This is a genomic window from Streptomyces sp. SYP-A7185 (assembly GCF_046103685.1).
Classification (GTDB): domain Bacteria; phylum Actinomycetota; class Actinomycetes; order Streptomycetales; family Streptomycetaceae; genus Streptomyces.
This window is the reverse complement of the sequence record NZ_CP122310.1, coordinates 7,407,476-8,330,221: the sequence shown is the minus strand read 5'-3', so window position 1 is coordinate 8,330,221 and position 922,746 is coordinate 7,407,476. Positions and strand designations below refer to the sequence as shown.

The 922,746-nt window shown below is 72.0% G+C and carries 756 protein-coding genes, 6 tRNA genes and 10 pseudogenes (1 of these 772 running past the window's edge); 311 read left to right on the top strand and 461 right to left on the bottom strand.

Translation table 11 applies throughout. The annotated features are described in order from the left end of the window. The first annotated feature begins 1,020 nt into the window (after window positions 1-1,020). Window positions 1,021-1,413 carry an ATP-binding protein gene (locus tag QBL25_RS36350; RefSeq protein ID WP_409061206.1) on the top strand — a complete coding sequence of 131 codons (393 nt, stop codon included), beginning with the start codon at window positions 1,021-1,023 and terminating at the stop codon, window positions 1,411-1,413. Window positions 1,414-1,467: 54 nt separating this feature from the next. Then, window positions 1,468-1,827, top strand: coding sequence for a hypothetical protein (locus tag QBL25_RS36345; protein WP_409061205.1), 360 nt, complete (start codon window positions 1,468-1,470; stop codon window positions 1,825-1,827). A 105-nt stretch (window positions 1,828-1,932) separates the two neighbouring features. Here the strand turns inward: QBL25_RS36345 and QBL25_RS36340 are convergent, their stop codons facing one another. From QBL25_RS36340 to QBL25_RS36320, 5 genes are all read right to left on the bottom strand, one after another. Further along, window positions 1,933-2,241, bottom strand: a complete 309-nt coding sequence (locus tag QBL25_RS36340; RefSeq protein WP_409061204.1) for an SCO5918 family protein — start codon at window positions 2,239-2,241, stop codon at window positions 1,933-1,935. Between the two features lie 49 nt (window positions 2,242-2,290). Then, on the bottom strand, window positions 2,291-2,695 hold the full coding sequence (locus QBL25_RS36335) for a CBS domain-containing protein (RefSeq protein ID WP_409061203.1): 405 nt from the start codon (window positions 2,693-2,695) through the stop codon (window positions 2,291-2,293). A gap of 46 nt (window positions 2,696-2,741) precedes the next feature. Continuing rightward, window positions 2,742-4,259 carry a DEAD/DEAH box helicase gene (locus tag QBL25_RS36330; protein ID WP_409061202.1) on the bottom strand — a complete coding sequence of 506 codons (1,518 nt, stop codon included), beginning with the start codon at window positions 4,257-4,259 and terminating at the stop codon, window positions 2,742-2,744. Window positions 4,260-4,581: 322 nt separating this feature from the next. Then, complete coding sequence (locus QBL25_RS36325) at window positions 4,582-4,785, bottom strand: cold-shock protein (RefSeq protein ID WP_409061201.1); 204 nt, start codon at window positions 4,783-4,785, stop codon at window positions 4,582-4,584. A 486-nt stretch (window positions 4,786-5,271) separates the two neighbouring features. Continuing rightward, window positions 5,272-5,610 (bottom strand): MerR family transcriptional regulator, encoded by a 339-nt coding sequence (locus QBL25_RS36320; protein WP_409061200.1) that lies wholly within the window; start codon window positions 5,608-5,610, stop codon window positions 5,272-5,274. 822 nt (window positions 5,611-6,432) lie between these two features. On the opposite strand from QBL25_RS36320, the gene QBL25_RS36315 reads away from it, so the two are divergent. After that, the gene (locus tag QBL25_RS36315) at window positions 6,433-6,825 is read left to right on the top strand and encodes an ATP-binding protein (protein ID WP_409061199.1); all 393 of its coding nucleotides are present in this window, start codon (window positions 6,433-6,435) and stop codon (window positions 6,823-6,825) included. A 148-nt stretch (window positions 6,826-6,973) separates the two neighbouring features. Here the strand turns inward: QBL25_RS36315 and QBL25_RS36310 are convergent, their stop codons facing one another. From QBL25_RS36310 to QBL25_RS36300, 3 genes and pseudogenes are all read right to left on the bottom strand, one after another. Then, entirely contained in the window at window positions 6,974-8,236 is a 1,263-nt protein-coding gene (locus QBL25_RS36310) for an IS110 family transposase (protein WP_409061198.1), read from the bottom strand. Window positions 8,237-8,683: 447 nt separating this feature from the next. Beyond that, window positions 8,684-9,745: pseudogene (locus QBL25_RS36305) on the bottom strand (IS110 family transposase); the annotation flags it as partial. A gap of 1,246 nt (window positions 9,746-10,991) precedes the next feature. Continuing rightward, window positions 10,992-11,957, bottom strand: coding sequence for a pirin family protein (locus QBL25_RS36300; protein ID WP_409061197.1), 966 nt, complete (start codon window positions 11,955-11,957; stop codon window positions 10,992-10,994). A gap of 159 nt (window positions 11,958-12,116) precedes the next feature. On the opposite strand from QBL25_RS36300, the gene QBL25_RS36295 reads away from it, so the two are divergent. Next, complete coding sequence (locus tag QBL25_RS36295) at window positions 12,117-12,464, top strand: tetratricopeptide repeat protein (RefSeq protein WP_409061196.1); 348 nt, start codon at window positions 12,117-12,119, stop codon at window positions 12,462-12,464. Window positions 12,465-12,501: 37 nt separating this feature from the next. Here the strand turns inward: QBL25_RS36295 and QBL25_RS36290 are convergent, their stop codons facing one another. The 3 genes from QBL25_RS36290 to QBL25_RS36280 form a co-directional block, all read right to left on the bottom strand. Further along, window positions 12,502-12,888 (bottom strand): fluoride efflux transporter FluC, encoded by a 387-nt coding sequence (locus QBL25_RS36290; RefSeq protein WP_409061195.1) that lies wholly within the window; start codon window positions 12,886-12,888, stop codon window positions 12,502-12,504. Between the two features lie 70 nt (window positions 12,889-12,958). After that, on the bottom strand, window positions 12,959-13,372 hold the full coding sequence (gene crcB, locus QBL25_RS36285; protein ID WP_409061194.1) for a fluoride efflux transporter CrcB: 414 nt from the start codon (window positions 13,370-13,372) through the stop codon (window positions 12,959-12,961). 81 nt (window positions 13,373-13,453) lie between these two features. Next, window positions 13,454-13,819: an ArsR/SmtB family transcription factor gene (locus QBL25_RS36280; RefSeq protein WP_409061193.1), complete on the bottom strand. Its 366-nt coding sequence runs from the start codon at window positions 13,817-13,819 to the stop codon at window positions 13,454-13,456. A 95-nt stretch (window positions 13,820-13,914) separates the two neighbouring features. Between QBL25_RS36280 and QBL25_RS36275 the strand changes: the two genes are divergently transcribed. Further along, entirely contained in the window at window positions 13,915-16,341 is a 2,427-nt protein-coding gene (locus QBL25_RS36275; protein ID WP_409061192.1) for a heavy metal translocating P-type ATPase, read from the top strand. Between the two features lie 163 nt (window positions 16,342-16,504). Then, on the top strand, window positions 16,505-17,113 hold the full coding sequence (locus tag QBL25_RS36270; protein WP_409061191.1) for a chemotaxis protein CheB: 609 nt from the start codon (window positions 16,505-16,507) through the stop codon (window positions 17,111-17,113). A gap of 38 nt (window positions 17,114-17,151) precedes the next feature. Here the strand turns inward: QBL25_RS36270 and QBL25_RS36265 are convergent, their stop codons facing one another. The 3 genes from QBL25_RS36265 to QBL25_RS36255 form a co-directional block, all read right to left on the bottom strand. Continuing rightward, a complete protein-coding gene (locus QBL25_RS36265) occupies window positions 17,152-17,877 on the bottom strand; it encodes a TetR/AcrR family transcriptional regulator (protein WP_409061190.1) in 726 nt (241 codons plus the stop codon). 187 nt (window positions 17,878-18,064) lie between these two features. Further along, entirely contained in the window at window positions 18,065-18,817 is a 753-nt protein-coding gene (locus QBL25_RS36260; protein ID WP_409061189.1) for an SDR family oxidoreductase, read from the bottom strand. Window positions 18,818-19,053: 236 nt separating this feature from the next. Continuing rightward, on the bottom strand, window positions 19,054-20,484 hold the full coding sequence (locus QBL25_RS36255) for a dihydrolipoyl dehydrogenase family protein (protein ID WP_409061188.1): 1,431 nt from the start codon (window positions 20,482-20,484) through the stop codon (window positions 19,054-19,056). A 142-nt stretch (window positions 20,485-20,626) separates the two neighbouring features. On the opposite strand from QBL25_RS36255, the gene trxA reads away from it, so the two are divergent. Then, the gene (gene trxA / locus QBL25_RS36250) at window positions 20,627-21,022 is read left to right on the top strand and encodes a thioredoxin (protein ID WP_409061187.1); all 396 of its coding nucleotides are present in this window, start codon (window positions 20,627-20,629) and stop codon (window positions 21,020-21,022) included. A 22-nt stretch (window positions 21,023-21,044) separates the two neighbouring features. On the opposite strand, the gene QBL25_RS36245 is transcribed toward trxA, so the two are convergent. Beyond that, the gene (locus QBL25_RS36245; protein ID WP_409061186.1) at window positions 21,045-22,088 is read right to left on the bottom strand and encodes a LacI family DNA-binding transcriptional regulator; all 1,044 of its coding nucleotides are present in this window, start codon (window positions 22,086-22,088) and stop codon (window positions 21,045-21,047) included. 181 nt (window positions 22,089-22,269) lie between these two features. On the opposite strand from QBL25_RS36245, the gene QBL25_RS36240 reads away from it, so the two are divergent. Then, window positions 22,270-23,673: an amidase gene (locus tag QBL25_RS36240; protein ID WP_409061185.1), complete on the top strand. Its 1,404-nt coding sequence runs from the start codon at window positions 22,270-22,272 to the stop codon at window positions 23,671-23,673. Here QBL25_RS36240 and QBL25_RS36235 read toward each other — a convergent pair. Further along, window positions 23,670-24,737 (bottom strand): glycosyl hydrolase family 18 protein, encoded by a 1,068-nt coding sequence (locus QBL25_RS36235; RefSeq protein WP_409061184.1) that lies wholly within the window; start codon window positions 24,735-24,737, stop codon window positions 23,670-23,672. The two genes, QBL25_RS36240 and QBL25_RS36235, sit on opposite strands and share 4 nt — an antisense overlap. 71 nt (window positions 24,738-24,808) lie before the next feature. On the opposite strand from QBL25_RS36235, the gene QBL25_RS36230 reads away from it, so the two are divergent. Beyond that, on the top strand, window positions 24,809-25,267 hold the full coding sequence (locus tag QBL25_RS36230) for a type II toxin-antitoxin system PemK/MazF family toxin (protein WP_409061183.1): 459 nt from the start codon (window positions 24,809-24,811) through the stop codon (window positions 25,265-25,267). Here the strand turns inward: QBL25_RS36230 and QBL25_RS36225 are convergent. Beyond that, window positions 25,264-26,154, bottom strand: a complete 891-nt coding sequence (locus QBL25_RS36225) for a TIGR02452 family protein (protein WP_409061182.1) — start codon at window positions 26,152-26,154, stop codon at window positions 25,264-25,266. The genes QBL25_RS36230 and QBL25_RS36225 overlap by 4 nt on opposite strands. 200 nt (window positions 26,155-26,354) lie before the next feature. Between QBL25_RS36225 and egtA the strand changes: the two genes are divergently transcribed. Genes egtA through egtD form a run of 4 tightly spaced genes read left to right on the top strand, consistent with a single transcriptional unit; the run spans window position 26,355 to window position 30,746 of the window. Further along, window positions 26,355-27,707 (top strand): ergothioneine biosynthesis glutamate--cysteine ligase EgtA, encoded by a 1,353-nt coding sequence (egtA, locus tag QBL25_RS36220; RefSeq protein WP_409061181.1) that lies wholly within the window; start codon window positions 26,355-26,357, stop codon window positions 27,705-27,707. After that, window positions 27,704-29,032 (top strand): ergothioneine biosynthesis protein EgtB, encoded by a 1,329-nt coding sequence (gene egtB, locus QBL25_RS36215; RefSeq protein ID WP_409061180.1) that lies wholly within the window; start codon window positions 27,704-27,706, stop codon window positions 29,030-29,032. Before egtA ends, egtB begins: the two co-directional genes overlap by 4 nt. Beyond that, complete coding sequence (gene egtC, locus QBL25_RS36210) at window positions 29,032-29,787, top strand: ergothioneine biosynthesis protein EgtC (protein WP_409061179.1); 756 nt, start codon at window positions 29,032-29,034, stop codon at window positions 29,785-29,787. The genes egtB and egtC overlap by 1 nt, the downstream gene beginning before the upstream one ends. Then, the gene (egtD, locus tag QBL25_RS36205; protein WP_409061178.1) at window positions 29,784-30,746 is read left to right on the top strand and encodes an L-histidine N(alpha)-methyltransferase; all 963 of its coding nucleotides are present in this window, start codon (window positions 29,784-29,786) and stop codon (window positions 30,744-30,746) included. The genes egtC and egtD overlap by 4 nt, the downstream gene beginning before the upstream one ends. 25 nt (window positions 30,747-30,771) lie before the next feature. Here the strand turns inward: egtD and QBL25_RS36200 are convergent, their stop codons facing one another. Beyond that, window positions 30,772-32,025 (bottom strand): extracellular solute-binding protein, encoded by a 1,254-nt coding sequence (locus tag QBL25_RS36200; RefSeq protein ID WP_409062905.1) that lies wholly within the window; start codon window positions 32,023-32,025, stop codon window positions 30,772-30,774. Between the two features lie 411 nt (window positions 32,026-32,436). On the opposite strand from QBL25_RS36200, the gene QBL25_RS36195 reads away from it, so the two are divergent. Further along, window positions 32,437-32,658 carry a dodecin gene (locus QBL25_RS36195; protein ID WP_409061177.1) on the top strand — a complete coding sequence of 74 codons (222 nt, stop codon included), beginning with the start codon at window positions 32,437-32,439 and terminating at the stop codon, window positions 32,656-32,658. Between the two features lie 16 nt (window positions 32,659-32,674). Here the strand turns inward: QBL25_RS36195 and QBL25_RS36190 are convergent, their stop codons facing one another. The 4 genes from QBL25_RS36190 to QBL25_RS36175 are packed head-to-tail and all read right to left on the bottom strand — an operon-like array spanning window position 32,675 to window position 36,440. Further along, on the bottom strand, window positions 32,675-33,163 hold the full coding sequence (locus QBL25_RS36190; RefSeq protein WP_409061176.1) for a hypothetical protein: 489 nt from the start codon (window positions 33,161-33,163) through the stop codon (window positions 32,675-32,677). 36 nt (window positions 33,164-33,199) lie between these two features. Further along, complete coding sequence (locus QBL25_RS36185; RefSeq protein ID WP_409061175.1) at window positions 33,200-34,804, bottom strand: helix-turn-helix domain-containing protein; 1,605 nt, start codon at window positions 34,802-34,804, stop codon at window positions 33,200-33,202. After that, on the bottom strand, window positions 34,801-35,598 hold the full coding sequence (locus tag QBL25_RS36180) for an SAM-dependent methyltransferase (protein ID WP_409061174.1): 798 nt from the start codon (window positions 35,596-35,598) through the stop codon (window positions 34,801-34,803). The genes QBL25_RS36185 and QBL25_RS36180 overlap by 4 nt, the downstream gene beginning before the upstream one ends. Next, window positions 35,595-36,440: a helix-turn-helix domain-containing protein gene (locus QBL25_RS36175; protein WP_409061173.1), complete on the bottom strand. Its 846-nt coding sequence runs from the start codon at window positions 36,438-36,440 to the stop codon at window positions 35,595-35,597. Before QBL25_RS36175 ends, QBL25_RS36180 begins: the two co-directional genes overlap by 4 nt. A gap of 283 nt (window positions 36,441-36,723) precedes the next feature. On the opposite strand from QBL25_RS36175, the gene QBL25_RS36170 reads away from it, so the two are divergent. From QBL25_RS36170 to QBL25_RS36150, 5 genes are all read left to right on the top strand, one after another. Further along, on the top strand, window positions 36,724-37,047 hold the full coding sequence (locus QBL25_RS36170; protein ID WP_409061172.1) for a winged helix-turn-helix transcriptional regulator: 324 nt from the start codon (window positions 36,724-36,726) through the stop codon (window positions 37,045-37,047). Between the two features lie 123 nt (window positions 37,048-37,170). Further along, window positions 37,171-38,172, top strand: a complete 1,002-nt coding sequence (locus QBL25_RS36165; protein ID WP_409061171.1) for an LLM class flavin-dependent oxidoreductase — start codon at window positions 37,171-37,173, stop codon at window positions 38,170-38,172. Between the two features lie 39 nt (window positions 38,173-38,211). After that, the gene (locus QBL25_RS36160; protein ID WP_409061170.1) at window positions 38,212-40,566 is read left to right on the top strand and encodes an ATP-binding cassette domain-containing protein; all 2,355 of its coding nucleotides are present in this window, start codon (window positions 38,212-38,214) and stop codon (window positions 40,564-40,566) included. A 186-nt stretch (window positions 40,567-40,752) separates the two neighbouring features. Next, the gene (locus tag QBL25_RS36155; RefSeq protein WP_409061169.1) at window positions 40,753-41,631 is read left to right on the top strand and encodes a family 16 glycosylhydrolase; all 879 of its coding nucleotides are present in this window, start codon (window positions 40,753-40,755) and stop codon (window positions 41,629-41,631) included. Between the two features lie 112 nt (window positions 41,632-41,743). Beyond that, complete coding sequence (locus tag QBL25_RS36150; RefSeq protein WP_409061168.1) at window positions 41,744-44,683, top strand: hypothetical protein; 2,940 nt, start codon at window positions 41,744-41,746, stop codon at window positions 44,681-44,683. Here the strand turns inward: QBL25_RS36150 and QBL25_RS36145 are convergent. The 5 genes from QBL25_RS36145 to QBL25_RS36125 form a co-directional block, all read right to left on the bottom strand. Continuing rightward, entirely contained in the window at window positions 44,606-45,148 is a 543-nt protein-coding gene (locus tag QBL25_RS36145; RefSeq protein ID WP_409061167.1) for an HIT family protein, read from the bottom strand. The genes QBL25_RS36150 and QBL25_RS36145 overlap by 78 nt on opposite strands. 18 nt (window positions 45,149-45,166) lie before the next feature. Next, window positions 45,167-45,361: a hypothetical protein gene (locus QBL25_RS36140; protein WP_409061166.1), complete on the bottom strand. Its 195-nt coding sequence runs from the start codon at window positions 45,359-45,361 to the stop codon at window positions 45,167-45,169. Between the two features lie 114 nt (window positions 45,362-45,475). Then, entirely contained in the window at window positions 45,476-45,667 is a 192-nt protein-coding gene (locus QBL25_RS36135; RefSeq protein ID WP_409061165.1) for a hypothetical protein, read from the bottom strand. A 25-nt stretch (window positions 45,668-45,692) separates the two neighbouring features. Continuing rightward, window positions 45,693-46,541 (bottom strand): GTPase, encoded by an 849-nt coding sequence (locus QBL25_RS36130; protein ID WP_409061164.1) that lies wholly within the window; start codon window positions 46,539-46,541, stop codon window positions 45,693-45,695. Beyond that, window positions 46,538-47,290, bottom strand: coding sequence for a GTPase (locus tag QBL25_RS36125; protein ID WP_409062904.1), 753 nt, complete (start codon window positions 47,288-47,290; stop codon window positions 46,538-46,540). The genes QBL25_RS36130 and QBL25_RS36125 overlap by 4 nt, the downstream gene beginning before the upstream one ends. 202 nt (window positions 47,291-47,492) lie before the next feature. Between QBL25_RS36125 and QBL25_RS36120 the strand changes: the two genes are divergently transcribed. Beyond that, entirely contained in the window at window positions 47,493-48,815 is a 1,323-nt protein-coding gene (locus QBL25_RS36120; RefSeq protein WP_409061163.1) for a helix-turn-helix domain-containing protein, read from the top strand. A 54-nt stretch (window positions 48,816-48,869) separates the two neighbouring features. On the opposite strand, the gene QBL25_RS36115 is transcribed toward QBL25_RS36120, so the two are convergent. The 3 genes from QBL25_RS36115 to QBL25_RS36105 form a co-directional block, all read right to left on the bottom strand. Next, entirely contained in the window at window positions 48,870-49,664 is a 795-nt protein-coding gene (locus QBL25_RS36115; RefSeq protein ID WP_409061162.1) for an SDR family NAD(P)-dependent oxidoreductase, read from the bottom strand. 114 nt (window positions 49,665-49,778) lie between these two features. Then, on the bottom strand, window positions 49,779-50,195 hold the full coding sequence (locus QBL25_RS36110) for an SRPBCC family protein (protein WP_409061161.1): 417 nt from the start codon (window positions 50,193-50,195) through the stop codon (window positions 49,779-49,781). 46 nt (window positions 50,196-50,241) lie between these two features. Beyond that, a complete protein-coding gene (locus QBL25_RS36105) occupies window positions 50,242-51,252 on the bottom strand; it encodes an aldo/keto reductase (RefSeq protein WP_409061160.1) in 1,011 nt (336 codons plus the stop codon). Window positions 51,253-51,392: 140 nt separating this feature from the next. Between QBL25_RS36105 and QBL25_RS36100 the strand changes: the two genes are divergently transcribed. Continuing rightward, on the top strand, window positions 51,393-52,292 hold the full coding sequence (locus tag QBL25_RS36100; RefSeq protein ID WP_409061159.1) for a LysR substrate-binding domain-containing protein: 900 nt from the start codon (window positions 51,393-51,395) through the stop codon (window positions 52,290-52,292). A 33-nt stretch (window positions 52,293-52,325) separates the two neighbouring features. On the opposite strand, the gene QBL25_RS36095 is transcribed toward QBL25_RS36100, so the two are convergent. The 4 genes from QBL25_RS36095 to QBL25_RS36080 form a co-directional block, all read right to left on the bottom strand. Beyond that, window positions 52,326-53,837 carry an acyl-CoA synthetase gene (locus QBL25_RS36095; RefSeq protein ID WP_409061158.1) on the bottom strand — a complete coding sequence of 504 codons (1,512 nt, stop codon included), beginning with the start codon at window positions 53,835-53,837 and terminating at the stop codon, window positions 52,326-52,328. A gap of 64 nt (window positions 53,838-53,901) precedes the next feature. Next, window positions 53,902-54,648, bottom strand: coding sequence for a succinate dehydrogenase/fumarate reductase iron-sulfur subunit (locus QBL25_RS36090; RefSeq protein WP_409061157.1), 747 nt, complete (start codon window positions 54,646-54,648; stop codon window positions 53,902-53,904). Next, the gene (locus tag QBL25_RS36085; RefSeq protein WP_409061156.1) at window positions 54,645-56,630 is read right to left on the bottom strand and encodes a fumarate reductase/succinate dehydrogenase flavoprotein subunit; all 1,986 of its coding nucleotides are present in this window, start codon (window positions 56,628-56,630) and stop codon (window positions 54,645-54,647) included. Before QBL25_RS36085 ends, QBL25_RS36090 begins: the two co-directional genes overlap by 4 nt. Before the next feature lie 3 nt (window positions 56,631-56,633). Continuing rightward, a complete protein-coding gene (locus tag QBL25_RS36080; protein ID WP_409062903.1) occupies window positions 56,634-57,305 on the bottom strand; it encodes a succinate dehydrogenase in 672 nt (223 codons plus the stop codon). Window positions 57,306-57,440: 135 nt separating this feature from the next. On the opposite strand from QBL25_RS36080, the gene QBL25_RS36075 reads away from it, so the two are divergent. Then, window positions 57,441-58,319 (top strand): LysR family transcriptional regulator, encoded by an 879-nt coding sequence (locus QBL25_RS36075; protein ID WP_409061155.1) that lies wholly within the window; start codon window positions 57,441-57,443, stop codon window positions 58,317-58,319. A 53-nt stretch (window positions 58,320-58,372) separates the two neighbouring features. On the opposite strand, the gene QBL25_RS36070 is transcribed toward QBL25_RS36075, so the two are convergent. From QBL25_RS36070 to QBL25_RS36055, 4 genes are all read right to left on the bottom strand, one after another. After that, entirely contained in the window at window positions 58,373-59,146 is a 774-nt protein-coding gene (locus QBL25_RS36070; RefSeq protein ID WP_409061154.1) for a VOC family protein, read from the bottom strand. An 11-nt stretch (window positions 59,147-59,157) separates the two neighbouring features. After that, a complete protein-coding gene (locus tag QBL25_RS36065) occupies window positions 59,158-61,293 on the bottom strand; it encodes a putative bifunctional diguanylate cyclase/phosphodiesterase (protein WP_409061153.1) in 2,136 nt (711 codons plus the stop codon). Continuing rightward, a complete protein-coding gene (locus QBL25_RS36060) occupies window positions 61,290-62,102 on the bottom strand; it encodes an SAM-dependent methyltransferase (protein WP_409061152.1) in 813 nt (270 codons plus the stop codon). The genes QBL25_RS36065 and QBL25_RS36060 overlap by 4 nt, the downstream gene beginning before the upstream one ends. A 312-nt stretch (window positions 62,103-62,414) precedes the next feature. Next, window positions 62,415-63,386: an SCO0930 family lipoprotein gene (locus QBL25_RS36055; protein ID WP_409061151.1), complete on the bottom strand. Its 972-nt coding sequence runs from the start codon at window positions 63,384-63,386 to the stop codon at window positions 62,415-62,417. Window positions 63,387-63,667: 281 nt separating this feature from the next. Here QBL25_RS36055 and QBL25_RS36050 point away from each other — a divergent pair, with 281 nt between their 5' ends. Continuing rightward, entirely contained in the window at window positions 63,668-64,249 is a 582-nt protein-coding gene (locus QBL25_RS36050) for a hypothetical protein (RefSeq protein WP_409061150.1), read from the top strand. 15 nt (window positions 64,250-64,264) lie between these two features. Then, window positions 64,265-65,029, top strand: coding sequence for a hypothetical protein (locus QBL25_RS36045; RefSeq protein ID WP_409061149.1), 765 nt, complete (start codon window positions 64,265-64,267; stop codon window positions 65,027-65,029). Window positions 65,030-65,108: 79 nt separating this feature from the next. On the opposite strand, the gene QBL25_RS36040 is transcribed toward QBL25_RS36045, so the two are convergent. Then, window positions 65,109-65,750, bottom strand: a complete 642-nt coding sequence (locus QBL25_RS36040; RefSeq protein WP_409061148.1) for an HAD family hydrolase — start codon at window positions 65,748-65,750, stop codon at window positions 65,109-65,111. Between the two features lie 239 nt (window positions 65,751-65,989). On the opposite strand from QBL25_RS36040, the gene QBL25_RS36035 reads away from it, so the two are divergent. Together QBL25_RS36035 and QBL25_RS36030 are read left to right on the top strand one after the other, a co-directional pair. Next, window positions 65,990-66,208: a hypothetical protein gene (locus QBL25_RS36035; protein ID WP_409061147.1), complete on the top strand. Its 219-nt coding sequence runs from the start codon at window positions 65,990-65,992 to the stop codon at window positions 66,206-66,208. A gap of 327 nt (window positions 66,209-66,535) precedes the next feature. Next, on the top strand, window positions 66,536-67,072 hold the full coding sequence (locus tag QBL25_RS36030; RefSeq protein WP_409061146.1) for a hypothetical protein: 537 nt from the start codon (window positions 66,536-66,538) through the stop codon (window positions 67,070-67,072). A gap of 259 nt (window positions 67,073-67,331) precedes the next feature. On the opposite strand, the gene QBL25_RS36025 is transcribed toward QBL25_RS36030, so the two are convergent. After that, the gene (locus QBL25_RS36025; RefSeq protein ID WP_409062902.1) at window positions 67,332-67,832 is read right to left on the bottom strand and encodes a hypothetical protein; all 501 of its coding nucleotides are present in this window, start codon (window positions 67,830-67,832) and stop codon (window positions 67,332-67,334) included. 350 nt (window positions 67,833-68,182) lie between these two features. Between QBL25_RS36025 and QBL25_RS36020 the strand changes: the two genes are divergently transcribed. After that, window positions 68,183-68,839, top strand: a complete 657-nt coding sequence (locus QBL25_RS36020) for a class F sortase (protein WP_409061145.1) — start codon at window positions 68,183-68,185, stop codon at window positions 68,837-68,839. A 48-nt stretch (window positions 68,840-68,887) separates the two neighbouring features. On the opposite strand, the gene QBL25_RS36015 is transcribed toward QBL25_RS36020, so the two are convergent. Both QBL25_RS36015 and lysX read right to left on the bottom strand, forming a co-directional pair. After that, complete coding sequence (locus tag QBL25_RS36015) at window positions 68,888-69,736, bottom strand: polysaccharide deacetylase family protein (protein WP_409061144.1); 849 nt, start codon at window positions 69,734-69,736, stop codon at window positions 68,888-68,890. 118 nt (window positions 69,737-69,854) lie between these two features. After that, window positions 69,855-73,157, bottom strand: a complete 3,303-nt coding sequence (lysX, locus tag QBL25_RS36010; protein ID WP_409061143.1) for a bifunctional lysylphosphatidylglycerol synthetase/lysine--tRNA ligase LysX — start codon at window positions 73,155-73,157, stop codon at window positions 69,855-69,857. Between the two features lie 120 nt (window positions 73,158-73,277). Here lysX and QBL25_RS36005 point away from each other — a divergent pair, with 120 nt between their 5' ends. The 3 genes from QBL25_RS36005 (at window position 73,278) to QBL25_RS35995 (ending at window position 76,009) form a co-directional block, all read left to right on the top strand. Continuing rightward, the gene (locus QBL25_RS36005) at window positions 73,278-73,739 is read left to right on the top strand and encodes a universal stress protein (RefSeq protein WP_409061142.1); all 462 of its coding nucleotides are present in this window, start codon (window positions 73,278-73,280) and stop codon (window positions 73,737-73,739) included. A gap of 123 nt (window positions 73,740-73,862) precedes the next feature. Further along, on the top strand, window positions 73,863-75,287 hold the full coding sequence (locus QBL25_RS36000; RefSeq protein ID WP_409061141.1) for an amino acid permease: 1,425 nt from the start codon (window positions 73,863-73,865) through the stop codon (window positions 75,285-75,287). A gap of 152 nt (window positions 75,288-75,439) precedes the next feature. Continuing rightward, window positions 75,440-76,009: a GNAT family N-acetyltransferase gene (locus QBL25_RS35995; protein ID WP_409061140.1), complete on the top strand. Its 570-nt coding sequence runs from the start codon at window positions 75,440-75,442 to the stop codon at window positions 76,007-76,009. Window positions 76,010-76,115: 106 nt separating this feature from the next. Here QBL25_RS35995 and QBL25_RS35990 read toward each other — a convergent pair whose 3' ends face one another. The 4 genes from QBL25_RS35990 to QBL25_RS35975 all read right to left on the bottom strand — a co-directional run bounded on the left by QBL25_RS35990 (window position 76,116) and on the right by QBL25_RS35975 (window position 80,994). Next, window positions 76,116-77,744 (bottom strand): extracellular solute-binding protein, encoded by a 1,629-nt coding sequence (locus QBL25_RS35990; protein ID WP_409061139.1) that lies wholly within the window; start codon window positions 77,742-77,744, stop codon window positions 76,116-76,118. A gap of 45 nt (window positions 77,745-77,789) precedes the next feature. Beyond that, window positions 77,790-78,713, bottom strand: a complete 924-nt coding sequence (locus tag QBL25_RS35985; RefSeq protein WP_409061138.1) for a carbohydrate ABC transporter permease — start codon at window positions 78,711-78,713, stop codon at window positions 77,790-77,792. After that, window positions 78,710-79,711 carry an ABC transporter permease gene (locus QBL25_RS35980; protein WP_409061137.1) on the bottom strand — a complete coding sequence of 334 codons (1,002 nt, stop codon included), beginning with the start codon at window positions 79,709-79,711 and terminating at the stop codon, window positions 78,710-78,712. The genes QBL25_RS35985 and QBL25_RS35980 overlap by 4 nt, the downstream gene beginning before the upstream one ends. A 152-nt stretch (window positions 79,712-79,863) precedes the next feature. Continuing rightward, a complete protein-coding gene (locus QBL25_RS35975) occupies window positions 79,864-80,994 on the bottom strand; it encodes an ROK family protein (RefSeq protein ID WP_409061136.1) in 1,131 nt (376 codons plus the stop codon). 95 nt (window positions 80,995-81,089) lie between these two features. On the opposite strand from QBL25_RS35975, the gene QBL25_RS35970 reads away from it, so the two are divergent. After that, window positions 81,090-84,053, top strand: coding sequence for a glycoside hydrolase domain-containing protein (locus tag QBL25_RS35970; RefSeq protein WP_409061135.1), 2,964 nt, complete (start codon window positions 81,090-81,092; stop codon window positions 84,051-84,053). A gap of 60 nt (window positions 84,054-84,113) precedes the next feature. Here QBL25_RS35970 and QBL25_RS35965 read toward each other — a convergent pair whose 3' ends face one another. From QBL25_RS35965 to QBL25_RS35955, 3 genes are all read right to left on the bottom strand, one after another. Further along, window positions 84,114-85,049: an RNA polymerase sigma-70 factor gene (locus tag QBL25_RS35965; RefSeq protein ID WP_409061134.1), complete on the bottom strand. Its 936-nt coding sequence runs from the start codon at window positions 85,047-85,049 to the stop codon at window positions 84,114-84,116. Further along, window positions 85,046-85,978, bottom strand: a complete 933-nt coding sequence (locus tag QBL25_RS35960; RefSeq protein WP_409061133.1) for an NAD-dependent epimerase/dehydratase family protein — start codon at window positions 85,976-85,978, stop codon at window positions 85,046-85,048. Before QBL25_RS35960 ends, QBL25_RS35965 begins: the two co-directional genes overlap by 4 nt. A 128-nt stretch (window positions 85,979-86,106) precedes the next feature. After that, on the bottom strand, window positions 86,107-87,351 hold the full coding sequence (locus QBL25_RS35955) for a CapA family protein (RefSeq protein WP_409061132.1): 1,245 nt from the start codon (window positions 87,349-87,351) through the stop codon (window positions 86,107-86,109). Between the two features lie 289 nt (window positions 87,352-87,640). On the opposite strand from QBL25_RS35955, the gene QBL25_RS35950 reads away from it, so the two are divergent. Next, complete coding sequence (locus QBL25_RS35950) at window positions 87,641-88,156, top strand: hypothetical protein (RefSeq protein ID WP_409061131.1); 516 nt, start codon at window positions 87,641-87,643, stop codon at window positions 88,154-88,156. Between the two features lie 150 nt (window positions 88,157-88,306). After that, window positions 88,307-88,960, top strand: a complete 654-nt coding sequence (locus tag QBL25_RS35945; protein ID WP_409061130.1) for a zf-HC2 domain-containing protein — start codon at window positions 88,307-88,309, stop codon at window positions 88,958-88,960. An 18-nt stretch (window positions 88,961-88,978) separates the two neighbouring features. Here the strand turns inward: QBL25_RS35945 and QBL25_RS35940 are convergent, their stop codons facing one another. The 3 genes from QBL25_RS35940 to QBL25_RS35930 all read right to left on the bottom strand — a co-directional run bounded on the left by QBL25_RS35940 (window position 88,979) and on the right by QBL25_RS35930 (window position 93,293). After that, complete coding sequence (locus QBL25_RS35940) at window positions 88,979-89,839, bottom strand: Fpg/Nei family DNA glycosylase (RefSeq protein ID WP_409061129.1); 861 nt, start codon at window positions 89,837-89,839, stop codon at window positions 88,979-88,981. A gap of 44 nt (window positions 89,840-89,883) precedes the next feature. Then, window positions 89,884-91,953: a SpoIIE family protein phosphatase gene (locus tag QBL25_RS35935; protein WP_409061128.1), complete on the bottom strand. Its 2,070-nt coding sequence runs from the start codon at window positions 91,951-91,953 to the stop codon at window positions 89,884-89,886. Window positions 91,954-92,027: 74 nt separating this feature from the next. Then, window positions 92,028-93,293 (bottom strand): DUF6777 domain-containing protein, encoded by a 1,266-nt coding sequence (locus tag QBL25_RS35930; protein WP_409061127.1) that lies wholly within the window; start codon window positions 93,291-93,293, stop codon window positions 92,028-92,030. Between the two features lie 97 nt (window positions 93,294-93,390). Between QBL25_RS35930 and QBL25_RS35925 the strand changes: the two are divergent. Continuing rightward, window positions 93,391-94,833, top strand: a pseudogene (locus tag QBL25_RS35925) (lipase maturation factor family protein). Here QBL25_RS35925 and QBL25_RS35920 read toward each other — a convergent pair. Genes QBL25_RS35920 through QBL25_RS35885 form a run of 8 tightly spaced genes read right to left on the bottom strand, consistent with a single transcriptional unit; the run spans window position 94,821 to window position 102,866 of the window. Further along, window positions 94,821-95,681: an amidohydrolase family protein gene (locus QBL25_RS35920; protein WP_409061126.1), complete on the bottom strand. Its 861-nt coding sequence runs from the start codon at window positions 95,679-95,681 to the stop codon at window positions 94,821-94,823. The pseudogene QBL25_RS35925 and the gene QBL25_RS35920 overlap by 13 nt on opposite strands. Further along, complete coding sequence (locus tag QBL25_RS35915; RefSeq protein WP_409061125.1) at window positions 95,666-95,980, bottom strand: L-rhamnose mutarotase; 315 nt, start codon at window positions 95,978-95,980, stop codon at window positions 95,666-95,668. The genes QBL25_RS35920 and QBL25_RS35915 overlap by 16 nt, the downstream gene beginning before the upstream one ends. Continuing rightward, the gene (locus QBL25_RS35910; RefSeq protein WP_409061124.1) at window positions 95,977-96,981 is read right to left on the bottom strand and encodes an aldo/keto reductase; all 1,005 of its coding nucleotides are present in this window, start codon (window positions 96,979-96,981) and stop codon (window positions 95,977-95,979) included. Before QBL25_RS35910 ends, QBL25_RS35915 begins: the two co-directional genes overlap by 4 nt. Next, the gene (locus QBL25_RS35905) at window positions 96,978-97,733 is read right to left on the bottom strand and encodes an SDR family NAD(P)-dependent oxidoreductase (protein ID WP_409061123.1); all 756 of its coding nucleotides are present in this window, start codon (window positions 97,731-97,733) and stop codon (window positions 96,978-96,980) included. The genes QBL25_RS35910 and QBL25_RS35905 overlap by 4 nt, the downstream gene beginning before the upstream one ends. Continuing rightward, window positions 97,730-99,070 carry an L-fuconate dehydratase gene (locus QBL25_RS35900; RefSeq protein ID WP_409061122.1) on the bottom strand — a complete coding sequence of 447 codons (1,341 nt, stop codon included), beginning with the start codon at window positions 99,068-99,070 and terminating at the stop codon, window positions 97,730-97,732. Before QBL25_RS35900 ends, QBL25_RS35905 begins: the two co-directional genes overlap by 4 nt. A gap of 49 nt (window positions 99,071-99,119) precedes the next feature. Further along, complete coding sequence (locus QBL25_RS35895; RefSeq protein WP_409061121.1) at window positions 99,120-100,160, bottom strand: ABC transporter permease; 1,041 nt, start codon at window positions 100,158-100,160, stop codon at window positions 99,120-99,122. Beyond that, window positions 100,153-101,760, bottom strand: coding sequence for a sugar ABC transporter ATP-binding protein (locus QBL25_RS35890; protein WP_409061120.1), 1,608 nt, complete (start codon window positions 101,758-101,760; stop codon window positions 100,153-100,155). The genes QBL25_RS35895 and QBL25_RS35890 overlap by 8 nt, the downstream gene beginning before the upstream one ends. Window positions 101,761-101,768: 8 nt before the next feature. Next, a complete protein-coding gene (locus QBL25_RS35885; RefSeq protein WP_409061119.1) occupies window positions 101,769-102,866 on the bottom strand; it encodes a sugar ABC transporter substrate-binding protein in 1,098 nt (365 codons plus the stop codon). Window positions 102,867-103,135: 269 nt separating this feature from the next. Between QBL25_RS35885 and QBL25_RS35880 the strand changes: the two genes are divergently transcribed. Then, window positions 103,136-103,837, top strand: coding sequence for a FadR/GntR family transcriptional regulator (locus QBL25_RS35880; protein WP_409061118.1), 702 nt, complete (start codon window positions 103,136-103,138; stop codon window positions 103,835-103,837). Here the strand turns inward: QBL25_RS35880 and QBL25_RS35875 are convergent. From QBL25_RS35875 to QBL25_RS35850, 6 genes are all read right to left on the bottom strand, one after another. Next, window positions 103,834-104,205: a VOC family protein gene (locus QBL25_RS35875; protein WP_409061117.1), complete on the bottom strand. Its 372-nt coding sequence runs from the start codon at window positions 104,203-104,205 to the stop codon at window positions 103,834-103,836. The two genes, QBL25_RS35880 and QBL25_RS35875, sit on opposite strands and share 4 nt — an antisense overlap. 133 nt (window positions 104,206-104,338) lie before the next feature. Then, complete coding sequence (locus QBL25_RS35870) at window positions 104,339-107,362, bottom strand: alpha-mannosidase (protein ID WP_409061116.1); 3,024 nt, start codon at window positions 107,360-107,362, stop codon at window positions 104,339-104,341. 224 nt (window positions 107,363-107,586) lie between these two features. Beyond that, the gene (locus QBL25_RS35865; RefSeq protein ID WP_409061115.1) at window positions 107,587-108,846 is read right to left on the bottom strand and encodes a glycosyl hydrolase; all 1,260 of its coding nucleotides are present in this window, start codon (window positions 108,844-108,846) and stop codon (window positions 107,587-107,589) included. Window positions 108,847-108,986: 140 nt separating this feature from the next. Further along, the gene (locus QBL25_RS35860) at window positions 108,987-109,886 is read right to left on the bottom strand and encodes a carbohydrate ABC transporter permease (protein WP_409062901.1); all 900 of its coding nucleotides are present in this window, start codon (window positions 109,884-109,886) and stop codon (window positions 108,987-108,989) included. A gap of 35 nt (window positions 109,887-109,921) precedes the next feature. Then, entirely contained in the window at window positions 109,922-110,857 is a 936-nt protein-coding gene (locus QBL25_RS35855) for a carbohydrate ABC transporter permease (RefSeq protein ID WP_409061114.1), read from the bottom strand. A 23-nt stretch (window positions 110,858-110,880) separates the two neighbouring features. Then, window positions 110,881-112,182 carry an extracellular solute-binding protein gene (locus tag QBL25_RS35850; protein WP_409062900.1) on the bottom strand — a complete coding sequence of 434 codons (1,302 nt, stop codon included), beginning with the start codon at window positions 112,180-112,182 and terminating at the stop codon, window positions 110,881-110,883. Window positions 112,183-112,438: 256 nt separating this feature from the next. On the opposite strand from QBL25_RS35850, the gene QBL25_RS35845 reads away from it, so the two are divergent. Next, window positions 112,439-113,455 carry a LacI family DNA-binding transcriptional regulator gene (locus QBL25_RS35845; RefSeq protein ID WP_409061113.1) on the top strand — a complete coding sequence of 339 codons (1,017 nt, stop codon included), beginning with the start codon at window positions 112,439-112,441 and terminating at the stop codon, window positions 113,453-113,455. Between the two features lie 59 nt (window positions 113,456-113,514). Continuing rightward, entirely contained in the window at window positions 113,515-113,979 is a 465-nt protein-coding gene (locus QBL25_RS35840; protein ID WP_409061112.1) for a hypothetical protein, read from the top strand. Window positions 113,980-113,987: 8 nt separating this feature from the next. Here the strand turns inward: QBL25_RS35840 and QBL25_RS35835 are convergent, their stop codons facing one another. The 9 genes from QBL25_RS35835 to QBL25_RS35795 form a co-directional block, all read right to left on the bottom strand. Further along, entirely contained in the window at window positions 113,988-114,386 is a 399-nt protein-coding gene (locus tag QBL25_RS35835; RefSeq protein WP_409061111.1) for a DUF4440 domain-containing protein, read from the bottom strand. Between the two features lie 72 nt (window positions 114,387-114,458). Further along, window positions 114,459-116,105 (bottom strand): alpha-L-fucosidase, encoded by a 1,647-nt coding sequence (locus tag QBL25_RS35830; RefSeq protein ID WP_409061110.1) that lies wholly within the window; start codon window positions 116,103-116,105, stop codon window positions 114,459-114,461. 96 nt (window positions 116,106-116,201) lie between these two features. Beyond that, window positions 116,202-118,088, bottom strand: coding sequence for a family 20 glycosylhydrolase (locus tag QBL25_RS35825; RefSeq protein ID WP_409062899.1), 1,887 nt, complete (start codon window positions 118,086-118,088; stop codon window positions 116,202-116,204). A gap of 153 nt (window positions 118,089-118,241) precedes the next feature. Beyond that, window positions 118,242-118,508, bottom strand: a complete 267-nt coding sequence (locus QBL25_RS35820) for a DUF4235 domain-containing protein (protein WP_409061109.1) — start codon at window positions 118,506-118,508, stop codon at window positions 118,242-118,244. Beyond that, window positions 118,505-118,942 carry a DUF3618 domain-containing protein gene (locus QBL25_RS35815; protein WP_409061108.1) on the bottom strand — a complete coding sequence of 146 codons (438 nt, stop codon included), beginning with the start codon at window positions 118,940-118,942 and terminating at the stop codon, window positions 118,505-118,507. The genes QBL25_RS35820 and QBL25_RS35815 overlap by 4 nt, the downstream gene beginning before the upstream one ends. After that, window positions 118,939-119,379 (bottom strand): phage holin family protein, encoded by a 441-nt coding sequence (locus QBL25_RS35810; protein WP_409061107.1) that lies wholly within the window; start codon window positions 119,377-119,379, stop codon window positions 118,939-118,941. The genes QBL25_RS35815 and QBL25_RS35810 overlap by 4 nt, the downstream gene beginning before the upstream one ends. 100 nt (window positions 119,380-119,479) lie before the next feature. Beyond that, window positions 119,480-120,469 (bottom strand): YihY/virulence factor BrkB family protein, encoded by a 990-nt coding sequence (locus QBL25_RS35805; protein ID WP_409061106.1) that lies wholly within the window; start codon window positions 120,467-120,469, stop codon window positions 119,480-119,482. Window positions 120,470-120,533: 64 nt separating this feature from the next. Beyond that, window positions 120,534-120,734: a hypothetical protein gene (locus QBL25_RS35800; RefSeq protein ID WP_409061105.1), complete on the bottom strand. Its 201-nt coding sequence runs from the start codon at window positions 120,732-120,734 to the stop codon at window positions 120,534-120,536. A 111-nt stretch (window positions 120,735-120,845) separates the two neighbouring features. Next, complete coding sequence (locus QBL25_RS35795) at window positions 120,846-121,019, bottom strand: hypothetical protein (protein WP_409061104.1); 174 nt, start codon at window positions 121,017-121,019, stop codon at window positions 120,846-120,848. Window positions 121,020-121,327: 308 nt separating this feature from the next. On the opposite strand from QBL25_RS35795, the gene QBL25_RS35790 reads away from it, so the two are divergent. After that, window positions 121,328-122,152: an SDR family oxidoreductase gene (locus QBL25_RS35790; protein ID WP_409061103.1), complete on the top strand. Its 825-nt coding sequence runs from the start codon at window positions 121,328-121,330 to the stop codon at window positions 122,150-122,152. A gap of 45 nt (window positions 122,153-122,197) precedes the next feature. Here QBL25_RS35790 and QBL25_RS35785 read toward each other — a convergent pair whose 3' ends face one another. The 4 genes from QBL25_RS35785 to QBL25_RS35770 all read right to left on the bottom strand — a co-directional run bounded on the left by QBL25_RS35785 (window position 122,198) and on the right by QBL25_RS35770 (window position 130,491). Beyond that, window positions 122,198-123,715 carry an SDR family NAD(P)-dependent oxidoreductase gene (locus QBL25_RS35785; RefSeq protein ID WP_409061102.1) on the bottom strand — a complete coding sequence of 506 codons (1,518 nt, stop codon included), beginning with the start codon at window positions 123,713-123,715 and terminating at the stop codon, window positions 122,198-122,200. A 70-nt stretch (window positions 123,716-123,785) separates the two neighbouring features. Beyond that, window positions 123,786-125,150 (bottom strand): wax ester/triacylglycerol synthase family O-acyltransferase, encoded by a 1,365-nt coding sequence (locus QBL25_RS35780; protein ID WP_409061101.1) that lies wholly within the window; start codon window positions 125,148-125,150, stop codon window positions 123,786-123,788. 204 nt (window positions 125,151-125,354) lie between these two features. Next, window positions 125,355-127,697: a GH92 family glycosyl hydrolase gene (locus QBL25_RS35775; protein WP_409061100.1), complete on the bottom strand. Its 2,343-nt coding sequence runs from the start codon at window positions 127,695-127,697 to the stop codon at window positions 125,355-125,357. Between the two features lie 184 nt (window positions 127,698-127,881). After that, window positions 127,882-130,491: a PA14 domain-containing protein gene (locus QBL25_RS35770; RefSeq protein WP_409061099.1), complete on the bottom strand. Its 2,610-nt coding sequence runs from the start codon at window positions 130,489-130,491 to the stop codon at window positions 127,882-127,884. Window positions 130,492-130,693: 202 nt separating this feature from the next. On the opposite strand from QBL25_RS35770, the gene QBL25_RS35765 reads away from it, so the two are divergent. From QBL25_RS35765 to QBL25_RS35745, 5 genes are all read left to right on the top strand, one after another. Next, entirely contained in the window at window positions 130,694-131,707 is a 1,014-nt protein-coding gene (locus QBL25_RS35765) for a LacI family DNA-binding transcriptional regulator (protein WP_409061098.1), read from the top strand. Between the two features lie 155 nt (window positions 131,708-131,862). Further along, on the top strand, window positions 131,863-132,960 hold the full coding sequence (locus QBL25_RS35760; RefSeq protein ID WP_409061097.1) for an ABC transporter substrate-binding protein: 1,098 nt from the start codon (window positions 131,863-131,865) through the stop codon (window positions 132,958-132,960). A gap of 1 nt (window position 132,961) precedes the next feature. After that, complete coding sequence (locus tag QBL25_RS35755; protein WP_409061096.1) at window positions 132,962-134,482, top strand: sugar ABC transporter ATP-binding protein; 1,521 nt, start codon at window positions 132,962-132,964, stop codon at window positions 134,480-134,482. Beyond that, window positions 134,475-135,440, top strand: a complete 966-nt coding sequence (locus tag QBL25_RS35750; RefSeq protein WP_409061095.1) for an ABC transporter permease — start codon at window positions 134,475-134,477, stop codon at window positions 135,438-135,440. Before QBL25_RS35755 ends, QBL25_RS35750 begins: the two co-directional genes overlap by 8 nt. Window positions 135,441-135,469: 29 nt before the next feature. Then, window positions 135,470-136,459, top strand: a complete 990-nt coding sequence (locus tag QBL25_RS35745) for an ABC transporter permease (protein ID WP_409062898.1) — start codon at window positions 135,470-135,472, stop codon at window positions 136,457-136,459. Window positions 136,460-136,487: 28 nt separating this feature from the next. On the opposite strand, the gene glgC is transcribed toward QBL25_RS35745, so the two are convergent. The 4 genes from glgC to QBL25_RS35725 are packed head-to-tail and all read right to left on the bottom strand — an operon-like array spanning window position 136,488 to window position 140,439. After that, window positions 136,488-137,708: a glucose-1-phosphate adenylyltransferase gene (gene glgC / locus QBL25_RS35740; protein WP_409061094.1), complete on the bottom strand. Its 1,221-nt coding sequence runs from the start codon at window positions 137,706-137,708 to the stop codon at window positions 136,488-136,490. 22 nt (window positions 137,709-137,730) lie between these two features. Further along, on the bottom strand, window positions 137,731-138,897 hold the full coding sequence (gene glgA / locus QBL25_RS35735; RefSeq protein ID WP_409061093.1) for a glycogen synthase: 1,167 nt from the start codon (window positions 138,895-138,897) through the stop codon (window positions 137,731-137,733). A gap of 52 nt (window positions 138,898-138,949) precedes the next feature. Continuing rightward, window positions 138,950-139,690 (bottom strand): (2Fe-2S)-binding protein, encoded by a 741-nt coding sequence (locus tag QBL25_RS35730; protein ID WP_409061092.1) that lies wholly within the window; start codon window positions 139,688-139,690, stop codon window positions 138,950-138,952. Window positions 139,691-139,701: 11 nt separating this feature from the next. Further along, window positions 139,702-140,439, bottom strand: a complete 738-nt coding sequence (locus QBL25_RS35725; protein ID WP_409061091.1) for a class I SAM-dependent methyltransferase — start codon at window positions 140,437-140,439, stop codon at window positions 139,702-139,704. A gap of 434 nt (window positions 140,440-140,873) precedes the next feature. On the opposite strand from QBL25_RS35725, the gene QBL25_RS35720 reads away from it, so the two are divergent. Continuing rightward, window positions 140,874-142,019 carry a DMT family transporter gene (locus QBL25_RS35720; RefSeq protein ID WP_409061090.1) on the top strand — a complete coding sequence of 382 codons (1,146 nt, stop codon included), beginning with the start codon at window positions 140,874-140,876 and terminating at the stop codon, window positions 142,017-142,019. Window positions 142,020-142,127: 108 nt separating this feature from the next. On the opposite strand, the gene QBL25_RS35715 is transcribed toward QBL25_RS35720, so the two are convergent. Together QBL25_RS35715 and QBL25_RS35710 are read right to left on the bottom strand one after the other, a co-directional pair. Beyond that, window positions 142,128-143,318, bottom strand: a complete 1,191-nt coding sequence (locus QBL25_RS35715; RefSeq protein WP_409061089.1) for a transglycosylase family protein — start codon at window positions 143,316-143,318, stop codon at window positions 142,128-142,130. Window positions 143,319-143,432: 114 nt separating this feature from the next. Further along, window positions 143,433-144,404 carry an acetylxylan esterase gene (locus QBL25_RS35710; RefSeq protein WP_409061088.1) on the bottom strand — a complete coding sequence of 324 codons (972 nt, stop codon included), beginning with the start codon at window positions 144,402-144,404 and terminating at the stop codon, window positions 143,433-143,435. Between the two features lie 99 nt (window positions 144,405-144,503). Here QBL25_RS35710 and gndA point away from each other — a divergent pair, with 99 nt between their 5' ends. After that, window positions 144,504-145,946, top strand: a complete 1,443-nt coding sequence (gene gndA / locus QBL25_RS35705) for an NADP-dependent phosphogluconate dehydrogenase (RefSeq protein WP_409061087.1) — start codon at window positions 144,504-144,506, stop codon at window positions 145,944-145,946. A gap of 127 nt (window positions 145,947-146,073) precedes the next feature. Here the strand turns inward: gndA and QBL25_RS35700 are convergent, their stop codons facing one another. From QBL25_RS35700 to QBL25_RS35675, 6 genes are all read right to left on the bottom strand, one after another. Continuing rightward, window positions 146,074-146,280 carry a hypothetical protein gene (locus QBL25_RS35700; RefSeq protein WP_409061086.1) on the bottom strand — a complete coding sequence of 69 codons (207 nt, stop codon included), beginning with the start codon at window positions 146,278-146,280 and terminating at the stop codon, window positions 146,074-146,076. Between the two features lie 96 nt (window positions 146,281-146,376). After that, entirely contained in the window at window positions 146,377-146,850 is a 474-nt protein-coding gene (locus QBL25_RS35695; RefSeq protein ID WP_409061085.1) for a nitroreductase family deazaflavin-dependent oxidoreductase, read from the bottom strand. An 88-nt stretch (window positions 146,851-146,938) separates the two neighbouring features. Beyond that, window positions 146,939-147,598 carry an aspartate/glutamate racemase family protein gene (locus tag QBL25_RS35690; RefSeq protein WP_409061084.1) on the bottom strand — a complete coding sequence of 220 codons (660 nt, stop codon included), beginning with the start codon at window positions 147,596-147,598 and terminating at the stop codon, window positions 146,939-146,941. Beyond that, the gene (locus QBL25_RS35685) at window positions 147,592-147,939 is read right to left on the bottom strand and encodes a GNAT family N-acetyltransferase (protein WP_409061083.1); all 348 of its coding nucleotides are present in this window, start codon (window positions 147,937-147,939) and stop codon (window positions 147,592-147,594) included. Before QBL25_RS35685 ends, QBL25_RS35690 begins: the two co-directional genes overlap by 7 nt. Continuing rightward, window positions 147,936-148,376: an aspartate 1-decarboxylase gene (gene panD, locus QBL25_RS35680; protein ID WP_409061082.1), complete on the bottom strand. Its 441-nt coding sequence runs from the start codon at window positions 148,374-148,376 to the stop codon at window positions 147,936-147,938. The genes QBL25_RS35685 and panD overlap by 4 nt, the downstream gene beginning before the upstream one ends. Before the next feature lie 177 nt (window positions 148,377-148,553). Next, window positions 148,554-149,201, bottom strand: coding sequence for a hydrolase (locus QBL25_RS35675; RefSeq protein ID WP_409061081.1), 648 nt, complete (start codon window positions 149,199-149,201; stop codon window positions 148,554-148,556). Between the two features lie 295 nt (window positions 149,202-149,496). Between QBL25_RS35675 and QBL25_RS35670 the strand changes: the two genes are divergently transcribed. Beyond that, on the top strand, window positions 149,497-149,985 hold the full coding sequence (locus QBL25_RS35670; RefSeq protein ID WP_409061080.1) for a carboxymuconolactone decarboxylase family protein: 489 nt from the start codon (window positions 149,497-149,499) through the stop codon (window positions 149,983-149,985). A gap of 39 nt (window positions 149,986-150,024) precedes the next feature. Here the strand turns inward: QBL25_RS35670 and QBL25_RS35665 are convergent, their stop codons facing one another. Beyond that, a complete protein-coding gene (locus QBL25_RS35665) occupies window positions 150,025-150,333 on the bottom strand; it encodes a GNAT family N-acetyltransferase (RefSeq protein ID WP_409061079.1) in 309 nt (102 codons plus the stop codon). A 230-nt stretch (window positions 150,334-150,563) separates the two neighbouring features. On the opposite strand from QBL25_RS35665, the gene QBL25_RS35660 reads away from it, so the two are divergent. Next, on the top strand, window positions 150,564-151,034 hold the full coding sequence (locus QBL25_RS35660; RefSeq protein WP_409061078.1) for a MarR family winged helix-turn-helix transcriptional regulator: 471 nt from the start codon (window positions 150,564-150,566) through the stop codon (window positions 151,032-151,034). Between the two features lie 127 nt (window positions 151,035-151,161). Next, window positions 151,162-152,460 carry a glutaminase gene (locus QBL25_RS35655; protein ID WP_409061077.1) on the top strand — a complete coding sequence of 433 codons (1,299 nt, stop codon included), beginning with the start codon at window positions 151,162-151,164 and terminating at the stop codon, window positions 152,458-152,460. Between the two features lie 205 nt (window positions 152,461-152,665). On the opposite strand, the gene QBL25_RS35650 is transcribed toward QBL25_RS35655, so the two are convergent. Next, on the bottom strand, window positions 152,666-154,546 hold the full coding sequence (locus tag QBL25_RS35650) for an ABC transporter ATP-binding protein (RefSeq protein WP_409061076.1): 1,881 nt from the start codon (window positions 154,544-154,546) through the stop codon (window positions 152,666-152,668). 180 nt (window positions 154,547-154,726) lie between these two features. Between QBL25_RS35650 and QBL25_RS35645 the strand changes: the two genes are divergently transcribed. After that, window positions 154,727-157,030, top strand: a complete 2,304-nt coding sequence (locus tag QBL25_RS35645; protein WP_409061075.1) for a glycoside hydrolase family 3 N-terminal domain-containing protein — start codon at window positions 154,727-154,729, stop codon at window positions 157,028-157,030. A gap of 122 nt (window positions 157,031-157,152) precedes the next feature. On the opposite strand, the gene QBL25_RS35640 is transcribed toward QBL25_RS35645, so the two are convergent. Beyond that, window positions 157,153-158,010: a GNAT family N-acetyltransferase gene (locus tag QBL25_RS35640; protein WP_409061074.1), complete on the bottom strand. Its 858-nt coding sequence runs from the start codon at window positions 158,008-158,010 to the stop codon at window positions 157,153-157,155. A 283-nt stretch (window positions 158,011-158,293) separates the two neighbouring features. On the opposite strand from QBL25_RS35640, the gene QBL25_RS35635 reads away from it, so the two are divergent. Then, window positions 158,294-159,829: an AMP-binding protein gene (locus QBL25_RS35635; RefSeq protein WP_409061073.1), complete on the top strand. Its 1,536-nt coding sequence runs from the start codon at window positions 158,294-158,296 to the stop codon at window positions 159,827-159,829. A gap of 72 nt (window positions 159,830-159,901) precedes the next feature. Here the strand turns inward: QBL25_RS35635 and QBL25_RS35630 are convergent, their stop codons facing one another. Next, window positions 159,902-160,231, bottom strand: a complete 330-nt coding sequence (locus QBL25_RS35630) for a Zn-ribbon domain-containing OB-fold protein (RefSeq protein ID WP_409062897.1) — start codon at window positions 160,229-160,231, stop codon at window positions 159,902-159,904. 167 nt (window positions 160,232-160,398) lie between these two features. Beyond that, window positions 160,399-161,106 (bottom strand): TetR family transcriptional regulator, encoded by a 708-nt coding sequence (locus QBL25_RS35625; RefSeq protein ID WP_409061072.1) that lies wholly within the window; start codon window positions 161,104-161,106, stop codon window positions 160,399-160,401. A gap of 108 nt (window positions 161,107-161,214) precedes the next feature. Here QBL25_RS35625 and QBL25_RS35620 point away from each other — a divergent pair, with 108 nt between their 5' ends. Both QBL25_RS35620 and QBL25_RS35615 read left to right on the top strand, forming a co-directional pair. Then, on the top strand, window positions 161,215-162,000 hold the full coding sequence (locus QBL25_RS35620; RefSeq protein WP_409061071.1) for an electron transfer flavoprotein subunit beta/FixA family protein: 786 nt from the start codon (window positions 161,215-161,217) through the stop codon (window positions 161,998-162,000). Window positions 162,001-162,041: 41 nt separating this feature from the next. Further along, complete coding sequence (locus tag QBL25_RS35615) at window positions 162,042-163,004, top strand: electron transfer flavoprotein subunit alpha/FixB family protein (protein WP_409061070.1); 963 nt, start codon at window positions 162,042-162,044, stop codon at window positions 163,002-163,004. Between the two features lie 124 nt (window positions 163,005-163,128). Here the strand turns inward: QBL25_RS35615 and QBL25_RS35610 are convergent, their stop codons facing one another. Continuing rightward, window positions 163,129-165,210: a BTAD domain-containing putative transcriptional regulator gene (locus QBL25_RS35610; RefSeq protein WP_409061069.1), complete on the bottom strand. Its 2,082-nt coding sequence runs from the start codon at window positions 165,208-165,210 to the stop codon at window positions 163,129-163,131. 230 nt (window positions 165,211-165,440) lie between these two features. Between QBL25_RS35610 and QBL25_RS35605 the strand changes: the two genes are divergently transcribed. The 3 genes from QBL25_RS35605 (at window position 165,441) to QBL25_RS35595 (ending at window position 169,166) form a co-directional block, all read left to right on the top strand. Then, a complete protein-coding gene (locus QBL25_RS35605) occupies window positions 165,441-166,343 on the top strand; it encodes an alpha/beta fold hydrolase (RefSeq protein WP_409061068.1) in 903 nt (300 codons plus the stop codon). Between the two features lie 282 nt (window positions 166,344-166,625). After that, window positions 166,626-168,305 (top strand): sigma-70 family RNA polymerase sigma factor, encoded by a 1,680-nt coding sequence (locus QBL25_RS35600; RefSeq protein WP_409061067.1) that lies wholly within the window; start codon window positions 166,626-166,628, stop codon window positions 168,303-168,305. A 72-nt stretch (window positions 168,306-168,377) separates the two neighbouring features. Further along, window positions 168,378-169,166 carry a VOC family protein gene (locus QBL25_RS35595; protein ID WP_409061066.1) on the top strand — a complete coding sequence of 263 codons (789 nt, stop codon included), beginning with the start codon at window positions 168,378-168,380 and terminating at the stop codon, window positions 169,164-169,166. 33 nt (window positions 169,167-169,199) lie between these two features. Here the strand turns inward: QBL25_RS35595 and QBL25_RS35590 are convergent, their stop codons facing one another. Further along, the gene (locus QBL25_RS35590; protein ID WP_409061065.1) at window positions 169,200-170,156 is read right to left on the bottom strand and encodes a GlxA family transcriptional regulator; all 957 of its coding nucleotides are present in this window, start codon (window positions 170,154-170,156) and stop codon (window positions 169,200-169,202) included. A 92-nt stretch (window positions 170,157-170,248) separates the two neighbouring features. Between QBL25_RS35590 and QBL25_RS35585 the strand changes: the two genes are divergently transcribed. Beyond that, window positions 170,249-170,866: an MBL fold metallo-hydrolase gene (locus QBL25_RS35585; RefSeq protein WP_409061064.1), complete on the top strand. Its 618-nt coding sequence runs from the start codon at window positions 170,249-170,251 to the stop codon at window positions 170,864-170,866. A gap of 142 nt (window positions 170,867-171,008) precedes the next feature. Here QBL25_RS35585 and QBL25_RS35580 read toward each other — a convergent pair whose 3' ends face one another. The 8 genes from QBL25_RS35580 to QBL25_RS35545 all read right to left on the bottom strand — a co-directional run bounded on the left by QBL25_RS35580 (window position 171,009) and on the right by QBL25_RS35545 (window position 178,898). Then, window positions 171,009-171,689, bottom strand: a complete 681-nt coding sequence (locus QBL25_RS35580) for a hypothetical protein (RefSeq protein ID WP_409061063.1) — start codon at window positions 171,687-171,689, stop codon at window positions 171,009-171,011. Window positions 171,690-171,828: 139 nt separating this feature from the next. Continuing rightward, window positions 171,829-172,230 carry a hypothetical protein gene (locus QBL25_RS35575; RefSeq protein ID WP_409061062.1) on the bottom strand — a complete coding sequence of 134 codons (402 nt, stop codon included), beginning with the start codon at window positions 172,228-172,230 and terminating at the stop codon, window positions 171,829-171,831. A gap of 172 nt (window positions 172,231-172,402) precedes the next feature. Continuing rightward, a complete protein-coding gene (locus QBL25_RS35570; protein ID WP_409061061.1) occupies window positions 172,403-173,425 on the bottom strand; it encodes a hemolysin family protein in 1,023 nt (340 codons plus the stop codon). Then, a complete protein-coding gene (locus tag QBL25_RS35565) occupies window positions 173,422-174,765 on the bottom strand; it encodes a hemolysin family protein (RefSeq protein WP_409062896.1) in 1,344 nt (447 codons plus the stop codon). The genes QBL25_RS35570 and QBL25_RS35565 overlap by 4 nt, the downstream gene beginning before the upstream one ends. A 236-nt stretch (window positions 174,766-175,001) precedes the next feature. Next, window positions 175,002-175,763, bottom strand: a complete 762-nt coding sequence (locus QBL25_RS35560) for an ABC transporter permease subunit (RefSeq protein ID WP_409061060.1) — start codon at window positions 175,761-175,763, stop codon at window positions 175,002-175,004. Between the two features lie 20 nt (window positions 175,764-175,783). After that, window positions 175,784-176,779: an ATP-binding cassette domain-containing protein gene (locus tag QBL25_RS35555; RefSeq protein WP_409061059.1), complete on the bottom strand. Its 996-nt coding sequence runs from the start codon at window positions 176,777-176,779 to the stop codon at window positions 175,784-175,786. 114 nt (window positions 176,780-176,893) lie between these two features. Beyond that, window positions 176,894-177,556, bottom strand: a complete 663-nt coding sequence (locus tag QBL25_RS35550; protein ID WP_409062895.1) for a response regulator — start codon at window positions 177,554-177,556, stop codon at window positions 176,894-176,896. A gap of 97 nt (window positions 177,557-177,653) precedes the next feature. Then, window positions 177,654-178,898 carry a sensor histidine kinase gene (locus tag QBL25_RS35545; protein ID WP_409061058.1) on the bottom strand — a complete coding sequence of 415 codons (1,245 nt, stop codon included), beginning with the start codon at window positions 178,896-178,898 and terminating at the stop codon, window positions 177,654-177,656. 173 nt (window positions 178,899-179,071) lie between these two features. Between QBL25_RS35545 and QBL25_RS35540 the strand changes: the two genes are divergently transcribed. After that, window positions 179,072-179,437, top strand: a complete 366-nt coding sequence (locus tag QBL25_RS35540) for an ArsR/SmtB family transcription factor (protein WP_409061057.1) — start codon at window positions 179,072-179,074, stop codon at window positions 179,435-179,437. Further along, window positions 179,434-179,748, top strand: coding sequence for a hypothetical protein (locus QBL25_RS35535; RefSeq protein WP_409061056.1), 315 nt, complete (start codon window positions 179,434-179,436; stop codon window positions 179,746-179,748). The genes QBL25_RS35540 and QBL25_RS35535 overlap by 4 nt, the downstream gene beginning before the upstream one ends. Before the next feature lie 99 nt (window positions 179,749-179,847). Here QBL25_RS35535 and QBL25_RS35530 read toward each other — a convergent pair whose 3' ends face one another. The 9 genes from QBL25_RS35530 to QBL25_RS35490 all read right to left on the bottom strand — a co-directional run bounded on the left by QBL25_RS35530 (window position 179,848) and on the right by QBL25_RS35490 (window position 190,153). Next, window positions 179,848-180,234, bottom strand: coding sequence for a hypothetical protein (locus tag QBL25_RS35530; RefSeq protein ID WP_409061055.1), 387 nt, complete (start codon window positions 180,232-180,234; stop codon window positions 179,848-179,850). Window positions 180,235-180,339: 105 nt separating this feature from the next. After that, window positions 180,340-181,128 carry an endo alpha-1,4 polygalactosaminidase gene (locus QBL25_RS35525; protein ID WP_409061054.1) on the bottom strand — a complete coding sequence of 263 codons (789 nt, stop codon included), beginning with the start codon at window positions 181,126-181,128 and terminating at the stop codon, window positions 180,340-180,342. Then, window positions 181,125-181,790, bottom strand: coding sequence for a spherulation-specific family 4 protein (locus QBL25_RS35520; RefSeq protein WP_409061053.1), 666 nt, complete (start codon window positions 181,788-181,790; stop codon window positions 181,125-181,127). Before QBL25_RS35520 ends, QBL25_RS35525 begins: the two co-directional genes overlap by 4 nt. Further along, the gene (locus QBL25_RS35515; RefSeq protein WP_409061052.1) at window positions 181,787-182,758 is read right to left on the bottom strand and encodes an NAD-dependent epimerase/dehydratase family protein; all 972 of its coding nucleotides are present in this window, start codon (window positions 182,756-182,758) and stop codon (window positions 181,787-181,789) included. The genes QBL25_RS35520 and QBL25_RS35515 overlap by 4 nt, the downstream gene beginning before the upstream one ends. Window positions 182,759-182,765: 7 nt before the next feature. Continuing rightward, window positions 182,766-183,479: an NDP-sugar synthase gene (locus QBL25_RS35510; RefSeq protein ID WP_409061051.1), complete on the bottom strand. Its 714-nt coding sequence runs from the start codon at window positions 183,477-183,479 to the stop codon at window positions 182,766-182,768. 78 nt (window positions 183,480-183,557) lie between these two features. Beyond that, entirely contained in the window at window positions 183,558-184,559 is a 1,002-nt protein-coding gene (locus QBL25_RS35505) for a GDP-mannose 4,6-dehydratase (RefSeq protein ID WP_409061050.1), read from the bottom strand. A 92-nt stretch (window positions 184,560-184,651) separates the two neighbouring features. Further along, window positions 184,652-186,106: a hypothetical protein gene (locus tag QBL25_RS35500; RefSeq protein ID WP_409061049.1), complete on the bottom strand. Its 1,455-nt coding sequence runs from the start codon at window positions 186,104-186,106 to the stop codon at window positions 184,652-184,654. Next, window positions 186,103-187,656 (bottom strand): GT4 family glycosyltransferase PelF, encoded by a 1,554-nt coding sequence (gene pelF / locus QBL25_RS35495; protein WP_409061048.1) that lies wholly within the window; start codon window positions 187,654-187,656, stop codon window positions 186,103-186,105. The genes QBL25_RS35500 and pelF overlap by 4 nt, the downstream gene beginning before the upstream one ends. Before the next feature lie 337 nt (window positions 187,657-187,993). Next, complete coding sequence (locus QBL25_RS35490; RefSeq protein WP_409061047.1) at window positions 187,994-190,153, bottom strand: hypothetical protein; 2,160 nt, start codon at window positions 190,151-190,153, stop codon at window positions 187,994-187,996. A 908-nt stretch (window positions 190,154-191,061) separates the two neighbouring features. On the opposite strand from QBL25_RS35490, the gene QBL25_RS35485 reads away from it, so the two are divergent. The 8 genes from QBL25_RS35485 (at window position 191,062) to QBL25_RS35450 (ending at window position 200,570) form a co-directional block, all read left to right on the top strand. Further along, window positions 191,062-193,044 carry a hypothetical protein gene (locus QBL25_RS35485; RefSeq protein ID WP_409061046.1) on the top strand — a complete coding sequence of 661 codons (1,983 nt, stop codon included), beginning with the start codon at window positions 191,062-191,064 and terminating at the stop codon, window positions 193,042-193,044. Window positions 193,045-193,227: 183 nt separating this feature from the next. Continuing rightward, complete coding sequence (locus tag QBL25_RS35480) at window positions 193,228-193,917, top strand: alpha/beta fold hydrolase (RefSeq protein WP_409061045.1); 690 nt, start codon at window positions 193,228-193,230, stop codon at window positions 193,915-193,917. A 150-nt stretch (window positions 193,918-194,067) separates the two neighbouring features. Further along, window positions 194,068-195,354: an NAD(P)/FAD-dependent oxidoreductase gene (locus tag QBL25_RS35475; RefSeq protein ID WP_409061044.1), complete on the top strand. Its 1,287-nt coding sequence runs from the start codon at window positions 194,068-194,070 to the stop codon at window positions 195,352-195,354. Next, complete coding sequence (locus QBL25_RS35470; protein WP_409061043.1) at window positions 195,351-196,094, top strand: DUF1365 domain-containing protein; 744 nt, start codon at window positions 195,351-195,353, stop codon at window positions 196,092-196,094. Before QBL25_RS35475 ends, QBL25_RS35470 begins: the two co-directional genes overlap by 4 nt. After that, window positions 196,091-197,395 (top strand): class I SAM-dependent methyltransferase, encoded by a 1,305-nt coding sequence (locus QBL25_RS35465; RefSeq protein ID WP_409061042.1) that lies wholly within the window; start codon window positions 196,091-196,093, stop codon window positions 197,393-197,395. Before QBL25_RS35470 ends, QBL25_RS35465 begins: the two co-directional genes overlap by 4 nt. Next, window positions 197,392-198,681 carry a class I SAM-dependent methyltransferase gene (locus tag QBL25_RS35460; protein ID WP_409061041.1) on the top strand — a complete coding sequence of 430 codons (1,290 nt, stop codon included), beginning with the start codon at window positions 197,392-197,394 and terminating at the stop codon, window positions 198,679-198,681. Before QBL25_RS35465 ends, QBL25_RS35460 begins: the two co-directional genes overlap by 4 nt. Continuing rightward, window positions 198,678-199,481: a DUF1295 domain-containing protein gene (locus QBL25_RS35455; protein ID WP_409061040.1), complete on the top strand. Its 804-nt coding sequence runs from the start codon at window positions 198,678-198,680 to the stop codon at window positions 199,479-199,481. Before QBL25_RS35460 ends, QBL25_RS35455 begins: the two co-directional genes overlap by 4 nt. A 339-nt stretch (window positions 199,482-199,820) precedes the next feature. After that, window positions 199,821-200,570, top strand: coding sequence for an ANTAR domain-containing protein (locus QBL25_RS35450; protein WP_409061039.1), 750 nt, complete (start codon window positions 199,821-199,823; stop codon window positions 200,568-200,570). A gap of 54 nt (window positions 200,571-200,624) precedes the next feature. On the opposite strand, the gene QBL25_RS35445 is transcribed toward QBL25_RS35450, so the two are convergent. Then, the gene (locus QBL25_RS35445; protein WP_409061038.1) at window positions 200,625-201,857 is read right to left on the bottom strand and encodes a hypothetical protein; all 1,233 of its coding nucleotides are present in this window, start codon (window positions 201,855-201,857) and stop codon (window positions 200,625-200,627) included. A 315-nt stretch (window positions 201,858-202,172) separates the two neighbouring features. Here QBL25_RS35445 and QBL25_RS35440 point away from each other — a divergent pair, with 315 nt between their 5' ends. The 6 genes from QBL25_RS35440 to QBL25_RS35415 all read left to right on the top strand — a co-directional run bounded on the left by QBL25_RS35440 (window position 202,173) and on the right by QBL25_RS35415 (window position 209,144). Continuing rightward, window positions 202,173-202,943 (top strand): GntR family transcriptional regulator, encoded by a 771-nt coding sequence (locus QBL25_RS35440; RefSeq protein WP_409061037.1) that lies wholly within the window; start codon window positions 202,173-202,175, stop codon window positions 202,941-202,943. A 57-nt stretch (window positions 202,944-203,000) separates the two neighbouring features. Further along, on the top strand, window positions 203,001-203,228 hold the full coding sequence (locus tag QBL25_RS35435) for a ferredoxin family protein (protein ID WP_365373906.1): 228 nt from the start codon (window positions 203,001-203,003) through the stop codon (window positions 203,226-203,228). Between the two features lie 104 nt (window positions 203,229-203,332). Further along, on the top strand, window positions 203,333-204,643 hold the full coding sequence (locus tag QBL25_RS35430) for an ABC transporter substrate-binding protein (RefSeq protein WP_409062894.1): 1,311 nt from the start codon (window positions 203,333-203,335) through the stop codon (window positions 204,641-204,643). Further along, the gene (locus tag QBL25_RS35425; protein WP_409061036.1) at window positions 204,640-205,557 is read left to right on the top strand and encodes an ABC transporter permease; all 918 of its coding nucleotides are present in this window, start codon (window positions 204,640-204,642) and stop codon (window positions 205,555-205,557) included. Before QBL25_RS35430 ends, QBL25_RS35425 begins: the two co-directional genes overlap by 4 nt. A gap of 3 nt (window positions 205,558-205,560) precedes the next feature. Then, window positions 205,561-206,373, top strand: coding sequence for an ABC transporter ATP-binding protein (locus tag QBL25_RS35420; protein WP_409061035.1), 813 nt, complete (start codon window positions 205,561-205,563; stop codon window positions 206,371-206,373). 71 nt (window positions 206,374-206,444) lie between these two features. After that, window positions 206,445-209,144, top strand: coding sequence for a fumarate reductase/succinate dehydrogenase flavoprotein subunit (locus tag QBL25_RS35415; RefSeq protein WP_409061034.1), 2,700 nt, complete (start codon window positions 206,445-206,447; stop codon window positions 209,142-209,144). Between the two features lie 61 nt (window positions 209,145-209,205). Here the strand turns inward: QBL25_RS35415 and sbnB are convergent, their stop codons facing one another. The 3 genes from sbnB to QBL25_RS35400 all read right to left on the bottom strand — a co-directional run bounded on the left by sbnB (window position 209,206) and on the right by QBL25_RS35400 (window position 213,400). Then, entirely contained in the window at window positions 209,206-210,273 is a 1,068-nt protein-coding gene (sbnB, locus tag QBL25_RS35410) for a 2,3-diaminopropionate biosynthesis protein SbnB (protein WP_409061033.1), read from the bottom strand. 78 nt (window positions 210,274-210,351) lie between these two features. Continuing rightward, window positions 210,352-211,758, bottom strand: coding sequence for a class II 3-deoxy-7-phosphoheptulonate synthase (locus QBL25_RS35405; protein WP_409061032.1), 1,407 nt, complete (start codon window positions 211,756-211,758; stop codon window positions 210,352-210,354). A gap of 253 nt (window positions 211,759-212,011) precedes the next feature. Further along, the gene (locus tag QBL25_RS35400; protein WP_409061031.1) at window positions 212,012-213,400 is read right to left on the bottom strand and encodes a PLP-dependent aminotransferase family protein; all 1,389 of its coding nucleotides are present in this window, start codon (window positions 213,398-213,400) and stop codon (window positions 212,012-212,014) included. A 120-nt stretch (window positions 213,401-213,520) separates the two neighbouring features. Here QBL25_RS35400 and trpD point away from each other — a divergent pair, with 120 nt between their 5' ends. The 3 genes from trpD (at window position 213,521) to QBL25_RS35385 (ending at window position 216,717) form a co-directional block, all read left to right on the top strand. Next, the gene (gene trpD, locus QBL25_RS35395; RefSeq protein WP_409061030.1) at window positions 213,521-214,579 is read left to right on the top strand and encodes an anthranilate phosphoribosyltransferase; all 1,059 of its coding nucleotides are present in this window, start codon (window positions 213,521-213,523) and stop codon (window positions 214,577-214,579) included. A gap of 393 nt (window positions 214,580-214,972) precedes the next feature. Next, window positions 214,973-215,578, top strand: a complete 606-nt coding sequence (locus tag QBL25_RS35390) for a TetR family transcriptional regulator (protein WP_409061029.1) — start codon at window positions 214,973-214,975, stop codon at window positions 215,576-215,578. Window positions 215,579-215,769: 191 nt separating this feature from the next. Next, window positions 215,770-216,717: a ScbA/BarX family gamma-butyrolactone biosynthesis protein gene (locus tag QBL25_RS35385; RefSeq protein WP_409061028.1), complete on the top strand. Its 948-nt coding sequence runs from the start codon at window positions 215,770-215,772 to the stop codon at window positions 216,715-216,717. Between the two features lie 29 nt (window positions 216,718-216,746). Here QBL25_RS35385 and QBL25_RS35380 read toward each other — a convergent pair whose 3' ends face one another. Then, window positions 216,747-217,487, bottom strand: coding sequence for a BTAD domain-containing putative transcriptional regulator (locus QBL25_RS35380; protein ID WP_409062893.1), 741 nt, complete (start codon window positions 217,485-217,487; stop codon window positions 216,747-216,749). Between the two features lie 676 nt (window positions 217,488-218,163). Here QBL25_RS35380 and QBL25_RS35375 point away from each other — a divergent pair. The 3 genes from QBL25_RS35375 to QBL25_RS35365 all read left to right on the top strand — a co-directional run bounded on the left by QBL25_RS35375 (window position 218,164) and on the right by QBL25_RS35365 (window position 221,265). Beyond that, entirely contained in the window at window positions 218,164-218,679 is a 516-nt protein-coding gene (locus tag QBL25_RS35375) for a flavin reductase family protein (RefSeq protein ID WP_409061027.1), read from the top strand. A 111-nt stretch (window positions 218,680-218,790) separates the two neighbouring features. Beyond that, window positions 218,791-220,023, top strand: a complete 1,233-nt coding sequence (locus QBL25_RS35370) for a cation:proton antiporter (RefSeq protein ID WP_409061026.1) — start codon at window positions 218,791-218,793, stop codon at window positions 220,021-220,023. Window positions 220,024-220,344: 321 nt separating this feature from the next. After that, a complete protein-coding gene (locus QBL25_RS35365) occupies window positions 220,345-221,265 on the top strand; it encodes an ArsR/SmtB family transcription factor (RefSeq protein ID WP_409061025.1) in 921 nt (306 codons plus the stop codon). A gap of 138 nt (window positions 221,266-221,403) precedes the next feature. Here QBL25_RS35365 and QBL25_RS35360 read toward each other — a convergent pair whose 3' ends face one another. Next, on the bottom strand, window positions 221,404-222,915 hold the full coding sequence (locus QBL25_RS35360; RefSeq protein WP_409061024.1) for an amino acid adenylation domain-containing protein: 1,512 nt from the start codon (window positions 222,913-222,915) through the stop codon (window positions 221,404-221,406). Between the two features lie 174 nt (window positions 222,916-223,089). Here QBL25_RS35360 and QBL25_RS35355 point away from each other — a divergent pair, with 174 nt between their 5' ends. Both QBL25_RS35355 and QBL25_RS35350 read left to right on the top strand, forming a co-directional pair. After that, window positions 223,090-223,722: a ScbR family autoregulator-binding transcription factor gene (locus tag QBL25_RS35355; protein WP_409061023.1), complete on the top strand. Its 633-nt coding sequence runs from the start codon at window positions 223,090-223,092 to the stop codon at window positions 223,720-223,722. A gap of 106 nt (window positions 223,723-223,828) precedes the next feature. Continuing rightward, entirely contained in the window at window positions 223,829-224,602 is a 774-nt protein-coding gene (locus tag QBL25_RS35350) for an SDR family NAD(P)-dependent oxidoreductase (protein ID WP_409061022.1), read from the top strand. Between the two features lie 20 nt (window positions 224,603-224,622). Here QBL25_RS35350 and QBL25_RS35345 read toward each other — a convergent pair whose 3' ends face one another. Beyond that, window positions 224,623-225,249 carry a TetR family transcriptional regulator gene (locus QBL25_RS35345; protein ID WP_409061021.1) on the bottom strand — a complete coding sequence of 209 codons (627 nt, stop codon included), beginning with the start codon at window positions 225,247-225,249 and terminating at the stop codon, window positions 224,623-224,625. A 284-nt stretch (window positions 225,250-225,533) separates the two neighbouring features. Between QBL25_RS35345 and QBL25_RS35340 the strand changes: the two genes are divergently transcribed. Beyond that, window positions 225,534-226,520, top strand: a complete 987-nt coding sequence (locus tag QBL25_RS35340) for a LysR family transcriptional regulator (protein WP_409061020.1) — start codon at window positions 225,534-225,536, stop codon at window positions 226,518-226,520. Window positions 226,521-226,647: 127 nt separating this feature from the next. Here the strand turns inward: QBL25_RS35340 and QBL25_RS35335 are convergent, their stop codons facing one another. The 10 genes from QBL25_RS35335 to sbnA all read right to left on the bottom strand — a co-directional run bounded on the left by QBL25_RS35335 (window position 226,648) and on the right by sbnA (window position 252,248). Then, the gene (locus QBL25_RS35335; protein WP_409061019.1) at window positions 226,648-229,197 is read right to left on the bottom strand and encodes an FtsX-like permease family protein; all 2,550 of its coding nucleotides are present in this window, start codon (window positions 229,195-229,197) and stop codon (window positions 226,648-226,650) included. Continuing rightward, a complete protein-coding gene (locus tag QBL25_RS35330; protein WP_409061018.1) occupies window positions 229,197-229,991 on the bottom strand; it encodes an ABC transporter ATP-binding protein in 795 nt (264 codons plus the stop codon). Before QBL25_RS35330 ends, QBL25_RS35335 begins: the two co-directional genes overlap by 1 nt. 420 nt (window positions 229,992-230,411) lie before the next feature. Beyond that, window positions 230,412-231,434, bottom strand: coding sequence for a methyltransferase (locus tag QBL25_RS35325; RefSeq protein ID WP_409061017.1), 1,023 nt, complete (start codon window positions 231,432-231,434; stop codon window positions 230,412-230,414). Window positions 231,435-231,535: 101 nt separating this feature from the next. Then, the gene (locus tag QBL25_RS35320; RefSeq protein ID WP_409061016.1) at window positions 231,536-232,504 is read right to left on the bottom strand and encodes an ATP-binding cassette domain-containing protein; all 969 of its coding nucleotides are present in this window, start codon (window positions 232,502-232,504) and stop codon (window positions 231,536-231,538) included. Then, window positions 232,501-232,719: an MbtH family protein gene (locus tag QBL25_RS35315; protein WP_409061015.1), complete on the bottom strand. Its 219-nt coding sequence runs from the start codon at window positions 232,717-232,719 to the stop codon at window positions 232,501-232,503. Before QBL25_RS35315 ends, QBL25_RS35320 begins: the two co-directional genes overlap by 4 nt. 45 nt (window positions 232,720-232,764) lie before the next feature. Beyond that, window positions 232,765-233,997, bottom strand: a complete 1,233-nt coding sequence (locus QBL25_RS35310) for a cytochrome P450 (RefSeq protein WP_409061014.1) — start codon at window positions 233,995-233,997, stop codon at window positions 232,765-232,767. Between the two features lie 40 nt (window positions 233,998-234,037). Further along, a complete protein-coding gene (locus QBL25_RS35305; protein ID WP_409061013.1) occupies window positions 234,038-234,856 on the bottom strand; it encodes an ABC transporter permease in 819 nt (272 codons plus the stop codon). Window positions 234,857-234,919: 63 nt separating this feature from the next. Next, window positions 234,920-246,667 (bottom strand): amino acid adenylation domain-containing protein, encoded by an 11,748-nt coding sequence (locus QBL25_RS35300; protein ID WP_409061012.1) that lies wholly within the window; start codon window positions 246,665-246,667, stop codon window positions 234,920-234,922. After that, window positions 246,664-251,256 (bottom strand): amino acid adenylation domain-containing protein, encoded by a 4,593-nt coding sequence (locus QBL25_RS35295; protein ID WP_409061011.1) that lies wholly within the window; start codon window positions 251,254-251,256, stop codon window positions 246,664-246,666. Before QBL25_RS35295 ends, QBL25_RS35300 begins: the two co-directional genes overlap by 4 nt. After that, the gene (gene sbnA / locus QBL25_RS35290; protein WP_409061010.1) at window positions 251,253-252,248 is read right to left on the bottom strand and encodes a 2,3-diaminopropionate biosynthesis protein SbnA; all 996 of its coding nucleotides are present in this window, start codon (window positions 252,246-252,248) and stop codon (window positions 251,253-251,255) included. The genes QBL25_RS35295 and sbnA overlap by 4 nt, the downstream gene beginning before the upstream one ends. Window positions 252,249-252,830: 582 nt before the next feature. Between sbnA and QBL25_RS35285 the strand changes: the two genes are divergently transcribed. Further along, on the top strand, window positions 252,831-254,372 hold the full coding sequence (locus QBL25_RS35285; RefSeq protein ID WP_409062892.1) for a tryptophan halogenase family protein: 1,542 nt from the start codon (window positions 252,831-252,833) through the stop codon (window positions 254,370-254,372). A 101-nt stretch (window positions 254,373-254,473) separates the two neighbouring features. Here QBL25_RS35285 and QBL25_RS35280 read toward each other — a convergent pair whose 3' ends face one another. From QBL25_RS35280 to QBL25_RS35225, 12 genes are all read right to left on the bottom strand, one after another. Then, complete coding sequence (locus QBL25_RS35280) at window positions 254,474-255,334, bottom strand: 3-hydroxyacyl-CoA dehydrogenase family protein (RefSeq protein WP_409061009.1); 861 nt, start codon at window positions 255,332-255,334, stop codon at window positions 254,474-254,476. Between the two features lie 39 nt (window positions 255,335-255,373). Then, window positions 255,374-256,429: an HAD-IIIC family phosphatase gene (locus QBL25_RS35275; protein ID WP_409061008.1), complete on the bottom strand. Its 1,056-nt coding sequence runs from the start codon at window positions 256,427-256,429 to the stop codon at window positions 255,374-255,376. Next, the gene (locus QBL25_RS35270) at window positions 256,426-257,583 is read right to left on the bottom strand and encodes an acyl-CoA dehydrogenase family protein (RefSeq protein ID WP_409061007.1); all 1,158 of its coding nucleotides are present in this window, start codon (window positions 257,581-257,583) and stop codon (window positions 256,426-256,428) included. Before QBL25_RS35270 ends, QBL25_RS35275 begins: the two co-directional genes overlap by 4 nt. Next, window positions 257,583-257,849, bottom strand: a complete 267-nt coding sequence (locus QBL25_RS35265) for an acyl carrier protein (protein ID WP_409061006.1) — start codon at window positions 257,847-257,849, stop codon at window positions 257,583-257,585. The genes QBL25_RS35270 and QBL25_RS35265 overlap by 1 nt, the downstream gene beginning before the upstream one ends. Before the next feature lie 68 nt (window positions 257,850-257,917). Then, the gene (locus QBL25_RS35260) at window positions 257,918-258,922 is read right to left on the bottom strand and encodes a 3-oxoacyl-[acyl-carrier-protein] synthase III C-terminal domain-containing protein (RefSeq protein ID WP_409061005.1); all 1,005 of its coding nucleotides are present in this window, start codon (window positions 258,920-258,922) and stop codon (window positions 257,918-257,920) included. A 1-nt stretch (window position 258,923) separates the two neighbouring features. Continuing rightward, entirely contained in the window at window positions 258,924-266,048 is a 7,125-nt protein-coding gene (locus QBL25_RS35255) for an amino acid adenylation domain-containing protein (RefSeq protein WP_409061004.1), read from the bottom strand. Window positions 266,049-266,074: 26 nt separating this feature from the next. Next, on the bottom strand, window positions 266,075-276,202 hold the full coding sequence (locus QBL25_RS35250; RefSeq protein WP_409061003.1) for an amino acid adenylation domain-containing protein: 10,128 nt from the start codon (window positions 276,200-276,202) through the stop codon (window positions 266,075-266,077). A gap of 134 nt (window positions 276,203-276,336) precedes the next feature. Then, window positions 276,337-277,362: a guanitoxin biosynthesis L-enduracididine beta-hydroxylase GntD gene (gene gntD / locus QBL25_RS35245; RefSeq protein ID WP_409061002.1), complete on the bottom strand. Its 1,026-nt coding sequence runs from the start codon at window positions 277,360-277,362 to the stop codon at window positions 276,337-276,339. A 162-nt stretch (window positions 277,363-277,524) separates the two neighbouring features. Beyond that, window positions 277,525-278,766, bottom strand: coding sequence for a beta-ketoacyl synthase N-terminal-like domain-containing protein (locus QBL25_RS35240; protein ID WP_409061001.1), 1,242 nt, complete (start codon window positions 278,764-278,766; stop codon window positions 277,525-277,527). Next, complete coding sequence (locus QBL25_RS35235) at window positions 278,763-279,998, bottom strand: beta-ketoacyl-[acyl-carrier-protein] synthase family protein (RefSeq protein WP_409062891.1); 1,236 nt, start codon at window positions 279,996-279,998, stop codon at window positions 278,763-278,765. Before QBL25_RS35235 ends, QBL25_RS35240 begins: the two co-directional genes overlap by 4 nt. A 202-nt stretch (window positions 279,999-280,200) precedes the next feature. Next, window positions 280,201-280,476 (bottom strand): acyl carrier protein, encoded by a 276-nt coding sequence (locus QBL25_RS35230; protein WP_409061000.1) that lies wholly within the window; start codon window positions 280,474-280,476, stop codon window positions 280,201-280,203. A gap of 122 nt (window positions 280,477-280,598) precedes the next feature. After that, window positions 280,599-281,408: a BTAD domain-containing putative transcriptional regulator gene (locus tag QBL25_RS35225; RefSeq protein WP_409060999.1), complete on the bottom strand. Its 810-nt coding sequence runs from the start codon at window positions 281,406-281,408 to the stop codon at window positions 280,599-280,601. A gap of 386 nt (window positions 281,409-281,794) precedes the next feature. On the opposite strand from QBL25_RS35225, the gene QBL25_RS35220 reads away from it, so the two are divergent. After that, a complete protein-coding gene (locus tag QBL25_RS35220; protein WP_409060998.1) occupies window positions 281,795-282,184 on the top strand; it encodes an effector-associated constant component EACC1 in 390 nt (129 codons plus the stop codon). Further along, window positions 282,181-283,149 (top strand): caspase, EACC1-associated type, encoded by a 969-nt coding sequence (locus tag QBL25_RS35215; protein ID WP_409060997.1) that lies wholly within the window; start codon window positions 282,181-282,183, stop codon window positions 283,147-283,149. The genes QBL25_RS35220 and QBL25_RS35215 overlap by 4 nt, the downstream gene beginning before the upstream one ends. A 1,046-nt stretch (window positions 283,150-284,195) precedes the next feature. On the opposite strand, the gene QBL25_RS35210 is transcribed toward QBL25_RS35215, so the two are convergent. The 4 genes from QBL25_RS35210 to QBL25_RS35195 all read right to left on the bottom strand — a co-directional run bounded on the left by QBL25_RS35210 (window position 284,196) and on the right by QBL25_RS35195 (window position 286,811). Further along, window positions 284,196-285,284, bottom strand: a complete 1,089-nt coding sequence (locus QBL25_RS35210) for an asparagine synthase-related protein (RefSeq protein ID WP_409060996.1) — start codon at window positions 285,282-285,284, stop codon at window positions 284,196-284,198. 14 nt (window positions 285,285-285,298) lie between these two features. Then, a complete protein-coding gene (locus tag QBL25_RS35205; protein WP_409060995.1) occupies window positions 285,299-285,922 on the bottom strand; it encodes a hypothetical protein in 624 nt (207 codons plus the stop codon). A gap of 85 nt (window positions 285,923-286,007) precedes the next feature. Further along, the gene (locus QBL25_RS35200) at window positions 286,008-286,190 is read right to left on the bottom strand and encodes a hypothetical protein (RefSeq protein ID WP_409060994.1); all 183 of its coding nucleotides are present in this window, start codon (window positions 286,188-286,190) and stop codon (window positions 286,008-286,010) included. A 258-nt stretch (window positions 286,191-286,448) separates the two neighbouring features. Next, window positions 286,449-286,811 (bottom strand): hypothetical protein, encoded by a 363-nt coding sequence (locus QBL25_RS35195; RefSeq protein WP_409060993.1) that lies wholly within the window; start codon window positions 286,809-286,811, stop codon window positions 286,449-286,451. A 152-nt stretch (window positions 286,812-286,963) separates the two neighbouring features. Between QBL25_RS35195 and QBL25_RS35190 the strand changes: the two genes are divergently transcribed. Continuing rightward, a complete protein-coding gene (locus QBL25_RS35190; protein ID WP_409060992.1) occupies window positions 286,964-288,313 on the top strand; it encodes a hypothetical protein in 1,350 nt (449 codons plus the stop codon). Window positions 288,314-288,465: 152 nt separating this feature from the next. On the opposite strand, the gene QBL25_RS35185 is transcribed toward QBL25_RS35190, so the two are convergent. Further along, on the bottom strand, window positions 288,466-289,197 hold the full coding sequence (locus QBL25_RS35185; protein ID WP_409060991.1) for a hypothetical protein: 732 nt from the start codon (window positions 289,195-289,197) through the stop codon (window positions 288,466-288,468). A gap of 329 nt (window positions 289,198-289,526) precedes the next feature. On the opposite strand from QBL25_RS35185, the gene QBL25_RS35180 reads away from it, so the two are divergent. The 5 genes from QBL25_RS35180 (at window position 289,527) to QBL25_RS35160 (ending at window position 294,797) form a co-directional block, all read left to right on the top strand. Next, the gene (locus tag QBL25_RS35180) at window positions 289,527-289,862 is read left to right on the top strand and encodes a CU044_2847 family protein (RefSeq protein ID WP_409060990.1); all 336 of its coding nucleotides are present in this window, start codon (window positions 289,527-289,529) and stop codon (window positions 289,860-289,862) included. Beyond that, a complete protein-coding gene (locus QBL25_RS35175; protein ID WP_409060989.1) occupies window positions 289,859-293,548 on the top strand; it encodes an N-6 DNA methylase in 3,690 nt (1,229 codons plus the stop codon). Before QBL25_RS35180 ends, QBL25_RS35175 begins: the two co-directional genes overlap by 4 nt. Window positions 293,549-293,703: 155 nt before the next feature. Next, entirely contained in the window at window positions 293,704-293,997 is a 294-nt protein-coding gene (locus QBL25_RS35170) for a helix-turn-helix domain-containing protein (protein WP_409060988.1), read from the top strand. A gap of 24 nt (window positions 293,998-294,021) precedes the next feature. Further along, window positions 294,022-294,186: a winged helix-turn-helix domain-containing protein gene (locus QBL25_RS35165; RefSeq protein ID WP_409060987.1), complete on the top strand. Its 165-nt coding sequence runs from the start codon at window positions 294,022-294,024 to the stop codon at window positions 294,184-294,186. 53 nt (window positions 294,187-294,239) lie between these two features. After that, on the top strand, window positions 294,240-294,797 hold the full coding sequence (locus QBL25_RS35160; protein ID WP_409062890.1) for a transposase: 558 nt from the start codon (window positions 294,240-294,242) through the stop codon (window positions 294,795-294,797). A 788-nt stretch (window positions 294,798-295,585) separates the two neighbouring features. Here QBL25_RS35160 and QBL25_RS35155 read toward each other — a convergent pair. Then, window positions 295,586-295,659, bottom strand: a tRNA-Pro gene (locus QBL25_RS35155). A 205-nt stretch (window positions 295,660-295,864) separates the two neighbouring features. On the opposite strand from QBL25_RS35155, the gene QBL25_RS35150 reads away from it, so the two are divergent. The 3 genes from QBL25_RS35150 to QBL25_RS35140 all read left to right on the top strand — a co-directional run bounded on the left by QBL25_RS35150 (window position 295,865) and on the right by QBL25_RS35140 (window position 299,414). Further along, a complete protein-coding gene (locus QBL25_RS35150; RefSeq protein ID WP_409060986.1) occupies window positions 295,865-296,287 on the top strand; it encodes a DUF309 domain-containing protein in 423 nt (140 codons plus the stop codon). A gap of 158 nt (window positions 296,288-296,445) precedes the next feature. Beyond that, a complete protein-coding gene (cobF, locus tag QBL25_RS35145; protein WP_409060985.1) occupies window positions 296,446-297,228 on the top strand; it encodes a precorrin-6A synthase (deacetylating) in 783 nt (260 codons plus the stop codon). 101 nt (window positions 297,229-297,329) lie between these two features. After that, window positions 297,330-299,414, top strand: coding sequence for an MDR family MFS transporter (locus QBL25_RS35140; RefSeq protein WP_409060984.1), 2,085 nt, complete (start codon window positions 297,330-297,332; stop codon window positions 299,412-299,414). A gap of 99 nt (window positions 299,415-299,513) precedes the next feature. Here the strand turns inward: QBL25_RS35140 and QBL25_RS35135 are convergent, their stop codons facing one another. From QBL25_RS35135 to QBL25_RS35105, 7 genes are all read right to left on the bottom strand, one after another. Further along, a complete protein-coding gene (locus tag QBL25_RS35135) occupies window positions 299,514-300,287 on the bottom strand; it encodes a cobalt-precorrin-6A reductase (RefSeq protein ID WP_409060983.1) in 774 nt (257 codons plus the stop codon). Window positions 300,288-300,522: 235 nt separating this feature from the next. Then, window positions 300,523-301,320, bottom strand: a complete 798-nt coding sequence (locus tag QBL25_RS35130) for a sulfite exporter TauE/SafE family protein (protein ID WP_409060982.1) — start codon at window positions 301,318-301,320, stop codon at window positions 300,523-300,525. Between the two features lie 114 nt (window positions 301,321-301,434). Further along, window positions 301,435-302,952: a long-chain-fatty-acid--CoA ligase gene (locus QBL25_RS35125; protein WP_409060981.1), complete on the bottom strand. Its 1,518-nt coding sequence runs from the start codon at window positions 302,950-302,952 to the stop codon at window positions 301,435-301,437. A gap of 161 nt (window positions 302,953-303,113) precedes the next feature. Continuing rightward, window positions 303,114-304,301, bottom strand: a complete 1,188-nt coding sequence (locus QBL25_RS35120) for a thiolase family protein (protein WP_409060980.1) — start codon at window positions 304,299-304,301, stop codon at window positions 303,114-303,116. Between the two features lie 451 nt (window positions 304,302-304,752). Further along, window positions 304,753-305,976 carry an NAD(P)/FAD-dependent oxidoreductase gene (locus tag QBL25_RS35115; RefSeq protein ID WP_409060979.1) on the bottom strand — a complete coding sequence of 408 codons (1,224 nt, stop codon included), beginning with the start codon at window positions 305,974-305,976 and terminating at the stop codon, window positions 304,753-304,755. Then, window positions 305,973-307,415: an FAD-dependent oxidoreductase gene (locus QBL25_RS35110; protein WP_409060978.1), complete on the bottom strand. Its 1,443-nt coding sequence runs from the start codon at window positions 307,413-307,415 to the stop codon at window positions 305,973-305,975. The genes QBL25_RS35115 and QBL25_RS35110 overlap by 4 nt, the downstream gene beginning before the upstream one ends. After that, a complete protein-coding gene (locus tag QBL25_RS35105; RefSeq protein ID WP_409060977.1) occupies window positions 307,412-308,884 on the bottom strand; it encodes an FGGY family carbohydrate kinase in 1,473 nt (490 codons plus the stop codon). The genes QBL25_RS35110 and QBL25_RS35105 overlap by 4 nt, the downstream gene beginning before the upstream one ends. A gap of 241 nt (window positions 308,885-309,125) precedes the next feature. On the opposite strand from QBL25_RS35105, the gene QBL25_RS35100 reads away from it, so the two are divergent. Together QBL25_RS35100 and QBL25_RS35095 are read left to right on the top strand one after the other, a co-directional pair. Next, window positions 309,126-310,118: a hypothetical protein gene (locus tag QBL25_RS35100; protein ID WP_409060976.1), complete on the top strand. Its 993-nt coding sequence runs from the start codon at window positions 309,126-309,128 to the stop codon at window positions 310,116-310,118. Window positions 310,119-310,211: 93 nt separating this feature from the next. Further along, entirely contained in the window at window positions 310,212-311,696 is a 1,485-nt protein-coding gene (locus tag QBL25_RS35095; RefSeq protein ID WP_409060975.1) for an amino acid permease, read from the top strand. A 126-nt stretch (window positions 311,697-311,822) separates the two neighbouring features. Here the strand turns inward: QBL25_RS35095 and QBL25_RS35090 are convergent, their stop codons facing one another. The 4 genes from QBL25_RS35090 to QBL25_RS35075 all read right to left on the bottom strand — a co-directional run bounded on the left by QBL25_RS35090 (window position 311,823) and on the right by QBL25_RS35075 (window position 315,294). Then, window positions 311,823-312,377: a GNAT family N-acetyltransferase gene (locus QBL25_RS35090; RefSeq protein ID WP_409060974.1), complete on the bottom strand. Its 555-nt coding sequence runs from the start codon at window positions 312,375-312,377 to the stop codon at window positions 311,823-311,825. Between the two features lie 90 nt (window positions 312,378-312,467). After that, window positions 312,468-313,214, bottom strand: coding sequence for an SDR family oxidoreductase (locus tag QBL25_RS35085; RefSeq protein ID WP_409060973.1), 747 nt, complete (start codon window positions 313,212-313,214; stop codon window positions 312,468-312,470). Window positions 313,215-313,342: 128 nt separating this feature from the next. Then, window positions 313,343-314,239 (bottom strand): NAD(P)H-binding protein, encoded by an 897-nt coding sequence (locus QBL25_RS35080; protein ID WP_409060972.1) that lies wholly within the window; start codon window positions 314,237-314,239, stop codon window positions 313,343-313,345. A 5-nt stretch (window positions 314,240-314,244) separates the two neighbouring features. Next, the gene (locus tag QBL25_RS35075) at window positions 314,245-315,294 is read right to left on the bottom strand and encodes a saccharopine dehydrogenase NADP-binding domain-containing protein (RefSeq protein ID WP_409060971.1); all 1,050 of its coding nucleotides are present in this window, start codon (window positions 315,292-315,294) and stop codon (window positions 314,245-314,247) included. Between the two features lie 86 nt (window positions 315,295-315,380). On the opposite strand from QBL25_RS35075, the gene QBL25_RS35070 reads away from it, so the two are divergent. Further along, window positions 315,381-316,013 carry a TetR/AcrR family transcriptional regulator gene (locus QBL25_RS35070; RefSeq protein ID WP_409060970.1) on the top strand — a complete coding sequence of 211 codons (633 nt, stop codon included), beginning with the start codon at window positions 315,381-315,383 and terminating at the stop codon, window positions 316,011-316,013. A gap of 163 nt (window positions 316,014-316,176) precedes the next feature. On the opposite strand, the gene QBL25_RS35065 is transcribed toward QBL25_RS35070, so the two are convergent. Next, entirely contained in the window at window positions 316,177-317,616 is a 1,440-nt protein-coding gene (locus QBL25_RS35065; RefSeq protein WP_409060969.1) for a purine-cytosine permease family protein, read from the bottom strand. 69 nt (window positions 317,617-317,685) lie between these two features. Between QBL25_RS35065 and QBL25_RS35060 the strand changes: the two genes are divergently transcribed. Next, the gene (locus QBL25_RS35060; RefSeq protein ID WP_409062889.1) at window positions 317,686-318,378 is read left to right on the top strand and encodes a TetR/AcrR family transcriptional regulator; all 693 of its coding nucleotides are present in this window, start codon (window positions 317,686-317,688) and stop codon (window positions 318,376-318,378) included. Between the two features lie 245 nt (window positions 318,379-318,623). Next, window positions 318,624-320,255 carry an amidohydrolase gene (locus tag QBL25_RS35055; RefSeq protein ID WP_409060968.1) on the top strand — a complete coding sequence of 544 codons (1,632 nt, stop codon included), beginning with the start codon at window positions 318,624-318,626 and terminating at the stop codon, window positions 320,253-320,255. Between the two features lie 128 nt (window positions 320,256-320,383). Here QBL25_RS35055 and QBL25_RS35050 read toward each other — a convergent pair whose 3' ends face one another. Next, window positions 320,384-321,751, bottom strand: a complete 1,368-nt coding sequence (locus QBL25_RS35050) for a radical SAM protein (protein ID WP_409060967.1) — start codon at window positions 321,749-321,751, stop codon at window positions 320,384-320,386. A gap of 181 nt (window positions 321,752-321,932) precedes the next feature. On the opposite strand from QBL25_RS35050, the gene QBL25_RS35045 reads away from it, so the two are divergent. After that, entirely contained in the window at window positions 321,933-323,537 is a 1,605-nt protein-coding gene (locus tag QBL25_RS35045; RefSeq protein WP_409060966.1) for a CAP domain-containing protein, read from the top strand. A 91-nt stretch (window positions 323,538-323,628) separates the two neighbouring features. Here the strand turns inward: QBL25_RS35045 and QBL25_RS35040 are convergent, their stop codons facing one another. The 6 genes from QBL25_RS35040 to QBL25_RS35015 form a co-directional block, all read right to left on the bottom strand. Further along, entirely contained in the window at window positions 323,629-324,639 is a 1,011-nt protein-coding gene (locus QBL25_RS35040) for a Gfo/Idh/MocA family protein (protein ID WP_409060965.1), read from the bottom strand. Then, window positions 324,636-325,679 (bottom strand): Gfo/Idh/MocA family protein, encoded by a 1,044-nt coding sequence (locus QBL25_RS35035; RefSeq protein ID WP_409060964.1) that lies wholly within the window; start codon window positions 325,677-325,679, stop codon window positions 324,636-324,638. Before QBL25_RS35035 ends, QBL25_RS35040 begins: the two co-directional genes overlap by 4 nt. Before the next feature lie 66 nt (window positions 325,680-325,745). Then, a complete protein-coding gene (locus QBL25_RS35030) occupies window positions 325,746-326,576 on the bottom strand; it encodes a carbohydrate ABC transporter permease (RefSeq protein WP_409060963.1) in 831 nt (276 codons plus the stop codon). 124 nt (window positions 326,577-326,700) lie between these two features. After that, window positions 326,701-327,660: a carbohydrate ABC transporter permease gene (locus QBL25_RS35025; RefSeq protein ID WP_409060962.1), complete on the bottom strand. Its 960-nt coding sequence runs from the start codon at window positions 327,658-327,660 to the stop codon at window positions 326,701-326,703. Continuing rightward, a complete protein-coding gene (locus QBL25_RS35020) occupies window positions 327,657-328,913 on the bottom strand; it encodes an ABC transporter substrate-binding protein (protein ID WP_409060961.1) in 1,257 nt (418 codons plus the stop codon). Before QBL25_RS35020 ends, QBL25_RS35025 begins: the two co-directional genes overlap by 4 nt. Before the next feature lie 115 nt (window positions 328,914-329,028). Next, entirely contained in the window at window positions 329,029-330,165 is a 1,137-nt protein-coding gene (locus QBL25_RS35015) for an ROK family protein (RefSeq protein WP_409060960.1), read from the bottom strand. A 321-nt stretch (window positions 330,166-330,486) separates the two neighbouring features. On the opposite strand from QBL25_RS35015, the gene QBL25_RS35010 reads away from it, so the two are divergent. The 7 genes from QBL25_RS35010 to QBL25_RS34980 all read left to right on the top strand — a co-directional run bounded on the left by QBL25_RS35010 (window position 330,487) and on the right by QBL25_RS34980 (window position 337,388). Beyond that, window positions 330,487-331,506 (top strand): SPFH domain-containing protein, encoded by a 1,020-nt coding sequence (locus tag QBL25_RS35010; protein WP_409060959.1) that lies wholly within the window; start codon window positions 330,487-330,489, stop codon window positions 331,504-331,506. Continuing rightward, window positions 331,503-332,402 carry a hypothetical protein gene (locus QBL25_RS35005; protein WP_409060958.1) on the top strand — a complete coding sequence of 300 codons (900 nt, stop codon included), beginning with the start codon at window positions 331,503-331,505 and terminating at the stop codon, window positions 332,400-332,402. Before QBL25_RS35010 ends, QBL25_RS35005 begins: the two co-directional genes overlap by 4 nt. Before the next feature lie 115 nt (window positions 332,403-332,517). Further along, entirely contained in the window at window positions 332,518-333,612 is a 1,095-nt protein-coding gene (locus tag QBL25_RS35000) for a mechanosensitive ion channel family protein (RefSeq protein ID WP_409060957.1), read from the top strand. Between the two features lie 150 nt (window positions 333,613-333,762). Beyond that, window positions 333,763-334,719 carry an ABC transporter ATP-binding protein gene (locus QBL25_RS34995; protein WP_409060956.1) on the top strand — a complete coding sequence of 319 codons (957 nt, stop codon included), beginning with the start codon at window positions 333,763-333,765 and terminating at the stop codon, window positions 334,717-334,719. Beyond that, window positions 334,716-335,696, top strand: coding sequence for an ABC transporter permease (locus QBL25_RS34990; RefSeq protein ID WP_409060955.1), 981 nt, complete (start codon window positions 334,716-334,718; stop codon window positions 335,694-335,696). Before QBL25_RS34995 ends, QBL25_RS34990 begins: the two co-directional genes overlap by 4 nt. Before the next feature lie 48 nt (window positions 335,697-335,744). Then, entirely contained in the window at window positions 335,745-336,149 is a 405-nt protein-coding gene (locus QBL25_RS34985; RefSeq protein ID WP_409060954.1) for a GntR family transcriptional regulator, read from the top strand. Between the two features lie 108 nt (window positions 336,150-336,257). After that, window positions 336,258-337,388: a hypothetical protein gene (locus tag QBL25_RS34980; RefSeq protein ID WP_409060953.1), complete on the top strand. Its 1,131-nt coding sequence runs from the start codon at window positions 336,258-336,260 to the stop codon at window positions 337,386-337,388. A 50-nt stretch (window positions 337,389-337,438) separates the two neighbouring features. On the opposite strand, the gene QBL25_RS34975 is transcribed toward QBL25_RS34980, so the two are convergent. Then, window positions 337,439-337,897: a carboxymuconolactone decarboxylase family protein gene (locus tag QBL25_RS34975; RefSeq protein ID WP_409060952.1), complete on the bottom strand. Its 459-nt coding sequence runs from the start codon at window positions 337,895-337,897 to the stop codon at window positions 337,439-337,441. Between the two features lie 89 nt (window positions 337,898-337,986). Here QBL25_RS34975 and QBL25_RS34970 point away from each other — a divergent pair, with 89 nt between their 5' ends. Both QBL25_RS34970 and QBL25_RS34965 read left to right on the top strand, forming a co-directional pair. Then, window positions 337,987-338,862 carry a sigma-70 family RNA polymerase sigma factor gene (locus tag QBL25_RS34970; protein ID WP_409060951.1) on the top strand — a complete coding sequence of 292 codons (876 nt, stop codon included), beginning with the start codon at window positions 337,987-337,989 and terminating at the stop codon, window positions 338,860-338,862. A 113-nt stretch (window positions 338,863-338,975) separates the two neighbouring features. After that, window positions 338,976-340,772 (top strand): acyl-CoA dehydrogenase, encoded by a 1,797-nt coding sequence (locus tag QBL25_RS34965; protein WP_409060950.1) that lies wholly within the window; start codon window positions 338,976-338,978, stop codon window positions 340,770-340,772. On the opposite strand, the gene QBL25_RS34960 is transcribed toward QBL25_RS34965, so the two are convergent. From QBL25_RS34960 to QBL25_RS34945, 4 genes are all read right to left on the bottom strand, one after another. Beyond that, window positions 340,714-341,373 (bottom strand): DUF6629 family protein, encoded by a 660-nt coding sequence (locus tag QBL25_RS34960; protein WP_409060949.1) that lies wholly within the window; start codon window positions 341,371-341,373, stop codon window positions 340,714-340,716. The genes QBL25_RS34965 and QBL25_RS34960 overlap by 59 nt on opposite strands. A gap of 55 nt (window positions 341,374-341,428) precedes the next feature. Beyond that, window positions 341,429-342,832 carry an FAD-binding oxidoreductase gene (locus QBL25_RS34955; RefSeq protein WP_409060948.1) on the bottom strand — a complete coding sequence of 468 codons (1,404 nt, stop codon included), beginning with the start codon at window positions 342,830-342,832 and terminating at the stop codon, window positions 341,429-341,431. Window positions 342,833-342,934: 102 nt separating this feature from the next. Continuing rightward, on the bottom strand, window positions 342,935-345,538 hold the full coding sequence (locus tag QBL25_RS34950) for an AAA family ATPase (protein WP_409060947.1): 2,604 nt from the start codon (window positions 345,536-345,538) through the stop codon (window positions 342,935-342,937). A gap of 104 nt (window positions 345,539-345,642) precedes the next feature. Continuing rightward, window positions 345,643-346,755: a diaminopropionate ammonia-lyase gene (locus tag QBL25_RS34945; RefSeq protein WP_409060946.1), complete on the bottom strand. Its 1,113-nt coding sequence runs from the start codon at window positions 346,753-346,755 to the stop codon at window positions 345,643-345,645. 152 nt (window positions 346,756-346,907) lie between these two features. Between QBL25_RS34945 and QBL25_RS34940 the strand changes: the two genes are divergently transcribed. Together QBL25_RS34940 and QBL25_RS34935 are read left to right on the top strand one after the other, a co-directional pair. After that, window positions 346,908-348,032, top strand: coding sequence for an NADH:flavin oxidoreductase (locus QBL25_RS34940; RefSeq protein ID WP_409060945.1), 1,125 nt, complete (start codon window positions 346,908-346,910; stop codon window positions 348,030-348,032). A gap of 128 nt (window positions 348,033-348,160) precedes the next feature. After that, window positions 348,161-348,784: a CGNR zinc finger domain-containing protein gene (locus tag QBL25_RS34935; protein WP_409060944.1), complete on the top strand. Its 624-nt coding sequence runs from the start codon at window positions 348,161-348,163 to the stop codon at window positions 348,782-348,784. A gap of 51 nt (window positions 348,785-348,835) precedes the next feature. Here QBL25_RS34935 and QBL25_RS34930 read toward each other — a convergent pair whose 3' ends face one another. From QBL25_RS34930 to QBL25_RS34875, 12 genes and pseudogenes are all read right to left on the bottom strand, one after another. Continuing rightward, complete coding sequence (locus QBL25_RS34930) at window positions 348,836-349,870, bottom strand: LacI family DNA-binding transcriptional regulator (RefSeq protein ID WP_409062888.1); 1,035 nt, start codon at window positions 349,868-349,870, stop codon at window positions 348,836-348,838. Between the two features lie 40 nt (window positions 349,871-349,910). Beyond that, window positions 349,911-350,768, bottom strand: coding sequence for an ROK family protein (locus tag QBL25_RS34925; RefSeq protein ID WP_409060943.1), 858 nt, complete (start codon window positions 350,766-350,768; stop codon window positions 349,911-349,913). After that, window positions 350,765-352,474 (bottom strand): class I mannose-6-phosphate isomerase, encoded by a 1,710-nt coding sequence (locus tag QBL25_RS34920; RefSeq protein ID WP_409060942.1) that lies wholly within the window; start codon window positions 352,472-352,474, stop codon window positions 350,765-350,767. The genes QBL25_RS34925 and QBL25_RS34920 overlap by 4 nt, the downstream gene beginning before the upstream one ends. Before the next feature lie 78 nt (window positions 352,475-352,552). After that, window positions 352,553-355,807 (bottom strand): glycoside hydrolase family 38 C-terminal domain-containing protein, encoded by a 3,255-nt coding sequence (locus QBL25_RS34915; protein ID WP_409060941.1) that lies wholly within the window; start codon window positions 355,805-355,807, stop codon window positions 352,553-352,555. A gap of 38 nt (window positions 355,808-355,845) precedes the next feature. Further along, complete coding sequence (locus QBL25_RS34910) at window positions 355,846-356,658, bottom strand: carbohydrate ABC transporter permease (RefSeq protein ID WP_409060940.1); 813 nt, start codon at window positions 356,656-356,658, stop codon at window positions 355,846-355,848. An 11-nt stretch (window positions 356,659-356,669) separates the two neighbouring features. After that, window positions 356,670-357,653, bottom strand: a complete 984-nt coding sequence (locus QBL25_RS34905) for a carbohydrate ABC transporter permease (protein WP_409060939.1) — start codon at window positions 357,651-357,653, stop codon at window positions 356,670-356,672. Further along, window positions 357,650-358,957, bottom strand: a complete 1,308-nt coding sequence (locus QBL25_RS34900; RefSeq protein WP_409060938.1) for an ABC transporter substrate-binding protein — start codon at window positions 358,955-358,957, stop codon at window positions 357,650-357,652. The genes QBL25_RS34905 and QBL25_RS34900 overlap by 4 nt, the downstream gene beginning before the upstream one ends. Before the next feature lie 159 nt (window positions 358,958-359,116). Further along, window positions 359,117-359,317: pseudogene (locus tag QBL25_RS34895) on the bottom strand (hypothetical protein); the annotation flags it as partial. A 600-nt stretch (window positions 359,318-359,917) separates the two neighbouring features. Continuing rightward, window positions 359,918-360,589: pseudogene (locus QBL25_RS34890) on the bottom strand (caspase domain-containing protein); the annotation flags it as partial. A 2-nt stretch (window positions 360,590-360,591) separates the two neighbouring features. After that, a complete protein-coding gene (locus QBL25_RS34885) occupies window positions 360,592-361,023 on the bottom strand; it encodes an effector-associated constant component EACC1 (protein ID WP_409060937.1) in 432 nt (143 codons plus the stop codon). Between the two features lie 111 nt (window positions 361,024-361,134). Next, window positions 361,135-362,472, bottom strand: coding sequence for an MFS transporter (locus QBL25_RS34880; protein WP_409060936.1), 1,338 nt, complete (start codon window positions 362,470-362,472; stop codon window positions 361,135-361,137). Next, a complete protein-coding gene (locus QBL25_RS34875; RefSeq protein WP_409060935.1) occupies window positions 362,469-363,143 on the bottom strand; it encodes a helix-turn-helix domain-containing protein in 675 nt (224 codons plus the stop codon). The genes QBL25_RS34880 and QBL25_RS34875 overlap by 4 nt, the downstream gene beginning before the upstream one ends. 175 nt (window positions 363,144-363,318) lie before the next feature. Between QBL25_RS34875 and QBL25_RS34870 the strand changes: the two genes are divergently transcribed. Together QBL25_RS34870 and QBL25_RS34865 are read left to right on the top strand one after the other, a co-directional pair. Continuing rightward, the gene (locus tag QBL25_RS34870) at window positions 363,319-364,218 is read left to right on the top strand and encodes a polyphosphate kinase 2 family protein (protein WP_409060934.1); all 900 of its coding nucleotides are present in this window, start codon (window positions 363,319-363,321) and stop codon (window positions 364,216-364,218) included. Window positions 364,219-364,397: 179 nt separating this feature from the next. Then, window positions 364,398-366,053, top strand: coding sequence for a GMC oxidoreductase (locus QBL25_RS34865; protein WP_409060933.1), 1,656 nt, complete (start codon window positions 364,398-364,400; stop codon window positions 366,051-366,053). A gap of 27 nt (window positions 366,054-366,080) precedes the next feature. Here QBL25_RS34865 and QBL25_RS34860 read toward each other — a convergent pair whose 3' ends face one another. The 4 genes from QBL25_RS34860 to QBL25_RS34845 form a co-directional block, all read right to left on the bottom strand. Continuing rightward, the gene (locus QBL25_RS34860) at window positions 366,081-366,560 is read right to left on the bottom strand and encodes a carboxymuconolactone decarboxylase family protein (RefSeq protein WP_409062887.1); all 480 of its coding nucleotides are present in this window, start codon (window positions 366,558-366,560) and stop codon (window positions 366,081-366,083) included. A 5-nt stretch (window positions 366,561-366,565) separates the two neighbouring features. Beyond that, window positions 366,566-367,645, bottom strand: coding sequence for a dihydrodipicolinate reductase (locus QBL25_RS34855; RefSeq protein ID WP_409060932.1), 1,080 nt, complete (start codon window positions 367,643-367,645; stop codon window positions 366,566-366,568). A 102-nt stretch (window positions 367,646-367,747) separates the two neighbouring features. Next, window positions 367,748-368,263 (bottom strand): lytic polysaccharide monooxygenase auxiliary activity family 9 protein, encoded by a 516-nt coding sequence (locus QBL25_RS34850; protein WP_409060931.1) that lies wholly within the window; start codon window positions 368,261-368,263, stop codon window positions 367,748-367,750. Between the two features lie 197 nt (window positions 368,264-368,460). Continuing rightward, a complete protein-coding gene (locus QBL25_RS34845; RefSeq protein WP_409060930.1) occupies window positions 368,461-369,003 on the bottom strand; it encodes an FABP family protein in 543 nt (180 codons plus the stop codon). A 194-nt stretch (window positions 369,004-369,197) separates the two neighbouring features. Here QBL25_RS34845 and QBL25_RS34840 point away from each other — a divergent pair, with 194 nt between their 5' ends. The 4 genes from QBL25_RS34840 to QBL25_RS34825 all read left to right on the top strand — a co-directional run bounded on the left by QBL25_RS34840 (window position 369,198) and on the right by QBL25_RS34825 (window position 374,786). After that, window positions 369,198-370,892 carry an ABC transporter ATP-binding protein gene (locus QBL25_RS34840; protein WP_409060929.1) on the top strand — a complete coding sequence of 565 codons (1,695 nt, stop codon included), beginning with the start codon at window positions 369,198-369,200 and terminating at the stop codon, window positions 370,890-370,892. After that, window positions 370,889-372,811, top strand: coding sequence for an ABC transporter ATP-binding protein (locus QBL25_RS34835; protein WP_409060928.1), 1,923 nt, complete (start codon window positions 370,889-370,891; stop codon window positions 372,809-372,811). Before QBL25_RS34840 ends, QBL25_RS34835 begins: the two co-directional genes overlap by 4 nt. Before the next feature lie 229 nt (window positions 372,812-373,040). Then, window positions 373,041-373,577, top strand: coding sequence for an NUDIX hydrolase family protein (locus QBL25_RS34830; protein ID WP_409060927.1), 537 nt, complete (start codon window positions 373,041-373,043; stop codon window positions 373,575-373,577). A gap of 162 nt (window positions 373,578-373,739) precedes the next feature. Further along, window positions 373,740-374,786 carry a YncE family protein gene (locus QBL25_RS34825; RefSeq protein WP_409060926.1) on the top strand — a complete coding sequence of 349 codons (1,047 nt, stop codon included), beginning with the start codon at window positions 373,740-373,742 and terminating at the stop codon, window positions 374,784-374,786. Between the two features lie 51 nt (window positions 374,787-374,837). Here QBL25_RS34825 and QBL25_RS34820 read toward each other — a convergent pair whose 3' ends face one another. From QBL25_RS34820 to QBL25_RS34810, 3 genes are all read right to left on the bottom strand, one after another. Then, a complete protein-coding gene (locus QBL25_RS34820; RefSeq protein WP_409060925.1) occupies window positions 374,838-376,133 on the bottom strand; it encodes a YhgE/Pip domain-containing protein in 1,296 nt (431 codons plus the stop codon). 90 nt (window positions 376,134-376,223) lie between these two features. Then, window positions 376,224-376,910, bottom strand: coding sequence for an esterase/lipase family protein (locus QBL25_RS34815; protein WP_409062886.1), 687 nt, complete (start codon window positions 376,908-376,910; stop codon window positions 376,224-376,226). Between the two features lie 95 nt (window positions 376,911-377,005). Continuing rightward, window positions 377,006-377,740, bottom strand: a complete 735-nt coding sequence (locus QBL25_RS34810) for a FadR/GntR family transcriptional regulator (RefSeq protein ID WP_409060924.1) — start codon at window positions 377,738-377,740, stop codon at window positions 377,006-377,008. A 277-nt stretch (window positions 377,741-378,017) separates the two neighbouring features. Between QBL25_RS34810 and QBL25_RS34805 the strand changes: the two genes are divergently transcribed. The 3 genes from QBL25_RS34805 to QBL25_RS34795 all read left to right on the top strand — a co-directional run bounded on the left by QBL25_RS34805 (window position 378,018) and on the right by QBL25_RS34795 (window position 382,278). Next, window positions 378,018-379,316: an SLC13 family permease gene (locus QBL25_RS34805; protein WP_409060923.1), complete on the top strand. Its 1,299-nt coding sequence runs from the start codon at window positions 378,018-378,020 to the stop codon at window positions 379,314-379,316. Between the two features lie 66 nt (window positions 379,317-379,382). After that, window positions 379,383-380,837 carry an acyl-CoA synthetase gene (locus QBL25_RS34800; protein WP_409060922.1) on the top strand — a complete coding sequence of 485 codons (1,455 nt, stop codon included), beginning with the start codon at window positions 379,383-379,385 and terminating at the stop codon, window positions 380,835-380,837. After that, window positions 380,830-382,278: a carboxyl transferase domain-containing protein gene (locus tag QBL25_RS34795; RefSeq protein ID WP_409060921.1), complete on the top strand. Its 1,449-nt coding sequence runs from the start codon at window positions 380,830-380,832 to the stop codon at window positions 382,276-382,278. The genes QBL25_RS34800 and QBL25_RS34795 overlap by 8 nt, the downstream gene beginning before the upstream one ends. 36 nt (window positions 382,279-382,314) lie before the next feature. Here QBL25_RS34795 and QBL25_RS34790 read toward each other — a convergent pair whose 3' ends face one another. Both QBL25_RS34790 and QBL25_RS34785 read right to left on the bottom strand, forming a co-directional pair. Next, window positions 382,315-382,737, bottom strand: coding sequence for a hypothetical protein (locus tag QBL25_RS34790; RefSeq protein ID WP_409060920.1), 423 nt, complete (start codon window positions 382,735-382,737; stop codon window positions 382,315-382,317). 27 nt (window positions 382,738-382,764) lie between these two features. Next, the gene (locus QBL25_RS34785) at window positions 382,765-383,169 is read right to left on the bottom strand and encodes an STAS domain-containing protein (protein ID WP_409060919.1); all 405 of its coding nucleotides are present in this window, start codon (window positions 383,167-383,169) and stop codon (window positions 382,765-382,767) included. 187 nt (window positions 383,170-383,356) lie between these two features. Here QBL25_RS34785 and QBL25_RS34780 point away from each other — a divergent pair, with 187 nt between their 5' ends. Continuing rightward, window positions 383,357-384,406: an NAD-dependent epimerase/dehydratase family protein gene (locus tag QBL25_RS34780; protein WP_409060918.1), complete on the top strand. Its 1,050-nt coding sequence runs from the start codon at window positions 383,357-383,359 to the stop codon at window positions 384,404-384,406. Between the two features lie 448 nt (window positions 384,407-384,854). On the opposite strand, the gene QBL25_RS34775 is transcribed toward QBL25_RS34780, so the two are convergent. Both QBL25_RS34775 and QBL25_RS34770 read right to left on the bottom strand, forming a co-directional pair. Next, complete coding sequence (locus QBL25_RS34775; RefSeq protein ID WP_409062885.1) at window positions 384,855-385,967, bottom strand: sensor histidine kinase; 1,113 nt, start codon at window positions 385,965-385,967, stop codon at window positions 384,855-384,857. Between the two features lie 9 nt (window positions 385,968-385,976). Then, complete coding sequence (locus QBL25_RS34770) at window positions 385,977-386,774, bottom strand: response regulator (protein WP_409062884.1); 798 nt, start codon at window positions 386,772-386,774, stop codon at window positions 385,977-385,979. 241 nt (window positions 386,775-387,015) lie between these two features. Here QBL25_RS34770 and QBL25_RS34765 point away from each other — a divergent pair, with 241 nt between their 5' ends. The 3 genes from QBL25_RS34765 to QBL25_RS34755 are packed head-to-tail and all read left to right on the top strand — an operon-like array spanning window position 387,016 to window position 389,140. Continuing rightward, window positions 387,016-387,777, top strand: a complete 762-nt coding sequence (locus QBL25_RS34765) for a glycosyltransferase family 2 protein (RefSeq protein WP_409060917.1) — start codon at window positions 387,016-387,018, stop codon at window positions 387,775-387,777. Next, complete coding sequence (locus QBL25_RS34760; RefSeq protein ID WP_409060916.1) at window positions 387,774-388,439, top strand: DUF2064 domain-containing protein; 666 nt, start codon at window positions 387,774-387,776, stop codon at window positions 388,437-388,439. Before QBL25_RS34765 ends, QBL25_RS34760 begins: the two co-directional genes overlap by 4 nt. Continuing rightward, window positions 388,436-389,140 (top strand): class I SAM-dependent methyltransferase, encoded by a 705-nt coding sequence (locus tag QBL25_RS34755; protein WP_409060915.1) that lies wholly within the window; start codon window positions 388,436-388,438, stop codon window positions 389,138-389,140. Before QBL25_RS34760 ends, QBL25_RS34755 begins: the two co-directional genes overlap by 4 nt. Here QBL25_RS34755 and QBL25_RS34750 read toward each other — a convergent pair. After that, entirely contained in the window at window positions 389,083-389,640 is a 558-nt protein-coding gene (locus tag QBL25_RS34750) for a hypothetical protein (RefSeq protein ID WP_409060914.1), read from the bottom strand. The genes QBL25_RS34755 and QBL25_RS34750 overlap by 58 nt on opposite strands. Next, entirely contained in the window at window positions 389,640-390,911 is a 1,272-nt protein-coding gene (locus QBL25_RS34745; RefSeq protein ID WP_409060913.1) for a molybdopterin-dependent oxidoreductase, read from the bottom strand. The genes QBL25_RS34750 and QBL25_RS34745 overlap by 1 nt, the downstream gene beginning before the upstream one ends. A gap of 113 nt (window positions 390,912-391,024) precedes the next feature. On the opposite strand from QBL25_RS34745, the gene QBL25_RS34740 reads away from it, so the two are divergent. The 4 genes from QBL25_RS34740 (at window position 391,025) to QBL25_RS34725 (ending at window position 396,535) form a co-directional block, all read left to right on the top strand. Continuing rightward, entirely contained in the window at window positions 391,025-392,383 is a 1,359-nt protein-coding gene (locus QBL25_RS34740; protein ID WP_409060912.1) for a hypothetical protein, read from the top strand. Window positions 392,384-392,492: 109 nt separating this feature from the next. Then, window positions 392,493-393,404: a LysR family transcriptional regulator gene (locus QBL25_RS34735; protein ID WP_409060911.1), complete on the top strand. Its 912-nt coding sequence runs from the start codon at window positions 392,493-392,495 to the stop codon at window positions 393,402-393,404. A gap of 108 nt (window positions 393,405-393,512) precedes the next feature. Further along, window positions 393,513-394,874: a histidinol dehydrogenase gene (gene hisD, locus QBL25_RS34730; RefSeq protein ID WP_409060910.1), complete on the top strand. Its 1,362-nt coding sequence runs from the start codon at window positions 393,513-393,515 to the stop codon at window positions 394,872-394,874. Between the two features lie 179 nt (window positions 394,875-395,053). Next, window positions 395,054-396,535, top strand: a complete 1,482-nt coding sequence (locus QBL25_RS34725; protein ID WP_409060909.1) for an amino acid permease — start codon at window positions 395,054-395,056, stop codon at window positions 396,533-396,535. 28 nt (window positions 396,536-396,563) lie between these two features. Here the strand turns inward: QBL25_RS34725 and QBL25_RS34720 are convergent, their stop codons facing one another. After that, window positions 396,564-397,562 carry a LacI family DNA-binding transcriptional regulator gene (locus tag QBL25_RS34720; RefSeq protein WP_409060908.1) on the bottom strand — a complete coding sequence of 333 codons (999 nt, stop codon included), beginning with the start codon at window positions 397,560-397,562 and terminating at the stop codon, window positions 396,564-396,566. Between the two features lie 132 nt (window positions 397,563-397,694). Here QBL25_RS34720 and QBL25_RS34715 point away from each other — a divergent pair, with 132 nt between their 5' ends. From QBL25_RS34715 to QBL25_RS34685, 7 genes are all read left to right on the top strand, one after another. Next, window positions 397,695-398,834 (top strand): hypothetical protein, encoded by a 1,140-nt coding sequence (locus QBL25_RS34715; RefSeq protein ID WP_409060907.1) that lies wholly within the window; start codon window positions 397,695-397,697, stop codon window positions 398,832-398,834. 5 nt (window positions 398,835-398,839) lie between these two features. Continuing rightward, window positions 398,840-399,733: an alpha/beta fold hydrolase gene (locus QBL25_RS34710; RefSeq protein ID WP_409060906.1), complete on the top strand. Its 894-nt coding sequence runs from the start codon at window positions 398,840-398,842 to the stop codon at window positions 399,731-399,733. A 160-nt stretch (window positions 399,734-399,893) separates the two neighbouring features. Beyond that, window positions 399,894-401,216 carry a histidinol dehydrogenase gene (gene hisD, locus QBL25_RS34705; RefSeq protein ID WP_409060905.1) on the top strand — a complete coding sequence of 441 codons (1,323 nt, stop codon included), beginning with the start codon at window positions 399,894-399,896 and terminating at the stop codon, window positions 401,214-401,216. Beyond that, window positions 401,213-402,043, top strand: a complete 831-nt coding sequence (locus tag QBL25_RS34700) for an SDR family NAD(P)-dependent oxidoreductase (RefSeq protein WP_409060904.1) — start codon at window positions 401,213-401,215, stop codon at window positions 402,041-402,043. Before hisD (QBL25_RS34705) ends, QBL25_RS34700 begins: the two co-directional genes overlap by 4 nt. Window positions 402,044-402,083: 40 nt before the next feature. After that, the gene (locus QBL25_RS34695; RefSeq protein WP_409060903.1) at window positions 402,084-402,905 is read left to right on the top strand and encodes an HpcH/HpaI aldolase family protein; all 822 of its coding nucleotides are present in this window, start codon (window positions 402,084-402,086) and stop codon (window positions 402,903-402,905) included. 120 nt (window positions 402,906-403,025) lie between these two features. Continuing rightward, entirely contained in the window at window positions 403,026-404,375 is a 1,350-nt protein-coding gene (locus QBL25_RS34690; RefSeq protein WP_409060902.1) for an MFS transporter, read from the top strand. 127 nt (window positions 404,376-404,502) lie between these two features. Next, complete coding sequence (locus QBL25_RS34685) at window positions 404,503-405,501, top strand: ester cyclase (RefSeq protein ID WP_409060901.1); 999 nt, start codon at window positions 404,503-404,505, stop codon at window positions 405,499-405,501. A 45-nt stretch (window positions 405,502-405,546) separates the two neighbouring features. Here QBL25_RS34685 and QBL25_RS34680 read toward each other — a convergent pair whose 3' ends face one another. After that, window positions 405,547-406,743: an MFS transporter gene (locus tag QBL25_RS34680; protein WP_409060900.1), complete on the bottom strand. Its 1,197-nt coding sequence runs from the start codon at window positions 406,741-406,743 to the stop codon at window positions 405,547-405,549. A 208-nt stretch (window positions 406,744-406,951) separates the two neighbouring features. Between QBL25_RS34680 and QBL25_RS34675 the strand changes: the two genes are divergently transcribed. Then, the gene (locus QBL25_RS34675; RefSeq protein WP_409060899.1) at window positions 406,952-409,033 is read left to right on the top strand and encodes a glycoside hydrolase; all 2,082 of its coding nucleotides are present in this window, start codon (window positions 406,952-406,954) and stop codon (window positions 409,031-409,033) included. A gap of 242 nt (window positions 409,034-409,275) precedes the next feature. Continuing rightward, window positions 409,276-410,400: pseudogene (locus tag QBL25_RS34670) on the top strand (polysaccharide lyase family 1 protein); the annotation flags it as partial. A 113-nt stretch (window positions 410,401-410,513) separates the two neighbouring features. On the opposite strand, the gene QBL25_RS34665 reads toward QBL25_RS34670, so the two are convergent. Next, window positions 410,514-411,422 carry an XRE family transcriptional regulator gene (locus tag QBL25_RS34665; protein ID WP_409060898.1) on the bottom strand — a complete coding sequence of 303 codons (909 nt, stop codon included), beginning with the start codon at window positions 411,420-411,422 and terminating at the stop codon, window positions 410,514-410,516. 263 nt (window positions 411,423-411,685) lie between these two features. On the opposite strand from QBL25_RS34665, the gene QBL25_RS34660 reads away from it, so the two are divergent. The 3 genes from QBL25_RS34660 (at window position 411,686) to QBL25_RS34650 (ending at window position 416,464) form a co-directional block, all read left to right on the top strand. Then, on the top strand, window positions 411,686-412,114 hold the full coding sequence (locus QBL25_RS34660) for a hypothetical protein (protein WP_409060897.1): 429 nt from the start codon (window positions 411,686-411,688) through the stop codon (window positions 412,112-412,114). 381 nt (window positions 412,115-412,495) lie between these two features. After that, window positions 412,496-412,798: a trypco2 family protein gene (locus tag QBL25_RS34655; protein ID WP_409060896.1), complete on the top strand. Its 303-nt coding sequence runs from the start codon at window positions 412,496-412,498 to the stop codon at window positions 412,796-412,798. A gap of 546 nt (window positions 412,799-413,344) precedes the next feature. Then, a complete protein-coding gene (locus QBL25_RS34650; RefSeq protein WP_409060895.1) occupies window positions 413,345-416,464 on the top strand; it encodes a hypothetical protein in 3,120 nt (1,039 codons plus the stop codon). A 262-nt stretch (window positions 416,465-416,726) separates the two neighbouring features. Here the strand turns inward: QBL25_RS34650 and QBL25_RS34645 are convergent. After that, a tRNA-Pro gene (locus QBL25_RS34645) sits at window positions 416,727-416,800 on the bottom strand. 130 nt (window positions 416,801-416,930) lie between these two features. Here QBL25_RS34645 and QBL25_RS34640 point away from each other — a divergent pair. Beyond that, window positions 416,931-417,650, top strand: coding sequence for a transketolase (locus tag QBL25_RS34640; protein WP_409060894.1), 720 nt, complete (start codon window positions 416,931-416,933; stop codon window positions 417,648-417,650). Between the two features lie 88 nt (window positions 417,651-417,738). Next, entirely contained in the window at window positions 417,739-418,665 is a 927-nt protein-coding gene (locus QBL25_RS34635; RefSeq protein WP_409060893.1) for a transketolase family protein, read from the top strand. Between the two features lie 386 nt (window positions 418,666-419,051). Here the strand turns inward: QBL25_RS34635 and QBL25_RS34630 are convergent, their stop codons facing one another. From QBL25_RS34630 to QBL25_RS34620, 3 genes are all read right to left on the bottom strand, one after another. Beyond that, window positions 419,052-420,380: an MFS transporter gene (locus QBL25_RS34630; RefSeq protein WP_409060892.1), complete on the bottom strand. Its 1,329-nt coding sequence runs from the start codon at window positions 420,378-420,380 to the stop codon at window positions 419,052-419,054. Between the two features lie 192 nt (window positions 420,381-420,572). Continuing rightward, window positions 420,573-420,953: an MmcQ/YjbR family DNA-binding protein gene (locus QBL25_RS34625; protein WP_409060891.1), complete on the bottom strand. Its 381-nt coding sequence runs from the start codon at window positions 420,951-420,953 to the stop codon at window positions 420,573-420,575. Between the two features lie 89 nt (window positions 420,954-421,042). Next, window positions 421,043-422,086 (bottom strand): alpha/beta fold hydrolase, encoded by a 1,044-nt coding sequence (locus QBL25_RS34620; RefSeq protein ID WP_409060890.1) that lies wholly within the window; start codon window positions 422,084-422,086, stop codon window positions 421,043-421,045. Between the two features lie 289 nt (window positions 422,087-422,375). Here QBL25_RS34620 and QBL25_RS34615 point away from each other — a divergent pair, with 289 nt between their 5' ends. Beyond that, the gene (locus QBL25_RS34615) at window positions 422,376-425,894 is read left to right on the top strand and encodes a ThuA domain-containing protein (RefSeq protein ID WP_409060889.1); all 3,519 of its coding nucleotides are present in this window, start codon (window positions 422,376-422,378) and stop codon (window positions 425,892-425,894) included. A gap of 67 nt (window positions 425,895-425,961) precedes the next feature. Next, on the top strand, window positions 425,962-426,831 hold the full coding sequence (locus tag QBL25_RS34610) for a sugar phosphate isomerase/epimerase family protein (RefSeq protein ID WP_409060888.1): 870 nt from the start codon (window positions 425,962-425,964) through the stop codon (window positions 426,829-426,831). Here QBL25_RS34610 and QBL25_RS34605 read toward each other — a convergent pair. The 5 genes from QBL25_RS34605 to QBL25_RS34585 form a co-directional block, all read right to left on the bottom strand. Further along, window positions 426,807-427,346, bottom strand: coding sequence for a GNAT family N-acetyltransferase (locus tag QBL25_RS34605; RefSeq protein ID WP_409062883.1), 540 nt, complete (start codon window positions 427,344-427,346; stop codon window positions 426,807-426,809). The genes QBL25_RS34610 and QBL25_RS34605 overlap by 25 nt on opposite strands. A gap of 188 nt (window positions 427,347-427,534) precedes the next feature. Beyond that, the gene (locus QBL25_RS34600) at window positions 427,535-428,098 is read right to left on the bottom strand and encodes a helix-turn-helix domain-containing protein (protein WP_409060887.1); all 564 of its coding nucleotides are present in this window, start codon (window positions 428,096-428,098) and stop codon (window positions 427,535-427,537) included. Between the two features lie 130 nt (window positions 428,099-428,228). After that, window positions 428,229-429,119 (bottom strand): ABC transporter ATP-binding protein, encoded by an 891-nt coding sequence (locus QBL25_RS34595; protein WP_409060886.1) that lies wholly within the window; start codon window positions 429,117-429,119, stop codon window positions 428,229-428,231. A gap of 56 nt (window positions 429,120-429,175) precedes the next feature. Continuing rightward, a complete protein-coding gene (locus QBL25_RS34590; protein ID WP_409060885.1) occupies window positions 429,176-430,204 on the bottom strand; it encodes an ABC transporter substrate-binding protein in 1,029 nt (342 codons plus the stop codon). Between the two features lie 109 nt (window positions 430,205-430,313). Further along, window positions 430,314-431,183: an ABC transporter permease gene (locus tag QBL25_RS34585; RefSeq protein WP_409060884.1), complete on the bottom strand. Its 870-nt coding sequence runs from the start codon at window positions 431,181-431,183 to the stop codon at window positions 430,314-430,316. Window positions 431,184-431,680: 497 nt separating this feature from the next. Between QBL25_RS34585 and QBL25_RS34580 the strand changes: the two genes are divergently transcribed. Then, the gene (locus QBL25_RS34580) at window positions 431,681-432,721 is read left to right on the top strand and encodes a LacI family DNA-binding transcriptional regulator (protein WP_409060883.1); all 1,041 of its coding nucleotides are present in this window, start codon (window positions 431,681-431,683) and stop codon (window positions 432,719-432,721) included. Window positions 432,722-432,896: 175 nt separating this feature from the next. Here the strand turns inward: QBL25_RS34580 and QBL25_RS34575 are convergent, their stop codons facing one another. Beyond that, complete coding sequence (locus QBL25_RS34575) at window positions 432,897-433,823, bottom strand: LysR substrate-binding domain-containing protein (protein WP_409060882.1); 927 nt, start codon at window positions 433,821-433,823, stop codon at window positions 432,897-432,899. A gap of 83 nt (window positions 433,824-433,906) precedes the next feature. On the opposite strand from QBL25_RS34575, the gene QBL25_RS34570 reads away from it, so the two are divergent. From QBL25_RS34570 to QBL25_RS34560, 3 genes are all read left to right on the top strand, one after another. Continuing rightward, window positions 433,907-434,668, top strand: a complete 762-nt coding sequence (locus QBL25_RS34570) for a sulfite exporter TauE/SafE family protein (protein WP_409060881.1) — start codon at window positions 433,907-433,909, stop codon at window positions 434,666-434,668. Between the two features lie 23 nt (window positions 434,669-434,691). Further along, on the top strand, window positions 434,692-435,315 hold the full coding sequence (locus tag QBL25_RS34565) for a hypothetical protein (RefSeq protein ID WP_409060880.1): 624 nt from the start codon (window positions 434,692-434,694) through the stop codon (window positions 435,313-435,315). A gap of 334 nt (window positions 435,316-435,649) precedes the next feature. Beyond that, the gene (locus QBL25_RS34560) at window positions 435,650-436,891 is read left to right on the top strand and encodes an RICIN domain-containing protein (RefSeq protein ID WP_409060879.1); all 1,242 of its coding nucleotides are present in this window, start codon (window positions 435,650-435,652) and stop codon (window positions 436,889-436,891) included. A 42-nt stretch (window positions 436,892-436,933) separates the two neighbouring features. Here the strand turns inward: QBL25_RS34560 and QBL25_RS34555 are convergent, their stop codons facing one another. The 7 genes from QBL25_RS34555 to QBL25_RS34525 form a co-directional block, all read right to left on the bottom strand. Further along, window positions 436,934-437,833 carry a LysR family transcriptional regulator gene (locus QBL25_RS34555; protein ID WP_409060878.1) on the bottom strand — a complete coding sequence of 300 codons (900 nt, stop codon included), beginning with the start codon at window positions 437,831-437,833 and terminating at the stop codon, window positions 436,934-436,936. Window positions 437,834-438,018: 185 nt separating this feature from the next. Beyond that, window positions 438,019-439,227, bottom strand: a complete 1,209-nt coding sequence (locus QBL25_RS34550; RefSeq protein ID WP_409060877.1) for a glycine C-acetyltransferase — start codon at window positions 439,225-439,227, stop codon at window positions 438,019-438,021. Window positions 439,228-439,354: 127 nt separating this feature from the next. Then, window positions 439,355-440,383, bottom strand: a complete 1,029-nt coding sequence (gene tdh / locus QBL25_RS34545) for an L-threonine 3-dehydrogenase (RefSeq protein ID WP_409060876.1) — start codon at window positions 440,381-440,383, stop codon at window positions 439,355-439,357. Window positions 440,384-440,507: 124 nt separating this feature from the next. Next, window positions 440,508-441,692, bottom strand: a complete 1,185-nt coding sequence (locus QBL25_RS34540; RefSeq protein ID WP_409060875.1) for a Gfo/Idh/MocA family protein — start codon at window positions 441,690-441,692, stop codon at window positions 440,508-440,510. Between the two features lie 44 nt (window positions 441,693-441,736). Further along, entirely contained in the window at window positions 441,737-441,934 is a 198-nt protein-coding gene (locus QBL25_RS34535; protein WP_409060874.1) for a hypothetical protein, read from the bottom strand. Further along, window positions 441,931-443,994: a right-handed parallel beta-helix repeat-containing protein gene (locus QBL25_RS34530; protein WP_409060873.1), complete on the bottom strand. Its 2,064-nt coding sequence runs from the start codon at window positions 443,992-443,994 to the stop codon at window positions 441,931-441,933. Before QBL25_RS34530 ends, QBL25_RS34535 begins: the two co-directional genes overlap by 4 nt. Continuing rightward, entirely contained in the window at window positions 443,991-445,577 is a 1,587-nt protein-coding gene (locus QBL25_RS34525; RefSeq protein ID WP_409060872.1) for a M1 family metallopeptidase, read from the bottom strand. Before QBL25_RS34525 ends, QBL25_RS34530 begins: the two co-directional genes overlap by 4 nt. A gap of 203 nt (window positions 445,578-445,780) precedes the next feature. Here QBL25_RS34525 and QBL25_RS34520 point away from each other — a divergent pair, with 203 nt between their 5' ends. The 3 genes from QBL25_RS34520 to QBL25_RS34510 all read left to right on the top strand — a co-directional run bounded on the left by QBL25_RS34520 (window position 445,781) and on the right by QBL25_RS34510 (window position 451,517). Then, complete coding sequence (locus QBL25_RS34520; protein WP_409060871.1) at window positions 445,781-446,848, top strand: LacI family DNA-binding transcriptional regulator; 1,068 nt, start codon at window positions 445,781-445,783, stop codon at window positions 446,846-446,848. Window positions 446,849-447,105: 257 nt separating this feature from the next. Next, window positions 447,106-449,571 carry a polysaccharide lyase 8 family protein gene (locus tag QBL25_RS34515; protein ID WP_409060870.1) on the top strand — a complete coding sequence of 822 codons (2,466 nt, stop codon included), beginning with the start codon at window positions 447,106-447,108 and terminating at the stop codon, window positions 449,569-449,571. A gap of 59 nt (window positions 449,572-449,630) precedes the next feature. Then, a complete protein-coding gene (locus tag QBL25_RS34510) occupies window positions 449,631-451,517 on the top strand; it encodes a DUF2264 domain-containing protein (protein WP_409060869.1) in 1,887 nt (628 codons plus the stop codon). Between the two features lie 3 nt (window positions 451,518-451,520). Here QBL25_RS34510 and QBL25_RS34505 read toward each other — a convergent pair whose 3' ends face one another. The 5 genes from QBL25_RS34505 to QBL25_RS34485 all read right to left on the bottom strand — a co-directional run bounded on the left by QBL25_RS34505 (window position 451,521) and on the right by QBL25_RS34485 (window position 455,336). Next, window positions 451,521-452,093: a GAF domain-containing protein gene (locus QBL25_RS34505; protein ID WP_409062882.1), complete on the bottom strand. Its 573-nt coding sequence runs from the start codon at window positions 452,091-452,093 to the stop codon at window positions 451,521-451,523. Continuing rightward, entirely contained in the window at window positions 452,090-452,686 is a 597-nt protein-coding gene (locus tag QBL25_RS34500) for a GTP-binding protein (protein WP_409060868.1), read from the bottom strand. The genes QBL25_RS34505 and QBL25_RS34500 overlap by 4 nt, the downstream gene beginning before the upstream one ends. Beyond that, complete coding sequence (locus tag QBL25_RS34495; protein ID WP_409060867.1) at window positions 452,664-453,035, bottom strand: DUF742 domain-containing protein; 372 nt, start codon at window positions 453,033-453,035, stop codon at window positions 452,664-452,666. Before QBL25_RS34495 ends, QBL25_RS34500 begins: the two co-directional genes overlap by 23 nt. 2 nt (window positions 453,036-453,037) lie before the next feature. After that, on the bottom strand, window positions 453,038-453,472 hold the full coding sequence (locus tag QBL25_RS34490) for a roadblock/LC7 domain-containing protein (RefSeq protein WP_409060866.1): 435 nt from the start codon (window positions 453,470-453,472) through the stop codon (window positions 453,038-453,040). A gap of 67 nt (window positions 453,473-453,539) precedes the next feature. Then, window positions 453,540-455,336: an ATP-binding protein gene (locus QBL25_RS34485; RefSeq protein ID WP_409060865.1), complete on the bottom strand. Its 1,797-nt coding sequence runs from the start codon at window positions 455,334-455,336 to the stop codon at window positions 453,540-453,542. A gap of 354 nt (window positions 455,337-455,690) precedes the next feature. Here QBL25_RS34485 and QBL25_RS34480 point away from each other — a divergent pair, with 354 nt between their 5' ends. Beyond that, complete coding sequence (locus QBL25_RS34480) at window positions 455,691-456,239, top strand: YciI family protein (RefSeq protein WP_409060864.1); 549 nt, start codon at window positions 455,691-455,693, stop codon at window positions 456,237-456,239. A gap of 105 nt (window positions 456,240-456,344) precedes the next feature. Here QBL25_RS34480 and QBL25_RS34475 read toward each other — a convergent pair whose 3' ends face one another. Next, window positions 456,345-457,592: an MBL fold metallo-hydrolase gene (locus QBL25_RS34475; protein WP_409060863.1), complete on the bottom strand. Its 1,248-nt coding sequence runs from the start codon at window positions 457,590-457,592 to the stop codon at window positions 456,345-456,347. Between the two features lie 180 nt (window positions 457,593-457,772). Here QBL25_RS34475 and QBL25_RS34470 point away from each other — a divergent pair, with 180 nt between their 5' ends. Together QBL25_RS34470 and QBL25_RS34465 are read left to right on the top strand one after the other, a co-directional pair. Continuing rightward, window positions 457,773-458,984 (top strand): Glu/Leu/Phe/Val dehydrogenase dimerization domain-containing protein, encoded by a 1,212-nt coding sequence (locus QBL25_RS34470; RefSeq protein ID WP_409060862.1) that lies wholly within the window; start codon window positions 457,773-457,775, stop codon window positions 458,982-458,984. Between the two features lie 10 nt (window positions 458,985-458,994). Next, window positions 458,995-459,612, top strand: a complete 618-nt coding sequence (locus tag QBL25_RS34465; protein WP_409060861.1) for a TetR/AcrR family transcriptional regulator — start codon at window positions 458,995-458,997, stop codon at window positions 459,610-459,612. A gap of 299 nt (window positions 459,613-459,911) precedes the next feature. Here QBL25_RS34465 and QBL25_RS34460 read toward each other — a convergent pair whose 3' ends face one another. Continuing rightward, complete coding sequence (locus tag QBL25_RS34460) at window positions 459,912-460,730, bottom strand: SGNH/GDSL hydrolase family protein (protein ID WP_409060860.1); 819 nt, start codon at window positions 460,728-460,730, stop codon at window positions 459,912-459,914. A gap of 123 nt (window positions 460,731-460,853) precedes the next feature. Continuing rightward, window positions 460,854-462,944 (bottom strand): alpha-galactosidase, encoded by a 2,091-nt coding sequence (locus tag QBL25_RS34455; protein WP_409060859.1) that lies wholly within the window; start codon window positions 462,942-462,944, stop codon window positions 460,854-460,856. A gap of 171 nt (window positions 462,945-463,115) precedes the next feature. Between QBL25_RS34455 and QBL25_RS34450 the strand changes: the two genes are divergently transcribed. Further along, the gene (locus tag QBL25_RS34450; protein WP_409060858.1) at window positions 463,116-463,937 is read left to right on the top strand and encodes a tyrosine-protein phosphatase; all 822 of its coding nucleotides are present in this window, start codon (window positions 463,116-463,118) and stop codon (window positions 463,935-463,937) included. Between the two features lie 13 nt (window positions 463,938-463,950). Here QBL25_RS34450 and QBL25_RS34445 read toward each other — a convergent pair whose 3' ends face one another. From QBL25_RS34445 to QBL25_RS34355, 19 genes are all read right to left on the bottom strand, one after another. Further along, window positions 463,951-464,193 (bottom strand): DUF6126 family protein, encoded by a 243-nt coding sequence (locus tag QBL25_RS34445; protein WP_409060857.1) that lies wholly within the window; start codon window positions 464,191-464,193, stop codon window positions 463,951-463,953. Then, window positions 464,190-464,831, bottom strand: coding sequence for a helix-turn-helix domain-containing protein (locus QBL25_RS34440; protein ID WP_409060856.1), 642 nt, complete (start codon window positions 464,829-464,831; stop codon window positions 464,190-464,192). Before QBL25_RS34440 ends, QBL25_RS34445 begins: the two co-directional genes overlap by 4 nt. Window positions 464,832-464,968: 137 nt before the next feature. Next, complete coding sequence (locus tag QBL25_RS34435) at window positions 464,969-466,354, bottom strand: aspartate aminotransferase family protein (RefSeq protein WP_409060855.1); 1,386 nt, start codon at window positions 466,352-466,354, stop codon at window positions 464,969-464,971. Further along, window positions 466,351-468,240, bottom strand: a complete 1,890-nt coding sequence (gene dxs, locus QBL25_RS34430; RefSeq protein WP_409060854.1) for a 1-deoxy-D-xylulose-5-phosphate synthase — start codon at window positions 468,238-468,240, stop codon at window positions 466,351-466,353. The genes QBL25_RS34435 and dxs overlap by 4 nt, the downstream gene beginning before the upstream one ends. A 25-nt stretch (window positions 468,241-468,265) precedes the next feature. After that, window positions 468,266-469,432, bottom strand: coding sequence for a flavodoxin-dependent (E)-4-hydroxy-3-methylbut-2-enyl-diphosphate synthase (gene ispG / locus QBL25_RS34425; protein ID WP_409060853.1), 1,167 nt, complete (start codon window positions 469,430-469,432; stop codon window positions 468,266-468,268). A gap of 4 nt (window positions 469,433-469,436) precedes the next feature. After that, window positions 469,437-470,459, bottom strand: coding sequence for an adenosyl-hopene transferase HpnH (gene hpnH / locus QBL25_RS34420; protein ID WP_409060852.1), 1,023 nt, complete (start codon window positions 470,457-470,459; stop codon window positions 469,437-469,439). A gap of 5 nt (window positions 470,460-470,464) precedes the next feature. Further along, window positions 470,465-471,115, bottom strand: coding sequence for a 1-hydroxy-2-methyl-2-butenyl 4-diphosphate reductase (locus QBL25_RS34415; protein WP_409060851.1), 651 nt, complete (start codon window positions 471,113-471,115; stop codon window positions 470,465-470,467). Then, window positions 471,115-473,109 (bottom strand): squalene--hopene cyclase, encoded by a 1,995-nt coding sequence (shc, locus tag QBL25_RS34410; protein ID WP_409060850.1) that lies wholly within the window; start codon window positions 473,107-473,109, stop codon window positions 471,115-471,117. Before shc ends, QBL25_RS34415 begins: the two co-directional genes overlap by 1 nt. Before the next feature lie 131 nt (window positions 473,110-473,240). Then, a complete protein-coding gene (locus QBL25_RS34405) occupies window positions 473,241-474,371 on the bottom strand; it encodes a polyprenyl synthetase family protein (protein WP_409060849.1) in 1,131 nt (376 codons plus the stop codon). Beyond that, the gene (gene hpnE / locus QBL25_RS34400; protein WP_409060848.1) at window positions 474,368-475,780 is read right to left on the bottom strand and encodes a hydroxysqualene dehydroxylase HpnE; all 1,413 of its coding nucleotides are present in this window, start codon (window positions 475,778-475,780) and stop codon (window positions 474,368-474,370) included. The genes QBL25_RS34405 and hpnE overlap by 4 nt, the downstream gene beginning before the upstream one ends. A gap of 109 nt (window positions 475,781-475,889) precedes the next feature. Continuing rightward, on the bottom strand, window positions 475,890-476,840 hold the full coding sequence (gene hpnD, locus QBL25_RS34395) for a presqualene diphosphate synthase HpnD (RefSeq protein ID WP_409060847.1): 951 nt from the start codon (window positions 476,838-476,840) through the stop codon (window positions 475,890-475,892). Beyond that, window positions 476,837-477,733: a squalene synthase HpnC gene (gene hpnC, locus QBL25_RS34390; protein WP_409060846.1), complete on the bottom strand. Its 897-nt coding sequence runs from the start codon at window positions 477,731-477,733 to the stop codon at window positions 476,837-476,839. The genes hpnD and hpnC overlap by 4 nt, the downstream gene beginning before the upstream one ends. 334 nt (window positions 477,734-478,067) lie before the next feature. Continuing rightward, window positions 478,068-478,856, bottom strand: a complete 789-nt coding sequence (locus QBL25_RS34385) for an ABC transporter ATP-binding protein (RefSeq protein WP_409060845.1) — start codon at window positions 478,854-478,856, stop codon at window positions 478,068-478,070. Then, the gene (locus QBL25_RS34380; RefSeq protein ID WP_409060844.1) at window positions 478,849-479,793 is read right to left on the bottom strand and encodes an ABC transporter permease; all 945 of its coding nucleotides are present in this window, start codon (window positions 479,791-479,793) and stop codon (window positions 478,849-478,851) included. Before QBL25_RS34380 ends, QBL25_RS34385 begins: the two co-directional genes overlap by 8 nt. Window positions 479,794-479,888: 95 nt before the next feature. Then, window positions 479,889-480,734: a glycosyltransferase family 2 protein gene (locus QBL25_RS34375; protein WP_409062881.1), complete on the bottom strand. Its 846-nt coding sequence runs from the start codon at window positions 480,732-480,734 to the stop codon at window positions 479,889-479,891. A 47-nt stretch (window positions 480,735-480,781) separates the two neighbouring features. Beyond that, window positions 480,782-481,561 (bottom strand): CDP-alcohol phosphatidyltransferase family protein, encoded by a 780-nt coding sequence (locus QBL25_RS34370; RefSeq protein ID WP_190080613.1) that lies wholly within the window; start codon window positions 481,559-481,561, stop codon window positions 480,782-480,784. After that, complete coding sequence (locus tag QBL25_RS34365) at window positions 481,539-482,603, bottom strand: iron-containing alcohol dehydrogenase family protein (RefSeq protein WP_409060843.1); 1,065 nt, start codon at window positions 482,601-482,603, stop codon at window positions 481,539-481,541. Before QBL25_RS34365 ends, QBL25_RS34370 begins: the two co-directional genes overlap by 23 nt. After that, entirely contained in the window at window positions 482,591-483,328 is a 738-nt protein-coding gene (locus QBL25_RS34360) for a sugar phosphate nucleotidyltransferase (protein ID WP_409060842.1), read from the bottom strand. The genes QBL25_RS34365 and QBL25_RS34360 overlap by 13 nt, the downstream gene beginning before the upstream one ends. Beyond that, window positions 483,325-485,136 carry a DUF5941 domain-containing protein gene (locus tag QBL25_RS34355; protein WP_409062880.1) on the bottom strand — a complete coding sequence of 604 codons (1,812 nt, stop codon included), beginning with the start codon at window positions 485,134-485,136 and terminating at the stop codon, window positions 483,325-483,327. Before QBL25_RS34355 ends, QBL25_RS34360 begins: the two co-directional genes overlap by 4 nt. Window positions 485,137-485,393: 257 nt before the next feature. Here QBL25_RS34355 and galE point away from each other — a divergent pair, with 257 nt between their 5' ends. The 3 genes from galE to idi all read left to right on the top strand — a co-directional run bounded on the left by galE (window position 485,394) and on the right by idi (window position 488,155). Further along, on the top strand, window positions 485,394-486,377 hold the full coding sequence (gene galE / locus QBL25_RS34350; protein WP_409060841.1) for a UDP-glucose 4-epimerase GalE: 984 nt from the start codon (window positions 485,394-485,396) through the stop codon (window positions 486,375-486,377). A 165-nt stretch (window positions 486,378-486,542) separates the two neighbouring features. Beyond that, window positions 486,543-487,469 carry a cation diffusion facilitator family transporter gene (locus tag QBL25_RS34345; protein ID WP_409060840.1) on the top strand — a complete coding sequence of 309 codons (927 nt, stop codon included), beginning with the start codon at window positions 486,543-486,545 and terminating at the stop codon, window positions 487,467-487,469. A gap of 92 nt (window positions 487,470-487,561) precedes the next feature. Beyond that, window positions 487,562-488,155 (top strand): isopentenyl-diphosphate Delta-isomerase, encoded by a 594-nt coding sequence (gene idi, locus QBL25_RS34340; RefSeq protein ID WP_409060839.1) that lies wholly within the window; start codon window positions 487,562-487,564, stop codon window positions 488,153-488,155. A gap of 31 nt (window positions 488,156-488,186) precedes the next feature. On the opposite strand, the gene QBL25_RS34335 is transcribed toward idi, so the two are convergent. Next, window positions 488,187-488,678, bottom strand: a complete 492-nt coding sequence (locus tag QBL25_RS34335) for an ATP-binding protein (protein WP_409062879.1) — start codon at window positions 488,676-488,678, stop codon at window positions 488,187-488,189. Between the two features lie 167 nt (window positions 488,679-488,845). Continuing rightward, a complete protein-coding gene (locus tag QBL25_RS34330) occupies window positions 488,846-489,556 on the bottom strand; it encodes an HdeD family acid-resistance protein (protein ID WP_409060838.1) in 711 nt (236 codons plus the stop codon). 93 nt (window positions 489,557-489,649) lie between these two features. Here QBL25_RS34330 and QBL25_RS34325 point away from each other — a divergent pair, with 93 nt between their 5' ends. Beyond that, entirely contained in the window at window positions 489,650-490,426 is a 777-nt protein-coding gene (locus QBL25_RS34325; protein ID WP_409060837.1) for an enoyl-CoA hydratase/isomerase family protein, read from the top strand. Here the strand turns inward: QBL25_RS34325 and QBL25_RS34320 are convergent. Together QBL25_RS34320 and QBL25_RS34315 are read right to left on the bottom strand one after the other, a co-directional pair. Continuing rightward, window positions 490,416-491,048 carry a DJ-1/PfpI family protein gene (locus QBL25_RS34320; RefSeq protein ID WP_409060836.1) on the bottom strand — a complete coding sequence of 211 codons (633 nt, stop codon included), beginning with the start codon at window positions 491,046-491,048 and terminating at the stop codon, window positions 490,416-490,418. The two genes, QBL25_RS34325 and QBL25_RS34320, sit on opposite strands and share 11 nt — an antisense overlap. A gap of 7 nt (window positions 491,049-491,055) precedes the next feature. After that, on the bottom strand, window positions 491,056-492,048 hold the full coding sequence (locus QBL25_RS34315) for a GlxA family transcriptional regulator (RefSeq protein WP_409060835.1): 993 nt from the start codon (window positions 492,046-492,048) through the stop codon (window positions 491,056-491,058). 145 nt (window positions 492,049-492,193) lie between these two features. On the opposite strand from QBL25_RS34315, the gene QBL25_RS34310 reads away from it, so the two are divergent. The 3 genes from QBL25_RS34310 to QBL25_RS34300 all read left to right on the top strand — a co-directional run bounded on the left by QBL25_RS34310 (window position 492,194) and on the right by QBL25_RS34300 (window position 495,808). Beyond that, window positions 492,194-493,084 carry an SCO6745 family protein gene (locus QBL25_RS34310; RefSeq protein WP_409060834.1) on the top strand — a complete coding sequence of 297 codons (891 nt, stop codon included), beginning with the start codon at window positions 492,194-492,196 and terminating at the stop codon, window positions 493,082-493,084. Window positions 493,085-493,201: 117 nt separating this feature from the next. Beyond that, window positions 493,202-493,369, top strand: a complete 168-nt coding sequence (locus QBL25_RS34305; RefSeq protein WP_409060833.1) for an LPFR motif small protein — start codon at window positions 493,202-493,204, stop codon at window positions 493,367-493,369. A gap of 63 nt (window positions 493,370-493,432) precedes the next feature. Then, window positions 493,433-495,808 carry a Tex family protein gene (locus tag QBL25_RS34300; RefSeq protein ID WP_409060832.1) on the top strand — a complete coding sequence of 792 codons (2,376 nt, stop codon included), beginning with the start codon at window positions 493,433-493,435 and terminating at the stop codon, window positions 495,806-495,808. A gap of 28 nt (window positions 495,809-495,836) precedes the next feature. Here QBL25_RS34300 and QBL25_RS34295 read toward each other — a convergent pair whose 3' ends face one another. The 5 genes from QBL25_RS34295 to QBL25_RS34275 form a co-directional block, all read right to left on the bottom strand. Then, complete coding sequence (locus tag QBL25_RS34295) at window positions 495,837-497,480, bottom strand: ABC-F family ATP-binding cassette domain-containing protein (protein ID WP_409060831.1); 1,644 nt, start codon at window positions 497,478-497,480, stop codon at window positions 495,837-495,839. A gap of 227 nt (window positions 497,481-497,707) precedes the next feature. Beyond that, a complete protein-coding gene (locus tag QBL25_RS34290; RefSeq protein ID WP_409060830.1) occupies window positions 497,708-498,739 on the bottom strand; it encodes an oxidoreductase in 1,032 nt (343 codons plus the stop codon). A gap of 283 nt (window positions 498,740-499,022) precedes the next feature. Further along, window positions 499,023-500,753 carry a BCCT family transporter gene (locus QBL25_RS34285; protein WP_409060829.1) on the bottom strand — a complete coding sequence of 577 codons (1,731 nt, stop codon included), beginning with the start codon at window positions 500,751-500,753 and terminating at the stop codon, window positions 499,023-499,025. A gap of 73 nt (window positions 500,754-500,826) precedes the next feature. Continuing rightward, entirely contained in the window at window positions 500,827-502,125 is a 1,299-nt protein-coding gene (locus QBL25_RS34280; RefSeq protein WP_409060828.1) for a M14 family metallocarboxypeptidase, read from the bottom strand. After that, entirely contained in the window at window positions 502,122-504,083 is a 1,962-nt protein-coding gene (locus QBL25_RS34275) for a Xaa-Pro dipeptidyl-peptidase (protein ID WP_409060827.1), read from the bottom strand. Before QBL25_RS34275 ends, QBL25_RS34280 begins: the two co-directional genes overlap by 4 nt. 194 nt (window positions 504,084-504,277) lie before the next feature. On the opposite strand from QBL25_RS34275, the gene QBL25_RS34270 reads away from it, so the two are divergent. Then, window positions 504,278-505,783, top strand: a complete 1,506-nt coding sequence (locus QBL25_RS34270; RefSeq protein WP_409060826.1) for a M1 family metallopeptidase — start codon at window positions 504,278-504,280, stop codon at window positions 505,781-505,783. A gap of 15 nt (window positions 505,784-505,798) precedes the next feature. Here QBL25_RS34270 and QBL25_RS34265 read toward each other — a convergent pair whose 3' ends face one another. The 5 genes from QBL25_RS34265 to QBL25_RS34245 all read right to left on the bottom strand — a co-directional run bounded on the left by QBL25_RS34265 (window position 505,799) and on the right by QBL25_RS34245 (window position 511,743). Beyond that, the gene (locus tag QBL25_RS34265; protein ID WP_409060825.1) at window positions 505,799-506,644 is read right to left on the bottom strand and encodes an oxygenase MpaB family protein; all 846 of its coding nucleotides are present in this window, start codon (window positions 506,642-506,644) and stop codon (window positions 505,799-505,801) included. Window positions 506,645-506,730: 86 nt separating this feature from the next. Further along, on the bottom strand, window positions 506,731-507,552 hold the full coding sequence (locus QBL25_RS34260; protein WP_409060824.1) for an alpha/beta fold hydrolase: 822 nt from the start codon (window positions 507,550-507,552) through the stop codon (window positions 506,731-506,733). 47 nt (window positions 507,553-507,599) lie between these two features. After that, a complete protein-coding gene (locus QBL25_RS34255; RefSeq protein WP_409060823.1) occupies window positions 507,600-508,079 on the bottom strand; it encodes a hypothetical protein in 480 nt (159 codons plus the stop codon). Between the two features lie 166 nt (window positions 508,080-508,245). Further along, the gene (locus tag QBL25_RS34250) at window positions 508,246-509,703 is read right to left on the bottom strand and encodes an amino acid permease (RefSeq protein WP_409060822.1); all 1,458 of its coding nucleotides are present in this window, start codon (window positions 509,701-509,703) and stop codon (window positions 508,246-508,248) included. 228 nt (window positions 509,704-509,931) lie between these two features. After that, window positions 509,932-511,743 (bottom strand): AMP-dependent synthetase/ligase, encoded by a 1,812-nt coding sequence (locus QBL25_RS34245; protein WP_409060821.1) that lies wholly within the window; start codon window positions 511,741-511,743, stop codon window positions 509,932-509,934. Window positions 511,744-511,868: 125 nt separating this feature from the next. Here QBL25_RS34245 and QBL25_RS34240 point away from each other — a divergent pair, with 125 nt between their 5' ends. Continuing rightward, window positions 511,869-512,603 (top strand): MerR family transcriptional regulator, encoded by a 735-nt coding sequence (locus QBL25_RS34240; protein ID WP_409062878.1) that lies wholly within the window; start codon window positions 511,869-511,871, stop codon window positions 512,601-512,603. A gap of 19 nt (window positions 512,604-512,622) precedes the next feature. Here QBL25_RS34240 and QBL25_RS34235 read toward each other — a convergent pair whose 3' ends face one another. The 6 genes from QBL25_RS34235 to QBL25_RS34210 form a co-directional block, all read right to left on the bottom strand. Beyond that, complete coding sequence (locus QBL25_RS34235; protein ID WP_409060820.1) at window positions 512,623-513,345, bottom strand: hypothetical protein; 723 nt, start codon at window positions 513,343-513,345, stop codon at window positions 512,623-512,625. A gap of 108 nt (window positions 513,346-513,453) precedes the next feature. Then, on the bottom strand, window positions 513,454-515,625 hold the full coding sequence (locus tag QBL25_RS34230) for a 3-hydroxyacyl-CoA dehydrogenase NAD-binding domain-containing protein (protein WP_409060819.1): 2,172 nt from the start codon (window positions 515,623-515,625) through the stop codon (window positions 513,454-513,456). A 249-nt stretch (window positions 515,626-515,874) separates the two neighbouring features. Then, entirely contained in the window at window positions 515,875-517,095 is a 1,221-nt protein-coding gene (locus QBL25_RS34225) for an acetyl-CoA C-acetyltransferase (RefSeq protein WP_409060818.1), read from the bottom strand. 48 nt (window positions 517,096-517,143) lie between these two features. Further along, window positions 517,144-518,286 carry an acyl-CoA dehydrogenase family protein gene (locus QBL25_RS34220; protein WP_409060817.1) on the bottom strand — a complete coding sequence of 381 codons (1,143 nt, stop codon included), beginning with the start codon at window positions 518,284-518,286 and terminating at the stop codon, window positions 517,144-517,146. A gap of 10 nt (window positions 518,287-518,296) precedes the next feature. Next, window positions 518,297-519,322 (bottom strand): LLM class F420-dependent oxidoreductase, encoded by a 1,026-nt coding sequence (locus QBL25_RS34215; protein ID WP_409060816.1) that lies wholly within the window; start codon window positions 519,320-519,322, stop codon window positions 518,297-518,299. Then, a complete protein-coding gene (locus QBL25_RS34210; RefSeq protein WP_409060815.1) occupies window positions 519,322-520,470 on the bottom strand; it encodes a CaiB/BaiF CoA transferase family protein in 1,149 nt (382 codons plus the stop codon). Before QBL25_RS34210 ends, QBL25_RS34215 begins: the two co-directional genes overlap by 1 nt. Window positions 520,471-520,655: 185 nt before the next feature. Here QBL25_RS34210 and QBL25_RS34205 point away from each other — a divergent pair, with 185 nt between their 5' ends. After that, window positions 520,656-521,867, top strand: coding sequence for a saccharopine dehydrogenase family protein (locus QBL25_RS34205; RefSeq protein ID WP_409060814.1), 1,212 nt, complete (start codon window positions 520,656-520,658; stop codon window positions 521,865-521,867). Here QBL25_RS34205 and QBL25_RS34200 read toward each other — a convergent pair. Both QBL25_RS34200 and QBL25_RS34195 read right to left on the bottom strand, forming a co-directional pair. Further along, entirely contained in the window at window positions 521,839-522,564 is a 726-nt protein-coding gene (locus QBL25_RS34200) for an endonuclease V (RefSeq protein ID WP_409060813.1), read from the bottom strand. The genes QBL25_RS34205 and QBL25_RS34200 overlap by 29 nt on opposite strands. 31 nt (window positions 522,565-522,595) lie before the next feature. Further along, entirely contained in the window at window positions 522,596-523,153 is a 558-nt protein-coding gene (locus QBL25_RS34195) for a hypothetical protein (RefSeq protein ID WP_409060812.1), read from the bottom strand. A 156-nt stretch (window positions 523,154-523,309) separates the two neighbouring features. Between QBL25_RS34195 and QBL25_RS34190 the strand changes: the two genes are divergently transcribed. Next, entirely contained in the window at window positions 523,310-523,606 is a 297-nt protein-coding gene (locus tag QBL25_RS34190) for a YciI family protein (protein ID WP_409060811.1), read from the top strand. Here the strand turns inward: QBL25_RS34190 and QBL25_RS34185 are convergent. Further along, entirely contained in the window at window positions 523,603-524,733 is a 1,131-nt protein-coding gene (locus QBL25_RS34185; RefSeq protein WP_409060810.1) for a WD40/YVTN/BNR-like repeat-containing protein, read from the bottom strand. The genes QBL25_RS34190 and QBL25_RS34185 overlap by 4 nt on opposite strands. A gap of 171 nt (window positions 524,734-524,904) precedes the next feature. On the opposite strand from QBL25_RS34185, the gene QBL25_RS34180 reads away from it, so the two are divergent. After that, a complete protein-coding gene (locus tag QBL25_RS34180) occupies window positions 524,905-525,321 on the top strand; it encodes an SsgA family sporulation/cell division regulator (protein WP_409060809.1) in 417 nt (138 codons plus the stop codon). A 34-nt stretch (window positions 525,322-525,355) separates the two neighbouring features. Here the strand turns inward: QBL25_RS34180 and QBL25_RS34175 are convergent, their stop codons facing one another. Beyond that, the gene (locus QBL25_RS34175) at window positions 525,356-526,189 is read right to left on the bottom strand and encodes an isocitrate lyase/phosphoenolpyruvate mutase family protein (RefSeq protein WP_409060808.1); all 834 of its coding nucleotides are present in this window, start codon (window positions 526,187-526,189) and stop codon (window positions 525,356-525,358) included. Window positions 526,190-526,262: 73 nt separating this feature from the next. Beyond that, window positions 526,263-526,943 carry a GOLPH3/VPS74 family protein gene (locus QBL25_RS34170; protein WP_409060807.1) on the bottom strand — a complete coding sequence of 227 codons (681 nt, stop codon included), beginning with the start codon at window positions 526,941-526,943 and terminating at the stop codon, window positions 526,263-526,265. 316 nt (window positions 526,944-527,259) lie between these two features. Here QBL25_RS34170 and QBL25_RS34165 point away from each other — a divergent pair, with 316 nt between their 5' ends. The 4 genes from QBL25_RS34165 to QBL25_RS34150 all read left to right on the top strand — a co-directional run bounded on the left by QBL25_RS34165 (window position 527,260) and on the right by QBL25_RS34150 (window position 533,206). After that, entirely contained in the window at window positions 527,260-528,891 is a 1,632-nt protein-coding gene (locus QBL25_RS34165) for an ABC-F family ATP-binding cassette domain-containing protein (RefSeq protein ID WP_409060806.1), read from the top strand. A gap of 10 nt (window positions 528,892-528,901) precedes the next feature. Continuing rightward, window positions 528,902-531,193 (top strand): ATP-binding cassette domain-containing protein, encoded by a 2,292-nt coding sequence (locus QBL25_RS34160; RefSeq protein ID WP_409060805.1) that lies wholly within the window; start codon window positions 528,902-528,904, stop codon window positions 531,191-531,193. A gap of 82 nt (window positions 531,194-531,275) precedes the next feature. Continuing rightward, window positions 531,276-532,052 (top strand): dimethylargininase, encoded by a 777-nt coding sequence (gene ddaH, locus QBL25_RS34155; protein WP_409060804.1) that lies wholly within the window; start codon window positions 531,276-531,278, stop codon window positions 532,050-532,052. 182 nt (window positions 532,053-532,234) lie between these two features. Continuing rightward, on the top strand, window positions 532,235-533,206 hold the full coding sequence (locus tag QBL25_RS34150; protein ID WP_409060803.1) for an acyl-ACP desaturase: 972 nt from the start codon (window positions 532,235-532,237) through the stop codon (window positions 533,204-533,206). 150 nt (window positions 533,207-533,356) lie between these two features. Here QBL25_RS34150 and QBL25_RS34145 read toward each other — a convergent pair whose 3' ends face one another. From QBL25_RS34145 to QBL25_RS34130, 4 genes are all read right to left on the bottom strand, one after another. Then, window positions 533,357-536,716: a hypothetical protein gene (locus QBL25_RS34145; RefSeq protein ID WP_409060802.1), complete on the bottom strand. Its 3,360-nt coding sequence runs from the start codon at window positions 536,714-536,716 to the stop codon at window positions 533,357-533,359. A gap of 52 nt (window positions 536,717-536,768) precedes the next feature. After that, window positions 536,769-536,841: transfer RNA gene (locus tag QBL25_RS34140), tRNA-Trp, on the bottom strand. A 71-nt stretch (window positions 536,842-536,912) separates the two neighbouring features. Then, complete coding sequence (locus QBL25_RS34135) at window positions 536,913-538,334, bottom strand: SDR family NAD(P)-dependent oxidoreductase (RefSeq protein WP_409060801.1); 1,422 nt, start codon at window positions 538,332-538,334, stop codon at window positions 536,913-536,915. 30 nt (window positions 538,335-538,364) lie between these two features. Beyond that, window positions 538,365-538,436 (bottom strand) — tRNA-Glu (locus QBL25_RS34130). Between the two features lie 130 nt (window positions 538,437-538,566). Here QBL25_RS34130 and QBL25_RS34125 point away from each other — a divergent pair. Next, window positions 538,567-541,038 (top strand): hypothetical protein, encoded by a 2,472-nt coding sequence (locus QBL25_RS34125; RefSeq protein ID WP_409060800.1) that lies wholly within the window; start codon window positions 538,567-538,569, stop codon window positions 541,036-541,038. A gap of 84 nt (window positions 541,039-541,122) precedes the next feature. Here the strand turns inward: QBL25_RS34125 and QBL25_RS34120 are convergent, their stop codons facing one another. Both QBL25_RS34120 and QBL25_RS34115 read right to left on the bottom strand, forming a co-directional pair. Beyond that, window positions 541,123-541,362, bottom strand: a complete 240-nt coding sequence (locus QBL25_RS34120; RefSeq protein ID WP_409060799.1) for a WhiB family transcriptional regulator — start codon at window positions 541,360-541,362, stop codon at window positions 541,123-541,125. A 103-nt stretch (window positions 541,363-541,465) separates the two neighbouring features. Further along, window positions 541,466-542,260, bottom strand: coding sequence for a VOC family protein (locus QBL25_RS34115; RefSeq protein WP_409060798.1), 795 nt, complete (start codon window positions 542,258-542,260; stop codon window positions 541,466-541,468). Window positions 542,261-542,481: 221 nt separating this feature from the next. On the opposite strand from QBL25_RS34115, the gene QBL25_RS34110 reads away from it, so the two are divergent. Then, a complete protein-coding gene (locus QBL25_RS34110; protein ID WP_409060797.1) occupies window positions 542,482-543,708 on the top strand; it encodes a glycoside hydrolase family 64 protein in 1,227 nt (408 codons plus the stop codon). Window positions 543,709-543,812: 104 nt separating this feature from the next. Here QBL25_RS34110 and QBL25_RS34105 read toward each other — a convergent pair whose 3' ends face one another. The 4 genes from QBL25_RS34105 to QBL25_RS34090 form a co-directional block, all read right to left on the bottom strand. Next, the gene (locus QBL25_RS34105) at window positions 543,813-544,055 is read right to left on the bottom strand and encodes a chaplin (protein WP_409060796.1); all 243 of its coding nucleotides are present in this window, start codon (window positions 544,053-544,055) and stop codon (window positions 543,813-543,815) included. A 212-nt stretch (window positions 544,056-544,267) separates the two neighbouring features. Then, complete coding sequence (locus QBL25_RS34100) at window positions 544,268-545,287, bottom strand: LacI family DNA-binding transcriptional regulator (protein ID WP_409060795.1); 1,020 nt, start codon at window positions 545,285-545,287, stop codon at window positions 544,268-544,270. Between the two features lie 81 nt (window positions 545,288-545,368). After that, a complete protein-coding gene (locus tag QBL25_RS34095) occupies window positions 545,369-546,976 on the bottom strand; it encodes a GMC family oxidoreductase (protein WP_409060794.1) in 1,608 nt (535 codons plus the stop codon). 1,060 nt (window positions 546,977-548,036) lie between these two features. Beyond that, window positions 548,037-549,134 (bottom strand): multicopper oxidase domain-containing protein, encoded by a 1,098-nt coding sequence (locus QBL25_RS34090; RefSeq protein WP_409060793.1) that lies wholly within the window; start codon window positions 549,132-549,134, stop codon window positions 548,037-548,039. A 200-nt stretch (window positions 549,135-549,334) separates the two neighbouring features. On the opposite strand from QBL25_RS34090, the gene QBL25_RS34085 reads away from it, so the two are divergent. Then, entirely contained in the window at window positions 549,335-551,887 is a 2,553-nt protein-coding gene (locus QBL25_RS34085; RefSeq protein WP_409060792.1) for a ThuA domain-containing protein, read from the top strand. After that, window positions 551,884-554,091, top strand: coding sequence for an OmpL47-type beta-barrel domain-containing protein (locus QBL25_RS34080; RefSeq protein ID WP_409060791.1), 2,208 nt, complete (start codon window positions 551,884-551,886; stop codon window positions 554,089-554,091). Before QBL25_RS34085 ends, QBL25_RS34080 begins: the two co-directional genes overlap by 4 nt. Before the next feature lie 61 nt (window positions 554,092-554,152). Here the strand turns inward: QBL25_RS34080 and ligD are convergent, their stop codons facing one another. Beyond that, entirely contained in the window at window positions 554,153-555,166 is a 1,014-nt protein-coding gene (gene ligD, locus QBL25_RS34075) for a non-homologous end-joining DNA ligase (protein WP_409060790.1), read from the bottom strand. Between the two features lie 73 nt (window positions 555,167-555,239). Between ligD and QBL25_RS34070 the strand changes: the two genes are divergently transcribed. Then, a complete protein-coding gene (locus tag QBL25_RS34070; RefSeq protein ID WP_409060789.1) occupies window positions 555,240-556,301 on the top strand; it encodes an ATP-dependent DNA ligase in 1,062 nt (353 codons plus the stop codon). Window positions 556,302-556,338: 37 nt separating this feature from the next. Here the strand turns inward: QBL25_RS34070 and QBL25_RS34065 are convergent, their stop codons facing one another. From QBL25_RS34065 to QBL25_RS34050, 4 genes are read right to left on the bottom strand one after another with little or no spacing between them, the layout of a single operon-like run. Beyond that, window positions 556,339-557,670, bottom strand: coding sequence for an LLM class flavin-dependent oxidoreductase (locus QBL25_RS34065; protein ID WP_409060788.1), 1,332 nt, complete (start codon window positions 557,668-557,670; stop codon window positions 556,339-556,341). Continuing rightward, window positions 557,667-558,473: an ABC transporter ATP-binding protein gene (locus QBL25_RS34060; protein ID WP_409060787.1), complete on the bottom strand. Its 807-nt coding sequence runs from the start codon at window positions 558,471-558,473 to the stop codon at window positions 557,667-557,669. Before QBL25_RS34060 ends, QBL25_RS34065 begins: the two co-directional genes overlap by 4 nt. Further along, window positions 558,449-559,306: an ABC transporter permease gene (locus tag QBL25_RS34055; protein ID WP_409060786.1), complete on the bottom strand. Its 858-nt coding sequence runs from the start codon at window positions 559,304-559,306 to the stop codon at window positions 558,449-558,451. The genes QBL25_RS34060 and QBL25_RS34055 overlap by 25 nt, the downstream gene beginning before the upstream one ends. After that, window positions 559,303-560,367, bottom strand: coding sequence for an ABC transporter substrate-binding protein (locus QBL25_RS34050; protein ID WP_409060785.1), 1,065 nt, complete (start codon window positions 560,365-560,367; stop codon window positions 559,303-559,305). The genes QBL25_RS34055 and QBL25_RS34050 overlap by 4 nt, the downstream gene beginning before the upstream one ends. A gap of 473 nt (window positions 560,368-560,840) precedes the next feature. On the opposite strand from QBL25_RS34050, the gene QBL25_RS34045 reads away from it, so the two are divergent. Then, a complete protein-coding gene (locus QBL25_RS34045) occupies window positions 560,841-561,785 on the top strand; it encodes a DUF3048 domain-containing protein (RefSeq protein ID WP_409060784.1) in 945 nt (314 codons plus the stop codon). A 1-nt stretch (window position 561,786) separates the two neighbouring features. On the opposite strand, the gene QBL25_RS34040 is transcribed toward QBL25_RS34045, so the two are convergent. Further along, window positions 561,787-562,254, bottom strand: coding sequence for a MarR family winged helix-turn-helix transcriptional regulator (locus QBL25_RS34040; protein ID WP_409060783.1), 468 nt, complete (start codon window positions 562,252-562,254; stop codon window positions 561,787-561,789). 167 nt (window positions 562,255-562,421) lie between these two features. Between QBL25_RS34040 and QBL25_RS34035 the strand changes: the two genes are divergently transcribed. The 8 genes from QBL25_RS34035 to QBL25_RS34000 all read left to right on the top strand — a co-directional run bounded on the left by QBL25_RS34035 (window position 562,422) and on the right by QBL25_RS34000 (window position 570,884). After that, on the top strand, window positions 562,422-563,204 hold the full coding sequence (locus QBL25_RS34035) for a CoA transferase subunit A (protein WP_409060782.1): 783 nt from the start codon (window positions 562,422-562,424) through the stop codon (window positions 563,202-563,204). After that, a complete protein-coding gene (locus tag QBL25_RS34030; protein ID WP_409060781.1) occupies window positions 563,204-563,911 on the top strand; it encodes a CoA transferase subunit B in 708 nt (235 codons plus the stop codon). Before QBL25_RS34035 ends, QBL25_RS34030 begins: the two co-directional genes overlap by 1 nt. A gap of 2 nt (window positions 563,912-563,913) precedes the next feature. Beyond that, window positions 563,914-565,116: a thiolase family protein gene (locus QBL25_RS34025; RefSeq protein WP_409062877.1), complete on the top strand. Its 1,203-nt coding sequence runs from the start codon at window positions 563,914-563,916 to the stop codon at window positions 565,114-565,116. A gap of 100 nt (window positions 565,117-565,216) precedes the next feature. Next, the gene (gene pcaH / locus QBL25_RS34020) at window positions 565,217-565,942 is read left to right on the top strand and encodes a protocatechuate 3,4-dioxygenase subunit beta (protein ID WP_409062876.1); all 726 of its coding nucleotides are present in this window, start codon (window positions 565,217-565,219) and stop codon (window positions 565,940-565,942) included. Beyond that, window positions 565,942-566,496 carry a protocatechuate 3,4-dioxygenase subunit alpha gene (gene pcaG / locus QBL25_RS34015; protein ID WP_409060780.1) on the top strand — a complete coding sequence of 185 codons (555 nt, stop codon included), beginning with the start codon at window positions 565,942-565,944 and terminating at the stop codon, window positions 566,494-566,496. The genes pcaH and pcaG overlap by 1 nt, the downstream gene beginning before the upstream one ends. A 71-nt stretch (window positions 566,497-566,567) precedes the next feature. Beyond that, on the top strand, window positions 566,568-567,947 hold the full coding sequence (gene pcaB / locus QBL25_RS34010; RefSeq protein WP_409062875.1) for a 3-carboxy-cis,cis-muconate cycloisomerase: 1,380 nt from the start codon (window positions 566,568-566,570) through the stop codon (window positions 567,945-567,947). Beyond that, window positions 567,944-569,095: a 3-oxoadipate enol-lactonase gene (gene pcaD / locus QBL25_RS34005; RefSeq protein WP_409060779.1), complete on the top strand. Its 1,152-nt coding sequence runs from the start codon at window positions 567,944-567,946 to the stop codon at window positions 569,093-569,095. The genes pcaB and pcaD overlap by 4 nt, the downstream gene beginning before the upstream one ends. A 55-nt stretch (window positions 569,096-569,150) precedes the next feature. Beyond that, a complete protein-coding gene (locus QBL25_RS34000) occupies window positions 569,151-570,884 on the top strand; it encodes a serine/threonine-protein kinase (protein WP_409060778.1) in 1,734 nt (577 codons plus the stop codon). Between the two features lie 48 nt (window positions 570,885-570,932). On the opposite strand, the gene QBL25_RS33995 is transcribed toward QBL25_RS34000, so the two are convergent. Continuing rightward, complete coding sequence (locus QBL25_RS33995) at window positions 570,933-571,949, bottom strand: alpha/beta fold hydrolase (RefSeq protein ID WP_409060777.1); 1,017 nt, start codon at window positions 571,947-571,949, stop codon at window positions 570,933-570,935. 311 nt (window positions 571,950-572,260) lie between these two features. On the opposite strand from QBL25_RS33995, the gene QBL25_RS33990 reads away from it, so the two are divergent. Together QBL25_RS33990 and QBL25_RS33985 are read left to right on the top strand one after the other, a co-directional pair. Next, window positions 572,261-572,632, top strand: coding sequence for a hypothetical protein (locus QBL25_RS33990; RefSeq protein ID WP_409060776.1), 372 nt, complete (start codon window positions 572,261-572,263; stop codon window positions 572,630-572,632). 117 nt (window positions 572,633-572,749) lie between these two features. Further along, entirely contained in the window at window positions 572,750-574,255 is a 1,506-nt protein-coding gene (locus tag QBL25_RS33985) for a SulP family inorganic anion transporter (protein ID WP_409060775.1), read from the top strand. A 7-nt stretch (window positions 574,256-574,262) separates the two neighbouring features. Here QBL25_RS33985 and QBL25_RS33980 read toward each other — a convergent pair whose 3' ends face one another. Both QBL25_RS33980 and QBL25_RS33975 read right to left on the bottom strand, forming a co-directional pair. Next, the gene (locus tag QBL25_RS33980) at window positions 574,263-575,207 is read right to left on the bottom strand and encodes an SDR family oxidoreductase (RefSeq protein ID WP_409060774.1); all 945 of its coding nucleotides are present in this window, start codon (window positions 575,205-575,207) and stop codon (window positions 574,263-574,265) included. Window positions 575,208-575,227: 20 nt separating this feature from the next. After that, the gene (locus QBL25_RS33975) at window positions 575,228-576,004 is read right to left on the bottom strand and encodes an SDR family oxidoreductase (RefSeq protein ID WP_409060773.1); all 777 of its coding nucleotides are present in this window, start codon (window positions 576,002-576,004) and stop codon (window positions 575,228-575,230) included. 67 nt (window positions 576,005-576,071) lie between these two features. On the opposite strand from QBL25_RS33975, the gene QBL25_RS33970 reads away from it, so the two are divergent. Genes QBL25_RS33970 through QBL25_RS33955 form a run of 4 tightly spaced genes read left to right on the top strand, consistent with a single transcriptional unit; the run spans window position 576,072 to window position 579,551 of the window. Then, entirely contained in the window at window positions 576,072-576,842 is a 771-nt protein-coding gene (locus QBL25_RS33970; RefSeq protein ID WP_409060772.1) for an enoyl-CoA hydratase family protein, read from the top strand. Further along, window positions 576,839-577,702 carry a CoA transferase subunit A gene (locus QBL25_RS33965; RefSeq protein WP_409060771.1) on the top strand — a complete coding sequence of 288 codons (864 nt, stop codon included), beginning with the start codon at window positions 576,839-576,841 and terminating at the stop codon, window positions 577,700-577,702. The genes QBL25_RS33970 and QBL25_RS33965 overlap by 4 nt, the downstream gene beginning before the upstream one ends. Further along, a complete protein-coding gene (locus QBL25_RS33960) occupies window positions 577,699-578,493 on the top strand; it encodes a CoA-transferase subunit beta (protein ID WP_409060770.1) in 795 nt (264 codons plus the stop codon). The genes QBL25_RS33965 and QBL25_RS33960 overlap by 4 nt, the downstream gene beginning before the upstream one ends. A 17-nt stretch (window positions 578,494-578,510) precedes the next feature. Next, window positions 578,511-579,551: an NAD(P)H-dependent flavin oxidoreductase gene (locus QBL25_RS33955; RefSeq protein ID WP_409062874.1), complete on the top strand. Its 1,041-nt coding sequence runs from the start codon at window positions 578,511-578,513 to the stop codon at window positions 579,549-579,551. A gap of 84 nt (window positions 579,552-579,635) precedes the next feature. Here the strand turns inward: QBL25_RS33955 and QBL25_RS33950 are convergent, their stop codons facing one another. The 4 genes from QBL25_RS33950 to QBL25_RS33935 all read right to left on the bottom strand — a co-directional run bounded on the left by QBL25_RS33950 (window position 579,636) and on the right by QBL25_RS33935 (window position 585,126). Further along, window positions 579,636-582,287 carry an ATP-binding protein gene (locus tag QBL25_RS33950; RefSeq protein ID WP_409060769.1) on the bottom strand — a complete coding sequence of 884 codons (2,652 nt, stop codon included), beginning with the start codon at window positions 582,285-582,287 and terminating at the stop codon, window positions 579,636-579,638. 129 nt (window positions 582,288-582,416) lie between these two features. Then, complete coding sequence (locus tag QBL25_RS33945; protein WP_409060768.1) at window positions 582,417-583,574, bottom strand: acetyl-CoA C-acetyltransferase; 1,158 nt, start codon at window positions 583,572-583,574, stop codon at window positions 582,417-582,419. A 58-nt stretch (window positions 583,575-583,632) separates the two neighbouring features. After that, window positions 583,633-584,220 carry a TetR/AcrR family transcriptional regulator gene (locus QBL25_RS33940; protein ID WP_409062873.1) on the bottom strand — a complete coding sequence of 196 codons (588 nt, stop codon included), beginning with the start codon at window positions 584,218-584,220 and terminating at the stop codon, window positions 583,633-583,635. A 123-nt stretch (window positions 584,221-584,343) separates the two neighbouring features. Next, entirely contained in the window at window positions 584,344-585,126 is a 783-nt protein-coding gene (locus QBL25_RS33935) for an SDR family oxidoreductase (protein ID WP_409060767.1), read from the bottom strand. 119 nt (window positions 585,127-585,245) lie between these two features. On the opposite strand from QBL25_RS33935, the gene QBL25_RS33930 reads away from it, so the two are divergent. The 3 genes from QBL25_RS33930 to QBL25_RS33920 are packed head-to-tail and all read left to right on the top strand — an operon-like array spanning window position 585,246 to window position 588,199. Further along, window positions 585,246-586,400: an acyl-CoA dehydrogenase family protein gene (locus QBL25_RS33930; protein ID WP_409060766.1), complete on the top strand. Its 1,155-nt coding sequence runs from the start codon at window positions 585,246-585,248 to the stop codon at window positions 586,398-586,400. After that, the gene (locus QBL25_RS33925; RefSeq protein WP_409060765.1) at window positions 586,400-587,404 is read left to right on the top strand and encodes an acyl-CoA dehydrogenase family protein; all 1,005 of its coding nucleotides are present in this window, start codon (window positions 586,400-586,402) and stop codon (window positions 587,402-587,404) included. Before QBL25_RS33930 ends, QBL25_RS33925 begins: the two co-directional genes overlap by 1 nt. Window positions 587,405-587,458: 54 nt before the next feature. Beyond that, a complete protein-coding gene (locus QBL25_RS33920; RefSeq protein WP_409060764.1) occupies window positions 587,459-588,199 on the top strand; it encodes a VOC family protein in 741 nt (246 codons plus the stop codon). Window positions 588,200-588,304: 105 nt separating this feature from the next. Here the strand turns inward: QBL25_RS33920 and QBL25_RS33915 are convergent, their stop codons facing one another. Continuing rightward, on the bottom strand, window positions 588,305-589,285 hold the full coding sequence (locus tag QBL25_RS33915) for a hypothetical protein (RefSeq protein ID WP_409060763.1): 981 nt from the start codon (window positions 589,283-589,285) through the stop codon (window positions 588,305-588,307). Between the two features lie 113 nt (window positions 589,286-589,398). On the opposite strand from QBL25_RS33915, the gene QBL25_RS33910 reads away from it, so the two are divergent. Both QBL25_RS33910 and QBL25_RS33905 read left to right on the top strand, forming a co-directional pair. Then, the gene (locus QBL25_RS33910) at window positions 589,399-590,568 is read left to right on the top strand and encodes an anhydro-N-acetylmuramic acid kinase (RefSeq protein ID WP_409060762.1); all 1,170 of its coding nucleotides are present in this window, start codon (window positions 589,399-589,401) and stop codon (window positions 590,566-590,568) included. A gap of 79 nt (window positions 590,569-590,647) precedes the next feature. Further along, entirely contained in the window at window positions 590,648-591,661 is a 1,014-nt protein-coding gene (locus QBL25_RS33905) for a DUF2510 domain-containing protein (RefSeq protein WP_409060761.1), read from the top strand. Between the two features lie 146 nt (window positions 591,662-591,807). Here the strand turns inward: QBL25_RS33905 and QBL25_RS33900 are convergent, their stop codons facing one another. Beyond that, window positions 591,808-592,443 carry a TetR/AcrR family transcriptional regulator C-terminal ligand-binding domain-containing protein gene (locus QBL25_RS33900; protein WP_409060760.1) on the bottom strand — a complete coding sequence of 212 codons (636 nt, stop codon included), beginning with the start codon at window positions 592,441-592,443 and terminating at the stop codon, window positions 591,808-591,810. A gap of 168 nt (window positions 592,444-592,611) precedes the next feature. Between QBL25_RS33900 and QBL25_RS33895 the strand changes: the two genes are divergently transcribed. Beyond that, window positions 592,612-593,424 (top strand): phosphatase PAP2 family protein, encoded by an 813-nt coding sequence (locus QBL25_RS33895; RefSeq protein WP_409060759.1) that lies wholly within the window; start codon window positions 592,612-592,614, stop codon window positions 593,422-593,424. Continuing rightward, entirely contained in the window at window positions 593,421-594,374 is a 954-nt protein-coding gene (locus QBL25_RS33890; RefSeq protein ID WP_409060758.1) for a DMT family transporter, read from the top strand. The genes QBL25_RS33895 and QBL25_RS33890 overlap by 4 nt, the downstream gene beginning before the upstream one ends. Before the next feature lie 94 nt (window positions 594,375-594,468). Here the strand turns inward: QBL25_RS33890 and QBL25_RS33885 are convergent, their stop codons facing one another. Continuing rightward, a complete protein-coding gene (locus QBL25_RS33885; RefSeq protein WP_409060757.1) occupies window positions 594,469-595,467 on the bottom strand; it encodes a phospholipid scramblase-related protein in 999 nt (332 codons plus the stop codon). A 244-nt stretch (window positions 595,468-595,711) separates the two neighbouring features. On the opposite strand from QBL25_RS33885, the gene QBL25_RS33880 reads away from it, so the two are divergent. Continuing rightward, window positions 595,712-597,703, top strand: coding sequence for a hypothetical protein (locus tag QBL25_RS33880; RefSeq protein WP_409060756.1), 1,992 nt, complete (start codon window positions 595,712-595,714; stop codon window positions 597,701-597,703). Between the two features lie 30 nt (window positions 597,704-597,733). Here QBL25_RS33880 and QBL25_RS33875 read toward each other — a convergent pair whose 3' ends face one another. After that, window positions 597,734-599,791 (bottom strand): phosphocholine-specific phospholipase C, encoded by a 2,058-nt coding sequence (locus tag QBL25_RS33875; protein ID WP_409060755.1) that lies wholly within the window; start codon window positions 599,789-599,791, stop codon window positions 597,734-597,736. A 527-nt stretch (window positions 599,792-600,318) separates the two neighbouring features. On the opposite strand from QBL25_RS33875, the gene mgtA (QBL25_RS33870) reads away from it, so the two are divergent. Beyond that, on the top strand, window positions 600,319-603,030 hold the full coding sequence (gene mgtA, locus QBL25_RS33870) for a magnesium-translocating P-type ATPase (RefSeq protein WP_409060754.1): 2,712 nt from the start codon (window positions 600,319-600,321) through the stop codon (window positions 603,028-603,030). Here the strand turns inward: mgtA (QBL25_RS33870) and helR are convergent. Then, window positions 603,012-605,216, bottom strand: coding sequence for an RNA polymerase recycling motor ATPase HelR (gene helR, locus QBL25_RS33865; protein ID WP_409060753.1), 2,205 nt, complete (start codon window positions 605,214-605,216; stop codon window positions 603,012-603,014). The genes mgtA (QBL25_RS33870) and helR overlap by 19 nt on opposite strands. Window positions 605,217-605,499: 283 nt before the next feature. Here helR and QBL25_RS33860 point away from each other — a divergent pair, with 283 nt between their 5' ends. After that, the gene (locus tag QBL25_RS33860) at window positions 605,500-606,690 is read left to right on the top strand and encodes a serine hydrolase domain-containing protein (RefSeq protein ID WP_409060752.1); all 1,191 of its coding nucleotides are present in this window, start codon (window positions 605,500-605,502) and stop codon (window positions 606,688-606,690) included. Between the two features lie 58 nt (window positions 606,691-606,748). Beyond that, window positions 606,749-607,447: a TetR/AcrR family transcriptional regulator gene (locus QBL25_RS33855; RefSeq protein ID WP_409060751.1), complete on the top strand. Its 699-nt coding sequence runs from the start codon at window positions 606,749-606,751 to the stop codon at window positions 607,445-607,447. On the opposite strand, the gene QBL25_RS33850 is transcribed toward QBL25_RS33855, so the two are convergent. Both QBL25_RS33850 and QBL25_RS33845 read right to left on the bottom strand, forming a co-directional pair. Continuing rightward, window positions 607,423-607,896 carry a carboxymuconolactone decarboxylase family protein gene (locus QBL25_RS33850; protein ID WP_409062872.1) on the bottom strand — a complete coding sequence of 158 codons (474 nt, stop codon included), beginning with the start codon at window positions 607,894-607,896 and terminating at the stop codon, window positions 607,423-607,425. The two genes, QBL25_RS33855 and QBL25_RS33850, sit on opposite strands and share 25 nt — an antisense overlap. 98 nt (window positions 607,897-607,994) lie before the next feature. Continuing rightward, on the bottom strand, window positions 607,995-610,592 hold the full coding sequence (locus tag QBL25_RS33845; RefSeq protein ID WP_409060750.1) for a glycoside hydrolase family 3 protein: 2,598 nt from the start codon (window positions 610,590-610,592) through the stop codon (window positions 607,995-607,997). Between the two features lie 350 nt (window positions 610,593-610,942). Here QBL25_RS33845 and QBL25_RS33840 point away from each other — a divergent pair, with 350 nt between their 5' ends. From QBL25_RS33840 to QBL25_RS33830, 3 genes are all read left to right on the top strand, one after another. Continuing rightward, window positions 610,943-611,875, top strand: a complete 933-nt coding sequence (locus QBL25_RS33840) for an NADP-dependent oxidoreductase (protein ID WP_409060749.1) — start codon at window positions 610,943-610,945, stop codon at window positions 611,873-611,875. 125 nt (window positions 611,876-612,000) lie between these two features. Then, window positions 612,001-612,681: a GNAT family N-acetyltransferase gene (locus tag QBL25_RS33835; RefSeq protein WP_409062871.1), complete on the top strand. Its 681-nt coding sequence runs from the start codon at window positions 612,001-612,003 to the stop codon at window positions 612,679-612,681. Between the two features lie 56 nt (window positions 612,682-612,737). After that, window positions 612,738-613,253 carry an FBP domain-containing protein gene (locus QBL25_RS33830; RefSeq protein WP_409060748.1) on the top strand — a complete coding sequence of 172 codons (516 nt, stop codon included), beginning with the start codon at window positions 612,738-612,740 and terminating at the stop codon, window positions 613,251-613,253. Between the two features lie 6 nt (window positions 613,254-613,259). On the opposite strand, the gene QBL25_RS33825 is transcribed toward QBL25_RS33830, so the two are convergent. Beyond that, complete coding sequence (locus tag QBL25_RS33825) at window positions 613,260-613,649, bottom strand: (2Fe-2S) ferredoxin domain-containing protein (RefSeq protein WP_409060747.1); 390 nt, start codon at window positions 613,647-613,649, stop codon at window positions 613,260-613,262. 127 nt (window positions 613,650-613,776) lie between these two features. On the opposite strand from QBL25_RS33825, the gene QBL25_RS33820 reads away from it, so the two are divergent. Beyond that, complete coding sequence (locus QBL25_RS33820) at window positions 613,777-614,214, top strand: VOC family protein (protein WP_409060746.1); 438 nt, start codon at window positions 613,777-613,779, stop codon at window positions 614,212-614,214. Window positions 614,215-614,321: 107 nt separating this feature from the next. On the opposite strand, the gene QBL25_RS33815 is transcribed toward QBL25_RS33820, so the two are convergent. After that, entirely contained in the window at window positions 614,322-615,668 is a 1,347-nt protein-coding gene (locus QBL25_RS33815) for a 6-phospho-beta-glucosidase (RefSeq protein ID WP_409060745.1), read from the bottom strand. 162 nt (window positions 615,669-615,830) lie between these two features. Here QBL25_RS33815 and QBL25_RS33810 point away from each other — a divergent pair, with 162 nt between their 5' ends. Then, complete coding sequence (locus QBL25_RS33810; RefSeq protein ID WP_409060744.1) at window positions 615,831-616,709, top strand: hypothetical protein; 879 nt, start codon at window positions 615,831-615,833, stop codon at window positions 616,707-616,709. 64 nt (window positions 616,710-616,773) lie between these two features. Further along, window positions 616,774-618,091: pseudogene (locus QBL25_RS33805) on the top strand (MFS transporter). Window positions 618,092-618,139: 48 nt separating this feature from the next. Here the strand turns inward: QBL25_RS33805 and QBL25_RS33800 are convergent. The 5 genes from QBL25_RS33800 to QBL25_RS33780 all read right to left on the bottom strand — a co-directional run bounded on the left by QBL25_RS33800 (window position 618,140) and on the right by QBL25_RS33780 (window position 623,833). Beyond that, window positions 618,140-618,646: a thioesterase family protein gene (locus tag QBL25_RS33800; protein WP_409060743.1), complete on the bottom strand. Its 507-nt coding sequence runs from the start codon at window positions 618,644-618,646 to the stop codon at window positions 618,140-618,142. Next, complete coding sequence (locus QBL25_RS33795) at window positions 618,643-619,635, bottom strand: 3-hydroxyacyl-CoA dehydrogenase NAD-binding domain-containing protein (protein WP_409060742.1); 993 nt, start codon at window positions 619,633-619,635, stop codon at window positions 618,643-618,645. Before QBL25_RS33795 ends, QBL25_RS33800 begins: the two co-directional genes overlap by 4 nt. Before the next feature lie 108 nt (window positions 619,636-619,743). Continuing rightward, window positions 619,744-620,640: a 3-keto-5-aminohexanoate cleavage protein gene (locus QBL25_RS33790; protein ID WP_409060741.1), complete on the bottom strand. Its 897-nt coding sequence runs from the start codon at window positions 620,638-620,640 to the stop codon at window positions 619,744-619,746. A gap of 62 nt (window positions 620,641-620,702) precedes the next feature. Then, window positions 620,703-621,569 carry a TetR family transcriptional regulator C-terminal domain-containing protein gene (locus QBL25_RS33785; protein ID WP_409060740.1) on the bottom strand — a complete coding sequence of 289 codons (867 nt, stop codon included), beginning with the start codon at window positions 621,567-621,569 and terminating at the stop codon, window positions 620,703-620,705. A gap of 311 nt (window positions 621,570-621,880) precedes the next feature. Beyond that, window positions 621,881-623,833, bottom strand: a complete 1,953-nt coding sequence (locus QBL25_RS33780) for a beta-N-acetylhexosaminidase family protein (RefSeq protein WP_409060739.1) — start codon at window positions 623,831-623,833, stop codon at window positions 621,881-621,883. Between the two features lie 286 nt (window positions 623,834-624,119). On the opposite strand from QBL25_RS33780, the gene QBL25_RS33775 reads away from it, so the two are divergent. The 5 genes from QBL25_RS33775 to QBL25_RS33755 all read left to right on the top strand — a co-directional run bounded on the left by QBL25_RS33775 (window position 624,120) and on the right by QBL25_RS33755 (window position 630,721). Beyond that, window positions 624,120-624,818, top strand: a complete 699-nt coding sequence (locus QBL25_RS33775; RefSeq protein ID WP_409060738.1) for a FadR/GntR family transcriptional regulator — start codon at window positions 624,120-624,122, stop codon at window positions 624,816-624,818. Next, complete coding sequence (locus QBL25_RS33770) at window positions 624,815-625,699, top strand: creatininase family protein (protein WP_409060737.1); 885 nt, start codon at window positions 624,815-624,817, stop codon at window positions 625,697-625,699. The genes QBL25_RS33775 and QBL25_RS33770 overlap by 4 nt, the downstream gene beginning before the upstream one ends. Window positions 625,700-625,801: 102 nt before the next feature. Further along, complete coding sequence (locus QBL25_RS33765; protein ID WP_409060736.1) at window positions 625,802-626,743, top strand: alpha/beta hydrolase family esterase; 942 nt, start codon at window positions 625,802-625,804, stop codon at window positions 626,741-626,743. Between the two features lie 46 nt (window positions 626,744-626,789). Next, window positions 626,790-628,358: an AbgT family transporter gene (locus tag QBL25_RS33760; protein WP_409060735.1), complete on the top strand. Its 1,569-nt coding sequence runs from the start codon at window positions 626,790-626,792 to the stop codon at window positions 628,356-628,358. Window positions 628,359-628,474: 116 nt separating this feature from the next. Continuing rightward, entirely contained in the window at window positions 628,475-630,721 is a 2,247-nt protein-coding gene (locus tag QBL25_RS33755; protein ID WP_409060734.1) for a terpene synthase family protein, read from the top strand. 98 nt (window positions 630,722-630,819) lie between these two features. Here the strand turns inward: QBL25_RS33755 and QBL25_RS33750 are convergent, their stop codons facing one another. The 5 genes from QBL25_RS33750 to QBL25_RS33730 all read right to left on the bottom strand — a co-directional run bounded on the left by QBL25_RS33750 (window position 630,820) and on the right by QBL25_RS33730 (window position 635,755). Further along, window positions 630,820-631,677, bottom strand: coding sequence for a metallophosphoesterase family protein (locus QBL25_RS33750; protein ID WP_409060733.1), 858 nt, complete (start codon window positions 631,675-631,677; stop codon window positions 630,820-630,822). A gap of 82 nt (window positions 631,678-631,759) precedes the next feature. Further along, window positions 631,760-633,409, bottom strand: coding sequence for a cytochrome b (locus QBL25_RS33745; RefSeq protein ID WP_409060732.1), 1,650 nt, complete (start codon window positions 633,407-633,409; stop codon window positions 631,760-631,762). 111 nt (window positions 633,410-633,520) lie between these two features. Beyond that, entirely contained in the window at window positions 633,521-634,591 is a 1,071-nt protein-coding gene (locus tag QBL25_RS33740) for an LLM class flavin-dependent oxidoreductase (protein WP_409060731.1), read from the bottom strand. Continuing rightward, on the bottom strand, window positions 634,591-635,166 hold the full coding sequence (locus QBL25_RS33735) for an SRPBCC family protein (protein WP_409060730.1): 576 nt from the start codon (window positions 635,164-635,166) through the stop codon (window positions 634,591-634,593). Before QBL25_RS33735 ends, QBL25_RS33740 begins: the two co-directional genes overlap by 1 nt. Before the next feature lie 91 nt (window positions 635,167-635,257). Further along, window positions 635,258-635,755, bottom strand: a complete 498-nt coding sequence (locus QBL25_RS33730; RefSeq protein ID WP_409060729.1) for a winged helix-turn-helix transcriptional regulator — start codon at window positions 635,753-635,755, stop codon at window positions 635,258-635,260. A gap of 183 nt (window positions 635,756-635,938) precedes the next feature. Here QBL25_RS33730 and QBL25_RS33725 point away from each other — a divergent pair, with 183 nt between their 5' ends. Both QBL25_RS33725 and QBL25_RS33720 read left to right on the top strand, forming a co-directional pair. Continuing rightward, window positions 635,939-636,799 (top strand): AAA family ATPase, encoded by an 861-nt coding sequence (locus tag QBL25_RS33725; protein WP_409060728.1) that lies wholly within the window; start codon window positions 635,939-635,941, stop codon window positions 636,797-636,799. Beyond that, window positions 636,796-638,244: a vWA domain-containing protein gene (locus QBL25_RS33720; RefSeq protein WP_409060727.1), complete on the top strand. Its 1,449-nt coding sequence runs from the start codon at window positions 636,796-636,798 to the stop codon at window positions 638,242-638,244. Before QBL25_RS33725 ends, QBL25_RS33720 begins: the two co-directional genes overlap by 4 nt. A 99-nt stretch (window positions 638,245-638,343) precedes the next feature. Here QBL25_RS33720 and QBL25_RS33715 read toward each other — a convergent pair whose 3' ends face one another. Together QBL25_RS33715 and QBL25_RS33710 are read right to left on the bottom strand one after the other, a co-directional pair. Continuing rightward, window positions 638,344-638,499, bottom strand: coding sequence for a hypothetical protein (locus QBL25_RS33715; RefSeq protein WP_409060726.1), 156 nt, complete (start codon window positions 638,497-638,499; stop codon window positions 638,344-638,346). A 271-nt stretch (window positions 638,500-638,770) separates the two neighbouring features. Beyond that, a complete protein-coding gene (locus QBL25_RS33710; RefSeq protein ID WP_409060725.1) occupies window positions 638,771-639,382 on the bottom strand; it encodes an RNA polymerase sigma factor in 612 nt (203 codons plus the stop codon). Window positions 639,383-639,615: 233 nt separating this feature from the next. On the opposite strand from QBL25_RS33710, the gene QBL25_RS33705 reads away from it, so the two are divergent. Beyond that, entirely contained in the window at window positions 639,616-640,761 is a 1,146-nt protein-coding gene (locus QBL25_RS33705) for a M20 family metallopeptidase (RefSeq protein ID WP_409062870.1), read from the top strand. Here QBL25_RS33705 and QBL25_RS33700 read toward each other — a convergent pair. The 3 genes from QBL25_RS33700 to QBL25_RS33690 are packed head-to-tail and all read right to left on the bottom strand — an operon-like array spanning window position 640,724 to window position 643,684. Then, window positions 640,724-641,551, bottom strand: a complete 828-nt coding sequence (locus tag QBL25_RS33700) for an ABC transporter ATP-binding protein (protein ID WP_409060724.1) — start codon at window positions 641,549-641,551, stop codon at window positions 640,724-640,726. The genes QBL25_RS33705 and QBL25_RS33700 overlap by 38 nt on opposite strands. A gap of 4 nt (window positions 641,552-641,555) precedes the next feature. Continuing rightward, window positions 641,556-642,668: a FecCD family ABC transporter permease gene (locus QBL25_RS33695; RefSeq protein WP_409060723.1), complete on the bottom strand. Its 1,113-nt coding sequence runs from the start codon at window positions 642,666-642,668 to the stop codon at window positions 641,556-641,558. Then, complete coding sequence (locus tag QBL25_RS33690; RefSeq protein ID WP_409062869.1) at window positions 642,665-643,684, bottom strand: FecCD family ABC transporter permease; 1,020 nt, start codon at window positions 643,682-643,684, stop codon at window positions 642,665-642,667. Before QBL25_RS33690 ends, QBL25_RS33695 begins: the two co-directional genes overlap by 4 nt. 225 nt (window positions 643,685-643,909) lie before the next feature. Here QBL25_RS33690 and QBL25_RS33685 point away from each other — a divergent pair, with 225 nt between their 5' ends. The 9 genes from QBL25_RS33685 (at window position 643,910) to QBL25_RS33645 (ending at window position 654,261) form a co-directional block, all read left to right on the top strand. Beyond that, on the top strand, window positions 643,910-644,893 hold the full coding sequence (locus QBL25_RS33685; RefSeq protein ID WP_409060722.1) for an ABC transporter substrate-binding protein: 984 nt from the start codon (window positions 643,910-643,912) through the stop codon (window positions 644,891-644,893). Next, window positions 644,890-645,675, top strand: coding sequence for a 2,3-dihydro-2,3-dihydroxybenzoate dehydrogenase (locus tag QBL25_RS33680; RefSeq protein ID WP_409060721.1), 786 nt, complete (start codon window positions 644,890-644,892; stop codon window positions 645,673-645,675). The genes QBL25_RS33685 and QBL25_RS33680 overlap by 4 nt, the downstream gene beginning before the upstream one ends. A 39-nt stretch (window positions 645,676-645,714) precedes the next feature. Next, window positions 645,715-646,941: an isochorismate synthase DhbC gene (dhbC, locus tag QBL25_RS33675; protein ID WP_409060720.1), complete on the top strand. Its 1,227-nt coding sequence runs from the start codon at window positions 645,715-645,717 to the stop codon at window positions 646,939-646,941. After that, window positions 646,938-648,563 carry a (2,3-dihydroxybenzoyl)adenylate synthase gene (locus QBL25_RS33670; protein WP_409060719.1) on the top strand — a complete coding sequence of 542 codons (1,626 nt, stop codon included), beginning with the start codon at window positions 646,938-646,940 and terminating at the stop codon, window positions 648,561-648,563. Before dhbC ends, QBL25_RS33670 begins: the two co-directional genes overlap by 4 nt. A gap of 90 nt (window positions 648,564-648,653) precedes the next feature. Next, a complete protein-coding gene (locus tag QBL25_RS33665; protein WP_409060718.1) occupies window positions 648,654-649,286 on the top strand; it encodes an isochorismatase family protein in 633 nt (210 codons plus the stop codon). A 1-nt stretch (window position 649,287) separates the two neighbouring features. Further along, on the top strand, window positions 649,288-649,518 hold the full coding sequence (locus QBL25_RS33660; RefSeq protein WP_409060717.1) for a phosphopantetheine-binding protein: 231 nt from the start codon (window positions 649,288-649,290) through the stop codon (window positions 649,516-649,518). After that, window positions 649,515-653,402, top strand: coding sequence for an amino acid adenylation domain-containing protein (locus QBL25_RS33655; protein ID WP_409060716.1), 3,888 nt, complete (start codon window positions 649,515-649,517; stop codon window positions 653,400-653,402). Before QBL25_RS33660 ends, QBL25_RS33655 begins: the two co-directional genes overlap by 4 nt. Further along, window positions 653,399-653,605 carry an MbtH family NRPS accessory protein gene (locus QBL25_RS33650; RefSeq protein WP_409060715.1) on the top strand — a complete coding sequence of 69 codons (207 nt, stop codon included), beginning with the start codon at window positions 653,399-653,401 and terminating at the stop codon, window positions 653,603-653,605. The genes QBL25_RS33655 and QBL25_RS33650 overlap by 4 nt, the downstream gene beginning before the upstream one ends. Continuing rightward, window positions 653,602-654,261, top strand: a complete 660-nt coding sequence (locus QBL25_RS33645; protein ID WP_409060714.1) for a 4'-phosphopantetheinyl transferase family protein — start codon at window positions 653,602-653,604, stop codon at window positions 654,259-654,261. Before QBL25_RS33650 ends, QBL25_RS33645 begins: the two co-directional genes overlap by 4 nt. On the opposite strand, the gene fes is transcribed toward QBL25_RS33645, so the two are convergent. Next, window positions 654,183-655,511, bottom strand: coding sequence for an enterochelin esterase (fes, locus tag QBL25_RS33640; RefSeq protein ID WP_409060713.1), 1,329 nt, complete (start codon window positions 655,509-655,511; stop codon window positions 654,183-654,185). The genes QBL25_RS33645 and fes overlap by 79 nt on opposite strands. Before the next feature lie 127 nt (window positions 655,512-655,638). Here fes and QBL25_RS33635 point away from each other — a divergent pair, with 127 nt between their 5' ends. Then, the gene (locus QBL25_RS33635) at window positions 655,639-656,502 is read left to right on the top strand and encodes a hypothetical protein (RefSeq protein WP_409060712.1); all 864 of its coding nucleotides are present in this window, start codon (window positions 655,639-655,641) and stop codon (window positions 656,500-656,502) included. Window positions 656,503-656,541: 39 nt separating this feature from the next. Here the strand turns inward: QBL25_RS33635 and QBL25_RS33630 are convergent, their stop codons facing one another. The 8 genes from QBL25_RS33630 to QBL25_RS33595 form a co-directional block, all read right to left on the bottom strand. Beyond that, window positions 656,542-657,222 carry a response regulator gene (locus tag QBL25_RS33630; RefSeq protein ID WP_409060711.1) on the bottom strand — a complete coding sequence of 227 codons (681 nt, stop codon included), beginning with the start codon at window positions 657,220-657,222 and terminating at the stop codon, window positions 656,542-656,544. A 104-nt stretch (window positions 657,223-657,326) separates the two neighbouring features. Then, window positions 657,327-657,803 carry a MarR family winged helix-turn-helix transcriptional regulator gene (locus QBL25_RS33625; protein WP_409062868.1) on the bottom strand — a complete coding sequence of 159 codons (477 nt, stop codon included), beginning with the start codon at window positions 657,801-657,803 and terminating at the stop codon, window positions 657,327-657,329. 127 nt (window positions 657,804-657,930) lie between these two features. Beyond that, window positions 657,931-658,019, bottom strand: a tRNA-Gly gene (locus QBL25_RS33620). A 114-nt stretch (window positions 658,020-658,133) separates the two neighbouring features. Beyond that, window positions 658,134-658,748, bottom strand: coding sequence for a class I SAM-dependent methyltransferase (locus QBL25_RS33615; RefSeq protein WP_409062867.1), 615 nt, complete (start codon window positions 658,746-658,748; stop codon window positions 658,134-658,136). Window positions 658,749-658,797: 49 nt separating this feature from the next. After that, on the bottom strand, window positions 658,798-660,510 hold the full coding sequence (locus QBL25_RS33610) for an AMP-binding protein (protein WP_409060710.1): 1,713 nt from the start codon (window positions 660,508-660,510) through the stop codon (window positions 658,798-658,800). Then, entirely contained in the window at window positions 660,507-661,649 is a 1,143-nt protein-coding gene (locus QBL25_RS33605) for a ferritin-like domain-containing protein (protein ID WP_409060709.1), read from the bottom strand. Before QBL25_RS33605 ends, QBL25_RS33610 begins: the two co-directional genes overlap by 4 nt. Before the next feature lie 38 nt (window positions 661,650-661,687). After that, a complete protein-coding gene (locus QBL25_RS33600; RefSeq protein WP_409060708.1) occupies window positions 661,688-662,635 on the bottom strand; it encodes a diacylglycerol/lipid kinase family protein in 948 nt (315 codons plus the stop codon). A gap of 99 nt (window positions 662,636-662,734) precedes the next feature. After that, window positions 662,735-663,838 carry an acetyl-CoA C-acyltransferase gene (locus QBL25_RS33595; RefSeq protein ID WP_409060707.1) on the bottom strand — a complete coding sequence of 368 codons (1,104 nt, stop codon included), beginning with the start codon at window positions 663,836-663,838 and terminating at the stop codon, window positions 662,735-662,737. Window positions 663,839-664,081: 243 nt separating this feature from the next. On the opposite strand from QBL25_RS33595, the gene QBL25_RS33590 reads away from it, so the two are divergent. The 11 genes from QBL25_RS33590 (at window position 664,082) to QBL25_RS33540 (ending at window position 675,467) form a co-directional block, all read left to right on the top strand. Beyond that, window positions 664,082-664,267, top strand: coding sequence for a DUF1272 domain-containing protein (locus QBL25_RS33590; protein WP_409060706.1), 186 nt, complete (start codon window positions 664,082-664,084; stop codon window positions 664,265-664,267). Continuing rightward, the gene (locus tag QBL25_RS33585; protein ID WP_409060705.1) at window positions 664,264-665,709 is read left to right on the top strand and encodes a DHA2 family efflux MFS transporter permease subunit; all 1,446 of its coding nucleotides are present in this window, start codon (window positions 664,264-664,266) and stop codon (window positions 665,707-665,709) included. The genes QBL25_RS33590 and QBL25_RS33585 overlap by 4 nt, the downstream gene beginning before the upstream one ends. Before the next feature lie 66 nt (window positions 665,710-665,775). Then, entirely contained in the window at window positions 665,776-666,999 is a 1,224-nt protein-coding gene (locus QBL25_RS33580) for a cytochrome P450 (RefSeq protein WP_409060704.1), read from the top strand. Window positions 667,000-667,062: 63 nt separating this feature from the next. Next, window positions 667,063-668,577, top strand: a complete 1,515-nt coding sequence (locus QBL25_RS33575) for an AlkA N-terminal domain-containing protein (RefSeq protein WP_409060703.1) — start codon at window positions 667,063-667,065, stop codon at window positions 668,575-668,577. Continuing rightward, window positions 668,577-669,281, top strand: coding sequence for an alpha-ketoglutarate-dependent dioxygenase AlkB (locus tag QBL25_RS33570; protein ID WP_409062866.1), 705 nt, complete (start codon window positions 668,577-668,579; stop codon window positions 669,279-669,281). Before QBL25_RS33575 ends, QBL25_RS33570 begins: the two co-directional genes overlap by 1 nt. 176 nt (window positions 669,282-669,457) lie before the next feature. Next, window positions 669,458-670,654: a cytochrome P450 gene (locus QBL25_RS33565; RefSeq protein ID WP_409060702.1), complete on the top strand. Its 1,197-nt coding sequence runs from the start codon at window positions 669,458-669,460 to the stop codon at window positions 670,652-670,654. 70 nt (window positions 670,655-670,724) lie between these two features. Then, the gene (locus QBL25_RS33560; protein ID WP_409060701.1) at window positions 670,725-671,858 is read left to right on the top strand and encodes an acyl-CoA dehydrogenase family protein; all 1,134 of its coding nucleotides are present in this window, start codon (window positions 670,725-670,727) and stop codon (window positions 671,856-671,858) included. Continuing rightward, window positions 671,855-673,342 carry an amino acid adenylation domain-containing protein gene (locus QBL25_RS33555; RefSeq protein WP_409060700.1) on the top strand — a complete coding sequence of 496 codons (1,488 nt, stop codon included), beginning with the start codon at window positions 671,855-671,857 and terminating at the stop codon, window positions 673,340-673,342. Before QBL25_RS33560 ends, QBL25_RS33555 begins: the two co-directional genes overlap by 4 nt. A 41-nt stretch (window positions 673,343-673,383) precedes the next feature. Next, window positions 673,384-673,653, top strand: coding sequence for a phosphopantetheine-binding protein (locus QBL25_RS33550; protein WP_409060699.1), 270 nt, complete (start codon window positions 673,384-673,386; stop codon window positions 673,651-673,653). Between the two features lie 42 nt (window positions 673,654-673,695). Beyond that, window positions 673,696-674,760: a ketoacyl-ACP synthase III family protein gene (locus QBL25_RS33545; RefSeq protein WP_409060698.1), complete on the top strand. Its 1,065-nt coding sequence runs from the start codon at window positions 673,696-673,698 to the stop codon at window positions 674,758-674,760. After that, on the top strand, window positions 674,757-675,467 hold the full coding sequence (locus QBL25_RS33540) for an SGNH/GDSL hydrolase family protein (RefSeq protein WP_409060697.1): 711 nt from the start codon (window positions 674,757-674,759) through the stop codon (window positions 675,465-675,467). The genes QBL25_RS33545 and QBL25_RS33540 overlap by 4 nt, the downstream gene beginning before the upstream one ends. 79 nt (window positions 675,468-675,546) lie before the next feature. On the opposite strand, the gene QBL25_RS33535 is transcribed toward QBL25_RS33540, so the two are convergent. The 15 genes from QBL25_RS33535 to QBL25_RS33465 form a co-directional block, all read right to left on the bottom strand. After that, on the bottom strand, window positions 675,547-676,329 hold the full coding sequence (locus tag QBL25_RS33535) for an SCO6745 family protein (RefSeq protein ID WP_409060696.1): 783 nt from the start codon (window positions 676,327-676,329) through the stop codon (window positions 675,547-675,549). 55 nt (window positions 676,330-676,384) lie between these two features. Next, window positions 676,385-677,071, bottom strand: coding sequence for an SGNH/GDSL hydrolase family protein (locus QBL25_RS33530; RefSeq protein WP_409060695.1), 687 nt, complete (start codon window positions 677,069-677,071; stop codon window positions 676,385-676,387). Window positions 677,072-677,107: 36 nt separating this feature from the next. Next, the gene (locus QBL25_RS33525; RefSeq protein ID WP_409060694.1) at window positions 677,108-677,872 is read right to left on the bottom strand and encodes an HAD family hydrolase; all 765 of its coding nucleotides are present in this window, start codon (window positions 677,870-677,872) and stop codon (window positions 677,108-677,110) included. Next, window positions 677,869-679,359, bottom strand: coding sequence for an MmgE/PrpD family protein (locus tag QBL25_RS33520; protein ID WP_409060693.1), 1,491 nt, complete (start codon window positions 679,357-679,359; stop codon window positions 677,869-677,871). The genes QBL25_RS33525 and QBL25_RS33520 overlap by 4 nt, the downstream gene beginning before the upstream one ends. A gap of 36 nt (window positions 679,360-679,395) precedes the next feature. Then, on the bottom strand, window positions 679,396-680,628 hold the full coding sequence (locus tag QBL25_RS33515) for a beta-ketoacyl-[acyl-carrier-protein] synthase family protein (RefSeq protein ID WP_409060692.1): 1,233 nt from the start codon (window positions 680,626-680,628) through the stop codon (window positions 679,396-679,398). Beyond that, window positions 680,625-680,876: an acyl carrier protein gene (locus tag QBL25_RS33510; protein WP_409060691.1), complete on the bottom strand. Its 252-nt coding sequence runs from the start codon at window positions 680,874-680,876 to the stop codon at window positions 680,625-680,627. The genes QBL25_RS33515 and QBL25_RS33510 overlap by 4 nt, the downstream gene beginning before the upstream one ends. Before the next feature lie 114 nt (window positions 680,877-680,990). Next, window positions 680,991-681,992, bottom strand: coding sequence for a beta-ketoacyl-ACP synthase III (locus QBL25_RS33505; protein WP_409060690.1), 1,002 nt, complete (start codon window positions 681,990-681,992; stop codon window positions 680,991-680,993). Continuing rightward, on the bottom strand, window positions 681,989-683,080 hold the full coding sequence (locus tag QBL25_RS33500; protein ID WP_409060689.1) for a fatty acid desaturase family protein: 1,092 nt from the start codon (window positions 683,078-683,080) through the stop codon (window positions 681,989-681,991). Before QBL25_RS33500 ends, QBL25_RS33505 begins: the two co-directional genes overlap by 4 nt. Next, complete coding sequence (locus tag QBL25_RS33495) at window positions 683,077-684,036, bottom strand: VlmB-like protein (protein WP_409060688.1); 960 nt, start codon at window positions 684,034-684,036, stop codon at window positions 683,077-683,079. Before QBL25_RS33495 ends, QBL25_RS33500 begins: the two co-directional genes overlap by 4 nt. 2 nt (window positions 684,037-684,038) lie before the next feature. Then, complete coding sequence (locus QBL25_RS33490) at window positions 684,039-684,602, bottom strand: flavin reductase family protein (RefSeq protein WP_409060687.1); 564 nt, start codon at window positions 684,600-684,602, stop codon at window positions 684,039-684,041. Then, window positions 684,599-685,132, bottom strand: a complete 534-nt coding sequence (locus QBL25_RS33485; RefSeq protein ID WP_409060686.1) for a hypothetical protein — start codon at window positions 685,130-685,132, stop codon at window positions 684,599-684,601. Before QBL25_RS33485 ends, QBL25_RS33490 begins: the two co-directional genes overlap by 4 nt. Next, complete coding sequence (locus QBL25_RS33480; protein ID WP_409060685.1) at window positions 685,132-685,611, bottom strand: type II toxin-antitoxin system RatA family toxin; 480 nt, start codon at window positions 685,609-685,611, stop codon at window positions 685,132-685,134. Before QBL25_RS33480 ends, QBL25_RS33485 begins: the two co-directional genes overlap by 1 nt. Beyond that, window positions 685,604-686,923: an aspartate aminotransferase family protein gene (locus tag QBL25_RS33475; protein WP_409060684.1), complete on the bottom strand. Its 1,320-nt coding sequence runs from the start codon at window positions 686,921-686,923 to the stop codon at window positions 685,604-685,606. Before QBL25_RS33475 ends, QBL25_RS33480 begins: the two co-directional genes overlap by 8 nt. An 8-nt stretch (window positions 686,924-686,931) precedes the next feature. After that, window positions 686,932-688,068 carry an acyl-CoA dehydrogenase family protein gene (locus QBL25_RS33470; protein ID WP_409060683.1) on the bottom strand — a complete coding sequence of 379 codons (1,137 nt, stop codon included), beginning with the start codon at window positions 688,066-688,068 and terminating at the stop codon, window positions 686,932-686,934. After that, complete coding sequence (locus QBL25_RS33465; protein ID WP_409060682.1) at window positions 688,068-689,672, bottom strand: aldehyde dehydrogenase family protein; 1,605 nt, start codon at window positions 689,670-689,672, stop codon at window positions 688,068-688,070. The genes QBL25_RS33470 and QBL25_RS33465 overlap by 1 nt, the downstream gene beginning before the upstream one ends. 270 nt (window positions 689,673-689,942) lie before the next feature. Between QBL25_RS33465 and QBL25_RS33460 the strand changes: the two genes are divergently transcribed. After that, window positions 689,943-690,968 (top strand): bifunctional lysylphosphatidylglycerol flippase/synthetase MprF, encoded by a 1,026-nt coding sequence (locus tag QBL25_RS33460; protein ID WP_409060681.1) that lies wholly within the window; start codon window positions 689,943-689,945, stop codon window positions 690,966-690,968. Window positions 690,969-690,981: 13 nt separating this feature from the next. On the opposite strand, the gene QBL25_RS33455 is transcribed toward QBL25_RS33460, so the two are convergent. Next, complete coding sequence (locus tag QBL25_RS33455) at window positions 690,982-691,743, bottom strand: BTAD domain-containing putative transcriptional regulator (protein ID WP_409060680.1); 762 nt, start codon at window positions 691,741-691,743, stop codon at window positions 690,982-690,984. Between the two features lie 214 nt (window positions 691,744-691,957). Here QBL25_RS33455 and QBL25_RS33450 point away from each other — a divergent pair, with 214 nt between their 5' ends. Then, the gene (locus QBL25_RS33450; RefSeq protein WP_409060679.1) at window positions 691,958-692,386 is read left to right on the top strand and encodes a helix-turn-helix domain-containing protein; all 429 of its coding nucleotides are present in this window, start codon (window positions 691,958-691,960) and stop codon (window positions 692,384-692,386) included. Between the two features lie 116 nt (window positions 692,387-692,502). Here the strand turns inward: QBL25_RS33450 and QBL25_RS33445 are convergent. From QBL25_RS33445 to sucC, 4 genes and pseudogenes are all read right to left on the bottom strand, one after another. Further along, window positions 692,503-692,590, bottom strand: a tRNA-Leu gene (locus QBL25_RS33445). Window positions 692,591-692,770: 180 nt separating this feature from the next. Beyond that, window positions 692,771-694,324: an aldehyde dehydrogenase family protein gene (locus QBL25_RS33440; RefSeq protein WP_409060678.1), complete on the bottom strand. Its 1,554-nt coding sequence runs from the start codon at window positions 694,322-694,324 to the stop codon at window positions 692,771-692,773. Window positions 694,325-694,441: 117 nt separating this feature from the next. Continuing rightward, the gene (gene sucD / locus QBL25_RS33435) at window positions 694,442-695,353 is read right to left on the bottom strand and encodes a succinate--CoA ligase subunit alpha (RefSeq protein WP_409060677.1); all 912 of its coding nucleotides are present in this window, start codon (window positions 695,351-695,353) and stop codon (window positions 694,442-694,444) included. A gap of 11 nt (window positions 695,354-695,364) precedes the next feature. Continuing rightward, window positions 695,365-696,503, bottom strand: a pseudogene (gene sucC, locus QBL25_RS33430) (ADP-forming succinate--CoA ligase subunit beta). 200 nt (window positions 696,504-696,703) lie between these two features. Between sucC and QBL25_RS33425 the strand changes: the two are divergent. From QBL25_RS33425 to QBL25_RS33410, 4 genes and pseudogenes are all read left to right on the top strand, one after another. Beyond that, window positions 696,704-698,398: a thiamine pyrophosphate-binding protein gene (locus tag QBL25_RS33425; protein WP_409060676.1), complete on the top strand. Its 1,695-nt coding sequence runs from the start codon at window positions 696,704-696,706 to the stop codon at window positions 698,396-698,398. Window positions 698,399-698,410: 12 nt separating this feature from the next. Next, the gene (frc, locus tag QBL25_RS33420; protein WP_409060675.1) at window positions 698,411-699,643 is read left to right on the top strand and encodes a formyl-CoA transferase; all 1,233 of its coding nucleotides are present in this window, start codon (window positions 698,411-698,413) and stop codon (window positions 699,641-699,643) included. A gap of 3 nt (window positions 699,644-699,646) precedes the next feature. Further along, window positions 699,647-701,792: pseudogene (locus tag QBL25_RS33415) on the top strand (acetate--CoA ligase family protein). A gap of 125 nt (window positions 701,793-701,917) precedes the next feature. Beyond that, window positions 701,918-703,306 (top strand): OFA family MFS transporter, encoded by a 1,389-nt coding sequence (locus QBL25_RS33410; protein ID WP_409060674.1) that lies wholly within the window; start codon window positions 701,918-701,920, stop codon window positions 703,304-703,306. A gap of 124 nt (window positions 703,307-703,430) precedes the next feature. Here QBL25_RS33410 and QBL25_RS33405 read toward each other — a convergent pair whose 3' ends face one another. The 16 genes from QBL25_RS33405 to QBL25_RS33330 all read right to left on the bottom strand — a co-directional run bounded on the left by QBL25_RS33405 (window position 703,431) and on the right by QBL25_RS33330 (window position 723,826). Then, entirely contained in the window at window positions 703,431-704,591 is a 1,161-nt protein-coding gene (locus tag QBL25_RS33405) for a sugar phosphate isomerase/epimerase family protein (RefSeq protein WP_409060673.1), read from the bottom strand. Window positions 704,592-704,708: 117 nt separating this feature from the next. Next, complete coding sequence (locus QBL25_RS33400; protein WP_409060672.1) at window positions 704,709-706,085, bottom strand: alkaline phosphatase family protein; 1,377 nt, start codon at window positions 706,083-706,085, stop codon at window positions 704,709-704,711. Continuing rightward, window positions 706,082-707,251, bottom strand: a complete 1,170-nt coding sequence (eboE, locus tag QBL25_RS33395) for a metabolite traffic protein EboE (protein WP_409060671.1) — start codon at window positions 707,249-707,251, stop codon at window positions 706,082-706,084. The genes QBL25_RS33400 and eboE overlap by 4 nt, the downstream gene beginning before the upstream one ends. Window positions 707,252-707,254: 3 nt before the next feature. Continuing rightward, entirely contained in the window at window positions 707,255-708,103 is an 849-nt protein-coding gene (locus QBL25_RS33390) for a TatD family hydrolase (protein WP_409060670.1), read from the bottom strand. Further along, window positions 708,103-708,786: an EboA domain-containing protein gene (locus QBL25_RS33385; RefSeq protein WP_409060669.1), complete on the bottom strand. Its 684-nt coding sequence runs from the start codon at window positions 708,784-708,786 to the stop codon at window positions 708,103-708,105. The genes QBL25_RS33390 and QBL25_RS33385 overlap by 1 nt, the downstream gene beginning before the upstream one ends. After that, entirely contained in the window at window positions 708,783-709,628 is an 846-nt protein-coding gene (locus QBL25_RS33380; protein ID WP_409062865.1) for a sugar phosphate isomerase/epimerase family protein, read from the bottom strand. Before QBL25_RS33380 ends, QBL25_RS33385 begins: the two co-directional genes overlap by 4 nt. 122 nt (window positions 709,629-709,750) lie before the next feature. After that, a complete protein-coding gene (locus tag QBL25_RS33375; RefSeq protein ID WP_409062864.1) occupies window positions 709,751-711,043 on the bottom strand; it encodes an SCO3242 family prenyltransferase in 1,293 nt (430 codons plus the stop codon). Between the two features lie 95 nt (window positions 711,044-711,138). Further along, window positions 711,139-712,308, bottom strand: coding sequence for an inositol-3-phosphate synthase (locus QBL25_RS33370; RefSeq protein WP_409060668.1), 1,170 nt, complete (start codon window positions 712,306-712,308; stop codon window positions 711,139-711,141). A gap of 108 nt (window positions 712,309-712,416) precedes the next feature. After that, window positions 712,417-713,793: a ThuA domain-containing protein gene (locus tag QBL25_RS33365; protein WP_409060667.1), complete on the bottom strand. Its 1,377-nt coding sequence runs from the start codon at window positions 713,791-713,793 to the stop codon at window positions 712,417-712,419. A 13-nt stretch (window positions 713,794-713,806) separates the two neighbouring features. Continuing rightward, window positions 713,807-716,320, bottom strand: coding sequence for a PQQ-dependent sugar dehydrogenase (locus tag QBL25_RS33360; RefSeq protein WP_409060666.1), 2,514 nt, complete (start codon window positions 716,318-716,320; stop codon window positions 713,807-713,809). 216 nt (window positions 716,321-716,536) lie between these two features. Beyond that, window positions 716,537-717,538, bottom strand: coding sequence for a sugar phosphate isomerase/epimerase family protein (locus QBL25_RS33355; protein ID WP_409060665.1), 1,002 nt, complete (start codon window positions 717,536-717,538; stop codon window positions 716,537-716,539). A gap of 12 nt (window positions 717,539-717,550) precedes the next feature. Next, entirely contained in the window at window positions 717,551-718,768 is a 1,218-nt protein-coding gene (locus QBL25_RS33350) for a Gfo/Idh/MocA family protein (RefSeq protein ID WP_409060664.1), read from the bottom strand. Between the two features lie 48 nt (window positions 718,769-718,816). Next, window positions 718,817-719,866 carry a substrate-binding domain-containing protein gene (locus tag QBL25_RS33345; RefSeq protein ID WP_409060663.1) on the bottom strand — a complete coding sequence of 350 codons (1,050 nt, stop codon included), beginning with the start codon at window positions 719,864-719,866 and terminating at the stop codon, window positions 718,817-718,819. Between the two features lie 26 nt (window positions 719,867-719,892). Continuing rightward, complete coding sequence (locus QBL25_RS33340) at window positions 719,893-720,912, bottom strand: ABC transporter permease (RefSeq protein WP_409060662.1); 1,020 nt, start codon at window positions 720,910-720,912, stop codon at window positions 719,893-719,895. Then, on the bottom strand, window positions 720,909-722,426 hold the full coding sequence (locus QBL25_RS33335; RefSeq protein ID WP_409060661.1) for a sugar ABC transporter ATP-binding protein: 1,518 nt from the start codon (window positions 722,424-722,426) through the stop codon (window positions 720,909-720,911). The genes QBL25_RS33340 and QBL25_RS33335 overlap by 4 nt, the downstream gene beginning before the upstream one ends. 218 nt (window positions 722,427-722,644) lie before the next feature. Continuing rightward, entirely contained in the window at window positions 722,645-723,826 is a 1,182-nt protein-coding gene (locus QBL25_RS33330; protein WP_409060660.1) for an ROK family protein, read from the bottom strand. 248 nt (window positions 723,827-724,074) lie between these two features. On the opposite strand from QBL25_RS33330, the gene QBL25_RS33325 reads away from it, so the two are divergent. After that, window positions 724,075-724,491 (top strand): PaaI family thioesterase, encoded by a 417-nt coding sequence (locus QBL25_RS33325; protein ID WP_409060659.1) that lies wholly within the window; start codon window positions 724,075-724,077, stop codon window positions 724,489-724,491. Between the two features lie 4 nt (window positions 724,492-724,495). On the opposite strand, the gene QBL25_RS33320 is transcribed toward QBL25_RS33325, so the two are convergent. From QBL25_RS33320 to QBL25_RS33310, 3 genes are all read right to left on the bottom strand, one after another. Further along, window positions 724,496-725,176, bottom strand: coding sequence for a GntR family transcriptional regulator (locus tag QBL25_RS33320; protein ID WP_409060658.1), 681 nt, complete (start codon window positions 725,174-725,176; stop codon window positions 724,496-724,498). Between the two features lie 126 nt (window positions 725,177-725,302). Beyond that, window positions 725,303-726,250, bottom strand: a complete 948-nt coding sequence (locus QBL25_RS33315; RefSeq protein WP_409060657.1) for a beta-ketoacyl-ACP synthase III — start codon at window positions 726,248-726,250, stop codon at window positions 725,303-725,305. A gap of 234 nt (window positions 726,251-726,484) precedes the next feature. Next, complete coding sequence (locus QBL25_RS33310) at window positions 726,485-727,822, bottom strand: OFA family MFS transporter (protein ID WP_409060656.1); 1,338 nt, start codon at window positions 727,820-727,822, stop codon at window positions 726,485-726,487. A gap of 217 nt (window positions 727,823-728,039) precedes the next feature. On the opposite strand from QBL25_RS33310, the gene QBL25_RS33305 reads away from it, so the two are divergent. The 7 genes from QBL25_RS33305 to QBL25_RS33275 all read left to right on the top strand — a co-directional run bounded on the left by QBL25_RS33305 (window position 728,040) and on the right by QBL25_RS33275 (window position 738,151). Beyond that, window positions 728,040-729,017, top strand: a complete 978-nt coding sequence (locus tag QBL25_RS33305; protein WP_409060655.1) for a 2-dehydropantoate 2-reductase — start codon at window positions 728,040-728,042, stop codon at window positions 729,015-729,017. Between the two features lie 22 nt (window positions 729,018-729,039). Then, entirely contained in the window at window positions 729,040-730,974 is a 1,935-nt protein-coding gene (locus tag QBL25_RS33300; protein WP_409060654.1) for a molybdopterin oxidoreductase family protein, read from the top strand. 14 nt (window positions 730,975-730,988) lie between these two features. Then, the gene (locus tag QBL25_RS33295; RefSeq protein WP_409060653.1) at window positions 730,989-733,004 is read left to right on the top strand and encodes an NADH-ubiquinone oxidoreductase-F iron-sulfur binding region domain-containing protein; all 2,016 of its coding nucleotides are present in this window, start codon (window positions 730,989-730,991) and stop codon (window positions 733,002-733,004) included. Beyond that, window positions 733,001-733,861 (top strand): 2Fe-2S iron-sulfur cluster-binding protein, encoded by an 861-nt coding sequence (locus QBL25_RS33290; RefSeq protein WP_409060652.1) that lies wholly within the window; start codon window positions 733,001-733,003, stop codon window positions 733,859-733,861. The genes QBL25_RS33295 and QBL25_RS33290 overlap by 4 nt, the downstream gene beginning before the upstream one ends. A gap of 5 nt (window positions 733,862-733,866) precedes the next feature. After that, complete coding sequence (fdhD, locus tag QBL25_RS33285; RefSeq protein ID WP_409060651.1) at window positions 733,867-734,730, top strand: formate dehydrogenase accessory sulfurtransferase FdhD; 864 nt, start codon at window positions 733,867-733,869, stop codon at window positions 734,728-734,730. Window positions 734,731-734,985: 255 nt separating this feature from the next. Continuing rightward, window positions 734,986-736,884, top strand: coding sequence for an exo-alpha-sialidase (locus tag QBL25_RS33280; protein WP_409060650.1), 1,899 nt, complete (start codon window positions 734,986-734,988; stop codon window positions 736,882-736,884). A 10-nt stretch (window positions 736,885-736,894) separates the two neighbouring features. Then, entirely contained in the window at window positions 736,895-738,151 is a 1,257-nt protein-coding gene (locus QBL25_RS33275) for a DUF4185 domain-containing protein (RefSeq protein ID WP_409060649.1), read from the top strand. Here the strand turns inward: QBL25_RS33275 and QBL25_RS33270 are convergent. Beyond that, on the bottom strand, window positions 738,087-739,127 hold the full coding sequence (locus QBL25_RS33270; protein WP_409062863.1) for a bile acid:sodium symporter family protein: 1,041 nt from the start codon (window positions 739,125-739,127) through the stop codon (window positions 738,087-738,089). The two genes, QBL25_RS33275 and QBL25_RS33270, sit on opposite strands and share 65 nt — an antisense overlap. Window positions 739,128-739,270: 143 nt before the next feature. Here QBL25_RS33270 and QBL25_RS33265 point away from each other — a divergent pair, with 143 nt between their 5' ends. After that, on the top strand, window positions 739,271-740,146 hold the full coding sequence (locus QBL25_RS33265; protein WP_409060648.1) for a LysR substrate-binding domain-containing protein: 876 nt from the start codon (window positions 739,271-739,273) through the stop codon (window positions 740,144-740,146). A 9-nt stretch (window positions 740,147-740,155) separates the two neighbouring features. On the opposite strand, the gene QBL25_RS33260 is transcribed toward QBL25_RS33265, so the two are convergent. Beyond that, complete coding sequence (locus QBL25_RS33260) at window positions 740,156-741,157, bottom strand: Lrp/AsnC family transcriptional regulator (protein ID WP_409062862.1); 1,002 nt, start codon at window positions 741,155-741,157, stop codon at window positions 740,156-740,158. 148 nt (window positions 741,158-741,305) lie between these two features. On the opposite strand from QBL25_RS33260, the gene QBL25_RS33255 reads away from it, so the two are divergent. The 5 genes from QBL25_RS33255 (at window position 741,306) to QBL25_RS33235 (ending at window position 749,789) form a co-directional block, all read left to right on the top strand. Next, the gene (locus tag QBL25_RS33255) at window positions 741,306-742,808 is read left to right on the top strand and encodes an MFS transporter (RefSeq protein WP_409060647.1); all 1,503 of its coding nucleotides are present in this window, start codon (window positions 741,306-741,308) and stop codon (window positions 742,806-742,808) included. 204 nt (window positions 742,809-743,012) lie between these two features. Continuing rightward, window positions 743,013-744,836, top strand: coding sequence for an AMP-dependent synthetase/ligase (locus tag QBL25_RS33250; protein WP_409060646.1), 1,824 nt, complete (start codon window positions 743,013-743,015; stop codon window positions 744,834-744,836). Between the two features lie 112 nt (window positions 744,837-744,948). Beyond that, the gene (locus tag QBL25_RS33245) at window positions 744,949-746,211 is read left to right on the top strand and encodes an ABC transporter substrate-binding protein (protein WP_409060645.1); all 1,263 of its coding nucleotides are present in this window, start codon (window positions 744,949-744,951) and stop codon (window positions 746,209-746,211) included. Window positions 746,212-746,226: 15 nt separating this feature from the next. Beyond that, window positions 746,227-749,016 carry an ABC transporter permease subunit gene (locus QBL25_RS33240; RefSeq protein ID WP_409060644.1) on the top strand — a complete coding sequence of 930 codons (2,790 nt, stop codon included), beginning with the start codon at window positions 746,227-746,229 and terminating at the stop codon, window positions 749,014-749,016. Then, window positions 749,013-749,789, top strand: a complete 777-nt coding sequence (locus QBL25_RS33235; RefSeq protein ID WP_409060643.1) for an ABC transporter ATP-binding protein — start codon at window positions 749,013-749,015, stop codon at window positions 749,787-749,789. The genes QBL25_RS33240 and QBL25_RS33235 overlap by 4 nt, the downstream gene beginning before the upstream one ends. 10 nt (window positions 749,790-749,799) lie before the next feature. On the opposite strand, the gene QBL25_RS33230 is transcribed toward QBL25_RS33235, so the two are convergent. The 7 genes from QBL25_RS33230 to pqqA all read right to left on the bottom strand — a co-directional run bounded on the left by QBL25_RS33230 (window position 749,800) and on the right by pqqA (window position 755,289). Next, window positions 749,800-750,900, bottom strand: coding sequence for a PQQ-dependent sugar dehydrogenase (locus QBL25_RS33230; RefSeq protein ID WP_409060642.1), 1,101 nt, complete (start codon window positions 750,898-750,900; stop codon window positions 749,800-749,802). Between the two features lie 3 nt (window positions 750,901-750,903). Beyond that, complete coding sequence (locus tag QBL25_RS33225; protein ID WP_409060641.1) at window positions 750,904-751,932, bottom strand: chitinase; 1,029 nt, start codon at window positions 751,930-751,932, stop codon at window positions 750,904-750,906. 131 nt (window positions 751,933-752,063) lie between these two features. Beyond that, the gene (pqqE, locus tag QBL25_RS33220) at window positions 752,064-753,266 is read right to left on the bottom strand and encodes a pyrroloquinoline quinone biosynthesis protein PqqE (RefSeq protein WP_409060640.1); all 1,203 of its coding nucleotides are present in this window, start codon (window positions 753,264-753,266) and stop codon (window positions 752,064-752,066) included. Beyond that, window positions 753,263-753,544, bottom strand: a complete 282-nt coding sequence (pqqD, locus tag QBL25_RS33215; RefSeq protein WP_409060639.1) for a pyrroloquinoline quinone biosynthesis peptide chaperone PqqD — start codon at window positions 753,542-753,544, stop codon at window positions 753,263-753,265. The genes pqqE and pqqD overlap by 4 nt, the downstream gene beginning before the upstream one ends. After that, the gene (gene pqqC / locus QBL25_RS33210) at window positions 753,535-754,254 is read right to left on the bottom strand and encodes a pyrroloquinoline-quinone synthase PqqC (protein WP_409060638.1); all 720 of its coding nucleotides are present in this window, start codon (window positions 754,252-754,254) and stop codon (window positions 753,535-753,537) included. Before pqqC ends, pqqD begins: the two co-directional genes overlap by 10 nt. Beyond that, window positions 754,251-755,153: a pyrroloquinoline quinone biosynthesis protein PqqB gene (gene pqqB, locus QBL25_RS33205; RefSeq protein WP_409060637.1), complete on the bottom strand. Its 903-nt coding sequence runs from the start codon at window positions 755,151-755,153 to the stop codon at window positions 754,251-754,253. The genes pqqC and pqqB overlap by 4 nt, the downstream gene beginning before the upstream one ends. A 10-nt stretch (window positions 755,154-755,163) precedes the next feature. Continuing rightward, window positions 755,164-755,289, bottom strand: a complete 126-nt coding sequence (pqqA, locus tag QBL25_RS33200; protein ID WP_409060636.1) for a pyrroloquinoline quinone precursor peptide PqqA — start codon at window positions 755,287-755,289, stop codon at window positions 755,164-755,166. Between the two features lie 406 nt (window positions 755,290-755,695). Between pqqA and QBL25_RS33195 the strand changes: the two genes are divergently transcribed. After that, on the top strand, window positions 755,696-756,487 hold the full coding sequence (locus QBL25_RS33195) for an aldo/keto reductase (RefSeq protein ID WP_409062861.1): 792 nt from the start codon (window positions 755,696-755,698) through the stop codon (window positions 756,485-756,487). A gap of 35 nt (window positions 756,488-756,522) precedes the next feature. Here the strand turns inward: QBL25_RS33195 and QBL25_RS33190 are convergent, their stop codons facing one another. From QBL25_RS33190 to QBL25_RS33160, 7 genes are all read right to left on the bottom strand, one after another. After that, a complete protein-coding gene (locus QBL25_RS33190; protein WP_409060635.1) occupies window positions 756,523-760,905 on the bottom strand; it encodes an SAV_2336 N-terminal domain-related protein in 4,383 nt (1,460 codons plus the stop codon). Beyond that, entirely contained in the window at window positions 760,895-761,947 is a 1,053-nt protein-coding gene (locus QBL25_RS33185) for an AAA family ATPase (protein ID WP_409060634.1), read from the bottom strand. Before QBL25_RS33185 ends, QBL25_RS33190 begins: the two co-directional genes overlap by 11 nt. 108 nt (window positions 761,948-762,055) lie before the next feature. After that, window positions 762,056-763,777, bottom strand: coding sequence for a trypsin-like peptidase domain-containing protein (locus QBL25_RS33180; protein ID WP_409060633.1), 1,722 nt, complete (start codon window positions 763,775-763,777; stop codon window positions 762,056-762,058). 25 nt (window positions 763,778-763,802) lie between these two features. Beyond that, on the bottom strand, window positions 763,803-764,141 hold the full coding sequence (locus QBL25_RS33175) for a CU044_2847 family protein (protein WP_409060632.1): 339 nt from the start codon (window positions 764,139-764,141) through the stop codon (window positions 763,803-763,805). A 102-nt stretch (window positions 764,142-764,243) separates the two neighbouring features. After that, window positions 764,244-765,161 (bottom strand): class I SAM-dependent methyltransferase, encoded by a 918-nt coding sequence (locus tag QBL25_RS33170; protein WP_409060631.1) that lies wholly within the window; start codon window positions 765,159-765,161, stop codon window positions 764,244-764,246. A gap of 167 nt (window positions 765,162-765,328) precedes the next feature. Continuing rightward, entirely contained in the window at window positions 765,329-766,069 is a 741-nt protein-coding gene (locus tag QBL25_RS33165) for a class I SAM-dependent methyltransferase (RefSeq protein WP_409060630.1), read from the bottom strand. Window positions 766,070-766,075: 6 nt separating this feature from the next. Beyond that, entirely contained in the window at window positions 766,076-766,381 is a 306-nt protein-coding gene (locus QBL25_RS33160) for a 4a-hydroxytetrahydrobiopterin dehydratase (RefSeq protein ID WP_409060629.1), read from the bottom strand. Between the two features lie 172 nt (window positions 766,382-766,553). Here QBL25_RS33160 and QBL25_RS33155 point away from each other — a divergent pair, with 172 nt between their 5' ends. Together QBL25_RS33155 and QBL25_RS33150 are read left to right on the top strand one after the other, a co-directional pair. Next, entirely contained in the window at window positions 766,554-767,372 is an 819-nt protein-coding gene (locus QBL25_RS33155; RefSeq protein WP_409060628.1) for a helix-turn-helix domain-containing protein, read from the top strand. Window positions 767,373-767,388: 16 nt separating this feature from the next. After that, on the top strand, window positions 767,389-767,826 hold the full coding sequence (locus QBL25_RS33150) for a winged helix-turn-helix transcriptional regulator (RefSeq protein WP_409060627.1): 438 nt from the start codon (window positions 767,389-767,391) through the stop codon (window positions 767,824-767,826). Window positions 767,827-767,900: 74 nt separating this feature from the next. Here QBL25_RS33150 and QBL25_RS33145 read toward each other — a convergent pair whose 3' ends face one another. Continuing rightward, the gene (locus QBL25_RS33145) at window positions 767,901-768,326 is read right to left on the bottom strand and encodes a hypothetical protein (RefSeq protein ID WP_409060626.1); all 426 of its coding nucleotides are present in this window, start codon (window positions 768,324-768,326) and stop codon (window positions 767,901-767,903) included. Window positions 768,327-768,562: 236 nt separating this feature from the next. Between QBL25_RS33145 and QBL25_RS33140 the strand changes: the two genes are divergently transcribed. Genes QBL25_RS33140 through narI form a run of 4 tightly spaced genes read left to right on the top strand, consistent with a single transcriptional unit; the run spans window position 768,563 to window position 775,172 of the window. Further along, entirely contained in the window at window positions 768,563-772,246 is a 3,684-nt protein-coding gene (locus QBL25_RS33140; RefSeq protein WP_409060625.1) for a nitrate reductase subunit alpha, read from the top strand. 33 nt (window positions 772,247-772,279) lie between these two features. Continuing rightward, window positions 772,280-773,884: a nitrate reductase subunit beta gene (gene narH, locus QBL25_RS33135; protein WP_409060624.1), complete on the top strand. Its 1,605-nt coding sequence runs from the start codon at window positions 772,280-772,282 to the stop codon at window positions 773,882-773,884. Next, window positions 773,881-774,450 (top strand): nitrate reductase molybdenum cofactor assembly chaperone, encoded by a 570-nt coding sequence (gene narJ, locus QBL25_RS33130; RefSeq protein WP_409060623.1) that lies wholly within the window; start codon window positions 773,881-773,883, stop codon window positions 774,448-774,450. The genes narH and narJ overlap by 4 nt, the downstream gene beginning before the upstream one ends. Continuing rightward, window positions 774,450-775,172, top strand: a complete 723-nt coding sequence (gene narI / locus QBL25_RS33125) for a respiratory nitrate reductase subunit gamma (RefSeq protein WP_409060622.1) — start codon at window positions 774,450-774,452, stop codon at window positions 775,170-775,172. Before narJ ends, narI begins: the two co-directional genes overlap by 1 nt. Before the next feature lie 43 nt (window positions 775,173-775,215). On the opposite strand, the gene dnaK is transcribed toward narI, so the two are convergent. Both dnaK and QBL25_RS33115 read right to left on the bottom strand, forming a co-directional pair. Further along, window positions 775,216-777,123: a molecular chaperone DnaK gene (dnaK, locus tag QBL25_RS33120; protein ID WP_409060621.1), complete on the bottom strand. Its 1,908-nt coding sequence runs from the start codon at window positions 777,121-777,123 to the stop codon at window positions 775,216-775,218. Window positions 777,124-777,271: 148 nt separating this feature from the next. Then, window positions 777,272-777,697, bottom strand: coding sequence for an OsmC family protein (locus QBL25_RS33115; RefSeq protein WP_409060620.1), 426 nt, complete (start codon window positions 777,695-777,697; stop codon window positions 777,272-777,274). A gap of 225 nt (window positions 777,698-777,922) precedes the next feature. On the opposite strand from QBL25_RS33115, the gene QBL25_RS33110 reads away from it, so the two are divergent. After that, window positions 777,923-779,557: a DUF6345 domain-containing protein gene (locus QBL25_RS33110; protein WP_409060619.1), complete on the top strand. Its 1,635-nt coding sequence runs from the start codon at window positions 777,923-777,925 to the stop codon at window positions 779,555-779,557. Between the two features lie 15 nt (window positions 779,558-779,572). On the opposite strand, the gene QBL25_RS33105 is transcribed toward QBL25_RS33110, so the two are convergent. The 3 genes from QBL25_RS33105 to QBL25_RS33095 form a co-directional block, all read right to left on the bottom strand. Further along, window positions 779,573-780,973: an amino acid permease gene (locus QBL25_RS33105; protein ID WP_409060618.1), complete on the bottom strand. Its 1,401-nt coding sequence runs from the start codon at window positions 780,971-780,973 to the stop codon at window positions 779,573-779,575. Window positions 780,974-781,055: 82 nt separating this feature from the next. Then, window positions 781,056-783,203, bottom strand: a complete 2,148-nt coding sequence (locus tag QBL25_RS33100) for a phage holin family protein (protein WP_409060617.1) — start codon at window positions 783,201-783,203, stop codon at window positions 781,056-781,058. 76 nt (window positions 783,204-783,279) lie between these two features. Continuing rightward, window positions 783,280-783,684 (bottom strand): hypothetical protein, encoded by a 405-nt coding sequence (locus tag QBL25_RS33095; protein WP_409062860.1) that lies wholly within the window; start codon window positions 783,682-783,684, stop codon window positions 783,280-783,282. A gap of 117 nt (window positions 783,685-783,801) precedes the next feature. On the opposite strand from QBL25_RS33095, the gene QBL25_RS33090 reads away from it, so the two are divergent. Together QBL25_RS33090 and QBL25_RS33085 are read left to right on the top strand one after the other, a co-directional pair. Next, complete coding sequence (locus tag QBL25_RS33090; RefSeq protein ID WP_409060616.1) at window positions 783,802-784,590, top strand: MBL fold metallo-hydrolase; 789 nt, start codon at window positions 783,802-783,804, stop codon at window positions 784,588-784,590. Then, window positions 784,587-785,204, top strand: a complete 618-nt coding sequence (locus QBL25_RS33085) for a DedA family protein (RefSeq protein ID WP_409060615.1) — start codon at window positions 784,587-784,589, stop codon at window positions 785,202-785,204. Before QBL25_RS33090 ends, QBL25_RS33085 begins: the two co-directional genes overlap by 4 nt. On the opposite strand, the gene QBL25_RS33080 is transcribed toward QBL25_RS33085, so the two are convergent. The 3 genes from QBL25_RS33080 to QBL25_RS33070 all read right to left on the bottom strand — a co-directional run bounded on the left by QBL25_RS33080 (window position 785,155) and on the right by QBL25_RS33070 (window position 788,652). Continuing rightward, window positions 785,155-786,342: an MBL fold metallo-hydrolase gene (locus tag QBL25_RS33080; RefSeq protein ID WP_409060614.1), complete on the bottom strand. Its 1,188-nt coding sequence runs from the start codon at window positions 786,340-786,342 to the stop codon at window positions 785,155-785,157. The genes QBL25_RS33085 and QBL25_RS33080 overlap by 50 nt on opposite strands. Next, on the bottom strand, window positions 786,339-787,586 hold the full coding sequence (locus QBL25_RS33075) for an aminotransferase class I/II-fold pyridoxal phosphate-dependent enzyme (protein WP_409060613.1): 1,248 nt from the start codon (window positions 787,584-787,586) through the stop codon (window positions 786,339-786,341). The genes QBL25_RS33080 and QBL25_RS33075 overlap by 4 nt, the downstream gene beginning before the upstream one ends. A 268-nt stretch (window positions 787,587-787,854) precedes the next feature. Further along, complete coding sequence (locus QBL25_RS33070; RefSeq protein ID WP_409060612.1) at window positions 787,855-788,652, bottom strand: RNA polymerase sigma factor SigF; 798 nt, start codon at window positions 788,650-788,652, stop codon at window positions 787,855-787,857. A gap of 259 nt (window positions 788,653-788,911) precedes the next feature. Between QBL25_RS33070 and QBL25_RS33065 the strand changes: the two genes are divergently transcribed. After that, window positions 788,912-789,283, top strand: coding sequence for a CBS domain-containing protein (locus QBL25_RS33065; protein WP_409060611.1), 372 nt, complete (start codon window positions 788,912-788,914; stop codon window positions 789,281-789,283). Window positions 789,284-789,719: 436 nt separating this feature from the next. On the opposite strand, the gene QBL25_RS33060 is transcribed toward QBL25_RS33065, so the two are convergent. The 3 genes from QBL25_RS33060 to QBL25_RS33050 form a co-directional block, all read right to left on the bottom strand. Next, on the bottom strand, window positions 789,720-790,715 hold the full coding sequence (locus tag QBL25_RS33060; RefSeq protein ID WP_409060610.1) for an AraC family transcriptional regulator: 996 nt from the start codon (window positions 790,713-790,715) through the stop codon (window positions 789,720-789,722). A gap of 46 nt (window positions 790,716-790,761) precedes the next feature. After that, the gene (locus tag QBL25_RS33055; RefSeq protein ID WP_409060609.1) at window positions 790,762-791,373 is read right to left on the bottom strand and encodes a TIGR03086 family metal-binding protein; all 612 of its coding nucleotides are present in this window, start codon (window positions 791,371-791,373) and stop codon (window positions 790,762-790,764) included. A 121-nt stretch (window positions 791,374-791,494) separates the two neighbouring features. Then, entirely contained in the window at window positions 791,495-793,114 is a 1,620-nt protein-coding gene (locus tag QBL25_RS33050; protein WP_409060608.1) for an ABC-F family ATP-binding cassette domain-containing protein, read from the bottom strand. 209 nt (window positions 793,115-793,323) lie between these two features. On the opposite strand from QBL25_RS33050, the gene QBL25_RS33045 reads away from it, so the two are divergent. From QBL25_RS33045 to QBL25_RS33035, 3 genes are all read left to right on the top strand, one after another. After that, entirely contained in the window at window positions 793,324-794,784 is a 1,461-nt protein-coding gene (locus tag QBL25_RS33045; protein ID WP_409060607.1) for a bifunctional phosphatase PAP2/diacylglycerol kinase family protein, read from the top strand. A 92-nt stretch (window positions 794,785-794,876) separates the two neighbouring features. Continuing rightward, window positions 794,877-795,686: a class I SAM-dependent methyltransferase gene (locus QBL25_RS33040; protein WP_409060606.1), complete on the top strand. Its 810-nt coding sequence runs from the start codon at window positions 794,877-794,879 to the stop codon at window positions 795,684-795,686. A 229-nt stretch (window positions 795,687-795,915) separates the two neighbouring features. After that, a complete protein-coding gene (locus QBL25_RS33035) occupies window positions 795,916-796,503 on the top strand; it encodes a hypothetical protein (RefSeq protein WP_409060605.1) in 588 nt (195 codons plus the stop codon). A gap of 6 nt (window positions 796,504-796,509) precedes the next feature. Here QBL25_RS33035 and QBL25_RS33030 read toward each other — a convergent pair whose 3' ends face one another. Beyond that, on the bottom strand, window positions 796,510-798,357 hold the full coding sequence (locus QBL25_RS33030; protein ID WP_409060604.1) for a transketolase: 1,848 nt from the start codon (window positions 798,355-798,357) through the stop codon (window positions 796,510-796,512). 326 nt (window positions 798,358-798,683) lie between these two features. On the opposite strand from QBL25_RS33030, the gene QBL25_RS33025 reads away from it, so the two are divergent. The 6 genes from QBL25_RS33025 to QBL25_RS33000 all read left to right on the top strand — a co-directional run bounded on the left by QBL25_RS33025 (window position 798,684) and on the right by QBL25_RS33000 (window position 804,294). After that, entirely contained in the window at window positions 798,684-799,784 is a 1,101-nt protein-coding gene (locus QBL25_RS33025; protein WP_409060603.1) for an enolase C-terminal domain-like protein, read from the top strand. 28 nt (window positions 799,785-799,812) lie between these two features. Then, a complete protein-coding gene (locus QBL25_RS33020; protein ID WP_409060602.1) occupies window positions 799,813-800,385 on the top strand; it encodes a hypothetical protein in 573 nt (190 codons plus the stop codon). A gap of 10 nt (window positions 800,386-800,395) precedes the next feature. Then, window positions 800,396-800,749, top strand: coding sequence for a VOC family protein (locus tag QBL25_RS33015; protein ID WP_409060601.1), 354 nt, complete (start codon window positions 800,396-800,398; stop codon window positions 800,747-800,749). Window positions 800,750-800,840: 91 nt separating this feature from the next. Then, a complete protein-coding gene (locus QBL25_RS33010) occupies window positions 800,841-801,500 on the top strand; it encodes a GntR family transcriptional regulator (RefSeq protein WP_409062859.1) in 660 nt (219 codons plus the stop codon). 162 nt (window positions 801,501-801,662) lie between these two features. Then, window positions 801,663-802,940, top strand: a complete 1,278-nt coding sequence (locus QBL25_RS33005; protein WP_409060600.1) for an amidohydrolase family protein — start codon at window positions 801,663-801,665, stop codon at window positions 802,938-802,940. Window positions 802,941-803,001: 61 nt separating this feature from the next. Beyond that, a complete protein-coding gene (locus tag QBL25_RS33000; RefSeq protein ID WP_409060599.1) occupies window positions 803,002-804,294 on the top strand; it encodes an amidohydrolase family protein in 1,293 nt (430 codons plus the stop codon). Window positions 804,295-804,361: 67 nt separating this feature from the next. Here the strand turns inward: QBL25_RS33000 and QBL25_RS32995 are convergent, their stop codons facing one another. From QBL25_RS32995 to QBL25_RS32955, 9 genes are all read right to left on the bottom strand, one after another. Further along, the gene (locus QBL25_RS32995) at window positions 804,362-806,341 is read right to left on the bottom strand and encodes a DUF5107 domain-containing protein (RefSeq protein ID WP_409060598.1); all 1,980 of its coding nucleotides are present in this window, start codon (window positions 806,339-806,341) and stop codon (window positions 804,362-804,364) included. Window positions 806,342-806,381: 40 nt separating this feature from the next. Then, window positions 806,382-806,990, bottom strand: coding sequence for a GNAT family N-acetyltransferase (locus tag QBL25_RS32990; RefSeq protein WP_409060597.1), 609 nt, complete (start codon window positions 806,988-806,990; stop codon window positions 806,382-806,384). 35 nt (window positions 806,991-807,025) lie between these two features. Continuing rightward, window positions 807,026-807,271, bottom strand: coding sequence for a hypothetical protein (locus tag QBL25_RS32985; protein WP_409060596.1), 246 nt, complete (start codon window positions 807,269-807,271; stop codon window positions 807,026-807,028). A gap of 129 nt (window positions 807,272-807,400) precedes the next feature. Then, window positions 807,401-809,134 carry a CocE/NonD family hydrolase gene (locus QBL25_RS32980; protein ID WP_409062858.1) on the bottom strand — a complete coding sequence of 578 codons (1,734 nt, stop codon included), beginning with the start codon at window positions 809,132-809,134 and terminating at the stop codon, window positions 807,401-807,403. A gap of 280 nt (window positions 809,135-809,414) precedes the next feature. Beyond that, on the bottom strand, window positions 809,415-810,338 hold the full coding sequence (locus tag QBL25_RS32975) for an LD-carboxypeptidase (RefSeq protein ID WP_409060595.1): 924 nt from the start codon (window positions 810,336-810,338) through the stop codon (window positions 809,415-809,417). Continuing rightward, window positions 810,335-812,329, bottom strand: a complete 1,995-nt coding sequence (locus QBL25_RS32970; protein ID WP_409062857.1) for a prolyl oligopeptidase family serine peptidase — start codon at window positions 812,327-812,329, stop codon at window positions 810,335-810,337. Before QBL25_RS32970 ends, QBL25_RS32975 begins: the two co-directional genes overlap by 4 nt. A 36-nt stretch (window positions 812,330-812,365) precedes the next feature. After that, a complete protein-coding gene (locus QBL25_RS32965) occupies window positions 812,366-813,718 on the bottom strand; it encodes a M20/M25/M40 family metallo-hydrolase (protein ID WP_409060594.1) in 1,353 nt (450 codons plus the stop codon). Next, on the bottom strand, window positions 813,711-814,544 hold the full coding sequence (locus tag QBL25_RS32960) for a M55 family metallopeptidase (RefSeq protein WP_409060593.1): 834 nt from the start codon (window positions 814,542-814,544) through the stop codon (window positions 813,711-813,713). The genes QBL25_RS32965 and QBL25_RS32960 overlap by 8 nt, the downstream gene beginning before the upstream one ends. A gap of 123 nt (window positions 814,545-814,667) precedes the next feature. Continuing rightward, entirely contained in the window at window positions 814,668-816,065 is a 1,398-nt protein-coding gene (locus tag QBL25_RS32955; protein WP_409062856.1) for an MFS transporter, read from the bottom strand. Between the two features lie 221 nt (window positions 816,066-816,286). Here QBL25_RS32955 and QBL25_RS32950 point away from each other — a divergent pair, with 221 nt between their 5' ends. After that, window positions 816,287-817,228, top strand: a complete 942-nt coding sequence (locus tag QBL25_RS32950; protein ID WP_409060592.1) for a LysR family transcriptional regulator — start codon at window positions 816,287-816,289, stop codon at window positions 817,226-817,228. Window positions 817,229-817,588: 360 nt separating this feature from the next. Here the strand turns inward: QBL25_RS32950 and QBL25_RS32945 are convergent, their stop codons facing one another. From QBL25_RS32945 to QBL25_RS32930, 4 genes are all read right to left on the bottom strand, one after another. Further along, on the bottom strand, window positions 817,589-818,314 hold the full coding sequence (locus QBL25_RS32945) for a class I SAM-dependent methyltransferase (protein ID WP_409060591.1): 726 nt from the start codon (window positions 818,312-818,314) through the stop codon (window positions 817,589-817,591). A gap of 143 nt (window positions 818,315-818,457) precedes the next feature. Beyond that, window positions 818,458-820,896: a SpoIIE family protein phosphatase gene (locus QBL25_RS32940; protein ID WP_409060590.1), complete on the bottom strand. Its 2,439-nt coding sequence runs from the start codon at window positions 820,894-820,896 to the stop codon at window positions 818,458-818,460. Window positions 820,897-821,034: 138 nt separating this feature from the next. After that, on the bottom strand, window positions 821,035-823,452 hold the full coding sequence (locus QBL25_RS32935) for an MFS transporter (RefSeq protein WP_409060589.1): 2,418 nt from the start codon (window positions 823,450-823,452) through the stop codon (window positions 821,035-821,037). A gap of 221 nt (window positions 823,453-823,673) precedes the next feature. After that, complete coding sequence (locus QBL25_RS32930; protein ID WP_409060588.1) at window positions 823,674-824,117, bottom strand: SRPBCC family protein; 444 nt, start codon at window positions 824,115-824,117, stop codon at window positions 823,674-823,676. A gap of 154 nt (window positions 824,118-824,271) precedes the next feature. On the opposite strand from QBL25_RS32930, the gene QBL25_RS32925 reads away from it, so the two are divergent. Both QBL25_RS32925 and QBL25_RS32920 read left to right on the top strand, forming a co-directional pair. Continuing rightward, the gene (locus QBL25_RS32925) at window positions 824,272-825,321 is read left to right on the top strand and encodes an Rv2578c family radical SAM protein (protein WP_409060587.1); all 1,050 of its coding nucleotides are present in this window, start codon (window positions 824,272-824,274) and stop codon (window positions 825,319-825,321) included. Window positions 825,322-825,393: 72 nt separating this feature from the next. Further along, a complete protein-coding gene (locus tag QBL25_RS32920; protein ID WP_409060586.1) occupies window positions 825,394-825,786 on the top strand; it encodes a RidA family protein in 393 nt (130 codons plus the stop codon). Between the two features lie 49 nt (window positions 825,787-825,835). Here QBL25_RS32920 and QBL25_RS32915 read toward each other — a convergent pair whose 3' ends face one another. Then, window positions 825,836-826,405: an adenylosuccinate lyase gene (locus tag QBL25_RS32915; protein ID WP_409060585.1), complete on the bottom strand. Its 570-nt coding sequence runs from the start codon at window positions 826,403-826,405 to the stop codon at window positions 825,836-825,838. A 345-nt stretch (window positions 826,406-826,750) separates the two neighbouring features. Between QBL25_RS32915 and QBL25_RS32910 the strand changes: the two genes are divergently transcribed. From QBL25_RS32910 to pssA, 9 genes are all read left to right on the top strand, one after another. Continuing rightward, the gene (locus QBL25_RS32910) at window positions 826,751-828,532 is read left to right on the top strand and encodes a 3-hydroxyacyl-CoA dehydrogenase family protein (RefSeq protein WP_409060584.1); all 1,782 of its coding nucleotides are present in this window, start codon (window positions 826,751-826,753) and stop codon (window positions 828,530-828,532) included. A 124-nt stretch (window positions 828,533-828,656) separates the two neighbouring features. Beyond that, entirely contained in the window at window positions 828,657-829,466 is an 810-nt protein-coding gene (locus QBL25_RS32905; RefSeq protein ID WP_409060583.1) for a TetR family transcriptional regulator, read from the top strand. Window positions 829,467-829,888: 422 nt separating this feature from the next. Next, window positions 829,889-831,226 carry a crotonyl-CoA carboxylase/reductase gene (gene ccrA / locus QBL25_RS32900; RefSeq protein WP_409060582.1) on the top strand — a complete coding sequence of 446 codons (1,338 nt, stop codon included), beginning with the start codon at window positions 829,889-829,891 and terminating at the stop codon, window positions 831,224-831,226. A gap of 17 nt (window positions 831,227-831,243) precedes the next feature. After that, the gene (locus QBL25_RS32895; protein WP_409060581.1) at window positions 831,244-833,271 is read left to right on the top strand and encodes a protein meaA; all 2,028 of its coding nucleotides are present in this window, start codon (window positions 831,244-831,246) and stop codon (window positions 833,269-833,271) included. After that, window positions 833,268-834,233, top strand: coding sequence for an HpcH/HpaI aldolase/citrate lyase family protein (locus QBL25_RS32890; protein WP_397715336.1), 966 nt, complete (start codon window positions 833,268-833,270; stop codon window positions 834,231-834,233). Before QBL25_RS32895 ends, QBL25_RS32890 begins: the two co-directional genes overlap by 4 nt. A gap of 1 nt (window position 834,234) precedes the next feature. Continuing rightward, window positions 834,235-834,762 carry a MaoC family dehydratase gene (locus tag QBL25_RS32885; RefSeq protein ID WP_409060580.1) on the top strand — a complete coding sequence of 176 codons (528 nt, stop codon included), beginning with the start codon at window positions 834,235-834,237 and terminating at the stop codon, window positions 834,760-834,762. 2 nt (window positions 834,763-834,764) lie between these two features. Then, window positions 834,765-835,970, top strand: coding sequence for an acyl-CoA dehydrogenase family protein (locus tag QBL25_RS32880; RefSeq protein WP_160508249.1), 1,206 nt, complete (start codon window positions 834,765-834,767; stop codon window positions 835,968-835,970). Window positions 835,971-836,139: 169 nt separating this feature from the next. After that, window positions 836,140-836,796, top strand: coding sequence for a phosphatidylserine decarboxylase (locus QBL25_RS32875; RefSeq protein WP_409060579.1), 657 nt, complete (start codon window positions 836,140-836,142; stop codon window positions 836,794-836,796). Beyond that, complete coding sequence (pssA, locus tag QBL25_RS32870; RefSeq protein ID WP_249586749.1) at window positions 836,783-837,637, top strand: CDP-diacylglycerol--serine O-phosphatidyltransferase; 855 nt, start codon at window positions 836,783-836,785, stop codon at window positions 837,635-837,637. The genes QBL25_RS32875 and pssA overlap by 14 nt, the downstream gene beginning before the upstream one ends. A 94-nt stretch (window positions 837,638-837,731) precedes the next feature. Here the strand turns inward: pssA and QBL25_RS32865 are convergent, their stop codons facing one another. The 5 genes from QBL25_RS32865 to QBL25_RS32845 are packed head-to-tail and all read right to left on the bottom strand — an operon-like array spanning window position 837,732 to window position 842,619. Beyond that, window positions 837,732-838,997 (bottom strand): ABC transporter substrate-binding protein, encoded by a 1,266-nt coding sequence (locus QBL25_RS32865; RefSeq protein WP_409060578.1) that lies wholly within the window; start codon window positions 838,995-838,997, stop codon window positions 837,732-837,734. Further along, entirely contained in the window at window positions 838,994-840,109 is a 1,116-nt protein-coding gene (locus tag QBL25_RS32860) for a branched-chain amino acid ABC transporter permease (protein WP_409060577.1), read from the bottom strand. The genes QBL25_RS32865 and QBL25_RS32860 overlap by 4 nt, the downstream gene beginning before the upstream one ends. After that, complete coding sequence (locus QBL25_RS32855) at window positions 840,102-840,992, bottom strand: branched-chain amino acid ABC transporter permease (RefSeq protein ID WP_409060576.1); 891 nt, start codon at window positions 840,990-840,992, stop codon at window positions 840,102-840,104. Before QBL25_RS32855 ends, QBL25_RS32860 begins: the two co-directional genes overlap by 8 nt. Further along, window positions 840,989-841,810, bottom strand: coding sequence for an ABC transporter ATP-binding protein (locus QBL25_RS32850; RefSeq protein ID WP_409060575.1), 822 nt, complete (start codon window positions 841,808-841,810; stop codon window positions 840,989-840,991). Before QBL25_RS32850 ends, QBL25_RS32855 begins: the two co-directional genes overlap by 4 nt. Continuing rightward, window positions 841,807-842,619, bottom strand: a complete 813-nt coding sequence (locus QBL25_RS32845; protein WP_409060574.1) for an ABC transporter ATP-binding protein — start codon at window positions 842,617-842,619, stop codon at window positions 841,807-841,809. Before QBL25_RS32845 ends, QBL25_RS32850 begins: the two co-directional genes overlap by 4 nt. Window positions 842,620-842,883: 264 nt before the next feature. Between QBL25_RS32845 and QBL25_RS32840 the strand changes: the two genes are divergently transcribed. Then, complete coding sequence (locus QBL25_RS32840) at window positions 842,884-844,083, top strand: PucR family transcriptional regulator (RefSeq protein WP_409060573.1); 1,200 nt, start codon at window positions 842,884-842,886, stop codon at window positions 844,081-844,083. 123 nt (window positions 844,084-844,206) lie between these two features. On the opposite strand, the gene QBL25_RS32835 is transcribed toward QBL25_RS32840, so the two are convergent. After that, complete coding sequence (locus QBL25_RS32835) at window positions 844,207-845,358, bottom strand: glycerate kinase (RefSeq protein ID WP_409060572.1); 1,152 nt, start codon at window positions 845,356-845,358, stop codon at window positions 844,207-844,209. A 310-nt stretch (window positions 845,359-845,668) separates the two neighbouring features. On the opposite strand from QBL25_RS32835, the gene QBL25_RS32830 reads away from it, so the two are divergent. After that, on the top strand, window positions 845,669-846,730 hold the full coding sequence (locus tag QBL25_RS32830) for an ADP-ribosylglycohydrolase family protein (RefSeq protein WP_409060571.1): 1,062 nt from the start codon (window positions 845,669-845,671) through the stop codon (window positions 846,728-846,730). Window positions 846,731-846,811: 81 nt separating this feature from the next. Beyond that, window positions 846,812-847,303 (top strand): NUDIX domain-containing protein, encoded by a 492-nt coding sequence (locus QBL25_RS32825; protein WP_409060570.1) that lies wholly within the window; start codon window positions 846,812-846,814, stop codon window positions 847,301-847,303. 22 nt (window positions 847,304-847,325) lie between these two features. Here the strand turns inward: QBL25_RS32825 and QBL25_RS32820 are convergent, their stop codons facing one another. From QBL25_RS32820 to QBL25_RS32795, 6 genes are all read right to left on the bottom strand, one after another. Continuing rightward, a complete protein-coding gene (locus tag QBL25_RS32820) occupies window positions 847,326-847,850 on the bottom strand; it encodes a methylated-DNA--[protein]-cysteine S-methyltransferase (RefSeq protein ID WP_409060569.1) in 525 nt (174 codons plus the stop codon). Between the two features lie 54 nt (window positions 847,851-847,904). After that, window positions 847,905-849,404, bottom strand: a complete 1,500-nt coding sequence (locus QBL25_RS32815) for an AlkA N-terminal domain-containing protein (protein WP_409062855.1) — start codon at window positions 849,402-849,404, stop codon at window positions 847,905-847,907. A gap of 149 nt (window positions 849,405-849,553) precedes the next feature. Continuing rightward, window positions 849,554-850,963: a phytoene desaturase family protein gene (locus QBL25_RS32810; RefSeq protein WP_409060568.1), complete on the bottom strand. Its 1,410-nt coding sequence runs from the start codon at window positions 850,961-850,963 to the stop codon at window positions 849,554-849,556. Window positions 850,964-851,112: 149 nt separating this feature from the next. After that, window positions 851,113-851,943, bottom strand: a complete 831-nt coding sequence (locus tag QBL25_RS32805; protein WP_409060567.1) for an inositol monophosphatase family protein — start codon at window positions 851,941-851,943, stop codon at window positions 851,113-851,115. A gap of 166 nt (window positions 851,944-852,109) precedes the next feature. After that, on the bottom strand, window positions 852,110-853,912 hold the full coding sequence (locus QBL25_RS32800) for an alpha/beta hydrolase (RefSeq protein WP_409062854.1): 1,803 nt from the start codon (window positions 853,910-853,912) through the stop codon (window positions 852,110-852,112). Between the two features lie 137 nt (window positions 853,913-854,049). Beyond that, complete coding sequence (locus QBL25_RS32795) at window positions 854,050-856,218, bottom strand: hypothetical protein (protein WP_409060566.1); 2,169 nt, start codon at window positions 856,216-856,218, stop codon at window positions 854,050-854,052. A 344-nt stretch (window positions 856,219-856,562) separates the two neighbouring features. On the opposite strand from QBL25_RS32795, the gene QBL25_RS32790 reads away from it, so the two are divergent. From QBL25_RS32790 to QBL25_RS32780, 3 genes are all read left to right on the top strand, one after another. Next, on the top strand, window positions 856,563-857,330 hold the full coding sequence (locus QBL25_RS32790) for a lysostaphin resistance A-like protein (protein WP_409060565.1): 768 nt from the start codon (window positions 856,563-856,565) through the stop codon (window positions 857,328-857,330). Between the two features lie 121 nt (window positions 857,331-857,451). Next, window positions 857,452-858,546: a chemotaxis protein gene (locus QBL25_RS32785; RefSeq protein ID WP_409060564.1), complete on the top strand. Its 1,095-nt coding sequence runs from the start codon at window positions 857,452-857,454 to the stop codon at window positions 858,544-858,546. A gap of 41 nt (window positions 858,547-858,587) precedes the next feature. Then, a complete protein-coding gene (locus QBL25_RS32780) occupies window positions 858,588-859,241 on the top strand; it encodes a hypothetical protein (protein ID WP_409060563.1) in 654 nt (217 codons plus the stop codon). A 1-nt stretch (window position 859,242) separates the two neighbouring features. Here QBL25_RS32780 and arcA read toward each other — a convergent pair whose 3' ends face one another. Continuing rightward, window positions 859,243-860,505 (bottom strand): arginine deiminase, encoded by a 1,263-nt coding sequence (gene arcA / locus QBL25_RS32775; protein ID WP_409060562.1) that lies wholly within the window; start codon window positions 860,503-860,505, stop codon window positions 859,243-859,245. 64 nt (window positions 860,506-860,569) lie between these two features. Further along, complete coding sequence (locus tag QBL25_RS32770; RefSeq protein WP_409060561.1) at window positions 860,570-862,024, bottom strand: basic amino acid/polyamine antiporter; 1,455 nt, start codon at window positions 862,022-862,024, stop codon at window positions 860,570-860,572. Window positions 862,025-862,171: 147 nt separating this feature from the next. Between QBL25_RS32770 and QBL25_RS32765 the strand changes: the two genes are divergently transcribed. After that, a complete protein-coding gene (locus QBL25_RS32765; protein ID WP_409060560.1) occupies window positions 862,172-863,227 on the top strand; it encodes a biotin/lipoate A/B protein ligase family protein in 1,056 nt (351 codons plus the stop codon). On the opposite strand, the gene QBL25_RS32760 is transcribed toward QBL25_RS32765, so the two are convergent. The 3 genes from QBL25_RS32760 to QBL25_RS32750 all read right to left on the bottom strand — a co-directional run bounded on the left by QBL25_RS32760 (window position 863,193) and on the right by QBL25_RS32750 (window position 865,974). Further along, entirely contained in the window at window positions 863,193-864,002 is an 810-nt protein-coding gene (locus QBL25_RS32760; RefSeq protein ID WP_409060559.1) for a DUF4232 domain-containing protein, read from the bottom strand. The genes QBL25_RS32765 and QBL25_RS32760 overlap by 35 nt on opposite strands. A gap of 77 nt (window positions 864,003-864,079) precedes the next feature. Next, window positions 864,080-864,748 (bottom strand): response regulator, encoded by a 669-nt coding sequence (locus tag QBL25_RS32755; protein WP_409060558.1) that lies wholly within the window; start codon window positions 864,746-864,748, stop codon window positions 864,080-864,082. Beyond that, entirely contained in the window at window positions 864,745-865,974 is a 1,230-nt protein-coding gene (locus QBL25_RS32750) for a sensor histidine kinase (RefSeq protein WP_409062853.1), read from the bottom strand. The genes QBL25_RS32755 and QBL25_RS32750 overlap by 4 nt, the downstream gene beginning before the upstream one ends. A 250-nt stretch (window positions 865,975-866,224) precedes the next feature. Here QBL25_RS32750 and QBL25_RS32745 point away from each other — a divergent pair, with 250 nt between their 5' ends. Further along, window positions 866,225-867,250: a carboxymuconolactone decarboxylase family protein gene (locus QBL25_RS32745; RefSeq protein WP_409060557.1), complete on the top strand. Its 1,026-nt coding sequence runs from the start codon at window positions 866,225-866,227 to the stop codon at window positions 867,248-867,250. Here the strand turns inward: QBL25_RS32745 and tatA are convergent. Then, the gene (gene tatA / locus QBL25_RS32740) at window positions 867,247-867,420 is read right to left on the bottom strand and encodes a Sec-independent protein translocase subunit TatA (RefSeq protein ID WP_409060556.1); all 174 of its coding nucleotides are present in this window, start codon (window positions 867,418-867,420) and stop codon (window positions 867,247-867,249) included. The genes QBL25_RS32745 and tatA overlap by 4 nt on opposite strands. 142 nt (window positions 867,421-867,562) lie before the next feature. Here tatA and QBL25_RS32735 point away from each other — a divergent pair, with 142 nt between their 5' ends. Beyond that, the gene (locus tag QBL25_RS32735; RefSeq protein ID WP_409060555.1) at window positions 867,563-869,065 is read left to right on the top strand and encodes an LCP family protein; all 1,503 of its coding nucleotides are present in this window, start codon (window positions 867,563-867,565) and stop codon (window positions 869,063-869,065) included. A gap of 21 nt (window positions 869,066-869,086) precedes the next feature. Here the strand turns inward: QBL25_RS32735 and mgtA (QBL25_RS32730) are convergent, their stop codons facing one another. Next, the gene (gene mgtA, locus QBL25_RS32730; protein WP_409060554.1) at window positions 869,087-871,651 is read right to left on the bottom strand and encodes a magnesium-translocating P-type ATPase; all 2,565 of its coding nucleotides are present in this window, start codon (window positions 871,649-871,651) and stop codon (window positions 869,087-869,089) included. After that, complete coding sequence (locus QBL25_RS32725) at window positions 871,641-872,015, bottom strand: ArsR/SmtB family transcription factor (RefSeq protein ID WP_409060553.1); 375 nt, start codon at window positions 872,013-872,015, stop codon at window positions 871,641-871,643. The genes mgtA (QBL25_RS32730) and QBL25_RS32725 overlap by 11 nt, the downstream gene beginning before the upstream one ends. A gap of 207 nt (window positions 872,016-872,222) precedes the next feature. Here QBL25_RS32725 and QBL25_RS32720 point away from each other — a divergent pair. Together QBL25_RS32720 and QBL25_RS32715 are read left to right on the top strand one after the other, a co-directional pair. Further along, window positions 872,223-872,737: pseudogene (locus tag QBL25_RS32720) on the top strand (hypothetical protein). A gap of 74 nt (window positions 872,738-872,811) precedes the next feature. After that, window positions 872,812-874,248, top strand: coding sequence for a flotillin family protein (locus QBL25_RS32715; RefSeq protein ID WP_409060552.1), 1,437 nt, complete (start codon window positions 872,812-872,814; stop codon window positions 874,246-874,248). Between the two features lie 34 nt (window positions 874,249-874,282). Here QBL25_RS32715 and QBL25_RS32710 read toward each other — a convergent pair whose 3' ends face one another. The 7 genes from QBL25_RS32710 to QBL25_RS32680 form a co-directional block, all read right to left on the bottom strand. Next, on the bottom strand, window positions 874,283-875,338 hold the full coding sequence (locus QBL25_RS32710) for a PucR family transcriptional regulator (protein WP_409060551.1): 1,056 nt from the start codon (window positions 875,336-875,338) through the stop codon (window positions 874,283-874,285). A gap of 364 nt (window positions 875,339-875,702) precedes the next feature. Next, window positions 875,703-876,722 carry a TIGR03842 family LLM class F420-dependent oxidoreductase gene (locus QBL25_RS32705; RefSeq protein ID WP_409060550.1) on the bottom strand — a complete coding sequence of 340 codons (1,020 nt, stop codon included), beginning with the start codon at window positions 876,720-876,722 and terminating at the stop codon, window positions 875,703-875,705. 11 nt (window positions 876,723-876,733) lie between these two features. Further along, window positions 876,734-878,137 (bottom strand): dihydropyrimidinase, encoded by a 1,404-nt coding sequence (gene hydA, locus QBL25_RS32700; protein WP_409060549.1) that lies wholly within the window; start codon window positions 878,135-878,137, stop codon window positions 876,734-876,736. Between the two features lie 69 nt (window positions 878,138-878,206). After that, complete coding sequence (locus QBL25_RS32695) at window positions 878,207-879,490, bottom strand: aspartate aminotransferase family protein (RefSeq protein WP_409060548.1); 1,284 nt, start codon at window positions 879,488-879,490, stop codon at window positions 878,207-878,209. Beyond that, window positions 879,487-880,329, bottom strand: a complete 843-nt coding sequence (locus QBL25_RS32690; protein ID WP_409060547.1) for a nitrilase-related carbon-nitrogen hydrolase — start codon at window positions 880,327-880,329, stop codon at window positions 879,487-879,489. Before QBL25_RS32690 ends, QBL25_RS32695 begins: the two co-directional genes overlap by 4 nt. A gap of 182 nt (window positions 880,330-880,511) precedes the next feature. Next, window positions 880,512-882,209, bottom strand: coding sequence for a hypothetical protein (locus QBL25_RS32685; protein WP_409060546.1), 1,698 nt, complete (start codon window positions 882,207-882,209; stop codon window positions 880,512-880,514). 106 nt (window positions 882,210-882,315) lie between these two features. Beyond that, window positions 882,316-882,858 carry a TetR/AcrR family transcriptional regulator gene (locus QBL25_RS32680; protein WP_409062852.1) on the bottom strand — a complete coding sequence of 181 codons (543 nt, stop codon included), beginning with the start codon at window positions 882,856-882,858 and terminating at the stop codon, window positions 882,316-882,318. 184 nt (window positions 882,859-883,042) lie between these two features. On the opposite strand from QBL25_RS32680, the gene QBL25_RS32675 reads away from it, so the two are divergent. Both QBL25_RS32675 and QBL25_RS32670 read left to right on the top strand, forming a co-directional pair. Next, window positions 883,043-883,498, top strand: coding sequence for a nuclear transport factor 2 family protein (locus QBL25_RS32675; RefSeq protein WP_409060545.1), 456 nt, complete (start codon window positions 883,043-883,045; stop codon window positions 883,496-883,498). Next, a complete protein-coding gene (locus QBL25_RS32670) occupies window positions 883,495-884,352 on the top strand; it encodes an NmrA family NAD(P)-binding protein (protein WP_409060544.1) in 858 nt (285 codons plus the stop codon). Before QBL25_RS32675 ends, QBL25_RS32670 begins: the two co-directional genes overlap by 4 nt. A gap of 15 nt (window positions 884,353-884,367) precedes the next feature. Here the strand turns inward: QBL25_RS32670 and QBL25_RS32665 are convergent, their stop codons facing one another. Both QBL25_RS32665 and ggt read right to left on the bottom strand, forming a co-directional pair. After that, window positions 884,368-884,628, bottom strand: a complete 261-nt coding sequence (locus QBL25_RS32665) for a helix-turn-helix domain-containing protein (RefSeq protein ID WP_409060543.1) — start codon at window positions 884,626-884,628, stop codon at window positions 884,368-884,370. Window positions 884,629-884,830: 202 nt separating this feature from the next. Next, window positions 884,831-886,645 carry a gamma-glutamyltransferase gene (gene ggt / locus QBL25_RS32660; protein WP_409060542.1) on the bottom strand — a complete coding sequence of 605 codons (1,815 nt, stop codon included), beginning with the start codon at window positions 886,643-886,645 and terminating at the stop codon, window positions 884,831-884,833. A gap of 104 nt (window positions 886,646-886,749) precedes the next feature. Here ggt and QBL25_RS32655 point away from each other — a divergent pair, with 104 nt between their 5' ends. The 3 genes and pseudogenes from QBL25_RS32655 to QBL25_RS32645 all read left to right on the top strand — a co-directional run bounded on the left by QBL25_RS32655 (window position 886,750) and on the right by QBL25_RS32645 (window position 890,581). Beyond that, window positions 886,750-887,508: a hypothetical protein gene (locus tag QBL25_RS32655; RefSeq protein WP_409060541.1), complete on the top strand. Its 759-nt coding sequence runs from the start codon at window positions 886,750-886,752 to the stop codon at window positions 887,506-887,508. A 154-nt stretch (window positions 887,509-887,662) separates the two neighbouring features. After that, window positions 887,663-888,853 (top strand): Ig-like domain-containing protein, encoded by a 1,191-nt coding sequence (locus tag QBL25_RS32650; protein ID WP_409062851.1) that lies wholly within the window; start codon window positions 887,663-887,665, stop codon window positions 888,851-888,853. A gap of 124 nt (window positions 888,854-888,977) precedes the next feature. Next, a pseudogene (locus tag QBL25_RS32645) lies at window positions 888,978-890,581 on the top strand (CocE/NonD family hydrolase). Between the two features lie 36 nt (window positions 890,582-890,617). Here QBL25_RS32645 and QBL25_RS32640 read toward each other — a convergent pair. The 5 genes from QBL25_RS32640 to QBL25_RS32620 form a co-directional block, all read right to left on the bottom strand. After that, window positions 890,618-891,487, bottom strand: coding sequence for an amino acid ABC transporter permease (locus QBL25_RS32640; protein ID WP_409060540.1), 870 nt, complete (start codon window positions 891,485-891,487; stop codon window positions 890,618-890,620). After that, on the bottom strand, window positions 891,484-892,128 hold the full coding sequence (locus QBL25_RS32635; protein ID WP_351158961.1) for an amino acid ABC transporter permease: 645 nt from the start codon (window positions 892,126-892,128) through the stop codon (window positions 891,484-891,486). The genes QBL25_RS32640 and QBL25_RS32635 overlap by 4 nt, the downstream gene beginning before the upstream one ends. Before the next feature lie 9 nt (window positions 892,129-892,137). After that, window positions 892,138-893,043, bottom strand: a complete 906-nt coding sequence (locus QBL25_RS32630; protein ID WP_409062850.1) for a glutamate ABC transporter substrate-binding protein — start codon at window positions 893,041-893,043, stop codon at window positions 892,138-892,140. 16 nt (window positions 893,044-893,059) lie between these two features. Then, window positions 893,060-893,803, bottom strand: a complete 744-nt coding sequence (locus QBL25_RS32625; RefSeq protein WP_409060539.1) for an amino acid ABC transporter ATP-binding protein — start codon at window positions 893,801-893,803, stop codon at window positions 893,060-893,062. Between the two features lie 122 nt (window positions 893,804-893,925). Then, entirely contained in the window at window positions 893,926-894,366 is a 441-nt protein-coding gene (locus QBL25_RS32620; protein ID WP_409060538.1) for a DUF6278 family protein, read from the bottom strand. Window positions 894,367-894,632: 266 nt separating this feature from the next. On the opposite strand from QBL25_RS32620, the gene QBL25_RS32615 reads away from it, so the two are divergent. The 6 genes from QBL25_RS32615 (at window position 894,633) to QBL25_RS32590 (ending at window position 902,755) form a co-directional block, all read left to right on the top strand. Then, window positions 894,633-895,226 carry an NADPH-dependent FMN reductase gene (locus QBL25_RS32615; RefSeq protein ID WP_409060537.1) on the top strand — a complete coding sequence of 198 codons (594 nt, stop codon included), beginning with the start codon at window positions 894,633-894,635 and terminating at the stop codon, window positions 895,224-895,226. A 105-nt stretch (window positions 895,227-895,331) separates the two neighbouring features. After that, entirely contained in the window at window positions 895,332-897,566 is a 2,235-nt protein-coding gene (locus QBL25_RS32610; protein ID WP_409060536.1) for an activator-dependent family glycosyltransferase, read from the top strand. A 25-nt stretch (window positions 897,567-897,591) separates the two neighbouring features. Then, window positions 897,592-899,046, top strand: coding sequence for a class I SAM-dependent methyltransferase (locus tag QBL25_RS32605; protein WP_409060535.1), 1,455 nt, complete (start codon window positions 897,592-897,594; stop codon window positions 899,044-899,046). Window positions 899,047-899,073: 27 nt separating this feature from the next. Then, entirely contained in the window at window positions 899,074-900,261 is a 1,188-nt protein-coding gene (locus QBL25_RS32600) for a nucleotide disphospho-sugar-binding domain-containing protein (protein ID WP_409060534.1), read from the top strand. Window positions 900,262-900,307: 46 nt separating this feature from the next. Next, window positions 900,308-901,441: a glycosyltransferase gene (locus tag QBL25_RS32595; protein ID WP_409060533.1), complete on the top strand. Its 1,134-nt coding sequence runs from the start codon at window positions 900,308-900,310 to the stop codon at window positions 901,439-901,441. 36 nt (window positions 901,442-901,477) lie between these two features. Further along, on the top strand, window positions 901,478-902,755 hold the full coding sequence (locus QBL25_RS32590) for an activator-dependent family glycosyltransferase (RefSeq protein ID WP_409060532.1): 1,278 nt from the start codon (window positions 901,478-901,480) through the stop codon (window positions 902,753-902,755). Window positions 902,756-902,872: 117 nt separating this feature from the next. Here QBL25_RS32590 and QBL25_RS32585 read toward each other — a convergent pair whose 3' ends face one another. Both QBL25_RS32585 and QBL25_RS32580 read right to left on the bottom strand, forming a co-directional pair. Continuing rightward, a complete protein-coding gene (locus QBL25_RS32585; RefSeq protein ID WP_409060531.1) occupies window positions 902,873-904,594 on the bottom strand; it encodes an MDR family MFS transporter in 1,722 nt (573 codons plus the stop codon). 29 nt (window positions 904,595-904,623) lie between these two features. Further along, the gene (locus QBL25_RS32580; protein WP_409060530.1) at window positions 904,624-905,223 is read right to left on the bottom strand and encodes an NADPH-dependent FMN reductase; all 600 of its coding nucleotides are present in this window, start codon (window positions 905,221-905,223) and stop codon (window positions 904,624-904,626) included. Between the two features lie 123 nt (window positions 905,224-905,346). On the opposite strand from QBL25_RS32580, the gene QBL25_RS32575 reads away from it, so the two are divergent. Beyond that, window positions 905,347-906,126 (top strand): TetR/AcrR family transcriptional regulator, encoded by a 780-nt coding sequence (locus QBL25_RS32575; protein WP_409060529.1) that lies wholly within the window; start codon window positions 905,347-905,349, stop codon window positions 906,124-906,126. Here the strand turns inward: QBL25_RS32575 and QBL25_RS32570 are convergent. The 16 genes from QBL25_RS32570 to QBL25_RS32495 all read right to left on the bottom strand — a co-directional run. After that, window positions 906,032-907,324: an MFS transporter gene (locus tag QBL25_RS32570; protein WP_409060528.1), complete on the bottom strand. Its 1,293-nt coding sequence runs from the start codon at window positions 907,322-907,324 to the stop codon at window positions 906,032-906,034. The genes QBL25_RS32575 and QBL25_RS32570 overlap by 95 nt on opposite strands. A gap of 9 nt (window positions 907,325-907,333) precedes the next feature. Next, complete coding sequence (locus QBL25_RS32565) at window positions 907,334-908,203, bottom strand: alpha/beta hydrolase (RefSeq protein ID WP_409060527.1); 870 nt, start codon at window positions 908,201-908,203, stop codon at window positions 907,334-907,336. A gap of 103 nt (window positions 908,204-908,306) precedes the next feature. Continuing rightward, a complete protein-coding gene (locus QBL25_RS32560) occupies window positions 908,307-908,450 on the bottom strand; it encodes a hypothetical protein (protein ID WP_409060526.1) in 144 nt (47 codons plus the stop codon). A gap of 59 nt (window positions 908,451-908,509) precedes the next feature. Continuing rightward, window positions 908,510-908,710: an acyl-CoA carboxylase subunit epsilon gene (locus QBL25_RS32555; RefSeq protein ID WP_409060525.1), complete on the bottom strand. Its 201-nt coding sequence runs from the start codon at window positions 908,708-908,710 to the stop codon at window positions 908,510-908,512. Window positions 908,711-908,816: 106 nt separating this feature from the next. Continuing rightward, window positions 908,817-909,998: a nucleotide disphospho-sugar-binding domain-containing protein gene (locus QBL25_RS32550; protein WP_409060524.1), complete on the bottom strand. Its 1,182-nt coding sequence runs from the start codon at window positions 909,996-909,998 to the stop codon at window positions 908,817-908,819. Beyond that, window positions 909,995-911,194: a hypothetical protein gene (locus tag QBL25_RS32545; RefSeq protein WP_409060523.1), complete on the bottom strand. Its 1,200-nt coding sequence runs from the start codon at window positions 911,192-911,194 to the stop codon at window positions 909,995-909,997. Before QBL25_RS32545 ends, QBL25_RS32550 begins: the two co-directional genes overlap by 4 nt. After that, window positions 911,191-912,384: an acyltransferase family protein gene (locus QBL25_RS32540; protein ID WP_409060522.1), complete on the bottom strand. Its 1,194-nt coding sequence runs from the start codon at window positions 912,382-912,384 to the stop codon at window positions 911,191-911,193. Before QBL25_RS32540 ends, QBL25_RS32545 begins: the two co-directional genes overlap by 4 nt. A 165-nt stretch (window positions 912,385-912,549) precedes the next feature. Continuing rightward, window positions 912,550-913,176 (bottom strand): DsbA family protein, encoded by a 627-nt coding sequence (locus QBL25_RS32535; protein WP_409060521.1) that lies wholly within the window; start codon window positions 913,174-913,176, stop codon window positions 912,550-912,552. Between the two features lie 98 nt (window positions 913,177-913,274). Then, the gene (locus tag QBL25_RS32530) at window positions 913,275-914,342 is read right to left on the bottom strand and encodes a 2-oxoacid:ferredoxin oxidoreductase subunit beta (RefSeq protein WP_409060520.1); all 1,068 of its coding nucleotides are present in this window, start codon (window positions 914,340-914,342) and stop codon (window positions 913,275-913,277) included. Beyond that, window positions 914,332-916,239 (bottom strand): 2-oxoacid:acceptor oxidoreductase subunit alpha, encoded by a 1,908-nt coding sequence (locus QBL25_RS32525; RefSeq protein ID WP_409060519.1) that lies wholly within the window; start codon window positions 916,237-916,239, stop codon window positions 914,332-914,334. The genes QBL25_RS32530 and QBL25_RS32525 overlap by 11 nt, the downstream gene beginning before the upstream one ends. Before the next feature lie 11 nt (window positions 916,240-916,250). Then, complete coding sequence (locus QBL25_RS32520) at window positions 916,251-917,240, bottom strand: Gfo/Idh/MocA family protein (protein WP_409062849.1); 990 nt, start codon at window positions 917,238-917,240, stop codon at window positions 916,251-916,253. Beyond that, window positions 917,240-918,646 carry an NDP-hexose 2,3-dehydratase family protein gene (locus tag QBL25_RS32515; RefSeq protein WP_409060518.1) on the bottom strand — a complete coding sequence of 469 codons (1,407 nt, stop codon included), beginning with the start codon at window positions 918,644-918,646 and terminating at the stop codon, window positions 917,240-917,242. Before QBL25_RS32515 ends, QBL25_RS32520 begins: the two co-directional genes overlap by 1 nt. Before the next feature lie 95 nt (window positions 918,647-918,741). After that, the gene (locus tag QBL25_RS32510) at window positions 918,742-919,548 is read right to left on the bottom strand and encodes an NAD-dependent epimerase/dehydratase family protein (RefSeq protein ID WP_409060517.1); all 807 of its coding nucleotides are present in this window, start codon (window positions 919,546-919,548) and stop codon (window positions 918,742-918,744) included. Then, a complete protein-coding gene (gene rfbH, locus QBL25_RS32505; protein ID WP_409060516.1) occupies window positions 919,545-920,849 on the bottom strand; it encodes a lipopolysaccharide biosynthesis protein RfbH in 1,305 nt (434 codons plus the stop codon). Before rfbH ends, QBL25_RS32510 begins: the two co-directional genes overlap by 4 nt. A 28-nt stretch (window positions 920,850-920,877) precedes the next feature. After that, on the bottom strand, window positions 920,878-921,861 hold the full coding sequence (rfbB, locus tag QBL25_RS32500) for a dTDP-glucose 4,6-dehydratase (protein WP_409060515.1): 984 nt from the start codon (window positions 921,859-921,861) through the stop codon (window positions 920,878-920,880). Further along, window positions 921,858-922,746, bottom strand: the 3' portion of a protein-coding gene (locus QBL25_RS32495; RefSeq protein ID WP_409060514.1) for a glucose-1-phosphate thymidylyltransferase. It continues 170 nt past the right edge of the window; only the last 889 of its 1,059 coding nucleotides appear in the window; the start codon falls outside the window, past its right edge; it ends in the stop codon at window positions 921,858-921,860. Before QBL25_RS32495 ends, rfbB begins: the two co-directional genes overlap by 4 nt.

Below are 922,746 nucleotides of genomic sequence, written 5' to 3'. Positions count from 1 at the left end.
CCCGGGCTCATCACTTCCGCCCAGGCGATCCTGATGGCGCTCGGCCCCTCCGTTCCCCTCTGGGATCACTTCACTTGCCTACTGCTGATACTGCTCTCCTACGTACTGCTGGTGATGCGAACCACTGGTGGCCTTTTATAGCGCCACGCTTCGGCAGCCAGCCCCGTCGCCTCTCCTGCATCCGCTCTGGCTTAGAACCCCACTGCCGAACCTCCCGGTGCGCGCGTCCGCAGCCGACGCCTTCACCAAGGTGCTGCTCATTTGACTTCACTGCTGGGTACCGCGAACTGCACTTGCTCACCCTGCGGTACTGCTCACGCGGCGGCCCCTGATCACTGCGGGCCACCCGGTCCGGTCGTCAGCCCCGTCGCCGTCCTGCAACAACCCTGGCTTCGGAACTCCACGACCGCACCGTCCTGCGTACTCCACTTACGGGTACTGCTGCCCGGCAGTTCATCTCTGCCAGGCTCTGCTCGATCTCGGCTACGAGAGAAACCATAGCCACACCAACACCCAATGTCTACTCCAGCGGGCATAGATTTCTGTGCGCTCGAATAAGAGGTAACCCACCCTGACTGGTCCATGGATGGTCGACGCAGCGCCGGCGCTCAGGTCCGGCCCGCGAGTGGCCCACGGGCCGCGCAGCCGTCCAGCTTCCTGTGAGGCCGGGACGGTGCCGCAATGCGCAGACTGGAGCTCTGGCAGCTGCCTCAGTACCTCGACGAGGTTCTGCTTCACCGGGCCCGCGGTGACTCTCGAGCCCTCGCCCGCCTGCCTGTTCCCACCCGACCGGTAGCGTCTCCGCGGGTTCGGCCCCACTCGAGCAGGCCGTGGGCCAGCACCGTGACGCGGGCCTGGCACGGGCGCACGGCAGCGTGCCGCCAGCCGCCATGCGTCGGTTGTGGCCGCCTTTTCTCCGGCAAGCACTGTGGCTCGGCGTGCTTGCGGGTGGAGGGGCAGGGCACAGGGATCGGATCGGCAGAGGCCGGGCACGGACGATCAGAGACCGGGGTGACCCTGATGAACATGATGGCCGTCAATGCCACAACCGACCGTTCTGCGACGGCGGTTGCCGACGCACGCGATACGACGCGGGTCTTCCTCGAATGCCTGCGCCAGCCGACTCTGGCCCCTGACGCGGCGGACACCGTGGTCTTGGTCGTGTCTGAACTAGTCACCAACGCCCTGCGTCACGGCGGAGGGCGCTGCACGTGGGACCTGGCAGCGCACCCTGACACCATCGCGGTGGCCGTCCACGACCCCAGTCGGCATGCGCCGCGCATGCGCGCCCCTGACCTGAACGGCGACACCGGGGGCTTCGGCTGGCCCATGGTCAACCGCCTCGCCCGCTCCACCGCGATTACCCGCCTGGCCTCCGGCGGCAAGACTGTGGGCGCCTGTCTTCCCCGGTAGCTCCCCAGCACCGCCGCTCAAGCAGCCGGTCAGCCGACACATACAATCTTGCGCATGTCGAAGCCTGACGAGTTGCTCGTTGACGTCGCAGCCCTGGTGGAATCCGGGCAGAGTAACCAGATGTCCCTGACGGTGGTCACCGGTGGTGCTGTCATCACCGGCCGTCTTGCTCCCGAAGCAGTGTGGAGGCAGAGAGTGTCGGAGGTGCTGACGGATTCGGAGCGCTTGGCAGAGTTCTCCACCGTCTTCAATGTCCCCGCGAAGAACGACGGGCCGCCTACGTATCTGCACTTCCATGTCGCCCGGATCCTGCAGGGCACCGTGGGGATCCCCGAGACGGGCGGGATGTACCGCGTGGCGATCGAAGACATCAGCACCTGGACCGTGGGCGACTTCAGCTACTCCGACCACTGAGCAGCCACTCAGCAAGAACCCGCCGCATGCAGTGTGGGCCCGACCGGCTCGCGCCGGTCGGGCCCACACTGCCGTCCAGGTACAGGCTCGTACCTGTTTCCTCCGTCAGACGGAAACGGGGGTGCCGAGCATCGCGGAAGCCTGCTGGACCGAGCTGAGGATGCGTACAGGTGCGGCCGTGGGGAGGGTGCGACAGGTGAAGCCGAGCTGAGCCATGGCCCGAAGGACTTCGGCGGCGCTGAAGTCACGCCGGTCCTGGCGTGTGATGACCTGGCCGACTTGCTTGACGGGGTAGTGGCGGCGACCGATGATCACCGATTCGCCGCTGCCTCGTTCAGGCTTGATGCCCTTCATCGATTCCAGCACGCCACTCTTGGTGAGGTCGAAGGGGAAGCGGGCGATGACACAACGCATGTGGCCTCACAGAGAGAAGGAGCGAACGGTCCGACCTGGATGAGGCGGCTCAGTGCGAGAGGGCAAGAACGCGCAGGGCGCCCTCTTGCCCGTCGACCACCGGCAGGGCCCCGACCCGGCGGGAGCGCATCGCGTGCTCGGCGTCGGAGGCAGCGATCACGGGTGAGATGGACGTCCCGTGATCGCCGATGATGTCCCGGAGACGGACGCGGTCCGTGTAGGCGGAGCCGTCGCGGACGGCGGTGAGTTCGCTCCGGGTGACCAGGCCGGTGCGCTGGCCGTCCTGGTCGCAGACGACCAGCCGGCCCGTGCGGGCGGCAGTCATGACGGAGAGCGCCACCTCGACACTCATGTCGTCACAGACCTGCGGTCCAGCCGCGTCCCTGGCCTCAACCACCGCGTCGTGCACGGGGTTGGCACTCGCCGGGCGGGGCTGCATCTGAACCAGCGTCAAAAGGTGCCTCCTGCAGAGATGGGTCAGCTTCCTGATCACGAAAGTTCTAGGCCGCCACATCGATGACGGGCCGGCGTACGGGTGCGCGCCGGGCTGCCGAAGCAGGGCGGCGTCGGCCTCGGGACGAGGAGGCGCTGCGCTTGGGGCGTTCGGCCACCGGTGCGGTGATGACGACCGGGATTCCCGACGGGGTCTGGGCGCCGGTGATCCGGTTCAAAGCCTCCTCGCCCGAGCGGACTTGCGTGGTCTGCGGCCGGATTCCGGCATCCGTCATCAGGCGGACCATGCCGCGGCGCTGGTTCGGTGTGACGAGGGTGACGACACTGCCGGACTCGCCGGCGCGGGCCGTGCGGCCGCCGCGGTGGAGGTAGTCCTTGTGGTCGGTGGGCGGGTCGACGTTCACAACCAGGTCGAGATCGTCGACGTGGATGCCGCGCGCCGCGACGTTGGTCGCCACCAGCACGCTGACGTGCCCCGTCTTGAACTGCGCCAGCGTGCGGGTGCGCTGGGGCTGCGACTTGCCGCCGTGCAGCGCGGCGGCCCGTACTCCGCTGTTGAGCAGGTCCTGGGTCAGCCGGTCGACGGCGTGCTTGGTGTCCAGGAACATGATCACGCGGCCGTCGCGGGCGGCGATCTCGGTCGTGGCTGCGTGCTTGTCGGCGCCATGGACGTGCAGGACGTGGTGCTCCATCGTGGTGACCGCACCGGCCGACGGGTCGACCGAATGCACCACGGGGTCGGTCAGGTAGCGGCGCACCAGCAGGTCGACGTTACGGTCCAAGGTGGCGGAGAACAGCATCCGCTGCCCCTCCGGACGCACCTGGTCGAGCAGCGCGGTGACCTGCGGCATGAAGCCCATGTCGGCCATCTGGTCGGCCTCGTCCAGGACGGTGATGCCGACCTGGTTCAGCCGGCAGTCGCCACGGTCAATGAGGTCCTTGAGCCGGCCGGGCGTCGCGACGACGACCTCGGCTCCACCGCGCAGGGCACTGACCTGCCGGCCGATCGACATGCCGCCGACAACGGTGGCCAGGCGCAGCTTCACCGAGCGGGCGTAGGGCGTCAGTGCGTCGGTCACCTGCTGCGCCAGCTCACGCGTCGGCACAAGGATCAGAGCCAGCGGCTGGCCGGGTTCGGCGCGCTGTCCGGCGGTGCGGGCCAGCAGAGCCAGGCCGAAAGCGAGGGTCTTGCCCGAGCCGGTGCGGCCACGGCCGAGTACGTCGCGGCCCGCGAGGGTGTTGGGCAGCGTCGCCCCCTGGATCGGGAACGGAACGCGCATGCCGTGCGCAGTGAGCGAGGCCAGCAGCCGCTCGGGCATGTCGAGATCGGCGAACGCCTCGACAGCGGGCAGCGCGGGAGTGATCGTGTTCGGCAGGGCGAACTCGCCCTGGGCTACTGCGTGCCGGCGACCGTGGCCTCCCGGGCGGCTCGGGCCTCCGGAACGGCGCGGGGCGGGGGCGCCGAAGCGGCTGCCCCGGTGCGAACCGGCGTCGGAGCCAGAAACAGGCGCGCCAATACGGCTGCGTGCGCGGGAAGAACGGTCGTTCGTACGTGAGGGGTTCATTCAGAACCTTCCTTGACACGGCACGCATCAAGGAATTCTCGCAGCACGAAAAACAGCGCAGGGAATCACAAGAACGGGCCGAACGAAATGCGAAAGCAGATCCAGCCTGCAATGGATGCGGTGCATGCAAGTGCAGGCGACGAAATGTGACGTCATACGGACGTGAAATACCGGACGTCTACGGGTGCAGCTTCAAAGAGGCCAGCATCCCCGGAGGGACCTGCGGGCGCCAGTGTCCCACGAGGTAAGCCCCGGGGAATGTCCGTAGCTGGGGCCCGCACCCCGAGGGATGCGGGCCCCAGCTACAAAGTGCGCGTCAGCGTCAGGCGGGAACGATGTTCTCGGCCGTCGGGCCCTTCTGGCCCTGGGCGATGTCGAAGTTCACCTTCTGGCCTTCCTCGAGCTCACGGAAGCCCTGGGCGGCGATGTTCGAGAAGTGGGCGAACACGTCAGCGCCGCCACCGTCCTGCTCGATGAAGCCGAAGCCCTTGGCCGCGTTGAACCACTTCACAGTGCCAGACGCCATGTCATATCTCCTTGTGGGGCAGTACGCCGGGACCCGCAATCTACGGATACCGGGTCGCCGAGATGATGCCCCACCCGGAAAATTACCGGAAATACAAAACACTTCCTGCGGCTAAAAACAGCGACAAAAGCGTTGAAGTTTTTGGGAACCACTACTGCAACTAAGAGCGACAGTAGCATGCGGTAGCGGCCCACGTACGGTCGGCAATTGCACTCTCTTCATCGCGGCAAACACACTGCCAGCGCGGCGCATTGAACTCTCATCCCGCGGTCACAGATATTGGGACACCCAGAATGCAACGTAGCGTGTGACGCGGCCACTATCGCCGACCATGGCCTTCACGATCAGTACGGCCACAGGGGATCGCGGCGTTGTTCATCTACCCCGTGCGCATCGGCGCCATGCAGGCATCTGCGATGACCGGCCACCGGCGCACGGCGTGACGACTCAGGCGGGCCCGACCCTACGCCTCCGGTCTCAGCCGTATTAGCCCGCTGCCGTCGGGTTCGCTGATCCAGCGGTGCGACGGTATTCGGCGTTGATGCGCTGGGCTTCTTCGAGTTGGTCTTCGAGGATGACGATGCGGCAGGCGGCTTCGATGGGGGTGCCCTGGTCGACGAGTTCGCGGGCGCGGGCGGCGATGCGCAGTTGGTAGCGGGAGTAGCGGCGGTGGCCGCCCTCGGAGCGCAGCGGGGTGATCAGGCGGGCTTCGCCGATGGCGCGCAGGAAGCCCTGGGTGGTGCCGAGTATCTCGGCGGCCCGGCCCATCGTGTAGGCGGGGTAGTCGTCGTCATCGAGACGGCCGAACGAAGCGTCTGCTGTCATTGCACCTCTCTATGGAACGCGTGGAGGGGCCCGGGTGCTGTGTGGCACCCGGGCCCCGAAGGAACTGCTACACCATCTGCCGACCCTGTTACCGCGTCGGCCTTCTGTTTCCGCTGACCCGACCGAGATGAAGTCGGGACTGCTGGGATCGCGATTGCTTGACCGGAGACCACCTCACTATCGATGTCCTGCGGTACCCGGACTCAACATTCCGTCCGGGCGATCCTGATGGCGCTCGGCTCCTCCGTTCTTTCCCTCTTGAACAACTACTTGCCGACCTGCTGGTGACCTGAGTAAGCGTCACTCTCCGGCAGCCAGCCCCGTCGCCACTCCTGCATCCGCTCTGGCTTAGAACCCCACTGCCGAACCTCCCGGTGCGCGCGCCCGCAGCCGACGCCTTCACCAAGGTGCTGCTCACTATCACTGCTGGGTACCGCGAACTGCACTTACCGAACTGCGGTCCTGATCACGGCGGCCCCTGATCACTGCGAGCCACCCGGTCCGGTCGTCAGCCCCGTCGCCGTCCTGCAACAACCCTGGCTTCGGAACTCCACCACCGCACCGTCCTGCGAACTGCACCTACGTGTACTACTGCCCGGCAGTTCATCTCTGCCAGGCCCTGCTGTCTCTCTGGGCTACGAGAGAAACCATAGCCACACCACCACCCGATGTCTACTCCAGCCAACATAGATTTCCGCGTGTTCGACAGTGAGGTAATCGACCTCGAACAGCGATGGGAGGCGGCGCGGGATCGTCATAGCTGGATTAGGGGCCGCGGGCCCGGGCAAGCGCACCGGACAGGCAGAGACGAAGGTGACCCTCATGGGCACGATGAGCATCGACGTCGCAGGCATCCGCTCCGCGACATCCGTCGCCGGCGCACGCGGCAGCACCCGGGAATTCCTCGACAGGCTGCAACGACCGGCGGTCGTGGCCGATGCTGCCGACACAGTGATCCTGGCGGTCTCAGAACTCGTCACCAACGCCCTGCGCCATGGCGGCGGCACCTGCACCCTGGAGCTGACCGCACACCCGGAGAGCATCGAGGTGTCCGTGCACGACCGCAGCCCGAAGGCCCCGCGCATGCGAACCCCGGACCTGAACGACGGCACCGGAGGATTCGGCTGGTCCATGGTCAACCGCCTCGCCCGCGCCACCGCCGTGACCCGCGGGACATCCGGCGGCAAGACCGTGAGCGCCCTCTTCGCCCGGTAGTGCCAGACCGCCGACGCCGATCAGTGTGCTGGGCGGCCTCCCTAAGAGGACGTCGGCTCTGCGTCGGGCGAGGCAGAGGAGGGCCTGGGTGTGGTGCTTTCCCTGGGTGATCTTCTTGTCGTAGTAGACACCTCACGGTGTCAAGTCATCACGCTGCAACGGCGGGGTGGTCGTGGAAGGCGGTTTGCTCGTCGAACAGCGCACGGTGCTGAAGGCAGTGGTAGAGCTGGCCGATCATGCGGTTGAAGAGATTCCTCTGAGCGGCTGCATGCCAATCTCCGTGCTCGCGTCGTCGCCGGTAGTGTCCGTTGGCACCGGCGGAGGCGCGGAGTGCGGAGAAGGCCCACAAGTAGCCTGCGTGGTTGAGGCGGTCGTTCTTCACCCACCGCCGGGTGATGCTCGACTTCTTGCCGGAAGCCCTGGTGACAGGCGAGGAACCCGCGTAAGCCTTCAGGCCGCGGGCGTCTGCGAAACGGGTGCGGTCGTCCCCGATCTCAGCGAGGATCCGGGCTCCGAGCTGGGTGCCAAGCCCGGGGAAGCTCAGCAGTATCTCGGCGTCCGGATGCTGAGGGAATGCGTCTTCCACCGCTTCGGCGAGCTGGTCGGCGGCGGTGCAGGCGGCTTCCAACTGGAGGAGGAGAGCGAGCATCTGCTTGCCCAGGGCTTCCTCGACGAGCGGCGGTTGGTGGGCCCAGTCGCCGCGGAGGATGTCGCGGAGACGGTCGGCTTCCGCCTCGACGCCCCGCTTACGGCCGGCTCGCTTGAGGGCGGCCTGGAGCTGAGAGCGGGTAAGCCGTGCAGCCCGGGTGGGGGTGGGTGCGGTCTTCAGGACTTCGCGAGTCTCGGGGCGACACAGGCCGTTGCTCCAGGTTGCGACGGCCTCCAAGAGGCCTGGGTAGTACTCGCGCAGGAGGGAACGGAGCTGGTTGGCGAGCTGCTGGCGGTTCCAGAGCGAGTCCTGCTGAGCGCGGGCCAGGACGGCGATGGCCCGGCCGAGTTCGGAATCGTCGGGCAGCGGGCGGTGGGCGTGCATGTCAGTGCGCAGGATGTTCGCCAGGACCAGGGCATCGCCGGGGTCGGATTTCTTGCGCGAGACGGAGTGCCGGTCGCGGTAGCGAGCCGCGGCCATCGGGTTGATCGCGTACAGCTTGCGCTTGCCGGTGCGCAGGGTAGCAACCAGCAGGCCACGGGACGTCTCGATCGCGACTGGGATCGGGTCTTCCTCGGTGTCGCCGTGCTCGGCGAGTAACTCAAGGAGCAGCTTGTAGCCGGTCGCGTCGTCGGTGATGTGCCGTTTGGCCACCACTGCGCCGGTGTCGTCGACCAGGGCGACATCGTGCGTCTTCTCAGCCCAGTCAATGCCGCAGTAGATCAAGGTTCTCTCCCATGTGCTGGTGTTTGCGCTGGTCACGAGCGCATGCGGGCCACGCGAGCGACCTAATCCCAGGCATCAACCGCCTCGCGGATGTGCCTCCACCTCACTAGTCGTTCGTGGCACCAGCGCACCGCACGGGCCCCGGTCTATGCAGGAGCTCAGACAGCTCGGGCCTGTCAAGAGGTCACCATGCGACGGGCTCGCACCACCAACACCAACGAGTGATCAAGCCGGTAGTTGTTGACGGTGGGGGCTGCCGTGAAGCTGCCGAGTACTGCGCGATCTACTACGAGGCATCCAAGCCCAGTGCGGGACAGGCATCTATCCGGCACTGCACGACCGCCACCACCGTGAGTACCAAGACCGCGCACCTGTCTAAAGCGAGGCGTTGCCCGCCCGGCAGCCACTAGATGTCACGATCCGGCACTCGAACGTCCTTGGGGACAACGGCCCCAGCTGGACGCTCTTAACAATGGATTAGGTGCGGGAGGCCGGGTCGGCCAGGGCGGCGAAGGCGGAGAGGAAGAAGGCCCGTTTGAGCTGCTTGTTTCCTCTGCGTGAGGGTTGTTCGCCGCGGATCGAGGAGCCCGAGCTTCTGGTGGCTGGGGCGAGGCCGGCGTAGGCGGCGAGGTGGGCGGCGCTGGGGAAACGGGTGCCGTCTCCGACGTCGATGAGGATGCGGGCGCCGGTCCTGATGCCGATGCCGGGCATGGACATCAGGACCTTGGAAAGAGGGTGGGTCTCCAGTAGTTCCTCGATCCGGTGGGCCAACAGTTTGCGCTGGTCGAGCACTGCCTGGAGTGAGTTGGCGAGGCTGGGGACGATGAGGCTGGCGGCGTCGGTGCCCGGGACGACGACGGTCTGTTCGTCCAGCGCGGTGAAGATGTCGTTGATCAGCCGTTCGGCCATCCGCGGTGCTTTTGGGCGGATCAGACTGACCAGCCGGCGGCGTCCGGCCTTGCGGATCTGGGCCGGGGAGCCGAACTGGTCGAGGAGTCTGAGCACGGCCGGGTGCTGCATGCGCGGGCCAAGGACCCGTTCCAGGTGCGGGTGGATCTGGGTGAAGAGCCCGCGCAGCCGGTTGGCCAGGCGGGTTGCTTCGGTGGCGAGGTCGTCGTCGAACCCGACGATCATCTGCAGTTCGGCGATGGTGTCGTCGTCGAGGTCGACCGAGCGCAGGGTGTGGGGCATCGCGCGGGCCGCGTCGGCGATGATGAACGCGTCTTTCGCATCGGTTTTGGCCTCGCCGGGATAAAGGTCGGCGATCCGCCGCATCGTCAGACCGGGCAGGTAGGCGACGTGGCAGCCCAGGTCGCGGGCGACGGTCAGCGGCAGGGCTCCGATGGAGGCGACCTGGTCGACGATGACCAGGACGGTTCCATGCTTGGCCTGCAGTTTGGCGAAGACTTCGCGGAGTTTGGGCTCGCTGTTGGGAAGGCGCTTGTCGAAGGTCTTCTTCCCGGCCGGGGTGAGTGCGGTGGCGTGGTGTTCGCCCTTGCCGACGTCCAGGCCGAGGTAGACGTCGATGTCGCTGATATCGATCACGTCGTGCATCCTTCGGTGCTGTTCACCGGCCCTGCCACGGCACTGATCGCCACATCCACATTACGAAGAGCCTCCCGACCTGCGAAAAGGCCGGTGGTCATGCCCCTAATCAGTGGTCTGTCAGTGCCTCCGGAGCTGGTGACACCACCCCCCGGGCCATGCACTCGACAAGGGGAGGTAGTCATGCCAAGAAGGCCGGTCGCCCCGTTGCGGGGCTACGAAAACGGTAATTGTGATAGTTCAACTGCGGCCCGGGTTGGGCTGCTGCCAGGCTCGGCGTTGACGTTCCGGCATGACCCGAAACGGTAATTGGCGGCTCGTCAGAGCCTGCCGTGCCCCCGAGATGTCTGCCGGACGTCGGCGTCGGCCTGGCCCACCCCGTTGGCTTGATCAGCAGCTTGTCCGCCATTGCGACGTGACTCATCACAGTTATGCCACGCGGTGACTCCACCCAGGCCGGCGCCGACCACGGCCGTCCAGCCGCAAGGAGAACAACCGTATGACCATGCTTGCAGAACAAGTCGACGGCGTCATCGGCGTCGACACCCATCGCGACACCCTCGCCGCCGCGGCCATCAGCCCCATCGGCGCTGTCCTGGCCACCACTTAAGGCCCTGGAGGCCCAGGCCGACCGACTTCGAGAGTCCTCCCCACCAGCGTGGGGGTGTTCCCGATCCCAGAGCGATACCGGTGGGGTCCAGCTCATCTTCCTCACCGGCGTGGGGGTGTTTCGACACCAACCGGGACGAGCTACCGGGAGTCGTCGCCCGCTCCACCGATGGAGGGGGTCCACCGATCGCCTCGTTCAGCGTGCAGCCAGGGAAGCCTTCCCAATTCCAAAGGGCTGACGGACTCGCCGACGCTCGGCGTCATCCTCGTCACGGTTATCGGCTCCCGACAAACGGCCGCGATACCCGCGCGCAACGGAATGTCATGCCGCGCGTCCGTGCTTCTCTTCCGCCGCCGCACCCAGTTCAACATGATCAACGCCTACCAGAGGGGGTCGAGGTGGTCCTGAGCATGTCCGAGGTAATCAGCTCGAAGCCCATCTGATTACACGTCAGTAGAGTCAGCATTGGGTCAGCATTAGGTTTGCCAGACCTGGACACAGAGGGTCAAACCTTCGACTCGGATGCGCGACCCCGAATCTCCTTCGGCGAACATGATCACTCACCCGGAGCTACCCGCCTTCGCCGCACCCAGGATCGCCCCGAGGGCCATATCCTGACGACAGCAACCGCGCTGGTCAGCGCACTCGCCCCCGCGGTTTCAGCGGTACAGGCGGCAAGTCCGGCGCGGGGATCCGGGCACCGTCGTAACCCTTCACCTCCCCGAAGCGTGAGCTATCCATCCAGTCCGAACGGGCCTGTGCGATATCCTCGTTGGACCGCCCGATGAAGTTCCACCACATGATCAGTTCCTCGTCGAACGGTTCGCCGCCGAGCAGCATCAGGCCCGCGTCCGACTGTGCGTGCAGCGGGAGTTCGGTACGGCCGCAGCCGAGGTAGAGCATCGAGCCGGGCAGCACCGGGACGCCGTCCACCCGGGTCTCGCCGGACATGCACAGGACCGCGTACTCGAAGTCGGGGTTCAGCGGCAGGCGTACGTCCGCGTCGCGGGCCAGGGTCAGGTCCGCGCCGACGATCGGGGTGTAGGTCGTGCCGGGGGACGTGGTGCCGTCGACCGTGCCCAGGATGAGGGTCGCCGTCAGGCCGGGGGCCGTGACCTGGGGCAGCTCCGCGTGGTGCTCGAAGCGCGGGTCGGTGTTGCGGTGGACGTCGGGCAGGGCCACCCACAGCTGGGCGCCGTGCAGAAGGCGGGCGTGCGCCCGCGGGCTCTCCTCGGAGTGCGAGATGGCCCGGCCCGAGGTCATCAGGCCCAGCTCACGGGGGCGGATCGTCTGGAGGCTGCCCGTGGAGTCGCGGTGCAGGACCTCGCCCTCGTGCAGCCAGCTCACCGTCTGAAGGCCCATGTGCGGGTGGGGGCCCACCTGCATGCCCGGCTCGTCCGCGATGTCGTCGGGGCCGTAGTGGTCCACGAAGCACCAGGCGCCGACCATCCGGCGTCCCAGGTTGGGCAGCAGGCGGCGGACCTCGGTGGACTCGCCGAGCTTGACCTTCCGGGGGCTGAGGAGTTCCCGGACCGGTTCGGCGACGACGAACCCGCGACCGCCGCACAGGGACGGGACCGCCTCACGATCAAGATTGCTCATGCCGCACAACCTAGACCCGTGGAGCACCGCCCGTCAGGCACCCGCCCGGTCATTCCGGCGGAACCGGCGTACGCGTGTTGACCCGGTGCCGTCCCCACCGAACTACTTAGTGGAATATTCAATTACCCGTGGCGGTTGGACGGCTCGAAGGAGGCAACAGTGGACGCGACGTACTACGACCACGGAACCGCGGCGGAGCGCTGGGAGCGCGCGCGGCAGTTCTTCGACGCCAAGGAGTACGCCACGGCGGCGCGCATCCTGGACACCCTGACCGACGACATGCCGGAGCTGGTCGCCCCGCGGCTGCTGCTCGCCCGTGCCTACTACCACTCGGCGCAACTGCGCCGCGCGGAGGCCCAGTTGCGTACGGTGATCGAGCTCGACCCCGTCGAGCAGTACGCCCGGCTGCTCCTCGGCCGCACGCTGGAGCGGCAGGGACGGGACGCCGACGCGGCCCCGCACCTGCGGATGGCGGCGGCCCTCTCGGGGGACTTCACCGAGGTCTGATCCCGGGTCACGCGCGATCCCCCCTGGCGAAGGCGGCTCAGCCCCACACCGCCTTCGCCAGGGCGATGCCCGCGTAGACCGCGCCGAGCGCCGCCACCACACTGGCCACGACGTTGACCGCCGCGTAGAAGCGGCTTCCGCCCCCCGGGACACCCCCGGAGAGCCGCAGCGTCTCGTACGAGAAGGTCGAGTACGTCGTCAGGGCGCCGCACAGGCCCGTACCGAGGAACAGCTGGACGTGGGAGGAGGCGGCGCCCGCGAGGGTCGCGCCGGTGAGCACGCCGAGGATCAGGCTGCCCGCCACATTGACGACGAACGTCCCCCACGGGAAGACCGTGTCGTGCCGGGCCTGCACGGCGCGATCGGTGAGGAACCGCAGCGGGGCGCCGATCATCGCTCCCGCCACCACGCAGAGCCAGTTCACCGGCACACCCCACTTTGGCGCGCGTACCGCCGCCCGCCCCGCACGTACCGGCGCGCGGGCCGGAGCCCGCTCATGAGCGGCGCTCCACGATGACGCGGCGCGTCACCCAGGCCGCACTCCCCACCGCCGCGAGGGCCGCGAGCAGCGTCAGCGCGAGATACGCCAGGCCCGTGCGGGCATGGCCCCCTTCGACCAGGCGCTCGATGTCCAGCGCGTAGGTGGAAAAGGTGGTGAAGCCGCCGAGCACGCCGGTGCCGAAGAAGGGCCGCAGGAGGCGGTGCGGTGTCCGCGCTTCGGTGAGGAGCACCATGAAGGCACCCATGACCGCGCATCCGACGACGTTCACCAGGAGTGTCGTCGTGGGGAAGGCGCCTGGGGCGGTGGGCCAGATCAGGGACGCCCCGTAGCGGGCCGACGCGCCGATCGCGCCGCCGACGGCCACGGCCGCCACCACGGACCACACGCCGTCGCCGGGCTTCCTCATCTGTGCCACCTGTGCGGAATCAAGGGTGAATCAAGGGCCTGCGCGGGATCGGGAGATCACCCGCTGAAGATCGTCTTCAGGCTAGCCGCCGTGCGGGGTGTCGCGCAGGCCGAGGCGCAGGTGTTCGACGTGGAAGAGCGCCTGGTCGAGGAGTTCGGCCACGTGGTGGTCGTAGAGGGCGTAGATGACCGAGCGGCCGCGCCGTTCGCCGGTGATGAGGCCGAGGTTGCGCAGCAGGCGCAACTGGTGCGAGCAGGCCGACTGCTCCATGCCGACCGCTTCGGCCAGGTCACCGGCCGCGCAGGGGCCCTCCTGAAGGCGGGCGAGGATCAGCAGCCGAGACGGGGTCGCCAGGGCCTGGAGCGTGGCGGCGACGTCGGCGGCGCCCACGGCGTCCAGGCGTTCGCGCGTGGTGGCGGTGCTCTTGTCGTCGACTCCGTGACCCATGGAGCCATCCTATCGGCGACACATGAAAAGCTGTTCATTTGTTCCTGTACGGTGTGGGCGTCGCCGTTCCCCAGCCCGTGAAGGGTTCCTTCGCCATGCCCACTGCCCTGATCCCCCGCCCCGACCAGGGAACTCCCACCCGCCCCGCGGCGACCGCGCGCCGCCGCACCCGCGTCTTCGCGCTCGCCGAGGCCCGCTGGGCGGCGGCGGCAACGGCCGCGTTCCTCCTCGCGCTGCCGCTCCAACTGGCCGGGACCGCCGCGTGGCTGTGGGGTGCGCTGTACGCCGTCGCGTACGTCGCCGGGGGCTGGGAGCCCGCGCTCGCCGGCCTGCGGGCGCTGCGCGAGAAGACCCTGGACGTGGACCTGCTGATGATCGTGGCCGCCCTCGGCGCCGCCTCGATCGGCCAGGTGATGGACGGGGCGCTGCTCGTCGTCATCTTCGCCACGTCCGGCGCCCTCGAGGCCCTGGCCACCGCCCGTACGGCCGACTCGGTGCGCGGCCTGCTCGACCTCGCGCCCGCCACGGCCACGCGGCTGGCCGAGGGAGGCGGTGAAGAGACCGTCGGCACGGCCGGGTTGACCGTCGGCGACGTCATCCTCGTACGGCCCGGTGAGCGGGTCGGCGCGGACGGCGAGGTACTGGACGGGGCCAGTGACGTCGATCAGGCCACGATCACCGGGGAGCCACTGCCGGTCGCCAAGGCGGCCGGGGACGAGGTGTTCGCGGGCACTTTGAACGGGACGGGGGCGCTGCGGGTGCGGGTGGGGCGCGACGCGTCGGACTCGGTGATCGCGCGGATCGTGGCGATGGTCGAGGAGGCGTCGGAGACCAAGGCGCCGACCCAGCTGTTCATCGAGAAGGTCGAGCAGCGGTACTCGCTGGGCATGGTCGTCGCCACGCTCGCCGTGTTCGGCGTACCGCTGGCGTTCGGCGACGACCTGACCGGGGCGCTGCTGCGGGCGATGACGTTCATGATCGTGGCCTCGCCGTGCGCGGTGGTCCTCGCCACCATGCCGCCGCTGCTCTCGGCGATCGCCAACGCGGGGCGGCACGGGGTGCTGGTCAAGTCGGCCGTCGTGATGGAGCGTCTGGGACAGGTCGACGCGGTGGCCCTCGACAAGACGGGCACCCTGACCGAGGGAACGCCTCGGGTGACTGCCCTCCACGCGCTCCCCGGCAGCGGGCTGACCGACGACGCCCTGCTGGCCCTCGCGGCGGCGGCCGAGCACCGCAGCGAACATCCGCTGGCCCGCGCCGTGATGGGCGCGGCACGCGGCCGCGGCCTGGACATCCCGCCGGTGGCGGACTTCGCCTCCACCCCGGGGGTCGGGGTGCGTGCCACGGTCGGTGACGCGGTGGTGGAGGTGGGCGCGCCGACACGACTGCTGGATGCCCTGCCGGGCGACGACGGTGGGGACCGGCCGAGCAGCGGCGTCGCGAGAGACCGGGCGAGTACCCGTATGGGGAAGGACCGCACGCACACCGACGCCGCGTGGGGCCCGGCGGGCGGCTGCGCCGCCAAGGACCGGGCGAACACCGTTGCCGCGAAGGACCACGCAAGCATCGGCGCCGCCAAGGACCACACGAACGCCGTTGCCGCGAGGGGCCCGGCGGGCAGCTGCGCCGCCAAGGACCGGGCGGAAACCGTCACCGCGAACGACCGTACGAACACCGACATCGCGAAGGACCGCACAAGCAGCGGCGAGACGACGGACCAGGCGAGCACCGGCGATCCGATGGACCAAGCAGGCACCGGCGATCCGACGGACCAAGCAGGCACCGACGCTCTGGCTCTCGCCCGGCAGTGGGGCGAGGACGGTCAGACCGCCGTGCTCGTACGGCGCGACGGCGTGCCCGTGGGCGTCATCGGCGTCGCCGACCGCCTGCGCCCGGACGCCGCGAGGACCGTCACCGCCCTGGAATCCCTCACGGGCACGGCTCCCCTGCTGCTCACCGGCGACAACGCGCAGGCCGCGGCCCGTATCGCCGCGGAAGTCGGCATCAAGGACGTACGAGCCGGGCTGCTCCCGCAGGACAAGGTCACGGCGGTGCGTGCGGCGGAGGCCGCCGGGCGCAAGGTCCTGGTCGTCGGGGACGGGGTCAACGACGCGCCCGCCCTCGCCGCGGCGCACACCGGCATCGCGATGGGCCGGGCCGGTTCCGACCTCGCCCTGGAGACCGCCGACGCCGTCGTCGTACGGGACGAACTCGCCACCGTGCCCAGGGTGATCGCCCTGTCCCGCCGTGCCCGGGGGCTCGTGGTGCAGAACCTGGTGATCGCCGGGACGTTCATCGCCGTCTTGGTGGTCTGGGACCTGGCCGGCACCCTGCCCCTCCCCCTCGGGGTCCTGGGCCACGAGGGCTCGACCGTGCTGGTGGGGCTCAACGGGCTGCGGCTGCTGCGGGAGGCGGCGTGGCGGGACGCGGGGCGGGACGCTGGACAGGGGCAGGACCCGGGGCATGGGCAGGACCCAGGGCGGAGGCAGGACTCGGGACGGAGGCAGGACTCGGGGCAGTAAGCCCCGGTCGAGTGAACGGAGGGGCCCCCTCCCGCCGAGACGAGGGCGCCCTTCCCCCGCCCTCTCCGCGGCTCAGCCGGGCGGCCCGCCTTCCTCAACGACACCCACGCCTGCCCCACCCCCCTGCCTGACCCGAAGCCCCCGGTCGGGCTAGGGTCCAGGCGTGGACACCAGCAAGCTCCATCGCACCGCCGACAGCCCCGCGATCGTGATCGTCGCCTCGTCCGCCGGGGGCGTCCAGGGCCTGCGCACCCTGCTGGGCGGGCTGGACGCCGATCTTCCCGCGGCCGTGCTCGTGGCGCAGCACCTGCGCCGGTCCCGGCCCACGCACATCGCCACCATCCTGTCCCGCGCCACCGGCCTGCGCGTCAAGCTGGCCGAGGACGGCGAACACCCGCAGGCCGGCTGCGTCCACATCGCACCGCCCGACCACCACCTGTGCGTGGTGGAGGGCGGCGCGCTGGCCCTGACCCAGCAGGACCGGGTCAACCACGCCCGCCCGGCCGCCGACCCCCTCTTCGAATCCGCCTCGCAGATCTTCGGGGAGCGGATCATCGCCTGCGTGCTGACCGGAGCCGACGGCGACGGGGCGAAGGGCGTCGAGGCGGTCAAGTCGCGCGGCGGCACCGTCATCGTCCAGGACCCGGACACCGCCCAGTTCCACGGCATGCCGAAGTCGGCGATCCAGACCGGCAAGGTCGACTACGTGCGCCCCGCGGACGGCATCGCGCCCCTCATCAACCGGCTCCTCCAGCCGGCCCGCAGCGCCTGAGCGGACCGGGCGTCCGGTCAGCGCGCGAGGCGGTCGAGTCAGCGCGCGAGGCGGTCGAGCCACTCGGCCATGAGGGCGCTCTCGGCACCGGTGAGCGCCGACCGCGGCGCCTTCGCCAGGGTCGCGCCCAACCGCGCGGCGGCGGAGGACAGTTGCACCTCGTCACGCCCACCCCCTGTGCCGTCTTCGCCCGGAGAAGCGTCGGCACGGCCCGCGACGACCTCCGGAGTGAAGATCGCGGCGTGCACCGCGTCCCGCACGCGGCATGAGACGCCGTGGTCGGTGAAGGTCCCCGGGCGGGCGACGAGCATGAGGGCCACGCCCACGTTGGCCGACATCACCATCTGGGCGGCCAGTTCGGGCGCCAGGCGCAACTTGCCCTGCGCGGCGGCCCGTTCCAGATCCCGCGTGAGGATCTGGTGGGACTCAAGGGCCGCGGCGGGCGGCGTCCGCATGGCGGGGGAATGCATGAGCCGGAAGAGGTTGGGGTTGCGCAGCGCGAACTCCACGTGGCCGTCCCACCCGTCGCGCAGGTCCTCGACCGGGTCCGCGGTGGTCTCGCGCTGCCGCTTCGTCGCCAGATACGTGTCGAAGCCGTGGTCGACGACGGCCGCGAGCAGCCCCTGCTTGTCCCCGAAGTGCCGGTACAGCGCCGGGGCGCCCACCTGCGCGGCCTCGCAGACGGCACGCGTGGAGACGTCGCCGTCCGCCGACTCGGCGACCAGGTTCGCCGCCACTTCCAGGATGCGTTCGCGCGTGCTCATCCGAGGGACGCTAGCAGGGCGGCCGTAGCGCTGCTACGCGATGGTGCCGCGGCCGCGGCCGGCGCCCCGCATCCGGGGGCCACAGCGGTGGTGACGGGGGTCGTGACCATGTGGAGCTCCAGATCTCAGCGCGACAGGCAGCAGCAGGCTTCCCAGCGCGACAGGCGGCGGCAGACTCCCCGGCGGGTCAGACGATGCCGCCGTTGGCGCGCAGGACCTGGCCGTTGACCCAGCGGGCGGGTCCGGCCAGGAAGGAGACGACCTCGCCGATGTCCTGCGGGGTGCCGAGCCGCTCCAGCGGCGGCTGGGCGGCCATCTTGGCGATGGTCTCCTCGTCCTTGCCGTCCAGGAACAGGGCGGTGGCGGTCGGCCCGGGGGCGACGGCGTTCACGGTGATGTCGCGGCCGCGCAGCTCCCTGGCCAGGACCAGCGTCATGGCCTCCACGGCACCCTTGGTGGCCGCGTAGGCGCTGTAGCCGGGGAGGGCGAGCCCCACGACGGAGCTGGAGAAGTTGATGATCGCACCGCCGGGGCGCAGCCGGCGAGCGGCCTGCTGGTCGACGACGAACGTGCCCCGGATGTTGGTGCGGTGCATGCGGTCGAGGGCGTCCAGGTCGGTCTCGGCCAGCGGGGCGAGGGTCATGACGCCCGCGGCGTGGACGACCACGTCGATACCGCCGAAGGTCTCCTCGGCGGCGTCGAAGAGGGCGGCCACCGCGTGTTCGTCGGCCACGTCGGCGCGGTGCGCGATGGCCGCTCCCCCGGCGTCGGTGATCGCGGCGACCGCCGCCTCGGCCTCGGTCGTGTTGCCCGCGTAGTTGACGACGACGGCGAGCCCGTCCGCGGCCAGGCGCTCGGCGCTCGCCCGGCCGATGCCGCGCGATCCTCCGGTCACCAGGGCCACCCTGCGGGACGCGGTCGGCTGCTGCTGCTCGGTCATCGGCTTGCTCCCTGTTCTCCGACGGCGGGGTGGCGGCTTCCACCACCCGATAGAAGCAACGCTAACACCCTTTCGTTAGCAGTGCTATCGCCGAGCGTAACGCCGCTACGCCGACGCACCGCACCCCGGACACTGCGCACCCCGGGGTCTCACCAGACAAAGGCACCGGGGCCCGCCACCACAGCGGTGACGGGCCCCGGACGGTCGCGGCGGTGCGGGCCCGCGCCCGCGTCGGGCTACGCCCCGCGGTAGGTCTCCAGGAGCCGCAGCCACACCTCGCTGACCGTGGGATAGGCCGGGACGGCGTGCCACAGGCGGTCGATCGGCACCTCGCCCGCGATCGCCACCGTCGCCGAGTGGATGAGTTCGCCGACGCCGGGACCCACGAAGGTCACGCCGAGCAGCACCTCGCGGTCGAGGTCGACGATCATGCGGGCCCGGCCCTCGTACCCGTCCGCGTAGAGACCGGCGCCCGCCACGCCCGCCATGTCGTAGTCCACGGCCCGCACGCGGCGCCCCGCGGCTTCCGCCTCCGCGAGGGTGAGGCCCGCCGACGCCGCCTCGGGATCGGTGAAGACCACCTGGGGTACGGCGTCATGGTCGGCGGTGGCGGAGTGGGCGCCCCAGCGGTCGGTCTCCAGGAGCGGCACGCCCTGCGCGCGGGCGGTGATCGCGGCGCCGGCGACACGGGCCTGGTACTTGCCCTGGTGGGTCAGGAGCGCACGGTGGTTGGCGTCGCCCACCGCGTAGAGCCAGTCGCTGCCCTGCACCCGCAGGCTCTCGTCGACCGGCAGCCAGGACCCGGGGTCCATGCCGATCGTCTCCAGGCCCAGGTCGTCGGTGCGCGGGGCGCGGCCCGTGGCGAACAGGATCTCGTCGGCCTCCAGGGTGTCGCCGCTGCTCAGCGTCGCCGTGACCGTGCCGTTCTCCCGGCGTACGGCCGTGACCGAGACGCCGGTGCGGACCTCCGCGCCCGCCTCGGTCAGCGCCTTGGTGACCAGCTCACCGGCGAACGGCTCCATGCGCGGGAGCAGGCCGTCCTCTCCGCGGACCAGCAGCGTGACCTGCGAGCCGAGCGCCTGCCAGGCGGTGGCCATCTCCACGGCGACCACGCCGCCGCCGACCACCGCGAGGCGGCCGGGCACGTGGTCCGCGCTGGTGGCCTCGCGGCTGGTCCAGGGCTTGACCTCGGCCAGGCCCGGCAGGTCGGGCAGGGCCGCCCGGGTGCCGGTGCACACGGCCACCGCGTGGCGCGCCGTCAGGGTCTGCTCGGTGCCGTCGGAGCCCGACACGGTCACCTGGCGCGTTCCGGCGATGCGGCCGTGGCCGCGGTAGAGTTCCACGCCGATCGACTCCAGCCAGCCGACCTGGCCGTCGTCCTTCCAGTGGGAGGTGTAGTAGTCCCGGTGGGCGAGCACCGCCGCCGCGTCGAGGGGCCCCTGCACCGACTGGCGCAGTCCGGGCACCTTGCGGGCGTCCGCCCGCGCGATGACCGGCCGCAGCAGCGCCTTGCTGGGCATGCACGCCCAGTACGAACATTCGCCCCCGACGAGTTCGCTCTCCACGATCGCCACGCTCAGGCCGCCCGCACGGGCGCGGTCCGCGACGTTCTCCCCCACGGGACCAGCACCGAGTACCACTACGTCGTATGTTTTCGAATCCGTCATGGAAGCCAGTGTGGTCGCAGGTGTGCGCCGTGGCCACATGGGTACGCGCGCGGAACGAGCACGGGTGAGCGCGTGGAATACGTCTGCCGCCCGGGCCGTTGTGCACAGCGGCTTCGACCGACAGCAGGAAGAGGGAAACACCATGAGCAGCACGACTGTGGAGCTCACCAAGGAGAACTTCGACCAGACGGTCACGGACAACGAATTCGTCCTGATCGACTTCTGGGCGGAGTGGTGCGGTCCGTGCAAGTCGTTCGCGCCCGTCTACGACAAGGTCGCCGAGGCCAATCCCGACATGGTCTTCGGCAAGGTGGACACGGAGGCGCAGCCTGAGCTGGCTCAGGCCTTCGGCATCCAGTCGATCCCCACGCTGATGATCGTCCGCGATCAGGTGGCCGTGTTCGCGCAGCCCGGCGCCCTGCCGGAGGCGGCCCTCGAGGACGTCATCGGGCAGGCCAGGAAGCTGGACATGGACGAGGTCCGCAGGTCCGTGGCCGAGGAGCAGGCGAAGGCGGAGGCTCAGGGGCAGGAGCAGTAGGCAAGACCCACATACAGCGGGGTCAGCTGGACTCGCGGCGCACCGCCGTCGCGCCGAGCACGTCGTGCACCTCGGGCTCCATGCCCGGGTCACGCACGACCCGGTCGACGAGTTCCGCGAGCTTCTGACCCGACGGCAGCTCGATGCGGACCGTGCTGAGGCGCGGCCGCAGGAGCCTGCCGAGCATCAAGTCGTCGGCGCCGATCATCGCCGTCTCCTCGGGGACGGCGATGCCTTCGTCCTGCAAGGCCCGCATCAGCAGCATCGCGAATTCGTCGTTGTACGTGAACACTCCGTCGACGCCCAGCGTGCGCCAGCGGGCCGCGAGCCGGGCCGCCGACTCCTCGTCGTAGGCGAGGGGCAGCTCGGTCATGGCGGACTCCGTGCCGTGCTGCGCCAGAGCGGCGCGGACGCCTTCGGCGCGTGGCCGCGCGAAGGGCTCCAGACCCGGCTCCTCGGGGACGACGACGCCGATGTGCCGGCTGCCGCGCTCCAGGAGATGGGCGGCGGCGCACCGGCCCACCAGACTCTGGTCCATGAGCAGGGCGTGCGCGCCCTCGGCCCGCTGCGGTCCGATCGTGAAGACGGCCTTGGCGCCCGAGCGCTTCAGGACGCTCACCCCGCGGGCCCCGAGCCCCGACGCGGCGGGGGCGAGGACCGCCACCGGGCGCAGCTCGGCCCAGGCGCGGGCGGCCTCGTCGCCGGTCAGGCCGAGGCTGCCGTACTGCACGACGGTGTAGTCGAACCTGCTGAGCGCCCATTGCAGCTCGTTGAAGAACTCGCTGAAGAGCGGTCCCGCCGGGATCTGCGGGGTGGGCATCAGCACCACCCGGGTGTGTCCGGCGCGCAGGCTGCGGGCTGCGGCGTGCGGCACGTACCCCAGTTCCTTGGCGGCCTCGTGGACGCGTCGGCGGGTGGGCTCGCTGATGCGGACGGCGCTCGTGTTGTTCAGCACGTACGAGACGGTCGCGCGGGAGACTCCCGCGAGGCGCGCCACGTCGGCGCTCGTCGGCACCGAGTACTGGGCGGGCTGCTGCTGTCCGGTCTTGTTCGGTATCTGCACCATGGCGGGGCTCATCCTTCCAGACGGCGTGGGCGCGCTCCCAGGCGGGCGGCGAGGCGCTCCCGGCCTGCGCCGGGCGGCTTCCGGCCGCCCCGCGCGGCGCGAACTGCCGTGCCCGCGTTCCGCGTTCCGCGCGCGCCGGTTAGCGTGCGTGCACCTGCCCGTCGATCAAAGGTGCCCCCACATGACCGCCGACCGCGCCGATGGCCTCGCGCGCACCGCTCGCGCGCTGGCCGACGGAGAAGTGTCCGCACGCACGCTGACGGAGCGCACCCTGGCGCGGATCGAGGCGTCGCAGCCCGTCCTGAACGCCTTCAAGCTCATACGGGCCGAGGCCGCGCTCGCCGAAGCGGACGCCGCCGACCGGGAGTTGGCCGCCGGCGGGTCCGGGCGGCCGCTGCTCGGCGTGCCGCTCGCCGTGAAGGACGACACCGACGTCGCGGGCGAACCGACCGCGTTCGGCTGCCGGGGCGACTTCCCGCCGAAGTCGCAGGACGCCGAGTCGGTGCGCCGCCTTCGGGCGGCCGGCGCCGTGATCGTGGGCAAGACCAACACGTGCGAGCTGGGCCAGTGGCCCTTCACGGAGGGGCCCGGCTTCGGGGACACCCGCAATCCGTGGCACACCGGACACACGCCCGGTGGTTCGTCGGGCGGCTCGGCCGCCGCGGTCGCCGCGGGTCTGGTGCCCGCCGCGCTCGGCTCGGACGGCGCGGGCTCGGTGCGCATCCCCGCCGCCTGGACCCATCTCGTGGGGATCAAGCCGCAGCGCGGCCGCATCTCGACCTGGCCCTGGCCCGAGTCCTTCAACGGCATCACCGTCAACGGCCCGCTGGCCAGGAGTGTGGCCGACGCGGCCCTGCTGCTTGACGCGGCGAGCGGCAACCACGGCGGTGACCTGCACCGGCCGCCGGCCATCAGCGCGTCGGACGCGGCGACGCGCGACCCGGGGCGGCTGCGGATCGCCCTCTCGCTGCGCATGCCGTTCACCGCGACGCCCAAGCGCCTGCATCCCGTGGTGCGCCGCAAGGTCGTCGTCCTGGCCGACCGGCTGGCGGCGCTGGGCCACGACGTGGAGGAGGCCGACCCGCGCTACGGCCAGATCGGCCTGGACTTCGTGCCGCGCGCCACGGCGGGGATCACGGAGTGGGTCCGCGAGATCCCCGAGCCGCACCTCCTCGACCCGCGCACCAAGGAGGCGGCCCGCCTGGGGCGCCTGCTCGGCGGCGCCCCGCTGCGCCTGGCCCGGCGTGCCGAGGCCGCCCTGCACCGCCGGGTCGGCGCGATCTTCTCGACCTACGACGTGGTCCTCACGCCCACCACCGCCACGCCCCCGCCGCCGGTCGGCACCCTGGCCGCCCTCAGCGGCTGGCGCACCGACCAGGCGATGATCGCCGCCTGCCCCTACGCGTGGACGTGGAACGTGCTGGGCTGGCCCGGCGTCAACGTGCCCGCGGGCCAGGCGGACGGCGGCCTCCCGGTCGGTGCGCAGCTCCTGGGCCCCGAGGGCAGCGAGCCGCTCCTGGTGTCGCTCGCCGCCCAGCTGGAGGCCGACCAGCGGTGGTACGAGCGGTGGCCCGAGGCCGCCTAGCCGGTGGCCAGGGCCCGCCACACCGCCGGGTCCTCGAAGCCCAGGGCCCACAGGACGGAGTGGCGCACGCCGTACTTGCGCAGGACCGGCAGGTGCGCGGCCGTCCCGCGCGCGTCCTGGTACCAGACCGTGCGGCTCTTGCCGCCTTCCTCGTACGTGAAGTGGGGCGTCTTGGACACCGGGTCGATGCGGTAGGGCGCGCCGACCCGGCGGCGCAGGGCCTCCGCCTCCTTCCAGGTCACGTGCCGGGCGCGGTCACGGCTGCCGACCTGCCAGTCCCAGCCGTAGCCGGGCAGGCCCATCTCCAGCTTGGCGGCCGGCACTTCGGCGGTGGCGCGGCGCAGGATCTCCTCGTACCAGGCGGGTGAGGCGAGGGGTCCCGGCGAGCCCGACGCCCAGTGCTGGTCGTAGGCCATGATGCGCAACCGGTCGGCGGCGGCGCCCAGGCGGCGGTAGTCCCAGACGCGTCCGCTGATCCGGGTCTTCGGCGACACGGTGATCACGCACTGCTTGCGCAGCGCGTGCAGCCGCGCGCACAGATCGGTGACCAGCGTCGCGTACCCCGCCCCCACCTTCTTGTAGGCGGCGTCGCCGGTGGGCGCGATGGACTCGTAGTCCAGGTCGATGCCGTCGTACGAGCGGCTGCGCACGATCCGCAGGAGCGCGTCGACGTGTTGGGCGCGGCGGGCCTTGTCGGTGACGACGGCGGCGAGCGCTCCGGGCCGCATCCGCTCCATGACCGTGGGCACGACCTTGATGCCCGCCTTGTGGAGCCCGTCGATGACGCGGCGCGAGCCGGCGCCGGTGTGGCCGGCCACCCGTCCGGCCGATTTCGCCTCGTACCAGAAGGGACTGACGGTGTGCAGCTGGTCGGCGTGGCGCAGGGCGTTCTGGTACGCGGCTTCCTGGTCCCAGTAAGGAAGCCAGCCCGAGACGGTGCGCGGCGGCGGTGCGCCATGGCCGGCGGAGGACGGGAGGGTGGGGGCAAGTGCCGTGCCGCAGAGGGCGAGCACGGCGATGACCCGGGCCCGGCGGAGGTGTCGTCGGTGTTGTCGGTGCGCCATGGACCGAGCCTGCGGCTCAGCAGGCGCACCCGCCCCGCGGGTTGGGCCAGACAGGTTCTACGGTGGCCCGCGTGACAGCCAACACCGATGACCCGCAGATGTCCGCGCACCCGGGCCGCACGGGCCGCACCGCGACCACCGAGGCCGAGCCCCGCGAGGTGGGCCGGGTGCGGACGACGTACTCCCCCGCCCATGACGGCGACCCCGACCCGGGCGAGATCGTCTGGACGTGGGTGCCCTACGAGGAGAACGACGGGCGTGGCAAGGACCGTCCCGTCCTGGTCGTCGCCCGCGAGGCGCGCGGCACGCTGCTCGCGGTGCAGCTCTCCAGCAAGCGGCACGCCAACGACCGGGAGTGGGTGCCGATCGGCAGCGGCCCGTGGGACCGCGAGGGCCGTGAGTCCTGGGTCGACATCGACCGGGTGCTGCGGGTGCACGACGCGGGCATGCGCCGCGAGGCGTGCGCCCTGGACCGGATGCGGTTCAACCTGGTCGTACGGCGGCTCCAGGAGCGCTACGGCTGGCGTTAGCGCGGGGCGGGCCGTGCCGCGCCCGTGAACCCCGCACCGAACGCCTCGTCGAAGGCGGCCCGCGTCAGCGCGCCGCGCGTCCGGTCGAGCACCCCGAACACGACGTGCTCGAAGGCCCCGTGGAACCGGCCGCCTTCGTCGAGCGGCACCCGGAACGCCTCCGCCACCTGCGCGGGGTCGTTCTGGAAGACCCCGCAGCCCCACGCGCCGAGCACGAGCCGCCGGTAGCCGTGGGCGACGGCGGTCTCCAGGACCCGCTCGGCGCGCCGGGCGAGGGCGGACGGCAGGTCCGCGGCGCGCTCGGGGGTCTGGCGCAGCACGACGCCCGCGTTCGGCGCCGCCGAGGTCAGGAAGCCGACCCGGTAGGCCTGGTCCAGGAGACGCCCCCGGTCGTCGCGGAAGACCGGCACGGCCGGGGAGTGGATCACGCGGTCGGTGTAGAAGGGATCGCGGTGGGCGCGGTGGTGGTCGTAGAACTCCCGGGCCGACCGCACGCACGTGTACAGCGCGGAGGCCCGGCACAGCGCCTCCTCCTGCGCCTGGGCGCCGTTCAGATAGCCGCCGCCGGGATTGCGCGCGGAGGAGAAGTTCAGGACCGCCACCGGGTCCTCCCGCGCGCCCGTCAGGCGGCGCGCGGCCTCCAAGCTGCTCTCCCCGGTGACCTCGACTACCGTGGAGACCGGCTCGGGCGGCGTCACGGACGTCACGGGAGTAACGGCGGTCATGGCGGTCGTCTCCAGGGCCGCGGGACCGAACATCCGCGTGCCGGAGCGCGCGGCGTCCACCGCATCCGCGATCACCACCTCGCGGCCCCCCGGAGCGACGTACCGCCCTGCCGCCACGATGTCCTCGGTCTGCTGCGCGATGCCGCGCAGTCGTGCACTCATGAACGCATGGTGAGCTCCGGACGTCCGGCACCGCAACACCATTCGACGGCACCGACATGGCCGCAAGGGCACTCTTGTGCGATCGGCCGACAGGGTCTTGGGTGGGACGAGCGCTGTGCCGACCCGGATCAGGCTCGCGGAGCCGGCCGGGTGGTCCACGGCGGCTGGACCAGGCAGCACCTGAACAGGAGGACCCCTGCATGCCCGAGGGCGACTGTACGACCTACCGCGCGAAGTACGGCACCGCGGTGTCCGAGTCCGAAGCGGAGGCGCTGGTCACCGGCATCTGCTTCAAGACCGGCCCACCCCGTGTGACCGGCGTCGAACTGGAATGGCTGATCCACGAGCCGGACCGGCTCCATCTCCCCGTATCTCCCGCCCGCCTCGAAGCGGCCTACGCCGCACTACGGGCCCTGCCCCTGCATTCCCTGATCACCGTCGAACCAGGCGGCCAGCTGGAGCTCAGCTCGCTCCCCGCCGCCTCGCTGATGGAGTGCATATCGGCCGCTTCGGCCGACCTCTCCCTCGTACGCGACCGACTCGCCACCCTGGATCTGACGCTCACCGGCCTCGGTGCCGATCCCTGGCGCCCGCCCTCGCGCATCCTGCACCGGCCGCGCTATGACGCGATGGAGCGTTATCTCGACCGCACGGGCCCCGCGGGGCGCCGCATGATGTGCTCCACGGCGTCCGTGCAGATCTGCCTGGACGCCGGGCACGAGGAGCCGGGCCCGCTCGGCTACGGACGGCGTTGGCGGCTCGCTCATCTGCTGGGTCCCGTACTGGTCGCCGCGTTCGCGAACTCGCCGGTCCAGGCGGGGCGCTCCACCGGCTGGCGCTCCACGCGGCAGGCCGTGTGGGCCTCGATCGCCCCGGAGACCTCCGCCGCGCCGTCGCTGGACGCGGAGCCGCGCAAGGCCTGGGCCCGGCACGTCCTCGACGCGCCGGTGATGTTCATCAGGGACAGCGGTGCGCTCCGGGGCGACGACGACGCGGACCAGGCCCCCTGGACCGTTCCGGACGGCCTGACGTTCCGCACCTGGGCCCGCTCGGGCGGCCCGCGCCCGCCCACGCGCGACGACCTCGACTACCACCTGACCACGCTCTTCCCGCCCGTACGGCCGCGTGGCCACCTGGAGCTGCGGATGGTCGACGCCCAGCCGGGCCCGGACGGCTGGATCGTGCCGCTCGCGGTGACCAGCGCCCTGTTCGACGATCCGCAGGCAGCCGAGACCGCCTACCGCACCGTCAAGCCGCTGGCCGAGCGCGCGTGCCCGCCCGGCGCGCCCGCGGCACCGCGCAGCCCGCTGTGGCTGGACGCGGCACGGCACGGGCTCGCCGACCCGGAGCTGCGCGAGGCCGCGGTCGCGTGCTTCGCGGCGGCCGGCGACGCGCTGCCCCGGATGGGCGCGAGCGCCGAGGTGCAGGCAGCCGTCGCCGCGTACGCCGAGCGGTATGTCGCGCGGGGCCGCTGCCCCGCGGACGACGTGCTGGACGGACACCTGGCGGGCCACACCGACGACCACGAGCACGAGAAGGGCATCCTCCGATGACCGGACACGTCAGCGACCCCGACGCCCTTCGGCAGCGCGCCCTGACGGCGCTCCTCGCCGCCAGGGACCGCACCTCGCTCCTCACCACGTGCGTCGAGGAACCCGAACTGACCGCACAGCACTCACCCTTGATGTCGCCCCTGGTCTGGGACCTGGCGCACATCGGCAACCAGGAAGAGATGTGGCTGCTGCGGGCGGTGGCGGGCCGTGACGCCCTGCGGCCCGAGATCGACGGCCTGTACGACGCCTTCGAGCACCCCCGCTCCGAGCGGCCCAGCCTGCCGCTGCTCGCGCCCGCCGAGGCCCGCCGTTACGCGGCCGAGGTGCGCGGTCGCGCGCTCGACGTGCTGGAGAGCACGCCGTTTCGCGGTTCGCCGCTGACCGACGCGGGCTTCGCGTTCGGGATGATCGCCCAGCACGAACAGCAGCACGACGAGACCATGCTGATCACCCATCAGCTGCGCTCGGGCCCCACGGCCCTCACGGCGCCGGATCCCGCGCCCGCCCCGGCCTTCGACGGCCCGGCCGAAGTCCTGGTGCCGGGCGGCCCGTTCACCATGGGCACCTCCACCGAGCCGTGGGCCCTGGACAACGAACGCCCCGCGCACCACCGGCTCGTCCCGCCCTTCTACCTCGACACCACTCCGGTGACCAACGCCGCCTACCAGCGCTTCATCGCCGACGGCGGCTATGAGGAGCAGCGGTGGTGGGCCCCGGCCGGCTGGGACATGGTCCGCGGCAACGGACTCGCGGCGCCGCTGTTCTGGCGCCGCGAGGGCGGCCGGTGGCTGCGCCGCCACTTCGGGACGGTCGAGGCGGTGCCGCCGGACGAGCCGGTGCTGCACGTCAGCTGGTACGAGGCGGACGCCTACGCCCGATGGGCGGGCCGGCGGCTGCCCACCGAGGAGGAGTGGGAGAAGGCCGCCCGGCACGACCCGGCCACCGACCGCTCCACGCGCTACCCGTGGGGCGACGCAGACCTCACCGCCGAGCACGCCAACCTGGGCCAGCGCCATCTGCGCCCGGCCCCCGCGGGCAGCTACCCGGCCGGTGCGTCCCCGCTCGGCGTACGCCAGCTGATCGGCGACGTGTGGGAGTGGACCTCCAGCGACTTCCTGCCGTACCCCGGGTTCGCCGCCTTCCCCTACCGCGAGTACTCGGACGTCTTCTTCGGCGGCGACTACAAGGTGCTGCGCGGCGGGGCGTTCTCCGTGGACGAGGTGGCGTGCCGGGGCACCTTCCGCAACTGGGACCACCCCGTCCGGCGGCAGATCTTCTCCGGCTTCCGCACCGCGCGCGACGCGGATCCGACGGAGGCCCCCTGATGTGCCGTCACCTGGCGTTCCTGGGGCCCCAAGAGCAGCTGGGCAAGCTCCTCGTGGACCCCTCGCACAGCCTCTTGCGCCAGTCGTGGGCGCCGCGCCACCAGCGCTACGGCACGGTCAACGCCGACGGGTTCGGGGTGGGCTGGTACGCCGAGGGCGATCCGGTGCCCGCGCGCTACCGCCGCTCCGGGCCGATCTGGGGCGACCGGTCCTTCGCCGACCTGGCCCGGGTGGTCCGCTCCGGGGCGCTGCTCGCCGCGGTGCGCGACGCGACCGAGGCGGGCGCGGACGGCGAGGCGGCGGCTGCGCCGTTCGCCGCCGGGACCTGGCTGTTCAGCCACAACGGCGCGGTCACGGGCTGGCCCCACTCGCTGGCACCGGTCTCCCGGCTGCTGCCGCCCGCGGAGCTGCTGTCCATGGAGGCGCGCTGCGACTCCGCGCTGGTGTGGGCGCTCGTCCTGAACCGGCTGCGCGGCGGCGACGACGAGGGCCAGGCCCTGGCGGACACCGTGACCGAGGTCGCGGAGGCCGCCCCCGGCTCCCGCCTCAACCTGCTGCTCACCAACGGCGAGACCATCGCCGCGACCGCCTGGGGCGACACCCTCTGGTACCTGTCCGAACCGGGCCGCCGCACCGTCGTGGCCTCCGAACCCTACGACGACGATCCGCACTGGCGGCAGGTGCCCGACCGCACGCTGCTCGCCGCAAGCCGCACCGATGTCCTGCTGACCCCGCTCAAGGAGCCGTCCGCGTGAGCCCGTTCCAGCTGACCCGTACCCTGCCCGAGGACGCCACCGGCGCCGCTCTGCGCGCCGACGTCCTGCACGGCCTCACCCGCACGCCCAAGACGCTGCCGCCCAAGTGGTTCTACGACGCGCGGGGCAGCGCGCTCTTCGACGAGATCACCACGCTGCCGGAGTACTACCCGACGCGCGCCGAGCGCGAGATCCTCCAGACCCGCGCCGCGGAGATCGCCGGGGTGACGGGCGCGCGCACCCTGATCGAGCTGGGTTCGGGCTCCTCGGAGAAGACCCGCCATCTGATCGACGCGCTGGCCGACCTGCACACGTACGTGCCCGTGGACGTCAGCGAGAGCGCGCTCGTCGGCGCCGCGAACACCCTGATCGCCTCGCGTCCCTCGCTCGACGTGCACGCCCTGATCGCCGACTTCACCCGGGGACTCGCCCTGCCGGGCACCCCGGGGCCGCGGCTCGTCGCCTTCCTCGGCGGCACGATCGGCAACCTGCTGCCCGCGGAGCGCTCGGCGTTCCTCGCCTCGGTGCGCACCCTGCTCTCGCCCGGTGACGCGCTGCTGCTCGGCACCGACCTGGTGAAGGAGGAGTCGGTCCTCGTCTCGGCGTACGACGACGGGTCGGGCGTCACGGCCTCCTTCAACAAGAACGTCCTCGCCGTGATCAACCGTGAACTGGGCGCGGACTTCGACCCCGACGCGTTCTCGCACGTGGCCGTCTGGGACCGCGAGCACGAGTGGATCGAGATGCGCCTGCGGTCCCTGGCCGCCCAGACGGTGAAGATCCCGGCACTCGACCTGGCGGTCGACTTCGAGCGCCACGAGGAGATGCGCACGGAGATCTCGGCCAAGTTCCGCGAGGAGACGGTACGGGCCGAGCTGTCCGCGGCGGACCTGAAGCTCACCCACTGGTGGACGGACGAGAGGAACCGCTTCGCCCTGTCGCTGAGCGAGGCGCGCTGAGGGCCGCGCCACCGGCCCGCGCCCCTCAGGGGGTGCTGACGTCCAGCTCCTTGGTGATCCGGCGCGAGGCGGCCTTCGCCTCCGTCGCCGGGTCGCCGCCGGCCAGCACCTTGGACATGTAGGCCTTGATGGGGTTGTCGGCCTCCACCGCCGCCCACTTGGGCGAGGCGGGCGTCGCCCGGCCGCGTGCGGCGCCCGCGGCCATCGCGGCGACCCCGTCCTCGTCCGAGACGGCCGAGGCGAGGGTCGTCTTGTTCGGCACGTAGTTCATGGTCCGCGCCAGGTCCTTCTGCCACTTCTTGCCGGCCAGGGCCTCGATGACGGCGACCGCGCCCGCGCGGTCGTCGGTCTTCCCGCGCACCACCAGGTCGGAGCCGCCGGTGAAGACGGCGCCGGGCTTCGCCGCCGTCTTGCCGGGGATCGGGAAGTAGCCGAGCTTCCCCTTCATCTTCGGGTTGGCCTCCTCGATGGCCCGCGCGGTGCCGGGGACGGCGACGATCTGCGCCACGTCTCCCTCGGCGAACACCCCGGCCTGCGGCGGATGCTCCTCGTCCGCGTCCCTGGGGCCCTCGCCGAGCGCCTGGAGCTGCCGGTAGAACTCCATGCCCCGCAGCGCCGCGGGCTGGTGCAGGCTGCCCGTCCAGACACCGCGCGAGCCCTTGGCCTCGGTGGCCAGTTCGCCGCCCTCGTCCCAGATGAACCCGGCCAGCGTGTACCAGTCCTGGCCCGCCAGGTAGATGCCCTGGCCGCCGCCGGAGTTGAGGCGCTCGGTCAGGTCGAGCCACTGGGCGCGCGTCTTGGGCGGTTCCTCGATCCCGGCCCGGGCGAAGAGGTCCTTGTTGTAGATGACCACGCGGTTGGCGGCGTACCACGGGATGCCGTACTGGCTGCCGTTGTAGCGTCCCGGCTCGGCCAGGCCCGGCAGCCAGTCCTTCATGCCGAGGTCGCGCGCGGACTCCAGGGTCAGGTCGTAGAGCCCGCCCTCGTCGACGTACTGGGCGACCTGGGTGTTGCCGACCTCGATGACGTCGGGCCCGTCATCGGACTTGAGCGCGGCTTTGACCTTGTCGCCGATGCCGGTCCACTCCTGGAGGCGTATCTCCAGGTCGAGGTCGCCGTTCTGCTTCTCGAAGTCCGTGGTGAACCGCTTGAGGAACTCCGGCGACGCACTGCCCCGCATGAGCCACACGGTGACGGTCCGCCGGTCGTCTCCCCCGCCCGGCAGGGCGCCGCAGCCCGGGAGCAGCGCGCTGGCGGCGAGGACGAGGGTCAGGGACATGGCGACGCGGCGGTGCGGTTTCACGTGGGTCACTTTCTGCCTGCGGACAGGGAGGGTCGGCCCGACGCGGGGGGTGAGCTGATGGCTCGAACGGGTACGGCTGGATTTTGGTCTGTACCAATGGGTCGGTCAAGAGGGAAGGGCACCGGGATCGCATTTCCCGGTGCCGTTCACGGGCGGGGATCAGCCGGCACGGCCGCGGCGACCGCCACCGCGTCGTCTCGCGGCTGGAACTGGAGGGTGCCCCCGGGCCCCCGGCGCCCACCGCCTCGCGCACGGCCGCGCGGTGGGGCACGGTGGAGTGATGTCACCTCACAGCTGTGCGGTGACCCCACGGCTGCGAGGTCATCCCACGGCCGTGCGGTCGCCCCACAGCCGTGCTGTCACCCCACGCCGGAGAGGACCATCCTCATGTCCGACCACACCTACCGGGTCACCGAGATCGTCGGCACCTCGCACGAGGGCGTCGACCAGGCCATCCGCAACGGCATCTCGCGCGCCTCGCAGACGCTGCGCTCACTGGACTGGTTCGAGGTCACCCAAGTGCGCGGCCACATCGAGAACGGCGAGATCGAGCACTACCAGGTGGGCCTGAAGGTCGGGTTCCGCCTTGAGGACGGCGACAGCGCCTGACCCCTCCGCCGGACGGTCACGTCCGCCCCTCGCGCTCCTGGGCGTCCTTCAGCGCGGCGGACGTGCTCGCCCAGCGTGCCCGCACGACCCTGAAGCCCGCCCGTTCCGCCTCGTCGCAGACCAGCTCGTCGTCGTCCACCAGCATCCGGACCGCGCGGGATCCGGCGATCTTCCGCAGGATCTCCAGCTTGGTGCGGCGGGCGGGCCGCCGGTCGTCGTTGCGGCGCATCCACAGGCGCCCCTCCGGAAGCCCCTGGGCCGCCAGCCACGCCACGGTGTCCTTGCGGCACCGCTCGGGCCTGCCGGTGAGGTAGACGACCTCGCACTCCCGCGCGCTCTCCAGGGCCAGCGCCACGCCTTCGTCCAGCGGCGGGTCGTCCGGCGCCGCGGCGAAGAACGCCGCCCAGTCCCGTGGCGTGCGCTCCAGGAAGCGCTGGCGGTGCGCGGTGTCCGCGAGGGTGCCGTCCAGGTCGAATACGGCCAGGGGCCTGCTGTCGTCCGTCACACGTCCAGCCTAGGCAATGCCCGGGGCCGGTCCGCTCTACGGGAGCCGGGGCCGCGGCTCGCGGTAGGTCCTGCCGCCGCGGCGCGGCAACGCGGCGGCCGCTTCCTCCGGCGTCGCGACCGTCTCGGCGGCCAGATGCAGCTCCGCCCTGACGGTCACCGACGCCAGGTCGACGCCCAAGAGCCGGCCGCACTTGTGCAGCCAGGCGGTGAGCGTCGTCCGGTGCAGCCCCAGCTCGGCGGCTGCGGGAGCCGTCCGGCCGCGCTGCGCCAGCCAGCACCGGAGCGCGGTGCGCAGGCGGATGTCCAGCGGCGCGAACAGGTCGGCCGCCCAGCGCTCGGCCTCGGCGGGCCCGAGCAGGCCGGAGGGCAGCGGCGAGGCGGCAAGGCGTGCGGACGCGGCGGACTCGGCCGACACCGCGGACTCGGCGGTCTCGGCGGACACGGCCGGGCCGGGGGGCGCCGGGGCGCGCAGGGCCAGCAGGAGCTGGGCCTGGACGGTGGGGTGGTCGAGGTCGGCGGCGAGCAGGGCGGCGATGGCGCGCAGGCGGGAGCGGACCGTGCCCTCGGACACGCCGAGGGCCGGGGCGGCGGCCTGGGCCGAGCCCGACCGCAGCCAGACCTCCAGCGTCCGGCGCCGCTGGTGGTCCAACGGCCGCAGGACGGCCGCCGACCATGCGGTGAGCCGTGCGGCGGGGACGACGCGGAGCAGCCCGTGGGCCCCGAGGCCGGCCGTGGGGGCGAGGCGTCCGACGGCGGCGCCGCCGCGTACGGTCCCCGCCTCGGCCCACGCCGTGGGGAACATGTCCAGGGGCGCGGCGTCCGCGGCGCCCGCGGCCAGGTGGTACCGCTCGGCGATCCGGGCCAGGAGCGAGGGCGTCGCGCTCTGGTCGCCCCGGTCGCCGTGCAGGGCCACGAACGCCAGTTCCTCCCCGTCGCGGCCGATCAGCGTGCGGGTGCCATCGACGGACACGCCGGGGTACGCCGCCCGCCACAGGGCCTGGTGGGCGGCGGGCGCGTTGCTCCCGGCGAGGCGGTAGACGGTGGCATGTGTGGCGTGCGTGGCGTACGGGGCCGTGTCGCCGCCGAGCACGTCGAGGGCCAGGCGGTACCGGCCGCTCAGGAGCAGGCGCAACGCGGCGCCGTGCACCCGCTGTTCGGCGCCCCGCGTCGCGTCGGCCTGCCGGGCCCGCATCAGCAGCAGATCGGCGGTGAGCCGCGCGATCAAGGCGACGCGCTCGGCGGGCGTGGCCTCACCGGGCCCGAGGACCAAGGCCGCGTCGGCCACCTGCTGGACGGTCAGCTGCGGATGGGCCCGCGGGTGCGCGGCGGCACGCACGGCCAGGGGCGCGGCGGCCGGAGGGTGGCTGTGGACGGCGCCCGCCAGGGGGCCGACCAGGGCGGCCCAGCCGTCCGTCAGGGCCGCCGCCTCGGCGATCAGCTCGGCGCCGGAGCGGCCCGCGGCGTGCGTGAGCCGCCGCGCGGCCCCGAACGTCGCGTCCTCGCCGGGCGACACGGCAGAGACGTGCGGTACGGAAGCGTCGGGCGGTGCGGGGGCGGCGGGCGGTACAGGAGCGGTGGACGGCGGAGCGGGAGCGGGCCGCGCGCCGTCCCGCGCGCGGCCCGCCCTGCTCGGCGTCACGGAATACGTGCGACGGCGCCCCATCCCGCCCGCTCGGTGGTGCGGTCCGTGGTCGAGTCGGGCCGCCAGTTGGGCCAGGAGACGAAGCCCGGTTCGACGAGTTCGAGTCCCTCGAAGAAGGCGACCGTCACCTCCGGTTCGCGGAAGATGTAGGGGATCGCACCGGAGTTGTTGTACTCCTCCTGGACCTTCCGGTGCTCCTCGTCCGACGCGGTGGAGTGGCTCAGGGCGAGATAGCTGCCCGACGGAAGTCGGTCCACCAGGCGCCGTACGAGCGACAGGGCGTCGTCCCAGTCGACGATGTGCCCCAGGACGTCGTTGATCACCAGGGCGACGGGCCGGGTCAGGTCGAGGGTCTCGGCCGCGCCCCGCAGGACCGCCTCCGTGTCGCGCATGTCCGCGAGCACATAGGCGGTGGCGCCCTCGGGGGTGCTCGTGCGCATCGCGTGCACGTGCAGCAGGACGAGCGGATCGTGGTCCACGTAGACCACCCGGGACTCGGGGGCGATGCGCTGGGCGACCTCGTGGGTGTTGTTGGCGGTGGGTAATCCGGCGCCCAGGTCGAGGAACTGCCGGATCTTCGCTTCCCGCGCGAGGTGGCTGACGGTACGCCGCAGGAAGTCGCGCGACTCCCGGGCGAATTGCTCGATCAGCGGATACTTGTCGCGATAGGCGTCACCGGCCTGCTGGTCGGCGGGGAAATTGTCCTTGCCGCCGAGCCAGTAGTTCCAGACACGCGCGCTGTGCGCGACGGACGTGTCTATCTCCGGGGGCAGTTTCGTCGGTTCACTCACGCCAGTTCCTCTTTCGACTCGTGGGGGTGGGGCGCGGCGGTGCAGGAATAGTCGAGGAGCATGAGATAAGCCGCCACGGTCTCGTGTGCGTCGCAGACGTCGGCCGTGCCGGGCAAGCCTCCCTCCCGGACCACGTGGTCGGAAATCTCCGGCACCTCGACCCGGTACACGGTCAGCGGCGGTCTGCCGGTCAGCGCGTGCACGGGCCCGTCAAGGGGGTGGATCTGCAGGGTCACGTCCGGCCGGGCCGCGGCGGATCTGAGCGACCGGGCCTGCCCGGCCATGACCTCCGCGTCCCCCACCCGGGTGCGCAGGGCGGTCGCCGTCGTCAGCGCCCAGACGCGCGTCTGCTGCTCGCGCAGCCGCTTCTGCCGCTCCATGAGGAACTCCGTCCTGCGGTCCTTGTCCGCGGGGGACAGGTCCGGCCGCAGGACGTCGTCGACGGCCCGTGAGTAGGCGGGGGTGCGCAGCAGGGCGGGCACGAGCGCGGGATGCCAGACGCGGATGATGCTGGCGGCGGACTCCACGCTCATCAGGTCCAGTTGCCAGGCGTCCATGACGGCACGCCACGGATGCCACCAGCCGGGGCGGTTGGCGGCGGCCAGTTTGCCGAGGAACTCCCCGGTCTCCCCGGCGCTCGCCCCGTACAGCGAGAGGAGTGTGGCGACCTGGCCCGCGTCCAGCGACGTCTGGGCCTGTTCGATGCGGCGGACGGTCGCCGGGTGGGCGCCGAGAGCCTCGGCGGCCTGTCCGAAACTCAGCCCCGCCGACTGCCGCAGGGTCTTCAGGCGGGTGGCCAGAACGAGGTGCGCGACGGTGCGGCCGGAGCGTTCGCGCGCCACAAACACCTCCCCCTTTCCGGCAGTTGCCGCAACTTGCGGGCGGTGCACACTCTGTACCTTGCAATCGCTGCGCACAACCCTTTGTATGTTCCCATTCCCCATGGCGAAAGCCCGGGACCGGGCCGAGAGAAGGAATGATCAACTTTCCGTGAGAGCACGTAAGTTGAAATCAAAAACAAGGCATCCGGTCCACGCGGGACTGCCACCGCGCGGCGAGCGATACCTCCAGCGCATCCATGACTTTTTCCACTTATTGAATGGTGAATGGCATTGGGACGTCCTGGTGGCCCTGAATGACGGTCCGCTGCGGTACTCCGAACTCCTGAACACGGTCCGCGCGCAGACTCCCGTCAGCAACTGGCCCGGAGACGCCCACCGATACCTCCAGGAGGGCATCCTCAGCCGGACCCTGCAGAGCCTCACCCAGGGGGAACTCATCGAACGCGACCGGGCGGTGGACCACCCGTACGCGACCACGTACCACCTCGCCCCGCCGGCCCGCGAGCTGCTGACGGCCATGGTGCCCGCCGCCGAGTGGACCGAGGCGCACGCCGCCCTCGTGACCCGCGTCCAGGGGCTGCGGCAGCGGATGCCCGCCGACGAATAGCCGGCCACGGCACGCGACCCCGATGACCGTGGCGACCGCGACGACGGCGGCGACCAAAATCACTTTGCCCGCTTCCCGAACCTCACGGATCATGGAGAGCACAGGCAGGCGAAGGGATCCCGTGTGGAAGCGACCCGGTTCTCGGTGCTCGACCGTTCGCGCACCCGCGAGGGGCACGACGGCCCCGAGGCCCTGCGCGACACCGTGCGCCTGGCCCAGGAACTCGAAGGGCTCGGCTACCACCGCCTGTGGGTGTCCGAACACCACGCGGTGCCGGGCGTCGCCGGCTCCGCTCCCACCGTCCTCGCCGCCGCCGTGGCCGCCGCGACCCGCACCATCCGGGTCGGCACCGGCGGCGTGATGCTGCCCAACCACCAACCCCTCGTCGTGGCCGAGCAGTTCGGCGTCCTGGAGGCCCTCTTCCCTGGCCGCATCGACATGGGCCTCGGCCGCTCGGTGGGCTTCACCGACGGGGTCCGCAAGGCGCTGGGCCGCGACAAGCACGACGCCGAGGACTTCGCGGCGCAGCTGACCGAGCTCCTGGGCTGGTTCCGCGGCACCTCGGCCACCGGGGCGCACGCCCGCCCCAGCGAGGGCATGAGCGTCCCGCCGTTCGTCCTGGCCATCGGCGAGGGCGCCACCATCGCGGCCCGGGCCGGGCTTCCGATGGTCATCGGGGACATCAAGAGCCGCGAGAAGCTGCTCCGCGGCATCGACCGGTACCGCGCCGCCTTCCGCCCCTCGGAATGGTCGAGCGAGCCGTACGTGATCGTCTCGGGCAGCATCGCCGTCGCCGCGACCCCCGAAGAGGCCCGCCGCCTGCTGATCCCCGAGGCCTGGTCCATGGCGTACTCACGCACCCACGGCACTTTCCCGCCCCTGCCGCCGGCCGAGCGGATCGAGTCCCCCGCGACGACGATGACCGAGAAGGAGCGCGGCTTCTACGAGTCCGGGCTCACCGGCCACATCCACGGCACGGAGGAGCAGGTGGCCGATGCGCTCCAGACGCTGATCAAGGAGAGCGGGGCGCAAGAAGTGCTGGTCACGACCAGTACGTACGACCGCGAGGGCCTACTCGACTCCTTCCGGCGCCTGGCCCGGGTCGCGGGTCTGGCCGGGACCTAGAATCGTGGGGTTTGCCCCCGAGCCGCGTACGGAGTCCCCATGCACAGCCCCCACGATCCGTTCGTACGCGTCCGGGGTGCCCGCGAGCACAATCTGCGGGACGTCGACGTGGACGTCCCGCGGGACGTCCTGGCGGTCTTCACCGGGGTGTCCGGCTCGGGGAAGTCGTCGCTCGCCTTCGGGACGATCTACGCGGAGGCCCAGCGCCGCTACTTCGAGTCCGTCGCCCCGTACGCCAGGCGGCTGATCCACCAGGTGGGGGCGCCGAAGGTCGGGGAGATCACCGGGCTGCCCCCGGCGGTCTCGCTCCAGCAGCGCCGCTCGGCGCCCACCTCGCGCTCCTCCGTGGGCACGGTCACCACCCTCTCGAACTCGCTGCGGATGCTCTTCTCGCGGGCCGGCACCTATCCCGAGGGCGCCGAGCGGCTCGACTCGGACGCCTTCTCGCCGAACACGGCCGCCGGGGCCTGCCCGCAGTGCCACGGCCTGGGCCGCGTGCACCGCACGACCGAGGAACTCCTGGTCCCCGATCCGTCCCTCTCCATCCGCGAAGGCGCGATCGCGGCCTGGCCGGGCGCCTGGCAGGGCAAGAACCTCCGGGACGTGCTCGACGCGCTCGGCCACGACGTGGACCGGCCCTGGCGCGAGCTGCCGCAAGCCGACCGGGACTGGATCCTGTTCACGGACGAGCAGCCGGTGGTGACCGTGCACCCGGTGCGGGACGCGGACCGCATCCAACGCCCCTACCAGGGCACGTACATGAGCGCCCGGCGCCATGTGATGAAGACGTTCTCGGACTCCAAGAGCCAGACCCTGCGCGCCAAGGCCGAGCGGTTCCTGGCGAGCACCGACTGCCCGGCGTGCGGCGGCAGCAGGCTGCGCCCGGAGGCGATGGCGGTCACCTTCGCGGGCCGTACGATCGCCGACCTCGCCGCGCTGCCCCTCTCCGAGCTGGCCACGTCCCTGCAGGACGCCGCGGATGGCGCGGACTCGGAGGCCGCCCGGGTGCTCGCGGCCGACCTGCTGGCCCGCATCGCCACCATCACCGAGCTGGGCCTCGGCTATCTGAGCCCGGACCGCGCCACGCCCACCCTCTCCGCGGGCGAGCTCCAGCGGCTGCGCCTCGCGACGCAGCTGCGCTCGGGCCTCTTCGGCGTGGTGTACGTCCTGGACGAGCCGTCGGCCGGTCTGCACCCGGCGGACACCGAGTCGCTGCTCACCGTGCTCGACCGGCTCAAGGCCGCGGGCAACTCGGTCTTCGTCGTGGAGCACCACCTCGATGTCATGCGCCACGCGGACTGGCTGGTGGACGTGGGCCCGGACGCGGGTGAGCACGGCGGGCAGGTGCTGCACAGCGGACCGGTGGCGGAGCTGGAGGGCGTCACCGGGTCCGCGACGGCCCGTTTCCTCTTCGCCCGCGAGCGCCCCGCGGCGCGCGAGGTGCGCCGGCCGCGCGGCTGGCTGAAAGTCGGCCCCGTCACCCGGCACAATCTGGCCGGCGTGACGGCCGAGTTCCCCCTCGGCGCGTTCACCGCGGTCACCGGCGTCTCCGGTTCGGGCAAGTCCACGCTGATCGGCGAGGTTACCGACGACCTGGACGGCGTGGGGCGCCTGGTGTGCGTCGACCAGAAGCCGATCGGCCGCACGCCCCGCTCGAACCTGGCCACCTACACCGGTCTCTTCGACGTCGTGCGCAAGGTCTTCGCGGCCACGGACGCGGCACGGACGCGGGGTTACGGCGTGGGGCGCTTCTCGTTCAACGTCGCGGGCGGGCGGTGCGAGACCTGCCAGGGCGAGGGCTTCGTGAGCGTGGAACTGCTCTTCCTGCCCAGTACGTACGCGCCGTGCCCGGACTGCGGGGGTGCGCGCTACAACCCCGACACCCTTGAAGTGACCTACCGGGAACGGAACATCGCGGAGGTGCTCGACCTGACGGTGGAGGCGGCCGCGGAGTTCTTCGCGGACACCCCGGCCGTGGCGCGCAGCCTGCGCACCCTCCTCGACGTGGGTCTGGGCTATCTGCGCCTCGGGCAGCCCGCGACGGAGCTGTCGGGCGGCGAGGCCCAGCGCATCAAGCTGGCCGGCGAGTTGCAGCGCATCCGGCGCGGCCACACGCTCTACCTCCTGGACGAGCCGACGACCGGGCTGCACCCCGCCGACGTCGAGGTCCTGATGCGCCAGCTGCACGGCCTGGTCGACGCGGGGCACTCGGTGGTGGTCGTCGAGCACGACATGGCGGTGGTGGCGGGCGCGGACTGGGTGATCGACCTGGGGCCGGGCGGCGGCGACGAGGGCGGACACGTGGTCGCCGCGGGGCCGCCGGCGGCGGTGGCGGAGACCAAAGGCAGCAGGACGGCGCCGTATCTGGCGCGGGCCCTGGCCGGGGGTCGGTGAGGTTGGTCCGCACCAACTCCTTGACGGCGCCGCTGGGGCTGCCTTAAATCAAGTACTGAACAAAGCGTCGAGGTTGATCGCTCGCCGCGTTCAGTTCTCGATGCCGGATTGTCATGCGCATGTCCCAGCACGTCACCCCCACCGGAGCGCCCCCACGCTCTCGCCACCCCCACGTGAAGCGATGTGATGACAGTGCACACCTCTTGGCGCCGCCGTGCGGCACTCTCCACGGCCGCCCTGGCCTGCTGTGCCACGGCCCTGACCGGACTGCCCGCCGGAGCCTCGGCGGCCCCCGCGTCCTCCTCCCCCACCGGCGCCGCCGCGGCCGCCACGTTCACCGACGACTTCGACGGGCCCGCGGGCTCGGCGGTCGACGGCTCCAAGTGGCAGGTCGAGACCGGCGACAACGTCAACAACCACGAGCGGCAGTACTACACCTCGGGCAACAAGAACGCGGCCCTCGACGGCCAGGGCAATCTGGTCATCACCGCCCGCAAGGAGAACCCCGAGAACTACCAGTGCTGGTACGGGCGTTGCGAGTACACCTCGGCGCGCCTGAACACCTCGGGCAAGTTCACCCAGACCTACGGCCACGTCGAGGCCCGGATGAAGGTGCCGCGCGGCCAGGGCATGTGGCCCGCGTTCTGGATGCTCGGCGCCGACATCGGCAGCGTGGGCTGGCCCCAGAGCGGCGAGATCGACGTCATGGAGAACGTCGGCTTCGAACCGGGCACCGTCCACGGCACCCTGCACGGCCCCGGCTACTCGGGCTCCGGCGGCGTCGGCGCGGGCTACACCCTGCCCGGCGGCGAGGCGTTCGCGGACAAGTTCCATACCTTCGCGGTGGACTGGTCGCCGAACAAGGTCACGTGGTCCGTGGACGGCAACGTCTACCAGACCCGCACGCCCGCCGACATCAGCGGCAAGCAGTGGGTCTTCGACAAGCCCTTCTTCCTGATCCTCAACCTGGCGGTCGGCGGCTACTGGCCCGGCGACCCGGACGGCAACACCGCCTTCCCCCAGCAACTGGTCGTCGACTACGTCCACGTGACCACCAACAACTAGCCGAACAGCGGTAGTTGAAACGGTCCGGAGATCCGGGCCGCAGCGGTTCGGTGGAGCGCCCGCGGGGCAGGACGTCTGTCTCGGAGGCCTCCACCGCACCCTGGGGGAAGCGATGCCCGTCCGTCGCAGGATCTTCCTCAACTACCGGCAGGACGACACGGGAGACGCGGCGTCCTTCCTCGACCACGTCCTGTCGTTCGTGTTCGGCGGGGAGACCGTCTTCAAGGCGAGCCGGTCGATCGGCGCGGGAGCGGTCTTTCCGCCCGCCATCGAGAGGGCCATGGCCGAGACCTGCGTCGCTCTCGTCCTCGTCGGGCCGCGCTGGCTCGACGGGCGGCGGCTGTTCCGGCCGGACGACTGGGTGCGCCGGGAGGCCGCCTATTTCCTGCGCGACGACGTGGGCATCCCGGTCATCCCGGTGCTGCTGGGAGGGGTGCGCGGCGTCCCGCCCCGCGAGGAGCTCCCGCCCGAGCTGGCCGCGCTGACCGAACGGCAGACGGTCCACTTCCGGGCCCGGCACACGGCACACGACATCCCCGGCCTGGTCCGTGTCCTGCACGAGGTGGCCCCGGGCCTCGCCGCCCGGCACTTCCTGCGACCCGCCCAGGACCCTCCTGCGGGCCACCTGTCCAGCTCCCTGCTGCGCCCCGAGTACGAGGTCGTCCCCTTCCGCCGCCGGGAGGACGAGCTGGGACGGCTCGCCGCATGGCGGGACGCGGCGGAGCCGCTCGACGCGGAGGTTCTCGTCGGGCCTGCCGGGCAGGGCAAGTCACGGCTGACCGTGGAGTTCTGCCGGCGCTCGCGTGAGGCGGGGTGGATCGCCGGGGAGCCGGCCGAGGGGACCCGGGCACAGGACCTGGTACGGCTGAGCGAGTCCGGTGTACCGACCCTCGTCGTGCTGGACCGGGCCGAATCGGCCGCCAAGGAGGCCGCGGGCACACTGAGCGCCTTGGCAGGGCGGGCGGCGGATGCGGCACCGGTCCGAGTGATCCTTGTCGCGCGGTCCATGGGGGCGTGGTTCAGCGAACTCCTGGAGCGGTCCGGTGACGCCGCCGCCCCGGTTCTGCTGTCCGCGCGGACACGCCCCCTCGAGCTGGGCGGCATGCTGCGCGACGCGACGGAACAGGCCGAGGAGTTCCGGCGGGCCGCCGAGCTGTTCGCCGGCCGGCTGGGGCTGCCCGTGCCGCCCGGACGCTCCCAGCGTACGGACGCCCCGTCCGCGCCGGACGGTCACGTCGGCAGCGACCGCATTCTCGACCTCCACGCCGCGGCCCTGGACGCCGTGCTCGCCTCGGCCGGTGGGGCGGCGGACGCGTCCGCCGATCCCGTCGTGCGACTGCTGCATCACGAATGGCGGGACTGGAAACGCAGTTCCGTGGCCGCCGAGCTGCCCGACCCGCACCGGGAGCGGCTGGCGGTGGTGGTCGCCGTGGCGACGCTCTACGGCGGACGGTCGGAACGGGAGGCGTACAAGGCCCTGGCCGTGCAACTCACCTTCCGGCAGGAGCAGATGCACGTCGTGCGGCGATATCTGCGGTGGGTCTCGCGGCTGTATCCGTCGGGCGGTCAGGCACAGGGCGCGGCCGCGCCCCACGCCCTGCGTCCCGACCGGCTCGGGGAAGAACACGTGGCCCTGACGGTCCTCGAACAGCCCGAGCTGATCAGGGGAGTCGCCGGCGAGCTGGACGAGGCTCACCGGGAGCGGGCACTGCTCGTGCTCGGGCGGGCGGCACCCCGGCATCCGGCCCTGGTGTCCCACCTCGCCGAGCTGATCGAGAGCGACCCGGCCGGCATGGTGGCACCCGCGCTGCGGGCCGCGATGCGCCTGGAGCAACCGGAGCCGGTCGTGGAGGCGTTGACGCGCAGTGCCCGGCTGCACCGCGACCTGTCCGTCGCTCGACTCGTCCTGAAGATCACCCCGCACACCGAGGTCTACGCGACGTTGCGTGCCGTCGCCGCGCGCACCGTCCTGTCCGCGGAACGCGTCCGGAGCCGCCCCGACGGCAAGACGCTGGCCACCACCTCGTACCAGCTCGGTCTGGCGTCAGCACTCGCCGGGGACCACGCGGAGGCGCTCCGGGCGGCGCGGGCGGCGGTCGAGGCGTATGAGCAGGTGCCCCCGCCTCCCGCGACCACGGCGCCGCCGATGTGGGCCTTCAGGGCGGCCAGGGCCGACGACCGGGCGCGGGTTCGCGCACTGATGCTGCTCGCGTACTGTCTCACCGTGGCCGGTGACGTCACGGAGGCACGGCACGCGGCACGGCAGGGCATGGAGCGCATCTGGTCGCCGTTGCGGACCTGGCCCCTGGGGGCGACCCCGTCCGACATCGAGGCCGACCCGTTGCGGTACGCGCTGTCGCCGGACGAGGCCAAGACCGTACGGGCCCTGGATCTGTTCCTGGAGAAATCCGACGTGCCCACGGCCGCGGCGCTTCTCCCCCAGTTGCAGCAGCTGCTCGCCCTGAAGCAGGCCGACGCGATGCTCGGCTGGGTGCTCGACGGGTCGCAGGGCTCCGGCGCCTCCGGGAACGTCACCTTTCCCCCGGACCTCTCCCTGGAGGGCCCGGGGTCCACCTCCGTCGTCCGCGAGGAGGCCGAGAAGTCCATGCGGGCGGTTCGCCGGCAGATCTCCGCGACGATCAGGGACTCCTTCAGCCACTTCACCGACGCCCCCGTGGAGCCCGTGCCGTTCTCGGAGGTGGTCGCGGCCACACGGGCAGCGGGGATACACCGCTGGGACATCGCCGACGCCGTGGTACCGACCAAGGACGAGAACGATGACGATGACGATGACGATGACGAGGCAGCGGACGGAGCGGGGAACGGGCGGGGCGTCCTGGTCGGTGTCGTCGCCGTGGCCGTCGGGGACGGTGATCTACGGGCGCTGTACTGGGATCCGGCGACCACGTACTGGGTGCTGGACAGCCTGGAGGTCGACGCCTACGGGGAGTTCGCCGGCGTCGGCGGTACCGGTTCACCCGTCGCCGGAGTCGGCGCCGGGGCCCAGGAGGTGGTGGAGCGGCTGCTCGACGAGCGGCCCGCGGCCGGGTAGCCGCAGGCGGCAGGCCCGGCGCCGGGCAGCGGGGTGGCCCGCGGCCACCGCCGTGCGGATGTCCTCCGCTGCCCGGCGATGGCGCTCGTCCTGCGTCGGCGGGCGGTGCGCCGCGTCGGGCCAGAGCGGCCCGAAGGTGTCCCCTCGCCAGCGCGGCACCAGATGCACGTGGAGGTGGAACACGCTCTGCGAGGCGGCGGCACCTGCCGAGTTGACGATGTTCAGTCCGTCCGGCGCCAGAGCGCGGCGCAGCATGGGCGCCAGCGCCAGCAGGGCGTCCGTCAGAGCGTGCGCGGTGTCCGCCGGCAACTCCCACAGGTCACGGACGTGCTCTCTGGGGACCAGCAGGGTGTGGCCGACGGCGGCCGGACGGTGGGGCATGAACGCGACGGTCCGCCCGTCCTCGTAGAGGATCCGGGCCGGTCCGGTTCCGGCGACGATGTCGCAGAATACGCACGTCGTCACGGGCGGACGTCCTCACGTTCACCAGAAGATGTTGCGGATGATTTTCCAGATCTTCGCTATGTCGTCCCGGATGCGCTTGTACACGCCGTAGAGGACATCGCTCAGCCAGTTTCGGAATGCGGTGAGGGTGGCCAGGATCGCTTCCTGTGCCGCGTCGTCGATCTTGTCGAGGGCCTTGATGATTTTGGCCCGGTCCGCATCGGAGAATGCCATTTATCGGTCCCTTTCTGTCCGACTTTCTGTACGGCTACGTGTCCGGCTCTCTATGTCCGGCTTCGTGTCCACCTTTGTGTCCGGATTTCTTTCGCTTCTCGGTGAGCGCGGTTCTCAGTAGAAGATCGAGTACAGCCAGTTCCACACCTTCCGCATCTGGTGCTGGATCTTCCGGTAGAGGAAGTACAGGCTGAGCCTCACCCAATTGACGAACGAGTTCAGCGACGCCAGGACCCGGTCGAGATTCCCGGCGCGGTATTCGCGGTCGACGGCGTCGGTGAGCAACTGCCGTTCCTGGTTGTTCATGACCGGACCTCTCCTCGCCCGCCGGTCACCGGACCGGCGCTCCCTTGAGCCACGACATGATCCGCACGACCATCTCCTGGTCGTCGGCGAGGTCGCCGCGGTCGGCCTGGATCACCAGCAGGACCAGGTCGCACCCCGGCAGCACCTTCCGGTAGATCGCGTCGTACCGCTCGTCCTCGGAGATGGACCGCCCGTATCCCGGCAGGTCCACGACGTCGACCACTCCGCCGGAGGGCAGCGCGACCCGCTTCCCCTGAGCCTCGTGCGTTCCGACGCCGACGGCGCTGGTGCGCCAGCTGGTGGCGAACAGCGCATTGACGGTCGTCGTCTTGCCGACCCCGGACTGCCCCAGGACCGCGATCTTCGGCGGTTTGCGCATCTCCGTGGAGAACTTGTCCTCCAGCAGCCGCATCTCGGCGGCGCTGAGGAACTTCGACAGCTCGGCGAACAGCTTGTCCCGGGTCGGCGCCCGCTCCTCGGGCCGCCCGAGCCGGCGCTCCCTCTCCTGTCGCACGAACTCCCTGGCCTCGTCGCTGACCCCCTCGACGGCCTCGAAGGGCAGCGGCTCGACATCGGTGAACTTGAAGCCCGCGTAGCAGTGCCGGATGACGCGGTTGAGCAGTTCGTGCAGGCGGTATCGCTTCAGGGCCGAGTAGTACTCGATGTGATCGGGTTCCAGGCGCGTCACCTTGGACAGCAGCCGGACGACGTCCGCGCACTTGCGGTCGATCTGCCGGGCGGCCTCGTCGGTGGGCAGGTTGAGGCTCTCGTTCCACCCTCCGTGGACGATCTCGTCGACGCGGTTCAGACCCACGACCAGCCGCACCGGATCGCGTTCGGCGGGCCTCACGGCGTTCTTCAACTGCTCGATCATCGTGGCGTGACCTCTGTTCCCGGGGTGTGCGGCGTCTTCGGCGCCGGAGACGACGTGGGCTTGTCGGGGGCTGGATCCGGAGTGCTCCGAGCCGGCGCGCCGGGCGTCTCGCCGGAATCCGCCTCGGTCAGAGCGGCCGCGAGCCGGTCCAGGTTCCAGCGCCGCACGGCCGAGTACGGAACGAGCCGTACGGTCCGGCCGGGCGGCACGTACGGGGTGAGCTGGTCGCGTACGTCGCGCAGTTTCTCTGCGTGCAGCGCCTCGTCGAGCCCCCCACCCGCCACACCGACGGCCGGGTCCTGGGTGTCGAACTTGCTGACGGCGACGACCACCTGCGCGTCCCGCGCGAGCAAGGGACCGAAGGAGCGGAAGAACTTCTGGTCCTGGGTGTAGGAGCGGACGTCGGCCTGGGTGAGCCACACGACGACGTCCGCGCGGGCCATCCAGTACTCGTAGGGGCGGCGATAGCGCTCGGCCGTCTCCAGGTTGGCGGCGATGCCCGGCATGTCGACGGCTCGCAGCCGGCGCCCGTGCGCGGCCTTGACCCCCACGGCCTTCGGCGTCGTGGTGCACTCCTTGGCGGCATCCGAGTCCAGCGTCAGCCCGAAAAGCGCGTTCAGGGTGCTGCTCTTTCCCACACCCCTTTTCCCGAGGAAGACGACGGTGGGGGACGATCCGAGGAGACGCGCCGACTTCCGCGCGATACGGGCACGCCCCTTCCGTAAGATCGTCCCGGATTTGACGCACATGACGCCCGCATTCCATTTCACGACGGCGACCTCCGTGGTCCGAAACCTCCTTGTACACTCGCCAGTGTGGGGATCCGGTGGGGAGCCGGAAAGCGTTTCTCTGTGTCCTGTCCGAGGAAACAGGGAAACACGATCTTCGCGGGAAAACGGACGCGATGCCGCCTCCGGGCCCGCCACACGGAAACGGCATTCTGGGGGGTTCATGGGCGCGTCGAAATTCGCCGGGCGGCTGCGGAGGGCCCGGCTCGAACGGAAGATGACCGTCCGGGAGCTCGCCCGCAGAACCGGCTACAGCTTCGGCCAGCTCAGCAAAGTGGAGAACGGACACGCGCGGGCGAGCGAGATGCTCGCGCGCCAGTGCGACGCGGCGCTGGGCCTCGACGGAAAACTGATTGCCTCACTGACGGAGCAGGCCGACGGCGAAGACCCTCCCGGGGAGGGGGCGGTGGCCCGGTCGGGCGACCGGTATCGAAACTGGTGCCTGTCCCTCAAGGTCGACGGGGCGAGCGAGTTGTTCCGGCTCTCCGACCACCCCGGCCGCCCCCTGCACGCACCAGGCCCGCCCCTCATGCGCTACCCCGCCGCCAGGATCTCCGCGCCCCCCGAGGCTCGCTTCGGGAGCCACGCATTCGACGCCATGACCGCGCTGCACGAGAGCACCCGCATCCTGGGCCGTACCGCGAGCCCCGGAGTGGTGCTCCCGCTGGCCATCTCCCAGGCGCACATGCTCCGTTCGCTCGCCCGAGACGTCCGCGGGCAGGACCGCAGGAGGCTGCTGGCCCTCGGGGCCCGCGTCTTCGAGCACACCGGCTGGATGGCCCAGGAGGCCGGGGACGACTCGGCGGCCTTGTGGTGGACCGACGACGCCGTACAGGTCGCGGCCGAACTGGGCGACCTGGACATGCCGCGCTACGCCCTCATACGCCGCGCCCTCGTCATGTACTACCAGCGCCGGCCGGCCCGCACGATCGACCTCGCGGGCCGGGTGCTCGACGACTCCGCCGCCGCACCCGCCCTGCGCTGGATGGCCGCCCAGCGCGTCGCCCAGGGACACGCGCTGCGGGGCGACCACGCCGCCAGCATGCGGGCCCTCGAACAGGCCGAGCGGCTGCGGGAGTCGGCCGGCGCCGAGGCCCCGGGCCACCCCTCCCTCGGACCCGCCTTCGCGCCGGGCACGACCACGCTCATCACGGGCTGGTGCCTCTACGACGCCGGTCGCCCCGCCCGGGCGGCGGAGGCCCTGCGCCAGGGGCTGGCGGCCATTCCCGCCGACGCCCACCGCGCCCGTGCCCGCTTCACCGCACGCCTGGCGCTCGCCCTGGCCGCGCACCACGAACTCGAAGAGGCCGCCGCCTGCCTGGACGAGGCGCTCGGGCACGTCCGCCGCGTCGAATCGGCCACCGTACAGGCGGACTTGGTGGAACTGGGCCGGGTCCTGAGCCGCTGGCCCGGAGCACCGGTCGCCCGGGCCGTCCGGCTCCGCCTCGACGAGGCGATCCATGGCTGGAGCGCGGAGGAGGACTGACGCGGGGCCAGAGAACTCTGGCCCCGCGGGCGAAACCGGCTACGGAACGGTCGGCTACGGGACGATCGCGTCCACGTAGCCGCCGTCGACCCTGATCGCGCCGCCCGTCGTGGCGGAGGCGAGCGGGGAGCTGAGGTAGACCACCATGTTGGCGATCTCCTCCGGCTCGATGAGCCGCTGGATCAGGGACTGCGGACGGTGCTTGACCATGAACTCGCGCTGCGCCTCGTCCCAGGGCAGCGCGGAGTCGACCAGCTCGTACACGAAGTCCTCCACGCCGCCGGTGTGCGTGGGGCCCGCGATCACCGAGTTCACGGTCACGCCCGTCCCGGCGGCCTCCTTGGCGAAGCCGCGGGAGACCGCGAGGAGCGCGGTCTTCGACATGCCGTAATGGATCATCTCGGCGGGGATGACGAGCGCCGAGTCGCTGGCGATGTTCTGGATCCGGCCCCAGGAGCGGTCCTTCATCCCGGGCAGGTAGTGCCGGATCATGCGGACGGCGGTCAGGACGTTGACCTCGAAGTAGCGGCGCCATTCGTCGTCGCTGATGTCGAGGGCCTGCTCCGCGCCGAAGACGCCGAGGTTGTTGACGAGGATGTCCGCCCGGGGGACGGCGGCGAAGACCTGCGCCGCGCCGTCGTCGGTGGAGATGTCGCCGGGGGCCGGGAGGAACTCGGCGCCGCCGTGCTCCTCCTTCAGCCGCTCGACCGCCTTGTCGACGGACGCGGCGGACCGTCCGTTGACGGCCACCCGGGCGCCCGCCTTGGCCAGGCCGGCCGCGATGGCCGCCCCGATCCCCTGGGTGGACCCGGTGACGAGGGCGGTCTTGCCGGAGAGATCGACGAGCATGCTGCGTACCTCCTGCTGTGGTTCGACGGGGCGGGGCCTCGTACGCGGCCCCGCCTTGCCCCCGGGCCCAGTAGATCATTCCGGGGGCCCGGGCGACTGCGGGATCGGCTGCGGTCAGGCGGCGAGGGTCTGCTTCAGGGCGGCGAGGCCGTCGCTGAAGATGCCGTGGAAGAGGGCGACGACCTCGTCGTCCCCGACGCCCACCGGCGTGAAGACGCCGGACCACTCCACCCGGGAGGCGTCCTGGCCCGGCACCTCGTGCACCGCGAGGGTGGCCACGTAGTCGGTGGCGGGGAAGGGGGCCTTCAGGATGGAGTAGCTGTAGGTGCGCGCCTGCTCGTCGAAGCGCAGGAGGCGTTCGACGATGAGGCCGCCGTCCTCGCTCGTGAGGCTGCGGACGCGGCCGCCCTCGCTGGATTCGCTGGAAGGGATGAACGGCAGCCAGTCGGGCAGCGAGTCGAAGCCGCCGATGAGCTGCCAGACCCGGTCGGCCGGCACGGGGATCTCGACGGACGCGGAGGTGGAAGCCACGGTTTCTCCTTGAGAGGGGTGCGGATGTACGTGTAGGGGTGGAGCGTCAGGCGGTCGGGACCGGCGCGTCGGGGGCGATCAGCCGCTCCGCGCGCAGGTCCGCCCAGAACGCGGCCGGGACGCTCGCGCCGAGCGCGGCGACGTCCTCGGCGATGCGGCTGGGCTTGGTGGCCCCGGGGATGGCGGCCACGGTCGCCGGGTGGGCGAGGGAGAACTGGAGAGCGGCGGACTTGATGCCGACGCCGTGCCGCTCGGCGAGCGCCTTGATGCGCTCGACCTTGGCGATGATGTCCGCGGGCGCCTTCTGGTATTCGAAGTGCTGTCCGCCCGCGAGGATGCCCGAGCTGTAGGGGCCGCCCACGACGACGTCGACGTCCTGCGAGGCGGCGGCCGGCAGCAGGCGCTGGAGGGCGCGGTCGTGGTCGAGGAGGGTGTAGCGGCCCGCGAGGAGGAAGGCGTCGGGCTTCGGCTCGTCCAGGTCGAGGGTGAGTTCGAGCGGCTCCACGCGGTTGACGCCCAGGCCCCAGGCCTTGATGACACCCTCGTCACGCAGCCGGTCCAGGGTGCGGAAAGCGCCCGTACGGGCCTGCTCATAGGCGGCCAGCCATTCGTCGCCGTAGAAGTCCTGCGCGACATCATGCACCCACACGACGTCGAGCCGGTCCGTCCTGAGCCGCTTCAGGCTGTCCTCGATGGACCGCAGGGTGGCGTCGGCCGTGTAGTCGTTGACCATCTTGTTCGGGCGGCCGTGCTCGAAGAGGCCGCCCTTCTCGCCGAGGTCGCGCGCGGCGGGGTCCTCGACCTCGTCCAGGATGACGCGGCCGACCTTCGTGCTCAGGACGTAGTCGTCGCGGGGGTGGGCCGCCAGGACGTCGCCGAGGCGGATCTCCGAGAGGCCGGCGCCGTAGAAGGGGGCGGTGTCGAAGTAGCGGATGCCCTGGTCCCAGGCGGCCTCGACGGTGGCGGCGGCCTCCTCGTCGGGGATGGCGCGGAACATGTTGCCGAGGGGGGCGGTGCCGAAGCCGAGTGCTCCGGGGAGGAGGTGCTTGATGCTCATGGGGGGTCCTCGCGATGGTGGATTTACGACGGTTCCTTATGGTTCGGGTGATCCGTCGGCCTTGCGAGTTCGAGGTTAGGATCGATGCTTGAGACTGTCCAAGACTCGCTTGGACACACTTGAGTCCCCCGAGGTCTTACATGCTTGACCTGCGACAACTCCGCTACTTCGTGGCCGTCGCCGAGACGGAACACGTCGGCCGGGCCGCGGAGGCGCTGCACATCTCCCAGTCGCCGCTCAGTCGCCAGATCGCCCAGCTGGAGAAGCAGCTCGGCCTGACGCTGTTCGAGCGCAGCCAGCAGCGCATCCGCCTCACGGCCGACGGCCGGGTCTTCCTCGGCGAGACCCGCGCCCTGCTGCGGCACGCCGACCGCCTGGAGAACCTCGGCCGCAGGCTCGGGCGCGGCGAGGAGGGCGGCCTGTGCATCGGGTACGTGGGCGACGCCATGCACACCGGCGTCCTGCCGGGCGCGCTGCGCACCCTCCAGGAGGAGCGGCCCGGCATCCATGTCGCCCTCTACAGCCTCTCCACGGCGGAGCAGTTCGAGGGCCTGCGCCAGCGCAGCCTGGACATCGCCCTGGTCCAGGAACCGCCGGGACCGGACGATCCGGACCTCCTGGCGGCGCCGCTCCTGGAGGACCCGCTGCTGCTCGCGCTGCCCGCCGGCCATCCGCTCGCCGCGCAGGCGGAGTTGGCGCCGGACGACCTGGACGGGCAGGCCTGGATCGCGGTGGAGAACTCCCAGGACCCGGCCTGGCGCGACACGTTCCTCGCCTCGTGCGTGGCCTCCGGCTTCACTCCGGACATCCGCCTGGACGCCGCCGAGCCGCTCACCGCGCTCGGTCTCGTCGCCTCCGGTCTTGGCCTCGCGCTCATCCAGAAGAGCATGGTGCGCGGCACGACGGACGGGGTCGCCGTGCGCGAACTGCCCTGGCACAAGGCGTCCGTCCATCTGTGGGCGGCCTGGCACCACGTCGATCTGCGGCCGGTGGTCGCCTCCTTCCGCGAGACGGTCCTGGCGAGCGGCGACACCGACTGACGGCCGCCGTCAGCGGGACGACACCAGGGCCGCTCACTCCCAGTACGACCTGCGCAGCGAGGACTTGGCCAGCTTGCCGGTGGGGGTGCGGGGCAGCGTGTCCGTGAAGTCCACCGAACGCGGCGCCTTGTAGTGGGCGAGGCGCTCCCGCACGAAGGCGATCAGCTCCCGCTCCAGCTCGGGACCGGCGTCGACTCCCTCGGCCGGGCACACCACCGCCTTGACGGCCTCCCCCATCTCCGGGTCGGGCACGCCGATCACGGCGACGTCCGCGACCGCGGGATGCAGCACGAGACAGTCCTCGGCCTCCTGCGGATAGACGTTCACGCCACCAGAGATGATCATGAATGCCTTGCGGTCGGTGAGGAAGAGATAGCCGTCCTCGTCGACGTGCCCGATGTCCCCCGTGGTGGTCCAGTGGGGATGCGCGGGATGCTGGGCCTCACGGGTGCGGCCCTCGTCCCCGTGGTAGCGGAAGGGCAGTTCCTCGCGCTCGAAGTAGACGATGCCGGTCTCGCCGGGCGGCAGCGGCTCGCCCGCATCGTCGCAGATCCGCAGCGCGCCGAGGAAGCCGTCCTTGCCCACGGACCCGGGCTTGCGCAGCCACTCCTCGGGCGAGATGAAGGTGATGCCGTTGCCCTCCGTCGACGAGTAGTACTCGTACAGGATCGGCCCCCACCACTCCAGCATCCGCCGCTTCACCTCGACGGCGCAGGGCGCGGCGGCGTGGATGGCGACCTTCATCGAGGACAGGTCGTGGCGCTCGCGCACCTCGGCCGGCAGCTTCAGCATCCGTACGAACATGGTCGGCACCCACTGGCTGTGCGTGACCCGGTGCCGTTCGACGGCCGCCAGGGCGCCCTCCGCGTCGAAGGCGTCCATGAGGACGACCGTGCCGCCGAGCGAGGTGACGACTCCGCAGAAGCGCAGCGGCGCCGCGTGGTAGATCGGGGCGGGCGAGAGGTAGACGGTGTCCTCGCCGAAGCCGTACATGGCCTGGAAGATCAGCACGTAGGTGCTCGGCTCCTCGCGCACGTCACCTTCGGGCAGCGCGGGCTTGATCCCCTTGGGGCGGCCCGTGGTGCCCGAGGAGTAGAGCATGTCGGCGCCGCGCGGCTGGTGGGCGGGCGGCCGGGCGGACGCGGCCTCCAGGGCCTTCTCGTACGTCCCGTCGTCGAGGCCGAGCAGGAGCGGCGGCCCTCCGGCCGACTCCACGACGGCCGCGCCGAGTTCGGCGAGGGAGCCGGAGATGATCAGCGCCTTGGCGCCGCAGTCGCGGACGATGTAGGCGGCTTCGTCCGTCGAGAGGTGGTGGTTGACGGCGGTGAGGTAGAGGCCCGAGCGCAGCGCCGCCCAGTAGACCTCCAGGGCGCGCGGGTCGTTGTCGCACAGGAGGGCGAAGTGGTCGCCCGTGCGCAGACCTGCGGCCCGCAGATGATCCGCGAGCCGCAGGGAGCGTTCTTCGAGCTGTCCGTAGGTGAGGGTTCGTGTGCCGTCAGCGGTGACGACGGCCGTCCTGGCGGGGTCGTACGCTCCCGGATGCATGCGGGCGACGGTACAACAGCGCCTTGACGGAGCGTCAGACCTCGTGAGCGACCCGGTGGTTCGGCTAGCGACTCACCTTCCGGGTGGCCCTCAACCACTCCTTGTTCATGGCGGAGATGGACGGCAGCGGAATGCCCTTGGGGCAGGCGGTCGCGCACTCTCCCGTGAGCGTGCAGCCACCGAAGCCTTCCTCGTCCATCTGCGCCACCATGTCCAGCACCCGCGTCTCCCGCTCGGGCGCGCCCTGCGGCAGGACGTTCAGGTGGTTGACCTTGGCCGAAGTGAACAGCATCGCCGAGCCGTTGGGGCAGGCCGCCACGCACGCCCCGCAGCCGATGCACTCCGCGTGCTCGAACGCGAAGTCCGCGTCCGGCTTCGGCACGGGCGCCGCGTGGGCCTCGGGCGCGGCGCCGGTGGGGGCGCTGATGTAACCGCCGGACTGGATGATCCGGTCGAAGGCCGAGCGGTCCACGACCAGGTCCTTGACGACCGGGAAGGCCGAGGCGCGCCACGGCTCGACGTCGATCGTGTCGCCGTCCTTGAAGGAGCGCATGTGCAGCTGGCAGGTGGTGGTGCGCTCGGGTCCGTGCGCGTCGCCGTTGATGACGAGCGAGCACGCGCCGCAGATGCCCTCGCGGCAGTCGTGGTCGAAGGCGACCGGGTCGTCGCCCTTGACGATGAGCTCTTCGTTGAGGGTGTCCAGCATCTCCAGGAAGGACATGTCGGAGGAGATGCCGTCCACCTCGTAGGTGGACATGGCGCCGTCGGCGTCGGCGTTCTGCTGGCGCCAGACGCGCAGGGTGAGCTTCATGCGTAGCTCCGCTGAGTGGGGTGGACGTACTCGAAGACGAGGTCTTCCTTGTGGAGGACGGGGGCGTCACCGGTGGCGGTGAACTCCCAGGCGGCGGCGTACGAGAACTCCTCGTCCACGCGTGCCGCCTCGCCGTCCGGGGTCTGCGACTCCTCACGGAAGTGGCCGCCGCAGGATTCGGCGCGGTGCAGGGCGTCGAGGCACATCAGCTCGGCGAGCTCCAGATAGTCGACGATGCGGTTGGCCTTCTCCAGGGACTGGTTGAACTCCTCGCCGGTGCCGGGGACCTTGAGCCTGCGCCAGAACTCCTCGCGGATCTGCGGGATGCGCTCCAGGGCCTTGCGAAGACCCGTCTCCGTACGGGCCATGCCGCAGAACTCCCACATCAGTTCGCCGAGTTCGCGGTGGAAGGAGTCGGGGGTGCGGTCGCCGTCGACGGCCAGGAGCCGGCTGAGGCGGTCGGCGGTCTCGTCCAGCACCTCGCGGACGACGGGGTGTTCGTCGGAGATCTCGTCGTGGTGGGGGTGGCGCGCGAGGTAGTCGTTGATCGTGGACGGCAGCACGAAGTAGCCGTCGGCCAGGCCCTGCATCAGGGCGGACGCGCCGAGCCGGTTGGCGCCGTGGTCGGAGAAGTTGGCCTCGCCGATCGCGAAGAGGCCCGGCACGGTGGTCTGCAGGTCGTAGTCGACCCAGAGCCCGCCCATCGTGTAGTGCACGGCGGGGTAGATGCGCATCGGCGTCTCGTACGGGTTCTCCGCGGTGATGCGCGCGTACATGTCGAAGAGGTTGCCGTACTTCTCCTCGACCTTCTTCTTGCCCATGCGCGCGATGGCGTCGGCGAAGTCGAGGTAGACGCCCTGTCCGCCGGGGCCCACTCCCCTGCCCTCGTCGCACACGTTCTTCGCGGCGCGTGAGGCGATGTCGCGGGGCACGAGGTTGCCGAAGGAGGGGTAGATGCGCTCCAGGTAGTAGTCGCGCTCGTCCTCGGGGATCTGGCCGGCCGGGCGGTCGTCGCCCTTGGCCTTGGGGACCCAGATGCGGCCGTCGTTGCGCAGCGACTCGCTCATCAGCGTCAGCTTCGACTGGTGGTCGCCGGTGCGCGGGATGCACGTGGGGTGGATCTGCGTGAAGCAGGGGTTGGCGAAGTAGGCGCCGCGCCGGTGGGCCCGCCAGACCGCGGTGGCGTTGGAGTTCATGGCGTTCGTCGACAGGTAGAAGACGTTGCCGTAGCCACCGGAGGCCAGGACCACCGCGTCGGCGAAGTACGTCTCGATCTTGCCGGTGATCAGGTCGCGGGCGACGATGCCGCGGGCACGGCCGTCCACCACGATGACGTCGAGCATCTCCGTGCGCGGGTGCATCTCGACGTTCCCGGCCGCGATCTGCCGCGAGAGCGCCTGATAGGCGCCGAGCAGGAGCTGCTGGCCCGTCTGGCCGCGGGCGTAGAAGGTCCGGGAGACCTGTACGCCGCCGAAGGAGCGGGTGTCGAGCAGGCCGCCGTACTCGCGCGCGAACGGGACGCCCTGCGCGACGCACTGGTCGATGATCTCCACCGAGATCTGCGCGAGGCGGTGGACGTTGGACTCGCGGGCGCGGAAGTCGCCGCCCTTGACGGTGTCGTAGAAGAGCCGGTGGACGGAGTCGCCGTCGTTGCGGTAGTTCTTCGCGGCGTTGATGCCGCCCTGCGCGGCGATGGAGTGGGCGCGGCGCGGCGAGTCCTGGTAGCAGAACTGCACGACGTGGTAGCCCTGTTCGGCGAGCGTGGCGCCCGCGGAGCCGCCCGCGAGGCCGGTGCCGACGACGATCACGGTGTGCTTGCGGCGGTTGGCGGGGTTGACCAGCTTGGCCTCGAAGCGGCGGGTGTCCCAGCGTTCGGCGACGGGGCCTGCCGGGGCCTTGGTGTCGACGACCGGCTCCCCGGTCGCGTACTCGGCGTACTCACGCGAGGAGTGGACAGAGGCGTGTGCGGGGGAGGAATTCATCTGCTAGCTCACCACTCCGGTCATGACGGCCACGGGGACGACGACGAAGCCCGCCGTCAGGACCAGCGCGAGGCCATTGGCGATGATCTTGAGGGCGCGGTCGCGGCTCGCCTTGCCCGCGCCCAGGGTCTGCGCGGCGCTCCAGAGCCCGTGCCGGACGTGGAAGCCGAGGGCGACGACGGCGACGATGTAGATGACGTTGCCGTACCACGTGGAGAACGTGTCGATGATGTTCTGGTACGGGTGCAGGTGCTCGTAGCCGCCCGGGTGCACGGTGCCGGTCGTCAGGTCCAGGATGTGCCAGACGATGAACAGGGCCAGGATGATCCCGCCCCAGCGCATCGTGCGGGTGGCGAAGCTGGTGCCCGCCTTCTTGTGCACGTACTTGGTGGGGCGCGCCTTGATGTCGCGGCGGCTGAGCTGGTACGCGGAGGTGGCGTGCGCGACCACGGCCGCGACGAGGACGACGCGGATGAGCCAGAGCGTCCACTCGTAGTGCATGAAGGGCTCGCCGACCGTGCGCAGCCAGTGCGCGTAGTGGTTGATCTCCTCGGGCCCGAAGAAGATCTTCAGGTTCCCGATCATGTGGGCGATCAGGTAGAGCAGCATGATCAGGCCGCTCACGGCCATCACTGTCTTCTTGCCGACGGACGAGTCCCAGATCGTGCGCGTCATCGACGACCGTTTTCGGTCCGTCCGCGTTGCCAGAGCCATGGGACCGACGCTAAGGCCGAAGGTCCCGATCGGTCCAAGAGATGGATCAGCTCATCTCGATAGCGAATGGCTATCATCGGCCGTACCCTGCCGTATATGCAGTTCCAACAGCTCCTCTACTTCGTCGCGGTGGCCGAGACCAGGCACTTCACCCGGGCCGCCGAACAGGTGCACGTCTCGCAGCCCTCGCTGTCCCAGCAGGTCCGCGCCCTGGAGAAGGAGCTGGGCGCCGAGCTGTTCAGCCGGGCCCGGGGCAACATCGCGCTGACCGACGCGGGCGAGGCCCTGCTGCCGCTGGCCCGCCGGATCCTGGCGGACGCCGACACCGCGCGGATCGAGGTCCAGGAGCTGGCCCAGCTGCGGCGCGGCCGGATCCGCCTGGGGGCCACGCCCAGCGTCTGCACCGGTCTGCTGCCGGAGGTCCTGCGCGCCTTCCACGACCGGCACCCCGGCATCCAGCTCCTCCTGGAGGAGGGGGGCTCCCACGACCTCGTACGGGAACTGGCGCGCGGCGCCCTGGACCTGGCCGTCGTCGTGCTCCCGCTGCCCAGCCCGTCACCCGCTCTGACCACCGTGGAGCTGCTGCGCGAGGACCTGGTCGTGGTGTCGTCGCCGGACGCGCGCCCGTTCGGCGGCAAGGCGGTGCGGGTGGCGGATCTGCAGCGCGAGCGCCTGGTGATGTTCCGGCACGGCTACGACCTGCGGGAGCTGACGGTGGCCGCCTGCCGGGCCGAGGGGTTCGAGCCGGAGTTCGCGGTCGAGGGCGGCGAGATGGACGCGGTCCTCGGCTTCGTGCGGGCCGGGCTCGGGGTCGCGGTCGTGCCCCGCATGGTGGCCGAGCGGGCCGGCCCCGGGCTGCGGATGGCACCGCTGGCCCGGCCGACCCTGCACCGCACGATCGCCCTGGCCCACCGCAGCGACGTGGCGCCGCCACGGGCCGCACGGGAGCTCCAGAGGATGCTGCTGGAGCGGTGAGGGGGCGATGCCCGCGGCCCCGGTGAGGGCCGGCCGCGCAGGTCCCCGCGCTCCTACGGGCCCGCGGGCGCCTGACGGGCGGAGGGCAGGCCGCCGGTCTCGGGGTTCCTGATCGTCAGGCAGTACGTGCCGCCCGCCGGGTCCCGCATCACGATCCAGTGCGGGCCGCGCCACACGGTCTCGGCGCCGAACCCCTCGTGCCGGACGCGATCCGCCTCGGGGTCCGAGCAGGAGAAGTCCGGATGCGCCCCGACCGGCCCCGCGTCCAGGCGCTGGAGCAGGATCCGGACCGGCAGCCGGTCGGACGGCTCGACGAGGTGGAACTCGGGGCGCGAACCGGGGCGGTCGGACCATCCCGTGAAGGCGGGCCAGAACCTCTTCTCCGCCTCCCACACCTCCGGCGGCACATCGAGGCACACCTGGTCCAGGCGGCTGGTGGTCCCGTCGGGCGCCACCAGCGGCGCGGGACGCGTCCGCTCGCCCTGCCACCGCACCACGCAGAACAGCTGACCGCCCGGAGAACGCAGGACCTCAAGGCCCTCCTCCGCGAAGACCGGCGTGGCCCCCAGCGCGCGGGCCTCGCGCGCCGCGGCCGGCACGTCCGCCACGGAGAAGTCCAGGTGCGCGCCGCCGGGTCCGCCGACCGCCTGCGCCTTCAGGAAGGCATCGGCCTTCTCCGGCAGCAGCGTCACGAACTGCCCGTCCTCGCCCCGGAACGCGGACAGCCGCGTCCCGGTGACCGCCGTCCAGAAGGCATGGGCCTTGGCGAACCGGTCCGCGGGCCGGTCCACGAAGGCGTACACCCACTGGATCTCTCCGGAGGCCATGGCCGTACTCCTCAGGTCGTCGCGTCGGCGAGCGCGAGCTCGTGCAGCTGGTCCGGCGGGCCGGGGCGTGCGTAGTACCAGCCCTGCGCCGTGTCACAGCCCAACTGTCGCAGCTGCTCGGCCTGGGCGCCGGTCTCCACGCCCTCCACCGTGACCGCGAGGTCCAGGCTGTGGGCGAGCGAGACGATCCCCTCGACGAGCTTCAGGTCGCCGGGGTCGGCGGGGAAGTGCTGCATGCCCTGGGTGAAGGAGCGGTCGAGCTTGAGGATGCTCACCGGAAGCCGGCGCAGGTTGGCGAGGTTCGAGTAGCCCGTGCCGAAGTCGTCGAGCGCGATGTCCACGCCCATCTCGGCGAGCCGCCGCAGCGGCTTGAGCAGGTCGTCGTCGGCGCCGATCAGCGCGGACTCGGTGACCTCCAGGCACAGGGCGCCCGGTTCGAGCCCCACGCGCTCCAGGATCTCCACCGTGTCCGAGACCAGGTTGGGGTGGTTCAGCTGCATGGGCGAGAGGTTCACGTTCACGCGCAGCGGCCCGGCGTCCTTGTGCCGCGCCGTCCACGTACGGGCCTGGCGGACCGACTCCTCGAGGACCCAGCGGCCGAGCGGCACGATCAGACCGGTGTGCTCGGCGAGCGGGATGAACCGGTCCGGGCCGATGATGCCGTGCTGCGGGTGCAGCCACCGCACCAGGGCCTCCGCCCCGCGCACGCTGCCGTCGCCGAGGTGCACCAGGGGCTGGTACTCGATGAAGAACTCGCCCCGCTCCAGGGCGGCGGGCAGCGCGGTGGTCAGACCGTGCCGGGTGATGGCGCGGGCGTCGGCCTCGGGGTCGGCCAGCTCGAAGCGGTTGCCGCCCGCGGACTTCGCGCGGTACATCGTGATGTCCGCGCTGCGCAGCACCTCGGCGGCGCCGCGCTCCCCGGCCGGGCCCTCGACGATGCCGATGCTGCCGCGCACGGTCAGCTCGCGGCCCTCGACGCGGATGGGCGTGGACAGCGCGTGCATGATGCGCCCGGCGAGGTCGTCCACCTCGGTCTCGGTGTCGTGGCCGGTGGTCAGCGCGACGAACTCGTCGCCGCCGAGCCGCGCGACCATCTCGCCGGGCGCGGTGGCGCACGACTGGAGCCGGTCGGCGACCTCCACGAGGAGCCGGTCGCCCGCCGCGTGCCCCAGGCTGTCGTTGACGGTCTTGAAACCGTCGAGGTCGAGGTAGCAGAGCCCGAACCGGGCGCCGTCGCCCGCCGCGAGGGCCTTCTCCAGGCGCTCGAAGAACAGGGTGCGGTTGGGCAGACCGGTGAGGGCGTCGTGCGTGGCCTCGTAGCGAAGGCGCAGATTGAGCAGCCGCCGCTCGGTGGTGTCCTCCATCAGCGCCAGCTGGTACTGCGGCACCCCGTCCGCGTCCCGCAGCAGCGAGACGGTCAGGTTGGTCCACAGGACGGTGCCGTCGGGCCGGTAGAAGGCCTTCTCCACGCGGTAGTGCTCGCGCTCCCCGCGCACCAGCTCGTCGTAGAGCTTCCACACGTGCGGGGAGTCGTCCGGGTGGGTCCACTCCCCGACGTTGCGGCCGCGCAGCTGGCTCTCCAGGCCGCCGAACATGCGGATCAGCGCGTCGTTCACCTCAAGGACCGTGCCCGTGAGGTCGGCTATGCCGATGCCGATCGCCGCGCCGTGGAAGACCGCGCGGAAGCGGGCCTCGCTCGCGTGCAGGGCCTCGGCGACGGCGCTGCGGGCGTCCAGGGCGGCCCGGGAGATCGCCTCCTGCTCGGCGAGGGTCCGCTCGCGCAGGGCGGCCGCGAAGCCCGCGGCCACGGCGTGCTGAAGGCGCGCGCTGCGGGCCCGCAGCTCCTCCTGGGGTCCGTCGTCGCCGCAGTACAGGACGAGGTAGGCGTCCACGCAGTCGAGCGTGCGGCTCAGCGCCTCGGGGTCGGTGCAGTGCGTGCCGACGAGTGCGGCGCCGATCGCCTGGCCCTCGGCCGCGTCGAAGATCCGCTCGTGCAGCGCGGCACGCAACCGCCGCGCCAGCGGCACCAGTTGCTGTTCGAACTCGGGACGGGTCAGCGACGTCGCCGTCACCGGGAAGATGGCACGGCTCCATATGGTGGCGAACCTGCGCACTCTGTCCTCGGGGCCGTCCGGTTCCCCGCTCATGCCCTGCGCCCTACGCCGCCGAGCCCGGAGAAGGCGTACGGATCCTCCTCCTCGGGCGCGGTGTCGGGCCGCCAGCGCGGCATCGGCACGAGGCCGGGTTCCACCATGTCGTATCCCTCGAAGAACCGCGCGATCTCTTCGCGCGAGCGCATGATCAGTGGATTGCGGATGTCCTTGTAGACGCCGACCGTCTGGCCGGCCTGCTCGGCGGGGATCGGCATCCCTTCGTACGCGGCGTGCGTGAGGACGATCATGCTGCCGGGCGCGAGTGCGTCCCGCAGCTCGGCGACCGCCGTGTAGGGATCGTACGCGTCCTCCACGAAGTGCAGGACGGCGACGAGGAGAAGGGCGACCGGCCGGTCGAGGTCGAGGAGTCCGTTGACCTCCGAACTGCCCAGAATGTCCTGCGGTTTACGCAGATCCGCGGAGAGGACCGTCGCTTTCTCGTCACCGTCGAGCACGGCCCGGCTGTGCGCCACGGCCACCGCGTCGTGGTCGACGTACACCACGCGGGACCCGGGGTCCGCCTGCCGCGCCACCTCGTGCACGTTGCCGAACGTGGGAATGCCCGAACCGATGTCGAGGAACTGGGTGATGCCTTCGGCCACCGCGAAACGTACGGCCCGGCGCATGAAGGCACGATTCGCCTGCATCACCTTGGGCAGCCCCGGCATGAACTCCATGGCCCGGCGGGCTGCGTCCCGGTCGACCTCGAAGTTGTGCGAACCGCCCAGGTAGTAGTCATAGATGCGGGACACGCTGGGCATCGTGATGTCGATGCCCTGCGGGGCCCAGGCGGGACGCTCCATCAGGACTCCAAGACGTAGGCGAGACGAGCCGGTGTTCGAAGTGAGGCTACTGATCGTCCGCCAAGGGAGCGAGTCAAAACGGAAATTGGTCGTCCGTTCTCGGTCACTGCCCGTGGCAAGTGCCGAATATCAACCCAAAGAACCGGTCCGTTCCTTCCCCGGGAGGGGGAAAGGAACGGACCGGTAGACCGTACGCGAGGTACTTCTGAACGACCCCCCTTCTCGGCTGACTTCTTCTTCGCACGTGCCCTTCGGCGCCCGGCTTCTGTACCTCTATTTCCCGTACGTCTTTTTCCTGTACGCCGACTACGCCTACTTCGGGGCGCCGACAGGCTTTCCGTCAGGGCCGGCGGCGTACCAAGTGCCGCCCACGCCCTGCCCGTTCGTGTCGCCGGGCTTCTTGTCGCCGGCGAAGGTGTACATCGGCCAGCAGTCGATCGTCTGCTGGCGCTGTCCGTCGGGGCGGTCGAAGACGACGAACCCCTTCTTGAGGATTCCCTTGGTGTCGTTCTTCTCCACGGGCGGGACCACCGGCCACTTCTTGAGGCAGGCCCCGGTGCACGCGGACTTCATCGGCCAGGCGGAGTCCTTCGTGAAGCGGTAGACGGTCATGCCGTTCTTGTCGACGACGATCTCCCCGAGCTTGGGGTCCTTGCGGGTGGAGAGCCCTGCCGGGTCGACGGGAGCCGTCTCGGCGGGGGGTTCGGCCTGGTCGGCGGCCGGGGCGGCCTTCTTGCCGTCGGGGGCCGCGGCGTACCACGTGCCGCCAACGCCCTGGCCCTTGGCGTCGCCCGCCTTGGTGTCCTTGGCGTACCGGTACATCGGCCAGCCGTCGATGGTCAGCTGCTTGCTGCCGTCGGACCGGGTGACCTCGCCGAGCAGGGACTCGTCGACGCCGGGCGGGGCGACCGCGCCCTCCGGCGAGGCGACGGGCCAGGTCGTGGCGCAGGCGCCGGCGCAGTTCGACTTGGGGGGCTGGGCGGTGTCCTTGTCGAAGCGGTAGAGCGTGAAGCCCTCGCTGTCGGTGACGACCTCACCGAGCTTCTTGCTGTCCCAGATGGCGAGCTGACCGGCGGCTTTCGCCTTTCCGGCGCCTTCCTTCGCGTCGCCGGTGTCGGCGCCGTATCCGTCCCCGGCCCCGTACCCGTCCTGCTTGGCCGGGGCCTGGTTGCCCACGTTCTGTCCGTTCGGCGACTGGTCCCCCTTGTCCTGACCGCACGCCGTCGTCAGCGCCAGCATGGCCGCAGCTGTCGCTACGAGTGAGGCGCTCCGCCAGGTCTTCATGTTGAACTCCCGCTGTCCGCTTGGGTGTCGCGTCGCTGAGTGCGTCACGCATGGCCCTAGGTACGGGTGGAGGCGCCTGATGCGTTCAACCGGCGTTCAAGATTCTTTTGCGAGCAGGCTCGCGCCGGGCGGTTCAGGGAGGCCGCACCCGGCCGTGCGGGAAGCGCGCGCCGGGTGTTCGTCAAGCCGGGGCCCGGCGTCTCCTCCCTTCGGGTCACAGAGGGGCGCCACCGGCGTGGCAGGACGACATCCTGCCCATGATCCTTGTCGTGCATGGATCCATGAGGGCCTCGTCCGGCCTGGTCACACGCTTACCGGCGCTTCTGGTGCTCGCCTGGCTGCTCGGTGCGCCGGCGGCCGCCGCGGCGCCGGTCGTCGCACCGGTCATCGCGCCCGCCGACAGCTGCGCCTACGCCTCGATCGGCGGCGATCCCGGCGGTGACGCGGTGGCCGTCGCCGGCGACGGAGTGGTCTGCCGGGCGGGCCCCACCCACCGCCCGAAGCCTCCGCCGAAGCCGGCGCCTCCGCCACCACCACCGCCCGCTCCGGCTCCTCCGCCACCTCCGCCCGCACCGGAACCACCGGCGCCGGAGCCACCGCCACCGCCGCCGCCCCCGCCCGCGCGCCCGGCTCCTCCCGAGCCCACGCCGCCCCCGCCTCCGCCACCACCGCCGACGCCGGCCCCGAAGTCCGAGCCCGCCCCCGCTCCTCGCGTCAAGATCACCCCGAAACCGGTGAGTTACCCCTCGTACCGCGCCGCGCCCCGCAAGACTCCGCCCCGCAGCGGCCCGTCCCTGGTCTCGCTCACCCTGCTCGTCACCGCGCCCGCGGTGCTCGCCGTCGCCGCGCTGCGGCCGCGCTGACCCGTAGGAGGTTCCATGTCGGAATGGCTTGTTCTCACCCTCGCGATGGCGGCCGCGTGCGGTGTCGTCCTCGTCGTCACCTTCCTGCGGCACCGCAGGACGAGCCCGGACTACGACGCTTCGGAGACTCCGGACGTCATCGAGTACATGACGATGATGATCGGCGTGGTGTACGCCATCGTCCTGGGCCTGGCCATCGCCGGTGTCTGGGAGGCCCGCAGCGTCGCCCAGGACCATGTGCACGCGGAGGCCCAGGCGTTGCACGAGGTCTCCGAGCGGTCGCGGGTCTACCCCGCCGACGTCCGCGACCGCATCCGCGCGGACGTGCACGCCTACGTCAGCCACGTCGTCACCACCGAGTGGGACTCCATGGCCGACCGCGGCGAACTCACCGACCGCGGCGGTGAACTCCTCACCCGGGTCCGCCACGACGTCACCGACTACGAGCCCAAGTCCGACCACGAGGCGCAGGCCTACCAGCCGCTCGTCGACGCGGTGGCGGCCGCCGCGGACGCGCGCAGCTCCCGTGCCGACAGTGCCGGGGCGACCATGCCCGGGGTGGTGTGGTTCGGGCTGATCACCGGGGGGCTCGTCACGGTGGGCATGATCTTCGCCCTCCAGATCCGCCGCACTGCGCGCGAACTCATCCTGGCGGGGCTGTTCTCGGCCTTGATCGCCTTCCTGCTCTTCCTGATCTGGGACTTCGACGCGCCCTACAGCCGTGGCGTCGCGGCCACGCCGGAACCGTTCCAGGCGCTCTTCAGCCATCTCGGGGGGTGAGGGGGAGTGCCGCGGCCCCGCCCCGGGCTTCGGGACGGGGCCGCGGCACCGGTAGGTGCGGGGACGGCGGGTCAGGCGTTCACTCGGCGACGAGTGAGGCGACCTGCGTGAGGGAGTCGATCCGCCAGTCCGCGGTCTCGACGAGGGTCGGGTCGTCGGCCCACCAGTGCCCCCAGGGACCGCGCCGGATGTGCGCAGCTTGTAGCCCGGCCGCCTTCGCCGGGTAGATGTCGTTCGCGGGGTGGTCGCCGACGTACAGCGTCCGTTCCGGTGCGGTCTGAGCCGCCTCGGTCACCCGCGCGAAGAACGACGGGTCCGGCTTCGCCACGCCCCACTCCCCCGAGGTGGCGACGAGGTCGGCCGGCAGGTCCAGGGCACGCAGCAACTCGCCCACGCGGGCCGTCTGGTTGCCCGCGATGACCACCCGCAGCCCCTGTTGGCGCAGCCCGCCGAGAGCGGGACGCACATCGGGGTACAGGTCCGTCTCGGCCAGGTGCTCGCCGCGCCCGGCGACCTCGCGGGCCCGGTAGGCGGCGGCGACATCTATGTCCGGGCTGAGCAGCCGCAGCGCTTCGGTGGTGTCGCTGCCCCGCGTGACGACACCTCCCACGAGCGCGGAGACGGTGTGGCGGGGCACGCCGAGCCAGTCGGCCCAGGAAGCCCAGTAGCGGTCATCTTTGGTGAGGGTCTCCCCCACGGCGAACACGACGGTCTCAATCATCGGGGCCAGCCTATGGGCCCACGCGCCGCCCACCCGGCCGCCCGAGCCGCGCCGCGCAGACGGGTTCGCCCGGACCACCGCGCGATGCGGCACAGTTGCCCGCAGCGGTTACCCCGGCCCCAACCGAGGGCCGGGGCCTCGTGCGGTTCTGGGTCCGATTCAGGTTCGGCGGCAGTGGTTTCGCACGCGGGTCCGTAAACCGGGCTGCGCGGCGGCTTCGCGCGGCGCACTCTGGTGGCATGACCTGGCAGACACCCATCATCGTCCATCCGCCCGCAGCCGACGGCGGACGGCGGATCACCGTGCGCGGTCAGGACGTCGGCGTCGCGCGCGACGACCGCGACCTGGTGGAGTTCCTGCGCCGCGCGGGCCTCGGCGACGCCGACATGGCCCTGGACGACCCCCACCTCGTGGAGTGGCGCGGCGGCGGGGCGCATGTGTGGACGAAGGGTTCCTGAGCGGAGGGTGAGTTGGGCCGCGGGCCGGGGCCCGGTGTTCGAGGCGGGCGCGCGGGCGTGACCGACCGTCATGCGCGGGGCAAAGCCTGGAGGTGTTTCCACCTCGTCCGGGCACGCACGTCCCTCTACACGTCCCAGCCGCTCATCCCCGCCACGACCCCCGCGACACCCCGCCCCGTTCCCCTGTCCGGCCCACACCGTTGCCCCGTTCGCGCGGCTGCGATCGCGGGAGGAGGGCTTGCTGTCTAGCGTCTGCCGTATCGAGGTGCATATCAGGAGAAAGCGGAAGAAGGTCCGCGGCTGCTCCTCGGGACCCGGAGGAACATCATGCGCGCGATACGCGTCGCCTCGGCCGCTCTTCTCGCCGCCTCGGCCCTGACCCTCGGCGCCACGCCGGCCTTCGCGGACGAGGGCGACACGAACAACAACATCACGTCGTTCGGCTTCCGCGTCACCCCGTCCACCATCGCCGCCGGTGGCCAGGTCACCCTCAGCGTGGACGGCTGCGAGGGGAACGCGACCGTCACCTCGGGCGTCTTCGACGACGCGAAGATCCACAAGGGCCAGCAGTCCACCACCGCGACGGTCTTCGAGGACGCCAAGCCGGGCGCGATGTACGAGGTGACCTTCGACTGCAAGGGCGAGAGGGGCACCACCGACCTCACCATCGCCACCGGCCGCCCCACCCATCACCCCACCTCGCACCCCACGGGCCCGACCCACCACGGGGTCAAGGCCGGCGTCGGCGGCAGCCTCGGCGGGCTCGACCTGCACGAGATCGCCCTCGGCAGTGCCCTGATCGTGGGCACCCTCGGCACCGCGTACCACTGGACGCGCCGCCGCACCGGGAACGGCGAGTCCTGACCCGCGTCCCGATGCCCCGGTCGCCCGCTGAGCCGAGCGGACGACCGGGGCATCGGCCTGCCGGGAGAGCGCGTTCCGCCGTCTTCCCGAGCGGCGCGGAAGGGGGTCGCGCCGGCCGGGAGGGGAAACGGAGCGGTTCACACCCGGCGTACGACGAGTGCGCGGGACGGCGCGGGAGCGGTGAGCCGGCAGGCGGCGCCCGACGTGCGAGGACGGGCGCGCCGGCCGCTTCAGCCCGCGCCGGTGCCTGAGCCGACCGTCAGATCCCGCGTTCCGTGTTCTCCGAGCGGCGGCGCATCCAGAACACGCCTCCGCCGACGAGGGCGACGGTCACCAGTGCCCCGCCGATGGCCATGTCCGTGCCGGTGGCGCCCGTACTGCTGCTGCCGCCGAGACCACCGCGGACACCGCCGTGGATGACGGTGAACGCGTCGGGCTTGGTGAGGGTCTTGCCGCCGCAGTGCACGGTGATGCTGTGGGCCCCGGGGCTGGCGTGGTGGTAGACCATGGGGTTCGCGCTGGCCGTGCCGCCGCCCATGGTCTTCAGGTTCGTGTCGGGGAAGGCGTTGGACGTGACCTTGCTGCCGGGCGTGTGGCAGGCCGAGCCGTCGACCGTGACCGTCAGCTGGCCCCCGCGGGGGATCACGCTCGGCATGGCGACGATGTTGGACGGGTCGGCCCAGGCCGACGCCGTCGGGGCGGCGAGGCCGACGACGGCGCCCGCGGTGACCGCGACCGCGAGGGCACGGGTGGTGCGCATACGAGAAACACGCATGTGAATCCTCCGCGGAAGACGCCCCGGGGTAACCGTCCCCGGTCGATCGGCGAGAGCGCCTCCCGAACTGACCCTCAGTTGCCCTGCTCAGACCCGCATTTCGGCGATCGGCCGTCCTGGTGAGGCGACACGCCGAAGCGCGCCCGCGCAAGGCGATGTCGCCGCAGGTCACGGACCGTCAGAAAATTCCTGGGAATCCCGACTCGGATGGCTCATGCCCGGTATGGGCGCCACCCGTTCGCTCCCGCTCTGTCGCCCGCCGCGCGCCCCACGCTTAGCGTTCTTGTACGCGCAACGGACGCGGTGCGAATGCCGCGTTGAGAGGGGATCAGAGAATGCCTTCGTCCCAGCCGGCCGATGAAGAGGAACCGCAGCGGAAGCGCGCGCCGTGGGGCGTCATGGCGCTCGTTCTGCTGACCGGTCTCGCACTGATCCGGAATGGCTCAGGGGAATTCGACGTCGGTCCCCCGCAGCCCGCGTCGGCCGCCGCCGCGGACCAGGCGCCCGAGGGCGCGGGGCGCACGGTCGCGCCGCTGACCTTCTCCCCCGCCGAGCGCGTGGGGATCAAGGGAATCCGGGTGGACGCGCCGGTCATGCCGGTCGGGCTGGATCAGGACGGCTGGGTGGACGCGCCGCCGCCCGAGGACCCGAACCTCGCCGGCTGGTTCACCGGGGCCGTCTCGCCGGGCGAGAAAGGCACGTCCGTGATCGTCGGGCACGTCGACAATCAGCAGGGGCCCGCCGTCTTCTACGGCCTGGGTTCGCTGAAGAAGGGAAATCGCGTCGAGATCCTGCGCAGGGACCGCAAGACGGCGGTTTTCGAGATTTACGGGATCGAAGTCTTCGAGAAGAACAATTTCCCGGGCAGTCGCGTCTACAGCGACAAGGGAGCTCCGGAACTGCGCGTCATCACCTGCGGCGGCGGATTCTCCAAGCAATCCGGTTACGACGGGAATGTCGTCGCTTTCGCCCGCCTGGTGGCCGTGCGCTGACGGCGGAAACCACCGACGGCAGAACACGGCACCAGGCGGGCGAAGCCCCTACATCCCCTGGCGGTGCGGCACGGTGAGCCGGTAGCCGGAATCGATGAGTTCCGGGAGATACGTCCGCAGGGCCTCGACGCTCTGGGAGCGGTCGCCGCCGGCGTCGTGCGAGAGCACCACGACCCCGGGCCCCGCACCGGCCCGTACGCGCCGGATGATCGTCCCCGTGCCCGGCTCGGTCCAGTCCAGGGTGTCCACGGTCCAGGCCAGGGGCTCCATGCCCAGGTCGGCGCCGAGCTGGAAGGCGTTGCGGTTCCAGGCCCCGTAGGGGGCGCGGAACCAGGCGGGCGGTTCGCCCACGGCGTCCTCGACGACGTCGCAGGTGCGCTCGATCTCGTCGCGCATCGCGCTCCGGCTCATCTTCGGCAGCAGCGGGTGCGTCCAGGTGTGGTTGCCGATCAGATGCCCGTCGTCGGCCATCTCGCGCAGCAGGTCCTTGTTGTCGACGGCCATCTCGCCGCAGACGAAGAACGTCGCGCGGACGTCGTACTTGCGCAGGGTGCTCAGGATGCCCGGCGTGTAGCGGGGGTCGGGGCCGTCGTCGAACGTCAGGAACATGCTGCGGCCCTGCCCGTCCATGCGCAGGATCGGCGCCTTGCGGACCCGCGGCAGGGCGCGTGCGGCGCGCGGCGGCCCATGGCCCGTCATGGGCTGGAGGCGGTACGCGGAGGGCTTGAGGGCGGCGCGCGCGGCGGGCGGACCGCCGGCCGCCGCACCGCCGGAGGCCGTGGGTCTCGGCGTACCGGAACCCTCCGTGCCCGCGCAGCCGGCGGTGGCGGCCAGACCGAAGACAGCGGCGCCGCGCAGGAGTGCGCGACGCCCTGGAGTCATTTGATCCTTTTTCATTACTAATCAGTCGCATGGCGCAAGGCCGACGCGGAACATCAACACCGCGGCGGGCCGCGAAAGCACCCGATGGGACCAGCAGCGACGGGGGCCGGGCGCCGGTGACGAGGGCCGGGCGTCAGCGTCGGCGTACGAGCGGGAACGGCAGCGTCTCGCGGATCGTCAGGCCGGTGAGGAACATGACGAGCCGGTCCACGCCGATGCCGAGGCCCCCGGTGGGCGGCATCGCGTACTCCAGGGCGTCCAGGAAGTCCTCGTCCAGCTCCATCGCCTCGGGGTCTCCCCCGGCGGCGAGCAGCGACTGCGCGGTGAGGCGGCGGCGCTGCTCGACGGGGTCGGTCAACTCCGAATAGGCGGTGCCCAGTTCGGTGCCGAACGCGACCAGGTCCCAGCGCTCGGCGAGGCGCGGGTCGGTGCGGTGCTGGCGGGTCAGCGGCGAGACGTCGGTGGGGAAGTCCTTGTAGAACGTGGGCAGCGTCGTCTTCTCCTCGACGAGCCGCTCGTACATCTCCAGGACGACGTCACCGCGGCCGTCGTCCGGCCGGTAGGGGACGTCGGCCCGGTCGCAGAGCTGGTGCAGCCGCGGCAGCGGGGTGTCCGCGTCGATCTCGTCGCCGAGCGCTTCGGAGAGCGCGCCGTAGACCGTCTTGACCGGCCAACGCCCCGAGATGTCGTGCTCGGTGAGCCGCCCGTCCGCGTCGGCCTTGCGGGCCACGGGCGCGCCGAAGGCGGCGATCGCCGCGCCCTGGACGAGTTCGCGGGTGAGGTCGAGCATCACGTCGTAGTCGGCGAAGGCCTGGTAGGCCTCCAGCATCGTGAACTCGGGGTTGTGTTTGTAGGAGACGCCTTCGTTGCGGAAGGTGCGGCCCATCTCGAAGACCTTCTCCATGCCGCCGACGCACAGCCGCTTCAGATACAGCTCGGGTGCGATGCGCAGATAGAGGTCGAGGTCGTAGGCGTTGATGTGGGTGGTGAAGGGGCGGGCGTTGGCGCCGCCGTGGATCTGCTGGAGCATCGGGGTCTCGACCTCCAGGTAGCCGCGGTCCAACAGCCCCTGCCGCAGCGCCTGCACGGCGGTGGAGCGGGCCCGGACGACGTCGCGGGCGCCGGGGCTCGCCACCAGGTCGAGGTAGCGGCGGCGGACCTTGGCCTCGGGGTCGGCCAGGCCGCGGCGCTTGTCGGGCAGCGGGCGCAGGCACTTGCCGGTGAGCTGCCAGGCGGTGACGAAGACCGTGAGCTCGCCCTTGTCGCTGGTGCCGACCGTGCCGGTGGCGGTGATGTGGTCGCCGATGTCGGTGCCGGAGGTGAAGCGTTCCAGGAGGGCGGGGCCCGAGCGGTCGCGGGTCAGGGCCAGCTGGCGGTCGCCGGACCAGTCGCGCAGGACGGCGAAGACGACCCCGCCGAAGTCGCGTACGAGCATGACGCGCCCCGCGACCGTGACCTCATCGCCCGTGCGGGCGGACGCCACCTCGGCGAGGGTGTGGGTGCGCGGCGGCAGGCCGACGGGGTAGGGGTCGACGCCGTCGGCGCGCAGCCGGTCGAGCTTGCGGTGGCGGACGCGCACCTGGTCGGGGAGCGCCGCCGCGGGGTCGCTGTCCGTGGCCTCGCCCTGGCCCGCGAGGCCGAGGGCGGAGATCGGCGGGAGTCCCTCGGTGCTGGTGGGCTTGGTGACGCCCTTGGTGCCCCGGCCCTTGCCCCAGAGCGTGCGCAGCGAGGGCACCGAGACGAAGCCCTCGGCGATGCCCGACGCGAGACTGATCCGGGCGAGGGCCCCCGCGTCGCCGTAACAGATGAACCGCGGGTACCACTCGGGGTGGTACTTGGCGTTGGAGCGGTAGAGCGCTTCGAGCTGCCACCACTTGGAGAAGAAGAGCAGCAGCTTGCGCCACAGCCGCAGGACGGGCCCCGCGCCGATGCGGGCGCCCTCCTCGAAGACCGAGCGGAACACGGCGAAGTTCAGGGAGATCCGGCGCACCCCGAACGTGCCCGCGCCCGCGCAGAGTTCGGCGACCATGAACTCCATGACGCCGTTGGGCGCGGTCGCCCGGTCGCGGCGCATCAGGTCGAGCGAGATGCCGTCCTTGCCCCAGGGGACGAGGGAGAGCAGGGCGATCAGCCGCCCGTCGGCGTCCAGCGCCTCGACCAGCAGGCAGTCGCCGTCCTCGGGGTCGCCCAGCCGGTCGAGCGCCATCGAGAAGCCGCGCTCGGTCTCGGTGTCCCGCCAGGCGTCCGCCTTGTCGACGATCTCCTCCATCTCCTGGTCGGTGAGGGTGGAGTGGCGGCGGATGCGGGTGGTGGCGCCGGTGCGGCGGACGCGGTTCACCGCCTGGCGGGTGACGCGCATGTCGCGGCCGTCCAGGTCGAAGCCGGCGACGTGCAGGATCGCCTCGTCGCCGAGCTGGAGCGCGCCGAGCCCGGAGCGGGCGTACGCGGTGGCGCCTTCCTCGGAGGCGCCCATCACGGCGGGCGCCCAGGCGTACCGCCGGGCCACGTCGAGCCAGGCGCCGATCGCGTGCGGCCAGGCCTCGCGGTCGCCCACGGGGTCGCCGCTGGCCAGGCAGACGCCGGCCTCGACGCGGTAGGTGACGGCGGCCTTGCCGCTGGGCGAGAAGACGACGGCCTTGTCGCGCCGGGTGGCGAAGTAACCCAGCGAGTCCTGGGCGCCGTAGGTGCCGAGGAGCGCGCGGATGCGGGGTTCCTCGTCGCCGTGCAGGGCGGCTTCCATGCGCTGGGAGCGGAAGAGGGCCGCGGCGGCGTTCAGGAGCGCGAGGGCGCCGAACAGGCCGAGCCAGAAGTGCAGGGCCCGCGGGGGCCTGCCGTCGAAGTAGTCGTGGCCGGTGAAGAGCCCGCCGCAGACGCGGTTGGCCGCCCACGGCAGGGCCTGGCCGCGCGGCAGCGTGCCCGGGAAGAGCGCGACGAGGCCCCAGCCGACCAGGATCGCCGCGGCGAGGCCCGCGAGGAGCACGAGGACGGCCCGCCGGACCGCGCCGCGGCGGGAGTCGGCGGAGAACTCCTTGCGGGCCAGGACCAGCAGGACGAAGGCGATGCCGCAGACCACGAGGGAGGGCAGCGAGTCCGCCCAGAAGCCGAGGGCGATGCCGAGCACGTCGAAGGCGAGGAGCAGCCCCAGGTAGACGATGACCAGCCACCACGCGACCTTCTTGCGGGCCGCCGTCGCCGCGGCGAGCAGGAAGAGGAAGACGGCGTACGCCAGGTTGGCGCTGACCGGGACCGTCAGGAGGTCGAGGAGGCGGACCACCGGGCGCAGGAGGTGGCGCAGCGGGGCGATGACCGCGAGGATCGCGCAGAAGAGGCCCAGGGTGCCGAAGAAGGCGGCGCAGCCTTCCGGCACCCGTCTGAGGAAGCGGTCTCGTGCGTGCTGCGGCGGCGCGGCGGCGGGCCTCTCCACGGTGGTGCTCATGGATCGACCCTAGGAAGGCTCGGCCGGTGCCGCCCGTCGAGACGGTGGGCCCCGGACCGTGCGCCGCCGCGGCCGTGGGCGCCCTCAACAGGAACGGCGCTCTCCGTTAACCTCTCGGCTGTGACTGAAGACCACTCCCACCAGTTCGAACGCGGCACCGACGGACCGAAGGTGATCGTCGTCGGCGTCGACGGTTCGGACTCCTCCCTCCGGGCCGCGGCCTACGCCGGAGGCCTGGCGCGACGGCAGCGCGCCCTGCTCGCCGTCGTCTACATCCAGCCGGTGATGGCCGCGGGCGCCGCCCTCGGGGCCCCGGTCGCCGAGACGACCGACGAGATCGCCGAGGGACTGATCGCCGAGATCAGGGACGCGGCCGAGCGGGTGAAGGACATATTCGACGTGCGCTGGGAGTTCCACACCTTCCGCGGCGACCCCTACAGCGGCCTGGTCACCGCGGCGGACGACCTCAAGGCGGACGCCGTGGTCGTCGGCGCCTCCGAGCAGGCCGGGCACCGGATCGTCGGCTCGGTCGCGGTGCGCCTCGTCAAGGCGGGCCGCTGGCCGGTCACCGTGGTGCCGTAACCCGCGACGGCCACACCGCTGAACCCGCTCGCCCCCGCCGGGTGTGGCGTCTTCCGTCATGGGCATGCCTGCGCCATCATGATCCGCCATCAGCCGACTGCCGTCCGCGAGAAGGTGGAGCTCATGGCGGGACTCCGGATGGGACACGGCGTACTGCGCCGCAAGCCCATCGAAGACATCGAAGAGACCGAGGCCGGAGCGGGTGGCGGGCTCGCCCGCTCGCTCGGGCTGTGGCAGCTCACCGCGATCGGCGTCGGCGGCATCATCGGCGCCGGCATCTTCACGCTCGCCGGGACGGTGGCCAACGGCACGGCCGGACCCGCCGTCCTCATCTCCTTCCTCATCGCCGGTGTCGCGAGCGCGGCGGCGGCCTTCTCGTACGCCGAGTTCGCGGGTCTGATCCCGAAGGCGGGATCGGCGTACACCTACGGCTATGTGGTGCTCGGCGAGCTCACCGGCTGGTTCATCGGCTGGGACCTGCTCCTGGAGTACACGGCGATCGTGGCGGTGGTCGCGATCGGCATCTCGGGCTACTTCAACTTCCTCCTGAACGACATGGGCGCCCAGCTGCCGAACTGGATGCTGGGTGCGCCCGGCACGGGCGACGGGCACAAGGTGGACCTGTTCGCCGCGGTGCTCTGCCTGCTCATCGCGTACCTGCTGACCCTCGGCATCAAGAACGCGGCCCGCTTCGAGATGATCGTGGTCGTCCTGAAGGTCATCGTGGTGCTCGTCGTCATCGCGGTCGGGTTCTTCCACATCGACACCGGCAACTACGAGCCGTTCTTCCCCTTCGGGGTCAGCGGGGCCTTCACGGGCGCGGCGACGGTCTTCTTCGCCGTGTTCGGCTACGACGCGATGAGCACCGCGGCCGAGGAGTCCAAGGACGCCCAGCGCCACATGCCGAAGGCGATCCTCTACTCGCTCGGGATCTCGATGGTCCTTTACGTCCTGGCCTGCCTGGTCCTCACGGGCATGCAGAGCTACCAGGACATCGACCCCGAGAGCGGCTTCTCCACCGCCTTCAAGTCGGTGGGCCTGGGCGGTCTGGCCGACGTCATCGCGGTCGGCGCGATCATCGGCATCCTCACGGTGATGTTCACGTTCATGCTCGGCGTCACCCGGGTGTGGTTCAGCATGTCGCGTGACGGGCTGCTGCCGAAGTGGTTCGCCAAGACGCACAAGACCCGGCACGTGCCCACCCGCGTGACGTGGATCGTCGGCTTCGCCTCGGCGGCCATCGCCGGGTTCCTGCCGATCGGCGAGGCGGCCGAGCTGACGAACATCGGCATCCTGCTGGCGTTCGTCGTGGTGTGCGTCGCGGTGATCGTGCTGCGCTACAAGCAGCCCGACCTGCCGCGCACGTTCCGCTGCCCGGGCATGCCGGTGGTGCCCGCCGTCGGGGTCGTGTTCTCCATCTGGCTGATCACGTTCCTCCAGTGGCAGACATGGGTGCGCTTCGCGGTGTGGTTCGCGGTCGGCCTGGTCGTGTACTTCGCCTACTCCTACCGGAAGTCGGAGCTCGCCAAGACCGACCGCGTCCCCTAGGCCCTCGGACTTGGCCGGCGCCCACACGGGTGAAAGGCTTGTGTAATATCCGCATCCGGGACTCAGTCATTACTCGGAGGGGTGTCCGGATGTGGGAGCTCGCGCGTTCGTGGGTCGACGGGTGGACCGTCTCGCGGAGGGTGCCGAAACCGGTGGCCGAACCGTGGGGACTGAGCATCCAGGTCGGACTGCCGGCCCAGATGGTCCGTCACGTCCTGCTCGACGCCGATGCCGGGACCGCCCGCGGGCTCATCGGCTCGGTCACCGCACCGGCCATCTGCGTCAAGGGCTTTCTGGCACCGGACGTCATGGGGCCGTGGTTCTCGCCCGCCTGGGTGCCGACCGACCCCGGCTTCCTGATGGCGGTCGACCTGCGTCCGTCCGCCGTGCGCGCGCCACGGGGGTACACGGCCACGACCGAGACCGCCGACGGCGTCATCGGCGTACGAATCCTGACCGCCGACGGGGAGCTCGCCGCGCGGGGTCAGGTCGGCCTGACGGGCGCGGCGGGCGTCTTCGACCAGATCGTCACCGAACAGGCCCACCGGCGCCTGGGTCTTGGCACGGTCGTGATGGGCGCGCTCACCGACGCGGCCGTCGAGAGCGGTGCGACCACCGGCCTGTTGGGCGCGACCGTGCAGGGCCGGGCGCTCTACGAGACGCTCGACTGGAAGGTCCTCGCACCGCTGACCGGCTTCATCCACCGGCCCGTCGCCCCCTGAACCGCACCCCGGCCACCCGGCACCCCACACCCCGCGTCCCGGAACGGGGCGATGGGGTGCGGTGCGCCGGTGACGCGGGGTGCGGCGGGGCGGGAGGGGGCGCGGCTCAGGCGCTCTCGATGGACTTCTGGAACTCCCGCGCCATCTGCTCCAGGCCCTTGTTCTTCCACTCCGCCCAGAAGGGCTTCCACTCGCTCAGCTTCCTGCGGCCGCTGACGATGTCGTTGACCAGGTCGGTCGCCTCCGTCGACATACGGCCGTAATGCTGGGTGTAGGCGTCGGAGTAGTGGCCGACCACCGGGTTCTGGGCGGCGGTCGGGATGAGCTTCTGCTCGGCGGCGTACACGTCCTTGACGTCCTGGGCGCGGTCGGTGCCCGGGAACGAGGAGGCGACCAGCGCGAAGGGCGAGGTGGTCGCCGTCGTCAGTCCGCTGAACAGCCCCTCGACCTGCTGCTTGCCCTGCTTCGTCCGCTCCGGGAAGCCGTTCTTGTCGTAGGTGAAGTCCTGGCCCTCGGTGCCGAATTCGAGGAACTCGCGCTCGGTGGTCCCGAACGGCGCGGCCAGGTAGTTGAGCACGCCCAGGAGCATGCGCACCCGCTTCTCGTCGCCCTTCTTGATGGCCGTGTAGCCGATCGTGCCCAGGTGGTAGTGGTGCTTGGGCTTCTTGCCGCCCACCCCGAACGGGATGAGGATCTCGGCGGCGAGCCCGGGGTCCTGGACGCGGATGTCGCGGCGGGCGTTGAAGGGGTTGGCGTGGACGGTGGCGCCGATCGAGCCCTGCGCCAGCTTGGTGTTCGCGTCCGCCATCTTGGGGTTGCCGGGGTAGAAGACCCCGGCCTTCTTCAGCTTGAGGACGAAGTTCAGGGCCTCGGTGTACTCGTCGGTCTCCTGGAACCAGGTGAGCGAACCGTCCTTGTTCTGCCGCCACTTGTTGGGGGCGCCGAAACACTGGCTCAGCACACTGGCCGCGTTCACGTAGATCGGTTCGAGGGCCCAGACCTTGCCGCCGGTGACCTCCTTGCACTTGGCGAGGAACTCCTCGGGACTGCCCGCCGAGAACCCGTCGGCCTTCTCCCAGATCCTCGGATTGCCGCCGTAGACCTGGCCGAACGCGGGGTAGGGGCTGGGCGCGCCCCAGATCTTGCCGTTGACGACGGCGGTCTTCCAGTGCGCGGGGGTCATCGCGGCGAGGTGCGGATAGTCCTTCACCGCGTCCCCGGAGACGTACCGCGTGATGTCGGCGCACTTGGCTTCGAGGAGCTCGGCGATGTGCTGGATGCCCTGGTTGGGCGGTATCCACATCAGGTCGGGCAGGTCTCCGCCCGCGATGACGGCGGAGAACTTCTCCTCGTAACCGGGGTCGGTGCCCAGGATGGCTTCGAGGTCGACCCCCAGTTCCTTGCTCACCTTCTTCCAGTGGGCGTTGGAGCCCGCGGGGGCCGGCGGCTGCGTCCAGATCTCGGTGAGCATCGTGACCTTCGAGCCGTCGCCGGGGGTCTTCGGGACGCTGCGCACCAGGTCCTCGGGGTACGAAAGGAAGCCCGCCGAGAGGCCCTTGGCGTTGGGCGGCAGATCGGGCTTGACCTTGCCGAAGGGGACGTACGAGGGCAGCTTCACCTTCGACGACGCCGCCTCGCCCGTCTTCTTCGCGCCCGAGCCGCACCCCGTGAGCGAGGTGGCGGCGGCGCCCGCGGCGACGGCGGTGGACAGGCTCAGGAACGTGCGTCGGGACATGCCGGTCATGGGAATCTCCGCAAAGGGGTTCGGGGAACGGGAAGGTCAGCCCTTGATGGCGCCGGTGAGCACGCCCTTGGTGAAGTACTTCTGGAGGAACGGGAAGAGCAGCAGGATCGGGATGAGCGCGATCATGACCACGGCCATGGAGATCGACTGCTGGGGCGGCATGTGGCTGACGCCGAGCTGGTCGCCCGAGATGGACTTGCCCTGGACGACGTAGGTGCGCAGGACCAGCTGGATGGGCCACTTGCCCGAGTCGTTGAGGTAGAGCATCGCGTTGAAGAAGGCGTTCCAGTACGTCACCGCGTAGAAGAGCCCGACGACGGCGACCACGCCCTTGGACAGCGGCAGCACGATGCGGGTCAGGATCCGCCAGTCGCCCGCGCCGTCGATCCGCGCCGCCTGGTAGAGCTCCTCGGGGATGTTCATGAAGAACGCCCGCAGGACGACGAGATTGAAGGCGTTGATCATGACGGGGAGGATCAACGACCAGTAGGAGTCCAGGAGTCCGAGCTCCTTGACCACCACGTACATCGGCACCATGCCCGGCACGAACAGCAGCGTGAAGAGCACCAGCAGGAGGATCGGCTTGCTGCCGGGGACGCCGCGCTTGCTCAGGCCGTAGGCGAGCGCGATCGTCGTCAGGAGCGAGAGGGCCGTGCCGACGAGGGTGATCAGGACGCTGACGACGACGGCCCGCGAGACGATGCCGCCGGACAGGATCGTGCGGTACGCCTCCAGGGTCGGGTCCGTGGGGAACAGGACGAAGCCGCCCGCCTCGGTGATCTCCTCGCGGGAGGCCAGGCTGGTGGAGAGCACCGTCAGGAACGGCAGGATCATCACGGCGCAGATGACGGTGATGACCACGGCCTTGGCCGTCGAGCCGATCTTCGACGGGGGCTCTTCCCAGGCGGGCCGCTCCTCGCGGGTCCGCAGGGTGCGCAGGGGGAATCCGAAGCCGCTCATTTGCTGTACACCCCGTGCTCTCCGAATGCGTGGGCGACCTTGTTGGCGCCGTAGATCATCAAGGCGCCGATGACGCCCTTGACCAGGCCGGCGGCCGCGCCGACGCCCCAGTCTCCGTAGACGACCCCGTGGTAGTAGATGTAGGTGTCGAGGACTTCCGAGGCGCGGGCGCCCACCGCGTCGCGCTGGAGCAGGAACTGCTCGAAGCCGACGGACAGGACGTCGCCGAGGCGGAGCACGAGCAGCATGATCGTGACGCCGCGCACGGCGGGCAGGGTGACGTGCCACATGCGGCGCCAGCGTCCGGCGCCGTCGACGGCGGCCGACTCGTACAGGCTCTGGTCGACGCTCGCGAGCGCGGCGAGGTAGATGATCATGCCCCAGCCGATGTCCTTCCAGATCACCTGGCCGGTGATGAGGAGAGGGAAGGTGCCGGGGTCGGTCATCACGTCCAGGGCGGACATGCCGTGGTCGCGCAGGTAGTTGCTGAACAGGCCCGCGCCGCCGAGCACCTGCTGGAAGAGGGCGACGACCAGGACCCAGGAGATGAAGTGCGGCAGGTAGACGACGCTCTGCACGAACTTCTTGACGCGCGGGCTGACCAGGCTGTTGATGAGCAGGGCGAGGGCCAGCGGCGCCGGGAAGAAGAAGATCAGCTGGAGCGCGGCGAAGGCGAGCGTGTTGCGGACCGCTTCCCAGAACGCCGGGTCGGCGAAGAGCTCCTCGAAGTTGGCCAGGCCCACCAGGGGGCTGTCCTTGAAGCCGATGAAGGGCTGGTAGTCCTGGAAGGCGATGACGTTGCCGAGCATCGGCAGATAGAAGAACAGCAGGAAGAACAGCAGGCCCGGGGCCATGAGGGCGAGCATCACCCAGTTGTTCCGCAGCCGGACGCGGAGCGGGGCGCGGCGGTGGCGCGGCGGGTCCGGGATCTTCCCGTCCGTCAGGGGCGATGGCGGCGAGGCGGCTCGGGGCCTGCGTTGCGTTGCTGGGGATGTCACACGTACTCCCTGGCCTGGCGGCACGACGGAACAGAAAAGTGGCAGCCGACAGCCGGGACGGCCGTCGAGAGCCGGCCAATTAGGAAGCCAACTTGCCGAAAGAGAGCCACATCATCGAAGCGTGACTCCCGTCCGTCAACCACTTGCCGGTCCTAGAGAGTTGGACTTTTCTCCGCGGCGTGATCGATGTGTTCCAGTGCGAGGCGGGCTGCCCCGATTGCGGTGGATTCCTCGCCGAGTACGGAGGTTTGGACCACCGGCCGGTAGGGGCACAGCTCGCCGAGCCGGGCCGCGAACGGCTCGCTGAGCAGGTCCCCCGCCCGGGAGATGCCACCGCCCAGGACGACGGACCGCGGGTCGAGCACGGCGACGTGGCGGGCCAGGCTGTCGGCCAGGGCCTCGGCGAAGGCCCGCAGGGTGTACCGGGCCCCGCCGTCCCCCGCGGCCGCCGCGCTCACCACCGCGCGGGCGGCGTTCTCCCGGGTGGGCCGGTCGGCGCCCTCGTGCCCGGCGAACCAGTCGAGAAGCCGCTGGTAGCACCGCTCCCAGCCGTCCCCGGCGACCATCTCCCCCGCCGCTCCGCGGTGTCCGCGGTGCAGTTGGCCGCGCAGCCACAGACCGATGCCGAGCCGGTTGCCGACGTACAGGTACACGCAGTCGCCCGAGCCCACCGACACTCCCCCCGTGCACTCGGCCAAGGTCGCGAGCTGGATGTCGTTGCCCACGACGACCGGGCCGTGGCCCGGGTCGGCGAGTTCACGGGTGAGGTCCAGGCCCGTCCACTGGGGCAGCGAGTCGCTCTCCACCACCCGGCCCGCGGCGTCCACCATGCCGCTGGTGCCGACGCCGGTCGCCAGGGGGCGCACATGGGCCGCGGCGGGCTGGGCCAGGCAGCCCGCGATCGCCTCGCGCACGGCGTCGAGGCGCCCTGCCGCCGGGAGTTCGGGCGTGACGGCGACGCGCTGGGTGGCCACCGTGCGGCCGAGCAGGTCGGCGGCGTGCACCAGAACCTTGTGCGCCCCGATGTCCACGCCCAGGACATGGGCGGCCTCGGCCCGGAAGCGGAACCTGCGCGCCGGCCTGCCCACGCTGCCGCTGCCCGGCGTCAGCTCCACCAGGCGCCCCTCGCGCAGCAGTTGGGCCGTGAGGTCCTGGGCCGTGGGCCGCGAGACCCCGATGAGGGTGGCCAGCTCGGGCACGGTGATCTCGTCCCGCTCGCGCAGCACGCGCAGGGCCGCGGCCGCGTTCAGGCGGCGCAGCAGCGACGGGTCCCCACTCTTCACGGCGTCCCCCTTGACAGCGCGATCGGTTGATCTCCAGGGTGACCCGGAGAGATTGAGAAACTTACCTAATAAATAGCGCCCTTGGGGGAGCACAGATGGGTGAGACCGGCCATCCGGAGCTGGCATGCGGAATCGGCTCCTGGGACAGCGACGTCTACGGTAACCACCGGCTGCTCGTACGCGCGGACGCCTCCGAGATCCCGGCCGGCACGGCACCCGCCGTCGCCGCCGAACTGCCGTGGCGGCGCCAGGACCCGGACCCCGCCGCGGTGGACGTGATCGTGGTCGGGCCGTCCGGGGAACGCGTGCGCAACACCGTCGCCGTGGAGGTCACGGACGAGGTGGGGCGCATCGCCTTCGAACCGGTGGACGGCCCGGGCACCTACGCCGTGCACTACCTGCCGTACGCGCACACGGGCAAGCCGTACTACCCGCAGGCCGCCTACCGCCCGCCGACCCGCACGGCGGACCCCGGCTGGGTGCACCGCTGCGGACTGCACACCGACTCCGGATGGGACAAGCTGCCGCGCGCCGAGGCCTTCGGCTACGAGGCGGCGAGCGCGGTGGACTCCTTCGCGCCGCTCGGCTTCGCGGCGACCCGGGCCGAGTGCGCCCGCGTCCGACGCGCACACGCGGACGCCCACTTCCTCCTCTTCGGCGAGGACCGCGCCCACCCCCTGGGCCGCCACGCACGGCTGCCCGCGCGCTGGGCCCTTGCCGCCCCCTTCGCCCCGCTGGACGTCACGGCGGACCGCGGGGAGTTCCTCGCGGTGCAGGCCGGCGTGTACGCGCTGCGGGAGCTGACGGACGTGCGCGCCGAGATCCGCGGGCTGCCCTTCTCCGTACGGTGCCTCAGCACCGGCGGCGTCGACGCGCGCGGCCGGACCTTCGAACGGCGCGTCACGATCGGCGAGGGGCGCGCCGGGGCGCTGTGGTTCGTCGTGGAGGTGCCCGAGGACGCCCGTCCCGGCCGGTACGAGGCGCAGATCACCGTGCGCGCCTCCGGCGTCCCCGAGCGCGTCCTGCCGCTGCTCCTGACCGTCGGCCGGGAGCGCGTCCCGGACGGCGGCGCCGGTGAACCCTCGCGGCTCGCGCGGCTCGGCTGGCTGGACTCGACGCTCGCGCAGGACGACGAACCGGTGGCGCCGTTCACGCCGGTCGAGGTGTCCGCCACGGCGGGCGGGCAGCGCCTCGACCTGCTCGGCCGCACGGTCGAACTCGGCCCCGAAGGACTCCCCCGGCAGCTGGTCTCCACCTTCACGCCCGGCGTCACGCGCGCCGACGGACCACCGCGCGAGCTGCTCGCCGCACCCGTCACCCTGGACCTCGGCCGCCCCCTGGAGCACGGACCGCTCAGCCTGGACCGGCCAGGGCCGGCGAGGGTGTGCTGGTCGTCGCGGGCGGCAGGTCAGGACGTACTCCTGCGCACCGAAGGCGAGTTGGAGGCGGACGGCTTCCTCGTGGTGCGCGCCACCGTCGAGGCCACCGCCGACACCGCACTCGACGTGACGCTGGAGGTACCGGTCCGCGAGGAGATCGCGCGCTACGCGATGGGGCTCGGCCTCACCGGGCGGGCCTGCCCCGAGACGTACGACTGGGAGTGGGACACGCCCACCCGCAACCAGGACGCGTTCTGGCTGGGCGACCCGGCGGCCGGGCTCCAGCTCGGCCTGCGCGACGAGCACTACGCGCGGCCGCTCAACACCAACTACTACCGCGAGAAGCCCCTGCGCACCCCGCGCTCCTGGGCGGGCGACGGCTCGGGCGGTGTGCGGCTGCGCACGAGCGGCAAAGTGCGCCGCCTGTCCGCCTTCAGCGGGCCCCTCGCGCTGCGCGCGGGCGAGAGCCGGTGCTTCGAGTTCCGGCTGCTCCTGACCCCGTTCAAGCCGCTGGACCCGGCACGGCAGCTCTCCGAGCGCTACTACCACGCGTACGCCTCGCCCACGGAGATCGCCGAGTACGGCGCGAACGTCGCCAATCTGCACCACGCCACGCCGCCCAACCCCTACATCAACGACCCGCTCCTGGGCGCGGACGCCCTGCGCTCTTACACCGAGGAGGCGCACGGGCTCGGGATCCGGGTCAAGGTGTACGACACCGTGCGCGAACTGACGCGGCACACACCGGAGTTGCCGGTGCTCGCGTCGCTCGGGGACGAGATCTTCGCGCCCGGACCCGGCGGCGGGCACGCGTGGCTGCGCGAGCACCTGGGCGGGGACTACGTGCCCGGCTGGGTGGCGCCCGACGTGGGGGACGTCGCCGTGGTCACGTCCGGCGAATCGCGCTGGCACAACTCCTACGTGAGCGGCATCGAGCGGCTGCGGCGGGTCGTCGGCGTCGACGGACTCTACCTCGACGACGTGGCGTACGACCGGACGACCATGAAGCGGGTCCGCAAGGCGCTGTCCGCCTCCGGCGAGACCCCGCCGCTGGTGGACCTGCACTCCTGCAACCAGTACCGCGCACCGGACGGGTTCGCCTCCAGCGCCAATCTCTACGCCGAGCTGCTGCCGTACGTCGACCGGCTGTGGCTGGGCGAGCTCTTCGACTACGAAGGCGACCACGCGGACGACGACGGCGACCCCGCGCGCCCGGAAGGCGCCGCGGGAGCCGACCCCGCGTACTGGCTCGTGGAGATCTCGGGCATCCCCTTCGGGCTGATGGGCGAGATGCTGGAGGGCGGCGGGAATCCCTGGCGCGGACTCGTCTTCGGGATGACCGCGCGGGCCCCCATGACGGACGTACGGCCCTTGTGGCGGGCCTTCGACCGGCTGCGGCTGCCGGAAGCGGAGATGACGGGCTGGTGGGCCACCGCCGCGCCCCCGGTACGGACCGGCCGGGACGACGTCCCCGCCACCACGTGGGAGGGGCCCGGAGGTACCGTCACGGCGCTCGCCTCATGGGCCCCGGAGGCGGTGGACGTGGTCCTGTCCGCACCATCCGGACCCGTCGCCGCGTACGCACCCGCGATCGAGGGGTTCCAGCCCGAGCGGCGGTTCGCCCCGGCCGAGGCGATCCGCGTGGAGCCCGGGCGGGGCTGGCTCGTGCGGCTGGAGTGAGGCGCCTGCGGGGGTCGCGGCCGAGCCGGGAGATCAGTCCGGCCGCGACACCGGCAGGGGTCAGTTCTTGTGGTCGGCGCGGGGGCGACGGGCCCGCATCGCCTCACGCTTGAGGGCCCAGGCGTCCCCCACCGGCCCCACGTGGCCGAGCTTGTCGGGGTTGAGCACCGATCGGATCGTCTGGATCCGCCCGCCGAGGAATTCGAGGACCAGGGCGCTGACGACCTTGCCGTCGCGGTCCCGGAAGATCGCGCCCGGCTGGCCGTTGATCCGGCGCTGCTCCACCTCGACCCCGACACTGACGAACTGCGGGGCGAACGCGGCGAACGTGCGGGCCACGTTCTCGGCGCCGACGATGCTCCTGGCCAGCTGCGGGGCCTTGCCGCCGCCGTCCCCGACCATGGTGACGTCGGCGGCGAGCAACTCCTGAAGCCCGTCGACGTCCCCTTCCCTGAACGCGCCGAAGAACCGCTCGGCGAGTGCGTCCCGCTCCTTGCGGTCGGCCTCGAACCGGGGGCGGCCCGCTTCCATGTGGCGCCGGGCCCGTACGGCGAGCTGACGGCACGCCGCCTCCGAGCGCTCCACGGACGAGGCGATCTCCGGGAAGCCGAACCCGAACACCTCCCGCAGCACGAAGACGGCCCGCTCCAGCGGGGTCAGCCGCTCCAGCAGCACCAGCGCCGCCATCGAGAGCGAGTCGGCCAGCTCCGCCGAGCGCTCCGGGTCCTGGTAGGGGTCGGTCAGGAGCGGCTCGGGGAACCACGGCCCCACGTACGCCTCACGCCGGACGCGGGCCGAGCGCAGCACGTCGATCGAGACCCGGGTGACCACCGCCGACAGGAAGGCCTTGGTCGACCGCGGCTCCGCCGAGGACGCCTCCCAGCGCAGCCAGCTCTCCTGGACGGCGTCCTCGGCCTCGCTGACGCTGCCGAGTATCCGGTAGGCGATCGCGAACAGCAGCGGCCGCAGCTCCTCGAACTCCTCGGTCCGGTTCACGTGAGGTCCCCCTTGAAGCCCTGGCGCCACGACGGATAACGCAGCTCCCAGCCGAGCTCCCGTTTCGCCTTGGCGTTGGAGAAGCCGCGCCCCTCGGTCATCATCGTCACCGCCACCTCCCCGGCGAGCAGGCGGGCCAGCCAGGCGGGGACCCGCATCGGCGGCTTCGCGCCCGCGCAGGCGGCCAGGTACGGCAACCACTGGGCGGCCGGAGCCGGTTCGTCGTCGACAATGTTGAACACACCTCTCGCCTTCTGCTCCACGGCCAGGACGGTAGCGCTCGCCGCGTCGTCGAGGTGCACCCAGGAGCAGTGACCCGTCCCACCCCCGACGAGCGGGAACTGCCGCTTGCGGACCAGCTCGACCTGGTCGTCGGTGGCTCCAGGGCCGTACAGGCCGCCGTAGCGCAGGGCCGCGCCGCCGGCCGCGACGACCGCGTCCTCGACGTGGCGCAGCGCGTCGGCTCCCGCCCGCGCCGGGGTCCCGGTCTCGGGGTCGAGCGGGTCGTCCTCGGTCTTGACCCAGCCGCCCCGGCGGATCCCGTTCCAGGCGGCGTAGCTCTGCGCGACGACGTGGGGGACGCCGGTGGCCTCGGCGGCGGCCAGCAGGTGGTCGGTCCCCTCGACGCGCAGCCGGACGGTGGTGGCGAACCAGCGGTCCGGGTGTCTCATGTCGGGCTTGCCCGCGTGCGCCACGGAGATGGCGGTCATCTGGTGCACGACCGCGTCCGGGCGGGCTCCGGCCACCGCCTCGCCCACGGACATGGCGTCCAGGCCGTCCATCACGACCGCCTCGGCGCCGAGACGCTCCAGCAGGCCGGTCTTCGCCGCGCTCGTCGTCGTGGCCGTCACCTGATGGCCGCGGGCCACGAGCTGCGGCACGAGGCGCCGCCCCAGGACGCCGGTCCCGCCGGCCACGAATACACGCATCGCCCTCACCCTTCCGCTGTCCGGATCCCTGGCGTCCGGAGCTGCCTCTCACAGCGGAGACGAGACAGCCCCGGACCGTGTGACACGGGCAAGGTCTTGTGGGCGGCGTCGTGTTCCTGGGCTTGTGGCTACTGGCCCATGACCAGGCCGTCCTTGGCCGCGCCGCGGCTCAGGACGACGCGGCGGATGCGGTCGCGCACGGCGGAGACGTCGGCGCCGCGGGCCAGGGCCGCGTTCAGGTTGGTCACGCGTCCCGTGCTCGTGTCGAACCACTGGGGGATGAACTCGGCCTTCTTGACCTCCCAGCGTCCGCCGGGCGCCGCGGGCGGGGCGAACGTGAAGCGGCCGAGGGTGCCCTGGTTGCCCCGCGGATCGTTGGCGCCCTCATGGTTGATCATGTCGCCGGCGATCTGGTCGCCCATGCCGTAGATCACCCAGGTCTTGCCGACCTTCTCGTAGGCCTGCGGGACGTGCGCGTGGGTGCCCAGGATCAGGTCGATGTCGGGGCGGCCGTTCGTGCGGGAGGCCGTGAGCTGCTTGCCGAGGCTCAGCTGGCGGCGGTCCGGTGCGTCCTGCCACTCGGTGCCCCAGTGGACCGAGACGACGACCACGTCGGCGCCCGCCTTCCGCGCGGCGCGCGCGTCCGCGACGATCCGCGCGCGCTCCATGAGGTTGACCGTCCAGGGCTTGCCCTTGGGCAGCGGATATCCGTTCGTGCCGTACGTGTAGGCGAGCTGGGCCACCTTCGCGCCGCCCGCGCGCATCCAGGCGGGCGACCTGCCCTCGGCGGCCGTGCGGCCCGAACCCGCGTGCTTGACGCCCGCCTTGTCGAGTGCGGCGAGCGTCCGGCGCACCCCCGCGGCGCCGTCGTCGAGCGTGTGGTTGGAGGCGGTGGAGCAGGCGTCGTAGCCGGTGGCCTTCAGCGCGTGGGCGATCTGGGGCGGGGACTTGAAGCTGGGGTAGCCGGTGTAGTCGCCGTTCGCGCCGTAGACCGTCTCCATGTGACAGATCGCCAGGTCGGCCCGGGACACGACGGGCTTGACGCCCCTGAGCATCGGCACGAAGTCGTAGCCCTCGCCGCCCGCGTCGGCGTTGGCCCTGCTGATGATCGAGGAGTGCGGGAGCACGTCCCCGGAGGCGACGAGCGTGAAGGCGCGCGGGGCGCCCTGGCCGCCGCCGGCCGCCGAGGGTGCGGAGGACGGCGCGTTCCGACGGCCCTCCCGGGCGCCTTCCTGGTGTCTTTCGCCGCCGTGCTTCGGTTTGGGCTCGGGTGCGGGTTCCGTATTCGCCGTGCAGGCGGCGGTCGCGGTGAGAGTGAATCCGATCATTACGGCGGTCAGAACGGCGGTTTTCCGCGGTGTGCGCTGCGTCATCGGCCAGGCTCCGTGAATGGGGGACATTCGGCGAAACGAATCCACATACGGACAGAAAGCCGAGTCAAGCAGCAATGCCGTCATAGTCCCCGAAAGGGACTTAAATCATCCGGCCATGTGACACGAAGAACAGAGGGCCTCCGACCTGCGACGAAACCGGAGGCCGGGTCAAGGCTCCGTAAAGCGCCTTGCTCAGCGCCCCCTTCTGGTAATCGGCTGTCCTCATCCGTGTTCCGGATTGGGGGCCAGAGGCCGGCGCTGCGCACGGATCGGAGGAAGGCGAGACGGGATGCTGCACGAGAGCCGAGGAAACACGGAGGGCCCGAGTGGTGGCGAACTGGCCGTGCCGATGGCCTGGTTGTACGCCGAGTACATCGCGGACGAATTACTGCGTACCGGCGATTTGATGCCGCCGACATCTTTCGAATACCGCGCGGGGCGTGATGCTCTGGCCCTGACTATTTTCCTCTCCGACACGGAGGGCGAGTTGTCGGGCATCCGCGTGGTGTCCCAGCTGGAGACCTGGCTGTCCCTCACGGCCTACGACCAGCCGTGGCTGGACTGGGTCGGCGAACGGATGGCCGTGCTCGCGGCGGACGCGGTCGCCTCCGGCGAGCCGGCGCCCGACCTCCAGCTGGCCGATCTCGCCTGGCGGTGGCTGGAGGAGACGGAGCTGCTCGCCCCCGACCTGGACGCGGTGCCCGGCGGCGGCTCGCCGTGCGGCGAGGACGACGGACCCAAGGTGTGGACACCCGCCTGGCGCCTGGGGCTGCCGCTCGGACATCTGGCGATCCATCTGTTCTGACCCCGCGGCAGGGACGTTCCGACACCGCTCCGGAGGCCTTCCGGCGCCCCGCGCGTGTGTTCGCGTCCCGCGTCTTGAGTGATTCGGCGGTCCGCTGCGTACGGGAGGGCAGGAAGCACCCCCTGCCCGACTCGTCACGCAAGGAACGCCATGAGGTCCCTGGAGCGGCATCGCGACGCCGGCGCCTACGCGCTCGGTGTACTCGACGCGGCGGACACCTTCCGCTTTGAGGACCACCTCATGGACTGCCCCGCGTGCCGGGCCCTGGTGGCCGAACTCGGCCCGACGGCACGGCAGCTGGCCGCCTACGACCGGCTCACCCCGCCCCCCGTCGAACCGCTGGCCGCCCCCGGCCCCGGCCTCGCCGACCGGCTGCTCGCCGAGGCCGCCCGCCTGCGCAGGGCCGGGCGCCGCCGATGGCTGTGCGCGGTCGCGGCAAGCGCCGTCCTGGCGCTCGCGGTTCCCGCCACCGCCCTCCTGCGGGCCGAGGGGCCCGGCCCGGAACAGCTCTCCGCCCGCGACGGCCGCACCGGCGTCTCGGCGACCCTGACCGCCCGGGGCCGCGACTGGGGCACGGACGTCGGGCTGCGCGTCCGCGACCCGGAAGGCGCCCACGTCTGCGAGCTCGTCGCCGTCGGCATCGACGGCTCCGAGGAGACGGTCACGACGTGGAAGGTGCCCGCGGACGAGCCCTGGGACGAGCTGTCGACACGGGGCGGCGCGGCCCTGCCCCGCGAGGACATCGCCCGCTACGAGGTGCGCACCACGGACGGACACCGCCTGCTGACCCTGCGGCGGCCCTGAACTCCCTCGAGCGGCGGCCTACTTGAGGAACTTCGACATCCTCCGGTCCGCCAGCGGCTTCCCGCCCGTCTGGCACGTGGGGCAGTACTGCAACGAGGAGTCGCTGAAGGACACCTCGCGGATGGTGTCGCCGCACACGGGGCACGGCTCACCGGTGCGGCCGTGCACGCGCAGGCCGCTCTTCTTCTCCGCCTTGAGGCGGCCCGCCGCGACCCCGCGCGAGCGCTCCACCGCCTCCGTGAGCGTGGTCCGCAGCGCCCCGTACAGCCCGTGGACCTCCTCCTTCGTGAGGCTCGACGTGAGCTTGAACGGGGACATGCGGGCCGCGTGCAGGATCTCGTCGCTGTACGCGTTGCCGACGCCCGCGATCAGCGTCTGGTCGCGCAACGCCCCCTTGATCTGCCGGCGTTCGCCCGCCAGGAGACCGGCGAGACGGTCCTCGTCGAAGTCCGGGGCCAGCGGGTCGGGGCCAAGCCGGGCGATGCCCGGGATCTGCTCCGGCGCGTCGGTCACGTACACCGCAAGGCGCTTTTGCGTGCCCGCCTCGGTCAGGTCGAAGCCCTCCCCCGTCTCCAGGGCGACGCGCAGCGCGAGGGGCCCCTTGCCGGGGCGGGGCGTGCCGTCGGGAAGGCGGTCCTTCCAGTGCAGCCAGCCCGCGCGGGCGAGATGCGTGACCAGGTGCAGTCCGTCCGCGTCCAGATCGAGGAACTTGCCGTGGCGCGCCACGGCCGTGACGGTGCGCCCCTCAAGGGCGGTGAGCGGCGGGTCGTACGTCTTGAGGACGCTGATCGCCACGGGCAGCACCCGGACGATCTCGTGGCCGACGAGGTGTTCGGTGAGGAAGGCGCGCAACGCCTCGACCTCGGGAAGTTCCGGCATCCGCGCACTCCTGACCCAGTTCCGACAACGCCATCCGCCCGCCCTCAGCCACGGCTTCGCCCCGTGGGCACGACGAACTCGCACCACACGCACTTGCCGCCGCCCCGCGACTCGACGCCCCACGCGTCCGCGAGCATGTCCACAAGCAGCAGACCACGCCCCGACACCCCTGATTCCCCGGCCTCCCTGCGGCGCGGCAGCGCGCTGGAGGAGTCCTCGACCTCGACCCGCAGGCGCCGGTCGCCGCCGCCGATGGCCCGCAGGGTCACCACCGCCGCGCCGTCGGTGTGCATCAGCGCATTGGTGATCACCTCGTCGGCCACCAGCTCGATCTCGTCCGTGCGCTCCCGGGCGCCCCAGGCGCGCACCGCCGCCCGGATCATGTGCCGGGCCTCGGCCAGCGCCTCCGGGTCGCCGGGGCCCACGTGCTGCTGGAGGCGGCCACCGGACCGGGGCGTGTCGACCGGGCGGCGGCGCAGGAGCAGCAGGGCCGCGTCGTCCTCGCCGCCCCGCTCGTCCACGATGCCGCAGAGCCGGTCCGCGAGCTCCTGGAGGTCGCGCGGACCCGAGCGGGCGAGCTCGCCCAGCGCCCGCAGACCGTCGTCCAGATCGGCGCCCGGCTCCTCGACGAGACCGTCGGTGAAGAGCAACAGGGTCTGTTCCGCGTCGAGTTCGAACGTGGTGACCGAGTATTCGAGACGGCCGAACTCGGCCGAGAGCCCGAGCGGGAGACCGCCGTCGACCGGCACCCGGCGACAGCTTCCGTCGGCCTGCTGGACGAGCGGGTCGACGTGTCCGGCCCGCACCAGCTGCACCACGCCCGAGGTCAGGTCGGCCTCCGCGTAGAGGCAGGTGGCGAAGCGCTCGGTGTCCAGCTCGTGCAGGAAGCCCGAGGCGCGGGCCATGACGGTGGCGGGCGTGTGCCCCTCGGCCGCGTAGGCGCGCAGCACGATGCGCAGCTGGCCCATGACGGCCGCCGCGTGGGTGTCGTGGCCCTGTACGTCGCCGATGACCGCCCCGACGCGACCGCCGGGCAGCGGGATCACGTCGTACCAGTCACCGCCGATGTCCCGGCCGAGCGCCGCCGAGCGGTAGCGGACCGCGATGTCGGCGCCGGGCACACCGGGGATGGTGCGCGGCAGCATCGCCTGCTGGAGGCCCTGGGCGAGGTCCTTTTCCTGTTCGTAGAACATGGCGCGCTGGAGGCTCTGGGCGATGCCGCTGCCCAGGGCGACCAGGACGTTGCGCTCCTCCTCGGTGAAGCCGGTCTTGTCCTGGTAGAGCAGACCGAGGACGCCGATCGGCTTGGCCTGGGCGATCAGCGGCAGATAGGCGGCCGAGGTGATGCCCAGCTTGTCGATGTGCGGCCACAGGTCCGGGTACGAGGCGGCGAACTCGGCCGCCGTCTCGATGAAACGCGGCGAGAGCGTGCGCACGGCGTCGCTCATCGGGTAGCGCTCGTCGATCCGCGTGAACTTGGTGCCCGGCACGAAGCTGCCCACCGGCCCCTCGGCGACCAGCCGGATCCGCCCGGCCTCGACCAGGCCCATGACCAGGTTCGAGGCGCCCAGGTGCGCGAGGCCGTGGGTGTCCTTGAGCACGTCGATGACGTCCCGGACGGTACGGGCGTGCGCGAGGGCCGCCGTGGTGCCCTGCACGATGCTCGTGCGCCGGCGGCGGTCCTCCTCCTCGTCGGCACGCTGGTGGCGGGCCGAGCTGTCGCCCAGCTCCTGGGTGGCGTCACGGACGATGCCCACGATGCGGTACGGCCGTCCCGCCGCGTCGCGGTGGATGTAGCCCTGGGTGTGGGTCCAGCGCAGCCCGCCCTCGCGCAGCCGTACCCGGAAGTAGACGCCGTAGGTCTCGCTGCCGTCCTTCAGGGCGTGTGAGACCAGGGCGTCCAGCCGGTGGGACTCGACCGCGGAGACCCGGATCGCCAGGCTCTCCGGGCGCCCGTCGAACTCGTCGGCCCGCAGGTCGAAGACCTCCAGGGCCGAGGCGTCGAAGTGCAGCAGGCGGCTTTCGAGGTCCCAGTCGAAGCAGCCTGTGCGGTTGGCCGCCAGGATCGACCGGGGATCCGCTGGCCAGTCGTCCGGCAATGGCGTGGGCGTCATGACACTTCATGATTCTTCGCCTTCGGGCCCGAGCGCGCACGCCCAGCCGCCCGGCCGCTCGGCGGCTCGGCCACTCAGCCGCTCGGCGTGAGGGTGGGCGTGGGGCAGCCCGGCGGGAGGTCGGAGGGGGTGCCGGTGGGCGGTTCCGTGCCCGTGGCGGGAGCGGGCGTGGGGCAGTCCGTGGAGCCGGCACCCCGGTCGCTGGGGGTGTCGCTGCCGCTGGGCGAGTCGCTGTCACCAGGCGTGTCGCTGTCGCTCGGCGAATCGCTGTCACCAGGGGTGTCACTGTCGCTCGGTGAGTCGCTGTCGCCGGGGGTGTCGCTGTCGCTGGGCGAGTCACTGTCACCAGGCGTGTCGCTGTCGCTGGGCGAGTCGCTGTCACCAGGCGTGTCGCTGTCGCTGGGCGAATCGCTGTCACCAGGCGAGTCGCTGTCGCTGGGCGAATCGCTGTCGTCCGGACCGGTCGGGGACGGCGAGGTCGGGGACGGAGACGTCGGGGGCGTGGTCGGGGACGGTGTGGTCGGCGTCGGGGTCGGCGGCGGCACCGTGTGGTCCGCGCGCCCGTGCCCGTCCCCGGTCTTCCGCTCGATCCACGTGTTGTCGACGATGTTCACGAGGGTGATGTTCACGATGATCTTCGGTGCCGGAGTCACCACGACGACCTGCGCCGGGCGGTAGCCGGACCACTGCTCGCCCTGGTGGCGCGGGGTGCCCTTGAGCGCGACCGGCGGCTTCAGCGGGTTCCCGCAGGCACACCGCACGCGGGGCAGCCCCCGGTCGTCGACGAGGACGGCGGTGCCCGTCTGGAGCACGGACTGGAAGCCGGTGGCGGCGCCGTCGCGGTAGCCGTGGTTGGTGACGCGCGTGTCGGCCCGCAGCACCACCGGCGTCAGGCCGCGCAGGAAGCCCGGGATGTCGGCCCGGTCAATGCCCGACGCCTGGGCGAAGGCGCGGGCCTTGCCCTGGTCGGAGGTGAGGAAGCGGACCTGGGCGTTCACGTCGCAGCTGCTCACGGAGAGCGTGCCCCCGTACAGACCGGGTGTGCCGCCCGAGAGGGAGCGCACGCCCGGGGCCGTCGGCGAGGAGGTTCCGCTCGGCGAGGATTGCGGCGAACGGGTGACGGGCGAGGGGGTCGCCGCGTTCTTCGCGGTGGAGTCCGTGAACGGATCGGGCCCCTGGGCGGCGACCGGCTGCATGAACAGCTCGGGGCCGCCGTCCGCGGAGTCTTTGCCGCCCCCGCCGGAGCATCCCGCGACGGCGAGGGCCGCGGATATCGCGAAGGCCGTCGCATAGGTCCTGGTCGGTACGCGCACCGGGCTCTCCCGCCTGCTGTCGGGCACTTTGTCCATTCTCTGGGGCAGCGGGAGCCGGTGCGCAAACCGGGCGGAGGGCCGGGCGCGGGAGGGTTCCGGGCCGGTTCGGGCGCAAGATGGCCTTGTGGAGTGGTTCACAGCGGATCAGTACTGGCTCGGCCGTCTCGTCTTCCAGCGGGCGCTCGCCGCGGTCTATCTCGTCGCGTTCCTGGGCGCCGCCTTGCAGTTCCGCGCGCTGATCGGGGAGCGCGGGATGCTGCCGGTGCCGCGCTTCGTGGAGCGTGTGCCCTTCCGCCGGGCGCCGAGCCTCTTCCAGCTGCACTACTCGGACCGCTTCTTCGCCCTCGTGGCGTGGTCGGGCTGCGCCTGCGCGGTCGCGCTCCTCGCGGGCGCCGACGGCCTGCTCCCGCTGTGGGGCGGCATGCTGCTGTGGCTGGTGCCGTGGTTCCTGTATCTGTCGATCGTGAACGTGGGGCAGACCTGGTACGGCTTCGGCTGAGAGTCACTGCTTATGGAGGTGGGCTTCCTCGCCGTCTTCCTCGGCAACGACGAGACGGCGCCGCCGGTGCTCGTCCTGTTCCTGCTGCGCTGGGTGCTGTTCCGCGTCGAGTTCGGGGCCGGGCTGATCAAGCTGCGCGGCGACGCCTGCTGGCGCAAGCTCACCTGTCTGTACTTCCATCACGAGACGCAGCCGATGCCGGGCCCGCTGAGCTGGTTCTTCCACCATCTGCCCCGACCGGTCCACCGGGTGGAGGCCGCGGCGAACCACCTCACCCAACTCGTCGTGCCCGTCCTGCTGTTCACGCCGCAGCCGGTCGCCACGGCGGCGGCCTGCCTGATGATCGCCACGCAGCTGTGGCTGGTCCTCTCGGGGAACTTCTCCTGGCTGAACTGGCTGACGATCGTGCTGGCCGTGTCCGTCGTGGACACGGGGTCGGTGGGCGCGCCGACATCGCCGCCGTCGGCCCCGCTCTGGTACGAGATGGTCGTCATCGCGGTGACGGCGCTGATCCTGGCGCTGAGTTACCGGCCGGCGCGCAATCTGTTCTCCCGGCGGCAGATCATGAACTTCTCCTTCGATCCGCTCCATCTCGTCAACACCTACGGCGCGTTCGGCAGCGTCAGCCGCGTCCGCCAGGAGGTCGTCGTCGAGGGCACGGCCGACACCACGCCCCGCCAGGACGCGCGGTGGCAGGAGTACGGATTCAAGGGGAAGCCGGGCGACGTGCGGCGCTGGCCGCGGCAGTTCGCGCCCTACCACCTGCGGCTCGACTGGATGATGTGGTTCGCCGCGCTCTCCCCCGCCTACGCGCGCTCGTGGTTCGGCCCGCTGGTGGAGCGGCTCTTGGAGGGCGACCGGGACACGCTGCGGCTGCTGCGTCACGCCCCCTTCCCGCCAGACGCGCCTCCCGCGTACATCCGCGCCCGCCTCTACCGCTACCGCTACACCACCTGGCGTGAGCTGCGGGAGACGGGCGCGTGCTGGGAGCGGACCTACGTACGGGAGTTCCTGCCGCCGACCCGGATCAGCTCACCGCGCTGGGGCCGGAAGGGTCAGAGGCCGTAGACGCGGGTCGCGGTTCCGGCGAACACCGCGGCGCGCTCGCTCTCGCCCAGCGAGCGGGTCAACTCACCTGCCGTCTCGACGACTTCCGCGTACGGGGCGGCCAGGGTGCAGACGGGCCAGTCCGAGCCGAACATCAGCCGGTCGGGGCCGAAGGCAGCCAGGACGGTGTCGGCGTACGGGCGCAGGTCGGCCGTCGTCCAGGCCTGCGGGTCGGCTTCGGTGACCAGGCCGGAGAGCTTGCAGACGGTGTTGGGCAGGGCGGCCAGCGCGCGGATGGCCGTGCCCCAGGGCTCCAGGGCGCCCGAGGCGATGGGCGGCTTGCCCGCGTGGTCCAGGACGAACGTGAGCCCGGGGTGCTCCCGCGCGGCCCTCACGCAGGCCGGGAGCTGGTGGGGCAGGACCACGAGGTCGTAGGCCAGGCCCGCGGCACCGACCGCGGCAAGGCCCCGGCGCACGTCGGGCCGCAGCAGCCACTGCGGGTCGGGCTCGCCCTGCACCTGGTGGCGGATGCCCACGAGACGCTGCCCGCCGGGGAGTTGCCGCAGGGCGGCGAGCGCATCGGCGACGTCCGGGCGGGTGAGGTCGGTCCACCCGACGACTCCCGCCACGAGGTCGCTGCCGGCGGCCAGGGCGAGGAGTTCCGGTGTCTCCTCGGCGACGGTGACCGTCTGGACCAGGACCGTCGCGGCCACGTTCGCGGCCCGCGCCTCGGGCAGCAGGTCGGCCAGGGAGAAGTCCCGGCGGATCGGGGCGAGCGCATCGCCGGTGATCCACTCCTGGTCGCGTACGGACAGGTCCCACACGTGGTGATGGGCGTCGACGAGGTCTTGCGTCACGGCAGCTCCCATACGACGGGCAGTCCGGCCTCCGCGCCCTCGGAGGAGTAGTCGTGGACGACGTCCAGGAGCTCCGCCATGCGTGCCTGCCAGGCGATGTTGACCGGCAGCTCGTGGAGTTCCGCGAGCATCCGAGCGTAGTCCTCGCACTCCAGGACGTGGAAGAGGTCGGTGCCGCTGCGCCAGATCGTCCAGGAGGTGGCGCCCGCAGCCCGGATGGCGGCCGTCAGCTCGGCGGGCACCTCGCGGTGGGCGGCGTCGTACTCCGCCAGGCGGTCGGCGCGGACCTTGGTGTGCAGGGCGATCCTCACGCGGGGTCCTCTCCGGGGACGGGTACGCCGACGGGCAAAAGCCCCTCGGCACGGGCTTCCTTCCAGAAGCCGTCGGGGACGGCGGCCGTGAACTCCTGTGCCGCGTCGCGGACTTCGTGCGCCGAGCGGGCCCCGACCAGGACGGTGGTCACCGCCGGGTGGGCCAGGGGGAAGGCCAGTGCGGCCGCCCGCAGGGTGGTGCCGTGCCGCTTCGCGGTCGCCTGTAGCCGGCGGGCGCGGTCCACGAGGGCCTGGGGCGCGGTGGTGTAGTCGTAGGTCGCGCCGGGTCCGGGATCGGCGAGCAGCCCCGAGTTGAAGACGCCGCCGATCACCACCGCCGTGCCGTGCTCGTGCGCGGCGGGGAGCAGCTCGGTCAGGGCGCTCTGGTCCAGGAGGGTGTAGCGGCCCGCGCAGAGCACGGCGTCGGCGTCGGTGTCCCGGACGAAGCGGGTGAGCATCGCCGTCTGGTTCATGCCCGCGCCGATCGCGCCGACGACGCCTTCGGCGCGCAGCCGCTCCAGGGCCGGGTAGCCCTCCCGGAAGGCCTGCTCCGCGTGGTCGTCCGGGTCGTGGAGGTAGACGACGTCGACGCGGTCGAGGCCGAGCCGGGTCAGGCTCGCCTCCAGGGAGCGCCGGACGCCGTCCGCGCTGAAGTCCCAGACGCGGCGGTGCGTGGCGGGGACGGCGAAGCCATGGGCGAGGTCGTCGCCCACGGGTGCGGCGACCGGTTCCAGGAGCCGGCCGGCCTTGGTGGAGAGCGTGTACGCGGACCGGTCGCGGCCGCGCAGGGCCTGGCCCACCCGGCGTTCGGACAGGCCGATGCCGTAGTGCGGTGCCGTGTCGAAGTAGCGGATGCCCGCGTCCCATGCGGCGTCGATCGCCGCCGCGGCCTCCTCGTCGCCGATCGGGGCGTAGAGGTTGCCGAGGGCGGCGGCGCCGAAGGACAGCTCGGTCACCTCGACGCCGCCGGGTCCCAGGGTGCGCCGCGCCGGGCCGCTCACCGGCTCGCCGGGCGCAGCCGCAGGCCCTGCATGCCGCCGTCGACGGCCAGCGCGGTGCCGGTGGTGGCGCCGGAGAGCGGGCTCGCCAGGTAGGCGACGGCACCGGCGACCTCGTCCGCCGAGACGAGGCGCCCGGTCGGCTGGCGGGCCGCGAGGGCGGTGCGCTCGGCCGCCGGGTCGGGCGCGGCGTCCAGGAGCCGGCCGACCCACGGGGTGTCGACGGTGCCGGGGTTGACGCAGTTGACGCGTATCCCTTCGCGGACGTGGTCGGCGGCCATGGCGAGCGTCAGGGAGAGCACCGCCCCCTTGGACGCCGAGTACAAGGCGCGCTGCGGCAGGCCCGCGGTGGCGGCGATCGAGCAGGTGTTGACGATCGCCGCGCGGGTGGAGAGGCGCAGGTGCGGCAGGGCGGCGCGGGTGGTGCGCACGATCCCCAGGACGTTCACGTCCAGCACCCGGTGCCACTGGGCGTCGTCGTTGTCCTCGACGGTGCCCTGGGCGCCGATGCCCGCGTTGTTGACCAGGACGTCGAGTCCGCCGAGATCGGCGACCGCCGCGGCGACGGCCTCGCGCACCGAGGCGTCGTCGGAGACGTCGGCGCGGTACCCGGTGAGCGGCTTCTCCACGCCGCCGGGATCCAGGTCGAGGACGGCGACCCGGGCGCCGCGCGCGGCGAGCAGTTCGGCGGTGGCCCGTCCGATGCCGGAGGCTCCGCCGGTGACCAGGGCCGTGAGCCCCTCGAAGTCGTTCATGCCGCTGCTCCTTTGCCCTGAGCGAGGTCGGCGGCCCAGAAGGCGCCGTCCGGATAGGTGAACTCGGCGAGGGACTCGGCCCGCATGGTGGCCGAGAAGCCGGGCGCGGTGGGCGCCCGGTAGTGGCCCTCGCGCACCACGACCGGGTCGATGAAGTGGTCGTGGAGGTGGTCGACGTACTCGATGACGCGGTTCTCGGTGGTGCCGGCGAGCGCCACGTAGTCGAACATCGACAGGTGCTGGACGAGTTCGCACAGGCCCACGCCGCCGGCGTGCGGGCAGACGGGGACACCGAACTTGGCGGCGAGCAGCAGGATCGCGAGGTTCTCGTTGACTCCGCCGACGCGGGCGGCGTCGATCTGGAGCACGTCGATCGCGCCCGCCTGGAGGAGCTGTTTGAAGACGATGCGGTTCTGCACGTGCTCGCCGGTGGCGACCTTGACCGGGGCGACCGCCGTGCGGATGGCCGCGTGGCCGAGGACGTCGTCGGGGCTGGTGGGCTCCTCGACCCAGTACGGGTCGAACTCCGCCAGGGCGCGCGTCCATGCGACGGCCTCGCCGACGTTCCAGCGCTGGTTGGCGTCGATGGCCATCCGGATGCCGGGGCCGATCGCCTCGCGTGCGGTGCGGCAGCGGCGTACGTCGTCCGCCAGGTCCGCGCCGACCTTCAGCTTGATCTGCGTGAAGCCGTCCGCCACGGCCTGGCGGGCGAGCCGGGTCAGCTTCTCGTCGCTGTAGCCGAGCCAGCCGGGCGAGGTCGTGTAGCCGGGGAAGCCGCGCTCGCGCAGCGCGGTCTCCCGCTCGGCCGCTCCCCGCCGGCCCTCCCGGAGCATGGCGAGGGCTTCCTCCGGTGTGAGCGCGTCGGCGATGTAGCGGAAGTCGACCTGGGAGACCAGCCATTGGGGCTCGGCGTCCGCGAGGAACCGCCACAGCGGCTTGCGGGCCCGCTTGGCCGCCAGATCCCACAGCGCGTTCACGACGGCGCCGATGGCCATGTGCATCACGCCCTTCTCGGGCCCCAGCCAGCGCAGTTGGCTGTCCCCGACCAGATCGCGGTTCAACGTCCCCGGATCGGCGCAGAGTTCCTCGACGGACCGGCCGAGCACGTGGTGGCGCAGCGCCTCGATCGCGGCGACCTGGACGTCGTTGCCGCGTCCGATGGTGAAGGTGAAGCCGTGCCCCTCCAGGCCGTCGTCCGCGTCGGTGCGCAAGGCCACGTAGGCGGCGGAGTAGTCGGGGTCCGGGTTCATCGCGTCGGATCCGTCCAGCTCCCGTGAGGTCGGGAACCGTACGTCATACGTGTCGACCGCGGTGATGCGGGCGGAGGTCGGGGACACAGGAGGCCTTTCCGGAAAGGGGCGAGGAGACGGGGAACCCGGAGCGGGGTCAGTCCTGTGCGCGGCCGGTGGTGACGCGCGCGATCATCAGGGCGACCAGGATGATTCCGCCGTAGATGGCCTGGATCCAGAAGGACGGCACCTGGGCGAGGGTGAGCAGGTTCTGCACGACGCCGAGCAGCAGGACGCCGGTGAGGGCGCCGAACATGGTGCCTTTGCCGCCGTCCAGGCTGATGCCGCCGATGACGGCGGCGGCGAACACGGTGAAGATCATGTTCTGGCCCTGGTTGGCGTTGATCGCGCCGACGTAGCCGGTCTGCATGAGTCCGCCGACGGCGGCGAGGACACCGGCGACGACGAACACCCCGAGCATCACGCGCTCGACGCGGATACCGGCGGCGCGGGCCGCGTCCGGGTTGCCGCCGATCGCGTACAGGGCACGGCCCACCCGGTGGTACTTGAGGACGAGGCCCGCGACGCCGAAGGCGACGGCGGCCAGCCACACCGAGAGCGGGATGGTCAGGAACGTCGAGGTCGCGAGGGTGTAGAAGGCGTCGGGCATCCCGAAGAGCGTCTTGCCCTCGGTCGCGCCGACCAGTAGCCCGCGCAGCACGATCAGCATGGCGAGCGTGACGATGAACGCGTTGAGCTTGAGCTTCACCACGAGGATGCCGTTGAAGGCGCCGATGACCGCGCCGACGGCGAGGATCGCGAGCAGCGCCACGGCGGCGGGCAGCTCGGCGCCGAAGCCGGCCTGCGCGGCGGGCAGCACGAGCAGCGCGCCGACGGCGGGCGCGATGCCGACGACCGATTCGAGGGACAGGTCGAACTTGCCGGTGATGAGGACGAGCGACTCGGCGAGCACCACCATCGCGAGCGCCGCGGAGGCACCGAGGATGGAGATGAGGTTGCGCTCGGTGAGGAACGAGTCGTTCACCAGGGTGCCGAGCACCATGAGCAGTAACAGGGCCGGTACGAGCGCGAGTTCGCGGGCGCGGCGCAGGACGATGCTCTTCGCCGCTCGGCCCTCCGCGGGGCGCGCGGGCACGGGGGTGGTGGCCTGCGCGGCCGGGGCCTTGATGTCAGCCATGGTGATCTCCTTGTGCGTCGGCCGCGGGCCGGTGGGAGCTTGTCGCGCCGTTCCTCGCGCCCCCTGCGGGGCTCGGCGGGCCCACCCCCTCGATGGAGGCGATCAGGTCGTGGTCGGTGAAGCCCGCCGCGTGTTCGGCGACGATCCGGCCGTGGAAGAGGACCAGGACGCGGTCGCAGCGCCGCAGGTCGTCCAGCTCGTCGGAGACGACCAGGACGGCGGTGCCGTCCTCGCGGGCGTTGTCCATGCGGGCGAGCAGCGACTCCTTGGACTTCACGTCCACGCCCGCGGTGGGGTTGATGAGGACGAGCAGCCGCGGGTCGGAGGCGAGGGCGCGGGCCATGACGACCTTCTGGGCGTTGCCGCCGGAGAGGTCCGACACGGGCTGGTCCGGCCCCTCGGCGTGGATGTCGAGGCGGGCGATCAGCTCATCGGCGAAGCCGCGCTTGCGCTCGGTGCCGACGAAGCCGTACTTGCCGAGCCGGTCGAGCACGGTCATCGTGGCGTTGTCGCCGATCGTCATCCCGAAGACCAGGCCCTGGTCGTGCCGGTCGCGCGGGACGCAGCCGACGCCGGCCCGCAGCGCGGCACCCACGTCGCCGAACGGGAGTCTCCTGCCGTCGAGCCGGGCGCTTCCGCCGGTCGGCGTGTGCAGCCCCGCGATGGTCTCCGCGAGGTTGATCTTGCCGCTGCCGCTGGACCCCGCGAGCCCGACGACCTCGCCCTTGCGGACGGTCAGGTCGACGTCCGCGTACGAGTCGCTGGTGAGGCCTTCGACGGTGAGCATCACCGGGGCGTCGGCGGGGACCTCGGTCCGGGCCACGGACTCCTCCGCCGCCTTCTTCTCCGGCAGGGCCTCCCCCGCCATCGCCTCGACCAGGGCGGCGCGCGGCAGGTCGGCCACGGGCGCGGTGGTGATCCAGCGGGCGTCGCGCAGGACCGTGACGGTCTGGCACACCTCGTAGACCTCCTGGAGGTGGTGCGAGATGAACAGGAAGGTGACGCCGGACTCCTGGAGCGCCCGCATGCGCGTGAAGAGCCGTTCGATCTCGCGGTTGTCGAGCTGCGCGGTGGGCTCGTCGAGGACGATGAACCGCGCCCCGAAGCTCAGTGCCCGTGCGATCTCGACCATCTGGCGGTCCTCGACCTTGAGGTCGGCGGTCCGCGCGTCCGGGTCGACCCGCACGTCCCAGGTGTCGAGCACCTCCGCGGCCCGGGTGCGCAGCTTGCGCCAGCTGATGAAGCCGCCGCGGCCTTGGGGCTGCCGGTTGATGAAGAGGTTCTCGGCGACGGTCAGGTCGGGGACGACGGTCGGCTTCTGGTAGACGCAGGCCACCTTGCGGCGCCAGGCGTCGCGGTCGGCGAGCGCGGGCGCCGGGGCGCCGTCGAAGCGGACGGTGCCCGCGTCCGGGGCCTGGAGTCCGGTGAGGAGGGTGACGAGGGTGGACTTGCCCGCGCCGTTGCGGCCGACGAGGGCGTGGGACTCACCGGGCAGGACGGTGAGCCGTCCGTCCTGGAGCGCGACGGTGGGTCCGTACCGCTTGGTGATGCCGGTCGCTTCGACGAGCGCCGGCGGCCCCGGCAGCGGGGACTTGGTCATCGGCGTACTCATTTGACCGTGTTGCCCCACAGCTTGGAGTCGTCGACGTTCTCCTTGGTGACCAGCGGGGCCGGCAGCTGGTCCTCCAGGATGCCGCTGGGCAGCTTCACGATGGTGGAGTCGTGGTCGGTCGGTCCCGGCTTGAACGTCTTGCCGTTCATGGCGGCCTTGATGTAGTACATCCCGTACTTGGCGTACGCGTCGGCGGGCTGCGAGACGGTGGCGTCGATCTGGCCCTTGCGGATGGCGTCGAACTCCTGCGGGATGCCGTCGTTCGAGATGACGGCGATGTGGCCCTTCGCGCCGGCCTTCTTGAGCAGTCCCTTGGACTTCAGGGTCTGGAGGGTGGGCGCGAGGTAGACGCCGCCCGCCTGGAGGTAGATGCCCTTGATGTCGGGGTTCGAGTTGAGGAGCGTGTCCAGTTTCGAGGCGGCCGTGTCGGACTCCCACTTGGCGGGGATCTCCAGGACCTTGAGCTTGGGGTACTTCTTCTTCACGCAGGTGCGGAACGCCTCGGAGCGCTCGCGGCCGTTGACCGAGGCGAGGTCTCCCATGATCTGGACGACCTTGCCGGTCTTGACCTGGCCGCCGAGGTAGTCGCAGGCCTTCTCGCCGTACGCGACGTTGTTCGCCCGCACCACCATCGCGACCTTGCCCTTCTCGGGGGCGACGTCGACGGCGACCACGGGCACGCCCTTGCGCTCGGCCTGGTCGAGTCCGGCGGAGATGGCGGCGCTGTCGAGGGGCGCGACGACCAGGCCCTTGACGCTCTGGTTGAGCTGGTTGTTGATGTCGGTGATCTGCTGCGAGGGGTCGCTGTTGGAGTTGACCGTCTTGTTCGCGTCCACGTCCTGCGCCTTGGCCATCTTCGGCACGTAGTCGTTGTACGACTGCCAGAACGGCGAGGTCAGCAGGGGCAGGATCACCCCGACCTTGCCCTCGCCGCCGCCTTCGCCGCCCGCGGGCGCCGCGCTGTCCTTCGTGCTGCCGCAGGCGGTGAGCACGAGGGACGCGCAGGCCGCCGCGGCGGCGAGGCGCGCCACCCGCGAGGTCCCCGCCCTGCCTGCCCTGCTGCCGGTCCTGTTGCGCACTGTTCTGCAGGCCATCTGACGGCTCCTCATCAAGCGTGGATCGGACGGGATTCGGACGGGGATTCCGGCGGGTTCCGGGCAGGGGCCGGCCGCGACCGGACGGGAGAGCCCGGTCGCGGCCGAGCGGGTCCGCACCAGCCCCAGCGACTGATGGGCGAATATTTATCAGACCACTTGGCGCCCCCAACACCCCTTGGCGCCAAGTTTTCCCACTTTCAAGCCGTAGTGGTCCGACCACATCTCTGATTAGACTGCGGCGCACTCGGCTAGTGGAGGAGCGTTACGTGGATCAGACCGCCCCGCAGAAGGGCACCGTGACGCAGCGGGCCATCGAGCAGATCAAGGCCATGATCGGCGAGGGCCGGCTCGAACCGGGCCAACGCCTGCCCACCGAGCGGGACTTGGCGGCCCAGATCGGCATCTCCCGCAGCTCCATGCGGGAGGCGATCCGCGCGCTCACCGTCATGGGGGTCCTGGAGGCCCGGCACGGCTCGGGCATCTACGTCACCCAGCTGGAGGCCGGGGATCTCCTGGAGACCTTCGGCGTCGTGGCCGATCTGTCGCGCGGGCCGCGCCTGGTGGAGCTCCTGGAGGTGCGCAGGGTCCTCGAATCCACGGCGACGGCGCTGGCGGCGGCCCGCATCTCCCCCGACCAGCTGGCCGACGTGGAAAAGCACCTGGAGGCGATGAACGCCACGGAGGACCCGGAGGAGATCCTCTCCCACGACCTGGCGTTCCACCGCGCGATCGCCTTCGCGGCGGGCAACGACACCATGGCGGCGATCCTGGAGGGCCTGTCGTCGCGCACGTTCCGCGCCCGGGTCTGGCGCGGCTACCAGGAGGAGGGCGCCTTCGAACGCACCCGCCGCGAACACGCCCGCATCCACCGCGCCTTGGTGGCCCGCGACCCGGAAGCGGCAAGAGCCGCGGCGGCGGCCCACGTGGGAGAGGTGGAGGAGTGGCTGCGGGGGCAGCTGGACGGCTAGGCGATGAGGGTCTGCTTCGGACGGACCACGCAGAACTCGTTTCCCTCCGGGTCGGCGAGGACCGTCCAGGATTCCTCGCCGCTCTGGCCGACCTCCGCCCTGCGCGCCCCCAGCGCGAGCAGCCGCTCGATCTCCGCCTCCCGGTCGCGTGCTTCGGACGTCAGGTCGAGGTGCAGGCGGTTCTTGACGGCCTTGCGGTCCGTCACCGGCATGAAGCAGATGCCCACCGGCGCGGTCTCGTCCGGCCCGATCACCACCTCCCGCTCCCGCTCGGACAGGATCCGCCAGCGCAGCGCCTCGGCCCAGAACCGGGCCTGGGCGGGCAGGTCATGGGCGTCGATGACGATGTGGTGCAGCGAGAGAGGCATGTCGGCCAGTGTGCCCGGCGGCGGCTGGCCACACCCCGGGACGCGACGCGTCGGACCACTCGGTCGGTGGCACTCGGGCGCCGGCGGGGTCTTCCCCGCCGGCGCCCGAGTGGGGGATCCGCTCAGCCCGCCGTCACGCCCGCGTCAAACGCAGCGTCACCAGTTCGAACGGTCGCAGCTTCAGGGTGACGGCGTCACCCGCGCGCTCCGGGGCTCCGGCGTCCGCGAGGGGCCGCTCCAGGAGGTCCGTCACCTCGACGGAGCCGACCGGGAAGCCCGCCGTCAGCGTGGCCTTCGCGCGGCCTCCGCGTGACTCGTGGAAGCGGACGACCACGTCACCGCTGCCGTCGTCGGCGAGCTTGACCGCCGTGACGACCACGGCGTCGTCGTCGACGCTCACCAGCGGGGCCACCTCGCCGCCGCCCGTGAGCCGCCGCTCGGGCAGGTTGATGCGGTAGCCCTCCCGCACCGCGTCGCCGATCCCGGCCCCCGGCACCAGCGCGTGCCGGAAGCGGTGCACGCCCTGGTCCGTCTCGGGATCGGGGAAGCGCGGGGCGCGCAGGAGCGAGGCGCGGACCGTCGTCGTCGTACCGGAGTCCGAGGCGCGCACCGTGCGCGTCACGTCATGGCCGTACGTCGAGTCGGTGACCAGGGCGACGCCCCAGCCCGGCTCCTCCACGTGCACGAAGCGGTGGTTGCACGCCTCGAACTTGGCCGCCTCCCAGCTCGTGTTGGTGTGCGTGGCCCGGTAGAAGTGACCGAACTGCGTCTCCGACGCGTACCGCTCCGCGTGCACGTCCAGCGGGAACGCCAGCTTCAGGAACTTCTCCGTCTCGTGCCAGTCCACCTCGGTGTCGATGTCCAGGCGCGGGGAGCCCGGCGTCAGGGACAGCACCTGGGTCAGGCGCGAGGCCCCGAAGCTCCGTACGACACGGACCGAGGCACCGTCTTGGCCCGGCGCGACCTCGTCGGCCTCGGTGAGATCGGTGACCGTGTTCCGGTAGAACTCGTCGACGTCCCACGCGTCCCACATGTTCGGGAAGTCGGCGTGGATCTGCGGCAGGTTCGCCGCCTGGCCGGGTGCGACGGTCTCCCGGTCGGCCACGACGTCGTACGCCGAGACGACAAGACCGCGCGCGTCGATCTCGACCCGCAGCAGCCCGTTCTCCAGGACATAGCCGCCGTCGGCGCGCGAGGCGATCGCCGACTGGCCGTCGATCGCGGCGGGCCGGGCGCCGCCCGCGGGAACGCCGTCGCGGGTGTGCGGGGTGGAGTTGAAGACGAGGGTGTCCGTGCCGCCCTCCCCCGCCAGCGCCCGCTGGGCCGCGTCGATGATGCCGTTCAGCTCCTCGGCGACCTTCGCGTAGGTCGCCCGCGCCTCCCGGTGCACCCAGGCGATGGACGAGCCGGGCAGGATGTCGTGGAACTGGTGGAGCAGGACCGTCTTCCAGATGCGGTCCAGGTCTTCATAGGGGTACGCGAAGGCGGGCGACCTGACGGCCGCCGTCGCCGCCCACAGCTCGGCCTCCCTCAGCAGGTGCTCGCTGCGGCGGTTGCCCTGCTTGGTGCCGGCCTGGCTGGTGAGGGTGGCACGGTGCAGCTCCAGGTACAGCTCCCCCACCCAGACCGGGGCGTTCGGGTACTCCGCCTCGGCCTTCTCGAAAAAGGCGGCGGGGGTCTCCCACTCGACGGTCGCCGAGCCCTCCAGGTCCCGCAGGCGGCCGGCCTTCGCGATCATCTCGCGGGTGGTGCCGCCCCCGCCGTCGCCCCAGCCGGTGGGGGCGAGGGAGTGCCGGGCGACGCCCTTGTCCTTGAAGTTCTTCGCCGCATGGGCGATCTCGCTGCCCTTCATCGAGCAGTTGTAGGTGTCGACGGGCGGGAAGTGCGTGAAGATACGGGTCCCGTCGATGCCCTCCCAGTTGAAGGTGTGGTGCGGGAAGCGATTGGTCTGCGACCAGGAGATCTTCTGGGTGAGCAGCCACTTTGACCCGGCCGCCTTGATGATCTGCGGGAGGCCCGCCGCGAAGCCGAAGGTGTCGGGCAGCCACGCCTCGTCGTTCTCGATGCCGAACTCGTCGAGGAAGAACCGCTTGCCGTGCACGAACTGACGGGCCATCGCCTCCGAGCCCGGCATGTTCGTGTCGGACTCGACCCACATGCCGCCCGCCGGCACGAACCGCCCCTCGGCGACCGCCTTCTTGACCTTGGCCCACACCTCGGGCCGGTGCTCCTTGACCCACGCCCACTGCTGGGCCTGCGACATGGCGAAGACAAAGTCCGGCTCGTCCTCGATGAGCGCGGTCATGTTCGACGTCGTCCGCGCGACCTTGCGCACCGTCTCGCGCAGCGGCCACAGCCACGCGGAGTCGATGTGGGCGTGGCCGACGGCGCTGATGCGGTGGGCGGAAGGCTCGGCGGGGGTGCTCAGGACGCCTTCGAGCTCGGCGCGGGCCGCAGCGGCGGAGCCGTTCACGTCCTGGAGGTCGACGGCGTCCAGGGCGCGCCCGACGGCCCGTACGACGGCGTAGCGGCGCCCGGAGTCCTCGGGGAGCTCGTGCATCAGCTCGCCGAGGACTTCGAGGTCGATGACGAGCTGCCACACGGTCTCGTCGAAGACGGCGAGGTCCATGCGGGCGAGCTTGTACTGGGGCTCGCCGCCGGCCGTCTCCTTGTCGCCGAGCTGGGTGGGCAGGAAGGGGTGGTAGTCGAGGATGACCGGGTTGGAGGCGGCCTCGACGTGCAGCTGGACGTCTTCGCCGCCGGCCGCGGGGGCGGCGATCCGCACCCACTGGTTACGGGGGTTGAGGCCCTTCACCGGGGTGCCGTCGGGGCGGTAGACCAGGCCCTCGCACTGGAAGCCGGGCATGTTCTCGTCGAAGCCGAGGTCGAGGACGGCCTCGACGGTCTTCCCCGCCCATGCCTCGGGGACGGTGCCGGTCACGCGGAACCAGCTGGTGGCCCAGGGGGCGCCCCAGGCGGCGCCCACCTCGGTCGGTTCCGGGGTGGCGGCGAGCCCCTCCGCCACGGGGACGGGTTCACCGGGGGCGTTCCACACGGCGACGTCCAGCGGGACGGACTCGGGGTAGACGGCGGGGCGGATGCGTTCGTCGAGGACGCGCTTGAGGCGGGCTTCGATGAGGGTGCGGTCGTCGTGCATGTTCTCTCCGAGGGTTGGTGCGGGTGGGCTGTACGGAAGCCTTGCGTGCCGTCATCACCGGCTCCGCCGAGTTCGTCCTCAAGCGCCGAAGGGGCAGGACATTCCAGCTCCGCAGGCGCTTGAGGCCATCTTGCCCGGCTGGGGCGGAGCCCCGGCAGGCCCCCGCGCCGAGCGGGTTTGGGGGAAGGGGCGGGGTCGGGGTCCGGGGAAAGAAGGACCTTGGCCTAGCCGACCTCCCCCGGCCGTACGACCTCCGTGATGCCCCGCGCAGCCAGGTGCGCGGAGTCCCCCGCCCTGCTGTCCAGCACGGTGGTAGGCCTGACTCCGTCCGCGGCGAGGCGGGCGAACGCCTCGAACACCGCGCCCCCGGGCGCGCACGCCGACCGCTCCGAGGCCGAGTCGTCGACGACGACGGCAGTGGCCCGCACCGCGGGCGCGTACTCCCTGCCCCGCCACTCCTCGGCGAGCCGCGCAAGGACCTCGCCACCGGGCTTGACCTGACCGTCGTTGGTCAGCAGACCGAGGCTGTACTCGAGTTCGGGGAAGTCGGCGAGCCCCCGCGACACGTCGTGCGAGCACCACCACGTCACCCCCCACACGTCCGCGCAGTCCAGGGCCGCCTCCACCGTCGCCTCGGTGAAGGCCGCCGCGTGCTCGGCGGGGATGAGGGGAGCGGGCGCGCCCACCTCCTGGAGCCAGACGGGGCGGTGCGGATCGTCCGCCCAGGCCTTGGACAGTTCGATCATGTACGCCGCGTGCTGCGCGGTGGCCACGCCGTCCCGCCCGTGCCGCTGGGCCGTGCCGTTGAACACCCAGGAGTGCACGGCGGTCACGCCGCCGAGCCGCGCGGCCTGGGCCGGGGTGAAGGGCTGGTCCTCCTGGTACCAGGCGGCGTCGTACTCGGCGTGCAGATGCAGCTTGCCGGGCGCGCCCTCCTCGCACGCGGCGAGCACCCGGCGCAGCCACGCCTCCGCCTGGTCCGGCGTGATGCGGTCCGGGTCGGGGTGCGGGCCCGCCGAGAACTGGTTGACCTCGTTGCCGATGGTCATGCCGATGAAGTTCGGCCGGTCGGCGAGCGCGGCGGCGAGCGTGCGCAGGTAGGCGGCCTCGCCCTCCACCACGTCGGGGTCGGTGAAGATGTTCCGCCGGTGCCACGTCTGGGTCCACGCGGGCAGGAAGTCGAAGCTCGACAGGTGGCCCTGGAGCCCGTCGACGTTGACGTCGAGCCCGCGCTCGGCCGCGGCGTCCGCGAGGGCGACGAGCTGCTCCACGGCGCGCGGCCTGATCAGGGTGCGGTTGGGCTGGAAGTACGGCCAGATCGGGAAGACCCGGATATGGTCGAGGCCGAGCGCGGCGATCGCGTCGAGGTCGGCGCGCACGGCGTCGAGGTCGAAGTCGAGCCAGTGGTGGAACCACCCCTGGCTGGGGGTGTAGTTCGCGCCGAAGCGCGGCGCGGCGGAGGGCACACGAGTCGTACGAGACATGCGAGTCCTGGTTCTCGGGGGTGCGGGGGGCTGCGGGGCCCGGAGTACGGGGGGTGTGGGCCCGGAGTACGGCAGGTGGAGGCCCGGAGTGCGGGAGGGGTGGGGCCCGGAGTGCGGGAGGTGCGAGGTGCGGCGGCGGCTCAGCCCTTCACCGCTCCCTCGCCCACTCCGCGGAAGAAGTACCGCTGGAGGCAGGCGAAGAGCACGATCAGCGGGGCCACGGCGATGACCGTCCCCGCGGCGACGAGCCGTTCGTCGTTGGCGAAGGTGCCGTGCAGGTAGTTCAGGCCGATCGTCAGGGTGAACCGGTCCGGGTCGCTCAGCACGATCAGCGGCCACAGGAAGTCGTCCCAGGCACCCATGAAGGCGAAGATCGCCACCACGGCGAGCGTGCCCTTGACCGCGGGCAGGGCGATCCGCAGGAACCGCTGCCAGACGTTCGCGCCGTCGACGTACGCGGCTTCCTCGATCTCGTAGGGCAGGTTCAGGAAGGCGTTGCGCATCAGCAGGACGTTGAGCGCGGAGACGCAGCCGGGCAGCAGCACCCCGATGAGGGTGTTGTTCAGGCCCAGCTCCCGCATGGTCGTGAACTGGGCGATGATGATGCCTTCCACCGGCACCAGCATGGCGAGGATGAAGACGACCGTGGCCGCCCTGCGGCCCCGGTAGCGCAGGCGCGCGAGGGCGTAGCCGGCGAGCGTGGCGCCCACGCAGTTGGTCACCACGTTGGCGGCCGCCACCTTCAGGGAGTTGAGGGCGTAGTCCCAGACGGGGATGGTGTCGGCGACCCGCTCGTAGTTGTGGAGGGTCGGGCTGCCCGGCAGGAACTTGGGCGGGGAGCTGAAGATGTTCTCGTGCGGGCCCTTGAGGGACGTCGACAGCTGCCAGAGGAACGGGCCGATCATCAGGGCCAGGACGGCGAGCAGCAGGCCGTAGCGCAGGACGATCTCCCACACCGGCATCCGGCGGCCGTTCTCGTCGGTGATCCGCCCGCGCCTGCGGGAGCCGTCCTTGGGGCCCTTGGCCCGCGTGCCCCGCACGGCCTGTTCGGTCTTCTGCGTGTCCGTCGCGATGCTCACGCGTCCTCCTTCCGGTCCGCGCGCAGCACGAGCAGCATCAGCGCGACGGTGACGACGAAGACGACGACCGAGATGGCCGACGCGTACCCGACGCGGCCGGTCAGGCCGGTGCCCACGCGCTGCACCAGCATCACGAGCGTGGTGTCCTCGCCCGCCGGACCGCCGTTGGGTCCGGCCATCAGGTAGACCTCGGAGAACACCTTGAAGGCGGCGACCGAGGACAGCGCGGCGACCAGGACCATGGTGGAGCGCACGGCCGGCACGGTGACCGTGAAGAAGCGGCGTACCGCGCCCGCGCCGTCCACCGAGGCGGCCTCGTGGAGTTCCCGGGGCACGTTGGCGAGCGCCGCCAGGTAAATGATCATGTAGTAGCCGAGGCCCTTCCACACCGTGACGGCCATGGCGCTCAGCAGGAGCAGCCACTGGTCGCTGAGGAAGCCGACCGAGCCGACGCCCACGGCCTCGAGCACCGCGTTGACCAGGCCCCGTTCATCCAGCATCCACACCCAGATCAGGCCCACCACGACGATGGACGCGACCACCGGCGTGTAGAACGCCGACCGGAAGAAGGTGATGCCGGGGATGTGCTTCTGGACGAGCATCGCGAGCAGCAGCGGCAGCAGCACGAGCGCCGGGACGACCCCGACGATGTACAGCGTCGAGTTGCGCAGCCCGATCCAGAACATGTCGTCGTGCAGCAGCTCCCGGAAGTTGTCCAGGCCGACGTACTCCCCCGGGATCAGGGTGCGCTTGTCGGTGAAGGAGTTGATGAGCGTGCTGACGAACGGATAGAGGATGAAGATGCCGACGATCAGCAGCCCGGGAGCCGCGAACAGCCAGGGGCTGCTCGGCAGTTGGCGCCTGATGCGGCGGCGCGGCCCGAGGTCGTCGGCGGCGGCACCGGGAACGGCGGCGGCGCTTGAGCTTTTCATGGTGGTGGTCCCGTGTCGTCTTCTCAGCTCTGCTTCAGCAGCCGGTCGCAGTTCTTGACAGCGTTGTCAAGCGCTTCGGCGGGGCTCTGCTTGCCTTGCAGCGCCCGGGCGACGGCGTTGCGCAGCTCGATCTTCATCTGCTCGCTGAACAGCACGGGCGTGTAGTTCACCGCGGTCTTGATGGACTTGGCCGCCGCGACGCGCACGCGCGTGTCGTCGGTGCCGTCCTGCCGGGTGAAGTAGGGGTCGTCGAGCGAGCCTTCGGTGCTCGGGAAGATCGCCACCTTCTTGGCGAAGGACATCTGGCGCTGTGCGTCCGTCACGTAGTGGGCGAAGGCCACGGCCGCGGGCGTCTGCTTGGTGCGCGTGTTCACCATCACGCCCATCACGTACATGTTGTCCTTGCCCGTGTTGGTGATCTGCGGGGTGATCCCGATGTTCTTGTAGAGGCCGGGCGCCTCCTTCTTGAACTTGCCGAGGTCCAGGGCGCTTCCGGGGTTCATCGCGACGGCCTCGGTGAGGAACTTCTTGCCCGTCGACTCGGGCGTCGCGGTGAGCGCCTGCCCGTCCAGAGCCTTCTCGTCGTACAACTTCTTGTACTTGGTGAGGAGTTCGACGCCCTTGGCGCCGTTGAAGGTGAACTTGGTGCCGTCCTTGTCCATCAGCGGGACGCCGTAGCGTCCGAAGTCCTCGATGGTCGGGACGTTGGCGAGCGTGGCGGTCTTGCCCTTGCTCTTCTCCGACAGCTTCAGGGCGTCGGCGAAGAGCTGGTCGAACGTCTTCGGGGGCTTGTCGGCGTCGAGCCCGGCCTCCTTGAAGAGCCGCTTGTTGTAGAAGAGCGGCCCGGTGTTGAGGTACCAGGGGAAGGCGTACGTGCCCTCCGTGCCCGGTATCTGGTGGCTCTTCCACGCCCCCGGCAGGTACTCCTTCTCGTACTTCCCGGCGGCCTTGTCGAGGTCGAGCGCGAGGCCCGCCTTGGCGAGCGGGGCCACCAGGTCGGGCGAGACGTTGACGACGTCGGGCAGGGTGCCGGCCGCGGCGTCGGCGCTGATCTTGTCGGCGTAGCCCTCGCCGGGCTGGTCGACCCAGTGCACCTTCGTGCCCGGGTACTTCTTCTCGAAGCCGTCGACGACGCCCTCGAAGTACGACTTGAAGTTGGCCTTGAGGTTCCAGGTCTGGAAGGTGATCTCGCCCTCGACCTTGCCGGAGGCGTCGGTCGAGCCGCCGCCGTCGCCTCCGTCGCCGCAGGCGCTCAGCGGGAGAAGCACGGCGAGGACGGCGGCAGTGGTGACTGCCCTTCGGGGGATGCGGGGGTGGTGGGAGATGCGCACGGTGAAACGGCTCCTTTGCTCGGCCCAGCGTGAGGCAGACCCTGCATGGAACTCCGGTAAAAAGTCAATGGATTCGCTGAACAATGCTGCACATCTCACCAATTGCGCAGGTCAAAGCGGTGCGTTGAACTTCTTGCGGGGATCGACTAAAGCGCTTTAGAGTGTGCTGGCTCAAGCGCATTAGTATGCGCGCCACAGGAAAGGGGCAACACCGGTGCAAGGCAAGCGGTCCCCGGCACGCCGGCCGACCATGAAGGACATCGCGCGCCGCGCCGGAGTCTCCGAGAGCGCCGTGTCCTTCGCGCTCAACGACCGGCCCGGAGTCTCCGACGTCACCCGCGACCGGGTCCGCAGGGTCGCCGAGCAGCTGGGGTGGCATCCGAGCACGGCGGCGCGTGCCCTGTCGGGCGAGGGCGCGGCGACGGTGGGGCTCGTGGTGGCCCGGCCCGCCGGGACGCTCGGCGTCGACTCGTTCTTCCTGCAACTGATCTCGGGGATCCAGGAGGTCCTCGCGGAGCGCCGGCTGGGCCTGCTCTTCCAGGTGGTGGAGGACGTGACCGCCGAGTGCGCGGTCTACCAGCGGTGGTGGGCCGAGCGCCGGGTGGACGGCGTCCTGGTCGTGGACCCGCGCACGGACGACCCCCGTCCGGCGCTCCTCGACGAACTGGGGCTGCCCGCGGTGGTGACGGGCGGCGTGCCGGACCCCGAGGCGGACCACCCCGGCCTCTCCACCGTCTGGGCGGACGACGCGGGCGCGATGGCCTCGGTCGTGGACCACCTGCACGCGCTGGGCCACCGCCGCATCGTGCACATCGCGGGGCTTCCCGGCCTCGCCCACACCGAGCGGCGGATCCGCACGCTGCGGGCCGAGGCCGAGCGGCGCGGGCTGTCCGAGGTCCGCTCGGTCACCACGGACTACTCGGACGCGGAGGGCGCCGCGGTGACCCGGCGCGTGCTGTCCGCCGCGTCACCGCCGACGGCGCTGGTGTACGACAACGACGTGATGGCCGTGGCCGGGATCGCGGCGGCGTCCTCGCTCGGCTTCTCCGTGCCCGGGGACGTGTCGGTGATCGCGTGGGAGGACTCGGCGCTGTGCCGGATGGTGCACCCGTGGCTGACGGCACTCTCCCGTGACACGGTGGCCTTCGGCCGCACGGCGGCCCGTGAACTCCTGTCCCTCCTGGACGACGGCCCCGCGGCAACGGTCCAGGTCCCCCTGCCGACCCTCATCGAACGGGAGAGCACCGGAAGGGCGGCCGAGGCCTGAGCCGGGCCGGGACACCACATCCGGGAGAGACTGTCGGACCCCGCCCGTACGGTTCGGGTATGGCGGACATCTACGAACTCGACCTGGCGCTGGGCCTGCGCGACGACGTCTCCGAGCGGGACATCGCCGAACTGCGCTGGCATTTGGGCCTGGGGCCGCAGCCACAGCAGCTGGGCATCGTGCGCGAGTTCCCGGTCGTGGTGGAGGACGACCGGGGCGAGCTCGTCACGGAGGACGCCCCGGTGCCGCTGCTCGGGTGCCACGACACGGCGAGGAAAGTGGACGGAGCCCTCACGTCCGCGCTGCTGCGGCACGAGGCGGGCGGCTGGTCGCTGACGTCCCGGCAGGAGATCCATCCCGACGACTTCGATCGCCTCGGGGAACTGCTCACCTGGCTGGCGGCGAAGGCGGACGTCTCCACCGAACGGCGCGTCGGCGCTGTTCTCGTCGGACGGATCAGGTTCTACGAGGAGGACGCCTTCAGCCCTCTGCTGGTGCGCGGTGGCGTGGTGGTGTGGCCCTAGAGGGTCGGTCAGGGGTGGTCGAACCATGAGAAGGCCGCGATGCGCCAGCCTTCCGGCGTGCGGACGAACTGGATGGTCTTCGTCCCGCCTCCCTCGAAGGGCTCGCCGTCCAGCGTCCCGGACTTGCGGTACGTGCCGAACCGCGCGGCGACGTCGCCCTTGATGTCGGTCCGTTCGGAGGTCTCCCACTCGGAGAAGTCGACCAACCGGCCGTCGTTCAGAAGGCGTTCGCGCGGCTCGATGAACTCCTCCACCGTGTAGACCCTGAAGTCGGGCCCGGTCACGACGATCACACCGCCCGGGAGCACCAGTCGGCGCAGCCGGGCCACGTCGGCGGGCTTGCCGCCCCGGTTGTCGAAGGCCCCGAAGAACTCGGCGGTCACCGCATCGATCTCGCTCTTGGACATGGCGGCGACGGTAACACCGAGGGGAGCCGTGCCTGCGGCCCCGTCCACGGGCACGGCTCCCCCGCACGCCCGCTACACCCGCGACCGGTACAGGCCGAACTCCGCCAGCCGCACCGCCCCGCGCGACCCCGTCACCCGCAACCGCCACTCCCTGGCCCGCACCGGTGTGGCCAGCGTCAGGACCCGCCCGGCCCCCACGGTGTGCACCTCGGTCACCAGTGACCATCCCGACCCGCCGGGGACGCGGGCCTCGATCACCGCGCGCTCCAGCTGCTGGCCCCGCCGGATCTCCTCCCCCAGCCGGATCCGGTCGACCTCGTGCGCCTCGCCGAGGTCGACCGTGAGCGTCCCCCGCGAGGGCGCCGGGCAGGTCCAGGCCGTGTCCGGGTCTCCGTCGACGGCGTGCGCGGGGCGGCGGCCGTCGCCCAGGGCCCGCGCGCCCCGCGCGAGGTCCTCCGGCAGTTCGCGTCCGATCCGCTCGCGGAACTCCCGCAGCCGCGCCACGTCCGCCTCCGGGAGCAGACCCCGCCGGTCCGGCGGGACGTTCAGGAGCAGCACGGAGTTCCGGCCCACCGAACGGAACCAGATGTCCGTCAACTGCTCGACGGACTTGGGCTGTTCGTCCTCGTGGAAGAACCAGCCCGGCCTGATCGACACGTCGCACTCCGCCGGCCACCATTGCACGTACCGGGCGACCTCCCTCGCCTCGGCGAGCGCCTCCCGGCTGCCCTGGTCGGGGGCGTCGTACGGCAGCGCGTAGTCGACGCTGCCGTTCCCCGCGTCCTTGACGGGGACGACGCTCCACTCGTCCTCGCGCGCGAGCCCGCCCTCGTTGCCGACCCACCGCACATCGGGCCCGCGCACGGCGACCGCCGCATCCGGGGCCAGGGCGCGGATGACCGCGTACCAGCTGTCCCAGTCGTACGTCTCGACCTTCTCCGGCGGGATGCGTCCCTGCGCCCCGTCGAACCAGACCTCGTCGACGGGCCCGTACTCGGTGAGCACCTCGTACAGCTGGTTGAGCATGTGCGCGCCGTAGTCGGTGGCGTCGAGGGTGAACGACCGTGCGGCGGCGGCACTCGCCCGGTCGTCGCCCGGCACCGGCGTGGGGATGGTGCGCGGCGAGCGCGCGCTGCCGTTGGCGTAGACGCCGTGCAGGTACTGGTTCTCGTCGGCGGGCGAGATGTAGACGCCCACCTTGAGCCCGTACCGGCGCAGCGAGTCGGCGAACGCGCGCAGGACGTCGCCCTTTCCGTCCCGCCAGCTGCTGCTCGCCACGCTGTGCCGGGTGTAGCGGGAGGGGTAGAGCACGAAACCGTCGTGGTGCTTGACGGTGAGGATGGCGAGCTTGAATCCGCCGTCGCGCAAGGCGCGCGCCCACTGATCGGTGTCGAGGCCCGAGGGCCGGAAGACGTCGGGGTCCTCGTCGCCCGTGCCCCATTCCAGGCCGGTGAAGGTGTTGACCCCGAAGTGCAGGAACGCGGTCTGTTCCAGGCGCTGCCAGGCGATCTGCCGTTCCGTGGGCCGGACTCGGGATGCCTTGGCGACGATGTCGGCCGGGGAGTCCTCGGCGCTGATCGGGATGCGGTAGGGCGGTTCGGGAGCGGCGGCAGCGGCGGTCCCGGCGGATCCGGGTGCGGCGAGGGCGAGGGAACCGCTCGACGCGGCGACCGCCGTGGTGACGGCGGCACTCACGAAGAGGCGTCTGCTGACAGTCATGGGCGTGCGGGTCTCCCTGTCGGTTCGCTGACGGTTCACGGGCGGTTCGCGGCCGGTTCGCGGGGGCGGTCCGGGCGGTTCGCGGGGGCGGTGGGATCAGTTGGCGGTCAAAGTCCAGGTGGCCGGGGCGCGTTGGTCCGCCGGGAACTGCTGGAGCCGCCCGTCGCCGGTGACGTGCACGGACATCCGGGTGATCGCGTTCGTCAGCCGGTAGCCTCCCGGCGCTGGCGCCAGCTGCCACCGCTGGAGGGTGTTCTTCGCGTCGCACGTCTCGCGCGTGACGGAACTGCCCGGTTCCAGGGGCACGTTGAGCGTGAGCTTGCCGCTTCGGGTCTCCAGGCAGGTGCCGTCCGCCGTGGACTTCAGCGTGACGTAGCCGTCGGGGGTGCGCTCGACCGCGTAGGCGGCGGGTTCCGCGCGGCCTGCGGTGTCGCGCAGGGTGTACGTGCCGTCGGCCACCGGCGGCGTCGTCAGGTCACGCCAGCCGGGCGCGTGGCCGACGGCCGTGGCGCGCGCGGTGAAGTCGGCGTACGTCGGATCCGGCCGCGCGGAGCCCCAGGTGACCTGGGCGATGTGGCTGAGCGGCATCGCCATGGAGGCGGCGACCTCGTTCTCGGTCTCGCCCCGCCCGTTGTCCGGCCACAGGCTGATCTTCGCGCCGGTGATGCCCTCGCGCGAGGCGAGCTTCTCGCCCTCGAAGCTGCGCGGGTCCCACGCCTTGTCGTAGAGCGCCTTGGTGTCGGTGTGGAAGCCGCCGCGCACCAGGTAGAGGGAGTAGGCGGCGTTCTGCACCGGGTGGCCCTGAGCGATGAGCCTGCTGGGCTTCGTCTGCACGTCGAGCCAGTGCTCGACGGTCGTGCCCGCCGCGACCGGCACGGTGTTCGCGCCGGTCAGGCCGTCGTTCCAGATGCGCAGCCGTTTGCCCTTGCCGTCCGCGTACGCGTGCACGCGGTTCACGAAGTCGACGAAGGCGTCCTGCGGGGTCGCCTTGTCGCCGTACTTCTGGCGCGCGAACGCGAGGACGTGGGGGTACTTGGCGAAGTCGGAGCCGAGCATGTACTCGTCGGCGCCCATGTGCCAGGACCTGGCGGGGAACACCTCGGCGTACTCGTCGATGAGGCTCGTGTAGTACGCGAAGGCCTCGTCCTTGGTGACGTCGAGGCGCGAGGGCTGCGGGGTGCCGTCGGAGTCGGTGAGCTGGAGGTCGGGGCGCTTCTCCAGCCAGGGGTCCATGTGGCCGGGCGAGTTGATCTCCGGGATGATCGTGACGTGGTACTTCTCGCCGAGCGCGACGAGACGGCGTATCTCGCTCTTGGTGTAGTAGCCCCAGCTGTTGGCCTCGGGGTGCCGCTCGCTCTTCACCTTGAGTTCGAGGAGCAGCTGGTTCTGCTTGTGGTACGCCATGTCGCGCACGAGGTTCTCAAGCCACGGCGTGGAGACGTGGATGTAGCAGGCGCAGACGCCGACCCCGCGTTCCGCGTACCGCGGCACGTCGACCGTGCGCCCGGCCGGTACGCGCTCGCTCCGGGCTAGCAGCTGGAGCAGGGTGCGGGTGCCGTAGAAGGCGCCGGCGCCGGTCCTGCCGGTGATCTCCAGGCGTTGGCCGGCGCGGAGTTCGTATCCCTCGGCGCCCAGCTTCGCGCGCCGGGGGGCGACGTCGATCACGATGTCGCCGTCGCGCGGGGTGCCGCCGGTGACCGGCATCCGTCCTTCGCCCGCGGCACGCAGGTCTTCGGCGAGGGTGCGGGCGACGTCGCGCGCCGCCTTCCCGTGCGCGACGAGCCGGGTCTTGGGGCCGTAGGAGTAACTTCCCTCGCCCGGCGTCCAGTCGGCCAGGGCGGGGACGGTCCGGGGCGGGTCAGCGGCGGGCTGCGTGGTCCCGGCGGCCTGGGCCGCCGGGACGGGCGCCGCGAGCAGCAGCAGGGCCACTGCGGCGCCCCGCAGCCGACGGAGCGGCCCGCGGGGCGCCAACATCATGCGCATGTCAGTCATGACATCCGATGATTCAAGCGCCACATGAGGGTGTCAATGCACTGCCCTCAGTGGGGACTTGGACATTTACGCCGACCGGCGAGGACCCATCGGATGAATCAGGGTCCTCGGCAGGGTCAGCCCAGCGGGGTCAGCCCAGCAGGGTCAGCCCGGCCAGGTGCCCGTCAGCCGCCGGGTGGCGACGGCGCCGCCGCGGTCGACGGCCGCCTTGACCAGGGCGAAGATCGCGCCCTGCAACGTGGCCGCGAGCAGGATCTCGCTCCAGTCGCGGTCCTCGTCAGTGGCGTCGGGCGCGTCCTCGTCGTGGCCGATCATCTTCCACGCCTGCTTGAACAGCCCGCCCGCGGCCACACCGGCGAGCGCGCCGAGCGCCATGCCGACCGGCTTGTAGGCGATCTTCGATGCCTTCACGCCGAGCCTCCGTGCCTCCGCTTGCGCCGCACCAGCACGTACGTGACCACCAGGGTCACGCCACCGGCGATGAAGGCCGACCGGCGGTTGCGGACCTGTTCCGGTGCCTTGTCCTGCCACACCTCCGAGGCCTGACCGGCCACGGCCTTCACCTGCTCGGTGGCGACGACGGCCTTGTCCTTGACCTGGTCGGGCACCTTGTCCTGCAACGCGTGGGCGGCCTCGGTGGCCTTCGCCACGGCCTGCCCGCCCAGCTCCGCCGCCTTCGTCGCCGTCTGTCCCTTGATCTCGATCGCCTTCTCCTGTGCGCGGGCCTTGACGTCCGCCTTGGCCGCCAGCGCCTCGACGGTCTCTCCCAGGTCCTGGCGGGTCTGCTCGACCTTGGCGCGCAGTTCGCCGGGGTTGGCGGTGTCCTTGTCCTGGGGCTGGTTCATCGCTTCGCACTCTCCTTGATCTCTGCGACGTCGGCCTTCACGCCGTCGATGGCCTGCTCGGGCACCGGCGGGGCGGCCCGGCCGACCTCCTTCTTGCCGGTCATGGCCAGCACCGCGGCGATCAGACCGAGGACGGCGGTCACGATCAGCCCCGCGGCCCATACCGGCAGCGGCACGGCGAGTGCCGCGATCGCGGTGGCGACGAGGGCCTGCAAGGTGAGGAAGCCGACGAGACCGGCTCCGCCGAACAACCCGCTGCCCTTGCCGTACCGCTTGGTCTTCTCTTTCATCTCCGCCTGCGCGAGACGCATCTCGCCGCGCACCAGCTCCGTGAGCTGCTGCGACGCACGCTGCACCAGTTCGCCCACCGGCTCGCTGTGGGGGGCACCCTGTCCGGCGCCGTCCCGGCCGGTGGTGTGCGGGCCTGTCTGGGCCATCGTCATCAACCTCCTGTCTGTTCAGCGGCCGAGTACCCCGAACTCCGGCATCGGCACATGGTCGGCGGCCGCGATCACGGCGACCGGTGTCAGGGGCGGGTCACTCGTGCTCCATGCGGCGGCGGTCCTGCTCGCCCCACGCACTGGTGTCCCGGGGCGGCACGTAGGGCTCCTCGTCCGGGGGGAGCCCACCCGCGATGGCACGCTGCCGCGACAGCTCCGCGTCGAACTCCAGGCCCAGCAGGATCGCGATGTTGCTGAGCCACAGCCACACCAGAAAAATGATCACGCCGGCCAGCGCGCCGTAGGTCTTGTTGTACGAACTGAAGTTGCCCACGTAGAAGGCGAAGCCCGCCGAGGCGATCAGCCAGATCACCAGGGCGATCACACTGCCCGGGGTGATCCACTTGAAGCCGCGGCCCTTCACGTTGGGCGTCGCCCAGAACAGCAGCGCGATCATGAAGGTGACCAGGACCACGAGGACGGGCCACTTCGCGATCGCCCACACCGTCAGGGCCGCGTCGCCGAACCCCAGGGCCGACCCCACCGTCTCGGCGAGACCGCCGGTGAACACCACGATGACCGCGCTCATCACCGCCAGGAGCAGGAGCACCACCGTCACGCCCACCCGGATCGGCAGGACCTTCCACACGGGCCGCCCCTCGGGCATGTCGTAGACGGCGTTGGCGGTGCGGATGAACGCCCCCACGTATCCCGACGACGCCCACACCGCGAGCAGGATGCCGACCACCGCCATCAGGGAGCCGACGCCTCCCTGGCCCTCCAGCTGCCGCACGGCGTCGCTGATGATGTCCCGCGCCGAACCCGGCGCCAGCTGCTTGAGATTCTTCAGGAGCCAGTCGATCGCCGACTTGCCGACCACGCCGAGCAGGGAGACGAGCACCAGGATCGTCGGGAAGAGCGACAGCACCCCGTAGTAGGTGAGCGCCGCCGCCCGGTCCGTCAGCTCGTCGTCCTGGAACTCCCGGACCACGCCCGTCAGTACGGCCCGCCAGGACCGCTTGGGCAACTGAGTCGGTTCCTCCGGCGCGCGCTCCACGCTGCGCCCGGCATCCGCTGTTCCGTCCATACATCCCGGAGTAACCCGCAGGCGCGCGGCCATGCGCGTCCGGGCCGATCCGCCTTCCGCACGGTCACGGTTCGCCCTGTGCGCGACGGCGCAGTGCGGCGCGGGCGGTCGCGGTCCGCAGCCGCGGATGGAAGTGCAGCTCCACGGACAGGCGGAGCAGACGGCGGCGCAGGACCGTGCGCCCCGGCTGATCGGCGAGCCGCCGGTACGTGGCGGTCCACTCCCGTTGCAGGCGGACGAGGTCGTCGGGGATGGGGGGGCTCATGCGGTTGACTAGATCAGATGTTCGATTTCCAAGGCAAACCGCACGCCGGGCACGGAAACGCCGCGTGCCCCCGGCCGGATCGGCGGGGGGCACGCGGCGAAAGCGGAGGGATCAGTCGATACCGGGAAGGATGTGCGGCTCCGCGAGGTCGTCCTCGTAACCGGCGAGGCGGATCGGAGCCGCCTTCGCCCACGAGTCGAGGTTGCTGAGCTTGCGGGGTCTGGCCGCCCGCTCACCGCCGCGTTCCGCCGGTCGCTTTTCCTGCTTCGTCAGATCTGGTGTCACCGCGCACTCCCTTGTGTCGCGTAACGGAAGGACAAGAGCTGTTCGGTCGCGGTGGCGCCGTCGTTCGGGCGGGATCGCGGCCAACGGTGGCGAGCCTGTCCCAGGGCGGCCGTGGGGTGCTTGTGGAGCCCCTGGAGACCGTCCGTTCGCCTTACATTAACCAAATGAGCGCGCCAGCGCTCTATGGGGTCCGCCGAAGGAGTGTATTTCGGACAGTTGATCCCGTTGTGCGGGTGGCCCGCGGGCCGGGAACTCCTCAACGGGTCGCGGCCATGGGCCTTTCCAGGCCTCCATGGGACCGTACGGGGATGACTTCTGCCCAGGCACGGGATGGCGCGGTGGCTCTGGTGACCGGAGCGTCGCGGGGGATCGGGCTCGCCGTCGCGCGGAGCCTCGCGGAGTCCGGGCACCGCCTCGTCCTCACCGCCCGCGCCCCGGACGCCCTGGCGGCGGCGGTGGCCGCACTGCGCGCGGACGGCGCGCAGGCCGTCGGCTGCGCGGGCGGCGTGGCCGATTCCGGTCGGGCGCAGGAAGGCGTCGCTCTCGCCCTCCGGGAGTTCGGGCGGCTCGACGTCCTGGTGAACAACGCGGCGACGAACGCCCCGTACGGCCCGCTGATGGACGCCGACCTCACCCGGTGGCGCGAGGCCTTCACCGTGAACGTCGAGGCCGCGCTGCGCCTGACGCAGCTCGCCTGGCGGGCCTGGATGAGCCGGCACGGCGGCACGGTGGTGAACATCTGCACCGAGGGCGCGTCCCATGTCGGCCCGAACGTGGGCGCCTACGGCACCAGCAAGGCGGCGCTCCTGCACCTGACAGCGCAACTGGCGGGCGAACTGGCGCCCTTGGTACGGGTCAACTCCGTGTCCCCCGGCCTGGTCCGCACCGAGATGGCCCGCTTCGTGTGGGACGGCGCCGAGGAGCGGCTCGCCGCGAGCCTGCCGCTGGGCCGCATCGGCGAGCCACAGGACGTGGCGCGGGCCGTGGCCTGGCTGGTCTCGGACGCGGCCGAATGGGTGACGGGGGCCGATCTGCTCGTCGACGGCGGTACGCGCGTGCGGGCCGCCGCCGGTACGACCGCCCCCCACGCCGTGCACGAGCGGCTGCGCGCCGCCGCGACGGACGAGGCCTGAACCGCGGCGGCCGGCGGGATCCGGCCGCCCGGCGTCAGGCCTCGACTACCACTTGCCGGGGGCGTAGTCCTTCAGGAAGACGCCGAACAGGTCCTCGCCGGCCTCGCCGCGCACGACCGGGTCGTAGACCCTGGCCGCACCGTCGATCAGGTCGAGCGGCGCGTGGAAGCCCTCGTCGGCCAGGCGCAGCTTGTCGTAGTGCGGGCGCTCGTCGGTGATCCAGCCGGTGTCGATCGACGTCATGAGGATGCCGTCGGTCTGGAACATCTCCTGGGCGCTGGTCCGCGTGACCATGTTCATCGCGGCCTTCGCGGCGTTCGTGTTCGGGTGGCCCGCGCCCTTGTAGCCGCGGCCGAAGACGCCCTCCATCGCCGAGACGTTCACGACGTAGGCACGGCCGCTGGCCGCCTTCTTCGCGGCATCGGCCATCGCCGAACGCAGCGCGCTGATCAGGATGAACGGCGAGGTGTAGTTGCACAGCTGGGTCTCGAGCAGCTCCACCGGGGAGATCTGCTCGATCGTCTGCACCCAGGTGTTGCTGTCGACGACGTCCGGGACCAGACCGCCGGCGTCGATGGCGGTGCCGTCCAGGTGCCGGGCGACGCTGGCGTTGCCCGCGACCAGGGCGAGGTCGGCGACCTGCTGGGCGTCCAGGCCGCTGGTGCCGACGGGCAGCGCGGCCAGGCCGTCGACCGCTCCGGAGTTGAAGGCGCCGATGACCGAGTGGGCGGGCAGCTCCCCCGCGGGCAGCGGCGCGCCTTCGCCGTCGACCAGGGCGGCGTACGCGGAGGGCAGCCGGCGCACCGTCTGCGTCGCGTTGTTGATCAGGATGTCGAGCGGTCCCGCGGCGGCGACCCGCTCGGCGAGCGCGACGGACTGGGCCGGGTCGCGCAGGTCGATGCCGACGACCTCCAGGCGGTGCAGCCACTGCGCCGAGTCGTCCATCGCCTTGAAGCGGCGGATGGCGTCCTTGGGGAAGCGCGTCGTGATGGTGGTGTGGGCGCCGTCACGCAGCAGCCGCAGCGCGATGTACATGCCGATCTTGGCGCGGCCGCCGGTGAGCAGGGCGCGCTTGCCGGTGAGGTCGGTGCGTGCGTCGCGCTTGGACCGGTTCAGCCGGGCGCAGTCCGCGCACAGCTGGTGGTAGAAGTAGTCCACTTCCACGTACCGGGTCTTGCAGGTGTAGCAGGAGCGCGGGCGCTGGAGTATCCCCGCGATCCGCCCCTCCTCGGTCTGCGAGGAGGGCAGCAGGCCCTCGGTCTCGTCGTCGATGCGCTCGGCGGAGCCGGTGGCGGTGGCTTCCGTGACCGCCTTGTCGTGAGCGGTCTTGGCGGCCCTGCGCTCCTGGCGGCGGCGCTGTTTCACCGTGCGGTAGATCCCGGCCGTGGCGCGGCGGACCGCGATCGCGTCGGGGTGGTCGACGTCGAGCTTGTCCAGCTCGTCCAGCACGCTGAGGCAGACGGCGAGCCGGTCGGGGTCGATGCCGGGGCCGAAGTCGGCGGCCTCGGCGAAGGCCTCTTCGGCCGCGCCGGCAGCCCCCGGGCTGTCCTCTGTCACCGTCATCGCCGCTGTCCTCGCGTCACTCATGCCGCGGCTCGTTCGGGTGACCGCGGAAGCTCCAAAGAAGAGAACTTTACGTAGCGACGGGCCCCTCCACCAAACGCGGACGGTCCACGCACGCCACGACGAGGCCCGCGAGCTCCTCGCGCACGCCGCGCGCCAGGACGTCCAGGTCCGGCACGGCCGCCGCGTCGGCGACCAGACCGAAGTGCACCCGGCCCCGGTACGTCGACACCGCGACGGCCAGCGCCTGCCCCTGGGCGAGCGGCGCGAAGGGGTACACGGCGGTCAGCGGGCAGCCGCCGAGCCGCAGGCCGAGGCTGGGCAGCGGGACGCTGGTGACCAGGATGTCGAAGAGCAGCCGGGCGGCCTGCGCGACGACGGGCCCGGCGATGCGATGGCCGAGCGGCGGCACGTGATCGGCGAGCAGGGCGACCGCGCCCGCGCCGCGCCCCGGCCCCGCCTCCTTGTTGCGGTCCATGGCGGCCCGCACCGTCCGCAGCCGCCCGACCGGGTCCGGATCGCCGACGGGCAGCCGGACCAGATACCCGGAGAGCCGGTTGCCCGGCGGCTGAGCGGTGCGCGGCCTGCGCCGGGAGACGGGGACCAGGGCCCGCGGCTCCACCCCCTCGCTGCCGTCGCCGCGCTCGTCGAGCCAGCGGCGCAGGGCTCCCGCGACCACGGCGATCAGTACGTCGTTGACGGTGCCGCCCACGGTCTTGCGCACCCGGTGCACGTCGTCCAGGTCGAGCAGCACCCCCGCGGTGCGCCGCGTGCCGGTGGCCCGCGAGGTGAGGGCGGCCGACGAGCGCACGCCCCAGGTGGCGCGGGCGACGGACGTCCCGATGTCCAGGGCCTGCCCCACGTCGCCGACGGTGTCGCGGACCAGCCCGGGCAGCCTGCGCGGGTCCGGCAGCCAGGACCGGCGGCCGGCCTCGGGGGCGGCGGGCGCGGGGCGCCCGGCGGGCAGGTCGGCGGGGTCCATGACGGCCGCGGCGAGCATCAGGGCGCGCAGCCCGTCGGCGAGGGCGTGGTGGAATTTGAACAGGACGGCGAAGGAGGTGCCGTCGGCGCCCGGCAGGACGTGGGCTTCCCACGGCGGCCTGGCGCGCTCCAGGGGGCGCTGCATGAGCGCGCCCGCGGCGGCGTGGAAGTCACCTACGGGCTCGGCGAGGCCGACGTGATCCAGGGGGTCGAAGGCGGGCGCGGCGGTGCGCACGGCGGCGCCGACCGGCAGCCAGACCGAGCGGATCCGCAGCCGCAGTCCGGGCACGTCGGCCGCGCGGGAGGCGAGCAGCCCGGCGGCGCGCTCGGCCGCGTCCGGCGTGTCGGCGTCGAAGACGCCCAGCGCCCCCAGGTGCATGGGGTGGGCCGCGGACTCCAGGTTCCAGAAGGCGAGGTCGAGAGGGGCGAGCAGGTCTGAGGGCTCAGCGGTCACGGAAGTCAACGGGCTGCTCTCGCGTCGAGGACGATGCGGGGGACGGCATGAACGGCAGTCAATCCCCGTTGTGCGACTACGGTCAAGTACGATCAAGCTACACACAGTTAACAACAGATTAAGGCCCGCCTCTCTGGGAGAGGCGGGCCTTGTGGTGCGCAAGTGGCGTATGGACTACGTCACTTCAGCGGCGCACGCGCCGTGTCACTTCAGCGCCGGCGGCGCGGCCTCCTGCGACGTGCCCCACGTCGAGGGCTTGTCGCCCACGGTGAAGGACAGTTCGCGGGTGTCGCGGATGTCGTCGGTCGTCAGATACGTCTTGCCGTAGTCGGCGCCGTCCGCGCGCGCCGACTGGATGTACCGCGCGGTGTCCGAGGTGCCCGGCGCCTTCACCGTGAAGCGGCCCTTCGGGTAGTAGCGGCGGTCCAGCGTCAAATCGACGCGCTCGAAGACGGGCGTCGACAGGCCCCAGGTGTCCGTGCCGGGCTGGACGGGGAAGACGCCGATCGAGGACAGCACGTTCCAGGCGGACATGGTGCCGAGGTCGTCGTTGCCGGTCATGCCGGTCGGGGCGTCCGTGAAGAGGGTCAGCGCGGCGTGCACCACGTCGGTGGTCTTCCAGGGCTGGCCCGTGGACAGGTAGGTGTACGGGGCGATGAGGTCGGGCTCGTTCTGAGGGTTGTACTTGTCGGCGTTGTAGTAGTCGTACGGACCGTTGACCCACACCTCGCGGGCGGTCTTCGCCGGGTCCTTCAGGAGCTCCTTATAGGCGAAGAAGGAGTCGAGGCGGTCGTTGGCGGCCTGCTTGCCGCCGATGAGACCGACCATGCCGGGCAGATCCTGCGGGACGAGCCACTGATACTGCCAGGACGTGCCCTCGTGGAAGCCCTCGCTCTTGGCCGGGTCGGCGGGTCCGGTGAAGGCGCCCGCGGCGTCCCGGGCCCGGAAGAACCCGGTCGAACCGTCGAAGATCTTCCGGTAGTTCTGCGCACGGGCCGCATACCGCTCGGCGTCGGCCCGGTGGCCGAGATCGCCGGCCATCTGGCCGAGCATCGCGTCCGAGAGCGCGTACTCCAGGGTCGCGGACGCCCCGTGGTCGTAGTCGGAGTCGCCGGGCTTGGCGTGCGGGCGGCCCTTGACGTACGGCGCGAAGCCTTCGCTGAGGTACTCCTTGTTGGCCTCGCGGCCCACGGGCGCCGAGTCGGCGGGCGGCACACCGTCCGCGTTCTTCTTCAGCGCGCGGTAGGCCTCCTCCTCGTGCCCCTTGAGCAGGCCCTGCTGGTAGGCGTTGGTGAGGAAGGGGGTGACCGGGTCACCGGTCATGATGTTCGTCTCGACCGTGCCGTAGCCCCACTTGGGCAGCCAGCCGCTCTCCTCGTCGATCTTCAGGACGGACAGCGCCATGTCACGGGACTCGTGCGGTGCCAGCAGCGCGAGGAGCTGCGCCTGGGTGCGGTAGGTGTCCCACAGGGACCAGTTCTGGTAGTACGTGAAGCCCTTGGCGCGGTGGGTCTTCTGGTCCCAGCCCGTGTAGCGGCCGTCGACGTCGCTGCCGATGTTCGGCGCGAGGAACGAGCGGTAGAGGGACGAGCAGAAGGTGCGCCGCACGGTCTCGCTGCCGCCCTGCGCCCGCACGTCGTCGAGCCGGTCCTCCCACGCGGCCCGGGCGGCCTTGGCGACCCGGTCGTAGGAACGCCCGCCCTCCGCGCGGAGGTTGAGCGCGGCGCCCTTGGCGTCGACGTACGACAGCGCGGTCGTCGCCTCGACGGTGCGGTCCTTGGAGGTGTCGAAGCGCACGTAGGCGCCGTTGCGCTCCTCCCCCGCCGACGACTTCTTGGAGCCGGCGGTGACGGTGTCGCCCTTCCAGGTGCCCGACGTGGTGAAGGGACGGTCGAAGCGGGTGATCGTGTAGACCGTGTACGGCTTGGTGTCCTGGCAGAAGCCGCTGCCGGTGATCGCCGTGCGGACCGTGCGGCTGTCGAGGATCTCGACCTTCGTGCTGCCGGTCTTGTGCAGCGACTGCCCCGCGTTGAGCAGGACGTTGGCCTTGTCGGTGGCCGGGAAGGTGTAGCGCTGCACGCCGGTGCGCCGGGTGGCGGTCAGCTCGGCGTCGATGCCGGACTTCAGGCCCACCTGGTACGAGCCGGGGCTCGCCTTCTCGTCGTCGTGGCTGAACTCCGCCGCGTACTTGGCGTAGTCCGTCTCCGTGACGTCACCCGTGGTGGGCAGCACCGGCAGATCGCCGCCCAATCCGCAGCCCACGCCCGAGAGATGGACGGTCGAGAAGCCGCGGATGTGGGTGTCGGAGTGGTCGTAGCCGGTGTTGTGCCCGGTGTCGGGCGAGAACTGGACCATGCCGAAGGGCACGGCGGCCCCGGGGTAGGTGTTGCCCTCGTTCTCGGTGCCGATGAACGGGTTGACCAGGTCGGTCAGCTGACCGCCCGCCGCCGGGGCGGCCTGGGCCGCCGGGATGGCGAGGGCTCCCCCGAGGAGCGTGGCCGCGGCCACCGCCACCCCCGTACCGCGTAGCCGTTGGGTCCATCTCATGGGTGGGAACGCCTCCTTGGACAACGTTGTCAAAGCCCGGAACGTGATCATTCTTCGGCGGTCGCCTCCCGCCCGTCAAGGGGTGGGAGGCGAAGCGCGCGGGCCCGGGTCCATGGACCTCGTGCTCCCGCGCGCGGGAGAGGCGCTCCGGCCCGCCGACCGGCCGGAGCGCCCCGCACCCGGGTCAGGAGCCCGGGCACCCCGCCGGGTCCGGCCGCGACGCGTCGCCGATCAAGGCCTCATGTGCCGCCTTGAGCCGCTTCACGTCGGGCTTGATGACCCTGCGGTCATAGGTCATCAGACCGTTCAACTCGCCCTCCACGTCCGAGATCTGGGTGTAGACGGCGCCGTTGCCCCCCTTGCAGGCGAGCTTGTGCACCTCGTCGAGCTTGGTGAGGTAGTCGTCCGTGTACGTCGCCGGGTCCACGTCGACGTAGCTCTGCTGCACGGACCAGGCATGGCCCGGGACCGCGAGTCCGAGACCGCCGTACTCGCCGTTGAGCTGCGCCCGCACGCCGTCGGGCTTGGGCGGCAGGGCCGGGCTCGGGTAGCCGTGCTCGTCCATGATGTCGCCGGTGCCGCCGTCGCGCCCGAGGTTGAGCCCCGACATGCCGTTGACCAGGCGGGTCGGGTCCCAGGACTTGGCCTGGGTGGCGATGCGGCCCTCGTCGTACTGGCCCCAGCCCTCGTTGAAGGTGACCCACATGACGATCGACGGGTGGTTCGTGTGCTCGTCGATCATCTGCTTCATCTCGGACTCGTACTGGGCGCGGGCCGCCGTGCCCGGGCTGCGGCCGGCGTCCATGGAGGGCATGTCCTGCCAGACCATCAGGCCCAGCTTGTCCGCCCAGTAGAACCAGCGGTCCGGCTCCACCTTGATGTGCTTGCGCACGGAGTTGAAGCCCATCTCCTTGTGCATCTTCAGGTCGTACGCCAGCGCCTCGTCGGTCGGCGCCGTGTGCAGGCCGTCGGGCCAGAAGCCCTGGTCGAGCGTGGCCATCAGGAAGGTGGGCTTGCCGTTGAGCAGGGTGCGCGGGGTGCCGTTCACCTTCTCCACCGCGATCGTGCGCATCCCGAAGTAGCTCTTCACGGCGTCACGGCCGACGGTCACCTTCAGGTCGTAGAGGAAGGGATCGTCGGGCGACCACAGGTGCGGATCGGTGATCTTCAGCTTGAGCGGTGTCCCCGTGCGTCCACTCGCCTCGGCGACCTTCTTCTTGCCCGCGTACGCGACCGCCTTGACCGGCACGCCGTCGCGCACGCCCTTCGGCTCGACGGTGACCTGCCGGGTGGCCACGTCCGGTGTGATCTTCAGCGAGTCGGCGTGGTCGGCCGCGACCGGCTCCATCCACACCGTCTGCCAGATGCCGGACGAGGGGGTGTACCAGATGCCGCTGGGGTCCAGGCGCTGCTTGCCGACGGGCGGGTTCTCGCCGTCCTTGGCGTCGGTCGGGTCGTAGACGCCGACGATCAGTTCCTGGGTCTTGCCCCGCTTGAGGGCGTCGGTGATGTCGGCGCTGAACTTGTCGTATCCGCCCTTGTGTTCGGCGACCTTCTTGCCGTTCACGAAGACCTCGGACTGCCAGTCGACGGCACCGAAGTTGAGCTTGAGGCGCTTGCCGTCGCCGACCTTCCAGCCCTGGGGGACGGTGAAGGTCCTGCGGTACCACATGCGGTCCTCGTGCCGTTCCACGCCGGAGAGCTGGGACTCCACGGGGTAGGGCACCAAGATCTTCTCGGCGAGCTTCTTGCCGACCGGGGGCTTCTCGCCGGCCTTGGCCGAGGCGAACTGCCAGGAGCCGTTGAGGTTCTGCCAGGCGTCACGGGTGAGCTGGGGGCGGGGGTACTCGGGGAGCACGTTGCCCGGCTTCACGTCGTCGGCGAACTTGGTGCGCAGCTGGTGCTCGGAGTGGTTGGGCCCGCTGCTCCAGAAGGCGGCGACCTCCTTGCCGTCGTCGCCGGCCAGGCCGCCCTTGCCGTCGTAGCGGAGGTCGGCGGTGCCCTTGGCGGTGCCGGTCTTGTTGCCGACGACGGGCTCCTTGAGGCCCACGAGCAGGGCGCGGGCATCCTTGGGGTCGGCCTTGACGGTGCTGATGGGCCACTTCGCGCCACCGATGACGGCTTCGACGTGGGTGGCGAGGTCAGTGGGGGGCGCGCCGAGCTTCTGGGCGAAGTCCAGCTTGAGGGTGCGGCCGTCCTTGAGGACGGTGGCGGCGGTGGCCCCGTCGTAGTCGAAGCCGTCGGGGAGGCGGAAGGCCGACTGCGGGACGGCTTCCTTGCTGCCGCCGGGCTCGGTCCAGCGCAGGTGGAGGTTGGAGCCGCCGTAGTGCTCGAAGTACTCGACCTTGATGTCGTAGGCCTTGCCGGCCGTCAACTCGACCGGCTGCGCGGTCTGTTCCTTGTCCCAGTCGTCGACCCAGTGGTCGATGGCGAGCTTGCCGTCGACCCAGAGCCGGAAGCCGTTGTCGCCGATCATGGAGAAGGTGTGGGAACCGGTCTTCTCCGGGACGACCTTGCCGGTCCAGCGGACGGTCGCGTCGTCGGCCTTGCCGGTGGCGAAGGACAGCCGCGGGTCGAGGTTGTCGAAGTCGATCTTCTGGTCGAAGCCGGTGGCTTTGAGCTCGTGGAAGTCGAAGGCGCCGGGGGCGGACTGGGTGTAGTACTCGCCCTTGAGGCCGTGGACTTCGGGGGTTTCGTCCGCGGCTGTGGCGGCCGGGACGGCGGTCAGTCCGGCGCAGGCGAGGGCGACGGTGAGCAGCAGTATCAATCGCTGCCTGACGCGTCGGGGTCTCATGGGGCGCACAGATCCTCCTTGCTGGAAGCGGTGCTCGAAGGCCGAGGAAGGGGGTGGCGGCTCGCCGCCGCAGTCTGTACAACGAATCTGTACAACGTTGGAAGGAACGGCAGTTGGCATGACAGCACGCTCTCTGGCGCGCTGTCCAGGGTCATGACAATCACCCCAGGACAGGGGTGCATCTCGACGCAGGGAGCTGCACGTGCGGGTTAGCCTCAAGGACGTCGCGGAGCGCGCGGGCGTCTCGATCAAGACCGTCTCGAACGTGGTGAACAAGTATCAGCACGTCACCCCGGCGATGCGGGCGCGCGTCCAGGAGGCCATCGACGAACTGGGCTACCGGCCGAACCTGACGGCGCGCCACCTGCGCAAAGGCCGGACGGGCATCATCGCCCTCGCCGTGCCCGAGCTGGGCAACCCGTACTTCGCCGAGCTCGCCGGCGCCGTCATCGACGCGGCGGCCGAGCACGACTTCACCGTGCTCCTGGACCACACCCGGGGCGAGCGCGAGCAGGAGGTCCTGGTCAGCCAGGGCTTCCGGGCCCGGGTGATCGACGGCCTGATCCTGAGCCCCCTGGAACTGGAAGCGGCCGACCTGCTGGGCCGCGAGGACGACGTCCCGCTGGTGCTGCTCGGCGAGCGCCAGTACGACCTGCCCTACGACCACATCGCGATCGACAACGTCGCGGCGGCCCGCGCGGCGGTACGCCACCTCATCAGCCGCGGCCGGTCCCGCATCGCCTACCTCGGCGCCCGCACCGACTCCGCCAACCGCCCCGCCAACCTGCGTCTCCAGGGCTGGCGCGAGGAGCTGACCCAGGCGGGGATCGCCGCGCCGGACAACCTGGTGGGCCCGGTCGGCGGCTGGAACCGCTGGGACGGGGCGAAGGCGATGGCGCGGATGCTCGACGCGGGAGTGCGGCCCGACGCGGTGTTCGCGTACAACGACCTGGTGGCGATCGGTGCCATGCGCGTGCTGCACGAGCGCGGTCTGCGCGTGCCGTGGGACGTGGCGGTGGTCGGCTTCGACGACATCGCCGAGGGGCAGTTCGGGGCGGTCACGCTGACCACGGTCTCGCCCGACAAACAGGCCATCGCCCGGCTCGCGGTGGCTTCGCTGCTGCGGAGTCTGGAGGGTTCGGCAGAGCCCGAGGGGCGGGAACTGGCCGCGGAATTCCGCCTGGTGGAGCGGGAGAGCACGCTGGGCCGGCGCTGACCGGCCGGGCCCGCCGCGGGGCCTTCCGTGTGCGCGGAGGGTTTACAGCCTCCTTTCAACGATGTAAAAAGCTCCCCGTACCGCCGAGTTGACCGTCAGTGCCATCCTCCCGTGAGCGCTCTCAGCGCCAGGGGCCGTGCCGTTTTGGGGACTCCATGAAGCCGACCACACGCCTTAGCCGCACCTCAGCCAGGACCCTCCTCGCCGCCGGCCTCGTCGCGAGCCTCGCGCTCGCCACCGGATGCGCCAAGTCCGAGGACGACGGCGACAAGAGCTCCGCGTCCCAGGATCAGGGCGACTCGGGCCAGGTCGTCTCGGAACCGAGCGAGGGCAGCGGCCCCACCTGTGCGATAGACGCCTACGGCGGCAAGAAGCTCGACCTCAAGAGCGCAACCGTCGGCTTCTCCCAGTCCGAGAAGGAGGCCAACCCCTTCCGCATCGCGGAGACGGCCTCCATCAAGGCCGAGGCGAAGAAGCGCGGCGTCAAGCTGCTCACCGCCAACGCCCAGTCGCAGTTCTCCAAGCAGATCAGCGACGTCCAGGACCTCATCGCCAAGGGCGCCGACCTGCTGGTCATCGCACCCCTGAACTCCGACGGCTGGGAGCCGGTGCTGCGCGCGGCCTCCGCCAAGCACATCCCGATCATCACCATCGACCGCAAGATCAACGCCAAGGCCTGCAAGGACTATGTCAGCTTCATCGGCTCCGACTTCGTCGAGCAGGGCAAGCGCGCGGCCGACCAGATGATCAAGTCGACGGGCGGCAAGGGCAAGGTCGCGATCCTGCTCGGCGCCGCGGGCAACAACGTCACCACCGAGCGCACCAAGGGCTTCCAGGACCGCATCAAGGAGAAGGCCCCCGACCTCAAGGTCGTCTTCAAGCAGACCGGTGACTTCGCCCGCGAGAAGGGCCAGCAGGTCACCGAGAACCTCATCCAGTCCAAGCCGGACATCAACGGGATCTACGCCGAGAACGACGAGATGGGCCTCGGCGCCGTCAACGCCCTCAAGGGCGCGGGCAAGAAGGCCGGCGACGTGAAGATCGTGACGGTCGACGGCACGCGCAACGCCGTGCAGGGCATCGTCGACGGCTGGATCGACGGCGTCATCGAGTCGAACCCGCGCTTCGGCCCGCTCGCCTTCCAGACCCTGGACACCTTCACCAAGGGCACGAAGGTCTCGCAGGACATCGTCATCAAGGACTCCGCGTACACCAAGGAAAACGCCGAGGCGGACCTCGGCAAGGCGTACTGAGATGTCCGACGTCCTCTCGGTCACCCAGCTCTCCAAGACCTTTCCGGGCGTACGCGCCCTGGACGGGGTCGACTTCACCGCGCGCGCGGGTGAGGTGCACGCCCTGATCGGCGAGAACGGCGCGGGCAAGTCCACCCTGATCAAGGTCCTGACGGGCGTGTACGCGCCGGACGCGGGCGAACTGACCCACAACGGCAAGCAGGTCGCCTTCGCCACCCCGCTCGAAGCCCAGCACGCGGGCATCTCCACCATCTACCAGGAGGTCAACCTCGTCCCCCTGATGAGCGTGGCCCGCAATCTCTTCCTCGGCCGCGAGCCGCGCGGCCGTCTGGGCCTGATCGACTTCCGCCGGATGCACCGCGAGGCGGACGAGGCCCTCCAGCGGCTCGGCATCCGCGTCGACGTACGCCGGCCGCTGCGGGAACTGGGCGTGGGCACCCAGCAGATGGTGGCCCTGGCCCGCGCGGTGTCGGTCGACGCGCAGGTCGTCATCATGGACGAACCCACGTCGTCCCTCGAACCCCGCGAGGTCCAGACCCTGTTCGGCGTGATCCGGATGCTCCGCGAGAGCGGCATCGCGGTGATCTACGTCAGCCACCGCCTCGAAGAGCTCTACGAGGTGTGCGACACGGTCACGGTCCTGCGCGACGGCAAGCTGGTGCACACCGGCCGCATCGCGGAGCTCGACCGGCTGCGCCTCGTGTCGCTGATGCTGGGACGCGAGGTCGGCGAGGTACGCGAGGAGGGCGTCACCAAGTTCTCCGGGGAACACGCTCCGGAGACCCAACCCGTGCTCCAAGCCACCGATCTGACGATGCGCCACCATCTGCACGGCGTGTCCGTCGAGATCCGCCCCGGCGAAGTGGTGGGCCTGGGCGGACTGCTCGGCTCGGGCCGCAGCGAGACGGCCAAGGCCATCGCGGGAGCGCTCGCGCCGGACTCCGGACGCGTGGCGATAGCGGGCGAGACGGTCCGCACCGGCTCGCCGCCCGCCGCCATCCGCGCGGGCATCAGCCTCCTCCCCGAGGACCGCAAGGCCGAGGGAATCGTCCCCGGCCTCTCGGTCCGCGAGAACATCGCCCTGGCGGCCCTGCCCCGCCTCTCCCGCCTGGGCCTCGTGAACGAGTCGGCGATCGACTCCATCGTGGACACGTTCATGAAGCGCCTGCGCATCAAGGCGTCGAGCCCCCACCAGAAGGTGGGCGAACTGTCCGGCGGCAACCAGCAGAAGGTCCTCCTGGCCCGCTGGCTGGCGATGAACCCCAAGGTCCTGCTCCTGGACGAGCCCACCCGCGGCATCGACATCGGCGCGAAGGCCGAGGTCCAGAAACTGATCGACGAGCTGGCGAACGACGGTCTGGCCGTGCTCCTCATCTCCTCCGACATGGAGGAACTGATCGAGGGCTCGGACCGGGTCGTCGTCCTCAAGGACGGCGCAGTGATCGAAGAACTCACCGGACCGATGGTCACGGAGGACGCCCTCATGCGCGCGATAGCCACCACCGGGGGCCCTCATGACTGACCTCGCACTGGGCACCAAGACCCCCGTCGACCGCGACCGCGTGCTCGGCTTCCTCCAGAGCTACGGCGTCTACCTGGGCGTGGCCGTCCTGCTCGTCCTCAACATCGCCCTGACCCCGCACTTCCTCTCGGCCGAGAACTTCCGCACCCAGGCGGTCCAGGTCGCCCCGGTCCTCATCGTGGCCCTGGGCATGGCGCTGGCCATCGGCAGCGAGGGCGTGGACCTCTCCGTCGGCTCCGTCATGGCGCTGTCCACCTCTCTCATCTCGCTCTACCTCGGCTACGGCACCTGGATCGCGATCATCGTGGCGATCATCGGCGGTGCCGTCATCGGTGTCGCCAACGGCTCGCTCATCGCCTTCATCGGCGTACAGCCCATCGTCGCGACGCTGGCGCTGATGGTCGCGGGCCGCGGTCTCGCCCTCGTGCTCCTGCCCCAGCTCAAGGACGTCCACGACCCGACCATGGCGTCGCTCGGCTCCGGCGCCGTCCTCGGCATCCCCTACCTCGTCCTGATCGCGGCGGCCCTCGCACTCGTCGTGGCCTTCGTCGTCCGGCGCACCACCTTCGGCCGCCAGCTCCTCGCCATCGGCGACAGCCGCCCGGCCGCGCGCCTCGCGGGACTTCCCGTACGGCGCGTCCTGATCCTGGTGTACGTCTGCTCCGGCGCGCTGGCGGCCATCGCGGGCGTCCTGGCCACGGCCCGTCTGACGGCCAGCGATCCCACCTCGCTGGGCAACCTGATGGAACTGTCCGCGATCACGGCCGTCGTGGTCGGCGGCACCCCGCTCAGCGGCGGGCGCGTCCGCATCGGCGGCACCGTCGCGGGCGCCGTACTGATCCAGCTGCTCACCGCCACGCTCATCAAGCACGATCTGCCGCCCTCCTGGACACAGATCGCCCAGGCCGTAGTGATCATTCTCGCCGTCTACGCGGCACGGGAGAGGGGCAAGCGGTGACCGGCACCGTCCTATCCGAGGCCAAGTCCATGAAGCCGAGCGACGACGAACCCCTCGGCGCGAGCCGCTCCGAGCGCCTCAGCGCACTCGCCCAGCAGCACGGCGCCCTGGTCACCCTGGTCGTCGCCGTCATCGCGGCCTCGCTCAGCTTCGACACGTTCTTGACGGGCGACAACCTGGAGAACATGGCGGTCTCCTCCGCCTTCCTCGCGGTCGTCGCCCTGGGCATGACCTTCGTGATCATCACCGGCGGCATCGACCTCTCCGTCGGTTCGCTGTTCGCGCTCGGCGGGGTCCTCGCGGCCTGGGGCTCGCAGTACGGGACGGCGGTGGCGCTGCTGCTGCCCCTGGCCGTCTGCGGACTCATCGGCCTGGTCAACGGCCTCCTCATCGCCCGCTCCCGCCTGGCCCCCTTCATCGTGACGCTGGCCGCGATGCTGGGCGCGCGCGGCATCCTGCTGTCCGTCACCGACGAGGGGTCCAAGACCTACCTCGTGGACAAGGACACGTTCTTCGCCACGCTCGGCCAGGGCAAGCTCCTCGGCATCGGGGTCCCGGTCTGGATCACCCTCGCCCTCTTCGTCGCCGGCGCCGTCATCCTGCGCCGCAGCCGCTTCGGCCAGTACGTGTACGCGGTCGGCGGCAACGAGGACGCGGCGGCCCTCATGGGCGCCCCGGTGGCCCGCACCAAGGTCACGGTCTACACGATCTCCGGACTCTGCGCGGGCCTGGCGGGCGCGCTCAACGCCGCCTGGCTGGTCTCGGGCGTCACCATCCTCGGCTCGGGCATGGAACTAGAGGCCATCTCCGCGGTCGTCATCGGCGGCACGCTCCTGACCGGCGGATTCGGCTTCATCAGCGGCTCACTCGTCGGCGTACTGCTCCTGAAGGTCATCCAGAACGTCATCAACCAGATCGGCTCGCTCGACTCCGCCTACCAACAGGTGGTCAGCGGAGCCTTCCTGGCCCTCGTGGTGATCGCCCAGACCTGGCTGGGCCGCAGACGCCGGGTGCTGTAGCGCCCACGGCCGCGCGGGAAGGGCGCGGCTACATGGGGACGATCTGCCCCTTGCCCAGGGCGATCACGCCGCCCTTCGACACCGTGTAGAGCGCTTCGTCCCGCTCGGGGTTGACCCCTATCGTCGCCCCGGGCGGGACGTCCACGTTCTTGTCGAGCACCGCGCCGCGCACCACCGCTCCCCGGCCCACGCGGACGTTGTCGTGCAGCACCGACCCCTGCACGACCGCCCCGTCCTCGATCGTCACCCCGGGCGAGAGCACCGAACGCGTGACCTGGCCGCGGATGACGCATCCGGGGCTGACGATGGACTCGCTGGCGATGCCGGCCGCGCAGAACTTGGCGGGCGGCAGGCCGCCCGGGTGGGTGTAGATGGGCCAGCGCCGGTTGTCGAGGTTGAACACCGGCTGATCGGAGATCAGGTCCATGTGCGCCTCGTAGTACGCGTCGAGCGTGCCGACGTCACGCCAGTAGCCGTGGTCGCGCGCGGTCTCCCCCGGCACGTGGTTGTCGTCGAAGTCGTACACCTGGGCCAGGCCGCGCTCGGTGAGCATGGGCAGGATCGAACCGCCCATGTCGTGCTTGGACTCGTCGTCATCGGCGTCCTGCTGGAGCGCGTCGACCAGGGTCTTCGTCGTGAAGACGTAGTTGCCCATGGAGGCGAACACCTCGTGCGGCGCGTCGGGCAGGCCGGGCGGATCGGTGGGCTTCTCCAGGAACCGCTCGACCCTCGTGCCGTCCCGGGCCGGCGTGATGATGCCGAAGGAGGACGCCTCCGAGCGCGGCACGCGGATCCCCGCCACCGTCACTCCCGCGCCGCTCTCGAAGTGCTGGTTGAGCATCTGCCGGGGGTCCATGCGGTAGACGTGGTCCGCGCCGAACACCGCGATGTAGTCGGGCTGTTCGTCGTGGACGAGGTTCAGGGACTGCAGAATCGCGTCCGCGCTGCCCGAGTACCAGCGCGGTCCGAGGCGCTGCTGCGCCGGCACCGGCGTGACGTAGTTGCCCAGGAGGCTGGACATCCGCCAGGTGGTGGTGACGTGCCGGTCCAGGGAGTGCGATTTGTACTGGGTCAGCACACAGATCCGCAGGATGTCGCCGTTGACGAGATTGGAGAGCACGAAGTCGACGAGGCGGTAGGTGCCGCCGAACGTGACCGCTGGTTTCGCCCGGTCGGCCGTGAGGGGCTGAAGGCGCTTTCCCTCACCGCCCGCCAGGACGATTCCGAGCACCGAAGGTCCTCCGCGCATGGCGCCGCCCCCTGACTTGGGATCACTTGGACTCGAGTAACTCCGTGTACACCTCGGTCGTGCGTCGCGCGACCGCGTCCCAGCCGAACTCCCCGACCGCGCGGTCACGTCCCGCCGCGCCCATGCGGGTCGCGGTGCGCGGGTCGGCGACCAGCTCGTTCAGGGCCTCTGCCAGCCGCGCCTCGAAGGCCGCCGGCTCCTTCTCCGCGTACGGGACGAGGAGCCCCGTGCCGCGGTCGGCGACGACCTCGGGGATGCCGCCGACGTCCGATGCCACCACCGCGGTGCCGCAGGCCATCGCCTCCAGGTTCACGATGCCGAGCGGCTCGTAGACGGAAGGACAGACGAACACCTGCGCGTGGGTGAGGAGTTGGATGATCTGGGGGCGCGGCAGCATCTCGGGGATCCAGTGGACTCCCCCGCGCACACGGCTCAGCTCCTCGAAGAGGGTGCGGAACTCGGCGTCGATCTGCGGGGTGTCGGGGGCTCCGGCGCAGAGCACCAGCTGGGTCGCGGGATCCAGCTCCTTCGCGGCGCGCAGCAGGTGGGGCACGCCCTTCTGCCGGGTGATGCGTCCGACGAACAGGACGTAGGGCCGCCCGGGGTCGATGCCCAGGTGTTCCAGGACGTCCGTGCCGGGGTCGGGGCGGTACAGGCCGGTGTCGATGCCGTTGTGCACGACGTGCACCTTGGCCGGGTCGATGGCGGGATAGCAGCCGAGGATGTCGTCCCGCATGCCGCGCGAGACGGCGATCACGGCGTCCGCGGCCTCGACGGCGGTGCGCTCGGCCCAGCTGGACAGGGCGTATCCACCGCCCAGCTGCTCGGCCTTCCAGGGCCGCAGCGGCTCCAGGGAGTGCGAGGTCAGGACGTGCGGGATGCCGTGCAGGAGCTTGCCGAAGTGGCCCGCGAGGTTGGCGTACCAGGTGTGGGAGTGGACCAGGTCGCAGCCCGTGAGCGAGGCCGCCATGGACAGGTCCACGGAGAAGGTCCGCAGGGCGTCGTTGGCGCCGTCCAGGGAGTCCCATGCCTGGTGGCGCACGGGTCCGCCGACCGATCCGCCGTTTCCCCAGCAGTGCACGTCGACGTCGACGAGGGCCGCCAACTCCCGTGCGAGGAACTCGACATGGACTCCGGCTCCGCCGTACACATCTGGTGGATACTCCCGGGTGAGCAGTCCCACTCGCACGCACAAACCTCCGTCCGTCCGCCCCAGCCGTCGGTCGCCCGCCCCCTCATGGTCACCCAGAAGCGCCCGGTGGGGAAGAGGCCCGCACCGACCTCTGGGGCGGCCGGTCGAAGCAACAGTCGCCGCACAGGCCGCCGTTGGGGCACCGGTAGTAGAGGCAGCAGCTGCGGCGGCGGAACGCGGTGCCGTTCAGGGTGCCGGTCCCGCGCAGGTCGGGGTGGTCGAAGAGGTCGGCGGCGAGCGCCCGTGCGCGCTCCCCCACGTCGGTACGGCCCGTGCGGCGCGCCCAGGTGTCCAGTTCGCGGGCCGCCCCGGCGAGCGCGGAGCCCGCGTTGCCCCACAGCAGGGGCGCGGAGATGCGGTGGCGTGTGCGCAGGACGTCGGCCAGGGGCGCCAGATGGCCGTGCTGCACGGCGTCGCGGATGGCCGCCGCGTCGCCCGGCCGTGACCGCACCCGCGTCAGCCACAGGTCGTCGGGCGAGCCGCCGTCGGCGTCCCAGTGCAGCAGCGCCGGGTCGAGGTCCGGCAGCACGCCGTGCAGGGCGGCCGAGCCGAGCGCCACGGACCACAGGCGTGCCGCGAGCCCCAGCTGTGCCACGGACACCGCCACGCGCGCGTCGGGCGCCCTCAGCCGGGCGGCGACCTTGTCGACGCGGAACGCGAGGGGCCCGTCGTCGCCCGCGTACAGCCGGGCCAGGGGCGTCACCTGGGCGCCGCCGGGCGGTGCTCCGGTGCGCAGGGCGAAGAATCCGCCGACGGAACCGACTTCTGCCAGGTCGAGAGGGAGGGTCACGACAGCAGAGCCTAGGCGTCCCGGCGGAACAGGGCCGTCCACAAGAAGGGCTCACCGAAGTACGCGGAGTCGTCCGGTTCGTCGCGCATGCGCCGCAGTTCGACCTCCGTGAGGTCGGCGAAGATCCAGCGCAGGGACTCCGGCGTGTACGCGAGCCCGCCCTGGAGGCCGGACGCGCGGTAGAAGTCCGCGTCGGGCAGCTCGGAGCCGGAGCCCGCGTCCCCGGCGGCGAAGCTGGTGAGGGCGAGATGGCCGCCCGGGGCGAGCACGCGGTCGAGCAGGGCGAGGTAGCTGACGCGGCGGTGGGGCGGCAGGTGGTGGAAGCAGCCCGAGTCATGGATCAGGTCGTACGGGCCGCCCAGTTCGTCCTGAGTGAGCGCGAAGGCGTCACCGCGGTGGAAGCGGATGTCCGCCCCGGCTTCCCGGGCCCGCTCCCCGGCCCAGGCGAGGGCCTGCGGCGACAGGTCGACGGCATCCACCCGGAACCCCCGGGCGGCCAGGTACAGGGAGTTGCGGCCGGGCCCGCAGCCCAGATCGAGGGCGCGGCCCGGCGTGAGCAGCCCCCGCTCGACGTACGAGGCGAGGTTCTCGTCCGGCTTGGCCACGAAGAACGGCACCGGCCGGGAGCGGTCGGTGTAGAAGCCGTCCCACCAGCCCGCCGCGTCGGCGCTCCAGCGGTCGGCCTCCGGTGCGAACAGGCCGTCCATGAGCTTCAGGACGTCCTCTACCGTGCGTACGTTCCGGTGCATCCGCACCCCTCTCCACGAATTTCCGCGAGAGGCAAGAATACGATCGCATCCGGCAAAATCCCAGGTCAGAAGTTATGTACGGGAGTCCGCGAGGCGTCGCTGGAGGGGGCGGGAGCCGGGCAGGAGGGCCTCGCCCCGCAGGAGGCGCACGGGAGCTTCCACGGCACGTTCAGGGCCCCGCACGGGGGTGTTTCCGGAGTATCCGTCCGCAAGAATTTTCGAGATTCTGGATGATCCACCGAACCGCTGCGTAACCCACCCGGGGGAGGACATCTCCCCGGTCGTACTCCATCGGCAGTAGGACCCAATGCCTGCTGAGGTACGACGACGTGGAGCGAAATCCGCGAGATCGTAGAGGGTATGGAAGCCGACCGTTCGCCGTGCCGGACGCCCCGGGCCCACCACAGGGCGCACCGCAAGCCGTGGAGCACCTCATGAGTGCCCTCACGCTGGCCGTGCTGCTCTCCCTCGTCTCGGCCGTCGCCTACGCGGGCGGGGCCATCTTGCAGGAGCGCGTCGCCGTGAGCACGCCGGAGCGGCGGTACGCCCCGCTGCGCCGCGGCGCCTGGTGGGTCGCCATCGCCCTGAACGGCCTCGGCGCGCTGCTGCACGTCGTGGCCCTCGCGTACGGGCCGCTGAGCCTGGTGCAGCCGCTCGGCGCCCTGACCATCGTCTTCGCCCTGCCGATGGCCGCTCTCTTCGTGCGCCGCAAGGCGGGGGCCACCGCGTGGCGCGGGGCCATCATGGCGACCGTGGGTCTGGCCGGACTGCTCTCGCTGACGCAGTCGGCCGACGCGCAGTCCCTGGACGACGCCGAGCGGGTCATGGTGGCGCTGGCGACGGGCGGCGCCGTGGTGGCGCTGATCGTCGTGGCGCACGCGGTGCACCGTCACCCGGTGGTGCGCAGCGTGCTGCTGGCGAGCGCCGCGGGCGTCGCCTTCGGCATCGCCTCGGTGTTCACCAAGACGGTGGCGGTCGACCTGGACACGGGCGTGTCCCTGACCCGGCAGGTGCCGAGCCTCGCCGTGATCGCCGTCCTGGCCGGCGCCGGCGTCCTGATCTCGCAGGCGTCCTACCGGGGCGCGGGCCTCGCGGCGCCGCTGTCGACGGTGACCGTCATCAACCCGGTCGTCGCCGCCGCGGTGGGCCTCACCCTCTTCGGTGAATCGTTCCGCTACGGCACGGCGGGCACGATCGTCGCTCTCGGCTTCGGGGTCGTCGCGGCGGGCGGTCTGATCCTGCTGACCACGGAGCGCATCGGCGCGGCCCAGGGCGCGAAGTCCCCGACGGTGCCGGTGGCCAAGGGCGGCCCCGCGGCGCCCGAGGCGCGGCCCGCTCCCCGGCTGCGTCCCGCTCCCCAGCCACGTCCCGCTGCCGAGGCGCGGCCCGCTGCCGCGCTGCCGGACGCCCCCGAGGTCCCGGACACGGAGGCCGCGGCCACGCCCCGGGTGCCGGACACTCCGGAGGGCCTGGCCCTCCCACCACGGGAGAGCGAGCTGCCTGCCCTGCCGTCCCAGCCCCTGACCGGGCCGCACCGCCGGGTGCCCTCACGCCACGGGTGCGAGCGCATCGGCTCCTGAGACCGCCTGAGACCCGCTGAGACCGCTTGAGACCGGCGACGCAGGACTCGGCGGAAGAGATCCAAGGCCTCCGGGGCATCGCCCCGGGGGCCTTTCCCGTCGCTCGTCTCAGATCCGCACGCCCCGGGCCCGCAGATACGCGAGCGGGTCGACGTCCGAGCCGAAGCCGGGCCCCGTCCGGATCTCGAAGTGCAGATGCGGGCCCGTGCTGTTGCCCGTGGAGCCCGAGCGCGCGATGCGCTGCCCCGGGGCCACCTTCTGCCCGGCCTTCACGGTGAGCGCCGAGAGATGGCCGTACTGGGAGTACTTGCCGTCGGCGTGCCGGATCACCACTTCGTAGCCGTACGAGCCGCCCCAGCCGGACGACACGACCGTGCCCCCGGCGACGGCCTTCACCGAGGTGCCGGTGGCCACGGGGAAGTCGACGCCCGTGTGATAGCCCTTCGACCAGGAGCCGCCCGCGGCGCGGTAGGGGGTGCTCGGCGAGGCGGCCACCGGCGCGGAGTAGCCCGGCGCGGCCTGGGCGGGCTTCGCCTGCTGCGGCTGGGCCTTGGGCTTCGGGGCCGCCTTGTGCTCGGCCCGCTGCTTCGGCTTGGGTGCGGCCTTCGGCTCGGCCCGCTGCTGGGGCGCGGCCCTCTTCTGCGAGGCCTGCAACGCCAGCCGCTGGCCCGGCGTGATCAGGTCGGGGTCGTCGCCGATCGTCGTGCGGTTGGTGTCGTACAGCTGCCGCCAGCCGCCGCCGACCCGGCGCTCGTCGGCGATCTGGGAGAGCGTGTCGCCCCGGACGACCGTGTACATCTGGCCCCGGCCCGCGGCGGACTGCGGGGTCACCTCCGGCTTGACGTCCTTGGCCTGGCGCTGGGGGGCCTTCGGCGCGGCCTTCTTGGGCGCGCTCGCCGTCGTGACGTCGGGCGCGTCGCCGCCCCGCGTCAGGCCCGCCCGCTCCGAGCAGACCGGCCAGGCCCGCGGGCCCTGCGCCTTGAGCACCTTCTCGGCGACGGCTATCTGCTGGCCCTTGGTGGCGCGGTCGGCCCGCGGGGCGTAGGCCGTGCCGCCGTACGCCTCCCAGGTGGACTGCTTGAACTGGAGGCCGCCGTAGAAGCCGTTGCCGGTGTTGATGCTCCAGTTGCTGGTCGACTCGCACGCCGCGACCTTGTTCCAGGTGTCGACGTCGGCCGCCTCCGCCGTGCCCGTGCCCATCAGCGGCAGCGCCATTCCGGCACCGCCCGCCGTGACGGTCAGCGACGCTCGGTTGATCCGGTTCGGCTGGTACCGGCGGTGCCGACCGCGTACGGCCATGAGAGCTCCCTCAGTCACACACACTCAGTCACGTCGGACACACGACAAGGCGGCAAGTTAGCCGGTCCGACCGAACCGTGACAAGGGCGCGCGACCGAAGGAGCGCACCACCGGTCAGCCCTTCAAGTGCTCCGGGAGCCACTGGAGTTGGACCCGTTGCTGGTAGGGGCCACCGCCCTCGTGATCGTTGAAGGCGTACACCTCCATGGAACGTTCCGCTCCCGCGTAGGCGTTGTGGGCGGCGAACACGGTGGACGGCGGGCACGTCATGTCCTCGAGGGCGGCCGAGAAGAGCGCCGGCGCGGTCCCGCGCGCCGCGAAGTGCACGCCGTCGAAGTACGAGAGCGTCCGGAAGACGCGCTCCTCGACGCCGCGCCGCGCCTTCATGTAGAGCGCGATCTCCCGGTAGGGCGGCCGGTCGGTGAGGGTCGTGGCCCGCGGGAAGTCGCACAGGAACGGCACGTCGGCCGCGATCGCCGCCAGGTCGGGGACCAGTCCGCCGACGGCGAGCGTGATCCCGCCGCCCTGGCTGCCGCCGACCGCGGCGACCCGCGAGGCGTCGACCAGCGGATGCGTACGCGCCGCTTCCACGGCGCGTACGCCGTCGGTGAAGACACGCCGGTAGTAGTACGCGTGCGGGTCCTCGATGCCGCGCGTCATGTAGCCGGGGTACGCGGGCGCGCTGCCCACCGGGTCGGGGGTGTCGCCCGCCGAACCGCCGCTGCCCTGGCCCCGGGTGTCCATCACGAAGTGCGCGAAGCCCGCGGCCGACCACAGCAGGCGCTCGTGCGGCAGACCGCGGCCACCGCCGTACCCGATGTACTCCACGACGGTGGGCAGCGGCTCGGTCGTCCCGGCGGGCACGATCAGCCACCCTCGCACGGGGTGGCCGCCGAAGCCCGCGAACGTCACGTCGAAGACGTCGACGGTGCTCAGGTGCGACGCGACGGGGACGAAGCGGGCGTCCAGGTCGTGCTCGCGTGCGGCCGAAAGGGTCTTCTCCCAGAACGCGTCGAAGTCCTCGGGTTCGGTCATGTCCGGCCGGTAGCGGCGCAGTTCGTCGAGCGGCATGTCGAAATGGGGCACGGGCGGCTCCTTCGTCGGACACAGTGTCGGAATGTCACGCTACGCCGCGGGGCAATACTGGCGGACACCACCGGCACTTCCATTCCCAGGAGTCACGGCATGAGCAGCACGTCAGCCCAGATCGGAGTCACGGGCCTCGCGGTCATGGGGCGCAACTTGGCCCGCAACTTCGCACGCAACGGCTACACCGTCGCCCTGCACAACCGCACGGCGGCCAAGACGCGGGCACTGGTCGAGGAGTTCGGCCACGAGGGCGAGTTCATCGCCACCGAGACCGCCGAGGAGTTCGTGGCGGCGCTGGAGCGTCCGCGCCGCCTCGTCGTCATGGTGAAGGCGGGCGAGCCCACCGACGCCGTCATCCGGGAGTTCGCCCCGCTCCTGGAGCCGGGCGACATGATCGTCGACGGCGGCAACGCGCACTTCGCGGACACCCGGCGCCGCGAGCGCGAACTGCGCGAGCAGGACATCCACTTCGTCGGCACGGGCGTCTCCGGCGGTGAGGAGGGGGCGCTGCTCGGCCCCAGCATCATGCCGGGCGGCTCGAAGGAGTCGTACGCCTCGCTCGGCCCGATGCTGGAGAAGATCTCGGCGAAGGCCGAGGACGGATCGCCGTGCGTCACGCACGTCGGCCCGGACGGCGCGGGACACTTCGTGAAGATGGTGCACAACGGCATCGAGTACGCCGACATGCAGCTGATCGCGGAGGCGTACCAACTGCTTCGCGACGTGGCCGGCTACTCCCCCGCGCAGATCGCGGACATCTTCCGCACCTGGAACACCGGCCGGCTGGATTCCTACCTGATCGAGATCACGGCGGAGGTCCTCAAGCACGTGGACTCCGCGACGGGCAAGCCGTTCGTGGACGTGGTCGAGGACCGGGCCGAGCAGAAGGGGACCGGCCGCTGGACCGTGCAGATCGCCCTCGACCTGGGCGTCCCGGTGTCGGGCATCGCCGAGGCGGTGTTCGCCCGGTCCCTGTCGGGCCACTCCGAACTGCGGGCGGCGTCGGCGGACTTGGCGGGGCCCGCAGCGCGTGCGCTGGACGAGGCCGAGGCGGCGGCCTTCGCCGACCAGGTCGAGCAGGCGCTGTACGCGTCGAAGATCGTGTCGTACACGCAGGGCTTCCACGAGATCGCCGCGGGCAGCGAGGAGTACGGCTGGGACATCGACCTGGGCGCGGTCGCCGCCATCTGGCGGGGCGGCTGCATCATCCGCGCCGCCTTCCTGGACCGCATCCGCGCCGCGTACGACGCCCGCGCGGATCTGCCGAGCCTGCTCTCGGACAAGACGTTCGCGCAGGAGATCGGTGCGGCCCAGGACGACTGGCGCGCGGTCCTGGTGGCGGCCACCAGGCAGGGTGTCCCCACACCGGGCTTCTCGGCGGCCCTGGCCTACTACGACGCGCTGCGCGCGGACCGGCTGCCGGCCGCGCTCACGCAGGGGCAGCGGGACTACTTCGGGGCGCACACCTATCGGCGTACGGACCGCGAGGGGTCGTTCCACACCCTGTGGGGCGGGGACCGCTCGGAAGTCCAGGCCTAGCAGGCGGGCACGTCAGCCGGGCGCGGCAGCCGGGTCCGGAACCGGACCCGGCGTCGGGCCGCCGTCCGCACTCAGGGCCGTGAGACCCGTCCGAGTCGTCTGAGCCGCGTCTGAGCCGCCTGAGCCGTCAGAGCGGCTTGGGCTCGGTCTCGGGCTCCGGGCCGGGCGGCGGGAGCGGGGTGGGCGGCGGGTCAGGCGTGGGCCGCGGCACGGGACTCGGACCGGGGCCGGGACCGGGCACCGGCGTGGGACGCTCGGGCTCGGGCACCGGATTCGGCCCGCCGGGGTCCGGGATCGGGCTGGGCGGCACCGGGTCGGGATACGGGACGGTCATGTTCTCCTCCATCGGGTCGGAGACCGGTCGTGTCCACTCTCTCCCGCCTCGCGTGCCCACGCCTGCCGAGTCCACGCGTCCTCGCGCGGTGCGACCTCAGTCCCGCGTACGGCTCAGGCGCACGACGGGGATGTCGCGATCCGTCTTGGCCTGGTAGTCCGCGTAGGGGGCGAACAGCTCGACGAGGCCGGGCCAGACCCTGGCCTTGTCCTCGGCCGACAGGGTCTCGGCGCGGGCGGCGAACCGCTCCTCGGTGCCCACGCGCAGCCGTACGCCGGGCTCGTCGACGAGGTTGCGATACCACAGAGGGTCCTCGTCGGCGCCGCCGTTCGAGGCCACGACCAGGTAGTCCTCACCGTCCCGGCCGTAGATCAGCACGGTGCGGCGCCACTGCCCGGTGCGCCGTCCGCGGTAGTCGAGCAGCAGGCAGGGGACGCCCTGGACCCGGGCGCCCTTCGTGCCGCCGGACTCCTCGTAGACGCGGGCCTGCTTGGCCACCCACCCGGTGGGGCTGATGACGACCTCTTCGGGCTGCTCACCGTGGTGCTGCTCTTCGTCGTGCTGCGCCATGTCCGCTCCTGTGCGGTCGAAGGGATGCACGTGCACGGGAGCCGAGTGAACACGCGGCCACCCGGTTCACCCAACTCCCACACGCACCCTACGACTTGACGCCGACACCGCAGCGCTCGACGGCCGCGCTCAGCCCAAGGCGCGGGCTGGCGACGACCGGGACGGGCAGGGTGACACGGTCCGCCGCATCCGCCATGGACGCCTGGGCGAGGACGACGGAGTCGACGCCGTCCAGGGCGTCGACGGCCTCCGCGATCAGACGTACGTGGCCGTCCGCGTCCCCGGCTTCGAACCGCTCCCAGGCGCCGTCCACCAGCACCGTCGTGACGTCGACGGGCCGCCCGGCGCGGGCGGCCTCCTCCTCGACGAGGGCCCGGGTGGGCCCCAGCGTGCTCTCCAGGGTGGCGACGACGGCCACGGCTCGCCCCGCGGCCACGGCGGCGGCCGCCATGGGCCGGTCGACCCGCACGACGGGCACGCCGACGGCGGCGGCACGGTCCTCGGCGACCGCGCCGATCGTCGAGCAGGTGCAGAGCACGGCGCTCGCCCCCTCGGCGACCGCCCGCTCCAGCAGCTCCTGGATGCCGTCGGCCACCGCGTCCGGGCCCTCCGCGCGGGCCCGCGCGAGCAGGTCCGCGTGGACGAGGTGCCGCAGGGCGAGCCCCGGATGGTCCTGGTCCCGCAGCGCCTCGAAGACGGGGACGTGCACGGGCGAGGTGTGCAGCAGGGCGAGCGTCGGCGTCACCATGCGGACGGGTCCGCCTTCACCTTCTGCAGGGCGGCGGCGACCAGCTCTCCCGAGGGCACGGGCGCCTCGTCGGGATGCCGCTCGGCCCACTTCACCACGTACGGACACAGGGGCGCGACGGCGACGCCTTCCCGCGCCGCGATCGCGTACAGCTCCCGGGCCAGCGAGCCCGCGATGCCCTCGCCCTCGTGCGCGGGCACGACCTCGGTGTGCACCGGCACCAGGGCAGGCTCGGGGGCGTCCAGCGTGAAGTAGACGATCTGGCCGACGACTTCACCGTCGGCACGCGCTTCGAGGACGCCGCGTGCCCGGTCGTCGCGGATCTCGATCCCACTGCTCATCGGCTCTCCTGGAGGTGATGCGCGGCCTGCGGGCTGCGCCCCATGTCACCGGCTCCCGGCACCGGCGCGGACGCGTCGTCGCCGAGGGCCACGATGCGGTTGTCCGCGCCCTCGACATGCACGACCTTGGGCCGCAGGGCGCGGGCCTCGGCGTCGTCGACCTGCGCATAGCTGATGATGATCACCTTATCGCCGGGGTGCACGAGGTGCGCGGCCGCGCCGTTGATGCCGATGACACCGCTGCCGCGCTCCCCCTCGATGGTGTACGTCTCCAGACGGGCGCCGTTGGTGATGTCGACGATGTGCACGAGCTCACCGGGCAGCAGATCGGCGGCATCGAGGAGATCGGCGTCGATGGTCACGGACCCGACGTAGTGCAGATCGGCCTGGGTGACGGTGGCACGGTGAATCTTGGACTTGAACATGGTGCGCAGCATGATCGACTCCCAAAAGACGGCTCCCTGCTAGCTTTTTGCAGGTCAGGGGCTTTCTGCACTGTACCTCGGCAGGTCTTCGGCGTTGAAGGCTTTCCGTGGTGTCGCGCGCCACGATGCGGGCGCCCGCTCCGACCCGATACGGACGGGCGCCTGCCCCCGCGCCATGTCAGCCGTCGGTCAGGCGCGCTCGGTGGCGAGCAGTTGCGTCTCCCAGCCGAAGGCGACGCCGGTGGCGCCCCCGTGCTGGAGCAGCACCTCGCTCAAGGGCGCGATGGTCTTCTCCCGCGCCCAGTCACGCTGCCATTCGCTCACCACGGCCATCCAGGTGATCGGCACGACTCCCGCCTGGACCATGCGGCGTACGGCCATGTCGTGCGATTCCTGCGAGGCGCCGCCCGAGGCGTCGGTGACGACGAAGACCTCGAAGCCCTCGCCCGCCGCCTGTATCGCCGGCATCGCGACACAGACCTCCGTCCAGAGCCCCGCGATGATCAGCTTCTTGCGGCCGGTCGCCTTGACGGCGTCGACGACGCGCTCGTCCTCCCAGGTGTTGATGAGCGTGCGGTTGATCGGCTTCTGCTCCGGAAACACATCCTGTAGCCCCTTGATGAGGTAGCCGCCGCGCTCCTCCAGCACGGTCGTCAGGATGGTCGGCACGTCGAACACCTTGGCGGCCTTGGCCAGGGCGACGGCATTGTTCACGATCATCGTGGGTTCGTGGCTGTTCAGGTTGGCGAACTGGAACGGCTGGTGGTCGATCAGGACGACGACGCTCTCCTCGGGCGTCAGCAGTGCCTGTAATCCGGTCTTCGTCTCGTTGCTCATGGGATCCCTCTCCGGGTCTTCGTGTCCCTGCTCGACACAGTGGTTGACGCGTCACCTACATTAGCATCGAGAGTTGACACGTCAACCAGATGCAGCCAGGGCCGCGCGCATCAACACCCTTAGCGGAGTGCGCAGTTGAGCGTCCGCGCCCTGCGTCGAGGGGTCGACCGTCGCCGGGAACACCTCCCACGTTATTTAGTTGTCTCGTCAACTAGGATGGCGTCAGGCAGGCCACCGGCCACAGCACCCGTACGAACCCAGGCCACTTTGCGCGTGGCCCGAAGGAGGCTCCGCCGTGAGCGACCGCACCCCCGGCTCCCCGCCCCGCAGGATCTTCATCGACAAACAGAGCCCCAAGGCCTTCCAGGCTCTGTTGCAGACCTCGGAAGCGGTGCGAGCGGCGGCCTCCGAGGCCGGTCTCGATCGCACCACCGTGGAGCTGATCAACCTGCGCGTGTCACAGCTCAACGCCTGCGCCTACTGCCTCGACCTGCACACCAGAGCGGCCCTGCGGGCCGGTGAATCACCGCAGAGGCTCGGAACCCTGAACGCGTGGCGGGACACCGCCCTGTTCACTCCCCCGGAGCGCGCCGCCCTGGCGTTGGCCGAGGCCACGACCGATCCGGCGAACGCGGCGATCCAGGCATCGGCCTACGAGGCCGCCCGGGAGGTCCTCTCCGAGGACCAGATATCGGCGGCGATCTGGGTGGCGGTCACCATCAACGCCTTCAACCGCGTATCGGTCATGAGCAAGCACCCCGTACCGCCGCTCGACCACAAGTAGAGGCGGCCCGGACGCGCCGGTGCCGCCGCGTCCGGTTCCTCAGTCACTGACCTTGCTGCGGGACTGGTACAGCAGGTCCTGGTAATCGGAGTGCCGGCTGATCCAGCCAGCGAAGAAGGGGCAGGTGGCCAGCACCCGCAGGTTCGCGGCGCGCGCCTCGTCGAGGGCCGTGCGGACCAGCGCGGACCCGACTCCCTTGCCCTCGTACTCCGTCCCGACCTCGGTGTGCACGAACGCGACGAGCTCCGGCGTACGGATGTACTCCGCGACGCCCGCCACCTTGGACTCTCCGTCGACACGGGCCTCGTAGCGCTTCGCCTCGGGCACGTGCGTGACTTCGACCGTCATGCGTCCTCCTTGGGGGTCTGATCCCGCTCGACCCGGCCGCATCTCCTGGGCCGGAACAGCAGCCTAACCCTGTCAGGTTGACGCATCAACTTAACCGTCGACGGCCCGACTCCACGCTCACCCCTGGCACGACGGACGCGACGGACGCGACGGACACGGCCTCCCCGAGGGGCATATCAGCGCCCACCGCAAGTGGGTGAGCTGTCAACAATTTCGTTAGACTGCCCGTCATGGACGACGCACCGCCGCGCTGGCTCGATCCGGAAGAGAAAGCCGCCTGGGACAGCTTCATCCGCATGCAGGAGAAACTCATCGGGCGACTGGCCCGCCGCGTCCAGGCCGATTCCGGAATGTCCGCCGCGGACTACATCGTGCTCGTCAGCCTCACCGAAAGAGGCGAGGGGCGGATGCGGTTCCTGGATCTGGCCAAACTCGTGGAGTGGGAAAAGAGCCGGATGTCTCATCAGGTCACGCGCATGGCGAAACGCGGACTCGTCGTCCGGGAAGAATGCCCCGACGACGGTCGCGGAGCATTCATCGTCGCCACCCCGGCCGGTCACCGGGCGATCGAAGAGGCCGCACCGCAGCACGTCGAGCACGTGCGCCGCCTGTTCATCGACGCCTTGACCCCGCATCAGCTCGCCACGCTCGGCCGGCTCAGCCAGCGCGTCCTGGACCACATGGAGCGACAGCCGGACTGACCGGTTGATCCGTCCGTTTCGGGCCCCCAGGAGGGCAGGCCCGCCCCGCACCGCCGCGCCCCCGCCACGACGACAGCGTTAAGCGGGCATCGTGACAGCCACGAGGCGATGACACATGGAGAGAAGAATGCGGCCCATCATTCCGGACTACATGACCGAGGCACTCGAAAAGGTGCGGCCGGACACGTCCGGGGAGCGGGCGGGATACATCCCCGAGCTCGCGACCGCGGACCCCGAGCGCCTCGGTGCGGCCTTTGCCATGCTGGACGGAAAGGTGTACGGCGCCGGTGACATCGACACGGAGTTCACGATCCAGTCGATCTCCAAGCCGTTCGCCTACGCCCTGGCACTGACCGATCGCGGATTCGACTCCGTGCTCGCCAAGGTCGGTGTCGAGCCCTCCGGAGAGGCGTTCAACGAGATATCGCTCGAAAGCACCACCGGACGCCCCCTTAATCCCATGATCAACGCCGGCGCGATCACCGTCCATTCCCTGGCCGGAGCCCAGGACCTGGATCCGGCGGGACGTGTGGAGCGGGTGCTCCACGGCCTTTCGGCGTTCGCCGGTCGCCGGCTGCGGATCGATGAGTCGGTGTACGCGTCGGAGATCGAGCACGCACACCGCAATCTCGCCATCGCGCACATGCTGCGCAGCCACGACATCCTCACCGGGGACGCGAAAACCGTCGTGGACGGCTACACCCGCCAGTGCTCCGTGCTCGTCACCACGCGAGACCTGGCCATGATGGCCGCGACGCTCGCCAACCGCGGGGTGAATCCCCTGTCGGGCGAGCAGGTGGTGCCCGAAACGGTGGTGCGTCAGGTGCTGAGCGTCATGTTCAGCTGCGGAATGTACGACGCCGCCGGCGACTGGGCGACCCAGGTGGGTATTCCGGCGAAGAGCGGGGTGGCCGGGGGTCTGATCGGTGCGCTTCCCGGGCAGATCGGGATCGCCACGTTCTCGCCCCGACTGGACCCTCACGGGAACAGCGTGCGCGGGGTGTCATTGTTCGAGCGGTTCTCTTCGGACATGGGTCTGCATGTGATGGAGGTTCCCGCCGCCGCGCTCGCGGTCGTGCGGTCCAACCATGTCGTGGGCAGCGGACCGAACGCGCTCCGGGTTCTGGAACTGCAAGGCGGCATCGGCTTCGCCGGAGCCGAGAGGGTCGTCAAGGAGGCCGTGGACAACGAGCCTTCGGAAGTCAGGGTGGCTCTGGACCTGACACGGGTCTCCTCCGTCGACGACGTGGCGCGGCGCATGCTGCTGGAGGTCGCGCGCCGGCTGACGCTGGGTGGTCACGACGTCTTTCTCGTCGACCCAGAATCGGTCGTCCCGGATCCCGAACCCGGCGACGGCGGCCGCGTCACCGTCGTGGACACAGTGGATCAAGCCGCGAACCCGACGCGGAGTGGCTCGGCCCGGTAGTTCAGCAGTCACGACTGAGGGGCGAGACGCGGACGGACGGACGTGCCGAGCGCGCCTCGCAACAAGTGCCGCGCCGACCGGAGTTCTCCGGTCGGCGCGGCGCTTCTCGTAGGCCCGGCGCTTCTTGACGGCCCGGCGCTTCTTGTCGTCCCGGCGCTGTGCGTCGGACCGGCCCCTCTCCTCGGCCCGGTACCGACCGCGGGCGCTACGCCACCACCTCCACCGGCTTGTTCGCGAACTGCGTGCGGTACAGCTCCGCGTACCGGCCTCCGAGTGCGAGCAGTTCCTCGTGCGTGCCGCGCTCCACGATCCGCCCGGCCTCGACGACGAGGATCTGGTCGGCGGAGCGCACCGTCGAGAGCCGGTGCGCGATGACGATCGCGGTGCGTCCCTCCAGCGCCTCGGCGAGGGCTTCCTGGACCGCCGCCTCCGAGGTGTTGTCCAGGTGCGCCGTCGCCTCGTCGAGGATGACCACCCGCTGCTGGGCCAGGAGCAGCCGGGCGATCGTCATGCGCTGGCGCTCACCGCCGGACAGGCGGTAGCCGCGCTCGCCGACCACGGTGTCCAGGCCGTCGGGCAGGGAGCGTACGAGGTCTTCGAGGCGGGCCCTGCGCAGGACGTCCCAGAGGTCGTCCTCGGTGGCCTCGGGGCGGGCGAGCAGCAGGTTGGCGCGGACCGACTCGTGGAAGAGGTGGCCGTCCTGGGTGACCATGCCGAGGGTGCGGCGCATGGACGCGGCGGAGAGGTCACGGACGTCGACCCCGCCGATGCGCACGGCCCCGCCGTCCGTGTCGTACAGCCGGGGAAGCAGTTGCGCGATGGTCGACTTGCCCGCTCCGGACGAGCCGACGAGTGCCACGGTCTGGCCCGGCTCGGCGCGGAAGGACAGGCCGTGCAGGACCTCTTCGCCGCCCCGCGTGTCGAGCGACGCGACCTCTTCCAGGGAGGCCAGGGAGACCTTGTCGGCGGACGGGTAGCCGAAGCGGACGTCGTCGAACTCCACCGCCACCGGGCCCGAGGGGACCTCGCGTGCGTCCGGCTTCTCGTCGATCAGCGGCTTCAGGTCGAGGACCTCGAAGACCCGCTCGAAGCTGACGAGCGCGCTCATGACCTCGACCCGCGCTCCCGCCAGGGCGGTCAGCGGGGCGTAGAGCCGGGTCAGGAGCAGGGCGAGGGAGACGATCGCGCCGGCTTCCAGGGTGCCGTTCAGGGCGAAGTAGCCGCCGAGGCCGTAGACGAGGGCCAGGGCGAGGGCCGAGACCAGGGTGAGCGCGGTGATGAACGTGGACTGCGCCATGGCCGTGCGGACGCCGATGTCCCGCACCCGCCGGGCCCGTGCCGCGAACTCCTCCGACTCGGCGCCGGGGCGGCCGAAGAGCTTGATGAGCGTGGCGCCCGGGGCGGAGAAGCGCTCGGTCATGCGGGTGCCCATCGCCGCGTTGTGGTGGGCGGCCTCCCGCTGGAGCTTGGCCATCCGGGAGCCCATGCGGCGTGCGGGGATGATGAAGACCGGCAGCAGGACGAGCGCGAGAAGCGTGATCTGCCAGGAGAGTTTCAGCATCACGGCCAGGGTCAGGAGCAGTGTGACCACGTTGCCGACGACGCCGGAGAGCGTGTTGCTGAACGCGCGCTGGGCGCCGATCACGTCGTTGTTGAGGCGGCTGACGAGCGCGCCCGTGCGGGTCCGGGTGAAGAAGGCGACGGGCATGCGCTGTACGTGGTCGAAGACGGCCGTCCGCAGGTCGAGGATGAGCCCCTCCCCCAGGTTCGCCGACAGCCAGCGGCCCAGCAGTCCGAAGCCGGCTTCGGCGACGGCGATGGCGGCGATGAGCAGGGCGTACCGGACGACGAGCGAGGACTCGCCGTCCTTGACGATCACGTCCACGACGCTGCCGGCGAGAACGGGGGTCGCCACGGCGAGCAGCGCGGTGACGATGCTCAGGAGGACGAAGAGGACGATGCGGCGCTTGTGCGGGCGGGCGAAGGTCCCGATGCGGCGCAGGGTGGCGCGGGCGAAGGGACGGCGGTCCTGCTCGGCGTGCATCACGCTCTGCAGCTGGGTCCAGGCTGTCGTTTCCATGCTCATGAGAAGAAGGTAGAACCTCAAGTTTCCTTGAGGTCAAGTGTCGGGCGTGCGGCACCCGAACGAGACCCCCGCGCGTCCCGGCCGCATCCCTTGACCCGCATGTAACAGGCACATACTTTCGCTTCAACTCTTGTGGCCATCACAGAGGTTGTCGACTTCCTGACGCGAGAAGGCGAACACATGCGAGAGCTACGAAGGCGTACTCTGCTGTCCGCGATCGGCGGCACCGCCGTCGCGGGCGGCGGGTTCACCGCCGCGGGTACAGGTCTCGCCCAGGCGGCGCCCCACCGCCCGAGCCCGCGCGACCGGACGCCGAGCCCTCACGATCCGAAGATCAAGAAGCTGCTCGCCCGGATGACCGCCGAAGAGAAGCTGGGGCAGTTGCAGCAGCTCCCCTGGGCCGTCAGCACCGGCCCCGGCGGCAGCGAGACGAAGGACGTCGAGGACGCGGCGCGCGCCGGACGCCTCGGTTCGGTCCTGAACATCTTCGGCGCCAAGAACAGCAACGCCCTGCAACGCATCGCGGTGGAGGAGTCCCGGCTCGGCATTCCGCTGCTGTTCGGTCTCGACGTCATCCATGGCCTGTGGACCACGTTCCCCATCCCCCTCGCCCAGGCGTCGAGCTTCGACCCGGAAGTCACCCGGCGGGACGCCGAGGTGTCGGCGAAGGAGTCCCGCTCGAACGGCGTGCACTGGACGTTCTCGCCGATGATGGACGTCACGCACGAGCCGCGCTGGGGCAGGATCGCCGAGGGCTGCGGCGAGGACCCGTATCTCACGACGGCGTTCGCGGTGGCCAAGGTGGAGGGCTACCAGGGCGAGAAGGGCGCGGGCCTGGACGCCAAGGACCGCATCGCCGCCTGCGCCAAGCACTTCGTGGCGTACGGCGGGGCCGAGGGCGGCCGGGACTACAACACGGTCGACGTGTCGGAGTCGCGCCTGCGCAACCACTACCTGCCCCCGTTCAAGGCCGCGTCGGAGGCTGGCGTGGCCACGGTGATGGCCTCCTTCAACACCGTCAGCGGCGTCCCGGCCCACGGCAACGCCCACACGCTGACCGGCATCCTGTCCAAGGAGTGGGGCTTCGACGGCTTCGTCGTCAGCGACTGGAACGGCGTCGACGAACTCGTCGCGCACGGCTTCGCCGAGGACGGCGCCGACGCGGCCCGCCTCGCCCTGAACGCCGGCGTCGACATGGAGATGGCCAGCACCGACCTGGCCCGGCACGGCAAGAAGCTCCTGCGCGACGGCAGGATCAGCACCGGGCGCCTGGACGAAGCGGTGTCACGGATCCTGCGCCTGAAGTTCGCCCTCGGCCTCTTCGAGCATCCGTACGTCGACGAGGGCGACGCCATCGACAAGCCGTCCCCCGAGGCCCGCAAGGCCGCCCGGGAGACCGCTGCCCGCTCGATGGTGCTCCTGAAGAACGACGGCAAGGCGCTCCCGCTCAAGAAGTCGGCCGGATCGATCGCGGTCGTGGGCCCGTTCGGCGACTCCGACGACCTGCTGGGCACGTGGACCTTCCCCGGCGCCGCCAAGAAGTTCCCCTCGGGCAAGGTCCTCGCCGCCGTGCGGGGCGCCGCGCCACGGGCGAAGGTGACGTACGCGAAGGGCGTCGACGCCGAGGGCACGGACACCGGCGGCATCCCTGCCGCGGTCGCCGCGGCCGAGAAGGCGGACGTCACCGTCGTCGTGGTCGGCGAGCCCCCGGCGATGAGCGGCGAGGCCGCCGCGCGCAGCGACATCGGTCTGCCGGGCGGGCAGGAGAAGCTGATCAAGGCGATCGCCGGGACGGGCAAGCCGTTCGTGGTGGTCCTGGTCAACGGTCGCCCGCTGACCGTCGGCGACTGGCTGCCGTCGGCGCCCGCCGTCCTGGAGGCCTGGCACCCGGGCCTCGAAGCGGGCAACGCGATCGCCGACGTGCTGTTCGGCGAGGTCAATCCGGGCGGCAAGCTGCCCGTCTCGTTCCCGCGCACGGTCGGCCAGATCCCCGTCCACTACAACCACGAGTCGACGGGCCGCCCGTACGCCCCGGACAACAAGTACACGTCCAAGTACCTCGACCTGCCGCCTGACCCGCAGTTCGCCTTCGGCCACGGGCTCTCGTACACCTCCTTCGAGATGGGCGAGCCGAAGCTGAGCCGCGCACGCGTCCCGGCGCGGGCCCTGCGCGAGGGCGACACCCTGGAGGTCTCGGTCAGCGTCCGCAACACGGGCGCCCGCACCGGCGACGAGGTCGTCCAGCTGTACGTCCACGACATCGCGGCCGGCATCACGCAGCCCGTGCGCAAGCTGCGCGGGTTCCGCAGGGTGACGCTGAAGCCGGGCGCCTCACGGACCGTCCGCTTCCGGCTCGGCGCCGACGACCTCGGCTTCTGGACGAACGCGCAGGACGGCGAGTTCCGCGTCGAGGAAGGCGCGGTGGACCTCTACGTCGGCAACAGCTCCGAGGCGAAGGCGAAGAAGAGGCTCACCATCACCTAGCGATCGCGCGGGAGGGCGGCACGGCGGGAGTACGGCAGGGCAGAGGGGCGGGAGTACGGCAGGGCGGCAGGGCGGCAGGGCGGGCGGATCCGGTGGCGGGCCCGCCCTGCGGTCACCTGCGGTCAGCCCAGTTCGAGCGTCGTCACGCCGAAGACCCGCTCCTCGGCCAGCTCCCGCACCGGCCCGGTGTACATCCGCGCGGTCGGGAACGTGGGCTTCATGCCGCGTGCCTCGGCCAGCGCGACGGCGTGCGGCTGGGTCTCGGGCACGTCGATGATCACGGGGGTGCCGTCCGTCTCGGCGGTCAGCGCGTCGAAGATCTCCTCCGCGTCGGCGCGCGTGTCGGCGAACAGGGGCCCGACGCGCAGGGCGCCCTGGGCCGGCCTGAGCACGCCGTAGCCGGTGATGTGGCCGTCGACGATCCGGGCGAGGGCGCGATGCCCCGGAGTGGTCAGCCAGGACTCCAGGAAGCGCGGGCGGTCGGCGGGATAGCACGCGGCGTCGTACGCGGTGATCGCCCGCAGGCCCGCCGCCTCGACCGGCAGGACCCGGGAGGGGCGGGGGCCGCCGGACGGCACGGGGCCCACGTACCGGAGGGTGCGGTGGGCGAGTTCGAAGCCCGAGCGGCGGTAGTTCGCCTGCTGGTCGACCACGCCGTCGAGGCCGACGGTCCGCTTGCCCGCGTGGGCGAGGGCGGTCCGCCAGGTGGCGATGCCGTGGCCTTGGCCGCGCAGGTCGGGACGGACGAGGTAGAAGCCGAGGAAGGCGTACAACTCGTCGTAGTTCACGACCGAGATGGCGGAGACCGGCTCGCCCCCGATACGGCCGACGAAGAATCCCTCGGGGTCCTGCGCGAAGAACGACGGGGTGTCCCGCAGCCCCGGATTCCAGCCCTCGTCCGCCGCCCACCCGACGACGACCTGCCAGTCGTCGGGCGTCGCCCGCGAGATGGTGAGCCGCCCAGGGGCCGAATCTGTCATCGCTGCACCCTTCGTACGCCGGAGGGGACCGTCCCGCGCCCCGGTGAGGAGCCGCCCCCACGTCGGAGAGGGGCCGCCCCGGTGCGGTCACGTTCGTCGCCGCACCGGATCCATCCTTCCCGGCTCCTCGCCCCGATACCCGAGTCAAGAGCGCCGCTTTCCGGGGCCGGACCCGCGCCGGCCCGGGCGCACCGGCCGCCGCGAACCTGACGGGGCGGTGTCCGGTTTCCCGTGGGCCGTGGTCGGATAGGCGGCGTACATCGACTGAGCTTCGGGAGGCAGGATGTTCGTCCCGTTCGGGGCCCTTGATTTTCTGGACCGCGCCACGGCCGTGTACGGGGACCGGGTCGGCATCGTCGACGAGCCCGATCAGCCGGCCGAACCCTGGGAAGGGCTCACCTACCGGCGGGTGGGCGAGCTGGCGCGGGCCCAGGCCGCCGGTCTCGACGCACTCGGGGTGCCACACGGCGCACGGGTCGCGGTGGTCTCGCCCAACAGCGCACGGCTGCTGACGTCCTTCTTCGGCGTCAGCGGCCACGGCCGGGTGCTCGTGCCGGTCAACTTCCGCCTCTCGGCCGAAGAGGTGGGTTACATCGTCGGGCAGTCGGGCGCGAGCGTCCTGCTGGTCGACCCGGAGCTGGAGGACCGCCTCTCGGGCGTGACCTGCAAGCACCGCTACACCCTCGGGGCGAACGCCGACGCCGAGCTGTACCGGTTCGACACCGAGCCCGCGCCCTGGGAGCACGACGAGAACGCCACCGCCACCATCAACTTCACCAGCGGAACGACCGCGCGCCCCAAGGGCGTTCAGATCACGCACCGCAACATCTGGGTCAACGCCCTGACGTTCGCGCTGCACGCCGGGGTCAGCGACCGGGACGTCTATCTGCACACCCTGCCGATGTTCCACGCGAACGGCTGGGGCATGCCGTTCGCGATGGCCGGCATGGGCGCGCGCCAGGTCGTGCTGCGCAAGGTCGACGGCGCGGAGATCCTGCGCCGGGTGGCCGAGCACGGGGTCACGGTGATGTGTGCGGCGCCCGCCGTGGTCAACGCGATCCTGGCCGCCGCGCGGACGTGGGAGGGGGAGATCCCGGGGCGGGACCGGGTGCGCATCATCGTCGCGGGTGCCCCGCCGCCCACCAAGACGGTCGAGCAGGTCGAGTCCGAGCTCGGCTGGGAGTTCATCCAGATCTACGGGCTCACCGAGACCTCGCCGCTGCTCACCATCAACCGCGCCCGCTCCGAGTGGGACGACCTCACCCCGCAGCGGCGCGCGGAGAAACTGGTCCAGGCCGGCGCCCCCGCGCTGGGCGTGACGCTGCGTACGTCCGAGGAGGGCGAGGTGCTCGCCCGCTCGAACGTGATCCTGGAGGGGTACTGGGAGCAGCCCGAGGAGTCGGCGAAGGCGCTGGAGGGCGGCTGGTTCCACACGGGTGACGGCGGGTCGATCGGCGCGGACGGCCATCTGACGATCAGTGACCGCAAGAAGGACGTCATCATCACCGGCGGCGAGAACGTGTCCTCGATCGAGGTGGAGGACGTGCTGTTCAGCCATCCCGCGGTCGCCGAGGTCGCGGTCATCGGGGTGCCGGACGAGAAGTGGGGCGAGACCATCAAGGCCCTGGTCGTCCTCGCCCCGGGCGCGCGGGCCACGGAGGAGGAGCTCATCCGGCACTGCAAGGAGCACCTCGCCGGCTTCAAGGCGCCGACATCGGTGGAGTTCCGCGCGGAACTGGCCCGCACGGCCACCGGGAAACTCCAGAAGTACAAGCTGCGCGGGCCCTATTGGGAGGGACACGAGCGCGGCGTCAACTGACCGGCAGCGCCACACGGGCGCCACTGGGGATCAGAAGCGCTTGGGGATCAAAAGCGCTGGGCAGCAGAAGCGCTACCAGTCGGTGCTCGTGTGCGGCTCGCAGAGCTCGAAGACGGCCTCCCCGGTCTCCGGATCGGATCCGGCCACGGGCCGCACGCGCGCACCGACCCAGACGAGATGGGGCGAGGCGCCCACGACACGGCAGCGGAACACGAACCCTTCGGGGAAACGGACGAGGGATTCGTTGCGCGCGGTGCCGGTGTAGCGGTTGACCACGCTGGACTGGACGACGACGCCTTCGCCGTCGCTCTGCTCGGCCACCAGATCGCTGGACGCGCACACCGGACACAGCATGCGCCGGAAGGACGCGGTGCCGCACCACCGGCAGCGCTGGTAGATCATGCCGGTTCGCTCGTGCTCTGTCGGCGCGATGCTCAATTCCTGCTGGGACACGTCTCGACCCCCTGCAATCGACCTGCACTCGGCTCGGATGCGCCGCGCTCGGCGTCGACGCATCCGCACCATATGGCACTGAGTGCCAGTAGGTAAAGGTACTGAGTGCTACTCGCTCATTCCTGGCCGAGCGCCGACTCGACGCGCTGCACCACGCGCCACATGGGGGCGCGCTTGGAGACCACCATGACGACGACCTCGTCGTCGGCGTCCGGGCCCGCTTCCCCGCCCGCGGCGCCGCTTCCCCAGCCGTCCCGGACGAGCCCGAGCGCGTGGTCCACCGCGGCCTCGGGGTCGCCGTCGCCGCCCGAGCGCAGCCAGGAACGCAGGGCGTTGTTGTGCGCGGCGACCACGGAGGCGGCGATCACCTCGGCGCGCAGGGACCCGTCCTCGGCGTCGGCGTACCGGCCGCGGAGATAGCCCGCCATGGTGCGTTCGTAGCGGCGCACCACGGACAGCTCGTACGTACGGAGGCCGGGGACCTCCTGGGTCAGGCGGTAGCGCTGCACGGAGAACTCGGGGTTCGCGGCGTACATGCTCAGCACGATCCGGGCCGCGTCGCACACGGCGCCCACGGGGTCACCGCCGTCGGCCGCGTCGAGGAACGCCGTCATGTCGGCCAGGCAGCTCTCGTGGTCGGGGAAGACCGCGTCCTCTTTGGACGGGAAGTACCGGAAGAAGGAGCGGCGCCCGACCCCGGCCCGCGCCACGATGTCGTCCACCGTGGTCTGCTCGAAGCCGCGCTCCATGAACAGCTGGAACGCCGCCTTGGCGAGCACCTCCCGCATGGGGGCCTTCTTCGCTGGTCCGCGCGCCTCAGTCATGCGGGGAACGTAGCATCGCGACCACCGTTCTGGCACTACGTACCTTTACAGGGGGTACTGAGTGCCATACCGTCGTCGTAACGAACCACACCAGGTAGGAGAGCCGGCGTGAGCTTGAGGATCGTTGTCACCGTGAAGTACGTGCCTGACGCCACCGGCGACCGGCACTTCGCCGATGACCTGACCGTTGACCGCGATGACGTCGATGGCCTGCTGTCGGAGCTGGACGAGTATGCGGTCGAGCAGGCGTTGCAGATCGCGGACGAGGCGGATGACGCGGAGATCACCGTGTTGACGGTGGGTCCGGAGGATGCCAAGGACGCGTTGCGCAAGGCGTTGTCGATGGGTGCGGACAAGGCGATCCATGTCGAGGACGACGATCTGCACGGCACGGACGCGCTGGGCACGTCGCTGGTGTTGGCCAAGGCCGTGGAGAAGGCCGGCTATGACCTGGTGATCTCGGGGATGGCCTCGACGGACGGCACGATGGGTGTGGTGCCGGCGCTGCTGGCCGAGCGTCTGGGGGTGCCGCAGGTGACGCTGCTGTCCGAGGTGGCGGTCGCCGACGGGAAGGTCACGGGCCGCCGGGACGGGGATGCGGCCTCGGAGCAGCTGGAGGCCGGGCTGCCGGCGGTGGTGTCGGTGACCGACCAGTCGGGTGAGGCGCGCTATCCCTCGTTCAAGGGGATCATGGCGGCCAAGAAGAAGCCGGTGGAGTCCTGGGACCTGTCGGATCTGGGGCTGGAGGCCGAGGAGGTGGGCCTTGCGGGTGCCTGGACGCAGGTCGAGTCGGCCACCGAGCGTCCCGCGCGGAGCGCGGGCACGATCGTCAAGGACGAGGGCGAGGGCGGCAAGCAGCTGGCCGAGTTCCTCGCGGGCCAGAAGTTCATCTAGTCCCCCCGATTCGCTGACACCTCACGGAAACAGGAAGTCCCATGGCTGAAGTTCTGGTCTACGTCGATCACGTGGACGGTGCCGTCCGCAAGCCCACCCTGGAGCTGCTGACGCTGGCCCGCCGGATCGGTGAGCCGGTCGCGCTGGCGCTGGGCAACGGCGCCGGTGAGACCGCCGCCGCGCTGGCCGAGCACGGCGCGGTCAAGGTCCTCACCAGCGAGGCCGCCGAGTTCGCCGACTATCTGGTGGTCCCCAAGGTGGACGCGTTGCAGGCCGCCTACGAGGCGGTGTCCCCGGCCGCGGTGCTGGTGCCCTCCTCGGCGGAGGGCAAGGAGATCGCCGCGCGCCTCGCGGTGCGCATCTCCTCGGGTCTGATCACCGACGCGGTGGACCTGGAGGCCTCCGGGGAGGGCGTGGTGGCCACCCAGTCGGCGTTCGCCGCCTCCTACACCACCAAGTCGCGGGTCTCCAAGGGCACCCCGGTCATCACCGTCAAGCCCAACAGCGCCGCGGTCGAGGCCGCTCCGGCCGCCGGCACCGTGGAAGCGCTGGCCGTGTCGTTCTCGGCGCAGGCCACCGGCACCAAGGTCACCGCACGCACCCCGCGGGAGTCGAGTGGGCGTCCGGAGCTGACCGAGGCCGCGATCGTGGTCTCCGGCGGGCGCGGGGTCAACGGCGCGGACAACTTCCACCTCATCGAGTCCCTCGCCGACTCGCTGGGCGCGGCCGTGGGCGCCTCGCGTGCCGCGGTGGACGCCGGCTGGTACCCGCACTCCAACCAGGTCGGCCAGACCGGCAAGTCCGTCTCGCCGCAGCTGTACATCGCCTCGGGCATCTCCGGTGCCATCCAGCACCGGGCGGGCATGCAGACCTCCAAGACCATCGTGGCGATCAACAAGGACGCCGAAGCCCCCATCTTCGACCTGGTCGACTACGGCGTGGTCGGCGACCTCTTCGACGTCGTCCCCGCCCTGACCGAAGAGGTCAACACCCGCAAGGGCTGACACGAGGGGCAACCCCCTGACTCCCTTCGGCAGAACGAGACCCTCACCCCGCATCGGACGGGGCGAGGGTCTCGTCGCTGTGTGGGACGGCCCTTGGCCGGGCCGCTTGCCCGTGCTCGTCCACTCACCTGGGGCGTCGGAGCGCCGTGCTCAGGTCGTCGAGGTGCCGCGCTACCGGGCCCAGGGTGAGCAGGCCGCTGCCCGCTCCCGCCAACTCCCCTGCCGCTGGTGCCAGTTCGGCGTGGGCGCGTTCCATCGTCTCGCGGTCGTCCACGGCGATCGCCGCCCGGCCCGCCAGACACCACAGTGCTTCGAGCAGCAAGTCGCGGGGCGGGTCCGGGAGCAGGCGCAGCGCCTCGGCCGCCTCGGCGCGGCGGTCCCGTGCCAGCAGCACGAGGGGGCGGGCCCAGGGTTCGTAGGGCCCATAGTCCGTCGCCTCGTCCGGCGTTCGCCCGAGGAGCTCGCTCCGGGGCCGCGCCCTCCGTACGCCGGTCGGGGCGGGGTGGGCGTGGCGCAGGCACAGGAGGGCCAGGGGCAGCAGGCCGCGCTCCAGGCCGGGCATGCCCGCACCCTCCAGCCGTGCCGCGGCCTCCCCGTAAGCCGCCTCGGCCGCCGGGGTCTCGCCGGTCGCCGCGAGCCGCAGCGCCGCGTACCACTGGGTGAACACGCCCACCAGGGGCAGTTCATGACGGTCCGCCAGGAGTTCGGCCGCCGTCGCGTGGCCGTCGGCGCCCGGGAAGTCCGCGAGGGCGCTGCGGGCCTGGAGGCGGATGAGGTGGCCGAGGACTTCGTAGGTGGTGAGCCCGTGCCGGGCGGACAGGGCGACGAGTTCGGCGCCGATCGCGTCCCGGTGCGCGGCCAGGCCGGCGCGGTCGAAGGCCTGCATGAACCGCCCGTTCAGGGCGAACGCGAGGAGGCCGGGGTCCTCGATCCGGCGGGCGATCTCCTCGGCCTGCCGGGCGGCCTGCGGCCCGCGGGCCGATCCGGTGCCGCGTGACTCCAGGGCGACCGTGGCGAGCAGGCGGGCCCGTGCCGCCGGGTGCGCGTCGGGGCGGAGCGCGGCAAGGGTGCGTTCGGCCGCCCCGACGACCCGCGCGGCTTGGGCCGGGTCGTCGACGCGGGTCCAGATCGCCGGGACGTCGTACGCGCCGATCACGCGGGCGGTGAGGTCCGCGTCGCCCAGTTCCTCGGCCGCCTCGACGGCCGCGAGGCGGTGCTCGCGGGCCGCTTCGAGTCCGCTGCCGCCCGTCACCGCCAGGTTGCGCAGCAGGCCGACGGTCGAATCGAGGCGGGCGCGGGCGCCGGACGCCACGGTCCGGTCGTAGGCGGTGGTGGCCCGGGCCCACACCCGTTCCGCCGCGTCACCGGCCCGGGGCGGCGCGGCCGGTGCGGGGTCGAGGTGACGGGCCTGGCCGAGGATGTCGGCCTCCAGGCGGCGCAGCCCCGGGCCGGGGTCCACGCCCAGCTGCTCGACCAGGAGGGCGCGGGCCCGGCGCAGGACCGCGAGCGCGTCGCCCTGGCGGCCGGTGCGGTAGAGCGCGAGGGCGAGCAGACGCCAGGCGTCCTCGCGCCAGGGGTGTTCGGCCACGTGCGCGTCGAGGTCCGGCACCGCGTCGGCGGCGCGTCCCAGGTCGAGGCGTGCCTCGGCCCGGCGTTCGACGGCGTGCAGGCGCAGCTCGCCCAGGCGGGAGCGCTCGGCGCGGGCCCAGGCCTCCTCGGTGAACTCGGCGTAGGCGGGGCCCCGCCACCATCCGAGTGCCTCGTCGAGTCGGCCGAGGGCCTCCTGCGGGGGCAGGGTCACCGCGTCGGTCACCGCCTGTTCGAAGCGCCAGGCGTCCACCGTGCCGGGGGCGGCGCGCAGGGCGTATCCCGGGCCCTCGGTGACGAGCAGCCGGGCGGGCGTGCGGGGCGGGCGCTCCGGCTCCAGGGCGCGGCGCAGGGCGGCCACGAAGGTGCGTACCGCTCCGACCGCGTCTCCGGGCGGGTCCCCCCACAGGTCGTCGACCAGGCGGGCGACCGGGACGACGCGACGGCGGGCGACGATCAGCCGGGCGAGGACCGCGCGGTGCCGGGGCCCCTTCAGGGCGACCGGATCCCCCGTGGCGTCGGTCCCGTTCCGGTCGGCCCCGTTCGGGTCCTCCGTCCCGTTCCGGGCGACTCCGTTCCAGGCGGCCACCGGCCCGAGCACACCGAACTCGACCTGCACGCCCGACCACCCTTTCCGCCCGCTTACCGAGGCATCGCCCCTGGTCACGGTAGCGCGCTCGGAGCGCGCTCATCGGATGCTCATCGGCGCCCGGGAGGCTCGTAAGCACCTGTTCGGCACTCCCCCGACCCGAACCCCCGACCACCCCGAGCACGCGACCACTCCGAACACCCGATCACCCCCGAACACCTCACCACCCCGAACACCCGATCACCACGAAAGGCGCGACCATGACCCCTGCCATCGAGAATTTCACCTACCGGCGCGTGCCCGTCACGGAAGCCTCGGAGGGTTCCGCGGGCGTCTCGCTGAACGTTGCCGTCGGCGGCTCGGGTCCGCCGCTCGTGCTGCTGCACGGCTTCCCGCAGACCCATCTCATGTGGCGGCACGTCGCCGCCGACCTCGCCGCCGACCACACGGTGATCTGCCCCGACCTGCGCGGCTACGGGTCGAGCGACAAGCCCGCCGAGACCGACGGCAGCACGTATGCCAAGCGCACCATGGCCGCCGATGTCGTCGCCGTGGCCCGCGCACTCGGCCACGACCGTTTCGCGCTGGCCGGGCACGACCGCGGCGCCCTGGTCGCCTTCCGCGCCGGACTCGACCACCCGGGCACGATCACGCATCTGGCCTGCCTCGACGTGCTGCCGACCCTCGACATGTGGGACGTGATGCACGGCGTCACCGCCGCCGTCGGCTTCCACCTGTATCTGATGGCACAACCCCCGGGTCTGCCCGAGCAGTTGATCGCCGCTGCCCCGGACGCCTTCTTCGGCCACTTCCTCGACATCTGGACCAACGACCCGCGGGCGATCCCCGCCGACGTACGCGCCGCCTACCTCGACGCCTGCCGGGCCGCGGTGCCCTCGATCGTGGCCGACTACCGCGCATCCGCCGGCGTCGACGTCGACCATGACCGCGCCGACCGCGCCGCCGGAACCACGCTGCGGATGCCCGTCACCGTGCTCCAGCAGGACTGGGGCTCCGCGCTCGGCTTCGACGCGGCCGCCCTGTGGGGCGCCTGGGCGCCGGACCTGCGGCACCTGCCCGTCACCTGCGGCCATTTCATGGCCGAGGAGGCGCCCGCCGAGATCGCCGCCGCCCTGCGGGAACTCCTCTCCCGCCCCGCGTGAGGACGCCGGTGCCGGGCCGGTGCGGGCGCACCGACCCGGCACCGGTCCTCCACCAGCCCTGTACCGGCTCGCCCCCTGTGGCGTTCGGCTCGTCGGCCCTGCGGAACCCGTTCATGTCCGGTATGCCGGACAGAGGGCCGCGACCGCCGACGCCGGTCCTGCGTATGCTCACCGACTCGGCCCGGAAATCTGTTCGCGGATTTCTGTTATCTCCGTACGCCCACGCGATCTCCCAGGTGTAAGGCCAGAACGTGCCGACGAAGAAAGCGAGTGAGGCAGCCCATGATCGGTGATCACGATCCTCTGGTGACGGCGGCGCAGACCGGGGACCAGCAGGCGCAGGACGACCTGGTGGCCGGGTACCTGCCGCTGGTCTACAACATCGTCGGGCGGGCGCTCGACGGCCATGCCGACGTCGACGACGTCGTGCAGGAGACCATGCTGCGCGCGCTCGCCGGTCTGGCGGCTCTCCGTGACCCGGCGAGCTTCCGGTCCTGGCTCGTGGCCATCGCCATGAACGAGATCCGCAGGCACTGGCAGCAGCGCGCCTCCGGCCAGAAGAGCCCGAGCCCGCTGCACGAGGCGTACGACGTCGCGGATCCCGGCGCCGACTTCGTCGACCTGACGATCATCCGGCTCGGCCTGGTGGGCCAGCGCCGGGAGGTGGCCGAGGCCACCCGCTGGCTGGACACCGACGACCGCGCGCTCCTGTCGCTGTGGTGGCTGGAGGTCTCCGGCGAGCTGACCCGGGCCGAGGTCGCCTCCGCCATGGAGCTGCCGCCCCAGCACGCGGCGGTCCGGGTGCAGCGGATGAAGACGCAGCTGGAGACGGCCCGGATCGTGGTCCGCGCGCTGGCCGCCGCGCCCCGCTGCCCCTACCTGAGCGACGTGGTGGCTCCCTGGGACGGCACGCCGTCGGCCCTCTGGCGCAAGCGCCTGGCCCGGCACGTCCGTGACTGCGCGATGTGCTCGGACCACGGCGCGGGACTGGTGCTCGCCGAGCGCCTCCTGGTGGGTCTCGCCCTGGTGCCGCTGTCCGCCGCGCTGGCCGCGCCCGGCGCGATCCGCGCGGTGAGCGCCGCCGACGGGCACCGCCTGGCGTCCGACGGGCACCACCTGGCGTCCGACGCGCACCACCTGGCGTCCGACGCGCCGCACACGTCCACCGGCGGCCGTCCCACGGCGCCGGACACGTACGAGATATCCGGCTCCCGGAGCGCCCCGGCGAGACACGCGGCCAAGCGCCACCGGATGCCCCGCAAGGGCCGCACGGTGGCCGCGGGCGTCGCCGTGCTCGTCGTCGCGAGCGGGGTCATCTACTCGGCCACGCGCCCCGCGGACGACCGGCAGACGGAAGCGGAGACCCTGACCGCCTCGCGACCGCCCTCCCCGAAGACTCCCTCCACCACCGCGTCTTCCCCCGACAAGTCCCCCTCCGCCTCCCCCAGCCGGAAGCGGAAGCCCTCCCCCAAGCCCACCCCGTCGAAGACCAAGGCCCCGAAGCCGAAGGCCACCCCGAAGCCCACCCCGACGAGCAGCGCGCCCCAGGCCCCGCAGGCGCCCGAGGCTCCGGCGGGCAGCAGCGCGTACAGCGCGGAGGTCACCCGGCTCGCCAACGCCGAGCGCGCCAAGAGCGGCTGCGGCCCGCTGACCTTGAACAGCAAGCTGGGCAACGCGGCACAGGCCCACTCCGACGACATGGCCGAGCGCGACTTCTTCGACCACACGAACCCCGACGGCGAGGACCCCGGCGACCGGGTCACCGCGGCCGGCTACAAGTGGAGTACCTACGGGGAGAACATCGCCGCTGGTCAGCGCAGTCCCGCCGCGGTGATGGACTCCTGGATGAACAGCTCGGGCCACCGCGCGAACATCCTGAACTGCTCCTTCAAGGAGATCGGCATCGGCTACCGGCAGGGCAGCGGCGGCCCCTGGTGGACGCAGAACTTCGGAGCGCGGTGACTCGACGCGCGGGGGCGTTCCGGTTCGAATAGCGTGAAATCGACAGGTTCCGCGTGAACGGGAGGCCTCGCGATGTCCGCGTACCCGGAAGGCATGCCCTGTTGGACGGACGCGATGTTCCCCGACGTGGCGGCCGCGAAGAGCTTCTACGGCGAGCTGCTCGGCTGGACGTTCGACTCCGGTGCGGAGGAGTACGGGGGCTATACCCAGGCGCGCTCGGACGGCAAGGCCGTGGCCGCGGTCGTCCCGCAGATGCAGGGCATGGAAGGCCCCGCCGCCTGGAACCTCTACTTCGCGGCGCCCGACGCCGCCGCGACGGCCGCCAGGATCCGCGACAACGGCGGGACCCTCACCATGGAGCCGATGCCGGTCGGCGAGTTCGGCACCATGGCGATGGCGCAGGAGCCCAGCGGTGCGTTCTTCAGCGTCTGGCAGCCGGGCACCCACCAGGGCTTCGAGAAGACCGGCGAGGCCGGAGCGTACTGCTGGGCCGAGCTCACCACGCGGGATCCGGCGGCGACGGACGCCTTCCTGCCCTCCGTGTTCCCCTACGAGACGCGGCGGATGGACGTGGACGACGTCGACTACAGCGTCTTCCGGCTCGACGGGCAGCCGGTCCTCGGCCGCCTCAAGATGACCGAAGACTTCCCGCCGGACGCACCGCCGTTCGTCAACGTGCACTTCGCCGTGGACAACTGCGACGCCGCGATCGCCACCGTCACCAAGCTCGGCGGGCAGCTGCTCTTCGGCCCGATGGACAGCCCCTTCGGCCGCTTCGCCACGGTCGCCGACCAGCAGGGCGCCACCTTCAGCGTCATCGATCTGGCCAGCACGGAGGGCGAGATGCCCTCGTTCAGCTGAGACAGGTCCGATGGGCGGACCGCGCAGCTCCGGCTACGACGTCCGGGTGAACGCGCGGCGGTAGGACCGCGGCGGCACGCCCCGGCGGCGTACGAACTGCTCGCGCAGGACGGCCGCGCTGCCGTACCCGACCCGGCGGGCGATCTCCTCCACCGGCAGATCCGTGGTCTCCAAAAGCTCCTCGGCGCTGCTCAGCCGCAGGTTGACCAGCCAGGCGTGCGGAGTCGTGCCGGTCGCGGCGGTGAAGCGGCGGGCGAAGGAACGCCTGCTCATCAGGGCGCGGCGGGCCAACTCCGTGACCGGCAGCGGCTCGTGGAGGTTCTCGCGGGCCCAGCCGAGGACCTCGGTGAGCCGGTCGTCCCGGCAGTCCTCCGGGACGGGGGCGGCGAGGTACTGGGCCTGGCCGCCGTCGCGGTGGGACGGCAGGACCAGGTCCCTGGCGATGGTGTTCGCCGTCGCCGCGCCGTACTCGCGCCGGAGCAGATGCAGGCTGAGGTCGAAGCCCGCGGCGGCTCCCGCGCCCGTGACGACCTGCCCTTCGTCGATGTACAGGGCCTCGGCCTCGACGGTGACCTCCGGATACCGGCTCGCCAGGAGGTCCGCGAAGCGCCAGTGCGTGGTGGCGCGCCGCCCGTCCAGGAGCCCCGCCGCGGCCAGGGCGAACGCACCGACGCAGTGCCCCGCGACCAGGCCGCCCCGCTCGTGGGCCGCGGTGAACGCCTCAAGGACGGCGGGCGCGGGCGGCGTACGGAAGTCGGCCCAGGGCAGGGCGATGACGAGGTCGGCGGCGGCCAGCCGCTCCAGGCCGTGCGCCACGTGGATCGGCACCCCGGCGTCGCTGCGGACCTGCCCGGGGCGGTCGGTGCACAGGGCGAAGTCGAAGCGGGGCAGGCCGGAGCCCCGCTCGTCGAACACCTCGGAGACGATGCCCGCGCCGAGGATGCCGACGCCCGGCGGGGCGTAGGCGGCGATGGTCGTGAAAGGCGGCATACGGGAGTGTGACACGTCGCGTGGCACGTTTCCTGCGATCAGTGGCAGAAGGGCCACTCGTCGTCGGTCCTTCCGCCCGGAAGACTCGGGGCATGACGAAGACAGCGACACCCGCAGCGACAGAGGCCCCGCTCGGCCACAGCGCCACGTACACGATCCTGACCACCGGCTACACGGGCTCCACCGGCCCCGGAGTCGCCGCCACCGTCTCCTACGTGCGCGACGCGGACCGGCACGTGATCGTCGACCCCGGCATGGTGGCGAGCCGGGACCGGATCCTGGGCCCGCTCGCGGAGTTGGGCCTCGGCCCGGACGACATCACCGACGTGGTGCTCAGCCACCACCACCCGGACAACACCATGAACGTGGGACTGTTCGGCCGGGCCCGGGTCCACGACCACAAGGCGATCTACGAGGCCGACCAGTGGACCGACCGGGACGCCGAGGGCCATGAACTCGCCCCGTCCCTGCGGCTGATCCGCACGCCGGGCCACAGCCGCGAGGACATCACCCTGCTCGCGGGCACCGCCGAGGGCACGATCGCCTTCGTGGGCGACCTGTGGTGGCGGCCGAACGGCCCGGTGGAGGACCCGGTGTCCCCGGACCTGACGACGCTGCGGGCGTCACGGCTGCGGGTGCTCGCCGCGGCCGACGTGATCGTGCCGGGCCACGGCGGCGCGTTCAAGGCCGACGAGACCGCGCCGCTCTAGGCGTTACGGGGGCCATGGGTGCCCCAGGTGCCATGGGTGTCCCAGGCGCCGTGGGTGTCCCAGGCGCCGTGGGTGTCCCCGCGCGCGGCGGTCGGCGAGCCGCAATCCGCAATCCGCAGTCCATGGCCGACGTGATGGGGTATCAGATCACGTCGGAGAGCGAGAGTCCGGCGATCAGCAGGCCGAAGCTCAGCGGCGTGACCGCGAAGACCGACAGCAGGGGAACCCAGCCGATGAGCCCCTCGCGGATGGTGCGCCCCGCCTTCAGGCGCCCTTGCGGCCGGCTCACCTCCGTCCGCAGGTCGAGGCGTTCGGCGGCCCGGTCCGACACGATCACGCCCGCGCCCGGCGGCCTTCTGAGCAGGGCCCTGCGCACCAGGACGTCGATCTTCTCGTCGCCGCCCGCCAGCTTGTCCAGGATGACCCGTACGCCGTGCGCGTCGGTGAGGATCAGCCGGTCGTCGGTCCGGGTCTGCCCCGGCACCTCCAGGCGGCCCACCTTGGTGAGCCGGGCGAGGTCGACGGTGCGGCGTCCGGCCAGGGTGCGGGCGGACAGCAGGTCGCCGTCGTGCGGGCGGGCGCGCCAGCCCATGTGCGCGTAGGCCGCCACCAGTGCGCTGAGGAGGAGCGACACGAGGTTCAGGAACAGGAAGCCGTCGTCGATCACCCCGGCCCGGATCAGCAGCACCGGCACCACCAGCAGGAGGGGCGGCATGAGGAGCGCGACGATGTCGGCGATACGGCGTCCCGTCCGTCCCTGTCCGCGGAATATCGCCGCGGGTGCGGAGGAGTCAGGGGTGGCCCCGGGAGCGTTGGTCGTCACGGCGGTGACGCTATCGCGCGCGGATCACCGGGCGACAGGCGGCTCGGGGCGGCGCCCCGCAGGGCGCCGGTCGGTTGCGGCCTGCGGTCGGCAGGGCGCTGGTCGGTGCAGGACTGGAGTCGGCACGGCGGCGGTCGGCTCAGGGTGGTGGCGCGTCCTTGCCCCGTGGCGGGGCGGTGATGTGGGGGCAGCCGTCGGCTCCCGGCACGAAGTCCATGCCTGTCTCGTCGGCCATCGCGGCGAAGAACTTCCGGCCCTCGGCGGACTGCCGGGAGGTGCTCCACGCGTATCCGGGCCAAAGGTCCGTGGCGCGGTGGAGGGCTTCGCGCCCCAGGCCCATGCCCTGCCAGGGGCCCGCGATCGCGATCGTACTGACGTGCGCGGCGCGGCACGTGTGGCAGACCTGGTAGTCGAGGTGTCCGATGTCCCGGCCGCCGCCGTCGAGGAGGGTGATGACCTGGCAGCCCGCCGCCACCGCGGCCGGAACACTCCGGTAGGTGACCGCCTGCGGGCAGGGAGGAGGCCGTCTTCGGAACTTCACCGCGGCACCGCGCTCACACGGGCTGCCGGGTGACGGCGGACGGCGTCGTCGGCGCGTGGCATGGCGAGCACAGTAGCCAGACCCGGCGACGCCCGTATATCCCTGTACCGGGTGTAATTTCCTCCCCCGCGGGGGCGCGTGGTCGTGTCGGCGGAGGTGCGCCGGGCGGCCGTCACACCGGCTGCCGCGGTTCCATCAGGCGGGCCAGCAGGTCGTCCAGGCTGACCAGGCCGGTGAGCCTGCCGGACGCGTCGCAGAGCACGGCGAGCGAGGCGCGGCGGCGGCGCAGTTCCTCGACGGCGTGGGCGAGGGTGTCGTCGGCGGCCAGTTCCGGTACGGGGCGGGCCAGTTCGCGGGCGGTCAGGGCGCGGTTGCGGGCACGGGCGACCAGGGCGTCACGGGCGTGCACCGAGCCGAGGACGGCGGCCCCGTCCCGGACGAGCAGCCGGGTGCGGTCGCTGGCCGCGGCCACCTCGAGGACCTCGTCGATGCTCGCGTCGGCCGGTACGGAGGTGATCCGGTCGGCGGCGGTCCGCAGGTCGCCGACGGCGGTCAGCGGCGCGGTGAGCGAGGTGGTGATGAGGCCGGAGTCGGCGTCGCTGATCAGGCCGAGCCGCCCCGACTCCGCTACCAGGTGCGCGAGTTGTTCGCGGTTGTGGACCGAGGTGAGCTCGTCGCGCGGGGTGACCTTGCACAGCCGTACGAGCGCGTTGCTGACCTTGTTGAGGACGGTGAGCAGCGGGCGGACGGCCTTGACCACGGCCCGGAAGGGCGGGGTGAGCAGCATCGCCGAGCGCTCGGGGTGGGCGATGGCCCAGGACTTGGGGGCCATCTCGCCGACGACCATGTGCAGGAACACCACGACGATCATGGCGAGGGCGAAGGCGATTCCGTAGCTGAGCCCGGCCGGCAGACCCAGCTTCGCCAGGAGCGGGTCGAGTTCGTGGGAGATCGCGGGCTTGGAGACCGATCCGAGCCCCAGGGTGCAGACGGTGATGCCGAGTTGGGCCCCTGCGAGCATCAGGGACAGCTCCCGCATGCCCGCGAGCGCGGACTTGGCGCCGCGCTCCCCGGCGGCGACCGCCCGCTCCACGCGGTGCCGCTTGGCGGCGACCAGCGCGAACTCCGCGGCGACGAAGAATCCGCTGGCGACCAGCAGCAGGACGGTGACGAAGAGAGCCAGGGGGAAACTCATGCGGAGGCCTCCTCGGTGGCCGGCGCGTCCGCGGCGGGCAGCCGCTCGATGCGTACGCGCTCCGGGACGTGGCGGTCGAGGCCGAGCACGGCGATGGCGACGCGACTCCCGTCGGAGAGTGGCACGGTCAGGCGGTCGCCGATGGCCGGGAAGCGGCCGAGCCGGTCGACGATCAGCCCGGCCACGGTGTCGTAGTCGTCGTCCTCGGGCAGCTCGATGCCGGTGGCACCGGCCACCTCGTCGAGTCTGCGGCCCGCGTCGACGAGCCAGCCGGTGCCGTCCGCGACCGCCAGCGCGACGACGGTGTCGCTCTCGTCGGCGATGTCCCCGACGAGCTCCTCGGCGATGTCCTCGTACGTGACGATGCCCGCCACTCCCCCGTGCTCGTCGAGGACGACGGCGAACTCGTCGTCCCGCTCGCGCATCTGCGCCACCGCGCCCGGCAGGGGCAGCGTGTCGGGCAGGAGCAGGGGGCGGCGGGCCTGTTCGCCCGCCGTGGTGCGGTCGAAGCGGCCGGCGGGCAGCCGCATCAGCTCACGCACCCCGAGGACGCCCGCGACGTCGTCCGGGTGATCGCCCATGACCGGGTAGTTCGAGTGCCCGTGCTCGGCGATGAGCCGCACGGCCTCGTCCGCCGTGGCGTCCTTACGCACGAACGTGACGTCCGCCCGCGGCACCAAGACCTCGCCCAGCGTGCGCTCGGAGAACTCCAGCGCGTGGTCGAGGAGTTCGGCGCTCTCGCGTGGCAGCTGGCCGTGCTCGTGGGACTCGCCGATGAGGTGGCTGAGCTCTTCGAGCGTGGCGCCGTGGTGCAGCTCCTCGACGGGCTCGATGCCGATCCGGCGCAGCAGGCGGTTGGCGGCGCTGTCGAAGACGCGGACGATCGGACCGACGACCTTCAGATACGCCAGCGTGGAGCCGGCGAGGGACTTCGCGAGCCGGTCGGGGACGGCGAGGGCGAGGTTCTTGGGGGCGAGCTCGCCCAGGACCATCTGGAGCACGGTGGCGACGACGAAACCGAGCACCACGGAGAGGGCGGAGACGACGCCGTCCGAGAGGCCGGTGCCGTCCAGGGCCGGCTTGAGGAGCCCGGACACGGACGGCTCGGCGAGGAAGCCGACGACCAGACCGGTGACGGTGATGCCGAGCTGGGCACCCGACAGCATGAACGAGAGCCGCCCGAGGACCTGCACGGCGCGTGCCGCCCGCCTGTCGCCCGCCTCCGCCTCGCGGGCGAGAGCGAGACGGTCCGCGGCCACGTAGGCGAACTCCTGCGCGACGAAGTAGCCGGTGCCCGCGGTCAGGACGAGCACGGCGAGCAGACCGAGGACGGCGGACAGCAACAGGGGCTCCGTTCCGAGGAAGGGTCGTGCCGGTCATTCTCGGCGGGGCCGGGGCATCCCGCCACGGCAGAGCGGGCGCCCTGACCGCACCAGGCCGTATGACGCGGTCCGACGTGGTCCGACGCGGTCCGACGCGGTCCGACGCCGAATAACGACAGCGGGTGTAGAAGCAGGACTGGGACTACTTCTACACCTACTGTAAAAGAATCGCAAAGTCCGAGGGGCGCCGGGCGTCACGCGTCGCGTCGCCGCAGGCGCCACCCGGCCACACCGAGGAGCGCCAGGGTGTACGCGGCGACCAGGCCCAGGGAGGGCCAGGCGCCAAGGCTGCCGACCGCCTCCGGGCTCGCGTCCGAGGTCTGCGTCAGCTTCTCCAGGGCGGCCGTCGGCGTGGCCCCCGCGACCCAGCGCCGGAGGTCGCCGAGCAGTGGGCCGAACAGGGAGGGCAGCAGCAGGACGCCGACCACGGTGACGACGGCACCCGCCGAGTGCTTCAGGAGCGTGCCGACCGCGAGGCCGAGGAGTCCGACGAGCGCGAAGAGCCCGGCGATCCCGAACAGCGCGGGCAGGGGTTCCCCCGGGGCGTACGTGCCGTCCTCCAGGACCGCGCCGCCCAGGAGGTACGCGACCGTGCAGGAGAGGAGCCCGGTGGCGTACAGGAGCCCGGTCAGCAGGGCCGCCTTCGCGGCGAGCATCCGGCCGCGGCGGGGTACGGCGCTGAGGGTGGCGGCGATGGTGCCGCTCGCGTACTCGCCGCAGATGGTCAGCGCGCCCACCGCGCCCGCGACCATCAGCGAGACGACGCTGAGGGTGAGGCTGCCGCCGAGCACCGTGTCGTCGGGTTGCAGGCTGCCGCTCAGGCCGACGAACACCGCGCCGACGACGGTGAGCGCGCCGGTGGTGAGGAGTGTCCAGCGGGTGGAGCGCAGACCGGCGAACTTGGTCCACTCGAAGGCGAGGGCCGCGCGGAAGCCGGGGGTGGGTGCGGGGGGCATGGCTTGAGGGGGCATCGCCTTCATCGGGCCGGCTCCTCTGCTGCGGGGGACTCGGGCGCGAGGGTTTCGGGTGCGAGGGGTTCGGGTGCGAGGGGTTCGGGTGGTGTCGCCCGGCCCCGGTACTCCACCGAGGCCCGCGTCATGTCGGTGTAGATCTCCTCCAAGGAGCGGTGCGCCGGGGTGAGTTCATGGATCGCCAGGTCATGGGAGCGGGCCAGCTCGCCGATCTCGGCGGGTGCCAGGCCGTCCACCCGCCAGCCGCCGCGCGCGTCCAGGCGCACGGACGCCCCTGCCGCCTCCAGGAGGGCCCGCATGCGCCGCGCCTCGTTGTCCGGCGTACGCAGCAAGGTGGTGCCCCGGGAGTTGGTCTCGATGAAGTCCCGCATGTCGGTGTCCGCGAGGAGCCGGCCGCGGCCGATCACGATCAGGTGGTCGGCGGTCAGTTCCATCTCGCTCATGAGGTGGCTGGAGAGGAAGACCGCCCTGCCCTCCGCGGCGAGGGACTTGAGCAGGCCGCGGATCCAGCGGATGCCCTCGGTGTCCAGGCCGTTGACCGGTTCGTCGAGGATGAGCACGCCGGGGTCTCCGAGGAGCGCGGCCGCGATGCCGAGCCGCTGTCCCATGCCCAGGGAGAGCCCCTTGGCCCGCTGGCCGGCCACGCGCGTGAGGCCCACTTCTTCGAGGACCTCGTCGACCCGGGCAGCGCCGATGCCGTTGCTGCGGGCCAGGCCGAGGAGGTGTCCGCGTGCCGTGCGTCCGCCGTGCACCGACCTGGCGTCCAGGAGCGAGCCGACCTCGCGCAGGGGTGCGCCGAGGCGTTCGTAGCGCCGACCGTTGACCGTGACCGTGCCGCCGCTGGGGGCGTCGAGGCCGAGGATCATGCGCATGGTCGTCGACTTTCCGGCGCCGTTCGGGCCGAGGAAGCCGGTCACGCGGCCGGGGCGGACGGTGAAGGTGAGTCCGTCGACGGCCGCCTTGTCGCCGTACCGTTTGGTGAGTTCCCGTGCTTCGATCATGCTGTCGACGCTACGGAGGGCGGGTACCGCCGGACATCTGCCGCGGGGAGTCGGCGACTGCTCCACCGGGAGTAGTCGCCCCGGGAGCGGCCCCTGCACCGCCGCCGGGTCAGCTCAGCTCTCGCCCGCGCGCACCAGGCCCGTCTCGTACGCGAGCACCACCAACTGCGCCCTGTCCCGCGCCCCGAGCTTGGCCATCGCCCGGCTGACGTGCGTCTTCGCCGTGAGCGGCGACATGAGGAGCCGTGCGCCGATCTCGTCGTTCGCCAGACCGCGGCCGACCAGCGCGAGCACCTCGCGCTCCCGGTCGGTGAGCGGGTCAAGGAGCCGCAGCGCCTCGGCCTCGGGCGCCTTGAGCCGCGCGAACTCCTCGATCACCCGCCGGGTGACGCCGGGGGCCAGGAGGCTCTGCCCGGCCGCTACGGTGCGGATCGCGGTGCGCAGGTCGTCCGGTTCGATGTCCTTGAGCAGGAAGCCGGCGGCTCCCGCCCGCAGGGCCTCGAAGACGTACTCGTCGGCCTCGAAGGTCGTCAGGACCAGGACGCGTACGGCGTCGAGGGCGCGGTCGGCGACGATGCGGCGGGTGGCTTCGAGGCCGTCGGCGCGCGGCATGCGGATGTCCATGAGGACGACGTCGGGGCGGGTGGTGCGGGTCAGTTCCACCGCCGCGACGCCGTCCGCGGCTTCGCCGACCACGGCCAGGTCGTCGGTGAGGTCGAGCAGGGCGCGAAAGCCCGCGCGGACGACGGTCTGGTCATCGGCGAGCACCACCCTGATCCGCCGCTCCCGGTCACGCACGGGCCGCCCCCGGTCATCCACGAGACGCTCCCGGTCATCCACGGGCCCCTCCAGGTCATCCACGGGCCGCTCCTGGTCATGCACAGGCTCCTCCCTCAGAAGCAGCCTGGGCGGAGGGCATTCCTCCGCCCTCCACGGGCAGGCGCGCTCCGACTCGCCAGCCGCCGTCCCGCTGCGGGCCCGCCAACAGGGTGCCGCCCATCGCCGTGGCCCGTTCCCGCATGCCGATCAGGCCGTATCCCCGGCCTCGCACCGGCGCGGCGGGCGCCTGCCCGTCGTCGGTGATGTCCACGGCGAGGTGGTCACCGTCCCCCGCCGCCGTCCTGGCCACGGACACCGCCGCGTGCCGGGCGTCCGCATGCTTGATCACGTTGGTCAGCGCCTCCTGGACGATGCGGTACGCGGCCAACTCCACCAGCCGCGGCACCTCCCGGCCACCCGTGTCGACGTGCAGGGACACCGTCAGGCCGGTGGCGCGTACCCCTTCCACCAGCTCGTCGAGCTGCGCCAGGCGTGGCGCCGGGTCGACGTCGGCCGTCCGGCGCCCCTCGCGCAGGACGCCCACCGTCGCCCGCAGCTCGCGCACGGCCTCCTTGCCCGACGTCCGCACCTGCCGCATCGCGGTCCGCGCCACCTCGGGGTCGGCGTCGAGGGCGTCCAGGGCGAGGCCCGCCTGCACGGTCATCGCGGACACGGTGTGGGCCACCACGTCGTGCAGTTCGCGCGCGATGCGTACGCGTTCCTGCTCGACCTTGCGCCGCGCCTGCCGTTCCCGGTCGGCCTCGGCGCGCTCGGCCCGGTCGGCGTACTCCTTGAGCAACTCCCGCCGCCCGCGCACCACTTCGCCCAGCAGCAGCGGCACCAGCGGCCAGAGCATCTCCAGGAGCGGGGCGCCCTGGGGCTGCGCCACGTCCTTGCCCGCGATGACCGACACCACCCCCGACACGACGGCGGAGACCACGGCGGCACGCAGCGTCCGGCGCCGGTCGCCCCGCTCGGCGAGTGCGTACAGCGCCACCATCACCGGCAGGTTGAGCAGCTCCCCGATGTGCCCGTGCAGCGCCCAGCCCGCGCAGCCCGCCCCGGTCACGACGGTCACGGCGACCGGCCACCGACTGCGCACCAGGAGAGCGGCCACGGAGACGGCGTACAGCGACCAGGTCAGTCGGTCGGCCTGCTGGTGACCGGAGTCGTTCACCGCCGCGTCCAGCCCCGTGAGGAGCGCGACGACCGCGGCCACGGCGAGGTCCGTCAGCGCCGGCGGCAAGGGCCGGGCGAGGCGCCGCCGCCAGGGGCGGGAGGGACGGGAGGCGGAGGTCACGGAACTCACGATAGGAGCCGGGCGCCCGGGCCGCGTACGACGCGGGGAGTAGTACCCCGGAAGCCTCCGGACGTCGGGGAACCCCCATTTGACCCTGAGATGTGTCAGGAATCTTTGACAGGTAGCCGTCCCTCATGTCAGCTTTTCTTGACAGGCACGAAAGAGAGGCCGCGATGGCCGAGGCCCCACCCCCGGAACCGACGGGCGACGAGCTGCTGAAGGCACTCGGCGCGCTGAGCAATCCGCACCGCATGCGGATCGTCGCGGCGCTCACCAAGCGCCGCAATTACGTCAGCGCGCTCGCCCGCGAGATCGGCATGGGCCGTCCCCTGCTGCACATGCACCTGAAACTGCTCGAGGCCGCGGGTCTCGTCGTCGGGTCGCTGGAGGTCGCCGAGGACGGCAAGTCCATGAAGTACTTCGAAGTGGCGCCGTTTCTCTACGAGTTGACGCCACAACTGTTCGCCAGGGCGGTCCGGACCCTCTCCGAGCCCCGCCCCAAAGAGACTGCGGAACCCACGAAAGAGGAAGCGAAGTGAACGGACAACTGGTGACGCTCGCCGACGGAGGCGACGCCGTGGGCGCATGGGTCGGGGCCGTCGGCGCGGCCGGCTTCTTCGCTCTGCTGATCGTGATCGTCTGGCAGGTCGCCGCCACCTGGCGGGCCCGGATGCTCGCCGCCCGCGAGGACCAGTACAAGGCGCTGACCGGGAAGTACGCGCAGCTCCTGGAGGACAACGTCGAGCTGCACCGGCGCACCGCGGAGGAGCTGACGCAGACCCGGGAGGAGCTGGCGCAGACCCGCTACTCGGTCAGCTCCATGGAGAAGATGATGCGCGAGATCGAATAACACCGACACCGCCAAAAGCCCTGCTCGACACCTTCCTCGTCCGCACGCCCCGGCAGGCACGGCCCGGGGCGTCGGCGACGACGCCGACGCCCCGACCCGTCAGTCCGTGATCGTGACGCAGGGCAGGCCCACGCTGGCGCCGCCTCGGAAGCCCTCCGCGCAGAGGCGGGTGCCCGCGGGGAAGTGGCGTTGGGGGTAGGCCTGGTCGCGGTAGGTGCGGAACGCGGCGACGTCCTCCACCTTGGTGTGGGCGCTCCAGCCGTCGGTGGTCCACACACGTGCGCTGATGCGGTGCGGCTGGTTGGTGTTGACGACCGACACCTCGACCCGGCCGAGGTAGGTGCCGCTGTCGTAGGTCTCGATGCAGACCGCGTTGTTGCACCACTTGCCGTCGGCCGCCGCCGGCGGGCCCGCGACGATGACACAGCCGAGCGCCGCGGCCACGGCCCCGATCCCCGCGGCGATCTTCCTGGTGATGTCGTGCATGATGACTGCCCCTCAGGCCTTCTCCATGGCCCGGCCTGACGTGCCGGGCCCCGGCAGCACAACGCGAGGGCAAGATCGTCCGTTACGCGGCGTCGCCCGATCGACTCAGCAGGGCCTGCGCCACTCCCCCAGGTCCAGCTTCTTGCGCATGGAGGACAGGCCGAGGCGGCGCGCCTGGGCGCAGAACTTCTCGTTGGGCACGGCGTACTCGACGTGCAGCACCGCCTTGCCCGCCTCGACGAAGGGGGTCAGCGACGCGCACTCGCCGTACTGGGCGCACTCCTCGTTGACGGCGAAGTCGAAGTCCCGCACGAGCCGCGGGATCTGCGGGAGGTCGTTCTTCAGGCCCACGGACAGGCCGCGGTCGTGCGCGAGGCCCGCGACCATCCGGTTGAAGGCCAGCTGGTGGCGTGCGGTCAACGGAAATCCCGTGCGGTTGAGGTACCCGTCGAGCAGGTCGGGCTCGACGGCGTCGAACCCCTTGCGGCGGCACATGTCGAAGCGCGCCGCGAGCAGGGGGCGCAGTACGTCGAGACGGCGGATGTCGAGCCAGCGCTCCCCTTTCCAGCCGTTGGCGCGGCCAAGGACCGCCGGAGGGTAGTCGTCGGCGTCGGGGCGGAAGGACTCCCAGGCGCCGGCGTTGATGTAGCAGATGACGCGGCGCCCGTCGCGGTGCAGCCGGGCCACGTCGGACGCACGGTTCTCGAACCCGTCGATGTCGTAGACGGGGACGTCCACGCCCGGGTCGACGCGGCCGTCCAGCTGCCACTGCCAGGTGGTGCCGGGCCGGGGCCGCCAGCGCTCCGGGGCGCCGTCGTCCCGCTCCGCCGCCGTGCAGCCGCCGAGCAGCAGGACGACGGCGGCGCACAGCACCGGCAAGGCGCGCTGTCTCACGGGGTGCCCCCGGCCACGGGCAGGGGCGGCGGCTGCGACCACGGGTTGGGCCCCGCGCCCGGCACCGCGCAGTGCACCCCCGCGCCACGCTGCACGGCGGTGCGCCCCGCGAGGCGGGCCAGCGCGGGCGGGACGCCGTAGACCAGGTGACAGAACCGCTCGGGGGCGTGCCGGGAGGTCCAGGACGGGGCGGCGAACGAGCGCAGATACGTCGTCCAGTGCCCCTCGAACGTGACGAGCAGATCGGCGGCGCGGGCATACCCGGGCGCCGGATGCACGCCCGGGTTGAGGACCACCGTGCCCGCGCCCCGCTCCCGCGCCGCGCGGACCATGCGCCGGCACTGCCGCAGCTCGCGGCGGTCCGGCGTGACCTGGTCGAAGAAGCAGCCGTCCACGCCGTACCACTCGCGGTGCCGCTCCAGGTCCTCGGCGACGGCGCCGAGCGGCCGCTCCCCGTACGCCGTGTCGACGTACCCGAGCACGCGCACCCCCGCCTCGCGCAGGGTCCGCGAGGCGGCGGTGAAGGCGGGGTCGGGGGCCGTGCCCGGGCCGTCGGCGGCGTTCAGGACGACGCCGTACAGCTGGGGTGCGGCCGCAAGGAGCGACTGCCAGGCGGCGGGGTCCGCGCCCGGGTGGACGTACAGCGGCACCAGCAGGGTCATCGCGGGTCTCCTCCCGTGGACGTGAGCCGCGACGAGCCGCCGCCGGCGTCCTCGGGGCCTTCGGGCCGCGCCCGTGGAGCCCCGTCGCTCAGCCACAGCGCGCGCACGGAATCCCGCAGCGAGTGCACCGGCGTCCAGCCCAGCTCCCGTTCCGCGGCACCGATGTCGGCGCACTGCCAGGGCACCGCCAACGACCGGCCCACCTTGCCCAGTGATTCCTCCACGCGCCCGGTGAAGCCCGCCGCGCCGACCAGGCCGTGCACCAGATCGCGCACCGGCACGGCCTTGCCGCTGCCGACGTTGAGCAGCCGCGGCAGCCGCTTGGGCAGGGCCACCGCGAGCGCGACGGCGCGGGCCACGTCACGTACGTCGACGAAGTCCCGGTACGCGGACAGGTCACCGACCTGGACCGTGGCGTGCGGGGTGTGGGCCACGGCGCGGGCGAGCTCGGCGGTCAGCCGCCCGGGCAGGCCCGCCCGGGGTGCCCTGGGGCCCACCGGGTTGGTGACCCGCAGCACGAGCGCGTCCAGCTCCGCGTCGACGACGGCCAGGGTGCCGGCCAGCTTCGTGGCTCCGTACGGGGCGACCGGCCGGGCGGGGGCGTCCTCCGCCGTGCGCACCCCCATGCCGGTCGGCCCGTACTCGGCGGCCGAGCCCAGGTGCACCAGGCGCGCGCCCGGTGCGGCCGACCGCATGGCCTCGCACAAGGCGGCGGGGCCACGGGAGTTGGTCTCGGCGAGGGTCAGGGGGCTGCCGCCGACCGCGCCCACGCAGTTGACCACGGCGTCGGGCTCGGCCCGGGCCAGCTGCTCGGCCAGTGCGGCCGGCGTCATGTGGGCGAGGTCGACGCGGAGGTCGTCCGAGGGGGCGCGGCCGCCGCGGAGCAGCCGCACGCCCGGCAGGGCGTGCAGCCGCTCGGCGATGTGCCCGCCCAGGTATCCGGTGGAGCCCAGGACGAGAATGCGCACGGTCCCGTCACGCTCCCTTGAGGAGGAGCGAACGGTGCGAGGTGAACTCCGCGTTCGCGCGGTCGTAGTCGTCGGGCCGTCCGATGTCGAGCCAGTAGCCGTCGAAGTCGTAGGCGTGCGGCGGGGTTTCGGTCTTCAGGAGGTCGAGGACCAGCTCGTCGAAGCCGAGCGGCAGGCCGGGGGTGTAGGAGGCGAGCGTGTCACGCGAGATCCCGTAGACGCCCATGGAGACGCGGTAGTCCACGCTGGGCTTCTCGGTGAAGGCGACCACGCGCTGCGATTCGGTGGTCAGGACGCCGAAGTCGATGCGCACCTGGCGTGCGTAGGTGGCGATCGTCAGGGGCGCGCCGGACGTGCGGTGGCTGCTGAGGACGTCCGCGTAGTCGAGGTCGGTGAGGATGTCGCCGTTCATCACGAGGAAGTGCTCGGGCAGCCGGTCCATCATCGTCAGGAGCGGGCCCATGGTGCCCAGCGGGCTGTCCTCGGTGGAGTAGCCGACGCGCAGGCCCCAGCGGGCGCCGTTGCCGACGTACGCGCGGATGATGTGGCCCAGGTGGCCGATCGCGATGGTGCAGCTGGTGAATCCCGCGCTCGCCAGCTGCCGCAGCACGATCTCCAGGATCGCGTGCTGGTCGCCGATCGGGACCAGCGGCTTGGGCAGCGCGGTGGTGTAGGGCCGGAGCCGGACGCCCTTGCCCCCGGCGAGAATGACTGCGTGCATGGTTGTCTCCCCTGTGGATGACCAGAAGTGGTCACGTGGCCGTGTGCGCGGATGTGGTGACGGTCGTTCAGGGATGGCTCAGATGTTGTAGATGTCCGTCTTGTAGCGGGCCAGGTTGGCGGGGTCGCGGAAGAAGTCGACGGTGCGGGCCAGGCCCTGCTCCAGGTCGTGTCCCGGCGTCCAGCCGGTGGCCTCGCGCAGCCGGCTCGCGTCGGCGACCAGGCGCATCACCTCGGAGGCCGCGGGGCGGATGCGCTGTTCGTCCTCGCGCACGTCGAGGTCGGCCTCCATCACCTTGCCGATGAGCCGCACCAGGTCGCCCACGGAGATCTCGCCGCCGGTGCCCGCGTTGAAGGTGCGGCCCACGACCGCTTCGGCCGGCGCCGTGCCGACGGCCATGAAGGCCTGCGCGGTGTCCGCGACGAAGGTGAAGTCACGGGTCGGCCGCAGGTCGCCGAGGGTGATCTCCCGTGAGCCCGCGGCCACTTGGCCGATGACGGTGGGGATGACGGCACGCATCGACTGGCGCGGCCCGAAGGTGTTGAAGGGGCGCAGGGTGACCACGGGCGTCTCGAAGCTGGCGTGGTAGCTGTCGGCGAGCCGGTCGCCGCCCGCCTTCGAAGCGGCGTACGGGGACTGGGTGTTGATGGGGTGGTCCTCGGTGATCGGCACGGTCTGCGCGGTGCCGTACGTCTCGCTGGTGGAGGTGTGCACCAGGCGGGGGATCTCCAGGTGGCGCACGGCCTCGAGGACGTTGAGCGTGCCGGTCACGTTGGTGTCCACGTAGCTGTGCGGGGCCTGGTAGGAGTACGGGATCGCGATGAGCGCGGCCAGGTGGTAGACGGTCTCGGCGCCGGTGACCAGGCCGCGGACCGAGCCCGGGTCGCGTACGTCGCCCAGGACGATCTCGACCTCGGCGAGCACGTCGGGCGCGAGGGTCTCCAGCCAGCCGTAGGAGGAGAAGGAGTTGTACTGCGCCATGGCGCGGACCCGGTGGCCCGAGGCGACGAGGGCCTCGGTGAGGTGCGAGCCGATGAAGCCTTCGGCTCCGGTGACGGCGACGAGTGGTGCGGATGCCATGTGCGCTCCTGATGCTGGGACGGAGAAGGTGGTGGTGCGGCGGGCGGGGGCCGGGCCCGGTGGAAAGTGCGCGCCGAGCGGCGCGGGTCGGCTCAGGCGTGCGCCGTGGGCCTGCCCAAGTGGTGGACGGCGACCGCGAGGAGCGCCGATGCGGCGGCGGTACAGCCGATGAGTTGAGCGGTGGGCGTCGTGACGGCGCCGGAGAGCGGAAGGGCCGTCGCCAGGGCCGCGGCGGCCAGGCAGGGCGCGGCGGAGGGCCAGGCCGCGCCGAACGCCTGGAGGAGCAGGGCGGTCCACAGGACGGCGCCGAGCAGCACGAGCCGCGGGGCGCTCGCCCCGACGAGCACGGCGCCCAGGGCGAGCGGCACGAGGTAGGCGGTGGCGCACACGGCGAGCGCCCGCGCGGCCCGCAGCCGGAACCCCGTGGGTGTGGTCGAGGCGTGCAGGGCGGCCACGGCGAGCCCGCGGTAGCGGTAGAGCAGCCACTCGGCGGGCCCCATGCTCAGCGTCAGGACGATGACGGCGTACGGCTCCTGCTGTCCCGCCACGGCGGTCAGTACACCGGCCGCGAGCCCGAACAGGCCGTACGGCAGCGAGAGCGCCAGGCGTGGCGCGGGACCCGGCACCGGGGTCGCCCGCAGGGCCGCACGCAGCGCGTACCCCGCGGCGGCCAGCGCGAGCAGCACGGTGAGCAGCGGCAGCCCGGTGCGCAGAAGCTCCGGCGGCTGCCACCACGGCAGGGCGGCGGCGCCCGCGACGACCGGCAGGAGGGCGGCCGCGAGGATCTTCTCGTGGCCGAGCACGAGCAGCAGTCCGGCCGCGGCCAGGTAGCAGGACTGCCCGACGGCGAAGAGGGCGGCGGCCCCGGGGCCCGCGACGAGCAGGCCGGTGAGCGAGGCGGCAACGGCGCCGAGCGGCGCGCCGGCCAGGAGGGTGCGTCCGGCCTCGTGGCGTCCGGCGGCGAGCCTGCTGTACGCCCGGTGGCTCAGCGCCTGGGACCAGGACCAGGACACCAGGGCGGCGGCGATCAGCCCGTACAGCCCGGAGGCCGGCCCCCAGGCGCCCTGCGCCAGTACGTAGGCCGTGCCGGGCAGCGCGAAGAGCAGCCCCCGGAGGGCGCAGCGCAGGTGGTCGGGGCGCCAGGGGTCGGGCGGCACAGGCGGCTTCGGGTGGTTGCGCGGCACCCGCCGGAAGACGGCGTCGGCCAGCGAGAACAGATCGGGGTGGCCATAGGTCTCCTGGATGCGGTCGCCGGTCAGGCCCTGCGATTCCAGGAGCGCGGCGACCTCGTAGGCGTGCACGGCGGCGCCCGCCTCGTCGGCGAGTTCGGCGGCGAGCCGGTCGACGGGGTCGTCGGCCCGGGCGGGGCGCAGCGCGACGGCGTGGCGCGCGCGGGGCCGGTCGTCGTCGTGGTCGTCGTCGTGGGCGGTGCGGGGCGGTCGTGCGAGGCGCAGGGCGAGGGTGTCGTCGGCGCTCGATGCCTCGCCGTGTTCGGCCCGGCGGGCGGGGTGGCCGCCGCGCGGTCGCAGAGGGAGGGGGCCGCTCATCCCGCCACCTCGTCGGTGAGGTGCCGGTCCGCGAGGTGACGGGTCGACAGTTCTGCCCGCGTCGCACTCTGTTGGCCGCCTGTGGCCAGTTCCTCGTAGATGGAGCGGAACGCCTCGACCGTCTGCCGGAGCGTGAACTGCTCGATCACCCGCAGCCGGGCGGCCTCGCCCATCGCGGCGCGGCGCCCGGGGTCCCTGAGCAGTTCGACGACCGCTCGGGCCATGGCTTCGGGCGCGCGCGGCGGCACCACGAGTCCGGTGGGTCCCACGGCTTCCCGCACCCCGCCGACGTCGGTGGAGACCGTGGCCCGTCCGCAGGACATGGCCTCGATCAGGGTGAAGGGGAAGCCCTCGCTGATGCTGGAGAGCATCACCACGTTGCCCGCCGAGTAGGCGTCCTTGATGTGCTCGACGCGGCCCTCGAAGACCACCGCGTCGCCGTGGCCCAGTTCGGCCGCGAGGGCCTCACAGCGCTCGCGGTAGGCCTCGCCGCCGCGCGGGGTGCCGCCGAACAGGCGCAGCCTGGCGTCCGGGATCTCCCGTCTGACCAGGGCGAAGCAGCGGATCAGGGTCTCCAGGTCCTTGATCGGGTCGACGCGGCCCGCCCAGCTCAGGGTGGGGCTCTGCGGCTCGGGGCCGGCGGGCGGGAAGGCTTCGGGGTCCACGCCGTTGTAGACGGTGCGGATGAGGGACGGCTCGGCGCCGCCGCGCTCTTCCCACAAGCGGTTGTAGCGGTTTCCCGGGGTGATCAACGCGGCTCGGCGGTACGTTTCTTCGGCGAGCAGCCGGAAGAATCCGAGCAGCAGGGCCTTGACGGGCCAGCTGTAGGGGCCGGTGCGGTAGCCGAGGTAGCGCTCGCGCAGATACACGCCGTGCTCGGTCAACAGCAGGGGCACGCCGTGGAGTTCGTGGGCGACGAGGCCGGGCAGGCAGGCGATGCCGCCGCTGACGGCATGGGCGACGCCGGTCTCGGGCGGCCGGGCGGCGAGCGGGCGCAGCGCGTGTTCGAGCAGGCCGGTGGCGGTGACCGCGTCGTGCAGCGTGGGCCGGGCCTCGGCGGTCACACGCCCGGGGGCGTTCCACACGGAGGTCAGGACGTGCACCGCGCGGTCGGTGCGCAGGGTGGGCGCCAGCGCCCCGTCGCGGGCGTGCCGGGCCAGCTCGTGCAGCGCCGGGGCGAATCCGTCCTCGGCGGCCGGGTCGAGCAGGGCGGTGAGGAACTGCTCGTACGAGGCCAGGAGTTGGCGGCGGCGTCGGCCGCGCGGCGCGTGTCCGGCGGGGGTCGGCCCCCACATGGGCAGGCAGACGGGCTCGTCGACGTGCGGGGGCAGCTCCCAGGCGAGGCTCTCGCGGCCGGTGCCGGTGACGGCGAGCACGCCGAAGTCGACGTCGGGCATGCCGCGCACGAGCTGGTCGCACCAGACGCTGACACCCCCGTGGCTGTGCGGGTAGGTGCCTTCGGTCAGGAGGGTGACGCGTGGCCGGGCGGGGCGGGGCGGTGGTGCGGGGAAGGGTGCCGGTATCGGCACGGCTGAGGGCGAGTCGGGCATGGTGAGGCTCCGCGGGTGAGATACGAACGCGAGGGAGCCGACGGCGGCGCCCCGCCCCGGCGGACCGGGGTGCGGCGAGTTCCGTGAACGGCGAGGTGCGGGACGTACGGGCGCGGGGGGACGGTGGTGCGGTGGTTGGTCCCCGGCGTTCGGGGCTGGATGGTGGGCGGTCCCAGGCGGTCGGGGCCGTGTGGAGGGCGGGCCCCGGCGTTCGGGGCCGGGTGGTGCGGTGGGCCCCGGCGGTCGGGGCCGGATGGGTCGGCGGGCGTGAGCGGTGCCCGCCGTGGATCCGGTGGCCGGCCGGGAGGGGCCGGCGGCCACCGGTGCGTGCCGTGGGTCAGCGCCGGGTGACCGGCAGACTCGGCGTGTGTCCGTCGGTGCCGGGCTTCACGTACGTGATGGCCCCGGACGGGACGGGCAGTTTCCTGGCCGCCTTCGGTACGTCGACTCGCTCGGCCCCTCTCGCGCCCGGCGCGGGCGCGGAGGGCAGGTTGAGCGTGACGCGGCTCTGCAACAGCGCCGGGGACGTCCAGCCGGAGACTCTTCCCGCGTACGGGGAACCGAACGGGTCGGTGCCGAGCAGGAGTTGGCGGACGGTTCCGCTGGGCATGGTCGCGCGGGCGGCCACCCCGTCCGGGGCCTGGATGGTCACCGTGTTGCCGATCCGGTAGGCGGTGACGCGGCCCGCCTTGACGGCCGTGTCCCAGGCCGCGCGCGAGCGCAGCTCGCCGCCGATGTCGGCCATCCGCAGATTGACCACGGGGGCGTTGTCCGCGAACAGCGCGCCGTACGTGTCGAGGACGGAGCCGAGCACGGGGTAGGCGATGCGGTCCTCGGCGAGGTTCGACTGGTGGATGAAGTGCGGCCGGGGGTCGTTCGCCAGGACGTGGCCCATCGCGATCGTCGACTCCACCGGCACGATGTGGTCCTGGTAGCCGGTGGTGGGGTCCAGGGGACCGTCGAGACAGGTGGCGACGGAGGAGTTCTCGCAGACACCGCTGCCGCCGTCCGCCTTGCGGGTGTAGATCCAGTTGTACTCGTCGATCTGCTCGCTGGTGCGGCCCGCGTTGTAGAAGACGTTCATCGGGAAGCGCGGCACGGTCAGCGCGGAGCCGACCGCGCGCTGTCCGCGGTCCCGGGAGTTGTCCGAGCCGAGCCAGGTGACGCCGTTGTCGCGCAGGGCCGCGCTCAGGTTCGGGTTGTCGTCGGGCTGCTGCGGCAGGACCTTGAGCCCCGAGTGCTCGCCGGTGACCAACTCGTCGTTCTTCAGGGGCAGTCCGGCGCGCTGGCCCCAGCCTCGGTTGTCGGAGATCTGCTGGGAGATGTCGGCGCGGGAGGTGTAGCGCGTGCTGCCGTCGGCGTTCTTCGCGCAGACCCACGGCACGACGCTGACGTCCTGGACACAGCCGAGGAAGGGGTGGTTGTACGTGTGGTTGATCCAGCGGTACTCGCCCCGGTCGGCGATCAGCCGGTCGGTGAGGGGGTCGGCGCCGCCGTTCTCCTCGCGGTACAGCTCGCTGCCGCCGCCGTTGAAGGCCATGTCGAGGGGGAACTTGCGGCCCTTGGACCACTGGGCCGCGTAGGCCGCGTCGTCCGCCGTCATGCGGATCGGGTCGGGCGTGCCCTGCCCCGGTGAGCAGTCCACGTCGCCGGGGGTGCAGTTGAGTTCGCTGTCCCAGCGGTCGTCGGCGCCGAAGACGTCGTCGACGTGCACGGCGAAGTAGTTGCGGGACGAGCCGAGTTGGACGCCCTGGGTCATCCAGTCGACGATGCCGCGGGCGAGCAGCCGGAACTGCTGCTGGTGCTGGTTGTAGACGAACGTCACCACCAGCTCGCGCCGCCCGTCGTGGCGGTACTCCCCCACCAGCGAGCCGCGGCCGGACGCGCCGGGGATCGGCGCGTCCACGTAACTCGTGAAGTCGGCGCCCGGCGCGGGCTCGGCCAGGAAGCCGTAGCTCTCGTTCACGGTCGGCGCGTTGTCCTCGAAGGGCACCTGGCCTGCGAGGTAGCCGAAGGGTCCGCTCTTGCCCGACGCGGTCACCTGGGCCCGCACACCGTCCAGCGAACCGCTGAACTCCGGTGTCCGCAGGCCCGCTTCGGGGCGGGCGTAGGTGTAGGCGTCGACCTGCGGGATGGCGTAGGTCCGCTCGTAGGAGGCGAGGGCGGCCATCTCGGCCGAACCGCTGCCGAACGGGTTGTCGTTGGGCAGCACGACGGCCTGGAACTTGGCGCGCGCCCGGCCGCCGACGCTGTCCGCGAGGAACCCGGCGTCGATCACCGGCCGCCCGCTCTGCCGCAGGTCGACGGTGGTGTACGGCGTTCCCTGGACGTCGAGTTCGGCGGTGAGCGCGGCGGTGGCGGGACCCCCGTCCGTCACCACCAGGACCCGTAGATCGATGCGTGGCAGCTCGGCCGCGGAGGCCGGAGTGCCGGGAAGCGAGAGCGCGAGTAGCAGAGCGCCGGCGCCGAGAGCCGCCGCTCGCGCGGTGTGAATCATGCGGTGTGTGGTCCCCTCCACGGTCGGGCCGAGGGCATGTCTCCACCCCACGGTCCGGCCCCCCAACGACACGGTCACCCATCGCAGTGCGTGTCCGTGTCGCTCTGACGCGTCACATAGTGCGGCCCACCTGCGGTGCCTGTGTGGATTCTGTGAAACCTGGCGGAAAAAAGATGACGAACCCTTTGCCGTACGAAGGGAACGGCGCGCGGCGGGAGTTGAGGGACGGAGTCGGGCGCTCCAGGACAACGTGGCCGCTCAGAGGGGCCGTAGATCACCGGGCGCCCAGTAGGTGCTGGATACATGCGTCACCCCCCGGCCCGCGCGCCCGGCACCGGAATCAAGGTCGGGCCGGACCGCAGTGAATCAGCCAAGCGATCAGGGCCCGCGGTGCGGCGCCTCCTTCTGGAAAGCGCGTTCTGACCTGCACGGCAAGCGCGTTCCGTCGGGGAAAGGGGGCGCAATTCAGGGCGTGATCGGGGGCGCGCGAGGGGGCGCTCTTGCATTCCCTGCATCCCCTCACCTCGGCCCGCACCTCGGCCCGCACCTCGGCGGAGGTTCGGGCGTCCACAGACCAATCCGGATGGCGCCCGACGACGAATTACCGGTGTCCGAAGGGGTTTGTGAGGGATCCCGGACGCACGGAGGGGGTGGCGGGGCGCAAGTGCTCCCGGCGGAACGTCGAGGCACGTGTCTCCTCCGCCCGGACGCTGCCGCCACCTCCTCCACCTGCGCTCCTTCCGCGCTCCACCCGCGACGGGGAAGCGCCGGGAGAACGCCGAGGGAGCGCCGGGGCAGCGCCGGGCGACGAAGCCGCCGGTCGACGACGCCTGTGACCATCACAAGATTCACTCGTTTGAATCGGGTCAGGACGCAACGTCGTCAGCCTTTGGAAGGCTTCTTGATCGATGAGCACATCGCAACGGCGCTCGGCGAAGGGGTCCGGGCGAGTGGCCCTTGACCAGGCCGAAGCCGCCATCGTCGACCAGTACACCCGCCTGGTACGCCTCGCGTACCTCACGCTCCCCCACACCCTCAGCAGACACCGGCGAGTCCTCGTCGCCCACTCGCTGGTACAACGCGCTCTGCCCGGCTTCCGCATCGGGCCGGTCGCGCCCCGGGTGCCCTCCCAGCGCAGGCGCACGCCCGACCCCGCGGTGGCGACCATCCGGGCTCGGGTGCTGCGTTCGGCGCTGGCCCATGACCGCAGACCGCGCGGCTGGCCCGGCTTCCTGCCGGCACCCCGCGCGCTGCGGCCCACGCTCCCGCTGGTCTGGGGGCTGCGGCTGTTCCCCCGCGCGGGCGGCGTCGAGGAGATCACGCTGGGGCAGATCCTCTCCGAGGTGTCCGCACCCGCCCGGGCGGCGTTCGTCCTGCTGCACCTGGAGTCACTCCCCCGCTCCGAGGTCATAGAACTGCTCGCCACCGCCGGCGTGTCCCGGCCCGAGCAGGCCCTGCGCACCGCACGCCACGTGGAGTCGACCACGGGTGGGGCCACCGCGACCCTCCTGGGCTCCCGGGAGTTCGACGCCTGTTCCGTACAGACCCGGCCGACCGATCTGCTCCGCCGCAGGCGCCGCCACCAGCTGGCCTGGCTCACCGCCGGCGTCGTCGCCCTGTGCTGTGCGCTGCTCCTGACCACCGTCGGGACCACGACCTCGCAGCGGCCTTCCCCCTCTCCCGCCGCCGTCGCCGCCCTCGCGGTCGGGCCCGACCAGTTGCTGCGCACCCCGCGCGACGCCTGGGCCGACACCTCACGCGTCGACTTCACCGCATGGCCGGCCCGCGGCGCCCGCGCCGACGACGACGCGCTGATCACCCGGGCACTCGTCGCGTGGAACGACCCCTCGGAGGGCACCCGGATCCGCGTTGGCAAGGCCACCACCGACGAACCCCCGCCCAAGAACACCCAGTTGCTGTACGCCGGTGACGTCGGGCAGGAGGCGGTCGTGCTGTTCCACGACGGGCGGCGCGTCGTGCGCTACGCCGAGTCGCTCTCCTCGCCGGACGAGGCGTCCTTGGACATCACCCGTTCCGACGAGTCCGACGTGACCACGGCCTCGGCCCTGGCCGTCAGCCGCGAGGGCGGCAAGATCCGCTATCTGACCGCCCCTTGGATCGCCGAGGCGCAGACCCGCGATCTGCTGACCCCCGACTCCCCCGGCCGGCCGCTCGACGTGTCGGACGGCGGCCTCACGGACGCCGTCGCCGAACCGTCGGCCACCGGGCCGTGCGAGAGCCGGCCGGTGCTGCAACTGCGCTCCTCCGACAAGATCGTGGAGAAGCACGCCTTCCTCGTCACCGACCTCGGGGACCTGACGCCCGTACACCTCAGTTACACCCCGCTGCCCGGCACCGGAGCCCCGCCCCGGCAGCCGCGCGAGGCCACCAGCATGACGGCGCTGCGGAGCTGGGCCCGTATCGCGTGCCGGCTCCCCGAGATGCGGGCGAACGGCGTGCGGGCCGTCAACCAGTGGGACTTCGCCGACCAGGAGCTGCCCGAGAAGGGCGGCCGCGCGGTGTGGTCCTGCACCCGGGCCTCCACCTGGCAGGGTCCGGGCGACGTGCTCGTGCAGTTCCGCGCGCCCGCGGCGTCCGGCACCGCACCGGCGAAGGTGGTCGGGCGGGCACGCTCGACGGCGGCCTGTAGCCGCTTCGGCCAGCACGTCGTGGCCAGCACCCCGTGGACGTCGGGCTCCGGACGCCACTACCTCCTCGCGGCGGGCAGCCGCGAGGTCGAGGGGATCGACGTGACCGGTGACGTCGAGGCGACCGAGCGCGGGCACGCCCTGGCCGTCAAGGCTCCCAAGAGCCCTGAGGCGAAGGTGCGGGCACGGCTGACGGACGGTGAGACCCTGGACGAAGTGGGCTCACGCCCCGCGGCACGCTAGGCGGACGGGACGTGGCCGACGGTCGGCCGTGGGGAGCCGCACGGGATGTCGGAGGCGGTCGGGGCGGCGGAGGCGGAAGCCATCGCGCCGTACGACCAATCCGGACACCCGTGCGGCTCCGAACACGTCACGTCGGCCACGTCCACCGCGTCCGGCCGGTCACCGACATGTCGAGGAGTATCTGTGCCCTTCCGTGATGGCCCCCGCCCGGCCCTGGAGCTGACCGGACCGGTCGACGCGCCACGGGCCGCCGTGCTCCTGCTGCACGGCGGGCGCGAGCACGGGGTGGACGCGCCGCCGCCCTGGAACCTGCCGCGGGCGCGGCTGCGCGCCTTCGAGGGGGCGATCCGCCGGTCCACCGCGGGCGGCGACGTACTGATGGGACGGGTGCTCTACCGCGTCCGGGGCTGGAACGGCGAGCGGGAGGACGCGGCGCGCGACGCCCGCCGCGCGCTGCGTGAGCTCGAGCAGCTCGCCGGTGACGTGCCGACCGTCCTGGTGGGGCATTCGATGGGGGCCCGGGCCGCCCTGCGCGCCGCCGGTGACCCGCTGGTGCGCGGAGTGGTCGGCCTCGCCCCCTGGTGCCCCGCCGGTGAGCCGGTGGCGCACCTGCGCGGCCGTCGCGTGGTCCTGCTCCACGGCGACCAGGACCGTACGACCGACCCCCGGTCCTCCCTGGACTTCGCGGGGCGTGCGACGGCGGCGGGCGCCGAAGCGGCGCGCGTGGTCATGCACGGCAGCGGCCACGCCATGCTGCGGCGGGCCCCCGCCTGGCACGCGCTGACCGGCCGGACGGTGGCCGGGATCCTGGGCCTCGCCGAATTCCCCGCCTCGATCGCCGAGCAGTTCGGCCCCACCAGCACGTCCCGCTGAGCCCACCGATTCTGCCGATCCCACTGTTGCCGCTGCGTCCACTGTTGCTGCCGTCAAAGATCGTGGCGCGGGTGACCAAGCCGCGGGGCGCCCCGCTCCGAATCATCTTCAGAGCACGTCCGGCGTGCCCGGACGAGGAGATGGGACGGAATGACAGAACAGCGACGGCGTACCGCGGTGGTGGGATCCGGAGTCGCGGGGCTCACCGCCGCGTACATCCTGCGATCCACGCATGACGTGACCCTGTACGAGGCGGACGACCGGCTCGGGGGCCATGCCCACACGCACGATGTCCCCGGGTCGGACGGCCGCACCCGCAGCGTGGACTCCGGCTTCATCGTGCACAACGACCGCACCTATCCGAACCTGCTGCGGCTGTTCCGGGAGCTGGACGTCACCTCGCGTCCGACGGAGATGAGCATGTCCGTGCGGTGCGAGGGCTGCGGCCTGGAGTACGCGGGCGCGCGCGGCCCCCGGGGTCTGTTCGCGCAGCCGCGCAACGCGCTGCGCGCCCCGTACCTGCGCATGCTCGCCGAGGTCCCGCGCTTCCACCGCAGGGCCGCGCAGGCCCTGGCGGCGGAACCCGGGGAGGGGGACGGGGCGGAGGCCGCCGAGACCCTCGGCGCGTTCCTCACCCGTCACCGCTTCTCGCACTACTTCGTCCGGCACTTCGCGATACCCCTCGTGTCGGCGGTGTGGTCCTGCCCGCCGGGTACCGCCCTGCGCTATCCGGCGCGCTATCTCTTCCGGTTCCTGGACCACCACGGGATGCTCACGGTGAGCGGCTCGCCCACCTGGCGCACCGTGGCCGGCGGTTCACGGGAGTACGTGGAGCGGATCGGCAAGCAGCTCCAGACCGTTCGCCTCTCGACGCCGGTGCGGTCCGTGCGGCGCGGTGACGGCCGCGTGGACGTCACCGCGGAGGACGGCACGAGCGCCACGTACGACGCGGTGGTCGTCGCGGTCCACCCCGACCAGGCCCTGCGGCTGCTGGCCGACGCGTCCGCGGAGGAACAGGCGGTCCTGGGCGCGTTCCGCTACTCCCGCAACCCCGCCCAGCTGCACACCGACACCACGGTGCTCCCCCGCAGCAGCGCCGCGCGGGCCTCGTGGAACTATCTGCTCCCCTCCTGCGGCGCCACCACCGACCACGTGCGGGTCAGCTACGACATGAGCCGCCTGCAAGAGCACGACGCCCCCGAGACCTACGTGGTGACCCTGGGCGGCGAGAGCGTCGTCGACCCCGCTCGGGTGCTGGCCCGCATGGCGTACGAACACCCCGTCTACACCCCGGAGTCGGTCGCCGCGCAGGGACGGCTCGCCGCGCTGAACGGGCCCGTCACCGCGTTCGCGGGCGCCTATCACGGCTGGGGATTCCACGAGGACGGCTGCCGCTCGGGGGTCGAGGCGGCCCGGGCGATGGGGGTGCGCTGGTGAACGCCTCCCCCGGTCCCGCGCCGGCGCTGTATCCCAGCGTCATCACCCACGTCCGCACCAGCCCGAGCCGGTACACGCTCACGCACCGCACCTACCTGTGGCTGATCGACCTGGACGCGCCGCCCCGGCTCCCCTTCGCGCTGCGCCCGCTGGCCCGGTTCGACGCGCGCGACCACTTCGGCGGCACGGCCACGGACATCAGGGCGGGCCTCGAAACCTTCCTCGCCACGCGCGGGATCACCCTGGACGGCGGCCGGGTGCTGATGCTCGCCCACGCCCGCGTCCTCGGCCACGTCTTCAACCCGCTGTCCCTGTACTGGTGCCACGGCCCCGGCGGTGAACTGCGCTGTGTGGTGGCCGAGGTGCACAACACCTACGGCGAGCGGCACTGCTACCTCCTGGGCCCGGAGGCCGCGCGCACGGCGGACGTGGCCAAGGAGTTCTACGTCTCGCCGTTCTTCCCGGTCGAGGGTGCGTACCGCATGCGGCTTCCCGTGCCGGACGAGCGCCTCGGCGTCACCCTCCACCTCGAACTGGGCGGCCGGCGCACGTTCACGGCGACCCTGCGCGGTGCGCGCCGGCCCGCCACCGCCGGCGCGCTGCTGCGGGCGGCCGTCCGCCACCCGTGGTCGACGGTGGCCGTCTCGGCGTCCATCCGGCGGCACGGCATCGCGCTGTGGCTGCGCGGTCTTCCCGTGCAGAACCGACCCCGACACTGTCCCCAGGAGGGCATGAAGTGAGTACGTCCGTATCCGGATCCGGCACGCCCGGCGTATCCGGTGCACCCGGCCTTCCCGGTCCACGGGGGCCGATCGACGCCGGACGGTGGCCCGACGTCGTGGCCGTTCCGCCCTGCTCGGCCGCCCGGCGGGCGGCGGCCCGGATCGTCGTGCGCCAGGCCCTGAACGGCCTGCCGCTCCAGGTGACGATGGGCGGTGAACGCCTGGGCACGGGCGGCCCGCTGATGGAGGTGCACGACCCCGACGGCTTCCTGCGGCGCATCGGGACCGGCGGTCTCGTCGGCTTCGGCGAGTCGTACATGGCGCACGAGTGGGACGCGCGGGACCTGGTCGCCGTGCTCGCGGTGTTCGCCGAGCACGCGGCCACGCTGATACCGCCCTCGCTGCAACGGCTGCGCGGGCTCTGGGCTCCCCGCAAGCCCACCGGGCAACGCAACACCCCCAGCGGCGCACAGGCCAACATCCGGCACCACTACGACCTGTCGAACGACCTGTTCGCGCTGTTCCTCGACGCGTCGATGAGCTACTCCTCCGCGCTGTTCGACCCGTCGTCCTTGCCGTCCGCCACCTGGTCCGATCTGGAGACGGCCCAGCACCGCAAGATCGACCGGATGCTCGACCTGTGCCGCGTGGGGCCCGGCACCCGGCTCCTCGAGATCGGCACGGGCTGGGGCGCCCTGGCCATCCGCGCGGCCGCGCGGGGCGCGAGCGTCCACTCGGTCACCCTCTCCGCCGAACAGCGCGACCTGGCCCGGGAACGGGTGCGGGCCGCCGGGCACGAGGACCGCGTCCGCATCGAGCTGTGCGACTACCGCCAGGTCCGCGGCAGCTACGACGCGATCGCGAGCGTGGAGATGATCGAGGCGGTCGGGGCGGAGTACTGGCCCACGTTCTTCCGCGCCCTGGACTCCTTGCTGGCTCCCGGCGGCTCGGTGGCGCTCCAGGCGATCACCATGCCGCACGACCGGATGCTGGCGAGCCTGGACACCTTCACCTGGGTGCACAAGTACATCTTCCCCGGCGGGCAACTGCCCTCGGTGCGGGCGCTGGAGGAGACCGCGCGCTCTCACACCGGACTGCGGGTCACCGCGTGCGACGGGTTCGGCGCGCACTACGCCCGGACGCTGGAGCTGTGGCGCGAGCGCTTCGCCGAGCAGGACCACGCGGTCGGCGACCTGGGCTTCGACCCGACCTTCCGCCGCATGTGGGACTTCTACCTCGCCTACTCCGAGGCGGGCTTCCGCTCCGGCTATCTCGACGTGCACCAGATCCAGCTGACCGGAGAAGGAGCAGGACTGTGACCTCCACCGCCGCGCGCCTCCACGCGCTCATCGCCGACGCCCTGGGCGGGCCCGCGCCGCTGCGGCTGCGCGCCTGGGACGGCAGTGAGCACGGACCGCCGGACACCCCGGTCGTCGTCGTCCGCTCCCGCAGAGCGCTGCGCCGGCTGCTGTGGCAGCCGGGCGAACTCGGCCTGGCCGAGGCCTACATCACCGGTGACATCGACGTCGAGGGCGACCTCGCGGACGCGCTGCGGACCATGTGGGCCGGCGCCCGCGAGCAGCGGCTCGCCCCGGTCAGGCCCGGGGTGGGCCGGCTGGCCTCCGCCCTGGCGGCCGCGGCCCGGCTCGGCGCCATCGGCCCGCCCCCGAAGGTGCCGGCGGGCCGGGCCCGGCTGCGGGGCACACGGCACAGCACCGCCCGGGACCGTGCGGCCATCAGCCACCACTACGACGTCTCGCACCACTTCTACGAGCTGCTGCTCGACCCCTCGCTGGCGTACTCGTGCGCCTACTGGGAGAGCGAGGACCCGGCCTACGGCCTGGCCGACGCCCAGGAGGCCAAGCTCGAACTGGTCTGCCGGAAGCTGGGCCTTGCTCCCGGCTCGCGGCTGCTCGACGTCGGCTGCGGCTGGGGCTCGCTCTCCCTGTACGCGGCGGAGCGGTACAAGGCGCAGGTGACCGCGGTGACGCTCTCGCGCGAGCAGCGGGACGTCGTGCGGGCCCGGGTGCGCGAGCGCGGCCTGGACGACCAGGTCGACGTGCAGCTTCGGCACTACCGCGACATCGAGAACGGACAGTACGAGGCGATCAGCGTCATCGAGATGGGCGAGCACGTCGGGGACGCGGAGTACCCGGGGTTCGCGGCCCAACTCCACGGCCTGTTGCGCCCGCAGGGCCGGATCCTGGTCCAGCAGATGTCCCGCGGGGCCACGGCCCCCGGCGGCGGCGCGTTCATCGAGTCGTACATCGCTCCGGACATGCACATGCGCCCCCTGGGCGAGACGATCGGCCTGTGGGAGGGAGCGGGGTTCGAGGTGCGGTCGGCCGAGGCGCTGCGCGAGCACTACGTGCGCACCGTCAACGCCTGGCGCGTCACCCTGGAGGAGCGCTGGGAGGAGTTCGTGTCGCTCGTCGGAGTGGAGGCGGCCAGGACCTGGCGGCTGTACCTGGTGGGCGGATCGCTCGCGTTCGAGGAGGGACGCATGGGCGTCGACCAGATCCTCGCCGTACGCGCCAGTGACCTCGGCTGGTCGGGGATGCCCGCCACGACGGCCGGCTGGTACCGCGGGGACGGCGCGTCGTGAACGGCTTCGCCTGGGGCGCGTTCGGCGTCAACCTCGCCTTCGCCGCGCTCACCGCCCTGGCCGTGCTCCTGGCCACCTTCGCGCTCGCCCTGCGCCGCGGGATGCACCGCATCGTGGACAGCGCCTGGGGGATCGCCTTCGCGGCCGTCGCCCTCGTGACATACGCCCTGTCCGCGGGCCACGGCGACGAGGGGCGACGGCTGCTGGTGACGGCGCTGACGGTGGTGTGGGGGCTGCGGCTCGCGGGGCACATCGCCTGGCGCGCCCGGGGCCACGGCGAGGATCCGCGCTACGAGCGGCTCCTGTCCAAGGCTCCCGGCAGCAAGAACGCCTACGCCCTGCGGATCGTCTATCTGCTCCAGGGCGGTCTGGTCTGGCTGGTGTCCCTGCCCGTGCAGGCCGCCGCCTACGTCGAGGGACCGCTCGGGGCGCTCGCCGTCGTCGGGGGGCTCGTGTGGCTGGTCGGTCTGGTCTTCGAGGCGGTCGGGGACCATCAGCTGGCCCGGTTCAAGTCGGATCCGGCCAACAAAGGCCGCCTCATGGACCGCGGTCTCTGGTCCTGGACGCGCCATCCGAACTACTTCGGTGACTTCTGTGTCTGGTGGGGTCTGTTCCTCGTCACGTGCGAGGCGCCCGTGGCCGCCGCCGCGACGATCATCGGTCCTGCGGTGATGACGTATCTGCTCACGTTGGGCAGCGGAAAAGCACTGCTCGAACGGCACATGGCGGAACGGCCCGGTTACGCCGCCTACAAAAAGCGCACGAGCGGATTCTTTCCGAGGCCGCCCCGCTCGGCGTGAAAGCCGCCGCGGGGAGCGGCCGGACAAAATGTGCTCCCTCTTTCAACGGAGCGAAAGCAGGGGTTCCCTTCACGCCTCGCGCGCGCTAGCACACCTGTACGGAACGACAGGGCGCGGTAGCTTGGAGGGGATTCCGTGCATTCCCCAACCGGAGCCCCCAGCCGTTCCGTTGCGGGTGTTTGGCGACCATCGACGAGGGGAGCCGTGGTTCCGTCGCCGGCGGGACACGCGTACCGGCCCCCTGCGGCCGTTCCTCTCACACCGCCCTCCGCGCGGCGGACTTCCGGCGTACGGTCGCCGGATGCTGTGGCCGGTGTGCCCACGGAAGGGAGAGGCGGCATGACCGCCATGCCCGACAGACAGCGCGAGGAGCGGCTGGCAGCCGCTTTCGCCGATCTCGCAGCCCCCCTGGTGCGGGAGGTGAGCGTGAGCGCTGTCCTGCACACACTGACCGAACACTGCGTGGACCTGCTGGACATATCGGCGGCCGGGGTCCTGCTGGACATCCCGCACGGACCGGCCGCGGAGGTGGCGGCCTCCGACGAGTACACCCGCGGCCTGGAACTGTTCGGCCTGGAATGGGACGAGGGTCCGGGCCGGGACTGCTGCCGCTCCCGGGACCGCACCGCCGAGGTCCGCCTCGACGCCGAGCCCGCCTGCACCCGCTGGCCCCGCTTCACTCCACGCGCCCTGCTGCTCGGCTTCACTTCGGTCGTGACGGTCCCGCTGCGCTGCCGGGACACGGTGGTCGGCGCCCTGAGCCTCCTCCGCGACCGGCGGAGCCCGCTGGCCGACTCCCGGCTGCGGCTGGCTCAGGCGCTGGCGGACACCGCCACGATCTGCGTGCTCCAGCAGCAGGTGATGCAGAGCCAGCGAACGCAGATCGGGCGATTGCAGAGCTCCCTGGAGTCCAGGATCTCCATCGAGCAGGCCAAGGGCTTCCTGTCCAACTCCCGTGGGTGCAGCGCGGACCAGGCCTTGATCCGCATGCGGACCTACGCCCGGAACCGGCAGCTCAAGCTCGCCGACGTGGCCAGCCAGGTCCTGACCGGCCGCGTGGCGGACACCTTGCTCCACCCCGAACGCTGACCCTCACTGGTCCCGGCCCCGGCCCCCTTCGGCCCCTGTGGGCGCCGGACAGCCTCAGCGGCGCCTGATCGCGCGCCTGAGCAGGGTGCCGAGGGCGACCAGGACGACGGCGGCGACTCCCATGACGAGCAGCGCGGTGGAGCGCTGCCCGCTCTCGGCCAGCTCGTCCGGGGGCGGGGTGGGCGCGGGGGGCTCCGGGCTGCTGCTGTCGGAGGGGCTCGTGGTGGGTTCGGGGGTGGGTTCCTGCGTCGGAGAGGTGGGTGAGGGGGTGGGCGTGGGGGTGGGCGTGGGGGTGGGCGTCGGCCTCTTCGTGGTCGTGGACGTGGGGGTGGGTGTGGGAGTCGGGGTGGGCGTGGGAGTCGGGGTGGGGGTGGGCGTGGGAGTCGGCGTCGGCGTAGGGGTCGGCGTCGGTGTGCTGGGGGTGACGTCGGTCGTCGCGCAGGAGCGGTTGTTGCCGGTGTCGGACTCGCGGGAGCCCGTGTAGACCTCGGCGCAGTTGGTGATGGCGTCGCCCGCGACGTCGGGGTTGGCGTGCATCGTGACGGTGAAGGTGCGTGTCTCGTCCGGGCCGAGCGTGCCGAGCGGACAGCTGAGGGTCAGGCCGGTGTCCGGGCACTCCGGGGGGCGCTTCTCGATGGAGGAGAGCTGCCCGTCGGTGGGGTCCTGCACGGTGACGTCGACGGCGTCGGAGGGGCCGTGGTTGGTCACCGTCACGGTGAAGGTGTAGCTGCCGTCGGCCGCGACCTCCGGGGTGGCCGTCTTGGTGATCTCCACGTCCGTCAGCGTGGTGGTCTGCGTGATCAGGGTGGTGGAGTCGGCGGGCTGCTGGGCCCCGTCCTGCCGCACGTCGGCCTGGTTGGTGAGGTTGGTGCCGTCGGAGAGGGAGGGATCGACGGAGACCGGGATCCGGAACTGCCGCGTGCCGCCCGCCGGGACGGCGACGCCCGCGCAGGTGACCTGCAAGCCCTGCGCCGCGCACGCGTCGGGCAGCTCTCCCGGGGTCACCCCGTCCGGCAGCTGGTCGGTCACCGTGACCCCCGACGCGTCCTCGTCGCCGTCGTTCGTCACCGTCAGGGTGTAGACGGCGTCCCCGCCGATCACGAGCGGATCGGGGGACACCGACTTCTCGATCCGCAGATCGGCCGCCGCGCGCAGCCGCGCGGTCGCTTCCGGGCCGGGGCGCTCAAATGCGGTGCCCAGAGGAACCGCGTATCCGGTGGAGGCGATCGCCGAGATCACCACTGCGGCGGAAAGGGTCGCTGCGCGGGTCAGTTTCGGGGCCCTCACGTGTGCCTCTCGTTCAGGGAATTCCTTCGCCGACGCCATGGGCGCCGGCTTTCTCGGACCTACATATAGAGGCAGAAATAGTCATATCTTCTGCGACACTCCAGAAGCCGACGGAAAGGCCACCGCCTCGGGCACAGGGATGTCCCCCATCCGCGGATCCATGGCGTCTGCCGGCGGCCCCGAGCCGGCCCACACCTGGCAGATCTCCCCGCTCCGCCCGTGAACACGCAGGTCAGAAGGGGCGGGTGCGGTGCGCCGAGTGGCGCAATACTCCGGCAACACCACGGCAGGTGCGGCGTCGGTATGGTCCCTCGCATGCCAGCCGAACGTATCCGCGAGCACACTGTGCCGGTCGCCGCCGCCCGACGGCGCCGACTGCGCGCGGACCAGGCACGGCAGCTCGCCGACCTGCTGCGCCACCAGGTGCGCACCGGGGGTTTTCCCGGCGGCGTGCTGCCGCTGGAAGGCACGATCGGCAGCGAGTACCACGTCTCCCGGAACACCGTCCGGCAGGCGCTCGATCTGCTCCGCACCGAAGGGTTGCTCGAACGGCAGCCCGGTGTCGGCACCGTCGTGGTGTCCGAGAAGTATCCGCACGGCCTCGACCGGCTCCAGGGACTCGCCGAGACCCTGCACGAACACGGCGACGTCACCAACGAAGTCCGTACGGTCGGTCCCGTCCCCGCGCCCGCACCCGTGGCCCGGCGGCTCGGCCTCGTGGAGCACACCGACGTGCTCTACATCGAGCGGCTGCGCAGGCTGGGCGGCCTGCCGCTCTCCCTCGACCTCACCTATGTCCCGATGGGCATCGGCGCCGGTCTCCTCGGCTGCGACCTGGAGAACACCGATGTCTTCCGGCTGCTGGAGAACCTGACCGGGCAGGCCCTCGGGACGGCCGAGATCACGCTGGAAGCCGTCAACGCCGACGTGCATTCGGCCGCCGTGCTCGAAGCGCCCCGCGGCGCCGCCGTCCTCATGCTGGAGCGGCTCACCTCGCTGGCCGACGGACGCCCCGTCGACCTGGAGTTCATCCGCTTCCGCGGCGACCGCATCGCCATGAGCGGACTGCTCCACCGCGCCCTCTGATCCAACGGCCCACAGGGCCGCCCTTTTTCGCCCACCCCCTCATTCCGGGAGACAGCCATGCCTCTGGCCCCCCAGCGCGCCGACGTGCCCGTGACCATCGACGAGTCGAAGTGCATCGACGGCTGCACCCTCTGTGTCGACATGTGCCCCCTCGACTCGCTCGCGATCAACCCGGACAGCGGCAAGGCCTTCATGCACGTCGACGAGTGCTGGTACTGCGGGCCCTGCGCGGCCCGCTGCCCCACCGGCGCGGTCACCGTCAACATGCCCTACCTGCTCCGGTGAAGCCGCCGAATCGAGAGGTCCCGCCTTCCATGACCACCCCCTTGAAGACCCTCACGACCACCCCGGGGAAACGCGCGGCGATCCACGCTTCCCTCGCCGCCCTGATGACCTTCTCCCTGGCGGGCTGCGGCGGGGCGAGCGCCGACGACTCCGGCACCGTCACGATCACCGTCGGCTACCAGTCCAAGACCATCAACACGGTCACCGCCGGTACGCTGCTGCGGTCCCTCGGCTACTTCGAGCAGGAGCTCGCCCGGCGCGGCAAGCGCGAGGGCGTCACGTACAAGGTGAAGTGGCAGGACTACGCCACCGGCGCGCCGATCACCGCGCAGATGACCGCCGGGAAGATCGACATCGGGTCGATGGGCGACTTCCCCCTGCTCATCAACGCGGCCCGCGGCACGCAGCTGAACCGGCCGACCAAGCTCGTCTCCGTCACCGGGTACAACCTGCGCGGAGGCCTCAACACGGTCGTCACGGCGCCCGGTTCGAAGCTGGCGTCCCTGAAGGACCTGCGCGGCAAGAAGGTCTCCACGAGCGTCGGCTCGGCCGCCGACGGCACGCTCGTACGCGCCCTGAGGCAGGCGGGCATCGACCCCGAGAAGGACATCCGCAAGCTCAACCAGCAGCCCGCGGTGGGTGCTTCGGCGCTCCAGGCGGGCAGCGCGGACGCGCTCTCGCAGTTCGTGGCGTGGCCGGGGCTGCTCGCGTTCCAGGGCCGGGCCCGGGCGCTGTACGACGGCGCGGAACTGGACCTGCCGACCTTCCACGGGGTCACCGCCCGCGAGGACTTCGCCGAGAAGCGGCCCGGGGTGCTCCAGGACTTTCTGCGGGCCCAGATCAAGGCGACGGGCTACCTCGACGAGCGCCCGGTGGCGGCCGCCGAGTCGGTCGCGAAGGCCACCGGGCTTCCGGCCGAGGTGGTCTACCTCTACAACGGCGCGCAGGGCATCGCCACGTTCGACCCCACCCTGAAACCCGCCCTGGTGGCCGTGTTGAAGAAGGACGTGCCGGTCCTGAAGTCGGCGAAGCTGGTCGGCGACGTCGACGTGGACGCCTTCGTCGACGAGCGGTACGTGAAGAAGGCGTACGGCAAGGGCTACGCGAAGGCGCTGGCCGCCACCCCCGGGCCGGCCCGCAGCGAGCTGTGGCTGAAGGGCGAGACCAGGACCCGGAGCTTCGCCACCCCGGCCGGGCTGCTGCGTGCGGCCGCCCAGCGGCAGGGCAAGGTCCGGGCCGCCTACGTGCCCGACGCCACCACCGGGACGCCGTGGTTCGCGGACAAGGCGGTGTGGGTCGCGGACGGCGACAAGCTGCTGCCGTTCGTCACTCCCTCGGCCGCCGCCGCCTACCGCAAGGCACATCCGGACGCCCGGCCCATCACGTACAAGAAGGCCCTGGAGCAGGCGTCATGACGGCACGTCATCTCCTGCGGGTCCTGTCGCTCCTCGCGGCGCTCGGCCTGTGGCAGCTCCTGACCGCGTTCGACGTCGACCTGTGGCTGCGCTTCGAGCAGTTCCCGACGGTCGTCGACATCACGCGGGAGTTCGGGCGGCGCGTCGGCGGCGAGCCGTACTGGCAGGACCTCACCGACAGCCTCACCCGCATCGTCACCGGATTCGTGCTCGCGGCGGTCGCGGGCGTGGCCGTCGGCACGACGATCGCCCGCTCACGGCTGGCCGCCGATCTGCTCGGACCGGTCCTCGAAGTGCTGCGGCCCATACCGGCGATCGCCCTGGTGCCGGTGGCGATCCTGCTCTTCCCCAGCAACGAGCAGGGCATCGTCTTCATCACCTTCACCGCCGCGTTCTTCCCCGTCCTGGTCTCCACCCGGCACGCGGTGCGCGCCCTGACCCCCGTCTGGGAGGAGGCCGTCCTGACGATGGGCGGCGGCCGGTGGCGCGTCCTCGGCTCGGTGGTCCTGCCCGGAGCGCTGCCCGGCATCCTCGGCGGGCTCTCCGTGGGGATCGGCGTCTCGTGGATCTGTGTGATCTCGGCGGAGATGATCTCCGGCGAGTACGGGGTGGGCTACCGCACCTGGCAGGACTACACGGTGGTCGACTACCCCGGCGTCTTCGTCGGCATGGTGACCATCGGCGCGCTCGGGTGGATGACGTCGACGGCGGTGGAGGTGCTGGGCCGCCGGGTGACGCGGTGGCTTCCCCGGACGGAGTCCCGCGGTGAGACACCACGGCCCGCCCGCCGGTCCGCGTCGGGGGTTCGGCTCCCGGCGCCGCGCGCCGCACGGGCCACCGCGTCCGATGCGGCTCCGAAGCAGGAGGCGCGGGCGTCCGTCCGCACCCCGGACCGTGTCCACAAGGAGGCGTGACCCATGACCACTCCCCCGAAGACGACCTCACCCACGGCCCCCACCGCGTCCGCCCCCGTGTCCGACCCCGCCGCGCCCCGCGGCACCCGGCTCACCTTGCGGGACGCGTCGGTCGGCCGGGAGGGCACGGCGGTCCTCGATGGGCTCGACCTGGACGTCGCGCCCGGTGAGATCCTCACCGTCGTCGGCCCTTCCGGGTGCGGGAAGTCCACGCTCCTGCGCACCCTCGCCGGGCTCCTTTCCCCTCTGGCGGGGGAGGTAACCCAGGACGGGGAGCCGATCACGGGGCCCCACGCCGAGCGCGCGCTGATCTTCCAGGACGACGCGCTGCTGCCGTGGCGCAGCCTGCGGGCCAACGTCGAACTGCCGCTGGCCATCAAGGGCGTACGCCGTGCCGAGCGCCGCGCCCGGGCCGAGGGCTGGCTGGAGCGCGTGGGCCTCGGCGGGCACGGCGCCCAGCTGCCGCACCGCGTGTCGGGCGGGCAGCGGCAGCGCGTCCAGCTCGCGCGGGCCCTCGCGGGCGAGCCCCGGGCGGTCCTCATGGACGAGCCGTTCGGCGCGCTCGACGCGCAGACCCGGGCCGGGATGCAGCAGCTGCTGGCCGACGTGCTGCGCGGCACGGGCGCGACCGTCGTCTTCGTCACCCACGACGTGGACGAGGCGCTCTTCCTCGGCGACCGCGTCGCCCTGCTCGGCGCGGGCACGCGAGGCGTCCCCCACGTGCTGGACGTGCCGCGCCCCCGCGACCGTACGGCCCACGGCGACCCCGCCACCGTCGAGCTGCGCCGCGCCGTCCTCACGTCGCTCGGCTCCTGACCCCGCGGCACCCGAACCACCGGCACCCGAACCACCGGCTCCTGACTCCTCGGCTCCTGAGAGGCCCTTTCATGCAGATCCCCGCAGTCACCGACGCCCAGGAGCTCTCCTGTGACGTCCTCGTCATCGGCGGCGGCACGGCCGGCACGATGGCGGCACTCACCGCCGCCGAGCGGGGCCGGGACGTACTCCTCCTGGAGAAGGCGCACGTGCGCCACTCCGGCGCCCTGGCCATGGGCATGGACGGCGTCAACAACGCCGTGATCCCCGGCTGCGCCGAGCCCGACGACTACGTCGCCGAGATCACCCGCGCCAACGACGGCATCGTCGACCAGTCCACCGTCCGCCAGACCGCGACCCGAGGCTTCTCGATGGTGCAGCGCCTGGAGTCGTACGGCGTGAAGTTCGAGAAGGACGAGCACGGCGAGTACGCGGTGCGCCAGGTGCACCGCTCCGGCTCGTACGTCCTGCCCATGCCCGAGGGCAAGGACGTCAAGAAGGTCCTCTACCGGCAGCTGCGCCGCCGCGAGATGCGCGAGCGCATCCGCATCGAGAACCGCGTGATGCCGGTCCGGGTGCTCACCGCGGACGGCAGGGCGGTCGGCGCGGTCGGATTCAACACGCGCACGGGCGAGTTCGTGACCGTACGCGCCGGTGCCGTGATCCTCGCGACCGGCGCGTGCGGGCGCCTGGGCCTGCCCGCGAGCGGCTACCTCTACGGCACGTACGAGAACCCGACCAACGCCGGGGACGGCTACGCCATGGCGTACCACGCGGGCGCCGACCTCACCGGCATCGAGTGCTTCCAGATCAATCCGCTGATGAAGGACTACAACGGCCCCGCCTGCGCCTATGTCGCCAATCCCTTCGGCGGCTACCAGGTCAACCGGCACGGGGAGCGCTTCGTCGACTCCGACTACTGGTCGGGGCAGATGATGTCCGAGTTCGCCGCCGAACTGGCTTCGGACCGGGGCCCGGTGTACCTCAAGCTCAGCCACCTCCCGGAAGAGTCCATCAGCGCGCTCGAAACCATCCTGCACTCCACCGAGCGTCCGACGCGGGGCACCTTCCACGCGAACCGCGGCCACGACTACCGCACCCACGACGTCGAGATGCACATCTCCGAGATCGGCCTGTGCGGCGGCCACTCGGCGTCGGGCGTGCGCGTGGACGACCACGCCCGCACCACCGTGCCCGGTCTGTACGCCGCCGGGGACCTGGCGTGCGTGCCGCACAACTACATGATCGGCGCGTTCGTCTTCGGTGATCTGGCGGGCGCCGACGCCTCGCGCTGCACGGCGTACGAGGGCGAGTTGCCCGCCGGGCAGGTGCGGGACGCGCACGAGCTCATCTACCGTCCGCTGCGCCACCCGGACGGTCCTCCGCAGCCGCAGGTCGAGTACAAGCTGCGCCGCTTCGTGAACGACTACGTGGCCCCGCCGAAGTCGGGCGCCCGGCTGTCGCTCGCCGTGGACCACTTCGAGCGGATGCGCGGCGAGATCGACGAGATGGGCGCGCAGACCCCGCACGAGCTGATGCGCTGCGCGGAGGTGCACTTCATCCGGGACTGCGCCGAGATGGCCGCCCGCTCGTCCCTGGCCCGTACGGAGTCGCGCTGGGGGCTGTACCACGAGCGCACGGACCACCCCGAGCGCGACGACGACGGCTGGCTGCACCATCTGGACCTGCGCAAGTCCCCCTCCGGGGCGATGGAGTTCACGGCACGCCCGGTGGAGCCCTATCTGGTCCCGGTCGACGAGTTCACGCCGGGCGGCGGCGCGTCACGCCATCTGGGCGAGGTACATCCCGAGCACGTGGCCACCGCCGGTCAGCGGGACGTCGCCCCCGTGGGTTCGGGCAGACGCGACGCGGCGGCGCAGCCGCGGGAGACGGCGGCGGCCTCGCACTCGCCGCGCATCCTGGAGCTCCTCGCCCTCATCGAGGAGGAGCCCGAACTGCCGCTGCTGCGGCCCTTCTTGGCCGACCCGGACCCCGCCGTGCGCCGGGCCGCCGTGGCCGCGCTCTCCGAGACCGTGCCCACGGGGACGGGGCCCGCGCTCGCCGAGACCCTGGCGGACCCCGACCCGGGCGTGCGCGGCGCGGCTGCCGCCTCGCTCCAGGAACTCGTCGAAGTCCTGTCCCCGGAACCGGAGTTGTCCCGGGGCCTGCACGATGCCCTGGGTCTGGACGACGCCGTGGTGCGGGCCACCGCCCTCGACGTCCTGCGCGCCCTGCGCATCGGCGAGGCCGCCGCGTACACCTCCGCGCTCGCCGACCCCGACATCGAGGTCCGTATCGCGGCGGTACGCGCCCTGGTCTCGGTCGGCGCTCTCGACGCCGTCGCCCGCGCGGCCGCGGACCCGGCCCGCGAGGTCCGTGTCACGGTGGCGCGCGGTCTGGAGACCCCGCAGGCCCTGGCGCCGCTGCTCGACGACGCGGACGTCCTGGTCCGCGCGGCCGCGTTCAAGACCCTGGCGTCCGTGGGCTGCCCTTCTCCCCACGACGAGGCGGCGGTCGCCGCGCTGGCCGCGCCGTCCTGGCAGGTGCGCGCGGGCGCGGCCACGGCACTGGCCGCCGCCGCCCCCGCACGTGCCGTCCCCGCCCTGACCACGGCGCTCGGCGATCCCAACGCCGACGTCCGCAAGGCGGCGGTCCTGGCCCTCCTGGAACACGCGGCGGACGCGGACGCCCGCGCGGCGCTCGGCACGGCGGTCCTGGACCCGGACGCGGACGTCCGCGCCTACGCGGCCCGGGCGGCGGCGCCCGTCTGAGGAACCGGCGTGGTGCACGACGGCGGGATCGTGCACCACGGGGGCGGGAGGGGTCCGCTCCTCACCGGCCGCCGCCGGCCGCGGCCGCGCGGCCGTACCGGTCCACCTCGTGGAAGAAGCCCTCGATGACGTGCGCGTCGCCGCGCCCGCGCACCTCGTCGTACACGAACTTGCCGACCGCGAGGTCCAGGACCCCCAGTCCGAACGGCGAGAACACGACGGGGCGGTCGGCGGGGAGGTCCACCTCGCCCGCCATCACCTGGTGCAGGGTGCCGTCGATGAAGTCCCGGCTTCCGGTGAGCTGTTCGGTGAGATGGGGCGAGGTGTCGGCCTTCAGGCAGTGCTCGACGTCGTCCACGACGTTCGCCGACGCCAGCAGGATCTCGGGCGCCAGGTCGCGCAGGGAGACGTTCAGGACGATCGGGTTGTGCGCGAACCACGCCGGCTCGTGCACGTGCGGCGAGGCGGCGACGGTCGCGAAGACGATGAGGTCGCAGGAGCGGATCAGTTCCTCGGCGCTCTCGTGGACCGTGATGTGTCCGGCCTCGCCCGCGTCCTTCAGGTACGTGCTGAAGTCGCCGGCGTAGGCGGCGGACAGGTCGTGCACGCCCACCTCGTCGAAGGTCCAGCCGGTGCGGGCGAGATAGGTGTGGATGTGGCGGGCGATGAATCCCGTGCCGATGAACCCGACCCGCCGGGGCCGGGTCCGCCCGGGGGTCCGTGACAGCCGGTCCGCGGCGAGCGCCGCGGAGGCCGCCGTGCGGGCCGCGCTGATGATGGAGCTCTCCAGGCACGCGATCGGATAGCCCGTGTCGTGGTCGTTGAGCACCAGGACGGCGGAGGCGCGGGGAATGCCCGCGGCCACGTTCTCCGGGAAGCTGGAGATCCACTTCAGGCCGTCGACGCGCGTGTCGCCGCCGATGGACGCGGGCAGCGCGATGATGCGGGAGGAGGGGCGGTCGGGGAAGCGCAGGAAGTACGAAGGAGGGTTGACCGTGTCGCCCTCGCCGTGCACCCGGTAGGCCGCCTCGACCAGGTCCACGGTCTGCTGTTCGCGGCCGGTGAGAACATCGTGCACCTGCGAGCCGGGTATCACGGAGAACGGCGGAACGAGATCTTCCTTGGTCATGCACAGCTCCTTCGCAGTGGCCGGGTGAAGCGCGTCGCGCCCGGTGCCCCCGGCCATCCTCCGCAGCTCCGCTGACACCTAGCTGACGACGCCGGGCGACACCTGGCCGACGACGCCCGGCCCCGGCGTACGGCCGGTGTGGTCGCGGTACATCTCCGCGAGCAGGAAGGCCAGGTCCAGGGACTGCGCGTGGTTCAGGCGCGGGTCGCACGCCGTCTCGTAGCGGTGGTGGAGGTGCTCGGGAAGGATCGCGTTGCCGCCCCCGACGCACTCGGTGACGTCGTCCCCGGTGAGCTCCACGTGGATGCCGCCCGGGTGGCTGCCCAGTTCCCGGTGCACCTCGAAGAAGCCGCGCACCTCGTCCAGGATCGCGTCGAACCTGCGGGTCTTGTGACCGCTCGGCACGGTGATGGTGTTGCCGTGCATCGGGTCGCTGACCCAGCAGACCTGCGCCCCCTCCGCCTCGACCTTCTGCACGAGCGTGGGCAGCACGTCCCGGACGCGGTCGGCACCGGCCCTGACCACGAAGGTGAGCCTGCCGGGTTCGCGGCCCGGGTCGAGCCGGTCGAGCAGGCCCATCACGACGTCCGTGCCGACGGCGGGGCCGAGTTTGACCGCGATGGGGTTGGCCACCCGCGAGAAGTACTCGACGTGCGCCCCGTCGAGGTCCCGGGTCCGTTCGCCGATCCACAGCATGTGCCCGCTGGTGGCGTAGGGACGCCGCGCACCGGGTTCCGTGCGGGTCAGGGCGGCCTCGTACTCCAGGAGCAGGCCCTCGTGGCTGACGAAGAACTCCGCGGTGCCCAGGCCCCGCATGTCGGCGCCGCAGGCCTGCATGAAGGCCAGGCTGCGGTCGATCTCCTCGGCCAGGCGCTCGTAGCGCTCCCCGGACCGCGAGTCCGCCACGAAGCCCTGGTTCCAGGCGTGGACGCGCCGCAGGTCCGCGAAACCGCCGGTGGTCAGGGCGCGGACGAGGTTGAGCGTGGTCGCGGAGCAGTCGTACATCATCCGCAGGCGGTCGGGGTCCGGCCGCCGGGCCTCGGCGGTGAACTCCGGACCGTTGACCGCGTCGCCCCGGTAGCTGGGCAGCACGGTGTCGCCGCGGCGCTCCTGGCCGCTGGAGCGGGGTTTGGCGTACTGGCCGGCCATCCGGCCGACCTTCACCACCGGCAGGGCGGACGCGTAGGTGAGGACGACGGCCATCTGCAGCAGCGTCTTCAGCTTGCCGAAGATGGACTCGGTCGTCATCTGCCCGAAGGTCTCCGCGCAGTCGCCCCCTTGCAGCAGCACGGCCTCGCCGCGCGCGACGGCGGCCATCCTGCCGCGGAGCTGGTCGCACTCGGCCGCGAACACCAGCGGCGGGGCGAGCGACAACTCCCGCACGACGGACCGGAGTTTGTCCGGGTCGGGCCACTCGGGCTGCTGCGCCGCCGGACGGCCGCGCCAGCTCTGGGCCGCATGGTCACTCGCTTCGGAATCCTGCATGGCGTTTCTCAAGAGCTGCCTTCCATACGGGTCAGAGGTATGGACAAGAAGCGCACACGGGGAGGGTGCAGGGGCGGCGACTCGCGGCTCGTGTCCGCACACCGGGCGCACCATCAGCTCAGTCGACCGGCCGTACCGGGGTCAAGCGAATGGAGAGTGGACCGCATCCGCGGCGGCGGATTGGACCGGCCGTCGCGGCCGGTCCGCCGCGCCCGCGTCGCGCGCCGGGTGCGCGGCCTACGCGGCGTGCGGCTCACCGGCGGCCGACCGCGCCCACCGTGCGGACGGCGTCCTCGACGCCGGAGCGCGGCAGATGCGCGTGGCCCACCACCAGGGCGGGGGCGTCCCGGGGCGGCCGGGCGTGGAAGGCGGCGCCGCCGCGCACCAGGACGGAGCCGCGCAGCGCCGCGGCCACCAGGGCCGCCTCGTCGGTGTGACCGGGCAGCCGTACGTACGCGTGGAGGCCGGCCGCGGAGCCGATGACCGTGGCGCCGGGCAGGTGTCGGCGCACCGCCTCGTCCAGGGCGTCGCGCCGGCCGTGCGCCAGGGTGTTCAGGCGCCGCAGATGGCGGTCGAAGTCGCCGGTGCGCAGCAGTTCGGCCAGTGTCAGCTGCGTGAAGACCTCGGTGCCCAGGTCGTGCCGCGCACGGGCCCGCAGCAGGTGTTCGAGCATCGGTTCCGGGGCGGTCAGCCAGCCGAGGCGCAGCCCCGGGGACAGCGTCTTGCTGGCGGTGCCCGCGTAGACGACCCGGTCGGGCAGGGCGCGCTGGAGGGCGAGCGGCCGGGAGCCGCGTTCGTACCAGAGGCCGCCGTCGTAGTCGTCCTCGATCACCCAGCCGTCGACGTCGCGTGCCCAGCGGGCCAGCGCCTCCCTGCGCGCCTCGGACATCGTCGCGCCGGTGGGGAACTGGTGGGTGGGCGTGATCAGGGCGGCCCGCGCGCCGGACGCGGTCAGCGCCTCGACGTCCATGCCCTCGCCGTCCACCGGGACCGGCACCACGCTCAGCCCGGTCTCCTGGATGAACTGGCGCTGCCCCGGGTGACCGGGGTCCTCGATCGCGAGGGTGTGGATGCCCAGCTGCGGCAGCACCGCGCACAGCAGGCCGAGCGCCTGGGCGAACCCGGCCACCACGATGATCCGGTCCGGCGAGGTGCGAACGCCCCGCACCCTGCCCAGATAGCGGGAGAGCGCGCGCCGCAGCACGGGTTCACCGGCGAGGGGCGGATAGCGGTGGTAGGGCAGGTCGGCGGTCTGGAGCACCCGTTGGTAGCAGCGGAGCCACTCGCGCCGCGGGAAGGCGGGGGTGTTGCCGCCGCCGGGGCGCAGGTCCCAGCGGACCTGCGGCGCCCGCTCTTCGTCCAGCAGGGCGGGGACGACCGGGTCGCCGTCGAGGTGCCCCACCACTCGGGTCCCGGAGCCGTGGGCCGTCTCCAGATAGCCCTCGGCCACGAGTTGCCCGTAGGCCTCCACCACGACGCTGCGCGAGACGTCGAGGTCGCCCGCGAGGCGGCGGCTCGACGGGAGGCGGGTGCCCGGGTGGAGCGCTCCTTCCGTGATCTCGCGCTTGATGAAGTCCTGGATCTGGGAGGTGAGGGAAGCCGGGGCGCCCCTCACCACCTCCAGTGCGATGTGCAGGGCCATGCCGCTCCCCTCTCCCGAAGTGGACCGCACGCGTGTCCGGCCAGTGGTCTGGAACGCACTGCCCGCTTTCCGCAGGATGGCCCTCGAAGTCGCCGTCGGCGTTCCTGAAGGAGCCTTCCCATGACTGCCGAGCCGCTGGAGCGCACCTGGCCCGAGGTACTCAACGCCCTGCTGGAGCGCCGGGATCTGACCGCTGACGCGTCGGCCTGGGCCATGGATCAGGTGATGTCGGGCAGCGCGGGCGCGGCCACGGTGGCGGGCTTCCTGGTCGCGCTGCGGGCCAAGGGCGAGACCGCCGACGAGATCGAGGGCATGGTGCGCGCCCTGTACGGGCACGCCGTGCGGCTCGACGTGCCGGGGCCGACCCTGGACATCGTGGGCACCGGGGGCGACGGCTCGAACAGTGTGAACGTGTCCACCATGTCGGCGGTCGTGGCGGCCGCGGCGGGGGCCCGGGTGGTCAAGCACGGCAACCGTTCGGCGTCGTCGGCCTGCGGATCGGCCGACGTCCTGGAGGAGTTGGGGGTCGCGCTGACGCTGACTCCGGCGGACGTGCGGGCGGTCGTCGAGGAGACCGGCATCACCTTCTGCTTCGCCCCGGTGTTCCACCCCGCGATGCGCCATGCCGCGGGACCCCGCCGCGAGATCGGCATCCGCACGGTCTTCAACGTGCTCGGCCCGCTGAGCAACCCGGCGGCGCCCACCGCGCAGGCGGTGGGGGTCGCGGACCGGCGCCTGGCGCCGCTCATCGCGGACGTGCTGGCCCGCCGCGGGGTACCGGCGCTGGTCTTCCGCGGCGACGACGGAATGGACGAACTGACGGTCACCACTACCTCCACGGTCTGGTCGGTCGACGGTTCCGGCGTACGCACCGAGTCCTTCGACCCGCGGGACATTGGCATCGGCCGGGCGCCGGCCGCCGCGTTGCGCGGCGGGGACCCCGCTCACAACGCACGCGTGGCCCGTGAGGTCTTCGCGGGAGCGCGGGGCCCGGTCCGGGACGCCGTGCTCCTGTCGGCCGCGGCCGGTCTCGCGGCCCTGGAGCCGAGCCGGCGGTCCGTCACCGAGCGCCTCGCCGCGGCGGTGGAACGGGCTGCGGACGCGGTGGACTCCGGCGCCGCGGCCGGAGTCCTCGAACACTGGACGTCGGTCGCCGCGAAGCACGCCCAGGGCGGCTGATCCCGCGTCATCGGCTGTCCCTCCCCCTCGCCCACCGGACGGATTCACGCCGGTTCACGGCGCGACGGCCGGCGGACCGGCGCCGCACCAGGAGAACGTTAGAAAGGGACGGGGACGAGGACCACCCTATTCAGTTGCGGATGAAACAAGCAGCTGAGCAGGGTGGTCCGCCGTGCTGAGCCCCGGACGAGTCAGCGTCCGAGTGCCGGCGGATTACCGTCTGATTCACGTGAGCAACCGTCTTTTTAAGGCCAGTTGAGCTACGGGTGATCCTTGCGGGCCGCACAGTCGGCACGTAAAAATAATAGTGACATTTATTATTCGTCACTGCGGAAGCGGAAGCCTGCGCCCGTCCAGCGGTTTTCGCGCGCTGCGCCCGAAAGGATCACGGTGATGCAGGAGCGTGCGGCCCGGACCCGACGCGCCTTGGCCAGAGCGGCCGCCCACGAATTCGACCGCCATGGGTACGAGGGCTCGTCCCTGGCCCAGATCGCCAGGTCGGCGGGGATCTCCCTGGGCGCCCTGACCTTCCACTTCTCGGACAAGCGGGGGCTGGCGGACGCGGTCAGGAGAGAGGCCCACGCCGAGACCCTGCCGGCGGTCGACCGGGCGACGTCACGGGAGCCGGACCCCGTGGGGTCGGTGGTCCTGCTGACGCTGGCGCTGGCCGAACTCCTGGAGGACGAGGTCGCCGTGCGGGCCGCCGCCCGCCTCTCCCGGGAGCAGCCGGGATGCTCCCTGGACTGGGAGTCGAGCTGGACCCCCACGCTGCACGACTGCCTGCCGGACACCCCGGACGGCGAGGCAGGCCCGGGGCCCGACCGCACGGCCCTGGCCCTGCTCGCCACGCATCTGGTCATGGGCGCGGAGGTGGAGATCCGCCGCCGGGTCATCCAGGAGGAAGACCTGGCGGGGCAGGCGCGGGCCCGGCTGGCCCGGATCTGGACGACCGTTCTCCAGGGCCGCCTGGTGCGGGCCGATGCCGAAGGGGACGGCTGAGCAGGCACGCGACGCTCCCGCACACGTACCGGAACGGGTTCGTCCTGCCCTGCGCCATGTTTTCCTCGGGCATTCCACTTATAAAGAAAAGGTAGTTCTGATTATTCTTTGGCGCCATGAGGCCCCACGGGCCTTGGAGTGGCCGTATTCCCCAGCAGGGGCATATGTGACAACCAGGGGGTAATTCGCAAGTGAGAACGTCCGAGAACGACATCTCTCTCGACAGCGCCGTCTCGTTACCTCGACCGCCCGGCATCAACACTCTGGTGCGCAAGTCCATACCGGAAGAGGCGCTCGTCACGGGGTGGAGCGAGATATCCGGCACGGATCAGCACGTGACCACCCGGTGGCCGCACCACCACCCCTTCTACGCCGAAGGCGGCCACTACAGCCCGCTGCTGTTCGTCGAGAGCCTGCGCCAGGCGCTGGCCCTGCTGACCCACGACGTCCACCACATCCCGCTCACCCACCGTCTGGGCTGGGAGCGCATCCGCTCCACCGTGAACCGGGACGCCCTCCACGTGGGCACCCACCCCGCGGAGGTGACGCTGCGCATCAGCCATCCCTCGGTCAAGCGAAGACGCCTCGGTTCGGTCCTGCTCACCTCGCACATCGAGGCGCGGCGCGCCGGACAGCACCTGGGGTCGGCCGAACTCGACTACAGCGCCCATCCCCCGGCCCTCTACGACCGGCTGCGGGGCAGCAAGGCGGACGCGGACCAGGTGGTCGCCCGGGCACTGCCGCCCGCCCCGCCGATCCCGGCGCACCGGGCCGGCCGCCAGCACGACCGTGACGTCGTCCTCTCCCCCACCTCGGTGGCGGACACCTGGCAGTTGCGGGTCGACCCCGGCCACAAGGTGCTCTTCGACCACTCCCACGACCATGTGCCGGGCATGGTGCTCCTCGAAGCCGCGGCCCAGGCCGCACAAGCGGTCGTGGACCACCCGGTGACGGCCGTCGCGTTCGCCACCGACTTCTTCCGGTACGTGGAGCTCGACCGGCCGTGCCTCGTGTCGGCCGGGCCCGCCGAACCCGGCACGTCCGGCGACCCGGACGGTTCGCGGATCCACGTGACGGCCTCCCAGGACGACCACCCCGTCTTCTCCTCGCACGTCGTCGCCGTGCCACGCCGGGCCTGACCTCTCCTCGGACCCGGGGCGCCGTGCGACTACGCGATCTCGAAGCGTGCGTAGGTGTCCCTGGGTCCGTACCCCTGGGTGACGCCCCGGGGCTCGCCCAAGGCTTCGGCCTGCTGCAAGATCGCCTGGTGCAGCCGGCGCATGGAGCGGCCCGGCTCCACGCCCAGGGCGTCGGAGAGCCGCCTGCGGGCCTCCTGGAAGGCGGCGAGCGCCTCGGACTGCCTGCCCTCCCTGTAGAGCGCGAGCATGTACAGCTCGGTGAGCCGCTCCCGCTCCATGTGGCCCTCCGCCAGCTGGCGCAGCTCGGGGATGGCCACCCGGCCCAGGCCCGCGGACAACCGCAGTTCCGTGAGGTCCTCGTACGCGGTGAGCCTGCGCTCCTCCAGGTCCGCGGCGCTGATCCGGCAGCGCACGCCGTCCCGCGCCTCCATCAGGGCCGGTCCGCGCCACAGGTTCAGCGCCTCCGTCAGCAGGCGGCTCGCGGCGACCGGGTCCTGCGGGGCCAGTTCGTGGCCGGCGTCGGCCAGCGAGGAGAAGCGGACGGCGTCCACCGCGTCGGGCGGCACGTCGAGGAGATAGCCGTCACGGGTGGTGCAGAGGCGCTCGCCGCCGTCCGGGCAGAGCGCGGACATCGCGCGCCGGATCCGGACGATGTTGGCGTGCAGCGCATTGCGCGCGTTGGCCATGTTCTGGTCCGCCCACAACTCGTCGATGAGTTGCTCGAATGGAATTACCCTCCCGGGGGATAAGACTAGGAGCGCGAGCACCATGCCGGCTCGCTTGGAGGCCATCGGTCGCTTCTTTTCGGCGGTGGATATTTCCAGCGGACCCAGCACTCTGAACTGCAAGATCGCCCTCCAGGACAGGAATCGATCGAGTGATCGAGTCGAATTCTGCCTGCTGGTGGCCTGATCAAGGACATACCACGTCAGCCGTGGACGGCCGTTCAAGCGGTATGGATGCGAGGTGGGGGAAGCGTGACCACCTGTGATGACGGTGTGTCGAACCCTCCGGCCTGCCGCGCTCCCGATCCGCACGCCGGGCGGAGCGCATTCGTCCGCCTGCCGGCTCCACCCTGGCGGCCCGTCCTGACACGGTGCTGACGATCTCGCGGGAGCACGGCTCCCGGCACCCCGTCGCCGAGTGACTTTCATCGACGGCTGAATGTTGTGGCCCCGATCGGCGTGCCCCGCTTAGGCTCCCCTCTCGAATAACGCCACCCCGACACGAGTTCGTCCGAACCATCTGAGATGCCCGATACGGCAGACGCGCCGGGGAAGCACACGTGCAAGCGCATCGGGCGCAGCCGAATTCCAGGGTCGAGAGCTGCGCGGCGCGGTGAGCCAATGCGCCGCACGCGGAGACGAATTCACGCGAACCGCCGTCGTCCGGCCCTGCACTCGCACATGCGTATCTGTCCGACTGCCGGAGGCGGATCCAGGAGACATGACCGAACACGAAACCCTGACGGCCAACGAGGCCGGTCCCGACGAGTTCCGCGACATGATGAGCGGGTTCCCCTCCGGTGTCTCGGTGGTCACCGCCATCGGCTCGGACGGCTTGCCGCGCGGCATGACCTGCTCCTCGGTGTGCAGCGTGTCGCTGTCACCGCCCACCATCGTCGTCTGCCTGCGATACGGGAGCCCGACGCTGGAAGCGGCGCTGTCCGGCGGCACCTTCGCGCTCAACCTGCTGCACGCGCACGCCGAGTCCGTGGCCATGCTGTTCGCGTCGGGCGACCCGCGCCGGTTCGAGACGACGCCGTGGCACGCCGACGCGACCACGGGCGGCCCCCATCTGATCCGCGACACCCACACGGTCGCGGACTGCGAGGTGTCCCTCACCCAGCGGGTGGGCGACCACGTCGCCGTCTTCGGCCGGACCCGGCTGATCACCCGTCACCAGCAGCACTCCCCCTTGCTGTACGGCCTGCGCGAATTCCGCCCGTGGGCGGCCACCTGAGCCGTCCGCGGCCATGACCTGGCCGACCGACGCCCGCGCGACCGAGGGGTCTTCCCCGCACCGACCGGATCGCGCTCCTCCGCACGCGCACCTTCCACGAAAGGAGAGGACATGACCGTCCTCGCCGCGACCGCCTTCGTGGCGGCCGCACTCGCGGCGGCCATCCTGGGCCGACGGACAGCCGGTCTCGCGCGACAGCCCGCCATGATCGGCGAGATCGTGCTCTGCCTGCTGCTCGGCTATCTGCTCGCGGACTGGGGCATCCGCCTGGCCGGATCCGCCCAGGAAGCCGTCAAGACCATCGGCCACGCCGGCCTGGCCCTGTTCGTCACCGGCGCCGTCCACGGCATGCACACCGGTGGCGCGCGGCTGCGCGGCCGTACCGTCGCCTCCCTGGCCATCGGCTCCGCGGTCCTGCCCATGGCGGCCGGAGTCGGCTTCGCCGTCTGGACGCTGAACTCGGGCGACGCCACGCTGCGCGGCAGCGCGCCGGCCCCCGCCCTGGTGCTCATGCTCGCCGTCGCCCTCGCGGTCACCGCGGTCCCCGTCCTGGCCGGCATCCTCCAGGACCACGATCTCGACCGCACCCCGATCGGCAGGCTCTCCCTGACGGCCGCCATCACCATCGACGCGATCAGCTGGCCGCTGCTGGCCCTGGCCGTCGCCCTCGCCAACGGCGGAGACGGCCCGCTGCGCACCGCCGCCGTACTCGGCGGCGGCGCCGTCGTCGCCCTGACGGTGCGCCGCGCCGCCGGTTCGCAGAAGATCCGGCAGGCCGCCGCCGGCCACCCCGCGGCCACCGCCGTCGTGGTGGCCGCCCTCTCCATCGCGGCCGCCACGACCACCCAGCGCCTGGGCTGCACCGATGTGTTCGGGGCCGCGCTCGTGGGTCTCGCGCTCCCCTCCGACCAGCGGTTCGAGCGGGTCGGGCGGACCGTCGGCACGGCCGGGCGGCGCACCCTGCCGGTCTACTTCGTCCTCACCGGGGCGACGCTCCTGGCCGGTGCGGGAGTCGGGGTCCCGTGGGAGGCCATCGTCCTGTGCACGCTCCTGGCCATCGCCGCCAAGATCATCGGCTCTTACGTCGGGGCCCGGGCCGGCGCCCTGCCGCACACGACCTCGCTCCGCCTCGCCGCGCTGATGAACACCCGCGGCCTGACCGAACTCGTCGTGCTCCAGGCGGGCTTGGCAGCCGGCATCCTGACACCCCGGCTCTACCTCGCGCTGATGGTGATGGCCCTGGTGACGACCGTCATGAGCGGTCCCCTGCTGCGCGCCACCGGAGGTCCCGCGCCCCTGCGCGTCCCCGCGGGCCTGCCGCCCCTCAGGACCGCCGATCGGTGACGGACCGGCGGGCCCGGGTGCATCAGTGGCCGGTCAGCGTGGCGTCAGGTCGGCTCGACAGAGTGTCGGGTACGGGACGCCACCCCGTCCTGACACCTCCAGACCCGGAGTGATTCCCGTGACCCGACCTTTCGACGAGTCCGGCGGCCCGTGACGGGCCGCCGCCCCGTCGGCACGGTGCTCGCCCGCGGGAGGCGCTCCGGCACCACGGCTTCGCCGGTCGATTCTCGTCCGGCGAAGACCTGTTGACGGGTCGCGGGGATCCGCGGGTCGCCGTGGCAGATGCACCGGTCATGCCAGGCGTCGTCGAAAGGTACGTTCATGCAGAGGATCCACTTCGACAGCGGAGACCTGCTTCGGGTCAGCCTCCGGGCCACGGCCGGCGCGGCCGTCGAGACCGCGCTCGCCCAGTACCAGCTCGCGGTGGGCGGCGGAGCCTGCTCGGCGGTGTGGCGGCGCCAGGCCGCCGCGAGCCTGCCCAGACGGGCGATCAAGGTGCCGACCGGTTCGCCGCCCGGGGAGCCGGAGATCCCGGCCGGTACGGGCCTGACCGAGGGCGGCCAGCTGCCGGAGGTGTGGCGCCGGGCCGTCGCCCCCTACTGGGACCGCCTGGTGGGCCACCTGGAAGCGGAGTGCGACGCCCGCGGACGGGTCGCGATGGCCGGCGGCGTCCAGCAGCTCCTGGCGACACTGCACCCGAAGATCAGCTGGCGCAACCCGGTCCTGAGCGTCCCCGGCGGGCCGGACGAGGACGTCCACCTGGACGGCCGCGGCCTGGTCCTCTGCCCCTCCGTCTTCCTCAGCCACCGGCCCGGGATGGTGATCAGGCCGCGCCCGAACGACGACCGCGCCCTGCTCGTCTTCGAGGTGGCGCTGGACGCCCGGGTCGCCGAACGCATCTGGGGCGCGCCGCCCCGGGAGCAGCCCGCCTCACTGAACGCCCTGGTCGGCCGCACCCGTGCCGCGGCGCTGCGGGTCCTGCGGGTGGGCTGCACCACCAGCCAGCTCGCCGACCGCCTGGGCATCTCCGCGGCCGGTGCCTCCCAGCACGCGTCGGTGCTGCGCGCGGCCGGTCTGATCACCACGCGCCGCTTCCGCAACACCGTGCTGCACACCGTGACGCCGCTGGGCCTCGCCCTCATCGCCGGGCACGACTCCGGGCCGCGCTCCCAGGCCGACGTGCCGTCACGGCTCGCCGTCATGCCTTCGCGTGGCGCCGCGCGTCCCGTACCGCAGGCCTGAGCGGGTCGAGGGCGCCCCGGGTCAACCACCCTCCGGAGGGGGGCGGGTGGCGTCGCCGACGTGTGCGGCTCGGCCACCCCTTCCCCACCTACGCACTCAGCGGGCGAAGTCGGCACCCAGGGTCGTGGCGCGCCCCCGTCACCCCCGCCCGGCGGGCGCCGCACCACCGACCCGGCGTGCCAGGGCGCGGCGGTCGAGCTTGCCGCTCAGGGTGAAGGGCAGGGCGGGCAGGACCTCCACGCTCGACGGCACCATGTGCTGCGGGAGCAACTCGCTCATGTGCACCCGCAGATCGCGTACGTTCGGCGCGGCAGGAGAGGCGGGCACCACGAAGGCCGCGAGGACCTGCTGGCCCATGCCGTCGCGCACCGGCGTGACGGCGGCGCGGGCCACCTCCGGGTGCAGGCGCAGCGCGGCCTCGATCTCGGCCGGCTCCACCCGGTGACCGCGGATCTTGAGCTGCTGGTCGAGGCGCTCGATGAACTCCACGGAGCCGTCCTCAAGGCGGCGTACGCGGTCACCCGTCCGGTAGGCCCGGGTGCCGTCGTCGAGGGTCACGAAGCGTTCCCCGGTCTGTTCCGGCGCCCGCCAGTATCCCCGCGCGAGGCCGGCGCCCGAGATCAGCAGCTCTCCCGTCGTGCCGTCCGGGACGGGGGTGAGCCGGGCGTCGACCACGCGGATCTCCGTGGCCCGGATGGGGTGTCCTACGGGCACCGTCGCTCCGGGACGACGCGCCGCCTCCGCCGCCCCCACCTCGTAGGTGAGCGAACCGATCGTGGTCTCGGTCGGGCCGTAGTGGTTGATGATCCGGCATCGGCCCCTGGCCCGGACCAGGTCGACGAGTTCCCAGGGCAGCGCCTCGCCGCCGAGGATCAGTGCTTGGCGCGGCAGGACGTCCGTGTCGGGGAAGCTCAGGAACGCCGCCAGGTGCGAGGGGGTGATCTTCAGGTAGTCGAGGGCGTGGGTGCGGGCATAGCGCGCGAAGCTCACCGGGTCGAGCACCACCTCGCTGGGCACGAGGTGCACGCAGCCGCCGGAGAGCAGCGCGGGGAACACCGCGGTGTTGCCGAGGTCGGTGGCCAGGCTCGTGACGCTGGCGAACGACCGCCGCTCGTCCGCGCAGTCCAGCAGGGACACCACATGCCGCGCGTAGTTGGCGAGTCCGCCGTGGGTCACCGCCACGCCCTTGGGCGCGCCGGTCGAGCCCGAGGTGTACACGAGGCAGGACAGGTCCGCGGGTGCGGGGCGCGGCAGGTCGGCGGCCGGGGCCCGGGGCAGGTCGCCGATCCGCAGCGCCGTGCCGGTGAACTCCGGCTGGGGCCGGTCGGCGAGGAGGATGCGCGCCCCCGAGTCGGCCAACTGCGCCGCGAGTCTGCCCTGGGGTTGTTCCACGTCCAGGCACACGTACGGGGCGCCGGAGCGCAGCACCCCCAGCAGCGCGACCAGTTGCTGCGTGCCGCGTGCGGCGAGCACCGCCACCGGCTCGTCCGTCGCCGCGCCTTCGGCGACGAGCACCTGGGCGACGCGTGCCGTCGCACGGTCCAGCTCCGCGTACGTCAGACGTCCACCGTCACCGACCAGCGCGGGACGGTCGGGCCACCGGGCCGCCTGCTGCTGGAAAAGCTCAATCACCGTGTGTTCACCGAGCATGAAAGCCTCCGTACTGGGCGGGAATTGGGATCGTGCGAAGGACGCGCCTTCCCGGTCATTGATGGATAGTCACCGAGCAGATCGGTGTGGGGGAAAGGGCTGCATATGCAGCAGCGCGCATGTATAAAATAATCAACATTATTCTCTTGATGTGCATACCCCCGGGGTTGACGCATGGCTGGTCGCGTGGTGAAGCAGGAGCGGGCCGAACGGACGCGCGCGGCCGTCGTGCTGGCGGCCTCGGAGGTGTTCAAGGAGATGGGCTTCGCCGGTGCCAGCGTCGCCAAGATCGCGGACCGGGCGGGCGTGACGCTGGGCGCGGTCTACTTCCACTTCACGTCCAAGGACCAGCTGGCCCGCGAGATCGTGTCCCGGCAGCCGGACTTCGTGGTGCCCTCGCAGCCGTCGCAGGGCTTGCAGCGGGTGGTCGACATCACGCTGACCTGGGCCTACCAACTCCTGGACGACCCGGTGCTCCAGGCCGGCGCCCGCCTGGTGTGGGAGCAGGAGCGGTTCATGGAGCCGGAGCGCAACTCCCATGCCCAGTGGGCCGACTTGCTGCTTCCGGAGTTGCACGCGGCGCGCGAGCAGCGGGAACTGCGGGCGGGCACCGACGTGACGGCGATCGCCCGGCTGGTGGTCAACGCCTGCACGGGCGCGCAGATGCATTCGTACGTGGAGGCGCGGCACCGCGATCTGCCGCGGCGGGTGGAGGAGATCTGGCAGTGTCTGCTGCCGACGATCGCCGTGCCCAGCGCGGTCAAGAGGATCGAACTGGGCGAGACACGCGGGCGGTTGAGGGCCTGAGGGCGTCGGCGGCGGGCCGTGGCCCGAGGAGGCCCCGGCCGCCTCGCGCGGCCGTGGGGTGCGTGCGGACGAGTCGAGCGGACCGTTAGGGGCGAGGAGAGCTGTCATGGGAGATCGTGTCGGGTTGCTGCAGGACAGAACAGTTCTGATCACGGGCTCATCCAGTGGGATCGGGGCCTCGGCCGCCCGGCTGTTCGCCGGTGAGGGGGCAGCGGTGGTGCTGATGGCGCGCCGCGAGGACCGGTTGGCCGACCTCGCGGAGTCGATTCGCGCCGAGGGCGGTCGGGCCGCCGTGGCGGCGGGCGACGTGACCGTCGCGGCGGACGTCGCACGCGCGGTCACCACGGCCGTCGAGACGTTCGGGCGCCTGGACGCGGCGTTCAACAACGCCGGTTGGGGGTCCATCGGCACCCAGCTGCACGAGACGGACGACGGCGTCTTCGACCAGATCATGGACGTCAACGTGCGCGGTACGTGGAACTGCCTGAAGCAGCAGATCCCGGCGATGCTGGCGGACGGCGGGGGCGGCGCCATCGTCAACACCTCCAGTACGGCAGGGGGGTTCGCCACCGGCGCGGTCTCCCCGTACGTGGCGGCCAAGCACGCCGTCCTGGGCCTGACGCGGGCCGCGGCGGCCGAGTACGGGCAGCGGGGCATACGGATCAACGCCCTGATGGTGGGCTCGACCCGGACGGAGCTGATGGAGAACGCCATACGTGAGGTGCCGCAGCTGGAGCAGGCCGCGGTGGCCCGGGCCATCCAGCCCCGCCTCGCGGATCCGGTCGAGATCGCGCGTGCCGCCGCCTGGCTCCTCAGCGACCAGGCGTCCTTCGTCACGGGCGGGGCGGTGCCCGTGGACGGTGGGTGCAGCGCGGTGTGAGGGGCCCGCGCCCGGTGGTGTCAGCGGCATGGCCGGTCACCGCCGCGGCCTTTGACATCGATATCACCGCGGGCGGCGGTGAACCCTCCGACGGCGGCCCAGATGCGGGCGAGCTCGGCGACCGACTGGCCCTCGGTGAGGCTGTCCCTGCGCGCCCGATGCCGGATGGTGATCTCGGCGCCGGTGACCAGATGGGTGGCCAGGTCGGCGACCGCCCTGCGGTCGGCGACGGAGCCCGCTTTGCTCTCGTGAGCGCGCCGCAGCTGTTGGTGGATGACGGGCACCCAGGCCGTGAACCAGCCCGGGGCGCCGGACTGTTCGCGTGCCAGCCGGGCCGTCGCGCGGACCGCCACGTCTTTCTCCAGGAGCCGGGTCAGGGCCAGCGTCAGGGTGACCACCGTCTGGAGCGGTCCCTCGCGCAGCGCCGTCACCGCCGCGACCGCGGACGCGGTGGCGGCCTCCCCCTGCTCCCGTACCGCGACGGCCAGTTCGGCCTTGTTGGGGAAGTGGAAGGTCAGGGCCCCTATCGATACGCCGGCGGCCCGTGAGACCCGCGCCAGAGACGCTCCGCGGTAGCCGTTCCTGTCGAATTCGTCAGCTGCGGCTTTGACCAGAATTTGACGCGTGCGGGCCGCCCTGAGCTGCATCACTGTGATCCTTTCCGCTCCGGGCGCACACTGCGGCCGAGACCAACTGGAAGCTGCGTAAGACCCCTTGAAAAAAGAAATACCATTATTATTATGGCGTGGGGCTTTCTGGAAGCCACAGCGTCGCGGCAGCGCCCCGGCCGCCGTACGGGGGTGAGCACGAGGGCGAGCACAGTGGATGAGCCCTGCCGATGGGCTTCTTGGCGCCGCTGAACCAACTGGGTGCGGCCGGCGCGTGAATCGGCCTATCACCATCATGGTTGCCATGAGGAAGGTACGGGGGCGTGGAGATAGAGGTCAGGCATGCGCGCGTCGTTGAGATGATTAACGAAACAGGCAGCTTGTCGAAGGCCGCCATGAAGATCGGCATACCGCAGCCGAGTCTGTCGGCCCAACTGCGCAGAATTGAGAAAGCCGTGGGTGGGAGCCTGTTCGTCCGCTCCCGCAGCGGTGTCACACCCACCCCGCTCGGCGAGCGGGTGATCCCGATGCTCGCGGCGCTGGCGGAGCAGGCGGACGCGGTCATCGCCGAGGCCGCCGTGAACATGACCGGCACCCTGCGGTTCGGGACCGCGGAATGGACGCCGCCGACCCTGCGCGGGGCGCTGCGCTCGCTGCTCCCCAAGGTCGACGTACGGACCGAGACCATCCTGTCGGTGGACGCCGTGGACACCCTGCGGCGCGGTGCGCTCGGTGCCGCGATGGTCTCCAGCATGGGCTCGATCGTCCCGCTCGAACTCTCGGACGAACTCGCCAAGGCCACGATCGTGCGCGAGCCGGTCTGGCTGGCGCTTCCGGTCTGCCACCCGCTCGCGGACCACAGCGTCCTCGGCCCCGCACAGCTGGAGGGGCTGTGGTGGATCGGCTATGCCCGGCAGCACTGGTTCTCCCCCGTCGAGCGGCATCTGCTCGACGGTCTGGGCCAGCGCAATCGGAGCGTCTCGCACTACGCGGGCGGTTCCCACGAGGCCATGAGCTGGGTGCGGCACGTCGGGGCGGCCGCCCTGACCCCGCTGACGGGCGCCACGGCCGACGTGCGGGTCGTTCCGCTGGCCGACACCCATTACACGGAGCTGACCCTGGTGTGGCACAAGGACGCGATGAGCACCGGCACAGCACGTCGGCTCGTCGAGGTGATTCGCCGTTATTACTATCAATATGCCTGGTCCTTCCCGAGCTATCGGTCGTGGCTTGGCGACCTGGGCGACGAACCGTCGATGGTCCCTGACATGCCGCCTCTGGTGACGGCGGACTGCGCACCGGGTTCCTGAGCGAGCCCCGCGGCGGCAGGCCGGGGGAAGTACCTGCCGCCGCGGGTGCTGTGCCGCAGACACCCGGACCGGGCGTCTGCCGCAGGGGAGGGACCGGCCGGGCAGGAGGGTGCCCGGCCGCCCCTGGTCATGGAGCGACGGCTGCTTCCACGGGCCGCGCGCGCAGCGCGACCAGCGTCGGAAGCAGGATCGTCGTGAACGTCAGAGCCACCGCGGTGGCGACGATGGTCGGATAGATCCACCCGGGGCCGCTCGGCCACACCGACCCGTCCAGCGCCTTCCCGAACGGGAGCAGCGCGCCGGCGGCGACCGCGGTGCCGAGAATGATCCCGACCAGCGCCGTCACCAGCGCCTCGACCGACATCATCCACATCACCTGGCCGCGGGTGGTGCCGATCAGGCGTTGCAGCGCGAACTCGTTGCGCCGCTCGGCGGTCGCCACGATCAGCGAGTTGATGAGCGCGATCACCGCGTAGCCGACGACCACCGCGGCCAGCAGGAAGCTCGCCACCCGGCCGGTCTCGTCACTCTGCGCGTGCGCCGCGCTCGCTTCGGAGCGGTCGGCCACGAAGACGCCGGGCACGTCGCCCGCGGCCTTCTGGAGCGCCGCCGTCAGGTCCTCGTCCGACACCCCCGGCTTCCCCTTGACCAGGACCTGCGGCAGTTCGCCGGTGGTCGTGTGGGGAAGGAGCTCGGCCGCCGGCACCATCGCGTACTCGAAGCCGCGCGGCGGGTCGAACAAACCGACGACCTTCATCGTGCTCGCCTCGCCGTCGCCCCAGCGCACGTGCACCCGGTCGCCGACCTTCTTGCCGCTCTTGGTGGGCAGCACGATGCTGTCGCCGGTGAGGTTCCCGAAGTCGCCCTCCACCGCCTTGTGCGCGATGGTCTGCCCGGCGCCGGACGCGGTGACCCCTTGCAGGTCGATCCGCTCGGGCTCGACGCGGCTCTTGACCATCTTGTCGTTGTCGTCCTCGCCCGGGCCGAGTTTCTTCTCCAGACGGGCCGCGCTGGAGACCGAGGCGGACGCTCCGGCCACCTCGGGCAGGTCCGCGAGCTGGTCCACGAGCGACGGCGGCACCGCACCGCTCTGCGAGGTGACCACCGCGTCCGCCTTCAGACCCTCGGCGAACATCCGGCTGCTGGCGTCGTCCTGACTGGTCTGGAGGTAGATCAGCGCCGTGGCCAGACCGGTCGCCAGCATGATCGGGACGACCGCCGAGGCGAGGCGCACCTTGCGCACGGACGCGTTCAGCATGGCCATCCGCCCCGAGAGGCCGGTGAACCAGCCCACCGGCTGAAGCAGCGCGGCCAGCCAGCGGCACAGGCCCGGCGAGACCAGGGCGATGCCCACCGCCCACAGCATCGCGGCCGGCGCGGACGTGCTCGCCGCGATCGGCCCGGTCATCACCGACGCCGTCACGATCGCGAGCGCGGTGGCGCCGCCCAGGAACAGGAACGCCAGGATCATACGGATCGGGCTGATCCAGCGGGTCTGGAGCGTCGCCTCGGCCATCGCCTCGGTGGGCCGGACCTTCGACACCCGGCGGGAGGCGATGAACGCGGCGGCAAGGCCCGCGACCAGCGTGACGCCCAGGCCCACCAGCTGCGGCAGGAAGCCCTGACTGAAGATCATCTCGCCGGGGATCAGGTCCTTGTCGACCAGGATGTCGTACATGACCTGGCCGAACGCGGCGCCCGGCGCGAGCGAGAGCCCTGCGGCGATCAGCGCGATCACGGCGGTCTCCGCCATCACCATGCGACGCAGCTGTCCGGGCGTGACCCCGATCGTGCGCTGGAGGGCCATCTCCCGGCGGCGCTGCTGCACGAGCATGCCCACGGTGCTGCCCACCACGAAGACGGCGACCATGGTGGCCAGGCCTCCGAAGGCGCCCGCGAGCGGGATCAGGTTCTGCTGGCCGCTGATCGCGTCCGGGAACTCGGCGAGCCCCCGCTTGTCGCCGCGCAGGACGCGGGCGCCGCGGTCCCCGACCACCTCGTCGACCGCGTCGGCGAGCTTGACCGGATCGGTGCCCGACGCGGCGAGCACACCGATGTCGTCGATCTTCCCGGGCCGGTCGTACAGCCGGGTGGCCTCGGCGTCGGAGAACAGCAGCGCGGACTGGGAGGTGGTGCGGCTCTCGGCGACCCCGCTGACCCGGAAGTCCTGCGGGATGCCGCGCACCGACGCCTGAAGCTTCGAGCCCGGCCGCACGTCCAGCTTCTCGGCGGTGGAGCTGTCCACCACGACGTCACCGGGCCCGGCGGGCTTCGCACCCGCGACCAGCCGGTACGGCGAGAGCGCGGCGCTCGACCAGCCGTGTCCGAAGGCTTCGGCGGGCCGGCCCGCCAGCGAGGTGACCGGGAAGGACACGTCCGGCACGGCCTTGGCCACACCGGGCACCTTGGCCACGGCGTCGACCAGGTCCGCGTCGATCAGGACCCGCTCGGTCATCGGGTCGGTCGCGGTGCCGACCGCGTGACCGGGGTAGTCCTGGCTGCCGCTGACCACCACGGGCGCCGCGGCCAGCCGCTCGGCCTTCACGTTGGCGCGGATGCCGGTCTCCAGCAGACCGCCGCAGCTCTGGACGACGACACCGCCGACGAACAGCGCGATCAGCGTCGCGAGGAATCCGCCCTTGCGGTAGCGCAGGGACTTGAGCGCGAGTCGCAGCATCAGCGCACCCGCTCCGAGCTCGCGGACCGCCGCGACCTGGCCCAGGCGCCCAGCTGGGTCATCTGCGCGGCCACCTGCTCCACCGAGGGCCGCTCCAGCTCGGCGCTGACCTGACCGTCCACCAGGAACACCACGCGGTCGGCGTGCGAGGCCACCACCGGGTCGTGCGTCACGACCACGGCCGTCTGCCCGCCGGTGTCCACCGCCTCGCGCAGCATGCCCAGGATCTCCAGCGCCGTCTGCGTGTCCAGCGCGCCCGTCGGCTCGTCCCCGAACAGCAGCACCGGCTGGGTGACCAGGGCGCGCGCGATCGCCACGCGCTGCTGCTGACCGCCGGAGAGCTCGCCCGGGCGGTGCTTGCGGCGGGACGTCAGGCCGGTGCGCTCGATCACGTCGTCGACCAGGCCGCGGTTGGGCCGCCGGTGCGCCAGGCGCAGGGGCAGGGTCACGTTGTCCACGACGTTCAGCGCCGGCAGCAGGTTGAAGCTCTGGAAGACGAACCCGATGCGGTTCCTGCGCAGCTTCGTCAGCGAGCGCTCGTTCATCTCCGTCAGGTCCTGGCCGTCCAGGAGGACCTTGCCGGACGTCGGCCGGTCCAGGAGCGCGGCGCAGTGCAGGAAGGTGCTCTTGCCGGAACCGGAGGGGCCCATCACGGCGGTGAACGTGTGGCGCTGGAAACCCAGCGTCACTCCCGCGAGCGCCTCCACGCTGTTGCGCGAGCGGCCGTACACCTTGCGCACGTCCTGTAACCGCAGCAACTCGCCCGTGGTCGGCCGCTCTTCCTTCGAACGCATGAAGATCTCCTAGATCTCGGGGAATTCCATCAGTTCGGGCCGGCCGCAAGGGACGTCGAGCAGCGATGGAGCTGGAAAGGGAACTTCTTTTGCACGGCGCTTCCGAATACTGAGATCTGCCGGATACATACGTCGCAGCCCAAAATCGCGGTGCGGACGTTGACACTAACCGGGCTCGATCGCCGGGAACATGGGGCTAGCCCTACCTTCCTTCCGGTGGACAGCCGCCGTTTCCCCGTCAGCCGTGCGTCAGCGTCGCGTCAGCCGAATGTGCCGGCGTGAATGTGCCCGAGCGATTCGGCCACAGCTTTCCGGACATCTTTGGCGGGACCATGCGACGCGAATGGCCCGCTCGGACGGCAGAAAGCCGGGAGCCGGCCCGGTGGTCCGCCACCGAGCCGGCCCCCGGCCGTCTGGCCCTCAGTCCTCGGCGGGCACACCCTCGATGGCGAAGAGCTCCGCGCCGCCCTGGAAGTACGGCAGCTCCACCGCCCGTGTGAAGCGGAAGCCGCTCTGGGCGAGCAGCGAGCGCCACTCCTCCTCGGTGCGCTCCTTGCCGCCGTTCATCAGCATCATCGTCAGGTCCAGCATCGGGGCGAGGCCCGGTTCGTTGCCGCCCGGCACGATGCGTTCCAGGATGACCACCCGGCCGCCGGGCCTGATCGACTCGCGCATCCGGCGCAGTACGCGCACGCTCTGCTCGTCGTCCATCGCGTGCAGCACGCAGCTGATCAAGTAGGCGTCGCCCTCGGGGAGTTCGTCGAACGCGCTGCCCTCGCGCAGTTCGACGCGGCCTTGCACGTCGGCCTCCTTGAAGTGCCGCATGGTGTGGTCGATCCCCGCGGGGATCTCCACCAGCACGCCCTTCATGTCGGGGTGCTCGTGCAGCACGGCCGCGAGCATCGAGCCCGTGCCGCCGCCGACGTCGACCAGCGTGCCGATGCCGTCGAAGGAGTACGTCCGCGGCAGCGGCAGCTGCTCGGACCAGGTGATGGCGCCCATCCCCTTGCGGAACGCGTCGCCGGTCTCCGGCACCGTGTTGAGGTAGTCCCACAGCGGCATGCCGTACTCGATGTCGAAGGCCCGCTCACCGGTGCGCACGGCCTCGGGCAGCGCGCCGTACGCCCGGTAGACCTCACGGCCGTAGAACAGCACGAGGTCCTTGACCGAGTCCTCGGTGTCGGAGCGCAAGAACTCGGCCAGCGGGGTCAGGCCGAACCGGCGGTCGTCCTCCTCGCGGAAGTATCCGGAACCGGCCAGCGCGCGCATCAGGCGGTAGAGCGACGCGGCGTCCGTGCCGGTCCGCTCCGCCAGTTCGTCGATGCCGCGCACCCCGTCGGTCAGGTGATCGGCCACCCGCAGCCGCGCGGCGCAGTGCACGGCGGCACTGAGCCAGCCCGCGTACATGGTCTCGCGCACCCGAACACTGCTCACTTCGCTCATAGCCCATTCCCCTGAGTGTCTTTGAATCGCCTCGATCGGATGCGACGAGGCACCGGAAGTTCGTCCGGAAACGCGTCCGGAATCTGGAAAGCGGACGGGCCTCAGCCGTTGTCGGCGGAGTGCCCGACCAGGTTGAGGAACACGTCGTCCAGCGTGGGCCTGCGGAGCATGAAGTCCGCCACGTCCACGCCCGCCTCGCGGAGCGCGACCGCGGCGGCCCCGACCCCTTGGGCGCCGTCGTTGAGCTGTACGGAGATCCGCCCGGTCAGACCGTCCACAGTGGGCGGCGACTGGGCGATCGGGACGAGCGCGTTCACGGCGGCCCGGGTGGTGGCGCTGACCGCGTCGGCGTCGACCGAGGCGACCAACTGCACCTCAAGGCGGTCCTCTCCGACCTTGCGCTTGAGCTCGTCCGGCGTGCCCGCCGCGATCACCCGGCCCGACTCGATCACCACGACCTCGTCGGCGAGCCAGTCGGCCTCGTCGAGGTACTGCGTGGTGAGCAGCACCGTCATGCCGTCGTCGACCAGGCCGCGCACGGTGCTCCACAGCACGAGCCGGCTCGCCGGGTCCAGGCCGGTGGTCGGTTCGTCGAGGAACAGCACGTCCGGCGACCCGATCAGGCAGCTGGCCAGGTCGAGCCGTCGGCGCATGCCGCCGGAGTAGGTGCCCGCCGGGCGGTCGGCGGCCTTGGTCAGCTCGAAGCGCCGGAGCAGCTCCTCGGCGCGGGCCCGTGCGGTGCGCCGGCTCATGTGCAGCAGCCGGCCGAACATCACCAGGTTCTCCCGGCCGGTGAGCAGTTCGTCGACCGCCGCGTACTGTCCGGCGAGCCCCACCCGCCTGCGCACCTGCGCCGGCTCGCGGACCACGTCGAACCCGGACACCTCGGCCCGGCCGCCGCTCGGCGCGAGCAGCGTGGACAGGATGCGGACCGCGGTCGTCTTGCCCGCGCCGTTGGGACCCAGCAGGCCGAGCACCGTGCCGGCGCGTACGTCGAGATCGATGCCGGCCAGGGCCGTCACTCCGCCATAGGTCCGGGCCAGGCCCTCGGCCCTGATGGCACTCGTCACAGCTGCGCCGCGCGATCCCGCAGGGACTTGGGCCGCATGTCGGTCCAGTTCTGCTCCACGTACTCCACCGCCTCGGCCCGGGTGCTCTTGTCGTGCACGACGGTCCAGCCGTCCGGCACGTCGGCGAACGACGGCCAGAGCGAGTACTGCTCCTCCGCGTTGGCCAGAACCAAGAAGGTGCCGTTCTCGTCGTCGAAAGGATTTCCGCTGCTCATTTCCCCACTCCTCCGCTATGCGATGTCACCGTTCCGCCGTCCCTTTCAGCGTTCCGCGGTCAATGCCACCGGCAGCCCCAGATATCCGTAGACGAAATTGGAATAGAGCCGCCGCGGCTCACCGCGCAGTTCGATCCGGGCGACCTGGTCGCGCAGCGCCTCCAGTACCGCGGACACGTGCGCGCGTCCCAGGAACGCGCCGATGCAGAAGTGCGGTCCGTGGCCGAACGTGACGTGCCGGTTGGGCTTGCGGCCCAGATCGAACCGCTGCGCGTCCGGGAAGACGTCCTCGTCGAAGTTGGCCGAGGAGTTCCACAGGGTGACCACGTCGCCCGCCCGGATCACCTGGCCGCCCAGCGGCACGTCCTCCACGGCCCGCCGCCCGAAGTGCATGGCCGGTGTCGTCCAGCGCAGCACCTCTTCGGTGGCGTCGGCGATGCTGACCTCGCCGGCCTTCAGCGCCCGCCACTGGTCGGGGTGCTGGGTGAACGCGATCAGCGCGCCGATCGAGGACATCCGGCTCGACTCGTCCGCGCCGAGCACCAGGCTGTAGCAGTTGAAGACGATCTCGTCCTCGGACAGCGGCTCGCCGTCCACGAGCCCGGTGGCCAGCGCGCTGATCACGTCGTCGCCCGGCGACGTGCGGCGCTGCTTGGCCAACTCGCCGAAGTAGAGCAGGATTTCGTTGCGGGCCAGCCACTCCTCCACCTGCGAGTCGTCCTCGTCGTAGCGGGAGAGCGTGCGGTTGTTCCACTCGACCAGCTTGCCGCGGTCGGCGACCGGGATGTCCATCAGGTCGCCGATGGTGTTGATCGGGATGTGGTCCGCGACGTCGGTGGCGAAGTCCGCCTCGCCCCGCGCGACCACGTCCGAGATGAGCTGCTGGGTGCGCCTGCGCACCAGCTGCCCGACATGCTCCAGGACGCGCGGCGAGAACGACTTGAGCATCAGCTTGCGGGTCTCGCGGTGCCGCAGGCCGTCGGTGACGGCGAGCATCTTGCCGCCCGCGGAGTCACCGCCCTGGAGCAGCGTGGACAGCACGTTGCCCTTCTCGGACGTGAACCGCTTGTTGTCCTTGTAGATCGCCTGTACGTCCTCGTACCGCGATATCGCCCAGAATCCGGGCTGGTCCTCGGCGGCCGGCGGGTTCCAGTAGACCGGGGACTTGGCCCGCAGCTCGCGCCACATCGCCTGCAGGTCCACGTCGATGAACGTGCGCGGGTCGGCCAGGTCCGGATACAGCAGGTCGTCGAGCGCGGCGGACGGGTGCGCGGTCATGACGTCTCCATCGGTGTCGAAACTCCTCGGGTGGGCCCGCTCAGTGCGTGCTGGTCCGGTAGCGCCGGATGCTGATCACGCCGGTGATCAGCAGCACGGCCGACAGGGACAGCACGACGACGAGGGCGGAGTGGGTGGAGGCGAACCCGGAGACGTTCTGCGGATTGCCCCACAGCTGGCGCACCGCCGTGACCACGGCGCTGACCGGGTTCCATTCGGCGATCGGGCGGACCAGCGCCGGCATCTTGTCGGGCGAGATGAAGCCGGTGGACAGGAACGAGAACAGCACGGCGATCAGACCGCCGACCGACTCGATGGTCTCCAGGTTGCGCCAGAGCAGGCCGAGCATGATGCCGACCCACACCATCGCGTAGATGAACACGGTCGCCACGGCGAAACCGGCGAGCACCGACAGCGGGTCGGTGTGCGGGCGCCAGCCGAGGAGGAGCCCGGCCAGGGTGACCACGGCCATGCCCATCATGCCCATCACCAGGTCGCCGAGCGAGTTGCCGATCAGCACGGTGGCCCGGGAGATCGGCAGCGAGCGCATCCGGTCGACGAGGCCGCTGCGCAGGTCCATCGCGACGGCCACCGCCGTGGGCGTGATGCCCGCGAGGCCCACCTGCATCAGCCCGCCGGCGAAGATGTACTCGGAGTAGTCGGTGTTGCCGGGCAGCACCACCGATCCGCCGAGCAGATAGCCGAACGCCACCAGGACGATGATCGGGTTCATGATGATCCCGACGAGCCGGCCGGGCGCGCGGCGCAGTCTGCGCAGCCGCCGGCCCGCCACGGTCTCGATCTCGATGAGGGCTGACGCCAGGGGGTTCTCCCGGGCCCGCACCACGTGCGTGGTCATGCCGCACTCCCTTTCATCTGGGCCTCCGGTCGCCCGGCATGGCTTCGGTTTCCTGCGGGCGCATCAGGCCGGACCGCCCTTCAGCAGGCGGTTGATCACGGTGGCCAGCCAGGCCTGCGGGGCCGGATGCATGAGGTATTCGTGCCCCACGTCCACGGCGTGCCGGGTGAGCCGCCCGGCGTACGGCAGCCAGCGCTCGGCCAGCGCCGCCTGCTCGGTCGCGTCCCGGTCGGCGGTGGCGGTCACCAGGTGCAGTTCGCCGTCGTAGCGCCGGGGTACGAACTCCCGCATGAGCGCCCCGTGCCGGTCGGAGAGCGCCAGGATGCGGCGCACCCGGTCCTCGCCGAGGGCGAGCAGGGGGTGCTCGTCGCGGCGCAGCACGTCCAGCACGTCGTCCGGGGTGAGGGCGCGGCCCTCGAACCGGGCCCGGTCGTGCCCGATCACCTCCAGGACGTTCACCAGCATCTCGGACTCGGTCCGGGTCTCCGCCGGTTGCTCGTGCTCGGGGTAGCCGTCCAGGTTCATCACCAGGGCGACGGCCTCCCCCGCCGCGCGCAACCGGACGGCGAGCTCCTGCACCACCAGGCCGCCGAACGACCAGCCGATCAGGTGGTAGGGGCCCTCGGGCTGGATCTCCCGGATGCGGACGAGATAGGAGTCGGCCAACTCGGCCACGCTTTGCGGCAGTTCGGCCGCCCCGGACAGCGCGGGCGACTGGAGGCCGTACACCGGGTGTCCGGGCTCCAGGTGCCGGGCCAGGCCGATGTACGGCAGGGCGAATCCGACGCCGCTGTGCACGAAGAACAGCGGGGCGCGGTCGCCGTCCGGGCGGATCGGCAGCACCGGGGCGACCGGGTCGAGGTCCGCGGCGTTCGAGGCGTTCGCGGCGTCCTCGAACACCCGGCCCATCGCCTCGCTCTGCCAGGCCGCCGCCCGGTCGGCGGGCTGCCGCTCCTGTGCGACCGCGGCGAGCCCGGCGGCCGTGCGGTGCGTGAACAGGTCCGCGATGTCGAGGCGGAGCCCGGCCCGTGCGGCGCGGCCGATCAGGCCGGGGGCGAGCAGTGAATGGCCGCCGAGCTCGAAGAAGTCGTCCAGGACGCCCACTTCGGGCAGGCCAAGGACCTCCGCGAAGAGGCCGCAGAGCAGCTCCTCCAGGACCGTCTCGGGGGCCCTCTGGGCGCCGGCCGTCGCCTCGGGGGCCGGCAGCGCGGCCCGGTCCACCTTGCCGTTGGGGGTCAGCGGCCAGGCGTCGAGGACGGCAAGGGCCGACGGCCGCAGGTACTCCGGCAGCCACTGGACGAGCTGGGCGCGCAGCCGCGCGGGGTCCAGCTCGGCGCCCGGCTCCGCCACCACATGGCCGAGCAGCCGCGCCCGTTCGCCGTCCACGCTCACCAGGGCGTCCCGGACGCCCGGGAGCGCGCGCAACGCGGTCTCGACCTCGCCCAGTTCGATCCGGAAGCCGCGGATCTTGACCTGGTGGTCACGGCGGCCGACGTACTCCAACTGCCCGTCGTGGCCCCAGCGCACCAGGTCGCCGGTGCGGTACATCCGCGCGCCGGCCGGGCCGAACGGGTCGGCGACGAACCGGTCGGCGGTCAGGGCGGCCCGGTCGTGGTAGCCGCGGGCGAGCCCGTCACCGGCGATGTACAGCTCGCCCAGGACGCGGTCGGGCACCGGTTGCAGCGCCGGATCGAGCACGTACAGCCGGGTGTTGGCGATCGGCAGGCCGATCGCGGGCGCCCCGGTCCGCGCGGGGTCCACCGCGGAGGCGGTGGACCAGATCGTGGTCTCGGTCGGGCCGTAGACGTTGAGCACCGAACGCGCCCGGGCGGCCAGACCGGCCGCGAGCGGCTCGCTGATCGCCTCGCCTCCGGTGACCACGCGCAGTCCGCTCAGCGCCCCGGCATCGGCGTCGAGCAGCGCCCGCCAGAGGCTGGGGGTCGCCTGCATGACGTCGATGCGCTCGTCCGTGATCAGCGCCGCGAGTGCCTGCGCGTCCCGTACGGCCGCCTGGTCCGCGAGCACGAGTTCGCTGCCCGCCAGGAGCGGCACGAAGAGCTCCAGGTTGGCGATGTCGAAGCCGAACGTGGTGGTCGCGAGGAAACGCTCGCCCGCCGCGACCTCCAGCCGTGCGCGCATGTCGGCCAGCAGGTTGCGCAGCGCGCCGTGCGGCACGCAGACGCCCTTGGGGCGGCCGGTCGACCCGGAGGTGTAGATCAGGTAGGCCGCGTGGCCGGGCAGCAGGCCGGCGGGCTCCGCGGGAGCGGGCTCGTCGGACGCGTGCGGCGCGTCCACCAGGAGGCGGGGCACGTCGGTGTCCGGCAGCGCGGCCGAGGTCGCCGTGTCGGTGACCACGAGGAGCGGTCGGGCGTCCTGGAGCATGTAGCGGACGCGGTCGGCCGGGTGCTCGGGGTCCAGGGGCAGGTACGCGGCCCCGGCGCGCACCACCGCGAGCGCGGCGACCACCAGGTCCGCCGTGCGCGGCAGCGCGATGCCGATGACCGTCTCGGGACCGGCGCCCCGCGCCAGGAGCGCGGCGGCCAGATCGCCGGCCCGCCCGTCCAGTTCCCGGTAGGTGAGCACGTCCGCGCCGCAGCGCAGCGCCACCTGGTCCGGGGTGCGGCGCACCGACTCGGCGAACAGGCCGGGCAGCAGAGCGGCCGGCACGTCGGCGGTGGTGTCGTTGCGCCGCACCAGGACGCGCTCGCGCTCGCCCGGTTCGAGCACCGTCGTCGCGCTCAGCCGCGCGTCCGGCCGGTCGGCGACCGCGCGAAGCAGCCGGATCAGCCGCTCGCCAAGACGCTGCGCCGACGCCCGCGTGAAGAGGTCCGAGCTGTACACCAAGGCGCCCGCGATGCCGCCCGGTTCGCCGTCGGGCCGGCGCTCGAACAGGTCGAAGGCCAGGTCCACCTTGGGCCGCGTGTTGTGCAGCGGTTCCTCGCGGGAGTCGAGTCCCGGCAGCCCCGGCACCGAGCTGCCGTCGTCCGCGGTGAACTGCACGAGCACCTGGAACAACGGGTGCCTGGCAAGCGACCGGGCCGGGTTGAGCTCCTCCACGAGGTACTCGAACGGCACGTCCTGGCGTGCGTACGCGGCCAGGTCGGTCTCCCGCACCCGGGCCAGGAGGTCGCTGAAGCTGGGGTCGCCGCTGGTGTCGGTGCGCAGGACGAGCGTGTTCACGAAGAACCCGATCATCTCGTGCAGGCCCTCGTCGTCGCGTCCCGCGACCGTGCTGCCCAGCGGGATGTCCGTCCCCGCGCCCAGCTTGGTGAGCAGGGCCGCGACGGCGGCCTGGGTGACCATGAACAGCGTGCTGTTGTGCTCCTGGGCCAGCTTGGCCAGGGCGCGGTGCAGATCGGCGTCGAGATCGAAGCGGACCATGTCGCCCGAGTGGCCGCCCACCGCGGGCCGCGCGAAGTCGCGCGGCAGCTCCAGTTCGTCCGGCAGGTCGGCGAGCACCTCGCACCACTCGGCCAGTTGCGCGGACAGCGGGCCGTCCGCGGCACGCTCGGAGCCGAACAGCTCGCGCTGCCACACCGCGAAGTCCGTGTACTGGAGAGCTTCGGGCGCCCAGTCGGGCGCGCCGCCCGCGAGGCGCTCGGTGTAGGCGTCGGCGAACTGCCGCAGCAGCGGTCCGGTCGACACGCCGTCCACCGCGATGTGGTGGAACACGACCAGCGTCACCGACTCGCCGTCGTCGAGCCGGTACAGGTGGGCCCGCACCGGGCACTCGGTCTCCAGGTCGAAGCCGCGGTCCACCTCGCGGGCCAGCTCGGCAGCGAGGTCGGCGGCCGGCAGGTCGACGACCCGCAGGCGCGGCCGGAACTGCGGGGTGGGCACCTGGTGCGGCACTCCGTCGGCGTCCTTGGGGAAGACGGTGTGCAGGATCTGGTGGCGGGCCACCACGTCGCCGAGCGCCGCCTCGAACGCCCGCGGGTCGGGCACGCCCGCATGACGCATCGCCACGGGCACGTTGTAGGTGCCGGTGCCGCCTTCGGCCATGTGGTTGAGGAACCACAGCCTGCGCTGCGCGAACGACAGCGGCCAGTGCTCGCCCTCGGCGAGCGGGGCCGCGGGCCGCAGCGCCGGCCGGCCCGTCCGCTCGGCCTCCGGCAGCAGCGCCGCGAGCGCGGCCGGGGTGGACGCCTCGAACAGCGCGCGCACCGGCAGGTCGACGCCGATCTCGGCGCGCAGCCGGCCCAGCGCGAAGATGGCGAGCAGCGAGTGCCCGCCCAGCTCGAAGAAGTCGTCGTCGAGACCGACGGCGGCCCGGCCGAGCACCTCCGCGAACACGGTGCACACCAGCCGCTCCGCCGGGGTGCGCGGTGCGCGGCTCTCCCCGGAGACGCCCGGCTCGATGGCCGTCAGGCCCGCCCGGTCCACCTTGCCGTTGGCCGTCAGGGGCAGCTCGTCGAGCAGCAGCAGCGCCGAGGGCACCATGTAGTCGGGCAGCACCGCCGCGAGGTCGGCCTTGATGACGGAGGTGGCCGGCACCTGCGCGCCCGGCACGGGCACGACGTAACCGGACAGCCAGGTGCCGCCCTCCTTGCCGTCCACGCGGACCGCGGCCTCCTTGACGTAGGGCAGCGTGCGCAGCGCGGTCTCGACCTCGCTCAGCTCGATGCGGAACCCGCGCACCTTGACCTGGTCGTCGAGGCGGCCGAGGAACTCCAGGTCGCCGTCGGCGCCCCAGCGCACCACGTCGCCGGTGCGGTACATCCGGCTGCCGTCCGCCGCGGCCGGGTCGGCCACGAAGGCGGTGGCGGTGCGGGCGGCCAGGCCCAGGTAGCCGATGCCGACGCCGGTGCCGCTCACGTACAGGTCGCCGGGGACGCCGCAGGGCACCGGGCGCAGGTCGGCGCCGAGCACGTGCAGGGTGGTGTTGCGCAGCGGCCTGCCGATGGGGACGCGCCGGTCCGCCGCCAGCGGGGTGCGCAGCACGGCGTGGGTGACGTCGTCGGAGCACTCGGTGGGGCCGTAGCAGTTCATCAGCGGCACGTGCGGGAAGGTGGTCAGCCAGCGGTTGGCCAGGTCCTGCGGCAGTGCCTCGCCGGTGATCGCCAGCCAGCGCAGCGGACCCAGATCCGGCCGGGTGCCGTCGGTCTCCCACCGGTCCAGGGCCGCCGACAGGAGGGAGGGGAGCACTTCGAGGACGGTGACGCCCCCGGCGCGTGCCGTCTCGAACAGGGCGCGCGGCTCACGGGCCACGTCGCGGTCGACCACCCGCACCACCCCGCCGGCCAGCAGCGGCGCCAGCATCTGCCACACCGAGATGTCGACGGTGACCGGCGCGTTGTGCAGGAGCCGGTCGTCGGGGGTCAGGCCGAGGTCCTCGACCTTGGCGAGCAGGTGGTTGACCATGCCCGCGCGGTGGACGGCGACCGCCTTCGGGCGGCCCGTCGAACCGGACGTGAAGATCACATAGGCCATGGCTCCCGGGGCGTCCGCGTCCGGCGCGAGATCACCGGCCGCGTCCTGCCGGTCGTCGAGCCGGATCAACTCACCCCGCACCTGGTGCTGCTGGTCCAGCTCGGCCAGCAGCCGGGAGCCGAGCGCGGCATGGGTCTCGTCGACCACCAGCAGGCTCGCCCCGCTGTCCAGCAGGGTGTCGACGAGCCGGCTGGGGCTCGCCGTGACGTCCAGCGGGACATAGGCGCGCCCAGCGCCGAAGATGCCGAGCACGGCCGCGATGTGGCCCACGCCCCGTTCGGAGAGCACCGCCACGCGCTCGCTGCCGTGCAGCCGCCGCGACAGCGCACCGGCCCGGCCGACCAGTTCGGCGTACGAGGTGGTGGTGCCGTCCGGGTCGACCACCGCGACGGCGTCGGGCCGGGCGGCGGCGTGGGCCCGCACCCGGGCCACGACACCTTCGTACCGCTCCTCGGTGACCGCTCCCGTGCCCAGCTCGTGCAGGTGCGTGCGCTCCGGTGCCGGCAGGGTGCCCAGGTCGCTCAGGCGGGCCTGCGGGTCCGTGACCACTGCGGTCAGCAGAGCCAGGAAACGGTCGATGGTGCGCTGCGCGGTGCTGCGGGCGTACAGCTCGGTGCGGTACTCCAGGACACCGACCATCGAGCTGGGCTCGCCGTCGACGAAGCACTCGTCGAGCAGCAGCGACAGGTCGAACTTGGCGCGGCGCAACGGCACCGGCTCCACCGAGCCGAACAGCGCGGCCGCCTCGGCGCTCGTGTCCACGCGGCTGGTCATCGTCAGCATGTACTGGAACAGGGGCTGGCGGGTCAGCGAGCGGTTCGGGTTGAGCGCCTCGACCAGGTGCTCGAAGGGCAGGTCCTGGTGGGCGTACGCGGCCAGGTCCGTCTCCCGCACCCGGCCCACCAGTTCGGCGAACGTCGGGTCGCCGCTGGTGTCGGTCCGCAGCACCAGGGTGTTCACGAAGAACCCGATCAGGTCCTCAAGTGCTTCGTCGTCCCGGCCGCCGACCGGTGCGCCGAGCGGGATGTCGGTGCCCGCGCCGAGCCGGGTGAGCAGCGTCGCGAACGCCGCCTGGACCACCATGAACAAGCTGGCGTCGAGATCGGCGGCCAGCCGGGTCAGCGCGGCGTGCAGCTGCGCCGGGACCTCGAAGGGCAGCTCCTCGCCCTCGTACCGGGACGCGGCGGGCCGCAGGTAGTCCGTCGCGAGGTCCAGGGCCTCCGGGACCCCTTCCAGGGCCTTGCTCCAGTAGGCGAGCTGGCGCGTGGACTCGCTCTCCGGGTCGTCGGTGTCGCCGAGGAAGTCGCGCTGCCACACGCCGTAGTCCCCGTACTGCACGGGCAGCGGCGCCCAGTCGGGGGTGTGGCCCGCGATCCGCGCCTCGTACGCGGTGCACAGGTCCCGCACCAGCGGAGTGATCGACCCGCCGTCGAAGGCGATGTGATGGATCACCAGGAGCAGGACGTGCCCGCCGCCGTCCACCTCGTACAGCAGGCAGCGCAGCGGCGCCTCGGTCAGGTCGATCCTGATGTCCGCCTGGTTCGCGAGTTCCTCGTCCAGGGCGTCGGCCGCGATCCGCCGGACGGTGACCGGCACCTCGGGCAGCGGGTCGAGGACCCGCTGGGCGGCGAGGCCGCCGTCGTCGGCGTACACGGTGCGCAGCACCTCGTGCCGTGCGGTCACGTCGGCCAGGGCCGCGCGCAGGGCGGGCTGGTCGGCGGCCTCGGACAGGCGCACGGCGATCGGCACGTTGTACATGCCGGCGGCCTCGTCCTCCTGGAGCCGGTCCAGGAACCACAGGCGCTGCTGCGCGAAGGACAGACCGGCGGGGCCGTCCTCGCGGGGTGCGGGCAGCAGCGGCGGGCGGGCCGCCGCCGCGCCGCCGATCCGCAGGGCCAGGCCCGCGACGTTGGGCGCCTCGAACAGGGCCCGGATCGGCACCTCCAGGTTCAGCATCGACCGCAGCCGGGCGATCACCTTGGTGGCGAGCAGCGAGTGCCCGCCCAGGACGAAGAAGTCGTCGTCGATGCCGACCGAGTCCAGGCCGAGCACGTCGGCGAAGACGAACGCCAGGCTCTTCTCCAGCGGGGTGCGCGGCGCGCGGCCCACGGGCCGTGCCACGGCGCCCGGTGCGGGCAGCGCCGCCCGGTCCACCTTGCCGTTCGGGGTCAGGGGCAGGGTTTCGAGAGCGACCAGGGCGGCGGGCACCATGTAGTCGGGCAGCGAGCCGGACACGTGCTCGCGCACCAGGTCCACGTCGGGCAGCTCACCGCCGGGCACCGCCACGACATAGCCGACCAGGCGCTTGCCGCCGTTGTCCTCGCCGAGCACCACGGATGCGTCGCCGACCGCGGGCGCGCCGCGCAGCGCGGCCTCGACCTCGCCCAGTTCGATCCGGTACCCGCGCAGCTTCACCTGGTCGTCCACGCGGCCCACGTAGTGCAGGACCCCGTGCTGGTCCCAGCGGGCCAGGTCCCCGGTGCGGTACATCCGCTCGCCCGCCGGGTCGAAGGGGGAGGCCACGAAGCGGGTCGCGGTGAAGTCCGGGCGGTTGAGGTAGCCGCGGGCCAGGCCGCCGCTGACGTAGATCTCCCCGGTGACGCCGGCGGGCACGGGGCGCAGCGCGGAGTCCAGGAGGTAGACGCGGTGTGCCGCCAGCGGGCGGCCGATCGAGGGGCGCTCGGGGCCATGCAGGGGGCCCGCGCAGGTGGAGGCGAGGACGGTCTCGGTCGGGCCGTAGCCGTTGAACATCCGGACGCTCCGCGACCAGCGGGTCACGACCTCCTTCTGGCAGGCCTCACCCGCGACGACCATCGTCAGGTCGGCGGGCAGGGTGCTGCCGTCGGGCAGGGCCGCGGCGACCGCGGGCGGGAACGCGAGGAGGTTGACCCGCTGCTCCGCGATCAGGTCGACCAGGGCCGGGCCGGGCAGCCGGCTCAGCTCGTCGGTCAGCACCAGCGTGCCACCGCCGAGCAGCGCCATCGACCACTCCCAGATCGACGCGTCGAAGCTGGAGGGCGCGAACTGCAGCATCCGGGTGCCCGGCACGACGTCGAACTGCACGATCAGGTCGAAGACCATCTTGGTGAAGCCGAGGTGGTCGACCACCACGCCCTTGGGCCGCCCGGTCGAGCCGGAGGTGTAGATGACGTACGCGGCGTCGGTGGGCAGCAGCGGCCGGGTGCGCTCGGCGTCGGTGATGCCGCCCGCGGGGCGCGCGGCCACCCGCGCCGCGCAGTCCGGGTCGTCGACCAGGACCATCTCGGCGTCGCTCGCCGGCAGCGCGCCGCCGATGTCCACGGTCGACACGATCACGGCGGGCCGGGCGTCGCCCAGCATGAAGGCGATCCGGTCGGCCGGGTACTGCGGGTCGACCGGGACGTAGGCGGCGCCGGCCTTCTGCGTGGCGAGGACCGACACCAGCAGTTCGGGGGTGCGCGGCAGCACCAGGGCGACGATCGTGTCGGGGCCCGCGCCCCGGTCGAGGAGTTCGCGCGCCATGCGGTCGGCGCGCGCGTCCAGTTCGGCGTAGCTCATCGTGCCGTCGGTCCAGCTGAGCGCCGGCGCGTCCGGCGCGGCGGCGACCCGCTCGGCGAACAGGGTCGGTACGTCGCACACGCGGCGCTCGGCGATGGTCCCGGCCCACGGGCCGAGGATCTCGCCGCGCTCGTCGGCGGTGAGCGCGTCCAGTGTGCCCAGCGGCAGGTCCGCGTCGTCCACCACGGTGGCGAGGAGCTTGATGAGGCGCTGCGCCACGCGTTCGCTCGCGTCCGGCCCGAACAGGTCGGGGCGGTAGGCCAGTTGCAGCTTGATCCGGTCGCCCGGGTGCACGAGCAGCGCCATGGAGTACTCGCCGGAGAGCTCGGCGCGGACGTCGTCCACCGCGAGGTCCGGCACGATCGCGCTGAGCTCGGCGATGTCGGTGGGGTAGTTCTGGATGGTCACCGACGTGTCGAGGAGCTTGCGGATCCCGGTCAGGCGCTGGATGTCGCCGAGGCCGAGGTGCTGGTGCTCGGTCAGGCCCAGCTGCTGGTCCTGGAGGTCGGCCGCCACCTCGGCGAACGAGCGGTAGGGGTCCAGGCGCACCGGCACCGGCAGGGTGTTGACGAACATGCCGACCATCGCGTCGACCCCGGACAGGTCGGCAGGGCGGCCGGACTGCACGCTGCCGAACACCACGTCCCGGCTCGCGGTGAGCTGGCCGACCAGGATCGCCCAGCAGGAGTGCATGACGGTGCCCAGCGTGAGGTTGCGGCCGCGGGCGAACCGGGTGACCGCCGACGTCAGCTCCGCCGACAGGTCGAAGAACAGGTGCTCGGGCCGGACCGGCGGGACCTCGTCGCCGTGCGGCGAGATCAGCGTCCCCTCGGAGACGTTGGCCATCGCGGCCCGCCACGCCTGCTCGGCGGCCGCGTCGTCACGGCCGTCGAGCCACGCCAGGTAGTCCTGGTAGGGCCGGGGTTCGGTGAACTCCGCCGTGCCGCCGCGGTAGGCGGACAGCAGCTCGCGCAGCACGATCGGGGTGGACCAGCCGTCGGCGACGATGTGGTGGAACGTCCACAGCAGGCGGTGGCGGTCCTGGCCGGTGCGGATCAGCGTGAACCGCATGAGCGGCGCCGCCGCCAGCTCGACGCCGCGGTCCCGGTCGGCGGCGGCGAACGCGGCGAGCTCCTCCTCGGAAGCCCCGCTCATGTCCAGCTGCGACCAGGGCAGTTCGACCGACTCGGGCACGACCTGCAACTGCTCGCCGGTGGCGCTGTAGCGGAAGCAGCAGCGCAGGTTGACGTGCCGGTCAAGGAGGCCGGCCGTGGCGGCGCGCAGCCGCTCGGCGTCCAGCGGGCCCGTCAGGTCCAGGAGCACCTGGACGTGGTAGACGTCCAGCTCGTTCTTGTGCAGGCCCGCGTGGAACAGCATGCCCTTCTGCAACGGCGACAGGGGAAGGACGTCCTGGAGCGGGCCGAGGTCGGCTTCGAGCGCCTCGATCTCGCGCTGGGTCAGCGTGGAGACGGTCAGGTCGGAGGGGGTACGGCCGCCCGCGCCGGGCGTGGCGGTGTGCTCGGCCAGCAGGTCGAGGAGCCGCAGCCACTCGGCGGCCAGCTCCTCGCCGCCGGGCAGCAGGTCGGGCAGGTAGGCCCAGTCGGCGACCAGCCTGCCGTCGTGTACCGCCACGGTCACGCTCACCACATGGCCGGCCGGGGTGGCCGGATCGGCCTCGGCGACCAGCGGGCCGGGCAGCTCGCCGTCGAACCGCAGGCGCACCTGCGGGGTGCCGCGCCGGGCGAGCACGCCGCCGGTCTGCGCGTTGAGGTGGCGCAGCACGCCGTAGCCGGCGCCGCCTCCGGGCAGCGCGCGCAGTTGTTCCTTGATCCGCTTGACGACGTCGTCCAGGTCGGCCTCACCGGCCGCGAGGTCCTCGGGGTAGGGCACGACCGCGTCCGCAAGGACCGGGAAGCCGCTGGTGCAGCGGCCCACCGTACGGCCCAGGTCCAGTCCCCCGGCGGTGCGCTCCGGGCCGTATCCGTCCAGCTCGACGAGTACGGCGGTGCGGCCCGCGTCGGCCTCGCCGCGGTGGGCGGAGCCGGCCAGCGCGAGCGCGGCGAGCAGGGCGTCCTCGGTGGTCGCGTGGAACGCCGACGGCAGCGCGGAGAGCAGCGCCTTGCTGGTGTCGGCGGACACCTCCTGGCGGAAGTGGCGCAGGGCGCCCACGGTGTGCGTGGCCGGGTCGAGCACGGCGTCGGGCACCAACTGGGCGTCGGAGTCGAGCTGTTCGGTCCACGACGGCAGTTCGCGCACCCGGCGACCCGCACGGGCCTGCCCGGCCAGCTCGGCGGCCCAGACCTGGTAGGGCGCGGGCACCTCCGCGGCCACCGGCACCCGGCCCGCGACGGCGTCACGGCACCCGGTGAGCAGGTCACCGGCGAGCACCCGCCAGGACGCGGCGTCCGCCACCAGCTCGTGCGCGAGGAGCAGGATCCGCCCTCCGGTGAGCACCACCTGAAGGGCGATGCCCGCGCCGATGTCCAGGCGGCGCCGTGCGGCCGCGGCCAGTTCGGCCGGGTCCGCGGTCGCGGCGGCCTCCGTCACGATGCCGTCCGCGCGCACCGCGTCCGCCGAGCGCACGCCGAGCGTCAACAGGCCCTCGAACGGCTCGGTCAGCCGCAGCCGCAGCGCTTCGTGCCGGTCGACGAGTGCTTGTACGGCCACGGTGAGCGCGGCCAGGTCGGTGCCGTCCGGCGCGTCCAGGACGAGGTACTCGCCCGTGTGTGCGGCGGGCCCCGGCAGTGCGCCGGCCCGGTCCCGCAGCCGCTGCACGGACGGGGTGAGCGCGACCTCGCGCACGTCGCTCCGCACGTCCTCCACTGCCCTCTCCGGCTGTGTCACGCTGTCTCCTTACCATCGAGGCCGCAGTGGACGACCAGGGCACGCAACGCCCGGAACCAGGTGTGCGCGATGTCCTCGGCTTCCGCGTCGGCGAACAGCTCGCCCGCCCAGAGCCAGTCGGCGACCAAGTGCGGCCCGTCGGGCCGGTCCTCGGTCACGGGGGTGACGGCCAGGACGTGCCGCAGCGGCATGTCCTGGCTGGTGGCGGTGCTGATCACCGCGTTGCCTCCGTCCAGGCGCCAGGCGCCCGTCCCGGCGCCCGCGGTGAACCGGCCCAGGTAGTTCAGGCCGATCTCGGGTGGCGCGAACCGCGCGAGGGCGGTCTCCGTCTGCGGGTTGAGGTAGCGCAGCAGGCCGTAGCCCAGGCCGCGGTCGGGTGCGGCGTAGGTACGTCCCGCGAGCCGGCCCAGGGCGGGGCCGCCCGCCCACAGGACGTCCCAGTCCGGTGCCGTGCCGTCGGCCGCCAGGTCGAGCCGTACGGGGAAGATGCTCGTGAACCAGCCCACGGTGCGGGCCAGGTCCTCGTCGGCCAGCGGTTCGCGGCCGTGGCCCTCCAGCTCCACCAGGACCTGGTCGGCGGGCTCGCCCTTGCGGCGGCGCCAGTCGGCGACGGCGATGCCCAGCGCGGTCAGCAGGACGTCGTTGACCTCGACGCCCAGGGCGGCCGGGGCCGCGCCGAGCAGCGGCCGGGTCACCTCCGGCGGCAGGACGAGGCGCAGCGAGCGGCCGGTGGTGTAGGTGTCGCGCAGCGGGTCGAGCGGCCGGTCGGCCAGCGGCGGGCCGGGGTCCCGCACCTGTTCGAGCCAGAGGGGGAACTCCGCGATGCGGGCGCTGGAGCGGGCGTCGTGGCCCAGCGCGCGGCACCACTGGCGGTAGGAGGTGCCCACGGCGGCGAGGTCGACGGCGCCGTCGGTGACCACGGACTCCCAGGCCTCGCGCAGGTCGGGCACCAGGACGCGCCACGAGACGCCGTCCACGCACAGGTGGTTGACCAGCCACAGCAGCCGGTCCGGGCCGCCGTCGGCCCCGCGCACCAGCAGCGCCTGGGTGACGATGCCGCGCTCGGGGTCCAGACGGTCCTGGGCGGCCGCCGCGAGGTCGGGGACCGGCGCGGCGGCGGCCTCGGTGAGCACGTCGCCGGCTTTCACGGCGCCGGGCGGCAGGGTCTCCATGACCCACTGTCCGGCGACGGGGACGCTCACTTGCAGGCGCAGCGCGTCATGGTGGTCCAGGACGGCCTGGAGCGCGAAGGAGAGCTGGTCGAGGTCGACGCCGGACGGGAGCTCGAAGACCACGTACTGGCCATAGCGGCGCGCGGCGTCGGGCAGTCCGTCGGCCGCCAACAGCGCCAGGTCGTCGCGGAGTTGCGCGGTCACCGGCGGGGATTCGATCTCGCCGACGCCGTCCTCCGGGCGTGGCGCCGACGCGTGGCGCACCGGCACGGCCGCCGCGGCGATCGCGGCGGGGGTCTTCAGCCGGAAGATCTGCTGCGGGGTCACCAGGAGGCCTTCGCGGCTGATCCTGCTGGACACCTGGATGGAGATGATGCTGTCGCCGCCCAGGTCGAAGAAGTTGTCGCCGGGGGTGATCGCGGGCAGACCGAGCACGTCGGCGAAGAGCCGGCACAGCAGCGCCTCCTCCGGCGTCGCCGGGCCCCGGCCCTCGCCCGCCTTGGCCACCTCGACCAGTTCCGGCTCGGGAAGCGCCTTGCGGTCCACCTTGCCGTGCGCGGTCAGCGGCAGCTCGGGCAGGATCACCAGGACGGACGGCACCATGTACTCCGGGAGCACCGCGCCGAGTTGCTCGCGCAGCAGCTCCGGGTCGGCCTGTGCGCCCTCGGTGGGCACCACGTAGCCGACGAGGCGCTGCCGGCCGGCCTCGCCGAAGACGGCCGCGGCGGCGTCGCGCACCTGCGGCAGCGGGCGCAGCGCGGCCTCGACCTCGCCCAGTTCGATGCGGTTGCCGCGCACCTTGACCTGGTGGTCGCGGCGCTCCAGGAACTCCAGCTGCCCGTCGGGCCGCCACACCACCCGGTCGCCGGTGCGGTACATCCGTCCGCCGCCGCCCGCGAACGGGTCGGGCAGGAACGTCGTCGCGGTCTTCGCCGGGTCGCCGAGGTAGCCGCGGCCGACGCCGCGACCGCCGACGTACAGCTCGCCGATGGCGCCGCGCGGCACGGCGCACAGGTCGTCGCCCAGGACGTACAGGGAGGTGTTGCGGACCGCGCGGCCGATCGGCACGCGGCGCTGGGCCGAGCCGGTGGTGCCGTCCTCGGCGGTGAGCACCGCGTGCGTGACGTCGTCCGAACACTCGGTGGGCCCGTAGGCGTTCATGACCGGGATGTCTGGCTCGCGGGCGAACCAGCGGCGGCACAGGTCGACGGGCATGGCCTCGCCGGTCACCAGGAGCCAGCGCACGGTGCTCAGGCGCGGGCCGCCGTCCAGGGCGTCCCAGGAGTCCAGGGCGGCCCGCAGCAGCGACGGCACCACCTCGACCACGGTGACGCCCTCGTCGACGACCAGCGGGAACAGCAGGTTCGGGTCGGCGGCGACGTCACGGGGCACGATGCGCACCCGGCCGCCGACCAGCAGGCCCGCGAACAGCTGCCAGACGGAGATGTCGAAGGTGAGCGGCGCGTTCTCCAGGACCGTGTCGGCCGAGGTCAGACCCAGGTCCTCGATCTTGGCGCGCAGGTGGTTGACCATGCCCCCGTGGTGCACCATGGCGCCCTTCGGGGTGCCCGTGGAGCCGGAGGTGAAGATGACGTACGCCAACTCGTCCGCGTCGTCGGGCAGTTCGGTCAGGTCGTGGTCCTCGGCTTCGTCGAGGAGCACGATCTCGGCTGCGGTACCGGCCGCGATCTCGGTGGCCAGCTCTAGGTTCTCCGCGTCCACCAGGAGGTGGCCGATCTCGTTGGCCGCCACCATGCCGGCGGTGCGTGCGGCGGGGGCCCGCACGTCCAGCGGCACGTAGGCCGCGCCTGCGCCCCAGGTGCCGAGCACTCCGACGACGAAGGCGGCGCTCGGTCCCGCGAGCACCCCGACGAGTCCGGATTCCGGCAGCCGCCGCGTCAACGCGTTGGCCCGCGCGACGAGTTGTGCGTACGTCACCTCGCGCGGCGCGGGGCCGGGGCCGTCGACCAGGGCCACCGCTTCGGGCTGCCGTGCGGCGATCTCGCGGATCGCCGCGGGGACGCTCAGGTGCGCGTCGTCGTGCACCGGGCCCGCGGACATGCGGTCGTAGTGGCCGGCCTCGATCGCGTCGAGCAGCGGCACCTGGCCCACGGGCGTGCGCTCGGCGGATCCGGTGAACGGGGCGAGGAACGCGGCGAACCGGTCGAGGTGGTCGGTCACCTCGTCCGGGTGGTACAGGTCCGGGTTGCCGTTGACGCTCAGGCGCAGGTCGGCGCCGGGGCTGTCGACGGTGGTCACCATCAGGTCGCCCACCAGGCCGGTGGTGAGGTTCTCCACCGTCGCCGTGCACGGGCCCATGTCCAGCGAGGTGAGCAGCGGCAGCATGTTCACGAACGGTCCCGCGGGCCAGCGGTCGTCGGCGTGCAGCCCCAGGTCGCGGCGGATCGCGCCGACCCGGTAGCGCTGGTGGCGCAGCAGTCCCGCGAGGTCCACGGCGGTGCGGCGCAGCAGTTCGGGGCGGGTCTCCGTACGGTCGACGCGCACCGCCATCGGCAGGAAGTTCGCGGTCATCCCGGGGACCTTGAGGGCGCTCGCGCTCGTCCGGGCGCTCGCCGCGACGGTCAGCGTCACCTCCGGGGCGCCGGTGATCCGGCTGGTGTAGAGGGCGGTCGCGGCGATCAGGAGCGCGCCGGTGCTCACCCCGGCCTCGGTGGCGGCGCCGCGTACGGCGGCGGAGACCCGCTCGTCCAGGACCCGGGTGCGGCGCAGGAACGCACGGGGCAGCGCGTCCACGGGCGAGCGCGTGGACAGCGTGGTCGCCGCGCTGGGCCGCGGGAAGCGCTCCTGCCAGAACTTCCGGTCGCGCTCCTCGAAGCGTGACCCGAGGTAGGACTCCTCCTCCTCGATGAGCAGCCGCAGCGGCGGCAGCGCGCCCTGGCCCGGGTCGCCGCCCGTGGCACGGCTCGCGTAGATCTCCGCGAACCGGCGCCAGTACACGACGTGGCTGTAGCCGTCGCTGATCGCGTGGTGGATGCACAGGTACAGCTGGGTCCGTTCGAGGCCCAGGCGCAGCGCGGCCAGCCGCATCAGCGGGAACTCGGTCATCGCGAAGGGGCGCACCAGGTCGGCGTTCATCCACTGCCGGGCCGCGGCCTCGGGGTCGGGCTCCGCGGACAGGTCGTGCCACGTCATCGGCAGGACGGCCAGGGCCTGCACGGTCTGCCGGGGCAGCCCGTCCTGCTCGACGAACCGCAGCCGCGTGCACTCCGCCTCGTCCACCAGCTGCCGTACGGAGGCTTCCAGGACGGCGGTGTCCACCGGGCCGCGGATGTCCACGCACGCACCGGAGTTGTAGGCCGGTGACCCGCCGGAGAACTGCTCGTCGTACCAGATCTCCGCCTGGCCGGCCATCAGCGGGAACACCGTCCGCTGCTCCTGTGCCGCTGCCGCTGTCACGACTGCCTCCCGTCGGTGGCGGGCTGCGCCACGGCCGGCGCCAGCGCCCCGGCCCCGAAGTGCTCGGCCACCCACTCGTCGTCGTAGATGGTGTCCAGATAGCGCTCGCCGAGGTCCGGTGCGATGGCCACGGCGGTGAGGCCGCCGGCCGGCGCGTGCTCGGTGAGCCAGCGCAGCGCTCCCGCGACCACCGATCCGGTCGAACCGCCGAACAGGAAGCCGTTGCTCTGCATCGTCCGGCAGGTGCGCACGGTGTCCACCTCGGCCACCAAAAGCACCTCGTCGACGTAGGACCGGTCGAGCAGGGCGGGCCGCACGGCGGTGCCCAGGCCCGGGATCAGGCGCGGCGCCGGCGGGGAGCCGAAGGTGACCGAGCCCTCCGCGTCGACGACCACGATCCGCGCGGACGGCTTCTCCTCGCGCAGGTAGCGCGCGCATCCCATGAGCGTTCCCGTGGTGCCCGCGCCGACGAACAGCACGTCCAGCTCCGGGAACTGCTTGAGGATCTCCGGGCCCGTCGTCCGGGCGTGGGAGAGCCAGTTCGCCGGGTTGCCGTACTGGTCGAGCCAGACGTACCGGTCGTTCTCCCGGCACAGCTGCTCCACGCAGTCCAACCGGGCGCCGAGCAGGCCGCGTTCGGCGTGCGGCTCGGTCACCACGCGCACCTCGGCGCCGTGCGCCCGCATCAGCCGGCGCGCGCTCAGCGTGGAGCGCGCGTCGGTGACGCACACGAAGCCGTAGCCGTAGCTCGCCGCGACGATGCTCAGCGCGACGCCCAGGTTGCCCGACGAGCTCTCCACGATGGTCGCGCCGGGGCGCAGCACGCCGGCCCGCTCGGCCGCGCCGATCATCTCCAGGGCGGCCTTCAGCTTCACCGACCCGGCGAAGTTGAAGCCCTCGCACTTGAGGTAGAGGGACTGCCCGAACATCGGCTCCATGGCCACGAAGAGGTCCCCGACGTTGAACTCCTCGGGCCGGGTGATCACCGTCATCGCATCCCCCGGTTGTCAGCTCCGCGAAGTCGGCGGCGCGGCTTGTCGAGTATTTCGTCGTGCCCGGAAATAGCTCGTTGGATTCGACCCCCAGGAATAATCGAGAAAGCCGGCAGCGACTTAGTCATCGACATCTTCTCCGAACCCCTACTCCCCGACTCGCGATACCCGCAGATGTTCGTCTCCCCCGCTGACAGGGCGATGACAGGCCGATGACGCCCCACTGACGGGCCCTGCGGGCAGCGCTGAACCACCGGCCTGAAGTGGAAATATAGAAAGCCGCAAACTTTTCGCACGGGGTATCGCTCTCGATTCGTTGACACTCGAGAACTCGCCGTGAGAAATTCTGCGAACGCCTCAGGAAAAGACGGTTCTCGCATTCTGGCGATCGACCGAATCGTGGCGGGCCACAGGTCGGGAGCGACTGGGGCGAGGTGGGCGAGTGATGCCGTGATGCACCGTCACCTCAGCTGAACAGCTACAACGAACCGGCGCCGGACGACGGTGCAGAAAGGTTGAGCAGTGGTAGAGGATCATCGCATCAAGCGGGTCGTCATCCTCGGTGGCGGTACGGCCGGGTGGATGTCCGCTTCGTACCTCGGCAAGGCGCTCGGACCGGACGTGTCCATCACGGTGCTCGAAGCGCCGCAGGTGGGCCGGATCGGCGTCGGCGAGGCGACGGTGCCGAACCTGCACAAGACGTTCTTCGACTTCCTCGGCTTCACCGAGGAAGAGTGGATGCGTGAGTGCAACGCCAGCTTCAAGATGGGCATCAAGTTCACCAACTGGCGCACTCCCGGTACGGGCGAGGCCAACCCGCGCGCCATGGGCGACGGGTCGTCGGACCACTTTTACCACCTGTTCGGCCTGCTCGCGAACTCGGACAATCTGCCGATCTCGCACCACTGGACGCACAAGACGCTCACCGGTCAGACCGAGGAGCCGTTCGACTACGCGTGCTACCGCGAGCCCCCGATCATGGACCAGAAGCTGTCGCCCCGGTTCATGGACGGCACCAAGTGGACCAACTACGCCTGGCACTTCGACGCGAACCTGGTCGCGGAGTTCCTCTGCAAGTTCGCGGTGCAGAAGCAGGGCGCGGTCCACATCCAGGACAAGATGACCGGCGCCGACGTGGACGAGCGCGGCTACATCACCTGTGTGAAGACCGAGACCGGCAAGGTCATCGAGGGCGACCTCTTCATCGACTGCTCGGGCTTCCGCGCGCTGCTCATCAACGGCGTGATGCGTGAGCCGTTCCTGGACATGAGCGACCACCTGCTCAACGACAGCGCGGTCGCCACCGCCGTCCAGCACGACGACGAGGCGGAGGGCGTCGAGCCGTACACCGGCGCGATAGCCATGTCGTCGGGATGGGCGTGGAAGATTCCCATGCTGGGCCGGTTCGGCACCGGGTACGTGTTCTCCAGCCGCTTCCAGTCGCGGGACGACGCCACCCTCGAGTTCTGCAAGATGTGGGGGCTCGACCCGGAGAAGCAGCCGCTCAACCAGATCAAGTTCCGGGTGGGCCGCAACCGCCGCGCCTGGGTGCGCAACTGCGTCAGCATCGGCCTGGCGTCGTGCTTCCTGGAGCCGCTGGAGTCCACCGGCATCTACTTCACCTACGCGGCGCTCTACCAGCTCGCGAAGCACTTCCCGGACAAGCGGTTCGACCCGATCCTCCAGAACCGGTTCAACGCCGAGATCGAGACGATGTTCGACGACACCCGGGACTTCCTCCAGGCCCACTTCAGCTTCGCGCCGCGCAACGACACGGCGTTCTGGAGGGCCTGCAAGGAGCTCGAACTGGCCGACGACATCAAGGAGAAGATGGAGATGTACCGGGCGGGTCTCCCGGTCAACATGCCCATCACCGACGAGACCACGTACTACGGCAACTTCGACGCCGAGTTCCGCAACTTCTGGAACAACAGCAACTACTACTGCATCTTCGCCGGCCTGAACCACATGCCGGAGCACACGCTGCCGCTCCTCGCGGCACGGCCGGACATGATGGACCGGGCCGACCCGGTTTTCGCGGGGATCAAGGACAAGCAGAAGGAACTGGCCGCGAACCTCCCGTCCACCTACGACTACCTGCGCAAGCTGCACGGCAAGAGCTAGCCGGAACAGCACAGCAGAGAGGAGCCCGTCCCGCCGGGGAATCGGCGGGACGGGCTCCTCTCTGCTGCCGTGCTTTCATGCCGGCCGTCCAGGAGCGCGGGTCAGCGGTCGTGGAGGCCGCGGCCCCCGCTCTTCTGGCCCAGCCGCCCCTCCCGGACCAGCCGGGTGAGCAGCGCGCACGGCGTGAAGCGGTCATCGCCCGTGAACGCGCGCAGCACGTCGAGGGTGTCGACGATCGTGTCCAGGCCGATCAGGTCCGCGGTCTTCAGCGGGCCCATCGGATGGCCGAGACACTCCCGGAAGACGGCGTCGACGGTCACGGCATCGGCCGTGCCCTGCTCAAGGACCGTGGCCGCCTCGTTGACGGTCAGCATCAGCACCCGGTTGGAGACGAACCCCGGCGCGTCCGCGACCACCAGGCCCTTCTTGCCCATGCCGGCGAGGAGTCCGGTGGCCCGGTCCAGCGTCGCCTCGGAGGTCTGGTCCGTGCGGATCACCTCGACCGCTTCCTTCAGCGGCGCGGGGTTCATGAAGTGCATGCCGAGCACCTGGCCCGGGCGCCGCGTGCGGGCCGCGAGATGGCCGATCGGGATCGCCGACGTGCAGGACGCGAACACGGCGTCCGGCGCGCAGCACTCCTCCAGGAGAGCGAACGTCTCCTCCTTGACCGGCACCCGCTCCGGACCCGCCTCGATCACGAACGAGGCGGTGCCGAGCTCCTCCCACCGGTCCGTCCAGCGGACGTCCGCCACCACCTCGTCCGGTGTACGGCGGGCCCGCCGCAGCAGTCCCGCGAGGCGCGCGCCGTCGCGCAGCCGCCGTGGCCCCGACTCCCGTGCGTCCGCGTCCGGTTCGAGCACCACGACCCGGTGTCCGGCGTCCGCCAGGCACTGTGCGATGCCGCATCCCATGGTGCCGCCGCCGACCACTCCGGTCGGCCTCTCCCGCTGCTCGTCCCGCATGGCTCCTCCTTGGCTCGGGCTGGGGGTCACTGGCCGGGCTCAGGGCGTGACGACCCGTACGTGTCCGGTCCGCGCGGACGGCTCGTTGCGCTGTTCGAGCAGCAGCCGGTCCCCGTCCCGGTCCACCACCTCGAAACCGGCGAAGCGCAGGGTGACCAGCATGATCCGGTTCACCTCGGTCGGCACGAACTCGGCCATCGGGCGGCGGCCCGCCGCCAGAGCCCGCCGCACCAGGTGGTCGAGCAGCACCGCGCCGACCCCCCGCGACGTCACGCGGCAGGACATCAACAGCAGCTTCAGGACGCTCCGGGTGGCATCGGTCTCGCTGATCGCGAGCCCGACGGTGCCGTACGGGCCGAAGCGGTCGGTGAGGCTCGCGACCAGCACCTCGTGGTCGTCGCGCGCGCAGAGCCGGCGCAGTTCCGCCATGTCGGCGCTCCAGCCGGTGGTGTTGAGCTGATGCGTGCGTACGGTCAGTTCGTGGGCCCTGGCCAGATCGTCGGGGGTGGCCGGGCGGAGGGTCAAGGTCAGGTCGAGCGAGGTGAGGAAGTCCGTCGCCGGTCCCGTGTGGTCGTCCTGGGCGGCCCGCCGGTCGGCCTCGACGCGGTACAGCGTCCGCCGCTGCCGGGACTCGGCGGTCACGAACGGCGGCCGGAACTCCTCGCGCTCCGGGAGCTGTCCGGCAAGCTCCGCCGGGTAGCAGCGGACCATGGGCAGCTCGGCCGCGACCTCGGCGCGCTCCACGGGGTCGTTGTCCACGAAGGCGAGGGTGTCCAGGCCGATGCCCAGGGTCTCGGCGATGCGCCGGACGGCCGCGCTCTTGGCGCCCCAGCCCACTTCCAGGACGGTGAAAAGATCGTCCAGGCCGTGGCGCCGCAGATGCGCGGCGGCGACTTCGTGCTCTCCTCGGCTGGCGACGGCGTGCAGGATGCCGCGCTCGTCCAGCGCGTTCAGGGTCGCGACCGCGGCGGGCACGGGCTCTGGGTCGTCGCCTTCCAGGACGACGCCGTCCCAGAGCGTGTCGTCCAGGTCCCACACCAGGCACTTGACGGTACTCATGCCCTTGTTCGTGCCCTTGCTCGTGGCGGTACTCATGGGCGAGGGCCCCCTTCGCCGGCCGGTACGTCATGGGTCGTCCCCGCCGCCCCGCGCAACAGGTGCTCGGCGATGTGCAGTTCGGACACCTCGTCGGAGCCCTCGATGATCCGCATCACCTGGGCGTCCCGGAAGAACCGCCCGGCCCTGCTGTCCGGGGCGCACCCCGCCGAGCCCATCAGCTGCACGGCCTGCCGGCTCACGGAGGCGGCGGCGCGGGCCGCCGCGTACTTGGCCATCACCGTCCGGGAGATCGCCTCCGGGTCCCGCTCGCCCCGCAGCCGGGCGGCGGCCCGGCACAGCTCGCGCGCCGCCTCGGTCTCCACGGCCGCGCGCGCCAGCGCCGAGCGGACCACCTGGTGCTCGGCCAGCGCCACCGAGGCCTGGGTCCTGGCCACCGTGTGCGCGATGGCGTCCCCGAGGCACGCCTCGGCCATCCCGACGCAGCCCCAGCCGACCGTGAACCGGCCGTGGTCCAGGGCCGTGGCCGCCACGTGCGAGAGACCGAAGCCCGCGGGCGCCACCAGATGGCCCTTCGGCACCCGTACCGCGTCGAACCGTAGGTGCGCGATACGGGCCGCCCGCAAGCCCAGTTGGCCGTTCACCGGCTCGCGCGTCACGCCGGGCCGGTCGGTCTCGACGAGGACCGTCGCGGGCCGGCCGTCCAGGCGGCCGAGGACCAGGCAGACGGTGGCCAGCTCACCGAAGGTGACCCACCGCTTGACCCCGCTGACCGTGACCGTGTCCCCCTCCACGCTGATCCGTGTCCCCACGGCCGAGAGATCGCTGCCCGCCTCCTGCTCGGTGGCGGCGAACCCGGCCAGCTGCTCCCCGGCGGCGAGCCGCGGCAGCCACGCGGCACGTTGCGCCGCGCTGCCCCAGCGGGCCAGCGTCGCCGCGACCATGCCCTGCACCGTCACCAGGCCGCGCAGCGCGCTGCACACGGAACCGAGCCGAGCGCACAGTTCGCCCAGCTCCAGCGGGGTGGCCCCGCCGCCTCCGTAGCGCTGGGGCACGTCGAGGCCGAGCAGTCCGGCGCCGGCCATGTCCCGTACGGTCCGCTCCGGCACCCCGCCGTGCAGATCCCAGGCCGCGGCCTCGTCCCGCAGGGCGGCGAGGTCCGGCAGAACCGCAATCCCCGTCGACACCCGCATCAGCCCGCCGTCTTGCGCAGCACGAAGTCGGTGAGCCGGACCACCGTACGGAAGTGGTCGAGTTCGAGGTCCTCCACGCCGACCTCCAGGCCGAACCGCCACTCCACGAACGTGACGAGCTCCAGGGCGAAGAGCGAGTTGACCAGGCCCAGGGCGAAGTAGTCGTCGTCGGGTCCGACCTCGTGTCCGGACCCCTTGGCGAGGAACGCCGACAGCTCGCCGCTCACCTCGTCCGCCGTCGGCGGCCGACCGGTCTCCGTGCCCATCCGTGCCCCTTCCCCAGCTTCGTGTCACGAACTCCGTGCTACGGGGGCCACCAGACCCCCGTAGGTCTCTACAGGTAGTGCGACGTGCCGCCGCCGTCTCCGTGCTCGACCAGCAGGAGGCTCCAGGCCGCCACCGGGCTGACGTTGTACAGCAGCCCGCGCTGCCCCTCGGCCAGGTCGCCCGATTCGATCGCCGACATCAGGTTCAGGAGCACGTCACTCGGCCCGAGATGGCCGTAGCGGCGCAGGTTGTCCGCGCACACCCCGGACAGCTCCACGCCGAGCGTCTCCTCGGTGAAGCGGAGGGAGCCCAGTGACAGGTTCTGGCTGAGGTGGCAGCCGACGTCGGCGGGGCGCATGCCGTTGCGGTCGAGCAGCGTGCGGTGCAGCTCGCGCAGCTGGTTGCGGGTCTCGATGGCCAGCTTGAACGAGTAGCCGTGCACGTCCGCGCACTCCTCGCGCCACTCGGCGGAGGGGCGGTCGCGGTAGTCGACCGCGAAGAGGTCCCAGTAGGCGCCGTTGGTCCGCTGGACCACGTCGAGCAGCCGCAGCGGCCCGTGCCGGGAGACCAGGACGGCCTGGCCGCCGTCACCGCTCACGGTGACCGGGTGGCGGTAGCGGCGCGGCGTGGCGGGCTTGCTGCCGTGGGCGATCAGGACGTTGTCGACGGAGTCGTCGGCGGCGAGGAGGCCGCGTGCGGCGAGCAGCGCCGGGCTGATGGAGGCACAGCCGAGGCCTCCCACGGAGAAGGTCACCGCGCGGCGGGCGCCGAGCCGGGCCTGGAGCCGGGTGGCCTCCGAACTCATCAGGGTCTCGGGCGAGCGCGCGTCGATGACGATCAGCGCGTCGAGTTCGTCCGGGCTGAGACCCGCCTCGGCCAGGGCGCGCGAGGCGGCACCGGCCGCGAGTTCGGTGGCCGACAGGTCGTCGGCGCGGATCTCGTCGATGCCGAGCCCCAGGCAGGTCTCCGCCTCGGTGGCGGGCAGTTCGGCCAGCTCCGGCAGTTCCGCGACCTTCACCGTCCGCTGCGGCAGGTAGTGCGCCACGGCCCGCAGCGCCACGCTCACCGCCATCTCAGCCCTCCCGCCCGGCCCCGGGCGGCACGGCCGCCACGCCGCTCAGCTCGGTGAACGCCTCGGCGAGGTGGTCGGCGAACTCCGCCATCCCGGCGGCCTCGTAGCGGCCGTTGTGGACCAGCCTGATCTCCAGCGTGCCGTGCACGACCGCCGTGACGACGACGATGGGATTGACTTCGAGGAGCGTCCCCATCCGGCCCGCGAGCGGCGCCTGGCTGATACGGACGGCCCCGTCACCGACCTGGATGGTGTCGACGCCGCCGACCTTGTGCTCCACGCACACCAACGGCTCGGCCAGCTGCCGCAGTTCCTCGACGGCGGCGGTGCGCGGGCTCAGCGTGCGCAGGATGCCGAAGCCGACGCCGTCGTTCGGGACGGCCCGCAGCGCGTCGACGACGCCGGGCAGCGCGTCGGGGACGCGGGCGCCGGGCTCCACGGGGAGCAGCACGGGGAAGAAGTTGGTGAACCACCCCAGGGACCTGGACCGGTCCGCAGGGCGGTACGGGTTCGGTGAACCGTGGCCGACGGTCCCCAGATAGGCGTGCGGCTGCCCGCGCCACCGGGCCCACGCGCAGGCCACGGCGGCCAGCGCCGCCTCCCGGCTCGCCGGTCCCGAGACGGTCAGCGGAGCCGCGAACGTGTCGGCGGGCACCTGCCGGTAGATGATGCCGGGCTCGGCGGCGGGCGTCTCGGCCTCCGTGGGGGCGTCCCCCTGCCGGCCCGCGCGCAGCACGCTCGTCCAGTAGGTGAGTTCGCCCGCCAGCTGGTCGGACTGGGCCAGCTCGTGCAGCCGCCCGGCCCAGGCGCGCCAGGCGGGCGGGCGGGTCTCGTGGCGCGGCGCGCCGGTGGCCGCGATGTCCGCGAGGGCCCCGTTGAGGTCCTCAAGGAGCGGGACGGTCGAGATCTCGTCGTACGCGAAGTGGTGCACCACGAGCAGCAGTACGCCGGGGCGGTGCGGCCCCCGGCTGTAGAACTTGGCCTGGAGCAGCGGGCCGCGCGCGAGGTCCAGCTTGTCGATCAGTTTGTCCTTGTCGGCTTCCAGCAGCGCCAGTTCGTCCTCCGGGCCCAGCGGCGGCAGCACGGTGGTGTCGAGCAGTTCGGCGTGCTCGACCGCCGCGCACTCGGCGCGCCAGCCCAGGCCGTTGCGCAGGAAGCGGTAGCGCAGCGGTTCCTGGATCGCCACGAGGTGCGCGAGGGCCGTGCGGACGGACTCGGCCGGCACTCCGGCCGCGACCTCGATGACCTCGATCGTGACGAAGTCCGCCGGTGCCTCGTCCCTGCCGTCGAGCAGGCGGTGGATCAGCGGGGTGAGGGGCAGGGAGCCGGAGGGGGTGGTGTCCTGGGGTGTGCCCGCCGCCGTCCCGGCCGCCGGTGCGTCGCCGCCGGCCGTGGACCCGGTCGCCGCCGCCACCTCGGCGAGCCCGCGCAGGGTGGGGTGGCGGAGCACGTCCTGGGGCGTGACGTGGACGCCGACGCGGCCTGCCCGTGCGGCGACGCCCACGCTCAGGAGGGAATCGCCGCCGATCTCGAAGAAGTCGTCGTCGGGTCCGATGCCGGCGCGGCCGAGCAGCTCGGTCCAGATCCCGGCCAGCACCCGTTCCGCCTCGGTCACGGACAAACCGGGGGCGGGTGCGGGGCCGGCGGCGAGGGTGGGGCGTGCGGCTGGCGGCATGGTCGGCTCCTGGGGGTCCCGGGGTTGCTGTGGTTCCTGGGGTTGCTGTGGTTCCTGGGTCGCTCGGGTGAGGCCGCGGCGGTCGAGTTTGTTGCCGCCGGCGGTCCTGGGCAGGGCGGTGTGCGGCACCACGCGCGCGGGCACCATGTGCGCCGGCAGCCGGTCGGCGACGGCCGCGCGCAGCTCCGCCTCTCCCGGCAGCGCCTCCCCCGCCACGTGGGCGACCAGCCGCAGCGAGCCCGACGCCTGCCGCTCGGGGACGACGACGGCCTCACGTACGCCCGCGCAGGCCACCAGGGCCCGTTCGATCTCGGCGGGCTCGACACGGAATCCGCGCAGGGAGATCTGATGGTCGGCACGCCCGTGCACGGTGAGGGTGCCGTCCGGCGCGCGGCTCGCCAGATCACCGGTGCGGTACATGCGCGAGCCCGGCGGACCGAACGGATCGGCCACGAAGCGGGCCGCGGTGCGTCCGGGCCGCCGGTGGTAGCCGCGCCCCACGGACGCACCGGCGACATAGAGCTCGCCGGTGTCCGCCGGGCGGCAGCGGTCGTCCAGGACGTAGGCGGCCGAGCCCGCGATCGGGTGGCCGATGTCGGGAGCGGAGTCACCCGATGCCGCGATCCGGGACCACGTACAGGTGACCGTGCACTCGCTGGGGCCGTAGAGGTTGAGCACCTCGAACGGCAGCCGGGCGGGCGGCCGCACGTGCAGCCGGTCTCCGCCGATCCCGAGGGTGCGCAGAGCGAGTCCGGGCACGGGGGCGTACTCGGCGAGCAGCAGTTCCGCCCTCGGCGTGGGCAGCATGGTCACGGTGATCCGGTGTTCCGCCAGCCAGCGCAGCAGCTGGTCGGGGGTCTGCGACGCGGGCAGGAAGTGCAGGGTCGCGCCGTGACAGAGCGGGCCCAGGATCTCCATGACGGCGGCGTCGTATCCGGCCGCCGACGACTGCGCCACCTGGTCGGACGCGGAGACCCGCAGCTGTTCGCCGTACCAGCGCAGCAGGTTGCGGAAGCCGCGGTGCTCGATCTCGCAGCCCTGGGGCCGGCCCGTCGAACCGGAGGTGTAGACGATGTAGGCCAGCCCCGCGGCGGTGTCCGGCGCGGCGGGGCCCGGTCCGCCGTCGGCGGACTCGTCCCGCAGGACGGTGATGGCGTCGCCCTCGATCATGACCGGGGCGCGCAGTTCGGAGAGGATCGCGGCCCGGCGCTTCCCGGGGGCCGTGGGGTCCAGACAGACGAACGCCGCGCCGATGGCGTGCGCCGCGAGCCAGCCGACGACCAGCTCCGGGCCGCGCTCCGCGCACACCGGGACCAGCCGCCCCGCACCGGACCGCCGCAGCCGCTCCGCGAGGTCCCCGACGCGCCGGACGAGCTCCCCGTACGAGACGTGCTCACCGGCGACGACGAGCGCGGTCCGCTCGGGGGCGCGCTCGGCGTGCTGCTGGACCGCTTCCCAGGCCGTGTCCGGGAGTGCCGTCGCCTCGACGCGACTGGTCGGGTTCCACGAGGGCAGCGCCTCGCCGAGCGGGCTGTCCGGGTCCGCGAGGGCCGCGCCGACGATGTCCTGGTAGAAGCGGCACAGGTCGCGCATGGTCGACGCGTCGAACAGGTCGACCGCGTACTCCAGGTAGCCGCTCATCGGGCCGTCGTCCTGGTCCATGATGCCGAGCGTCAGGTCGACCTTGGCGGTGCCGGGGGCGACGCCTTCACCGCTGTCCTCGGCGACGGGCGCGACCGTGAGGCCCTCCAGCCGCGGCGGGTGGGGCACGGTGTTCTGATGCGAGTAGGCCACGGTGAACATCGGGTGCCGGGACGCGTCACGCGGCGGCTTGAGCGCGGCCACGATGTCCGCGAACGGCACCTCCTCGTGGTCGAGCACCCCGGTGACGGTGGCCGAGCAGCGCCGGACCAGCTCGCGGAACGTCAGGCTCGGGTCGACCTTCGTACGGAACGGCAGCGCGTTGTTGAAGTAGCCGATCAGTTCGTGGGTCACCGGGTTGCCGCGGCCTGAGGTGGCGGATCCGATCACGACGTCGTCCTGGCCCGCCCACCGGTGCAGCAGCGCGTCGACGACGGCCAGCATGGTGACGAAGGTCGTCACGCCTTCCTGACGGCTGAACTCCCTCAGTGCTTCTGTGTGTTCACCGCTCAGCGAGAACTTCAGCAGGGCTCCGGCATGCGACTCGACCTCGGGGCGCGGCCGGTCGAGGGGCAGTTCGAACGGGCGCAGTCCGGCGAGGTGCGCGCGCCAGAAGTCCAGCCCCGACTCGCGCAGCCCGGAGTCGAGCCGGGACCGCTGCCAGGCCGCGACGTCGGCGTACTGCACGGGCAGAGCGGGCAGGTCGGGAGCGCGTCCGGCGAGGCGCGCGGCGTAGCACTCGGCCAGGTCACGGAAGTAGATCCGGGGCGCCCAGCCGTCGAAGACGCCGTGGTGCCAGGTGCACAGGAGCAGGTGGTCCTCGTCCGACACGGCGAAGAGGACGGCGCGCACCAGGGGGCCGCGCGCCAGGTCGAAGGGTGTGGTCGACTCGGCCTCCGCCAGCTCCCGCAGCCGTTCCTCGGGGTCCGCCTCGCCGCTCAGGTCCACTACCTTCAGCTCCGGCTCCGGCACGTCGGCGTACACCCGTGGCACGCCGTCGGCGTCGGCGGCGATCCGGGTGCGCATGACCTCGTGCCGCCGGGCCAGGTCCACGAGCGCTCCGCTCAGGGCCGTGCGGTCCAGCGGGCCGTGCAGGCGCAGGTCGGCGGGGATGTTGTACAGGGGTGTGTCCGGGGCGAGTTGGTCGAGGTACCAGAGCTGTTCCTGCCCGATGGACGGCGGCAGCGGCGCTCCGGGCTCGCGCGGCAGCAGCGGGACGGTCCAGTCCGTGTGCGGGCCGACGGCACCCCGGCGCCCGCCGACCAGAGCCGCGAGGTCGCGCACCGTGCGGTGCTCGTAGAGATCGGCGAAGGTCAGCTTGACGGCGAACCGGCTCTCGACCTCGCGCAGGAGGCTGATGCCGGCGATGGAGGTGCCACCGAGCCCGAAGTAGTCCGAATCGGCCTGTACTTCGGGGGACTTGAGGATGCGACGCCAGATGTCCGCGATGGCCTGCTCCAGGTCCGCGTCATGCGCGGTACTGATGTGCGGCGCGGGAAGTGCCTCGCTCTCCCCGCGGGGTGCCTCCTGCGGGCCGCACCAGCACGAGACGGGCTCGAAGGGGTAGGTGGGGGCCTCGATGCGGGGGATGCGGGTGCCGCGAGGGCCGGGCGCGCTCTCGGCGCCTGCGTGGTGCGCCCGCCAGTCGAACGCCGCACCCCACGCGTACAACCGCGCGAGGGCGTCAAGGACTCCGCCATCCGCCTCCTCGCCTGTCTTGCCGCCCGTCTGGTCGCCCGTCTCGTTGTTCGACAGCAGGCGTACGAGAGGCAATCCCGGTTCCTCGGCTGTCACCGCGCGCGACAGGGCGCCGTCCGCGCCCATCTCCAGGAGCACCGCACCCTCGGCGAGGAAGCCGCGTACCGCGCGCCGCAACCCCTCTGGATCGACCGCCGTGGTCGGGGGCGTGTCGTCGTACAACCGGACCGCCTCGTCCTCGCCGATCCGTTCCCGCAGCAGCCGCACCACCACATTCCCGCGACCGGAGCCGACCATCCGGGGATTCTTCAGGCCCAGCCGTCCGAGCAGAGTGAACAGGGCGCGATGGCGCGACAGTTGACCGGACCGGCGCGACTCCAGCGAGGGGAACGCGGTACAGAGGCGGGCCCAGGTCGCATCGTCCAGTTCCGTGTCGCCGGAGAACAGGAGCACCACCGGGACTTCGGGCGCGACCGGCCGGTCCGGCAGCTCGGCCGCGCGCAGCACCTCGGCCAGCTCGCGGGTGTCGCGTGCGGTGCCCGCCCAGCGGTACGGGTGGTCGTCGCGGCCCGCGTTCAGCGCGAACGCGACCTCCGGGAGCCCGTGGTCGGTCTGCTTCAGGAACCTGGCGACCCGCGCGGCGTAACGGCCGAGCGCGGCCGGGGTTTTTGCCGAGAGGGTGACCAGGTGCGGCCGATCGTCCGGTGTCCGCGCACTTGGGGGAAGCTGGGGCGCCTCCTCGATGACGGCGTGCACGTTGGTCCCGGTCAGCCCGAAGGAACTCAGACCCGCCCGGCGGGGCCCCTCCTCCGGGGCGGGCCATGGGGCCGGTTCCGTGCGCACGTTCAGCCGGCCGGCGAACTCGATCAGCGGATTGGGCGCGCTGAAGTGGGCGGTCGGATAGAGCGTGGCGTGACGCAGGGCGGCAAGGACCTTGAAGAGACCGGCCATGCCCGCCGCGTGGTCCAGGTGCCCGACGTTGCTCTTGACCGACCCGATGTCGAGGGGTGCGCCCGGCCGTCCGCCGGATTCTCCGCCGCTCGCCGCGAGGGCCTGCCGCAGCCCGTCCGCCTCGACGACGTCACCGAGCGGGGTGGCCGAGCCATGGCATTCGACGTAACCCGCCTTGCCGAAGTCGGCCTCCGCGTCCCGCCACGCCTCGGCGATGACGGCGGCTTGGGCACTCGCGCTGGGGGCGCTCATGCTGGTGGCTCCGGCGCCGTTGTGGTTGACGGCGACGCCGCGCAGCACGGCGTGGATCGGGTCCCCTTCGGCGAGCGCGTCGGACAGCCTCTTGAGGACGACATAGCCGCCGCCTTCCCCGCCCGTCGTACCGTCGGCCCGCGCATCGAACGGGCGGCACACGCCCTCCTGCGATTCGACGCCGAGCAGCCGCTCGTGGTCCTGCTCGGGCAGCAGCACCGAGTGCACGCTGAGCCCACCGGACACCGCGAGGTCACACTCACCCTCGCGCAGCTTCTGGACGGCGAGCGCCAGCGCGCTCAGGCTGCCGCTGCACGCGGTGTCGACGACGAGCGCGGGTCCGGCGAAGTCGAAGAGGTACGAGACGCGGGCGGCCAGCGCGGCCGGGATCGACCCGAGGATCTGCTGCGGGTCGTCCTTCCCGTACAGCCGCGCGTACGACGGGTCCGGTGCGCTGACGACCACGGCCGTGCGGGAGCCGCGCAGCGTGGCCGGGGCGAGGCAGGCGTTCTCCAGTGCCTGGTGGACCAGTTGGAGGGTCAGTCTCTGGTGCGGGTCCATGAGTTCGGCCTCGCCGGGCGAGATGCCGAAGAAGGCGTGGTCGAAGAGGTCTATCCGGTCCAGATAACCCAGCTGCGCGTACTCGGTCCGCGGGTCGCCGCCCGCGTAGGTGATCCGGTCGGCGTCCGCCGCCCGTACGGCGTTCCGGCCGGCGGTGAGGTTGTCGTGCAGCCGGTCCAGCGTGTCTGCCTCCGGCAGTGCGCACGCGATCCCGATGATCGCTACGGCTTCCCGGCTCTCGCGGCCGTCGCCGCCGTCTCGACAGTCTCCGTCGTTTCCGTCGTCTCGGCCGTCTCGGTCATCTCGGCCGTCTCGGTCGTCTCGGTCGTCTCGGTCGTCTCGGCCCATCGTGTGCCCCCGTTTCACAGCCCGCCTCACAGTTCGTGGTCGCCTTCGACGCCGTGGTCGCCCGTGTGGTCGACGCCGGGGTCGGTCACGGGGTCGGCCGTGCGGCGCAGGTCGAGGCGGGCCGCCATCGCCTCGATGGTCGAGTGCTCCAGGAGTTCGGCCATGCTCAACCCGGGCAGCTGGTCGGCGAGTCGCAGGAGGGTGAGCGAGGAGCCGCCCGCCTCGAAGAACTTCTCCCGGACACCGACCCGCTCCCTGCCGAGCAGTGCGGTCCACGCCTTGGCCACGGTCCGCTCGCTGTCGGTGCGCGGCGGCAGATACCCGGCGCCCACCGGAGCCTCGGGTGAGGGCAGGGACTGCCGGTCGACCTTGCCGTACGGGGTCAGGGGCATCCGTTCCATGGAGACGTACGCCGTCGGGATCATCTGTTCGGGCAGCCGGCTCGCCAGGTATGCGCGCAGGTCACCCGCCCCCGGGCCGGCCACTGTGCCTGCTCCCGTCTCTCCGCCGCCTCCGGGCGGCCCCGGCGTCGCGCTCACCACGTACGCCACCAGGTGCCGCGCGGAGCCCTCCCCCGCGGCGACCACGCACGCCTGTGCCACCCCAGGATGTTCGGTGAGGGCGGCCTCCACCTCGCCGAGCTCCACGCGCACGCCGCGTACCTTGACCTGGTCGTCGGACCGGCCGACGAAGTGCAGGGTGCCGTCGGGCGCCCAGCGCACCAAGTCCCCCGTGCGGTACATCCGTTCGCCCGGTTCCCCGAACGGGCATGCCACGAAGTGGCCCGCGGTCAGCCCGGGGTGGCCGAGATAGCCGCGTGCGAGGCAGTCCCCCGCGAGATGCAGTTCGCCGACGACACCGACCGGCACGGGCCGCAGCCGCGCGTCCAGGACGAAAGCCCGGGTGCCCGCCGCGGGCCGGCCGAGCGGCGGAGAGCCGCTCCCGGACAACGGGGTGCTCATGACGGTGCACACCGTCGCCTCGGTCGGTCCGTAGCCGTTGAGCACCCGTCCCGCGCGCGACCAGCTCTCGACCGTGTCTCCGGGCAGCGCCTCACCGGCCGCGAACACGGTCAGGCCGGGTATGGACGCGGCGGACATGGTCGCCATGACGGCGGGCGGCGTGACGAGGTGGGTGACCCCGCGCTCCCTGATGAGCCCGGTCAGCTCCGGCAGGGGGCGCGGCGGGGCCAGGACGGCGGTGGCCCCGGTGACCAGCGGCACGGCCAGCTCGAAGAACGCGCTGTCCCAGGCGGGCGAGAGCCAGTTGAGCATCCTGCTGCCCGGCCCGATGCCCGCGTTCTGCACCCCGGTGGCGGCGAGATGCGCGACGCCCCGGTGGGTGACGACCACGCCCTTGGGGCGCCCGGTCGAACCGGAGGTGTAGATCACGTAGGCGGCGTTGGCGGGATCTGCCCGCAGTTTCGGCGCTGTCGTGCGCGCCGGTGCCGGTGCCGGTGCCGTACCGCCTTCCGTGCCCGTGCCCGTGCCCGCGCCCAGGCCCGTGTCCGTACCCGTGTCCGTACCCGTGCCCAGGTCCAGGAACGGTTCCGTGTCGGGGCCGAGCGTCAGCACCGGCACGCCCGGATCCCACCCGGCGTCCGTCGGCAGCAGCACCAGCGCGGCGCCCGCGTCGGCCAGCATCCACGCGCGCCGCTCGGCGGGATGGCCGGGGTCGAGCGGCAGCGTGGCCGCACCGGCTTTCCACACCGCCAGCTGAGCCGTCGCCATGACGACCCCACGCGGTAGGCACAGGCCGACGATCGACTCGGGCCCGATGCCGCGAGCGGCCAATGCGCGAGCCAACTGGTCCGCATGCCGGTCCAGTTGGGCGAACGTCACCTGCTCGGTCCCGTCGCCGCTCAGGAGCGCGAGCGCGTCCGGCGTACGGCGGACCTGCTCGGCAAACAGGTCCTGGATGCAGCGGGGTTCGGCGGAGGCGAGGGGCGACCGGGACCAGTCACCGAGGACTTGGTCCCGCTCCCCCTCGGGCAGCATCGGCAACTCGCCGACGCTGCGGTGCGGCTCGTCCGCGATGCCGTGCAGCACGGTCCGCAGCCGACCCGCGAGCCGCTCGATGGTGCCGGTCTCGAACAGCGCCGGGTCGTAGGCCAGTTGCAGGACCAGCTCGTCGCCCGGGTGCGTGACCAGGGCGAGGGGGTAGTTGGTGGTGTCGTCGCCGTCCAGCTCGACCACGCGCAGGTCGCCGTGGTGTACGGAGGCCGGGTCGCCCGGGTAGTTCTCGAACGCGAGCGTGCTGTCGAACATCCGGGTCCCGGTGGGCACCCCGCTGTAGTCCTGCATCCGGGACAGCGGATGGTGGCCGAACTCCCGTGCCGTCGCCTGCTCTTCCTGAAGCCGCGTGAGCCAGTCGAGGACGTCGGCCCGGGGGTCGACCGGCACCCGTACGGGCAGGGTGTTGATCAGCGGGCCGCTGATGGTCTCCACGCCGGGTATCGCGGCCGGACGGCTGGAGACCGTGGTGCCCAGAAGCACCTCGTCCACTCCCGCGTGCCGGGCGAGCAGCACCGCCCAGGCGCCCTGGACGACCGTGCTGACGGTCAGCCGGTGGCGCCGCGCGAAGCCCCCGATGTCCGGGGTGCCCGGCAGCCGCAGCTCGTACGTCCGCGCCACGCCGCTGACCGGGCCCGTGGGGCGGTGGTCGTACGGCAGAGGTGTGGGCGTGTCGAATCCGGCGAGTGCCTTGCGCCAGTAATCCTCGGCCGCCGCGTCGGCCCGCTCGTCCGCACCACCTCGACCGTGCGGCCCGTACCCTCCGTGCAGCCACGCCACGTACTCCCGGAAGGGCGTGCACACGAGGGGCTCCGGCTGTTCGCCCCGGGTGAGCGCGGCGCAGCCGGCGAGGACCGCGTCCAGGGTCCGGGTCATGCTCCAGCCGTCCATGAAGAGGTGATGCGTCGTCAGGAGCACGTGCACCCTGCGGTCCGAAAGCCGCGCGATCCCCACGCGGAAGGGGATCGGACATCGCAGGTCGAGGCCTTCGGCCCGGTCCTCGTCCTCCAGGGTCCGCAGCCGCGCGCGCTGCTCGCCGGGCGGCAGCGACCGAAGGTCGTGGTGCGTGATGCGGGGCTCCGCGCGGTGCACGACCTGCACGGGCTCGCCGAGACCGGACCAGTGCGCCGTACTGCGCAGCACGGGGTGCGCGGCGACCACGCGCCGCCAGGCGTCGGCCAGCGCCCCCGGGTCCGTGACGCCGTCGAGGACGAACGTGAACCGGCGGGCGTAGACATCGGTCCCGTCACCATCGCTCAGGCCGCTCAGGCCGCTCAGGGAGTGGTAGAGCATGCCGGACTGGAGCGGTGTCAGCGGATAGACGTCCTCGACCTCGCGCCCGCTCCCGACCAGCGCGTCGACCTGCGCCTGGTCGAGCGTGGCGAGCGGGTAGTCCGAGGGCGTCCGCCCGCCGCTGCCGGGCGCGAGGCAGTGCGCGGTGATCGCGCGCAACGCCGCCAGCGTCCGGTCGGCGAGCCGCCGGATCTCCGGACCGTCGTAGACATCGCGGGAGTAGTCCCAGGTGAAGGTGAGTTCGCCGCCGACGGTCCGGGCCGTCACCTCAAGCCCGAACGGGCGGTTCTCCTCCGGGTGGAGGGCGTCGGTGAGCGGGAACTCCCGTCCGCTGTAGCAGCCGCCGCGGGCGTCGGGAGAGGCGAACCGGCCGAGGTAGTTGAAGTTCACGGGAGGCCGGGGTCCGCGCGGTGCGCCGGGTCCGCGCAGGTAGCGCAGTGCGTCATGGCCGAGGCCGTTGTGGGGAACGGCGCGCAGCTGCTCCTTGACCGCCTTGAGCGCGGGTCCCCAGTCGGCCGTCTCCGCCGCGTACGCCTCTGGGGCCGTGTCCACCTCGTACGCTTCTTCGGCCGGATCCGGCAGCTCGATGGTCACCGGGAACTGCGTGGTGAACCAGCCGACCGTACGGGAGAGGTCCACTCCGTCGAAGAGCTGTTCCCGGCCGTGGCCCTCCAGGTTGATCGCCACGGGCCCCGGGCCGAGCGCCCACGCGAGGGCGGTCAGGAGTATGTCGTTCGGCCGGGTGCGGTAGGCGGCGGGCGCCTGACGCAGCAGCGCCGCGGTCTCGTCCTGCGTCAGCCCGGCGGTCAGGACCGCGCCGGTGCTGACCTTGGCGGGGTCGGACGGGGCTTGCGGCGGGGGCTGGACGCCCGTCCAGTAGGGCAGTTCGTCGTCGAGTCCGCCAGAGGCCACGTACGCGTCGAGCCGTCGCGCCCAGTCCGGGAACGAGGTGGTCTTGGGGCCGAGGTCGATCGAGGCGACAGGGGCATCAGGGGATCCCGCGGTGGCCTGGAGATAGGCGGTGCGCAGGTCCTCCAGCAGGATCCGCCAGGAGACGCCGTCGACCACGAAGTGGTGGACCATCAGCAGCAGCCGCGGGGGCCGCTCCGGGCCCAGGTCGATGTGGACGGCCTTGAGGAGCGGCCCTGTCCGCAGATCGAGCGCGGCCTCGGCGTGTGCGACGACGGCGGACAAGTCGGGGGACGGGGATGGATCGTCGGCCAGCCCGCCGTAGGTCTCGAAGACGTCGTCGCCCTCCTCGCCTTCCTTGTCCTCCTCGCCTTCCTTGTCCTCCTCGTCCGCCATCGGCGCGATCCGCAGCCGCCACGTCCCGTCGTCCTCGTCACGCGTCGCCCGCGTCCGCAAGGCGTCATGGTGCGCGACGAGCGCATGCACGGCTGCGCGCAGAGCCGTCACGTCCACCCCGGGGGCCAGCTCGACGCAGCGGGGCATGGTGAAGCGGTCGGGGCACGCGGTGATGTTCTCGAAGAACCAGTGCTGGATCGGGGTGGGCGGGAACAGCCCCGTCAGGGAGGCGTCGGCCGCCTGCGCGACGGTAGAGGCGTCGAGGGGCTCCCCCGCTTCGGTGGTGAAAGCGTCGGGCGGCCCGGACGCGCCGGCGAGGACGTGAGCGTCGGGCACGATCTCGGCGAGCTCGCGGATCGTCTGCCGGTGGAAGATGTCGCGCGGTGCGATCCGCAGCCCCGCACGCCCGAGAGCGGCGACGACCTGGACGCTGAGGATCGAGTCGCCGCCGAGCTCGAAGAAGTTGTCGTCGATTCCGGCCCGTTCGAGGCCGAGGGCCGACGTCCATGCCTCCGCCAGCACCCGTTCCACGCGGGTGCGCGGCGCCTCGAAGCGGGGACTCGTCGCGGGCCGTCCCGGTTCGGGGAGGGCGTGGCCGTCCACCTTGCCGTTGCGGTTGACCGGCAGCTCGTCCAGCACCACAAAGGCGGAAGGCACCATGGGCGCGGGCAGCACCTCCGCGACAGAGCGCCGCAAGGCCTCGGGGGTGGGGGGCGCGGCTGCTCGTCCGTCACCGCAGCCCCCGTCACCGCAGCCCCCGTCGCCGCAGCCCTCGTCCACGCAGCCCTCGTCCCCCGACTGCCCGCCGGCCGCCACGACGTATGCCACGAGCCTGCCGTCCCGCGCCACCACCACGGCCCGGCCCACCCCCGGGTGAGCGGCAAGGACCGCCTCGGTCTCCCCCGGTTCGACGCGGAAGCCCCGCACCTTCACCTGCTGGTCGACCCGCCCGCGGAAGTCCAGTAACCCGTCGGCCCGGCGCCTGACCAGGTCCCCCGAGCGGTACAGCCGTGCCCCGGGGACCCAGGGGTCGGCCACGAAGCGTTCGGCGGTGAGGCCGGGCCCGCCGACATACCCTCGTCCGACCCCGGGGCCTCCGATGTACAGCTCGCCGTCCATCCCGGTGGGCACGGGCCGCAGATAGGGGTCGAGCACCTCGATGCGGGCGCCGTCGACGGGCCCGCCGATGGGCATGGCCCCGGCGACCGTGTCCGGGTCCGTCCCCGCGGGCAGCAGATGCGTCGTGGCGGCGACGGTCGTCTCCGTCGGCCCGTAGACATTGACAAGGGTGTGCCCCGGCAGCCAGGCCGCCACCAGCTCGGGCGGGCAGACATCGCCGCCGAGCAGGACCGTTTCGAGGGCCGGGACCTCGCCGGGGGCGAGGGTGGCGAGCAGCGCGGGCGTCAGGAGCAGCTGCGTCACGCCGTCGCGGCGCAGCTGCTCGGCGAGGCCGACCGCTCCGTCGCGTTCGTCGGCCTCGCTCAGGTGCAGGGTGGTGCCCGAGCACAGCGCGACCAAGGCGTACCAGAGGCCGCCGTCGAAGCAGACCGAAAGATGCAGCAATCCCCGGGCGTCCGACCCGAAGCCGAACCGGCGGCAGCCGTCCTCGGCGATCCGCCTCCCCAGGGAGCCGTGTTCGATCATCACGCCCTTGGGACGGCCGGTCGAGCCCGAGGTGTAGATGACGTAGGCCAGGTTCGACGGTCCCAGGCCGGTACGGGGTGGTGCGTCGGCCCGTGGCACCTGCTCGGCCCCGCCGCGCGCCGCCCCGCCGCCCCACGCCGGGCCGCCCCACGCCGGGCCACCCTGCTCGGCGCCGTCCTGCTCGTCCCCGCCCTGCTCGGCGCCGCTCGGGTCCAGGCAGGTCACGGTCGTGCCGTCGGGCAGTGGCAGTACGCCGTGAAGCGGCTCGCGGGTCAGCACCACCCGCGTGCCGGTGTCCGCGAGCAGTAGCGCGAGCCGCTCGCGCGGATACCGGGTGTCCAGCGGCACCATCGTGCCGCCGGACTTGAGGACGGCGAGGAGCGCCACGATCAGCTCCGGCGAGCGCTCCAGGCAGATCCCGACGGGCGTCTCGGGGCCGACCCCGCAAGCCACCAGGCGGTGGGCGAGCCCATTGGCGCGTGCGTCCAGCTCGCGGTACGTCAGCTCTGTCCCGCCGTGTACGACGGCAGGGTGTTCGGGAGCCCGCCGCGCCCACTCCGCGAACAACTCGTGGGCGAACGGCGGAGGCTGTTCCTCGGACCGAGGCGCGGCCGGGACCGGAGGCGAGTCCATGGACAGCATCCGCAGCGGCCGTTCGGGATCGGCGGCGATCTCCGCGAGGAGCGCGGTCAACTGCCCGGTGAGGCGGCGTACGGTGGCGTCCTCGTACAGGTCGGTGTTGTAGTTGACGTAAAGCCGCAGCTCGTCGCCCCGCTCGCGGAACTCCAGGGTCAGGTCGAAGGTGGCCGAGACCGTGGGCAGTTCCAGTTCCTCGGCGGTCAGCCCGGCGAAGTCCGGCTCCCTGGTGGGCGCGTTCTGCATCACCACCATCGTGCTGACCAGCGGCGAGCGGGCCGGGTCGCGCTCCGGTGCCAGCGCGCGCACGACCTGCTCGAACGGTACGTCCGCGTGCGCGACGGCATCCAGCAGGGTGTCCCGGACCTGGCCGAGGAAGTCGCCGAAGGGCTGCCGCTCGTCCACGGTGGAGCGGACCACGACCGTATTGACGAAGTACCCGACGAGATCGGCCCATTCGGTACGGCTGCGCCCCGCGTCCACCGTGCCGACGGCCACATCGGCCTGCCGGCAGTGCCGGGAGAGGAGAAGCTGGGCAGCCGCCATCAGTGTCGTGAACAGACTCACCCGCCGTGCCTTGCTGAGCTCCTTCAGCCGCGCGGTGACATCGGCGGGGACGGTGGCCCACCGCGCGGCGCCGGCGCTGCCGCGCACGGCGGGGCGCGGCCGATCGGTGGGCAGCTCGGTCGGCATCAGGCCATCCAACTGACATCGCCAGTAGTCGAGTTGACGGTCGGCGTCTGCGCCCGTCGAGTGCGCGTGCTGCCAGCGGGTGAAGTCCGCGTAGCGGGCGCCGAGTACGGGCAGTGCGGCGGGCTCGTCGCGTACGGCGGCGGAGTAACACCGGGCGAGTTCGGAGAGCAGGACCTCGTTGGCCCAGCCGTCGGTGATGAGGTGATGCATCGTCAGGGAGAGGACGTGGTCGTCCGTGCCGAGCCGTATGAGCAGGGCGCGCAGTGGAGGCGCCGCCGCCAGGTCGAAGACACGGCGGCATTCGTCGCGCAGCAGGTGCTCAAGGACTGGTTCCAGCGCGCCCGCCACGCCTTCCGCCGCGCCCTCCGCCATGCCCCCTGCGGCCGACCCGTCGTGATCGCCCCGTAAGTCGATGGAGTCAAGGACCACGGCGTCCGCACCCGGCTCCACCACGACCTGAACGCCCTGCCCGTCGACCTTCTGGAAGGTCGTACGGAGCGCGTCCTGCCTGGTGACCACCTCGGTCAGCGCGGTCCGCAGTGCCGCCACGTCCAGCGGGCCGGTCAGCCGGAGGGCCTTGCCGATGTTGTACTCGGCGCCCGGCGCGTAGTCGTGCAGGAACCACAGCGACTGCTGCGCGAGCGACAACGGCAACGGCAACCGCAACGGCAACAGCTCGTCGGCGTCCGTCCCTGGACGAGACCCGGACGCAGCCCCGACACCAGCCGCGGCCCCGGAAGGCGACACGCTCCCTACGGACGGCCCGACCCCCTCGGCAGGCACCAGCACGGCGGCCAGTTCCGCCAGCGTCGGCCTGTCGAACAGTGCGCGGTAGGGCCACACCACGCCGAGCCGGGATCGCGCGAGGGCGGCGGCCTGGATGCCGATGATGGAATCGCCGCCCAGGTTGAAGAAGTCGTCCTCGGCACCCACCCGTTCCAGGCCCAGCACCTCGGCCCAGATCCCGGCGAGGTCCCGCTCGGCGTCGGTGCGCGGCGGGACGTACGCCGCACCCCGCTCCGGCGCGGGCAGCGCACGCCGGTCCAGTTTCCCGCCCGGCAGCAGCGGCAGCCGGTCGAGCACGACGAACGCCGCCGGGACCATGTGCGCGGGCAGGCTGTCGGCGAGGAAGAGCCGCAGTTCCTCGCCGCTCGGCGGTGTGGGCGGCGCGCCTTCGCCCGTCTCGGGCTCGACGTATCCGACGAGCCCGTGCCTGCTCTCCTCCCCCGCCGTGACGGCCGCGCGCCGCACGCCGGGGTGTCTCAGGAGCGCGGCCTCGATCTCGCCGGGCTCGATCCGGAAACCGCGCACGCTCAACTGCTCGTCCGTACGGCCCAGATACTCCAGGTTTCCGTCGGCCCCCCGGCGCACCCGGTCACCGGTCCGGTACATCCGGGTCCCGGCCGCACCGAACGGGTCGGCGACGAAGCGGCCTGCGGTCAGCGCCCCGCGCCCGTGATAGCCGCGGGCGACGCCGCTCCCGCCCAGATACAGCTCGCCCTCCTTCCCGTCCCGCACCGGCCGCAGTCCCGCGTCAAGCACATGGGCGGCCGTCCGCGCGAGAGGTGTCCCGATGGGCAGGAATCTGCCCTGGACGGCCCGTGCGGCCTCAGGGGTGGGGTGAAGGCGCAGGACACACGAGTCGATGATCGTCTCGGTCGTTCCGTACGCGTTGACCACGAGCGTGTCCGCATGGAGCCGCCCCGCGATCCTGGCGAAGTCCCGTGCGGCCCAGCCCTCGGAGCCGACCGACAGGAGCCGCAGCGGCGGCATACCGCGTCCCGTCCGGTCCGCCTCACGCACCAGCTCCGTGGCGAGCCCCGGCATCGTCTCGACCGCCGTGCCCCCGTGCCGCTCGATCAGTTCGAGAAGCAGCGCCGGATCGGCGATCGCCTCCTCGGGGGCGATCACCAGCGCGCCACCGGAGAAGACGGACCGCAGCATGTCCGCGAAGAACAGGTCGACGGACAGGCTGGTGACCGACACGAAACGCAGCGGCCGCGCGCCGATCCCGTACAACTCGTCCCAGGCCGACCAGATATGGGCCAGCTGCCGATGTTCGACGGCGACCCCTTTGGGCGGTCCCGTGGAGCCGGAGGTATAGATGACGTAGGCGAGATTCTCCGGCGCGGGGCGCACCAAGGGCGGCAACACCTTCCCCGAGTCCGCAGCGCTCTCGGCCAACGCCTGGTGGTCCATCACGGTGAGCCCGGCCGACTCGGTCAATGCGTCGAACAGACCCGCCGTCGCCTGCTCGGTCACCACGGCCGTCACGCCCGCGTCCTCGGCCATCCACCGCAGCCGGTCCTTGGGGTGCGCGGGGTCGAGCGGCACATAGGCCGCACCGGACTTGAGTACGCCCAGTACGCCGACGGCCATCGCGGCACCGCGCCGCACGCAGAGCCCCACCAGCCGCTCGGGGCCTGCGCCGCGCGCGGTCAGGGCCTGGGCGAGGGCGGTGGACCGCCGGTCGAGTTCGGCGAAGGACAACTGCTCGTCCCGCGCGATGACCGCTGGAGCGTCAGGTGTCCGTGCTGCCCGATCGGCGAACAGGTCGAGCGGATCCCGCACAGAACTCCCCCGTCATTAACGGCAGTTGGGCACGCCTCATGCTTCCGTACGGCGAGAGTGCGTATAAGGCCTTTAAGTCGTGCGGAAAACAGCCAGCTCAAGGAATGCATCGGAAAGCGCGCCACATTCACGGCTCACGCTTCTTCTTTCGGCGAATGCGTCGCGGGAACGGTGACCGCCCGAGCGGTGCGCCGGGTCGCCGTGACCCCCGCGTCGGCCATGCGCCGCAGATCGCGCGTCACGCTCACCCGCTTCAGCCAGCGGTCCGTGCCGTCGAACCGCGGCCGGAAGGGTCTACGCCCGTGGACGCACCGCTGGTTGTCCAGGAAGAGGTAGTCGCCCGGTTCCAGGGCCAGGTCGCCGAGCCGCCGACCGATCTCCGCCTTCAGCTCGTCCAGCGCCGCTCGGGCCTCCGGATCGTCCCCGGACACGACGGTGAAGTCGGCGTCCACGCACAGCGACCGGATTCCCGCCGGCCCCGACAGGATCGGAGCGGGCGGGGGATCCGCCCACGCGCCTACGTCCTCGCCGCCGGTGGGGCTGTGCGAGGTGTCGGGCAGGTGGTGGAAGCGCGGCATGCTCAGAATGGCCCGGGTGTGTTCGGTCAGGCGCAGCGAACGCAGTTCGGTCAGGGTGGTCGGCACCCGGTCGGGATTACGCAGGCAGGCGAGGCCCAAATAGTGCGCCCGGTAAGGGTGAAAGGCGTCCTCCGTGTGCCAGCCCAGTTCGACGGAACTGCTCGCGCTGGTCTGCGAATTGCGCGCGTACTCGCTGGGCACCACGTCATGCACCAGGCGGCCCGCCTGCTGCGTCTCCCAGCCGAACACGTCACCGAGCAGCGCACCCAACAGCACCAGGCAGATCTCCGGCGTCAGCGCCGGTTCGCGGGCCGCTCGTTCGAACTCCGGCGGCGTGGGCCCCAGTTCGCCGTCGTCCAGCCGATGCCCGCTGATGCGGAACGCACCGATGTCATCACTGACCCGGACCCGTTCCAGCCACTCCCGCAGACCGTACGGCAGGTGCTGGGCCAGCAGGCGCGCGTCGGCGACGAAGCTCGGGTCCTCCACGCTGTCGTAGGTCGCGGCGGCCTCGGCGGCCACCTTGTCCAGCAGGTCGCTCTCGGCGGCGTCGAGGCGGTAGACCTCGGTCACGTGGTTCATGGAAGCTTCGTTCGTGGCCGCACCGACCGGCCGCCTCTCTCTCATAGCTCTCTCCCCCACGGTTCCTCCCCGTGGCTTGCTCCCCGTGGTTCATTGCCATGGCTCCCTGGCCGGGCCTTGCTCCGCCCGTAGGGCCCCCGTGCTCGCATCCGCGGTGGCAGCTCAGGCCGGACGCCCGAGCAGGAGGCAGCCGACCGTGCCGTCCCGGTCGATGCCGGTGATCAGGGCCAGGTCCTCGCGCTCGGGCCAGTACTGGCCGCCGGCCAAGGCCGCCGAGAGCTGTAGCCCCGCGGACGCGGCGAACGCGTCGCCCAGCAGGGGCCGGCAGTGCAGCCAGTGCGGCTCGGAGTCGCCGGTCACCGCGCGGATGCCGGCCTCTTCCTGCTCCGCGTACTCGCCCAGCGGTGCCACCAGGCGGATGTGGCCGGCGGTGGCGCCTGCCTTGGCGAGCACCGCCCGTACGCACGCGGCGAGCTCGTCGCCGCCGGTCGCGGCGTCCGGGGCGGCCCGGAAGTGCGTCGCGAGGACCGTGGCCACCGGGACGCGCCCGGCAGCCGTCGCGTCGGACGCCGGTTCCATGAGCGCGACCACGCTGCCCTCGCCCAGCGGTGCGGGCGTCTCGCCCGGCCCGCTCGCCGCACGCGCCAGGAGCGCCCGCGCCTGCGAGTACTCCTCCGTGGCCCCGACCAGCAGCCGGCGGCAGTGTCCGCTGCGGTTGAGCCGGACCGCGTAACCGATCGCGAGGAGCGCGGAGAGCCTGCCGCCGGCGACGGTCGTGTTGGGTCCCTTGAGGCCGTGCCAGATCGCGCTCTGCCCGGCGGCCCGGTTCAGGAAGGTGTCCGGGAAGCGCAGCGCGTCCACGAGGTAGGGCCGGGACGCGGTGAGCGCGCCCCGGGTGAAGTCCATGGCGGCCTGCACGCTGCCGTGGCCGACGCCGAGCACGAGACCGATCCGCTCCGGGTCCTCGGTGACCTCGGGGCCCAGTTCGCGCAGCAGCACGTCGATGGCCGTGACGGCGAACGAGGTGGCTCGGCCCATGCCGCGGGTTCCCTTGCGCCCGAGGTGGTCCGACGCCTTGAACCCGGGGACGACCGCGGACCATACACGCTCGCCGGACTCGCCGGACTCGCCGGACTCTCCGCCCTGCGGCTTCGTGCCCGGCTGCGACGGAGACTCCGCGACGGACCCGGACCCCGCGGTGGACCCGGATCCCGCGGTGGGCCCGGACTCCGCGGCGGGCCCGGACTCCGTGACCGCCGAGCGGCCGGACAGCAGGCCGTCGCGCAGGGCGTCGCGGCCCACGCCGTAGGGGGTCACGGCGGACCACCCCGACAGGACCAGGGTCCGGCTGTCCGCAGCCGCACCGCGCGGGCTCAGCGGCCCGGTCGCCTCGATCGTCGTCACGTCATCTCCTGATGCCGGCCCAGCAGCAGCACCACGTTGTTGCCCGCGAACGCGAGGGCGTTGTTCTGCACCACGTTCAGCTCGGCGGGGCGCGCCTCGTTCGGCACGCAGTCGAGGCCGCAGTCCGGGTCGGTGTTCTGGTGGTTGATGGTGGGCGGGATGAAGCTCTCGTGGATGGCGAGCGCGCAGGCGACGGCGGCCAGGGCGCTCGCCGCGCCCATCGCGTGCCCGATCATGCTCTTGACCGACACCGTCGGCGGCGGGGCGTCGAACACCTGGCGGATCGCGCCGGTCTCGACCACGTCGTTGGTGGGTGTGCCGGTGCCGTGCGCCGAGATCAGGTCCACGTCCTCGGGCTTGATGCCCGCGTTGGCGTGCGCGAGCCGGATGCACCGGGCCAGGCTGTCCTGGTCGGGCGCGACCGCGTGCCCCGCGTCGCAGTTGAGCCCGTATCCGAGCACCTCGGCGTAGATCCGCGCGCCGCGTGCCCGCGCCGAGCGCAGACTCTCCAGGACCAGTACGCCGCTGCCCTCGCCGGAGAGCAGACCCTTGCGGTCCTTGTCGAAGGGCTGGCACTTCTCGGGGGCGATCGTGCCGAAGCGGTAGAACCCGGTGAACGTCTTGCGGCACACGGCGTCCGCGCCACCGCAGAGCGCGATGTCGACGTCACCGGTGCGCAGCGCGTCGTAGGCGCTGCCGATCGCGTAGTTGCCGGCCGCGCAGGCCGTCCCGATCGTCATCGTCTCGACGTCGCGCAGGCCGAGCTCGCGGACGACGCCGGAGGCGAGCCGGTTGGCGTCGGCGCGCTCGGCGATCGCGGGGTCGAGTGCCTCGTCGCCGTCGGCCAGTTGCTGTCCGGTCAGGGTGTCCAGGTCGCGGGTCTCGCCGTCGCTGGTGCCGACGGACACGAGGACCCGGCGGCTGCGTACGTCCTCGACGTCGAGTCCGGCGTCGCCGAGCGCCATGCGGGCGCCCGCGACGGCGAACTGGGTGGCGCGGCCGACGCCTTCGGGTTCCAGCCGCTCCAGCCACTCCTGGGGGGCGAATCCGGTCACCTCGCATCCGATGGAGTGCGCGAAGCCCGTGGTGTCGAAGGCCGTGAGGGGCTTGGCCCCGCTGCGGCCCTCGCGCAGACCCGCGCAGAAGTCGCCGACTCCGGTGCCGATGCTGCTGACCACGCCCAGACCGGTAATCACCACTCTGTCCAAGGCGTCGTCCACATCACCGCCCACGCCGCCGTCTACGGCGCCGCCCACGTCACCACCTACGCCGCCGCCCACGTCACCACCTACGCCGCCGTCCACGTCACCGTCTACGCCGCCGTCCACGTCACCGTCTACGCCGCCGTCCACGTCACCGTCTACGCCGCCACCCACGTCACCGTCCACGTCACCGTCCTGGCTCACTTCGCCCTCCTCGCGTCGGGGATCCGGATCAGCGACTGGTGGCGAGCGCTTCGCCGACCACGGCGAACACGCTCTCCAGGTCGTCCATCAAGAACCCCTTCTCCTCGTCGATCTCGACGTCGAAGGCCCGCTCCAGCGACGCGCCGAGGGCCACAAGCGCCATCGAGTCGGCGCCGTAGACCTCGGTGAACGAGCCGGTGGGGGTGATCTCCTCGGTCTCGATGTCGAGGACCTCGCACACCACGTCCTTGATGCGGGCCCGGTCCTCCGCGGCCAGGGTGGTCTCGGGCACAGATGCGGTCATGGCGTTGCCTCCAGTGGTGTCGTTCGGGGTGTGGTTCGGGTGGTTCGGGGTGTCGTTCGGGGTGTCGTTCGGGGTGCGGGCGGGATCCCGCGCCGCGGGTGGGTGGCCGGTCCGGTCGCCGCTCAGAGAACGGCGAAGCCCGGCAGCGCGGAGCGGCCCGCCACGGCCGGCGAACGCTCCCGGACCGGGCCGAGCAGCCTCGGATCGGAGTTGAGGATCGCGAGCATGACCTCGTGCAGCAGCGCACCGGGGTCGACGCCCAGCGAGGCGGCGAGCATCCGCCTGCCCTGCTCGTACAGGGCGAGGGCGTCGGCCTGCCGGTCGCAGCGGTACAGGGCGGTCATCAGCTGCGCGCGAAACCGCTCCTGGAGCGGGTACTCGCGGACCAGCTGGGTCAGCCTGGGCACCAGCGAGGCATGTCGGCCGAGCGCGAGCTCGGCTTCGATGCGGCCGCTGTGCGCCGTGATCCGGGCCTCCTCCAACTGCGGCCGCACGGCTTCGGCGAGGTGCGAGGACACGTTCGCGAGCGCGGGCCCCCGCCAGAGTGAGAGCGCCGAGGACAGCAGCGAGACCGCCTGCGGGTAGTCGCCCTTGTGCAGCGCGTCGTGCCCGCGCTGCGACTGGTCGGTGAACTCGTCGAGGTCGAACCGCGAGGTCTCGTCGATCTGCATCAGATAGCCGGGCGAGCGCCGCGTGATCCGCGCGTGCGGGCCGAGCATCTTCCGCAGCCGCGAGATGTAGGTGTAGATCTGGGCGTTCCTGGTGGCGGGTGCCTTCTGGCCCCACAGGTGCTCGCCCAACTGCGAGTCGTAGACGACCAGTCCGTCGGCCAGCAGCAGAGCGCTCAGCACCGTGCGCGGTTTTGCTCCGTAGAGCGGCAACTCCTTGCCGTCGTGCCGCACTTCGACCTGTCCCAGAATTCGATATTCCATGCACCCTCCGGTGTTCTGGCGCTGTCGCCTCAGCTGAACCCCAGGCCCGAGCAGCACTACCGGTCACGCGGCACTACCCCCGTAAAACCAGCAGCAGACTACGAACCCCCGATGACACACCAGTGACTGCGCACTGACGCTCCCCGGCTCCGCCGGTAGCAGCACCGGCAGCAGCACCGGCAGCAGCACCGGCAGCAACGGAGTTGTCCTGTCGCCATATGGCCAAACGATGCATGGCTCACTACCCTCACATGTCAGCTGAGTTCACTGCATGAGGGGATCTTTGCCGCCTCACCGTTCCCGCGTTCGAGGCAGACCGTCCGGGGTCCCTGGCGTGGAGAGGTGCCGTACGAGTCCCGGTTCGGCTGACCGCAGGGGGTCCCGCTGTGTCTGAACTGATCGTTCGCTTCGGTGGAGACGAACACGAGGCCGAAGCCCTCTTGCAGAGCCTGCACCAGTGGCTCATGGACACGGAGGACCTGGCGCGCGCCAGGATCGAGGCGGTGTCCAGGCCCGCCCGGCCGGGAGAGATGGGAGGCTGGGACGATGTGGTACGTCTCATCGCCGAGAACCCCCAACTGCTCCCGGTCGCTCTGGGGGCAGTTGGTTCATGGGTGTCATGGATGTTCCCGCGCTCGATGAAGGAACCCTTCTCCGTGAGCATCAACTGCCCGAACGGTGCGGTGATCACCGGCACGGCTCGAAACGCAGCAGACATCTCAAAAGTGCAGGAGCGGCTTTTCCGGGACTGCCTGCCGAACGAAGGGACCGGATGAGGATGTCCTGGCCGACCCGTGTGATTGACCGGGAGAGTTCATGGGCTGTTCTCGTGGGCGCGTCGGAGTACCTCTCTTCCACGCTGGAAGCGATTCCGCAGGCCGAGACGAGCGTGGCCGATCTCCAGCGTGCCCTCACCGGGCCCAGGGGACTCTTCCGTGACGAGCGCGTGGTCACCGTCACCAACCCCAAGAGCGCGGAAGACATCCTGGGCCCGCTGGATCAGATCGCGGGTCAGCAGCCGGACGTGGTGCTCTTCTACTACGTGGGGCACGGCATGCAGGAATCCCTGGACGGCGGCGGGCGCGGCCTCATGGAACTCTTCCTGACGCTCCACGGCTCGGTCGACGACGGTGCCGACCGCATCCGTACCGGCGTGCCCGTGAATTCCGTCTTCAGCCGCCTGAGGTCGCTGCGGGCGAATCAACCGGTAGTCGTGCTCGACTGCTGCTTCGCCGGCCGGGCCCTGGAGGACCGGAGCGCGGGAGACATCCATGTCCTGTGCGCCACGGGCAAAACCACCCGGGCACGCTACGCGCTGACGGACAGGCACACCGGCTTCACCGGCGCGCTGCTGCAACTGTTCGAGCAAGGGGTCCCGGACGGCCCCCGGCACATCGATCTGAACACGGTGTTCCACCGCCTGTCCGTGATCCTGCCCACGACGACCGCAGCAGGATCCGGGAAGCTCCTGCCCAAGCCGAGGCAGCGCACCACGGACCACAGCGGAAGCCTCGCCCTCGTCCGCAACCCGGCGTTCGGCACGGCACACACCCCGGAAGGCATGGCCGCCCGCGCGGAGTTCGCCCGCCGGGTGGCGGACCGCGGCGGCGTCCAAACGCTGCCGGCGGGAGAACAACGAATGCTGCTGGCACACGCAACCGAACTCTTCGAGTCACTAGCAACCGACTCCATGAAACCCACACCGCCCCCGGGGGAACATAACTCGGCGTCCGCCCCGTAGCCGACCCACCTCACGGCGCGGTCCCCCCAGGGGCCCGCGCCGATGGTCTGCGTGGAAAACCACAGCACCTATCGCACCCTGCTCAAAGTGCTACGCGCCAGGACACCGGCACCCTGGTCGGCTGTCGAGTGGGTACAGGGCAGCAACACCGCTCCCTCGAATCCATCTCTGCCCTCCCGTTTCCAGTCATGCGCCTCGACTGCATGGGAGACCTGGCCTCAACCGGCCTGAAATTCGCGGCAACGGTATGCGCAATCGTCCACGACACCGGCATCGCAGCAGGACCGGCGCAAAGACTCTGGACGCTCCTGCTGGCCCAGCCCTCGCGTGAGGGAAAACGGGTTGGCAGCCGAGAGGCCCGTGCGGCATCCGCTTGACTCCCGGAAGACCTCCGAGAGCAGGCCCGTCAAGGTGGCTGCCGTTGCCGCACCCCAGTTCAGCTATGGTCGCGCCCGTCAGGGAGCCCAGGAGTTCGACGCCGAGCCCCGGCGCGTAGCGAAAGTGCCAGCACAGGACTGGTTCCTGGCCGGCGCGGGTCACGGCGAGGATGTCCCAGGCTTTGCGGTTGAACGCGGCGTCATGCTCGGTGCCGGTGCTGGGCATGCGTGCGGCTCCCGGGGAGTCAGGTGAAGGTGCCCGTGGAATCGGTGGTGACGAGCAGGTGGTCGAGCTCCTCGGCCTTGCGGGCCAAGAGGTAGGCGCAGTGTCCTCCTCGCTCGGTTTCGTGGATAAGGTCGAAGCCCTGGTGGTCGCGGTAATAGCGCACGAGTCCAGGGTGTCCGCAGCCGCGCCGCACCCAGAGCTTCCCGGCGCGGGCTGCGTGAGCCAGAGCCCACCAGGCCATCAGGGTGCCGGGCTTGGCGTCCCGGTAGTCGGGATGGGTAAAGGTGGTGGCCAGGAAGAGCGCTGGCTCGGCGCGCTCGCTATCGGTCCACCCCCATTCGGGGGTTTGGTCGTAGAGGCTGGTGAAGCCGATGCTCTCTCCCTCGGGAGAGAGCAGAGCCCAGACTGGGGTGTGGCCGTTCCCGGCCTGCGCGGCGATCTGTTCAGCCCGGCCCTCTTCTAGGAGGTCTGCGCCGCCGGCCTTGCCCGTGCGCAGCATCCAGGCGGCGCGGGCGCGGATCAGGTCGGCGTAGGCGGCGCGGTCGTGGGCGGTGGCGGGGCGCATCACGTACATGTTTTGGAGGCTCTGAGTGGTGGGCGGCGCGGTGGGCGAGGTCAGCGGCGACGACGTCGGCGAGGCGATCGTCTGTAGTGCGGATGTCGCCGGATTCGATGCGCGTCAGGGCTTGGGTGAGGGCGTCGGCGTCTACGAGCTTGGCGTCGATGAGGGAAGATCCCTGATCGAGAAGGCGCCGCACCTGTGCGGGCAGGGTGGTACGGATCGCGGTGTTCATGACGCCGGTGAAGTTCTCCGGCAGGGGTGGCTCGACGACCAGTTCGGACAGGCCCAGAGCGGCCAGCCTGCGGCGGTGCAGACTCTTGCGGGAGCGCCAGGAACAGGGCAGCCACTCGCCGAAGCGGATCATGCCCGGATCAGCGAAGGGGTGCAGCGGCCAGATCCCAGCCTCCAGCAGCAGCGGCGCGGCGGATGCCATGGCGAGCAGGGTCATTTCGTTGACGACGGCTGGCGGGCAGGTGTCCCCGTCCACGTCCATGAGAGCCTCGCGGGCGGCGGGGCCCAACCATTCGGTCATCGCGTGCCCCGGGCCCACGGGTGGGTGCGGGGCTTCCTGCGGAGTGAGGGCGACCATCTCGTCTCCTCCGATCCCGGTGACCACGGTACGGATGCCGGCCTCGGCCAGTTGGTAGACGAGGGCGGCGGTGGACTCGTGGTAGGGCTCCTCGTAGGGGTAGACGTATCCGCTCATGGCGCGTCGTCCATCCGGGTGCAAGGGTGGCAGGGCCGGCGTGGTGATGTCTGTGCGAAAGCGCCCGGTGCGGAGCATCTCGGCTCGGCGTGTGCGCTGTTGCTCGCCCATGGGTCCCGGGAGCAGCATCGCCGAAGCGGTGATCCGTCCGGGGTGGCGCAGTGACAGGTGGGTGGCGGTGACGGCCGAGTCGAAGCCGCCTGAGAGGTGCGCGCTGGTGGTGTCCGGGTCGTAGAGGTGCCGGTCGAGCACCGCATCGAGCATGCTGCCGTATGCGGTCAGTACATCAGCGTCGTCGGCGAGAGTGCGAGCCTTGGAGTGCAGCGCCGGGTCCGGCTGTTCGAAGCGGACCGGTCCCTGCCGTCGTAGCGGGCGGTCGTGCGCTCGGTCAGCCGGTACAGGCCGGTGAAACAGGTGTGATGGCTGTAGCGGAACCACAGGCTGAGCAGTCGCGCCGTCTCGGCGACATGGAAGTCCACGCGCGGCATGCGCTTGACGAGGTCGGCAGTGGTCCACGACCCGTGCAGCACACCATCGGCGGCGGTCAGATACACCGGGGCGGTGCCGTGTTCACCGGCCCCGACGCTGACCGAGCCGTCGGGCGCAAAATCGATGGCGATGAAGTTCAAGGGCCAGGCCAAGAGCTCCGCGCGAAGCCGACGGAAAGGGGTGGTGGTCAGCTCCACTACGGCACGTCGGGCATCGCCTGCCCGGTGGGCGTCACGCTCGCGGACATGGACAAGCGACTGTCCGGTGTCGCGGTCGGTAAGGGCGATCGCATCCAGGGATGGATGGTCGAGCGGGGCGACCCATGACGGGCCGCACTGAAGGCGGGTGTTGTTCCAAGCCCAGTCGTCGGCCTGGCGGCTCATCGGGGCGGGTTGGATGCGCAGTTTGAGCACGGGTCCTCCAAGTGGCGCGGTGCAAAGCCCGGCCGGGCGAGGTCTGGGCCTGCCCGGGCCTTGCATGCACGGGCGCTGGGGCGAGTCAGACCTTGAGGCTGTCGTACTCGTGGTTGGTGTCCGAGGAACCTGCTTCCTTCTTGTAGGCGAAGCGGGTTGCCAGATCAGGGATCTCGAACTGGGCGCGGTCGGTGAACAGCGGGCCCAGATCGATGCCGCCGAGTGTGGTGGCGTGCAGGCTGGTGGACTGGTCCAGGCGTTGCTTCACGGTGGTTTCCTTTCGTCGGTGGTACTTCGGGACGGGCGGATCTGCCCGCAGGACCCCGTACCGGGCCGCCTCCCAGCGGAGCGAGGGCGGCTGGTCCGGCCCGGCACGGGAGTTGGAGGAAGCGTCAGGCGCCCGCCAGGGTGTGGATGAGGAGCAGGCTGAAGGCGAGCACGACCGTCGATGCCAGCGCTGTGGTGACGACCGTCTCGGCCATCTTGGAGCGCACCGGGCGCCGAGAACGGTGGGCATCCCAATGGTTCACCGCATCGGCGCCATCGCGTTCTTGAGCAGACGGCATGCTCCGGCGAGAAGGTAGAGCCGGGCGGCCGGGTTGGTGAAAGCGCCGGTCTGCTGGTCGTGATGAACGGATCTGGCGTGGCCGATGCTGTCGGCGAGGACATCGCGAGCGCGTTGCTCGGCAGGACTGCGCCCCGGCATGCGGCCCAGGTGGTACTCGGCGGGCGTGATCAGCGCGGCCAGGTAGATGGCCAGTTCGGCGGCCACGGCGTCGGCGAGGCGGCTGCTGGGGTCAGCAACGGCCAGTCCTTCGGCGCGGTGAACGGCATTGTCGACGAGAGCCAGGTCCACGGGGTCGCTGGTCTGGTGGTGAGGGGTGGTCATGGGGGTCACCGTGGGCTCCCTGAGGTGGACGAGATGGTTCCGTCTGGTTCCTGACGTACAGCCAACTACCGGTCACTCTCGGCGGGTACCGTGAAGGAAGAGCGCGGACGTAAACGCCGTAAAAGCTGTCGGAGCTGGCGGGAGAATCACTCATGGCAGGCACCACGCGTACGCCGAACATCAGGCTGGCCAACCTTCTTGACCAGGGGCAATGCCAGCGCGAGGAGCTCGCCCGCGCCGTGAACCGCATTGGCGCCCTCGCCGGGGTGCCGCTGACCTACAGCGGCCAGTCGGTGTCGATGTGGTTGCGCGGGCACCAGCCAAAGCAACAGGTCAGGGCGATTGTGGTGGCCGCCCTGTCGGAGAAACTCGGCAGGCCCATCACGCACGAGGAAGCGGGCCTGGCCCTCCCCACGTCTGCCGGCGGCTCGCAACGCCTCGACACTGTGGAGGAGTTGATCGACCTGGGAAGGGCGGACATGGATCCCTCTCGACGCGGCGTTCTCGTTGCGGGTGTATTCACCGCGGCGCTGGCCGTGCCCGTTTTCGGCACGGCGGCGGCGCACGCCGGTGATCCGGTCTCACCGGGCAAGGCCACCACGCGGATCGGCGGCTCGCAGGTCGCCTCGGTGCGGCGCACCACCGTCAGGATCGCGGACATCCTGGACGAGGACGGCGCAGGTCACGCGCGGCCGATGGCGGCCGCTTTCCTGGTGAATACGGTCGGGCCGTGGATGAAGGCACAGGCGTCGGGCCCCGTCGCCGCCGACATGAAAGCCGCAGCCTCGGACCTGACGTATCTGACCGGCTGGATGGCGATGTACGAAAAGGACCACGCCGCCGCGCAGCGCTGGTATCTCAAAGCCCTCTCTCTCGCGGACGAGGCCGGGGATCATGTGACGTACTGCCGCACACTGCGGGGCATGTCGTTGCAGATGACGAGCCTTCGCCACGGCCGCAAGGGGCTGGAGTTCGCCGACAGCGCTGCCGAGGCCGCACCGCAGGCTGGCCCGCGCCTGGTGGCTTTCCTACGCGGCCAGCAGGCCCACGCCGCATCCATGGTCAAAGACCGCAGGCAGGCCCACACACGCCTGAGCGAGGCCGAAGCCGCACTGTCGAAGGCCGACAACCGGCGTGACGCGGTGGGCGGATACGACCGCACCGCCTGGCTCTTCCACCTCTCGCACGTCCTGTACGAAGAGCGGGACCTGCCCGGCAGCATCAAAGCGCTCCAGGACTCCATCAAGGTCCAGCCGGCACAGGAGCGGCAGGGTCGCGTGCACTCCTACGCCTTGCTGGCCCAGCGGCAGCTCGCCCACGGGCATCTGGATGCGGCGTGCGCCTCCTGGAACCGGTTCCTGGACGAGTACGAGCTCGTCTCCTCCGCGCGCGGCGACGAGCATTTCGGGACGATGCGCCGGGAGATGCGCGCTCATGCCAGCGCACGGCCGGTGAAGGAATTGGTGGGGCGGGCTCGGGAAGTCGCTGTCGTCAAAGCATGAGGATGCAAGGCCCAGGTTCCTCGGGAGGGTTGGGCACGGCCCTTCATGCCGAGCGAGCGTGCCGCCGGACCGAATGCCGCGAGGCCGCAGCAGGCCGTAGCCTGGGCGGCCTCCGCCGCGGCAGCGCTGCCTGCGAAAATATCCGCAACAAATCATGAGATTGCACCGACAACTCGTGGCCCAGTGCCAAGAGCGATTTCCGCGTACGTGCCCACCTCAGCAAGGGTGTCGTAGCCGCAGCAGTTGCCAGGGGTCAGCATGATTACGTGCCCCACGAAAGTATTGCCGGCGACGCCGAAGCGAACCGAGGACCATACAGAAACGCCGCCCGGGAGGATGAAGGAAGTGACGATAAGCGCCCGGATCGTGCGCGATTCAGAGCGAAAAGCGTCGCGCCACGTCCGGCCTCGCACCCCTGCTGTGATCCGTGAGCCGATCTCACCCAGCGCTACTACCCGCCTCCGGAGCCTGCGCCGTTCACGGCCTACAGGCGCCACCCCGTCGGAGAGCAGCCGCGACAATTCCGCCGCGTGCTGCCGCCATCGGGCACGGGGCACCGGGCGAGGGCGCCTCTCCGTCGCCCCACCGTACTGGTGGCGCGCGACGCCGAACACGATAAGCGCGCTCAGTACGAACCCGAGGACGCTCGCCCCCACGCCCTCACCGATCATGCTTGTGCTGATCCCTCCACCCAGGCCCCCTACGAAGGCCAGTACGGGAGTGGTGAACACCGCGAAATGGCGATCGTCCGAGATGGCATGCAGACGTCGCTCGAAGCGATCGATGCGCTTCCACAGCAGCAGCGACAACAACTCCCCCGTAAGCATTGGGAGGGCATAGACAATGTCGGCCGCGATCAACCCGACCAATAGGTACCTCTCCACGCCCCGCAGCGTAGACAACGGCTGCCCGCTCGTGGTCAGAAACTAGGAGCCGGCCGGCATGGCCGGGGTCGCTGTGACGCAGTGGTGAAGATCAGATATTCGGCGAAGGGGCTGGGTGGCGCGCAGGTGGAGGGCAGGGTCAGTACGCGTCCGCAGGAAAGACAGCCTGCGTCGAACACGCACAACCGTGCGACGGGACAACACGTGCAGATGCACGGAGATCAGATCGTCGAGCGAGAGGGCGATTTCAGCCGATGTCGTACCCACCGTTTAGGGGTCTTGAGGCCAGCACAGGGATATGAGGTATCACGCCTGACTGGGGGGAACGAATGGCCAAGCGTAACCTCACCGGCGACGGAAACGGTACGGCAGAGATTCTGTTGGAGGTGCAGCCGCGTTCGGTGTCAGGGGACCTCGCACCCCGCTTCGCTGTGCCTGAGCAGTTCGAGCGGCGTGCCGGGGAGATTGCCGACAGTGTGGCTCAGGTAGCCGAACAGTTCAGGTCCCGCCTTGAGCAGGTCCTACGCCCCTCCGAGGCGGGGTGGGGCGTCGAGTCGATCGAAGTCGGTTTCGACATCTCCGTCCAGGCCGACGTTGGGGTCATCATCGCCAAGGCCACGAGCGGAGCGACGTTCTCTGCCCGCCTGACCCTGCGAGCACGGTGACCTCCGTGCGCCTGGCTATCGGTCGGCTTTCGGACGCCGTGTCGGGTTCTTCCCTGGGGACCGTGTTCGCAGTGACGGACCGCTTCGCCCTCACAGCCTTTCACTGCGTCGGTGACCGTAAAACTGACAGAATCGCCGTACGTCGGCTGCGGTGTACATGGGAAGAGGGCTGGAACGAAGCCACCGTGCACGATGGTGACGCTATCAACGACGTCGCGCTGCTCCGACTCAAACGCAGACTCCCGACGGGGCTGCAGCCCGTCCCGGTCACCACAGAGGTGGCCGTCGATGTACCGTTCCGTGCCCCTGGAGCTCCGCACGACACCCCAGGTGTCTCCCTCTTCACCGCCTCAGGCACGGTCACATGGTCCACCCGGCGCCACGAGGAGGGTGCTCAGGTGATCCAGATCGCGTGCCTGGAAGCTGACCATCTGTCCATGCACGGGCTCAGTGGCGCGCCCGTCCTGGTTGGTTCACCCATGCGTGCGGTTGGTGTGATCCGCTGGAACGAACCGCGTCGTGAGGCACCGCAACTCGCCGCTGGCTCAACCTTGTTCGCGGCCCCCATCAGCGCCGTCATGGCGAAATGGCCCGATCTCTTCGCGTCCGAAGCAGATCGGGCCGAAGCCCGCGTCTTACTCGATCGCCTGGCACAGCCGGACACTCGCGGACCCGATCTCACGGTGCCTGAAGACATTAGGCGACTCCTTATCGTGGCGGGACTCGACCTTGGAGAACGGGACATCAGCCTCGGTGATGACCCCCGGCATCTCGAGGGGGGCACCCTCCATGTCGCACGCAGTTCCACCGTCATCCAGGTTAGAGAGGGACTCGGTGCCGACGGGACGCGCTCCGCCGCGGAGCACGATTTGGAAGAAGCGCTCGTCTTCCACGCACGTCGGAGTGGCCGACGGCACATCGGACTACTCACCGACGGAGTCACCTGGCACCTGTATCACCGGTCTGACGGTCGGCTTCAGCACGTGGAAGCGGCGACCTTTCAATCCGGGAAGTCTGCCCGAGGTGGCGCGGACCTGATCGCATGGCTGGAAGCGGTCCTCGCCACCAGACGCAACCTGCCGCCCACCCCACACGCGATTGACAGCAAACTCGGCGCCTCCAGCCCCGCCTACTCTCTCGCATCCGCGGAACTTACAGCGATCTATGCTCAGTGCCGCGATCTCTCAGTGGTCCGCCTGAAACGCGACATGTGGGCCAACCTGCTCACCACTGCCTCGGGCACGAGGTTCAGCGACGACGATGCCCTCTTCGTCGACCACTCCCTGCTCGTCGCTATGGCCGAGGTGATTGGGCACGCCGTGGTCGGCTTCCCGCTGGAGACTCCAGAGGTGGATGCCAAGGCCATCATGTCGGGCAAGTTTTTCACACAGTCTCAAGTCGGGGGCGTGGTCGAGTCCGACTTCTTCGATTGGATCGTTCATGTTCCGGCTGGCGAAAAATTCCTCATGGACCTTGCCCGGCGACTCAGCCGCTTCGCGTGGGGCGAGGTAGAACACGACGTATTAAAAGGGCTCTATGAATCCATTATCCCCAAGCATGTCCGGCACCGGCTCGGCGAGTACTACACCCCAGACTGGTTGGCCGAGGAAATCGTGGCGTCTTGCGTCCGCACCCCGCTGCATGACAGGGTCCTCGACGCGAGCTGTGGAAGCGGCACCTTCCTCTTCCACTCCGTACGCGCCTACATATCAGCCGCGCAAGCGGCAGGACACAATGAACTGGACATCATCAGAGGCGTGACCGAGCATGTCATCGGGTTCGATATCCACCCCGTTGCCGTCACCTTGGCCCGAGTGACATACCTGCTGGCTCTGGGCATGGAACGCCTTCGCACACCGGGACGGCCAGCATTCGCCGTCCCGGTATATCTAGCCGACGCCCTGCAATGGGATAGGGAGTCCACTCTATGGGGAAACGATCTTCAAATTCCGACCACTCTGGACCATGCAAGCCTTGTGCAAGATCCTGCGATACATGGCGGCAATATCTCGGATACGCTACAGTTTCCCGAAAGCTTGGTTTCAGATTCAGGAAAATTCGATCGACTCGTCACAGAATTTGCCGACAAAGCCACGAGGCGTGAGCGAGACTCAGCCGTGCCCTCCCTTGCCGGGACGTTCCGAAGGTTTGACATCTCGAAAGAAGACCGGCCCGGCTTACAGCAGACATTCGCCGTCATGTGTCGCTTGCACGACGAGGACCGCGACCACATCTGGGGCTACTACATCCGCAACCGAGCACGTCCCCTGTGGCTGGCGCGCCCAGACAATCGTGTCGACATCCTCATCGGAAACCCTCCGTGGCTCGCCTACCGCTACATGACGGAGCCGCAGAAGAAGGTATTTCGCAGCATGAGTACCGAGCGGCATCTATGGGTGGGCCGTAACGTGGCGACCCACCAGGACCTCTCAGCGCTCTTCGTGGTCCGCTGCGTGGAACGGTATTTGAGAAGCAACGGCAGGTTCGGTTTTGTCATGCCACTGGGAACCCTAGACCGAAGTCAGTACATAGGGTTTCGGGAAGGCCGCTTCTCAGTCGCGACGGAGACCGTGGACGCCGCCTTTGGTCGCCCGTGGGATCTGCAGCACGTCCAACCGAATTTCTTCCCCCAGTCCGTAGGGGTCGTGTTTGGCCAACGGCAGAGCGAAGGCAAAACCGCTGTTCCGCTGACCCTAGCCCCGGAGTGCTGGGCAGGAACCCTACCCAAAAAGACCGCTACCCGGTCGGAGGCGCGAACCCATCTTGTGCGAAGAGTCAGAGACGGTCCGCGGAAGCCGGAACCGCTACATCAGTCCCTCTATTCCGGGAGATTCTTTCAAGGCGCCAACCTAGTTCCCCGTTTCCTCTTCATCGTGGATGAAAAGGACAACGGACCGCTCGGCTCCGGCGGCGGCAGGCAAGCCGTCTCAAGCCGCCGAAGCCGCCTCGAGAAGAGGCCCTGGAAGGATCAGCCCACCCTCCACGGATCGGTTGAAGTACCTTTCATTCGACCCCTGTTCCTCGGTGAATCCATCCTGCCATTCCGAGCCCTCCCCCCTCTGCAGGCTGTGATCCCATGGGATGGCTCGCGTCTCCTCGACGGTGACAGCGAGGACCTCGACCAATACCCAGGGCTCGCGCACTGGTGGCGTCGAGCCGAGACGGCGTGGGTCGAGAACCGGTCAAGCGGGAGACTGTCCCTAGCCGGCCAGATCAACTACCAGAGAAAGCTGACGCAGCAGTTTCACACAGAAGGGCGCCGCGTCGTCTACACAAAGAGCGGGCTGTACCTGGCCGCTGCGATCGTTTCCACACCCCATGCCATCATCGATCACAAGCTGTACTGGGGCTCAGTAGCCGATTTGGACGAGGCGCGATTTCTGCTCTCGATCCTGAATTCCGCCACCCTCACCCGCCTGGTTCGTCCGCTTCAGGGCCGAGGCATGCACAACCCGCGCGATTTCGACAAGTACATCTTCAAACTCCCCATCCCCGTCTATGACTCCTCGCAGGCCACACACCAGCAGCTGGTCTCCTTGGCTGAGCGGGCCGAGCGCGTGGCAGCGGAAGTCGCCCTCCCTGCCGTCCGATTCGAGATCCAGCGCCGCCAGATCAGAGAGGCCCTTATGGGCGATGGAGTTGCGGCGGAGATTGACGCCATTGTGGCGACACTCTTGCAGTGCTGAACCTGCGGCACTTCGAGACTGCTTCACCACTGCTGAACAGCGATATACCCGAGGTCGGACATCATCGGGCCGTGCAGGCACAAGATGCCTACTGACTTCTTCGGGGTGTTGTCGGGAGGGGTGACGAGGGGTGATCCCTGCGGTAGGCCGGTGGTATGAGGTACGCGCAGGGCGGCGGGCTGACCGCAGAGCGACAGCGATTTCGCGAACGGATCCGGTTCGAGGCCGGCGAGCGGTTCGCGCGGGGCGAGAGAAACACGACGATCGCGAAGGACCTGCGGGTGAGCGAGCGGTCGGTGGAGCGCTGGCGTCGGGCCTGGCGCGAGGGCGGGATGGCCGCGCTTGCGTCCGCGGGACCGCCAAAGCTGCCCAAACTCAGTGATGACCGCTTCGTCGAGCTGGAGAAGGAGCTGGCCCGGGGGCCGGCCGTGCACGGCTGGGAGGACTAGCGCTGGACCCTGGCGAGGATCCGGGTGCTGATCTCGTGGCAGTTCGGGCTGGAGTGTTCTTCGGCGGCGGTGTGGCGGCTGCTGCGCCGGCACGGCTGGTCCTGGCAGTCACCCGCCCGCCGGGCTGTGGAGCGCGACGAGCACGCGGTGGAGTTGTGGAAGAAGGATGTGTGGCCGCAGGCGGAATGACTGCGGCGGCGCTCGGGGCGTTCATCGTCTTCGAGGACGAGGCGGGGTTCGGGATGACTGCATCCCGGGCCCGCACGTGGGGTCGGCGCGGGCAGACGCCGGTGGTGCGGGTGCGCGGCCGGTCCTGGCGCCGCTACTCGATCGCCGCCCTGTGCTGCTACCGGCCGGGCGAGCCCTCCCGGTTGATCTACCGGCCGCGCCGGCACCACAAGTACCGGGGTGCGGGACGCAATAGTTTCGCCTGGACCGACTACCGCGACCTGCTCGTGCGCGCGCACATCCAGCTCAGAGCCCCCATCGTCCTCATCTGGGACAATCTCAGCACCCACCGGGCCGCGGGGCTGCGGCAGTACGCGGACGAGCACGAATGGCTCACCATCGTGCAACTGCCGTCCTATGCGCCGGAGCTGAACCCTGTGGAGGGCGTGTGGTCGCTGCTGAGGCGCGGACCGCTGGCCAACATCGCCTACACCGATGACGACCACCTCGAACGCACCCTCCGCCGCAGCTTGCGGCAAATCCAGCGCCGCCCGAACCTGATCGACGGCTGCCTCACCGGCGCCGAACTGGAGCTGACCCACTACCCGACAACACCCCGAAGAAGTCAGTAACGGACAGATGCTTGTCGTGCGGTGGCAAGGCCGAAGGCTTGTTATTTGAGAGGCGTGCGCCGTGAAGCCGGCAACGGAGGTACACCCCAACAACGCAGGAGCGCCCAGATTGGCCTGTGCTGGGGCAGGGCCCCAGGCCCCCAGCCCATGGGGGACTCCATGCCTCAAGACAGCTGTAGTGAAGGCAGCACCGCCGTATGTACTGCACTGGCTGACACCTCAGGTGCCGAGGAACATCAACGGTCGCCGCCTTCCTCGGACCTGGCAAGTCAGACACCAGCCTCCCCGACGCACGTCCCCAGACGTGCCCAGCAAGACGCCCCACCCACTCAGCACATCTCCAAACCGCACCCTACAGACGCCAGCATCCACTTGCCTCCCGACAAGGGGACCTACCGGAGCAGCCTCCCCAGCCGGAGGCACCCTCCGACCTGCACAGCAACTCACCACCGCGTTCAACCTCTCGATGACGTGTGCACCGAGACGTCGAGTCCACGCAGTCATGGGGTCGGTGAAAAGCGTCAAGGAGTCGGGTGGGAGCACGGCCCCATGTCGAGTATTCGGACAAGGGGGCGAATGATGCGATCCCTTGCCTCGTACACCAGACCAGCCAGCGGAGACGCTCCCTGGGAGCACCCGGATCGGGTGACCAGCCGTCGCCTCCCGGTTGACGTCGCTCCCAGACTCCCGCTCCCTGGGAGCGCGGGGAGCCGCTCCCCGCTTCCAGAATTGCCCCCGAACACAAAGAAGGGGCCACCCGAAGATGGCCCCTGCCTGCGACGTTTCCGTCGGGACGACAGGATTTGAACCTGCGACCCCTTGACCCCCAGTCAAGTGCGCTACCAAGCTGCGCCACGTCCCGGTGCGCGTGTCTCGCGGTGTTTTGCGTGATCGCGCAGACAGAACTTTACCTCACGCCCGGGGGTGGTCCGCGCCCCCCGCCGCACCCCCCGGGGAGGGACAATCGCCGTATGAGCACCGCACCCCGACCCGATGACCGTGGCCGTGACCGTGATGCCGAGGGGCGGGCCCGTAACGCTCGGCCCCGGGATGGTCTCGGGCGGCCCTTGCCGTACGGCACCGAAGGCGTGGAGCGGCAGCCCGAGGGGGTCACGCGTACCCCCGATGAGACCGTCGCTCAGGCGCAGGCTCTGTTGGACGCCGGGCGGCCCTTCCACGCCCACGAGGTGTTCGAGGACGCCTGGAAGTCGGGGCCCGCGGACGAGCGCGACCTGTGGAAGGGGCTCGCCCAGCTGGCCGTTGGGCTGACCCACTCCGCCCGCGGCAACCTCACGGGCGGGGCGCGGCTGCTGCTCAGGGGAGCGGGTGCGATCGACGCGGGCGCGTGGGGGCGGCGGCCCCACGGCATCGATGTGGACGGCCTCATCACCTGGGCGCAGCAGTTGGCCAAGTCCCTGGAAGAGGACAGCTCCTCCGTCGACGCCGCCGAGCGCGCGCCACGACTGCGCGGTACCGCCGGCAGGGAGTAGGCAGGGAGTAGCGAACAGCGGGAGGCGTGGTGGGGCGGGTGCGGATCCGTCGCAGTCCCCCTCTCACCACCGGCCGGCCGACCGACCAGACGAACTGCCGACCTGCCCCGCCCCGCCCCGCCCGGCCTCCCGCCGCCCCCATGCGGCAGACTCACGGCGTGCGAAAGATTCATGTCATCGGTATTGGCGCGGGCGACCCCGAGCAGTTGACCCTGCAGGCCGTCAAGGCTCTGAAGAGCTGCGACGTGTTCTTCATCCTCGACAAGGGCGGGGAGAAGGACGACCTCGTCCAGCTGCGGCGTGATCTTCTCGACGCTCACCACGCCGACGGTGCCTATCGTGTCGTCGAGGCGCGGGATCCCGCGCGGGACCGGAAGGCCGGTGGCGCGGACTACTCCCCCGCCGTCGGCGACTGGCGCAGCCGTCGCGCGGACATCTACGAGCGGCTCATCGCCGACGAGCTCGGCGAGGACCAGAGCGGTGCCTTCCTGGTGTGGGGCGATCCCGCGCTGTACGACAGCACGCTCGGCATCCTGGAGGAGGTCCTCGACCGGGGTGCCGTGGACTTCTCGTACGACGTCGTGCCCGGCATCAGCAGCGTCTCCTCGCTCGCCGCCCGGCACCGCACCGGCCTGAACCGCGTCGCGCGCCCCGTGCAGATCACCACCGGGCGGCGTCTGGCCGACGGCGGTTTTCCCGAGGGTGTCGACGACGTCGTGGTGATGCTCGACGCCCACCAGGCGTTCCGCCGGTACCAGGGCGCCGAGGGCAGCGGTGACATGTACATCTACTGGGGTGCCTATATCGGGACCCCCGACGAGATCCTCGTCTCCGGGCCGCTCGACGAGGCCGCGCCCCGCATCGAAGCCCTCCGGGCCGAGGCCCGCGAGCGCAAGGGGTGGATCATGGACACCTATCTGCTGCGGCGCAACCTGGACTGAGCGATCGGGCCGGGCAATCGGGTGGGGTGGCCGGCCCGCGCCGTCACCGGACCGGACCGGCCCCGCATGCACGGGCCCAGGGGCGGTGTGAGGGTGAGGGTGTGACCACCACCGCCGAGCCCGCCGCCGAGGCCCCCGCCCAGGGGCCGCCCGTCCTGGACAAGCGCCGCCGCAACATCGTCTTCGTGACGATCATGCTGGGAATGCTGCTCGCCGCACTCGACCAGACCATCGTGGGCACCGCGCTGCCCACGATCGTGGCGGATCTGGGCGGCGCCGAGCACATGTCGTGGGTAGTGACGTCGTATCTGCTCGCGGAGACCGTCGCCACGGTCCTGGTCGGGAAGTTCGGTGATCTTTTCGGGCGGAAGATCGTTTTTCAGGTCTCGGCCATCGTCTTCATCACCGGCTCGTTCCTGTGCGGCCTGTCGACGAACATGACGCTGCTCATCGCCTGGCGCGCCCTCCAGGGCATCGGCGCGGGCGGGCTGATGGTGACCTCGATGGCGTTGATCGCCGACGTGATCCCGTTGCGCGAGCGCGGGAAGTACCAGGGTGCGATCGGTGCCGTCTTCGGCGTGGCCACCGTCATCGGGCCGCTGCTCGGCGGCCTCTTCACCGACCATCTGACCTGGCGCTGGGCCTTCTACGTCAACGTGCCGATCGCGATCGTCGTGGTGATCGCGGCGGCGCGGAACATCCCCGTCGTGAAGTCGGCGGTGCGTCCCGTCATCGACTATCTCGGCATCGCGTTCGTCGCGATCGGCGCCAGCGCGCTGATCCTGGCGACGAGTTGGGGCGGCAACCAGTACGCGTGGGGTTCGGGCACCATCATCGCGCTGTTCGTGGGCGGCGCGCTCGCGCTCGCGCTGTTCTGCGTGGTCGAGACACGGGCCGCCGAACCGATGCTGCCGATGCGGCTCTTCGCCAACCCCGTCTTCACGGTCTGCTCGATCCTCAGCTTCATCGTCGGCTTCGCGATGCTGGGCGCGATGACGTTCCTGCCGACCTATCTGCAGTACGTCGACGGGGACTCGGCCACGATCTCGGGCGTGCGGACGCTGCCCATGGTGATCGGGCTGCTCATCGCCTCGATCTTCAGCGGCAACGTGGTCAGCAAGACCGGTAAGTACCGGATCTTCCCCATCATCGGTGCGCTGGTGATGGCGCTCGGGCTGTATCTGCTCTCGCTCATGGGCAGCGAGACCAGCACCTGGCTCGAATCGCTGTACATGTTCGTGCTCGGTACCGGTATCGGGCTGTGCATGCAGGTCCTGACGATCGCCGTGCAGAACACCGTCGTGTACGCCGACCTGGGCACCGCGACCTCCGGGGTCACCTTCTTCCGTACGCTGGGCAGCTCTTTCGGCACGGCGATGTTCGGGACCATCTACGCCAACACGCTCAAGCCGAACCTGGAGGACGGCGTCGCGGCGGCGGCCAGGGCCGGGGCCACGGATCCCGCCGCGGTGGCCAAGGCGGCGCAGAGTCCGCAGGGGCTGCACGGCCTTCCCGCGGAGGTGGCGGCGCCCATCATCAAGGCGTACGCCGACACGCTGCACACCGTGTTCCTGTGGACGGTTCCCGTGGCGCTGCTCGGGTTCCTGGTGGCTCTCTTCCTCAAGCAGGTGCAGCTGCGGGACAGCGCGCGGATGAGTTCCTCGGACATGGGCGAGGGCTTCGCGTCGCCGACCTCCGGCGGCAATCCTGACCGGGTGCTCGAACTGGCCGTCGGCAACATCATCCGCAGTACCGGCATGGACACCGCACGGCGCGTCATCCGCGAGTCCGACACCCGGCTGGACATCGCCGGGGCGTGGGCCGTGATGCAGGTCGCGCTCTTCGACCGGCTGGTCGGCCACGCCAGTCTGAGCCTGATCGCGGCCCGGCGGCAGCTGCCGGCCGAAGTCCTGGTGCCGGTCTTCGACCGCATGGTCGAGGAGGGCTTCCTCACCCGCTCCGGCCTGCTCTTCTCGCACACCCCGGCCGGGGCGCGCGAGGCCGAGGTGATCGGCAAGGCGTGGTCCGGGTGGCTGGGCGAGCAGGTGGAGAGGGACAGCGGCCGGCCCGCCGACCAGGACCTCGTCAAGGCGGTGGACGCGATCGCGAAGCGGCTGCTCGTGGAAGACCTGGAGCACGGCCTGGCCCCCGAGGCACGGAAGCCGCTCGCATCAGGCAGGGCATGACCACCTGACGTCAGCCATGCGCGCCTGACGTCAGGCATGCGCATCTGGCGTCAGGCACACGCAACAGGCCACCCTCCCGTCAGGCGGAGCCAGCTGACGTCATGCACGGCCACCTGAGCCGAAGACGCCCGCCAGGTGTGACAGCACGCTCGCCTCGTCCGGCAGCACCGTCGCGCCCTCCGGTGGTGGCGGGCGGCGGACGACGACCACGGGCACGGCGAGCGCGCGGGCGGCGGTGAGTTTGGCCGCCGTGGCGGCGCCGCCGCTGTCCTTGGTCACCAGGACGTCGACGCGGTGCTCGCGCAGCAGCGCCGTCTCGCCCTCGACCGTGTAGGGCCCGCGGTCCAGGAGCACCTCGGTGTGACGGGGCAGCGGCGGTTCGGGCTCCTCCACGGACCGTACGAGGAAATGGAGTTCCGCCAGTCCCGGCACCGCCCGTGCGTCAGCGAAGGCGGCGAGGCCGAGGCGTCCCGTGGTGAGGAAGACGCGGCGCCCCAGCGCGGGCAGCAGCGCCGCCGCGTCGGCGAGCGAGGCCGCGTCGTGCCAGCGGTCGCCCGGCTCCGGGCGCCAGCCGGGGCGGCGGAGCAGGACAGCGGGGACACCGGTGGCCGCCGCGGCGCGGACCGCGTGCTCGCTGATGGTGGCGGCGAAGGGGTGGGTGGCGTCCACGACGGCGTCCGCCTCCTGCTCGCGCAGCCAGGCGGCCAGGCCGTCCACGCCGCCGAACCCACCGATCCGTACGTCCCCTTCGAGCGCGGCCGGGCGGGTGACGCGGCCGGCGAGCGAGGTGGTCACGCGGACGCCGGGGCGAGCGGCGAGGGCGGCGGCGAGGCGGCGGGCTTCGGTGGTTCCGCCGAGGACGAGCACATGCATGGCCCCGAGGCTACGTGGCGCCGCGCGGCCGTCCGACGGCCGCCAGCCATCAGCCGTCAGCCGTCAGCCGTCACCGCCGACCGTCAGCCGCATCCGTCAGCCGTGGTCAGTCAGCCGCCAGCCACCGTCCGCCGTTCGCCGTTCGCCGTTCGCCGTTCGCCGTTCGCCGTTCGCCGTTCGCCAGCCACAGTCCGCCAGCCGTCGTCCGCCAGCCGCCAGCCGTCATCCGCCCGCCTCAGCGCAGCAGCAGTTGGAGGCCTCCGAGGACCGTGGCCCCGATCACCAGTTGCTCGAAGAGGCGCTGGTTGATCCGGTGCACGGCCAGCTTGCCGATGAGGGCACCCGGGACGACGAAGAGCACGAGGGCCGCGTCGAGCAGCAGTGAGTGTGCGTCGATCAGGCCGAGGCCCACGCTGAACGGCACCTTGGAGGTGTTGACGATGAGGAAGAACCACGCCGACGTCCCCAGGAAGCTGAGCTTGCGGAAGCCCGCGGAGAGCAGATACATCGACATGACGGGGCCGCCCGCGTTGGCCACCATGGTGGTGAAGCCGCCGAGCACGCCGTACGAGGGGCCCTTGAGGCGTGAGGGGTCCCTGAAGCGTGAGGGGCCCTTCTGGGGCGCGGGGCCCTCGGGGTGCGGTCCGCCTGCGGGCTCCGCCTCGCCGGCGGGGGCCCTGCGGCGCCACACCGTGACCGCCGCCATCAGCAGGAGGATCGCCCCGATCGACGTACGGACGATGGCGTCGTCGGCCCACATCAGGAAGACCGTGCCCACCACCACGCCGCCCGCGACGGCGGGGAACAGCCGCCACAGGGTGGGCCAGTGGGCGTGTCTGCGGTAGGTCAGGACGGCCAGGACGTCGCCCGCGATGAGGATGGGCAGCAGGACCCCGGTCGATTCGCGGGCCGGAAGGACCGCGGCGAAGACCGCGAGGCTGACCGTGTTGGCGCCGCTGACGGCGGTTTTCGAGAAGCCGACGAGCACCGCGGCCGCGGCGAGCGCGGCGAAACCCCAGATAGATATGTCCATGCCGAAAACAAATGCTAGACCCAACTATCCCGGTGCCGCCCACGGCGGCCACATCCTGGACGCCTGCGCCCCGCCTCCTCGTTCGCGCACCGCACCCCGCCGTACGTCGGTCGCCTACGCCCCGCCGTAGGTGACGCGCAGCTCCCGCTTGAGGACCTTCATGCTGGGGCCGAGAGGCAGTTCGCCGGTGAACTCGACGCGGCGCGGGTACTTGTGGCGCCCCAGGTGCTCCTTCGACCAGGCGGTGATGCCTTCGGCGTCGGGGGCCGAGCCCGGGGCCGGGACGACGACGGCGCAGATCTCCTCGCCGTGCACGTCGTCGGGCAGGCCGATCACGGCGACCTGCGCGACGTCCGGGTGGCGCATGAGCACCTCCTCGACCTCGCGCGGGTAGACGTTGAAGCCGCCGCGGATGATGACGTCCTTCTTACGGTCGACGATGGCCAGGAACCCGTCGGTGTCCTTGGTGCCGAGGTCACCGGTGCGGAACCAGCCGTCGACGACGGCCTCGGCGGTCGCCTCCGGGCGCCCCAGGTAGCCGGAGAAGACGTTGTGGCCGCGGACCACGACCTCGCCCAGCTCCCCCGCAGGCAGCAGTTCGATCCGCCCCTCGACGTCGGCGCGGGCGATCTCCACGTCGACGCCCCACAGCGGGTGGCCGATGCTGCCGGGCCTGGTGCCGAAGACGGGCTGGTTCACACTGGCCGTGGGCGAGGTCTCGGAGAGCCCGTACCCCTCGTAGACCGGTACGCCGAAGGCCTCCTCGAAGCGCTCGAGGACGGCGACGGGCAGCGAGGCGCCGCCGGAGATCGCGAGCCGCAGGGCGGGGAGTGCGGGGGCCGTGGCCGCGGCGGCCACGAGGTTCACGTACATCGTCGGCACCCCGTGGAAAGTGTTGACGCCCTCAGCCGCCATCAGTTCGACGGCGCGCGCGGCGTCGAAGCGCGGCAGCAGGACGAGCGTCGCGCCCGCGCGCCAGGTGGCGTTCATGGAGACGGTCTGACCGAACGCGTGGAAGAGCGGGAGGGCACCGAGCGCGACGTCGTCACCGCGCACGTCGTGGGAGTCGAAGGCACAGACGGTCGCGTTCATCACCAGGTTGAGGTGGCTGAGTACGGCGCCTTTGGGAACCCCGGTGGTGCCGCTGGTGTAGAAGACGACGGCCGGGTCGTCGGCGTCACGGGAGACGTAGCTGGGCAGAGGCTCGGCAGCCCCCGCCAGGGTCTCCAGCTCGCCGTCCCCGCCGAGGGTCAGCATCCGTACGCCGGTGGCCGTGGCCGCGGCCTTGCCCGTCTCGGCCTGAGCGGGGTGACACAGGAGCAGGGTGGCCCCGCTGTCCCGCAGGACGTGCTCGACCTCTTCCGCGGAGAGCAGCAGGTGTACGGGGACGACGACGCCGCCCGCGGCGAGGATCGCGTAGTAGGCGCGGGGGAACTCGGCGGTGTTGGGCGCCATGAGGGCCACCCGGTCCCCCGGCCGCACCCCGAGCCCGACCAGGGCGGCAGCCTGGGCGCGTGCCTGCTGCCACAACTCGCGGAACGTCAGGCGCAGTTCCCCCTCGACGAGGGCGGTGCGGTCCGGCCGGCGACGGGCGGGCTCGGCGAGGATCGCGGCGAGGGACAGCGTGGCCATGGGTGGTGCTCCGTTTCCGTGCGGCGGTGCGGGGGCCCCGGGGGGCGGCGATGCGGCGCCCGGGTTGCGAGATACGGGGCCCGGGCTGCGGGTTGCGAGATGCGGGGCCCGGGTCGCGGGATATGGGGCCCGGGCTGCGGGAGGGGGGCGGTCGGGTGGGCTCAGCCGCGCTCGACGAGCAGCGCGCTGCCCTGGCCGACGCCCACGCACATCGTGGCCAGGCCGCGGGCCGCGCCGGTGCGGCGCATGCGGTGCAGCAGCGTGGTCAGGATGCGGGCGCCGGAGCAGCCGAGGGGGTGCCCGATGGCGATGGCGCCGCCGGTCGGGTTCACCAGCTCCGGGTCGATGCCCAGGGCGTCGACGCAGGCCAGGGCCTGGGCCGCGAACGCCTCGTTGAACTCCGCCTCCTGGAGGTCCTCGATGGACCAGCCGACGCGGGTGAGGGCCTTCCGGGTGGCGGGGACGGGTCCGATGCCCATGACGTCCGGGTGCACCCCGGCGGAGGCGCCGGCGGCGTACCGTCCCAGGGATTCGAGGCCCAGGTCGTTCAGGGCCTCCTCGCTGACGAGGAGGAGCCCGGCCGCGCCGTCGTTCATCGGTGACGCGTTGCCCGCGGTGACGGTGCCGCCCTTGCGGAAGACGGGGCGCAGGCCGCTGAGCTTCTCGTACGAGGTGTCCTCCCGGACGCATTCGTCACGCTCGAAGAGGGTGCCGTCCGGCAGGGTGACGGGCAGGATCTCGTCGTCGAAGTGGCCGTTCTTGCGGGCCTCGGCCGCGCGCTGGTGGCTGCGCAGGGCGAAGGTGTCCTGCCGCTCGCGGGAGACGCCGTAGCGCTCCGCGACCTCCTCGGCGGTCTCTCCCATGGCGAGGACGCCGTGCAGGTCCTTCATCTCGGGGTTGACCAGACGCCATCCGAGCCGGGTGTCGGCGGCCTCCATCTTGTGCGGCAGCGCCTCGTCCGGGCGGGGCAGGACGAAGGGGGCGCGGCTCATCGACTCGGAGCCGCCCGCGAGGACGACGTCGGCCTCGCCGGAGGCGATGGTGCGGGCGGCGGCGGTGACCGCTTCCATGCCGGAGGCGCAGAGCCGGTTCACGGTGGCGCCGGGCACGGATTCCGGGAGGCCGGCGAGGAGGGCGGCCATGCGGGCCACGTTGCGGTTGTCCTCGCCCGCTTGGTTGGCGGCGCCCCAGTAGATGTCGTCGATCCGGGCGGGGTCCAGCGCGGGGGTGGCCGCGAGGAGTCCGCGTACGACGGTGGCGGCGAGGTCGTCCGGGCGGACGGAGGAGAGGCTGCCGCGCAGCTTGCCGAGGGGGGTACGGCGGGCTGCGGCGAAGTGGACTGGGCGCACGATACGGCTCCGGATCGTTTGCGGTCAGCGTCTGGCGTCACCGGGCTGCGGGCTGCGCAAGGCGACGCGTGACGTAAATTAGCACTGCTAGTTTTGGAGTGTACGGGGAGGCGCCGCCGGTGGGAAGGGTGACTTGCCGCACCGGGGCGTGGCGCGTCTTGGCCGTCACCGGCCTTGCCGGTCGGCGCTGGTCCTTGCCTGGCCGCGCTCGTCCTTGCCGGTCCGCGCCCGTCCTCTCCGGCCCACGTAGGTCCGCGTCGGTCCGCACCGGCCCACGCCGACCCCCGCCCCCGTCGGTCCGCGCCCGTCCTCGCCGACCCGCGCCAGCCTCTGCTGGTCACCCCCAAGCAGCTGCAACGGATACAGCGGCCCCCCAGGCAGCCCCGAAACCCCGCACCCCGCGTCCCCGCATCCCCGCATCCCCGCCCCAAGAGCGAAGACCCCCGCCCCACTAACCCAGCGTCACCCTGACCGGGCCGCCTCCCCCGTCCACCCTTCCGACCCAGCGGGCCGGGAGATACACCGCCCGGTTCGGCAGCACCCCGTGCCGTAGGCGTTGGCGGTACAGGGGGCGGTCGTCCTGGGTCACCAGGAGGACGGGGAAGGTCGCCGGCTTCGTGGTGCGCAGGATGAAGCGGTGCCCGGGGGCTCCCGGCACGATCCGGTTCGGTGCCACCCAGCGCAGGGGCGCGTCGACCAGCAGCGGGACCGACCCGGAGGGCCACCTCGCCCCCGCGAGATGTCCGCGCACCGCACGGGCGACCCGTACGCCCTCCGCCGCGGCCACCCGCGCCGGTTCCGCCGCGTGCACCGCGTTGCCCGCCGCGAAGACCCCGGGCGTCGCCGTGCGGAACGAACCGTCCACCGCAGGGCCACGCGTCCCGGGGTCGAGGAGCACGTCACCGCGCCGGGCCAGCTCGTGGTCGGGCACGAAGTCCCCGGTGAACACCACCGTGTCGCAGGCCAGCACCCGCTCGCGCCCGTCGGCCCGCCGCAGCCGCACCCCCGTCAGCCGCCCGCGGCCCAGGAGTTCGGTCACCACCGCCCCGGTCAGCAGCGGCACCGGGGGCACCCCGAGGCGAGCGGAGGCGGACCGGGCCCGGCTCACCTGGGCGCGCGCCTCCTCCGTCACGAGCGCGGCGACCTCCACGCCCGCGCCCCGCAGCACGGCGAGCGCCGCGTAGCTCACCGGCTCCGCGCCCACGACGACCGCGCGGGTGCCGATCTCCTGCCGGTAGACGGCGACCGCCTGCTGCAACTCCCCGGTGGTGAACACCCCGGCCGGCCGCGTCCCCGGCACGAGCCGTGCCGTCCGCGGCCGTTCCCGCGCGCCGGTGGCCAGGACCACGGCACGCGCGGTGATCCGCTCAAGGCCGTGCGGCCCCGTGGTGTCCATGGACAGCGGTCCGGCCCAGCCGATGGCACTCACCCCGGTCCGTACGGCCGCTCCGGCGCCGAGAGCGGCCTCGACGAGGCGCTCCGCGTACTGCGGGCCCGTCATGCCCCACCGCCCGAACCCGCCCCGGTGGCAGTGGCGCGGCACACCGCCGGCCCGTGCCTCCCGTTCGAGGACCTCCACCGTGCCCGCACCCGATGCGGCGAGGCGCGCGGCGGCGGTGAGCCCCGCGGGACCCGCGCCGACGACGAGTACGTCCACGTTCCGCTGCCGCCTCATCGGCCCGCTCCCGACTCGCCCCAGCCGTCGAAGAGTTCGCGGACCGCCGCCCCGCAGTAGAACCCCTGGCAGCGTCCGCCCCGCGCCCGTGTCCTGCGCCGCAGTCCGTCCAGCGAGCCGGGCGGGACCGTGCTGATGAGGGCGTCCCTGATCTCCCCGCGGGTCACGCGTTCGCAGTGGCAGACGATGCTGCCGTACGCGGGGTCGGTCGCGATGAGGTCGGCGCGCTCGTAGGGGCGGGGGAACGATTCGCCGAGGTTCGGCATGCGCACGGGGTCGAGGTCCCCGGGGGCCGTCAGGTCAAGGTCGGATCCCGCGGCCTCGGCGAGCAGGCCGACGACGTACTCCGCGATGGCCATCGACGCGGTGAGGCCGGTGGACCGGATGCCGCCGACGGTCACACAGCGCTGGTGCGGTGAGGCGTGGATCTGGTAGTCGTCGTGCTCGGTGGCCGCCCGCAGCCCGGCGTAGACCGCGGTGACCTCCTCGTCCAGGAGTGCGGGCAGGATGCGCCGGCCCTTGGCGCGCAGCCCGGCGATGCCGTCCTCGGTCGTTCCCGTCGCCGCCTTGTCGTCCAACTCCTCGGCGGTGGGGCCGAGAAGAACGTTTCCGTACACGGTCGGCGACACCAGGACTCCCTTGCCCAGTGCGGTGGGCACCGGCAGGAGGATGTGGCCGACCAGATCACGGGCGAGCTTGTCGAAGACGATGAGCTGGCCGCGGCGCGGGGTCACCGTGAACGCGCCGCGGGAGAGCAGCCGCCGGTCGAGCACGTCGGCGTGCAGGCCCGCGGCGTTGACGAGGTAGCGGGTGCGCACGACGCCTCGGGGTGTCGTCAGCTCATGGCAGGTGGCACCCTCTCGTGAGGCCGAACCCACTCTCTCCACCGCACAGTTGAGGTGCAGGTCCACTCCCCCGCGCACCGCCTGGGTCGCGTACGCGAGGGTCGTCGTCCAGGGGCAGATGATGGACTCGCCGGGGACGTCGAGCGCACCCAGCACACCCTCGCCCAGGTGGGGTTCGCGGGCGCGGACCTCGTCGGCGCCGATGATGCGCGCCTCGTGGTAGTCGTTGCGTCGCGCCTTCTCCAACAGGCCCGGCAGTGCAACCAGTTGCTCTTCGTCCCAGGCGATGAGCAGCGCGCCGACCGGTTCGACGGGGATGCCCGACTCGGCGGCGTACGCGCCGAGCAGCCGGCTGCCCTCGCGTACGAGGCGGGCCTCCAGGGAGCCCGGCACAGCGTCGAAACCGGTGTGCAGGATCGCGGTGTTGGCCTTCGACGTGCCGTCGCCCACGTCGCCGGAGGCTTCCACCAGGGCCACGCGGAGGCGGTGGTGTCCGGCCAGTTCCCTGGCGATGGCCGAGCCGACCACCCCGGCACCGACGACCGTCACGTCGTAGGGCTCGGACGGCAGCGGCCCCTTGGTGGTGACGCTCATGACGAGGGGACGGGCGCGCGGTCGAGGAGCGCGTCGACCGCCGAGCGGAAGCCCGCAAGGCGCTCGGCGGCCCGGTCGGCGTCGATCCTCGGCTCGTACACGGTGGTGGGCCGCCAGCGAGGCACGACGTCCCGGACCGTGAGCGCCGGGTCGAGGCCCATGCGGGCGACGGCGCCCACTCCGAGGGCGCTGACATCGGGCAACGCCGATACCTCCACCGGGAGTTGGAGCAGATCGGCCTGGGTCTGCATGAGGAGGGCGGAGCGGGTCAGACCGCCGTCGACGCGCAGGCTCGTCAGGGGCTCGCCCAGGTCGGCGGCCACGGCGTCGGCGAGGGAGGCGACTTGGGCGGCGACGCCCTCGCACAGGGCGCGGACCAGATGGCCGGGGGCCGTGTCGAGTCCGAGGCCGGTGATGGAGCCGCGCAGGTCACCGCGCCACCAGGGCGCCGCGAGCCCGGCGAGCGCGGGAACGAACGTCACACCGCCCGCGTCCGGCACCGACGAGCCCACCAGGTCGAGGTCGGCCGCCCCCTCGATCACACCGAGGTCCGTGAGCCAGCGGACGGCGGACGCGGCCGTGTAGACCTGGCCGTCCAGGCAGTAGCTGCTCTCGCCCGCGAACCGCCAGGCGACGCAGCTGACCAGGCCGGAGTCCCCGCGCCGCGGGCGGGAGCCGGTCTGGGCGAGCAGGAAGGCGCCGGTGCCGTAGGTGCACTTGGCGGTGCCGGGCTCGGTCACGTCCTGGGCGAGCAGCGCGGCCTGCTGGTCGACGAGGAGCCCGGTCAACGGGAGTTCGGGGCCGAAGGCCTTCGTGGTGCCGACCGGGCCCGCCGCGTCGACGACGCGCGGCAGCCGCTCGTCGGCGAGGCCGAAGACGTCCAGGGCGCGCGGTGACCACGTGACGTCGTCCAGGTCGAGGAGCTGGGTGCGCCCCGCGGTCGCCGCGTCGGTGACGAACGCGCCGGTCAGCTGGTGGACCAGCCAGGCGTCGCTGGTGGTGACGACGCCTTCGCGGGTGAGGTGGCGGCGTATCCACGCCATCTTGGGCGCGGCGAAGTACGGGTCGAGGGGGAGCCCCGTCAGGTGCCTCACCTCGTCGGCGTACGGGGCGAGTTCCGTGCACAGAGCCTCCGCGCGCCGGTCCTGCCAGACGATCGCCTCGGTCAGCGGCCGGCCCGATACGGGGTCCCAGGCGAGCACCGTCTCGCCCTGGTTGGCGAGGCCGACCGCCGCGACCGGCTCCCCCGCGTCGGCCAGGGCGCGGCGTCCCGCGTCCACGACCGAGGCGAACAGCGCCGCCGGATCGACCTCGACCCGGCCGCCGGGGAGGTGGCGCGGGCGTACGGGCGCGGCGCCGGATCCGATCACCCCGCGCTCCGGGCAGAGGACGAGCGCCTTCGTGCCGGACGTGCCCTGGTCGATGGCGAGGACTGCCTCGCCGCGCGGTCCGCCGCCATTGGTGATCACCGCGGAAGCCTGCTACAGCGCCCGGGAGGGCGTCAAGGGGCCCTGGAGCGGGCGTTTCCGCCCTGACTTTTTCTCAAAACTCCAACCGGCGCGCCGAGTTGAGCGGAAATCGATTACAAAAGATCCAGGAACCGGCCTGTAAAGAGAAGTTACAGATCTACACTGACCGCCGAACAACATCACTCCGTCCTAGGCCAGTTCACACCCTCTGCCTACCGACCTTTTCCCCCACAGAGGACTCATGCCCACTCCGTCAGGCCGCCCCGTGTACCACCCGGCGGGCCACGACGAACAGTTGCGCGCTGTTCTCCAGGACCTCAAGACGGGTCGCTGGGTGTCGACGCGCACCTTGCTCGACTCGACACCCGACTGGGGACTGTGGACGCAGCGCACGCAGATCCTGGCCGCCGCCGTCGCCGGCTCCGACGTGGTCAGCACCTGGCTGGCCGAGGAACCGCGCAGCGCCGCCGCGTCCGTGCTGCACACCAGGGTCCTGGTCGAACGGACCCTGCGCGCCCATCGGGCCGGCCACCGGCACACCAACGAGCTGTGGCGCGACGCGGCGGCCGCGTGCGGCGCGACGATCGAGACGTCGCCCGAGGACCCCGTCCCGTGGGTCTGCCTGCTCGCCCTCGCGCAGCTCGACCGAGGGCAGCGGTGGGACGAGCACCGGGTCCCGGCCCCCGAGCCCATGCTGTTCCCCGGCCCCTGGCACCTCCTCGCGGAGGCCGACAAACGCGACCCGGGCAACCGCGAGGCCTACCACCGGATGCTCCAGTTCGCCTACACCCGGCGCCCCGGCGGCCCGCTCACCGAAGCGGTCAACTTCGCGCACTGGGCTTCCGGTTCGGCACCCGCGGGATCGGCGCTGCACGCCCTGCCGCTGTACGTGCGCGTCGAGCGGTACCGCAAGGACGGGGGCGCCGAGCACGCTCTTGACCTGCACTGGATAGGGGAGGACGCGACCCGCTCCGCCCTGCGCGCACTGCACCTGTGGTTCGAACACACCTTGCCCGCGGCGACCTCGCTGCTCGACCTCAGCCACTTGGCGCACGCGTTGTGGGGCGCGCATGAATTCCGGCACGCGGCCCGGGTGTTCGAGGCGCTCGACCCCTTCTACACCGTGGCGCCGTGGACGTACCGCACGCGGTCGCCCGGTGACGCGGACGCGGCGGCCGAGGCGTTCATGCAGGCTCGCACGCGCTGTCTGAGCGCCTTACGCGACGCGCCCTGACGGCACCACCAGCTCCCCGATCCATCGCTCCCCGACGGAGGTACGTCCGTGTCCCGCACCACCTGGTCGAGTCCCGATTCGACCGCGGCTCCCATGCCAGACGAGGAACAAAGGCTCAGGGAGCTCGGCTACCAGCCGGTCCTCGCGCGCCGGATGGGAGGCTTCGGCAACTTCGCCATCAGCTTCTCCGTCATCTCCATCCTCTCCGGCTGCATGACCCTGTACGGCTTCGGGCTCGGCACCGGCGGTCCGGCCGTGATGCTCTGGGGCTGGGCGGGCGTCGGCCTCTTCGTGCTCTTCGTGGGCATGGCGCTGGCCGAGGTCACCAGCGCGTACCCCACGTCGGGGGCTCTCTACTACATGGCCGACCGGCTCGGCGGACGGCGCTGGGGCTGGTACACCGGCTGGCTGAACCTGCTCGGCCTGCTCGGCGCGATCGCGGGCATCGACTACGGCGCCGCGCTGTTCACCGGGGCGTTCCTGAACCTCAAGTTCGGCTTCACGCCGACGCCCGAGAAGACCTTCCTGATCTTCCTCTGCATCCTGCTCCTGCACGCCGTCCTGAACCTCTTCAACGTGCGTCTGGTCAGCCTGCTCAACTCCATCAGCGTGTGGTGGCACGTGGCCGGTGTCGCCGTGATCGTGGGCGTCCTCGCCATCGTGCCCGACCACCACCAGTCGCCGGGCTTCGTCTTCGGCGAGTTCGTCAACGACACCGGCTGGGACAACCCGCTCTACGTCACGGCGATCGGTCTGCTCCTCGCGCAGTACACCTTCTGCGGGTACGACGCCTCCGCCCACCTCTCGGAGGAGACCTCCAACGCCTCGGTGACCGCGGCGCGCGGCATCGTGCGTGCCATCTGGGCGTCCTGGATAGCCGGCTTCGTGCTCCTTGCCGGCCTGACGTTCGCGATCCAGGACTACGCGGGCACGCAGAACACCGAGACCGGCGTACCGCCCGCGCAGATCATGATCGACGCGATCGGCGAGTCCGGCGCCACCGCGCTGCTGCTCATCGTCATCGTGGCGCAGCTCTTCTGCGGCAACGCCGAGACCGCCGCCGCGAGCCGCATGGTGTTCGCCTTCAGCCGCGACAACGCGCTGCCGGGCTCGAAGGTGTGGCGCAAGGTCAGCACCCGCACCCAGGTGCCGGTGCCCGCCGTGTGGCTGTCGGTCGGTCTCGCCGCGGTCATCGCGCTGCCGTCGCTGTACTCGACGACCGCGTACACCGCCGTGACCGCCATCAACGTCATCGGGATCACGCCCGCGTACGCCATCCCGATCTATCTGCGGCTGCGGGCCGGCGACCGCTTCCAGCCGGGCCCGTGGAACCTGGGCCGCTGGAGCAAGCCCATCGGCTGGATCGCGGTGGTCTGGGTGGCCTTCGTGACGGTCCTGTTCTGCCTGCCGCAGGTCTCGCCGGTGACGGTCGACTCGATGAACTACGCGTCGATCGCGCTTGTCGTGGTGCTGACGCTCGCCACGGTGTGGTGGTTCGTGGCGCGGCGCTCCTACAGCACGCCGTCGGCGTACGGGACGGAGCGGGAGCAGGCGGAGATCGCGGAGGACATCGTCTGACCGCGCCCGGCCCTGGCGTCGGACGCGGCCTCGATGAGGCCTCGACGCGGACTCGCCTCAAGAGGCCCGACCGCACCCCGTGATAGCTCCCTGGGGGACCTCACGGGGTGCGGTTACGGGGTGCGGTTACGGGGTGCGGTCGTTCAGGATCCGCTGGAAGAGCCGGTGGTCGCGCCAGGCGCCGTCGATGTGCAGGTAGGCCGGCGCGACACCGAACTCCTCGAAGCCGCACTTGGCGAGCACCCGCTGCGAGGGCACGTTGTCCAGGAGGGTGCCCGCCTCAACGCGGTGCAGACCGAGCTCGGTGTCGGCGGCGACGCAGGCCCGGGTGACGGCGGCGGTGGCGAGACCGCGGCCGACGTGGTCCACGTCGATCCAGTAACCGAGGGTCCCGCTGCGGAAGGGGCCGAGGGAGACGGCGGACAGCGTGACGGAGCCGACGATCTCGCCCTCGCGGTCGAGCACCCAGGGCGCGGCCCGTCCGGCCCGGCACTCCTCCAGCTGGACCCGGAGCCTGGCGGCCTGCGCGCGCGAGGTGAAGTAGTCCTCGGGCCGGGTCGGCTCCCACCGCTCCAGATGGGCCCGGCTGCGCAGCCGGGCCCGGGCGAGACCGTCCGCGTCCGCAGGCGTGGCGGGGCGCATGACGACGTCCGGGGTGATGCGGGCGACTTCGGTGATCATGCGCCAAGCGTAGAGATCACGAAGGATGCCTGCACCGGCCTGGACACCGTCCGCACGGACGGGGCGATGGCTTCCGCCCGCCTCGGCCCCTCACCGGCCGCCCGCCACCCGCAGGATCGTGCCGCTGGTGTACGACGCCTCCGGGGAGAGCAGCCAGGTGACTGCTGCCGCGATCTCTTCGGGGTGGCCCGAGCGGCCCAGGGGGATGCTCTCGGCGAGCTTCGCCGGGCGTTCGGGGTCCGCGTGGAACTCGGTCCAGATCACGCCGGGCGCGACCGCGTTGACGCGGATGCCGTCCGCCGCGACCTCCTTCGAGAGACCCACGGTCATCGTGTCGACGGCGCCCTTGGCCGCGGCGTAGTGGACGTACTCGCCCGGGGCGCCGAGGGTGGCCGCCGCCGAGGAGATGTTGACGATGCCGCCGCCGGAACCGGTCCGCTTCATGTCCCGGATCGCGCGCCGGGCACAGAGCAGATAGCCCAGGACGTTCACGTCGAGCGCGCGGCGCATGGCGGCGACGTCGGCCTCGGCGAGGGGCCCCACCGGGGCGCCGATCCCGGCGTTGTTCACCAGGCCCGTGACCGGGCCCAGTTCCGCGGCGGCGGTCTCGAAGAGGCGGTCGACGCCGGCCTCCTCCGCGGTGTCCATGCGGACGGTGACACAGCGGACGCCGTCGCCGCCCGTCGCGCGGACTTCCGCGGCCACCTTCTCGGCGGCGTCGGCATCGGAGTGGTAGCCGAGGGCGATGCTGTGGCCGTCCTTGGCGAGGCGGACGGAGATGGCCGCGCCGATGCCGCGGCTTCCTCCGGTGACGACGGTGACGGGGTTCTGCGGCACGTTTCCTCCGGGAGGCAAGGGGGCGGGGTCCGGTTCGCTGCTTTGATCGATCATTAGTTGTTTTGATCGATCATTCCCCACCCTCGCCCCCTCCCGAAACCGGGGTCGGGTCCCCTCGGCGGATCACCTCACCGACCGGGCACCCCACTCCCCCGTACGAACGCCGCCAGCGTCTTCGGCTCCTGTCCGCCGATGCGCTCGATCGTCTCCGTGACCCGGTACAGCTCGTGGTGCGAGCCGATCAGGCGGAACAGTTCCCACAGCTTGTCCAGGTGGGCCACCACGTGCGTGTCCCCGTAGAGGGACATGGCCCGCTCCCGCCACTCCTCCGGAGCCGCGTCCGTGTAGGTCAGGCCCCCGCCGAACGTCTCCACGACCTGGGCCACGGACAGCACCTGCCCGGTCAGGAGCACCACGGGATCGGGACACGCCGGCAGCGGGTCCGCAAGAAGGCCCGCGCCCACCCGGGCCACGTCCTCGCCCGCGATCAGCGGAAGCACGGTGTCCGGCGCGCCCAGGGGCATCACCAGCTCACGGCCGCCGCCCGCCCGCACCAGGAAGTCCAGGTTCTCGAAGAAGACCCCGGCCCGCAGATGCACCGCCCCGACCTCAGCCCGGTCGAGGACCTCCTCGGCGACCCAGTGCTGCCGCATCCGGGGCGTGCCCGCGTCGGGTGCCGCCGCCAGCTGGGACACCTCGACGACGCGCTCGAGCCCCTCGCGCCTTGCCGCCGCCGCGAACGCGCCGGTCGCCTCCAGCAGGCCGTCGGTCACCGGGTACGTGAAGAAGGCGCGCCGCACGCCCCGCATCGCCGCGAGCACGTCCGTGATCTCGCGCAGGTCGCCGACGACCACCTCCGCGCCCGCCTTGCGCAACGCGGCGGCACGGTCGTCGTCGGTGCGCACGAAGGCCCGTACCGCCCGGCCCCGGTCGAGCAGCAGCCGCACCACATGACGGCCGGTGGAACCCTGCTGTCCTCCCGCGGCTCCGGTGACGAGGACCGGGCCTTCCGACGTCGAAGGCATCGCGCTCACTCCTCTCCGCCCTCTCCGCGCCGCAGCGTGAGCGTGAACGCGCCCTGCCGCTCCAGGTCCCGCAGGAACGGCTCCGCCGGGAACGCCTCACCGGGCGCGAGGACCCCCGTCTTCGTCGGCCCTCTCCCCTCCGCGATCCGCACCGCGCCCTCGACCGAGGCCAGTGCTCCGGCCCGCCACAGGTCGTGGCCCGTCAACTGCCCGGCCGCGCTGCCTCCTTCCCACATCACCTGGACGGCGACGGTGAAGTCGGTCCGCGCCCGCTCGTCGGCGCCGATGTGTTCGCTGTCGAACGCCTCTTCCGCCTCGAAGGCGCTGGTGCTGAGCATCAAGTCGACGGCCCGTACGGGGACATGGCGCGGCACCGTCACGACCTCGCTCGACGGGAACGGCGCGATCATCGAGCGCGGGCCGAGCGGTGGCGGGAAGGGGAAGACGGCGTTGCGCGGCTCGACGTAACCCGCGTGCAGGGAGCCGTCGCTGAAGGTGAGGCGCTCGGTCTCGGCCAGGAGGTGGGTGGCGGTGTTCTTGGCGCCGGTGGTCAGCCGCCAGCCGTTCACGGCGTACGCGACGACGATCCGGTCGACGCCCGCGATGCCGTCCGCCACCGCTCCCGCCAGGAGGTCGCCGAGGCCGCCGTAGAAGCTGAGACTCGGGATCATGACGGCGCCGGTGCGCTGCGCGGCGGCCTGCGCGGTGTCGAAGACCCCTTTCACGTGGTGGGGTTCGAGCGCGTGGTCGATGTAGTGGCACCCCGCATCGGCGGCGGCGGTGGCGACGGGCGCGCCGGTGACCGCGAAGGGACCCGCGCACTGGATGAGGACGTCGGCGGCGGTCATCACCTCGCGCAGGGCCCGGGCGTCGTCCACGGAGGCGGTACGGGTCGACACCCGCCGCCCCGCGCCGAGTTCGTCGGCCAACGTCCGTAATGCCTCGGTGTCGCGGCCCACCAGGAGTAACTCCGCGTCTCTGGCCAGGAGTTCGGATGCGACGAGGCGTCCCGTGTGGCCATAGGCTCCGTAGATTGCGAAGAGCGGATTCGTCATGCTCAACTCGCTTCCATACCGAAGGTATGCAACTGGTGCGGAACCTACGTACCCCGAGTATGTTCGTCAAGAGGAGCCGACCCGTGATGCCGTCCGCACGACCGACCGGCCGCCGCACCCAGGCGGAACGAAGCGACGCGACCACCGCGCGGCTGGTCGCCGCGGCGCAGCGGCACTTCGGCCGGGACGGGTACGCGACCACCTCGATCGTCGCGGTGGCGGCCACCGCCGGAGTCACCAAAGGCGCGGCCTACCACCACTTCCGGGGCAAGGCCGATCTCTTCCACGCGGTGTTCGTCCGCGAACAGGAGGAGATCGCGGCGGAGTTGGAGCGCGCGGCGGCCGAGGAGCCCGACGCCTGGTCCGCGCTGCGGCGCGGCTGCCGCCGCTTCCTGGAGCACTGCCTGGACCCCGGGTTCCGGCGGATCGTGCTGCTCGACGCGACCGCGGTCCTGGGCTGGGAGACGGTCCGCGAGATCCAGTACGCCCATACGCTGCGGGTGCTGAGGGACGGCATGCGTGCGGCGGCGGGTGCGGGCCACTTCGCCGAGGGGGATCTGGACGTGCGCTGCCAGCTGATGTTCGGAGCGCTGTGCGAGGCGGGCATGCTCCTCGCCCGCTCACCCGACCCGGCCTCCGCCCTCACCTCGGTGACGGCGGAGGCCGAACGCCTCCTGACGGCGCTCGCGGCGCCCGGAAGCCAGGCCTTCCCGGGTTAGGTCGTGTCCGCAAAGTGGTGCGGTGGTTGGCCTGTTCGCGATGCGTCGTCATGAGCTGACAGATGAGTCGTGGGCGGTGATCGAGCCGTGGGGAAGGGGGGCGGGACGACCGGGGTGGGCTCCGGCCGCCCCGCGGCTCGTTGGGGGCGGTGGTCGCCGCGGCTCAGTGGGGGGCGGCGGTCGCCGCGACCGCGCGGCGCCCCAGCACCACGTACATGACCGTGGAGACCACCATGCCGACCGGCAGGGAGAGGTCCATGCCGCCGGTGCCGGCGGCGACCGGACCGGTGTAGAAGGTGTTCACGCAGAGGGCGGCGGCGGCCACGCCCGTCAGCAGGGAGGCGGCTCCCGCCCAGTTGACTCCGCCGGTGAACCAGAAGGGGCTGCCGGGGGTCTCGTCCGAGAGCGCGACGCCGTCGTACCGGTTGCGGCGCAGCACGACGTCCGTCGCGTACACGGCCATGAGCGGGCCGATCAGGACGGTGATCGCCTGGAGGGCGTTGCTGACGGTGTCGAGGAAGTTGGAGGCGAGCAGCCCGTAGAGGGTGAGGCTCACCGCGACGGCCCCGTCGAAGAGAACGCTGACGGTACGGCGGATGCGCAGGCCGACGGCCTGGAGGGCGAGGCCCGCGCTGTAGGCGGTCAGGGCGTTGATGGAGATCGTGCCCAGGATCAGGGACAGCAGGAAGACCGGCGTGAACCAGCCGGGCAGGATCTCCTGGAGCGCGTTCTGGGGGTCCGTCATGTCGACGGCCGTCGCGGCGAACGCGCCGAGCGAGCAGACGACGACGCTCGGCGCGAAAGAACCGAGCGCGGTCCAGCCCGCGACCGCCTTCGGCGGGGCCGTGCGGGGCAGGTAGCGGGAGAAGTCGGCGCTCGTGGTGTACGAGAGCGGGCCCGAGGCGACCATCGCCGTGCCCGCGATGAGCGCCGCCCACAGGTCCGTGCCGGTCGGCGGCTCGGCGGGGACGTACGAGAAGTCGGCGTGCCGGAAGACCGCCAGCGCGACGACGGTGAAGGAACCGGCCAGGGCCAGCGTGATCGGCAGGTACAGCTTGATGATCAGGCCGTGCCCGTACACGCTGATGCCGAGGGTGAGCGCGGCGATGACGACGATGACGACGACCTTCACCGGGGTGTTCGCCGTGATGCCGAGCTTCTCGACCAAGGCGAAGGCGGCGGTCGCGGCGGCGGCCAGGTTGAGGGCGAAGTAGCAGACGGAGACGAGCCAGCCGCCGATCGCGTTGTTCACGCGGTTGCCGATGACGCCGTAGAGGGCGCGGGTGATGACCTCGCTGGGCGCGCCCGCGGCGGGGCCCGGGGTGGCGACCAGGCCGGTGAGCACGCTGAAGAGGTTGCCGACGACGATCGCGGCGAGCGACTGCCAGAGGGTCAGCCCCATCAGGACCAGGGCACCGCCGACGACGAGGCTGAGGTAGTTGACGCTGGCGGCGGCCCAGACGGCGAACAGTTGGCGCGGGTTGCCGTGGCGCTCCTCGTCGGAGATGTGATCGATGCCGTGGGCCTCGATGCCGCCGGGCCGGTCGGCCGGCGGGGTGACCTCGGCGCGGGCGGCGCCGGGGTCGGGGATCGTGGAAGCCATGCGGCCCTCCGGATGCGTGTGGTGCCCACCTGGTTGCTTATTGGTCGCACACTCAATAGCATCGCCGGTATGCCGTCAAGCGTTCAGCGCAAGAGAATTCGGAAAACTCCCGAGGCCCGCAGGGCGGAGATCGTGGAGACCGCCGCCCGCGTCGCCCTGACCGAGGGCCTGGAGTGCGTCACGCTCCGGCGCATCGCCGACGAGCTCGCCGTGCGCCCCGGTCTGATCAGCCACTACTTTCCCTCGGCGGAGGATCTGGTGGCCGAGGCCTTCAGCGTCGCCGCCACCGGCGAGCTCAACGCCCTGCTGCCCGCCGACCGCCTCGACGGGACCCCCACGCAGTACCTCGCCCGCTACTTCGCCCTCTCGGCCGGAGAGGGGTACGACGACATCAGCCGCCTGTGGATCAACGCCCGGCACCTCAGCCGCTACCGGCCCGTGCTCCGCGACCGGGTCGCCGAACAGGAGCTCGCCTCCGACGACCGCCTCGAAGGCCTCATCCGCGAGGGCGTCGAACGCGGTGAGTTCCGCACGGACGACCCGCGCGCGGCGGCCATCCAGATCCTGGTGGTCCTCGACGGCCTCGGCGCCCACGCCAACACCGACCGCAGCAACCGCCCGGAGGCGGTGACGCGGATGGCGGTGACGACGGCGGAGCGGGAACTCGGCCTGCCGTACGGCGCCCTGACGGACGTACGGCTGCCGGGGGAACCGGCCGAAGGGACCGACCGATCGAACGCACCGGCCCGGCCGGTCCGGTGACACCGGCCGAGCCACGCTGACGAGCGGGGGCCGCCACGTCACGCCGGACGGCGCGCACCCGCACGTCCGCTGATCCTGCTGTCGGGCGGCGCCTCCGCCGACGCGCGACGCCGGGCGTCTCCGCCCGCGGCCGGCAGCGGGCCGCGCCGCCGGCCGCCCCACCGCCCCAGCAGCCCGGCCCCCGTCCACCGGCCTCACCCCCACCCTCCACATCCACCTCCGCCTCCCCCCTTCCTGGAGCCACCGTGCGTACCCGACTCGTCCTGCACTCCGCCCGTCTGCTCGACCCCGGCACGGGGGCCTTCCTGCCGGAGACCGCGCTCGCCGTCTCCGACGACGGCCGGATCGCCGCCCTGGGCGACGACCGCGAGATCCGGGCGCTGGCCGCTCCGGCGACGACCGTCGTCGACCTCAAGGGAGCCGTCGTCACCCCCGGGTTCGTCGACGGGCACCTGCACCCCGTCTCCGGGGCCGAACTCACCCACGGCCTCGACCTGTCGCACTGCGCCGACCTCGACGACGTACGAGAGGCGCTGGCGCGCGAGGTGCGGTCCCCCGACCGCGGTCAGTGGCTCTTCGGCTGGGGCCTGGATCCGAACGTCTTCGGCGACCGGCCCGTCGGGACCGCTCCCTTCGACGCGGTGCTTGACGGGGTGCCGGCCTTCCTGCTGCTCTTCGACGCGCACTCGGCCCTGGCCAGCCGCCGGGCCCTCGAACTCGCCGGGGTCGACGGCCCCCACGCCTTCGACCAGGCCTCCGCCGAGGTCGTCTGCGACGCCGACGGACGCCCGACCGGACTGCTCCAGGAGGACGCCGCCTGCGAGCTGGTCGAACGGGTCGCCCCCCGGCCGACGCGCGAGGAGAGCCGGCAGCGGCTCACGGCGGCGCTGCGGTCCATGGCGGCGGCGGGCCTCACCGGTGGTCACGCCATGGACGCCAACGGCGACAGCCTCGCCCTGTACGGAGAGCTCGACGCGGCCGGCGAGCTGCCGCTGCGGCTCCGGGTCGCGCCCTGGTGCCAGCCGGGCACCGACGCCGACGGGGTACACGCGCTGATCGAGCAGCAGGGCACGGGCGGGGAACTGTGGCAGGTCACCGGCGTGAAGCTCTTCATGGACGGGACGATCGACAACGGCACGGCGTGGCTGGAACGGCCGGACTGCCACGGCGAGTCCACGCACGCGTTCTGGCCGGACCCCGAGGCGTACACCCGGATCGTCGGGGAGCTGCACCGGGCGGGGGTGCCGACAGCGACGCACGCCATCGGCGACGCGGCCGTACGCCACGTCCTGGACTCCGTCGAGAAGGCACGGGCGGGCGGGGACGGCGGTGCGGTACGGCACCGGGTGGAGCACATCGAGACGGTGCCGGACGACACGCTGCGCCGCTTCGCCGAGCTGGGCGTCCTGGCGTCGATGCAGCCCACCCACTGCTGCGACTTCACCCGCGCCGACCACACCGACAACTGGTCGCGGCGCCTCGGTGAGGAGCGCGCCGGGCGCGCGTGGCGCTGCCGGGACCTGGCGGACTCGGGGGCGACCGTGGTCCTCGGCTCGGACTGGCCGATCGCGCCGTTCCCGCCGCTGGGCGTGATGGCGGGGGCCCGGCACCGGCGCCCGGGCCGTGACCTCCGGCAGGCTCCGCACGGGCCGGAACAGGCGCTCACGGCGCTGGAGGCGCTGCGGGGGATGACGACGGCGGCGGCGTACGCGGCCGGCGAGGAGCATGAGGCGGGGCGGCTGGCCGTCGGCTTCCGCGCCGATCTGACGGCGCTGGCGGCGGATCCCCTGACGACCCCGGCGACGGAACTCCCGGACGTCCCGGTCCGCCTGACGGCGGTGGCGGGGCGGCTGACGTTCCGCGCGACGGACCTCTGACACCGGGCCGGAGGGCCCAGCGGGGGCGTGTCCGCAAAGCCATGGTCACCATCGCCTGCCTACTGCTCTGGCTTCCCTGACTTTGCGGACACGCCCCAGGCCCTTGTCGGGCTGGGAGTCTTCTCTGGCTAGGCCTTCTCGGGGACGACGTCTCCGGTCACGCGGTCCTCGGGTGCGGCCGCGTCCGGGGCCAGGCTGTCCATGAAGGAGGAGACGGAGAACACGGCGCGCCCCGGTCCCGCGGGACCGTAACCGGGAGGCGAGGAAAGGCCGTTGGCCTCCATCGTCGCGCGGTACGCCTCAAGGAGACGCACGTGGTACTCCAGCGGGGCGCCCAGCGGGTTGGCCTTGCCCAGCGGCGTCGTGGGCTCGGGGCACCACGTGGTGAAGCGGGGCGTGATGCCGCGCGACATGAAGTACTGGAGGCCCTCGACGGTGGAGTCGATGGCCTCGCCGACCGTCTTGAAACCGAAGGGCTCCGCCATCTCCACGCCCGCCACGAAGTTCGGGATGACGTTGCGCGGGCCGAAGACCTCGGCGGAGTCCAGGATGCGGCGGTGCCACTCGTCGCGGCCGACGTAGCGCTCCTTGCCGGGGCAGTAGCGCTCGAAGAGGTACGGGTCCCACACCTCGTAGTTGGGGTGGTAGATCCGCACGCCGTAGTCGTGGAAGCGCTGGACGTCCGCCTTGGGCAGCGCCTGCGCGACGACCTTGCCGATCCAGCGGCCGGGGAAGCGCTCCTCGATGGCCTTCGCGTACTGCCCGTAGAAGTCGGCCTCGTCCTTGCCCTGGAGCCGCGAGGTGATGGCGCCACCGGTGAGCGTGTACGCGGTGGAGGCCTTCGCCGTGTCGTACTTGTCGATGATGGCGAGGGCTTCGAGGACCTCGTCCATCGGCTTCACGCCCGTGTAGGGGCGGCCCGCCGCCTTCTGCTGGCGCCAGTTGTGGTTGATGTCGCAGTACCCGCACTCCTCCTTGGCGCCGAAGTACTGGCAGACCCGGAAGACCGTCAGGTAGATGAGGTAGCCCCACTGGATGGTGGGTGCCACCTCCATGACGGACTTGCCGTTCTCCAGCGTGTGCCGGTAGTAGTCCGGCATCGGGGGCAGGCCCACGTCGGAGATGCGGACGCCGTCCAGGTAGAGGCCGAGCACGCCGTGGTCGTCGGCGGCCACGCGGTAGGGCGACGAGGGGTTCACGCGGACCGAGACGACCGTGCGGCGCAGGTCGTACGGACCGCCGGTCAGGACGATCTCCTCGGGCGGGCGGCGCAGGGCGGCGGCGCCGAGCTCGGGCAGGGTGCTGTGGTCGAAGGAGAAGATGAAGTAGGACTTCGGCTTGACCTCGCCGCCCTCGTTGTCACTGAGCGCGGACTCGTCGAACGCCATTCCGCCCCTGAGCAGGTCCTCCTTGATCACCGCCTCCCGCGGCACCTGCGGGAACCGCTCCATGAGTCCCTCTACGAGCTGGGTACGGCTCTCGCTGCGGCTTGCCATCTGCCGGGCACCTCGGATCCTGTCGGTGAATTGTGCTTTCCCGTACCCCCCACGCTAATACGCGCCTTTCGCGGCGCGGATCCGGCTCCGGTCCCTGGCAGCCTCCGCCGTGCGGCGGCGCCTTGGGCGGCGGGTCGCCGGGGGCGGGAACCCGGCGGTGCCGGCCTCGCGTTGTCCTGGCATGAACGAGCTGGTTGCCGGGGGGAACGTGGAGCTGCCGGAGGGGGCCGTCACCCTCCGGGTGCCCGGTCCCTTCGACCTGTCCGTGATCGTGACGGGTGACAGCGGGAAGGTCGCGGGGGACGGGGACTTCGTCTTCTACAACCAGCCCGCCGCGCCGGGCGCCCGGCTCCAGGGCGACGCCGTCACGGTGGACGGGCGGCGCCTGCGCACCGGCGCGAGCCGCGTCACCGTCGCCGTCAGCGCCGCCGAGCCCGGCACCCCCTTGGGCCGCCTGCCGGGCATCGCGCTCCAGGTGCACGGGCCGGGCGGCCGGATGGTGGCGCGTTTCACACCACCGCGCCCGGACCGCGAGACGGTCCTGCTGCTCGCGGAGATCTACCGCCGCGGCCCGGGCTGGAAACTCCGGGCCATCGGCCAGGGGTACGCGGACGGCCTCGCGGGGGTGGCACGGGACTTCGGCGTGGACATCACGGAGGACGAGACGCCGCCGCCGGGGGTGGGTGCGGGGCGGCCGACGGGTGCGGGCCGAGCGGCCGGGGCAGGATCAGCCGGTGCTGGGCGGGCGGCCGGTCCGGGGCAGGCTGCCGGTGCTGGGCCGGGGGCCGGTGTTGGACCGGGGGCCGGTGCTGGGCCGGGGGCCGGTGCTGGGCCGGGGGCTCATGGTTCTGTTCCCTCGCGGGTGGTTGCTCCCGGTGGGCCGGGGGGTCCTGCGGCTTCCGCTTACTCCCGGCCCCCGGCTGCCGCTCCCGGTGGGCCTTCGGTCGTTGGCTCTGGCGGTGCGCCCTCTCCTCCGTTTCAGCAACCCTCGTACGCGCCCGCTGCCGCCTCCCCCGACGCCTTCCTGCCGCTGGTCAACGCCGCGCGGGGCTCCGCCGGGGTCCCGCCTGTCGCCCTTGACGGCCGTCTCACCGCCGCCGCGCACGCGCATGCCGCCGGGATGGCCGCGCGGGGTGCCCTCGGCTCGGAGCACCTCGACGGCACCTCCGTGTATCAGCGCGTCGTCGCCAGTGGGTACGCGTATCTGGCCATCGGGGAGCATCTGGTCTCCGGGCCGCGCACGCCCGCCGACTTCCTGGAGTACTGCCTCTCCGGCGAGGAGTCGCGGCGGACGGTGCTCAGCCGCGCGTACACGCACGTCGGGGTGGCCCACACCGCCGACGCGCGCTCCGGTGACCTCTACTGGACGGCGCTGTGGGCCAGCCCCTTCAGCCCGCAGGGCCTCGCGCAGTGGGGCTCGGCCGTGCTGCGTCTCACCAACGCCGAGCGGACGGCCACCGGCCTGCGCCCCCTCTCCCCCGACCCCCTCCTGACCGTGGCGGCGCAGCGGCACAGCGCGGACATGATCGCCCGGGCCTTCTACGCCCACACGTCGCCCGACGGCGGCGAACCCTGGCACCGCGCGTCCGCCGCGGGCAGCACGCACCGGGCGATCGGAGAGAACATCGCCTGCGGTCAGCGCACACCCGCCGAGGTGGTGGACGGCTGGATGAACAGCCCCGGCCACCGGGCCAACATCCTCAAGCCGTCCTTCACCCACCTCGGCGTCGGTTTCGCGGGCGGCGGCTCCGCGGGGACGTACTGGACGCAGCTATTCGGAGGCTGACGCGGCTCGTCGACGGCTGAGGAGGACCACCCGGCCACCCGGACCCGCCGGGACCCGCCGTGGCCCCCCGGGCCCCCGGCGGCCACCGCCCTCAGCCCACCGCCACCGGAACCCCGCTCCGGGCCGACGCGTAGCCCGCCGTCACGATCTTCAGCGTCCGCAGCCCGCCCTCGCCGTCGGCCACGTCCATGCCGCCCTCGCCGGGCCCGTACAGGAACGCGCTCAGCATCCGCTCGTCCAGGTCCGCGCCGAAGGACAGCTCAAGACCGCGTCGGTGTCGTTCGCTGTAGCCGTGGACCGCCTGGTCGAAGGCGTCCATCTCCAGGGTCGCCCGCTCGGCGACCACGGTGAGTTCGAGGCCGCCCCAGGAGTGGTGGGAGCGGGGGTGCGACCAGCTGCAGTCGATCGTGGCCACGGAGCCGTTGTCGTAGGTCACGGTGACCAGACCGCTGGTCTCGGCCTCGACCTCACCCTCGTACATGCGGTTGTTCGTCTGGGCGTACACGTCGACGGGGCGCGCGTCACCGAAGAGATCGTCCAGGAGGTCGGCGATGTGGACCGTGTGGTCCATCAGGGCGCCCCCGCCCGCCAGCCCGGGGTCGGCGAACCAGCGCCGCGAGCTCGGCATGGAGCCGTTGTTCGCACCGGACACGGTCAGCACCCGGCCTGCCTCGCCGGACGCCAGGGCCGCCTTCACGGCCGCGTACGCGGGGCTGAAGCGCACCGGGAAGGCGACCGCGAGCCGCACGCCGGCCGCCCGACACGCCGCCAGCATCGCCTCGCCGTCCTCGACCGTCGTGGCCAGCGGCTTCTCGCACAGGACGTCGACGCCGTGCGCCGCGGCCAGCTCCACGAGCGGGCGGTGGCGCGCGTTCTCCGAACAGACGATCACCGCGTCCGGGCCCCAGGCGAAGGCCTCCTCGTACGTGTCCGCGTACGCGACCCCCCTCTCCTCGGCGAAGGCGCGCCCCCGCACCTCTTCGGGCGCTGCCGACCCGCTGTCCGGATCGCTGCCGAGCACCTCGACGCCGGGCATCCGCGCCAGGAGCCGCAGGTAACCGGCCGCGTGCACGTGGGCGAACGACAGAACGGCGACCTTCATCGCGCGACCTCCTCGACAGTGCTGTTCCCGGCCCCGATCTCGATCGCCCGGCCCGTACGGCTTGACTCGACGGCCGCAGCGGCGATGCGCACCGCCTCGATCCCGTCCCGCGCGCTCACCCGCGGCTCCGGGCCGCCGTCCGCCCACGACGCCGCGAACTCGCGCAGCTCGGACAGGTAGGGGCTCTCCGTCATGGGGCTGGAGGGGACGCCCTCGTTGGCCGCGCGCACTCCTTGGGCGGTGAGCCGGTATCCGGGCACGGACGTGGAGTCGTGTCGCAGCAGACCGTCGGCGCCCGCGACGCGGAACGTCGTACGGAACTGCTGGTCGGGCAGGCCCCAGAGGCCGGTGACGTGACTGATCGCGCCGGAGGCGTGGGTGAGGACGGCGGTCGCGGAGACGACCTCGGCCCGGTCGTCGCCCGTGGCGTGCTCGACGCCGCGCGTCTGGGCGTGCACGCGGACGACGTCGCCCGCGATCCAGCGGGCGATGTCGATGTCGTGCACCATCAGGTCCATGATGACGCCGCCGGACTGGGCGGGGTCGCCGAACCAGGGCGCCCACTGCGGCCGCGCCCCGCCCCGTGTGAACCGCAGCACCGCGAGGTCTCCCAGGTCGCCCCGCTCGACGGCTTCCCGCATCGCCGCGTAGGCCGGGAAGTACCGCACGACATGGGCGGGATGCAGCCGTACGCCCGCTGCTTCGGCGGCCTTCGCGATCTCCTCCGCGTCGGCGGCGTCGAGGGCCAGGGGCTTCTCGCAGATGACGTGACGGCCCGCCGCGACGGCGGCGAGGGCGAGTTCTTTGTGGGTCGGGGTGGGGGTGCAGATGTCGACGGCGGTGCAGTCGGCCGGCAGGTCGTCGAGGCTCGCCACCGCGGCGACCTCGTGCCTCGCGTACTCGGCGGCGAGCTTCTCCGCCGAGCCGTCGACGGTGTACACGCTGACGCGCGCCCCCAGTTCGAGCCAGCCGGGGAGATGAGCGCGGGCTATGCCGCCCGCGCCGATCAGACCGATGTGCAGCGGTCCCATGGATCCCATGGAGGGGTTACCTTTCCTGGTGCCTGGATCTGGTGCCTGGCCCTCGTGCCTGTACTTGGTCGGGGTTCAGCTCTTGGAGCCGGAGAGCGCGACGCTCTGCACGAAGTGCCGTTGCAGGAGGACGTAGACGACGAGCATGGGCAGGCTCGCGATGAGCGAACCGGCCATCATCACGGGGTAGTTGGTCTCGAACTGCCCCTCCAGGGAGGTCAGTCCGGCGCTGATGGGCATCTTCTGCGGGTCGGTGTTGACGATCAGCGGCCACAGGAGGTCGTTCCACGACCACATCGCGGTGATGACGGCGAGCGCGGCCAGCGCCGGCCGCACCAGCGGCAGCATGACCGACCAGAAGATGCGGAAGGCGCCCGCGCCGTCGATCCGCGCCGCCTCCTCCAGCTCCTTGGGCAGCGTGAGGAAGAACTGCCGCAGCATGAACGTCCCGAACGCGCTGAACATGCCGGGCAGGAACAGCGCGGGCGCCGAGTTGAGCAGGCCGAGCCGCTGGATGATGTCGTACTGCGGCAGGACGAGCAGGGAGCTCGGCACCATGAGGACGGACAGGAAGAGCGCGAACAGGACGTTGCGGCCGCGGAACCGCATGCGGGCGAAGGCGTAGGCGGCCAGCGAGCAGAACACCAGCTGTCCGACCGTGCGCCCCACGGTGTTGAGGACGCTGTTGAAGAGCATTTCCCGGAAGGGCAGGGCGGTGAAGACCTCCTCGAAGCTCGACCAGTTCCAGGTGTCGGGCAGGAAGGTGGGCGGCACCTTGGCCGTCTCGGCCAGGGACTTGGCCGCGGTGAGCAGCTGCCACAGGAAGGGGAAGACCATCACGAGGGCGCCGAGCGAGAGCACGGCGTGGGTGGCGACGGAGCCGCCGTCGAACCGGCGCCGCCTCACGGGACGCGCGGATGACTCAGGACGCGGGGACGACTCGGAGCGCACGGATGACTCGGGGCGTGCGGATGACTCGGGGCGTGCGGATGACTCGGAGCGTACGGATGACTCGGGGCGTATGGATGGCTCACGCATAGTGCACCCACCTCTTCTGAAGCCTGAACTGCACCAGCGTCAGCGCCGCGATGATCAGCATGAGCAGGAAGGCGAGCGCGGCGGCGGCGCCCTGGGCGTTCTCGATGAAGGCCCATTTGTAGAAGAGGCTCACCACGGACTGGGTGTCGCCGATCGCCGGGTTCTTCTCGGCCATCATGATGTAGATCAGGTCGAAGGTCTGGAGCGAGTTGATCATGCAGATGATGGACGCGAAGAAGATCGTCGGGCTGAGCAGCGGCAGCGTGATCGTGAAGAAGCGGCGCAGCGGCCCGGCGCCGTCGAGTTCCGCGGCTTCGTAGTAGTCCTGCGGGATGCCCTTGATGCCCGCCATGAAGATGATCAAGTAGTAGCCGGTGGTCGACCAGACCATCACGGTGCCGATCGCGTACACGGCGGTCGAGGGGTCGGAGACCCAGTAGCGGCGGTCCGCGCCGAACCAGTCGAGGACTTCGTTGATCAGCCCGTAGTCGCCGTTGTAGAGCCAGTTCCAGACGAGCCCCACGGCGACGGGCAGCGTCACGAACGGCACGAAGTACAAGGCCCGGTAGACGGAGACGCCCCGCAGTCCGCGCCGGTTGAGCAGCGCCGCGACGCCGATGGCGAGGGGAAGGGCGAGCAGTCCGACGACGCAGTAGATCAGGGTGTTGCCGAGCGCCTGCCAGACGGTGACGTCCTTGAGGACGCGCACGTAGTTGTCCGTGCCGGTCCAGGTGGTGCCGCCGAACGGCCCGAACTCGGTGAAGCTGTAGTAGAAGGTCTGGAGCAGGGGCCAGAAGTAGAAGACGGCGAAGCCGATGCCGAGCGGCGCGACGAAGAGGTAGGCGGCGCGCTGGTTGCGTGAGGCGGGGGCGGATCCGGCCGCCGGTTTGCCGCGCCCAGCCCCCTTCCCGGCCGCCTTCGCGGCCGCCGTGGAGGGAAAGACACTCATCATGCGCGCTCCTCCTTCAAGGCCCGGTCCATCTGTTCGCCCAGCGTGCGCGCGGCGCTCTCGATGCCGCCCTTGCCGCTGAACGCGGCTCCCAGGAGCGGGTATTGGAGGTTCTCCCAGACGGCGGTGTTCTTCGAGCTGGGGTAGGGAACGGCGTACTCCAGCATGTCGACGAAGCACTTCAGGTCGAACTCGGGCATCGACGTGAACCAGGCGTCCTGCGTCCCCTCGTACGAGGAGAGGGTGACGCCCGAAGCCCCTTGGATCTCGGCGGCCTCGCGGCCCGCCATGAAGTGGACGAACTTCCAGGCCGCCTCTTTCTTGCGGCTCTTGGCGGAGATGACGTTGGCGAGGCCGTGGACGATCGTCGCGCGCTCCCGGCCCTTGGGCAGGACGGTGACGTCGGCGTGGTCCTTGAGCGCGGGAACGGCGTGGTACTGCCCGGAGAACGCGGATATCTCGTAGGTCATGGCGGCCTTCTCCGACCAGAAGCGGTTGCGGGCCTTGGATTCGACCATCGCGCTCTGCGGCGGCGACCAGCCGCGGTCGATCATGTCGGTCCAGTAGCGCAGGCCCTCGATGGAACGCTCGTCGCCGAAGCCGGACTTCCCGTCCTCGATGACGTAGCCGCCCGCTCCGTAGATGGCGGGGTAGAGCTGGCCTTGGCGGTCCATCTCTGCCGCCATGCCGTGGACGCGCTCGCGGGGGTGCGTGAGTTCGGCGGCGGCGTCGCGCACGTCGTCCCAGGTCCACGTGGCGTCGGGGTACTTGATGCCCGCCTTGTCGAAGAGCGCCTTGTTGTACCAGAGGCCGATGGTGTCGAAGTCCTTGGGGATGCCGTACTGCTCGCCCTGGTAGGCGTAGATCTTCACGAGTGACCCGGGGTGGCGGTCGAGGGGCGTCGCGTCGCTCTTGATGTGTCCGCTCAGGGGCTCCAGGACGCCGTTCGACGCGTACAGCTGGAGGTTGACCGCGTTCATCCAGAACACGTCGGGGGCGGTGCCGCCGCGCATGGCGGTCTTCAGGGTGGTCCAGTAACTCGACCACGGGGTGAGCTCCATGCGCACGGAGATGCCGGGGTTCTCCTTCTCGAAGGCGTCGATCACCTTCTGAAGGCCCGGCACTTGGGCCACGTCCCACACCCCGTACGAGAGGGTGGTCCGGCCGCCGCTCGCCTTGCCCTGGTCACCGCCGCCCGAGCAGGCGGCGAGCAGGGGCGCCGCCAGCGCTCCGGACAGCAGGGTCCTCCTGCGCATGAACGCCTCCTTCGCTTCGTTCGTTTCCTTCGCTTCGTTCGTTTCCTTCGTTTCCTTCGCTTCGTTCGCTTCGGGCCCGCGCACCCGTACGCCGCCGGGCCCGCGCACGGGTGGGCTAGAGCGCCGAGTCCGTCAGGAGATCGGATTCGACCTGGTCAAGTGCCTTGCGTACGGCGCCGATCGCGACGCCCTGTTCGCCGAGCGCGCTCAGCGCGATGCGCGGGACGTACAGGGTCAGGGGGCGCAGCCTGTCCTCGATCAGCGGCACGAGATGGCTGCCGAGCGGGGTCGCGCCGCCGGTGAGCACCACCAGTTCCGGGTCGACGGCGAGGGCGAGCGCGGCGATGCCCGGCGTGATGCGGTCGGCGAAGTCCGCGACGGCGGCGAGGGCCCGCGGGTCGGCGCCGTCGGCCGCGCGGGCGAGGGCGGCCACCTCGGACTCGCCGGGGCGCCGCTCGCCCTGCCAGCGCAGGGCGTCCTGCGCGGTGTTCATGCCGAGCAGCGGAAGCAGGCCGAGCTCGCCCGCGCCGCCGCGCCGCCCCCGGTGCAGCCGGCCGCCGATGGTGAGACTGCACGCCACGCGGTGGCCGGTCAGGACGCAGACGACGTCACCGGCGAGCGTGGCGGCGCCCTGCCAGCGCTCGGCGAGCACGGCGAGGTTGACGTCGTTCTCGACGAGGGTGTGGCCCGCCTCCCCCTCGGAGAGCAGCCGGGCGAGGTCGACGCCGGACCATTCGGGGATGACGTGGGAGGTGAGAGTGCCGCCCGCGTCGACGACGCCCGGTACGCCCACGCAGCGGGCGAGGATGTCGTCGCGCCGCACGGCGTGCGCGTCCAGGAAGGCGTCGAGGCTCTCGCGCAGGAGGTCGAGCCGCCGGGCTCCGCCCAGGTCGGGGTCGATGTCCTCGCGCCGCACGGCGAGCACCGTCCCGCCCAGATCGGCCAGGAGCAGCACCATCTTGTGCAGGCCGATGTCGGCGCCCACGACACGGCCGGCCTCCACGCGGAAGCGGAACCGCCGGGCGGGCCGTCCCGGCGTGCGCTCGGCGGCGTCGCGTTCGGCCTCCCCCGCCCAGCCGTGCGCGGTCAGTTCCTCCACTGCGGATTCCACGGTGGGCCGGGAGAGTCCGGTACCGGCGGCGAGTTCCGCGAGGGTCTGGGGACTGCGCCGGTGCAGGGCGCGCAGCACGACGGTGGTGTTCAGCCGCCGCAGCGAGGCGAGATCGTGCCCCCGTGTCCCGTTCCGCAACACTTCTTCACCCCATGTCGAGGCCGGGGCAGGCCAGTTGACCAGCGGGTCGACGGCCGCTCCCGGAGATTAAGGAGGAGACTTGCATATCCCCGACCGGCGGGGAACCCCCCGCACACCATCCCCTTGCGCGCCGCCGCGAGACCGGGCGTCACTGGAGCGCACCGGGGCCCGGCCATGGAACGTCCGGTCCTGGAGCGCCCGGTCCTGGAACAGCCGGTCCTGGAATGTCCGGTCCTGGGCCCTCACCTCTTTTTAGTCACCTTGACTATAAACACGGAACCCCATACCGTCGACATGACGAAAACGGGGAGGGATTCCACCATGGCCGACATCACCCGACGCCTCGGCGTGCACCACCTGCGCTCCGCGCCCACCGCCCACATCCGCCACCACAAGCGCGGCCGACTCGTCCACGACGGGCCGGGCCTGAGCTTCTGGTTCCGGCCCCTCAGCGCCGCGCTCTCCGAAGTCCCCGTCGACGACCGCGAGCTGGCCGTCACCTTCCACGCCCGTACGGCCGACTTCCAGGACGTCGCCGTGCAGGCCACGGTGACCTACCGGATCAGCGACCCGGCGCTCGCCGCCTCCCGCATCGACTTCGCGGTCGACCCGGACACCGGCTCCTGGCGCGGCGCCCCGCTGGAGCAACTCGCCTCGCTGCTCACGGAGTCCGCCCAGCAGAACGCCCTCGACGTCCTGGCCCGCACCCCGCTGGCCGAAGCCCTCGCGGACGGCGTCAGCGCGGTCCGCGAGCGGATCACCGAAGGCCTCGCCGGGGAGCCGAGGCTGCCCGCCACCGGCATCGAGGTGGTGGCCGTCCGGGTGGTCGCCATCCGCCCGGAGCCCGAGGTCGAGCGCGCCCTGCGCACCCCCGCACGGGAGCGCATCCAGCAGGACGCGGACCGGGCGACGTACGAACGACGAGCCGTGGCCGTGCAGCGGGAGCGGGCCATCGCCGAGAACGAGCTGACCAGCCGCATCGAACTGGCCCGTCAGGAGCAGGAGTTGGTGGAGCGACGGGGCGCCAACGCCCGCCGCGAGGCCGAGGAGAACGCCGCCGCCGACGCCGTGCGCGCCGAGGCCGAGGCGGCCCGCACGGAGCGGCTGGCCCGCGCCGAAGCCGCGTCCGCGCGCACGGTCGGCGAGGCGAAGGCGGCGGCCCAGGCCTCGTGGCTCGCGGCGCACTCCGCGGTGGACGCCGCCACGCTGCACGCCCTGGCCGCCACCCGGCTCGCCGAGAACGTCCCGCGCATCGAGAGCCTCACCCTCTCCCCCGACGTCCTCACCGGCCTGCTCGCGAAGCTGGGGCACGGCGCCCAGGACGGGGGCGCGCGGTCATGAGCCTGGCGCCGCGTGCGGTGCTGGTCCATCGCACCACCGAGTACGAGGAGTTGCTCGCCCGGCACGGCACCCACGGCCAGGCCGCGTTCTTCCTGACCTCGCGCGGCCGGAGCATCCGGGAGGTGGCCGAGCGCCACCACCGGGCCCGGCGCACCCTCGCCGACGTGGCCGCGGCCGTGCCCCGGCGGTGGCGTCAGGCCCGGGTGGAGCGCGCCGACCTGGACCGCTTCCTCTTCGGTCCCGAGGACGTGGTGGTCGTGGTCGGCCAGGACGGCCTGGTCGCCAACGCCGCGAAGTATCTTTCCGGCCAGCCCGTGGTCGGCATCGACACCGAGCCGGGGCGCAACCCCGGCGTCCTCGTACGCCATCGGGGCGCCGACGCGGCCAAGCTGCTCCCCGCGGCGGTCGCACCCCGGGCCGCGGTGGACGAACTCACCATGGTGGAGGCGGTGTCCGACGACACGCAGCGGCTGCTTGCGCTCAACGAGATCTACCTCGGCCCGCCGGGCCACCAGACCGCCCGCTACCGCATCGGCCCGGACGGCGGGACGGCCGCCCCCGAGCCGCAGGCGTCGTCCGGCGTCCTGGTCGGGACCGGAACGGGAGCCACCGGTTGGCTGCGTTCGCTGTGGCAGCAGAGCGGCAGCGCCCTGCCGCTGCCGGGCCCCGTCGAACAGCGCCTGGTCTGGTTCGTACGGGAGGCGTGGCCTTCGCCCGCCACCGGGACGTCGCAGGTGGAGGGGGCGCTGGGGGCGGCGGACCGGCTGCGGGTCACCGTCGAGTCGGACCGGCTCATCGTCTTCGGCGACGGGGTGGAGAGTGATGCGGTGGAACTGACCTGGGGTCAGTCGGTGGTGATCGGGATGTCTGATATCGCCCTGCGCCTGCTGAGTTGACGGCAGTCTGGGTGCGGGCCCCCGGCAACGGCGCCGCACCCATGGGGCAGGATGACGCTCGCGCCGGACCACGAACATATGTCCGACGCGCCCGCACAACCTGGAGAATGAACTGATGGAGCGAGCCCTCACATGGCACGACCTGATCACCGCGGGCATCGCGGTGGCCGCCGGCATCACGGCGGGTCTGCTGCTGCGGACAGTCCTGCGGTGGCTGGGTGAACGGGCCAGCAAGACCCGGTGGAGCGGCGACGACGTCATCGTCGACGCCGTGCGCACCCTGGTCCCCTGCGCGGCGATCACCGCGGGTGCGGCCGTCGCCGCCGCGGCTCTCCCGCTCACGCCGCGGACCGGCCACAACGTCTCGATGACGCTGACCGCCCTGCTCGTCCTCGCGGCGACCCTGACGGCCGCGCGAGTGGTCACCACCCTGGTGAAGTCCGTGGCGCAGTCGCGCTCGGGCGTCGCGGGCTCGGCGACGATCTTCGTCAACATCACCCGTGTCGTCGTGCTCGCGATGGGTTTCCTCGTCGTCCTTCAGACGCTCGGTGTCTCCATAGCCCCGATGCTCACGGCGCTAGGCGTGGGCGGTCTCGCGGTGGCCCTGGCCCTCCAGGACACGCTGGCCAACCTCTTCGCAGGCGTCCACATCCTCGCCGCGAAGACCGTGCAGCCCGGTGACTACATCCGGCTCAGCAGCGGCGAGGAGGGCTATGTCGTCGACATCAACTGGCGCAACACGGTGGTGCGGCAGCTGTCGAACAACCTCGTGATCATCCCCAACGCCCAGCTCGCGGGCACCAACATGACGAATTTCAGCCGCCCCGAGCAGGATCTGTCGATCATGGTCCAGGTCGGCGTCAGCTACGACAGCGATCTGGAGCAGGTCGAGCGGGTCACGACCGAGGTCGTGGAGAGCGTGATGAAGGACGTCGAAGGCGCCCTTCCGGAACACGAACCGGCCGTGCGCTTCCACACCTTCGGCGACTCCAGGATCAGCTTCACGGTGATCCTGGGCGTGGGCGAGTTCAGCGACCAGTACCGCATCAAGCACGAGTTCATCAAGCAGCTCCACCAGCGCTACCGCGCCGAGGGCATCCGCGTGCCCGCCCCGGTCAGGACCGTGAACGTCCAGCAGGGCGAACTGCCGCCGGTTCTGATCCCCCACCAGCGCGAGGCCGCCGTACCGCTGACGAAGCCGGCGCCGTAGCGGGCCGGTGCCGTAGCGGCACGACCGCGCACGCACCGCAGACGCACCACAAACCACCGGACCGGGCCGAGTGCTGCCCTGTTTGACAGATTCGGCATGCCCAGATCATCATTCCATTAATTGTTTAATGGAATCGAGAGAGGTGCTCCGGTGGACACGACCTTTGCCGACACCGCCGGGGCCGGCGGCTCCTCGGGCGCGATCGCGCTCGAGGCCCGCGGCCTCGGCAAGCGCTACCGCCGCGGCTGGGCGCTGCGCGACTGTTCCTTCCGGCTGCCCGCCGGGCGGATCTGCGGACTCGTCGGCCCGAACGGCGCCGGGAAGAGCACCCTGTTGGGGCTCGCCACCCGCCTCGTCACCCCCACCGAGGGGGAGCTGCGCATCTTCGGGGTGCCGGCCGGCGAGCCCTCCGCCATGCCCCGCTACGCGTTCCTCTCCCAGGACAAGCCGCTGTTCAAGCGGTTCACCGTGGCCGAGACGCTGCGCATGGGGCGGGAGCTCAACCCCGGCTGGGACACCGAGGCCGCCGAGGGGATCGTGCGCTCCGGCAACGTCCCCCTCGACGCCAAGGTCGGCACGCTCTCCGGCGGTCAGCGCACCCGGGTGGCCTTCGCCCTCGCCTTCGGCAAGCGCCCCGACCTGCTGCTGCTCGACGAGCCGATGGCGGACCTCGACCCGCTGGCCCGGGACGAGATGAGTTCCCTGCTGATGTCGCAGGCCGTCGAGCGCGGCACGACGGTGGTGATGTCCTCCCACATGCTGGCCGAGCTGGAGGACATGTGCGACTACCTCCTGGTCATCGCGGACGGCAGGGTCCGCATGGCGGGCGACACCGACGCACTGGTCCCGGCCCACGCCCTGGTGACCGGACTCGCCCCCGACGGCACCCCGCCCGCGGACCTCGCCCCGCACACGGTGGTCGAATTCCGCGCCCAGGGCCGCCAGTTCCGCGCCCTCGTACGGCCGAACGGCCCGCTGGCCCCGGACTGGGAGGTCAGCGAGCCGAGCCTGGAGGAGATTCTGCTCGCCCACCTCCGCGCGCCGGACGCGGAACCACTGTTCACGCACGACGCACGCATCGACGCCGAGGGGACCGCCGCCGCATGAGCACCACCTTGACCGAGCAGCCACGCCAGGGGCAGTCCGCCAAGAGGCCGGGCCTGCTGCACGGGCTCACCTGGCTCGTCCTGCGCCAGCACCGCACCACGACGTGGATCATCGTCGGGCTGTCCGTGCTCGGCGCGGCCATGATCCTCTACAGGCGTGGCGAGATGGCCGACATGCTCGCCGCGCGGGGCTGGCCCGACAAGGACGTCACCCTGATGACGACCCCGCACAGCTTCGAGTACATCGCCGGGGCGCTGGGCGCCCTGCCCGTGGTCCTCGGTGTCTTCCTCGGCGCTCCACTGATCGCGAGCGACCAGGAACACGGCACCGCGCAGCTGGTCACCACGCAGTCGATGCCGCGCCGCCGCTGGCTCGCGGCCAAGCTGATCTGGTGCCTCTCGCTCGTCCTGGTCTCCAGCCTCGTGCTGTCCACGCTGTTCTTCTGGTGGTGGGAGCCCTACCGCGACATCCTCCTGTCAGAGTGGCTCGCGGGATCGGTGTTCGACAACACGGGCCCCATGCTGACGGCGTTCTCCCTCTTCCTCACCATGAGCGGCATCGCGATCGGCATGCTGCTGCGCAGGGTGCTGCCCGCCATGCTGACCACCTTCGTCTTCTGTCTGGTCGTCGAGGTGGCCTGGGGCGAGGTCCGCGGCCGTCTGGCCACCCCGCGCCTGGTGACCTGGCCGCTGAACCAGGACGACCCGGCCGTCATCGCGAGCGGCGACGCGGTGGAGACGGACCGCTGGATCGGATCGGCGGACGGGCAGCTCTACGGCTGGGGAACGTGCGCCGAGCAGACCGAGAAGGCGTCCAACGCCTGCATCAAGGATCACGGCATCGTCAACAACGTGGCCGAGTACTTCGGCTACGACCAGATGGGCGGCATGCAGTGGACCGGCGCCGCCGTCTTCCTCGGCGGCACCGCCGTCCTGGCGGTCTTCGTCCTGTGGTGGGCGACGCGACGCCCCCTGTAGAGCCAAGGACGGCAGCGCGTACGTAAAGTATCGGCAGACGAGCAGAGGGTGGAGACAGTGGTCGAATTCCGCATCGACCGGCGCAGCGGCGTGGCCACGTATCTGCAGATCGTGCGACAGGTCGAACAGGCGCTGCGCATGGGTGCGTTGGTGGAGGGTGACCGGCTGCCCACCGCGGCGCAGGTCGCCGCGGCCACGAAGGTGAACCCGAACACGACACTCAAGGCGTACCGCGAGCTGGAGCGCGCGGGTCTGGCCGAGGTCCGCCAGGGCGCGGGCACCTTCATCACCCGCTCCCTCGCCCGCCCCGAAGCGGGACCGGACTCCCCCTTGCAGACCGCCTTGGCGCAGTGGATGGAGCAGGCGCGGTCGGAGGGGCTCACCGGTCAGGACGTCACGGCCCTGTTCGAGGCCGTGCACGCGGCCGTGTTCCAGGGGGACGCGGTCGGCTGAGGCGTCAGTGCCGGGTCATCGGCGCGGAGGACGATGCCCTGTCAGGGAGCCGGGTGACCGCGCCGGGCGGAGGACGCACGGCCCCCACCTCTGCCCAAGGAGCGTCACATGGCATGGAGTCTCCTCCGGAGCCGAAGCCGGAACCCGATCCCGCACCACGGCAAGAGCCGGAGCCAGAGCCAGAGCCGGAGCCGGAGCCGGCGTCGCGCCGCGGTCCTCGCCGCGGCGGCAGCCCTGGCCGTCGGCCTGGCCGCGTCACCCGCGAACGCCGCAGCGGGGTGGGAGTCGTTACCCCCTCCTCCCGCGTACGACAACGTGAAGCTGCTGCCCTTCGACAGCCAGAACTCCTACGCCACGACGAAGAGCAGCTGCTGGGGGTGCGGTGCCCAGGAGGAGCTGTGGCAGCGGTCCGGCAGCACCTGGAAGAAACTGACGCCGCCCGCCGACGCCGCGGCGCAGACGCTGGCCGGCACCGGCCCCGACGACCTGTGGGCGATCGGCCGCAAGGACCTCAGCAGCGGCGTCTGGCACGTCCACCACTACGACGGCACCAAGTGGTCGGCCGACCTCCATCCCGACACCCGGAACCTGGAGATCCGCGACGCCGAGGCGGTCAGCAGGACCAGCCTGTGGGGTGTCGGCAACAACCGGACCGGCGGCTGGGCCCCGACCGTCACCCACTGGGACGGACGGACGTGGAACACCACCACGTTCCCCGTCAACGGCGGTCTCGACGCCGTGGACGTGCGGTCCGAGAACGACATCTGGGCCGCCGGCTACCGCAGCGACGGCGGCGTCCCCGCCGCATACGATCCGCTGGTCATGCACTACGACGGCACGCGGTGGAGCGAGGTGCCGCTGCCCGGGATACCCGGCGAGAACGATGCCCTGCGCACCGTGTTCAGCAACGGCCCGAACGACGTGTGGGTCGCCTCCGACTCCCACGAGTGGCACTGGGACGGCACCGCCTGGGCACGCAGGGACCTCCCGGGCGCCGGTTACGGCACGACGTTCGCCCGGTACGGCGGTCAGGTCTACGCCGGCACGCAGGTCGCCGACGTCCGTGACCCGAAGCTGCTGCGGTGGAGCGGCACGTCCTGGGTGGCCGACACCTCGCTCACCAAGGGCACGTCGGTCCGCGAGCTGTCCTCGTCCCCGGACGGCGCCCTGTATGCCGTCTCCCAGAGCCTCTCCGCCCCCTACACCTTCCTCTCCCGCCTCGCCCCGCCGGCGAGCTGACCCGCCCGCCGCCGCGCGCTCGCCGGACGCGACGCGCGGCGGCACCGGGCTCAGCCCCAGGTCTGGCCGGCCGGTTCCTTGACGGTGCGGTTGAGCCGGTTGAAGAAGTTGGTCAGCGCGATCTCCAGGTTGAGCGCGCCGATCTGCTCCTCGGTGAAATGCAGGGTGGCCTCGTCCCAGACCTCGTCGGTGACCCCCTCCGCGCCGTCCTGCAACCGGGTGGCGCCCTCGGTCAGCGCCAGCGCCGCCCGCTCCGCGTCGGTGTAGAACGGCGCCTCACGCCAGGCGGCCACGGTGTGCAGCCGTTCGTCGGTCTCACCGGCCTTCTTCGCTCCGGCGACGGCGGCATGGACGCACGCCGAGCAGCCGTTGATCTGGCTGGCGCGCAGGTGGACGAGCGCAAGCAGTTTCGGGTCGACGCCTCCGGCCGCGATCGCCTTGTGGAGGTGCTTGACCGCGATCCACACGTCGGGGTTGTTCGTGTCCTTGTTCTTGAGCCGGTTCTCCATGAGCGCGTGCTCTCCTCGTCGGGTCGGTTACGTTGCGCGGCAGATCCGCGTCATCCCAGTGACGGAGCAGCTTCGAGGAAGGTAACAACATGGCCGGCACTCATTCCGCGGACCCGATCACCGAGGCCTTCGAGTCCCACCGCGACCGGCTCCGGGCGGTCGCCTTCCGCGTGCTCGGATCGCACGCAGACGCCGAGGACGCGGTCCAGGAGGCGTGGCTGCGGCTGTCCCGCCAGGACGCCGGCACCATCGACAACCTCGGCGGCTGGCTGACCACCGTGGTCGGCCGCATCAGTCTGGACGTCCTGCGGTCGGGCCGGACCCGCCCGGAAGTCCCGCTCGACGACCGGCTGCCCGAGTACACCGTGACGCTCGACTCCGCGCCCGCTCCCGAGGAGCTCGTGGCGCTCGGGGACTCCGTCGGTCGCGCGCTCCTGACGGTCCTCGACTCGCTGCGTCCCGACGAGCGGCTCGCGTTCGTGCTGCACGACGTGTTCGCCGTGCCGTTCGCGGAGATCGGCCCCATTCTCGGCAAGTCCGCCGACGCGACGAAGATGCTCACCAGCCGCGCCCGCAGGAAGGTGCGGACCGCCGGACAGCCGTCGGACGCCGGACCGCAGCGGCGCGAGGTGGCCAAAGCCTTCCTGACCGCGGCCGGCGAAGGCCGGTTCGAGGGGCTGTTGCAGGTGCTGCACCCCGAGGTGAAGTTCACCGTCGACACTCCGGACGGCCGGTTCGTCACGATCGGAGCGACCGAGGTCGCCACCCGCGCGCGCCTGGCCGGCAGCGCGGCGCGCGGTCGTGCGGTGACCGTGAACGGCCTGCCCGGCGTTCTCGCCTGGCACGAGGACGGCACTCCGCAGGCCCTGCTCACCTTCACCGTCACCGAGTGCCTCATCACCGAGATGACCGCCGTGGTCGACCCGGCCGCGCTCGCCCTGATGGACCTCCCTGCCCCGGTGTGAGGGCCGCCGCCCCGGGCGGCGCTCGACATCGTCCATAAGCAAGCGCTTAGTATCGGGGGTGCGGGGCTGCCTGCCCCGGGATCGGTACCGCCGTCACCGCATGGAGAATCCGCATGGCATCCCTGCTGCTGTCCCCTCGCGACCTCGAGTTCCTGCTGTACGAGTGGCTCGACGTGCCCGCGCTCACCGGGCGGGAGCGGTACGCGGAACACTCCCGGGAGACCTTCGACGCCGCCCTCGAACTGAGCGAGCAGATCGCCACGCGGCACTTCGCCCCGCACAACAAGAAGAACGACGCCCAGGAGCCCACCTTCGACGGAGAGCGGGTGCACGTCATCCCCGAGGTCAAGGAGGCGCTGCGGGTCTTCGGTGAGTCGGGACTCCTGGCGAGCGCCATGGACCACGAGATCGGCGGCGGCCAGCTGCCGGCCGTGGTGGCGCAGGCCTGCTTCGCGTGGTTCCAGGCGGCGAACGTCGGTACGGCCGCGTACCCCTTCCTGACCATGGGCAACGCCAATCTGCTGCTCGCGCACGCCTCCAAGGAGCAGATCGACACCTTCGTACGGCCCATGGTGGAGGGCCGCTTCCTGGGGACCATGTGCCTGTCGGAGCCGCAGGCCGGTTCGTCGCTCGCCGACGTGCGGACGCGGGCAGAGGAGCAGCCGGACGGGACGTACCGCCTCTTCGGCAACAAGATGTGGATCTCCGGCGGTGAGCACGAGCTCTCGGAGAACATCGTGCACCTGGTGCTGGCCCGCGTCCCCGGCGGTCCGCCCGGCGTGAAGGGCCTCTCGCTGTTCATCGTGCCCAAGGTCCTCGTCGGCGACGACGGGTCGCTCGGCGAGCGCAACGACGTCGTGCTCGCGGGCCTCAACCACAAGATGGGCTACCGGGGGACCACGAACACCCTGCTGAACTTCGGCGAGGGCGCACACCGCCCCGGCGGCGAGCCCGGCGCGGTCGGCCACCTCGTCGGGGAGGCGAACCGCGGGCTCGCCTACATGTTCCACATGATGAACGAGGCCCGGATCGGCGTGGGCCTCGGCGCCACCGCGCTCGGCTACACCGGCTATCTGCACGCCCTGGACTACGCGCGCACCCGCCCTCAGGGCCGGCCGCTCGCCGCCAAGGACCCGGCGTCGGCACAGATCCCGATCATCGAGCACGCCGACGTACGCCGGATGCTCCTGGCCCAGAAGGCGTACGTGGAGGGCGCGCTGGCGCTCAACCTGTACTGCGGGCGGCTGCTGGACGAGCAGAACACCGGCACCTCGCAGGAGGCGCGGGACGAGGCGAAGCTGCTGCTCGACGTGCTCACGCCCATCGCCAAGAGCTGGCCGTCGCAGTGGTGCCTGGCGGCCAACGACCTGGCCATCCAGGTGCACGGGGGCTACGGCTACACGCGCGAGTACAACGTCGAGCAGTTCTACCGCGACAACCGCCTCAACCCCATCCACGAGGGCACGCACGGCATCCACGGCCTCGACCTGCTCGGCCGCAAGGTGATCATGGACGGTGGCGCGGGGCTCCGGCTGCTGGTCGGGCGGATCGCGCGGACTGCCGCGCGGGCCGCCGCGACGGGCGGTTCGGCTGCCGGGTACGGGCGCACGCTCGAAGCGGCCGCGGTACGGGCGGTGGAGGTGACCCAGCGGCTCTGGTCGACCGGTGACCCGCGGACCGCCCTGGCCAACGCGAGCGTCTACCTCGAAGCGGTCGGGCATGTGGTCGTGGCCTGGATGTGGCTGGAGCAGCTGCTCGCCGCCGAGCCCGGCACCGAGCCCTTCCACGAGGGCAAGCGGGGCGCCTGCCGCTACTTCTTCCGCCATGAACTGCCCAAGACCGAGGCGCAGTTCACGCTCCTGGAGAGCCTGGACCTGACGGCGCTCGAACTGGACGAGAACGCCTTCTGAGCCAGAAGTACAGGAACACCGAGCACACCGCCGCGAACGCGCACCACGTGGAGATGTACTCGCTGCGCCACAGCAGCACGCACACCGCCGCCCCGACGGCGACCAGGGCGCCGAAGAGGACCAGGCCCCGGTCGCCGGAGAGGAGCAGCGCGCCGATGGTGGCGAGCAGATATCCGGCGATGATCAGCCCGGGCCGCGGCAGGCCGAGCGCGTAGCCGACGGTGTGGCCGCGGATCTCGGCCGTCACGGTCTCGGTCGCCAGATGCCAGGAGAGCGCCGCCGCCGTCGCGACGCCCGCCACGAGCGGGAGCAGCAGGCGGCGGCGCGCGACCGGCGGCGCCGCGCACAGCACCGCCACCGGCAGCCACAGCGGCAGCAGCGGGAGCGCGATGACGGCCCAGGCGACGGTGGCGGGGCCCGTGCCGCCGTCGGCCCGCCAGACGGCGGACTCGATGATCTGGTGGGCGCCGAGCAGCAGCGGCAGCGCGGCGAGCGGCAGATCGCGCGTGCGGCCCCCGCGGGCCGCACGCGTCACACAGGCGACCCCCACGGCGGCGATCCCCGCCCCCGCCATCAGATCGGCCGTCGCGCTCCAGCACATGGCTCCCACGCTAGGGCCGGTGCCACCCGGGGGCGCGCCGGGCGGGCCGCCGGGGTTACCCGGCCGTGCCCGGGTCGGGTTCGATGTTCTGGTTGAGGCGGAAGATGTTGTCCGGGTCGTACGCGGCCTTGACCCGCGCCAGGCGCGCGTAGTTGTCGCGGTAGCTCGCCCGTACGCGGTCCTGCCCCTCCTCCATCATCATGTTCACGTAGGCGCCGCCCGCCGAGTACGGGTGCAGCGCGTCGAAGTAGTCGACGGTCCAGCGCTTGATGAGGTCGGCGTGGGCCGGGTCCGCGTCCACTCCCGCGTAGACGCAGGCCCAGCCGGCGCCGCGATAGCTCCAGGCGGTGTCCGTGGAGCGGTGGTCGTGGGCCGCGCCGTCGATGGGATACAGGTGCATCGTCGACTTCATGGTCGGCACGCCGGGGCCGAACTTGGCGTGCAGCGCGATGGCGTCGTCGGGGATCTCGTCGACGAAGTCCGCCCGCCAGTACCACTGGTCGCCGGGCGGGTAGAGCCCGTCGAACATGGACTGGAGCACGGGGTGCGGCATCGGCGACACGGCGTGCAGGAGCGGGTCGGGCAGCGCGTCGAGCAGGGGCGCCATGGCGTGGCCGGCCGTGTCGGGGTCGTCATGGGTGTGGCACCACACGACGCCGCAGACCTTGCGCAGGTGGAGGTTCTCGGGGAACGGCGGGGCCGGGGGCACGGTGCCGTACATGAAGAAGGCGTTGACCTCGCGCGGCGCACCCGGCAGGAAGTCGCGGTAGGCGGCCAGGACCTCGGCGCCCCGCTCCGCGGGCCAGAAGGTGGGGCCCGCGACGACCGTGCTCAGCTCGTGCAGCCGGAAGAGGAAGGAGATGACGACGCCGAAGTTGCCTCCCCCGCCGCGGATCGCCCAGAACAGGTCCGGGTGCTCGTCGGCGCTCGCCCGCACCCGGCTGCCGTCGGCCAGGACGACGTCCGCCTCCAGGAGGTTGTCGATGCTCAGGCCGAACCTGCGGGTGAGATGGCCGAGACCGCCGCCCAGGGTGAGCCCGCCGACCCCGGTCGAGGAGATGATGCCGCTCGGCGTGGCCAGGCCGTGCTCGTGCGTGGCCCGGTCCACCTCGCCCCAGAGGCAGCCGCCGCCGACCCGTGCGGTGCGGGCCCGCGCGTCGACCTCGATCGACTTGAGCGGTGACAGGTCGGCGACCACACCGCCGTCGACGGTGCCCAGGCCCGCTCCGTGGTGGCCGCCGCCGCGGACCGCGAGCGGCAGGCCGTGCACGCGCGCGAAGCCGATGACGGCGGCCACGTCGTCGGCGTCGGCGCAGTGGGCCACGAGCGCGGGGCGTTTGTCGGCCATCGCGTTGTAGATGGCGCGCGCCTCGTCGTACCCCTGGTCGTCGGGGCCCGTCAACTCCCCCTTGAAGGGGGTCAGTTCCGTGCGTGCTGCGTGTGCGGGCGTGCTGGACATGTGCATCCCCCGTTGGATCGGTGCATCCGGTGCGCCCGTTCTAGTGCCGCCCGCCGCCCACCGATATCCGTGTCGGCCACCCAGCTCACGCCGGGCCGTCACCTACCTTTCGCGGCCGATCTCCAAGCCCAGCTGGCCGGCGCGGGCCGCGACCTCGCGCCGGGTGCGGGCGCCGAGCTTCTCCAGGACGGCACGGACGTGGTTGTCGACCGTGCGCACGGACAGGAACAGCCGGTCGGCGATCTCGATGTTGGTGAGCCCTTCCGCGAGGAGCCGTCCGACCTGGAGCTGGCGCCCGGTGAGGCCCGCGGGGTTGCGGCGCGTCGCCGCGTGCGGGCCGCGCGGGATGCGGGCGACGCCGAGGGCGCGCAGGTCGGCGCGCACCAGCCGGGCCAGAGGTTCGGCGCCCAGCGTGTCGAGGCCGGCGAGCGCGGTGAGCTTGTCCGCCGGGTCCGGGCTCTCGGCGAGGGCCGCCGCGTGCTCGTAGGGGCAGCCCGCCGCCTGCCAGGCCTCGGCGGCCCGCCGCCACCGGCCGGTGGCCTGGAGGGCGTACGGGTGGTCGGAGTCGTCGGCGGGGACGGGGTGGCCCGCCTTGGCGAGCCAGTGGCCCAGTTCCGCGCGGTAGGGCGTCGCGGCCAGGCCGCGCGCCTGCGCGTACAGGGGCTCGACGGCGTCGATCACGGCCGCGTGGTCGCCGCGCAGCCAGGCCGCCTCGGCCCGCGCCGCCGCGACCGGGCCGGTGCGCTGGAGCTCCCGGGTGCGCGCGGCGACCTCCCAGGCCCGCCCGAGCAGCTCGTCGGCGCCGTCCGCGCCGCGCCGGATGCGGGAGCGCGCCAGGACGGTGAGGGCGGGGCAGCGGGCGGGCGGGAATTCGAAGGCGTCACCGGACTCGGCGAGCCTTTCGGCCTCGCTCCACTTTCCCGCGGCGAACTGCCGCAGCGCGAGCTCCACTTGGAGGTAGCGCAGGAATCCCAGATGCTCGGTGCGGTCCGCGAACTCCATGGCGGGGGCCAGGAAGTGGTCCGCCTCCGTGAAGCGGAGGTTCTCCAGGAGGGTCCAGATGACGTTGGCGTAGGCGCGGCAGGCGTGTTCGGCCTCGCCCGCCTTCAGCGCGACCGCCAGGCTCTCCTCAAGCTGCGGCCGCCCCATGGAGTCGCCGCCGCGCCAGCGGGCCGTGCCCACGTTGTTCAAGGCGTGCGAGAGGATCGCCGCGTCGTCCGTGCGCCGCGCCAGGGTGATGGCCCGCTCGCCGTAGCCGATGGCCTCGGCGTAGCGGTCGGAGAGCATCCGCAGCTGCGAGGTGTTGCTGAGCGCGAGCGCCAGAAGCCGCTCGTCACCGGCCTGTTCGAGTACGTCGATGGCTTCCCTGGCGGCCTCCTGCGCGGCGTCCGCGTCGCCCGCCCACCAGTGGATCCGCGACAGCCAGCGCAGATCGGCGCCGAGCGCCCGCAGGTCGCCCAGCGAGCGGCGCAGGGCGACGGCCTCCTGCTGGGCGCCGACGGCGGCCGGGGAGTCGGCGATGGTGTAGCTCTCCACCGCGAACCGCTCCAGGAGGTCCGCGAGTTCCGCCGGGCCGTGGCGTCCCCGCTGCCGCAGGACGAGCCGCAGCTGGGCCGCGGCCTCGCGGTGCGCGCCGGTGCGTGCGGCGTCCCGCGCGGCGTCGGGTCCGTACCGCGCGATGGCGTTCTGGTCACCGGCCTGGGCGGCGTGGTGGACGATGCGGGAGGCGTCGGCGCCGGGCTGCGCCACCAGGACGGCCAGCACCCTGCGGTTGAGCTCGATCCGCCGGGCGGCGGGCAGCGAGTCGGCGATGGCCCGGCGGATGATCTCGTGCCGGAACATCACCCGCTCCGGGGTCACGCCCAGCAGACCGCGCCGTTCGGCCGCGGTCAGCTGGCACACGCCGTCCGGCAGCAGCGCGTCGGCCAGGCCGCGTTCGGCCGCCGACGGCACCACGGCGAGCTGTTCGAGGGCGTCGCGTGCTCCGTCGTCGAGGCCGCGCAGCCGGGCCAGGACGGCGTCGACCACGGTCGGCGGCACGTCCCCGGTGCCGCCCGCCGCGACGACCTCGGCGACGTAGAAGGGGTTGCCCGACGTCACGGCGTACACCTGCGCCGGGTCGAGGCGGCTGGCCGCGCTCAGCGTGCGCACCGCGTCGCGGGACAGCCGGGGCAGGGGGACGCGGTGGACGCGGGCCGCTCTCGTCACCTGGCCGAGGAGGTGGCGCAGGGGGTGCTCGCGGCCCAGTTCGTCGTCGCGGAAGGTCAGCACAAGGACCGCGGGCATCCGGTCCACGCGGCGTACCAGGAACCGCAGGGCGTCGAGTGAGGCCTCATCCGCCCAGTGCACGTCCTCTACGACCAGGACCGTCGGATGCGGCGGATCGCTCAGCTCCGCCCGCAGCGCGTCGTACACCCGGTGCCGGTCGCCGCCCTCGGTGACCGCCTGCGCCAGCTCGGCCCGTACGCTGCCGACAAGGTCGCGGAAGGGGCCGAGCGGCCGCCGGGTCGCGAGGTCGTCGCACTGCCCGACGAGCACCCTGGCCTGCGCGGACAGGGCGCCCGGGAGGGCGTTCACGAGGCTCGACTTGCCGATCCCGGCCTCTCCGTAGACGAGCGCCACCGAGCCCGCGCCGTGCGCCGCCTCCCGTGCGGCCGCGGTCAGTCGAGTCAGCTCCAGATCCCGCTCCAGGATCTCCCCGTCCACGCGGGAAATTCTCCCACGCGACCCCGCTTTTCCTCCGTCCGTACGGAGGTTCGGGCAGCGGCGCCCCGCCGCTCAGAGCTCCTGCCGGTGCGGGTGGGCGTCGCTCAGATTTCCTGCCGGTGCGGGTTGGCGTCCGCTCCTTCCGTGCTGAGCAGGACGAGGACCGACGTGGGGCCCAGGCCGAGGGACGCGCGCCGGTCCTCGGCGCCGGCACCGGTCAGTGCGGCGCGTACTCCGGCGAGCGAGGCGGCGCCGCACGGTCCTGCGCGGACCCCGAGCGCCGCGAGATCGCGGACCGCGACCGCGCCGTGGGCGTCCGTGACGGCGATCGCGGCGTCGAGGCCGTCGCGCAGGTAGGGCCAGGCGAGGCTGGAGGGGGTGCCGCAGTTCAGGCCCGCCATGGCCGTGTCGCCGGTGACGACGGCGGTCAGCTCTCCCCGGGTGAGGCTCTCGATGACGCAGGGCGCCGCCTCGGGTTCCACGGAGAGCAGGGCCGGGGCCGGCCGGCCGGCGGGACGGCTGCGGTAGTGGGTGACGGCGGCCTGGGCGAGCGAGCCCACCCCGACGGGGACGGCCACCAGGTCGGGCGCCGCGCCGGCCGCGGCGAGCTGCGCGTCGACCTCGGCGAACAGGGTGGAGTAGCCCTCGACGATCCACCGGGGGATGCGTTCGTAGCCGGGCCAGGCGGAGTCCTGGACGAGCAGCGTGGCGGCGCCCTCGGCCGCGGCGGCCGCCCGGCGCACGGTCTCGTCGTAGGGTCCGTCGACCTGGGTGACCCGGGCGCCTTCGGACGCGATGGCCGCGGCGGCGTCCGGGTGCACGCCCCCGGACACGAAGACGTGGGCGCGCTGGCCGAGGAGCCGGGCGATCCTGGCCACCGCACGGCCGTGGTTGCCGTCGGTGGCGGTGACGAGCGTGACCGGGCCGGGCGACGCCTCACCGTGCGCGGCCCGTTCGGCAAGGGCCCGGTGTACCGCCCAGGAGGCGCCCAGTGCCTTGAACGCGGGCAGCCCCAGGCGTGCGGACTCGTCCTTGACGAAGACCCGCCCCACGCCCAACTCGTCGGCGAGGGAAGCAAGTTCGTGGAGCGGGGTGACCGCGTAGCCGGTGAGTGAGGTGTGGAAGGCCTGGGGCTGGTCGGGCGCGGGCGGGCAGGTCCAGGTGCGGGCGGCGGGCCGGGCGAACCAGGCCACCGGCTTCTCGTTGTTCTCAGGCATCAAGCCAGCCTGCGGCCACACCCGCCCCCCGGTCCACCCGGGCCCTCTGCCCGGCGCTACCGGGGCCTCCGCCGAACGACATGAGCAAAGCGCGTACGCTTACGTCATCGATCGCAGGAGATCGGTCCCTCATTCCCCTGCCAGGAGGACGCATGACCTCGCCGTCGCAGACCGCACGCACCCCCCGGACACTCGACCGCCCCTTCAGTGTCGGCAGCCTCAACCTGCCCAACCGCATCGTGATGGCCCCCATGACCAGGGAGTTCTCACCGGGCGGCGTGCCGGGCGCGGACGTGGCGGAGTACTACGCCCGCCGGGCCGCCGCCGGGGTCGGCCTGATCATCACCGAGGGGACGTACGTCGGTCACGCCTCGGCCGGTTCGAGCGACCGCGTCCCGCGCTTCCACGGCGACGACGCCCTCGAAGGCTGGCGCAAGGTGGCCGACGCCGTGCACGCGGTGGGCGGGAAGATCATTCCGCAGCTGTGGCACGTCGGCATCACCCGGGAGGCGGGCAAGGGCCCGGTGCCCTCCGCTCCCCCGGCCGGCCCCTCCGCCATCGGCTTGGACGGCGAGCCCAAGGGCAGCGCCCTGACGGCCGACGACCTCGACGACGTGATCCGGGCGTTCGCCGAGGCCGCGGCCGCCGCCGAGCGCATCGGCTTCGACGGGATCGAACTGCACGGCGCCCACGGCTACTTGATCGACCAGTTCTTCTGGGAGCGCACCAACAAGCGCACCGACGGCTACGGCGGCGACCTGGAAGGCCGCACCCGGTTCGCCGCGGAGATCGTCGCCGCCGTCCGGGCCGCCGTCTCGCCCGACTTCCCCGTCTTCTTCCGCCTCTCGCAGTGGAAGGGCAGCGTGTACGACGCACGGCTCGCCGAGTCCCCCGAGGAGCTGGAGCGCCTACTCGCCCCGCTGGTGAGCGCGGGCGTGGACGTCCTGCACGCCTCCACGCGCCGCTACTGGCTGCCGGAGTTCGAGGGCAGCGACCTCAACCTGGCGGGCTGGGTCAAGAAGGTGACGGGCAAGCCCGTGGTCACCGTCGGCTCGGTCGGCCTCGACCAGGAGTTCCTCGGCCCGAAGGGCTGGGCGCCGCCGTCCGCCGCCACCGGCATCGACCCCCTGGTCGAGCGCCTGGAGCGGGACGAGTTCGACCTGGTGGCGGTGGGCCGCGCCCTCATCGCCGACCCGGAGTGGGCGGCCAAGGCCCTGGAGAACCGGCTCGGCGACGCCCTGCCCTTCGACAAGTCGCAGCTGGCGAGCCTGGTCTGAGCGACGACCGCCGCGCGTCCGGCCCCGGCGGTACCGGGGCCGGACGCGCGGGCCACGGGGCCCACCGGCACGGCGACGGGAGCCAAGTCCCCACGCTGCTGTCACCCCCGGTCGCGTACGATGTGCCCATGACCTGGCCTGCCACCGAGCGCTTCTTCCCCACCGCCGTCCCCGGCGGCCTGGGGCTCGTGCAGGACATCCTGAACACCTCGGCCACCGGCCGCGCGGACGAAGCCGATCTCCTCGGGGACGTGCCCGCCGCGCAGGCCTGGGTCGCCGCGGCACTGCCCGCCTGGGCCGAGCGCACGGGGCGCACCTCGGTGCGGCTCACCCTCACCGAGGAGGACCTGCCCAAGCTGCGGCAACTGCGCGAGCAGATGCGCCGGGCCCTCGTCTCGCGCTGCGGCACGACGAGCGGCGAGAGCGCCCGCTCCACCTCCTGCGCCCTCCAGGTCAACCTGCACGGCGACGCCGCCCTGACCACCGAGCCCGAGGGCGAGGGCTGGCGCTGGCTGACGTCCGCCGTCCTGTGCGAAGCGCTGCTCGCACAGACCACCGGGGAGTGGCGGCGCCTGAAGATCTGCCGCAACGAACGCTGCGCCAGGGCGTTCTACGACCGCTCCCGCAACAACAGCGGCGTCTGGCACTCCACCCGCGGCTGCGGCAACGCCGCGAACCTGCGGGCCTCGCGCCGGCGCCGCCGCGCCGGGGCCGACGCCGACACGGAACCGGCACCCGAAGCCCGGGCCTGAAGCTGCCTCTCCCCTTGGCCAAAGCGGTGAGTCCTCATCGGGGCACCCCCCTCAACTGCCATATTCCACCAGGCTGGTGGGCGTCACGATCCGCCGCGCGGGTCCCTGCGCGGTCTTGCGGCCCGGGTCCGTCTCCCGCCCGCGCATCCGGTCGGCCAGCAACCGCCCGGCGGCCCGGCCGAGTTCGTCGCTGTCGTACGCGACGAGGGTGAGCGGCAGGCCGAGCGCGTCGGCCAGTTCGAAGTCGTCGAAGCCCGCGAGCGCGGTGTCGGTGCCGGACGCGCGCAGGGCGCGGAACGCCCCGATCGTGTTGCGGTTGTTGGAGCAGAACAGCGCGGTGGGCGGCTCGGGCAGCGCGAGGAGTTCGACCGCCGCGCGCCGGGCCTCACGCGGTTCGGTCTGCCCCTGGCGTACGTAGCCTTCGTCGAAGGGGATGCCGTGGGCGGCGAGGGCCGCCGCATACCCCCGCAGGCGCTGGGTGCCGGTGTAGACGGCGGGCGGCGAGCCGAGGAAGCCGATGCGGCGGTGGCCGCGGACGATCAGCCGGGCGGTGGCGGCGCGCGCCCCGCCGAAGTCGTCGACCAGGACGCAGTCGGCGTCGAACCCCTCGGGCGGTCTGCTGGCGAGCACCACGGGGACACCGTCGGCGGCAGCGGCGGCGAGGTGGCGCTGGTCCGCCGTGGCGGGGACGGCGATGATGCCGTCGACGCGGCGGGCCACCAGGTCGGCGACGAGTTCACGCTCGGCGTCCAGATCCTGGCCGGTGTTGCCGATGACGGTCTTGAAGCCGTCGCCCGCGATGACGGAGTCCACGCCGAGCGCCAGGCGGGAGTAGAAGGGGTTGGCCAGGTTCGTGACGACCAGACCGACCAGGCCCGTGCCGCGCCCCAGGCGCAGGCTGCGGGCCACTTCGTTGGGCCGGTAGCCGAGCTCCGCCGCGGCGGCGCGGATGCGCTCCCGGGTGGCCGGCAGCACGCGCGGATCGTCGCGCAGGGCCCTGGAGGCGGTCATCGCGCTGACGCCCACCCGCTCGGCGACGTCGCGCAGCGTGGGCGGGCCGTCCTGGGAAGGACGCGGTCCGGGCATCGTCATGTGTGTCCTTTCCCGGGGGCTCCGGAGGGCCTCCTCACCTCCCGGCGGCCCCCGCATACTCGGCCGCCCCGATCAGCGCCGCGTCCGCGCCCAGCGTGCCGGGGCGCGGTCTCACCGGAGTATCCCCGAAGCCGGTGCGCAGGCCCGGCCCGACCACGTCCCACGACGCCGCCACCGCGCCGCCGACGACGACCGCCGAGGCCCCGAAGTCGCGTACGCACGGGGCGAGGACAGTACCCAGGGCGGCGAGGGCCTCGTCAAGGACCTGTGCGGCCCGCAGTTCGCCCCGCCGGGCGCGCCCGGCGATGTCCCGCACGTCCAGGTCCCGCTCGCCGTAGCGGGCGAGGATCGCCCGCCGCGAGACGGTGTGCTCCAGGGGCGCGCCCGACCAGCGCAGCAGATCGACGCGGCCCTCGGGCGGCACCCCCGGCCCCTCCCGGCACACGACGCCGTCCACGAGGAACGCCGAGCCCACCCCCGACCCGAGGGTGACCCCCGCACAGCGCCGGTGTCCTGCCGCGGCTCCCGCGCGCCACTCCCCCAGCAGGAACGCGTGCGCGTCGTTCAGGAACACCGCGTCCGCGGGCCTCGGCCACACTCCGTCCAGCAGCACCGAGCGCACGTCGACGCCGTACAGGTCGTCGAACTTGCCCACGCCCTCGAAGCGGGCGATCCCCTTCTCGTGGTCGAAGGGCCCCGGCACGGCGACGCCCCACACCTGGCCGCCGGGCACGTCGAGATCCCCGGCGCAGCGCACGACCGTGCCCAGGACGTGCTCGGCGCTGCCCCGCGCGTCGAGCGGGCGCCGGACGCGGCGCCGCACCCGGGTGCGCAACGGGTCCACCAGGGCGGCGGTGACGTGGGTGCCGCCTATCTCCAGGACGGCTCTCACGGGTGCCCCGCGCCCGCGGCACGGCGGTCCCGCACGAGGGCCTTCACCACTCTCGCCGGGCCGCCCCGCGCCTCCAGGCGGTAGCCGCCGACCGCCGCGGGCACCGTCAGGGTCTCCGCGTACGCCAGGGCGTGCCGCTCGCCCGCCGAGGTCAGCACGGTGACCCCCTCCCCCTCCACCACGTTCAGGACGTGGAACCGTCCGGCCGTGTCGTCAGCGGCGACGGCGTCCGCGTCGAGCGCGTAGCGCCGCACCTCGTAGAACATCTCGTCCAGCGCGCCGAGCAGTTCCTCGCGCCAGCCGTCCCCGCGCCGCAGCACATAGGGCTCCTGGACCAGGTCACGCGTCACGGCGGCGCCGCGCCGCTCGGTCTCCAGGTTGGCCAGGCCGTGTTCGTAGGGCAGGGGGCGCGGATTGCCGTCGGCGTCCGGCCGCAGCCAGTCGTAGAAGCGCAGGCTGTAGAGGTACGGGGTCGCGCTGATCTCCAGGACGAGGTTGCCCGCGCCGCTCGCGTGCGGGGTGCCCGCCGGGATCATGAAGAGCCTGCCCTGCTCGGCGGGGAACGTCATGACGTGGTCCGCCGGGTCCATGGGTACCCCGTCGTGCGCGGCCTCCTCGATCTCCTTGCGGAAGAGCGCGAGGTCGGCGTCCTCGCGCAGCCCGAGGTAGACGCGCGTGTCGGGACCGCCGAGCGTCATGTAGTACGTCTCGTGCTGGGTGTAGGGCCAGCCGAACCGCTCCCGCATGTACCGCTCCTTGGGGTGGCAGTGCACCGAGAGGTTGCCGCCGCCCACGGTGTCGAGGTAGTCGAAGCGGATCGGGAAGGAGGTGCCGAAGCGGGCGTGGGCCTCCGGTCCGAGCACGTCGTCGGGGTGCAGGGCGCACAGGAGCTGGAAGGGGACCTCGGCCTGGGTGTCGGGGCCGTCCCCGATGAGGATGCCCGCTTCGGGGGCGATGAGTTCGTAGCCCAGGGCGGTGTTGCGTGCCTCGGGGTTGAAGCCGAGCGCGCGTCGGCCCCATTCCCCGCCCCAGGGCGTGGAGTTGAAGAAGGGGCGGGTGCGTACGGGCTGCCGCGCGAGCCGGGCGTAGCTCGCCCGCAGTCCCGGGCCGTCGAGGAACACGGGCCTCCCGGGGTCCTGGACGTCGATCCAGCCGTCCAGCTGACCCGCGAGGGCGTCGCGGTGGCGGTCGAGCATGGGCCAGTCCACGAAGAAGAGCCGCTTCAACTCGCCCCGCTCTCCCGGCAGTCCCAGGTTGCTGCCCGCTCCCGCCGCGGTCGCCGACTCCGCGTACCGCTTGGGCAGGTCGGCGTACCAGAGCACGTCGTGCAGGACCAGCGAGGCACCTGGCCCGTACACGAGCAGCAGGCCCTCCAGGTCCCCGTCCTCCGTGGGGAGTTCGTCGAACAGGTCGGTGAGGGGGTTCTCGGCGAGCTTGCAGTAGTAGGGGTCGTCGGCGTCCGGTGCACTCATGGTGCGACGCCGCACCTCGGCGGACGGGGCATAGCGGGTGCGGATGTCCAGGGTGCGTACGGGCAGGGCGCAGGCGGCGGTGAGCCGCGCCGCGATGGCCTCCCAGTCGGCGGCCGGCGGCCCGTCGACGGCCACGATGGCCGGTTCGGCGGGCAGTTGGGCGGCCACGGCCTCCCAGCCGCCGGTCAAGACGGACCCCGGGGCCGGGGGGTAGCGCGGGTCGAGCCGGTACACGCGTGCTCCTTCGTGCGGAGGTGCTGTTCGTGCGGAGTTCGTGGGCGGTGCGGGGCGTTCAAGGGCCGTGCGGGACTTTCAGGGGCGGGGGCGGGGACGGGGGCGGGTCAGCAGGACGGCGGTCGTGCCGAGGGGTGGGATGTGGACGGCCAACGCGCCGTCGGCGAGGCTCAGTTCACCGCTCGCCTCCCCCAGGTAGCTCGCCGCGTGGGCGGTCGCCACCGGGAAGTGGATCCGGACGGGGCAGGCCACCGGCTCCTCCGCGAAGGACTGGAGCCGGAGCAGGACCTGGCCGGGCTTCGGCGTGGTGGCGCCGACCAGGCGGACCCTCACGTCCCCGAGGTCGGCGAAGGCGAGCGACGGCGTGTGTCCAGCGCTCCCCTCGCCTGCATGACCGTCGGCTTCCCCGACTTCCCCGACTTCCCCGGCTCCCCCGGCTCCCCTGGCTCCCCTGGCCCGCACGGCTCGCAGCGGGCGGCTCCAGGCCGCCGCCGTGCGGGGTCCGAGCCCGTCGGCGCTCGGGCCGCAGGCCAGGCTGTAGCGGTAGGTGAACTCGAAGCCCTGCTCGCCGGGGAAGTTGGTGTCCCACAGGTTGTTGTGGATCCAGGAGAAGACCGTGGCGGGCTCGTCGTGCCCCATGGTCTTCGGGAAGGGCGCGTACGGCAGGGCGATGTTGCCGAACTGCACGAGCGGCGCGTCCTGCGTGGACCAGGCCACCGCGAGCCCGGCTTCGGTGAGCGTCACCCAGCGGCGCACGGCACGCATGTGCAGGGCCGAACCGGGCACCACGGGGAGCGAGGTGCCCGTAAGTCCGCCGGTGGCCTCCATGCGGACGACCGGCTCGTCGAAGGCGAAGGGGAACGCGAAGTAGGCGCTCTCCTTGCGCAGCGTGGCGTCCTTGTCGAGACGGTTCTCGATGTCGAGGCGCGGCACGCCCACGGGCAGGGTGAGCGTGGTGCGCACCCGGTTGGCTCCGGCCGGACGCGTCTCGTACGTGATCGACTCGGCCACCGCCGTCGAGCGGCGGGCGATGAGCGCGGCGGGCGGGGCCACCGCACGGTTGCCGAGGTGTTCGAGGCGGTCGGACGCCGTCGTACGGCTGGAGTTGTGGTTGAAGGCCCCGGCGGTGGTGTAGCTGTCGTGGACGTAGCCGTTGAAGCCCACGATCGCGTCCGCCCGGACGAGCTCGCGGCCGGTCGCCTTGTCGACGATTGAGGCGATGCAGGCGTGCGCGAGGTCCACGCGGACGGCGAGGTGTTCGTTCTCCAGGAGCGTCGGTTCGGGGCGGGCCAGCGCCGCGGCGGCGGTCCGCGCCGGGTCCTCGCGCTCGGTGCCGCCGGTGGGGTTCCAGCCGGAGGCGCCCTTCACGACGGGTGCCCGCTCCCCGGACCGCGCGGGCGTGGTGATGGTGGCGGTGACATCCAGGCACACCGATCCCGCGGGCGGCACCGCGTCGACGCGCGCCACCAGGAACCGGCCGGCGTCCCGGTGGTCGTCGTTGGTCTGCGGCTCCTCCTCGTGGACGACCCGGCGCCCGTCACGGGCGTCGCGCACGGCCACCGGCTGCTCCAGGGGCACGCTGCTCTCCGGCAGGAAGATCCGTACGACGTCCGTGCGCGGCCAGGAGCAGGTGTTGACCACGTGGTAGCTCGCCGCCGCGCCCGGCCCCGCGGCGAGCCGCTGCCCGAGCCGGGCGCTCGCCCTGTCCAGCAGCGCGTTCCCGTCGTCGTGGGCGCGCAGGGCCTGTCCGTACTTCCAGTGCCATTGGTGCTCCCCGGAGTGGCCGCCCTCGTCTCCGTGGGTCCATGGGTCGCCGGCGCCCCAGGTGTGCTCGTCGAAGAGCGACACCGCCTCGTAGACCCCGGCCGCGTCCGCGCCGTCTTCCTCCGCCCCCGTGGCGCCGAGGAGTCCGGCGAACGTGCCGATGGTCTGGGCGTCGGCGACCACGGACTGGGCGGTGCGGGCCAGGGACATCGGCCGCGCACCCGAGCCGACGCCGTCGACCCACCAGTCGGTCCAGTCGCCGTCGAACGTCTCGATGGCGTCGCCGAGCCTGGCCTCGGCGTCGGTGAAGAAGTCCTCGTTGCGCGAGAGCCGCAGCCGGGGATGGGCCCAGGTCTCGTTCCAGCGGCGGACGGTGTCGGCGATGACGCGCCGGGGCGGCGCGTTGTCGCCGAACTTGCCCTGGACGCGCAGGTGGAGCACGTCCCAGGGGTAGGGCTCGCGCTTGACCTCCGCCTGGTCCATGGCCCAGCCGAAGATGCCGCCGCGGTAGGGGTAGGGGTGCGTGGCCAGGGAGGTCAGATAGGCGGGGAGGAGGTCGTCGACGTCCGCGTAGTTCGTGTCGAAGCCGAGCAGCGGTCCTTCCATGTAGGCGAGGCCGTGCGGGGTGTCGGTGACCCAGACCAGGACGCTGTTGCCGCTGGGTGCCCGCCACCGGAACAGGCGCGGCAGTTTCTCGCCGCCGACCAGGTGGGGCACGGACCGCCCGGCCCAGTTGTGCGCCACCGAGAGGTACTTGACGCCTGCGGCGGACAGGGCGTCGACCAGGCCGACGACCGCTCCGGGCACGTCGGTCTGCATGGCGGAGGTGAACTCGACGCCGTACCGCTCGCGCACGTCGTGGGCGAGCCGCAGCAGCTCGTGCAGCTCGTCGGTGGAGCATGTCTCGGTGTGCAGGTTGAACGGCAGCGCGGTCAGCTCGATGCGTCCTTCGCGCACCCGGCGTACGAACGCGTCGACCTGCTCGGCGGGCCGGGCGTCCGCCCACTGCCGGAACGACCACAACGACTCGACGCACCAGCGGAACCGTGACGCGGCGGGCCAGTCGTCGGTGGCCCGGGTCAGTTCCAGACAGGAGTCGAGGAAGGAGAGGTGCTCGGCGAGGACGCGGCCCTGGGGGTCGGTGTAGCCGATGTCGAGATGGGAGTGGTGGACCAGGTGCAGGGTCCACCGGCGCTGCGGGGTGAGCCGTACGTCGATCCCTTCGGTGGTGTCCGGCAGGCAGACGGTGAGGCGGGTCTCGGTGTCGACGGCGGGGACCATGAGGCGCACGGAGTCGCCGGGGCCGTCGAGCCGCTCGACGGGCAGCGCGGCCCCGGACTCGGTACGGACGGTCAACTCGGTCGGCAGGGTGGACCCGTTGACGGCCTCGACGCGCAGTGACTGCGTCAGCCCTTCGCCGTCCGCGGTCCTGCGAAGGAGCGGTTCCTGCGTCAGCCTCAGGGCGCTGTCGCCGAGGCTGCCCTCGGCGGTGACGACGGAGGAGCGCAGACTGTCGCGTATCCGGTCGTTGTCCCAGTCGGTGGTGCGGACGAGGGCCCGTGTCGTCATGCGGTTCTCTCCTGGTGGGAGCGGTCGGTCGGCGGGTCTCAGCGGGCGGATGCGGTGACGCCGCGCAGGAACAGGCCGCGGAACACCAGGAAGAGGAGGAGCGTGGGCAGGGAGACGATCAGCGCGCCGGCCAGGATGACGGGCGGCCCGGTCGAGGCGTAGGCGTTGTTGAGAGTGCTCAGGGCGGCCATCACCGGCTGGACGTCGGGGCTGCGGCTGAGCGTGATGCCCAGGAGCAGGTCGTTCCAGACGGCCGTGAACTGGAAGATGAAGGCCGCGGCGAGGCCCGCCTTCATCAGCGGTACGTGGACGCGCCAGAAGATGCGCCGGAAGGACGCGCCGTCGATGAGGGCCGCCTCCGTCAACTCGGGTGGCATCGTGGTCATCTGGTTGCGGATCAGGAAGAAGGCGAAGGGCACCGCCCACGCGGCGTAGACCAGCATGAGGCCGAGCCGCGTGTCGTAGAGGTCGGCGTCCGCGTACAGGCCGAACAGCGGGGCGAGGAACATCTGGAGCGGGAAGAGCGTGCCGGAGTAGATGAGCCAGAACCAGAAGGCGGGCCTGGGGATGGGCAGGACGACGACGGCGAAGGCCGCCATGGCCGCGACGAGCACCGCCGCCAGACCGCACACGACGGCGTAGAGCAGCGAGGCCTGGAAGCTGTCGCCGATGCCCGCGACGTTCCAGGCGGTCCTGGCGTTCTCGGCGAGGTCGAAGCCCTGGACGGTCCAGTCGGGCTTGCCCGTGTACGCGGCGGCGGGCGTCAGCGCGTTGACCACCAGGAGGTACAGCGGGACCAGCCAGAGCAGCACGCATCCGGCGACGAAGAGATGGCGCGCGATGCGACCCATGGGAAGCCTCCTCAGGCCTTGCCGTCGGCGGCGCGGGGACCGGCCTCGGGCATCTGGCGGCGCAGGTACGTCCACGAGGAGGCGACGACGATCACCGAGAGGACGAGGGCGATCGCGGAGCCGTAGCCGACGTGGAAGAGCCGGAACGCCTCGCGGTACATGCTCAGGGCGAGGGTCTCGGAGGAGCGGGACGGGCCGCCCTTGGCGAGGATCCAGATCATGTCGAACGCCTTGAGGCTGTTCACGATCGCCATCCCGACCACGACGACCGTCACCGCCCGCAGCTGGGGCAGCGTGATGTGGCGGAACATCCGCCAGCCGCTCGCCCCGTCCAGCTGGGCCGCCTCCACGGTGTCCCGCGGGATGGCGCGCAGCCCGATGGCGAAGAGGACGACGTTGAGCCCGGTCGCCTGCCACGTGCCGGCGACGATCATCGAGAGCGTGTTCTGCGGCCACTCAAGGAGCCAGGTCTGCGCCCACCCGTCCAGGCCGACCCCGCGCAGCACCTGGTTGACGGCGCCGTCGGAGGTCAGCATGAAGTTCCACAGGACGGCGGTGGCGGCGGCCGAGATCGCGTACGGCAGCACGATGACGAGCTGTGCGATGCCGCCGAACCGCATCCGGTGCGTGGCGACGGCGATGAGCAGCCCGGCGAGGACGGGCAGGAGCAGGGTGCCCGCCACCCACATCAGGGTGTTGAGGAGCGAGCGGCCGAAGACGGGGTCGTCGGCGAGCCGCGCGTAGTTGTCGAAGCCGGTGAACCTGCTGGTGAAGCCGTTGTTCTCGAAGAAGCTGTCGTAGACGCTGCGGAAGAAGGGATAGACCAGGAGTACGCCGACGAGCGCGAAGGCGGGCAGGGCCCAGGGCAGTGCGGCGAGCGGACCGCCGAGCCTGCCGTTGCCGCGCGCGGCCTGGTGCGGGCTGCGGGTGGGAACCCGGCGGCGTACGCGCACGGGTTTCGCGGGGTGCGGGGCGGGCGTCACGGTCTCGGTCATGTCTCCTCCGCCTCCCGCCACACCTGCCAGGCCTCGTCCGCGCGCTCCTGCATGGTCCGCAGGGTCGAGCGGGCCGAGGAGGGGTTCAGGAGGAACCCGGCGAGGTCGTCGACGGTCGCCTCGACCAGTTCGGGCGGGCCCTGTTCCCAGAAGCGGTTGAGCAGCCAGAGCCTGTCGCCGCGCACCTTCTTCGCGAGGCCCGCGATCACCGGGTTCGGGGGCTCCACCTCCGGGTTGGGGCAGCCGTCCTGGAGGGTGTGCGAGAAGGCCTTCATGACGGGGGGCCGCAGCCAGTTGCCCGCGGCGCGCACCGCCTCGTCCCGGTCGGGGCCCTTGACGGTGCACACCAGGGCGCTGGACTCGAAGACGACGCAGGGGCGGGCCTTCGGGTCGGCCATGGGCAGCACGAAGGCACCGAGGTTCTTCCCGGGCCTTCCGCCCGCGCCGACCAGGGTCGAGCCGAGCCAGGTGCCGCAGGGCACCATTCCGACCTTGCCGTGGACGACGGCCGCGGCGGCGTCGGCGTGGCTCATGTCCATGGAGGTGAACCAGTCCTTGTCGAAGAAGGACTCCAGGGTGCGCAGGGCGCGTTCGGCACGCGGGTCGGTGTAGCGCTCGCGGCCGTTCATCAAGTCGTCGTAGAACCGCGGGTCCTGGCGGCTGAGGACTTCCTGGAACCAGATGAAGGCGGGCCAGCGGTCGGCGGCGGAGCCGTGCAGCGGGGTGATCCCGCTCTTCTTGAGCCGCCCGCAGACGTCGAGGAAGTCGGCCCATGTCTCGGGGACTTGCAGCCGGTGCTCCTCGAACACCTCGATGTTGTGGAAGAACACCCAGTACGCGAGGTTCATGGGCAGTCCGTGGACCCGCCCCCGGTAAGTGAACGCGCCCCGTAAGGAGGCGTCGACCCAGCCCCGGCCGACGGCGCGGTCCCACTGCCGGGTCAGGTCGACGATGCCGCCGGTGCGGGCGAGGTCTTGGAGCCGGTATCCCGACCAGTACTTGAGCATGTCCGGCGTCTTGCTGGTGCGCAGCGAGGACTTGACGACCTGCTCGAACGATTCGAGGGACGGATTCACCTCGGGCACCAGGCGCAGGCCCGCCGTCGCCTTCATCGCCGCCCCCGCGGCGGCCATCGGCTTCTCCCAGGCGGCGCTGTCCCCGAGCACGGCGACCTTGCCCCGGGGCTGCCCGCTCGCGGTCCCGCAAGCCGTGGCAAGCGCACCGGCGGCACCGGCGACGAGCAGGGCCCGCCGGTCGAACGAAGCCCCGGCCACGGGGCGAAGGCGGTGACGACTACCTGACATGGGCGGCTCCCCCAGGTGTCCCTCGGCCCGGTGTTAGCGTTAACACGGGCGTGATGGAGCTTCTCTACGCGGGGTGAGGATGTCAATGCCTGACGCAGCCCCAAAACGCCTGTGACGCAAGGGAGTTGGCGGTTCTCTTTGGTGCGCGGCCGGCGGCGATCAGCCCCGCTGGATGTTGGAGGTGTTGAGCAGGAATCCGCGTCGGCCGTCCTGGGTCTGGGCGACAAGCCCCTCGCCCCGCTGCTCGACCGCCAGGTACCACGTGCCGGGTAGCAGCTCCGCCACCTCCTTGAGGCTGCCGTCCTCACTCATCAGCGGGCGTGCGACCGGCACCGCGAACCAGAACATCTCGAAGTCCGGATCGGCGGAGGCGGTCACCGCGTCGGCAAGGCGCCGGGCATCGCGCACGGTCCGCTGGGTGCGTCGCAGCGACTCAACGGTGCTTCTGCCATACGGACGAGGCTTTTCTCGCGCATCGGGTTCCTCGCTGAAACCCCGCTGGAGTTCCGAGACGTCGAGCAGAAGCCCACGGTGGCCCTCCTGGGTCATGGCAACAAGCGCCGTTCCGCGCCTTCCCACGGCCAGGTGCCAGATGCCCGAGGCCAGCTCCGCGATCGGCTGCAGCCTTCCGTCCTCGCCCATCAACGGGCGTGCGACCGGCACCGCGAACCAGAACGGCTGGAAGTCGGGCTCGGGAGTCGCCGCCACCGCCGACGCCAGGCGTTGCGCGGTCTCGACGGTCTCCCGGGCACGCTGCTCCGCCTCTCGGCGCAACCCCTCGCTCTCCAGACGCATTTGCTCCGCCCGCCGCTCCAACCGTGCGAGCCGCTCCTCCGCCTCCCGCTGCCGGAGGTCCAGGCTCGACAGGTCCGGCGGGGACGGTGCGCCGTGGGCCGAGGCCATGTTGCGGGCGATGGCGATGTCGCCGCCGAGATTGCGGTTGCGCTGCTGTGGCACCGGGCGGGACTTGGCGGTCAGCGCCCGCCGTACGTCCCGGTAGAGGGTGTCCATGTCCAGCGGATCGGGTTTGCCCGCGACCCCCTCGCCAAGGGTCGCGATGAGCTCGCCGGTGAACGCGGTGTACATCTCGCCGGGCAGAGACAGCGCGGGGCGCGTCTCGGCGCAGGACACGATCACGCACGTCCCGTCGACGACGGCCTGGTCCGCGACATGCGTACTCGCACTCATCTTGCCGACCAGGGCACGGCCGCTGTAGCAGCAGTCGAGGATCAGCACGGTGCGCCGGGCGCGGGCCTGCGGATCGAGCACGGCCCTGCGCAGGTACTCGTACCGCAGCCAGGTGTACTCTCGTTCGCCGTCCGAATCGGGCAGGGCCAGGTACAGCTCCTCGGTGTGCGGGTCCGTCAGTCCGTGGCCGGCGTAGTAGACGAGCAGGGTGTCGAGGGCCCGGTGTGCCCGGTCCCGCACCACGTCGAGCACCCCCTCGGCGGTGCCCGGCTGGGAGATCACCGTGCAGGCACCCTCAGAAAGACCCCAGATGGCGGGGTCGGTCAGAACGGCTCGGAGCCCTTTCAGGTTGCGGGCGACGGCAGGCAAGCCTTCCAGGTGGGTGTAGTCGTGAACACCGACCAGTACGGCCTCGGAGCGGGCCGGATCAGACAGCAGCGCCACGGTTACTCGTCATCCCCGTCCGCCGGGAGGGGCGCGGGCGCCGGCTGCGGGGACGATGCGGCGCCGGGGCCCTGGTTCCACAGTCGCAGGACCTGTTCGACGGTCTCCGGCGAACAGTCCTGCAGGGCGATCACGACACCGTCCCGTTCGAGCCGCACCTGCGGCGGCCGCGGACGCGAGCCCCGCCAGGCGGCGACAGCCGTGACCAGGCCGCCCAAGGCGATGCTGTTGGCGAGGACGACATTGATGAGGTCGAGACCGTCACCCATGCGTCCCTGTTCGGTCTGCCGCGCCTCGGTGGACATGCGGGCGTGACCGCGCAGTTCGGGCTCCGCGACCAGCCAGCGGTACAGCGACAGCACGGACGCCGCGAACTCGTCGCTCTGTTCGTGGGCGCCCGAGGTTCCGTCGCCGAACGTGAGGTTGACCTCCACGGGCCGGCCCCTTCCCCCTGAGGTGATGCGCGGTGCTCATCGTAGAACGCGCCTGGCGGGGACACCGGGCTTTCCGACGGCCTGATCGTGGCGCCCCGCCAGGGGGTTCGCTCAGGCGGGGACGGTGTCCTGGGTGACCGGTTCGGGGAGGGCTCGGGTGGTGGGGATCGGGGACGGCAGGAGCCACAGGATCGCAAGGACCGCGCCGGCCGTGCCGATCCAGAGCGTGGGGCGCAGGCCCATCGCCGCGCCCAGCGCGCCGCCGAGCAGGGCGCCCAGGGGGCGGAAGCCGTGGTTCAGGGTGCGGAAGGCGCCCATGACCCGGGAGCGGATGGCCTCGGGGATCAGCACCATCTGGAGGGACGCGGAGGCGATGTCGATGACCATCACGCCGACGCAGCTGAGGAATTCGGCGGCGAAGAGCGTCACGACGACCAGCGGCAACGGACCGTCGGCGAGCGGTACGAGCACCAGGGGCAGGGTGAACACCACGGAACCGCACAGGATCGAGGGGCCGATGCCGAAGCGGGCCACGATCCTGCCGCTGCTCATGGCGCCGATCAGACCGCCGACGGCACCGGCGCTCAGGATCGCGCCGAGAACGCCCGCACTCAGGCCCAGCTCGACCGTCACGTACAGCACGAAGAGCGTGTGGAACATGTAGTTGAAGAACTGGATGGTCCCCGACCAGGCGAACAGCGCCCGCATCGACGGCTCCTTGACCACCCACCGCAGACCGGCCGTTAAGTGCCCCTTGCCGACCGGCGCGGGGACGGGTTCGACGGGGTCGACGCGTGCGAGGAAGCGGGCCGACGCGAGATAGGTGCAGGCGTCCGCGAGCAGGGCGAAGGGGGCGGTGAGCAACTGCACGAGGAGCCCGCCGATGCCGGGTCCGGCCAGCCAGGACATCGAACGGCTGCCGCTGACCAGTGAGTTGGCCTGCACATAGCGCTCGCGCGACACCAGCGCCACGAACAGCGTGTTGTTGCAGGCCTCGAAGAGCACGGTCAGCGCACCGATCCCGAAGGCCGTCACATAGAGCTGCGCCAGCGTCAGGACGTCGAGCAGATACGCGACCGGGAGCGACACCAGCAGCGCCGCGCGCACCAGGTCCGCGGCGATCATGGCGCGCCGCCGCCGTGCCTGCCGGTCGGCCCAGGCGCCCAGCGGGATGTTGAGGAGGAGCGCGGGCAGCAGCTCGGCCGCCTTGAGCCAGCCCATCTCGGCGGCGTCGGCGCCGAGGACGAGCACGGCGGCGAGCGGGATGGCGATCAGGGAGATCTCGTCGCCGACGAGCGAGACGGTCCGCCCGGTCCAGTAACTCCGGAAGGTCCGCTCGCGCAGCAGGGCGGGTATGCGCTCCCGTATCCCTGTCCCTGCCCTCGTCTCTGCGCTCGCCCCTGCCCCTGTTCCGCTCCCCGTCCCTGTCCCTGTCCTCGGCCTTCTCATGCTCCGGGCTCCCCTCTCGGGTCCCCGCCCTGACCCTCGTCCGCCTCGCCGTCACCGGTCGGGGCGTCCTCGGGGATCTCGCGGTCCACGAAGGCGAGCCGCACCACGCTGACGGTGCGCGTGCCCTCGGGGCGTCGGGCCGGATCGGTCCCCCGGTCCTCGTAAGGCCGCAGCAGCGCGTCGATGCGCTCGCCGATGTCGGTCAGCTCCTCGGGGGTGAGGTGCAGGAGCGAGTCGCTGAACTGCTCCGCCTCCTGCCAGGCCCGCGGCAGCGTGTGGCGCTTCTCCATGGCCCGGGCGGCCCGGTCGAAGTACCGGCGGGCGACCGCGGCGGACAGGGCGTCCGACGCTTCGGCGACGGAGGGGTCCTCGCTGTAGCCGGGCCAGTCGGTGAACCGGGCGGTCGCCCGCCACGGCTTCTCGCGCCCTCGGCCGCCGGGGGCCTCCTCGACCAGCCCGTACTTCGCCAGTATCCGCAGGTGGTACGAGCAGCTGGCCACGGATTCGCCGGTCAGCTCGGCGGCCCGGGTGGCCGTGAAGGGGCCGCTCTGCCGCAGCAGGCCGACCAGGGCCATGCGCGTGGGGTGGGCGTAGGCCCGCAGGGCGCGGGGGTCGGTGAGCTGGATGCTGCGCTCGGTGGGGCTGGGGTTCTCCGGAGTCTCGTCCACCATCTAAAGCTATCTTTAGAAAGCTTCCTTTACAAGCATTCCTTTACAAGCACGCCACGCCCCACCAACGACCCCAGCCCCCTCCCTCCTCTCTTCCTTGCACCCCCTCCCCGACCCGGCTGGCGGCCGTCCGCCCCCGGGCCCACGATCGAGGCACACCGGAGGAAGGGGCCACGCAATGACCAAGGCCAAGAACGGCAAGAAGCGCGACAAGAACCCCGTCAAACAGAAGACCACCCCGCTCCGCGACCTCCTGCGCATCCCCGGCGGCGAGCCCGTCGACCTCACCTCCCACAAGACCGATGCCACCCCCGGGGGCCCCAAGGACAAGGCCGCCGGCGTCCTGGCCACCGCCCGGATGGGTGAACGCCTCGCCGACCTCCAGGAGCGGCTCTACGCGGCGAGCACCGCCGGTGACCGCCGCCGCGTCCTCCTGGTCCTGCAAGGCATGGACACCAGCGGCAAGGGCGGCACGGTCAAGCACGTCATCGGCCAGTTCAACCCCTCGGGCTGCCGCATCAAAGCCTTCAAGGCGCCCACTCCGGAGGAGCTGAGCCACCCCTTCCTCTGGCGCATCACCCAGGCGCTCCCCGTACCCGGCGAGATCGGCATCTTCGACCGCTCGCAGTACGAAGACGTCCTCATCGCCCGGGTCCGCGAACTGGTCCCTCCCAGCGACCTGGGCCGCCGCTACGGCCGGATCAACCAGTTCGAGCAGAGCCTGGCCGACGACGGCGTCACCGTCATCAAGTGCTTCCTGCACATCTCCTACGAGCAGCAGCGCCGCCGCCTGCTCGAACGCGTCGACAACCCGGACAAGCACTGGAAGTTCAACCCGGGCGACATCGAGGAGCGCGCCCTGTGGCCCGCCTACCAGGAGGCGTACGAGATCGCGCTTGAGCGCTGCTCGACGGAGCACGCTCCCTGGTTCCTCGTCCCGGCGGACCGCAAGTGGTACCGCAACTGGGCGATCAGCAAGCTGCTCCTGGAGCACCTGAGCGCGCTGGATCCGGAGTACCCGAAGGCGGACTTCGACGTCGCCGCCGCGCGCGAGCAGCTCATGCGGGACGCCCCGTAAGGCAGCGCGGGGACCCGAGATCGGATGAAGATCGGACGAAGATCGGACATTCAAGATCCCGCCGACATTAAAGATCAGCCCGACAAGATCGGGCAGAAGTTACTTCTAGGTATGCAGTGACTTAACACGCAACTCGCAGTAGAACTCGTTCCCATTCCTACGAGAGTGAGGAACGTCACATGAGTGTGTCCACCACGTGTTCTGACGGTTCCGGAGGCGTTTCACGCCGAAGATTCATAGCTGGAACCAGTTCTATTCTCGGCGTCGCGAGTCTCGCGAGCCTCTCCCCCGCGGCCCAGGCGTACGCCGCCCCGGCAGCCGCCGCGGCCGCCGGACCCATCGGCGACGGAGCCCGCGTCCCCGTCCTGGTGATCGGCACCGGGTACGGCGGTTCCGTCGCCGCCCTGCGTCTCGCCCAGGCGGGCGTCGACGTCCACATGGTCGAGATGGGCATGGCCTGGGACACCCCCGGCGCCGACGGCAAGATCTTCGCCCACACGACCTCACCCGACGGCCGTTCCTACTGGCTGCGCACCAAGAGCAAACAGCCCCTCAGCAACTTCCTCGGCTTCCCGATCGACAAGGCCATCCCGCGCTACACCGGGATCCTGGACGCCGAGGAGTTCGGCGGGATCATCGTCTACCAGGGCCGCGGCGTCGGCGGCGGCTCCCTGGTCAACGGCGGCATGGCGGTCACGCCCAAGCGCGAGAACTTCGGCGCCGTCCTCCCGTCGGTCAACGCCGACGAGATGTACTCCACCTACTATCCGCGCGCCAACGCCGGTCTCGGCGTCAGCACCATCGACCCGGCCTGGTTCGACGGCGTCGACTGCTACCAGTACTCGCGGGTCGGCCGGAAGCACGCCCAGCGCTCCGGGTTCCCGTTCGTCTTCGTACCGGGGGTCTACGACTGGGACTACATGAAGCAGGAGGCGGCCGGGACGGTCCCCAAGTCGGCTGTCGCCGGCGAGATCCTCTATGGCAACAACTACGGCAAGAAGTCGCTCCAGAAGACCTACATCGCCAAGGCCACCGCGACCGGAAGGGTCACCATCTCGCCGCTGCACCGGGTCACCACGGTGTCACCGGCCTCCGGCGGCGGCTACACCGTCGTCATCGAGCAGCTCAACACCAGCGGCGACACCACCGCGACCAAGTCCGTCACCGCCGACCGGGTGTTCTTCGCCGCCGGCAGCGTCGGCACCAGCAAACTGCTCGTCAAGCTGAAAGCCACCGGCGCCCTGCCCCACCTGAACGGAGAGATCGGCAAGGGCTGGGGCGACAACGGCAACGTGATGTGCGGCCGCGCCAATCACATGTGGGACGCGACCGGCAAGGTCCAGTCGTCCATCCCCACCGCCGGCATCGACAACTGGGCGGCCGGTGGCGCGTTCGCCGAGGTCGCGCCGCTGCCCACCGGGATCGAGACCTACGCCTCGTTCTACCTCTCGATCACCAAGAACCCGAACCGCGCCTCCTTCTCCTGGAACGCCGCGGCGGGCAAGGCGGAGCTGAACTGGCAGACGGCCTGGAAGCAGCCGTCCATCGACGCCGCCAAGACCATCTTCGACAAGATCAACTCAAAGGAAGGGACGATCTACCGCACCGATCTGTTCGGCACGTACAAGGTCTGGGGCGACCATCTCACCTATCACCCGCTCGGCGGCGCCGTCCTGAACAAGGCCACCGACAACTACGGCCGGCTGCACGGGCATCCGGGCCTGTACGTCATCGACGGCTCGCTCATCCCCGGCAACACGAGCGTCAACCCGTTCGTCACCATCACGGCGCTCGCCGAACGCAACATCGAGAAGATCATCGCGACCGATCTGTGACCGCGGCTGTCACCAGGGCCCTTGAGGTCAGTGCCCGGGCAGGACGCACACCGCGTCGAGGCCGAGCACGTGGTTGAGCCGGCCGAACGCCAGCCAGGAGCCCATGCTCATGCTCAGCTCCACGATCTCGTGCTGGCTGTAGTGCGCGGTCATCCGCGTCCAGAACTCCTCGTCCAGGCCATGGTGATCCAGGGCGTACCGCTCGGCGTACTCGGCGGCAAGACGTGTCCGGTCGTCGAAGGCGTCGGTGGTGCGCCACTGGGTCACCGCTTCGGCGAACTCCTCCTCCACCTTCTGGCCCTCGCGCTCGGTCCGCCAGTCGAGGCAGAAGAGACACCCGTTGATCTGCGCGATCCGCAGCCGCGCGGCCTCGAACTCCCGCAGTCCCAGGGTCGTGTGCTCGTACACCGACAGCGAGAAGTTCGCCGCGGCCATGCCGATCCCGGGGACCATGTCGCCCCACACGTACCCGATGGGCTCCTGCCCCTCGGGGATGTCGATGTGCATCGAACTCATTGCTTGCTCCTTCCGAGCTTGCCGGTCGCGGGGCGCAGCGGGACGTCGAGCGCGTCGTACAGTCCGGGGTCCGCCGCCACGAGCCAGTCGATGGCGCCGACCAGCCGGCCGACCGCGGTGGCGTTGCCGCCCGCCGACCGGTTCTCGCCCTCGTCGGTGGCCTCGACCGTGACCTCGATGCGCGGCCGCCCCTCGATGATCACCCGGTGGGCGCCCGCGCCGTCCGGGGGCACCGGCCAGTCGGGGGCGCAGGACGGGTGGATGCGGGTGACGTGCTCGATGACGATGCGCGGTTCGCCGCCGACGATGCCCTGCACCTCGAAGCGCACCGCGCCCTGGGTGCCCGCCGCGAAGTCGCCCATCGTGCGGGTGCTCACCGCGGTGTCGAGCGCACGCCGCTCCAACGTCTCGCGGATGTCGTCGAGTTCGACGCCGAGCGCCCTGGCCATCAGCCGGATCTGGCCGCCCCACACCATGGTCGGCACGGTCTCGGCGAGCATCAGGGGCTCGTAGTCCATCGGATGCCCCATGCCGATCAGGTGGCGTACGGAATCCTCCTGGTCGTACGTGGAGTAGTCGAAGATCTCCTGGCAGCGGATCCCGTCGACGGTGCTGCCCAGGCCGCTGATCAGCAGCGGCAGCACGTCGTTGCCCCAGCCGGGGTCGACGCCGGACACGAACAGGGAGCCACCGCCCTCCGCGACGGCGGCCAGGAGCGGGTCCCGCAGCTCGGGCGGGGCGTTGCGCTGGTCGTAGAGCGCGTACAGCGCGGGAGTGACGACGACGGCACCGGCCCGGATCGCGCGGCCCACGTCGTCGAGGGCCTCGTCGGGGCGGATGTCGCCGGAGGCCGCGTACACCACGGCCCCGGGCGATGCCGCAAGGACCGCGTCGACGTCGTCGGTCGCCGTGACGCCCAACTGCCCCTGGAGACCGGCGAGGTCGGCCGCGTCGCGGCCGACCTTGTCGGGACTGTGGACGAGCACGGCCGTGAGCTTCAGCGCCGGGTGCGCCTCGACGGCACGTATGGCCGCGCGGCCGACATTTCCGGTACCCCAGACAACCGTGGAAATCATGCGCCGGAGGGTAACCAGAGGGCGTATCAGTTCATAGGGCCATGACCGGAGAGATTTCAGCGGTGTGCCGAGGGGGCGCGAGCCGGGCCGCCCCGGCGGCGGCTAGCGGATGTTGACGTCGATGCACGCGTAGAACGCGTTGGACGTGTCGCCGATGTTCCAGACCGCGAGCACCTTGTGCCTGCCGGGGGCGCTGCCGAGGTTGACCTGGTGCGAGACGGTGGCGGGCGGCTGCTGGTTGCCGCCGTCGATGGTGGCGACCTTCGTGCCGTCGACGAAGTACTCGTAGTTCGCGGTGCGGTGGCGTGCGGTGAAGGTCCAGGTGAAGGTCTGCGTCCTGCTGACGTTGCTGACCTTCCAGCCCTTGCTGTCGTTGTCGAGTTCCGCGAACCGGGCGTTGCCGCCACTGCAACTGCGCAGGCCCTTGGGTCCTTCGACGCTCTGGGGTTCCCATTTGATCTCGCCGCACGCGACCGTGCCCGCGGCGCACTGCGCCTGCCGGCTGGCCGGTGCGTTGACGTATCCGTGTGCGCTGGCCGAACCGGTGGGCAGCGTGAGGGCGAGGACCGGTGCCAGGCCCGCTCCGATGACGGCGGCCAACTTCCGCTTCCTGTGCATGCGTGACTCCTTCACGGCGGGGGGTTGTGGGGGTGTGCGTGAAGTGCTGGTGCCAGGTGTTCGTGAGGGTTGATTAGTCCAGACCATAGACTTTGGCGAGCCTCGGTCAAGGCCGCTTTCCCGCCACGTACGGCGCCTCTCGCGCACGGACCTCCACGTACGGACGGTCCGCGCCCCCGCTGCCCCGCCCGTCTCCCCTACGCCATGCGTCGCAGCCGCGCGGAGAGGTGGTGCTGCAAGGGCTGGCCGACCGCTTCGAGGTCGTGTTCGAAGGCCAGTCGGCCGTCGTCGGTGAGTGTGTAGCGGCGACGCGTGGCCTGGACCTCCTTGGCGGTGGGAGTGCGGGCCACCTGATCGGTGGCGAGGTCGATCGCGCCGTCGGCCGCCCGGCCCACCGCGATCTCCGCGATGCCGGTGGGCTGCGTGATCAGCGCCTCCACCCGCCCGTCGGGCTGCAACCGCCACCAGCCGCTCTCACGCGCGGAGGGCCGCAGCGGCGCGTCGTCGGCGTCCAGGAGCCAGGCCCGCGCCTCGTACCGCAGGAAGGGGCGGCCGTCGTGGCTGAAGGTGACCTCCTGGGCGTAGCTGAAGTCCGCGTCGAGCGTCGGATACTGACCCTGGCCCCGGCCGTGCCAGGTACCCAGCAGACCGAGCACGGGCGCGAGCAGCGCGTGCGGCGCCGGCGCCTGGTCCGGACGGTGGCCGTCGGGGTACGGGTACTCCGGTGCGGGGTCGAACACGGTGTGCGCTCCAGGGGTCAGGGGGCCGGTGCCAGGTGAAGCCTAGGGTGCCCGGGAGCGCCGAACGGGCACCGGACCACGCCGGAGACCGTCAGTGGTGCGCCGCCGGTCATTCCCATGGGGCCGCACCACGATGAACCAACTTAGGGTAGCCTCACCTAGATTTTTGCTGTCCGGCCCTGGAGGGGTGGCGGGTGAGTTCATCAAGTCCGTCGGGGCGGGACGTCCTGAGAGAGTCGATACGGGGCCAGCGGCGCGACGTCGCCGTCGGCTCGGTGCTGGGTTCCGGGCACCAGATAGGCGAGGCGCTGGTCCCCGTCCTGATCGGCGTCGCGATCGACCAGGCCGTCACCGACTCCGACACCGGCGCGCTGCTCGTGTGCCTGGCCGTGCTCGCCGTGGGCTATGTGGCGCTCGCGCTGAGCTTCCGCTTCGGCGCCATGGCCGGTGAGCGGTCCGCCGCCCGCGCCGAGCACACCCTGCGCATCTCCCTCGTACGACGCATCCTGCATCCCGGCGGCGGCGCCGAGGACGGCAGGCTGCCCGGCGCCCTCGCCAACATCGCGACCGAGGACGCCAAGCGGGTCGGCGCCGTGAACATGGCCCTGATGTCCGGGATCTCGGCCCTGACCGGCATCCTCACCTGCGCCGTCGTCCTGCTGCGCATGTCGCTGACGCTCGGCCTCGTGGTGCTGCTCGGCACGCCGGTGCTGCTGTGGCTGGGGCACCTCCTGAGCAAACCCCTCGAAAGCCGCAGCGAGGCCGAGCAGGAGCGTGCGGCCCATGCGTCTGCCGTCGCCGCCGACCTGGTCACGGGCCTGCGGATCCTCAAGGGCATCGGCGGCGAGTCGGCGGCCATCGCCCGCTACCGCACCACCAGCCGCGACTCCCTCGGCGCCACCCTGAAGGCGGCGCGCGCCCAGGCCTTCCAGAGCGGCATGGTCCTCGCCCTGACCGGCTGCCTGATCGCCGCCGTCGCGCTGGTCGGCGGCCGGCTGGCCGCCCAGGGCAGCATCAGCCTGGGCGAGCTGGTCTCGGCGGTCGGCCTCGCGCTCTTCCTGCTCGGCCCGCTGGAGGTGCTGGCCTGGGTCAACGCCGAGTTCGCCCAGGGCCGGGCGTCGGCCACCCGGATCGCGGAGGTCGTCGCCACCGCGCCGGTCGTCACCGCCGGGGACCGGAGCCTGCCCTTCCCGGTGCGCGGGGCGGTACGGCTCGACGGCGTACACCACGGCGGACTGCGCGGCGTGGACCTGGACGTCGCGCCCGGCGAACTGGTCGGCGTGGTCGCCACGGACCCCGCCCACGCGGGGGACCTGCTGCGCTGTCTGGCCCGGCGAGCCGACCCGGAGACCGGGGCCGTCGCCCTGGACGGCATCAGTCTGCGGGACCTGGACCCGGCCGAACTGCGTACGGCGATGCTCGTCGCCGAACACGACGCGGACCTCTTCGAAGGCACCGTCCGCGACAACGTCACGGCGGCAGCGGCCGACGCCACCGACCCGGAGCAGGCCATGGCGGCCGCCGGAGTCGCCCAGGTCGCCCGGACGCTGCCGGACGGCGAGCACACACCGGTCGGCGAACGCGGGCGCTCCCTGTCGGGCGGGCAGCGCCAGCGCGTCGCCCTCGCCCGGGCACTGGCCGCCGAGCCGCCCGTCCTCGTGGTCCACGATCCGACCACCGCGGTCGACGCCGTGACCGAGGCCCGCATCGCGGCCGGCGTCCGCGAGATCCGCAAGGGCCGCACCACGGTCCTGGTGACCACGAGCCCCGCACTGCTCTCGGTCACCGACCGGGTGGTGCTCCTGGACGAGGGCCGCGTCATCGACACGGCCCCGCACGCAGACCTGATCCAGCGGCATGAGGCCTATCGCACGGCGGTGTTGGCATGAACGATTCCTCGGCACGACGGCACCCGGCGGCAGAGCAGGAGACGGGGCAGGAGACAGAGCACGGGACGGGGCGGCACCCGGACACCCGCGAGCTGCTCCCCACCGCCACCGCGCCCCGCACCCGCGCCGCGGTCCGCGCCCTGGTGCGCCCGCACCGGAGCCTCGCCGCCGGCGGCTTCGCCGTCATGATCGCGGCGACCGCCGTGGGGCTGCTCGTGCAGCCCCTGCTCGGCCGCATCGTCGACCTGGTCGCCGATCAGCGCCCGGCCGGCGACCTCACGCTGCCGGTCGTCCTGCTGGTCCTGGTCGCCCTCGCGCACGGCGGGACCACCTCGCTGGGCCTGACGCTGGTCTCCCGGCTCGGTGAGACCGTGCTCGCGCAGCTGCGCGAGAGGTTCGTGGAGAAGGCCCTGCGGCTGCCGCTGGAACAGGTCGAGAAGGCCGGCGCCGGAGACCTCACCGCCCGCGTGACCCGGGACGTCTCGGTGGTGGGCGAGGCGGTGCGCAGCGCCCTGCCCGAGCTGGCCCGTTCCCTGCTGGCCATCGTGCTGACGCTCGTCGCGATGGCGGCGCTCGACTGGCGCTTCCTGGTCGCCGCCCTCCTCGCGGTCCCCGTCCAGGCGTCCACGGCCCGCTGGTACGTGCGCCACGCCGTCCCGCTCTACGCCCAGCAGCGCATCGCCATGGGGGCCCAGCAGCAGCAGCTCCTGGACACCATCGCGGGCGCGGGCACGGTGCGGGCCTTCCGCATCGAGGAGGAGCACACCGCGCGCGTGACCCGGCGCTCGTCGGCCGCGGTCGCCCTGAAGATGCGCGGCATCCGCCTGGTCCTCGACTTCTACAACCGGCTGCACGTCGCCGAGTACACCGGCCTCGCCGCGGTCCTGGTGACCGGCTTCCTCCTGGTCCGCGCGGGCTCCGTGTCCATCGGCACCGCGACCGCCGCCGCGCTCTACTTCCACAGCCTGTTCGCGCCGGTCAACTCCGCGCTCGTCCTCCTGGACGACGCGCAGTCCGCCACGGCCTCGCTCGCCCGGCTCGTCGGCGTCGCCGACGAGAAGACCCCCGAGCCCCTCGCCGACGCCACGCCCGCACCGGAGACCGCCGCCGGGGCGGCGCGGGAGCCCGGCGCGCAGCCGGACGGCACCGTCACCGTGCTCGGCATCGACCACGCGTACGTCCCCGGGCAGCCCGTCCTGCGGGACGTGGACCTGACGCTCCGGGCCGGGGAACGCGTGGCCCTGGTCGGCCCGAGCGGCGCAGGCAAGACCACCCTCGCCAAGCTCATCGCCGGGGTGCACCGGCCGACCTCCGGTTCGGTGCACCTGACCGGCACGGCGGGCCGGGGCGGCGGCCTTCCGGTCGCCCTGGTCACCCAGGAGACGCACGTCTTCGCCGGGCCGCTCGCGGACGATCTGCGCCTGGCCCGCGCCGACGCCACCGACGCCGAACTGCGCGCGGCGCTGACCGACGTCGAGGCGCTGGACTGGGCCGAAGCACTGCCCGACGGCCTGGCCACCGTCGTGGGCGACGGAGGCCACCGCCTCACCTCCGCCCAGGTGCAGCAACTCGCCCTGGCCCGGCTGATGCTGGCCGACCCGCCGGTGGCCGTCCTCGACGAGGCGACGGCCGAAGCGGGCAGCACCGGCGCACGCCTCCTGGAGAAGGCCGCCGACCGGGCCGTCGAGGGACGCACCGCGCTGGTCGTCGCGCACCGCCTCACCCAGGCCGCGACCGCGGACCGGATCGTCGTCATGGAGGACGGCCGCATCGTGGAGAGCGGCACCCACGACGAACTGCGCACGGGCTCCGGCCCCTATGCCTCCCTGTGGCAGGCGTGGTCCGGCACCCGCGGCACGACCGACAAGGCCCCCACGCACCACGCCGGTCCCACCGCGACCGTGAAGGACGACGCCTGATGCTCGGCTCTCACCGGGACGCGCGGCACGCCTCGCGGCGCCGCTCCCGGCGTTCGGCTAGTCCAGCGCCGCGCCGGGCACTCCGTACGAGGGAACCTTCGCCGTCGGCCCCGGCGGAGGACGAGAGCCGAGGGACGAGGCCGAGCTGAACGAGAACGCCCTCTACGCCGATCTGGACGCGACCAAGGTGGAGCAGCACGCCGGGAGCCAGTGAACGTATGATCAGCCGATGTCTGACACGACCGAAACCACGCCCGGCTGGCTGACCTCCGACGAGCTCGAGCAGGCCAGGGCACGTATGCCGATCCTGTACGTCGAGGCCGTGCCGGTGCGCGTCGACGACAACGGCGAAGTCACCAGCATCGGACTCCTGTTGGGAATGGGACGGGACGGGGCGGTCAGCCGCTCCCTCGTCTCCGGCCGGGTCCTGCACCACGAGCGGGTGCGGGACGCCCTGCTGCGCCATCTGGAGAAGGACCTCGGCCCGGCGGCCCTCCCGCGCGTCCCGGCCTCCCTGCAGCCCTTCACCGTCGCCGAGTACTTCCCGACGCAGGGCATCACGCCGTTCCACGATCCGCGCCAGCACGCGGTGTCCCTCGCCTACATCGTCCCGGTGGCCGGCGACTGCCGCCCCCGGCAGGACGCCCTGGACCTGGCCTGGTTCAGCCCCCAGGAGGCCTCGTCCGAGGTGGTCCAGCACGAGATGCCGGGCGGGCACGGCGTGCTCCTCAAGCAGGCCCTCGCCCACGCGGGCTGCCTGTCCTGAACGACGTCGGGAGCGGGCCCCGGCACGTCCGGGGCCGGGCCCGGTGCCGGGTGCGGCGCGGGGCCCGGCATCCCACCCGGTGACGGATTAGGTAAGGCTCGGCTAAGTTGACCGGCGAGTGCCTTCCTCCGGAGGCACATCTGCCAAGGAGATCGACGCAGCATGAGCTCAACCATCCGCCGGGCCCGCCGTATCACCGCGATCACCGTGTCGCTCGCCGCGGGAGGTGCCCTGGTCTCGACCGGCACCGCGGGGGCCGCCGCAGCCCCGGCCGCCGCCTCCGTGCCGATCGCGCCGGGCCTCTACCAGTCGGCGTACTCGGACCGCAACGACGCGCTCTGGGTGGCCTCTTCGGTGGGCCAGCCGCCCGCGCCCGTCACGGAGTCCCGGCTCCTGAAGGTCGATCCGGAAACGCTGCGGGTGGAGAAGTCGTACGCGCCGGCCACCGACGCGGCCACGGGCGCCGTCCGGTCCGTCTACGGCGTCGCCGTCGACGACGAGCACGACACCGTCTGGACGACGAACACCCGCGACGACTCCGTCTCCGTCTACAGCCAGCGCACCGGCAGGCATCTGGCCACCCTGCCCGGCGTGCGGCACGCCCGGGAGATCGTCGTCGACGAGCGGCGCGACCTGGTGTGGGCGAGCGCCTTCGGCGACGGCACCCTCGTCGCCTTCGACTCCGGCACCTTCAAGGAGAAGCGGCGCGTCACCGTCCCGGGCGCGGGACCGACGGGCCTCGCCGTGAACGAGCGGACCGGTTCGGTGTACGCGGCCGACCACACCGGCGACCGGATCATCGAGGTCTCCCCCGGCGCCCCGGACCCGCGGCTCATACCGACCGGCGACGGACCGCTCTCGGTGGCGCTCTCCAAGAACGGCCGCACCGCCTACACCGGCGACCAGAGCGCGGGCACCGTCTCCGTCGTCGACCTCCGCAAGGGCGCCGTGACCCGGTCCGTGGTCTCCGGCGGGGGCACCAAGTCCGTGGCCGTCGACCACCGTTCGGGCCATGTCCTGGCCGTCAACCGGCTCTCCGCCACCGTGACGGTCGTCGACCCGCGCAAGGGAGCCGTCGTGAAGACGGTGGCCACCCCGGCATTGCCCAACCACGTCCACGTGGCCAAGGGCACGGCGTACGTGGCCGACAAGTCGGCGTCGGGCCCCGCGGGCGAGGACCTGGTGACCCGCTTCCGCGTCCGCCGCTAGACCGGCACTTGACCGGCTTTGGTCCAGCCCTGGACCGGCTCTGGCCCGCCGCTAGTCCGCCGGTGAGGGCTGCGGGGTCATCCGGTGCAGTCCCTTGCGGTCGTAGTACCGGGTCATCGCGAACCCGAACGCCGCCGCCAGGGCCACACCGACCGCGATCATGATCCAGGCGCGGGCGAGGCCGGCATCGGCGCGGGCGTCGAAGAACAGGATGGACCGGACGCCCCCGCTGAGCTGGCGCATCGGCTCAAAGATGCCGAGGAAGCGGTAGAAGCCCGGGACCGCCTCCAGCGGGATGGTGGCCCCGGAGGACGGCAGGCCGAGGACGATGAACACGAACATGGACACGAGCTGGCCGATCCCGCCGAAAGCGGCGTTGATGGCCTGGACGCCCAGACCCACCGCGAGGCTCGCGCAGTAGGAGAAGACCCACAGCAACGGCAGATGAGTGGCGTCCATCCCCAGGATCGCGACGGTCGCCAGCATGATCAAGGTGGTGGTCAGGACCGTGCTGCCCGCGGTCATGGCCATCTTCAGGAGCAGCGTCTGGGTGCGGCTGATCGGCACGGTCGGGCGGCGGGTGTGCCAGGGTCCGATCTCGCCGTCGGCGTACCCGAGTGCGGTGTCGACGCCCATGCTGATGAGGTTGGCGCCGAGGAACCCGGCCAGGACGAGCAGCAGGGTGTAGTAGAACGCGCTCAGGCCGAGGCCGCTGTGGTCGCCGATGGGATGGCCGACCTCGGTGGCGATGGCGACGGGGTCGGCCAGCAGCAGGCCCGCGGTGGGACCGGCCCCCCGGTCGGCGCCCGCGGACTTCAGCTGCTCGCCGATGGCCCGGGAGGACTGCTGCGCGGCCGTCGTGGCGATCTTGCTCGCCAGGGAGGAACCGAGGCTCCCCATGCCGGGGTTGGTCAGGACCGTCATCGTCGGCCGCTCCTTGGCGCGCGCGGTGGTCAGCGCGGCGACGGAGTCGGTGAACTCAGCGGGGATGAGCAGGGCCCCGTAGATCTTGCCGGAGTCCAGTTCGTCCTGGGCTGCGGACCGGGTGAGCGGCCGCCAGTCGGCCTTGTCGCCGGACGAGTCGGCGAGGACGGTCCGGGTGATCTGCGTCCCCAGGTTCTGCTTCTGTCCGGCCGGTGGCGCGCCCCGGTCCATGTTGACGATGGCCAGGGGCAGCTCGCGCAGGTCGCGGTTGGGGCTGATGATGCCGCCCATATAGAGCAGGGACAGCAGCAGGGCGAGCAGCCCGGTCAAGACGGTGGGCACCAGCCACAGCTTGGGGTGGCGCAGGAGTGCGGAGGCTCGTGCCCCGGTGCCGGGGTGACGGGGGGCGCTGTCGTCGTCCATGGTGCTTACCATCGGTGCCGCGTACGGCGCCCGGAGCGAGCAACACGACCGGGAGCGAAGAACCAGGCGAATGGGTTCTTCCCCGTGAGGTCAGCCGCCCAGGAAGTCCCGCACCCCCTGGGACACCCCGTCGTCTCCCAGCAGGTCGTTGTGTTTCAGGCATCCGGCCGCGTGGTTCACCGCGCCGTCCAGGAGCACGCTCTTGTCCGGGTTGATGACCTCGTCGCAGCCGGACCACCAGGTCGCGTGGGCGACGTCTCCGGGCGTCTCGTCGCCCTCGGCGAGCCCGTCCTGGACGTACGATCCGGGCGTCATGTCGCGGCAGGCCTGGGACCAGGCGGCGCAGGCCCAGGCCGTGGCGGTGCCGTGGTTGGGGCCGGCGAGCGAGGCCCAGTGGGCGACCGTGCCGGTGCCGCCGCCGTACTTGACGTACCAGCGCGTGACGAGACTGCCGAAGGAGTGGGCGACGACGTCGACCTTGGCGGCGCCCGTCCGGGCGCGCACCTCCTCGACGTACGCCGCGAACCGGCCGGACAGCACCTCGTTCACCGACTTGCCGGTGTCGTACCCCCAGGAGAACAGCTCGCCGTCCGTGTATCCGGACGCCTTGAAGTCGTCGCGCAGGGAGCCCCACACGCCCGGGTCGGCGTTGTAGCCATGGACGAAGATCACCGGCGTGCGGACGGCCTCCGGGGCCGTGTCCGCGCGGGCGGTGGTCAGCGGCGTGAGGAGGGCGGCGAGAGCGGCGAGGGTCAGCGGGACGGACGTTCGGCGCAGCACGGGTTCCCCCTTGGTCACGAGCGGTCCCGAGCATGGTGTGGCCTGCGCCGACGAAAGAAAAGCCCTGTGCGGCACGGAAGTTACCGCGGGTATCACCCCGCGGGGTCCTCCGCCGCGCCCGTCTGGCCGTCCTCCGGGTTCCAGTCGAGCAGCCGTACCTTCGCGACGGTCCGCACGTGCCGGCGCATCGCGGCGGCCGCCGCCCGGCCCCGGCCGGCCTCGATCGCGTCGAGGATCGCGTGGTGCTGGGCGAGGGACCGGGCGGGACGGCGCACCTGGCGCAGCGATTCGTTGCGGCTCTCGGTGATCTGCTCGGCGATGGAGCGCATGAACTCGGCGAGCAGCGCGCTGTGGGCGGCCGCGGTCACGGCGGCGTGGAAGAGCCGGTCGCCCTCGACCCCGTGCTCGCCCGCCTCGATCTCCCGCGCCATGGTGTCCAGGGCCTCCCGCATCGCGTGCAGGTCCTCGTCCGTGCGGCGCTCGGCGGCCAGTTCGGCGAGCTTGGTCTCCAGGGCCTCGCGCGCCTCCAGCACGTCCGGCAGCCGCCGCTTGCGCTCCACGAGCCGCTCCACGGGCTCGGCGTCCAGGCTGTCCTTGACCAGATAGGTGCCGCCGCCGTGCCGCACCTCGACCAGGCCCTGCACTTCGAGCACGACGATGGCCTGCTTCACGGAGGCGCGGGAGACGCCTAGGCGCTGCGCCAGTTCCCGCTCGGGCGGCAGCCGGTCGCCGGAGCGCAGGCCGCCCTCGCCGACGTAGGCGCGCAGCCGGTCGAGCACCTGCTCGTACAGCCGTGTCCTGCCCATGGGGCGCAGCGCGTCAGTCATCCCAACCCCCCGATGCCGGTCCCGTGCCAGGCTCCGGCCCCCGTGCCGATGGATCCGCAGCCTAACAGCGGTGCCTCCAGTGGACGAGTGGCCCATTGGCTCAGCCAATTTACGTCCGATCCCTTGACGGCCGAAACCGATGCCCCGACGCTGAGTTCCGCCAACCGCCGGATTGGCTCAGCCACTTGGCCACCGCATGGCCGTGGGGCGGAACCGACCGGCCCCGCACGGCCGAGCCACGGCCCCGCAAGGACGGCCCCAGGGACGGGAGCCCACGATGTCCGCCGAACTCATCTCCATCCTCGTACTCGTGGTGGTCTTCGTGATCGCCACCACCCGCTCCATCAACATGGGCGCACTCGCCTTCGCCGCCGCCTTCGCGGTCGGTGAGCTGGCCGCCGACCTCGACGCGGACGGCATCTTCGCCGGATTCCCCGGCGACCTGTTCGTCGTGCTGGTCGGCGTGACCTATCTGTTCGCGATCGCCCGCGCGAACGGCACCACCGACTGGCTGGTGCACGCCTCCATCCGGCTGGTGCGCGGGCGGATCGCCCTGATCCCCTGGGTGATGTTCGTGATCACCGGGGCGCTCACCGCGATCGGCGCGGTCAGCCCGGCCGCCGTGGCGATCGTCGCGCCGATCGCCCTGAGCTTCGCCGCCCGGTACGGGATCAGCCCGCTCCTGATGGGCGCCATGGTGGTGCACGGGGCCCAGGGCGGCGGCTTCTCGCCCATCAGCATCTACGGGTCGATCGTCAACGGCATCGTGGAGCGCGAGGACCTGCCGGGCAACGAACTCGTGCTCTTCCTCGCCTCGCTCGTCGTCAACCTCATCATCGCTGGGATCGTCTTCGTCCTCTTCGGCGGTCTGAAGCTGGGCGGCCGCGACACCGGCACGGACCCGGGCCCGGACGGACGCACGCCGGAGGGCGACGGACCGGCGGAAGCCACATCGGCCGGGACCGACGCCGGTTCGCGGCTCGATCCGGCCAAGATCGCCACGCTCGCCGCCCTGGTCGCCCTCGTCGTGGCCGTCCTCGCCTTCGACCTCGACGCCGGTCTCAGCGCCATCACCCTGGCCGTGCTCCTGAGCGCGTTCTGGCCCGAGTCCAGCCGCAAGGCCGTCAGTGAGATCGCCTGGTCGACCGTGCTCCTGATCTGCGGCGTGCTGACCTACGTCGGCGTCCTGGAGGAGATGGGCACCATCAAGTGGGCCGGTGAGGGCGTCTCCGACATCGGCGTCCCGCTCGTCGCCGCCCTGCTGCTCTGCTACATCGGGGCGATCATCTCCGCCTTCGCCTCCTCCGTCGGCATCATGGGCGCGCTCATCCCGCTGGCCGTGCCGTTCCTGGCCCAGGGCGAGATCGGCGCGGTCGGCATGATCGCCGCGCTCGCCGTCTCCGCCACCGTCGTGGACGTCAGCCCCTTCTCGACCAACGGCGCGCTGGTCCTCGCCGCGGCCCCGGACGTCGACCGGGAGCGCTTCTTCCGGCAGCTGATGGTGTACGGCGGCATCGTGGTGGCCGTGGTACCCGCCGCGGTGTGGCTCGTCTTCGTGGTGCCAGGATTCGGGTAGGACGAACCAGCACAAGCCCACCGGCCACCCCCGCACGCCCCCACGACGACCAAGGAGACACGCAGCGTGAGTTCTCCCCACCCGCCCCTCTTCCCGGCCCTCGCCGCGGCCCCCGACCTCCCGGCCCTGCGCTTCGGGGACCGCTCGCTGACGTACGCCGAACTCGCCGCCGCGGCAGGCTCCCTGGCGAAGTCGATCGGCTCGGCCCGCCGGGTCGCGCTGTGGGCCACGCCGACCCTGGAGACCGCCGTCGGCGTGGTGGCCGCGCTGCTCGCCGGCGTCCCCGTGGTGCCGCTGAACCCGAAGACCGGCGAGCGCGAGCTCGGGCACATCGTGACGGACAGCGCGCCGACGGTGGTGCTCGCGGCCCCGGGCGACGAACTCCCGGCGGCCCTGGGCGCGTTGCGGCGTACGGACATCACCCTCACCGGCGGCACGGACTCCCCGGCGCCGCCGCACGCCGAGCCCGACCCGCAGTCCCCCGCCCTGGTCGTCTACACCTCGGGCACGACAGGACCCCCCAAGGGCGCGGTGCTGCCGCGCCGGGCCATCGCCACCACCCTGGACGCCCTGGAGGACGCCTGGGGGTGGACGTCCGACGACGTCCTGGTGCACGGGCTTCCGCTGTTCCACGTGCACGGACTGATCCTCGGCATCCTCGGCCCGCTGCGCCGGGGCGGCTCGGTGCGGCACCTGGGCCGGTTCTCCGTCGAAGGCGTGCGGCACGAACTGGACCACGGGGCCACGATGTTGTTCGGCGTGCCCACCATGTACCACCGCATCGCGGAGGCGCTGCCCGCCGACCCGGCTCTCGCCAAGGCCCTCTCCGGGGCCCGGATCCTCGTCTCGGGGTCCGCCGCACTGCCCGTGCACGACCACGAGCGCATCGCGGCCGCCACCGGGCGCCGGGTGATCGAGCGGTACGGCATGACCGAGACCCTGATGAACACCAGCGTGCGCGCCGACGGCGAACCGCGCGCCGGAACCGTCGGGGTGCCGCTGCGCGGGGTCGAGCTGCGGCTCGTGGACGAGAAGGGAGCCGAGACGACGGATCCGGCGGAGGTCGGCGAGATCGAGGTGCGCGGCCCGAATCTGTTCACCGAGTACCTGAACCGGCCCGACGCCACCGCCGCCGCCTTCACCGCCGACGGCTGGTTCCGCACCGGCGACATGGCGGTGCTCGACGCCGACGGCTATGTGCGCATCGTCGGCCGCAAGGCCACCGACCTCATCAAGAGCGGCGGCTACAAGATCGGCGCCGGTGAGATCGAGAACGCCCTGCTCGAACACCCGGGGGTCCGGGAGGCCGCCGTGACCGGGGAGCCGGACGACGACCTGGGCGAGCGCATCGTCGCCTGGATCGTGCCGACGGACCCCGAACAGCCGCCGACCGACCGCGAACTGGCGGACCACGTGGCCGCCCAGCTCGCCCCGCACAAGCGCCCACGGACCGTGCGCCACCTGACGGAGCTCCCCCGCAACGACATGGGGAAGATCATGAAGCGATCCCTCCATGCCTGAGCCGACACCCTCGGGCCCCGCCCACCCCGCGCCTCCACCGCCTCCACCGCCGCCTCCGACCGCCCGCGCCACCGCCCGTGAGGCCCTCTACGCGGTGGCCGACCCGGGCAGCTTCCACGAACTCCCCGATCCGGAAACGGCGTCGGCGGACACGAGGGGGGACGGCCCGCTGGCCTGGCAGGGGTATGCCGCATCCCGCGCCCGCGCCGAGCAGCGCACCGGCGAGCGGGAGTCGGTGGTGTGCGCGACCGCCTCCGTCGGCGGCACCCGCGCGGTGATCGTCTCCTTCGAGTTCGGCTTCCTGGGCGGCTCCCTCGGCGAGCGCACGGGAGACCGCCTGGAGGCCGCTCACCGGCACGCCCGGGACCGGCGGCTGCCCGTCGTCTCGCTGATCGCGACCGGGGGCAGCCGGATGCAGGAGGGCATGCGCGCCCTGGTCCAACTCCAGCGCGTGGCCCGGCAGTCCGAGCTCACCGGGGCGGCCGGCCTGGCCCGGATCGCCGTCCTGCGCGATCCGACCACGGGCGGCGGCTGGGCCACCCTGGGCGCGGGCGCCGACCTGATCCTGGCCCTGCCCGGCAGCCAGGTCGGCTTCGCCGGGTCCCGGGTGCGCCCGGCGGACGCGGATCCGGCCGCGTACACCGCCGAGTCCCAGCTCGCGGCGGGCGCGATCGACGACGTCGTACGCCCCGAGGAGCTGCGCGAGGCGCTGGCCCTGCGCCTGGGGCTGCTGGCCGACGCGGGGATCGTCCACCCGACCGCCGACGGCGCCGCGCCTGCCGCTGCCGAGCCCCCTGCCGGGCTCGGCCACGGGGACCTGCCCGCCACCGGCTGGGAAGCCGTCAGCCGCGCCAGGGCGCCCGAACGGCCGCGCGCGACGGCCTATCTGGACGCCTACTTCACCGATCGCGTCCCGCTGCGCGGCGATCGGTGCGGGGGCGCGGACCCGGGGATGCTCTGCGGGTTCGGGCGGCGCGAGGGGCGGACGGTCGCCTTCGCGGCGCAGTGCGGGACGGCCACGACGCCCGCCGGCTACCGCACCGCCACCCGGCTGGTCCGGCTCGCGGGGCGGCTCGGGATTCCCGTCCTGACGCTCGTCGACACCCCGGGAGCCGCGAACGGGGCGGAGGCCGAACGGGCGGGCGCGGGCGCGGCGATCGCCGATCTGTTCGCCGCCGTCGCCACCGCGCCGGTGCCGGTCACCTCCCTGGTCATCGGCGAGGGCGGCTCCGGCGGGGCGCTCGCGCTGGCGTCGCCGGACAACCTGTGGGCCACGCCGGACAGCTACTTCTCGGTGATCGCCCCGGAGTCGGCCGCCGCCATCCTCAAGCGCGGACCCGGCGAGATCCGGCCGACGGCGGAGCAACTGCGGCTGCGTCCACAGGACTTGGTCGCACTCGGGGTGGCGCGGGGCGTGGTGACGGCGGCACGTCATACGTGATCCCGCCCGGGCTGCCGCCGACCTGCTCCTCCTGCGTCACGGCGAGGTTCCGGTGTCCGGCGCGTCGGCGACCTCGGCGGCCATGCGCAGACAGATCCCGGGGAGTTCGGGGGCGCTGCGAATCCAGTCCTCGGTGTCGACACCGGCGACGACGCCCGCCGTCCACAAGGTGGCCAGCAGGCGGGTGGCCAGGTCGCGTTGTGTCCGTCCTGCCCGGGGGGCCGCCCGGCGGACGGCGACGGTCGCCCGCTCGATCAAGGACGGTTCCAGGAGCCAGCGGATCCCCGCTCCGGCCTCCACGAGGAAACCGGAGTAGACCGCCATGAAGATCCGCGCGGTGTCGTTCTCCTCTTCGAGACCGACCCGCGCCTGCTCGGTGAACTGGGAGATCAGCCCCAGGTGGTCACCCAGGTGACTCGTCGGGGTCCCGTGGTTCCGCCGGCGTTCGCCGTTGGTCATGTCCGCACCATCCGTCCGCCCCCGGCATCAGGAGGTCTTCCCGATCTCGGGCCGACCCCGTCCTTCACCGGAGGCCCTGCCGCCGGCCAGCGCCTGCTCCACCGTGTCGTGGATCGCGAGGACGCCGTCCAGACCCGCGATGCGCAGCACCGCGCGCGGCACCCGGCGCGAGGCCACCAGCCGGATCGGGACCCCGCGTTCGACCGCCCGCTCCCGGAAGTCCTCCAGGACGGCCACCCCGGTCAGGGTCAGGAACGGCACGTCCGCCCAGTCCACGACCACCGCCGACACCCGGTCGCGGGAGGAGCGGTCAAGGCGGGTCCGGCACAGCTCACGTAATTCCCGGCGCAGTTCCTCGGCGTTGCCGACACTCACTTCCGGGGGCATCTTCACCACCAGGCAGCCCTGCCTGACGGATGTCTGAAGCGTCATCCGGACCACCTCCGTACGGCCGTTCCGGCAACGGGAGAGACCACCTCAAGGCATGGCAGCAGTATGCCCACCGGTATTACGGATTTCAGCAAACCGAGCGGGATCCGTCACGGCGGCGTCCTTACGGAGTCGTGACGAAGCCCCGTCGCTGACCGAATCCCCTGGTCGGCGCGCCTAGCGTGGCGGCATGCGCGTACTTGTCACCGGCGGAGCCGGGTTCATCGGATCGCACGTGGTCGACGCCCTCACCGAACGCGGGCACGAGGTGGCGGTGTTCGACGCCCTGCTGCCCTCGGCCCACGCCGATCCGCCGCGGCCGCCCGCCGGCGCGCGGTGGACGGTCGCCGACGTCCGGGACCGCGACGCGGTGCGGGAGGCGGTGCGCGGGGTGGACGCGGTCTGTCACCAGGCGGCGATGGTGGGGCTCGGCAAGGACTTCGCGGACGCCCCCGAGTACGTCGGCTGCAACGACCTGGGCACGGCCGTCCTGCTCGCCGCGATGGCCGAGGCAGGGGTACGCGACCTGGTGCTCGCCGGTTCGATGGTCGTGTACGGCGAAGGGCGCTACGCGTGCGTACGCCACGGGGTGGTCCGGCCGGGGCCTCGTGCGGCGGCGGACCTGGACGCCGGGCGCTTCGAGCCCCTGTGCCCCGACTGCGGGGCCGAGTTGCGGCCGGGCCTGGTGGGCGAGGACGCGCCCGCCGATCCGCGCAACGTGTACGCGTCGACCAAGCTGGCGCAGGAGCACCTGGCCGCCGCGTGGGCGCGGGCGAGCGGCGGGCGCGCGGTGTCGTTGCGCTACCACAACGTGTACGGCCCCGGCATGCCGCGCGACACCCCGTACGCCGGTGTGGCGTCGTTCTTCCGTTCCTCCCTCGAGCGGGGCGAGGCGCCCCAGGTCTTCGAGGACGGCCGCCAGCGGCGGGACTTCGTCCACGTGCGGGACGTGGCGGCGGCCAACGCCCTGGCGCTGGAGTCCCTGCACGCGCGGGATGCCGGGGCCTTCACGGCGTACAACACCGGCAGCGGTGAGCCGCACACCGTCGGGGAGATGGCCCATGAGCTGGCCCGGGCGTTCGGCGGACCGGACCCGGCGGTGACGGGCGAGTACCGCCTCGGGGACGTCCGGCACGTCACGGCGGACTCGGGTCGGCTGCGGGCGGAGCTGGGCTGGCGAGCCGAGGTGGGCTTCACCGAGGGAATGACCTCGTTCGCCAAGGCGCCGCTGCGGGGGTAGCGCCAGGCGGTCGGACTTGGCTTTGCGCGTAGCGCGGCGAGCGGGCGTGCCGGGCGGGGTGGGCGTGCCGGGGCGGGCGGGAGTGGACGGACGGACGTGTTCGACCGCCCGTCACGTTGCGTACGGCCGCCCGGCCTTGGTGGGCCTCGATGGTGGCGGGGGGCCGCGCCGGCGGTCGGACTCGGCATCACGCCCGGCGCGGCGAAAGGGCGAGCCGGGCGGGCGTGCCCGGAGTCGCAGGGAGGCGGGAGTGGACGGACGGACGTGTTCGACCGCCCGTCACGTTGCGTACGGCCGCCCGGCCTTGGTGGGCCTCGATGGTGGCGGGGGGCCGCGCCGGCGGTCGGACTTGGCTTCACGCTCGGCGCGGCGAGAGGGCGAGCCGGGCGAGCGTGCCAGGAGTCGCAGGGCGGGCGGCAGTGGACGGACGGGCGTGGGCGGGCAAGGGCTACGCGCTCGCCGTCGGTAGCGTCACTTCGAAGCGGCAGCCTCCCGCCACGTTGCGTACGGCCGCCCGGCCCTGGTGGGCCTCGACGATGCCGCGCACGATCGCGAGGCCGAGGCCCGCGCCCGCCGGGGGCGTGCGGGACTGGCTGCCGCGCCAGCCGGTGTCGAAGACGCGGGACAGGTCCTCCTCGGGGATGCCGCCGCAGCCGTCGGTCACGGACAGGACCACGCCGTCCGGGGAGCGCTCGGCGGCCACCGCGACGGTCCCGTCGGCCGGCGTCCGGCGGATCGCGTTGACCAGGAGGTTGCCCAGGACGCGGCTCATCTCCTTGCTGTCGACCTCCACCGGGACGGCCTCGACGCTGTCGCCGACCAGCCGCACCCGGTGCTCGCGGGCCAGCGGATCGACCCCCGCGAGCGCGTCGCCCACGAGGTCGTAGACGGAGATGCGGGCCGTCGACAGGGCCAGGGCGCCCGCGTGGATGCGGGAGAGCTCGAAGAGGTCCCCGACCATGGAGTTGAGGCGTTCGACCTCGGTGCGGATCTGGCGCAGATAGCGGTCCGGTTCGGCCGCCACGCCGTCCTCCAGGGCCTCGGACATGGCCCGCAGCCCGGCCAGCGGGGTGCGCAGGTCGTGCGAGATCCAGGCGACCAGCTCACGCCGGGACCGCTCCAGGGCGCGCTCGCGCTCTCCGGCTTCGGCGAGCTTGGCGCTGGTCGCCTCCAACTCCCGCGTGAGCGCGGCGAGTTCCGCACTCACCGGCTCGGGTGGCGCCGCGAAGCTGCCGCCGTCGCCGAAGGAACGGGCCGCCAGGGTCAGGGCGTTGCTGCGGGCGACCACCCAGCGGCCGAGCAGCAGGGCGGTGGCGAGCGAGACCACGGCGGCCATCGCCACGACGATGGTGACGACGCTCAGGTCGTGCGGCGAGAGGAACATCTCCCAGGCGACCGCGAGCGTCCCGGCCAGCATCGCCAGCACCGCGACGGCCGCCACGACGGCCATCGCCACCACGAGCGAGCGGTGCCGCAGCAACCGGAGTATCAGGGCTCCCACCAGCCCGGCGCTCGCGGCCCCGAGGAAGGCGAAGAGGGCGATGACCAGGACGTCCTGCATGGGCATGGGTCAGCTTTCGTCTCGGGGCGGCACAGGGGCATCCTGGGGGGTACGGGAAGCGGGCGGGCGCCGGTCGGCGAGGCCGGTGAGCCCGGCGACGTCCGCCGGAACCGCCGGAACCGCCGGAACCGCGTCCGGCACGTCGAAGCGGTACCCCAGCCCCCACACCGTCTGGATGAGCCGCGGCCTGGCGGGATCGTCCTCGACCTTGCCGCGCAACCTGCGGACATGGACCGTGACGGTGGACAGGTCGCCGAACTCCCAGCCCCACACCTCCCGCATCAGCTCCTCCCGCCCGAAGGCCTGCCCCGGATGGCGCAGCAGGAAGGTGAGGAGGTCGAACTCACGCAGGGTGAGGGAGAGTTCGGTGCCGTTCTTCGTCGCGCGGCGCGCCGCCGGGTCCACCCACAGGCCGGCGGCCCCCAGCGTGGCGACGCCTTCGGGAGCGCGCACGGCGTGGCTGCGCCGGAGCACCGACTCCACCCGCAGGACCAGTTCGCGCGGGCTGAACGGCTTGGTGACGTAGTCGTCGGCCCCCACCTCCAGGCCCAGGATCCGGTCGTCCTCGTCGCCGCGGGCGGTGAGCATGATGACGGGCACCGGGCCCGTGGCGCGCAGCCGCCGGCACACTTCGAGGCCGTCCATGCCGGGCAGCATCAGGTCGAGGACGACGAGGTCGGGCCGGAACGCCCCGGCCCGCTCCAGCGCGCCGGGACCGTCCTCGGCGCGGTCGACCGTGTAGCCGCCGCGCTCCAGGTAGCCCGCGACGACTTCGGCGACGGTCGGGTCGTCGTCCACGACGAGCACCCGGAGCGCGCCGCTCCCGCCGCTCCCGCCGTTCGCGCCGTTCCCGCCATTCGCGCCGGGCCCGGCGGACCCGGCGGACCCGGCGGCGGGCGGGTGGTCCTGCGGTGATGACTGCATGGGGCAAGCCTCGCACCTGAGGCGCGGAGACCCGCCGGTCAGACGTACTTCCGGTTGCCGACGTCCCCGTTTCGTAAGAACCTCAAGTCCGATATGTCCGGTCCGGATTCATAGGGTGAGTCACATGACCCCCTCCCCCTCCGTAGAACCCGGCGCACCCGAGGCCTCCGACGCCCGCGCCGTCCGGGTCGACGTGGTCCTGCCCTGTCTCGACGAGGCCGCGGCACTGCCCTGGGTGCTCGAACGCGTTCCCGCGGGCTGGCGGGCCGTCGTCGTCGACAACGGCTCCACCGACGGTTCGCCGGACATCGCCCGCGCCCTGGGCGCCACCGTCGTGCGGGAGCCGCGGCGCGGCTTCGGGGCCGCCTGCCACGCGGGCCTCCTGGCCTCGGACGCCGACGTGGTGTGCTTCTGCGACTGCGACGCCTCCCTCGATCCGGGGCTGCTGCGCCCCTTCGTCCGCCGAGTGGCCGAGGGCGGGGCCGACCTGGTCGTCGGGCGGCGGCGCCCGCGGGGCCGCGGCGCCTGGCCGGCGCACGCACGCGCGGGCAACCTGGCGCTCGCGCACCTGCTGCGGCGGCGCACCGGCGTACGGCTGCACGACCTGGGCCCGATGCGGGCCATGCGGCGCGAGGAGCTGCTGGGGCTCGCCCTGACCGACCGGCGCAGCGGCTATCCGCTCCAGATGGTCGTACGGGCCGCCGACGCCGGATGGCGGATCGAGGAGCGGGACGTGCCGTACCTGCCGCGCTCGGGCAAGTCGAAGGTGACCGGGACGTGGCGGGGGACGTGGCACGCGGTGCGCGACATGCGCGCGGTGCTCGCGGAACCACCCCGGCCGGCGCCCGCCGACGACGCGCGGCGCGTGGCGGGCGGTGCGCTGTGACCCCCGCCGGCACGACCCTGCTCGTCATCGCCAAGGAGCCCCTGCCGGGACGGGTGAAGACCCGCCTCACCCCGCCCTACACCCCCGAGGAAGCCGCCGAGCTGGCCGCCGCCTCGCTCACCGACACCCTCGCCGCCGTGCTCGCGGCGCCCGCCCGCCGCCGGGTCCTGGTCCTCGACGGACGGCCGGGGCCCTGGCACCCGGCCGGCATCGAGGTGATCCCCCAGTGCGCGGGCGGCCTGGACGAACGGCTGGCCGCGGCGTTCGCCGCCTGTAGCGGGCCGGCCCTCCTGGTCGGCATGGACACCCCGCAGCTCACCCCCGGCCTGCTCGCCCCCGCGCTCGGCCCCGACGCCTGGCAGGACTGCGACGCCTGGTTCGGCCCCGCCCTCGACGGCGGATTCTGGGCCCTCGGCCTGGCCGAGCCCGATCCGCGGCTCCTGCGCGGCGTCCCCATGTCGAGGCCCGACACCGGCGCCCTGCAACGCGCCCGGCTGACCGGCGCCGGACTGCGGGTGCGCGACCTGCCCCCGCTGCGCGACGTGGACACGGCCGACGACGCCGGGGAGGTCGCCGCGGCCGCACCCGGCAGCCGCTTCGCCGCCACCCTCGCCCGCCTCGCCACGACAGCCGGGCAGCCGGGGCAAGGCGGCGGCCGATGAGCACGGCACCGCCGGACACCGGCCACAGCCGTACGGCGCCCGTGGCGGCGCCCGTGGCCGCCCCCTGGCGCGCGGACCCGTATACCGAGGCCCTGCGCAAGGGCCACGGACCGCTGTTCCTGCGCCGCGGCGACGGCTGGCTGCTGCCCCTCGACGTCGAGCGCTGGTGCGCGCGTGCGGATGCGGCGGACCTCTCGGCACTGCGCCGCTGCGAGGGCAGTGTCCTGGACATCGGCTGCGGTCCCGGGCGCCTGGTGGCCGGGGCCGCCGCCGAGGGCCACCGCGTCCTGGGGGTCGACGTCAGCCAGGCGGCCGTCGAGCACACCCTGCGGCTCGGCGGCTCCGCGCTGCTGCGTTCCGTCTTCGACGCGCTCCCGGGCGAGGGGCGCTGGGGGACGGCCCTGCTCATGGACGGCAACGTGGGCATCGGCGGCGACCCCGCGGCGCTGCTCACGCGGGTCGCGCAACTCCTGGCCCCGGGTGGTCTGTTGATCGCCGAGGCCGCGCCGATGGACGTCGACGAGCGGGTGGAGGTGCACGTCGACGACGGGCGGGGCACACCGGGCGAGGTGTTCCCCTGGGCCCGGCTCGGCGCCCCCGCCCTGCTGCGCCACGCCCGGCCGCTCGGCTGGAGCCCGGCCGATCAGTGGACCGCCTCGGGCCGCTCCTTCCTGGCGCTGCGCCGCGCACGGCGCACCTGAAGCACCCGGCACAGGGCGGACACCGCGAACAGCACGGCGGTGACGAGCAGCCACCGCACCAGATAGGCGTCCTCGGGCAGCCCGGTGGCGGACTCGTACCGCTCCACCTGCCCGGTGATGAGCGGGAACCACACCAGCAACAGCAGGCCCGACAGGAACGCCGGAACGCGTACGAAGGTGATCCAGGCCCTGCGCTCCCGCCGCCCCACGGCGGCTCGCAGGGCCCGGTCGGCGAGCGCGTACGCGGGCACGAACAGCAGATCGTGCACCAGCGCCGCACCGACGAACCAGGCGGCGATCAGCAGCCGGTCGCCGTCCAGGAGGCGCACCCCCGCGTATCCCGCGAGCGCGAACGAGGCGAGCAGCACGAGGAGTTGCAGCGGCCCTTCGCCGTACCAGCGCCGAAGTCGGCCCGTCAGCCCCCGCCAGCCCGTCAGCCCCCGCCAGCCCGTCGGCCCTCGCCGGCCCGTCGGCCCCGGCCGGTGTGCACGATCGCTCATCACAGCTCTCCGAAGGTCAGACGGGACACCCACTTGGTGTTGAGGACACCGGGCGCGGCCGGCACGATGATCCGCGCCGGATAGCCGTGGTCCGGCGACAGATCCGCGCCGTTGACGCGCAGCGCGAGGAGCGAGCGCGGGTCACGCACCTGGTTGTCGCGCAACGCGGCCCTGCGGAAGGCACCGCGCCGTTGCAGGGACTCCACGAGCACGCCCGGAGGGTCCTCATCGAACCCGGCGAGCGCCGCGAGGTCGCGCAGCCGCACGCCGCGCCACTCCTGGTCCGAGGTCGACCAGCCCTCCACGCAGGCGATGGGCAGCGCCGCTTCGTGCTGCGGGAGCCGGAGCAGGTCGCTCCGCGAGAGGCTGATCTCCCCGCGTGGTCCGTCGACGACCAGGCGCCACCGCTCACCGGTGTCCTGCCGCTCGATGCCCACTTTGGCGGCCGTCTTGTTGATCTGGAAGCCGTTCGGCCCGCTTCCCGGATCACCGCCGCCGTGCGGCGCGAACAAGGCGGCGCGGCGCAGCGGCCCGTCCACCGTCTGACCCGCCGTCGTCACGAACAGCAGGGCCGAACCCGCGCCGACCATGCCGAGCGCTCCCCGCCGCGACACGGTCGGCTCGGCGGGCCGGGGCGCCACCAGGCCCTGCTCGTCGGGCGGTTCGGGGCGCGGATCCCGCAGCTGCTCACGCCAGCCCCGCTCCCGCAGCACGCGGACGACCTGGGGCAGGCGCAGCACGACGTGCGCCGCGAACGCGCCGAAGAACACCCAGGCACCGTAGAAGTGCAGCGGGTAGAACGACCCGGGGAAAAGGTACTCCAGCTGGACGTTGAGGACGCCGGTGACGAACTCGGACAGGGCGCCGCCGACCAGCAGCAGCAGCGACACGCGTTCGAGCGCGTGCCCCACCGACCGCACCGGGGGCAGCGCGAAGAGCTTCGGGACCACCGACCACAGCTTCGCGAGCAGCACCGGGATCAGCGTGATGCCGAGCGTGACGTGCACACCCTGGGTGAGGCGGTAGAGCCAGTGCGGGCCGGTGGGCCAGTCGAAGAGGTAGAAGCCGAGCAGCCCCTTGTCCGGGGTCTTGTCGTTGACGGGCGAGAGATCCGGGTTGTACGCGGCGTACGACAGCAGGCCGGTCACGAACAGCACGGTGACACCGGCCAGCAGGACGACGCCGAGAACCGAGGTGAGCCACGGTCCGCGCAGCGGGCTGCGCCAGAAACCGGGGTCGGCGGGAGAGGTGGGACGTGGTCCGGGGGGCATGATCCGACCGTATGCCGGACCATGTCCGCCGATGGGTCCATGACTCATGACGAAACGCTGACGTCGCCCGTCGGAGCCCGTTCACCGGCGCCCCTCGCGCCTACGGTGCAGTCGTGAGCACCACAGAACGCACCGGGCACCGCCGTGACCTGACCGTCGCCGGAATCGCGGCGCTGGTCGTCGCCGCGGCCGTCGTCATCGGCGCGTCCGTCGAAGCCGCGGACGGCACCCTGCACCTCAACTGGCCCCCGCTGTACGCCCGGTGGGATCCGCACGTCGGGCCGGGCACACCCGCCGCGCTCGCGCTCGCCGTCGCGGTGATCGCCTACGGCCCCGCTCTCGCCGCCCGGCTGTCCTGGCGGGCGCTTCTGCTCGGCGCCTGGGCCGCTTCCCTGGCCTGGATCTGGTCCCTCGCGCTGATCGACGGCTTCCACCGGGGCGTGGCGGAGCGGCTCACCACCAAGTACGAGTACCTCCGCAGCGTCGACCGCTTCGAGGACATCCCGGCGACGCTGCGGGACTTCACGCGGCACATCCTCATCGACTCGCCCGACCACTGGCCCGCCCACACCGCGGGCCATCCGCCGGGCGCCACCCTCACCTTCGTCCTGCTGGACCGCGTCGGCCTCGGGGGCGGCGCCTGGGCCGCGGCGTTCTGCGTCACGGTGGGCAGCACCGCCGTACTCGCCGTCCTGATCACCCTGCGCGCCCTGGCCGACGAGGCCACCGCCCGCCGCGCGGCGCCCTTCCTCGTCCTGGCCCCGGCCGCGATCTGGGTCGGCGTCTCCGCGGACGGCTACTTCGCCGCCGTCACGGCCTGGACGATCGCCCTGCTCGCGCTGGCCGCGACCCGCACGGTCCGCTTCCCGGCCGCCGCGGCGCTCGGCTCGGGCCTGCTGTTCGGCCTCACCTGCTACCTCTCGTACGGCCTGCCCCTGTTCGGTCTCGTCGCCGCGGCCGTCCTGCTGATCACCCGCACCCTGCGCCCGGTCCCGCTGTTCCTGGCGGGGGCCGCCGTCGTCCCGCTCGCCTTCACGCTGGCGGGCTTCGACTGGTGGGAGGCCTACCACCTGCTCGTCGAGCGCTACTACCAGGGCGCGGGCGGCATCCGGCCGTACGGCTACTTCGTCTGGGCCAATCTCGCCTGCACGGTGCTGGTGGTGGGTCTCGCGACGGTCGCGGGCCTGCGCCGGACGGTGGCGTCGGCGCCGGGCGCGCTCGTGCGCCTGCGCACCGGCCGGACCACGCCCGCCGACCGCCTGACCGCCCTCGTCCTGGCCGCCCTCCTGGCCCTGCTCGCCGCCGACCTCTCCGGCATGAGCAAGGCGGAGACGGAACGCATCTGGCTGCCGTTCGCCACCTTCCTCCTCACGGCGACGGCACTGCTCCCCCGCGCGGCCCGGCGCCCCTGGCTCACCGCACAGGCGGTCCTCGCGCTCCTGGTGAACCATCTGCTGTTCACGGGCTGGTGAAAGGCCCCCGCCGATCCCGCCCGCGCCCCGGCGTTTCCTAAGGTGCGGGTATGCACCGAACCAGCTCCTCAGAGCGCCTCCCGGAATCCGGCCGCAAGGGACGTGCGGCATGACCCTCAACCAGCTGCGGGCCTTCGTCGAGGCCGAGCGCCTCGGGTCGTTCACCGCCGCCGCGCAGGCCATGGACATCGCCCAGGCGTCCGCGTCCGAGCTGGTCCGGCGCCTCGAAGGGGAGCTGGAGGCGGAGCTGTTCCTGCGCGGCAGCCGCACCCTGACCCTGACCTCCGCCGGACGCGAGCTGCTGCCGTACGCCCAGGAGGCGGTGGCCGCGGCGGACAGCGGGACGCGGGCCGTGCACTCCCTGGGGTCGCTCGGCGGCGGCACCGCCACCTTCGGAGTGCTGCGCAACGCCGACTACTACCTGCTCTCCAACCTGGTGCAGATGTTCCACGCCCGGTACCCGGCCGTCCGCGTACGGCTCGTGGGCCAGAACTCCGCCGAGACGGCGAGCGCCGTCGCGGCCGGGGACATCGAGGCCGGGCTCGTCATCCTGCCCATCGACGACGAGGGGCTCGCCATCACTCCCCTGATGCGGGACGAGGTGCACTACGTCAGCGCGAGCGCCGAACGCACCCGCGCCCCCGTGACCATCGAGGAGTTCTCCCGCGCGCCCCTCGTGCTGTACGACGCGCACTACGGCTGGAAGGACCCCACCCGGCGCCAGCTCGCCGAGCGCGCCCAGCTCGCCGGGGCCCGCATCGACCCCCTCATCGAGCTCGAACACGTCGAAGCGGCCCTGAAGTTGGCGGCGGCCGGCGTCGGCGACACCATCGCGAGCCGTGCGGTGATCTCCAGCCCCTCCTTCCCGGCCGGACTGCGCACCGCTCCCTTCGCCGAGCCTCTGTACGACACGATCGCGCTGGTCAGGCGGCGCGGCCGGCCCTTGTCCCGCGCCACCAGGGAGCTCGCCCGCCTCGCCGAGGACACCATCCGGGAGATCGGCAACGGACTGCTGACCTGACCCGGCCCGCGTGATGGACCCACAGGGAAATCCCACAGGGAAACCCTGTGGGAGGTGCAGGAATCGCCCCTCTGGTCCTGTGGCAGCGTCGCGTCTACCGTCCCGGACATGCAGATCACGCACGACGAACAGAAGACCCTCGCTCCCTTCCAGTGGCTCAAGAAGCCGGAGGTCGACGGTCCCCCCGCCCAGCGCGACCCCAAGGTGGTCGAGCGCGTCTCCCAGATGCTGAAGGAGATCGAGAGCAAGGGCATGGACGCGGTCCGCGCCTACGGCAAGGAGCTCGACGGCTGGTCCGGCGACCTGGAGATCGGCGCCACCGAGCTCAAGAAGTCCGGGGACGCCCTGCCCGCCGACGTCCGTACCGCCCTGGAGATGGGCTACGAGCGCACGCACCGCTTCGCCTCCGCGCAGCGCGAGCACCTGACCGACTTCGAGATCGAAGTCGCCCCCGGCGTGGCCGGCGGACAGCGGTACGTCCCGGTGTCCCGTGTGGGCGCCTACCTCCCCGCGGGCCGCTTCCCGCTCCTGGCCAGCGCCTTCATGACCGTGGGCGTCGCCAAGACGGCGGGCGTTCCCACCGTGGTGGCGTGCACCCCGCCCTCGGGCGAGCACGGCGCCCACCCGGCCGTGCTCTACGGCGCCTACCTGTCCAAGGCCGACCGGGTCTTCGCCGTGGGCGGCGTCCAGGCCCTCGGCGCGATGGCGTTCGGCCTGCTGGGCGAGGCCCCGGTCGACATGCTGGTCGGCGCCGGGAACGCCTTCGTCACGGAGGCCAAGCGACAGCTCTTCGGGCAGGTCGGCATCGACCTCCTGGCGGGCCCGTCCGAGGTCGCCGTCATCGCCGACGACACCGCCGACCCGGTCTGGGTCGCGGCGGACCTGCTCGGCCAGGCCGAGCACGGCCCGAACTCCCCGGCCGCGCTGATCACCACCTCCGAGAAGCTGGGCCGGGCGGTCGCCGCGGAGATGGACCGCCAGCTGGAGACCCTCGCCACCCGTGACATCGCCGGACCCGCCTGGCGCGACTTCGGCTCCGTCATCGTGGTGCGCGACCGGGACCAGGCTGTGGCCGTCGCCGACATCCTCGGCCCCGAGCACCTGGAGATCCAGACGGAGGACGACGACTTCTACCTCCAGAACCTCACCAACTACGGCTCGGTCTTCCTGGGCGCCTGGTCCACCGTCGCCTACTCCGACAAGGGCATCGCCGGCACGAACCACGTGCTGCCGACCGGCAAGACGGCCCGCTACAACGCGGGGCTCTCCGTCTCGCGCTTCCTCAAGCCCCTCACGTACCAGCGGGCCGCCAAGGACGGCACGGCCTCCCTGGCACCCGCCGTCGAGCGGATCTCCGCCTTCGAGGGCCTGGCCGCCCACGGGGCGACCGCCACCCTCCGGATCGACCGGATCGGCCGCACGTCCGGCGCCTTCGACGCCGTTCCGCAGGCGCTGCGCGAGCAGCTCTGATCCGTCCTCCGCCTCGCCTGCCGGCCGGTTCCGGCCGAGGGGCGAGGAACCGGCCGCCCGGAGCGTCACGCTCCGGGTGGCCGATCCCCGGGTCGCCGCCGGTGTCGGCGGCCCGGGACGAGTGAGTACCGTCCCGTACCAAGGGCACCCGCGCTCCCACTCCCCCCGAGGATCTCCCCATGCACCACCCCTCGCCCGACCCGGCCCCCTCGCACGCGGGCCCCGCCCTCCAGCAGGGGCTCAAGGGCCGCCAGATCACCATGATCTCCATCGGCGGCGTGATCGGGGCCGGACTGTTCGTCGGCTCGTCCACCGCCGTCGCGGCCGCCGGTCCCGCCGTCCTGATCTCGTTCCTGCTGGCCGCCGCCCTGGTGGTGCTCGTCATGCAGATGCTCGGGGAGATGGCCGTCGCCCACCCCGACACCGGCTCGTTCTCCACCTACGCGGACCGCGCCCTGGGCCGCTGGGCCGGGTTCTCCATCGGGTGGCTCTACTGGTGGTTCTACATCCTCGTCATTCCGATCGAGGCCATCGCCGCCGGTGAGGTCATCGCGGGCCTCACCTCGGTGCCGAGCTGGATTCCGGCGCTCGCCATGATCGCCCTGCTCGCGGGGAGCAATCTCCTCGCCGTGCGCAACTACGGCGAGTTCGAGTACTGGTTCGCGCTCCTGAAGGTCGTCGCGATCGTCGCCTTCCTCGTGCTCGGCGCGCTCGCGATCTTCGGGTTCCTGCCCGGATCGGACGCCCACGGCGTGTCTCATCTGTGGAGCGACGGAGGCTTCGCCCCCAAGGGCGGGGTCGCCGTGCTCGCCGGACTCCTGACGGCGATGTTCAGTTTCCAGGGCAGCGAGATCGTCACGATCGCCGCCGCCGAGTCCGAGGAGCCGAAGAAGAACATCAAGAAGGCCGTCCGTGCCGTCGTGTGGCGCCTGGGCCTCTTCTACGTCGGCTCGATCTTCGTCGTGGTCAGCCTCGTGCCGTGGAACTCCGATGCGCTGGCCGACGGCTCCTACCAGGCCGTCCTCGACCGGATGAACATCCCGGGCGCCGGGCTGATCATGGACGTGGTGCTCGTCGTGGCGGTGAGCAGCTGCCTCAACTCTGCCATCTACACCGCGTCGCGCATGGCGTTCTCCCTGGCCCGCCGCCAGGACGCCCCGAAGGCGCTCGCCGCCACCTCGGCGGCCGGTGTGCCCCGAAACGCGGTCCTCGCCTCGACGGTCATCGGCGTGGCCGCGGTGATCGCCAACTATCTGCTGCCGAGCGTCTTCACGTACCTCATCGCCTCCAGCGGGGCGATCGCCCTGATGATGTACATGGTCATCGCCATCACCCAGTACGCCACCCGCCGCAAGGAGCCGCGGCCCACCGAGGTGCGGATGTGGGCGTTCCCCTATCTGACCCTCGCCACGATCGCGTTCATCGCCGGGGTGCTGGTCCTGATGGCGGTCCTGCCCGGCCACCGCCTCGAACTCTGGCTCTCCCTCGCCCTGGCCGCGGTCCTGGTCACCGTGGGGGTCCTGCGGCAGCGGCGGCACGGCGACCGGCCCACCGACGACGCGGGCGGCACTCGCGCCACCGGCGCCACCGGCGACACGGACGACACCGACGCCGGCGGTGGGACCGGCGTCGGGCCGGACGTGTTGGCGGGGCAGGGCTGAGCGCTCAGGGCCTCAGGGCCTCAGGGCCTCAGGGGAGCCTGGCGTGCGTGGCCCGGGGCACGAACTCGGTCGGCAGGACCAGGCGCTCGCCCTTGGGGTCCGCCTCGCCGTCGATGCGCCGCACCAGCAGCCGCGCCGCCTGACGCGACAGCTCCCGCAGGTCGTGGCGGACCGTGGTCAGCCGGAACACCTCCCAGGCCGCCATCGGGAGGTCGTCGAAGCCGATCACGGTCAGGTCGTCGGGGACCCGGAGCCCGGCCGCGAGGGCCGCGTTCAGGACCCCGATGGCGACCACGTCGTTGCCGCAGAAGACCGCCGTGGGCGTCTTGGCCGCGCCGAGCAGATGGGGCAGCGCCCGGTACCCGGTCTCGTACTCGAAGGCGCCGCGCACCACGCGGTCCTCGGGGAGGCCGATGCCCGCGTCCGCCAGGGCCAGCCGGAAGCCCAGCTCCCGCTCGCGTCCGGTGGTGGTGTTGGCCGCGCCGAAGATGCCGGCGATCCGGCGGTGCCCGAGCCCGGCCAACTCGTGGGCGACCAGGCGTCCACCGCCTTCGTTGTCGACCACGGAGGCGTAGTCGCCACGGCCGCCGGTGTCGCGGTTGAGGAAGACGTACGGCATGCCGCGGCGGTCGAGCTGCGCCGGCAGGGCGGAGTCGGTGGTGGCCGTCGCCAGCACCACGCCGTCCAGCGACTGGTCCAGGAGCTTCTCCTCGGCCACCGCCTCGTCGGAGCGCTCGGTGAGGAGCATCATGCGATACCCCAGGAGCTGGAGCTCGTCGTGCAGCGGGGCGACGACGTGCGGGTAGAAGGGGTTCGTCAGGTCGGTCACGATCACCCCGATGCGGCGCGTGGACCGGGTCGACAGGGTGCGGCCCGCCTCGCTGGGCACGTAGTTCAGCGCCTGCGCCGCCTGCCGGACCTTCTCGCGGGTCGCCGCGGACACCCGGCTGTCGTCCCGCAGGGCGCGGGAGACCGTCGGCTGCGAGACGCCGGCCAGCCTCGCCACGTCGTGACTCGTGATCGCCATCGGCCCTCTCCTCGTCGCCCGGCGCGCCACCCCGGCGACCGACTTCTCAGTATACGTATGCCGCACCTCTTGACATTGGACAGCACAGAACCTGTCATGGAATGCATACGTATTCCAGTTGGAGGAGCAGCCATGAACGATGTCGTCGTGTCCACCGCCGAGCTGGGGCGCCGCACGGTGCGCCGCAGCGACTTCGTCTCCTGCAACCAGGCCTTCATCGACTGCCGTACGCCGGGCTCCGACCGGAAGGAGAACTACGCGATGATCGGGCCCGGCGTCTCGCAGGCCGCGGGCCAGCACGTCAACCTCCGCCTTCCGCACGGCTACAACATCGGTGCGGCCGCCATGCCGCACGGCATCACCAACAACCTCCACCTCCACTACACCGCCGAGGTGTTCGTCTGCACCGAGGGCGAGTACCTGCTGCGCTGGGGCGCCGACGGCACCGAGGGCGAACTCCTCCTCAAGGCCGGGGACATCGCGTCCGTCCCCACCTGGATCTTCCGCGGCTTCACCAACACCGGCCCCGACGACGGCTGGATGTTCACCGTGCTCGGCATGGACCACACCGGCGGCATCATCTGGGGCCCCTCGGTCCTGCGCGAGGCCGAGGGCCACGGCCTGTACCTGACCGCCGACAACCAGCTGATCGACACGGTCGCCGGCGACGAGATCCCGCCCGGCACCGAGCTGACCGAGCCGATGACCCAGGAGTACATCGACCGGCTGCGCCACTACGGCGTCGACGAGATGAAGCGCCGCGTCGCGGCGGCGGACGAACTGGTCTGGTCCGAGCGGCCCTTCCTCGACAGCACCCTGCCGGGCGGCGGCGTCCGGCTGAGCTGCGTCATCGGATACGGCATGACGGAGGACCCGCACCAGGAGCCCCGCATCTTCAACCCGCACGGCCACAACGTCGCCTGGCTGCGCGCCGACCCGGGCCAGGGCGTCTCCCCGCACCGGCAACACGAGACGCAGACGCTGATCGTCAAGGACGGCCTGTGGGAGATCACCCTCAACCGCACCGACCCCGTCTCCGTACGCCTGGGCCCGCGCGACATGCTCTCCGTGCCGCAGGACGCCTGGCGCACCCTGCGCAACGTCGGCGAGGAGCAGGGCGACCTCATGGTCGTCAACTCCGGCGACGGCCGCGTCCGCCTGGACTGGGACGAGGAGGTCGCCAAGTGCGCCGCCGACGCGGGCCTCGGCATCGACCACAACGGCTACGTCGCCCCGTACGCACTGCTCCCCCGCTCCGCGCGCCGCTGGTGACCGCCGTGCCCCGCACCCAAGCGCCGTACGGGCCGCTGCCGCTCGTGGTGGTCCCCGGGATGCTGTGCGGCCCGGACCTTTGGCCGGACGTGGACTTTCCCGAAGACCGTCCGGTCCGCCATCTCGCCCTGGGAAAGCCGGACATCGGGGCCCTGGCGGACGACCTGCTGGCCTCGGTGACAGGGCCCTTCGTCGTGGCCGGGCTCAGCCTGGGAGGCATCGTCGCGTTCGAGGCGCTGCGCCGCGCGCCGGACCGGGTCGCCGGACTCTGCGTCATGTCGACGAACGCGGGGGCGCCGCGGCCCGAGCAGTACGCGGCGTGGCGTGCGATGGACGGTCTGATCGCGGACGGCAGGTTCGCGGAGGTCGTCGAAGAGACCCTGCCGGGCATGTTCCCGGCCTCCCGGCCGCCGGGCGGGGCGGCTTCCGCGCCGATACCGGCTCCGGCTCCGGGTGCGGCTTCGGTCCCGGCTTCGACTTCGGCTTCGGTTCTGGCTGCGGCTTCGGCTTCGGTCGCGGCTTCGCCCCCGGCTTCGGCACTCGTCGCAGCCGCAACTGAGCGTTATCGGCGTATGGCCCGTGCGGTGGGGCCCGAGGCCGCGCGCGCCCAGCTCGCCGCTCAGGCGACCCGCCGGGACGCGGTCGACGCCCTGCGCGGCGCGCGCTGCCCCGCCGTGGTCCTGTCCGGCACGCGGGACGCGCTGTGCCCGCCGGACTTCCACCGGGTCATCGCCGGGGCGCTGCCCGACGCCGAACTGCGCGAGGTCCCCGGGGCGGGCCACCTCCTGCCCTGGCAGGCGCCGTCCGCCGTCTCCGCCGCGCTGCGGGACCTGCTCGCGCGCGTACGGGAGCCGGTGTTCCGCACACACCCGGGCCCCACCGCACCGCCGACCGCCTGACCGGCCTCCGGGCCTCCAGGCCTCCAGACCTCCCGGCCTCCGGGCCTCCGGGCCTCCGGGCCTCCAGGCCTCCAGGCCTCCAGGCCTCCGGACCTCCGGTGTCGCCCGGACGCCCCGCATCCAGAACATCCCCCTAAAGAACCCCGAGAAGAGAGCCGTCATGCCTCGTTTCCTCAAGTCCCCCGTGCCCGCGGGCGCGGTCAATGCCGCCCGCGCCGACGTGGCCGACCGTGTCCGCGCGATCCTCGACGACATCCGCGACCGCGGTGACGCAGCGGTCCGTCAGTACTCCGAGAAGTTCGACGGCTGGAGCCCGGAGTCCTTCCGGCTGTCTCCCGACGAAATCAGGAAGATCGTCGCCGACGTGCCGGAGACCGTCCTGGACGACATCCGCTTCGTCCAGCGCCAGGTACGCACGTTCGCCCAGGCCCAGCGCGACTCGCTGCACGACGTGGAGATCGAGACCCTGCCCGGGGTCCGCCTGGGGCACCGGCACGTTCCCGTGGCGGGCGCCGGTGCCTACGTACCGGGAGGGCGTTACCCGCTCACCGCATCGGCGCACATGACGATCGTGACGGCGAAGGTGGCCGGCGTGGAGCGCGTCGCCGCCTGCACCCCGCCGATCCGCGGCGAGATCCCCGCCGCGACGGTCGCGGCCATGCACCTGGCCGGGGCCGACGAGATCCACCTCCTCGGCGGCGTCCAGGCCGTGGCCGCCCTGGCCATCGGCACCGAGACGGTCGGCCGGGTGCCGCTGATCGCGGGCCCCGGCAACGCGTATGTCGCCGAGGCCAAGCGCCAGTTGTTCGGCGAGGTGGGCATCGACCTGTTCGCGGGCCCGACGGAGATCCTGGTGATCGCCGACGAGAACGCCGACCCCTTCGTGGTGGCCGTGGACCTCCTCTCCCAGGCCGAGCACGGCCCGGACTCCCCCGCGGTGCTCGTCACCACCTCCGAGGAGCTCGGCCGGGCCGTCGAAGCCCACGTGGAGCGGTTGCTGCCGGGGATGCCGACGAAGGACTTCGCCGCTCCCGCCTGGCGCGACCACGGCGAGATCGTCGTGGCGGACTCGCTGGACGAGGCCTTCGCGATCGCGGACTCGTACGCGAGTGAACACGTCGAGGTCCTGACGGAGAACCCGCGTCAGGCGCTGGACAAGATGCGGGACTACGGCGCGCTCTTCCTCGGGGAGGGCACCTGCGTCTCGTACGGGGACAAGGTCATCGGCACCAACCACGTCCTGCCGACCCGGGGTGCCGCGCGACACACGGGCGGTCTGTGGGTGGGCAAGTACCTCAAGACCGTGACCTACCAGGAGGTCACCGACACCGCCTCGTCGGCGCTCCTCGGCGAGGTGTGCGGGCGCGCGGCGCGCGTCGAGCTGTTCGAGGGGCACGCACGCTCCGGCGACGTGCGGGCCGCCAAGTACGGCGACGGCACGCTGCCGTGGAACGACGCGGCGGGCGCGGCGGGCTCGGCATGAGCGGCGGGACGGCGGCGGTCCCGGCGGCGGCACCCGCGTCGGCACCTGCGTCGGCTCCTGCGGGGCCCGGGACATTGGCCGGGCGCACCGCGCTGGTCACCGGGGGCGGCAGCGGCCTCGGTGCGGCCATCGCGCGGGCCCTGCTGGCGGACGGGGCCCGGGTGGTGATCACCGGCCGCAACGAGCAGGCCCTGAAGGAGACCGCCGCACGGCTCGGCCCCGGAGTGGTCCACCGGGTCTGCGACGTGTCCAGGCCCGACGACGTGGACGCGCTGGCGGCGGGCCTCGCGGGCGAGGAGATCTCCGTGCTCGTCAACAACGCCGGTGTCGCGGGGCCGGTGGCGCCCCTGACCGAGATCTCGGCACGGGACTGGGACGAGGTGTTCGACGTGAACGTGCGCGGGGTGTTCCTCATGTGCCGGGCCTTCCTGCCCGCCATGACGGCACGGGGCGCGGGCGACGTCGTGAACGTCGCCTCGGTGTCGGGCAAGCGGCCGTTGCTGCGGCGCACTCCCTACTGCGCGTCCAAGATGGCGGTCATCGGACTGACCACCACCCTGGCCGGCGAGGTCGGACCCGCGGGCGTCACGGTCAACTCCCTCTCCCCGGGGCCCGTCGCGGGCCCGCGCATGGAGCGCAACTTCCGCCTGGAGGCGGAACGCGCCGGAGGCAGCTACGCGCAGGCCGAGGAGGCGTTCGTGTCGCGCTCGGCCCTCGGCCGGATGGTGACCGAGGACGAGGTCGGCGCGGCGGTCAGCGCGATGCTCCGGATGCCCGGGCTGTGCGGCGCGGACATCGACCTCTCGGCGGGGATGGTCGCGCGGTGACGGCGCACGAGGCCCCCCTTGGTGCAGGGATGGTCGCGCGGTGACGGCGCACGAGGCCCCCCTCGGTCCGCCCGGCGGGCGCGCGGGGCGCCGCTCCCTGAAGGAGCGGCTCACCGCCGGCGAGCGGCTGTACGGCGCACTGCTGCGGCTCCCCTCGGAGACGCTGGTGGAGATGGCGGGGGTCGCGGGCCTGGACTACGTGGTCATCGACTGCGAACACGGCCCGGCCGACACCGCGCTCCTCCAGCACCATCTGACGGCCGCTGCGGCCCAAGGCATCGACGTGCTGGTGCGCGTGGGCTCGGCCGAGCCCGCGCTCGCCCTGCGCTGCCTGGACCTGGGGGCCGCGGGGATCATCCATCCGCACGTCGACTCCGCCGAGGACGCGAGACGGGCGGTGGCCTCGGTCCACTATCCGCCCCTGGGGAACCGGGGGTTCGCGACGTACAGCAGAGCGGGCCGTTTCGGCACGGTCTCCGCCGCCGACCATGTGGCCGCGTCGCGGAACGCCCTGGTGGTGGTGATGATCGAGACCGAGCGGGCCTGCGCCGCCGCGCGGGAGATCGCTTCGGCCCCGGGCGTGGACGCGGTCCTCGTGGGCCCCGCCGACCTGGCGGCGGACCAGGGCTTTCCCGGGCCGGACGTGGTCGACGCGCTCGTCGCCACGGCCCACCGGGGCACCCGCGAGGCGGGCCGGGCGGTGATGACGATCGTGCCGGACACCGAGCGCGCCAGAGCCGCCGAGCGGGCGGGCGCCCAGCTGGTGCTCTTCAACATGGCGCAGGTCCTGATGGACACGTTCCGGTCCCTCGCCGGGCCCCGGGTCCGCGGCCGCGTCGGAACCCTTCCGTCCACCTCTTGACGGCCCCCGTCACGCTCCTTAGTGTTCGGCGAAGTTCATACGTATGCACAGCCAAGAAGCATCTCTGAAGCACTGCCAAAGACACGAGCACAGTCGCGAAACCGCGCGAACGGAGAAGCCATGTCCGCTGTAGCGCCGCCCACCACCGCAGCCGATCCCAAAGGGATCGACACGGAGAAGCGGAGTGCGATACGCCGTGCCATCGGCGCGGGAAGCATCGGAAACTTCGTCGAACAGTTCGACTACGGCCTCTACGGCTACATGGCGCCGGTTCTCGCCCCCGCCTTCTTCCCGCAGAGCAACCAGGCCGTCGCCGTCCTGAGCACGTACGCGATCATCGCCATCGCCTGCCTGTTCCGTCCGCTGGGCGGAACGCTCGTCGGCCGCTGGGGCGACCGTGTGGGCCGCAAGAAGACGCTGCTGTGGACCATCGTGCTCATGGGTGTGGCCACCGCCATGATCGGCGCTCTGCCGACGTACCAGCAGATCGGGATCCTCGCGCCCCTGCTGCTCCTGGTTCTCCGCGTCGTCCAGGGCATGGTGTCGGGCGGCGAGTACGTCGGGGCCGTCGCGTTCATCGTGGAGTGGGCGGAGCCCAACCGGCGCGGCTACTACGCCTCGTACGCGTCCAACAGCTGTTTCGCCGGCATCCTCGCCGGAGCCGGCACCGCGGCGCTGACCAGCTGGCTGGTCCAGGGCCCCGCACTGGAGTCATGGGGGTGGCGCATCCCGTTCCTGCTCGCGCTGCCGCTCAGCGCCGTGGGCATCTGGCTGCGGCGGCACATCTCGGAGTCCCCCGAGTTCGTCCGCGCCACGGAGGGCGGCGCCGACGTCGTCAAGGCCCCCGTCCGGGAAGCGATGCGCACCCAGTGGCGGCCGATGCTCGTCTTCTGCGGCGTCTCGGTGATGCTCGCGATCCTGTCCTACAGCTGGGTCACGTTCTATCCGGAGTACCTGACCGGCACGCTGGGTCTGCCGCGCTGGATGGCGCTCACGTCCAACGCGATCTCGGTCGCCGTGCTCATTCCGCTGCTGCCCCTGGCGGGCATCATCTCGGACCGGATCGGCCGCAAACCGATGCTGATCACCGGCGCCGTCGCCTGCATCGTCCTGGTGCCGCTGGCCTTCCGGGTGGGCGAGGCCGGCACGTTCGGCGCGGCCATCGCCAGCCAGCTCATCTACATCGTCCCGGAGTTCTTCCTGACCGGCATCGTCACGGTCTGCACCGCCGAACTCTTCGCGACCCGCACCCGGTTCAGCGCGAGCGCCATCGCGTACAACAGCTCGTTCTCCATCTTCATGGGGATCACGCCGTTCGTCGCCGCACTGCTCGTGAACAGCTTCGACACGATCTACGCCGTGTGGGTCTACCTCGCGGCCGCCGCGGTCCTGGCCCTCGTGGTCGTGAGCGCGTTCATGACGGAGACGTACCGGAGCCACCTGGGAGCGGACAAGTTCGCCACCGGGTAACTCTCCAAGAGGTCGAGGCCGCATGTGGGCGTGCCTACATCTATACGTATACACAGCCATCCGCACCGCCTGCACGACCCGCACAGATTGCACGACCCGCACAGAAATACATCGAAAGGTACTCATCATGTCGCTCGACCCCGTCGCCTACCTCCCCTACGCGGACCCGGACGACTTCATCCGTGAGGTCACCGACCGCATCTGGGTCGGCCGGGACATCTCCTACATCGTCGACAACTACGAGCCGGACTCGATCGTCCACACGAGCCTGGGTACCGTCGTGGGCCGCGACGGCGTGATCGAGGGCACGACGATGCGCATGGGCAGCACGCCCGGCCACATCGGGCAGGCGGAGGACGTGGTGTGGGAAGCCCGCGGGAACGACGCCTTCCTCAGCTCGCACCTCGTCTTCTCCGCCGACGAGCACCTGGTCGACGGCCGCAACCTCCGCATCCGCAAGCGCACGGTCGCCAACTGCCTCTACCGCCGCGGCCGGATGGTCGAGGAGTGGGTGGTCCGCGACGAGCTGGCCACCTGTCTGCAGAGTGGCATCGACCCCGACGAGGCGGCCCGCGCCCTGCGGTTCCAGGGGTACAGCGGCTCGATGACCGAGGAGGCGCCGAAGGACGTGCTGCTGGCCGGCGTCAGCGGACCGCGGCCCGACGAGTTCCGGCCCGAGTGCGAGATGGTCCTGGAGTTCATCGACGAGGTGTGGACCCAGCGCCGGCTCCAGAAGGTCAACGACTTCATGGTGCGCGACCTCTTCCTGCACACCATCGGCGACCGGACCGTCATCCGTCCCGAGCGCTACCAGAGCGATCTGATGGCCATGGTCGCCGCCTTCCCCGACGCCCGGTTCGAGGTGCGGGACGTGCAGTCCAACTACTCGCCCCGGTACGCGGGGCTGCGGGTGGCCGTCACGTGGACCATGCACGGCACCTACCGGGGGACGCCGGACTTCGGCCCGCTGACCGACCAGCCGGTGACCGTGCTCGGCGTCTCCCAGTTCCTGATCCAGGAGGGCCGCATCGTGCGGGAGTTCCGCGTCTACGACGAGATCTCGCTGCGGGCCCAGATCAACGCCACGCGGGGCGACGGTGTGTCGGTGGAGGCCAACATCTACTGAGTGGCGAGTGATGAGCGACGCGGACCGCTCGGCTGTCGATGCCGCCTACCGAGCGGCATCGACAGCCTGCGGCGCGGCGGGTTCCGGCACGGCGGGTTCCGGCAAGGTGCGGAACAGGAGCCAGCTCAGTACGGGCAGCAGGGCCAGCGGCGCCAGGGCCGCCTGAAGCGAAATCGCGTCGGCGAGGCTGCCGATAAGGGGGCTCACCAGACCCCCGATGCTGACGGTCAGACCGAGCGTGATCCCGCTGGCGGTGCCCACGCGGGACGGCAGGTAGTCCTGGCCGAGCGTGACCTGGAGCGAGAACGGCACGTACAGACCGGCCGAGGTCAGCGCCACGCACAGATACATCGCCGGGCCGGGCACGAAGACCACGCCCGCGACGCAGCCGGCCGCGAGCAGGTACGCCCACCGCGCGACGGTGACCCGGTCCCAGCGGTCGGCCAGCACGCCGCCGAGGACGGAACCCACCGCGCCGCCGAGATAGAGCACGAACAGGGCCACGGTGCCCGCCGCCGTGCTGCCACCCATGCGCTCCGTGGCGAACAGCGAGAGAAACGTGCTCAGGCCGACGAAGACGACCGACCGGCACACCACGGCCAGCGACAACCTCACGAACGACGCCCTGTCGTCCGCCCCGGGCGCCGACACCGTCGTACGTGACGCGGAGGTGTCGCCCTCCTGTTCCCGTCGTTGCCGCTCCAGTGCGCGCAGCACCGGCAGGCACAGCACGGCACCGACGAGCGCGGGCAGCGCAAGGAGGGGCGTCAGACGCAGGCCTCCGGCGCCGACGACGGCGGTGACCAGGAGCGGAGCCACCGCGAACCCGAGGTTGCCGCCGAGCGAGAACCAGCCCATGCCCCGGTGGCTCCCCCGGCCGGCGAGCCGCGCCACCCGTGCCGACTCGGGGTGGTAGGCGGCCACGCCCACTCCGGACACCGCCACGAAGAACAGGGTCAGCGCGTACGAGTCGCTCACCCCGCTCAACGCGATGCCCGCACCCCCGAGGAGCGTGCTGACCGGGAGCAGCCACGGCATCGCCCGGCGGTCGGTGAGGATGCCGAACACCGGTTGCGCCACCGACGACAAGAGTGAGGCGGCGAGCACGATGCCCGAGACGGCGGCATAGCTGTAGGCGCGCTCGGCGACGAAGAACGGCACCAGGGACGCGACGGCGCCCTGGTACAGGTCGACGCAGGCGTGCCCGGCGGACAGGAGAGTGATGGAGGCTTTTCTTCGCACGTCGTCATCGTCGACGCCGAAGCCACTGTCGCACTTCCGATAATCTGCCAGAAGATGCCGATGATCCGCCATGCGGGGTGTGCGGTGCACACGGGGGGCGTGAGCCACGCCGGTCATATGGGGCAGGTGGGGCACGTGGGGCACGCCGGTTACGTGGGGCACGCGGGCTCTTAGGAAGTTCTTACGCTCACCCCCGACCCTCTCCCCCGTGAACTATGTGAACTCCGCGCGGAGCAACAGCAGTCGGACGCAGGAGGCTCGGCGGCGGCACGACGGCATCGCGGGCGCGCGGCGTCGGCGCCGCTTGCGTACGTACGGCGTCGCCGTGGCCGTGACACTGACCGCCACGGCGGCGTCGGCGGGGTATCTCGCCGTGGCCGAGCCGCCGTCGGACGGTGCCTCCCCTGCCTCGCCGCCCCAAGTACGCGGCGGATCGGTCGACTTCACCGTGCGCGGTGGCACCGCTCGCGTGGACACCGGGTCATTGCGCGTCACGGGTCACGCCAACGACGGAACCTCACTCCCGGTGTCCGGCGCGGCGGTACAGCGGCTCAGCAAACCGGGCGAGGTGACCGTGGACGGCGGCACGGCCCGGTGGTCGTATCCCGCGAAGAAGCTCACCGTCACGGCGAGGAGCGAGCACGGCCGACTGCGCATGACGGTGCACTCGGCGGCCGACCAGAACCTGTCCTGGCCCAGCACCGCCCCCGGCGTGAACGCGGCCCTCCAGATCCCCCGCGGCGAGGGCCTGCGCGTGCCGGTGAGCGACCCCTTCTGGAACTCCGGCGAGGCCGGGCTGAAGGACTCCGAGGCCGAACTCGCGGGCGGTCTCACCCTGCCGGCCTGGGGCTACACCCAGGGCAAGCACGGCGTCGGCTACATCGTGCCCGAGGAGATCGGCACCTCCCTGGGCTTCGCGTCGAAGGCCGGCCGCCTCAACTCCACGGCACGGCACGAGTTCTCGCGGCGCGAGCAGACCCGCGACTACACCGTGCACTTCTCCCTCACCGACCCCTCCCAGGTCTCCTCGGCGACCGACTACCGCGCCTACCTCGACCAGCACGACAAGCTGCGCTCCCTGAAGCGGAAGATCGAGGAGAACCCGGAGATCGGGCGGCTGCTCGGGGCCGTACACGCCTACGCCTGGGGCGATGCCCGTACCGCGAAGGGCGTGAACGAACTACGCAAGCTGGGCGTCTCGCGCCTGTGGCTCGGTTACGACGCCGACGACAAGCCGATGGACGAGCGAGCCGTCCGTGCGGCGAAGCGCAACGGCTACCTGGTCGGCCCGTACGACTCCTACGCCAACGGTCAGCCCGCGGAGAGCGCCGACAACCCTTCGTCGAAGTGGCCCGGCTCGGTCTACCCGGACTTCTGTGTCCGGGACTGGACCGGGAAGGTCAAGGAGGGCTTCGGAGGCCGCGGCTGCTACATGAGCTCGCAGGCGTTCGAGCAGGCCGAGCACGCCGGGCCGGGCGGGCACTACCTGACCGACCGGGCGAAGAAGATCACGGCGAACGGCGCCACCAGCTACTTCCTGGACGTCGACGCGGCGGGCGAGCTGTTCACGGACAGCAGCAAGAGCCATCGCATGAACAAGAAGCAGGACCGCGCCAACCGCCTGAAGCGCATGCGAAGGCTCGCCTCCGACCACAGGTTCGTCCTCGGCTCCGAATCCGCAGGTGCCTGGGCCACTCCGGTGCTCGCCTTCGACCACGGCGGGCAGACGCCGGTCGCGGACGGCCTGTGGAAACTGGAGAAGGACAAGGAGAAGTGGGGCGGCTACGCACCGGAGGACGAGCCGGCGGTCTTCTTCCGGCAGGCCGAGCTGCCGCCCGCGCTGGCGAAGGCGATGTACGACCCGCGCTACCGCGTCCCCCTCTACGAAACCGCCCTGCACGACTCCGTGGTCAACACCGACCGCTGGGAGCTGCCGTACAACAAGCTCCCTGCGCAGAAGACGGACCGAGCACTGATGTCGGCCCTCTACAACACGCCGCTCAACTTCACGCTCGGGACCAAGAACCTGAGGTCGACGGGCAAGGAGATGGCGATGCTCCAGCGCTACTTCGCACCACTGCACAAGGCGGCGGCCACCGAGCGGATGACCGGCTTCCAGAGGTTGACCGGGGACGGGACGGTGCAGCGCTCGGAGTTCGGCGCCGGAAAGCTGACGGTGACGGCCAACTTCGGGACGAAGGCGTACGGGCGACTGCCGGGCGGCTGCGTGGACGCCAAGCTCAGGTCCGACCCGAAACCCCATCGCCTGTGCCCTCAGCAGCAGCACTGAGGGGCTGGGGGCTGGGGGCTGGGGGCTGAAGGGCTCGGGGCTGAAGGGCTCGGGGCTGAGGGACCCGAGCGGCCGGAAGCAACGGCCGGAGGCAACGGCCGGAAGCAACGGCCGGAAGCAACGAAGACGCAGCCCGAAGAAGCCGGCGACAAGGCGGCAACCTCGGCGGCCACCGCGACGACTAGGGCGTGCGGGACGACGACACCCGGGATTCAACGATGAACAGGGAGCCGAGCATGAGCATGAGCCGAGCACGTTCACGAAGACTGCACGTCACGCTGGCCGCACTGGCCGTCACGGCAGCGGTCGGTACGGCGATGACGCTGCCGGAGGCGTCCGCGCAACCGGAAGCGGCGGCAGCGGCCGTCGCGGGCAGCGCCACCGGTTACGCGACGCAGAACGGCGGGACCACCGGAGGCGCGGGCGGCACGACGGTACGGGCCACGACGGGCACCGCGATCCACGCGGCCCTGTGCGGCCGGGCCGCCGACGACACTCCGATCACCATCGAGGTGGAGGGGACCATCAACCACGCCAACACCGCGAAGGTGTCGGGCGACAGCTGCAACACCGCCGCGGGCGTGATCGAGCTCAAGCAGATCAGCAACGTCACGCTCGTCGGCGTCGGCGGCGGCGCGGTCTTCGACCAACTGGGCATCCACATCAGGGACTCCAGCAACATCATCATCCAGAACGTGACCGTCAAGAACGTCAAGAAGTCCGGCTCTCCCACGTCCAACGGCGGCGACGCCATCGGCATGGAGAGCGACGTCCGCAACGTCTGGGTCGACCACACGACCCTGGAGGCGTCGGGCGGGGAGTCGGAGGGCTACGACGGCCTCTTCGACATGAAGAACAACACGCAGTACGTGACGCTGTCGTACAGCATCCTGCGCAACTCAGGGCGCGGTGGCCTGGTCGGCTCCAGCGAGAGCGACGTCTCGAACGGCTACATCACGTACAGCCACAACAAGTACGAGAACATCGACTCCCGCACGCCCCTGCTCCGCGGCGGCACGGCCCACATCTACAACAACTACTACGTCGACCTGAACGAATCCGGCATCAACTCCCGCGCCGGGGCGAAGGCCAAGGTGGACAACAACTACTTCAAGGACTCCAAGGACGTCCTGGGCACCTTCTACACGGACGCGGCGGGCTCCTGGCAGGTCAGCGGCAACACCTTCGACAAGGTGACGTGGTCCCCCGCGGACGACGAGTACAACCCGGCGGGCCCGAACCCGACGTCCAACACGACGGTGAGCATCCCCTACGCGTACACCCTCGACAGCGCGGCCTGCGTGCCGAACATCGTGGCCAGAACGGCGGGAGCAAACACGGGCCTGAAGGTCTCGGACGGCAACTGCTAGAAATAGCAGGCCTCCTGGCGGTGCATCAGGCACAAGACGAGCCTGATGCACCGCCAGGAACAAGCCACCACGGACGCCGCCGCGCGGCGGGTTGGCGACGCCGGGCGTGGTCAGCTCGCCCGAACAAGGAACCGCTGATCCGCTGCCCCATCGGCACAACGCTCCTCGATCGCCTCGGCGCCCGCGGTGGTGAGGCCGTCGACGATGCCGATGCACCTACCGCCGTCGCCGTCCGGACGTAACGAGAAGGCCCCCTCACCATCCGGTTCCACCCGGAAGACGGTGGCCTGCGCGCAGTTCTGACGGGGCTCGATCATGCCCTTGATCTGGTCCCCGCCCATGACCGCCAGACAGCCCTTGCCCATCTCGGGGTGGTGCCACTGAATGCGGTAGCGGCCCGCACCCACCTGTTCGAGGTACGTGCGCGGAACGGGCGCCTGGGCACAGGGCAGTTGAACGGCGACGGCACTTTCGTAGCGCCCCGCACGGTCGCGACCGTCGGTCAGGCAGAGCTCGGCCGAGCGGGCGGGCCGGATCGTGACCCAGCCATCGGCAGGAGCGTCCGACGCGCCGGACTCGGCGGAGTCACCACCAAACAGCACCCAGGCGCCCCAACCAAGGAACGGAACAACGAGCGCGGCCAAGCCGAGACCGACGGCCACTGTGACCCGCCGGGAGCGGACGGGCACGGACACGGCCGTGTCGTCTTCATCTGTCCCGCGCCCGGCGGCGAGCCGGTCCCGGGCGGCGAGCCAGGCGTCGAGCCGCTCGCTGTCCCCGCAGGCACGGACGAACGCCGCGAGGACCTCGGGGCGCGGGAGGCTGGTCCGGCGCAGTACGTCGGCGAGGGTGCTGCGCGCCAGGACATCACCGCCGAGGGCGGCGCGCTCCTCCAGCTCGCGGTACGTCAGCCCCGAACGCTCCTTGAGCCGCCGCATCGAGGCGATGAAGCCGGCGACGTCGCGGATGTCGTGCGGCGACGCATCTTCGTGCAGTGGCGAGTCCCCCAGGTTCCCCATGAGCCTCATCTTGCTGTGTCCCCATCACAGTGACAACGAGGAATCACGTCATGTCCGGCTGTCCGGATCCAGGTGCGGACAAGTCTCTGACCAGCCCGGACACGCGCGGCCTGTCCGGGACAGAAGGTTCCCCTGTCGCAGTGCCCCCAGCCTCAACAAGCCTGTCTCCAGTCCGGCCGAGCACGCACGGCAAGACGCACGGCTGACGCCTCACAGTTCAAGGCTCACGAATCACGACTCACGACTCACACAAGGGAGCACCGATGGAGAAGACAGGCTTGGCGTCGAGGATCGGAAAGGCCGGGATCGGCATGACCCTGGCCGCAGCGGCCACCATCGCCCTCTCGGGCACGGCGCACGCGGCCAGCGTCTACGGCGAGACCAGCAACGGCTGCGCGGACGCCGGAGGCACGTACAGCTACTCCTGGACGGGCACGGCACAGGGCCGCGACACCTACAACGCCTACTTCAACATCAGCGTCAAGGACAAGTGCCCGGGCGACGGCTGGGCGGGCGGCCTGTACCTGAGCTACTGGAAGTACCAGAACGGCCAGTGGACCTGGACCTCCCAGAAGCGCGTCAAGGTAAACGGCACGTACAGCACACCCCTGTCCAAGGTGGACGGCGTACAGATCAACGTGTGCAACTACTACCCGGACAGGGCCCCTTCAGGCTGCAACCGAGTCCGATGACCCCGCGGCACGCCGTCACGCGCCGATAGGCAACATGGCCGCGGCCGGCGGCACCCAGAGCACACGGGGGATGGTGTTCCCACGTCGGGGGGCGTGCGGAAACCAGTGAGGGGCCGTTCATCGAACGGCCCCTCATCTGCGACTTCCCGTGCGTCACATGTTCACGGAGGCCGACAGTCTCGGACCCACCATCCGCGGTGCATCCATCACAGCCTGAACTCCTCATCCACGAGTCAATTTCATGCCAGACCCCTGCACGGGTACTCAGCTCAGCCGTCTAGATGATCTCCAAACGGGCCCTTAGCATGGGCTGTTCACGTAGTCTGCCTCTGCAGCCATGAGTCTGGCGCGGCCGTGGTGGGGGCAGGTAAAGGGGAGTTCGTGGAGATCGGTCTGGCGGAAACCATCAAAGCGCTGCGCGGGGAGCTGTCGAGGGCCATGGCAGACGGCGCGGGCCAACCCGTGCGGCTTCGGGTGCAGTCGGTGAAGCTGGACGTACAAGTCGCTGTGACGGCGTCGGCGGAAGCCCAAGGCGGGGTGAAGTTCTGGGTTCTCACCGCTGACGGGAAGGCGACCAAGGGCGCGTCCGCTACGCACACCGTCTCGCTGGAGTTGACGGCGGAAACGGCGGAGGGCGGCTCTGTCCTCACAGATTCGGCGCATGGAGCGCGACTGGAGGACTGACGCTTTGAGTAAGTCAATCTGCATCCGCCAGCCCCGGGCGCGCCCGCGGTGATCGAAAGACAACACGTGCTTGAGCGAGTCGCCATGGTGGTCCGCCGGGACCCCGATGGCACCCCTCGCTTTGCGGCTTCGGCCTTTCTGCTGACTTCTCGGCTGGCCATATGTGCCGGCCACGCCTTCTCCGGTCACGAGGGCACCTATGAGGTGCGGTTGCCCGGGCAGTCCGCACAGCGAGTGAGCGTAGAGAAGGTCTTCCGGCACCGAGACCAGGGTGTCGATCTGGGCCTGCTGTGCCTTGGTGACGGAGCCGATGCGGTCCCTCCGGCTCGGTGGGGCGTAGTACCTCGATCCGTGGGGTCCATCCCGTTCGTCGCTGTCGGGTTCCCGGACTTCGCGAACCGCAGCGACGTGCCAGTGACGCGGCAGATTTCCGGGTCCATTCTTCTGGGTTCCTTCCTCGGAAGTCACGAGATGGAACTGTCACTCGCCAGCCCCGCCCCTCGACAAGCAGGTGGATCCCCCTGGCGGGGAGTATCAGGGGCAGGTGTGCTCACTTGGGACAATGTGCTGGTGGGTGTGTGCACGAGCCACCACGTCCCGGCTGGTGCAGCAAGCCTGACCGCGACCGACTTCTCCCGACTCACCGAGGATCCGCTGTTCGAGGAGTTGTTGGGCGAGCACGGAGTGGACCGGGTGTCGTTGGGTTCGTCCGTGTCATTGACCGACGGCACCAATGTGCGCCGCCCCATACGCGCACACGCCGATGTGGTACGAGGTCTGCGCGGACGACGCAGTTACCTGGACCAGGAACACCTCCCCTTCGTTCATCCGGGGATAGGCCACGACGCCCACCCCGACAAACTCCTTGGCCGTCTCAGCACCGACCACTCTCGCGGCGTCCTCCTGATCGGACCGGCTGGCTCGGGTAAGACAAGAACATGTTTCGAGGTGGCACAAAGGGCCGACCGCGTCGGCTGGGAGGTCTTGCACGTCCAAGCTGACAGCACCGTGAATATCGACGATGTGGCGGAGTCTGTCCTGACATGCGGGCGCAGACGAGTACTGCTGGTACTGGACTATCTCGACACCTGTCCACAGCTGGATCTGCAGGCCCTAGACGAAGTACTGCTTCCGGAAGCTCGCAGGCGCGGTGTGAACGTGGCGTTTTTGGCGGCGGTCCGGCCGGGCTCGCGCCATGCCGCCCATTTGCGCGGCAGCGCCCGCCTGCTGGACGACGTCTTCCTACGGGACGACTGGCCTTTCCAGTCCGCTGTCATCACTCAGGTGCTGAAGCACGCGGCCCCCGAGACTTCCCGTCAGTGGGGGCTGGAGGAGCTGTCCCGCCTGTGTGGGCGCCGTCCGGTCACCGCCCTCCTGATCGCGCGGACGATCGAGGAGCAGGGATTGGGACAGCTCCCCCTCCAGGTGACGGCCTCGGTCCGCCCCGGCGAACTGCTGACCTGGCTCCGGGAAGGGATGCGGCGGGATGCACTCGCGAGGAGTGCCCCCGCCGCTGCTTCACCTTTGGACGTCGCGACTCCCGATGTCGGCCAGCTCGCCTTCGCCGTGGCGGTGGCGTCCAGTCCCCAACCCCGGCGGGCCGTTGAACAGGCCGTCGACTTCTATTTGGCCACAGCTGGAGACCAGGGCAGGCGCTACAGCGGGCGTCAGGTCGTCGACACGCTCATCTCTCTGGGGTGGCTCGACGAAGCCGATGGGCGTCTGATGGTGGTGCACGACATCGTCACCGACGAACTGCTGTTGCAGTCGCTGATGCCCGCTCCGGGCTGGAGTGTTCATCAAGTCTCCGCCGAAGCCCTGTTCGCCGCGGTCATGCGGCATCCCGGCACATTCGGGGTATTCACCAGCCATCTCCGTCGTCTTGCAGCCGACTTGACCGCGCACAGCCCCGTACATCAAGCGACAGCTTTGGAACGCTTCTGCAGCGAATGGCTTGCTGCCCAGGCGGGCGCACTGGGAAAACTCCTGGAACACTCCGACCATGTCGGTGAACAAGCCTTGCTGACACTGGTGACGAGTAGGCCTTGGTGCGGCGTCACATCCACCGTGTGGGCCGCGCTCGTGACACCGTGGCTCTCCCGAGCCGAGGCCAGATTCACGGCGAGACCGTTTCTGACTGCCTCTCTCCGAAGTTCGGAGGAGCCCTCCGTCGCTCTGGTCGAGGCTTCAGTCGACTGGCTCGCCCGCCGCGGTGACCAGACCGATGCCGAGCATCTCCTCAACGCCCTGCTGGCCCTCCCGAGGCTCTCGCCGGAGACCGAGCATCTCGTGGTCGACTGCACGCTCCGCTGGTTGCCGCCCCGACCGGACTGGCGCTACACCGCGTCTCTTCTGAAACGCCTCTTGGCCATGGAGCACTCGCCCGCTCGGCTGGGAGAGGTGACAAGCGTCGTACTGGCATGGTTGACGCATCACCGCACCAGCGGAGTCGGCGCGGTGATGCGTGCTCTCCTTCAGCGTGAAGATGTCAACGACTCCGTCCGCGAGGAAGCGGTCAGCAGAGGTTTCGCCTGGTTGCGCAGGAGCATCCTGGTCGGTGCGGATGTGGGTCCCTCCCTGTGTGCTCTCCTGGAGTGCGACCACTTTCCACGAGTCGCCCAGGCTGAACTGTTCCGGCACACCATGGAGTGGCTGGGTAAGCCCGAGAAACACGCGAGCACGGAACGCGTCCTACTGAGCGCCCTGGCCGCTGAACACTGTCCGGCGGAGTTGAAGCGTCAGGCAGCCGCCCTGGCTCGATCGTGGGTCATCCAAGGCTTTGCGGAGACGGACACCTCGAAGACTTCCCACGTCGTGCAGGCCCTGCTCGTCAACGACGGCGCGCCTGATGCGGCTCCCTCATTGCTGGACCAACTGTCCTCCCAGCTCGACGCCCCGTCCGCCCCAGCGGTGCTCCAGCGCCTCCTCCTGCACCATGAGCAGCTCACCCCGGACCAGACTCGCGCAACGGTCACGCACGCCTTCGAATGGCTTGAGGCCCATCAGGACCACGAGTGCTTCGGCACCGTCCTCGACCCCCTTCTGCGTGTGCCCGAATTGGGCGCCGACCAGCTCCAGTCCGCCATCGACCAGGGATGCGCCCAGCTCTTGGCGCGGCCGCACGACCACAAGTTCATGGCCACCATGCTCAGTCAGCGCGAGGGCCTGACGACAGCTCAGGCTCAAGCCATCGCAGACGTCAGCCTCCGATGGCTGGCATCCCACGGCGGCAAAATGCAGAGGCCCGTTCTGGCTTCATTCCTCACGCGTCCGGAGCTGTCGGATGAACAGGAACGTGCCGGCATCAACATCGCATTGGACCGCTTGACCACCGACACTTCGACCAAGGCTCGCTCCGTACTCTCAGGCGTCCTCCGACACCCTGCCCTCGACACGAACCAGCAGTCACGTGCCGTCGAGTGCGCACTGCGATGGCTCGATCTGCATGGCACGCTCCCGAAAACAGGGCTGATCCTCGAAGCCTTACTGACTCTCCCGACGCTCCCGCTGAGTCGGACGGCCATCCCTCTTCGCCTGGGCGAAGAGTGGCTGACCCGGCATCCGGATCACCCGTTGGCCCATAGGCTGCGCATCGCCATAGAGGCGGCCACCGATCGCGCCCGACGCCCTGACAAAGCTGTTGGCGTGGCAACAGGTGACGAGTGAACCGAAGAGCCGGAGATCGACGTGTGGAGGCCTTGGGCGCCGATCGCCCTCAGCTTCGCCTCTGACGGCGCCCTGAACCCGTTCGACCAACCCCCTGGCTGACGTGGGTACCGAGCCAGACTCTTCCCGGAGATAAAGGATTGGCGAAAGGGGTCACCCGGGAGGGACAACCATCCGTTGGTCCGGCTGACGCTGCTCTCAAAATCACCCCGAACACCAGATAGGGGCCACCCGAAGGTGACCCCTACCTGCGACGTTTCCGTCGGGACGACAGGATTTGAACCTGCGACCCCTTGACCCCCAGTCAAGTGCGCTACCAAGCTGCGCCACGTCCCGGTGCCCGTGTGACCTGGGGTTTCCCCTGGCCGAACGTGCACCGAAACAATACCGCACTCCGAGCCGTGATCGCTCACGCCTTTTGCGGCCTGTTGACCTCAAGCGGACTTGAGGTTGCACGCTCTGTGTCATGACGACGACAACGGAACGCGCTCACCGGTACGGATATGAAGACCTGTCCCGCCTCATGGGGCGCATGACGGGCGACGAGAAGCACGGGCCCGCGGCGACCTCCACGCTCGACGTGCTCTGGGTCCTCTACGACCGGGTGCTCAGGGTCACACCCGAGCAGATGCCGGAGCAGACGGACGATCCCGCCCGCGACCGGTTTCTGCTCTCCAAAGGGCACGGGCCCATGGCGTACTACGCCGTCCTCGCCGCCAAGGGCTTCATCCCCGTCGAGTGGCTCGAAGGGTTCGGGGCGTACGACTCCCCGCTCGGACACCACCCGGACCGGGTGCTCGTGCCGGGCGTCGAGATCGGGAGCGGGTCGCTCGGGCACGGGCTGCCGCTCGCGGTCGGGACCGCGCTGGGGCTCCAGGCCCGCGGGATCGCGGATGCGCGGGTGTGGGTGCTCGTGGGGGACGCCGAGCTGGACGAGGGCAGCAATCACGAGGCCATCGCCTTCGCCGGGCCCTCCGGGCTCGAACGGCTGCACACCGTCGTGATCGACAACGCCTCCGCCCGGCATGCCCGGCCCGGTGGCATCGCCGCCCGCTTCGAGGCCGCCGGGTGGTCCACCGCGACCGTCGACGGACGTGACCACGAGGCCCTCTATGAAGCGTTCACCGCACCCCACCCCGGGCAGCCTCGGGCGGTCGTGGCCCGGGTCGAGCCGAAGGGGCCTTGAGCGGGGCCACCTTCCGCTCGCTGCGCCTTTCGTCCTTTCTATCCCTTCCTTTCGCACTCTTCCCTGAGCCTTTTGGAGGTCCTCCGTCATGGACACCATGCGTGATCGCTTCGCCCCCGTCGTCTCGCGGCTGCTCGACGAGGATCCGCGCGTCGCCGTCGTCCTCGCCGTGATCGGTTCGGACGCCTTCGCGGAGGCTCAGCGCAAGCATCCGGACCGGGTGATCGACGTCGGGATCCGGGAGCAGCTGCTCATCGGCGCCGGCGCCGGGCTCGCCCTTGCCGGGCTTCGGCCCGTCGTGCACACCTTTGCGAGCTTTCTCGTGGAGCGGCCGTTCGAGCAGGTGAAGCTGGACTTCGGGCATCAGGGGGTGGGGGGAGTTCTCGTGAGTGCCGCTGCCTCCTTCGACTGGCCCGCCGGTGGCTTCACCCACATGTCGCCGGGCGACGTCGCACTGCTCGACACCCTGGACGGCTGGACCGTCCATGTGCCGGGGCACCCCGACGAGGCCGAGACGCTGCTGCGGCACGCGGTCGACGCGGGAGACGACAAGGTCTACGTGCGGCTCTCGGTGCAGTCGAACGCTCGCGCGTTTCCGGTCGACGGAGCTCGCTTCCACACCGTGCGCGAGGGGCGGGGCGGGGTCGTGATCGCCGTCGGGCCGATGCTGGACAACGTTCTCGCCGCGACCGAGGGGCTCGATCTCACCGTGTTGTACGCGACCACCGTGCGGCCCTTTGACGCGAAGGCGCTACGCCGGGCGGCTGGGGCGGCGGACGTGGACGTGGCCGATGTCGTGATGGTCGAGCCCTATCTGGCCGGGACCTCCATCGCCGCCGCGAACGATGCGCTCGCCGATGTCCCGCACCGGATCCTCGGGCTCGGCGTCGGCCGTGCAGAGTTGCGGCGCTACGGGCAGATCGACGAGCACATGGCCGCGCATGGGCTCGACGTCCCGTCCCTGCGGGAGCGGATCACCGGCTTCCTTGGCGCGGCGCACCGGGTGCTCGTTTAGCCGGGCCTCGGATGGTCTGCTGGGCCTCGCCTGGCCGACCCCCGGGTCTCGCCTGGCCGACCGAGCCTCGCCTGGCCGACCCCGGGTCTCGGCTGGCCGACCAGGTCTCGGCTGGTCTGCCGGGTCTCGGCTGGCCGACCGGGCCTCGCCTGGCCGACCAGGTCTCGGCTGGTCTGCTGGTGGGCCTGATCCGCCGGAGCTGGTCCTGCCGGGGGCTCGTACAACCGGGCCTCCGGCTGCCGGGCCCGGTCCGTCTGCCCGTCGCCCGCCCGTCCCAGTCCTGCCGGGTCCGGTCCTGCCCGGTATGCGCCTCGCACGGTCGCGATCAGTCAGTCCCCTGGCCTGCCTCCCGGTCCGTCGCCGGCCCCCGGGATCAGATCATCGCGTCATCGCCTGGGCGTGCCGCCTCCCGTCTTCACCGTCCGTTCCGGGCGGGCCGTTCCCGCTCCCCCGGTCTGGACGGGGGCCCGCCCGTCCACCCTGACCAGGCCCCGTATCGCGGGCACCGCGAGCATCGCCAGGCAGACGGCGACCGTCGTCACGGCGCCCGTGATCAGTACCTGCTCCGCTCCGAAGGCGCTCGCGGCGGGGCCCGCGAGGGCCTGGCCGACCGGCAGCAGGGCGATCGACCCCGCGACGTCGTAGGCATGGATGCGGTTGAGGACGTCGGGCGGTACCTGCGTCTGGACGCTCGTCGCCCACATCACTCCCCAGAAGGAGAGACCCGCGCCCGCGACCGCGGCGCCCGCCGCCATCAGCGGAACGCCGAGCTGGGCGCCGACGGACGCCGGGAACGCGCAGTAGCCGATCAGGGCGACGGATCCGGCCCGGAGCATATGGCGGGGGCGCAGGCGCAGGGCGACCAGACCGCCGAGCACCGTGCCCGCGCCCAGGGCGGAGTTGATCAGGCCGTACGCCCCTGACCCGTGCTCCTGTACGACGAGCGTGGCGACGAGCGGTGTCAGCGGGCCCGTGGTCGTGATCATCAGGACGCAGAAGATGGCGATGACGCCCCAGAGCCAGGTACGGGACCGGAACTCGCGCCAGCCCCGGACGAGATCGGCCCGGAAGCCGTTGCTGTGCGGCAGCGAGCCCGGCAGCGCGGCAGGCAGTCGGAGCAGGACGAGGAACAAGGCGCTCAGTCCGTACGTACCGGCGTGCGCCGCGAAGACCGCACCGGGCGAGGCGAAGGCCACGAGGACGCCCGCCACGGCCGGTCCGGCCAGGGCCGCGGCCGACTCGGCGACGCGTATCGCGCCGTTGGCCTTCTGGACGTCGGCGGCCAGGCGCGGGACCGTGCTGGCGACGCCGGGCTGGAAAAGGGCCCCGGCCGCGCCGTTGAGCGCGCCGATCACGCAGATCTGCCAGAGGACGACGTGGCCGCTGAAGAAGAGGAAGGCCGCCACCGACTGCGTGCCGAGGCGGACCACGTCCGCGCCGATCATCAGCAGGCGGGTGCTGAACCGGTCGGCGAAGACGCCGCCGAAGATCACCAGGCCCGCGAAACATACGGTCGTGGCGGCCATCGCGAGACCGACGGCCCCCGCGCCGTACCCGTGCTGGAGCAACCCCGCGGCCAGCGCGACGGGCAGCATGGTGTCGCCGAGCTTGGCGACGGTCCGTGCGCCGAAGAAGAAGCCGAAGTCCCGCGACCAGATGCTCCCGCGCCCCATGGCCTCAACAGCCTCACCGATACCGGCGCCGCCCACGTCCATCCCGCCCCCTGCACCTGCACCTGCACCTGCCGGCACCGCTGTCCCCTCCCCTGGCAGCGGCACTCGGGGCGCCCGGATCATCGCGCCGCGAGACCCTGCCCTCCGCCACTCCGCCCTCCGTCACCCGCACTCCGTCACTGCCGGGATCATGGCACGGGGCACTGACATCGGCCGATCGCTTTTGGCTCGGCCTCAGGTCGTGGGCGGAAGACCCAACTCCGGGTATGCGTCCAGGAGTCGGGTGGGGGCGGCCTGGCGCCAGGAGTCGGCGAGGATGTCGGCCAGCTCGTCCTTGTCCAGCGCCGAGAGCCGGGCGCGCACCCAGGCGAACATGGCCTCGTGGTCGGCGATCCAGAACTTGTCCGGCTCCGCGAGGACCAACTCGTCGCGCTCCTCTTTCGGGCACCGCACGGCGATGGACGTCTCGTCCTCGGGGAGCGTGGCGAACATCTTTCCTGCCACCCGGAAGGTGGGCATGCTCCAGGCGATCTTCTCCGTCGTGTCCGGCAGGGCCAGCGCGACCCGTCGGACGTCGTCACCCGTGACCTGGGCTTTGGCATGAGCTCGAGACATGCTCCGAACGTTAGCCAACACCACTGACATTGATACTCGTGGCGGCGGCCCCCGGACACCGGCGGCACAGGGCGCCCGGCAGCCAGCCGTCACAGCACCCGCTTGTCCATCCACGTCCTCAGGTCTTCCTGGACCTCGTCCCTGTTGGTCTCGTTGAGGATCTCGTGGCGCGCCCCCTCGTACCCGCGCCAGGTCAGGTCGTCGAGGCCCAGGTAACGGAAGTCCTCCACGAGTTCGTGGACCAGCGTCATGCCCTGGTTGCACGGGTCCTCGGTGCCGACCGCGATGTGGACCGGAAGGTCCGCCGGGATCCGGGCCATGTTCCGAGGGTCGTTCATCTTGCGCACGGCACGTACCCAGTCCAGGCAGAGCCCGGCGGAGAAGGGGAAACCGCAGCGCTCGTCGGCGACGTACGCGTCGACCTCCGCCTCGTCCCGTGAAAGCCACTCGAAACCGGTGCGGTGCGGGTATGGGTCGTTGAAGGCGGCGAAGAGTTCGGGGAGGTAGGACGAGAGGGCCTCGCGGCCATCCTCGGCGATCTCGCGCTCCAGGCGGGCGATCGACTCGTCGATCCCGACCCCCGGCAGCGAGCGGAAGGTGCCGGACAGAATCAGGCCCGCGAGGCCGTCCGGATACTCCTGTGCGTAGTCCCTGGCCAGGTGCGAGCCCATGCTGTGACCGAGCAGGAAGAGCGGGGTCCCGGGGTGCAGGGTACGCACCTGGTCGCCGATCGCCTTGAGGTCGTCGACGATGGCCCGCCAGCTGTCGAACGCGGGGGCAGGCCCGCCGGGCCCAACGGACCCACCAGAACCACCAGCCCCACCGGCCGGCCCATCCGCAGGCTCGCCGTCCGCAGGCGACCCCGTCACCCCGTACCCACCGGTCCCCTGCGCCGTGGCGCCATGGCCCCGGTGGTCGGATGCGATCACCCCGTAGCCGTGCTCCAGCAGGTGGCGCGCGAAGCGGTCGTAGCGCAGGGCGTGTTCCCCGGCGCCGTGCGCGATCTGCACGAAGGCGCGCGGCCTGCCGCCCTCCGGCAGCCAGGTGTACGTGGCGACGGCGATGCCGTCCGCCGCGTTCACGAGTCCGGCGGTGTAGGCGGCGGGGGCGGAGGTCGAAGCGTGGTCAGGCATTGCGAAAGGCTCCCCTGGACGGCTTACGGCTGCGATTGCTGATCCTGAAACCCTCCCCCGCACACGCGACCTCATACCAGCGCCTTCGTGCCGATGCCTCTGCGTGACCCCCTTCTCACGCCAGGCCCTTCCGACCCATTGACCCCCCGTCAGAGCGGAACCTACGCTGAACCCCGCGTAAGAGAAAGCGCTTTCTTACGCCGTGCAGACTTCTCACCCACCGCACTCACCACACTCACCGCACACCCGGCTACCGGCAGCCGTCCACCCGCCCAGCCCAGGGAGCGCCATGAGTTCCACGAGTTCCGCCGCGCCCAGACGCGGTCCCCGCACGTCGAGACAGGGCCCCACGACGCCGAGCCCCTGGCTCGCGCTGGTCGCCCTGCTGGCCCTCGTCATCGGCCTCGGTCTGACCGTCCCGCCCCGCGCGGCCGCGGACGCCGAGAAGGCGGCGGCGCCCTATCGCGTCCTGGTCTTCTCCAAGGTCACGAACTTCCCCCACGACTCGATCCCCGCGGGCGTCGAGGCCATCGAGAAGCTCGGCAGCGAGAACGGCTTCGAGGTGGAGGCCACCGACGACGCGGCCGCCTTCACCGACGCCAACCTCGCCCGGTTCCAGGCCATCGTCTTCAACAACACCAACTCCACCCCGGAGAAGGGCGACCTCCTCGACGCCGACCAGCGCGCGGCCTTCCAGAAGTACGTCCGCGGGGGCGGCGGCTGGGTCGGGCTGCACGCGGCGTCGGCCAGTGAGCGGGACTGGAGCTGGTACGAGGGTCTGGTCGGCGCGATCTTCGACAAGCACCCCGAGGTGCAGACCGGACGGGTCAAGGTCCTCGACCACGCGCACCCCTCCACCAAGGGCCTTCCGGAGCTCTGGGAGCGCACGGAGGAGTGGTACAACTGGCGCACCAACCCGACGGGGAAGGTGCACACGCTCGCCCAGGTGAAGGTGCGTGACGGGGTCACCGGGCTCGACGAGGGCGTCGACCAGCCGTGGTCCTGGTGCCAGAACTACGACGGCGGCCGCTCCTGGTACACGGCGGGCGGGCACGACAAGGCGGCGTTCCAGGAAGCGGGCTTCCTGAAGCACGTTCTCGGCGGCATCGAGTGGGCCGCCGGCAACAAGCCGGGCGACTGCACGGCCACCAAGACCGGCGCCTTCCAGCGCACGCCGCTCGCCACGAACGATCTGGCCGACCCCTTCGAGCTGGCCGTCGCCCCGGACCGCCGGGTGTTCTTCATTGAGCGCACCGGGAAGCTGAAGATCATCGACCAGGAGACGCTGAAGGTCTCCACGGCCCTGGACTTCGACTACACCCCCGAGATGACGAGCCAGTCGGACGGACTGCTCGGTCTCGCGCTCGACCCGAAGTTCCAGGACAACCACTGGGTCTATCTCCTGAACTCCGACAAGACCGAGAAACGCATCAATCTCTCGCGCTTCACGGAAGCGGGCGGAAAGATCGACGCGGCGACGGAGAAGCGGCTCCTGACCATTCCCACGTGGCGGGGCGAGGGCCGGGCGAACTCGCACATGGCGGGCTCGATCGCCTTCGACAAGAAGGGCGACCTGTACATCGCGACGGGTGACAACACCGATCCGTTCGCCTCGGACGGATTCTCCCCGATCGACGAGCGCGAGGGTCGCCGCGCCTGGGACGCGCAGGGCACCTCCGGCAATACGAACGACCTGCGCGGCAAGGTCCTGCGCGTCACCCCGAAGGACGACGGGACCTATTCCGTGCCCGAGGGCAACCTCTTCGCGCCGGGCACGGACAAGACCCGTTCCGAGATCTACGCGATGGGCATGCGCAATCCCTTCCGCATCACCACCGACCCGCTGACCGGCGCCCTCCTGATGGCCGACTACGGGCCCGACGCGAAGGGCGCGGTCGCCGACCGGGGCCCCGAGGGGACCGTCGAGTACAACCGCATCACCAAGGCGGGCAATTACGGCTGGCCCTACTGCATCGGCGACAACACCCCGTTCAACGACTACGACTTCGCGACGAAGAAGTCGGGCGCGAAATTCGACTGCGCGAAGCTCGTGAACGACTCGCCGAACAACACGGGCCTGCGGGAACTGCCGCCGGCTCAGCCCGCGAACGTCTGGTACGCCTACTCCGCATCCGAGCAGTTCCCCGAACTCGGCACCGGTGGCGGCGGCCCGATGAGCGGTCCTGTCTACGACTACGACGCGGACAACACGTACAAGACGAAGTTCCCCGAATACTTCGAGGGGAAGTGGTTCAACTACGAGCTGACGCGGCAGTGGTTCAAGGTCTTCTCGATGCAGGAGAAGGACCAGACGTTCACCGATCCGCGGTTCAAGCCGGCCAAGGCGGGCGACCTGAACTCGATCAACTCCATTTTCCCCGACATGAAATGGAACCAGCCTTTCGACGCGGACTTCGGTCCCGACGGGGCGATGTACGTCATCGACTTCGGGCTCGGCAGCGGTACGGGCCGCGGCGGCGGCAACGAAGGCGCGGGCATCTACCGCATCGACTACGTGAAGGACGGACGGCTGCCGGACGCCCGCGTGAAGGCCACTCCGGACAACGGCACCGCGCCCCTCAAGGTGGCGTTCTCCAGCGAGGGTTCGGGGCTTCCGGACGACAAGCCCGTCACGTACGCATGGGACTTCGACGGGAACGGCACGACCGACTCGACCGAGGCGAACCCCACGCACACCTACACCCAGAAGGGGCAGTTCACCGCGCGGCTGAAGGTCACCGGGCCGGACGAGCTGAGCGGTCTCGCCGTGCAGGAGATCACCGTCGGGAACACCCGGCCCGTGGTCACCATCCAGCAGCCGCCCAACGGCGGGACGTTCAGCTTCGGCGACACGATCCCGTTCAAGATCAAGGTGACGGACAAGGAGGACGGGCCCATCGACTGCACGCGGGTCGTCGTCCAGTCCCAGCTCGGCCACGACACGCATCTGCACCCGCTGGACAACTACACCGGCTGCGCGGGCGAGATCGTGACGGACGCCGGCGACAGCCACGGGCCCGGCCAGAACCTCTACTACGGGATCACGGCGCAGTACGAGGACAAGGGCGCGTCCGGCGTACCGGCCCTGACGGGTTCCTCCTCGCTGACGCTGCGGACCTCCTATCGCGAGGGCGAGCACCGCACGGCCACCGGCGGCGCGCACGAGGGTGCGACCATCGGTGACCGCGCGGACGCGTCCGGCGGCAAGCGGCTCATCGAGATCGAGGACGGCGACTGGGTCTCCTTCGACCCGGTGAACCTCAAGGGCGTCGACTCCCTGACGGTGGGCGCGGCCTCGGGCGGGCTCGGCGGTGACATCGAGTTCCGCGCCGGATCCCCCACGGGCAAGCTGCTCGGCAAGGTGAGCGTGCCGAACACGGGCGGCTGGGGCAACTTCATCTCGCCGACCACCGAACTCGCCGACCACGACGGCACGACGAAGCTGTACGCCGTCTTCACCAACCCCGAGTGGACCTCCGAGAAGGCGGACCTCCTGACCCTCGACTGGCTGCACTTCAACGGCCCCGGAGTCGAGAAGAAGGCCGGCGCCAAGGTGACGGTCAAGGCCGCACCGGCCGGCGGCACCCCGCCGCTCGCCGTCAAGCTCACCAGCACGGTGAAGCTCCCCGCGGGCCGCACGGCCGCCTCGTACCACTGGGACTTCGGCGACAACGCCAAGCCATCCGGCACCGAGACCGGCAGCGCCGAGCACACGTACGCGCGCGCGGGCACGTACACGGCGCATCTGACCGTCACCGACGACAAGGGCGACACGACGACCGGCGCGGTCCGGATCACGGCCAAGTGACCGGCCCACGGCGAAGTGATCGGAGCTCGGCGAAGTGACCGGAGCACGGCGAAGTGAGGGGACGGCCATGGAAAGAACCGGTCTGAACGGGACCCGACGTGCCTTTCTCGGTACGTCGATGGGGCTCGCGGCAGCGGTCGGTACCGCCCTGCCCGCGCGCGCGGGTGAGGCGTCACGGTGCCGGCGCATCCCGCGCGGCGGCATCGGCATGCACCTCTACACGATGCGCGACGTCCTGGCACGGGACTTCGCGGGCACACTGGAGCAGCTCGCGGACATCGGGTACGCGACGGTGGGCGTGAGCGGCCGGCACGGGAACAGCGCGGCCGCCATCCGGCGGATGCTCGACGCGGTGGACCTGAAGGCGGTCCTGGAGCACGTCTCGTACGACATCCTCAAGGGCAGCGGTCTGCCGCAGGCCCTGGAGGATCTGCACACCCTCGGCGCGAAGTGGCCGGTGGTGCCGAGTCTGCCCGGCGCGCTGCACACGCCGGACGGATTCCGGGAGGCGGCGCGGCAGTTCAACCGCATCGGACAGGCGTCGCGCGACGCGGGGCTCGGTCCGGTGCTGTTCCACAACCACGGCAGCGACCACGTGGTGGTGGACGGCACGAGCCTGTACGACATCCTCGTCACCGAGACCGACCCGCATCTGGTCGGCTTCGAACTGGACGTCTACTGGGCGGCGAAGGGCGGCGCGGATCCAGCGACGTACTTTGTGCGGCACCGGCGGCGGTTCCCCGCGCTGCACGTGAAGGACATGGCACCGGACGGCGGCTTCGCCGACGTCGGGTCGGGGACGCTGGACTTCGCCGCGATGTTCGAGCACGCGCGCGTGGGCGGCGTCCAGCAGTGGCTGGTGGAGCACGACACCCCCAGCGACCCGTTCGCCACGGCACGCAACAGTTACGCCTACCTGGCGGCGCTGCGGTACTGATGTGCCGGGTCGTCCGGCCGGGGTGCGACCGGCCCGCCCACCTTCTTGAAGAAGAGGGTCGTCGGGTGGAGCACCCCGGCCGGATCGGCCGCGTAGTCCGGGATGGTTCCGGCCTCCGTCCAGCCCATCGAGCGGTAGAGGGTCTGGGCGGGACTGCCCGTCTCGGTGTCCAGGACCAGGAGCGTCACGCCCGCGTCGGCGGCGGCTCGTTCTGCCGTGGCCAGGAGCGTGCGGGCCAGGCCCCGGCCGCGGGCGGACCCGTGGACCATGAGCTTGAGGATCTCGGCGCGGTGCGTGCCGTTGGGCTTGTCCGTGAAGCCGAGACCGATGGTCCCGGTGATCCGCTCGCCGTCGCGCACGGCCCAGACGGCGAGCCGCCCGTCGGCCACGGCCGGGGCCAGGCCCCGCCACCAGCCGACGGCGGCTTCCCCGTCCAGGGGCGCCAGGAAGCCGAGGGAGGAGCCGCCGTGCACGACATCGACGAGCAGGGCAGCCAAGTCGTCTGCTGCCGCCAGGAGTTGGCCGGCGGAGAGACGCGTCGGCGTCCCCTCCTCGACACGTCCTTCCTCGACACGTCCTTCCTCGATACGCCCCTCGTCCACGCGGTTCTCGCCCACACGGTTTTCGTCCACGCGGTTCTCGCCCACACGGTTTTCGTCCACGCGGTTCTCGCCCACGCGGTTCTCGTCCACGCCTCCGGCGTTCATCGCGCGATCACCACCAGGGCGTACCGCACGGCCTGATCCCCGACGCACCGGAACCGCGTCGGCCCCCAGAGGCGGAAGCGCAGGCAGTCCCCGGCGCCGAGGGTGTGCGTCTCACCCTGCACGGTCAGTTCGAGGCCGCCGTCGAGCACCCAGATGTGCTGCTCGATGCCGGGCACGGGCGGCCGGTCGTACGCCACGTCCGCGCCCGGTTCCAGCCGGCCTTCGACGAGCTCGCCGCGCAGCCCGGCGTGCGGCGGCGACACCGACCGGCGGACGAAGCCGGACGCGGCGTCGGTCCACACGGCTTGCTCGGGGGCGCGCACGAGCTGTGCGGGCTCTGCCTCCACCTCGCTCAGGAGCTGCGACATCGTGCGTTCGTAGACGGCGCAGAGGCGGTTCAGGAGGGACGCGGTGGGGCTGATCTCCGCGCGTTCGGCCCGCGACAGGGTGGAGCGGCTGATGCCGCTGCGGTCCGCGAGGTCGCCCAGCGACCAGCGGCGTTCGGCGCGCAGCTCGGCGAGGCGGGCGGCGAGCCGGTCGTCGACTTCGTCATGTTCCATATCTGGCACGATATCCCAGATCTGAAACACGCAACAATCGACCACCCACCTCTCCGCCCCTCCCCCTCCGCCCCTCCCTCTCCTCTCCGCCGCCTTTCTCCCACCTGGCCGTGGGGGGTGGGCCGGTGCGTCATTCGTGGGCGGACACGGCCCCCAGCAGCTCGCGGATGCGTCCGGTGGCGTCACGGAACTGGTCGGTCGCCAGCGTCGTCGCGTACGAACGCTCGGCCGGGAGCCCGACCTCGATGATCTCCTCCACCGTGCCGGGGCGTGGGCTCATGACGACGACGCGGTCCGCCAGGTAGACGGCCTCCGGGATCGAATGGGTCACCAGGAGGACGGTGGTTCCGGTCTCGCGCCAGATGCGGTTCAGCTCGACGTTCATCTGCTCGCGTGTGAGGGCGTCGAGCGCCCCGAAGGGCTCGTCCATGAGCAGCACCGGCGGCTGGTGCAGCAGGGCGCGGCAGAGGGCGACCCGCTGCTGCATGCCGCCGGACAGCTCGTGCGGATAGGCGTCCTCGAAGCCACCGAGTCCGGTCATGCGGATCAACTCGTCGGCACGCGCGCGTGCCTCGGCGCCGAGGATCCCGCGCATCTCCGCCTGGAGCAGGATGTTGCGGCGTGCCGTGCGCCAGTCCAGGAGCGCGGCCCGCTGGAAGACGTAGCCGATGTCGCGGCGCGGTCCGCTCACCCGCTCGCCGCCGAGCAGCACGCCGCCCGACGAGGGGGCGAGCAGCCCGGCGATCAGCTTCAGGAGGGTGGACTTGCCGCAGCCCGACGGGCCGACGATCGCCACGAACTCGCCCGCGCGGACGTTCAGCGAGACGTCCCGCAGGGCGGTGACGTCCCTCTTCTTCGTACGGAAGCGGACGGCGACGTCGTCCAGGACCACGGCCGACGGGCTTACGCTCCCAGCCGCCGAACGTGGTGCGTCGCTGATCCCGGGGGCCGCTTCTTTCGAGGTGCGGGCCCTTTCGGTGCGGGCCCTTTCCTCGGACGAGCGAGTCGTTTCCTTCGTCATGAGAGTTGCTTCCTGAGACTTGAGAGTTGCGTCCTTCGCCATTCCCCTGCCGCCCCTCAGCCCTTGATCCCCTGGGCCGCGTCCCAGTACTCCGCGACGGGTTTGGCCTTCTGGACCATGCCCGCCTTCGAGAAGACGTCGATGGTCTGCTGCCAGTCCGCCTCGGTGTTGGCCCCGGGCGCCTTGCCCTTCGTCGCGTCGGTGTGCAGGAGCGTCAGGGTCGTCTTGAACTGCTCGGACAGCACGTCCTTGGGCGGCAGTTGCTCGGACGCGCCGTCCATCGAGGCGACCGCGGGCTCCGGGCTCTTCTCGGCGGCCGCCCAGGACTCGCTCACGGCGGCGGTCATGCGCTTGGCCAGATCGCCCCTGCGCTGAAGGGTCTTGGGCCCGGCGATCAGACCGTTGGAGTAGAAGTTGAGGCCGTTCTCGGAGAAGCGCAGGTACGAGACGTCCTTCTTGGCCTTGTTCTGCATGGTGGGGCCCTGGTCGCTCGCGTACCCGAGCAGCGCGTCCGTCTTGCCGGAGATCACCGCGGCGATCTTGCCCGCCGGGTCGGTGTTCTGGACCTTGACGTCCGAGAGCTCCATGCCGTTCTTCTCCAGGAAGATCGGGAAGGTCTTGGTGAGCGCGTCGCCGGCCGTGCCCGCGATCATCTTGCCCTTGAGGTCGGCGGGCGACTTGATGCCCTGGGCGTCGAAGAACTGCACGGATGCGGGTGTCGTCTGGAGGAACACCCCGAGGCTCTTGACCTTCACGCCCTGGTCGACGCCCGCGAGCACCGCCGGGGTGTCGGCCCACCCGAAGTCGGTCTGCCCGGCGCCGGTGGCCTGCACGGTCTTCTGGGAGCCCTGGCCCGCCCTGATGTCGAGGTCGATGCCGTGCTTCTCGAAGATCTTCTGCTGCTTGCCGTAGTAGAAGGGCGCGTGTTCGCCGTACGGATACCAGTTGAGCGTCAGCGTGACCTTGTCGAGCTTCTTGCCGGAGTCGCTGGTGCTCGTCTTGTCGTCGTCGCCGCCGCAGGCCGTCGCGGTCACCGCGACGAGGGCCAGGGGGACGAGGCCGGTGAGCAGTCTGCGCGCGTGCATGGGACGGCCCTTCTCGCGTACGGCTGACAGGGGTGGGACGGGCAAGTGGGGGGGGTGTGTCGGGTGCCGGGGGGTGGCGCGTCGTCTGGCTGGAGCAGGCGCGCCGGGGCTAGTACGACGTCGTGGTGGCGGCCGCGTCCCTGCGGCTCGCGTGCCACGGGAGCAGCAGCTTCTCGGCGATCTCGACGACCACGAAGAGGATGACGCCGATCAGGGACATGACGAGCAGCCCCGCGAAGAGCATCGGGGTGTCGAGGTTGCCGTTGGCCTGGAGGATGACGTATCCCAGGCCTTCGTTCGCGCCGACGAACTCGCCCACCACGGCGCCGGTCACGGCGAGCGTGACGGCCACCTTCAGGCCGGAGAAGAGGTGCGGCAGCGAGGCCGGGAAGCGGATCTTGAGGAAGGTCTGCCAGGGTCGCGCGCCCATGGTGGCGGAGAGCTGGAGCATCTCCGGGTCGACGGCCTTGAGGCCGGTCACCATCGAGATGACGACGGGGAAGAAGGCGATCAGGACGGCGATGAGGATCTTCGGCGCGATGCCGAAGCCGAGCCAGACGACGAACAGCGGGGCGATCGCGATCTTCGGCACGACCTGGGCGAAGAGGAGGATCGGGTAGAGCGTCTTCTCGACGGTGGTCGAGTAGACCATGAGGACCGCGGAGAGGATCCCGACGGCCACGGCGATGACGAAGCCGAGCAGGGTCTCGTACGTGGTGACCCAGCTGTGCTGCCAGAGGTAGTCCGGCTTGTCGAGGATGACGTCGAGGGTGGCGCCGGGCGAGGGCACGAGGTACGCCTCGACCATCTCGGTGGCGGCGACGAGCCACCAGGCGGCGAAGAGGACGAGCAGCAGGACGAGCGGACGCCAGCTCTTCTCGGCGGCCTCGGCGGTGCGTTGACGCAAGGTGGGGCGGCTGCGATCGACAACGCCTGCCGTTTTCACGGGCGTTGCCTGCTGCAGTGCGCTCTGGCTCACGGTGAACTCCCCTGGCGATTCAGCGAACTTCGGAGGCAGTTGCGGAGCGGTGGTGGTGCCGGGCTACAGTGCGGAAAACGCTTTCAGAAAGCGCTTTCTGATAAGGTGTCCGCCACGCTAATGACTGGCTGACCGCAGGGTCAATAGGTCGGCTCGAAGTTTCGCGACGCGAGACGAAGGGGGCGCTGGTGCGGGCGCTTGGGCGCGAGCAGGGACCGGGGGCGGAGGAACCGCGGTGGGAGAAATTTGCCACTGCCGGTCAGGAGCGGGAGCAATCATCCGGTGCCGGACAAGGGGGCAAGCGGCTTTCCCCTGGTCAGCGAGCGACGGGCCCGCAAGCCGATCCCGAGTGGGAGCACGAACTGCAACTTTTTCCCAGGCCGGGAGGCGAACAGGAGCTGTCGCCCGGGGTTCGGCGGGGTGGGGCGTCTTCGGTCCTGGCCGGGAGCGGGAAGGGGCGGGGGCGGGGGCGGGGGGTGCATGTCACCCTGCATGCCGTGGCGCGTACCGCTGGGGTTTCGCCGGCCACCGCTTCGCGGGCCCTGAACGGTACGACGCGCGTACGTGAAGACCTGAGGCGCCGCGTGCTCGAAGCGGCCGAGCAGTTGGGTTACATCCCCAACGCCCATGCGCAAGCCCTGGCCAGCTCCTCCAACAACACCATCGGCGTCATCTGCCACGACGTCGGCGACCCCTACTTCGCGGCCATCGCCAGCGGCGTGATGGCGGCCGCAGCCGAGCAGGACCTGCTGGTGATGCTGGCCAGCACGTTCCGCGCCCCGGGGCGGGAAATCGCGTACGTCTCGATGCTGCGGGCCCAGCGCGCCCGCGCGATCCTGCTGATCGGCTCCGGGTTCCAGGACCCCGCGTGGGAGCGGGCCTTGGAGGCGGAGCTCGCCCCCTATACCCGTGACGGAGGCCGCGTCGCCGTCGTCAGCCGGCACCGCAGCCTCCGCGTGGACACGGTGCAGCCCGAGAACCGGGAGGGGGCCGGCGCCTTGGCGCGGGCGCTCTTGACCCTGGGCCACCGGGAGTTCGCCGTACTCACCGGTCCCGAACGGCTCACCACGGTCGCGGACCGCTTGGCCGGGTTCCGCGCGGCACTCGCCGAGGCGGGGGTCAGCCTCCCTCCCGAGCGGATCGTCGAGGGCGCCTTCACCCGTGACGGCGGCCATGCGGCGGCGGTCGAACTGCTCCGGCGAGGGCAGCGGCCCACGTGCGTCTTCGCGGTGACGGACGTCATGGCCGTGGGGGCGTTGGGCGCACTGCGGGAGCGGGGCCTCCGCGTGCCTGACGACGTCTCCCTCGCCGGCTTCGACGACATCCCCCTGGTCGGGGAACTCACGCCACCGTTGACCACCGTCTCCCTGCCGCTGACGCAGATGGGGCGGGACGTCCTCTCCCTCGCCCTCCGCGAGCGGGGCACCAGGTCACGGGTGGAGCGGATACGGGGTGAGGTGGTCCTGCGGGCCAGCACGGGGCGGCCTGGCGGCACGGGGCGGCCTGCCAACACGGGGCGGCCTGCCAGCACGGGGTAGCCCATGGGGTAGGCGTTCCGTTTCACGTCGAGGGGGGCTCCGGCTCGCCAGCTCTACCGATCACCCGCCGTCCCGATCACCCGCCCTACCGACCACCCGCCCTACCGATCGCCAGCCCTCACGATCACCAGCCCTACCGACCCCCGTCACCCCTCGCAACCCCCAAGCCCACCCCCTAAGCGACCTCCCCCCGCCTCCCCACCACCCCGGACTCAGTCACCGAAGCCCTCCGCAAGTGGTCCGCCAAGGACTGCGTGGCCGGGGTCGGCGGGCCCGTCGTTGTTCCCCAGGCCAGTACGTGGTGGCGGCGGGCCCATGGATCCTGGAGGTCGCAGACGTCCAGGGGCTGGGCGGGGTCGATCACTCGGCGGGGGACTATCGCCAGGCCCACCCCCGCCGCGGCCAAGGCCACCAGGACGTTGAGGTTGGCGACCGTGGTGCGGTAGCGGACGACCGGGGCATGGGGGCCGACATGCCTTTCGATCCAGCGGCGCAGCGAGGCGTCGGGGTCGAGGCCCACGAGGGGATGTTCGGCCGCCTCGCTGTACGTCACCGACGTACGGCCCGAGAGGATCCCGCCCGCCTGGCCGACCACCACGAGTGAGTCGTCACCGAGGGGTTGCATCGTGAGTCCGCAGTCGCGGGCCTCGTCGTCGAGGACGATGCCCAGGTCAGCCTCACCGTCGGACAGCATCCGCACGATCTGCGGGGTGCGCCTCTCGAAGACGCGTACGTCGATGTCCGGGTGCGCCCGGAGGAACGTGACCAGGGCCTGCGGCACGAGTCGGTGGACCGCCGAGCCGCCGCCCAGCAGGGTCAGGGGCGCGGTCGGCGATCTCGTATAGCTCGCGACCGCGCTTTCGAGCCGCACTGTCTGGGCGAGGACCTCGCGCGCGTGCCGGGCCAGCGTGGTCCCCGCCGGCGTGGGACGCACGCCCCGCCGCCCGCGGATGAGGAGCTCCACACCGGCCTGCTGTTCGAGGGAGCGGACCCTGGCACTGGCGGACGGCAGGCTCAGATGCATCCGGCGCGCTCCCGCCGTGATCGACCCCTCCGTCACGATGTCGAGGAAGAGCCGCAGATCGTCCAGGTCGTAGCGCACCCCGCGAGCCTATGGCACAGCCTTAGGCTGGGTACACCGATAACGCATTGTGGGCCCACCCTCCACAGGGTGATGCTCGGCGGGTGTCCGAGATACTGCTCGTCCTGCTGGCAGGCACCGCCGCCGGAGCGCTGAACTCCGTCGGCGGCGGAGGCACGTTCGTGGCGCTGCCCGCCCTGGTGGCGGTCGGCCTGTCCCCCGTGACCGCGAACGCGTCCTCGACGATCGCCTTGGTGCCGGGAGCCGTGGCCAGCGGATGGGTATACCGGCGTGAAATCGCCCCGGTCGGGGCGACGTCGACCACCGCGCTGACGGCCGTCAGTGTGGTCGGGGGCGGACTCGGCGCCGCCCTGCTCCTCACCCTGCCCGCGGCGTCGTTCGACGCCGCGGTGCCGTGGCTGCTCGCCTTCGCCACCGCCGTCCTGGCCTTCGGCCGGCGCCTCTCGCACGCGCTGAGCAACAGGCTGGGCCGTGAGATCGGCATGACTTCCCGGGCCGTCCTGATCGGCCAGTTCTTCCTCGCTCTGTACGGGGGATACTTCGGCGGGGCCGTAGGCATCATGATGTTCGCCCTCTGGGGCATCGGCCTCGGTCTCGACACCGCGGCGAGCAATCCGATGCGGGTCACCCAGATCGCGGCCATCAATCTCAGCGCCACCGCCCTGCTTCTCGTGGCGTCGGACGCGCTGAGCGCAGCGCTCGTCCTCGCCACCATGCTGGTCGGCGCGGTGGCCGGCGGCTTCACCGGCGCCCACTTCGCACGCCGCCTCACCGCCCGGCTGCTGCGGCGCATCATCCTGACCACGGCCGTGACCATGACCGTCGTCTACTTCGTACGCGGTTGAGGCCGGGAAGGCGACACGACGACATGAACGACCAGAATTCCCGTGGCCTCGCTGACGTGGACATCAATCCTTCCGTCTACACCGACGCCTCCCGCGCCCGGTTGGCGATGGCCCACGAGGCCCGCGAACTGGCCGACCTCGCGCGCGAAGCCGTACCGATCGACGCGCACGAGCCACACGCAGACAGCACCGACAGCACGGGTCGCACCGGCCGCTCCCCCGGTTCGCTGCTGGCCGACGCCGCCCACGTGCTCAAGGCCGCACACCGGTTCTTCGAGGCCGCCGCGGTCTGCGAGCGTCTCGGCGGCGCGAGCTGGCAGGTCCTCGGTGACGCCCTGGGCGTGGACGCGGCGACGGCGCGCACACGCTTCGCCGCCGCCGAGTCCTGCTTCCGGGAGGAACTGCGCTCCCCCGAGGTGCCCGTAACAGCCAGCGGCGCCTCGGACGGGGCCGGTTGGTGGCGGGCCTACACCGCGGGGAATCCACTGGAAGCGGCCCGCGACCTCGATGACTGGGTCCTTCGTCATGCGGACGGAGACGGGGACCACCACCACGGCGCCCACCGACCCGACAACCACCACAGCCATCACCTCGGCGCGACGCCGGTATCAGGTGGCCTGACGCGGATCGACTCCCACCTTAAGTGAGTTCACTCAGGCGCCAGTTGATGGTCGACAGTCGACCGCCAGCAGACGACACGACTTCGTGGACGAGAACCGGCCCCCTCACTTCAGGCACACCCACCCCCGCCCCGCGCGCCCACACCGTACGTACCGGCTGCGGCAGTTGACGTCACCTGGATCGACGTCACGCGCACGGCCACCCCAAGTCCCGGTAATTGAGGGGTGAATAGCAGCCGAAATCCGCCCGTATCGGTAATCGGAATCGGTCCCTACGCTGTGAGGCGCCCCCGCGGGGATCACGCGCCCGGGGGCACACCACCACGGGGGCACCACTGTCCGTCTTCCACGGAGGTTGGCAATGTCTGCGTTGACCGAGGGGATCTACCTGCTCAGGAACGAGGAGAGCGGGCTGTACGCGGGAGTGCAGGGAGCCAGGACCGCACAGAGCGTCCCGGTCGTGCAGCAGGAACTGAACCCGCAAGGAACCGCCCGGCACAGCCAGTTGTGGCATCTGCGGCCCAACGCCGCCGAGGAGGGCGCCTGGACGCTGCAGAACGTGCACAGCACCCTGCGCATGGACATCATGACCGGCAGGAGCCGCGCGAGCTCGCCGGTGCAGCAGTGCCCGGCGGAGACCCGTGAGGACCTGCTGGTGTCCCAGCTGTGGCGGCCGGTGGCCGTCGGCGACGACCGGTACACCTTCGTCAACGTGAACAGCGGCCACCTGCTGTCCGTCCACGGCGACAGCAGCGCGCCGGACGCGGCCCTCGAGCAGGCGCCCAAGCCCGACCTGGGGGCCCGCACCGCACAGCAGTGGCGCCTGGAGCGGGTGCCGAGCCGGGGCGAGACCACGGCGTTCGACGCGCTGACGGCCACCGTGGTGTCCTCCAGCGGCGGCGTGCTCGGCTCGGTCCTCGGCTCGCTCGGCGGTGCGGCCAAGCGGGCGCTCGACGCGGGCGGCGGGATCTTCGAGGCGGCGGCCAAGGCGATCCCGGACAGCGACACACCTTACGTACGCTTCGAGGGTTTCCGCCGGGACGAGTTCATCCGCTTCTCCAAGCGGCGGGGCATCGAGGCGGGACCACGGAAGATCGCCGACCAGTTCCCGCACCTGCCCAAGCCCTTCAGCGACGGCTTCGACGCGGTCGGCCCGGCCGCCGGGCGCAGCGGTCACACCTACCTGGGCGTCAAGCGGGACCAGGCCATCGAGTTCTCCGACAAGGGGCACGGTCCCGTCCACCACTTGGAGTACCTCCTGCACCCCGAACTCCTCCAGGCGGTCGGCGAACTGTGTGACATCACCGGCTTCGGCGCCGAGGGCGGCAGGCTCGCGGTCTTCGGCCGCAAGGACAGCTTCACCGTGGATCCCGCGCAGGTCGACCTCGCGCGCGGCTCGGCCCACCAGCAGTTCCTGCTGACGGCGGCACCCGACGCCTTCGCGTTCGGACCGGACGCGGCGGCCACGGCGGTCTCCGACTCCACCGCGCACTACTTCCTCACCAAGGGCGACGAGTTCGTCGTCGTCTCGGAGGACCGGCTCATCCAGGGCCCGGCCAGGCTGACCGAGGCCTACCCGTTCCTGGACGGCCTCTGGATGTAGCCGGGGGCGGCCGGGGGCTTCGGGGTGGCCGGGGGTTTGCGGCTACCCCGCCGCTTCCCCCAGCGCGTCGAGCACCGGCCGGATCAGCGGATGCTCCTCCGCCCCGCACCGCACGGCCGCGAAGACCCGGCGGGTGGGAGCGGCACCCTCCACCGGGCGGATCACCACCCCCGACACGTCCATGCCCCGCAGGGCCGACCGCGGCACCAGGGCCACGCCCGCGCCCGCCGAGGCCAGGGCGACCACCGCGCGGAAGTCGTCCGACCAGTGTTCGAGCAGGGGCTGGAAGCCCGCCGCCTCGCAGGCGAGTATCACCACGTCATGGCAGGGGTTGCCGGCAAAGGGCCCGATCCACGCGTCCTTGGCCAGCTCCGCGAGCGGTACGCGCTCCGCGTCCGCGAGGCGGTGCGTCTCGGGGAGCACCGCGTCGAACGGCTCCGCGTACAGCGGGACGCGCGTCAGGCGCGGGTCGTCGGCGCCCGGGGCGCCCCGGTACTCCACCGCCACGGCGACATCGACCTGCCGGTCGAGGACCATCGGCAGGCTCGCGTCGCCCTCGGCGTCCTGGACCCGCACGCGGATGCCGGGCGCGGCGGTCGAAAGCCGGGCGAGGGCGGGGCCGACCACCAGGGCGATCCCCGTGGCGAAGGCCGCCACCGTCACCGTCCCGGCCGCGCCCGAGCTGTACGCGGCGAGTTCCGCCTCGGCCCGTTCCAGCTGGGCGAGGACCGCGTTCGTGTGCGCCAGCAGGATCTCGCCCGCCGGGGTCAGCCGGACCCCGCGGGCGCCCCGCTCGACCAGGCGGTGGCCGGTCTCCTGCTCCAGGGCGGTCAGCTGCTGGGAGACCGCGGAGGGCGTGAGATAGAGCGCGGCGGCAGCGGCCGTGACCGTGCGGTGGTCGGCCACCGCACGGAGGATGTGCAGCCGCCGCGCTTCGATCATGGGGTCGATTGTCCCAAACCACGGACCTCACCGACACCAGCGGCCCGGCCAAGCTCCCGGACCCCCGCAGCCACGCGGACCTCCACAGCTCCGCAGCCACGCAGCCCCGCGGCCACGCAGACCGCCACGGCTTCGCAGCCACGCGGATGCCCGCGCCCCCTCCGGCGCGGAAACTCCTACGCCCCTCAGGCCCCAGCAGCCTCCAGCTCACCCCGCGCCGCCACGAACGCGTCCACCGCGCGGTTCACGTCCTCCGTGGAGTGCGCGGCCGACAGCTGGACGCGGATGCGGGCCGCGCCCTGCGGCACCACCGGGTACGAGAAGCCGATCACGTACACGCCGCGCTCCAGCAGCAGCTCGGCCATGCGTCCCGCGACGGAGGCGTCGCCGATCATGACCGGGGCGATCGCGTGGTCGCCCGGCAGGATGTCGAAGCCCTCCTCGGCCATGCGCGAGCGGAACAGCGCGGTGTTCGCGGCGAGCCGCTCCCGCAGGTCACCGGCCGACTCCAGGAGGTCGAGGACCTTCAGGGAGGCAGCGGCGATCACCGGGGCGAGCGTGTTCGAGAAGAGGTACGGGCGCGAGCGCTGGCGGAGCAGCGCGACGATCTCGGCGCGGGCGGCGACGTAGCCGCCGGAGGCGCCGCCGAGCGCCTTGCCGAGGGTGCCCGTGATGATGTCGACGCGGTCCATGACGCCGTGCAGCTCGGGGGTGCCGCGCCCGCCGGGACCGACGAAGCCGACGGCGTGCGAGTCGTCGACCATCACCATGGCGTCGTAGCGGTCGGCGAGGTCGCAGATCTCCCGGAGCGGGGCGACGTACCCGTCCATGGAGAAGACGCCGTCGGTGACGATCAGCTTGCGGCGTGCGCCGCCCTCGGCGGCTTCCTTGAGCTGCTGCTCCAGGTCCGCCATGTCGCGGTTGGCGTAGCGGAAGCGGCGGGCCTTGCTCAGCCGGATGCCGTCGATGATCGAGGCGTGGTTGAGGGCGTCCGAGATGACCGCGTCCTCGGCGCCGAGGAGCGTCTCGAAGACGCCGCCGTTGGCGTCGAAGCACGACGAGTAGAGGATCGTGTCCTCCTGGCCGAGGAACGCGGACAGGCGCCCTTCGAGTTCCTTGTGCACTTCCTGCGTGCCGCAGATGAAGCGCACGGACGCCATGCCGTAGCCCCAGCGGTCCAGGGCCTCGTGCGCGGCGGCGACCACCTCGGGGTGGTCGGCGAGGCCGAGGTAGTTGTTCGCGCAGAAGTTCAGCACCTCGCCGGGGCGGCCGCCCGCGGTGACGGAGACCGTGGCGGACTGCGGGGTGCCGATCACGCGCTCGGGCTTGTGCAGGCCGGCGGCGCGGATCTCGTCGAGGGTGGTGCGCAGGTCGTCGCGTACGGAGTCGAACATGCTTGGTTCCTTCAGCAGCTGAGGCGGTCGGGACGGTCAGGACGGCCGGGAGGACCGGTGGTCGGGACGGTCGGGAAGACCGGTGGGCGGGACGGCCGGGAGGACCGGTGGTCGGGACGGTCGGGGTTCAGGAGGTCCAGTCGAGGATGACCTTGCCGCCGCGGCCGCTGGCCGCGTCGTCGAAGGCCGCTTCGAAGTCACGGTGGCCGTAGCGTCCGGTGATCACGGGGGCGAGGTCGAGGCCGCCTTCGAGCAGCACCGACATCGAGTACCAGGTCTCGAACATCTCGCGGCCGTAGATGCCCTTGATCGTGATCATGGAGGTGACGATCCGGGACCAGTCGACGGCGAACTGCTCGGCCGGCAGACCGAGCATGGCGATCTTGCCGCCGTGGGTCATGTTGGCGAGCATGTCGCGCATGGCGACGGGGTTGCCGGACATCTCCAGGCCGACGTCGAAGCCCTCGCGCAGGCCCAGTTCGCGCTGTCCCTCGGTGATGGAGGTCTCAGCGACGTTCAGCGCCAGGCTCACGCCGACCTTGCGGGCGAGTTCGAGGCGCTCCTCGCTGACGTCCGTGATGACGACGTTGCGGGCGCCCGCGTGCCGGGCCACGGCCGCGGCCATCAGGCCGATCGGTCCGGCTCCGGTGATCAGGACGTCCTCGCCGACCAGCGGGAAGGACAGCGCGGTGTGCACGGCGTTGCCGAACGGGTCGAAGATCGCGGCCACGTCGAGGTCCACGGGGACGCGGTGCACCCACACGTTGGCGGCGGGCAGCGCGACGAACTCGGCGAACGCCCCGTCCCTGCCGACGCCGAGGCCGACCGTGGCGCGGCACAGGTGGCGGCGGCCCGCCTGGCAGTTGCGGCACTTGCCGCAGACCAGGTGGCCCTCGCCGCTGACCCGGTCGCCGACCTTGATGTCGGCGACGTCGCGCCCGATCTCCACGACCTCGCCGACGAACTCGTGGCCCACGACCAGCGGGGCCTTGATCGCCTGCTGCGCCCAGCCGTCCCAGGCCCGGATGTGCAGATCGGTGCCGCAGATCCCGGTGCGGAGCACCTTGATCAGGACGTCCCCGTGGCCGATGACCGGCTCCGGTACGTCCTTCAGCCGGAGACCCGGCTCCGACTTCTCCTTGACCAGCGCCTTCACCGCAGCGGCTCCCTGTCGTACGTCGCTTCTTCCACCGACGACACAGGAATCTTCCCTACGGCGGCGCCCTGGTCCATCGAGGATTTCTTAAGCGCCGCCGCAGCTTTCCTTCAGGCCCCGCGGTTCAGCGGGTCTGGCCGCGCTCGAAGTACGCGATCAGCTCCGGATCCAGGGCCGGGACCTCGCGCGGCGTGCCTCCGTCCCGGAGCGACTGGGTGGCGCGCACGCCGGCCGCCACCGCCATCCGGGCGGCGACCGGCGAGGTGTCGGTGCGCCCGCCCTCGCGCACGAACCGCACGAACTCGTCGATCAGGAGCGGGTCGGAGCCGCCGTGGCCGCCCTCGTCCTGGGCGTCGGGCACCGCGTACTCGGCGTCGGCCTCGGGCCGGTAGGCCGAGCGCCGCGCGTTCCAGACCTTCACCACTCCCCCGGGGCCGTCGCCGAAGTTCTCCAGGCGGCCCGCGTCCCCGATGACGGTGTAGTTGCGCCAGTAGTCGGGCGTGAAGTGGCACTGCTGGTAGGAGGCCAGGACCCCGTTGTCGAGGCGCATGTTGACCAGCGACACGTCCTCCACGTCGATGACGGGGTTGAGGTCGCGCTGGGTGTGCGGCGGCCAGTGGCCGTCCGCGGTGTACCAGTCGTCCGTCTTGGGCTCGCCCGGCTCGCGGCGGTGCGGGTTGTCGCCGTAGACCATGAGGTCGCCCAGGGCCTGCACCTGGCGGGTGTAGCCGCCCGCCAGCCAGTGCAGGACGTCGATGTCGTGGGCGGCCTTCTGGAGCAGCAGGCCGGTGGTGTTCTGCCGTTCGGCGTGCCAGTCCTTGAAGTACCAGTCGCCTCCGTAGGCGACGAAGTGGCGTACCCAGACGGTCTTGACCTCGCCGATCTCCCCGCGTTCGATGATGTCGCGCATCAGCCTGACCACGGGCATGTGGCGCATGTTGTGGCCCACGTAGAGCCGGGTCCCCGTCTCGTACGCGGTCCGCAGGATCTCGTCGCAGGCCTCGATGCCGATCTCCAGCGGCTTCTCCACGAAGACGGGCTTGCCCGCGCGCAGGGCCTCACAGGCGAGTTGGGCGTGGGTGTGGTCGGGGGTGAGGACGACGACGGCGTCGACGTCCGGGTCATCGACGACCTTGCGGTGGTCGGTGGATATCAGGGCGCCGGGGAAGGCCACGGCCGCCTCCGTCCGCGCGGTCACGTCGTGGTCGGCGAGCGCGGTGACGCGGGAGCCCGCGCCGGGCCGGTGTGCGGTGCGGGCGAGCGAACCGCGCAAGCCGTAGCCGAGGACGCCGAGACGGAGGTCGGTCATGGTGTGCCTTTCCGTACAAATACCTGTGCGAGTGCGGGTGTTGCCTATGTACGTGCAGGGTGCACGAGTACGTGGGCGAGCGCCACGCGTCCCGTGCCGGTGAGCTTGATCCTTATGTATCTGGCTTCCGCGTCCGTGTCGAGGAGTGTGGGCCGAAGTGCCCGTCCGGTGACGTGCAGGGTCGTGGCGTCGGCGAAGTCCGGGGTGCTCGCCAGCCGCACCTCGAAGTCGGCCGTGGTCATGGCGGCGCTGTCCAGACCTCGACCTGTCCCACGCGCCGCGCCCGGCCGAGGTCGACCTGCCACCAGGCGCCCGGCTCGGAGAGCGTGCGGGTGTCGGTGGAGGTGTCCCCGTCGGTCGCGTACGACGCCGGGGCCGTGCCGTCCGTGGACGACTGGGACGCCGTGCCGGTGCGGGCGAGGTCGGGGCGCAGCTGCTCTGCCGGAGCTCCGCGTGCGCCCGCGCGGGCGGCGACGGCGAGCGCGGCGGCGGGCAGCCGGTCGAGCCCGCTGTGGTTGCCTTCCATGGTCGAGCCGGTGCCGGTGAGGACCGGGGCGTCGGTGTCGGTCCAGTTGCCGGTGGCGTGGTTCTCGATGCCGTAATCGGCCCAGTTGGAGACCCACTTGTAGCCGACGCGGGTGATGACGTTGCCTTCGACGCGGATGTACGAGGACTGCTCGTCGAGGTAGATGCCGTTGCCGTCGCGCTCGGTGTTCCCGTAGGCGGAGCGGTTGATGTAGTTGCCGGAGACGACCGTGCCGGGCTGGGCGCCCTGGGTGTAGATGGCGCCGCCGTCGTGCTGGGCGTGCTCGACGCGCATCACGTTCGTGATCCGGTTGTGCGTGATGCGGTTGTCGCGCAGGACCGACTTGCGGGCCTCGGGCTGGTTCCAGCCCCAGCCGACGGAGATCCCCGAGTAGGGCAGGTCGTCGAGGGTGTTGTGGTCGACGCTCAGCCCGGCCTCGTACCCGGCCCAGATGCCCACGGCGTCGGTGTACTCGACGCCGGTGCGGCGGATGGTGTTGTACGCGACGGTGTTGCGCTCACCGGCCCGTTCCGCCTGCGGATTCGGTTCGGTGTCACCGACGTAGACCGCGCCGGACGACAGGTCCGTGAAGTGGGAGCGGATGACCGAGGTGTCCTTGGTGCCCGCTTCGAGGATGACCCCGGCGCCGCCCAGGTGCGTGAACTCGGCTCCGCTGACGGACACATGACGGCCGCCGCGGATCGTGAGCGCCGCGCTCGGCTTGGTGTAGTGCCGGCCCGCGTGATCGACCGGCCCGGTCGCTCCGGTGAGGGTGAGACCGGCCTGGGTGCCCGCGTAACCCTCGTCGGTGGAGGGCTGACCGTACGCCGCGTGTGCGAAGCCGATGCCCTGCACGCGCAGGTCGTGGGCGCCGTCGACGACCATGAGGTGCTCGGTCGCGGGAGTGAGCACGCGCGCGTGGCGCATGTCCTCGCCCTCGCGCGGGAGGTAGGTGACGGTGCGGTCCACGGCGTCCCAGACGAACTCGCCCGGCTCGTCCAGGAGTTCACGGGCGTTCTCGAAGAAGGCGACTCCGGAGTAGCGCGCCGAGTCGACGGTGGTGGAGTCCCAGGCGGGGCCCGTACGGTCGGTGCCGCTCGCGGAGTTGGTCCAGCAGGGGCGCGCGAAGGTGAGGTGGTCGCCTTCGACGCCCGCGATCCGGCAGTGGTAGTCGCGCCAGCGGACCTTGATGACGGCCTCGGCGCCGGTGGGCCGCCGCCACCGGTCGATGCCGGTGGCCGTGGCGCCCGTCATGCCGGCCTTCGTCGCGTCGCAGGTGCTCGCCGCGCAGGCCGCTCCCCGCGCGCGCCGCGCCCGGTCGCCGTCGACGAACAGCTGGCGCGGGGTGATCCCTTCGGGGACGTGGGCCGTCCAGGTGCCGTCGGCGCTCTTGTCCCATCCGGTCAGGGCCCGGCCGCCGGACAGGACGGGGCGGGCGCCGGGCGCCGCGGCCCAGGTGACGGTGTGTCCGTCCCGTCCGGAGTCGGCCGCGCCCAGGGTGAGCGGCGCGTTCATCTCGTAGGTGCCGTCGGCGAGTTCGACGCGTACGTCGCGCCCGTCGATGGTGCGGGCCTTGTCGCGCGCGGCCCTCAGGGAGCAGGGGCGGGCGGCGGTGCAGGAGTGCGACGCACCGTGCGGAGCCGCGTGGACGACCGTGGTGCCGGCCGTGTGGACGACCGTGGTGCCGGGGGCCGCCTGGGCCGTGCCCTGCGGGGCGATGACGGCGCCGGCGGCGGCGAGGGCCAGGGCGAGCCCTGCGATGCGGGGGATTCTCACCGCGCGACACCCCAGTCCGGGTGGCCCGGCATGGGCGGGTTGTCGAGGTCGAACAGCCAGTGGTGCAGGAACGTGCCGACCGTGGCGTCGCCGGTGACCCGCACGGCGTTGTCGATGAAGTCGTGGGTGGAGGCGTTGGAGTGCCGGTGCTCGGTGAGCCAGGCCTTCATGACGGCCTCGAACTGCTCTTGTCCGATCCGCTGGTTGAGGGCGTAGAGGGAGACCGCGGCGCCGTCGTAGATGTTGAAGCCGCCGAGTCCGGTGGGCTTTCCGGGCGGTCCGTCGGTCTTGCGGACCGCGTCGAGCTTGGCGTACGCGGCCTTCATCTTCTCCTCGATGGGCTGGAAGCCCTTCCGGTCGGCCCACACGGCCGCGTAATAGACGGCGGGGCCTTCGTTCATCCAGGCGTCCTGCCAGGTCGCGGGGGTGACGGAGTCACCGAACCACTGGTGGGTCAGTTCGTGCACCATGGTGGTCGAGTAGGTGGGCTTCTCGAACCACGCCGGGCCGAAGAGCGACAGGGTCTGGTTCTCCAGCGCGTCGCCGTAGCCGTCCCGCACGATCTGCACCCCGTAGGTGTCGAACGGGTAGCGCACGCCGAGGGTCTGTTCCAGCCAGGCCAGTTGGCCGCCGGTCTCCTCGGCTATGGGCCGGTACTTCGCCTGCTGGTCCTCGGGCACGAGGTGGCGCAGTCTCACTCCGTGCGGGCCGCGGCCGTAGAGGTAGGTCTGTCTGTTGACCGAGATGCCGAGGAGTTCGGGTGCCATGGGGGACTTGAGCGCGAAGTCCCAGGTCTTCTTGGTGCCGTGCGCGCGGGTGCCGGTGTGGTTGCCGTTGGCCGCGGGCGTCCAGCCGTCGGGGGCGGTGAGGTGGAAGGTCCAGGTGGCCTTGTCGGAGGGGTGGTCGTTGACCGGCGCGAAGGTGTCGGCGCGGGAGGCCTGGGCGGCTGAGGCGAAGCCGCCGTCGGACATGTACCGCCAGCCGGGCGGGCCGATCGGCTTGGTCTTGCCGTTGCCGTGGTAGGTCAGTTCGACGTCGAAGGCCCGGCGGTCGCGCAGGCCGCCCGCCGGGGTGACGGTGAGCTCCTGGCCGCTCCGGCCGGGCCCGATCGCCCAAGTGGCTGTCTTGCCGTCGACCTTGACGGCGTCGATGGCCAGCGAGTCGACGTCGAGATTGAAGGACGACAGGTCCTGGGTGGCTCGCGCCCTGATCTTCATGGTGCCGGTGAAGTCGTATGTCACCGGTGTGAAGTCGAAGGAGAGGTCGTAGTGGCGGACGTCGTAGCCGCCGTTGCCGAGCGTCGGGAACAGCGGGTCGCCGACGCCGTCCGCTCCCGGGGCCGGGTCGAAGGGCGCCGCGTGGGCGGGGAGGGCGAGCGCGAGGGTCGCGGCCGCCGCCGCGGTCGCCGTCGCGGCGCGGAGGATGCGCGTGCCGCGAGCACTGCCGACGCTACGGGTTCTGGGGGCGCCGGGGGCAGTGGAGACGCCGGGGGCGCTGGAGGCGCTGGAGGCACTGGAGGCGCTGGGGGCGTGGACGGTCCGGGTACTGCGAGTGCGTACGGTTCGGGTCCTGTTCTCAGCCATGGGGCCGCAACGTAGTAATCGCTTACTGTCAGCGTCAATACCCCTGACCGCCCCTCAACGGGCTCTGCGTCGCAGAAAACCTCGCCCGCTCCCTGGTGCACGGCCGCTCACCAGTACACGCTTACTACTCGCAGGCCGGACGCATCGGAGTCAGAACGCTCGGGACGGACCGGCCGTCCGACGGTGGCGAGAGGGGCTCCCTGGTGGTGGCGCGACGGGCGACGGTCATCGATGTGGCACGGCGGGCGGAGGTCTCATCGGCCACCGTCTCCCGCGTCCTGAACGGCAACTATCCGGTGGCCCGGGCCACCCGGGAGCGCGTCGAGGAAGCCGTACGGGAGCTGGGCTACGTCGTCAACGCGCACGCGCGGGCCCTGGCCGGGACGTCGAGCCGGACGGTCGGCATCATCGTGCAGGACGTCGTCGACCCGTTCTTCGCCCACATCGCGCGAGGCGTCGAGCGGGCGGCGTCGGAGACCGGGCGGCTGTGCACGGTCTGCTGCACCCACGGCGACCCCCGGCGCGAACTGGCCTTCGTCGACCTCCTCCACGAACAGCGGGCGGACGCCGTGGTGCTGGTCGGCGGCGCGCACGCGGACCGCGCCTACGCCCGCGAAGTCGCCCGCCGGGCACGGGACCTGCACGCGGGCGGATCGCGGCTCGTGCTGTGCGGACGCCCTTCGGTGGGCCGTGCCGTACCGACCCTCTCGGTGGAGTACGACAACGAAGGCGGCGCCTTCGCCCTCACCGACCACCTCCTCGCCCAGGGCCACGACCGCATCCTGTACCTGGGCGGACCGCCCGACCTCTCCACCACCCGCGACCGCCTCGCGGGCCACCGCAGGGCCCTGGAACTGCGCGGCGTCCCCCGCCTGCCGGAGCTGGTGCACACGGGCGCGTTCAGCCCCGCCTTCGGACACCGCCGCCTCGCCGAACTCCTCGCGGCCGGGCTCGCCTTCAGCGCGGTGTTCGCGGCCAACGACATGGTGGCGATCGGGGCACTGCAAGCCCTGGAGGAGGCCGGACTGCGGGTCCCTGACGACGTCTCCCTGGTCGGCTACGACGACGTGCCCATGGCCCAGGTTCTGCGCCCCCGCCTGACCACCGTGCACGTACCGCTGGAGGAGCTGGGCCGCCAGGCGGTACGGATCGCGGTCGTCGACCCGGACACGGAGGCCGACGCGTGGCGGCAGCCGGCCGGGGGCGGGCTGACGCTGGGCACGCACATCGTGGTCCGTGACTCGGTGGCGGCGGCGCGCCAAACGAAGTGACCCACCCCCCCCCGTCGCCGGAGTGGCGGGAGTGGCCGGAGAAACCGAGGTGACCGGAAGAACCGGAGAAGCTGAGACAACCGAAGTAACCGGTTAACCCTCTGCCATGCCTCTCGCTCACCAGCTCCCGGCAGAAAGAACGTAGAAAGATGCCGGGCCCTCTTGCCTCCGCACAGCAACCGCTTACATGCTGTCGCGGAATCGCTCACGTACCTCCCTGCCGCACCCCGGCGCCCGACACCCCACGGGAGTTCCGCATGCCCACGCCCCTGCCTGACCCCACCGGCCCCCGCCGCCGCACCCTCCTCGCCGCGGGCGCCGCGTCCGCTCTGCTGCCGGTGGCCACGGGCGGCACGGCCTGGGCGGCACCCGGCGACACGGACGCGGCCACGGCCGCGGCGGACCCGTACGACACCCTGCTCGCCCGCGCCGCCGCCCAGCTCACCGGCGGCGACTTCGACGCCACCGACCCGGACTTCGCGGCGGCCCTGAAGACCCTGGACACCCAGGCGTCCGCCTGGTGGCGGGACCTGGACCGGTCCTCGGGCCGCACCGCCCTGTGGGCCGACCTCTCCCCCGCGAAGGACCCGGGCAACTTCGGCCAGAGCTACACCCGCCTGCGCACGATCACGACGGCCTGGGCGACACCCGGCACCTCCCTCAGCGGCAGCGCCGAAACGGCGGACGCCCTGCTCGAAGCGCTGCGCTTCCTGCACGCCGAGGGGTACAACCCCGGCCGCCCCGAATCCGGCAACTGGTGGTTCTGGGAGATCGGCGCGCCCCGCGCCCTGATGGACACCTGTGTCCTGCTGCGGGCGAAGATCCCCACCGCCGACCTGACGGCGTACGTCGCCGCGGTCGCGAAGTTCTGCCCGGACCCGGACCGCCGCACCACCATCCCCACCCTGTCCGAGACCGGCGCCAACCGCGCCGACAAGGCCGTCATCGTGGCGCTGCGCGGACTGCTGGCCCAGGACGCGGCCACCGTGGCCCTCGCACGCGACGGCCTGTCCGACGTACGGGACAAGGGCAAGAACAGCCTGTTCACGTACGTCACTTCGGGCGACGGCTTCTATGAGGACGGGTCGTTCGTGCAGCACGGCTCCGTCGCGTACACCGGGACGTACGGCAGTGTCCTGCTCGGCAGCGCGGGGCAGCTCATCGCGCTGCTCGCCGACTCCGAGTGGGCCGTCACCGACCCGAAGACGTCCGTGCTCTACGAGGCCGTGGACCGGACGTTCTCGCCGGTGGTCTTCGACGGTCTGATGATGGACGCGGTCCGCGGGCGCGCCACATCGCGCGAGAAGGCACCGGACCACAAGGACGGCGCTGCGGCCGTCACCCACATCCTGCAACTGGCGGCCGGGGCCCCGGACGCGTACGCCGCACGCTGGCGCGCCCTGGCCAAGGGGTGGATCCGCCGCAACCAGAGCCATCCCTATCTGAGCCTGGTCGGCGTCCCCGCGCTCGCCCGCGCCAAGGCCGTCCTCGACGACACCGCCGTACCGGCCACCGAACGGCTCACCGGGCACTTCGCGTTCGCGGACATGGACCGCGTGGTGCACCGGCGCCCCGGCTGGGCGCTCACGCTCTCCCTCTCCTCGCAGCGCATCGCCGCCTACGAGGCGGGCAACGGCGAGAACCTGCACGGCTGGTACACCGGCGACGGCATGGCCTATCTGTACGACGGCGAGGACCTCGGGCAGTTCGGCGACGGCTTCTGGGCGACGGTCGATCCGTACCGGCTGCCGGGCACCACCGTGGACACCCGTAAGCGCGCCGACATCGGCACGGGCGGCGGGACGGGGACCTACCGGCCGAAGAACGCCGTCGCGGGCGGTGCGGTGCTCGACGCGCGGTTCGGCGCCGCAGCGATGGACCTCCTCGCCGACGGCAGCACGCTGCGGGCCAAGAAGGCGTGGTTCTTCCTGGACAACGCGGTCGTCGCCCTGGGCGCGGACATCACCGCGAGCGACGGCCGGACCGTGGAGACGGTCGTCGAGAACCGGAACCTGCACGCGGACGGCGCACCCCGGTTCACCGTCGACGGACGGCGACAGCCCGCACGCACCGGCTGGTCCGCTCCCCTCCCCGGTGCCCGCTGGGCCCACCTGGACGGCACCGGCGGCTACGTCTTCCCCGACGATCCCGCACAGCCGTCCCACGGCCGAGACGGCGCCCGCCTGCACGCCCTGCGCGAGGAGCGCACCGGCACCTGGCGGGCGATCAACACCGGCGCGGACACCGGAGGCAGCACCACTCCGGTCACCCGCCGCTATCTGACCCTGTGGCTCGACCACGGCGCCTCGCCCGCCTCCTCCTCGTACGCCTACGTCCTGCTGCCCGGCGCGAGCGCCACCGCGACCGCCGTGTGGGCCCACTCCCGGCCGGTCCGCGTCCTCGCCAACGACGCCACCGCCCAGGCGGTCGAGGCCCGGCGGCACGGTCTGGTCGCCGTGCACTTCTGGGGCCCCGGCAGCGCGGCCGGCATCACGGCGTCCGGCCCTTGCACGGTGCTCGTGCGGCGCGGCGGCGACGGCGTCTCTCTGGCCGTGGCCGACCCGGGCCGCACCGGCAAGACGGTCACCCTGGAACTGCCCTTCCCCGTACGGAAGGTGGTCCGCGCCGACGACACCGTCACCGTCACGCCCGGCCGCCGCCCCGTCGCCACCGTCAGCGTCGCGGGCTCCCGCGGCCACACCCACACCGCACACCTGAGGTGACGAAAGCCCCGCACCGGGGCCCCCAGCACTCCCCGAGCACCAAGGAGCACCGACCCGCCATGCCCGCACCGCACCTGGCCCTGCCGCCCACCGACCGGGTCCTCTCCCCGCTCACGGGCTGGACCCGCGCGCACTGGGAGGCACTCGCCGACCGGCAGCTGGAAGCACTCGTCCCCTACGCGACGCCGAACTTCGCGCAGTACCGGCTGCCCGGGCGCGGCAGCTGGTCGGGGGTCGTGTCGGACGGCCTCGAGGGGTACGCCCGGTCGTTCCTCCTCGCCGCCTTCCGGATCGCGGGAGCGGGCGGCGAGGTGGACCCGCACCTCGTCGAACGCTACGTGCGGGGTCTGACGGCGGGCACGGACCGCGACGCGGCGGGCGGTGAGGCCTGGCCCGAACTCACCGACTGCTCGCAGCAGATGGTGGAGGCGGCGTCGATCGCGATCGCGCTGCACGAGACGCGCCCCTGGATCTGGGACAAGCTCGACACCCGGGTCCAGGAGCGGGTGGTCGACTGGTTCTCCGGGTTCGTCGGCGGCCGGACGTGGGACAACAACTGGCGCCTGTTCCAGGTGGTGTCCGAGCAGTTCCTGGCGTCCGTCGGCGCCCCCTACAGCCGGGCGGACATCGACGGCGGGCTCGACCGCATCGAGGACTGGTACCGCGGCGACGGCTGGTACAGCGACGGCGACGGACGCAACTTCGACTACTACATCGGCTGGGCGATGCATCTGTACCCGCTGCTCTGGGCGCGCATGGCGGGCCCGGACGGCGAGGACCGCGCCTCCGTCTACCGCGAGCGCCTGACCCAGTTCCTCGCCGCCTACCCGCACTTCTTCGGCGCCGACGGCGCGCCCGTCCACCAGGGCCGCTCCCTGACCTACCGCTTCGCGGCGACCGCCCCCGTGTGGCTGGGCGCCCTCGCCGACTGCACTCCCCTGGCGCCCGGCCTCACCCGGCGCCTGGCGTCCGGCACCGCACGGCACTTCGTGGAGCGCGGGGTGCCCGACGCGCGCGGACTGCTCCCGCTCGGCTGGTACGGCACGTTCCTGCCCGCCACGCAGGCCTACTCGGGTCCGGCGTCCCCGTACTGGGCGAGCAAGGGCTTCCTCGGCCTGCTGCTGCCCGCCGGGCACCCGGTGTGGACGGAAGCCGAACTCCCGCTGCCCGTCGAGGAGTCCGACCAGTACACGGCCCTACCCCAGCCCGGCTGGCTCCTGCACGGCACCCGCCACGACGGCATCGTCCGCCTGATCAACCACGGCAGCGACCACAACCCCCTGGAAGGCCCCGCGGCCGACGACCCGCACTACGCCAAGTTCGGCTACTCCACGGCCACCGCCCCCGAGACCGCCCCGGCCGCGTGGGAACGCGCCGTGGACGGCCACCTCGCGCTCCTCGCGCCGGACGGCACCCCCTCACGCCGCCGCCGCATCCACCCGGTGCGCTGCGCGGGACGCGTGGCCGTCTCCCGCCACGACGCACGGCTGCCGGGCGTCGAGGGCGACTTCCCCGTCGAGACGACCAGCGCCCTGCACGGCCCCTGGGAGATCCGCGTCCACCGCGTCCTGGCCCCGGCGGGCGTGACGGTCCGCGAAGGCGGTTACGCGGTCGCCGACGCGGCGCAGCCGTACGCCGAACGGGGCCCCGGCTGGGCCCTGACCCGTACCGAGGCCGGGCTGACCAGTGCCGTCGTCGCACTGCACGGCTGGGACGAAGAGGCCGGCATCGCCCGCGAGGTGGCCGCCAACGCCTACGGGCCGCACTCCGCGACGCCGTACCTGAGCCGCGCCGGGCATCCGGGCGGCGCGAGCGTGCACGTCACGCTCGTCGTCCTGTCCCAGGACGCCGTGCTGCCGACGGCGTTGCGGGAGTCGATCGCATGCGAAGCGGCGGACGGCGTCGTCCGCCTCCGCTTCCCCGACGGCACCCTCCTGGAGGTGTGAGCGTCAGATACCGCCGTCCTCCCTGCGGTGGATCTGCTCGATCAGCTCCGCCGCCATCGCCTTGATCGTCTCCAGGCCGGCCCTGCCCCAGGGCCGGGGCTCGACGTCCACCACGCAGACGGTGCCGAGGGCGATGCCCGTGCGGTCGATGAGCGGGGCGCCCAGATACGAGCGGATGCCGATCTCGTCGACCACGGGGTTGCCCGCGAACCGCGGAAAGTCGCAGACGTCCTCCAGGACGAGGGCCTTGCGCCGCACGATCACGTGCGGGCAGTACCCGTGATCGCGCGCCATGTAGCGGAAGGGCGTGTTCTCGGCGGCCGCCGCGGCGGTCAGCTCGGAGCCGTCCCCCGTGTCGCCCGGGGTGTGCAGACCCGCGAAGAACTGCCGGTTCTCGTCGATGAAGTTGACCATGGAGTACGGCGCGCCCGTGATCTCGGCGAGCCGGTCGGCGAAGGCGTCGAAGGCGAGCTCCGGACGGAGTCCTATGCCGAGCCGGCGCAGTCTGCGTACCCGACTCGGCGCCTCCCGGTCGACGGGGGTGAGCAGCAGGGGCGCGGTCGCGTCGTACATCAGGTGTGGGCTCCGTAGCTCGGGGCGGCCGGGGCGTGGGCGAGGAGGTGTTTGACGAGCGTGAGGAGGGTCGCGATGCCCGAGCTGGAGATGCGCGCGTCGCACCGCACGACGGGCACCTGCGGATCCAGGTCGATGGCGGAGCGCACCTCGTCGGGTTCGTAGCGGTGGGCGCCGTCGAATTCGTTGATCGCGACGATGAATCCCATGCCGCGCTGCTCGAAGAAGTCCACCGCGGCGAAGCAGTCCTCCAGTCGGCGGGTGTCGGCGAGGACCACCGCGCCGAGCGCGCCTTCGGAGAGTTCGTCCCACATGAACCAGAAGCGCTCCTGGCCGGGCGTCCCGAAGAGGTAGAGCACGTGTTCCGGATCGAGGGTGATGCGGCCGAAGTCCATGGCCACGGTCGTCGTGGTCTTGTTCTCGACGCCCGACAGATCGTCGGTGCCCTCGCTGACCGTGGTGAGGAGTTCCTCCGTGCTCAGTGGCGCGATCTCGCTCACCGCGCCGGTGAAGGTCGTCTTGCCGACCCCGAAACCTCCCGCGATCAGGATCTTCAATGCGGTGGGGAAGGGGTCAGAGCTGTCGTCGTAGTCCATCGAGCACTGCCTCCAACAGGGACCGGTCAGTGGGGTTGTGGTAGAAGTCCGGGGCTCTCAGGGTGAGCGCCCCGCAGTCGACGAGATCGGAGAGCAGCACCTTGGTCACCACCGCGGGCAGCTTGAGCTGCGCCGCGATCTCCGCGACCGACGTGGGGCCCGCGCAGAGCCCGAGCGCCTCCGTGTGTTCGGGCCCGAGGTAACCGGTGACCGCTCCCCCGGTGGCCATCACCTGGGTCAGCAGGTCCAGTTGGGCGGTCGGCCGGGTCCGTCCGCCGCTGACCGTGTAGGGCCGGACGAGCCGTCCGGCCGACGCGTCGAGCCAGGGCCCGTCGTGCGGGGCCGCCACGCTCAATGCCTCATCGGGGCGGGTTCGCCGACGGGGTGCCGGGGTGCGGTCAGAAGGTAGGGGCGCACGCTCTTGACCAGCATCGTCATCTCGTAGCCGAGGACGGCGGCGTCCGCGTCGCGGCCGGCGAGCACCGCGAGACAGGTGCCCGAACCGGCCGTGGAGACGAACAGGAGGGTGGAGTCGAGCTCGACGACGACCTGGCGCACGTCGCCGCCGTCGCCGAAGCGGATGCCCGCGCTGCGCCCCAGCGAGTAGAGCCCGGAGGCGAGGGCCGCCATGTGGTCGGCGCTGTCCGGGTCGAGGCCATGGACCGACTTCACGAGCCCGTCGGAGGAGAGCAGGACCGCGCTGTGGGTGTGCGGCACACGCTGTACGAGTCCGCTCATCAGCCAGTCGAGGTCGGATACCTGCGCGGTCTGCGCATCGCTCGCCATGGTGGATCGACTCCTTGAGGTACGAGGGTCTGCCGGGGCAGACGTGGTGCTGGGGGGATGGTGCGGTTCAGCCACCCTGGTCGCTCCCGTCGCGGGGGACGCCGAGGTCGGGTCCGGCCGCCGGATCCCGCGTCTCCTGTGCGGCGGCGAGTCCGATGCCGCGCTGGAAGGCGGCCATCAGGCCCGGGTCGTGGCCGATGTGGTGTTCGCTCTCGACGCGGGGCGACGGCGCTTCCCGCAGTTGGGGCGCGATGTGTTCCTGGGCGCGCCGCTTGGGCAGCTGGGGCTTGCCCACCCGGCCGCGCACGGCGCTGCCGTTGAGGGGGGTCGGCGGTGCCCCGGCGTTCTCGGCCGCGGCCTGCCGGTCCTCGGGCCGGATCCCCGGCACGGCCTCGGCCGGGGTCGCCCTGCCCTCTCTGCCCCGGACGGGCAGCGGGGCGGGGGCGGTGCCCTGCGCCACGGGGGCGTGCGGGGCGGCCGGCTGCGGGCTCGGCCGCGCGTCCCGCTCCGGCCGCGGCGGCACGGCCACCGGCTCCGGGTGCGGGGCCGCGGCGGGCGTCGGCGCCGGTTGCCGTACGCCGACGGGGGCGGGGGCGGCCGGGGGTGCGGCGTCCGGGGCGCGCTGGGGCCGGCCGGCGGTGGCGGGCTGGTCCTGCGGCTCGGTGCCGAGGAGCGCTTGCGGGAGGATCAGTACGGCCTGCACGCCTCCGTAGATGTTGGTCTGGAGGCGGACCGCGATGCCGTGGCGCCGGGCCAGCGCGGAGACCACGTAGAGGCCGATCCGGCCGTCCTGGAGGAGGCTGGCGACGTTGACCTGGTCGGGGTCGGCGAGCAGGTGGTTCATCTTGTTCTGCTCGGTCAGGGGCATGCCGAGGCCGCGGTCCTCGACCTCGACGGCGAGCCCGGCGGTCACCAGGTTGGCGCGCAGCAGGACCTGGGTGTGCGGGGCGGAGAACACGGTGGCGTTCTCGACGAGTTCGGCGAGGAGGTGGATGACGTCGGCGACGGCGTGGCCGCGCAGAGTGCCCGCGATCGGCGGCACCAGTTTGACCCGCGAGTACTGCTCGACCTCCGCGATGGCCGAGCGGAGCACCTCCGTCATGGAGACCGGGTTGCTCCACTGGCGGCGCGAGATGGCGCCGCCGAGGACGGCGAGGTTCTCGGCGTGCCTGCGGATGCGGGTGGCCAGGTGGTCGACGTGGAAGAGGCCCTTGAGCAGGTCGGGGTCCTCGACCTCGTTCTCCAGGTCGTCGAGGATCGAGATCTCGCGGTGCACGAGGGACTGGAGCCGCCGGGCCAGGTTGACGAAGACCTCGACCTTCTGTTCGCTGCCCGCGTGGCTGGAGAGCTGCGAGGCCTGCACGACGGCGGTGACGGCGACGTCCTGGGCGCGGTTCAGCTCGGCGGCGAGCAGTCCGAACTCGTCGCCGTCCGGGGCGGATCTGGCGGGCGCCTTGCGGGCGGGCGGGCCTTCGCCGCGGCGCAGCTTCTCGACGACTTCGCGCAGCTCGGCCTGGCCGCGCGCGGTGGTGCGGCGCAGGGTGCCGACGCGGTCGCGTACGGAGGTGGCGGTGCGGTCGGCGGCGATGGCCGCGATCACGACGCTGGCCAGGCTGATGGCCCCGGCCGCCACGAGGATGAGGAGCAGCGCGGGTTCGAGCGGGCCGGGCGAGGACCGGACGATGAACAGCACGGCGGCACCGGCGCAGAGCATCACCGCGACGACGGGCAGTACGGCGATGCGCAGGAGCTGCGGCCGTATCCGGGCCTCGGGCAGCGCGGGGGCGGCTCGGCTCCCGGGCTTGCCGTGCCGCCCGCCCTCACGGCGGTCTGCGCGGGCGGCCGGTGCACGGAGGTGAGACATCAGCGTCCTCGGTCAGGGAGCGGGCTCCGACGGGCGCGCGACGCGTGGGTTCGCGGCATCGCCGTGCCGGTCGGGAGGGCTCGGGCAGGACCGCTGCCATGATCCCTGCGTCGACCGGCGGACACTCACGGTAGTCACCAACGCTTCATGTGCGGGAGGCAGTTGACAAAGTCCGGCACCCAGCGTCCCGCTCTGGTATGACGCGTCGTACGACCGTCCGAATCACCCTTCGGACGCGCGTTTCAGTGAGGGGCGCGTGTTCGATCCGGGAAGTGTCCGATCTTCGTCGCGCGGCCCCCGCGAAGATCCCGAATCCCGTTGAACGCTCGCCGCGCATCGGCGAGAGTCACGGGCATGGAGTTCTTCTGCTACCACCGCGACCGGCCCGGATCCCTCCCCTTGCGCGAGAAACTGACGGAGGACCACTGGTCCTACATGGACCGGTACGCGGCGGAGCTGATCGCGCGCGGGCCGACCTTCGCCGCCGACGGCGAGACCCCGACCGGCAGCGTGCACATCGTCGACCTGCCGGACGCCGCCGCCGCTCGCGCGTTCGCCTTCGACGAGCCCAATTACCAGGCGGGCGCCTACCGTGACGTACTGCTGCGGCGGTGGCGCAACACGCTGGGCCGCACCATGTGGGACTTCCCCGGCGGCTCCACCGGGGGCAACCGGTACGCGGTCATCGGCCTCGGCTCCGGGCAGCCCGCCGACCTCGACGTGCCGCCCGGACATGACGGACTGATCGCGTACGGGCCGCTGCTCTCGGACGACGGCTCCGCCTGGCTGGGCACGGCGGCGCTGGTGCGGGCCCCGGACGCGGCCACGGCACGTGCCGTCCTGACCCCGGAGCGGTACGCCGCCGTCGAGGTCCACGACTGGGAGTGCGGCGGCCGGCGGTAGCCGGGCATGCCGCAGGGGCGGCGCGTCGTGCGCTGCCGCCCCTGTTCCCGGGGGACGCCTGCCGTGCGTGCTCCCGGCAGGCGCCTCCTGGCGTGGCCGTTCCCGTCAGCCGACGCGCGCCGCCTCGGGCTCTCCGGTGCCCTCCGTGCGCCCGGCGGACGCCGTGGGCTCCCCAGACTTCCCTGACTCCGCTGCCTCCGCCGCTTCGGCGCCCGCGCCGACGCCCTCGGGGCGGGCCCAGCCGCCCACCGGCTCGATCGCGACGCCGCGCCACCACGGCTTCACCGGTACGGAGTCCGAGGCGGGCTCGAAGGGCTCGCCCGGGACCGGCAGCGCGATCTGCTGGCCGACCCGGCCCGCGGCGGCGATCGTGCCCTCGCCGGGCGCGGCCCACGGGTGCGGCGCGAGGTTGAACGTGCCCCAGTGGATCGGCAGCATCACCCCGCCGGGCCGCCCGCCCTGGAGGTCCAGGTGCGCGCGCAGCCCCTCGTCGGGCGTCATGTGGATGTCGGGCCAGAACTCGCTGTACGCGCCGATCTGGATCATCGTGACGTCGAACGGTCCGTGCGCGGCGCCGATCTCCCGGAATCCGGTGAAGTAGCCGGTGTCCCCGCTGTGGTAGACGCGGTGCTCCGGCCCGGCGACGGCCCAGGACGCCCAGAGCGTGTGCTGCTGGTTGCGGATGCCGCGCCCGCAGAAGTGGCGCGCGGGCGTCGCCGTGAGGGTCAGGGCCCCCACCTTCGTGTCCTCGTTCCAGTCCAGCTCGCGCAGCCGGTCGGCGGGGACGCCCCAGCGCTCCAGGTGGGCGCCGACGCCCAGCGGCACCGCGAAGACGGTGTCCGTGCCGGCCAGGGCGCGGATTGTGGGCATGTCCAGGTGGTCGTAGTGGTCGTGGGAGATCACCACGACGTCCACCGGGCCGAGCGCCGCGAGCGGCACCGGGGCGGGGTGCAGCCGCTTGGGGCCGACCCAGGAGAAGGGGGAGCAGCGCTCGCCCCAGACCGGGTCGAAGAGCACCCGCTGCCCGTCGATCTCGGCGAGCACGCTGGAGTGCCCCATCCAGGTGATCCGCAGCCCGCTCGCGGGGGGCTGGGCGAGGTCGGCGAGGGTCGTGGCGTGCACGGGGATGGTGCCCGTGGGGCCGCGCCGGATCCGCTCCTCCTTGCGGAAGTAGATCTTCGCGAACTCGAGCGTCGAGCCGGTGGGCCGGGTCCGCGCCCCCTCGGGGTTCTGGAAGGACCCCTCGGCGAAGTTCGGCGATCGGTGGATCCGCGCGAGCCGCTCGCCGGCGGGATCCGCGCCGAAGGGGGCGGTCCTGAGCGAGCGGAGCCCAGAGCTCAGCGAACGGGACACGGCACCTCCTGGAAGAGACAGGTCAGATCTCCATTATGTGCACCGCCCACGGCAGCGGTCGTCCGGAGGGGTCCGCGTCGGCCACGTGGCCGACGGGCGCATGATGTACTCCTACTGATCCCCCATTCAGTAGGAGTCCGCTCCATGCCTGTCCTGCCTTCCGTGCCTTGCCTGTCTTCCGTGCCCCCGGCTCCCCACACTCCCCTCCTCTCCCTCACCTGGACCGACCACATCACCGGCCACCGGGGTTTCCTGGTCATCGACCGTCTCGTACGCGGTGTGTGCAGCGGCGGGCTGCGGATGCGCCCCGGCTGCACCCTCGACGAGGTCACCGGTCTCGCCCGCGGGATGACCATGAAGGAAGCCCTGCACTACGACCCCCGCGCCCGCTACATACCGCTCGGCGGCGCCAAGGGCGGCATCGACTGCGATCCGCGCGCCCCGGAGGCGTACGAGGTCCTGGTCCGCTATCTGCGGGCGATGCGCCCCTACGTGGAGAGCTCCTGGACCACCGGTGAGGACCTGGGGCTGACCCAGGACCTGGTCGACCGGGCGGCGGCGGAAGCAGGCCTGATCTCCTCCGTCCAGGCCGTCTACCCGCTCCTGGACGACGAGGCGGCGGCCCGCGGGCGCCTGGCGGACGCGTTCGCCGTGGAGGTCGACGGGATCGGCCTGGATGAGCTGGTCGGCGGCCACGGAGTCGCCGAGGCGGTCCTCGCGTCCCTCGATCGCGCGGGCCACGCGCACGCGGGCACGCGCGTGGCCGTGCAGGGCCTGGGCACCATGGGCGGCGCGACCGCCCGGTTCCTGGCGCGCGCGGGGCTGACGACGGTGGCCGTCGCCGACATCAAGGGCACGATCGCCAACCCCGCGGGGCTCGACGTGGAGGCGCTGCTCGCCGCCCGCGACGCGCACGGCACGGTGGACCGCTCGGTCCTGCGACCCGGGGACCGCGAGCTGCCGGGCGAGGCCTGGCTCGCCGCGGACGCGGAGATCCTGGTCCCCGCCGCGGTGTCGTACACGATCAACCAGAGCAACCAGGCGCTGATCACCGCCCGCTGGATCGCGGAGGCCGCCAACATGCCGGTGCTGCCGGAGGCCGAGCGGCTCCTGACGCAACGGGGCGTCACCGTCCTGCCGGACGTCGTCGTCAACTCCTCGACCAACGCCTGGTGGTGGTGGACGCTCTTCGGCGACATCGGGCCCGACGCGGACGAGGCCTTCGCGCACGTCCGCCGCTCGATGCGGGCCCTGGTCGGCCTGATGCTGCGGCGCGCGGAGGCGGACGGCACGACTCCGCGCGCGGCCGCCCACGCGCTGGTGGCCGACCGGCTGCCGGTGATCGGGCAGCGGTTCGGCTGGTACGCGAACGCGCCGCGGTCCGATGGATAGGCTGCCCGGCGTGGCGAGAGTGCGGTTGAGCGTGGCGGAGCGGCGGGCGGAGCTGCTGGCCGCCACCGTCGAACAGATCGAGGTGCGCGGAGTGGCCGCCGTGCGCATCGCGGACGTGGCCGCCGCGCTGGGGGTGAGCAACGCCCTGGTCCTGTACCACTTCTCCACGAAGGAGAGGCTGGTGGCCGCGGCCTTCGCGCATGCCGCGGAGGGCGACCTGGCCCATCTGCGCACCCTTCTGGGCCGGCGGACCACCGCTCTGCGCAGGCTGCGGGCCGCCCTCCGCTGGTACGCCCCCACCGGCCAGGCCAAGGGCTGGCGCCTGTGGATAGAGGGCTGGTCGGCCGCGCTGCGCGAACCCACCCTGCGCACGGTGACGCGCGACCTGGACCAGCAGTGGAAGGCGGCTTTGGCGGAGGTCATCGCGGAGGGCGTCGCGGCCGGCGAGTTCACCTGCCCCGACCCGCGGACCACGGCCCTGCGCCTGACGGCCCTGCTGGACGGTCTTGCGGTGCAGATGACGGCCTACGAGGGCGCCGCGCTGCCCCGCTCCCGCATGCTGGCCTGGGTGGACGAGGCCCTGAGCCGTGAGCTGGGCCTGGCCCCGGCCGCGGCGCCGGCGGGCTGACCCCGCACGCGACGAAGCCGCCTGCCCGGTTTCCCCCGAGGGCAGACGGCTCGCGTCAGGTGTCCAGAGATCAAAGCCGGTGCAGGCGACAAAGGTGCTCTGCCGTCTGAGCTACGCCGACCCGAAGTCGACGACGGGACTCGAACCCGCGACCGCCCCATTATGAGTGGAAGTAACCCGCGCCTTCGCACCTGGACGCTCTTACCGTAGCCGTCCCGGCCCACGGGGACACTTGATTAATCTCCGGGGCGCGGGGCGCGGGGCGTGGGGCACAGGACGCAGGGCCCACAACGCCGTTGTCAGGACGCGGACTTGATGTGCATCCGCACGGTGTACGGGTCCACGCTCCCCTTGGCCTCCACGTGGTCCCCCGACGACTCGCCCCGCAGCCGCCGTCCGAACCACGGCACCAGGTACTCGCGCGCCCAGTTGATGTTGTCGCGCCGCACCTCCAGGGTGCCGCGGGGCGGCTCCGGGGGCCACGGCTGGTCCGGGTCCGCGGGGACCTCCAGACCCAGGACCTGGGCCGCGCGGAGCGCCACGCGCGTGTGGCCCTCCGCGGAGAGGTGCAGCCGGTCGCCGTCCCACGCGCGGCGGTCCTGGATGGTCTTGAGGGACCACAGGTCGAGGACCGGGCAGCCGTACCGGTCGGCGATCGCACGGACATGGCCGTTGTACGTGGCGATCTTGCCGCGCAGGTGCTTGAGGACCGGCACCCCGCGGGTGTCGAACCCCGTGGTCACCATGACGGTGCCGACCGACGACGTGAGGTCGACGACGGCGCGCTCGAACCGCTCGGCGACCTCGTCCGGGTCGGTGCCGGGGCGGATGATGTCGTTGCCGCCGGCGCAGAACGTCAGGAAGTCGGGGGCCATCTTCTTGGCCAGGGGCACCTGGCCCGCGACGATCTGGTCGAGCAGCTTGCCGCGCACGGCGAGGTTGGCGTACCGGAAGGTGTGCTCCGGCAGCCGGTCGTCGAGCAGCACGGCAAGACGGTCGGCCCAGCCGACGAACGTTCCGTCCGGGCCGGGGTCCCCCACGCCTTCGGTGAAGCTGTCGCCGACCGCTGCGTAGGAGGTGAATGTGTCAGGGATGAAGGATGTCGACTCTGCTCTCACGTCGCCATATTGTTCACCTCGCTAAGTGACCTACGCCACCGTAGGGAGGGGTTGACGGAGGGTGAGATAAGCCACCGGTCAAGATTCGTCCAAGCCAGGAATACGTGACGGGTCCGGCGGCACTCATACGCGACGGAAGCGGAACACCGCCGCGTCCAGGTCACCGCGCAGCCCGGTCCGCAGTCCGTGGTGGAGCAGCACCGCGCCCCGGTGGGTCTTGCCCGTGTCCTGGCAGACGTAGGCCGCTGTGGGGTCCAGTCCCTTCAGCCGCAGCCGGGGCGGCTCCTCCCCGTAGGACTGCGCGCGCAGCCAGGCGAGGACCACGGTCTCGTCACCGTGGACGTACTGGATCGCGCTGAGCGGCTCCGAGGGCGGGCGCAGCCGGTGGAGGTCCCCGAGCTGCACCACGGGCCTGATCTCCTTGTAGAGCGTCACCCAGTCGGCCGCTTCGGCGAGCTCCTCCGCGCTCCATCGCGTGAGGTCGCCGCCGATGCCGAGCACTCCCGCCAGCGCGCTCACGAAGCGGAAGCGCAGCGTACTGACCCGGCCGTTGAGCTGGGTGTTCGGACTGTCCGTCACCCAGGCGGCCATGACGCGCGCCGGGTGCAGCTGGCCGAAGCCGTGCTGAACGGCGAGCCGGTCCAGGGGGTCGGTGTTGTCGGAGGTCCACACCTGGTCGGTGCGGGAGAGGATCCCGAGGTCGACGCGTCCGCCGCCGCCCGAGCAGGACTCGAAGGCGACGGCGGGGTGCGCGGCGCGCAGCCGGTCCAACAGGCCGTAGAGGGCGTGCACATGGGCGTTCCAGATCCGCTGCGGATATGGCTCGCCGGGCCATCCCGCGTCGCTGAAGCAGCGGTTGAAGTCCCACTTCACGTAGTCGATCGGGGCGCTGGACAGGAGTGCGTCGAGCTGCTCCCACAGATGCTCCCGGACGTCCTCGCGGGCGAGGTTGAGCACGAGCTGGTTGCGGAACTCCGTGCGTTCGCGGCCGGGTTGGTGCTGCACCCAGTCGGGGTGCGCCCGGTAGAGGTCGCTGTCCGGGTTGACCATCTCCGGCTCGACCCAGATCCCGAAGCGCATGCCCAGCGCGTGCACCTCGTCGGCGAGCGGTTTGAGGCCGCCGGGGAAGCGGTCCGGGGCGGGCGTCCAGTCTCCGAGCCCGGCCCGGTCGCTGACGCGCCGCCCGAACCACCCGTCGTCGACCACGAACAGCTCGACCCCCAGGGCGGCGGCCTTCCCGGCGAGGGTCCGCTGCTGCTCCTCGGAGATGTCGAACCGGGTGGCCTCCCAGGAGTTGTAGAGCACGGGCCGCGGCTCGGCCGCGTCCGGGATCACGTGCGCACGCTGATAGGCGTGCCAGGCCCGGCTCGCCCCGCCGAAGCCGCCGTCGCTCCACAGCCCGGCGAAGACCGGCGTCACCACCTGTGCGCCGGGGGCGAGCAGTTCCTGCCCGGAGTCGTCGTGGCCCTGGCCGCCGGTGATCTGCACGGTGCCGTCCGGCAGCCGGCCCACGCAGATCCGCCAGGACCCCGACCAGGCCAGCGCGCAGCCGTAGACCTCGCCGTGCTCCTCGGTGGCCCCCTCCGCGTCGAGCGCGACCCAGGGCAGGTGCTGGTGCCCGGTGTGCCCGCGACGGCTGCCGATCACCTGCTCGCCGTAGGTGAGGTCCGCCCGCACGAGCCGTGACTCGGCCGCCCAGCGCCCGTGCAGCTGGGAGAGCCGCCACTGGTCGCGCGCCGGCAGCGTCCAGGTCGCGGAGTCGGCGCGGAGCAGTTCGAGCGCGGGGGCGTCGGCGGGCCCGTCGTGGCGCAGGACGGCGAACCGCTCGATGACGTCCCCCCGCGTGCGGTAGACGAGGGTGATGCTCAACCGGTGGACGGCATCGGTGAAGTGGAGCCGCAGTTCTTCGCGCTCGGTCGCGGCCTCCGCGAACCGCCACTCGCTGCCGCGCACCCCGGCGCCCCGCACGGAGAGGGCGGGACGCACGAAGCGCCGCCCGCCCTCGACGGGATACTCCTCGTGGCCGTCGAGCCGCGACTCGAAGGACCGCTCGGCGGGCAGCGGCTGCGCGGCGAGCGCCTCGGCGTCGGCCAGCGTGATGCGCGGACCCCAGTGCAGGTGCAGCAGCTCGTCCCGGTCCGTGAGCCGCAGCGCATATCCGCTGGTGGGCCCGGAGAGCAGCCACGTACGACCGTCTTCGCCGACCTCGATCATCGATCCCCCACCGTCGCAGAGCCGGACGCGCGTGTACGGACATCATCAAGGGGGATCACCTGTGAGGCAACGCTCATGCACCAGGAGTGATTGCCTCAGGAACCCATGTCGTATGGTCGAAGCCGCACCCCACCGGCGAGTCGCGCCGGCGGCCGGACGGGAGGAGCCCCCGTGACGCAGCAGGTCCCGCCGACAGAGCTGACGACGACCGAGCCGGCGGAGCCGGAGCTCGCCGGTGTCCGCAACTTCCGTGACGTGGGCGGGCTTCCGACGGTGGACGGCCGCCGCGTCCGGCAGGGCCGGCTCTTCCGCAGCGGTCACCTCGCGCACGCCACGCCGGCCGACGCCGCGTTCCTCTCCACCCTGGGCCTGCACACGATCTACGACTTCCGCAACGCGGCCGACCAGCGGCTCGAAGGCCCGGACGTGGAGCTGCCGGGCGTGCGCAACGTGAACCTGCCGCTGACCGACCCGGCCCACGGCGCCGAGTTCTGGACGATGGTCCGCGACGGCGATCTGGACCAGCTGCGCGCGGCCCTGTCCGAGGGGCAGGCCGCGGGGCGCCTCTCCGACACGTACCGCGAGATCATCAGGGACCGCACCGCCGAGCACAGCCGGGTGCTGCACGAGATGGCCGCGGACAGCGTGCCCGCCCTGATGCACTGCGCCGCGGGCAAGGACCGCGCGGGCCTCTCGATAGCCGTCACGCTCCTCGCCGTCGGCGTCGAGCGCGACGCCATCGAGGCGGACTACCTGGAGTCGAACGCCACACACCGTCGCTACAAGGTGCGCCGCAGCTCGGACTCCCCGAACGCGATGTCCCCCGAGATCATGCAGCTGCTCAGCCCGCTCTTCGAGGCCCGCGCCGAGTACCTGGCCGCGGCCTTCGACACGATCGAGCAGACCTGGGGCGACACGGAGACCTACCTCAGCGAGGGCCTCTCGCTGGCCCCGGAGACCCGCGAGCGCCTGCGCGAGCACCTCCTGGACTGAGCGGGCCGCCCCGTCACTGGTTCTGGGCGCCCAGTGTGAACAGCAGGTAGATGAAGGCCGCGAAGAGGTGGCCCACGGCCACGTAGATGATCAGCCGGATCCAGAGCCCGCGGGGGAGCTTCTCCTCCAGGGACATGGCCTTCTTCGCGGGCGCGGGTGCCGGCTCGGGGGCGGGCGCGGGCTCGGGGGCGGGCTCGGGCTCGGGGGCAGGGACGGACTCCGGCCGGCCGGGCTGCTGCGCTTCGGATTCCGTCATCGCGAATCTCCCGGGGTGGGGCTGTGCGCGGTCCCGCCGAGGCACAGCGCGGTGGCGGGACTCTGCAACAGGGTGTGGACGAAGAGAAGGTCGGTGCCGAGGTGGTCGGCGGCGGCGATCCGGTGCGGGGTCAGCGAGTCGAAGTGCGCGCTGTCGCCCGGGTCGAGCGTGTACGTGGTGTCGCCGAGGCGCAGCCGCAGGCGGCCCTGGAGGACGTAGAGCCACTCCTCGCCGGGGTGGACGCGCACGATGTCGCCCTGCGCCCCGTGCGGCACGTGCACCCGCAGCGCCTGCATGCCGCGGCCCTGCGAGCCCGCCTGCCGGTAGGTCCAGCCGCCCGCCCGGGTCGGTTCCATGTCCGAGGCGCGGACGACGGCGTCCCGGTCGGCGGGCTTCTCGCCGAGCAGCTCCGAGACCGTCGTACCGTAGGTACGGGCCAGGGCGAGCAGCAGCGGCAGGGACGGCTGGCGCTGGCCGGTCTCCAGGCGGGAGAGATGGGCGGGCGAGAGCCCGGCGGTGCGGGCCGCCGCCTCCAGCGTCAGGGCGGCGCGTCGGCGCAGCTCACGCAGTTGCGGGGCGACGGCGGGCAGGGCGTCGTCGGCTTCCGGGTCGAGCGGTACGGGCTCGGCAGTGCTCATGTCTCCGATTGAGCCAGACCTTTGCCTCCGAGGCAATTTTCTTGCCTCAGAGGCAAAAGCCTCCGGCCGGCGTCTTCTCGGGGCTCCGGGAGCGGATCCCCATTGGGTTGAGCGGCCCCAGTGGCTCCAGCGGTCCCTCAGCGGTTCGCGACCGCCTGTTTCACCAGCGTCTTGCCGAAGTCCCACATCAGCCCGCCCCCGCTGTGCGCCTCGTCCATGACGTCGGTGAAGGCGGCCACGAACCGGTCGACCTCCCGCTCCCCCACGATCAGCGGCGGGATCAGCTTGATGACCTCCAGATGGTCGCCGGAGACCTGGGTGAGGATGCGGTGCTTCTGGAGCAGCGGCACCACGACCATCTGCGCGAAGAGTCCCTTGCGCGCCGCCTGGAGCATCGACCAGCGGCCGCGCAGCTTCAGCGACTTGGGGCGCCCGAACTCGATGCCGACCATCAGGCCCCGGCCACGCACCTCGCTCAGGAGCTCGTAGCGGTCCACGAGCGCGCCGAGCCGCGTCTTCAGGAGCTCGCCGGTGACCCGCGCGTTCGCGACGGTCTCCTCGTTCTCCATCACCGAGAGGACCGCGAGCCCGGCCGCCATGGCCTGCGCGTTGGACCCGAAGCTCGCCGAGTGCACGAGCACCCGGTCCATGGACGAGTAGACCTTCTTGAAGATCCAGTCCTTGCCGAGCGTCGCGCCCACCGGCACATAGCCGCCGGACAGCGCCTTGGCCACGCACACCAGGTCCGGCTCCACGCCTTCCTCGTGCTGGTAGGCGTAGAAGTCGCCGGTCCTGCCCAGCCCCGTCTGCACCTCGTCGGCGATCAGCAGCGCCTTGTGCCGGTGGAGCAGCTCCTGGGCGGCCCGCAGATAGCCGGGCGGCGTCTCGTGCACGCCCTTGCCCTGGATGGGCTCCAGGATCAACCCGGCCACGTCGCCCTTCGCCAGCTCCGCGCGCAGGGCGTCCAGGTCGCCGAGCGGTACGGCGGTGTCGGGCAGCAGCGGCGCGAACCCGTCCCGGAAGCCGGACTCGCCGTTCACCGAGAGCGAGCCGGTGGTCAGGCCGTGGAAGGCGTGCGTGCAGTACAGCACCCTCGGCTTGCCCGTCGCGTACCGCGCGAACTTCAGGGCCGTCTCGACGGCCTCCGTGCCACTGTTGCCGAAGAACACCCGGTCCAGGTGCGGGCTGTGGGCCAGCAGCTTCTCGGCCAGGAGTCCGGGCAGCGGCTGGCAGTCGAAGCGGGTCAGGTCGGCGAGCGAGGCGTCCAGGACGTCGTGCAGCGCCTTGCGGACCACGGGGTGGTGGCGGCCCAGGCCCATCACGCCGAAGCCCGCGAGCATGTCGAGGTAGTCGTTGCCCTCCGCGTCCCAGAAGTACGCGCCCTCGGCCCGCTCGTAGACCTTGTCGAAGCCGATCGTGTGCAGCATGCGCGGCAGCTGGTGGTTCAGATGCCGCGCATGCAGTTCGTAGCGCTCGGCGCCCCGCTCGGCGAGGAGTCTGCCGAGGTCGAACTCCTTGGTCATGCTTGCTGCTCCTTGGCTGCCAGAGTGGCGCTGATCCGCCCCGCGATCTCGACGGGGGTGAGCCCGAGGTCCGCGAGCACCTCGGCGCGCTTGGCGTGCGCGAGGAACTGCTCGGGGATGCCGAACCGCCGTACGGGGACGTCGACGTCGGCGTCGCCGAGCGCGAGGGCGACCGCCGCCCCGACCCCGGAGGCCCGGCTGTTGTCCTCGACGACCGCCACGACCCGGTGCCGTGCGGCGAGTGCGGGCAGCTCGGCGTCGACGGGCTTGACCCAGCGCGGGTCGAGAACCGTGCAGCCGAGCCCCCGCTCCCGCAGCAGCTCCGCGGCCTGGAGGCAGACCGGTGCCATGACGCCGACCGCCACGAGGAGCACGTCGGTGCCGGCGTCCTCGGGCCCCTGGCTCAGCACGTCCATGCCGCCGATCCGGTCGACCGCGGGGATCGCGGGGCCCACCGACTCCTTGGGGAAGCGCAGCAGCGTCGGCGCGTCGTCCACGGCGACCGCTTCCCGCAGCTGCGCGCGCAGCTGGTCGGCGTCGCGCGGCGCGGCGATCCGCAGGCCCGGCACGACCTGGAGGATCGACATGTCCCACATGCCGTTGTGCGAGGCCCCGTCGACGCCGGTGATCCCGGCCCGGTCCAGGACGAAGGTGACGCCGCACTCGTGCAGCGCGACGTCCATCAGGAGCTGGTCGAAGGCGCGGTTGAGGAAGGTGGCGTAGACGGCGACGACGGGATGCAGGCCTCCGGTCGCGAGCCCGGCGGCGGACACCGTGGCGTGCTGTTCGGCGATCCCGACGTCCCAGACCCGGTCGGGGAAGGACTGGGCGAACTTCGTCAGGCCCACCGGGCCCAGCATGGCCGCGGTGATCGCGACCACGTCCTCGCGCTCGGCCCCGATGCGGACGATCTCGTCGCCGAACACCGAGGTCCAGGACGGCCCGTTGGAGGGCGCGAGGGGCTCGCAGGTCAGCGGGTCCATCACGCCCACCGTGTGGAACCGGTCGGCCTCGTCGGCGAGCGCGGGTTCGTAGCCCCGGCCCTTCTCGGTGAGGCAGTGGACGATGACGGGTCCGTGGAAGCGTTTGGCGCGTCGCAGCGCGGACTCGACGGCCCCGGTGTCGTGCCCGTCGATCGGCCCGACGTACTTGAGCCCCAGGTCCTCGAACATGCCCTGCGGTGCGAAGGCGTCCTTGAACCCCTTCTTGGCGCCGTGCAGCGACTCGTACAGGGTGTGGCCGACGACCGGGGTGCGCTGGAGTATGTCCTTGCCCCAGGCGAGGACCTGTTCGTAGCTGTCGGTCGTACGCAGCGTGGCGAGGTGGTTGGCGAGGCCGCCGATGGTGGGGGCGTACGAGCGCTCGTTGTCGTTGACGACGATGATCAGTGGGCGGTCCTTCGCGGCCGCGATGTTGTTGAGCGCCTCCCACGCCATGCCGCCGGTGAGCGCGCCGTCCCCGATCACGGCGACGACGTGGCCGCGCTCCCCCTGGACCTGCCGCGCCTTGGCCAGGCCGTCGGCCCAGCCGAGCGCGGTCGAGGCGTGGCTGTTCTCCACGATGTCGTGCTCGGACTCGGCGCGCGAGGGGTAGCCGGAGAGGCCGCCCTTGCCGCGCAGCTTGGAGAAGTCCTGCCGGCCGGTGAGGAGTTTGTGCACGTAGCTCTGGTGGCCGGTGTCCCAGACGATGCGGTCGAGCGGTGACTCGAAGACCCGGTGCAGGGCGATGGAGAGTTCCACCACCCCCAGGTTGGGCCCGAGGTGACCTCCGGTCCTGGCGACCGCGTGCACCAGGAACTCCCGTACCTCCTCGGCCAGTTCGTCGAGCTCGGTCTCGGTCAGCGCCTTCAGGTCACGCGGCCCCCGAATGGATTCCAGGATGGTCATGCTCGGGCCCCCTCTCTGGTTGAACTCAGCTCACGGTGACGTCGGGCACCCCTGAGGTGACCCCGTCGTCCTGCATCTGTGCGGCGATCTTCATCGCCTCTTCGATGAGGGTCTCCACGATCTTCGACTCGGGGACGGTCTTGACGACCTCGCCCTTGACGAAGATCTGACCCTTGCCGTTGCCGGACGCGACGCCCAGATCCGCCTCGCGGGCCTCCCCCGGCCCGTTCACGACGCATCCCATGACGGCGACACGCAGCGGCACTTCCATGCCGTCGAGCCCCGCGGTCACCTCGTCGGCCAGCTTGTACACGTCGACCTGGGCCCGCCCGCAGGACGGGCAGGAGACGATCTCCAGGCGGCGCTGTCTGAGGTTCAGCGACTCCAGGATCTGGATGCCGACCTTGACCTCCTCGGCGGGCGGCGCGGACAGCGAGACCCTGATGGTGTCGCCGATGCCCTCGGAGAGCAGCGCGCCGAAGGCGACGGCCGACTTGATCGTGCCCTGGAAGGCGGGACCGGCCTCGGTCACGCCCAGGTGCAGCGGGTAGTCGCAGGCGGCGGCCAGCTGGCGGTAGGCGTTGACCATGACCACCGGGTCGTTGTGCTTCACCGAGATCTTGATGTCGCTGAAACCGTGCTCCTCGAAGAGCGACGCCTCCCACAGGGCCGACTCGACGAGGGCCTCCGGGGTCGCCTTGCCGTACTTCTTGAGGAGGCGGGCATCCAGGGAGCCCGCGTTCACGCCGATGCGGATCGGCGTGCCCGCGTCGTTCGCCGCGCGCGCGATCTCGCGCACCTTGTCGTCGAACTGCTTGATGTTGCCCGGGTTCACGCGGACCGCGGCGCAGCCCGCGTCGATCGCCGCGAACACGTACTTCGGCTGGAAGTGGATGTCGGCGATCACCGGGATCTGCGACTTGCGCGCGATCGTCGCGAGGGCGTCCGCGTCGTCCTGCGTCGGGCACGCCACCCGCACGATCTGGCAGCCGGACGCGGTCAGTTCCGCGATCTGCTGCAAGGTGGCCCCGATGTCGGACGTACGCGTCGTCGTCATCGACTGCACCGACACCGGCGCACCGCCCCCCACGGCCACCGGCCCGACCTCGATGCGCCGCGAGACGCGGCGCTCCGCGATCGGCCGGACCGGCAGCTCAGGAAGGCCCAGTGAGACAGGCGTTCCAGGGGTCATGACGTCACCCGCGGTTTCCGGAGACCGTCTCACGGGCGGCGCGGATGGACTCCTTGAGGGAGCCCATGGTGGCGAGGACGGCGGTCGGCTCGTAGCCGCAGTGCGCCATGCAGTTGGCGCACCGCGGGTCCTTGCCGCGGCCGTACTTGCTCCAGTCGGTCTCCTCGATGAGCTCCTTGTACGTCGGGACGTACCCGTCGCTCATCAGGTAGCAGGGGCGCTGCCAGCCGAAGAGCGAGTAGTTCGGGATCGCCCAGGCGGTGCACGGGAAGTCGGCCTTGCCCTCGAGGAAGTCGAGGAACAGCGGCGAGTGGTTCAGGCGCCAGCGGCGCCTGTTGCCGCCCGCGAAGGCCTTCTTGAACAGTTCGCGGGTCTGGTCGACGCCCAGGAAGTGCTCCTGGTCGGGCGCCTTCTCGTAGGCGTAGGCGGGCGACAGCATCATCTCGTCGACTTCCAGCTCGTCGTTGAGGAAGTTGAGGACCTCGATGATGTTCTGCGGGGTGTCGTTGCTGAAGAAGGTGGAGTTGGTGGTCACCCGGAAGCCGCGCTTCTTGGCTTCCTTGATGGCGGCCACGGCCTCGTCGAACACGCCCTCCTTCGCGACGGATTCGTCGTGCCGTTCCCGCATTCCGTCGATGTGCACGGCGAACGCGAAGTACGGGGAAGGGGTGAACTTCTCCAGCTTCTTGCGCAGCAGCATGGCGTTGGTGCAGAGGAAGACGTACTTCTTCTTCGCCACCAACTGCCGCACGATCTCGTCCATGTGAGGGTGCATCAGGGGTTCGCCACCGGCGATGGACACCATCGGCGCACCGGATTCGAGCACGGCGCCCACGGCCTGGGCCACCGGCATGCGCTGCTTGAGCACCCCGGCCGGGTGCTGGATCTTGCCGCATCCCTCACACGCGAGATTGCACGCGAAGAGCGGCTCCAACTCGACGATCAGCGGGAACTTTTCGCGCTTGCGGAGCTTCTGTTCAAAGAGATAGGTCGCGACCTTGACGGTCTGGCGCAGCGGCATGGCCATCTGGCTCACCTCCGAGGGAGCAAAGAAGAACGGTGCCATTCGAAAAACGCGGGAAGCACGGCACGAAGAACACGGAAAGCTGATATTCCACCGCGTACCGTGCCGATGCGGACGAGTTCGTGCTGTGGGGCGTCCACGACCACCCGGACGGCGGCAACCGGCCGGTCTCCGGCCCGCATCGCGCTGCGCAGCGTCGTGGCGGACTCCATGTCCACCGCGATCGCGCCCGTGGCGAGCAGGTCGGCGCGTTCGTGGCCGCGGACGACGTGGTCGGATCCGGTGAGCGGGCCGGTGTGCACGGTGCGGCCGGGCACGGCCCGCACCAGCTCCTTGACCAGCAGCTCGGTTCCGACGCAGGACGTGTGGCCGTGTGCGTCGCGCGTTTCGTCGGCGACGACCAGGTCGCCGGGGTGCATGCCGGGCGCGAGCCCGGCACAGAAGCCGGTGGCCACGACGGCGGCGTGGCGCAGCGGTTCCTTGCCGAGGGCGCCGGTGACGGCACGCTCGGCGTTCTTGGGGCCCATGCCCGTACGCAGCAGGGTGACCCGCCCGTGTGCCGCCCCGCGCTCGCCCGTGCGCAGGGCGAGGTGCTCGATGCCGAGCGCGCAGGCGATCAGCAGCGGTGCGGGGCCCGGCACGGCCGGGGTCCGGGCCATCAGCCCCCCTTGGCGGAGAGGCCGGCGAACGGCTCCCCGTTGACGTACCGGCCGAGGGCGGTGAGCGGGAACACCTGTCGGTAGAGGTGGTAGTTGATGGAGAAGTCCCAGGGGAAGCCGGTGCCGGTGAAGTACGGCTCGTCCCAGGAGCCGTCCTCCCGCTGGGTCTCGACGAGCCAGGCGACGCCCCGCTCCACGGCCTTGGAGTCCCGCTCACCGGCGGCGAGCAGCGAGAGCAGCGCCCAGGCGGTCTGCGACGCGGTGGAGACGCCGTGGCCGCGCCACTCCTCGTAGCGGTAGGAGCGCAGGTCCTCGCCCCAGCCGCCGTCGTCGTTCTGCACCGACTCCAGCCAGCGGACGGCGCGGCGCAGCGCGGGGTGCGAGCCCGGCAGCCCGGCCGCGGTCAGCGCGGGCACCACCGACCCGGTCCCGTACACGTAGTTGACGCCCCAGCGGCCGAGCCAGGAGCCGTCCGGTTCCTGTTCGGCGAGCAGCCACTCGATGCCGCGCCGGGTGCGCGGGTCGTGTGCCTTGCCCTCGACGGCGAGCATCTCGACGACGTGCCCGGTGACGTCGGCCGACGGCGGGTCGATGACCTCGCCGAAGTCGCAGAACGGGAGCCGGTTGGGGAACGGGCTCGTGTTGTCGGCGTCGAAGGCGGCCCAGGCGCCGTTCTTGGACTGCATGCCGAGGTTCCAGCGCACGCCGCGGCTGATGGCGTTCTCCAGGCGCGTGCGGTCCGGGTGGTCCACCCGGCGCAGGGCGAGGATGACCTCGGCGGTGTCGTCGATGTCGGGGTAGTTGTCGTTGTGGAACTCGAACGCCCAGCCGCCGGGGGCCAGTTGGGGCCTGCGTACGGCCCAGTCGCCGGGCCGGGCGATCTCCTCGGCGAGCATCCAGTCCGCCGCCTTGATCAGCTGCGGGTGGTCGGCGGGCACGCCCGCGTCGGCGAGCGCGATGGTCGCCAGGCAGGTGTCCCAGACCGGCGACTGGCAGGCCTCGATCATCCGGGCGCCGTCCTCGCGCCAGACGGCGAACCGGTCGAGCGAGGCGAGGCCCGCCTTGAGGACGGGGTGCTCCAGGTCGTAGCCGAGGAGGTGCAGGGCGATCACGGAGTAGACGGCGGGCGGCTGGATGCCGCCCCAGCAGCCGTCGTTCTCCTGGCGCTCGATGATCCACCGGGCGGCGGTGTTCATCGCGGCCTTGCGCACCGCGCGCGGGGCGACCTTGCGGTAGAGGTGCAGCGCCTTGTCCAGGCGCTGGAAGAGGCCGTCCCAACTGCCCACGGGGGCGAGCGGCTTGCCGGGGTTGGGCACGCGCGCGTCGCTGTGCAGTTCGTCCAGCGGGAAGGGTGCGGGCCGGACGGGCCGCTTGGCGGAGACGACCGTGAGCGGCACGATCGTCTGCCGGGCCCAGCAGCCGAAGTCGTAGATGTTGAGGGGCAGCCACTTGGGGAAGTAGAGGAGCTCCGGCGGGAGTTCGGGGAGGTCGTCCCACTTCCACCAGCCGAAGAGCGCGAGCCAGATACGGGTGAAGACGCGGCTCGCGGCGATGCCGCCCTGGTCGCGGACCCAGGCGGCGGCCCGCGCCATGTGCGGGGCGTCGGGGGCGTCGCCCGCCAGGCGCAGCGCGACGTACGCCTCGATGGTGGTGGAGAGGTCGCCGGGGCCCCCGAAGAAGGTGGCCCAGGTGCCGTCCTCGCGCTGCTCGCCGCGGATGAAGAGCGCGGCGGCCCGCGTGGTCTTCTCGTCGCGGATGCCCAGGAACTGACGGAGCAGCAGGTCCTCGGCGTCCATCGTGACGTTCGTCTCGAGGTCGCCTTTCCACCAGCCCTGGGCGTCCTGCTGCGCGAGCAGGAAGTCGGTGGAGCGTTGTATGGCTCGGGTGGCGGCGTCAGGTGGCCCTGCCGTCGCCACGGCCTGGTCGAGTGGCTGGCTGGCCGAGGTTGCGCGGGGCGTCACCGCTCCGGTGCTTCCGTCGGTCGTCGCTGTCATGGCTTCCCCTTCGTGCAGTCGTCTTCTCTGCTGTGGGTCCGCCGTCGGCCGACGCGCGGAGCGCCGGCCGGCGACTGCCTGGGGGTCTGGGGGTCACCCCCCAGAAGGCCCGTGTATCTCCTCGACGGCGATCACCTTTTCCGTACGACGACGAAATCGGCGAGCGCGACGAGCTGGGCCCGCACCCGGTCCGGCATCTGGATGGTGTCCAGCGCCTCGATGGCGATGGTGTGCTGGCGCCGGGCCTCCTGCGCGGTCCACTCCCGGCCGCCCGCCTGCTCGATGAGGGCGGCGCGCGCGGCGAACTCCTCCTCGGAGAAGCTGTCGAAGTCGTTGCTCTTGGCGTCGGCCGCGAGCAGCTCGGCCAGCTGCTCGGACGCGGGACCGCCGGCGTCGAGCGCGGCCACGACCGGCAGCGACTTCTTGCGCTGGCGCAGGTCGCTCCAGGTCTGCTTGCCGGTGGACTCCGGGTCGCCCCAGATGCCGAGCAGATCGTCCACGGCCTGGAAGGCGAGGCCGAGGTGGTAGCCGTACTTCTCCAGGACGTCGGCGGTGTGGTCGTCGGCCCCGCCGAGCACGGCACCGATGGAGACGGCGCAGGCGAGCAGGGCGCCGGTCTTGTTGCCCTCCATCTCCAGGCACTCCTCGACGGTGACCCGCTCGCGGTGCTCGTAGGAGATGTCCTGGGCCTGGCCGTCGATCAGGGCGCGGGTCGCGGTGGTCAGGCGGCGCGTGGCGCGGCCCGCCTCGACGGTGCCGATCTCCAGGAGGATCTCGTTGGCGAGCGCGAACAGGGCGTCGCCCACGAGGATGGCCTGGGCCGGGCCGTGCACCTTCCACACCGTGTCGCGGTGGCGGCGCTGCTCGTCGCCGTCCATCAGGTCGTCGTGCAGCAACGAGAAGTTGTGCACCAGCTCCACGGCGACGGCTCCGGGGACGCCGACCTCGGGGGCGGCTCCCGCGGCCTCCGCGGAGAGCAGGGCGAGGGCGGGGCGCACGGCCTTGCCGCCGTCGCCGTCCGACGGGTTGCCCTCGGCGTCGATCCAGCCGAAGTGGTAGGCGGCGACGGTGTCCATGGGCGGCGCGAGGCGGTCCACGGCGGACCGCAGCACCGGGGTGGCCAGCGTCCTTCCGCGCTCGAGCAGTGAGGTCACGTCCACCGTGTCGGCAGCCGGTTCGGCCGAGGGCACAGTCGGCACAGTTTCTCCTCTTGTTCCAATGCTGGCTTTCTGGGGACCTGACCCCAGAAGGGCTGGCTTCACGCGGCCTCCTCGACGTCGAAGAGGTGATCACGTGGGCGGTCGAGTGCACGGAGAGCGGCCCCGGCGGCGTTGATGCCGCTGCGGACGGCGCTCTCCATGGTCGCGGGCCACCCGGTGGCGGTCCACGCCCCGGCCAGGTAGAGGCCGGGAGCCTTGGTGCGCGCACCGGGCCGCAGCCGGCCCACACCGGGAGTCGGCGCGAACGTCGCCGTGCGCTCCCGTGTCACGAAGAAGTCCCGCACCTCGGCGCCGTGGGCGGCGGGCAGCAGGCGTTCGAGTTCCGGCAGATAGCGCTCGCGCAGCGCGGCGACGGGCGCGTCGATCTCGTCCTGGGCGGCGGATTGGGACACGGCGAGGTACTGGCCCTCGGTGAGTCCGGAGGCCTCGGTCCGATCGAAGACCCACTGCACCGGGGAGCCGACGGCCGCGAAGAAGGGCCGCTTGAGCACCTTGCGGTCGTAGACGACGTGGACGTTGAGGATCGGCGCGGTGTCGATGTCCAGCAGCCGGTCGGGCTCGTCGAGGGCGCCCTCGGGGAGCAGGTCGTGGGTCTCGTGCTGCGGTACGGCGAGCACGACGGTCTGCGCGGCGAACTCGTCGCCGGGAACTTCGACCTTCCAACCCCCGTTGTCCGTACGGGAGATGGAGGTGACTCGTGTCCTCAGTTCGGTTCGCACGCCCGCGGAGTCGAGCGCCTTGCGGGCGAGGGTGTCATGGAGATCACCGAGGGGCACCCGGGCCCAGCCGATGTCGGCGGCGCCGGGGTCCGAGAGCAGCCCGGTCTTGAAGACCATCGCGGCGAGCCCCAGCGAGGTGTCGCCCGCGACGGCGTTCAAGGTGGCCACGCCGACCAGGTCCCACAGGGCCTCGACGGCGCGCGCCGACTGGCCGTGCGCGGTGAGCCAGCTGCCGAAGTCCTGGCCGTCCAGCTTGGGGTCGGCGGGGTCGAGTCCCTTGAGGGCGAGCGCGGCGCGGCCCACGCTCGCGCGCTCGGCGAGCGACAGATGGGGGTACGTGGCCAGGCTCGCCGCCAGGTGCAGCGGCACGGGCAGCGCGGTGCGGCGCAGCCGTCCGAGGCGGTTGCGGTCGGCGTCCAGTACGGGCACGTCGAGACGTTCCTGCACGGGGGCGAGTGCCGTCCCCTCGACGCGGTCGAGGAACCAGCGGTAGGCGGTGCAGCAGCGCAGATAGACGTGCTGGCCGTTGTCGACGGTCAGCTCGCCGCGCTGGAAGGAGAAGGCGAGCCCGCCGAGGCGCGGCCGCCCTTCGAGCAGCGTCACGCGCAGGCCCGCGTCGGCGAGGGACAGCGCCGCGGTGATGCCGGCGAGACCGCCACCGACCACCACGGCGGCCCCTCGGCCCGCGTCGCCGTCGGCCTCCGCGGCCGCTCGCGCGTCGTCGTCCGTCATGCTCTCTCCCCCTCGGCGGTTGCAGTCTGGGACGCCGGGGCCGAGCGGAGGGTTGCCCGCCGGTTGCCGGAAGTCGCCCCGCGTTCACCGCATGCGCGCCCGATGCCCCTCACGTACGCCTCCTGACGGTCTGCCGGGAGATGGTGCGCGCATCCAGACCGGAGAGTCCGCGCACGGCGACGTACGCCTTTTCGCGGCCCGGCAGCGAGACGCGACCGCGCAGGACCGCCTCCGGCTCCCGCTCGATGCGGTCCAGAAGCCTGCGGTAGATGCCCGCCATGGCGGCGACGCAGGCCCCGCTGCGCCGGTCGAGCATGGGAAGCAGGCGGTATCCCTCGGCGAAGAGGGCCCGCGCCCTGCGCACCTCGAAGTGCACGAGCCCGGCGAAGTCGGATCCGGCCGGCGGAAGCGGGCCGGAGAACCCGGCGGAGCAGCCGAACTTCGCGAGGTCGTCGGCGGGCAGGTAGGTGCGCCCGCCCTCCGCGTCCTCGCGCACGTCTCGCAGGATGTTGGTCAGTTGGAGCGCGAGACCGAGCGTGTCGGCATACTCGGGCGCGCGCTCGGCGTTGAGCGCCCCCGGTTCCGTGCCGAACACGCCCAGCGAGAGCCGTCCGATGGCCCCGGCCACGCAGCGGCAGTAGACCTTGAGGTCGTCCCACGTCTCGTACGTCTCGCCGCGGACGTCCATCAGGACGCCGTCGATCAGCTCGTCGAGCCCGCCGAGCGGGATGGGGAAGCGGGTCGCGGCGTGCGCGAGCGCGACCGCCACGGGGTCGGTGTCGTCCTCGTCCACCTCACCCGCTTCGATCCGGGCCAGCAGGGCCCGGGTGTCGTCGAGGCGCTCGGCCTTCACGTCCGGCGCAAGGGCGCCGTCGCCGATGTCGTCCACGCGCCGCGACAGGGCGTAGAGCGCCGACATCGCGCGGCGCTTGGGCATCGGCAGCAGCCGGATGCCGTAGGCGAAATTGCGTGCCTGCTGCCCGGTGACGGCCTCGCAGTAGCTGTATGCGGCGAGTACCGGCGCGGACACGTTCGGGCCTGACTCCACGGTCCGGCTCACCCCTCTCCTCGCAGAACCGCCCCCACCTCACGCAGCAAACGCGGTGTGGTGGGCTTCGGCGGTCCAGGAAGTACGTCGTATCCGGCGGCGACGATCGCGGAGACCGCCGCCCTCCCCCCAGCCACGAATCCTGCAAGCAGCACCTTCAGCCTGCCGTGGACGCTACCCACCAGGGGGGTGCCTTCATTCAGGAGGCAGCGGGCGCGTTCTGCTTCATATGCAACCAGTGCGCGCACCGATGCGCCTGCTGTCGGTGCGGCCAGATCCCGCTCCTGGACATGGAACCGCTTCATGTCCTCGGCGGGCAGGTAGATGCGGTTTTGTCCCAGGTCCTCGGCGACGTCCTGGAGGTGCTCGACGATCTGGAGCCCGGTGCACACCGCGTCCGAGCGGCGGATCCGCTCCGGGGTCGCGGTGCCGGTGATGCCGAGGACGAGGCGGCCCACGGGGTTCGCGGACAGCTCGCAGTAGGCGAGGAGGTCGTCGTAGGTCTCGTAGCGCGTGACGAGCTGGTCCTGGCGGTTGGCCGCGATCAGGCCGAGGAAGGGCTCGGGGGTGAGGCCGCAGCGGCGCACGGTGGGCTGGAGCGCGCGCATCAAGGGGTGCCGCGGGGTGGAGTCGAAGACCCGGTGCAGGTCGGCCTCGAAGGCGTCCAGGAGGGCCGCCCGGTCGTCGGCCGCCTCGGGGTCCACGCCCAGGTGGCGGGCGTCGGCGCCGCCGGGGGCCAGGTCGCCGTCGCCGATGTCGTCGACGAGGCGGGCGTAGCCGTACACGGCCATGAGGTCGTCGCGCCAGGCGCGGGGCAGGAAGAAGGGCGCCACGGGAAAGTTCTCGTCCGCGGCCTTCGCGAGGACTGCGGATGCGTCGTGCAGCTGGAGATCATCCGTAGCCATTGCCGTCACATCTCCCGTTCTACACTGCCGACCCAATACAACCCATTTCGGACACGCCGCCCGGCCCTCCGCGAGACGGACCGTGCCATGAGCCGGGGCGCCGCGCGATATCGCCCCACTTGCCGCGAATCAGCACCGCTACAGCTTACGTTGTACAACGCAGCCTGCCTCGCCGGGGTGTTCCGCGCATCACAACAACACACCGATTGGCGTCAATCTTCCCTGGGCCCACGGGACTTGGGGTAACGCACGGGGCGGTCGGGACTCAGGACGCGAAAGGGCCCCGCCGGGTTGACTCCGACGGGGCCCTCACACTTTCGGTCGTACGGACGTGCTATTTGCCCGTGAACTTCTCGTACTCCTTGATGACCTCGTCGGTCGGCCCGTCCATGCGCAGCTCGCCGCGCTCCAGCCACAGCACCCGGTCGCAGGTGTCACGGATGGACTTGTTGTTGTGGCTGACCAGGAAGACCGTGCCGGCCTCCTTGCGGAGCTCGCGGATGCGGGCCTCGGAGCGCTTCTGGAACTTGCGGTCGCCCGTCGCCAGCGCCTCGTCGATCATCAGGACGTCGTGGTCCTTGGCGGCCGCGATGGAGAAGCGCAGGCGGGCGGCCATGCCCGAGGAGTAGGTACGCATCGGCAGGGTGATGAAGTCGCCCTTCTCGTTGATCCCCGAGAAGTCGACGATGTCCTGGTAGCGCTCCCTGATCTGCTCGCGGGTCATGCCCATCGCGAGCCCGCCGAGTATGACGTTGCGCTCGCCCGTCAGGTCGTTCATCAGGGCCGCGTTCACGCCCAGCAGCGAGGGCTGGCCGTCGGTGTAGACCTTGCCCTTCTCGGCGGGCAGCAGACCCGCGATGGCCCGCAGCAGCGTCGACTTGCCCGAGCCGTTCGAACCGATCAGGCCGATGGCCTCGCCGCGGTACGAGGTGAAGCTGACGCCGCGCACGGCGTGCACCTTGCGCACGCCCCGCTCCTCGCCGCGCTTGAGGATGCGGCTCAGGGCGGAGGTGGCGCTGCCCTTGCCCGTCTTGGCGCCGTTGACGCGGTAGACGATGTGCAGCTCGTCGGCGATGACGGTGGGGATGTGCCCCTTGTCGGTGATCTTGTCGTCGTCAGCCACGGCCGTAACGCTCCTCAGCCTTCCAGAAGTACACGAAGCCGCCGACGGCGACCAGCACGGCCCAGCCCGCCGCGATCGCCCAGGTCCAGTAGCCCAACGGAAGGTAGTCCAGGCCGTACCCGTCGATCAGCGCGAAGCGCATCAGGTCCATGTAGATGGCCGCGGGGTTCCACTGGAGGATGTCGGCGATCCACTCCGGCTTGCCCTTGAGCATGACCGGGATGGAGAACATCACGCCGGACGCGTACATCCACGTACGCATCACGAACGGCATGAGCTGCGCGAGGTCGGGGGTCTTGCTGCCGAGCCGCGCCATGATCATCGCGAGGCCGGTGTTGAACAGGAACTGGAGGGCCAGGGCCGGGACGATCAGCAGCCACGACAGCTTGGGGTAGCTGCCGAAGCCGATGGTGATCACGAACAGCACGATCATCGAGAACAGCAGCTGCTGGAGCTGCTGGAGCGAGAACGAGATCGGCAGCGAGGCCCGCGGGAAGTGCAGCGCGCGGACCAGCCCGAGGTTGCCCGCGATCGCCCGGACGCCCGCCATCACCGAGGACTGCGTGAAGGTGAAGACGAAGACACCCGTGACCAGGAAGGGGATGTAGACCTCGCGTGCGAAGCCCCGGTCGGCCTCGAGGATCAGGCCGAAGATCAGGAAGTAGACGAGCGCGTTCAGGAGCGGCGTCGCCACCTGCCACAGCTGGCCGAGCTTGGCCTGGCTGTACTGGGCGGTCAGCTTCGCCTGCGAGAAGGCGAGGATGAAGTGGCGCCGTCCCCAGAGCTGGTGGACGTACTCGAAAAGTCCGGGCCGTGCGCCGCTGACGGTCAGACCGTACTTGGCGGCGAGGTCGGCGCGGGAGAGCCCGTCATCGGGCGACGGAGTCGACGGGGATGACGTCACCGCGACTCCGCCGTCATGCGTTGTCTCACTCACGAGTGGAAACTTTCGTCTTCAGATGCGCAGCCGGTCGGGCGTAGGCATGGGCCAGGGACCGGGGTATGGCCCAGATGCTCTCAGACCCGAGCTTCTCAGATGACAGGAGGTCGGCCCAGTCGGGTCAGGCGCCACACCGTACGCCACTTCATCGGCCGGCGCGGTCCGCAGGGCGTCGTCCAGCCCTCCTTGAAACCGCCGAACCAGGCCTTGAGCGCGGGGCCCGAGGGCTTCCTGGCCAGGGTCAGGAGCATCCACACGCCGAGGTAGACCGGCACCAGGAGCGCGGGCAGGTTGCGGCGGGCGAGCCAGACGCGGTTGCGGGCGACCATCCGGTGGTAGACCGCGTGCCGCGAGGGGGCGGTCGTCGGGTGGAAGAGCACCATGTCCGCGCGGTAGTCGATCATCCAGCCCGCGTTCAGGGCACGCCAGGCGAGGTCGGTCTCCTCGTGGGCGTAGAAGAACTCGTCGGGCAGCCCGCCGACCTCCGCCATGACCTGCGTACGGACGGCGTTGGCGCCGCCGAGGAAGGTCGTCACGCGCGAGGAGCGCATCGGGTCGGCCGCGCGCAGCCGCGGCACGTGGCGACGCTGGGTCTCCCCCGTGTCCGGGTCGGCGATGCGGAAGCTGATGATGCCCAGCTTCGGGTCGGCGGCGAAGGCCTCGCGGCACAGCTGGGCCGTGTCCATGTTGGCCAGGAGGCCGTCGTCGTCGAGGAAGAGCAGGATGTCGACGTCGGTGCCGCCGGGGCCGAACGCCTCGATGCCGACGTTGCGACCGCCCGGGATGCCCAGGTTCTCGGGCAGCTCGACCGTGCGCACGCCTTCGGGGACGTCGGGCACGGGAGCGCCGTTGCCGACGACCACCACCTCGACCGGGTCGCCGTCCTGCTTGGCGACCGAGTCGAGCAGGGCGCGCAGCTCCTGCGGCCGGTTGCCCATGGTGATGATGACCGCGCCGACCTTCAGGGGCCGGCTCCCCGCGGCACTCACTTCAGCCTGCTGGAAGCGAGGATGGACACGAGGTGCAGCAGGGTCTGGAGCAGCGCGATGCCGGCCAGGACGGCGACACCGAGCCGCGAGAAGAACAGGTCGCCCCGGACCTGGTCCACGATCGCGAGGACCAGGATGAGCAGGGACGCCTCGATGCCGAGCACGAGCCGGTGGAACTTCAGCGCGCCCGCGGCCCGGCGGGCCAGGGCCATGCCGGAGGAGCGCGGCTCGGAGGCCGACTCCTTGACCGGCGCGAGGCCCTGCTGGTGGCGGGCGACACCGACGAGGTCGGTCTCCGCCTTGATCAGGATGGCGCCGAGCGCGGCGAGCGTGCCGAGGAAGGCCCACAGCCAGTCGATGCGGCCCGAGCCCCACAGGTCGGCGGCGCGCAGGCCGAAGCCGACCAGGACCGCGGCGTCGCACAGGTAGGCGGCGACCCGGTCCAGGTAGACCCCGGCCATCGAGTACTGCTTGCGCCAGCGGGCGATCTCGCCGTCGACGCAGTCGAGCAGGAGATACAGCTGGACCATGATCACGCCGAGCACGGCGCCCGTGATCCCCGGCACCAGAAGCGCCGGGGCGGCGAGGGCGCCGGCCACGGTCATCAGATACGTGAGCTGGTTGGGCGTGATCCTGGTGTTCACCAGGTAGCGGTCGCAGCGCAGCGAGATCTCTCGCATGTACAGGCGTCCCGCCCAGTGCTCACCGCTGCGCCGGTCCTTCACCCCTGCGGGGTGAACGACGGGGCGGAGTTCAGCTACCGATGGCCTTGGCATAGTCGGCGTATGCGTCCTTGATCTGGTCGGAATTCAGATTGAGGTGCTCGAGGATCGTGTAGCGCCCGGGGCGCGTCTGCGGGGCGTACTCCACGACCTGGACGAACTCGTCCACGGTGAAGCCGATCTCCTCCGGCGTGACGGGGAGGCCGTGCCTGCGCAGCACCTCCACCATGTACGCGGACTCCTCGCGTGCTCCGCGCAGGAACATCGCGAAGGCCGCGCCCAGGCCGCACTGCTCGCCGTGGCTGGCCGCGCGCTTGGGGAAGAGGAGGTCGAAGGCGTGGTTGATCTCGTGGCAGGCGCCGGACGCCGGGCGGGAGTCGCCCGACACGGACATCGCGATGCCGGTGAGGACCAGGCCCTCGGCGAGGACCTGGAGGAAGGCGTCGTCGCCGACACCACCGGGGTGGCGCAGGACCGCTTCGCCGGCCTGGCGCGCCATCGCGGCCGCGAGGCCGTCGATGTCCTCGCCGCGCTCACGCGCCGCGAGCTCCCAGTCCGCGATCGCGGAGATGTTGGACAGGGCGTCGCCGATGCCGGAGCGCACGAACCGTACGGGAGCCTCACGGATCACGTCGAGGTCGATGACGACCGCGATGGGGTTCGGGACTCCGTACGAGCCGCGGCCCGCGTCGTTGTCGAGCGTGGCGACCGGCGAGCACAGACCGTCGTGCGACAGGTTCGTCGCGACGGCGACCAGCGGGGCGCCGACCCGTGCCGCGGCGAACTTGGCACAGTCGATGATCTTGCCGCCGCCGAGGCCGACGACCGCGTCGTAGCGGCCCTTCTTGATGGCGTCGGCGAGCTTGATGGCGTCGTCGAGCGTGCCGCCGCCGACCTCGAACCACTCGGCGGTGGGCAGCGAGGGTTCGAGCCGCTGGCGCAGGACCGCGCCGGAGCCGCCGCTGATGGCGATGGCGAGCTTGCCGGTTGACGAGCAGATCCGCTGGTCCGCGAGGACACCGGCCAGGTCGTTGAGCGCCCCCGGCCGGATGTCCACGACGACCGGCGAGGGGATGAGCCTCGTCAGTACTGGCACGCGATCTCCCGGCCCTTGGCGAGGTCGTCGTGGTTGTCGATCTCGACCCACTTGATGTCGCCGATCGGCGCCACGTCGACCTTGAAGCCGCGGTTGACGAGCTCCTGGTAGCCGTCCTCGTAGTAGAGGTCGGGGTCGCGCTCGAAGGTCGTCTTCAGGGCGTCGGCCAGCTGCTCGGCGGCGTCGCCCTCGATGAGCGTGACACCGATGTACTCACCGGTGGCGGTCGCCGGGTCCATCAGCTTGGTGATCTTCTGGACGCCCTTCTCGGGGTCCACGATGACCTTCATCTCCTCGTCGGCGAGGTTCTTCACCGTGTCGAGGGCGAGGATGATCTTCTTGCCGTCGCCGCGGGCGGCGAGCAGCGTCTTCTCGACGGAGACCGGGTGCACGGTGTCGCCGTTGGCGAGGATCACCGTGTGCTTGATCGCGTCACGGCCGCACCAGAGGGAGTAGGCGTTGTTCCACTCCTCGGCCTTGTCGTTGTCGATCAGCGTGAGCTTGAGGCCGTACTTCTCCTCGAGCGCCGCCTTGCGGTCGTAGACCGCCTCCTTGCGGTAGCCGACGATGATGGCCACCTCGGTGAGACCGATCTCCGCGAAGTTGCCGAGGGTCAGGTCGAGGATGGTGGTGTCACCGTCGACCGGCACCAGGGCCTTGGGAAGCGTGTCGGTGTAGGGGCGAAGACGCCGTCCGGCGCCGGCCGCCAGCACAAGGCCGATCATGCGGGTTCTCCTTCATCGTGTACGGCGGGTGCTCCGCGGTGGTGAGCGGTCACCCAGAAGCGGATGCTCTCGACGAGCACCACGAGTGCCACGGCCACGGCGAGAACCGTGAGCGCGACGGTGAAATCTGTGTCGGTGAGCAGAACGGCGGCGAGGGCGACCACCAGCGTCCTGCCCTCATGCCCGCCGATCGCCCGCACCAGCCAGTGCGGCGGCGCGCCTGCGTCGCCGCGGATGCGGTACACCGTGTCGTAGTGATGGTAGGCGACGGCGGACACCAGCCCGAAAGCCGCGGGCAAGGCGCCGTTCACGTCCGCGTGGGCGGCGAGCAGCAGGATCGTGCCGTACTCGGCCGCGCGGAAGAACGGCGGGACCAGCCAGTCGAGGGCGCCCTTGAGGGGACGGGCGACGGCGAGACCCGAAGTGATGACGTAGATCACCGCGGCGACGATCACCCACGGGCTGCCGTACGACGTGAGTCCGGCCACGCAGGCGAGCACGGCGCCCCCGGCGAAGGCGAGGACCGGCGCGGGCACCGGCAGTCCGGCGCGGCCGAGCGCGGCGAAGGCGGCGGCCAGCGGTCCGGTGTCGGCGAGGTCGGCGAGGGCCTGTGCGGCGCGGTCGGTGCGGGTCGCCTTGCGGGTCAGCGAGCGCAGGACGCGGCCGGCCGTGGTGTAGCAGGCGGCCAGGCCGCAGCCGACGAGCAGCACGATCAGGGTGATGCGCGGGGTGGTCACCGCGGTGAGCACGGCGATCAGGGCCCAGCGCTCGCCGATCGGAAGGACGATCATGCGGCGCAGCCAGACCGTCCAGCCGACGCTGTCGAGCTTGTCGGAGAGGGCGGCGGTGGGGCTGGTGTTGGCGGTGGCGTCGTGGTTCGCCTCGTTGAAGGAGAAGTCCACGACGTGCCGGCAGGTCTGGAGGACCATCGCGCCCAGCGCGAGCGCCCAGACGTCGTCGCCGCCGCGGGCCGCGCCGAGCGCGAGGCCCGCGTAGTAGGCGTACTCCTTGGCCCGGTCGAAGGTCGCGTCCAGCCAGGCGCCCAGCGTCGAGTACTGCAAGGAGTAGCGGGCGAGCTGCCCGTCCGTGCAGTCCAGGACGAAGGAGAAGAGCAGCAGCAGGCCGGCCGCGACGAAGCCGGGGCGGGTGCCGGTGGCCGCGCAGCCCGCCGCGATCAGGGCGACCAGCAGCGAGGCGGTCGTGACCTGGTTCGGGGTGAGGCCGCGCCGGGCGCACCAGCGGGCGATGTAACGCGAGTAAGGGGAGATGCAGTACGTCGTGAAGAAGCCGTCGCGCGACTTGACCGCGGTGCGCAGGCGTACGGCCTCGTCGTCCACGGCGGCCACGGCCTGCCGTGCCTCGTTCCGCGTCTGCGGATCGCTGGGCACGGTGGCGACGAGGGTGCCGAGGTCGGGGCGGTGCACGTCGCGGCCTTCGGCGGCCAGCGCTTGGGAGACGTGGTCCGCGAGCGCCTCCACCGTCAGCGCGGAGCCGCCGCCGTTGCCGGAGCCGGTGGTGGCGCGCAGGGCGCGCTCCAGGTCCGGCCGGGCCGCGGGCTGCGCGGTGACGGCGCCGGGCACGGCCGACGCCGGGAAGCGCGGGTCGGTCAGGCCGAGGCGCAGCGCGTGGACGTGGCCCACGAAGCGTGCGTCGACGACCGCGACCCGCTGTCCGGCGGGCACGGCGGCGAGCAGCGTCTCGGTGTCCGCCGCGTCGGAGGCGATGCGGACGTCAAACCCCAGGGACCGCAGATCGCCTTCGAGCGGCGACCCGGGGACCGGCTGACCGGTCAGGATGGCGGTCGACAGACGAACTCACTCCTTGATTGCCGGCGCGGCTCGCGCCGGGCACGTGCGTGATGAGGGGCGCCCCTGGCCGGCAGCGGCCGGGCGGCACGTCGGCAGAGGCTATCGGATGACGGGAAGCGGGCGTTCACCGCCCGTTTACGCCCCCATAAGCAGGACCTGCGACGGCCTCCGCCAACGCGATCATCATGGTCGATCGGGGGCGGCACCCACAAACCGCGCTTCGTGCGACCGGCACAAACGACATAAAGTCGACGCCCATGACATGGATGATCACAGGTGGAGCGGGTTATATCGGGGCACATGTGGCGCGGGCGATGGCCGCCGCCGGGGAGCGGGTCGTCGTCCTCGACGACGTCTCGGCGGGGGTGCCGGAGCGGCTCCCCGCGGACATTCCTCTCATCAGGGGCTCATCGCTCGACGCCGAACTCCTGGGGCGGGTCTTCGCCGAGCACGAGGTGACCGGTGTAGTGCATCTCGCGGCGCGCAAGCAGGTCGGCGAATCCGTGGAGCAGCCGCTGCGCTACTACCGGGAGAACCTCGGCGGCCTGGTGACGCTGCTCGAGGCGGTGGCCGAGGCCGGCATCAAGCGGTTCGTCTTCTCCTCGTCGGCCGCGGTGTACGGCAACCCGCCGGACGTGGACCTGGTGACGGAGTCCACGCCCTGTGTGCCGATCAACCCCTACGGCGAGACGAAGCTCGCCGGGGAGTGGCTGGTGCGGGCCGCCGGGCGGGCGCACGGCATCGCGACCGTGTGCCTGCGCTACTTCAACGTGGCGGGCGCCTCCTCCCCCGAGCTCGCGGACACCGGGGTCTACAACGTGATCCCGATGGTCTTCGACCGGCTCACGCGCGGTGAGGCGCCGCGGATCTTCGGCGCCGACCACCCGACCCCGGACGGCACCTGCGTGCGCGACTACATCCACGTCGCCGACCTCGCCGACGCCCACCTCGCGGCGGCCCGCCGCCTTCAGGCGCACCCGGAGGGCGACCTGACGGTGAACATCGGCCGGGGCGAGGGCGTTTCCGTGCGCGAACTCGTCGACCTCATCGGCGAGATCTCCGGCGACGACCGGCAGGCGCTCGTCGAGCCGCGCCGCGAGGGCGACGCGCCGCGCGCGGTCGCGGACGCGGGCCTGGCCGCGGAGAAGCTGGGCTGGAAGGCGCGGCGCGGCGTACGCGAGATGGTCGAATCCGCGTGGGCGGGCTGGTGCCACCACCACCCCGAAGCGCGCCGCCCCTGATCACGTCAGCGCTCTGACCTGCGCACATTTCCGCAGGTCAGAGCATATGACAACGGTGTTCAGTGCCGTGTTGCCGGATACCCCCCACCCGTAGTTCACTGTGATCGCGACAGACGCGCGACCAGGGAACAGAAGACCGATACCGAGCACACGGAGGCGGCTTCCATGGGGGCTGGGCACGACCACGGACACACGCACGGGGGGACGGCGACGGCGGCGTACCGCGGGCGGCTGCGCATCGCGCTCTCGATCACGGTCACCGTCATGGTGGTCGAGATCGTCGGCGGCATCATGGCCGATTCGCTCGCGCTCATCGCGGACGCGACGCACATGGCGACCGACGCGCTCGGCCTCGGCATGGCGCTGCTCGCGATCCAGTTCGCGAGCCGCCCGGCCACGGAGAACCGCACCTTCGGCTACGCCCGCGCCGAGATCCTCGCGGCGCTCGCCAACTGCCTGCTGCTGCTGGGCGTCGGGGGCTACGTCCTGTTCGAGGCGATCCAGCGGTTCATCACGCCCGCCGAGACCGAGGGCGGACTGACCATCGTCTTCGGCGTCATCGGCCTGGTGGCGAACATGATCTCCCTCTCGCTCCTGATGCGCGGCCAGAAGGACAGCCTGAACGTGCGCGGCGCCTTCCTGGAGGTCATGGCCGACGCGCTGGGCTCGCTCGCCGTGATCGTCGCCGCGGTGCTCATCCTGACGACCGGCTGGCAGGCGGCGGACCCGATCGCCTCCCTGGTCATCGGCCTCATGATCGTCCCGCGTACGGTGAAGCTGCTCCGGGAGACCCTGAACGTGCTCCTGGAGTCCGCACCCAAGGGCGTCGACATGGCCGAGGTCCGCTCGCACATACTGGATCTGCCGGGCGTCGAGGACGTCCACGACCTGCACGCCTGGACCATCACCTCGGGGATGCCGGTCCTCTCCGCGCACGTGGTGGTCAGCACCGAGACGCTCAACGCGATCGGCCACGAGAAGATGCTGCACGAGTTGCAGGGATGCCTGGGCGACCACTTCGACGTGGAGCACTGCACCTTCCAGCTGGAGCCCGTGGGCCACGCGGAGCACGAGGCGAGGCTCTGCCACTGACACCGGTGAGAGTGGCTTCCGGTGGTTCCTTGCGAGGAGGGCCCGTCGCGTGCGGCAGACTTGAGGCTCGAAGACCGAAGCGAAGGATGGGTATGCCGACCACACCTGCCACCGCGACGAACAACTCGTCGAACGGCACCGGAGAAGCGATCTTGCTGGAACTCGTCGACGAGGACGGCAGGACGATCGGCACGGCGGAGAAACTCTCCGCTCATCAGGCGCCCGGGCAGTTGCACCGGGCGTTCTCCGTTTTCCTCTTCGACGAGCAGGGGCGGCTGTTGCTCCAGCAGCGCGCCCTGGGCAAGTACCACTCCCCCGGCGTCTGGTCGAACACCTGCTGCGGCCACCCGTACCCGGGCGAGGCGCCGTTCGCGGCCGCCGCCCGCCGGACGTACGAGGAGCTGGGCGTCTCGCCCTCGCTGCTCGCGGAGGCGGGCACCGTGCGCTACAACCACCCGGACCCCGACTCGGGCCTGGTGGAGCAGGAGTTCAACCATCTCTTCGTCGGGATGGTCCAGTCGGCGCTGCGGCCCGACCCGTCCGAGGTCGGCGAGACCGTCTTCGTGACGGCCGGTGAGCTGGCGGAGCGGCACGCGAAGGGGCCGTTCTCCGCGTGGTTCATGACCGTCCTGGACGCGGCGCGGCCCGCGATCCGGGAGCTGACGGGACCCTCCGCCGGCTGGTGAGCGCCGCCCGGCGGGCCAGCCTCACGGCGGGTCAACCGCCGGACGGGGAGGAGCCGTTGGGCTTCAGGGGAAGGGCGGCCCAGATGACCTTGCCGCCGCTTGCGGTGTGTTCGACGTCGCAGGTGCCGCCCGCCTCCTGGGTGATCTCACGGACCAGGAGCAGACCACGGCCGCCGGTCTGGCCGTGGTCTGCCACCAGGGCCGTCGGCCGGTAGGGGTGGTCGTCCTCCACGGAGACCCGCACCCACTCGGCGCCGACCGCCACCTCCACCGCGAGCATCGGCGAGAGCAGGGCCGCGTGCCGCACCGCGTTGGTGACCAGTTCGGAGACGATCAGGAGCAGGCCCTGCACGAGGTCGTCCGAGACGGGCACTCCCTGCCGGGCGAGCAGGTCGCGTACGGCGTGCCGTGCCTGGGGCACCGACGCGTCCACGGCGGCGGCGGTGAACCGCCACACGCCCTCGTACGGCACCTTTCCGCTCTCCCGAGGGAGTGGGCCGGGACCCCTCCCGTCGTCGTCCATCGTCGGGTCGCCGCCCTTGCGCTCGATTGTCACCACGCAACGAGTGTTGGGAATGTCCTGGTCCGGACCGTCTGACTGACCAGAAGTCAGCGACTATCGATGGAATTTGATCACTGACGCACGACAACGCCAGTCAATTGTCGGTTCCTGTCTGCCCGGTTTCGCTTTCAAGCGTTCTTCGGGTTGTACGGGTTGTCAGGGTTGGCAGGACCGTCAGGGCCATCAGGGCCGGCCGGGGCCCGCGGGTCGTCGTCCGGCCGCCGGTCCTCCGCCACCATGCTCACGATCCGCCGCCCGCCCAGACCGGTGGCCAGCAGACCGAGGCCGTCGAAGAGCAGCGCCAGGGAGAAGAAGCAGCCGATCACGTACTGGCTGCTGCTGGGCCAGTTCGCCAGCACCAGGATGCCGAGCAGCAGCCCGAAGGCGCCCTGCACGAGCGTCCAGCCGAACTGCGGGCCGCGCACCACCAGGCTGCCGACCAGCCGGAAGACACCACCGGTCAGGAAGAGCAGCGCGGCGAACATCGTCAGCGCCTCGGCCGCCACTTCCGGCCTGCGGATGATCACGACACCGGCGGCGAGGTTCAGGGCGGCCACCACCACGCCGAGCCAGAAGAAGTTCGTGCCGCGTGACTGCACGGCGTGCAGCAGGCCGACGCAGCCGCCGATCAGGAGCAGCCAGCCGAAGAGGAGCATGGAGGTGAGGGTGGCGACACCCGTGTAGACGAGGCCGACGATGCCGGCCAGGGCGAGGATCGCGCCCAGCAGCGCCAGCCAGCCGAGGCTGCGGCTGAGCTGCTTGGCGCCCTTGGCGCCCTGGTTTCCCCGGGCGTCCGTCGCGGCGGTGTCGGCGGTCTTGGCACTCTTGGATCGGGCCATCGGCGTCTCCGTCCTGCTTCCCCCGTTGCACAGAGTTCTCAGGGCCGCCCCTCCTTGATCGTACGTTCGAGTAGGGCGGATAGCATCCCGCGCATGGAGCCGCAGCTGAGGCAGGCCGTCACCGACGGCGTCGCCACCGTCGTCATCGACCATCCGGCGAAGCGCAACGCCATGACGGCCGGCATGTGGCGCCAGGTGCCGCCGCTGCTCGCCGCGCTGGCCGCCGATCCGGCCGTACGGACCGTGGTGCTGACCGGGGAGGGCGCCACCTTCTGCGCGGGGGCAGACATCTCCTCGCTGCGCGAGTCGCCCGGCGAGGCGCAGGATCTGGCGGTGCGGGCCGAGGAGGCGCTCGCGGCCTTCCCCAAGCCGACGCTGGCCGCGGTGCGCGGGTACTGCGTGGGCGGGGGCAGCCAGCTCGCGGCGGCCTGCGATCTGCGGTTCGCGGACGAGGGCGCGCTGTTCGGGATCACTCCGGCGAAGCTGGGGATCGTCTATCCGTCGTCCTCCACCCGGCGTCTGGTGTCGCTGGTGGGGCCCGCGACCGCCAAGTACCTGCTGTTCTCGGGCGAGTTGATCGACGCGGGGCGGGCGCTGCGGACCGGCCTGGTGGACGAGGTGCTGCCGGCGGACGCGCTCGCCAAGCGGGTCGCGGAGTTCACCGCCGTCCTCGCCTCGCGTTCGCAGCTGACGCAGGCCGCGGCGAAGGAGTTCGCGGCCGGGGTGCTCGACCGGGACGCCCACTGGGGCGAGCAGGCGCGCGCGGGCGGCGACACCGCCGAAGGGGTCGCCGCCTTCCTGGAGCGCCGGACGCCGCGCTTCACCTGGACGCCCGGGGGCGGGCCGGGCGACGAGGCCCCTACTGGCTGAAGCGGCTTCCCGCGCGGAACTTCTCCACGAGGTGCGCGGGCGCCTTCTGCGGGGATCCGGCGTCGTAGGGCGGCCGCGGGTCGTACTCCGTCAGGAGCTGCACGGTCTGGGCCTGCTCCTCGCCCGCGATCCGGCCGATCAGGGCGAGGCCCATGTCGATGCCGGAGGACACCCCGGCCGCCGTGACGTACTTGCCGTCGAACACCACCCGCTCCTCCGCGGGCGCCGCGCCGAACCGCTCCAGCTCCGCCAGGGCCAGCCAGTGCGAGGTGGCGCGGCGCCCCGTGAGCAGCCCGGCCGCCGCGAGCAGCAGGGAGCCGGTGCAGACGGACGTCGTCCAGGTGCTGGTGGCGTCGGCCGAGCGCAGCCAGCCCAGGAGCGCCTCGTCCGCCATGTGGTCGCTCTGGCCCGGGCCGCCGGGCACGACCACGACGTCGGGTTCGGGCACGTCGGCGAAGGCGCGGTCCGCGACGAGCGCGAGGGAGCCGGTGTCGTTGCGCACCGGGCCGGGGTGCCGGGCCACGAAGACGGTCTCGGCGCCGGGCAGGCGGCTGAGCGTCTCGTACGGACCGACCGCGTCCAGGGCGGTGAAGCGTTCGAACAGGGCGATGGCGATCTGCATGGGGTGCCTATCCGTTGAGGGCGGGTGCCGGCCGGGCGGTGAGCGTGCCGCGAAAGCGCCGCCGGTATTCGGCGGGCGCCGCGCCGAGGATCTTGACGAAGGCCCGGCGCATCGCCTCCGGGGTGCCGTAGCCGCAGGCGCGCGAGACCTCCTCGACGCCGTGGGAGGTGTCCTCCAGGAGACGCCGGGCGTGCTCGACGCGCACGCGCTCGACGTACTTGCCCGGCGTCATCCCCGTCTCCGTCTGGAAGGCGCGGGCGAAGTGCCGGGGCGAGAGCCGGGCGCGGGCGGCGAGCGACTCGACGCCGAGGTCCTCGTCCGGGTGCTCGGTGATCCACTGCTGGACCTCGCGCAGTGGCTCGCGCCGGGCGGTCTGCGCGGCGAGCTGGGCGCTGAACTGCGCCTGGTTGCCCGGCCGCCGCAGGAAGACGACGAGGTGGCGCGCGACCGTCAGGGCCTCGTCACGGCTCAGGTCCTCCTCGACGAGGGCCAGGGCCAGGTCGATCCCGGCGGTCACGCCCGCGGAGGTCGCGACATGACCGTCGCGCACGAAGATCGGGTCGGGGTCCACCTCGACGGCGGGGTGGTCACGGGCGAGCTTGGAGCAGAACGCCCAGTGGGTCGTCGCCCTGCGGCCGTCCAGGAGGCCCGCCTCGGCGTACAGGAGGGCGCCGGTGCAGACCGAGACCAGGCGCTCGGCGCGCGGGGCGTTCGTGCGCAGCCAGTCGATCAGGCGGGGGTCGGCCTCACGGCTGCCCAGACCGCCCGGGGTGAGCAGGGTGTGCGGAGTGGGGGCGGCCGGCAGCGAGGAGTCCGGTACGAGCGTGAGCCCGCTGGAGGTGCGGACGGGGGCACCGTCCAGGGAGGCGGTGTGGATGCGGTAGGCCGACATCTCGCCGCCGCGGCAGGCGGCGGCGCCCGCGAAGACCTCCACCGGGCCCGTGACGTCGAGGCTCTGGACCCCGTCGAAGAGGACGACCAGGACAGTTCGCTGCTCCATGCCCTGATTCTTGACCCCGCGCGCGATGGCCGCAATGACGAAGACCCCACCTTTCCTGCCATCGACCGTACGGGTACGGGGGCGGTCCGGTGCTGCGCGACGCCCCGGGCTTCACCTCATACCAACCAGTCGGTAACGTGCGGTCATGACTTCTCTCACGCCCCCCACCCCGGCCGCGGCCCTGCACCCGCGCGCGGGACGCCGATGTCACAACGTGCTCAACGCGCTGCACTCGACGCACTACTTCTCGCCCGACGCCGGACGCGAGCTGGGCGAGATCGGCATCACCCACCCCAGGGCCGTCAACTTCGCCGTCCGCACGGCGGCGATGGGACGCGTCGGCGCCGGAGTGGTCACCGCGGCGTTCTACAACTACAAGCACGAGACCGTCGCCCGGCACGTGCCCGGCATCTGGGACACGGTGTCCCCCGAGGACGTCCTCGCCGCACGCCTGCGCGCCGTCGACTCCACGCTGCGGCGCCTCCTCGGCGAGAAGGCGCTGGCCTCCCCGGAGATGGCGGAGGCCGCCGAGCTCGCGCTGCGCGCCACCGAGGCCTGCTCCCGCGCCGCCCGCCCCCTGTACGCCGCCCACGCGGACCTGCCCGTCCCCGAGCAGCCGCACCTGGCGCTCTGGCACGCCGCGACGCTGCTGCGCGAGCACCGGGGCGACGGCCACCTCACCGCGCTCCAGCACGCCGAACTCGACGGCCTGGAGGCACTGGTGAGCCACACGGCCACCGGCAAGGGCATGCGGCCGAAGTGGAACTTCAGCACCCGCGGCTGGACCCAGGAGGACTGGGACGCCGCCGTACAGCGCCTCCACGCCCGCGGTCTGCACGACGGGGTCCTGGAGTTGACGGAGGCGGGCATCGCCCTGCGCAACGACGTCGAGGAGGCCACGGACCGCCTCGACCGGGCACCGTACGAGCACTTGGGCGCGGCGGGCGTCGAACGCCTGACGGAGCTGGGGACCGTGTTCGCGGGCGCCGCGCTCCAGGCAGGGGCGTTCCCGGCGGATCTGCTCGGCAAGGAGTAGCCGGGCGGCGCCCCGGCCGGAGCCGCGGCGCCGGCATGGACGGCGCCGTGCGAGGTACCCGTCCGTCTCCGGTCCCGCGCACCGCGCGCCGGACCGGGCGACGAAAGGGGAAATCCCGTGTTCCGAGCGATCGCAGATGTCCTGCGTCAGATCGGCGCGGCGCTCGCCACCGTGGTGACGCTGCCGTTCCGCGCCGTTGCCCGGCTGTTCGGCGGCGCCTCCGGCTCCGCCCGCCGGACGGGACGCCGCTCCGGAGGCCGTCCGGGGCGGGCACGCCGGGTCTGATCCCCCCGCTGTCGGTGCCACCTGCCACAATTGCCCCGCAACCCCAGTGAGAAGGCGGGAAACGTGGCACCTCAGCAGACGTCCACTCCAGCATCGATCGAAGGCAGGATCGCCGAAGAACTCGGCGTGCGCGAGCGGCAGGTGAAGGCCGCCGTCGACCTGCTCGACGGCGGCTCGACGGTGCCCTTCATCGCTCGCTACCGCAAGGAAGCGACCGAGATGCTCGACGACGCGCAGCTGCGCACGCTCGAGGAGCGGCTGCGCTATCTGCGGGAGCTCGAGGAGCGGCGCGCGGCGGTCCTCGAATCGGTCCGCGAGCAGGGCAAGCTCACGGACGAGCTGGAGGCACGGATCCGCGCCGCGGACACCAAGGCGCGCCTGGAGGACATCTACCTGCCCTTCAAGCCCAAGCGCCGCACGAAGGCGCAGATCGCCCGCGAGGCCGGTCTCGAACCGCTGGCCGACGGCCTCCTCGGCGACCCGTCGGTGGACCCGCACGCCGCGGCCGCCGCCTTCGTGGACGCCGGCAAGGGCGTCGCCGACCCGCAGGCCGCCCTGGACGGCGCCCGCGCGATCCTCGCCGAGCGGTTCTCCGAGGACGCCGACCTGATCGGCGAGCTGCGCGAGCGCATGTGGGTGCGCGGCCGCCTCGTCGCGAAGGTCCGCGACGGCAAGGAGGAGGCCGGCGCCAAGTTCGCCGACTACTTCGACTTCTCCGAGCCCTTCAAGGAGCTCCCCTCGCACCGCGTCCTCGCGATGCTGCGCGGCGAGAAGGAGGACGTGCTCGACCTCGTCCTCGAACCGGAGGAGGCCACCGAGGGCCCGTCCTCGTACGAGGGCATGGTCGCCCACCGCTTCGGCGTCGTGGACCGCGGCCGCCCGGCCGACAAGTGGCTCCAGGACACGGTCCGCTGGTCCTGGCGCACGCGCATCCTGGTGCACCTGGGGATCGACCTGCGGCTGCGGCTGCGCACGGCCGCCGAGGACGAGGCCGTGCGGGTCTTCGCCTCGAATCTGCGCGACCTGCTCCTGGCGGCGCCGGCGGGCACGCGCGCGACGCTGGGCCTGGACCCCGGTTTCCGTACGGGCGTGAAGGTCGCCGTGGTCGACGCGACCGGCAAGGTCGTCGCCACCGACGTCATCAACCCGCACGTCCCCGCGAACAAGTGGGACCAGTCCCTGGCCACGCTCGCGAAGCTCGCCAAGGAGCACGCGGTCGACCTGATCGCGATCGGGAACGGCACGGCGTCCCGCGAGACGGACAAGCTCGCCGGTGAACTCATCGCCAAGCACCCGGAGTTGAACCTCACCAAGGTGATGGTCTCCGAGGCGGGCGCCTCCGTGTACTCCGCGTCGGCCTTCGCCTCGCAGGAGCTGCCCGACATGGACGTGTCGCTGCGCGGCGCCGTGTCCATCGCCCGGCGCCTCCAGGACCCGCTCGCCGAGCTGGTGAAGATCGACCCGAAGTCCATCGGCGTCGGCCAGTACCAGCACGACCTCTCCGAGGTGAAGCTGTCCCGCTCGCTCGACGCGGTCGTCGAGGACTGCGTGAACGGCGTCGGCGTGGACGTGAACACCGCGTCCGCCCCGCTGCTCGCCCGGGTCTCCGGCATCGGCGCGGGCCTCGCCGAGAACATCGTGTCGCACCGCGACGCGAACGGCCCCTTCGCCTCCCGCAAGGGCCTCAAGGACGTCGCACGGCTCGGCCCCAAGGCGTACGAGCAGTGTGCGGGCTTCCTGCGCATCCAGGGCGGCGCCGACCCCCTCGACGCGTCCGCCGTGCACCCCGAGGCGTATCCGGTGGTGCGCAAGATGGCGAAGAAGACCGGCGGCGAGGTCGCCTCGCTCATCGGCGACACGGCCACGCTGCACTCGCTCAGGGCGGACGAGTTCGTGGACGACTCCTTCGGTCTGCCCACGGTGACCGACATCCTCAAGGAGCTGGAGAAGCCCGGACGTGACCCGCGTCCGGCGTTCAAGACGGCGACCTTCAAGGACGGCGTCGAGAAGATCTCCGACCTCGCGTCCGGGATGGTCCTGGAAGGGGTCGTCACGAACGTGGCGGCGTTCGGCGCCTTCGTGGACATCGGCGTGCACCAGGACGGCCTCGTGCATGTCTCGGCGATGTCCAAGACGTTCGTCAAGGACCCGCGGGACGTGGTGAAGCCGGGCGACGTCGTCAAGGTGAAGGTGATGGACGTCGACATCCCGCGCAAGCGGATCTCGCTGACCCTGCGCCTGGACGACGAGGCGAGCCCTGCGGGCGGCGAGCAGCAGCCCAAGCGGGGTGGACGCCCCCCGCAGCAGCGGGGCCAGCGGCCCCCGCGCCAGCAGGGCGGTCAGGGCCAGCGCAAGGAGCGGCAGGGCCCGCCGCCCGCCAATGACGCGATGGCGGACGCGCTGCGCCGGGCCGGGTTGCTGGACCCCAAGAAGCGCTGACCCGGGGTCCCGGGAGGATCGGCGGGGGTCAGGGTGACAACTCGGTCACCTTGCCCTCCGCCACCTCCAGACGCCGCGTCACCCGCACCGCGTCCAGCATCCTGCGGTCGTGCGTGACCAGGAGCAGCGTGCCCTCGTACGCGTCGAGGGCCGACTCCAGCTGCTCGATCGCCGGCAGGTCGAGGTGGTTGGTCGGTTCGTCGAGGACCAGGAGGTTGACGCCCCGGCCCTGGAGCAGCGCGAGGCCCGCCCGGGTGCGCTCGCCCGGGGAGAGGGTGGCCGCGGGGCGCAGGACGTGGGCGGCCTTCAGGCCGAACTTGGCGAGCAGTGTGCGCACCTCGGCCGGCTCGGTGTCGGGCACGGCCGCGCAGAACGCGTCCAGGAGCGACTCCGGGCCGTGGAAGAGCGCGCGGGCCTGGTCCACCTCGCCGACGAGCACCCCGGAGCCGAGGGTCGCGTGGCCCGCGTCGGTGGGGACGCGGGTCAGCAGGGTGCCGAGGAGGGTCGACTTGCCCGAGCCGTTCGCGCCGGTGATCGCCACCCGGTCCGCCCAGTCGATCTGGAGCGAGACGGGGCCGAGCGTGAAGTGGCCGCGGTGCACCTCCGCGTCGCGGAGGGTGGCGACGACGCTGCCGGAGCGCGGCGCCGACGCGATCTCCATCTGGAGCTCCCACTCCTTGCGGGGCTCCTCGACGACGTCGAGCCGCTCGATCAAGCGCTGTGTCTGGCGTGCCTTCGCCGCCTGCTTCTCGCTGGATTCGCTGCGGAAGTTCTTGCCGAGCTTGTCGTTGTCCCCGGCCTTGCGGCGGGCGTTCTTGGTGCCCTTGTCCATCCAGGACCGCTGCATCTGGGCGCGGCCTTCCAGGGCGGACTTCTTGTCGGCGTACTCCTCGAACTCGTCGCGGGCGTGCCGGCGCGCGACGTCGCGCTCTTCCAGGTACGACTCGTAGCCGCCGCCGTAGAGGTTGATCTGCTGCTGGGCGAGGTCGAGTTCCAGGACCTTGGTGACCGTGCGGGTGAGGAACTCGCGGTCGTGGCTGACGACCACCGTGCCGGCGCGCAGGCCGCGCACGAAACTCTCCAGGCGTTCGAGGCCCGCCAGGTCGAGGTCGTTGGTCGGCTCGTCCAGGAGGAACACGTCGTAGCGGGACAGGAGGAGCGAGGCGAGGCCGGCGCGGGCGGCCTGGCCGCCGGAGAGCGAGGTCATGGGCTGGTCGAGGCTGACGTCGAGGCCCAGCGAGGCGGCGACCTCCTCCGCGCGCTCGTCCAGGTCCGCGCCGCCGAGCGCCAGCCAGCGCTCCAGGCTGTCCGCGTACGCGTCGTCCGCGCCCGGGGCTCCGTCGACCAGGCCCTGGGTCGCCTCGTCCATGGTCCGCTGGGCCTCCTCGACGCCGGTGCGGCGGGCCAGGAAGGAGCGGATGGACTCGCCGGGGCGGCGCTCGGGCTCCTGCGGGAGGTGGCCCACGGCCGCGCTGGGCGGGGAGAGGCGCAGCTCGCCGGTCTCCGGGGTGTCCAGGCCCGCGAGGAGGCGGAGCAGGGTCGACTTGCCGGCGCCGTTGGCGCCGACCAGGCCGATGACGTCGCCGGGGGCGACGACCAGCTCCAGGGCGGAGAAGAGGGTGCGGTCGCCGTGGCCGGCGGCGAGATTCTTGGCGACGAGGGTTGCGGTCATCAGGGGTCCGAGTTTAGGCGAGCCACGGCCCGGCCCGCCCGGCAGTATCGGCCCGGCCCGCCCCGCAGTATGGGCCCGGCCCACCTGGCAGTGATCGGCCCGGCCCGCCGCCGGACGCGCGAGGCCCCGCCAGGCCCCGGCCTCGGGGTCACGAGGTCAGGCCGGCCCGAGGCCACGGGCCGGCGCCCGTCGTCGCGGCCTAGGTGCCTCGCCGCCCCGCTACCCCGCTACCTCGCTATCGGTGCCGTCAGCACGCTGTCCGTCGTCCGTGCCACCACGTACGACTCCCCCTTGGTCGCCTTGGCGTCCAGCTCGATGTGGTGTTCCCCCGGTTCCAGGACGCCGTCGAAGACCTCGTGGACCTGGGTGCGCGAGAGGCGGTCGATGCGGTACGCGATCAGCTGGACCCGGCAGGTCGAGGTGATGCCGACGCCCGCCGAACCGTCCGTCGCCGCGAGCCGCGTCAGGCGGCGCAGCTCCAGCGGGCTGCGGTCCAGGGCGTGTTCTATCTGGGCGACCAGGAGCGGGATGATCGGGGCGAGCCCGTCGACGTACGCCACGTGCAGTCCCGCGCCCTCGAACGCCGCGCGCACCCCCGCGCGCGTGGCCGCCGGGACGGACCGCCCGAAGGCCACCGCCCCGTACGTCCGCAGCTCGTCCGGGGGCACGCCCGCCGCGTCCGCGGCGATCTCGGCGCCGACTCCGATCGTGCGCAGCGCCGCCGCCAGCTTGGCGAGGACGGCGACGCGGGCGCCGATCAGGAGCACCCGGCGGCGCGCCGCGGGTTCGCCGTCGACGAGCAGTTGCCGCAGTGCCTCGCGGTAGGCGGGGCCGTGGAAGCGGAAGGGCCCTATGCCGTGGTAGCCGTTGAGTTCCAGATCGGCCCGCTCGGCCGTCTGCCAGGCGAAGTCCCGCCATACGTAGGTGTCGGTGCCGTCCGGCGCCTGCTCGATGACCGCCGTGACCGCCCCGCACTCCAGGCCCTCGCACTCGGGACAGCCGTAGATGACGTGCCGGTCGTCGAGCAGCGGCGCTTCGGCCTCCAGGAGGAGTCCGCGCACATGGTGGGTGAAGATCGCGGGTGGGACGTCGGAGGCGAGCGGGGAGACGGCGTCGAGGTCGGAGAGCTGGAACAGCAGCGGACGCCCGTTCACGATGAAGTCGACGAAATCCCGGTGGACTTGGTAGTCACCGTTGGCGAGGACTCCACCGGCGCGCATGGCCGGTGCCAGACCGAAGGTCGCGTGCTCGGCAGACATAGTGTGAGTATCCCCATCTAGGGGGTGATGTGAGCACGGCATGACACATTCCGCTACGTTCCGTGGCTCGGCGGATCCAATTCCACTTCCCGGACGAGGAGTTGACGGCCGCAGCGGAAGCGGACTGCGTACGCATGGTCGATGGCGTACAAGGCGGGCCCCGCCTGGACACCCGGACCGGAAGCCGGGAGCCGGAAGCCGCGCACCCCGGACATGCCGGAGGCGGCGCGCCTCGGGAACGAAGCGGCCGCCTCCGGAAAGTGATGCGAGGTGGTGGTGCGGACTAGACCGACTTGGCCGGGGCGTCCTCCCCTTCCTCCTCGCCGTTCTCGCTCGGGCCGATGCGGAGTTCGAAGTCACCGTCGTACTGCTCGTGGCCCGCGATCACGGCCTTCTCGACGGCTTCCGTGCCGTGCTCGCCCCGGACGATCAGCGGGTCGTGGCGCAGGTCCCGCATGAGGGCCACGCACATCCCGATCATCACCAGGGTGAACGGCGCGGCCACCAGGATCGTCAGGTTCTGCAGGCCCGTGAGGGCGTTGCCCGAACCGTCGCCGATGAGCAGCATGATCGCCGCCACGGCGCCGGTCACGACACCCCAGAACACGACCACGAACTTGCCGGGCTCCAGCGCGCCCTTCTGCGAGAGCGTGCCCATGACGATCGACGCCGCGTCGGCGCCCGACACGAAGAAGATGCCCACGAGGATCATGACGAGCAGGCTCGTCACCGTGGCGATCGGGTACTCGTGCAGCAGTCCGAAGAGCTGGCCCTCGGCCGTGGACTCGTCGGCGAGGCCGCCGCCCTGCGCCACCTTCATCGCGGAGCCGCCGAAGACGGCGAACCAGATGAGGCTGACGGTGCTCGGCACCAGGATGACGCCGCCCACGAACTGCCGGATCGTGCGCCCGCGGCTGATCCTGGCGATGAACATGCCGACGAAGGGCGTCCAGGAGATCCACCAGGCCCAGTAGAAGACCGTCCAGCTGCCGAGCCAGTCCGACACGCCCTTGCCGCTCGACGCCTCGGTGCGCCCGACCAGCTGGGGCAGGTCCCCGAGGTAGGCGCCGATCGAGGTCGGCAGCAGGTCGAGGACGATGACGGTCGGGCCCGCGATGAAGACGAACACGACGAGCAGCAGTGCGAGCACCATGTTGATGTTCGAGAGCCACTGCACGCCCTTCTCCACACCGGAGATGGCGGAGGCCACGAACGCCACGGTCAGGACGGCGATGATGCCCACCAGCAGGCTGGTGGGGACGTCGCTGCTCCAGTCGAGCACCTCGAAGCCGCTGCCGATCTGGAGCGCGCCGAGCCCCAGGGAGGCCGCCGAGCCGAAGAGCGTGGCGAAGATGGCGATGATGTCGATGACCCGGCCCCAGGCGCCGTGCGCGTGCTTCGGGCCGATGAGCGGCTCGAAGACGGCGCTGATGGTCTGCCTGCGCTCACGCCGGAAGGTGCTGTACGCGATGGCGAGACCCACGACCGCGTAGATCGCCCACGGGTGGAGCGTCCAGTGGAAGAGGGTGGTGGCCATCGCCGTTTCCATCTTCGCCGCGGAGTCGGCGGGATCCGTGCCCGGCGGTGGCGTGGTGAAGTGGGCGAGCGGCTCGCTCACGCCGTAGAACATCAGGCCGATGCCCATGCCGGCGCTGAACATCATGGCGACCCAGGAGACGGTGCGGAACTCCGGCTCCTCACCCTCCTTGCCGAGGGTGATCTTCCCGTACCGGCTGACGGCGAGCCAGAGCGCGAAGACGACGAAGCCGCTCGCGGCCAGCATGAAGGCCCAGCCACCGTTGTGGATCAGGCCGTTGAGCATCTTCGTCGAGGTCTTCTCGAGCGAGTCCGTCGCCACCGCGCCCCAGACCACGAAGGCCAGGGTGAGTACGGCGGTGACGCCGAACACGATCCGGTCGGTCCGCGGGGAGCGCTCGGCGGCAAGGCCCGCCCCCGCATCGGGCGGGCCTCCCCCACCATCCGCTTTCTGCTGTTCCTGCGTCACAAATGGCACCTTTCACAGAGTGGATACGTCAGACCAGTGTTTCTCCGTACCCCCTACCACATGTGACGCGCCTCTCACCCGCTCAACAGTCGGTGTCGGGCCGAGCCGTTACCAGGTGATAGGGAGCACGTTCGTCGAGCAGCAACGGTACGAGGTTTCGCGCCGATTGCCGCAGGGGCACGTAGGCACCCTTGCCCGATGCTCTGACCTTGACTCCGTGCAGAGCGAGTTCATCCTTGACGTCGCCGTACTGGGCCGCGTCGAGCCGGTAGCCGCAGGGCGGGTCCTCGATCACCTCGGACGGTTCGGCGGGGTCGTTGTCCGCGCCGCCGACGTAGACGGGTCCGCGGTCGAGGAAGCCTTCGAGGCGGGCCGCTCCGGTGGCCGCCTCCAGCCGGCCGCGCCGCTCGTCGGCATAGCGGAACAGGCCGCCGAGCGCGGAGAGTTGGGACTTCACGCGGCGCCGGTTGTTCAGCGCCTCGTCCTTCTGCTCGGCGTCGGTGAGCGGGTCGACGCGGCTCTCGATGAGCAGGCCCGCCGCGTGCTTGATGCCGGAGACGTTGCGCAGGATGCGCTCCTGGCCGTCGCCCGCCGTCTGTTTGATCGGGTCACCGGTCACGGGATCGGTCCAGATCCCGTACGTACCGGTCGTGTATCCCGACCTGTTGGCGGCGGGCCTGACGTACGCCTTCGAGAGGGTCTGCGCCTCCTCGTGCACCGCCTCGTCGGTGTTGAGGTTGCGCGGCCACAGGTCGAACAGGTCCTTGTCGTAGTACTTCGGGGTTGCTCCGTACTCGTGCAGGTCGTAGATGGAGTCGGGCTGCCGGTCGCGGATGACGGCGGCCATGGCGCGGGCCTCGGCGGTGTGGAGGGAGATGTGGTCGCGGTTGATGTCGACGCCGTCGGAGTTGCCGCGGGTGTCGGCGGCGCGGCCGTCCGGGTTGGCGGTGGGGATCACCAGGAGCGTGGTGCGCGAGAGGAACGCGCGGGTCTTCTTGTCCTTCGCGTACGCCAGGTCGCGGATGGTGGACAGACACGCGTCGCGGCCCGAGGGCTCGTCGCCGTGCTGGCTGCAGATCAGCAGCACGGTGTTCTTGGAGGGGCGTTCGGCGATCCGGACCAGCTGGACGGGCCGGTCCTGCTTGGTGGTGCCGATGCGGGACACCGAGACGCGGTCGGTCGACCGGTCGACGGCGGCGAGGAGCTTCTGCTCCTCGGGCTGGCTGGTCCAGCGGGCCCCGCCGCTCTCCTCGAAGCCGGTACGGGGCGGGGTCGGCGTCGCCTGCGCGGGCACCGTCAGGAGCGGTGCCGCGAGCGCGGCGGCGGCGCAGGCGAGCGTCAGGGTGCGAACGCGGGGCGTGAGCCCGGTGCGGGGTCTCATGAGGTGCTGCCTCCCGGTACGGGGCGGATGGGACGCGGCGGGGCCACGCCGTCGAGACGCGATGCGCGCGGGGGGCCGGTCGCGGCGGAGGTCCGGAACGCGTCGGCGCCGCCGACCAGCGGGAGCGTCGCCGAGGTGCGGGCCAGGTCGACGGTGAGCGTCGGGGTGTCGGCGGGCGGGTCGATGAGGTCCTTGTCCGTGCCCGCGACGATCAGCGCGAGGCGGTGGCCCTTGGGCACCACGTGGTCGCTCGCGGCCAGGTCGAGGGTGATGGTGTGCGCCTTGCCCGGCGTCAGGGGACGGCCCTTGTGCGGGTCGGCCCAGTTGCCGAGGTCGGCCCAGCCGCGGCTGAAGACGGTGTGGTCGACGTCGGCGGTCTTCGGTGCGGTCTCCTTGAAGCAGGAGCTGTCCCCGGCGGTGCTCGCGCCCCAGCAGGTGCGTTCGAGGAGCGTGGTGATGCCTTCGCCGGAGCTCGCGTAGTCGCGGATGGTGGCGGGGCCGAGGTCGACGAGGACCGCGGAGAGATGGGCGGTGCGGGTCGTCGGGGTGGCGGTGACCGTCACCCGGGAGGAGCCGGACAGGCGCAGGTCGCGGCCGAGCGGGCGGCTGATGAACCCGGCCTTGGACGGGGTCGGGGTGTCGATCTGCGCGGCCCAGTCGGTCTCGCTCAGCTTCGGGTCGTCGGTGAAGGTCTCGCTGCCCTTGCCGGGGCGCGTGGTGAGGGTGCCGACGCCGGGTGAAGTGCCCTTGCCGGGGCGCAGCTTCACCGTGTCCGTGCCGCGCGGCGGCCAGACGCGGTCGGTGGTCCACTGTCCGGGGGCGCGCTCGATGTCGGCCATCGGCTCGCGGTCGATGCCGTTGTCGTAGCCGAGGAGTTCGTGGTCGAACCAGCGGTGCAGGGTGCGCACCCAGTCACCGCGCCGGAAGTCGAAGGGGTCGACGTGGCCGGTCTGGCTGAGCCACACCTTGCGGTCGACGCCCTCCTTCGCGAGCGCGTCCCACCACTGGCCGAAGTGCTTCATGCGGACGTTGAGGTCCTGCATGCCGTGCACGGCGAAGACGCTGGCCCTCACCTTGTCCGCGTCCGGGGTGTGGTCGCGCTCGCTCCACAGCCGGGTCCAGTCGCCGGTGCGGGGCGCTTCGTCGACAAGTCGCTTCTGTACGGCGGCGCAGCGGGCGCGGGCCTCGGGGCTCTCCACGTAGTCCGAGAGCCACTCGGGGCCGCTGTCGTAGAGCGGGGCGCCCTGGGCGAAGTAGTAGTCGTACCAGGAGGAGATCGCGCCGATCGGCACGATCGTCTTCAGGCCTCTGACGCCGGTGGCGGCCACGCCGTTGGCGATGGTCCCGTCGTAGCTCTTGCCGATCATTCCGGTGGCGCCGGTCGTCCAGGACGCCTTGGCGTCCTTGCCGCCGGTGCGGGTGGTGTAGCCGCGGGCCCTGCCGTTGAGCCAGTCGACGACGGCCTTGGCGGACTGGACGTCGGAGCGGCCCCCGACGTCCACGCAGCCGTCGGAGCGGTTGGTCCCGGCGAGGTCGACGGCGACGAAGCCGTAGCCGCGGGGCACGAAGTAGTTGTCGTAGTAGAGCGGGAACCCGACGGGATCGCCGTTCGCGTCGTACGTCTTCTTCTGGCTCTCGTTGCCGCGCCCGCAGCAGGAGTAGTACGGGCTGGCGTCCATGATCACGGGTATCTTGCGCCCCTGCCGGGCGGGTTCGCGGGGCCGGACGATGTCGACGGCGACCCGGTCGGTCTTCCCGTCGTCGTCACCGTCGATCTTCGTGTCGACCCAGACGGATTCGCGGATCGCGCTCTCGTACGAGTAGACGGGCTTGCTCTCGCGCGGGGCGGGCGTCCCTTGGGCGGCGCCCGGGGACATGAGGGTGGACAACAGGGCGGCCAGGGCGGCCGTCACCAGGGATCTCCGGATCAAGCGCGTGCGTCGCGCACGTATCGGCATGGCGCGGAAGGTACACGGGTCAACTCCCGCGCAACAGGGGGCGTTACGCGGGAACGACAGGTTCATGGGTCCATATGGCACATGTCGGCCGAATGGCGATCGTGTGACAGCAGCGACCATGGACATGACGCGTGGCCCCAGGGGTCAATAGGGTCGGTCCATCCACCGGAACACCCCTACGACTTGGAGCTCTTGTGCACCGCAGACTCATCGCCCCTGGCGCGCTCGCGGCCTCACTGCTGCTGGCGATCCCGGCATCGGCCGCCGACTTCACGCCCGGGGCCCCGGGTATCGGCGATCCCTATTACCCGGCGAGCGGCAACGGCGGCTACGACGTCTCGCACTACGACCTGCGGCTGAAGTACCAGCCGAAGTCCGACCTGCTCGAAGGCACGGCGACCCTCAACGCCACCACCACGCAGGACCTGTCCCGCTTCAACCTCGATCTGGGCCTGAAGGTCAGCGAGGTGCGCGTCAACGGCAAGAAGGCCGCCTTCAAGAAGACCGGCGAGCAGGAGCTGGAGATCACCCCGGCGGCCGGGCTGCCCAAGGGCACGCCGATCACCGTCGTGATCCGGTACGCGGGCAAGCCGTCCGAGGTGAAGATCAACGGTTTCACCGCGTGGGCGCGCACGCCGGACGGCGGTGTGGCCGCGCAGGAGCCGGAGTCCGCCGCCTGGTGGTACCCCTCCAACGACCACCCGCGCGACAAGGCCACGTACGACGTGTCGGTCTCCGTGCCGGACGGCTCGCAGGCCATCTCCAACGGCGTGCTCCAGTCGCAGAGCTCGAAGCTCGGCTGGACGCGCTTCAACTGGCGCTCGAACAAGCCGCAGGCCAGCTATCTGACCACGCTCGCCGTCGGCAAGTTCGACATCACGACGGACAAGACCGCCGACGGCCTGCCCGTCCTGAACGCCTACAGCAAGGACCTCGGCGACAACGCCGGGGCGGCGCGGGCGAGCATCGAGCGGTCGACCGAGGTCGCGGAGTGGCTGGAGACGGTCTTCGGCAAGTACCCCTTCAACGCGCTCGGCGGGTACGTCCCGAACGTGACGAGCGGCTTCGCCCTGGAGACGCAGACGCGGCCGTTCTACAGCCCGCGGCAGTTCGCGGGCGGGTCCAACGTGTCGGTCGTGGTGCATGAGCTGGCCCACCAGTGGTACGGCGACAGCGTGTCCGTGGACGGCTGGAAGGACATCTGGATCAACGAGGGCTTCGCCCGCTACAGCCAGTGGCTGTGGTCGGAGAAGGAGGGCGAGGGGACGGCGCAGGAGCTGGCCGATTACGTATACGCCCAGCACCCGGCCGACGACCCGTTCTGGAAGGTCAAGCCGGGCGACCCGGGGCCGGAGAAGCAGTTCGACATCGCCGTCTACGACCGTGGGGCGCTGGCGCTCCAGGCGCTGCGCAACGCGGTCGGCGAGAAGTCCTTCGCGGCGATCCTGAAGGGGTGGCCCAAGGAGCACGCGTACGGGAACGCGACGGTGGGTGACTTCGTGAAGTACGCGGAGAAGGTGTCCGGCAAGCCGCTGGCCTCGCTGTTCGACGCGTGGCTCTTCCAGCCCTCGCGGCCGGCCGCGCCTGCCGCGAAGAAGGCGGGGATCGCCCGGTCCTCCGCCGCGGGGGCCGCTGCCGCCGAGCCGAAGTCGTGGAAGTCCATCGCCGCGACCAACGGCGTGCACGACCACGGTCACTGAACCGCCCCCGGTGAGCTAGCCCTGCGCCCGCGCCCTGCGCGCCATCGGCAGGTAGCGGAGGCGTTCGGGCAGGCGGGGGACCACCGTGCGGATCACGCGGCCCAGGCGGCGCAGCCGGCGCTCCTGGGCCGCGGACCACGGCAGGCCGATCGCCGCCCTCGCGTCCGGCGGCATCAGGCCGATCGTGAGGAAGCGGCGGAAGCGGGCCAGCGGCGGCAGGAGCAGCGGCCACAGGGCACGCAGCGTCATCCGCAGCAGGTAAGGGCCACGATCCGGCGGCGGAACCGGCTGGTCCGTGGCGACCAGCCGGCGCACCACCTCCGTCTCCTCCAGCTCGTCGGCCAGCACCTTGGCGTAATACGGCCAGAACTCCTCGATCGTCTGCGGCATGTCCCGGTCGTGGATGCCGAGGATCCGCCCGACCTGGAGCCACTCCGCGTACAGCTGCCGCTCCTGCGCCGGGGTGAAGGGGCGGCCCAGGTACGTCTGGGCGTGGCGGTAGACGGGGAACCCGGTGGCGTGGACCCACGCGTAGCAGGCGGGCGCCAGCGCGTGGTAGTCACGCCCGTGCGCGTCCGTGCCCCGGATGTGCCGGTGGAGTTCGCGCAGCCTGCGGCCTTCGGCGGCCGCGCTCTCACCGCCGTACACCCAGGTCTGGAGGGACCGCAGCGACCGCTCGCCGCGCCCCCAGGGGTCGGTGCGGAACACGGAGTACGTGTCGACGCCGGCGCCCACCGCCGGGTGCGCGACCTGCATCGTGAGGGCGGCGGGCAGGGCGAGCAGGGCCCGGACGTCGCCCGCGATGTCCCACAGGACCCCGCCGGGCGCGGGCGGCTCGGGAGTGTGGCGACGGCTCGGCATCACGCGGCTCCCAGGGGTCGGCGGGCCCGCCGGGCGCCGCCCGGTTTGTACGTGTTCCAGTATGCGACCGCCTCCGCCCACGGCCCTCAAGAGCCCTGTCGCGCGATCGCGTACGCCTCCAGGACGAGGTCGACGACCGCGTCGGGCTCGCGCAGGGTCGGGAAGTGGTCGCTGTCCCGCAGCCGCACGAGCCGGCAGCCGGGGATGCGGGCGGCCATCTCCTCGTTGCAGCGGACCACCTCGGGGTGGTCGTGCTCCCCCAGGGCCAGGACGCACGGCACGTCGAGTTCGCCGAGCCGGTCGAAGACGGGCGGGTCGGGCACCTGGTGGGGGTGGACGGCGAACCAGGCCGGGATCACCGGTTCGATGAGCGCCTGGGCCACGGGGTCGTCCCCGGTCCCCGCGGCGGCCGACGTGCGCTTCACCAGGGCCGTGATGCCGGCCAGGTCGCCGGCCTGCGCGAGGCGGCCCACCTCGGCGGTGAACTCGGCCATGACGAAGTCCGGGTTGCCCGTGACGCCGGGGACGAGCAGGGCGAGCCCCGCCACCCTGGCGGGGTCGCGCAGGGCGAGGCCGACGGCCGTGGTGGCGCCCATGCTCGACGCCGCGAAGAACGCCCGCGGCACGTCGAAGTGGTCCAGGACGGCGATCAGGTCGTCGACGAGCGAGAAGGACGCGGTGGGAGCGGGAGAGCGGCCGTACCCCCGCGCGTCGTAGCGGATGACCCGGCGGCCCTGCGCCAGGCGGGGCAGGATCCGGTCCCAGACCCGGGAGTCCGCGACTCCCGGGTGCAGCAGGACCAGCGGCGGCGCCCCGCCTCCCGGGCCCCCTGGGCCTCCCGGGCCATCCGGCCCGCCCGTGTCCTCGGCCCAGACCTCGCCGTCCTTGACCGGCACCATGAGTTCCATGCCGTGAGACTGCCGTGCCGCCCTCGGCGGCGCCAGACCGGCAGGGCTCAGCGGCCGGAACCCGTCGGCGTGGCCACCGGCTCGCCCACGATCCTGGTCGCCAGTTCGGAGGCCAGGGCGGGGACGCGCAGGCGCAGTGCGGTGCCCGCGGAGGCACGCTCGGCCTCGATCACGGCCTTCCCGCCCGCCAGCAGCTCGTCGCGCTCGCGTACGCCGTCCTCGCGGGCGGCGGCGATCAGGGCGGCGCCCTCTTCCCGGGCCCGCTGCCGCACCTGCGAGGCCTCGTGCCGGGCCTCGGCCAGGAGGGACTCCTGCTGGGCGCGTATCCGCTCGGCCTCGCGGCGCAATTCCGCCGCCGGTCCGCCGGTGACCCCTTCGAGGATCGTGGCACGTTCGTCGAGTACGCGGTTGAGGCGCAGGACCATCCGCCGGACGAGGAAGTAGAGGGGGCCGAACAGCACGGCTCCGACCACGAGACCTTTGACGTCCGGGTTGATCGGCCCCAAGGGCATGGGAATGAGCTGCATGCCGTCGACCTACCCGCTCATCCGTGCACAACAACGCACATCTGCACGGCAGTTGAGTGACGCCCGCCACGTGGCGTCACCCCGGATGCATGTGGTCTCCGACGTGACGCCACCGTAGGCGCTGCCACCGGCAGTGGCCGTTCGTCCCCCGCAGTGGGGGTCCGCGTTACTTCGTGAGGCCTGCCGCCTCGCGGTCCACCCTCTTGCGGATGGCGTACCAGCCGACGGCCAGGGCCGCGGCGATGATCGGGATCAGGTAGAGGGTCTTGCGGCCGATCTCGGGGTCCTTCCACATCAGGCCGAGCACGGCCAGCAGGAAGGCGATCGTGACGATCTCCGTGACCGGGCTGCCCGGGAGCCGGAAGCCGGGCCGCGTGATCAGGCCCTCCTTGGCCCGGCGGACGAACGCCAGGTGGCAGATCATGATGATCACCCAGGTGCTGATGATGCCGAGGGACGCCACGTTCAGGACGATCTCGAAGGCCTGGCTCGGCATGAGGAAGTTCAGGCCGACGCCGAGCACGCACACCGCGGAGGTGAGCAGGATGCCGCCGTAGGGGACCTGGCTGCGGTTCATCCTGGCGGTGAACTTCGGCGCCGAACCGGCCATGGCCATCGAGCGCAGGATGCGGCCCGTGGAGTACAGGCCCGAGTTCAGCGAGGACATCGCCGCGGTGAGGACGACCAGGTTCATCACGTCACCGGCGGCGGGGACGCCGATCTTGGACAGGACCGTCACGAACGGGCTCTGGTCCGCCGAGTACACCGACCCCGGCAGGAGCAGCGCCAGCAGGACGACCGAGCCGACGTAGAAGAGGCCCACGCGCCACATGATGGAGTTCACCGCGCGCGGGACGACCTTCTGCGGGTCCGCGGTCTCGCCCGCCGCGACGCCGACCAGCTCCAGGGAGGCGTACGCGAAGACGACGCCCTGCATGACGATCACGACCGGCATCAGGCCGTGCGGCAGGAAGCCGCCGTTGTCGGTGATCACGCTCAGGCCGGGCGTCTGCCCGCCGACGTCGTGCTGGGTGACCAGCAGGAAGATGCCGATCAGCATGAAGGCGACCAGGGCCGCGACCTTGACGATCGCGAACCAGAACTCCATCTCGCCGAAGTACTTGACCGAGATCAGGTTGATCACGAGGACGACGGCGAGGGCGATCAGCGCGAGCACCCACTGGGGGATGTCGGTGAACAGGCTCCAGTAGTGGGTGTAGAGCGCGATCGCGGTGATGTCGGCGATGCCGGTGGTCGACCAGTTCAGGAAGTACATCCAGCCGGCGACGTAGGCGCCCTTCTCGCCGAGGAACTCACGCGCGTAGCTGACGAACGAGCCCGACGAGGGCCGGTAGATGACCATCTCGCCGAGAGCACGCACGACGAAGAAGGCGAAGATGCCGCACACGAGGTACGCGACGGCGAGCGCGGGGCCCGCGGAGTGCAGGCGGCCGCCCGCACCGAGAAAGAGTCCAGTTCCGATCGCGCCACCGATGGCGATCATGTTGACGTGACGGGCCTTGAGGTCCTTGCTGTAACCGGCGTCGCCCGCGTCCGCGGGGGCCTGGGACGCATCTGTGCGGGATGCGTCCGCAGCGGCCGTGTCTACGGCTTCCTTGCTCACGTGGGGGGTCTACTCTCTGGTGCCCGGAAAACTCCGGTGTCCGGATGTGCTCCGGTCCACGACACCCCTGATGTGCGTGGACCGACGCGACACCTTCCCCCAGAGATCGCCCGGCATGCGGTGGCGCACGTCACATAGCGGCACTTCTCACATGGTGGGCAGGGGGTGTACATCCGCTGATCAGGGGGTGTACGGCGGGAAGATCAGCGGGTGCGCGGCCCCCGCGGGTCAGGGGGCGTAGAGCTCGTCGATGGCGTGCGCGTACTTCTCCCGGATGACCCGGCGGCGCAGCTTCAGGGACGGGGTCAGCTCGCCGGTCTCGGGGCCCCACTCCTCCCCCAGGAGCCGGTAGCGCTTGATCTGCTCGGTGCGGTTGAGGCGTGCGTTGGCCGCGTCGACCGCCCGGGCGACCTCCTCGTGCACCGCCTCGCTCGCCATCAGGTCGCCCGTGATCCCCTGGGCGGCCGCCCATACGGGGGCCATCTCGGCGTCCAGGACGAGGAGTGCCACCAGATAGGAGCGGCCGTCGCCGTGGACGAGGGCCTGGCCGATGAGGGGGTGCTCCTTGAGGGTGTTCTCCACGAGCGCGGGCGAGACGTTCTTGCCCGTCGACGTCACGATCAGTTCCTTCTTGCGGTCGGTGAGCCAGAGGAAGCCGTCCTCGTCGATCCGCCCGACGTCGCCGGTGGCGAACCAGCCGTCCGCGTCGCAGGCGGTCGCGACGCCGCCGTCGGGCAGGAGGTAGCCGTCGAAGACCGTCGCGCCGCGCACCAGGATCTCGCCGTCGTCGGTGGTGCGGATCTCCAGGCCTTCCAGGGGCCTGCCCACCGAGCCGAGCCGGAAGGCGGCCGGGGTGTTGATGGTGACGACGCCGGTCGTCTCGGTGAGACCCCACGCGTCCATGATCACGATGTCGAAGCCCGCCCAGAAGCGCACGACGTCCAGGGGCATCGACGCCGCCGCGCTCGCGGTCCACACCAGGCGGTCGAAACCGGCCAGGGCGAGCAGCGGGTCGATGGTCTTCTCCTTGGCCTCCCGGTAGGCCGCCTCCAGGGCGGCCGGGGGCTTCTCGCCGCGCTCGACGCAATCCACCCGCGCGCGTGCCGTGTCGTTCGCCGCCTCGATGGCCTCCCGCTGCTCGCGCGGGAGCCCCGCGAGCACGGCCTTCACGGACGCGGCGAGCTTCTCCCACACGCGCGGGACCCCGAAGAACTGCGCCGGACGCAGCTCGCGCGCCGTCGCCGCGAGGGCGGCCGGATCCGCGCACAGATAGACGTGTGCCGAGCGGAAGACGGGCAAGTAGATGCCCAGCATGCGTTCGGCGATGTGGGCGAACGGGAGGTAGCTGATGTGCTCCACGAAGTCGGGCAGCTCGACGACGGCGTCCAGGGCCACCGCGTCCAGGACGACGTTGCGGTGGGAGATGCGGACGCCCTTGGGGTCGCCGGTGGTGCCCGAGGTGTAGACGACGGTCAGCGGGTCCCCGGCCGCGGACTCGCGCCAGGCCTTCTCGAAGGAGTCCGGGTCGAACAGCCGGCTTCCGGTGGCGTGCAGGGAGCCGTACGTGCGGTGCGCTCCCGCCTCGGCCGCCTCGACGACGACCAGGCGCTCCATCGGGGCGTCGGGGTCCGCCAGGAGCGGCTCCCAGCGCTCCAGCTCGCGGGCCCCCTCGACGATCGCGAAGCGGGCCCGGCTGTGCCGGGCGATGTGCGCGATCTGCTCGGGTGCCGACGTGCCGTACACGGTGATCGGGACCGCGCCGAGGTGGACGAGGGCGAGGTCGCTCAGCCAGTGCTCGGGGCGGTTGCCCATCATCATGAGGACGTGCTCACCCCGGCGGACGCCGAGCGCCGTGTACCCGGCGGCCAGGACGGCGACCTTGCGGCGCACCTCGCGCCAGGTGAGGGTCGTCCACTCGCTTTCGGGGGCGGTGCGCCAGGAGAGGGCGGGACGGTCGCCGTGGTCCTCGGCGTTGCGCAGCAGCAGGGCGGGAAGCGTGATGTCGGCGGGTTCCCCGGGGAGTCTCAGGATCGTGGTCATGACCGCCTCCTGGCGTCATCGACGAAGCAAGTGACTGGGCGGGACGCTTTCACAACAGTGGTGAGACAGCAATACTGTTGCACCGGATCGGTGCACAACTGGGGAGGCGAAGCGCTGCCATGACGATGACGACGACGTCGGACACGGACGAGCCGACGCTCACGGTCGACGAACTGGCCGCGCGCGCGGGCGTCACCGTCCGCACCATCCGCTTCTACAGCACCAAGGGACTGCTCCCGCCACCGGTGATCGGCCCCCGCCGGGTGGGTCACTACGGCCAGGAGCACCTCTCCCGGCTCGGGCTCATCGAGGAGTTGCAGCACCAGGGCATGACGCTGGCGGCGATCGAGCGGTACCTGGAACAGCTGCCGCCGGACTTGAGCGCCCACGACCTCGCCATCCACCGCGCGGTGGTGGCCTCCTGGGCCCCGGACTCCGCCGAGGACACCGACCACGCGGAGCTGGAGCGCAGGGCGGGCCGCTCACTGACCCCGGCGGACCTGGACCGGCTCTCGGCGATGGGCGTGGTCGCGCCGACGGAGTCCAAGGGGGCCTACCGCGTCGACCCGGGGCTGCTGCGCCTGGGCGTGGAGCTGCTGGACGTGCCCATCGCGCACGAGACGATCCTGGCGGCCCGCACGGTGCTGATGGAGCACACCCGCTCGGCCGCCGTCGAGCTGTCGCGGCTCTTCCGCGACGAGGTGTGGGGGCCCTATCGCGAACGGGAGTCGGATCCCGAGCACGTGGCGGCGATGCGCTCCCTGTCGGCCCATATGCAGCCGATGGTGGTGCAGGCCCTGGTGACGGCGTTCCAGCGCTCCCTCAAGGAAGAGCTGCGGGAGTGGCTCAAGGAAAGCTGAGCCACTCCCCGCCCGGCCGTCAGAGCGTGGCGTTGGCCGCGGTGGCCGTCGGCGTTTCGCCCCGCGAGGCCTGCTGCAACCGCGTGGCATAGACCTCGGCCAGCACGTTCAGGTCCTTCATGGCCTCCGCGGACCCGGAGTCGTCCCGGATCTTCAGGGTGGCGACGAACTTGCCCTGGAGGATGACGATCTCCCGGGTGTTCTGCCGCGCGGAGCCCGCGAACCCGAAGGTGACGCTGCCGGCGCCCAGCTTCGGCGCTTGCACGACCTTCAGCTCGCGCGTGTGGGTGCGCACGTAGTTGTCCCAGACGGCGAAGGCGAGCGAGGCGGCGCTCTCCCTTCGGTACACGATCAGTTCGTAACTCGCGCCCTCGGCCTTGTCGTCGCTGCGGTAACCGACCCGGCCGTTGGCGACGGCGCCCTTGCACTTGCCGGTCGGCTCCTTGCACACGGAGGGCGCCTTGGCGCGGCTGTGCAGCTCGGTGGAGACGGTGCGCAGGTTGGCCGGCATCGTCTCGGCGGGCGGCAGGATCGCCCGGACGTCCCTGGCGCCGTTCAGCGCACCGGCGCCCTTGGCGGCCGACCCGCCGCTCGCGCCGCCGACGGTGCGGCCGTGCGACGACCCCGAACCCGACGTGTGCTTCTTGTTCTTCTTCTTGCCTCCGCAGCCCGTCAGGGCCAGCGTCAGGACCAGCACTCCGACGCCGACCGCTCGCGTCGTTCCCCCAGTTGTCCACCGCACAGCGGTACATCCTCCGTTTGTCGTGATCATGCTCTACGGGAGGATACGACGCGGGGGCGATGACCTGCGGTTCCGCCCCGGAGGCAACGGAACCGCAGGTGAAGAGCGTCAGCTGTCGCTGAACTTCTCGCCCTTGTCGGCCTTCTCGACCAGGAGCGCGGGCGGCGTGAACCGGTCGCCGTAGCGGTCGGCCAGCTCCCGGGCGCGGGCCACGAATCCGGGCAGGCCGCCTTCGTAGCCGTTGATGTACTGGAGCACGCCACCGGTCCAGCCGGGGAAGCCGATGCCGAAGATGGAGCCGATGTTGGCGTCCGCGACGGACGTCAACACGCCCTCCTCCAAGAGGCGCACGGTGTCGAGCGACTCGGAGAAGAGCATCCGCTCCTGCATGTCCTCGAACGGGATCTGGGTGCCCGGCTCGGTGAAGTGCTCGCGCAGGCCCGGCCAGAGCCCGGCGCGCTTGCCGTCCACGTAGTCGTAGAAGCCCGCTCCCCCGCTCCTGCCGGGCCGCTCGAACTCGTCGACCATGCGGTCGATGACGGAATCCGAGGGGTGCCCGGCCCAGGTGCCGCCGGCTTCCTCGACGGCGCGCTTCGTCTCGTTGCGGATCTTGCGCGGCAGGGTGAGGGTCAGCTCGTCCATCAGGGACAGGACCTTCGCCGGGTAGCCCGCCTGGGCCGCGGCCTGCTCGACCGACGCGGGCTCGATGCCCTCGCCGACCATCGCGACGCCCTCGTTGATGAAGTGCCCGATGACGCGCGAGGTGAAGAAGCCGCGCGAGTCGTTGACGACGATCGGCGTCTTGTTGATCTGGCGTACGAGGTCGAAGGCGCGCGCCAGGGCCTCGTCACCGGTCCGCTCGCCCTTGATGATCTCGACGAGCGGCATCTTGTCGACGGGCGAGAAGAAGTGCAGGCCGATGAAGTCGACGGGCCGCGTGACGCCCTCGGCGAGCTCGGTGATGGGCAGCGTCGAGGTGTTGGAGCACAGGAGCGCGTCCGGCTCGATGATGTCCTGGATCTCCTGGAACACCTTGTGCTTGAGGGCGGTGTCCTCGAAGACCGCCTCGATCACCGCGTCGCAGCCCGCCAGGGCCTGCGGGTCGGCGGTCGGCGTGATGCGGGCGAGGAGGGCGTCGGCCTTCTCCTGGGTCGTACGCCCCCGCTGCACCGCCTTGGCGCACAGCTTCTCGGAGTACGCCTTGCCCTTGGCGGCGGCTTCGGCGGAGACGTCCTTGAGGACGACCTCGATGCCCGCGCGGGCGCACGAGTAGGCGATGCCCGCGCCCATCATCCCGGCGCCGAGGACGGCGGCCTTGCGGACCTGGCGCGGCTCGACGCCCTTGGGGCGGTTGGCGCCGGAGTTGACGGCTTGGAGGTCGAAGAAGAACGCCTGGATCATGTTCTTCGCGGTCTGGCCGGTGACCAGCTCGGTGAAGTACCGGGCCTCGATGGTCAGCGCGGTCTCGAAGTCGACCTGCGAGCCCTCGACGGCCGCCGCGAGGATGTTGCGCGGGGCCGGGTAGGGGGCGCCGTTGATCTGCTTCTTGAGGTTGGCCGGGAACGCGGGCAGGTTCGCCGCGAACTTGGGGTTGGCCGGGGTGCCGCCGGGGATGCGGTAGCCGGGCTTGTCCCAGGGCTGCGCCGATTCCGGGTTGGCGTCGATGAAGGCGCGGGCCTTCTCGATCATCTCCTCGCGGGTGGCGGCCACTTCGTGGACCAGGCCGTTCTCCAGGGCGCGCCGCGGGGAGTACTGGGTGCCCTGGAGGAGCACCTTGAGCAGCGCGTCGGCGATGCCCATGAGGCGCACGGTGCGGGTCACGCCGCCGCCCGCCGGGAGCAGGCCGAGGGTGACCTCGGGCAGGCCGATCTTGGAGCCGGGCGCGTCGAGTGCGACGCGGTGGTGGCTGGCCAGGGCGATCTCGTAGCCGCCGCCCAGGGCGGCGCCGTTGATCGCGGCGACGACGGGCTTGCCCAGGGTCTCGATGCGGCGCAGGGAGGCCTTGATGGCGACGCCCGCCTCGAACGCGTCGCGCGCGTTCTCAGGGCCGGCCTTCATCATGTCCTTGAGGTCGCCGCCCGCGAAGAAGGTCTTCTTCGCGGAGGTGTAGATGATGCCGCGGATGTCGTCCTTCTCGGCCTCCGCGCGTTCGGCGACGGCCGCGATGGAGTCCTTGAACCCCTGGTTCATGGTGTTCGCGGACTGGTTGGGGTCGTCGAGGACGAGGGTGAGGATGCCGGTGTCATCCATGTCCCAGCGGATGGTGGTGCTCTGCGTCATGATGCGCTCTCCGTGAAGTCTGTTGCGGGCGGGGTGGGCGGCTACTGGGTGGACTGACCTGTGCGTCGCCGACTGCGGATCGTGGTGGGTTGCTCGCGCAGTTCCCCGCGCCCCTGAGGAACCGCGCACTTCGTGCGCTGCCTCCTCAGGGGAAAGCGCGGCGAAGCCGCAGCTTTCAGGGGCGCGGGGAACTGCGCGACCAGCCACGACGGACCTGCGGTCGGCGGCATACGACAGCCCCACCGGCGCTTAGCCGGAGACCCGTTCCACGATCGTGGCGATCCCCATGCCGCCGCCCACGCACAGCGTGGCCAGGCCGTACCGCTTGTCCTGGCGCTCCAGCTCGTCGACCAGCGTGCCCAGGATCATCGCCCCGGTCGCGCCCAGCGGGTGGCCGAGAGCGATCGCGCCGCCGTTCACGTTCACCTTGTCCAGCGAAAGCCCCATGTCCTTCACGAAGCGGAGCACCACCGCCGCGAACGCTTCGTTGATCTCGACGAGGTCGATGTCGTCGATGGTCAGACCCGCCTTGGCGAGCGCCTTGCGCGCGGCCGGCGCGGGACCGGTGAGCATGATGGTCGGCTCGGAGCCGGAGACGGCCGCGGAGACGATCCGGGCGCGCGGCGTGAGCCCGTAGCGCTCGCCGACCTCCTTGGTGCCGACGGCGACCAGCGCGGCGCCGTCCACGATGCCGGAGGAGTTGCCCGCGTGGTGGACGTGGTCGATCTTCTCGACCCAGTGGTACTTCTGCAGCGCCACGGCGTCGAAGCCGCCGAGGTCGCCGATGTCCTTGAAGGACGGCTTCAGCTTGGCGAGCGAGTCGGCGGTGGTGCCGGGGCGCATGTACTCGTCGTGGTCCAGGACGACCAGGCCGCTGCGGTCCTTCACCGGTACGACGGACTTCTCGAAGCGGTTGTCCTTCCAGGCGGCCGCCGCGCGCTCCTGGGACAGGGCGGCGTACTCGTCGACGTCACGCCGGGAGTAGCCCTCCACCGTGGCGATCAGGTCGGCGCCGATGCCCTGCGGCACGAAGCCCGTCTCGTAGTTGGTCATCGGGTCGGCGAACCAGGCGCCGCCGTCCGAGGCCATCGGGACGCGCGACATCGACTCGACGCCGCCCGCGAGGACGAGGTCCTCCCAGCCCGAACGCACCTTCATCGCGGCCATGTTGACCGCTTCGAGCCCCGAGGCGCAGAAGCGGTTCTCCTGCACGCCCGCCACCGTGTCCGGCAGTCCGGCGGCGATGGCCGCGATGCGCGCGATGTCGGAGCCCTGGTCACCGACGGGGCCCACGACGCCGAGGACGATGTCGTCGACGGCCGCCGGGTCGAGGTCGGGGAACCGCGCCCGGATCTCGTGGATCAGGCCGACGACGAGGTCGATCGGCTTGGTGCCGTGCAGGGCGCCATTGGCCTTGCCGCGTCCGCGCGGGGTGCGGATCGCGTCGTATACGTACGCTTCGGTGGTCAAGACAGCAGCCTTTCGCGAAGAACTGTGCAGATGAGGGGTGGGGCGGGCTCAGGCGAGCAGGGAGCGGCCGATGATCTCCTTCATGATCTCGGTCGTACCTCCGTAGATCGTCTGGATGCGGCCGTCGGTGAAGGCCTTGGCCACGCGGTACTCGGTCATGTAGCCGTATCCGCCGTGCAGTTGCAGGCACCGGTCGGCGACGCGTTTTTGCAGCTCGGTGGCCCACCACTTGGCCATCGACGCGTGCACGGCGTCGAGTTCCCCGTTCGAGTGGTCGACGATGCAGCGGTCCAGGAACGCACGGGTGACGGCGCACTCGGTGGCCATCTCGGCGATCTCGAAGCGGATGTGCTGGAGCTTGGAGAGCGGGCGCCCGAAGGCCTCGCGCTCCTTGACGTACGTCGTGGTGATCTCCAGGAGGTGCTCGGCGGCGGCGATCCCCGCGACGGCGATGCCCATGCGCTCCTGCGCGAGGTTCGTCATCAGGTGGATGAAGGCGCCGTCGAGCTCGCCGAGGAGGTTCTCCTTGGGGACGCGTACGTCGTTGAAGAAGAGCTCGGCGGTGTCCTGGGACTTCTGGCCGATCTTGTCGAGGTTGCGGCCGCGCTCGAAGCCGTCCATGCCGCGCTCGACGACCAGGAGGGACAGGCCCTTAGCGCCGCCCTCCGCCGACGTCTTGGCGACGACGATCACCAGGTCGGCGAGGATGCCGTTCGAGATGAACGTCTTGGAGCCGTTGAGCAGCCAGTGGTCGCCCTGGTCGGCGGCGGTGGTGCGGATGCCCTGGAGGTCGGAGCCCGCGCCCGGCTCGGTCATCGCGATGGCGGTGATGGTCTCGCCGGAGCAGAAGCCGGGCAGCCAGCGCCGCTTCTGCTCGTCGGTGGCCAGGGAGGTCAGGTACGGGCCGATGATGTCGTTGTGCAGGCCGAGCGCGAGCCCGGCCGCGCCCGCACGGGTGAACTCCTCGGCCAGGACGGCGCTGTAGCGGAAGTCGGTGTTCCCGCCGCCTCCGAACTCCTCGGGCACGGCGAGTCCGAGCAGCCCCTGCTTGCCCGCGGCGAGCCAGGCGTCACGGCTGACGATGCCGTCCTTCTCCCACTCCTCGTAGTGCGGAAGCACCTCCTTGGCCAGGAAGGTGCGGACGGTCTCGCGGAACGCCTCGTGTTCGGCGGAGAAGATCTGTCGCTTCACGTTCGGCCTCCTAGAGCCAGCCCTTGACGGTTTCGATCAATGCGGCCGGCTCGGGGCCGACGGGAATGACGTTGAGCATGTCGACGCCGGCCTCGCGGAAGGCCTCGACGCGCTCGCGGACGTAGCTCTCGGGGCCGCACAGCGACATGAGCTCGCAGAACTCGGCCGGGACCGCGGCCTCGGCCTCCTTCTTCTTGCCCGAGAGGTACAGCTCCTGGATGAGCTTGGCTTCCTTCTCGTAGCCGTACGCGACCGCGAGGTCGTTGTAGAAGTTCTTCCCCACCGCGCCCATGCCCCCTACGTAGAGGGCGATCTGGGGCCGGGCCATGTCCCGTGCGGCGGCGGCGTCGGCACCGATGGCGAGCAGTCCGCCCGCGACCGTCCGCAGCGGTCCGAGCGCCGGATCGCGCTGCGCTTTGCCCTCGGCGAGCGGGGCGCCCCACACCTGGTGGGCCTTCTCCGGGATGAACAGGGTGGGCAGCCAGCCGTCGGCGATCTCGGCGGTCATCCGCACGTTGGCCGGACCGAGCGAGGCCACGTACAGCGGGACTTCGGAGCGGACCGGCCGGGTGAGGATCTTCAGCGGTTTGCCCAGCTTGCCGCCCTTTTCCCTGGGCAGCGGCATGTCCGTGATGCCGTGGTGGTCGATGACCTCGCGGCGCAGGATGCGGCGGGTCAGCTCGATGGTCTCGCGGGTGCGGGCCAGGGGTTTGTCGTACGGCTTGCCGTGCCAGCCCTCGACGACCTGCGGGCCCGACGCGCCCAGACCGATGATCGCCCGGCCGCCGGAGATCGCGTCGAGTCCGGCCGCCGTCTGGGCGATGAGGGCCGGGGTGCGCGAGTAGACGTTCAGGATCGCGGCGCCGATCTTCATACGCTCGGTGCGCGCGGCCAGGTAGCCCATGATGGTGGGCGAGTCGAAGCCGTACGCCTCCGCCACCCAGACGGCGTCCAGACCGGCGGACTCCAGGGCCGCCACGTCGTCGGCGGCCTGGCGCGGGTCGCCCGCGTAGGCGAGCGGTGCGGAGAGTTGCATCAGCTGTCTTCCTTCGTGGGTGTTCCCGTCAGGGCCGGTACGTTCCAGTCGCGGGCCACGGCCTCGGTGTCCGCGCCGGGCTGGGCAGGGCCGCCGCGCACCTGGGTCGGGGTCGAGGAGAAGCGGGGCGCGGGGGCGGGCTGGGTGATGCCGCCGTGGTCGACGAAGGTGCCGCGGGCGGCGAGATGGGGGTGGGCGGGTGCCTCGCGCAGAGAGAGCACGGGCGCCACGCACGCGTCGGAGCCCTCGAAGACGGCCGTCCACTCCTCGCGCGTACGGGCCTTGAAGCGGGCGGCGACCGCCTCGCGCAGCTCGCCCCAGCGGGCCAGGTCCTTGCGGGCGGGCGCCTCGTTTGCCAGGCCGAGCAGCGCGATGAACTCGTCGTAGAACTGCTGCTCCAGGGCGCCGACGGCCATGGCGCCGCCGTCGGCGGTCTCGTAGGTGCCGTAGAAGGGGCAGGCCCCGTCCAGGAGGTTGGCGCCGCGCCGGTCCTGCCAGCCGCCGGCCGCGAGCATGCCGTGGATCATCGACGTGAGGTGGGCGGTGCCGTCGACGATCGCGGCGTCCACGACCTGGCCGAGGCCGTGCTCGCGTGCGTGGTGCAGGGCCGCGAGGATGCCGACGACGAGGTAGAGCGAGCCGCCCGCGTAGTCCCCGACGAGGTTGGCGGGGACGGTGGGCGGCGCGTCGGCGTCGCCGATCATGCCGAGGGTGCCGGTGATCGCGATGTACGCGATGTCGTGTCCGGCGCGCTGGGCGAGCGGCCCCTCCTGGCCCCAGCCGGTCATCCGGCCGTAGACGAGCTTGGGGTTGCGGGCGTGGCAGGCGGCGGGGCCGACGCCCAGGCGCTCGGCGACGCCGGGGCGGTAGCCCTCGATGAGGACGTCCGCGCGGTCGACCAGGTCCAGGACGCGGTCCGCGCCGTCCGCCGCCTTCAGGTCGACGATCACGGAGCGTTTGTTGCGGTTCGTGATGTCGTACTCGGGATTGATCGCCAGGGCGCCGCCGCCGGGGCGGTCGACGCGTACGACGTCGGCACCGAGGTCGGCGAGGAGCATGGCGGCGAACGGGCCGGGACCGATGCCCGCCAGCTCGACCACGCGCACCCCGGCGAGCGGTCCGTGAACGCCCTTGTCCGGCACTGCCATTGAGCCCCCAGCGCTATGACACAACTGATGTAACACCAGTGATGTTAAGAACGTGTTCCACTCAACACAAGACCCTAGCAAGCAAGCGCTTAGACAATTTGGGGACCGGGCCTTGCGCCGCGGCGCACCGCGCACGCTAGCCTCGGCCACCGACATCGGCGCGCGGTGCACGGCAGAGAGGTGCCATGACCAGTCAGAACGGCAACGGCAAGGAGCGTGCGGCGGACCGCACGCACGACATCGTGCTCTTCGGGGCGACCGGCTTCGTGGGCGTGCTCACCGCGGAGTACCTCGCGGCGAACGCCCCCGAGGGGCTGCGCTGGGCGATCGCGGGACGGGACACCGGCAAGCTGGAGCGGCTGCGCGACACGCTCGCCGAGACGTATCCGGCCTGCGCGAAACTCCCCCTCGTCCGCGCGGACGTGGCGGACCCGGCGTCCCTGCGCGAACTGGCCGGCCACGCGCGCGTGGTGGCCACGACCGTCGGGCCCTACCTGGAGTACGGCCAGGAACTCGTCGCCGCGTGCGCCGAGGCGGGCACGGACTACGTGGACCTCACCGGCGAGCCGGAGTTCGTCGACCTCATGTACGTGCGGCACGACGCCCGCGCGCAGGAGACCGGCGCGCGCCTGGTGCACTCCTGCGGCTTCGACTCGGTCCCGCACGACCTGGGCGCGTACTTCACGGTGCGGCAGCTCCCGGAGGGCGTACCGCTGCGCGTGGACGGCTTCGTGCGCAGCAACGCGACCTTCTCCGGCGGCACGTTCGCCTCCGCGCTCGCCCAGTTCGCGCGGGGCCCGCAGATGATGGCCGCCGCGCGCGACCGGCGCCGGTACGAGCCGCGCCTGGTGGGCCGCAAGGCGTACGCGCCGCCGAGCGCTCCCCGGTACGCGGGTGAGGTCGGCGCCTGGGCCCTGCCGCTGCCGACGATCGACCCGCAGGTGGTGCAGCGCTCGGCGCGGGCCCTGGAGCGCTACGGGCCCGACTTCCGCTACCGGCACTACGCGGCCGTGCGGAGCCTGCCGTTCGCGGTGGGCGGCGCCGCAGCCGTCACCGGTCTGGTGGCCGCGGCCCAACTGCCGCCCGCGCGGCGCTGGTTGTCCTCGCGTCTGAAGCCGGGCGAGGGGCCGAGCGAGCAGCGGCGCGCGAAGAGCTGGTTCTCCGTGCGGTTCGTCGGCGAGGGCGGCGGCAAGCGCGTCTACACCGAGGTCTCGGGCGGCGACCCGGGGTACGACGAGACGGCGAAGATGCTGGGCGAGGCGGCCCTGTGCCTGGCCCTCGACGAGGGTCTGCCGGAGGTGGCGGGACAGCTGACCACCGCCGTGGCGATGGGCGAGGCGCTGACGGCCCGGCTGACGGCGGCGGGGCTCAGCTTCCGGGTGGCGGCGGCGCGCTAGCGGTCGCCTCACGCAGCGCCGCGCGGCACAGGGCGTCCGCGCGGCGCGTCGACTCCGGGAGGCGGTAGCGCGGCGTCAAACGCAGCGTGTGGGCGCAGGCGTTGTCCAGGCTCACGCGGTGGCCGACGGAGACGAAGACCGGCTTGACGCCCTCGCGGGTCCGCAGGGCGCGGCCGATCTCCTCGCCCCCGTCCAGGAGCGGGGCCGCGCTGGCCCGCGGCGCGTCCGGAGCCTCGTAGGTGAACGTGAAGGGGTTCTTGGCGACGCCGATCGTGGGCAGTCCGGTGAGGACGCCGAGGTGGCTGGCGAGGCCGAACCTGCGGGGGTGCGCGATGCCGTAGCCGTCGCAGACGACCAGGCCCGGGTCGGCTTCGAGGGCCTCCAGGGCGGCGAGGACGGTGGGGATCTCGCGGAAGGCGAGCAGGCCCGGCACGTACGGGAAGGACACGCGGCCCACCGCGGTGGCCTCCTCCACGACGTCGAGCGTCGCGGCGTCCAGGACGACGAGCGCGGCGGCGACGAGGTCGCGCGCGTCGTCGTAGGCGACGTCGACCCCCGTGACGTGTCCCCTGCCCGGCTCGGGTCCCGCCTCGTCGAGCACGACGCGGGCGCGGAGCCCGTCCTGGACCGCGCGGGCGGCGGCTTCGTCGGCGGGCCAGTCGGCGGGGGTGTCGGAGGTGACCGTGTACGTCGTCATGGTGCGGACCAGCCTAGGCGGCGGCCGCGGTTCACGTGGCCGCAGGGAACTTCCACACGAACGTCCGGCCGTTCTGCTCGGACCAGTGGACCTCCAGGTCCTTGGCGTCCTTGGGGACGAGATAGGTCTCGCACAGGACGTGGGACTGGCCCCGCTTCCAGCTCTTGACGGACGAGGGGGATTCGCAGCCCGGGGCGTGGTCGGCGGCGCCGACGATCAGGGTTCCGCGCCTGCCGTCCGCGTAGATCGTGGTGGGATGGCTGGCGCGCGGCCGCTGCGTGAGGGTCGGGCCGGACTTGTGCGTGTATCTCACCCGGGCGATGGCCGGGACCAGGCCCTTGGCCTCCTCGGGCTCCGACACCATCTTCGCGGTCTCGGCCTCCGTGCCCAGTTCGACCTTCTGCGCGGTGAGGGCGTAGGTGACCAGGACCGCGCCCTCCTTCGCCTCGCCGACGGCGCTCTGGCCGGTGCCGCGCGCGATCTTCTTCCGGTCCGGGGAGACCTTCTTGTCGCCGCCGCAGGCGGTGAGCGCGAGGGCGAGCACGACCACAGGGCCGACGACGTGCGACGTGGTTCTTCTGTGCAGCAAGGTGGACTCCGGGCATGGTCGGGGCAGCCGCGCGCCACACGGTGGCCCCATGGAGCGGCAGGTTGAGCCGTCAGCATAGGAGTCGACCGGGCGGGGGGCCGTGACCGCCCCGGGCCGGAGCCGCACGGGACGGCGGGCGGCGGTAGCCTCGCGATCATGTTCGTTCTCGAGTTGACCTACACCGCGCCCGTGTCCGCCGTCGACCAGGAGATGGAGGCCCACGTCTCCTGGCTCGACCAGCTCTACGCCCAGGGCGTCTTCATCGCCTCCGGGCGCAAGAACCCGCGCGACGGCGGCGTGATCCTGGCCGTCGCGGACGACCGCGCGGCGATCGAGAAGATCGCCGCGAGCGACCCCTTCGTGCTCGCGGAGGTGTGCGAGTACCGGATCACCGAGTTCATCGCCACGAAGACGGCCCCGGAACTCGCCCCCTACCGGCAGCAGCTGCCCTAGCCGCGAGCGGCCTGGCTCCCCTCCCAGCGGGCGACGCGGCCCTTCTCCCCGGAGGCCCAGCAGGCCCGGTCCCGGGTGCAGTCGACCGTGTCGAACGACCCCGGGTCGACCGTCCGCCAGGTGTGCCCGGCGTCCGTCGTGACGTCCGTGCCGGTCGGCCCGACCGCGAGCGCGCCGCGGCGGCTGCCGGGCAGCCAGGCCACCCCGGAGCGGTAGGCGGGCGGGGGCTCCGCGGCCGTGGTCCAGGTGCGGCCGCCGTCGCGGGTGGTGGCCGCGGACTTCGGCGACGGCTGGCCGGCGCGGTAGTCGCCGCCGACCGCGATGCCGTGCGTACGGTCGCGGAAGGCGAGGCCGAAGACGCCGCGGGCCGGGTCGCCCGCGGGGATCGGCGCGTCGGTGGCCTTCCAGGTGCGGCCGCGGTCCGCGGAGTGCAGGACACGCGCGCGTGCCGCCCCGCCCGTGGCCAGCCACACGTCGCGGGAGCCGGAGCTGACCAGGCACTGGCCGCTCGCCGCGAAGCCCGATTCCCCTTCCTGGGCGGCGGGCATGCCCTTGCTGGGCAGGACCTTCCAGGAGCGGCCGCCGTCGGCGGTGGACAGGATGCGGTACTTGCCGTCGACCGGGTCGCTCATGGCCAGGCCGTGGCGCCGGTCGAAGAAGGTCATGCAGTCGTAGAAGGCCTTCGGGTCGGTGTTGCGGAAGGACTCCGTCCAGGTCGCTCCCCCGTCCGCCGTGCGGAAGACCCGCGAGGCCTCGCCCTCACCGATGGCGAGCACCACCGCGCGGCGGCCGTCGAACGCCTCGATGTCCCGGAACTCCAGCCCCGCGGCCCCGGGCGGCGAGACGTTTCGCCAGTGCCCGCCGCCGTCCGACGTGCGCAGTACGGTGCCCTTCGCGCCGGCCACCCAGGCGGTGTCCCGGCTGACGGCGGCGAGACCGCGGAAGCGCGCGTCACTGCCGCTGTCCTTGAGTTCCCAGCCCCCGCCCCGCTGCTCCGGACCCGCGGGAGCCGCCTGCGCGAGCCCCGTCGCGGCCAGCCCCGTCGCGGCGAGAGCCGTCCCGCACAGTCCCACCGACACCGCGCGGCCCACGGACCGCGCCCACCTCGTCTTCCCCAAGGACTTCATGGCGGGCGAAGTTACCACCGGAACGCAGGATTCCTTCGGGGGTTTCCGTGAAGACGGTGAAGAGCGAGCGGTGACCGAGGTCACTCCGTGTTCGCGTGCACGGATTCCGTCATTCCGACGTCTATCCAAGTGCCGACCCGAGTAGTCCAGCTGTCAGTGAGGGAGCAGGCGTTGTCCACCAGCATCGAGCAAGCCGTAGAGGCCCGCCTTGTCGCCGCCGCGCCGCGGATGTCGACCATTCCCGCGACGCTGCACTACGACCGGAGCGATCCGTTCGCCGTCCGGATGAGTTTCCCCGCCCCCGCCACGCTCGAAGGCGTCGAGGTCTACTGGACCTTCGCCCGCGAGCTGCTCTGCCAGGGCATGGAGCAGGCGGTGGGCGACGGCGACGTCCGCGTCCGGCCGTACGGCTTCGACCGCACCGTCGTGGAGTTCCACGCCCCCGAGGGCACGGCGATCGTCCACATCCGCAGCGGCGAGCTGCGCCGCTTCCTGCACCGCTCCCTGGCCCTGGTGCCCACGGGCGACGAGCATCTGTACGTCGACCTGGACCAGGACCTCGCGGACCTGATGCGGGACGCCTGCTGAACCCACCGGGGTCCGCTCGCCGGCCGCCCCCGCCTCACTCCCCGAGCAGCGCGTTCAGCTCCCCGTAGTCAAGACCGCCCGCCAGCGCCCCGTACGTCCCCTCGGTGAGCAGTTCGCGCGCGGCCTCGCGCACCACGGCGTGCGCGGCCTGGGCGATGCCCGAGCCCACGCTGATCCGCGCGACGCCGAGCTCCGCGAACCGGGCGACCGACGGCGCTCCGGGCCACGCCATCACGTTGAGCGGCCCGTCGACGCCCTCGACCAGCTCCTTCACCGTCTCCGGGTCCACCGCCCCCGGCACGAAGATCCCGTCCGCTCCGGCGGCGAGGAACGCGGCCGCCCGCTCCAGGGTCAGGGCGACGCGCTCGGCCGGCTCCCCCACTCCCCGCAGATACGTGTCGATCCGCGCGTTGACGAAGAGCGGCACGCCCGCCGTGTCGGCGGCCTCGCGGGCCGCCGCGATGCGCTCCGCCTGCCCGGCGATCGTCCGCAGCGGCTCCTGGCCCGCGTGCAGCGCGTCCTCGAGGTTCACGCCGACGGCGCCCGCGGCGAGCACCTCCCGCACGGTCCCGGCCACTCCCGCCGGGTCGGCCGCGTAGCCGCTCTCGACGTCGGCCGTCACCGGCACCCCGACCGCGGCCGCGATCGCGGCGACCGCGCCCAGTGCGCGCTGCGCGTCGAGCCGGTCGCCGTCCGCGGCGCCGAGGTCCCACGCGACACCGGCGCTGGTGGTGGCGACGGCGGCGGCACCGGCGGCCGCGACGATACGGGCGCTCGCCGCGTCCCAGGCGTTGGGCAGCACCAGCGGCCGCCCCGGGACGTGCAGGTCACGGAAGCGCAGGGCGCGGTCACGAAGGTTCGTCGTCATGCGGCCACTCAACCAGCGCCGCACCGGCCGGAGCTGGCAGGAATCCGACACCTACCTCCGCCCCCGGCCCGGCTCAGCCGCCCCCGCCGCCCGACCTGGCCGCCTCGGCGGACGCCACCGCCGACGCCAGGGCCTTGCGCAGGGTCCGCATCAGCTCGGGGAGTTCGGGGGCCGCGGCCCCGGCGCGGTCGGTGAGGGCCGCGAGCCGCTCGTTGTGCTGCCTGCGCTCCTTGCCCGGCACGACACCGCGCAGCTTGCCCGTCGCCGCGCACACCACCAGGGCCGCGTCGCCCGCGGGGACCTCGTGGACCGGCACCGGACCGCGCAGCACCGCGAGCGCCTCGGCGTGCAGGACCTCGACGTACCCGGCGCGCTCCAGCTCGTAGCGCCGGGAGGGGAAGATCCCGAAGATCCGGGTGCGCTCCGTGCGCAGATAGCCCTCGGCCGCCAGCTGGTCGCGCACCGCGTCCAGCGTGTGGCGGGACTTGTGGGTGATCCAGCCGCGCCATTTGCGGGGGCGGGACTCCTCCACGAGTTCGAGGAGGCCGTCGAGCACCGGGTTTCCGGTGCGGGCACCGAAGACCGGCGTGACGATGCCGTCGGCGTCCGAGAGGAGTCCGCGCTGGGCCAGCTCCGCGAGCGCGCAGGCCCGTACCGCGTAGTGCAGGTCGGGGGCGCCGGCGATCCGGTTCTTGCCGGTGTCCCAGGCGAGCAGGAAGATCCGGGCCGGCAGTGCGAGCGAGCCGTAGGGCATGGCGCCTCCTTGTGCGCGGTCACGATAAATCGTTGACACCGGTCGGGGCGCACCCTACGGTGTATAGCGGTTCTGTTGTCGCCGATAGGAGTAGGACGTTGCTCGTCTGAGGTTGGTGTCACCGCGTCACACGGTTCGGCCGTGTGCGTAGCGTGCGACCTCGGCACATGAGCCGTCCCACTGCCCCAGGACACAGGGCCCTTTTCTTTGCCCTCCCCTCCTGACGGCGTCGCTCCCGTCCCGCTGTCGCGCCCCGCGGTGTCCCGAAACGCGTTGCCCCTGACCGCGCTTCATCTCACGCAACCGCGAGGACCACATGTCTGCATACCCCACCTCCATCACCTGCACGTCGCTCGACTTCGCCTGGCCGGACGGCACCGGCGTCTTCGACGGTTTCCAGACGGCCTTCGGGACCGGCAGGACCGGCCTCATCGGCGTCAACGGGTCAGGGAAGTCGACCCTGTTGAAGCTGATCGCCGGTGAACTCACGCCGAGCGAGGGGGCCGTGCGGGTCGCGGGCGACATCGGGTACCTCCCGCAGAACGTCACCCTCGACACCCGGCTGCGCGTCGACGAGGTGCTCGGCATCGCGTCGGCACGCGCCGCCCTGCACGCCATCGAGTCCGGCGACGTGGCCGAAGAGCACTTCGCGGCGGTCGGCGACGACTGGGACGTCGAGGAACGCGCCGCGGCGACCCTCGATCAGCTGGGCCTGGGCCACATCGGCCTGGACCGCACCACCGGCGAGGTGTCGGGCGGCGAGTCCGTCCTGCTGCGCCTGGCCGCGCTGCTGCTGCGCCGGCCCGACGTGCTGCTGCTCGACGAACCCACCAACAACCTTGACCTGTACGCCCGTCGGCGCCTGTACGCGGCCGTCGAAGCCTGGTCCGGGGTCCTGGTCGTGGTCAGCCACGACCGCGAACTGCTCGATCTGGTCGACCAGATCGCCGATCTGCGCGACGGAGAGCTCACGTGGTACGGAGGCAACTTCTCCGCCTACGAGGAGGCCCTCGCCGCCGAGCAGGAGGCGGCGGAGCGCATGGTGCGCGTCGCCGAGTCCGACCTGAAGAAGCAGAAGCGCGAACTGGCCGACGCACACGTCAAGTTGGCCCGCCGCAAGCGGTACGGCCAGAAGATGTGGGACACCAAGCGCGAGCCGAAGGTCGTCATGGGTGAGCGCAAACGCCAGGCACAGGTGTCCGCGGGCAAGCACCGCATCATGCACGAGGAGAAACTCACCGAGGCGAAGGAGCGCCTTGACGACGCCGTCGAGGCGGTGCGGGACGACGACGAGATCCGCGTCGACCTGCCGCACACCGCGGTCCCGCCGGGCCGCACCGTACTCACCCTGCGCGACCTGACCCTGCGTTACGGGGCGTGCGTGCAAGGCGAGTTCGAGCTGCGCGGCCCCGAGCGGATAGCGCTGGTCGGCCGCAACGGCGCGGGCAAGACCACGCTCCTGCGGACGATCACCGGAGAGCTGGAGCCGGTGGCGGGCGAGGCACGGGCGCACGTCCCGCTGCGCTTCCTGCCCCAGCGGCTCGACGTGCTCGACGGAGCGCTGACCGTCGCCGAGAACGTGGCGCGGCACGCGCCCGGCGCCACGAACAACCGGATCCGGGCCCGTCTGGCCCGCTTCCTGTTCAAGGGGGCACGGGCCGATCAGCCGGCGGCGACCCTGTCGGGCGGCGAGCGCTTCCGGGCGACCCTCGCCGCACTCCTGCTCGCGGAACCCGCGCCGCAGCTCCTGATGCTCGACGAGCCGACGAACAACCTCGACATGGCAAGCGTGAAACAGCTGGCCACGGCCCTGGAGTCGTACGAGGGAGCGCTGATCGTGGCCAGTCACGACGTGCCGTTCCTGGAGTCGATCGGCATCACGCGCTGGCTGCTCCTGGACGGAGAGATGAAGGAAATCACGACAGAAGATGTCGGGTATTCCGGCTAGCTTCGCCGGTATGCACCAGTACATCACCATCACCGGAGCCCGTGAGAACAACCTCAAGGAGGTGAACCTGCGCATCCCCAAGGACCGGCTGACGGTCTTCACCGGCGTATCGGGGTCGGGGAAGTCGTCGGTCGTGTTCGACACGATCGCGGTCGAGTCGCAGCGGCAGCTGAACGAGACCTTCACGTGGTTCGTCCGCAACCGGCTGCCGAAGTACGAGCGGCCGCACGCGGAGACCATCGAGGACCTCTCGCCCGCGATCGTCGTCGACCAGCGGCCGATCGGCGGCCACTCCCGGTCCACGGTGGGCACGATGACGGACGTCTACTCGGTGCTGCGCGTGCTGTTCTCGCGGCACGGCACACCGAGTGCCGGTCCGGCCACCGCGTACTCGTTCAACGACCCGTCGGGCATGTGCCCCCGGTGCCACGGCCTGGGCAAGACCGTACGGCCCGACTACGACCGCATCCTGGACCCCGCCAAGTCCCTCGCGGACGGCGCGATCCTCTTCCCGCCGTTCGCCGCGGGGACCTGGCAGGGCCAGACGTACACCCACACCCCGGACCTGGACACGCACAAGCCGGTGGGCCGGTTCGACGCGCGCGAGCGGGAGTTCCTCCTGCGCGGCGGCAAGGACGGCGCCACGGTGAACGTCGACAACACCGGCGGCGCGCGGGACATCGACTACGAGGGCCTCGCGGACCGCTTCGAGCGGCTCTACCTCAACCGCGACCTGTCCTCGCTCTCGCAAAAGACCCGCGACCTCGTCCAGCGCTTCCTGATCGAGGGCGAGTGCGACCTGTGCGGCGGAGCGCGGCTCAACGCGGCGGCGCTCGCCACCCGCATCGACGGCATGAACATCGCCGAGGCCTCGCGCAGGGAGGTCACCGACCTCATCCCCGCCCTGGCCCGGATCGACGACCCGGTGGCGGGCCCGGTCGCCGCGGCGGCCGTGGCGGCCCTGGAGCGGATCGAGGCGATCGGGCTCGGCTACCTCAGCCTCGGCCGCGAGACCTCCACGCTCTCCGGCGGCGAGGGGCAGCGCCTGAAGACGGTGCGCCACCTCGGCTCCAGCCTGACCGGCATGACGTACATCTTCGACGAACCGAGCGTGGGCCTGCACCCGCGGGACGTGGGGCGGCTCAACGACCTGCTGCTGCGCCTGCGCGACAAGGGCAACACCGTCCTGGTCGTCGAGCACGACCCGGACGTGATCGCCGTCGCCGACCACGTCGTCGACATGGGACCGGCGGCGGGCACCGGCGGCGGTCGGGTCGTCTTCGAGGGGACACCGGAGGAGCTGCGGCGCGCCGACACCCTCACGGGCCGCCAGCTGCGGCGCTCGACCGGCGTCAAGGAGAGCCCGCGCGAGGCCGTCGGCGGACGCTGGGTCAAGGGCGCCGCCCTGCACAACCTCAAGGACGTCAGCGTGCGCGTGCCGACCGGGGTGCTCACCGCCGTGACGGGGGTCGCCGGCTCGGGCAAGAGCACGCTCGTGTCGCGGGCGTTCGTCGCCGAGCACCCGGACGCGGTGGTCGTGGACCAGTCGGGCATCGGCATCTCGGGCCGGTCCACCCCGGCGACATACCTGGGGATCATGGACTCGCTGCGCAAGCTCTTCGCGCGGGAGACCGGCCGGGACGCGGGGCTGTTCAGCTTCAACTCCACCGGAGCCTGCGAGAGCTGCCAGGGGCGCGGGGTCATCCACAGCGACCTCGCGTTCATGGACCCGGTGACCACGACCTGCGAGACCTGCGAGGGGCGCCGCTTCAAGGAGGAGGTGCTCCGGCTGACCGTCGACGGCAGCTCCGTCGCCGACGTGCTCGACATGACGGCCGAGCGCGCCCTCGCCTTCCTCGCCGCCGTCGACGACATGGCCGTGCGCCGCCGGCTGCGGGCCCTGCACGACGTGGGTCTCACCTACCTGACGCTCGGGCAGCCGCTGAGCACCCTGTCGGGCGGCGAGCGCCAGCGCATCAAGCTCGCCACGCAGCTGCACCGCACCGGCACGACGTACGTCCTGGACGAGCCGACCACCGGCCTGCACATGGCCGACGTGGACGGTCTGCTCGCCCTCCTGGACCGGCTCGTCGACGCGGGGAACACCGTGGTCGTCGTCGAGCACAACCTGGAGGTCGTCAAGCACGCGGACTGGGTGATCGACCTCGGGCCCGACGGCGGCAAGCACGGCGGGCAGGTCGTCTTCGAGGGGACGCCCGAGCAGCTGACCGCGGCCGAGGGGTCGTTCACCGCCGATCATCTGCGCCGAGACCTGGGCCTGGACCCCTGCCGCGCTGCATGATGAACGGCAGCACTCCCGGCCCGGCCCGGCGCCCGCCGGGCGGGTCACGCCCCCCGCCGCTCCGACGTACGGAGAGCATCCCGTGCCCAGCAGGAAAGCGCTCGTCCGCCGCCCCGGTCCGCGCCTGGCCGAAGGCCTGGTCACGCATGTCGAGCGGACCCCGGTCGACGCGGGGCTCGCCCTCGCCCAGTGGGAGGCGTACGCCGACGCGCTGCGGGCGCACGGCTGGGAGACCGTCGAGGTCGAGCCCTCCGACGACTGCCCGGACGCGGTCTTCGTCGAGGACGCGGTCGTCGTCTTCCGCAACGTGGCGCTGATCGCCCGGCCCGGCGCCGAGTCGCGGCGGCCGGAGACGGCGGCCGTGGAGGAGGCCGTGGCCCGGCTGGGGGCCTCCGTGAACTGGGTGTGGGAGCCCGGCACCCTGGACGGCGGCGACGTCCTCAAGGTCGACGACACGCTCTACGTGGGGCGCGGCGGGCGCACGAACGCCGCCGGGGTGCGGCAGCTGAGGGCCGTCTTCGAACCGCTGGGGGCGCGGGTCGTGGCCGTCCCCGTCAGCAAAGTCCTGCATCTGAAGTCGGCGGTGACGGCGCTGCCGGACGGCACGGTCATCGGCCATCCGCCGCTCGTGGACACCCCTTCGCTCTTCCCGCGCTTCCTGCCGGTTCCCGAGGAGTCCGGGGCCCACGTGGTGCTTCTCGGTGGCGCGAAACTGCTCATCGCGGCGAGCGCGCCGAAGAGCGCGGAACTGCTCGCCGAGCTCGGTTTCGACCCGGTCGTGGTGGATATCGGCGAGTTCGAGAAGCTCGAAGGCTGTGTGACATGCCTCTCAGTGCGGCTCAGGGAGCTGTACGCCTGACCGGTCCTGGGGCGGGTGGGGCAGCAGGGGCTCATGGGCCCCGCCGACTCAGCCACTTTACGGAGGGCTTAACCTACGGCAACGTAACCTACGACACCGTAGGTAGGTAGCACCCGCTCGTGCTTCCGCGTAACCCCTACGCACGACATCCGTAAAAAACTCCCGTCCCCCCTGGAGCCCCCGTGACGATCACCTCTCCTCATCTCGGCAGCACGGACGACTGGACCGATGCCCGGTTGCTGTTCGCCCTGGAAGAAGTGGTCGAGAAGGAGCTCAACCGCCATCTGAAGGTGGCGAAGGACTGGATGCCGCACGAGTACGTGCCGTTCTCCGACGCCCGTAACTTCCCCGGCTACTTCGAGGACGGCCAGGCCTGGGAGCCCGAGCAGTCCAAGGTCACGGACATCGGCAAGATCGCGCTCGTCGTCAACCTCCTGACCGAGGACAACCTCCCCAGCTACCACCACGAGATCGCCTCCCTCTTCGGCCGCGACGGCGCCTGGGGCAGCTGGGTGCACCGCTGGACCGCGGAGGAGGGCCGCCACGGCATCGTGATGCGCGACTACCTCCTGGCCTCGCGTGCCGTGGACCCGGACAAGCTCGAGCAGTTCCGCATGGCGCACATGGCCGAGGGCTTCGAGTCCGACAACCGTCACTCGATGCTGCACTCCGTCGCGTACGTGGCCTTCCAGGAGCTCGCGACCCGCGTCTCGCACCGCAACACCGGCCACCAGTCGGGCGACCCGGTCTGCGACCGGATGCTGGCGCGCATCGCCACCGACGAGAACCTCCACATGGTCTTCTACCGCAACCTCCTGGGCGCGGCCTTCGAGCTCGCCCCGGACCTGACCATGCAGTCCGTGCGCGACGTCGTCGTCAACTTCCGGATGCCCGGACACGGCATGCCCGGCTTCGAGCGGGCCGCCGCGCAGATGGCGATCGGCGAGATCTACAACATGCGCATCCACCACGACGACGTGATCCAGCCCGTCCTGCGCTACCTCAAGGTCATGGAGATCGGCGGGCTCGGCCCGGAGGGTCTCAAGGCGCAGGAGGAGCTCGGCATGTACATGAACGGGCTGGACAGCGAAGCCGCCAAGTTCGACGAGAAGCTGGCCGCCCGCAAGGCGCGGATGGCCGCGCGGGGCAAGTAGGCACCCTGGGGTGGGCGGCTCCTTCCGCCCACCCCATCCTTCCGCCCACCCCAGCCCCTCAGCAGCCCTCAGCAGCCCCTCAGCAGTCCCTCAACCAACCGCCCGGCCACCCGCCTGCCTGCCCGACCTCAAGGGCTCTCACCGGCGCCCTCACTCGCAGGCCGTGCACACCCCCAGCGCGGCGTCCCGTACGTCCGGCACGCCGTGGTCGCGCAAGGCGCCCAGCAGATCCCGCCACACCGGCGGCCAGCCGGTCCGCTCCCCCAGGGACTCCGTGGCGCGCACGGCGAAGAGCCCGGAAGCGTGCCCGCCGTCGTCCGCGAGGCGGCGCACCACCGCCGGCAGCGAGGCCGCATCGGCCACCGCCCCGGAGTCCGCGAGGCGCGAGCCAAGCGTCGACGCCGTCCGCACGGCCAGCGCGGGCCGCCCCTCGTGCAGCCGCGCCAGCCGGTGCAGCGCGGCCGTCACCTCCGCCGCCCCGCCGTCCAGGGCGATCGCACCGGCCAGGACGTCGGCGGCCTGCGGCACGAAATCCCCGTACCCGGCGAGCAGTTCTCCCGCGCGCAGGGCGGCGGCCCGGTGCCCCTCGCCCGCGTCGGCCAGCGTCCGCGCCACGTACTCGATCCGCCGCCGCGCGGGCAGGTCCCGGTCCGGTGACGGCGGCACGCCGGAGCCCGCGAGGGCCGCGAGAGCGCCGCACAGGGCCTCGACGCCGCGAGGCGCGGTCGCCGCGGCCGTCACGAGCGCCCGCGCGGCCACCTGCCACGTGACCCGCCGGTCGAGGTCCGCGACGGCGTGCGCGAGGACCGCGGCCGCGTCCGGTGACCAGGGGGCCCAGCGCGCGAGCGCGTCCAGCGCGCCGCCCGCCGCCTCGTCGTCCTCGGTCCCGACCGCCTCGCGCACGAGGCGCGCGTACCGCTCCCGATGGACCTCGGCCAGATCGAGCGGCCGTACCCGGAGCACCGCCGTGCGCAGCACCGGCTCACCCCCGGCGGCGTCGCTCAAGAGGCCCCACACCCGTTCCTCGCCGAGCAGCCCGCCCGCGAACGCGACACACGCCGCCCGTACGTCGCGATGGATGTCCGGCGCCTCGCAGGCGTCGGCGAGCAGCGCAGCCGCCTCGGGCGCGGGCAGCCGTACGGCGGCGAGGCGCGCGGCCTCCTTGCGGCTGGTCACCTTCGTGCCGGGGCCGCACAGGACCTCCCGCAGCTGCGCCGCGAGCCGCGAGGGCGGCACATGACGGGACGCCCGGGTCGCCGCGTACACCGCGACCCGGGCCCGGTCGGTGCCCGCGTGCGCGAGCAGCCGGGGCAGCGCGTCCCCGGGCCGCGCGGTGTGCGCGAGGGCGGCGATGGCGGCCTCGGCGAGCACGGTGTCGGGCGAGCCGGTCCAGCGGCGGACGAGTTCCTCCCCCGCGCCGGGCACCAGCGCGCCGCGGGAGATCGCCGCGGCGCGGTCCCATCCCGGCAGGCCCGCGTCACCGGCGGTCCGCGCCAACTGCCGGGCCAGCGCCTGCTGCTGGCGGGGCAGCCAGCGGCGGATCTGGCGGGCGTCGGCCGGTACGGTCCAGGAGGCGCCCTTGGTCAGAAACCGGCCGTACGGCGGTGTGTCGGCCAGGAGGGGGTCGAGCAGGTCCGTGCGGCGCGAGCACAGCACGGAGTGGACCCGTGCGAGCACGGCCGTCGACGGTTCGTGGGCCAGGACGCGAGCGACGCGTTCGTCGCGGGTCGCGGGCGGCTCGAGCCACAGGTCGATCCCTCGCGACACCGTCGCGTTGCCGCCGTAGCGGATGGCCTGCCACAGGAGTTCCTGAAGCTCCCGCATCCCGGCGGCACGCCGGCCGACCGCGCGGGCCAGCGCGAAGACGAGGCTGTAGTCGGCCTTCTCCACGCCCGCCTCGATCCAGGGCCGCAGCGCCTCGAACACGTCGTGCTCCTGGCCCCGGCGCAGGGTGTGGTCGAGGCGGCCGAGGTCGGCGCCGCCGGTGTTGCCCGAGATCCGGACCAGGGTGCGCAGCGCCCAGTTCACCAACTCCCGCCGCCCGCCCGCCGCGTGCTCGCGCAGCACGGCGACGGCCAGCCGGCTGAGGGCGCCACGGGTGGCGTACGAGGAGTCGCGCGCCGCGACGGCGTCCGCGGAGATGGTGTCGAGGAACGGTTCGGCGTCGGCGCCGAAGAGGGCGGGCCGGGTCTCGGCGAGCGCGGTCAGGGCGGCGGCCCGCACCGGGTCCTGCTCGTTCGCCAGGCGGGTCATCTCGGCGAGCACGGAGGTGACTTGGGCCGCGTCGCCGGACCGGGCGGCGTTGCGGACGAACAGCGGCCAGGCCTGGGCGCGGTCGTCGGCGGCGGGCCGCCGGGTCGCCGCCACGAGCCGGTCGCGCACCTCGGCGCAGGGCAGGAAGGACGCGGCGAGCAGCACGGCGCCGGCGGGTCGGCCCTGCTCCTCGGCGCGCGCGGCCATCCGCCGCGCCGCCTCGGCCACGGCGCTGCGGGGCAGCGCACCGAGGACGATCCCGTCGACGGCGGCGTGCCCCGCGCCGCGCCCCTGGACGGCCCGTGCGTGGAAGGCGGCGCGTTCGGCGGGCGGGTGGGCCAGCATCAGCCGGGCGAGGTCGCCGGAGGAGTCGGCGACGGTTCGGGCGTACGTGAGCAGTTCGGGGGCGCCGGATCGGGCCAGGCGGCGCAGTACGGAGGGCGTGAGCGCGCCACCGCGCCGCAGCGACAGGCCCCGTGGCCCGCAGAGGAGCGTGAGGACGCGCCCCGGTGCGGCGTCGGCCAGCACGCCCACGTACGGATGGAGGGGCCGGGGCACCGCGCCGGGGGCGAACCGCTCGTGGTCCAGCAGGTCGAGGACCCGCAGGGGCTCCGCACGGGTGACGGCCGCGATCCCGGCCGCGTACCGCTGCCACCACGTGTCCCGCAGCGCGGCGGGCAGCGCTTCGAGTTCGCGTGCCGCGACGTCGAGGAGCACACCCGGGTGCCGCCTCGCCAGGGACCGCCATCCGCGCACGGCGTGGAAGAGCTGCGGCAGCAGCCGCTCGGCCACCGGGCCCGAGCAGCCGGGCAGCAGCCGCGCCGCCTCGGCGTCGCCCCACCGGCGCCGCAGCCCGTCGACCACACGATCGGCGAGCGCGGTGCGCCGCCCCTCGACGATCGCCCGCACCAGCTGCCGCCGGACGGCCTCGGGAGCGTCGTCGAGCGCCGGCTCGAACGCGGCGTCCGGCACACGGTGGCTCTCCGCGACCCGCAGGGCATGTCCGCGCACGAACGGGTCGGGGTCGGCGAGCCGCGCTCCGGTCCACTCGGCGTCCCCGCCGGCCGAGGCGAGCAGGATGGCCACCGCGCGTTCGTACGGACCGCCGCTCTCCAGCTCTTCGAGCACGGGTCGCAGCGCGCCGCGGCCCGCGAAGTCCCGGGCGCTCTCGGCGATCTCGCGGACCCGGCGCGGGTGGGACAGCGGGTCGAGATCGGAGAGCAGATGGCGGGCGGCGGTCTTCTCGGGCTGGGCCATGCGCGGATTCTGCCCGGCGGGGGCGGTCCGGGGACAGCGAATTGCCGAGGGGGCGGGACGGCTGGAATCGAACCAGCGTGTTCCGGTTTTGGAGACCGACGCGACAGCCCCTGCGCTACGTCCCGCCCTTGGGGTGAATCGTATCCCCGGAGCGGGGCGGGAGCCACGGGTTACGCGAGAGCCCCGGGGGCCACGGTCACCACTCCGCCTCCCGGTAGTCCTTGAGGAAGACCCCCGAGAGCGGTGCGCCCGCCTCGCCCCGCACGATGGGGTCGTAGACGCGGGCCGCGCCGTCCACCACGTCGAGGGGCGTGCGGAAGCCCGCGCCCGCGATGCGGTCCTTCTTCGGGGCCGGGTTCTCGTCGGTGATCCAGCCGGTGTCGACGGCGCACATGTGCACGCCGCGCTCGGCGAGTTCGGCCGCGCTCGTGCGCGTGAGCATGTTCAGCGCGGCCTTCGCCATGTTCGTGTGCGGATGCCCGGCCGTCTTGTTCCGCACCGCGAAACGGCCTTCGACCGCCGTGACGTTGACGATGTACGTCCGGGGGTGCGGCGATGCGAGCAGCAGCGGCAGCAGCCGGTCGCAGAGCAGCGCCGGGGCGAACGCGTTGACCAGCTGGGTCTCCAGGACCTCGGCGGGGTCGAGGTCCCCCAGGCGTGCGGACCAGGAGTTCTCGGGCGAGGGATCGTGCAGCAGACCCGCCTCGTCGGCCACGCGCACGGCACCCATCCCATCGGCCCCGCGCACGGCATCCATCCCATCGGCCCCGCGCCCGGCATCCGCTTCGGAGTCCCGCAGGACGAGCGCGAGCGTGCCCCGTGTCGCGGTGGCGCCCTCCAGGACCCCCATCGGCCTGAACCCGGGAGCGGCGCGCACCCCGGCGGGCAGCTCCGCGGCCTCCCCCACCGCGAGCGCCGCGTACGACTCGGGCGGGCGGCGGACGGTCTGTGCCGCGTTGTTGACGAGGATGTCCAGCGGCTCGCCCTCTCGCCGCAACTGCGCGCACAGGCCGAGGACTTGGCGCGGGTCACGGAGGTCGACGGCGAGCACGGTGAGCCGGTCGAGCCACTTCTCGCTGCCCGGCACCGCGCGGAAGCGCCGCTCGGTGTCGTGCGGGAAGCGGCTGGTCACCAGGAGTTCGGCGCCGTCGCGCAGCATCATCAGGGCCAGCTGGAAACCGATCTTCACGCGGCCCCCGGTGAGCAGCGCCCGGCGCCCGCTCAGATCGGTGGTCAGCGCGCGCCGGGAGCGGTTGTCGGCGGCGCAATCGGGACAGAGCCGGTGGTAGAAGGAGTCGACCTGTCGATACGACGTCTTGCAGACATAGCAGGGACGGGGCCGCCGGAAGACCCCTGCGGCGCCCTCGGCGTCCAGCGGCGCGTCCTCACGGCGGTCGCCGGCCCCGGTGGCGGTGGCGGCCATCACCGCCGCGTCGGCGGCGGAGAGCTCGGCCCCGCGCGCCTTGCGCCTGCGCAGCCGTCCGTCACGGGCGAAGGACGCGGCGACCTGCTCGGCCCGCAGCCGCACCGGGTCGTCGACGGGCAGCTCGCGGAGCCTGCCGATCACGTCGTGGAAGGCGGCCAGGTCCGCCTCGCTGATCCCGCCGCTCTCGCTCATCCGCCCCGCCCCAGCCCTGCCGTCCGCTCGTGGTCCCGACCGGATTCGAACCGGCGTGTCCGCCCTGAGAAGGCGGCGAGTCTGCCTCTGCTCTACAGGACCCCGCACCCGCGCCGACCAGGAACCTTCGGCCCGGCCGCGCCCCCGGAGCGTATCCGCACAAGGCCCCCCGTGCCGAACCGATTTACGGCCGCCCGCCCCGGTGCAACGGTGGGCAGCGGGGGTGGAACCCATGGCTCAGACCCATGAATGGATGTTCTACGAGGTCATGTGGCGCGCCTGGGCGGCACGGGACCGGGTGCCGTATCCCGTTCCGTGGTGGGCACAGGCCGCCTTCCGGCACTGGAGCGACGATTTCGACCGGGGAGCGTACGAGTCGAAGGAGGCGGCCTTCGCCTCCAACGCGCTCTACCGCTACTGGCACATGGTGGGCGTCAAGGACCACCGTCAGGAGTCCCTCGTCGGGCAGGCCGGTGAGATCGAGCCGGTCTACGACAAGTACTGCCTCTCCTTCTTCCTCTACGCGCCGTCGACGGGCGCCGTCCGTCTTCCGCAGCTGACCGGCGCCGGAGCCGTCGGCCAGCGCATGGAGGCGCCGCATCTGCCGGTGGTCCTGACGACGTTCCGCACCGCCGACGGCACCGAGTTCGTGCAGCGGACCTTCGGCACCACCGTCGGCTCCCGGCAGCGGGACCTCGTCGTGACGCGCCTGACCGTGGGCAGCGCCACCGGGCAGCCGCGCGAGGGCTGGCTGTGCGCGGCCGTCATGCCCGCGGGGCCCAGCGGCTTCCAGCGGCACGACCGCAACGGGCGCCGGATCACCGACCGGCGTCTGACCTGTCTGCGCCATCTGCCCGACGAGGGGCGGGTGGAGACCAACTCCGGGTGGGGCCCGGTGTTCGACACGGCTCCCGAGCAGTACGGCGTGTACGGCAACCCGGACTTCCGTCACGACCCGGACTCCTATCTCACCCGCAGTCCGTTCCACGATCTCGTCACGGGCGGCAAGCTGAACGGCGCGCTCCAGGCGCAGGACCAGGTCGCCGGCCTGTGCAGCGCGGCGTTCGCCTGGCCCTACCGGATCGCCGACGACGAGCTGTTCGAGCTCGACGTGCGGCTGCCCGTCGATCAGTACAGCGGGTCGGCCGACCTTGCGGAGATCAAGGCGACGCCCGCCCCGGCCCTGGAGGAGGCCAACCGGGTCTTCTGGACGGGCAAACTGATCGCGCGCGGCGTGCAGCCGCACCTGCCCCAGCCGGTGGCGCACTTGGCCGACCAGTTCCGCCAGTGCCGTTCGCAGCTCCTGATCCTCTCCGACCACGGCGAGATCCATCCGGGCCCCACCGTGTACGACTCCTTCTGGATCCGTGACTCCTCCGTCGAGGCCACGGCGTGCTCGCTGGCCGGTGACACGGCCCTGGCCGAGCGCCAGCTGGGCACGCACCACCCGTTGAAGTTCAACCGCGGCCGGGGCCGCATCGGCCCGTGCGCCGAGTACGGCTTCTACGGCGGACCGCACGAGAAGGACGACCGCGAGTGGGACAGCAACGGCCAGGCCCTGTGGGCGATCGGCCGCTTCGACCGGACCCATGGGCGCTCCACCGGCTTCGGCGCGAAGCTCTACACGCCCTACGTCGTCGACGGCGCCCGGTGGCTGCGGGACAACCGCGATCAGTACGGCCTGCTGCACAGCGGCTGGAGCGCCGAGCACCTGGGCGAGCGGGACAAGCCGCACTACTGGGACGATCTGTGGGCTCTCGCGGGGCTCCATGAGGCCGCCCGGCTCGCGGAACGCCTCGGGACACCCGAAGTGCCCGAACTCTGGGGCGCTTTCGACGACGTGAAGCGGGCCACGGCGGCCTCGATCCGCTGGGTCCTGGAGGAGCAGCGCAAGCGCGGGGCCTGGGAGACGTACATCCCGACCGGGCCCGCCGACGTCGGCCGGCTCGACTCGACGATGATCGGCACGGCGGCCTTCTTCCATCCGCTGCGCCTGCACATGGGCAGCAAGCTGGGCGAGGACATCGACCGGGCGGCCCGCTGGACGCTCGACACCATGTACGCGCACTTCGTGACCGGCGGCTACCGCCACGAGGCGGCCTGGAACGCCTACGGGCCTTATCTCACCACGCAGTTGGCGCACGCCTACCTGCTGGCCGGTGACACCGGGCGGATGGACGAGCTGCTCGGCTGGATCGTGGGCGCCTCGCTGCCCCGGACCGAGGAGCGGGCGGTGGCGCTCGGCGCGTGGAACGAGCAGCACGCCTCCCCGATCGCTTCCGACTACCGCGAGGTGCCGTCCCGGCACTGGTACATGGGGGACATCCCGCACGGCTGGGCGGCGGCGGAGTATCTGCTCCTGATCCGCGACATCCTCTTCTTCGAGGCGGACGAGGACCGCGATCCGCATCTCTACGTCGCTCCGGGCATCCGCCCCCACTGGGTGCCGGACGGGGCGTCGGTGGCCGTCGACGACGCCCCGAACCTGTTCGGCGCGCCCTTCGGTTACCGGCTGAGTCATGAAGCGGGCGCGCGGAAGGTGACCGTGGAGATCACGCGGGCGCCGGAGCGGGTGCGGTACGTCTATCCGTGCCGCTTCGGCCCGGTGCGGGCGGTGCGGGCGGACGGCCGCGACCTGCCGGTGACCGGGGACGACGTACATGTCCCGGCGGGCACGCGGAGGTTCACGGTCACCTACGCCTGAGGCGGCAGGCGACCGCGCCCGCCTGAATCGAGCGCGGTCGCCCACCCGTGGGCGTTCATGCGCCAAGGGGCGCTGTCCGAAGGGTCAGTTGCGTCTGAGGCTGAGCCGTTCCTTCTCGGAGAGGCCGCCCCAGACGCCGAAGCGCTCGTCGTGGGCCAGGGCGTACTCCAGGCACGCGGGGCGCATCTCGCACAGCTGGCAGATGTACTTGGCCTCGCGCACCGAGCTGCCCGGTTCCGGGAAGAAGAACTCGGATCCGGTCTGGGCGCACAGGGCCTGCTCCTGCCAGGCGAGTTCCGGCTCGGCTGTCATGTCGATCTGCATGCCGTCGATGCTGGCAGGGGGCGCGAAACAGCGGATCAACGAACGATCAACGCCGTGACGTGCGCTGTTTCGGGCGCCTTCCGCAGCCGGTCCGCGGCGGCGGTCAGCTGCCGCTCGGCGCCTGCGGCCGCATCAGCGCGAACCGCGCCCCGGAGGGATCGGCGAGCTTGGCGAAGCTGCCGACGCCCGCGAGGTCCATGCGGGGCACCCGGACCGTCCCCCCGGACGGCTCGACGCGGGCCAGCACCGCGTCGATGTCGCTCACCTGGAAGTACGGAGTCCAGTACGGCCCGGCGTCGGCTTCCTCGGGGGCGTCGGAGAGCGGCCACAGGCCGCCGAACATGTCGTCCGCGGTGCCGTCCGCGGGGTGCACCATCCTGTACGCACCGCCCTCGAAGGCCTGGGTCGTGGTGTTCCAGCCGAACACCGAGCCGTAGAACCCCTGGGCCGCTTCGACGTCCGGGGTGTAGAGCTCCGTCCAGCACAGGCTGCCCGGGGCGTCGACCAGGTCGAGGCCTTTGTTCGTGCCCGGCTGCCAGACGGCGAAGCCGACTCCCTGATCGTCCTTGAGGACCGCCATGCGGCCCATGTCCCCGACGTCCATGGCCTCGTACACCGTGCTGCCGCCGGCCTGCTCGACCGCCTTGGCCGTCGCGTCGGCGTCCGGCGTCTTGAAGTACAGCGTCCAGCCCGGCGGGGCCTGGTCGGCGGTGACGGTCATGGCGCCGGCCACGGTCTTGCCGCCCGTCTGATACATGCCGTATCCACCGAATTCCGCGCCGCCCGACCGGAACTCCCAGCCGAACAGTGCGCCGTAGAAGGCATGGGCGGCTTTCAGGTCCGGGGTGCCGAGGTCGACCCAGACAGGGGCACCCATGGCATAACGGGTATTGAGCATGATCGACTCCTTTGTCGCATCCTCTTCCGTCTTTCTGAGTCTGCCACCCGGCACTGACAGTGCGCGCGCGCTGCCATCTTGTGAAAGAAACAAGATTTTGAGAGCGCTCTCAGCCACAACTCTTGACGGTTCAATGCGCCGCCGTGACAGTGGTCGCACCACACGGCCGCCACCCCCACACGGCCGCACGACATCCCCCCACACATCCCGGGAGACCTTCCGTGATTTCGCGTCGAGTGTTCCTGTCCACTGCCGCCGGTGCCGCCGGAGCCCTCACCTATCCGGTCTGGGGCAGCGCCCTCAGCCCCGGCGCCAAGGCGGCCCCCGCGACCTGTGAACTCGCCCTGGAGAACAAGTCGTTGCCCGGCAATGTGCGGGCCTACGTCACCGGGCACGAGCAGGGCACCGACCGCTGGGTCCTGCTGAAGCCGGACGGGGGCGTCTACCGGCCCGACTCACCCTCGGCCCCGCAGACCCCGCTGCCCGTCGACTGCGCGATCCCGCTCGGTGCCGCCGGGTCCGCGCCGAAGGTGCTGACGCTGCCTCAGATGTTCGGCGCGCGCGTCTACTTCGTGCGGGACGACAAGCTGGACTTCTTCCTGAACCCGGGCCCCTCGCTGGTCGAGCCCGCCTTCGCGACCAAGGAGGACCCCAACTACGGGCGCACCTGGTCGTTCTGCGAGTTCACCTTCAACACCTCGCAGCTGTACGCCAACATCAGCTACGTCGACCTGGTCACGGCCCTGCCCATCGGTCTGACCCTGGAGGGCGACGCGAAGCACACCGTGGCCCCGCTGCCCGACGGCGCCGTCGACAAGATAGCCGCCGACCTCGTCGCGCAGGAGGCGAAGGACGGGCAGCCCTGGGGCGATCTGGTGATCCGCGGCGACGACGGGAAGGTGCTCCGGGTCATCTCGCCGCAGAACCTCATGGCACCGTACTTCGACCGTCCCGCCGAGATGCCGTTCCGGGACGTGTGGAACAGCTACATCGACCAGGTGTGGGACAAGTACCGCTCCACCGACCTGAAGATCGACCTCCAGGGCGGCCGGGGCGTGTTCACCGGCCGGGTCAGCGGGGACACGCTGACCTTCAACGGCGGCCACGCCTTCCCCAAGCCGACGTCCAAGGACATCTTCACCTGCAACCACGGGCCCTTCACCAACAATCCCGGGGACCCGGACGACAAGAAGGGCCTGCTCGCGCGGCTCGCGGCGGGGTTCAACCGGAGCATCATGCTGACGCACGCCGAGCAGCCGAACGGCGCGGGTGCGGGTGACTACTACAAGGGTGACGTCACCAACCACTGGGCCCGCGTGGTGCACGCCAACTCGCCCATCGGGTACGCGTTCCCGTACGACGACGTCCGCCCTGACGGCGAGCCGGACGTGTCGGGCGCCGCGCACGACGGCAATCCCCGCCGCTTCACGGTGAGCGTCGGCTCCTAGCCTCCCCGCCGCGGGCCTCGGCCCGCACGTGCGTCGCCCCGTCGCGAGCTGGTCGCGACGGGGCGATGTGCCGTGCGGCAGGCCTCACCCGCCGGTCGGGCCGCTTACTGGCAGTTGTTGCCGGCGGCCGGGTTGAGCAGGCCGACGACGTTGAGGGAGTTGCCGCACGCGTTGACGGGGATGTCGACCGGCACCTGGAGGACGTTGCCGCTGAGGACGCCCGGCGAGTTCTGCGCCGTGCCCTCGGCGTAGGCGCCGGGGCCGGGGTCGGCGACGGCGGAGCCGGCCCCGCCGATGACGGTGACCGCGGCGAAGGCCGCTGCTGCCAGGATCGCGCACTTGCGCATGGTGTTACCTCCGTTGAAGGGAAGTGCTGCACCGAGCCTCACCCGGGGACGACGCGACAAAAACGCAGGTGGCCCGTGCGGGGGAACGAGGACACCCGTTAGTGGGACCACAGGGCGACAGACGACCCCCGGCCCGTACGGGAGCCGGGCGTCGGAGCCGCGCGCCGGACCCCCACCCCGGAGGCGCCCGCCGCCCCCTCAGGGGGTTCCCCCTACGCCGACCCCCTCCGCACCAGCTTCGTCGGCAGGATCACGCTCTCCGCCGGGAGGTCGTCGCGGGACAGGAGCATGCGGGCCATCAGGCGGCCCATCTCCTCGATGTCCTGGCGCACCGTCGTCAGCGGCGGTTCCACCTGCTCGGCCACCGCCAGCATGTCGTCGAAGCCCACCACCGCCACGTCCTCCGGCACCCGCCTGCCCCGCTCCCTGAGCACCCGCAGCGCGCCCGACGCCGTCATGTCGTTGGCGGCGAAGACGCCGTCCAGGTCGGGGACGCGGTCCAGGAGCTCGCGCATCGCGCGTTCGCCGCCCGAGGGGGTGAAGTCACCCTGCGCCACGAACCTCTCCCCCGCGTCCGGCACGACGTCGCGGAAGCCGTCCAGGCGGTCCACCGCCGACGTCTGGTCGAGCGCGCCGGTGATGTGCGCGACGCGGGTGCGGCCCAACGAGAGGAGATGGCGGACGGCGTCCCTCGCCCCGCCGCGGTTGTCGCAGTCGACGTACGGCGCCGTCGCCGTCCCCTCGGGCCACCCCGGACGGCCGCCGAACACCGTCGGCACCCCCGCCCCCTGGATGATGCCGGGCAACGGATCGTCCAGGTGCAGGGAGAAGACGAGGGCACCGTCCACATGGCCGCCCGCGAGATAGCGGCCGACCCGCTCGTGGTCGTCCCGGCCCTCCGTGAGCAGTAGCACCAGCTGGACGTCGCGTGACGTCAACTCCTTGCTGATGCCGCGCAGTTGCAGGGCGAAGAACGGGTCGGCGAAAACCCGCGTCTCCGGCTCGGCGATCACCACGGCGACCGCGTCGTGGCGGCGGGTCACCAGGCTGCGGGCGGCGCGGTTGGGCACGTAGCCGAGCTCGTCGACCGCCTGCCTGACCTTCTCGGCGAGCACCTCGCGCACGCCCGCGTCGCCGTTGACGACGCGGGACACCGTGGCCCGCGAGACTCCGGCTCGGGCGGCCACGGCCTCCAGGGTGGGGCGCGGGGCAGCGCTCGGCGGCTCGGTCACGTGGGACTCCTCGGGGCGGCTGGCTGGTGCGCCGGTCAGGATACGACCGGGGGGCGGGGCGGGGAGACACACCCGCCCACGTCACCTCCGCGCGTCCGCCCTGATCAGCACGGCCGCCTTCTCCGCGAGGGCCACCGTGGGGGCGTGCGTGTGACCGCGTGTGATCCGCGGCATGACCGAGGCGTCCACCACCCGCAGCGCCGTCACACCCCGCACCCGGAGCGCCGGATCGGTCACGGAGGCGTCGTCGGCGCCCATCCGGCAGGTGCCGACGGGGTGGTACAGCGTCTCGGCCCCGGCGCGGATCGCGCGGGCGAGGGTCGCGTCGTCGACCGTGCCCGGATGCGGCGCGAGGGGCCCCGAGGTGTACGGGGCGAGGGCGCGCCCCGCGAGGAGCTCCTCCGCGCGGCGCACCCCGGCGACGAGCGTGCGGATGTCGGCCTCCGCCGTCAGGTAGCCGGGGTCGATGTAGGGAGCGGCGCCGACCCCGGGGCCCCGCGGAGTGATCCGGCCCTCGCTCTGCGGCTGGAGCAGGATCACGCCGATCGTGATGCCGTGGTCGACGGGCGGGGTCAGGGCGTGCTCGACGAAGGGGACGGGGGCGAAGATCAGCTCGATGTCGGGTGCGGCGAGTTCGGCCCTGGTCCTGATGAACGCGACCGCCTCGCCGACGTTCGAGGTGAGCGGCCCGCGCCCGCCGAGCAGATAGCGGCCGACGTTGGGCAGGGAGTCCGCCCCGGTCAGCGTGACGGGCTCGGGGCAGCGCATGACGACCGGGTAGGAGAGGTGGTCCTGGAGGTGGCGGCCCACGCCCCGGGAGGTGACACGCGGCGTGATGCCCGCCTTCGCGAGGTCGTCCGGGTCCCCGATGCCGGAGGCGAGCAGGAGCTGCGGGGAGCCGATGGCGCCCGCGCTGAGGATCACCTCGCGGCGGGCGATGAGCTTGCCGGGGACGCCGTCGGCGATGACACCGGCCACGCGCGTCCCGTCCAACTCCAGCCTGCGGACCCGCGCTTCGGTCAGGACGTGGAGGTTGCGGCGCCGCCGCGCCGGTTTCAGATAGCCGTCGGCGGCGCTCCACCGGCGTCCGCGGCGCTGGTTGACCGGGGTGAGCGCGAAGCCGCCGTGGTCGGGCTCGTCCAGGCCCGGCAGCTCGCGCAGCCCCGCCTCGCGGCAGGCGTCCAGGAACGCGCCGGTGGTGGGGTTGACGGCGCGGGGCGGCGAGATCCACAGGGGGCCATCGTTGCCGTATCCGCCGCCCTCGCCCGCGCCGCCGGACGTGCCGGGAGCGCCCGCCCACCGTTCCGCGCGCCGGAAGTACGGTTCGAACGCCTCGTAGGACCACTCGGGCCCCGCGGCCTCGCCCCAGGCGTCGTAGTCGTCGCGGTGGCCGCGCACCCACATCATGGCGTTCATCGAGGACGAGCCGCCCAGCGTGTGGCCGCGCGGCCAGTACAGTTCGCGGCCGTCCAGCGCGGGCTGCTTCGCGGTGGTGTAGTTCCAGTCGTACGGCGTCTTGAACAGCTTCGGGAAGGCCGCCGGGATACGGATCTCCGGCTTCCGGTCGCGTGGCCCCGACTCGACGAGCGCCACCCGCACCGCGGGGTCCTCGGAGAGCCGGGCGGCGAGGACGCAGCCCGCTGAACCGGCGCCGACGATGACGTAGTCGTACACGCTGTCCTTGCTCAACTCGACTCCCTTGAATGGCAGTTCACTGAGGGGTGCGCACAGGGGACGTACGGGTGCGGTGCCTGGATGGAGCGCTTGGATGAGGCGTACAAGGAGTACACCCAACGTGGACCTCTGGGTAAAGGGATGGCGCGCGGTTCGGCCGGTCCTCCACGATCTCCACATGATCACCGGAAAGGGCGGCCCCGGGTCCGGGACGCGGCACGACGGCGACCGCGGCCATCGGCCCGGCGTTCCGCCGTCCTCAGCGCTCCGCGCACCTCCCGGCACGCGGGAGACGCAGCTCGCCCCGTACGCACGCCTGCCCCGCCGTCACCACGGCCGCCACATCGCGCACAGCACCGTCGACGCCTTCGGACGGGCCCACTGGCTGCTCACCGCGCGCGCACCGGGGCGCGGACGTGGCGCGATGAAGCCGTACGACGCGACGGTCGTGACCGTCGGCGCCCCCGGCACCGACAGCACCCCCGGCACCGCCGGCCGGGACCGCGTCACGGAACTGGGCGCGCTGTGGGTCGGCTACTTCGACGAGGGAATCTCCGGCCGCGACGAACTCAGCCACCCGGGCCTGCGGTGCTGGAGCACCGACGGCGAACCCCTGTGGGCGTACGAGGCGGCGGAGGGCGCGAGCGAGATCCACGACTGCTACGCCCTGAACGTCACCGACGACGCCGTCTGGGTCTGCGCCTACAGCGGCTTCGCGCTTCTGGAGGTCCGGCCCGGCCGCCCGGTGCGGCAGCGCGCGAACGACGTGGCGGGGGCCACCGCCCTTGCCGTGCACCAGGGCCGGGTGACCTTCGTCGGCAGGTACGGGGAGGAGCGCGACCGACTCGTCGGCGCCGAACTGCGGCACGGGGAGGTCCGCCCGTACGCCTCGGGGCGCCTGACCGGACCCGACGGCGGTCCGCTCGGGCCCGCAGGACGGTCGGCCGAGGCCCGCGCGTCTACGTACAGAGCGAGCCGTACACGGAGTGGACCGTGCTGGACCTCGACACACTCACCGTGTGACGTGAGGGGCGTCGGGCGGGGGTGTGGTGCCCCTCGACGCGACCTCTATCGCCTAGCCGTGGTCATGGTGGGAGGAGGCCCCGGAGTCCGCCGATTCCTTCGTGTCACCGGCGGACTTATCCGCGTCCCCCGAGGACTTCTCCGCGTCCCCGGAGGATTTCTCCCCGTCCCCCGAGGACTTCTTCGCGCTCCCGGACGCGTGATGCGGCTCGTAGTCCGGGATCGTTCCGTCCGCCTTCTTCACCAGGAACAGTCCGGCCATGCCCATGTCGGAGTGGCTCTGCACATGGCAGTGGTACATCCAGGCGCCCGCCCCCACCCCCTCCCCCGCGATGACCTGGAAGCCGAAGGAGTCCCCCGGCCCGGTGATCTTGTCGTCGAGGATCTGACTCGGGTCGTCGGGGCCGGTCAGCAGACCCGTGCGGTTGTCCGCCCAGCGATGACCGTGCACGTGGAACGTGTGGTAGTACTCGCCGTGCGTGATCGAGATGAACTCGATCCGATCCCCCACCGTGGCCTCGAAGTTGGGGGCGTCGTGGCCCGCCTTGTTGTTGATCGTCATGTCGTTGAAGACGATCGTGAAGGTCTTGTCCGGCAGCAGGTCACCCTTGCGGCGCACGACCAGCGCGCCGTACAGCCCCTTGCGCACGCCGCCCGTCCCGTGATCGGTGCCGACGACGTGGTCGTGGTAGTGCCAGTAGCCGGCCGTGCCCGGTCGCCAGGTGCCGTCCTTGCGGCGGCCCGGCGCGTGGGTGCGCCAGGTGTAGGTCCGCTTGCCGCCCGGCTCCACGTGGCTGTTGGTGTGCCGGGTGCCGTCGCTGGATATCTCGTAGTCCATGCCGTGCACGTGCAGGCTCGCGTCCACGTCCATCGTGTTCTCGAACTCGATGTGCAGGGTGTCGCCCTCGTTCAGCTCGATGAGCGGGCCCGGGATCGACGCCTTGCCCTTCTCCAGGCCGTAGCCCATCTGTCCGTCCGGCAGCTTCTCCGCGTACAGCTTGATGCGGCGCACCTCGCCGCCGGCGGGCGCGGTCTTCGGTCCCTCGGCCGTGCTCGCCTCGGGCGCGGTGGCCAGCGACAACGATGTCACACCGGCCGTCGCGGCCACGCCGCCCACGAGCATCCGCCGGTTGAAGCTCCGTCGATCCATGCCGAACTCCCCACTGCGGTACGGAGACTGACGGGGCGCAGGTGGCCCCCGAGACGGCCACACGGTATCGGGGGGATCTTTGTTTATCCACACGCAGGACAAAGTTCGCGGAATTCCGTCCGTACCTATTGGCGAGTGGCAAAAAGAGGTCTAGCTTCATCCGCGCCTGTTGCTGTGACCGACGAGGGGTGGGTGTACTCATGCGGCTCACACCGCATCAAGAGCCCTTGGCTGTACGAGGGTTGAGCAGAGCCAGACGCAGAACGAACCGCCAGGGCCGAAACCGCGGCCGGGGCGGCTCGCGCCGCGCCTGGGCCGCCGCGCTGATCTCCGGGGCCCTGGTCACCGGCGCGCTCTCCACACAGGCCGCGACCGCGCGGCCCTATCCCGAGCCACCGTTGACAACGATGTCCCTGCCGTCGCCGCCCGGCCAGGCGAACGTCCGCGTGCTCGTCTTCCACGGGTCGGCGGCCGGCGGCGACGAGTCGCCGGTGGTGAACGCCGGCATCGAGGCCATCGAGAAGATCGGGCAGTCCGGCCCGGCCGCCCAGCGTTTCAAGATCGAGGCGACCGACGACCCGGCGGTCTTCACGAACGAGGCCAAGCTCGGCAAGTTCAACGCCATCGCCTTCCTGACCGGCGGCGGCGACATCCTCGACCCCGAGCAGGAGGCGGGTCTGGAGGCCTACATGGAGGCGGGCGGCGGTTTCGTCGGCATCCATGACGCGGCCCGCGCCGAGCCGTACTCGACCTGGTTCACCGGCCTGATCGGTGCCCGCCCGGCCGATTCCAGCCCGACGAACGTACAGCGCGCCACCGTCGAGGTCGGCGACCGGGAGAACCCGGCCACCAAGGACCTGCCCCTCCAGTGGAAGCGCCCCGACCAGTGGCTGAACTGGACCAAGAACCCGACCGGCGAGGTCCACACCGTGGCCCGGGTGCGCGAGTCGACGTACCAGCCGGGCGAGAGCAAGAACGGCGCCGACCACCCGGTCTCCTGGTGCCGTGACTACGACGGCGGACGCTCCTTCTACACCGGCATGGGCGGCACGGCGGCCTCGTACGACGAGACCGACTTCCGCCAGCACCTGCGGGGCGCCCTGCTGTGGACGAGCCGCATCGCGCGCGCCGACTGCAAGTCGACGATCACCGCCAACTACAAGGCGCAGCGTCTGACCCAGCCCAACCAGCCGGGCCAGAACGACCAGATCGGTGAGCCGCACGGCCTGGTCACCGCGCCCGACGGCCGCGTCTTCTACATCGGCCGGGGCGGCGCCGACTCCTCGCAGCCGGTCGTCACCGACTGGAACAACCCCGACATCGGCAAGGGCAAGGGCGAGATCCACGTCTACGACCCCAAGACGAAGAAGACGACGCTCGCCGGAGCGCTCACGATCTTCGGCAACAAGGGCGGCGGCGACGAGCTGATCAAGGTCGAGGAAGGCCTGCTCGGCATCGAGCTCGACCCGAAGTTCGAGCAGAACGGCTGGGTGTACCTGCACTACACACCCCACTCGAAGATCAACCGTGAGACGCACATGGCCGAGCGCTACGTCTCGCGCTTCACGCTCGACCAGGCCACGAACAAGCTGGACCTCGCGAGCGAGAAGGTCCTGCTCAAGTGGCCGGTGCAGATCCACAGCTGCTGCCACGCGGGCGGCGGCATGGCCTGGGACTCCAAGAACAACCTGTACATCGCCACCGGCGACAACAACTCCTCGGGCTTCAGCAGCGGTTACTCGGGCAACAACCCGCAGCCCAACTTCAAGGGCGTCTCCTTCGCCGACGCCCGCCGCACGGCGGGCAACACCAACAACCTCAACGGCAAGATCCTGCGCATCCACCCGGAGACCGACGGGACCTATACGCTCCCCGAGGGCAACCTCTTCACCGGCAAGGAGCCGGACGAGGGCGGCGGCAAGACGCGCGGCGAGATCTATGTGATGGGCGTCAGGAACCCGGCGCGCATCTCCGTCGACAAGAAGACCGACACGCTCTACGCGGGCTGGGTCGGCCCGGACGCCGGTGAGGCGTCGACGACGTGGGGACCGGCGAAGTACGACACGTTCGCCGCCATCACCCACGCCTCCAACCGCGGCTGGCCGTACTGCATGGGCAACAACCAGCCCTACCGCGACCGCAATCTGCCGGACCCGTCGAAGCCGCTGGGCTGGTACGACTGCAAGAAGCTCAAGAACGAGTCGCCCCACAACGACGGCCTGGTCAACATCCCGCCGGCCGAGCCCAACAACATCTGGTACTCGCCGCAGGGCGGCGGCGTCGACTACCCGCGCGACGCGAACGGCGTGCCGAGCTACAAGGCCTCGGAGCAGAAGACGCTCCTGCCCTGGCTCAAGGGCGGCGGCCAGGCCACGATGAACGGCCCGGTCTACCGCTACGACGCCACCAGCACCAGCGCGGACAAGTGGCCCTCGTACTGGGACGGCAAGTGGTTCGTCGGCGACTTCTACGACGGCGACCAGCCGCGGCACGCGGTCCTGACCGACCCGAAGACGGTCGGCAGCGGCGGCCTGCCCACGCACGCCGAGTCCCTGAAGAAGATCATCCCGGTCGGCAACGACGGCATCAAGAACCTCATGGACTGGAAGTTCGCCCCCGACGGCTCGCTCTACGTCCTCGACTACGGCCGGGGCTTCTTCACCTCGGACGCCAAGTCGGCTCTGTGGCGCGTCACTTACTCCGGCGGCGAGGCCACACCGGCCGCCAAGGACCTGGCAAGGAGGGCGGGATGACCAACCCCGCGATACGCAGGCGAAGACTCTGGACGGCGCTTCTCGCGTCGCTCCTGATGGTGCTGGGTCTGACATCGACGGCGGCGAGCCAGCCCGACAACCCGGGCCGGGCGGCGGCCCAGACCCTGACCTGGACCGCGAACAACGGCATCGACAAGTACGCCTCCGCGCCCGCCACGGCGGTCGCGGGCGCGACGACGATCGTCTTCGAGAACAGCACGGCGACCGGCAACGACACCGGCATGCCGCACACGCTGACGTTCGACGTCTCCGACCCCGAGTACAACAACGACGTCCCGCTGAACATCCTGGCCAACCCGAACGACGACCAGGGCGGCAAGCACACGGCCGAGGTCACCCTGACGCCCGGCCGCTACCGCTACCACTGCACGATCCCCGGCCACGGGGCGATGCAGGGCATCCTCGTGGTGACCGAGGGCGGCGGCGAGGACACCACCGCTCCCGAGACGGCCGCCAAGGTCGAGGGGCAGACCAACGCCGACGGCGCGTACGTCGGTTCCGCCACCGTCTCGGTGACGGCGACGGACGCCGGTTCGGGCGTCGACAAGACCGAGTTCGCGCTCGGCGCTGACGGCGCCTGGCAGCCCTACACGGCGCCCGTGGTCGTCGACCAGGTCGGCACCCACAAGATCCGCTATCGCGCGAGCGACAAGGCGGGCAACGTGGCGGCGGAGAAGGCCGTCGACTTCACGGTGGTCGCGCCGGACACGAACGACAAGACGCCCCCGGAGACCTCGGCCACGGTGACCGGCGAGAAGAACGACAAGGGCGAGTACCTCGGGATGGCGACCGTCACCGTGACGGCGTCCGACACCGGCTCCGGCGTCAACAAGATCGAGTACGCGGTCGGTGACGGCGGCACGTGGACGGCGTACACCGCGCCGGTCATGGTGCACGCGGCGGGCGCGCACAAGATCCGCTACCGCGCGTCCGACAAGGCGGGGAACCAGGCGGCCGAGAAGGCCGTCGAGTTCACCGTGGTCACACCGCCGGTCGAGGACAAGACGCCGCCGGAGACCAGCGCGAAGGTCGAGGGCGACAAGAACTCGGACGGCGCGTACGTGGGCAGGGCGAAGGTGACCCTCTCCGCGACCGACGCCGACTCCGGGGTCGACAAGGTCGAGTACTCCCTGGACGGCGGCCCGTACCTCGCGTACGCCGCTCCGGTCGTCGTCGACCGCGTGGGCCGGCACACGGTGGCCTACCGCGCGAGCGACAAGGCGGGCAACACCGCGGCGGCCAAGGACGTCTCCTTCACCGTCGCCGAGGGCGGCGGGGTGCCGTCCCCCAACTGCGCCGAGTTCGACGAGCGCCTCACGGTCATCGTCGGCACGGTGGACACGGGCATCCCCAACCGCGTCACCAACAACCGGTGCCGCATCAACGAGCTGATCGAGGACGAGAAGGAGTGGACGTCCCACGCGCTGTTCCTCAAGCACGTCAAGGCCGTCACGGACAAGCTCCTGAAGGCCGGTGAGATCGACCAGCGCGAGTACAACAAGATCAACAAGGCGGCCAAGCAGTCCGGCATCGGCAAGCCGGGCCAGACCGAGGGCTACCGCAAGATCTTCGACGGCACCCAGGAGTCCCTGGACAAGTGGGAGCAGGTCGGCGGCGGCAAGTTCGGTCTGAACCCCGACGGTTCCATCACCAGCAGCACCACCGTCGAGGGCATGGGCATGCTGTGGTTCCCGCAGCGCAAGTACGGCGACTTCTCGCTGAAGCTCCAGTGGCGGGACGACGCGCCGGGCAACGGCAACGCCAACGGCGGCGCCTTCGTGCGCTTCCCGCAGGTCCACGACCACCCGGAGGAGTCACGTCCGGAGTGGGTCGCCATCAAGTACGGGCACGAGGTGCAGATGCTCGACCGGCCTGACGGCGACATGTACAAGACGGGCTCGATCTACGGCTTCGACCGGGTGGGTCTCGGCGGCGCCGGGGTCACCCCGAAGGGCACGTGGAACGACTACGAGATCAAGGTGGTGGACCAGCACTACTCCATCTACCGCAACGGCGTCCTGATCAACGAGTTCGACAACACCGGCGGGCAGGAGTTCACGCCGCCGCGTGGCGACGACCCGGGCACGGACGGGCGCCGTTACTCGTCCGGCTACGTCGGACTCCAGGTGCACGGCGTCACGGACGTGATCTCCTACCGGGACGTCCGGATCAAGGAGCTGTAGTCAGCCCCTGACCGGTCCGGCTCCGGCCCCCGCACCCCGATCCGGGGCGCGGGGGCCTTCGTCACTCCTCGTGCCGGGCCCTGCTCGGCTGCACGCGCTTGGGCTCGCCCGGCATCTTCGGGTACTCGGGAGGGTAGGGCAGGTTGCCGAGGCCGTGCTCCCGCTCGTCCCGCTCGGCGAGCGCGAGGAGGGACTCCAGGGAGAACGCGTGCTGCTCCATGTCCGCGTGCACGTCACCGAGGCGGGCGAACCGCTCGGGCATCGTGCCGACGTCGAAGTCCTCCGGCACCGCGTCGTCGATCTCGTCCCAGTGCAGCGGCGCCGACACGGGGGCGTGGGGGCGGGGGCGCACCGAGTAGGCGGAGGCGATCGTGCGGTCGCGGGCCGTCTGGTTGTAGTCGACGAAGATCCGCTCGCCCCGCTCCTCCTTCCACCACGCGGTCGTGACGGCGTCCGGCATCCGGCGCTCCAGCTCGCGCCCGCAGGCGATCGCGGCCCGTCGTACGCCGGTGAAGTCCCACCGCGGTTCGATGGGCACGAAGACGTGCAGGCCCCGCCCGCCGGAGGTCTTGGGCCAGCCCCGGAGGCCGTGCTCGTCCAGGACCGCCCGGAGCTCGTGTGCGGCGCGTACCGCGTCGGCGTAGTCCGTGCCGGGCTGCGGGTCCAGGTCGATGCGGAGTTCGTCGGGGTGGTCGGTGTCCCCGCGCCGGACCGGCCAGGGGTGGAAGGTCAGCGTGTTGAACTGGGCGGCCCAGATGACCGCCGCGATCTCCGTGGGGCACATCTCGTCGGCGGTGCGGCCGCTGGGGAAGGCGATGGTGGCCGTCGGGATCCAGTCGGGGTGGTTCTTGGGGATGCGCTTCTGGTAGAAGAACTCGCCCGCGACCCCGTCCGGGAAGCGCTGGAGCGTCGTGGGCCGGTCCCGCAGGGCGCGGACGATCCCGTCGCCGACCGCCAGGAAGTACCGGGCCACGTCCAGCTTGGTGAAGCCCCGCTCCGGAAAGACGACCTTGTCCGGGCTGGACAGCCGCACGGACCGCCCACCGGCGTCGAGCTCGACCGCTTTTCCACCCATGCGGCCACGCTAGGCCAGGCGGACGAGAGCCGCATACCGGGCAGAGAGTGGCGTATGGGCACAGAATCGAGTCATGGATCTGCCGGTGATGCCCCCCGTCAAGCCCATGCTCGCCAAACCCGTGGCGAGGATCCCGCCGGGCATGCAGTACGAGGCCAAGTGGGACGGGTTCCGCGCGATCGTCTTCCGGGACGGCCCCGACCTGGAGATCGGCAGCCGTACGGGCAAGCCGCTGACCCGCTATTTCCCGGAGCTGGCCGAGGCCCTGCTCGACCGGCTGCCGGCCCGCTGCGTCCTGGACGGCGAGATCGTCATCGCCCGGGACGGGCACCTGGACTTCGACGCGCTCACCGAGCGCATCCACCCCGCCGCGTCCCGGGTGCGCACGCTCGCCGAGCGGACCCCCTCCTCCTTCGTGGCCTTCGACCTCCTGGCCCTGGGCGACGAGGGCCTCCTGGACACGCCCCTCACCGAGCGCCGCGAGCGGCTGACGAAGGCCTTGGAGGGCGTGAGCGCTCCCGTCCACCTCGCGCCCGCGACCACGGACCCCGAGCTGGCCCGCACGTGGTTCGAGCAGTACGAGGGCGCGGGCCTGGACGGCGTCATCGCCAAGCCGCTCGACCTGCGCTACCGGCAGAACGAACGCCTCATGTTCAAGATCAAGCACGAGCGCACGGCGGACTGCGTCGTCGCCGGTTACCGCTTCCACAAGAGCGGCCCCGTCGTCGGCTCCCTCCTCCTCGGCCTGTACGACGACGGGGGCACCCTCCAGCACGTCGGTGTCTGCGCCGCCTTCTCCATGGCGCGGCGCGCGGAGCTGGTGGAGGAGCTGGAGCCGCTGCGCCTTGAGTCGGCGGCGGACCACCCCTGGGCGGCCTGGGGGGACGAGTCCGCGCACGAGACGTCCCGGATGCCGGGCGCGCCGAGCCGCTGGTCGGGCAAGAAGGACCTGTCCTGGGTGCCGCTGCGCCCCGACCGGGTCTGCGAGGTGGCGTACGACCACATGGAGAACCGGCAGCGCTTCCGGCACACCGCGCGGTTCCGCACCTGGCGCCCGGACCGCACCCCGGACAGCTGCACGTTCGCCCAGCTGGAGGAGCCGGTCCGGTACGACCTGGCGGACGTGCTGCGCTGACCGGCGGCCGGTCGAGGCGGCCCCGGCCGTCGGCCGGTCAGGCCCGGCGCCCTGCGTACTGGCTCTCCGGGCGGTCGAGGCCGTAGTGGTCGCGCAGGGTCGTGCCCGTGTAGGCGGTGCGGAAGATCCCCCTCTCCCGCAGGATCGGCACGACGTGGTCGGCGAAGAGATCGAAGCCGCCGGGCAGGCCGGGCGGCATGACGTTGAACCCGTCGGCCGCGCCCTGCTCGAACCACTCCTGGATCTGGTCGGCCACCTGCTCGGGCGTGCCCGCGACGACACGGTGCCCACGTGCCCCGGCCAGGCGGTGCAACAGGCCCCGCACGGTAGGCTGTTCGCGGTCGATGATGTCGAGGATCACCTGGAACCGGCTGCCGTTGCCACGCTCGCCGCCGGTCTCGATGAGCTTGCGGGGCACGGGCCCGTCCAGCTCCTGCTCGGTCAGCCGCAGGCCGAGCATGCGGTGCAGGAGCTGCAACGAGTACGCGGGCTGGGTGAGTTCGTCGTACTCCTCCTTCAGCGCGCGGGCCTCGGCCTCCGTGGAACCGATGAAGGGGCTGATGCCGGGCAGGACGAGCACCTTGTCCGGGTCGCGTCCGAGCCCCGCCACCCGCTTCTTGAGGTCCGCGTAGAAGTCCTGGCCGTTGCCGAGGGTCTGGTGCGCGGTGAACACGGCCTCCGCGTACCGCGCGGCGAAGGCCCGGCCGTCCTCCGAGGAGCCCGCCTGTACGTAGACGGGCCGGCCCTGCGGGGTGCGCGGCGTGTTGAGCGGCCCGCGCACCTTCAGGTGCGGCCCCGCGTGGTCGATGGCGTGGATGCGGTCGGTGTCGGCGAAGAGCCCGGTCTTCTGGTCGGCGACGAGCGCGTCGTCCTCCCAGCTGTCCCAGAGCTTGGTGACGACGTCCAGGAACTCCTTGGCCCGGTCGTACCGTTCGGCGTGCACCGGGTGCGCGTCGAGGCCGAAGTTCAGGGCGGCCTGCGGGGCTCCGGTGGTGACGATGTTCCAGCCCGCGCGGCCCCGGCTGAGGTGGTCGAGCGAGGCGAAGAGACGGGCCAGGTTGTAGGGCTCGCTGTAGGTGGTGGACGCCGTCGCGATGAGGCCGATGCGGCGCGTGACGGCGGCGATCGCCGAGAGCCAGGTGAAGGGCTCCAGGCGGAAGCGGCTGGCGTGGCGGACGTTGTCGGCGAGGGCCGGCCCGTCGGCGAAGAAGACCCCGTCGAAGGTGGCGGCCTCCGCCCGCCGCGCCAGGTCCTGGTAGAAGTCGATGTCCAGGATCCGCTCGGGATCGGACCCGTGGTGCCGCCAGGCGGCTTCGTGGTGGCCGCCGGGATAGACGAAGAGGTTGAGGTGCAGCTCGCGTCCGCTCATGCGACGGCCACCTCCTGCTGCGCGGGGCGCTCCGAGTCGCCGGTCTCCCGCGTCGGGCCCTCGGCGCCTTCGGCCGGATCCACCCCCAGCTGCCGCAGCAGCCCCTCCCGGAGCGCCGCGTACTCCGGGGTCCCCTGCCCCCGGGGCGCGGGAAGCTCCACCCGTACGTCCGCCGCGATGCGGCCCGCGTCCAGGACGACCACCCGGTCGGCCAGGGCGATCGCCTCGTCCACGTCATGGGTGACCAGGAGCACGGCGGGGCGGTGCACCTCGCAGAGGCGGCGCAGCAAGGCGTGCATCCGGATGCGCGTGAGGGCGTCCAGCGCGCCGAACGGTTCGTCCGCAAGCAGGAGTTGCGGCTCGCGCACCAGGGAGCGGGCCAGGCTGACCCGCTGCTGTTCGCCGCCGGACAGGTCCGCGGGCCAGGCCTCCTCCCGGCCGGCGAGGCCCACCTCGGCGAGCGCCGCGCGGGCGCGCTCCCGGGCTCCGGCGCCCGTCAGGCCCAGGGCGACGTTGTCCAGGACCCGCTTCCAGGGCAGCAGCCGCGCGTCTTGGAAGACCACCGAGACATCACCGGGCGCCGACAGCTCCCCGCTGCCCTCCACCTCGTGGTCGAGGCCCGCGAGGGCCCGCAGCAGCGTGGACTTGCCCGAGCCGCTGCGGCCCAGGAGCGCCACGAACTCCCCCGCCGCGATGTCCAGTTCGAGGCCGTCGAGGATCGTGCGGTCCCCGAAGGACCGGACCAGGCCTTGGATGCGGACGGCCGTGCCCTCGGCGGTCAGCCCGCCAGTGTGCGTCGCCATGACAGCGCCTTCCTCTCCACGAGCCGTACGAGTGCGTCCGAGACGAGACCGAGGAGGCCGTACACGACGAGGCCGACGATGATGATGTCGGTCTGCCCGTAGGTGCGGGCGAGTTCCATCATGTAGCCGATGCCGCTCGTCGCGTTGACCTGCTCGACCACGACGAGCGAGAGCCAGGCCGCGGTGACCGCGAACCGCATGCCGAGCAGGAAGCCCGGCAGGGCTCCCGGCAGGACGACGTGCCGCACGAACCCGGTCCGTGTGAGGCCCACCGTCTCGGCGAGTTCGGCGTAGCGGCCGTCGATCGTGCGCAGCCCGTTGTGGGTGTGGATGTAGACCGGCACGAACACGCCGAGCGCGATGGTGATGACCTTCATCGACTCGCCGATGCCGAACCAGAGGATGAGCAGCGGGATCAGCGCGAGCGAGGGAATGGCCCGCTTGATCTGCACGGGCCCGTCGATGATGCCCTCGCCGATCCTGCTGAGCCCGGCGGCGATCGCCAGGGCGAGCCCGGCCGCGGTGCCGAAGAGCAGCCCGAGCAGGGCGCGTTCGGCGGAGGTGGCGAGGTTCGACTGGAGCCTCCCCTCCGCGATCAGGTCACCGGCGGTGCTCACCACGGTCCAGGGCGCGGAGAGGTTACGGGCGTCGATGAGCCCCGCGGCCGACCCCGCCGACCAGAGCGCGAGCAGCAGCAGGGGCCCGATGGCCCATCCGTAGGGGACGGGTCTGCCGGGGCCGAGCCTGCGGCGGCGCGGGCCGCGGCGCGCGCGGACCACGGGGGCGGGGCGGGCGGCGGAAGCCTTGGTCAGGGTGGGTGCCCCGGCGCTCATGACCCCTCCCCCGCACCGGACGTGACGGCGTCCGCGGCGACCGGCTCGTAGCGCCGGTCGAAGAGGACCTCCGCGTCGAAGGACTTCTTGCCCGTCTCCTTCGCGAGCAGGTCGACGGTCTTCTGCTGCCGCGCGATCGCGGAGTCCCAGTCGGCGGGGATGTCGGGGTGCCCGACCCCCTTGACCAGGTACTCGCCGTCGGCGCGGGTCAGGCCCTGGTCCTTGACGTACCAGCCGGCGATCCACTCGTCGGGGTGCTTGTCGGCCCAGTCGGCGGCACGCGCCCAGGCCTTGACGAACTCCCTTATGGCCGCGGCCTTCTGGGGGTCCTGCACCGATTCGGTGGGCACCCACAGGTGTCCCGGATCGTCCCGCAGCCCGTGCTGGATGGTCTTCGCGCCGTCCTTGCCGTACTTCGCGGGATAGCGCTTGATGTTGACCCCGCCGAGCGGCGCCGCGTCGACCTGGCCGTTGCCCAGCGCGGACGGGTAGACGTCTCCGGTGCTGGGCAGCTCGACGAGTTCCACGTCGTCCTTGGTGAGCCCGGCCTTGGCGAGAATGCGCAGGACGAGGGCGCCCTGGGCCTGTCCGGGGCTGTAGGCGATCTTCTTTCCGCGCAGGTCCTTCAGGGTGTCGATGTCCGCGCCGGGCGCGATCCCGAGTTCGTACGTGGGATGCTTCAGCGGGTCCTTGCGGAATTTGGCGGCGACCAATTTCGTGTCGAGTCCCGTCCAGTGCGCGTGAATGGACGGTATTTCCGCGGCGGAGCACACGTCGAGGGAATGCGCGCGGAATGCCTCGGAGCACTGCGGGCCGCCGCTGATGTTGGCCCATTTCACCTTGAAGGGCAGCTTGTCGAGCTGTCCGGAGAGTTTCAGGGCGGCCTGTGTGTCCGGCGCCCCGATGGTCAGGGTGGTGGCCGGATCCACTTTCTCCGGGATCTTGGCGGAGACCTGCTTGGCGTCGACGGTCGTGGTGGACGCGGCGTTGTCGGCGCATCCCGCGAGCAGCAGCGGGGCGAGGAGGGCAGCGCCGAGCGCCGCCCGTTCGTGTCTGGGCATGAGCTCTTTCCCGGAGTGCGGACCTTCAGGAGGGGTGAGGGCGGCAGGGCGACGCGCTGCGGCCTCACGGGGAAACGTGCGCCGGAATCCGCGCGGGACGTGCGTGCGGGGAAAAGCGCGCGGATGCGTGCACGGAAACATGAGCGGAATCACGCGCGGAAAGCGCGCAGAAAACGCGCGGAAGCAAGCGCGGGAACGTGCGAGGGAACGTGAGCGGGAGCGTGTGCTCCGAAGGTCAGCTACACAGGGCGGTGGCGACGCGCATCAGATCAACAGCGCGCCGCTGCCTGAACCGCCGGGATATTCGCATGGCGTCGAAACTAGCCACGGCACCAAGAGAGGGTCAAGTCGTCTCACCCGACCCGCCTTTCCGGAAACGCAGGCTTCGTACTCCGGCCATACGCGCGTCACAACACGCCCGCGAGTCTGGGCCGAGGGCGGGAGAGCAGGGGCGTACGGGGTAGGAAGCCCCCATGGGAACGCGGACACGGACTCGACGCACGACGGTGGCGGCGGTGGCGGCCGCCACCGCCTTGGCCCTGGCGCCCGGCTGCACTCTGAGCGACACCGGGGGAGGCGACGGAAAGCTGCCGGGCGGCGAGGGCCGCGTACTCGCCGTGAAGATCGACAACGTGGGTCCGGCACGGCCGCAGACGGGCCTGGACGCGGCCGACGTCGTGTACGCGGAACAGGTCGAGGCAGGGTTGAGCCGCCTGATGGCGGTGTACGCCGAGCGGCTGCCGCCGGTCATCGGCCCGGTGCGCAGCGCGCGGGAGACGGATCTGGAGCTGCTGCGCCAGTTCGACGACCCGGCGCTCGCCTTCTCCGGGGCGCAGTCGAAGCTCCTCCCGCTGATCTCCGCCGCTCCCCTGCGGCCGCTGCCGCCCGGCAAGGCGCCGGGCGCGGCCTACTTCCGCGGCAGCGGCAAACCGGCCCCGCACAACCTCTTCGTACGCCCGAAAGCGCTGGGCGCCGATCCCGACGCGTCAGGCCTGGAGAGCACGGGGTTCCGCTTCGGCCCGCGCCCCGAGGGCGGCACGCCCGAGCGGGAGCGCACCGTCCGCTTCCCGGCGGCGCGGTTCACCTTCACCTGGGCCGCCGAGCAGAAGCGCTGGCTGGTCTCGATGGACGGCCGGCAGGCCCGCACGTCCGACGGGAAGACGCTGGGCGCGTCGACGGTCGTCGTGCAGTACGTGAAGATGCGCCCGTCGCGGTTCCACGACCGCTCGGGCAACAACACGCCGTTCACCGAGACCGTCGGCTCGGGCACGGCACGGGTCCTGCGGGACGGCCGGGCCTACGCGGCGCGCTGGGAGCGGACGCTCCCGCAGGACGGCACGGAGTTCACGACGGCGGACGACGGGAAGCCGCTGCCCTTCGCCAAGGGGCAGGTGTGGGTGGTGTACGCGAAGGCGTGACTCAGGCCCGGTGGGCGGCGAGGGGCTCCGCGGGGTTGCGCAGGCCCTCCGCCGCGTCCGAGACCCGCTGGATCAGGTCGAAGAACACGCTCTGCTCGTCCGCGGAGAGCGGCCCGAGGAACACCTGGTTCATCCGGGCCGTCCGCACGGTCAGCTTGCGGTGCGTGCGCCGGCCCTCGTCGGTGAGGTGCAGCAGATAGCGGCGGCCGTCCTGCGGATCGCGGACCTTGTCGAGCAGCTCGCGGCGGATGAGGCGGCTGACGACCTCGGCGATGGTGGACCGGTCGAGGCCGACCCGCTCGCCGACGGTGCGCTGGTCGAGGCCGGGCTCGGCCACGAGCGCGTTCAGGACGGCGAACTGCGGCGAGGTGATCTCCTCGGAGACCATCGTGTTCCACAGGAGGTAGTGCGCCTGCTGGAGACGCCGGGCCAGGTGCCCGGGGTGGGTGGTCAGGTCCACCGCGGCCATGAGTTCCTCCACTGCCTGTGCCGGAAATTTCTGTAGGTGCACTGAACACTACTCGCCCTTGACGCCCCAGGGAACGAGTGGCAGCGTAAGTTCCGGCTCATGGGAATAGTCAGTGCCCTGATTAATGGGCAGGGCATCGAAGGCCTGGAAGAGATGGGGCTCGACGGATGGACAAGGTGGTGGCCTCGGCCGCCGACGCGGTGGCCGACGTCGGGGACGGCGCGTCCCTCGCGGTGGGCGGGTTCGGCTTGAGCGGCGTGCCCGGCGTACTGATCGGGGCGCTGTACGAGGCCGGGGTGTCGGACCTGCGGGTGGTGTCCAACAACTGCGGGGCGATGGAGTCGGGCCTGGCCGTCCTGCTCTCGGCGGGCCGGATCGCGCGCGTGACCGGGTCGTACATCGGCGGCAACAAGGAGTTCGCCCGCCAGTACCTGGGCGGCGAGCTGGAGGTGGAGATGATCCCGCAGGGCACGCTCGCCGAGCGGCTGCGCGCGGGAGGCTGCGGGATCCCCGCGTTCTACACCCCGGCCGGGGTGGGCACGCAGGTCGCCGACGGCGGACTGCCCTGGCGGTACGACGGCACGGGCGGCGTCGCGCTCGCCTCGCCCGCCAAGGAGGTCCGGGAGTTCGACGGCCGGGAGTACGTCCTGGAGCACGGCATCCGCACCGACTACGCGCTGGTGCGGGCCGCCCGGGGCGACCGGCACGGGAACCTCGTGTTCAACAAGTCCACCCGCAACTTCAACCCGCTGGCCGCGATGGCCGGACGGATCACGATCGCCGAGGTGGAGGAGCTGGTCGAACCGGGCGAGATCGACCCCGACGCGGTGCATCTGCCGGGGATCTACGTCCAGCGGGTCGTCGGGCTGACCCCGGAGCAGGCGGCGGACAAGGGCATCGAGCGGCGCACGGTCACCGCGCCCGCGGCACGAGGGACGGTGAGCGGCTGATGGCCTGGACCCGCGAGCAGATGGCGGCCCGCGCCGCGCGCGAACTGCGCGACGGCCAGTACGTGAACCTGGGCATCGGCCTGCCCACGCTGATCCCCAACCACCTCCCCCCGGGCGTCGAGGTCATCCTGGAGTCGGAGAACGGCATCCTGGGCGTCGGCCCCTACCCCACGGACGCCGAGGTGGACCCCGACCTGATCAACGCGGGCAAGGAGACGGTCACCGTCCTGCCCGGAGCCTCCTACTTCGACTCCGCGCTGTCCTTCGGGATGATCCGCGGCGGTCACATCGACGTAGCCGTGCTCGGCGCCATGCAGGTCTCCGCCCGGGGCGACCTGGCCAACTGGGCCGTCCCCGGCAAGATGATCACGGGGATCGGCGGGGCGATGGACCTGGTGCACGGCGCGCGCACGGTGATCGTGGCGATGACCCACACCGCCAAGGACGGCTCCCCCAAGATCCTGGAGGAGTGCGCGCTGCCGCTGACCGGCCGGGCCTGCGTGAACCGGATCATCACGGACCTCGGCGTCCTGGACGTCACCGAAGCAGGCCTGGAATTGGTGGAGTTGGCGCCCGGAGTCACCACGGAGGAGATCGTCGCCAAGACCGCGGCCAAGGTCCGCGTACCCGAAGCGGTCTCCGAAGCGGTCTCCGAAGTGGTCCACGAAGCCGCACCGGAAGCCGCCTCCGAAGGAAGCCCGTCATGAGCCTGCGCGACGTCTACGTCGTCGACGCCGTACGCACCCCCGTCGGCAAGTACGGCGGCGCCCTGGCGAGCGTCCGCCCGGACGACCTCGGCGCGCACGCGATCCGTGAACTCCTCGCCCGTACGCCGGACTTGGACCCCGCACGGATCGGCGACGTGTACTTCGGAAACGCGAACGGCGCGGGCGAGGAGAACCGCAACGTCGGCCGCATGGCCGGGCTGCTCGCCGGTCTCCCCGTCACGGTGCCGGGCGTGACCGTCAACCGGCTCTGCGCCTCCGGGCTCGAAGCCGTCGTCCAGGCCGCGCGGGCCATCGCGCTCGGCGACGTCTCCGTCGCCGTGGCCGGCGGAGTCGAGTCGATGACCCGCGCCCCCTACGTCCTGCCGAAGAGCGAACGCCCCTTCCCCGCCGGACACACCGAGCTGTACTCCACCACCCTGGGCTGGCGCATGGTCAACCCCCGGATGGAGCCGCAGTGGACGGTCCCGCTGGGCGAGAGCGCCGAACTCGTCGCCGACAAGCACGGGATCACGCGAGAGCAGCAGGACGCCTACGCCCTCGCCTCGCACCACAAGGCGGCGCGGGCGCGGAAGGACGGCCTGTTCGACGTGGAGATCGCGCCCGTCGCCGTCCCGCAGCGCAAGGGCGAGTCCGTCTCCTTCGCCCACGACGAGTCCGTGCGCGCCGACGCCTCCCTGGAGGCGATGGCCGCGCTCAAACCGTCCTTCCGCACAAGCGGCGGCACGGTCACGCCCGGCAACGCCTCACCGCTCAACGACGGCGCCGCCGCGCTGCTCCTGGTCGACGAGGAGGGCCTGCGGGCGACCGGCCGCGAGCCGCTGGCCCGCGTCTCGGCCTCCGGCGTCTCCGCCATCGAGCCGCACCACTTCGGGCTCGCGCCGGTCGAGGCCGTGAACCGGGCCCTCACCAAGGCGGGCAGGTCCTTCGCGGATCTGCACACCCTGGAGCTGAACGAGGCGTTCGCCGCGCAGGTGCTGGGATGCGTGGCCGAGTGGCCCGACCTCGACCCGGCCGTCCTGAATCCCCAGGGCGGCGCGATCGCCCTCGGGCATCCGCTCGGCGCGTCCGGCGCCCGGCTCGCCGGGACCGTCGCCCACCAGCTGGCCCGGCGCGGCTCGGGCACGGGCGTCGCCACCCTCTGCATCGGCGTCGGCCAGGGCCTGGCCCTGGTGCTCGAACGCTGAGCCGTCACCCCTCCACCACCGTCAGCAGCACGCCGCCCTCACGGAGCCGAGAGACATGACCCTCACCGAACCCCTGCCCGACGGGCTGAGCCAGCAGGAGATGGACACGGAGGTCGCCAAGGCGCAGGCCGCCGCGGCGCCCGCCGACCACCCGCCGCGCGACTACCCCCCGTACCGCAGCAGCCACTTCCGCCACCCCAAGCAGCCGCTGATCCCCCTGCGCGACCCCGAAGCCGCGGAGCTGAGCGGTCCCGCGTTCGGCGTCACCGACATCACCGCGCTCGACCGCGATCTGACGCGCCGGCACCCGGGCGAGCCGCTCGGCGAGCGGATGACCGTCTCCGGCCGGGTCCTGGACCGCGCGGGGCGCCCGGTGCGCGGCCAGCTGATCGAGCTGTGGCAGGCCAACGCGTCCGGCCGCTACGCCCATCAGCTGGACCAGCACCCCGCGCCGCTCGACCCGAACTTCACGGGCTTCGGCCGCTGCCTGACCGACGACGAAGGCGCGTACTCCTTCACGACGATCAAGCCGGGTGCCTACCCGTGGCGCAACCACGTCAACGCGTGGCGCCCCGCGCACATCCACTTCTCCGTCTTCGGCTCGGCGTTCACCCAGCGCCTGGTGACGCAGATGTACTTCCCGGGCGATCCGCTGTTCCCCTACGACCCGGTGCTGCGCTCGGTCACCGACGAGTCGGCGCGGCGCCGCCTGGTCTGCGCCTACGACCACGATCTCTCCGCCCCCGAGTGGTCGCTCGGCTACCGCTGGGACATCGTCCTCGACGGCCCCTCCGCGACGCTCTTCGAGGAAGGCGACCACCACTGATGTCGTACGCTCCCACTCCCTCCCAGACCGTCGGCCCCTTCTACGGCTACGCGCTGCCCTTCCCGCGGGGCGGCGAGGTCGCGCCGGCCGGCCACCCGGAGACGATCACCCTGCACGGGTACGTCTATGACGGCGCGGGAAACCCCGTCCCCGACGCGCTCATAGAGACCTGGCAGCCCGCGCCGGACGGCTCCCGCACGGGCGCGCCCGGCTCGCTGCGGCACGACCCGGTGACGGGCGAGGTCATCGGCCGCGACGGGGTCGCGTTCACCGGGTTCGGCCGGGTCCCGACGGACGCGGACGGCCACTGGGCCGTGCGCACGCTCCCGCCGGGGGGCGTGTCGTACATCGCGGTCGCCGTCTTCGCCCGAGGGCTGCTCCACCACCTGTACACGCGCGCCTACCTGGTCGACGAGCCCGGTGACCCGCTCCTCTCCTCCCTCGCCCCGGCGCGGCGTACGACGCTGGTCGCCCGCCCCGAGGCGAGCCACACGTACCGTTTCGACATCCGCCTTCAGGGCGAGGGCGAAACGGTGTTCCTGGAGTTCCAGTGAGTGGTGGTCCCGTGCGTACGGCTCCCGAGGGTGATGTTCCGGAAGGGGCAGAGGGGGCAGAGGGGGCAGGAATCGACGTCGGTCTGCTCGCCCCCGGACGGGCGGGCTCACCGGCCGAGTCCGCGACCGGCGACACGGCCTTCCTCCAGGCGCTGCTGGACGCGGAGGCGGCACTGACCCGGGCCCAGGCCGAGGTGGGCCTGGCCCCCGCCGACGCGGCGGCGGCCGTCACCGCGGCGACCCGCGCCGACCGGTTCGACGTACGCGACGTCGCGCTGCGCGCGCGGTCCGGCGGCAACCCGGTGATCCCGCTGGTCGCGGACCTGACCGCTGCCGTGTCCGCCGAAGCGGCGCCCTATGTCCACCGGGGCGCGACCAGCCAGGACATCCTGGACACGGCAATGATGCTGGTCGCGCGGCGGACGCTGGACCTGGTCCTCGCGGACCTGTCCCGCACGGAAGCGGCTCTCGCCCGCCTCGCGTCGGACCATCGGAACACGGTGATGCCGGGCCGCACCCTGACCCAGCACGCGGTCCCGACGACGTTCGGCCTCAAGGCGGCGGGCTGGCGCGGCCTGACGCTCGACGCGCGGGACAGGGTGCGGGCGGTGCGCGCGACGCTGCCGGCTCAACTGGGCGGCGCGGCGGGCACGTTGGCGGCGTTCGAGGCATACGGGGCATACGGGGCGTACGGGCCGCATGGAGGCGGTGGGGCCGACGCGGAAGCAGCCCCGGCGGCGGGTCGCATCGGGCTGGAGCTCGTCGGTGCCTACTCCCGCGAGCTTCGGCTGGCTGAACCCGCCCTGCCCTGGCACACCCTCCGTACGCCCGTCGCCGACCTCGCCGGGGCGCTCGCCTTCACCGCCGGAGCCCTGGGCAAGATCGCCGTGGACGTCCTCACCCTCGGCCGTACCGAGATCGGCGAAGTCTCCGAGGGGGCGGGCGGCGGATCGTCCGCCATGCCGCACAAGGCGAACCCCGTGCGCTCCACCCTCGTCGCGGCAGCCGCGCGCCGCGCCCCCGCCCTGGCCGCGACGCTCCACGCGTCGACGGCCGCCGAGGACGAACGTCCGGCGGGTGCCTGGCACGCGGAGTGGGAGGCCCTGCGCGACCTCCTCCGCACGGCCGGCGGCGCGAGCCATCACGCGGCGGAGCTCGCCGAGAACCTCCGGGTCCACCCGGAGGCGATGCGCGAACACCTCGGCCTCACCCACGGGTTGATCGTCTCCGAACGCCTCACCGCCGAGCTGACGCCCCTCCTGGGCAGGGCCCGCGCGAAGGAGCTCCTCACGTCGGCGGCCCGCCGCACCCGCGACGAGGACAGCACCCTCCTGGAGATCCTCGCCGAGGAGCCCGAACTGGCGGCCGTGAACCTCGCCGAACTCACCGACCCCGCCCGTTACACCGGCTCCGCCGGAGCCCTCACGGACCGAGCCCTGGAGCGACGATGACCGACAAGCTGCCGCACCACACCACCGAGGGCGCCCCGGCCGCGCCGCCCCTCCTCCTCGGCTCGTCCCTCGGCACCTCCACCGCCCTGTGGGACGCCGTGGCGCCCGAACTCGCCACCACCCACCGGGTCATCCGCTGGGACCTGCCCGGTCACGGCTCGTCCCCCGCCGGCCTGACCGGCCCGGGAGCGACCGTCGCCGACCTGGCCGCGCTCGTCCTCGCGCTCGCCGACTCCCTCGGCATCGACCGCTTCGCGTACGCGGGTGTCTCCCTCGGCGGCGCCATCGGCCTGCACCTGGCCGCGCACCACCCGGAGCGTGTGGAGAGCCTCGCCGTGATCTGCTCGTCGGCGCACTTCGGGGACGGCGCCCGCTGGGCGGAGCGCGCGGCACTCGTGCGCCGCGAAGGCCTCGCCGCGCTCGCGGACTCCGCGCCGGACCGCTGGTTCACGCCCGGCTTCACGGTCCCGCGCCTGGTGGAGGACCACCGGACCACCGACCCCGAGGCGTACGCCGCCTGTTGCGACGCGCTCGCCGCGTACGACATCAGGGACGCCCTGGCGACGATCACCGCTCCCACGCTCGTCGTCGCGGGCCGCGAGGACCCCGCGACGCCGCCCGCCCACGCGCGCGAGATCGCCGATGCCGTGCCCGGCGCCTGCCTCACGGAGCTGGCCGGCGCCTCGCATCTGGCGCCCGCCGAGCGACCGGAGGCCGTGACCGCCGCGCTGCGCACGCATCTGACGGGGTCGGCCGCGAGCGGCACGGCCGTCCGCCGTGCGGTGCTCGGGGACGCCCACGTGGACCGCGCGCAGGACCGCACCACGCCTTTCACGGCCCGTTTCCAGGACTTCATCTCCCGCTACGCCTGGGGCGAGATCTGGACCGACCCCACCCTCGCGCACCGCGAGCGCAGCATGATCACCATGACCGCCCTGGTGGCCCACGGGCACCACGACGAACTCGCCCTGCACGTCCGTGCGGCCCGCCGCAACGGGCTCACCCCCGAGGAGATCGGCGCGGTGCTGCTCCAGACGGCCGTCTACTGCGGCGTGCCCGCCGCAAATGCCGCGTTCGCGGTGGCGCAGCGGGTCCTCGCCGAGGAGGAGGGGCGTACGGGGAGCGACGGTCTGAGAGGCACCCTTTAGGCTGCTGCTGATCAGGGGGATCAGGGGTCGACGGGGAACCGGGGGGCAAGAGGCGATGAACGACGCTGCTGAGGTGTTCCAGCCGCTGCAGGCGGAGGATCCGACCGTGGTGGCCGGTTACCGTCTCGCGGCCCGGCTCGGCGCGGGAGGCATGGGCCGGGTCTATCTGTCGCACACCCAGGGCGGCCGGCCGGTCGCGATCAAGGTGGTGCGCCCGGAGCTGGCCGACGACCCGGCCTTCCGGCGGCGGTTCGGCCGGGAGATCAAGGCGGCCCAGCGGGTCCGGGGCGCCTACACGGCCGAGCTGATCGACGCCGACGCGGACGGCGTGCCGCCCTGGCTCGCCACGCTGTACGTGCCGGGCCCCTCCCTGACGGAGGCCGTCGTGCGGCGCGGACCGCTGCCGGTGCCCGCGGTGCTGTGGCTGATGGCGGGCATAGCGGAGGCCTTGCAGGCCATCCACGGGGCCGGGATCGTGCACCGTGACCTGAAGCCGTCGAACGTGCTCCTGGCCGCCGACGGGCCGCGCGTCATCGACTTCGGCATCTCGCTGAGCTCCAGCGCCACGTCCGCCTACACCGCCACCGGCTCCGCCGTCGGCACTCCTCAGTTCATGGCGCCCGAGCAGGCGTCCGCCGGTGAGGTGACGGCGGCCACCGACGTCTTCGCCCTCGGCCAGACGGCGGCGTTCGCGGCCCTGGGCGAGCCGCTGTACGGGGACGGCCCCTCGGTCAGCGTGCTGTACCGCATCGTGCACTCGGAGCCCGACCTCTCCCTGCTGCCCGCTCAGCTGCGCCCGCTGTTCGCCAAGTGCCTGGCCGCCGATCCGGCGGACCGGGCCACCCCGGCGGAGATCGTCGCGTGGTGCCGTCAGCGCCTGGGCCGGGACACCGACCCGGGCACGGCGCTGGCCGTCTGGCGGGACGTCACGGGACCGGAGGTCACGGTTCCGGCGCCGGTCCCGCACCCCACCCCGGTGCACACGCTTCCCGCTCTCCCGCTGTCGGCGCACGCGCTGCCGCTGTTCGCACCGCCGCAGCCGATGCCCCGGCCGCCGGGGCCGGACGAGCGGCGGTCCCGCCGACGACGCAACGCGCTCGTCGCCGGCATCGTGACCGGGAGCGCGCTGCTGGTGATGGGCCTGACCTGGGCGGTCATGGACGCGGCGGACCTGCTCCGTGACCGGGACACGTCCTCGAAGTCCGCCTCGGGGGCGTCCGGGCGGTCGTCGTCGGGGTCCACGTCCGGATCCTCGTCGGGGTCCACGTCCGGCTCGGAGGCCGACGCGGCGGCCGGTGAGGCTTCCGGGACGGGCGAGAGGTCGGACGCCGACGGCGAGAACGACCGGTCGGGCGACGGATCGCGCCCTTCCGCCAAGTCGTCGCCGGACGCGTCCACCCCGCCGCGAGCCATCGCGTACCCCCAGGAATGGTTCGACGAGAAGAACTCCGTGAGCCTCAGGGAGCCGGTCGCGCGCGAGGACCGCAAGGGCGACATCCGCTTCGTCTGCGGGACGGACCGCTGCTCCCTGGAGAGCGACAAGAGCCTGATCACCCCGCTGTTCGGCAAACCGGGGGCCACCCTCGATTCGTGCCGCACCGCCCTGAAGGGCGCCGAGAGCCACGACCTGCCGCTGGCCGCGGTGGCGGCCGGCAGCGAGATCTGCGTGAAGAACCCGGCCGGGGACATCGCCTTGCTCGTGGTCCTGGTGAAGTCGACGGCGATGCCGCAGGACGGGGTCAGCTTCCTGAGCGCGGACATGACGGTCTGGCGGACGGGCAGGGCGTGACGTCTGCGGGCGCCAAAGCAACCGGGCGCGCACACGGCCGCGCGTCCCCTAGGTGGCGCTTCGCTCGCTCGCCTCGCGGTACCGCCGCTCCATCGCGTCGATGTACGCCTCGTCGCCCGGCCGCCCCGCCCGCAGCAGCCGCCACCACTGCTCGATGCTCCAATTGGCCGGTTCCGTCGACCCGATGAAGTCCTCGACGAGCGCGAGGAAGCGCACGGGATCGGCGTGAAAGGGGAAGTGCCCGGCGCCCTGGAAGATCTCCAGACGGCTGCCCGGCATCGCCTCGTGCGCGGTGTAGGCGTGGTCGACCGGCAGGACGCCGTCCCGGTCGCCCCAGACGAGGAGCGTGGGCATGCCCTGCGCGAGGTAGCAGCGGTCCAGCATCGTGACCACCTGCCCGCGCCAGTCGACGACGGACCGCAGCGTACGGATGAACGCGGCCCGCGCCCACACGTCCGGCAGAGCGTCGACCAGGCCCATCAGTTCGGGCGCGTCCTGCCCCAGGCCGGTGTCGAGCAGCCGCAGCAGCGCGATGACCGCACGCACCGGCAGATCGGCGCCGGGCAGTTCGAGGAGGGAGAGCAGCAGGGCGGCACCGGGCAGGGAGACGCCCCGCAGCACGGGTGTGACCTGCGGGCCGACGCCGCCCGTGCTCACCAGGACGAGCCGGTCGACACGCTCGGGGTACTGGTAGGCGAACTGCATCGCCACGCCGCCGCCGAACGAGTGCCCGACGAGGGTGACCCGCTCGACGCCGAGCGTGCCGAGCAGGTCCCTGACCCCGTTGGCGTACGCGGCCACCGAGTAGTCGGCCCGGGGCTTGGCGGACGCCCCGTGACCGAGCAGGTCGGGGGCGATGACGGTGTGGGTGCGGGCCAGTTGGGGGATCAGCCGGGACCATGTCGCCGATGAGTCGCCGATGCCGTGGATCAGCAGGAGCGCGGGCCCCTCGCCCGCGACGCGGTACGCGCGCCGGTAGCCGTGCACGGTGCGGAACCGCAGGGTGGAACCGCTCGCGTCACCGCTGGGCTGACTCAAGGACCGGAAGGGCAGGATCCGTGCCATGGTCCGGAGCTTAGGCGCGGGGCGCGGTGGGGTGGTTTCGGAGGGGTTTCGGGTGGCGCAATACGCGCACTGACCCCTGTCGGCGCAGTGCGCGCGGGGCGGGGAGCGCGTGGGACGGGGTGCGCTGGTCGAGGTGTACGGGGCGCGGGTCAGGGGTGTCTGTCTTCCCGTCCGCACACCCGCGTCACGTACGCCTGCTCGAAGGGTGGCTCTCACGCCACGTCACCGACCCATCACCCAAGTGACACCTTCGGCGGTTAAGTTACTTGGTGACCATGCGAGTTACGCGGCCACGTGAGGACTTTGCCACCGTGACGGGAGCCGGAGTGCGCGGGCGGGTGCTGCCCGCGGCGCTGATCGCCGTGCTCCTGGTGGTCGTGCAGTTCTTCGCGCACGGGGTCAACGAAACCGCGTCCGCCGTGGAATCCCGTACGCCCCCGGCCACGGCGCCGTACGCGCAGTGCGGCGAGGACACCCACCCGGAGGAGTCCGAGCGCTTCCGGGTCCGCGGCCGCGCCCACTGCCGTGACCTCACCCCCGACCCGGCTCCACCTTCCCGCACGGGGACGGATCCGGCCGGGGACGACGCCACGCGCGCGTGGCGTCCCGTTGCCGTCGGGCACCGCGCGTCGGGATCCGCGGACCGTGAACCACCGGCTCTCCTCCAGGTCTTCCGCTGCTGACCGGCTCCCCCGGCACGGCCGTGCCGTCGGGCCCGCCCGCCTGACGCGCCGCCGTCCGGTCCGGACACCGGTCCACGTCACGCCGACGCGCCCCCACGGCGCTCAGGAGTCACCGCCATGCAGCACTCCCCCGTCTCCCTGCTCGACCGCACCCGCTCCCTGTGCACCGCACCCGGCGGCGCGCGCCCCGACGTCACGGCCTCCCTGGTCGTCTTCCTCGTCGCCCTGCCGCTGTGCGCGGGCGTCGCCGTCGCCTCCGGAGTACCCGCCGAAGTCGGCCTGATCACCGGCATCGTGGGCGGACTCGTCACCGGCCTGCTGCCCGGCAGCAGCCTCCAGGTCAGCGGTCCCGCCGCCGGAATGACCGTCCTCGTGTACGAAGCCGTGCGGGAGTACGGGATCGCCGCGCTCGGCGCCCTCGTGCTCGCCGCCGGGCTCCTCCAGCTGGCCATGGGCTTCCTGCGCCTCGGCCGCTACTTCCGTGCCGTCTCCGTGGCCGTCGTCGAGGGCATGCTCGCCGGGATCGGACTCATCCTGATCGCCGGGCAGTTGTACGTCCTGACGGACGAGGAGGCTCCCGCGAGCGGTCTCGGCAAGCTCGCCGGACTGCCGGGGGCGTTCGCCCAGGTGCCCGGCTCGGAGCGCGCCGTCGCCGCCCTCGCGCTGGGGGCCGGCACCATCGCCGTCCTCGTGTGCTGGGACCGGCTCCCCGCGAAGTTCCGCGTGGTGCCCGCGCCGCTCGCCGCCGTGCTGCTGGCCACGGGTGCCTCGCTGCTCCTGGCCCTGCCGGTCGCCACGGTCGAGGTGCAGGGGCTCGTCGAGGCTGTACAGGTGCCCGACGCCGCCGCGTTCGAGGGGCTCCTGGGTCTCGGCGCGGTCGGCACGGTCCTCGCGTTCGCCCTGATCGCGTCCGCGGAGAGCCTGTTCAGCGCCGCCGCGGTGGACCGCATGCACGACGGTCCGCGCACGTCGTACGACAAGGAACTGATCGCCCAGGGCGCGGGCAACACCGTGTGCGGCATGCTCGGCGCGCTGCCGATGACCGCGGTCATCGTCCGCAGCGCGGCCAACGTGCGGGCGGGCGCGCGCACGAAGGCCTCCCGCGTGCTGCACGGCGTCTGGCTGCTGCTCTTCGCGGCGCTGCTGCCCGACGCGCTCGGGCTCATCCCGCTCGCCGCGCTGGCGGGCGTCCTCGTGCACGCGGGCTGCAAGCTGGTCCCCGCGCGGCAGTTGGTACACCTGTGGCGCGAGCACCGGGGCGAGGCGGTCGTCCTGGTGGTGACGGCCGCGGCGATCGTCTCGGTGAGCATGTTCGAGGGCGTCCTGATCGGGCTCGTGCTGGCCGTGATGAAGACGGCCTGGGAGATGTCGCACGTGCAGGTGGGGGTCGTCGACAAGGGCGCGGGCCCGATCCGCGTCCATCTGTCGGGCAACGCCACGTTCCTGCGCCTCCCCAAGATGCTGGACGCGCTGGAGGCGCTGCCCCAGGACCGCCCGATCGAGATCGACCTCGCGGGGCTGCGGCATCTGGACCACGCGTGCCGAACGTCGCTGGAGAACTGGGTGGCGCGGCACAGCACGGAGGGCACCGATCCGGTACGGGTGGCGACGTCCGAGGCCTGAGGGCCGCTCACCTCGGCGCTTGCCGCGCCCCGTACACCGGCTGGGGCGGCTGGGACCGCGCGAGCAGCTTGAGCGCCGTCTCGCCCGCCTCGGCCGGGGTCCAGCGGGCGCCCTTGTCCGCGGTGGGCCCCGGGCGCCAGCCCTCCATGACGGTGATGCGGCCCGCCTCGGCCTCGAACACCCGGCCCGTGACACCGGCGGAGGCCTCGGAGCCGAGCCACACCACGACCGGCGACACGTTCTCCGGGGCCATCGCGTCGAAGCCGCCGTCCTGGGGCACGGCCATGGTCTGGGCGAAGGTCTGTTCCGTCATCCGCGTCCGCGCGGCGGGCGCGAGGGCGTTGACCCGCACGCCGTACGAGGCGAACTCCGCGGAGGCGACCAGGGTGAGCCCCAGGATCCCGGCCTTGGCCGCGCTGTAGTTGCCCTGCCCCACGCTGCCCAAGAGGCCCGCTCCGGAGCTGGTGTTGACCACGCACGCGTGCCGGGCGCGTCCCGCCTTGGCCTCGGCGCGCCAGTACCCGGCCGCGTGCTTCAGCGGCAGGAAGTGCCCCTTCAGATGGACGCGCATCACCGCGTCCCAGTCGTCCTCGTCGAGGTTGACCAGCATCCGGTCGCGGAGGAACCCGGCGTTGTTGACGAGGGTGTCGAGGCAGCCGAACGTGTCGAGCGCGGTCCGCACCAGGGAGGCGGCGCCTTCGGAGGTGGCGATGTCGCCGCCGTGCGCGACGGCCTCGCCGCCCGCCGCGCGGATCTCCGCCACGACGTCGTGCGCGGGTCCGCCGGACGCCCCGGAGCCGTCGGGCCCCGCACCGAGGTCGTTCACCACGACCTTGGCGCCTTCGGCGGCGTACGCGCGCGCGTGCGCACGGCCCAGTCCACGGCCCGCGCCGGTGACGATCACGACGCGGCCCGCGCAGATTCCCGTGCCCGGACGGTTGGCTGAGGTCATGCGGAACTCCTCGGATACGGTCAGTGGTTGACGGAAGCGGCGTCCAGGAACGCGGGGCGTTCGCCGCCCCCGTGCAGATGCAGTGCGGCCCCGCTGATGTAGCGCGCGGCGGCGGAGGCGAGGAACACGCAGGCGTCCCCGACGTCCGACGGATCGGCGAGGCGGCCGAGCGGGACGGTGCGGGCGACCGCGGCGACGCCGTCCTCGTCGCCGTAGTGCAGATGGGCGCTCTCGGTGCGGGCCAGGCCGAGCACGACGGTGTTCACGCGCACGGCCGGGGCCCACTCGACGGCCATCGTGCGCGCGAGGTTCTCCAGGCCGGCCTTGGCCGCTCCGTAGGCGCCGCTGCCGGGTGAGGGCCGGGAGCCGCTCACGCTCCCGATCATGGTGATGCTGCCCCCGCCGCCGCCTTGGCCGCCCTGACCGCGCATCACCTCGTACGCCGCCAAGGACGCGTACAGCGGGGCCAGCAGGTTGAGTTCGACGATCTTGGCCTGTCGGGCCGGGGCGGACTCGGCGAGCAGACCGAACGGCGTGCCGCCCGCGTTGTTCACCAAGGCGTCCAGCCGGCCGTGGTCGGCGGCCACGTCGGCGAAGAACGCGTGCGCCGCCTGTGCGTCCCGCAGGTCCAGGGGCCGGAACTCCGCGCTCTCGCCCGCCGCTTCGACCGGGTTCTCCGGCGGTCGGCGGGCGCAGACGACGACCCGTGCGCCGGTGGCGAGGAAGCTGCGGGCGATACCGGCGCCGACGCCTCGGGTGCCGCCGGTGACGACCACCACCTGTCGGGTGTCAGTCATCGCTGCTACCTTCCTGACTAACAAATGTTTGGTTGAAGGGCCTGGTTGAAAGGTAGCGGATCCTCTGATGTCTGTCTCCACCTCCGCCCCGGACAAGGGCGTGGCCGTCGTCACCGTCGACTTCCCGCCCGTCAACGCCCTGCCCGTGCAGGGGTGGTTCGACCTGGCGGACGCGGTGCGCGCGGCAGGACGCGACCCCGGGACGCGCTGTGTCGTCCTGGCCGCCGAGGGCCGCGGTTTCAACGCGGGCGTGGACATCAAGGAGATGCAGCGCGACAGCGGCCACAGCGCCCTGATAGGCGCCAACCGCGGGTGCTACGAAGCGTTCGCCGCGGTGTACGCGTGCGAGGTGCCGGTCGTGGCCGCAGTGCACGGCTTCTGCCTGGGCGGCGGCATCGGTTTGGTGGGCAACGCGGACGCGATCGTGGCGAGCGAGGACGCCACGTTCGGACTGCCCGAGCTGGACCGGGGCGCGCTGGGCGCGGCGACGCACCTCGCCCGCCTGGTGCCCCAGCACCTCATGCGCGCCCTGTACTACACCTCGCGCACCGCCACCGCGCAGGAGCTGCACGCGCACGGCTCCGTGTGGCGGGTCGTGCCGCGCGCGGAACTGCGCGAAGCGGCCCTTGAGTTGGCGCGCGAGATCGCGCGGAAGGACGGGACGCTGCTGCGGTTCGCCAAGGCCGCGATCAACGGCATCGACCCGGTCGACGTCCACCGCAGTTACCGCTTCGAGCAGGGCTTCACCTTCGAGGCGAACTTGAGCGGCCTCGCCGACCGCATCCGGGAGGACTTCGGGGCGGGCCCCGGAGACAGGAACGAGGAGGGCAGGGCATGACGGACAAGACCATGACGCCCGACGCGATCGTGGGGCGGCTGCGGAGCGGGATGACGCTCGGCATCGGCGGCTGGGGCTCGCGCCGCAAGCCCATGGCGCTGGTGCGGGCCCTGCTGCGGTCCGGGATCACCGACCTGACCGTCGTGTCGTACGGCGGCCCGGACGTCGGCCTGCTCGCCGCGGCGGGAAAGATCCGCAAGCTGGTCACGGCGTTCACGACCCTCGACTCGATCCCCCTGGAGCCGCACTTCCGCGCGGCACGCGAGCGTGGCGCGTTCGACCTGGTCGAGCTGGACGAGGCCATGTTCATGCAGGGCCTGACCGCCGGCGCGCAGCGCCTGCCGTTCCTGCCGATCCGCGCGGGCCTCGGCTCGGACGTCCTGCGGGTCAACCCCCACCTGCGTACGGTCACTTCGCCGTACGAGGACGGGGAGGAGCTCGTCGCGGTGCCCGCCCTGCGGATGGACGCGGCTTTCGTGCACCTGAACCGCGCCGACCGCCTGGGCAACGGCCAGTATCTGGGCCCCGACCCGTACTTCGACGACTTGTTCTGCGAAGCGTCCGACACGGCGTACGTCTCGTGCGAGCGGATCGTCGCGTCGGCCGAGCTCACCGAGCGGGCGGCGCCCCAGACGATGCTGGTCTCCCGGCACGCGGTGACGGGGGTGGCCCAGACACCCCGCGGCGCGCACTTCACGTCGTGCGTCCCGGACTACGGCCGCGACGAACCCTTCCAGAAGGCGTACGCCACCGCCGCGGGCGACCCGGACGCCTGGAAGGAGTTCGAGGAGCGCTTCCTCGGCGGCACCGAGCAGGACTATCAAGCGGCCGTCCGGACCTGGCACGAGGAGCAGCGATGACGCAGACCGATCCGACGGCCGCGGCCGGTGCGCCCGAGACCGCCGTCACCCGCGCCGAGTACTGCGTGATCGCGTGCGCCGAGGCCTGGCGGGGCGCCGGCGAGATCCTCGCGTCGCCGATGGGCACCATCCCCTCGATCGCCGCCCGGCTCGCCAAGCTGACGTTCGCGCCGGACCTGCTGCTCACGGACGGGGAGGCGCTGCTGATCGGCGACGTGCCGGCCGTGGGGGCGCCCTCGGCGGTCACGGAGGGCTGGCTGCCCTACCGCAAGCATCTGACGATGGTCATGGGCGGCAGACGGCACGTGATGATGGGCGCGAGCCAGATCGACCGCTTCGGGAACCAGAACATCTCCTGCATCGGCGACTGGCAGCGGCCCAAGCGCCAGCTGCTCGGGGTCCGCGGGGCTCCGGTCAACACCCTGAACAACCCGGTGAGTTACTGGATCCCGCGCCACTCGACCCGCGTCTTCGTCGAGAAGGTCGACATGATCAGCGGCGTCGGCCACGACAGTGCGGCGGCGGCAGGCCCTTCCGCGACCCGCTTCCACGATCTGCGCCGGGTCGTGTCGGACCTCGCCGTCCTCGACTTCGGGGCGGCGGACCACGCGATGCGTCTGGTGTCCCTGCATCCGGGCGTGACGGTCGAGCAGGTGCGTGAGGCGACCGGTTTCGCGCTCGCGGCGGCGGACGACGTCCCGTACACCCGGGAGCCGACCGCGGCGGAACTGCGGTTGATCCGGGAGGTGGTGGACCCGCGCGGTCTGCGCGAGCGCGAGGTCCGCTCGTGACGCCGCTCCCGGTGGGGATGGAGACGGCGCTGACGAAGCTGGTCGGGGTCCGGCATCCGATCGTGCAGACCGGCATGGGCTGGGTGGCGGGCCCGCGCCTGGTCTCCGCGACGGCGAACGCGGGCGCCCTCGGCATCCTGGCCTCCGCGACGATGACCGTCGACCAGCTCCGCTCCGCCGTCCGTGAGGTCAAGACCCGTACGGACCAGCCGTTCGGCGTGAACCTCCGCGCCGACGCGGGCGACGCGCGGGACCGGGTGCGGGTCATCGTCGACGAGGGCGTGCGGGTCGCGTCCTTCGCGCTCGCCCCCTCGAAGGAGCTGATCGCGGAGCTGAAGGACGCCGGGGTGGTCGTCATCCCGTCCGTCGGGGCGCGCCGGCACGCCGAGAAGGTCGCGGCGTGGGGTGCGGACGCGGTCGTCGTGCAGGGCGGCGAGGGCGGCGGGCACACCGGTGAGGTCGCCACGACCGTGCTGCTGCCGCAGGTCGTGGACGCCGTGGACCTTCCGGTGATCGCGGCGGGCGGGTTCTTCGACGGCCGGGGGCTCGTCGCCGCGCTGGCCTATGGCGCGGCGGGGGTCGCGATGGGCACGCGCTTCCTCCTGACGTCGGACTCGACGGTGCCGGACGCGGTCAAGGCCCGCTATCTCGCCGCGTCGGTCAAGGACGTCACGGTGACCACGCGGGTCGACGGACTGCCCCACCGGATGCTCCGGACGGAACTCGTCGCGTCGCTGGAGAAATCGGGGCGGGCGGCGTCCCTCGCACGGGCGGTGCGGCACGCGGCGGCGTTCCGGAAGCTGTCCGGCATGGGGTGGGGGCAGATGGTCCGGGACGGGCTCGCGATGCGGCACGGCAAAGGGCTGACGTGGAGCCAGATCCTGCTCGCCGCGAACACGCCCATGATGCTGAAGTCGGCCATGGTGGACGGGCTGCCGGAGGCGGGCGTGATGGCCTCCGGCCAGGTGGCCGGCGTCATCGAGGACCTGCCGTCGTGCGAGGAGCTGATCACGAGCGTGATGCGGCAGGCGGCAGAGGTCCGGGCCCGCCTGAGCTGAGCGGTGCCCGCCGGGCGGCTCTCCCCGACCGCACGCCTTCGGCCCTCCGGTGGGGCATCCCTTCCGGAGGGCCGAGGCGAGCGCTCAGACCCGCGCCATCTCCAACGACGCCCGTGCCTTGGTCACCAGACCGCCCGCGCCACAGGATTCGGCCAGGGCGAGGCCCCGGGCCAGCTCCGTCGCGGAGCCGGCCGCGATGCCGTACTCGACGCGGGCGACCGCGTGCTCATAGGCGCACGGGGACGCCTCCAGGCAGGCGACGGCGCGTGCGTACAGCTCGACCGCGCGCTGGCCCGTCTCCAGGGACGCCGCGCAGCGCAGGGCCTCGCCGATCGCCGTGTCCGTGCCGAAGAGCTCCGCCTGGACCCGCGCGTCCGCGACCAGGTGGGCGGCCCGGTGCGGGTCCACCTCGGCGAGGGCGCGGGCGAGGTCGTACGCCCAGGGGTTGACGACCGGGTTGTAGCAGCCGCGTTCGCCCGCCGTCTTGGCCGCCACCTCCAGCTCGCCCATGCCCTCCCGCCGGTCACCCGTGGCGATCAGCAGCCGGCCCCGCACGGAGTGGATGTCGGGCAGGAGGATCGTGGAGGGGTAGGGCGGCACGATGCCGTACCGGTCGGCGGCCTCCTGGGCCTCGTCGGTCTTGCCCCGGGCGAGCAGCGTGTCGATGAGCTTGACCGCGGCGTCCCAGTGCATCGGGAGCCTGCTGCCCACACGGTCGGTGAGGCGAAGGCTCTCCCGCAGCGACGCCTCCGCCTCGGCCAGACGCCCGCGCCTGCGGTACACCAGGCCCAGCCACGCCTTGGCGACGGCCAGATGACCGCCGCTCCAGCCCGCGGCCTCGTAGGCGCGGACTCCCTCGGCGAAGACGCTCTCCGCGCGGTCGAGGCGGTCGGTGAAGATGTAGGCGCCGCCCAGCATCGTCAGGAGCTCGAAGCCCCACTCCGTGTCGGTCCAGCCGAGCCCGGGCGCCAGGCGGCCGTTGACGAGGGTGCGGTCGCACAGCTCGACGATCTCCTCGGCGTTCTCCCCGCGGGTCATGGCGTCGAAGGCGCGCAGGATCAGCAGGGCGCGCTCGGAGTTGTCGCGTCCCGGCAGCGGTCCGGCCAGCGCGGCCAGGCGGCGCGAACGGCCCGTCGCGTCGTGCTCGCGCGCGTAGATGCCTTCCCACATGTAGTGGACCCCCTCCAGACGCATCCGGTCGGGTCCGGGGTCGAGCCGCTCGGCCTCGGCGTCCACCACGCGCAGCGCTTCCTCCAGCTGGTCGTTGTGCAGCAGGGCTTGGGAGAGGCGGCACACCGCGTCCACCCGCAGCTTGCGGTCGAGCCCCGGGGTGTGGAGCGCCTCGCGCAGGTGGCCGATGGTCGTGGCGGGCGAGGTGAGGAGGGTGGCGCAGCCCAGTTCGTAGAGCACGCGCGCGTGCGTCTCGGGCAACGGCGGTTCTTGCAGGGCCCGTTCGAGGCAGCGCCGGGCCGCGTCGGGCGCGCCGACCGCGAGGTGCTCGGCAGCCGCTTCACGCAACTGCTTGACCAGCTCGGGGTCGTCGTCCGGATGCACTTCGAGGAGGTGCCGGGAGGCGGCTGCCGCGCCCCGGCCCGACAGCGTGACGGCCCAGGCGGCCTGGCCGTGGAAGGCCGTACGGGTGGCGGCGGGGATCGAGCGGTAGACCGTGCTCGCGATCAGCGGGTGGACGAACTCCAGGCTCTCGTCGGGGCCGAGCAGGATGCGCGCGGTGCGCAGCCGCTCCGCGCACCGCTCGGCCGCGTCCCGGCCCAGTCCCGCGAGCGAGGCGGCGAGTTCGAGCGGAATGGCGCTGCCCAGGATCGCGGCCGCCCAGGCGAACCGTGTGACGTCCGTGCCCAGCCCTTCGAGGCGGGCGACGAGTCCACGGCCGCGCGCCGAGCGGTTCAGGGCGCGCAGCTCCGCGGCGGAGCTCTCCACCGGGTCCAGCTCGCTGTCCTGGACCTTGGCGAGCAGTTCCACGGATTCGTACGGGTTGCCGCCGGTGACGGCCCAGACCTCGCGGCAGAACGGGGCGTCCGCGTGCTCGCCGAGGGGGGCCCGGGTGAGGCCGGCCGCCGCGTCCGGGGTGAGCGCGCGCAGCAAGGGCAGGGGACCGGCCGCCGCGCCGACCGTGGCGAGGTGGCGTGCGCTTTCGCCGGTGGCGTCGTCCGGCCGGTGGGCGACCACCACCAGGACGGGCAGTTCGTCGAGGCGCTGGGTGAACGCGGCCAGCCAGTGCAGGGTCTCCTGGTCGGCCCAGTGCGCGTCGTCGATGAGCAGGACCAGCGGCCAGTGCAGCCCCGAGAGGCGCTTGACCGCTTCGACCAGGCCGTCGCACACGCCTTGCGGGTCGGCCTGGACGCCGGTCGGCTCGGCTATGCCCAGGGCGGGGCCCGCGATCTCGTACCAGTCGCCCAAGTACTCGCGGGCCAGCTCCGGGGAGAGACTGACGAGGGCGGGCTGCAGCAACTGGCGTACGACGTTGAAGGGGACGGAGGTGACGGTCTCGCCGCCTCGCGCCGCCCACACCGTGGCCGACCGCGCCTCCGCCATGCGGCGCACCTCGGCCAGCAGGGCCGTCTTGCCGATGCCCGCCTCGCCCTGGAAGACGAGCAGCTCGCCCGCCGTGGAGGAGTCGGAACGCAGCTGGTCGAGGGCGCGTGCGGCCGCGGCGAGTTCCGCGTCGCGCTCCCACAGCGGGGCCCAGCCGGCACCTCCGGGCCGTCCCTGTGTCATCGCGCTACCTCCCGAGGTCGCTCAATCGACGTACAGACACCGAGACTAGCCGGGGAGGAGGGCTCGCGGTGCGGTGTCCGGGCAGCAACTCCCGCAAGGGGTGAAGGTCATGTCCGGAGCTGGACGCCCTCAGAGCCGCTCGATGATGGTCACGTTCGCCTGACCGCCGCCTTCGCACATGGTCTGGAGGCCGAACCGGCCGCCGGTGCGCTCCAGTTCGTGCAGGAGCGTCGTCATCAGTTTGACGCCGGTCGCGCCGAGGGGGTGACCGAGGGCTATCGCTCCGCCGTTCACGTTCACCTTCTCCGGGTCGGCGCCGGTCTCCTTGAGCCAGGCGAGGACGACCGGCGCGAAGGCTTCGTTGATCTCGACGAGGTCGATGTCGCCGATGCTCATGCCGGTCTTCTTGAGGGCGTACGCGGTGGCCGGGATCGGCGCGGACAGCATCCGGATGGGGTCCTCGCCGCGCACGGAGAGGTGGTGGATGCGGGCGCGGGGCGTCAACCCGTGCTCCCGCACGGCCCGTTCGCCGGCGATGAGCAGGGCGGCGGCGCCGTCCGAGACCTGGGAGGAGCAGGCCGCGGTGATGGTGCCGTCGTCCAGGACGGGCTTGAGGCCCGCCATCTTCTCCAGGGTCGTGTCCCGGCGCGGGCCCTCGTCGGTGGTCACGTCGCCGTAGGGGGTGAGTTCGCGGTCGAAGCGGCCCTCGTCGATGGCGCGGACGGCCCGCTGGTGCGAGCGCAGGGCGAACTCCTCCATGTCACGGCGGGAGATGCCCCACTTCTCGGCGATGAGCTGGGCGCCGTGGAACTGGTTGACGGGCCGGTCTCCGTACCGGACGCGCCAGCCCGAGCTGCCCGCGTACGGGCCTTCGGTGAGGCCGAGCGGTTCGGCGGCCTGGCGGGAGGCGAAGGCGATGGGGATCATCGACATGTTCTGCGTGCCGCCCGCGACGACGAGGTCCTGGGTGCCGGACAGGACGCCCTGCGCCGCGAAGTGCACGGCCTGCTGGGAGGAACCGCACTGCCGGTCGATCGTCACGCCGGGCACCTCTTCGGGCAGTCCGGCCGCCAGCCAGGAGGTGCGGGCGATGTCCCCGGCCTGCGGGCCGACCGTGTCCAGACAGCCGAACACCACGTCCTCGACGGCGGCGGGGTCGATGCCGCTGCGCTCGACGAGGGTCTTCAGGACGTGGGCCCCCAGGTCGGCGGGGTGGACGGCCGAGAGACCGCCCTTGCGCCTGCCGACGGGCGTGCGGACCGCTTCGACGATGTAGGCCTCGGCCATGACTGCGTACTCCTCGTGCTCGTCGGTCGGAGCGGTCGCCGGGCTGACGACGCGCTCCCTAGGGGCGTACGGCGATGCCGTCCAGGACCATCGAGAGGTACTGGCGGGCGATCTCCTCGGGGCTGTGGCCGCCGCCGGGGCGGTACCAGGACGCGGCGACCCAGACGGTGTCGCGCACGAAGCGGTAGGCGAGCCGGATGTCCAGGTCGTCGCGGAAGACGTGCTCGGCGACGCCGCGCTCCAGCGTGGTCAGCCAGGTCTTCTCGAAGCGCTGCTGGGAGTCGGTGAGGTACTGGAAGCGGGCCTGCGCGACCAGCTGCTTGGCCTCCTTCTGGTAGATGGCGACGGCCGAGCGGTGCCGGTCGATCTCCCGGAAGGACTCGGTGACCAGGGCTTCGAGGGTCTCGCGGGGGCCGAGCCGGGACTGGAGCACGGTGTCGTACCCGTCCCACAGCTCGGTGAGGAAGGTGGAGAGGATCTCTTCGAGCATCGACTCCTTGGAGTCGAAGTGGTAGTAGAGGCTCCCGGCGAGCATGCCTGCGGCGTCCGCGATCTTGCGGACCGTGGTCGCGTTGTACCCCTGCTCCGCGAAGACGTCGGCCGCGATGGCCAGGAGCTCGCCGCGGCGCTCGGGCGAGGCGCTCACCGCGGCCTTCTTGGCGGGAGCCTTCTTGCCGGGTTCCTTCGTGGCCGGAGCCTTCGTGCTGCTGGCGCTGGTGCTGGTGCTGGTGCTGCTCTGGTTCGGTTTCGACACACGGTCATTCTCCGCCTAGGCGTGCTGGTTGCTGACCGAGACCGTCTCCCCCGTCATGTACGAGGAGTACGCGCTGGCCAGGAAGACGATGACGTTGGCTATCTCCCATGGCTCGGCATGGCGTCCGAACGCCTCGCGCGCGGTGAGCTCTTCGAGGAGCTCGGGCGAGGTGACCTTCGCGAGGTGCGGGTGCAGGGCGAGGCTGGGCGAGACGGCGTTGATCCGGATGCCGTGGGGTGCGGCCTCGACGGCGGCGCAGCGGGTGAGGGCCATGACGCCCGCTTTCGCCGCCGCGTAGTGCGCCTGGCCGGCCTGGGCGCGCCAGCCGAGCACCGAGGCGTTGTTCACGATCACGCCGCCCCGGTCGGCGGCCCGCATGCGGCGCAGGGCGGCCCTGGTGGAGCGGAAGGTGCCGTTCAGAGTCACGTCGATGACTCTGTCCCACTGCTCGTCGGTCATCTCGGTGAGCTCGGCCGTGCCGCCGAGTCCTGCGTTGTTCACGACGATGTCCAGGCCGTCGTGGCGCTCATCGGCCAGGTCGTACAGCGCCTGCACCTGGGCTTCGTCCGTGACGTCGCAGGCGATTCCGCCGACCCGGCCGGCACCGAACTCCCCGGCGAGCGCCTCCACCGTCTCCTTGGTGCGCCGCGGGTGGGCGTCGCCCAGGACGACGCGCGCGCCCTCCTCCAGGAAGCGGCGGGCGGTGGCGCCGCCGATGCCCGCTCCGGCCGCGGCGGTGATGACGGCGGTGCGGCCCGCGAGCAGACCGTGCCCCGGCACATAGGTGGGCGCGTCCACGCTCGGCCTCCTTTGGCTCTCGTACCCGCTCTCGACGGCTGACCGAGTCTCAGGGTAATCTACCAAACACTTGTTAGGGAAGGCCGCCGGAGAGAACCGACCGAAGAGGTGGGCCACTGATGGACCTCGACTTCACCGCGGAGGAAGAGGAGTTCAGGCAGCGGGCGCGCGCCTGGCTCGCCGGGCACGTGCCCGGCGGGCCGCTGCCGTCGCTGGAGACCCGCGAGGGCTTCGCGGCCCACCGCGCCTGGGAGGGCGAGCTCGCGGCCGACCGCTGGTCGGTGGTCTCCTGGCCCGAGGAGTTCGGCGGGCAGGGCGTCGACATCGTCAAGTGGCTGGTGTTCGAGGAGGAGTACTTCGCGGCGGGCGGCCCCGGCCGGGTCTCGCAGAACGGCATCAACCTCCTCGCGCCGACCCTCTTCGACTTCGGCACCGACGAGCAGCGCGCCCGGATCCTGCCCCCGATGGCGCGCGGCGAGGTGATCTGGGCACAGGCCTGGTCCGAGCCGGAGTCGGGCTCGGACCTCGCCTCGCTGCGCTCCACCGCCCGCCGCACGGCCGGGGGCTGGCTGCTCAGCGGACAGAAGACCTGGTCGTCGCGGGCCGCGTTCGCCGACCGCGCCTTCGGCCTGTTCCGCAGCGACCCCGCCGTCGACTCCGCCAAGCCGCACCGGGGCCTGACGTACCTGATGTTCCCGCTCGACGCGGACGGCGTGAGCGTGCGCCCCATCGGGCGCCTGGACGGCAAGCCCGCGTTCGCCGAGCTCTTCCTGGACGACGTCTTCGTGCCGGACGAGGACGTGATCGGCGAGCCGGGCCAGGGCTGGCGCATCGCCATGTCGACGACGGGCAACGAACGCGGTCTGACCCTGCGCTCCCCCGGCCGCTTCGTCGCCGCGGCCGACCGCTTGGTGCGACGGTGGCGCGCGCACGGCGATCCCGCGGACACCGCGCTGCGCGACCGGGTCGCCGACGCCGTGATCGGGGCCCGCGCCTATCAGCTGTTCACCTGGGCCAACGCGTCACGCTTCGCGGCGGGCGAGACCATCGGCGCGGAATCGAGCCTGAACAAGGTCTTCTGGTCCGAGTACGACATCGCGCTGCACGAGACCGCGCTGGATCTCCTCGGCCCGGAGGGCGAGTTGGCGGACGGCGGCGAGTGGGCCGAGGGGTACGTCTTCGCGCTCGCCGGGCCGATCTACGCGGGGACGAACGAAATTCAGCGCGACATCATCGCCGAGCGGCTGCTCGGACTGCCGAAGGGACGCCGCTGATGAGGTTCCTCCTCGACGCCGAGCGGCGCGCGTTCGCGCGCTCGCTCGACGCGATGCTGACGGCGGCGGACACCCCGGCCGCCGCCCGCGCCTGGGCCTCGGGAGACCACGGACCGGGGCGCGCGCTGTGGGGCCGCCTCGCGGACGCGGGCGTGTTCGCCCTGGCCGTCCCCGAGGAGTTCGAGGGGGCGGGGCTGCTCCCGGTCGACATGGCCGTCGCCCTGGTGGAGCTGGGGCGGCACGCGGTGCCGGGGCCGGTGGTCGAGACGGTGGCGGCGGGCGCGCTCCTCGCCCGGCTCGCCGAGCTGGGCGAGGCCGCCCCGGCCAAGCGGCTCCTTCCGTCCCTGGCCGCCGGGGAGGCCGTCGCCACGCTGGCGCTCCCCGAAGGGGGGCCGTTCGCGCTGGACGCGGACGCGGCGACGCTGCGGCTGACGGCAGCGGACGGCGAGCTGCGCCTGGCCGGCGGGCACGCGCGCGTGGAGCGGTCGCTGGACCCGGCGCGGCGCCTCGCACGGCCGCGGCCCGGCGATCTCCTCGCCTCGGGCCCGGCGGTGACACAGGCCGCCCGGTCCGCCGCGGACTGGGCTTCGCTCGCGACGGCCGCCCAGGCCTTGGGGGTCGGGCTCGCACTGCTGGACAGGACCGTGGCGTACGTGAAGCAGCGCACCCAGTTCGGCACGCCCATCGGCGGCTTCCAGGCGGTCAAGCACCGCCTCGCGGACGTCCTGATCGGCCTGGAGTTCGCCCGGCCCCTGCTGTTCGGGGCGGCGCTGACCCTGGAGAGGGCCGATGTGGCCGCGGCGAAGGCGGCGGCGGGCGAGGCGGCGTACGGCGCGGCGCGGGCGGCACTGCAACTCCACGGGGCGATCGGCTACACCGCGGAGTACGACCTGTCGCTGTGGCTGACGAAGGCGCGGGCGCTGCGCGGGGCGTGGGGCAGCCCCGCGGAGTGCCGGCGGCTGGTCCTGTCCGGAGCCAGAGCCCGGGCCCGGGAAGCCGATTGAACGCCGGTTCGGCGCCGTCCACCCGTGTCCAGGCTCGGCTTTATGCTCGGCGGCATGGCATCGCGACTGGTGAACGTGAACTTCAAGGCGCGGGACGACGCGGCGCTCGGCCGGTTCTGGGCGCAGGCGCTCGGCTGGGGGATCTCCGGCGAGGGGCCCGGCGTGACGAACGTGGAGCCCGATGGCGTCGCCGGGCCGGACCCCTCGGCCATCTGCGTCGACGTCGTGACCGTCCCGGCCCCGGAGACGGTCGACTACCGCGTGCACATCGACCTCGCCACCACCTCCGCGGCCCACCAGGCGGAGTTGGTCGCACGCCTGGAGGAACTCGGCGCGACACCCGCCGACGTGGGCCAGGGCGACGTCCCGTGGACGGTCATGGCCGACCCCGAGGGCAACGTCTTCTGCGTCCTGGAGCCCCGGGAGGTCTACCGGGACACCGGCCCGGTCGCCGCGCTCGTCGTCCACTGCGCCGATCCGGGTGCCATGGCCCGGTTCTGGGAAGCGGCGATGGACTGGACCCTGCACGAGGTGACCGACGAGCACGCGCGGCTGCGTTCGTCCCGGGGAGTCGGCCCCTACCTCGAGTTCCTGCGGACGTCCGGCACGAAGACCGCGGTCAGCCGCGCCCATCTCGACGTGGCGCCGTACCCCGACGACGACCAGGCCGCGGAGGTGGCCCGGCTGCGGTCCCTGGGCGCCACGGACGCCGACGTCGGCCAGGGCGAGGACGTGCCCTGGAAGTGCCTCGCCGACCCGGAGGGCAACGCATTCTGCGTCCTGTCCGCGCGCTGACACCAGGCCACCCGAAGCCTCCCTGTCACGCGCAGGCCTGCCCCCACCGTCCTCACACGTACGCCCGCCCCCGTCGCCTCACTCGTACGCCGGTCCCCACCGCCCTCACCCGTACGCCCAGCCTCCGTCGTCCACCTGCTCGCGGGCGATCCCGCGCCACGCCTCGACGCCGCCCGGGAGCGGCCAGGCCCACGTGGGCCGGCGGGCCGTGCGCAGTTCGTGGAGGCGGCGGGCCAGGGCCGGGCCCGCGAACTCCGCGCCGTCGGGGACGCTCGGGCCCTGCGCGGCGCGCAGTGCGGTGAACCGCGCGAGCTCCGTCGCGTACGTCTCCACGGCCCGTTCCGTGCCGGAGTCCGCCTCGTCCCGGGGGACGGTCCTGTACAGCTCAAGGACGCGCGGCTCCACGGATTCGGCGATCGCGGCGGCCAGCCGGGCGTGCCCGTCGAGGACGAGGTGGCAGTCGAGGCCGGACACCCACCAGAGCAGGACGGGCGGCAGCGTGCCGTCCCTGGCCTGTTTGCGGTAGGCCTTGACCCTGGGATCGTCGGCCTCCGGCATGGCCCGCAGCGGGAGGATCTCCCACGCGCCGTTGTGGACGTACCAGTCGATGTATCCGTCGGGGTCGCCCTCGACGAGCAGCGAGCTCCAGTACGCTCCCTCGCTCACGCTCCGGTCCTTCCACCGGAGCAGCAGCGGCTCCGGGGAAAGCACCCACCGCCCGTCGTGCAGCGGGCCGTCGGGCGACTCGGCCAGCAGGGTCGCGACGTGGTGGGCCCACCGCTGCGGGGAGCCCGCGTAGCCGCGGGCCTGGTGCGCGCGCAAGGGTGGGACGAGGGAGCGGTAGCCGCCGGTCCGGTAGAAGTCGACTCCGTCGCGATCGGGGTCGATGACGGCCAGGAGCAGCGGGTTCGCGGCGCCGCCCTGCGTCAGGAGCAGCCTGTTTCCGGCGGTCCACGGGCACAGGCCGGGCCGCGGCCGTGCGCGCACCTCAAGGAGCAGGCCGTTCCAGGTTCCGTCGGTTCGGGTGAGGTTCGTGCGTCGCGTTCCGGGGCCCGGAACGGCCGATCCCGTGGTGGACGGGGACAAGTCGCCCCCTCTCCGCGCCGGCGATCTGAACTGGATCGTACGTGCGAGTGCACGTGGCCCGTCATCGCTGCAATGATCAAACGCACTGGTGAGGAGAGCGAAAGGGGCAGCACGTGCGCGTAATCGGGCTGATGTCGGGGACCTCGTACGACGCCATCGACGCCGCGGCGGCCGACCTGACGATCGACGGTGACCGCCTGCTCCTGTCGCCCCTGGGCCTGATCACCCGGGGGTACGACGACGCGCTGCGGACGGCGCTCGCCGCCGCGCTGCCGCCCGCCACCACCACGCTGGCGGACGTCTGCCGCCTGGACACCCGCATCGGCCAGGCCTTCGCCACGGCGGCAGGTGAGGCGGACCGTGAACTGTGCGACGGGCGGGCCGAGTTGGTCGCCTCGCACGGCCAGACGGTCTACCACTGGGTGGAGGGCGGCCAGGTGCACGGCACGCTCCAGATCGGGCAGCCCGCGTGGATCGCCGAGGCGACGGGGCTTCCGGTGGTCGCCGACTTCCGCCCCCGCGACATCGCCGCGGGCGGCCAGGGCGCGCCCCTGGTCAGCATCGTCGACCGGATGTGGCTGCGGGGCAGGCCCGGCGCCCCGGCAGCGCTGAACCTCGGCGGCATCGCGAACATCACCGCCGCGGACGGCACCGCCTTCGACACCGGCCCCGCGAACGCGCTCATCGACGCCGCGGTGCGCGAGTCGACCCGGGGCCGGCTCATGTGTGACGTCGACGGTGAACTCGCCGCGCGCGGCACCGCCGACGAGGATCTGCTCGCGGTCCTCCTGCGCGAGCCGTACTACGCGCGCCCCGCCCCGAAGACCACCGGCAAGGAGCTCTTCCATCTGCCCTATCTGCGGGCCGCGCTCGCCGGGTACGAGGACCTCGCCCCCCAGGACGTCGTCGCCACGCTCACCCGTCTGACCGCCCGCACGGTCGCCGACGCCGTCAGGTCCGTGGCCGCCACCGAGGTCATCGCCTCCGGGGGCGGCACGCGCAATCCGACGCTGATGGCTTACCTGCGGGCCGAGTTGGGCGACAAGATCCCGGTGCGCACCTCCGACGAGCTCGGGCTGCCGTCCGCGGCGAAGGAGGCGTACGCCTTCGCGGTGCTCGGTTTCCTCACGGCGCACGGGCTGCCGGGGACGGTGCCGCAGAGCACGGGGGCCCGGCACGCCAGCGTGCTGGGGTCGATCACTCCGGGGCGGAACGGGGTGCGGGTGCCCGCCCCCGCGGGCGGCGGGCCGGTGCGGCTGGTGGTGGACGGGCAGGGGCGGTGAACTCGTCGCCGCCGAACGGCGGCCTCCGCAGAGGCCCCCTCTCATCCGGCTTTCACCGAATACTCATACCCTGGCGCCCATGACCCAGGTAACCCCTCCCGGCTGGTACCCCGACCCCGGACAGACAACCGACGGCCCCCGTACCGAACGCTGGTGGGACGGGAACGTATGGACGGACCAGGTGCGCGCGGTGGGATCCGCCGCCGGGTGGGGCGGCTCCGCCCCGGCGGCGCCGACGGCTCCCCCGGCCTATCCGCCCGCGGCCCCGACGGGCGCCCCGGGCGCGTATCCGGCCTATCCCTCCTATCCGGGACAGCCCACGGCCCCTCGGCGCGGACTGCGAACGGGCATAGCCGTCGGCCTGGCGCTCGTGGTCCTGGCCGGGATAGGCGGCGGCGTCTACTTCCTGACCGCCGACGACGACGGCGGAGACGGGGGCGGCGCCGCCAAGAACCCCTCGTCCGCCGCTCCCTCGAAGCCGGGCGCGCCCCAGAGCCCCCGCGACCCGCAGGACCCCGAGGAGTCCCGGCCGCCCGGCGGCTCGGCCCCGCCCTCGGAGGAGGGGTACGCCACCGACCTGCTCAGCGGCATCAGCCTCCCGGTGCCGGACGGCTGGACGGGCGCGGCGGGCGAGAGCGGCGGCGCCTCGGTGACCACGGGCCCCTACCCGTGCCCCCGGGACACCGGCAAGACCTGCACGCGCGGCGGCGCGTACTCCGGGCCCGCCGAGAAGTTCGAGGTCAAGGCCAAGACGGCGGAGGCGGCCGCCAAGGCCGACATCTCCGTCAACGCCAAGGAGTCGTACGGCGGCAAGACCTACGGCAAGATCACCTCGCACAAGGAGCTGGAGTCCAAGGCGGTCACCGTGGCCGGCCAGAAGGGCTACCTCGTGCGCTGGAAGGCCGTGACCGAGAAGAGCGACGACGGCTACGTCCAGTCGCTTGCCTTCCCCTCGCCCACCGTGAAGTCCCAGCTCGTCATCGTCCGCTTCGGCATCGACGTCAACGACAAGTCCCCGAAGCTGTCCGTCATGGACGAGATCACCAAGGGGATCAAGGCCGCGTCGGGCGGCGGCAACGGCCAGGAGGTCTGACCGGCCCGTGAACGCCTGAGCCGGGCGGGCCCGCACCCCGAGGGTGCCGGTCCGCCCGGCCGGCGGCGGCCACGTCGCCCCCGTCCCCACGGTGCGGCGCGGCTCAGGCAGATCGGGGCCCGTCATCCAAGGGCCCCGGTCCACGATCAGGTGGGTCGGGTCAGCCCCAGTGCGGGCAGCACGCACGCCTCCACGAAGTCGGAGAGGTACGTCTCGTCCGCCTGCTTGCCCTCCAGGACGGGCCGGGCCCGGACCACGCCCATGAGCTGGGCGGTGATGAACGGCGTGGCCGGATGGTCGGCGGCGATCTCGCCCCGGGCCACCCCGCGCTCGATGATCTCGTCCAGCGCCTTCGTCTCCGGCTCGACCAGCGCCTCGCGCAGCGCGCTGCGCAGGTCCTCGTCCTGGAGCACGGCGTGGCTCAGCGCCTGGACCAACATGCTGTCCCGGGTCGACCACTCCCCCGCCGCCCGCGCCGCCTCGCGCAGATCACCCGCGAGCGAGCCGGTGTCGATGCCCGCGAACCGCACACAGCGGTTGGCGCGCAGCGCGGCGGCCACGAACTGGGGCTTCGTCTTCCACTGGCGGTAGAGCGTGGACTTGCTGCACCGGGTGGTGGCGGCCACGCCCTCCATGGTCACGGAGTCGTACCCGCACTCACGCAGCTGGTCCAGGACGGCCTCGTAGAACTCCTGCTCACGCTCGGGCGTGATCTTGGAGCGGCGCGACGAGCCCGCGGGGTCGGCTGTCGCTGCGTCTGCTGCCTGGTCCGGCGACGTCATGACTCTTCTCCTCGGTGGGGCGGCTTCGACCGACCCTATCGATACGCCAGTGTACCGGTACGCCTCCGTATCGGTACACTGGCGTATCGGTACACTGGCGTATCGCAGAGTGTGGTGCTTCCTCACTCACTACCCGCACCACCCAGTCATCACGTAAGGGGCCGGGGGATGGAATCCCGAACCGAGCCTGCCGAAAGGGAACCGGACATAGCCGTCCGGGAGCCGGACACATCTGCCCGACCGCCCCTCGTCCGCGAGCTCCTCCTCGTCGCAGGACTTTTCCTCGTCTACAAATTCGGCAGGCAGCTGGCCAACGGCCACACCGGCGAGGCCTTCGCCAACGCCCACCGCGTGTGGGACGCCGAGCGCACCCTGCACCTGCCGGGCGAGGGCGCCGTCCAGGACGCGCTGCTCGGCGGCGACACCCTGGTGCACGTCGCGAACACCTACTACGCGACCGTGCACTTCCCGGCCACCGCGCTGTTCCTGGTCTGGCTCTACCTGCGCCGCCCCCGGCACTACGTGTGGAGCCGCCGGGTGCTCGCCGCGCTCACCGCGGCGGCGCTCGTCCTGCACCTGGCCTTCCCGCTGGCGCCGCCCCGGATGCTGGCGGCCACCGGGCTCGTGGACACCGGACAGGTGTACGGGCCGACCGTCTACGGCTCCACCCCGCAGACCGACACGATGGCGAACCAGTTCGCCGCGATGCCCTCCCTGCACTTCGGCTGGGCGCTGATGCTCGCCGTCGGCCTCATCGTCGCGACCTCGACGCGCTGGCGCTGGCTGTGGCTGCTGCACCCGCTGATCACCCTGCTCGTGGTCGTCGGGACGGCCAACCACTACTGGCTCGACGCCCTCGTGGTGACCGCGCTGCTCGGTGTCGCGCTCGCCGTGATCAAGCTGCCGGACCCCGCGCGCTCACGCGTCGTACGGCGCCACGCCCCCGTGCGGGAACTCGCCGCCCCGGGGGTCCGCCGATGAACGCCACTCTTCTCGCCGTCGCGCTCTCGCTCGTCTCGGCCGCCGCGTACGCCTCCGCCGCCGTGGCCCAGGAGCGCCTCGCCGCCCGCATCACGGGGAGCGGGAACGGCTTCCTGCGACTGCTCGGCAGCGGCGCCTGGTGGTCGTCCGTCGGGCTCAACGCGGCCGCCGCGCTGCTGCACGTGGCGGCCCTGAAGTACGGTCCGCTCACGCTGGTGCAGCCGCTCGGGGCGCTCACCCTGGTCGCCGCGGTGCCGCTGGGCGCGCGCCTCGCGGGACGGCGCGTGACGCCGCCGGAGTGGCGCGGTACGGGGCTCACGCTCATCGGCCTCAGCGCCCTGCTCCTCACCGCTTCGGGGCCCGCCCCCGACGACACGCTGACCCTGACGGAGGCACTGGCCGTGGCGGGCGCCACCGTGGCCGTCATCGGTGTCCTGTCCCGTCCCGGGGCGCGGCCGGGGCTGCGGCACGCGACCGCTTCCGGCTTCGCCTCGGGCGTCGCCTCCGCGCTCACCCAGACCGTGACGGTCGCCGCGACGGACCGTTCGGGTCCGCTGCTCAGCCCGCAGGTGATCGTCGTGGCGCTGCTCGTCGCCGCGTTCGCCGTGGGCGGTCTCTTCCTCTCCCAGACCGCGTACCGCGGGGGTCTCGGCGCACCGCTGGCCGTCGTCACGCTGGCCAACCCGGTGGCCGCGGCGGTCATCGGCCTGACGCTCCTCGGGGAGCGGCTTCAGGGTGGCGCGGGCGGACTGGCCCTTGCGGCCGGGGGCGCGGCGATCGCGGCGTACGGGGTGATCGTGCTGACCCGCTCGCCGCGGGACCACGCGCAGGCGCAGGCGCCGTCGGAACTGACCTCGGAGCTGGCCTCCGGGCTCCCTCCGGAGGGTTTCCTGTCGGGGGTGCCCGGACAGGCGGCGGAGCCGGCCGCGCTCCATCTCTCGCGCTCCTGAGCGCGGCGCCCCGCTCGCGAGGAAGCCGACAACGGCAGCGGCGGCGGTCCCGGATCGGGGACCGCCGCCGCTGCCGTGCACGAGAGGGTCAGGCTCACCCGAAGCCGCGGGAGTCCTGCTTCAGCGCCGTGTCGACCGTCAGGGCCGTCGCCACGACGAGGCTCAGGAGCGGCTCGGGCAGCTGGTAGTGGATCTGAAGGACGTAGTTGTCCGCGGTGGTGAACATCGTCTTGGCGAGGCCTTCCCAGGTCTTCGTGATCCGGGCGACCTCGTTGTCCGCGTGGTCGACGATCGAGAAGTTCCAGGCGCGCCAGTTCTCGGCCTTGATCGCGCCGGCCTGCTGGCCGTTCACCATGATCGCGAAGTTGATCTTCCCGATCATGTTCTGCTGGACGATCTCACCGATCGGCTGGCCGTCCGCGCGCTCGACGATGACCCGCGACTTCACGAACTTGCGCGGCCGGGTCAGGTGGAGCACCGGCTGGCCGTAGGCGTCGCGGATCTCCAGCTTGTGCGTCATGAACTGGTCGACGCTGGAGACGAAGCGCGCGACCTTCTTCAGCGTGCTCTGGCCGACCTGGACGACCGAGCCGAGCGTGTTGCCCGCTTGGTCCATGACGCTGTACTCGTTCGTCAGCTCGATGAGCTTGGCCTTCTGGTTCACCACCAGGACCGGCTCGGTGAAGAGCGTGCCGCCGCCCTGGGCGCTGGGCGCGACGCCGGCCTGCTGCTGGACCTGACGCTGCACCTTGGCCGGGTCGGCCTGCGGTGCCGCCTGCTGGGGGTGACCGTAGTGCCCCTGCTGCTGGGCCTGCTGCTGGGCGAACTGCCCCTGCTGCTGGTGCTGCTGCTGGCCGAACTGCGGCTGCGGCTGGCCGTACGCGGACTGCGCCTGCTGCTGGGCTTGCTGCGGAACCGGCTGGGCCTGCTGGGCCTGCTGCGGAACCGGCTGGGCCTGCGCGGCCTGGCCGCCGCCCTGCTGGTCCGAGTTGGTGTGCTGGGTCCACTGGGACCCGTCCCACCAGCGCAGCAGCTGGGGCGCGCCCTGGGGGTCCGGATACCAGCCTGCAGGTGTGTTCGAATGCGTGGTCACCCGCGCACACTACCCCGCGCCCCAGGGCGGCTCGCCAGCCCCTCGCGACCCTTGTGACGCCCGACTCACCGGGGTTCGTCCCCGACGCGCCCGACGCGCCCCGTCACCCGCACGTCAGCCCGCACGTCCGCCCGCGCCTCCGACCGCAGGGAGAGCCGCGCCCCCGCATGCCGGGCGCGGGCGGGAGTTGACGGCTTCCTCTTGTCGGCGGCAGGCTCGGGCGACTCTCGGGGAGGACAGCAGAATGGAATCTGCAGGCGCATCCGCGGCGCGACGGGACCGGCAGGGCCAGGTCGCCCCGGTCAGGGGACCGTTCGTCGAGTCCAACCGGGGGCGGGCCGTCTTCGCGCCGTGGTGGATGCCTCCGCTGACGGGCCTCGGCGCGGGCGTGCTCGCCTACGTCACCGCCGACGACGTCCTCGTCCGTACGCTGGGTCCGCTCGCCGCGGCGCTGCTCGGCTGGCTGCTGGGCGCCGCCGGGCCGCGTCTGGGCGCGCGTACCGGCTGGCGGTTGAGCGGGGCGGGGCTCCAGCGGCTGCGCGGGGGCCGGGCCACGGCCACGTACCCCTTCTCGCGGGAGAGACCCCTGCTGCTCAGCGCGATGTCCCTCGACGTGCGGGCGCCCACCGACTACGGCTCGACGAAGGTCGGCAACCTCTGCGCGCTGGGCCTGGAGGACATGGCCATCGCCATGTTCCCCTTCTGGGTCACCACCCGGCGGCTCGGCGCCCCACTGCGGCTGTTCGACGGCCCGGGTGAACCGGAGGGCAACGCGGCGGCCCGCGAGGCGGGTTTCTCGCGGCGGGAGGCGGCGCTGCTCGCGGCCTCGGCCGAGGGGCCGCTGCCCGCCCGGGCCGCGGGCCCCGTCGAGCTCTCCCGGCCCGAGCCGGAGGTCCGCTCGCGCAAGCTGGGGCGGCGGATCGGTTTCTGCCTCGTGGGTCTCGTCGGGCTCGGCGCGGCCCTCGCGCCCTCGGACGGCGGCAACCAGGGCCGCGTGGCCCTGGTCGCCGCGCTGGCCACCACGGTGGCGGTGTGGGCCGCGGGCTCCTTCTACCGGCTGCTGCGCACGCCTCCCGCGCACTGGACCGTCAGCCCGCAGGGCGTCACCGCCCGCGACCCGTGGTTCGGCACCACGCGGCTGCCCGCGTCGGCGATCGCCGGGATCGTGCCCACGGAGCTCACCCGCGAGACCGGCGACGGCAAGGTCGGCGTCTCGCTCGTCCTTCAGTTCTACGGCCACGACCTGGCCTTGATCGGCACCGCCCATTCCGGCGAGATCCCGCCGGACGAACTGCTCGCCGTCCTGCGCTCGCGCGGCTACCGCGTGATCGAGGACCAGCGGCGCGGCACCGCCTACGACGCGGATCCGGCGTTCCCGCCGCACCAGTTGCTGCCCGAGGCGCGGTTCACGCTGGGCGTCGACCACGTGGGCTGGGAGAGCGAGCGCGGCGCGATCCGCGTCCCGCGCACGGAGGTCGCGGGCCTGGAGCTGCACACCCGGTCCGGGCATCCGTGGCTGCGGCTGCGGGACACCCGGGGCGAGGAGCTGCTGCACGCGCCGCTGGGCGCCCTGCGCGTGTCGCGCACCGAACTGCGCGACCAGGCACGGGCGCTGGGCTATCCGGTGACGGACCCGGAGCGGGACGCGTACGAGTCGGCGGCGTTCGCCGGGCTCGCGGCGCCGTCGGGCCCGCCCGCGCACGCCGCTCCCCCGGCGGCGGCCACCGCGCACGTGGCCGCGCCCGTGGCCCCGCCCGACGTGACGGTGGGCATGCCGGGCGGCACCCGCAAGTGGTACTACGTCACCGGGGTGGCCGCCGGTGTCCTGGTCATGGGCGTGCTCGCCTTCAAGCTGCGGTATCTCTTCGACAGCGGCCTGAGCTGGGCCGCGTGGGGTGTCCCCGCCGGCGCCGTGGCGGGCGCGCTCGGCGCTCTGGTGTACGACCGGCGCCGCCCGGCGCTCGTCCTGGGCGGGCACGGCATCCGCATGGCGGCCGACGGCGGCCAGGGCAAGGCCGACTGGGAGCACGCGCGGCCGGCGATCGGCGGTGTGGGCGTCGACGACCACGACGACGGCGTCGAGGCCCTGCTCGTGTGGTCGCCGACGGGCCAGGTCATCCGCAAGGAGAGCCTGAACGTCCCCGACACCGAGGAGTTGCGGCTCGCCTGCGAGCGGACCGGCCTGCCCTGGGGGCGGCCGGACCTGGGGGCGTGGGCACCGCCGCCGGAGCTGTAGTCCGGGCGGCGGCCCCTCGGAGAACCTCGCTCAGACGGTGGCGAGCGCGGGATCGCTGACGCCCGCCTGCCCGTTCTCCACGTGCCCGGCGAAGCGCCGCAGGAAGGTGGCGTCCGCGTCGGACTTCACCGTCACGTCGTACCAGCGCTTGCTCGCCCGCAGGTCGACGGTGTGCTCGACGCTGCCGCCCGCCTTCACCTTGAAGGTCTGGGCCGCGCCGCCGTAGCGGTTGGCGACGCTGAGGTTCACGTCGGCGGTGCCCGTGTTCTTCAGGGTGAGCCTGAGGTTGCCCGTCGTCTTGTCGTGACGGGCGGTCACCTCAGGTCCCGCCTTCTTGCCGGGCCCCTGGAAGACGCGCAGGAAGCCGTTCGGCCCGAACACCGACAGGTCGTAGGCGCCCTTGGAGTAGGCCGTGTTCCAGGTGTCGGCGATCTGCTTGCCGGCCTCGGTGGTGTACGTCCAGGGCCCGTCCGTGCGGTTGCCGGAGCGGACGTGGAAGCAGACGCCGGCCGCCTCACCGCCGCCGAACGTGAGCGTGAACTTGCCGTCGGCGGGCGTGGCTGTCCCGTCCACCAGCGGTGCGTACGGCAGCGGGCGCGCGGGCCGGGAGCCGGACTCCTGCTTGGGCAGGCTCCCCTTCGCCGGGGCCTTGGGCACGTAGTCGGGGTGGCGCTCCTTGTCCGGCGGCTCGTAGGCGCCGGTGTCCGGCAATGACGCGGGATCGGTGTCCTGGCCCGCGAAGTCGAAGGCGGAGGTGAGGTCACCGCAGATGGCCCGGCGCCAGGGCGAGATGTTGGGCTCGCGCACGCCGAAGCGCTTCTCCATGAACCGGATGATCGAGGTGTGGTCGAAGACCTCGGAGTTCACGAAGCCGCCGGTGCTCCACGGCGACACGACGACCATCGGGACGCGCTGGCCCAGGCCGTAGTGCCCGGCCGCGTAGGAGGCGTTGCCCGGGAAGTGGTCCAGGGCGGTGGCGACCGTGGACTTGCCCTGGTTGGCGTCCTTGGGGACGTACGGCGGGACGATGTGGTCGAAGTAGCCGTCGTTCTCGTCGTACGTGATGAACAGCGCCGTCTTGGCCCATACAGCGGGGTTGGAGGTGAGCGCGTCCAGGACCTGCGCGATGTACCAGGCGCCGAAGTTCACGGGCCAGTTCGGGTGCTCGCAGAACGCCTCGGGCGCGGCGATGTAGGAGACCTGCGGGAGCCTGTCGGCCTTCACGTCGGCCTTGAGGATGTCGAAGTAGCCGTCGCCCGCCTTGGCGTTCGTGCCGGTGCGCGCCTTGTCGTAGAGGGGATCGCCGGGCTTGGCGTTGCGGTACTTGTTGAAGTAGAGCAGCGAGTTGTCGCCGTAGTTGCCGCGGTAGGCGTCGTCTATCCAGCCCCAGTGCCCGGCCGCGTCCAGGCCGTCGCCGATGTCCTGGTACACCTTCCAGGAGACCCCGGCCTGCTCCAGGCGCTCGGCGTACGTCGTCCAGTCGTAGCCCGCCTCCTGGTTGCCGAGGACCGGGCCGCCGCCCTTGCCGTCGTTGCCGACGTGGCCCGACAGCATGTAGTAGCGGTTGGGGTCGGTGGCCCCCATGAACGAACAGTGGTAGTCGTCGCAGACGGTGAACGCGTCGGCCAGGGCGTAGTGGAACGGGATGTCGTCGCGCGTCAGGTACGCCATCGTCCGCTCGGACTTCGCGGCGATCCAGTTGTCGTACTTGCCGCTGCTGAAGGCGCTGTGACCGCCGGCCCAGTCGTGGTCGAGGCCCGCGATGAACTGCATGCCGAGGTCCTCGGCGTCCGGGTGGAAGGGCAGCACTTCCTTGCCGCCGCCCGACTGGTGCCACACCGGTTTACCGCTCGGCAGGGTCACCGGGCGCGGGTCGCCGAAGCCGCGTACGCCCTTCATCGTGCCGAAGTAGTGGTCGAAGGAACGGTTCTCCTGCATCAGGACGATGACGTGCTCGACGTCCTCGATGGAACCGGAGCGGCGCTGGGCGGGCAGGGAGGCGGCACGGGCGATGCTCTGGGAGAGCGACGCGAAGGCCGCGGTGCCTCCGGCGAGCTGCATGAACCGGCGCCGATTGAGTTCTGGCATGAGTGAATTCGACCTCGTGGTGTGGGGTGTGGGGGACGTGAGCGGGTGCAGTGTGTCAAGGGGAGCAAGCATCGGGGAAGGGGCCGTGACCTGGATGTGAAGAGAAGTCCAACCTTTTGCGGGTGGGACACAAGGCCTGACCTTATGGGGACCAAAGTCCCGTATTTGACATATCTGTACCGACATGCCTGACTTGGCCCTGCACCGCTGGATGGTGCGTTCTTCCGTGTCCCGCGTCGCAAGGAGGTGTTCGGGATGAGTCCCGAAGGAAGTCCTTGCGTCAGCGCCACGTCCCACTGAAGCGGCATCGCTCGCTGAAGCGGTCTCGCTCACAGAAGCGGCTTCGCTCGCCGGAGCGCTCGCGCTTCCCGGCCGTGGCGTAGCGCCCGGCCCACCCTTCCGTCACGCGGTGACGCAGCCGCCGCCCCGCGGCGCCGTGCCTGCCCCGCCGACGGTTTCCCCCTTCACATCCATGTCCCTGTGCGCGGGCGTGCTTCGCCGTGCCCGCACACGGAGGGAGGTCTGCCATGAACAAGCTGATTCCCCAGGTACGCCCGGCGACGCCGGGCGCAGCCCCCACCGACAAGCGCACCCGCCAAGCGGCCGAGCTGGACGCCCGCACCCGCGAAGTCGGCGCCCGCCTGGCCGAGTTGAGCGCCCTGCCCGCCCACGAGGTCCTGCGGCGGCTCGGCACGGACACCCGCGGCCTGCGCCAGGACCAGGTCCTCGAGCGCCTGGAGCGGTACGGCGAGAACGTCGTCGCCCAGGAGCGCGCGCCGCACTGGACCAGGCAGCTCGCCACGTCCTTCCGCAACCCCTTCATCGGCGTCCTGGTCGCGCTCGCCGCCGTCATGTACTGGCAGGACCCGGCCGACCCGGGCGTCTGGATCCTCACCTCGATGGTGCTGATCAGCGGCCTGCTGCGGTTCTGGCAGGAGTTCCGCTCGACCCGCTCGGCCCAGGCGCTCAAAGCCCTGGTCACCACCTCCTGCACGGTCCGGCGCCGGTGGAGCCGGCACCCCGGCACCGAAGAGATCTCCATGGAGCAGGTCGTGCCCGGCGACCTCGTGCTGCTCGCCGCGGGCGACCTGGTCCCGGCCGACCTGCGGCTGCTCACCGCCAAGGACCTGATGGTCGGTCAGGCCGCCCTGTCGGGCGAGTCGCTGCCGGTGGCCAAGGCCGACACCCGCGCCCTCGACCTCGGCCGGCACGCGGGCGGCGACCCCGTCGAGGCCGACAACCTCTGCCTGACGGGCACCTCGGTGACCTCGGGCACGGCGACCGGCGTGGCCGTCGCCACCGGCGCGGACACCTACTTCGGCTCGATGGCGGGCGCCCTGGCCGGCGACCGCCCGCAGACCGCGTTCGACGTCGGCGTGCGCCGGGTCAGCTTCCTGCTCATCCGCTTCATGCTGGTGATGGTCCCGGTCGTCTTCGCGATCAACGGCTTCACCAAGGGCGACTGGGACCAGGCGCTGCTGTTCTCGGTCTCCGTGGCGGTCGGGCTCACCCCCGAGATGCTGCCGATGGTCGTCTCGGCGAACCTGGCGCGTGGCGCGGTCGCGATGTCGCGGCACAAGGTCGTCGTCAAGCAGCTCAACGCGATCCAGAACCTGGGCGCGATGGACGTCCTGTGCACCGACAAGACGGGCACGCTCACCGAGGACCGCGTCGTCCTCGACCGCTGCCTCGACGTCCGCGGCGACGAGGACCGCGAAGTGCTCGAACACGCCTACCTGAACGCGCACTTCCAGACGGGACTGCGCGGCCCGATGGACCAGGCGGTCGTCGACCGCATCGACGAGGCCGAGGAGGTTGTCGTCGACCGGCTCTTCACGATGGTCGACGAGATCCCCTTCGACTTCGCCCGGCGGCGGATGTCCGTCGTGCTGCGCCGCGACGGACTGTCCGGACCGGCCGACGAGCACACGCTCGTCGCCAAAGGCGCGGTGGAGGAGGTCGTCGAGCGCTGCGGCCACGTCATGGACCGCGGCGAGCGCGTCGAGCTCACCGCCGAACTGCGCGCCCACGTCGTGGACCTGAGTGAGCGTCACCACCGCACGGGCCGGCGCGTCCTCGCGGTCGCGACCCGTACCGTGCCGGCCGAGCACGACACCTACACGGCGGCGGACGAGGCCGACCTGACCCTTGTCGGGTTCCTGGCGTTCCTCGACCCGCCGAAGCGGGACGCCGCCGACGCCCTGCGCGCGCTCGCCGGCAACGGCGTCGCGGTCAAGGTCGTCACCGGCGACGACGAACTGGTCGCCGCCCGGGTCTGCGCGGACGTCGGCCTCGACGTCAGCGAGCTGATCACAGGCGCGACCGTCGACCTGGTCGACGACGCGGAGCTGCGCCGCCTCACCCGGACGACCACGGTGTTCGCGAAGGTCAACCCGGTCCAGAAGGCACGGATCGTCCGGGCCCTGAAGGCCGACGGGCACACCGTCGGATTCCTCGGCGACGGCATCAACGACGCGGCGGCGCTGCGCGAGGCCGATGTGGGCGTCTCGGTCGACACGGCCGTCGACATCGCCAAGGAGTCCGCGGACATCATCCTCCTGGAGAAGGACCTGATGGTCCTGGAGCGCGGCGTCCTGATGGGCCGTCAGACCTTCGGCAACACCGTCAAGTACATCAAGATGACGGCGTCGTCGAACTTCGGGAACGTCTTCTCCGTCCTGGTCGCGTCGGCGTTCCTGCCCTTCCAGCCGATGCTCGCCATCCACCTCCTGGTGCAGAACCTCTGCTACGACATCAGCCAGCTGGCGATCCCCTGGGACCGGATGGACGAGGAGTACCTGAGCAAGCCGCGCGCCTGGGACGCCCGGGGCATCGGCCGGTTCATGATCCGGATCGGCCCGATCAGCTCGGTCTTCGACATCACCACCTTCCTGGTGCTGTGGTTCGTCTTCCGGGCGGACTCGCCCGCGCAGCAGACCCTCTTCCAGACGGGCTGGTTCGTGGAGGGCCTGCTGTCGCAGACGCTGATCGTGCACATGATCCGTACGCGCCGGATCCCGTTCCTCCGGTCCCGCGCGTCGCTGCCGGTGCTGCTCATGACGGGCGCGGTGATGGCCTTCGGTCTCTGGCTGCCGTTCTCGCCGCTGGCGCCGGCCCTGTCGATGGAGCCGCTGCCGATGAGCTACTTCCCGTGGCTGATCGGGACGCTGCTCGCGTACTGCACGCTCACCCAGGTGGTGAAGGGCCGGTACATCCGGCGCTACGGCAGCTGGCTGTGACCCTGCGGGGCGCGGCCCGGGCGGCTCGTGAGGACGACGAGCCGCTGGGTCGCCCGGGTCATCGCGACATAGCGGTCGACCGCGCCCTCGATGCCCGCGCCGAAGTCCTCCGGGTCGACGAGGACGACCAGGTCGAACTCAAGCCCCTTGGACAGCTCCGGGGTCAGTGACCGCACGCGGTCCGTCTCCCGGAAGGCGGGATCGCCGATGACACAGGCGATCCCGTCGGCGTGGTCGGCGAGCCAGCCGTCGAGGACCGCGCCGAGCTCCGTCACCGCGCCGTACGTGACGGGGACGCCGCTGCGGCGGACGGAGGCCGGCACGTTGGCGTCCGGGAGAGCGGCCCGGATGACCGGCTCGGCCTCCGTCATGACCTCCTCCGGCGTCCGGTAGTTGACGCTCAGGGACTCCACGGTGACGCGGTCGAGCCCGATCCGCTCCAGACGCTCCTGCCACGACTCCGTGAATCCGTGCCGGGCCTGCGCGCGGTCGCCGACGATGGTGAAGCTCCGGGAGGGGCAGCGCAGCAGCAGCATCTGCCACTCCGCGTCGGTCAGCTCCTGCGCCTCGTCCACCACGACGTGCGCGAACGGACCCGCGAGCCGGTCGGGGTTGCCCGGGGGCAGTTCGGACTCGTCGACCAGGCTGACCCGGGCGTCCTGGCCGCGCAGCATCCGCACCAGGCCCTCGCCGTCGTCCCCGTCGGCGCCGGAGGCGGACGCGGCGTCGATGAGGTTGTCGACGACCTGCGCCATCTGCTCGCGCTGGGCGTCGAGGATCGCCTCGTGCCGGCGCTTGCGGCGGGCCGCCTCCGGGTCGCCGAGGCGCCGGCGCGCCGCGTCCAGGAGCGGCAGGTCGGACAGCGTCCAGGCCTGGGGCGCCGCCTTGCGGCCCAGTTTCGCCACCTCGTCCGGGCCGAGCCAGGGCGCGCACATGCGCAGATAGGCGCGCACCGACCACAGGTCGCCGACGAGGTCCGCCGCTTCGAGCAGCGGCCACGCCCGGTGCAGGGTGGTGACCAGTTCCTCGTCGTGCCGCAGCTGCCTCTCGAAGAGCTCGCCGGGCACGTCCCCGTCGAGCTTGTCCAGGAGGATCGCGACGAGCTCCTCCCAGATCAGCTCGCGTGCCTCGTTGTGCGGGGTGCCGTGGCCGGCCGCGTCGAACGCCTCGGCCCAGTCGTCGGCGCTCAGCCAGACGTCGGCCCAGTCGGTGGAGACGGTCATCCCCTGGGTGGGCGGCTCCTCGTAGAACCTGACGGCCTTCTCGACGGCCTTCACCATGTCGGCGGACGACTTCAGGCGGGCCACCTCCGGGTCGCTCTCCGGCTTCGCGGTGGCTCCCTCGGCGACGAGGTCCTGGAGGACGCACGTCTGCACGCCCTCCTCGCCGAGGCTGGGCAGGACGTCGGCGACATAGTTCAGATAGGGCCGGTGCGGGCCGACGAAGAGCACGCCGCCCCTGCTGTGGCCCAGCCGGGGGTCGGAGTAGAGGAGGTAGGCCGAGCGGTGCAGGGCGACGACGGTCTTGCCCGTACCCGGACCGCCGTCCACGACGAGGGCGCCCCGGGAGCCGGCCCGGATGACGGCGTCCTGGTCGGACTGGATGGTGGCGAGCACGTCGCGCATCCGGGACGAGCGGTTGCCGCCCAGGCTGGCGATGAAGGCGGACTGGTCGTCGAGGGCCGCGTGCCCTTCGAGCCCGTCGGCGGTGAACACCTCGTCCCAGTAGTCGCTGATCCGGCCGTCGGTCCAGCGGTATCTGCGGCGGCTCGCCAGGCCCATCGGGTCGGCGTGGGTCGCCGCGAAGAACGGCTCGGCCGCGGGGGCGCGCCAGTCGAGGAGCAGCCGACGCCCCTCGCTGTCGGTGAGGCCGAGCCTGCCGACGTAGACGGGCTCGGGGTCGTCGGCGGTCACGATGTGCCCGAGGCACAGGTCGAGACCGAATCGGCTCAGGGTGCGCAGGCGACCGCTCAGGCGGTGGATCTCCAGGTCACGGTCCATCGCCTCCCGGCCGATGCCGCCGGGCGCCTTGCGCTGGGCGTCGAGACGGTCGGACACGTCGGCGACGGTCTGCTCGAGGCTCTGTGCGATGGCCGCGAAGTGCTTCTCGTCCCGGGCGATCAGCGTCGGGTCGGCCTTGGGGGCGAGACGGTCGGGAAGGTCGAACGCAGACAGCAACGCAGGCACTAGGTAGGTCTCCCGTTTTCGCAGGTCCTGGCTTTGGCCTGTGATTGTGCGGGACGACCGGGGCCTTGCCGCAAGCCCCCCACTGCGCTATAAATTAAGAGTGGCAAGGAGTGCGAACACCTCCTTGCCTCTTCTTTTTGCCCTCCTTCTCCTCCTCCCCACTCCCCCTCCCTTCTCCTCCCCCCACTCTTCTTCTGCTCTCTCCTGCCGCCGCACTCTAGGTGCCGTGGGCAACCATGCGCGAGGATGTGCGGGCCCGCGCTTCCAGCGATCGAGGAGAGTCATGACCGCACGCATCCACGGCACCTGCGCTCCGGGATTCGAGGGCGTACGCGAGGAGTTCGAGCGGAACTTCACCGAGCGCGGCGATCTCGGTGCGGCCGTCGCGGCCACCGTGGACGGCGAGTTCGTCGTCGACCTGTGGGGCGGGGACGCGGACAAGAGGGGCACGCGCCCGTGGGAGCGCGACGCGCTGGTGAACGTGTACTCCACGACCAAGGGGATGACCGCGCTGTGCGCGCATCTCCTGGTGGACCGGGGCGAGCTCGACCTGGACGCGCCGGTGGCCCGCTACTGGCCGGAGTTCGCCCAGGAGGGCAAGGCCGGCCTGCCGGTGCGCTGGCTGCTGAGCCACCGCGCCGGTCTCATCGCGCCGCGCGAGCCCCTGACTTCCGAGGACCTCTACGACTGGGAGAAGGTGTGCGGGGCGCTTGCCGCGACGCCGCCGTGGTGGAAGCCGGGTTCGGCGCAGGGGTACCACGCGGTCAGCTTCGGCTATCTGGTCGGTGAGGTCGTCCGGCGGATCACGGGGGTCTCGCTCGGCACGTTCCTGCGCCAGGAGGTCACGGGGCCGCTGGGGGCGGACGTCTTCGTGGGGACCCCGCCGAGCGAGCACGGCCGGTGCGCGGACATGGCGAAGCCGCTGGCCGCGGACGGCCCGCGCAGCGCCCTCGGCTCGGCTCCGCCGCCCGCGCCGCCGGTGGCGTCGATCGACGAGCACCCGATGGCCCCCGTCACGCTCGCCCTGCGGTACCTGCCCGTCGAGAACGTCAACGGCGCCGCCTACCGGTCCGCCGAGATCCCCGCGGCCAACGGCCACGCCTCCGCCCGGGGCCTGGCGACGGTGTACGCGGCGCTGGGCGGCGGAGAGCTGCTGAGCCCCGCGGCACTGGAGCGGCTCAGGACCCGGCAGGGCGAGCCCGACGAGCGGGACCTGGTGCTGGCGGCGGGCACGGCATGGGGCGAGAAGTGGGAGTGGGGGCTCGGCTACATGCTGAACCTCTACGGGCAGGCCGGGCCCAATCCGCGGGCCTTCGGGCACGGGGGCGCCGGCGGGTCCTACGCGTTCGCCGACCCCGAGAACCGCGTCTCCTTCGCGTACGTGATGAACCGGATGGGCGGCGGGACCTCCGGGGAGGACCTGCGGAGCGTGCATCTGGTGGGGGCGCTGTACCGGGGGTTGGGGCGGGACTGACGCAGGGGTCGCGGGGCGGGACGGCAGGTGGTGGGGCCGGGGAACGTAATCTGCCTCCATGGAGCAGCACACCCCGCGCCACCGCCCGACAGGGCAGTACGCCGCCGCCGACCCCCGCAGAGCGGCGATCATCGACGCGGCTCTCGCGCTCTTCGCCAAGGCGGGGTATCTGAACTCCTCCCTGGCGAAGATCGCCGCCGAGGCGGGCACGTCCGCCACCGTGATCACACACCACTTCGGTTCGAAGCGGCGGCTCCTGATGGCGGTGCTCGAAGCCCGCGAGGAACGCACCGTCCGCACCTTCGGACGGCTGCATCCCGACTCCGGTGGTGACGACGTGCGCGCGCTGTTCCACGAGGTGCTCGCGCTCGCCGCGTACAACCTGACCCAGCCGGGGCTCATCCAGCTCTACACGAAGCTCTCGGCGGAGGCCGGCGACCCCGCGCACCCGGCTCACGCCTACTTCGCCGAGCGGTACGCACGGGTCGCCGCTTCCCTTGCCTCGGTGCTGCAACGCGCGGTCGCGTCAGGGCAGTTGAGGCACGACATCGATCCGGAGAGCGTCGCCCGGGAGATCCTCGCGGTGTCCGACGGACTCCAGGTCCAGTGGGCGATCGCCGAAGGGGCCCTGGATTTCGTCGGGTTGTACCGGGCACACCTGGACCGGCTCACCCAAGCTCTCACCGTGGACGGCGAGGGACTGGGCGAGCCGGCCGCCCGTGGCACCGGCCCTCAGCCGTACATGCCGACCTCGTAGTCACCCGCGGGCTGCCGGGTGATGACGTTGCCGCGGTTGAAGGCGTTGATCACGGCGATCAGTGTGACCAGCGCCGCCAGCTCCTCTTCGTCGTAGTGCTTGGCGGCGTTGGCCCACACGTCGTCCGGGACACCCCCGGCCGCGTCCGCGATCCGCGTGCCCTCCTCCGTGAGCTCCAGCGCGGCGCGCTCGGCCTCGGTGAACACCGTGGCCTCGCGCCAGGCGGCGACCAGGTGCAGACGCACCGGGGACTCCCCCGCATGGGCGGCGTCCTTGGTGTGCATGTCGACGCATCCGGCGCAGCCGTTGATCTGGCTGGCGCGCAGCAGCACCAGTTCGCGCGTCGCGGCCGGCAGCGTCGACTCCAAGAGTTCCTTGCCGGCGGCGACGACGTGCTTCAGGGCCTTGGCCGCGATCGGGCTTGCCATCAGGTTCAACCGGGCTTCCATGGTGCACTCCTTGGTCATGGGCGCTGGGTACACCCTCTGGACGGATCAGCCCCGCGCCCTGTGACACGCACCCGGGTGACGCGGGTCACCCGCCCCGTCTAGCGCGCCACCCCCGTGAGGCGGATGTCGCGCGACGACGATCCGACGTACACCGCGCGCCGCCCCTCGGGGCGCACCCAGTGACCGCGGTCCGTGTCCCAGTACGACAGCCGGCGCTCGGCGATCCGCACGCTGATCCGGCGCGACTGCCCCGGGCGCAGCTCCACGCGGTCGAAGGCGGCGAGTGTCTTCACGGCCATCTCGACGGCGGCTCCGCGCGGGGCCCCCACGTACACCTGCGGGACCTCCGCGCCCGTGCGCCGCCCCCGGTTGGTCACCGTGAACGACACCTCGTAACCCGTGCCCGCCCTGCGCACGGACAGGTCGCGGTAGCCGAACTCCGTGTAGGACAGGCCGTGTCCGAAGGGGAAGAGGGGCTCGACGTCCGCCTTGTCGAAGCCGCGGTAGCCGGTGAAGATGCCCTCGCTGTACGTGACCGTCCCGTCGACGCCGTAGTAGCGCTCGGGGTGGGCGGGGTCCAGGGTGGGGTGGTCGGTGTCCTTCTTCGGCCAGGTCACCGTGGCCTTGCCGCACGGGTTGGCGCGCCCGGTGAGCAGGTCGGCGGTGGACCAGCCGCCCTCCTGGCCGACGTACCCGGTGTGCAGGATCGTGCCGACCTCGCGGCGCCAGGGCATGGTCGCCGGGCAGCCGGTGGTCAGCACGACGACCGTACGCGGATTGGCCCGGGCCACGGCCGTGATCAGCTCGTCCTGGTGGGCGGGGAGCGTCAGCGTGGTGAAGTCGCCGCCTCCGCCCACCGATCCGCCGGAGCCGTTGAAGGCGAAGACGACCGGGGTGTGGACGCGCCGGGCCAGCCGCGCCGCGGCGGCGACCGAAGCGGCGCGCCGGTCCGGTGTCACCCAGGCGAACCGCACCTGGACCGGGCCGCGTCCGGCGATGGTGGACGCCCAGCCGGTGGCCTTGACGAGGACCTGGTAGGACCGGCCGCCGGTGAGCTCCACGGGTTCGGCCTGGCCGTTGTCCAGACCGTCGGTCGTGGGGACGATCGAGGACCACTTGCGCGCGAAGCTGTCGCGGGCGCCCGCCGCGGTCGTCAGCTCCTTGCCGTCGAGGCTCAGCGAGACGGCCGCGCCCCAGCCCTGGATCTTGAGCGCGTACTCGCCGGTGGCGGGCGGCACGAAGGTACCGGTCCACTCGGCCGTCGTACCGACGGGCAGGGCCGTGCCGCCGACGAAGTCGACCGTCCGGTCCGTGCCCTTTTGCTTGCCGCCTTCCGTGCGCGTCAGCCCCTCGGGGAACGCGGACGCCGGTACGGCCGTGCCCGTGAGGTCGACGCCGACCTCGTACGCGATCTTCCGCTTGGTGCTGCGGCGCAGGGCGTCGAGGGGGCTGATCAGGCGCTCCTCGAAGCCGTACGCGCGCTCGCCGGAGACCGAGGTGGCGACCTGGCCCGCGGTCGGGCCGATGAGCGCGAGGTCGCGCAGGGCGGCGTGCGACAGAGGCAGGCCGCCGTCGTTGGCGAGCAGCACCGCGCCCTGTACGGCGACTTCGCGGGCGACCCGGGCGCCGGCCTCGACGTCGATGGTCCTGCGGGCGGGGACGCGGCTGCCGTCGAGCATGCCGAAGGCGTCGTACCGGCCGAGGATGCGGGAGACGGCGGTGTCCAGGGCGGCCTCGGGGACGGACCCGTCCTGGATGGCCCGCTTGAGCGGCTCGCCGTAGAAGGAGCCGTCCCACATCTGCATGTCCTGGCCCGCTGCGAGCGCGGCCGTGGAGTGGGTGGCGCCCCAGTCGGAGGTGACGAAGCCCTGGAAGCCGAGTTCGCCGCGGAGGATGTCGGTGAGGGTGGTGCTCTGCTCGGAGTTCCACTCGCCGTTGAGGTGGTTGTACGCCGACATGACCGAGGCGACCCCGGCGCGCACGACGGCTTCGAAGGCGGGCAGGTACAGCTCGTGCAGGGTGCGGTCGTCGACGACGAAGTCGTAGGAGTTCTCCGGATTCTCCCGGTCGAACTCGTGCAGGCGCTGGTTGTTGGCGAGGAAGTGCTTGGCCTGGGCGAGCATGCCCTGGGCCTGGACGCCCTGGACCTGGGCGGCGCCGATCAGGCCGTTGAGGTAGGGGTCCTCTCCGGACTGGTCCTTGTTGCGGCTGAAGAAGGGGGTGCGGGAGAGCTCGATCTGCGGGGCGAGCAGCACGTCCATGTCGAGGGTGCGGCCCTCACGGCCCATCACTTCGCCGTACCGGCGGGCCAGTTCGAGGTTGAAGGAGCAGCCGAGCGTGGCGACCGGCGGGAGGCCGGTGGCGGACCGGGTGACGTTCACGCCCGCGGGGCCGTCGCTCAGGCGCAGCTCCGGTATGCCCAGGCGCTGCACGCCCGGCAGGTATCCGGCCTGGCCCAGCCGTCGCGGGTCGGTCGCGCCGTGCACGAGGCTGATCTTCTCGTCGAGGGTGAGGCGGGCGACGAGCCCCCGGACGCGGCGCGTGGCGGCGGCCCCGCCCGGGGAGGTGGCGGTCCCCGGGAGGGCGGTGGCCCCCGGGGCGGCGGTGGCGGCCGGGGATGCGGCGGCCACGAAGGCGAAGGCGGCTGCGGTGCCGCCCAGTTGCTTCAGAAGTTCACGACGGGTGGTGGCAGGCATGGCGAAATGGCCTCCGAACGCGGCTCTGGGCATGCCGAACTGGGTCGACGACGCCAAGAGCTGAATGCGTCATCCGCGCCAGTGCGGTGTTACGGGGCCTGAGTCTTGATTGGTTGAACACTTAAGGTCAAGGCTCGCGTCAGCAAAACTTTATGGGTCGTTCAGTTTTGTCATGGGGTTCTCATTGCGACCTCGTGAACGCTGTGGTGTCCGGGGAATAGCGGGGCGATCATGGCGGTCGTCCTAGGTGGGATCCACGGTCCGCGGCCGACGGTTCACGGCCGACGGTGCACGGCGCGAAGCACGGCTCGGGGTCACGGCTCGAATCACGGCTCGAAGCGAGGGAGCACATGTCCAAGGCGTACGTATTCACCCGGTTCGGCGGCCCTGAGGTGGAGGCCTTCGTCGACCAGGACCCGCCGGAGCCCGGCCCGGGGCAGCTCCTGGTCGCGGTGCGGGCCGCGGGGGTCAACCCGGTCGACTGGAAGCTGCGGGCGGGCAAGCGGCGGCCTGGAGCGCCGCCCGCCGCATTCCCCGAGGTCCTCGGCAGCGAGGCCGCGGGTGTGGTCGAGGCGGTCGGCCCGGACGTCGAGGGCTTCGCCGTCGGCGACGCGGTCTTCGGCAGTCCCGTCACCGGCGGCTTCGCCGAGTACACGCTCCTGCCCGCCGCGCGCACCGCGCACAAGCCCGCGGGCCTGACCTTCGCGGAGGCCGCCGCGCTGCCCGTGGCCGTGGCGACGGCGTACGACGGGCTGCGCCAGCTGGAGCTGCCGGCCGGGGCGACGCTCCTCGTGACCGGGGTCGGCGGCGGGGTCGGCGTGGCGACGGCCCAGCTGGCCCGGCACCGCGGCATAAATGTCGTGGGCACGGCGAGCGCGGGCAAGAAGGACTTCGTCGAATCCCTGGGCGTGGTGCATGTGCCGCCGGGCCCCGAGCTGGCGGACCGGGTACGGGCCGCCGCGCCGGGCGGCCGCGTCGACGCGGTCTTCGACCTGGTGGGCGGGGAGGACCTGGTGGCCGTGGCGGCCCTGCTCCCCGACCCCCGGGGAAAGCTGATCACGGCCGCCGCCAAGGAAACGGTCGGCGAGCTGGGCGGTGCGGCCGTCGAGCGGGAGCGGACCAGCGCGGTCCTTGAGGCGGTGGCGCGGCTCGCCGCCGACGGGGTGCTGCGGCCCGAGGTGACGGCGACGTATCCGCTGGAGCGGGCCGGGGAGGCGCTGCGTGCGGTGGAGGACGGGCATGCGCGGGGCAAGGTCGTGATCGTGATCGAGGCGGGCGCGTGAGCGGGACCGGCTCCGGGCCCGGCGTCGACGCCCCGGGCAACCTCCGTACCGCGCCGACGCCCGCGCCCGCGCCCGCCCCGGGGGCGGGGGCGGGGGCGGGGGCGGGGGCGGCGGGGGCGCACCCCCTGGACAACCCCGCCTACGCCTCGCTGACCGGGCCCCATGCGGGGTTCGCCGAGCGGCGAGGGCGGGTGGTGCGGTATCCGCTGGACGTGTCGCCGTGGGTGGGGCTGCCCGAGGCGCCGGGAGCGGACGACTGGGCGGATCTCGCCGCGCTCGCGGGGGCCGGGGCGGATGTGCCGCTGGCCGGGGTGCGGATGGACCTGCCGGAGGGGTGGGAGGTCACGTTCGACATGGCGGGCGTGCAGCTGGTGGACGCGGGGGTGGCGGCGGCGCCTTACGCGGAGGCCGTGCGGCTCGGGGCGGCCGATGTGCCGGAGATGCTGGACCTGGTCCGGCGTACGGAGCCGGGCCCCTTCCTGCCGCGGACCGTGGAGCTCGGGACGTACCTCGGCGTGCGGCGCGGGGGCGCTTTGGTGGCGATGGCCGGGGAGCGGTTGCATCCGCCGGGGTGGACCGAGATCAGCGCGGTGTGCACGGACCCGGCCCACCGGGGCGAGGGGCTCGCGACACGGTTGATCCTGGCGGTGGCGGCGGGGATCAGGGAGCGGGGGGAGACACCGTTCCTGCACACGTCGGCCCGCAACGTCGGAGCCATCCGCCTGTACGAGTCGCTGGGCTTCACCCTGCGCCGAACGACGAGATTCTTCTCGGCACGGGTACCGGAGGGGGCGGGGCGGGGCTGAGGTGCGGGGGGAAATGGACACGACGGGCACCCACCCGCGTTGGTAAATTCCGGATCATGGAACCTATCGGCGAGCAAGAGATCCGCGCGTCCTTCGTCAACTGCTCCAAGGGCGAAGCCCGCAGACTCACCCTCCCTGCGGGCTTCCCGGAGACCCCCTGGCCAGACCTGGACTTCCTCGGCTGGAGGGACCCCAAGGCCCCGGACCGCGGGTACGTCGTGGCGGAGCGGAACGGCGAGTATGTGGGCATCGCCCTGCGCGCCTCGACCGGCACCCGCAAGAGCCTGCTCAAGTCCAGCATCTGCTCGGTCTGCGTCACCCCGCAGTCCGGCTCGGGCATCACGCTGCTCGTGGCCCCCCTCGCGGGCCCCGCGGGCCGGCAGGGGAACTCGGTCGGCATCTACGTCTGCGCCGACCTGGCCTGCTCCCTCTACGTGCGGGGCAAGAAGACCACGGCCCTGGCCCGCCGCTTCGAGGAGAGCCTGACCCTGGAGGAGCAGAACGCGCGTACCGTCGCGAACCTCCACGGCTTCCTCGACCGGGTCCTGGACGGCTCGACGGCCGCGGCCTGACCCGCCTCAGGCCTTCCGGGGGTCGACCACCTGGAGCGTGAGCGCCGCCGGCGGTGGGGCGATCCCCGGGCCTCCTGCCTCGGCCCACTCCACTATCTCGTCGATCGACTCGTCGTCCAGGGCGAAGCCGATCCAGACGGCCCTGCCCCCGCGTCGGCGCCCTTCCCTGGAGGGCTGTACGACGATGATGTTCGCCTGCCCGCAGGGCCCTAGGCAGTCGCTCGTACGCACCGCGAACCGTCCCGCCGAGGCCGCGGCGGCGGCCCGCATCCGTGCCAGCTGCCAGTCGTGGTCGGTGCCGGGGTTCTTCCGCGCGTCGCCGCAGCAGCAGCCCCGGCACACGACCAGCGTGCAGGGGCGGGAGGCGGCGGATCCGATGGAGATGACGGGACTCATCGGGTGATCATCTCAGCTCCGTTGTCGGACCCTCGTGGCACGCTCGGTCCAGCGCATCCCGCGGCAGGCAGTCCCGCGGAAGGGCATGGGGCCCGCGCGCGGACGAGGACAGAGGAGCGCCGTAGTCATGTCGACCCAGTGGACCATCACCGTCGATTGCGCCGAGCCGGCCAAGCTCGCCAAGTTCTGGGCCGTGGCCCTGGGTTACGCGGAGAAGCCGCCGCCCGAGGGCTTCGACAGCTGGGAGGCGTGGTTCGCGCACCATGACGTACCGGCGGAGGAGTGGGACGACGGCGCCTACTTGACGGATCCGGACGGCGTACGGCCCGGCCTCTCCTTCCTCAAGGTCCCCGAGCCGAAATCCGCCAAGAACCGGCTGCACCTGGACCTGTGGGTGGGCGGCGGCCGTGAGACCCCCTGGGAGGTGCGGTGGCCGCGGGTCCTCGCGGCGGTCGAGAAGCTGACGGCCGCGGGGGCGACCGTGATCCGGCAGCACGACCTGCGGGGAAAGCCGGACCACGTGGAGATGGCCGACCCGGAGGGCAACGAATTCTGCCTGGTCTGAGCTGAGCCGAGCCGTGCGGGGCAGGGGCACCGCGGGGACACGCCCTGCCCGCGGCCCTCCCCGCATCGGACCCGCATCGGACCCACACCGGCCCGATCCGCCCCCGCTCACCCCAAGTACGCCAGCCCCGGATGCACCGCCCGGTATCCCTCCACCAACCGCCGTGCCACCTCCACCGAATCCACCAGCGGGTGCAGCGCGAACGCCTTGACCGCCGTGGTGCGTGAACCGCTCTCCGCCGCGGTCAGGATCTCCCGCTCCACCGCCTTCACCGCGCACACGAGCCCCGTCGCGTGGCCGGGCAGCGGGTCCACGGCCATGGGGTGGGCGCCGTTGGCGTCGACGGAGCAGGGGACCTCGATCACCGCGTCGGCGTCCAGGGCCGACAGGGTCGTGCGGTTGCGGACGTTGAGGATCAGGGTCGTGCGTTCGTCCCGGGCGATCGCCCGCATCAGGGCGAGGGCGACCTTCTCGTACCCACCGGATTCGAGGTCCTCGGCCGCCCGCTCCCCCACGCCCGCGGCCTCCCGGTTCTCCGCCATGTACGTGGCCTCGCGCTCGGCGCGGGTGGCGTCCCAGGCCTTCAGCGCCGAGGCCACCTCGTCGCCCCGGCCCAACTGCTCGTAGAAGCGGGCCTGTTGGTCGCGCAGGAACGCTCCCCGCGTCTGCTCCGCCTCCTGATAGGCGCGGACCGCCTCGCGGTTGTAGTAGTAGTAGTGCAAGTACTCGTTCGGGACGGCACCCAGCGATTGAAGCCACTCGGCGCCGAACAGCCGGCCCTCCTCGAACGAACCCAGGAGTTCCGTGTCGCCCAGGAGCCGCGGCAGCTCGTCGCGTCCCGCGATCCGCAGGCCCCGCAGCCAGCCCAGGTGGTTGAGCCCGACGTAGTCGATGAACGCCTCGTCCGGGTTGCCGCCCAGGATGCGCGCCACCCGGCGCCCCAGGCCCACCGGCGAGTCGCAGATGCCGATGACGCGGTCGCCGATGTGCCGGGACATCGCCTCGGTGACCAGGCCCGCGGGGTTGGTGAAGTTGATGACCCAGGCGTCGGGGGCGAGCCGCCGCACCCGGCGGGCGATGTCGACGGCCACGGGCACGGTCCGCAGGCCGTACGCGATGCCGCCCGCGCCGACCGTCTCCTGCCCGAGGACGCCCTCCGCGAGCGCCACCCGCTCGTCGGCCGCCCGCCCTTCGAGGCCGCCCACCCGGATCGCGGAGAAGACGAAGTCCGCGCCCCGCAGAGCCTCGTCGAGGTCGGTGGTGGCCGTGACGGTGGGGGCGTCCGGCACCCCGGCCGCCTGCTCGGCAAGGACCCGGGCGACGGCGCCGAGCCGCCCGGCGTCCAGGTCGTGCAGCACGACCTGGGTGACCCGGCCCTCGGCGTGGTCGCCGAGCAGCGCGCCGTACACGAGCGGAACGCGGAATCCGCCGCCACCGAGAATGACCAGCTTCACGTCTCAACCACCTTCTGTCGGAACGGCCGCCGGACGGCTGTCGGAACACCCGGCCACCGGCACACGCACATCTGTCGGCCTGTCAGAACTCACCCGCCGACAGAGGTCACGTTACGTACGATTGCCCGGCAGCGATCGACCCCCCACGGAGGTAGCGCACCGATGACACACCTCAAGACGTACGCGAAGGCATCAGCCGCCCTGCTCGGCGCCCTCGCGCTGGCGGTGAGCGCCACTGCGGGCGCGTCGGCCGACAGCGCCCCCAGATCCCCCGGCGGCTGGCAGGAGTCCGGCGTCTCGTCCGTCAACTCCCTCACCGGCAGCCAGGGTCTGGCCAGCCGCGCCGACGGCAGCCTCCTCTACCGGGGCCTCGCCTCGATCCCGCTCGACCTGCGGGCCAAGGGCTGGGGCCACATCGGCGACCCGGACATAGCCGCCGGCCACACCTTCGACGCCTACCAGGGCGGCGACGACGCGCAGTCGAAGATGTACGCCGTCACGACACCCGGCGGCAAGCGCTACCTGTACGAGCACCGGCTCGACGCGGGCGAGAAGCTCAACAACTCCTTCGCGGCCGTCTCGCCCGACGACCAGTGGCTGGTGTCCGGCGAATGGGGCGACCAGAACCGCCTCCAGGTCTTCCCCGCGCCGCTCCTCAACTCCTCGACCCCGCCCACCGGCGGCGCGCTGCCCCAGGCCGGCCAGATCTCCCTCGACAAGCCGGTCCGTGACATCCAGGGCTGCGACTTCGTCTCCGCCACCCGCCTCGTGTGCGCGTCGAACGACGCGTCGAAGGAGCTGTGGCCCCAGGACCGGCCCGTCCTCCAGGTGGACCTGCCGCACGCGCTCGACGGAAAGCAGGTCACGGGCACGGTCACGAGCCTGTTCGCCGCCCCGCAACGGAGCATCTGCCGCGGCACGTTCGAGACGGAAGGCGTCGACTACGACTCCCCGCGCCGCACGCTGCGCGTCGAGGTCGTGCCGCCGGCTCCGTGCCTGGTGACGACGTCCGTCTACGCGTACAAGCCGACGACGGGCTGATCCGCGGGCCCGCTCCGGGCGCGGCCCGCCGGGGTGGGACGTGTGCGGAGGTGCCGGGCGGGGGATGGTCGCGATCATGACACAGCAACACCGGCACGGATCCGTGTCCGACCCGCTCCCCGCCCGGACCCGCCGCCCCGTACGGCAGCTGCTCGCCGCGTCGGTGGGCAACGCCGTGGAGTGGTACGACTGGTACGCCTACACGTTTCTCGCCACCTACATCGCCGACCAGGTCTTCCCCAAGGGCTCGGGCAACTCCCTGGTGCCGCTGCTCTCCACGTTCGCGGTCTTCGCGGTCGGCTTCTTCATGCGTCCGGTCGGCGGGCTGCTCATGGGCACGGTCGCCGACCGGCGCGGCCGGCGTGCCGCGCTGACCGTCACGATCCTGCTGATGGGCGGGAGCAGTCTGCTGGTCGGCCTGACGCCGACGTACGCGTCCGTGGGGGGTGCTCGCACCCGTCGTCCTCGTCCTCGCGCGTCTGCTCCAAGGGCTTTCCGTGGGCGGTGAGTTCGCCGCCTCGACGACCTTCCTCGTCGAATCCGCGGGGCCCGGGCGGCGCGGACTCTTCTCCAGCTTCCAGTACGTGTCGACGAGCGCGGGGCAGCTCGCCGCGTCCGGCATCGCGGCCCTGCTGGTCGCCACGCTGTCCGACGGGCAGATGGACGGCTGGGGCTGGCGGCTGCCCTTCTTCGTCGGCGCGGTGCTCAGCCTGGTCGGCTTCTGGATCAGGCAGGGCGCGTACGAGACCCATCAGGCGCCCAGCGAGAAGGCCGAACGCCCCGGCCTCTTCGACGCGCTGCGCAGCTATCCGCGTCAGTCCCTGCTGATCTGCGGCATCACGGCCGGCGGCACGATCGCGTACTACACGTGGACGTCGTACCTGCCGACCTACGCCGAGCTGAACACCGACATCAGCAAGAGCCAGGCGCTGCTGTCCGGCACGCTCTCCCTCGCGTTCTTCGCGCTGCTCCAGCCGGTCGGCGGGCTGCTCTCCGACCGCTTCGGCCGCAGGCCGCTGCTGCTCTTCTTCGGGATCGGCTTCGCCGTCCTGAGCGTGCCGCTGCTGCGGTCCCTCGACGGTTCGTTCGGCTCGCTGCTGCTGGTGCAGTGCGCGGGCATGGTGCTGCTCACCGGCTTCACGTCGATCTCGGCGGCCGTGAACGCGGAGGTGTTCCCCGCGCGGGTGCGGGCGGCGGGGATCGGCTTCCCGTACTCCCTGACGGTCGCCCTCTTCGGCGGGACGGCCCCGTACATGGGCACCTTGTTCAAGGAACTCGGCAACCCGGGCCTCTTCCCCTGGTACGTGGCCGTGCTGTGCCTGGCGTCGTCGGCGGTTTACCTCAAACTCCCGGAAACGGCCCACAAGGAACTGGAACGCTAGCGGGGCCGGTCCCGGCGACGACGGGAAGACCGGCGGCCGGTCGTTCGGTCAGGCCCGGCGGGGTACCTCGCCGATGGAGCGGCCCGCCCACTCCGGGGGCGTTTCCGCGAGGGCACTGAGGTGCTCGCGGATCGAGTCCGGGAAGGGGGCCGACTTGCCCGCGTGCTGGTCGACGTGGAGGGCGAGGAGTTCGGTGGTCGCCACGGGGGTCGCCGCCGCGGCGATCTCCGCGTCGGGCTCCTCGACGACGTACAGCTCGTGCGTGAAGCGGGCCTTCTTGGCGTCCGCGCCCAGGATGCGGGTGCGGACGGCGAGGTGGGAGCCCTCCGCCACGTCGTCGAGATAGCGGATGTGCGCCTCGACCGTGTAGAGGGAGCAGCCGGTGGACTCGCGGTAGCCCGCGTGCAGGCCGGTCTCGATCATCATGGCGTCGGTGGCGTAGCCGAAGACGAGGACGTAGAACGCCTCGCTCATGTGGCCGTTGTAGTCGATCCACTCGGGCCGTACGGTCCGGTGGAGGACGGGCAGCGGCCCGGCGGTGGTGGACTCGCTCACTTGGTGTCCTCCTTCGTGCGCTGCTGCGGGAGGCGCCCCGTCGCTCGCAGGACGTCGATGACTCCCTGGTCGCGCTCGGCGACCAGGTCGGCGATGGTCCGCCCGTCCGCCGCGTCGTCGCATCCGGCGACCACGGCGTCGTACAACTCCTTGTCGAGCTCGGGTGCTTCGAGGCGCGTCCACGGGGACTTCAGGGACGGGCCGAAGTGGTCGAGCATGTGGGCCATGCCGCCCTCACCGCCCGCGAGCGCGAAGGTGAGCATGGGGCCCATGAACGCCCAGCGCAGGCCGGGACCTTCGGTGATCGAGTCGTCGATCTCCTTCACCGTGGCCTCGCCGTTGGCGACCATGTGCAGCGCCTCGCGCCACAGGGCTTCCTGGAGGCGGTTGGCGATGAACCCGGGGACCTCGCTCGCCATGGTGATCACGGACTTGCCCGCGACCTCGTAGAAGCGGGAGGTCCAGGTGACCGCGTGCGGGGCCGTCCGGTCGCCGCCGACCACCTCGACGAGCGGGATCAGATAGGGCGGGTTGAAGGGGTGTCCGACGACCAGGCGGCCCGGGTCGGCGGCCGTGGTCTGCATGTCGGTCATGGGGTAGCCGGAGGTGGAGGAGGCGATGACGACTCCGGCGGGCGCGGCGGCGTCCAGCTGGGCCAGCAGATCGCGCTTCAGCTCCAGCTTCTCGGGGGCGCTCTCCTGCACGAACTGGGCGTCGGCGACGGCCTCTTCGAGGGTGGCCGTGACGCGCAGGCGGTCCGGTGAGGCACCTTCGGCCAGGCCGAGCTGGGTGAGCGCGGGCCAGGCGGCGTCGACCAGGCGGCGCAGCTTCTGCTCGGCGTCGGGGGCGGGGTCCCAGGCGGTGACGTCGTAGCCGCGGGCGAGGTAGTGGGCGACCCAGCCGCCGCCGATGACTCCGGCGCCGACACAGGCGATACGGCGTACGTCTTCGGGGGCACAGGGGGCGGGAGGCGTGGTGATGTCGTTCATGCGGGGGTCCTACTCGTCGTGGGGGTTTTGGCGCGGGGGCGGGGTGGGGGCAGGGCGGGGGCCAAGGTGGGGTGTAGGGCGGGGTGCCGGGTGGGGCCAAACGCCCTGTCAGGCGCGGGGCTTCAGGCCGAGCTTCTGGCGCGCCTCGTCCGGCGTGGCGACGCGCGAGCCGAGGTTCTCGGTGATCTGCACGGCACGCTCGACGAGTTGGGCGTTGCTGACCTTGTTGCCCTTGCCGAGGTAGAGGTTGTCCTCCAGGCCCACGCGGACCTGGCCGCCGAGCAGGATGGACTGGGCGACCCACGGCATCTGCATGCGGCCCAGCGCGAAGCTGGCCCACTGGGCGCCCTCGGGCAGCATGTTGACCATCGCCTGGAGGACACCCGGTTCGGCGGGGGCGCCCCACGGGATGCCCATGCAGAGCTGGAAGACGGTGGGGTTGTCGAGCAGCCCCTCCGCGAGGAGCTGCTTGGCGAACCAGAGCTGGCCGGTGTCGAAGATCTCCAGCTCGGGGCGGACGCCGAGCTCCTGGATGCGCTTGGCGCCCTGGCGCAGCATGTCGGGCGTGGAGATGTAGAGGTTGTCGCCGAAGTTGAGGGAGCCGCAGTCCAGGGTGCAGATGTCGGGGAGCAGGTCCTCGACGTGCGGGAGGCGGTCCAGGCCGCCCACGAGGTCGGTGCCGGGCAGCTCGCCGAGGTCCTTCAGCGGCGCGACCGGATCGATGACGAGGTCACCGCCCATGCCCGCGGTGAGGTTGATGACGACGTCGGTGCCGGTCTCCTTGATGCGCTCGACGACCTCGCGGTAGAGCCGCGGGTCGCGCGAGGGGTCGCCGGTCTCGGGGTCGCGGACGTGGATGTGCACGACGGCGGCGCCGGCCTCGGCGGCCTCCACGGCGGAGGTGGCTATCTGCTCGGGGGTGACGGGGACGTGGGGGCTCTTGCGTACGGTGTCGCCGGCGCCGGTGAGGGCGGCGGTGATGATGACGTCTTGGTTCACGGGCATGGTGAACTCTCCCTCGGTGATGGGTTGTCGGTGTTCTCGGGAAGGCGGCGGGGTGGGCGCCGCTAGGAGTGGCGCGCCACGGCGAGCGTCGCGTCCACGTAGACGGTCAGCGCCTCGTGCATGTCGTCGGGGGTCGTGCCGTCGGCGCCCGGGGTGGAGGCGAGCACCTGCGTGGCGAGGCCGTCGATGAGCGCGGTGAGCCGGAGCGCGGCGGACTGCGGATCTACGAGGCGGAACACGCCCTGGTCGACGCCGCGCCGGATCACGTCGGCGACGGTCGAACGCCACTGCCGGTAGTACTCGGCGTGCAGCCGGCCCACGGCGGTGGAGCGGGCGGCCTCCGCCCACAGGTCGAGCCAGACGCTCCACTGCCAGCGCTGCTGCGGGGTGCGGGGGATCTGGAGCTCGATCAGCTGGCGCAGTTCGGCGGCGGCGTCGGCCGCGTCGGCGACACGGGCCGCCCGGCGGGCGGTGTCCTCGTCCATGCACCAGCGGACGGCGGCTTCGAGGAGGTCGTCGCGGCCGGGGAAGTGGTAGTGGATGGCGGCGGTGCTGGTGGCGCAGGCCTCGGCGATGTCCGCGACGCGGACGGCGTGGAATCCGCGCTCGGCCACGAGCCGTACGGTCTCGCGGACGATCTGGAGGGGCCGGCCGCCCTCCGGTGCCGCTGCCGTGCGCTCGCGGCGCGCCTGGGGAGCGGCGGCGTGGGACGCGGGCTGGGCCTGGGTTCCGAGCAGCCACCCCGCGTCCACCCCGCCGGTGTCGGCGATGCGGGCCAGCTCCGCGGCGGTGAAGCGGCGGGTGCCGCCGAGGGAGCGGGACAGCTTGGAGGGGTCCATCACGATCCGCCGGGCGAATTCGCGCTGGGTCGCTCCGGCGTCGGCGATGACTTTGCGGACACGGTCCGCGACCTCGGGGTCTTGCTGCATGGGCGGTCACGCTACCCGGGCATTGCGCTGATCGCAATCTTCGGGGCAGGTCTTTTCCCAGTTGGATGCTGGAATTGCGATCCTGACTGACGCCTCAGTCACAGACACACGCCTCACAGGTGACACACGGGACCAACTGCGTGGGCCGACATGCTCCCGCCCAACCGCTCCCTCTGTGTACGACGGGGATGCGGATGGGCGGGAGAGACCCGCCATGCGGCAGCGGGACGGGACCCCACGGCGAGACGGATCAGCGCCGCCGACACGGATCAGCGGCGGGACGGATCAGCGGCCGGACGGATCAGGTGACGTCAGGTGCGGTCCTTCACCCCGGCGACGAACTCGTCCAGGTAGGGGTCGGCGATCTTCACCGGTCCCAGCTGGTGATGCTCCGCCGGGTCGACCGAGATCGCCCGCGCCCGTCCCGCGAGGGACTCCATCCGCGCACGCTCCCGCGCCGCATCGGCGTCGTCCCCCCGCTCGGCCGCGGACAGCGCCGCGAGTCCGTGCCGCATCGCGCCACCCCACAGCTCCGTCGCGTCGAGCCACTGCTTCGCGTCGTGGAGGAACTGCTGGTCAGGCAGCCCGGCCCGCAGCACCGCGGGGACCTTCTCGATCTCCCGGGCGGTGGGCCGCAGCGCCCGAACCGCCCCGGCGGGATCACTCTCGTACCGCTTCCAGAACGCGTCCAGCCTCGGGCCGAGGACCGGGGACTGCGGCTGCCAGTTCGACTCGCCGAACGTGGGCGCCGCGTGGTTGAGGTCCACGAACGTCCGCACCGCGGCGGCGACCCGCTCGTCGCCCCCGGCGAGGTACAGCGCCGCCTGCCGGCCCGACCGCGCCCGGTCGTACCCGCGGTCGTTCCAGGAGAAGTCGTTCATGGTGAAGACGGCGAGCTTGCTGGCCCCCTCCTGGTTCATCGGGTTGGAGACGATGCCGCTGAGGTGGCCGGACAGACCGGGTTCGCGCTTGTCGTAGGGCGCGAGCAGCAGTCGCCCCGTCGTCCGCGCGAAGTCGTTCACCGGGTAGTTGTCCCAGACGAACACCTTCCGCCCGAAGAGCTCGGCGGCCTTCTCCGCCTGGGCGTTCGTGATCTCCGGCGGGACCACGTCCGTGCCGGTCCACATCACTTCCACGGCGCCGTCGAGGTCGGCCCGCATCGTCTGCTTGTACGCGGTGTCCGTGAGGTCCCCGTACTCCGTGGGCACCATCTGCAACGGGTTGGCGCCCTCGTGCTCCGCGATGAACTCGCCCTGGACGGTGTTGAGGAGCCCCACCTGCGCCTTCGCCGCGGGCCCGCGCCCGGGCTCGCCGAACTTCGCCTTGTCCGCGTCGCAGTTCCACTTGGTGTAGCTGATGTCGTCCAGCGGCACCGAGAAGGACCGCACCCCGAGGTCGTACATCGCCTGGAGCTTCGCCGTCAGCGCCTTGACGTCCGCCGGGTCGGAGTAACAGATCGAGCCGCCCGGGGAGACGGCGAACGTGAAGCGCACGTGGTTGGCCGTCGCGCGCTCGACCAGCTTGCCCAGCTCGGCGCGCTTGTCCGCCGGGTACGGCTCGCGCCACTTCTCCCGGTGGTAGGGGTCGTCCTTGGGCGCGTAGACGTACGTGTTGGCCTTGGTGTCGCCCAGGAAGTCCAGCTGGTCGAGGCGTTCGCCCTCGGTCCAGGGCGGCCCGTAGAACCCTTCGATGCTGCCGCGCAGCGGCATGGACGGGAAGTCGGAGACCGCGGCCCCCGCGATCCGCCCCCGGGAGACGAGCTGGCCCAGGGTCTGCGCGGCGTAGAACTGCCCGGTGGCGTCCTTGCCCCCGAGCGCGACGGTGCGGTGCGTGACCCGCAGCGCGTAGCCCTCCGCCTGCTGCGGCACCTGCGTCCCGCCGAGCGCCTTCGCCAGGTCGGGCCGGTTCGCCGGGCCGAGCAGCACGGTCAGCGGGGCACGGCCCGACGCCTTGGCCCGTACGTCGATGTCACGCACCCCGTGGGCGCGCAGGATCTCGGTGACCCGGCTCCGTGCCGCCTCGTCCGTGTCGTCGCCGACGACGAGTTCGGCGCGCCGGGCGAGCGGCACGTCGTCGCCCGCCCGGGTCATGTGCTGCGGGGTCGGGGAGACGACGGGGAGGGTGCGGGCCACGGTCTCTTCCTGCGCGGCCTTCCCCTGGACCGATGCGGGTGCGGCCACCGCGGCAGGTGCCGACGGGACGGCGAGAACGGCCAGCGCGAGGAGCGCCGTTCGCGGTCTGAGCGTGCGGGTGGGGCGGGGCATGGAACCTCCCGGGCTTCGGGTTGGTGTGCGGGGCGTCAGGTTGGCAACGTTGTCTGCGGACAGGGGTGGTTGCCGACGGCCGGCGCGGCCACCGAGCGAAAGCGCTTGCGCGCCAGCAGGCTAGATCGAGAAAGATGCCCCATACAAGGGGGCGTGGGAGATCCAAGGAGGCGTAGGACGTTCACATTCCGCTGCCGTCACGGCCATGGGCGCCACGCTCATTCGCGTCGCGGCCATTGGCGTCAGAGCCATTGACCACCAAGAGACCAAGTGATTTATTCACTTCATGAGTTACGGCAGTCAACCCTCCCTGTCCGAGCGCCTCGCGGACGACATAGTCGAGATCATCCGCACCGAACGCCTCACCCCCGGCGACGCGCTGGCCTCCTCCCGCGAACTGGCCCGCCGCTTCGAGGTGACCACGCCGACCGTGCGCGAGGCGCTGCGCAGACTGGAGGCCACCGGAGTGGTGGAGTTCCGGCACGGGTCGGGGACGTACGTGGGGCCGGGCGTGGACCGCAGGCTCCTGGCCAACCCGCACCAGCCGCGCAGCGACCGCGCCTCGGTCCTGGAGCTGGTCGGGGCCCGCCTCGTCCTGGAACCGGCGATCGCGGCGGCTGCCGCACACCACCAGGAGGCCGACGGCGTACGGCAGTTGGAGCTGGCCACGGGCAACGCCCTGCTGCCGCCCGAGGAGTCCCTGCGCCAGTCCGTGCACTTCCACGTGGCGCTCGCCGAGGCGAGCGGCAACACGCTGCTCCGGGAAGCGGTCGAGGCCCTGCTGCACGTCAGGGCACGTGAACAGGTGGAGATCCGGCACCGCTACAACGACCGCGAGCGCGACCACGCCGAACACGTGGAGATCTACGAGGCGGTACGGTCCGGCGACGCGACGGCGGCGGAGCGGCTGACCCGCGAGCACCTGACGTCGATCCGCGAGGCGGTACTGGCGGCGGACTTCCCGGAAGGGGACGACGCCCGATGAGCGACACCTCCACGCAGTACGGATCCGGCGGCGCGGCGGACTCTCCCGCGCGCCACGGGGCACCGGACACCACCGATGCGTCGGACCGTGCCGCCCGCCCGCGATATCCGCAACACCCCTACCGCCTGGGCGAGATGACCACTGTGGAGGCCGCCGCCGCGGTCCGCGCCAGTCCGCTCGTCATCATCCCCGCGGGCGCCTTCGAGCAGCACGGGCCCGGGATGCCGCTGGCCACCGACACCATCCGGGCCGAGCACGTCGCCGACCTGGTCGCCGCCCGACTCGCCGGGCGGGCCGTCGTCGGGCCCTCGCTCGGCATCGGGGTCTCCCCGCACCACCTGGCCTTCGCCGGGACGGTGAGCCTGTCCACGGGGACGCTGGCGGCGCTCGTCCGTGACTACGTCGACAGCCTGCACCGGCACGGCTGGCGGGACATCCTCGTGATCACGGGGCACGGCGGCAACAACGCCACGCTGACCACCGTCGCCCAGGACCTGCTCGTCACCCACCCCGGCCTGCGGTTCGCCTGGACCCCGCTGACCTCACTCGCCCCGGACGCCGTCGCGGCGATGCGGCCCAGCGAGGTCCACGGCCATAGCGGGGAGGCGGAGACCGCCCAAATGCTGCACCTGGCACCGGAGTTGGTCCACCGCGAACGGCTCGCCCCGGGGTCCGTCACCCACCGCGACCTCGACCCCCTCTCCCGGCTCGCACGCCGTGGCGGCCACCCCGCCCTGACCGTGCCGTACGACCGGCTCAGCCCCAACGGCGTACTCGGCGACCCTCGCCGTGCCACGCCCGCGGACGGCCGGGCGATCGTCGACGCCGCCGTCCACCGCATCGTCACCTTCGCCAAGGAGTGGCTGGACCTGCCCGCCTGACCCCGCGTCACCCAACGACACCCCCTCCTCCCCCTCCCTCCCCGCCCTCTCCCCTCTGTCAGCCGTCCGCGCGCCCCGCGCCGTCGGCGGAAGGAGCCTGCCTTGAAACGCGTACTGTCCCGCACGGCCGCCTCTGTCATCGCCGGTCTCACCCTGCTCGCCGTGGCGGGCCCCGCCTCCCCCGCCCACGCCGGCACCCGCACCCCCGGCTGCCGCCAGGCCGCGCCGCAGCCGCCCGGCACCACCGCCCCGCACACCCTCACCAGCGGCGGCCTGACCCGGACCTACCAGCTCCACCTGCCGAAGGAGTACACGGGAGACCGCTCCTGGCCCGTGGTCCTCGCCTTCCACGGGCGCGGCAACACCGGTGGCGGCACCGAGGAGTTCAGCAAGCTCTCGGCCCTGCCCGCGATCGTCGCCTACCCGGAGGGTGTCGTCGGCACCGGCGACGGGCAGCGGCAGGCCTGGCAAGGCGCCCCGTACGCGGCACCCGGGGTGGACGACGTGGCCTTCACCGGGGACCTGCTCGATTCCCTGGAGAGCCGCCTCTGCGTGGACCGGCGGCGGGAGTACGCCACCGGGAAGTCCAACGGCGCGGGGTTCACCGCGCTCCTCGCCTGCCGGATGTCCGACCGGATCGCCGCTATCGCCCCCGTCGCCGGCGCCTTCTACCCCGGCACCGGCGAGAACTGCCGCCCCTCGCGACCGGTCCCGGTCATCGACTTCCACGGCACCGGCGACGCCACCATCCCGTACGCCGGTGACCCCGACCGCGGCCTTCCCGCGCTCCCCGCCCAGCTCGCCACCTGGGCCGACCGGAACGGCTGCCGCACCCGCACGCCGGACCGGGCCACCGCGCCCGACCTCACCGAGTTCCGCTGGACCGACTGCGCACGCGGCGCCGACGTCCGCCACGTGGCCGTCACGGACGGCGGGCACACCTGGCCCGGAGCCGACAGCTACAGCGGCGGCGGATACACGACCCAGAGCATCGAGGCACACGAGGTCCTGTGGAGCTTCCTCCGCCGTCACCCCCTGCGCTGAACCCGCGCGCCCCGCCCCCTCCCCACCCCTTCCCCGCGGAGCCGCCATGTCTTCCCCGCCCCCCGCCCTGCCGGACGCGCCACCTCCACCACCGGGCGAGCCCCCGCTCCCCCGCATCGTCCGCGCGATGGCCGTCGTCGAGCGCGCCGGGAACGCGCTGCCGCACCCCTTCTGGCTGTTCTGGATCCTGTCCGGCGTGCTCGCCGTCATCAGCGCGGTCCTCGTCGGCTTCGACGTCTCCGTCATGTCGCCGGGCGACGGCAAGCGCGTGGCCGTACGGAGCCTGCTCAGCGGGGACGGGCTCGCGATGGCCGTCTCGACGATGGTCGAGAACTTCGCCGCGTTCCCGCCGATGGCGACCATCGTGGTGGTCATCATGGGGGTCGCGGTCGCCGAACGCAGCGGATTCCTGGCCGCGTTGATGAAGGTCGGCGTCTCCCGCGTGCCCGCCTCATGGGTCGTCTTCGCCGTCGCCTTCGCGGGCACGGTCGCGCATGTCGCCTCGGCCGCCGCCTACGTCATCCTCGTACCGCTCGGCGGGCTCGCGTTCCGCGCGGTGGGCCGCTCCCCCGTCCTCGGCGTCGTCGTCGCCTACACCGCCATCGCCTCCGGCTACGACGCGAGCCCCGTGCCGACGCCGAACGACGCCATCTTCGCCGGGATCACCACGGCCGCCGCGAAGACGGCAGGCGGCGACGACGCCTACGTGTCGCCGCTGAGCAACTGGTTCTTCAACATCGCCTCCTCCCTCCTGCTCGCCGCCGTCATCACGCTCGTCACCCGCTACGTCCTGAGCAAGCGCCCCGACCTCGACGCCGATCCGGACGCGGACCTCGACGACATCGGCGCGCTCCGCCTCAGCGACCGCGAGCGCTCGGCCCTGCGCCGGGCGGGCGTCACCTTCCTGGTGGCTGTCGCGGCCCTGACCGCGGCCGTCGTACCGGCCTCCTCCCCGCTGCGCGGCGCGGGCGGCAGCATCGTCGAGTCACCGCTCCTGGACGGCATCGCGGCCATCGTCGCGTTCCTCTTCGCGCTCGTCGGCATCGTCTACGGGGCCCGGTCCGGGTCCGTGCGCACACCCGGGGACGTGCCGAGGCTGATGGCCGAGGAGGTCAGGCAGATGGCTCCGGTACTCGTCCTGTTCTTCGCGATCGCCCAGTTCCTCGCCTACTTCGACTGGACGCACATCGGCGACGTCCTGGCCGTCAGGGCGGCCGAGGTGCTCGAACACAGCCGACTGCCCATCGTGGTGGTCTTCTTGCTCATCCTGCTGCTCCTGACCGTCGTGAACGTCATGGTCACCAGCGGGTCCGCGATGTGGGCGCTGGCCGCACCCGTCCTCGTACCGATGCTGATGCTCGTGGACGTGCCGGCCGAGACCACGCAGGCGCTCTTCCGGATCGCCGACTCCGGTTCGACGGCCATCACGCCCATGAGCCCGTACTTCGTGATGGCGCTCGGCTTCCTCCAGCGCTACCGCAAGTCGGCGGGGCTCGGGACGCTCGCCTCGTACACGCTGCCGCTCGCCGTCGCCATGACTGTGGCCTGGACGCTGCTGTTCCTCGCCTGGTGGGCGCTGGGCGTCCCGCTCGGTCCCGGGGCACCCGTGCGGTGATGTTTGAACGCCGCCGGTCACGTAATGGTGTGACGCTCCGGCGGCGGCCGCATCGGCCGTCCTCGCCCGGGTAGTGCTCCGCTGCCCGTAAGCCACCGTCGCGAGGAGAACGCCGTATGTCGCAGCCCTTTGAACTGCCCAGCTTCTACATGGTGCATCCCGCGAGCCTCAACCCCCATGTGGAAGAGGCGAGGGAGCACTCCGGGAAGTGGGCACGTGACATGGGGATGCTGGAGGGGTCGGGCGTCTGGGAGCAGCGTGACCTGGACGCCCATGACTACGCGCTGCTGTGCGCGTACACCCATCCCGACTGTGACGCGGACGCGCTGTCCCTGGTCACCGACTGGTACGTGTGGGTGTTCTTCTTCGACGACCACTTCCTTGAGCTGTTCAAGCGGACCCAGGACCGCGAGGGCGGCAAGGCCTATCTCGACCGGCTGCCCGCGTTCATGCCGATGGACCTCTCCGCGCCCGTGCCGGAGCCCACGAATCCGGTCGAGGCGGGGCTGGCGGACCTGTGGGCGCGGACCGTGCCGTCCATGTCGCGCGACTGGCGGGCGCGGTTCGCCGAGAGCACGGAGAACCTGCTCAACGAGTCCCTGTGGGAGCTCTCGAACATCAACGAAGGCCGGATCGCCAACCCCGTCGAGTACATCGAGATGCGCCGCAAGGTGGGCGGAGCGCCCTGGTCGGCGGGGCTCGTCGAGTACGCGACGGGGGCGGAGGTGCCGGCGGCCGTCGCGGACGAGCGGCCGCTGCGCGTGCTCAAGGAGTCCTTCTCCGACGCCGTCCACCTGCGCAACGACCTCTTCTCGTACCAGCGGGAGATCGAGGACGAGGGCGAGCTGTCCAACGGCGTGCTCGTCCTGGAGAAGTTCCTCGGCTGCACCACGCAGGAGGCGGCGGACGCCGTGAACGATCTCCTGACCTCACGGATGCAGCAGTTCGAGACCACGGCGCTGACCGAACTCGCGCCGCTCTTCGCGCGGACCGGGCTGGCGCCGGAGGAGTGCGCGGACGTCCTCGCGTACGCCAAGGGGCTCCAGGACTGGCAGTCCGGCGGGCACGAGTGGCACATGGTGTCCAGCCGCTACATGAACAAGGGCGGTGCCGCGCGCTCGCCGCTCGACGGTCCCAGCGGGCCCGGCACGTCCACCGCCGGGGTGAAGGCGCTGATCGCGGCCACGGGTGCGGAGCGGTTGCGCGGGTACACGCACGTCCCCTTCCGGCGGGTGGGGCCGTCCCGGCTGCCCGATTTCGACCTGCCGTTCGAGGCCCGGCTCTCGCCGCATCTGGCGGCGGCGCGGCCCCGGGCCGTGGAGTGGGCGGCGCGCATGGGGATGCTCGAACCGCAGCCGGGGGTGCCGGGTTCGGACATCTGGGACGAGCTCAAGCTGTACGGCTACGACTTCCCGCTCTGCTCGGCGGGCATCGACCCGGACGCGGATCTCACGGCGCTGGACCTGAGCTCGCACTGGCTGACCTGGGGGACGTACGGGGACGACTACTTCCCGGCGGTCTTCGGCAGGCCCCGAGATCTCGCGGGGGCGAAGCTCTGCAACGACCGGCTCTCGCTCTTCATGCCGCTGGACCTCGCCGCCGTGCCTACGCCGGTGAACGCGATGGAGCGGGGCCTGGCGGACCTGTGGATCCGCACGGCGGGGCCGATGGACGAGGAGGCGCGCCGCACGCTGCGTACGGCCGTCGAGGTCATGACGGCCAGCTGGCTCTGGGAGCTGGACAACCAGGCGCAGAACCGCGTCCCCGATCCCGTCGACTACATCGAGATGCGCCGTCTCACCTTCGGCTCCCCGCTCACGATGAGCCTGTGCCGCCTCGGCCACGGCCCGCGGGTCCCCCAGGAGATCTACCGGACGGGGCCCCTGCGGAACCTGGAGAACGCGGCCGCCGACTACGCGGCCCTGATGAACGACGTCTTCTCGTACCAGAAGGAGATCGAGTACGAGGGCGAGGTCCACAACGGCATCCTCGTCGTGCAGAACTTCTTCGGCTGCGACTACCCGACGGCGCTCGGCATCATCGACGACCTGATGAGGTCACGCCTGAGCCAGTTCCAGCACGTGGCGACCCAGGAACTCCCCCTCCTGTACGAGGACTTCGCGCTCCCCCAGGAGACACGGGACATCCTGGACGGCTATGTGCACGAGCTGGAGAACTGGATGACGGGCATCCACACCTGGCACCGCGACTGCCACCGCTACCGAGAGGAATCCCTGACCCACCGCCCCCCACACCCCCCGACAGGCTTCGGCATGGCAGCGGTACGCCCGGACTGGCTGGCGGAATTCGCCCTGGCAGCAGACCGCCAGCTGGAGGAGTCGTTGGGAGGGGGGCGGGGGTGAGGGGGCGGGGGTGAGGGGGCGGGGGTGAGGGGGCGGGGGTGAGGGGGCGGGGGTGAGGGGGCGGCCGGCCCGGGCTGGGCCGGCCGCGCTCCGGCTGACTAGGTGGCGGGGGGTGGGGGGAGGATTTGGTGGAGGTGGGGGTTCGGGTGTTTTTCTCGGTGCCATTCCCTGGGGTAGCCGACCGAGACCTCCTGGAAGCGGACGCCGTCGTGCCAGGTGGTGCGGGGGATGTGGAGGTGGCCGTAGACGACCGCCGTCGCGTCGTACTTCACGTGCCAGTCGGCGGTCCGTTCCGTGCCGCACCACAGGGCGAACTCGGGGTAGTGCAGGACCCGGGTGGGGTGACGCACCATCGGCCAGTGGTTGATCAGGACCGTGGGCAGGCCGGGCGTGCGGCGGGCCAGCATGTCCTCGGTGAACGCGACGCGGGCGCGGCACCAGTCGTCGCGCCCCGGGTACGGGTCGGGGTGCAGCAGCACCTCGTCCGTGCAGACGACGCCCGCCTCGTGCGCCGCCCTCAGCGCCTCGCTCTTCGAGTGCGTGCCCTCGGGGCGGAACGTGTAGTCGTAGAGCAGGAACAGCGGGGCCACCGTGGCGGGACCGCCCTCGCCGCGCCAGACCGGGTAGGGGTCCTCGGGGGTCGCCGCGCCCAAGGAGCGGCACAGATCGACGAGATGGCGGTAACGGGCCTCGCCCCGCAGCTGGTTCGGGTCGTTGCGCGGCGTCCACAGTTCGTGGTTCCCCGGCGTCCACACCACCTTGGCGAAACGCTCGGTGAGGGTGCGCAGCGCCCACTCGACGTCGGCCATGCGCTCGGCGGTGTCCCCCGCGACGATCAGCCAGTCCCCGTCGGTCTCCGGGCGCAGGGACTCGAGGAACTTCCGGTTGTCGTCGTACGCGACGTGCAGGTCGCTGATCGCCCACAACTTCGGCTTCTTCTCGGGTACTTGTGTCACTCCGTGAGGCTAACCGGAGAGCTGATCGCGCGGGGCACGATCAGCTCCCTTCGGCGCGCCCGGGCGCGGAGTCGGTCCGCCGTCAGTGGTGCCCGTGCCCGCCGCCCCGCTGGATCTCCAGGTACTCCTCGGGCGTCGCCTTGGGCACCTGCGCCGACGGCCCGAACATAGCCCGCCCCAGCCGGGCCCGCAGCCGCTCGCCCCGGGTGACCTTGCGGGCCACGCCGTGCTCGTCGACGACCGGACCGATCTCGTACGGCTTGGGCTGCTCGTGGGCGGTCAGCTTGTACAACTCGCCCTGCGAAAGGGGCTCGTGGACCTCCACGTACTCACCGTGCGGCAGGCGTTTGATCGTGCCGCTCTCCCGGCCGTGCAGCGCCTTCTCGCGGTCGCGGTGCTGTAGCCCCATGCACCATCGATGGGTCACGAAGAAGGCGAGCACCGGCCCGGCGAAGACGGCGATCCGCACGAACCAGGTGATCGCGTTGATGGAGAGATGGAACTGCGTGGCCCAGATGTCGTTGCCGCCGCCGATCATCAGGACGCCGAACAGCGTCAGCCACGCCACCCCGAGTCCCGTGCGCACCGGCGCGTTGCGGGGCCGGTCCGCGATGTGGTGCTCGCGTTTGTCGCCGGTGATCCAGGCCTCGATGAACGGATAGGCGCCGATCGCCGCCAGGATCAGCGGGAAGAGCATGAACGGGATGAAGACGCCCAGCTCGGCCGTGTGCCCCCAGAAGTTGATCTCCCAGGTGGGCATCACCCGGATGAGCCCCTCGGAGAAGCCCAGATACCAGTCGGGTTGAGCGCCGGTGGAGACGAGATCCGGCCGGTAGGGCCCGATCACCCACACGGGGTTGATGGTCGCGACCGCGCCCATGAGCGCCAGGACACCGAAGACGAGGAAGAAGAAGCCGCCCGCCTTGGCGACGTAGATGGGCAGGAAGGGCGCCCCGACCACGTTCTTCTCGGTCTTTCCGGGCCCCGCGAACTGGGTGTGCTTGTGGTAGAAGACCAGGATCAGATGGGCCACGACGAGCCCCAGCATGATCCCCGGCAGCAGCAGCACGTGCACGCTGAAGAGCCGCGGAATGATGGCGTCCCCCGGGAACTCCCCGCCGAAGAGGAAGAAGGAGAGGTACGTCCCCACGATCGGGATGGACAGGATCGCACCCTGCGCGAACCGGATGCCGGTGCCCGAGAGCAGGTCGTCCGGAAGCGAGTAGCCGGTGAGGCCGGTGATGATCCCGAGGAACAGGAGCGTCCAGCCGAACAGCCAGTTGACCTCGCGCGGCTTGCGGAACGCGCCGGTGAAGAACACCCGCATCATGTGCACGAGCATGGCGGCGACGAAGACGAGCGCGGCCCAGTGGTGGATCTGCCGGATCAGCAGGCCGCCGCGCACCTCCATGCTGATGTCGACGGTGGACTCGAACGCCCGGGTCATCTGGATGCCCTTGAGCGGCGTGTACACGCCGTCGTAGACGACCTCGGAGCCGCTCGGTTCGAAGAAGAGCGTCAGCCAGACGCCCGTGAGGATCAGGATCAGGAAGCTGTAGAGGCAGATCTCGCCGAACATGAAGGACCAGTGGTCAGGAAAGATCTTGCGCATCTGGCTCTTGGCCAGGGTGTGGATACCGAGGCGGCCGTCCGCCCAGTCGGCGACCCGCTCCCCCTTGCCGGCCGGGGCCGGTCGTTTGCTGTCCCGGGTGTGCTCGAAACTTCCGCTCATTCGGCTACCCCCCTCAGGCGGCTACCAGGTTAGATCAGGGGGAGGCGGAGCCAACAGGCCGCCACGCGGCGGTAGTTCCCCATTCCCGCCGCGCCCCGCTGCGGCAGTTCCCTACTCCCGCCCCGCCACCTCCCGCTCCTCCACCTCCCGCACCAGCTCGATGGCCCGTCCCAGGGTCGTGAGCCGCGCCTCCAGGCTGTCGCCCGCCGGATAGAAGCGAACCGTGTTCACGCCCGCCGTGCGCCACACCCTCAGCCGGTCGCGGACCATGTCCTCCGTGCCGATGAGGGTGGTGGCGAGGACCATCTCGTCGGTGACCAGGCCGGCGGCGCCGTCCCGGTCGCCGGACTGCCAGCGGGTGCGGACCTCCGCCGCGATGTCGGCCCAACCCTGCCTGCTGTAGGCGTTGTTGTAGTAGTTGGTGCTGGCGGAGCCCATGCCGCCCAGGCTGAAGGCGAGCTCCTTCTTGCGGCTCGCGACCATCGTGCGCAGGGCGTCCTCGTCCTCGGCGAAGGCCACTTCGGCGCCCTGGCAGATGTTCAGCTCCCCCCGGGTGCGGCCGGAAGCGGCCAGGCCCGCGTCGAGGTGGTCGAAGTAGGCCTCCTTCGCGCCCTCGGGGACGAAACTGGTGCCCAGCCAGCCGTCCGCGATCTCTCCGGTCAGGCGGAGCATCTTGGGCGAGAGGGTGGCGAGGTAAATGGGGAGTTCGTGCTCGGCGCGCATGGACAGACGCATCGGCTTCGCCTCGCCGCCGGGCAGCGGCAGGGTGAACTCCCGGCCCGCGTACGAGATTTTTCCGCCCGTGGCCGCCTGGCGGATGATCTCCACGGTCTCCCGCATACGGGTCAGCGGCCGAGCGAACGGCACACCGTGCAGGCCTTCGATCACCTGCGGCCCCGACGCGCCGAGCCCGAGGAGGAAACGGCCGTCGGAGATGTTCGAGAGGGTGATCGCCGCGCGGGCGATGGCCGCGGGGGTCCGGGTCGCGAGCTGGATGATGCCGGAGCCGAGCAGCAAGCGTTCGGTGCGGGCGGCCAAGTAACCGAGCGGGGAAGGCGCTTCGGAGCCCCAGGCCTCCGCCACCCAGCAGATGTCCATCCCCAGCTTCTCGGCCTCGGTGACGAAGTCGACCGTCTCCCGCCAGTTCGCCCCGGACGCCTCGACGGTCGTCGACGTACGCATCACGCGCCCGCCTCTCCGAAAGCGACCCCTTCGGCCCCAGGAGCGACGCCCCCGCCTCCGGGAGCCGCCCCCTCGGCCAGCTTCTTGATCGCGTCCAGCGTGGCCGTCATGTTCTGCTCGAACTCCCGCATCCGTACGTACACGATCTTCTGCTCCTTCTCCGGCATCCGGTCGATGGCGTACGACAGCCCCGAGCGGCCCGGGCCCATCTGCATCCACTGGGTCAGCTCGGTGCCGCCGTCGTCCGTCGCCGCGAGGGTGAACCGCCAGACGGCGCTCGGCCGTTCGGGGTCCTCGACCGCCCAGGCGAACACGCGCGGGGCCGCGCACTCCACGACGTACGACGTGGTCTGCCAGGCGCCGAGCGACGGGTGCTCGCTGCGGCCGGCGAACCGGGCGCCGGGCACGGGCCAGGTCGCCCCGTCCAGCCACTCGACCGACCGCAGCTCCGCGCTCAGCGCGGGCATCAGGCCGATGTCGGAGACGAGCTCCCACACGCGTTCGGGTGACGCGGCGATCCGTGTGCGCACCTCGACCGTCGGCCTGTCCGCGTAGCGCGCGCCTGTCCACTCCATCGTGGTTCGCCTCTCTGTAGTCGCTGACCACGAGAGTTGCGTAGATAGACTCACTCGTCAAGGGTTGAGCCCCCGACGGTGACGCGGGGATTCAGCGGGTGAAGCGCTCCCGGATGTCCGGCCGTTCGGCGAGCCGCGCCGGGTAGCCGGGGCCGAGCCGCGGATGCGTGTCGGCGGCCGACATCGGCTCCTTGCAGTGGCCGCAGACCACCTCGGCCTCGCTCTCGTGCCCGCAGCGGTCGTGCTCGAAGACGACCGGCGCGCCCTCGTCGCCGCTCAGCCAGCGGTTGCCCCAGCTGTTCATCACGGCGAGCACGCCGAAGAAGTCGCGGCCCTTCTCGGTGAGCACGTAGTCGTAGCGCACCGGCTCGCTCTGGTAGGCGCGCTTCTCCATGAGGCCCTCGTCGACCAGGCGGCGCAGCCGGTCGGTCAGGGTGTTGCGCGCGATGCCCAGCTCCTGCTGGAAGACGTCGAACCGCTTGATCCCGTAGAACGCCTCGCGCAGCACCAGCGGCGTCCACCAGTCGCCCAGCAGATCCATGGTGCGCGCGATGGAGCAGGGCCAGTCGGCAAAGGAGGTCCGCCTCATGCCGCAAGGATACGAGAAAGACCGCCGGGCCCGGTGGGTCTCGGAACGGGACTCAGCAGACCGCGGTGGGTGCCGGCGCCACCACGTGACGTTCGACGCAAACGCGGCGCCCCCGTTGTGGAGCGGCCCGGAGGACTGATCGAGTGCAACCGTCACCTCGTACCCGCAAGGCCGGAGGCCCCGTTGCTCTTCACATCCGTGGACGATGTCGCCACCCGGCTCGCCGGGACGGGATATCTGGCCTCGACGGCCGTCGCCACCACCGTCTTCCTGGCCGACCGGCTCGGCAAGCCGCTGCTCGTGGAGGGCCCCGCGGGCGTCGGCAAGACCGAGCTCGCCAAGGCCGTCGCCGAGGTGGCGGACGCCCGGCTCGTCCGGCTCCAGTGCTACGAGGGCGTGGACGAGTCCCGCGCGCTCTACGAGTGGAACCACGCCAAGCAGCTCCTGCGCATCACCGCGGGGCGCGACGAGACCTGGGACGAGACGCGCACGGACATCTTCAGCGAGGAGTTCCTGCTGCCGCGCCCGCTGCTGACCGCCATCCGCGGCAGCGAGCCGAAGGTGCTCCTCATCGACGAGACCGACAAGGCGGACGTCGAGGTGGAGGGGCTGCTCCTGGAGGTCCTGAGCGACTTCCAGGTCACGGTCCCGGAGCTCGGCACCATCACCGCGACACGCCGCCCCTTCACCGTCCTCACCTCGAACGCGAGCCGCGAGCTGTCCGAGGCGCTGCGCCGCCGCTGCCTCTTCCTCCACATCGGTTTCCCCGACGAGGAGTTGGAGCGCCGCATCGTGCGTCTGAAGGTGCCCGGACTCGACGAGGCGCTGGCCCGGTCCGTCGTCCGTGTGGTCGGCGCGCTGCGCGCGATGGACCTGCGGAAGGTGCCGTCGGTCGCGGAGACCATCGACTGGGCCCGTACGCTCCTCGCGCTCGGCGCCGACTCCCTGGACGAGGACGTCGTGCGCGACAGCCTCGGCGTCGTCCTCAAGCACCAGGAGGACGTGCTGAAGGCGGCGGCCAAGCTGGATCTGGACGCCGTGTGACCGCGCCGGCCACCGGGGTTCCGGAGCGGCTCACCGCGCTCGTACAGGCACTGCGCGCGCACGGGATCCGGATCGGTACGGGCGAGACGGTGGACGCCGGGCAGGCGATCGAGGCCCTCGGTCTGGCCGACCGGGAGCGGGTGCGGGAGGGGCTGGCCGCGGCGCTGCTGCACGGCGAGGGGCAGCGGCCGGTGTTCGACCCCGTCTTCGACCTGTACTTCCCGCGCGGCGTCGGCGCTCCGGACGTACGCGCGGGCTCCGGTCCCGGGTCCGCCCCGGGCCGGGAGTTCGACCGGGACGATCTACGCGACCGGCTCGCCGCCGCGCTCGCCGCCAACGACCGGGCGCTGCTCGCCCAGTTGGCGGCCGAGGCGGTCGACGGCATGGGCGGGTACGGGACGCGGCCGGGCTCGGGGGGTACCGGCGGCTCGGACGGCTGGTCCTCGCACCAGACGCTGTCCCGGCTCCGCCCGGAGACGCTGCTGGCGCGCGTCCTGGCCGGCATGCGCCGGGGAGCGGCCGAGAGCGGCTCCGCGGGCGAGGGCGGCTCCCCGGGCGAGGGCGGGTTCACCGACCGCCTCGCCGCCGACGAGATCCGCCGCCGTATCGAGAGCTTCCGCGACGAGGTGCGCACCGAGGCGCGGCGGCGCATCGCCGAGCGGCGCGGCGCGGACGAGATCGCGCGGCGGGCCATCGCCCCGACCGCCGACCGGGTCGACTTCCTCGTCGCGGGCCGCGCGCAGCTAGACGAACTGCGCAGGGCGGTCCAGCCGCTGGCCCGCAAACTGGCGACACGCCTGGCCGCGCGCCGCCGTCGCGCCGCCCGTGGCCAGATCGACCTGCGCAGGACCCTGCGCGGTTCGCTGTCGACGGGCGGCATCCCGATGCGCCCGGTCCTGCGGCGCCGCCGCCCGGCGCGCCCCGAGCTGGTCCTCCTGTGTGACGTGTCGGGCTCGGTGGCGGGCTTCGCCCACTTCACGATGCTGCTGGTCCAGGCGCTGCACGACCAGTTCAGCAAGGTGCGGGTCTTCGCGTTCGTCAACCGCGTCGACGAGGTGACCGACCTCATCGCGCGCGGCACGGCCGACCCCGAGGGCCTGAGCGGCCGCATCATCTCGGGAGCGGCGGTCACCGGCTACCACGGCAGCAGCGACTACGGCTCCTCCCTCGGCGAGTTCACCGAGCGCTACGCCGACGCGGTCACCTCGCGCTCCACGGTCTTCGTGCTCGGAGACGCCCGCACGAACATGAGCGACCCGAACATCCCGGCCTTGCGCACGCTCGCCTCGCGCGCCCGCAAGGTGTACTGGCTCAACCCGGAACGCCGGGCCCAGTGGCAGACGGGCGACTCGGCGGCGGGCACGTACGCCGGCCTGGTGGACATGCACGAGTGCCGCAACGCCCACCAACTCAGCACCCTGATCGCCCACCTCCTGCCCATCTGAACCCCCAGTCCCGCCGCGCGCTTGCGGGCCGGCGGGCCCCGGGGCCCGGGCGGGCCCCGGGGCCCGGGAGGGCCCCGGGTCCTCGGCTTCTGGGTCATGTCAGCGGGCGAACCAGCTCGCGCCCGCGAGCGGTCCCACGACCGCGGCGGCCAGGGCGACCAGGCGGTACGGCACCTGCTGGATCGTCACGCTCATGCCACCGATGCGCAGTTCGAAAAACGGCGGAGTGGGCGACTGGGTGTTCTTGGAGCTCATCTGCGGTCCCTCCGGGGAGTCGGAAAACGACGAAGCCCCGCCTGCTTGAGGCGGGGCTTCGACTGGTGGTGGTGCCATGGACCCCTGAGGACGGTCACGCGGTTGCCCGGTCACCGGCCCTCGGGGGTCGTTGTCCTGCACGCCCCACTCCGCACGGTTCTGGGCGGGGGCACCAGGCTCGCGCTTGCGCGACCGCGAAGCGGCTTGGCCTGGTGCCCCCGCCCGGGACCGTGTTCGGATGGGCGTACAGGACAACGGCTCCGAGGGCCGGTCAGGGCGTGCTCTTCTTGCCGGTCCCCCGCACCGGGTTCCGCATGCTTCTGCGGAAGCGGTAGATCCGCCCCTCGACGGCACGCTCGCTGAGCCGCAGGTGGTCGGCGATCTCGTCGTGCCGGTAGCCGGCGGCCACGAGGGCCAGCACGGAGCGGACCTCGGGCTCGGCCGTGCGCAGGGCCCGCTCCAACTCGTCTCGGGTGACGGCCCCGAGGGCGGGGTCGGCGGGAGCGCCCTTGGCGGCGATGACCGCGGCGCAGGCTTCGTGCTCGTCGAGCCGGCGTAGGCGGGCCTTCCGCCACCGTTCGAACACCGTCGGGAATTGCAGGTGGAGCGCGCCCACGAACCAGGTCTCCAGCGCGGCGCCCTTGCCCGCGTCCCACGTGTCCCATGGCTGGACCCGCTGTTCCAGGACCGCGATGAGGGTCTGGCTGGCCAGGGCGTGGCGCTCGTCGGCCGAAGCGCGCAGGGTCTCCAGCTCGTCGAAGGTCGGTGAGATGTGGGGCCATACTCCGCGGCACGCTTCGTAGATCCGCCGTGAACGGATCTGGCCCAGCAGGACTCTGTATCCGTGCGCGCTGACACGGTCACGGACCTCGGTGTCCGGCACGCCGGGGCAACAGTCGCGGGCATGCGGCCTGTTCGGTGTCGCCGATGGGTCTCCCATGATGGTTATATGCACCACCCGCCCCACAACCCACGCGCATTTCTCAAGTTTTTTCGACGTCTTGGCAGCCACCCGGCGGTGTCGCCCGGGGGCGGTGCCCCGGGGTCCGGGCCGCGCCGCCCTAAGCTGGCCCGGCAGAGGTGGGCGTGTGGTGAGGAGATGGTGGGGTGGGTGCGGTGGAGCAGGTCAAGGAGGAGATCCGGGCTCGGGTCGGGGAGGTGCGGGAGGAGCTTGTCGGGCTCAGCCGACGGATTCACGGGCATCCCGAGATCGCGTTCGAGGAGCGGCGGGCCGCCGGGTGGTGTGCCGAGGTGCTGCGCGGGCACGGGTTCGCGGTGACGGCGCCTGCCCATGGGCTTGAGACCGCCTTCGAGGCGACGATGGGATCGGGTCCCGTGACCGTCGCGCTGACCTGTGAGTACGACGCGCTGCCCGGCATGGGGCACGCCTGCGGGCACAATCTGATCGCGGCGGCCGGGGTGGGGGCCGCTCTCGGGCTTGCTCCCTTCGTCGATCAACTGGGCCTCACCGTACGGGTGTTGGGCACCCCTGCCGAGGAAAGCGGGGCCGGGAAGGCGCTGCTGCTGGACGCCGGGGCCTTCAAGGGGGTCGACGCGGCGATGATGGTCCACCCGTGTCCGTTCGAGGTCGCCGACTTCCGCTCGTACGCGATGGGGGCGCTCTCGGTGGAGTACACGGGCAAGTCCGCGCACGCCGCGCTCAACCCGCAGGACGGGCGGAACGCGGCCGACGCGCTGACCGTGGCGCAGGTCGCCCTCGGGCTGCTCCGGCAGCAGCTGCCCGGGGAGTGGAAGGTGCACGGGATCACCACCGGGGCCGGGACCGCGCTCAACGCGATTCCCGAACGGGCGAGCGCCGCGTACGCGCTGCGGACCCCGTCGGTGGAGGACCTGCGCGAGCTGCGGGAACGGGTGGCGGACTGCTTCCGGGCGGGCGCGCTCGCGGCCGGGTGCTCGGTGGAGCTGGAACAGCCCGCGCCCGACTACCTCGACTTCCGGTCCGACGCCGGACTCGTCGCGCTGTGGGAGGCGAACGCCCGCGCCCTCGGCCGGCCCGAACCGCAGCGGCGCGGGCCCTTCGCCTCCACGGACATGGGCAACGTCTCGCACGTCGTGCCGTCGATCCACCCCGTGCTCGACATCAGCGGGGGCGGCTGCGGCCCGCACCAGCCGGAGTTCGCCGCCGCGGCCGCCACACCGGTGGCCGAACAGGCCATGGTCGACGGGGCCGTGGGGCTCGCGTGGACGGCCGCGGACTTCGCCGTCAGCCGGTCGGCGGTTTCGTCACCGCCGCCTTCGTAGTGGCATCCGTGACCGCCTTCGCCGACGGCACGACCACCGGGGAGCCGTCGCCCGGCGCCGACAGGATGTCCGCGTCGATGCCGTACAGCTCCTTGACCAGCTCGGCGGTCACCACCTCGCGGGCCGGGCCGTTCGCGACGACCTTGCCCGCGTTCATGGCGATGACGGTGTCGGCGTACCGCGCGGCGCTCGCCAGGTCGTGCAGGACCATGACGACCGTGCGGCCCGCGGCGGCCACCTCCCTGACCAGGGAGAGGACTTCGACGGCGTGCCCGAGGTCCAGGGCGCTCGTCGGTTCGTCCAGGAGCACGATCGGCGTCTGCTGGGCGAGGACCATGGCGAGCCAGCAGCGCTGCCGCTGGCCGCCGGAGAGGTGGTCGAGCCGGCGCGCGGCGAGCTCCGTGGTGCCGGTGGCCTCCAGGGCCTCGCGCACCGCGGCCTCGTCCTCGCGCGACCACTGGCGGAACAGACCCTGGTGGGGATGGCGGCCGTAGCGGACGAGTCCGGCGACGGTGACCGCCTCGGGGGCCTGCGGCGACTGGGCGAGCAGCGCGATGCGGTGGGCCGCGCGGCGCTGCGTGAGCCGCCACACGTCCTCGTCGCCGGCGCGCACCGTGCCCGAACTCGGCTTGTGGAGGCGGGAGACGGAACGCAGCAGCGTCGATTTCCCGCAGCCGTTCGGGCCGACGATGGCGGCGACCTGTCCGCTGGGGATGGTCAGGTCGACGCCGTCCACGGCGGCCGTGTGGCCGGGGTAGCCGGAGGTGAGCGCCTCGACGGTCAGTTGCACGGGGTCAGGCCTTTCCGGTCTGCTGCTCGGAGTTCTTGCCGAAGAGGACCCACAGGAGGAAGGGTCCGCCCAGGACGCTGGTGATGACGCCGACGGGGATCTCCACGGGGGCGACGACCCGGCCGAGCGCGTCGGCGGCGCCCACGAGGGCCGCGCCGACCAGGGCCGAGCCGATGACCGGGACGCGGGTCGGGCCGCTGAGCCGGGTGGCGACGACGGGTGCGGCGAGCGCGACGAAGGCGATCGGGCCGCCGATGCCGACGGCGACGCCGGACAGGGCCACGGCGAGCGCGAGGGTGACCGCCCGCACGCGGCGGACGTTCACGCCGAGGGTGGCCGCCATGTCGTCGTCGAAGCGCAGGAGTTGGAGGCGGCTCCCGGCGACGAGGGAGAGCGGGACCAGGACGAGCAGGACGATCGACAGGGGGGTGCCGACGCTCCAGTCCCGGCCGCTGAGCGAGCCGACGGTCCAGAGGAAGACGCCGCCCGCGGTGTTGTCGTTCTCGCGGGACATGACGAGGTCGGTGACGGCACCGATCACGGTGGAGACGCCGATGCCGACGACCAGGATGCGGTATCCGCCGCTGCCCGCGCCGCCGGCGCAGGCAACGACGACCATGGCCGCGGCGGCGGCCCCCAGCGGCCCCAGCCACCAGTCGCCGATCATGCCGGTGGACGAACCGACGACGGAGGCGACGACGGCCGCGGTGGCCCCCTCGTTGACGCCGATGAGGTCGGGGGTGGCGAGCCGGTTCCCGGCGAGCGTCTGGGTCAGGCAGCCCGCGACGCCGAGCGCCGCGCCGACCATCAGGCCCACGGCGATCCGCGGGAGGCGGAAGTCCTGGACGAGCATGACGGTGGCGGAGTCGCCGGTTCCGAGCAGGCCGGAGAGGCTGTCGGACAAGCTCATCCCGGTGGAGCTGGCGAAGGTGGCGAGCGAGACGACCGCCGCGATCACCAGCGTGAGCCCGACGGCGGCCAGGGCGCTGCGGTGCGGGAAGAGCCAGGAGAGGGTCCCGACGCGTACGGCGGTGGAGTCGGGCGGCGTGATGTCGGCCTCGGTCGGCTGCGTGGGCCCGGTCGCTTCCGAGGACTCTGGTGCCTCGTGGGTGCTCACGTCGTGACCCCCGCCGTGGACATCCGCTGCGAGCGGGCGATCCAGATCAGCAACGGGCCGCCGATGAAGGCGAGGAGCACGCTGACCGGGGTCTCCCAGGGGCGGATCACGATCCGGGCGAGGAGATCCGCGGCGATCATCACGTTCGCCGCGACGAGCGCGGAGAGCACCAACTGGCCCGCCATCCGGGGGCCGGTCACGGCCCGCGCCGCGTAGGGGGCGAGCAGGCCGAGGAAGGCGATGGGCCCGGCGAGGGCCACCGCGGAGCCCGCGAGGAGGGTCACGGCCGCGGCGACGGTCAGGCGGATGCGCCCCGGGTGGTGGCCCAGGGAGCGCGCGCTGTCGTCGCCGAGCGCCAGGGCGGCGAGCGGGCGTACGCAGCAGAAGGCGATCAGGAGCCCGGCCGCGATCAGCGGGATCAGGGGGTATGTCTCGGAGGTCTTGATCCCGGCGAGCGAGCCGATGGTCCAGTAGCGGTAGGTGTCGAAGGTGGCCTGCTCGCCCAGGAGGACGTACGACGTCATGCCGTGGAAGGTCGCGCCGAGCGCCGATCCGGCGAGGACGAGCCGCAGCGGCGAGCCCGCGGCCCGGCCGGACGCGGCCAGCAGCAGCACCACGGCGCTCGCGGCCATGCCGCCGGCCAGGGCCCACACCAACACGCCGTACGCCGAGGTCACCTGGAAGTAGGTGAGGCCGATCACGACGCCCAGCGCCGCGCCCGAGTTGACCCCGAGGAGGCCGGTCTCGGCGAGCGGGTTGCGCGTGACGGCCTGAAGGAGGCAGCCGGCGGCGCCGAGGGCGACGCCGACCAAGGCGCCGGCGAGCGTGCGCGGGAGGCGTACGTCCATGACGGCGAGCCGTATCTGGGCGTCGGCCCGCGCCGACGGATCTCCGGTGAGGAAGTCCCAGGCGCGGCCCATGGGCGTCGACCCGGACCCCACCAGGAGCGACAGCAGGCCGAGCGACAAGAGCAGGACGACGAGGGCGGCGGCCGCCCACAGCGTGGGGCGATGCATCTTCGCCAAGTCCGGTATCGGAGGTCTGGATCCGGACGTTGGGACCGGCCCCCCTTGCGCAACCAACATGAAGTTAGCCTAACCTAACCTTGACTTGGAGCCCCGAGTCGGGGTGGCGGCGAACTCCCTGTGCTTTCAGGGGCGATTCGTCATGCCCCGACGCGGCCAGGGATAACCCTTATGTCCGGCCTGACCCCCGGACTCTGAAGCATGGAGATCACGGACATGTCCTCGAACCACTCCCCGCGCACTCGGCTGACCGCGGTCGCGGCCCTCACCCTGGCCTCCGCCCTCACCCTCTCCGCCTGCGGTTCGGACTCGTCCGACGACTCCGACTCCGGCAGCAAGGCCAAGAACGCCGCGAAGGCCGTCACCGTCACCGACGCCTCCGGTGCGGAGGTAAAGGTTCCGGCCAACCCCGAGAAGGTCGTCGCGCTGAGCGAGATGGACCTGGACTCCGCTCTCGCCCTGAAGGTCAAGCCCGTCGGGCTCTCCGCGGGCCGCGGCCAGAAGGGTGCCCCCGAGTACCTGGCCGACCAGGCCAAGGGCATCCCGGTGGTCGGCGCGGTCACCGGCCCCGACCTGGAGAAGGTCCTCCAGGCCAAGCCGGACGTCATCCTCGCCGGGCAGCTCGCCGACCAGCAGGTCCTCAAGCAGCTCAAGGAGATAGCCCCGACGGTCGTCACGATCGACAGAACCAAGGACTGGAAGAAGTCCCTGGAGATCACCGGCAAGGTGCTCGGCAAGTCCAACGAGGCGAGCGCGTTCCTCAAGGACTACGACACCAAGGCCGCCGCCGTGCAGAAGAACCTCGGCGACAACGCGGGCGCGAGCGTCTCCGTGGCGCGCTACTCCGCCAAGGGCACCGCCGTCATGCAGCAGGGCGTGTTCATCTCCGACGTCCTGAAGGACCTCGGCTTCAAGCGGCCCGGCATCCAGAACAAGAAGGGCGAGGGCCACTCGACGCCGCTCAGCGACGAGGACCTGAAGCAGATCGACGGCGACTGGCTGTTCATCGGCACCCTCGGCTCCACCGGTCCGGACGCCGACCTCTTCAAGGAGCTGAAGGGCAAGGCCGCGTACAAGCAGCTCGACGCGGTCAAGGAGGACCACACCACCGAGATCGACGGTTCGAAGTGGACCAGCCTGGGTGGCGCGCAGGCCGCCGTCTCCGTCCTGGAGGACGTCGAGAAGGCGATGGGCAAGTGACCTCCGGCATAACCGACCCCGAGCTCGCGGGCCGGGTGGCCCTGGTCACCGGCGCGGGCCGGGGCATCGGACAGGCCGTGGCCCGCGCGCTCGCCGAGCGCGGCGCGCGGGTCGTGGCCGCCGACCGCTCGCCCGACGTCAAGAACCAGCCGACGGACGGTCCCGTCACCGGCCTGGTCCTCGACGTCACCGACGCGGCAGCCGTGGACGCGGCGATCGACGACATCGAGCGCACCGTCGGGCCGTTGGACGTCCTCGTGAACGTGGCGGGCATCCTGCGGCCCGCCCCGGTCGTCGACCTCACCGACACCGACTGGGCGGAGACCTTCGCCGTCAACACCAACGGCGTCTTCCACACCTCGCGCGCGGCGGCCCGCCGCATGACCGCGCGGGGCAAGGGCTCCATCGTGACGGTCGGCTCGAACGCCGCCGGGGTGCCGCGCACCCAGCTGGCCGCGTACGCCGCGTCCAAAGCCGCTGCCACGATGTTCACCAAGTGCCTCGGCCTCGAAGTCGCCCGCGACGGCGTGCGCTGCAACGTCGTGTCGCCCGGTTCCACCCACACCGACATGCAGCGGCAGCTGTGGACGGGCGACCACGAGCAGGCCGCGGCCCGCGTCATCGACGGCGACCCGGACTCCTACCGGGTCGGCATTCCGCTCGGCCGGATCGCCGACCCCTCCGACATCGCCGACGCGGTCGCCTTCCTGGTCTCCGACCGGGCCAGGCACATCACCCTGCACGACCTGTACGTGGACGGCGGCGCCACCCTGCGCGCCTGAAAGCCGCGCCGCCCTCCCCTACTTGACGAGGAGTCATCCGTGACACCCCCCAACGACGTGGTCGCAGTCGCCGCCCCCACCACCCCCGGGGCCGTCGGCGCGGCGACCGCGCTGCTCGACGCCTACCGACCCGGCGACACCCGGTTCTTCGCGTCGCCCACCCGTACCCTCCTCGCCCACGGCACGGCCGCCGAAGTGCCGCACGACGAGCGGCCGTTGGCCGAGCGGGTCGCCGCCACCCTCGACGCGCAGGTGCGCGCGGGCAACCAGGCTCCGGTCGTGGTGGGCTCCATCCCCTTCGACCCGGCCGAGCCCGCCGTCCTCGCCGTGCCCGAAGCGGCCCGCTGGGCGCCCGCCCTGCGCACCGACCCGCTCGTGGCCCTGCCCACCCCGCCGCCCGCCACGGCCGGCGGCTGGCAGGTGCGCGAGGTCCCCTCGGGCGCGGAGTACGCCGCGTCGGTCGAGGCGGCGGTGGCGCGTATGAAGAGCGGTGAGTTCGACAAGGTCGTCCTCGCCCGCACCCTGGAGCTGTCCACGCCCTCATCGGGCGGCCCGCTCGACCTGCCCGCGATGCTCCAGCGCCTTGCCCGGCGCGACCCGCACGGTTACTCCTTCGCCGTGCCCTCGGGCGAGGGCCGCACCCTGCTCGGCGCCAGCCCGGAGCTGCTCGTCTCCCGGCACGGCAACCGCCTGACCGCCAACCCGCTGGCCGGTTCGACGCCCCGCTCGGCGGACCTCGCCGAGGACGTGCGCCGGGCCGCCGCGCTGCTCGAATCGGCGAAGGACCTGCACGAGCACGCCGTCGTCGTGGACGCCGTGCACAAGGCGCTCGCCCCGTTCTGCACCGACCTGGAGGTGCCGGAGCGGCCCACCCTGGTGCGCACCGCCACCATGTGGCACCTGTCGACGACCGTCACCGGCGAGCTGGCCGAACCGGCCACCTCCGCCCTGGAGCTGGCCACCGCCCTGCACCCCACTCCGGCCGTCTGCGGTACCCCCACCGGGCACGCCCGTGACGTGATCGGCGAGCTGGAGCCTTTCGGCCGCGGGCACTACACCGGCATGGTGGGCTGGAGCGACGCGCGCGGCGACGGCGAGTGGGTCGTCACGATCCGCTGCGCCGAGGCCGAGGAGACGGAGAGCGGCGGACGGCTGCGGCTCTTCGCGGGCGCGGGCGTCGTGGCCGACTCCTCGCCGGAGGCCGAACGCGCCGAGACGGGCGCCAAGTTCCGTACGTTCCTGGACGCGGTGGGGGTCGACCGATGACGACGACGGACACGCGCACCGACGCACCGCCCATCCCGGAGGTGTTCGCCGAGCGGTACCGCGCCGCGGGCTACTGGCGCGGCGAGACCTTCGGCGGCATGCTCCGCGAGCGCGCCGACGCGCACCCCGCCCGGGTCGCGGTCACCGACGGGGAGCGCAACTGGACGTACGGCGAACTCGACGTGCGCGCCGACCAGTTGGCGGCCGGGTTCCTGGCGCGCGGCATCGGCAAGGGTGACCGGGTCGTCGTCCAGCTGCCGAACGTCGCCGAGTTCTTCGAGGTGATCTTCGCGCTGTTCCGGATCGGCGCCCTGCCGGTCTTCGCGCTGCCCGCGCACCGCGAGACGGAGATCCACTACTTCTGCGCGTTCACCGAGGCCGTCGCCTACGTCATCCCGGACCGGGCCGGCGGCTTCGACCACCGCGACCTCGCGGCCAAGGTCCGCGCCGAAGTGCCCACCCTGCGCCATGTGTTCGTGGTGGGCGACCCGGGCGAGCACACCGCCCTGGCGGACGTGCCGCGCGAGCCGGTGGAGATCGACGGCCCCGAGCCGTCCGACCTCGCGTTCCTCCAGCTGTCGGGCGGCAGCACCGGCGTACCGAAGCTGATCCCCCGCACCCACGACGACTACATGTACTCGCTGTGGGGCTCGAACGAGATCTGCGGCGTGACGGAGGACTCCGTCTACCTCGTGGCGCTGCCCGCGGCCCACAACTTCCCGCTGTCGTCGCCCGGTTCGCTGGGTCTGCTGTACGCGGGCGGCCGCGTGGTGATGTGCCCGCGGCCCGACCCGGACACCGCGTTCCCGCTCATCGAGCGCGAGCGGGTGACCATCACCGGGCTCGTCCCGCCGCTGGCCCTGGTCTGGACGGACGCGGGGCGCTCCACGCCGTACGACATCTCCAGCCTGGAAGTGCTCCTGGTGGGCGGCGCGAAGTTCAGCGAGTCGGCCGCGCGCCGGGTCGCCCCCGCGCTCGGCTGCACCCTCCAGCAGGTCTTCGGGATGGCCGAGGGCCTGGTCAACTACACGCGTCTGGACGACCCGGCGGAGACGATCGTCACCACCCAGGGCCGCCCGATCTCTCCCGACGACGAGATCCGCATCGTCGACGACCTCGACCAGGCCGTGCCGGACGGCGAGGCGGGCCATCTGCTGACCCGCGGCCCGTACACGATCCGCGGTTACTGGCGCGCGCCCGAGCACAACGCCCGCTCCTTCACCGCTGACGGCTTCTACCGCACCGGCGACATCGTCAGCCGCACCCCCACCGGGCACCTGGTGGTGGAGGGCCGGGCGAAGGACCAGATCAACCGCGGCGGCGAGAAGATCGCGCCGGAGGAGGTCGAGAACATCATCCTCGCCCACCCCCACGTCCACGACGTGTCGGTCGTCGCCGTCCCCGACGAGTACCTCGGCGAGCGGACCCTCGCGTACGTGATCCTGCGCGCGGACGCCGGACCCCTGAAGCCCGTCGTCATCAAGAAGTTCGTGCGGGAGCGGGGCCTGGCCGCGTACAAGGTGCCCGACCGGGTCGAGTTCGTGACCGCCTTCCCGCAGACCGGCATCGGCAAGATCAGCAAGAAGGACCAGCGGACGACCGCCGCCGCTCCGGGCAGCTGACCTCCGCGCGGGCGACCCCCGCGCGGCCGGCCCCGCCCGGCGCCACCCCGATCCACCCAGCTACCCCGCGTTTCCCGAAAGGCCCCCACCATGGCGCTCCCCGCCGTCACGCCGTACCCGATGCCCTCCCCCGAGGAGCTGCCCGCGAACCGGGTCTCCTGGACCATCGACCCGCAGCGGGCGGTGCTGCTCGTCCATGACCTGCAAAACCACTTCCTGACCGCCTACACCCCCGACACCTCGCCGACCACGGAACTGCTTTCCAACGTCGGCGAGCTGGCGAAGGCGGCCCGCGCGTCCGGCATTCCCGTCATCTACTCCGCGCAGCCCGGCGGTCAGTCGCCGGCCGAGCGCGGTCTCCAGCAGGACTTCTGGGGGCCGGGGCTGCCCGACGACGAGCACGCCAAGGCCATCGCGGGCCCGGTCGCGCCGGAGCCCGGCGACACGGTGCTCACGAAGTGGAAGTACAGCGCGTACGTCCGCACCGACCTGGAGCAGCGCATGCGTGAGACGGGCCGCGACCAGCTCGTCGTCGTCGGCGTGTACGCGCACATCGGCGTCCTGATGACGGCCTGCGACGCGTGGATGCGCGACGTGCAGGCCTTCGTGGTCGCGGACGCCGTCGCCGACTTCTCGCGCGAGGAGCACGACATGGCGCTGCGGTACGCCGCGGGCCGGTGCGCGGTCGTCACCACCACCGACACGGTTCTGAAGGGGATCTGACATGGCGCTCAGCGTGGAAGTCATACGGGCCGACGTCGCCGACGTGCTCGGCGAGGACCCGGCCGACATCCCCCTCGACGAGAACCTCGTCGACTACGGCCTGGATTCGGTGCGCATCATGTCGCTCATCGAGCGCTGGCGCCGCGAGCACGAGATCACCGCCACCTTCGTCGACCTGGCCGAGCAGCCCGCCATCGAGGCCTGGGCGCCGATTCTGGGAGCCTCGGCATGAGGCTCACCGCTGCCCAGTCGGGCATGTGGTTCGCGCAGGCGCTCGACCCCGGCAGCCCGGCCCAGAACACGGCCGAATGCCTGGAGATCCACGGTCCCCTCGATCCGTCGCTGTTCGCCCGGACCCTGCGTCAGGTGGTGTCCGAGGCCGACGCCTTGCGCGTGCGGATCATCGAAGGGGCCGAGGGTCCGGCCCAGTTGGAGGTCGTCGATCCGACGCTGCCCCTGAAGGTGCGCGACCTGCGGGCCGCGGCCGACCCGGACGCCGACGCGCGGGCCTGGATGCGCGAGGACCTGGCCACGCCCTTCGACCTGGCGGCCGGACCACTGTTCGCGCACGCGCTCTTCCGCGTCGCCGACGAGCGGTGGCTGTGGTACCAGCGGGTGCACCACATCGTGATGGACGGCTTCGGCTACTCGCTGCTCGCCCGCCGCACCGCCGAGGTCTACACCGCGCTCGCCGCGGGCGACGAGCCGGGCGACAGCCCCTTCGGGCGGCTGGCGGACCTGGTCGCCGAGGACACCGCGTACCGCGCGTCGGAGGCGTTCGAGACGGACCGCGGGTACTGGAAAGGCGCCTTCGCCGACCGGCCCGAGGCGCGCAGCCTGGCCGGGCGCACCGCGCTGCCGTCCCGCACCTTCCACCGCCGCAGCGCCCGCCTCTCCCCCGAGGCGACCTCGCGGCTGCGGGAGTCGGCCGCCTCGATGCGGGCGACCTGGCCGGAGGTGCTCGTCGCCGCCCAGGCCCTGTACGTCTCCCGGGCCACCGGCTCGGCCGAGGTGGTGCTCGGCCTGCCGATGATGGGCCGCATGGGTTCGGTGGCGCTGCGCGTGCCCGGCATGGTGATGAACGTGCTGCCGCTGCGGCTCACCGTGACCCCGCAGGCCACCTTCGCCGAGCTCACCCGGCAGGTGGTGCTCGGCATCCGCGCCGCCCGCCGCCACCAGCGCTACCGCTACGAGGACATCCGCCGCGACCTCGGCCTGCTCGGCGAGGGCCGCGCGCTGGTCGGGCCGCTGGTCAACGTCATGCCGTTCGACTACGGCCTGACCTTCGCGGGCGCCCGCACCGAGGCCCACAACCTGTCGGCGGGCCCGGTCGACGACCTCACGGTCAACGTGTACGACCGCGCCGACGGCAGCGGCCTGCGCATCGACTACGACGGCAACCCCGCCCTGTACGCCCCGGAGGAACTCGGCGTCCACCAGGCGCGGTTCATGGAGCTCCTGGAGCGAATCGCCGATGCGGGCCCGCACGTCCCGCTGGCCGAGCACACCATCGCCCGCCGCGCCGAACTCACCCTCGTCGTCGACGAGTTCAACGCCACCGCGCACCCGGTGCCGCCCACCACCCTCGTCGGCCCGATCGAGGGCCAGGCCGTGCGCACCCCGGACGCCACCGCCCTGGTCTTCGGCGACCAGGAGCTGACGTACGCCGAGCTGAACGCCCGCGCCAACCGCCTGGCCCACCGGCTCATCGAGGCCGGCGTGGGTCCGGGCGCGCTCGCGGCGGTCGCCGTGCCCCGCTCCCTGGATCTGGTGATCACGCTCCTGGCCGTCCTGAAGGCGGGCGGCGCCTACCTGCCGCTGGACCCGGACTACCCGGCGGACCGCCTCGCGTACATGCTGGACGACGCGGGCCCCGCCTGCGTGATCGCCGACCGCGCCGGCCGGGTGCCCGCGTCGGACGTGCCGCTCATCGCCCTGGACGGCCTCGACACGACGCCGTACGGCGCGTACGACCCGCCGCGCGCGCTCACCCCGCACCACCCCGCCTACGTCATCTACACCTCCGGGTCGACCGGCCGCCCCAAGGGCGTCGTCGTGCCGCACTCGGCGATCGACAACCGGCTGCGCTGGATGCAGGACCAGTACGCCCTCGCCCCGGGTGACCGCGTGCTCCAGAAGACGCCGTCCGGGTTCGATGTGTCGGTGTGGGAGTTCTTCTGGGCGCTGCGGGTGGGCGCGACACTCGTCGTCGCCGAGCCCGGCGGCCACAAGGACCCGGCGTACCTCGCGCGGGTCATCCGCGAACAGGCCGTCACCGTCTGCCACTTCGTGCCGTCGATGCTCCAGGTGTTCCTGGCCGAACCGGCCGCCGCGGACTGCGGGGGCCTGCGGCACGTCTTCTGCAGCGGCGAGGCGCTGCCGCGCGAGACGGTGCGGGAGTTCGGGCGCGTCCTCGACGGCGTACCGCTGCACAATCTGTACGGGCCGACCGAGGCCGCCGTCGACGTGACGTACCACCCGTGCGCCACCGACGCGACGGGTCCGGTGCCGATCGGCAAGCCCGTCTGGAACACCCGCCTGTACGTCCTGGACGCGGCGCTCCAGCCGTGCCCGCCGGGCGTCCAGGGCGAGTTGTTCCTCGCGGGCGCCCAGCTGGCGACCGAGTACCTGGGCCGTCCCGAACTGACCGCGTCCCGCTTCGTCGCCGACCCCTGCGGCCCGCCCGGCACCCGCATGTACCGCACGGGCGACCTGGCGCGCTGGACCGAGCACGGCGAGATCGAGTACCTGGGCCGCACCGACCACCAGGTGAAACTGCGCGGCCTGCGCATCGAACCGGGCGAGATCGAGGCCGAGCTGGCCGCCGACCCGGCGGTGGGCGCGGCCAGTGTCCTGGTCCGCGAGGACCGGCCCGGCGACCAGCGCCTGGTGGGGTACGTGACGCCCTCCGACACCGGAGCCGTCGCCGACCCCGAGGAGCTGCGCGCCCGCCTCGCGCGCACGCTGCCCGACTACATGGTGCCGGGCGCGGTCCTGGTGCTCGACGACTTCCCGCTCAGCCCGAACGGCAAGCTGGACCGGCGCGCCCTGCCCGCCCCCGCCTTCGAGGGGTCGGGCGAGGGCGGCCGGGTGCCGAGCGGCCACCGCGAGGAGACCCTCACCCGGCTGTTCGCCGAGATCCTCGGGGTGCCGCACCTCGGGGTGGACGACGCCTTCTTCGACCTCGGCGGCACCTCGCTCCTGGCGGCCCGCCTGGTCGCGCGGGTCCGGGACACCCTGGGCGCCGAGCTCACCATCGGCACGCTCTTCCAGGCCCAGACCCCCGCCGCGCTCGCCGCGCACCTGGACGCGGACCACACCGAGGCCGACCGCTCCCTGGACGTGCTGCTCCCGCTGCGCGCGGGCGGCGACCGCACGCCGCTGTTCGCCTTCCACCCGGCGGGCGGCATGAGCTGGTGCTACTCGGGGCTCCTGTCGCGGCTCGACCCGGGACAGCCGGTGTACGGGCTCCAGGCGCGCGGCCTGCACGGCGAGGGCGGCCTGCCCGCGAGCATGGAGGAGATGGCCGCCGAGTACGTCGACGCGCTGCGTGCCGTGCGCCCGCACGGCCCCTACCGGCTGATCGGCTGGTCGGTCGGCGGAGTCCTCGCGCACACGGTGGCCGTCCTGCTCCAGGAGGCGGGCGAGGACGTCGAGCTGCTGGCGCTGCTCGACGCCTACCCCTCCGACCAGTGGCGCGACGCGGCGGTCCCCGCGGAGGCGGACGCCCTGAAGGCGCTGCTGCGGATGGCGGGCTACGACCTGACGGACGAGCTGACCCGCGAGGACGTCCTGGCCACGCTCCAGCGCGAGGGCAGCGCCCTGGCGGGGCTGCCCGACCGGACGCTCTCGGCGGTCCTGGACATCGTGGTGAACAACGCCCGCCTGATGCGCGAGCACGACCACCGCCCCTTCGACGGCGACGCCCTGTTCTTCACGGCGTCCGCCCCGCGCGCCGAGGACTGGCTGACCAGGGAGGCCTGGACGCCGTACATCCGCGGCACGGTCGACAACCACGACGTGGAGTGCCTGCACCCGGAGCTGACGCAGCCGCGCCGCCTCGACGAGGTCTGCGCCGTCCTCGCCGCCCGCCTCAAGGAGCTGGACCACGCATGACGACGACCCCCGGCACCCCCGGCCCCTTCGACCCGGTGGACGCCGGACCGGACGCCGGGCCGACCCACCTGGTCCTGGCGAACGCGCGCGGCGAACACTCCCTGTGGCCGGTCTTCCGCGCCGCGCCCGAGGGCTGGACCACGGTGTACGGCCCGGAGACGTACGGCCGCTGTGTGGCCAGGCTCCAGGATCCGCCCGCGTGACGGAGATCGTGCTCGTCCGCCCGGCCCCGCTGGACGTGTCGCTCCTCGACGCCGAGGAGCGGCGCCGGGCGGCGGCGCTGCGGCGCCGCGGGGACCAGGAGCTGTACGCGGCGGCGCACACCGCGCTGCGGCGGCGGCTCGGGGCCATCCTCGGCGTCGGCCCCGCGGCGGTGGAACTGGTGCGGCTGCCCTGCCCGCTGTGCGGTGCTCCGCACGGCAGGCCCGCCGTCGCGGGCGGGGTGGGCCCGCACTTCTCGCTCTCCCACACGGACGGCCTCGCGCTGCTCGCCTTCGCGGACCGGCCGGTGGGCGCCGACGTCGAGCGGCTGCCGTCCGCGGACATGGTGGCCGACGTGGCGTCGGCCCTGCACCCCCAGGAGCAGGCCGAGCTGGCCGAACTCCCGTACACCGAGCGGCCGTTGGCCTTCGCCCGCTGCTGGACGCGCAAGGAGGCCTGCCTCAAGGGGACGGGCGAGGGCCTGGCCGGTGGCGGCATGGCCGCGCTCCTGGTGGGAACGGCGGCCACGCCGCTCCCCGTCACGGGCTGGACGGTACGGGACGTGTCCGTCCCGGAGGGTTACGCGGCGGCGGTGTCCACGTCGGACGGCCCGGCGGGATCCGGCGCCGTCTCCCCGGCCGCCTCCCCCGAGGCCTGAGCGCCCAGCAGCCCCACCAGGCCGTCCGCGAGTTCGGTGCGCCAGCACAGGTAGTCGTGTCCGCCGTTGAACTCGCGGTACACGGCGTCCTCGTACCCCTTGTCCCGCAAGGTGGCGCGCAGCCTGCGCAAGGCGGGCAGCGCCACCCACTCCTGCTCGCCGGCCGACAGCCAGAACCGCACCGGCAGCTTCTCGCACTCGGCGATGCGGCCGGTCAGCCACTCGGAGCTCTCCGGGTCGGGTCCGTCGGGCCACCAGAAGGACCCCGACTGCGCGAGGACCCGGCCGAACCGGCCCGGGGCCAGCACACCGGCGTACGCGGCGGTGAGACCGCCCAGGCTCTGGCCCGCCACGACGGTCCGGGCCGGATCGCCGGTGAGGGAGAGCCGCTCGCCCGCCCAGGGCAGCAGCTCGGACTCCAGGAACCCGACGAACCGTTCGTTGCAGGCGAGTTCGACCCACCGCTGGTCGGCGCCGAGGGATTCGGGCAGCAGGGCGGCCAGGGGCGGCAGACGCCCGTCGGCGATGAGGTTGTCCAGGAGGGCCGCGACGTCCAGGCCCGGCTGCCACATCTCGCCGTCCATGAGCACCAGGACGGGCAGGTCGTGACCGCCGCCCGGCGGCTCGTACAGGTGCACCCGCCGTTCGTTGCCGAGGAGTTCGCTGCGGACGGTGTGGGTGCTGACCGTGCCGCGCGCGACGCCCTCGCGGCGCCGCCAGTCGTCGCCCGCGGGCGCCTGCGGCAGCTCGACGTACGAGACGGGCTCGCCGCCCCACCGGCGGCTCAGGGTGCGGGAGTTGAGCGGGTCGGTCCGCTGCCGGTCCCGCAGCCAGGGCCAGTACGCGGCGTCGCCCGCCTCCGGCCCGTCGCCCTCGTCCACGCACAGGCCGTAGGTCGCGCGCCAGTCGGCCCGCATCCGGATCGACCAGTGCCAGATGTCCGTGTCCGGCACCCGCTCCATCAGGTTGGGGGTCATGTCACGCGGGTCGACGATCTTGTTCGGCATCGCGAGGACCGCGCGGGTCGCGTCCGTGCCCCGCCACAGGAAGGTGACCACCCGGTGTCCTTCGTCGCCCTGCGGGTCCGGCTCGACGACCGGCGCACCGCCCGCCTCCCGCACCGCGCCCCAGAAGTCGCCGCACTCCACGGCCCGCCGCACCCACGCGCTCGCCGCGCGCTCGACGGGCCGGGGCCGCGGGATGCGGGGCGGCCTGCGGGTCGCCCCGGCGGGAGGAGCGGTGAGCGGCATGGGGGAGCCTCCAGGAGTGCACTGCGTACGCATAGCTAAGGGTGACCTTACTTGAGTCGGCCGCCCCTGCGGCGACCAGGGCCGGGCCGCATCCGCGCGCCCTGGGTCCAGCGGTACATTGCCGCCTATGTCGATACCGAACCCTCCGCCCGGCCAGCCCACTCCGCCCAACCAGCCCAATCCGTACCAGCAGACCCCCAACCCCTACCAGCAGCCGCAGGGCGCGGTGCCGCCGCAGGGCGCACCCCAGGCCTTCGGCCAGCCACCGGGTCCGTACGGGCAGCAGCCGGGCCCCTACGGCCAGCCGCCGGCGCCCCCGGCCGGTCCGCGCAAGCCGACGCCCGGCTGGGTGTGGGGAATCGGCGGCGTCGTGGTCGCGTCGGCCCTGTGGGCGGGGGCGCTGTTCGCCACCGGCCACCTCGGCTCCGACGGCGGCAGCGGCGCGAAGGCGGACCTCGCCGGGTACCGGTACACGAAGAACCTCTGCGACGTCTCCCCGCTGGACGCCTTCAAGAAGAAGTACGAGATCGACCTGGACGCCTCCTCCACCACCCACTACGGCTCGCGGCAGAAGGGGTTCGACCTGAGCTACTGCAGCCGCAAGCTCAAGGACCCCGAGGCGGACGCCGACTCGTACTCCAGCATCTACGTCTACTCGACCGCCCGCTGGCACAAGGCCACCGACCCGGAGGGCGAGTTCGCCTCCGAGCAGAAGGCCTACGAGGACCAGTCGCAGAAGACGTACACCTACAAGACCAAGGCTGTGTCCGGCATCGGTGACGAGGCGTACCTGGTCACCGACACGAGCGGCTCGGGCGACGACGACCTCAACGGCATGACGCTGGCCGTGCGCGAGGGCTGGTTCACCGTCGAGACGCGCTGGAGCTATTACGGCGGCGCGGACGACAAGACCGAGCCGCCGACCGCGTCGGAGGTCGAGGAGATGCTCAAGTCCGACACGCGCGTCACGATGGACGGGCTCAAGAAGTGAGGGCGGGGCCCAGCAGGCCCAGTAGACCCTGAGCCTCCCTCAGCACAGGGGTGGTGCGGGGCGGACGAGGCCCGACTGGTAGGCGATGACGACCAGTTGGGCGCGGTCGCGGGCGGCGAGTTTCGTCAGGGTGCTCCGGACGTCGTCGCGCACGGTCAGCGGGGTGCCGAAGAGGGCCTCGGCGATCTCGTCGTTGGACTTGCCCTCCGCGACCAGGGCCAGCACGTCCCGCTCGCGGGCGGTGAGCGCGGCGATGCTCTCGGGCGGCGCCAGGTGTCCGTCCGGTCCGGGGGTGGCGAGGAAGCGGGTGACGACGGCGCGGGTGGCCGACGGGGAGAGCAGCGCGTCGCCCGCGGCCACGGTGCGCAGCGCGCCGAGGAGTTCGTCGACGCCCACGTCCTTGCCGAGGAATCCGCTCGCGCCCGCGCACAGGGCCCGGGCCACGCACTCGCCGGTCTCGGAGGTCGTGCGGATGAGGACGCGGGTGGCGGCGAGGCCGGGGTCGGCGCAGATCCGGGTGGTCGCGGCCAGGCCGTCGGTGCCGGGCATGCCGAGGTCCATGAGGGCGAGGTCGGGGCGGTGGGTCCGGGTGAGGGCGAGGGCCTCCTCGCCGTCGGCGGCCTCGGCCACCACCTCCATGTCGTCGCAGGAGTCGATCAAAGTGCGGAAGGCCGCCCGGATGAGGGCCTGGTCGTCGGCAAGCAGGACGCGGAGGGTCATGTGGTGCGATCCTCTTCAGGGTTCTCGGGACGCTGAACGTCGAACTCTGCCATCAAGGACCGCGCATCGCGGGCGACGACGCGGGCATCCCGCGCCGGGGTGGTTCACGGGCGCGGCCAGGGATGTCCCTCCAGGCGCTCGATGTCGCCGTTGAAGCGCCGCAGGAAGCCCGCGAACGTCGCGACGTCCTCGGCCGACCAGTCGTCCATGACCTTCTCCAGGCCCTGGGTGTACTCGGCCCGGTCGGCGTCGAGTTGCCGCGCGCCCTCGGCGGAGATGCGGAACTTGCGGGCCATGCCGCCGTCCGGGTCGGGGATGCGCTCGACGAGCCCGCCGCGCATCATGGCCGCGGTCTGCCGGTTCAGGGTGGAGGCGTCGAGGCCGAAGGCGTCGGTGAGCTGCCCGATGGACATGGGGCCGTCCATCTGGATGCGGCTGAGCAGGATGTACGCGCTGCGGTCCAGGCGCCCGCCGGACGAGCGGGTGCGGGGGTTGAACAGGTGCGAGTGCCGTCCGAGCAGCATCGTCTCGAATTCGACGCGCCGCACGGGCTTCTCCGTGCGGTCGGCGGGCTGGTCCATGCGACGACCGGGCTTCTCCATGGCGCCATCTTACCCGACATGTGCGTTATGCACTGTATGTGCATAACGCACATCGAGGTCGGGGTCCTGTGCGCGCTCCCGGAACGGAAGCGCGCACAGGGTGCGGCGGAGAGAGCAGGATTCGAACCTGCGTGGGGCAAAACCCCTGACCGGAGCGGGCTCCGGTCCCCATTGGGCCGCTATGGGCATCTCTCCCTGCCACCCTCGGCGGGTGACGTGTCCCAGCATGGCAGCCGCGGCTTGCACGGCGCTGAGACGATCTTCTCAGCGGGTGTTCAGGGCGGACGCCCCGTCAGGGCGGCCCCCCCGTCAGGCCCGGCGCTCGGCGACTCCCAGCAGGTAGTCGCCGCTGATGCGGGTCAGGGCGTCGCGAACCGTCAGGCCGTGCCGGTGCAGCTCCGCGAGGAACTGCCCGGCCGTGAAGCGGTCCTCGTCGGGGTGGTCGAACAGCAGCCGGTAGCTGGGCCGCGCGAGCGCGTGCGCCGTCACCTCCTCGAAGACGAACAGACCGCCCGGCTTGAGCACCCGGGCGACCTCGGCCACCGCGGCACGCCAGTCCGGCACGTGGTGGATGATCGCGAAATCGAACGCGGCGTCGTACGAACCGTCGGCGGCGGCGAAGGCGGACCGCAGGTCCGTCGCGTCGCCCACCGTGACCCGCGTCCGGTCCGCGTGGTGCCGGGCCAGCCGGCGGCGCGCCTTGGCGACCATGCCGGGGTCGAGGTCCACGGCGTCCACCCGCGCCGCGCGGAACCGCTCCAGGATCAGCCGGGTGCCGTAGCCGGAACCGCAGCCGATCTCCACCACGTGCGCGCCGGGCGGCAGCGGCCCGCCCGCGAGGCGCAGCAACCGGGGGAACTCGTAGTGGCGTTGCAGCGCCCGGCGGCCCGCGTTGTCGATCGCCGCCTTCTCGATGCGGTTCATCAGCACGACGCAGCCTCTTTCCGGCGCCTCGGGCGCCCTGTTCCCGCCGTCACGTCCACCGTCCGACGCCGATCCCCGCGGTTCCCGCGAGGAGCTGCTCGCGCAGCATCGTGCGGCGGATCTTCCACGTCGCGGTCCGCGGGAACTCGTCCCATCCGATGCGTACGGGCGCCGCCATGACCGGCAGGTCCGCGGTCGCCCGACGCCACTGCCCGGGTTCGATGCCGGCTCCCTCGCGGACGCTGAGCACCGGTTGCGGGTTGCCGTCCCGGACCGCGAGCACGACCACCTCGGTGAGCTGCGGCAACCGGTCCAGGAGCAGGTCCTCGATCTCCAGCGCGCTCGTGCCGGGGATCCGGTCGATCTCGCGGTCGATGAGGCGGACCGTCCCCCGGCGGCCGATGACGGCCATGTCGCCGAGGTCCCACCAGGGTCCCTCGCACTTGTCGGTGTGCCGCTTCTGCTCGCCGACGTAGCCGAGGCAGCGGCCGGGCGCCGAGAACTGGATCAGCCCCACCTGCCCGGCCGGTACGGCGTCACCGCTGTCCGGGGACACGGCACGCACCTTCCCGAAGCCCGGGATCGGCCACCCCACGTTCTGCGTCGGCGGCGGCCGCCGTCCGCGCCGCTTCACCGAGCCGCGCACGTACGGGCGGATGGCGACGGCCCCGGCCTCGGTCTGGCTCCACGACTGCACCCAGACGGGCAGCCTGCGGTCGGTCGCCGCGAGGAAGATCCGTACGGTACGGGTGTGGATGGCGTCGAAGGAGTTGACGTACAGGCGCACGTTCCGGAACGGCCTGCGCGGGTCGCGCGCCAGGTCCTCCCAGGCCAGGAAGGCGTTCGGCAGTGTCTCCACGAGCGTCGGTGCGTGCTGGGCGAGCAGCGCGTGGGCCCGGGGCGACTCCGGGTCCGACAGCATCAGCAGCTTCGGCCCGACGGTGGTCAGCGGAAGCAGACCGGTGATGACCCGCTGGTGCGCGTACGGGTGGCAGAACGCCACGGTGTCGTTCGCGCGCAGCCGGAAGAGCGGCCAGCGCTCGGTCTCCACCAGGGCCAGGGAGTAGAGCGATTGGGCCGAGTGGAGCACCAGCTTGGGCACGCCGGTCGTGCCGGACGTGTGGGTGATGACCATCGGCTCGTGCGGCTCGCGCATGCTCACCCGCGGCGCGGGTCCCCCGGCAAGCTCCGCGAGATCGGGCACCTGGGGCAGGTGCGGCGGAGGCGTGCCGACACAGGCGGTGCGTTCCGTGAGGGCGGCCAGGCCCGCCTCGTCCAGGCCGAGCCGCTCCAGGACGCTGCGGTCCGCCACCAGGAAGGGGCGCTCCAGGCGTTCGAGCAGGACGCGGAGGGTCTCGGCGGGGTGGTTGTCCGTGATGAGCGCCGGTATCGCGCCGAGCCGCGCGGCGGCGGAGGCGAGCAGCGCCACGTCGAGGTGGTTGCGCTTCACGACGGCGACCCGGTCCCAGGCGCGGACACCCAGCGCGTGCAGCCGTGCGGTCAGCTCGTCCACCAGTGACGCCCAGGCGGCGTAGTCGCGGACCAGGGCGCCGTCCGGGTCGACGTCGGGCGCCCGGTCGACGATCACCGGGCCGAACCGGCCGCGCCGTGCGGCGAGATGCCAGGCCTCGCCGATCCGTCCGGTGGCCGGGGTGCGGGACAGCGGGGTCAGGCGGCGCCGGTAGCGGGTGGGGGCGCAGTCCGTCAGGAACGCCGGGCGGGGTCTTTCGCTCCGGTCGGCCGGGCCGGGAGTCGTGTTCACGTCCGCCGCCCGGAAGGGGAGGCCGGCGGTGCCTGTCCGGCCTCCGCCGCGCCGAGCGCGATGCTCGCCTCGACCTCCGCGGTGCGGGCGATGGTGTCGCGGCGCTCCCGGTCAAGATCGTCGGCCTGCGCCTCGTCCGATTCCATGAGCTTGACCAGGTCGCTGTTGGCCATGTCCAGGACGCCCATGCCGTCGTAGGCGTCGCGGACCGCCTGGCCCCACAGTCCGATGTCCCGTACGCAGGGCACGATCCGTGCGAAGAGCAGGGACCTGAAGGCGCGCATCCGCGGCCCTCGGTTCATGTACTCCATGCACTCCTTCATGTCGAAGCCGAGGTTCTCCCAGACCTCCTGCATGCGGAAGCGGTCCCGCATCAGGTGGCAGCCCTCGATGACGAACTCCTCGCGCTCGGCGATCTCCTTGCTCGACAGCTCGGCGTAGTAGTCGCGCAGCGCCAGCCGGCCGAACGCCACGTGCCGTGCCTCGTCCTGCATCACGTACGCGAGGATCTGCTTGGGCAGCGGCTTGTCGGTCCGGTCGCGCAGGATGCCGAAGGCCGCGAGCGCGAGTCCCTCGATGAGGACCTGCATGCCCAGGTAGGGCATGTCCCAGCGGGAGTCGTTGAGGGAGTCCTCCAGGAGCGACTTGAGATGCGGGTTGATCGGATAGGTCATGCCGATCTTCTCGTTCAGGAAGCGCGTGAAGATCTCGGCGTGCCGGGCCTCGTCCATCACCTGGGTCGCCGCGAAGAACTTGGAGTCGATGTCGGGCACCGACTGGACGATGCGGGCGGAGCAGATCATCGCGCCCTGCTCGCCGTGCAGGAACTGGCTGAACTCCCAGGCCGCCATGTGCTGGCGCATTTCCTGCCGCTCGCGGGTGTTCAGCTTGTCGTACTGCCGGGATCCGTACAGGGCCAGGGTCTTCTCGGGGGTGCCGAGGGCGTCGTAGGGGTCGACCTCAAGGTCCCAGTCGATGCGCTGGGTGCTGTCCCACTGCTTGTCCTTGCCCTTCTGGTAGAGGTTGAGCAGCCGTTCGCGTCCCGTGTCGTACTCCCAGGTGAAGAAGTTGTCGCCCGCGGTGGGAAACGTCCAGCTCGTCTTCTCCGGCGTCCCCGCGGGGACGTTGCTGGCATTCATGACCAGTCCTCCGTGTTCGGCTTTCCGCTGGCCCTCGCTCATGCGCCCGGTGGGGCCAGGACGGGAAGGATGTCGGGCAGCACCTCGATCGTGTGGCGACCGGCGCCGGTGGCGGGGAGTTCCCCGTCGTGCTCGAAGGTCAGGGGCGCGCCGTCGGTGCGTTCCAGGACGATGCGGCGGCCCCTGGCGTAGACGGTCTCGGGGCGGTCCACGTGGCTTCCGTCGGCCGTCAGGCCCGGGAGCGCCGCCGGGTCGAGTTCACCGCCCACGACGCACACGTCAAGCAGTCCGTCGTCGAGCACGGAGCGCGGCAGGACCTTGAACTGGCCGCCCCGGTAGCGGCCTCCGCCGACGTTGGCGAGCACCGCCGTGCCCTCGTGGACGATCACTCCGTCGACCGTGACGCGGCCCGGATAGGGCCGGAACGTCCGCAGGGTCCGCGCCACGGCGGCGCGGTAGCGCTCCCGGCCCGTCAGGTCGTGGAGTTCACCCGCCGTCACCAGGGCCTCGGCGACCAGGCCGGAGCACGCGCCGAGCAGGACCAGGGTGTCCGTCTCGACGATCCGCGCCATGTCGATGCTGCGGATCCGGGGGCGCTGCGTGGCGAGCGCGCCCTCCAGGGCGCCCTGCCAGGGGTGGTCCGACCAGATCTCGCGGTAGAAGGAGTTGCCGGTCCCGGCGGGCAGGTTGACCATCGCGGTGCCGCCCGCGCTGCGGGGGCCGCGCAGCCGGGTGCGGGCGACACCGGACGCCACGTCCCGTGCCGTGCCGTCGCCTCCGAGGACGACGATCACGTCGACGCCGTTCTCGCAGGCCTTCGCCGCCGCGTCCGCCGCGTCGCCCGGGCCCTGCGTGGTGAGCACGTCCACGTCGTCCACGTGGGAGCGGCAGCGGCGCGTCACCTCCTCGACGAGGTGCGCGTCGACCGCGCCGGCCACCGGATTCACCAGGACCAGCGCCGTACGGGCCCACCGAGGTGCGGGCATGCCACCACTCTCCTCCCTGGTCGAAGAACCTCGGGAGGAACACTGGCAGCCGCCACTGGTACGCCGCTGAGACCGCGGTGCCAGCGTCCGGCAGGCCGGTCAGCGCCCGCCGGAGCGGAGCAACAGGGCCTCCCCCAGGCTGCCTTCGCCGCAGACGCCGGCCGCTCCGAGACCGCCGCCCCTGCGGTGCAGGGAGTGCGCGAGGTGCAGGACGATGCGCGCCCCCGACGTGCTGGTCGGGTGCCCGAGCGCGATGGCTCCGCCGTGCGGGTTGATGCGGTTCATGCCGGTGCACAGCACGCTCACCGCCTGGGCCACGACGGCCGCGAACGACTCGTTGATCTCGATGAGGTTGAGGTCGCGCACCTTGAGGCCGAGCGGGGCGAGCGCCTGGCGGATGGCGAGCGAGGGCTGGAGGTGCAGGCCGTCCGCGCGGCCCGCCACCTCGCCGTGCCCGACGAGTTCGGCGAGCCAGTCCAGGCCGCGCTCCTGGGCCAGCGAGCGGCGCATCAGCACCACCGCCGCCGCGCCGTCGGCCGCCGGGGAGGTGTTGGCCGCGGTGACCGTGCCGTCCGGGAAGTACAGCGGTTCGGCCGCGGCCAGCGTCCCGGGGTCCAGGTCGTGCCGGACGCCCTCGTCGCTGCGCACGAAGCCGCCTCCGGCCCGCCGGGGCAGCGCGACCGGCACGATCTCCTCGCCGAAGAGGCCCTTGAGCTGGGCCGCGGCGGCGCGCTCGTGGGACAGCGCGGCGATCTCGTCCTGGGTGCGGCGGTCCAGCTTCAGCGGCCGACGCCGCGGACACGCCGGGCGCGAGCGCGCGGGGGCGCCGAGGACCGGGCGTGCGGCGGTCATGGACTCCATGCCGCCGGCGACGACGATGTCACTGGTGCCCGAGCGGATCAGCCGGTCGGCCAGGGCGATGGCGTTCAGCCCCGACAGGGACATCTTGCCGATGACGCGCAGGGGCACCTCGGGCGGGATGCCCGCGTCGACCATCGCCGTGCGTGCGGCACGGCCGTCGGAGACGTCGGCGACCGTGTGCCCGAGGAGCACCTGATCGACCTCGTCGGCCCGGACCCGGGCCCGCTCCAGGGCCGCGCGGATCGCCACGGTGCCCAACTGGGCCGCGGACAGGGCCCGCAGGCTGCCGAGGGGGCGCGCCAGGGGTGTGCGGGCGCCTGCCAGGACAACGGTCTCGCTCACTGGTGAATCCCTCCACAGGTCGTTCCGGACAACTGACGGGAACGGCGCGCGCGGCAGCGGTCGCAGACCCCCTGTGCGGCTTGGCCGGGGGTTGACCTTCGCGCAATTCGCGGCCCCGCGCTAGGGGACTTCCGGCATCAACTCCCTTTTCGGTACGGGAGGTTGCCGACCGAAATCTGCCAGACAGCGCGTCCGGGGCCCGTCAGGATTGCATGGCTCCGACTCATCTGGAGGACACCGGCGATGCTCGAAATGAAGCCCACATGCGAGAAGTGCGCTGCCGCGCTCGCATTCGGAACCCCCGCGAAGATCTGTAGCTACGAATGCACGTTCTGCGTCCCGTGCGCCGAGAGCGGGGGGAATCAATGCCCCAACTGCGGCGGCGAGTTGCTGACCCGGCCACGGCGCGCCACGGAGGGCGCCGCGTGAGCGGCGCCGAGGTTCCCGTACGGCGGCCCGGATACGCGGCGGTCGCCGTGCTCTCGGCCGGCGCCATGTTCCTGGCCATCCTCGACTCCACCATCGCCAACCTGGCCGTCTCCGACATGCAGGAGACCTTCCGGGGCGCGTCGATCGCCGACTTCTCCTGGGTCATCACGCTGTACGCCATCTTCTTCGCGGCGCTCCTGGCCCCGTCCGGACGCCTCGCGGACGCCGTGGGGCGCCGCACGCTCTACAGCGCGGGCGTCGGGATCTTCACGCTGGCCTCCCTGTCGTGCGCCCTCGCGCCGAACCTGCCCTTCCTGCTGGTCTCCCGTGCGGTGCAGGGCGCGGGCGCTGCGGCGATGATCCCGGCGTCGCTCGCGGTGATCCTGTTCGACACGCCTCCGGTGCGCCGCATGGCGGCCATCGGCCTGTGGAGCGCCTCGGGGTCCGCCGCCGCGGCGATCGGGCCGAGCCTCGGCGGCGTCCTCATCGACGCGTTCGGCTGGCGGACCGTCTTCCTGATCAACGTGCCGCTCGGCCTCGCCCTGATGGCCGGCGTGCGCGCCGTCCAGAAGACCCGGCCGCCCGCCGGACGCGTCCCCGACGTCCTGGGCTCGCTCGCCCTGGCGCTGGGCATGGGGGGCGTGGTCCTCGGCGTGACGCAGGGCTCCGACTGGGGGTGGAGCGACCCGCGGACACTCGGCTGTCTGCTGGCGGGCGTCGCCGTGCTCGCGTACGGCGTGCTGCGGGCGCGCACCCAGCCGGTCCCCGCGATCGACACCGCCCTGTGGCGCAGCCGGACCTTCTCCCTGGCCAACGTCGTCTCGTTCTTCTACGGTGCCGCGCTCTACGCATGGCTGCTGTGCGGGGTGCTGTTCCTGGTGAACATCTGGCGGTACTCGGAGCTGAAGGCCGGGTTCGTCCTCAGTCCCGGCGCGGTCTTCTCCGCGCTCGCGGCCATCGGCATCGGCCGTGTCCTCGGCAAGCGCGCGTCACCGCGGCTGATGGTCTGCGGCGGGTGCCTGCTCATCGTCGGGGTCGGCGTGTGGCTCGTGGCCGTGCTGCCCGCCGAACCGCATCTGCTGGACCTCTGGATGCCGACGACCATCATCTCGGGCTTCGGCATGGGCGCGGTGAGCACCGGCGTCTCGACGGCGGCGGCCCTGTCCGTGCCCCCCGAGCAGTTCGCCGGCGCGACCGGGCTCAACATGGCGGCACGCCAGGTGGGCGGCGCGCTCGGCATCGCGGTGCTCGCCTCGATCCTCGCCGGCGCCGACACGTCCACCACCACCCCGTTCGCCCATGTGCTGCTGTTCTGCACGGTGACGGCGGGCATCGCGGGCCTGGCCGGTCTCGGCCTGTCCATGAAGCCCCGCCCGCCCAAGCCCTCGGCGCCCGCCGCCGCTGCCCCCACGCGAGGAGCCACCACCACCACGAGTGGCTGACCTGACCCACGAGGCTCGGCGCGAAGGCCCCCCACTTGAAGACCCCCCTTCCCAGGAGCTCGCACCATGACCACGGCACCCTCACGACGCGCCCAGGAGATCTTCGACCCCGCACACCGCCCCGACCCCTATCCCCTCTACGCCGCCGTGCGCGAGGCCGGTCCGGTCCACCCCATGGGCCCCCGGATCCACCTCGCCTCGCGCCACGCGGACTGCAGCAAGATTCTCGGCGACCCGCTCTGGGGCCATGGGTACGGCGACCGGATCAGCCCCTTCCGGCCGGGCGTGGGCCGGGAGGAGGTGCCCGGCTCGCTGCTGGGCATGGACCCGCCGGACCACACCCGGCTCCACCGCCTGATCAGCAAGGCCTTCAAACCCGCCAGGATCGAGTCCCTGCGCGCCCGCGTCGAGCAGATCGTGGACCAGCTGCTCGACGCGGCACTGGAAGCGGGCGAGGTCGATCTGGTCGACGCGTTCAACAGCCCGCTGCCGCTGACCCTGGTCTGTGAGCTGATCGGCGTGCCCACGGCCGACATGCCGCTCTTCCGGCAGTGGTCCACGGCGATCGTGCGCGGGGTCGACCCGGACTACCTGCTCAGCCCGCAGGAGATCACCGCGCGCTACGAGGCCGAGGCCGCCTTCGAGGAGTACTTCAAGGCGCTCGCCGAGGACAGGCGCGCGCACCACCGGGGCGACCTCCTCAGCGACCTGGTCGCCGCCCGGGAGAACGGCGACATCCTCTCCGACCACGAGCTGCACGAGATCGGCGCGATGCTGATGGTCGCCGGGCACGAGACCACGGTCAACGCGCTCGGCACGCTGATGATCGCGCTCCACCGCAACCCCCGCCAGCGGGCCCGCGTCACGGCGGACCCCGGCCTCGTCCCCGCGGCGGTCGAAGAGGGGCTGCGCCACGACCCGCCCATCCAGTTCACCTCCCGAGTGGCCCTGGAGGAGCGGGAGTTCGCCGGACGCACCTTCGCGCGCGGCGACGGCATCATCCTGATGGTGGGCGCGGCGAACCGCGACCCGGCGGCGTTCCCGGACCCCGAGACCTTCGACGTCACGCGCCATCTGGACCGCCCGCCGGGCGCACCGCGCCACCTCACCTTCAGCAACGGCCCGCACCGCTGCCTGGGCGCCCAGCTGGCCCGCATGGAGATGCAGATCGCCCTGCGCGCGCTGCTCACCCGGGCCCCGCACCTGGAGCTGCTCACCGACGAGCCGCCCTACCGGGACCTGTACCTGTTCCGCGGCCCGCTGAGCCTGCCCGTACGGATGCGGCCCTGACCCGCGGACGTTGATGTCGGATTTCTGCTGGCAATGGCCCGCGCGGAACTCCATGGTGGACAGATGACGGAAGAGGAGCTCCATTACCGGGCCGCTCTGAGCAACGACAGCCGGTTCGACGGTCGGCTGTACATCGGGGTGGCCAGCACGGGCATCTACTGCCGCCCGACGTGCCCGGCCATGACTCCCAAGCGTGTCAACATGCGTTTCTACCGGACGGCCGCCGCCGCACAGGCCGCCGGATTCCGCGCCTGCAAGCGCTGCCGCCCCGACGCGACCCCCGGGTCCCCGGAGTGGAACAGCAGGGCCGACCTGGTCGGCCGTGCGATGCGGCTGATCGCCGACGGCCTCGTGGACCGCGAGGGCGTCGGCGGCCTGGCAGCGCGGCTGAACTACAGCGAGCGCCAGCTCCAGCGGCAGCTCGTCGCCGAGGTCGGCGCGGGCCCGCTCGCCCTCGCCAGGGCCCAGCGGGCGCGCACCGCGCAGCTCCTCCTGGAGACCACCGATCTGCACGTCAGCGAGGTGGCGTTCGCGGCCGGCTATGCCAGCATCCGGCAGTTCAACGACAACATCCGGGCGATCTTCTCGATGCCCCCGACGGAGCTGCGGGCCCGCGCCACCGCCCGCCGACCGCGCACGGGCACGCCCGCCCAGCCGTGGGGCCACGGCATCCGCATCCAACTGCCCTACCGCACCCCGCTGGACCTCAAGGTGCTCTTCGGCCGGCTCGGCGACGAGGCCGTGCCGGGCGTCGAGGAGTACGCCGACGGCGTCTACCACCGGGCGCTGTCCCTGCCGCACGGCCCCGCCGTCGCCACGCTCTTCGAGGCGGCCGGAAAGCCCGCGGGCAAGACGCACCAGCCCCCGGGGCGCGGCTTCGTGGAGTGCGAGCTGCACCTCCAGGACCTGCGCGACATGACCGCGGCCGTCCAGCGGTGCCGCGACCTGCTCGACCTGGACGCCGATCCCGGGTCCGTCGACGAGGTGCTGGCGCGCGATCCGCTCCTGGCCCCGCTCGTCGCCCGTACCCCGGGCCGCAGAGTGCCCGGTTCCGTGGACCCGGCCGAGTGCGCCGTCCGCGCGGTGCTCGCCCAGGACGCGGACCCGCGGGAGGCCAGGGACGACGCGGCCCAGCTCGTCGCCCGCTACGGCAAACCGCTGACCAGGGAGGTCAGCGGGATCACGCATACGTTCCCCGCGGTCGAGACCCTCGCCCAGCTGGCGCCGGACGACCTGGCGGGCAGCCGCGAGCGCGGCGCCCGCGTCAAGGCCGTCGCCACCGCCCTCGCCGCCGAGGACCTGGTCCTCGACGGCGGCGTCGACCGGGACGAGGCCACCCGCAAACTGCTCAAGGTCGACGGCATCGGACCGCGGACCGTCGCCGTGATCAGGATGCGGGCCCTGGGCGACCCCGACGTCCTCGTGCCCGGGGGCCCGGAGTCACCGGCGCCGCAGGACGCGTCCGGGGGGCTCTCCGCCGACGCGGGGCCGCCGCCCGACGACCGGTCCGAGGCCTGGCGCCCGTGGCGCTCGTACGCCGCCCAGCACCTGTGGGCCGCCGCACAGGACGCGCGTTGATCCACCAGGACCACGACGCGCTCTTCGGGCGTCCGCCGCTCGTGCTGCGTGAAGGCGCCGTGCTGCTCCCCGGCTGGCTCGATCCCGGACGGCAGCGGTCGTTGCTCGAAGCCTGCCGGGAGTGGGCGCGCGGGGCCGCCGGGCTGTACCGCCCGCTGATGCCCGACGGGACGCCGATGCGGGTACGGTCGGTCTGCCTCGGCTGGCACTACTCGGTGGGCTTCGGATACACCCGGACCACGGCCGCATCGGTGCCGGTCAAACCGCTGCCGGGGTGGCTCGCCGACCTCACGCGCGAGGCCGTCACCGAGGCGGCCGCACTCGATCCCGAGGTGTGCCGAAGGCCGCGGGCACATGCCGCCGACGCCTCGATCGTGAACTTCTACGACGACGAGGCCCGGCTGGGGATGCACCAGGACCGGGCCGAGGAGAGCGGCGCGCCGGTGGTCTCGTTCAGCCTCGGGGACAGTTGCGTGTTCCGCTTCGGGAACAACGAGACGCGCACCCGGCCCTGGCAGGACGTACCGCTGCACAGCGGTGACCTGTTCGTCTTCGGCGGCCCGGCGCGGATGGCCCACCACGCCGTGCTGCGCACCCTGCCCGGCACCGCCCCGGCCGAACTGGGCATCCGCGGCGGCCGGGTGAGCGTCACGGTGCGCGAGACCGGCCTCTCCCCCGGCCCCGCGGCCCGCCGCGGCGGCTGACGGCGGCCACGCCAGGCGTATGTCAGCGGCATCTCAGGCTCGGCTGACACATTGCTGGCACGAGAGGCCCGGCGGTGGCGGCGACAGGCGTCGGCGGCACGGCAGCACGCGGCGCCGGCCGGCCGCGACCCCGCTCAGGCGTCTCTCCCCCGTATCCGGCGAAAGGTCTGCTGCTCGTGTCTGCACAGCCACCGCACCTCACCTATCCGGTCCAGCGGACGACGGTCACCGATCCGCCCGAGGAGTACAAGCGGCTCCAGCAGGAGGCACCGGTCTGCCCCGTCACGCTGGCCACGGGGTTCCCCGCGCTGTTCGTCAGCGCGTACGAGGACGTCAAGACCGTGCTCTCCGACCCCCGCTTCAGCCGCGACGCGCTGTTCGAGCCCGGCGCACCGCGCTCCCAGCTCGCCGAGCCCGACCAGGACAGCATCATCAGCATCGACCCGCCGCGCCACACCCGGCTGCGGGGGCTCATCAACCGGGAGTTCAGCCGCCGCCGCGTCGAGTCCATGCGCCCGAAGATAGAGAAGCACGTGGCCCAGCTGCTCGACGCGATGGAGGCCGCGACGCCGCCCGGTGACCTCAACGAACTCCTGGGCCGGCCGCTCGCGTTGCAGGTCATCTGCGACCTGATGGGGGTGCCCTACGCCGACCACATGAAGTTCGGCCGCTGGTGCGACCACTTCATGTCGTACGCGAAGTACCCGCTGGAGGAGGTCGGCCGGGCCAACGCCGAGATGCGCTCCTATCTGGCCGAGCTGATCGCGGCCAAGCGGCGGGACCCCGGCGAGGATCTGCTCAGCGCCCTCGTGCACGCCCGGGACACCGAAGGGAAGCTGACGGAGAACGAGCTGGTGAGCCTCGGCGTGATCCTGCTCCTCGCGGGCCACGACACCACGGTGACCTCGCTCGGCGGCGGCGTCATCACCCTCCTGCGCAACCCGGAGGTCCTCGCGGAGCTGCGCGCGGACCCCTCGCTGGTCCCGCAGGCGATCGAGGAGCTGGTGCGGCTCAACGAGCCCGGGGACGGCTCGTTCCTGCGCATCGCGACCGAGGACGTCGAGCTGGGCGGCGGGCGGGTGTCCGCGGGGACCGCGGTCGTCGCGTCGATCAGCACGGCCAACCGGGACCCCTCGGTCTTCCCGGAACCGGAGCGGCTGGACATCCACCGCGAGAGCAACCCGCACATCGCGTTCGGCTTCGGCACGCACTTCTGCGTCGGCTCCTCGCTGGCCCGCGTCGAACTGGAGAGCGCCCTGAGCGCCCTCCTCCCGCGCTTCCCCGGCCTGCGGCTCGCGGTGCCCTTCGAGGACCTGCGCTGGCGCTCCTACGCCCATCTCGGCGGCATCGAGGAGCTGCCGGTCAGCTGGTAGAGCGCCCCCTGCCCGTGCTCCGGCCCTTCGCGGCCCCTTCGGTTTCCTCCCGCCCCTACAGCGAGGTCAGATGTTTCTGGATTGGCAGCCCGATCAGGCCAAGGAGTACGACGACATGCTCTCGGCGGTCCGGGAGCGCTTCGACGGCGGTCCCCCGGCAGGCGGCGGGTTCAGGGAGCTGTGGAAGCACTGCGGCGAGCTGGGTCTGCTGGGGCTCTGCGTGGCGGCCGAGCACGGCGGAGGCGGCAGGTCCGCGCTGGACACCGCGCATCTGACCGAGGCCTTCGGGCGGGGCTGCGCCGACACGGGACTCGTCTTCGCCGCGAGCGCCCACCAGTTCGCCTGCGCCGTCCCGATCTCCGTCTTCGCGTCCGAGGAGGTCAAGGCCCGGCTGCTGCCCGCGATGTGCGCCGGCACCTCGGTCGCCGCCAACGCCATGACGGAGCCCGAGGCCGGTTCGGACATCTCCGCGATGACCGCCCGCGCGGTGCGGGACGGCGACACGTACGTGCTGAGCGGGGTGAAGTCCTGGGCCAGCAACGCCCCGGAGGCCGATGTCTTCGTCACCTACGCGGTGACCGACCCGACGGCGGGCTTCCTCGGCGTCTCCGCCTTCGTCGTCGAGCGGGACACCGCCGGGCTCGTCGTCGAGGGGCCCTTCGACAAGATGGGGCTCGACACCTGCGCGGCCGGAGCGGTCCGGTTCGACCGGTGCCGGGTCCCGGCGGACCAGCTCCTGGGCTTCGAGGGGCAGGGCGGCGCCGTCTTCCAGCACTCGATGGCGTGGGAGCGGGCCTGCCTGTTCGCCGGGTACGTCGGGCTCATGGACCGGTTGCTCGAACGGTGCGTGGCCCATGCCCGCGAGCGGCGCCAGTTCGGCCACCGCATCGCCGACTTCCAGGCGGTGTCCCATCGCATCGCCGACATGAAACTCCGCCTCGAAGCCGGGCGGCTGCTGCTCTACCGTGCCTGCTTCCGCCTGGACCGGAACGAGGCCGAGCCGATGGACAGCGCGCTCTCCAAGCTCGCCGTCTCGGAGGCGGCCGTCCAGGCGGCGATCGACGCGGTACAGATCTTCGGCTCGCGCGGCTACCTCGTGAGCGAGGGCCTCGAAGGCGTCCTGCGGGACGTGATCCCGGCCAAGCTCTTCTCCGGGACGTCCGAGATCCAGCACGAACTCATCGCGAAGGGGCTCGGCCTGTGAACCTCGCCGCACTGGTCAGCGACAGCGCACGCCGGGCCGGCGGAAACCTCGCCGTGGCGGACGCGGACGGCCGTGCCACCTACCGCGAACTCGACCGGGCCGCGCAGCTCCTGGCCCGCCTGCTGCACGAGAAGGGGGTGCGCGGGAGCGAGCGGGTGGTGATCTGGCTGGACAAGTCCGTCGCGGCGGTCGCCGCCATGCAGGCGGTGCTGCGGCTCGCCGCCGTCTACGTGCCGGTGGACGGATCGGTGCCGCTGCGGCGGGCCGAGGTGATCGCGCGCGGCTGCTCCGCGACGGTGATCGTCACGGATTCCCGGCGCGCGGCCCAGCTGCGGGAGTCCGACGGCGACCTGCCACCGCTCCTCGTCCTGGACGGCCTGCCCGCCGACGACGGCCAGGAGCCGCTGCCCGCCGCCGTACCCGTCGATCCCGATGATCTCGCCTACATCCTCTACACGTCGGGCTCGACCGGTGAGCCCAAAGGGGTGTGCGTCAGCCACCGCAACGCCCTGGCGTTCGTCGACTGGGCGGCCGGCGAAGTGGCGGCGACGAGCGAGGACCGCTTCGCCAACCACGCCCCGTTCGGCTTCGACCTGTCGGTCCTCGACCTCTACGTGGCCTTCCGGACCGGTGCCTCCGTCCATCTGATCCCCTCGGCGATGGCCTACGCGCCGCGGCAGCTGCGCGAGTTCCTGCACGCCGAGCGGATCACGGTCTGGTACTCGGTGCCGTCGGTCCTCATCCTCATGATCCGGGACGGCGGCCTGTGCGAGGGGCCGCGGCCCCCGGCGCTGCGGTCGCTGCTCTTCGCCGGTGAACCCTTCCCGGTCGACCATCTGTCCGTCCTGTACCGGTACTTGCGGGGCGTCCGCTTCCTCAACCTGTACGGGCCGACCGAGACGAACGTCTGCACCTTCCACGAGGTGACCGCGGCGGACGTCGCCTCCGGGGAGCCCGTACCGATCGGCCGGGCCTGCTCGGGCGACGAGGTGTGGGCGAACACGCCCGACGGGCGGCGCGCGGGCCCCGGAGAGGAGGGGGAACTCGTCGTCGACGGGCCCACCGTCATGGCGGGCTACTGGGGCCACGGCGCGCACAAGGGCCCGTACTGGACCGGCGACATCGTCCGCGTACGGCAGGACGGCGGCTTCGAGTACCGCGGGCGCCTGGACCAGATGGTCAAGGTGCGCGGCCACCGGGTGGAACTCGGCGAGATCGAGGCGTGCCTGGCCCGGCACCCCGCGGTCGGCGAGGCGACCGTGCTCGTGGAGGGCGCCGGCACCGCCGCGCGGATCGTCGCCGTGGTGGTCCCCGACGGCGCCCCGCCCGGACTCCTGGCCCTGAAGCGGCACTGCGCCGAGCGGCTGCCCCGCTACATGATCCCGGACGCGGTCCTGACCGTGGCCGAACTCCCGCGCACCCGGAACGGAAAGACCGACCGGCAGGCACTGCGCACCGCCCTGCTCCACTCCCCCGACGCCTGACCCCGACCTCCCACGACCCCATGGAAAGGCGGCACCGCCGCATGGAGCCCACCTCGGTGATGAACGACATCGACGCCTACATCCGCAAGGAGTTCCTTGACGGGGACTCCTCGACCGACCTGACCTTCACCTCCCCGCTGCTCGAGTGGGGAATCCTCAACTCGATGAACACGACCAGGCTCGCCACCTTCGTGAGCGAGCGGTACGAGGTGACCGTGGCGCCCCGCGACATGAGCCCGGACAACTTCCGGACCATCGAGAACGTGGCACGGATGGTGCTCGACAAACGGCGGGCCCGGCCGACGGTCTGACCGTACGGCCCGGGATTCATTCCACTGAGGGAGTTGGCACCTGTGCGCTGGAACGACATCTACATCGCCGGTCTGGGAACCCGCCTGCCGTCGCCGGAGCCCGCCGAGACGGCGGTGTCCGAAGGCAGGTACTCCACACAGGAGTGCAAGGACAACGAACTGATATCGGCCCTCGTCAGCGAGAGCGAGCCGGCCGTCGACATGGCGGCGGCCGCGGGCCGCCAGGCGATGGCCCGCAGCGGCCTTTCCGCCGACGACGTCACGTTGCTGCTGCACGCCCACACCTACCACCAGGGCGAGGACTTGTGGACGCCCGCGACCTACGTGCAGCAGCACACCATCGGTGGCGGCGCGCCCTCGATCCAGCTGAACCACGGCTGCGACGGCGGCATGGCCGCGCTGCACCTCGCCATCCCCACCCTGCTGGCGGGCCCCGAGGGAGCGGCGGCCCTGCTGACCACGGGTGATCGCTTCGCGCCGCCCGGGTTCAACCGCTGGAGCAGCGACATCGGCCTGGCCTTCGGGGACGGTGGGACGGCCATGGTGGCCGCCCGCGGCGGCGGGATCGCCCGGGTCCTCGCCACCCACTCCTCCTCGGAGCCGTTCTTCGAAGGGCTCTACCGCGACACCGACCGGGGCTTCACCGACGCTCCCCACCTCGCGGGCACCCCGCTGGACCTGCGCGGCCGCAAGAAGCGCTTCGCGGAGCGGGAGGGCCTGGACACCGTGATGGGCCGGCTCTCGGCGGCGCTCGTCGAGAACGTCGAGCAGACCCTGGCCGAGGCCGGCACCGACCTGGACCAGATGGTCAAGATCGTGCTCCCGAACCTCGGAAAGCCCCTGCTGAGCTGGCAGTTGCTGGCTCCCTTGAAGATCGACCTGGACCGGACCCTGTGGGAGTGGGGGCGGCGGACCGCGCACCTCGGCGCGGGCGACCAGTTCGCGGGGCTGACCTATCTCCTGGAGTCGGGGCAGCTGCGCTCCGGCGACCTCGTGGTCCTGGTCGGCGTCGGCATCGGCTACTGCTGGACTACCGCCGTGGTCCGGATCGAGGACGTCCCCGACTGGTCGGGGCCGGACGCCGAGACCCTGCGGGTGGCGGGGTGAAGGCACGCGTGCGCGGCGGTGCGGCGGTCGCGGCTCCGGCGGAGCCCGCCGATCCGTGCTGCCTGCCCGAGGACGAGGCACAGCGGCTGGTGACGGGCTCCCCCTGGCACCGCCTCGTGGTGATCGGCGACGGAGCGGCCGAGGGGATCGGCGAGCCGGTGGCGGGTTTCCGGCGCAGATCGTGGGCGGACCGCGTGGCGCACACGCTGCGGGCCGTCCATCCCGAACTGGCCTACATCAACCTGGGCAAGCGGGATCTGCTCGCCGCCGACGTACGGGCCCGTCAGCTCGCCAGGGCGCTGACCCTCAAGCCCACCCTCGCGGTGATCGCCTGTGGGGGAACCGACGTCCTGGGCGACTCCTTCGACGCCCACGCGGTGGAGATCGAGCTGAGCCGGATGATCGGTCCGCTGCGCGACACCGGCTGCACGGTGCTCACGATGGGCGTGCCCGACCTCTCCTGCTCCCATCCGGCGCTGGAACGGTGCCCGGTCGAGACGCGGTACCGCGCCCGGCTCCTGGCCGAGCGCACCGAGGCCATCTCGCTGCGGCACGGGGCGCTCTACGTGGACCTCGCGCGACGGCCCGTGGCACCGGGGCCGAGCCCGTGGAGTTCGACCGCTCCCTATCTGAACGGCCGGGGCCACGCCATCGCGGCGGGGGCCGTCATCCAGGGCCTCGGGATGCTTCTGTCGAGCCGTATTTGAGCGAACGGCGAGCCGTGTCCGAGTGAACGACGAACCGTCATGCGGGGCCGGGAGAACTCAGGCCCCGCATGACGGCGTTTCAGGCAGGAGCGCCGGCGGTCTGCGGCGCTCCGGGCCGGTGGCGTGCCATCGCCAAGGCCGACGCGGCGCGCAGCAGCGAGCTCAGCTCGTCGGCCTCGCCCGCGCTCAGCGCCTCGTAGGCGGGGGCCGCCATCCGGTCGGTCAGCTCCTCGGCCGCCGCACGGCGGGAGTGGGTCTCGCCGTCGATGCGGGGGTAGGGGCCTTGCCAGCCCAGGAACTCCGCACGCCGCAGCCCGTTGTCCCGGGTGAGGGTGGCTTCCAGCGGGCTGATCCCCGTGGCGAGCACGGCCGCGAGGTGCAGGCCGCCCCGGTGTTCGCGCAGGACGTGGGCCAGTTGGACCACGCGCGCGGGGCCGTCGTCGGGGCGTTGCACGTCCCGCCAGCCGGCGAACAGCGGGATGCCGGGCACCTCCACCCGTTCGGCGACGGCTTCCAGGAGCTCGGCCAGCCGGTCGGCGGACGAGAAACCCGCCAGGCAGCGGCGCCCCCAGGCACGGCACGAATCGGCGTAGCGGGCCGCGATCGCCGGCAGCGGCGGTGTGTCCGGCGGCGCCGCGCAGTGCGTGCGGACGAACTCCGGCGGGAAGAACCCGAAGACGGCGGCGGTGACGTCCGCGCTCACCGGGCCAAGGACACCGCCGCGGCCCCGGAAGTAGTAGCCGAAGCGGGACATGCCGAGGTCCGCGGCGGCTTGCCGGGCCTCCGGGCTCTTCATGAAGGAGCCGCCGAGGCGGCGCACGTCGTCCTTGGTCGTGGCCACGCACGCCCGCGAACCGGACATCACAGATCCTCCCCTGGGCAGATGTGGTCGGCGGCGCCCGCGACGCGGGCTCCGGTCAGCGGCTGTGCAGGTGCTCCCCCAGGCTGCGCACGATCTCGGCGCACAGGATCGCCTGGCCGCGGGCGTTGAGGTGCAGGCCGTCGGTGCTGAAGATCTCCTCACTGCCCGCGGGGTGCCGTGGCAGGTCCACGTGGACCGCGCCGAGCCGCTCGGCCACCTGCTTGGTCCGCTCCGACCAGGCGGCGATGCGCTCGCTCATCGGCTTGCGGTACCGCTCGTCGACGTACGGGGAGACCGTGATGTCGAAGAGGCCCGAGGTGACGACCGTGGCGCCCGTCTCGCGCAGCGGCGTGATGATGAGGGACAGTTCGGACTCGACCGCGTCGACGTCGAAGTGCCGCTGAAGCATGTCGTTGCCCCCGCAGAACACGACGGCCAGGTCCGGCCGGAACTCCAGCGCCGGGGCCAGCTGCGTCTCGCGCACCTGCGCGGCGAAGAGGTTGCGCAGCCCCAGGTTGAGGGCCTCCAGGTCCGGCTGCACGGCCCGCAGCTCCTGGACGAAGCGCTCGCCCCAGGGCAGGTGCCGGTAGCCCTCGTACGCCTCGGTGACCCCTTCCGCGCCGCTGTCGCCCAGCACGGCGAGCCGCTTCCACGGGGCGTCGGCCAGCAGCCGGGCGCCCTCGCCCGGGGACAGCAGATACGGGTCGGCGGCTTCGGTCGCGTACTCCGTCGTGTCGGTCATGTCTGGACTCCTCTGAAGGCTTCGCGGGGAGGGAGATCAACGATGCCAGCCGGTGGGTGGGCGGGCTGGCGAGAATCCGGCGCCATCCTCCGGCGCCGTGGTGGCGTCCGGACGGCCGCCGCGGCCCGGCAGGCGCCGCCAGCCGCGGGCCGCCGCGTGCCGGGCCAGGACGGGGTCGTCGCCGACCACGACCGGGTGTCCGACGGCCAGGAGCAGGGGCAGGTCGGAGGCGTGGTCGCCGTACGCGCCGCAGTCGGCGGGGTCCATGCCGTGGGCGGCCATGACGGCCTGTGCCGCGACCGCCTTGTCCTCGCCGAGCATGGGCGTGACGAGGCGCCCGGTGTGGACGCCGTCGACGGTTTCGAGGCGGGCGCCGACGACCTGTGCGGCGCCGATGCACTCGGCCAGCGGATCGAGGCAGGGCGCGAAGGAGCCGGACACCAGCACGGTGAGGTCCCCCCGGCGCCGGTGCTCCTGGAAGGCCTTGAGGCCGGCGGGCAGGAACAGCTCCCCCGCGCTCAGCTCCTGCCGGAACCAGTCGCGCCCCTGGGCGCACAGGTCCGCCTCACGCCGCCCCGCGTACACGCGGTAGTAGGCCCGCATGACCTCGTCCCTGGTGGCTCCCCCGGCGGCGAGCGCGCGCAGTGCGGCGATCGTCTCGTCGTAGGCGGAGGGGGGTTCGCCGATCGCCGCGAGGTGGTGCGCGAGGAACCGGAACATGCTCTTGACCGCGATGAGGGTCTCGTCGACGTCGAAGAAGGCGGCCCGGGAGCGGGCGCCGGCGCGGGTGCGGTTGGTCATGCGCCGAGCACCTCCCGGACCGCCGCGTCCAGCTCGGCGGCCGTCAGCGAGGAGGTGTGCTCCAGGGCCTCGACGGCGTCCGGGGGCGCGCCGGTGGCGGCCAGCTTGGCGCGTGCGAAGGCCCGGTGGTCGCGCCGGGTCCGGGGCCCCGCCGACCCGAGGGCGTGCGCGCGCTCCGCCCGCAGGACGCCGCCGCCGCGCAGCGTGACGTCGATGCGGGAGCCGATCGCCTTCGTGGCGTGCTCGAAGGTCGTGCTCGGTCGCCCTTCCGGATAGACGCCGGGTGCGGCCCTGCCGCCGGAGAACGCGGCGAACCACTCCTGGGCCCGTCCGTCGGCCTGGCGCAGCGCCTCCCCCAGCGGGGCCGTGGCGGCCAGGAGCCGGCGGCTCAGCTCGGGGTCGTAGGTGAGGCGGACCTTCGACGCCAGCGCCCAGCGCACGGGGTCGGCGGTGGCGGGCTGGGCGAGGTCGGCGACCGTCACGGAGCCGGTGAGCAGCGCGGTGGCCACGTTGTAGGCGACGGAGAGGTTGAGCGCGAGGATCGCGGACCGCTCGCGGTCGAGGTAGGGGCGTGCCTCGCCGTCCATGACCATGGTCAGGCGCGCGCACCGCACCACGATCTCGTCGATGTCGTCGATCCGCGCGGGCGTGAGCCGGTCGTGCAGCTCGGCGGCGCAGTCGATGGCCGCGTCGACGTAGGCGCCCGCGGGATGGACCTTGAAGGACAGCGTCTCGGTGTGCCAGCGGGTGCCGAAGCCGGCCGTGACCACCTCGGGCGAGGCCACGTCGGAGACCTTGGCGAACAGTCCGCCGGGGTGTTCCAGGATGTCCTCGGCTCCCGTGAGGCCCGCTTCCGCCGCCCGGCACGCGTCCAGGCCGATGCGTACGGGCACGGCGGCGGAGAGCACCTTGGCGTCGCTGCCGAGGAAGGCCCGGCGCAGTGACCACGGCGGGGCGGCCAGGGCGATGCCCCAGGCGTCGGTCCACCGGCGTACGGGTGCGCCGGCCCCGTGCGACACCGCAGCGACGGCGCCCACCAGTTGGGCGTGGGCGGCGGTCTGGCCGCGGAAGGGGCCCAGCGTGCCGGCCGCGGTCACCCGGGCCGCGCACTCGTTGGCGGCGACCACCGCGGTGAGCAACTGCGCGCCGCTGAGCCGCTGTTCGTTGCGGAAGGCCAGGGGCACGCCGACCGAGGCGTGCGAGACGTGGCCCACGTACATGCTGTCCTCGTAGTACAGACAGGCCGACAGCGCCGACAGGACGTACGCCGCCCGGTCGGGGCAGTCGTCGGTCGGTGACCCGAAGGCCTTGACCAGCTTCTGCCCCAGCGGGTGCGCGAGCCCCGCCCGCACCACGGCGAGGTGCGAGATGAGCTGGCTGGTCGCGTAGGCGTTGACGCGGTCGGGCAGGTCCGCGGGGCGCAGACCTGCCGCCCAGTGCGCGAGCCGCGTGGTCAGCGACCCGTCGGCCTCCGGTCTTCGTGGCACCTCACACCCCTGCCTGTCGTGGTGGTGGCCCCGGGGTCATGCCCGGGTGAGGACGAGCACGGCGTTCTGTCCGCCGAACCCGAAGGAGTTGCTGACGGCCACCTCGGGGCGGCTGTCGCGGCCGGCCTTGGCGACGACGTCGATCTCGATGCGGGGGTCCTGGCTCTCCAGGTTGGCGGTCGGGGGGACGAACCCGTGGTCCAGGGTCATCGCCGTGACCGCGGCCTCGATCGCCCCGGCCGCGCCGAGCGCGTGGCCGAGCACGCCCTTGACCGAGGACACGGCCGGGCGCGCGCCGAGCACGCGGCTGATGAGCCGGGCCTCGGCGACGTCGTTCAGCGGCGTGGACGTCCCGTGGGCGTTCACGTGGTCGACGTCCCCGGGGCCGACGCCGGCGTCGTCCAGGGCGGCCCGCAGCGCCAGTTCCGCGCCCGCGCCCTCGGGGTCGGGGGCCGTGGCGTTGTAGGCGTCCGCGGACGCGCCGTACCCGCTGACCAGGGCGCGGACCCGGGCTCCGCGGGCCCGTGCGTCCGCTTCCCGTTCGAGGACGAGGACGGCGGCGCCCTCCGCGGGCACGAAGCCGTCCCGGTCGGCGTCGAAGGGACGCGACGCGGTCCGCGGATCGCCGCGCCGCTCGGACAGCGCCCCCATCTGGCTGAAGCCGGAGATGATCGAGGGGACCAGGCAGGCCTCCGTGCCGCCGGTGATCACGACGTCGCAGGCTCCGGACCGCAGCAGGTCGCGGGCGACGCCCACGGCGGTGGCGCCCGACGCGCAGGCCGTCGCCGTGACGAGGTTGGGGCCCCGCGCGCCGCACTCCATGGCCACGTAGCCCGCCGCCATGTTGACCGCCAGCATCGGGATGAGCAGCGAGGAGACGCGTTCGGGTCCGTCCCGCAGCAGGGTCCGGTGCTGCTTCTCCCAGGTGGCCGCGCCGCCGATGCCGCTGCCGAGCACCACGGCGACGCGGGCTCCGTCCCAGGTGGCGGGGTCGAGGCCGGAGTCGGCCAGCGCCTCGCCCGCCGCGGCGACGGCGAACTGGCTGCTGCGGTCGAGCCGCCACGCCTTGCGCCGGTCGATCGACCGGCCAAAGTCCCGGACCGCGCAGCCGAAGTCGGCGGGCGTTCCCTCCAGCGCGGGGACGGGCGCAGCGGCCGTCGCCTCGGCCGCGCAGATGGTCCGCCACGCGGCGTCGGCGCCGATGCCCGCGGCGGTCACCAGGCCGATGCCGGTCACCGCCGCGTGTGACGGCCTGCGGGCGGACGTCATGCGAGGCTCGCCACCTTGGTCTCGATGACCTTGGCGGCCTGGCTGATGGTGTCGCCCGACTGGATGTCCTCGTCGGCGAGCGCGACGCCGAACTCCTGCTGGGCGGTCAGGCCGAGCTCGACCAGGGCCAGGGAGTCCATCTCCAGCTCGCTGAAGGTCTGTTCGGGGTCGATCTCGCCGGTTTCCAGGCCGAAGCCTTCCACCAGCAGGGCCACGAGACGGTCGTAGATGTGGTTGCTGTCGCTCATCGGGGTCTCCGTAGATTGATCGGGTGGGGTGGGACGGGACAGGTCGTTTCCTTCGGGATGCGCTGTGGTCGGCCGGGGGTCGGGGCGGGTCCGGGCCTGCTGCCGGGGCGGGTCTCAGCCGGGCGTCAGGTCGGGCCAGCGCAGGGCGCACGAGCCCCAGGTGAGTCCGCCGCCGAAGGCGGTCAGGACCACCCGGTGGCCGGGGCGGAGCGTGCCGTCATCCGCCGCGTCGGCGAGCGCGAGCGGGATCGACGCCGCCGCGGTGTTGCCGACCCGGTCGACGTTGACCGCGCAGCGCTCCCGGGGCAGCCGCATCTGGTCGGCGACGGCGTGCATGATGCGCAGGTTGGCCTGGTGGGCCACGAGCAGGTCGACGTCGGCCACGCTCCAGCCCCGCTCCTCGGCGACCCGGCGGGCGGAAGCGGCCATCCGCTCCACCGCGTTGCGGAAGACGGCCTTTCCCTCCATCCGGAAGTACGGGTCGGCCCGCTCCACCGAGCCGGCCCGGATCGGGTCGCGGGAGCCGCCCGAGGGTACGGTGATCAGCCCGCTGCCCGTGCCGTCGCTCGCCAGGTCGAAGTGGCCGAGGGCGCCCGGTTCCCCGGCGTCGCCCGCGGTCAGCACGACCCCGCCCGCCCCGTCCCCGAAGACGGCCCGGGTGGAGCGGTCCGCGGGGTCGAGGATGCTGGAGAAGGTGTCGGCGCCCAGCACGAGGACGCTGTGGGCCGTGCCCGCGGTGACGAGCCCGGCCCCGGCGGCCAGCGCGTACAGGAAGCCGGTGCACACCGCTCCCACGTCGAACGCGGCGGCCGTGCCCAGGCCGAGCCGGGAGGCGACCAGGGGGGCGGTGGCCGGGCAGATCCGGTCCGGCGTGGTGGTGGCGACGATGACGCAGTCCGCCGCGTCCAGCGAAGCGGACTTCAGCGCCCTGCGGCCGGCCTCCACCGCGAGGTCCGAGGTGGCGGTGCCCGGGTCGGCGATGTGCCGCCGGGCGATGCCGGTCCTGCTGCGGATCCACTCGTCGGAGGTGTCCAGCTCCGCGGCCAGCTCCTCGTTGGTCACGACCCGGGGCGGCACCCAGGCGCCGATGCCCCGGACCACTGCCGTGGGGCTCACCGCCGGGCCTGCGCGAGGACGGCGTCCTCCTGCTCCAGGTCGCGTACCTCCTGGCTGACGTCGCCCAGGTAGTCCGCGACTTCCAGATAGGACCGCACCACCCGCACCTCGACGTACGGCAGTCCGTGGCTCACGAGGTATTCCTTGATCATGGGCTGGGCGCGGTGCAGGTTGCGGCGGGGCATGGACGGGAACAGGTGGTGCTCGATCTGGTAGTTGAGGCCGCCGTAGAAGAACTGCGTGATGCGGCTGGGCAGCAGGTTGCGCGACGTGACCACCTGGCGGGTGATCCAGTCCAGCTCCTCCTTCTCGCCGTCCCGCACGGGCAGGCCCTTGTGGTTGGGCGCGAACAGCAGCCCCATGTAGAAGCCGAACAGCGCCTGGTGGACCAGGATGAACGCGACGGCCTTGCCCGGCGGCAGCACGTAGAACACGGCGGCGAGGTAGGCCACCAGGTGGAAGGTGAGCATGCTCAGGTCGGCGGCCTTGTGCCGCTTGAGCGCGCCCTTCCTGGCCGCCACGTAACCGGACAGGTGCAGGCGCAGCCCTTCCATCATGATCAGTACGTAGAACATCCAGGCCTGGTGGCGCACGATGAACCGCCCGGCGGTGCTGGTGCGCTTGCTGCGGTCCTTGCTCGCGAAGATGACCTGACGGCGTGTGATGTCCGGGTCGAGGGACAGGTGGTTGGGGTAGTTGTGGTGCTTGGTGTGGTGCCCCACCCACCAGCCGAAGCTGACGCCGGTCAGCAGGTTGCCGTGGATATATCCGATGACGTCGCTGGCCTTGCGGGTACGGAAGATCTGCCGGTGGCCCGCGTCGTGGCCCAGCAGGTCCGTCTGGGCGAAGCAGAAGGCGAGCAGGACCGCCGTCGCCAGCTGCCACCAGCTGTCGCCCAGCAGGGCGAACAGGGCCCAGGCCCCGGACAGCAGCAGCAGATTGAACAGGATCTTGTAGACGTAGTAGGCGGGCTGCTGGTCCATCAGTCCGGCGGACCTCACCAGGCGGGTGACTTCCTCCAGGTCGGCGGTCGCGGCGCTCGCGGCGCCCGTCACCGGGGCGTCGGGCCCCTTGTCGACGTGGGTCACAGCGCCTCCTCCAGGCCCATCGAGGCGAGGCGGGAGCGCTGCATGCGCTGCGCCCACTCCTGGCCGGTGGCCATGCGCTCCTCGATCGTGGTGTCGACGAGCCGGCGTCCGGGCCACACCTCGTGGTCGCCGAGCAGCTCCCCGTGCTGTTCGATGCCCTGCTGGAAGAGCTTCTCCCGGCCGAGCACCACGTCGTCGACGGGCAGCCGCCCCCACAGCTCGTAGCCCTCCTTCAGGAGTTCCAGGAGGCGCGGCTTGTCCTCGGGGCGGCGGAGCAGGTGATCGCGGATGAGCGAGCTGCCGACCGCCAGATGCCGGATCTCGTCGATGCCCGCGCCGCGCTCGATGTCGGCCGCGGCCGGGTCGAAGACGCGCCACTTGCGTTCGCTCAGCTCGGCGGCCGGCGCCAGGACGCCCTCGACCAGGACCGTCAGGATCAGGACGCCGCCGATGAAGTCGCCCCGGTCGCGCAGGGAGCGCAGCCCGAACTCCTCCAGGGGCACAAGGACCGCGTCCCGGTCGCTGCCCGCGAGGCGTTCGACGGTCGCCCACAGGTCGTCCTCGGCGATGCCCAGCTCCAGCAGATGGCTCCGGAACACCATGGCGTGCCGTGCCTCGTCGAGCAGCTGGGTGGAGTAGAACTCCAGGCTGTCGTTGTCGGGGGCCAGCGCCACCATGTGGGCGATGGCGCGCGTGGCCTTCTCCTCCGCGATGGAGCGGAACGCAAGCTCCTGGGTGAGCGCGCTGTTGAGCGGGCCCGGCCGGGTCATCACGGGATGGGGGCGTACGTCGTCTGCGTGCCCCAGGACGTTGCCGCGCAAGGTGCCCTGCGGGACGGCGCCCAGCCAGTACCGCAGGTCGCAGGAGCGGGCGGTCAGTTCGAGCTCGCAAGCCCCGTCCACCAGCGACGGGGCTTGCGCCCAGTCGGCCTCTGCCGGGATGTTCGCGAGAGCCATGGTCAGTCCCTTTCCGAAGTCGTGGTGGCAGGCGACCGGTGCAGCCCGCCGGCGAAGTTGAGCAGCGGATCCCCGCCGCCGCGCACGGACCGGTCGACCCCGGCGAGCAGCAGTTCGTGATCGCCCACCGGAACGGTGCGCTGCACGCTGCACAGCAGCCAGCCGAAGGCGTCGCGCAGCACGGGCACGCCGTCCTGGGTGCGGCCGGCCCAGGTTCCGGGGTCCAGCTGGTCGATGCCGGTCGGCCGGCCCCGGTGGGCGAAGTGCCGGGCCAGCTCCTCCTGCCCGGATCCCAGGACGTTGACGACGAAGGTGGAGGCGCCCAGCAGCGACCGCAGGCCCCGGCTCCCGCGCCGCAGCGCGACGGAGACGACGGGCGGCTCGACCGACGCCAGGGCCAGCGTGCTGACGGTGACCCCCTGGACGTCCGCCTCACTGCCGCAGGTCAGCACCACGACACCGGTGGCCAGGTGCGCCGCGAGGCCGCCCGCCGGAGCCGGAGCCGGTCCGGCGGGCGCTGGTGGGGGCCAGGCCGTGAGCGTCTGCTCGGCGGTCGCGCCGCTCATCGCGACCCCGTCCCCACCGGCCGCTCGTGCGGCACGCGGAGGCCGCCGCCCGCTGCCGGGGCCTCGCCGAACTCGCTCCTGAAGCGCCGGTAGGCGGGGTGCGCCTCCGGCTCGAAGGTCAGGGCGAAGGGCTTGAGGAAGTTCCCGAACAGGGCGCGGTCGCCGAAGAGATGGATGGGCAGGGCCAGCAGCGCCCATTCGAAGCCCCACACCGTGATCCACACCAGTGCGACGAGGCCTTGGGTCACCAGGCTGTGCATAACGTTGTAGAGGACGTAGTAGATCTTCGGGATCCGCGTGCCGCCGCTGCGCCCCGCGGCTTTGTCCCTGGCGTGGGCGCGGTGGTAGCGGTAGGCGCCGGGCAGGTAGCCGATCAGGTCGATGTAGACGAAGAGCACGAGGGCCGGCAGCCAGCGCACGTCCCCCAGGTGCACGAAGAACAGCACCACGGAGACGACGAGACCGAGGCCGTACTCCGCGCGGACCAGCCACGCGGTGGTGCCGGTCATGAAGAGGTTCTTGGTGTCCATCAGCTCGACCCCGCAAGGGCCGCTGCGACCGCCTCGTCGTCCATCACGGCGGCGCCGGCGAAGAGGGCGCTGACGATGCGGGCGATGGTCTCCTTGAAGACCCGCACGGCGACCGGGTCCAGGATGCCGGCGAGGCTCGGGATGCCGAAGTCGAACTCGGCGTCGAAGTCGACGCGGCACCCCGCGCCCTCCCGGGTCACCCGCCAGGAGCCGGTGAACGACTCGAAGTCGCCGTCGAGCTGGGAGAAGTCGATCGTCAGCCGCGCCCGGTCGAGGCGGTCCTCCTCGGTCCAGCTCAGGATGCCGTTGCGGAAGTACACCTCCCAGTCGCTGGTCTCCTCCGCGGCACTGACCTCGTGCACGGTCACGGACCGCACGACGGGGACGAGTTCGGGGTAGGCGGCGAAGTGCCGCACCCGGTCGAAGACCGCGCCGGGGTCGGTGTCCGGCACGGCGAGAGCCACGTGAACGCTACGCATGATCAGGGCCACCTTTGGAATTCGGCACGTAACGGGATGCCTGCGCCCGGCAGGCGCCGTCGAACGCCTCGCACAGGAAGGCCACTTCCGACCTGTCGAGGATCGCGGGCGGCGTCAGCCGCAGCGTCAGATGCGAGTTGAGCGAGTGATTGGCGATGACGCCCCGCGAGACCAGCTCGATCAGCAGGTCCCCGGCGATACCGGGCTCGGCGAACTCGAACCCGAGCAGCAGGCCGCGCCCCCGCACCTCGTGGACCGCGTCCCCGAAGTGCTCCCTGACCGTGTCGCCCAGGGCCGTGAGCAGTTCGGCGCCCAGGTCGCGGGAGCGTTCGACGAGCCCTTCCTCCTTGATGGCCGTGATCGCGCCGCGGGCCGCCGCCATGGCGAGCGGCACGCCGGAGAACGTGGACGTGTGCAGATAGGGGTCGCGGTCGAAGACGGCGAACGCGCTCGGCGTGGCCACCACCGCGGAGACCGGGATCACGCCGCCGCTGAGCCCCTTGCCGACGAGCAGCGCGTCGGGCGTGACGCCCTCCCGGTCCGCCCCGAACCACGTGCCGAGGCGGCCGAGCCCGGTCTGCACCTCGTCCAGCACGAAGAACGCGCCGTGCCGGCGGCACGCGTCGCGCACGGCCCGCAGATAGCCGTCGGGCGGCAGGATGACGCCCGCCTCCCCCTGGACGGGCTCGACGACCACGCATCCCCGCCCGGGAACGGTGGCGAGCAGCCGGTCCAGTGCCTCCGCGTCGCCGTACGGCACGTGGTGGACGCCGGGCAGCAGCGGCCGGAAGGGGGCCTGGAACATCTCCTTGCCGGTGAGGCTCAGCGCCCCCATGGTCTTGCCGTGGTAGCCGGCGTCCATCGCCACCAGCTGGTCCTTGCCCTGGGTCCGCGCCATCTTGATGACGGTCTCGACGGCTTCCGCCCCCGAGCCCGCGAAGTGGACGCGTTCGAGGCCGGGCGGGACGACGTCCACCAGGGCGTCCGCCGCCAGGGCCGCCTGCGGTTCCAGGAGCACCCGGGTGGCGACCGGGTTGCGGTGCAGCTGCTCCTCGACCAGTCGTACGACAGTGGGGTGGCGCGCGCCGAGCAGCAGGACGCCGTACCCGCCGCAGTTGAGGATGCGCTTGCCCTCGGTGGTGGTCACCCAGGCGCCCTTGGACTCCCACTCGACGTGGCCGCCGAACATCTCGCCCAGGACGGCCCGGCCCTTGTTGAGCCGGGTCCGGTAGAGCTTCCCCAGCGTCACCCGGTCGTACGCCGCTCCGGCGCTCCCCGCGGGCGGCGCGGACGGTGCTGATGTCACGCTCATCGGTGTCCTCACGCCAGCCTCAGCGGCCGGCCGCCGACGTGCTCCATGAAGGGGCCGGCGAAGCTGCTGCGGGAAGGGGGGTGGAAGGCCAGGCCGTGCGAGGCCGCGGCGAGGTAGGCGACGTCGGACGAGCCGATGAAGGCCATCCCGCCGAGCGCCTCCACGGCCCGGCGGACCGCGTCGCCGAGCGCGTCCTGGCAGCCGAACCTCGCCACCAGGGCCTTGCCGAGCGCGGTGTTGCCCGTCTCGCCGTCCATGATCATGCGGGCCGCGCCCTCCAGCAGGAGCACGGCGGACTCCAGGCGGGCGACCAGCTGGGCCCGGTCGGATTCGCTGCCGCGCCCGCGGGCCACCACCCGCTCGACCAGGGAGCTCGCGATGCCCGCGTACGAGGCGGAGATGAGCAGTTCGAACCAGATGAAGCCGACGGTCTGGAGCTCGTCGAGCTCGCCCGCGTCACCCAGCTCGGTCCGCATGAGCTGCTGTTCGTCGACGAACACGTCGGTGAGCCGGATCTCGTCGCTCTCCGCGCCGGCCAGCGCCCAGCTGGACCAGAACGGCCGCACGCTCATGCCCTCGCCCCCGCTCGGCACGAGCAGCACCGCCATGTCGCTGCCGCCGTCCGGGCGGGGCAGCGCCACGCTCGCGGTGAGCAGGTCCATGGACCGGGACAGACTGCACGGCTTCTTCGACCCGTTGATCGCGTAGCCGCCCTCGACGGCCCGTGCGGTCATCGTGGGGGCGAGGATGCCGCGCCCCGGCTGCCCTTCGGCGAACCCGGAGGCCACCAGGAGGTTCTGGGAGCTGATGCCCTCCAGGAGCGCCCACTCCACGCCGCTGCTCTGCAAGCTGTCGGCGAGCGTGAAGAGGGTGGCCACGGAGAAGTGGTGCATGGTCGTGGCGACGGCCAGCGAAGGGGCGGCCGCCGCGATGGCGCGCGTCACCTCCAGGGCCTGGAGCGGATCGGCGCCCGCCCCCGCGTAGGTCTTGGGGATCACCAGGCCGGGGCCCCCGGCCGAGCGGAAGAGGTCGACGGAGGGGCTGCCCGGCCGTTCGAGCTCCTCCAGCGGGACGTCGCCGAGTCTGCCCAGGAGCCCGGGCAGGAAGTTCTCGCACGTCCTTCGTGCCGCGTCGAGTGAACGCATCAGAACTCGCGACTCCTCTTCGTGGGGAACAAGGCCTTCCACGCCCCGAAGACGGCCTCGCGGGGCCGGGATCCGGAGCTGATGCTGACTCCCTGCAAATGGCTCGTCCGCAGGATCGGATAGTTGGCCTCGCCGAAGACGCCGCCGGTCAGGCCGGTGCCGCCGTGGGTGGGCAGATAGGGCAGGAAGCCGATGTGGGAGTCGTTGATCTTCAGCAGCCCGCCGGTGCGGACCTGGCTCAGGAAGGTGTCGACGACCGTCGACGAGGCCGCCCACACCGAGTTGCGCAGGCCGTACTCGTTGGTGTTCACGTAGTCGACGAAGCGCTCCAGGAGCACCTCGTCCGGCTCCGGTTCCGCGACGATGAGCGGCAGCAGCGGGAAGAACGTCTCGTGGCGTACGGCGTCGATGTCGCGCGCGCCCTCCAGGCCGCGCACGACCACGACCGTCGGTTCCAGGAAGATGCCGGCGGTGTCGCGGCTCTCGTCGGCCTGCATCGCGTGGCCGCCGCAGGCCAGTTCGGCGCCCTTGTCCAGCGCGTCGCGCAGGCAGCTGAAGAACTTCTCGTTGCGCAGCACCGGGGTGAGCAGGACGTCTTCCTCTTCCGGCCGCCCCGGCCTGATGTGGCCGACCTGGCGGACGAGGGAGGCGATCAGGGCGTCGGCGATGTCCGGGTGCACCACCACCTGGTTGGGGATCATGCAGAGCTGGCCCGAGCCGTAGAAGCTCTCCGTCAGGGCTTCCGCGACCAGCTCCGGGTCGGCGTCCTTCCAGACCACCACCACGTCGTTGCCCGCGAGTTCCAGGATCGGCTTCTTGCCCGCGGCGACGCAGCGCTCCTGGAAGCGGACGCCGTTCTCGCTGCTGCCGAAGTACATGATGTCGTCCACGTGCGGGCTGTCCACCCACGCCGAGAGCAGCGGTACGGGGTCCCCGCACACCACGTTGAGCGTGCCGGGCGGCGCCCCGACCTCTTCGAGCACCGGCCGCACCACTTCGTGCAGGACGTACATCACGCCGAGGGGCGCGCTGCGCGGGGCGCGGACGACCAGGGCGTTGCCGGCCATGATGGACGTGACCCCGAGCAGGGCGCTGGACAGGGGCGCGTTCTGCGGCGGGTTCAGGCACACCACGCCGTCCGGTTGGCGGCGGACCTGGATGCGGCGCTCGCCGTGCCGGAACTCCTGGTGCATCTGCGCGCGGTAGAAGCCGAGCGACTCCGGGCCGAAGCACTCCAGCATGCCCGAGACCTGCCAGCGGGCCAGGACCACCGGGTGGCCTTCGGCGACCAGGATCCGTGTGATCTCCTCGGCCCGTTCGGTCAGCCTGCGGTAGAGGAGCTCGCCGACCTTCTCGAGGCGGGTCTCCAGGGGGTAGGCCCCCCAGACCGGGGCGGCGGCCGCGGCGGCCTCCAGCGCCGCCTCGACGGTCGGCTTGTCCGCCTTCGCGACACGGCCGGCGATGCTGGGCGGGAGGTCCTCCGGCGCGACGCGTCCCTGCTCCAGCCTCCGCTTGAGCGACAGGCTCGCGAAAGCGTCGTCAAGCAGCACCCCGGAGTTCACGACATACACCCAGGCGTCGCTCTCGCGGTCCTGCCCGCCCACATAGGAGGAATAGGACCGGAAAGGCACGGCGCTTTTCACCGCATTCGATGGAGCCGGATTCGCGTGGGACAACTGCGTGATCCCCACTCTCACTCCCTGCTGTCGTGTTCGCGTTCTCGGTGGGCATTTCGACGTTGCCCAGACCCTGGCAGCGGGCACTGATAATGCACTGACAGCCCGCTGAAACCGTGCTGTCAGACGCGTTGCCGCACGTTTGGATACGCTTCCCCCCAGATGCTGCGGCGAGGCGACGTGAAGGATGGATCCTCCATGAAGCGGTCAAAGGAACAGACGTCGACCCCGAGCCTTCCGAACGATCTGGAAAGTTCACCGGTCAAGTCGGCGATCGAGAAGTACGCGGACAATCCGAGCGCATTCCTGGCCCTCAACGACGGAAATGAAACCTTTTCCGTTCCCGGCACGGAAGGGGTCATCGTCTACCGCGGGGCCGGCCGCTATCTGATCCAGTTCGGAGGGGTGTTCGCCCCCGAGGAACAGCGTGCGGAACTCCTGCGCGCGTTCCGTGAGTTCGCGGCACACAAGCGCCGGCGCGTCGTCGCGATGCAACTCCAGGCGGCGGACACCGGACTGTACGAATCCGAAGGTTTTGTGATCAACCAAGTAGGCGCTTCATACTCGGTTAATCTCGCCGATTTCTCGCTGCGCGGATCGAAGTTCGTCAAGCTCCGGAACAAGATCTCGCGCGCCGGACGCAGCGGCCTTGAGGTGCGTGAGGTGGATTTCGACGGCTACCGCGACCAGTTGGCCGAGGTCGACGGCAACTGGCTGCGATCGAAGGGCCGGCACGTGAAGGAGATCGAATTCCTGGTGGGCCAGCTCGGCGGCCCCGCGCAGAAACACCGCAGGCTCTTCGTCGGCCTCCTGGAGGGGGCGCCCATCGCCTACATCTCCTACTCGCCCTCCTACGGCTCCACCCCCGGGTGGCTGCACGATCTCAGCCGCCGGATCGCCGACCCCCCTCCCGGCGTCATGGAGGCCCTCAACTCCACGGCCATGGGGGTCTTCCGGGAGGAGGGCGCGCAGTGGCTGCACTTCGGCTTCACTCCGTTCACCACGCTGCGGCCCGAGCACGAGCGGGAGAGCCACAGCCCGGTCACGGCGAAGTTCATGAAGTTCCTGGCCGAGCACGGTGAGTCCGTCTATCCGTCCAGGAGCCAGCTCGCCTACAAGGAGAAGTGGGGGCCGCATCTGGTGCTCCCGGAGTATCTCGCCTTCGAGGGCCGGGTGAGACCGGGTGCCATCTGGCAGATACTCAGGGTGACCAAGTCCATCTAGGGAACGGGCCGGTTCACCGGACCATCGGAGCGCGGCTGAGTATCTTCTGAAACCACCGTTGCAGCCTCTCGCTCGGTTCCAGACCCAGGTCGTGGGTCAGCCGGTGACGGGTGCGCTGATATGCGTCGAGTGCTTCCGCCTGGCGCCCCGAGTGGTACAGCGCGGTCATGAGCTGTTCACAGAACCTCTCGCGCAAGGGGTACTGCATATAGAGCTGTTCGATCTCCGGGACCATGGCCTGGTATTCACCCAGGGCGAGCCGTGCGTCGATCAGCCGCTCGCGGGCGATCAGCCGGGTCTCTTCAAGACCGGCGTAGGCGGTGCGGCACATCATGCCGGGGCCGGCGTCGAGAAGTGCGGGCCCCCGCCAGAGCGCGAGCGCCTCGGTGAGCCGCTCGGCGACCTGCTGGGGGGAGATGTCGATGATCCGTTCCACCGATGCGACGAGTGTCTCGAATCGGGTGGCGTCCACGTCGACGGGTCGTATGCGGAGGATGTAACCGGAGGGACTGGTCTCGATGATATCGCGCATGTCCGGTTTTCCCGTGCCCTCCGCGAGAATGCGGCGCAGCCGGGCGATGTGGCTCTGGAGGGAGTTGGCGGCATTTCTGGGAGGCCGCTCGCCCCATAGTTCGTCTATGAGATCACTGAAAGAAACGGAAGTGCCGGGCGATAACGCGAGGACAGCCATGATGGCCCGCAGTTTCTCGCCCGCCAGCGCAACCGATACTCCGTCCTCCACCACCTCCATATCACCGAGCAGATTCACCAGCATATGCGTTCCCTTGAGACGCCGAGCAGAATAATTCCGGCCGATGCATCCGAGGATCGAATTTCTTTTTCGACCCGTCTGGATTTCGAATGTTTCATGTATGCCCCCCGTTTCCCATAGCTGCCGGGAGAGCTTAAGTCGACGCGCGGCACCGGTCAACGACTACTTCAAGAGTGGATCTTAGAAGTTGCAATAGATTGCATCCGGAGGTGTAGAAATGGCCAGCAGCGGAAACGGCGGGGCTCAAGGTTTCCCGCCCTGCGACGCCGACGAGCACGGGTCGGTGATGCCCGAGATCGCCAGGCGGTTGCGTCATATACGACGACATCACCCAGAAGGCCCGTTCACCTTGGTGGAGTTGGCCCGGCTGACAAGTGTCTCAAAACGCACCCTGGCCGCCGCGGAGTCGGCCGAGGGCACGAACCTGACGATCGAGACGCTGGTGAAGCTCACGCGCGGCCTCGGGATCCGCCGCTGGGCCTACTTCCTGGACGAGCAGGTCTTCCAGCAGGTGAACGCCGAGTTGCGCGACGGTGGTCCGGCGGCCAGACGGGCGGCGCACGCCGCGGAACCGCTCGGCACGCTGGCAACCCTCCTGGGCGGCATCCTGGCCACAACCCGCCCCGGCCACCCCAGCTCGACCTAGGGGCGGCGGACCCCGACCACGGAGGCAGCCCCGGCCCCGGCCCCGGTCGTAGCCCGGCCCCCGGCCCCCGGAAACGAAAGATCCCCACGGTTCGCGAGGAACCGTGGGGATCTTGCTGGTGTCCGAGGGGGGACTTGAACCCCCACGCCCGATAAAGGGCACTAGCACCTCAAGCTAGCGCGTCTGCCATTCCGCCACCCGGACCAGGTGTCTGCCGTTCGCGGGGCGTTGCCCGCGGCGACATGGACAACAATACCAAGGTTTCGGAGTGCCTTTCACCTGCGTATCCGCGCGCTGCCGGGCAGGCGCCCGGCAGCGCGCACCACCACCCCCGCAGCCTCACCAGGGGTGACTGGTCGAGTACGTAGCGGTGAATGCCGAAGCTCAAGCCATGAGGTGGTAGCCGGGGAAGTTCCCCGGTGGCCGCTCCGTCGCCGGGCCCTGCGTGACCGCCCGCACCAGCAGCTCGCCGCCGACGAAGGCGCCGCGCCAGGAGGCGCCGAAGCCGCCGAACAGCTCGTCCCGGTCACCGCGCGAGCGCGGCTTCCCGTGACCCGTCTTGAACGCGCGGATCTGCGGCGCGAGGCGTTCGTACGTGGCGGGGTCGTCGGTGGACAGGGTGGCGACCAGGGCTCCGTTCGACGCGTTCATGGCGGCCAGCAGCTCCGCCTCCGTGTCGACCAGGACGATGGTGTCGACCGGGCCGAACGGCTCCGCGTGGTGCAGCGGGGAGGACGGCGGCGGGTTGAGGAGCGTGACGGGGTGGACGTACGCGTCGGTGTCCTGGCCCGGCAGGAAGCGGTCGGCCGCCGGCGCCCCGCGGTAGAGCGGCACGGCCCCCCGGTCGATCGCCTCCGTCACCTGGTCGCGCAGCTCCTTGGCCTTGGCCGCGTTGATCAGCGGTCCGAAATCCAGCTGCGGGAAGGGGTCTTCGGGGCGCTCGACCGCCAGTGGGTGGCCGACGCGGAGGGTGCGGACGGCCGGGAGGTAGGCGGCGAGGAACGCGTCGAAGAGGCCCCGCTGGACGACGAAGCGGGGGTAGGCCGTGCAGCGCTGCTTGCCGTAGTCGAAGAGTTTGGGGATGACGGCGCCGAGCGCGTCCCAGTCGCCGTAGTTCCAGATGCCCCAGGTGTTCAGTCCTTCCTGTTCGAGGATGTGCCGCTTGCCGAGGTCCGCGACGGCGGTGGCGACGGCCGCTCCGGTGTCGCGTCCGCCGACGAAGGAGACGCAGCCGATCTCCGGTGCGCGCACCAGCGCCTCGGACAGCTCTCCCCCGCTGCCGCTCACGAGGGTGACGGGGATGCCTTCGCGGGCCGCCAGCGCGCAGGCCAGGGTCAGACAGGCGACGCCGCCGTCGGTCGGGGTCTTGGCGATGACCGCGTTGCCGGCGAGTGCCTGGACCAGCATCGCGTGGACGAGCACGCTCATCGGGTAGTTCCAGCTCGCGATGTTGGACACCGGGCCGTCCAGCGGGCTCCGGCCCTCGACCATCGGCTCGATGCCGTCGACGTACCAGCGCACGCCGTCGATGGCCCGGTCGACGTCGGCCTGGGCGAGCCGCCAGGGTTTGCCGATCTCCCAGACGAGGAGCAGGGCGAGCAGTTCGCGGTGTTCGGTGAGGGCGTCGAGGGTGGCGGCGACGCGGGCGCGCCGTTCGTCGAGCGGGACGTGGCGCCAGGACCGGTGCTGGTCGAGCGAGGCGCGTGCGGCCCGGTGGGCGGTGGTGGCGTCGAGGCGCGGCGGGCCCGCGATGGGGCCGCCGTCGACGGGGGACGTGGCGGGCAAGGTCCGGCCGTCCGCCTGCCAGGTCCCGTTCCAGAGGTTGAGGACGCGGTCGTCGCGGAAGGCCTCGGGTGCGACGGCCAGGCAGCGCCGCCAGGCGTCGGTCCAGGCCGTACCGGCTTTGAGGACGAGGGGTGAGGTGAGGGTGGGTGCCATTCGGTGTTCTCCGCTCACGGTGCACGAGTCGGGGCGGGAGGTGCATGGCACGCGCCGGGCCGCTCGGTTCGCGGTCCGCGCGTATGTGCTGGGGGACGCTAGTGCAGTCGGCGCCCGTCACCTATGAGTGACGTCACGCCCTTCGTGGCTTGAGAACCCGAGCCTGCCGAGGACGAGGCGGGCCGTTTCCGTCGGGGTGGCGCCGACCTGGACCCCGGCGGCCTCCAGTGCCTCCTGTTTCGCGCGCGCGGTGCCGGACGAGCCGGAGACGATGGCTCCCGCGTGCCCCATGGTCTTGCCCTCGGGTGCGGTGAATCCGGCGATGTAGGCGACGACGGGTTTGGTGACGGACCGCTGGATGTAGGCCGCCGCGCGTTCTTCGGCGTCGCCGCCGATCTCCCCGATGAGGACGACGAGTTCGGTGTCGGGGTCGTCCTCGAAGGCGGCCAGGCAGTCGATGTGGGTGGTGCCGACGACGGGGTCGCCGCCGATGCCGACGCAGGTGGAGAAGCCGATGTCGCGCAGCTCGTACATGAGTTGGTAGGTGAGGGTGCCGGACTTCGACACCAGGCCCACGCGGCCGGGTTTGGTGATGTCGGCGGGGATGATGCCCGCGTTGGCCTGGCCGGGGGTGATGAGCCCCGGGCAGTTGGGGCCGATGACGCGCGTGCCGCGCTCCTGGGCGTACGCGTGGAAGGCCACGGCGTCGTGTACGGGGATGCCCTCGGTGATGACGACGGCGAGGCCGATCCCGGCGTCGGCGGCCTCGGTGACGGCGGCCTTGGCGAAGGCGGGCGGCACGAAGACCACGGTGACGTCGGCGCCCGTGGCCTCGATCCCCGCGCGGACGGAGCCGAAGACGGGGACGGCGCGGTCGTCGAAGTCGACGGTGCGGCCCGCCTTGCGGGGGTTGACGCCGCCGACGACGTCCGTGCCCGCCGCGAGCATGCGGCGGGTGTGCTTCATGCCCTCGGCCCCGGTCATGCCCTGGACGAGGACCTTGCTCTCCTTGGTGAGGTAGATCGCCATGTCCGGACTCCTCAGGCTGCGTGGGTGGGGGCGGCGAGTTCGGCGGCGCGGCGTGCGGCGCCGTCCATGGTGGTGGCCTGCCGGACCAGCGGGTGGGCGCGCTCGTCGAGGATGGCGCGGCCGCGTACGGCGTTGTTGCCGTCGAGGCGGACGACCAGCGGCTTGGTCAACTGGACGGATTCCAGGGCCCGGACGATGCCGTCGGCCACGGCGTCGCACGCGGTGATGCCGCCGAAGACGTTGACGAAGACGGACTTGACGGCGGGGTCGGAGAGGATGACGGCGAGTCCGTCGGCCATGACTTGGGCGGAGGCGCCGCCTCCGATGTCGAGGAAGTTCGCGGGGCGCGCGCCGCAGCCCGCGACCACGTCGAGGGTGGACATGACGAGGCCGGCGCCGTTGCCGATGATGCCGACCTCGCCGTCGAGCTTGACGTAGTTGAGGCCCTTGGCCGCGGCCGCCGCCTCCAGGGGGTCGTCGTGGGCGGTGTCGTCGGCCCCCAACGAGCCTGGCGGAAGCGGGCGTTGTCGTCCAGGGTGACCTTGCCGTCGAGGGCGAGGATCTCTCCCTGGGCGGTGCGGACGAGGGGGTTGACCTCGACGAGGAGCGCGTCCTCGCGGATCAGCACCTGCCAGAGCTTGACCAGGACGCCGGCGGTGGCTTCGGGCAGTCCCGCGGCGGCGGCGATCTCGGCCGCCTTGGCCTCGTCCACTCCGCGCGCCGGGTCGATCCCCACGCGCGCGACGGCTTCCGGGCGGCTCGCCGCCACCTCCTCGATGTCCATGCCGCCCTCGGCGGAGGCGATGGCGAGGAAGCGTCCCACCGCGCGGTCCAGTACGTACGAGACGTAGAACTCGCTCTCGATCTCCACGGGTCGGGCGACCATCACCGTGTGCACGGTGTGGCCCTTGATGTCCATGCCGAGGATCTGGCGGGCGGTGATCTCGGCGGCAGCGGGGTCCGCCGCGACCTTCACGCCGCCCGCCTTGCCGCGTCCGCCGGTCTTCACCTGGGCCTTGACGACGACGCGGCCGCCCAGGCGTTCGGCGCCCGCGCGTGCTTCCTTCGCCGTGCCGGCGACCTCCGCCCGCGGCACCGCGATGCCGTGTTCCTCGAAGAGTTCCCTTGCCTGGTGCTCGAACAGGTCCATTCCGGCTCCTGACGCCTTGTCGTTCCGGGGAGCGAACCCCCCGCCTCCGAAAAGTGCCGCACGCCCCCTGGACACCACTGACCGGATGCGGGATAACAAGCTTCATACAGTATTCGTCGACTGTATGCAATCTACCGCGAGAGCACCTCCGAGCAGCGTGTGAGCGCTCCAACTCCCCTACGAAGGGACAGGACTTCGCCATGCCCGACGGCAGCAGCGACACCACCCAGACCCACATCTCCGGTGGGCATCTGGTCGCCAAAGCACTCAAAGCAGAGGGTGTGGAGGTCATCTACACCTTGTGCGGCGGCCACATCATCGACATCTACGACGGCTGCGTCGACGAGGGGATCGACGTCCTCGACGTACGCCACGAGCAGGTCGCCGCCCACGCGGCGGACGGCTACGCGCGCCTCACCGGAAAGCCGGGCTGCGCCGTGGTGACGGCGGGACCGGGAACCACGGACGCCGTCACGGGCGTCGCCAACGCCTTCCGCGCGGAGTCCCCCATGCTGCTCATCGGCGGCCAGGGAGCGCACACGCAGCACAAGATGGGGTCGCTCCAGGACCTCCCGCACGTCGACATGATGACGCCGATCACCAAGTTCGCCGCGACGGTGCCCGACACGGCGCGGGCGGCCGACATGGTGTCGATGGCGTTCCGCGAGTGCTACCACGGCGCTCCGGGCCCCTCCTTCCTGGAGATCCCGCGCGACGTGCTCGACGCCAAGGTGCCGGTGGACAAGGCCCGGGTGCCGCAGGCCGGGCAGTACCGCGCCTCCACCCGCTCGGCCGGCGACCCCGAGGCCGTCGAGAAGCTCGCCGACCTGCTCGTGCACGCCGAGAAGCCGGCGATCCTGCTCGGCAGCCAGGTGTGGACGACGCGCGGCACCGCATCCGCCGTCGAACTCGTCCGCACCCTGAACGTGCCCGCCTACATGAACGGCGCGGGACGCGGCACCCTGCCGCCCGGCGACCCGCACCACTTCCAGCTCTCGCGGCGGTACGCCTTCTCCAACGCCGACCTCATCGTCATCGTGGGCACGCCCTTCGACTTCCGCATGGGCTACGGCAAGCGCCTGTCCCCGGACGCCACCGTCGTCCAGATCGACCTCGACTACCGCACCGTCGGCAAGAACAGGGACATCGACCTGGGCATCGTCGGTGACGCCGGGCTGATCCTGAAGTCGGTCACCGAGGCGGCGTCCGGCCGGCTCAACGGCGGCGCCTCCCAGCGCAAGGAGTGGCTCGACGAGCTGCGCGCCGCCGAGCAGACCGCGATCGAGAAGCGGCTGCCGCACCTGAGGTCCGACGCCTCACCGATCCACCCCTACCGCCTGGTCAGCGAGATCAACGACTTCCTCACCGAAGACTCGATCTACATCGGCGACGGCGGCGACATCGTCACCTTCTCCGGGCAGGTCGTGCAGCCCAAATCGCCCGGCCACTGGATGGACCCGGGCCCCCTCGGCACGCTCGGCGTCGGCATCCCCTTCGTGCTCGCCGCCAAGCAGGCACGGCCCGACAAGGAGGTGGTGGCCCTCTTCGGGGACGGCGCCTTCTCGCTCACCGGCTGGGACTTCGAGACCCTCGTCCGCTACGACCTGCCCTTCGTCGGGATCGTCGGCAACAACTCCTCGATGAACCAGATCCGTTACGGCCAGAAGGCCAAGTACGGCGAGGAGCGCGAACGCGTCGGCAACACCCTCGGCGACGTCCACTACGACAAGTTCGCCCAGATGCTGGGCGGTTACGGCGAAGAGGTCCGCGACCCCGCCGACATCGGCCCCGCGCTGCAACGGGCCCGCGAGTCGGGCAAGCCCTCGCTCATCAACGTGTGGGTCGACCCGGACGCGTACGCCCCCGGAACCATGAACCAGACCATGTACAAGTGAGGAGCCCGCGCGATGACGACCAAGGCTCTTGAGGGCGTACGCGTCCTCGACATGACGCACGTCCAGTCCGGGCCCTCCGCCACCCAGCTCCTGGCCTGGCTCGGCGCGGACGTGGTGAAGCTGGAGGCGCCCTCCGGGGACATCACGCGCAAGCAGCTGCGTGATCTCCCGGACGTCGACTCCCTCTACTTCACGATGCTCAACTGCAACAAGCGGAGCATCACCCTCAACACCAAGACCGAGCGCGGCAAGGAGCTCCTCACCGAGCTGATCCGGCGCTCCGACGTGATGGTCGAGAACTTCGGCCCGGGCGCCGTGGACCGCATGGGTTTCACCTGGGACCGCATCCAGGAGATCAACCCGCGGATCGTCTACGCCTCGATCAAGGGCTTCGGAGAGGGCCCCTACACCAACTTCAAGGCCTACGAGGTGGTCGCGCAGGCCATGGGCGGCTCCATGTCGACCACCGGCTTCGAGGACGGGCCGCCGCTCGCCACCGGCGCCCAGATCGGCGACTCCGGGACCGGCATCCACGCCGTCGCCGGCATCCTCGCCGCCCTCTTCCAGCGGGAGAACACCGGCCGCGGCCAGCGCGTCAACGTGGCCATGCAGCACGCGGTGCTCAACCTGTGCCGGGTCAAGCTGCGCGACCAGCAGCGCCTGGCGCACGGACCGCTCGCCGAGTACCCGAACGACGACTTCGGGGACGAGGTGCCGCGCTCGGGCAACGCGAGCGGCGGCGGCCAGCCCGGCTGGGCGGTCAAGTGCGCGCCCGGCGGACCGAACGACTACGTGTACGTCATCGTGCAGCCCGTGGGCTGGCAGCCCCTGACCGAGCTCATCGGGCGCCCCGAACTCGCCGACGACCCCGAGTGGGCCTCGCCCGAGGCGCGCCTGCCCAAGCTCGGCAAGATGTTCCAGCTGATCGAGGAGTGGTCCGCCACGCTCCCCAAGTGGGAGGTCCTTGAGCGGCTCAACGCCCACAACATCCCCTGCGGCCCGATCCTCTCCACCAAGGAGATCATCGAGGACGCCTCGCTGGCCGCGAACGAGATGGTCGTCGAGGTCGCGCATCCCCGGCGCGGCTCCTTCACCACGGTCGGCTCCCCCCTGAAGCTGTCGGACTCCCCCGTGGACGTGGTCAGTTCACCGCTCCTCGGCGAGCACAACGCGGAGGTCTTCGTCGGTGAGCTCGGCCTCGGCGACGAGGAACTGCGCCTGCTCAAGTCGAACGGAGTGATCTGAGTGATGGCCGAAGACCGCGCACCGACGGTGCGGGCCCTCCTCGACGCCGTTGCGCGCCGAGGGCCGTACGTCGCTGACGGCACCGGAAGGCAAGATCCTCGCGGACGCCTACGGAATCGCCGTGCCCGGCGAGGAGCTGGCGACGGACGTGGACGAGGCGGTCGCGCACGCGGCCCGCTTCGAGGGCCCCGTCGTCATGAAGATCGTCTCCCCCGACATCCTGCACAAGACCGACGCGGGCGGCGTCGTCGTCGGGGTGGAGGGCGCCGCCGGCGTACGGGCCGCCTTCTGCGAGATCGTCGAGAACGCGCGGGAGTACGCGCCGACGGCCCGTATCGAGGGCGTGCAGGTGCAGGAGCTGCTGCCGTCCGGCCAGGAGGTGATCGTCGGGGCGGTGACCGACCCGACGTTCGGGAAGGTCGTCGCCTTCGGGCTCGGCGGCGTGCTCGTCGAGGTCCTCAAGGACGTCACGTTCCGCCTCGCGCCGGTCGACGCCGACGAGGCCGCCTCGATGCTCGACTCGATCCGCGCCGCCGAGATCCTGCGGGGCGTCCGGGGCGCGCCCGCGGTGGACCGGTGGGCCCTCGCCGAGCAGATACGCCGGGTGTCCCAGCTGGTCACGGACTTCCCGGAGATCGCCGAGGTCGACCTCAACCCGGTCATCGCCACGCCGGACGGCGCGATCGCCGCGGACATCCGCGTCATCCTCTCCGAGGGGGTCACCAAGCAGCGCCGCACGTACACGCGCGAGGAGATGCTCGCCTCGATGCGGCGGCTGATGGAGCCCCGCTCGGTCGCGGTGATCGGCGCGTCCAACGAGCAGGGCAAGATCGGCAATTCGGTGATGCGCAACCTCATCGACGGCGGTTTCTCCGGCGAGATCCAACCGGTGAACCCCAAGGCCGATGACATCTTGGGCCGCAAGGCGTACAAGAGTGTCACGGACGTTCCCGGTGAGGTGGATGTGGCGGTCTTCGCGATCCCCGCCAAGTTCGTGGCGTCGGCCTTGGAGGAGGTGGGCCGCAAGGGCATCCCCAACGCCGTCCTGATCCCCTCCGGGTTCGCCGAGACCGGTGAGCACGCCCTCCAGGACGAGATCGTGGAGATCGGCGAGCGGCACGGGGTGCGGCTGCTCGGACCGAACATCTACGGCTATTACTCGACGTGGCAGGACCTGTGTGCCACGTTCTGCACGCCGTACGACGTCAAGGGCGGGGTGGCCCTGACGAGCCAGTCCGGCGGCATCGGGATGGCCATCCTGGGCTTCGCGCGCACCACGAAGACCGGCGTCTCGGCGATCGTCGGACTCGGCAACAAATCCGACCTGGACGAGGACGACCTCCTCACGTGGTTCGGCGAGGACCCCAACACCCGGTGCATCGCCATGCACCTGGAGGACCTCAAGGACGGCCGCGCCTTTGTGGAGGCGGCGAAGGCGACCGTTCCGAAGAAGCCCGTCGTGGTCCTGAAGGCCGGTCGTACGGCCGCCGGGGCCAAGGCCGCCGGATCGCACACGGGAGCCCTGGCGGGCGATGACGCCGTGTACGACGACATCCTCCGGCAGGCGGGGGTCATCAGGGCCCCCGGCCTCAACGAGATGCTGGAGTACGCGCGCGCGTTGCCGGTGCTGCCCACCCCGCAGGGCGACAACATCGTGATCATCACGGGCGCCGGCGGATCGGGCGTGCTGCTCTCCGACGCGGTGACCGACAACGGGCTGCGGCTGATGGAGATCCCCGACGACCTGGACGCGTCGTTCCGGGCGTTCATCCCGCCCTTCGGGGCCGCGGGCAACCCCGTCGACATCACCGGGGGCGAGCCCCCGTCGACGTACGAGGCGACGATCCGGCTCGGCCTTCAGGATCCGCGCATCCACGCGCTGGTCCTCGGCTACTGGCACACCATCGTCACCCCGCCGATGGTCTTCGCCGAACTGACGGCCCGGGTGGTCGCCGAGTTCCGCGAGCGCGGCATCGAGAAGCCCGTGGTGGCCTCCCTCGCGGGTGACGTCGAGGTGGAGGAGGCCTGCCAGTACCTCTTCGAGCGGGGTGTCGTGGCCTACCCGTACACGACCGAGAAGCCGGTGGCCGCGCTCGGCGCCAAGTACCGGTGGGCCCGTGCGGCCGGTCTGCTGGGGGGCGAGCGATGAGGTGACCGGTGCGGGGGCCGGCCTGCGGTGCGCGCCGGCCGGCCCCGGGACCCGTGCGCACACGAAAGGAATTGGACAGGGGGCGCTGGCCAGGATCTTTTCGACGCAAGGGGTGCTAGAGCGACATGACGACAACCGACATTCACACAGCCGTCCCGTACAGGGAGGTGACGGACTCCAACGGCCGCATGTACCGGGTCGGCGAGACCGACGTCGACCTCATGGGCCGCAAGCGCAAGTGGATGGTCATCCTGCCGTGGGTCGGCATGATGGGCATCAGTTCGGCCGAGTACGCGTTCGCGTCGGCCGAGGACACCCTGCACACCGCGCATTCCTGGGGCGACACGCACATCTTCTGGATGCTGGGGGTCTGGGTCTTCTTCCAGGCGGCGGTGGCCTTCCCGGCGGGAAAACTCCGTGAGAGCGGCCGGCTCCCGGCGCGCTGGGCGATGATGTGCGGCGCTGTCGGCACCCTGCTGGGATATCTGTCCCTGGCCTTCGCACCCCATGTCGTCGTCGCCTACATCGGCTTCGGCATGTTCAGCGGCATGGGCGCCGGCATGGTGTACGCGACCTGCGTGAACATGGTCGGCAAGTGGTATCCCGAACGGAAGGGCGGAAAGACCGGATTCGTGAACGGCGGATTCGCCTACGGCTCCGTGCCGTTCGTCTTCCTCTTCACCGGATACATGGACCTGACGAACTTCCGTTGGGTGCTGGTGTCCGTCGGGCTCTTCCTCGCGGCGACGGTCGCCGTGGCGGGTTACTTCTTCCAGGACCCGCCGAAGAACTGGTGGCCGGCCGACGTGGACCCGCTGCGTCCGCCGGACGACCCGCGGGCCCGGCGCGCGCTGGCGATGAACCCGCCCGCCGTGCGGCAGTACACGCCCAAGGAGGCGTGGCAGACCGGCCGGGTCGCGCTGATGTGGTTCTGCCTGCTGTGCACGTCGGGCGTGAACATCTTCGGCATCGCCTTCCAGGTGGACATCGGAAAGGAAGCCGGATTCGCGGGCGGAATAGTCGCCACGGCGATGTCCTTGAAGGCCATCGTCAACGGCACCGGCCGAGGCGTCATCGGCTGGCTCTCCGACCTCTACGGACGCAAACGCTGCCTGATCTTCGTCTGCATCGTCCTCGGCCTTTCGCAGTACGGCATCCTGTGGGCGGCGGACATCAAGAACCTGCCGCTGTTCCTGGTCTTCTCCAGCATCTCCGGATTCGGCGGCGGCGCCATCTTCCCGATGTTCGCGGCGATGACCGCGGATTACTTCGGCGAGAACAACAACGCCTCCAATTACGGCCTGGTCTACAGCTCCAAGCTGGTCTCCGGGCTCCTCGGCTCCGGAATGGGCGCCGTCGTGGTGAGCAACTGGGGCCACACCGGGGCCTTCACGCTGGCCGGCTCCATCTCGCTGTTCGCCGGGTTCATCGCGCTCTTCCTCTCGCAGCCAGGACGGCCCAAGGACAAAGGCATCACACCCAATCCGCAACCCCTCGGTGAGGAGATGGCCTGACCGACACGCACCCCCGGACGCACCTCAGCTCTCGCCGCGCGGAATCCGCGCGGCGAGAGCTGTGTGTGCGGCCGGCCGTGTGTGCGTGCGGCGGGGTGTGCGTGCGGCGGGGTGTGCGGGTGCGTCAGCGCTTCTTGCGGAGGGCCGCCAGGTTGTCGTAGCCGACCTTCGCGAGCTTCAGGGACTGGGCGGGGTCGGTGCCGCTGGGCGCGTTGTCCTGCTCGACCATGGGGTTGTGGTAGTTCTTCTCGCCGACGCGGCTGAAGAAGGTGCGGTAGTCGATGACACCCTCACCGAAGGCCACCATGTCGTAGCCCTCGCCGCTGGTGTCGTTGCGCGTGCCGTCCTTGGCGTGGAACAGCGGGTAGCGCTTGTTGTTGCGGCCGACGAGCCCGGCCGGGTCGAAGACCTTCTTGCGCTGCGAGCCGTCGTGCGCGGTGTAGGTGTGGAACTTGTACTGCGCGACGTGCGCCCAGTAGATGTCCATCTCCAGCCAGACCGACCGCGGGTCGGTCTCCTTGAGGAAGTACTCCAGCTTGCGGATGCCGGAGCTGCGGGTCGGGCGGCCCTGCGCGTCGAGCGGGCCCCCGTCGAGCAGGAAGCCGTACGCCGCGTCGTGGTTGTGGGTGTAGAGCTTGATGCCGGCCTTGCGCGCGATCGCGCCCAGGGCGTTCCACTTGTCGGCGGCGACGTCCCAGTCGGCCTTGTACGAGCTGTTGGTGGGGTCACCACCGGTGCCCATGTGGTCCATGCCCAGGATGTTGGCGATCTCCAGGTGCTTCTTGAACGTGTCGAGGTCGGGCTGCGAGAGCGGCCAGGACCCCGGTATGAAGCCGTGGTTGCCCTGGGCGCGCAGACCGTACTCGTCGAGCCACGAGCGCAGCAGCTTGGCGCCCTCCACGGACTCCAGGCTCGCGCCGCCGGGGGCGTTGGCGTGCTGGCCGTAGCCCGCGAACTCGACCTGCTTGTAGCCGTAGCGGGCCAGTTCCTTGAACACCTCGCGGAAACCGGAGGGCAGGGTGGAGGCGAGCGGGTCGCGGCCCGTCGCGTCACGCACCGTGTAGAGGATGATGCCGCGCTTCTTCGCCGGCACCAGCTCGTGACCGCGGCCGTGCCCGTGGCCGCCCTTGGGCTGCGCCTGGGCGAAGGAGGGTGCCGCGCCGAACACGGGCGCGGCGATCGCGCCCGCGCCGACGGCGGTGCACGTGCTGAGGAAGCGGCGGCGGCCGATGCCGAGACGCTGTCTGAGGGCCTCGTCGGCGGGAGTGTCGTGGAAGTCGCTCACGGGTGTCTCTCCTGGGCTCTTGGACGTGCGGGCGGACGCCACCGGCGCGTTGTCAGTGACGCGTGGTTCACTTTCTGTAACTGCTCCTGGTCGGGCGGGGGACGGGCGAGGTGTGTCTCAGCCCAGGCCGGCCAGGTCGAGGAGGAGGGATTTCACGGCGGTGGCCGCGATCCGGTCGGGAAAGGCATGGGGGGTGGAGCTGATGATGAGCGGACCGTCGTCGTCGCTCAGGGGGAGGCGGCCGTGGCTGCCGCGAATAGGTGAGGGGTCCAGCGGGACGACCGCCATGCGGTAGCGCATGCCGAGCTTCTTGCGGGCCAGCGCGGACGCGGCCTTGACGCGGACGTAGGGGTCCTCGGGGTCCATGAAGAGCTCGACCGGGTCGTAGCCGGGTTTGCGGTGGATCTCGACGAGCTGCGCGAAGTCGGGCGCGCGGGCGTCGTCGAGCCAGTAGTAGTACGTGAACCACGCGTCCGGGTCGGCGACGGCGACGAGTTCACCGGCCCGCGGGTGGTCCAGGTGGTACTCCTTCTTGCCCTCGTCGTCGAGGAGCTGCTCGATGCCGGGGAGGCCGGCGAGCGCCTGGCGGGTGGCTTCCATGTCCTCGGGCCTGCGCACGTAGATGTGCGCGATCTGGTGGTCCACGACGGCGAAGGCACGCGACGCCATCGGGTCGAGGTACTCCATGCCGTCCTGGGTGTGCACTTCGAGCAGGCCGGCGCGGCGCAGGGCGCGGTTGATGTCGACGGGGCGGTCGACGCGGGTGATGCCGTACTCGGACAGGGCGACGACGGTGCGGCCCTCGGCCTTCGCGTCGTCGAGGAGGGGGGCGAGGGTCGCGTCGAGTTCGGCTGCGGCCTGATGGGAGCGCGGGTCGTCGGGGCCGAAGCGCTGAAGGTCGTAGTCGAGATGAGGGAGGTAGCACAGGGCGAGGTCGGGGCGGCGGGTGCCGATGACGTGGCGGGTGGCGTCCACGATCCAGCGGCTGGAGACGATGTCGGCGCCCGGGCCCCAGAAGTGGAAGAGGGGGAACGTGCCGAGTTTCTCGGTGAGTTCGTCGTGCAGGGCCGGGGGCCGGGTGTAGCAGTCGGGTTCCTTGCGGCCGTCGGCGTAGTAGACGGGACGGGGGGTGATGGTGATGTCGGTGTCGGCGCCCATGGCGTACCACCAGCAGATGTTGGCGACGGTGTAGCCGGGGTGGGCGCGGCGGGCGGCGTCCCACAGCTTGTCGCCGGCGACGAGCCCGTTGTGCTGGCGCCACAGGAGTACGTCGCCGAGCTCGCGGAAGTACCAGCCGTTGCCGACGATGCCGTGCTCGGCGGGGGTGGTGCCGGTGAGGAAGGTGGACTGGGCCGCGCAGGTGACGGCGGGCAGGACCGTGCCCAGGGGGGCCTGGGAGCCGGACTGCCCCAGGGACTTGAGGCGTGGCATGTGGTCCAGGAGGCGAGGGGTGAGACCGACGACGTCCAGGACGAGCAGGGGTGTGGGGCTCATGGGAGTTCCTTGAGGCCGAGGTCCGTCAGGAGATCGCGGGCGAGGGTGAGTTCGGCGGCGATGCCGTCCGCGAGCTGGGGGCGGGAGCGGGGGCGCAGTTCGCGCGGCAGCGCCTGCCAGGTGTAGGTCTCGACCTCCAGGTGGCGGGTGCGCGGGGCGGCCCCGCCGACCAGCTGGGCGAGCGTGTCCTTGAGGACGGGCAGCGTGGAGGTGAGGGGCGGCGCGGGAGGCGCGTGCAGGGGGACGTGGAAGTGGGCGCGCCAGGGTGCCGTCTCGGGCAGGGCGCCGCCGGCGAGGGATTCGCCGAGGTCGTCGGTGCCGCGCAGTCCGGCCGCGGTGCGGGTGCGGGTCTGGTGCAGGAAGCGGGGTTCGTCGAAGGCGGCGAGTGCCTCGCGGACTCCGGGGAGATGGGGGTGTTCGGCGTGCAGGGCGGCGGAGAGCTGGGTCTTGACGACGGGGATGCCCGCGACGGCGAGCGCGTCGAGGGCGGTGCCCGGGTCCTCGAAGGAGGTGGCGAGGTGGCAGGTGTCGACGCAGACGCCGATGCGGTCGTGGCCGATCGCGGTGAGGGGGGCGATCGCGTCGCCCGTGGTCTCGACGGTGCAGCCGGGCTCCGGTTCGAGGCCGATGCGGATCGACTTGCCGGTCAGCTCCGCCAGGGCGTCGAGGCGCTGGGCGAGCGCGGTGAGGTTGGCCCGGGCGGCCTCGGCCCGCGCGGTGTCGAAGGGGGTGCGCCAGGCGAGCGGAAGGGTGGAGATGGTGCCTTCGGTGACGTCGTCCGGCAGGAGCGCGGCCAGGAGGCGGGCCAGGTCGGTCGTGTGGGAGAGCCGCTCGGGGTCGGTCCAGTCCGGCTTGTACACCCGGTACTTGACCTCTTCGGCGCCGAACCCTTCGTACGGGAAGCCGTTCAGGGTGACGACCTCGAGGCCGCGCCGGTCGAGTTCGGTGCGCAGGCCGCGCAGCGCCGCCGGGTCGGTGACCAGGGCGTGCGCGGCGTCCTTGGCGAGCCACAGGCCGATGCCGATGCGGTCCCTGCCGAGCCGTTTGCGTACGGGTTCGCAGTGGTCCCGCAGCTGCGCGAGGACGCCGTCGAGGGTCTCGGCGGGGTGGACGTTCGTGCAGTACGCGAGGTGGACGACGCTGCCGTCGGGGTGCCGGAAGCGCATGGCTCACGCCCCGCCGCGGAGGATGGAGTTGCCCTCGTGGGTGGCCTCGGTGTCCGTGACGTCGAGCGCGAGGCGGCCGCTGAGTCCGTAGAAGGCGACCGGGTTGCGCCACAGGACCAGGTCGACGTCGTCCTCGGTGAACCCGGATGCGAGCATCGTGTCGGCGACCTTGCGGGTCTTGAGCGGGTCGCTCTTGCCCCAGTCGGCGGCCGAGTTGACCAGGACCCGCTCGGGCCCGTGGTCGCGCAGGATGGCCACCATCCGGTCCTCGTCCATCTTGGTGTCGGGATAGACGGAGAAGCCGAGCCAGCAGCCGCTGTCCTTGGCCTCCTTGACCGTGGTCTCGTTGAGGTGGTCGATCAGGACGCGGTCCAGGGGCAGCGCGGACTCCCGGACGACGTCGATGGTGCGGCGCAGCCCTGCGAGCTTGTCGCGGTGCGGGGTGTGGACGAGCGCGGGCAGCTCGTGGTCGGCGGCGAGCTGGAGCTGGGCGGTGAGCGCGGCGTCCTCGGCGGGGGTCATCGAGTCGTAGCCGATCTCGCCGACGGCGACGACGTTGTCCTTCATGAGATACCGCGGCAGTTCGTCCAGGACGGGGGTGCAGCGGGGGTCGTTGGCCTCTTTGGGGTTGAGGGCGATCGTGCAGTGGTGGGCGATGCCGTACTGGGCCGCGCGGAAGGGCTCCCAGCCGAGCAGCGAGTCGAAGTAGTCGAAGAAGGAGGCGGGCGAGGTGCGGGGCTGGCCCAGCCAGAACGCGGGCTCGACGACGGCGCGGACGCCCGCGGCGTACATGGCCTGGTAGTCGTCGGTCGTCCGGGACGTCATGTGGATGTGGGGGTCGAAGATGCGCATCAGGACTCCTGCTCCTCGCCGGTGGAAGGGGTCGCGGGGGCCGGGGCCGCCACGGCCGCCGAGGGGGCGGCGGTGGCGGTCAGGGCCAGGACGCGGTGCAGATCGCCGGGGACGGTGCGACCGGCGGCGGTGCGTTCGCCGGCGTAGTCGCCGAGCATGCGGGCGAGCTCGGCGTCGTCGGTGGCGCGGCGGTCCAGTTCGGCGACGGCGTCCACGGGGACGCCGGTGAACAGGCATTTGAGCACCGCGTGGCGCCAGTCGTGCGGGGTGAGGTGCCGGGCGGCGTACGGACCCACGGCGGCGGCGACTAGCCGGGTGTCGTTGGTCCGCAGGGCGTCCGCGACCAGGGGCAGCGCCTCCGGGCCCCGGACCAGGTGGGGCAGGGCCAGCAGGACGGCGCGGCGCTCGGCGGCGGTGCCCTGTCCGTAGAGGCGGGCGAGGGTGGCCGGGTCGGCTTCGGCGGCGTGCAGGAGCAGGACGCGGACGGCGTCGGCGTGGTCCTGGCCGCAGCGCCTTCCCGCTTCGGCGAAGCGCAGCTCCCAGGTGGGGGTCTGGCTCCGCGCCGGCCTCCCGCGGTGGGCGGCGGCTTCCGCGGTGGCCTGGTCGAGCCAGGCGCGGGCGGCGCCGCCGAGGGTTGCGTCGAGGCGGGTGCGGAGGTCGTCGATGACGGGGGCCTGGGTCACGGGGTTCCTCCTCCGGTCGGAGCCGTGCGGAGCGCCGCGGTCGCCGCTTTGTCCAGGAACTCGATGGACCGGGCGGCGAGTTGGGGGCCCGCGTGGGAGTGGCGGGGCAGTTCGACGACGGTGAGGCCTTGGTAGCCGGTGGCCGCGAGGGCTTCCAGGACGGGCGGGAAGTCGATCTCCCCGTCCCCGAACGGCAGGTGCTCGTGCACACCGCGGCGCATGTCCTCGATCTGGACGTGCCGGAGCCAGGGGCCGGCGGCGCGGACGCAGTCGGCCGGGGACAGCGGTTCGAGGCACTGGCAGTGGCCGATGTCGAGGGTCAGGCCCAGATGCGGCGGGTCGTCCAGTGCGTGCCGCAGGCGGTGGAAGTCGGCGAGCGTGGCGAGGAGGTGGCCGGGCTCGGGTTCGACGGCCAGCGGTACGCCGGCGCCGGACGCGGCGTCCAGGACGGGACCCATGGCCTCGGCCAGCCGCTGCCAGGCGGTGCCCTCGGGGGTGCCGTCGGGCGTGATGCCGCTGAAGCAGTGCACGGCGTGGGCGCCGAGGTCGGCGGCGACCTGCACGGCACGGATCAGCAGGCGGACCCGGGCGGCGCGGGCGTCCGGGTCGGGGTCCAGGAGGGAGGGGCCGTGCTTGCGGCGCGGGTCGAGCACGTAGCGGGCGCCGGTCTCGATCGTCGCCGTCAGGCCCAGGCGTTGCAGGCCGCGGGCCACGTGGCGGGTGCGGGCGGCGAGATCGGGGGCGAGGGGGTCGAGGTGCATGTGGTCGAGGGTGAGTCCGACGCCGGCGTAGCCGAGGTCGGCGAGCAGCCCGAGGGCGTCGTCGAGCCGGAGGTCGGTCAGACCGTTGGTGCCGTAGCCGAAGCGGAGGGACGAGGCCTGGGGCTGGGCATGGGGATGGGCCTGAGCCTGGGCCTGGGGCTGGGGCTGGGGCTTCGGGGTGCTCGTGTGGTGCGTCGTCTCCGTCACGTGACGCTCACCTTCCGGCCGAACGTACGGGCTGCCGGGGCGAGGGCGGCGGTCAGCAGGGCGGAGCCGAGAGCTCCCTTACGGGCGGAGAGCGCGGCCTGGAGCGGGATCATCGCCCGGATGCCGCCGCCTACGGCCCGCTGGGTGAGCTGGGGCGAGGGGTTGAGCACGGCGTGGAAGAGGGGGCGGGCCGCGGTCGCCGCGTAGGTGGCGGCGAGGGCGATGCGGGCGGCCCCACGGACGCCGGTACGCGGGACTTGACTCGCCCTGCGCCCCAGGTGACGGGCTCCCCTCGGCTCTCCCGAGGTGAGGCCCGGCAGACCGCGGGTGGCTGCGGTCACGCGGTCTGCCGGGAGTCGAGGGGTGCCGGTGCGGGTGGAGCCGCCCAGGCTCTCCCCGGCGGACACGGCACCTGCGCTGCGAGCGAGGAGTTGGGCGAGTACGGCGGTGGCGGCGAGTGCGGCCAGCGGAACCACCGTGGAGCCCCCCTGGGCCTCACGCCGCGAGACCGCGGTCACGGCGAGGGTATGGGCACCAAGAACAAGAGCGCCGGGAACGGCCGCACGAACCCCGAAACCGGCACCACCCGCACCCGCAAGCGTCGCGGAGGCCGAGGAACTGGACCCCCACAGGCCCGCCCGCACACCCGCCCCGGGCCGCAGCCCGGTCAAGTGCCGTCGTCGTCCGGTGGCCGCCGCGCCCAGGAGCACGTCGAGGGAGCGGGCCGCGGCCATGGCTGCCGGGCCCGCCGGAGTGTGCTTCAGGCCCAGGTCGTACGCCCATACCGTGGCCGCGAGGCCGGTCGCCACCGTCAGGGCGGGGCGGCCCGCGGCCGCGGCCAGGGCCAGGCCCCCTGCCGTCAGCGCCGCCGCCGCGCCCAGTGCGGCCGAGGGGGCGATGCGACCGGACGGCAACGGTCGGTGAGGCCGCTCGACCGCGTCCTCCGCCCGGTCCGCCCAGTCGTTGAGGGCCATGCCCGCCTCGTACAGGGAGAGGGAGGCGGCAACGGCGAGGAGGGTGCGGCGGTTGGGGCTCAGCCCGGTCGCCGCCGCGCCGGCGAGCGCGTCACCGGGAACGGTGAACAGGGCGGAGACGCGCAGCAGTTCGGCCCAGTCCCTGCCACCCCCCAGACCGCCAAGCCCGCGCGAAGCCCCACTCGAAGCCCCGCCCGGAGCGCCACCCGAGGCACCGGCCCGAAATGCTTCCCGCCCTCCGCCACCAGCGCGTACAGCCCCACGGCCGACGCCCGCCCCGGCTGCTCTCTCGTGCGTGACATCGCCCCCGCCCACCAGACGCAACCCCGGCGAAGTCTCCCCCGCGCCGTTCACCACGTCCTTTCTGCCGTCGTCACTCCCGGCTTTCTCCGAAGCGCCCTCCGCCCCCGTCACGCGGACACCCCCCGCAGCCGCGCGGCGAAGCCCATCAAGGCCTCGTACTGCTCGGCCAGCGCCGAGGACGCATCCGCGTCCGGGTCCTTGAAGTAGAAGCCGAGTTCGCCCAGCGGCCCGGAGAGGCCGAGTTCGTGGGCGCGGGCCACCAGCCTCGCCAGGTCCAGGATCAGCGGTGCCGCGAGGGCGGAGTCGCAGCCCTGCCAGGTCGTCTGGAGGACCATCCGCGCGCCGAGGAAGCCGTCGAACGCGATGTGGTCCCAGGCCGTCTTCCAGTCGCCGAGCGACGGAACGTCGTCGATGTGGACCTCGCCCTCCGGGGCGCAGCCCAGCGTGTCCGCCAACACCCGTTCCTTGCCCGCGTTCTTCGCCGCCGCCGCGGCCGGGTCGGCGAGGGCCGCGCCGTCACCGCCGCCCAGCAGATTCGTCCCGGACCAGGCCCGCACGGCCAGCGCACGCTGGGCGAACATCGGGCCGAGGACCGAGCGCAGGAGCGTCTGGCCGGTCTTGCCGTCACGCCCCGCGTAGGGCAGCCCCGCCGAGTCGGCCGCGGCGGCGAGCGCCGGGTGGTGCAGACCGGCCGACGGGGTGAAGTTCACGTACGGGCAGCCCGCCCGCAGCGCCGCCGCCGCGTAGAGGGAGCTGGCGGGCAGCCGTTCCTCGCCCGTACCGCCCGGAACAGGCACCGGTTCCGTGGACGCGACGTTCACCACCACCACACGGGCGAGCCCCCTGCGGCGTACGAAGTCCCGGAGGTCGGCGGCGAAGGACTCGATCAGCTCCTCGTCCGTGCGGCCGTCGGCGTCCCCGCCGCGCGGCCCGCCCATACGGATCTCCGCGTCCGCGCCCGCCAGCTCAGCGCCCACCGCCGAGGGGAGGCCGTACGGGAGCACGCCGCCCGCGGCGAGGTGCTCGGCCCGCTTGGGCAGCGGGCACTCCGCCGTGTCGTGGCCGCCGAAGACCAGCGAAGACAACGTTGGCAGACCGCAGTCCGCGAACGGCGGGGTCTCCGTGACCATGCCGGTCGGCGGGTGGAGCCCGGCCGTCACGGCCGCGCACCCCGCGACGGCCGTCGTGGCGACCGAACCACGCGCCCCGATCAGCCACACCCCCGTGAGGCCGCCACCCGTCGTGTCGGAAGAACCAGTAGGAGAGGGATTGGGCACGGCTGCCTCCTGTCGTACACGCGGCGAGCGCGCGGGGGAAGGGAGAAGAGAGACGGCGGACGGGATAAGACGGCGGGCGGAGGTCCGGCGTCCTCCGCCCGCCGCCGTCTAGCGGCCCACGCCCGGTGCGGCGGGGGCCGGCAGGTCCTTCACCCGGATGTCGCGGAAGGAGACCTGGTCGTCGGCACCGTGGTTCTGGATGCCGAGGTGACCGTCCTTGAGGCTCCTCGCCGGATCCGTGTTGGTGAAGTCGTTGATCTTGACTCCGTTGAGATAGATCCGAAGGCGTTCGCCCTCGACCCGGAGCTCGTAGGTGTTCCACTCGCCCACCGGATTCAGCGCCTTGTCGCGCTTCTTCAGGTCGGCGGACTTGAAGCCGTAGACGGAGCCCGTGGTCTTCTCCGGGACGTCGGTGGCGTCGATCTGGATCTCATAGCCGTTGTTCACGGCCGACCAGGGATCGTCGGAGGGCGGGAAGCCCACGAAGATCCCGGAGTTGTCGTCGCCGTCCATGCGCCAGTCCAGCTTCAGGGAGTAGGAGCCGAGCTCCTTCGTCCCGTCGTACCAGAGCATGCCCATGCCGCCGACGGTCTTCAGGGTCCCGTCGCCCTCGTTCAGCTCGAACGAGCCGGGACCCGCCTGCTTCCAGGACTCCAGGGACTTGGCCGTGCCGTCGAAGATCGGCGTGTAGCCCTTCTCCGGGCGGCAGTCGGCCTGTGCGGCGCCCGCCGCCCAGCGGATCCCGCCGAGCAGATGGGTGCGGTAGGCGGGATCGGCGAAGGACTCCTTGGTGTGACCGCTGCCCGTGTAGAAGGAGCGGCCGCCCCGGTAGTCCTGGCACCAGGCGATGGGATGGTCGCCCGCCATCGAGCCGCCCGAGTAGGACGACTCGTCGAGCGAGGCGAGGACGTGGGCGCGGTCCCGGGGATTGGAGCGGTAGTTGTACCACTCGTCGGTCCGGTCCCAGACCCCCGGCAGATGTGCCGTGGACGGGTGCCCGTGGTCCTCGACCTCCACCTTCGCGGGCTGGATCGCGGGGTGCGACTGGAAGTACGCGCCCGCGAGCCCGCCGTAGAAGGGCCAGTCGTACTCGGTGTCGGCGGCGGCGTGCACGCCCACGTACCCGCCGCCCTGCTTGATGTAGCCCTCGAACGCGCTCTGCTGCTTGGCGTCCAGGACGTCACCGGTCGTGGAGAGCCAGATGACGGCGTCGTACCGCGCGAGGTTCTTGGCCGTGAAGGCCTTGGCGTCCTCGGTGGCGTCGACGGTGAAGCCGTTCGCCGCGCCGAGCTCCTTGACGGCCGCGATGCCGTCGGGGATCGAGTCGTGGCGGAAGCCCGCGGTCTTGGAGAAGACCAGGACCTTCTCGCCCGCCTGCCTGCCCTCGTCCTTGCCCTCCGGCTTCGAGGCCGCGGGGCCCGACACACAGCCGATGAGTACGGCGGCCGCGGCCGTCGCGGTGGCGATCCGTGCGGATGCGCGCATGGTGACCCCTTCCTCAGCTGGTGGTGAAGGTGAAGTCGTCAAGGTCGTACAGGGCGCCGGTGCCCGTGCCCTTGAAGACCAGGAAGAGCGTCGTGGTCGTCTTCGGCGCCTTGGACAGGGTGGCGCTCACGTCCGCGTACGTCTCCCATCCGCCGGTCGGTGCGACCTTGGTCTTGCCCAGGAGCCTGCCGGTGGCCGACCCGCTGCGGACCTCCAGCGTGCCGCCCGCGCCGGCCGACGCGACGCGCGCGGTCAGCTTGGTGGCGTTGCCGAGGATGTAGGGCTTGAAGGAGATCCAGTCGCCGTTGTGGATGTCGCCGACCGTCTTGCCGCCGTGCGCCGGGGTGTGGTTGGCGATGGAGACGCCCTTGGAGTCGTTGTAGTGCTCGCCCTGGCGGTGCTTGGGCTGGACGACGTTCTGGTCGTGGGTGGTCAGCGCGGGCTGGCCGTTCGCGCCCTTGTCCGTGTACTCCGCGTCGAAGACCCCGAAGATGTTGGCGTTCGGGTCGTGCTCGCCGTCGGCGGACGTCTGGAGGGTGCCCTCGCAGCCGTTGGCCGAGGTGACCGGGTGGCCGTGGCTGTCGTGGCCGAGGATGTGCGTGACCTTGACCTTGGTGCAGTCGATCGGGCCGTCTTCCTTGTCCGTCACCTTCACCTTGAAGGGGATCTTGTCGCCGAAGGTGAACAGCTGCCCGTCGCCGGGGAGTTCCAGGGTCACCTTGGGCGCGGTGTTGCCGACGGTGACGTGCGCGCTGGCCGAACCGGTGCGCCCGGTGGAGTCCTTGACGGTCACGGTCGCGGTGTAGACGCCGTTCTTCTTGTACGTGTACGAGGGGTTCTGCTGGGTCGACTTGCCGCCGTCACCGAAGTCCCAGGCGTAGGTCAGCGTGCCGCCGTCGGCGTCCGTGGCCTTCGCGGTGAAGCTGGTCCTGAGCGGGGCCTGGCCGCTGGTCACGGAGGCGCTCGCCTCGACGACCGGCGAGTGGCCGTCGGTGGCGTTCTCGATGCGGAAGAGGCCGGAGTTCTCGTCGCCGCCGAACCAGGCGGTGCCGTAGTCGAGGACGTAGAGCGCGCCGTCGGGGCCGAACTCCATGTCCATGATCTGGGTGCCGGTCCACGGGAACGGGTTGATCTTGGAGACCGTGCCGTCCGCGCCCTGCTCGATGCGCTTGATCCAGCGCCGGCCGAACTCACCGGCGAAGAAGTCGCCGTCGTAGGCCTCGGGGAACTTCACCGGGGAGGTGTTGGCCGCGTCGTAGCGGTAGACGGGTCCGGCCATCGGGGACTCGGAGCCGGAGCCGAACTCGGGGACGGATCCGCCGTCGTAGGGGATCCAGGCTTCCTGCGCGGCCGGCAGGTCGGTGAGGCCGGTGTTGTGCACGGAAGTGTTCTTGGGCGCGGCGCAGTCGAAGGCGGCGCCGGAGGTCTGCGTGGCGAAGTCGTAGTCGATGTACGCGTCGTTCTTGCCGGTGCAGTACGGCCAGCCGAAGTTGCCCGGCTTGGTCACGCGGGCGAACTCGACCTGGCCGGCGGGTCCGCGCTTGGGGTCGGCGGCGCCCGCGTCGGGGCCGTAGTCACCGACGTACACCGTGCCGGTGGGCTTGTCGACGCTCATCCGGAAGGGGTTGCGGAAGCCCATCGCGTAGATCTCGGGGCGGGTCTTGTCGGTGCCCGGGGCGAAGAGGTTGCCGTCCGGGACGGTGTAGGAGCCGTCGTCGGCGACCTTGATGCGCAGGATCTTGCCGCGCAGGTCGTTGCTGTTGCCGGCGCTGCGGCGGGCGTCGAAGGCGGGGTTGCGGTCCGCGCGCTCGTCCAGCGGCGAGAAGCCGTCGGAGGCGAAGGGGTTGGAGTCGTCGCCCGTCGAGAGGTAGAGGTTGCCGTCCTTGTCGAAGTCGATGTCGCCGCCGACGTGGCAGCAGATGCCGCGGCTGGCGGGGACGTCGAGGACCTTCTTCTCGCTGGCGTTGTCCAGGGTGCCGTCGGTCTTCAGGACGAAGCGGGAGAGGCGGTTGACGCCGTCGAACTTCTTGAAGTCCTCGGCCGTGCCGGTCTCCGGGGCATCACCGGCCGGGGTGTCGAGCGGGGGCGCGTAATAGAGGTAGATCGCGCGGTTCTCGGTGAACTTCGGGTCGAGACCGACGCCTTGGAGACCTTCTTCGTCGTGGGAGTAGACCGGTATCTTGCCCGCGATCTTGGTGTTGCCCGCGGCGTCCGTGAGGCGCAGCGTGCCGTCGCGGGAGGTGTGCAGGACCGAGCGGTCGGGCAGGACGGCGAGCGTCATGGGCTCGCCGGTCTCGGTCTCGCCCTTGGCGAGGGTGACCTGCTGGAAGTCCTCGGCCGCGGCGGCCTTGCCGGTGGCCGCCTGCGTCGCCTGCTCCTGGGCGGCGCGGACGGCCTCCGGGTCGGCGGCGTTGGCGGTGGGGGCGGTGAGGCCGAGGGTGGCGCCGGCCAGCAGGGTGCCGGTGAAGAGGGCGAGGGTCTTGCGGAGGCTGTGGGTCTTGCTGAGTCTGAGGCGTTTCCTGTGCACGGGGTTCCTCCGGAAGGGGGACGGTCGTACGCGGGTGTGGTGCGGTGAGGGCGCTGGGCGCCGGGGTGCGCCGTCACCCCGGAAGGTTCATGTCCTGTACACATCAGGGACGGTAGCCACGTTTGTCTTGGACGGAAAGCCCTTGCACAGCAATGAAGTTCGGCTTTTTCCTTGGCCAGGACAAAGTCGCTCCGTGTGACCACCGCTCGCGGCGGCTCAGTTCCCGCCGAACGCCGCGTCGAAGGACGCCGTCGGCGGTTCGAAGTCGTAGGCCTTCAGGCGCGTGAGCGCCTCCGGGGCGCCTTGGAGGCGGTCCATGCCCGCGTCCTCCCACTCGACCGAGACCGGCCCCTCGTACCGGATCGAGCGCAGCATCCGGAAGACGTCCTCCCAGGGGACGTCCCCGTGGCCCGCCGACACGAAGTCCCAGCCGCGGCGCGGGTCGCCCCACGGCAGGTGCGAGCCGAGGCGGCCGTTGCGGCCGTCCAGGCGCCGCCTGGCCTCCTTGCAGTCCACGTGGTAGATCCGGTCCCGGAAGTCGTAGAGGAACCCGACCGGGTCCAGGTCCTGCCACACGAAGTGCGAGGGGTCGAAGTTCAGGCCGAAGGCGGCGCGGTGGCCGACCGCCTCCAGGGCGCGCTGGGTGGTCCAGTAGTCGTAGGCGATCTCCGAGGGGTGCACCTCGTGGGCGAAGCGCACGCCCTGCGCGTCGAAGACGTCGAGGATCGGGTTCCAGCGGTCGGCGAAGTCCTCGTAGCCGCGCTCGATCATCGACTCCGGCGCGGGCGGGAACATCGCCACCAGGTGCCAGATCGCCGAGCCCGTGAAGCCGACGACCGTGTCGACCCCGAAGGCCGCCGCCGCGCGGGCCGTGTCCTCGATCTCGCGGGCGGCCCGCTGCCGTACGCCCTCCCCTTCCCCGTCGCCCCAGATGCGGGCCGGCAGGATCGCCTGGTGCCGCTCGTCGATGATCGCGTCGCAGACGGCCTGGCCGACCAGGTGGTTGGAGATGGCCCAGCACTTGAGGCCGTACTTGTCGAGCAGCTGACGGCGCGAGTCCAGGTAGGAGCTGTCGCTCAGCGCCTTGTCGACCTCGAAGTGGTCGCCCCAGCAGGCGAGTTCGAGGCCGTCGTAGCCGAAGTCGCGGGCGAGGCGGCAGACCTCCTCCAGCGGCAGGTCGGCCCACTGGCCGGTGAAGAGCGTGAAGTCGCGGGGCATGGACAGGCCTCCTCAGACCGTGACGGGGGTGGACGCGACGAGGGTGTAGACCGAGTTCTTCGCCGCGCTCTCCTCGACCGCGGTCAGCACCCGCTGTACCGAGAGTCCGGTGGCGAAGGACGGTTCGGGCTGCTCCCCCGTGGCGACGGCGTGCAGCAGGTCGCGGGCCTGGTGCACGAACGTGTGCTCGTACCCGAGTCCGTGCCCCGGCGGCCACCAGGCCTCCAGGTACGGATGGCCCGGCTCGGTCACCAGGATGCGGCGGAAGCCCGATGACGTGGCGGGCTCGGTGTGGTCGTGGAAGGAGAGCTCGTTCAGGCGCTCCAGGTCGAAGGCGAGCGAGCCGTCCGAGCCGTTGAGCTCGACCTTGAGCGCGTTCTTGCGGCCCGCCGCGAAACGCGTCGCCTCGAAGGAGGCGAGCGCGCCCGACGGGAAGCGTCCGGTGAAGACCGCCGCGTCGTCCACGGTGACCTGGCCGAGCGCGGTGCCGCCCTCCGCGGTGAGCCCGCTGGACGCCCCGTCGAGCAGCGGCCGCTCCCGTACGAAGGTCTCCATCAGGGCCGAGACGCCCGCCACCGGCTCCCCCACCAGGAACTGCGCGAGGTCCACGATGTGCGCCCCCAGGTCGCCCAGGGCGCCCGAACCCGCGCGGTCCTTGCGCAGCCGCCACGTCAGCGGGAAGCCGGGGTCCACCAGCCAGTCCTGGAGGTACGTGAGCCGGACGTGCCGCAGCGTGCCGAGCCGCCCCTCGGCGATCATCTGCCGGGCGAGCGCGAGGGCCGGTACGCGGCGGTAGTTGAAGCCGACCATCGCCACCTGCCCCCGCGCCCGGGCCCGCTCGGCGGCGTCGGCCATGGCCTCGGCCTCCTCGACGGTGTTGGCCAGCGGCTTTTCGCACAGCACGTGCTTGCCGGCCTCCAGCGCGGCGATCGCGATCTCCGCGTGGCTGTCGCCGGGGGTGCAGATGTCGATGAGGTCGACGTCGTCACGGGCCACGAGGGCGCGCCAGTCGGTCTCCGCGGCCGCCCAGCCGAGCCGGTCCGCCGCGGCGCGCACGGCGGTGCCGTCGCGCCCGCAGACCGCCGAGAGGACCGGCCGCACCGGCAGGTCGAAGACGCGCCCCACGGTGCGCCAGCCCTGGGAGTGGGCGGCGCCCATGAAGGCGTATCCGACCATGCCCACCCCCAGCGGCCGCTTCCCTGTCCCGGCCTCGTGTTCCGTCTCACGCATGCGGTACTCCTCCTCGTAAATGCTCGGTGGGGGGTGCGGACGCGCGCATCACTTGAAGCCGGTGGACATGTACTTGCCGACGTTTTCCTTGTCGACGACCGCCGAGTAGAGGGTGATGAAGGCGGGGATCTCGAACTCGGCCATCCCGCTGACGCCCTTGTTCTGGCCGAGCGCGCGCGCCAGGTCGATCGCGGAGGCGGCCATCGTCGGCGGGTAGAGCACGGTGGCCTTGAGGACGCTGTCGTCGGACTCGATGGCCTGCATCGCGGAGAGCGCGCCCGCGCCGCCGACCATCAGGAAGTCGTCACGGCCCGCCTGCTTGATGGCGCGCAGGGCGCCCACGCCCTGGTCGTCGTCGTGGTTCCACAGGGCGTCGAAGTTCTTCTGCGCCTGGAGGAGCTGGGACATCTTCGACTGGCCGGACTCGACGGTGAACTCGGCGGCCTGCCGGGCCACCTTCTCGATGTTCGAATAGTTCTTCAGGGCGTCGTCGAAGCCCTTGGTGCGCTGCTTGGTGAGTTCGAGGTTGTCCAGACCCGCCAGTTCGACGACCTTGGCGTTCTTCTTGCCCTTGAGCTTCTCGCCGATGTAGTGCCCGGCGCTCAGGCCCATGCCGTAGTTGTCGCCGCCGACCCAGCAGCGGTAGGCCTGCGGCGAGGCGAAGACGCGGTCGAGGTTGACGACGGGGATGCCCGCCTTCATGGCCTTCAGGCCGACCTGGGTGAGCGCCTTGCCGTCGGCCGGCAGGATCACCAGGACGTCGACCTTCTTGTTGATCAGCGTCTCGACCTGGCCGATCTGGGCGGCCGTGTCGTTCGAGCCCTCGGTGGCCTCCAGCGTGACGTCGGAGTACTTCTTCGCCCGGTCCTTGGCGTTGTCGTTGATCGCGTTGAGCCAGCCGTGGTCGGCCTGCGGACCGGCGAAGCCGATGGTGACCTGCTTGCCGGGCTTGTCGTCGGCGACCTGCTGGCTCTTGTCGTCCGAGCCCTCGTCCTTGGGCTCGTTGCTGGTGCACCCGGTGATGAGGGCGCCGGTCGACAGGGCGGCGGCTCCGAAGAGCAGTCCTCTGCGGCTCGCGAACGAGGATGTGTCTGGCATGGCGGTGAACCCTTCGGGTCTGCGGGTCAGGTAGGGGAGGACGTGCGTCGCTGGACCAGCACCGCGGCGACGATGATGGCCCCCTTGGCGATCTGCTGGACGGCGGTCTCCAGGTTGTTGAGCGCGAAGATGTTCTGGATCGTGATGAAGATCAGCACGCCGAGGACGGAGCCGATGATCGTGCCCCGTCCGCCGCTGAGCAGGGTGCCGCCGATGATCGCGGCGGCGATGGCGTCGAGCTCGTAGAGGTTGCCGTTGGTGTTCTGGCCCGACCCGGAGAGGATGATCAGCATGAAGGCCGCGATGCCGCAGCAGAGTCCGGAGAGCAGGTAGAGGTAGAGCCGCTGCCTGCGTACGTCGATGCCGGCGAGCCGGGCCGCTTCCGCGTTGCCGCCGACCGCGACCGAGCGCCGCCCGAAGGTGGTGCGGTTCAGGAGCAGCCAGCCGACGACGGTGACGGCGGCGAAGACGAGCACGAGCGGCGGTATGCCGAGGATGTAGGAGTCGCGCTCGCCGAGCTTCAGCACTCCGTCCACGGTGACCATCTGCGTCTTGCCGTCGGTGATCTCCAGGGCGAGGCCCCGGCCCGACGCCAGCATGGCGAGGGTCGCGATGAACGGCACCATCCCGCCGTACGCGATGAGCATTCCGTTGACCAGGCCGCAGCCCATGCCGACGATCACGGCGGTGAACAGGATGCCCGCCACGCCGTACTCCTGGGTGGCCACCGTCGTCGCCCACACCGAGGCGAGCGCGACGATCGCGCCGACCGACAGGTCGATGCCACCGGAGATGATCACGAAGGTCATGCCGACCGTGACGACGCCGATGACGGAGGCCTGGGTCAGGATCAGCTGGACGTTGTCGGTGTCGAGGAACGAGTCGGGCTGGGTGATGCCGCCGATCAGGATCAGGACGGCGAGCACGCCGAGCAGGGACAGCGTCCGCACGTCGGCACGTGCGGAGAGCGTCCGCAACGGGCTTGCGCCGTCCGCGGGGCCACTCTTCGATGCGGCGGGCCGTGGCGGCGATGCGGGCTGCGTCATGACGCCGGGCTCCCTTCGAGTACGAGGTCGAGTACGCGGTGTTCGTCGAGGTCACGGGCGGGCGCCGTATGGACGACGCGCCCCTCGCGCAGGACCAGGACGCGGTCGGCGAGGCCGAGGACTTCGGGTACTTCACTGGAGACGAGCAGGACGGCGAGGCCGTCGTCGGCGAGGCGGCGGATCACGGCGTACAGCTCGGCGCGGGCGCCGACGTCGACGCCGCGGGTGGGTTCGTCGAGCAGCAGGACGCGGCAGCCGCGGAGCAGCCAGCGGGCCAGGACGGCCTTTTGCTGGTTGCCGCCGGAGAGGGTGCGGATCGGGGCGGCGGGGTTGTCGGGGCGCAGGGACAGCTCGCGGGTGGCCTTCTGGGCGGCCTTCCTCTCGGCGCTCCGGTCGAGCCAGCCGCCGCGCGAGAAGCGGGACATGGTGGAGACCGACACGTTGTTGGTGACGGACTCCAGCATCAGCAGGGCCTGCGCCTTGCGCTCCTCGGGGGCCAGGCCGAGCCCGGCGCGGACCGCGGCACGCACACTGCCGGGTTTCAACACCTGGCCACCGAGGCTCACTTGACCGCTGGTCGCCTTGCGGGCGCCGTAGATGGTCTCCAGGATCTCGGAGCGCCCGGAGCCGACGAGCCCGGCCAGGCCCACGATCTCGCCGGGGCGCAGTTCGAGGTCGATGGGTTCGAACTCACCGGTGCGGGCGAGGCCCGTGACCGTCAGGACCGCGTCCGTGGTGGGCGGACCGGTCGGCCGGTCCGGGAAGACGTACTCGACGTTGCGCCCGGTCATCAGGGCGACGACCTCGCGGGTGGGGGTCTCCTTCGCGGGGAGCCCGCCGGCCACCGCCCGGCCGTCCTTGAGGACGGTGACGCGGTCGCCGATCCGGCGGATCTCCTCGAGGCGGTGGGAGATGTAGACGACGGCGACGCCGTCCGCCGTGAGATCGCCGACGATGCGGAAGAGGTTGTCGACCTCGTCGGGGTCGAGTGCGGCCGACGGCTCGTCCATCACGATGAGGCGCACTTCGTGGGAGAGCGCGCGGGCCATGGAGACGATCTGCTGATGGGCGGCGGAGAGTTCGCCGACGAGCGTGCCCGGGTCGATCTCGCCGTGCCCGAGTCGCTTGAGCAGGGCGGCGGTCGAGGCCTTGGCCTCCCGTCCCTTCACGACGAACCCGGCAGCGGTGGGCTCGTGTCCGAGGTGGACGTTCTCGGCGACGGACAGGTGCTCCACCAGGTCGAGTTCCTGGTAGATGGTGGCGATGCCGAGGCGCATGGCGGCGATGGGTGACTTGAGCGTGGTGCGCTCGCCGCGCCAGGTGATCTCGCCGCCGTCGGGCTGGTGCGCCCCGGCGAGGACCTTGATGAGCGTGGACTTCCCGGCGCCGTTCTGGCCGAGGAGGCAGTGCACTTCACCGGCTTGGACCTGGAGGTCGACGCCGTCGAGGGCGCGGACGCCGGGGAACGACTTGGTGATGCCGGACATGGTGAGCAGCGGTGGTTCTGGTGCCATGACGGTTCCCTTGGGCGGGTCGGCGGGTGCGGCCGGTTTCAGGGCAGGGCGGGGTAGGGCGATGGCCCCTCGCGGGGGCGGAGGTGTTTGCGAGCAGGGCGAGGCAGCGCGCTGTACTGGGTGAGGTGTGGTGCGGGGCGTCGTACGGGTCGTACGGGGGCGTACGGGTGGTACAGGGTCGTACGGGGCGTACAGGTGGTACGGGTGGTGCGTACGGATCAGGCCGGTGAGAACAGATGGTCGCTGATGAGCCGGGCGCCGCCGATGACTCCGGCGGTCGGCCCCAACTCGCCCAGGACGATGGGGAGGTTGCCGGTCGCCAGGGGCAGCGACTGGCGGTAGACCTGGGTGCGGATGGCGGCGAGCAGCGTGTGGCCGAGGCCGGTCACCCCGCCGCCGATCACCACGAGGCCCGGGTTGAAGAAGCTGACGAGACCCGCGATGACCTGGCCGGTGCGGTTGCCGCCCGCGCGGATGAGGTCGAGTGCGGTCGCGTCACCGGCGGCGGCTGCCGCGGAGACGTCGACCGCGCTGAGCTTCCCGGCGGCCTCCAGGCGGGTCGCGAGCTCGTGGGAGAGCCCTTGGCCGACGGCGTCCTCCGCGTCGCGGGCGAGTGCCGCGCCGCTGAAGTACGCCTCCAGGCAGCCCTTGTTGCCGCAGGCGCAGGGCCGCCCGTCCGGTTCGACCTGGATGTGGCCGATGTCGCCCGCGCTGCCGGTCACCCCTCGGTAGACCTCACCGCCGACGACGATGCCGCAGCCGATGCCCGTGCCGATCTTGACGCAGAGGAAGTCGCCCACGGAGCGTGCCACGCCCGCGTGCTGTTCCCCCATCGCCATGAGGTTCACGTCGTTGTCGACCATGACGGGGCAGCCCAGGTCCTGGCTGATGGCCTCCCGTACGGGAAAGCCGTCCCACCCCGGCATGATCGGCGGGGCGACCGGGACGCCTTCGGGGAAGCGGACGGGACCCGGGACGCCGATCCCGGCGCCGTCGAACCCTTCCGCGAGCCCGGAGGCCTTCAACTTGGCCGCCATGGCGAGGACTTGCTCGAAGACCGCGACCGGGCCCTCGCGCACGTCCATGGGCTGGTTGATGTGGCCGAGGACCTCCAGCTCGGCGTTGGTGACCGCGACGTCGACCGAGGTCGCGCCGATGTCCACGCCGAGGAAACGAAGGCCGGGGGCCAGGCGGATGTTGTGGGAGCGGCGGCCGCCGCGCGAGGCGGCGAGTCCGTCGGCGACCACGAGTCCGGTCTCCAGGAGCCGGTCCACCTCGACGGCCAGCTTCGACCGCGAGAGGTCGACCTGATCGCCCAGCTGGGCACGGGAGTTGGGCCCTCCGTCACGCAGCAGCCGCAGCAGTCGCGCCTGGTGCGCATTGGCGGGTCGAGCCGTCATACGTCTCACGCGCCCCTCCCCGCCTCGTCGGGCAACTCATGCCGTCACGCCCGGCTTTCGTTCGGCTCGCCGGGCTTTCGAGGGGAACGTAGCAGCGCCTGCCGGGAGTGGGAAGAAGTTGCGCAGGAATTACCCATGACTTTCTCCAGTCACAGGACAAAGAGGCGGACAGACGTGTCCGCGCAAGTCCTCGGAGCTAATCGACGGAAGCAATCGCCCCGCCGGCCCGTCGCGGGCAGAGTGGCGGCATGCCTTCCGACACCGCGCGTACGGCCGAGCTCCTGGCCGCCCTGCCCTTCGCCCTGCACCTGGGCATCACCCTCGACGAAGCCACGGCCGAGCGCACCACGGGCGCCCTGCCGTGGTCGGCGGAGCTGTGCACGGTGGGCGGCGCCTTGCACGGCGGGGCGCTGATGACGCTCGCCGACACCGTGGGCGCGGTCTGCGCCTTCCTCAACCTGCCCGAGGGCGCGGGCACCACCACGGTGGAGTCCAAGACGAACTTCTTCCGCGCCGTGCGCTCGGGCGGCGCCCGCGCCGTGGCCCGCCCGCTGCACGTGGGCGGCTCCTTCGTCGTCGTACAGACCGAGGTCCACGACGACGAAGGGCGCCTCGCCGGGCAGACGACGCAGACCCAGGCCGTCCTCGCGCCCCGGCGGGGCTGACGCGTCAGGCGTCGCGCTCGCGCCGGTGGTACGTCTCGCGGGTGTGCTCGGTGTGCGCGCGCATGATCTCCGTGGCGCGGTTCTCGTCGCGGTCGGCGATCGCCGCGATCAGCGCGCGGTGCTCGATCCAGGACTGCTTGCCGCGCTGTCGGGCCACCGGCGTGTAGTACCAGCGCACCCGGCGGTCCACCTGCCCGGCGAGCTCGGCCAGGACGACGTTGCCCGCGAGCTCCATGACCTTGGCGTGGAAGGCGGCGTTCGTGGTCACCACGAGGTCCACCTCGCCGTCCGCGACGGCCTGCTCGCCCTTGGCGCACAGCTCTTCCAGGGCGGTGATCCCGGCGGTGCCGGTGTTCGCGGCGGCGAGCCGGGCGGCCTCCGCCTCCAGGAGCGTACGGACCGTGAGCAGCTGGTCCGCCTCCTGCTCGGTCGGCTCGTGCACGAACGCGCCCTGGGCGGGCCGCAGGTCGACCCAGCCCTCGGTGTTGAGCCGCTGGAGCGCCTCGCGCACGGGCTGCCGCGACACCCCCAGATGCCCGGCGAGCTCGCTCTCCACGAGGTGCTGGCCCGGCTGGAGCGCGCGCGTGGTGATGAGTTCGAGCAGCGCTTCGTAGACCCGCTCGCGGAGCGGACCTGGGCGTTCCAGCTTGGGCACCGCCCCCTGCGGCAGTCCTGTGGACAACATCGCGGTCCCCTCGTCGACGATTGCCTTTTGTCTACAGTCTACCGAGCACAATGACCAGCACCAGGGCGAGTTGAGCCGGTCACACGGAGCGGCGTGTTCCGCGCGGCTACGGTGCGTTCCGCGCGGCTACGGGCAGCGGATGACCTGGCCGGCGTACGAGAGGTTCCCGCCGAAGCCGAAGAGGAGCACCGGGTCGCCGGGGGCGATCTCACCGCGCTCCACGAGCTTGGACAGGGCGAGCGGGATGCTGCCCGCCGAGGTGTTGCCGGAGTTCACGACGTCGCGCGCGACGACCGCGTTCACCGCGCCGATCCGCCCGGCGAGCGGCTCGATGATGCGCAGGTTGGCCTGGTGCAGGACGACCGCCGCCAGGTCCTCGGGCGTGAGGCCGGCCCGCTCGCAGGCCTTGCGGGCGAGCGGCGGCAGCTGGGTCGTGGCCCAGCGGTAGACGCTCTGGCCCTCCTGCGCGAACCGCGGGGGCGTGCCCTCGATGCGGACGGCATTGCCCATCTCGGGCACCGAGCCCCAGAGCACGGGGCCGATGCCGGGCTCCTCCCCCGGGCCGCACGCCTCGACCACGGCCGCGCCCGCGCCGTCCCCGACCAGGACGCAGGTGGTGCGGTCGGTCCAGTCGGCCACCTCGGACATCTTGTCCGCGCCGATCACCAGGGCGCGGGTGGCGGCCCCGGCCCGCACGGCGTGGTCCGCGGTGGCCAGCGCGTGCGTGAAGCCCGCGCAGACCACGTTCACGTCCATGGCCGCGGGCGAGGGGATGCCGAGGCGGGCCGCCACCCGGGCCGCCATGTTCGGCGAGCGGTCGATCGCGGTGGAGGTGGCGACCAGGACGAGGTCGATCGCGTCGGGCGTCAGGCCCGCGGCGGCGACGGCCTTGGCCCCGGCGTGCGCGGCGAGCTCGTCGACCGGCTCGTCGGGTCCCGCGATGTGCCGGGTGCGGATGCCCACGCGGGAGCGGATCCACTCGTCGCTGGTGTCGACCATGCCCGCCAGATCCTCGTTGGTGAGGATCTTGGCGGGCTGGTAGTGGCCGACGGCGGCGATGCGTGAGCCGTGCATGAACGGGTCCCCCTTGTTGCCGGAGATGCGGGACCGTCCAGTCTGGTCAGCGACTCACCGGTAACAGGACGCGTAAAGCAACAGGAATCGGGCGACGGGTTTGGTCACTTCTCATCATCGTGTCACCCGGTGAAGAGCTGAGTGGCCTTGTGTACGAGTTCATACAGCCCATATGTGAGCGGAACCCCCACCCAGAGCCAGGCGCCGACGATCAGCGCCCTGCGGCGGGGCGGACTACTTGGCGGCGCGCTGGTCGGTGTCGTCATGGGCGGCGTCCTCCCTCGGTGCGGGGATGTGGTGGCGGGCGTGGACGGGGCGGACGAACTCGTTCGCCACGAACCCGACGATCAGCAGCCCGATCATGATCGTGAGGGAGAGGCCGTAGAGCCCCGCCCCGCTCTTGCCCGCCTCTTCCTGCTGGTCGGCGACCCGGTTGACGATCAGCGGACCGAGCACGCCCGCCGTGGACCAGGCGGTCAGCAGCCGGCCGTGGATCGCGCCGACCTGGTAGGTCCCGAAGAGATCCTTCAGATACGCGGGGATCGTGGCGAAGCCGCCGCCGTAGAAGGAGAGGATCACCAGCGCGCAGACGACGAAGAGCGGCTTGGACGCGTCCCCGAACTGGGCGATCAGCAGATACATCAGGGCGCCGACGCCCAGGTAGACGCGGTAGACGTTCTTGCGGCCGATCAGGTCGGACGTCGACGACCAGCCGATGCGTCCGGCCATGTTCGCCGCGGACAGCAGGGCGACGAAGCCCGCCGCCGCGGCCGCCGAGACCGGCGTGGAGGTGTCGGAGAAGAAGTCGGTGATCATCGGCGCGGCCTTCTCCAGGATGCCGATGCCAGCGGTCACGTTCATGCAGAGCACGATCCACAGGCACCAGAACTGCGGTGTCCGCACCGCGGCCCGCGCCGAGACCTGCGGCCCGTCGAGCGTGCCCGGGGCGCCGGGCTTCCGGGCCCCCTCCGTACGCGGCACCCGCACCAGGAGCACGCCGAGCGACATGAAGACGGCGTACGTCAGGCCGTGCACGAGGAAGGCGAGCGCGATGCCGTCGGAGTCCGAGCCGAAGGACTCCAGCATCTGCGCGGACCACGGCGACGCGATGAGCGCGCCGCCGCCGAATCCCATGATCGCGATGCCGGTCGCCATGCCGGGGCGGTCGGGGAACCATTTGATCAGCGTCGACACGGGCGAGATGTAGCCGATGCCCAGGCCGATCCCGCCGACGAAGCCGTAGCCGAAGACGATCAGCCAGTACTGCTCGACCGCCGCGCCGAGGGCCGCGATCAGGAAGCCGGACGAGAAGCAGACCAGGGCGACGGTCATCGCCCAGCGCGGGCCGTTGCGCTCCACCAGCGTGCCGCCGAAGGCCGCCGAGAGGCCGAGCATCACGATGCCGAGCTGGAAGGGCAGCGCGCTCTGCGTGCCGCTGAGGTGGAGGGCTGATTCCAGCGGGGGTTTGAAGACGCTCCAGGCGTAGGCCTGGCCGATGGAGAGATGGACGGACAGTGCGGCGGGCGGTACGAGCCAGCGGCTCCATCCCGGGGGTGCTACGGGGGGCCTCATGATCCCGAACAGTAGGAAGCGGGGAGGGGAGTTGGGAAGAGGGGGAGCCGATTCCGTCGACGGTATGCAATATGGCGCGCGACCCCTTGCTGGGCCAACTTCCATACTGTAGACAATATTCCATCGACCGTCCTGGCATGCGAAGGCGTCAGCCACCCGCATGCGGAGTCGACTCAGAGCCTTCTTCGGATCCCTCGACCGAACGGAGCGCGCCACCGTGAAAGTCGCAGTCCTCGGCGCCGGTGCGATCGGCGCCTACGTCGGAGCCGCGCTGCACCGCGCCGGTGCCGACGTCCATCTCGTCGCCCGTGGACCGCATCTGGCGGCCATGAGGCAGCACGGAGTACGTGTCCACAGCCCGCGCGGCGACTTCACCGCGCGGGCCCACGCCACCGACGACCCGGCCGACATCGGCCCCGTCGACTACGTCTTCCTGGGCCTGAAGGCCAACTCGTACGCGGCGTGCGGGCCGCTCATCGAGCCGCTTCTGCACGACCGGACGGCCGTGATCGCCGCCCAGAACGGCATCCCCTGGTGGTACTTCCACCGGCACGGCGGCCCGCACGACGGCCACCGCGTCAGCAGCGTGGACCCGGACGGCGCGGTCAGTGCGGTGATCGCGCCCGAACGGGCCATCGGCTGCGTGGTCTACGCGGCGACCGAGCTCGAAGGGCCCGGCGTCGTCCGGCACCTGGAGGGCACCCGGTTCTCCGTCGGGGAGCCCGACCGCTCGCGCTCCGCGCGCTGCCTCGCCTTCAGCGAGGCGATGCGGGCCGGCGGACTCAAGTGCCCCGTCGAACCCGATCTGCGCGGCGACATCTGGATCAAGCTGCTCGGCAACATCTCCTTCAACCCGATCAGCGCGCTCGCCCGCGCCACGATGCGCGAGATGTGCCTGCACGGCGGCACGCGCCGCGTCATCGAGATCATGATGAACGAGACGCTCGCCGTCGCGGCCGCACTCGGCTGCCGCCCCGACATCTCCGTGGAGCGGCGCCTGGCGGGCGCCGAGCGCGTGGGCGACCACCGCACCTCCACGCTCCAGGACCTGGAGCGCGGCAAGCCGCTGGAACTCGACGTGCTGCTCGCGGCCGTCGTGGAACTCGCGGAGATCACCGGGGTCCCGGTGCCGACGCTCCGGACCGTCCACGCCATCTCGGATCTGCTGGCCGACCGCATGAGGAGCGCGGCATGAACGCGACCACGAGGACCACGGCATGAGCAGGAAACGGGACCGGGTGCCCACCACGTACACCCGGCTGACGCATCCCCTCGTGCGGGACACGCGCGACGAGCCGCTGCGCCGGGCCACCTGGGACGAGGCGCTGGCCCGCACGGCGGAAGGGCTGCACAACGCGCGCGGCGCGTTCGGGATGTTCTCCTGCGCCCGCGCCACCAACGAAATGAACTACGTGGCACAGAAGTTCGCCCGCGTGGTGATGGGCACGAACAACGTCGACTCCTGCAACCGCACCTGCCACGCCCCCAGCGTCGCGGGTCTCTCCGCGGCCTTCGGCTCGGGCGGCGGCACGTCGTCCTACGAGGAGGTCGAGCACACCGATCTGATCGTGATGTGGGGCTCCAACGCCCGCTTCGCGCACCCGATCTTCTTCCAGCACGTCCTGAAGGGCATCAGGAACGGCGCCCGCATGTACGCCGTCGACCCGCGCCGCACCAAGACCGCCGAGTGGGCGGAGAGCTGGCTCGGCCTCAACGTCGGCACGGACATCCCGATGGCGCACGCGATAGGCCGCGAGATCATCCGGGCAGGCCTGGTCAACCGGGCGTTCGTGGAGCGCGCCACCACCGGCTTCGAGGAGTACGCGGCCCTGGTCGAGCCGTGGACGCTCTCGCTCGCCGAGAAGGTGACGGGCGTACCGGCCGCCGCCATCAAGGATCTCGCGCACGCCTACGCCCGCGCCGAGCGGGCGCAGCTGTGCTGGACGCTCGGCATCACCGAGCACCACAACGGCACGGACAACGTCCGCGCCCTGATCAACCTCTCGCTCCTGACCGGCCACGTGGGGCGGTACGGCTCGGGCCTGCAACCGCTGCGCGGCCAGAACAACGTGCAGGGCGGCGGCGACATGGGCGCGATCCCCAACCGCCTGCCCGGCTTCCAGGACATCCTCGACCCGGACACCCGCCTGAAGTTCGAGACGGCCTGGAACACCGTGATCCAGCCGCGCTACGGGCTGAACCTGACGGAGATGTTCGAGGCGATGGAGGAGGGCTCGCTCAAAGCGGTCTACTGCATCGGCGAGAACCCCGCGCAGTCGGAGGCCGACAGCGAGCAGGCGGTGCGGCGGATGCGGGCCCTGGACTTCTTCGTGGTCCAGGACATCTTCCTCACCAAGACCGCCGAGCTGGCCGACGTGGTGCTGCCCGCGACCGCGGCCTGGGCGGAGACCGACGGCACGACGACCAACAGCGAGCGGCGCGTGCAGCGGGTGCGCAAGGCCGTCAGGCCGCCCGGCGAGGCGCGCGAGGACATCGACATCCTCTGCGATCTCGCCGAACGGCTCGGCCACGACTGGAAGTACGCGGACGCGCGGGCCGTCTGGGACGAGCTGCGCTCGGTGTCGCCGGACCACCGGGGCATGACCTACGACCGCCTTGAGGCCCTCCAAGGCATCCAGTGGCCCTGTCCTTCGGAGGACCGCGTCGAACCGACGTACCTGCACGGGCGGTTGTGGGACGCGGACCCCGGGCGGCGCGGCATGCCCGCGCCCTTCGGGCTCGTCGCGCACGACCCGCCGGTGGACCTCACCGACGAGTCGTACCCGATCCGGCTGACGACGGGGCGGCGCCTCGACTCCTACAACACCGGGGTGCAGAGCGGGAGTTTCGCCTCGCCGCTGCGGCGCGGGGAGTACGTCGAGCTGTGCCCCGAGGACGCCGAGCGGTACGGGGTCGTGGTCGGCGAGCAGGTCCGGGTCTCCTCGCGGCGGGGCGCGGTGACGGCTCCCGTGTGGGTGGATCCCGGGCTGCGGCCCGGGCTGGCCTTCATGACCATGCACTTTCCCGACGAGGTCGACACCAACCAGCTGACGATCGAGGCCAACTGCCCCATCGCGGGCACGGCGGAGTTCAAGGCGTCGGCGATACGCATCGACAAGCTGACCGACAGGCTGGCCGAGCCAGTCAGGTGAAGTGAGGGTGACGCATGGATCTGCACTTCGGTGACAGCAAGCCGACGGACGAGGAGCGGGCGGCCGTCGACGCGCTGCTCGGGCCGCCGGGGTCCGCGTGGGAGGGGGCCGCCGACCGCAGCGACGCGGACCTGCGGTGGGCGCGGGGAGGCCGGGCGGCGCGGGAGCGGCGGGATCAGCTGTTGCCGGGGCTGCACGCGCTCAACGACCGCGTGGGGTGGGTGAGCGAGGGGGGCCTCGACTACCTCTGCCGGCGGCTGATGGTGCCGCCGGCGGAGGGGTACGGGGTGGCCACGTTCTACTCCATGTTCGCGGTGCGGCCCCGTCCCGCGACGGTGGTGCGGGTGTGCACGGACCTGGCTTGTGGGGGTGGCGAGGAGCTGTGCGGGGAGGTTTCGGCGCGGCTCGACCCCACGTCCGGGGTTGCCGTCGAGCGCTCGCCCTGTCTGGGGTTGTGTGAGAGGGCTCCGGCTGCGTTGGTGGTGCGGGCCGGTGTGCCTGCGGCGCGTTTTTCCCCGACCGACGGCTCGTCCTCGAACGCCGGACGGGCCGAGAGATCACGGCCGGGCGAGAGGGTTTCAGCCCGTCCGGCGATTGAGGACGAACTCGGCGGAGCCGGTGATCTACGGCCACTGGTGGCGGCGCAGCCGCGGGATTCGGGTAGGGGCGGGAGCGGGGAGAAGACCTGTGTCACCGCAACCATCGCCCCCGCCGCACCCGACACCCTCACCCATGCCGCCCTCGACCCGGAAACCGCCCCCGCCGAACCCCCCGCGGCCCTTGCCGTCCCCCAGGCAGGCCAAGCCGGTCAGGAGAACCTCCTGCTCCTCGGCAGAATCGGCTCCGTGGACCCGTCCTCCCTGGACGACTACCGCGCCCACGGCGGCTACACCGCCCTGCGCCACGCCTTCGCCATCGGCCCCGCCGCCGTCATCCGCGAGGTGACCGACTCCGGCCTGGTGGGCCGGGGCGGCGCCGCCTTCCCCACGGGAAGGAAGTGGCAGGCCACCGCGGCCCAGCCCGACCACCCCCACTACCTCGTCTGCAACGCCGACGAGTCCGAGCCCGGCACCTTCAAGGACCGGGTGATCATGGAGGGCGACCCGTACTCCCTCATCGAGGCGATGACCGTCGCGGGGTACGCCACCGGCGCCCACCTCGGCTACCTCTACCTCCGCGGCGAGTACCCCCGCGCGCTCCACCGGCTGGAGCACGCCATCGCGCAGGCCCGCGCCCGCGGCTTCCTCGGGGACGACGTCCTCGGGCAGGGGTACGCCTTCGACATCGAGATCCGGCGCGGCGCGGGCGCCTACATCTGCGGCGAGGAGACCGCTCTGTTCAATTCCATCGAGGGGTACCGGGGCGAGCCGCGCTCGAAGCCGCCCTTCCCCGTCGAGAAGGGGCTCTTCGGCAAGCCCACCGCCGAGAACAACGTCGAGACCCTGGTCAACGTGCTCCCCATCCTCACCATGGGCGCACAGGCCTACGCCGCCATCGGCACCGGGAAGTCCACCGGCCCCAAGCTCTTCTGCGTCTCGGGCAGCGTCGAGCGCCCCGGCATCTACGAACTGCCCTTCGGCGCCACCCTCCGCGAGCTCCTCACCCTCGCCGGGATGCCGGACAACCTCCGCGCGGTCCTCCTGGGCGGCGCGGCCGGCGGCTTCGTACGGCCCGACGAGCTCGACATCCCGCTCACCTTCGAGGGGACCAGGGAGGCGGGCACCACGCTGGGCTCCGGAGTCGTGCTCGCCTTGGACGACTCCGTGCCGCTCCCCCGCGTCCTGCTGCGCATCGCCGAGTTCTTCCGCGACGAGTCCTGCGGGCAGTGCGTGCCCTGCCGGGTCGGCACCGTCCGGCAGGAGGAGGCCCTGCACCGCATCGTCGAGCGGACCGGGGCGCAGGCCGCCGGGGACATCGCGCTGCTGCGGGAGGTGGGGCGGACCATGCGGGACGCCTCCATCTGCGGGCTCGGCCAGACCGCGTGGAACGCCGTGGAATCCGCCATCGACCGCCTGGGGGCGTACAAGTGACCGCCGTACCGCTGGGAATCCCGCGCCGCCTCGTCGAGTTCACGCTGGACGGGCAGGACGCCAGAGTGCCCGAGGGATCGACCCTCCTGGACGCCTGCCGGGCCGCGGGCAAGGACGTCCCGACCCTCTGCGAGGGCGACACGCTCACCCCGAAGAACGCCTGCCGGGTGTGTGTCGTCGAGGTGGAGGGCGCCCGCACCCTCGCCCCGGCCTGCTCGCGCCGCGCCGAGCCGGGCATGACCGTCCGCACCGACACCGAGCGCACCCGGCACAGCCGGAAGGTCGTGCTCGAACTCCTCGCCTCGTCCGTCGACCTCTCGACCACCCCGAAGGTCGCGGGCTGGCTCAAGGAGTACGAGGCCAAGCCCGACCGCTTCGGCCCAAACGCCGCCCGGGTCGACGAGGAGCCCAGAGTCGACAATGACCTCTATGTCCGTGACTACGGCAAATGCATCCTCTGCTACAAGTGCGTCGACGCCTGTGGTGATCAGTGGCAGAACACGTTCGCCATCTCGGTGGCGGGCCGCGGCTTCGACGCCCGGATCGCCGTCGAGCACGACGGTCCGCTGACCGACTCCGCGTGCGTGTACTGCGGCAACTGCATCGAGGTCTGCCCGACCGGGGCGCTCAGCTTCAAGTCCGAGTTCGACATGCGGGCCGCGGGTACCTGGGACGAGGAACGGCAGACCGAGACCACGACGGTGTGCGCGTACTGCGGAGTCGGCTGCAACCTGACCCTGCACGTGCAGGACAATGACATCGTCAAGGTCACCTCACCGCACGACAACCCGGTGACCCACGGCAACCTCTGCATCAAGGGCCGCTTCGGCTACCAGCACGTACAGAACCGGGACTGATCGACATGGGACGAGTCACGGAACGCCGCCGCGTCATCCGCATCCGCGAGGGGGCCGTCACCGAGCGGCCGGACACCCTCGTCGCGGAGGAACCGCTGGAGATCCGGCTGAACGGCAAGCCGCTCGCGATCACCATGCGCACACCGGGCGACGACTTCGCGCTCGCGGCGGGCTTCCTCGTGAGCGAGGGGGTGCTGGGCTCGGCGGACGAGCTCCGGTCCATCGTCTACTGCGCGGGCGCCACGGCGGACGGCACGAACACGTACAACGTGGTCGACGTGAAGACCGCGCCGGGACTCGCCCTGCCCGACATCACCCTCGAACGCAACGTCTACACCACCTCGTCCTGCGGCCTGTGCGGCAAGGCGAGCCTGGACGCGGTCCGCACGACGGCCCGCTGGACGATCGACGACACGGACGGCGGCGCCACCGCCCCGGTCCGGCTCGGGACCGAGCTGCTCGCGGCCCTCCCCGACCGGCTGCGCGCGGCGCAGCGGGTCTTCGACCGGACCGGAGGCCTGCACGCGGCGGCGCTCTTCTCCGAGGACGGCGAACTGATCGACATACGGGAGGACGTGGGCCGGCACAACGCGGTCGACAAGCTGGTCGGGCGCGCGCTCCAGGACGGCCGTCTGCCGCTGTCGCGCGCGGTGCTGCTCGTGTCGGGACGCGCCTCGTTCGAGCTGGCGCAGAAGGCGGTGATGGCGGGCATCCCGGTGCTCGCCGCCGTGTCCGCGCCGTCGTCCCTCGCCGTCGACCTGGCCGCCGAGACGGGCCTGACCCTGGTCGGCTTCCTGCGCGGCTCCTCCATGAACGTGTACGCGGGCGAGCACCGGATCGCCGTGCGGGCCGCGGCCTCCCAGGGCTGACCGGCCGCTCCCCGCTGCACGGCGGCGGGACCCCGGCCGGCGGGGAGCGCCCCCTGCGCCGGCGGGGTCCCGGTCCCGCTCCGCCGCGGCCCACCCCTGCCCGGCCGTCCTGATTCCCCGGCCCTGACCAGGCCGCACCCATTCGTGCCCCGCACGCTTCTTGTGGGGTGTCGAGGCCTCCAAGTAGCGTCTGAGGCGCGAACGTTGGACGTGGGATGTCAGGATGTCCAGTCACCTCGAAGGGTGGACCGCGCCATGCCCTCAGCTCTCCGTACACGCCTCAGATCCCTGCGCACCGCCACGGCCGCCCTGACCGTCGTCGCCGTCGGGGCGCTGCTCCCCGGGCCCGCGGCGCAGGCGGCGCCGGACGCCCGTGCGACGGGGTTCGAGCAGCAGGTGCTCTTCAAGGCCTCGCAGGACCCGGGGTACGCCTGCTATCGCATCCCCGCCGTCGTGAAGACGGTCAAGGGCACGCTCCTCGCCTTCGCCGAGGGGCGCGTGAACGACTGCAGCGACGCGGGCGACATAGACATCGTGGTCAAGCGGTCGCACGACGGGGGCCGCACCTGGGGCCCGCTCCAGGTCGTCAACGAAGGCGCCGGCGACACGCACGGCAATCCGGCGCCGGTCGTGGACCGCGAGACCGGCCGCATCCTCCTGGCGGAGACGTACAACACCGGGCGCACGGACGGCCAGAACTGTGCCGTCCCCTGCGACCGCACCCCGCACCTCCAGTACAGCGACGACGACGGCCGCAGCTGGTCGGCGCCGCGCGACCTGAGCGACCAGATCCTGCCGGACGACTGGAACTCCTGGTACGCGACCGGCCCCGTGCACGGCCTCCAGCTGACCCGCGGCCGGCACGCCGGGCGGCTCGTCTTCACCGTCAACGCCGAGACCTGGGACGGCGGTCGGGTCACCGCGAACCACGCGGCCCTGATCGTCAGCGACGACGGCGGCGACCACTGGCGGATCGGCGCCAAGAACTCGTACCCGATAGCGCGGGACGGCACGTTCCGGCAGAAGCCCTCGGAGATGACCGTCACCGAGCGGCCGGACGGCGCGCTCTACGTCAGCGGGCGCGAGCAGGACGGCACCGATCTCGGGCACCGCACCCACACGATCAGCCGCGACGGCGGTGACGGCTTCGCCGCGCCGTTCCGGGCCATCCCCGATCTGTACGCGCCCCAAGTGCAGTGCTCCACGCTCCAGTTCGCCCGGCGGATGCTGCTCGCCTGCCCCGGCGACCCCGACCGCCGCCGGACGATGCAGATCCGCTCCTCCTACGACGGCGGCCGCACCTGGGACAGCGTGGACCGCGGCACGACCGTCACCACGGACTGGTCCGGCTACTCGGATCTGGTGCGCGCCGACGGCGAGCACGTGGGCCTGATGTACGAGGGCGGGGCGGTCGACGCCCGCGACGAGATCCGCTTCGCGCGCTTCACCGAGGACTGGCTTCAGCCGCGGCGGGGCCCGGACCCGACGACCCCCGACCGCGCGCCGCACGCGCGGCCTGCCGCCGTGCTCGGCGGGGCCGCCACCACCGAGGGCCGCTTCGGCCGGGCCCTCGCCTTCGACGGCCAGAACGACGCCGTACGCCTCCCCTTCCGCGGGGACCTCCCGCTCGGCACCAAGGACTTCACCGCCTCGCTCTGGTTCCGCTACTCCGCCACCGGCGGCGAGCAGCCGCTGCTCTGGATGGGCGGCATCGGCACCAACCAGCCCCAGGTGTGGCTGCGCGGCGAACCCGCGAGCAACCGCGTCACGGGACTGATCACCACGCGCGAGGGCGCCACGCCCCCTAGGTCCGCTTCGGTGCGCACCACGAGCGCCTACAACGACGGCGGGTGGCACCACATCGCCCTGCGCCGCGGCGGCGGGCAGCTGACGCTGTCCGTCGACGGCACCCGGGTCACGGCCGCCGACGTCCCGGGCTCGGTCACCCGCACCTCGGGATACGGCTTCCACGTCGGCCAGCGGGTCGACAGCCGGGCCCATTTCACCGGGTCCATCGATGAAGTGCGCGTATACGACCGCGCGTTGAGCGACGCCGAGCTCGACGCACTCGGCGGGGACGGCGCAGCGGCGGCGCCTGTGACACGGGACACCGTCGCCTGGCTCCCCATGGACCACGTCCGCGCGAGCAACTAACGTCCCGCAGGTGTCCGCCGACCAAGGTCCACGCGGCGGCCGGAGCGGGCGCAGGACCTGGATCGTCCTGCTGCTCGCCCTGGCCTGCGCGGCCGTTCTGCTCATCGCCCTCCCGGACGACCGGGAGGGCGGCGACGCGTGTGAGGCACGGACCGTCTCCTCCTGGACCGCCGACGACAAGGTCACCGGGGCGTTCGCCCGCTACGGCGACGACACCGCGCGGGCCGACGACTGGACCGGCGGCGACGGCACGCACTCGGTGCGGCTGCCGGACGGACGGCTGCTGTGGCTGTTCTCCGACACCTTCCTCGGCCAGGTGCACGCGCCGCCCAACCCGGCGGGCCAGCCCCACACCTGGCGCGACGCCACGGCGCCCATGGTCCGCAACGCCGCCGTCGTGATGTCCCGCTCGGGCACCCTGGAGCGCACCCTGCCCGCCCCGCTGTTCGCCGACCCGGCGCCGCAGCAGTGGCGCTGGCCGGTCGCCGCGAAGGTGGAGCCCCGCTCCCCCGGCTCCGCGGAGAAGGTCGTACGGGTCCTGCTGTGGACCCGCGCCACCGGCACCGGCCCGTGGATCTACGGCGTGCCGCACGCCACCGAGGTCGCCACGCTGTCGCTGCCCGACCTGCGCGTCGAGGGGATCGTCAAGGTCTCCGACCAGAGTTCGGTGCGGGATCTGGACAAGCGGGTCCTGTACGGCACGACGACCGTCGACGACGGCGACTGGACGTACGTCTTCGGCGGCAACGACGGCAAGGCGGTCGCGCGCCCCGCCTCGCACGCCTATGTCGCCCGCGTCCCCAAGGGCAGGCTGGCGGAGCCCGGCGCCTGGCGGTACTGGGACGGCGGGGACTGGACGGAGACGGGCAAGCCGCGGTCCGTCCTCGGTGACGGCGAACGCAAGGGCGTGGGCAGCGCGTTCACGGTGGTGCGCGTGAAGGGGACGTACGTCCTGTTCACGATGGCCGCGGGCACCGAGGGCCTGACGACCGTGACCTCGTACTGGGCGTGCTCGCCCACCGGCCCCTGGCGCGGGCCCGCGAAGGCCTTCTCGGCGCCCCTGCCGAAGGACGGCTCGGCCGAGCAGGACATGGCCGCGTACAACCCCCAGGCCCATCCCGCGCTCAGCGGGAACGGGCGGCTGCTGCTCAGTTACGACGTGAACTGGCTGGACGCGGCGCCCGCGAGCGCGGCGGCCAACGTCAGCCGGAACGTGTCCCTGTACCGACCGCGGTTCGTGTCGCTCCGGCTGGCGACGGCCCGCTGACGGCGTCCCCGGTCTCCCCAGTGCCCTCGGTGTCCTCGGCGTCCCGCGAGCGGCGCTTGGCGATCACCGCGCAGACCATCAGCTGCATCTGGTGGAAGAGCATCAGCGGCAGCACGGCGAGCGAGGCCTGCGCCCCGAACAGGACGCTGGCCATGGGCAGCCCGGCCGCGAGGGACTTCTTCGAACCGGCGAATTGGATGGCGACGCGGTCCGCGCGCCCGAACCCGAGCCGCTTGGCCCCGTACCAGGTCAGGGCCAGCATCACGGCGAGCAGCACCGCCTCGACGCCGAGCAGCGCGCCGAGGCGCAGCGGCGTGACCTGGTGCCAGATGCCCTGCACCATGCCCTCGCTGAACGCGGTGTAGACGACGAGCAGGATCGAGCCGCGGTCAACGAGGCCGAGCACCTTCTTGTGGCGCGCGACGAACCCGCCGATCCAGCGGCGCAGGACCTGGCCGGCCAGGAACGGCACGAGGAGCTGGAGCACGATCTTCAGGACCGAGTCGGCGGAGAAGCCGCCGCCGCTGTTGCCGAGCAGGGCGGCGGCGAGCAGCGGGGTGAGGACGATGCCGGCCAGGGAGGAGAAGGAGCCCGCGCAGATCGCCGCGGGGACGTTGCCGCGCGCCATGGAGGTGAAGGCGATCGACGACTGGATCGTGGAGGGCACGAGCGTCAGGAAGAGGAAGCCGCTGTAGAGGGCGGGCGTCAGGACGTACGGGACGAGTCCCCTGGCCGCGAGCCCGAGCAGCGGGAAGACCAGGAACGTACAGGCGAGGACGGTGACGTGCAGCCGCCAGTGCTTGAGTCCGTCCAGCGCCTCGCGGGTGGAGAGCCGCGCCCCGTAGAGGAAGAACAGGAGGGCGACGGCCGCGGTCGACGCGCCGCCCGCGACCTCGGCGCCCACGCCGCGCGCGGGCAGCAGTGCGGCGACACCCACGGTGCCGAGCAACGCCAGGATGTAGGGGTCGATCGGCATCCAGGTGGGCCAGCTCGGGCGTTTCACTTCGCTCCATCGGTTCGGTTCATGTCGTGCCCTCTCGATGATCCTCCTGATCACCGCGATCGGGAATCCCGGATACCGCTCTGACTGTCATCACGTTCCGCGATAGCCTCGTGACCATGTACGACCCCGCCCAGCTCCGTACGTTCCTCGCCGTGGCCCAGACGCTGAGCTTCACGCAGGCCGCCCGGCGCCAGGGGCTGCGCCAGTCGACGGTGAGTCAGCACGTGCGCCGCCTGGAGGACGCCACGGGCCGCCAGCTCTTCGCGCGCGACACCCACTCCGTGGAGCTGACCGAGGACGGCGAGGCGATGCTCGGCTTCGCGCGGCGGATCCTGGAGGTGCACGAGCAGGCGACGGCCTTCTTCACCGGGACGCGGCTGGGCGGACGGCTGCGGTTCGGGGCGTCGGAGGACTTCGTCCTGACCCGGCTCACCGACATCCTGGAGTCGTTCCGGCACGACCACCCGGACGTCGACCTGGAGCTGACGGTCGAACTGTCCGGCACGCTGCACGAGCGCCTGGACGCGGGCAAGCTCGATCTGGTCCTGGCCAAGCGCCGGCCCGAGGACCCGCGCGGCGAGCTGGTCTGGCACGACGAACTGGTCTGGATCGGCGCCGAGCGGCTGCGCCTGGACCCCGAGCGGCCGGTTCCGCTGATCGTCTTCCCGCCGCCCGGCATCAGCCGCGCCCTGGCCCTCGAAGCCCTGGAGCGGCGCGGCCGGGCCTGGCGGATCGCCTGCACCAGCGGCAGCCTGAACGGCCTGGTGGCCGCCGCCCGCGCGGGGCTCGGCGTCATGGCGCACTCCCACGGCCTGATCCCGCCGGGCCTGGTCCGGGTGCCGGAGCGGGCGGGCCTCCCGGAGCTCGGGGCGGTCGACTTCGTGCTCCTGCACGGGGAGCGGCGGTCCTCGGCGCCGGGCGCGGCGGACGCCCTGGCGGCCTCGATCCTCGCGGGCGGCGACCGGCTGCACCGGCGGCGCCGGCGGGGCTGACCGGCGGGGTCAGCGCGGACAGGGCCGGTACGTGAGCTGTTTGACGCGGCGCATGAACGGCGCCGTCTCGACGTGCTGGACGCCGTCGAGCCGCCCCAGCTTCCCGCTGAGGTAGGCGTAGAGCGCGGGGATGTCCCGGGCCACGGCCGTCGCCATGAGGTTGGAGGGGCCGGCCACGGCGGTGGCGTGGGCGATCTCCGCGTGGGACGCGAGGGCCCGGCCCACCGAGTCCATGGCCCAGGGGGCGGTGGTGATCCAGAGCATCGCCCCGACGTGCAGGCCGATGAGGGCGTTGGCGTACTCGATGTCGACGTAGATCACGCCCGAGGCGAGCAGCGCGCCGAGGCGGCGTTTGACGGCCGACTCCGAGCGGCCGGTGGCCCGCTGGAGTTCGGGATAGGTCGCGCGGCCGTCCCGTTCGAGCGCGGCGACGAGCGGTTCGTCCTCCGGCTCGATCCGCCGGGGCGCCCCGCCACGGGCGGCGGACGCGGGCCGCTCGGGACGCAGGGCCGCGATCTGGTCCTCGTCGAGCGGCCCGTGCTTCATCAGCCAGCCGTCGGGGCCGCCGAAGAAGCGGTGCAGCATCTGCTGGGCGCGGATGTCGAGGATCTGCGGGGTGCGCGGGAGCTTGGCGAGCAGCAGCTCGTCCTGGTCGCTGCGGGTGCGCGGCCGGGTGCAGCAGACGACTTCGGTGCCGCCGGAGGTGAGGCCGATCCAGGAGGTGTCGGGGCGCCGGGCCAGGGCGGTGGCGATGGCGTCGGCGCCGGAGGGGGCGCAGCGCAGCCGCAGCATCCACTGGTCCTGGCCGAGCTTCTCGTGGTCCCGGACGGCGACGATCCGCAGGCTGCCGTCGGAGACCAGCCTGCGGTAGCGGCGGGCGACGGTCTGGTCGGAGACCCCGAGGACGGCGGCGATCTTGCTGAAGGGCGCCCGTCCGTCGAGCTCCAGGGCCTGGAGGAGCTTGACGTCGAGCGGGTCCGGCGCGTCCAGGACGGTGGATTCCGTCGTCATGCTGCTCATCGCTGTCGGATTCCTTCGCTGTGCCGTGCCTGGTGACGGGGATCGTCCGGGCCGGATCCATCGTACGAGGCACGCACCCGTGGCGCACGGATCGCGGGAAGCGCGGGCATCGCACGAGGAGACACGAGGAGTACCGAAGATGCGTAGATGGGGGCCGCTCACAGCGGTGTGCCTGGGGACGTTCATGCTGCTGCTGGACGTGACCATCGTGGTCGTGGCACTGCCCGACATGGCGAGGGCGCTCGACGCCTCGCTGAGTGATCTGCAATGGGTGATCGACGGCTATGCCCTCGCGCTCGCCGCGCTGCTGCTCGGCGTCGGCGCCGCGGCGGACGTGCTGGGGCGGCGGCGGCTCAACGTCGTGGGCACCGCGCTGTTCGCGCTCGCCTCGCTCGGCTGCGGGCTGGCCACGAACGCGGAGGCCCTGGTGGCCGCCCGTGCCGTGCAGGGGCTCGGCGCCGCGGCGATGTTCGCGACGACGCTGCCGCTGCTGGGCGCCGCCTACCAGGGGCGGGAGCGGTCGGTCGCGCTCGGCGTGTGGGGCGCGGTCAGCGGGGCCGCGGCGGCGATGGGGCCGATCGTCGGCGGGCTGCTCACCGAGGGGCCGGGCTGGCGGTGGATCTTCTTCGTGAACCTGCCGGTGAGCGTCGCCTCGATGTGGCTGACGCTGCGCGTGGTGCCGGAGTCGAAGGGCCTGGCGGGACGTCGCGTCGACTGGGCGGGCACGGTGACGTTCGCGCTGTTCGCGGGCGCGCTGACGTACGGGGTGGTGCGGGCCGGTGCGGAGGGCTGGACGTCGGCGCCCACCGTGGCGACCCTCGCGGTGTCGCTGCTCGCGCTCGGCGCCTTTGTGGCCGTCGAGCGGCGCGTGGCGCATCCGCTGCTCGATCTGAGGCTCCTGCGGATGCCCGCCTTCACCGGCGTCCTGGTCGGCGCGATCGGTTACAACGCCGCCGCGTTCGGTCTGATGCCCTACCTCTCGATCTGGCTCCAGACCGTGCTCGGCATGAGCCCGGTGAGCGGCAGCCTCGTCATGCTGCCGCTCGCGGCGACCTCATTCGTGGTGGCCGCGGTGGGCGGACGGCTGCTGCACGGGGTGCCCGCGCGTCTGACCATCGGCGTGGGGCTGCTCCTGATCGGGGGCGGCGGGCTCGCCCTTGCGGTCTTGGACGCCGGGTCGTCCTGGGGCGCGCTCGTCCCGGGGCTCACGCTCGCGGGCGTCGGCACCGGCCTGGTCTCGCCCGCCCTGGGCGGTGCGGCCCTCGCGGCGGTGCCGCCGGCGAACGCGGGGACGGCGGGTGGCGCGGTCAACACGTTCCGGCAGCTGGGGTACGCGGTCGGGGTGGCCGGTTTCGGCACCGTGCTGACCTCGCGGATGCAGGACTCGCTGGGTCATGACGCGGCTCACACGGTCGCGGGCGGCGGCGCGTCGGCGGTGCGTGACACGCTGTCCGAGCACACCGTGCGGACGGCGTTCGCCTCCGGGCTCAACGCGGCGTCGGTCGTCGCGGGGGTGGTGGGCCTGGCGGCCGGAGCGGCGGTTCTGGCCATGGTCCGGTCCGCGCGCGAGGCTCCGAAGTCACCGGAAGGAGTCGTTCCGGCGGTCGCCGAACGGGTCTCCGAGAGGCAGCCACAGCCGTAACCGCCGCGTACAGATTCGGTGGAGATTACGCCACCGAAACTTACTGAACCGTAAGTAATCTGTCCCGGCTCTCCCCTTGTGGCCGGATTTCATCGGCTGACCAGCGTGGATGGTCCGTACCGAGGGGTCGGTCACCCCTCTCCCGCACGGCACCGCGTTGGGGTACCGTCACCGGCGCTGTGCGGAGCGCCACAAGGAGCATCATTGCGCGAGTTCACGAACCCTCCGATGGCGTCGGCGCCGCTGGTGGGCGGCCTTGCCGACGTCGTGTTCGACCATGCCCTTGAGGATCCGCTGCACGTCGCCTTCGGCCGCAAGACCGACGGCGAGTGGCGCGACGTCACGTCGGCGGAGTTCCGCGACCAGGTGATGGCGCTCGCCAAGGGCCTGCTCGCCCAGGGCGTCCGCTTCGGCGACCGCGTCGCCATCATGTGCCGCACGCGCTACGAGTGGACGCTCTTCGACTACGCGCTCTGGTCGGTCGGCGCCCAGGTCGTGCCCGTCTACCCCACGTCCTCCGCCGAGCAGGTCTTCTGGATGCTGCACGACGCGCAGGTCTCGGCCGCCATGGTCGAGCACGAGGACCACGCGATGACGATCGGCTCGGTGATCGACCGGCTGCCGCAGCTGCGCAGACTGTGGCAGCTGGACGCCGACGCCGTGGACGAGCTGTACCGCGCCGGGCAGGACGTGGACGACGAGGTGGTCAACCGCCACCGGCGTGCCGTCACCCCCGACTCGATCGCCACGATCATCTACACGTCGGGCACCACGGGCCGCCCCAAGGGCTGCCTGATCTCCCACGCCAACTTCATGTTCGAGGCCGAGACGGTCATCGCGCGCTGGGAGCCGGTCTTCCACTCGCGCCGCGGCGACGAGGCCACGACCCTGCTCTTCCTGCCGCTCGCGCACGTCTTCGGGCGCATGGTGCAGATCGCGGCGGTGCGCGGCGGGGTCAAGCTGGGCCACCAGCCGAGCCTGAACGCGGCGGCGCTCATCCCCGACCTCGCGGCGTTCCGGCCGTCCTTCATCCTGGCCGTGCCGTACATCTTCGAGAAGGTCTTCAACGCCGCGCGGCGCAAGGCCGAGAAGGACGGCAAGACCGGCCCCTTCGACAAGGCCGTGGAGTGCGCCGTGCGGTACGCGGACGCGATGGAGGCCAAGGCCTTCGGCACCGGACCCGGGCCCTCGGCGGCCCTGCGCATGCAGCACTCGCTCTTCGAGAAGCTCGTCTACGCCAAGGTGCGCGAGGCCATGGGCGGCCGGGTGCGCCACGCGATGTCCGGCGGCTCCGGCATGGACCGGCGCCTCGGCCTGTTCTTCTCGGGCGCGGGCGTGGAGATCTACGAGGGGTACGGCCTGACGGAGTCGACCGCGGCGGCCACCGCCAACCCGCCCGAGCGCACCCGCTACGGCACGGTCGGCCAGGCCATCCCCGGCACCACCGTGTACATCGCGGAGGACGGCGAGGTCTGGCTGAACGGCGGCAACGTCTTCCAGGGCTACCTCAACGACCCCAAGGCCACCGACGCGACCCTGCACGACGGCTGGCTCGCCACCGGTGACCTGGGCGCGCTCGACGAGGACGGCTACCTCACGATCACCGGGCGCAAGAAGGAGATCCTGGTGACGTCGGGCGGCAAGAGCGTCTCGCCGGGGCAGCTGGAGGAGCGGGTGCGCGACCATCCGCTGGTCGCGCAGTGCATCGTGGTGGGCAACGACCGGCCGTACATCGCCGCGCTCGTCACACTGGACGGCGAGGCCGTCGAGCACTGGCTGACCATGCGCCGCAAGCCGCCGCTCTCCCCGAACGAACTGGTGCGTGACCCGGATCTGGAGACGGAGGTGCGCCGGGCGGTGGTGGCGGCCAACACCCTGGTCTCGCAGGCCGAGTCGATCCGGACCTTCCGGATACTGGCCCACCAGTTCTCCGAGGAGCACGGGCTGCTCACCCCCTCCCTGAAGCTCAAGCGCAAGGCCATCGAGACGGCCTACTCGGCCGAGGTGGAGGCGCTGTACCGGGCGTGAGGTGAGCGCGGCGCGTTTCTGACGGTTCATCAAATTACGCCGCGACACTTATTGACGGTTCATCAGGTCCCGCACACAATCAGCCCCACTTCGACTTCAGGGGGCTCGACCCGTGTCGCGATCGATCCGCACCATCACCGCCACCGTGGCCGCACTGCTGCTCGCCACCGCCTGCAACTCCGCCTCCACCACGAGCGACGCGAGCGGCGGTGACACGGCGGGCGGCTCCGTCCGCGGCGTGAGCGCCGACTCCGTCAAGGTCGGCGGCATCGTCTCGATGACGACCGCGAGCGGCTACAGCAAGAAGGACACCGACCTCGGCGCCAAGGCCCGCTTCGACCGCGCCAACGCCGAAGGCGGCGTGCACGGCCGGAAGATCGACTACCTGGGCGCGGAGGACGACGGCCAGGACCCCGGCAAGAACCTCGCGGCGGCCCGCAAACTCGTCCAGCAGGACAAGGTGTTCGCGGTCGCGCCGATGAGCTCCGTCACCTTCTCCGGCGCCGACTTCCTCCAGAAGCAGAAGGTCCCCACGTTCGGCTGGGGCACCATCCCGCCCTTCTGCGGGCCGAGCTACATGTACGGCTACGGCGGCTGCATGGTCCCCATGCCGGGCGGCACCATCACCCAGAGCTGGCCCGAGGGCCTGAAGAAGGTGACGGACGGCTCGAAGGGCAAGTCCGTGGCCATCCTCGCCAACGACAACGACGCGGGCACCTTCGCCATCCGCACCTACAAGCAGAGCTTCGCCGCGGCCGGCTACAAGGTGACGTACGCCAAGTCGACCGTCCCCGCGACCTCCGTGCCGAGCGACTGGTCGGCGTACACCAAGGAGATCCTGCGCTCCGACGGCGGCAAGGCGCCGGACGTGGTGGTCTCCGTGATGCAGACGCCGTACAACATCGGCCTGTTCACGGCCGTCAAGCGCTCCGGCTTCAAGGGCGTGCTCACCGACCCGACCGACTACGACCCGGGGCTGCTCGCCAAGAGCGCCACGAAGAAGGCGCTCGACGGCGTGCACGTCCTGCTGGCCTTCCAGCCGTTCGAGCAGGAGACGGCGGCGATGAAGCAGTTCAAGGCGGACATCGCGAAGACGGCGGGCAAGGACGTCCCGCTCAACATGCACATGATGACCGGCTACATGTCGGCCGACCTCTTCCTCGCGATCGCCGAGAAGGCGGGCAAGAAGCTGAGCGTCGACTCCTTCCAGGAGGCGGCGAACGGCTTCTCCGACAAGGACACGATGGTCGGCGACCGCAGCCTGCCCAAGGGCCAGAAGGAGTCGTTCGGCTGCGGAGCCCTCGTGCAGCTCAAGGGCGGCACGTACTCGGTGTCCGCGCCCTTCAGGTGCTACGCACCCATCCCCTTCAAGTAGAGGGGCGGGGCAGCCATGTCCGACCTGCTGGGATTCGTGCTGAGCGGTCTCGTCTCCGGCGCCCTGTACGCGCTGCTCGCGACGGGCCTCGTCCTGTCCTACTCCGCCTCCGGCCTCTTCAACTTCGCGCACGGCGCCACCGCCTACCTCTGCGCGCTCGCCTTCTACGAACTCCACTCCGGCTTCGGCTGGCCCGCCGTCCCCACCGCGCTGCTGCTCGTCTGCGTCGTGGCGCCCGCGCTCGGCTGGGGCCTGGACCGGCTGATGTTCCGCAAGCTGGCCGGGGTGGGCGAGACCGCGCAGATCGTGGCGACGATCGGACTGCTCGTCGCGCTGCCCGCGCTCGGCCTGTGGGTGGTGGAGCTCCTGGCGGACGCGGGCGCCTCCGTCAAACCCGCCGAGAACCAGTTCGGGCTGCCGGGCGTGGGGCCGAGCCCCGCCGAGAACTGGCAGCTGATGGACGGCGTCGGCATCGACTCCGACCAGCTGATCACCTGGGTCGCGACGGCCGTGGTCGCGTGCGGCCTGTGGGCCTTGATGCGGCACACCCCGCTCGGGCTGCGGCTGCGGGCCGCGGTCGACAACCGCTCGCTCGTGGAGCTGCGGGGCATGAGCGCGGACCGGCTCTCGTCGGTGGCGTGGATGCTGTCGTCGGGCCTCGCGGGTCTCGCGGGTGTCCTCGCGACGCCGCTGCTCGGCCTCTCGTCGCACGACTTCACCCTCTTCCTGTTCGTCTCGGCCACGGCGGCGGTCCTCGGACGCTTCCTGTCGATCCCGCTGGCGTTCGCGGGCGGGCTGGCACTGGGGGTCCTCCAGAACCTGGTCGTCGGGTACGCCGACTTCGCGGAGAAGATCACCGGCTTCCGCACGGCGGTGCCGTTCCTCATCCTCTTCGCCGGGCTGCTCCTGCTGACGCGGCGGCAGCGGACGGCCGGCACGGCGGCGGTGGACGCGCCGCCGATCGACTATCTCGCCGGGAAGTCGTGGCCGCGCAGATGGGGGCCGTGGGCCGTGGGAGGTGTACTGCTCGCGCTGTCCTTCTACACGGTGACGACGCCCTTCTGGAGCGGCATCCTCGCGCAGGGCCTGGCGATCTCCCTGGTCTTCGTCTCCTTCACCGTGGTGACGGGCCTCGGGGCGATGGTCTCCCTGGCGCAGGCGACGTTCGTGACGGGCGCGGCCCTCGTGGCGGGCCTGCTGATGAGCCATGGGTGGCCGTTCGTCGCCGCGGCCCTGGTGGGCACGTGCGGGGCCGCGGTGCTCGGGGCGCTGGTGGCGCTGCCCGCGCTGCGCCTGGGCGGCCGGTCACTGGCGCTCGCCACGCTCGCGCTGGCCTTCCTCGCCGACCAGGTCCTGTTCCAGATGGGGTGGTTGCGCAACGGCGACACCGGCTGGGAGATCCCGCGCGCCGTCTTCGGGCCGGTCGACCTGGGCGACGACCGCGCGATGGGCGTGGCGATGGTCGTCCTCGTGGCGGTGGCCGTGGCCGCGCTGAGCGCGCTGCGGAGTTCGGCGACGGGGCGGGCGATGCTGGCGGTGCGGTCCGCACCGGCGGCTGCGATGGCTTCCGGCGTCTCGGTGGTGCGGACGAAGCTGCTCCTGTTCACGTTGTCGGCGGGGCTCGCGGGGTTCGGCGGCGTGATGTACGCGTCGTTCAACACCCGGATCACGGCCACGGACTTCACCGCGATGACGGGCCTGGTGTGGCTGGCCGTGGTGGTGGCCGCCGGGGTGCGCAGACCGCAGTTCGCGGTGGTGGCGGGGCTCGTCTTCGCGATCGTGCCGCATCTGGTCGCCGACTACGTGACGGAGTCCGTGCAGCTGCCGGTGATCCTGTTCGGCCTCGCGGGACTCGCGCTGGCCAATGATCCGGACGGGTACTGCGCGGCGGTCTCGGTGCGGCTGCACCGCAGGCGCGCGCGGGCGGCGGGGCGTGACGACGCCACTGGCGCCCGGCGGATGCGGACGGACACCGGCGAACCGCTGCCCACGGCCAGGAAGGCCTCCGCGCCGAGCGGCCCCCGGCTGAGCCCCCCACCGGTCCGGCCGGGCGGGGACGGGGACGGAGCGGGGGAAAGGAGACCGCCCTCCCTGGCCCTGCGGGGAATCCACGCGGGCTACGACGGCTCCCCCGTACTCCACGGCGTGGACCTCGCCGTCCACCCGGGCGAGATCGTCGCACTCCTCGGCCCCAACGGCGCGGGCAAGTCGACGACGTGCCGCGTCGCGGCGGGGCTCATCACCCCCACCCGGGGGGAGATCCAGCTCGCCGGGGCGGACGCCACCCGGAGCGGTCCCGTGCACCGCTCCCGGTCGGGAGTCGTCCTCGCCCCCGAGGGCCGCGGCATCTTCCCCTCCCTGACCATCGACGAGAACCTCACCCTGCACCTTCCGGAGAGGGAAGCCCGCGAGGCCGTCTACGGCCGCTTCCCCGGCCTCGCCGCCCGGCGCAAGGTCACCGCGGGCTCCCTCTCCGGAGGGGAACAGCAACTGCTCGCCCTCGCGCCCCTCCTCCAGCGCCCGCCCAAGGTCCTGATCGCGGACGAACCGTCCCTCGGCCTCGCACCCCGCGTGGTCGAGGAGGTCTTCCGGCTGCTCGCCGAACTGCGCGACGCGGGCACGGGGCTGCTCCTGGTGGAGGAGAAGGCCGCCGAGGTCCTGGGCGTCGCCGACACCGTCGCCTACCTCGCCCAGGGCCGGGTCTCCTGGTGCGGCCCGCGCTCCGAGGTCCGGGCGGACCAGCTGACCGAGGCCTATCTGGGCATCGCCGCGCAGGGGCACAGCGAAGGAGTGGCACGGCCATGAGCGACCGCATCCTCGAAGCCTCCGGCATCGGTGTCCGCTTCGGCGGCGTCCACGCGCTCACCGATGTGGGCCTGAGCCTGCGGGCCGGCGAGGTCTGCGGCCTCATCGGTCCCAACGGAGCCGGAAAGACCACCCTGTTCGACGTGGTCTCCGGCATCCGCCGCCCCGACCAGGGGCGCGTCCTGCTCGACGGCGCCGACATCACCCGCCGATCACCCGTCTGGCGTGCCCGGCACGGCATGCGCCGCACCTTCCAGCGCCAGCAGCTCTTCGGGCAGCTCACGGTCGCCGACAACCTGCTCGTGGCGCAGGAGTGGCGCGGCGGCGGTGGCGGGTTCGCCGCCGACCTGCTGGCGGCGCCCACCCGGCGTACCCGCGAGAAGGCACGGCGGGCCCGCGCCTCGACCGTGCTCCGCGAGTGCGGACTCGAGGCGCTGGGCGACGCCTACGCGGGCGCGCTGCCCGTCGGCCGGGCCCGCATGGTGGAGCTGGCGCGCGCGGTGGCGGACCCGCCCAGGGTGCTGCTCCTGGACGAGCCCGCCTCCGGAATGACGGCCGACGAGCGAGGCCACCTGTCGGCCGTCATCCGGCACCTCGCGGACGAGGAGGGCTGCGCCGTGCTCCTGGTGGAGCACAACGTCGCCTTCGTGATGGAACTCTGCACCCGCGTGGTCGTCCTCGACCTCGGCACGGTCCTCGCCGAGGGCACGGCGGCCGACGTCCGCGCGGATCCCCGGGTGCGGGACGCGTACCTCGGGACCGCCGCGGCCTAGGCCCGCCCCGCTAGCCGATCGTCACGCGGAAGATCGTGTCCGAACCGTCCGGCTGCCCTCCGTTGTTGTCGGCGTTGGTGGTGGTGAGCCAGAGCCGGTCGGCGCCCGGCACGGCCGTGACCGAGCGCAGCCGCCCGTACGCGCCGGTGTAGTACGCCTTCGGCGTGCCGACGTCCTCGTTCCCGGCGTTGATGGGTATGCGCCACAGGCGCTGGCCTCTGAGCGCCGCCATGTAGACCGCGCCGTCGACGACGGCGACGCCGCTGGGTGAGGCGTCCCCGGTGTTCCAGGTGGCCTTGGGGTTGGTCATCCCGGTGACGTCACACGTGCCCTCGCAGGTGGGCCAGCCGTAGTTGGCGCCGGGCTTGACGAGGTTGAGCTCGTCCTTCTTGCTGTCGCCGAACTCCGCTTCCCACAGCCTCCCTCGGGCGTCGAAGGCGATGCCCTGCGGGTTGCGGTGGCCCAGGCTGTAGGCGTAGTTGCCGAAGGGGTTTCCCGGAGCGGCCTTGCCGTCCTTGGTGAGGCGCAGGATCTTGCCGTTGAGGGAGTTCTTGTCCTGGGCGAGTGCGCCGTTCTGGGCGTCGCCGGTGGTGGCGTAGAGGTACCCGTCGGGGCCGAAGGCCAGGCGGCCGCCGTTGTGGTACTTGTTCTTCTTGATCCCCCTGAGCAGCACCTTGTAGCCGGTGAGCTTCGTCCCGTCGTACGTCATGCGCGCGATGCGGTTGCCCTCGGACGAGGTGTGCATGACGTACACATGGCGGTTCGCCGCCCAGTCCGGATCGACGGCGACGCCCATCAGCCCGCCCTCGCCCCCGGTCGTCTGGGACTCCGGGACGGTGCCGATCTGCTTCTTGTCCTTGCCGTCCGCCGAGACGAGCCAGACGCGGAAGTCATCGCGCTCGGTGACCACCGCGGACGTGCCGTCCGGCGTCCAGGACGTGCCCCAGGGGATCGTCCAGCCGGTCGACAGCGTCGCGATGTCCACCGGCTCACCGGCCGCGGCCTGGTGCCGGTCCGGCGCCGCCGACACCGCCGGGGCGTACTGCGTGAGCCCGGCCACCAGGGCGACCGCCGCACCGAGCAGAGCAGCTCTCTTCCTGCCGCTGGTCATCGCTCAACCCCCGTACTGCGCGACGATTTTGGTGAAGTCGTACGGGGCCTGCGCCACCCCGCTGCACGAGTCGCCGGCGCTGCCGCCGGACGAGCAGTCGCGGTCGCGGTTGACGGCCCAGAAGGAGAACCGTGCGATGTGGTGCTGCTTGGCGTAGGCGAGGATCTGCCGGAAGTCGTTCGTGGTGACGGTCTCGCCCGCCACGTCGGTCTTGCCGTTCATCGAGGAGACGCCGATGCGCTTATACGCCTCGGCGTCGCTGTAGCCGTAGGCGCTCTTGACCGCGTTCTTCAGGCCTTCCAACGCGCTGACCGAGGCATCGCCCATGGTGCCGCTGTGGCTGCCGAAGTCGAACGGCATGATCACCCAGGCGTCGTTGGCGAGTCCGGCCGCGGCGCCGCGCCTGATGAGGTCCTTGCCGGTGGCGTCGGGGCCGCTCGGGGTCGTTCCCATGGTCACGTAGGTGACGATCCCGGGGTTCTTCTGCTTCACGATCTTCAGGGCGTCGACGACGCGCTGGCGCACGGTGGCGTTGCCGAACTCGGTGTCCTCGATGTCGATGTCGAACGCCTTGAGCTTGTAGGCGTCGATGACCTTCTGGTACGCCCCGGCGAGCGCGGTGGCGCTGGTGCACTTCTCGCCGAGCTTGGCGCCGCTCCAGCCGCCGACGGAGACGACGATGTCTCCGCCGGCGCCGCGTATGGACTTGACGGCCGCCTCGTCGGAGCCGCCCTTCAGGGGGCGGTTGCCGTCCCAGGCGGGGTTGCAGCCGCCGTCGGAGAGGATGAAGGCGAGGGTGAACCACTTGACGCCGGTCGCGGCCATCACGTCGGTGGGCTTCTGCGGGCTGCCCCAGCCGAGGTACTCGTAGGGGGCGGCGTGGATGGTGCCGGCGGCCTTGGTCTGCGGCGCGTCGGCCTGCGCCGCCGGGGGCGCGGCCGAGGACTGGGCGGCCAGGGCGAGGGAGGCGGTCGTCGCGAGGACACCGGCGGCGGCCAGCGCGGTGGCCGTTCTGCGGGGGGTGGGGGACATGGGGGGTGTGTTCTCCTTCGGATACGTGATGCGTGGTGAGGGGTGGGGTGTGGTGGGATGTGCTGTTAGGAAGGGTTCCTAACGATCTTTGGACGCGGGTCGGGGACGGTGTCCCGCCGCGAGGTGAGGGGTTACGTCTTCGGGGACGCCCGGTAGGCGAAGTCCGGGGACGCCCGGTGGGCGACGTTCGGGGACGCCCGGTGGGCGACGTTCGGGGACGCCCGGTGGGCGACGTTCGGGGACGCCCGGTGGGCGAAGTCGCCCGTACCGGCGCCTCCCCCGCCGTCGACCAGGGCACGGACCATCCCGTGGTCCGGCGAGCGGTGGCAGGCGGGGTCGGTGCGAGAGGCGTCGCCGGTCAGGGCGTACGCCTGGCAGCGGCAGCCGCCGAAGTCCACGGTCCGCAGGTCGCAGCCGCGGCAGGGCTCACGCATCCAGCCCTCGCCGCGGTAGCGGTTGAAAGCCGCCGACTCCCGCCAGATCCAGCCCAGTCGATGGTCCTTGACGTTCGGCGCGTCGGGCCCGAGCAGATCACCGGCGGCCGGGCACGGCAGCACGGTGCCGTCCGGGGCGACGGTCAGCGAGATGGCGCCCCAGCCGCCCATGCAGGGCTTCGCGACGCCGTCCACGTAGTCGGGCGCCACCCACACCAGCTCCATGCGCCCCGCGAGCCGCTCCCGCCAGCGCTCCACGCGCTCACGGGCCCGGGCGACCTGGGTACGGTCCGGGAGCAGTGCGTCGCGGTTGCGCAGGGCCCAGCCGTAGAACTGGGTGTTGGCCAGCTCGATCCGCTCGGCGCCCCAGGCGAGGCCCAGCTCCACGATGCCGTCCAGGGCGTCGAGATTGGCGCGGTGCAGCACGGCGTTGAGGCCGAGCGGTAGATCCGCCGCCCGCACCAGCCGGGCGGCCCGCTCCTTCGCGCTGAACGCCCGTGCACCCGCGATGAGTTCGGCCCGGCCCGGGTCGGCGTGCTGCACGGACAGCTGGACGCTGCGCAGGCCCGCGCCGACGAGGTCCGCGAGGCGGTTCTCGTGCAGGCCGACACCGCTGGTCACGAGCTGGGTGTGGATGCCGGCGGAGTCGGCGGCCTGGACGATCTCGGGCAGGTCGCGGCGCAGGAGGGGCTCGCCGCCGGACAGATGGGTCTGCACGACGCCGATGTCCGCGGCCTGGCGCAGGACGTCACTCCACTGCTTGGTAGTCAACTCGGCCGTACGAGACGTGAGTTCCGTGGGGTTGGAGCAGTAGGCGCACCGCAGCGGGCAGCCGTGGGTGAGTTCGGCGAGGAGGGCCCACGGTGGGGGTACGGGATGCGGGGAGGCGGACTCCGTCACCGAAGCCACCCTTCCGAGCGCAGGGTCGCGAGGAACCGGGGCACGTCGTCGGCCACCGCGGCGTCGGGGTGCTCGCGCTCCAACTCCGCGACGATCGCGCCGACTTCGCGCTCGCCGTCGCACAGCCGCAGGATGCTCCCGGCGGACCCGCGCAGCACGACCACCCGCTCGGGGAGCAGCAGCAGGTCGAGGCCGCGCACCCGGTCGTGCCGCAGCATCACCGAGCGGGCCAGCGCGGGGCGCCAGTCGAGACGTACGGCCTCGTTCGTCAGCCGCATGCCGGCCCCCGGTCGACCGCGTCGAGCAGCGTCCACAGCACGTCGCACTTGAACCCGAGCGCCGCGACGGCCCGTTCCTGCTCGTCCCGGGTGCGCGCCCACTCCAGGACCAGTCCGAGCGCTTCCCGTCCGTCCCGGCCGCCCTGCTCCACGCGGGTCCGGAAGTACGTGAGGCCTTCCGTGTCGATCCAGGGGTAGTGCCGCTCGAAGGCGTCGATCCTGGTCCGCATGAGGTCGGGCGCCGACAGCTCGGTGAGCGAGGCGGCGACGGCGTCGAGCAGGGGCCGCAGGCGGCAGAAGTTGACGTATCCCTCGACCGCGAGCCGCACGCCGGGCAGCACCCGTGAGGCGTCCAGGAGCTGCTCGCGCCCGACCCCCGCGGCTTCGCCGAGCCGCAGCCACCGCTCGATGCCGCCGTCCCCCTCCTTCTCCCCGTCGTGGTCCTGGATCCTGCGCACCCAGCCGCGGCGCAGCGAGGGGTCGTCGAACTTGGCGAGGATCAGGGCGTCCTTGACCGGGATGTGGCGCTGGTAGTGGAACCGGTTCACGATCCAGCGGCGCAACTCGTCGCGGGTGAGGGTGCCTTCGTGCATGCGTACGTTGAAGGGGTGCCGGTCGTGGTAGCGCTCGGCCGAGACGGCGCGCAGCCGCTCGGTGAACTCGTCGGTCGGCCAAGGGGCCGGCCAGGGGGCCGCCCAGGGAGGCGTCACAGCTCGATCACCATCCGTTCCGCCGCGACCTCGATGCCCCACTCCGCCAGGTGCTTGTGCTGTTCGGCGTGGGGGTCGCCGAGCGGGTTGGTGTTGTTGAGGTGGGTGTAGAGGCAGCGCCCGGGCAGGCGGGCCAGTCGGTGCGCGGTGCCGCCGGGCCCGCTGACGGGCAGATGGCCCATGGCGGTGGCGGTGCGGGTCGAGAAGCCGGAGCGCAGGGGTTCCTCGTCGTCCCAGAAGGTGCCGTCGACGATGACGCAGTCGGCCTCACGCGCGGCTTCGTCGAAGGCCTCGGACCAGACGGCGAGGGCGGGGGCGTAGAGCAGGGTGCGGCCGGTGCCGGGGTCGTGCAGCCGCAGGGCGACGGACCAACTGGCCTCGCTGTCCGGTGAGTCGGCGGCGTACCGGGGCTTCTTGTCCGACAGCGGGACGGCGCCGACGGTGACGCCGGAGTCCCCGTCCAGCGGACGGCCGGCGCCGGCCGGAAGCTCGCGCCACCGCACCGGCGTGTACGGGCCGAGGACGGCGTCGAGCCGCAGCCCTTCGCGGACGGCGTCGAGGACGGGCGCGGTCGCCAGCACGTCGACGCCGTCATGGGCCTCGCGGAGCCGGGCGATGCCGAGGGTGTGGTCGAGTTCGGCGTCGGTGAGGACCACACCGGCGACCGGGGTCTGCCGGGCACCCGGCCCGGGGTGCAGTTCCGTGGCCCCCTCGATCTGGTCGCCGATGTCGGGGGTGGCGTTGACGACGTACCAGCGGCCCGCCCGCGCCCGGACGGCGAGGGAGGCGTGCCGGCGGCGGCGCTCCGGGTGGGCGCGTGCCCCGGTGCACCCGGGACACGCGCAGTTCCACTGGGGAAGCCCGCCGCCCGCCGCGGTGCCGAGCACCTTCAGCAGCATGGCGGCGGGGTCACCGGTCGGCGTTGCGGTACGCGGTCACTTCGAGTGCGGTCTCCACGACTTCGTAGTCGGGCGTCCGCCACGCGGTGACGGCTTCCGGCACCTCGGGCGTGGTGGGGTTCTGGTCATCGTTCATGTGCGGGTGGCCGCCTTCCTGAAAAAGTGGGGGTTCAGGAGTCACCGACCGCGAAACGGCCCGGGGTGAGAGGAGGGTGACGGAGGTGGAACGGGTGTCGCGGTCCGTTCACCGGGCGTTCACATGAGTGTTCTGCGTTCAGTGACGTGCAATAGAGTCGCGGCATGGCGGAACGCGGTCAATGGTGCGGACCAAAAAACGGCCGGACTTCACCCGGGAGTGTTCTCGTGGATGGATCCGGAAGCGGTTCCGGCAGGGGCAGCGGTTCCGGGAGTGGTCGTGGAATGCGGCACCGCACCTGATCGTTGACCATGGGAGTACCACCCGTGGGAATACCACCCGACGACGTAAGGATCGAGAGCTCGTGAGCAAGGTCCCCCCGATCATCCTGAACAATGGCGTCGAGATGCCGCAGCTCGGCTTCGGCGTCTGGCAGGTCCCGGACGACGAGGCCGAGTCCGCCGTCGCGACGGCGCTGGAGGCCGGGTACCGCAGCATCGACACCGCTGCCGTCTACGGCAACGAAGAGGGCACCGGCAGGGCCATCGCCGCATCCGGAATCGCCCGCGAGGATCTCTTCGTCACGACGAAGCTCTGGAACACCGATCAGGGCTACGACTCCACGCTCCGCGCCTTCGACGCGTCGCTGGACAAGCTCGGTCTCGACCGCGTCGACCTGTACCTCATCCACTGGCCGCTGCCCTCCAAGGGCCTGGCCGTGGACACGTACAAGGCCTTCGAGAAGATCCAGGCCGACGGGCGCGCCACGTCCATCGGCGTCTCGAACTTCCTGCCCGAGCACCTGGAGCAGCTGCTCGCCGAGACCTCGGTCGTCCCGGCGGTCAACCAGATCGAGCTCCACCCGCACCTCCAGCAGCACGCCTCACGCGCGTTCCACGCGGAGCAGGGCATCGCCACGGAGGCCTGGTCCCCGCTCGGCCAGGGCAAGGGCCTCCTGGAGGTCCCGGCGATCGTCGCCATCGCCCGCAAGCACGGCCGCACACCGGCCCAGGTCGTCCTGCGCTGGCACGTCCAGCTGGGCAACGTGGTGATCCCCAAGTCCGTGACCCCGTCGCGGATCAAGGAGAACATCGACGTCTTCGGCTTCGAGCTGGACCCCGAGGACATGGCGGCGATCAGCGCACTGAACGAGGACCGCCGCCTGGGCCCGGACCCGGCACAGTTCGACGCGGCATGACCCTCACACCCCCGTAAGAGATTCCGGCCCGGCGGTCAGGGGCGACGCTCCTGCCACTGGGCCAGAGTCTCGCGCGCGGCGACCGTCTCCTCGGCATCCTCCCCGAGCACACGGGCGAAGCCCTCGGCCGCCCGGCTCAGTTGCGCGAGAGCACCCTCCATGTCGCCGTCCGCGGCAAGAGCGTGCGCGAGGTCGGCCCTGGCCTCGTAGGTCCGCGGGTGGTCCTCGCCCAGTGAACTCTTGAAGCCGGCCAACGCCGTCTGGTGCAGCACGCTCGCCGCCTCCGGCTCTCCGGCCCGCTGATAGGCGTACGCGAGCTGGTGGCGTGTCCTCAGGGTGCCCGGGTGCACGTCGCCCAGGCTGATCATGCGCTCGTCCAGCGTCCTCTCCAGGAGCGCGATCGCCCGCCGCACCTCCCCGGCCTCGAGCAGGGCTTCGGCCAGATCGCCGTACGTCCTGCGGGTCTCGACGTGCGACTCCCCCAGGACGCTGATCCGGGTGGCCAGCGTGCGTTCGTACAGCGCGATCGCCTTTTCCCTGCGCCCGGCACGCCGGTAGGCCTCGGCCAGCGACGTGGCCGCACGGAGCGTCTCCGGGTGCTCGTGCCCCGAGGTCTCACCGCGGGTGGTCAGCGCCTCCTCGTACAGCGCCATCGCGCGCTCCAGGTCCCCGTCCAGCATGCAGGCGCGGGCCAGCCTCTCCTTGAGGCGCAGGGTTTCCGGGTGCTCTTCCCCGAGCGTCTCGGCGCTGCGGGTGCGTGCCTCGGCGTACACCTCCACTGCCTGGCCAAAAGCGCCTTCGCGCTCGTACACGCCCGCCAGGTGCGCCAGCGCGGCGATCGTATGCGGATGTCCCTCGCCCAGGGCCGACCGGTATCCGGCCACCACCTCCACGAGTTGCTCCAAAGCTCGCAAGGTGTCCCCCACCTTGTCGAACGCGAGGGCCAGCTCGCAGCGCACGGCGAGCGTGGGCGGGGCCAGGTCACCGAACACGCGGAGGTGTGCGGCCAGTGCCTCCTGGTAGGCGGCCACCGCACGGTCCCACTCCTTGGCCGCCAGATGGGCGGCCGCGAGCCGCGCGAGCAAGGGGACGGTCACCGGATCGTCGGTGCCCAGACACCGGGCCGCGACGGAGTGGGCCGCCTCCAGTTCCCTGATCGCCCGCCTCGTCGCTCCCGATGCCAGGTACGCGTCGGCGAGTTGTCCGCGCAGCGCGAGCCGCTGCGGGTCGTACTCGGGTCTGGCCGACCGGTCCATGGCGGACCGTGCGTTCCTGAGCCAGGCAAGCGCCCGCGCCGTGTCCCCCGACGACAGATACGCGGTCGCGAGCGCCGTCGTGGCGCGGTACACGCGGGAATCGTCCTCTCCCAAGATCCGCTGCAAGGACTCCGCCGCCCTTTGCAGGAAGCCGAGGGCTGGTGAGGAGCGTCCCTGTGCCATGAGGAAACCCGCCGTCTCCACCAGGAGGGAGCCGAAGACCGCGTCGTCGTCCTCGGGCGGAGAGTGTTCGGCGAACGCCTCGACGGGCGGGAGGAGCACACGCCAGCGGGGCCAGCCTGTCGGGTCGTCCGCGTCGCGGGGAGCGGCCTGCGCGAGGCAGCGCGCGGCCGCCCGCCGGATCTCCTGCGTCTCCTCGGCCTCCTCGGTCTCTTCGCCGTTCCCGGTCTCGTCGGACCGGTCGGCCTCCTCGTCCCGGCCGCCGACGTCCCAAGTGCGCGCGGCGGAGGCGATCAGGCCGTGCACACCGACCGTCCCTCCCGCACGGGTGATCAGGCCGGTGGTCGCCAGGGGCTCCAAAGCGTCGGCGACCTGCGCCTCCGTGAGCCCGGCTCCGGTCAGCAGGTCCACGGGTACGGGTTCGGGGGCGTACCAGGACAGGATCCGCAGGACGCGTCTGCCGTGCGGAGCGCTGACGGACCGTAGGTTCTTCCTCAAGGTGTCGCCTGCAGTGAACGACTGGGGGCTGCCGCCGGAGTCCCGCAACTGAGACATCTGCGCCTCGATCATGGCGCGGTACTCGTGCACGGGAGTGCCTGAATTCGCGATGTGAGCGGAGGCGAGCGACAGCGCGAGCGGCAGCCGGCCGAGTGCTTCGCACAGGAGCTCCACCTCCGCCGGATCCCCCGACGCCCGCTGGTCGAACATCGCGACGGCCTCCGGCAGTTCGGGGACGTCCAGCTCCATCGGGGTGGCGAACCCCTCCCAGCCGGTGGCCTGGCGGCTGGTGAGCAGGACGTACCCGTTCGTGCCCAGGCGCGACAGGAGGACGCGTACGTCCTCGGGGCGCTTCACGTTGTCGAAGACGAGGACCCAGCCCTCGTGCGAAGTCAGCCATTGCAGGGCCCACTCCCAGCGCCCCTCCCGCGCGAGAAAGTCCGGCACCGAGGGTTGCAGGGCGCGGGTGAGGCCGGAGATGTCCTTGACGATCGAGGCGGGCGAGTCCGCCCTCACCCACCACACCGGCTCCAGGATCTGGTCCCGGGCCGCGTCCGTCGCCCACGTCGCGGCCAGAACGCTTTTGCCCACGCCTCCCGTTCCGTGGAGGACGACTCTGGGGGGCTTTGTGCCCGGGGTGAGCAGTTCCCGGTCCAGGTGCTCCAGGGCCGCCCTTCTGCCGACGAACCGTCCGAGAGCGGGCACATTCGTCAGCCCCGGCGGGCACGCAATGCTCGCGGGCGGGTCGAAGCCGCCGAGGGGGGACGGTGGTCGGCCCGGGGAACTCTCCGCCGTCTCCTCCGCGTCCGGCTCCGCACCGCCGGCCGCGCTTTCCTCGCCCACCGGCCGCTCCGCCACCCGGATCGCCCGGCCCCGCAGCAGCCCCAGCGCCTCCTCGCTCACCAGCGCGAAGGGCTGGCCCGCATCGCCCAGCGCCCGGTCCCCCGTCCCCTCCGCCACCGGCACGACCGCCCGGAAAGCCCGGGACGCCGAGCCCGCCCTGGCCTCGATCTCCGTGCCGAGCCGGTTCAGCAGTTCGGCGACCGCCAGGGACTCGGGGCGCGGCAGGGTTTCGAGGAGCGCGCGTCTCGCGCCCGGCACGAACTCGTACAGACCGCCTTCCGGGTCGACCGGCTCAAGGAGGCCGCTCAGCAGGACCTCGGCGAGGTCGCTGGAACGCGAGCCCGTCGTCACCCGCTGCTGGATCAGCCGCATCACCGGCAGCGCGGGCACCGACAGGGCGACGTGCGCCGCCAGGTCCACCGCCGTGGGCGAAGCCGCCGCCTGGAAGCGCAGGATCCGCTCCGTGATGGTCAAGTCGCCCTCCTCCAGGAGGGGTTGCCCGTGCGGCACCTGCTCCGCGCTCACGTACGTCACCGCCGTGTCCCGGTGGTGATCGCCGGACGCGGTGACCAGACCCGCCCAGTCGGCCAGCCACTCGGGATCCAGTTCGAGGACGGGCACGGGGATCGCGTCCGGCGCGGGGCGTCCCGCCCTGCCGTCGTGCGGGGTGAAACGCAGGGCGGTGTTGGGCGCGCCCGCCCGGGAGGCGATCGCCTTGCCGGGGACGGCCGGAGCCGCCGTGCGGCGCCAAAGACGTTCGGGGAGCGGCTGGAGAATGGCGGTGGGGCCGCGCCCGGCCCACAGTCGCAGGGCGGGGGCCGCGCGCCCGCCCCACCAGTGCGGGCCCGAGCAGTCGCTGAGCACCAGAGTGACCTGGCGGCCCGTCGGATCGACCATGGCCGCCGGGGCCAGCGCGGGGCCGCCGGGCGAGGACCGGACGCCGACGCCAGGACCGAGGTCGGTCAGCTGCCAGAGCCGTACGTCACGGAAGGCGCCGGTGCGCTGCATCGCCTCGCGCAGCTCGCGTGCGAGCGGGCGCCACACCTCCATCGCCGCGCCCGTGTCGACGACGAGGGCCAGGCTCAGGAGGCGGTCGGTGGCGGGGGCCATGACCGGGGCCCAGGGGCGCAGCCCTGCCCGGAGCGCGGCGCGCGCGGCCGTCGCGCCCTCGTCCAGGATGCGGCGCCGCCGGTCGGGGACACGCCGCTTGAGGGGCCGCAGGGCGCGCTGGATCCCCAGTTCGTGGCGCAGGGCCTGCGGGGCGGGGACGAGGACGTCCTCGGCGTCGGTGCCGGGGCGCGGAAGGCCGCGCGGGAGGTGCAGGGCGGCCCGGTGTGCGTCCCTGCCGTCCGCACCGGGGTCCGCCTCGTCGTCCGGGACGGTGACGGCGTCGCCGATGGCCGCCGCGGCGCCCGGGGCCAGCTCGCCGCCCCGGGAAGCGGCGCCGCCGCGTCCCGCCGGGTCGGCGTCAGACCGGTCGCCCCGGTCGCGCTCCCCGTCCTGGCCGTCCGGCGCGCTTCCCGCCTCGCCCGCAGGCAGCCGTTCTGCCAGCCAGAGCATCTCCGCGAGCTCCAGCGGGGTGACGTGGGGCCCCAGGGTGTCGAGCAGGCCGCGCAGCTTCCCGAGACGCTCAGTCGCCATCGGAGCGTGTCGCCTCGCTGCTCAGGAACGGCATCACTTGGTCGGCCAACTTCCGGACGGTTTCCGGGGGTTCGCTGAACGAGGCGTGGTGGCACATGTAGATGGCGTTGAGGAGCTGGTCGTTGGCGAGCAGCCCGCCGCTGCGCCGCTCGAAGAAGCGGTCGATGATCTCCCTGATCGCTGGGGGCAGCTCGCCTTCCTCGCCCGCGACCATGGGGCCGAGGTGCTCGCGGACGATGGCCGTCAGCTCCTCCACGCTCGCGGGTTGTTTCAGGTCCACGGTCACGCAGCGGCGCAGGAAGGCCGGCGGGAATTCGCGCTCGCCGTTGCTCGTCATGACGACGAGGGGGAAGGCGCGGCAGCTGACCGTGCCGTCGCGGATCTCCACCCGGTCGGTCGTGCTGTCGGCCGTCATCACCCGGGCCGTCGACTCCGCGCGGCGGGCCAGCTCGACGATCTCGTAGGCCCCCTTCTCGAAGATGGTGAGAAGGTCGTTGGGCAGGTCGATGTCGCTCTTGTCGATCTCATCGACGAGCAGGACGCGCGGACGCTCGTACGGCAGCAGTGCCGTGCCGAGGGGCCCGAGGCGCAGATAGTCCCCGATGTCTTCGCCCGGGGAGCCCCCGGCGCCGTCCTCACCGCGGGCGCGTCCCGCCGCGTAGAGGCGGGTGAGCGGGTCGTACTCGTACAGGCCGTCCCGGAGCGTGACCCGGCTGGTGATCGGCCAGTGCAGGACTTTTCCGAGGCCGAGTTCATGGGCCACCGCGTACGCGAGGGACGACTTGCCGGTGCCCGGCGCGCCGGTCACCAGGAGCGGCCTGCGCAGATAGAGCGCGGCGTTGACCTGCCGGATCGCGTCCTCGCCCGGGCGGTAGCTGACGGCCGCGTGCGGGTTGCCGGAGTCGCCGGGCGGGGTGGGCAGGGCCGGGCCGCCGCTGAAGGTGCGCCAGGGGGGCGGGGCGGGGAGGCGGTCGATGCCGTCGTGCGGGACACGGCTCCCGGAGTAGATGCGCCAGTTGGACGACTCGGCGGTGTCAGACACGCTCCACGCTCCCCGTGCTTCCCGTGTTCCGTATGGGCCGGGCACTCCCGGCACTTGCCACGCTGCCCGTGCTGCATGTGATCCGCTTGATTCCTGTGCCGCATGTGCTCATGGGTCCGCCCGCGTTCCCATCGCCAGTGGCGGGTCCGGCTTGCGCTCCGGATCGTCCCAGAAGAGCGTCAGCCGGTGCCCGCAGTGCTCGGCGTCCCCCTTGTCCGGCGAGCGGGCCTCCTTGCGCAGCCGCATGACCTCGAAGGGCAGCCGGTCGGGGTCGAGCACCGCCACCGCTTCCGTGAGCCGGTCGAGGAACTTCTCGGGGGCGCAGTGCGCGTGGCCGTCCTCGCCGCAGTCGTGCCGTCTCCAGAGCATGATCGGCACCCCCGTGTCGAGGGCCGCCGAGAGCCAGTCCCCCAGGGGCGTCGCGGCGTACGCGAGGGCGCACACCTCGTCGTCCGCGTCCAGCCAGTCGTGGAACTCGTCGTAGCCGTACGGCAGTCCGCACTCCACGCGCCGGGGCCGGGTCTCGCCGCGGGCCCGGACCGTCTCCCAGCGCCTGCGGGTCAGGCGGGAGACGGTGAGCGGCTTGAGGCGGTCCATGTGCCGGACGACCACGGGGACCGTGCGCATGGGGCGGGGGCGTGCCGCGCCCGGCTCGTGGATCTGCCACTCCTCGAAGGGCTCGCTCATCAGCCGCTCCGGCACCACGAACTCCAGCATCCAGTCGCAAGCGTGCACGCTGGCGATCTGTTCGGCGAGCATCGCCTCGACCTTCGTACGGAGTTGGCGCGGGCGGATCCGCACGGGCCCCGACGAGGCGACGGGTACACCGTCGACGACCGTGCACACGGTGAGGTCGAGTCCGGCGCCGCGGGTCATCGACTCCGCGCGGAACATGACCGAGCCGACCGGGGCGGCAGCCTCCCGCGCGGCCTTCCCGTCGTCCGCCTCCTCCACGTGGTGCTCGGGCATCCAGCGCCGCAGCCACGCGCCGACGTCCACCTCCGGAAGCCGGGTGCCGAGTGCGCGCAGCAGCCGCACCAGCCGCTCGTCGCCGGTCAGTTCCTCACCGACGTACCGGATCGCGTGCCAGATCGACCGGAAGGCGGGGAGCGGGCGGCGGAAGGTGGGGAAGGCGCGGCGCACGAGCAGTTCGAGTGCGGCGGGATCGAGGTGCGTCCCGTCGAACAGCGCGCGCAGCTCGCGGCGCGGCTCGCCCGGCAGCCAGTCCAGGGGCAGGAAGTCGTCCAGGTCCTCCCAGTGGCGCCGGATGGTCTCGATGGGCAGCATCCGCCCGATGTACCCCTCCTGATCGCCGCCGAGCACGGCGTCGGTGACCATGCCGACGACCGCGCCGGACTCCGGGTCGTAGACCGCCGCGCCGCTGAACCCCTCGTCCAGACGGCGCAGATGGGCCTGCCGGACGTCGACCTCCAGCCACTCCTGGCCGAGCAGCCGGTCCGCGCTGGTGGTCAGGGTGACGTGGGTGCCCTCCTGCTCGTGGCCGAAGGGGAAGCCCAGCGCCCGCAGTTCATGGGCGACGCGGCCCGGCTGCGGACGCAGCACGTCGGGCGGCGCGAACGCGCAGGGCGGCACGCGCAGGGCGTGGGCGAGTTCGAGGACGGCTATGTCACCGCGGTCGCCGAGGCGTCGCCAGTCGCCGGACCACGCCACCTTCGCGGGCAGCGCGCCGGTGACGCCCGGCAGCGTGACGCAGACCTCCGAGAGCCCCTCGACGACATGGGCGCAGGTGATCAGGCGTGTGCCGTCGACCAGCACGCCGGCCCCTCGGGGGACGCCGTCGACCGTACCGACGCGGGCACGCCAGTGCATGCCTCGCATTATCCGCCCCGCACCGTCATCGCTCACCCGCCCCGTCCCGCCGGGCCCAGGTCAACTTGACGGTCAGATGCCCTTCGGCAGCGGTCTTGGCGATGACGGCCCCCGCGACGGCGCTCAATTTCACCCCGAACTCGAGCTCGATCCCGTCGGGGTCGAGTGCCTGGTCCCGGAACGTCCGCAGCGCGGACATCGCCGCGCCCCGCACATTGTTCAGCGCCGCCCCGAAGTGACCCTCGACCTCATGGATCTCGCTGCCGTCGGTCCTGCGCGACACCGACCGGAAACCGGCGTCCCTGGAGTCCACCTCCACGACGACGGGACCCTCGTCGGACTCCCATCGCAGCAACTCGCCCACAGCCCGTCTCCCCTCCGCTGGCCTGATCGACCTCGCCTAAAAGGTAACGTCAACAGCGCTTACGGCCATCGGTGTTGGGCAGATCCGCCAGCGGGAAGCGGCTCAGGCCTTGAGGCCCGTGTGTACCGTCTGGGCCGACAGCAGGAACACGTCCGGCCTGTGGTGCAGGCTCTGGGGGTCGGAATCGTCCAGGAGGCGGTCCAGCGTGGCCAGGTCTTCGGGGGTCAGGGTTTCGTCGTGCATCTCGCGGCGGCGGGCCAGCTCCGAGATGATCTGGGCGCGGGCCGTGGCGGAGACGGGGGCCGGGATGTCCAGGAGGAACGTGCGGGTGCCCGCGTGGCGCAGGCCCGCCTCGGTGAGGAGCGTGGGCCAGTCCTCCGTGACCGCCTTCGCGCCCGGCAGGTCCGCGCGCATCCGGGTGAACCACTGGTCGTCCGCCAGGTCGAGGCGGGTCTGGAGGCCCGGCCTGCCGAAGCCGATGTCGCGGGGCAGGATGCGCTGGTTCAGGCCGCCTTCCAGGAGCGCGATCGCGCCGCCCGGTGCCAGGCGTTCCGCGAGGGCGGCCAGCGCTTGCTCCTGATCGCCGACGTGGTGCAGCGCCCGGCCGATCCACAGGAGGTCCGCGGGCGGCAGTGCGCCGATGCCCTCCGGGAGTTCCGCCCGGAGCGTGCCGATCCTGTCCGTCAGGCCCTCGCGGGCCGCCCGCTCCCGGGCGCGTTCCAGGAGGGGCTCCGCCGGGTCCACCGCGAGCACCTCGGCCTTGGGGAAGATCTCGGCGAGGAGGAAGGAGACGGACCCCGAGCCGCTGCCCACGTCCGCGATCAGCGCGGGCTCCGGCTGCCAGGTGTGCAGCCAGGCGGCGATCTCTCGGTTCTGCGGGGCGGCCAGCTCCGCGTTCCGCTCCAGCATCGGGCCCATGGTGGCCCAGTCGATGTCCCCGTGGTGGTGACCGTGGGAGTGGCCGTGCGTGTCTCCGTGCGTGGGGCCGTGCTGGTGGTCGTGCCGCTGGTCGTGAGCCATCTTCTGCCGCCGCCTTCTCATGTCGGGAAAGAGGTTCGCTCGTGTGAGGTACGAGCGGGCTTCAGACTGCGCCGCCTTCTCTTTGCTTGCCAGCTGCCTTGCGGTTTCGGCAAACGCGACCGCCGTCTGCCGCCCCCGTCCGCCCGGAGCCCCCAGCCGCCGTGCCGCTACGCCGCCGCCCCACGGAACGACCGGAGCGTGAAGCTCGGGTCCGGGCGGGGCTCCTCCTGGTCCGGCAGGGACGCGAGGCGCCCCTCGATGCGTGTCGCCAACGGGCTGCCCGGCGGGATCTGCGTGAACCAGCCCCGGTGGAGGTCCGCGACCGTGGAGCGGGGCGAGCGGCCCTGGCCATGGCCCCGGAAGCGGGCCTCTCCGGCCGGGGCCAGGCCCTGGGCCGCCGCGTACGCCTCGACCGCCTGCCCGCGGTCGGCCGCGGGGCGCACCGGGCGCGGCGCGAGCACGGCGTCGATGTCGCTGCCCACGTCGTGCGCGGCGGCCTTGTCGACCGTCGTGACGAAGACTCCGCCGGGCCGCAGCACCCGGGCGCACTCGGCGACGACCGCCGCCGCCTCGCCGGCGCCGGACAGCAGGTGGAGCAGCCACACCGTGCACACCGCGTCGAACGAGGCGTCGGGGAAGGGGAGACTGCGGCTGTCGCCGAGGACGACGGCTCCCGGCAGGCGCCCCGCCGCCCTGCGCGCCATGTTGTGCGCCGCGTCCACTCCGGTCACCCGCAGGCCCGCCCCGGCGAGGCACCTGGTCACCAGGCCCGTGCCGCAGGCGACGTCCAGGAGGGTGCGGGTGTCCGGCGGCAGGAGGCCGCGGACCGCGTCGGCGGCGGCCCGGGCGCGCGGCTCTCCGCCGCGTGACGCGTCGTACCGGTCGGCTTCTTTGCCGTAGTCCAGCATCCCCGCTCAGACCGCCCCGTGCCCGACCGCCGACTCCTCGACGCGGCCCGCGAGTTCGAAGTCGAGTGCGGTGAGGGCGCCGCCCACGCTGTGCGTGTTCACCGAGAGGGAGACGGTGTTGTAGCCGAGCGTCAGCTCGGAGTGGTGGTCCAGGTCCTCCTGGATCTGCGCGATGTGGACGACCATCGCGGTGGCGGCGAAGTGCGAGCCGAGCCGGAAGGAGCGGGTGATCCGGTCGCCGTCGAGCGACCAGCCGGGCAGCTCGGCGAGCCGCTCCTCCACGTCCTTCTGGGACAGCGGTTCGACTGCCATGACTCGCCCCTTCCTCTCCGCACGCCGTGCGGGCGGTGTACAGGTGAATGAACGTGTGCTCACGCGCGTCCCTCAGACTGCCACATCGGCCCCCGCGAGGCCCCTGATCAGGCCGTCGACCGGCCATGGGCCGACCCGTCGGATCGCGAACGTCTTCGATTACTGTCTGGGTATGACAACTGCCGTGTCCACCAAGGGAAGCACCGGCGTCGGCCCCCTCCTGCGCGGCTGGCGCGAGCGGCGCAAGGTCAGCCAGCTCGAACTGGCCCTGCGCGCCGACTCGTCGGCGCGGCACATCAGCTTCATCGAGACCGGCAGGTCACGCCCGAGCGAGGAGATCGTGCTGCGCCTGGCCGAACACCTCGACGTACCCGTGCGGGACCGCAACTCGCTGCTTCTGGCGGCGGGGTACGCACCCCGCTTCCGGGAGACCCCCATGGACGACCCCGCCATGGGCACCCTGCGCGAGGGCCTCGAACAGCTCCTGCGCGGTTACGAGCCCTACCCCGCCCTGGTCGTCGACGCGACGTACGACGTGGTCGCCGCGAACCAGGGCATCGCGATGATCCTGGACGGCGTCGCCGAGCACCTCCTGAAGCCGCCGCTGAACGCCATGCGGCTCACGCTCCATCCGGAGGGCCTTGCCCCCAAGATCCGCAATCTGCGCGAGTGGCGGGGGCATCTGCTGCACCAGATGGAGCGGCAGATCGCGCTCCAGCGGTCGGAGGGGCTGCGCGCGGTGTACGAGGAGGTGGCGGCCTATCCGGTGGCGGACCCCGGCACCGACGTGTTCGAGCCCGGCGGTTCGCAGAGCGGTGTGCCCTACTTCGCGCTGCCCCTGCGCATCGAGCACGACGGGCACCTGCTCTCCTTCATCTCGTCGATCTCGACCTTCAACACCCCCATGGACGTGACGGTCGCCGAACTGGCCGTCGAGACGCTCCTGCCGGCCGATCCGGCGACGGTCAAGTACCTCCAGTCGGCGTCCTAGGGGCCGGGGCAACTCCATGCGAACGAACCAGGCCGACGGCCACACCGCCGGCGCCGAAGACGCCACCGCCGACGCCGACCTCACACGCGCCGACTCCCTGGCCCGCGAGATCTTCTCGGGCGTGGCCAACAAGTGGGCGCTGCTGATCATCAACGCCCTGGCCGACCGGACGCTGCGCTTCACCGAGCTGCGGACCGCGGTGGACGGCATCAGCCACAAGATGCTGACCCAGACCCTGCGCGGCCTCGAACGGGACGGCCTCGTGCACCGGACGGTGTACCCCACCGTGCCGCCCCGCGTCGAGTACCGCCTGACCGAGGCGGGCGAGGGGCTGCTCGCCACGGTCGACGGCATGTGCGCCTGGACGCACCGGTACCTCACGGAGATCGAGGCCGCCCGCAGCCGCTTCGACGCCCGCGGCACCGAGCCCCCCGCGCCCGACCACCGGGCCTGACTCCGCGGCACCGAGCCCCCGCCCCCGACGACCGGACCTAGCTCCGCCGCACCGAGCCCCGCCGACGACCGGGCCTAGCTCCGAAGTGCCCGCAGCGCCGCGTACTGGAGGGCGGCGAAGCCGCCGACGGTGGCGGCCTGGAGCGGGATCCACACCGCCCCGGCCGTGCTCGGCGCCAGCCAGGCGAACAGGGCCACGACACTGAGCACCGCCCAGACCGCGTTCGCCTCGATCACCGCGCGGACGGCGAGCGCGGGCGGGCTCTTGCGCGCGGCGAGCCAGCCGACGCCCACGCCGTACAGCGTGAGGAAGACCCCCAGGCCGAGCAGGAGCCCCGCGTCGACGCCGAGGAAGCGTCCGAGCGGGCCCGAGGCGGCGGCGTACGCCAGCCCGTTCCCGCTGGTCACGACCGCGTCGAGGGCGAGGAAGCGGCGCAGCATCGTCTTCGGGTCGTTCGTGCGGGCCAGTGCGGTGAGCGGGTGTGCGGAGTACGTCGACATGGGCTCAGGCCTCCGGGCGAGGTAAGGGAAAGGGGGCCGGATCCGGGCCGGAGTGCGCCGGACCGGATCCGGTACGACCACCCTGCCGGGACCGCGGCCGGGGGTCGATTACCCCGGAGGTAAGGAACACCGCCCCGGAGTGCCGCGAGCCCCGCAACCCGTACGGCGGTCGCCGCCGTGTGCCGCTGTCGCACCGCACCTAAGTTCGTTGAAAGGCAGACCTAGGGAGCTCAAGGGTGACAGAGACGACCGAGCCCGGCGCCGCGCTGCTGCGCGCGGGAAAGTTCTTCCGCCGCGGCACCGCCGCCCCCGACCTGCACAGCATCGGACTCGTCGGCGGCCGGGACGCGGACGCCTTCTACCGGGACCGGTGGAGCCACGACAAGGTCGTGAACTCGACGCACGGCGTGAACTGCACGGGATCCTGCCGCTGGAAGGTGTACGTCAAGGACGGCATCATCACCTGGGAGACCCAGCAGACCGACTACCCCTCGGTCGGCCCCGACCGCCCCGAGTACGAGCCGCGCGGCTGCCCGCGCGGCGCCGCGTTCTCCTGGTACACGTACTCGCCGACCCGGGTGCGCTACCCGTATCTGCGGGGCGTGCTCCTGGAGATGTACCGGGAGGCGAAGTCCCGGCTGCGGGACCCGGTCCTGGCCTGGGCGGACATCCAGGGCGACCCCGAGCGGCGCCGCAGGTACCAGCAGGCGCGCGGCAAGGGCGGCCTGGTGCGGGCGACGTGGGACGAGGCCGTCGAGATCATCGCGGCGGCGCACGTCCACACCATCAAGACGCACGGCCCCGACCGCGTCGCCGGGTTCTCGCCGATCCCCGCGATGTCGATGGTGTCGCACGCGGCGGGCGCCCGCTTCATGTCGCTGATCGGCGCGCCCATGCTGTCGTTCTACGACTGGTACGCCGACCTGCCGGTCGCCTCGCCGCAGGTGTTCGGCGACCAGACCGACGTACCGGAGTCGGGTGACTGGTGGGACGCGGCGTATCTGATGATGTGGGGTTCGAACGTCCCGGTGACCAGGACGCCGGACGCGCACTGGATGGCGGAGGCGCGCTATCGCGGCCAGAAGGTCGTGGCGGTCTCGCCGGACTACGCGGACAACACGAAGTTCGCCGACGAGTGGCTGCACCCGCACCCCGGCACGGACGGCGCGCTGGCCATCGCGATGGGCCACGTCATCCTCAAGGAGTTCTTCGTCGACCGGCGGACGGACTTCTTCACCGACTACGTGCGCAAGTTCACCGACCTGCCGTTCCTGGTGACGCTGACCGAGCGCGACGGCGCGTACGTCCCCTCGAAGTTCCTGCGCGCCACCGACCTCGGCCAGAGCGGTGAGGGCGGCGACTGGAAGACGGCGGTCCTGGACGAGAACACCGGCCGGCCGGCCGTGCCGAACGGCTCGCTCGGCTTCCGCTGGACCGAGTCCGGCAAGGGCAAGTGGAACCTGGAGCTCGGCAATATCGAGCCGCAGCTCTCCCTGCACGGCTCCGAGGTCGCCTCGGGCGTCGAGGTGCTCCTCCCCCGCTTCGACACCGAGGGCGGCACGCACGGCCAGGGCCGCGGGGAGATCGTCCGCCGCGGAGTGCCCGCCACACGGCTCGGCGGCCAGGACGGACCGCTCGTCACGACGGTCTTCGACCTGCTGCTGGCGCAGTACGGCGTCGGCCGCGAGGGCCTCCCGGGCGACTGGCCCGCTTCGTACGAGGACGCCGACGCGCCCGGCACCCCCGCCTGGCAGGAGGCGCACACCTCGGTCCCGGCCGCGAAGGCGGTGAAGATCGCGCGGGAGTTCGCGCGGACCGCCGAGAAGTCGCGCGGGCGCTGCATGATCCTCATGGGGGCGGGGACCAACCACTGGTTCCACTCCGAGACCATCTACCGCGCTTTCCTCGCGCTGCTCCAGCTGACCGGCTGCCAGGGCCGCAACGGCGGCGGATGGGCGCACTACGTGGGGCAGGAGAAGTGCCGCCCGGCGACCGGCTGGGCGACGCTGGCCAGCGCCAACGACTGGAGCAGGCCGCCGCGACAGATGATCGGCGCCGCCTACTGGTTCCTGAACACCGACCAGTGGCGCTACGACAAGTTCGCGGCGGACGTGCTCGCCTCACCGCTGGGCGAGGGGCGCTTCACGGGGATGACGGGCGCGGACTGCCTGGCCCTCTCGGCGCGCACCGGCTGGATGCCCTCGTACCCGACCTTCGACCGCAACTCCCTGGTTCTCGGCGAGACGTCGGACGACCCGGTGGCCAACGTCGTCGACGAGCTCAAGGCGGGCACGCTCAACTTCGCCTGCGAGGACCCGGACGCCCCGGAGAACTGGCCGCGCGTCCTGACCCTGTGGCGGGCCAACCTCCTTGGCTCGTCCGCGAAGGGCGCGGAGTACTTCACCAAGCACCTGCTCGGCACGCACTCCTCGCTGCGGGCACAGGAGGCGTCGCCCGACGAGCGGCCCTCCACGGTGACGTGGCGGGACGAGGCGCCCGAGGGCAAGCTCGACCTGCTCGTCTCGCTCGACTTCCGGCAGACGTCCTCGACGCTGCTCTCGGACGTGGTGCTGCCCGCGGCGACCTGGTACGAGAAGCACGACCTGTCCTCCACAGACATGCACCCCTACGTGCACTCCTTCACCCCCGCGGTCGACCCGCCCTGGCAGGCCCGCACCGACTTCGACGCGTTCAAGGCGATCGCGGACCGGCTCAGCGAGCTGTCGGTGGACCATCTCGGTGTGCGCAAGGACGTCGTCGCCACCGCGCTCCAGCACGACACCCCCGGCGAGACCGCGCAGCCCGGCGGTGTCGTCCTGGACTGGCGCAAGGGCGAGTGCGAGGCGATCCCGGGCAAGACCATGCCGGGCCTGACGGTGGTGGAGCGGGACTACACGGCGATCGGCGCGAAGTTCGCGGCGCTCGGCCCGCTGGCGGAACAGCTGGGCCTGCCCGCCAAGGGCATCGCCCTGCGGCCCGATCAGGAGGTCGACGAGCTGCGCGAGCGCAACGGCGTCGTGCGCGGCGGCCCCGCCGACGGACGCCCCGCCCTGGACACGGCCGTCAAGGCGGCGAACACCATCCTGGCCCTGTCCGGCACGACCAACGGCCGTCTCGCCACGCAGGGCTTCCACACCCTGGAGGAGCGCACCGGCCAGGAGATGGCGCATCTGGCCGCCGAGCACGAGGGCAAGCGCGTCACGTACGCCGACACGCAGGCGGCGCCCGTCCCCGTGATCACCTCGCCCGAGTGGTCGGGCAGCGAGTCGGGCGGCCGGCGCTACACGGCGTTCACGCTCAACACCGAGCACCTGAAGCCCTGGCACACCCTCACCGGACGCCAGCACTTCTTCCTCGACCACGACTGGATCCACGAGCTGGGCGAGGCGATGCCCGTCTACCGGCCGCCCCTGGACATGAACCGCCTGTTCGGGGAGCCACGGCTCGGCCCGGACGGCGAGAAGGAGGTGACGGTCCGCTATCTCACCCCGCACAACAAGTGGTCCATCCACTCCGAGTACCAGGACAACCTCTTCATGCTGTCGCTCTCCCGGGGCGGGCAGTGCATCTGGATGGCGCCGCAGGACGCGGACGCGATCGGCGTGAAGGACAACGACTGGATCGAGGCGGTCAACCGCAACGGCGTGGTCGTGGCGCGCGCGGTCGTCTCGCACCGGATGCCGGCCGGCACGGTCTTCATGCACCACGCGCAGGAGCGCACGGTGAACGTCCCCAAGGCGGAGACCACCGGCAGGCGCGGCGGCATCCACAACTCGCTGACCCGTCTGATCCTCAAGCCGTCCCATCTCATCGGCGGTTACGCCCAGCTGTCGTGGGCCTTCAACTACCTGGGCCCGACGGGCAACCAGCGCGACGAGGTGACGGTCATCCGCCGCCGCTCGCAGAAGGTGGAGTACTAGATGCCCCGTGCCTCAGTTCCCCAAAGACGCGTGATGGCACAGATCGCGATGGTCATGAACCTCGACAAGTGCATCGGCTGCCACACCTGCTCGGTCACCTGCAAGCAGGCGTGGACCAACCGCGACGGCATGGAGTACGTCTGGTTCAACAACGTCGAGACCCGGCCGGGTCAGGGCTATCCGCGCCGCTACGAGGACCAGGAGAAGTGGAAGGGCGGCTGGGAGCTGAACAAGCGCGGCGCCCTGAAGCTCAAGAACGGCGGGCGGATCAAGGCCCTCCTGGAGATCTTCTCCAACCCCAAGCTGCCGGAGATCAAGGACTACTACGAGCCCTGGACCTACGAGTACAAGAACCTCACCGACGCCCCGCTGGGCGACGACTACCCGGTGGCCGAGCCGCGCTCGCTGATCAGCGGCAAGCCCATGAAGATCGAGTGGTCCTCGAACTGGGACGACAACCTGGGCGGCGCGACGGAGTACGGCGACCTCGACCCGATGGTGGCCAAGACCCGCGAGAAGGCCGCCGAGAAGGTGAAGTTCGCCTTCGAGCAGACCTTCATGTTCTATCTGCCGCGGATCTGCGAGCACTGCTTGAACCCGTCGTGCGTGGCCTCGTGCCCGTCGGGGGCGATGTACAAGCGCGAGGAGGACGGCATCGTCCTGGTCGACCAGGACAGCTGCCGGGGCTGGCGCAAGTGCGTGACGGGCTGCCCGTACAAGAAGGTCTACTTCAACCACCGCACCGGCAAGGCCGAGAAGTGCACGATGTGCTACCCGCGCCTTGAGGTGGGGCTGCCCACCGTCTGCTCGGAGACGTGCGTGGGCCGCCTGCGCTACCTCGGCGTGATCCTGTACGACCCCGACAAGGTGACCGAGGCCGCGTCGGTCAAGGACGACAAGGCGCTGTACGAGGCGCAGTTGGGGGTGTTCCTCGATCCGGAGGACCCCGAGGTGCGGCGCGACGCCGAGCGGGCGGGGATCGGCCACGACTGGGTCGAGGCGGCCCGCCGCTCCCCCGTGCACGCGCTGATCAGCAAGTACAAGGTGGCGCTCCCGCTGCATCCGGAGTACCGCACGATGCCCATGGTCTGGTACATCCCGCCGCTCTCCCCGGTCGTGGACGCGCTGAGCGAGACCGGGCACGACGGCGAGGACCTGGACAACCTCTTCGGCGCGATCGACACCCTGCGCATCCCGCTGGAGTACCTGGCGGAGATCTTCACGGCGGGCGACATGGGGCCCGTGCGGTCCTCGCTGGAGAAGCTGGCGGCGATGCGGGCGCACATGCGGGCCATCAACCTCGGTGACCGGCCCGACCGTTCGGTGGCCGAGGCGGTGGGCATGTCCGGTCAGGAGATCGAGGAGATGTACCGGCTGCTGGCGATCGCCAAGTACGAGGACCGCTATGTGATCCCGACCGCCGCCGTCGGTGACGCGCAGCGCCTGGAGGAGTCGGCGCTGCCGGACTCGTGCAGCCTCGACTACGAGGACGGTCCCGGAATGGGCGGCGACGGCCCCTTCGGCCAGGACTCGGGCCGCAAGCAGCTGCCGCTGGTGACCATCGAGAACTTCCACGCGCTGCGGGACCGGCAGACCGCCGACGAACAGCCCTCCGCCTCCGAGAAGGACACCCTGTGAGCGACCACGCCGTGCTGTACCAGGCAGCCGCGCACTGCCTGTCCTATCCGGACCAGGAGTTCCGCGAACGGCTGCCGCTGCTGACGGCCGCGGCGCCGGATCTGGGCGGATTCCTGGCGCACGCGACGGCCGCCGATCCGTCCGAACTGGCCGCGCACTACGTCCAGGTCTTCGACTTCAAGAACCGCCACAGCCTCTACCTGAGCTGGTGGCGCGACGGCGACACGCGGCGGCGCGGGATGGCGCTGGTCCGCTTCAAGGAGGTCTACCGGGAGCACGGCCTGGAGTTCACCGGCGAGGAGCTGCCGGACTTCCTGCCCGCGGTCCTGGAGTTCTCCGCGCACGCCGGGCCCGTCCTGCTCCAGGAGCACCGGGCGGGCATCGAGCTGCTGCGCCTCGCCCTCACCGACTTCGGCACGCCCTACGCGGCCGTCCTGGAGGCGGTGTGCGCGACGCTGCCGGGGCCCTCGCCCAAGGACCGGGCCGAGGCGCAGGCGCTGGCGCGCTCCGGTCCCCCGCGGGAGGACGTCGGCCTGGAACCCTTCGCGATGATCGGGGAGCACTGATGAGAACGCTGCTCTGGGGCGTCCTGCCGTACGTGGCTTTCGTCCTCCTCGTGGCGGGGCTGCTGTGGCGCTACCGCTACGACAAGTTCGGCTGGACGACGCGCTCTTCGCAGGTGTACGAGTCCAAGCTCCTGAACATCGCGTCGCCGATGTTCCACTACGGGATCCTGTTCGTCCTCGTCGGACACCTGGTGGGGCTCTTCCTGCCGGAGTCGTGGACGGACAAGGTGGGCCTGAAGGAGCACACGTACCACCTGTTCTCCCTGTACGGCGGCACGGCGGCCGGCGTCCTGCTGGTCCTGGGCATCCTGCTGCTGCTCTACCGGCGGCGCACGAACGCGCCGGTGTTCCGGGCGACGACCGCCAACGACAAGCTGATGTACCTGGTGCTGTTCGCGGCGATCGTGCTCGGCATGGTGGCCAAGCTGACGCACGCGTCGGGCGACGGCTACAACTACCGCGAGTCGATCGCCCCCTGGTCGCGGAGCCTGTTCACGCTCCAGCCGGACACGGACCTGATGGCGGGGGTGCCCGTCATGTACCAGATCCACGCGGTGGTGGGGATGCTGCTGTTCGCGCTGATCCCGTTCACGCGCCTGGTGCACATGTTCAGCGCGCCGGTGCAGTACCTCTTCCGCCCGTACGTGGTCTACCGGAGCAAGGACCCGCGCCGGGTCGGACCGCGTCCGGAGCGGCGGGGCTGGGAGAAGACGGGGTCCTGACCCCTCGGGACCCCGGTCCCCCAGCCCGCCACGGGGCCGAGGCCTAGCCTTCGGCCCCTTTCTCCTTGCGCTGCTCCCCCGGCTTCTCGTCGTCGACGATCTCCGCGTCCACCACGTCGTCGCCGGACGCTGAACCAGGGGCGCCCTGGTCGTGGGCTCCCTGGTCGTGGACGCCCTCGCCGGACTGCGCGCCCTCGCCGGCCGCCGCGTACATGGCCTGGCCCATCCGCTGGCTCACGGCCGCCAGCTTCTCCGCGCCCGCGCGCAGGGCCGCCGTGTCGTCGGCCTTGTCCTTCAGGAGGTCCTTCACCTCCTTGGCCGCCGCCTCCACCTCGGTCCTGGTGTCCGCGGGGATCCGCTCCTCGTTCTCGCGCAGGAACCGCTCGGTCTGGTAGACGAGTTGCTCGGCCTGGTTGCGGGTCTCCGCCGCGTCGCGCCGCTTGCGGTCCTCCTCGGCGTGCTCCTCGGCCTCGCGCACCATGCGGTTGATGTCGTCCTTGGGCAGCGCCGAACCGCCGGTCACCGTCATGCGCTGCTCGCGTCCCGTCGCCTCGTCCTTGGCGGAGACGTGCATGATGCCGTTGGCGTCGATGTCGAAGGTGACCTCGATCTTGGGCACGCCGCGCGGCGCGGGAGGCAGCCCGGTGAGGTCGAAGACACCGAGCTTCTTGTTGTACGCGGCGATCTCCCGCTCGCCCTGGAAGACCTGGATGCCCACCGAGGGCTGGTTGTCCTCGGCGGTCGAGAACGTCTCCGAACGCCGGGTGGGGATCGTGGTGTTGCGTTCGATGAGCTTGGTCATGATGCCGCCCTTGGTCTCGATGCCCAGGGACAGCGGGGTCACGTCCAGGAGCAGGACGTCCTTGACGTCGCCCCTGATCACACCGGCCTGGAGCGCCGCGCCGAGCGCCACGACCTCGTCCGGGTTGACGCCCTTGTGCGGGTCCTTGCCGGTCAGCTCCCTGACCAGCTCGGTCACCGCGGGCATCCGGGTCGAGCCGCCCACCAGGATCACGTGGTCGACGGCCGACAGCTTGATGCCCGCGTCCTTCACCGCCTGGTGGAAGGGGCCGCGGCAGCGCTCCAGCAAGTCGGCCGTCAGCTCCTGGAACTGGGCACGGGTCAGCTTCTCCGCCAGGTGCAGGGGGCCTTCGGCCGACGCCGTGACGTACGGCAGGTTGATGTCGGTCTCGCTCGACGACGACAGTTCGATCTTGGCCTTCTCGGCGGCCTCCCGCAGCCGCTGCACGGCCATCTTGTCCTTGCCGAGGTCCACCCCGTGACCGTTCTTGAACTGCCGCACGAGGTACTCGACGATGCGCTGGTCCCAGTCGTCGCCGCCCAGCTGCGTGTCGCCGTTGGTGGCCTTGACCTCGATGACGCCCTCGCCCATCTCCAGGAGCGACACGTCGAAGGTGCCGCCGCCGAGGTCGAAGACGAGCACCGTCTGGTCGTCGCCCTTGTCGAGGCCGTACGCGAGGGCGGCGGCCGTCGGCTCGTTGATGATGCGCAGGACGTTCAGGCCCGCGATCTCGCCGGCCTCCTTGGTGGCCTGGCGCTGGGTGTCGTCGAAGTAGGCGGGGACGGTGACGACCGCGTCCGTGACGTCCTCGCCCAGATAGGACTCCGCGTCACGCTTGAGCTTCTGCAGGACGCGGGCGGACAGCTCCTGGGCGGTGTAACGGGTGCCGTCCACGGAGCCGTTCTCGGGAAAGCGCCAACTCCCGTCGCCCATGTGCCGCTTGACGGAGCGTGCGGTGCGCTCCACGTTGGTGACCGCCTGCCGCTTGGCGACCTCCCCGACGAGGACGTCGCCGTTCTTGGCGAAGGCGATGACCGAGGGCGTGGTGCGCGCCCCCTCCGCGTTGGCGACGACCGTGGGATCGCCGCCCTCCAGGACGGCCACCACCGAGTTCGTCGTACCGAGGTCGATCCCGACTGCACGTGCCATGTCCAGTCCCCTTCCACCACGAGCCCGTTTCTCGGCGTACTTCGACCTCCATCACAAAACTTGAGCGGCTTGTTGTCAATGCCGCCCATGACCGTGCCGCCGCCCCCACGGGGCGGCGGCACGGCCTGAAACGGCGAAAAGCGGTGCGTCAGGCCAGCTTGGCCGTCAGCGTGATCGTCGTGCCCGTCAGCGCCTGGCTCACCGGGCAGTTCGCCTTGGCGTCCTCGGCGGCCGAGGTGAACGCGGCCTCGTCGAGACCCGGCACCGTGCCCTCGACGGTGAGGTGGATGCCGGTGATGCCGGTGCCCGGCTGGAAGGTCACGTCGGCGGAGGTCGTCAGCCGGGTGGGCAGGGTGCCCGCACCGGTCAGGCCGTGCGAGAGCGCCATGGAGAAGCAGCTGGAGTGCGCGGCGGCGATCAGCTCTTCGGGGCTGGTCTTGCCGTTGGCCTGCTCGGCGCGCGAGGGCCAGGACACGGCCTGCTCGGGGATGCCGGAGGAGTCGAAGGTGACGGTTCCCGAGCCCTCCGTCAGAGAGCCTTCCCAGACCGTGTGCGCGGAGCGCGTGGTAGCCACGATGTAGATCCCTTCAGTGCGGTTCCGTGATGCGTCGCGGAACGTCCGTGCGCCCATCCGATCACATCCCGGCGGCCGGGCCGGGAAACCCGGGGTGTCTGAGGCGCCACGTCAGTCCCGGTACGTGGCCGCTATGGCCGAAATGCCAACTGTGCAAGGCGCGTCCACGGTGACACTTTGAGGCCCCCTCGCACGGGACGAGGAGATCACTCAGGGGGTTTGGCCATGCGCATGAACTACACGGACCGCGGTCCCTCCCCGCTGGAAGGGGCCAAGCCGCAAGCCGCGGGTGACCGCGACTCGACGTTCGGCTGGTGGGGCGCCTTCAGCATCCAGAAGTTCGTCAACCAGTCGCCCCTCTTCCACACCCACGCCGACGCCACCGGCTGGCTGGCGTACCTCCAGCAGTTCTACGACCGCAACTTCTGGTTCGCGGACGGCGGGGCCCAGGTCTGGGCGTACGAGGAGACGTACGACAACTGGCAGGACCGCTACGGCATGGACGCGGTGGTCGCCGTCTACCACTCGGGCCACGGCGGCATGGACGGCAACGGGGTCTTCTTCGCCCCGCTGGGCGCGGTCTGGGACGGCCGCAGCGACGCCGTGTCCAACCGGATGGCGCTGGGCAACGAGAAGGCCAACTACATCTTCTGGTCCACCTGCACCTCGCTGCGGGTCCTGGGCGGCCACTCCCCCATCCGCACCTGGGCGGGGCCCAACATCGGCTTCCGCATGATCTTCGGCTTCGAGACCGTCAGCATCGACAGCCCCGACTACGGCAAGAAGTTCTGGGAGAAGTGGCGGGCCGGGCAGACGTTCACCGACGCGTGGCTGAACGCCAGCTGGGACATCTACAAGGGCCAGGCGCCCTCGGTCGCCGCGGTGGGCGCCAACCAGGCCGAGGCCACGGCACGACTCAACGGCGAGCGCACCCTCTACCGCGAGCACGTGCCGGACAACTGGTACGCGTGGCGCTGGTACTACGCGCGCGACAGCCTCCGGGAGCCGATGACGCAGGCGCCGGCCAGCCCGCAGATCGTGCAGCTGGCCCCCCGCGATCCGGGCCAGGAGCTCACGAGGGCCGCCCGCATCGCCGACTTCCCGTCGGCGGCGCTGCAAGAGGTGCAGGTCGAGCGGCAGGGCGTGCTCAGCGCCACCTCCGGCGACCGGATCGTCTCCACGGCTCCGCACGCGATCCGGTGGGTCAAGCTCGCCGAGGCCAACCACCGCAACCTGCGGCGGCTGTCCACGGAGCAGGCGGTCGAGGCGGCCCGCGCGTTCGCCGAGCAGCACGCCGACGGCGCCGAACTGGTGGTGGACGGCGTGCACGACCTGATGCAGAACTCCGGGGCGAAGGACGGCTCCGAACTCGGCGAGCCGGTGTCCCTGGAGACCCATGTGACGTTCCGGCAGGTCTTCGACGGCATCCCCGTCATCACGCCGGACCGCGGCATCATCCGGGTGGCCCTGGACAACGACGCGACCGTCGTCCAGGCGCACATCGCCACGCGCGAGACCACCGGCACGACGCGCGAGCCGAGCACCGACGTCTCGCCGCCGCCCGAGGGCGCGTCGGCGACGGTGGGCGCCCCTGGGGCACGCGACCCGCGCGAGGCCCTGGCGGCGGCCCAGCGCCGGCTGCTCGCCGAGCTCGCCGCCGTCACGGCCGACGAACAGGACGGCCGGGGCGCGGCGGAGCAGCGGGAGCCCGAGGTCAGGGACGTGCCGGGCACCTTCGAGGTCGGCTATGAGATCGAGGGCAACGAGGCCTACCCGGCCGCGCGCAAGCTCATCGAGATCGGCTCGCAGGACGGCATGTTCGTGACCCGCCGCTGGGTGGTCGCACCGCTGGCCAGGTAGCCGGATCCCGGCCGGTCAGTGGGTGGCGGTCCGCGCCTTGCGGGCCGCCATCCACGCGTAGACGAGTACACCCGCGAAGAGGAACAGGACGCCCTGGTAGACGGCCGCGTACCCGGATCCGGCGACCAGCCACATGGAGAAGCCGAACGCGAGGCCCGCGAGGACGCCGTCCCGCGCCAGCCGGGCCCGGTCGACGCGCTCGCCCTGCCCGGAGACCAGGAAGTGGATCTGGGCGGCGGTCGCCAGGAGGTAGGGCACGGTCGCGGTGAACGTGGTGATCAGGACGAGGGACTCGAAGACGGCGCCCGAGCCCGCCGCGTAGTTGTAGACGGTGAGCAGCGAGGCCAGGACGACGGTGACCAGGACGCCCACGGTCGGCACGCCGCGCTGCTTCTTGCCGAAGGCAGTGGGGAAGAGCCCGTCCTTGGCGGCGGCGTACGGCGTCTGGGCGCTCAGCAGGGTCCAGCCGTTGAGGGCGCCGACCATCGAGACGAGCGCGGCGAGCGCCACCGCCGTGCCGCCCCAGGAGCCGCCGAACATGGCGTTGACGGCGTCCGAGAACGGCGCGGTGGAGCCGACCAGCTTGTCGTGGGCGACGGTGCCGAAGACGGCGAGGGTGCCGAGCAGGTAGACGAGGGCGGCGCCGAGGGTGCCCAGGAGGGTGGCGCGTCCGACGTTGCGGCGCGGGTCACGCACCTCACCGGCGCTGACGGCGGCCGATTCCACGCCCAGGTAGGAGAAGAGCAGGATCGCGGCGGACGCGGAGATCGCACCGGCCGCGCTGTCGTCGCCGGCCCGGAACGGCCCGAGGTTGGCGCTGTCGAAGAAGAACAGCCCGCCGATCGCGACCAGGAGCAGCGGCAGGAACTTCAGCACGGTGGCGACGAGTTGGACCGCGCCGACGTAGCGGGTGCCCGCGAGGTTCGCGAGGGCCGGCAGGAGCTGGAGGGCGAGGGCGGCCAGGCAGGCGGTCCACCGGTGCTCGCCGACCGGCAGGAGGACGTCGAGGTAGCCGACGGCGGCGACGGCCAGCGCGGCGTTGGACACCCAGGTGGTGGCCCAGTAGGACCACGCCGCGAGGAAGCCGGCGAAGTCGCCGAAGGCCTCACGCGCGTAGACGTACGGTCCGCCGGTGCGCGGGTCGCGCTGCGCGAGCCGTCCGAAGACCAGCGCGAGGGCGATCGCGCCCGCGGTCAGGACGCCGAACGCGACGAGGCTGATGGTCCCGAAGGGGGCGACGGAGGCCGGGAGCAGGAAGATGCCGCCGCCGATGATGTTGCCCATGACGAGGCAGGTGGCGATCGGGAGACCGAAGCGGCGGGCGTGCTTGCTGCCCGGCTCCTGGTGGTGCTCGGTCCGTCGTTCTTCCTGGTCGGGGGCCGGAGCCGGCGGGATCGCGGTTCCGGTGTCGTGCATGGGGTGGTGCCTCTCATCGTGCCGGACGCCCGGGATCGCCGGGGCGTAAGACATGGTCGGGCACGACGGGAACCGTACAAAATCAGTGTGCTTTGTCCTGCGCGGCCGGGTCGGCGGCCGTAAAAGCTGTGCCGTCAGCGTCCTCGTCCCGGGAATCGTCCGCGGCCGTCGTGGCCCCTCCCACCAGCGGAATCTCCGGTCCCTGGTACTCGCCGAGCCAGCGCCGGAGCACCTCGTGGACCCACTCGGCGCCGACGAGTTCCTCCTCGTCGCCGACCGGCGGCGAGAGCACGAGGGGCGACAGGAGGAACGGGTGGGACTGGGCGCCGCCGAGTCCGCCGTGCGAGCCGATCTGCTCCTCGAAGGCGAGGACTTCGCCCTCCTGGGGGTCGTACCAGGAGTTGACCATGATGTCGGCGACGTGCGGGAAGCCGTCGGTGCGGCGCACGGCCTCGGCGGCGCCGGGCCCGAAGTCGGCGAGCGGCCCGAGGTCGGCGGGATCCTCGTCGAGGTACACCTCGCTGCCGCGGGCACCGAGGACGACCGGGCCGCGCTCCTGACTGCGGACGAGGAGGAAGCCGATGCCCGGGTGGTTGGCGAGGGTGGGCAGCAGCGCCGGGTGGCGCCGGTCCATCTCCTCGCGGGTCATGCGGTGCGGCACGTCGGGGAAGGAGACGAGGCCGAGGTTTCCGGAGGCCAGCACGATGGGCTCCGCGCGGCGGGCCGGGCGGTGTTCTCCCGCGCCCTCCTCGACGGGGCGGCGCAGCGCGGCGCGGACCGTCGAGCGGGCCTCGGCGCCGCTGTGGGTGCGCTGCGCCTTGCGCGGCACGGGCAGGCCGCAGCCGGCCCTGACGAGGTTGGTGAGGGTCAGGCCGTAGCGGGCGTGGAAGGTCTCGCCGGGGCTCTGGCCGTGGTCGGAGAGGACCACGATGCGGTAGGCGCGGGGGGCGTGCTCGGCGACCTTCGCGATCAGCGCGAGGGACCGGTCGAGCCGCTGGAGCACCTTCTCCGTGTCGCTGCCCGTGGGCCCCGAGTGGTGGGCCACTTCGTCGTACGCGACGAGGTCGGCGTAGACCGCGGCGCGTCCGGCGAGCATGTCGCCGATGACCGCGGCGACGACCACGTCGCGCTCCACGACGGTCGCGAAGGCCCGGATGAAGGGGTAGAGCCCGCCCCGGCCGACGCGCGGGCGCCGTCTGCGGATCCGCGCGCGGGTCGACTCGCCGATCTCGCGGCCGACTTCGGCGACGAAGGACAGTGCGGTGCGGACGGCGTTGGCGGGGTCGGAGAAGTAGGCGAAGTACCCGGCGCGCGAGCGGTTGTCCTTGCCGCGGCGGGCGGCCATGGAGAGCACCAGGGCGATCTGCTCGGCGCCGCCGCTGAAGAGGTTGCCGCGGCTCGCCCCGTCGAGGGTCAGGAGGCCGCCGTCGCCGGTGCGTTCGATGGCGCGGCGCTGGAGCTCCACGGCCGACGCGGGGCGGTTGGAGACCATGACCTCGCCGGTGTCCTTCTCGTACCAGCGGAAGGCGGGGACGTCGTGGTTGGAGCCGTGCAGGATGCCGAGCTGGCTCGCGCCGGTCTGGCTCGACCAGTCGGTGCGCCACCGGGTGATCCGGTGGGTCGGGGCGCCGTCCCCGCCGAGCCACAGCGCCAGGGTCGGCATGAGCCCCTTGTCGACCGCGGTGAGCAGGACGTCGTGGCCGACGCCGTCGAGCTGGATGAAGACCGTGCCGGGCGGCACGGGGCCCACCCGGCCCTCGGCGAGGTGGCGGCGTCTGCGGTCGGCGAGGCGGTAGAGGCGGCGGCGGTAGGCGTCGTCGTCACGGACGGCGAGGGCACCGCCGGTGGCCGAGGCGACGGCGGACATGACGGCGGCGACGACGACCGCGGTCTCGGCGTTGGCCTCGCCCCGGCCGTCGGGGATCAGGCTGAGGGCGAGCAGGAGCAGCGACCCGTTGAGGAAGAAGGCGAGCAGCCCGAGCACGAGCGCGGGCACCAGCAGCAGTGCCCGCACGAGCAGCGGCCACACCAGCGAGGAGAGCAGTCCGAAGGCGCCGGCGCCGAGGGCGGCGGTGCTCGCGATGCGGGTGGCGCTGTCGCCGTTGTCCGACTGGAGCTGGAAGTCGGGCAGGATGCCGGCCAGGGCGAGCATGGTGAGCGTGCTGACCAGCCATACGGCGACCGATCTCCACAGCGCGCTGCCGAGCGCCCGCCATCGTTCTCGCCCCACGCCGCGCCGCCTCACGTTTCATGACAGATCAGGACACCAGCGTGTCACAGGGTCGGGGGCCCGGTGGGCCCCAGGGTCAGCGGCCGTCGTACCCCGCGGTCGGCATCGAGAGCCTCCGGTGGACGTGGGCCTTCATCACCGCGTCGTACGAGGGTTCGGCGAGGCCCGCCGTCTCGATCCGCACCCCGCGTCGCCCGCACTCCGCGGTGAACTCGTCCGGCGCGCGCAGCGCCCGGTCAAGGACCCGGCGGCTCGGCACGACGAAGAGGTCCACGAGACCCTCCTCCACGTCGGCCCAGAACACGGCGTGGTCGGCGGGCAGCCCGCGCACGACGAGCTCCCGCGTGACGACGTACCCCCGGGCGGCGGCCCAGCGCGCGCACATCTCGTGCTGGCTGCGGGAGTCGACCAGGAAAGGGTCGGCGTCCAGCTCCTCCAGCGGTGTCAGGCTGGCGATCGCGGCGACCCGCACCACTGTCACGCTTGCGGCGTCTGCCATCGTGTCCCCCTCACCTCTGGCGTCCTCACCACGGGCGTCAGCCGAAGACCCTACTCCTGGCCTTAGGGTCGTAGACAGTCGCGCGAAGGAGGAACCGGAGTGCCGGTGGAGATCACCTGGTGGGGTCATGCCACCTGCACGGTCGAGGATTCGGGGCTGCGGGTGCTCACCGACCCGCTGTTCGCCCGCCGGCTCGCCCATCTGCGCCGGCGCAGGGGCGCGCTCCCGCCGCCCGAGGCGGCCGTGGCCGACGTCGTGCTCCTGTCCCATCTGCACGCCGACCACCTGCACCTGCCCTCCCTCGCACGGATCGCGCCCGGCACCCGGGTGCTCCTGCCGCGCGGCGCCCGCCGGCAGGTGCCGGGCCTCGCGCGCAGGCTCGCCCGGCTGGACCTCGTCGAGGTCGTGCCGGGGGACGAGGTGCGGATCGGCGACCTCGCCGTCCGCGTGGTGACAGCGCGGCACGACGGGCGGCGGCTGCCCGTGGGGCCGCACGCCGCGCCCGCTCTCGGCTTCGTGGTGTCGGGCGAGGCGCGGACGTACTTCGCCGGGGACACCGGGCTGTTCGACTCGATGGCGGACGAGGTCGGGGACGTCGACGTGGCGCTGCTGCCGGTCGGCGGCTGGGGGCCGTATCTCGGCCATGGTCACCTCGACGCGGCGCGCGCCGCGGTGGCCCTGGCCCGGCTCGCGCCGCGCAGCGCGGTGCCGGTGCACTACGGGACGTACTGGCCGGTCGGCATGGACGCCGTACGGCCGCATGAATTCCACACGCCGGGCGAGGAGTTCGTGCGCCAGGCGGCGCGCGTCGCGCCCGAGGTGGCCGTGCACCGCCTGGGGCACGGCGAGAGCGTCCGGCCGGAGGTCACCAAGGGAGACCCTCAGTGATCCTCGCCCTGACGGCCCAGGTGACCCCTGCGTCGACCCAGCAGGCCGTCGGCTACCCGTCGTTGTTCCTGCTCATCGTGGTCGGCGCGCTGGTGCCGGTGGTGCCGACGGGCGCGCTGGTCAGCTCGGCCGCGGTGGTGGCCTTCCATCAGGAGGCGCCCCTCGCGCTGCTCGTGGTCTTCGCGATCGCGTCGTTCGCCGCGTTCCTCGGGGACATGGCGCTGTACTGGCTCGGGCGCCGGGGCATGCACTCGAAGAACGGCTCTCGCTGGCTCGCGGCGCTCCGTGACCGCGCGCCCGAGGAGCGGCTCGCGCAGGCGCAGGAGAAACTCGCCGATCACGGCGTGCTCGTCCTGGTGCTGTCCCGGCTCGTGCCCGCCGGGCGTATCCCGGTGATGCTGGCGTGCCTGATGGCGAAGATGCCGCTGCGGGAGTTCGCCCGCGGCGACGTGCCGGCGTGCCTCGCCTGGGCCGTGACGTACCAGCTGATCGGCATCCTCGGCGGCTCCCTCTTCCCGGAGCCGTGGCAGGGCGTGCTGGTGGCGGTCGCGCTGACGGTGGTGATCAGCGTGGCGCCGACGGTGTGGCGGAAGGTCCGGCACACGGAGTCGTAGGTTCCGCGGCCCGGACGAGGACGCGCGAGGCGCCGACCGGCAGGTCCCACAGGTCCTCGCGGGGCCGCCCCGCCTGTTCCCACGCCGCGCGCACCCGGGTCAGCGGTTCCAGGACCGGCTCGCCCGACAGCAGGAACGTGCCCCAGTGCATCGGGGCGAGGCGCCGGGCCCCGACGTCGGCCGCCGCCCGGACCGCCTCCTCCGGATCGCAGTGCACGTCGCTGAGCCACCACCGCGGGTGGTAGGCGCCGATCGGCAGGAGGGCGAGGTCGATGCCGGGGTAGCGGGCGCCGATCCGCTCGAACCAGTGGCCGTAGCCCGTGTCGCCCGCGAAGTAGACGCGCTGCCCTTCGCCGTCGGTGAGGATCCAGCCGCCCCACAGCGTCCGGCAGGTGTCGACGAGGCTCCGCTTGGACCAGTGGTGGGCGGGCACGAAGTCCAGGCGCACCCCGCCCAGTTCGGCGTTCTCCCACCAGTCGAGCTCGGTGACCCGGGAGAACCGGCGGCGCGCGAACCAGCGGCCGAGGCCCGCGGGCACGAACACCGGTGTGTCCCTGGGGAGCCGGGCGAGGGTCGGGGCGTCCAGGTGGTCGTAGTGGTTGTGGCTGATGACGACCGCGTCGATGCGCGGCAGCGCGCTCCAGGCCACGCCCGGGGGCGTGACGCGGGCCGGGGTGCCGAGGATCTTGCGGGACCAGACGGGGTCGGTGAGGACGGTGAGACCGCCGATCCGCACGATCCAGCCGGCGTGGCCGACCCAGGTGACGGCGACCGTGCGGGTGTCCACGCGCGGCAGCGGGCCGGGGGCGAAGGGCAGCCGCCGGATGTCGGCGAGGCCTTCGGGAGTGGGCCGCAGGGCGCCCTCGCGGGCGAACCGCGCGAAGGCGCGCAGGCCGGGCAGCGGGGCGGTGAGCCGGTCGGCGAACGACTTCGGCCAGCGGCGGGGTGCGCCGGGGGTGACGGGGGCGGCTTTGCCGGGGCCGGCTTCTCCGGGGCCGGCTTTCCCGGGGCCGGCTTTCCCGGGCGTGGCGCGGGCCGGCGGGCTGTCCGGCTCCGTCCGCCCCGTCCGCCACGTCGCCTCATGCTGTTCGTGCGAGTGCTGTTCCTGAGTGTGCTGCGTGTGCGTCTGTCGCGTCACCGAGGAGGCTCCATTCGCCGTGCTGCTGCGCGGAGATCGTCGAAGGCCGATCGAAGCATGCTCAACGCCCGTTCCACGTGGGGCAATTCCAGCGCGTCCGGCGCGGTGAGAGACGCGAGGCGCTCCTGCCGGGTTGATCCGAGCAGGGATCCGGTGGACAGGCGTACGCGCAGCGCCCCCAGCTCGTCTCCGAACCGGTGGCCCCCGGGTGCGGGCATCGCCAGGCGTTCGCCGAGGAAGTCCTCCAGGTCCTGCGCGTCGCCGACCCCGCGCCCGGCGAGGGCCGGGCGCAGCGGGCCGAGGTCCACGTACAGGTGGCGGCCCGCCGCCGGGGGCCGGGCCAGCGCACCCGCCGCGAGCACCGCGCGCCGGGCGGCGGCGGCCACGCGCGCGTGCACGCGGGTCGCGCCGACGAGGCGCTCGGTGATCTCGTCCGGCTCCCCCAGGGCGTACGAGGCCGCGGCGCCGACCGGCTCCGCCAGGCAGGCGCCGAGCGCGGTGAGGACGTCCAGGGTGCGGGCCCGCAGCGCCGCTCCCCGCGCCCCGGCCGGGAACCGGGCGACCGCGGCGGGCCAGCCCGGCGGCAGGAACGGTCCGGAGAGATCGGTCAGGACCGTCACCCGTCCGGGGTCCATCTCGGCGGGGCCGACGAGCACGGTGTCGTGCGGCCGGTGCAGGGTGTCGCGCCAGGTCTCGTCGCTGACGATGTGCAGCCCCTCGTCCGCGGCGGCCTCCACGGCCTCGTGCAGGACTTCCGGCGGCGGCACGGTGGCAGTCGGGTCGTCGGCGACGGAGAGCACGAGGAGGCGCGGGGTGCCGCCCTCGGCACGGATGCGCCGGACGGTCTCCATGAGGGCGTACGGATCGGGGACGCCGCCGCACTCGGCGGGCGTCGGCACGTGGTACACCGACCGGCCGAGCAGCCGGGCCTGCGGAGCCCACCAGGCGGGGCAGGGACGAGGGAGCAGCACGTCACCGCCACCGAGGGCGGCGGTCAGCGCGAGCAGCAGGGGTGCGGCGCCGGGAGCGGCGACGACCTGGCCGCGCTCGGCCGGCAGACCGCGCCGGGCCCAGTAGCCGCCAGCGGCGTCCAAGAGGGCGGGGCTGCCGCCGGGCGGCTCGGCGTGGGGGCGGCCCGCGGCACCGGCGAGCACGGCGGCCAGCTCGGGCAGGACGGGCAGGCCCGGCTCCGGCAGGGGAGGTCCGTACCGGACAGGGCCACGGCCTTCGGGTTCCGTCCGCATGCACCCATCGAAACGCGACGGGCCGCTCCGCGCGCGCGGAGGCCTCCGGCCGAGTGGTTCATCTCCACGGATACCCGGGCCACGGATACCCGGGCCACGGATACCCGGACCACGGTTACCCGGGCCACGGACACCCGGGCCGGGTCACACGGGCGCCCGCCGCGTGGCCGCTCCTCGACGAGGCGGCACGCGGCGGGGCGCCCGTGCTCCAGGTCCGTCCGGAGGACCCGGAGCCTGGCGGCCGGAGCGCCGTTCGCCCCCGCGGGATCTAGGCGGCGTCCTGCATGACCTCCGCGCGCAGGCGGTCGCAGCAGCGGCTGATCAGACGCGAGACGTGCATCTGGGAGATGCCGAGCTGATCCGCGATGCGGCTCTGCGTCATGTCGCCGAAGAACCGCATGTAGAGGATGTCGCGCTCCCGCTCGGGCAGCGCGGCGATGCGCGGTTTGACGGCCTCGCGGTCGACGACCACGTCGAGGGCGGGGTCGGCCGAGCCGAGCGTGTCGCGCAGGGCGTATCCGTCCTCGCTGCCCGGCAGTTCGGCGTCCAGCGAGAGCGCGGTGAAGCTTTCGAGCGCCTCCAGTCCTGCGGCCGCGTCCTCCTCCGAGAGCTGCGCCTTCTCGGCGATCTCGATGAGGGTCGGCGCCCGTCCGGGCACGGTCTGGCTCAGCTCCTGGCGGGCGAACCGCACCCGGTTGCGCAAGTCCTGCACCCGGCGCGGCACATGGAGGGTCCACATGTGGTCGCGGAAGTGCCGCTTGATCTCACCGGTGACGGTCGGCACGGCGTAGCTCTCGAAGGCGCTGCCGCGCTCGGGGTCGTAGCGGTCGACGGCCTTGACCAGGCCGAGGGCCGCCACCTGGCGCAAATCGTCCAGCGCCTCGCCGCGGTTGCGGAACCGGCCCGCCAGCCGCTCGGCCATCGGCAGCCAGGCCTTGACCAACTCCTGTCGCAGTGCGTCGCGTTCGGGACCGTGCGGCATCTCGGTCAGCTTGCGGAAGGAGGCTGCCGTGTCGGGGGCGTCGTCGTGCGGATGGCGCTTCGTCTGTCGCGCGTCGGATCGCATGATGCGTCGCAACTCCCTATGGGGTGCCTTGAGTTGAAGAGTCACCGTGGGATGCGCGCGAGGCCGCGACGGGGCACACCCGGGGCCAGCTCATGCTGCTCCCACGGACGTGCCTCCGGTCCGAAGCACTGTTCAATTCGCCTGCCCCGGCATCGGGGATGCAAACACATGTGCGTTACGGCACACGGCGGGCCGCATGGACCGGTCCCACACGGGTACTGCGGCGGGAGCAATCACCCCCGCGGGAAAGGCCCGAACCATGGCAGTTGTCGTCAGGGACGTCATGACACCGGGTGTCGCGGCCGTGGGCCCGGACGCCTCGCTGGTGGAGGCGGCGCGACTGATGCGCGCCCGGGACATCTGTCACGTACTGGTGGCCACGGCCGGCCGGGTCGTCGGCGTGCTCACCGACCGGGACATCACGCTGCGCGCCGTGGCCGACGGCGCCGATCCCCTGACCGTCAGCGCGCGGGCCATCTGCACCCCGGACCCGGTGACGGTCACGCCGGACGACGCGATCTCGTCGGCGGTCAGCCTGATGCTGGAGTACGCGGTGCGCAGGTTGCCGGTCGTCCAGGACGGACAGGCGGTCGGGATGGTGACCCTGCGGGACGTCGCGGCGTCCGCCTGAAGCGCCGAAGCCCTGAGGCCGGGGCGCTTCACGCCGCGGCGACCGGCACCACGGCCCGACTGCCCCGGCCCTTCGGCCGGGCGGGGGCCTGGCCCGGTCTGGAGGGGAGCGGGTCCGGCGCACGGGTGGTGCGGGGGGAGCGACCGGACCCGCGGCGCGGGCCCGGCCCGGCCTGAGGCCGGGCCGGATCATCCCCGGCGGTCCGTCACGGTCGCGTCCCTGGGGCGGGTTGAGGACCCGTGGGCAGCGACCGGCCCAACCGGTGACAGGTGAAACGATAAATCTTCTGCCCGGCGGTCACGATCCGCTGAGCGCGGTCACTGTCCGGATAACGCAAGGTCCGGACCGCAACGGCTCACCCGGCACACCCGGCGCACCGCTCGGCACTTCCGGCCCGCTCGGCCCGCTCGGCCCGGACGCGGCGGTGCCCCGGGGTTCAGCTCCGCAGCGTCTGGGACGGCAGCTCCCCGAACCGGGCGTGGTACTGCTCGGCGAACCTGCCCAGGTGACCGAAGCCCCACCGGTGGGCCACCTCGCTCACACTGACCTCGCCGGGCCCGGCGGCCCGCAGCTCGTCCCGCACCCGGACAAGCCGCACGTCCCGTACGTACGCCATGGGAGACATGCCCACATAGCGGCGGAACGCCTCCTGGAGCCAGCGCACCCCGACCCGCGCCTCGGCGGCGAGACCCGCGGGCGTGAAGGGGTACTCGGGCCGCTGCTTGACCGCGTCCATCGCGCGCTTCACCGGCGCCGGGCGCAACTGCTGGGCCGGGGCGGTGAGTTCGGCGCGGTAGGGATGTTCGACGGCGAGCAGCAGCCCGTTCAGGAGCGCCTCCTGGAGGGGCGCGGAGAGCAGGGGCGAGGTGTACAGCGACGTCTGGCCGAGGAGCGCGTCGTGCCCCTCGCGCAGATCGTCGACGACCGCGGTGACGAGCCGGGCCCAGCTGCGGCCGGGGCCGCGGCTGGTGTCCAGTTCGGGGGCGAGCGTCAGCGGGACGCGGACGGGCCGCCCCAGGAGCCGCTCCAGGCGCTGCTCCAGCGCCTCGCGGTCCATCTTCACCGCCAGGACCCGGCAGTCGCCGGTCCACCGCTCCACCACCGTGTCGCCGACGGGCTGGAAGACACCGGCCCGCTCCGCCGTCGCGACGGTGCTCGCGCCGCCGCCCTGCCGAAAGCGCATGTGCCCGCTGAGCGGGATGTTCACGTGGTAGGCGCCCAGTTCACCGACCCGCATCCGCACGTCGGCGCCGCAGCTGAGCTCGCCGACGGTGAGGGCGCCGAGCTGTCCGATGTCGAACTCGGCCCGGAAGTCGCGCGACCCGCCGTCGAGCACGTCCATGAAGTTGCTGTAGAACGTGTCACCGATCACCTGCCGCGCCTCGTCCACGTCCGCGGTCCTGAAGGACGCCCTCAGTGCCTCGGTGCCCACGCGTGACTCACCCGCTCCCCCGACCTCGTACGCGCTTCCCCCGCGACTACACCCGGCGCCCCAGCAGATTCAGCAGCTTGGTCTGCTCGTCGGCGCCCTGCGGCGGTTCCACCGCGGGGGCGAAGAGCCCGCTCTTCGCCAAGTCCGCAGCGTACGGCGTGATTTCTCGTACGGAAAAGGCGACGAGGTCGTCCGGAAGCTTTTCTTCCGCTCCGATGGCCCGGGAGAGGTCCCAGGCGTGCACGACGAGGTCGCTGATCATCTGGCCGCAGTAGAAGTCGGCCGCGGTCTCGCCGAAGGAGAGATGGACCGTGCGGTCCAGGGCGCCCGGCTCGCGGAAGGCCTCGCGGGAGGCGGCGGCCGCCGTGTCCCAGGAGGCGACCGGGTCGGGCCCGAGCACGTCGCCGTCGAAGGCGTCGCCCACGGATTCGATGGTGGCGCCGTCACGGACGAGCGAGGGCACCCAGAGCTGCTCGGTGGTGAGGTGGCCGACGAGATCACGCACGGACCAGTCGCCGCACGGCGTCGGCGCGTCCCACTGGTCGGCCCCGATCGCGTGCACCCGGTCGGCGAACAGGTCGAGGGCCGCCGCGTGCCGCGCGAGGAGCTGGTCGCCCGGCGTCTGCGGCGGACCCGTTGTGCCGGTCGTTTCTGCCATGCCTGCCATTGTCCTCCTGGAACCGGGCCGCGCCAGCGCTTACGGCTCTTCCGGAATCCGGAAGGGGAGGCAGGACGCCGGGCCCCGGGAGCACCGGGAGCACCGGGAGCACCGGGAAGTGCTATCGCTTCCGCTCGACGCGGCGCTCGTCCCAGACCGGCTCGGGCGTCTCGCGCACCAGACCGTCGCTGCCGAAGACGAGATAGCGGTCGAAGGAGCGGGCGAACCAGCGGTCGTGCGTCACGGCGAGGACCGTCCCCTCGTACGCCTCCAGGCCCTCCTGGAGCGCCTCGGCCGACTCCAGGTCGAGGTTGTCGGTGGGCTCGTCGAGCAGCAGGGCGGTGGAACCCTCCAGTTCGAGGAGGAGGATCTGGAAGCGCGCCTGCTGGCCGCCCGAGAGCCGCTCGAAGCGCTGCTCGGCCTGCCCGGTGAGCTCGTACCGGCGGAGCCGCGACATCGCGGGGCCCTTGGCCTGGGCGTGCTCGCGCCACAGGATGTCGAGCAGCGTGCGGCCGAACAGCTCGGGGTGGGCGTGGGTCTGTGCGAAGTGCCCGGCCACGACGCGGGCGCCGAGCTTCCACTCGCCGGTGTGCGCGACGTCGCCGCCGGCGAGCAGGCGCAGGAAGTGCGACTTTCCGGAGCCGTTCGAGCCGAGGACGGCGACGCGCTCGCCGTAGAAGACCTCCAGGTCGAAGGGCTTCATCAGACCGGTCAGTTCCAGGCCCTTGCAGGTGATGGCGCGGATGCCGGTCCGTCCGCCCTGCAGGCGCATCGTGATGTCCTGCTCGCGCGGCGGCTCGGGCGGCGGGCCCGCCTCCTCGAACTTGCGGAGCCTGGTCTGCGCGGCCGCGTACCGCGAGGCCAGCTCATGGCTGATCGAGGCGGCCTGTCGCAGGCTGAGCACGAGTTTCTTCAGCTGGGCGTGCTTCTCGTCCCAGCGCCTGCGCAGCTCCTCGAAGCGCGCGAACCGCTCGCGCCGCGCCTCGTGGAAGGTGGCGAAGCCGCCGCCGTGCACCCAGGCGTCGGCGCCCGCGGGCCCCGGCTCGACGCTGACGATCTTCTCGGCCGCGCGGGAGAGCAGCTCGCGGTCGTGCGACACGAAGAGGACGGTCTTGCGCGTCTCCTTGAGCCGCTCCTCCAGCCAGCGCTTGCCGGGGACGTCGAGGTAGTTGTCCGGCTCGTCCAGGAGGAGCACCTCGTCGCCGCCGCGCAGCAGGGCTTCGAGCACCAGGCGCTTCTGCTCGCCGCCGGAGAGCGTGCGGACCTCGCGGAACTGCGCCTTGTCGTACGGGATGCCGAGCGCGGCCGTGGTGCACATGTCCCAGAGCGTCTCGGCCTCGTAGCCGTGGGCCTCGGCCCAGTCGGAGAGCGCCTGGGCGTACTGGAGCTGGGCGGCCTCGTCGTCGACGGTCATGATCAGGTGTTCGGCGACGTCCACGGCCTCGGCGGTCTCGCGGATCCGGGCGTTCGACACGGAGACGAGCAGGTCGCGCACGGTGGTCTCGTCGCGGACCGACCCCACGAACTGCGGCATGACGCCGAGGCCGCCGCTGACGGTGACGGTGCCGCCGTGGGGCTGGATCTCGCCCGAGATCAGGCGGAGCAGGGTGGTCTTGCCCGCGCCGTTCGCCCCCACGAGGGCGACGATGGCGCCCTCGCCGACACGGAAGGAGACATCACCGAGCAGGGCTCGGCCGTCCGGCAGGTAGTACTCGATGTGCGCGGCTTCCAGATGTCCCATGCGGGGATTGTCTGTGGGGGACACGCGTTGCCGCAAATGCGTTTCGCCCCGCCCTCCCCTGGCCGCGCGCGAGGCGGCCGGTTTCTTGCGGTGCCAGGCGGCGGGTTCCCGTGGTGTCCGGCGGGAGGCTCCGGTCGTGCCCGGCGGCGGGTTCCCGTCGTGCCCGGCGGCGGGGGAAAGGAAAGCGCCCTGCGGGGTACCCGCGTCCCATGCCTCTGCGAACACGTCTCATCGCCCTCGACCATCGCCTCTTCGACACCGTCGCCTCCCGCCACTGGCCGGGCGGCGACCGCGTCCTGCCCCGGCTGAGCCGCAGCGCGAACCACGGCCTCCTGTGGTTCGGGCTGGCCGCGGGGATCGCCGCGACCCGGACACCGCGGGCGCGCCGGGCGGCGCTGCGCGGGACCGCGTCGCTCTCGCTCGCCTCGGCGACCATCAACACCCTCGGCAAGCGCTCGGTGCGCCGGGCCAGGCCGATGCTGGACGGGGTGCCGCTGATGCGGCAGCTGAAGCGGCAGCCGATCACCACGTCCTTCCCCTCGGGGCACTCCGCGTCGGCCGCCGCGTTCGCCACCGGTGTCGCGCTGGAGTCGCGGGGCTGGGGCGCGGCCGTCGCGCCCGTCGCGGGCGCCGTCGCGCTGTCCCGGGTCTACACCGGCGTCCACTTCCCGAGCGACGTCCTGGCGGGGGCCGCGCTCGGCGCGGGCGCGGCCTTCGCCGTGCGCGGCCTGGTGCCGACCCGGAACCTGCTGCCACCGCCGGGCAGGCCGAACACCGACGCCCCCGCCCTGCCCGGCGGCGAGGGCCTGGTCGTCGTGGTGAACTCCGCCGCCGCCCGGGCCCCCGGACCCGCGCAGGCGCTGCGCGAGGCCCTGCCGCTCGCCGAGGTCGTGGAGTGCGGACCGGCGGATCTCGCGGCGGAGCTGGAGAAGGCCGCCGAGCGGGCCCGGGTGCTCGGCGTGTGCGGCGGGGACGGCAGCGCCAACGCCGCGGTCGCCGTCGCCCTGCGCCACCGGCTGCCGCTCGCGGTCCTGCCGGGCGGCACGCTCAACCACTTCGCGTACGACATCGGCGTCGAGGAGCCGCGCGATCTGTGCCGGGCCGTCGAGGCGGGCGACGCGGTCAGCGTGGACGTCGGGCGCTTCCGTGCCGACAGCGGTCCGCAGGGGTACTTCCTCAACTCCTTCAGCCTCGGCGTCTACCCCGAGCTGGTGCGGCTGCGCGACCGCTGGGCCCACCACGTCGGCGGGCGGGCCGCGGCGGTCCTGGCCGCGGCCCGGCTGGTGCGCTCCGACCGGCAGCCGCTGAACGCCGAGGTCGGCGGAAGGAAGCGGGGACTGTGGCTGATCTTCGCCGGCAACTGCACCTACCACCGGCTCGGCTTCGCCCCGGGCCGCAGGCTCGACCTGGCCGACGGCCTGCTCGACATCCGCATCGTGCACGGCGGTCGCAGGCCGGGGGCGCGGCTGCTCGCCGCGGCGCTCGCGGGTCCGCTGATGCGCTCACCGGCACAGGCCGCGGTCCATCAGCCCACGCTGCGGGTGGACGGCCTCGAGCCGGGGACGGTGGTGTCGCACGACGGTGAAGAGACCGTCACGGAGGGCGGGTTGACCGTCGACAAGCTGCCCGGGGCGCTGACCGTCTACCGGCCGCTCCCCTCCGTCCACTGACCATATAGTGATACGCGGGTCTCATTATTCGACATGACGGCGTAGCGTTCGACGCACCGCAGCAAGCGGCAGCGAGCGAAGGAGTTCCCGTCATGCCGGAGGAGACAGCCGTCTACACGCACGGACACCACGAGTCCGTGCTGCGCTCCCACACCTGGCGCACCGTCGCCAACTCGGCCGCCTATCTGGCCGGTTCGGTGCAGCCGCACATGCGGATCCTGGACATCGGCTGCGGCCCCGGCACCATCACCGCCGACCTGGCCGCGCTCGTCCCCGACGGCCAGGTCACCGGCGTCGACCACGCGCCCGGCATCCTGGACCGGGCCCGTGCGACGGCGGCCGAACGCGGCCTGGAGAACGTGGAGTTCGCCGTCGCCGACGTGCACGCCCTGGACTACCCGGACGACTCCTTCTGCGTCGTGCACGCACACCAGGTCCTCCAGCACGTCGGCGACCCGGTGCGCGCCCTGAGCGAGATGCGGCGCGTCTGCGCGCCGGGCGGCATCGTCGCCGCCCGTGACGCGGACTACTCGGCGATGGCGTGGTACCCGAGGCCGCCCGCCATGGACGGCTGGCTGGACCTGTACCGGCGGGTGGCCCGCGCCAACGGCGGCGAGCCGGACGCGGGAAGCCGGCTCAAGTCCTGGGCCCTGGCGTCCGGATTCGACGACGTGAGCGCGAGCGCGAGCACCTGGTGTTACAGCTCGGCCGATGAGCGTGCCTGGTGGAGCGGGCTGTGGGCCGACCGGACGGTCGCCTCCGACTACGCCGGGCGAGCCGTGGAGGGCGGGCACGCCGACGCCGGTGAACTGCGGGTGATCGCCGACGCGTGGCGGGAGTGGGGAGCGCGGGACGACGGCTGGTTCGCCGTGCTGCACGGGGAGATCCTGTGCCGTAAGTGACACGGGAAGCGCCGCCCGGCCCCCCGGCTTCCTGACGCGCGGCACGACGGCCTCCGGGTCGCGGTCCCGCCCGCAGGGGTCGCGCGCTGGCCGTGTGGGGTTCCTTTCATGTTCCGCAGGGGTGCTGACAACACCTGAACAGGGGGGTTCAGGGGCGTGCCCCGGGCCGCGTGCGCCGGAAGGATTCAGGCAGAGGGTTCAGGTCGGACCCGAGTGAGCGAGGCACACCATGGCGAACGGCACGCAGAGGCGACCGGAGCACCCCGGGCACCCGGAACCGCCGCCCGGGCACGGCGTACTGTCGGGCAGCGGACGCCCCCGCCCCTCCGCCCGGACCGGCGGCGGCGAGCCCCCCGCTCCGCCGCCCGTGCACGCCGCGTTCGCGCTGTGGATCACCGCGGTCGTGGCGGGCTTCTTCGAGGCGGCCTTGATGACCGGCAGGCTGCTGTCCGAAGGCGACACGACCGCCGGGGAGCTGGCGGGCGGCCTGCTGCTGCGGATGGCCGTGTTCTCGGCGGCCGTCCTGGTCGCCGTGCAGATGCGCCGCGGCCGGAACTGGGCCCGTCTCACGCTCGCCGTGGGGCTCGGCGTCTTCTTCACGCTGTCCCTGGTGATCGAGCCGCTCCGGTGGCTGGCCGACGGCCACTCCCCCGGGGACGCCCTGGGCGAGCTGGGGGTGGTGGACGTCCTGTTCGGCGCGAGCCGCGTCCTGCATCTCAGCGCGGTGCTCGCGGCCCTGGCCCTGATGTTCCGGCCGACGGCAAACTCCTGGTTCAGGGCGCGGTCCACGCGGCCCACGCGGTCCGGGCGCCGCTGACCTGGCTCACCGCACGACCGCCTGCTCCACGAGCAGCCGGGCGGCCGCCGCGATGGACTCGGCGTCGATGCCCGCGTCGTGCAGCTGCTCGGCGGGGGACGCCGAGCCGGGCATCGTGGTGACCGCGAGCCGCACCAGGCGGGGCACCGGGCCGCCGTCGGCGAAGGCCTCGGCGACGGCATCGCCGATGCCGCCCTCCGGCCGGTGGTCCTCGACGGTGAGCAGACAGCCGGTGCGTTCGGCCGCCGTACGCAGGGTGGCGCGGTCGACGGGCTTGACCGAGTACAGGTCGATGACCCGCACCTGGATGCCCTCGCGGTCCAGGAACTCGGCGGCGGTCAGCGCCTCGTGCACGGTGCCGCCCGCCGCGACCACCGTGAGCCGGTCGGCGTCGGAGGAGCGCAGGACCTTGGAGCCGCCGACGGGGAACTCCTCGCCGGGCCCGTAGATGACGGGCATGTCCCCCCGCGAGGTCCGCAGGTACCGCACCCCCTCCAGGTCCGCCATCCCGGCGACGAGCTTCCCGGTCTGGTGGGCGTCGCACGGGTACAGGACCGTCGAGCCGTGCACGGAGCGGAACATGGCCAGGTCCTCAAGGCCCATCTGGGAGGGCCCGTCCTGGCCGATGGCGACGCCCGCGTGCGAGCCGACGACGTTGATGCCGGACCCGCTGATGGCCGCCATGCGGACGAAGTCGTGGGCGCGCGTGAGGAAGGCGGCGAACGTCGACGCGTACGGCACCCAGCCGCGGGCGGCGAGGCCCACGGCCGCGGCGACCAGCTGCTGCTCGGCGATGTAGCACTCGAAGAAGCGGTCGGGGTGCTCCTTGGCGAAGTACTCGGTGCGCGTGGAGTCGCCGACCTCCCCGTCGAGGGCCACGACGTCGCCGCGCGCGGTGCCGAGCGCGGCAAGGGCCTGGCCGAAGGCCGTCCGGGTGGCGACCTCGTCGCCCACCTCGTGGCGCGGCAGTTCCAGATGGCCGCTGCGCGTCGCGTGCAGCGCCCGCGCGGCGGCGGGCCTGCGCACCTCGACGCGTACGTCGCCCGGGCCGCCCAGCTCCGCCACCGCCGCTTCCGCCTCGGCGAGCGGCTTGCCGTGCAGGCCCTCGCGGTCCTCGGCGGCGCTGACCCCCTTGCCCTTGACGGTGCGGGCGAGGACGACCGTGGGCTGCCGGGTGGTGGACCTGGCCTCCTGGAAGGCGCGGTCGACGGCGTCCAGGTCATGGCCGTCGGCCTCGACGACGTGCCAGCCGAAGGCGGCGAAACGCCGTGCGTAGGCGGCCAGGTCCCAGCCGTGGCGGGTCGGGCCGCGCTGTCCGAGCCGGTTGACGTCGACCACGGCGGTCAGGTTGTCCAGGTGCTCGTGTCCGGCGTGCTCGGCGGCCTCCCACACCGAGCCCTCCGCGAGTTCGCTGTCGCCGCACAGCACCCAGACCCGGTAGGGGATCCGGTCGAGGCGCTTGCCCGAGAGGGCCATGCCGACGCCGACGGGCGGCCCCTGCCCGAGGGAGCCGGTGGCGACCTCGACCCACGGCAGGCGGCGCGGCGTCGGGTGCCCTTCGAGGCGGCTGCCGTGCGCGCGGAAGGTCAGCAGCTCGTCGTCGGTGACGACGCCCGACGCCTTGTACGCCGCATAGAGGAGGGGCGAGGCATGCCCCTTGGACAGGATGAAGCGGTCGTTGCCGGGGTGGTCGGGCCGGTCGAAGTCGTACTGAAGGTGGCGTGCGAGGAGTACCGCCAGGAGATCGGCGGCGGACATCGAGGAGGTGGGGTGCCCGGAGCCGGCGGCAGCCGCGGCCCGGACCGAGTCGACCCGCAACTGCCGTGCGAGAGGAGCGAGTTCGCTGGTGGTCATGGCGGATCCTCCTTGGGTGGGGGCTTCCGGTTCCGGCGTCCGTGCGGGCGCGTCGGCCGTCGGTTCCTCGGCGCGCGGCCTCCCGGCGGCCCTGGCACGCGGGACCTCCCGGTTGCCCCTGCGCACCGGGGTCAAACGCCGCCGTGGAGCGCCGCCGCCGGAAGCCGCGGCCGGACCCGCACGGGCGCCGTTTGCCCGTCCCGACGAGGGATACCCGTACAAAAGCGCCACCGCGGGTGCGGGGCGCGCACCCCCGTGCCGCACCGCCCGAGGCGGCCCCCACCCCTGCGGTCCCCCACCTCCGCACGTGATCCAGGACGGTCCCGATGAAGGACACACTGCCCATCGAAAGCCCGGCCCTGTCCGCCTACTCGGTCCCCGCGGACGCCCCCGAGGCGGACGGCACGTTCGCGTGGGAGAGCACGACCATCGTCATCGTCGAGATCACGGCGGGCGACGCGACGGGCACGGGCTGGACCTACGGGCCCGCGTCCACGATCGCCCTGCTCGCGGAGCAACTCGCCCCGGTCGTCACGGGACTGGACGCGCTCGACATCCCCGCGGCGCACACGGCGATGACGCAGGCGGTCCGCAACACCGGCCGCCCCGGCGCCGCTTCGTGCGCCGTCTCGGCGATCGACATCGCCCTGTGGGACCTGAAGGCGCGCCTCCTGGAGATCCCGCTCGTACGCCTCCTGGGCGCCGCCCGCGACGAGGTGCCCGTCTACGGGAGCGGGGGTTTCACCACGTACCACGACACGCATCTGGCGGCGCAGCTGAACGGCTGGGTGCACGGCCAGAACATCCCGCGCGTCAAGATCAAGGTCGGGGAGGCGTGGGGGCGGGCCGCGGCCCGTGACGTGCTGCGGGTGCGCACCGCGCGCGATGTCATCGGCGCGCAGGCGGAGTTGTACGTCGACGCGAGCGGCGCGTACACCCGCAAGCAGGCGGTCCGGGTGGGCCGCACGCTCGCCGAGCACGGCGTGGGCTGGTTCGAGGAGCCCGTGCCCTCGGACGACCTGCGGGGCCTCGCCCTGGTGCGGGACGCGCTGGTCTGCGACGTGACGGCCGGGGCGTACGGCTACGACCTGGCGTACTTCGCGCGGATGGTCCCCTCCGTGGACTGCCTCCAGCTGGACGCGACCCGCTGCGGCGGTCTGACGGAGTGGCTGCGGGCCGCGGCCCTCGCGCAGGCGCACGGGATCGAGGTGTCGGCGCGCGGTGCCCCGCACGCGCACGCCGCGGTCGCCGCGTGCGTGCCGAACCTGCGGCACGTCGAGTGGCTGCACGACCACGTGCGGATCGAGTCGATGTTCTTCGACGGGGCCCTGGACCCGACGGGCGGCACCGTCCGCCCCGACGGGGGCATCGGCCACGGCCTGGAGCTGCGGCGCACCGAGGAGGTCGAGGAATACCGGGTCGCGTGAGAGCGCACCGGCCTGCCAGGCTCGGCCCATGCGCACGACGGAGGCACTGTTGATCGGGGGCCGTTCCGGGGCCGGCAAGTCCTCGGTGGGCCTGGAGGTGGCGGCGCTGCTGAGGGCGGCGGACGTGGGGCACGCGTACATCGAGGGCGACGTCCTGGACGCGGTCCATCCGGCGCCCGACGGCGATCCGCAGCGCTCCGGGATCACCGAGCGCAATCTCGCGGCGCTCTGGGCGAACTACACCGAGCTGGGCTGCCACCGGCTCGTCCACACCAACACGGCGTGCGTCCTCGGGAGCGAGGAAGGGCTGTTCATCCGGGCCCTGAGGGGCCCGCGCCTCATCCGCGTGCTCCTCACGGCGTCGGACGCGACCGCCGAGGAGCGGCTGACCGGGCGCGAACGCGGCTCGGAGCTCGCACGGCAGCTGCGCCGCAGCGCGCTGATGGCCCGGCGTCTGGACCGGGAAGCGGCCGAGGGCACGCACCGCGTGGCGACCGACGGGCGACGGGTGGCGGAGATCGCGGCCGATGTGGTGGCCGCCACGGGGTGGAATCCCCGGAAGTCGGCCGAAACGATCACGCGTGGCGGCGGGGCCAACTAGGCTCGCCCCTATGGAGATCCTGGGAGCCACGCTGCGTATCTGCGTCGAGGACCTGGAGTCCTCGGTCGCCTTCTACGAACGCCTCGCGGGCGGTACCGCGCAGCGTTTCGAGCGAGAGGGCGTGTCGGTCGCGGCGGTGGGCTGCTTCCTTCTGATGAGCGGTCCCGAGCGTGAGTTGGAGATCCTGCGGAAGGTGTCGGCGACGATCGCGGTGCCCGACGTGGACGAGGCGTACGCCGTCCTGAACGCGTCCGGCGCCCGTGTCATCGCGGGCCCCGTGCCGACGCCGGTGGGGCGCAACCTCATCGCGGTGCACCCGGACGGCACGGTCTTCGAGTACGCGGACCGGCGCCCCGCGGCCTGACCGCCCGGCCCGTATCCTCCACGGCAGGCAGGCCGAACGGAGGACGGTGCACGTGGCGGGCAGTACGGCGGACGGTACGGAACGGATCTCGATGAGCGCCCAGGCGCGCGAGGCCGTCCGGCAGCGCATCGTGGACCGCCGCTATCCGCTGGGTTCGCGGCTCGTGGAGCGCGAGGTCGCCGAGGAGCTGCGGATGTCGCGCGTCCCGGTGCGGGAGGCACTGCGGGCGCTGGTCGCCGAGGGCCTGCTCGAACTGCTGCCGCACAGCGGGGTGCGGGTGCGCCGCCTGGAGCGTGCCGACGTACGGCATCTGTACGAGGTGTGGGAGCCGCTCGCGGTCCAGGCGTCCCGGCTCGCGGCGCGCCGGGTGGCGCGGTGCGCGCCCGACGAGCCGGCGGGCCTCGCCGCGCTGCGGGCCACGCTCCACCAGGCCGAGCAGGCCTCGGACGTGGACGACGGGCCGCGCGAGGTCGCCGCGCACACGGCCTTCCACGAGGGCATCGTGACCCTCTGCGGCAACGCCCTGCTGGCCCGCACGATGGAGCAGCTGAGCTGGCAGCTCCAGCTCCTGTTCGGCATGCGCGCCGAGCCGGACCACATGCGGGCCCAGCACGGCCTCATCTACCGCCACATCGCCGCGGGCGACGAGGAGACGGCGGCGGCGAGCACGCTGCTGCACGTGCGGGACAGCCAGGCGGTGGCGCTGCGGTCGCTGTTCGAGGAGCCCGCTTCCGAGGAGCCCGCTTCCTGAGAGCGGACATTTCTGTATACCAATCCCCTTGACGCCCTCCAAAACTCTGCACATCAATCGCGCATAACCCCAGATATACCCCGGCACTCCTTGCAGGCCGCTCCAGCTTGGTATACAAACTGGCGGACGCGTTCCCTCCGCAACCCGTCCTGGAGCAGCCCCATGTGCGTCGAGAACACCCCTCCGCCCTCCTCACGGCTCACCCGGCGCGGCGTCCTCGCGGGCGCCGCCGCGCTCGCCGGGACCAGCGCCGTCCTGGCCGCCTCCACGTCCCCGGCGAACGCCGCGGGCGGACGCGAGGGGCGGACGAACGGCGGCGATCTGGTCATCGAGGGCGGCACGCTCCTCGACCCCGCGACCGGTGAGGTCACCGAGGACGCCGTGGTCGTCATCGTGGACGGCGTCGTGCGCTCGGCCGGCAAGCGCGTACGCACCGAGGTGCCGCACGGGGCCGAGGTCCTCGACGCGCACGGCAGCTGGATCCTGCCGGGGCTCGTCGACGCGCACATCCACCTGAACACCGCGGCCGAGGCCCGCGACGCGGTGCTGGGCGGGGCGACCAGCGCCCGCAGCGGCTCGACCAACTTCTTCCAGGACATCGCCGTACGGGAGCTGGCCCGCCAGGTGCCGCGGCAGGCGCCCCGGCTGCGCGCCGCCGGTGTCTTCGTCACGCCCGACCTGGGCGACACGGTCCTCGCCGACCCCGACCTGACCCCGCTGGCCAAGCTCCGGGACGGCGTGCGCTCGCCCGAGGCGCTGCGCCGCGTCGTCGAGGTCAACCTCGCCCGGGGCGCCGACGTCATCAAGACCCGGGTCAACGAGCGGGCCGGGCTGCCCGAGCAGGACCCGCTGGCCCAGGTCTACGACCGCGAGCAGCTGTCCGCCGTGGTCGCGGCCGCCCGGCGCGGCGGCAAGGGCGTGCTGTGCCACAGCTACAGCGAGAAGGGCTGCGACGACGCCGTCAGGGCGGGCATCCGCTCGCTGGAGCACGGCGCGTTCGTCGGCGAGCGCACGCTGCACGAGATGCGGCGCAGGGGCACGTACTTCACGCCGACCCTCACCGCGATCGCCGGGCTCGCCGACTCCGCCGACCCCGTGCTCGCGGAGCGCGGCCGGCAGTACCTGCCGGTCCTGAAGCGGGCCGTGCTCGCCGCGCACGAGCTGGGCGTGCCGCTCGCCGCGGGCACGGACTCCTCCGGCGGCAAGATCAAGCCGATCGGCCGCGAGGTGGAGCTGATGCGGGCGGCCGGGCTCTCCGCCCTGGACGCGATCCGCACGGCCACCACCGGCGCCGCGAAGCTGCTCGGCCTGGACCGCACGGTGGGCCGCCTCGCGCGCGGCTTCGCCGGGGACGTGCTCCTGGTGGACGGCGACCCGCTGTCCGACGTGACGCTCCTCAAGAAGCCCGTACGCGTGGTCCGTTCGGGCATCGCGCTCTGACCTGCCCCGCTTCTCCGCTCTCCCGCTCCTCCTGATCCCCCTCCCCCTCAAGGAGACCCTCATGACGCCTCTCTCCCGTCGCGGCGTACTCGCCGGTGCCGCCGCCCTCGCGGGCACCGGAGCCGCCCTGTCGGCCGCGGGCCCGGCCGCCGCCGCGTCCCACGGCGGCGGCCACCGCCCCAGGGCCGTGGTGTTCCGCGACGTCCGCCCCTTCGGCGCGCAGCCGGTGGACCTCACGGTCGTCGACGGCCGGATCACCGACGAGCGGGCGCCCAAGGGCGCCAAGGTGATCGACGGCGGCGGCCGGGTCGCCCTGCCCTCCCTCGTCGACGCCCACATCCACCCGGACAAGACGACGTGGGGCGGCTCCTGGGTGACCCGGAAGCCGGCGAGCGGCATCGCCGACTACTGCGCCCAGGACGTGGAGCTGTTCAAGAGCCAGCCCCGGCCGGTCGGCGAGCGCGCGTACGGCCTGATGGCACACGCCGTGACCCGCGGCACCCGCGCGATGCGCGCCCACGTGGACGTGGCTCCGGCCTACGACCTGGCCGGTGTCGAGGGTGTGAACGCGGCCCGCGAGCGGCTGCGGGACGCCCTCGACGTGCAGATCGTGGCGTTCCCGCAGCACGGCGTGATCCGCACCCCCGGGACGGCGGAACTCCTGGAGGAAGCGGCCCGTTCCGGCTCCGTCGACCTGGTCGGCGGCATCGACCCGATCAGCTTCGACGACGCGATGGACGAGCAGCTCGACCTGGTCTTCGGCCTCGCGGACCGCCACGGGGTCGGCGTGGACATCCACCTCCACGACCGCGACGAGAAGGGCACCAAGGTCCTGCGGGCCATCATCGACCGCACCCGCGCCCTGTCGCTGCGCGGCAAGGTCACGGTCAGCCACGTCTTCTGCCTGCCGAAGCTGTCCGACACCGACCTGGGGAAGATGGCCGCCGACCTGGGCGAGCAGGACATCTCCCTGACGACGGTCGCGCCGAACGAGTCGTTGGTGCTGCCGATCGCGAAGCTGCGCGAGCACGGGGTGCGGGTCGGGCTCGGCTCGGACGGGGTGCGCGACTCGTGGAGCCCGTTCGGCAACGCCGACATGCTGCACCGCACGCACATCCTGGGCTGGGTCACCGACGTCCGCCTCGACGAGGAGCTGGCCGACTGCTACCGCGTGGGCGCGCACGGCGGCGCCGACGTGATGGGCCTGGACCACGCCGACCTGAAGCCCGGCGCACCGGCCGACTTCATCCTCGTGCGCGGCGAGAACGTCCAGCAGGCCCTGGTGGACATGCCGCAGCGCGACATGGTGGTGCACGGCGGCCGGGTCGTGGCCAAGAACGGCGAGCTGGCCTGAGCGACCACCCGGGGGGCGGCTCCCCCGCCGACCACCCGGGGGGCGGCTGCCCCGCCCCCCGGGTCCCTCACTCCCGTACGTCCTCCCGCATCCGGTAGTCGTACCGGGCGGGCAGTTCGTCGTCGGTCACCGCGCGCCACAGCTCGCCGAGCACCTCGGCGCCCTCGCGCAGGTCGGGCACCTCGAAGCCCGCGTCGAAGATCGCCCGCGCGGCGGCCTTCTCGCCCTCGGCCACCAGCAGTTGGACCTCCACCAGGCGGAAGCGGCCCTCCTCGCGCGTGGCCCCGGGCAGCCGGTCCCACACGCCGCGCGCCTCCTCCACCCGCCGGGCCGCGAGCAGGGCGCCTATCGCCTCCCTGCCGAGCGCGGCGCTCGCGGACGTCCACAGCATGCCGTCGTCGCGGCGCTCCTGGCACAGGTCGTCGAAGGCTTCCGCGTACCGGTCGGCGGCCCGCTCGACGTGGCCCGCGTCCTGGTCGGCCACTGCCAGGCACCGCAGCAACGGCCATCGGGACGGAGCGAGTTCGAGGCCGCGCTCCCAGCTGCGCACGGCCTGGGCCAGATCACCGGCGTGCCACTGCGCCACGCCCAGGTGGTACTCGGCGATCGGGCGCGCCGGGGCCGTCTCCAGCATGTCCCGCCAGTGCCGGGAGACCAGGGTCGGACCCGGCGGCGCCACCTTGCGCGGCTCGGGGACCGCACCGGAGTGCAGCAGCTCCAGCCACGGCTCCTGTTCGGGCCCCAGCGTGGACTCGGGGAACGGTGTGCCCGGCAACTTGTGGTCCGCGCGCAGGACTTCGAGCGCGCCCCACCCGGACCCGGTGGCAAGCACCTCGCCCGGCTCGGTGTCCGCGCACGCACGCCACGCGTCGTACGCCTCCTCCACCGCGCCCCGCGGCAGCGCGTCCGCGAGCCGCGCCTCGGCCTCCTCGCGCGCGGCCCGCCAGTCGGTGCCGTGCACGACACCGGGGTCCGCGGACAGCGGTCCGTACGACTCCAGCCAGCTGAACTCCGACTCGGCGTCCAGGCGCACATGCTCCAGCTGGGTCCGCGCGAGCCCGGCCTGGATCTCCGCGTACCCGCCGGTGCCCGGCTCCGTGAGCCACTCCTGCCAGCGCCGGCCGCCCGGGCCCGAGCCCCACACGAAGAGCTTGCGGCCGCGCAGCAGGTCCGTCGACGTCTGGACGAGACCGTGCCCCGCGTCGTCGAGCGCGGCGATCCAGCGGCGCTCGCGGTCCGGTACGTCGTAGAAGTGGTCGGCGGCGTACTCGCTGCGCGGCGGGTACGTCCGGTCCACGCCGTCGGTCTCGGGCACCGGCACCTTGCGCAGACCGCCCGCGTAGCCGAAGTGCCAGGCCTCGTCGGCCGGGACGAGGACCCGGCGCTCCTGCGGCACGGCGATGTTGGACCACCAGTAGACCGGCACCGCCTTCTCGTGCGGATTGCGGATCCGGACGCCGACGTGCAGGAAGTCGGAGTCCGCCGGCAGCCACAGGTCCACCTGGAACGGCACGTCCCGCAGCCGCTCCCACTCCCAGAGCCGCAGCATCTCGCCGCCGTCGGGCGCCGTCACCCGCGCGGCGTGCAGGGGCGCGCAGGACAGCGTGGTGTGGCCGGTGGCGCCGATGTTCCACTCGATGCCGCCGGAGAACCAGGCGCCGTTCAGGGCGAAGGCCGCGGGCTGCAACACCGGGTTGCGGTAGAGGAGTTCGCGGCCGGTCGGCTTGTGGAAGAGGGAGTGGACGCGGCCGCCGAAGCCGGGCAGGACCGTGGCGCGCAGCCGGTCGTTCTCGATGACCAGCGTGTCGAGCGCCGTGTCGGTGCGCTCGCGTCCGTACCCGTCGAGGATCCGCGTGGGCAGCACGTCGTGCAGCGGCTCGTACCCGAGCTGGCGGGCCATGTCGCGGGGCAGGCCCTGCCTTCCGCGCTCGTCCAGCGTGTGCACTTCGCGCAGGGGACGCAAGGGTGGCAGGGGGTTCTCGGGGCCCGGCGGGGCGGCGGGCAGCGTCATCACGTCACGTCGCACGGTGGTCGTCACGATCACCATGGAACACGGTGGACGCCGTCCCGACCAGGGTCTCTCCCGGTCAGGATTGAGCAAAGGGGTCGGCGGGTGAGGTCATCTCCGCGGTCAGCGCCCATCGTTCGTGGTCGCGCCACGCCCCGTCGATGTGCAGGAAGTCGGGCGAGAAGCCCTCCCGGCGGAAACCGCCGCCGCGCGCGAGCGCGATCGACGCGGTGTTGCCGGGCTGGACGTTGATCTCCAGGCGGTGCAGGTCCAGTACGTCGAAGGCGTACCGCGTGACGAGGGCGAGCCCCTCGCTCATCAGGCCGCGGCCCGCCGCGTGCGCGAAGGCGCCGTATCCCAGGGCTCCGCACCGGAAGGCGCCCGCCACGATGTTGTTGATGTTGATGAATCCGGCGATGGCCCCGCCGGGCGCGCCTTCCCGCTCCCGCTCGCAGACCAGGAACCCGGCCCTGCCGCGGCCCTCGATGAGGCCGCCCGCGTAGGCGGCGTACGCCGCGTCGGTCGTGGGCGGGAACAGCCAGGGGTGGTGCAGCGCACGGCTCTCGCGCGCGCGGGCGGTGAACTCGGGGCCGTCGGCGCGGGTGTAGGGGCGTATGCCCGCGCGAGGCCCCTGGGCCAGGTAGCGGGCGCCGTCGGTGCTTGCGGGGCTTTCGGTGCTGTCGGACATCCGGTCACGCTAGCCGCCGCGCTTCAGCCGGGTTCTCACTTGCGCCGCCGGACGAAGTAGGCGCCGCACAGCGCGCCGATCAGACCGGTGCCCAGGAGCGCCACCCACAGCGGCATGGTCACCTCGGGGATCAGCAGTCTGATCTTGGTGTGGCGGGTGTTCTCGAAGATGAAGACCAGGGTCAGGACGGCGACCACGAAGACGGCGATCCTGCCGGGCGTCAGGACGCCACCGCCGCCCGAGCCGCCCTTGGAGCCGCCCGTGGAGCTGCTGGGACTCATGTGTGGACCTTCCGTCGGAGCTTCCACCGGCCTCCCCCGGTGACCAGCATGGGCAGCTGGACCGGGTTTGCGCGCGGTGGACGCCCCGCCGGGGTGGGGGTGAGGGCCGTACGGGTGAGCCCGGCCGGGTCAGCGGACGACGGGCAGCTCGATCGTGCCGGTGTCCTGGGGCGCGCTGGTGACGGTCACCGGCTTGATCCCCTTGTTGCCGCCGTACGCGCCGTCGCTCGCCGCCACCACGAACCGCAGCTTGTGGCCCGCCTCGTACCGGTGGACGATCCCCGGCAGCGACACGGTGAACGGCTTGGTCACGTCCGGTACGCGCACGGGCGCCACCAGCCGGTGCACGAGCGTCTTCTTCCCGTCGGGCGCGACGTCGTACAGCTTGGCGAACAGGACGAGTTTGTCGGCCGCGTCGCCGGAGTCCTGCACCCGCTCGGTGCGGGGCGAGACGACCTTGAGGGTGGCCTTCGCGGACCCCACCACGTCCACGGGGGCGGTCAGCGGCTCGGTGGTCCAGTCGAGGTAGGTGCCCTTGGTGTCGTACGGCGCCGGGTCGGGCAGCCCGATCAGGCCCGCGAGGGAGCTCTCGGAGTGGCTGGTGGGGACGAGCCAGTTGCGGTACTCGCGGCTGCCGCGCGCGACCTGCTCGCGGTGGTCGACGAGCTTGCCGTCGCCGGACAGGTACAGCTTCCGGTTCAGGGCGGGCACCGTGGGCGCGGTCGCGTAGGCGCCGTTCGGTCCGGCGTCGGCCGGCACCCAGTCCTGGCGGTAGGCGAAGGCGGGCCCGGTGTCGACGCCCTTCTTGCCGTGGAGGTAGCGGTCGAACCACGCGAGGACGCGCTTGCCGACGTAACTGGTCTCCAGGTTGCCCTCGGAGAGGTTCAGTTCACCGGAGGCCGCGTCGCTGAGGCCGCCGCTGTGGCCAGCGGACTGCCAGATCATCTTCGCGGTGGTGCCCTGCGCCCTGAGCGTCTTGTACGTCGCCTGCGCTTCGTTGAGGTTGAACAGGGTGTCGGCCTGGCCCTGGATCAGCAGGGTCGGCGCCTTGACCCGCGAGAGGTAGGAGACGGGCGAGACGCTGCGGGCGTACTTCTGGAGTGCCTCGGTCTTGTCGGCGGGATAGCGTCCCGAGTTGAGCGTACGGATCGTCTCGCAGGCCTGGGTGACGAAGTGCAGGCAGGTGAGGGAGTTGACGCGGGAGGGGTCCAGATTCGGTTCCAGGAGCGGCTGGCCCTCGCCGATGAGGTAGAAGCCGTTCATCCACTGCCACTTGGCGGCGCCGGGGACCCTGCGGTCGGCCGCGTTGTTCGGGTCGAGCGAGTAGCTCAGGTCGTTCCAGGTGATCATCGGTACGAGAGCGTCGACGCGGCGGTCCACGGCGGCCGTCGCCAGCTGGATCGCCCCGCCGTAGGAGCCGCCGATCATGCCGACGCGCGGGTCTGCGGCGCCGTCCTTGGTGACGTAGTCGATCGTCGTGCCGTCGTCGGCCGCGCGCTCGCCCGCGAGGAAGTCGACGAGTCCGGAGGCCGCCTTGCCGTCGATCCGCGGGTCGTCCAGGGAGATCAGGCAGCCGGACTTGCCGAAGCCGAGCCCGGAGTAGACAAGGCCGACGTAGCCGCGCTCGGCGAAGGCCTTGCCGGTGGCCGCCGTCCCGCCGTCCGACTTGCTGCCGCCGAAGCCGTTGGTGGTCAGGACGGCGGGCGCGGGGTGCGCGGCGTCCACTCCGGCGGGGCGGTAGAGGTCGGCGTCGACGGTGCAGTTCCGGCCGCCCGCCTGGACCGTGAACTTCAGCGGGGTGACCGTGAAGGGGGCGGTGGCGCTCGCGGGCGCGGGTGCCGCCAGCGCCAGGGGCGCGGCCAGCGCGGCGCCGAGGGCGAGGGCGAGCGGGGCGCGGGGGCGGGAGAGGGAGCGGGCACGGCGGGGTGCGGTACGACGGGACACGAGACCTCCACGCTGAGGACAGCCGACTACCGACCGGTAAGTAACCGGCCAGGGTCATGTTGTGACACGTGTCAGGCATGGGTCAACGCCCGTGACAGGAGTTCTCGCCCGGAGTTGACGGAAATTCAGTGCGGAGGTCCCGCGCCCCGAGGCCCCGGCGAAGAACGGGTCGCCCCGAGGCCCCGAGGAGGACGGGCCCTCAGGCCAGCGCGGGCTCGTCCAGCGTCAACGTCCCCGCGTCCGCGTCCAGTTCGGCCGCGGCCCCGAACGGCACCGTCAGCGCCCCGTCGCAGTGCCCGAACCCGAACTCCTCGGCGACCGGGACCCCGAGCCCGCCGAGCCGGTCGAGCAGCAGGGCCCGCAGGGTGTCGTACGGATCGCACTCCGCCCAGGAGCCGAGCAGGATGCCGCGCACGCCCTCCAGCCAGCCCGCGCGCAGGAGTTGGGTGAGATAGCGGTCGAGGCTGTAGGCCTCCTCGCCGACGTCCTCCAGGCAGAGCAGGCCGCCGCGCGCGGACGTGCGCGCCCCGGGGGCGCCGATGTCCGCCGCGAGCAGCGAGAGGCAGCCGCCGAGCGTGACGCCCCGCGCGCGGCCGGGCACGAGCGCGGTGCCGCCCGAGGCGATCACCTGGACCTCCTCGGGCGCGAACAGCGTGGCCCGCAAGTGCTCCTGCGCGCGGGCGTTCTTGAGGAAGTCGACGGCCGCGGTCATCGGGCCGTGCAGCGTCGCCAGGCCCATGCGCGCGGCGAACGCCTCGTGCAGCGTGGTGATGTCGCTGTAGCCGACGAAGACCTTGGGGCCCGCCGCCCGCATCGCCGTCCAGTCGAGCAGGTCCACCATGCGCAGTGCGCCGTAGCCGCCGCGGGCGCAGAGCACCGCGGAGACGGACGGGTCGCACCAGGCCTCCTGGAGGTCGCGGGCGCGGTCGGCGTCCGTGCCCGCGAGGTAGTCGAACCGCGGCTGGCGGTCCAGGACGTGCGGCGCGACGACCGGTTCCAGGTCCCAGCCGCGCAGGATGTCGAGGCCCGCCTGGAGCCGCTCCTCCGGGAGGGGTCCGCTGGGGGCGACGACGGCGACGCGCGCGCCGGGGACGAGCCGCGCGGGACGCGTCAGGGGGTTCACTTGGCGAGCTCCAGGGTGGGCACGGCGTGGGCCAGGTTCAGGCGGAACACCTGCGCGTACAGGGAGAGTTCGGCCTCCAGGGCCCGGATCACGGTGTCCGCGCGGCGGAAACCGTGCCCCTCGCCCTCGAAGGCGATGTAGGCGTGCGGCACGCCCCGCCCCTCCAGTTCCGAGACGAACCGCTCGGCCTGTTCGGGCGGACAGATGACGTCGTCGAGCCCTTGGAGCAGCAGGAACGGCACGCTGACCTGGTCGGCGTGCTCGGCGGGGGACCGCTCCACGTACCGCGTGGGGACCTCGTCGAACGGGCCGATCATCGAGTCCAGATAGCGCGACTCGAAGTCGTGGGTCCCGCCCGCGGCCCATTCCGTGAGGTCCAGGACGGGGTAGATGATCGTGCCGCAGGCGTACACGTCCGTCGTGGTCAGCGAGGCGGCCGAGGTCCAGCCGCCCGCGCTGCCGCCGCGGATCGCCAGGCGGTCGCGGTCGGCGGTGCCCTCGTCGGCCAGGGCCAGGGCGACGGCCGCGCAGTCCTCGACGTCGACGATGCCCCACTGCTCGCGCAGGCGGTTGCGGTACGCGCGGCCGTAGCCGGTCGAGCCGCCGTAGTTGACCTCGGCGACGCCGATGCCGCGCGAGGTGAAGTAGGCGATCTCCAGGTCGAGGACGAGCGGGGAGCGGCTGGTGGGGCCGCCGTGCACCCACACCACGTACGGCGGGAGTTCCTCGTCGGGGGCGACGCGGGCCGGATGGTGCGGAGGGTAGACGTGCGCGTGGATCTCGCGGCCCGCCGGACCGCTGAAGGTGCGGATGCGCGGCTCGGGGTAGTACGCGGTGTCGACCGGGTCGTCGTGCGCGGCGCCGATCACCCGGGCGCGGCCGGTGCTCGTGTCCAGCTCCACGACCTCGTACGCACTGCGGGGGCTGGCCGCGACGCCGACGGCTCGCGGGCCGTTCACCGCGATGGTCGCCGCCCACTCCGTCCAGGGGCCGGCCGCGTCGACGACCTCGCCGGTCTCCGGGTCGAGCACGCCGAGCGCGGTGGCGCCCTTGCCGTGCACGACGGCGACCAGACCGCTGTCCAGGGGCGCGAACCAGCCGGAGCCGACCTGCCACAGCGGCCCGCCGAACTCCTCCTCGCGCGGGCAGACCGGCGCTCCCCAGGAGGAGTCGCCGCCGGTGGTGACGTCACCGCGGTAGAGGTTCCACCAGCCGGTGCGGTCGCTGGCGAACAGCAGCCGTCCGTCCCGGGCCCACTCCGCCTGCGCGACGGACTCCTCGGGGCCGCCCGCGAACACCCGGGGGGCGCCGAACGTGCCGTCCGCGCGGACCTCCGCGACCAGGAGTTCCGTGCCGTCCCACGGCATCCGGGGGTGGTCCCAGGCGATCCACGCCACGCGGGCGCCGTCCGGGGAGAGGCGGGGCCCGGTGAGGAACCGGTGCCGGTCGTCGGAGAGTTCCCGCACCGCCGCGCGGTCATCGGCCGCGGAGCCGTCGAGCGGCACGGCGACGGCGACCCTGCGCACGTCGGCCGGCCCCTCGCCGGTGAACTCCTCCAGGACGCACCAGACCTCGCCCCGGTCCAGGTGCACGCACGGGTCGACGTACCGCAGGCCGCCGCCCACGTCGGACAGCGGGGTCAGCGGGCGCGGCACGGCCCCGGGGGCGTCGGGCGCGAACGCGTACAGGCGCTGGTCGGCGAAGTTCGCGAAGACCACGAGCGGTCCGTCCGGCCCCACGGCTCCGGCCCACGCCCGCCCCCCGTACTCCATGACCCGGCTGCGCACGTTCCACGGCTCGGGCAGCACCGACTCCTCCGCGCCGTCCGGGCGGCGCCGCACCAGGGCGCGCCTGCCGCCCTCCTCGGGCCTCGGCTCGGTCCACCACGCCTCGTCCCCGACGAAGCCCACGCCGGCCGGAGCGCCGTCGTGGGCGGCGGCGAGCGCCGCGTCGATGGGCGACGGCCATGATCCGTAAGCCTGGGTCTCCATCATGTCCTTCTCTTCCCCCATGATCGGTTGTGTTCCCTAGGCCGTTCTCAGATAGCGGTCGAGCACGCGGACGCCGAAGTGCAGCGCGTCGACCGGGACCCGCTCGTCGACCCCGTGGAAGAGCGCTTGGTAGTCGAAGCCCTCCGGTGTCTTCAGCGGCGAGAAGCCGTAGCCGGTGATGCCGAGTCGCGAGAACTGCTTGGCGTCCGTGCCGCCGGACATGCAGTACGGCACGACCTTTCCCTCGGGCGCGAACTCCTCGACGGCCGCGCGCATCTTCGCGAACGTCGGCGAGTGGACCGGCGCCTGCAGAGCCACCTCACGGTGGTGGAACTCCCAGTCGACGTCCACTCCGGTGAGCCGGTCAAGGGTGGCGGCGAACTCTTCCTCCCCGCCCGGCAGATACCGGCCGTCCACGTAGGCGACGGCCTCCCCGGGGATCACGTTCACCTTGTAACCCGCCTGGAGCATCGTCGGGTTGGCGCTGTTGCGGACCGTCGGCGCGACGAGGTCGGCGGCGGGACCGAGCTTCTCCAGGAGCATGTCCACGTCGAATCCCGGCGCGTCCAGGTCGGCCTGCTCCCCGTACAGCCCGGCCAGTTCCGTCAGGGCGGCCCTGACCGTCGGCGTGAGCCGCACCGGCCAGCGGTGGTCGCCGATGCGGGAGATCGCCGCCGCCAGCTTGCTCACGGCATTGGCGTGGTTGACCTTCGAGCCGTGGCCCGCCTTGCCGCGCGCGGTCAGCTTGAGCCAGCCGGTGCCGCGCTCCCCCGCCGCGATGGCGTACAGCTGGTTGCCGCGCCCGTCGTGGAAGGTGAAGGCGCCGGACTCGCTGATGCCTTCCGTGCAGCCCTCGAAGAGGGCGGCGTGCCGGTCGGCGAGGAACCCGGAGCCGTCCTCGGCGCTCGCCTCCTCGTCGGCGGTGAACGCGATCACGATGTCCCGCCGGGGCCGCACTCCCGCGCGCGCCCAGCCGCGCACCACGGAGAGGATCATCGCGTCCATGTTCTTCATGTCGATGGCGCCGCGGCCCCAGACGACGCCGTCGCGGATCTCCCCGGAGAAGGGGTCCACGCTCCAGTCGGCGGCTTCGGCAGGCACGACGTCCAGGTGACCGTGCACGAGCAGCGCGTCGGCCGAGGGGTCCGTGCCCTCGATGCGGGCGACCACGTTCGTACGGCCCGGTGTCCGCTCCAGGAGCGTCGGTTCGAGCCCGGCGGCGGCGAGGCGCTCGGCGGCGTACTCGGCGGCGGGCCGCTCACGGCAGTCGCCACCACCCCTGTTCGTGGTGTCGATGCGGATGAGTTCGGAGGTGAACCGGACGACCTCGTCGAGCGCCTGCTCGTCGACGTGTCCGGCGGTCCGATGCCCCGGCTGCTCCTCAGCCATACTGTTCCTCCACGGCGGCCGATGCGATCGTCGTGACCGCCTTGAACGTACGAATGCCCTCGTACATGGTGTCGCTGGTGTACGCGATCTTCCGCTCGCCGGTGCGCCGCACGCCCGGCACCACGGTGGACGCCATCGACAGGTGCTCGGCGTCGAATTCGAGCTCGACGGTGAACGGCCCGCCCTGGACCGGAGCGTGCCGCACCGCGAGCGGCGCCGCCTCCTTGGCGGCGGCCCGGATGTCGGACGCGGTCCGCCGCGGGGTGCGGCAGACCGCCGCGTACCGCGAGACGTGGTCCTTGACGGCGACCTTCAGCGCTCCGGGGGCATAGCCGAGGGCGTCCTCGCAGGCCAGGTCGTCGCCGGTGACCAGGACGACGGGCACTCCGTACTCGGCGACGACATGGGAGTTCAGCAGCCCCTCACTGGCCCGGACGCCGTCGACCCACACCCCGGTGATCGAGTTGGCGAGGTAGGTGTGCGCGAGCACGCCCTCCATGCCGGCCCCCGCGTGGTAGCCGACGAAGGCGATGCCGTCCACGTCGCCGTGCTGCACGCCTTCGACCATGGAGAGGGACTTGTGCCGCCCGGTGAGCATCTGGGCCCGCTCGTCGAGCTCCTCCAGGAGGAGGTTGCGCATGGTCCAGTGGGCTTCGTTGACGAGCACCTCGTCGGCGCCGCCGTCGAAGAAGCCGAGCACGGCGGCGTTGACGTCCGAGGTGAACATCGAACGGCACCGCTCCCACTGCGGCGTACCGGGCAGCACGTCGGCGGGCCAGGTGACACCGGTGGCCCCCTCCATGTCTGCGCTGATCAGGATCTTCATGCGGCCTCACGCTACGCGTTCCCCCCTCCCCTGGACCAGATCCGCCGAGGACCGCGTCGCGGCCTCACCTCCTCGGCGCACTTCCGGCGCAGGTCCCGGCGCGTGTCCCGGCGCGAGTCCCGGTCAGGGGGCCGCGGGCACCTCGGGGCGGCCGGCCGCGGGTTCGCCGGACGCGGCCACGGTGCCCGGCCGCGAGCGGAGGCCGAACGCGCTGATCAGCGCGGCGAGCAGGGCCGCGGCGAGCGGTACCCACAGCGCCGTGCGGTAGCCCTCCAGGAGCGCGGAGGGCGAACCCGCCGTGGTGGCCCACACGTTCACGGCGGTGGCGGCGGAGAGACCGAGGGCGGCACCGAACTGGAAGGCGGTGTAGAGCAGCCCGCCGGCCAGGCCCTGCTCCTCCTCCTTGACGCCCTCGGTGGCGACGATGGTGAGCGGCCCGTAGGTGAGGGCGAAGGCGAGGCCGAGGACGATCAGGCTCGGGAACATCGCCGCGTACGTCCAGTCGGCGCCGACCGGCAGGAACAGCGCGTACGAGAGCGTGGCGAGCAGCAGGCCGCCGAAGATCACCCGGGCGTTGCCGAAGCGGTCGACGAGGCGGGGCGTGAGCGTGGGCGAGAGCACCGCGTCGATGCCCGTCACGAGCATCGCGAGGCTGGTCTGGAGCGTGGACCAGCCGCGCAGCTCCTGGAGGTAGAGGACGACCAGGAACTGGAACCCGAAGAAGCCGCCCGCGAAGAACAGGCCCGCGAGGTTGGCGCGGACCAGGGGGCCGCTGCGGAAGATCCCCAGGCGGACCAGCGGGGAGGCCGAGCGGCGCTCGACGGCGACGAAGACGGCGACCAGGGCCAGGCCCGCGGCGAGGGTGCCCGCCGTGGCGGCGGCGCTCGCGTGGGAAGCGCGCTCCACGCCCAGGACGAGCAGCACGATCGCGGCGGTGACCGCCAGGGCGCCCAGCACGTCGACGCTCTGTCCGGTGCGGTCGGGGCGCGGCGATGTGGGGACGAGGGCGAGCGCGGCGGCCAGGATCACGGCGGAGAGCACGACCGGCACGAAGAAGACCCAGCGCCAGCCGAACGCGGTGAGCAGACCGCCGACGACCAGGCCGATCGAGAAACCGCCCGCGGCGGTGCCGGAGTAGAAGAGCAGCGCCTTGTTGCGGCGCGGGCCCTCCTCGAAGCCGGTGGTGATGACGGAGAGGCCCGCGGGGGTCATGAAGGCCGCGGCGACGCCGGTGACGAAGCGCGCGACGATCAGCGTCCAGCCCTCGGTGGCGAAGCCGCCGAGACCGGAGAAGACCAGGAAGACGGCGAGCCAGAAGACGAACATCCGGCGGCGCCCGAAGAGGTCGGCCGCACGGCCGCCGAGCAGCATGAAGCCGCCGTAGCCGAGGACGTAGGCGCTCATGACCCATTGCAGGGACCCGGTGGACAGGCCCAGATCGGCGCGGATCGACGGCAGGGCCACGTTGAGCATGGCGACGTCGATGCCTTCCAGGAAGATCGCGCCGCACAGGACGAGCAGGACACCCCACTCGCGGGGCTCGAAGGTGACCGCAGGCGCGCTCGCCGCCCCGGCCGATGACTTTCTTCGCGTACGCACGTCGGTTCTCCGCCCAGATGTGGATGGTGCCGGGGATGTCCCGGCCTCCTCACCCTCGATCAGGGCGTACGGGCGGAACAACGGCGAAGAACGCAACGTTCGTTCAACCAGGTTTACCGATCCGATCCGCCGGGGGGACGTCGATGGAACGCGATGAACTGGAGTGCTTTCTGCTCCTGGCCGAGGAGCTGCACTTCGGCCGGACGGCGGAGCGGATGCGGCTTTCGCGCGCCCGGGTGAGCCAGCTGATCCAGCGCACCGAACGCCGCGTCGGCGCCCCGCTGTTCGTGCGCACGAGCCGTCGCGTCGGGCTCACCGCGCTCGGCCGCCAGCTCCGCGCCGACCTGGAACCGCACCACCGGGCCATCGACGCGGCGATCGAGCGGGCCGCGGCCACCGCGCGCGGCATCGACAGCGTCCTTCACGTCGGCTTCGCCAACCCGCTGGCCGGCGAGATCGTGATGCGGACCACGGAGGCGCTGCGCGTGAGTCATCCGGGGCTCGCCGTGGAGATCTGCGAGGTACCCCTCGGCGATCCGTACGGGCAGCTGCGCAAGGGCGAGTTCGACGTGCAGCTGACGGAGCTTCCGGTGCGCGAGGACGACCTGGGCGGCGGCCCCGCGCTGCTCGCGGAGGAGCGGGTCCTCGCGATCGCCTCGGGGCATCCGCTGGCCGCACGGGACTCGGTGTCGCCCGAGGACCTGGCGGAGGTGCCGCTCCTGCCGATCACGGGCGAGGTGCCCGACTACTGGCTGGAGCACCGCGTCCCCTCCCGCACCCCGTCCGGCAGGCCGATCGGCCGCGGGCCCGGCGTGACGAACATGCAGGAGGCGCTGATGCTGGTGGCGGGCGGCAAGGGCGCGTTCCTCGCCCCCGCGCACACGGGGACGTACTTCGCCAGGCCGGGGGTCACGTACGTGCCCTTCGACGACGCCGAGCCGGTCGGGTACGGCCTGGTGTGGCGGGCCGGCCACGGCACGGGGGCCGTGGCGGCGTTCGCCCGGACGGCCCGTGAGGCGGCGCGTGACGTGGTCCGGGCAGATGCCCGCGGCGTGGCACCGGGGGCGGTCACCGCGGGGAGCTGAGGCCGGCGGGGGCCACGCGGTCCGCGCCCTGGCGCAGGGCGCGGTCCGCGCAGACGCCGCGCGGATCGCGACCACGGCCCGGCCCCTCCGGGGCGGGCCACCGCAGCACCGTCCCGCAGGTCCGGAGCGCCGGGGCGTGGCGCGGCTCAAGGCGGCGTACGCGTTCCCGCCCGCGGTCCTGACACGGGCCGGGCGCCCGGCCCGTCGGCCCCCGGCCCGTCGAAGTCCGGCCCGTCGGCGCCCGGCCCGTCGGCGCCCGGCCGCCGCGCGCGGCTCGGACACCGCATCCCGCCGCATCCGCCCCACGCCGGGGTGAGGTGTCGCCGGCGGGTGTGAAGTGTCGCCGGGGGAGCCGGTGGCTCAGTGCGCCCTGCCCACCACCAGCCACCTCGACGGCAGTTCGATGCGGGTGCCGTCCGGGGTGAACTCCGTCGTGGTCAGCGGGAGTTCACCGGCGGCCAGGACCGTGAGGCCCGCCTCCGTGAGGTACCGCGGGATGGCGGCGTCCGCCACCTCGCCCGGTGCGATGCCGTGGGCGAACACCGGGGCCAGTTTCGGCGGCGGGCCCTCGGGGCTTCGCGCGAGGCCCCTCAGGACCACCCCCGCGGCCTCGGCGAGCTCGACGACGAACGCCCTGCCGCGCTCGCCGAGGAGCGCCGCGATGCCGTCCACGAGCGGCTGGCGGTCGTCGGGGTCGCACTGGTGGAGCACCCCGCGCATATAGACGTTCACGTCGCCCAGTTCCGCGTGCAGCTGCTCGGCCTCGGCCTTCTCCGCCGCGTCGACCTGCCGGAACTCCACCTGCCCCGCCGGGTCGGCATGGCGCGCGTGGTGCAGGGCGGCGGCGGACAGGTCGGCGCCCAGGACGCGCGGGTAGCGGTCGGCGAGGAAGCGGGTCTGGGTGCCGTTGCCGCAGCCGAGGTCCACCAGGGGCAATCCCGCCGCCGCCAGGTGCGGTTCGAAGAGGGCCAGATGGATGCCGACCGTGAGCGCGGGTTCGGAATCCCAGAAGACGGCCCCCTCCTCGCCGGGCGCGTCCCGCCAGAACCCCTCCCAGGCCTCCCTGTACCGACGCGTGACGCTCATGCCCAGCTCCCCAGGATCGCGGCGACGGCCGCCGAAGCCGACGGCGAGATCGGTCTACCGCGCCCGGGTCGCGCGGACAAGTCACCGGCGCAATCATTCGCCGCGCCTTCACGCCCCCCGCCCCGCGGGGTAGCCAGGAAAGCTCACCTGAGCGTCGGCACCAGCTCGAACCACACGGTCTTGCCGGAGGCCGTACGACTGGTGCCCCACTCCTTGGCGAGCACGCTGACGATCCGCAGGCCGCGCCCGAACTCGTCGGCGGGGCCCGCGTTCAGGAGCGTGGGCAGGGTGGGGTCGTCGTCCTCGACCTCGCAGATCAGCGTGGTGCCGGAGCGGACCAGACGCAGTCCGACGCGGGGGCCGCGCGAGTGCCGTACGGCGTTGGTGACGAGCTCGCCGACCAGGAGCTCGGCGGTCTCCACGAGGGCGGGGCGGGACCAGCGGCGCAACTGGTCGCCGACCAGCTCGCGCGCCCTGCCGACCTCGCTCGGGTCGCGGGCCAGCCGCCACCGCGCGACGTCCTCGTCCGCGATGCCGTTCAGGCGGGCCATCAGGAGCGCCACGTCGTCCTTGCGGCCGCCGCGGGTGTTGAGCGCGCGGATGATCGTGTCGCAGGCGTCGTCCATGGAGGCGGCCGGGTGGGCCGCGGACTCGGTGAGCGTGGCGAGCCCGACGCCGATGTCCTCGCCGCGGACCTCGACGAGGCCGTCGGTGCACATCAGGAGCCGGTCGCCGGGCGCGACCCGGACGGTGACCGCCTCGAAGGGCACGCCCCCGACGCCGATCGGCGCTCCCGTCGGCAGGTCGAGGAGTTCGCTGCGGCCGTCGTCGGCGCGGACCAGGACGGGCGGGATGTGACCCGCGTTGGCGAGGTGCAGCTCGCCCGCTATGGGGTCGTAGACCGCGTACAGGCAGGTCGCGAGGTAGTGCTCGCCGAGCCGTTGCGCCAGGTCGTCGAGGTTGCGCAGGAGCTGGGCCGGCGGCAGGTCGAGTGCGGCCATGGTCTGCACGGCCGTACGCAGCTGGCCCATCATCGCCGCCGAGTTGAGGCCGTGGCCCATCACGTCGCCGACGACGAGCGCGGTGCGCGATCCGGGCAGCTTCACGGAGTCGAACCAGTCGCCGCCGACCCGGCCGAGCAGCGTCCCGGGCAGATAGCGGGTGGCGATGTCGCAGCCCGTCATGCGCGGCTCGATGTGCGGCAGCATGCTGTCCTGGAGGGTGTCGGCGACGCTCTCCTGGTAGGTGTACATCCGGGCGTTGTCGAGCACGAGGCCCGCGCGGGCGGCCAGTTCGGCGCCGGTGACGCGGTCCATGTCGTTGAAGACGGGCCGCTCCCGGTGGCGCAGCAGGATCATGAACCCGAGCACCACGTTGCGGGCCTTCAGCGGTACGACGAGCATCGACCGGTGGTTGATGAGCGGGCGGATGTCGCGCTTCTCGAACTGCGAGGCGATCGCGTTGCCCATCTCCTCGGTGATGCGCGGCACGAGGACGGGGTCGCCGGTGGTCATGCACTGGAAGAACGGCGTGTGCGACGGGAACGGCATGGACTCGCCGACGGGCACGACGTCGTCCCAGCGGCCCGGCTCGTCCGTGTGCTCCACGGCGACCCGGTGCCACAGCGTGGTCTCGTCCGGCGGCCCCTCGGGGAACCCCTCCCCCGCGACGACCTGTTCGCGCAGGTACGTGCCCGCGACGTCGGTGAAGCGGGGCACGACGGCCCGGCTCACCTCGATGATCGTCTGCGAGAGGTCGAGCGAGGAGCCGATGCGCCCGCTGACCTCGTTCAGGAACTCCAGGTGCTCGCGCACCGCGGCGTATTCGAGGTCTTCGGCCTCCTCGGCGGCCGCGGCGCCGTCGGGCGTGCCGGGCTCGGGCGCGAGGCCGTCGGCGGCGACCTGCCGGGCGCGCCTGCGCGCCTCGCGCTCGGTGCGCCGCGCCACTCCCCAGTCCGGGGTGACGGGCACCCGGTCGTGCTTGCTGAACTCCAGGACGGGATAGCCCAGTTCCAGGACCTGCCCCACGATGCGGGAGCTCTCCTCCACGCTCATGCTGGGCAGGATCTCGGGCAGGCGGCCGGCCAGCTCGTCCGCGCCGGGGAAGTCCGTGTGCAGGGCGAATCCCGGTGCTATCCGCTCGACCTGGCCCGGCTCGCGGTCGCCCGCGGCCAGCCGGTCGGCGTCCGCCGCGAGCACGAGCAGCCGCTCGGGGCCGGGGCCCACGAGGGGGTAGGCCCACCACAGGACGTCCACCCGGTGCCGGTCGCCGCCGGGCACGGAGAGCCGCGCGCGCCCGGCGGCGGGGTACGAGATGCGGCCGTCGAGGGAGGTCTCCAGGTCGGGGCCCAGGCCGTCGTACTCGCCGTAGTCCGGGTGCTCGGCGGGGATCGCGCCCGCCACCGGGAGGAGATCGCCCGCCGGGCTGCCGACGGCCGCCTCCTTCGAGTAGCCGAACAGCTTGCGTGCGCCGGTGCTCCAGTGCGAGACGCGGCCCGCCCCGTCGACGACGACCACGGCGAGCGGGATCCGGCCGGTCACGGCGCGGCGAGCCATCGGCCCGTCCGGGGTGCCGTAGTCCATGGCCAACGCTCCTTCCGGCGGCACCGCGAAGCCCTGCGCCGCCCCGACCACCGTACGACCGGCACTGGTTGCCGTGGGGTGCAATACGGGAATTGGGCCGCGCGGGGGCGCCTCCGGCGGGTATTTTGCGCCGCGCCGCTAGTCCTCGTGGCCCAGCTGGAGATCCCGCTCCGTGCGCCCGCCCCCCGCGACCTGGAGGACGGTCGCCACCGGCGGGTAGCCCGCGGCGATGACCGTGTACTCGCCGGACGACAGGTCGATGAACCGGAAGGTGCCGTCCTGGCCGGTCGTGAGGGTGTCCACGACGTTGCCCGCCGCGTCGAGCAGCGTCACGCGGGCGTCCTCCACGGGGCGCCCGCCGCCGGCCCGCACGGTCCCGCGCAGGACGGCGCCGCCCGCGAGCTCGACGTCCTGCCGGGTCTCGCGGGATGCCTGCACGCTGACGGGCAGGGCCGCGGGGCGGAAGGCGGGGGCGCTGGCGGCCAGGGTGTACTCCCCCGCGACCAGCTCCGTGATCACATAGCCGCCTTCGCGTCCGCTGCGGGTGGTGGCGACGACGTCCCCGCGGACGTCGGTCAGGGTCACCGCGGCGTCCCTGACCGGGGACCCGTCGGCGGTGACCACGCTGCCCGCCAGGCGTCCGGCGCCGCCGAGCACCACGTCCAGCTCCACGGGGCGCTCCCCGACGGTCACGGTGACCGCCTGGGGCTGGTGGCCGCCCGCGGCCGCGATCAGGACGAACGATCCCGTGCCGGGCGTGGCCAGCGCGTACCGCCCGTCCTCGCCGCTGGCCCCGCGGCCGATCTGCCGGCCGCCGACGTCGATGAGGGTCAGGGCGGCGCGGGGCACCACGGTGCCGTCCGGGTGCTGCACTGTGCCGGAGACGGGCACCCCGGCGGCGTACGAGGTGCGGGCCTGGGGGACGGCGGTGGGCTCGGCGGTGGGGGCGTCCTGGGACGCTGCGCTGGACAACAGGGGTGTCTCCTTGAGGAAGAAGGTGATCAGCATGCCGAGGACGAGCACCGGCACCAGGTAGAGGAAGATCCGGGGCATCGCGTCGGCGTACGCCTGGATGTAGCTCTCGCGCAGCGGGGCGGGCATGGCGTGGACGAGCTGCGGGGTGATGGCCTCGGGGTCGGGGAGGCCGGCCCCGGCGGGGAGGCGGTCGGCGAGCGAGTCCGCGAGCCGGTCGGCGAAGAGCGTGCCGAAGATCGCGGCGCCGACGCTGCCGCCGATCTGCCGGAAGTAGTTGTTGGCGCTGGTGGCCGTGCCGAGGTCACCGGGGCGCACGGCGTTCTGCACGGCGAGGATGAGCACCGGCATGACGAGGCCGACGCCCGCGCCGAGGACGGCCATCCAGATGCTGTAGTGCAGCCGGGGCGTGTCGGCTTCGAGCCGGGAGAGGAGGTACATGCCGATGACGGAGAGGATGCCGCCGACCACCGGGTAGATCTTGTAGCGCCCGGTGTGGCTGATGAGCTGGCCGGAGAGGATCGAGGCGCCGACGACGCCGCCCATCATCGGCAGCATGAGCAGCCCGGACTCGGTGGCGCTGGCGCCGTCGACCATCTGGAGGAAGGTCGGCAGATAGCTGGCCGCCCCGAAGAGGGCGACGCCGACGACCATGCCCACCACGGCGGTGACGTTGAAGACCGGGTCGCGGAACAGCCGCAGCGGGATGATCGGTTCTGCGGCGAAGCGCTCGGCGACGGCGAAGAGCACGACCGAGGCGAAGGCCCCCGCCGCGAGCCCCAGGATGACGCGCGAGCCCCACGCGTACTCGGTGCCGCCCCAACTGGTCAGCAGGACCAGGCAGGTGGACGCCGAGGCCAGCAGCAGCGCGCCGAGCACGTCGAGCCGGGCCTTGCCGGTGCGCTTGGGCAGCTTGAGCCCGAAGCTGACGACGAGGAGGGTGACGAGCCCGAAGGGCACGTTGAAGTAGAAGCACCAGCGCCAGGTGACGTGGTCGGTGAAGAAGCCGCCGAGCAGCGGTCCCGCGACCGACGCGAGGCCGAAGGCGGCGCCGATCAGGCCCATGTAGCGGCCGCGTTCGCGGGGCGGGACGATGTCCGCGATGATCGCCTGCACGCCGATCATGAGACCGCCCGCGCCGACGCCCTGGAGGGCACGGAAGGCGATCAGCTGGTCCATCGTGCGCGACCAGCCGGCCAGCGCGGAGCCGACGACGAAGACAACGATGGCGAACTGGAAGACGCCCTTGCGCCCGAAGAGGTCCCCGAGCTTGCCGTAGATGGGCAGCCCGACCGTCGAGGTGAGCAGATAGGCGGTGATCGCCCAGGACATCCTGTCCAGGCCGTGCAGCTCACCGACGATCTTCGGGAGCGCGGTGGCGACGATCATCTGCTCCAGGGCGGCGAGCAGCAGGGCGAGCATGAGTCCGACGAAGACCATGCGGACGCGCCCGGGGCTGAGCCCCGCCGTCGCCGAGACGTACTCCGGGGGTGGTGGCGCCTCCCCCGCCTCCGGGGGCGCCACCGCCACCTCCGCCGCCACGTCCCCCTGCTCGGCGCCCTTCACCAGCGTCGTGCCGCCCACGTCCTGCTCCCCTCGTCTGCGCCTGCGCCGCATTTCTCGCATTACGCGACAACTGCGAGCAAGCGCGACGAGTCGGCCCTGTGAGGGGTCCGGCACACGTATCCGCCGGTGGGAGCCCTACGCCGTACAACTGGTCCGAACAGAAAACCACTCGAAACGGTGAGCGTGACAACAACCCTTATGGGCTACAGGAGTTGAGAACCGCCCTGTCGCCCCTTGCGCTACTTCTCGACCTCGGCGGCGAGCTTGCCGAGCACCTCGTCGTAGATCCGGCCGAGGCCCTTGGGGGCGAAGGTCTTCTCGAAGAAGCCGCCGATGCCGCCCGCGCCGTTCCACACGGTGGAGACGACCACGCGCGCCTTGCCCTCCCCCGCCGGGGTCACGGTCCAGGTGGTGACCATCGAGGAGTTGCGGTCCTTCTCGACGAGCTCGCCGTCGGTGGGCTCGCTGACGTCCAGGAGGCAGTCGCGGATGCGCTTGCTGGTGGCCTGGAGCTTCCAGTGGACGAGCGTGCCGTCACCGTCGCCGCCCTCGCGCACCTCGAACTCGCTGAAGTGCTCGGACAGGATCTTCTGACGCGTGCCTTCGTAGTCGGCGAGCGCGTCGAAGACGTCCTCCGGCCGCGCCGCGATGATCCGCTCCGTGGTCGCCTCGACCTGCGCCATGGCACTTCCTCCAGCACTCGGTTGTTCAGGGGTGATCCCCGGAAGCCAACCACCCGGCGTACCGGCCCCTCAAATCGGGGTCGCCGAGGTATCCCCTCGCACGATCAAGGGAACATGTGTTCTATTCTGTGGTCAGTGCTACCGAGGAGGCGTCATGCGCTGGGAGAACCTCGCCGACGGGCCGTCACGGGGTGTCGCGGATGCCGCGCTGTTCGGCGCGGACGCGGTCACCACGAGGACCTTCGACACCCCTGAATTCGCCGGGATCACGTTTCACGAGATCCGGGCCAGAACGATCGTGAACCGGGTGCCGGGAGCGTCCCGCATGCCGTTCGAATGGACGGTCAATCCCTACCGGGGCTGCACGCACGCGTGCGTCTACTGTTTCGCGCGCAAGACGCACAGCTATCTCGACCTGGACACGGGACTCGGCTTCGACAGCCAGATCGTGGTGAAGGTCAACGCCCCCGACCTGCTGCGCCGCCAGCTCGCCTCGCCCCGCTGGCACGGCGAACACATCGCGATGGGCACGAACGTCGACTGCTATCAGCGGGCCGAGGGGCGGTACGGGCTCATGCCCGGGATCATCGCCGCCCTGCGCGACCACGCGAACCCCTTCTCCATCCTCACCAAGGGCACGCTGATCCTGCGGGACCTCGACCTGCTGTGCCAGGCCGCCGCCGTCACCGACGTCGGGATCTCCGTCTCGGTCGGCTTCGTCGACCAGGAGCTGTGGCGCACCGTCGAGCCGGGCACGCCCGCCCCCGAGCGGCGCCTGGACGTCGTGCGGACGCTGACCGGCCACGGCATCGGCTGCGGGGTGCTCATGGCACCGGTGATCCCCTTCCTCGGGGACCGGCCCGAGCAGCTGCGGGCGACCGTACGGGCCATCGCCGCCTCGGGGGCGACCTCCGTGACGCCGCTCGTGCTGCACCTGCGGCCCGGGGCGCGCGAGTGGTTCATGACCTGGCTGGGGCAGCACCATCCGCACCTCGTGCGGCGCTACGAACGGCTGTACGCGGAAGGCGCCTACGCCCCCAAGTGGTACCAGCGCCGGATCACCCGCCAGGTGCACGAGCTGGCCGAGGAATTCGGCATCGGCCCCGCACGCGCGAGCGCCACCCGCCGCATCCGCGCCCCGCGGCCCGCCGACACCGAGACGGCCGCCGCCCCGCCCGGCGGCACCCAACTCACCCTGCTGTGACCCCCAGCAGGGCACAGGGCGACCGCCGGACCTGCTCGGGACCCCGTCAGACGCATGACCCAGGATGGAGCCATGAGCCGACTGACCCACATCAGCGCCCCCGACGGCGTCTTCCCCGCCACGGCGTACACGCACGTCGTCATGGGCACCGGCCGCTTCGTCGCGATCTCCGGACAACTCCCCCTGGACGAGAACGGCGAGCTGGTCGGCGAGGGAGACGCGGGCGCCCAGGCGCGCCAGGTCTTCGACAACCTGCGGCGCTGCCTGCTAGCCGCGGGCGGCGGCTTCGGCGACATCGTGAAACTGACCTACTACGTCACGGACATGGCGCACATGCCCGCGATCCGGGCCGCACGGGACGTCCACATGGACCCGGCGCGGCTCCCGGCGTCCTCCGCCGTGCAGGTCGCCGGTCTCGTCTCGCCGCAGTACCTGATGGAGATAGAGGCGTACGCCGTCCTGTAGGCCCGCGGGACCCTGTGGCCCCGCCGGCCGCCCGCAGTCCGCGGAGGAGTCAGCCGGGCAGGCGGGCCAGGGCCGCCGATGCCGCCGCCGCGAGCCTGGGGTAGCCGCAGGCCCGGGTCAGGACGGGCCGGGCCCGCGGGTCGCCCAGCGCCCCGAGGCCCTCCACGCAGGCCAGCGCGATCTTCCCGAAGGGATCGTGCGGGGCGAGTCTGCGTTCCAGCGTGGTGATGAGGGCGGGCGCGGACTCGGGCGCGCGCAGTTCGGTGAGCAGACGCACCGGATACAGGGCGTAGGCCACCCGCAGCTCATTGGTGGCCAGGGCGGCTGCCGCGCGTGCCGTACGCGGATCGCGCAGCCTGGCCAAGGCGTACGCGGCGGCCGCGCAGCGCGAGGGATCTCGGTGGTTCAGGAGCAGCACCAGGGACTCGAAGGCGCGGTTGTCGCCGGCGGCCCCGAGGCGGACCGCGGCGAGTTCCCGGGCCCACAGTGGCTGACCCGCCGCGGCGAGCACCTCCGCCAGTTCCTCCACATCGCCGGTCGCGACCAGCCTCTCGTAACTCTCCGAGACTCCCGCCTCGCGGCGTAAGCGTTCCGTCACCGTGCGCAACTCCACGTCCATGACGGGGAGCCTATCCGCGATGCAGATCACAAACCCTGGGGACTGGCGCGCTCGTTACTCGCCGGTTAATCTCATGTGAGCGGGGCACACTCCCCGCGAAGCAGTTTCTTTCTCATGGCGGCCTGGTGACGCAGCCGCCGTGGGTGCATGTCGGTTCGGTGCTTCGAGCACCTCAGCTCCACCCAGTACGACGCGGCCCCGGGACAGGGCCGGTCGACTTCTCACGGGCGTGCCCGCTTCGCCGCCCGGTCACGACACGCAGCAGCTCATCTTCCGTACGCCGCGCCGCCGTTGCCGCGCATCGCGTGCGCCCCTCAGTCGTCACTCACTTCCTGGAGTCCACGCATGGACACTCCCTTGAACACCGTCGCCGTGATCGGTCTCGGCACCATGGGCACCGGCATCGCCGAGGTCCTGGCCCGCGCGGGACGCGAGGTCATCGGCATCGACATCAGCGAGGCGGCGGGCACCCAGGCCGTCGCCGCCATCGAGTCGTCCACCGCGCGGGCCGTGCGCCGTGAGCAGCTCACCGAGGACGAGCGCCGGGACGCGCTCGCCCGCGTGCGCACCTTCACCGACCTCCAGGCCGCGGCCGACGCCGACCTGGTGATCGAGGTCGCCCCGGAGTCGTACGAGATCAAGCAGCAGATCATCCGGGAACTCGACGGCGTGGTGCGCCCCGAGACGATCATCGCGACCGGCACCAACGCGCTGTCCGTGACCCGGCTCGCCGCCGAGTCGGCCCGCCCCGAGCGGGTGCTCGGCCTGCACTTCTTCAACCCCGCACCGGCGATGAAGCTGGTCGAGGTCGTCTCCTCCGTGCTCACCGCGCCCGCGGCCGTCGCCTCCGTCACGGACCTGGCGTACGCGCTCGGCAAGGAGCCCGTCGCGGTCGGCGACCGGCCCGGATTCGTCGCGGACGGCCTGCTGTTCGGCTACCTCAACCAGGCCGCGGCGATGTACGAGGCGAAGTACGCGTCCCGCGAGGACATCGACGCCGCGATGCGCCTCGGCTGCGGACTGCCGATGGGCCCGCTCGCCCTGCTCGACCTGATCGGCGTCGACACCGCCCGCACGGTCCTCGACGCGATGTACTCCGAGTCCCACGACCGGCTGCACGCCCCGGCCCCGATCCTCAAGCAGCTCAGCGAGGCGGGCCTGACCGGCCGCAAGGCGGGCCGCGGCTTCTACTCGTACGAGGAGCCGGGCAGTTCGGCCGTCGTGCGTGACGCGCTGACCCCGCCGCAGGACGGGCGCCAGGGCGGCGGCCGCACCATCCGCTCGGTCGGCGTCGCGGGCTCGGGGACCATGGCGTCGGGCATCGCGGAGGTCTTCGCGAAGGCCGGCTACGACGTGGTGCTCGCCGCGCGCAGCGAGGAGAAGGCGGAAAAGGCCAAGGCCCGCGTCGCCAAGTCGCTGGCCCGCTCGGTCGACAAGGGCCGGATGACGCAGGAGACCGCGGCCAAGACGCTGGACCGGATCGCCCCGGCCGGCACGTACGACGCGTTCGCCGACGTCGATCTGGCCCTGGAGGCGGTCGCCGAGGACCTGGCGATCAAGCAGCAGCTGTTCGCGGCGTTCGACAAGGTCTGCAAGCCGGGCGCGATCCTGGCCACCACCACCTCGTCCCTGCCGGTGGTCGCCTGTGCCCGCGCCACCTCGCGGCCCGGCGACGTGATCGGCATGCATTTCTTCAACCCGGCCCCGGCGATGAAGCTGGTCGAGGTGGTCCGCACGGTCCTCACCGACGACGACGTGCACGCGACCGTCCGGCAGGTGTGCGCGACGATCAAGAAGCACCCGGTGGACTGCGGCGACCGCGCCGGCTTCATCGTGAACGCGCTCCTGTTCCCCTACCTCAACAACGCGGTCAAGATGGTCCAGGAGCACTACGCGACGCTCGACGACATCGACGCCGCCATGAAGCTCGGCGGCGGCTACCCCATGGGCCCCTTCGAGCTCCTGGACGTCGTCGGCCTGGACGTGTCGCTCGCCATCGAGAAGGTCCTGCACCGCGAGTTCCGCGACCCGGGCCTGGCCCCGGCCCCCCTGCTCGAACACCTGGTGGCCGCGGGCTGCCTCGGCCGCAAGACCGGCCGCGGCTTCCGCGAATATGCCCGGCGGTAAGCCGGAAGCGGACGGGGGCGCGCCTGACGGCAGACCGCGCACGGACTGGGGCGGGCTGCTCGAACCGTCGGGCGGCCCCGTCCCGCAGGAGCACTCGGCTGCGCACATGCAGTACGTTCGGGTCATGCCCAAGGCCGCCAAGTCCTCACGTACGCCCGCTACGCCCGACGCTCCCGAGAGCGCGGCCGGCAGCCGCGCCGCCGCCCAACGGCTCAAGATGCGCCGGGAGCTGGCGGCCGCCGCGATGGAGCTCTTCGCGTCCAAGGGGTACGAGGCGACGACGGTCGACGAGATCGCCGCGCAGGCCGGCGTCGCCCGCAGGACCTTCTTCCGGCACTTCCGCTCCAAGGAAGAGGCGATCTTCCCGGACCACGACGACACGCTGATCCGGGCGGAGGCCGTCCTGAACGCGGCGCCGCCGCACGAGCACCCGCTCGACACGGTGTGCCGGGGCATCAAGGAAGTCATGAAGATGTACGCGGCCTCGCCGGCCGTGTCCGTCGAGCGCTACCGCCTGACGCGTGAGGTGCCCACGCTGCGGGAGCGCGAGATCGCCTCGGTGGCGCGCTACGAACGGCTCTTCACGCGCTATCTCCTGGGCCACTTCGACGAGCAGGCGCACCACGACGGGAACGACGACCCGCTCCTGGCGGAGGTCGCGGCCTCGGCGGTGGTGACCGCGCACAACCACGTGCTGCGGCGGTGGCTGCGCGCGGGTGGCCAGGGCGACGTGGAGACCCAGCTGGACCACGCCTTCGCCATCGTCCGCAGGACCTTCGGTTCGGGCATCGGGGCGGGCCGTGACACCACCACCGCTCCGGCGGCCTCGGTCAGCACCGGGGGCGACGTCCTGGTCACCGTGGCCCGGACGGACGCACCGCTCGACGAGATCATGCGGACGATCGAGAAGGCGCTGCGGGAGAGGGACTCGTAGCCCCGCCACCTTCAAAAGTCCTTTTTTGACCCGTTTCATCCTTGGGTTTTAAGGGGGCGCTACCCATCGGTAGCGCCCCCTTCTTCATGCCCTCACACCCTCTGACCTGCACTGATCGATCATCTATCAAAAATTGATGGCACTCAGTGTCTTGCCCACTGGCACGCGGTGTCATACGTTGATGTTGTCCGGGCGGCCGGCGTGCAGAGAACTTCCGTACGCCGGCTGTCCCCACAAGCCACGGCTCGTGCGCCCGGACGCCTGCGTCACAGGCAACCTCCCGCGCCACACCAAGCGCTGCCGAGCATCACCTTCGCCGAACCGACGGCACACCCTCCACCACCTGCACCAGCAGCACCCGACGTAACCCTCAAGAGCGTGCTCCCCTCGAAGGGGGCACGAACTTCGCCGGAGGCATCACCGTGAAGGAAATCCTGGACGCGATCCAGTCGCCGGACTCCACGTCCGCCGACTTCGCCGCTCTTCCGCTCCCCGACTCGTACCGCGCGATCACCGTGCACAAGGACGAGACGGAGATGTTCGCCGGGCTCGAGACCCGCGACAAGGACCCCCGCAAGTCGATCCACCTGGACGACGTGCCGGTGCCCGAACTCGGCCCGGGCGAGGCCCTGGTGGCCGTCATGGCCTCCTCGGTCAACTACAACTCCGTGTGGACCTCGATCTTCGAGCCCGTGTCCACCTTCAGCTTCCTGGAGCGGTACGGCCGCCTGAGCGAGCTCACCAAGCGCCACGACCTGCCGTACCACATCATCGGCTCCGACCTGGCGGGCGTCGTCCTGCGCACCGGCCCCGGCGTGAACGCCTGGAACCCGGGCGACGAGGTCGTCGCGCACTGCCTGAGCGTCGAGCTGGAGTCCTCGGACGGCCACAACGACACGATGCTCGACCCCGAGCAGCGCATCTGGGGCTTCGAGACCAACTTCGGCGGGCTCGCCGAGATCGCCCTGGTCAAGTCCAACCAGCTCATGCCCAAGCCGGACCACCTGAGCTGGGAGGAGGCGGCGTCGCCCGGCCTGGTGAACTCCACCGCCTACCGCCAGCTGGTCTCGCGCAACGGCGCCGGCATGAAGCAGGGCGACAACGTCCTGATCTGGGGCGCCAGCGGCGGACTCGGCTCCTACGCCACCCAGTTCGCCCTGGCCGGCGGCGCCAACCCCATCTGCGTCGTCTCCAGCCCGGAGAAGGCCGCCATCTGCGAGGCCATGGGCGCCGAGGCGGTCATCGACCGCAACGCCGAGGGCTACAAGTTCTGGAAGAACGAGCACGAGCAGGACCCCCGCGAGTGGAAGCGCTTCGGCAAGCGCATCCGCGAGCTGACCGGCGGCGAGGACGTGGACATCGTCTTCGAGCACCCGGGCCGCGAGACCTTCGGCGCCTCCGTCTACGTCACGCGCAAGGGCGGCACGATCGTCACCTGCGCCTCGACGTCGGGCTACAACCACGAGTACGACAACCGCTACCTGTGGATGTCCCTGAAGCGGATCATCGGCTCGCACTTCGCGAACTACCGCGAGGCCTGGGAAGCCAACCGCCTCATCGCCAAGGGCAAGATCCACCCCACCCTCTCCCGGGTCTACTCCCTGGAGGACACCGGGCAGGCCGCCTACGACGTGCACCGCAACCTCCACCAGGGCAAGGTCGGCGTCCTCGCCCTCGCGCCCCAGGAGGGCCTCGGGGTGCGCGACCCGGAGACGCGGGCCAAGCACATCGACGCGATCAACCGCTTCCGGAACGTCTGAGGGCTGAGGGTTCGCACATGACAGAGCGTCAGAAGGACCGGCCGTGGCTCATGCGGACCTATGCCGGTCACTCCACGGCCGAGGCGTCCAACGAGCTGTACCGGCGCAACCTCGCCAAGGGTCAGACCGGCCTCTCGGTCGCGTTCGACCTGCCCACGCAGACCGGCTACGACCCGGACCACATCCTCGCCCGCGGCGAGGTCGGCCGGGTCGGCGTCCCCGTCTCGCACGTCGGCGACATGCGGCGCCTGTTCCAGGACATCCCCCTGGACCAGATGAACACCTCGATGACGATCAACGCCACGGCCATGTGGCTCCTGGCGCTCTACCAGGTGGTGGCGGAGGAGCAGGGCGTGGACATCACGCGGCTCCAGGGCACGACGCAGAACGACATCGTCAAGGAGTACCTCTCGCGCGGGACGCACGTCTTCCCGCCGGGGCCCTCCCTCCGCCTCACCACCGACATGATCACCTACACGGTGGCCCACATCCCCAAGTGGAACCCGATCAACATCTGCAGCTACCACTTGCAGGAGGCCGGGGCCACCCCGGTGCAGGAGATCGCGTACGCGATGTCCACCGCCGTCGCGGTGCTCGACGCCGTGCGCGACTCCGGGCAGGTGCCCCCGGAGAAGTTCGGCGACGTCGTCGCCCGTATCTCCTTCTTCGTGAACGCGGGCGTCCGCTTCGTCGAGGAGATGTGCAAGATGCGGGCGTTCGGCCGCATCTGGGACCGCATCACGCGCGAGCGGTACGGCATCACCGATCCCAAGCAGCGCCGCTTCCGCTACGGCGTGCAGGTCAACTCCCTGGGCCTGACCGAGGCCCAGCCGGAGAACAACGTCCAGCGCATCGTCCTGGAGATGCTGGCCGTCACGCTCTCCAAGGACGCACGCGCGCGTGCCGTGCAGCTGCCCGCCTGGAACGAGGCCCTCGGCCTGCCCCGGCCCTGGGACCAGCAGTGGTCGCTGCGCATCCAGCAGGTGCTCGCCCACGAGAGCGACCTCCTGGAGTACGAGGACATCTTCGCGGGCTCGCACGTGATCGAGGCCAAGGTGGAGTCCCTCGTCGAGGAGTCGCTCGCCGAGATCGACCGCATCGAGCAGATGGGCGGCGCGATGGCCGCCGTCGAGTCCGGCTACCTGAAGTCGCAGCTGGTCTCCTCGCACGCCGAGCGCAGGGCGCGGATCGAGGGCGGCGAGGAGAAGATCGTCGGCGTCAACTGCTACGAGTCGACCGAGCCGAACCCGCTGACCGCGGATCTGGACACCGCGATCATGACGGTCGACCCGGCCGTCGAGAACCGCGTCGTGAAGGCCCTGGAGGTCTGGCGCGACACCCGCTACCAGCCGCCGTTCAACCACCCGCGGCCCTGCAAGGCGCTGGAGCGGCTCAAGGAGGTCGCCGCGGGCACGGGCAACCTCATGGAGGCCACCCTGGAGTGCGCACGCGCCGGTGTGACGACCGGGGAGTGGTCCGGCGCCCTGCGGGAGGTCTTCGGGGAGTTCCGGGCGCCCACGGGCGTCTCCAGCGCTCCGGTGGCCGTCGCCGCGGAGGCCGGCACCCCGCTGGCCCTGGTCCGCGACAAGGTCTCCAGGACCGCCGCCGACCTCGGCACGGGCAAGCTGCGCTTCCTGGTCGGCAAGCCGGGCCTCGACGGGCACTCGAACGGGGCCGAGCAGATCGCCGTGCGGGCCCGCGACGCCGGCTTCGAGGTGGTCTACCAGGGCATCAGGCTCACGCCCGAGGAGATCGTGGCCGCCGCGCTCGCCGAGGACGTGCACGCCGTGGGCCTGTCGATCCTCTCCGGCTCCCACGCGCAGCTCGTGCCCGACGTCCTGGTGCGCCTGCGCGAGGCGGGCGCGCCCGACATCCCCGTCATCGCGGGCGGCATCATCCCCAACAGCGACGCCGAGGACCTGAAGGCGGCGGGTGTGGCCGCCGTGTTCACCCCGAAGGACTTCGGCATCACCGAGATCATCGGCCGTATCGTCGACGAGATCCGGAAAGCGAACAAGCTCGACCCTCTGGAGGTCCCCGCATGACCGCGCCCATCAACCGTCTCCGCCCCCGCCGCTCGTGTCTGGCGGTCCCGGGGTCGAACCCGCGCTTCCTGGAGAAGGCCCAGGGCCTCCCCGCCGACCAGGTATTCCTCGACCTGGAGGACGCCTGCGCCCCGCTGGCCAAGCCGGAGGCCCGGCACACCATCGTCAAGTTCCTCAACGAGGGCGACTGGACGGGCAAGACGCGGGTGGTGCGCGTCAACGACTGGACGACCGAGTGGACGTACCGCGACGTGGTCACGGTCGTCGAGGGCGCGGGCCAGAACCTCGACTGCATCATGCTGCCGAAGGTGCAGAGCGCCGACCAGGTCGTCGCGCTCGACTTCCTGCTGACCCAGATCGAGAAGACCATGGGCTTCGAGGTCGGCAAGATCGGCATCGAGGCGCAGATCGAGAACGCGCAGGGCCTCAACAACGTCAACGCGATCGCGCAGGCCTCGCCGCGCGTCGAGACGATCATCTTCGGCCCGGCCGACTTCATGGCCTCCATCAACATGAAGTCCCTGGTCGTCGGCGAGCAGCCGCCCGGCTACCCGGCGGACGCCTACCACTTCATCCTGATGAAGATCCTGATGGCCGCGCGCGCCAACAACCTCCAGGCGATCGACGGCCCCTACCTCCAGATCAAGAACGTCGACGGCTACCGCGAGGTCGCGAACCGCGCCGCCGCGCTCGGCTTCGACGGCAAGTGGGTGCTGCACCCCGGCCAGGTCGAGGCCGCCAACGAGGTCTTCTCGCCCTCCCAGGAGGACTTCGACCACGCCGAGCTGATCCTGGACGCGTACGACTACTGCACCTCCGAGGCGGGCGGCAAGAAGGGCTCGGCGATGCTCGGCGACGAGATGATCGACGAGGCGAGCCGCAAGATGGCGCTCGTCATCTCGGGCAAGGGGCGCGCCGCCGGCATGACGCGCACCTCCAAGTTCGAGATCCCGGAGGCCTGACATGCAGTTCGGCCGCACCTACGAAGAGTTCACCGTCGGGGACGTCTACAAGCACTGGCCGGGAAAGACGGTCACCGAGTACGACGACCACCTCTTCTGCCTGCTGACGATGAACCACCACCCCCTCCACATGGACAGCAACTATGCGGAGAAGACGACGGACTTCGGGAAGAACGTCGTCGTGGGGAACTACATCTACTCGCTGCTTCTGGGCATGTCCGTGCCGGACGTCTCGGGCAAGGCGATCGCCAACCTGGAGGTCGAGTCGCTCAAGCACGTGGCGCCGACCTTCCACGGCGACACGATCTACGGCGAGACCACGGTCCTGGACAAGACGCCGTCGAAGTCCAAGTCGGACCGCGGGATCGTCTACGTGGAGACCAAGGGCTACAAGCAGGACGGCACGCTGGTCTGCGTGTTCCGCCGCAAGGTGATGGTGCCCACCGAGACGTACATCAAGGAGCGCGGGGGCGAGCAGCCCGGCCGCCCGGAGCTCCGCGACGTTCCCAAGAAGACGCAGGAGAAGTAGCCATGAGCCGACTCGCGCAGACCGCAGGTCTCACCGACATCCAGCAGGAGATCCTGTCCACGGTCCGGGACTTCGTCGACAAGGAGATCATCCCGGTCGCCACGGAGCTCGAACACCGTGACGAGTACCCCCAGCAGATCGTCGACGGCCTCAAGGAGTTGGGTCTCTTCGGGCTCATGATCCCGGAGGAGTACGGCGGTCTGGGCGAGTCGCTGCTCACGTACGCCCTGTGCGTCGAGGAGATAGCGCGTGGCTGGATGTCGGTCTCCGGCATCATCAACACCCACTTCATCGTCGCCTACATGCTCAAGCAGCACGGGACGCAGGAGCAGAAGGACACCTTCCTGCCGCGCATGGCGGCCGGCGAGGTGCGCGGCGCGTTCTCCATGTCGGAGCCCGCGCTCGGCTCGGACGTGTCGGCGATCACGTCCAAGGGCGTCAAGGACGGCGACGAGTACGTCCTCAACGGTCAGAAGATGTGGCTCACGAACGGCGGCACGTCCACGCTGGTGGCCGTTCTGTGCCGGAGTGACGAAGGACACCCGGAGGGCACGGCCCCCCACAAGTCGATGACGACCTTCCTCGTCGAGAAGGAGCCCGGCTTCGGCGAGGTCCGCCCCGGCCTCACCATCCCGGGCAAGATCGACAAAATGGGATACAAGGGGGTGGACACCACCGAACTCATCATGGACGGACTGCGAATTCCGGCCAATCGCGTGCTCGGCGGGACCACCGGCCGAGGGTTTTACCAAATGATGGACGGAGTCGAAGTCGGCCGCGTGAATGTCGCGGCGCGTGGCTGCGGCGTCGCTCAGCGTGCATTTGAGCTGGGTGTCTCATATGCCCAGCAACGCCACACTTTCGGCAAGGCGATCGCTCAGCACCAGGCGATCCAGTTCAAGCTGGCCGAGATGGCTACCAAGGTCGAGGCCGCTCATGCGATGATGGTGAATGCAGCACGCAAAAAGGACTCCGGGGAACGAAACGACCTCGAAGCAGGGATGGCGAAGTACCTCGCGTCCGAATACTGCAAAGAAGTCGTAGAGGACGCGTTCCGGATTCATGGCGGTTACGGCTTCTCGAAGGAGTACGAGATCGAGCGCCTGTACCGTGAAGCACCCATGCTGTTGATCGGCGAAGGTACCGCCGAGATCCAGAAAATGATCATTGGACGGCGTCTGCTCGAAGAGTATCGATTCCAGGGCTAGATGCCCGATTTGGGGTGTTTTCATCGAGAAGAAGGTCACACCCTGTCAACACTCTTCGGCCGTCGACTCCGCTTCCTGGCTTGCCCAGTTGTGGCTCGCAACCGATACCATCCGGAAAAAGCCGCCGTCCCCCGTTCATGCGCGGCATCATCCGCTACGAAGGTCATCCATGCCCCACAGCCAAACCTCTGCACCACGCGACAGCCTCGCTGGCGTACGCCTTGCGCGCGGAGCATCGCCGTGGCTCCTGCCGACTGTCGCGACCGCGGCACTCAGCCTCGTCCGCGCGCGCCGCTCCAAGGGCGCCGCGGCCGTAGCTGTACCCGTCACCGCCCTGGCGGCGGGCATGCTGTGGTTCTTCCGCGACCCCGAGCGTGACATCGCCCAGGGCCGGGTCATCTCCCCGGCCGACGGCGTGGTGCAGAGCATCATGCCGTGGAAGGACGGGCGCACCCGTGTCGCGATCTTCATGAGCCCGCTGAACGTCCACGTCAACCGCGCGCCCCTCGCGGGCACGGTGACGTCCGTGGAGCACATCCCCGGCGGGTTCGTCCCGGCGTTCAACAAGGAGAGCGAGAACAACGAGCGCGTTGTCTGGCACTTCGACACCGAGCTCGGCGACATCGAGATGATCCAGATCGCGGGCGCGGTCGCACGGCGCATCGTTCCCTACGTGCCGCAGGGCACGAAGGTGGAGCAGGGCGAACGGATCGGCCTGATCCGCTTCGGCTCCCGTGTCGACATCTACCTCCCCGAGGGTGTCGAGGTGGACGTCGAGGTCGGTCAGAAGACCGTGGCTGGGGTGACTCGAATTGACCGTGGTTGATCCTGAGACACAAGCGGGCTGGGTGCCCGAGGCGGCGGAGGACGAGGCCGACGAGGAGATGCCTCTCTCACTCCGCCTCTCGATAGCGGACACCCTCACCCTCGGCAACGCCACGTGCGGGTTCATGGCCGTGTACTTCACGACCACGGGCATCCTCATCCCGCACCTCCAGGGCAGCAACGAAAGCGGCATGGCGCGGCACTCCGCCGCGACCGCCGTGATCCTGATGCTCTGCGCGGCCGTCTTCGACCTCTTCGACGGGCTCGTGGCGCGCAAGCTGCGGTCCTCGCCGATGGGCGCCGAGCTCGACAACCTGTCGGACCTGATCAGCTTCGGCCTTGCCCCCGCGTACTTCGTGCTCGTCTACGGCATGGTCGCCGACGACGCGCACCAGAGAGTGGCCGCGGTCGGAGCGATCGTCGTGCTGCTGGCGGTGGTGCTGCGGCTCGCGCGGTTCAGCTGCGTGACCGTGAAGGACGGCACCTTCCAGGGCATGCCCTCGCCGTTCGGCGCGCTGACGGTCGTCTCGATCGTGCTCCTGGAGCTGCCCTTCGTGGCGACACTCCTGGCGATCATCGGTACGGCGTGGCTCATGGTCAGCCGTGTCGAGTACCCCAAGCCGCGGGGCCCCCTCGCGGTGGCGATGCTCGCCTGGATCGTGGCCGCCATGGGGCTGCTCGCGGCCTGGGCCTTCGAGGCTCCCGGCGGCCAGCTGCTGCTCCAGACCGGCTGTGCGCTGCAACTGGTGCTCGGCGCGGTCATCCCGCTGTTCGCCACGGCCCGCCGGGTGAACAACTTCCGGGACAACCGGCGCGAGGCGCGCGCGGCGCAGCTGCCGTAACGCCCACACGCAGGACACGCAGGACACGCGAAGGGGCCCGAACCACTTGGTTCGGGCCCCTTCGCGTGCGTCCGTCGCCCTCCGGCCAGAAGCCTCAGGCGCCCGGTGTGTAGCCTTCCACCGCGTCGGAGGCGCCCGGCTGCCGGACCACCTTCATGCCGCCCGTGGCGCCCTTGTCGGGGCGCAGGATGACGCTCTCCTTGGACGAGGCGGCCTTGGGGTCGCTGAAGTCCTGGGTGACGCCGAAGCCCGTGTCGTAGTCGCTGATGGTCAAGAGCGCCTTGTCGACGCCCTCCCGCGTGAGGTCCTTGCTCTCGCAGGCCTTCTTCAGGGCCTCGCCGACGATGGACGCCGCGGTCCAGCCGGCGGTCACGCCGTTGTCCAGGGAGTCCTTGGGGTAGGCCGCCTTGTAGTCGGTCACCAGCTTCTTCGCCGCGGGGGTGTCCGCGCCGATCGGGAGGGTCGGTGAGGCCACGTAGTAGTTCTTGGCCAGCGCCGGGCCCGCCTGGGTGCCCAGGAGCTGCGGGGCGAACGCCGAGTTGTTGCCGATGATCGGGACGTCGAACTTGCCGGCCGCCGCCACGCCCACCAGCGAGGCGGCCTGCCGGGGCCCCGCGCTGATGACGACGGCCTTCACGCCCGCCTTCTTCAGGGCCGCGACCTGCGCCGTCATGTCGTTGTCGGTCGCCTTGATCTTCTGCTCGACGACGGTCAGGCCCGACTTCTTGGCCATGTACCGCGAGCCCTTCAGGGCGTTCTCGCCGTAGTCGCCCTCGAAGTAGACGTGCCCGAGCTTGTCGCCCTTCTTGAGCCCCTTCTCCTTCATCAGGAAGTCGATCGCGTTGATCGTCTCCAGGTCGTACGTCGAGCCGACCACCCGCACGTACGGGCTGCCCAGGAGGTTCGCCGACCAGGCCTGCGGCAGCACGAGGGCCTTGTCGGCGTCGATCCGCTGCTTGACCGCGGCGACGAACGGGGAGCCGATGAACTGGGCGAAGCCGAGGACGTCCGGCTCCAGCTCGGTGTAGGCGGCGACCGCCTTCTGCGGGTCGTAGCCGTGGTCGCGGACGGTCAGCTTCAGCTGGCGGCCGCAGATCCCGCCGTCGGCGTTGGTCTGCTTGACGTAGAGCTGCTGGGCCTGGGTGACGCTCTTGCCGAGGGTCGCGTAGACCCCCGTCATGTCGGTGAGCACACCGAGCTCGATCGTCTTGGCGGAGACGCCGACGCCGGTCTTGACCCCGCCCGCGCCCTCCTTGTCGCCTTCGCCGTCGCCCGCCTTGGAGCTGCACCCCGCCGCCGCCAGCAGCGCGGCGAGCGCCGTCGCCGTCGCGGTGGCCCTTTTCAACCTGCGTGAACTCATCGTTCCTCCCCTGAAGTGTGGCCGGACGTCGGCCTGGAGCGCCGGGCGGTGATGCTGGCCAGACCGCCGGGCAGGAACAGCACCACCGCCACGACGGCGGCGCCGTACAGATACCGGGATGCCTCGCCCGGTGTGATCCCGCCACTGCCGGGGGCCGAGACCAGGGGCAGCGCGTCGCTGTACCGGGTCAGGAGCTGCGGCAGCAGGGACACCACGGCGGCACCGGCCACCGCGCCCGCCACCGAGCCGAGGCCGCCGATGACGATCATGGCGAGGTATTCCAGGGACAGCGTGATGCCGAAGTAGTCCGGCACGGTCCGCTGGAAGACGAGGGCGAGCAGGACGCCCGCGAGGCCCGCGTACATCGACGACAGGACGAAGACGCCCGCGCGGTAGCGGGCGACGGGCACCCCGATGACACCGGCGGCGATGCGGTGGTCGCGGATGGCGTTCATGGCGCGTCCGGGGCGCCCGCGCAGCACGCCGCGGGCGAAGAGCCCGCAGGCGACGAGCAGGACCAGGCCCGCGTACCAGAGCTTCTCGGCCGCCCCGAAGGGCACGGCGGCCACCACGAGCTCACTCTCGTCGAAGGTGATGCCGAAGACGCTCAGGGGCGGCACGTCACGTCCGTTGGAGCCGCCCGTCAGATCGTGGGCGTTGAAGAGCACGTGCTGTCCGATGAAGATCAGCGCGAGGGTCGCGATGCCGAGGTAGGCGCCGCGCAGGCGCCCCGCGATGGGGCTGAAGATCCCGCCGGCGATCCCCGCGACGCCGACCGCCAGGGTCGCCGCGATCCAGGTGGGCAGGCCGAGCCCGGTCAGGCCGTCGCCGCCCTCCCCCGCGAAGACGCAGTAGCCGTACGCGCCGATCGCGAGGAAGAAGGCGTGGCCCATGGAGAGCTGGCCGGTCGCGCCGGTGAGGAGGTTCAGGCCGATCGCGCCGATCGCGGCGGCCATGGCGAAGAGGCCTGCCTGGAGCCAGAACCGGTCGAGGTAGAAGGGCAGGGCGAGCAGGAGGACGGCGCCCGCGATCCAGAGGTACGGGCGGGGGCGGGCCAGCTTCGTGCGGCCTCGGGAGCGCAGCTCCCGTCCACGGGCCAGGACTTCAGACACGGGCGAGCTCCTTTGTGCCGAAGAGTCCGGCGGGCCGGATGAGGAGGATGACGGTCATCACGAGGTAGGGCGCCAGATCTCCGAGGCCGCGGCCCAGGAAGGTCAGTTCGCTCTGGTAGCCGGTGGCGAGGGATTCGGTGACCCCGACGATCAGGCCGCCGACCAGCGCGCCCGTGGTGGAGTCCAGGCCGCCGAGGATCGCGGCGGGGAACGCCTTCAGGGCGGCGAGGGAGGTGGCCCGTTCGAGCCCCGGGGTCGGGAAGACGGTGAGGAAGAGCGCCGCCACCGCGGCCAGGCCGCCCGCCACCGCCCAGGCGCCGAGCGAGACCCGGCCCAGGCGCACGCCCATCAGGGCGGCGGTCTCCGGGCTCTCCGCGGCGGCGCGCATCGCCACGCCCCAGGAGGTGTAGCGGAAGGCGAGCAGGAAGACGGTGATGAGGAGCCCGGCGGCGACGAACGCGGCGATCCGCGTGTACGCGATGGACACCGATCCGACGGTGAGCACCGAGTCGCCCCAGGGGTCGCCGAGCGACAGCACGTCGGTGCCCAGGCGCCGGGTGAGTTCGGTGGTGAGCAGGATGTCGACGCCGATGGTGACGATGGCGAGGACGCTGTGGTCGGAGCCGCGGTAGCGCCGCATGACCAGGAACTCGATGGCCGCGCCGACGACGGCGGCGCCCGCGATGCCCACCAGCAGCGCCGCCCAGAAGCCGATGTCGTCGTGGAGGGTCGCGGTGATGTAGCCGCCGGCCAGGAGCAGCGAGGCGTGGGCGAAGTTCACGACTTCCGTGGCCCGGAAGATGACGACGAAGCCAAGCGCGATGAGGGCGTAGACGGACCCCATCGAGAGGCCGTTGAGCAGGAGCTCGACGAAGGTGGTCACGAGGCGGCCTCCTCTCCCAGGTACGCGCGCACGACCGCCGGGTCGTTCTGTACGGCCGCCGGGGCGCCGTCCGCGATGCGCTTGCCGAAGTCGAGTACGGTCACCGCGTCCGCGAGCCGCATCACCACCCCCATGTCGTGTTCCACCAGGACGATCGAGATTCCGAGGCTGTCGCGGACGCCCGCGATGACGGCGGCGGTGCGCTGCCGCTCGTCCGCGGTCATGCCCGCGACGGGTTCGTCGAGCAGGAGGAGCCGGGGCTCCATGCACAGGGCGCGTGCCAGCTCGGCGAGCTTCTGCTGCCCGTACGGCAGAGAGCCGGCCGGGGCGTGCAGTTGGTGTTCGATGCCGACGAACGCGGCGATCTCCCGGACGCGTTCGCGGTGCGTGCGCTCCTCGCGTGCGGCCGACGGGAGGCGCAGGCCCGCGGCGAGGAATCCGGTGCGGGTCAGCCGGTGGCGGCCGAGCATCAGGCTGTCGGCGACCGTCGCGCGCGGCGGCAGGGCGAGGTTCTGGAAGATCCGTGCCACGCCGAGGCCGGCGATGCGGTGCGGAGGCATCGCCGTCAGCTCGTCCTCACCGAAGCGGACGCTGCCGCCGGTGGCGCGGTACACGCCGGACAGGACGTTGAAGCAGGTGGACTTCCCCGCGCCGTTGGGTCCGATGACGGCGTGCACGGTGCCGGGCCGCACGGTGAAGCTGACGGCGTCGAGCGCGGTGAGCCCCGCGAAGCGCACGGTCAGGTCCCGTACCTCCAGGGCCGGTACGCCGCTCGTGGCCACCGGGGCGGCAGCGGCCGCCGCGTGGTCGTCGGTCATCGTCCGGCCGCCCATCGCCGCAGCACCGGAAGGGCGGAGACTCCGCGCGAGGCGTCGGCCGCGGCGGTCTCGTCGACCACGCCGAGGTAGCGGCGGCGTACCTCGTCGGAGGCGGCCAGCTCGTCCGCCGGGCCCGCCAGTGCCACTTCGCCCACGTCCAGGACGTACGCCCGGGAGGCCAGGCGCAGCGCGAGGGCGGCGTTCTGCTCGACGAGGAGGACCGCGGTGCCCTGGGCGTTGATCTCCTGGATGGTGTCGGCGATGCGGGCCGCCATCAAGGGGGCGAGCCCCAGGGAGGGTTCGTCGAGGAGCAGCAGCTTCGGCGAGGCCATCAGCGCCCTGCCCACCGCGAGCATCTGCTGCTCGCCGCCCGACAGGAGCCCGGCCCGCTGGCCCGCGCGCTCGGCGAGCACCGGGAAGAGTTCGTGGACGCGGTCCAGGGCCCTGGACTTCACGGTCCGGCTGCCGGCGGAGCCGAAGGCGCCGGCCCGCAGGTTGTCGGCGACGGTCATCCGGGCGAACACCCTTCTGCCTTCCGGCACTTGGGAGACCCCGGCGGCGACCACCCGGTCCGCGTGCAGACCGTCGATGCGCCGCCCGCCGAAGTGGACGGAGCCGGTGGTCAGCGCCCCCCGGTGGAAGCCGAGGGTGCGTGAGATGGCGCGCAGGAGCGTCGACTTGCCCGCGCCGTTGCCGCCGAGGACGGCGACGACGGCGCCCTCCGGTACTTCGAGCGACACCTGGCGCAGAGCGCGCACCGGCCCGTAGCCGACCGACGCGTCCTGTACGACCAGTCCGGAACCACCCACCTGGGACCCCCCATCCTGTGCCTGCCTTGCTCGTGCCGCAGGGGCCTCCCGTACCGCTCGGCCCTCCGCGTGGCGCTCAGCCCAGCACCGCCGCGCCCGCCCGTCCACGGCCGGTGTCCGAATCGCTGCGGGTGACCAGCGCGACCGGCCGCCGGTTGTGCACGGGCACAACACCGCGTGTCAGGGGCCTGCCAGGGGTGGCCGGGCAGTGGCATTCTCCGCAGCACGACGACACGGCGGGCGGCGGCGGTGGGGGGCGGATCCATGAGCGGGCGCAGGCCTCGGACGGGCCACGACTGGAAAGTGCTCGAGGAGGCGTGCGTGGCGCTGAAGCCCCGCATACCCGAACTGGTGGACGAACATCTGCGGCAGCTCTTCGAGCACTCGCCGGTGTACGCGCGGGTCCTCCCGTACGACCAGCAGTGGCGGGAGGCCGAGGACGCGATGCGCATCGGCATCGAGACGATCTCGGCGCCGCGCGCCTCGCCGCGCCGGGATCTGGAGTACGCCGAGGAGGCGGGCCGGCGCCGGGCCCAGCAGGGGCTGCCGCTGGATCTGGTGGTGCACTCGTACCGGAACGCGGGCTATCTGGTCTGGGACTCGCTGCTCGACGGCGCGGTGGGGCGGGACCCGGAGAAGCTCGCGGTCCTGATGCGGTCGGCGACGATGGTGTGGTCGGCGGTCGACGCCCAGGCGGCGGCAGCGTCCGACGCGTACCGCGCGACGGAGATGGAGCTGCGGCGGCGCACCGACGAGCAGTTGCAGGCGCTGCTCGACGCCCTCCTGGAAGGCCAGACCGCGCCCGGCCTCGCCGCGCAGGTGGCCGCGGGGCTCGATCTGCCCGAGCGCGGGCCGTACGCGGTGGTGGTGCTGCGCGCCGAGCGGCGGGACGGGCGTGCCGCGTTCCACCGGCAGATCCAGCGGGCCGGGTTCCGCTTCGTCTGGCGGATGCGGACGGACCGGGAGGTGGGCGTGGTGGCGCTCGGCGCGGAGGAGGGCCTGGACGAGCTGGCCGCGGCACTGGAGGGGCGGTGCCCGGGACCCGGCGGGATCAGCCCCGTGGTGCCGGGGCTCGCGGAGCTCGGCCATGCGCGGCGCCTCGCGGAGCTGGCGCTGCGCACGTGCCCGCCGGACGCGACGGGGATCGTACGGCTCGACGAGCGGATGCCGACGGCTCTGGTGGTGAGCCAGCCGGAGCTTGCGGCGCGCCTCGTGTCGGACGTCTTCGGGGAGGTGCTCGCGCTGGAACCGGCGGACCGGGCGGTGCTCCTGGAGACGCTGGACGCGTGGCTGCTGTGCGAGGGGTCGGCGGGGCGGGCCGCGGGGCGGCTCTACTGCCACCGGAACACGGTGTTCAACCGCCTGCGCCGCCTCGAACAGCTGACGTCACGGTCGCTGGCGCGGCCACGGGACCTGATGGAGATGACGCTGGCCCTCGACGCGTATCGGCTGGCGCCGGGCTAGAGCGGGGTCGGTCCGCCCCCGGCAGCGGCGCGCACCGCTGTCGCCGGCTGCGCCGAGCTCGTCCTCAAACGCCGGACGGGCTGAAACCTCAGCCCGCCCGGCCTCGTCAGGGGCGCACGGCGCCTAGCTCAGGAAATCGCGGGCGATTCCCTCTGCCACCGTTTCCAGGATCGGGCCCGCCTCGGCGATGCAGCGGGCGACGTCCGGCTCCACGTCCGTGAGGGCGTACGCGCGGCGGATGCCCGCCTTGCCCAGCGCCTCCGCCGGAAGGGCCAGGCGGCCGCAGACCGCCACGACCTCCACCCCCGCCGCACGGGCCGCCGCGGCGACCCCGGCGGGAGCCTTGCCGTGGAGGGTCTGCTCGTCCAGGGAGCCCTCCCCCGTGATCACGAGGGACGCCCGCGCGAGCGCCGGGGCGAAGCCGAGGACGTCCAGCATGACCTCGATCCCGGGGCGGAAGCTCGCGCCGAGCCCGACGAGGGCCCCGTAGCCGATGCCGCCCGCGGCTCCGGCGCCCGGGGACTCGGCGTACTCCAGGGCCGAGGAGCCCACCGACTCGGAGAGCACCCGCGCGAAGTGCGCGAGGGCCGCGTCCAGCTCGGCGACGTCCTCGGGGCTCGCCCCCTTCTGCGGCCCGTACACCGCGGGAGCGCCCTTCGGGCCGGTCAGCGGGTTGTCCACGTCGCTGGCCAGGACCAGGTCGACGGAGGCGAACCGCTGGTCGAGCCCGGACAGGTCCGCCGTGGCCAGCGAGGCGAGCGGGCCGCCTCCCGGCGCCACCGGCTCCCCCGCCGCGTCCAGGAAGACCGCGCCCAGGGCGGCCAGCATCCCGGCCCCGCCGTCCGTCGTCGCACTGCCGCCGACGCCGAAGACGATGGTCCGCGCGCCCGCGTCGAGCGCGGCACGCAGCAGTTCCCCGGAGCCGTACGTCGTGGAGGTGAGCGGCGCGAAGACGCCCTCGGGCAGCAGCTGGAGGCCGGACGCCTCCGCCATCTCCACCACGGCGGTCCCGTCCCGCAGCGCGTACGCCGCGGTGACCTCGTCGCCGAGCGGTCCCGTCACCCGCACCTCACGGCGCTCGAAACCGGCCGCGACCGCCGCGGCGACCGTGCCGTCGCCGCCGTCGGCCACCGGCAGGGCCTCGATCTCCACCCGCGGGGCGACACGGCGCAGCCCGGCCGTCACCCGCTCCGCGACCTGCACGGCCGTGAGTGAGCCCTTGAACTTGTCCGCGGCGATGAGCACATGCCCCGCCGTCCCAGCAGCGTCCGCCACCTTGCATCCCCTTGCTTTCCGGGCCTTGCTCGCGTCAAGGCAGTCGCGCCGCTGCGACCATAACCGCAGGAGGGGCCGCCTGCCCATGGCCGTCCGCATATCGGAGCCTCGGGTCCCACCTTTAAATCGCCGTAAAGCAGCAGATAAGGGTGCGGTGCGCAGCCAGAAATGATCGATCAGCGGTCGCCCGAGGGGCCGGACGCCGTCCGGAGCGCGCAGCTGGGCGGAAACCAGACAAACGTCTCGCGCTCCACGCCGAACCGATCGCGTTGAGGGCGCGCACCCGCCCCGGATTCGGTACACCGGAGGCATGACCCCAGCGCATACGGAACTCGCCGACCGTGTCCTCGGCGGCTGGATCGGGCGGATCGCGGGCAACATGCTCGGCAAACCCATCGAGCGGGGCGACTACTGGACGCGAGAGCGCATCGAGCGCTACTTGCGGCAGGCCGACGCGCTGCCGCTCGCCGACTACCTGCCCGAGCCGCCCTCCTGGGTGGAGGAGTTCCAGCTGCGTCCCGAGTGGCAGCAGTGCGTCCGCGGCCGGGTGCACGGCAGCTGCCGCGACGACGACGTGGACTACGCGATCCTCGGACTGCACCTCCTGGAGACCCACGGGCCCACGTTCAGCACCGAGCAGGTGGGCGAGCTGTGGCTGCTGCGGCTTCCCTATCTTCAGACGTTCACCGCCGAGCGCGCCGCGTACCGGAATCTCGCGAACGGACTCAAGCCACCGCTCACCGCCACGTACGAGAACCCCTGCCAGGAGTGGATCGGCGCCCTCATCCGCGCCGACGTCTTCGGCTGGACCAACCCCGGCTCCCCGCGCCGCGCCGCCTCCCTCGCCCGCCGCGACGCCGTGCTCTCCCACACCGGCAACGGCGTCTACGGGGCGATGTGGGCGGCGGCGCTCGTCTCGGCCGCGTTCACGGCGGCCACCCCGCGCGCCGCACTCGACGCCGCGTTCGGCGTGATCCCCTCCAGCTGCCGGCTCGCCCGTACCGTGCGCCGGGTCGTCTCGCTGCACGAGGCCGGGCTCAGCTGGGAGGAGACGCTGGCCACCACCGAGGCCGAGACCACCGGGCTCGGCTGGATCCACGCGGTGCCGAACTCGGCCGTCCTGACCGCCGGACTCCTGTACGGGGACGGCGACTTCACCCGGACCATCGCCCTGACCGTGCGCGGCGGCCTCGACACCGACTCGAACGGCGCGACCGCGGGGTCCGTCGCGGGCGTGCTGTGCGGGGCCAAGGCGATCCCCGCGCAGTGGCGGGACCCGCTGGAGGACCGGGTGCGCAGTGCGGTGTTCGGTTTCGACGGCGTGAGCATCAGCGAACTGGCCGCGCGGACCGTGGAGTTGGCGAAGGAGTAGCGGGGCCGCGGGTGAGGGAGAGGCCGCGGGGCGCGGGCTCAGTCGAGGCCGCGCCCGTGCCGTCGCGTCTACCCTTTTCACGTGACCACTCAGGATTACGCCACGTACATCGCGGGTCTCCCCCGCATCATCGCCGGTGCCGCCGCGCTCTTCCGGGACTCCGAGGGGCGCGTGCTGCTCGTCGAGCCCAACTACCGCGAGGGGTGGGCGCTGCCCGGCGGCACCATCGAGTCGGACGAGGGCGAGACACCCCGGCAGGGCGCGCGCCGCGAGACCGCCGAGGAGATCGGCCTGGACGTCGAGCTGGGGGCACTCCTCGCGGTGGACTGGGTGCCGGGCACGACGCGGCCCCCGCTGGTCGCCTATCTGTACGACGGCGGGGTGCTCGGCGACGACCGGCTGAAGTCGATCAGGCTTCAGGAGGAAGAGCTGCTCTCGTGGCGTCTGGTGGCCCGCGAGGATCTCGCACGGTTCCTGCCGGGCGAGCTGGGGCTGCGGGTGCGGGCCGCTCTGGAGGCGCTCGACGCGGGAACGGGCGCCGTGGAGCTGGAGAACGGGCTGCGGGTCGGCTGACCGCCGCGCGCGCCGGCGCCGTTCAGAAGAGGGCGTCCTCCTGGCGTGGCGTCGTCGCGCCCTCGAAGGCGAGAAGCTGCTGCTTGCGGTTCAGCCCGCCGCCGTAGCCGGTGAGCGAACCGCCGGCGCCGATCACCCGGTGGCAGGGCACGATGAGCCCGATCGGGTTCTTGCCGTTGGCCAGGCCGACCGCGCGCGAGGCGTTGGGCTTGCCCAGCAGGGCGGCGAGTTCGCCGTACGTGCGGGTCTCCCCGTACGGGATGAGCCGCAGCTGCTCCCAGACGGTGCGCTGGAACGGCGTGCCGTCCAGTCGCATCGGCAGGTCGAACTCCCGCAGCTCGCCCGCGAAGTACGCCGTGAGCTGGCTGATCGTCTCGCCGAACGGGCTCGCGTCGCGGTCGCCGAAAGTCTCCTCGGCCGGGCGGTGGCGCTGCTCCGTCATGTAGAGACCGCTGAGGACGCCGTCGGTGGCGACGAGGGTCAGGACGCCGTACGGGCTGTCGACGAGGGTGTGCTGACGGTGACCGCTGGTCACGGGGCTGCGCATGGGACGGTCCTTTGTCGGTCGGGTGGAGGGCGGAGGGAGCGTTGCGGAGGGCTCTTACGCCGGGGGGCCGGGGGTGGCCGGGGTGCCCGGGATCGTGTTGACGGGGTGGTCGCCGGTCGCCCACAGGTACTGGACGGCGTACGCCCGCCAGGGGCGCCAGGCCGCGGCCCGTTGGGTGAGCGCCGCCGGGGTGTGCGGCAGGCCGAGCTCCTCGGCCGCGCGCCGGATCCCGAGGTCGGTGGGGAGGAAGGCGTCGGGGTCGCCGAGGGCCCGCATCGCGATGACCTCGACCGTCCAGGGCCCGAAGCCGGGCAGTTCGGTGAGCCGGGCGCGGGCCTCCTGCCAGCCGCTCTCCACGCCGAGCCGGAGTGATCCGTCGGCGAGGTGGCGGACCAGCGTGGTCAGGGTGGTGCGGCGGCTGCGGGGCAGGGCGAGCGCCTCGGGATCGAGCGCGGCCAGGGCTTCGGGCGCCGGGAAGAGGTGGGTGAGGCCGCCCTCGGGGTCGTCGACCGGCTCGCCGTGCGCGGTGACCAGGCGTGCGGCGTGGGTGCGGGCGGCGGCCGTGGAGACCTGCTGGCCGAGCACCGCGCGGACGGCGAACTCCGCCTCGTCGACCGTGCGCGGCACTCGGCGGCCCGGTGCCTTGGCCACCAGGGGCGCCAGCAGCGGGTCGGCGCTCAGCTGGCCGTCCACCGCCACCGGGTCCGCGTCCAGGTCGAGCATGCGGCGGCAGCGGCTGATGGCGATCGTGAGGTCGCGCAGGTCGGTGAGGCTCAGGCGGCACGCGATGTGGTCCGGGGCGGGGGTCAGGGCGACGACTCCGTGGCCGTACGGGAGGCGGAGCGTGCGGCGGTAGGCGCCGTCGCGCCACTCCTCGACGCCCGGTACGGCGGTGGCGATGAGGTGGCCGAAGAGGTTGTCGGGGTTGAGCGGGGCGCGGAACGGGAGGCGCAGCGAGAGCGCGCCGGGCGTCGACGCCCCTCTGCGGGCCTTCGGGGCGCGCTCGCGCAGTTCGCCGGGGGCCAGGGCGAAGACCTCGCGGACCGTGTCGTTGAAGGTGCGGATCGAGGCGAAGCCCGCGGCGAAGGCGATCTCGGCCATGGGCAGCGGGGTCGTCTCGATGAGGAGGCGGGCGGTCTGGGCGCGCTGGGCCCTGGCCAGGGCGAGGGGGCCCGCGCCGAGCTCGGCGAGGAGCTGGCGTTCGACCTGGCGGGTGCTGTAGCCGAGGCGGGCGGCGAGGCCGGGGACGCCTTCGCGGTCCACCACTCCGTCGCCGATGAGGCGCATGGCGCGGGCCACGAGGTCGGCGCGCTGGTTCCACTCGGGAGAGCCGGGGCTGCTGTCGGGGCGGCACCGCTTGCAGGCCCGGAACCCTTCCTGCTGGCAGGCCGCCGCGCTCGGGTAGAAGCTCATGTTCTCGGGCTTGGGCGGGACCACGGGGCAGCTGGGGCGGCAGTAGATGCGGGTGGTGAGGACCGCCGTGTAGAACCATCCGTCGAACCGGGCGTCCTTCGACTGCACGGCCCGCACGCAGCGGTCGGCGTCGGTGTGCATCGAGAGGGGCGGCGGGCCGGTGGTGGTCATGCCTCAAGGATCGGGCATGGCGGGTGGGGTGGCTGGCGAGAATCCGACATGGCCCTCGGCAGCCCGCGGTGGCGGCCGGCAGCCGCTGCCACGGGCTCACCCCGTGCCGGTCACCCCGGTCACGCCGTGCGCAGCCTGCGCCACACCGCCTTCGCCGCGTTGTGCCCGGACATGCCGTGCACGCCGGGCCCGGGCGGAGTCGCCGAGGAGCAGATGAACACGGCCGGGTGCGCGGTGCCGTACGGAAAGAGGGAGAGCTTGGGGCGGAGGAGCAGCTGGAGTCCGCTGGCGGCGCCGCAGGCGATGTCACCGCCCACGTAGTTGGCGTTGCGGGCGGCCATCTCGGGCGGGCCCGCGGTGGCGCGGGCCAGGACGCGGTCACGGAAACCGGGGGCGAAACGCTCCAGCTGGCGCTCGATGGTGTCGGTGAGATCGCCGTCCCAGCCGCCCGGCACATGGCCGTACGTCCAGAAGACGTGCTTGCCCTCGGGGGCGCGGGTCGGGTCGACGACACCGGGCTGCACGGTGATGAGGAACGGCGGGTCGGGCGCGCGGTTCTCGCGCGACGCGGCGTTCAGTGCGGCGCCGATCTCCTCGCTGCTGCCCCCGACCTGCACGGTGCCGGCCGCGTGGGCCTCCTTCGCGGTCCACGGGACGGGGCCGTCGAGGGCGTAATCGATCTTGAAGACGCTCGCGCCGTACCGGTACTTCTCATAGCTGCGCCCCAGGCCCGCGATCCGGGCCAGCGCGGTGGGCGAGGTGTCGAAGACGTACGCGCGGGCCGGCGGCAGGTCGTCGAGGCGCTTGACCTCGTAGTCCGTGTGGACCGTGCCGCCGAGGTCCTTGAGGTACGCGGTGAGCGCGTCCGAGATCGACTGTGAGCCGCCGCGGGCGACCGGCCAGCCGCGGGCGTGCGCGGCCAGCGCGAAGACCATGCCGACGGCGCCGGTGGCCATCCCGCCGAGCGGCGCGATGACGTGGGCGACGAGTCCCGAGAACAGGGCGCGGGCCCGGTCGTCGCGGAAGCGCCGCATCAGCCAGGTGGAGGGCGGCAGGCCCGCCAGGCCGAAGCGGGCGAGGGTCAGGGGGTCGCGCGGCAGCGCGGTCGACGGCAGCGCCATGAAGTCCTGGAGGAGGGTGTCCCACTTGCCGACGAAGGGGTCGATGAGCCGTCGGTAGGCCCCCGCGTCGCGCGGTCCGAAGGAGGCGGCGGTCTCGGCGACGGACCGGGACAGCACGGCGGCGGTGCCGTCCGTGAAGGGGTGCGCCATGGGCAGCTGCGGCTGGAGCCACTCCAGGCCGTACCGGTCGAGGGGCATGGTGCGGAACACGGGCGAGTTGACGCCCAGCGGGTGCGCGGCGGAACAGGGGTCGTGCCGGAACCCGGGAAGCGTCAGCTCCTCGGTCCGCGCCCCGCCGCCCACGGTGTCCTTGGCCTCGAACACGGCCACCGAGAAGCCCCGGCGGGCCAGCTCGACGGCAGCGGTCAGACCGTTCGGTCCCGCCCCCACGATGACGGCATCAAGCATCGACGGCACCTTCGGACTCCTTTGTCAGCCGATGGCCTCTGCCGCCCAGGATAGGCCGGACCGCCGACAGCGCCGTGGGCGCGGGTGGCCTCTGACGGGTGACGGCTCGGCGACGCGCGGTACGGCGTGCTGACGGAGGGTCCCGCGGATCAGGCCGCGGCCGACAGCAGCTCCACCACCCGGTCGACCGTGGCCGCGTCCCGCCCGGCCGTGAACGGCAGCGCGTTGGCGCCCGCTATGCGGAAGGGCTCACCGGCGACGGTGAGATTGCTGCCGCCGGCCTCCGCCACGAGCAGCAGGCCCGCCGCGTGGTCCCAGGCCAGCTCCCAGGAGAAGGCCACCGCGTCCAGCTCGCCCTTGGCTATGGCCAGATACTCCAGGCCCGCCGAACCGCACGGGCGCGGCGCGAGGCCCGGGGTGCGCAGGCCGAGCAGCGCCTGCTTCTGCTCGGGCGTGGTGTAGTCCGGGTGCGAGGTCGCCACTTCGAGGACCTCTCCCGGTGAACCGGCCACCAGCCGCTCCCCGTCCAGCCAGGCGCCCTTGCCGCGCACGGCGACCGCCATCTCGTCCAGCGCGGGGGCGTACGTCCAGGAGGCGATCACGTCTCCGCGCCAGGCCAGCGCGATCAGCATGCAGAATCCGGGGTCGCCGTGCACGAACTGGCGTGTGCCGTCGACGGGGTCGACGATCCACACCGGTGCGTCGGTGCCTATGGCCGCGTAGGTCGACGGGTCCGCGTGGACCGCTTCCTCGCCCACGACCACCGAGCCCGGGAGCAGCGCGGTGAGGGCCTTCGTGAGCTGCTCCTCGGCGAGGCGGTCGGCCACCGTCACGAGGTCGTGCGGGCCGCTCTTCTGGATGACGTCACCCTCGGCGAGCTGCCGGAATCTCGGCATGACCTCGGCCGCGGCGGCCTTGCGGAGTGCTTCTTCGACGTCCGGGACGCCACGTACGAGAAAGTCTTCGATCACTTCGATCATGCATCCATGAGAGCACGCCGGACTGACAATCCGTACGGGTCGGGGGAAGGGGGCATGGATTCGAGATGAATCCCACGTGACCTGGCCCCCGGGCCTGTGTTTCCTCTCCCCCAGGGGCCCCACGAGACCGAACGTGCCCCGGTGGTCTCAGTCTCCCCGCGGGTGGTCAGTAGGGGGCCTCCCGGTTCTCCATGTGGTCGCGCAGACGGTCCGTGTCCCGCGGGGTCCAGCCCTCCCGGGGGACGATCGCCGCCCAGCCGTCCACCGGAGCCGTTCCGTAGCGGTGGCCGTGCGGGGCGTCCACTCCGTACGAGACCGCCATGTCCACCGTCGTCTGCCAGAAGCTGACGGCGGGGAACCAGCGGATCGCCGGGGTGATGTCCGGGCCGAGCGGCTCGTCGAGCCACTCCGGGCGGTGCAGGAACAGGTCGGAGGACCACCAGACGACGGGGTCGGACGCGTTCTGCAGATAGACGACGCGCGGGTCGCCCCAGGCGGCGGCGGGGCCGGGCCGCTTCAGGTCCCGCCGGGGGAACTGGGCGAACCGCACGTTCTCGCCGTCCTCGTACAGCGGTCGCCAGACCGGGCTTCCGGCGTCGCGGTGATCGCGGATCTCGCGCGACATCGGGGCGAAGTTGGGCGTGCCGACGATGAGCGCCCCGTCCGTGCGCGCGAGCAGGTCGTCCACGCCGTCGAACGACGACTCGATCGCGTACCCGCCCAGGCTCTCCCCCGTGACGACGAGCTTGGGCCGGTCGTCCGCGGGCAGGGCGGACCAGGTCGCGAGGACCGCCTCGACGAGCCCGCGCGTGGCCTGCGCGGCGCGCTCCTTGTCGACGAGGAAGGAGACCCAGCTGGGCAGGTAGGAGTACTGGACGGCGACGATGGCGGTGTCGCCGTCGTGCATGTACTCCAGGGGTTCGCTGATGTCGGCGTTGACCCAGCCGGTCCCCGTCGTCCCCGCGATGGCCAGGACGTCCCGGTCGAAGGCGCCGGTCCGCTCCAGCTCCCGTACGGCGAGGCGCGCCTTGGCCTCGAACGGGTCGCGGCTGCTGAAGGCCTCCGGCGCCGACGCGCTGACGTAGACCCGGACGGGGTCCTTGGCGGGCCGGCCCGTGTACGCGCTGATCTGCTGCCTGGTCGGTGTGGACCCGGCGAAGTTGCGGCCCTGGAATCCGAGGTCCTGCCAGCGCAGGAGCGAGCCCGGACCGCCCGAGACCAGCGAGGACGTCGGCCGGTGGATGCCTTCCTCGGTGCCGCCGTTCGTCGTGTAGGCGATGCGGTCCGCGAGGTCGATGACACCGCGCTGGAAGACGACGTCACGCAGCCCCACCGTGACGATCATCGCGCTCAGCGCCAGGCCCAGCCCGATGGCGACGGGCAGCGGCACGAACCGGTGCAGGGCGCGGATCAGCGTGCGTGAGCCGAGCCGGACACCCCGGGCGGCGAGCAGGAGCAGGGCCCAGAGCAGGAAGGCGATCAGGATGATGGCCGCCGTGTGCCAGGCCATGGTCGGGGGAAGCCCCTGGAGCTCGCGCAGCCGGCGCTGGGCGTGGTCGCTCTCGGCGATCAGCCAAAGCGAGAGGACGGTCGCGATCACCCAGTACGCCTGCCAGAGACGGGCCCGCGTCGTGTCGCCGGGCCGCCACCGGAACAGGGCGCGGCACAGGGTGGCGACCAGCGAGCCGAGGGCGTAGCCCATGGTCGCGGTGATCCCGCCGACGACGCCTTGCAGCAGCCAGGGGCGGGGCACGAGGGACGGCGTGAGCGAGAGCCAGAAGAAGACGGTGCCGAACCAGGCGGCGGTCAGGTCCGGCCAGCGCCGGACGAGACGGCCGGGGTCGGGCCGCTCCCAGTAGGGCTTCCTCGCGACCGCCCCCGCGCGCCCGGCAAGGCCCCGTGCGCCCCGCGCGAGCCGCCGCACGGCCCGCCGTCCGGTGTCGCGCACGGTGTCCGCTCGCCCGGACATGGTCTTCGCCAACCCGTTCACCGCCACCTCGTCCTCGTCCCCTCCCCTACATACTGCGCAAACCAGGTACAAACGGCCCATCGTGGGCCCGTCGTGGGCCCGTCGGGGTTCGTCGTGGGCCCGTCGTCACGGACCCGCTACCGCTCCGCGTTGAGCGCGTCGACCGCTCCCCGCGCGTCCCCGATGGACAGGTAGTCCACGGCCACGAAGTTCACCGGCCTGCCGCGCTTGCGCTCGCACGCGTGTACGCGGTCGAGCACCGCCTGCCGCCGGTTGACCGTGCCCGCGTCGAGGCGGCTGCCGCCGTCGATGGTGATGAAGTGGTTCAGGAGGAAGAGCCGCTTGTCCGAGCCGCCCCAGTGCGGGACGCAGCTCAGGTCCGCGGGGCTGCGGAAGGCGAACGGCGTCTCCATCCCGTACCGGTAGAAGTTGCGGTACCAGTCCTGCGGGCCGTCGGCGCGCTCGGCGAACACCACCAGGCGCCGGCCGCCGTCGATCATCTCGCCCAGCTCGGGCCACGGCGCGTCCGGATCGGCGTCCGGCGTGAACAGCAGGTCCATGAGCCCCGCCTCCTCGAAGGCCGCCGCCGTCCGTTGCGCGTCGACGGCGTCCTGCACGATCAGCGTGACCACCTCGGTGGGGTGGGCCCGCAGCCAGTCCCCGGTCTCGCGCAGCGTGGGCACGAGGCCGACCGCCCCGGCCCGGCAGACCGAGTGGCAGAGCCACAGGCCGTCGCGGGGCGGGTTGAACTTGTTGATCGCGGCCTTGATCTGCTTCTGGAGCCGGGGCGAGAGATCCGAGTCCCGCAGCCGTTCGTCGATCTGCTCGGGCCCCTCCCAGGTGTAGGTGTCGATCTGGAGCGCGCGGACGCCGTCGTTCAGCTGTGCCGTGATGTGCGGGTCCTGGAGGGGCCCGATGAACTTGTCGGCCGTGGTGGACATGGCGTTGTGCGAGGTGAGCTGGGCGATCTCGTCGTACGGGCGGTCGCAGAGCCGGGGGCTGCCCTGGCAGACCCGCTGTTCGGAGCGGCCGACCGCGAGGGGAGCCAGGGCGACACCGCCGAGCGCGGCCCCCGCCACCGCGGCGGCGAGCACCTGCGCCCGGCGCGGCCCGACCGCGCGGGACGGCCGCGCCTGCCACAGCCGGCCGACGACGACGAGCAGCGCGCCGGCCGCGAGCAGGATGCCCGCGGTGACGGCCGCCGTGCCGATGACGCCGTCCACGGCCGCGTCCCCCACGTCGTCGACGAGCCGCGAGAGCGAGGGGGGCCAGGAGTCGGGCGTGGCGATGAGTCCGCCGGCCGTGAGCACCCGGGCGAGCAGGACGAGCAGGCCGGTGAGCAGACCGCCCGCGGCGAGCGCCCGACCGAGCCCCGTCAGGCGGCGGGCGGGGGCCCGCGGCCCGGTGAACCACAGGAACACCAGGGCGGCCGCCCCGAGGAGCGCGGCGAGCGGCTCGACCACGCCCTGGGCGAGGTGCGTGACCGAGCGCGCCCGGTGCAGCGGGGCGAGCGCGTCCTGCGAGGTGTCGAGGTCGGCGGTGATGTTCCAGGTCTCGCCCCCGGCGGCCACCCGCAGCCGCTCGGTGGCCTCCCGGACGCGGTCGGAGAGCGCGCCGGGCCCCACGGCGGCGAGCGCGGTCGCCACGTCGCCGTTCTCCAGGGCGACTTCGAGTTCGGGACGCAGGGCGGCACGGCTGTCCTCGGGCACCGTCTGGAGCAGTGCGCGGGCGGCGGTGGCGGCCTGGTCCCCGGTGAGGTCGAAGGTGGGCAGCCCGGCGGGCGGCGTGCCGGAGGTCACCGCCCGCGCGGCCCGGTCGAGGTCGGCGAGGAACGCGGGGAAGTCGGGCTCGGGCGTGCGCTGGAGGGAGGCGACGAGATCACCGAAGTACGTCTGGGCCAGATCGCCGACGTTGGTGAGCACCGGCCGCAGGTCCGCCGTGAGGCGCAGCGTCTCGTGCTCGCCCCGCAGATAGCCGGTCAGCTCCTCGATCTGCCGGTCGGCCAGGGCGCGCAGGGTCTGCGGGGGCAGCACGATCTTCAGGTTGGAGGTCAGGGCCGCCTCCGGGACCGGCAGCCGTCCCAGCAGGTCGCGGGCGACCGGGAGGCTCTGCGGGTCCACCAGGACCTCGTCGTACACGCGGTCGTAGGCGCGCTGTTCCTTCAGGACGCTCTGGTGGAAGCCGGCACTGAGGACCGTGTGGCGCGCGGTGGCCGTGGTGGCGAGGACGGCCATGCACAGCACCGCCACGGCCCAGGCGACAGGCCTGAGCCGGCGCGGGCGCGAGGAGGGCGCGCGCTCTTCCATGGCTTCAGACTGAGTCCCCCGGGCGGGTGCGGCTACTCGGCCGGGGGCAGCCGCCGTCCGGTCGCGCCCGTCCGGCGGCCCGGCCCCGGGCCCCTGTTGCTCAGCCACGCACAGCCGGTGACTGGACCACGCACTCCTGCCGCGCGGGCACGTACGGCCGGTGGCGCAGCCGCCTACGCCGGTCGCCGTGCCCCGCACGCCCGCCCCGCGGCACGGGCGGGTACGCCGGCCGGCCCGGCCTCGTACCCGCGGGCGACCAGACCGTGTACGTCCGCCGCCCCGGGCCCGCACCCGGGCCTCCCCGTCCGGTCGCCGTGGGTGCGGGGCCCCCGCACGATGGATGCGTGCACGCCCGACGCCCCATTTCGCGGGACCCGTGGCGCTCGCCGTTCTCGCGACTGTCGCGGCGGCTGCGGCGTCCCGTCCCGGTGGGCGTCGCCGTCGCCGCCACCCTCCTCGTCCTCGTCCTCGGCAACCTGGCGAACAACCGCTGGGCGCGGGAGTGGAGTCTGCCGCTCTCGCTCCTGGCCACGGCGGTACTGCTCGCAATCGTGTACTGGGCGGGCGGGCGGTGGGCCGACGTGGGGCTCGCGCGCGGCACCCTCCTGCGCGGTCTGTGCTGGGCGCTCGCGCTCATCGGGATCGTCGCCGCGGGGTACGGCCTTGCGGCCGCGCTGCCCGTGACCCGCGGCCTGTTCGAGGACCAGCGGCAGAGCGGGCTGAGCGGCGGCGAGGTCGCGCTGCGGGCCTTGGTGACGGTTCCGTTCGGCACGGTCCTGCTGGAGGAAGTGGCCTTCCGGGGCGTCCTGTTCGGGCTGCTCCTGCGCTCGCGCGGGCCTCTCGCGGCGACCCTGGTCTCCTCGGGGCTCTTCGGCCTCTGGCACATCCTGCCGTCGCTCGGGCTCGCCGACGCCAAGCCCGCCCTCGGCGGCGCCTTCGGGCACTCGGTCATCGGGACGCTCGTCGTCGACGCCGGGGCGGTCCTCTTCACCGCTGTGGCGGGCTGTCTCTTCTGCGCACTGCGCCGTCGCAGCGGCAGCCTGCTCGCTCCCATGGGGCTGCACTGGGCGACCAACGCCCTGGGATACGTCTTCGGCTTCCTGCTGCGATGAACCGCCACCGGTGACGTGCCGCCACCGAGGAACCGTCATATGGTGCATTGCATGGCGTAATGCGCGTACTGCCCTCCTCCGAGGGCTCCTCATCCGCCGCCCCGCCCCGAAAGGGTCTGCCATGCATCCCTCCCTCAGCCCGGACACGCTGGCCGAGCTGCGCCGCCCGCGCCCCTACCCCGCCGTCACGGTCCTGCTGCCGACCCACCGCAGGGAGCCGGACAACGCCCAGGACCCGGTGCGGCTGCGCAACCTCGTCGCCGAGGCCAAGGAGCGCCTGAAGTCCGACCCGGCCGTGGCCAGGGAGCAGCGGATCGAGGTGGCCGCACAGCTGGACCGGGCGGTGGCGGAGATCGACCTGGTGCACGCCGAGGACGGGCTCGCCGTCTTCGCCGCGCCCGGCGAACACCAGGTGTGGTCGCTGGCCAGGACGGTCCCTTCGCGGGTGGTCCTCTCGGACACCTTCCTGACGCGCAACGTCGTGGCGGCCCAGGCCGCCGAGCGCCCCTACTGGGTCCTCGCCGTCTCGGCCGACCGCGTCTCGCTGTGGAGCGGCACCCCGGAGCGGGTCGCCGAGCACACGGCGGACGGGTTCCCGCTGACCCGGAGCCTGGAGGACCCCGACGTCGAGCGCAAGGAGCGCATCGGCGACGTGCCGAGCACCTTCAGCGACGAGCACACCCGCGCGTTCCTGCGCGAGGCGGACCAGGCCGCGGCCCGGGTGCTGCACACGCACCCGCGCCCCCTCTTCGTGGCCGGCGTGACCCCGGCGCTCTCCCTCCTCGACGACGTCGGCACGGCCATCAAGGACGCCACACGGGTGCCGCACGGCGGCCTCGCGCACGGCCCCGCGGACGCGGTGTGGCAGGCGGTACGCCCCTTCCTCGCCACCCGGGACAAGGATGAACTGGACGTGGTGATGCAGGAGTTGGACGCGGCCCAGGGGCACCGCCGGTACGCCGCCGGTCTCGACGAGGTCTGGCAGAACGTGACGACGGACCGGGTGCGCCTCCTCGCCGTGGAGGACACCTACCAGGCGACGGTGCGCGACGACGGCGGGCATCTCGTCCCGGCCGACGGCGACGACCTCGACGCGGTGGACGACGTGGTCGACGACATCGTGGAGCGGGCCCTGGACACCGGCGCACAGGTCCGCTTCGTCCCCGAAGGCACGCTGGCCGACCGGGGCCGGATCGCCTGCGCCCTGCGCTACTGACACCAGCCCCCGGCACAGACATCAGGAAAGGACCGCAGCGAATGAACCCCCTGCCACTGCGCGGGAAACGGCGCTCCGCACACCGCCGGCCCGCGGTGACCGCCGCTCTCACGCTCGCCGCCACGGTGACCGCCGCCGCGCTCATCTCGTGCAGCACCGAGAGCGACGCCCCGTCGGCCGAGGGCTCCCGGACGGTCAGCGAGCGGCCGACGGCTCCCGACTCGTCGTCCTTCTCGGAGAAGACCGCGTCGCCGCTGAAGTCGAAGGCCTCGGAGGCCGCCGAGTCCGCCCGGGCGTCGGCGTCGAAGGCCGAGGCCTCCGCGTCGGAGCGCGCCGACGAGTTCGAGGCGTCCGTGTCGGCCGACACGGAACGCGCCAACCAGGCGGCCGAGGACGCCCTCAAGGACGTGGACGGGCGCGGCAACGCGATGGCCGACGTCTCCATGACGGGCAAGCCGCGCTCCGAGACCGGCGGGGTGCTCGCCTCCGTGGTGACCTTCACCAACAGGACGGACGAGAAGGCGGACTTCGCCGTCCAGGTCGACTTCGTCGACTCCTCGGGCAAGACCGTGGAGACCCGCTACATCGGCACCGAGGACCTCGAACCGGGCAAGCGCGCCCAGCGCTACGCCATCAGCCACGAGCCCCCCGAGCCGAAGCTCTCCGCGAAGCTGGTCAAGGCCCAGCGGTACTGAGTCAGAAGTCCACGGCGTCGCGGACGAGCGGGCACGTCATGCAGTGCCCGCCGCCGCGGCCGCGGCCGAGTTCGGCGCCCACGATGGTGATGACCTCGACCCCGGCCTTGCGCAGCAGCGTGTTGGTCTGGGTGTTGCGGTCGTACGTGAAGACCACGCCCGGTTCCAGGGCGACGGCGTTGTTGCCGCTGTCCCATTGCTGCCGCTCGGAGGCGTACACGTCCCCGCCCGTCTCGATGACGCGCAGCTCGCGCAGGCCGAGCGACTTGGCGACGACGTCGACGAACGGCCGCTGGCCCTCGTCCGTGATGTCGACGCCGGTGGCCTTGTCGCCGGGGCGCAGCGTGAAGGAGTGCACGGCGTCCATGATCTTCGGGTAGAGCGTGACGATGTCGCGGTCGGCGAAGGTGAACACGGTGTCGAGGTGCATCGCCGAGCGCAGCTTGGGCATGCCCGCCACGACGACCTGCTCGGCCGCGCCGTTCTTGAACAGCGAGGCGGCGACCTGCGTGATGGCCTGGCGCGAGGTGCGCTCGCTCATGCCCATCAGGACGACGCCGTTGCCGACGGGCATGATGTCGCCGCCCTCGAACGTCGCCTGGCCCCAGTCCAGTTCGGGGTCGCCCCACCACACCGTGGCCCCGGTGAAGTCGGGGTGGAAGCGGTAGACGGCCTTCATCAGGAGCGTCTCGTCGTGCCGGGCGGGCCAGTACAGCGGGTTGAGCGTGACACCTCCGTACAGCCAGCACGTCGTGTCGCGGGTGTAGAGGGTGTTGGGCAGCGGCGGCATCAGATACTCGCGTACGCCGGTGGATTCGCGCACCAGCGAGACGTAGTCGGAGCGGAACTCGTCCGGCAGGTCCGCGGTGGCCAGGCCGCCGATGAGGTATTCGGCGAGCCGCCTTGGCTCCAGCGTCTCCAGGAAGGCGCGGGTGTCGTCGATGAGCCCGAGGCCCACCTCGTTCGCGGTGATCTTCCGTTCGAGGAGCCAGGACCTCGCCTCGGGGATGGCCATGGTCTGGGCGAGCAGGTCGTGCAGTTCGACGACCTCGACGCCGCGCTGCTGGAGCTTGATGACGAAGTCGGCGTGGTCGCGCTGGGCGTTCTCCACCCACATGACGTCGTCGAAGAGCAGGTCATCGGCGTTGGTGGGGGTCAGCCTGCGGTGCGCGAGGCCGGGCGCGCAGACCAGTACCTTGCGCAGCCTGCCGACCTCGGAGTGGACGCCGAAGTTCGGGGTGGCGGGGGTGTCGTGGCTGGTCACGGTGCGCCTTTCGGTCGGTGGCGGCGGTCGGGGCGGCCGGACGGCGGCCGCCGGGGGAAGCCGGTCAGAGTTCGATCCAGCCCATCGCCAGGGCGATGACGCCGACGACGGCGCCCGCGATCGAGACGGCGCAGATGACGGCCTCGCGCGGGGAGAACAGGCGCCGGTCCTGTTCCCGCCTCGCCTTGACGAACAGGAGCGTCGCGGGGGCGTAGAGGATGAAGGAGACCAGGACGAACTTGAGCCCGGCCGCGTACAGCAGGAACGCCGTGTACAGCGTGGCGATCACCGCGATCACGAGTTCCTTGCGGGTGCTCCGCCCGGCGACGTCCTCCTGGCCGCCGAGCGCGATCTTGACGGCGAAACCGGCCGCGAGGAGGAAGGGGATGAGGCTGAGCGCGCTGGTCAGATCCAGCGCGAAGTTGAACGCGTCGTCGGAGAACATCGTGACGACCAGGACGACCTGGCTCAGCGCGGTGGTCATCAGGAGCGCGGGGACCGGCACGTCCTCGGAGGTGGCCTTCCGCAGGAAGCGGGGCATGTCGTCGTCCTTGGCGGCGACGAAGAGCACCTCCGCGGCCATCAGCGTCCAGGCGAGGTACGCGCCCAGCACGGAGACGATGAGCCCGACGCTCACGAAGACCTTGCCCCAGGTGCCGACGGCCTCCTCCAGGACGCCCGCCATGGACGGCTGGCGCAGCTCGGCGATCTCCGCCATCGGCATGATCCCGTACGACACGATGGTGACGGAGGCGAAGACGGCGAAGACGCTGAGGAAGCCCAGGATCGTGGCCCGGCCGACGTCCTCGCGGCGCTTGGCGTGCCGGGAGTAGACGCTGGCGCCCTCGACCCCGAGGAAGACGAAGACGGTGGCCAGCATGGTGCCGCGCACCTGGTTGAAGAGCGAGCCCGCGTAGTCGGCGCCGCCGAAGTTGTCCGCGAACACGGACGGCTTGAAGAAGAAGAGCGCCAGGATCACGAAGACGAGGATGGGCACGACCTTGGCGACGGTGACGATCCGGTTGATCGCCGCCGCCTCCTTGACCCCGCGCCGGATCAGCAGGAAGAACGCCCACAGACCGAACGAGGACAGGACCACCGCCAGCAGGGTGTCGCCGTCGCCCAGGCTCGGCCAGATGGCGCCGACGGTCGACATGATGAGCACCCAGTAGGTGACGTTGCCGACGCACGCGCTGGCCCAGTAGCCGAAGGCGGAGAAGAAGCCGAGGTATTCGCCGAACCCGGCCTTCGCGTAGGCGTAGACACCCGCGTCGAGGTCCGGTCTGCGCACGGCCAGGGTCTGGAAGACGAACGCGAGCATCAGCATGCCGGTGCCCGCGACGGCCCAGGCGATCAGCGCGCCCGCGACCCCGGTCTCCTGCGCGAACCGCCGCGGCAGCGAGAACACGCCCGCGCCGACCATCGAGCCGACGACCATCATCGTCAGCGTGGTCAGGGTCAGTTTGACGGCCGGTGAGGCTCCGGCGGCGGTCCGGTCACTCGTCTCTGCGTGGCTCATGGCTTCCTCGTCAGCTCCCGTCAGGGCCGACGCCGAGCGACGACTGACCACCCTGTGCGGGAATCTATCCCTAGTGAGTCGAGTTGTCCTGATATGAAATCGCAGGCCTGCGCGGTTCGCGCGGTGGCCGGGTCCGGAGGAAGCACAGTGCACGGTGAGTACAAGGTTCCCGGCGGCAAGCTCGTCGTCGTGGATCTGGAGGTCGAGGACGGCGTGCTGCGGCACGTGCGGGTGGCGGGGGACTTCTTCCTGGAACCCGACGAGGCGTTCGACGCCCTGAGCCGCGCCCTGGAGGGCGCCCCCGCCGACACCGACGCCGCGGGCCTGGCCGCCCGCGTCGACGCGGCGCTGCCCGAAGGCACCGTCCTGTACGGGCTGACCTCGGAGGGTGTGGGCGTCGCGGTGCGCCGCGCCCTCGCGCACGCCACCGACTGGACGGACTACGACTGGCAGCTGATCCACGAGGCCCCGCAGTCGCCCGCCCTGCTGATGGCGCTGGACGAGGTGCTCACCGAGGAGGTCGCCGCCGGGCGCCGGCCGCCGACGCTGCGGGTGTGGGAGTGGGCGGCCCCCGCGGTCGTCATCGGCAGCTTCCAGTCGCTGCGCAACGAAGTGGACCAGGCGGGCGCCGAGCGGCACGGCATCGAGGTGGTGCGCCGGATCAGTGGCGGCGGCGCCATGTTCTGCGAGCCGGGCAACGCCATCACGTACTCGCTCTCGGTCCCCGACTCCCTCGTGCAGGGCCTGTCGTTCGCGGACAGTTACGCCTATCTGGACGACTGGGTGCTCGACGCCCTCGGCGACATGGGCATCAAGGCCTGGTACCAACCGCTCAACGACATCGCCACCGACGCGGGCAAGGTCGCGGGCGCCGCCCAGAAGCGCGTCGCGAGCGGGCAGGGCGCCGTGCTGCACCACGTGACCATGTCGTACGACATCGACGCGGAGAAGATGGTGGAAGTGCTCCGCATCGGCCGCGAGAAGCTCTCGGACAAGGGGACGAAGAGCGCGAAGAAGCGCGTGGACCCGCTGCGCCGCCAGACGGGTCTGCCCCGCGAGGCGGTGATCGAGCGGATGCTCGACTCCTTCCGCACCCGGTACGGCCTGACGGACGGCCGGGCCACGGACGAGGAGATGGCCAGGGCCCGGGAGCTGGCCCGGACGAAGTTCAGCTCGCCGGAGTGGACGGCACGGGTGCCGTAGGGCCGGACGGGTTCGCCTCGTCCTCCGGGCTCCGCTGCCAGGCCGTCGTCCCGATGCGGCCGGTGTTGCCGAGGTCGATCCGGCCCTCCGGGGTGATGGTGCCGGGGCGGGTGCCGGGGGCCGGGGTGACCTTGACGTAGGTGCCGCTGACGGCGGTCGTCGTGGTGTCGGTGACGGTGTTGCGCCAGACGAGCACGGTGTAGGCCTTCTGGCCCCTCGTGAGCGAGACGACGTGGTCCGGGCCGGGGTCGTCGTCCCGCGTCATGATGGGCGCGGTGCCTTCGAGGACCTGTACGTCGAGGGGATCGCGGTGCTCGTCGAGGACCCGCAGCTTCGGGTAGCCCTTCAGACGGTAGGAGTCCTTGCCGCAGTTGGTCAGGGTCACGCTCATCGCGCGCAGGCCCATGGCGGCGCTGACCACGCCGCCTTCGATGCGGACCCCGGAGGCGGGGCAGGACGGCGAGGGGGCGGCGGGCGCTTCCGAGGGCCCCGCCGGAGCGGGGGTCCGCGTCAGTTCGTCGGGACGGACCGGGGCGGACCATGCGTCCCCCTCGGCTCCTTCGGAGGGCCGACCGCTCTCGGCGGGCGCCGTGCGCCCCGGATCCCTCTCCCGCTCCAGCTCCTCCGAGAGCCCGCAGCCGGAGGCGAGCAGGGCGACGGCCGTGAGGACGCCGACGTGACGGAGCCTAGTGGCGGGTCCGAACCGGGCGACGGGTCCGAACCGGGTGATGACGTGGCCGAGCCGGGCGACGGGGCTGAGCGATGCGGCGGTCACGCGGAGATCATGCCATGGCCATGGCTCGCTTCCCCCTGTCCGCCGACCGGCCCGCCGCTCTCACGCCGCGCCCACCCTCACGGCGTCGCGCCGCGAGCCGCGACGAGCCCCGACTCGTAGGCGAAGACGACCAGTTGGGCCCGGTCCCGCGCCCCGAGTTTCGTCATCGCCCGGCTCACGTGCGTCTTCGCCGTGAACGGGCTGATGACCATGTGCGCGGCGATCTCCTCGTTCGTCAGGCCGCGCGCGGCCAGCGCGGTGACCTCCCGCTCCCGGCGGGTGAGGTGCTCCAGGCCGGGCGCGGTGGCCCGGTCCGGCGGCCGTGCGACGAACTCGCCGATCAGTCTGCTGGTCACGGAGGGCGAGAGGAGGGAGTCCCCGCGCGCGACGATCTCGATGCCGTGCAGCAGGTCGGCGGGCTCGGTGTCCTTGAGCAGGAAACCGCTGGCCCCGGCACGCAGGGCGTCGAAGACGTACTCGTCCAGGCCGTAGTTGGTGAGGATCACGACGCGTACGCCGCCGAGGGCGGGGTCGGCGGCGATCCGGCGCGTCGCCTCGATCCCGGTCATCACCGGCATCTGGACGTCGATGAGGGCCACGTCCGGCACGCACTCCCGCACCAGAGCGAGCCCGCGCTCCCCGTCGGCGGCCTCCCCCACCACCTCGATGCCGTCCTCGGCCTCCAGCAGCGCCCGGAAGCCGGCGCGCATCAGCGCCTGGTCGTCGACGAGCACCACCCGGATCACGCGCCCTCCCCGAAACGCCCGGCCTCGGCGGCCATCGACGCCCGCACGGGCGCTTCGGCCCACCCGGCTTCCGCCGCCTGCGCCGGCCGGGGCGTCAATGCCCCGTACTCCAGGGGAAGTTCGGCCCGGATCAGGAAACCCCCCTCACTCCTCGGCCCCGCCCGCAGCGTCCCGCCCAGGGAGGTGACCCGCTCGCGCATCCCCGTGAGCCCCACCCCTTCCACCGGCGGGCTCCCCGCGTCGGCGACCCCGTCGTCCGCCACCCGCACCCCCAACACCCTTTCGCCGTAGTCGAGTTCGACCGCGATCCGGGCGGCTCCTCCCGCGTGGCGTGCCGCGTTGGTGAGGCCCTCCTGCACGATCCGGTACATGGCGCGCTCCAGGTCACCGGCCAGAGGCCGCTCCCGGCCCCGCACCGTCAGCTCCACGGCGAGCCCGGCCGCCCGTGCGCGCTCGACGAGCAGCGCCGGGCTCCCCATCGGCTCGTCCGTGCGCAACACGGTGAGCGTGGCGCGCAGTTCGCGCATCGCCTCGCCGCTCGCCTCCTGGATGGCGAGCAGCGCGGGCGGTATGTCCTCGCCCCGCTTGCGGGCGAGGTGGACGGCCACGCCCGCCTGGAGCTTGACGATGGAGATGCTGTGCGTCAGCGAGTCGTGCAGTTCGCGCGCGATGCGCAGCCGCTCCTCGCCCGCCCGGCGCAGCGCCGCCTCCTCGCGGGTCCGCTCGGCCTCCAGGGCCCGCTGCTCGGTCTGGCGCAGATACGCCTGCCAGTTCTTGTCGGCGAGGCCCGTGACGAGGGCGCACAGGAACCAGCCGGCCAGGAGCAAAGCCCGCTGCACGACGTCGTCCGACGGCTCGCCCGCGCTCTGCCCCGCCACCACGAATCCCACGAGGAACACCCCGGCCGCCACGGCGGCCGGACCCCGGTGGGCGGCACGGGCTGCGGTGTGCACGGCCGCGACGACCGGAATCGCCGCGACACCGCTCGCACCGCCGTACACCACCTCGCCGAGCAGGCAGGCCGTGGTGACGGCGAGGACGGCGCGCGGCGCGCGACGGTGGACGGCGAGGGCCAGCGAACCGGCCCAGACCAGGGCGTGGTCGACGCCATCCGCGCCACCGTCGCCGAGACCCACCGCGACCGAGACGATCACGCCCGCCACGACGGCGAGCACCGCGTCCCCGAACCACTCCTGCCGCACGCGCCGCCGGATCCGCTCCCGCACGCTCACCCGCCCCACCGACCTCCCCGCCCGACCCGGCGCCCTCGCGATCCCCCGCGTCCCCCGCTGCGGCGCATCCCCCGCCGTGTCCAGAACGATAGGCGCCGCCACCGACAACCGCGTCAGCCCGGCAGACCCCTTTCGCACTACTCCCCCCGCAGTAGCCGAGGTTCCGCGCGGCCCCGGCGGCGTACCCCCGACTGCCTTCCGCCGGACGACGCCCCGGGGCACCCGGCGGCGCCAGCATCGGGCCATGGCAACCTTTCGATACACCGATCCCGTACGGGCGAAGTCCGCGACCGGCAGGACCGCCGAGGCCTACGCGCAGATGGCGGCCGACTTCGGCATCGCGGAGCCCACGCCCCTCGTCGCCCTCACCCCGGCACCCGAACTGTTCACCGCCGCCTGGGCCTTGCTGCGCGAGTCCCTGCTGGCCGGCGGCGGGGATGCCGCCGGCAGCGGCGGCACCACCCGCACCGAGCGCGAGCTGGTCGCCGTGGGCGTCTCGCTCGCCAACCGCTGCCCGTTCTGCGTGAACGCGCACACGATGATGCTGCACGCCACCGGCGACCACCGCGTCGCCGAACGGGTGCTGCGCGGCGAGGAGCCCGAGGACCCGGCGCAGGCGCGGCTGCTCGCCTGGGGCAAGGCCACCCGGACGCCCCGGGCGGCGCGGGCGCTCCCGCAGCCGTTCCCGCGCGCCCACGCCCCGGCACACATCGGCACCGCGCTGACCTTCCACTTCGTCAACCGCGTGGCGTCGGCGCTGATCACGGAGGACATCCTGCCGTGCAACGCCCAGCGCTTCCGGGCGGTGCGCTCGATCGGCGGGCGCACCTTCCAGAAGGCGGTACGCCGGGTCGCCGCCCCCGGTGACTCGCTCTCGCTGCTCGTCGACCCGCAGCCGGGCCCGTCCTGGGCGGCGGGCACACCCGTCGGTCCGGCCTATGCCGCGCTGCGGGCCGCGGCGACGCAGGGCGCGGGCCTGCTGGACGGCGCCGACCTGGCCCTCGTGCGGGCGACGGTGGCCGCGTGGGACGGCTCGCATCCGCCGCTGGCCTGGGAAGCCCTGCCCGACCGCGCGTCCCGCCCGGGGGCACGGCTCGCGCTGCTGGCCGCGCTCGCCCCGTACCGCATCACCGATGAGGACGTGGCGGCCTGGAAGAAGCCGCCGTTCAGCGATCACTGCCTGGTGCACCTCGTCGCGTTCGGCGCGTTCACGGCGGTCGACCGCATCGAGAACGCCCTCGCGGAGGCGGCCTCGGCAGCCCGGGTCTAACCCTTTCCGCGCTCCCCGTCCTCCCGCATCGCCCTGGTCTCGCTCTTCAGGATCCGCAGGGACTTGCCCACCGCGCGCGCCGTGTCCGGCAGCTTCTTCGAGCCGAACAGCACGACGACCACGATCGCCACGATGAGCAGATGCCAGGGCTCCAGTCCGTTCCGGATCATCGCCGCCCGCCCTTCTCCACGGCCGCATCGGCCGTCAGTTGCCTCAGAAAAGATTGCTACATTGCGCAACTGTACAACCATGAGAGGGGCCGGGCGGTCTCCTCCGGTGAGACGGAACGACTCGGACGGATAGGGCATACCCATGACAACCAGCCACCGTGCGGCCGCACGCGGCCGTCGGCGCAAGCGCGGCCGGGCGCGGCTCGCGCTCGGCATCGTCCTGTCGCTGCTCGTCCTCGTGACGGCCGGCGCCGGGTGGGCCTACTTCCGGCTGAGCGGCAACATCGACACCTTCGCGGCGGACGGCGTGTCCGGCGACCGGCCCGACGCCGACGCCTCCAAGGGCGAGAACGTCCTGGTCATCGGCTCGGACGCGCGCACCGAAGGCAACAGCGCGCTCGGCGGCGGCGACAAGAGCGACATCGGCCGCTCCGACACCGCCTTCCTGCTGCACGTGTACGCCGACCACCGGCACGCCGTCGCCGTCTCCATCCCCCGCGACACCCTCGTGGACCTGCCGCCCTGCAAACTGCCCGACGGCAGCTGGACCGAGACCCGGCCGGACACCATGTTCAACGCGGCGTACTCCGTGGGCGAGACCGCCAAGGGCAACCCCGCCTGCACCCAGAACACCGTCGAACACCTCACCGGCCTGCGCGTCGACCACACCGTCGTCGTGGACTTCAAGGGGTTCGCCGAGCTGACCGAGGTGGTGGGCGGGGTCGAGGTCTGCCTGCCCCAGGACGTCTACCAGCGCGACCTCGACCCGCACCGCACCACGCGCGGCGCGCGCCTCTTCGCCAAGGGCGAGCAGGAGGTGTCGGGCCACAAGGCCCTCGACTACGTGCGCATCCGGCACGGCATCGGCGACGGTTCCGACATAGGCCGCATCAAACGGCAACAGGCCTTCGTGGCAAGCCTGTTGAAGAAGATCAAGAGCGACGGGCTCACCCCCACCAAGCTGCTGCCGCTCGCCGACGCCGCGACGAAGTCCATGACCGTCGACCCCGGGCTCGGCTCCGCCGACAAGCTGATCTCCTTCGCCATGTCCCTGAAGGACATCGACCTGGGCAACACCAAGTTCGTCACCATCCCCTGGCGGTACGAGGGTTCGCGCGTCGCCGTCGTCCAGCCGGACGCCGACGCGCTGTGGGCCTCGCTCAAGGACGACCGCACGCTGGACGGGTCGGACGCCAGCGGCAAGAAGAGCGGCGCGAAGCAGTCTTCTCCCGGCGGGCCCACCGGGACCGCCCGGTCCGCCCCGCCGGTCTCCGGAGACGGAACCGCCGTGGCCGTCTACAACGGCACCACCGTCACCGGCCTCGCCGCCCGCGCGGCGAAGACCCTCGCCGCGCACGACTTCACGGTCACCGGCACCGCGACCGCCGGCACCCGGGACCTCGCCACCACCGTGATCGGCCACGGCCCCGGCGAGCGGGCCCGCGCGACGTCACTGGCCCGCCTCTTCCCGGGCGCGGAGCTCAAGCCGACGGCCGGGCCCGGCCTCACCGTCACCCTCGGCCGGTCGTACGCCGACGCCCCCTCGGCCGCGCCGTCCGGCGCCCCTGAGCCGGTGCCCTCCAAGGTCGCGGACGAGGCCCGCTCCGCCGACGACGACCCGTGCTCCGACCTCTCCTACGGCTGACCCGCCTACGGCCGGCCTCTCCTACGGCTGAGCCGCCCAGCGCCGTCGGGCCGCCGCCAGCGCCGCCGCGTACAGCCCGAGCACCCCGGCGAGCAGCGGGTAGTACAGGCCCGGCAGCGCCGTCATGCCCAGGAGCGGGCCCAGCGGCGAGAGCGGCAGGAGCAGTCCCACGGCGGCGAGCGCGGCCACCGCCCAGCCGACCGGCCCCGGCGTCCGGCCCTCGGCCCGGCGGCGCCCGGACCGCAGGAGCAGCATCACCAGGGCCTGGGTCAGCAGGTTCTCGGTGAACCACCCGGAGCGGAACACCGCCTGGTCGTCCACCGCGCCCGGGCCGTCGAGGGCGAGCGCGAGGACGAGGAAGGTGGCGAGGTCGGCGAGGGCGTTGAGGGCGCCGAAGCCGGTGATGAAGCGCAGGAAGGCGCGGGGCCGCAGCACGGTCGGGCGGCGGAGCACCGCCGGGTGCGGCCGGTCGTGGGCGAAGGCGAGCTGGGCGGCGTCGAAGCAGAGGTTCTGCGCGAGGACCTGCGCCGGGAGCATCGGCAGGAACGGCAGCAGGAGTCCGGCGCAGAGCATCGCGATGACGTTGCCCAGGTTCGAGGAGAGCGTGACGCGCAGATACGTGGCGATGTTGCCGCTGCTGTGGCGGCCCGCCAGGACGGCGTGGCCGATCGCGGTGAGGTCCTTGTCGGCGAGCACCACGTCGGCGCTCTCGCGTACGACGTCCACGGCGGCCCGGGGCGCGATCCCCACGTCGGCGGCCCGCAGCGCGGGCAGGTCGTTGACGCCGTCGCCGAGGAACCCGGTGGTGTGCCCGCCCGCGCGCAGGGCCTCGGTGATGCGGGCCTTGTGCTCGGGGGTGCAGCGGGCGAAGACGGTGGTGCGCCGGGCGGTGTCGGCGAGTTCCGCGTCGGTGAGCGCGTCGACGTGCTCGGCGGTGAGGACCCCGCCGCCCGCCGTCCCGCCGATCCCCAGCTCGCGGCAGGCCCGCGCGGCCGTCCCCGGGTGGTCGCCGGTGAGGACCTTGACCGTGATGCCGCTGTCCGCGAGGTCGCGCAGAGCGGTGGCGGCCGTGGGGGCGAGTGCGTCGCGCAGGGTGAGGAAGCCCCGGAAGGTCAGGCCGCGTTCGTCGGCGGGGGTGTAGGGGCGGGTCCGGGCGGGCCGCTCGGCGGTGGCGACCGCCAGGAGGCGCAGGCCGCCGTCCGCCTCCCCGGCGGCGAGGGCGAGGAGCCGCGCGCGCTCGGCGTCTTCGAGCACACAGCGTTCCAGTACGTCCTCGACGGCGCCCTTGACCACCAGGGTGTGGACGCCGAGGCCGCCGGGAGCGCGGACGACGGCGGTGGCGAGGCGGCGTACGGGATCGAAGGGCAGCGCCGCCACCCCCTCGTACCGCAGCGCCTCGTCCTCGCCGGCGGCGTCGAGGACCGCGTCGTCGAGCGGGTCGGGGGCGGGCAGCTCGGCGAGCTGGAGCGTCCACCAGGAGTTGACCGCGGCCCAGTGCAGCGCTTCCGGCGCCGCCCGTCCGTCGGCGCCCAGGGCGCGGTCGAGCACCGGCCGGTCCTCGGTGAGCGTGCCGGTCTTGTCCAGGCACAGCACGTCGACGGCGCCGAGGTCGTGCAGCGCGGGCAGCCGCTTGACGATCACGCCGTGCGTACGGGCCAGGAGCGAGGCCCCGCGCGCCAGACAGGTGGTGACGATGACCGGCAGCATCTCCGGCGTCAGACCGACCGCCACGGCGACCGCGAACGGCAGCGTCTCCAGACCGCGCCCGCGCAGGGCCGCGTCGGCGATCAGCACGAGCGGCGGGGTCAGCAACATGAACCGGATGAGGACCCAGGAGATGCCGTGCACGGAGCGGTCGAAGGCGCTCGGCGCCCGCCGCCCCGGCGGGGCGTGCGCGGCGGCGAACCGGGTGCGCGCCCCGGTCGCGACGACCACCGCGGTGCCGCTGCCGGAGGCGACGCTGCTGCCCTGGAAGCACAGCTGCGGCTGCTCGAAGACGCCCGTACCGCGCCGGGGGCCCGGCACGTCGGCGGCGGCCTTGGGCACCGGCGCCGACTCCCCCGTCAGGGCCGCCTGGCGCACGCTCAGGCCGCTCGCCCGCAGCAGCCGTACGTCGGCGGGGACGAGGTCGCCGGGGCCGAGCCGCACGACGTCCCCCGGCACCAGCTCCTCGACCGGGATCTCCCGCACCCGCGGGTCCGCGTGCCGCTCCGCGCGGCGCAGCACGGTCGCGGTGGTGGCCACCAGGGCGCGCAGGGCGGCCATGGACCGGTCGGCGCGGTACTCGCCGGACGTGCGCAGCACTCCGCTGACGACGACCAGGCACAGGATCACGCAGGCGGTGCCCCAGGAGGCGACGGTGGCCGACACCAGGCCGAGGCAGAGCAGTACCGCGGTGAACGGATCGCGCAGGCTGCGGCCGAAGAGCCGCGGCCACGACACCGCACGCCGGTCGGGCAGGGTGTTCTCGCCCGCCTCGGCGACGCGGCGCTCGGCCTCGGTGTCCGTCAGGCCGCGCGGCCCGCTGTCCACCTGCCGCAGCACCTCGAGCGAGGTGAGCCCACCGGTGGCGGCCTCAGGCGCCAAGGCCCCGGAGCCGGCGTGCGGAGGGCTGCTCGCCGCGGTCGGTGGGCCGGGCCCGGTCGGTCAGCTGGCCGACCATCAGCCGCACGACGGTCACCACGTCCGTGTCGTCGACGAAGTACACCTGGCGCCGTCCCTCGCGCCGGGAGCGGACGAGGCCGGCCAGCTTCAGCTTCGTCAGATGCTGGCTGACCGCGGGCAGCGCGCCGCCGACCCGCTCCGCGAGCCCGGTCACGTCGCTCTCGCCCTGCGCGAGGGCCCACACGATGTGCAGCCGCGCGGAGGAGGCGAGCAGGCCGAAGGCCGCGGCCGCCTCGGCGATGACCTCGGCCGACGGGTCGTCGAAGCCGGTGCCGCCTGTCGCCACGGTCGTCCTCCCTGCGCGCCCGGAACCCGCGTACGAACGTCTCGTGCGCGAGGGCCCAGTCTAGGCCGCCGTGCGGCGTGCGGACCGGCATGGAAGACCCCTGATGACTGCCGGATCACGGCAATGTGTGCCAGGGCCCCGCCATGCGACGATTCCCGCCTCGCCGGGGCATCCGGCAGGTTTCCGGCAGGTCGGGGAGGTGCTCCGGTGACGGTCTTTCTGGGTCTCGGTGTCGCGGGGATCGCCCTGCTCGCCCTCGCCCTCGTCTTCGACGGCGTCCTCGAAGGGCTCTCGACGGCGTCGGGGTCCTCGACGGTCTCTTCGACGGGCTGCTGTCCCTTCCCGTCGTCGCCGGATTCGTGTCCATGCTCGGTTTCGGCGGGGCGATCGCGCTCGGCACGACCGGGCTCGGTGCCGGGGGCGCCACCGCCGTCGGCGCGCTCCTCGGCGTGGGAGCGGGCGGGGTGACGTGGAAGGCCGGCCGCGCCCTGCTGCGGGACCAGACCGCGGCCGCCCCACGGGGCGACGACCTCGTGGGCACCGCGGGCGCCGTGGTCACCGCGATCCCGGCCGACGGGTACGGGGAAGTGCTCCTGCGCCTGGGCGGTCAGCCCGTGAAGTTCGCCGCCAGGAGCGGTGAGGCCGTCACCCGCGGCACCGAGATCTGGGTGGAGGCGGCGCTGTCGCCGACCTCGGTCGCGGTCCGCCCCGTCCGGCGCTGACCCCGGCTCGCGCCCCGCGCACCCGCACCACACCACCGATCTGCCGCCCCCGGGGAGGCAGGGGGGAATTCACCATGAGTCCAGTCCTGACCGCCGTCGTCGGAGTCGTCGTACTCCTCGTGCTCCTCGCGCTCGTCGTCGTCACCCGCTACAAGGTCGCCGGGCCCAGCGAGGCCTTCATCGTGACCGGGCGGCGCGGCAAGAAGTCCACCGATCCCGACACCGGACAGGTCGTCACCGACAACAGCGGCCAGAAGGTCGTGGTGGGCGGCGGCGTGTTCGTCGTGCCGTTCGTCCAGCAGAAGTTCACGCTCGACCTCTCCTCGCGGCACATCCCCATCGCCGTCCGGGGCGCGGTCACGCTGCGCGGGGTGAAGGCCAACCTGGAGGGTGTCGCGATCGTGAAGGTCGGCGGCACCGAGGACTCGATACGCGCCGCGGCCCAGCGCTTCCTCGCCCAGCAGGGCGGCATCGTCGGCTTCACCCAGGAAGTGCTCTCGGGCGCGCTGCGCTCCATCGTGGGCCGGATGTCGGTGGAGGACATCATCCGTGACCGCGCGGCCTTCGCCGGGCAGGTCGCCGAGGAGGCCGAGGCGAGCCTGTCGGGGCAGGGCCTGGTCCTGGACGCCTTCCAGATCCAGGACATCACCACCGAGGGCTCCTACCTGGAGGACCTCGGCCGCCCCGAGGCGGCCCGCGCCAAGCAGGAGGCCGACATCGCCGAGGCCGTCGCCCGCCGCGCCGCCGAACAGGCCCGGCTGAAGGCCGAGGAGGAGATCGCGATCGCCCAGCGGACCTTCTCCCTGAAGCAGGCGGAGATCAAGGCCGAGACCGACGAGGCCACCGCCCGCGCCGGGGCCGCGGGACCGCTCGCCGAGGCCGCCCGCCAGCAGGAGGTCCTCACCGAGCAGGAGAAGGTCGCCCAGCGGCAGGCCGCCCTGACCGACCGGGAGCTGGACACCAAGATCCGCAAGCCCGCCGACGCCGCGCGCTACCAGGCCGAGCAGGAGGCCGAGGCCCGCCGGGTCGCCCTGGTCAAGCAGGCCGAGGCGGACGCGGACCGGGCCCGGCTGACCGGTGAGGGCGAGAAGGCCCAGCGGGCCGCGCTCGCCGACGCCGTACGCCTGGAGGGCGAGGCCGACGCCGCGGCGATCGGCGCCAAGGGGGCCGCCGAGGCGGAGGCGATGCACAAGAAGGCCGACGCGTTCGCCCGGTACGGCGACGCGGCGGTGCTCCAGATGCTCGTCGAGGTCCTGCCCGGCGTGGTGGCCAAGGCGGCGGAGCCGATGAGCGCGATCGACAAGATGACCGTGATCTCCACGGACGGCGCGAGCCACCTCTCGCGCACGGTCGCAGGCAATGTCGCCCAGGGCGTGGAACTCCTCAGCTCCACCACGGGAGTCGACGTGGCCGGCCTCCTCAAGGGCATCACCGGCGGCTTGTCCCCCGCACCCGCGGCTCCCGCTCCCGCTCCCGCTCAGGGCAACGGGAAGATCGAGGTCACGGACTGACCGTCCGCCCCCCGCCCGGCCCGGGGCCCGCGCCTCACGGAGAGGCGGCGGGCCAGCCGAGCAGGCGCGCGCCGATGGCCGCCGTCTGCAGGGTGTAGCGGTCCAGCGGGTCGGCGGGGTCGGATCCGGTGAGGGTGCGGATGCGCTCCAGACGGTAGGTCAGCGCCCGTACGCTCAGGGACAGTTCCCGTGCCGTCTGGGCCGCGACGCACCCCGAGTCGAAGTAGGCGATCAGGGTGTCCAGCAGGGGCCGGGCGCCGCCCCTCGCCTGTTCCAGGGGGCCCAGCGTGTTGAGCACGAGGTCCACCAGGGCCTGGCGGTCGCGGGCCAGGACGGGGAAGACCAGGAGTTCGGCGGCGCGCAGCACGGGCTCGTCGAAGCCCATGCGGGTGGCGAGCTCCAGGGTGCTGACCGCTTCCTCGTAGCTGTGGGCGATGCCCGCCGCGCCGGGCTGGGGGCGGCCGATGGCGATGCGTCCGCCCTCGGTGGCGGCGTGCGCGCGCTTGGCGAAGTGGACGAGGACCTCGTCCTGCTGGGCGGGCGCGATGCACACCAGGCGGCCGTCCTTGGTGGTGAGCAGGATGTGGCGGTCGCCGAAGCGGGCGACCAGATCGCTCTCCACCTCCCGGGACACGGGGTCGGTCTCGTCGTAGGCACAGGGGCCCTCGGCGACGGCCACCGCGTGCGCGTGGGACAGCCGCAGGCCGTAGCGCTCGGCGCGGGCGCCGATGTGGCCCAGGTCCCCCCGCCCGTACAGCAGGTCGTCGATCAGCTCGCGCCGTGCGGCCTCCTCCTGGCGTACGACGAGGCGCTGGGCGTGTTCGTACCCCTCGGCGAAGGCGTCGATGGCCTGCTCGGCGGTGCGGAGCAGATGGTCGGGATCGCCGGCGGCGGGCCGGTGGACGCGGGTGGCGTTGAGGTGTTCGCGTATGAGGACGCGCCATGCGTACCCGGCGTGGGCGGCCTGCGCGCCGAGCGCACGGCGTGACGTCAGCTCCTCACGGGTCAGCCTGCGGCCGGTCGCGGCCGCTCCGGTGAGGATGTCGGCGTACCCGTCGAGCAGTTGCTCGGGGATCTCCTGGGTGGTCATCTGCCCTCCACGGGCTGGCGGCACGCGGCCGTCGGACAGGTGGAAGACGGCAACTGGGCGCGCGCGGGCCGGGGTTCGGTGCCCCGGGCACGTCAGCGGCGCGGGCTGCTCGCCGTGGTGCCCTCGATATCGGGCACGCTGTCACGGGCGGAGTTGTCGACGCGTACGACCCTGGGGGCGTGCACGGTGCGGCTCACGCTCTGCCCCCCGTCTCTTCGACATCGGCGATCGCCGTCGCCCGCTTGATGGTTGAGCGCTCGGCCACTCAACAGAGCACCTTGGCTCATTTCGTCACTTTACCGTACGACAAAGAGCGCAAGTGATGCACGAAGTGACATAAGTGATGGATTCCGTGCGGCGAGGATCAGTTCCGCAGGGCCGGGATGACCGTGGCGCCGTACCCGTCGATGACCTCCTCGCGGGCGTCGTGCATCGCGTACAGCGCGAACTGGTCGACTCCGATCCGCCGCAGCTCCTCCAGGCGGGCGATGTGCCGGGACGCCGTGCCGATGAGGCAGAAGCGGTCCACGATGTCGTCCGGGACGAAGGCCGTGTCGGGGTTGTCGGCGCGGCCGTGGTGGGCGTAGTCGTAGCCCTCACGGGCCTTGACGTACTCGGTGAGGGCCTCGGGGACCAGGTCGGAGTGGGTGCCGTAGCGTGCCACCAGGTCGGCCACGTGGTTGCCGACCATCCCGCCGAACCAGCGGCACTGCTCGCGGGCATGGGCCAGGGCCTCCGGTGAGTCGTCCCGCGTCAGGTACGCGGGGGCCGCCACGCAGATCGTCACCGCCGACGGGTCGCGCCCCGCCGCCGACGCCGCGTCGCGCACCGCCTTCACCATCGTCCGCGTCAGATACGGGTCGGCGAGCTGGAGGATGAAGCCGTCCGCCTCCTCGCCCGCCATCTTCAGCGCCTTGGGGCCGTACGCCGCCATCCACACCGGCAGTTCGGCGTCCGGCCCGATCCACGGGAAGCGGATCGTGGTGCCGCCCAGGTCCGCCTCCTCGCCCGAGGCGAGGGCGCGGATCACCTTCATCGCCTCGCTGATCCGGGCGAGGGTGTTCGGGGTGCGTCCCGCCACCCGCATCGCGCTGTCGCCGCGGCCGATGCCGCACACGGTGCGGTTGCCGTACATGTCGTTGAGCGTGGCGAAGGTGGAGGCCGTCACCTCCCAGGTGCGGGTGCCCGGGTTGGTGACCATCGGGCCGACGATCAGCCGGTCCGTGTGCGCCAGGATCTGGCTGTGGATGACGAAGGGTTCCTGCCACAGCACGGCCGAGTCGAAGGTCCAGCCGTGGCTGAAGCCGTTGCGCTCGGCGCGTTTCATCAGGCTGATGACCTGCGCGGCCGGCGGATCGGTCTGCAGGACGAGTCCGAAGTCCATGGTCGCGTCTCCTAGCCGAGGTACTGGGTGGTGGCGCGCGGGACGTACGAGCCGTGCCCGGCGCGGCCGGTGAACTTGCGCTGGTCGATGACCACGTCACCGCGGGACAGGACCGTCTCGACCTGGCCCATGACGTGCTTGCCCTCGTACGCGGAGTAGTCCACGTTCATGTGGTGGGTCTCGGCGGACATGACCTGCTCGGCGGCCGGGTCGTAGATGACGACGTCCGCGTCGGCGCCCGGCGCGATCGTGCCCTTCTTGCCGTAGAGCCCGAACATCCGGGCCGGGGCGGCGCAGGCGATCTCGATCCAGCGGCGGCGGCTGATGTGCCCGTCCACCACGGCCTGGTGGAGGAGGTCCATGCGGTTCTCCACGCCCGGGAGGCCGTTGGGGATCTTGGAGAAGTCGCCGCGGCCCAGCTCCTTCTGCCCCACGAAGCAGAACGGACAGTGGTCCGTGGAGACCACCTGGAGGTCGTTCGTGCGCAGCCCCCGCCAGAGCGCGGCCTGGTGCTCGCGGGGCCGCAGGGGTGTCGAGCAGACGTACTTGGAGCCCTCGAAGTCGGGCTCCGCGAGGTTGTCCGTGGAGAGGAACAGATACTGCGGGCACGTCTCGCCGAAGACCGGCAGGCCTTCGTCGCGGGCCCTGGCCAGCTCGGCCACCGCCTCCTGGGCCGACACGTGCACCACGTAGACCGGCGCGCCCGCCACCTGGGCGAGCTTGATCACGCGGTGGGTCGCCTCCGCCTCCAGGAGCGACTTGCGCACCTCTCCGTGATAGCGCGGGTCGGTCTCGCCGCGGGCGAGGGCCTGCTCCACCAGGACGTCGATGGCCAGGCCGTTCTCCGCGTGCGTCATGATCAGCCCGCCGTTGACGGCGGCCCGCTGCATCGCCCGCAGGATCTGGCCGTCGTCGCTGAAGAAGACCCCGGGATACGCGGTGAAAAGTTTGAAGGAGCTGACCCCTTCCTCGATCAGGCGGTCCATCTCCTTCAGGGTCCGCTCGTTCACGTCCGAGAGGATCATGTGGAAGCCGTAGTCGATCGCACACTTGCCGTCCGCCTTCGCGTACCAGGCGTCGAGGCCCGCGCGCAGCGCCTGCCCCTTGGTCTGCACCGCGAAGTCCACGATGGTGGTGGTGCCGCCCCAGGCCGCGGCCCGGGTGCCCGTCTCGAAGTCGTCGGAGGAGAACGTGCCGCCGAACGGGAAATCCATGTGCGTGTGCGCGTCGACCCCGCCCGGGATCACGTACTTGTGGGAGGCGTCGATGACGCGGTCGGCGGTCCACGCGTCGGCGGCGCCCGAGCCGTGTGCGGCGAGCGCGGCGATCCTGCCGTCCTCGATCAGCACGTCGGCGTGGGTCTCTTCGGCGGCGGTGACGACAAGGCCGCCGCGGATCAGGGTGCGGGTACTCATGATGGGGCGCTCCCTTTCATGCTCGTACGTTCGTGCGCGGGTACGTGCAGCTGCGTGCGGCGCCGTGGACTAGACGCTCCGCAGGGCCTGTTCGAGGATCGACGCGCCTTCTTCCGCCTCCGCGACGGTCAGCGAGAGCGGGGGCGCGACACGCAGGACGCTGGTGTCGTGGCCGCCGCCCTTGCCGATGAGGAGCCCGCCCTCGCGGGCCGCTTCGAGGACGGCCGCGGCGGCCCGCGGGGTGGCCCGGCCCGTCTCGGGGTCGACCAGTTCGATCCCGATCATCAGGCCCCGGCCGCGCACCTCGCGCACGAAGGGCAGCTGGGCGCAGATGGCGCGCAGCCGCTCGATGAGCAGGCCGCCGACGCGCCGCGCGTTGCCCTGGAGGTCGTGTTCCAGGAGGTACGTAAGGTTGGCGAGGCCGGCCGCCATGGTGACCGGTGAGCCGCCGAAGGTCGAGATGGAGTTGGCGTCCAGGCAGTTCATGACCTCGGCGCGCGCGACGACACCGCCGACGGACATGCCGTTGCCGATGCCCTTGGCGAAGGTGAGGATGTCCGGCGGGCCGCTCGCGGCGTGCGCCTGCCAGCCCCAGAAGTGGTCGCCGGTGCGCCCCCAGCCGGTCTGCACCTCGTCCGAGATCCACAGGACGCCGTGCTCGCGCAGGACCTCGCGGAAGGCCGCGTAGAGCCCGTCCGGCGGCGAGGTGAAGCCGCCGACCCCCTGGATCGGCTCGGCGATCAGCGCCGCCGCTCCCCCGCGCGCCTGCCCGAGCATGTCCTTCAGGTCGGCGACGCAGGCCTCGATGAACGCGGCGTCGCTCAGCTCGGCGTACGGGCCGCGGCCGCGGACGCCGCCGTGCACGTACAGCGTCTGGAGCGGGGAGAGGCTGGTGGGCGACCAGGCGTTGTTGCCGGTGATGCCGACGGCCGTGAAGGAGCGGCCGTGGTAGCTGTTGCGCATCGCCAGGATCTGGTTGGAGCGGCGGTACGCGGTGGCCAGGAGCAGGGCGGTGTCGTTGGCCTCGGTCCCCGACGTGGTGAAGAAGACCCGGGCGTCCGGGATGCCGGAGAGGCCCGCGACCCGCTCGGCGAGGTCGATCATCGGCCGGTTGAGGTAGAGCGTGGACGAGTGGATGATCCGCCCGGCCTGCTCGGCGACCGCCTTGGTGACCTCGGGCAGCGCGTGGGCGGTCATGGTGGTGAGGATGCCGCCGAAGAAGTCGAGGTACTTCCTGCCGCCGGCGTCCCAGACGTGCCGGCCCTCGCCGTGGGTGATCTCCAGCGGGTCGGCGTAGTAGAGCGCGAGCCATTCGGGCAGGACGGCCCGGTGGCGGGTGTGGAGGTCGGTCACGGCTGTACCAGCCCTTCGTACGCGTCGGGGCGGCGGTCGCGGTAGAACGCCCACTGCTGGCGTACTTCCTCGATCAGGCCCAGGTCCAGGTCCCTGACGACGAGTTCCTCGGCCTTGTCGCTCGCCTTCTCGCCGACGAACTGCCCGCGGGGGTCGACGAAGTACGACGTGCCGTAGAAGTCGTTGTCGCCGTACTCCTCGACGCCGACGCGGTTGATCGCGGCGACGAAGTACTCGTTGGCGACGGCCGCCGCGGGCTGTTCGAGCTGCCAGAGGTAGGCGGAGAGGCCGCGGGACGTGGCGGAGGGGTTGTAGACGATCTGGGCGCCGTTCAGGCCCAGTTGGCGCCAGCCCTCGGGGAAGTGGCGGTCGTAGCAGATGTAGACGCCGACCTTGCCGACCGCGGTGTCGAAGACGGGCCAGCCCGCGTTGCCCGGCTTGAAGTAGTACTTCTCCCAGAAGCCCTTGACCTGGGGGATGTGGTGCTTGCGGTACTTGCCGAGGTACGAGCCGTCGGAGTCGATCACGGCGGCGGTGTTGAAGTAGAACCCGGACTGCTCGACCTCGAAGACCGGGACGACGACGACCATGCCGGTCTCGCGGGCGAGTTCCTTCATCCGCGTGACCGTGGGGCCGTCCGGCACGGGCTCGGCCCAGCGGTAGTGCTCGGGCTCCTGCACCTGGCAGAAGTAGGGGGCGTTGAACACCTCCTGGAAGCCGATGATCTTCGCACCCTGGCGGGCCGCCTCGCGGGCGTGCTCCTCGTGCTTGGCAATCATGGATTCGGTGTCGCCGGTCCAGGTCGCCTGGACCAGTGCGGCGCGTACGACGTTGGCCATGAGCTGCTCCTTCGACGGGACGTCAGAGAGCTTCTACGCCCGTAGACTTGGTGCGTAGACAGGAAAACGTAAGCCTCCCCGACGGGCTGGGCAAGACCATCGCCGTGAACCGGCGGAGTCGATCATGTTTCGCACCCGAGCGGACGCGAAACGGACGAGAAAGCACGAAAGCAACGGCCGCCTCAGGCGCTGAATCCCGCCACGCGCAGCGCGTGCACGAGATCCCAGTGCCGCTCGTCCGAGACTCCCCGGGCCGCCGCCAGGAGCAGCGGGATGAGGCGGTAGGGATCGGTGTGCGCGCAGGCGGCGCCGTCCTCGGGGGTGCGGACGCGGAGGTAGGCGTCGAGCAGGGCGCGGGCCTCGCGCTCGCGGCCCGCGTCGATCAGCGCGAGCGCCGCCTCGGCTATCTCCGGGGCGGGCCGGGAGACGCCCTGCCGCAGCAGCTTGCGGCAGTCGTCGGCGCGGCCCGCCCCGGCGAGGGCGTCGGCGAGCGCGACGAGCCGGTCGGGCGGCAGCGAGGCGGCCTCCCAGAGCAGCGTCGACCAGTCGGCGCCGAGACCCGCGCGGTGCAGCTCGCCGGCGAACACGGGCAGGCGCGCGGCGGGCCAGCCGGCCGCCTCGACGAGCACGCCGTGCGCCTCGCCGCTGCGGCCCTCGCCACGGAGCCTGACGAGCGTGGCGACCGCTTCGGCGGTGACGCGGTCCGCCTCGGGGTCCGCTCCCCCCGCGCCGGCGCGCCCGCCGTCACCGGCGCCGTCCGCCTCGTCGGGCACGTGCGCGAACCGGGCGCCGCGCGGCTTGTTCGCGGCGGGCGCCTGCGCGGCCGGGCCGGGTCCCGCGGCCTCCCCGCCCTCGCTCTCGGCGTCGTCCCGCCCGGTGAACCCCGCGAAACGGGCGCCGCGGGGGCGGCGCGGACGGCGGGAGGTGTCGCGCGGGGCGCGGCCCTGCCGGGGCACGTGCGGGGTGTCGGACCGCTCCGCCGGGTCGGCCGACAGGGTGCGCGCGTCGTGAGCCTCGGCGCCCTCGCCGCCCGTCGAGACGCCGAACTCCCGCGTACGGGGTTCGGGATCCGGTGCGCCCGCGCCGAAGCCACCGGTCGCGGCCCCGAAGCCGTCCGCGACCCGGACTCCGAAGGCGTTGCGCGCCTGCTCCCCGAAGGCGTCGTACTCCTCGGCACCCCCGAAACCCCCGGCGCCCCCGACGCCTCCGACACCCTCGGCGCCCTCGGCCTCGAAGCCCGCCGTCCGGCCCCTGAGCCCGCCCGGCCGTCCGGCGCCGGGGCCGACCGCCGTTCCGTCCCCGAAGTCGTCCGCGCCCACCGCCGCGAAGTCGTCCGAGACGGGAGCGCCGAGGTCGACCCACTGCGGGCGGTCGGCGCGGTCGAGGCGTTCGATGCGCTCCCGCAGTTCCGCGCACCGCGCGGTCGCCCGCTCGTGGTCGTCCCGGACCCAGGCCAGGTCGCGGTTGAGCCGCTCCACCTCGTCGGGCGTGTCCGCGGCGGCGAGCGAATAGCCCAGCTCCACCTGGCGTTCGACGGCGAAGCGCTGCTCGGTGAGCATCAGGTCGAGGCGTTCGCCGAGCAGCCTGCGCCCCCCGGCCCGCGCGTCGAAAGCGGTGAGCGAGGCCGTGTGCAGCGCCTTCGCCCGCTCCGTCTCGCGCTCGGCGGCCCGCTGCCCGTAGCCGGTGGCGAAGTCGTGCAGCAGCGCCTCGACCACGTCCCAGGGAGGCACTTCCGAGCCGTCCAGGCAGGCCTGCATCCCCTCGGGGTCACGGGCCCAGAACACGCCGCACCACCCGGCGCCGGTGTCGAGCCGCGCCAGCAGGTCTTTCAGATACCTCGCGAACTCCCTGACCTGATCCGGGAGTTGTCCAACTGCCATCCGAGCCAGCACCGCCCCGTGGAGCCTGGAGTGTTCCGGTCCGGAAGATAACACCAGTCGTGTTTCAGGACGACTACACGCAGTTTTCCGGCCGCTCCACAGCGCCTCACGGACCCCGGTCCGCGTCGCGGGCGAGGAGGGACGCGCAGAGTCTGCGCAGCCCCGAGTGCAGCTGCCCGGCCGTGGCCCCCTGGCTGGTCAGGTGCTCGACCAGGTCGCTGCGGACCGCGGCGAGCAGGGCGTGCGCGAGGTAGTCGGCGTCCTCACGCGGGTGGATGCCGGACAGCATGCCGGCGACTTGGGAGTGCCAGAGGTCGTACGTCGGATTCAGGTACGGGTCGGCGGTTCCCGCGCGCTCCAGGTCCAGCATCAGCGCACGCCGGTTCAGCTTGAGGTCCAGGAGCGCGGCCATGAGCGCGGGGACCCGTTCCTCCACCGGCGTACCGGGGCCCAGCGGCGGCGGCCCGTCGGCGACCTGCTCGCACAGCTGCCGCGTCTCCTCGACGACCAGCGCCCTCACCAGGCCGGTGCGGTCGGAGAAGTGCCGGAAGAGCGTGCCCTTTCCGGCACCGGCGGCCCGGGCGACGTCGGCCATCTTGACGCTGTCGGGGTCCTCGGCCTCCTGGAACAGCCGGGCGGCGGCGGCCAGCAGCGCGGCCCTGTTGCGGACGGAGTCGGCTCTCTCCTTGCGGGCGGTGATGATTCCTCCTCGGTGGGCGCCCGGTGGGGCGCTTTCTGGACGGGCGGGGCGCCTCGGGGGCGGAACCCCAGCATAAGTCGACCCCGGGTCCGGTACTTGTAAACGGACCCGGGGTCAGGTTAGCGTTGCCGCCATGACGACGACGCATCCTTCAGCGACCGACGTGTTCTCCCGCTCCCTCGACCTCCTGCTCGCCAAGGACATCGAGGGCTGGCTCGCCCTCTGGGCGCCGGACGGAGTCTTCGAGTTCCCCTTCGCGCTCCCCGGGGCCCCGCAGCGGCTCGTCGGCCGGGACGCCGTACGCGGGTACATGGCCGACTACCCCGACCACATCGACCTGCGGAGCTTCGAGGACCTGACCGTCCACCGCACCGAAGACCCCGGGACCATCGTCGCGGAGCTGCGCGGCACCGGCCGGGCGGTCGCCACCGGGCGCCGCTACTCGATGCCGTACATCCAGGTGGTCACCGTCCACGAGGGCCGCATCACGCGCTTTCGCGACTACTGGAACGGCGCGCTGGCCGCCGACGCTTTCGACGGCGGGCAGATCCCCGTCGGCCGCACCACGGCATCCGGAGAGACCCGATGACGATGAACTTCCTGGTCACCGGCGGCACCGGCACCACCGGCAGCCGCGTGGCGGCCGCCCTGACCGACCGGGGCGACTCCGTACGCATCGCGAGCCGTGCCCCGGCGCCTGGCACCCCCCAGGTCCGCTTCGACTGGGCCGATCCGGCCACCCACGGCCCCGCCCTCGCCGGCACGGACGGCGTCTATCTGGTGCCGCCCGTCGGGGACGCCGAACCCGCCCGCCTGATGGTGCCGTTACTGGAACGCGCGGTGGAGGCGGGCGTGCGCCGCTTCGTGCTGCTGAGCTCCTCCGCCATCGCCGAGGGCGGCCCCGGGGCCGGCGAGGTCCACCTCGCGCTGCGCGGGCTCGCCCCCGAGTGGGCGGTGCTGCGGCCCTCCTGGTTCATGCAGAACTTCGCCTCCCCGAGCCATCTGCACGGCGCGAGCATCCGGGCGGCGGACGAGATCGTGACGGCCACCGGGGACGGGCGCGTGGCGTTCGTCGACGCGGACGACATCGCGGCCGTCGCCGTACGGGCCCTGACGGACGAGCGCCCGCACAACGCGGCGCATCTGATCACCGGCCCGCAGGCGCTCACCTACGCGGAGGTCGCCGACGTCGTGTCGGGGGTCTCGGGGCGCGCGGTCCGCCATCGCCCGGTCACGGTCGCGCGGTTGCGCGACCGGCTCGTCGCCGGCGGACTGCCCGAGGCGTTCGCCCGGGTGCTCGCGGACATGGACGACGGCATCGCGCACGGGTCCGAGGACCGCGTGGACCCGGCCGTCGAGCGGATCACCGGCCGGGCACCCCGCGGTTTCGCGGAGTTCGCCGCGCGGAACGCCGCCGCATGGGTCCCGGCGCCCCGCGCGTGACGGCTCCCCGTCCGCTCACGCCGGTGCGAGCGGCGCCGGCGAGCAGGCCTGGGCGACCTCGTCCAGCGAGAGGCCGAGCGCCAGGGCCAGCGCCGACACGGTGAAGAACGCGGGCGTGGGCGCCCGTCCGGTCTCGATCTTGCGGAGCGTCTCCGCGGAGAGCCCGGCGGTCGCCGCCACCTCCACCATGCTCCGCTCGCCGCGCGCCGTACGCAGGAGCCGGCCGAGCCGCTCGCCGCGCTCGCGCTCTTCGGGGGTCAGGGGGGTGCGCACCATGCGGCAAGTCTAGGTCGGCGGCCCACGGCGCCCCCGTCCCGTACCGGGGCGGTCATCGGGTACGCGAGGGCTTCAGCACATCGGGCCTGCCCGGGCGGAACGGGCCTGCTCGCACAGAACGGGCCGGGCGGGCCCCGAAAAGGCCCGCCCGGCCCGTCCGGCCCGTCCGGCCCGTCCGGCCCCTATGGCCGGCGCTCCCCCGTCACTTCTGCGGGTGCACCACCATCGCCGAGCCTCCCCCGCGACGCACCTTCTCCGCCGCGGCCAGCCACTTGCCGCCGGGCAGCCGCTGCACCCCGGTGGCCGCTCCGATCTCCGGGTTCTGCTTGAAGGAGTGCCCGATCGCCTCCAGGTCGGCCCGTACCGAGCTCTCCCAGAGCCCCGGCTCCAGCTCGGTCTGCGCGGCGTTGCGCTGGCTCGCGCGCGGCGCGGCGATCGCGTCGACGAGCGGCAGGCCCCGGTCGACGAACCCGGTCAGGGTCTGGAGCACGGTGGTGATGATCGTGGCCCCGCCGGGCGAGCCGAGCGCGACCAGCGGCTTCCCCTTCTCCAGGACGATCGTCGGCGCGATCGAGGACCGGGGCCGCTTGCCCGGACCCGGCAGGTTCGGGTCGTGGACGGCCGGATCGGCGGGTGCGAAGGAGAAGTCGGTCAGTTCGTTGTTGAGCAGGAAGCCGCGCCCCGGCACGGTGATCCCGCTGCCGCCCGTCGACTCGATGGTCAGGGTGTAGGCGACGACGTTGCCCCACTTGTCGGCGGCCGTGAGGTGGGTCGTGTTCTCGCCTTCGAACGTGGTCGGGGCGGCCTTGTCACCCGATCCGCAGGACGTCGGATCGCGCGGGTCGCCCGGCGCGAGCGGGCTCTTCAGGACCGCGTCGTCGCGGATCAGGCACTCCCGCGAGTCGGCGAACTTCTGGGAGAGCAGCTCCTTCGTCGGTACGTCCTCGAAGGCGGGGTCGCCCACCCAGCGCCCGCGGTCGGCGAAGGCGACACGGCTGGCCTCGATGAACCGGTGCAGGTACTTCTTCTTCGAGGCCTTGGAGAGGTCGGTCCGCTCCAGGATGTTGAGGGCCTCACCGACGGTCGTGCCGCCGGAGGACGAGGGTGCCATCGAGTAGACGTCGAGCCCCCGGTAGGCGGTCTTCGTCGGTGCCTGATGCTTCGCCGCGTACGCCTTCAGGTCCTTCTCGGACAGGTCGCCGGGCCGGGCCACCCGGTCCGACGCCGGGTCGACGGGCGGCTTGTTCACGGTCCGTACGACGTCCTTGCCGATGCCGCCCCGGTACATCGCCCCGACGCCCTTGCGGCCCAGCTCCTCGTACGTGCGCGCGAGGTCGGGGTTCTTGAACGTCGAGCCGACCACGGGCAGCGCCCCGCCCGGCAGGAACAGCTTCGCCGTGTCCGGGAAGTCGGCGAACCGCTCCTGGTTGGAGGCGGTCTGCGAGCGGAAGGTGCCGTCCACCGTGAACCCGTCGCGCGCGAGCCGCTCGGCGGGCTTCAGCAGGGTGCCAAGGCGCTTGCTGCCCCAGCGGTCCAGGGCGGACTGCCAGGTCGCGGGGGTGCCGGGCGTGCCCACGCCCAGGCCGCTGGTGACGGCGTCCGCGAAGGGGATCGGCTTGCCGTTCTCCAGGAAGAGGCCGGAGTCGGCGGTCCGCGGGGCCGTCTCGCGGCCGTCGATCGTGCTCACCTTGCGGCTCTTGGCGTCGTAGTGGACGAAGTAGCCGCCGCCCCCGATGCCCGCGGAGTAGGGCTCGCTCACGCCGAGGGCCGCCGCCGTGGCGACCGCGGCGTCCACGGCGTTGCCGCCCTTGCGCAGGACCTCGATCCCAGCGGCCGAGGCGTCCGCGTCCACGCTGGACACGGCACCGCCGTGGCCGACGGCCACGGGCACCTTCCGCGGGGACGAGGCGGCCGGTCCGGCCGTGTGCGCGGACGAAGGGGGCACGGCCGCTCCGACCGACACAAAGACCCCTCCGACCGCCCATAGCGTCAGATTCCGTACGACAGCACGACGCATCCGTACCTCCAGTCAACAGCCGTCCGCGCAGCGTAACTTCGGTCCGCCCGCTACGTCAGGACCCCCTCGAACACGGGTCCTACAGACCGCTAGCATGCGCCCCCATGACGGAAGACGTGCGCAACATCGTCCTCGGCCTGATCGCGGCCGGCCTCGGTGCCGTGCTGGGCTGGCTCGCCCGTACCTACCTCTGGCGGCGCAAGCTCCGCCGCAAGCAGGCCTTCTTCGGGCTGCCGGACAACTCCGAGTCGCTGCTCGTGGTGAACCGCGAGGCGGGCGGCCCCGAGCTCACCGTCGTCCGTCACGACGTGTTCGCGCTGCTCGAACTGGCCGCGCTGATCAAGGACTGCGGGGCGCACGCCCAGCTCGTCGCGCACGACGCCGCCCAGCAGAGCTTCGGCGAGCGCACGGAATTCTGCGTCGGCTCCCCGGCCGCCAACCGCCGCATGGCCGCGCACATGCACTCCCTGCTGCCGGGCGTCCGCATCAACACCGACCCGGAGCCGGGCCCGGACCGCGGCGCCTTCCAGATCGGCAGCGAGCGCTACCGCATGGAGGGCGGCATCACGGAGTACGTGATCCTCGCGCGGCTCACCGCAGGACAGGCCCAGGAGGCGAGACCCGTCTTCGTCTTCTGCGGTCAGCGCGCGATCACCAACCAGGCGGCCACGCGCTATCTCGCCCGCAACCACGAGAAGCTGGCCCGCAAGCACGGCGCCGGCACGTTCGTGCTGCTCCTGAAGGTGGTCAACTCCCAGGCGTACGGAGCCGACGTCGTCGAGCTGGTCGGGGACGTCACCCGGGCCGCCCAGGCCCCGGCCCCCGCGATCACTCCGCCGCGCACGTCCCATCGCGCCAAGTAGGGACGCGCTCACCGAGCGCCGACGGTCGCGCCCGGCTCATACGCCACCTCTGTGACCTGGTCGGCAATTCGGGGCAAGAGGCAACCCATCGGGACCTTTGCCCCTCTCTCCGTGCAGTTCCACATTCGCACGGAGGTACGTTCCCTTGAGGCCCCTGAGCTCGACGAGTCGCCGACGCCCCCTACGCGCCCGCCCCACCGGGGCCGCGGTCACGGCCGCGGGCCTCGCGGCGCTGGCCACCGCGCTGACCGCGTGTTCGGGCGGCACCCCCGCGGCGGCCGACACCTCCATGAAGAAGCCGGACATATCGGTCAACCTTCAGGGCAAGCAGGCCAAGGCGGGCGCCCCGGTCACGGTGAAGCTGGCCGACGGCAAGCTGAAGCAGGTCGAGGTCACCGACGGCGAGGGCGCCCAGCTCACCGGCAAGGTCGCCGCGGACAAGGCCACCTGGACCTCGGACCGCAAGGCGGTGCCCGGCACCTCGTACAAGGTGAAGGCGACGACGGACCAGGGCGGCAGCGCCAAGAGCTCCTTCCGCACGGCCGACCCGGAGCAGGTGAACAAGCTGTCCCTGACGCCCGGCAAGGACACCACCGTCGGCGTCGCGCAGCCCCTGTCCGTCGTCTTCGACCACCCGGTGAAGAACAAGGCCGAGGTCGAGAAGCACCTCAAGGTGACCACCTCGAACAGCACGACGGGCTCCTGGGGCTGGATCAAGAACTACGACGGCAAGGACCGCGTCGACTGGCGCCCCAAGGAGTACTGGGAGTCCGGCACGAAGGTGAAGCTGGACGCCCGGCTCGGCGGGATCGACTCGGGCACCGGCGGCGGCTGGTTCGTCCGCGACTACGCGACCGGGTTCACGGTCGGCAAGAGCCAGCAGGTCAAGGTCGACCTCGACAGCAAGCAGGCCACGCTCGTGCGCGACGGGAAGAGCGTGCGGACCGTCCCGATGTCGGCGGGCACCCCCGGCGGCGACAAGGCGTCCTGGGGCGGCACGTCCGTCCTGATGGCCAAGGAGGGCACGATCAACATGCGCTCCGAGACGGTCGGCCTGGGCGACGCCTACGACAAGATGGTCGACAACTCGATGCGGCTGACCTGGTCGGGCATGTACGCGCACGCGGCTCCCTGGAACGCCGCGTTCTTCGGCAACACCAACCACAGCTCGGGCTGCATCGGCATGAGCGACGGCGACGCCTCCTGGCTCTACGGCCAGGTGCAGGTCGGCGACCCCTTCGAGGTCTCCGGCAGCGGCTCGAAGGGCGTGCCGGACCCGGGCAACGGCTACGGCGAGTGGAACCTCTCCTGGGCCGACTGGCAGGCCAAGAGCGCCCTGAGCTGAGCGGCCACACCGCAGTAGATCACTCAACAATCGTTACCGGTGCGTAACTTACCGACGGGTTACCACCGGTAAGACCCCGAGGTTACCGTCGGGTCACTTTGCTTGCACGAGTAAGGAGTGACCCGTGGGACAACCGCGCAAGGCTCTGCGTACGACCACCGTGGGCGCCGCGTCGGCGGCTCTCGTCGCCGGCGCCGCCTTCGGCCTCGCCCCGGCCGCCCAGGCGGCCGGCGGGACCCCGCCGGCCGCTCCCCGGGCGACGGGCTCCGCGGACGTGCGCTTCGTCGACATCCCCGGCGACGGCGGCACGCTCCTCAAGGCCAACGTCTTCACCCCCAAGGACGCGAAGGCGGCCGCGAAGTACCCCGCGATCGTGCTGCCCACCAGCTGGGCCATGCCCCAGATCGAGTACGTCGCGCAGGCCCAGAAGCTCGCGAACTCCGGCTATGTCGTGGTCAGTTACAACTCGCGCGGCTTCTGGCAGTCCGGCGGCGAGATCGAGACCGGCGGCCCCGAGGACATCGCGGACGCCTCCAAGGTCATCGACTGGACCCTGGCGAACACCCCGGCCGACCCCGGGAAGATCGGCATGGGCGGGGTCTCGTACGGCGCGGGCATCAGCCTGCTCGCCGCCGGGCACGACAAGCGGATCAAGGCCGTGGCCGCGCTCAGCGGCTGGGGCGACCTCATCGACTCGATCTACAGCGGCCGCACCCAGCACCAGCAGGCCGCGGGTCTGCTCGGCGGCGCCGGTGTCCTCACGGGCCGCCCGAGCCCCGAACTCCGGCAGACGCTCAAGGACTTCCTCGCCTCCAACCTGGACAAGGAGGACGAGATGATCGCCTGGGGCGCCAAGCGCCCCCCGCGACCTACATCGACCGGATCAACGAGAACGGCGCGGCCGTCATGCTCGGCAACGCCTGGGGCGACACCATCTTCCCGCCCAACCAGTACGCCGAGTTCTACGAGCGGCTGACCGGCCCCAAGCGCCTGGAGTTCCGCCCCGGCGACCACGCGACCGCCGAGCTGACCGGCCTGCTCGGTCTGCCCAACGACACCTGGACATCGACCCGGCGCTGGTTCGACCGCTACCTCAAGGGCGAGAAGAACGGCGTCGACACCGAGCAGCCCGTACAGCTCAAGTCCCGCTCGACGGGCGGTTACGAGGGCTACCCCGACTGGAAGTCCGTGGGCCCCACGAAGAAGAAGATCGACCTGGCGGGCTCCACCACGCTGCGCACGAACGTCGACTCCGGCGCCAACGGCGGCACCGTGCTGCTCTCCAACGCCCTGGACCAGTTCCTCAAGACGCCGCCGATCGCCTCCGTGCCGCTGCTCCCGCGGCGCTACGCGGCCGTCTGGCAGTCCGAGAAGTACGCCACCCAGCAGCGCGTGCGCGGGACGGCGAAACTGCACACCACGGTCACCGGCACCAAGGAGAGCGGCACCCTCGTCGCGTACCTCTACGACGTGGGCCCGCTCGGCCTCGGCAAGCTGGTCAGCAACGCGCCGTACACCTTCCACGGCAAGACTCCCGGCCGGCCGTTCGGCGTGGACCTGGAGTTGTTCTCCACGGCCTACGACGTCCCGGCAGGCCACAGACTCGCCCTGGTGGTCGACACGGTCGACCCGCTCTACATCGAGCACAACCCGACCGGCGCGCAGCTGACCTTCTCCTCGCCCGCGTCCGACCCGTCGTACGTGTCGGTCCCGCTGCGCGAACAGTGATCACCGGCTGCTGCCGGGTGGGCCTGGCCCCTGTAACTACTGCCTGCCCGGCAGCAGCGTCCCTGGTTCGGCCGAAGCCACGTCCGCGGCTTCGGTCTTCGGATTGCGCCGCTGTCGTCTGGACACCCACTGGGCGAACCACGAGAGCAGCATGCACATCCCGATGTAGATCGGCGAGATCACCAGAACCACGGGGATGAAAGGTAGATCGTAGTCGAGGTTCGACGCGATCAGCTTCCCGGCGTGGAGGAACTCCTCATAGGTGATCAGATAGCCGAGCGAGGTGTCCTTCAGCGCCACCACCAACTGGCTGATGATGGCGGGCAGCATGGCGCGCACGGCCTGCGGCACGAGGACGTGCGTCATGACCTGGGTCTTGCGCATCCCGAGCGCGTACGCCGCCTCCCGCTGGCCGCGCTCCACGGAGTTCACGCCCGAGCGGAAGACCTCGGCGAGCACCGAGCCGTTGTAGAGCGTGAGCCCGGTGACCAGGGCCGGCAGCGGCTGGACCTTCAGCGCCACGAAGACGAAGAAGATCATCACCAGGACCGGCATCGCGCGGAAGAACTCCACGAGAAGCGTGGCCAGCCAGCGCACGGGACGGTGGTCGGAGAGCCGCCCCATGGCGAGCAGTCCGCCGAGCGCGAGCGCGAGCACCGCCGAGATGGCGAAGGCCTTGAGGGTGTTCCCCAGGCCCTTCAGGAGGAGTTCCTGGATGCCCTTGTACTCGAAGGGCGTCCACTTGGTCGCGGTGAACTGGTCGGTGTCGAAGAGCAGGTAGATGATCCAGCCGACCAGGGCGAGCACGACCACGGTGGAGAGCAGGCCGTAGAGCTTGTGTCTGCGCTCGGTCCTGGGGCCCGGCACGTCGTACAGGGCGGTGGATTCGTGGGAGAGGGCTTTCATCGGGCGACTCCCCAGCGCTTCTCGAGGACGTTGAAGACGGCGCTGATGGCGAGGGTGATGATCAGGTAGCCGACGGCGATCCAGACGAACGTCCAGATGATGTTGTAGCCGAGCTCACTGAGCGTCTTGTACGTGCCGAGCAGCTCGGTGACGCTGAACGCGCCCGCGATGGCCGAGTTCTTGGCGAGGGCGATGAGGGTGGAGCCGACCGGCGGGATGACGGACCGGAAGGCCTGCGGGAGCACCACCATGGACAGCGTCTGCCCGAAGGTCATCCCCAGGCTGCGGGCGGCCTCGCCCTGGCCCTTGGGGACGGTGTTGATGCCCGAGCGCAGCGCCTCGCAGATGAAGGCCGAGGTGTAGCAGCCGAGCGCGAGGACGGCGAACACCTTGAAGGGCAGGACGAGCCCGAAGCGCGGCAGCCCGAGCAGCACCGCGAAGAAGAGCAGCGTGAGCGGGGTGTTGCGCAGGACCGTCACCCAGGCGGTGCCGAAGGCCCGGAAGGAGCCGACCGGCGCCACCCGGAAGGAGGCCATCACGAAGCCGAGGACGAGGGCCAGGATCGAGGCGTAGACGGTGAGTTCGACGGTGCCGACGAACCCTTTGCCGAAGGTGGAGAAGTTGTCTGTCAGTACGTCCATGACGCCTCCTCAGCTCGCCGGGTAGCGGTCGATGGCGGGCGGCTTCGGCGCCGGGACCCCGGAGAGGCCGAGGGTGGCGTCGTAGGCCTTCTTCCAGTCGCCGTCCTTCTCCCGGGCGGCGAGCGCGTCGTCGACGGCGAACCGCAGGGCGTTGTCGCTCCTGGGCACGCCGATGCCGTACGGCTCCTCGGAGAACGGCTTGCCGACCACCTTGAGCTCGTCGGGCACCTTGGCGGCGTATCCGATCAGGATCGCGTCGTCGGTGGTGACGGCGTCGACCTGATAGGTCAGCAGGTTGTCGACGCAGACCGAGTAGGTGTCGTACGCGACGAGCGTCGCCTTCGGGTAGTCCTTCTGGATGCGCTGGTAGGGGGTCGAGCCGGCGGCCGAGCAGACCTTCTTGCCGGCCAGGTCCCGCGGCCCCTTGATGTCGTCCTCGTCGGCGCGTACGAGGAGGCCCTGTCCGGCGAGGTAGTAGGGCCCGCCGAAGCCGACGAGCTTCTTGCGGAGGTCGTTGATGGTGTAGGTGCCGACGTAGTAGTCGATCTGTCCGTTCTGGAGGGCGGTCTCGCGGTTCGCCGACGCGATGGTCTTGAACCGGATCGACTTCGGGTCGAGGCCGAGCGAGGCCGAGATCATCTTGGCGATCTCGATGTCGAAGCCGGAGTACTGCCCGGTGGCGGGGTTCTTCTCGCCGAGGAAGGGCTGGTCCTCCTTGGCGCCGACGACGAAGTGGCCGCGCTGCTTCGCCTTCTTCCAGGTCCCGGATTCCGGCAGCGAGAATCCCGTCGCCACCCGGTAGGCGGGCAGTTCGTCCTGCTGCGGCCCCTTCACCGGGGGGCTGCCTTCCTTGCCGCAGGCGGTCGCGGCACAGGCGGCGAGGACGAGCGCCGCGAGCAGACGTGTCGTACGCATCATGGCCGGCCTCCCGTCAGTGCTTCAGGATCTTGGAGAGGAAGTCCTTGGCGCGGTCGCTCTCCGGGTTGCCGAAGAAGTCCTCGGGGGCCCGGTCCTCGACGATGCGGCCGGCGTCCATGAAGACCACCCGGTTGGCGGCCGAACGGGCGAAGCCCATCTCGTGGGTGACCACGACCATGGTCATCCCGTCGCGGGCGAGTCCCTGCATGACCTCGAGCACCTCGTTGATCATCTCGGGGTCGAGGGCCGACGTCGGCTCGTCGAAGAGCATCACCTTGGGCTCCATGGCGAGCGCGCGGGCGATGGCCACGCGCTGCTGCTGGCCGCCCGAGAGCTGCGCCGGGTACTTGTCGGCGTGTGCCGCGAGGCCCACCCGTTCGAGCAGCTCGCGGGAGCGCCGGGTGGCGTCGTCCTTCTTCCTGCCCCGCACCTTGACCGGCGCGATGGAGACGTTCTGGAGCACCGTCTTGTGCGCGAAGAGGTTGAAGGACTGGAACACCATGCCGACGTCGGCACGGAGCGAGGCCAGTGCCTTGCCCTCTTCCGGAAGCGGCTGCCCGTCCAGTGCGATGGTGCCCGACTGGATCGTCTCCAGGCGGTTGATCGTCCTGCAGAGCGTCGATTTTCCCGACCCTGACGGGCCGATGACCACGACCACCTCCCCCTTGCCGACGGTGAGGTCGATGTCCCGCAGGACATGCAGCTCTCCGTAGTACTTGTTCACATCACGCAGCTCGATCAGAGGATCGACGGCCATGCCCTGCCCTGCCCACTCTCGGCGGTGTCGGTCCGCGCAAACTATCCACGTGAAAACGGGACTTACTGGACGACACGCACGTATGGGCATTAACCGTATTTGCAGTTACGTCATCCCGGCGGTCACGCCTCCGACGCCTCCGCGTACACCTGGGACAGCTCGGGGGCGCCCTGGACCGCCCAGTCGAGGCCCGCCTCCACCACCTGGATCTCCCGGCCCGAGGCGAGCCGCACGACGGGGCTGCCGCCGGGCCACACGTGCCAGGTGGTGCCCGGCACCGTACGGACGATGACCGAACCGAGGTACAGGCCCGCGTCGTTGCCGAGCCACGGCAGCAGCTCGGGGTCGTCGCGCCAGCGCGGCAGGAGCTGGTCAAGGGCGGTCAACGAGCCCGGGGAGTCGTCGAGTTCGAGCCCGGCGGTGGCCGCCTGGGAGCGCAGCAGCTCGCATTCGGCGAGGAGATCGGCCACCCCGGCCGGGTCCTCGTCGAACGCCGAGGCGAGTCCTGGGCCCCGGTCGGCGGACTGCTGCCTGCGCCACCTGCCGAAGAAGGAGATGTTCATGATCGGCCTCTCCCTGAGGGTGTCCCTGGTCCCCGGTCCAACGAATGTAACTTGCGTCAGTTGATCACGGAATCGGGCGAATCCCGCCGCACGGGGCGAACTGCCGGAGCGCGTCGGTGAGTAGCCCGCCACGGCCAGGGCTCTGACCAGGACAGATCTATGTCAATTCCAGGTGAAGTGCGTTGACTCCCCTCTGCGGCCCGAAGACCGTTGGTGCTAGCTGCCAGCGCACTGTCTGCGGCACTCACGTCCTGAGAGGTTTATGCATGCCCGAGAACCCGATCAAACTGGCCATCATCATCGGCAGCGTCCGCGGCGGCCGATTCGGGACCACCGTGGCCGAATGGTTCGCGGGACAGGCGGAGTTGCACGGCGACGTCGAGGCCGAGATCGTCGACATCGCGGACCACCCGCTGCCGCTGGCGATGCCGGCCTTCGGCGAGAAGGCACCGGACGACGTCGCCGCCATCTGGAGCGGTCTGCAGGAGAAGCTCGGCCGGGCCGACGCGTTCGTCGTCGTGACGCCCGAGTACAACCACACCGTCCCCGCGGCGCTCAAGAACACCATCGACTGGTACCTCGCCGAGTGGACGGCCAAGCCGGTGGGCCTGGTCTCGTACGGCGGCATGGGCGGTGGCCTGCGCGCCGCCGAGCACCTGCGGCAGATCTTCGCCGAGGTCCACTCCACGACCGTGCGGGAGATGATCAGCTTCCACAACGCGTGGGCGGACTTCCAGAAGGAGGGCGAGCCGGCCAGCCCCGAGGGCAGCGAGGCCGCCGCCAAGAAGCTGCTCGACCAGCTCGTGTGGTGGGCCGACGCCCTGCGCACGGCGCGCGAGCGCACCCCGTACACCGGCTGACGACACCCCACCTCAGGTCAGGGGCGCGTGGGAGACCGCGCGCCCCTGACCTGTGTCATGTCCGGCCGCGTGGGTTCCCGGCGGCCCTTCCCGAGGAGGACCTTCATGAGCACTGAGCGCAGAGCACTCGTACTGGGCGGCACCGGGTTCCTCGGCCGCCGGATCGCCGCGGCGTTCGAGGCGGCGGGCACCGAGACCGTACGCGTGTCGCGCACCGCGTCGGGGGACGGCCGGTGCGTGGCCCTGGACCTGGCCGCCGCCGGGCCCGCCGCACTCGACCGGCTGCTCGCCGACACCCGCGCGGACGTCGTGGTGAACGCGGCCGGCATCGCCTGGCAGAGCGACGAGGACGGCATGCGGCGGCTCAACGCCGACTTCGCCGCCCGGCTCGCCGCCGCGGCCGCCCGCAGCGCCCACGACCCGCTCCTGATCCAGCTGGGCACGGTCCACGAGTACGCCCCCGCGCCCGCCGGCACCGGCATCGCCGAGGACCACGAGACCGCGCCCGTCACCCACTACGGGCGCACCAAGCTCCTCGGGACCCAAGCCGTCCTGAAGGCCGCGCGCGAGGACGGGCTGCGGGCCGCCGTGCTCAGGATCGTCAACGTCTGCGGCCCCGGCACACCGCCCGCGAGCCTGCTCGGTCTCGTCGCCGCCCAGGTGGCCCGCCACACGACGGACGCGGAGCCGCCACCCCCGCTGGAGGTCTCCCCGCTGGTGGCCCGCCGCGACTACGTGGACGTGCGCGACGTCGCCGACGCCGTGCTCGCGGTGGCCGACGCGCCGGACGGGGCCGCGGACGGCCGGATCTTCAACATCGGCCGGGGCGAGGCGGTCCCGGTGCGGGACCTGGTGGAGCGGCTCGTCGCGTTCGGCGGGGTACCGGGGGCGGTGCGCGAGCGGGCCGCCGACGGCCCTGCCGGTGTCGGCGGGGCCGCCTGGCAGCAGGTCGACATCGCCCGGGCCCACGACGTGCTCGGCTGGCGGCCGCGGCGTTCGCTGGAGGACTCGCTGCGCGACCAGCTGGCCGGCCTCACGGCCACCGCCGCGCCCGCGACGGCGTCCGTCCCGCGCGGCCCCGCGCTGCGCGTCCTGTTCGTGCCCTTCCCCGGGGTGGCACACGTGCACCCGATGGTGCCGCTGGCCTGGGCGCTGCAAGGGGCGGGCCACCAGGTGCGGGTGGCGGTGCACCCGGGCATGGCGGACACCGTCGGCGCGGCGGGGCTGACGGCGGTGCCGCTCGGGGCCACGCGGCAGCTCACCGGCGTGGTCGAGTTCGCCACCAACCCCGACCTGCTCGACGTCCTCAACGCCCGGCTCTCGCTCGACGAGGGCGAGGACACAGGGGACGGCGAGCTGTGGGCGCGCAAGTGGGTCGAGACCCTGGGCCCGCTCAACGTCTCCCGGGGCGCCCTGGACGACCTGGTCGCCTTCTGCGAGAGCTGGCGGCCCGACCTCGTGATCTGGGACCCCTTCAGCATCGCGGCGCCGGTCGCCGCCAAGACCTCGGGGGCCGCGCACGCGCGCCTCCTGTGGGGCCGGGACAACATCGCCTGGCTGCGCGCGAAGTCGCTGGAGCGGCTCGCGCGGCGCCCGGCCGACACCGACCCCGTGACGGGCCTGATGGCCCCCATGCTCGACAAGTTCGGCCACGCCTTCGAGGAGGAGCTGCTGCTCGGCCAGTTCACGATCGACCCGATGCCGCCCGCCCTGCGCCTGCCGCTCGGCCTGGAGACCGTGCCGGTGCGCCGGGTGCCCTACAACGGGACCGCCGCGCTGCCCGACTGGCTGCGCGAGCCGGTGCGCGCGCCCCGGGTGTGCCTGACCCTGGGCGTGGGCGGGCGCGGCAGGCAGCTGTTCCGGGAGAGCGGCGTCACGCTGCCTGACCTGTTCGAGGCGGTCGCCGACCTGGACATCGAGCTGGTGGCGACCCTGGACGCCGGACGGTACGCGGCCACGGGACCGATCCCCGCCAACGTCCGCATGACGGAGTACGTCCCGCTCGATCTGCTGCTGCCGAGCTGCTCCGCCGTGGTGCACCACGGCGGCGGCGGGACGTTCGCGGCGGCCGTGGCCCACGCGGTGCCGCAGCTGGTGGTGCCGATGGAGTTCTGGGGCGAGAAGGCCATCGCCGGCCATCTCGCCGGGCGCGGCGCCGGACTGGTCGTCGACAGCGGCGAGTTCACCCCGCGGCGGCTGCGGGAGGGGATCGTCCGGCTCCTGGAGGAGCCGTCCTTCCTCCAGGGCGCGGCGGAGCTGCGCGACGAGGCCGCGGCCGTCCCGAGCCCCGGCGACATCGTGCCGGTCCTCGAACAGCTGACCGCGCGGCACCGCAAGTGACACCACTTCAGGAGGGACACCACTCATGACCTCAACGACCGGCAACGGCAGCGCGGTGGGATACGCCGTCTTCGAGGAGCTGCGCACCGACGCGCCCGAGACGGCCGAAGGGCTCGTCGGCCTGCTCGCCGCCGAGATACGGGAGTGGGTCAGCGGGCGCGAGGGATTTCGCTCCGCCCGGCTGCACCTGGGCCTCGACCGGACGACGGTGGTCAGCCGCGTCGAGTGGGCCGACGAGAAGGCCTTCCTCGCGACGGCCGACGCGGCCCCCGCCGACAGCCCGCTGCGCACCCTGTCCGAGCGGCCCGGCGTCCTCGCGCACACCTCCTTCCGCGGCACCCCGCAGAGCGGGCTCGACGGGCCCGACGCGGGCCGGCGGGCGGGCATCATGTGCTACGCCGTGCGGCACGTCGGCGGGCGCGACGACGCCCTCGCCCTGGCCGCCCTGCTGCGCGACGCGGGCGGCTGGAAACACGCGCACCCCGGCTTCGTCTCCGCGACGCCGTACATCGGCGACGACGGCTCGACCTACGTCAACTACCCGCAGTGGCTGGACGAGGACTCCTTCCGCGCCTACATGGACCACCCGCAGAACGCCGCCGGGCAGGAGGCCGTGGCCCGGCTGGAGACCGCTGCCCCGCACCTCGTCCTGTGCACCCTGGCCGAGCAGATCGACGCCGGGACGGACGCACCGCCCACGGCGGCGCGCAGCACGGGCTCGCTGACCACCGGGGCCGTGTCGCCGCTCAGCCAGCTGCGCCTGTTCGAGGAGAAGTACGACCCCTCGTCCGTCGAGGTCCTCGACGGTCTGCCCTTCGACCCGGCCTGGCGCTGCCTCGAACTGGGCGCGGGCGCCGGGTCGATGAGCCTCTGGCTCGCCCGGCGCGCGCACCGCGGGAGCGTGCTCGCCGTCGACACCGACACCACGCACCTCGACGCGGGGCACACCGCCGGCCTCACCGTCCGGCGGGCCGACATCGAGGAACTGGACTTCGCGCCGGGGTCGTTCGACCTCATCTTCACCCGCGCCACCCTTGAGCACCTGCGCGATCCCGACGCGGCTCTCGCGCGGGCCCGCACCTGGCTGGCGCCCGGCGGCTGGCTGGTCGTCGGCGACTTCTACTACATGCCCGCCGACGAGGCGCCCACCGCCGTGGGCCGCGCCCTGCTGCGCGGCTACGTCGGCCACATGAAGTCCATCGGCGCGGACATGAGCTGGGCGCGCGGGCTGCCCGCGGCCCTGGCCCGCACCGGCCTCACCTCGATCGGCACCCACCTCACCCCCGCGGGCCCCGGGCAGTCCCCGGTCGACGACGAACTGATCGGGCTCCGGATGCGGCAGGAGGGCCAGAACCTCGTCGACAAGGGCGTGGTGACCGCCGCCGAGCTCGCCGCCTTCATGGACACGCTCGGCACGCCCGCCGGCCGGGACCTCACGGCCCTGCTGGTCACGGCCTGGGGCCGGCGCCCCGCGGACTGACCGCCCCATCCCACCCAAGGAGACCAGATGCGCGTTCTGATGATGTCCACCCCGGTCCCGACGCACTTCACCCCGATGGTCCCGCTGGCCTGGGCGCTGCGGGCGGCGGGCCACGAGGTGCTGGTGGCCGGCCAGCCCGACGTGCTGCCCGCGGTCGCCGCGGCCGGCCTCAACGGGGTGAGCGTCGGCGCCGCCTACCACATCCAGGACTTCCTGAACGGCGCGGCCAGGGACGGCAAACGCCCCCTGGAGACCACCTCGCGCGCCGACATCGAGAAGCGGATCGCCGGTGCCGGCACGGGCTGGTCGGTGCACACCCGCTACCACTGCGAGTCCTATCTGGAGACGGCCCGCGCCTTCGGGCCCGATCTCGTGGTGGGCGATCCGCTGGAGTTCAGCGCCCCGATCGTCGCCGCGCTGACCGGCGCCCTGTTCGTGCGCCACCGCTGGGGCGTGGACCCGATGTCGGACGTGGCGCACGAACAGGCCCAGGTGGCCCTGCGCGCGATGTGCGGGCGCTTCGGCCTCGCGGAGCTGCCCGCCCCCGCCGTGGTGCTCGACCCCTGCCCGCCCTCGTTGCAGATGCCCGACACCTCCCGGGGCACGCCGATCCGGCACGTGCCGTACAACGGGAACGGCACGCTGCCCCGGTGGCTCGCGAGCCACCGCCCCGAGCCCGGGGTGCGCCGGGTGGTCGTGTCGCTGGGCGGCCGCACCCTGGACATGAACGGCGTGCCGCTGATGCGCGGCATGCTCCAGGTCTTCGGGGAGCAGCCGGACGTGGAGGTGCTCGCGACGGTGGACGCGCGCCACCGCGAGGGGATCGGGCCCGTGCCGGGATCGGTGCACCTGGTGGATCCGGTGCCGCTGAACCTGCTCCTGCCCAGCTGCGACGCGGTGGTCCACCACGGCGGCGCGGGCACGGCGATGACCTCCACGTCCTTCGGCCTGCCCCAGCTCGTGCTGCCGCAGTTCGCCGACCAGTTCGCGCACGGCGACCGGCTCGCCGACGTGGGCGCGGGCATCACGCTCGACGACGCCGACGCGCAGAACGACCCCGGGTCGCTGCGCCAGGCCCTCGCCGAGCTGCTCACCGAGCCCGGCTACACCAAGGCCGCCGACGAGCTGCGCAGGGAGGTGCAGGGCATGCCCTCGCCGACGCGGGTCGCCGCCGATCTGGAGCAGCTCACGCAGGCCGGTCACCCGGCCCCGTAAGGAAGACGTTCACCGCCGGGCTACCGGCACAACGGTGGGACACCTCATGCGCATTCTCTTCGTCAGTTCCGGCAGTTCGGCGACCGTCTACGCCCTGGCGCCGCTTGCCACCGCCGCCCGCAACAGCGGCCACGAGGTCTTCATGGCGGCGCACGCCCAGGCGATGCCCGCCGTGGTGGGCGTCGGGCTTCCGGCCGTTCCGCTGACCGACCGCCCTTTGTGGGAGTTCATCTCCAAGGACCGCGCGGGGCGTGACCTCGCCCTGCCCGCCGGCCCCGACGAGGGCGGCCCGTTCGCCGGGCGGGCGTTCGGACGGATGGCCGCCGCCAACTTCGGGCCGCTGCTCGACCTGGCCCGCGACTGGCGGCCGGACGTCGTGGTCGGCGGCACCATGTCGTACGCGGCGGGGCTGCTCGGCGCCCGGCTCGGCATCCCCGTCGTACGCCACGCCTGGGACATCTCCGAGGCGGACACGATCCACCCCGGCGCGGACGAGGAACTCCGGCCCGAGCTGCGGGAGATGGGCCTCGAACGGCTTCCGGAGCCGGACCTGTTCATCGACATCTGCCCGCCCGCCCTGCAACCGCCGGGCGCCGCCCCGGCCCAGCTGATGCGCTGGATTCCCGGCAACCAGCAGCAGGTCCTCCGGCCCTGGATGTACGCCAAGGGTGAGCGGCCCCGCGTCTGTCTGACCTCCGGCAGCCGGGCCTCGCGCAGCGGTCACGACAACAGCTTCGCCTTCCTGCGCGACATGGCGAAGGCGATCGGCGCCCTGGACGTGGAGCTGGTCGTCGCGGCCCCGGAGGAGATCGCCGCCGAGCTGCGCGCCGAGAACCCGCGGGTGCGGGCGGGCTGGCTTCCGCTCGACGTGGTGGCGCCCACCTCCGATCTGATGATCCACCACGGGGGCGGGGTCACCATGATGACCGCCATGAACGCCGGGGTGCCCCAACTCTCGCTGCCCAACGGACCGCTGGCCATCCCCGCCTCGCGGCGGCTGACCGACCAGGGCTCGGCCCTCACCCTCATGCCGGGCGAGGACGGGCCGCAGGAGACCGCGGCCGCCGCCGAGAAGATCCTGGGCGACGCCTCGTTCCGGCGCAGCGCGGGCGAGCTGGCGCGGGAGATCGCCGGGCTGCCCCTTCCCTCCGACGTGGTCCGCGAGCTCGAACGGCTCTGACCCGCAACCCCCCACACATGACTACGGAGTTCTGGCATGAAAGTACTGTTCGCGATGGTGCCGGCCACGGCGCACCTCTATCCGGTCGTCCCGCTGGCCGGTGCGCTGACCGGCGCGGGACACCAGGTCCGGGTCGCCACGCCGCCGGAGCTGGTCGACGCGGTCACGGCCGCCGGTCTGACGGCCGTCCCCGTCGGCGAGGAGGGCTTCCTGGCCAGGATCAACAAGGAGATGGCGTCCGGCACCGCCCTGCTCGCGGCCCTCGACGACACGCTTGAGGGCCGGTCCCCCGTGTGGCACCAGCGCAAGCCGCTGCCGCCGCGCCCCCTCCTGAGCGCGTTCATGAAGTTCTTCTCCGTGCCGCCCTCCGCGGCCCGGGGAACCACCTCCATGGACGACCTGGTCGCCCACGCCCGCGCCTGGCGCCCCGATCTGGTCATCTGGGACCCGATGTTCTTCCCGGGCGCCGTCGCCGCGCGCGCCAGCGGGGCCGCGCACGCCCGCTTCCTGTGGTCGGTCGACGACATCGGCTGGACCCGGGAGCAGCTGCGGCTCGCCGGTGTGGAGTCCGGCGGCAGCGGTGACCTCATGGCCAGTCAGATGCACTGGGCGCTGGACCGGTTCGGCCTGGAGTTCACCGAGGACCTGCTGGTCGGCCAGTGGAGCATCGATCCGATGCCGGCACGGATGCGGCTGCCCGTGGATCTGCGCTACGTCCCGGTCCGCGCGGTGCCCTACACCGGGTCCGGCGCGCTCCCCCAGTGGCTGTGGGAGGCGCCCGAGCGGCCGCGCGTGGCGCTGTCCGCCGGTGTGAGCATGCGCAAGGTCTTCGCCGGCGCCGGCAGGTTCCCCCTCGCCGGGCTCGTCGAGGCGCTGTCCGAGCTGGACGTGGAGGTGGTGGCGACCCTCAACGACGCGCAGATCGCCGAGGTGGGCACCCTGCCGGACAACGTGCGCGCCATCGAGTACGTACCGCTCGACGAGCTGCTCCCCACCTGTTCGGCGGTCGTGCACCACGGCGGCGGCCGGACCTTCGCCGCGGCCGTCGCGCACCAGGTCCCGCAGTTGATCTGCGCGGAGGACGGACCGCACGTCACCGACATCGGCCGGTACGTCGCCGAGCAGGGCGCGGGGCTGGTCGTCGACAACGCCCCCTTCGACGTGGACACCGTGCGCAAGCAGCTCGGGGCCGTCCTGGACGAGCCGTCGTTCCGGGAGGGCGCCCGGAGCCTGCACCGGGACATGCTCGCCACGCCGAGCCCGCACGACATCGTCTCCACGCTGGAGCAGCTGGCCGCGTCCCACCGCGCCTGAAACGCCGCGAGCCCCTCGCCCCCGCCGGGAAGGCGGGGCGAGGGGCTCGGGGCACGGCCGGGAGGGCGTCACGGACTCCGGGGGATGTAAGCCCGCTGCCGCCGCTCCCGACCGTGGTCAGGGGGTTCTTGTCTTCTCTGCCGTCCGTGCGGCCTCCGTGGATGTCGCGGAGGCCGCCTTTTCCGCGTTCCCGGCGTGCTCGGCCGACTCGGCGTGCTCGACCGTCTCGGCGTGCCCGGCCTGCTCGGCCGTATCGGCGTTCGCGGCCTCGGCCTTCTCGGCGTCTTCCAGGTCCTGGCCCGCCACCGTCCGCAGCGGGACCTCGCGGATCAGCCAGGAGATGGCGAACATGAGGACCGCCAGGGCGGCCGCACCGATGATGGTGCCCTGAAGGCCGCTGGTGACGGCCGCCTCGTAGGCGTCCCGGATCTTGTCGGGCATGCCCTTCAGGAGTTCGGGCGTCATGCTGCTGCCGTCCTCGGACAGCTTCTTGCCCTCGGCGGAGCCGAGCCGCGCGGTCAGCTCCCCCGCCAGGTTGTTCACGTACACCGCGCCGAGCGCCGCGACACCGAGCGAGCCGCCGAGCGTACGGATCAGCGTGACCGAACCGCTGGCCGCGCCCATGTCACGGGGTTCCGCGCTGTTCATGGTGATGAGCACCGTGCTCTGCATCATGAAGCCGAGGCCGATGCCGAGCACCAGGGTGAGGCCGGAGACCAGGGCCACCGGGGTGTCCACCTGGAGCAGCAGCAGGACCAGGGTGCCCGCGACGCTGAAGACGCCGCCGAGGATCGGGTAGATGCGGTACTTGCCGGTCTTGCTGATCAGCCGGCCCACCGTGATCTGCACGGCCAGCATGCCGAACATCAGGGGCAGGAGCAGCATGCCGCTCGCGGTCGGCGACATGCCCTTCACGAACTGCATGTACTGCGGGAGGTAGTTGGTCGCGCCGAACATCACCGCGCCGACCAGCAGGCTGAGCACCTGGACGACGGTGAAGTTCCGGTTGCGGAAGAGCCGCGGCGGGATCAGCGGCTCCTCGGCCCGCTTCTCCACCCGGACGAACCAGGCGAACGCCAAGACCGCGACCGCGACGAGACCGAGGATCTCCGGCGAGAGCCAGGCGTAGTTGTTGCCGCCCCAGGTGGAGAGCAGGGTCAGCGCCAGGACGCTGGTGACCAGGAGCGCGGCGCCGGGGTAGTCGATCTTCGCCTTGGAGCGCTCGCGCTTGAGCCGGATGCCCAGGCCGACGACGACGAGGGCGACGGCACCGAGGGGCGCGTTGATGTAGAACACCCAGCGCCAGCTCAGGTGATCGGTGAAGAATCCGCCGATGAGCGGCCCGGAGATGTACGCCACGGGCATCATCACGCCGAGCATGGACTGGAGTTTGCCGCTCTCCCGCGGCGGCACGAGCACACCGATGATGGAGAGCGCGCCGACCATCAGACCGCCGGCGCCGAGCCCCTGGAGGGCGCGGTAGGCGATGAGCTGGTTCATGTCCTGGGCCGCGCCCGAGAGCATCGAACCGGCCAGGAAGATCACGATGGCGGTCATGAACGAGCCCTTGCGGCCGTACATGTCGCCGAGCTTTCCCCAGATGGGCGTGGAGGCGGCCGTGGCGAGCAGATAGGCCGTCACCACCCAGGAGAGCCGGTCGAGCCCGCCCAGGTCACCCACGATCGTGGGAAGCGCGGTGCCGACGATCAAGCCGTCCAGCATGCCGAGGAACATGCCGAGCATCAGCCCGAAGACGCCGAAGTAGAGCGACCGCTGGCGGGCCGGGGATTTTGTTTCGGTTGCCGTGGTCTCAGGTTCCCCGGCTTCGATGGTCGTCATCGCGACTCCCCCTTCTGAGGTGGTGGAATTCAGGCCGCGTAGGGGCGGATGGCCCTGGCGTCGCGCAGGGCGAGGCCCCACCACGCCAGCTGGTCGAGCAGTGACTTGGCCGCGCCGTCGGCGGCCGGGTCGGTGGGCTTTCCGTCCGTGTCGAAGACCGCGGGGTAGTTGTGGAAGCTGACCGTGTTGCGGATGGTCACCGCGTTCAGCTCCGCCAGGACGGGGCGCAGCCCCTCCACCGCGCGCAGGCCGCCCGACAGGCCGCCGTACGAGACGAAGGCGACCGGCTTGCCGTGCCACTGGGGGTTGTGCCAGTCGATGGCGTCCTTCAGGCCGCCGGGGAAGCTGTGGTTGTACTCGGGCGTGACGATGATGAACGCGTCGGCCGCGCCGAGCCGCGGCGAGACCTTCTCCAGCAGCTCGGCGTTGGCCGGCTCCGGGGCCTTGGTGACGTCCGGCAGGACCGCGGGGACCGGCGTCTTCACCAGGTCGACGAGGTCGGCGGTCATGTCGTCGCGCTGGCCGAGGTGACCGAGCACCCAGTCGGCGACGACCGGCCCGAAGCGCCCGTCACGGGTCGATCCCAGGATGACCGCGACGTGCAGGGGGCCCTCGTTCTTCTCGGGCATGACTGACTCCTTGAGGAAGTTTGTGTACGCCGTATCCAGCGACAAATACAACGTACACAGCAGTGTGTACGTTGTCTACTGCTGATACGCTGTATCCAGGTGAACGGGAAGGAGGCCACACCCGTGGCCAGTCAGAAGAAGTCCCCCACCACGTCTCAGTGCGAGGTCGGCGGCAAGGACGGCGGCAAGGACAAGGTTTCCCTGTGGGAGCGTCTGGAGCGGCCGGTGGCCGCGCCGCGCGCCCTCGCGCTCTCGCCCGCCCGGATCGCCTCGGTCGCGGTCGCGATCGCCGACGCGGAGGGCATCGACGCCGTCACCATGCGGCGCCTTGCGACCGAGCTGGAGGTCGCCCCGATGGCTGCCTACCGGTACGTGTCCGGCAAGGACGACGTCCTGGAGCTGATGGTCGACACGGTCTACGGCGACCTGAAGGTCCCCGCCGATCCGAGCGACTGGCGCGAGACGATGCGGGTGCTCGCGATCAACACCCGTGAGCTGGTGCTCACGCACCCCTGGCTCTCGCAGCTCTCGTCGCCGAAGGCGATGTTCGCCCCGACGCCGAACCGTCTCGCCGTCACCGAGCACGCGCTCGTCGCGCTCGACGCCGCGGGTCTCAGCCCCGCCCTGAGCATGGCCGTGTTCGAGACGGTCAACGCCTATGTGTACGGCAGCTCGTACACCGAAGTGTCCATGCGGCTGCTCATGAAGGGGCAGGGCTGGACCCACAGCGACGACGTGAAGATGGCCATGGCCCCGGAGTTCACCTGGCTGGTGAGCACCGGGCGGTACCCCGCGTACCAGCGCAGCGCTAGTGCCGGAGGCCACTTTGGAGACCCTCAGGCGAAGTTCGAGTCGGGTCTGGACTGTGTGCTCGACGGCATCGGTGTGCGCATGGGCATCTGACGCGGCGCCGCCGCGCCCGTTCCGCCGCCAGCGCGGCGAGGGCCGCGACGCAGGAGACGAGCCCGCCGACGTAGAGCCCCGAGCGCGCGCCCGCCTCCTCGCTGAGCCGGCCGACGAACAGCGCGCCGAGCGGGGTGGAGCCCTGGAACACCAGGGTGTAGAGCGCCATCACCCGGCCGCGGTACTCCGTGTCGGTGCCGAGCTGGACGCGGTGGTTGGCCGCCTGCGCGAACCACACGGTCGCGAAGCCGGTGAGCACGAGCAGGACCACGACCGCCGGATACGAGGGCGCGAGACCGGTGGCCGTCTCCAGGACGCCGAAGCCGAGCGCGGCCAGCAGGACCGTACGGCTCGTGGGGCGGCCCCGGCGCGCGGTGGTGACGAAGGCCGCCGCGAGGGACCCGGCGGCGAGCGCCGTGGTGAGCAGGCCGAACGCCTGGACGTCGGAATGGAACTCGGTCTTGGCCAGAAGCGGGAGGGTGAGTTGGAAGTTGAAGCCGAAGACACCGATCACCGCGACGAGCGCCAGCGGCAGCATGAGGTCGGGACGGCCCCGCACATGACGCAGCCCGTCGACGACGCGCGCCCGGGAGGCCGCACGCGGCGCCCGGAGCAGCTCTCCGGGCCGCATCATGCGCAGCGCCACGACGGTCGCCGCGTAGCTCAGCGCGTTGAGCGTCATGACCCGTCCGGTGCCGAAGCGGCTGATGAGCAGGCCCGCGAGGGCAGGGCCGACGACACGGGCGACGTTGAAGTACGCCGCGCTGAGCGCCGACGCGTTCGGCAGCAGCTCGGCGCCGACCATCTCGCTCACGAAGGCCATGCGGGTCGGGATCTCCAGGGCGTTGACGGTGCCGAGCGCCAGGGCGAAGAGGTACACCTGCCAGAGCGCGGCCCGGTCGGCGAGCACGAGGAGCCCCAGGAGCAGCGCGAAGAGCCCCGAGGCCGTGTTCGCGACGGTGAGCAGGAGCCGCTTGTCGTGCCGGTCGGCGAGCCGGCCGCCGTAGAGCGTGAGCAGGAGCAGGGGCGTGAACTGCAAGGCGGTGACGGTGCCCAGGGCGGTGGCGGAGTCGTCCGTGAGCGAGAGCACCAGCCAGTCCTGGGCCACGACCATCATCCAGGTGCCCGCGACGGAGACGACCTGGCCCGCCGTGAAGAGGCGGAAGTTGCGTACGGCGAGCGAGCGGAACGTCTGCATGGGTGGCGCTCACACCCGTCCGGCGAGGCATTCCTCCAGGAACGCCAGGGCCTTGAGGTGGTACGAACGGGCCGCCCAGCCCAGGCTGATGTTGTGCCCGGCCTCGGGGATCCGGTCGACGACGACCCGCGGCGAGGCGAGCCGGGCGGTGAGGTCGGCGACGGCCGATTCGTCGTGCCGCCACCACGCCTCGTGCGCGGCGAAGGTCAGCCGGACGGGCACCCGCACGCGGGCGGCGACCTCCGGGAACGTGTCCGGCCAGAGCGCGGCCTCGCGGCCCTCGCGCGCGGGCATCGGGGCGACGAGCGAGGCACTGCTGCGGAACGTGTTCGGCGGGTAGTACCGCAGCGCGCCCCAGGTCAGCGACATGCGCCCGCGCACCTGCGCGCCCGGCAGCTCCTCGGGCCCGACGGCGTACTGGTGGCCGCAGCCCGATATGTCGAGCCCGATCAGGGCCGCGCCCTGTTCGTCCGCGGCGGCGGTGAGCGCCAGTTTGCCGCCGTAGGAGTGCGCGAGGACGAAGAACCCCGCGCCGGTCTCGTACAGCGAGGAGTAGTGCTTCAGGGCCGCGTACAGGGTGGCCGCCTGCTCCACCAGGGTCTGGCCCTCCGGGAGTTGGGTGGCGGAGCTGCCGTAGCCGGGGCGGTCCACGGACAGGACGTTGTAGCCGAGCCCTGCCGCGAGGGTCAGCAGGGAGAGGTCGGGATGCGCTTGTCCGTCGAAGTATCCGGCGCTCATTCCTCCGCCGTGCAGGGCCACGATCGTGGCGCGCGGCGGGTGGTGCGGGGCCTCGGCGAGGAGGGCGGACAGGGTGACGCCGCCCCCTTCGAGGGCGATGCGGCGGACTCCCCGGGACGTGCTGGCGGGCGACGCTGGCATAGGGATCAGGGCTCCGATGGTCGTGCGGTCAGGGCTGGTACGGGCGGGGCGGGTACGGGCGGGGTCGGTGCGGGCGGGGGGCCGGCGGGCCCGGGCGGGATCCTCAGTCGAGTCCGCGCAGGATGTGGGGCTCCCCCGTGTCGCTCTCGTCCTCACCGGCGAGGAGGGGCGTGGGCAGGGGCGTCGGGTGCAGGGAGCGCGGGTCGAGACGGTGACGGGAGGTGTGCTCGGACTCGTCGGTGATCACAGGTGGGTTCCTTCCTCGGCGGATACGGACGGCGTGCGGACGCTGCGGCCGGGCACGGCTCAGGCGCGCCAGCTGCGCGGGCCCGGGGAGCGCGGGGTCCGGTCGGGCCTGCTCCAGCGGGCGGTGGCGCGGTGGTGGCGGGCGAGGTCGTCCGGGGCCGCGTCGGCGGCCTGCCGGCTCAGCAGGACGGCGGTGAGGGCGGCCAGCTCCTCGGGGGTCGGGGAGCCCTTCTCCACGCAGATCAGGTCGGTCGACGGCATGTCGTCTCCTCAAGTCCTCAGGGTGGTCGGGTCGATGGATCGATGGATGGATCGATGGATGGATCGATGGGCGGGTCAACAGATGGGTGAGCGGGTGGTCTCGGTGTTACGCGGCAGTGCTGTGGGGCGTGCCCGAGGCCCGCGCGGCTGACGCCAACTCCGCCAGGGCGACGGCCAGTTCGGCGGGCGGCGCCATGGCCGCGATCTCCCGGGCCAGGGTCAGCGCGCGCTCCCGGTGGCCGGGGTCCTCCAGGAGGTCCCCGCAGGCGCGTGCCACCGCCTCCGGTGTGGCGGCGTCGGGCGGGAGCAGCAGGGCCGCGCCGAAGTCCGCCACGCGTTGCGCCGGGGGCGCGAACACGGCGGCCTCCGGGATGACCAGCTGCGGCACGCCCGCGGCCATGGCGGTCAGCGCGGTGGCGGCCCCCGCGTGGTGCACGAACAGGTCGCAGGTGGGGGCGAGCACGTCCAGCGGGATCCAGTCGGCCCGGATCCGCCCGTCCAGGTCCCGCAGACCGGCGGCGAGGTCGTCCGGCGCGGGGACGACGATGTCCACGTCGAACGGGTCCAGGGCCCGGACGAGGCCGCGCACGAAGTCGGTGCTCTGCTCCCGGGTGGCGCGGCTTCCCGCGGTCACGCAGACCCTGCGGCGCTCGCCCCGCGTGTACATCCACGGGGCGAGGCGGCACTGGAGGTTGCCGGGGATCCACCGCATCAGCTCGGCCGGCGGCGCCCCGGGCGCGGTGAGGCTGGGCGGGCAGACGTCGACGCGCAGGTCGGGCGCGGGCAGCCGGACGCGTCCCGCCCGGGCGAGCTCCGGGGCGAGCTCGGCCTCGGCGGCGGCGTCCATGAGGGAACTGTCGTCGTAGTCCCAGGCCAGGCGGACGTACGGGACGCCGAGTTCGGCGGAGATCAGGGCCGCCGCGTAGGCCAGGGAGCCGCCGACGACCAGATCGGGCCGCCAGTGCGCGGTGAGGCCGCGCAGGGAGGGCAGGCTGTCGGCCGCGAGCTGTCCGAACCACTGCCCCACGAAAGCCCGTTGGCGGTGCGGGGGCCCGGTCTCGCCGTGCGGGAAGTGCTTGGCGCGGCCCGCGCGGTCGTGGCGCAGATAGCGGGTCAGGGGCTGGTCCGTCACCGGGACGCCGGCCAGGCCGGTCCGCGCGACGACCGGCATCATCTCCTCGGTGGAGGCGAGGAACACCTGGTGGCCCGCGGCGCGCACGGCCGTCGCGAGCGGCACGAGCCCGAAGACGGTGGCCGGGCTCGCCCCGGCGACGAACAGCACCCTCATGATGCCGCTCCCCGTGGCGCGAGGGTGTCCCGGTGGGCGCGGGACAGCGAGCCGTAGCGCGAGCCGCGCCGCTCGATCTCGGCGAGGGTGTCCTTGCCGAACGTGGGGCCGTACGGGCTGATGCGCCGTCGGGCGGCGTCGGCCGCGGCGGCGTAGCGGGGGTCGGGGCGCAGCGCGTGTTCCCGCTGGCAGGCTTCGGCCAGCTTGATGACGTGGTCGTCGCCGTGTTCGACGGCGCGGGCGGTCAGCTCGCCGAAGCCGGGCAGTCCGCGGGCCGCGTCCGCCGCGTCGGCGTGGGCCGTGTCCTCGCCGCCGGGGCTCTCCGTCAGGTCGAGGAGCATGACGACCTGCACCTGCCAGAGGGCGGCGAGGGTGGGCGCGTGCAGCGCGTCGGGCAGGTGGGGCAGGACGAGGCGCACGGCCGCCGGGGCGGTGATGCCGTGGATCGGCGGGATGGGCAGCACCTCGGGGTGGGCGAGGTAGACGCCCGCGAACTGCGCCGTCATGTCGGACAGGAGCAGTTGCACGTTGTCCGGCCGCAGGGCGTGCAGGGCGCGGTGGTAGCCGTCGTACGAGGCGAGTGCGGAGGTGTCGTCGGTGCGTCCGCGTCCGCCGCGGAAGCGGGAGCCGGTCAGCTCGTCGCGGGGCAGCGCGGCGATCGCCTCGGCGAGGCCCTGCCGGCCGAGCAGCCTGACACGGCCCGGCAGCGGGGTCCAGCGTGCCGCCCAGTAGGCCAGGCCCCGGGAGAGCTCGGTCAGTTGCAGGTCGCTGGGGTGCGGGGTCGCGGCGAGGCTGCGCACGGCGTGCGCGGTGCGGATCACGCCGTGCGTGAAGCCGGCCATGATCCCGGGCAGCAGCCTCGGCCACCAGCGGACCAGGACGTCCCGCCAGTGTGCTTCGGCCAGTTCGCGGGCGAAGTACACCTCCCAGTCCCCCGCCCGGCCGAAGTCGCCGAGCGCGTCCCGCCACGCACCGGGGCGGATCACCTCGCCGGGGACGGGCCGTTCGTGGTGGGTGAGGCCCTTGCGGTAACCGTCGACCCAGGTCCCGATCGTGTCGCCGTAGCCGAGCGTGGCCAGGGTCTCGGCGCACATGGGGCCGTGCGCGACGAAGCCTTCCGGCTCGGGGCCCCGCTCGTACCCGAGGTCGTCCAGGCGGCCGAGGGCTTCGTTGACGGCGTCGGTGTAGGCGCTCACGCGAGGCGTCCTTCCGGTTGTCGCGGTGACTCGGGATGTTCCTGTGGCTGGGGGTGCTGCGGTGGCTTCGCCTCAGGGAGTGCGCGCCGGGGGCGGCTCCAGCGGCGGACGGCGGGACGCTCCACGGCGACCATCAGGAGGGCTCCGGCGGCGAGCGAGGCGACGAACAACCCGCAGATCAGGGCGGCTCCGGCGGCGGTCCCGAGCAGCCGGCCGTCCATCAGTTCGACGCGGACCCAGTGGATGACGACGTAGTGCGCGAGGTAGAAGCCGAAGGAGACCTCACCGAGCCGACGCAGCGTGCGACCGCGCAGCACGGTGGGCACACCCTCGACGTCGCGTGCGGCCACGGCGCAGATCAGCGCGGCCACCGGCACGATCATGAGCGCGGTGAGCGCGTTCAGCCAGGGCACGGCGGTCGCCAGGGCGTATCCGGCGGCCAGGCCGAGCGCAGCGGCCGGGACGCCGACGCGTGGCAGCAGCCCCTCCCGCAGCAGCCGGGCGAGCAGCAGGCCGAGCGTGAACTCGAAGAGGCGGGCGGGCGGGAAGGCGTATCCGAACCAGAACTGCCAGCCGGTGACGGGTGCGTCGTACGGCGCCGCACCGGTGGTGAGGACGAACTGCGCCACGAGCTGTACGGCGATGACGCCCCCGCCCATGGCCAGGGCCCAGCCCCGGAGCGCGCCCGGTCTGATCCGCCGCACCAGGCCGATCAGGAGGGGGAAGAGGAGATAGAAGAAGACCTCGGCACCCAGTGACCACGAGGGCGAGTTGACGCCGAAGTGGACCCGCGGGTCGGCGGACCAGGGCTGGAGCAGGAGGAGGTTCGGCAGGCTGGACCACAGGGGCGTGGACGCCCCCGCGAAGAGGAGCATCGCCAGGGCCCAGGTCACGGCATGGCTCGGGAAGACCCTGACCAGCCTGCGCCGCCAGAAGCCGGCGGCCGTGTCGCCTCCCCGCGCCGCCGACCAGGCGAGCACGAAACCGCTGAGGACGAAGAAGAACGAGACGCCGAGCCACCCCGCCTTCTCCAGACCCCTGCCGAGGCCCGACGCGAGACCGCGGTCGGCGAAGGGGGCGAAGGGGAACGGGAAACTGATCGTCACGTGGTGGAGGAAGACGATCACGGCGGCGAAGAAGCGCAGGCCGGTGAGCGAGTGCAGCCGTGCGGGACGGGACGGTTCGGTCATGGGGAGGGACCGCTTTCGCGTCGGAGCGGACGGGGGAAAGGTGCGCGCACGCAAAGCAGCGGGTTGCGCCGGTACATCCGGCACAACCCGCTGCTGTGGCTGGTTCCATATAAAAGGGCGAACAGTGGCACAACCGAACTGGACGGTCGATTCGGCTGTCGGCCCTCAGTTCGTGAGCGGAATCCTTTCCAGCGCTTCCGAGAAGGCCTCGACGGTCTGCGCGCCGGACAGCGTCGTGCCGTCGTCGAAGACGAACAGCGGTACGGAACTCACCTTCGCCTCCCGTACGCGGGAAAGCTGCTCGTCCAGAACCCCGGGACCCACATCGGCCGGCGCGACGCCGATCTCGTCGGCGAGGCGGCGCAGCGTCTCGGGTTCGGCGATGTTCACCCCGTCGGAGAAATACGCGCGGAACAGCCGGTCCGCCATGATCTCGCCCTTGCCCTGCTCGGCCGCCGCGAGCACCAGCCGGTGACCCGCGGCCGTGTTGGTGAAGATGGCCCGGTCGAAGTGCACGTCGAGGCCGTCGTCCTTGCCGAAGGACCGGTCCTTGGAGATGGTCCGCGCCATTTCCTCTCCGAAGGCTTCCCGGTGCACGTCGAACAGCGGCCGGCCGGTGACGGGTTCGTCCGACGAGAGATGGAAGGGACGGAAGATCACCTCGACCTCTCCGCCGTTGTCGCGATACCGCGCGATCGCCTTCGAGAACCGGGCGAACCCGAGATAGGAATGGACACAGACGAGGTCGTAGAAGAATTCGACACGGCGTGGGGTGGTTTCGCTCGGCTTCATGCGTTCACCTTCCAACCTGAACCACGGTTCAGGTCAAGCTGTTCTTGGAGTAAGGCGGTCATCGGAACCGGAAATGGCCGGTGATCGTCGGTCGGCGATCAGCCGACGACGGTCCAGGTGTCGCCGCCGGCGAGGAGGGCGGCGAGGTCGCCCTTGCCGTTGTGTTCGATGGCGGTGTCGAGCTGGTCGGACATCAGGGTGTCGTAGACGGGGCGTTCGACGTCGCGGAAGACGCCGATGGGGGTGTGGTGCAGGGTGTCGGGGTCCGCGAGCCGGGACAGTGCGAAGGCCAGGGTGGGTGAGGTCGAGTGCGCGTCGTGGATCAGGATGTGCGGCTCGGTCTCGGGGGTGACCGGGACGACTTTGAGGTCGCCGGTGGCCGGGTCGCGGAGGACGCCCTGGGCGCCCAGGCCGTCTGGCCGGGGTTGGCCGAAGCGGATGGGCTGTCCGTGTTCCAGGCGGATGACGGCTTCTTCGGCCTGTTGTTTGTCCTTGAGGACTTCGAAGGCGCCGTCGTTGAAGATGTTGCAGTTCTGGTAGATCTCCACCAGGGCGGTGCCGGGGTGTTCGGCGGCCGCGCGCAGCACGCCGGTGAGGTGTTTGCGGTCGGAGTCCACGGTGCGGGCCACGAAGCTGGCTTCGGCGCCGATGGCCAGGGATACGGGGTTGAAGGGTGCGTCCAGGGAGCCCATCGGCGTGGATTTGGTGATCTTGCCGACTTCGGAGGTGGGGCTGTACTGGCCTTTGGTGAGGCCGTAGATCCGGTTGTTGAAGAGCAGGATCTTGAGGTTGACGTTGCGGCGCAGGGCGTGGATGAGGTGGTTGCCGCCGATGGACAGGGCGTCGCCGTCGCCGGTGACCACCCATACGCTCAGATCGCGGCGGGAGGAGGCCAGGCCGGTGGCGATGGCCGGGGCGCGGCCGTGGATGGAGTGCATCCCGTAGGTGTTCATGTAGTACGGGAAGCGGGAGGAGCAGCCGATGCCGGAGACGAAGACGATGTTCTCCTTGGCCAGTCCCAGTTCGGGCATGAAGCCCTGCACGGCGGCCAGCACGGCGTAGTCACCGCAGCCGGGGCACCAGCGCACCTCCTGGTCGGACTTGAAGTCCTTGGCCGTCAGGGGCAGGTCGGCTCTGGGGACGAGGGTGAGTGCCTCAGCGGGCATGGAGGGCCTCCTGGAGGGCGGTGGCGAGCTGCTCGGCCTGGAACGGCATCCCGTTGACCTGGGTGAAGGACCGTGCGTCGACCAGGTACTTGGCGCGGACGAGCGTGGCCAGCTGACCCAGGTTCATCTCCGGGATCACCACCCGGTCGTACGCACGCAGCACCTCGCCCAGGTTGCGCGGGAAGGGGTTGAGGTGGCGCAGATGGGCCTGCGCCACGCTCTGCCCGGCCGCCCGCAGCCGCCGTACGGCGGCGGTGATGGGCCCATACGTCGAACCCCAGCCGAGCACCAGCAACTTGGCGTCGCCGGTGGCGTCGTCGACCTCCAGGTCCGGGACCTCGATGCCGTCGATCTTGGCCTGGCGGGTGCGGACCATGAAGTCGTGGTTGGCCGGGTCGTAGGAGATGTTGCCCGTGCCGTCCTGCTTCTCGATGCCGCCGATGCGGTGTTCGAGACCGGGCGTGCCGGGGATCGCCCACGGCCGGGCCAGCGTCCGCGGATCGCGCTTATAAGGCCAGAACACCTCGGTGCCGTCATCCAGCACGTGGTTCGTGCCGGACGCGAACGGCACACGAAGGTCGGGCAGTTGCTCCTGCTCCGGGATGCGCCAGGGCTCGGAGCCGTTGGCCAGATAGCCGTCCGACAGCAAGAACACCGGGGTGCGGTAGCTGACCGCGATCCGGGCGGCCTCGATGGCCGCGTCGAAGCAGTCGGCCGGCGTCCTGGGCGCCACGATCGGCACCGGCGCCTCGCCGTTGCGCCCGAACATCGCCTGGAGCAGGTCCGCCTGCTCGGTCTTGGTCGGCAGCCCGGTGGAGGGCCCGCCGCGCTGGATGTCCACGACCAGCAGCGGCAGCTCCAACGACACCGCCAGACCGATCGTCTCCGACTTCAGCGCCACCCCGGGCCCCGACGTCGTGGTCACCGCCAGCGAACCACCGAAGGCCGCCCCCAGCGCGGCACCGATGCCCGCGATCTCGTCCTCGGCCTGGAAGGTCCGCACCCCGAAGTTCTTGTGCTTGGACAGCTCATGCAGGATGTCGGACGCCGGAGTGATCGGGTACGAGCCCAGATAGAGCGGCAGATCCGCCAGCCGGCCCGCCGCGATCAGCCCGTACGACAGGGCCAGATTCCCCGAGATGTTGCGGTAGGACCCGGGCGCGAAGGCGCTGGTGGCCGGCGCGACCTCGTACGAGACCGCGAAATCCTCCGTCGTCTCGCCGAAATTCCAACCCGCCCTGAAAGCAGCGATGTTGGCCTCGGCGATGTCCGGCTTCTTGGCGAACTTCGTCCGCAGGAACTTCTCGGTTCCCTCGGTCGGGCGGTGGTACATCCACGACAGCAGCCCCAGCGCGAACATGTTCTTGCTGCGGCCCGCGTCCTTGCGCGAGAGGTCGAACCCCTTGAGGGCCCCGACCGTCAGCGTCGTCAGCGGCACCGGATGCACCTGGAAGGCGTCCAACGACCCGTCGTCCAGCGGTGATTCGGCGAATCCCACCTTCTGCATCGCACGCGTCGTGAACTCGTCGGTGTTGACGATGATCTCCGCCCCGGGCGGTACGTCCGGCAGGTTCGCCTTCAGGGCCGCCGGGTTCATCGCGACCAGGACGTTCGGCGCGTCGCCCGGCGTGAGGATGTCGTGGTCGGCGAAATGCAGCTGAAAGGAGGAGACACCCGGCAGGGTCCCGGCAGGAGCACGGATCTCGGCGGGGAAGTTCGGCAGTGTCGAGAGGTCGTTCCCGAAGGACGCCGTCTCCGAAGTGAACCGGTCACCGGTGAGCTGCATGCCGTCACCGGAGTCACCCGCGAAACGGATGACGACCCGGTCCAGACGGCGGATCTCGTTCTGCTGCAAGGTGGTCGCCCTTTCCGGAGGCGGTGTCGTTCGGCTCTGCACAGGGGGGTCGGTCAGTTCCGCTCGCCGGCGGCCCCGCGTATCCCGTCGAGAAGTTCGGCCTGCCGCAGGCAGACCGGATCCGGCGTGGACCGCGCCCGCACGCCCTTCACGAAGGCGGCGACCGTGAGGGCGACCTGGTCCGCCGGCGGCAGCCGGACCACCTCGGTCCCCGACCGGCGCTCCACGCGGACCTCGGGCACGAAGTCCGCGGGCGGGGTGAAGGCGCGCTCCACGGTGATGCGGCCCTCGCTCCCCCACAGTTCGTATGACGACCGGTAGGCGTGGTCGAGCCCGAAGACCAACCGGGCGCCGATGCCGCCCGGCGTGCTCAGGAGCGCCTGGCCCGAGGTGTCCACCTCGCGGCCCGGCCCCCTGCCGAGCAGCGCGCCGCGCACCTCAAGGCCGTCGCCCAGGAAGTGCAGGGCCGCGCGGACCGGATAGACGCCGGTGTCCCACAGGGCGCCGCCGCCCAGGTCGGCGCGGTGCCTGATGTCGTCGTCGGGCAGGCGCGGGATGGCGAACGCGGCCTGGAAGGCGCGGAGTTCACCGATGGCGCCGTCGGCGACGAGCTTGAGCACCGCGTCGTGCAGCGGGTGATGGACGAACATCACGTTCTCCATCATGAAGCGCCCCGACTCCCGGGCCAGGGCGACTAGGCGGCGGGACGTCTCCAGGTCGGTCGTCAGCGGCTTCTCGGCGAGCACGTGCTTTCCCGCGCGCAGGGCCGCCTCGGTCCACTCCGCGTGCAGTGCGGCGGGCAGCGGCAGGTATACCGCGTCGATGTCGTCGCGGTCGAGGAGCCGCTGGTAGCCGTGCACGGGCTCGGCGCCGTACGGGCGGGCGAGTTCCTCGGCCCGGTCCGCGTCGCGGCTGGCGATCGCGGCGATCCGGATGCCCTCCGTGGCCGCCATGGCGGGCAGCACACGGCGGCGCGCGATGTCCGCGCAGCCCAGCAGGCCGACGCGTATGCCGTCGTGCCGTGCGCTCGGGTCCTGCGCCATCACGGCCGCCCCGCGAGCGCGTTGAGGCACAGGAGCAGGGTGCGTGCCTGGACGTTGAGGTAATGGCCGTGCCTGAGCAGGGAGTTGAGCTGGTCGCGGGTGATCCAGCGGTAGCCGGGGGGTGCTTCCAGCGGCGCCGTTTCCTCGTCCGCCTCGACGATGAGGTAGCGGCTCTCGGCGTTGAGGAAGCGGCCGCCCTCCTCCGAGTGCACCGCCTCGTACCGGATCTGCTCGGGGGTCGCCGCCAGGACCAGGTCGAGGAAGGGCGGGCGGTACTCGCCCTCCAGGTGGGCGTAGTTGCCGGGGGTGTGCATGACGGTGGGTGCCAGCTCCACCGTGTCCAGGAGGCCGCCTTCGACACGTGCCTCCATCAGGACGTGCGACACTCCCCCGATGCTGCGGGTCACGAAGGCCGTGACGCCGATGCCGTGCGGTTCGAACACCGGCTGGGTCCAGCCGGTGACCTCGCGGCTTCCGGCCTCCACGCGCAGGGCCACCACGCTGAAGTGCCGGCCCTCCTCGTGGTCGATGGACATGTCCCCGCGCTTCCAGCCGCTCGCCTCGTCCAGTGGGACGCGTTCCGCGTGGACGTCGTGCCGGGCGCGCTCGGCGGTGAACCAGGACAGGACGTCGGTGTCCGAGTGCAGGGCGCCCTCGTCCTCCTGCGGCAGCGGCGCACAGGCCAGGACGGTCCTGGTGTCCATGTTGACGACGTTGTCGCGGCGCAGGAGCTCACCGATCTGACCGAGGGTCAGCCAGCAGAAGTCCGGGTCGAGCGGGACGTCGTCGACGGCCTCGACGATCATGTTGCGGTTGCTCTTGCGGAAGAACCACGCGCCGTGCTCGGACTGGAGCGAGTCGGCGATGACCCGGCCGCGGTCGGCCCGGGTGAAGTACTCGATGTACTTCACGTCGGCGCCCTTGTGGACCTTGGTGTAGTTGCTGCGGGTGGCCTGGACCGTCGGCGACAGCTGGAGCAGGTTGCGGTTGCCCGGCTCCATCTTGGCCTGCATCAGGAAGTGCAGGACGCCGTCGAACTCCTTGACGAGCAGGCCGAGGATGCCCACCTCGGGCTGTTTGATCGTCGGCTGGTACCACTCGCGGTGCGGGCCGGTGTCCCGGGTGACGTGCAGGCCCTCGACGGTGAAGAAGCGCCCGCTGCGGTGCACGAGGTTCCCGGTGGCGTCCTCGAACGACCAGCCGTCCAGGCCGCTGAAGGGGATGCGCTCGATCTTGAAGTGGTGGGCGCGGCGCCGCTCGTCGAGCCAGTCGGCGAAGTCATCGGTGCGCAGCCGCGCGCCCTCGGCCGTCGCGGCCGACCGCGCTATGCGGTGCGCGACGGCCGGGTCCTCGCGCGACGTCAGGGCGGTCGGCTCGGGGGTCGGCCTGCCGGGTGGGGCGTACATGGCTCACTCCTTGCGGGATCAGGGGCGGCGGGATGAGGGCGGGAGGGCGGGGCTTGGGGGCTGGGCCGGGCGTGGATCAGGGGGGCGGGCGCACCTCAGAGCGCGGTGGGCACGGTGGCGGCGCGCTCACCGGCCGCCGGCCCGCCTGCCCCGCGGACGACGCCCGCGGAGTCGAGGAAGGCGTCCAGGACCTGCCGGTAGTACGTGGGGGTGAAGCCGAGGCCGGCGGTTTCGGGCACCAGGCGCCGCAGCTTCTGGGTGGAGATCACGTGGTGTGCTCCGGCGTCCCGGTACTCCCGCCGCACCTGGAGGCCCAGGCGCTCCTGGAGGTGGTCGACGATGTGGTCCACCGGCACCGCCTCCCCGGAGGCCACGTTGACGGTCTCGCCGCGGACGCCGCGGTCCAGGAGGCGGTCGATGAGGGTGACCACGTCCGCGACGTCGATGAGGTCGCGGGTCGCGCCCCGGTGGACGCGGACCCCGCCCTCGAGGACCTGCCGCAGCAGGGAGGGCATCAGCTGGTGGGGCGGCTGGCCGGGACCCACCAGGTGGCCGAGGCGCAGGATGAGGTAGTCGGCGCCGGAGGCCTTGAGCTGCTGCTCCAGCGCGAACTTGTGCGCCCCGTAGGGAGTGCACGGCGTGACCGGGCTGTCCTCACGCCCCGTGGCGCCCTCTCCGTACATCCCCGTGGAGGCGGTGGAGAAGAACAGCAGCCGTCGCCCGGTGGCACGGCACCGTTCGGCCACCTCGCCCAGGAGCGCGGACTCACGGGCGAAGTCGTCGTCCGACGTGCCGCTGGCCCAGGAGACACCGGCCGCGAGGACGGCCGTGTCGGGGTGCCGGTCGGCGATGGGCCGCAGGTTCCGGGCGAGAAATCCGTTTCCGACGATTTCCATGGTCATCCACGGGCTCCCACGAACTCTCTGATCGAGGAGACGACGTAGTCGAGCATCTCCTCGGTCAGGCCGGGGTAGACCCCGATCCAGAAGGTCTGCTCGGTGATGATGTCGCTGTTGGTCAGATCGCCGACGACGCGGTGCGGCTGGCCTATGTAGGCCGGGTGGCGGGTGAGGTTGCCGGCGAAGAGACGGCGGGTGCCGATCTTGCGGCCCTCCAGGAAGTCCACCAGCTCGGCCCGGGTGAAGGGCGCTTCGGGCGACACGGTGAGGGCGAAGCCGAACCAGCTCGGGTCGCTGCGCGGGGTCGCCTGCGGCAGGAGCAGGTGCGGGAGGCCGTCGAGGCCGTCGTAGAGCTGCTTGAAGTTCCTGCGGCGTGCGGCGCAGAAGTCGTCGACCTTGGCCAGCTGGGTCAGGCCGAGCGCGGCCTGGAGGTCGGTGGCCTTCAGGTTGTAGCCGACGTGCGAGAAAATGTACTTGTGGTCGTAGCCGGCGGGCAGCGTGCCCATCTGGTACTTGAACCGCTTGAGGCACTTGTTGTTCTCGCCCGGCTCGCACCAGCAGTCCCGGCCCCAGTCGCGCAGGGACTCCACGATCCGGGCGAGCGCCAGGTTCGAGGTCAGGACGCAGCCGCCCTCGCCCATCGTCAGGTGGTGGGCCGGGTAGAAGCTGACGGTCGTCATGTCGCTGAACGTGCCGGTGAGCTGGCCGTCGTACGTGGAGCCGACCGCGTCGCAGTTGTCCTCGATGAAGAACAGGTCGTGGTCGTCGGCGAGTTGGGCGATCTCGGCGACCTCGAAGGGGTTGCCGAGTGCGTGCGCGATGATGATCGCCCGGGTCTTGGGGCCGATGGCCTGGGCCACCCGGTCGGCCGTCGTGTTGTACGTGCCGAGCTCGACGTCGACGAAGACAGGCACCAGGCCGTTCTGGAGGATCGGGTTGACGGTCGTGGGGAAGCCTGCCGCGACCGTGATCACCTCGTCGCCGGGGCGCAGCCGCCGGTCCTCCAGGAGGTGCGAGGTGAGGGCGGTGGTGGCGAGCAGGTTGGCCGACGAGCCGGAGTTCGTCAGATGGGCCTTGCGCCGCTTGAGCTTGCGCGCGAACTGCGACTCGAACTTGCGGGAGCTGCGGCCCGCCGCGATCCGCATGTCCAGGGCGGCCTCGACCAGGGCGAGCCGGTCCTCCTCGTCGAGGACGGCGCCGGAGGGCCAGATCTCCGTGGTGCCGGGGACGAATCCCTTGTCGTCCTCGACGTCCCGGTGGTACTTGCGGACCTCGTCCATGACGAGTTCCTTGTGCAGGCTCATGTCGTGCCCTTCCTGAGGTGTTGCTCCGTCATGCCCGGTCCGCCGCGATCGCCTTGGAGTGCTGCCACCAGTCGGTGTTCTCGCGGTACCAGGCGACGGTGTCGGCGAGGCCCTGCTCGAAGGAGACGCGCGGCGCGTATCCCAGCTGCTCGGCGATCTTGGTCTCGTCGAGCGAGTAGCGCAGGTCGTGCGCCTTGCGGTCGGGGACGCGGCGCACGCTGGACCAGTCCCGGCCGGTGAGTTCGAGAAGACGCTCGGTGATGGCGCGGTTGGTGCGTTCGTTGCCGCCGCCGACGTTGTAGACCTCGCCGGCCTGGCCCTTGTTCAGGACGAGGTCGATGGCGCGGCAGTGGTCGTCGACGTGCAGCCACTCCCGTACGTTCGCGCCCTCTCCGTAGAGCGGCACGGTGAGGCCGGCCAGGAGGTTGGTCACGAAGAGCGGGATGAGCTTCTCGGGGTGCTGGTAGGGCCCGTAGTTGTTGGAGCAGCGGGTGATCGACAGGTCGATGCCGTGGGTGCGCCAGTACGAGCGGGCGACCAGGTCGGACGCGGCCTTGGACGCGGCGTACGGGGAGTTGGGGGCCAGCGGCCAGGTCTCGGTCCAGGAGCCCTCGTCGATGGAGCCGTAGACCTCGTCGGTGGAGACGTGGACGACGCGCTCGACGCCGCTGGCCAGGACCGCTTCGAGCAGGGACTGGGTGCCGAGGACGTTGGTGCGGACGAACTCCGCGGCCGACTCCAGGGAGCGGTCGACGTGCGACTCGGCGGCGAAGTGCACCACGGCGTCGTGGCCGGGCAGCAGCTGGCGCAGCAGGTCGCCGTCGAGGATGTCGCCCTGGACGAACGTCAGCCGGGGGTCGTCCGCCGGCAGGCTCTCGCGGTTGCCGGCGTAGGTGAGCTTGTCGACGACGGTGACGTCGGCGCCTTCCCAGCCGGCGTACTCGTCCTGGAGAAGGGTGCGGACATAGTGCGAGCCGATGAAGCCGGCGCCGCCCGTGACCAGGATCTTCATGCTGCTGCCACCTCTACGCTGGTGTGGTCACCGACGACGAGCCGGTGCTGGGCCGCCTGTCCGACGGTCGCGGACCGTCCGATCACCGAGCCGTGCAGTCCGCGGACCTCGGTGACGGTCGCGCCGTCGAGGGCGATGGATTCGTCCATGTGGGTGCCGCGCAGGACGCAGTCCTTGCCGATGGAGGTGTAGGGGCCGACGCGGCTGTCCTCCACGAGCGTTCCGGCGCCGATGATCGCCGGTCCTTCGATGGTCGAGCGGACGACGCGGGCGCCGGCCTCGACGACGACCTGGCCGGTGATGACGCTCGTCGCGTCGACCTCGCCCACGACGTCGGGCTTCACGTCGTCGAGGAGCTTGCGGTTGCAGGCCAGTACGTCGTCGACGCGGCCGGTGTCCTTCCAGTAGCCCTCGTACTGGCTGGCGCGCACGTCGGCGCCGTGCGTGAGGAGCCACTGGATGGCGTCGGTGATCTCCAGTTCGCCGCGTGCGCTGGGCTCGATGGAGGCGACGGCTTCGTGGATGGCGGGCGTGAAGAAGTACACGCCGATCAGGGCGAGGTCGCTGCGCGGCTCCTTGGGCTTCTCCACCAGGCGGGTCACGCGGCCCTCGGCGTCGAGCTCGGCGACGCCGAACGCGGTGGGGTCGGCCACCTTGTGGACGACGACCTGGGCCGCGGGGCGGTCGGCCGCGAACTGTGCGGCGATCTCGCCCACGCCGTCGGGGAGCATGTTGTCGCCGAGGTACATCACGAAGTCGTCGTTGCCGAGGAAGGGCCGGGCCAGCGACACGCAGGCGGCGAGCCCGGTGGGGTTCTCCTGCGGGATGTAGGTGATCCGCACGCCGAGGCCCGATCCGTCGCCGACGGCCGCCTCGATCTGCTCG

Coding starts and splice junctions, on each gene's coding strand:
- QBL25_RS36350 (WP_409061206.1), top strand. CDS start 1,021: ATGAACATGATGGCCGTCAATGCCACAACCGACCGTTCTGCGACGGCG.
- QBL25_RS36345 (WP_409061205.1), top strand. CDS start 1,468: ATGTCGAAGCCTGACGAGTTGCTCGTTGACGTCGCAGCCCTGGTGGAA.
- QBL25_RS36340 (WP_409061204.1), bottom strand. CDS start 2,241: ATGCGTTGTGTCATCGCCCGCTTCCCCTTCGACCTCACCAAGAGTGGC.
- QBL25_RS36330 (WP_409061202.1), bottom strand. CDS start 4,259: ATGAACCCCTCACGTACGAACGACCGTTCTTCCCGCGCACGCAGCCGT.
- QBL25_RS36325 (WP_409061201.1), bottom strand. CDS start 4,785: ATGGCGTCTGGCACTGTGAAGTGGTTCAACGCGGCCAAGGGCTTCGGC.
- QBL25_RS36320 (WP_409061200.1), bottom strand. CDS start 5,610: ATGACAGCAGACGCTTCGTTCGGCCGTCTCGATGACGACGACTACCCC.
- QBL25_RS36315 (WP_409061199.1), top strand. CDS start 6,433: ATGGGCACGATGAGCATCGACGTCGCAGGCATCCGCTCCGCGACATCC.
- QBL25_RS36300 (WP_409061197.1), bottom strand. CDS start 11,957: ATGAGCAATCTTGATCGTGAGGCGGTCCCGTCCCTGTGCGGCGGTCGC.
- crcB (WP_409061194.1), bottom strand. CDS start 13,372: ATGAGGAAGCCCGGCGACGGCGTGTGGTCCGTGGTGGCGGCCGTGGCC.
- QBL25_RS36280 (WP_409061193.1), bottom strand. CDS start 13,819: ATGGGTCACGGAGTCGACGACAAGAGCACCGCCACCACGCGCGAACGC.
- QBL25_RS36275 (WP_409061192.1), top strand. CDS start 13,915: ATGCCCACTGCCCTGATCCCCCGCCCCGACCAGGGAACTCCCACCCGC.
- QBL25_RS36265 (WP_409061190.1), bottom strand. CDS start 17,877: ATGAGCACGCGCGAACGCATCCTGGAAGTGGCGGCGAACCTGGTCGCC.
- QBL25_RS36260 (WP_409061189.1), bottom strand. CDS start 18,817: ATGACCGAGCAGCAGCAGCCGACCGCGTCCCGCAGGGTGGCCCTGGTG.
- QBL25_RS36255 (WP_409061188.1), bottom strand. CDS start 20,484: ATGACGGATTCGAAAACATACGACGTAGTGGTACTCGGTGCTGGTCCC.
- trxA (WP_409061187.1), top strand. CDS start 20,627: ATGAGCAGCACGACTGTGGAGCTCACCAAGGAGAACTTCGACCAGACG.
- QBL25_RS36245 (WP_409061186.1), bottom strand. CDS start 22,088: ATGGTGCAGATACCGAACAAGACCGGACAGCAGCAGCCCGCCCAGTAC.
- QBL25_RS36240 (WP_409061185.1), top strand. CDS start 22,270: ATGACCGCCGACCGCGCCGATGGCCTCGCGCGCACCGCTCGCGCGCTG.
- QBL25_RS36235 (WP_409061184.1), bottom strand. CDS start 24,737: ATGGCGCACCGACAACACCGACGACACCTCCGCCGGGCCCGGGTCATC.
- QBL25_RS36225 (WP_409061182.1), bottom strand. CDS start 26,154: ATGAGTGCACGACTGCGCGGCATCGCGCAGCAGACCGAGGACATCGTG.
- egtA (WP_409061181.1), top strand. CDS start 26,355: ATGCCCGAGGGCGACTGTACGACCTACCGCGCGAAGTACGGCACCGCG.
- egtB (WP_409061180.1), top strand. CDS start 27,704: ATGACCGGACACGTCAGCGACCCCGACGCCCTTCGGCAGCGCGCCCTG.
- egtC (WP_409061179.1), top strand. CDS start 29,032: ATGTGCCGTCACCTGGCGTTCCTGGGGCCCCAAGAGCAGCTGGGCAAG.
- QBL25_RS36200 (WP_409062905.1), bottom strand. CDS start 32,025: ATGTCCCTGACCCTCGTCCTCGCCGCCAGCGCGCTGCTCCCGGGCTGC.
- QBL25_RS36195 (WP_409061177.1), top strand. CDS start 32,437: ATGTCCGACCACACCTACCGGGTCACCGAGATCGTCGGCACCTCGCAC.
- QBL25_RS36160 (WP_409061170.1), top strand. CDS start 38,212: ATGCACAGCCCCCACGATCCGTTCGTACGCGTCCGGGGTGCCCGCGAG.
- QBL25_RS36155 (WP_409061169.1), top strand. CDS start 40,753: ATGACAGTGCACACCTCTTGGCGCCGCCGTGCGGCACTCTCCACGGCC.
- QBL25_RS36150 (WP_409061168.1), top strand. CDS start 41,744: ATGCCCGTCCGTCGCAGGATCTTCCTCAACTACCGGCAGGACGACACG.
- QBL25_RS36140 (WP_409061166.1), bottom strand. CDS start 45,361: ATGGCATTCTCCGATGCGGACCGGGCCAAAATCATCAAGGCCCTCGAC.
- QBL25_RS36135 (WP_409061165.1), bottom strand. CDS start 45,667: ATGAACAACCAGGAACGGCAGTTGCTCACCGACGCCGTCGACCGCGAA.
- QBL25_RS36130 (WP_409061164.1), bottom strand. CDS start 46,541: ATGATCGAGCAGTTGAAGAACGCCGTGAGGCCCGCCGAACGCGATCCG.
- QBL25_RS36125 (WP_409062904.1), bottom strand. CDS start 47,290: ATGTGCGTCAAATCCGGGACGATCTTACGGAAGGGGCGTGCCCGTATC.
- QBL25_RS36120 (WP_409061163.1), top strand. CDS start 47,493: ATGGGCGCGTCGAAATTCGCCGGGCGGCTGCGGAGGGCCCGGCTCGAA.
- QBL25_RS36115 (WP_409061162.1), bottom strand. CDS start 49,664: ATGCTCGTCGATCTCTCCGGCAAGACCGCCCTCGTCACCGGGTCCACC.
- QBL25_RS36105 (WP_409061160.1), bottom strand. CDS start 51,252: ATGAGCATCAAGCACCTCCTCCCCGGAGCACTCGGCTTCGGCACCGCC.
- QBL25_RS36100 (WP_409061159.1), top strand. CDS start 51,393: ATGCTTGACCTGCGACAACTCCGCTACTTCGTGGCCGTCGCCGAGACG.
- QBL25_RS36095 (WP_409061158.1), bottom strand. CDS start 53,837: ATGCATCCGGGAGCGTACGACCCCGCCAGGACGGCCGTCGTCACCGCT.
- QBL25_RS36090 (WP_409061157.1), bottom strand. CDS start 54,648: ATGAAGCTCACCCTGCGCGTCTGGCGCCAGCAGAACGCCGACGCCGAC.
- QBL25_RS36085 (WP_409061156.1), bottom strand. CDS start 56,630: ATGAATTCCTCCCCCGCACACGCCTCTGTCCACTCCTCGCGTGAGTAC.
- QBL25_RS36080 (WP_409062903.1), bottom strand. CDS start 57,305: ATGACGCGCACGATCTGGGACTCGTCCGTCGGCAAGAAGACAGTGATG.
- QBL25_RS36075 (WP_409061155.1), top strand. CDS start 57,441: ATGCAGTTCCAACAGCTCCTCTACTTCGTCGCGGTGGCCGAGACCAGG.
- QBL25_RS36070 (WP_409061154.1), bottom strand. CDS start 59,146: ATGGCCTCCGGAGAGATCCAGTGGGTGTACGCCTTCGTGGACCGGCCC.
- QBL25_RS36065 (WP_409061153.1), bottom strand. CDS start 61,293: ATGAGCGGGGAACCGGACGGCCCCGAGGACAGAGTGCGCAGGTTCGCC.
- QBL25_RS36060 (WP_409061152.1), bottom strand. CDS start 62,102: ATGGAGCGTCCCGCCTGGGCCCCGCAGGGCATCGACATCACGATGCCC.
- QBL25_RS36055 (WP_409061151.1), bottom strand. CDS start 63,386: ATGAAGACCTGGCGGAGCGCCTCACTCGTAGCGACAGCTGCGGCCATG.
- QBL25_RS36050 (WP_409061150.1), top strand. CDS start 63,668: ATGAGGGCCTCGTCCGGCCTGGTCACACGCTTACCGGCGCTTCTGGTG.
- QBL25_RS36045 (WP_409061149.1), top strand. CDS start 64,265: ATGTCGGAATGGCTTGTTCTCACCCTCGCGATGGCGGCCGCGTGCGGT.
- QBL25_RS36040 (WP_409061148.1), bottom strand. CDS start 65,750: ATGATTGAGACCGTCGTGTTCGCCGTGGGGGAGACCCTCACCAAAGAT.
- QBL25_RS36035 (WP_409061147.1), top strand. CDS start 65,990: ATGACCTGGCAGACACCCATCATCGTCCATCCGCCCGCAGCCGACGGC.
- QBL25_RS36030 (WP_409061146.1), top strand. CDS start 66,536: ATGCGCGCGATACGCGTCGCCTCGGCCGCTCTTCTCGCCGCCTCGGCC.
- QBL25_RS36025 (WP_409062902.1), bottom strand. CDS start 67,832: ATGCGCACCACCCGTGCCCTCGCGGTCGCGGTCACCGCGGGCGCCGTC.
- QBL25_RS36020 (WP_409061145.1), top strand. CDS start 68,183: ATGCCTTCGTCCCAGCCGGCCGATGAAGAGGAACCGCAGCGGAAGCGC.
- QBL25_RS36015 (WP_409061144.1), bottom strand. CDS start 69,736: ATGAAAAAGGATCAAATGACTCCAGGGCGTCGCGCACTCCTGCGCGGC.
- lysX (WP_409061143.1), bottom strand. CDS start 73,157: ATGAGCACCACCGTGGAGAGGCCCGCCGCCGCGCCGCCGCAGCACGCA.
- QBL25_RS36000 (WP_409061141.1), top strand. CDS start 73,863: ATGGCGGGACTCCGGATGGGACACGGCGTACTGCGCCGCAAGCCCATC.
- QBL25_RS35990 (WP_409061139.1), bottom strand. CDS start 77,744: ATGTCCCGACGCACGTTCCTGAGCCTGTCCACCGCCGTCGCCGCGGGC.
- QBL25_RS35985 (WP_409061138.1), bottom strand. CDS start 78,713: ATGAGCGGCTTCGGATTCCCCCTGCGCACCCTGCGGACCCGCGAGGAG.
- QBL25_RS35970 (WP_409061135.1), top strand. CDS start 81,090: ATGGGTGAGACCGGCCATCCGGAGCTGGCATGCGGAATCGGCTCCTGG.
- QBL25_RS35960 (WP_409061133.1), bottom strand. CDS start 85,978: ATGCGTGTATTCGTGGCCGGCGGGACCGGCGTCCTGGGGCGGCGCCTC.
- QBL25_RS35955 (WP_409061132.1), bottom strand. CDS start 87,351: ATGACGCAGCGCACACCGCGGAAAACCGCCGTTCTGACCGCCGTAATG.
- QBL25_RS35950 (WP_409061131.1), top strand. CDS start 87,641: ATGCTGCACGAGAGCCGAGGAAACACGGAGGGCCCGAGTGGTGGCGAA.
- QBL25_RS35945 (WP_409061130.1), top strand. CDS start 88,307: ATGAGGTCCCTGGAGCGGCATCGCGACGCCGGCGCCTACGCGCTCGGT.
- QBL25_RS35940 (WP_409061129.1), bottom strand. CDS start 89,839: ATGCCGGAACTTCCCGAGGTCGAGGCGTTGCGCGCCTTCCTCACCGAA.
- QBL25_RS35935 (WP_409061128.1), bottom strand. CDS start 91,953: ATGACGCCCACGCCATTGCCGGACGACTGGCCAGCGGATCCCCGGTCG.
- QBL25_RS35920 (WP_409061126.1), bottom strand. CDS start 95,681: ATGGGAGCTGCCGTGACGCAAGACCTCGTCGACGCCCATCACCACGTG.
- QBL25_RS35905 (WP_409061123.1), bottom strand. CDS start 97,733: ATGAACGACTTCGAGGGGCTCACGGCCCTGGTCACCGGCGGAGCCTCC.
- QBL25_RS35895 (WP_409061121.1), bottom strand. CDS start 100,160: ATGGCTGACATCAAGGCCCCGGCCGCGCAGGCCACCACCCCCGTGCCC.
- QBL25_RS35890 (WP_409061120.1), bottom strand. CDS start 101,760: ATGACCAAGTCCCCGCTGCCGGGGCCGCCGGCGCTCGTCGAAGCGACC.
- QBL25_RS35885 (WP_409061119.1), bottom strand. CDS start 102,866: ATGGCCTGCAGAACAGTGCGCAACAGGACCGGCAGCAGGGCAGGCAGG.
- QBL25_RS35875 (WP_409061117.1), bottom strand. CDS start 104,205: ATGCCTCTCTCGCTGCACCACATCGTCATCGACGCCCATGACCTGCCC.
- QBL25_RS35870 (WP_409061116.1), bottom strand. CDS start 107,362: ATGCACGACGACCGCACCCTCATCGAAGCCCGCCTCAAGCGCGTCCTC.
- QBL25_RS35865 (WP_409061115.1), bottom strand. CDS start 108,846: ATGTCTCGTACGACTCGTGTGCCCTCCGCCGCGCCGCGCTTCGGCGCG.
- QBL25_RS35855 (WP_409061114.1), bottom strand. CDS start 110,857: ATGAAAAGCTCAAGCGCCGCCGCCGTTCCCGGTGCCGCCGCCGACGAC.
- QBL25_RS35845 (WP_409061113.1), top strand. CDS start 112,439: ATGAAGGACATCGCGCGCCGCGCCGGAGTCTCCGAGAGCGCCGTGTCC.
- QBL25_RS35840 (WP_409061112.1), top strand. CDS start 113,515: ATGGCGGACATCTACGAACTCGACCTGGCGCTGGGCCTGCGCGACGAC.
- QBL25_RS35835 (WP_409061111.1), bottom strand. CDS start 114,386: ATGTCCAAGAGCGAGATCGATGCGGTGACCGCCGAGTTCTTCGGGGCC.
- QBL25_RS35830 (WP_409061110.1), bottom strand. CDS start 116,105: ATGACTGTCAGCAGACGCCTCTTCGTGAGTGCCGCCGTCACCACGGCG.
- QBL25_RS35825 (WP_409062899.1), bottom strand. CDS start 118,088: ATGCGCATGATGTTGGCGCCCCGCGGGCCGCTCCGTCGGCTGCGGGGC.
- QBL25_RS35815 (WP_409061108.1), bottom strand. CDS start 118,942: ATGAACCAGCCCCAGGACAAGGACACCGCCAACCCCGGCGAACTGCGC.
- QBL25_RS35810 (WP_409061107.1), bottom strand. CDS start 119,379: ATGGCCCAGACAGGCCCGCACACCACCGGCCGGGACGGCGCCGGACAG.
- QBL25_RS35805 (WP_409061106.1), bottom strand. CDS start 120,469: ATGGACGGAACAGCGGATGCCGGGCGCAGCGTGGAGCGCGCGCCGGAG.
- QBL25_RS35800 (WP_409061105.1), bottom strand. CDS start 120,734: ATGAGCCCCCCCATCCCCGACGACCTCGTCCGCCTGCAACGGGAGTGG.
- QBL25_RS35790 (WP_409061103.1), top strand. CDS start 121,328: ATGACTTCTGCCCAGGCACGGGATGGCGCGGTGGCTCTGGTGACCGGA.
- QBL25_RS35785 (WP_409061102.1), bottom strand. CDS start 123,715: ATGACGGTGACAGAGGACAGCCCGGGGGCTGCCGGCGCGGCCGAAGAG.
- QBL25_RS35775 (WP_409061100.1), bottom strand. CDS start 127,697: ATGAGATGGACCCAACGGCTACGCGGTACGGGGGTGGCGGTGGCCGCG.
- QBL25_RS35770 (WP_409061099.1), bottom strand. CDS start 130,491: ATGAGACCCCGACGCGTCAGGCAGCGATTGATACTGCTGCTCACCGTC.
- QBL25_RS35760 (WP_409061097.1), top strand. CDS start 131,863: ATGAAGCCGACCACACGCCTTAGCCGCACCTCAGCCAGGACCCTCCTC.
- QBL25_RS35755 (WP_409061096.1), top strand. CDS start 132,962: ATGTCCGACGTCCTCTCGGTCACCCAGCTCTCCAAGACCTTTCCGGGC.
- QBL25_RS35750 (WP_409061095.1), top strand. CDS start 134,475: ATGACTGACCTCGCACTGGGCACCAAGACCCCCGTCGACCGCGACCGC.
- QBL25_RS35745 (WP_409062898.1), top strand. CDS start 135,470: ATGAAGCCGAGCGACGACGAACCCCTCGGCGCGAGCCGCTCCGAGCGC.
- glgC (WP_409061094.1), bottom strand. CDS start 137,708: ATGCGCGGAGGACCTTCGGTGCTCGGAATCGTCCTGGCGGGCGGTGAG.
- QBL25_RS35725 (WP_409061091.1), bottom strand. CDS start 140,439: ATGCACCGGAACGTACGCACGGTAGAGGACGTCCTGAAGCTCATGGAC.
- QBL25_RS35720 (WP_409061090.1), top strand. CDS start 140,874: ATGAGTGCCCTCACGCTGGCCGTGCTGCTCTCCCTCGTCTCGGCCGTC.
- QBL25_RS35715 (WP_409061089.1), bottom strand. CDS start 143,318: ATGGCCGTACGCGGTCGGCACCGCCGGTACCAGCCGAACCGGATCAAC.
- gndA (WP_409061087.1), top strand. CDS start 144,504: ATGAGCAGCACGTCAGCCCAGATCGGAGTCACGGGCCTCGCGGTCATG.
- QBL25_RS35700 (WP_409061086.1), bottom strand. CDS start 146,280: ATGACCGTCCCGTATCCCGACCCGGTGCCGCCCAGCCCGATCCCGGAC.
- QBL25_RS35695 (WP_409061085.1), bottom strand. CDS start 146,850: ATGGCGCAGCACGACGAAGAGCAGCACCACGGTGAGCAGCCCGAAGAG.
- QBL25_RS35690 (WP_409061084.1), bottom strand. CDS start 147,598: ATGGTGACGCCGACGCTCGCCCTGCTGCACACCTCGCCCGTGCACGTC.
- QBL25_RS35685 (WP_409061083.1), bottom strand. CDS start 147,939: ATGAGCAGTGGGATCGAGATCCGCGACGACCGGGCACGCGGCGTCCTC.
- panD (WP_409061082.1), bottom strand. CDS start 148,376: ATGCTGCGCACCATGTTCAAGTCCAAGATTCACCGTGCCACCGTCACC.
- QBL25_RS35675 (WP_409061081.1), bottom strand. CDS start 149,201: ATGAGCAACGAGACGAAGACCGGATTACAGGCACTGCTGACGCCCGAG.
- QBL25_RS35665 (WP_409061079.1), bottom strand. CDS start 150,333: ATGACGGTCGAAGTCACGCACGTGCCCGAGGCGAAGCGCTACGAGGCC.
- QBL25_RS35660 (WP_409061078.1), top strand. CDS start 150,564: ATGGACGACGCACCGCCGCGCTGGCTCGATCCGGAAGAGAAAGCCGCC.
- QBL25_RS35655 (WP_409061077.1), top strand. CDS start 151,162: ATGCGGCCCATCATTCCGGACTACATGACCGAGGCACTCGAAAAGGTG.
- QBL25_RS35650 (WP_409061076.1), bottom strand. CDS start 154,546: ATGAGCATGGAAACGACAGCCTGGACCCAGCTGCAGAGCGTGATGCAC.
- QBL25_RS35645 (WP_409061075.1), top strand. CDS start 154,727: ATGCGAGAGCTACGAAGGCGTACTCTGCTGTCCGCGATCGGCGGCACC.
- QBL25_RS35640 (WP_409061074.1), bottom strand. CDS start 158,010: ATGACAGATTCGGCCCCTGGGCGGCTCACCATCTCGCGGGCGACGCCC.
- QBL25_RS35635 (WP_409061073.1), top strand. CDS start 158,294: ATGTTCGTCCCGTTCGGGGCCCTTGATTTTCTGGACCGCGCCACGGCC.
- QBL25_RS35630 (WP_409062897.1), bottom strand. CDS start 160,231: ATGATCTACCAGCGCTGCCGGTGGTGCGGCACCGCGTCCTTCCGGCGC.
- QBL25_RS35625 (WP_409061072.1), bottom strand. CDS start 161,106: ATGACTGAGGCGCGCGGACCAGCGAAGAAGGCCCCCATGCGGGAGGTG.
- QBL25_RS35615 (WP_409061070.1), top strand. CDS start 162,042: ATGGCTGAAGTTCTGGTCTACGTCGATCACGTGGACGGTGCCGTCCGC.
- QBL25_RS35605 (WP_409061068.1), top strand. CDS start 165,441: ATGACCCCTGCCATCGAGAATTTCACCTACCGGCGCGTGCCCGTCACG.
- QBL25_RS35600 (WP_409061067.1), top strand. CDS start 166,626: ATGATCGGTGATCACGATCCTCTGGTGACGGCGGCGCAGACCGGGGAC.
- QBL25_RS35595 (WP_409061066.1), top strand. CDS start 168,378: ATGTCCGCGTACCCGGAAGGCATGCCCTGTTGGACGGACGCGATGTTC.
- QBL25_RS35590 (WP_409061065.1), bottom strand. CDS start 170,156: ATGCCGCCTTTCACGACCATCGCCGCCTACGCCCCGCCGGGCGTCGGC.
- QBL25_RS35585 (WP_409061064.1), top strand. CDS start 170,249: ATGACGAAGACAGCGACACCCGCAGCGACAGAGGCCCCGCTCGGCCAC.
- QBL25_RS35570 (WP_409061061.1), bottom strand. CDS start 173,425: ATGAGTTTCCCCCTGGCTCTCTTCGTCACCGTCCTGCTGCTGGTCGCC.
- QBL25_RS35560 (WP_409061060.1), bottom strand. CDS start 175,763: ATGCCCCCCGCACCCACCCCCGGCTTCCGCGCGGCCCTCGCCTTCGAG.
- QBL25_RS35555 (WP_409061059.1), bottom strand. CDS start 176,779: ATGATCGAAGCACGGGAACTCACCAAACGGTACGGCGACAAGGCGGCC.
- QBL25_RS35540 (WP_409061057.1), top strand. CDS start 179,072: ATGGCCGAGGCCCCACCCCCGGAACCGACGGGCGACGAGCTGCTGAAG.
- QBL25_RS35530 (WP_409061055.1), bottom strand. CDS start 180,234: ATGCACGACATCACCAGGAAGATCGCCGCGGGGATCGGGGCCGTGGCC.
- QBL25_RS35520 (WP_409061053.1), bottom strand. CDS start 181,790: ATGACCCTGCTGGTGCCGCTGTACGTCCACCCGGGCGCGGACCCCGCC.
- QBL25_RS35510 (WP_409061051.1), bottom strand. CDS start 183,479: ATGCACGCAGTCATTCTCGCCGGGGGCAAGGGCGTCCGGCTCCGGCCC.
- QBL25_RS35505 (WP_409061050.1), bottom strand. CDS start 184,559: ATGGCATCCGCACCACTCGTCGCCGTCACCGGAGCCGAAGGCTTCATC.
- QBL25_RS35500 (WP_409061049.1), bottom strand. CDS start 186,106: ATGAGCGGCCCCCTCCCTCTGCGACCGCGCGGCGGCCACCCCGCCCGC.
- pelF (WP_409061048.1), bottom strand. CDS start 187,656: ATGCCCGACTCGCCCTCAGCCGTGCCGATACCGGCACCCTTCCCCGCA.
- QBL25_RS35490 (WP_409061047.1), bottom strand. CDS start 190,153: ATGATTCACACCGCGCGAGCGGCGGCTCTCGGCGCCGGCGCTCTGCTA.
- QBL25_RS35485 (WP_409061046.1), top strand. CDS start 191,062: ATGAGCACATCGCAACGGCGCTCGGCGAAGGGGTCCGGGCGAGTGGCC.
- QBL25_RS35475 (WP_409061044.1), top strand. CDS start 194,068: ATGACAGAACAGCGACGGCGTACCGCGGTGGTGGGATCCGGAGTCGCG.
- QBL25_RS35450 (WP_409061039.1), top strand. CDS start 199,821: ATGACCGCCATGCCCGACAGACAGCGCGAGGAGCGGCTGGCAGCCGCT.
- QBL25_RS35440 (WP_409061037.1), top strand. CDS start 202,173: ATGCCAGCCGAACGTATCCGCGAGCACACTGTGCCGGTCGCCGCCGCC.
- QBL25_RS35435 (WP_365373906.1), top strand. CDS start 203,001: ATGCCTCTGGCCCCCCAGCGCGCCGACGTGCCCGTGACCATCGACGAG.
- QBL25_RS35430 (WP_409062894.1), top strand. CDS start 203,333: ATGACCTTCTCCCTGGCGGGCTGCGGCGGGGCGAGCGCCGACGACTCC.
- QBL25_RS35425 (WP_409061036.1), top strand. CDS start 204,640: ATGACGGCACGTCATCTCCTGCGGGTCCTGTCGCTCCTCGCGGCGCTC.
- QBL25_RS35420 (WP_409061035.1), top strand. CDS start 205,561: ATGACCACTCCCCCGAAGACGACCTCACCCACGGCCCCCACCGCGTCC.
- QBL25_RS35415 (WP_409061034.1), top strand. CDS start 206,445: ATGCAGATCCCCGCAGTCACCGACGCCCAGGAGCTCTCCTGTGACGTC.
- sbnB (WP_409061033.1), bottom strand. CDS start 210,273: ATGACCAAGGAAGATCTCGTTCCGCCGTTCTCCGTGATACCCGGCTCG.
- QBL25_RS35405 (WP_409061032.1), bottom strand. CDS start 211,758: ATGCAGGATTCCGAAGCGAGTGACCATGCGGCCCAGAGCTGGCGCGGC.
- QBL25_RS35400 (WP_409061031.1), bottom strand. CDS start 213,400: ATGGCCCTGCACATCGCACTGGAGGTGGTGAGGGGCGCCCCGGCTTCC.
- trpD (WP_409061030.1), top strand. CDS start 213,521: ATGACTGCCGAGCCGCTGGAGCGCACCTGGCCCGAGGTACTCAACGCC.
- QBL25_RS35390 (WP_409061029.1), top strand. CDS start 214,973: ATGCAGGAGCGTGCGGCCCGGACCCGACGCGCCTTGGCCAGAGCGGCC.
- QBL25_RS35380 (WP_409062893.1), bottom strand. CDS start 217,487: ATGGTGCTCGCGCTCCTAGTCTTATCCCCCGGGAGGGTAATTCCATTC.
- QBL25_RS35375 (WP_409061027.1), top strand. CDS start 218,164: ATGACCGAACACGAAACCCTGACGGCCAACGAGGCCGGTCCCGACGAG.
- QBL25_RS35370 (WP_409061026.1), top strand. CDS start 218,791: ATGACCGTCCTCGCCGCGACCGCCTTCGTGGCGGCCGCACTCGCGGCG.
- QBL25_RS35365 (WP_409061025.1), top strand. CDS start 220,345: ATGCAGAGGATCCACTTCGACAGCGGAGACCTGCTTCGGGTCAGCCTC.
- QBL25_RS35360 (WP_409061024.1), bottom strand. CDS start 222,915: ATGCTCGGTGAACACACGGTGATTGAGCTTTTCCAGCAGCAGGCGGCC.
- QBL25_RS35355 (WP_409061023.1), top strand. CDS start 223,090: ATGGCTGGTCGCGTGGTGAAGCAGGAGCGGGCCGAACGGACGCGCGCG.
- QBL25_RS35350 (WP_409061022.1), top strand. CDS start 223,829: ATGGGAGATCGTGTCGGGTTGCTGCAGGACAGAACAGTTCTGATCACG.
- QBL25_RS35345 (WP_409061021.1), bottom strand. CDS start 225,249: ATGCAGCTCAGGGCGGCCCGCACGCGTCAAATTCTGGTCAAAGCCGCA.
- QBL25_RS35335 (WP_409061019.1), bottom strand. CDS start 229,197: ATGCTGCGACTCGCGCTCAAGTCCCTGCGCTACCGCAAGGGCGGATTC.
- QBL25_RS35330 (WP_409061018.1), bottom strand. CDS start 229,991: ATGCGTTCGAAGGAAGAGCGGCCGACCACGGGCGAGTTGCTGCGGTTA.
- QBL25_RS35325 (WP_409061017.1), bottom strand. CDS start 231,434: ATGAGCGAAGTGAGCAGTGTTCGGGTGCGCGAGACCATGTACGCGGGC.
- QBL25_RS35315 (WP_409061015.1), bottom strand. CDS start 232,719: ATGAGCAGCGGAAATCCTTTCGACGACGAGAACGGCACCTTCTTGGTT.
- QBL25_RS35310 (WP_409061014.1), bottom strand. CDS start 233,997: ATGACCGCGCACCCGTCCGCCGCGCTCGACGACCTGCTGTATCCGGAC.
- QBL25_RS35305 (WP_409061013.1), bottom strand. CDS start 234,856: ATGACCACGCACGTGGTGCGGGCCCGGGAGAACCCCCTGGCGTCAGCC.
- sbnA (WP_409061010.1), bottom strand. CDS start 252,248: ATGACGGTGATCACCCGGCCCGAGGAGTTCAACGTCGGGGACCTCTTC.
- QBL25_RS35285 (WP_409062892.1), top strand. CDS start 252,831: ATGTCCGCTTCGTACCTCGGCAAGGCGCTCGGACCGGACGTGTCCATC.
- QBL25_RS35280 (WP_409061009.1), bottom strand. CDS start 255,334: ATGCGGGACGAGCAGCGGGAGAGGCCGACCGGAGTGGTCGGCGGCGGC.
- QBL25_RS35275 (WP_409061008.1), bottom strand. CDS start 256,429: ATGAGTACCGCCACGAGCAAGGGCACGAACAAGGGCATGAGTACCGTC.
- QBL25_RS35270 (WP_409061007.1), bottom strand. CDS start 257,583: ATGCGGGTGTCGACGGGGATTGCGGTTCTGCCGGACCTCGCCGCCCTG.
- QBL25_RS35265 (WP_409061006.1), bottom strand. CDS start 257,849: ATGGGCACGGAGACCGGTCGGCCGCCGACGGCGGACGAGGTGAGCGGC.
- QBL25_RS35260 (WP_409061005.1), bottom strand. CDS start 258,922: ATGGCGGTGAGCGTGGCGCTGCGGGCCGTGGCGCACTACCTGCCGCAG.
- QBL25_RS35255 (WP_409061004.1), bottom strand. CDS start 266,048: ATGGGCCGAGACGACCGAGACGACCGAGACGACCGAGACGGCCGAGAT.
- gntD (WP_409061002.1), bottom strand. CDS start 277,362: ATGAACCACGTGACCGAGGTCTACCGCCTCGACGCCGCCGAGAGCGAC.
- QBL25_RS35230 (WP_409061000.1), bottom strand. CDS start 280,476: ATGACCGCATCTGTGCCCGAGACCACCCTGGCCGCGGAGGACCGGGCC.
- QBL25_RS35225 (WP_409060999.1), bottom strand. CDS start 281,408: ATGGAATATCGAATTCTGGGACAGGTCGAAGTGCGGCACGACGGCAAG.
- QBL25_RS35215 (WP_409060997.1), top strand. CDS start 282,181: ATGAGGATGTCCTGGCCGACCCGTGTGATTGACCGGGAGAGTTCATGG.
- QBL25_RS35210 (WP_409060996.1), bottom strand. CDS start 285,284: ATGCTCGATGCGGTGCTCGACCGGCACCTCTACGACCCGGACACCACC.
- QBL25_RS35195 (WP_409060993.1), bottom strand. CDS start 286,811: ATGACCACCCCTCACCACCAGACCAGCGACCCCGTGGACCTGGCTCTC.
- QBL25_RS35190 (WP_409060992.1), top strand. CDS start 286,964: ATGGCAGGCACCACGCGTACGCCGAACATCAGGCTGGCCAACCTTCTT.
- QBL25_RS35180 (WP_409060990.1), top strand. CDS start 289,527: ATGGCCAAGCGTAACCTCACCGGCGACGGAAACGGTACGGCAGAGATT.
- QBL25_RS35170 (WP_409060988.1), top strand. CDS start 293,704: ATGAGGTACGCGCAGGGCGGCGGGCTGACCGCAGAGCGACAGCGATTT.
- QBL25_RS35160 (WP_409062890.1), top strand. CDS start 294,240: ATGACTGCATCCCGGGCCCGCACGTGGGGTCGGCGCGGGCAGACGCCG.
- QBL25_RS35135 (WP_409060983.1), bottom strand. CDS start 300,287: ATGCATGTGCTCGTCCTCGGCGGAACCACCGAAGCCCGCCGCCTCGCC.
- QBL25_RS35130 (WP_409060982.1), bottom strand. CDS start 301,320: ATGGACATATCTATCTGGGGTTTCGCCGCGCTCGCCGCGGCCGCGGTG.
- QBL25_RS35125 (WP_409060981.1), bottom strand. CDS start 302,952: ATGGCCACGCTGTCCCTCGCCGCGATCCTCGCCGAGCCCGCCCGTCGC.
- QBL25_RS35115 (WP_409060979.1), bottom strand. CDS start 305,976: ATGAGGCGGCAGCGGAACGTGGACGTACTCGTCGTCGGCGCGGGTCCC.
- QBL25_RS35110 (WP_409060978.1), bottom strand. CDS start 307,415: ATGAGCGTCACCACCAAGGGGCCGCTGCCGTCCGAGCCCTACGACGTG.
- QBL25_RS35100 (WP_409060976.1), top strand. CDS start 309,126: ATGCCCACTCCGTCAGGCCGCCCCGTGTACCACCCGGCGGGCCACGAC.
- QBL25_RS35095 (WP_409060975.1), top strand. CDS start 310,212: ATGCCAGACGAGGAACAAAGGCTCAGGGAGCTCGGCTACCAGCCGGTC.
- QBL25_RS35090 (WP_409060974.1), bottom strand. CDS start 312,377: ATGATCACCGAAGTCGCCCGCATCACCCCGGACGTCGTCATGCGCCCC.
- QBL25_RS35080 (WP_409060972.1), bottom strand. CDS start 314,239: ATGCCTTCGACGTCGGAAGGCCCGGTCCTCGTCACCGGAGCCGCGGGA.
- QBL25_RS35075 (WP_409060971.1), bottom strand. CDS start 315,294: ATGACGAATCCGCTCTTCGCAATCTACGGAGCCTATGGCCACACGGGA.
- QBL25_RS35070 (WP_409060970.1), top strand. CDS start 315,381: ATGCCGTCCGCACGACCGACCGGCCGCCGCACCCAGGCGGAACGAAGC.
- QBL25_RS35065 (WP_409060969.1), bottom strand. CDS start 317,616: ATGGCTTCCACGATCCCCGACCCCGGCGCCGCCCGCGCCGAGGTCACC.
- QBL25_RS35060 (WP_409062889.1), top strand. CDS start 317,686: ATGCCGTCAAGCGTTCAGCGCAAGAGAATTCGGAAAACTCCCGAGGCC.
- QBL25_RS35050 (WP_409060967.1), bottom strand. CDS start 321,751: ATGGCAAGCCGCAGCGAGAGCCGTACCCAGCTCGTAGAGGGACTCATG.
- QBL25_RS35045 (WP_409060966.1), top strand. CDS start 321,933: ATGAACGAGCTGGTTGCCGGGGGGAACGTGGAGCTGCCGGAGGGGGCC.
- QBL25_RS35040 (WP_409060965.1), bottom strand. CDS start 324,639: ATGAAGGTCGCCGTTCTGTCGTTCGCCCACGTGCACGCGGCCGGTTAC.
- QBL25_RS35035 (WP_409060964.1), bottom strand. CDS start 325,679: ATGGGATCCATGGGACCGCTGCACATCGGTCTGATCGGCGCGGGCGGC.
- QBL25_RS35025 (WP_409060962.1), bottom strand. CDS start 327,660: ATGATGAGTGTCTTTCCCTCCACGGCGGCCGCGAAGGCGGCCGGGAAG.
- QBL25_RS35020 (WP_409060961.1), bottom strand. CDS start 328,913: ATGCGCAGGAGGACCCTGCTGTCCGGAGCGCTGGCGGCGCCCCTGCTC.
- QBL25_RS35010 (WP_409060959.1), top strand. CDS start 330,487: ATGGCCGACATCACCCGACGCCTCGGCGTGCACCACCTGCGCTCCGCG.
- QBL25_RS35005 (WP_409060958.1), top strand. CDS start 331,503: ATGAGCCTGGCGCCGCGTGCGGTGCTGGTCCATCGCACCACCGAGTAC.
- QBL25_RS35000 (WP_409060957.1), top strand. CDS start 332,518: ATGGAGCGAGCCCTCACATGGCACGACCTGATCACCGCGGGCATCGCG.
- QBL25_RS34990 (WP_409060955.1), top strand. CDS start 334,716: ATGAGCACCACCTTGACCGAGCAGCCACGCCAGGGGCAGTCCGCCAAG.
- QBL25_RS34980 (WP_409060953.1), top strand. CDS start 336,258: ATGGCATGGAGTCTCCTCCGGAGCCGAAGCCGGAACCCGATCCCGCAC.
- QBL25_RS34975 (WP_409060952.1), bottom strand. CDS start 337,897: ATGGAGAACCGGCTCAAGAACAAGGACACGAACAACCCCGACGTGTGG.
- QBL25_RS34970 (WP_409060951.1), top strand. CDS start 337,987: ATGGCCGGCACTCATTCCGCGGACCCGATCACCGAGGCCTTCGAGTCC.
- QBL25_RS34965 (WP_409060950.1), top strand. CDS start 338,976: ATGGCATCCCTGCTGCTGTCCCCTCGCGACCTCGAGTTCCTGCTGTAC.
- QBL25_RS34960 (WP_409060949.1), bottom strand. CDS start 341,373: ATGTGCTGGAGCGCGACGGCCGATCTGATGGCGGGGGCGGGGATCGCC.
- QBL25_RS34955 (WP_409060948.1), bottom strand. CDS start 342,832: ATGTCCAGCACGCCCGCACACGCAGCACGCACGGAACTGACCCCCTTC.
- QBL25_RS34945 (WP_409060946.1), bottom strand. CDS start 346,755: ATGCCTGAGAACAACGAGAAGCCGGTGGCCTGGTTCGCCCGGCCCGCC.
- QBL25_RS34940 (WP_409060945.1), top strand. CDS start 346,908: ATGACCTCGCCGTCGCAGACCGCACGCACCCCCCGGACACTCGACCGC.
- QBL25_RS34935 (WP_409060944.1), top strand. CDS start 348,161: ATGACCTGGCCTGCCACCGAGCGCTTCTTCCCCACCGCCGTCCCCGGC.
- QBL25_RS34930 (WP_409062888.1), bottom strand. CDS start 349,870: ATGCCCGGACCGCGTCCTTCCCAGGACGGCCCGCCCACGCTGCGCGAC.
- QBL25_RS34915 (WP_409060941.1), bottom strand. CDS start 355,807: ATGACGACACGGGCCCTCGTCCGCACCACCGACTGGGACAACGACCGG.
- QBL25_RS34910 (WP_409060940.1), bottom strand. CDS start 356,658: ATGGGTCGCATCGCGCGCCATCTCTTCGTCGCCGGATGCGTGCTGCTC.
- QBL25_RS34905 (WP_409060939.1), bottom strand. CDS start 357,653: ATGACCGAGACCGTGACGCCCGCCCCGCACCCCGCGAAACCCGTGCGC.
- QBL25_RS34900 (WP_409060938.1), bottom strand. CDS start 358,957: ATGTCAGGTAGTCGTCACCGCCTTCGCCCCGTGGCCGGGGCTTCGTTC.
- QBL25_RS34880 (WP_409060936.1), bottom strand. CDS start 362,472: ATGAGAAGGCCGAGGACAGGGACAGGGACGGGGAGCGGAACAGGGGCA.
- QBL25_RS34875 (WP_409060935.1), bottom strand. CDS start 363,143: ATGGTGGACGAGACTCCGGAGAACCCCAGCCCCACCGAGCGCAGCATC.
- QBL25_RS34870 (WP_409060934.1), top strand. CDS start 363,319: ATGACCAAGGCCAAGAACGGCAAGAAGCGCGACAAGAACCCCGTCAAA.
- QBL25_RS34865 (WP_409060933.1), top strand. CDS start 364,398: ATGAGTGTGTCCACCACGTGTTCTGACGGTTCCGGAGGCGTTTCACGC.
- QBL25_RS34860 (WP_409062887.1), bottom strand. CDS start 366,560: ATGCACATCGACATCCCCGAGGGGCAGGAGCCCATCGGGTACGTGTGG.
- QBL25_RS34855 (WP_409060932.1), bottom strand. CDS start 367,645: ATGATTTCCACGGTTGTCTGGGGTACCGGAAATGTCGGCCGCGCGGCC.
- QBL25_RS34850 (WP_409060931.1), bottom strand. CDS start 368,263: ATGCACAGGAAGCGGAAGTTGGCCGCCGTCATCGGAGCGGGCCTGGCA.
- QBL25_RS34835 (WP_409060928.1), top strand. CDS start 370,889: ATGAACGATTCCTCGGCACGACGGCACCCGGCGGCAGAGCAGGAGACG.
- QBL25_RS34830 (WP_409060927.1), top strand. CDS start 373,041: ATGTCTGACACGACCGAAACCACGCCCGGCTGGCTGACCTCCGACGAG.
- QBL25_RS34825 (WP_409060926.1), top strand. CDS start 373,740: ATGAGCTCAACCATCCGCCGGGCCCGCCGTATCACCGCGATCACCGTG.
- QBL25_RS34820 (WP_409060925.1), bottom strand. CDS start 376,133: ATGGACGACGACAGCGCCCCCCGTCACCCCGGCACCGGGGCACGAGCC.
- QBL25_RS34810 (WP_409060924.1), bottom strand. CDS start 377,740: ATGACTGACGCGCTGCGCCCCATGGGCAGGACACGGCTGTACGAGCAG.
- QBL25_RS34805 (WP_409060923.1), top strand. CDS start 378,018: ATGTCCGCCGAACTCATCTCCATCCTCGTACTCGTGGTGGTCTTCGTG.
- QBL25_RS34795 (WP_409060921.1), top strand. CDS start 380,830: ATGCCTGAGCCGACACCCTCGGGCCCCGCCCACCCCGCGCCTCCACCG.
- QBL25_RS34790 (WP_409060920.1), bottom strand. CDS start 382,737: ATGACCAACGGCGAACGCCGGCGGAACCACGGGACCCCGACGAGTCAC.
- QBL25_RS34785 (WP_409060919.1), bottom strand. CDS start 383,169: ATGACGCTTCAGACATCCGTCAGGCAGGGCTGCCTGGTGGTGAAGATG.
- QBL25_RS34780 (WP_409060918.1), top strand. CDS start 383,357: ATGCGCGTACTTGTCACCGGCGGAGCCGGGTTCATCGGATCGCACGTG.
- QBL25_RS34775 (WP_409062885.1), bottom strand. CDS start 385,967: ATGCAGGACGTCCTGGTCATCGCCCTCTTCGCCTTCCTCGGGGCCGCG.
- QBL25_RS34765 (WP_409060917.1), top strand. CDS start 387,016: ATGACCCCCTCCCCCTCCGTAGAACCCGGCGCACCCGAGGCCTCCGAC.
- QBL25_RS34755 (WP_409060915.1), top strand. CDS start 388,436: ATGAGCACGGCACCGCCGGACACCGGCCACAGCCGTACGGCGCCCGTG.
- QBL25_RS34750 (WP_409060914.1), bottom strand. CDS start 389,640: ATGAGCGATCGTGCACACCGGCCGGGGCCGACGGGCCGGCGAGGGCCG.
- QBL25_RS34745 (WP_409060913.1), bottom strand. CDS start 390,911: ATGCCCCCCGGACCACGTCCCACCTCTCCCGCCGACCCCGGTTTCTGG.
- QBL25_RS34735 (WP_409060911.1), top strand. CDS start 392,493: ATGACCCTCAACCAGCTGCGGGCCTTCGTCGAGGCCGAGCGCCTCGGG.
- hisD (WP_409060910.1), top strand. CDS start 393,513: ATGCAGATCACGCACGACGAACAGAAGACCCTCGCTCCCTTCCAGTGG.
- QBL25_RS34725 (WP_409060909.1), top strand. CDS start 395,054: ATGCACCACCCCTCGCCCGACCCGGCCCCCTCGCACGCGGGCCCCGCC.
- QBL25_RS34720 (WP_409060908.1), bottom strand. CDS start 397,562: ATGGCGATCACGAGTCACGACGTGGCGAGGCTGGCCGGCGTCTCGCAG.
- QBL25_RS34715 (WP_409060907.1), top strand. CDS start 397,695: ATGAACGATGTCGTCGTGTCCACCGCCGAGCTGGGGCGCCGCACGGTG.
- hisD (WP_409060905.1), top strand. CDS start 399,894: ATGCCTCGTTTCCTCAAGTCCCCCGTGCCCGCGGGCGCGGTCAATGCC.
- QBL25_RS34700 (WP_409060904.1), top strand. CDS start 401,213: ATGAGCGGCGGGACGGCGGCGGTCCCGGCGGCGGCACCCGCGTCGGCA.
- QBL25_RS34690 (WP_409060902.1), top strand. CDS start 403,026: ATGTCCGCTGTAGCGCCGCCCACCACCGCAGCCGATCCCAAAGGGATC.
- QBL25_RS34685 (WP_409060901.1), top strand. CDS start 404,503: ATGTCGCTCGACCCCGTCGCCTACCTCCCCTACGCGGACCCGGACGAC.
- QBL25_RS34665 (WP_409060898.1), bottom strand. CDS start 411,422: ATGGGGAACCTGGGGGACTCGCCACTGCACGAAGATGCGTCGCCGCAC.
- QBL25_RS34660 (WP_409060897.1), top strand. CDS start 411,686: ATGGAGAAGACAGGCTTGGCGTCGAGGATCGGAAAGGCCGGGATCGGC.
- QBL25_RS34640 (WP_409060894.1), top strand. CDS start 416,931: ATGACGACGACAACGGAACGCGCTCACCGGTACGGATATGAAGACCTG.
- QBL25_RS34635 (WP_409060893.1), top strand. CDS start 417,739: ATGGACACCATGCGTGATCGCTTCGCCCCCGTCGTCTCGCGGCTGCTC.
- QBL25_RS34630 (WP_409060892.1), bottom strand. CDS start 420,380: ATGGACGTGGGCGGCGCCGGTATCGGTGAGGCTGTTGAGGCCATGGGG.
- QBL25_RS34625 (WP_409060891.1), bottom strand. CDS start 420,953: ATGTCTCGAGCTCATGCCAAAGCCCAGGTCACGGGTGACGACGTCCGA.
- QBL25_RS34620 (WP_409060890.1), bottom strand. CDS start 422,086: ATGCCTGACCACGCTTCGACCTCCGCCCCCGCCGCCTACACCGCCGGA.
- QBL25_RS34615 (WP_409060889.1), top strand. CDS start 422,376: ATGAGTTCCACGAGTTCCGCCGCGCCCAGACGCGGTCCCCGCACGTCG.
- QBL25_RS34610 (WP_409060888.1), top strand. CDS start 425,962: ATGGAAAGAACCGGTCTGAACGGGACCCGACGTGCCTTTCTCGGTACG.
- QBL25_RS34600 (WP_409060887.1), bottom strand. CDS start 428,098: ATGGAACATGACGAAGTCGACGACCGGCTCGCCGCCCGCCTCGCCGAG.
- QBL25_RS34595 (WP_409060886.1), bottom strand. CDS start 429,119: ATGACGAAGGAAACGACTCGCTCGTCCGAGGAAAGGGCCCGCACCGAA.
- QBL25_RS34590 (WP_409060885.1), bottom strand. CDS start 430,204: ATGCACGCGCGCAGACTGCTCACCGGCCTCGTCCCCCTGGCCCTCGTC.
- QBL25_RS34565 (WP_409060880.1), top strand. CDS start 434,692: ATGAACGACCAGAATTCCCGTGGCCTCGCTGACGTGGACATCAATCCT.
- QBL25_RS34560 (WP_409060879.1), top strand. CDS start 435,650: ATGTCTGCGTTGACCGAGGGGATCTACCTGCTCAGGAACGAGGAGAGC.
- QBL25_RS34555 (WP_409060878.1), bottom strand. CDS start 437,833: ATGATCGAAGCGCGGCGGCTGCACATCCTCCGTGCGGTGGCCGACCAC.
- QBL25_RS34550 (WP_409060877.1), bottom strand. CDS start 439,227: ATGTTCGACTCCGTACGCGACGACCTGCGCACCACCCTCGACGAGATC.
- QBL25_RS34540 (WP_409060875.1), bottom strand. CDS start 441,692: ATGACCGACCTCCGTCTCGGCGTCCTCGGCTACGGCTTGCGCGGTTCG.
- QBL25_RS34535 (WP_409060874.1), bottom strand. CDS start 441,934: ATGACCACGGCCGACTTCGAGGTGCGGCTGGCGAGCACCCCGGACTTC.
- QBL25_RS34525 (WP_409060872.1), bottom strand. CDS start 445,577: ATGGCTGAGAACAGGACCCGAACCGTACGCACTCGCAGTACCCGGACC.
- QBL25_RS34515 (WP_409060870.1), top strand. CDS start 447,106: ATGCCCACGCCCCTGCCTGACCCCACCGGCCCCCGCCGCCGCACCCTC.
- QBL25_RS34510 (WP_409060869.1), top strand. CDS start 449,631: ATGCCCGCACCGCACCTGGCCCTGCCGCCCACCGACCGGGTCCTCTCC.
- QBL25_RS34500 (WP_409060868.1), bottom strand. CDS start 452,686: ATGGACTACGACGACAGCTCTGACCCCTTCCCCACCGCATTGAAGATC.
- QBL25_RS34490 (WP_409060866.1), bottom strand. CDS start 453,472: ATGGCGAGCGATGCGCAGACCGCGCAGGTATCCGACCTCGACTGGCTG.
- QBL25_RS34485 (WP_409060865.1), bottom strand. CDS start 455,336: ATGTCTCACCTCCGTGCACCGGCCGCCCGCGCAGACCGCCGTGAGGGC.
- QBL25_RS34480 (WP_409060864.1), top strand. CDS start 455,691: ATGGAGTTCTTCTGCTACCACCGCGACCGGCCCGGATCCCTCCCCTTG.
- QBL25_RS34455 (WP_409060859.1), bottom strand. CDS start 462,944: ATGATCGAGGTCGGCGAAGACGGTCGTACGTGGCTGCTCTCCGGGCCC.
- QBL25_RS34445 (WP_409060857.1), bottom strand. CDS start 464,193: ATGACGGAATCCGAAGCGCAGCAGCCCGGCCGGCCGGAGTCCGTCCCT.
- QBL25_RS34440 (WP_409060856.1), bottom strand. CDS start 464,831: ATGAGCACTGCCGAGCCCGTACCGCTCGACCCGGAAGCCGACGACGCC.
- QBL25_RS34435 (WP_409060855.1), bottom strand. CDS start 466,354: ATGACCAAGGAGTTCGACCTCGGCAGACTCCTCGCCGAGCGGGGCGCC.
- dxs (WP_409060854.1), bottom strand. CDS start 468,240: ATGACCATCCTGGAATCCATTCGGGGGCCGCGTGACCTGAAGGCGCTG.
- ispG (WP_409060853.1), bottom strand. CDS start 469,432: ATGACCCCTGGAACGCCTGTCTCACTGGGCCTTCCTGAGCTGCCGGTC.
- hpnH (WP_409060852.1), bottom strand. CDS start 470,459: ATGGCCATGCCGCTGCGCCAGACCGTCAAGGTCGCGACCTATCTCTTT.
- QBL25_RS34415 (WP_409060851.1), bottom strand. CDS start 471,115: ATGGCCCGGACCCCGGCCGTGCCGGGCCCCGCACCGCTGCTGATCGCC.
- shc (WP_409060850.1), bottom strand. CDS start 473,109: ATGACAGCGACGACCGACGGAAGCACCGGAGCGGTGACGCCCCGCGCA.
- hpnE (WP_409060848.1), bottom strand. CDS start 475,780: ATGACGGACGACGACGCGCGAGCGGCCGCGGAGGCCGACGGCGACGCG.
- hpnC (WP_409060846.1), bottom strand. CDS start 477,733: ATGGCTACGGATGATCTCCAGCTGCACGACGCATCCGCAGTCCTCGCG.
- QBL25_RS34375 (WP_409062881.1), bottom strand. CDS start 480,734: ATGGGCAACCGGCCGCAGGAGCTGCGCGCCCTGCTCGACTCGGTCGCC.
- QBL25_RS34370 (WP_190080613.1), bottom strand. CDS start 481,561: ATGCCAAGGCCATCGGTAGCTGAACTCCGCCCCGTCGTTCACCCCGCA.
- QBL25_RS34360 (WP_409060842.1), bottom strand. CDS start 483,328: ATGATCGGCCTTGTGCTGGCGGCCGGCGCCGGACGGCGTCTTCGCCCC.
- galE (WP_409060841.1), top strand. CDS start 485,394: ATGACATGGATGATCACAGGTGGAGCGGGTTATATCGGGGCACATGTG.
- QBL25_RS34345 (WP_409060840.1), top strand. CDS start 486,543: ATGGGGGCTGGGCACGACCACGGACACACGCACGGGGGGACGGCGACG.
- idi (WP_409060839.1), top strand. CDS start 487,562: ATGCCGACCACACCTGCCACCGCGACGAACAACTCGTCGAACGGCACC.
- QBL25_RS34335 (WP_409062879.1), bottom strand. CDS start 488,678: ATGGACGACGACGGGAGGGGTCCCGGCCCACTCCCTCGGGAGAGCGGA.
- QBL25_RS34330 (WP_409060838.1), bottom strand. CDS start 489,556: ATGGCCCGATCCAAGAGTGCCAAGACCGCCGACACCGCCGCGACGGAC.
- QBL25_RS34325 (WP_409060837.1), top strand. CDS start 489,650: ATGGAGCCGCAGCTGAGGCAGGCCGTCACCGACGGCGTCGCCACCGTC.
- QBL25_RS34320 (WP_409060836.1), bottom strand. CDS start 491,048: ATGCAGATCGCCATCGCCCTGTTCGAACGCTTCACCGCCCTGGACGCG.
- QBL25_RS34315 (WP_409060835.1), bottom strand. CDS start 492,048: ATGGAGCAGCGAACTGTCCTGGTCGTCCTCTTCGACGGGGTCCAGAGC.
- QBL25_RS34310 (WP_409060834.1), top strand. CDS start 492,194: ATGACTTCTCTCACGCCCCCCACCCCGGCCGCGGCCCTGCACCCGCGC.
- QBL25_RS34295 (WP_409060831.1), bottom strand. CDS start 497,480: ATGACCGCAACCCTCGTCGCCAAGAATCTCGCCGCCGGCCACGGCGAC.
- QBL25_RS34290 (WP_409060830.1), bottom strand. CDS start 498,739: ATGTCTGCCGAGCACGCGACCTTCGGTCTGGCACCGGCCATGCGCGCC.
- QBL25_RS34280 (WP_409060828.1), bottom strand. CDS start 502,125: ATGAGACCCCGCACCGGGCTCACGCCCCGCGTTCGCACCCTGACGCTC.
- QBL25_RS34275 (WP_409060827.1), bottom strand. CDS start 504,083: ATGCCGATACGTGCGCGACGCACGCGCTTGATCCGGAGATCCCTGGTG.
- QBL25_RS34265 (WP_409060825.1), bottom strand. CDS start 506,644: ATGCCGAGCCGTCGCCACACTCCCGAGCCGCCCGCGCCCGGCGGGGTC.
- QBL25_RS34260 (WP_409060824.1), bottom strand. CDS start 507,552: ATGGAACTCATGGTGCCGGTCAAGGACGGCGAGGTCTGGGCCGAGGAC.
- QBL25_RS34255 (WP_409060823.1), bottom strand. CDS start 508,079: ATGCAGCTCATTCCCATGCCCTTGGGGCCGATCAACCCGGACGTCAAA.
- QBL25_RS34245 (WP_409060821.1), bottom strand. CDS start 511,743: ATGACCACGATCCTGAGACTCCCCGGGGAACCCGCCGACATCACGCTT.
- QBL25_RS34240 (WP_409062878.1), top strand. CDS start 511,869: ATGACGACGACGTCGGACACGGACGAGCCGACGCTCACGGTCGACGAA.
- QBL25_RS34230 (WP_409060819.1), bottom strand. CDS start 515,625: ATGACGCAGAGCACCACCATCCGCTGGGACATGGATGACACCGGCATC.
- QBL25_RS34215 (WP_409060816.1), bottom strand. CDS start 519,322: ATGCAACTCTCCGCACCGCTCGCCTACGCGGGCGACCCGCGCCAGGCC.
- QBL25_RS34210 (WP_409060815.1), bottom strand. CDS start 520,470: ATGGCAGTGCCGGACAAGGGCGTTCACGGACCGCTCGCCGGGGTGCGC.
- QBL25_RS34205 (WP_409060814.1), top strand. CDS start 520,656: ATGACCAGTCAGAACGGCAACGGCAAGGAGCGTGCGGCGGACCGCACG.
- QBL25_RS34200 (WP_409060813.1), bottom strand. CDS start 522,564: ATGACGACGTACACGGTCACCTCCGACACCCCCGCCGACTGGCCCGCC.
- QBL25_RS34190 (WP_409060811.1), top strand. CDS start 523,310: ATGTTCGTTCTCGAGTTGACCTACACCGCGCCCGTGTCCGCCGTCGAC.
- QBL25_RS34185 (WP_409060810.1), bottom strand. CDS start 524,733: ATGAAGTCCTTGGGGAAGACGAGGTGGGCGCGGTCCGTGGGCCGCGCG.
- QBL25_RS34175 (WP_409060808.1), bottom strand. CDS start 526,189: ATGACGACGAACCTTCGTGACCGCGCCCTGCGCTTCCGTGACCTGCAC.
- QBL25_RS34170 (WP_409060807.1), bottom strand. CDS start 526,943: ATGCCCTACGGCTCGCTCGCACTGCCGGCCCGGATCTTCCTGCTCGCC.
- QBL25_RS34165 (WP_409060806.1), top strand. CDS start 527,260: ATGTCTGCATACCCCACCTCCATCACCTGCACGTCGCTCGACTTCGCC.
- QBL25_RS34160 (WP_409060805.1), top strand. CDS start 528,902: ATGCACCAGTACATCACCATCACCGGAGCCCGTGAGAACAACCTCAAG.
- QBL25_RS34145 (WP_409060802.1), bottom strand. CDS start 536,716: ATGGCCCAGCCCGAGAAGACCGCCGCCCGCCATCTGCTCTCCGATCTC.
- QBL25_RS34135 (WP_409060801.1), bottom strand. CDS start 538,334: ATGAGCGAGAGCGGCGGGATCAGCGAGGCGGACCTGGCCGCCTTCCAC.
- QBL25_RS34125 (WP_409060800.1), top strand. CDS start 538,567: ATGGCTCAGACCCATGAATGGATGTTCTACGAGGTCATGTGGCGCGCC.
- QBL25_RS34120 (WP_409060799.1), bottom strand. CDS start 541,362: ATGCAGATCGACATGACAGCCGAGCCGGAACTCGCCTGGCAGGAGCAG.
- QBL25_RS34115 (WP_409060798.1), bottom strand. CDS start 542,260: ATGCTCAATACCCGTTATGCCATGGGTGCCCCTGTCTGGGTCGACCTC.
- QBL25_RS34105 (WP_409060796.1), bottom strand. CDS start 544,055: ATGCGCAAGTGCGCGATCCTGGCAGCAGCGGCCTTCGCCGCGGTCACC.
- QBL25_RS34090 (WP_409060793.1), bottom strand. CDS start 549,134: ATGGATCGACGGAGCTTCAACCGGCGGATGCTCGTGGGCGGCGTGGCC.
- QBL25_RS34085 (WP_409060792.1), top strand. CDS start 549,335: ATGCGGCTCACACCGCATCAAGAGCCCTTGGCTGTACGAGGGTTGAGC.
- QBL25_RS34080 (WP_409060791.1), top strand. CDS start 551,884: ATGACCAACCCCGCGATACGCAGGCGAAGACTCTGGACGGCGCTTCTC.
- ligD (WP_409060790.1), bottom strand. CDS start 555,166: ATGGGTGGAAAAGCGGTCGAGCTCGACGCCGGTGGGCGGTCCGTGCGG.
- QBL25_RS34070 (WP_409060789.1), top strand. CDS start 555,240: ATGGATCTGCCGGTGATGCCCCCCGTCAAGCCCATGCTCGCCAAACCC.
- QBL25_RS34065 (WP_409060788.1), bottom strand. CDS start 557,670: ATGAGCGGACGCGAGCTGCACCTCAACCTCTTCGTCTATCCCGGCGGC.
- QBL25_RS34060 (WP_409060787.1), bottom strand. CDS start 558,473: ATGGCGACGCACACTGGCGGGCTGACCGCCGAGGGCACGGCCGTCCGC.
- QBL25_RS34055 (WP_409060786.1), bottom strand. CDS start 559,306: ATGAGCGCCGGGGCACCCACCCTGACCAAGGCTTCCGCCGCCCGCCCC.
- QBL25_RS34050 (WP_409060785.1), bottom strand. CDS start 560,367: ATGCCCAGACACGAACGGGCGGCGCTCGGCGCTGCCCTCCTCGCCCCG.
- QBL25_RS34045 (WP_409060784.1), top strand. CDS start 560,841: ATGGGAACGCGGACACGGACTCGACGCACGACGGTGGCGGCGGTGGCG.
- QBL25_RS34040 (WP_409060783.1), bottom strand. CDS start 562,254: ATGGCCGCGGTGGACCTGACCACCCACCCCGGGCACCTGGCCCGGCGT.
- QBL25_RS34035 (WP_409060782.1), top strand. CDS start 562,422: ATGGACAAGGTGGTGGCCTCGGCCGCCGACGCGGTGGCCGACGTCGGG.
- QBL25_RS34030 (WP_409060781.1), top strand. CDS start 563,204: ATGGCCTGGACCCGCGAGCAGATGGCGGCCCGCGCCGCGCGCGAACTG.
- pcaH (WP_409062876.1), top strand. CDS start 565,217: ATGGACACGGAGGTCGCCAAGGCGCAGGCCGCCGCGGCGCCCGCCGAC.
- pcaG (WP_409060780.1), top strand. CDS start 565,942: ATGTCGTACGCTCCCACTCCCTCCCAGACCGTCGGCCCCTTCTACGGC.
- pcaD (WP_409060779.1), top strand. CDS start 567,944: ATGACCGACAAGCTGCCGCACCACACCACCGAGGGCGCCCCGGCCGCG.
- QBL25_RS34000 (WP_409060778.1), top strand. CDS start 569,151: ATGAACGACGCTGCTGAGGTGTTCCAGCCGCTGCAGGCGGAGGATCCG.
- QBL25_RS33995 (WP_409060777.1), bottom strand. CDS start 571,949: ATGGCACGGATCCTGCCCTTCCGGTCCTTGAGTCAGCCCAGCGGTGAC.
- QBL25_RS33985 (WP_409060775.1), top strand. CDS start 572,750: ATGCAGCACTCCCCCGTCTCCCTGCTCGACCGCACCCGCTCCCTGTGC.
- QBL25_RS33980 (WP_409060774.1), bottom strand. CDS start 575,207: ATGACCTCAGCCAACCGTCCGGGCACGGGAATCTGCGCGGGCCGCGTC.
- QBL25_RS33975 (WP_409060773.1), bottom strand. CDS start 576,004: ATGACTGACACCCGACAGGTGGTGGTCGTCACCGGCGGCACCCGAGGC.
- QBL25_RS33970 (WP_409060772.1), top strand. CDS start 576,072: ATGTCTGTCTCCACCTCCGCCCCGGACAAGGGCGTGGCCGTCGTCACC.
- QBL25_RS33965 (WP_409060771.1), top strand. CDS start 576,839: ATGACGGACAAGACCATGACGCCCGACGCGATCGTGGGGCGGCTGCGG.
- QBL25_RS33960 (WP_409060770.1), top strand. CDS start 577,699: ATGACGCAGACCGATCCGACGGCCGCGGCCGGTGCGCCCGAGACCGCC.
- QBL25_RS33955 (WP_409062874.1), top strand. CDS start 578,511: ATGGAGACGGCGCTGACGAAGCTGGTCGGGGTCCGGCATCCGATCGTG.
- QBL25_RS33950 (WP_409060769.1), bottom strand. CDS start 582,287: ATGACACAGGGACGGCCCGGAGGTGCCGGCTGGGCCCCGCTGTGGGAG.
- QBL25_RS33945 (WP_409060768.1), bottom strand. CDS start 583,574: ATGGCCGAGGCCTACATCGTCGAAGCGGTCCGCACGCCCGTCGGCAGG.
- QBL25_RS33930 (WP_409060766.1), top strand. CDS start 585,246: ATGGACCTCGACTTCACCGCGGAGGAAGAGGAGTTCAGGCAGCGGGCG.
- QBL25_RS33925 (WP_409060765.1), top strand. CDS start 586,400: ATGAGGTTCCTCCTCGACGCCGAGCGGCGCGCGTTCGCGCGCTCGCTC.
- QBL25_RS33920 (WP_409060764.1), top strand. CDS start 587,459: ATGGCATCGCGACTGGTGAACGTGAACTTCAAGGCGCGGGACGACGCG.
- QBL25_RS33905 (WP_409060761.1), top strand. CDS start 590,648: ATGACCCAGGTAACCCCTCCCGGCTGGTACCCCGACCCCGGACAGACA.
- QBL25_RS33900 (WP_409060760.1), bottom strand. CDS start 592,443: ATGACGTCGCCGGACCAGGCAGCAGACGCAGCGACAGCCGACCCCGCG.
- QBL25_RS33895 (WP_409060759.1), top strand. CDS start 592,612: ATGGAATCCCGAACCGAGCCTGCCGAAAGGGAACCGGACATAGCCGTC.
- QBL25_RS33890 (WP_409060758.1), top strand. CDS start 593,421: ATGAACGCCACTCTTCTCGCCGTCGCGCTCTCGCTCGTCTCGGCCGCC.
- QBL25_RS33880 (WP_409060756.1), top strand. CDS start 595,712: ATGGAATCTGCAGGCGCATCCGCGGCGCGACGGGACCGGCAGGGCCAG.
- QBL25_RS33875 (WP_409060755.1), bottom strand. CDS start 599,791: ATGCCAGAACTCAATCGGCGCCGGTTCATGCAGCTCGCCGGAGGCACC.
- mgtA (WP_409060754.1), top strand. CDS start 600,319: ATGAACAAGCTGATTCCCCAGGTACGCCCGGCGACGCCGGGCGCAGCC.
- QBL25_RS33860 (WP_409060752.1), top strand. CDS start 605,500: ATGACCGCACGCATCCACGGCACCTGCGCTCCGGGATTCGAGGGCGTA.
- QBL25_RS33855 (WP_409060751.1), top strand. CDS start 606,749: ATGGAGCAGCACACCCCGCGCCACCGCCCGACAGGGCAGTACGCCGCC.
- QBL25_RS33850 (WP_409062872.1), bottom strand. CDS start 607,896: ATGGAAGCCCGGTTGAACCTGATGGCAAGCCCGATCGCGGCCAAGGCC.
- QBL25_RS33845 (WP_409060750.1), bottom strand. CDS start 610,592: ATGCCTGCCACCACCCGTCGTGAACTTCTGAAGCAACTGGGCGGCACC.
- QBL25_RS33840 (WP_409060749.1), top strand. CDS start 610,943: ATGTCCAAGGCGTACGTATTCACCCGGTTCGGCGGCCCTGAGGTGGAG.
- QBL25_RS33830 (WP_409060748.1), top strand. CDS start 612,738: ATGGAACCTATCGGCGAGCAAGAGATCCGCGCGTCCTTCGTCAACTGC.
- QBL25_RS33825 (WP_409060747.1), bottom strand. CDS start 613,649: ATGAGTCCCGTCATCTCCATCGGATCCGCCGCCTCCCGCCCCTGCACG.
- QBL25_RS33820 (WP_409060746.1), top strand. CDS start 613,777: ATGTCGACCCAGTGGACCATCACCGTCGATTGCGCCGAGCCGGCCAAG.
- QBL25_RS33810 (WP_409060744.1), top strand. CDS start 615,831: ATGACACACCTCAAGACGTACGCGAAGGCATCAGCCGCCCTGCTCGGC.
- QBL25_RS33795 (WP_409060742.1), bottom strand. CDS start 619,635: ATGAACGACATCACCACGCCTCCCGCCCCCTGTGCCCCCGAAGACGTA.
- QBL25_RS33790 (WP_409060741.1), bottom strand. CDS start 620,640: ATGCCCGTGAACCAAGACGTCATCATCACCGCCGCCCTCACCGGCGCC.
- QBL25_RS33785 (WP_409060740.1), bottom strand. CDS start 621,569: ATGCAGCAAGACCCCGAGGTCGCGGACCGTGTCCGCAAAGTCATCGCC.
- QBL25_RS33780 (WP_409060739.1), bottom strand. CDS start 623,833: ATGCCCCGCCCCACCCGCACGCTCAGACCGCGAACGGCGCTCCTCGCG.
- QBL25_RS33775 (WP_409060738.1), top strand. CDS start 624,120: ATGAGTTACGGCAGTCAACCCTCCCTGTCCGAGCGCCTCGCGGACGAC.
- QBL25_RS33770 (WP_409060737.1), top strand. CDS start 624,815: ATGAGCGACACCTCCACGCAGTACGGATCCGGCGGCGCGGCGGACTCT.
- QBL25_RS33760 (WP_409060735.1), top strand. CDS start 626,790: ATGTCTTCCCCGCCCCCCGCCCTGCCGGACGCGCCACCTCCACCACCG.
- QBL25_RS33755 (WP_409060734.1), top strand. CDS start 628,475: ATGTCGCAGCCCTTTGAACTGCCCAGCTTCTACATGGTGCATCCCGCG.
- QBL25_RS33745 (WP_409060732.1), bottom strand. CDS start 633,409: ATGAGCGGAAGTTTCGAGCACACCCGGGACAGCAAACGACCGGCCCCG.
- QBL25_RS33740 (WP_409060731.1), bottom strand. CDS start 634,591: ATGCGTACGTCGACGACCGTCGAGGCGTCCGGGGCGAACTGGCGGGAG.
- QBL25_RS33735 (WP_409060730.1), bottom strand. CDS start 635,166: ATGGAGTGGACAGGCGCGCGCTACGCGGACAGGCCGACGGTCGAGGTG.
- QBL25_RS33730 (WP_409060729.1), bottom strand. CDS start 635,755: ATGAGGCGGACCTCCTTTGCCGACTGGCCCTGCTCCATCGCGCGCACC.
- QBL25_RS33715 (WP_409060726.1), bottom strand. CDS start 638,499: ATGAGCTCCAAGAACACCCAGTCGCCCACTCCGCCGTTTTTCGAACTG.
- QBL25_RS33690 (WP_409062869.1), bottom strand. CDS start 643,684: ATGCATCGCCCCACGCTGTGGGCGGCCGCCGCCCTCGTCGTCCTGCTC.
- QBL25_RS33685 (WP_409060722.1), top strand. CDS start 643,910: ATGTCCTCGAACCACTCCCCGCGCACTCGGCTGACCGCGGTCGCGGCC.
- QBL25_RS33670 (WP_409060719.1), top strand. CDS start 646,938: ATGACGACGACGGACACGCGCACCGACGCACCGCCCATCCCGGAGGTG.
- QBL25_RS33665 (WP_409060718.1), top strand. CDS start 648,654: ATGGCGCTCCCCGCCGTCACGCCGTACCCGATGCCCTCCCCCGAGGAG.
- QBL25_RS33660 (WP_409060717.1), top strand. CDS start 649,288: ATGGCGCTCAGCGTGGAAGTCATACGGGCCGACGTCGCCGACGTGCTC.
- QBL25_RS33655 (WP_409060716.1), top strand. CDS start 649,515: ATGAGGCTCACCGCTGCCCAGTCGGGCATGTGGTTCGCGCAGGCGCTC.
- QBL25_RS33650 (WP_409060715.1), top strand. CDS start 653,399: ATGACGACGACCCCCGGCACCCCCGGCCCCTTCGACCCGGTGGACGCC.
- fes (WP_409060713.1), bottom strand. CDS start 655,511: ATGCCGCTCACCGCTCCTCCCGCCGGGGCGACCCGCAGGCCGCCCCGC.
- QBL25_RS33635 (WP_409060712.1), top strand. CDS start 655,639: ATGTCGATACCGAACCCTCCGCCCGGCCAGCCCACTCCGCCCAACCAG.
- QBL25_RS33630 (WP_409060711.1), bottom strand. CDS start 657,222: ATGACCCTCCGCGTCCTGCTTGCCGACGACCAGGCCCTCATCCGGGCG.
- QBL25_RS33625 (WP_409062868.1), bottom strand. CDS start 657,803: ATGGACCAGCCCGCCGACCGCACGGAGAAGCCCGTGCGGCGCGTCGAA.
- QBL25_RS33615 (WP_409062867.1), bottom strand. CDS start 658,748: ATGAACCGCATCGAGAAGGCGGCGATCGACAACGCGGGCCGCCGGGCG.
- QBL25_RS33605 (WP_409060709.1), bottom strand. CDS start 661,649: ATGAATGCCAGCAACGTCCCCGCGGGGACGCCGGAGAAGACGAGCTGG.
- QBL25_RS33600 (WP_409060708.1), bottom strand. CDS start 662,635: ATGCCCGCACCTCGGTGGGCCCGTACGGCGCTGGTCCTGGTGAATCCG.
- QBL25_RS33590 (WP_409060706.1), top strand. CDS start 664,082: ATGCTCGAAATGAAGCCCACATGCGAGAAGTGCGCTGCCGCGCTCGCA.
- QBL25_RS33580 (WP_409060704.1), top strand. CDS start 665,776: ATGACCACGGCACCCTCACGACGCGCCCAGGAGATCTTCGACCCCGCA.
- QBL25_RS33575 (WP_409060703.1), top strand. CDS start 667,063: ATGACGGAAGAGGAGCTCCATTACCGGGCCGCTCTGAGCAACGACAGC.
- QBL25_RS33560 (WP_409060701.1), top strand. CDS start 670,725: ATGTTTCTGGATTGGCAGCCCGATCAGGCCAAGGAGTACGACGACATG.
- QBL25_RS33550 (WP_409060699.1), top strand. CDS start 673,384: ATGGAGCCCACCTCGGTGATGAACGACATCGACGCCTACATCCGCAAG.
- QBL25_RS33535 (WP_409060696.1), bottom strand. CDS start 676,329: ATGTCCGGTTCGCGGGCGTGCGTGGCCACGACCAAGGACGACGTGCGC.
- QBL25_RS33530 (WP_409060695.1), bottom strand. CDS start 677,071: ATGACCGACACGACGGAGTACGCGACCGAAGCCGCCGACCCGTATCTG.
- QBL25_RS33525 (WP_409060694.1), bottom strand. CDS start 677,872: ATGACCAACCGCACCCGCGCCGGCGCCCGCTCCCGGGCCGCCTTCTTC.
- QBL25_RS33515 (WP_409060692.1), bottom strand. CDS start 680,628: ATGACGTCCGCCCGCAGGCCGTCACACGCGGCGGTGACCGGCATCGGC.
- QBL25_RS33510 (WP_409060691.1), bottom strand. CDS start 680,876: ATGAGCGACAGCAACCACATCTACGACCGTCTCGTGGCCCTGCTGGTG.
- QBL25_RS33495 (WP_409060688.1), bottom strand. CDS start 684,036: ATGGCTCTCGCGAACATCCCGGCAGAGGCCGACTGGGCGCAAGCCCCG.
- QBL25_RS33490 (WP_409060687.1), bottom strand. CDS start 684,602: ATGAGCGGCGCGACCGCCGAGCAGACGCTCACGGCCTGGCCCCCACCA.
- QBL25_RS33485 (WP_409060686.1), bottom strand. CDS start 685,132: ATGGACACCAAGAACCTCTTCATGACCGGCACCACCGCGTGGCTGGTC.
- QBL25_RS33480 (WP_409060685.1), bottom strand. CDS start 685,611: ATGCGTAGCGTTCACGTGGCTCTCGCCGTGCCGGACACCGACCCCGGC.
- QBL25_RS33475 (WP_409060684.1), bottom strand. CDS start 686,923: ATGAGCGTGACATCAGCACCGTCCGCGCCGCCCGCGGGGAGCGCCGGA.
- QBL25_RS33470 (WP_409060683.1), bottom strand. CDS start 688,068: ATGCGTTCACTCGACGCGGCACGAAGGACGTGCGAGAACTTCCTGCCC.
- QBL25_RS33460 (WP_409060681.1), top strand. CDS start 689,943: ATGAAGCGGTCAAAGGAACAGACGTCGACCCCGAGCCTTCCGAACGAT.
- QBL25_RS33455 (WP_409060680.1), bottom strand. CDS start 691,743: ATGCTGGTGAATCTGCTCGGTGATATGGAGGTGGTGGAGGACGGAGTA.
- QBL25_RS33450 (WP_409060679.1), top strand. CDS start 691,958: ATGGCCAGCAGCGGAAACGGCGGGGCTCAAGGTTTCCCGCCCTGCGAC.
- QBL25_RS33440 (WP_409060678.1), bottom strand. CDS start 694,324: ATGGCACCCACCCTCACCTCACCCCTCGTCCTCAAAGCCGGTACGGCC.
- sucD (WP_409060677.1), bottom strand. CDS start 695,353: ATGGCGATCTACCTCACCAAGGAGAGCAAGGTCCTCGTCCAGGGCATG.
- QBL25_RS33425 (WP_409060676.1), top strand. CDS start 696,704: ATGCCCGACGGCAGCAGCGACACCACCCAGACCCACATCTCCGGTGGG.
- frc (WP_409060675.1), top strand. CDS start 698,411: ATGACGACCAAGGCTCTTGAGGGCGTACGCGTCCTCGACATGACGCAC.
- QBL25_RS33410 (WP_409060674.1), top strand. CDS start 701,918: ATGACGACAACCGACATTCACACAGCCGTCCCGTACAGGGAGGTGACG.
- QBL25_RS33400 (WP_409060672.1), bottom strand. CDS start 706,085: ATGAGCCCCACACCCCTGCTCGTCCTGGACGTCGTCGGTCTCACCCCT.
- eboE (WP_409060671.1), bottom strand. CDS start 707,251: ATGCGCTTCCGGCACCCCGACGGCAGCGTCGTCCACCTCGCGTACTGC.
- QBL25_RS33390 (WP_409060670.1), bottom strand. CDS start 708,103: ATGCGCATCTTCGACCCCCACATCCACATGACGTCCCGGACGACCGAC.
- QBL25_RS33365 (WP_409060667.1), bottom strand. CDS start 713,793: ATGCGCGCATCCGCACGGATCGCCACCGCGACGGCCGCGGCCGCCGTA.
- QBL25_RS33355 (WP_409060665.1), bottom strand. CDS start 717,538: ATGCCCCGCGACTTCACGCTCTTCACCGGCCAGTGGGCCGACCTGCCG.
- QBL25_RS33350 (WP_409060664.1), bottom strand. CDS start 718,768: ATGCGTGAGACGGAACACGAGGCCGGGACAGGGAAGCGGCCGCTGGGG.
- QBL25_RS33345 (WP_409060663.1), bottom strand. CDS start 719,866: ATGCCAGACACATCCTCGTTCGCGAGCCGCAGAGGACTGCTCTTCGGA.
- QBL25_RS33340 (WP_409060662.1), bottom strand. CDS start 720,912: ATGACGCAGCCCGCATCGCCGCCACGGCCCGCCGCATCGAAGAGTGGC.
- QBL25_RS33335 (WP_409060661.1), bottom strand. CDS start 722,426: ATGGCACCAGAACCACCGCTGCTCACCATGTCCGGCATCACCAAGTCG.
- QBL25_RS33330 (WP_409060660.1), bottom strand. CDS start 723,826: ATGACGGCTCGACCCGCCAATGCGCACCAGGCGCGACTGCTGCGGCTG.
- QBL25_RS33325 (WP_409060659.1), top strand. CDS start 724,075: ATGCCTTCCGACACCGCGCGTACGGCCGAGCTCCTGGCCGCCCTGCCC.
- QBL25_RS33320 (WP_409060658.1), bottom strand. CDS start 725,176: ATGTTGTCCACAGGACTGCCGCAGGGGGCGGTGCCCAAGCTGGAACGC.
- QBL25_RS33315 (WP_409060657.1), bottom strand. CDS start 726,250: ATGCACGGCTCACGCATCGCCGCCGTCGGCCACTACCAGCCCGCCAAG.
- QBL25_RS33310 (WP_409060656.1), bottom strand. CDS start 727,822: ATGAGGCCCCCCGTAGCACCCCCGGGATGGAGCCGCTGGCTCGTACCG.
- QBL25_RS33300 (WP_409060654.1), top strand. CDS start 729,040: ATGAGCAGGAAACGGGACCGGGTGCCCACCACGTACACCCGGCTGACG.
- QBL25_RS33295 (WP_409060653.1), top strand. CDS start 730,989: ATGGATCTGCACTTCGGTGACAGCAAGCCGACGGACGAGGAGCGGGCG.
- fdhD (WP_409060651.1), top strand. CDS start 733,867: ATGGGACGAGTCACGGAACGCCGCCGCGTCATCCGCATCCGCGAGGGG.
- QBL25_RS33280 (WP_409060650.1), top strand. CDS start 734,986: ATGCCCTCAGCTCTCCGTACACGCCTCAGATCCCTGCGCACCGCCACG.
- QBL25_RS33270 (WP_409062863.1), bottom strand. CDS start 739,127: ATGCCGATCGACCCCTACATCCTGGCGTTGCTCGGCACCGTGGGTGTC.
- QBL25_RS33265 (WP_409060648.1), top strand. CDS start 739,271: ATGTACGACCCCGCCCAGCTCCGTACGTTCCTCGCCGTGGCCCAGACG.
- QBL25_RS33260 (WP_409062862.1), bottom strand. CDS start 741,157: ATGACGACGGAATCCACCGTCCTGGACGCGCCGGACCCGCTCGACGTC.
- QBL25_RS33255 (WP_409060647.1), top strand. CDS start 741,306: ATGCGTAGATGGGGGCCGCTCACAGCGGTGTGCCTGGGGACGTTCATG.
- QBL25_RS33240 (WP_409060644.1), top strand. CDS start 746,227: ATGTCCGACCTGCTGGGATTCGTGCTGAGCGGTCTCGTCTCCGGCGCC.
- QBL25_RS33235 (WP_409060643.1), top strand. CDS start 749,013: ATGAGCGACCGCATCCTCGAAGCCTCCGGCATCGGTGTCCGCTTCGGC.
- QBL25_RS33230 (WP_409060642.1), bottom strand. CDS start 750,900: ATGACCAGCGGCAGGAAGAGAGCTGCTCTGCTCGGTGCGGCGGTCGCC.
- QBL25_RS33225 (WP_409060641.1), bottom strand. CDS start 751,932: ATGTCCCCCACCCCCCGCAGAACGGCCACCGCGCTGGCCGCCGCCGGT.
- pqqD (WP_409060639.1), bottom strand. CDS start 753,544: ATGCGGCTGACGAACGAGGCCGTACGTCTCGACTGGCGCCCCGCGCTG.
- pqqB (WP_409060637.1), bottom strand. CDS start 755,153: ATGCTGCTGAAGGTGCTCGGCACCGCGGCGGGCGGCGGGCTTCCCCAG.
- pqqA (WP_409060636.1), bottom strand. CDS start 755,289: ATGAACGATGACCAGAACCCCACCACGCCCGAGGTGCCGGAAGCCGTC.
- QBL25_RS33195 (WP_409062861.1), top strand. CDS start 755,696: ATGCCGCAGCTCGGCTTCGGCGTCTGGCAGGTCCCGGACGACGAGGCC.
- QBL25_RS33190 (WP_409060635.1), bottom strand. CDS start 760,905: ATGGCGACTGAGCGTCTCGGGAAGCTGCGCGGCCTGCTCGACACCCTG.
- QBL25_RS33180 (WP_409060633.1), bottom strand. CDS start 763,777: ATGCACTGGCGTGCCCGCGTCGGTACGGTCGACGGCGTCCCCCGAGGG.
- QBL25_RS33170 (WP_409060631.1), bottom strand. CDS start 765,161: ATGGCTCACGACCAGCGGCACGACCACCAGCACGGCCCCACGCACGGA.
- QBL25_RS33165 (WP_409060630.1), bottom strand. CDS start 766,069: ATGCTGGACTACGGCAAAGAAGCCGACCGGTACGACGCGTCACGCGGC.
- QBL25_RS33160 (WP_409060629.1), bottom strand. CDS start 766,381: ATGGCAGTCGAACCGCTGTCCCAGAAGGACGTGGAGGAGCGGCTCGCC.
- QBL25_RS33155 (WP_409060628.1), top strand. CDS start 766,554: ATGACAACTGCCGTGTCCACCAAGGGAAGCACCGGCGTCGGCCCCCTC.
- QBL25_RS33150 (WP_409060627.1), top strand. CDS start 767,389: ATGCGAACGAACCAGGCCGACGGCCACACCGCCGGCGCCGAAGACGCC.
- QBL25_RS33145 (WP_409060626.1), bottom strand. CDS start 768,326: ATGTCGACGTACTCCGCACACCCGCTCACCGCACTGGCCCGCACGAAC.
- narH (WP_409060624.1), top strand. CDS start 772,280: ATGGCACAGATCGCGATGGTCATGAACCTCGACAAGTGCATCGGCTGC.
- narI (WP_409060622.1), top strand. CDS start 774,450: ATGAGAACGCTGCTCTGGGGCGTCCTGCCGTACGTGGCTTTCGTCCTC.
- dnaK (WP_409060621.1), bottom strand. CDS start 777,123: ATGGCACGTGCAGTCGGGATCGACCTCGGTACGACGAACTCGGTGGTG.
- QBL25_RS33110 (WP_409060619.1), top strand. CDS start 777,923: ATGCGCATGAACTACACGGACCGCGGTCCCTCCCCGCTGGAAGGGGCC.
- QBL25_RS33105 (WP_409060618.1), bottom strand. CDS start 780,973: ATGCACGACACCGGAACCGCGATCCCGCCGGCTCCGGCCCCCGACCAG.
- QBL25_RS33075 (WP_409060613.1), bottom strand. CDS start 787,586: ATGCGGACGGAACCCGAAGGCCGTGGCCCTGTCCGGTACGGACCTCCC.
- QBL25_RS33070 (WP_409060612.1), bottom strand. CDS start 788,652: ATGCGATCCGACGCGCGACAGACGAAGCGCCATCCGCACGACGACGCC.
- QBL25_RS33065 (WP_409060611.1), top strand. CDS start 788,912: ATGGCAGTTGTCGTCAGGGACGTCATGACACCGGGTGTCGCGGCCGTG.
- QBL25_RS33055 (WP_409060609.1), bottom strand. CDS start 791,373: ATGGCAGAAACGACCGGCACAACGGGTCCGCCGCAGACGCCGGGCGAC.
- QBL25_RS33050 (WP_409060608.1), bottom strand. CDS start 793,114: ATGGGACATCTGGAAGCCGCGCACATCGAGTACTACCTGCCGGACGGC.
- QBL25_RS33045 (WP_409060607.1), top strand. CDS start 793,324: ATGCCTCTGCGAACACGTCTCATCGCCCTCGACCATCGCCTCTTCGAC.
- QBL25_RS33040 (WP_409060606.1), top strand. CDS start 794,877: ATGCCGGAGGAGACAGCCGTCTACACGCACGGACACCACGAGTCCGTG.
- QBL25_RS33035 (WP_409060605.1), top strand. CDS start 795,916: ATGGCGAACGGCACGCAGAGGCGACCGGAGCACCCCGGGCACCCGGAA.
- QBL25_RS33030 (WP_409060604.1), bottom strand. CDS start 798,357: ATGACCACCAGCGAACTCGCTCCTCTCGCACGGCAGTTGCGGGTCGAC.
- QBL25_RS33025 (WP_409060603.1), top strand. CDS start 798,684: ATGAAGGACACACTGCCCATCGAAAGCCCGGCCCTGTCCGCCTACTCG.
- QBL25_RS33020 (WP_409060602.1), top strand. CDS start 799,813: ATGCGCACGACGGAGGCACTGTTGATCGGGGGCCGTTCCGGGGCCGGC.
- QBL25_RS33015 (WP_409060601.1), top strand. CDS start 800,396: ATGGAGATCCTGGGAGCCACGCTGCGTATCTGCGTCGAGGACCTGGAG.
- QBL25_RS33010 (WP_409062859.1), top strand. CDS start 800,841: ATGAGCGCCCAGGCGCGCGAGGCCGTCCGGCAGCGCATCGTGGACCGC.
- QBL25_RS33005 (WP_409060600.1), top strand. CDS start 801,663: ATGTGCGTCGAGAACACCCCTCCGCCCTCCTCACGGCTCACCCGGCGC.
- QBL25_RS33000 (WP_409060599.1), top strand. CDS start 803,002: ATGACGCCTCTCTCCCGTCGCGGCGTACTCGCCGGTGCCGCCGCCCTC.
- QBL25_RS32995 (WP_409060598.1), bottom strand. CDS start 806,341: ATGGTGATCGTGACGACCACCGTGCGACGTGACGTGATGACGCTGCCC.
- QBL25_RS32990 (WP_409060597.1), bottom strand. CDS start 806,990: ATGTCCGACAGCACCGAAAGCCCCGCAAGCACCGACGGCGCCCGCTAC.
- QBL25_RS32985 (WP_409060596.1), bottom strand. CDS start 807,271: ATGAGTCCCAGCAGCTCCACGGGCGGCTCCAAGGGCGGCTCGGGCGGC.
- QBL25_RS32970 (WP_409062857.1), bottom strand. CDS start 812,329: ATGGAGACCCAGGCTTACGGATCATGGCCGTCGCCCATCGACGCGGCG.
- QBL25_RS32965 (WP_409060594.1), bottom strand. CDS start 813,718: ATGGCTGAGGAGCAGCCGGGGCATCGGACCGCCGGACACGTCGACGAG.
- QBL25_RS32960 (WP_409060593.1), bottom strand. CDS start 814,544: ATGAAGATCCTGATCAGCGCAGACATGGAGGGGGCCACCGGTGTCACC.
- QBL25_RS32950 (WP_409060592.1), top strand. CDS start 816,287: ATGGAACGCGATGAACTGGAGTGCTTTCTGCTCCTGGCCGAGGAGCTG.
- QBL25_RS32945 (WP_409060591.1), bottom strand. CDS start 818,314: ATGAGCGTCACGCGTCGGTACAGGGAGGCCTGGGAGGGGTTCTGGCGG.
- QBL25_RS32940 (WP_409060590.1), bottom strand. CDS start 820,896: ATGGACTACGGCACCCCGGACGGGCCGATGGCTCGCCGCGCCGTGACC.
- QBL25_RS32930 (WP_409060588.1), bottom strand. CDS start 824,117: ATGGCGCAGGTCGAGGCGACCACGGAGCGGATCATCGCGGCGCGGCCG.
- QBL25_RS32925 (WP_409060587.1), top strand. CDS start 824,272: ATGCGCTGGGAGAACCTCGCCGACGGGCCGTCACGGGGTGTCGCGGAT.
- QBL25_RS32920 (WP_409060586.1), top strand. CDS start 825,394: ATGAGCCGACTGACCCACATCAGCGCCCCCGACGGCGTCTTCCCCGCC.
- QBL25_RS32915 (WP_409060585.1), bottom strand. CDS start 826,405: ATGGACGTGGAGTTGCGCACGGTGACGGAACGCTTACGCCGCGAGGCG.
- QBL25_RS32910 (WP_409060584.1), top strand. CDS start 826,751: ATGGACACTCCCTTGAACACCGTCGCCGTGATCGGTCTCGGCACCATG.
- QBL25_RS32905 (WP_409060583.1), top strand. CDS start 828,657: ATGCCCAAGGCCGCCAAGTCCTCACGTACGCCCGCTACGCCCGACGCT.
- QBL25_RS32895 (WP_409060581.1), top strand. CDS start 831,244: ATGACAGAGCGTCAGAAGGACCGGCCGTGGCTCATGCGGACCTATGCC.
- QBL25_RS32890 (WP_397715336.1), top strand. CDS start 833,268: ATGACCGCGCCCATCAACCGTCTCCGCCCCCGCCGCTCGTGTCTGGCG.
- QBL25_RS32885 (WP_409060580.1), top strand. CDS start 834,235: ATGCAGTTCGGCCGCACCTACGAAGAGTTCACCGTCGGGGACGTCTAC.
- QBL25_RS32880 (WP_160508249.1), top strand. CDS start 834,765: ATGAGCCGACTCGCGCAGACCGCAGGTCTCACCGACATCCAGCAGGAG.
- QBL25_RS32875 (WP_409060579.1), top strand. CDS start 836,140: ATGCCCCACAGCCAAACCTCTGCACCACGCGACAGCCTCGCTGGCGTA.
- QBL25_RS32865 (WP_409060578.1), bottom strand. CDS start 838,997: ATGAGTTCACGCAGGTTGAAAAGGGCCACCGCGACGGCGACGGCGCTC.
- QBL25_RS32850 (WP_409060575.1), bottom strand. CDS start 841,810: ATGACCGACGACCACGCGGCGGCCGCTGCCGCCCCGGTGGCCACGAGC.
- QBL25_RS32840 (WP_409060573.1), top strand. CDS start 842,884: ATGAGCGGGCGCAGGCCTCGGACGGGCCACGACTGGAAAGTGCTCGAG.
- QBL25_RS32830 (WP_409060571.1), top strand. CDS start 845,669: ATGACCCCAGCGCATACGGAACTCGCCGACCGTGTCCTCGGCGGCTGG.
- QBL25_RS32820 (WP_409060569.1), bottom strand. CDS start 847,850: ATGCGCAGCCCCGTGACCAGCGGTCACCGTCAGCACACCCTCGTCGAC.
- QBL25_RS32815 (WP_409062855.1), bottom strand. CDS start 849,404: ATGCACACCGACGCCGACCGCTGCGTGCGGGCCGTGCAGTCGAAGGAC.
- QBL25_RS32810 (WP_409060568.1), bottom strand. CDS start 850,963: ATGCTTGATGCCGTCATCGTGGGGGCGGGACCGAACGGTCTGACCGCT.
- QBL25_RS32805 (WP_409060567.1), bottom strand. CDS start 851,943: ATGATCGAAGTGATCGAAGACTTTCTCGTACGTGGCGTCCCGGACGTC.
- QBL25_RS32800 (WP_409062854.1), bottom strand. CDS start 853,912: ATGTCCGGGCGAGCGGACACCGTGCGCGACACCGGACGGCGGGCCGTG.
- QBL25_RS32795 (WP_409060566.1), bottom strand. CDS start 856,218: ATGGAAGAGCGCGCGCCCTCCTCGCGCCCGCGCCGGCTCAGGCCTGTC.
- QBL25_RS32785 (WP_409060564.1), top strand. CDS start 857,452: ATGCATCCCTCCCTCAGCCCGGACACGCTGGCCGAGCTGCGCCGCCCG.
- QBL25_RS32780 (WP_409060563.1), top strand. CDS start 858,588: ATGAACCCCCTGCCACTGCGCGGGAAACGGCGCTCCGCACACCGCCGG.
- QBL25_RS32770 (WP_409060561.1), bottom strand. CDS start 862,024: ATGAGCCACGCAGAGACGAGTGACCGGACCGCCGCCGGAGCCTCACCG.
- QBL25_RS32745 (WP_409060557.1), top strand. CDS start 866,225: ATGGCAACCTTTCGATACACCGATCCCGTACGGGCGAAGTCCGCGACC.
- tatA (WP_409060556.1), bottom strand. CDS start 867,420: ATGATCCGGAACGGACTGGAGCCCTGGCATCTGCTCATCGTGGCGATC.
- QBL25_RS32735 (WP_409060555.1), top strand. CDS start 867,563: ATGACAACCAGCCACCGTGCGGCCGCACGCGGCCGTCGGCGCAAGCGC.
- QBL25_RS32715 (WP_409060552.1), top strand. CDS start 872,812: ATGAGTCCAGTCCTGACCGCCGTCGTCGGAGTCGTCGTACTCCTCGTG.
- QBL25_RS32710 (WP_409060551.1), bottom strand. CDS start 875,338: ATGACCACCCAGGAGATCCCCGAGCAACTGCTCGACGGGTACGCCGAC.
- QBL25_RS32705 (WP_409060550.1), bottom strand. CDS start 876,722: ATGGACTTCGGACTCGTCCTGCAGACCGATCCGCCGGCCGCGCAGGTC.
- hydA (WP_409060549.1), bottom strand. CDS start 878,137: ATGAGTACCCGCACCCTGATCCGCGGCGGCCTTGTCGTCACCGCCGCC.
- QBL25_RS32690 (WP_409060547.1), bottom strand. CDS start 880,329: ATGGCCAACGTCGTACGCGCCGCACTGGTCCAGGCGACCTGGACCGGC.
- QBL25_RS32685 (WP_409060546.1), bottom strand. CDS start 882,209: ATGGCAGTTGGACAACTCCCGGATCAGGTCAGGGAGTTCGCGAGGTAT.
- QBL25_RS32675 (WP_409060545.1), top strand. CDS start 883,043: ATGACGACGACGCATCCTTCAGCGACCGACGTGTTCTCCCGCTCCCTC.
- QBL25_RS32670 (WP_409060544.1), top strand. CDS start 883,495: ATGACGATGAACTTCCTGGTCACCGGCGGCACCGGCACCACCGGCAGC.
- QBL25_RS32665 (WP_409060543.1), bottom strand. CDS start 884,628: ATGGTGCGCACCCCCCTGACCCCCGAAGAGCGCGAGCGCGGCGAGCGG.
- ggt (WP_409060542.1), bottom strand. CDS start 886,645: ATGCGTCGTGCTGTCGTACGGAATCTGACGCTATGGGCGGTCGGAGGG.
- QBL25_RS32655 (WP_409060541.1), top strand. CDS start 886,750: ATGACGGAAGACGTGCGCAACATCGTCCTCGGCCTGATCGCGGCCGGC.
- QBL25_RS32640 (WP_409060540.1), bottom strand. CDS start 891,487: ATGAAAGCCCTCTCCCACGAATCCACCGCCCTGTACGACGTGCCGGGC.
- QBL25_RS32635 (WP_351158961.1), bottom strand. CDS start 892,128: ATGGACGTACTGACAGACAACTTCTCCACCTTCGGCAAAGGGTTCGTC.
- QBL25_RS32630 (WP_409062850.1), bottom strand. CDS start 893,043: ATGCGTACGACACGTCTGCTCGCGGCGCTCGTCCTCGCCGCCTGTGCC.
- QBL25_RS32625 (WP_409060539.1), bottom strand. CDS start 893,803: ATGGCCGTCGATCCTCTGATCGAGCTGCGTGATGTGAACAAGTACTAC.
- QBL25_RS32620 (WP_409060538.1), bottom strand. CDS start 894,366: ATGAACATCTCCTTCTTCGGCAGGTGGCGCAGGCAGCAGTCCGCCGAC.
- QBL25_RS32615 (WP_409060537.1), top strand. CDS start 894,633: ATGCCCGAGAACCCGATCAAACTGGCCATCATCATCGGCAGCGTCCGC.
- QBL25_RS32610 (WP_409060536.1), top strand. CDS start 895,332: ATGAGCACTGAGCGCAGAGCACTCGTACTGGGCGGCACCGGGTTCCTC.
- QBL25_RS32605 (WP_409060535.1), top strand. CDS start 897,592: ATGACCTCAACGACCGGCAACGGCAGCGCGGTGGGATACGCCGTCTTC.
- QBL25_RS32600 (WP_409060534.1), top strand. CDS start 899,074: ATGCGCGTTCTGATGATGTCCACCCCGGTCCCGACGCACTTCACCCCG.
- QBL25_RS32595 (WP_409060533.1), top strand. CDS start 900,308: ATGCGCATTCTCTTCGTCAGTTCCGGCAGTTCGGCGACCGTCTACGCC.
- QBL25_RS32590 (WP_409060532.1), top strand. CDS start 901,478: ATGAAAGTACTGTTCGCGATGGTGCCGGCCACGGCGCACCTCTATCCG.
- QBL25_RS32585 (WP_409060531.1), bottom strand. CDS start 904,594: ATGACGACCATCGAAGCCGGGGAACCTGAGACCACGGCAACCGAAACA.
- QBL25_RS32580 (WP_409060530.1), bottom strand. CDS start 905,223: ATGCCCGAGAAGAACGAGGGCCCCCTGCACGTCGCGGTCATCCTGGGA.
- QBL25_RS32570 (WP_409060528.1), bottom strand. CDS start 907,324: ATGCAGACGTTCCGCTCGCTCGCCGTACGCAACTTCCGCCTCTTCACG.
- QBL25_RS32565 (WP_409060527.1), bottom strand. CDS start 908,203: ATGCCAGCGTCGCCCGCCAGCACGTCCCGGGGAGTCCGCCGCATCGCC.
- QBL25_RS32555 (WP_409060525.1), bottom strand. CDS start 908,710: ATGCCGTCGACCGACCTGATCTGCGTGGAGAAGGGCTCCCCGACCCCC.
- QBL25_RS32550 (WP_409060524.1), bottom strand. CDS start 909,998: ATGAGGGTGCTGTTCGTCGCCGGGGCGAGCCCGGCCACCGTCTTCGGG.
- QBL25_RS32540 (WP_409060522.1), bottom strand. CDS start 912,384: ATGACCGAACCGTCCCGTCCCGCACGGCTGCACTCGCTCACCGGCCTG.
- QBL25_RS32535 (WP_409060521.1), bottom strand. CDS start 913,176: ATGAAGCCGAGCGAAACCACCCCACGCCGTGTCGAATTCTTCTACGAC.
- QBL25_RS32530 (WP_409060520.1), bottom strand. CDS start 914,342: ATGCCCGCTGAGGCACTCACCCTCGTCCCCAGAGCCGACCTGCCCCTG.
- QBL25_RS32520 (WP_409062849.1), bottom strand. CDS start 917,240: ATGGCGCAGGACCCGAGCGCACGGCACGACGGCATACGCGTCGGCCTG.
- QBL25_RS32515 (WP_409060518.1), bottom strand. CDS start 918,646: ATGTACGCCCCACCCGGCAGGCCGACCCCCGAGCCGACCGCCCTGACG.
- QBL25_RS32510 (WP_409060517.1), bottom strand. CDS start 919,548: ATGACCATGGAAATCGTCGGAAACGGATTTCTCGCCCGGAACCTGCGG.
- rfbH (WP_409060516.1), bottom strand. CDS start 920,849: ATGAGCCTGCACAAGGAACTCGTCATGGACGAGGTCCGCAAGTACCAC.
- rfbB (WP_409060515.1), bottom strand. CDS start 921,861: ATGAAGATCCTGGTCACGGGCGGCGCCGGCTTCATCGGCTCGCACTAT.